At 70.1% G+C, this 922746-nt stretch carries 807 protein-coding genes, 1 tRNA gene, 34 pseudogenes and 2 riboswitches (1 of these 844 cut by a window edge); of the genes and pseudogenes, 414 read left to right on the plus strand and 428 right to left on the minus strand.

Annotated features, from left to right (window positions below; genetic code table 11):
- On the minus strand, nt 1–221 hold the start of the coding sequence (locus OG379_RS34600; RefSeq protein ID WP_405667099.1) for a PadR family transcriptional regulator. It extends 313 nt beyond the left edge of the window; the window shows 221 of its 534 coding nt (coding positions 1–221); the start codon lies at nt 219–221; the stop codon falls past the left edge of the window.
- A 33-nt stretch (nt 222–254) separates the two neighbouring features.
- On the minus strand, nt 255–2270 hold the full coding sequence (locus OG379_RS34605; RefSeq protein WP_405667100.1) for an FAD-dependent oxidoreductase: 2016 nt from the start codon (nt 2268–2270) through the stop codon (nt 255–257).
- Between the two features lie 207 nt (nt 2271–2477).
- On the opposite strand from OG379_RS34605, the gene OG379_RS34610 reads away from it, so the two are divergent.
- Both OG379_RS34610 and OG379_RS34615 read left to right on the plus strand, forming a co-directional pair.
- The gene (locus OG379_RS34610) at nt 2478–3014 is read left to right on the plus strand and encodes a DoxX family protein (protein WP_393762622.1); all 537 of its coding nucleotides are present in this window, start codon (nt 2478–2480) and stop codon (nt 3012–3014) included.
- A gap of 42 nt (nt 3015–3056) precedes the next feature.
- Nucleotides 3057–3899 (plus strand): DUF1206 domain-containing protein, encoded by an 843-nt coding sequence (locus tag OG379_RS34615; protein ID WP_405667102.1) that lies wholly within the window; start codon nt 3057–3059, stop codon nt 3897–3899.
- Nucleotides 3900–3917: 18 nt separating this feature from the next.
- On the opposite strand, the gene OG379_RS34620 is transcribed toward OG379_RS34615, so the two are convergent.
- From OG379_RS34620 to OG379_RS34630, 3 genes are all read right to left on the minus strand, one after another.
- On the minus strand, nt 3918–5297 hold the full coding sequence (locus OG379_RS34620; protein ID WP_405667103.1) for a cryptochrome/photolyase family protein: 1380 nt from the start codon (nt 5295–5297) through the stop codon (nt 3918–3920).
- A complete protein-coding gene (locus tag OG379_RS34625; protein ID WP_405667104.1) occupies nt 5294–6802 on the minus strand; it encodes an SDR family oxidoreductase in 1509 nt (502 codons plus the stop codon). The genes OG379_RS34620 and OG379_RS34625 overlap by 4 nt, the downstream gene beginning before the upstream one ends.
- 108 nt (nt 6803–6910) lie before the next feature.
- Nucleotides 6911–7150 carry a twin-arginine translocase TatA/TatE family subunit gene (locus tag OG379_RS34630; RefSeq protein ID WP_405667105.1) on the minus strand — a complete coding sequence of 80 codons (240 nt, stop codon included), beginning with the start codon at nt 7148–7150 and terminating at the stop codon, nt 6911–6913.
- 178 nt (nt 7151–7328) lie between these two features.
- Between OG379_RS34630 and OG379_RS34635 the strand changes: the two genes are divergently transcribed.
- The 5 genes from OG379_RS34635 to OG379_RS34655 all read left to right on the plus strand — a co-directional run bounded on the left by OG379_RS34635 (nt 7329) and on the right by OG379_RS34655 (nt 12697).
- Complete coding sequence (locus OG379_RS34635) at nt 7329–7823, plus strand: MarR family winged helix-turn-helix transcriptional regulator (RefSeq protein ID WP_393762633.1); 495 nt, start codon at nt 7329–7331, stop codon at nt 7821–7823.
- 95 nt (nt 7824–7918) lie between these two features.
- Nucleotides 7919–10051, plus strand: a complete 2133-nt coding sequence (locus OG379_RS34640; protein WP_405667107.1) for an MMPL family transporter — start codon at nt 7919–7921, stop codon at nt 10049–10051.
- Nucleotides 10052–10151: 100 nt separating this feature from the next.
- Entirely contained in the window at nt 10152–10820 is a 669-nt protein-coding gene (locus OG379_RS34645; protein WP_405667109.1) for a TetR family transcriptional regulator, read from the plus strand.
- Nucleotides 10817–11593: an SDR family NAD(P)-dependent oxidoreductase gene (locus OG379_RS34650; protein WP_405667111.1), complete on the plus strand. Its 777-nt coding sequence runs from the start codon at nt 10817–10819 to the stop codon at nt 11591–11593. The genes OG379_RS34645 and OG379_RS34650 overlap by 4 nt, the downstream gene beginning before the upstream one ends.
- A 63-nt stretch (nt 11594–11656) precedes the next feature.
- The gene (locus OG379_RS34655; protein WP_405667112.1) at nt 11657–12697 is read left to right on the plus strand and encodes an NAD(P)-dependent alcohol dehydrogenase; all 1041 of its coding nucleotides are present in this window, start codon (nt 11657–11659) and stop codon (nt 12695–12697) included.
- Nucleotides 12698–12756: 59 nt separating this feature from the next.
- Here OG379_RS34655 and OG379_RS34660 read toward each other — a convergent pair whose 3' ends face one another.
- The 9 genes from OG379_RS34660 to OG379_RS34700 all read right to left on the minus strand — a co-directional run bounded on the left by OG379_RS34660 (nt 12757) and on the right by OG379_RS34700 (nt 21928).
- Nucleotides 12757–14241: a SulP family inorganic anion transporter gene (locus OG379_RS34660; RefSeq protein ID WP_405667113.1), complete on the minus strand. Its 1485-nt coding sequence runs from the start codon at nt 14239–14241 to the stop codon at nt 12757–12759.
- Nucleotides 14242–14509: 268 nt separating this feature from the next.
- Nucleotides 14510–14902: a hypothetical protein gene (locus OG379_RS34665; protein ID WP_405667114.1), complete on the minus strand. Its 393-nt coding sequence runs from the start codon at nt 14900–14902 to the stop codon at nt 14510–14512.
- A 957-nt stretch (nt 14903–15859) separates the two neighbouring features.
- Nucleotides 15860–16726: an energy-coupling factor ABC transporter ATP-binding protein gene (locus tag OG379_RS34670; protein ID WP_405667115.1), complete on the minus strand. Its 867-nt coding sequence runs from the start codon at nt 16724–16726 to the stop codon at nt 15860–15862.
- Nucleotides 16723–17472: a cobalt ECF transporter T component CbiQ gene (cbiQ, locus tag OG379_RS34675; RefSeq protein ID WP_405667117.1), complete on the minus strand. Its 750-nt coding sequence runs from the start codon at nt 17470–17472 to the stop codon at nt 16723–16725. Before cbiQ ends, OG379_RS34670 begins: the two co-directional genes overlap by 4 nt.
- Before the next feature lie 5 nt (nt 17473–17477).
- The gene (locus OG379_RS34680) at nt 17478–17834 is read right to left on the minus strand and encodes an energy-coupling factor ABC transporter substrate-binding protein (protein ID WP_393762654.1); all 357 of its coding nucleotides are present in this window, start codon (nt 17832–17834) and stop codon (nt 17478–17480) included.
- Entirely contained in the window at nt 17831–18541 is a 711-nt protein-coding gene (locus tag OG379_RS34685) for an energy-coupling factor ABC transporter permease (RefSeq protein WP_393762656.1), read from the minus strand. The genes OG379_RS34680 and OG379_RS34685 overlap by 4 nt, the downstream gene beginning before the upstream one ends.
- A gap of 29 nt (nt 18542–18570) precedes the next feature.
- Nucleotides 18571–18776, minus strand: a riboswitch (cobalamin riboswitch).
- A 222-nt stretch (nt 18777–18998) separates the two neighbouring features.
- On the minus strand, nt 18999–19802 hold the full coding sequence (locus OG379_RS34690; RefSeq protein WP_405668754.1) for a class I SAM-dependent methyltransferase: 804 nt from the start codon (nt 19800–19802) through the stop codon (nt 18999–19001).
- Between the two features lie 123 nt (nt 19803–19925).
- Nucleotides 19926–20948, minus strand: a complete 1023-nt coding sequence (locus OG379_RS34695; protein WP_405667119.1) for an ABC transporter permease — start codon at nt 20946–20948, stop codon at nt 19926–19928.
- Nucleotides 20945–21928, minus strand: coding sequence for an ABC transporter ATP-binding protein (locus OG379_RS34700; RefSeq protein WP_405667121.1), 984 nt, complete (start codon nt 21926–21928; stop codon nt 20945–20947). Before OG379_RS34700 ends, OG379_RS34695 begins: the two co-directional genes overlap by 4 nt.
- 165 nt (nt 21929–22093) lie before the next feature.
- Here OG379_RS34700 and OG379_RS34705 point away from each other — a divergent pair, with 165 nt between their 5' ends.
- The 4 genes from OG379_RS34705 (at nt 22094) to OG379_RS34720 (ending at nt 26979) form a co-directional block, all read left to right on the plus strand.
- Nucleotides 22094–23293 carry a histidine kinase gene (locus OG379_RS34705; protein ID WP_405667123.1) on the plus strand — a complete coding sequence of 400 codons (1200 nt, stop codon included), beginning with the start codon at nt 22094–22096 and terminating at the stop codon, nt 23291–23293.
- A complete protein-coding gene (locus tag OG379_RS34710; RefSeq protein ID WP_362928448.1) occupies nt 23290–23946 on the plus strand; it encodes a response regulator transcription factor in 657 nt (218 codons plus the stop codon). The genes OG379_RS34705 and OG379_RS34710 overlap by 4 nt, the downstream gene beginning before the upstream one ends.
- Nucleotides 23947–24170: 224 nt before the next feature.
- Entirely contained in the window at nt 24171–26573 is a 2403-nt protein-coding gene (locus tag OG379_RS34715) for a beta-N-acetylglucosaminidase domain-containing protein (protein WP_405667125.1), read from the plus strand.
- A 160-nt stretch (nt 26574–26733) separates the two neighbouring features.
- The gene (locus OG379_RS34720) at nt 26734–26979 is read left to right on the plus strand and encodes a hypothetical protein (RefSeq protein WP_405668756.1); all 246 of its coding nucleotides are present in this window, start codon (nt 26734–26736) and stop codon (nt 26977–26979) included.
- 51 nt (nt 26980–27030) lie between these two features.
- On the opposite strand, the gene OG379_RS34725 is transcribed toward OG379_RS34720, so the two are convergent.
- From OG379_RS34725 to OG379_RS34740, 4 genes are all read right to left on the minus strand, one after another.
- Nucleotides 27031–27816, minus strand: a complete 786-nt coding sequence (locus OG379_RS34725; protein ID WP_405667127.1) for an ABC transporter permease — start codon at nt 27814–27816, stop codon at nt 27031–27033.
- Complete coding sequence (locus OG379_RS34730; RefSeq protein ID WP_405667128.1) at nt 27813–28838, minus strand: ATP-binding cassette domain-containing protein; 1026 nt, start codon at nt 28836–28838, stop codon at nt 27813–27815. The genes OG379_RS34725 and OG379_RS34730 overlap by 4 nt, the downstream gene beginning before the upstream one ends.
- Before the next feature lie 63 nt (nt 28839–28901).
- Complete coding sequence (locus tag OG379_RS34735) at nt 28902–29744, minus strand: DUF4097 domain-containing protein (protein WP_393762675.1); 843 nt, start codon at nt 29742–29744, stop codon at nt 28902–28904.
- An 81-nt stretch (nt 29745–29825) separates the two neighbouring features.
- Nucleotides 29826–30338 carry a YlcI/YnfO family protein gene (locus OG379_RS34740; RefSeq protein ID WP_405667129.1) on the minus strand — a complete coding sequence of 171 codons (513 nt, stop codon included), beginning with the start codon at nt 30336–30338 and terminating at the stop codon, nt 29826–29828.
- Nucleotides 30339–30736: 398 nt separating this feature from the next.
- Here OG379_RS34740 and OG379_RS34745 point away from each other — a divergent pair, with 398 nt between their 5' ends.
- Genes OG379_RS34745 through OG379_RS34755 form a run of 3 tightly spaced genes read left to right on the plus strand, consistent with a single transcriptional unit; the run spans nt 30737 to nt 33084 of the window.
- Nucleotides 30737–31135, plus strand: coding sequence for an SAV_915 family protein (locus tag OG379_RS34745; RefSeq protein WP_405667130.1), 399 nt, complete (start codon nt 30737–30739; stop codon nt 31133–31135).
- 17 nt (nt 31136–31152) lie between these two features.
- On the plus strand, nt 31153–32520 hold the full coding sequence (lysA, locus tag OG379_RS34750) for a diaminopimelate decarboxylase (protein WP_405667132.1): 1368 nt from the start codon (nt 31153–31155) through the stop codon (nt 32518–32520).
- Between the two features lie 3 nt (nt 32521–32523).
- On the plus strand, nt 32524–33084 hold the full coding sequence (locus OG379_RS34755; protein ID WP_405667133.1) for a universal stress protein: 561 nt from the start codon (nt 32524–32526) through the stop codon (nt 33082–33084).
- A gap of 30 nt (nt 33085–33114) precedes the next feature.
- On the opposite strand, the gene OG379_RS34760 is transcribed toward OG379_RS34755, so the two are convergent.
- The 8 genes from OG379_RS34760 to OG379_RS34795 are packed head-to-tail and all read right to left on the minus strand — an operon-like array spanning nt 33115 to nt 42198.
- On the minus strand, nt 33115–34284 hold the full coding sequence (locus OG379_RS34760; RefSeq protein WP_405667134.1) for a hypothetical protein: 1170 nt from the start codon (nt 34282–34284) through the stop codon (nt 33115–33117).
- A gap of 54 nt (nt 34285–34338) precedes the next feature.
- Entirely contained in the window at nt 34339–35373 is a 1035-nt protein-coding gene (locus OG379_RS34765; RefSeq protein WP_405667135.1) for a 2-hydroxyacid dehydrogenase, read from the minus strand.
- Complete coding sequence (locus tag OG379_RS34770; protein ID WP_405667136.1) at nt 35370–35993, minus strand: histidine phosphatase family protein; 624 nt, start codon at nt 35991–35993, stop codon at nt 35370–35372. Before OG379_RS34770 ends, OG379_RS34765 begins: the two co-directional genes overlap by 4 nt.
- Nucleotides 35990–37486 carry an FGGY-family carbohydrate kinase gene (locus OG379_RS34775; protein ID WP_405667137.1) on the minus strand — a complete coding sequence of 499 codons (1497 nt, stop codon included), beginning with the start codon at nt 37484–37486 and terminating at the stop codon, nt 35990–35992. The genes OG379_RS34770 and OG379_RS34775 overlap by 4 nt, the downstream gene beginning before the upstream one ends.
- Complete coding sequence (locus OG379_RS34780) at nt 37483–38994, minus strand: FGGY family carbohydrate kinase (RefSeq protein ID WP_405667138.1); 1512 nt, start codon at nt 38992–38994, stop codon at nt 37483–37485. The genes OG379_RS34775 and OG379_RS34780 overlap by 4 nt, the downstream gene beginning before the upstream one ends.
- A gap of 4 nt (nt 38995–38998) precedes the next feature.
- Nucleotides 38999–40249, minus strand: a complete 1251-nt coding sequence (locus tag OG379_RS34785; RefSeq protein WP_405667139.1) for a sugar ABC transporter permease — start codon at nt 40247–40249, stop codon at nt 38999–39001.
- On the minus strand, nt 40246–41094 hold the full coding sequence (locus OG379_RS34790; protein ID WP_393762691.1) for an ATP-binding cassette domain-containing protein: 849 nt from the start codon (nt 41092–41094) through the stop codon (nt 40246–40248). The genes OG379_RS34785 and OG379_RS34790 overlap by 4 nt, the downstream gene beginning before the upstream one ends.
- Nucleotides 41095–41127: 33 nt before the next feature.
- On the minus strand, nt 41128–42198 hold the full coding sequence (locus OG379_RS34795) for a sugar ABC transporter substrate-binding protein (RefSeq protein WP_405667141.1): 1071 nt from the start codon (nt 42196–42198) through the stop codon (nt 41128–41130).
- A 270-nt stretch (nt 42199–42468) separates the two neighbouring features.
- Here OG379_RS34795 and OG379_RS34800 point away from each other — a divergent pair, with 270 nt between their 5' ends.
- On the plus strand, nt 42469–43287 hold the full coding sequence (locus OG379_RS34800) for a DeoR/GlpR family DNA-binding transcription regulator (RefSeq protein ID WP_405668758.1): 819 nt from the start codon (nt 42469–42471) through the stop codon (nt 43285–43287).
- A gap of 234 nt (nt 43288–43521) precedes the next feature.
- Here the strand turns inward: OG379_RS34800 and OG379_RS34805 are convergent, their stop codons facing one another.
- The 6 genes from OG379_RS34805 to OG379_RS34830 form a co-directional block, all read right to left on the minus strand.
- The gene (locus OG379_RS34805) at nt 43522–44850 is read right to left on the minus strand and encodes an alpha-glucosidase/alpha-galactosidase (RefSeq protein WP_405667142.1); all 1329 of its coding nucleotides are present in this window, start codon (nt 44848–44850) and stop codon (nt 43522–43524) included.
- Nucleotides 44850–45839 carry a carbohydrate kinase family protein gene (locus OG379_RS34810; protein ID WP_405667143.1) on the minus strand — a complete coding sequence of 330 codons (990 nt, stop codon included), beginning with the start codon at nt 45837–45839 and terminating at the stop codon, nt 44850–44852. Before OG379_RS34810 ends, OG379_RS34805 begins: the two co-directional genes overlap by 1 nt.
- 118 nt (nt 45840–45957) lie before the next feature.
- The gene (locus tag OG379_RS34815; protein ID WP_405667145.1) at nt 45958–46845 is read right to left on the minus strand and encodes a carbohydrate ABC transporter permease; all 888 of its coding nucleotides are present in this window, start codon (nt 46843–46845) and stop codon (nt 45958–45960) included.
- On the minus strand, nt 46842–47891 hold the full coding sequence (locus OG379_RS34820) for a carbohydrate ABC transporter permease (protein WP_405667147.1): 1050 nt from the start codon (nt 47889–47891) through the stop codon (nt 46842–46844). The genes OG379_RS34815 and OG379_RS34820 overlap by 4 nt, the downstream gene beginning before the upstream one ends.
- A 10-nt stretch (nt 47892–47901) precedes the next feature.
- Nucleotides 47902–49203 carry an extracellular solute-binding protein gene (locus tag OG379_RS34825; protein ID WP_405667149.1) on the minus strand — a complete coding sequence of 434 codons (1302 nt, stop codon included), beginning with the start codon at nt 49201–49203 and terminating at the stop codon, nt 47902–47904.
- 258 nt (nt 49204–49461) lie between these two features.
- The gene (locus OG379_RS34830; RefSeq protein WP_405667150.1) at nt 49462–50280 is read right to left on the minus strand and encodes an endo alpha-1,4 polygalactosaminidase; all 819 of its coding nucleotides are present in this window, start codon (nt 50278–50280) and stop codon (nt 49462–49464) included.
- A gap of 610 nt (nt 50281–50890) precedes the next feature.
- On the opposite strand from OG379_RS34830, the gene OG379_RS34835 reads away from it, so the two are divergent.
- From OG379_RS34835 to OG379_RS34850, 4 genes are read left to right on the plus strand one after another with little or no spacing between them, the layout of a single operon-like run.
- Nucleotides 50891–51262, plus strand: a complete 372-nt coding sequence (locus tag OG379_RS34835; protein ID WP_405667152.1) for a hypothetical protein — start codon at nt 50891–50893, stop codon at nt 51260–51262.
- 11 nt (nt 51263–51273) lie between these two features.
- Nucleotides 51274–52857 carry a peptidoglycan-binding protein gene (locus tag OG379_RS34840; RefSeq protein ID WP_405667154.1) on the plus strand — a complete coding sequence of 528 codons (1584 nt, stop codon included), beginning with the start codon at nt 51274–51276 and terminating at the stop codon, nt 52855–52857.
- The gene (locus OG379_RS34845; RefSeq protein WP_405667156.1) at nt 52829–53359 is read left to right on the plus strand and encodes a protease inhibitor I42 family protein; all 531 of its coding nucleotides are present in this window, start codon (nt 52829–52831) and stop codon (nt 53357–53359) included. The genes OG379_RS34840 and OG379_RS34845 overlap by 29 nt, the downstream gene beginning before the upstream one ends.
- A 46-nt stretch (nt 53360–53405) precedes the next feature.
- Nucleotides 53406–53816 carry a hypothetical protein gene (locus OG379_RS34850; protein WP_405667158.1) on the plus strand — a complete coding sequence of 137 codons (411 nt, stop codon included), beginning with the start codon at nt 53406–53408 and terminating at the stop codon, nt 53814–53816.
- Between the two features lie 325 nt (nt 53817–54141).
- On the opposite strand, the gene OG379_RS34855 is transcribed toward OG379_RS34850, so the two are convergent.
- Together OG379_RS34855 and OG379_RS34860 are read right to left on the minus strand one after the other, a co-directional pair.
- Nucleotides 54142–54297 carry a hypothetical protein gene (locus tag OG379_RS34855; RefSeq protein WP_405667160.1) on the minus strand — a complete coding sequence of 52 codons (156 nt, stop codon included), beginning with the start codon at nt 54295–54297 and terminating at the stop codon, nt 54142–54144.
- A gap of 277 nt (nt 54298–54574) precedes the next feature.
- Nucleotides 54575–57361 carry a glycosyl hydrolase gene (locus OG379_RS34860; protein WP_405667161.1) on the minus strand — a complete coding sequence of 929 codons (2787 nt, stop codon included), beginning with the start codon at nt 57359–57361 and terminating at the stop codon, nt 54575–54577.
- Nucleotides 57362–57713: 352 nt separating this feature from the next.
- On the opposite strand from OG379_RS34860, the gene OG379_RS34865 reads away from it, so the two are divergent.
- A complete protein-coding gene (locus tag OG379_RS34865; RefSeq protein ID WP_405667163.1) occupies nt 57714–58595 on the plus strand; it encodes an oxygenase MpaB family protein in 882 nt (293 codons plus the stop codon).
- A 404-nt stretch (nt 58596–58999) separates the two neighbouring features.
- Here the strand turns inward: OG379_RS34865 and OG379_RS34870 are convergent, their stop codons facing one another.
- The gene (locus tag OG379_RS34870) at nt 59000–59872 is read right to left on the minus strand and encodes a helix-turn-helix domain-containing protein (RefSeq protein WP_405667165.1); all 873 of its coding nucleotides are present in this window, start codon (nt 59870–59872) and stop codon (nt 59000–59002) included.
- A gap of 191 nt (nt 59873–60063) precedes the next feature.
- On the opposite strand from OG379_RS34870, the gene OG379_RS34875 reads away from it, so the two are divergent.
- From OG379_RS34875 to panD, 3 genes are all read left to right on the plus strand, one after another.
- Nucleotides 60064–60825 carry an SDR family oxidoreductase gene (locus OG379_RS34875; protein ID WP_405667167.1) on the plus strand — a complete coding sequence of 254 codons (762 nt, stop codon included), beginning with the start codon at nt 60064–60066 and terminating at the stop codon, nt 60823–60825.
- 625 nt (nt 60826–61450) lie between these two features.
- On the plus strand, nt 61451–62758 hold the full coding sequence (locus OG379_RS34880; RefSeq protein ID WP_405667168.1) for an MFS transporter: 1308 nt from the start codon (nt 61451–61453) through the stop codon (nt 62756–62758).
- 363 nt (nt 62759–63121) lie between these two features.
- The gene (gene panD / locus OG379_RS34885) at nt 63122–63550 is read left to right on the plus strand and encodes an aspartate 1-decarboxylase (protein ID WP_405667169.1); all 429 of its coding nucleotides are present in this window, start codon (nt 63122–63124) and stop codon (nt 63548–63550) included.
- A 377-nt stretch (nt 63551–63927) separates the two neighbouring features.
- On the opposite strand, the gene OG379_RS34890 is transcribed toward panD, so the two are convergent.
- Genes OG379_RS34890 through OG379_RS34900 form a run of 3 tightly spaced genes read right to left on the minus strand, consistent with a single transcriptional unit; the run spans nt 63928 to nt 67198 of the window.
- Entirely contained in the window at nt 63928–65274 is a 1347-nt protein-coding gene (locus tag OG379_RS34890; RefSeq protein ID WP_405667171.1) for a diaminopimelate decarboxylase, read from the minus strand.
- Between the two features lie 59 nt (nt 65275–65333).
- Nucleotides 65334–66131 (minus strand): family 1 encapsulin nanocompartment shell protein, encoded by a 798-nt coding sequence (locus OG379_RS34895; RefSeq protein WP_405667173.1) that lies wholly within the window; start codon nt 66129–66131, stop codon nt 65334–65336.
- Nucleotides 66131–67198, minus strand: a complete 1068-nt coding sequence (locus OG379_RS34900) for a Dyp-type peroxidase (RefSeq protein ID WP_405667174.1) — start codon at nt 67196–67198, stop codon at nt 66131–66133. The genes OG379_RS34895 and OG379_RS34900 overlap by 1 nt, the downstream gene beginning before the upstream one ends.
- A 192-nt stretch (nt 67199–67390) precedes the next feature.
- Here OG379_RS34900 and OG379_RS34905 point away from each other — a divergent pair, with 192 nt between their 5' ends.
- The 3 genes from OG379_RS34905 (at nt 67391) to OG379_RS34915 (ending at nt 71116) form a co-directional block, all read left to right on the plus strand.
- On the plus strand, nt 67391–67900 hold the full coding sequence (locus OG379_RS34905) for a MarR family winged helix-turn-helix transcriptional regulator (RefSeq protein ID WP_393762735.1): 510 nt from the start codon (nt 67391–67393) through the stop codon (nt 67898–67900).
- Nucleotides 67901–68081: 181 nt separating this feature from the next.
- A complete protein-coding gene (locus tag OG379_RS34910; RefSeq protein ID WP_405667176.1) occupies nt 68082–70472 on the plus strand; it encodes an MFS transporter in 2391 nt (796 codons plus the stop codon).
- Between the two features lie 113 nt (nt 70473–70585).
- Entirely contained in the window at nt 70586–71116 is a 531-nt protein-coding gene (locus tag OG379_RS34915; protein ID WP_405667178.1) for a hypothetical protein, read from the plus strand.
- A 33-nt stretch (nt 71117–71149) separates the two neighbouring features.
- On the opposite strand, the gene OG379_RS34920 is transcribed toward OG379_RS34915, so the two are convergent.
- The 4 genes from OG379_RS34920 to OG379_RS34935 form a co-directional block, all read right to left on the minus strand.
- Nucleotides 71150–72019: a GyrI-like domain-containing protein gene (locus OG379_RS34920; protein WP_405667179.1), complete on the minus strand. Its 870-nt coding sequence runs from the start codon at nt 72017–72019 to the stop codon at nt 71150–71152.
- A gap of 854 nt (nt 72020–72873) precedes the next feature.
- The gene (locus OG379_RS34925; protein WP_405667180.1) at nt 72874–73788 is read right to left on the minus strand and encodes an RNA polymerase sigma factor SigF; all 915 of its coding nucleotides are present in this window, start codon (nt 73786–73788) and stop codon (nt 72874–72876) included.
- Between the two features lie 393 nt (nt 73789–74181).
- On the minus strand, nt 74182–74310 hold the full coding sequence (locus OG379_RS34930) for an LPFR motif small protein (protein ID WP_363198900.1): 129 nt from the start codon (nt 74308–74310) through the stop codon (nt 74182–74184).
- 738 nt (nt 74311–75048) lie between these two features.
- Nucleotides 75049–75711, minus strand: a complete 663-nt coding sequence (locus tag OG379_RS34935; RefSeq protein ID WP_405667182.1) for a TetR/AcrR family transcriptional regulator — start codon at nt 75709–75711, stop codon at nt 75049–75051.
- A gap of 105 nt (nt 75712–75816) precedes the next feature.
- On the opposite strand from OG379_RS34935, the gene OG379_RS34940 reads away from it, so the two are divergent.
- Entirely contained in the window at nt 75817–76764 is a 948-nt protein-coding gene (locus OG379_RS34940; RefSeq protein ID WP_405667183.1) for an SDR family NAD(P)-dependent oxidoreductase, read from the plus strand.
- On the opposite strand, the gene OG379_RS34945 is transcribed toward OG379_RS34940, so the two are convergent.
- A complete protein-coding gene (locus tag OG379_RS34945) occupies nt 76716–76943 on the minus strand; it encodes a hypothetical protein (RefSeq protein WP_405667184.1) in 228 nt (75 codons plus the stop codon). The two genes, OG379_RS34940 and OG379_RS34945, sit on opposite strands and share 49 nt — an antisense overlap.
- A 75-nt stretch (nt 76944–77018) precedes the next feature.
- Here OG379_RS34945 and OG379_RS34950 point away from each other — a divergent pair, with 75 nt between their 5' ends.
- The 3 genes from OG379_RS34950 (at nt 77019) to OG379_RS34960 (ending at nt 79847) form a co-directional block, all read left to right on the plus strand.
- Nucleotides 77019–77480, plus strand: coding sequence for a hypothetical protein (locus OG379_RS34950; protein ID WP_405667185.1), 462 nt, complete (start codon nt 77019–77021; stop codon nt 77478–77480).
- Nucleotides 77481–78027: 547 nt separating this feature from the next.
- Nucleotides 78028–78438: a hypothetical protein gene (locus OG379_RS34955; protein ID WP_405667186.1), complete on the plus strand. Its 411-nt coding sequence runs from the start codon at nt 78028–78030 to the stop codon at nt 78436–78438.
- 737 nt (nt 78439–79175) lie between these two features.
- Nucleotides 79176–79847 carry an HAD-IA family hydrolase gene (locus OG379_RS34960; RefSeq protein ID WP_405667187.1) on the plus strand — a complete coding sequence of 224 codons (672 nt, stop codon included), beginning with the start codon at nt 79176–79178 and terminating at the stop codon, nt 79845–79847.
- Here the strand turns inward: OG379_RS34960 and OG379_RS34965 are convergent.
- From OG379_RS34965 to OG379_RS34980, 4 genes and pseudogenes are all read right to left on the minus strand, one after another.
- Nucleotides 79766–80230, minus strand: a pseudogene (locus tag OG379_RS34965) (transposase); the annotation flags it as partial. The gene OG379_RS34960 and the pseudogene OG379_RS34965 overlap by 82 nt on opposite strands.
- A gap of 15 nt (nt 80231–80245) precedes the next feature.
- Nucleotides 80246–80572: a hypothetical protein gene (locus tag OG379_RS34970; RefSeq protein WP_405667189.1), complete on the minus strand. Its 327-nt coding sequence runs from the start codon at nt 80570–80572 to the stop codon at nt 80246–80248.
- Nucleotides 80554–80832 carry a helix-turn-helix domain-containing protein gene (locus OG379_RS34975; protein WP_405668760.1) on the minus strand — a complete coding sequence of 93 codons (279 nt, stop codon included), beginning with the start codon at nt 80830–80832 and terminating at the stop codon, nt 80554–80556. The genes OG379_RS34970 and OG379_RS34975 overlap by 19 nt, the downstream gene beginning before the upstream one ends.
- An 843-nt stretch (nt 80833–81675) precedes the next feature.
- Nucleotides 81676–84315 (minus strand): tetratricopeptide repeat protein, encoded by a 2640-nt coding sequence (locus OG379_RS34980; RefSeq protein WP_405667190.1) that lies wholly within the window; start codon nt 84313–84315, stop codon nt 81676–81678.
- 184 nt (nt 84316–84499) lie between these two features.
- Here OG379_RS34980 and OG379_RS34985 point away from each other — a divergent pair, with 184 nt between their 5' ends.
- The 3 genes from OG379_RS34985 to OG379_RS34995 are packed head-to-tail and all read left to right on the plus strand — an operon-like array spanning nt 84500 to nt 91722.
- Nucleotides 84500–88015 (plus strand): protein kinase domain-containing protein, encoded by a 3516-nt coding sequence (locus tag OG379_RS34985; RefSeq protein ID WP_405667191.1) that lies wholly within the window; start codon nt 84500–84502, stop codon nt 88013–88015.
- A gap of 30 nt (nt 88016–88045) precedes the next feature.
- Entirely contained in the window at nt 88046–90370 is a 2325-nt protein-coding gene (locus tag OG379_RS34990) for an AAA family ATPase (protein WP_405667192.1), read from the plus strand.
- Entirely contained in the window at nt 90367–91722 is a 1356-nt protein-coding gene (locus OG379_RS34995; RefSeq protein ID WP_405667193.1) for a protein kinase domain-containing protein, read from the plus strand. Before OG379_RS34990 ends, OG379_RS34995 begins: the two co-directional genes overlap by 4 nt.
- A gap of 107 nt (nt 91723–91829) precedes the next feature.
- Here OG379_RS34995 and OG379_RS35000 read toward each other — a convergent pair whose 3' ends face one another.
- Nucleotides 91830–92213 (minus strand): hypothetical protein, encoded by a 384-nt coding sequence (locus tag OG379_RS35000; protein WP_405667194.1) that lies wholly within the window; start codon nt 92211–92213, stop codon nt 91830–91832.
- Nucleotides 92214–92293: 80 nt separating this feature from the next.
- On the opposite strand from OG379_RS35000, the gene OG379_RS35005 reads away from it, so the two are divergent.
- A complete protein-coding gene (locus OG379_RS35005; protein ID WP_405667196.1) occupies nt 92294–93343 on the plus strand; it encodes a hypothetical protein in 1050 nt (349 codons plus the stop codon).
- A gap of 903 nt (nt 93344–94246) precedes the next feature.
- Here OG379_RS35005 and OG379_RS35010 read toward each other — a convergent pair.
- The 14 genes from OG379_RS35010 to OG379_RS35075 all read right to left on the minus strand — a co-directional run bounded on the left by OG379_RS35010 (nt 94247) and on the right by OG379_RS35075 (nt 108684).
- On the minus strand, nt 94247–95017 hold the full coding sequence (locus OG379_RS35010) for a glucose 1-dehydrogenase (protein ID WP_405667197.1): 771 nt from the start codon (nt 95015–95017) through the stop codon (nt 94247–94249).
- A 412-nt stretch (nt 95018–95429) separates the two neighbouring features.
- Nucleotides 95430–96380, minus strand: a complete 951-nt coding sequence (locus OG379_RS35015; protein WP_405667198.1) for an aldo/keto reductase family oxidoreductase — start codon at nt 96378–96380, stop codon at nt 95430–95432.
- A gap of 438 nt (nt 96381–96818) precedes the next feature.
- Nucleotides 96819–97559 carry an SDR family NAD(P)-dependent oxidoreductase gene (locus OG379_RS35020; protein ID WP_405667200.1) on the minus strand — a complete coding sequence of 247 codons (741 nt, stop codon included), beginning with the start codon at nt 97557–97559 and terminating at the stop codon, nt 96819–96821.
- Between the two features lie 244 nt (nt 97560–97803).
- On the minus strand, nt 97804–98331 hold the full coding sequence (locus OG379_RS35025; RefSeq protein WP_405667201.1) for a cyclophilin-like fold protein: 528 nt from the start codon (nt 98329–98331) through the stop codon (nt 97804–97806).
- Complete coding sequence (locus tag OG379_RS35030) at nt 98328–98993, minus strand: SDR family NAD(P)-dependent oxidoreductase (protein WP_405667203.1); 666 nt, start codon at nt 98991–98993, stop codon at nt 98328–98330. Before OG379_RS35030 ends, OG379_RS35025 begins: the two co-directional genes overlap by 4 nt.
- Before the next feature lie 116 nt (nt 98994–99109).
- Complete coding sequence (locus OG379_RS35035; protein ID WP_405667205.1) at nt 99110–100426, minus strand: XdhC family protein; 1317 nt, start codon at nt 100424–100426, stop codon at nt 99110–99112.
- Between the two features lie 151 nt (nt 100427–100577).
- A complete protein-coding gene (locus OG379_RS35040) occupies nt 100578–102776 on the minus strand; it encodes a xanthine dehydrogenase family protein molybdopterin-binding subunit (RefSeq protein WP_405667206.1) in 2199 nt (732 codons plus the stop codon).
- The gene (locus OG379_RS35045; protein WP_405667207.1) at nt 102773–103753 is read right to left on the minus strand and encodes an FAD binding domain-containing protein; all 981 of its coding nucleotides are present in this window, start codon (nt 103751–103753) and stop codon (nt 102773–102775) included. Before OG379_RS35045 ends, OG379_RS35040 begins: the two co-directional genes overlap by 4 nt.
- Nucleotides 103754–103765: 12 nt before the next feature.
- Nucleotides 103766–104413 (minus strand): (2Fe-2S)-binding protein, encoded by a 648-nt coding sequence (locus OG379_RS35050; RefSeq protein WP_405668762.1) that lies wholly within the window; start codon nt 104411–104413, stop codon nt 103766–103768.
- A gap of 162 nt (nt 104414–104575) precedes the next feature.
- Entirely contained in the window at nt 104576–105343 is a 768-nt protein-coding gene (locus OG379_RS35055) for an SDR family NAD(P)-dependent oxidoreductase (RefSeq protein WP_405667208.1), read from the minus strand.
- Nucleotides 105344–105379: 36 nt separating this feature from the next.
- A complete protein-coding gene (locus OG379_RS35060; RefSeq protein WP_405667209.1) occupies nt 105380–106639 on the minus strand; it encodes an MFS transporter in 1260 nt (419 codons plus the stop codon).
- A 53-nt stretch (nt 106640–106692) separates the two neighbouring features.
- Entirely contained in the window at nt 106693–107040 is a 348-nt protein-coding gene (locus OG379_RS35065) for a cyclophilin-like fold protein (RefSeq protein ID WP_405667210.1), read from the minus strand.
- 186 nt (nt 107041–107226) lie between these two features.
- Nucleotides 107227–107637, minus strand: coding sequence for a cupin domain-containing protein (locus OG379_RS35070; RefSeq protein WP_405667212.1), 411 nt, complete (start codon nt 107635–107637; stop codon nt 107227–107229).
- 30 nt (nt 107638–107667) lie between these two features.
- Nucleotides 107668–108684 carry a zinc-dependent alcohol dehydrogenase family protein gene (locus OG379_RS35075; protein ID WP_405667214.1) on the minus strand — a complete coding sequence of 339 codons (1017 nt, stop codon included), beginning with the start codon at nt 108682–108684 and terminating at the stop codon, nt 107668–107670.
- A gap of 222 nt (nt 108685–108906) precedes the next feature.
- On the opposite strand from OG379_RS35075, the gene OG379_RS35080 reads away from it, so the two are divergent.
- A complete protein-coding gene (locus OG379_RS35080; protein ID WP_405667216.1) occupies nt 108907–109800 on the plus strand; it encodes a helix-turn-helix transcriptional regulator in 894 nt (297 codons plus the stop codon).
- A gap of 237 nt (nt 109801–110037) precedes the next feature.
- On the opposite strand, the gene OG379_RS35085 is transcribed toward OG379_RS35080, so the two are convergent.
- The 7 genes from OG379_RS35085 to OG379_RS35115 form a co-directional block, all read right to left on the minus strand.
- Entirely contained in the window at nt 110038–110814 is a 777-nt protein-coding gene (locus OG379_RS35085) for an IclR family transcriptional regulator (protein ID WP_405667217.1), read from the minus strand.
- Between the two features lie 249 nt (nt 110815–111063).
- On the minus strand, nt 111064–112014 hold the full coding sequence (locus OG379_RS35090; protein ID WP_405667198.1) for an aldo/keto reductase family oxidoreductase: 951 nt from the start codon (nt 112012–112014) through the stop codon (nt 111064–111066).
- Between the two features lie 135 nt (nt 112015–112149).
- Nucleotides 112150–113640: an NAD-dependent succinate-semialdehyde dehydrogenase gene (locus tag OG379_RS35095; RefSeq protein ID WP_405667218.1), complete on the minus strand. Its 1491-nt coding sequence runs from the start codon at nt 113638–113640 to the stop codon at nt 112150–112152.
- 316 nt (nt 113641–113956) lie between these two features.
- Nucleotides 113957–114640 (minus strand): aspartate/glutamate racemase family protein, encoded by a 684-nt coding sequence (locus OG379_RS35100; RefSeq protein WP_405667219.1) that lies wholly within the window; start codon nt 114638–114640, stop codon nt 113957–113959.
- 178 nt (nt 114641–114818) lie between these two features.
- Entirely contained in the window at nt 114819–115682 is an 864-nt protein-coding gene (locus OG379_RS35105) for a class II fructose-bisphosphate aldolase (RefSeq protein ID WP_405667220.1), read from the minus strand.
- Entirely contained in the window at nt 115682–117130 is a 1449-nt protein-coding gene (locus OG379_RS35110) for a four-carbon acid sugar kinase family protein (protein ID WP_405667222.1), read from the minus strand. The genes OG379_RS35105 and OG379_RS35110 overlap by 1 nt, the downstream gene beginning before the upstream one ends.
- Nucleotides 117131–117371: 241 nt before the next feature.
- Nucleotides 117372–118211 (minus strand): hypothetical protein, encoded by an 840-nt coding sequence (locus tag OG379_RS35115; protein ID WP_405667223.1) that lies wholly within the window; start codon nt 118209–118211, stop codon nt 117372–117374.
- Nucleotides 118212–118479: 268 nt separating this feature from the next.
- Between OG379_RS35115 and OG379_RS35120 the strand changes: the two genes are divergently transcribed.
- The 9 genes from OG379_RS35120 to OG379_RS35160 all read left to right on the plus strand — a co-directional run bounded on the left by OG379_RS35120 (nt 118480) and on the right by OG379_RS35160 (nt 129616).
- A complete protein-coding gene (locus tag OG379_RS35120) occupies nt 118480–119304 on the plus strand; it encodes an SDR family NAD(P)-dependent oxidoreductase (protein ID WP_405667225.1) in 825 nt (274 codons plus the stop codon).
- 43 nt (nt 119305–119347) lie between these two features.
- Entirely contained in the window at nt 119348–120799 is a 1452-nt protein-coding gene (locus OG379_RS35125) for an aldehyde dehydrogenase family protein (protein WP_405667227.1), read from the plus strand.
- Nucleotides 120800–120873: 74 nt separating this feature from the next.
- The gene (locus OG379_RS35130) at nt 120874–121665 is read left to right on the plus strand and encodes an HpcH/HpaI aldolase/citrate lyase family protein (RefSeq protein ID WP_405667228.1); all 792 of its coding nucleotides are present in this window, start codon (nt 120874–120876) and stop codon (nt 121663–121665) included.
- Nucleotides 121666–121693: 28 nt separating this feature from the next.
- Nucleotides 121694–122680: a ketopantoate reductase family protein gene (locus tag OG379_RS35135; protein ID WP_405667230.1), complete on the plus strand. Its 987-nt coding sequence runs from the start codon at nt 121694–121696 to the stop codon at nt 122678–122680.
- 436 nt (nt 122681–123116) lie between these two features.
- Nucleotides 123117–124538, plus strand: a complete 1422-nt coding sequence (locus OG379_RS35140; RefSeq protein ID WP_405667232.1) for an MFS transporter — start codon at nt 123117–123119, stop codon at nt 124536–124538.
- Between the two features lie 18 nt (nt 124539–124556).
- A complete protein-coding gene (locus OG379_RS35145; protein ID WP_405667233.1) occupies nt 124557–125585 on the plus strand; it encodes a zinc-binding dehydrogenase in 1029 nt (342 codons plus the stop codon).
- Between the two features lie 49 nt (nt 125586–125634).
- Nucleotides 125635–127134 (plus strand): aldehyde dehydrogenase family protein, encoded by a 1500-nt coding sequence (locus OG379_RS35150; protein ID WP_405667234.1) that lies wholly within the window; start codon nt 125635–125637, stop codon nt 127132–127134.
- A gap of 79 nt (nt 127135–127213) precedes the next feature.
- Entirely contained in the window at nt 127214–128695 is a 1482-nt protein-coding gene (locus tag OG379_RS35155) for a sugar porter family MFS transporter (RefSeq protein ID WP_405667235.1), read from the plus strand.
- A 48-nt stretch (nt 128696–128743) separates the two neighbouring features.
- On the plus strand, nt 128744–129616 hold the full coding sequence (locus OG379_RS35160; protein WP_405667236.1) for a LysR family transcriptional regulator: 873 nt from the start codon (nt 128744–128746) through the stop codon (nt 129614–129616).
- 504 nt (nt 129617–130120) lie between these two features.
- Here OG379_RS35160 and OG379_RS35165 read toward each other — a convergent pair.
- The 5 genes from OG379_RS35165 to OG379_RS35185 all read right to left on the minus strand — a co-directional run bounded on the left by OG379_RS35165 (nt 130121) and on the right by OG379_RS35185 (nt 136777).
- Nucleotides 130121–132592 (minus strand): SpoIIE family protein phosphatase, encoded by a 2472-nt coding sequence (locus tag OG379_RS35165; protein WP_405667237.1) that lies wholly within the window; start codon nt 132590–132592, stop codon nt 130121–130123.
- A 454-nt stretch (nt 132593–133046) separates the two neighbouring features.
- Nucleotides 133047–133538 carry a hypothetical protein gene (locus OG379_RS35170; protein WP_405667238.1) on the minus strand — a complete coding sequence of 164 codons (492 nt, stop codon included), beginning with the start codon at nt 133536–133538 and terminating at the stop codon, nt 133047–133049.
- Between the two features lie 110 nt (nt 133539–133648).
- Nucleotides 133649–134176 (minus strand): cupin domain-containing protein, encoded by a 528-nt coding sequence (locus tag OG379_RS35175; protein WP_405667240.1) that lies wholly within the window; start codon nt 134174–134176, stop codon nt 133649–133651.
- A 343-nt stretch (nt 134177–134519) separates the two neighbouring features.
- The gene (locus OG379_RS35180; protein WP_405667241.1) at nt 134520–135299 is read right to left on the minus strand and encodes a glucose 1-dehydrogenase; all 780 of its coding nucleotides are present in this window, start codon (nt 135297–135299) and stop codon (nt 134520–134522) included.
- 38 nt (nt 135300–135337) lie between these two features.
- Nucleotides 135338–136777: a sugar porter family MFS transporter gene (locus OG379_RS35185; protein WP_405667243.1), complete on the minus strand. Its 1440-nt coding sequence runs from the start codon at nt 136775–136777 to the stop codon at nt 135338–135340.
- 530 nt (nt 136778–137307) lie between these two features.
- On the opposite strand from OG379_RS35185, the gene OG379_RS35190 reads away from it, so the two are divergent.
- From OG379_RS35190 to OG379_RS35235, 10 genes are all read left to right on the plus strand, one after another.
- Entirely contained in the window at nt 137308–137700 is a 393-nt protein-coding gene (locus OG379_RS35190; RefSeq protein ID WP_405667244.1) for a nuclear transport factor 2 family protein, read from the plus strand.
- A 190-nt stretch (nt 137701–137890) separates the two neighbouring features.
- Nucleotides 137891–138979, plus strand: a complete 1089-nt coding sequence (locus OG379_RS35195; RefSeq protein WP_405667245.1) for a tartrate dehydrogenase — start codon at nt 137891–137893, stop codon at nt 138977–138979.
- 43 nt (nt 138980–139022) lie between these two features.
- Entirely contained in the window at nt 139023–140435 is a 1413-nt protein-coding gene (locus tag OG379_RS35200; protein ID WP_405667246.1) for an MFS transporter, read from the plus strand.
- A 25-nt stretch (nt 140436–140460) separates the two neighbouring features.
- Nucleotides 140461–141942, plus strand: a complete 1482-nt coding sequence (locus OG379_RS35205; RefSeq protein WP_405667247.1) for an aldehyde dehydrogenase — start codon at nt 140461–140463, stop codon at nt 141940–141942.
- Between the two features lie 69 nt (nt 141943–142011).
- Nucleotides 142012–142761, plus strand: coding sequence for an SDR family NAD(P)-dependent oxidoreductase (locus OG379_RS35210; RefSeq protein ID WP_405667248.1), 750 nt, complete (start codon nt 142012–142014; stop codon nt 142759–142761).
- 198 nt (nt 142762–142959) lie between these two features.
- Nucleotides 142960–143211, plus strand: a complete 252-nt coding sequence (locus OG379_RS35215; RefSeq protein ID WP_405667249.1) for a hypothetical protein — start codon at nt 142960–142962, stop codon at nt 143209–143211.
- A gap of 2 nt (nt 143212–143213) precedes the next feature.
- Nucleotides 143214–144254: a zinc-binding dehydrogenase gene (locus OG379_RS35220; RefSeq protein WP_405667250.1), complete on the plus strand. Its 1041-nt coding sequence runs from the start codon at nt 143214–143216 to the stop codon at nt 144252–144254.
- Nucleotides 144255–144347: 93 nt separating this feature from the next.
- Entirely contained in the window at nt 144348–145679 is a 1332-nt protein-coding gene (locus tag OG379_RS35225; protein WP_405667251.1) for an MFS transporter, read from the plus strand.
- 139 nt (nt 145680–145818) lie between these two features.
- Complete coding sequence (locus tag OG379_RS35230) at nt 145819–147204, plus strand: aldehyde dehydrogenase (RefSeq protein WP_405667252.1); 1386 nt, start codon at nt 145819–145821, stop codon at nt 147202–147204.
- Nucleotides 147205–147279: 75 nt separating this feature from the next.
- The gene (locus OG379_RS35235) at nt 147280–148692 is read left to right on the plus strand and encodes an MmgE/PrpD family protein (RefSeq protein ID WP_405667253.1); all 1413 of its coding nucleotides are present in this window, start codon (nt 147280–147282) and stop codon (nt 148690–148692) included.
- 180 nt (nt 148693–148872) lie between these two features.
- Here OG379_RS35235 and OG379_RS35240 read toward each other — a convergent pair whose 3' ends face one another.
- The 6 genes from OG379_RS35240 to OG379_RS35265 all read right to left on the minus strand — a co-directional run bounded on the left by OG379_RS35240 (nt 148873) and on the right by OG379_RS35265 (nt 155278).
- Complete coding sequence (locus OG379_RS35240; RefSeq protein WP_405667254.1) at nt 148873–149844, minus strand: cyclase family protein; 972 nt, start codon at nt 149842–149844, stop codon at nt 148873–148875.
- 15 nt (nt 149845–149859) lie between these two features.
- The gene (locus OG379_RS35245; protein WP_405667255.1) at nt 149860–150612 is read right to left on the minus strand and encodes an IclR family transcriptional regulator; all 753 of its coding nucleotides are present in this window, start codon (nt 150610–150612) and stop codon (nt 149860–149862) included.
- Nucleotides 150613–150718: 106 nt separating this feature from the next.
- Nucleotides 150719–150985 (minus strand): hypothetical protein, encoded by a 267-nt coding sequence (locus OG379_RS35250; RefSeq protein WP_405667256.1) that lies wholly within the window; start codon nt 150983–150985, stop codon nt 150719–150721.
- A 28-nt stretch (nt 150986–151013) separates the two neighbouring features.
- On the minus strand, nt 151014–152351 hold the full coding sequence (locus tag OG379_RS35255; RefSeq protein WP_405667257.1) for a TRAP transporter large permease subunit: 1338 nt from the start codon (nt 152349–152351) through the stop codon (nt 151014–151016).
- Nucleotides 152348–153742 carry an NAD(P)-binding domain-containing protein gene (locus tag OG379_RS35260; RefSeq protein WP_405667258.1) on the minus strand — a complete coding sequence of 465 codons (1395 nt, stop codon included), beginning with the start codon at nt 153740–153742 and terminating at the stop codon, nt 152348–152350. Before OG379_RS35260 ends, OG379_RS35255 begins: the two co-directional genes overlap by 4 nt.
- A 648-nt stretch (nt 153743–154390) precedes the next feature.
- Complete coding sequence (locus tag OG379_RS35265) at nt 154391–155278, minus strand: helix-turn-helix domain-containing protein (RefSeq protein ID WP_405667259.1); 888 nt, start codon at nt 155276–155278, stop codon at nt 154391–154393.
- A gap of 84 nt (nt 155279–155362) precedes the next feature.
- Here OG379_RS35265 and OG379_RS35270 point away from each other — a divergent pair, with 84 nt between their 5' ends.
- From OG379_RS35270 to OG379_RS35285, 4 genes are all read left to right on the plus strand, one after another.
- Complete coding sequence (locus tag OG379_RS35270; protein ID WP_405667260.1) at nt 155363–155956, plus strand: non-oxidative hydroxyarylic acid decarboxylases subunit B; 594 nt, start codon at nt 155363–155365, stop codon at nt 155954–155956.
- Nucleotides 155957–155981: 25 nt separating this feature from the next.
- Entirely contained in the window at nt 155982–157409 is a 1428-nt protein-coding gene (gene vdcC, locus OG379_RS35275; RefSeq protein WP_405667261.1) for a non-oxidative vanillic acid decarboxylases subunit C, read from the plus strand.
- A 33-nt stretch (nt 157410–157442) separates the two neighbouring features.
- Nucleotides 157443–157688, plus strand: a complete 246-nt coding sequence (locus OG379_RS35280; protein ID WP_405667262.1) for a non-oxidative hydroxyarylic acid decarboxylases subunit D — start codon at nt 157443–157445, stop codon at nt 157686–157688.
- Between the two features lie 122 nt (nt 157689–157810).
- Nucleotides 157811–158026 (plus strand): hypothetical protein, encoded by a 216-nt coding sequence (locus OG379_RS35285; protein ID WP_405667264.1) that lies wholly within the window; start codon nt 157811–157813, stop codon nt 158024–158026.
- Between the two features lie 256 nt (nt 158027–158282).
- On the opposite strand, the gene OG379_RS35290 is transcribed toward OG379_RS35285, so the two are convergent.
- The 9 genes and pseudogenes from OG379_RS35290 to OG379_RS35330 form a co-directional block, all read right to left on the minus strand.
- Nucleotides 158283–159473, minus strand: a complete 1191-nt coding sequence (locus OG379_RS35290; protein ID WP_405667265.1) for a MarP family serine protease — start codon at nt 159471–159473, stop codon at nt 158283–158285.
- A gap of 452 nt (nt 159474–159925) precedes the next feature.
- Nucleotides 159926–160339: a DNA-binding protein gene (locus OG379_RS35295; protein WP_405667267.1), complete on the minus strand. Its 414-nt coding sequence runs from the start codon at nt 160337–160339 to the stop codon at nt 159926–159928.
- Between the two features lie 853 nt (nt 160340–161192).
- Entirely contained in the window at nt 161193–161933 is a 741-nt protein-coding gene (locus OG379_RS35300; RefSeq protein ID WP_405667268.1) for an alpha/beta hydrolase, read from the minus strand.
- 500 nt (nt 161934–162433) lie between these two features.
- A pseudogene (locus tag OG379_RS35305) lies at nt 162434–162544 on the minus strand (3-hydroxyacyl-CoA dehydrogenase family protein); the annotation flags it as partial.
- A 176-nt stretch (nt 162545–162720) separates the two neighbouring features.
- Nucleotides 162721–164160, minus strand: coding sequence for an NADP-dependent phosphogluconate dehydrogenase (gene gndA, locus OG379_RS35310; RefSeq protein ID WP_405667269.1), 1440 nt, complete (start codon nt 164158–164160; stop codon nt 162721–162723).
- 161 nt (nt 164161–164321) lie between these two features.
- Nucleotides 164322–165368: an aldo/keto reductase gene (locus tag OG379_RS35315; protein ID WP_405667270.1), complete on the minus strand. Its 1047-nt coding sequence runs from the start codon at nt 165366–165368 to the stop codon at nt 164322–164324.
- Between the two features lie 53 nt (nt 165369–165421).
- Nucleotides 165422–166489, minus strand: coding sequence for an LLM class flavin-dependent oxidoreductase (locus tag OG379_RS35320; RefSeq protein WP_405667271.1), 1068 nt, complete (start codon nt 166487–166489; stop codon nt 165422–165424).
- A gap of 494 nt (nt 166490–166983) precedes the next feature.
- Nucleotides 166984–168816 carry an ABC transporter ATP-binding protein gene (locus OG379_RS35325; protein WP_405667272.1) on the minus strand — a complete coding sequence of 611 codons (1833 nt, stop codon included), beginning with the start codon at nt 168814–168816 and terminating at the stop codon, nt 166984–166986.
- A gap of 509 nt (nt 168817–169325) precedes the next feature.
- Nucleotides 169326–169802 (minus strand): DUF5709 domain-containing protein, encoded by a 477-nt coding sequence (locus OG379_RS35330; RefSeq protein ID WP_393762767.1) that lies wholly within the window; start codon nt 169800–169802, stop codon nt 169326–169328.
- Nucleotides 169803–170016: 214 nt separating this feature from the next.
- Between OG379_RS35330 and OG379_RS35335 the strand changes: the two genes are divergently transcribed.
- The 11 genes from OG379_RS35335 to OG379_RS35385 all read left to right on the plus strand — a co-directional run bounded on the left by OG379_RS35335 (nt 170017) and on the right by OG379_RS35385 (nt 183064).
- Nucleotides 170017–171273: an ATP-grasp domain-containing protein gene (locus OG379_RS35335; protein ID WP_405667273.1), complete on the plus strand. Its 1257-nt coding sequence runs from the start codon at nt 170017–170019 to the stop codon at nt 171271–171273.
- Nucleotides 171270–172109: a Rossmann-like domain-containing protein gene (locus OG379_RS35340; protein WP_405667274.1), complete on the plus strand. Its 840-nt coding sequence runs from the start codon at nt 171270–171272 to the stop codon at nt 172107–172109. Before OG379_RS35335 ends, OG379_RS35340 begins: the two co-directional genes overlap by 4 nt.
- A complete protein-coding gene (locus OG379_RS35345) occupies nt 172106–173191 on the plus strand; it encodes a PLP-dependent cysteine synthase family protein (RefSeq protein ID WP_405667276.1) in 1086 nt (361 codons plus the stop codon). The genes OG379_RS35340 and OG379_RS35345 overlap by 4 nt, the downstream gene beginning before the upstream one ends.
- On the plus strand, nt 173188–174255 hold the full coding sequence (locus OG379_RS35350) for an enolase C-terminal domain-like protein (RefSeq protein ID WP_405667277.1): 1068 nt from the start codon (nt 173188–173190) through the stop codon (nt 174253–174255). Before OG379_RS35345 ends, OG379_RS35350 begins: the two co-directional genes overlap by 4 nt.
- The gene (locus OG379_RS35355; protein ID WP_405667278.1) at nt 174252–175526 is read left to right on the plus strand and encodes an MFS transporter; all 1275 of its coding nucleotides are present in this window, start codon (nt 174252–174254) and stop codon (nt 175524–175526) included. Before OG379_RS35350 ends, OG379_RS35355 begins: the two co-directional genes overlap by 4 nt.
- Nucleotides 175523–176362 carry a class I SAM-dependent methyltransferase gene (locus OG379_RS35360; RefSeq protein WP_405667280.1) on the plus strand — a complete coding sequence of 280 codons (840 nt, stop codon included), beginning with the start codon at nt 175523–175525 and terminating at the stop codon, nt 176360–176362. Before OG379_RS35355 ends, OG379_RS35360 begins: the two co-directional genes overlap by 4 nt.
- Nucleotides 176359–177954 (plus strand): ABC transporter substrate-binding protein, encoded by a 1596-nt coding sequence (locus OG379_RS35365; RefSeq protein ID WP_405667282.1) that lies wholly within the window; start codon nt 176359–176361, stop codon nt 177952–177954. The genes OG379_RS35360 and OG379_RS35365 overlap by 4 nt, the downstream gene beginning before the upstream one ends.
- The gene (locus OG379_RS35370; protein ID WP_405667283.1) at nt 177951–178904 is read left to right on the plus strand and encodes an ABC transporter permease; all 954 of its coding nucleotides are present in this window, start codon (nt 177951–177953) and stop codon (nt 178902–178904) included. Before OG379_RS35365 ends, OG379_RS35370 begins: the two co-directional genes overlap by 4 nt.
- The gene (locus OG379_RS35375) at nt 178901–179710 is read left to right on the plus strand and encodes an ABC transporter permease (RefSeq protein WP_405667284.1); all 810 of its coding nucleotides are present in this window, start codon (nt 178901–178903) and stop codon (nt 179708–179710) included. The genes OG379_RS35370 and OG379_RS35375 overlap by 4 nt, the downstream gene beginning before the upstream one ends.
- Nucleotides 179707–181254, plus strand: a complete 1548-nt coding sequence (locus OG379_RS35380) for an ABC transporter ATP-binding protein (protein ID WP_405667285.1) — start codon at nt 179707–179709, stop codon at nt 181252–181254. The genes OG379_RS35375 and OG379_RS35380 overlap by 4 nt, the downstream gene beginning before the upstream one ends.
- A gap of 307 nt (nt 181255–181561) precedes the next feature.
- The gene (locus OG379_RS35385; protein WP_405667286.1) at nt 181562–183064 is read left to right on the plus strand and encodes a UDP-N-acetylmuramoyl-L-alanyl-D-glutamate--2,6-diaminopimelate ligase; all 1503 of its coding nucleotides are present in this window, start codon (nt 181562–181564) and stop codon (nt 183062–183064) included.
- Here OG379_RS35385 and OG379_RS35390 read toward each other — a convergent pair.
- The gene (locus OG379_RS35390; protein WP_405667287.1) at nt 183046–183516 is read right to left on the minus strand and encodes a hypothetical protein; all 471 of its coding nucleotides are present in this window, start codon (nt 183514–183516) and stop codon (nt 183046–183048) included. The genes OG379_RS35385 and OG379_RS35390 overlap by 19 nt on opposite strands.
- A 52-nt stretch (nt 183517–183568) precedes the next feature.
- Nucleotides 183569–184216, minus strand: coding sequence for an HD domain-containing protein (locus OG379_RS35395; protein WP_405668763.1), 648 nt, complete (start codon nt 184214–184216; stop codon nt 183569–183571).
- Between the two features lie 683 nt (nt 184217–184899).
- On the opposite strand from OG379_RS35395, the gene OG379_RS35400 reads away from it, so the two are divergent.
- The 6 genes from OG379_RS35400 (at nt 184900) to OG379_RS35425 (ending at nt 191837) form a co-directional block, all read left to right on the plus strand.
- Complete coding sequence (locus OG379_RS35400) at nt 184900–186033, plus strand: S1 family peptidase (RefSeq protein ID WP_405668765.1); 1134 nt, start codon at nt 184900–184902, stop codon at nt 186031–186033.
- 246 nt (nt 186034–186279) lie between these two features.
- Nucleotides 186280–186741 (plus strand): hypothetical protein, encoded by a 462-nt coding sequence (locus OG379_RS35405; protein WP_405667288.1) that lies wholly within the window; start codon nt 186280–186282, stop codon nt 186739–186741.
- A 208-nt stretch (nt 186742–186949) separates the two neighbouring features.
- A complete protein-coding gene (locus OG379_RS35410) occupies nt 186950–187933 on the plus strand; it encodes a phosphotransferase (protein WP_405667289.1) in 984 nt (327 codons plus the stop codon).
- A 202-nt stretch (nt 187934–188135) separates the two neighbouring features.
- Nucleotides 188136–189269 carry a DUF1996 domain-containing protein gene (locus OG379_RS35415; RefSeq protein ID WP_405667290.1) on the plus strand — a complete coding sequence of 378 codons (1134 nt, stop codon included), beginning with the start codon at nt 188136–188138 and terminating at the stop codon, nt 189267–189269.
- An 89-nt stretch (nt 189270–189358) separates the two neighbouring features.
- Nucleotides 189359–191125 carry a discoidin domain-containing protein gene (locus OG379_RS35420; RefSeq protein ID WP_405667291.1) on the plus strand — a complete coding sequence of 589 codons (1767 nt, stop codon included), beginning with the start codon at nt 189359–189361 and terminating at the stop codon, nt 191123–191125.
- 472 nt (nt 191126–191597) lie between these two features.
- Nucleotides 191598–191837 (plus strand): hypothetical protein, encoded by a 240-nt coding sequence (locus OG379_RS35425; RefSeq protein ID WP_405667292.1) that lies wholly within the window; start codon nt 191598–191600, stop codon nt 191835–191837.
- A gap of 112 nt (nt 191838–191949) precedes the next feature.
- On the opposite strand, the gene OG379_RS35430 is transcribed toward OG379_RS35425, so the two are convergent.
- The 5 genes from OG379_RS35430 to OG379_RS35450 all read right to left on the minus strand — a co-directional run bounded on the left by OG379_RS35430 (nt 191950) and on the right by OG379_RS35450 (nt 197034).
- Nucleotides 191950–192330, minus strand: a complete 381-nt coding sequence (locus tag OG379_RS35430) for a hypothetical protein (RefSeq protein WP_393759963.1) — start codon at nt 192328–192330, stop codon at nt 191950–191952.
- A gap of 131 nt (nt 192331–192461) precedes the next feature.
- Nucleotides 192462–193820, minus strand: coding sequence for a GH1 family beta-glucosidase (locus OG379_RS35435; protein WP_405667293.1), 1359 nt, complete (start codon nt 193818–193820; stop codon nt 192462–192464).
- A 20-nt stretch (nt 193821–193840) separates the two neighbouring features.
- Nucleotides 193841–194680, minus strand: coding sequence for a carbohydrate ABC transporter permease (locus OG379_RS35440; protein WP_393759982.1), 840 nt, complete (start codon nt 194678–194680; stop codon nt 193841–193843).
- 19 nt (nt 194681–194699) lie between these two features.
- A complete protein-coding gene (locus OG379_RS35445) occupies nt 194700–195710 on the minus strand; it encodes a carbohydrate ABC transporter permease (RefSeq protein WP_405667294.1) in 1011 nt (336 codons plus the stop codon).
- Between the two features lie 10 nt (nt 195711–195720).
- Nucleotides 195721–197034: an ABC transporter substrate-binding protein gene (locus tag OG379_RS35450; RefSeq protein ID WP_405667296.1), complete on the minus strand. Its 1314-nt coding sequence runs from the start codon at nt 197032–197034 to the stop codon at nt 195721–195723.
- A 143-nt stretch (nt 197035–197177) separates the two neighbouring features.
- Here OG379_RS35450 and OG379_RS35455 point away from each other — a divergent pair, with 143 nt between their 5' ends.
- On the plus strand, nt 197178–198509 hold the full coding sequence (locus tag OG379_RS35455) for an ROK family protein (RefSeq protein ID WP_405667297.1): 1332 nt from the start codon (nt 197178–197180) through the stop codon (nt 198507–198509).
- Between the two features lie 15 nt (nt 198510–198524).
- On the opposite strand, the gene OG379_RS35460 is transcribed toward OG379_RS35455, so the two are convergent.
- The gene (locus tag OG379_RS35460) at nt 198525–199595 is read right to left on the minus strand and encodes a LacI family DNA-binding transcriptional regulator (protein WP_405667299.1); all 1071 of its coding nucleotides are present in this window, start codon (nt 199593–199595) and stop codon (nt 198525–198527) included.
- Nucleotides 199596–199803: 208 nt separating this feature from the next.
- On the opposite strand from OG379_RS35460, the gene OG379_RS35465 reads away from it, so the two are divergent.
- Nucleotides 199804–201099 carry a transglycosylase family protein gene (locus OG379_RS35465; RefSeq protein ID WP_405667300.1) on the plus strand — a complete coding sequence of 432 codons (1296 nt, stop codon included), beginning with the start codon at nt 199804–199806 and terminating at the stop codon, nt 201097–201099.
- Here OG379_RS35465 and OG379_RS35470 read toward each other — a convergent pair.
- From OG379_RS35470 to OG379_RS35495, 6 genes are all read right to left on the minus strand, one after another.
- Nucleotides 201069–202199 (minus strand): DMT family transporter, encoded by a 1131-nt coding sequence (locus tag OG379_RS35470; protein ID WP_405667301.1) that lies wholly within the window; start codon nt 202197–202199, stop codon nt 201069–201071. The two genes, OG379_RS35465 and OG379_RS35470, sit on opposite strands and share 31 nt — an antisense overlap.
- Nucleotides 202200–202441: 242 nt before the next feature.
- Nucleotides 202442–202897 (minus strand): ATP-binding protein, encoded by a 456-nt coding sequence (locus OG379_RS35475; RefSeq protein WP_405667302.1) that lies wholly within the window; start codon nt 202895–202897, stop codon nt 202442–202444.
- Nucleotides 202898–202995: 98 nt separating this feature from the next.
- On the minus strand, nt 202996–203439 hold the full coding sequence (locus OG379_RS35480) for a response regulator (RefSeq protein WP_405667303.1): 444 nt from the start codon (nt 203437–203439) through the stop codon (nt 202996–202998).
- Nucleotides 203436–205055 carry an ATP-binding protein gene (locus OG379_RS35485; RefSeq protein WP_405667304.1) on the minus strand — a complete coding sequence of 540 codons (1620 nt, stop codon included), beginning with the start codon at nt 205053–205055 and terminating at the stop codon, nt 203436–203438. Before OG379_RS35485 ends, OG379_RS35480 begins: the two co-directional genes overlap by 4 nt.
- A complete protein-coding gene (locus OG379_RS35490; protein WP_393759940.1) occupies nt 205052–206311 on the minus strand; it encodes a PP2C family protein-serine/threonine phosphatase in 1260 nt (419 codons plus the stop codon). The genes OG379_RS35485 and OG379_RS35490 overlap by 4 nt, the downstream gene beginning before the upstream one ends.
- 116 nt (nt 206312–206427) lie before the next feature.
- On the minus strand, nt 206428–207324 hold the full coding sequence (locus tag OG379_RS35495; RefSeq protein ID WP_405667305.1) for an RNA polymerase sigma factor SigF: 897 nt from the start codon (nt 207322–207324) through the stop codon (nt 206428–206430).
- Between the two features lie 228 nt (nt 207325–207552).
- On the opposite strand from OG379_RS35495, the gene OG379_RS35500 reads away from it, so the two are divergent.
- From OG379_RS35500 to OG379_RS35510, 3 genes are all read left to right on the plus strand, one after another.
- Nucleotides 207553–209028 (plus strand): MFS transporter, encoded by a 1476-nt coding sequence (locus OG379_RS35500; protein ID WP_405667307.1) that lies wholly within the window; start codon nt 207553–207555, stop codon nt 209026–209028.
- 132 nt (nt 209029–209160) lie between these two features.
- Nucleotides 209161–210651 (plus strand): SDR family NAD(P)-dependent oxidoreductase, encoded by a 1491-nt coding sequence (locus OG379_RS35505; RefSeq protein WP_405667308.1) that lies wholly within the window; start codon nt 209161–209163, stop codon nt 210649–210651.
- Between the two features lie 376 nt (nt 210652–211027).
- Complete coding sequence (locus tag OG379_RS35510; protein ID WP_362939725.1) at nt 211028–211201, plus strand: hypothetical protein; 174 nt, start codon at nt 211028–211030, stop codon at nt 211199–211201.
- Nucleotides 211202–211279: 78 nt separating this feature from the next.
- Here the strand turns inward: OG379_RS35510 and OG379_RS35515 are convergent, their stop codons facing one another.
- Genes OG379_RS35515 through OG379_RS35525 form a run of 3 tightly spaced genes read right to left on the minus strand, consistent with a single transcriptional unit; the run spans nt 211280 to nt 214106 of the window.
- On the minus strand, nt 211280–212731 hold the full coding sequence (locus tag OG379_RS35515) for a lipase maturation factor family protein (protein WP_405667310.1): 1452 nt from the start codon (nt 212729–212731) through the stop codon (nt 211280–211282).
- A 29-nt stretch (nt 212732–212760) separates the two neighbouring features.
- Entirely contained in the window at nt 212761–213273 is a 513-nt protein-coding gene (locus tag OG379_RS35520) for a DUF1990 family protein (protein WP_405667311.1), read from the minus strand.
- Entirely contained in the window at nt 213270–214106 is an 837-nt protein-coding gene (locus OG379_RS35525) for a YndJ family protein (RefSeq protein WP_405668768.1), read from the minus strand. The genes OG379_RS35520 and OG379_RS35525 overlap by 4 nt, the downstream gene beginning before the upstream one ends.
- A 142-nt stretch (nt 214107–214248) precedes the next feature.
- Here OG379_RS35525 and OG379_RS35530 point away from each other — a divergent pair, with 142 nt between their 5' ends.
- From OG379_RS35530 to OG379_RS35550, 5 genes are all read left to right on the plus strand, one after another.
- Nucleotides 214249–216315 (plus strand): SpoIIE family protein phosphatase, encoded by a 2067-nt coding sequence (locus tag OG379_RS35530; RefSeq protein WP_405667313.1) that lies wholly within the window; start codon nt 214249–214251, stop codon nt 216313–216315.
- Between the two features lie 120 nt (nt 216316–216435).
- The gene (locus OG379_RS35535) at nt 216436–217794 is read left to right on the plus strand and encodes a wax ester/triacylglycerol synthase family O-acyltransferase (protein WP_405667314.1); all 1359 of its coding nucleotides are present in this window, start codon (nt 216436–216438) and stop codon (nt 217792–217794) included.
- A gap of 94 nt (nt 217795–217888) precedes the next feature.
- A complete protein-coding gene (locus OG379_RS35540) occupies nt 217889–218857 on the plus strand; it encodes an aldo/keto reductase (protein ID WP_405667315.1) in 969 nt (322 codons plus the stop codon).
- A 1-nt stretch (nt 218858) separates the two neighbouring features.
- A complete protein-coding gene (locus OG379_RS35545) occupies nt 218859–219725 on the plus strand; it encodes an amidohydrolase family protein (protein ID WP_405667316.1) in 867 nt (288 codons plus the stop codon).
- A gap of 53 nt (nt 219726–219778) precedes the next feature.
- Nucleotides 219779–220639 carry an Fpg/Nei family DNA glycosylase gene (locus OG379_RS35550; RefSeq protein WP_405667317.1) on the plus strand — a complete coding sequence of 287 codons (861 nt, stop codon included), beginning with the start codon at nt 219779–219781 and terminating at the stop codon, nt 220637–220639.
- A gap of 8 nt (nt 220640–220647) precedes the next feature.
- On the opposite strand, the gene OG379_RS35555 is transcribed toward OG379_RS35550, so the two are convergent.
- A complete protein-coding gene (locus tag OG379_RS35555) occupies nt 220648–220857 on the minus strand; it encodes a zf-HC2 domain-containing protein (protein ID WP_405667318.1) in 210 nt (69 codons plus the stop codon).
- Between the two features lie 72 nt (nt 220858–220929).
- Here OG379_RS35555 and OG379_RS35560 point away from each other — a divergent pair, with 72 nt between their 5' ends.
- From OG379_RS35560 to OG379_RS35575, 4 genes are all read left to right on the plus strand, one after another.
- Nucleotides 220930–221682 carry a LytR/AlgR family response regulator transcription factor gene (locus tag OG379_RS35560; RefSeq protein WP_405667319.1) on the plus strand — a complete coding sequence of 251 codons (753 nt, stop codon included), beginning with the start codon at nt 220930–220932 and terminating at the stop codon, nt 221680–221682.
- Nucleotides 221683–221745: 63 nt separating this feature from the next.
- Nucleotides 221746–222108 carry a hypothetical protein gene (locus OG379_RS35565; protein WP_104783032.1) on the plus strand — a complete coding sequence of 121 codons (363 nt, stop codon included), beginning with the start codon at nt 221746–221748 and terminating at the stop codon, nt 222106–222108.
- Nucleotides 222105–223595: a cation acetate symporter gene (locus OG379_RS35570; RefSeq protein WP_393759915.1), complete on the plus strand. Its 1491-nt coding sequence runs from the start codon at nt 222105–222107 to the stop codon at nt 223593–223595. The genes OG379_RS35565 and OG379_RS35570 overlap by 4 nt, the downstream gene beginning before the upstream one ends.
- Nucleotides 223592–224818: a sensor histidine kinase gene (locus OG379_RS35575; protein ID WP_405667320.1), complete on the plus strand. Its 1227-nt coding sequence runs from the start codon at nt 223592–223594 to the stop codon at nt 224816–224818. The genes OG379_RS35570 and OG379_RS35575 overlap by 4 nt, the downstream gene beginning before the upstream one ends.
- A gap of 20 nt (nt 224819–224838) precedes the next feature.
- On the opposite strand, the gene OG379_RS35580 is transcribed toward OG379_RS35575, so the two are convergent.
- Nucleotides 224839–225360 (minus strand): hypothetical protein, encoded by a 522-nt coding sequence (locus OG379_RS35580; protein WP_405667322.1) that lies wholly within the window; start codon nt 225358–225360, stop codon nt 224839–224841.
- Between the two features lie 111 nt (nt 225361–225471).
- On the opposite strand from OG379_RS35580, the gene OG379_RS35585 reads away from it, so the two are divergent.
- Nucleotides 225472–225669, plus strand: coding sequence for a zf-HC2 domain-containing protein (locus OG379_RS35585; RefSeq protein WP_405667323.1), 198 nt, complete (start codon nt 225472–225474; stop codon nt 225667–225669).
- On the opposite strand, the gene OG379_RS35590 is transcribed toward OG379_RS35585, so the two are convergent.
- The gene (locus OG379_RS35590; protein WP_405667324.1) at nt 225603–226172 is read right to left on the minus strand and encodes a sigma-70 family RNA polymerase sigma factor; all 570 of its coding nucleotides are present in this window, start codon (nt 226170–226172) and stop codon (nt 225603–225605) included. The two genes, OG379_RS35585 and OG379_RS35590, sit on opposite strands and share 67 nt — an antisense overlap.
- A gap of 257 nt (nt 226173–226429) precedes the next feature.
- On the opposite strand from OG379_RS35590, the gene OG379_RS35595 reads away from it, so the two are divergent.
- Nucleotides 226430–227653, plus strand: a complete 1224-nt coding sequence (locus OG379_RS35595) for a CapA family protein (RefSeq protein WP_405667326.1) — start codon at nt 226430–226432, stop codon at nt 227651–227653.
- Nucleotides 227654–227713: 60 nt separating this feature from the next.
- Here OG379_RS35595 and OG379_RS35600 read toward each other — a convergent pair whose 3' ends face one another.
- Complete coding sequence (locus tag OG379_RS35600; protein WP_393759903.1) at nt 227714–228175, minus strand: universal stress protein; 462 nt, start codon at nt 228173–228175, stop codon at nt 227714–227716.
- A 163-nt stretch (nt 228176–228338) separates the two neighbouring features.
- Between OG379_RS35600 and OG379_RS35605 the strand changes: the two genes are divergently transcribed.
- Complete coding sequence (locus OG379_RS35605) at nt 228339–229184, plus strand: polysaccharide deacetylase family protein (protein ID WP_405667327.1); 846 nt, start codon at nt 228339–228341, stop codon at nt 229182–229184.
- Nucleotides 229185–229209: 25 nt separating this feature from the next.
- On the opposite strand, the gene OG379_RS35610 is transcribed toward OG379_RS35605, so the two are convergent.
- Entirely contained in the window at nt 229210–229872 is a 663-nt protein-coding gene (locus OG379_RS35610; protein WP_405667328.1) for a class F sortase, read from the minus strand.
- A 319-nt stretch (nt 229873–230191) separates the two neighbouring features.
- On the opposite strand from OG379_RS35610, the gene OG379_RS35615 reads away from it, so the two are divergent.
- Nucleotides 230192–230938: a hypothetical protein gene (locus OG379_RS35615; protein ID WP_405667329.1), complete on the plus strand. Its 747-nt coding sequence runs from the start codon at nt 230192–230194 to the stop codon at nt 230936–230938.
- 92 nt (nt 230939–231030) lie between these two features.
- Here the strand turns inward: OG379_RS35615 and OG379_RS35620 are convergent, their stop codons facing one another.
- Both OG379_RS35620 and OG379_RS35625 read right to left on the minus strand, forming a co-directional pair.
- On the minus strand, nt 231031–231579 hold the full coding sequence (locus OG379_RS35620) for a hypothetical protein (protein WP_393759896.1): 549 nt from the start codon (nt 231577–231579) through the stop codon (nt 231031–231033).
- A gap of 185 nt (nt 231580–231764) precedes the next feature.
- Nucleotides 231765–232532 carry a hypothetical protein gene (locus OG379_RS35625; protein WP_405667330.1) on the minus strand — a complete coding sequence of 256 codons (768 nt, stop codon included), beginning with the start codon at nt 232530–232532 and terminating at the stop codon, nt 231765–231767.
- Between the two features lie 751 nt (nt 232533–233283).
- Here OG379_RS35625 and OG379_RS35630 point away from each other — a divergent pair.
- The 3 genes from OG379_RS35630 (at nt 233284) to OG379_RS35640 (ending at nt 237434) form a co-directional block, all read left to right on the plus strand.
- A complete protein-coding gene (locus OG379_RS35630) occupies nt 233284–234240 on the plus strand; it encodes an SCO0930 family lipoprotein (protein WP_405667331.1) in 957 nt (318 codons plus the stop codon).
- A 204-nt stretch (nt 234241–234444) separates the two neighbouring features.
- A complete protein-coding gene (locus OG379_RS35635) occupies nt 234445–235263 on the plus strand; it encodes an SAM-dependent methyltransferase (protein WP_405667332.1) in 819 nt (272 codons plus the stop codon).
- On the plus strand, nt 235260–237434 hold the full coding sequence (locus OG379_RS35640; protein WP_405667333.1) for a putative bifunctional diguanylate cyclase/phosphodiesterase: 2175 nt from the start codon (nt 235260–235262) through the stop codon (nt 237432–237434). Before OG379_RS35635 ends, OG379_RS35640 begins: the two co-directional genes overlap by 4 nt.
- An 11-nt stretch (nt 237435–237445) precedes the next feature.
- Here OG379_RS35640 and OG379_RS35645 read toward each other — a convergent pair whose 3' ends face one another.
- Nucleotides 237446–238378 carry a LysR family transcriptional regulator gene (locus OG379_RS35645; RefSeq protein ID WP_405668770.1) on the minus strand — a complete coding sequence of 311 codons (933 nt, stop codon included), beginning with the start codon at nt 238376–238378 and terminating at the stop codon, nt 237446–237448.
- Nucleotides 238379–238473: 95 nt separating this feature from the next.
- Between OG379_RS35645 and OG379_RS35650 the strand changes: the two genes are divergently transcribed.
- From OG379_RS35650 to OG379_RS35660, 3 genes are read left to right on the plus strand one after another with little or no spacing between them, the layout of a single operon-like run.
- On the plus strand, nt 238474–239181 hold the full coding sequence (locus OG379_RS35650) for a succinate dehydrogenase (RefSeq protein ID WP_405667334.1): 708 nt from the start codon (nt 238474–238476) through the stop codon (nt 239179–239181).
- Nucleotide 239182: 1 nt separating this feature from the next.
- On the plus strand, nt 239183–241132 hold the full coding sequence (locus OG379_RS35655; protein ID WP_405667335.1) for a fumarate reductase/succinate dehydrogenase flavoprotein subunit: 1950 nt from the start codon (nt 239183–239185) through the stop codon (nt 241130–241132).
- Nucleotides 241129–241875 carry a succinate dehydrogenase/fumarate reductase iron-sulfur subunit gene (locus OG379_RS35660; RefSeq protein ID WP_393759880.1) on the plus strand — a complete coding sequence of 249 codons (747 nt, stop codon included), beginning with the start codon at nt 241129–241131 and terminating at the stop codon, nt 241873–241875. Before OG379_RS35655 ends, OG379_RS35660 begins: the two co-directional genes overlap by 4 nt.
- Before the next feature lie 154 nt (nt 241876–242029).
- Here the strand turns inward: OG379_RS35660 and OG379_RS35665 are convergent, their stop codons facing one another.
- Both OG379_RS35665 and OG379_RS35670 read right to left on the minus strand, forming a co-directional pair.
- Nucleotides 242030–244465: an ABC transporter gene (locus tag OG379_RS35665; protein WP_405667336.1), complete on the minus strand. Its 2436-nt coding sequence runs from the start codon at nt 244463–244465 to the stop codon at nt 242030–242032.
- Between the two features lie 97 nt (nt 244466–244562).
- Complete coding sequence (locus OG379_RS35670) at nt 244563–244754, minus strand: DUF6381 family protein (RefSeq protein ID WP_393759877.1); 192 nt, start codon at nt 244752–244754, stop codon at nt 244563–244565.
- Between the two features lie 206 nt (nt 244755–244960).
- Between OG379_RS35670 and OG379_RS35675 the strand changes: the two genes are divergently transcribed.
- Together OG379_RS35675 and OG379_RS35680 are read left to right on the plus strand one after the other, a co-directional pair.
- A complete protein-coding gene (locus OG379_RS35675; RefSeq protein ID WP_405667337.1) occupies nt 244961–245287 on the plus strand; it encodes a plasmid stabilization protein in 327 nt (108 codons plus the stop codon).
- Between the two features lie 63 nt (nt 245288–245350).
- The gene (locus tag OG379_RS35680; protein ID WP_405667338.1) at nt 245351–245839 is read left to right on the plus strand and encodes a hypothetical protein; all 489 of its coding nucleotides are present in this window, start codon (nt 245351–245353) and stop codon (nt 245837–245839) included.
- Nucleotides 245840–245896: 57 nt separating this feature from the next.
- Here the strand turns inward: OG379_RS35680 and OG379_RS35685 are convergent, their stop codons facing one another.
- Nucleotides 245897–246112 (minus strand): dodecin, encoded by a 216-nt coding sequence (locus OG379_RS35685; protein ID WP_277330539.1) that lies wholly within the window; start codon nt 246110–246112, stop codon nt 245897–245899.
- A 203-nt stretch (nt 246113–246315) separates the two neighbouring features.
- Between OG379_RS35685 and OG379_RS35690 the strand changes: the two genes are divergently transcribed.
- Nucleotides 246316–247569 carry an extracellular solute-binding protein gene (locus OG379_RS35690; RefSeq protein ID WP_405667340.1) on the plus strand — a complete coding sequence of 418 codons (1254 nt, stop codon included), beginning with the start codon at nt 246316–246318 and terminating at the stop codon, nt 247567–247569.
- Nucleotides 247570–247949: 380 nt separating this feature from the next.
- Nucleotides 247950–247994 (plus strand): annotated as a pseudogene (locus OG379_RS35695) (hypothetical protein); the annotation flags it as partial.
- A gap of 418 nt (nt 247995–248412) precedes the next feature.
- On the opposite strand, the gene egtD reads toward OG379_RS35695, so the two are convergent.
- The 4 genes from egtD to egtA are packed head-to-tail and all read right to left on the minus strand — an operon-like array spanning nt 248413 to nt 252762.
- The gene (gene egtD, locus OG379_RS35700; protein WP_405667341.1) at nt 248413–249375 is read right to left on the minus strand and encodes an L-histidine N(alpha)-methyltransferase; all 963 of its coding nucleotides are present in this window, start codon (nt 249373–249375) and stop codon (nt 248413–248415) included.
- On the minus strand, nt 249372–250127 hold the full coding sequence (egtC, locus tag OG379_RS35705) for an ergothioneine biosynthesis protein EgtC (RefSeq protein ID WP_405667342.1): 756 nt from the start codon (nt 250125–250127) through the stop codon (nt 249372–249374). The genes egtD and egtC overlap by 4 nt, the downstream gene beginning before the upstream one ends.
- Nucleotides 250127–251467: an ergothioneine biosynthesis protein EgtB gene (egtB, locus tag OG379_RS35710; RefSeq protein WP_405667343.1), complete on the minus strand. Its 1341-nt coding sequence runs from the start codon at nt 251465–251467 to the stop codon at nt 250127–250129. The genes egtC and egtB overlap by 1 nt, the downstream gene beginning before the upstream one ends.
- Nucleotides 251464–252762: an ergothioneine biosynthesis glutamate--cysteine ligase EgtA gene (egtA, locus tag OG379_RS35715; RefSeq protein ID WP_405667344.1), complete on the minus strand. Its 1299-nt coding sequence runs from the start codon at nt 252760–252762 to the stop codon at nt 251464–251466. The genes egtB and egtA overlap by 4 nt, the downstream gene beginning before the upstream one ends.
- A gap of 147 nt (nt 252763–252909) precedes the next feature.
- On the opposite strand from egtA, the gene OG379_RS35720 reads away from it, so the two are divergent.
- On the plus strand, nt 252910–253746 hold the full coding sequence (locus OG379_RS35720) for a TIGR02452 family protein (protein WP_405667345.1): 837 nt from the start codon (nt 252910–252912) through the stop codon (nt 253744–253746).
- Here the strand turns inward: OG379_RS35720 and OG379_RS35725 are convergent.
- Nucleotides 253731–254198 carry a type II toxin-antitoxin system PemK/MazF family toxin gene (locus OG379_RS35725; RefSeq protein WP_362938526.1) on the minus strand — a complete coding sequence of 156 codons (468 nt, stop codon included), beginning with the start codon at nt 254196–254198 and terminating at the stop codon, nt 253731–253733. The genes OG379_RS35720 and OG379_RS35725 overlap by 16 nt on opposite strands.
- A 71-nt stretch (nt 254199–254269) precedes the next feature.
- Between OG379_RS35725 and OG379_RS35730 the strand changes: the two genes are divergently transcribed.
- From OG379_RS35730 to OG379_RS35740, 3 genes are all read left to right on the plus strand, one after another.
- Complete coding sequence (locus OG379_RS35730) at nt 254270–255391, plus strand: glycosyl hydrolase family 18 protein (protein ID WP_405667346.1); 1122 nt, start codon at nt 254270–254272, stop codon at nt 255389–255391.
- Nucleotides 255392–255454: 63 nt separating this feature from the next.
- Entirely contained in the window at nt 255455–256483 is a 1029-nt protein-coding gene (locus tag OG379_RS35735) for a LacI family DNA-binding transcriptional regulator (protein WP_405667348.1), read from the plus strand.
- 62 nt (nt 256484–256545) lie between these two features.
- Nucleotides 256546–256956: a hypothetical protein gene (locus OG379_RS35740; RefSeq protein ID WP_405667349.1), complete on the plus strand. Its 411-nt coding sequence runs from the start codon at nt 256546–256548 to the stop codon at nt 256954–256956.
- A gap of 77 nt (nt 256957–257033) precedes the next feature.
- Here OG379_RS35740 and trxA read toward each other — a convergent pair whose 3' ends face one another.
- Nucleotides 257034–257414, minus strand: a complete 381-nt coding sequence (trxA, locus tag OG379_RS35745; RefSeq protein WP_356711182.1) for a thioredoxin — start codon at nt 257412–257414, stop codon at nt 257034–257036.
- A gap of 115 nt (nt 257415–257529) precedes the next feature.
- Here trxA and OG379_RS35750 point away from each other — a divergent pair, with 115 nt between their 5' ends.
- Nucleotides 257530–258975: a dihydrolipoyl dehydrogenase family protein gene (locus OG379_RS35750; RefSeq protein WP_405667351.1), complete on the plus strand. Its 1446-nt coding sequence runs from the start codon at nt 257530–257532 to the stop codon at nt 258973–258975.
- 145 nt (nt 258976–259120) lie between these two features.
- Here the strand turns inward: OG379_RS35750 and OG379_RS35755 are convergent, their stop codons facing one another.
- From OG379_RS35755 to OG379_RS35775, 5 genes are read right to left on the minus strand one after another with little or no spacing between them, the layout of a single operon-like run.
- Nucleotides 259121–259954: an urease accessory protein UreD gene (locus tag OG379_RS35755; protein WP_405667352.1), complete on the minus strand. Its 834-nt coding sequence runs from the start codon at nt 259952–259954 to the stop codon at nt 259121–259123.
- Nucleotides 259951–260652: an urease accessory protein UreG gene (gene ureG / locus OG379_RS35760; RefSeq protein ID WP_405667354.1), complete on the minus strand. Its 702-nt coding sequence runs from the start codon at nt 260650–260652 to the stop codon at nt 259951–259953. Before ureG ends, OG379_RS35755 begins: the two co-directional genes overlap by 4 nt.
- 32 nt (nt 260653–260684) lie before the next feature.
- Complete coding sequence (locus tag OG379_RS35765) at nt 260685–261359, minus strand: urease accessory protein UreF (RefSeq protein ID WP_405667355.1); 675 nt, start codon at nt 261357–261359, stop codon at nt 260685–260687.
- 46 nt (nt 261360–261405) lie between these two features.
- Nucleotides 261406–263373 carry an urease subunit alpha gene (locus tag OG379_RS35770; RefSeq protein WP_405668772.1) on the minus strand — a complete coding sequence of 656 codons (1968 nt, stop codon included), beginning with the start codon at nt 263371–263373 and terminating at the stop codon, nt 261406–261408.
- Between the two features lie 5 nt (nt 263374–263378).
- The gene (locus OG379_RS35775) at nt 263379–264092 is read right to left on the minus strand and encodes an urease subunit gamma (protein ID WP_405667356.1); all 714 of its coding nucleotides are present in this window, start codon (nt 264090–264092) and stop codon (nt 263379–263381) included.
- A gap of 568 nt (nt 264093–264660) precedes the next feature.
- Between OG379_RS35775 and OG379_RS35780 the strand changes: the two genes are divergently transcribed.
- The gene (locus OG379_RS35780; protein WP_405667358.1) at nt 264661–265254 is read left to right on the plus strand and encodes an isochorismatase family protein; all 594 of its coding nucleotides are present in this window, start codon (nt 264661–264663) and stop codon (nt 265252–265254) included.
- 339 nt (nt 265255–265593) lie between these two features.
- Nucleotides 265594–266001: pseudogene (locus OG379_RS35785) on the plus strand (SpoIIE family protein phosphatase); the annotation flags it as partial.
- Nucleotides 266002–266010: 9 nt separating this feature from the next.
- On the opposite strand, the gene OG379_RS35790 reads toward OG379_RS35785, so the two are convergent.
- Nucleotides 266011–266886 (minus strand): helix-turn-helix domain-containing protein, encoded by an 876-nt coding sequence (locus OG379_RS35790; protein ID WP_405667359.1) that lies wholly within the window; start codon nt 266884–266886, stop codon nt 266011–266013.
- Nucleotides 266887–267061: 175 nt separating this feature from the next.
- Here OG379_RS35790 and OG379_RS35795 point away from each other — a divergent pair, with 175 nt between their 5' ends.
- From OG379_RS35795 to OG379_RS35815, 5 genes are all read left to right on the plus strand, one after another.
- A complete protein-coding gene (locus OG379_RS35795; RefSeq protein ID WP_405667361.1) occupies nt 267062–267652 on the plus strand; it encodes a non-oxidative hydroxyarylic acid decarboxylases subunit B in 591 nt (196 codons plus the stop codon).
- 49 nt (nt 267653–267701) lie between these two features.
- Entirely contained in the window at nt 267702–269126 is a 1425-nt protein-coding gene (locus tag OG379_RS35800) for a non-oxidative hydroxyarylic acid decarboxylases subunit C (RefSeq protein WP_405667363.1), read from the plus strand.
- 35 nt (nt 269127–269161) lie between these two features.
- A complete protein-coding gene (locus OG379_RS35805) occupies nt 269162–269404 on the plus strand; it encodes a non-oxidative hydroxyarylic acid decarboxylases subunit D (RefSeq protein ID WP_405667365.1) in 243 nt (80 codons plus the stop codon).
- Nucleotides 269405–269418: 14 nt separating this feature from the next.
- Nucleotides 269419–269904 (plus strand): pyridoxamine 5'-phosphate oxidase, encoded by a 486-nt coding sequence (locus tag OG379_RS35810; RefSeq protein WP_405667367.1) that lies wholly within the window; start codon nt 269419–269421, stop codon nt 269902–269904.
- A 249-nt stretch (nt 269905–270153) separates the two neighbouring features.
- Nucleotides 270154–272214 (plus strand): phosphocholine-specific phospholipase C, encoded by a 2061-nt coding sequence (locus OG379_RS35815; RefSeq protein WP_405667369.1) that lies wholly within the window; start codon nt 270154–270156, stop codon nt 272212–272214.
- 85 nt (nt 272215–272299) lie between these two features.
- On the opposite strand, the gene OG379_RS35820 is transcribed toward OG379_RS35815, so the two are convergent.
- The 3 genes from OG379_RS35820 to OG379_RS35830 are packed head-to-tail and all read right to left on the minus strand — an operon-like array spanning nt 272300 to nt 273452.
- Nucleotides 272300–272566, minus strand: coding sequence for a DUF4235 domain-containing protein (locus tag OG379_RS35820; protein ID WP_405667371.1), 267 nt, complete (start codon nt 272564–272566; stop codon nt 272300–272302).
- Nucleotides 272563–273042 carry a DUF3618 domain-containing protein gene (locus tag OG379_RS35825; protein ID WP_393759836.1) on the minus strand — a complete coding sequence of 160 codons (480 nt, stop codon included), beginning with the start codon at nt 273040–273042 and terminating at the stop codon, nt 272563–272565. The genes OG379_RS35820 and OG379_RS35825 overlap by 4 nt, the downstream gene beginning before the upstream one ends.
- Nucleotides 273039–273452, minus strand: coding sequence for a phage holin family protein (locus OG379_RS35830; protein ID WP_405667373.1), 414 nt, complete (start codon nt 273450–273452; stop codon nt 273039–273041). Before OG379_RS35830 ends, OG379_RS35825 begins: the two co-directional genes overlap by 4 nt.
- A gap of 309 nt (nt 273453–273761) precedes the next feature.
- Here OG379_RS35830 and OG379_RS35835 point away from each other — a divergent pair, with 309 nt between their 5' ends.
- Nucleotides 273762–276830, plus strand: coding sequence for an endo-alpha-N-acetylgalactosaminidase family protein (locus OG379_RS35835; protein ID WP_405667375.1), 3069 nt, complete (start codon nt 273762–273764; stop codon nt 276828–276830).
- Nucleotides 276831–276939: 109 nt separating this feature from the next.
- Here OG379_RS35835 and OG379_RS35840 read toward each other — a convergent pair whose 3' ends face one another.
- Both OG379_RS35840 and OG379_RS35845 read right to left on the minus strand, forming a co-directional pair.
- A complete protein-coding gene (locus tag OG379_RS35840) occupies nt 276940–277896 on the minus strand; it encodes an SDR family NAD(P)-dependent oxidoreductase (protein WP_405667377.1) in 957 nt (318 codons plus the stop codon).
- Between the two features lie 171 nt (nt 277897–278067).
- Nucleotides 278068–279837, minus strand: coding sequence for a glycoside hydrolase family 35 protein (locus OG379_RS35845; protein WP_405667379.1), 1770 nt, complete (start codon nt 279835–279837; stop codon nt 278068–278070).
- Nucleotides 279838–279967: 130 nt separating this feature from the next.
- Here OG379_RS35845 and OG379_RS35850 point away from each other — a divergent pair, with 130 nt between their 5' ends.
- The 9 genes from OG379_RS35850 to OG379_RS35890 all read left to right on the plus strand — a co-directional run bounded on the left by OG379_RS35850 (nt 279968) and on the right by OG379_RS35890 (nt 293187).
- Entirely contained in the window at nt 279968–280963 is a 996-nt protein-coding gene (locus OG379_RS35850) for a helix-turn-helix domain-containing protein (RefSeq protein WP_405667381.1), read from the plus strand.
- A complete protein-coding gene (locus tag OG379_RS35855; RefSeq protein WP_405667382.1) occupies nt 280956–281750 on the plus strand; it encodes an alpha/beta fold hydrolase in 795 nt (264 codons plus the stop codon). The genes OG379_RS35850 and OG379_RS35855 overlap by 8 nt, the downstream gene beginning before the upstream one ends.
- Nucleotides 281751–281884: 134 nt before the next feature.
- Complete coding sequence (locus OG379_RS35860; protein ID WP_405667384.1) at nt 281885–282895, plus strand: TIM barrel protein; 1011 nt, start codon at nt 281885–281887, stop codon at nt 282893–282895.
- Nucleotides 282892–283800, plus strand: coding sequence for a transketolase (locus tag OG379_RS35865; protein WP_405667386.1), 909 nt, complete (start codon nt 282892–282894; stop codon nt 283798–283800). Before OG379_RS35860 ends, OG379_RS35865 begins: the two co-directional genes overlap by 4 nt.
- Entirely contained in the window at nt 283797–284750 is a 954-nt protein-coding gene (locus OG379_RS35870; protein ID WP_405667388.1) for a transketolase family protein, read from the plus strand. The genes OG379_RS35865 and OG379_RS35870 overlap by 4 nt, the downstream gene beginning before the upstream one ends.
- Nucleotides 284750–286204 (plus strand): FGGY family carbohydrate kinase, encoded by a 1455-nt coding sequence (locus OG379_RS35875; protein WP_405667390.1) that lies wholly within the window; start codon nt 284750–284752, stop codon nt 286202–286204. Before OG379_RS35870 ends, OG379_RS35875 begins: the two co-directional genes overlap by 1 nt.
- A gap of 99 nt (nt 286205–286303) precedes the next feature.
- Nucleotides 286304–287677: an SMI1/KNR4 family protein gene (locus tag OG379_RS35880; protein WP_405667391.1), complete on the plus strand. Its 1374-nt coding sequence runs from the start codon at nt 286304–286306 to the stop codon at nt 287675–287677.
- 75 nt (nt 287678–287752) lie between these two features.
- Complete coding sequence (locus tag OG379_RS35885; RefSeq protein ID WP_405667393.1) at nt 287753–288793, plus strand: sugar-binding transcriptional regulator; 1041 nt, start codon at nt 287753–287755, stop codon at nt 288791–288793.
- 446 nt (nt 288794–289239) lie between these two features.
- Nucleotides 289240–293187, plus strand: a complete 3948-nt coding sequence (locus OG379_RS35890) for a glycoside hydrolase family 2 TIM barrel-domain containing protein (RefSeq protein WP_405667394.1) — start codon at nt 289240–289242, stop codon at nt 293185–293187.
- A 132-nt stretch (nt 293188–293319) separates the two neighbouring features.
- Here the strand turns inward: OG379_RS35890 and OG379_RS35895 are convergent, their stop codons facing one another.
- The 8 genes from OG379_RS35895 to OG379_RS35930 form a co-directional block, all read right to left on the minus strand.
- The gene (locus tag OG379_RS35895; protein ID WP_405667396.1) at nt 293320–295056 is read right to left on the minus strand and encodes an RICIN domain-containing protein; all 1737 of its coding nucleotides are present in this window, start codon (nt 295054–295056) and stop codon (nt 293320–293322) included.
- A gap of 279 nt (nt 295057–295335) precedes the next feature.
- Complete coding sequence (locus OG379_RS35900) at nt 295336–297360, minus strand: GxGYxYP domain-containing protein (RefSeq protein WP_405667398.1); 2025 nt, start codon at nt 297358–297360, stop codon at nt 295336–295338.
- 205 nt (nt 297361–297565) lie between these two features.
- Nucleotides 297566–298780, minus strand: coding sequence for a D-mannonate dehydratase ManD (manD, locus tag OG379_RS35905; protein ID WP_405667400.1), 1215 nt, complete (start codon nt 298778–298780; stop codon nt 297566–297568).
- Between the two features lie 37 nt (nt 298781–298817).
- On the minus strand, nt 298818–299672 hold the full coding sequence (locus tag OG379_RS35910; RefSeq protein ID WP_405667402.1) for a carbohydrate ABC transporter permease: 855 nt from the start codon (nt 299670–299672) through the stop codon (nt 298818–298820).
- Entirely contained in the window at nt 299669–300628 is a 960-nt protein-coding gene (locus OG379_RS35915; protein WP_405667404.1) for a carbohydrate ABC transporter permease, read from the minus strand. The genes OG379_RS35910 and OG379_RS35915 overlap by 4 nt, the downstream gene beginning before the upstream one ends.
- Nucleotides 300628–301947 carry an ABC transporter substrate-binding protein gene (locus OG379_RS35920; protein ID WP_405667406.1) on the minus strand — a complete coding sequence of 440 codons (1320 nt, stop codon included), beginning with the start codon at nt 301945–301947 and terminating at the stop codon, nt 300628–300630. The genes OG379_RS35915 and OG379_RS35920 overlap by 1 nt, the downstream gene beginning before the upstream one ends.
- 204 nt (nt 301948–302151) lie before the next feature.
- Nucleotides 302152–302967, minus strand: coding sequence for a FadR/GntR family transcriptional regulator (locus OG379_RS35925; RefSeq protein WP_393759798.1), 816 nt, complete (start codon nt 302965–302967; stop codon nt 302152–302154).
- Between the two features lie 69 nt (nt 302968–303036).
- A complete protein-coding gene (locus tag OG379_RS35930) occupies nt 303037–303975 on the minus strand; it encodes a helix-turn-helix domain-containing protein (protein ID WP_393759796.1) in 939 nt (312 codons plus the stop codon).
- 171 nt (nt 303976–304146) lie between these two features.
- Here OG379_RS35930 and OG379_RS35935 point away from each other — a divergent pair, with 171 nt between their 5' ends.
- The 8 genes and pseudogenes from OG379_RS35935 to OG379_RS35970 form a co-directional block, all read left to right on the plus strand.
- The gene (locus tag OG379_RS35935) at nt 304147–305187 is read left to right on the plus strand and encodes an NAD(P)-dependent alcohol dehydrogenase (protein ID WP_405667409.1); all 1041 of its coding nucleotides are present in this window, start codon (nt 304147–304149) and stop codon (nt 305185–305187) included.
- Nucleotides 305188–305815: 628 nt separating this feature from the next.
- The gene (locus OG379_RS35940; RefSeq protein ID WP_405667411.1) at nt 305816–307108 is read left to right on the plus strand and encodes a YeeE/YedE family protein; all 1293 of its coding nucleotides are present in this window, start codon (nt 305816–305818) and stop codon (nt 307106–307108) included.
- 78 nt (nt 307109–307186) lie between these two features.
- Nucleotides 307187–307918, plus strand: a complete 732-nt coding sequence (locus tag OG379_RS35945; protein WP_405667413.1) for a response regulator transcription factor — start codon at nt 307187–307189, stop codon at nt 307916–307918.
- The gene (locus OG379_RS35950) at nt 307902–309935 is read left to right on the plus strand and encodes a sensor histidine kinase (protein WP_405667415.1); all 2034 of its coding nucleotides are present in this window, start codon (nt 307902–307904) and stop codon (nt 309933–309935) included. Before OG379_RS35945 ends, OG379_RS35950 begins: the two co-directional genes overlap by 17 nt.
- 101 nt (nt 309936–310036) lie before the next feature.
- The gene (locus OG379_RS35955; RefSeq protein WP_405667416.1) at nt 310037–310393 is read left to right on the plus strand and encodes a hypothetical protein; all 357 of its coding nucleotides are present in this window, start codon (nt 310037–310039) and stop codon (nt 310391–310393) included.
- A 90-nt stretch (nt 310394–310483) separates the two neighbouring features.
- Nucleotides 310484–311083, plus strand: coding sequence for a class F sortase (locus OG379_RS35960; protein ID WP_405667417.1), 600 nt, complete (start codon nt 310484–310486; stop codon nt 311081–311083).
- Nucleotides 311084–311631: 548 nt separating this feature from the next.
- Nucleotides 311632–312762: a M23 family metallopeptidase gene (locus tag OG379_RS35965; RefSeq protein WP_405667418.1), complete on the plus strand. Its 1131-nt coding sequence runs from the start codon at nt 311632–311634 to the stop codon at nt 312760–312762.
- Nucleotides 312759–313087 (plus strand): annotated as a pseudogene (locus tag OG379_RS35970) (MerR family transcriptional regulator); the annotation flags it as partial. The gene OG379_RS35965 and the pseudogene OG379_RS35970, both read left to right, overlap by 4 nt.
- Nucleotides 313088–313130: 43 nt before the next feature.
- On the opposite strand, the gene OG379_RS35975 reads toward OG379_RS35970, so the two are convergent.
- The 4 genes from OG379_RS35975 to OG379_RS35990 form a co-directional block, all read right to left on the minus strand.
- On the minus strand, nt 313131–314087 hold the full coding sequence (locus OG379_RS35975; RefSeq protein WP_405667420.1) for a hypothetical protein: 957 nt from the start codon (nt 314085–314087) through the stop codon (nt 313131–313133).
- A 179-nt stretch (nt 314088–314266) separates the two neighbouring features.
- Nucleotides 314267–315118, minus strand: a complete 852-nt coding sequence (locus tag OG379_RS35980; protein WP_405667422.1) for a LysR family transcriptional regulator — start codon at nt 315116–315118, stop codon at nt 314267–314269.
- 93 nt (nt 315119–315211) lie between these two features.
- Nucleotides 315212–316492 carry an MFS transporter gene (locus OG379_RS35985; protein WP_405667423.1) on the minus strand — a complete coding sequence of 427 codons (1281 nt, stop codon included), beginning with the start codon at nt 316490–316492 and terminating at the stop codon, nt 315212–315214.
- 86 nt (nt 316493–316578) lie between these two features.
- Entirely contained in the window at nt 316579–317760 is a 1182-nt protein-coding gene (locus tag OG379_RS35990; protein ID WP_405667424.1) for a PP2C family protein-serine/threonine phosphatase, read from the minus strand.
- A gap of 220 nt (nt 317761–317980) precedes the next feature.
- Here OG379_RS35990 and OG379_RS35995 point away from each other — a divergent pair, with 220 nt between their 5' ends.
- Nucleotides 317981–320329, plus strand: a complete 2349-nt coding sequence (locus OG379_RS35995; protein WP_405667425.1) for a GH92 family glycosyl hydrolase — start codon at nt 317981–317983, stop codon at nt 320327–320329.
- Nucleotides 320330–320399: 70 nt separating this feature from the next.
- Here OG379_RS35995 and metE read toward each other — a convergent pair whose 3' ends face one another.
- Both metE and OG379_RS36005 read right to left on the minus strand, forming a co-directional pair.
- On the minus strand, nt 320400–322718 hold the full coding sequence (gene metE, locus OG379_RS36000) for a 5-methyltetrahydropteroyltriglutamate--homocysteine S-methyltransferase (RefSeq protein WP_405667427.1): 2319 nt from the start codon (nt 322716–322718) through the stop codon (nt 320400–320402).
- Between the two features lie 158 nt (nt 322719–322876).
- Nucleotides 322877–323098: riboswitch (cobalamin riboswitch) on the minus strand.
- Between the two features lie 60 nt (nt 323099–323158).
- Nucleotides 323159–324058: a carbohydrate deacetylase gene (locus tag OG379_RS36005; protein ID WP_405667428.1), complete on the minus strand. Its 900-nt coding sequence runs from the start codon at nt 324056–324058 to the stop codon at nt 323159–323161.
- Between the two features lie 249 nt (nt 324059–324307).
- Here OG379_RS36005 and OG379_RS36010 point away from each other — a divergent pair, with 249 nt between their 5' ends.
- Nucleotides 324308–325840, plus strand: coding sequence for a glycoside hydrolase family 43 protein (locus OG379_RS36010; RefSeq protein WP_405667431.1), 1533 nt, complete (start codon nt 324308–324310; stop codon nt 325838–325840).
- Between the two features lie 49 nt (nt 325841–325889).
- On the opposite strand, the gene OG379_RS36015 is transcribed toward OG379_RS36010, so the two are convergent.
- A complete protein-coding gene (locus OG379_RS36015) occupies nt 325890–326228 on the minus strand; it encodes a GNAT family N-acetyltransferase (RefSeq protein WP_405667432.1) in 339 nt (112 codons plus the stop codon).
- On the minus strand, nt 326225–327223 hold the full coding sequence (locus OG379_RS36020; RefSeq protein ID WP_405667433.1) for a pirin family protein: 999 nt from the start codon (nt 327221–327223) through the stop codon (nt 326225–326227). Before OG379_RS36020 ends, OG379_RS36015 begins: the two co-directional genes overlap by 4 nt.
- Nucleotides 327224–327350: 127 nt before the next feature.
- Between OG379_RS36020 and OG379_RS36025 the strand changes: the two genes are divergently transcribed.
- The 6 genes from OG379_RS36025 (at nt 327351) to OG379_RS36050 (ending at nt 333341) form a co-directional block, all read left to right on the plus strand.
- Entirely contained in the window at nt 327351–327839 is a 489-nt protein-coding gene (locus OG379_RS36025) for a carboxymuconolactone decarboxylase family protein (RefSeq protein ID WP_405667434.1), read from the plus strand.
- A gap of 50 nt (nt 327840–327889) precedes the next feature.
- Complete coding sequence (locus OG379_RS36030) at nt 327890–328429, plus strand: hypothetical protein (RefSeq protein WP_405667435.1); 540 nt, start codon at nt 327890–327892, stop codon at nt 328427–328429.
- Between the two features lie 223 nt (nt 328430–328652).
- Nucleotides 328653–329822, plus strand: a complete 1170-nt coding sequence (locus tag OG379_RS36035; protein ID WP_405667436.1) for a polyprenyl synthetase family protein — start codon at nt 328653–328655, stop codon at nt 329820–329822.
- On the plus strand, nt 329819–331354 hold the full coding sequence (crtI, locus tag OG379_RS36040) for a phytoene desaturase family protein (protein ID WP_405667437.1): 1536 nt from the start codon (nt 329819–329821) through the stop codon (nt 331352–331354). The genes OG379_RS36035 and crtI overlap by 4 nt, the downstream gene beginning before the upstream one ends.
- Nucleotides 331351–332337: a phytoene/squalene synthase family protein gene (locus tag OG379_RS36045; protein WP_405667439.1), complete on the plus strand. Its 987-nt coding sequence runs from the start codon at nt 331351–331353 to the stop codon at nt 332335–332337. Before crtI ends, OG379_RS36045 begins: the two co-directional genes overlap by 4 nt.
- The gene (locus tag OG379_RS36050; protein WP_405667440.1) at nt 332334–333341 is read left to right on the plus strand and encodes a DUF5914 domain-containing protein; all 1008 of its coding nucleotides are present in this window, start codon (nt 332334–332336) and stop codon (nt 333339–333341) included. The genes OG379_RS36045 and OG379_RS36050 overlap by 4 nt, the downstream gene beginning before the upstream one ends.
- A 3-nt stretch (nt 333342–333344) precedes the next feature.
- Here OG379_RS36050 and OG379_RS36055 read toward each other — a convergent pair whose 3' ends face one another.
- The 6 genes from OG379_RS36055 to OG379_RS36080 all read right to left on the minus strand — a co-directional run bounded on the left by OG379_RS36055 (nt 333345) and on the right by OG379_RS36080 (nt 340102).
- On the minus strand, nt 333345–334907 hold the full coding sequence (locus tag OG379_RS36055; RefSeq protein ID WP_405667441.1) for an FAD-dependent oxidoreductase: 1563 nt from the start codon (nt 334905–334907) through the stop codon (nt 333345–333347).
- A complete protein-coding gene (locus tag OG379_RS36060) occupies nt 334904–335638 on the minus strand; it encodes a class I SAM-dependent methyltransferase (RefSeq protein WP_405667442.1) in 735 nt (244 codons plus the stop codon). The genes OG379_RS36055 and OG379_RS36060 overlap by 4 nt, the downstream gene beginning before the upstream one ends.
- Nucleotides 335635–336843, minus strand: a complete 1209-nt coding sequence (locus tag OG379_RS36065) for a lycopene cyclase family protein (RefSeq protein WP_405667443.1) — start codon at nt 336841–336843, stop codon at nt 335635–335637. Before OG379_RS36065 ends, OG379_RS36060 begins: the two co-directional genes overlap by 4 nt.
- A complete protein-coding gene (locus tag OG379_RS36070) occupies nt 336840–338105 on the minus strand; it encodes an NAD(P)/FAD-dependent oxidoreductase (protein WP_405667444.1) in 1266 nt (421 codons plus the stop codon). The genes OG379_RS36065 and OG379_RS36070 overlap by 4 nt, the downstream gene beginning before the upstream one ends.
- Before the next feature lie 137 nt (nt 338106–338242).
- Nucleotides 338243–338473, minus strand: a complete 231-nt coding sequence (locus OG379_RS36075) for a DUF2945 domain-containing protein (RefSeq protein ID WP_393759736.1) — start codon at nt 338471–338473, stop codon at nt 338243–338245.
- 105 nt (nt 338474–338578) lie between these two features.
- Nucleotides 338579–340102, minus strand: a complete 1524-nt coding sequence (locus OG379_RS36080) for an alpha/beta fold hydrolase (RefSeq protein WP_405667446.1) — start codon at nt 340100–340102, stop codon at nt 338579–338581.
- 92 nt (nt 340103–340194) lie between these two features.
- On the opposite strand from OG379_RS36080, the gene OG379_RS36085 reads away from it, so the two are divergent.
- Nucleotides 340195–341154 (plus strand): MerR family transcriptional regulator, encoded by a 960-nt coding sequence (locus OG379_RS36085; protein WP_405667447.1) that lies wholly within the window; start codon nt 340195–340197, stop codon nt 341152–341154.
- 19 nt (nt 341155–341173) lie between these two features.
- On the opposite strand, the gene OG379_RS36090 is transcribed toward OG379_RS36085, so the two are convergent.
- Nucleotides 341174–341767 (minus strand): short chain dehydrogenase, encoded by a 594-nt coding sequence (locus tag OG379_RS36090; protein WP_405667449.1) that lies wholly within the window; start codon nt 341765–341767, stop codon nt 341174–341176.
- 120 nt (nt 341768–341887) lie between these two features.
- Complete coding sequence (locus tag OG379_RS36095) at nt 341888–342316, minus strand: hypothetical protein (protein WP_393759728.1); 429 nt, start codon at nt 342314–342316, stop codon at nt 341888–341890.
- 156 nt (nt 342317–342472) lie between these two features.
- On the opposite strand from OG379_RS36095, the gene OG379_RS36100 reads away from it, so the two are divergent.
- On the plus strand, nt 342473–342760 hold the full coding sequence (locus tag OG379_RS36100) for a DUF4190 domain-containing protein (protein ID WP_405667451.1): 288 nt from the start codon (nt 342473–342475) through the stop codon (nt 342758–342760).
- Between the two features lie 63 nt (nt 342761–342823).
- On the opposite strand, the gene OG379_RS36105 is transcribed toward OG379_RS36100, so the two are convergent.
- Complete coding sequence (locus tag OG379_RS36105; protein WP_393759724.1) at nt 342824–344035, minus strand: phosphatidylserine/phosphatidylglycerophosphate/cardiolipin synthase family protein; 1212 nt, start codon at nt 344033–344035, stop codon at nt 342824–342826.
- A 184-nt stretch (nt 344036–344219) separates the two neighbouring features.
- On the opposite strand from OG379_RS36105, the gene OG379_RS36110 reads away from it, so the two are divergent.
- Complete coding sequence (locus OG379_RS36110; RefSeq protein WP_405667453.1) at nt 344220–345395, plus strand: epoxide hydrolase family protein; 1176 nt, start codon at nt 344220–344222, stop codon at nt 345393–345395.
- Nucleotides 345396–345517: 122 nt separating this feature from the next.
- Nucleotides 345518–346651 (plus strand): FAD-dependent oxidoreductase, encoded by a 1134-nt coding sequence (locus OG379_RS36115; RefSeq protein ID WP_405667455.1) that lies wholly within the window; start codon nt 345518–345520, stop codon nt 346649–346651.
- A 14-nt stretch (nt 346652–346665) separates the two neighbouring features.
- Here the strand turns inward: OG379_RS36115 and OG379_RS36120 are convergent, their stop codons facing one another.
- The 5 genes from OG379_RS36120 to OG379_RS36140 all read right to left on the minus strand — a co-directional run bounded on the left by OG379_RS36120 (nt 346666) and on the right by OG379_RS36140 (nt 350898).
- The gene (locus tag OG379_RS36120; protein WP_393759718.1) at nt 346666–347265 is read right to left on the minus strand and encodes a flavodoxin family protein; all 600 of its coding nucleotides are present in this window, start codon (nt 347263–347265) and stop codon (nt 346666–346668) included.
- A 145-nt stretch (nt 347266–347410) separates the two neighbouring features.
- Nucleotides 347411–347947, minus strand: coding sequence for an isochorismatase family cysteine hydrolase (locus OG379_RS36125; RefSeq protein WP_393759716.1), 537 nt, complete (start codon nt 347945–347947; stop codon nt 347411–347413).
- 113 nt (nt 347948–348060) lie between these two features.
- Entirely contained in the window at nt 348061–348432 is a 372-nt protein-coding gene (locus OG379_RS36130; protein ID WP_362936942.1) for a VOC family protein, read from the minus strand.
- A 51-nt stretch (nt 348433–348483) separates the two neighbouring features.
- On the minus strand, nt 348484–349971 hold the full coding sequence (locus OG379_RS36135; RefSeq protein ID WP_405667457.1) for an aminotransferase class I/II-fold pyridoxal phosphate-dependent enzyme: 1488 nt from the start codon (nt 349969–349971) through the stop codon (nt 348484–348486).
- A 39-nt stretch (nt 349972–350010) separates the two neighbouring features.
- Entirely contained in the window at nt 350011–350898 is an 888-nt protein-coding gene (locus OG379_RS36140; protein ID WP_405667459.1) for an SDR family oxidoreductase, read from the minus strand.
- A 154-nt stretch (nt 350899–351052) separates the two neighbouring features.
- Here OG379_RS36140 and OG379_RS36145 point away from each other — a divergent pair, with 154 nt between their 5' ends.
- Together OG379_RS36145 and OG379_RS36150 are read left to right on the plus strand one after the other, a co-directional pair.
- Entirely contained in the window at nt 351053–351958 is a 906-nt protein-coding gene (locus tag OG379_RS36145; protein WP_405667460.1) for a metallophosphoesterase family protein, read from the plus strand.
- A complete protein-coding gene (locus OG379_RS36150) occupies nt 351955–352623 on the plus strand; it encodes a 4'-phosphopantetheinyl transferase (RefSeq protein WP_405667461.1) in 669 nt (222 codons plus the stop codon). Before OG379_RS36145 ends, OG379_RS36150 begins: the two co-directional genes overlap by 4 nt.
- An 18-nt stretch (nt 352624–352641) precedes the next feature.
- Here OG379_RS36150 and OG379_RS36155 read toward each other — a convergent pair whose 3' ends face one another.
- On the minus strand, nt 352642–353196 hold the full coding sequence (locus tag OG379_RS36155) for a GNAT family N-acetyltransferase (RefSeq protein ID WP_405667462.1): 555 nt from the start codon (nt 353194–353196) through the stop codon (nt 352642–352644).
- Between the two features lie 184 nt (nt 353197–353380).
- On the opposite strand from OG379_RS36155, the gene OG379_RS36160 reads away from it, so the two are divergent.
- Both OG379_RS36160 and OG379_RS36165 read left to right on the plus strand, forming a co-directional pair.
- A complete protein-coding gene (locus tag OG379_RS36160; RefSeq protein ID WP_405667463.1) occupies nt 353381–354130 on the plus strand; it encodes an SDR family oxidoreductase in 750 nt (249 codons plus the stop codon).
- A 133-nt stretch (nt 354131–354263) separates the two neighbouring features.
- On the plus strand, nt 354264–354959 hold the full coding sequence (locus OG379_RS36165; RefSeq protein ID WP_405667464.1) for a TetR/AcrR family transcriptional regulator: 696 nt from the start codon (nt 354264–354266) through the stop codon (nt 354957–354959).
- Between the two features lie 43 nt (nt 354960–355002).
- Here the strand turns inward: OG379_RS36165 and OG379_RS36170 are convergent, their stop codons facing one another.
- The gene (locus OG379_RS36170) at nt 355003–355380 is read right to left on the minus strand and encodes a tetratricopeptide repeat protein (RefSeq protein WP_393759699.1); all 378 of its coding nucleotides are present in this window, start codon (nt 355378–355380) and stop codon (nt 355003–355005) included.
- Between the two features lie 120 nt (nt 355381–355500).
- Here OG379_RS36170 and OG379_RS36175 point away from each other — a divergent pair, with 120 nt between their 5' ends.
- Entirely contained in the window at nt 355501–356466 is a 966-nt protein-coding gene (locus OG379_RS36175) for a pirin family protein (RefSeq protein ID WP_405667465.1), read from the plus strand.
- Nucleotides 356467–357323: 857 nt separating this feature from the next.
- Here OG379_RS36175 and OG379_RS36180 read toward each other — a convergent pair.
- Both OG379_RS36180 and OG379_RS36185 read right to left on the minus strand, forming a co-directional pair.
- Nucleotides 357324–357893, minus strand: a pseudogene (locus OG379_RS36180) (IS5 family transposase); the annotation flags it as partial.
- Nucleotides 357894–357985: 92 nt separating this feature from the next.
- Nucleotides 357986–359173, minus strand: a complete 1188-nt coding sequence (locus OG379_RS36185) for an MFS transporter (RefSeq protein WP_405667466.1) — start codon at nt 359171–359173, stop codon at nt 357986–357988.
- Nucleotides 359174–359446: 273 nt separating this feature from the next.
- On the opposite strand from OG379_RS36185, the gene OG379_RS36190 reads away from it, so the two are divergent.
- Nucleotides 359447–360337 carry a LysR family transcriptional regulator gene (locus OG379_RS36190; protein ID WP_405667467.1) on the plus strand — a complete coding sequence of 297 codons (891 nt, stop codon included), beginning with the start codon at nt 359447–359449 and terminating at the stop codon, nt 360335–360337.
- Between the two features lie 22 nt (nt 360338–360359).
- Here OG379_RS36190 and OG379_RS36195 read toward each other — a convergent pair whose 3' ends face one another.
- The 6 genes and pseudogenes from OG379_RS36195 to OG379_RS36220 form a co-directional block, all read right to left on the minus strand.
- Nucleotides 360360–360779 (minus strand): hypothetical protein, encoded by a 420-nt coding sequence (locus OG379_RS36195; protein WP_405668853.1) that lies wholly within the window; start codon nt 360777–360779, stop codon nt 360360–360362.
- Complete coding sequence (locus OG379_RS36200) at nt 360722–360892, minus strand: cytochrome ubiquinol oxidase subunit I (protein WP_405667468.1); 171 nt, start codon at nt 360890–360892, stop codon at nt 360722–360724. Before OG379_RS36200 ends, OG379_RS36195 begins: the two co-directional genes overlap by 58 nt.
- Before the next feature lie 77 nt (nt 360893–360969).
- A pseudogene (locus OG379_RS36205) lies at nt 360970–361107 on the minus strand (cytochrome ubiquinol oxidase subunit I); the annotation flags it as partial.
- Between the two features lie 218 nt (nt 361108–361325).
- A complete protein-coding gene (locus OG379_RS36210) occupies nt 361326–361988 on the minus strand; it encodes an SDR family oxidoreductase (protein ID WP_405667469.1) in 663 nt (220 codons plus the stop codon).
- A 176-nt stretch (nt 361989–362164) separates the two neighbouring features.
- Entirely contained in the window at nt 362165–364633 is a 2469-nt protein-coding gene (uvrA, locus tag OG379_RS36215) for an excinuclease ABC subunit UvrA (RefSeq protein ID WP_405667470.1), read from the minus strand.
- A gap of 578 nt (nt 364634–365211) precedes the next feature.
- Nucleotides 365212–365538 carry a hypothetical protein gene (locus OG379_RS36220; protein ID WP_405667471.1) on the minus strand — a complete coding sequence of 109 codons (327 nt, stop codon included), beginning with the start codon at nt 365536–365538 and terminating at the stop codon, nt 365212–365214.
- Between the two features lie 401 nt (nt 365539–365939).
- On the opposite strand from OG379_RS36220, the gene OG379_RS36225 reads away from it, so the two are divergent.
- From OG379_RS36225 to OG379_RS36245, 5 genes and pseudogenes are all read left to right on the plus strand, one after another.
- Entirely contained in the window at nt 365940–366143 is a 204-nt protein-coding gene (locus OG379_RS36225; RefSeq protein WP_405667473.1) for a hypothetical protein, read from the plus strand.
- Between the two features lie 345 nt (nt 366144–366488).
- On the plus strand, nt 366489–366947 hold the full coding sequence (locus OG379_RS36230) for a hypothetical protein (protein WP_405667474.1): 459 nt from the start codon (nt 366489–366491) through the stop codon (nt 366945–366947).
- Nucleotides 366948–367096: 149 nt separating this feature from the next.
- The gene (locus OG379_RS36235) at nt 367097–367687 is read left to right on the plus strand and encodes a carbonic anhydrase (RefSeq protein WP_405667475.1); all 591 of its coding nucleotides are present in this window, start codon (nt 367097–367099) and stop codon (nt 367685–367687) included.
- Between the two features lie 20 nt (nt 367688–367707).
- Entirely contained in the window at nt 367708–369183 is a 1476-nt protein-coding gene (locus OG379_RS36240) for a SulP family inorganic anion transporter (RefSeq protein WP_405668774.1), read from the plus strand.
- 458 nt (nt 369184–369641) lie between these two features.
- A pseudogene (locus OG379_RS36245) lies at nt 369642–369866 on the plus strand (transcriptional regulator); the annotation flags it as partial.
- Nucleotides 369867–369939: 73 nt separating this feature from the next.
- Here OG379_RS36245 and OG379_RS36250 read toward each other — a convergent pair.
- From OG379_RS36250 to OG379_RS36260, 3 genes are read right to left on the minus strand one after another with little or no spacing between them, the layout of a single operon-like run.
- Entirely contained in the window at nt 369940–370074 is a 135-nt protein-coding gene (locus tag OG379_RS36250) for a hypothetical protein (protein WP_405667476.1), read from the minus strand.
- An 8-nt stretch (nt 370075–370082) separates the two neighbouring features.
- Nucleotides 370083–370967, minus strand: coding sequence for an aldo/keto reductase (locus OG379_RS36255; RefSeq protein ID WP_405667477.1), 885 nt, complete (start codon nt 370965–370967; stop codon nt 370083–370085).
- Complete coding sequence (locus tag OG379_RS36260; protein WP_405667478.1) at nt 370967–371707, minus strand: MFS transporter; 741 nt, start codon at nt 371705–371707, stop codon at nt 370967–370969. The genes OG379_RS36255 and OG379_RS36260 overlap by 1 nt, the downstream gene beginning before the upstream one ends.
- 241 nt (nt 371708–371948) lie before the next feature.
- Between OG379_RS36260 and OG379_RS36265 the strand changes: the two genes are divergently transcribed.
- Complete coding sequence (locus OG379_RS36265; protein ID WP_405667480.1) at nt 371949–372845, plus strand: helix-turn-helix transcriptional regulator; 897 nt, start codon at nt 371949–371951, stop codon at nt 372843–372845.
- 28 nt (nt 372846–372873) lie between these two features.
- A complete protein-coding gene (locus tag OG379_RS36270) occupies nt 372874–373893 on the plus strand; it encodes an aldo/keto reductase (protein ID WP_405667481.1) in 1020 nt (339 codons plus the stop codon).
- A gap of 108 nt (nt 373894–374001) precedes the next feature.
- Here the strand turns inward: OG379_RS36270 and OG379_RS36275 are convergent, their stop codons facing one another.
- Both OG379_RS36275 and OG379_RS36280 read right to left on the minus strand, forming a co-directional pair.
- Nucleotides 374002–374628, minus strand: coding sequence for a TetR/AcrR family transcriptional regulator (locus OG379_RS36275; RefSeq protein WP_405667482.1), 627 nt, complete (start codon nt 374626–374628; stop codon nt 374002–374004).
- A gap of 38 nt (nt 374629–374666) precedes the next feature.
- A complete protein-coding gene (locus tag OG379_RS36280) occupies nt 374667–376484 on the minus strand; it encodes an AMP-dependent synthetase/ligase (RefSeq protein WP_405667483.1) in 1818 nt (605 codons plus the stop codon).
- Nucleotides 376485–376923: 439 nt separating this feature from the next.
- Between OG379_RS36280 and OG379_RS36285 the strand changes: the two genes are divergently transcribed.
- From OG379_RS36285 to OG379_RS36300, 4 genes are all read left to right on the plus strand, one after another.
- Nucleotides 376924–378084 carry an oxygenase MpaB family protein gene (locus tag OG379_RS36285; protein ID WP_405667484.1) on the plus strand — a complete coding sequence of 387 codons (1161 nt, stop codon included), beginning with the start codon at nt 376924–376926 and terminating at the stop codon, nt 378082–378084.
- A 152-nt stretch (nt 378085–378236) separates the two neighbouring features.
- Complete coding sequence (locus tag OG379_RS36290) at nt 378237–379460, plus strand: oxygenase MpaB family protein (protein WP_405667485.1); 1224 nt, start codon at nt 378237–378239, stop codon at nt 379458–379460.
- 288 nt (nt 379461–379748) lie between these two features.
- Nucleotides 379749–382055, plus strand: coding sequence for a molybdopterin cofactor-binding domain-containing protein (locus OG379_RS36295; RefSeq protein ID WP_405667486.1), 2307 nt, complete (start codon nt 379749–379751; stop codon nt 382053–382055).
- Between the two features lie 14 nt (nt 382056–382069).
- Nucleotides 382070–382546, plus strand: a complete 477-nt coding sequence (locus tag OG379_RS36300; RefSeq protein WP_393759649.1) for a (2Fe-2S)-binding protein — start codon at nt 382070–382072, stop codon at nt 382544–382546.
- A gap of 92 nt (nt 382547–382638) precedes the next feature.
- On the opposite strand, the gene pqqE is transcribed toward OG379_RS36300, so the two are convergent.
- From pqqE to OG379_RS36350, 10 genes are all read right to left on the minus strand, one after another.
- Nucleotides 382639–383745: a pyrroloquinoline quinone biosynthesis protein PqqE gene (pqqE, locus tag OG379_RS36305; RefSeq protein ID WP_405667487.1), complete on the minus strand. Its 1107-nt coding sequence runs from the start codon at nt 383743–383745 to the stop codon at nt 382639–382641.
- On the minus strand, nt 383742–384014 hold the full coding sequence (pqqD, locus tag OG379_RS36310) for a pyrroloquinoline quinone biosynthesis peptide chaperone PqqD (RefSeq protein ID WP_405667489.1): 273 nt from the start codon (nt 384012–384014) through the stop codon (nt 383742–383744). Before pqqD ends, pqqE begins: the two co-directional genes overlap by 4 nt.
- Complete coding sequence (pqqC, locus tag OG379_RS36315; protein WP_405668776.1) at nt 384011–384727, minus strand: pyrroloquinoline-quinone synthase PqqC; 717 nt, start codon at nt 384725–384727, stop codon at nt 384011–384013. Before pqqC ends, pqqD begins: the two co-directional genes overlap by 4 nt.
- A gap of 38 nt (nt 384728–384765) precedes the next feature.
- Nucleotides 384766–385662, minus strand: coding sequence for a pyrroloquinoline quinone biosynthesis protein PqqB (gene pqqB, locus OG379_RS36320; RefSeq protein WP_405667490.1), 897 nt, complete (start codon nt 385660–385662; stop codon nt 384766–384768).
- Between the two features lie 8 nt (nt 385663–385670).
- The gene (gene pqqA, locus OG379_RS36325) at nt 385671–385802 is read right to left on the minus strand and encodes a pyrroloquinoline quinone precursor peptide PqqA (protein WP_393759641.1); all 132 of its coding nucleotides are present in this window, start codon (nt 385800–385802) and stop codon (nt 385671–385673) included.
- A 248-nt stretch (nt 385803–386050) separates the two neighbouring features.
- On the minus strand, nt 386051–387043 hold the full coding sequence (locus OG379_RS36330) for a ThuA domain-containing protein (RefSeq protein ID WP_405667491.1): 993 nt from the start codon (nt 387041–387043) through the stop codon (nt 386051–386053).
- Nucleotides 387044–387248: 205 nt separating this feature from the next.
- Entirely contained in the window at nt 387249–389399 is a 2151-nt protein-coding gene (locus OG379_RS36335) for a PQQ-binding-like beta-propeller repeat protein (protein WP_405667492.1), read from the minus strand.
- A gap of 179 nt (nt 389400–389578) precedes the next feature.
- Entirely contained in the window at nt 389579–390433 is an 855-nt protein-coding gene (locus OG379_RS36340) for a citryl-CoA lyase (RefSeq protein ID WP_405667493.1), read from the minus strand.
- Nucleotides 390430–391635 (minus strand): CaiB/BaiF CoA transferase family protein, encoded by a 1206-nt coding sequence (locus tag OG379_RS36345; RefSeq protein WP_405667494.1) that lies wholly within the window; start codon nt 391633–391635, stop codon nt 390430–390432. Before OG379_RS36345 ends, OG379_RS36340 begins: the two co-directional genes overlap by 4 nt.
- Before the next feature lie 55 nt (nt 391636–391690).
- Entirely contained in the window at nt 391691–392458 is a 768-nt protein-coding gene (locus OG379_RS36350; RefSeq protein WP_405667495.1) for an IclR family transcriptional regulator, read from the minus strand.
- 214 nt (nt 392459–392672) lie between these two features.
- Between OG379_RS36350 and OG379_RS36355 the strand changes: the two genes are divergently transcribed.
- From OG379_RS36355 to OG379_RS36380, 6 genes are read left to right on the plus strand one after another with little or no spacing between them, the layout of a single operon-like run.
- Nucleotides 392673–394175 (plus strand): aldehyde dehydrogenase family protein, encoded by a 1503-nt coding sequence (locus OG379_RS36355; RefSeq protein WP_405667496.1) that lies wholly within the window; start codon nt 392673–392675, stop codon nt 394173–394175.
- Nucleotides 394172–395920 (plus strand): thiamine pyrophosphate-binding protein, encoded by a 1749-nt coding sequence (locus OG379_RS36360; RefSeq protein WP_405667498.1) that lies wholly within the window; start codon nt 394172–394174, stop codon nt 395918–395920. Before OG379_RS36355 ends, OG379_RS36360 begins: the two co-directional genes overlap by 4 nt.
- Before the next feature lie 5 nt (nt 395921–395925).
- Entirely contained in the window at nt 395926–397074 is a 1149-nt protein-coding gene (locus OG379_RS36365; RefSeq protein WP_405667499.1) for an ABC transporter substrate-binding protein, read from the plus strand.
- Nucleotides 397075–397125: 51 nt separating this feature from the next.
- A complete protein-coding gene (locus OG379_RS36370) occupies nt 397126–397995 on the plus strand; it encodes a branched-chain amino acid ABC transporter permease (RefSeq protein WP_393759623.1) in 870 nt (289 codons plus the stop codon).
- Complete coding sequence (locus OG379_RS36375; protein ID WP_405667500.1) at nt 397992–399824, plus strand: ABC transporter permease subunit; 1833 nt, start codon at nt 397992–397994, stop codon at nt 399822–399824. The genes OG379_RS36370 and OG379_RS36375 overlap by 4 nt, the downstream gene beginning before the upstream one ends.
- A complete protein-coding gene (locus OG379_RS36380; RefSeq protein WP_405667501.1) occupies nt 399824–400564 on the plus strand; it encodes an ABC transporter ATP-binding protein in 741 nt (246 codons plus the stop codon). The genes OG379_RS36375 and OG379_RS36380 overlap by 1 nt, the downstream gene beginning before the upstream one ends.
- Nucleotides 400565–400823: 259 nt before the next feature.
- Here the strand turns inward: OG379_RS36380 and OG379_RS36385 are convergent, their stop codons facing one another.
- Complete coding sequence (locus OG379_RS36385) at nt 400824–401885, minus strand: NAD(+)/NADH kinase (protein WP_405667502.1); 1062 nt, start codon at nt 401883–401885, stop codon at nt 400824–400826.
- A gap of 23 nt (nt 401886–401908) precedes the next feature.
- Nucleotides 401909–402448 carry a nuclear transport factor 2 family protein gene (locus OG379_RS36390; protein WP_405667503.1) on the minus strand — a complete coding sequence of 180 codons (540 nt, stop codon included), beginning with the start codon at nt 402446–402448 and terminating at the stop codon, nt 401909–401911.
- A gap of 271 nt (nt 402449–402719) precedes the next feature.
- On the opposite strand from OG379_RS36390, the gene OG379_RS36395 reads away from it, so the two are divergent.
- Nucleotides 402720–403103 carry an NAD(P)H-binding protein gene (locus OG379_RS36395; RefSeq protein WP_405667504.1) on the plus strand — a complete coding sequence of 128 codons (384 nt, stop codon included), beginning with the start codon at nt 402720–402722 and terminating at the stop codon, nt 403101–403103.
- 137 nt (nt 403104–403240) lie between these two features.
- Here OG379_RS36395 and OG379_RS36400 read toward each other — a convergent pair whose 3' ends face one another.
- Nucleotides 403241–403975, minus strand: a complete 735-nt coding sequence (locus OG379_RS36400; protein ID WP_405667505.1) for a chitinase — start codon at nt 403973–403975, stop codon at nt 403241–403243.
- Between the two features lie 152 nt (nt 403976–404127).
- A complete protein-coding gene (locus OG379_RS36405) occupies nt 404128–404646 on the minus strand; it encodes a lytic polysaccharide monooxygenase auxiliary activity family 9 protein (protein WP_405667506.1) in 519 nt (172 codons plus the stop codon).
- Between the two features lie 877 nt (nt 404647–405523).
- Between OG379_RS36405 and OG379_RS36410 the strand changes: the two genes are divergently transcribed.
- From OG379_RS36410 to OG379_RS36420, 3 genes are all read left to right on the plus strand, one after another.
- A complete protein-coding gene (locus OG379_RS36410; protein WP_405667508.1) occupies nt 405524–406573 on the plus strand; it encodes a sugar ABC transporter substrate-binding protein in 1050 nt (349 codons plus the stop codon).
- A gap of 80 nt (nt 406574–406653) precedes the next feature.
- Nucleotides 406654–408213, plus strand: a complete 1560-nt coding sequence (locus OG379_RS36415) for a sugar ABC transporter ATP-binding protein (RefSeq protein WP_405667509.1) — start codon at nt 406654–406656, stop codon at nt 408211–408213.
- The gene (locus tag OG379_RS36420) at nt 408197–409243 is read left to right on the plus strand and encodes an ABC transporter permease (protein WP_405667511.1); all 1047 of its coding nucleotides are present in this window, start codon (nt 408197–408199) and stop codon (nt 409241–409243) included. Before OG379_RS36415 ends, OG379_RS36420 begins: the two co-directional genes overlap by 17 nt.
- Nucleotides 409244–409443: 200 nt before the next feature.
- Here the strand turns inward: OG379_RS36420 and OG379_RS36425 are convergent, their stop codons facing one another.
- Complete coding sequence (locus OG379_RS36425; protein ID WP_405667512.1) at nt 409444–411696, minus strand: alpha-L-fucosidase; 2253 nt, start codon at nt 411694–411696, stop codon at nt 409444–409446.
- Nucleotides 411693–413897: a family 20 glycosylhydrolase gene (locus tag OG379_RS36430; protein WP_405667514.1), complete on the minus strand. Its 2205-nt coding sequence runs from the start codon at nt 413895–413897 to the stop codon at nt 411693–411695. The genes OG379_RS36425 and OG379_RS36430 overlap by 4 nt, the downstream gene beginning before the upstream one ends.
- Nucleotides 413898–413995: 98 nt before the next feature.
- On the opposite strand from OG379_RS36430, the pseudogene OG379_RS36435 reads away from it, so the two are divergent.
- Together OG379_RS36435 and OG379_RS36440 are read left to right on the plus strand one after the other, a co-directional pair.
- A pseudogene (locus OG379_RS36435) lies at nt 413996–414106 on the plus strand (hypothetical protein); the annotation flags it as partial.
- An 88-nt stretch (nt 414107–414194) separates the two neighbouring features.
- Nucleotides 414195–414323 carry a hypothetical protein gene (locus tag OG379_RS36440; protein WP_405667515.1) on the plus strand — a complete coding sequence of 43 codons (129 nt, stop codon included), beginning with the start codon at nt 414195–414197 and terminating at the stop codon, nt 414321–414323.
- Here the strand turns inward: OG379_RS36440 and OG379_RS36445 are convergent.
- A complete protein-coding gene (locus OG379_RS36445) occupies nt 414308–414865 on the minus strand; it encodes a dihydrofolate reductase family protein (RefSeq protein WP_405667517.1) in 558 nt (185 codons plus the stop codon). The two genes, OG379_RS36440 and OG379_RS36445, sit on opposite strands and share 16 nt — an antisense overlap.
- 393 nt (nt 414866–415258) lie before the next feature.
- On the opposite strand from OG379_RS36445, the gene OG379_RS36450 reads away from it, so the two are divergent.
- Complete coding sequence (locus tag OG379_RS36450) at nt 415259–415594, plus strand: hypothetical protein (protein ID WP_405667518.1); 336 nt, start codon at nt 415259–415261, stop codon at nt 415592–415594.
- Nucleotides 415595–415608: 14 nt separating this feature from the next.
- Here the strand turns inward: OG379_RS36450 and OG379_RS36455 are convergent, their stop codons facing one another.
- The 5 genes from OG379_RS36455 to OG379_RS36475 all read right to left on the minus strand — a co-directional run bounded on the left by OG379_RS36455 (nt 415609) and on the right by OG379_RS36475 (nt 423718).
- Nucleotides 415609–417603, minus strand: a complete 1995-nt coding sequence (locus tag OG379_RS36455) for a DUF2264 domain-containing protein (protein ID WP_405667519.1) — start codon at nt 417601–417603, stop codon at nt 415609–415611.
- Between the two features lie 24 nt (nt 417604–417627).
- Nucleotides 417628–420039 (minus strand): polysaccharide lyase 8 family protein, encoded by a 2412-nt coding sequence (locus OG379_RS36460; protein ID WP_405667520.1) that lies wholly within the window; start codon nt 420037–420039, stop codon nt 417628–417630.
- Between the two features lie 20 nt (nt 420040–420059).
- The gene (locus OG379_RS36465) at nt 420060–421418 is read right to left on the minus strand and encodes a M60 family metallopeptidase (RefSeq protein ID WP_405667522.1); all 1359 of its coding nucleotides are present in this window, start codon (nt 421416–421418) and stop codon (nt 420060–420062) included.
- Nucleotides 421419–421574: 156 nt separating this feature from the next.
- Nucleotides 421575–422669 (minus strand): LacI family DNA-binding transcriptional regulator, encoded by a 1095-nt coding sequence (locus OG379_RS36470; protein WP_405667523.1) that lies wholly within the window; start codon nt 422667–422669, stop codon nt 421575–421577.
- Between the two features lie 62 nt (nt 422670–422731).
- Nucleotides 422732–423718 carry a hydroxyacid dehydrogenase gene (locus OG379_RS36475; RefSeq protein WP_405668778.1) on the minus strand — a complete coding sequence of 329 codons (987 nt, stop codon included), beginning with the start codon at nt 423716–423718 and terminating at the stop codon, nt 422732–422734.
- A 339-nt stretch (nt 423719–424057) separates the two neighbouring features.
- Here OG379_RS36475 and OG379_RS36480 point away from each other — a divergent pair, with 339 nt between their 5' ends.
- From OG379_RS36480 to OG379_RS36505, 6 genes are all read left to right on the plus strand, one after another.
- The gene (locus tag OG379_RS36480; protein WP_405667524.1) at nt 424058–425092 is read left to right on the plus strand and encodes an ABC transporter permease; all 1035 of its coding nucleotides are present in this window, start codon (nt 424058–424060) and stop codon (nt 425090–425092) included.
- Nucleotides 425093–425174: 82 nt separating this feature from the next.
- Nucleotides 425175–426035 carry a carbohydrate ABC transporter permease gene (locus OG379_RS36485; protein ID WP_405668780.1) on the plus strand — a complete coding sequence of 287 codons (861 nt, stop codon included), beginning with the start codon at nt 425175–425177 and terminating at the stop codon, nt 426033–426035.
- 47 nt (nt 426036–426082) lie between these two features.
- A complete protein-coding gene (locus tag OG379_RS36490) occupies nt 426083–427756 on the plus strand; it encodes an extracellular solute-binding protein (RefSeq protein WP_405667525.1) in 1674 nt (557 codons plus the stop codon).
- Nucleotides 427753–429222 (plus strand): M1 family metallopeptidase, encoded by a 1470-nt coding sequence (locus tag OG379_RS36495; protein WP_405667526.1) that lies wholly within the window; start codon nt 427753–427755, stop codon nt 429220–429222. Before OG379_RS36490 ends, OG379_RS36495 begins: the two co-directional genes overlap by 4 nt.
- Nucleotides 429219–431432 carry a right-handed parallel beta-helix repeat-containing protein gene (locus tag OG379_RS36500; RefSeq protein WP_405667527.1) on the plus strand — a complete coding sequence of 738 codons (2214 nt, stop codon included), beginning with the start codon at nt 429219–429221 and terminating at the stop codon, nt 431430–431432. Before OG379_RS36495 ends, OG379_RS36500 begins: the two co-directional genes overlap by 4 nt.
- Before the next feature lie 60 nt (nt 431433–431492).
- The gene (locus OG379_RS36505; RefSeq protein WP_405667528.1) at nt 431493–432680 is read left to right on the plus strand and encodes a Gfo/Idh/MocA family protein; all 1188 of its coding nucleotides are present in this window, start codon (nt 431493–431495) and stop codon (nt 432678–432680) included.
- A 27-nt stretch (nt 432681–432707) separates the two neighbouring features.
- Here OG379_RS36505 and OG379_RS36510 read toward each other — a convergent pair whose 3' ends face one another.
- From OG379_RS36510 to recA, 3 genes are all read right to left on the minus strand, one after another.
- The gene (locus OG379_RS36510; protein ID WP_405667529.1) at nt 432708–433985 is read right to left on the minus strand and encodes an alpha-L-fucosidase; all 1278 of its coding nucleotides are present in this window, start codon (nt 433983–433985) and stop codon (nt 432708–432710) included.
- A 277-nt stretch (nt 433986–434262) separates the two neighbouring features.
- A complete protein-coding gene (locus tag OG379_RS36515) occupies nt 434263–434532 on the minus strand; it encodes a GlsB/YeaQ/YmgE family stress response membrane protein (RefSeq protein ID WP_393759568.1) in 270 nt (89 codons plus the stop codon).
- Between the two features lie 250 nt (nt 434533–434782).
- Complete coding sequence (recA, locus tag OG379_RS36520) at nt 434783–435859, minus strand: recombinase RecA (RefSeq protein WP_405667530.1); 1077 nt, start codon at nt 435857–435859, stop codon at nt 434783–434785.
- A 329-nt stretch (nt 435860–436188) separates the two neighbouring features.
- On the opposite strand from recA, the gene OG379_RS36525 reads away from it, so the two are divergent.
- The 3 genes from OG379_RS36525 (at nt 436189) to OG379_RS36535 (ending at nt 437582) form a co-directional block, all read left to right on the plus strand.
- Nucleotides 436189–436392: a hypothetical protein gene (locus OG379_RS36525; RefSeq protein ID WP_405667531.1), complete on the plus strand. Its 204-nt coding sequence runs from the start codon at nt 436189–436191 to the stop codon at nt 436390–436392.
- The gene (locus OG379_RS36530; protein WP_405667533.1) at nt 436389–436742 is read left to right on the plus strand and encodes a VOC family protein; all 354 of its coding nucleotides are present in this window, start codon (nt 436389–436391) and stop codon (nt 436740–436742) included. The genes OG379_RS36525 and OG379_RS36530 overlap by 4 nt, the downstream gene beginning before the upstream one ends.
- 174 nt (nt 436743–436916) lie before the next feature.
- Nucleotides 436917–437582, plus strand: a complete 666-nt coding sequence (locus tag OG379_RS36535) for a maleylpyruvate isomerase family mycothiol-dependent enzyme (protein WP_405667534.1) — start codon at nt 436917–436919, stop codon at nt 437580–437582.
- Nucleotides 437583–437772: 190 nt separating this feature from the next.
- On the opposite strand, the gene OG379_RS36540 is transcribed toward OG379_RS36535, so the two are convergent.
- Nucleotides 437773–438147: a VOC family protein gene (locus OG379_RS36540; RefSeq protein ID WP_405667535.1), complete on the minus strand. Its 375-nt coding sequence runs from the start codon at nt 438145–438147 to the stop codon at nt 437773–437775.
- Nucleotides 438148–438391: 244 nt separating this feature from the next.
- On the opposite strand from OG379_RS36540, the gene OG379_RS36545 reads away from it, so the two are divergent.
- Both OG379_RS36545 and OG379_RS36550 read left to right on the plus strand, forming a co-directional pair.
- On the plus strand, nt 438392–439792 hold the full coding sequence (locus OG379_RS36545) for an MFS transporter (RefSeq protein ID WP_405667537.1): 1401 nt from the start codon (nt 438392–438394) through the stop codon (nt 439790–439792).
- 22 nt (nt 439793–439814) lie between these two features.
- Nucleotides 439815–441062 carry an FAD-dependent monooxygenase gene (locus tag OG379_RS36550; RefSeq protein ID WP_405667538.1) on the plus strand — a complete coding sequence of 416 codons (1248 nt, stop codon included), beginning with the start codon at nt 439815–439817 and terminating at the stop codon, nt 441060–441062.
- Nucleotides 441063–441079: 17 nt separating this feature from the next.
- Here the strand turns inward: OG379_RS36550 and OG379_RS36555 are convergent, their stop codons facing one another.
- Nucleotides 441080–441691, minus strand: a complete 612-nt coding sequence (locus tag OG379_RS36555) for a TetR/AcrR family transcriptional regulator (RefSeq protein WP_405667539.1) — start codon at nt 441689–441691, stop codon at nt 441080–441082.
- A 102-nt stretch (nt 441692–441793) separates the two neighbouring features.
- On the opposite strand from OG379_RS36555, the gene OG379_RS36560 reads away from it, so the two are divergent.
- The 3 genes from OG379_RS36560 (at nt 441794) to OG379_RS36570 (ending at nt 444347) form a co-directional block, all read left to right on the plus strand.
- A complete protein-coding gene (locus OG379_RS36560) occupies nt 441794–442447 on the plus strand; it encodes a CatB-related O-acetyltransferase (protein ID WP_405667540.1) in 654 nt (217 codons plus the stop codon).
- Nucleotides 442448–442531: 84 nt separating this feature from the next.
- A complete protein-coding gene (locus OG379_RS36565; RefSeq protein ID WP_405667541.1) occupies nt 442532–443728 on the plus strand; it encodes a macrolide family glycosyltransferase in 1197 nt (398 codons plus the stop codon).
- A 55-nt stretch (nt 443729–443783) separates the two neighbouring features.
- Entirely contained in the window at nt 443784–444347 is a 564-nt protein-coding gene (locus OG379_RS36570; protein WP_405667542.1) for an NADPH-dependent FMN reductase, read from the plus strand.
- 117 nt (nt 444348–444464) lie between these two features.
- On the opposite strand, the pseudogene OG379_RS36575 reads toward OG379_RS36570, so the two are convergent.
- Nucleotides 444465–444590, minus strand: a pseudogene (locus OG379_RS36575) (DNA-binding response regulator); the annotation flags it as partial.
- Between the two features lie 272 nt (nt 444591–444862).
- Here OG379_RS36575 and OG379_RS36580 point away from each other — a divergent pair.
- The gene (locus OG379_RS36580; RefSeq protein ID WP_405667543.1) at nt 444863–445489 is read left to right on the plus strand and encodes an NADPH-dependent F420 reductase; all 627 of its coding nucleotides are present in this window, start codon (nt 444863–444865) and stop codon (nt 445487–445489) included.
- A gap of 337 nt (nt 445490–445826) precedes the next feature.
- On the opposite strand, the gene OG379_RS36585 is transcribed toward OG379_RS36580, so the two are convergent.
- Nucleotides 445827–446288, minus strand: a complete 462-nt coding sequence (locus OG379_RS36585; protein ID WP_405667545.1) for a hypothetical protein — start codon at nt 446286–446288, stop codon at nt 445827–445829.
- Between the two features lie 154 nt (nt 446289–446442).
- Entirely contained in the window at nt 446443–447915 is a 1473-nt protein-coding gene (locus OG379_RS36590; RefSeq protein ID WP_405667546.1) for a family 43 glycosylhydrolase, read from the minus strand.
- Between the two features lie 240 nt (nt 447916–448155).
- Here OG379_RS36590 and OG379_RS36595 point away from each other — a divergent pair, with 240 nt between their 5' ends.
- Nucleotides 448156–449259, plus strand: a complete 1104-nt coding sequence (locus tag OG379_RS36595) for an AI-2E family transporter (protein WP_405667547.1) — start codon at nt 448156–448158, stop codon at nt 449257–449259.
- 74 nt (nt 449260–449333) lie between these two features.
- On the opposite strand, the pseudogene OG379_RS36600 reads toward OG379_RS36595, so the two are convergent.
- From OG379_RS36600 to OG379_RS36670, 15 genes and pseudogenes are all read right to left on the minus strand, one after another.
- A pseudogene (locus tag OG379_RS36600) lies at nt 449334–450101 on the minus strand (DUF1684 domain-containing protein); the annotation flags it as partial.
- Between the two features lie 282 nt (nt 450102–450383).
- Complete coding sequence (locus tag OG379_RS36605; protein WP_405667548.1) at nt 450384–451814, minus strand: MFS transporter; 1431 nt, start codon at nt 451812–451814, stop codon at nt 450384–450386.
- Nucleotides 451811–452962 carry an LLM class flavin-dependent oxidoreductase gene (locus OG379_RS36610; protein WP_405667550.1) on the minus strand — a complete coding sequence of 384 codons (1152 nt, stop codon included), beginning with the start codon at nt 452960–452962 and terminating at the stop codon, nt 451811–451813. The genes OG379_RS36605 and OG379_RS36610 overlap by 4 nt, the downstream gene beginning before the upstream one ends.
- A gap of 209 nt (nt 452963–453171) precedes the next feature.
- A complete protein-coding gene (locus tag OG379_RS36615; RefSeq protein WP_362941074.1) occupies nt 453172–453261 on the minus strand; it encodes a putative leader peptide in 90 nt (29 codons plus the stop codon).
- Between the two features lie 133 nt (nt 453262–453394).
- Entirely contained in the window at nt 453395–454213 is an 819-nt protein-coding gene (locus tag OG379_RS36620; protein ID WP_405667551.1) for an integrase, read from the minus strand.
- Nucleotides 454214–454292: 79 nt separating this feature from the next.
- Nucleotides 454293–456170, minus strand: a complete 1878-nt coding sequence (locus tag OG379_RS36625; protein ID WP_405667552.1) for a CocE/NonD family hydrolase — start codon at nt 456168–456170, stop codon at nt 454293–454295.
- A gap of 201 nt (nt 456171–456371) precedes the next feature.
- Entirely contained in the window at nt 456372–456767 is a 396-nt protein-coding gene (locus OG379_RS36630; RefSeq protein WP_405667554.1) for a GntR family transcriptional regulator, read from the minus strand.
- A 2-nt stretch (nt 456768–456769) separates the two neighbouring features.
- Entirely contained in the window at nt 456770–457717 is a 948-nt protein-coding gene (locus OG379_RS36635; RefSeq protein WP_405667555.1) for a DUF1648 domain-containing protein, read from the minus strand.
- 81 nt (nt 457718–457798) lie between these two features.
- The gene (locus tag OG379_RS36640; RefSeq protein WP_405667556.1) at nt 457799–459331 is read right to left on the minus strand and encodes a DUF6056 family protein; all 1533 of its coding nucleotides are present in this window, start codon (nt 459329–459331) and stop codon (nt 457799–457801) included.
- 6 nt (nt 459332–459337) lie between these two features.
- A complete protein-coding gene (locus tag OG379_RS36645; protein ID WP_405667558.1) occupies nt 459338–460792 on the minus strand; it encodes a glycosyltransferase in 1455 nt (484 codons plus the stop codon).
- 176 nt (nt 460793–460968) lie between these two features.
- The gene (locus OG379_RS36650; protein WP_405667559.1) at nt 460969–461316 is read right to left on the minus strand and encodes a VOC family protein; all 348 of its coding nucleotides are present in this window, start codon (nt 461314–461316) and stop codon (nt 460969–460971) included.
- Nucleotides 461317–461488: 172 nt separating this feature from the next.
- Complete coding sequence (locus tag OG379_RS36655) at nt 461489–463555, minus strand: iron ABC transporter permease (protein ID WP_405667560.1); 2067 nt, start codon at nt 463553–463555, stop codon at nt 461489–461491.
- A gap of 6 nt (nt 463556–463561) precedes the next feature.
- Nucleotides 463562–464542 (minus strand): ABC transporter substrate-binding protein, encoded by a 981-nt coding sequence (locus tag OG379_RS36660; RefSeq protein ID WP_405667561.1) that lies wholly within the window; start codon nt 464540–464542, stop codon nt 463562–463564.
- A complete protein-coding gene (locus tag OG379_RS36665; RefSeq protein WP_405667562.1) occupies nt 464539–465438 on the minus strand; it encodes an ABC transporter ATP-binding protein in 900 nt (299 codons plus the stop codon). The genes OG379_RS36660 and OG379_RS36665 overlap by 4 nt, the downstream gene beginning before the upstream one ends.
- A gap of 506 nt (nt 465439–465944) precedes the next feature.
- Nucleotides 465945–466535 (minus strand): TetR/AcrR family transcriptional regulator, encoded by a 591-nt coding sequence (locus OG379_RS36670; RefSeq protein ID WP_405667564.1) that lies wholly within the window; start codon nt 466533–466535, stop codon nt 465945–465947.
- Nucleotides 466536–466647: 112 nt separating this feature from the next.
- Here OG379_RS36670 and OG379_RS36675 point away from each other — a divergent pair, with 112 nt between their 5' ends.
- Nucleotides 466648–467586 carry an alpha/beta hydrolase family protein gene (locus OG379_RS36675; RefSeq protein WP_405667565.1) on the plus strand — a complete coding sequence of 313 codons (939 nt, stop codon included), beginning with the start codon at nt 466648–466650 and terminating at the stop codon, nt 467584–467586.
- A gap of 34 nt (nt 467587–467620) precedes the next feature.
- Here the strand turns inward: OG379_RS36675 and OG379_RS36680 are convergent.
- Nucleotides 467621–467993 (minus strand): annotated as a pseudogene (locus tag OG379_RS36680) (hypothetical protein); the annotation flags it as partial.
- 134 nt (nt 467994–468127) lie between these two features.
- On the opposite strand from OG379_RS36680, the gene OG379_RS36685 reads away from it, so the two are divergent.
- The 8 genes from OG379_RS36685 to OG379_RS36720 all read left to right on the plus strand — a co-directional run bounded on the left by OG379_RS36685 (nt 468128) and on the right by OG379_RS36720 (nt 488226).
- Entirely contained in the window at nt 468128–469483 is a 1356-nt protein-coding gene (locus tag OG379_RS36685; protein WP_405667566.1) for a lysine N(6)-hydroxylase/L-ornithine N(5)-oxygenase family protein, read from the plus strand.
- Nucleotides 469484–469568: 85 nt separating this feature from the next.
- Nucleotides 469569–470627, plus strand: a complete 1059-nt coding sequence (locus OG379_RS36690; RefSeq protein WP_405667567.1) for a FecCD family ABC transporter permease — start codon at nt 469569–469571, stop codon at nt 470625–470627.
- Nucleotides 470624–471685 carry a FecCD family ABC transporter permease gene (locus OG379_RS36695; RefSeq protein ID WP_405667568.1) on the plus strand — a complete coding sequence of 354 codons (1062 nt, stop codon included), beginning with the start codon at nt 470624–470626 and terminating at the stop codon, nt 471683–471685. Before OG379_RS36690 ends, OG379_RS36695 begins: the two co-directional genes overlap by 4 nt.
- A gap of 56 nt (nt 471686–471741) precedes the next feature.
- Nucleotides 471742–472566 carry an ABC transporter ATP-binding protein gene (locus OG379_RS36700; protein WP_405667569.1) on the plus strand — a complete coding sequence of 275 codons (825 nt, stop codon included), beginning with the start codon at nt 471742–471744 and terminating at the stop codon, nt 472564–472566.
- Between the two features lie 114 nt (nt 472567–472680).
- Nucleotides 472681–473733, plus strand: a complete 1053-nt coding sequence (locus tag OG379_RS36705) for an iron-siderophore ABC transporter substrate-binding protein (protein WP_405667570.1) — start codon at nt 472681–472683, stop codon at nt 473731–473733.
- Between the two features lie 43 nt (nt 473734–473776).
- Nucleotides 473777–475567: an ABC transporter ATP-binding protein gene (locus tag OG379_RS36710; RefSeq protein ID WP_405667571.1), complete on the plus strand. Its 1791-nt coding sequence runs from the start codon at nt 473777–473779 to the stop codon at nt 475565–475567.
- 58 nt (nt 475568–475625) lie between these two features.
- On the plus strand, nt 475626–486539 hold the full coding sequence (locus tag OG379_RS36715; protein ID WP_405667572.1) for an amino acid adenylation domain-containing protein: 10914 nt from the start codon (nt 475626–475628) through the stop codon (nt 486537–486539).
- Nucleotides 486526–488226 (plus strand): ABC transporter ATP-binding protein, encoded by a 1701-nt coding sequence (locus tag OG379_RS36720; protein ID WP_405667573.1) that lies wholly within the window; start codon nt 486526–486528, stop codon nt 488224–488226. The genes OG379_RS36715 and OG379_RS36720 overlap by 14 nt, the downstream gene beginning before the upstream one ends.
- Before the next feature lie 3 nt (nt 488227–488229).
- Here OG379_RS36720 and OG379_RS36725 read toward each other — a convergent pair whose 3' ends face one another.
- Complete coding sequence (locus tag OG379_RS36725; protein ID WP_405668782.1) at nt 488230–489345, minus strand: alpha/beta hydrolase-fold protein; 1116 nt, start codon at nt 489343–489345, stop codon at nt 488230–488232.
- Nucleotides 489346–489533: 188 nt separating this feature from the next.
- Between OG379_RS36725 and OG379_RS36730 the strand changes: the two genes are divergently transcribed.
- Nucleotides 489534–490052, plus strand: coding sequence for a GNAT family N-acetyltransferase (locus tag OG379_RS36730; protein ID WP_405667574.1), 519 nt, complete (start codon nt 489534–489536; stop codon nt 490050–490052).
- A 10-nt stretch (nt 490053–490062) separates the two neighbouring features.
- Here the strand turns inward: OG379_RS36730 and argB are convergent, their stop codons facing one another.
- The 3 genes from argB to OG379_RS36745 all read right to left on the minus strand — a co-directional run bounded on the left by argB (nt 490063) and on the right by OG379_RS36745 (nt 493028).
- Nucleotides 490063–490956, minus strand: coding sequence for an acetylglutamate kinase (argB, locus tag OG379_RS36735; RefSeq protein WP_405667575.1), 894 nt, complete (start codon nt 490954–490956; stop codon nt 490063–490065).
- Between the two features lie 288 nt (nt 490957–491244).
- The gene (locus tag OG379_RS36740; RefSeq protein ID WP_405667577.1) at nt 491245–492708 is read right to left on the minus strand and encodes a hypothetical protein; all 1464 of its coding nucleotides are present in this window, start codon (nt 492706–492708) and stop codon (nt 491245–491247) included.
- Between the two features lie 236 nt (nt 492709–492944).
- Nucleotides 492945–493028 carry a putative leader peptide gene (locus OG379_RS36745; protein ID WP_393760437.1) on the minus strand — a complete coding sequence of 28 codons (84 nt, stop codon included), beginning with the start codon at nt 493026–493028 and terminating at the stop codon, nt 492945–492947.
- A gap of 275 nt (nt 493029–493303) precedes the next feature.
- On the opposite strand from OG379_RS36745, the gene OG379_RS36750 reads away from it, so the two are divergent.
- From OG379_RS36750 to OG379_RS36765, 4 genes are all read left to right on the plus strand, one after another.
- Entirely contained in the window at nt 493304–494065 is a 762-nt protein-coding gene (locus tag OG379_RS36750; protein WP_405667578.1) for an IclR family transcriptional regulator, read from the plus strand.
- Nucleotides 494066–494260: 195 nt separating this feature from the next.
- Nucleotides 494261–495640, plus strand: a complete 1380-nt coding sequence (locus tag OG379_RS36755; protein ID WP_405667580.1) for an alpha-amylase family protein — start codon at nt 494261–494263, stop codon at nt 495638–495640.
- Between the two features lie 127 nt (nt 495641–495767).
- The gene (locus OG379_RS36760; RefSeq protein ID WP_405668784.1) at nt 495768–496721 is read left to right on the plus strand and encodes an adenosine kinase; all 954 of its coding nucleotides are present in this window, start codon (nt 495768–495770) and stop codon (nt 496719–496721) included.
- A gap of 308 nt (nt 496722–497029) precedes the next feature.
- Complete coding sequence (locus OG379_RS36765; RefSeq protein ID WP_393760435.1) at nt 497030–497710, plus strand: glycoside hydrolase family 11 protein; 681 nt, start codon at nt 497030–497032, stop codon at nt 497708–497710.
- Nucleotides 497711–497784: 74 nt separating this feature from the next.
- On the opposite strand, the gene OG379_RS36770 is transcribed toward OG379_RS36765, so the two are convergent.
- The 4 genes from OG379_RS36770 to OG379_RS36785 all read right to left on the minus strand — a co-directional run bounded on the left by OG379_RS36770 (nt 497785) and on the right by OG379_RS36785 (nt 503113).
- Entirely contained in the window at nt 497785–499203 is a 1419-nt protein-coding gene (locus tag OG379_RS36770) for a sugar porter family MFS transporter (protein WP_405667581.1), read from the minus strand.
- Nucleotides 499204–499300: 97 nt separating this feature from the next.
- The gene (locus tag OG379_RS36775; RefSeq protein WP_405667582.1) at nt 499301–500305 is read right to left on the minus strand and encodes a 1-phosphofructokinase family hexose kinase; all 1005 of its coding nucleotides are present in this window, start codon (nt 500303–500305) and stop codon (nt 499301–499303) included.
- Nucleotides 500302–501684, minus strand: coding sequence for an FGGY family carbohydrate kinase (locus OG379_RS36780; RefSeq protein WP_405667584.1), 1383 nt, complete (start codon nt 501682–501684; stop codon nt 500302–500304). Before OG379_RS36780 ends, OG379_RS36775 begins: the two co-directional genes overlap by 4 nt.
- Before the next feature lie 31 nt (nt 501685–501715).
- Nucleotides 501716–503113 carry an FAD-binding oxidoreductase gene (locus OG379_RS36785; protein ID WP_405667585.1) on the minus strand — a complete coding sequence of 466 codons (1398 nt, stop codon included), beginning with the start codon at nt 503111–503113 and terminating at the stop codon, nt 501716–501718.
- Between the two features lie 159 nt (nt 503114–503272).
- Between OG379_RS36785 and OG379_RS36790 the strand changes: the two genes are divergently transcribed.
- Entirely contained in the window at nt 503273–504121 is an 849-nt protein-coding gene (locus OG379_RS36790) for a class I fructose-bisphosphate aldolase (protein WP_393760373.1), read from the plus strand.
- Between the two features lie 91 nt (nt 504122–504212).
- Nucleotides 504213–505187 carry a YhfZ family protein gene (locus tag OG379_RS36795; protein ID WP_405667586.1) on the plus strand — a complete coding sequence of 325 codons (975 nt, stop codon included), beginning with the start codon at nt 504213–504215 and terminating at the stop codon, nt 505185–505187.
- Between the two features lie 21 nt (nt 505188–505208).
- Here OG379_RS36795 and OG379_RS36800 read toward each other — a convergent pair whose 3' ends face one another.
- Complete coding sequence (locus OG379_RS36800; RefSeq protein WP_405667587.1) at nt 505209–506078, minus strand: alpha/beta fold hydrolase; 870 nt, start codon at nt 506076–506078, stop codon at nt 505209–505211.
- A 98-nt stretch (nt 506079–506176) separates the two neighbouring features.
- On the opposite strand from OG379_RS36800, the gene OG379_RS36805 reads away from it, so the two are divergent.
- The 3 genes from OG379_RS36805 (at nt 506177) to OG379_RS36815 (ending at nt 507837) form a co-directional block, all read left to right on the plus strand.
- A complete protein-coding gene (locus OG379_RS36805; protein ID WP_405667588.1) occupies nt 506177–506584 on the plus strand; it encodes a winged helix-turn-helix transcriptional regulator in 408 nt (135 codons plus the stop codon).
- A 103-nt stretch (nt 506585–506687) separates the two neighbouring features.
- Complete coding sequence (locus OG379_RS36810; protein WP_405667589.1) at nt 506688–507575, plus strand: endo alpha-1,4 polygalactosaminidase; 888 nt, start codon at nt 506688–506690, stop codon at nt 507573–507575.
- Between the two features lie 70 nt (nt 507576–507645).
- Nucleotides 507646–507837: a hypothetical protein gene (locus tag OG379_RS36815; protein ID WP_405667591.1), complete on the plus strand. Its 192-nt coding sequence runs from the start codon at nt 507646–507648 to the stop codon at nt 507835–507837.
- Nucleotides 507838–507845: 8 nt separating this feature from the next.
- Here OG379_RS36815 and OG379_RS36820 read toward each other — a convergent pair.
- Together OG379_RS36820 and OG379_RS36825 are read right to left on the minus strand one after the other, a co-directional pair.
- A pseudogene (locus tag OG379_RS36820) lies at nt 507846–508535 on the minus strand (amino acid permease); the annotation flags it as partial.
- A gap of 136 nt (nt 508536–508671) precedes the next feature.
- Nucleotides 508672–510699: a heavy metal translocating P-type ATPase gene (locus OG379_RS36825; protein WP_405667592.1), complete on the minus strand. Its 2028-nt coding sequence runs from the start codon at nt 510697–510699 to the stop codon at nt 508672–508674.
- A gap of 96 nt (nt 510700–510795) precedes the next feature.
- Between OG379_RS36825 and OG379_RS36830 the strand changes: the two genes are divergently transcribed.
- Together OG379_RS36830 and OG379_RS36835 are read left to right on the plus strand one after the other, a co-directional pair.
- Nucleotides 510796–511182: an ArsR/SmtB family transcription factor gene (locus tag OG379_RS36830; RefSeq protein ID WP_393760357.1), complete on the plus strand. Its 387-nt coding sequence runs from the start codon at nt 510796–510798 to the stop codon at nt 511180–511182.
- Between the two features lie 97 nt (nt 511183–511279).
- Nucleotides 511280–512287, plus strand: a complete 1008-nt coding sequence (locus OG379_RS36835) for an MsnO8 family LLM class oxidoreductase (protein ID WP_405667593.1) — start codon at nt 511280–511282, stop codon at nt 512285–512287.
- Nucleotides 512288–512290: 3 nt separating this feature from the next.
- On the opposite strand, the gene OG379_RS36840 is transcribed toward OG379_RS36835, so the two are convergent.
- The 4 genes from OG379_RS36840 to OG379_RS36855 form a co-directional block, all read right to left on the minus strand.
- Nucleotides 512291–512680, minus strand: coding sequence for a DUF2267 domain-containing protein (locus tag OG379_RS36840; RefSeq protein ID WP_405668787.1), 390 nt, complete (start codon nt 512678–512680; stop codon nt 512291–512293).
- A gap of 175 nt (nt 512681–512855) precedes the next feature.
- Entirely contained in the window at nt 512856–513047 is a 192-nt protein-coding gene (locus tag OG379_RS36845; protein ID WP_104791486.1) for a DUF6381 family protein, read from the minus strand.
- A 112-nt stretch (nt 513048–513159) separates the two neighbouring features.
- A complete protein-coding gene (locus tag OG379_RS36850) occupies nt 513160–513780 on the minus strand; it encodes an L-threonylcarbamoyladenylate synthase (RefSeq protein WP_405667594.1) in 621 nt (206 codons plus the stop codon).
- Between the two features lie 167 nt (nt 513781–513947).
- Nucleotides 513948–515309: an FAD-dependent oxidoreductase gene (locus OG379_RS36855; protein WP_362930293.1), complete on the minus strand. Its 1362-nt coding sequence runs from the start codon at nt 515307–515309 to the stop codon at nt 513948–513950.
- 322 nt (nt 515310–515631) lie between these two features.
- Between OG379_RS36855 and OG379_RS36860 the strand changes: the two genes are divergently transcribed.
- The 4 genes from OG379_RS36860 to OG379_RS36875 all read left to right on the plus strand — a co-directional run bounded on the left by OG379_RS36860 (nt 515632) and on the right by OG379_RS36875 (nt 518622).
- The gene (locus tag OG379_RS36860; RefSeq protein WP_393760350.1) at nt 515632–516075 is read left to right on the plus strand and encodes a nitroreductase family deazaflavin-dependent oxidoreductase; all 444 of its coding nucleotides are present in this window, start codon (nt 515632–515634) and stop codon (nt 516073–516075) included.
- A gap of 245 nt (nt 516076–516320) precedes the next feature.
- Nucleotides 516321–516998: an ABC transporter permease gene (locus tag OG379_RS36865; protein WP_405667596.1), complete on the plus strand. Its 678-nt coding sequence runs from the start codon at nt 516321–516323 to the stop codon at nt 516996–516998.
- Nucleotides 516995–517672: an ABC transporter permease gene (locus OG379_RS36870; RefSeq protein ID WP_405667597.1), complete on the plus strand. Its 678-nt coding sequence runs from the start codon at nt 516995–516997 to the stop codon at nt 517670–517672. Before OG379_RS36865 ends, OG379_RS36870 begins: the two co-directional genes overlap by 4 nt.
- Nucleotides 517669–518622 (plus strand): ABC transporter substrate-binding protein, encoded by a 954-nt coding sequence (locus OG379_RS36875; RefSeq protein ID WP_405667599.1) that lies wholly within the window; start codon nt 517669–517671, stop codon nt 518620–518622. The genes OG379_RS36870 and OG379_RS36875 overlap by 4 nt, the downstream gene beginning before the upstream one ends.
- A gap of 178 nt (nt 518623–518800) precedes the next feature.
- On the opposite strand, the gene OG379_RS36880 is transcribed toward OG379_RS36875, so the two are convergent.
- Together OG379_RS36880 and OG379_RS36885 are read right to left on the minus strand one after the other, a co-directional pair.
- A complete protein-coding gene (locus OG379_RS36880) occupies nt 518801–519964 on the minus strand; it encodes a Gfo/Idh/MocA family protein (protein ID WP_405667601.1) in 1164 nt (387 codons plus the stop codon).
- Between the two features lie 105 nt (nt 519965–520069).
- Nucleotides 520070–521044, minus strand: a complete 975-nt coding sequence (locus tag OG379_RS36885; RefSeq protein ID WP_405668789.1) for an acetylxylan esterase — start codon at nt 521042–521044, stop codon at nt 520070–520072.
- 130 nt (nt 521045–521174) lie between these two features.
- On the opposite strand from OG379_RS36885, the gene OG379_RS36890 reads away from it, so the two are divergent.
- Entirely contained in the window at nt 521175–521450 is a 276-nt protein-coding gene (locus tag OG379_RS36890) for a DUF2087 domain-containing protein (protein ID WP_405667603.1), read from the plus strand.
- An 89-nt stretch (nt 521451–521539) separates the two neighbouring features.
- On the opposite strand, the gene OG379_RS36895 is transcribed toward OG379_RS36890, so the two are convergent.
- Together OG379_RS36895 and OG379_RS36900 are read right to left on the minus strand one after the other, a co-directional pair.
- On the minus strand, nt 521540–522364 hold the full coding sequence (locus OG379_RS36895) for an aldo/keto reductase (protein ID WP_405667604.1): 825 nt from the start codon (nt 522362–522364) through the stop codon (nt 521540–521542).
- Between the two features lie 137 nt (nt 522365–522501).
- Nucleotides 522502–523665 carry an ATP-binding cassette domain-containing protein gene (locus OG379_RS36900; RefSeq protein WP_405667605.1) on the minus strand — a complete coding sequence of 388 codons (1164 nt, stop codon included), beginning with the start codon at nt 523663–523665 and terminating at the stop codon, nt 522502–522504.
- Between the two features lie 105 nt (nt 523666–523770).
- Between OG379_RS36900 and OG379_RS36905 the strand changes: the two genes are divergently transcribed.
- Complete coding sequence (locus OG379_RS36905; RefSeq protein ID WP_405667606.1) at nt 523771–525072, plus strand: alpha/beta fold hydrolase; 1302 nt, start codon at nt 523771–523773, stop codon at nt 525070–525072.
- A gap of 12 nt (nt 525073–525084) precedes the next feature.
- Here the strand turns inward: OG379_RS36905 and OG379_RS36910 are convergent, their stop codons facing one another.
- Nucleotides 525085–525657, minus strand: coding sequence for a rhodanese-like domain-containing protein (locus tag OG379_RS36910; RefSeq protein ID WP_405667608.1), 573 nt, complete (start codon nt 525655–525657; stop codon nt 525085–525087).
- 215 nt (nt 525658–525872) lie between these two features.
- Here OG379_RS36910 and OG379_RS36915 point away from each other — a divergent pair, with 215 nt between their 5' ends.
- The 8 genes from OG379_RS36915 (at nt 525873) to OG379_RS36950 (ending at nt 533008) form a co-directional block, all read left to right on the plus strand.
- A complete protein-coding gene (locus OG379_RS36915) occupies nt 525873–526604 on the plus strand; it encodes a PIG-L deacetylase family protein (RefSeq protein ID WP_405667609.1) in 732 nt (243 codons plus the stop codon).
- A 67-nt stretch (nt 526605–526671) separates the two neighbouring features.
- Nucleotides 526672–527271, plus strand: coding sequence for a helix-turn-helix domain-containing protein (locus OG379_RS36920; protein ID WP_393760329.1), 600 nt, complete (start codon nt 526672–526674; stop codon nt 527269–527271).
- Nucleotides 527272–527374: 103 nt separating this feature from the next.
- Nucleotides 527375–528343 carry an NADPH:quinone oxidoreductase family protein gene (locus tag OG379_RS36925; RefSeq protein WP_405667610.1) on the plus strand — a complete coding sequence of 323 codons (969 nt, stop codon included), beginning with the start codon at nt 527375–527377 and terminating at the stop codon, nt 528341–528343.
- Nucleotides 528340–529530: an acyl-CoA dehydrogenase family protein gene (locus OG379_RS36930; protein WP_405667611.1), complete on the plus strand. Its 1191-nt coding sequence runs from the start codon at nt 528340–528342 to the stop codon at nt 529528–529530. Before OG379_RS36925 ends, OG379_RS36930 begins: the two co-directional genes overlap by 4 nt.
- The gene (locus tag OG379_RS36935) at nt 529527–530648 is read left to right on the plus strand and encodes an acyl-CoA dehydrogenase family protein (protein ID WP_405667612.1); all 1122 of its coding nucleotides are present in this window, start codon (nt 529527–529529) and stop codon (nt 530646–530648) included. The genes OG379_RS36930 and OG379_RS36935 overlap by 4 nt, the downstream gene beginning before the upstream one ends.
- Nucleotides 530649–530872: 224 nt before the next feature.
- The gene (locus OG379_RS36940) at nt 530873–531763 is read left to right on the plus strand and encodes a phosphatidylinositol-specific phospholipase C/glycerophosphodiester phosphodiesterase family protein (RefSeq protein ID WP_405667614.1); all 891 of its coding nucleotides are present in this window, start codon (nt 530873–530875) and stop codon (nt 531761–531763) included.
- A gap of 136 nt (nt 531764–531899) precedes the next feature.
- Nucleotides 531900–532094, plus strand: a complete 195-nt coding sequence (locus OG379_RS36945) for a hypothetical protein (RefSeq protein ID WP_104782659.1) — start codon at nt 531900–531902, stop codon at nt 532092–532094.
- A 164-nt stretch (nt 532095–532258) separates the two neighbouring features.
- Nucleotides 532259–533008 carry a hypothetical protein gene (locus tag OG379_RS36950; protein ID WP_405667616.1) on the plus strand — a complete coding sequence of 250 codons (750 nt, stop codon included), beginning with the start codon at nt 532259–532261 and terminating at the stop codon, nt 533006–533008.
- 6 nt (nt 533009–533014) lie between these two features.
- Here the strand turns inward: OG379_RS36950 and OG379_RS36955 are convergent, their stop codons facing one another.
- Together OG379_RS36955 and OG379_RS36960 are read right to left on the minus strand one after the other, a co-directional pair.
- Nucleotides 533015–533629 (minus strand): endonuclease, encoded by a 615-nt coding sequence (locus OG379_RS36955; RefSeq protein WP_405667617.1) that lies wholly within the window; start codon nt 533627–533629, stop codon nt 533015–533017.
- A complete protein-coding gene (locus OG379_RS36960; RefSeq protein ID WP_104782654.1) occupies nt 533626–533808 on the minus strand; it encodes a hypothetical protein in 183 nt (60 codons plus the stop codon). Before OG379_RS36960 ends, OG379_RS36955 begins: the two co-directional genes overlap by 4 nt.
- Nucleotides 533809–533935: 127 nt before the next feature.
- On the opposite strand from OG379_RS36960, the gene OG379_RS36965 reads away from it, so the two are divergent.
- Entirely contained in the window at nt 533936–535174 is a 1239-nt protein-coding gene (locus tag OG379_RS36965) for an FUSC family protein (RefSeq protein WP_405667618.1), read from the plus strand.
- A gap of 6 nt (nt 535175–535180) precedes the next feature.
- Here the strand turns inward: OG379_RS36965 and OG379_RS36970 are convergent, their stop codons facing one another.
- The 5 genes from OG379_RS36970 to OG379_RS36990 form a co-directional block, all read right to left on the minus strand.
- Nucleotides 535181–535408, minus strand: coding sequence for a CDGSH iron-sulfur domain-containing protein (locus OG379_RS36970; protein WP_405667619.1), 228 nt, complete (start codon nt 535406–535408; stop codon nt 535181–535183).
- The gene (locus OG379_RS36975) at nt 535392–536075 is read right to left on the minus strand and encodes a HemK2/MTQ2 family protein methyltransferase (protein WP_405667620.1); all 684 of its coding nucleotides are present in this window, start codon (nt 536073–536075) and stop codon (nt 535392–535394) included. Before OG379_RS36975 ends, OG379_RS36970 begins: the two co-directional genes overlap by 17 nt.
- A gap of 49 nt (nt 536076–536124) precedes the next feature.
- Nucleotides 536125–537087, minus strand: coding sequence for an iron-containing redox enzyme family protein (locus tag OG379_RS36980; RefSeq protein ID WP_405667621.1), 963 nt, complete (start codon nt 537085–537087; stop codon nt 536125–536127).
- 111 nt (nt 537088–537198) lie between these two features.
- A complete protein-coding gene (locus tag OG379_RS36985) occupies nt 537199–538218 on the minus strand; it encodes a PHP domain-containing protein (RefSeq protein WP_405667622.1) in 1020 nt (339 codons plus the stop codon).
- 2 nt (nt 538219–538220) lie between these two features.
- Nucleotides 538221–538664 carry a hypothetical protein gene (locus OG379_RS36990; protein ID WP_405667623.1) on the minus strand — a complete coding sequence of 148 codons (444 nt, stop codon included), beginning with the start codon at nt 538662–538664 and terminating at the stop codon, nt 538221–538223.
- A 123-nt stretch (nt 538665–538787) separates the two neighbouring features.
- Between OG379_RS36990 and OG379_RS36995 the strand changes: the two genes are divergently transcribed.
- The 14 genes from OG379_RS36995 to OG379_RS37060 all read left to right on the plus strand — a co-directional run bounded on the left by OG379_RS36995 (nt 538788) and on the right by OG379_RS37060 (nt 549135).
- Nucleotides 538788–539108, plus strand: a complete 321-nt coding sequence (locus OG379_RS36995; RefSeq protein WP_405667625.1) for a gas vesicle protein — start codon at nt 538788–538790, stop codon at nt 539106–539108.
- 32 nt (nt 539109–539140) lie between these two features.
- Nucleotides 539141–539587, plus strand: coding sequence for a gas vesicle structural protein GvpA (locus tag OG379_RS37000; protein WP_405667626.1), 447 nt, complete (start codon nt 539141–539143; stop codon nt 539585–539587).
- 3 nt (nt 539588–539590) lie between these two features.
- Nucleotides 539591–540340, plus strand: a complete 750-nt coding sequence (locus tag OG379_RS37005) for a GvpL/GvpF family gas vesicle protein (RefSeq protein WP_405667627.1) — start codon at nt 539591–539593, stop codon at nt 540338–540340.
- Between the two features lies 1 nt (nt 540341).
- Nucleotides 540342–540596, plus strand: coding sequence for a gas vesicle protein GvpG (locus OG379_RS37010; protein WP_393760295.1), 255 nt, complete (start codon nt 540342–540344; stop codon nt 540594–540596).
- A 7-nt stretch (nt 540597–540603) separates the two neighbouring features.
- On the plus strand, nt 540604–541551 hold the full coding sequence (locus OG379_RS37015; protein ID WP_405667628.1) for a histone H1-like repetitive region-containing protein: 948 nt from the start codon (nt 540604–540606) through the stop codon (nt 541549–541551).
- Nucleotides 541552–541557: 6 nt separating this feature from the next.
- Nucleotides 541558–542658: an SRPBCC family protein gene (locus tag OG379_RS37020; protein ID WP_405667630.1), complete on the plus strand. Its 1101-nt coding sequence runs from the start codon at nt 541558–541560 to the stop codon at nt 542656–542658.
- On the plus strand, nt 542655–542987 hold the full coding sequence (locus OG379_RS37025) for a gas vesicle protein (protein ID WP_393760289.1): 333 nt from the start codon (nt 542655–542657) through the stop codon (nt 542985–542987). Before OG379_RS37020 ends, OG379_RS37025 begins: the two co-directional genes overlap by 4 nt.
- A 22-nt stretch (nt 542988–543009) precedes the next feature.
- Nucleotides 543010–543828, plus strand: a complete 819-nt coding sequence (locus OG379_RS37030) for a GvpL/GvpF family gas vesicle protein (RefSeq protein ID WP_405667631.1) — start codon at nt 543010–543012, stop codon at nt 543826–543828.
- A gap of 2 nt (nt 543829–543830) precedes the next feature.
- The gene (locus tag OG379_RS37035; protein ID WP_393760285.1) at nt 543831–544058 is read left to right on the plus strand and encodes a gas vesicle protein; all 228 of its coding nucleotides are present in this window, start codon (nt 543831–543833) and stop codon (nt 544056–544058) included.
- Nucleotides 544055–544333 (plus strand): gas vesicle protein K, encoded by a 279-nt coding sequence (locus OG379_RS37040; RefSeq protein ID WP_033302347.1) that lies wholly within the window; start codon nt 544055–544057, stop codon nt 544331–544333. Before OG379_RS37035 ends, OG379_RS37040 begins: the two co-directional genes overlap by 4 nt.
- A 142-nt stretch (nt 544334–544475) precedes the next feature.
- Nucleotides 544476–544631, plus strand: coding sequence for a DUF6131 family protein (locus OG379_RS37045; RefSeq protein WP_167359481.1), 156 nt, complete (start codon nt 544476–544478; stop codon nt 544629–544631).
- Between the two features lie 111 nt (nt 544632–544742).
- A complete protein-coding gene (locus tag OG379_RS37050) occupies nt 544743–545411 on the plus strand; it encodes a lytic polysaccharide monooxygenase (protein WP_405667632.1) in 669 nt (222 codons plus the stop codon).
- Between the two features lie 183 nt (nt 545412–545594).
- Nucleotides 545595–547274 (plus strand): MFS transporter, encoded by a 1680-nt coding sequence (locus tag OG379_RS37055; protein ID WP_405667633.1) that lies wholly within the window; start codon nt 545595–545597, stop codon nt 547272–547274.
- Between the two features lie 43 nt (nt 547275–547317).
- Nucleotides 547318–549135 (plus strand): protein kinase domain-containing protein, encoded by a 1818-nt coding sequence (locus tag OG379_RS37060; protein ID WP_405667635.1) that lies wholly within the window; start codon nt 547318–547320, stop codon nt 549133–549135.
- 71 nt (nt 549136–549206) lie between these two features.
- Here the strand turns inward: OG379_RS37060 and OG379_RS37065 are convergent, their stop codons facing one another.
- The 3 genes from OG379_RS37065 to OG379_RS37075 all read right to left on the minus strand — a co-directional run bounded on the left by OG379_RS37065 (nt 549207) and on the right by OG379_RS37075 (nt 554075).
- Entirely contained in the window at nt 549207–549788 is a 582-nt protein-coding gene (locus OG379_RS37065) for an N-acetylmuramoyl-L-alanine amidase (protein WP_405667636.1), read from the minus strand.
- Between the two features lie 127 nt (nt 549789–549915).
- Nucleotides 549916–551208: an SWF or SNF family helicase gene (locus OG379_RS37070; RefSeq protein ID WP_405667638.1), complete on the minus strand. Its 1293-nt coding sequence runs from the start codon at nt 551206–551208 to the stop codon at nt 549916–549918.
- Nucleotides 551205–554075: a DEAD/DEAH box helicase gene (locus OG379_RS37075; protein WP_405667639.1), complete on the minus strand. Its 2871-nt coding sequence runs from the start codon at nt 554073–554075 to the stop codon at nt 551205–551207. Before OG379_RS37075 ends, OG379_RS37070 begins: the two co-directional genes overlap by 4 nt.
- 256 nt (nt 554076–554331) lie before the next feature.
- Between OG379_RS37075 and OG379_RS37080 the strand changes: the two genes are divergently transcribed.
- From OG379_RS37080 to OG379_RS37090, 3 genes are all read left to right on the plus strand, one after another.
- Nucleotides 554332–555396, plus strand: a complete 1065-nt coding sequence (locus OG379_RS37080; RefSeq protein ID WP_405667641.1) for a fatty acid desaturase family protein — start codon at nt 554332–554334, stop codon at nt 555394–555396.
- Nucleotides 555397–555492: 96 nt separating this feature from the next.
- Nucleotides 555493–555675, plus strand: coding sequence for a hypothetical protein (locus OG379_RS37085; RefSeq protein WP_028442276.1), 183 nt, complete (start codon nt 555493–555495; stop codon nt 555673–555675).
- Nucleotides 555672–556214, plus strand: a complete 543-nt coding sequence (locus tag OG379_RS37090; protein ID WP_405668791.1) for an MOSC domain-containing protein — start codon at nt 555672–555674, stop codon at nt 556212–556214. Before OG379_RS37085 ends, OG379_RS37090 begins: the two co-directional genes overlap by 4 nt.
- 39 nt (nt 556215–556253) lie before the next feature.
- Here the strand turns inward: OG379_RS37090 and OG379_RS37095 are convergent, their stop codons facing one another.
- A complete protein-coding gene (locus OG379_RS37095) occupies nt 556254–557156 on the minus strand; it encodes a hypothetical protein (protein WP_405667643.1) in 903 nt (300 codons plus the stop codon).
- Nucleotides 557157–557363: 207 nt separating this feature from the next.
- Here OG379_RS37095 and OG379_RS37100 point away from each other — a divergent pair, with 207 nt between their 5' ends.
- Nucleotides 557364–558269 (plus strand): oxygenase MpaB family protein, encoded by a 906-nt coding sequence (locus OG379_RS37100; RefSeq protein ID WP_405667644.1) that lies wholly within the window; start codon nt 557364–557366, stop codon nt 558267–558269.
- A 45-nt stretch (nt 558270–558314) separates the two neighbouring features.
- Here OG379_RS37100 and OG379_RS37105 read toward each other — a convergent pair whose 3' ends face one another.
- The gene (locus OG379_RS37105) at nt 558315–558914 is read right to left on the minus strand and encodes a class I SAM-dependent methyltransferase (protein ID WP_405667646.1); all 600 of its coding nucleotides are present in this window, start codon (nt 558912–558914) and stop codon (nt 558315–558317) included.
- A 161-nt stretch (nt 558915–559075) separates the two neighbouring features.
- On the opposite strand from OG379_RS37105, the gene OG379_RS37110 reads away from it, so the two are divergent.
- The 9 genes from OG379_RS37110 (at nt 559076) to OG379_RS37150 (ending at nt 567303) form a co-directional block, all read left to right on the plus strand.
- On the plus strand, nt 559076–559870 hold the full coding sequence (locus OG379_RS37110) for an MHYT domain-containing protein (RefSeq protein ID WP_405667648.1): 795 nt from the start codon (nt 559076–559078) through the stop codon (nt 559868–559870).
- A 77-nt stretch (nt 559871–559947) separates the two neighbouring features.
- Nucleotides 559948–562542: a nitrate- and nitrite sensing domain-containing protein gene (locus OG379_RS37115; protein WP_405667649.1), complete on the plus strand. Its 2595-nt coding sequence runs from the start codon at nt 559948–559950 to the stop codon at nt 562540–562542.
- Nucleotides 562539–562976: a roadblock/LC7 domain-containing protein gene (locus OG379_RS37120; RefSeq protein WP_405667651.1), complete on the plus strand. Its 438-nt coding sequence runs from the start codon at nt 562539–562541 to the stop codon at nt 562974–562976. Before OG379_RS37115 ends, OG379_RS37120 begins: the two co-directional genes overlap by 4 nt.
- A gap of 16 nt (nt 562977–562992) precedes the next feature.
- Nucleotides 562993–563439: a DUF742 domain-containing protein gene (locus OG379_RS37125; protein WP_405668793.1), complete on the plus strand. Its 447-nt coding sequence runs from the start codon at nt 562993–562995 to the stop codon at nt 563437–563439.
- Nucleotides 563440–563612: 173 nt separating this feature from the next.
- Nucleotides 563613–564248, plus strand: a complete 636-nt coding sequence (locus OG379_RS37130; RefSeq protein WP_405667653.1) for a GTP-binding protein — start codon at nt 563613–563615, stop codon at nt 564246–564248.
- A gap of 179 nt (nt 564249–564427) precedes the next feature.
- Nucleotides 564428–564811, plus strand: coding sequence for a roadblock/LC7 domain-containing protein (locus OG379_RS37135; protein ID WP_356710879.1), 384 nt, complete (start codon nt 564428–564430; stop codon nt 564809–564811).
- 136 nt (nt 564812–564947) lie between these two features.
- Nucleotides 564948–565925 (plus strand): DUF6397 family protein, encoded by a 978-nt coding sequence (locus OG379_RS37140; RefSeq protein ID WP_405667654.1) that lies wholly within the window; start codon nt 564948–564950, stop codon nt 565923–565925.
- 41 nt (nt 565926–565966) lie between these two features.
- On the plus strand, nt 565967–566455 hold the full coding sequence (locus OG379_RS37145) for a GNAT family N-acetyltransferase (RefSeq protein WP_405667656.1): 489 nt from the start codon (nt 565967–565969) through the stop codon (nt 566453–566455).
- A 203-nt stretch (nt 566456–566658) separates the two neighbouring features.
- Nucleotides 566659–567303 carry an LAETG motif-containing sortase-dependent surface protein gene (locus tag OG379_RS37150; RefSeq protein WP_405667657.1) on the plus strand — a complete coding sequence of 215 codons (645 nt, stop codon included), beginning with the start codon at nt 566659–566661 and terminating at the stop codon, nt 567301–567303.
- 157 nt (nt 567304–567460) lie between these two features.
- On the opposite strand, the gene OG379_RS37155 is transcribed toward OG379_RS37150, so the two are convergent.
- Entirely contained in the window at nt 567461–569554 is a 2094-nt protein-coding gene (locus tag OG379_RS37155; protein ID WP_405667659.1) for a SpoIIE family protein phosphatase, read from the minus strand.
- A gap of 178 nt (nt 569555–569732) precedes the next feature.
- Here OG379_RS37155 and OG379_RS37160 point away from each other — a divergent pair, with 178 nt between their 5' ends.
- Complete coding sequence (locus tag OG379_RS37160) at nt 569733–570791, plus strand: enoyl-CoA hydratase/isomerase family protein (protein WP_405667660.1); 1059 nt, start codon at nt 569733–569735, stop codon at nt 570789–570791.
- 81 nt (nt 570792–570872) lie between these two features.
- Here the strand turns inward: OG379_RS37160 and OG379_RS37165 are convergent, their stop codons facing one another.
- The 5 genes from OG379_RS37165 to OG379_RS37185 form a co-directional block, all read right to left on the minus strand.
- Complete coding sequence (locus tag OG379_RS37165; RefSeq protein WP_405667661.1) at nt 570873–572354, minus strand: rhamnulokinase family protein; 1482 nt, start codon at nt 572352–572354, stop codon at nt 570873–570875.
- A gap of 82 nt (nt 572355–572436) precedes the next feature.
- A complete protein-coding gene (locus OG379_RS37170) occupies nt 572437–574482 on the minus strand; it encodes a bifunctional aldolase/short-chain dehydrogenase (protein ID WP_405667663.1) in 2046 nt (681 codons plus the stop codon).
- A 65-nt stretch (nt 574483–574547) separates the two neighbouring features.
- Nucleotides 574548–575714: an L-rhamnose isomerase gene (rhaI, locus tag OG379_RS37175; protein WP_405667664.1), complete on the minus strand. Its 1167-nt coding sequence runs from the start codon at nt 575712–575714 to the stop codon at nt 574548–574550.
- Between the two features lie 360 nt (nt 575715–576074).
- Nucleotides 576075–576302, minus strand: coding sequence for a hypothetical protein (locus OG379_RS37180; RefSeq protein WP_405667665.1), 228 nt, complete (start codon nt 576300–576302; stop codon nt 576075–576077).
- Nucleotides 576303–576388: 86 nt separating this feature from the next.
- Complete coding sequence (locus OG379_RS37185) at nt 576389–576874, minus strand: hypothetical protein (RefSeq protein ID WP_405667667.1); 486 nt, start codon at nt 576872–576874, stop codon at nt 576389–576391.
- 128 nt (nt 576875–577002) lie between these two features.
- Here OG379_RS37185 and OG379_RS37190 point away from each other — a divergent pair, with 128 nt between their 5' ends.
- Entirely contained in the window at nt 577003–577902 is a 900-nt protein-coding gene (locus tag OG379_RS37190; protein WP_405667668.1) for a pentapeptide repeat-containing protein, read from the plus strand.
- A 51-nt stretch (nt 577903–577953) separates the two neighbouring features.
- On the opposite strand, the gene OG379_RS37195 is transcribed toward OG379_RS37190, so the two are convergent.
- A complete protein-coding gene (locus OG379_RS37195; RefSeq protein WP_405667670.1) occupies nt 577954–578571 on the minus strand; it encodes a TOPRIM nucleotidyl transferase/hydrolase domain-containing protein in 618 nt (205 codons plus the stop codon).
- 102 nt (nt 578572–578673) lie between these two features.
- Complete coding sequence (locus tag OG379_RS37200) at nt 578674–579558, minus strand: SigB/SigF/SigG family RNA polymerase sigma factor (RefSeq protein ID WP_405667671.1); 885 nt, start codon at nt 579556–579558, stop codon at nt 578674–578676.
- Between the two features lie 264 nt (nt 579559–579822).
- Here OG379_RS37200 and OG379_RS37205 point away from each other — a divergent pair, with 264 nt between their 5' ends.
- Entirely contained in the window at nt 579823–581010 is a 1188-nt protein-coding gene (locus tag OG379_RS37205) for a PP2C family protein-serine/threonine phosphatase (RefSeq protein ID WP_405667673.1), read from the plus strand.
- Nucleotides 581011–581046: 36 nt separating this feature from the next.
- Here the strand turns inward: OG379_RS37205 and OG379_RS37210 are convergent, their stop codons facing one another.
- Nucleotides 581047–581538 (minus strand): MarR family winged helix-turn-helix transcriptional regulator, encoded by a 492-nt coding sequence (locus OG379_RS37210; RefSeq protein WP_405668795.1) that lies wholly within the window; start codon nt 581536–581538, stop codon nt 581047–581049.
- A gap of 315 nt (nt 581539–581853) precedes the next feature.
- Between OG379_RS37210 and OG379_RS37215 the strand changes: the two genes are divergently transcribed.
- Entirely contained in the window at nt 581854–582228 is a 375-nt protein-coding gene (locus OG379_RS37215) for an STAS domain-containing protein (RefSeq protein WP_393760228.1), read from the plus strand.
- Between the two features lie 68 nt (nt 582229–582296).
- On the opposite strand, the gene OG379_RS37220 is transcribed toward OG379_RS37215, so the two are convergent.
- Nucleotides 582297–582842, minus strand: coding sequence for an SRPBCC family protein (locus OG379_RS37220; RefSeq protein ID WP_405667675.1), 546 nt, complete (start codon nt 582840–582842; stop codon nt 582297–582299).
- A gap of 144 nt (nt 582843–582986) precedes the next feature.
- Between OG379_RS37220 and OG379_RS37225 the strand changes: the two genes are divergently transcribed.
- Complete coding sequence (locus OG379_RS37225) at nt 582987–584336, plus strand: radical SAM protein (protein ID WP_405667676.1); 1350 nt, start codon at nt 582987–582989, stop codon at nt 584334–584336.
- Nucleotides 584337–584402: 66 nt separating this feature from the next.
- Here OG379_RS37225 and OG379_RS37230 read toward each other — a convergent pair whose 3' ends face one another.
- Nucleotides 584403–585062, minus strand: coding sequence for an NADPH-dependent F420 reductase (locus OG379_RS37230; protein WP_405667677.1), 660 nt, complete (start codon nt 585060–585062; stop codon nt 584403–584405).
- Nucleotides 585063–585253: 191 nt separating this feature from the next.
- Here OG379_RS37230 and OG379_RS37235 point away from each other — a divergent pair, with 191 nt between their 5' ends.
- From OG379_RS37235 to OG379_RS37245, 3 genes are all read left to right on the plus strand, one after another.
- On the plus strand, nt 585254–585805 hold the full coding sequence (locus OG379_RS37235; RefSeq protein WP_405668797.1) for a glycoside hydrolase family 25 protein: 552 nt from the start codon (nt 585254–585256) through the stop codon (nt 585803–585805).
- 181 nt (nt 585806–585986) lie between these two features.
- Nucleotides 585987–587717, plus strand: coding sequence for a cytochrome c oxidase subunit I (gene ctaD, locus OG379_RS37240; RefSeq protein WP_405667679.1), 1731 nt, complete (start codon nt 585987–585989; stop codon nt 587715–587717).
- 36 nt (nt 587718–587753) lie between these two features.
- A complete protein-coding gene (locus OG379_RS37245; RefSeq protein ID WP_405667681.1) occupies nt 587754–588095 on the plus strand; it encodes a hypothetical protein in 342 nt (113 codons plus the stop codon).
- Between the two features lie 43 nt (nt 588096–588138).
- On the opposite strand, the gene OG379_RS37250 is transcribed toward OG379_RS37245, so the two are convergent.
- The 4 genes from OG379_RS37250 to OG379_RS37265 form a co-directional block, all read right to left on the minus strand.
- Nucleotides 588139–588516, minus strand: a complete 378-nt coding sequence (locus tag OG379_RS37250) for a VOC family protein (RefSeq protein WP_405667682.1) — start codon at nt 588514–588516, stop codon at nt 588139–588141.
- A 24-nt stretch (nt 588517–588540) separates the two neighbouring features.
- On the minus strand, nt 588541–590373 hold the full coding sequence (locus OG379_RS37255) for an FUSC family protein (RefSeq protein ID WP_405667684.1): 1833 nt from the start codon (nt 590371–590373) through the stop codon (nt 588541–588543).
- Between the two features lie 218 nt (nt 590374–590591).
- Entirely contained in the window at nt 590592–592178 is a 1587-nt protein-coding gene (locus tag OG379_RS37260; protein ID WP_405667685.1) for a sigma-70 family RNA polymerase sigma factor, read from the minus strand.
- A gap of 206 nt (nt 592179–592384) precedes the next feature.
- Entirely contained in the window at nt 592385–592579 is a 195-nt protein-coding gene (locus OG379_RS37265) for an antitoxin (protein WP_356710832.1), read from the minus strand.
- Nucleotides 592580–592892: 313 nt separating this feature from the next.
- On the opposite strand from OG379_RS37265, the pseudogene OG379_RS37270 reads away from it, so the two are divergent.
- Nucleotides 592893–593697: pseudogene (locus tag OG379_RS37270) on the plus strand (SAM-dependent methyltransferase).
- Between the two features lie 33 nt (nt 593698–593730).
- Nucleotides 593731–595020: an FAD-binding protein gene (locus tag OG379_RS37275; RefSeq protein WP_405667686.1), complete on the plus strand. Its 1290-nt coding sequence runs from the start codon at nt 593731–593733 to the stop codon at nt 595018–595020.
- Between the two features lie 40 nt (nt 595021–595060).
- On the opposite strand, the gene OG379_RS37280 is transcribed toward OG379_RS37275, so the two are convergent.
- The 3 genes from OG379_RS37280 to OG379_RS37290 all read right to left on the minus strand — a co-directional run bounded on the left by OG379_RS37280 (nt 595061) and on the right by OG379_RS37290 (nt 597522).
- Entirely contained in the window at nt 595061–596050 is a 990-nt protein-coding gene (locus OG379_RS37280) for an MASE1 domain-containing protein (RefSeq protein ID WP_405667688.1), read from the minus strand.
- 63 nt (nt 596051–596113) lie between these two features.
- The gene (locus OG379_RS37285) at nt 596114–596944 is read right to left on the minus strand and encodes a PP2C family protein-serine/threonine phosphatase (RefSeq protein WP_405667690.1); all 831 of its coding nucleotides are present in this window, start codon (nt 596942–596944) and stop codon (nt 596114–596116) included.
- Nucleotides 596945–597045: 101 nt separating this feature from the next.
- Nucleotides 597046–597522 carry a MarR family winged helix-turn-helix transcriptional regulator gene (locus OG379_RS37290; protein WP_393760202.1) on the minus strand — a complete coding sequence of 159 codons (477 nt, stop codon included), beginning with the start codon at nt 597520–597522 and terminating at the stop codon, nt 597046–597048.
- 110 nt (nt 597523–597632) lie between these two features.
- Between OG379_RS37290 and OG379_RS37295 the strand changes: the two genes are divergently transcribed.
- Nucleotides 597633–598043, plus strand: a complete 411-nt coding sequence (locus tag OG379_RS37295) for an organic hydroperoxide resistance protein (RefSeq protein WP_104782565.1) — start codon at nt 597633–597635, stop codon at nt 598041–598043.
- A gap of 46 nt (nt 598044–598089) precedes the next feature.
- Here the strand turns inward: OG379_RS37295 and OG379_RS37300 are convergent.
- A tRNA-Trp gene (locus tag OG379_RS37300) sits at nt 598090–598162 on the minus strand.
- Nucleotides 598163–598324: 162 nt separating this feature from the next.
- Here OG379_RS37300 and OG379_RS37305 point away from each other — a divergent pair.
- Entirely contained in the window at nt 598325–598486 is a 162-nt protein-coding gene (locus OG379_RS37305; RefSeq protein WP_383562831.1) for a hypothetical protein, read from the plus strand.
- A gap of 110 nt (nt 598487–598596) precedes the next feature.
- Nucleotides 598597–599229: an SGNH/GDSL hydrolase family protein gene (locus tag OG379_RS37310; RefSeq protein WP_393760199.1), complete on the plus strand. Its 633-nt coding sequence runs from the start codon at nt 598597–598599 to the stop codon at nt 599227–599229.
- Between the two features lie 38 nt (nt 599230–599267).
- On the opposite strand, the pseudogene OG379_RS37315 reads toward OG379_RS37310, so the two are convergent.
- A pseudogene (locus tag OG379_RS37315) lies at nt 599268–599741 on the minus strand (ATP-binding protein); the annotation flags it as partial.
- A 201-nt stretch (nt 599742–599942) separates the two neighbouring features.
- On the opposite strand from OG379_RS37315, the gene OG379_RS37320 reads away from it, so the two are divergent.
- Together OG379_RS37320 and OG379_RS37325 are read left to right on the plus strand one after the other, a co-directional pair.
- Nucleotides 599943–600179, plus strand: coding sequence for a DUF397 domain-containing protein (locus OG379_RS37320; RefSeq protein WP_393760197.1), 237 nt, complete (start codon nt 599943–599945; stop codon nt 600177–600179).
- A 108-nt stretch (nt 600180–600287) separates the two neighbouring features.
- Entirely contained in the window at nt 600288–601229 is a 942-nt protein-coding gene (locus OG379_RS37325) for a helix-turn-helix domain-containing protein (protein ID WP_405667694.1), read from the plus strand.
- Here the strand turns inward: OG379_RS37325 and OG379_RS37330 are convergent.
- Together OG379_RS37330 and OG379_RS37335 are read right to left on the minus strand one after the other, a co-directional pair.
- Nucleotides 601126–601761: a phosphotransferase gene (locus tag OG379_RS37330; RefSeq protein WP_405667696.1), complete on the minus strand. Its 636-nt coding sequence runs from the start codon at nt 601759–601761 to the stop codon at nt 601126–601128. The two genes, OG379_RS37325 and OG379_RS37330, sit on opposite strands and share 104 nt — an antisense overlap.
- Nucleotides 601762–602120: 359 nt before the next feature.
- Nucleotides 602121–602936, minus strand: a complete 816-nt coding sequence (locus OG379_RS37335) for an SAM-dependent methyltransferase (protein ID WP_405667697.1) — start codon at nt 602934–602936, stop codon at nt 602121–602123.
- Nucleotides 602937–603333: 397 nt separating this feature from the next.
- Here OG379_RS37335 and hemC point away from each other — a divergent pair, with 397 nt between their 5' ends.
- The 3 genes from hemC (at nt 603334) to OG379_RS37350 (ending at nt 605648) form a co-directional block, all read left to right on the plus strand.
- Nucleotides 603334–604269 carry a hydroxymethylbilane synthase gene (hemC, locus tag OG379_RS37340; RefSeq protein ID WP_405667699.1) on the plus strand — a complete coding sequence of 312 codons (936 nt, stop codon included), beginning with the start codon at nt 603334–603336 and terminating at the stop codon, nt 604267–604269.
- A gap of 484 nt (nt 604270–604753) precedes the next feature.
- On the plus strand, nt 604754–605197 hold the full coding sequence (locus OG379_RS37345) for an SRPBCC family protein (protein WP_405667701.1): 444 nt from the start codon (nt 604754–604756) through the stop codon (nt 605195–605197).
- Between the two features lie 64 nt (nt 605198–605261).
- Nucleotides 605262–605648, plus strand: coding sequence for a VOC family protein (locus OG379_RS37350; RefSeq protein WP_405667702.1), 387 nt, complete (start codon nt 605262–605264; stop codon nt 605646–605648).
- Nucleotides 605649–605675: 27 nt separating this feature from the next.
- On the opposite strand, the gene bla is transcribed toward OG379_RS37350, so the two are convergent.
- Both bla and OG379_RS37360 read right to left on the minus strand, forming a co-directional pair.
- Complete coding sequence (gene bla, locus OG379_RS37355) at nt 605676–606605, minus strand: class A beta-lactamase (protein WP_405667703.1); 930 nt, start codon at nt 606603–606605, stop codon at nt 605676–605678.
- 180 nt (nt 606606–606785) lie between these two features.
- Nucleotides 606786–607691 (minus strand): YncE family protein, encoded by a 906-nt coding sequence (locus OG379_RS37360; RefSeq protein ID WP_405667705.1) that lies wholly within the window; start codon nt 607689–607691, stop codon nt 606786–606788.
- 313 nt (nt 607692–608004) lie between these two features.
- Between OG379_RS37360 and OG379_RS37365 the strand changes: the two genes are divergently transcribed.
- Together OG379_RS37365 and OG379_RS37370 are read left to right on the plus strand one after the other, a co-directional pair.
- Nucleotides 608005–608772: a class I SAM-dependent methyltransferase gene (locus OG379_RS37365; RefSeq protein WP_405667706.1), complete on the plus strand. Its 768-nt coding sequence runs from the start codon at nt 608005–608007 to the stop codon at nt 608770–608772.
- Nucleotides 608773–608819: 47 nt separating this feature from the next.
- The gene (locus OG379_RS37370) at nt 608820–609236 is read left to right on the plus strand and encodes a thiol-disulfide oxidoreductase DCC family protein (protein ID WP_393760179.1); all 417 of its coding nucleotides are present in this window, start codon (nt 608820–608822) and stop codon (nt 609234–609236) included.
- A gap of 182 nt (nt 609237–609418) precedes the next feature.
- Here the strand turns inward: OG379_RS37370 and OG379_RS37375 are convergent, their stop codons facing one another.
- Together OG379_RS37375 and OG379_RS37380 are read right to left on the minus strand one after the other, a co-directional pair.
- Entirely contained in the window at nt 609419–609967 is a 549-nt protein-coding gene (locus OG379_RS37375) for a tellurite resistance TerB family protein (protein ID WP_405667708.1), read from the minus strand.
- 143 nt (nt 609968–610110) lie between these two features.
- Nucleotides 610111–610782 (minus strand): NUDIX domain-containing protein, encoded by a 672-nt coding sequence (locus tag OG379_RS37380; protein ID WP_405667710.1) that lies wholly within the window; start codon nt 610780–610782, stop codon nt 610111–610113.
- Nucleotides 610783–610874: 92 nt separating this feature from the next.
- Between OG379_RS37380 and OG379_RS37385 the strand changes: the two genes are divergently transcribed.
- On the plus strand, nt 610875–611633 hold the full coding sequence (locus OG379_RS37385; RefSeq protein ID WP_405667711.1) for a DeoR/GlpR family DNA-binding transcription regulator: 759 nt from the start codon (nt 610875–610877) through the stop codon (nt 611631–611633).
- Between the two features lie 115 nt (nt 611634–611748).
- A complete protein-coding gene (locus OG379_RS37390) occupies nt 611749–612198 on the plus strand; it encodes a spore-associated protein (protein WP_405667712.1) in 450 nt (149 codons plus the stop codon).
- A gap of 102 nt (nt 612199–612300) precedes the next feature.
- Here the strand turns inward: OG379_RS37390 and OG379_RS37395 are convergent, their stop codons facing one another.
- The 8 genes from OG379_RS37395 to yhfZ all read right to left on the minus strand — a co-directional run bounded on the left by OG379_RS37395 (nt 612301) and on the right by yhfZ (nt 620067).
- Nucleotides 612301–613542 carry a phosphopentomutase gene (locus OG379_RS37395; RefSeq protein WP_405667714.1) on the minus strand — a complete coding sequence of 414 codons (1242 nt, stop codon included), beginning with the start codon at nt 613540–613542 and terminating at the stop codon, nt 612301–612303.
- An 11-nt stretch (nt 613543–613553) separates the two neighbouring features.
- Nucleotides 613554–614720 carry an alanine racemase gene (locus tag OG379_RS37400; RefSeq protein ID WP_405667716.1) on the minus strand — a complete coding sequence of 389 codons (1167 nt, stop codon included), beginning with the start codon at nt 614718–614720 and terminating at the stop codon, nt 613554–613556.
- 2 nt (nt 614721–614722) lie between these two features.
- Nucleotides 614723–615838, minus strand: a complete 1116-nt coding sequence (locus OG379_RS37405; protein ID WP_405667718.1) for an aminotransferase class V-fold PLP-dependent enzyme — start codon at nt 615836–615838, stop codon at nt 614723–614725.
- 1 nt (nt 615839) lies between these two features.
- Nucleotides 615840–616796: a phosphotriesterase gene (locus OG379_RS37410; RefSeq protein WP_405667720.1), complete on the minus strand. Its 957-nt coding sequence runs from the start codon at nt 616794–616796 to the stop codon at nt 615840–615842.
- A 46-nt stretch (nt 616797–616842) separates the two neighbouring features.
- Complete coding sequence (locus tag OG379_RS37415) at nt 616843–618177, minus strand: YhfT family protein (RefSeq protein WP_405667722.1); 1335 nt, start codon at nt 618175–618177, stop codon at nt 616843–616845.
- 42 nt (nt 618178–618219) lie between these two features.
- The gene (locus OG379_RS37420) at nt 618220–618576 is read right to left on the minus strand and encodes a DUF2620 domain-containing protein (RefSeq protein WP_405667724.1); all 357 of its coding nucleotides are present in this window, start codon (nt 618574–618576) and stop codon (nt 618220–618222) included.
- A 49-nt stretch (nt 618577–618625) separates the two neighbouring features.
- Complete coding sequence (locus OG379_RS37425; RefSeq protein ID WP_405667726.1) at nt 618626–619030, minus strand: transcriptional antiterminator; 405 nt, start codon at nt 619028–619030, stop codon at nt 618626–618628.
- A 98-nt stretch (nt 619031–619128) separates the two neighbouring features.
- Complete coding sequence (yhfZ, locus tag OG379_RS37430) at nt 619129–620067, minus strand: GntR family transcriptional regulator YhfZ (RefSeq protein ID WP_405667728.1); 939 nt, start codon at nt 620065–620067, stop codon at nt 619129–619131.
- Nucleotides 620068–620317: 250 nt separating this feature from the next.
- Between yhfZ and OG379_RS37435 the strand changes: the two genes are divergently transcribed.
- Entirely contained in the window at nt 620318–621094 is a 777-nt protein-coding gene (locus OG379_RS37435) for a DUF427 domain-containing protein (protein ID WP_405668799.1), read from the plus strand.
- Between the two features lie 72 nt (nt 621095–621166).
- On the opposite strand, the gene OG379_RS37440 is transcribed toward OG379_RS37435, so the two are convergent.
- The 4 genes from OG379_RS37440 to OG379_RS37455 form a co-directional block, all read right to left on the minus strand.
- A complete protein-coding gene (locus tag OG379_RS37440; protein ID WP_405667729.1) occupies nt 621167–622729 on the minus strand; it encodes a mucoidy inhibitor MuiA family protein in 1563 nt (520 codons plus the stop codon).
- Nucleotides 622730–622737: 8 nt separating this feature from the next.
- Nucleotides 622738–624777 (minus strand): DUF4139 domain-containing protein, encoded by a 2040-nt coding sequence (locus OG379_RS37445; RefSeq protein ID WP_405667730.1) that lies wholly within the window; start codon nt 624775–624777, stop codon nt 622738–622740.
- A 117-nt stretch (nt 624778–624894) separates the two neighbouring features.
- Nucleotides 624895–625962: an aldose 1-epimerase family protein gene (locus tag OG379_RS37450; protein ID WP_405667732.1), complete on the minus strand. Its 1068-nt coding sequence runs from the start codon at nt 625960–625962 to the stop codon at nt 624895–624897.
- Nucleotides 625959–626705: an SDR family NAD(P)-dependent oxidoreductase gene (locus OG379_RS37455; RefSeq protein WP_405667734.1), complete on the minus strand. Its 747-nt coding sequence runs from the start codon at nt 626703–626705 to the stop codon at nt 625959–625961. Before OG379_RS37455 ends, OG379_RS37450 begins: the two co-directional genes overlap by 4 nt.
- A gap of 211 nt (nt 626706–626916) precedes the next feature.
- Between OG379_RS37455 and OG379_RS37460 the strand changes: the two genes are divergently transcribed.
- From OG379_RS37460 to OG379_RS37480, 5 genes are all read left to right on the plus strand, one after another.
- Entirely contained in the window at nt 626917–628125 is a 1209-nt protein-coding gene (locus tag OG379_RS37460; protein WP_405667735.1) for a CaiB/BaiF CoA transferase family protein, read from the plus strand.
- A complete protein-coding gene (locus tag OG379_RS37465; protein WP_405667737.1) occupies nt 628122–629225 on the plus strand; it encodes an extracellular solute-binding protein in 1104 nt (367 codons plus the stop codon). The genes OG379_RS37460 and OG379_RS37465 overlap by 4 nt, the downstream gene beginning before the upstream one ends.
- A complete protein-coding gene (locus tag OG379_RS37470; RefSeq protein ID WP_405667739.1) occupies nt 629222–630025 on the plus strand; it encodes an enoyl-CoA hydratase/isomerase family protein in 804 nt (267 codons plus the stop codon). The genes OG379_RS37465 and OG379_RS37470 overlap by 4 nt, the downstream gene beginning before the upstream one ends.
- Nucleotides 630026–630035: 10 nt before the next feature.
- Entirely contained in the window at nt 630036–631208 is a 1173-nt protein-coding gene (locus tag OG379_RS37475) for a fumarylacetoacetate hydrolase family protein (protein ID WP_405667741.1), read from the plus strand.
- Between the two features lie 74 nt (nt 631209–631282).
- A complete protein-coding gene (locus OG379_RS37480) occupies nt 631283–632323 on the plus strand; it encodes a LacI family DNA-binding transcriptional regulator (protein WP_405667742.1) in 1041 nt (346 codons plus the stop codon).
- 37 nt (nt 632324–632360) lie between these two features.
- Here OG379_RS37480 and OG379_RS37485 read toward each other — a convergent pair whose 3' ends face one another.
- Nucleotides 632361–633020, minus strand: a complete 660-nt coding sequence (locus tag OG379_RS37485; protein WP_405667743.1) for a ThuA domain-containing protein — start codon at nt 633018–633020, stop codon at nt 632361–632363.
- The gene (locus tag OG379_RS37490) at nt 633017–634207 is read right to left on the minus strand and encodes a mandelate racemase/muconate lactonizing enzyme family protein (RefSeq protein ID WP_405667745.1); all 1191 of its coding nucleotides are present in this window, start codon (nt 634205–634207) and stop codon (nt 633017–633019) included. The genes OG379_RS37485 and OG379_RS37490 overlap by 4 nt, the downstream gene beginning before the upstream one ends.
- A gap of 261 nt (nt 634208–634468) precedes the next feature.
- Here OG379_RS37490 and OG379_RS37495 point away from each other — a divergent pair, with 261 nt between their 5' ends.
- The gene (locus OG379_RS37495; RefSeq protein ID WP_393760135.1) at nt 634469–635218 is read left to right on the plus strand and encodes a FadR/GntR family transcriptional regulator; all 750 of its coding nucleotides are present in this window, start codon (nt 634469–634471) and stop codon (nt 635216–635218) included.
- Between the two features lie 49 nt (nt 635219–635267).
- Here the strand turns inward: OG379_RS37495 and OG379_RS37500 are convergent, their stop codons facing one another.
- The 12 genes from OG379_RS37500 to OG379_RS37555 all read right to left on the minus strand — a co-directional run bounded on the left by OG379_RS37500 (nt 635268) and on the right by OG379_RS37555 (nt 650870).
- Nucleotides 635268–638420, minus strand: a complete 3153-nt coding sequence (locus OG379_RS37500; RefSeq protein WP_405667747.1) for a carbohydrate-binding protein — start codon at nt 638418–638420, stop codon at nt 635268–635270.
- 205 nt (nt 638421–638625) lie between these two features.
- On the minus strand, nt 638626–638967 hold the full coding sequence (locus tag OG379_RS37505) for an L-rhamnose mutarotase (protein ID WP_405667749.1): 342 nt from the start codon (nt 638965–638967) through the stop codon (nt 638626–638628).
- Between the two features lie 117 nt (nt 638968–639084).
- Complete coding sequence (locus OG379_RS37510; protein WP_405667751.1) at nt 639085–639927, minus strand: carbohydrate ABC transporter permease; 843 nt, start codon at nt 639925–639927, stop codon at nt 639085–639087.
- Nucleotides 639924–640835 carry a carbohydrate ABC transporter permease gene (locus tag OG379_RS37515; RefSeq protein WP_405667753.1) on the minus strand — a complete coding sequence of 304 codons (912 nt, stop codon included), beginning with the start codon at nt 640833–640835 and terminating at the stop codon, nt 639924–639926. Before OG379_RS37515 ends, OG379_RS37510 begins: the two co-directional genes overlap by 4 nt.
- A 2-nt stretch (nt 640836–640837) precedes the next feature.
- A complete protein-coding gene (locus OG379_RS37520) occupies nt 640838–642103 on the minus strand; it encodes an ABC transporter substrate-binding protein (protein ID WP_405667755.1) in 1266 nt (421 codons plus the stop codon).
- Nucleotides 642104–642188: 85 nt separating this feature from the next.
- Nucleotides 642189–643634: a hypothetical protein gene (locus tag OG379_RS37525; protein WP_405667757.1), complete on the minus strand. Its 1446-nt coding sequence runs from the start codon at nt 643632–643634 to the stop codon at nt 642189–642191.
- A gap of 20 nt (nt 643635–643654) precedes the next feature.
- Nucleotides 643655–644539: an amidohydrolase family protein gene (locus OG379_RS37530; protein WP_405667758.1), complete on the minus strand. Its 885-nt coding sequence runs from the start codon at nt 644537–644539 to the stop codon at nt 643655–643657.
- Nucleotides 644536–645537: an aldo/keto reductase gene (locus tag OG379_RS37535; RefSeq protein WP_405667759.1), complete on the minus strand. Its 1002-nt coding sequence runs from the start codon at nt 645535–645537 to the stop codon at nt 644536–644538. Before OG379_RS37535 ends, OG379_RS37530 begins: the two co-directional genes overlap by 4 nt.
- A gap of 5 nt (nt 645538–645542) precedes the next feature.
- Complete coding sequence (locus OG379_RS37540) at nt 645543–646562, minus strand: hydroxyacid dehydrogenase (protein WP_405667761.1); 1020 nt, start codon at nt 646560–646562, stop codon at nt 645543–645545.
- Nucleotides 646559–647755: a mandelate racemase/muconate lactonizing enzyme family protein gene (locus OG379_RS37545; protein WP_405667762.1), complete on the minus strand. Its 1197-nt coding sequence runs from the start codon at nt 647753–647755 to the stop codon at nt 646559–646561. The genes OG379_RS37540 and OG379_RS37545 overlap by 4 nt, the downstream gene beginning before the upstream one ends.
- 501 nt (nt 647756–648256) lie before the next feature.
- The gene (locus tag OG379_RS37550; RefSeq protein ID WP_405667763.1) at nt 648257–649660 is read right to left on the minus strand and encodes a glycoside hydrolase family 28 protein; all 1404 of its coding nucleotides are present in this window, start codon (nt 649658–649660) and stop codon (nt 648257–648259) included.
- Between the two features lie 55 nt (nt 649661–649715).
- On the minus strand, nt 649716–650870 hold the full coding sequence (locus OG379_RS37555) for an FCD domain-containing protein (protein WP_405667764.1): 1155 nt from the start codon (nt 650868–650870) through the stop codon (nt 649716–649718).
- A gap of 592 nt (nt 650871–651462) precedes the next feature.
- On the opposite strand from OG379_RS37555, the gene OG379_RS37560 reads away from it, so the two are divergent.
- From OG379_RS37560 to OG379_RS37570, 3 genes are all read left to right on the plus strand, one after another.
- On the plus strand, nt 651463–653343 hold the full coding sequence (locus OG379_RS37560) for a right-handed parallel beta-helix repeat-containing protein (RefSeq protein ID WP_405667766.1): 1881 nt from the start codon (nt 651463–651465) through the stop codon (nt 653341–653343).
- Nucleotides 653344–653601: 258 nt separating this feature from the next.
- Nucleotides 653602–654795 (plus strand): extracellular solute-binding protein, encoded by a 1194-nt coding sequence (locus OG379_RS37565; protein ID WP_405667768.1) that lies wholly within the window; start codon nt 653602–653604, stop codon nt 654793–654795.
- Nucleotides 654796–654963: 168 nt separating this feature from the next.
- The gene (locus OG379_RS37570) at nt 654964–657393 is read left to right on the plus strand and encodes a glycosyl hydrolase family 95 catalytic domain-containing protein (protein ID WP_405667770.1); all 2430 of its coding nucleotides are present in this window, start codon (nt 654964–654966) and stop codon (nt 657391–657393) included.
- 18 nt (nt 657394–657411) lie between these two features.
- Here the strand turns inward: OG379_RS37570 and OG379_RS37575 are convergent, their stop codons facing one another.
- Nucleotides 657412–659343, minus strand: coding sequence for a glycoside hydrolase family 127 protein (locus OG379_RS37575; RefSeq protein ID WP_405667772.1), 1932 nt, complete (start codon nt 659341–659343; stop codon nt 657412–657414).
- Between the two features lie 8 nt (nt 659344–659351).
- Entirely contained in the window at nt 659352–660083 is a 732-nt protein-coding gene (locus OG379_RS37580) for a GntR family transcriptional regulator (RefSeq protein WP_161500102.1), read from the minus strand.
- A gap of 466 nt (nt 660084–660549) precedes the next feature.
- Between OG379_RS37580 and OG379_RS37585 the strand changes: the two genes are divergently transcribed.
- From OG379_RS37585 to OG379_RS37640, 12 genes are all read left to right on the plus strand, one after another.
- A complete protein-coding gene (locus OG379_RS37585) occupies nt 660550–662070 on the plus strand; it encodes a pectinesterase family protein (RefSeq protein WP_405667774.1) in 1521 nt (506 codons plus the stop codon).
- A 10-nt stretch (nt 662071–662080) separates the two neighbouring features.
- On the plus strand, nt 662081–663298 hold the full coding sequence (locus OG379_RS37590) for a hypothetical protein (protein WP_405667776.1): 1218 nt from the start codon (nt 662081–662083) through the stop codon (nt 663296–663298).
- Nucleotides 663299–663381: 83 nt separating this feature from the next.
- The gene (locus OG379_RS37595; protein ID WP_405667778.1) at nt 663382–665673 is read left to right on the plus strand and encodes an Ig-like domain-containing protein; all 2292 of its coding nucleotides are present in this window, start codon (nt 663382–663384) and stop codon (nt 665671–665673) included.
- Nucleotides 665674–665919: 246 nt separating this feature from the next.
- Nucleotides 665920–666879, plus strand: a complete 960-nt coding sequence (locus OG379_RS37600; protein WP_405667780.1) for a dihydrodipicolinate synthase family protein — start codon at nt 665920–665922, stop codon at nt 666877–666879.
- A complete protein-coding gene (locus tag OG379_RS37605) occupies nt 666876–668882 on the plus strand; it encodes an ABC transporter substrate-binding protein (RefSeq protein ID WP_405667781.1) in 2007 nt (668 codons plus the stop codon). The genes OG379_RS37600 and OG379_RS37605 overlap by 4 nt, the downstream gene beginning before the upstream one ends.
- Nucleotides 668883–668900: 18 nt before the next feature.
- The gene (locus OG379_RS37610; RefSeq protein WP_405667783.1) at nt 668901–669902 is read left to right on the plus strand and encodes an ABC transporter permease; all 1002 of its coding nucleotides are present in this window, start codon (nt 668901–668903) and stop codon (nt 669900–669902) included.
- A gap of 6 nt (nt 669903–669908) precedes the next feature.
- Nucleotides 669909–671066 carry an ABC transporter permease gene (locus tag OG379_RS37615; RefSeq protein WP_405667785.1) on the plus strand — a complete coding sequence of 386 codons (1158 nt, stop codon included), beginning with the start codon at nt 669909–669911 and terminating at the stop codon, nt 671064–671066.
- Between the two features lie 9 nt (nt 671067–671075).
- Nucleotides 671076–672116, plus strand: a complete 1041-nt coding sequence (locus OG379_RS37620; RefSeq protein ID WP_405667787.1) for an ABC transporter ATP-binding protein — start codon at nt 671076–671078, stop codon at nt 672114–672116.
- Complete coding sequence (locus tag OG379_RS37625; RefSeq protein WP_405667789.1) at nt 672113–673165, plus strand: ABC transporter ATP-binding protein; 1053 nt, start codon at nt 672113–672115, stop codon at nt 673163–673165. The genes OG379_RS37620 and OG379_RS37625 overlap by 4 nt, the downstream gene beginning before the upstream one ends.
- The gene (locus OG379_RS37630) at nt 673162–674268 is read left to right on the plus strand and encodes an exo-alpha-sialidase (protein ID WP_405667790.1); all 1107 of its coding nucleotides are present in this window, start codon (nt 673162–673164) and stop codon (nt 674266–674268) included. Before OG379_RS37625 ends, OG379_RS37630 begins: the two co-directional genes overlap by 4 nt.
- Nucleotides 674265–675686 carry a DUF5060 domain-containing protein gene (locus OG379_RS37635; RefSeq protein WP_405667792.1) on the plus strand — a complete coding sequence of 474 codons (1422 nt, stop codon included), beginning with the start codon at nt 674265–674267 and terminating at the stop codon, nt 675684–675686. The genes OG379_RS37630 and OG379_RS37635 overlap by 4 nt, the downstream gene beginning before the upstream one ends.
- On the plus strand, nt 675683–676660 hold the full coding sequence (locus OG379_RS37640) for a DUF5605 domain-containing protein (RefSeq protein WP_405667794.1): 978 nt from the start codon (nt 675683–675685) through the stop codon (nt 676658–676660). The genes OG379_RS37635 and OG379_RS37640 overlap by 4 nt, the downstream gene beginning before the upstream one ends.
- Nucleotide 676661: 1 nt before the next feature.
- Here the strand turns inward: OG379_RS37640 and OG379_RS37645 are convergent, their stop codons facing one another.
- The gene (locus OG379_RS37645; protein ID WP_405667796.1) at nt 676662–678146 is read right to left on the minus strand and encodes an ABC transporter substrate-binding protein; all 1485 of its coding nucleotides are present in this window, start codon (nt 678144–678146) and stop codon (nt 676662–676664) included.
- A 147-nt stretch (nt 678147–678293) separates the two neighbouring features.
- Between OG379_RS37645 and OG379_RS37650 the strand changes: the two genes are divergently transcribed.
- A complete protein-coding gene (locus tag OG379_RS37650) occupies nt 678294–680351 on the plus strand; it encodes a hypothetical protein (protein WP_405667797.1) in 2058 nt (685 codons plus the stop codon).
- On the opposite strand, the gene OG379_RS37655 is transcribed toward OG379_RS37650, so the two are convergent.
- The 4 genes from OG379_RS37655 to OG379_RS37670 are packed head-to-tail and all read right to left on the minus strand — an operon-like array spanning nt 680297 to nt 686433.
- Nucleotides 680297–681976, minus strand: coding sequence for a DapH/DapD/GlmU-related protein (locus OG379_RS37655; protein ID WP_405667799.1), 1680 nt, complete (start codon nt 681974–681976; stop codon nt 680297–680299). The genes OG379_RS37650 and OG379_RS37655 overlap by 55 nt on opposite strands.
- Complete coding sequence (locus tag OG379_RS37660; RefSeq protein ID WP_405667800.1) at nt 681957–683309, minus strand: glycoside hydrolase family 28 protein; 1353 nt, start codon at nt 683307–683309, stop codon at nt 681957–681959. Before OG379_RS37660 ends, OG379_RS37655 begins: the two co-directional genes overlap by 20 nt.
- Nucleotides 683306–684715 (minus strand): glycoside hydrolase family 28 protein, encoded by a 1410-nt coding sequence (locus OG379_RS37665; protein WP_405667801.1) that lies wholly within the window; start codon nt 684713–684715, stop codon nt 683306–683308. The genes OG379_RS37660 and OG379_RS37665 overlap by 4 nt, the downstream gene beginning before the upstream one ends.
- Entirely contained in the window at nt 684712–686433 is a 1722-nt protein-coding gene (locus OG379_RS37670) for a hypothetical protein (RefSeq protein ID WP_405667803.1), read from the minus strand. The genes OG379_RS37665 and OG379_RS37670 overlap by 4 nt, the downstream gene beginning before the upstream one ends.
- 350 nt (nt 686434–686783) lie before the next feature.
- Between OG379_RS37670 and OG379_RS37675 the strand changes: the two genes are divergently transcribed.
- Nucleotides 686784–689333 (plus strand): family 78 glycoside hydrolase catalytic domain, encoded by a 2550-nt coding sequence (locus tag OG379_RS37675; RefSeq protein WP_405667804.1) that lies wholly within the window; start codon nt 686784–686786, stop codon nt 689331–689333.
- Between the two features lie 60 nt (nt 689334–689393).
- Entirely contained in the window at nt 689394–692378 is a 2985-nt protein-coding gene (locus tag OG379_RS37680) for a glycoside hydrolase family 2 TIM barrel-domain containing protein (RefSeq protein ID WP_405667805.1), read from the plus strand.
- On the opposite strand, the gene OG379_RS37685 is transcribed toward OG379_RS37680, so the two are convergent.
- Complete coding sequence (locus OG379_RS37685; protein ID WP_405667806.1) at nt 692321–694513, minus strand: beta-galactosidase; 2193 nt, start codon at nt 694511–694513, stop codon at nt 692321–692323. The two genes, OG379_RS37680 and OG379_RS37685, sit on opposite strands and share 58 nt — an antisense overlap.
- Nucleotides 694514–694563: 50 nt before the next feature.
- Here OG379_RS37685 and OG379_RS37690 point away from each other — a divergent pair, with 50 nt between their 5' ends.
- Together OG379_RS37690 and OG379_RS37695 are read left to right on the plus strand one after the other, a co-directional pair.
- Nucleotides 694564–696093: an alpha-L-fucosidase gene (locus tag OG379_RS37690; protein WP_405667808.1), complete on the plus strand. Its 1530-nt coding sequence runs from the start codon at nt 694564–694566 to the stop codon at nt 696091–696093.
- Nucleotides 696094–696105: 12 nt separating this feature from the next.
- Nucleotides 696106–698838 carry a family 78 glycoside hydrolase catalytic domain gene (locus OG379_RS37695; protein WP_405667809.1) on the plus strand — a complete coding sequence of 911 codons (2733 nt, stop codon included), beginning with the start codon at nt 696106–696108 and terminating at the stop codon, nt 698836–698838.
- A gap of 8 nt (nt 698839–698846) precedes the next feature.
- Here the strand turns inward: OG379_RS37695 and OG379_RS37700 are convergent, their stop codons facing one another.
- Entirely contained in the window at nt 698847–699842 is a 996-nt protein-coding gene (locus OG379_RS37700) for an aldo/keto reductase (protein ID WP_405667811.1), read from the minus strand.
- Between the two features lie 243 nt (nt 699843–700085).
- Here OG379_RS37700 and OG379_RS37705 point away from each other — a divergent pair, with 243 nt between their 5' ends.
- From OG379_RS37705 to OG379_RS37715, 3 genes are read left to right on the plus strand one after another with little or no spacing between them, the layout of a single operon-like run.
- Nucleotides 700086–701345 (plus strand): four-carbon acid sugar kinase family protein, encoded by a 1260-nt coding sequence (locus OG379_RS37705; protein WP_405667813.1) that lies wholly within the window; start codon nt 700086–700088, stop codon nt 701343–701345.
- Nucleotides 701342–702385: a 4-hydroxythreonine-4-phosphate dehydrogenase PdxA gene (pdxA, locus tag OG379_RS37710; protein WP_405667814.1), complete on the plus strand. Its 1044-nt coding sequence runs from the start codon at nt 701342–701344 to the stop codon at nt 702383–702385. Before OG379_RS37705 ends, pdxA begins: the two co-directional genes overlap by 4 nt.
- Nucleotides 702385–703158: a DeoR/GlpR family DNA-binding transcription regulator gene (locus OG379_RS37715; protein WP_405667815.1), complete on the plus strand. Its 774-nt coding sequence runs from the start codon at nt 702385–702387 to the stop codon at nt 703156–703158. Before pdxA ends, OG379_RS37715 begins: the two co-directional genes overlap by 1 nt.
- Nucleotides 703159–703193: 35 nt before the next feature.
- On the opposite strand, the gene thpR is transcribed toward OG379_RS37715, so the two are convergent.
- Together thpR and OG379_RS37725 are read right to left on the minus strand one after the other, a co-directional pair.
- Nucleotides 703194–703790, minus strand: a complete 597-nt coding sequence (thpR, locus tag OG379_RS37720; protein WP_405667816.1) for an RNA 2',3'-cyclic phosphodiesterase — start codon at nt 703788–703790, stop codon at nt 703194–703196.
- Nucleotides 703791–703961: 171 nt separating this feature from the next.
- Nucleotides 703962–705182, minus strand: a complete 1221-nt coding sequence (locus tag OG379_RS37725) for an alginate lyase family protein (protein ID WP_405667817.1) — start codon at nt 705180–705182, stop codon at nt 703962–703964.
- Nucleotides 705183–705456: 274 nt separating this feature from the next.
- On the opposite strand from OG379_RS37725, the gene OG379_RS37730 reads away from it, so the two are divergent.
- Nucleotides 705457–706101: a secreted protein/lipoprotein gene (locus tag OG379_RS37730; protein ID WP_405667818.1), complete on the plus strand. Its 645-nt coding sequence runs from the start codon at nt 705457–705459 to the stop codon at nt 706099–706101.
- A 143-nt stretch (nt 706102–706244) separates the two neighbouring features.
- Nucleotides 706245–706433, plus strand: a complete 189-nt coding sequence (locus OG379_RS37735) for a hypothetical protein (RefSeq protein WP_405667819.1) — start codon at nt 706245–706247, stop codon at nt 706431–706433.
- Between the two features lie 39 nt (nt 706434–706472).
- Here the strand turns inward: OG379_RS37735 and OG379_RS37740 are convergent, their stop codons facing one another.
- A complete protein-coding gene (locus tag OG379_RS37740; protein WP_405667821.1) occupies nt 706473–708734 on the minus strand; it encodes an FUSC family protein in 2262 nt (753 codons plus the stop codon).
- 260 nt (nt 708735–708994) lie between these two features.
- On the opposite strand from OG379_RS37740, the gene OG379_RS37745 reads away from it, so the two are divergent.
- From OG379_RS37745 to OG379_RS37760, 4 genes and pseudogenes are all read left to right on the plus strand, one after another.
- Nucleotides 708995–709591, plus strand: coding sequence for a dihydrofolate reductase family protein (locus OG379_RS37745; RefSeq protein ID WP_405667823.1), 597 nt, complete (start codon nt 708995–708997; stop codon nt 709589–709591).
- Nucleotides 709592–709814: 223 nt separating this feature from the next.
- Nucleotides 709815–710090: pseudogene (locus tag OG379_RS37750) on the plus strand (transcriptional regulator); the annotation flags it as partial.
- 1 nt (nt 710091) lies between these two features.
- Nucleotides 710092–710304: pseudogene (gene tpg / locus OG379_RS37755) on the plus strand (telomere-protecting terminal protein Tpg); the annotation flags it as partial.
- A gap of 95 nt (nt 710305–710399) precedes the next feature.
- Nucleotides 710400–710948 carry a GNAT family N-acetyltransferase gene (locus tag OG379_RS37760; RefSeq protein WP_405667824.1) on the plus strand — a complete coding sequence of 183 codons (549 nt, stop codon included), beginning with the start codon at nt 710400–710402 and terminating at the stop codon, nt 710946–710948.
- Between the two features lie 126 nt (nt 710949–711074).
- Here the strand turns inward: OG379_RS37760 and OG379_RS37765 are convergent, their stop codons facing one another.
- Both OG379_RS37765 and eno read right to left on the minus strand, forming a co-directional pair.
- Entirely contained in the window at nt 711075–711305 is a 231-nt protein-coding gene (locus OG379_RS37765) for a hypothetical protein (RefSeq protein WP_405667825.1), read from the minus strand.
- Between the two features lie 112 nt (nt 711306–711417).
- Nucleotides 711418–712734: a phosphopyruvate hydratase gene (gene eno / locus OG379_RS37770; RefSeq protein ID WP_405667826.1), complete on the minus strand. Its 1317-nt coding sequence runs from the start codon at nt 712732–712734 to the stop codon at nt 711418–711420.
- Between the two features lie 162 nt (nt 712735–712896).
- Here eno and OG379_RS37775 point away from each other — a divergent pair, with 162 nt between their 5' ends.
- On the plus strand, nt 712897–713319 hold the full coding sequence (locus OG379_RS37775) for a MarR family transcriptional regulator (RefSeq protein ID WP_362934410.1): 423 nt from the start codon (nt 712897–712899) through the stop codon (nt 713317–713319).
- Nucleotides 713320–713460: 141 nt separating this feature from the next.
- Here the strand turns inward: OG379_RS37775 and OG379_RS37780 are convergent, their stop codons facing one another.
- The 9 genes from OG379_RS37780 to OG379_RS37820 form a co-directional block, all read right to left on the minus strand.
- A complete protein-coding gene (locus tag OG379_RS37780; protein WP_393760029.1) occupies nt 713461–714918 on the minus strand; it encodes an amino acid permease in 1458 nt (485 codons plus the stop codon).
- Nucleotides 714919–715148: 230 nt separating this feature from the next.
- Nucleotides 715149–716054 (minus strand): NAD-dependent protein deacetylase, encoded by a 906-nt coding sequence (locus tag OG379_RS37785; RefSeq protein ID WP_405667827.1) that lies wholly within the window; start codon nt 716052–716054, stop codon nt 715149–715151.
- 355 nt (nt 716055–716409) lie between these two features.
- Nucleotides 716410–717414, minus strand: coding sequence for a M48 family metalloprotease (locus OG379_RS37790; RefSeq protein WP_405667828.1), 1005 nt, complete (start codon nt 717412–717414; stop codon nt 716410–716412).
- A 535-nt stretch (nt 717415–717949) separates the two neighbouring features.
- Nucleotides 717950–718450, minus strand: coding sequence for a metallophosphoesterase family protein (locus OG379_RS37795; RefSeq protein ID WP_405668801.1), 501 nt, complete (start codon nt 718448–718450; stop codon nt 717950–717952).
- A gap of 139 nt (nt 718451–718589) precedes the next feature.
- Nucleotides 718590–719153 (minus strand): hypothetical protein, encoded by a 564-nt coding sequence (locus OG379_RS37800; RefSeq protein ID WP_405667830.1) that lies wholly within the window; start codon nt 719151–719153, stop codon nt 718590–718592.
- A gap of 71 nt (nt 719154–719224) precedes the next feature.
- Nucleotides 719225–719431, minus strand: a complete 207-nt coding sequence (locus OG379_RS37805) for a hypothetical protein (protein WP_405667832.1) — start codon at nt 719429–719431, stop codon at nt 719225–719227.
- A 157-nt stretch (nt 719432–719588) separates the two neighbouring features.
- Entirely contained in the window at nt 719589–720854 is a 1266-nt protein-coding gene (locus OG379_RS37810; protein WP_405668803.1) for a DUF6357 family protein, read from the minus strand.
- Nucleotides 720855–721001: 147 nt separating this feature from the next.
- Nucleotides 721002–722282, minus strand: a complete 1281-nt coding sequence (locus tag OG379_RS37815; protein WP_405667834.1) for a hypothetical protein — start codon at nt 722280–722282, stop codon at nt 721002–721004.
- A 34-nt stretch (nt 722283–722316) separates the two neighbouring features.
- Nucleotides 722317–723681 (minus strand): hypothetical protein, encoded by a 1365-nt coding sequence (locus tag OG379_RS37820; RefSeq protein ID WP_405667836.1) that lies wholly within the window; start codon nt 723679–723681, stop codon nt 722317–722319.
- Nucleotides 723682–723912: 231 nt separating this feature from the next.
- Between OG379_RS37820 and OG379_RS37825 the strand changes: the two genes are divergently transcribed.
- Nucleotides 723913–724713 carry a peptidoglycan DD-metalloendopeptidase family protein gene (locus tag OG379_RS37825; RefSeq protein ID WP_405667838.1) on the plus strand — a complete coding sequence of 267 codons (801 nt, stop codon included), beginning with the start codon at nt 723913–723915 and terminating at the stop codon, nt 724711–724713.
- A gap of 189 nt (nt 724714–724902) precedes the next feature.
- Nucleotides 724903–725892 (plus strand): ArsR/SmtB family transcription factor, encoded by a 990-nt coding sequence (locus tag OG379_RS37830; RefSeq protein WP_405667840.1) that lies wholly within the window; start codon nt 724903–724905, stop codon nt 725890–725892.
- A gap of 156 nt (nt 725893–726048) precedes the next feature.
- Here OG379_RS37830 and OG379_RS37835 read toward each other — a convergent pair whose 3' ends face one another.
- Complete coding sequence (locus tag OG379_RS37835) at nt 726049–726585, minus strand: NUDIX hydrolase family protein (protein ID WP_393760009.1); 537 nt, start codon at nt 726583–726585, stop codon at nt 726049–726051.
- Between the two features lie 38 nt (nt 726586–726623).
- Between OG379_RS37835 and OG379_RS37840 the strand changes: the two genes are divergently transcribed.
- A complete protein-coding gene (locus OG379_RS37840; protein ID WP_405667843.1) occupies nt 726624–726770 on the plus strand; it encodes a hypothetical protein in 147 nt (48 codons plus the stop codon).
- A 31-nt stretch (nt 726771–726801) separates the two neighbouring features.
- On the opposite strand, the gene OG379_RS37845 is transcribed toward OG379_RS37840, so the two are convergent.
- The 6 genes from OG379_RS37845 to OG379_RS37870 form a co-directional block, all read right to left on the minus strand.
- Complete coding sequence (locus tag OG379_RS37845; RefSeq protein WP_405667845.1) at nt 726802–727446, minus strand: dihydrofolate reductase family protein; 645 nt, start codon at nt 727444–727446, stop codon at nt 726802–726804.
- A gap of 400 nt (nt 727447–727846) precedes the next feature.
- The gene (locus tag OG379_RS37850; protein WP_405668805.1) at nt 727847–728335 is read right to left on the minus strand and encodes a hypothetical protein; all 489 of its coding nucleotides are present in this window, start codon (nt 728333–728335) and stop codon (nt 727847–727849) included.
- A gap of 78 nt (nt 728336–728413) precedes the next feature.
- Nucleotides 728414–729427 carry a hypothetical protein gene (locus OG379_RS37855; protein WP_405667847.1) on the minus strand — a complete coding sequence of 338 codons (1014 nt, stop codon included), beginning with the start codon at nt 729425–729427 and terminating at the stop codon, nt 728414–728416.
- Between the two features lie 212 nt (nt 729428–729639).
- Entirely contained in the window at nt 729640–729888 is a 249-nt protein-coding gene (locus tag OG379_RS37860; protein ID WP_405667849.1) for a hypothetical protein, read from the minus strand.
- Nucleotides 729889–730215: 327 nt separating this feature from the next.
- Nucleotides 730216–730863: an NADPH-dependent F420 reductase gene (locus OG379_RS37865; RefSeq protein WP_405667851.1), complete on the minus strand. Its 648-nt coding sequence runs from the start codon at nt 730861–730863 to the stop codon at nt 730216–730218.
- Nucleotides 730864–731118: 255 nt separating this feature from the next.
- Nucleotides 731119–731865, minus strand: a complete 747-nt coding sequence (locus OG379_RS37870) for an SDR family oxidoreductase (RefSeq protein WP_405667853.1) — start codon at nt 731863–731865, stop codon at nt 731119–731121.
- A gap of 94 nt (nt 731866–731959) precedes the next feature.
- Here OG379_RS37870 and OG379_RS37875 point away from each other — a divergent pair, with 94 nt between their 5' ends.
- Nucleotides 731960–732568 carry a TetR/AcrR family transcriptional regulator gene (locus OG379_RS37875; protein ID WP_405667855.1) on the plus strand — a complete coding sequence of 203 codons (609 nt, stop codon included), beginning with the start codon at nt 731960–731962 and terminating at the stop codon, nt 732566–732568.
- 329 nt (nt 732569–732897) lie between these two features.
- Nucleotides 732898–733173: a hypothetical protein gene (locus tag OG379_RS37880; protein WP_405667857.1), complete on the plus strand. Its 276-nt coding sequence runs from the start codon at nt 732898–732900 to the stop codon at nt 733171–733173.
- A 442-nt stretch (nt 733174–733615) separates the two neighbouring features.
- Here the strand turns inward: OG379_RS37880 and OG379_RS37885 are convergent, their stop codons facing one another.
- On the minus strand, nt 733616–734722 hold the full coding sequence (locus OG379_RS37885) for an MGDG synthase family glycosyltransferase (protein WP_405667859.1): 1107 nt from the start codon (nt 734720–734722) through the stop codon (nt 733616–733618).
- A gap of 182 nt (nt 734723–734904) precedes the next feature.
- Between OG379_RS37885 and OG379_RS37890 the strand changes: the two genes are divergently transcribed.
- From OG379_RS37890 to OG379_RS37905, 4 genes and pseudogenes are all read left to right on the plus strand, one after another.
- Complete coding sequence (locus OG379_RS37890; protein WP_405667861.1) at nt 734905–735738, plus strand: SDR family NAD(P)-dependent oxidoreductase; 834 nt, start codon at nt 734905–734907, stop codon at nt 735736–735738.
- 40 nt (nt 735739–735778) lie between these two features.
- Nucleotides 735779–736645, plus strand: a complete 867-nt coding sequence (locus OG379_RS37895; RefSeq protein WP_405667863.1) for a DMT family transporter — start codon at nt 735779–735781, stop codon at nt 736643–736645.
- Nucleotides 736639–737439 carry a polysaccharide deacetylase family protein gene (locus OG379_RS37900; RefSeq protein ID WP_405667865.1) on the plus strand — a complete coding sequence of 267 codons (801 nt, stop codon included), beginning with the start codon at nt 736639–736641 and terminating at the stop codon, nt 737437–737439. The genes OG379_RS37895 and OG379_RS37900 overlap by 7 nt, the downstream gene beginning before the upstream one ends.
- A 221-nt stretch (nt 737440–737660) precedes the next feature.
- Nucleotides 737661–737777: pseudogene (locus OG379_RS37905) on the plus strand (hypothetical protein); the annotation flags it as partial.
- A 19-nt stretch (nt 737778–737796) separates the two neighbouring features.
- On the opposite strand, the gene OG379_RS37910 reads toward OG379_RS37905, so the two are convergent.
- Nucleotides 737797–738579 (minus strand): sulfite exporter TauE/SafE family protein, encoded by a 783-nt coding sequence (locus OG379_RS37910; RefSeq protein WP_405667866.1) that lies wholly within the window; start codon nt 738577–738579, stop codon nt 737797–737799.
- Nucleotides 738580–738955: 376 nt separating this feature from the next.
- The gene (locus OG379_RS37915; RefSeq protein WP_405667868.1) at nt 738956–739765 is read right to left on the minus strand and encodes an alpha/beta fold hydrolase; all 810 of its coding nucleotides are present in this window, start codon (nt 739763–739765) and stop codon (nt 738956–738958) included.
- Nucleotides 739766–739845: 80 nt separating this feature from the next.
- On the opposite strand from OG379_RS37915, the gene OG379_RS37920 reads away from it, so the two are divergent.
- Nucleotides 739846–740250 (plus strand): MerR family transcriptional regulator, encoded by a 405-nt coding sequence (locus OG379_RS37920; protein WP_405667870.1) that lies wholly within the window; start codon nt 739846–739848, stop codon nt 740248–740250.
- Between the two features lie 442 nt (nt 740251–740692).
- On the opposite strand, the gene OG379_RS37925 is transcribed toward OG379_RS37920, so the two are convergent.
- Together OG379_RS37925 and OG379_RS37930 are read right to left on the minus strand one after the other, a co-directional pair.
- The gene (locus OG379_RS37925) at nt 740693–742117 is read right to left on the minus strand and encodes an MFS transporter (protein ID WP_405667872.1); all 1425 of its coding nucleotides are present in this window, start codon (nt 742115–742117) and stop codon (nt 740693–740695) included.
- 251 nt (nt 742118–742368) lie between these two features.
- Nucleotides 742369–743532, minus strand: a complete 1164-nt coding sequence (locus tag OG379_RS37930) for an amidase family protein (protein WP_405667874.1) — start codon at nt 743530–743532, stop codon at nt 742369–742371.
- A 481-nt stretch (nt 743533–744013) separates the two neighbouring features.
- Here OG379_RS37930 and OG379_RS37935 point away from each other — a divergent pair.
- Nucleotides 744014–744375, plus strand: a pseudogene (locus OG379_RS37935) (transposase); the annotation flags it as partial.
- A 3-nt stretch (nt 744376–744378) separates the two neighbouring features.
- Here the strand turns inward: OG379_RS37935 and OG379_RS37940 are convergent.
- Nucleotides 744379–745035: a hypothetical protein gene (locus OG379_RS37940; RefSeq protein WP_405667876.1), complete on the minus strand. Its 657-nt coding sequence runs from the start codon at nt 745033–745035 to the stop codon at nt 744379–744381.
- A 405-nt stretch (nt 745036–745440) separates the two neighbouring features.
- Here OG379_RS37940 and OG379_RS37945 point away from each other — a divergent pair, with 405 nt between their 5' ends.
- Nucleotides 745441–745647, plus strand: coding sequence for a hypothetical protein (locus tag OG379_RS37945; RefSeq protein WP_405667878.1), 207 nt, complete (start codon nt 745441–745443; stop codon nt 745645–745647).
- A gap of 34 nt (nt 745648–745681) precedes the next feature.
- Here the strand turns inward: OG379_RS37945 and OG379_RS37950 are convergent, their stop codons facing one another.
- Entirely contained in the window at nt 745682–746401 is a 720-nt protein-coding gene (locus tag OG379_RS37950) for a hypothetical protein (RefSeq protein WP_405668807.1), read from the minus strand.
- 83 nt (nt 746402–746484) lie between these two features.
- The gene (locus OG379_RS37955) at nt 746485–747381 is read right to left on the minus strand and encodes a LysR family transcriptional regulator (RefSeq protein ID WP_405667880.1); all 897 of its coding nucleotides are present in this window, start codon (nt 747379–747381) and stop codon (nt 746485–746487) included.
- Between the two features lie 121 nt (nt 747382–747502).
- Here OG379_RS37955 and OG379_RS37960 point away from each other — a divergent pair, with 121 nt between their 5' ends.
- Both OG379_RS37960 and OG379_RS37965 read left to right on the plus strand, forming a co-directional pair.
- Nucleotides 747503–748864, plus strand: a complete 1362-nt coding sequence (locus OG379_RS37960; RefSeq protein WP_405667882.1) for an MFS transporter — start codon at nt 747503–747505, stop codon at nt 748862–748864.
- A 355-nt stretch (nt 748865–749219) separates the two neighbouring features.
- Complete coding sequence (locus OG379_RS37965; RefSeq protein ID WP_405667884.1) at nt 749220–749579, plus strand: hypothetical protein; 360 nt, start codon at nt 749220–749222, stop codon at nt 749577–749579.
- 103 nt (nt 749580–749682) lie between these two features.
- Here the strand turns inward: OG379_RS37965 and OG379_RS37970 are convergent, their stop codons facing one another.
- From OG379_RS37970 to OG379_RS37985, 4 genes and pseudogenes are all read right to left on the minus strand, one after another.
- Nucleotides 749683–749994 (minus strand): SCO5918 family protein, encoded by a 312-nt coding sequence (locus OG379_RS37970; protein WP_405667886.1) that lies wholly within the window; start codon nt 749992–749994, stop codon nt 749683–749685.
- Between the two features lie 56 nt (nt 749995–750050).
- Nucleotides 750051–750454, minus strand: a pseudogene (locus OG379_RS37975) (CBS domain-containing protein).
- A gap of 44 nt (nt 750455–750498) precedes the next feature.
- Nucleotides 750499–751611: pseudogene (locus OG379_RS37980) on the minus strand (DEAD/DEAH box helicase).
- A gap of 124 nt (nt 751612–751735) precedes the next feature.
- Nucleotides 751736–752458, minus strand: a complete 723-nt coding sequence (locus OG379_RS37985) for an ArsR/SmtB family transcription factor (RefSeq protein ID WP_405667888.1) — start codon at nt 752456–752458, stop codon at nt 751736–751738.
- 126 nt (nt 752459–752584) lie between these two features.
- Between OG379_RS37985 and OG379_RS37990 the strand changes: the two genes are divergently transcribed.
- The gene (locus OG379_RS37990) at nt 752585–753085 is read left to right on the plus strand and encodes a GNAT family N-acetyltransferase (protein WP_405667890.1); all 501 of its coding nucleotides are present in this window, start codon (nt 752585–752587) and stop codon (nt 753083–753085) included.
- Nucleotides 753086–753092: 7 nt separating this feature from the next.
- A pseudogene (locus OG379_RS37995) lies at nt 753093–754356 on the plus strand (ISAs1 family transposase).
- Between the two features lie 362 nt (nt 754357–754718).
- Here OG379_RS37995 and OG379_RS38000 read toward each other — a convergent pair.
- The 3 genes from OG379_RS38000 to OG379_RS38010 form a co-directional block, all read right to left on the minus strand.
- Nucleotides 754719–754922: a cold-shock protein gene (locus tag OG379_RS38000; RefSeq protein WP_076967088.1), complete on the minus strand. Its 204-nt coding sequence runs from the start codon at nt 754920–754922 to the stop codon at nt 754719–754721.
- Between the two features lie 677 nt (nt 754923–755599).
- Nucleotides 755600–755938, minus strand: a complete 339-nt coding sequence (locus tag OG379_RS38005) for a MerR family transcriptional regulator (protein WP_405667893.1) — start codon at nt 755936–755938, stop codon at nt 755600–755602.
- A 767-nt stretch (nt 755939–756705) separates the two neighbouring features.
- The gene (locus tag OG379_RS38010) at nt 756706–756981 is read right to left on the minus strand and encodes an ATP-binding protein (RefSeq protein WP_405667894.1); all 276 of its coding nucleotides are present in this window, start codon (nt 756979–756981) and stop codon (nt 756706–756708) included.
- Between the two features lie 952 nt (nt 756982–757933).
- On the opposite strand from OG379_RS38010, the pseudogene OG379_RS38015 reads away from it, so the two are divergent.
- From OG379_RS38015 to OG379_RS38025, 3 genes and pseudogenes are all read left to right on the plus strand, one after another.
- A pseudogene (locus tag OG379_RS38015) lies at nt 757934–758115 on the plus strand (MerR family transcriptional regulator); the annotation flags it as partial.
- A gap of 324 nt (nt 758116–758439) precedes the next feature.
- Entirely contained in the window at nt 758440–758664 is a 225-nt protein-coding gene (locus OG379_RS38020) for a hypothetical protein (RefSeq protein WP_393763335.1), read from the plus strand.
- A gap of 178 nt (nt 758665–758842) precedes the next feature.
- Nucleotides 758843–759043, plus strand: a pseudogene (locus OG379_RS38025) (IS5/IS1182 family transposase); the annotation flags it as partial.
- A 437-nt stretch (nt 759044–759480) separates the two neighbouring features.
- On the opposite strand, the gene OG379_RS38030 reads toward OG379_RS38025, so the two are convergent.
- Nucleotides 759481–759885 (minus strand): AMP-binding enzyme, encoded by a 405-nt coding sequence (locus OG379_RS38030; protein ID WP_405667896.1) that lies wholly within the window; start codon nt 759883–759885, stop codon nt 759481–759483.
- 216 nt (nt 759886–760101) lie between these two features.
- On the opposite strand from OG379_RS38030, the gene OG379_RS38035 reads away from it, so the two are divergent.
- From OG379_RS38035 to OG379_RS38055, 5 genes are all read left to right on the plus strand, one after another.
- The gene (locus tag OG379_RS38035; RefSeq protein ID WP_405667898.1) at nt 760102–760941 is read left to right on the plus strand and encodes an SDR family oxidoreductase; all 840 of its coding nucleotides are present in this window, start codon (nt 760102–760104) and stop codon (nt 760939–760941) included.
- A 34-nt stretch (nt 760942–760975) separates the two neighbouring features.
- Nucleotides 760976–762442: a cytochrome ubiquinol oxidase subunit I gene (locus tag OG379_RS38040; protein ID WP_405667900.1), complete on the plus strand. Its 1467-nt coding sequence runs from the start codon at nt 760976–760978 to the stop codon at nt 762440–762442.
- A complete protein-coding gene (locus tag OG379_RS38045; RefSeq protein WP_405667902.1) occupies nt 762439–763497 on the plus strand; it encodes a cytochrome d ubiquinol oxidase subunit II in 1059 nt (352 codons plus the stop codon). Before OG379_RS38040 ends, OG379_RS38045 begins: the two co-directional genes overlap by 4 nt.
- Before the next feature lie 54 nt (nt 763498–763551).
- Nucleotides 763552–765318: a cation:proton antiporter gene (locus tag OG379_RS38050; protein WP_405667904.1), complete on the plus strand. Its 1767-nt coding sequence runs from the start codon at nt 763552–763554 to the stop codon at nt 765316–765318.
- Nucleotides 765319–765409: 91 nt separating this feature from the next.
- Complete coding sequence (locus tag OG379_RS38055) at nt 765410–766705, plus strand: DUF2254 domain-containing protein (RefSeq protein WP_405667906.1); 1296 nt, start codon at nt 765410–765412, stop codon at nt 766703–766705.
- Nucleotides 766706–766763: 58 nt separating this feature from the next.
- Here OG379_RS38055 and OG379_RS38060 read toward each other — a convergent pair whose 3' ends face one another.
- The 3 genes from OG379_RS38060 to OG379_RS38070 form a co-directional block, all read right to left on the minus strand.
- Complete coding sequence (locus OG379_RS38060; RefSeq protein ID WP_405667908.1) at nt 766764–767756, minus strand: TrmB family transcriptional regulator; 993 nt, start codon at nt 767754–767756, stop codon at nt 766764–766766.
- A 137-nt stretch (nt 767757–767893) separates the two neighbouring features.
- On the minus strand, nt 767894–771451 hold the full coding sequence (locus tag OG379_RS38065) for a S8 family peptidase (RefSeq protein ID WP_405667910.1): 3558 nt from the start codon (nt 771449–771451) through the stop codon (nt 767894–767896).
- Between the two features lie 387 nt (nt 771452–771838).
- Nucleotides 771839–773203, minus strand: coding sequence for a glutamate decarboxylase (locus OG379_RS38070; RefSeq protein ID WP_405667912.1), 1365 nt, complete (start codon nt 773201–773203; stop codon nt 771839–771841).
- Between the two features lie 350 nt (nt 773204–773553).
- Between OG379_RS38070 and OG379_RS38075 the strand changes: the two genes are divergently transcribed.
- From OG379_RS38075 to OG379_RS38090, 4 genes and pseudogenes are all read left to right on the plus strand, one after another.
- Nucleotides 773554–775401, plus strand: coding sequence for a glycoside hydrolase family 15 protein (locus tag OG379_RS38075; RefSeq protein WP_405667914.1), 1848 nt, complete (start codon nt 773554–773556; stop codon nt 775399–775401).
- Between the two features lie 53 nt (nt 775402–775454).
- Nucleotides 775455–775712 (plus strand): annotated as a pseudogene (locus tag OG379_RS38080) (transposase); the annotation flags it as partial.
- A 49-nt stretch (nt 775713–775761) separates the two neighbouring features.
- Nucleotides 775762–777267, plus strand: a complete 1506-nt coding sequence (locus OG379_RS38085; protein ID WP_405667916.1) for a PQQ-binding-like beta-propeller repeat protein — start codon at nt 775762–775764, stop codon at nt 777265–777267.
- 776 nt (nt 777268–778043) lie between these two features.
- Nucleotides 778044–779108 (plus strand): fatty acid desaturase family protein, encoded by a 1065-nt coding sequence (locus OG379_RS38090; protein WP_405667918.1) that lies wholly within the window; start codon nt 778044–778046, stop codon nt 779106–779108.
- Between the two features lie 549 nt (nt 779109–779657).
- Here the strand turns inward: OG379_RS38090 and OG379_RS38095 are convergent.
- A pseudogene (locus OG379_RS38095) lies at nt 779658–780086 on the minus strand (transposase); the annotation flags it as partial.
- Between the two features lie 182 nt (nt 780087–780268).
- On the opposite strand from OG379_RS38095, the gene OG379_RS38100 reads away from it, so the two are divergent.
- Complete coding sequence (locus OG379_RS38100; RefSeq protein WP_405667920.1) at nt 780269–780700, plus strand: hypothetical protein; 432 nt, start codon at nt 780269–780271, stop codon at nt 780698–780700.
- Nucleotides 780701–780790: 90 nt separating this feature from the next.
- On the opposite strand, the gene OG379_RS38105 is transcribed toward OG379_RS38100, so the two are convergent.
- The 5 genes from OG379_RS38105 to OG379_RS38125 form a co-directional block, all read right to left on the minus strand.
- Nucleotides 780791–781213, minus strand: coding sequence for a DUF6221 family protein (locus OG379_RS38105; protein WP_405667922.1), 423 nt, complete (start codon nt 781211–781213; stop codon nt 780791–780793).
- Nucleotides 781210–781536, minus strand: coding sequence for a DUF6221 family protein (locus OG379_RS38110; protein WP_405667924.1), 327 nt, complete (start codon nt 781534–781536; stop codon nt 781210–781212). Before OG379_RS38110 ends, OG379_RS38105 begins: the two co-directional genes overlap by 4 nt.
- Nucleotides 781533–781835: a hypothetical protein gene (locus OG379_RS38115; protein ID WP_405667926.1), complete on the minus strand. Its 303-nt coding sequence runs from the start codon at nt 781833–781835 to the stop codon at nt 781533–781535. The genes OG379_RS38110 and OG379_RS38115 overlap by 4 nt, the downstream gene beginning before the upstream one ends.
- Nucleotides 781836–781897: 62 nt before the next feature.
- Entirely contained in the window at nt 781898–782170 is a 273-nt protein-coding gene (locus tag OG379_RS38120; protein WP_405667928.1) for a transposase, read from the minus strand.
- Nucleotides 782171–782206: 36 nt separating this feature from the next.
- Nucleotides 782207–782767: a TetR/AcrR family transcriptional regulator gene (locus OG379_RS38125; protein ID WP_405667930.1), complete on the minus strand. Its 561-nt coding sequence runs from the start codon at nt 782765–782767 to the stop codon at nt 782207–782209.
- 121 nt (nt 782768–782888) lie between these two features.
- Here OG379_RS38125 and OG379_RS38130 point away from each other — a divergent pair, with 121 nt between their 5' ends.
- Nucleotides 782889–783581 carry an SDR family oxidoreductase gene (locus OG379_RS38130; protein WP_405667932.1) on the plus strand — a complete coding sequence of 231 codons (693 nt, stop codon included), beginning with the start codon at nt 782889–782891 and terminating at the stop codon, nt 783579–783581.
- A 112-nt stretch (nt 783582–783693) separates the two neighbouring features.
- Here OG379_RS38130 and OG379_RS38135 read toward each other — a convergent pair whose 3' ends face one another.
- Together OG379_RS38135 and OG379_RS38140 are read right to left on the minus strand one after the other, a co-directional pair.
- Nucleotides 783694–784383 carry an SDR family NAD(P)-dependent oxidoreductase gene (locus OG379_RS38135; RefSeq protein ID WP_405667934.1) on the minus strand — a complete coding sequence of 230 codons (690 nt, stop codon included), beginning with the start codon at nt 784381–784383 and terminating at the stop codon, nt 783694–783696.
- Nucleotides 784380–786113: an FAD-dependent oxidoreductase gene (locus tag OG379_RS38140; RefSeq protein ID WP_405667936.1), complete on the minus strand. Its 1734-nt coding sequence runs from the start codon at nt 786111–786113 to the stop codon at nt 784380–784382. Before OG379_RS38140 ends, OG379_RS38135 begins: the two co-directional genes overlap by 4 nt.
- Nucleotides 786114–786264: 151 nt before the next feature.
- On the opposite strand from OG379_RS38140, the gene OG379_RS38145 reads away from it, so the two are divergent.
- From OG379_RS38145 to OG379_RS38185, 9 genes are all read left to right on the plus strand, one after another.
- Entirely contained in the window at nt 786265–787161 is an 897-nt protein-coding gene (locus OG379_RS38145; protein ID WP_405667938.1) for a LysR substrate-binding domain-containing protein, read from the plus strand.
- Nucleotides 787162–787339: 178 nt separating this feature from the next.
- Nucleotides 787340–788725: an MFS transporter gene (locus OG379_RS38150; protein WP_405667940.1), complete on the plus strand. Its 1386-nt coding sequence runs from the start codon at nt 787340–787342 to the stop codon at nt 788723–788725.
- Nucleotides 788725–789804, plus strand: coding sequence for a Gfo/Idh/MocA family protein (locus OG379_RS38155; RefSeq protein WP_405667942.1), 1080 nt, complete (start codon nt 788725–788727; stop codon nt 789802–789804). Before OG379_RS38150 ends, OG379_RS38155 begins: the two co-directional genes overlap by 1 nt.
- Entirely contained in the window at nt 789801–790652 is an 852-nt protein-coding gene (locus OG379_RS38160) for a TIM barrel protein (protein WP_405667944.1), read from the plus strand. Before OG379_RS38155 ends, OG379_RS38160 begins: the two co-directional genes overlap by 4 nt.
- Nucleotides 790645–791520 (plus strand): shikimate dehydrogenase, encoded by an 876-nt coding sequence (locus OG379_RS38165; RefSeq protein ID WP_405667946.1) that lies wholly within the window; start codon nt 790645–790647, stop codon nt 791518–791520. Before OG379_RS38160 ends, OG379_RS38165 begins: the two co-directional genes overlap by 8 nt.
- A 7-nt stretch (nt 791521–791527) precedes the next feature.
- Nucleotides 791528–793270 (plus strand): FAD-dependent oxidoreductase, encoded by a 1743-nt coding sequence (locus OG379_RS38170; RefSeq protein ID WP_405667948.1) that lies wholly within the window; start codon nt 791528–791530, stop codon nt 793268–793270.
- 17 nt (nt 793271–793287) lie between these two features.
- Entirely contained in the window at nt 793288–793575 is a 288-nt protein-coding gene (locus OG379_RS38175) for a YciI family protein (protein ID WP_405667949.1), read from the plus strand.
- The gene (locus OG379_RS38180; protein WP_405667951.1) at nt 793572–794684 is read left to right on the plus strand and encodes a zinc-binding dehydrogenase; all 1113 of its coding nucleotides are present in this window, start codon (nt 793572–793574) and stop codon (nt 794682–794684) included. The genes OG379_RS38175 and OG379_RS38180 overlap by 4 nt, the downstream gene beginning before the upstream one ends.
- Nucleotides 794681–796297 (plus strand): FAD-dependent oxidoreductase, encoded by a 1617-nt coding sequence (locus tag OG379_RS38185; RefSeq protein ID WP_405667953.1) that lies wholly within the window; start codon nt 794681–794683, stop codon nt 796295–796297. The genes OG379_RS38180 and OG379_RS38185 overlap by 4 nt, the downstream gene beginning before the upstream one ends.
- Nucleotides 796298–796535: 238 nt before the next feature.
- Here OG379_RS38185 and OG379_RS38190 read toward each other — a convergent pair whose 3' ends face one another.
- Complete coding sequence (locus OG379_RS38190) at nt 796536–796931, minus strand: GNAT family N-acetyltransferase (protein ID WP_405667955.1); 396 nt, start codon at nt 796929–796931, stop codon at nt 796536–796538.
- 336 nt (nt 796932–797267) lie between these two features.
- Here OG379_RS38190 and OG379_RS38195 point away from each other — a divergent pair.
- Nucleotides 797268–797480, plus strand: a pseudogene (locus tag OG379_RS38195) (IS256 family transposase); the annotation flags it as partial.
- Between the two features lie 60 nt (nt 797481–797540).
- On the opposite strand, the gene OG379_RS38200 reads toward OG379_RS38195, so the two are convergent.
- Nucleotides 797541–798140, minus strand: coding sequence for a DUF6058 family natural product biosynthesis protein (locus tag OG379_RS38200; protein ID WP_405668809.1), 600 nt, complete (start codon nt 798138–798140; stop codon nt 797541–797543).
- A 357-nt stretch (nt 798141–798497) separates the two neighbouring features.
- Nucleotides 798498–798983, minus strand: a complete 486-nt coding sequence (locus tag OG379_RS38205; protein WP_405667957.1) for an NUDIX domain-containing protein — start codon at nt 798981–798983, stop codon at nt 798498–798500.
- Nucleotides 798984–799231: 248 nt separating this feature from the next.
- Between OG379_RS38205 and OG379_RS38210 the strand changes: the two genes are divergently transcribed.
- Entirely contained in the window at nt 799232–799702 is a 471-nt protein-coding gene (locus tag OG379_RS38210) for a hypothetical protein (protein WP_405667959.1), read from the plus strand.
- Nucleotides 799703–799921: 219 nt separating this feature from the next.
- Here OG379_RS38210 and OG379_RS38215 read toward each other — a convergent pair whose 3' ends face one another.
- The 4 genes from OG379_RS38215 to OG379_RS38230 all read right to left on the minus strand — a co-directional run bounded on the left by OG379_RS38215 (nt 799922) and on the right by OG379_RS38230 (nt 803058).
- Nucleotides 799922–800449: a DUF6328 family protein gene (locus tag OG379_RS38215; protein ID WP_393763331.1), complete on the minus strand. Its 528-nt coding sequence runs from the start codon at nt 800447–800449 to the stop codon at nt 799922–799924.
- A 119-nt stretch (nt 800450–800568) separates the two neighbouring features.
- Nucleotides 800569–801198, minus strand: coding sequence for a hypothetical protein (locus OG379_RS38220; protein WP_405667961.1), 630 nt, complete (start codon nt 801196–801198; stop codon nt 800569–800571).
- A gap of 233 nt (nt 801199–801431) precedes the next feature.
- A complete protein-coding gene (locus tag OG379_RS38225) occupies nt 801432–802295 on the minus strand; it encodes an SCO6745 family protein (RefSeq protein WP_405667963.1) in 864 nt (287 codons plus the stop codon).
- A gap of 58 nt (nt 802296–802353) precedes the next feature.
- Entirely contained in the window at nt 802354–803058 is a 705-nt protein-coding gene (locus OG379_RS38230) for a GntR family transcriptional regulator (protein ID WP_405667965.1), read from the minus strand.
- Nucleotides 803059–803211: 153 nt separating this feature from the next.
- On the opposite strand from OG379_RS38230, the gene OG379_RS38235 reads away from it, so the two are divergent.
- Nucleotides 803212–803751, plus strand: a complete 540-nt coding sequence (locus tag OG379_RS38235) for a YbhB/YbcL family Raf kinase inhibitor-like protein (protein WP_405667967.1) — start codon at nt 803212–803214, stop codon at nt 803749–803751.
- A 485-nt stretch (nt 803752–804236) separates the two neighbouring features.
- Here OG379_RS38235 and OG379_RS38240 read toward each other — a convergent pair whose 3' ends face one another.
- Entirely contained in the window at nt 804237–804566 is a 330-nt protein-coding gene (locus OG379_RS38240; protein ID WP_393763187.1) for a helix-turn-helix transcriptional regulator, read from the minus strand.
- Nucleotides 804567–804667: 101 nt separating this feature from the next.
- On the opposite strand from OG379_RS38240, the gene OG379_RS38245 reads away from it, so the two are divergent.
- A complete protein-coding gene (locus tag OG379_RS38245; RefSeq protein WP_405667969.1) occupies nt 804668–805078 on the plus strand; it encodes an STAS domain-containing protein in 411 nt (136 codons plus the stop codon).
- A gap of 311 nt (nt 805079–805389) precedes the next feature.
- Here the strand turns inward: OG379_RS38245 and OG379_RS38250 are convergent, their stop codons facing one another.
- Nucleotides 805390–807498, minus strand: a complete 2109-nt coding sequence (locus OG379_RS38250; RefSeq protein WP_405667971.1) for a SpoIIE family protein phosphatase — start codon at nt 807496–807498, stop codon at nt 805390–805392.
- A gap of 305 nt (nt 807499–807803) precedes the next feature.
- On the opposite strand from OG379_RS38250, the gene OG379_RS38255 reads away from it, so the two are divergent.
- Nucleotides 807804–808169: a hypothetical protein gene (locus OG379_RS38255; protein ID WP_405667973.1), complete on the plus strand. Its 366-nt coding sequence runs from the start codon at nt 807804–807806 to the stop codon at nt 808167–808169.
- 32 nt (nt 808170–808201) lie between these two features.
- Here OG379_RS38255 and OG379_RS38260 read toward each other — a convergent pair whose 3' ends face one another.
- Nucleotides 808202–808522 (minus strand): anthrone oxygenase family protein, encoded by a 321-nt coding sequence (locus OG379_RS38260; protein ID WP_405667975.1) that lies wholly within the window; start codon nt 808520–808522, stop codon nt 808202–808204.
- A gap of 675 nt (nt 808523–809197) precedes the next feature.
- Nucleotides 809198–810391, minus strand: coding sequence for an FUSC family protein (locus tag OG379_RS38265; RefSeq protein WP_405667977.1), 1194 nt, complete (start codon nt 810389–810391; stop codon nt 809198–809200).
- A gap of 1096 nt (nt 810392–811487) precedes the next feature.
- On the opposite strand from OG379_RS38265, the gene ctaD (OG379_RS38270) reads away from it, so the two are divergent.
- On the plus strand, nt 811488–813230 hold the full coding sequence (gene ctaD, locus OG379_RS38270) for a cytochrome c oxidase subunit I (protein WP_405667979.1): 1743 nt from the start codon (nt 811488–811490) through the stop codon (nt 813228–813230).
- 549 nt (nt 813231–813779) lie between these two features.
- Here the strand turns inward: ctaD (OG379_RS38270) and OG379_RS38275 are convergent.
- Entirely contained in the window at nt 813780–814409 is a 630-nt protein-coding gene (locus tag OG379_RS38275) for a TetR/AcrR family transcriptional regulator (protein WP_405667981.1), read from the minus strand.
- A 194-nt stretch (nt 814410–814603) separates the two neighbouring features.
- On the opposite strand from OG379_RS38275, the gene OG379_RS38280 reads away from it, so the two are divergent.
- From OG379_RS38280 to OG379_RS38290, 3 genes are all read left to right on the plus strand, one after another.
- On the plus strand, nt 814604–815566 hold the full coding sequence (locus tag OG379_RS38280; RefSeq protein WP_405667983.1) for a zinc-binding dehydrogenase: 963 nt from the start codon (nt 814604–814606) through the stop codon (nt 815564–815566).
- A 70-nt stretch (nt 815567–815636) separates the two neighbouring features.
- The gene (locus tag OG379_RS38285; protein WP_405667985.1) at nt 815637–815924 is read left to right on the plus strand and encodes a hypothetical protein; all 288 of its coding nucleotides are present in this window, start codon (nt 815637–815639) and stop codon (nt 815922–815924) included.
- Between the two features lie 139 nt (nt 815925–816063).
- Entirely contained in the window at nt 816064–816621 is a 558-nt protein-coding gene (locus tag OG379_RS38290; protein WP_405667987.1) for a DUF2165 domain-containing protein, read from the plus strand.
- Nucleotides 816622–817116: 495 nt separating this feature from the next.
- Here the strand turns inward: OG379_RS38290 and OG379_RS38295 are convergent, their stop codons facing one another.
- Nucleotides 817117–818403 carry an MFS transporter gene (locus OG379_RS38295; RefSeq protein ID WP_405667989.1) on the minus strand — a complete coding sequence of 429 codons (1287 nt, stop codon included), beginning with the start codon at nt 818401–818403 and terminating at the stop codon, nt 817117–817119.
- Nucleotides 818404–818458: 55 nt separating this feature from the next.
- Here OG379_RS38295 and OG379_RS38300 point away from each other — a divergent pair, with 55 nt between their 5' ends.
- Both OG379_RS38300 and OG379_RS38305 read left to right on the plus strand, forming a co-directional pair.
- Nucleotides 818459–819235: an AraC family transcriptional regulator gene (locus OG379_RS38300; protein WP_405667991.1), complete on the plus strand. Its 777-nt coding sequence runs from the start codon at nt 818459–818461 to the stop codon at nt 819233–819235.
- Between the two features lie 597 nt (nt 819236–819832).
- Nucleotides 819833–820333 carry a GNAT family N-acetyltransferase gene (locus tag OG379_RS38305; RefSeq protein WP_405667993.1) on the plus strand — a complete coding sequence of 167 codons (501 nt, stop codon included), beginning with the start codon at nt 819833–819835 and terminating at the stop codon, nt 820331–820333.
- A gap of 4 nt (nt 820334–820337) precedes the next feature.
- On the opposite strand, the gene OG379_RS38310 is transcribed toward OG379_RS38305, so the two are convergent.
- Nucleotides 820338–821212 (minus strand): IS5 family transposase gene (locus tag OG379_RS38310; protein WP_405667995.1). Its coding sequence is split into 2 segments (ribosomal slippage): nt 820338–820663 and nt 820663–821212, totalling 876 coding nucleotides; the frame shifts between segments, so codons are not numbered across the junction.
- A gap of 232 nt (nt 821213–821444) precedes the next feature.
- Nucleotides 821445–821840, minus strand: coding sequence for a DUF6281 family protein (locus OG379_RS38315; protein WP_405667997.1), 396 nt, complete (start codon nt 821838–821840; stop codon nt 821445–821447).
- Between the two features lie 234 nt (nt 821841–822074).
- On the opposite strand from OG379_RS38315, the pseudogene OG379_RS38320 reads away from it, so the two are divergent.
- Nucleotides 822075–822404 (plus strand): annotated as a pseudogene (locus OG379_RS38320) (transposase family protein); the annotation flags it as partial.
- Nucleotides 822405–822462: 58 nt separating this feature from the next.
- On the opposite strand, the gene OG379_RS38325 reads toward OG379_RS38320, so the two are convergent.
- From OG379_RS38325 to hutH, 3 genes are all read right to left on the minus strand, one after another.
- The gene (locus tag OG379_RS38325; RefSeq protein ID WP_405667999.1) at nt 822463–822795 is read right to left on the minus strand and encodes an immunity 49 family protein; all 333 of its coding nucleotides are present in this window, start codon (nt 822793–822795) and stop codon (nt 822463–822465) included.
- A 298-nt stretch (nt 822796–823093) separates the two neighbouring features.
- Nucleotides 823094–823663 carry a HutD family protein gene (locus OG379_RS38330; protein WP_405668001.1) on the minus strand — a complete coding sequence of 190 codons (570 nt, stop codon included), beginning with the start codon at nt 823661–823663 and terminating at the stop codon, nt 823094–823096.
- 280 nt (nt 823664–823943) lie between these two features.
- Nucleotides 823944–825479, minus strand: a complete 1536-nt coding sequence (gene hutH / locus OG379_RS38335; RefSeq protein ID WP_405668003.1) for a histidine ammonia-lyase — start codon at nt 825477–825479, stop codon at nt 823944–823946.
- A 159-nt stretch (nt 825480–825638) separates the two neighbouring features.
- Here hutH and OG379_RS38340 point away from each other — a divergent pair, with 159 nt between their 5' ends.
- Nucleotides 825639–826406 carry an IclR family transcriptional regulator gene (locus tag OG379_RS38340; RefSeq protein WP_405668005.1) on the plus strand — a complete coding sequence of 256 codons (768 nt, stop codon included), beginning with the start codon at nt 825639–825641 and terminating at the stop codon, nt 826404–826406.
- A gap of 61 nt (nt 826407–826467) precedes the next feature.
- On the opposite strand, the gene OG379_RS38345 is transcribed toward OG379_RS38340, so the two are convergent.
- On the minus strand, nt 826468–827472 hold the full coding sequence (locus OG379_RS38345) for an Lrp/AsnC family transcriptional regulator (RefSeq protein WP_405668007.1): 1005 nt from the start codon (nt 827470–827472) through the stop codon (nt 826468–826470).
- 120 nt (nt 827473–827592) lie between these two features.
- Between OG379_RS38345 and OG379_RS38350 the strand changes: the two genes are divergently transcribed.
- Both OG379_RS38350 and OG379_RS38355 read left to right on the plus strand, forming a co-directional pair.
- Entirely contained in the window at nt 827593–829011 is a 1419-nt protein-coding gene (locus OG379_RS38350) for an MFS transporter (protein ID WP_405668009.1), read from the plus strand.
- The gene (locus OG379_RS38355) at nt 829008–830216 is read left to right on the plus strand and encodes an amidohydrolase (RefSeq protein ID WP_405668011.1); all 1209 of its coding nucleotides are present in this window, start codon (nt 829008–829010) and stop codon (nt 830214–830216) included. Before OG379_RS38350 ends, OG379_RS38355 begins: the two co-directional genes overlap by 4 nt.
- A 309-nt stretch (nt 830217–830525) precedes the next feature.
- Here OG379_RS38355 and OG379_RS38360 read toward each other — a convergent pair whose 3' ends face one another.
- The 18 genes from OG379_RS38360 to OG379_RS38445 all read right to left on the minus strand — a co-directional run bounded on the left by OG379_RS38360 (nt 830526) and on the right by OG379_RS38445 (nt 848803).
- Nucleotides 830526–831710 carry a 4-hydroxybenzoate 3-monooxygenase gene (locus OG379_RS38360; RefSeq protein WP_405668013.1) on the minus strand — a complete coding sequence of 395 codons (1185 nt, stop codon included), beginning with the start codon at nt 831708–831710 and terminating at the stop codon, nt 830526–830528.
- 144 nt (nt 831711–831854) lie between these two features.
- Nucleotides 831855–832610, minus strand: a complete 756-nt coding sequence (locus OG379_RS38365; protein ID WP_405668015.1) for an IclR family transcriptional regulator — start codon at nt 832608–832610, stop codon at nt 831855–831857.
- Between the two features lie 377 nt (nt 832611–832987).
- On the minus strand, nt 832988–834310 hold the full coding sequence (locus OG379_RS38370) for an MFS transporter (RefSeq protein WP_405668017.1): 1323 nt from the start codon (nt 834308–834310) through the stop codon (nt 832988–832990).
- Nucleotides 834311–834556: 246 nt separating this feature from the next.
- On the minus strand, nt 834557–835372 hold the full coding sequence (locus OG379_RS38375) for an IclR family transcriptional regulator (RefSeq protein WP_405668019.1): 816 nt from the start codon (nt 835370–835372) through the stop codon (nt 834557–834559).
- Between the two features lie 113 nt (nt 835373–835485).
- Nucleotides 835486–835935, minus strand: coding sequence for a MarR family winged helix-turn-helix transcriptional regulator (locus OG379_RS38380; RefSeq protein WP_393763143.1), 450 nt, complete (start codon nt 835933–835935; stop codon nt 835486–835488).
- 101 nt (nt 835936–836036) lie between these two features.
- Nucleotides 836037–836903, minus strand: coding sequence for a fumarylacetoacetate hydrolase family protein (locus tag OG379_RS38385; RefSeq protein WP_405668022.1), 867 nt, complete (start codon nt 836901–836903; stop codon nt 836037–836039).
- A 34-nt stretch (nt 836904–836937) separates the two neighbouring features.
- Nucleotides 836938–837978 carry a cupin domain-containing protein gene (locus tag OG379_RS38390; protein WP_405668023.1) on the minus strand — a complete coding sequence of 347 codons (1041 nt, stop codon included), beginning with the start codon at nt 837976–837978 and terminating at the stop codon, nt 836938–836940.
- A gap of 23 nt (nt 837979–838001) precedes the next feature.
- Nucleotides 838002–839216: an FAD-dependent monooxygenase gene (locus OG379_RS38395; protein ID WP_405668025.1), complete on the minus strand. Its 1215-nt coding sequence runs from the start codon at nt 839214–839216 to the stop codon at nt 838002–838004.
- A 174-nt stretch (nt 839217–839390) separates the two neighbouring features.
- Nucleotides 839391–840041, minus strand: a complete 651-nt coding sequence (locus tag OG379_RS38400) for a CoA transferase subunit B (RefSeq protein WP_405668027.1) — start codon at nt 840039–840041, stop codon at nt 839391–839393.
- Complete coding sequence (locus OG379_RS38405) at nt 840041–840823, minus strand: CoA transferase subunit A (RefSeq protein ID WP_405668029.1); 783 nt, start codon at nt 840821–840823, stop codon at nt 840041–840043. Before OG379_RS38405 ends, OG379_RS38400 begins: the two co-directional genes overlap by 1 nt.
- Nucleotides 840824–840997: 174 nt before the next feature.
- The gene (locus tag OG379_RS38410; RefSeq protein WP_405668031.1) at nt 840998–841540 is read right to left on the minus strand and encodes an SDR family oxidoreductase; all 543 of its coding nucleotides are present in this window, start codon (nt 841538–841540) and stop codon (nt 840998–841000) included.
- Complete coding sequence (locus OG379_RS38415) at nt 841473–842210, minus strand: SDR family NAD(P)-dependent oxidoreductase (protein WP_393763324.1); 738 nt, start codon at nt 842208–842210, stop codon at nt 841473–841475. Before OG379_RS38415 ends, OG379_RS38410 begins: the two co-directional genes overlap by 68 nt.
- A gap of 14 nt (nt 842211–842224) precedes the next feature.
- Nucleotides 842225–843196 carry a fumarylacetoacetate hydrolase family protein gene (locus OG379_RS38420; RefSeq protein ID WP_405668033.1) on the minus strand — a complete coding sequence of 324 codons (972 nt, stop codon included), beginning with the start codon at nt 843194–843196 and terminating at the stop codon, nt 842225–842227.
- A gap of 542 nt (nt 843197–843738) precedes the next feature.
- Nucleotides 843739–844677 (minus strand): VOC family protein, encoded by a 939-nt coding sequence (locus OG379_RS38425; protein ID WP_405668035.1) that lies wholly within the window; start codon nt 844675–844677, stop codon nt 843739–843741.
- Nucleotides 844678–844690: 13 nt separating this feature from the next.
- Complete coding sequence (locus OG379_RS38430) at nt 844691–845695, minus strand: amidohydrolase family protein (RefSeq protein WP_405668037.1); 1005 nt, start codon at nt 845693–845695, stop codon at nt 844691–844693.
- The gene (locus OG379_RS38435; RefSeq protein ID WP_405668039.1) at nt 845692–846822 is read right to left on the minus strand and encodes an FAD-dependent oxidoreductase; all 1131 of its coding nucleotides are present in this window, start codon (nt 846820–846822) and stop codon (nt 845692–845694) included. Before OG379_RS38435 ends, OG379_RS38430 begins: the two co-directional genes overlap by 4 nt.
- 23 nt (nt 846823–846845) lie before the next feature.
- Nucleotides 846846–847808 (minus strand): cyclase family protein, encoded by a 963-nt coding sequence (locus OG379_RS38440; RefSeq protein WP_405668041.1) that lies wholly within the window; start codon nt 847806–847808, stop codon nt 846846–846848.
- Complete coding sequence (locus tag OG379_RS38445; protein ID WP_405668043.1) at nt 847805–848803, minus strand: fumarylacetoacetate hydrolase family protein; 999 nt, start codon at nt 848801–848803, stop codon at nt 847805–847807. The genes OG379_RS38440 and OG379_RS38445 overlap by 4 nt, the downstream gene beginning before the upstream one ends.
- Before the next feature lie 128 nt (nt 848804–848931).
- Between OG379_RS38445 and OG379_RS38450 the strand changes: the two genes are divergently transcribed.
- Nucleotides 848932–849861 carry a LysR family transcriptional regulator gene (locus OG379_RS38450; protein ID WP_405668045.1) on the plus strand — a complete coding sequence of 310 codons (930 nt, stop codon included), beginning with the start codon at nt 848932–848934 and terminating at the stop codon, nt 849859–849861.
- A 227-nt stretch (nt 849862–850088) separates the two neighbouring features.
- Entirely contained in the window at nt 850089–851336 is a 1248-nt protein-coding gene (locus OG379_RS38455; RefSeq protein WP_405668047.1) for an MFS transporter, read from the plus strand.
- A gap of 10 nt (nt 851337–851346) precedes the next feature.
- Here OG379_RS38455 and OG379_RS38460 read toward each other — a convergent pair whose 3' ends face one another.
- Both OG379_RS38460 and OG379_RS38465 read right to left on the minus strand, forming a co-directional pair.
- Nucleotides 851347–852384 (minus strand): LacI family DNA-binding transcriptional regulator, encoded by a 1038-nt coding sequence (locus OG379_RS38460; RefSeq protein ID WP_405668049.1) that lies wholly within the window; start codon nt 852382–852384, stop codon nt 851347–851349.
- A gap of 72 nt (nt 852385–852456) precedes the next feature.
- Nucleotides 852457–853533, minus strand: a complete 1077-nt coding sequence (locus OG379_RS38465; protein ID WP_405668051.1) for a LacI family DNA-binding transcriptional regulator — start codon at nt 853531–853533, stop codon at nt 852457–852459.
- A gap of 227 nt (nt 853534–853760) precedes the next feature.
- Between OG379_RS38465 and OG379_RS38470 the strand changes: the two genes are divergently transcribed.
- The 4 genes from OG379_RS38470 to OG379_RS38485 all read left to right on the plus strand — a co-directional run bounded on the left by OG379_RS38470 (nt 853761) and on the right by OG379_RS38485 (nt 859627).
- Nucleotides 853761–855077, plus strand: a complete 1317-nt coding sequence (locus OG379_RS38470; protein WP_405668053.1) for an ABC transporter substrate-binding protein — start codon at nt 853761–853763, stop codon at nt 855075–855077.
- 102 nt (nt 855078–855179) lie between these two features.
- Complete coding sequence (locus tag OG379_RS38475) at nt 855180–856064, plus strand: carbohydrate ABC transporter permease (protein WP_405668055.1); 885 nt, start codon at nt 855180–855182, stop codon at nt 856062–856064.
- Nucleotides 856065–856068: 4 nt separating this feature from the next.
- Nucleotides 856069–856977 carry a carbohydrate ABC transporter permease gene (locus OG379_RS38480; protein WP_405668057.1) on the plus strand — a complete coding sequence of 303 codons (909 nt, stop codon included), beginning with the start codon at nt 856069–856071 and terminating at the stop codon, nt 856975–856977.
- Nucleotides 856978–857056: 79 nt separating this feature from the next.
- The gene (locus OG379_RS38485; protein ID WP_405668058.1) at nt 857057–859627 is read left to right on the plus strand and encodes a family 78 glycoside hydrolase catalytic domain; all 2571 of its coding nucleotides are present in this window, start codon (nt 857057–857059) and stop codon (nt 859625–859627) included.
- A 662-nt stretch (nt 859628–860289) separates the two neighbouring features.
- Here OG379_RS38485 and OG379_RS38490 read toward each other — a convergent pair.
- A complete protein-coding gene (locus OG379_RS38490) occupies nt 860290–860457 on the minus strand; it encodes a hypothetical protein (protein ID WP_405668060.1) in 168 nt (55 codons plus the stop codon).
- 154 nt (nt 860458–860611) lie between these two features.
- Between OG379_RS38490 and OG379_RS38495 the strand changes: the two genes are divergently transcribed.
- On the plus strand, nt 860612–861874 hold the full coding sequence (locus tag OG379_RS38495) for an ABC transporter substrate-binding protein (RefSeq protein ID WP_405668062.1): 1263 nt from the start codon (nt 860612–860614) through the stop codon (nt 861872–861874).
- Between the two features lie 131 nt (nt 861875–862005).
- Complete coding sequence (locus OG379_RS38500; protein WP_405668064.1) at nt 862006–864480, plus strand: glycoside hydrolase family 3 C-terminal domain-containing protein; 2475 nt, start codon at nt 862006–862008, stop codon at nt 864478–864480.
- A 149-nt stretch (nt 864481–864629) separates the two neighbouring features.
- On the opposite strand, the gene OG379_RS38505 is transcribed toward OG379_RS38500, so the two are convergent.
- Nucleotides 864630–865202, minus strand: a complete 573-nt coding sequence (locus OG379_RS38505; protein ID WP_405668066.1) for a DoxX family protein — start codon at nt 865200–865202, stop codon at nt 864630–864632.
- On the minus strand, nt 865162–865995 hold the full coding sequence (locus tag OG379_RS38510; protein ID WP_405668068.1) for a helix-turn-helix transcriptional regulator: 834 nt from the start codon (nt 865993–865995) through the stop codon (nt 865162–865164). Before OG379_RS38510 ends, OG379_RS38505 begins: the two co-directional genes overlap by 41 nt.
- Before the next feature lie 117 nt (nt 865996–866112).
- Here OG379_RS38510 and OG379_RS38515 point away from each other — a divergent pair, with 117 nt between their 5' ends.
- Nucleotides 866113–867177: an aldo/keto reductase gene (locus OG379_RS38515; RefSeq protein WP_405668070.1), complete on the plus strand. Its 1065-nt coding sequence runs from the start codon at nt 866113–866115 to the stop codon at nt 867175–867177.
- A gap of 369 nt (nt 867178–867546) precedes the next feature.
- Here OG379_RS38515 and OG379_RS38520 read toward each other — a convergent pair whose 3' ends face one another.
- The 3 genes from OG379_RS38520 to OG379_RS38530 all read right to left on the minus strand — a co-directional run bounded on the left by OG379_RS38520 (nt 867547) and on the right by OG379_RS38530 (nt 869526).
- On the minus strand, nt 867547–867792 hold the full coding sequence (locus OG379_RS38520; protein ID WP_405668855.1) for a hypothetical protein: 246 nt from the start codon (nt 867790–867792) through the stop codon (nt 867547–867549).
- Nucleotides 867720–867977 carry a family 43 glycosylhydrolase gene (locus OG379_RS38525; protein ID WP_405668072.1) on the minus strand — a complete coding sequence of 86 codons (258 nt, stop codon included), beginning with the start codon at nt 867975–867977 and terminating at the stop codon, nt 867720–867722. The genes OG379_RS38520 and OG379_RS38525 overlap by 73 nt, the downstream gene beginning before the upstream one ends.
- Nucleotides 867978–868056: 79 nt before the next feature.
- Complete coding sequence (locus tag OG379_RS38530; protein WP_405668074.1) at nt 868057–869526, minus strand: MFS transporter; 1470 nt, start codon at nt 869524–869526, stop codon at nt 868057–868059.
- Nucleotides 869527–869786: 260 nt separating this feature from the next.
- On the opposite strand from OG379_RS38530, the gene OG379_RS38535 reads away from it, so the two are divergent.
- The 5 genes from OG379_RS38535 (at nt 869787) to OG379_RS38555 (ending at nt 875171) form a co-directional block, all read left to right on the plus strand.
- Nucleotides 869787–870413 (plus strand): TetR/AcrR family transcriptional regulator, encoded by a 627-nt coding sequence (locus tag OG379_RS38535; protein WP_405668076.1) that lies wholly within the window; start codon nt 869787–869789, stop codon nt 870411–870413.
- Nucleotides 870414–870607: 194 nt separating this feature from the next.
- Nucleotides 870608–872902 (plus strand): family 78 glycoside hydrolase catalytic domain, encoded by a 2295-nt coding sequence (locus OG379_RS38540; protein ID WP_405668077.1) that lies wholly within the window; start codon nt 870608–870610, stop codon nt 872900–872902.
- A gap of 59 nt (nt 872903–872961) precedes the next feature.
- Nucleotides 872962–874218, plus strand: a complete 1257-nt coding sequence (locus tag OG379_RS38545; protein WP_405668078.1) for a family 1 glycosylhydrolase — start codon at nt 872962–872964, stop codon at nt 874216–874218.
- 188 nt (nt 874219–874406) lie between these two features.
- Nucleotides 874407–874661 (plus strand): EF-hand domain-containing protein, encoded by a 255-nt coding sequence (locus OG379_RS38550; protein WP_405668080.1) that lies wholly within the window; start codon nt 874407–874409, stop codon nt 874659–874661.
- Between the two features lie 357 nt (nt 874662–875018).
- Nucleotides 875019–875171, plus strand: a complete 153-nt coding sequence (locus tag OG379_RS38555) for a hypothetical protein (protein ID WP_405668081.1) — start codon at nt 875019–875021, stop codon at nt 875169–875171.
- A 359-nt stretch (nt 875172–875530) separates the two neighbouring features.
- On the opposite strand, the gene OG379_RS38560 is transcribed toward OG379_RS38555, so the two are convergent.
- Nucleotides 875531–876448 (minus strand): cupin domain-containing protein, encoded by a 918-nt coding sequence (locus OG379_RS38560; protein WP_405668082.1) that lies wholly within the window; start codon nt 876446–876448, stop codon nt 875531–875533.
- 23 nt (nt 876449–876471) lie between these two features.
- Nucleotides 876472–877380 (minus strand): zinc-binding dehydrogenase, encoded by a 909-nt coding sequence (locus tag OG379_RS38565; RefSeq protein WP_405668084.1) that lies wholly within the window; start codon nt 877378–877380, stop codon nt 876472–876474.
- Between the two features lie 199 nt (nt 877381–877579).
- Between OG379_RS38565 and OG379_RS38570 the strand changes: the two are divergent.
- From OG379_RS38570 to OG379_RS38580, 3 genes and pseudogenes are all read left to right on the plus strand, one after another.
- Nucleotides 877580–877717: pseudogene (locus OG379_RS38570) on the plus strand (transcriptional regulator); the annotation flags it as partial.
- Nucleotides 877718–877935: 218 nt separating this feature from the next.
- Nucleotides 877936–878109 (plus strand): hypothetical protein, encoded by a 174-nt coding sequence (locus OG379_RS38575; protein WP_405668085.1) that lies wholly within the window; start codon nt 877936–877938, stop codon nt 878107–878109.
- Between the two features lie 152 nt (nt 878110–878261).
- Nucleotides 878262–878531, plus strand: a complete 270-nt coding sequence (locus OG379_RS38580) for a hypothetical protein (RefSeq protein ID WP_405668086.1) — start codon at nt 878262–878264, stop codon at nt 878529–878531.
- Here OG379_RS38580 and OG379_RS38585 read toward each other — a convergent pair whose 3' ends face one another.
- A complete protein-coding gene (locus OG379_RS38585; RefSeq protein WP_405668087.1) occupies nt 878532–878978 on the minus strand; it encodes a hypothetical protein in 447 nt (148 codons plus the stop codon).
- Between the two features lie 990 nt (nt 878979–879968).
- On the opposite strand from OG379_RS38585, the pseudogene OG379_RS38590 reads away from it, so the two are divergent.
- Nucleotides 879969–880265 (plus strand): annotated as a pseudogene (locus tag OG379_RS38590) (integrase core domain-containing protein); the annotation flags it as partial.
- Here OG379_RS38590 and OG379_RS38595 read toward each other — a convergent pair.
- The 3 genes from OG379_RS38595 to OG379_RS38605 form a co-directional block, all read right to left on the minus strand.
- Nucleotides 880262–881038 carry an SDR family NAD(P)-dependent oxidoreductase gene (locus tag OG379_RS38595; protein ID WP_405668088.1) on the minus strand — a complete coding sequence of 259 codons (777 nt, stop codon included), beginning with the start codon at nt 881036–881038 and terminating at the stop codon, nt 880262–880264. The pseudogene OG379_RS38590 and the gene OG379_RS38595 sit on opposite strands and share 4 nt — an antisense overlap.
- Before the next feature lie 155 nt (nt 881039–881193).
- Entirely contained in the window at nt 881194–881952 is a 759-nt protein-coding gene (locus tag OG379_RS38600) for an SDR family NAD(P)-dependent oxidoreductase (RefSeq protein ID WP_393763083.1), read from the minus strand.
- A gap of 112 nt (nt 881953–882064) precedes the next feature.
- Nucleotides 882065–882331, minus strand: a complete 267-nt coding sequence (locus tag OG379_RS38605; protein WP_393763081.1) for an Atu4866 domain-containing protein — start codon at nt 882329–882331, stop codon at nt 882065–882067.
- Between the two features lie 139 nt (nt 882332–882470).
- Between OG379_RS38605 and OG379_RS38610 the strand changes: the two genes are divergently transcribed.
- The 3 genes and pseudogenes from OG379_RS38610 to OG379_RS38620 all read left to right on the plus strand — a co-directional run bounded on the left by OG379_RS38610 (nt 882471) and on the right by OG379_RS38620 (nt 885455).
- On the plus strand, nt 882471–883319 hold the full coding sequence (locus OG379_RS38610) for a helix-turn-helix transcriptional regulator (RefSeq protein WP_405668089.1): 849 nt from the start codon (nt 882471–882473) through the stop codon (nt 883317–883319).
- A 387-nt stretch (nt 883320–883706) separates the two neighbouring features.
- A pseudogene (locus OG379_RS38615) lies at nt 883707–884325 on the plus strand (restriction endonuclease).
- 803 nt (nt 884326–885128) lie between these two features.
- A complete protein-coding gene (locus OG379_RS38620) occupies nt 885129–885455 on the plus strand; it encodes a chaplin (RefSeq protein ID WP_405668090.1) in 327 nt (108 codons plus the stop codon).
- Between the two features lie 399 nt (nt 885456–885854).
- Here the strand turns inward: OG379_RS38620 and OG379_RS38625 are convergent, their stop codons facing one another.
- Nucleotides 885855–886565 carry a GntR family transcriptional regulator gene (locus OG379_RS38625; protein ID WP_405668091.1) on the minus strand — a complete coding sequence of 237 codons (711 nt, stop codon included), beginning with the start codon at nt 886563–886565 and terminating at the stop codon, nt 885855–885857.
- A gap of 84 nt (nt 886566–886649) precedes the next feature.
- On the opposite strand from OG379_RS38625, the gene manD (OG379_RS38630) reads away from it, so the two are divergent.
- From manD (OG379_RS38630) to OG379_RS38645, 4 genes are all read left to right on the plus strand, one after another.
- A complete protein-coding gene (manD, locus tag OG379_RS38630; protein ID WP_405668092.1) occupies nt 886650–887864 on the plus strand; it encodes a D-mannonate dehydratase ManD in 1215 nt (404 codons plus the stop codon).
- Complete coding sequence (locus OG379_RS38635) at nt 887861–889333, plus strand: mannitol dehydrogenase family protein (RefSeq protein ID WP_405668093.1); 1473 nt, start codon at nt 887861–887863, stop codon at nt 889331–889333. The genes manD (OG379_RS38630) and OG379_RS38635 overlap by 4 nt, the downstream gene beginning before the upstream one ends.
- Nucleotides 889334–889414: 81 nt before the next feature.
- The gene (locus OG379_RS38640; protein WP_405668094.1) at nt 889415–890809 is read left to right on the plus strand and encodes an MFS transporter; all 1395 of its coding nucleotides are present in this window, start codon (nt 889415–889417) and stop codon (nt 890807–890809) included.
- 104 nt (nt 890810–890913) lie between these two features.
- On the plus strand, nt 890914–891984 hold the full coding sequence (locus OG379_RS38645; protein WP_405668095.1) for an L-idonate 5-dehydrogenase: 1071 nt from the start codon (nt 890914–890916) through the stop codon (nt 891982–891984).
- Nucleotides 891985–892386: 402 nt separating this feature from the next.
- Here OG379_RS38645 and OG379_RS38650 read toward each other — a convergent pair whose 3' ends face one another.
- Both OG379_RS38650 and OG379_RS38655 read right to left on the minus strand, forming a co-directional pair.
- Entirely contained in the window at nt 892387–892725 is a 339-nt protein-coding gene (locus OG379_RS38650; protein ID WP_405668096.1) for a thioredoxin family protein, read from the minus strand.
- Nucleotides 892726–893126: 401 nt separating this feature from the next.
- Nucleotides 893127–894269 (minus strand): PucR family transcriptional regulator, encoded by a 1143-nt coding sequence (locus OG379_RS38655; protein WP_405668097.1) that lies wholly within the window; start codon nt 894267–894269, stop codon nt 893127–893129.
- A gap of 87 nt (nt 894270–894356) precedes the next feature.
- On the opposite strand from OG379_RS38655, the gene OG379_RS38660 reads away from it, so the two are divergent.
- From OG379_RS38660 to OG379_RS38670, 3 genes are all read left to right on the plus strand, one after another.
- Nucleotides 894357–895412, plus strand: a complete 1056-nt coding sequence (locus OG379_RS38660; RefSeq protein WP_405668098.1) for a ferredoxin reductase — start codon at nt 894357–894359, stop codon at nt 895410–895412.
- A gap of 7 nt (nt 895413–895419) precedes the next feature.
- Entirely contained in the window at nt 895420–896538 is a 1119-nt protein-coding gene (locus tag OG379_RS38665; RefSeq protein ID WP_405668099.1) for a fatty acid desaturase family protein, read from the plus strand.
- Nucleotides 896539–898374: 1836 nt separating this feature from the next.
- The gene (locus OG379_RS38670; RefSeq protein ID WP_405668100.1) at nt 898375–899208 is read left to right on the plus strand and encodes an aldo/keto reductase; all 834 of its coding nucleotides are present in this window, start codon (nt 898375–898377) and stop codon (nt 899206–899208) included.
- A gap of 668 nt (nt 899209–899876) precedes the next feature.
- Here OG379_RS38670 and OG379_RS38675 read toward each other — a convergent pair.
- Together OG379_RS38675 and OG379_RS38680 are read right to left on the minus strand one after the other, a co-directional pair.
- Nucleotides 899877–900055, minus strand: a pseudogene (locus tag OG379_RS38675) (DUF2199 domain-containing protein); the annotation flags it as partial.
- A gap of 145 nt (nt 900056–900200) precedes the next feature.
- Nucleotides 900201–901100 (minus strand): helix-turn-helix transcriptional regulator, encoded by a 900-nt coding sequence (locus OG379_RS38680; protein ID WP_405668101.1) that lies wholly within the window; start codon nt 901098–901100, stop codon nt 900201–900203.
- Between the two features lie 315 nt (nt 901101–901415).
- Between OG379_RS38680 and OG379_RS38685 the strand changes: the two are divergent.
- From OG379_RS38685 to OG379_RS38700, 4 genes and pseudogenes are all read left to right on the plus strand, one after another.
- Nucleotides 901416–902173: pseudogene (locus OG379_RS38685) on the plus strand (zinc-binding dehydrogenase); the annotation flags it as partial.
- Between the two features lie 105 nt (nt 902174–902278).
- Nucleotides 902279–903052, plus strand: coding sequence for a glucose 1-dehydrogenase (locus OG379_RS38690; protein ID WP_405668102.1), 774 nt, complete (start codon nt 902279–902281; stop codon nt 903050–903052).
- Between the two features lie 104 nt (nt 903053–903156).
- Entirely contained in the window at nt 903157–903531 is a 375-nt protein-coding gene (locus tag OG379_RS38695; protein ID WP_405668103.1) for a DUF2255 family protein, read from the plus strand.
- 77 nt (nt 903532–903608) lie between these two features.
- Nucleotides 903609–904580: an aldo/keto reductase gene (locus OG379_RS38700; RefSeq protein WP_405668104.1), complete on the plus strand. Its 972-nt coding sequence runs from the start codon at nt 903609–903611 to the stop codon at nt 904578–904580.
- A gap of 140 nt (nt 904581–904720) precedes the next feature.
- Here OG379_RS38700 and OG379_RS38705 read toward each other — a convergent pair.
- The 3 genes and pseudogenes from OG379_RS38705 to OG379_RS38715 all read right to left on the minus strand — a co-directional run.
- Nucleotides 904721–905086, minus strand: a pseudogene (locus OG379_RS38705) (transposase); the annotation flags it as partial.
- 9 nt (nt 905087–905095) lie between these two features.
- Entirely contained in the window at nt 905096–906082 is a 987-nt protein-coding gene (locus OG379_RS38710; protein ID WP_405668106.1) for an aldo/keto reductase, read from the minus strand.
- 53 nt (nt 906083–906135) lie between these two features.
- A complete protein-coding gene (locus OG379_RS38715; protein ID WP_405668107.1) occupies nt 906136–907017 on the minus strand; it encodes a helix-turn-helix transcriptional regulator in 882 nt (293 codons plus the stop codon).
- Between the two features lie 223 nt (nt 907018–907240).
- On the opposite strand from OG379_RS38715, the gene OG379_RS38720 reads away from it, so the two are divergent.
- The 10 genes from OG379_RS38720 to OG379_RS38765 all read left to right on the plus strand — a co-directional run bounded on the left by OG379_RS38720 (nt 907241) and on the right by OG379_RS38765 (nt 915455).
- A complete protein-coding gene (locus OG379_RS38720; protein WP_405668108.1) occupies nt 907241–907561 on the plus strand; it encodes a carboxymuconolactone decarboxylase family protein in 321 nt (106 codons plus the stop codon).
- A 31-nt stretch (nt 907562–907592) separates the two neighbouring features.
- The gene (locus OG379_RS38725; RefSeq protein WP_405668109.1) at nt 907593–907994 is read left to right on the plus strand and encodes a cupin domain-containing protein; all 402 of its coding nucleotides are present in this window, start codon (nt 907593–907595) and stop codon (nt 907992–907994) included.
- Nucleotides 907995–908027: 33 nt separating this feature from the next.
- Nucleotides 908028–909050 (plus strand): zinc-dependent alcohol dehydrogenase family protein, encoded by a 1023-nt coding sequence (locus tag OG379_RS38730; RefSeq protein ID WP_405668110.1) that lies wholly within the window; start codon nt 908028–908030, stop codon nt 909048–909050.
- A gap of 223 nt (nt 909051–909273) precedes the next feature.
- On the plus strand, nt 909274–910263 hold the full coding sequence (locus tag OG379_RS38735; protein ID WP_405668812.1) for an aldo/keto reductase: 990 nt from the start codon (nt 909274–909276) through the stop codon (nt 910261–910263).
- Nucleotides 910264–910383: 120 nt separating this feature from the next.
- The gene (locus OG379_RS38740) at nt 910384–911370 is read left to right on the plus strand and encodes an aldo/keto reductase (protein ID WP_405668814.1); all 987 of its coding nucleotides are present in this window, start codon (nt 910384–910386) and stop codon (nt 911368–911370) included.
- Nucleotides 911371–911439: 69 nt separating this feature from the next.
- Nucleotides 911440–912069: a zinc-binding dehydrogenase gene (locus OG379_RS38745; protein ID WP_405668111.1), complete on the plus strand. Its 630-nt coding sequence runs from the start codon at nt 911440–911442 to the stop codon at nt 912067–912069.
- Nucleotides 912070–912100: 31 nt separating this feature from the next.
- Nucleotides 912101–912481, plus strand: a complete 381-nt coding sequence (locus OG379_RS38750) for a DUF2255 family protein (RefSeq protein WP_405668112.1) — start codon at nt 912101–912103, stop codon at nt 912479–912481.
- 42 nt (nt 912482–912523) lie between these two features.
- Complete coding sequence (locus OG379_RS38755) at nt 912524–913060, plus strand: cyclophilin-like fold protein (RefSeq protein ID WP_405668113.1); 537 nt, start codon at nt 912524–912526, stop codon at nt 913058–913060.
- Between the two features lie 83 nt (nt 913061–913143).
- Nucleotides 913144–914322: a multidrug effflux MFS transporter gene (locus OG379_RS38760; protein ID WP_405668114.1), complete on the plus strand. Its 1179-nt coding sequence runs from the start codon at nt 913144–913146 to the stop codon at nt 914320–914322.
- A 131-nt stretch (nt 914323–914453) separates the two neighbouring features.
- Complete coding sequence (locus tag OG379_RS38765; RefSeq protein ID WP_405668115.1) at nt 914454–915455, plus strand: aldo/keto reductase; 1002 nt, start codon at nt 914454–914456, stop codon at nt 915453–915455.
- A 368-nt stretch (nt 915456–915823) separates the two neighbouring features.
- Here OG379_RS38765 and OG379_RS38770 read toward each other — a convergent pair whose 3' ends face one another.
- The gene (locus tag OG379_RS38770; RefSeq protein WP_405668116.1) at nt 915824–916279 is read right to left on the minus strand and encodes a MarR family winged helix-turn-helix transcriptional regulator; all 456 of its coding nucleotides are present in this window, start codon (nt 916277–916279) and stop codon (nt 915824–915826) included.
- A 71-nt stretch (nt 916280–916350) separates the two neighbouring features.
- On the opposite strand from OG379_RS38770, the gene OG379_RS38775 reads away from it, so the two are divergent.
- Nucleotides 916351–917142, plus strand: coding sequence for an SDR family NAD(P)-dependent oxidoreductase (locus OG379_RS38775; protein ID WP_405668117.1), 792 nt, complete (start codon nt 916351–916353; stop codon nt 917140–917142).
- A gap of 445 nt (nt 917143–917587) precedes the next feature.
- Nucleotides 917588–917995, plus strand: a complete 408-nt coding sequence (locus OG379_RS38780) for an aldo/keto reductase (protein WP_405668119.1) — start codon at nt 917588–917590, stop codon at nt 917993–917995.
- Nucleotides 917996–918042: 47 nt separating this feature from the next.
- Here OG379_RS38780 and OG379_RS38785 read toward each other — a convergent pair whose 3' ends face one another.
- Nucleotides 918043–919059 (minus strand): zinc-dependent alcohol dehydrogenase family protein, encoded by a 1017-nt coding sequence (locus OG379_RS38785; protein ID WP_405668120.1) that lies wholly within the window; start codon nt 919057–919059, stop codon nt 918043–918045.
- Nucleotides 919060–919163: 104 nt separating this feature from the next.
- Nucleotides 919164–920105: a zinc-binding alcohol dehydrogenase family protein gene (locus tag OG379_RS38790; protein ID WP_405668121.1), complete on the minus strand. Its 942-nt coding sequence runs from the start codon at nt 920103–920105 to the stop codon at nt 919164–919166.
- A gap of 298 nt (nt 920106–920403) precedes the next feature.
- On the opposite strand from OG379_RS38790, the gene OG379_RS38795 reads away from it, so the two are divergent.
- The 3 genes from OG379_RS38795 to OG379_RS38805 all read left to right on the plus strand — a co-directional run bounded on the left by OG379_RS38795 (nt 920404) and on the right by OG379_RS38805 (nt 922381).
- A complete protein-coding gene (locus OG379_RS38795) occupies nt 920404–921003 on the plus strand; it encodes a flavodoxin family protein (protein WP_405668122.1) in 600 nt (199 codons plus the stop codon).
- Between the two features lie 42 nt (nt 921004–921045).
- Complete coding sequence (locus tag OG379_RS38800) at nt 921046–921438, plus strand: nuclear transport factor 2 family protein (protein ID WP_405668123.1); 393 nt, start codon at nt 921046–921048, stop codon at nt 921436–921438.
- Nucleotides 921439–921553: 115 nt separating this feature from the next.
- Nucleotides 921554–922381 carry a helix-turn-helix domain-containing protein gene (locus OG379_RS38805; protein ID WP_405668124.1) on the plus strand — a complete coding sequence of 276 codons (828 nt, stop codon included), beginning with the start codon at nt 921554–921556 and terminating at the stop codon, nt 922379–922381.
- Nucleotides 922382–922746 lie beyond the last annotated feature (365 nt).

The raw sequence follows: 922746 nt of genomic DNA on the forward strand, positions 1-922746 counted from the left end.
GCGGGCAGCACCTCGTACTCCTTCTTCTGCCCACGCGCCGGCTGTGCGGCCGGCAGGACCCGGATGTGACCGGCCTGTTCCAGCTTTCCCAGCTCGCGGTAGATCTGCTGGTGCGTGGACGGCCAGAAGTAGCCGATCGACCGGTCGAACCTGCGGGTCAGTTCGAGACCGGACGACGGCTTCTCGAGCAGGGCCGTGAGGATCGCGTGCGGGAGTGACATGCAGTGCATCCTAGGGACGGCGGGAGCGGGTGATCACAGCTCCGCGGCGAGCTCGGTGCCCTGACGGATCGCACGCTTGGCGTCCAGTTCCGCGGCCACGTCGGCACCGCCGATCAGATGCGCCGGACGGCCCGCGGCGAGCAGCTCCTCGTACAGCTCACGCCGCGGTTCCTGACCCGCGCACAGCACCACGGTGTCGACCGGCAGCAGGTGCTGCTCGCCGTCCACGGTGAGGTGCAGGCCCTCGTCGTCGATCAGGTCGTACGACGCGCCCGCGATCATCGTGACACCGCGGTGGCGCAGCTCGGTCCGGTGGATCCAGCCGGTCGTCTTCCCGAGCCCGGCCCCGACCTTGCTCGCCTTGCGCTGGACCAGATGGACCGTGCGCGGGGACTTCGGGCGCTCCGGGGCCCGCAGCCCGCCCCGCTCCGCGTAGTCCGTGTCCACGCCCCACTGCCGGAAGAAGACCTCCGGGTCCAGGCTCGCCGCGTCGCCCCCGTCGGTCAGGAACTCGGCGACGTCGAAGCCGATCCCGCCCGCCCCGACGACCGCCACCCGGTCACCGACCTCCGCGCCGCCCTTCAGTACGTCCAGATAGCTCACCACGCTGGGGTGCCCGACGCCGGGGATCGCGGGGGTGCGGGGCTCGACCCCCGTGGCCAGGACGACCTCGTCGAAACCGGCGAGCGCGGCGGACGTGGCCCGGGTGCCGAGCCGGAGCTCGACTCCCTCCTCGGCGAGGCGCGTGCGGAAGTATCGCAGCGTCTCGTCGAACTCCTCCTTGCCGGGGACCCGGCGCGCGACGTTCAGCTGGCCACCGATCTCGTCGGCCGCGTCGAACAGGGTCACCGCGTGCCCGCGCTCGGAGGCCGTGACCGCGCAGGCCAGCCCGGCCGGCCCGGCGCCGACCACCGCGACGCGCTTACGCACCCGGGTCGGCGACAGCACCAGTTCGGTTTCGTGGCAGGCGCGCGGATTCACCAGACAGGAGGTGATCTGCAGGCTGAAGATGTGGTCCAGACAGGCCTGGTTGCAGCCGATGCAGGTGTTGATGGCGTCGGCGCGGCCCTCGGCCGCCTTGGCGACGAAGTCGGGGTCGGCGAGGAAGGGCCTCGCCATGGACACCATGTCCGCGCGGCCCGAGGCGAGGATCTCCTCGGCCAGCTCTGGGGTGTTGATGCGGTTGCTGGTCACCAGCGGCACGGAGACCGCGCCCCGCACCTTCTCCGTCACCCAGGTGAAGGCGCCGCGCGGCACGGAGGTCGCGATGGTCGGGATGCGGGCCTCGTGCCAGCCGATCCCGGTGTTGATGATGGTCGCCCCGGCCGCCTCGATCTCGCGGGCGAGACGGACGACCTCCTCCAGCGTGGAACCACCGGGGACCAGGTCCAACATGGACAGCCGGTAGATCAGGATGAAGTCGGGTCCGACCCGCTCACGGACGCGGCGCACGATCTCGACGGGGAAGCGGATGCGGTTCTCGTACGAGCCGCCCCATCGGTCCTCCCTGTGGTTCGTGGCCGCGACGATGAACTCGTTGATCAGATAACCCTCCGAGCCCATGATCTCGACGCCGTCGTAGCCCGCCCGGCGCGCGAGCTCCGCGGCCCGGACGAAGTCCTCGATGGTCTCCTCGACCTCGTCGTCGTCGAGCGCGTGCGGGGTGAACCCGCTGATCGGGGCCTTGAGCGCGCTCGGCGCCACCAGGTCGGGGTGATGGGCGTAGCGCCCGAAGTGCAGGATCTGCATCGCGATGCGGCCGCCCGCCGCGTGCACGGCCGCAGTGACCTCGGAGTGCTGCTCCGCCTCGGCCTCGGTGGTCATCTTGGCGCCGCCGGGGAAGGAGCACGCGCGCTCGCTGGGTGCGATCCCCCCGGTGACCATGAGGCCCACCCCGCCGCGTGCGCGCGCCGCGTAGAACGCGGCCATCCGCTCGAAGCCGCGCTCGACCTCCTCGAGACCGATGTGCATCGACCCCATCAGCACCCGGTTCGGGAGCGTGGTGAATCCGAGGTCGAGCGGGCTCAGCAGGGTGGGGTACGGGCTCATCCGGGTCTCCTCGCAGGTGTCGTCGAGCCAGTTCTAGACCACGCGTACGTCATTGTGCAACTAGTTGCACAATGACGTACGTCGCAGTCGCCGCAAGGCCCCGTCCACGGATGGCGTAACAGCATCGGACCCCGCGGCCCGCCCCGGACGAGAGTGGATCCGTACGGCTCATCGCCCCTGCTCCTCCTTGTCGACAGGAGACACCCCATGGCCTGTATCAACCGACGCGACGTCGGCCTCCTCGTACTCCGGGTCGGCACGGGAGCCGTCCTGGCCGCCCACGGGAGCCAGAAGCTGGGCGGGTGGTTCGGCGGCGGGGGCATCGAGGGGACCACCGCGGCGATGGAGGCCATGGGCTTCCACCCCCCGAAGCACAGCGCCCTGGCGGCCGGACTCGGTGAGGCCGGAGGCGGGGTCCTGCTGGCGCTCGGCCTCGCCACCCCCGCGGCGGGTGCCGCCGCGGCAGGCACGATGGCGGGCGCCGTCGCCGTGCACGCACCCGCGGGCTTCTTCGCCATGGGCGGCGGCTACGAGTACCCGGCGTTCCTCGGCTTCGTCGCCGCCGCGATCGGGGTGACGGGGGCCGGCCGCTACTCCCTGGACCATGCCACCGGGCACGTCCTCGACCGCCCGTGGGTCGTCGCCCTCGCGTTCGCCGGCAGCGCCCTGGGGGCTGCCGCCGTGGTCGGCCGCCGCGCCAAGGGGCAGGCAGCTCAGGGCGAGCCGGCGGACGAGGGCGCGTAGCTCTCCCGCATTGATCGTCGATTCAGGGGCATCCGGCAGTGCATGAAAGCGAACGCGCTGTCGATGAACGCACGCGGCAAGGCGAGAAGAGCCTCGCGCAGCCGGGCCATGGATGTGGGTGCCCGCGCCGGCTTCGTGGCGCGCGGGGTGATCTACCTCCTGGTGGGAGTCCTGGCCCTGCGCATCGCCTTCTCCGACGGAGGCGGAAAGCAGGCCGACCGCGGCGGAGCCATCGCGGAGATAGCCGAGAAGCCCTTCGGGAGCATCCTGCTCCTGGTACTCGGTGTGGCCCTGGCGGGAATGGCGGTGTGGCGGCTGTCCGAGGCGGCCTTCGGCCTTGCGGGCCCCGACGGCGGCAAGGCCAACAAGCGCGCCATGGCGGCCGCGCGCTTCGTCTTCTACGCCTTCGTGTCGTACTCCGTGCTCTCCTACGCGCTCGGCGACAAGAGCAGCGGCAGCGGATCGAGCGACCGTCAGACCGACGACGTCACGGCGCGGGCCCTCCAATGGACCGGCGGGCAGTGGATCGTGGGGATCGCGGGCGCCGTGGTGGTCGGAGCGGGTCTGTGGATGGCCTACCGCGCCCTCGCTCGCAAGTACCACAAGCACCTGAAGATGGGCGAGATGACCAAGAAGACCCGTCAGGCCGTCGACGTCGTGGGCGTCCTGGGCGGCACGGTCCGGGGTGCGGTCTTCGTCACAGCGGGCGGGTTCGCCGTAGCCGCCGCCGTCCAGCACGAACCGGGCCGCGCCAAGGGCATGGACGACACCCTGCGTTCCTTCACCGAGACGCCCGCCGGGCCCTGGCTGCTCGTCCTCATCGCCGTAGGCCTGGCCGCCTTCGGCCTCTTCTCCTGGGCCAACGCCCGCTGGCGCAAGATCTGAACGGGACGCGGCCCGGCCTCAGTCCAGCCCCCGTGCCTCCTTGAACCTGGCCAGTCCCTCCGTGAGCGTGACGACCGGCTCCGGGTAGTCGTAGCGCCCGCGCTCCTGCCCGGGGAGCTTCCACGGCTCGTGCACGGCGGGCCCGGGGATCCCCGCCAGCTCGGGCACCCAGCGGCGTACGTACGCACCGTCGGGGTCGTACCGTTTGGCCTGTGTCACCGGGTTGAGGACCCGGTTGGGCCGGCTGTCCGTGCCCGTGCCGGCCACCCACTGCCAGTTGAGCTGGTTGTTCGCGATGTCCCCGTCGACCAGCAGCTCCAGGAAGTGGCGCGCTCCGGCCCGCCAGTCCACGTACAGCGTCTTGGCGAGGAAGCTCGCTGTCAGAAGCCGCCCGCGGTTGTGCATCCAGCCCTCATGGAGGAGCTGGCGCATGGCGGCGTCCACCACCGGATAGCCCGTACGGCCCTCCTTCCAGGCGGCCGTGTCGTCCTGAGCCGCCCGTCCCGTCCGCCAACGGTCCTGCCGCGGACGGTAGTCGGCACGGGCGGCCGCCGGGCGGGCGGCCAGCACCTGCTGGTGGAAGTCCCGCCAGCACACCTGCCGTACGAAGGCATCCGCACCCGGTCCGCCCGCGGCGCGGGCGCGGTGGACCACCTCGGTGGGGGAGAGCGTGCCGAAGTGCAGGTGCGGCGAGAGCCGCGAGGTGGCGTCGCCCGCGAGGTCGTCGTGACGGTCCTCGTACGACGCGAGACCGTGACGGCGCCACGCGGCGAACAGCCCGCGTCCCTCGGCCTCGCCGCCCTCGGCCAGGCCCGGTGACAGCCCCCGCAGGCCGGAACGCGAGGGCAGCGCGGCGGACGCCGGATCTTCCGGCACGGCCACGGCGCCAGGCGCCCGGAACGGGGAGCGGAGCCCTTCCTCGGACCACCGCCGGAAGTACGGCGTGAAGACGGCGAAGTGATCCCTGCCCGCTCCGGAGGGAACCACCGCGCCGGGCGGGACGACGTTGACCGTCGCGTCGTGCACGCTCAGCCGGCAGCGTACGGAAGCGAGAGCCTCGCGCAGCCGTTCCTCCCGCTGCTGCGCGTAAGCGCTGACGCCCGCCGCCACGTGGACCGAGTCCGCCCCGGTCTCGGTGACGACTCTGCCGACCTCGTCGGCCACGTCCCCCTCGCGGACGACCAGGCGCCCGCCGCGCTCGCGGAGCCCGGCGTCCAGGTCCCGGAGGCAGTCGGCCAGGAACGCGCGCCGGTTCGGAGCGCCGAACCCGGCGGCCTCCACGCCCTCGTCGAGAACGAAGAGGGGCACCACCTCGTCGGCCGAAGCGAGCGCCGAGTGCAGCGGCGGATGGTCGTGCAGCCGCAGGTCGGAAGTGAACAGGACGATCGCCACGGTCATGCCCGGCCACCCGTTCCCCGGCCCGCCGCCTGTGCGATGTTGCGGGCCATCCCGCCGAAGACCACGGCGTGGAAAGGCGACACGCTCCACCAGTAGGCGTGGCCGAGCAGTCCGGAGGGGTGGAAGACGGCCCGTTGCCGGTAGTGCGACCGGCCGTCCTCGCCCTTCTCCGCGTACATCTCGAGCCAGGCCAGACCCGGCAGCCGCATCTCCGCGCGCAGCCGCAGCAGCCGGCCGGGCTCGATCTCCTCGACCCGCCAGAAGTCCAGCGAGTCCCCGACCCTCAGCCGTTGGGCGTCCCGCCTTCCCCGGCGCAGGCCCACCCCGCCCACCAGCCGGTCCAGCCAGCCCCTGACCGCCCAGGCCGGCGGGAACGAGTACCAGCCGTTCTCACCGCCGATCCCCTCGACGACCCGCCACAGGGCCTCGGGGGAGGCGTCCACATCGCGCTCGCGCACATCGGTGTAGAGACTCCCGCCCGCCCAGTCCGGGTCGGTGGGGAGCGGATCGCTGGGAATGCCCGGGGTGGACGCGGAGGACCACCGCGTCGTCACCCTCGCCTCGCGCACCCTCTGCAGCGCGAGCGAGAGGGCGGTGGCGAAGGAGAACGGCTGACCGGGGCCGTCCGGGACATGATCGGCGATGTCGTGCTCCTGGCACACGACTTCGTAGCGCAAGGACTCCGCGAGCGGGCGGGCGATCGACGCGGGCACAGGGGTGACCAGTCCGACCCAGTGGCTGGACAGGCCCGGTGAGAGCATCGGCACCGGCAGGATCAGCCGGTGGGGGAGCCCGGCGACCTGGGCGTACTTCTGCATCATGTCGCGGTACGTCATGACGTCGGGTCCGCCGATGTCGAAGGCGCGGTTCACGCCGGCGGGCATGTGCGCACTGCCCACGAGGTAACGCAGCACGTCCCGCACGGCGATGGGCTGGATCCGTGTCGACACCCAGCTGGGGGTGACCATGACCGGCAGCCGCTCGGTGAGGTAGCGCAGCATCTCGAAGGACGCCGAACCGGAACCGATGATGACCGCGGCGCGCAGCACGGTAGTCCGCACCCCCGAATCGAGCAGGATGCGCCCGACCTCGGCGCGCGAGCGCAGATGCGGGGACAGCTCCCGCAGGGGGACGTCAGGGGGTGTGAGCCCGCCCAGATAGACGATGCGCCGGACGCCGGCCGCTCTCGCCTGCTCGCCGAAGTTCCGTGCCGCGTCGCGGTCGGTCCTCTCGAAGCCCGGTCCGGCGGCCAGCGCGTGGACCAAGTAGTACGCGACGTCGATGTCGCGCATCGCGGCGCCCAGGGACTCCGCGTCGGTCACGTCCCCCTTGACCACCTCGGCCTCGCCCGCCCACGGGTGGTCCCGCAGCTTCTCCGGGGTCCGCGCCAGGCAGCGCACCCGGTGGCCGGCCTCCAGGAGCTCGGGTACGAGGCGGCCCCCGATGTAGCCCGTCGCTCCTGTCACCAGGCATCGCAGCCCGCCGCTGTCGTCCTTGCTCTCCATGGCGCCTCGCTCCGGCTCGGGTCTCCTCCGTCCACGGTCTCCCCATGGGGGCGATTCCGCTTGCGGACACGCCGAGGCCCGTCCCTCCCGGTGGCGGAGCGGCAGGGATCAGCGGGACCCGGGCTTCTCGGTGGCCGTCCCCCTGATGACGCGCGGGTCGTTCGCCCCGTCGGCCGGCGGGGCCGCCGGGACAGTCGGGGAGATGCCGTCGGACTTCAGGGCCCGGGCCTCGCTCTTGAGGATCCGGGCCGACTTGCCCAGGGAGCGGGCGAGTTCGGGGAGCTTCCTGGCACCGAATACCAGGATCGCGATGACGAGGAAGATCGCGGTCTCGCTGATTCCGAACATGACGGCTGTCTTCTCCCTGTGGGTGTGAGGAGCTCTCCCGGCGGCCCCGGACTCCCCGGCCCGCGGCGGCGCGCCAAATCTACAGCACTGTAGAAGTCCGTGGCAGGGCGTCTTCCGGACCGGGCGCCCGCTCCTGTCCGGCGATCGCGGTGTCGTCGTGCGCGCCTAGTATGGGGCGGTGGACAGTGCAGACGACCCTCGCGACGGATCGGGCGCGGATACGGCGGGGGTGTCGGATCTCCAGGCTCTCGCCGTGCAGTTGCGCCGGATGAACAGCGAGATCAACCGCCTGGTCCACGCCTTCGCCCACTCACAGGGCCTGCATGCCACGGACGTACAGGCGCTCGGCGCGATCCTCGACGCGGACACGCCGCTGACCCCGGGACGGCTGCGCGAGCACCTCGGCCTGACGTCCGGCGCGGTCACCGCGTGTCTGGACCGGCTGGAGCGGGCGGGTCACATCAGGCGCGCCCGCGAGAGCTCGGACCGCCGAGTCGTGCATCTCCATTACGAGCCCGGGGCCAAGGCGGCCGCGCGCTCGTTCTTCATGCCCCTCGCGGAGGCGGCGGCCGGCGCGCGTTCCACGTCCGCGCCCCAGGAGTTGGAGTCCGCGCTCCGCTTTCTCGGCCGGATGAACGGTGAACTCGCCCGCATGCAGGTTCCTCGGCGCTGAACCGCCATGCCGGTGGGAGGCTGGACCGTACGGCATGTAATCTCAATCATTGAGATACATCATGATTGAGAGATAGCGGCCGACCCAGGAGTGCCATGTCCACCGCATCGAGGCCGGTCCGCCGGCTGATTCTTGTCCCTGTGTTCCTCGTCCTCGCCTGGCTCGTCGTCGGCGGTGCCTTCGGCTCGTATGCCGGGAAGCTCGGGGAGGTGGCCACGAACGACCAGGCCGCGTTCCTGCCGCAGAGCGCGGAGTCCACGCGTGTCATCGAGGCCCAGAAGGCGTTCAGCAAGCAGGAGACCGTGCCCGCCGTCGTGGTCTGGACGTCGTCCGAGGAGGGTGAGGAGCTCGGTCCCGAGCAACAGAAGGCGGCCACGGCCGCCCTCGCCTCGGCGAAGGACGGTCCCGGAGCCGCCGGCCAGGTGAGCCCGGCGCTGCTGTCCAAGGACGGCAAGGCGCTGGAGGGCGTGGTCCAGCTGAGGCCGGATCTGGGGGACGAACTCCCGGACGCCCTCGCACACGTCCGGACCCTCGCGGAGGACGTCCCGGGAACGGTGGTCGGGCTCGCGGGCCCCGCGGCCTCCCAGGCCGATCTGTCCGACGCCTTCGCCGGAATCGACGGTCTGCTGCTGGGCGTCGCCCTGGTGACCGTGCTCGTCATCCTGCTTCTGGTCTACCGGAGCGTCCTGCTCCCTCTGATCATCATCATCGGCGCGGTCTTCGCGCTCGGAGTGGCCTGCGCGATCGTCTACGTACTGGCTGACCACGACATCGTCCGGGTCGACGGGCAGGTCCAGGGCATCCTGTCGATCCTGGTCATCGGAGCCGCCACCGACTACGCGCTGCTGCTCACCGCGCGGTTCCGTGAGGAGCTCGGACGGAAGCCCGACAAGTGGACCGCGATGCGCGCGGCACTGCGTGAATCCGCGGGGCCGATCACGGCCAGCGCCGCCACCGTGGCGCTGGGACTCCTCGCTCTCCTGCTCAGCGACCTGACCAACAACCGCGCCCTCGGGCCCGTGGGTGCCATCGGCATCGTGTGCTCCGTCCTGAGCGCTCTGACCTTCCTGCCCGCCGTCCTGGTCCTGCTGGGCCGGGCCGCGTACTGGCCGTCGGGCCCGAAGGAGGGCGGGGCCGAGGCCGATTCCGGCTCGAAGGGGATCTGGCCGAGGATCGCGGGGCTGGTCGACCGCTCCCCGCGCAAGGTGTGGGCCGTCACGCTGGTCGGCCTCCTTGCCTGCGCGGCCTTCATGCCCACGCTGAACTCCAAGGGGGTGCCCCTCGAGGAGATCTTCGTCAACGACGCCCCGTCCGTCGCCGCCCAGGAGACCCTGAGCCGCCACTTCCCCGGCGGGTCGGGCAACCCCGCCGTCGTGATCGCCTCAGCGGACCGGTCGAAGCAGGTCGTCGCGGCCGCCGAGGAAGTCCCCGGGGTCGCCGGCGTCTCCGTCATGACCGCCTCCGGACGTCCGGGCGGCGGGGAACCGCTCGTCGTGGACGGGCGGGTGCGCATCGACGCGACCCTCGCGGACACGGCGGACAGTGACGCCGCGAAGGAGACGATCACGCGGCTGCGCGACGCGGTCCACGCCGTGCCCGGCTCCGAGGCGCTGGTCGGTGGCTACACCGCACAGCAGTACGACACCCAGCGGACCGCCGAGCACGACCGGAACATCATCGTGCCCGTGGTGCTGGTCATCATCCTCGTCATCCTGATCGGCCTGCTCCGCTCGCTGCTGATGCCGCTGCTCCTCGTGGCCACCGTGGCGCTCAACTTCCTGGCCACGCTGGGCATCTCGTCGCTCGTCTTCCAGCATGTCTTCGGCTTCAGCGGCACCGACTCGTCCGTGCCGCTGTACGGATTCGTCTTCCTGGTCGCCCTCGGCGTGGACTACAACATCTTCCTGATGTCCCGCGTCCGCGAGGAGTCCCTGATCCATGGCACCCGGCAGGGTGTGCTGCGCGGGCTGACCACCACGGGCGGGGTCATCACCTCCGCCGGTGTCGTCCTGGCGGCCACCTTCGCGGCCCTGGGAGTCATCCCCCTGGCCTTCCTCGTCCAGATCGCGTTCATCGTCGCGTTCGGTGTCCTGCTGGACACCCTCGTCGTGCGCTCGCTCCTGGTCCCCGCGCTGGTGAGGGACATCGGGCCTGTCGCCTGGTGGCCGGGCGTGCTGAGCCGGAGCCGCGAGGAGGCGCCGGAGGGGGAGACGAAGACCCTGTCGTAGCGGGAGGCCGGCCCCTGGGCGGTGCGTACATCCAGGGGCCCGGAGATGTCCCGGTGGGACAGAAGTCCCACCGGGACATTTTAAGGTGTACGATGCATCTATGAATGCGACAGGGAACGTTCCGGAACGGCGCAGCCGCAAGGCGCGCAGAACCCGGGACGCGCTGGCGCGGAGCGCGTTCGATCTCGTACTCGAACGTGGTCTGCGGAGCGTGACGGTCGAAGAGATCGCGCAGGCGGCCGATGTCGACCGGCGCACCTTCAGCCGGTACTTCCCGAGCAAGGAGGCCGCCGTCCTCGACGCAGTGCGGGGCGACGGCGACAGGATCAACCGAGCGCTCCGCGAGCGCCCCGTGGCCGAGCCACCGCTCATCGCCTACCGCCGGGCCGTCCTCGACTGGCTCGACGACCCGGAGGCGGAGCCCTGGCATCTGCGGCCACGCATCTTCGACCTGCTTCGCATGGCCGAGGAGGAAGCCACTCTGTACGCGGCGTACCACCACATCCGTGTGGACGCCCAGGAGGAGTCGGTGGCGATTCTCGCGGAACGGCTCGGTGTCGACCCGCGGCAGGACCTCCGTCCCGCCGTGGCCGTCGCCGCGGGAGCCGGAGCGCTCCTCGCGGCCCAGGCGGCATGGGTACGGGGTGGCCGGCCGGCCGCCCTGCCCGAGTTCGTCGTACACGCCTTCGACGCCCTCTCCGCGAACCTGCTGGAACCCTGGCAGGACGGGCCGGCGCCCCACAGCACCACGCAAGGAAGCACACCATGAGCACCACCCTTCCCACCGCCTACGAGGCGGAGTTCGCCGGCAAGGTCGCCCTCGTCACCGGCGGAGCCTCGGGCATCGGCCTGGCCCTCTCACGGAGGCTCGCCGCGAGCGGCGCGGCCGTCGTCGTCGCCGACTACAACGAGGAGAGCGCCCGCAAGGCCGCCGACGACCTGAAGGCCACCGGGGCGCGCGCCGCCGCGGTCGCCCTCGACGTCACCGACTCCGCCTCGGTCGAGGCCGGAGTGCGGTTCGCCGTCGACACTTTCGGCGCCCTGCACCTCGCCGTGAACAACGCCGGCATCGGCGGTCCCTCGCACCCCACCGGCGAGTACGGGATCGAGGACTGGAACAGGGTCGTCGCCACCAACCTCAGCGGCGTCTTCTACTCGATGCGCCACGAGCTCCCGGCCATCCTGGCCGCGGGCGGCGGCGCCGTCGTCAACGTCTCGTCGATCCTCGGCACCAACGGCTTCGCGAACTCTCCGGCGTACGTCGCCGCCAAGCACGGCGTCGTCGGCCTCACCAAGACCGCGGCACTCGAATACGCGGCACAGAACGTCCGCATCAACGCGGTCGGCCCGGGCTTCATCGACACCCCGCTGCTCCGCGACACCGACGGGCCTGCCCGCGACCACCTGATCTCCCTGCACCCGGCGGGCCGTCTCGGCACGTCGGAGGAGGTCGCCGAACTCATCGCCTTCCTGCTCTCCGACCGCGCCTCCTTCATCCACGGCAGCTACCACCTGGTGGACGGCGGCTACTCCGCTCCCTGATCCCCGAGTGGCGCACCGCCACCACGAGGGTCACAAAGGAAGTACGGAGAACGAAGGAGAGACATGAAAGCCGTCCAGTACCGCACCGTCGGCGCCGCCCCCGAGGTCGTCGAGATACCCGAGCCCGTGGCCGGGCCCGGCCAGATCCTGTTGAAGGTCAGCGCCGCCGGTGTCTGCCACTCGGACATCGCCGTGATGAGCTGGCCCGCCGAGGGGTTCCCCTACGAGCTGCCGCTCACGCTCGGTCATGAGGGTGTCGGTACGGTCGCCGCGCTCGGCGAGGGCGCCGAGGGCGTCTCGGTGGGAGACGCGGTCGCCGTCTACGGCCCGTGGGGCTGCGGCACCTGCGTGAACTGCGCAGAGGGCCGGGAGAACTACTGCCTGCGCGCCGCCGACCTCGGAATCAACCCGCCCGGACTGGGGAACCCGGGCGCCATGGCCGAGTACATGATCGTCGACGACGCCCGGCATCTGACGCCCATCGGCGACCTGGACCCGGTCAAGACCGTCTCGCTGACCGACGCGGGCCTGACCCCGTACCACGCGATCAAGCGCTCGCTGCCGAAGCTGACGCCCGGCGCCACCGCCGTGGTCATCGGTACCGGCGGCCTCGGTCACGTAGCCATCCAGCTGCTGCGTGCCATGACCGCCGCACGGGTCATCGCACTGGACGTCACCGAGGAGAAGCTGGCACTGGCCCGGACCGTGGGCGCCCACGAGGCGGTGCTGTCCGACGAGAACGCCGCCGCCAAGGTCCGCGAACTCACCGGCGGCATCGGTGCCCAGGTCGTCCTCGACTTCGTCGGCGCCGAGCCGACCGTGAAGACGGCCGGCGCGGTCGCCTCCATCGACAGTGACGTCACCATCGTCGGGATCGGTGGCGGCCTGCTGCCCGTCGGCTTCGGCGTCCTGCCGTTCTCCACGTCGGTCTCCGCGCCGTACTGGGGCTCGCGCAGGGAGCTCGCCGAAGTCATCGAGCTCGCCCACGCCGGTGCCGTCGACGTCCACGTCGAGACGTACTCCATCGACGAGGCCCCGCTCGCCTACGAGCGGCTGCACGCGGGCAAGATCAACGGCCGCGCGGTCATCCTGCCCAACGGCTGACCGCGGGGGACGACTCGCCGGGACGCCCGAGGAGGGCGCCCGGCGAGTCGTCCGCGCTCTCAGGGAGCGGCCGTCACCACGTCGGACCGGGTCAGCCGCACAGGTTCGGTGCCGGACGAGCTGTGCCGTTCCGCCCAGTTCTCCAGAGCCGTGCGGCAGGCATGGTCCAGATGGTGCAGGCCGGAGAGGTCCAGGGAGATGGGCCGGTCCTTGGGCAGGGCCTCCAGGCTGTCGAGTATCTTCGGCAGCCGCAGGAAGGTCGCATTGCCCGACAGACGGGCCCGGACTCCGTCGGCATTGCTGTCGACGACCTCCAGCTTGATGTGCGAGGCGTCCCAGGCCGCCTTGGCCACCGACAGGGCCAGACCGGTCAGAACTCCTTCGAACATGTTCACCGTCACGATCGCCACCGCCGTGACGACCAGGATCACCGCCTCACCACGGTGCTCCCGCCACAGCGTCACGAGGGCGCGCCGCGGGATCAGCTTCCACCCGGCGTGGATGAGGATGCCGGCGAGCGCGGGGAGGGGGATGAGGCCCAGCGCGGACGGGAGGAGCGCCGCGAACAGGAGCAGCCACACACCGTGCAGCACCCGGGAGGCCCGCGTCCGCGCACCCGCCTGCACGTTGGCCGAGCTGCGCACGATGACCGCGGTCATCGGCAGCGCGCCCAGGAGTCCGCACACGGTGTTGCCCGTGCCCTGGGCCATCAGCTCCTTGTCGTACTCGGTGCGCGGACCGTCGTGCAGCCGGTCCACCGCAGCCGCGCTGAACAGGCTCTCCGCGGAGGCGATCAAGGTGAACGCCGCCACGGTCCCGAGCAGGCTCAGGCTCGCGAGCCCGCCGAACTCCGACAGCGCGGGGGCCTGGACGGCGTCCACGAGCCCCTGGACCTGAACGGTCTCGACCGGCAGCCCGAACGCCAGCGAGGCGAGGGTGGCCAGCGCGACCGCGGCGAGTGCGCCCGGGACGGCCCGCACCCGCTTCGGCATCCTGTTCCATCCCACCATCAGGGCGATCGTCCCGGCGCCCACCGCGAGTGAGGCGAGAGCCGCGGGACTGGACACGCTGTCGGCCAGCAGCCCGGGAATGCCGGCCATCTTGCCGGTACCGGAGCGCGGTGCCTCGGCACCGGCCGCCGCGTAGAGCTGACCCGCGATCAGGACGAGGCCGATGCCCGCGAGCATGCCCTCGACCACCGAGACCGAGATCGCCCGGAACCAGCGGCCCAGCCGCAGCGCGCCCATGGCCAGCTGGAGCAGCCCCGCCGTCAGCACGATGACTCCGAGCGCGGGCAGCCCGAAGGACTGGACGGCCTCGAAGACGAGCACGGTGAGACCGGCGGCCGGCCCCGACACCTGGAGACTGCTGCCGCGCATGAGGCCGGTGACGAGCCCGCCCACGATGCCGGTGATCAGCCCCAGTTCCGCCGGGACCCCCGACGCGACGGCGACGCCGACGCACAGCGGCAGGGCGACGAGGAAGACAACGAGTGACGCGGCGAAATCCTGCCGCAGGTGAGGGAACTTGGAGACCCTGTCCATGGCGGCCCTCATCCCGTGCGGAAGGGGGCCGAGCGCACGTCGCCGGGCGGGGGTGCCCAGACGGCGCTGTCGCTGATGCGTGGGACTTCTGTCCGGGAGTGATCGACGAGAGATTGCATACCAGAGGTTCCTCCTGGCGCGCCTGAGGGCGGCGCGTCGGCATACGTGTGAGAACTGGAGCCTGGAGGGCAGGGCGGCATGACCCCGTGTCGATGAGCCCACAGCAGCGGGCCGAGAAGGGGGGCAGGCGACCGGGCCTCGGGTCAGCTCAGCAGCGGAACACCTGGAGCGCGGTGGAGGAGTGCGCGGTCGAGGATCTGGAGGTGTGGTGCGCGTTGCCCATCGCGGCGACGGCCGCCGGAGTGAGCAGGCCGTCCGCGTCGATCGTCACGACGGAACGCGAAGGGGTCTCCGGGGCGGGGACGCTCGCGGAGCGATGCCGGTCCCGGTGGCGCAGCAGGCCGTTCGACTCGCCCCCGCGTTCGGAGGTGCCGCATGTGCCGTACTCGCCGTGCGCCTCGCCCGTCGTCGTCTCCGGGAGAGCGGCCACCTCGAATCCTGGGGCGGACGCGTGCGCGTCCCCCGCCGGCGTGCCGGAGTACGGGGCCAATAGGAAGCCCACCAGGATCGCGAGTACGAACCGGACCGCCACTGCTCGCACGCTTCACCTCCTCCTGGACTTCACCCGTCCTTCGGGACGCTAACAGGCCAGGGGGATTATGGAGTTAACCCTTTGTGAAGAGTCCGAAAGTCGATGCCTGACGAGCCGAATTGTGTGGCGGAGTCCTGCGGGCGTGCAGGGTGTGCCCGCCGATCCCTTCTCACTATTTGAGATAATCCGCGGTTCCGGGGTGGCGCATATGCCGGACGATCGGCATCCGTCATATTCGCACAGTGGTTCGGCTCGCGGGTTCTGTCAACCCGTGGAAACACGGCTGCGGTTGACTGGGCCGTTTGTAAACCCGGCGTGGTGACTGCCCGGAACGGGCGGCTCCGAGGGTCTGGGCTGGGCACTCCCCGACAGGCAGAGAACCTCGACAGCGTGCGGAAGGCCGGGTTCGACGAAAGCCGACGGCTGTGTGCGGGAAATCAATTCCCCCTTCCGAACCGTCGGCAGGAAAGGCCGGCCCGTTCGGACCGGGCCTCAGGGACGGTAATTCCTGTTCGCTGTCGCGTTCGTCGAAGGTATTTCTTCGTGCCTCGTCGCCGTGGTTACGGCCTTGAGCCCACGGGCATCGAGGCGGCGACGCGGGCCGGTCCCCGGTCGGAGTCTCTTCCAACGGCAGGGGCGGGAACCGGATTACGGAACTCGTCCTTGGGCTCGCGTTCTGTTCATTCCCCTTGTCGAGGACGTGCGAAATCGCGCCTGCCCCGGTCGGCACAAAGCCGCGGACCGGCGGGCCCGTAACCCTCCGGCCCCGGGCAGGGTTCTCGAGCAGGGAGATGGCGATGGGCGCACAGGACACGGCGGAGCGACTGCGAGCGACCACCGGTGAACTGTCAGGGCTGTTCTACGAGCGGGACGACGTCGTACGGACGCTGACGGTGGCGGCGGCCGTCAGACTCCTGGACGAGGAGTTCAACTCGGACCGGCACCTCTTCCGCGTCATCCGACCTTCTACCGGCGGGCGGTGGCCTGCCCCCTGCCGTCGGCGGGCGAGGCGAAGCCCGCGAGCTCCTCGGGGGCGCGGGGACCGGGCGCGGACGCGTCCAGCAGGCCGTGCGCGCGCAGCAGTCGGGCGGTCGCGATGCCCCACGGCAGCCGCAGCCCGGCCTCCTCCAGGAGATCCGTACGGGCGAGCATCGCGGGCGCCGGCCCGGCGCGGACACCCGAGGGGGTGAGGAGCGCGGCGTCGTCGGCCCAGCGCAGGGCCAGGTCGACGTCGTGCGTGGCCATCATGACGGTGGTGCCGCTCTCCCGGAGGGTGCCCAGCGTGGCGAGCAGCCGCTCCTGACCGTCCGGGTCGAGCCCGGCGGTCGGCTCGTCGAGGATCAGCACCCGGGGCCTCATCGCGACCGCCCCCGCGATGGCGGTCCGTTTGCGCTGCCCGTACGAGAGCAGGTGGGTGGGCCGGTCCGCCAGCGCCCTGATGTCGAGGGCGTCCAGCGCCTCGTCCACCCGGGCCCGCACCTCGCTGTCGGGCAGCCCCAGGTTCAGCGGTCCGAAGGACACGTCCTGGGAGACGGACGCGGCGAACAACTGGTCGTCCGGGTCCTGCACCACCAACTGGACCGTGGTACGCAGCCGGGTCAGGCCCTTCCGGTCGTACGTGACCGGGCGGCCCTCCACCGTCAACTGCCCCTCGCGGGGTCGCAACCCGCCGCTGAGCAGACGCATCAGCGTGGTCTTCCCACTGCCGTTCCGGCCGAGCAGGGCGAGCGCACGCCCCACCCGTGCTTCGAAGTCGAGGCCGCTGAGCACGGCAGGGCCGTCCTCGTACGCGAAGGCCGCGCCCCGCAGGGCGAGCAGTACGGATTCGCTCATGAAAGGGGCCTTTCCAGGACGAGGGTCAGCACGGTGAGGGCCGCGAGCAGGGTGACGCTCACGGCCACGAACCGGCCGGAGACACGGGCGTCGGGTACCAGGACGCGCAGGGTCCCGTCGTAGCCGCGCCCGGCGAGCCCGGCCTGGAGCCGGGCCGCGCGGTCGAAGGCCCTGATGAACGCGGTGGCCCCCAGCCCCGCCAGCGAGCGCCAGGCGGCGGCCCGAGTGGTGTGCCCGAGCCGGGCCGCCTGGGCCTCCCGGATCCGGCGCACCGCGTCGAGGAGCAGGAAGCTCATGCGGTACGTCACCAGGGCGACGTCCACCACCGGCGCCGGCACCCCCGCCTTGACCAGGCGGGGCAGCAGGTCGGACATCGGGGTGGTGAAGGCGAACAGCAGGACCCCGAGCGACGCAGCCGAGGTGCGCAGCAGCAGCTCCCCGGCACGGACCGGCCCCCCGTCGGCCAGGGTCACGAGTCCCTCCGGCCCGCCGACCTGTACGAGCAGTGTGGCCGCCCCGGTGACGCAGAAACCCAGGGGAACCCGGTAGGCCCGCCAGAGTTGGCGTGCGGGCACACCGGCCGGCCCCAGCAGGACGGCGACGGCGGTGAGGAGGATCAGTGCGGCTCCGGGCCAGGGCGGCAGTGAGATCGCCAGGACCGTGAGTCCCAGCCCCAGTACGGCTTTGTCCACGGGATGGCGGCGGCGCCAGCGACTGCTGTGCGCCGCCGCGTCGATCGGCAGCACGATCCTCAGTTCCCCCGGGCCGCGGGCTCCCCGGCACCGGAGCCGTCCTGCTGCACGCTCGCGCGCAGCTCGCCCTGGCGGCGTCCGCGCCGCAGACCGAAGTAATAGGCGAGGACGCCCGCGCCCAACGCGGCCTGGAGGGCGAACAGGGCCGACTCGATCTCGCCGGACGGTGGTTCGTACAGCGGGGAGAACCAGGGCTCGTATTCGGGATCGATCTCGGTGATCGCCGTCTCGGCCTGGGCGTCGGCGCCCGCGAACGGCTCCTTCTCGTCGTCGCCGAGGCCGAGGGCCAGCGGCAGGACGGCCAGCGCGGCCACGACGAGCAGCAGAAGGGCGTTGATCTTCGTGTTCCTGTTCATCGGGCCACCGCCTCGGTCTCGGCCGTCCTGGTCCGGTCCCGCCTGCCGGCGAGGAACACGCCGAGCCGGGTCAGATCCCCCTTGCTGGACTGCACGAGGAGCCGCATGACCAGAACGGTCAGGAGCCCCTCGCTCACCGCCAGCGGGATCTGGGTGACCGCGAAGATGGAGCCGAACTTGCCGAGCGCGCCCAGGAATCCGGTGCTCGGGTCCGGGAAGGCGAGCGCCAGCTGCACGCTCGTGACGCAGTACGTCGACAGGTCGGCGACGAACGCGCCGAAGAACACTCCCACCATCAGCGGCACGTCGTACCGGCGCAGCAGCCTGTAGACCGCGTACCCCGCCCAGGGCCCGACGATCGCCATCGAGAAGACGTTGGCACCCAGCGTGGTCAGCCCGCCGTGGGCGAGCAGGAGCGCTTGGAACAGCAGGGTGATGGTGCCCAGGACCGCCATGATCGGCGGGCGGAACAGGATGGCCCCCAGCCCCGTGCCGGTGGGATGCGAGCAGCTCCCGGTCACGGACGGGATCTTCAATGCGGAAAGAACGAACGTGAAGGCCCCGGAAGCCCCCAGGAGCAGCGTGCTCTCGGGGTTCTCCCGGACTTCACGCGTGAGTGACCGGACTCCGTGGACGACGAACGGCGCGGACGCGACACCCCAGGCGATCGCGTGCACCGGAGGCAGAAAACCCTCGGCTATGTGCATGGCTCAGCAGACCCTCTCCAGCACCTCGTGGATGGTTGAAGTGCCTTGGCCGGTCTCCTGGCTTACGGGTACCACCGCCCGAACTCCGCCTTCCCGGGTCACAAGGACCCAGTGGCTGCCCGCGAGGGCCGGAGCCGGACTTCCCGATCACAGTGGCGAGGGCCGCACCGGCATCACACCGATTTCCCGTTCACCAAGGCGTGGCGACAGTAGTGCCAGGTGGGGGACGATGACAAGCGGGCCTGAGGTCACCGAGGGCGGCCACCGGCCCTGCCGGGCAGGTGTCTGAGCAGGCACTGGGCCTTCCTGACGCCGTACATGAGGCCCCCTCCCCGACCAATCGGGGTCAACTCTCCCCGGTTCGAAGCCGGAAAGCCCACGCAGGTGCCGGGGGAGACCCCAGGAGTCCGGCCTGCTCGGCGGGTCGGCGTACCCCGAGGGCGCCGGCACGCGCCTTCTACGGACGGCGCCCCCAGGCGGAGACCATGGGGGCCGTCGCCAGGTCGAGTCGTCCGGTGGCGACGTCGGACAGGTGGCGGTCGATGTCCTCGTCGGTCGCGATCCCCGCCGCCACGAGCCGGCCACGGATCTGCCGGACCGTCGCTGCCTCGAGAACGGTGCAGGCCGGCGAGGTGATCGGGAAGTAGGCATCCGCCTGTACGTCGTCCAGGCCGCCTTCGCGCAGCAGCCGGGGCAGTGTCCGGCCGTACGCGAGATCGGCGCCGCGTGCGGCCATGAGCTCCCGGAACCCGGAGCGCAGACGGTTGGCGAGCCGCTGCTCGGGGCCCGACTCGTCCGGGCACAGCAGAGGCTGCAGCCCCGGATCGGCATCCTCCAGGAGCAGCACACCACCCGGTCGCAGCGCCTGGATCATGCGGCGCAGCGCCTCCGCGCGGTCGACGACGTGCACCAGGACCAGCCGGGCGTGCACGAGGTCGAAGCCACCCGGCGGCGGAGGATCGGCCGCGACGTCGTGGCGCATGACCTCGACGACTTCGGAGGCGGCTTCTCGTGCCCAGGACACGTCGATGTCGGTGCAGACCACCCGTCCCGTTGCTCCGACACGCTCGGCAAGACCTGCGGGCACGGAGGGGCCGCCCGCCCCGACCTCCCAGCACCGCATGCCCCGGGTGATGCCGATCCGGTCGATGTGCCGGAACGTCACCGGATCGAACAGCTCGGACAGCGCACCGAATCGGATGCCTGCCTCCGACTGCTGGTTGTCCAGCAGATACCCCTGGTCCGCGCCGTGATCGGCCATGCCCTGCGCCACCGTCTCTCTCCGTTCGTAGACGAAGTCCACCACGCGGCGCCCGCTCCTCGCCAACCGGTCCGCGCGTCGTCCGGACCCGCGCGGTGAGCCCCGGCCCCGTGGCCACACGGGTCACAGGAGCCGCTTGCGGCCCCAGACGATGACGAAGGCGGCGACGGCCGCGGCGACGGCGAGCATGATGCCGGCTCCGAGCCACTGCATCGTCTGCATCTGGGAGACGTCGAGATAGTCCAGGGACCAGCCGATGACGTGCTTCGACTCCAGGCAGGAGGTGTGCGCCCGGTCGTTCTCCATCTGATCGAGACAGGTGGTCCAGTCCAGGCGGTCTCCGGAGCTGGTGAGGAAATACGTGCCCTGTCCCTGCTGCTCCGCCTGGGCAGGCAGCTCCGGCCGTACCGCCCCGGGCCCGACGCCCTTGTCGGTGCTGACCGACATGATGTGTCCCAGGCTCCGCCAGAGTTCGTCCCAGACGAACCCGATCGCCACGACGATGCCGAGCGTGACCACCATCGACACCAGCGTGCGGCGCAGGAGCAGGCCGACCGCCACGCCCACGGTGAACGTGAGCAGGGCGTAGGCCACCGGTACGAGCCCCGTGACACTGAAGAAGGAGGTCCAGATGAGGGCCTCGGAAAGTCCCTTGAGCGGGTTCCACCACCAGGTGAGCACGGCGGTGAGCACGCCGGTCGACAGAGCGAGCATCGCGGCGGGAACGGCGAGTTTGGTGATGAGCCAGCGCAGTCGGCTGACGGACTGTGAGGTCACCAGCTTGGCGGTGCCGGTCTCCAGGTCGCCCGCGATGAGCGGAGCCCCGAGCAGGACACCGGCCAGAACGGGGATGTAGCTGAGGTAGCTCCCGATGCTGTGCAGACGGTTGACGTGGGTCTCGAACTCGGGCGGCAGCCCTCCCGACCTCCGCGAGGTCGGGTCCTGGGCGGCCAGGAAGTCCATCGTCTGCCCGCGCAGATAGACCATGACGAGCACGCCGAGGAGCATGGCGGCGATGAGCGTCCAGAACGCGGCGCGGTGCTGGCGCCAGACGAGCCAGACCGGACCGCCGAGCCGGGGGATCCAGTGGTTGCGTGCCGGGCCGGTGGGCGCTGTACGGGCCGGGTCGTGAGTGAGCGTGGTCATGCGGTCACAGCCTTCGTCCGGTCGTGGGTGATGATGTCGTGGATGTCGCCGACGCGGGCGCCGGGGGCGATCAGCGCAGGCGCGTCGGGTGACCGCAGGTAGGCGAGCAGGAGCTCCTCCAGGGTGGGAGGCTCGGCCTGTCCGCCGTATTCGACAGGTCCGCCGAGACGGGCCAGGACGCCCGGCCGGCCCTCGTTGTGCGATCCGATGACGCTGTGCGGCGCGAGGGCCGGGGACGAGCCGTCCCCGGCGTCGGCGAACAGCGCGTGTGCTGCGAGCAGTTCGTCCACCTCACCCGCGAGGCGCAGACCGCCGTCCGCGATGACGAGCAGGTAGTCGCAGATGTGCTCCAGCTCGGCGAGCATGTGCGAGGAGACCAGCACCGTGGTGCCGTGCTGTGCGGCCTCCGCGGTCAGGGTGGCCATGAGCTCGCGGCGGACCAGCGGGTCCAGATCGGCCATCGGCTCGTCGAGGATGAGCAGGTCAGGGCGCTTCCCGAAAGCCAGGGCGAAGGCGACGCGGGTGCGCTGCCCCCCGGACAGCGTGCCGACCTTCGCCTTCAGCGGCACCTGGCCGGCGCGGACGATGCCCTCGGCGACCTCCTGGTCCCAGCAGGGGTTGAACTCGCGGCCCAGCCGCAGGGTTTCCGCGACGGTGAAGCGCCGGAACAGCGGCTTCTCCTGGGTCAGGAACGCGGTCCGCAGGACGGCCTCCGTCGACCCCGGCGCCGCGCCGAACACCCGCAGGGCGCCGGTCGACGGCCGGATCATGTTGGTGGCCAGTCCCATCAGGGTGCTCTTGCCGGCGCCGTTCGGGCCGACAAGGCCGCACACCCGTCCGGCAGGCAGCCGGAAGGAGACGTCCCGCAGCGCCCAGCCGCGCCGGTACTGCTTGCCGAGCCCATGGGCCTCGATCGCAGCCGCGCCGACGGGACGCCCGAACCCCGGCCCGCTTCCGTGGTGCACCTCTGCGTGGTTCATGTGACTCCTGTGCGTGTGGGAGGGTCGGCTGTGACACGCCGCCCGGGTGGACACCACTCTTCTCCGCCGTGGCCTGCGGCGGATCGGGCAAAAGACAGATCATGCGCGGCCGACTCCGACTTTCGGCCGGTCGGCGGGAGGACGGTGAGAGAGATGCTGGCGAGGTTGGCCGCACCCACAGCCACACAGGGAAGGGACCATCCGCAGTTGCTCGTCACGATCCGGCTGGCTCTGGTCGTGGCCCTGGCCGGCCTCGTCGTGCTGGACTGGGTGGGCGGCGATTTCTACCGGATCGGGGGCCCCGACGACAACGTGCTGGGTGCCGCCAAGCTGGGTGGCGCCCTGCTGGCCATCGCTCTGGTCGTGGCATCGCCCCGGCTCGGCAGCCGTGCGCTGCCGGCGGCCGGCTGCACACTGGCGGTCATGTCACTGTGTCTCTCGGTGTTGCTGCACATGGAGATGACGGTCGGGGCGCAGGCGCTGGGATACGCCGAGCCGGCGGCTCTGGTGTGGATCCTGCTGGTCGTCGCCAGACGCGGGGCGCCGTCGTGGGCGGCGGTGGCCGTCCCCGTGCTGTTGATGGCCATCGTGCTGCGGCCGGTGTCGGTCTCGATGCGGCAGTCCACCACGATCTTCGCGCTGATCTTCGCCCTGGCAGCGGTCACGGCGCTGGGCGTCGGCCTCGGGATGCGCCTGCTCCTGGCGGACCGGCGACGGCAGGCCGCGGCGCTCAGGCTGGAGCAGCGGACGGAGTTCGCCAGGGACCTGCACGACTTCGTCGCCCACCACGTGACCGGCATCGTCGTCCAGGCGCAGGGAGCCAACGCGATCGCGGACCGCCGGCCCGAGCTGGTGCCGCCGGCGCTGCAGAGGATCGAGCAGGCGGGCTCGGAGGCGCTGACATCCATGCGGCACATGGTGGGGATGCTGCGCGACGCCGACGGGGAAGTGGCCCTGACCCCGCTGGCGGGCATCGGCGAAGTGCGTTCCCTCGTAGAGGAGTTCTCGGCCGTCGGAGGCGCCCGGGCCCGGCTCGATCTGGAAGGGACCTTCGACGACCTGCCGGTGGAGGTGACCACCACCGCGCACCGGGTGGTGATGGAGGCCCTCACCAACGTACGCAAGCACGCCCATGGTTGTACCGAGGTGCGGGTGCGCGTGAACCGTTCGGGGGACCGGCTCACCGTACGCGTCAGCGACGACGGGCGGCCGCGCCATGTCTCCCAGAGCGGCTTCGGGCTGAAGGGCCTGGCCGAGCGGGTGGGCCTGATCGGTGGGAGTGTCCAGGCGGGCCCGGTGACGGCGGGCGGCTGGGGCGTCGAGGCGACGCTTCCCGTCTCCACGGCAGGGGTGGCGGTCCGATGACGATCCGGGTGCTGATCGCCGACGACCAGGCGATGGTACGGGCCGGGTTCGCGATGATCCTCGCCGCGGAGGACGACATCGACGTCGTGGCGGAGGCATCGGACGGGGTGTTCGCGGTGGAGCTCGCCGAGCGCCACCGGCCCGACGTGGTGCTGATGGACATCCGTATGCCCCGCATGGACGGTCTGGAGGCGCTGCGCAGGCTGACTCGCCCCGGCACCGTGGATCCGCCGAAGGTCGTCGTGGTCACGACGTTCGATGACGACGAGTACGTCCAGCGCGCCCTGGGTGAAGGCGCCTCCGGATTCCTGATCAAGGACTCGGGCCCTGCTCTGCTGGTCGAGGCCATCAGGGCGGCCGCCTCCGGCGAGGCGCTGGTGAGCCCTGCCATCACCGTACGGCTGCTGCGGCGCCTCAACAGCGCGGCGCCCGCGCCCCGGGAGCCGCACACCGCACTCTCCGCGCGGGAGAAGGACCTGGTGCGTCTGGTGGCCAGAGGACTGACCAACGCCGAGATCGCCGTCGAACTCTCCATCTCGGTGGGCACGGTGAAGACGCACCTCGCCAACGTCCAGATCAAGCTGTCAGCCCGCAACCGCGTGGAGATCGCCGCCTGGGCTTGGGAATCCGGCCTGGTCGACGGGCGGCGGTAGGCCCGACCGCGTGGCGCCGGACCCGCTCCCCGGTGCGGACCTGCGTGTCGCGGGGTAGTGAGCGGGGCATGCCAAGGTAGTAGCCCCCGGCATGTCGTGTTGGCCAGAGTAAAGGGGAGTGTCGAAGAGGTCTAGACCCCATACGTCTTACCTCTCGGCTCCCGACCCCGCACCATCCATGAGAGCAAGGGCATTTGATGGTCTAGACCATGCTTGGAGAGCTCATGGGAAGAAACCTGAAGGCCGCCACGGTGCTCGGTGTGTGCTTCGCACTCGCAAGCACCATGGCGCTCGACGCGTTCCCGGCCGCCGCCACCGATGCCGCTCCCCGTGCGACCGCGGCAGTGCCGTCGGTCTCGCCGGCCCCGCAGTCCCTCGCCCGGGCGGGCGGGGACGCCGTCGTGACGGGCAGGGTGCTCGTGGTGGCGGACAAGGACACGGACGCCGCTGCCCGTGACCGCCTCGTCCGCGAGCTGAAGGCGCACGGCACCCACCGGGTGGACATCGTCGCTCCCGGAAAGGTTCCCGGGGCCGCCGCCGGACTGCTCACCGTACGGCTGGGGCCGGCCGCGCGCCCCGACATCGCGGCGGGGCTCGGCGACACGGCGGTACCGGACCACGCCGAGGGCTACGCCCTGCGCGTCTCGCGGACCGGGCCGGGCTCCCGGATCACCCTCGGCGGCAAGGACGCCGCCGGCCAGTTCTACGCCGTGCAGACCCTGCGCCAGTTGTTCGTCCGCTCCGGACACCACGGCTGGAAGGTGTCCGGAGTACGCGTCAGCGACTTCCCGTCGATGCCGCTGCGGGGCACCATCGAGGGCTTCTACGGCCAGCCCTGGACCCCCGCCGAACGCCTCGACCAGATGGACTTCTACGGGGACGTCAAGGCGAACACGTACATCTACGCGCCCAAGGACGACCCCTACCACCGGGGTGAGTGGCGCGAGCCCTATCCCGCCGACAAGCTGGCGGAGCTGGGCGAGCTGGTGCGGCGAGCCACAGCGAACCATGTGCGCTTCACCTTCGCCGTCTCCCCCGGGGAATCGATCTGCTACTCCGACCCCGCCGACCGCAAGGCGCTCAAGGACAAGCTCCAGGCCCTGTACGACCTCGGGACCCGCGCCTTCTCCCTCCCGCTCGACGACATCGACTACGCCACCTGGAACTGCGAGGGCGACAGGGATGCGTACGGCGAACCGGGCAGAGGAGCCGCCGGAAAGGCCCAGGTCGACCTGCTCAACGACGTACAGCGCACCTTCATCGCAACCCACGAGGGCACGTGGCCCTTGCAGATGGTGCCCACCGAGTACTCGGACCTCTCCGAAACGCCCTACAAGCAGGCCATGCGGGACACTCTGGACCCCGCGGTCGAGGTGATGTGGACCGGCGTGGGCGTCGTTCCCGCACAGATCACCGACGAAGAGGCGGAGCAGGCGGCCAAGGCGTTCGGCCGCAAGGTCTTCGTGTGGGACAACTATCCGGTCAACGACTTCGGCAACACCAGCGGACGGCTGCTGCTCGCACCGTACGACAAGCGCGAGGCGGGCCTGTCCGAGCACATCTCCGGCATCGTGGCCAACCCCATGAACCAGCCGTACGCGAGCAAGGTCGCCGTCTTCGGGGCCGCCGACTTCACCTGGAACGACCGGGGGTACGACGCGGAGAGGAACTGGCATGAGGCCATGTCCTACCTCGCGGGCGGCGACCGCGAGGCCACCGACGCCCTGCTCGTCCTCGGCGACCTCGAACACATGGCCCCGACCTTCGGTGCCACTCCCTGGCAGCCCCAGGCACCCGAACTCGCCCGGCGCACAGCGGAGTTCTGGAAGGAATGGGACGCGGGGGACCGCATCGGCGCCGTCAAGGCCCTGCGTACCTACGCGACCGCCGTCGAGCGGTCCCCCGCCACGATCCGCGGCGGATCCGTGGAAGAGGGATTCACCGTCGACGCGGCGCCCTGGCTGGATGCGACCGAGCTGTGGGGCAAGGCGATGGTGACCATGCTCGACGCGCTCCAGGCGCGGCAGGCAGGGGACGAGGAGGCCTCCGGCCGGCTGCTCGCCGAGTCCGACGAGCTCCAGCAGCGGGCCCGCGCCGTGCGGGTGGATCCGCCGCGAAACTCCTGGGGAAAGGTCCAGCCCAAGGTCGGTGACGGAGTGCTCGACACCTTCCTCGTCCAGGCCGGTGTCCGGCTGCAGCTCTGGGACTCCGCGGGAGGCGGGGAGAACCTGGCCCTGAAAGGAACGGCATCCGCGTCCAGCGTGGAGCAGGACCTCGACCGGCTGGCGCCCGGCCACGTCAACGACGGCCTGATGGGCACCCGTTGGGCCTCCGGTTACTCGGACGACGAGTGGGTGCAGATCGAGCTCGCAGCCCCGGCCGAGGTCGCCGCCGTGACCCTCGCCTGGGAGGGCGCCTGCGCGGCGGAGTACGCCGTCCAGACCTCCCCGGACGGGAAGGAGTGGAAGACCGCGTCCACGCAGCGCCCGGACGCGTGTGGCAACGACGTCGTGCGGCTCAACGCCGACGAGGCCGTGCGCTACGTCCGGATCCAGGGGGTCGAGCGGAAGACGACCTGGGGCTACTCGATCCACGAGATGGGCGTCTACGGAGCCACCGCTTCCTGACGGCGGATGACACCGGAGGACGGGCGCTGCGCTGCAGCCGCCCGTCCTCAGCGGCCGTGGCACCTCCGCGAAGAGCACTCGGCCTGGGGCCGTCCGGACCGTGCGGCGGGCCGGGGACACCGGTGGAGGAGCGAACCCTCGCCGTGCTTGCATGACCCTCATGGTGTCCACCGACCGCTTGCTCGCCTTCGCAACCATGTCGTTCCTGCTGATCATCGTCCCCGGCCCCAGTGTGCTGTTCGTGATCGGGCGGGCGCTGGCCCAGGGGCGCCGCGCAGGGGTCGCGGCCACTGCGCGGGAATGGTTTGCCCGCTCGCCTCAGCGGCTCTCCCTGGTCGGCGGCGTCGGCGGGCTCGCGATGATCGGCCTCGGAGTCACCGTGGCCTCCACCGGGCGCAAGGACTGACTCCCGCTGCGATGAGATCGCTCGCGGGAGGCGGTCCGAACCGTAGGCCGGTTACTCCGCGTCGCGGTCGAACTGAGCTTTCGACCAGCGGTAGCCGAGGACGGTGAGACCCAGGCACCACCCGACGGCGAGCCATCCGTTGTGGCCGATCTCGGTGCCGAGGAGGAGTCCTCGCAGGGTTTCGATCGCCGGGGTGAAGGGCTGGTACTCGGCGATCGGCTGGAACCAGCCCGGCATGGCGTCGACCGGGACGAAGGCGCTGGAGATGAGCGGCAGGAAGATGAGCGGCATGGCGTTGTTGCTGGCGGCCTCGGCGTTGGGGCTGACCAGCCCCATGCCGACCGCGATCCAGGTGAGCGCCAGCGCGAACAGCGCGAGCAGTCCGAACGCGGCCAGCCACTCCATGGCCGTGGCATCCGTGGACCGGAATCCGATGGCCACTCCGACGGCCCCGACGAGGACCACGCTCATCACACACTGCAGGACGCTGCCGGCGACGTGCCCGATGAGCACCGACTGCCGGTGGATGGCCATGGTGCGGAAGCGGGCGATGATGCCCTCGGTCATGTCGGTGGAGACGGACACCGCGGTGCCGATCGTGGTGGAGCCGATCGTCATCAAGAGGATGCCGGGGACGATGTAGGCGATGTAGTCGGAGCGGTTGCCGCCGCCGATGCCCGCGCTCATGGCGTCGCCGAAGATGTAGACGAAGAGCAGGAGGAGCATGACCGGGGTGAGCAGCAGGTTGAGGGTGAGGGACGGGTAGCGCCGGGCGTGCAGCAGGTTGCGGCGCAGCATGGTGGACGAGTCGCGCATGGTGAGGGAGACGGAGCTCATCGGACGTTCTCCTTGGGCTGGTTGGGGACGTTGGCCGGGCCGTTCAGAGGGCCGTTCAGGGGGCCGGTCAGGGCGAAGAAGACGTCGTCGAGGTCGGGTGTGTGCACGGTGAGTTCGTCCGCCTCGATGCCGGCCGAGTCCAGCCGGTCGAGGATGGAGCGGAGTTCGCGCTGGCTTCCGTCGCTCGGGATCTGCAGGGCGAGTGCTTCGTCGTCCCGGGTGACCTCGCCCAGGCTGGTGGCGGCGGCCCGGTATGCGGCCGGGTCGGTGAAGCGGAGCCGGATGTGTCCGCCGGGGACGATCCGCTTGAGTTCGTCGGCGGTGCCCTCGGCGGCGAGCTTGCCGTCGTGGAGCACGGCGATGCGGTCGGCGAGTTCGTCGGCCTCCTCCAGGTACTGGGTGGTGAGGAAGACGGTCACCCCGCCGGACACCAGCCCGCGGATGATGCCCCACATGGTGTGGCGGGAGCGCGGGTCGAGGCCGGTGGTCGGCTCGTCGAGGAAGATGACCCTCGGGCCGCCGACCAGCGTCATGGCGATGTCCAGGCGGCGCTTCATGCCGCCGGAGTAGGTGGAGGCGGGCTTCTTCGCGGCCTCGACCAGGTCGAAACGCTCCAGGAGTTCGGCGGCGACCCGCCGCCCCTCGCTGCGGGAGAGGTGGTGCAGGTCGGCCATGAGGAGCATGTTCTCCTCGCCGGTGATCAGGCCGTCGACCGCCGAGAACTGCCCGGTGACACCGATCGCGCCCCGCACCGCCTGCGGGTCCGCCGCCAGGTTGTGGCCCGCGACCTGCGCCTGCCCGCCGTCTGCGGTGATGAGCGTGGAGAGGATCTTCACGGCGGTGGTCTTGCCCGCGCCGTTCGGACCGAGCAGGGCGAAGACCGAGCCGGCAGGGATGTGCAGATCGATGCCGTCGAGGACGGTCTTGTCCCCGTAGGACTTGCGCAGACCGACGGCGGAGATGGCGGCGGGCGACTGCGCGCCGGTCTCTCGGTTGGATGTGGGCATGACAGATGAAGGCATGGAGCCCTCCCGTTCGAAGGGTGAAGTGGCTGGCGCGTGGTGGGCGAGCGGGCGGGCCGGTGTTCAGGCCTTGGCGCGGCGGATGTCGATGTTTCCGTGCCGGGTGCGGGCGCGGATCTTGACGGTGTCCTCGGTCTCCTCCGGGGCGTCGGACGCGGTGAGCGCGTTACGAACCTGGCCCGAGCCCGAGTTGACGTCGAGCCAGGCGGCCGTGCCCGCGCGGACACCGATGTCGATGGCGCCGTAGTTCGTCTCCAGCTGGGCCGTGCCGCGCGCCACTTCGCCCACGCGGAGGGTGCCGTGGGCGGTGGTGGCGGTGACCGAGTCCTCGGCGCGCCGGATCTCGATGTCGCCGTTGGCGCCACTCACCCGGACTTCGCCGGTCACGGCGTCGACGGTTGTGGTGCCGTGCGAGTTCTTCAGGACGGCGGGGCCGTCGACGATGCCGACGCGCAGGCTGCCCGAGCTGGTGGTGATCTCGGCCAGGCCCTCGACCCGGTCCACGCTGATCGAGCCGTGGGAGGCCTTGAGCCACAGGGGACCGGTGGTGTCGAGGCGGACGTCTCCGGACGAGGTCTTCACCCGGACCTCACCGAGCCGGCCCTCACCGAGCACCTGGGCCCAGGCGCCGGTCATGTCGATGCGGGAGCCCGCGGGCAGTTCGACGGTCACGTCCACGGTGCCGGTGCGGCCGAGCAGGTTGGTCTTGGGCGTCCTGACCGTCAGTGTGCCGCCGGCGTACGTGATCTCGGTCTGGTCCGCCGTCCGCACGTCCATGTCCTTCTTCGGGTCGCGGGGCAGGATTGCGACCACCGTGTCGAGGCGGTCGCCCGCGGTGAACTGGATGGAACCGGCCTCCACGTGTGCGGTGACCGAGATCGGCTCAGGAGTGTCGAAAGAAGGCATGGCTGTCCCGTCCTCTTGGGTCTTGAAGGCGTCCCCGCTGGTGGGACGTGGTGTGGGTGAAGTGGTGCGGCCAGGGTGCGCTCAGCGCACCCAGCCCGTGAAGCTCTGTCCGACGGTCCGGGTCTTCTCCGTCGTGCGCGGCTGGGCGCCGCCGTCGGCCGCGGCCGACACGGCGCGGACCACCCACGCGTTGACCGACAGGCCCTCGCGGGCCGCTGCCTCCTCCGCGCGGGTCTTGAGGTGGGCCGGCAGGCGCAGGTTGACGCGGGCGGTGCCGCCCTCATCGCTTTCGGTCGGGGTTCCGGCGGGTTCGACAGGTGCGGCCGGTTCCGTGGAAGTGCCGCCGTCCCCGGGCGGCGGTGTCACCACGAAGTCGGGGTCGAGCCCGCGCAGCCGCACGTCGACCGAGCCGGGGGCGAGTTCGCGGGTGATCTCGTCCATCGCGGCGGAGAGCACGTTGAGCATGGTCAGCCGGATCGCCGACTCCAGGGGGGCGGTGAGCCTCTCTGCCAGCTCGCGGGCTTCGTCGCCACCGGCTTCGGCGGCCACCGCCAGGTCGCGGCGGATGGTGTCGACGTAGGGGGTGAGGTCCATGACGCCATCATGGCACCATCATGGCGCCAAGCGCAAGGGTGGGGCGGCATTGCTGGACCTGCTCGACGTCGAAACCGTGCTGACCTGCGAAGATGCCCTGGCGTCTGTGGGGGTTGGTGTGGCGCCATACGTGCGTGAGGGTGATGGGTGGCGCCGAGTGGCGCCAGGTGGCGCCAGGTGGGGCCGGGTGGTGCCGGACGGTGTCAGGTAGAGCCGGCACACACACGACGCGATGAAACGGGACCGGAAGGCTTCGTCAACGACGCGTCAAGGGTCGGGCGCGCGGAGTCAAGGGTCCGCTAACGGATACCTCCGACCCGCTGGGGACGCGCATAGCGTCATCGATGTGCCCCGGCCGCCGGCGGTCCGGGGATGTGCCCGTCTCCATGAGGAGTGCCATGAACGACAGCCAAGGTGTCGAGGACCCCGACCCCCTTCAACCGTTCCGGACCGGGACGTTGTTCGTCCCGGTCCGGCAGGGGCCCGCGGGCTGCTGCGCCCGCCTCTTCCGTACGCCCCTCGGCGTCCGTACCGCAGTCGCGTTCACCGACGAGCGACGGCTGACACTCACCCTGAGGCGGCGGCAGACCTGGATCCGGCTCTCCGAGCCGGCGGTACGCGCCCTCGTCGCACCTCTGGGAATCGTCGACCTCGTCGTCGACCCGCTGCTCGCAGCCCCAGGGCCCCGTGACGTCTCCACCACCGGGTTCACCCGCCGTCCGGCCGGGGATCCGCGCCCGGCCGACCCGCTCCGCCCGGCCGCGGCGCGGTCGCTGTCTCCTGCGTCCACCTCTTGACCCGCTGGGGGAACACCATGACCACAACACTGCCCGGACTGCCGACCGCGGCCACGCCGCAGGCCGCTTCCGTTCCGCCGGGCAACGCCGCGAGTCTGTCCGTCTGGCCCGCTTCGGCGCGACTCTCCGCCCGGGGCGATGTCTCGGTGGGCGGCGTCTCCCTCGTGGAGGCGGCCGAGCGGTTCGGCACCCCGCTCTATCTCCTGGACGAGGGGGAGGTGCGTGACCGCTGCCGCGCCTACGTGCGCGCCTTCCCGGACACCGACGTCGTCTACGCGGCCAAGGCATTCCTGTGCCGTGCCCTCCTGCACTGGGTAGGGGAAGAGGGCCTCGGCCTGGACGTCTGCTCCGCGGGCGAGTTGGAGCTCGCCGTCACCAACGGCTTCCCTCCCGAGCGCATCGTGATGCACGGCAACGCCAAGAGCCCGGACGACCTGAGCGCCGCACTGCGCCTGGGCGTCGGCAGGATCGTCATCGACAGTGCGTGGGAGATTGCACGGCTGTCCGCGCTCGTCCCGGACGGTGCCCGCCAGAAGGTGCTGGTGCGCGTGGTTCCCGGTGTGAGCGCCGGCGGTCACGCGGCGATCCGTACCGGCACGGACAACCAGAAGTTCGGGCTCTCCCTCACCGACGGGAGCGCCCAGCACGCCATCGCCCGCATACTCGGCCAGCCACGCCTGGAACTGGTCGGACTGCACTGCCACATCGGTTCGCAGATCAGCACCGTCAAGCCCTACCTGACGGCGCTCCGACGGATGGTCGGGCTGCTCGCCCAGATCAGCCACCAGCAGGGAGTCGTCCTGCCGGAGCTGGACATGGGAGGCGGCCACGGCATCGCCTACCGGCCGGGGGAGACCTCCCTCGACATCGCGGCCCTGGGAGCACGCATCCGCCGCGAACTGGTCTCGAGCTGTGCGGCGGCCGGTATATCCGTGCCCCGGCTCACCATCGAGCCCGGTCGCGCGGTGGCCGGTCCCGCAGGCGTCGCGCTCTACAGGGTGCTCGCCGTGAAGAGGACGGGTGACAGCCTCTTCGTGGCCGTGGACGGCGGAATGAGCGACAACCCGCGGCCCGCCCTGTACGGCTCCCGCTACGCACCCCGGCTCATCGGCCGCCGCTCCACTGCCGAGCCCCGTACGGCGACCGTCGTCGGACGCCACTGCGAGGCCGGCGATGTGCTCGCCGCCGATGCTGCCGTGCCGGGCGACATCCACCCGGGCGACCTCCTGGCCGTTCCGGTAGCCGGCGCCTACCACCTCTCCATGGCGTCCAGCTACAACGCGGTCGGCCGTCCCCCGGTGGTGGCCGTCCACGAAGGCCGCGCGCGGATCCTGATACGCCGCGAATCCCTCGCCGACATCAACGGCCGCGACATCGGGCTGTGAACCATGGACGGAATCGCAGGCCGACGTGTCGTGGTCGGCGTGAGCCACTCGCAGTCGAACCTCACACCTCTGCGCCGGGCCGCGGCCGAAGCCCGGGGCGGCGGGCGCGAGTTGTGGGCCGTGCCGGCCTGGGAGCCGCCCGGCGGCGGGCCCGGGCACCGCGGTCTCTCCTGCCCGCCGCGGTTGGCCGAGTTCCGCAGGTCGGCGGGGGAGCGGCTGTTCGATGCGCTTGACACCGCGTTCGGCAGCGCCGGGCCCGGTGTCCCGGTGCGGCCCTTGACCGTGCGTGCTTCAGCGGGACGGGTGCTGGTGGAGGTCGCCGCCCAGGACGACGACCTCCTGGTTGTCGGGACGGGACCGCGCCTGTGGCACCGCGCCCTCTGGCCGTCCGTCTCGCATTACTGTCTGGCACACGCGTCGTGTGCGGTGCTGGCCGTTCCTCCTTCACCACTGGAGAAGGAGCTCGGCGCCGTGCGACGGAGAATCACCTGGCGGCTGCCGCTGGACGCCCGGGAACCGGCCGACCCGGCGCCCCCGGGCACCGGCTGGGACAGCACGTCATGACCGCGCCCTGCGGGAAGGCCGTGCGGCCCCTCAGCCGAGCGGCTCGAAGGGGGCCGGGGGTTCGCCCGTCCAGCGGTGCAGGCGGATCTCGCCCTCCTGCTCGACGACGCCGTCCTTCTCCACGGCCCGGCCCTCCGCGACGTAGTAGCGGCCGTCGCCCAGGGCGTCGAATCCGTAGCTGCCGTGGAACTCCCAGCCGCGGATGCCGGTCGCCTCGTCGCGCAGCCCGGCCTCGCGGAGGGTGAGGAGCTTGCCGGTCTCCGGCGTGGGCTGGCCCTCGATCTCTCCGCGCACCGGCGCGACGGAGCCGTCGACCGTGAAGAACGAGTAGTTCGGGAAGCCCTCCTTCCTGCCCTTGTAGACCGCCATGATCCAGTTCCTGGTGTACGGGTCGTACTGGAGGTTCTGCACGCCGTAGGTGGTGTTGCCGGTGCGGACGAAGTACTTGCCGTCGTGGTGCCGGGGGCCGCTGTGGTGCGGGGCGTCCTGGGAGAGCGGTCGTGCGTACCTGCCCCAGGCGCCGATGTCGTACTGCAGGATCACCTGGTGGTCGTTGTCGGTCCGGCCGGTGTGCGAGTAGACGCCGTACGCGACCTTCAGCGTCTGCCTGCCGCCCCGCCTGCCGAACTCGGGGCCGAACGACACCCCGTCGATGCCGCTGCACCCGTAGCGGTGGTCGGGGGTGTCGGCGGTGTCGCCGTCGAAGACGCCGTTGCCGTCCATGTCGGCGGTGAAGTCCTCGGCCACCTCGTCGAGATGGACCGCGGTCATGACGCCGTCCCGCTCCGCGTTCATCCCGACCCGGTCGATCTTTCGAGCGTCGAACACGGCGATGTAGAAGGATTCCGCCGCCTTGTATTCAAGCGATCCGTAGACCCTGCCGTCCCGTTCGTCGACGTCGATGTCACCGAGGTGGCCGGTGAGGCCCTCGACGGTCCCGAGGACCTTGCCGGCGAGGTCGGTCTTGACCAGCTGCTGGGTGAACGACCAGTAGACGAAGCCGCGCCCGCGGTCCACGGTCACGCCCTGCAGATGGCTGGTCGGCCACGCGCCCCCGTAGACGTAGGACGGCAGCTCGGGCGGCCGGCCGCCCCGGTCGCTCGCGGCGGCGACGCCGGGGGAGGGGGCGGCGAGGAGGAGGGCCGGGACACTGATCCCGGCGACGAGTACGGTTCGGAACATCCGGAGCTTGCGGCGCACGCGGTTTCCTTTCCACGGGAACGTGAGACTTGCTCCAACTCCCTCGTACGTCCGTCATGACCAGGTCCGCAGCACCTCCGGGTTCGCGCAGTGGGCCGGGGTGCGGCCGGCCAGGAAGCGGGCGACCTCACCGGCCACGAGGGCGGACGCGTTGTGGGCGGTCTGCTTGCTGGCGCCCGCCAGATGCGGGGTCATGACGACGTTGGGCGTACGCCGGAGCCGGGAGCCGGGCGGCAGCGGCTCTTCCGGGTAGACGTCGAAGGCCGCGCCGAAGAGGCGGCCCTCGTCCAGGGCGTCGCAGACGGCGTCGTAGTCGAGCAGGGAACCACGGGCGCAGTTCACGAGTACGCCGCCGGGCGGCATGAGCCCGATCAGCTCACGGGAGAGCAGCCCCTCGGTCTTCGGGGTGGCCCGCGCGTGCACCGTGACGAAGGACGAGCGGCGCATCAGCTCGGGGAGGTCCACCCGCTCCGCCGGCCCCAGGGCGGCGTCGTCGGCGTACGGATCGGCGACCAGGACACGCGCGCCGAAGCCCTGGACGATCCGGGCCACCCGGGAGCCGATGGCGCCGTATCCCACGATGCCGACCGTGCTGCCCTCCAGTTCGGGTCCGACGCTGTCGTAGCGGTAGTAGTCGCCCCGCCAGATGCCCGCCGTGAGGTCCTGATGCGTGGCGGGTACGCGGCGGGTGGCGGCCAGCATCAGGGCGACCGTGTGCTCGGCGGTGGCGGTGGCGTTGCGGCCGGGGGCGAAGGTGACCGCGACACCGTGCCGGGTGGCCGCCGCGAGATTGGCGTTGACCGGGCCGCCCCGGCCGACGCAGAAGAGACGGAGCCCTGGGCTCGCATCGAGGACCCGCTCCGTCAGCGGTGCCATCTGGGTGACGCAGATGTCCACACCGTCCAGGGCCTCGATGAGCTGGTCCTCCGTGCCGGAGGCCTCGCGGACCTCGGCCACCGCGCCGAAGGGCTCGACGGGCCAGGGCAGGGTGAGTTCACGGAAGGTGGCCGCGGGTGCGACCGGCCGGAGGTGGTCGGTGAAGAGGGAGTTACGGACGAAGTGGTCGCCGGCCGCGAGGATCGTGGTCACTCGGGTACTCCTGGGGTCACGTGCTGGTTCAGCGTCAGCAGCGAGGGTGTGCCGTCTCGGAGAATCAGTTCGTTCAGCGCGCAGTTGGCCAGGTGGGGGAAGACACGGCGGTAGTCCCGGAGCGGAATGCCGAGCAGTCGGCAGAGGGCGAGCCGGATGGCGGTCGAGTGGGCCACGACGAGGACACGTCCCTCCTGGTGACCGGACCGCAGACCGGCGAGGAAGCCCGCATACCGCTCGCTGACGGCGACGGGATCCTCCCCGTCGGGGAAGTGGTTCCCGACCGGGTCGGCCTCGAAGGCCTTGAGCGCGCCGGGCAGGCGCTCGCGCATCTCGGCGCGGGTCATCCCCTCGGCGATGCCGAAATCGAGTTCGCGCAGCCGTGGTTCGAGATTCAGCGGCAGACCGGCGCGGGCCGCGCTCCCCTCCGCGGTCTGCCGGCAGCGTCGCATCGGTGAGGACCACACCGCCGTGAGATCCGCCCGGCCTGCCCAGGAAGCGAGCCCGGCGGCCTGGGCGCGGCCGTGCTCGGAGAGATCGATGTCGGTGACCCCGGCGTAGCGGTTCTCGGCGTGCCAGACGCTCTCCCCGTGCCGTACGAGGAAGACATGGAGGCTCATGATGCGGTCCTTTCTCGTGCGTGGGCCGCGACGGTCTCGGGCAGCCAGCCACGCTGGACCAGCAGATCGAGCAGCCGGGCGTAGCCCTCGTCATGCGCGGATCGGCCCGAGGCCCGTGGCTCCAGCACCCGGTCGGGCCGCACCATCGCGGCGGCGGCACGGTCCAGACCGCCCGGTTCCCCGCAGGCCGATGCGGCGAGAACAGCCATGCCGAGGGCGGGCTGGGCATGGCGGGGCAGGGACACGGGCCGGCGCAGCACATCGGCGCGAAGCTGGTTCCACACCGGGTTACGGGTCGCGCCGCCGGTGAGGACGACGGCCCCGTCCGTGGGGGCGCCGAGCAGGTCCACGTAGTCGAAGCAGAGGCGTTCGAGATATGCGACGCCCTGCATCAGCGCGGCGAAGTCCTCGGCGCGGCCCGCCGGTTCCCGGCTGCGGAACGCCACGGCCTCCGGGGCGACGAAGGGGAATCGCTCACCCGGCGAGACCAGCGGATAACGCAGCAGCCCGGTGGGCAGCAGAGGCACCGCCTCCTCGGTCAGCAGGTCCAGCCCCACGCCGGGGAACTCCCGGGCGACCAGGCCCGCACCGGTGCTGGAAGCCCCGCCGGGCAGCCAGTGGCCGGAGGGTGAGCGGTGGGAGTAGACGACACCGTTCGGGTCGTGCAGCAGTTCCTCGGTGACGCCCTTGAGTACGAGCGTGGTGCCCAGGACCGAGTTCCAGCTGCCCACCGCGGTCGCTCCGGAGCCCAGTTGGGCCGCACAGCCGTCCGTCATCCCGGCGACCACGGGAATCCCCGGGACGAGCCCGCACTCCGCCGCGGCACCGGCGCAGACCTCGCCGATCAAGGTGCCGGGAAGCACCAGGCCGGGCAGGACCCCGGTGGGGATCGCCAGCGCGGCGAAGACCTTCTCCGGCCATGACACCGTCGCGGCGTCGGCCCCGGACTTGAGGGCGTTGCTGGTGTCGGTGGGCACCTCGTGCCCGACGAGCCTGCGGTTGATGACGTCGTTCTGGTGCGCGAGGCGCCAGCCGTCCGCCACCGCGCGCGGATACCGGTCGAGCAGCCATCGGAGCTTGGGAAGCCCCCAGGAACGCTGCATCCGCCGGTAGCCGGCCCTGGCCCACTGCTCCTCGCCGAGCGCGTTGACCTGCTCCGCCTCCACGGTCGCGCGGCCGTCGTCGTACATGAGGCCGGGGGTGACGCACCTGCCGTGCCGGTCGGTCAGCGTGACCGTCCCGGAGGTCGCGTCGACGGCCACGGCGCGGATGCGGCGCGGGTCGGTGCCTGCGGCGCAGGTCTGCCCCACGGCCGAGCAGACCGCACGCCACCACTGTTCCGGATCCTGTTCATGGCGTTCGCCCCGCCGGTTGCTGGTCAGCGGCGACGACCCCGACCCGAGCAGCCGGCCGTCCGAGGCCACGGCGACCGCGCGGACCCCCTGGGTGCCCAGGTCGATGCCCAGCCAGACGTCCTGGCCGGTGGCGCTCACGCGCCCGCTCCGCCGACGAGACGCGCGCCGGCGCGCCCGAGCGCCCAGATCGGCCGGTGCAGCTCCCGCAGCCTGACGAACTCCTCGTAACGGGCGCCCACGGACCGGCCCTTGGCCGGGTCCGGCTCGCAGGTGGCGGAGATCCGCACGTGCCGTGCCGCCGCGGTCGCGAAGTCGGGCTCGCGGCCGGTCGCGACCATGCCGGTCAGCCAGGCGCCCCGGGCCCCGGTCTCCGCGTCGGCGGGGATCGCCACCGGGAGGCCGACCACGTCCGCGATCAGCCGCGTCCAGTACGCGCTCCGGGCGCCGCCCCCACTGAGGGTCAGCAGCTCGGGGGTGGCCGCGGAGGCGGCCAGACAGTCGCGGATGGCCATGGTGGCTCCCTCCACCACCGCGCGGGCCACATCCTCCCGGCTGCTGTCCAGGGACAGGCCGGACAGGGAACCGCGCGCTCCCGGGTCGAAGAACGGGGCGCGTTCCCCGGCCGAGGAGACGTAGGGCAGGAACCGCACTCCGGCCGTGTCCTCGGCGCCGCGCTCGGCCAGGGCCATCAGGTCCGCGACAGAACCGAGCCCGAGGAGCCGTGCGCCCCAGTGCAGCATGTCGCCGCCGCTCATGGTGGGGAAGGCGCGCAGGTAGTGCCCGGGGACGCCCAGGGTGACGGTGATGCCGACCGGCGCGTCGGTGAGCACACAGGCGGCCGAGTCGGTGACGATCTCGGTGGACAGCGTGGTGCCGAGCACTGTGCAGGCGCGGCCGGTGCTGACGGCGCCGGAGCCGATGGCGGTGGCGCAGATGTCGTAGGGGGCGAGCACCACCGGGATGCCCTCGGGCAGTCCCGTCGCGGCGGTGGCAGCGGTGCTGAGCGCGGTCACACGGTGGTCGTCGTCCCGCAGCCCGGGCAGCAGGTCACGGGCCCACTCCACTCCGTACAGCTCGAACAGCCGGTCGGACCACGTACGCCGCCCGATGTCCAGGAAGGGCGCCGACGCCTCGGACTCGTCCACGGCCGCTTCCCCGGTGAGCTTCAGGAAGAGCCAGCCGCCGCAGGTCAGCAGGTGGCGGGAGCGGCGCGTCCGGTCCGGGTCGTGCTCCCGCATCCAGGCCAGCACGGCGTTGGGCATGCCGGTGGACAGCCGGGAGCCGCAGATCCTGAAGGCCTGCTCCAGGGTGCCGTCGCGCTCCCACCCGGTGACCAGGTCGGCGGCCCGGCCGTCGTTCCACAGCACGGCGGGCCCGGTGGGCCGGCCCCGGCCGTCGACGAGCCATGCTCCGTCGCCCTGCCCGGTGACGGCGACCAGATCGGGCGGCTCGGGCAGCGCGGCCACGACTTCGCGGACGGCGGAGACGACCGCCTCCCAGACCTGGTCCATGTCCTGCTCCGCCAGACCCGGCCGGGGCCGTAGCACCCGCGTCGGCCGGTGGCTGACCGTCAGTTCTGTTCCGTCCGAGCCGTATCCGACCACCTTGACCGTGGTGGTGCCCGCGTCGATGGCCAGCGACGTCATGCCCTCAGCCCCTTCCATGCGCCTGCCGCGAGCGGCGGGCGGCGGAGTCCAGGGCGACGGCGACCAGCAGCACGCAGCCCGTGATGATGAAGCGGTACGAGGAATCGAGATTGAGGAGGGTGAGCCCGCTGGAGATCGACTGGATGACGAGCACGCCGAGGAGGGCGGCGAAGGCGGAACCACGGCCGCCGAAGAGACTGGTCCCGCCGATCACCGCCGCGGCGATGGCGTTCAGGTTCACGTCCGCGGTGCCGGTGCTCTGGTTGGCCGCCGCGAGACGGGCGGCGGCCAGGACCCCGCCGGTCGCGGCGAGGGTGGAACACATGACGAACGCCGCCGTGTACACGCCGCGTACGTCGATACCGGCCCTGCGGGCGGCCTCCGCGTTGCCGCCCACGGCGTACAGGGACCGTCCGAACCCGGTCCGGGTGAGGACGTAGTGCAGGATCAGGACCAGGGCGACGAAGAGCACGAACATCCATGGCACGCCACGGGTCCGGTTCAGGTAGTACGCCGCGAACAGCAGCGCCGCCGCCAGGGCCAGCGACTGCACCGCCAGCCAGCGCGGCGAGACGGACGACAGCCCGGCACGGCGGCGGCTGCGGGAGCGGGCCAGGCCGACGGCAAGGAAACCGCCGGCGGTCAGGAGCATGAGGGCGTAGGCCAGCGCGTCGGGGACGAACCACACCTGGGCGAACTTCACCAGGGCTGAGTCGTACGGCAGATTGATGGCGTTCTGGCCGCGCAGGAGCCAGAGCTGGGTGCCGAGGAAGGCGAGCAGGCCGCCCAGGGTGACGACGAAGCTGGGCACTCCGAAGCGGTTGAGCACCTGCCCGTAGACCCAGCCGATCAGCGCGCCGACGCCGGCCGCGACGAGGACCGCCAGCCACACCGACTGCTCGTGACGGACCATCACCACGCCCGTCGTGGCGGCGGCGACCCCGCTCACCGAGCCGACCGACAGGTCGATCTGGCCGACAAGCAGGACGCACACGATTCCGAGAGCGATCACACCCAGGGACACCATGTCGAAGGACAGGTTCACCAGGTTGGTGCTGGACAGGAAGGTCCGGTTCAGCGACTGGAAGATCGTCCAGATCACCACGACACCGGCGACGACCGGCAGCATGCCCAGGTCGCCGGCCCGTGCCCGGCGGACCGTGCCCCGGACACTGTCCCGGAAACCGTGCCGCGCCGCCGGAGGCTCGTCCTGCAGGTCGGCGGCCGCCGCCACCGGAGAACCGAGAGAGGTCACGACTGTCCCTCCTCTTCCCGAGAAGCGACCGCGCGGCGCGCGGCGCGCTGCGAAACGGCATTGTCGGAGGCGCCGGTGATCGCGGCGACGACCTCCTCGGAGGACACCTCCCGGGCGTCGAACACCCCGTTGTTGCGCCCTAGCCGGAGCACGGCCACCCGGTCGGCGACCGCCCGGACGTCCTCCATGTTGTGGCTGATCATGACGACGCCGAGCCCCTTGCCCCTCAGCCGCTCGATGAGGTTGAGCACCTCCGCGGTCTGCGCGACACCGAGGGCGGCCGTCGGTTCGTCGAGCAGGACGACCTCCGGCCGGCCGAGCAGAGCCCGGGCGATCGCCACCGTCTGCCGCTGACCGCCCGAGAGAGCGGCCACCGGGACGTCGAGCGTGGGGATCCTGGCCCTCAGCTCACGCAGCAGTTCCCAGGACCGCTTCTCCATGGCGACGTCGTCCAGCATCCACGGCCGCAGCTCCTGGCCCAGGAAGAGGTTCGCCTTGACGTCCAGGTTCTCGCACAGCGCCAGGTCCTGGTAGACCGTCGCGATGCCCAGCGCGTGCGCGGCGCCCGGGGAGTCGAACGAGACCTCCCTCCCGTGGAAGGAGACGGTCCCCGCGTCGGGTGCGTACACACCCGAGAGGATCTTCACGAGCGTGGACTTGCCGGCGCCGTTGTCCCCGACCACGGCGACCACCTCACCGGCCGCGACGTCGAGATCGATGCCGCTGAGCGCGGCGACCGCGCCGAACTGCTTGCTCACACCCCTCAGCGACAGCACGACCGTCCCGTCGGTACCCGGGCCTGCCCCCGGCGAACCGGAGGCCGCCGGGATCGCGGAGCTCGTCATGGGTCCCCTCTCTCGCTCCGGCACAGGACGCCGCTACTCGATGCCCAGACGCCGGCAGTCGTCGGCGTACACGCGGGTGCAGACATCCGCGGGCTCGAGCACAGCGCCGGGGCCGAAGATGACCTCCTTGACGTTCTCCCGCGTCACCACCGTCGGTTCGAAAAGCTGCGAAGGCGTGTCGAAGAGCGTCGAGTCCCCCTCGGGCTTCTCACCCTCCATCAGCTGATGGGCGGCCTCTGCCGCCGCCTCCGCGACCGTCTTGATGGGCTTGGAGATGGTGTTGTACTGGTCGCCCGACACGACGCGCTGGACCGCCGCCAGCTCGGCGTCGTTGCCGGTGACCGGAGGTACCTTCACCTCGGCGCCCTTGAAGGCCGCGATCACTCCACCCCCGGTGCCGTCGTTGGCGGCCACCACGCCGGCGATCCGGCCGGGGTACTGGGCGATCTGCCCGCTCGCCCACTGCTGCGCCTTCTCCGGTGACCAGTCCGGCGTGTCGTACTCGGCGAGCAGTTCGAACCCGCTGTCGTCGATCGCCTTGTGGATGCCCTTCTTGATCAGCCCGGCGGCGGCGTCGGTCGGAGAACCGTTGACCTGGAGCAGTCCGCCCTTCGCTCCCGTCTTCTCGAGGCGGCCGACCAGCGACCGGCCGATGGATTCGCCGATCGCCTCGTTGTCGAACGAGACATAGAAATCCGCGGCCTTCTTGGTCACCGGGCGGTCGTAGGCGATCACCTTGACGCCCTGAGAATGCGCCATCTGCACGATGGTGGACGCGGAATCGGAGTCGACCGGGTCCAGCACGATGACCTTGGCGCCCTGCGCCATCGCCGAGTTGGCCTGCTGCTGCTGCAACGACGCGTCGCTGTCGGCGTTCTGGTAGATGACCTTGCATTCCTTGCAGAGCGCCCCCATGCGCTTCTTGAAAAGGGGGGCGTCGTACTGCTCGTACCGGGTGGAGGCGAGGTCGGGCATCAGGAACGCCACCTTGCCCGTGCCACTGCTGCCACCGGAGCCGGCCGTGCCGCCGGGCTCCTCCGCGCACGATACGAGCGCGCCCATGGCGAGGATGCCGGTGAGAGCGAGACGTGCCGTTCTTCTCATGTTCCACTCCCTGCTCATCGACACTGAAGGCAACGCTCAGGAAACTCAGATGTTTCATTTGTGTCAACGGACCGCAGTAATTGAACAATTGCTGTGCTGTTTCCCCGGCATTCGATGTTCGCTCGGCGTTCGGGATCAAGGCATGCGGGATGCGGACTCCGGCCGACGGCCCTCGTTCCGCAGCGGGGCGTCGGCGGCGGCAGGGGATGTGCACTTCACAGAAAACGAACAGGAGCGCCCGTGGGAGCAGAGGACCGGCGACCGGCCGACATGAGCGGCAGGAAACCCCGCGAGCGGAGGGAGCGGATCAAAGTCCGCGTCGTGGACAGGGGCTTCGTCCGGATCGAGCAGCTGGCGGACGAGCTGGGCGTGACCGCCATGACCATCCGCCGGGACCTCGACTACCTTCAGGACCGGGGCTGGCTGAGGAAGGTCCGCGGGGGTGCGACGGCCCAGCCCTCGACCGCCTTCCACGGCGATGTGCGCCACCGTGCCCGCGCCATGACGGCGGCCAAGGACGCCATCGCCCGCGCCGCCCTGCCTCTGGTCAAGCCCGGGCAGGCGGTCGTCATCGACGACAGCACGACGGCTCTGGCGCTCACCCGTCTGCTGGACCGGCACGCCCCGTTGACCGTCATCACCAACTTCGGTCCCGTCACCCAGACGCTGGCCGGCAGCCCGGGCATCGAGCTCATCTCCCTGGGCGGCACCTACTACCCCGCCTACGACGCCTTCCTGGGCCTGCGCACGGTGGACGCCGTGACCAGTCTCAGCGCCGACACGCTCTTCGCCTCCACGACCGCCATCACCCGCGGCCACTGCTACCACCAGTCGCAGGAGACGGTGGCGGTGAAGCGAGCCCTGATGGATGCGTGCGCCCGCAAGATCCTTCTGGTCGACCACACGAAGTTCCGCCGGCGCGGGCTCTACCAACTGGCCCCCGTGACCGCCTTCGACCTCGTCATCGTCGATTCGGGCATCCCGGCCTTCGACCTCGACGCCCTCCAGGCGGACGGCGTCGAGGTACTCGTGGCCCGCCCGGAACAACCGCGGGCGCAGGCCCGGCCCGGCACGGGACCGAGCCGGTAGCGGCACGTGGGTCCTCGGCCGGCCACGGTGGCGGAGGCATGCGCGTACTTCGCGCGCCCGTCGGCCGGGCGCGCGTGACGGTGCTGTCCGCCTGCGGAGGTGACAAGCCGGAGCGGGATGGTCCGGCAGGTCACCTCGGCGGTCGGTTCACGGATTGCGGGGACCGACATGCTCCCCTCGGAGTCGAGTTCGACCACGGCGCCGGTCGTCGGCGCCCCCGCGTACAGCGCGGGGTCAGTGGCCGAGCAAGGTGCGCAGCGACGGTTGGAGCAGGTCCGCATGGGTGCGCACCATCTCGTCGCACAGGTCCCAGATGCGTTCGACGGGCAGGGCCGCGGCAGTGGCCGGGTCGGCCATGGCCGCCTGACGGATGGACCGGGGGTCGTCCTCCAGAGCGGCGCGGACGACCAGCTCGTTCATGCCGAGATAGCCGCGGTTGAGGGCGGCGCACTGGGCGGGCAGCGAGCCGACACGGGTGGGCTGCACTCCCAGTGAGTCGACCAGGCAGGGAACTTCGACGGTCCCGGTCGAAGGGAGATTGTCGATCAGCCCGTGGTTCGGGACGTTCCCGTAAACCGTGCGCGGTGTACCGGTGACCATGCTGTGGATGAGCTGGGGGGCGTATTCCATCGTGCCCTCGACGGCGAGAGCCGATCCGTCGGCCAGCGTGTCGCGGGTCCGCTCGTATGCGGCGACGTTCTCGTCCACGATGCCGAGATAGGCGCCGATGGGAAGGCGCAGTCGCTCGATCTCGCTGTCGTGGTGCAGGTACCAGGGGACGTACTCGGCGGAGTGCTCACTGGTCTCGGTCGGGTAGTAGCCCAGGCGCCGGTACATGTCGACGCGTACCCGGCGCCGCAGCTCGGGGTTCTCCGCGATGAGGGAGTCGAGGCGTGGGTAGAGGTCGGTTCCGTCGTGCTCGAGACGCAGCACCCACGCCTGGTGGTTGACTCCGGCGGCCCGGTAGACGACTTCCTCGTGCGGGACCTTCAGGAGGTCCGCGAGGTCACGAACGGTCCAGTACACCGAGTGGCACAGCCCGACGACGCGCGTCAGCCCGGTGGCCCTGGTGAGGTACTGGACGTTCATCGCCATCGGGTTGGTGTAGTTGAGCAGCCAGGCCTCGGGGCAGACCTCGGCGATGTCCTCGCCGAGGTCTTTGAGCAGGGGGAACGTGCGCAGCGCGCGGAAGATCCCTCCTACGCCGAGAGTGTCGGCGATGGTCTGGCGCACGCCGTAGCGGGCAGGGACGTCGAAGTCGACCCGGGTCGATTCGCGCATGCCGACCTGCACGATGTTGATGACGAAGTCGGCGCCTTCGAGCGCTGCCCGCCGCTCGGCGTGGGCGGTGATGCGGGGCACGCCCCCGTGCTGCCCTGTCAGCCGGTCCGCGATCTGGAGTGCGGCGCCGTGCGCGGTGGCGAGGCGTTCCGCGTCTATGTCGTGCAGAGCGATATGGGCGCCCTTGAGCTCCGGGAACACGAACAGGTCCGCGAGGAGGCCCTGGGTGAACACGACGCTTCCCGCGCCGATGAACGCGATCTTGGGTGTGGTGTGGGTCATCAGGAGTTCTTTCCGTTGCGGGCGACGGCCGTTCGGGCCTCGTCCCAGGTGGGCTGGGCCGGGGTACCACCGTGTGCCCGGGTGGACAGAGTGCCGCAGGCGGCGGCGAATTCAAGAGCCTCGGGGAGGGGGAGGCCGCGCAGGAACGCGGCGACGAAACCCGCGTCGAAACTGTCCCCTGCGCCGACGGTGTCCAGCGGTCGGGCGGGGGTACCGGGGATGCGCAGCAGGGTCCGGCCGTCGTGGATGAGGGCTCCTTCGGCCCCGTTCTTGACGACCACGTGCGGTCCGCGTGCTGCGAGTGCGGCGGCCGCCTCGTCCAGGGGGTCCGTCCCCGCGGACACGGACGCAGTGTCCGCGGAAGCCGTGGCGTGTGCCAGGGCCAGTGCCTCCCGCGCGTTGGGCAGCAGGAAGTCGGTGACGGCGAGCGTCGCCTCGATCCCTTCGGGTGCCCACACGCCGGAGGGATCGTCGTTGGTGTCGACCGATGTGGTGGCGCCGCTCGCGCGCGCCTTGGCCAGCAGTTCGGGCAGAGCATCGGCGATGCGGGGCAGCAGGAAGTAGGAGGCTGCGTGTACATGCCTGCTGTCGGTGAGCAGCGCCTCCGGGACGTCGTCGGGCCCGCCGGCGGAAAGGGTGCCCGGGGACGTGAGGATCGCTCGATCGCCGTCCCCCCGTGTCACGACCACCGTGAGCGGCGTCGGCAGGACGGGATCGACGCGAAGGGCGTCGGTGTCGACCCCGCGCGCGGTCAGAGCGGTACGGACGAACCGCCCCGCCTCGTCGTCCCCGACGCGTCCGGCGAAGGCGACCTTGAGCCCGAGGCGGGCAGCTCCGCACGCCATGATCGCGCCGGAGCCGCCGAGAGTGAGCAGGCCGGTGTCGACGAGTTGTTCGCGCTGTCCGAAGGCCGGTGGCGTGTCGAGCGGGCCCAGGACGATGTCGGGATTGACGTCCCCGATGACGAGCAGGTCGAAATTGTGCTGCATACGGCTTCCTGTGATCGCGGACTCCGGCTGACGGAGTGCGGCGTGAATGGCGGGACCGGGGGTGGCGGCGTCGTGAGTCCGCGGTCCCCCGCCCGGCGGTCCTTGCTCGGAGCTGACCTCAGCCCTTGATACCGCTGGACGTGATGGACTGGATGAAGGACTTCTGGGCGAAGAGAAACGCGAGAAGGACCGGTAGGACGGTGATCACATTCCCGGCCATGACCGCGGACCAGTGGGTGTGGTGCTGCCCCTGGAATGTCGTCAGACCGAGCTGGAGCGTGTACTGGGTGTCGTGGTTGATGGCGATCAACGGCCAGGTCAGGTCGTTCCAGGTGGTCAGGAACGTCAGAACCGCCACGGTGCCCAGGGCTGGTCTCGAGAGGGGCAGGACGATGAGGAACAGCACCCGTAGCCGTGAACAGCCGTCCATCCAGGCCGCTTCCTCCAGCTCTCTCGGCAGGGAGAGGAAGAACTGACGGAACAGGAACACGGCGAAGGGTGTGACCAGGGAAGGGACGATCAACGCGCCCAGGGTGTCGTTGAGTCCGAGCCGCTTCATCACCAGGAACGTGGGGATCATCGTCAGCTGGAAGGGGATGGCCATCGTGGCAAGCATCAGAGCCAGCAGGACCCGGGAGCCGGCGAACCGCATCCGGGCGAACGCGTAACCGCCGAGGGCGCCGAGCAGCAGGTTCGACGCCACGGCGACCACCGAGACGATCAGTGAGTTGGCGAACCAGCGCGGGAACATCGCGTTGCCGAGCACGTACCGGTAGCCGCCCAGGTCGATCCCCGACGGCCACAGGGCCGGTGGGAATCGGTTGATCTCGGCGTCGCTCATCACGGAGCTGAGGAGCAACCAGATCAGTGGGATCGCGAAGACCAGGGCGAGAGGGGCCAAGAGCAGATGCCAGGCACTGAACGGCAGTCGGACCCGACGTCGCGGAGGGCTGCCGGCCGGCCGTGCGGAGGAGCGGGAAGGGTGGCCGGACGTTGTCGCGCTCATCGTGCGGCTCCTTCGAGGCCGTGGGTCTCACGTGCCCGGACCCGGGCCGCCCGTACGAGGCGTGGGACCAAGAAGACGAGGAGCAGTGCCACCGCCAGCGCGTAGGCGGCCGCCGCGCCGTAACCGGCGGTGAAGTTCTTGAAAGCCTGCTCCCAGATGAAGTAGACGATCAGGGTGGTGGATCCGAGCGGCCCGCCCTTGGTCGTGACGTACACCAGGTCGAAGACCTGAAGCGCGTTGATGGTCTGCCACAGCAGGAGAAAGGCGAGGACGGGGTTGAGTGCGGGGAGGACGACGTGGCGCAGCAGATTCCACCGCCCGGCGCCGTCCAGTCGCGCCGCCTCGGTCAGGGAGGGCGGCACGTCCTGCAGCGCGGCGAGGATGACCACCACGCAGAAGCCGGTACCGCTCCACAGCGAGATCGCCACCAGGACGGGCAGTGCCTGGCCCGGGTCGGTGAGGAACCCCTGGGGGGAGACCCCGAGCTCGTGCAGCACGGAGTTGGCCACCCCGAACTCCGGGTCGAGGACGAAGGAGAACAGGACCCCCTGTGCCGTCGCAGAGATGACGAACGGCACGAAGATCAGCGTGCGGTACAGACCCACCAGCCGGATCCGCCGGTTCAGTACGAGGGCCAGCACCAGCCCCAGACCGATGCTCAGCGGTACGTACAGCGCGGTGTAGAGCAGCGTGTTGCGCACGGCCTGGCCGAAGTTCGGGTCCTGCACCAGAGCACGGTAGTTGTCGAGGCCGACCCAGCGGCTGGGTGTGACCAGGTCGTCGGCCCGGAAGGACAGCAGCAGGGACCAGGCCACGGGAACGACGCTCAGGCCGAGAACGATCAGGACCGAGGGTGAGACGAAGATCCAGGCGGTCGCCTGTTCCCCGCGAAGACGGCGCTGCCAGGGGCCCGGCATCGGCCGTTTCACGATGCGGCTCGGTGCCGGGCCGCTCGTGATGCCTTCGTCGCGGTCGGCATGGCCGTGGCCCGCGCGGGTGTTGTGCTTCCGCTCCGGAAGCGTGAGCGGAGTGGGCAGACGCGGCATCGAAATCCTCTCAACGCGGGATGAGCAGGGCGGCGTCGGCCTCGTCCGCGCAGGCGCGCAGAGCCTTGGCGGGAGTGCTCCGGCCGAGAAGTACGGAGACGATGGCTCGTCCGAGAGCCTGCGATATCTGTGGGTAGGCCGGGTGTACGGGACGTACGCGCGCCGAATCCAGAGCCTTGGTGAACACCCGCAGCCCGGTGGCGCCTGCCTCCTGCGCCTGCCACGCGGGCAGTGCCTGTGTGCTCCGGCTCAGCGGCAGGCTGCCGGCCCGGACGTCCCAGCGCACGTCCTGCGTGGGCTCCGACAGCCAGGCCACGAAGGCACGCGCCGCTCGCACGCGTGCCGCACCGTTGTCGAACACGGTCCAGGTGTCGGGCCCCGATATGGTCACAGGCCTGCCGCTGTAGCTGGGCAGCGGCACGACGTGGTAATCGATCTCCGCCTGCCGGATGTCGGGCAGTTGCCACGGTCCGGTCACTGCCATGCCCATCCGGCCGGACATGAAGACCTGGTACATCTGCTCGCTACCCGGCTTGGGATCCACATAGACGCTCTTGTTCCTCGCGAGCGCCGCCACCGTCTCCAGCGCCCGCACACCGACGTCCGCGAACCCGATCCGATTGCCGTCCTCGTTGACGACATCGCCCCCCAGGTCCCACACCATGGGCCACAGTCGCCACACCGTGTCCTCGTCGCCCACACCCGGCCAGCCGGTGCCGAATGTTCCACGCCCACCGGCGGTCAGCTTCGCGGCCGTTGCCACGAACTCGTCCCAGGTCCAGCCCGCACGCGGCAGTGACAGGCCGATGTCGGCGAAGAGCTTCTTGTTGCAGACGACAGCGAGTGCGTCGAGCAGGGCGGGAGCCGCCCTCACCCGTCCGTTGAGCGTGACGGCCTCGCGCGCGGGATGCCAGAAGTCTTTCCAGCGGACTGAACCCACCGTGTCGGTCAGATCCACCACCGACGGGCTGCGCGCGACACTGGCCAGGTCCGAGCCGAAGACATAGGCGACATCGGGGAAGGACCCGGAGGCCAGCGCCGCTGTGATCTTCTGGAGCATCGCGTCCGACAGCACGCCCCCACCGGCATCCACACGGATATCGGGATGGGTGCGGTTGAAGTCCGCGACCAGCTCCTCGATCGCCGCACGGCCTGTGTCCGTCTGCCCGTGCCAGAGCTCGACGACCACCCGCCCGTCGGCTCCGATGCCGTGGTCGCCACCGCTGCCGCAGCCGGACAGGGCAGCCGTGGCACCGAGAGCCAGGCCCGTGCCGCGCCGCAGGGCTGTACGACGCGTGAGTCCGGTCGTCATGCCGGAATTGCGATGTGCTTCTGCCATCTGGGCTCCCATGGGAATGCGCGGTGCGGCACGGGATGTCACGCCGGGGTTCGCGGCACGGCGGTGGTGTGCGGGAGTGGCTACCGGGAGGCGCGGCGCACGGCAGGGGCGTGCGGAACGCGTAGGGAGGTGGCTCCGTGCGGGGAGAAGGGGGGAAGGCGCACTCCCCACACGGAGCCTGAGTGACCGAGCCGCGCCGGGCAGGCCGGTCGACCGGCCCCCGGAGCGGGCTCAGCAGGTCTTTCGGACGTAACCGCTGTCGCCCGGGGCGCTGACGTCGACGTCGCGCAGAACGACACTGAGCCGGCTGCCGAAATCGGCACAGGTCGCCTTGAAGGCCGACTCCTTGTACTCGATCACGATGACGTTGTCACCGAATCCGTCGGTGTAGTCACCGCACTCGTCCCACTCACCGCACTCCTCGGCGACGGCGAAATCCAGGCCCGTCTCGTCGCGAGCGAGGGAGAAGTCCGCCGTGTTCTTCTGCGCGATCGCGAGACCCTGCTGGTGGGCGTGGTCGGCCAGCATCCTGACGAACGTCTTCGCGTTCGCCTCGCTGATCAGATCGGTCCGGGTGAAGGTGTCGAGATTGTCCGGCTCGACGGCTTCGAAGCCCTTGGTCGCACACGTGTCGATCCAGGAGTTCACCTTGGCGGCGATGCGCTGTCGCTTGGCGTCGCTCCGGATGTCGAGAATCGCCTCGCCCCAGCCGTCGTCGTAGACGATGTCACCGGCGGCGTCCCGCAGCAGCAGGTCACCCCACTCGCTCTCGGCTCCCGGCTGAGCCTGGAAGGCGTTGACGTAGCAGATGTTGTACAGGCCCGCCGCGGGCGAGGCGCTGTGGTCACGGCTCACGACCTCCACCCCGGCGGGAGGTGTGTACGGCTCGCCGATCTGGTAGTCGAAGTCGGCGTGTGCCGGCGGAAGGCTCACCGCCTGGGCAGCGCCGTTCGCGGTGGAGGAGATGAACAGCGGGGTGATCAGTGCCGCTGCCACAGCAGCTGCCACATGAACCCGTCCATGCGTCCGGACGCGGTTGATGAGGGACATCTTGAGCTCCCGAAGGTGGGGGATACGTCCCCGCCTCGGACCACGCCGACTGCGCGGGTCCTGGCGACTCAGTCCGGACTTACGGTGCGTGGACCGTGATACCGGTTGGGCGTACCTCTGGCGCCGAGTGCTCAACTCCGGCGTTGGATGGAGTAAAGCGAGCGAGGTTCGGCATGTCAACAGGTCGCAACCGAGCACGCTGCTCGGACAGGTGGTGCACGGGAGGGCGGCCACGCCGTGTCGTACAAGAGACCGGAGGCTCGACGTGCCGCGCATCGAACTGCCCCCCAACTCCGCGCCTGTCCGGCCCCGCTGGGTCCCGGGGCCCACCTCCCGGGACCGGACCAGGTCGCCACAAGGCCTCGCCGATCGGGAAAGCACGAACCTGAGACCTTCTCCTGGCCATGCCGTTCGTAACCGTGCCGCTCCGCGGGCAAGGGGCAGCAAGGGAGCCGCACGGGCGATCGCCTGGGCCGGGAGGGGCGCTCAGGCGTGCCTTGGGGTGGGTGATGTCGAGGAAGTGTGTGCGGCGGATGGCATGTGATCTTCTTATATGAAGTGGGTGTTAGCCTGCCTGCGGTCATGATCGAACGCATACGGGGGAGGCGCGGTGGGCTTCGACGGCTACCAGGCCAAGGCAGGTATGACCGGCCAGGCCCTGCAACTCGACGACGCCGGTACGGATATGGACGGCGTGAGCTCGGCCGTCAGGTCCCGCACAAGTTACTCGTACGACGATGCCGGCGGCGATGACGCCGCGTCGGCGCTCAACGCGTTCGTCAAGGCGTGGGAAGCGGAGGCCAAGACACTGGCCTCGGCGTTGCACGAGCTCGGCGGCAAGGTGCAGCTGGCCAAGAAGGCCTACGGCGGTACCGACGGTCTGGTGAGGACAAGCGTGTCCGGTGTCTCCGTCGATGACGCGAGCCGTCCCACCGTCGCACCGACGCAGGGCGGGCGCAGCTCGGTCCTGTCGAGCTACTGAGGAGTGCGCCGGTGTCGTTCTTCCCCTCTCCCTTCGACTCCCCTTCCATCCGCCTCGCGTGGCTCGCCGGGCTGTCCAAGAAGCTGCTCGGTGCCGGGAGCAAGAACGAGGTTCTCGACCTGATAGACGACGCCCTCTCGGTGCCCGCACCGGGCGGGGACCCAGGCGCCCTCGAGAGCCTGGCAACCCTCTACCGAGGCCAGGTCGGCAACGTCGGCACCGTCTTCGACCAGGTCGACCGGGTGGGCCGCAAAGGCCTTCCGGAGGTATGGGTCGGAGACACGAGCGTCCTCGCCTCCGACGCGGTGAAGGCCGCCGGGCGCGCCGTGACCCAGATGAGCGAGGCGTTCCATGAAGGCGCCTCGGTGCTGCTGACGCTGGCCGACGCGATCGGCGCCGCGCAGCGCCAGGACGAGCGGGGCCGTGGACAGCTGGTGGAGCAGAAGAACGCCCTCGGTGGCAGGGACGGCTTCTTCGACGACATGCACGAGAACGACGAAGAGGAGTGGGACCGTGCGAACGCCGCCCACTACAGCTCCTACGCGGTCGATCTGATGCACACCGCCGTCTCCGACGCGCAGGAGGCCACCCGCGTCGCGGCCCGGGACCTGAACAAGCTGGCCGCGGAGGCGCGGGCCGGGAAGATGGGCACCAGCGAACTGACAGCCGTCGACAAGTTGATGCTCGCCGACACCGGCGTCGCGGGCGCCGACGCCGAGCTGAACGAGATCCTCACGGCCGCCGAGCTGGAGCGCACGTCGGCGCGTATGGACCTGCTGAGCCTCGACGACGAGATGGCCATGGAGCGGATGCTCGCGAAGTCGGAGACCCCCCAGGAGCGGGCCTACCTGATGAAGGCCCTGGCGGCCGGCCACAGCGTCGCCGAGATCGGCACCTTCCAGGACAAGATCCACGGTAAGGACCCCGACTGGATGCGCCGGCACCTCACTCCGGTGGTCACCGCCACGGACAGCATGAACGACGAGGGCCTGGCAGCGAACGGCTCGAACAACAACACGGACGACGTCACATTCGACGGGCAGCGGTGGATCCAGGGCGGCGACGGCTCCGAGGGCACCTGCGTGGCCTCGTCCACCGTCACGTCCCGCGCGATGGTCGACCCCCTGTACGCACTCGAACTCACCGGTGGTCCCGACGGGCAGGAGGACGATCCCGACGCCTTCAAGCAGCGCCTGGTGGCCGAACAGCACCGGCTGCACACCGAAGGCGAAGGCGGCGAGAACTGGGGCGGCATGGGGCCCGAGGGGCAGGAGCGGATCAACGACTCCGCCGTCGGCGGTGCCACCGGCAGTGACTACGAGCGCCAGGACCTGGACAGCGCCGCAGACCGCAGGGCGGTCCTCACCGAAGTCGAGAAGTCGGTGGCGCAGGGGCATCCGGTGCCGGTCGACGTCTCCGGCAAGGACGGCGCACACGCGATGACCATCATCGCCCAGGAGGGTGACATGCTCCAGGTGTACAACCCCTGGGGTTCGACCACCTGGGTCAGCGAGGACGACTTCATCAACGGCCACATGGGCAAGGCTTCCGACAGTGATCTCCCTAATGCGTACAGCGTCTATCTTCCGCGGTAGCAGAGGCGGTGCCGCGATCGCGGCGGCCGCGCTCCTCGCTCTCGCCACGGGCTGCGGCTCGGGCGCCGACGAACCGGCCGGCGGCTCCACGAGTGCCTCGAACCGCCCCACGGGCTACACGGCGAAGGACACCGACATCACGGCCGAGCCGGGCGAGCGCTTCACGCTCACCGTCGACCAGAACGTCTCCACCCGCGAGTACTGGTACCTGGTCGACCCCCAGCCCGACAGCTCGGTGCTCGTCAGCCACGGCCGGGACCACGCGTCGGACTCCGGCGACGAGCCGGTGGCCGGTGCCGGCAGCCGGCTCGCCTTCACCTTCGAGGCCAAGGGCAAGGGGACCACCCACTTCACGCTGCTGCACTGCACCTTCACCACGTGCCAGGGCAACACCTCCGAGCTGCCCCCCGAGACGACCGGGCCCTCCGCCACCCCGACCACGGGGGCGACCTCCCCCTCCCAGGCTCCCGAGCGCATCACCTACACCGTCACCGTCGACTGAACCGCAGCGAACCGGTCAGCGAAGACGAGATACCCGAGGCCCCGCCATGAACGAAGCCCCGCACCCGCCGGACCGCACGGACGACGAGCTGGCCCTGCTCGACATCACCGTCCTGCTGCGTTACGGCCTCACCGCCGATCCCGGCCCCCGGCGCACCGCTCTGTTCGGCGACGGCGCCGCGGCCGCGGCCGTCGTCCTCGACCGCCTCGGCACCGAGCCGCGCTCGGTCGCCTTCCTCGCCGACACCGTGCGCGCCGGTGGGCTCGCCCACGCCGCGGAGCTGCCCGAGCCCCTGCCCGGCCGGGAGGCGGCTGTTCTCGTAAGGGAGTGGCTGCTGGCCGGCACCGGACTCGTGGGCGGGATCGCGGCCGACGACACCGCGGCAACGTGGCTGCGCGCTGTCGCGACCATCATCGAAATGAAGCAGCTGACCCGGGCGCGGGGCCGGAAGACGTGAGCTGAGCGGTCGATCCTCAGCGTGGGTCCGGTGGTCCCTGCGCCACGCCGGAGCCTCACTCCTTGGCGATGGACGAGGGCGGCGGCGCCAAGGTTCAGGCCGGCGAAGAGTTCGTCCTCCAGCCCGATTCCAACGCGGGCGGAGACGCCCAGCTAGTTGCAAGCGCTGGCTGGAGTGGTTGGAGACCCCGTCCTTGGAGGTCATGGTTCATGAACGGAGTCCCCAGCCACCTTTTCCGGTTACCCCGGACAACTTGGCCGAGGGCCAGTTCTCCCGCAGGTCTCTCGGGGAGACGGCCGGGAAGTGCGGGTGCAACGGCGTCGGACTAGAAGTAGTGCTTACGCCCGCCGACCTTGCGCCCGCTTGCACCCAGGAGCCACAGGATGGCGCCCACCACGACGAGGACACCACCGATGGTCGTCAGCAAAGACATGCCGACCAGCAGGCCGATTATGAGCAGAATGGCACCGAGCAGAATCATGGCAGTTCCTATCGTCGAGGTGTGTGGGCGTGTACGAACATCCACTTCGCAGCGGTCTCGTCGCGCCCGACCGGTACGGCCTGGCTGACTTCGATCGACAGCGGGTGGGTGTCTTGCTGCGCTCATCCTGGTGCCCCGCGACATCACGTTCATGCACACATCACGGTCACAACGAGATCCGTGAGCTTCACGATCGCCCCGAGGAGCAGACAGGGCGTTGAGATGGACACGGCGGGTCCCGCCGCACATGCCCGGGACCCGCCGCGCGCGACGAGGGCTAGACGTACGGGATCTTCACGACCGCCGCGTCCGTGCCGGTCTGCACCTGGGACGTGCCGTTGCCCAGCGCGTTCCAGATCTCCAGGCGGACCGTTCCGCCCCTGAGGTCGCCCAGGTTTCCGGTCACCGCTGCGGTGCCGGCGGCCTGGGTGTACTCCTCCCATCCCGTGACCGGGTCGGTCGCGAAGTAGCGGAAGGTCTCGGTCCGGTCGAACGTGCCGTCGCCGGTGAGGTCGTAACTGACCCTGACCTGCGGGGCGAGCCCGACCCTCGTACCCGCGTCGACCCGGAGGCGGAACGCGGTGGACGCACCCGCCGCGAGTGTCCCGTCGACCTTCTTGACCTCGTAGACCGTCGGCTTGTACGGCGTACCGTCCCGGTTGACGCCGTCCGCCGAGGCCAGCGTGTCGGCTCCCGCCGCGCCGTCCGTGGCGGTGGTGAGGGTTCCGCCTGACTTCAGCCGGAAGGTGTTGCCCGTGGACGGGCCCGGCTCCTCGGGATCCGGATCGGGGTCCCCGCCACCGGTGCCCGTGCCGGTGGCCGTGGAACGGGCCGGAACCGAGAGGGTGGCGCCGTCGGAGAAGGTGACTGTGCGGGCGGTGGAACCGTGGTTGTGGGCGCTGTACGTACGGACGCCGTTCTTGGCGAAGACCGCCGACGTCGGGATGTCCCCACTGACGGTCGGATCGGGCGCGCCCAGGCTGTCGAGCGTGGTGATCCAGTGGTAGGTGTGCGCCTTGGACTCACCCTGCTCCGGGGTGTAACCCGCGTTCCCCGCGTCCCACTTGGCCTTGGCCGCCGCGGGATCGGCCAGCGACTCGAACTCCCACAGGAGGTCCCGCCACTCGACGGCGGGACCGCTGTTCTCCCGCTCCATCTCGGCGATGTTCCGCTTGATGGCTGCCTTCTCGCGGGCCAGGTGCAGAGAACCACCGGTGACGGGGAGGACGTTGATGCCGTGGATCTCCTCCGGGTTCGCGGTCCACCAGGTGGAGTACGCGCCGCCGCTGCCCCACACCATGCCGACCGTGTCGTGCCCGAACGAGCCCGGGAAGACCTGCTGGTCGGCGTCGAACCAGTACTGCGTGATCGCTTCCGACTCGGTGGTCAGCAGGTAGCTGCCGAGGTCGCGCAGCCCGGTGTCACCCGTCGCCGCGCCCCACAGGACCAGCCCCGCGCTGAGGTTGACGGACTCCGAGGAGGACTCCTGGTTGTTGCCCGCCGCGAAGCCCTGGTGGCCGGAGGCCCAGCTGTGGCCCGCGTACACGTCGAAGCCACGCAGGAACGGGTACGCCGCATCCGTCCGGCTGGGGTTGGCGGCGTCCCGCACCAGGGTCTTGACCATGGTGCCCCAGGCGGAGTCGGCGGCCCACGCCTGGTCGTACTGGGCAACGATCGCGGCCGCGTACACGTAGTAGCTGTAGTGGAAGTGGTGGTCGTTCAGCTCGGTGTCACTGCCGTACGAGGCCGGGTAGCCGGTGAGGGTCTTCCAGCTCTTGTCGTAGCTGAACTCGGCCGCGCCGCCTGCCGTGAACCATTCCTGGAGGCGGCCTTTCATCAGGCCGAGCAGCTTGTCCCGGATGCCGGTCTGGCCGACCTGGTCCGCGACGGGCACCAACTGGGCCAGTCGGCCGAGCGCCTTGCCGGTCCAGTACGTGTCGCCGGCCCCGGAGAACGGGTCGGAGGCGTTCGCCACCTCGTTCAGATAACCGGTCAGCCGCGCCTTGTCGACCCCGCTCGACGCGGGCAGGGCGGGCAGTACGCCCTGGTTCTTCTGGCTGGTGGTGAAGGACGCCGACTCCCGCACCTTCATGGTGCCGCGCGGGGAGACGTACGTGTACGGCGTGAGGGCGTCCGTGGTGTGCAGCCACTGGTGGCGGTACAGCGCCTGGAGCGTGCCGCGTTCGGTGCCCTCCTTCGCCTCCGTGGTCAGGCTGTAGGTCGCCTTGACCGCGCCGCCGGTGGACTCCCAGGCCACCTTGGATCCGGTGACGAAGCTGAAGGCGTACTTCCGGTAGGTCGCGAGCGCGTCCGTGGACGGCAGCACGGCGAGTGAGAAGTAGTCCTTGCCGCCGAGGCCCGCGGTGATCGTGGAACCGGAGACGGCCCAGTCGCTGCCGGTCGGGGCGAAAAGGGCGTAGTGGTGGCCGGAGACGGTGATGCCGAGGACGTTGCCGTTGTCCGCGAAGACCGTGGGGGTGCCGGCCGTGGTGATGCGGGCGTCACCGCCGGAGCCCTTGGCGTACACGAAGGGCATGCCGTGCCCGATGGTCGTGCGCAGGGTGCGGGTGCCGTCCGACCAGTAGGGGGTGACCGTCCAGTCGGACCAGTCGTCGGCCTTGGTGTCCGGGGAGTTCAGACCGTTGAGGCCGACCGTGAGGTCCGCCTTGTGCGCGTACTCGTACTGGCGGCCCTCGCCGACGACCACGGGCGTGGTCGGGTAGCCGACCTCCAGCCCGCCGGAGGTCGCCTGATAGGTCAGCGGGTGCCCGTACATCGGGGTGGAGTACGGGTTGTCGCCGTAGCGCTGGTAAGCGATGGAGGACCACCAGTCGTTGGTCGGGACCGGTTTGTCCTTGGCCGCCGCCGTGAGCTTGGGTGTGACCGGGGCGCCGGTGTTGGTGGTGGGGCCGGAGGCACCGGCTGGGCGGCTGTCGGTGTAGCTGCCGGAACCTGCGGGGATGGTGGCGGCTGCCGCAGGGGACGCGGCAGGTCCCAGACCCACAGCGGCCAGAGCGAGGGCCAGGACCGTCGCCGCTACGGGTCTGGAGAGGGAGGCTTGCATGGGCAGCACCTCGTCACGTGGGGACAGAGAGGGCTTGAGAGCGCTCTCATGTGTCACGGAACGTAAAACCTGTGAAACGTAAGTGTCAATAGCGCTGACGCACAGGGCGCTGGGCGTCGAGCAGGGGCGTCGTACGTTCGAGACTTGACCGGGGGAAGGAGCTCGGAGGCTCTCAGGGCACAGGTCGTGAGGGCGAGGGTTCCGGTACGTGCCACCCCTTCGATGAGGTGCGGGGGTGCGACGGCGACGAGTGGCGTGCACTTCGTTCCGTGAGGACCATGGGTACAGGGCTGCCGGTCCGTCTCGGCTGCATTGGCCCGGCCGGCACGCTTCGGAGCCGTGAGGAGCGTCGATGGCCGTTCTGCCGGGCGCGCTCGACGCGCTGCGTGAGCGCGCCGGCGTGCTGTTGTTCGAGCGGGTCGCCGGTCCGGACGGCCCCCGGAACAGGGACGCCATCCACAACACGCCTGGTCCCCGCTGGTTCCCGCCGGACAGCCCGGTACGCCGTGTTCACGGGGACAGCGCGATGTTCGTCGGCGGACTGTCCGCGCTGCTTCTGCAGTCGCTCCATCCCGTAGCCATGGCCGCCGTGTCGGCCCACTCAGGGTTCAGGGGCGACCCCTGGGGGCGGCTGCAGCGCACCAGTACTTTCCTGGCCACCACGACGTACGGCACGGCCGAGGACGCGCAGTCCGCCTGCGAGCGCGTCAAGGGCGTGCATGCGCGGATCCGGGGCGTCACCGACGAGGGCGTGCCGTACCGCGCCTCCGATCCCCACCTGCTGGAGTGGGTGCACGTGGCCGAGACCGAGAGCTTCCTCAGAGCGCACCAGAGGTTCGGGTCGCAGCCCCTGACGGAATCCGAATGCTCTCGGTACGTCGCGGAGACGGCCCGCATCGCCGAGGCACTGGGTGTCATCTCCCCGCCTCGATCGACCCAGGCTCTGCGCGCACGCCTGGAGGAGTACCGAGCGGAGCTGCGCTGTACGCCGCAGGCGCGGGAGACCACTCGGTATTTGCTGCTGCGGCCACCGATACCTGTTCTCGCGCTGCCGTTCTACGCAGCCCTGGCGGCCAACGCTGTCGCCGTCCTGCCCCGCTGGGCGACCGACGAACTGGGCCTACCGCGTTGGGGGCCGGGGGAGCGATGGGTGCTGATGCCGGCGGGGCGGGCAGCCACAGGACTGATCGGATGGGCGATGCGCGGGCTCGAGGACGCAAAACGTCCTGACTGACTCGGAGCCGCCTCCGCGCGCGCCGGCTCCGGTACCGACCCGTCCGCGTTCCGGCCCGGGTGATGCGGGTGCCACCGGTCGGGGCTTTCCCGTACGTGCGCACTGCCCGCTCGCCCTCACCGGGCCGGGATGTGTGGCGCCGCGAACCGATGCCCAGCCATGCCGAGGCGTTCGTACGTGGCTATGGCCGGCACGTTGTCGGTGGGCACCACGAGCGCGGGCGCGGCGATAGCAGTTGACCAGGGCGTCCTGGACGAAGCCGGAAACCCCAGGGCGAGGCCGAAGAATGACCGGGCCTTGGCCCGCACCGCCTGACGGGAGGACTCCGGAGGTACGTCCGGCGGTGCGGGCCGGCGCGGACGGGTGCGGGCGTTCTGGTTGCGAGCCGGGGCGGCGTGTGTTCGTCAGGGTGTCTGTCGGCGCGGGTCGTCCGCCAGGCTGTCGTGTGCTGTGCCGGCGGGGTCAGTGTGTGAGAGCGCGGCGAGGAGCCGCAGTTTCTCGTCGCTGTCGCTGTTCTTGTCGGGGTAGTAGACGACCAGGATGACGTCGTCGATGGGGAGTTTGTCGCGGTGGAGGCGTAGTTCACCGACGGCGGGGTGGTGGACCGTGGTCGTGCCTCCGTCGAGACCGCGGACGTCGTGCCTGGCCCACAGGGTCCGGAACCGCTGGCTGGACAGTGCGAGTTCTCCGACGAGTTCGACGAACCGGGGGTCGTCGGTGTCGTCCCCGATGGTGGTGCGAAGGGCTGCGACGAAATCGGCGGTGGCCTTGGCCCAGTCCTGCTGGAAGGCCTGTTCCTCAGGATCGAGGAGGAGGGAACGAAGCCGGTTCAGACCGGGCCGCAGGCGGGGGGAGAGGGCGACCGCCATGGCGTTGGAGGCCAGGACGTCGAAGGCGCGCCCTTCGACGAACGCGGGGATCTGAAGGTGCGCGAGCAGCTCGTGCACTCGCGCCGGTACGTGCTCGGGCCGCTTGCGGCGCGGTGTCCTGGGGCGCGTCGCCGTCAGGCCGAGCAGATACGCCTGCTCGATGTCGTCGAGCTGCAGGACGCGCGCGAGTGATTCGAGGACTTGTGGTGAGGGGTTCCTGTCTCGGCCCCGTTCCAGGCGCAGGTAGTAGTCGGGGCTGATTCCGGCGAGCAGGGCGACTTCCTCACGGCGCAACCCTGGCACACGGCGGTTGCCGCCGGGCGGGATCCCTGCCTGCGCCGGGGAGACCAGCTCACGCCGGGCTCGCAGATAGCTGCCGAGCCGGTTGCCGGTTTCCTCATCCTTCATGACCTCCACCGTAGTGCGGTGTGCGGGGCCGAGAGGGGGCCCTGGCAGGACCAGGGAAGACGGGGGCTCTGCCTCAGCCGGGGAGTGCCGCCGAGACTGCAGGAGAACTGTTTCGAATGGGACAGCGAACATCACTGTCTGCGCCGCTGGGCTGAATGCCGTCGGCGCCTTGGATCGAAGGGGAAGACCTCATGGATCTCTGCAACCGCACCGTTCTCATCGTCGGCGGGACCTCGGGCATCGGGCGAGAACTGGCCCGCCGGTTCGCCGCCGCGGGCAGCACCGTGGCCGTCGGCGGCCGCAGCCCGGAGGCACTCGCGGAACTCGCTGAAGAAGGCTTCGGCACGATAGACATCGACGTCACCGACAGTGTCTCCGTCGTGTCCGCTCGTGACGCCGTGCTCGCCCGGTACCCCGAGCTGGACACCGTCGTGACCATGTCGGGGGTCATGCTCCTGGAGGACCTGCGCGACCCCGCGCACTTCGAGGCGGCAGCAACGACGATCGACACCAACCTGCTCGGCACCCTCCGGGTCGTCGACGCGTTCACCCCGCACCTGCTTCGGCGGGGTGAAGGCACTTTCATCACCGTCACCTCCGGGATCGCCTTCCTGCCGTTCCCGCCCATGCCCAGCTACGCCGCCTCGAAGGCCGCGGTGCACGCCTACTCGGACGCACTGCGTGCGCAGCTCGACGGCACCGGGGTCGGCGTCGTCGAGCTCGTCCCCCCGGCCGTCGCCACGGCAGGGCAGGAGAAGGTGAACCCGCACGCGCTGCCGCTCGACGACTTCGCCACCGAGGTCATGCACCTGCTCTCGCAGGAGCCCACCCCCCACGAGATCCTCGTGAAGGGCGTTCTCATGCACCGTTGGGCAGAGCGCGACGGCACCTATGCCGACCTGGTCGCACAGCGCTCCCGGGCCCTGGCCATGCTTCCCAGCCGCCAAAGCTGACGCCCTTTCCCTTGATCGGCGGACTCCGCGCTCATCGCGCCCTCCGGGCGGACAAGAACGGCCGCGCGTCCTGGATGCGAACCCCGCCACTCGGACGGCCCCGCCAGCGCGGCCCGCGTCGTCGCAGGCAGCGGCTGTTCCTCCGGGGCGCGGAGGCCTCGGCAGGAGCGATGTCGACGCACTCGTCAAACGCATGGAGGTCATACTCCAGCGCGCTGCCGACGCGGATGCCCTCTCCCTCTGCACCGGAGGTCTGGCGGCTCTCACCACTACAAGATCCGGACTGCCGGCAGTGCGGCAACGGTCTCCACGCCGAGTGCGCCCGACCGCAAAGGCGCAGAGCTCTACCTGCCCAACCGCGGCCTTCCGCAACACGCTTCAGGCATGTATTCGCCTTGGTGGATTCCTGTTGGCATGAGGGCGGACGAACTCGTGCCCTGGCGGGGACGGTTGGAGGAATTGCCGGGGGAGGTGTTCGCGCCGTGACCGCCCACACCGACTCCGCCGTGCCGCACCAGCCGAACTACGGCGAGCTCCGGCCGCGTCCGCTACCCCGCGACCGACCTCGGGCGGTCAGCCTGCGCGAACACGTTAGTGGACCGCTGCGTCAGGGGAGTAGCGGATCATGACGAGTACAGATCATGCAGCGAACGGCCACAGCAAGCCCCCAGGGACAGCACCAGGCTCGTCGGCCCGTCAGCTGGCCGCTGCCTCCATCGGCAACGCAGCCGAATGGTACGACTGGTACGCGTACTCTTTTCTCGCCGTCTACATCGCTGACCAGGTTTTTCCCAAAAGTGCCAGCAACTCCCTGGTCCCTCTGCTTTCCACCTTCGCCGTCTTCGCTGTCGGCTTCTTCATGCGGCCCATCGGCGGCCTTCTCATGGGAGCCGTCGCCGACCGCCATGGCCGACGCGCTGCCCTCACCGCGACTATTCTGCTGATGGGTGCCGGCAGCCTTCTCGTCGCCCTGACCCCCACTTATCACGCCGCCGGCGTCCTTGCTCCCGTCGTCCTCGTCATCGCACGGTTGGTCCAGGGGCTGTCGGTGGGCGGCGAGTTCGCCGCTTCGACGACTTTTCTCGTCGAGTCAGCCGGTCCTGGCAGGCGTGGGCTCTTCTCCAGCTTCCAGTACATTTCCACCACCATCGGCCAGCTCATCGCGTCCGGCGTCGCCGCTCTTCTCGTGCTTCTCCTCTCCAACGACCGGATGAACGACTGGGGCTGGCGCGTTCCTTTCCTGATCGGCGCGCTCTTCAGCCTCGTCGGCCTCTGGATCCGCCGAGGAGCGCAGGAGACCCGCACCGTGGAACAGCGGGCCGGTGCCCGCCCCGGTCTCTTCGAGGCCCTGCGGCGCCACCCCCGCGAGTCTCTCCTGATCTGCGGCATCACTGCGGGCGGCACCATCGCCTACTACACGTGGACGACTTACCTGCCCACCTTCGCCCAAGTGAACGCGGACTTCGACAAGGGGGATGCGCTTGTCGTCAGCACCATCTCCCTCGGCTTCTTCGCGCTGCTCCAGCCCTTGGGCGGCATGCTGTCCGACAGAATCGGCCGAAAGCCGCTCCTGCTCTTCTTCGCGATCGGCTTCGCGGCGCTCGTCGTCCCCCTGCTCGACTCGGTCACAGACACCTTCGTCTCCCTGCTTCTGGTGCAGTGCGCGGGCATGGTCTTGCTCACCGGCTACACCTCCGTGGCAGCGGCCGTGAACGCCGAGATCTTTCCCGCACGCGTACGGGCCGCGGGCATCGGGTTTCCCTACTCGCTGACGGTGGCACTGTTCGGCGGCACGGCTCCCTATGTCGGCACATGGTTCAAGGAAGCAGGCCAGGCCGGAGGGTTCCCCTGGTATGTGGCAGGGCTGTGCCTCGTCTCCGCCTGCTTCTACCTGGTCCTGCCCGAGACCGCGAAGGGACCGCTGAAGGGCTGACGGAGCACTGTCCGCCGGACTCCCGTCCGGCAGCCCAGGACGGGAGTCCATCCGGGCCTCGACCACTCCCTCGCCCGGGCAGGCTCGGCGGCGTCGTCACGCACTCGGGGTGACGATGATCACGAGTGCTCTTGAGTGGAGTGCTGCGTAGGCTCGTGAGGGTTGTCGGGGGTGGGGGCCAGGAGAGCGGGCGAGGCCCTCCACTGCTGCCTGATGATGCGTCGGGAAAGTCGGCAAGTGGTCAGCATGAGTCCTGAAAGACCTGGGGGACAGCTGCCTGGACTTGCGACTCGTTGTAGACTGTGAAAACAGCCCTTGACCTGCAAAAACGCAGGCAGGGAGCCTATGTCCAGGAGTGCTTCGATGATACGAACGATGTTCAAGTCCAAGATCCACCGAGCCACCGTGACCCAGGCCGACCTGCACTACGTCGGCTCCGTCACCGTCGACGCCGACCTGATGGACGCCGCGGACCTGCTGCCCGGCGAGCTCGTGCACATCGTGGACATCGACAACGGCGCACGTCTGGAGACGTACGTCATCGAGGGCGAGCGCGGCTCCGGCGTCATCGGGATCAACGGTGCCGCCGCCCACCTCGTGCACCCCGGTGACCTGGTCATCCTCATCAGCTACGCCCAGGTCGACGACGCCGAGGCCCGCGCCCTCGTGCCGAGCGTCGTGCACGTGGACGCGGGGAACCGCATCGTCGCCCTGGGCGCCGACGCCTCCGCCCCAGTACCGGGTACGCGCACCGAGCGCAGCCCGCAGGCCGTCGTCCCCGCCGGGGGCTGAGCCGTTCGTGGACTCTCCCGGCCGGGCCCTGAGGCCGGCCGGGGGACGTCCCGGGCCAGGAGTCACGGTGCGTACGTGTGGACTCGGCAGGCGAGGGAAGCTGCACGGGGAGACGGTGGAGAAGAGATCCACTCGTCCCGTTCGTCGCACTTGGAGGACCGAGATGACGCACCCCAGTCCCGACCCCGTGCCGCCCGCGCCGACACCCCCGCCCGTGCCGGGGCCGCCGACGCCGGTGCCCTCCCCGCCACCCGTGCCGCCGGGCCCCGTGCCGCCCGGGCCCGCGCCCGACCCGATTCCGCAGCCGCCGAGCCCGAACCCCGATCCGGTGCCCGAGCCGGAGCCCTCGCCCCAGCCGGCGGGATGAGCCGGGACTTCTAGGGCTTCTCGCGGAGTTCCGTCAGCGCGTCCGCGTGGCGCAGCCCGCTCTCCGCCGCCACCGAGTCGAGCGACTGCGCCTCGCGCACCGGGGCGAAGCGCAGGCTGCCTGACTCCCCGGCGAAGCCGTACACGGCCGGCCGGGGCAGGCTGTTGTAGGCCCACGGAGTGGAGAAGTAGTACGCCCCGGTGTCGTAGAGGGCGACGAAGTCGCCTTCCCGTAGCTCGGGCAGCTCGCGGCCGTGGGCCACGACGTCTCCGGCGAAGCAGCAGGGCCCGGCGATGTCCTGGACCATCGGTGGCCCGTTCCGGGGGCGGCCCTCCCCGTCGAAAGCGCCGACCCTGAGCGGCCAGGCGTCGGGCATGAAGACGGTGCGGGTGGCGACCTGAGCCCCCGCGTGGGTGAGCGCGATGCGGCGGCCCCCCGCGTCCTTCGTGTATTCCACACGCGCCCCGATGAAGCCGTTCTTGGCCAGCAGGGACCTGCCGAATTCGGTGACCAGGTCGTAGTGCCCGTCGAAGATGGCCGGGACCGCGGCCCGGAGTGCCGCCACGTACTCCGCGAAGGCGGGGCGGGTCTCCTCGTCGTCGAAGTTGACCGGCAGCCCTCCGCCGATGTCGATCCCGGTGACCTGGCGCGTGCCCAGCGCCTCGTTGATCTCCTCGGCGAGGTGATACGTCTCGGCGATGCCGGCGGCGATGAGCTCCAGCGGGCAGCCCTGCGAGCCGACGTGGGCGTGCAGCCGGGTCAGCCAGGGATGCTCCGCGAAGGTCCGGACGACCCGCTCACGGGCGCCGGGGTCCCGCAGGGCCACCCCGAACTTCGAGGTGGCCCTCGCCGTGCTCATGGCACCGATCGAGCCGCCTCCCACCTGCGGGTTCACCCGGAGCCCCAGGACGGACGCCGACCCGGGGGAGCGGAGCTCCTCGATCCGGCGGATCTCGCCGAAGTTGTCAGCGTTCACGGCGATACCGAGCGCCAGCGCCAGCCGGAGCTCGTCGCGGGTCTTGGCGGGTGAGTCCAGGACGATCCGGGCCGGGGCGAAACCGGCCTCGATCGCGAGCCTCAGTTCGCCCGGGCCCGACACCTCGCAGCCCATGCCGCAGCCTGCGAGCAGCCGCAGCACCGGGATCAGCGACGCGGCCTTCGCGGCGAAGGTGTGCTGGACCCGTACGCCCGGCTCGGCGGCGAAGGCCTCCCGCAGCGCGTCTACGGAGTCGAGTATCCCGTCCGCGTCGAGGAACCCCGCGAGGGGCCGCTCCTCGCCGAGCAGCCCTTCCGCCACCGCGAGGCGCAGCGCCTCCGCGAATCTGGCGGAGCGCGGCGCGGGGGAGGGCACGGTCACGGATTCCGGCGGTGGCGTACGGCGGGTGGCGTTGATGAGAGCCTCGCAGGTCGGTGCCTTCAGGCGATGAGCGGGACCACGGCCTCGGGCGTCAGCATCCGGAAGGTGAACGCCTGGTGGAAGTAGAGCCGGATGCTCGACGCGTCGTGGTCCAGATACCCGATGGACAGGTCCTGGCCCAGACACAGCTCGAAGTCACCCCCGCGGGTGGACAGCAGGACCCCGCCGGCGACGGCGGGCGCCCACAGGATGGGTTCGTCGAGCTGCCGCGCCAGATGGGTGGTCACGGGATAGCCGTGATCGGACGTCTCGGAGGCCTCGGTGAACGCGTCGGCGCCGAGCAGCAGCCGGTACGGCCCGTCGACTCCCGCGAGCCGCAGCCGGGTCAGGGCCTGGCTCACCGTCGCCGGATAGTCCCGCGCGTCCGCGGGCAGCGCCAGCGGGGTGTGCGAGGAACCGTCACGGAGACCCGTGATGCCGGCCGCCGCGTACCCGTCGATGACGGCCATGTCCTCGGCGAACGCACAGGTGCGGGCGGCGTCCTTGACCGGCTGCCAGTCGCTGTCCTCGGAGCCGCGTTCCACGTCGTCGACAGCCGCCCTGGTCACGGAGAAGGGCACCCGCCACTCGATGACCGGAGTCGCCGTCCGCGCACGGGCGAACACATCGGGGGTGGGCGGGTCGATGTCCCGGAGATGTCCGTCGCCGATCGCGGCCAGCTCCGGTCCCTGCGGATCGCTGACGTCGACGACCCGGCGGCCCGCCACATGACGGCTGAAGGTGCGTCTGGCCTCTTCCTCGATCTGGCCCCAGGCGGAGTCGGTGACGGGGGCGAGCTCGCGGTGCAGATTGTTCATCACGGGGCGCTTTCTTGCAGGCTGCCGATGCGCAGCGAACCGTCGCGGACCACCGGCGTCGCCGGGGAGCGCAGCTCCGCGGGCTGCGGCTCCGGGGCGGCTGTGGACCCGGCGGGGGAGGGCGGCGGAGGCGGAGCGTCGAGGAAATCGGCGCTGGGGGCGTGGAAGAGCGTGCCGGTGACCGCCCTGGAGAAGTCGAGGATGCGGTCGTGGGTCCCGGGCGGGCTGCCCAGGAACATGTTGCGGAGCATCTGCTCGGTGACCCCGGGATCGGCCGCGTACCCGATGAAGTACGTCCCGAACTCGCCCTCCCGGAAGCTGCCGAAGGGCATGTTGGCGCGCAGGATGTCGCGTTCGGTGCCGTCGTCCTCGGTGATGGTGTTCAGGGCGACGTGCGAGTTCGCCGGCTTGACGTCGTCGGCGAGCTCCATGTCGGTGAACTTCGTACGGCCGATGACCCGTTCCTGCTCCTCGGTGCTCAGCCCGTTCCAGCCGGCCAGGTCATGCAGGTACTTCTGCACGACGACGTAGCTGCCGCCCTCGAAGTCCGGGTCCTCCGTGCCGACCATGGCCGCGGCTTTCGCCTCGTCGCCCACCGGGTTCTCCGTACCGTCGACGAAACCGAGCAGGTCGCGGTGGTCGAAGTAGCGGAAGGCCTGGACCTCGTCGACGACTCTCACCGCACCCCCGAGCCGTCCGAGGAGCTGAGAGGCCCACTCGTAGCAGACGTCCATCTGCTCGGCGCGGACGTGGAACAGCAGATCGCCCGGTGTCGCCGGAGCACGGTGGACGGGCCCCCGCAACTCCTGGAACGGGTGGAGATGCGCAGGCCTGGGGCCGGTGAACAGCCGGTCCCAGGCGTCGGACCCGATGCCCGTCACGCATGCGAGTCCGGCGCTCGGCACCCGGAACCCGATCGACCGCGCGAACGCCGCGAGATCAGGCAGCACGTCGCGTACGGCGGACTCGCCGCCCGGTTCGATCGTGGCGACCAGCACCACCGCGGCGCTGGTCAGCGGTGCCACGACGGGCTGGACCACGACTGGTTCCGGTACGGCGTCGGACATGCGCGCACTCCGTGGGTGTTGGACAGGACTCCCTGCCACTTATCCACACCACGCTCCGGGCCGCACGCCGGGCCGGACCGGCCGGGCGATGTGCCGGGCAGGGCAGGCCGTGGTCTCGGCCTGGCGCCCGAGGCCCTGGCGCCCGAGGCCCTGCCGCTACGATGGGAGCCGCTTGTCCGCAGGGAGTTGAATATGCCGAGCCGTCGCCCGGAGGGGGCTGCCTCAGGCACGCCCTGGAACCAGACGTTCAGCCACTCCATGTGGCGGGCGAACAACTCCGTGCACCGCGCCCTGAACGAACGGCTGCGCCCCCTGGACGTCACGATGACCCAGCTCGGGATCGTGATGACGCTCGACCAGCACGGGCCGCTGTCCGGTGCGGATCTGGCCCGGGGGCAGAACATCACGCCGCAGAGCGTGACGACGGCGCTCTCGCATCTGGAGCGGATCGGGTGGATCGAGCGGCATCCGCACCCCGTGCACAGGAGGGTCGTGCTGGTCGAGCCGACCGAGGCCGGGCTCAGGGGCATGGCCGAGGGGCGGCGGCTCGTCGAAGCGGTCGTGGAGCGGCTCCGCGACGTGGTCGGTGGGCCCGAGGAGCTGGAACGTCTGACGCTCGGCATGCGTCGCATCGCCATCGCTCTCGACGGCCCCGATTCCCCTGTGGCCCGCATGTGGCCGGACCCGCCCAGGACCGACTGAGACCGTTCCGCAGCCGGGCCGCCCGGCCGGATCCGTGGCCGGAGGGACGACGGTGACCGGACGGTGGTCTGCGAGCCCCTTCCGGGTGATCACGCCCCCATCCGCTGATCTCAGTCATTTGGGACTATGACAGGCAACTGATAACTTGGCCGCCGCGTTCGATCCGGAGGTCCGTCTCACCATGTCCGCGATATCACCCCCCCACCGCGCCGTCGCGCGCCCCGCGCTGACCACCGTGCTGGCCTGCCTCGGGATGTTCGCCGCATACGTGCCGATCGGCAGCGTCTCGGTGTCCCTGTCGCGCATCCAGCAGGGACTCGGCGCTTCCACGTCCGACCTGCAATGGGTCTCCGACGCGTTCATCCTGCCGATGGCAGCGCTGATCCTCACCTTCGGCCTGATCGGCGACCTCTACGGCCGCAAGAAGGCCTATCTCGCCGGCATGCTCCTGTTCGCCGCCGGTTCCGTGACCTCCCTGACCGCGCACAGCGTCGAACAGGTCTGGGTGGGCCAGGCCATCGCCGGCGCGGGCGCCGCGGCCCTCGCCTCATCCACTTTGGCCCTGATCAGCCATGCCTACCCGGACTTCCGGGCCCGCGCCAAGGCCATCGCCGCCTGGGCCGCGTCCCTGAGCATCGGCATGGCCCTCGGCCCGCTGATCAGCGGTGTCATCCTGGAGCACACCACCTGGCGCTGGATCTTCCTGCCGGCCGCCGTCATCACCGCTGTCACCGGTCTGGTGGCCGTGCGGATGCTGGAGGACTCGCGCTCCGCGCACGGCCGCGCCATCGACGTCCCCGGCCAGATCGCCGCGATCGTCTTCATCGTCGGCCTGATCTACGGCGTGATCGAAGGCGGCGGGGCCGACGGCTGGGGCCAGACCAAGGTCGTCGTCGCGTTCGCCGCCGCCGCGCTCGGCCTGATCGCCTTCATCGTCGCCGAGCTGCGCTCCGCCTCGCCGATGCTCTCCCTCAAGCTGTTCGCGGTACGTCCCTTCACCGGCGCAGGCGTCGTCAACGCGCTCGTGATGTTCGGGATGATCGGCTCCGTATTCACCCTCAGCCTCTTCTTCGGCAGTGTCCAGCAGCTCTCCGTCCTCGACATCGCCTGGCGGATGCTGGTCTTCAACGGCGTCTCCGTCGTCACGGGCCCGCTCGTCGGCCGTCTGATGGGCAAGGTCGCACCCGGCGTGCTCCTGTGCGTCGGCCTGCTCGGCGTCGGGGGCGCCATGCTGTGGCTGACCGGCCTGGAGACCGATTCCGGGTTCGGCGCGATGGCCGGGCCGCTCGCTCTGTTCGGCCTCGGCATGGGCTTCGTGATGACGCCGATCAGCGCGGTCGCCGTCGGCAGCGTGCCGCACCACCTGGCGGGCATGGCGGGCGCGGGCAACAACACTCTGCGGCAGCTCGGTGGTGCGCTCGGTCCCGCCGTCCTCGGCGCCGTACTCACCAGCCGGCTCACCTCCGCACTGCCCGGGCACCTCGCGGACTCAGGGCTGACCGCCGCCGACCAGCAGCGGGTGGGCGAAGCCCTCGCGGAGGGCGGCGTGGGCGCCGCGGGCCACCTGGGGCTCGCCCCCGAGGCGACCGGCCCCGCGCTCGGAGCGATCGGCGCCAGCTTCACCGACGCCGTCCACGTCTGCATGACCGTCGGGGCGGCCGGGATGCTGGTGGCCCTGATCGCCACGGCCACCTTGATCGGCTTCCGCCGCCCGCAGCCGGCCGCACCGGCCCCCGCCGGGGACCCGTCCCCGGCACCCGCCCCGGAAGCAGCCGGCACGCGTGTGGACCAGGCAGTTCAGGCACCCGTCCAGGACGGTCCCGCCCTCCATGGCCACATCCGCGGCTCCACCGGTGCCCCCCGCCCCACGGTCACCCTGATTTCCCTGACGGGACGTCAACTGGGCCGGACCGTGGCCCGTTCCGACGGTGCCTACGAGCTCGCCGTACCCGGCGCCGGCACCTATGTGCTGATCGCCGCAGCCGACGGGCACCAGCCACAGGCGGCCACCGTCGTCGTCGGCGACGGGCGGCTCGCGTACGACATCCTGCTCTCCGGCGTGCAGGGGCTGAGCGGGGTCGTCAGCGGCGCCGACGGGCTGCCGGCCGTCGCCGCCACGGTGATCGTGACCGATGTGCGCGGCGAGGTGCTCGGTACCGGGCAGACCGGCCCGGACGGGGAGTTCTCCTTCGGAGAGCTGCCCGCAGGCGACTTCACGGTCGCCGTGAACGCGGCGGGGCACCGGCCGGCAGCTGTTCCCGTCACGGTCGGCGACGGCGGATCCGGACGGGTGGAGGTCGTCCTCGTCGCGGGCGCCCGGCTCCAGGGCGCGGTGCGTTCCGGTGCCGACCTGCGCCCGCTGCCGGACGCCCGCGTCACGCTCGTCGACGCGGCGGGCAACGTCACCGCGACGGCCACCACCGGCGCGGACGGCGTGTACGCCTTCGCCGACCTGGACTCCGGTGAGTACTCCGTCGTCGCCAGCGGCTACCCGCCCGTGGCCACGGCTTTGCGCGTGACGGACTCCGGGGCCGATGCCCTCGACATCGAGCTTTCCCACCCGGTGACCTGAGCCCACCCCCGGTCCGGCCCGGCCCGGGGGAACCATTCCCCCGGGTCCTGCGTGACCACTGGTGTTGCCGGCTGAGGGTGGGGGACCGAATGAGGGCTCGGACGATGGTGAGCGTGGCGGTAGTGGCCTGTGTGGCGCTGGTGGCGTGTGGTCCGGAGGAAACCCGGGAGGACGCGGACGCGAAGCCTTCGCGGTCGTCCTCGTCCGCACGGGCGCAAGAGCCGTCTGCCACGCCGTCGGCGTCCGCCCGGCCCGGGAAGCCGACGGCGGCGCCGACCGGCGACACGCCCGCCCCCAGGACGGAGGAGCGCGCGATCCAGCGTTACGGGCAATACCTCCACGCCCTGGGGCGCGAGGACCTCCACACGGTCTGCGAAGTGGCTGGGCCAGCCGCGCGGAAGGCGCAGGACCAGGGGCTCGGCCCGTGCACGTCGACGTACGCCGTTGTGGTCCAGATGATCTCGCCCGAGCAGAAGAAGGCCCTGCAGACGGCGACGGTCGACCCTCGGCGCATCGTCGTGCGTACGCCCGACAAGATCGAGATGCCGGTCGAAGCGGTCACGGCTTCGGTGACCTTCTCCGAGAGCGACCTCGGCAGCTACACCCTGGAGTACCTCGAGGACGACTGGTACATCACCGACTGAGAGCGAAGAGGCGACGGCTGCGACCGCAGTCCGTCACACCGGTTCGACCGGGAGCCACAGTTCGCAGGTCGCGGTGCTGAAGTCCTCCGCGCGCTCGAGGACCGCGACGATCGAGGGCCCCGGCCGGAGACGCCAGGGGTTGGAGGGGAACCACTCGGTCGCGGTCGCTGCCCAGGCGGTCTGCAGGGCCTGCGGATGCGGTCCGGCGGTGCGGAAGACCGCCCACCTGCCGGCCGGTACCTCGATGGCGTCGAGGTCGTCGGGGGCCGACGTTTCCCGGGCGACGGCGACCCCGTGCAGGTAGGTCAGTTCGCTGCCCTCCGTCCCGTCGGGGTCGAGGTCGTCGCAGACCTGAAGCAGGCCCCCCGGCTCGGTATCACCGAGGGCTTTGAGGCGAAGGTGCTCCTCCTGCGGCAGTGCGGTGATGTGCTGCTGGATGTGCGGGTTGACGCCCTGGTGGATGAGCGGCACCCGGGCCGCGTGTCCGACCAGCCGGAACCCGGGGCGGTCGACGAGACGAGTGTCCATGGGGGTGCTCCCTTCGACGGTCAGGCGGATCCTGAGCCGTGGTTGTGTGCGCAGGGGGCCTCCGTCACGGCGCACGTCACTGGGACCGGCGCCGTGGACCGCGCGGAACGCGCGTCCGAACGCCTCGGTCGAGCCGTAGCCGTGCCTGACGGCGATACTCAGCAGATCGGCCTCGCCGCGGACGACCTCGGCCGCGGCGACGGTCATGCGGCGCCGGCGCACATACTCCGACAGCGGCATGCCGGCCAACGACGAGAACATCCGGCGCAGGTGGTACTCGGTCGTGCCGAGCCCCCTGGCCAGTCGGTCGACATCGAGCTCCTCGGCGAGATGCTCCTCGACGAGATCGACAAGCCGGTTGAGTACAGAGATCACGAGGCCCCCTTTCGATGTCCACCCTGCCGGAAGCATCCCGGCCGCACCCGACCATTGCGGTCCGATCCGATCAGGGTGCCCCGGCGGGCACGGGACTGACGACCGCTCGTGCGGGCGCCCGGCACGCGCACGGGGGCATGTACGGGGCGCCTGGCCGGTCAGCTTTCGGCTTCGGGAAGTGATCTCCCGGCAGCCCAGAGGGCCGTGTGCGTCTGCTCGGCACGCCGGAGCAGATGGCCGATGTAGTGGGGCAGGCCCGGCGCGCGTGCCACGGTGCTCCGTCCATCCGTCGTAGAAGTGGTGCCGGCCGGAGAGACAGCCGGCCCTGGACGGACTCTGAAGAGTGCGCGGCACCACCTGGTGTGCACGTCCGGGGTGCTGTTCGTACGGTGCGGCCCGGGAGGCGTCGACACCCCCTTCCGGACGGCCTACCCGCTTGATCTCCAGGACGACACGGTCTCCAGGGCTGAGTGGCCCCACTCCGGCCGGTGTGCCCGTCGCGATGACCTCTCCTGGTGGAGCGTCATGACCGACGAGGTGTGGAGCGTGCCGTGTTCCGTGGACGCGAGCATGTGCAGACGGTCTCGAGGGCGGGCGTCCAACCCGCTCCTCGGCGACGGGACGGGGCCGCGCGGAACCACCTGCTCCGGGCCGTACGCCCGCGATCGTCGTCCACGAGGCTGCTGCGGGCCGGAGGTGCAGAGCGTCGACGCTCTGCACCTCCGATGCGTTACAGCGCCATTCGCCTTCCCCCCGCCGCGGATCCGATCGTGCTTGATCCCGCAGTTGCCACTGCCGAGCGATCCGGCAGGCATTTAGCCGACAGGAACCGAGGTAGAGGGAGTGAGCGCCGGTCAGGTATCGATGCTCATGCCGGCGCGTAGCTTGCGCACGATACGGGTCAGCAGCCGGGAGATCTGCATCTGCGAGATGCCCAGCTCGGCTCCGATCTGCGCCTGGGTCATCTCGGCGCCGAAGCGCATCTGGATGATCAGGCGTTCACGGTCGTCGAGCTGTTCCAGCAGTGGGGCGAGGGCGTGCAGGTTCTCGACGGTCTCCATGGCAGGGTCCCACTCGCCGAGCAGCTCGGCGTAGGTCCGCTGGTCCTGGTTGACCTCGCCGTCGGAAGCGGGGGCGTCCAGGGAACCGGCGGAGTAGCCGTTGGCCGCCACCAGGCCCTCGATGACCTCTTCTTCACTGAGCTCGAGGTGGGCGGCGAGCTCCTTGACCGTTGGGTCCCGGTCGAGCTTCGAGGACAGCGTTTCCTTGGCCTTGGCCAGCTCGACCCGCAGCTCCTGCAGTCGGCGCGGCACGTGTACGGACCAGGTGGTATCCCGGAAGAACCGCTTGATCTCGCCCACGATGTAGGGGACCGCGAAGGTGGTGAACTCCACTTCGCGCGACAGGTCGAACCGGTCGATCGCCTTGATGAGACCGATCGTGCCGACCTGGATGATGTCCTCGGTGTCCTCCCCGCCCCGGCTGCGGAACCGCTGCGCGGCGAAGCGGACGAGCGAGAGGTTCATCTCGATCAGGGTGTTGCGGGCGTACTGGTACTCGTGGGTGCCTTCCTCCAAGGTCTGGAGGCGGTCGAAGAACAGCTTCGACATGGCGCGCGCATCCCGTGGCGCGACCTTCCCCGCATCCTCGATCCACGGCAGCTCCAGAACTCCGGCACCCGTGCCGGTAGCCGTCCGCGCAGCGCTCATGTCATCCGACTCTGCAGTCACGCCATGGGCTTCGGTGGTTCGCACCGACATCGCGGTCATGGTGTCGCCCTCCCTCTGGTTCCTCTCTTCCGGGCGACCGCTTACCCCCGCGACTAGGTAGTCATTCCTTCTCCCCTCCGACTTTTTTCATGAGAGCGAGCACGGCGTTGCGGCCGTGCTGCCACGGGGCGCGGAGTCGGCCAAGTGGGGGCCGGAGCAGGACGCCCGGTCCGGCGGCGGCCACTCATTGCCTGAACCGGGACGGCAGGCGCGCCAGCAGAAACAGTGCCGTTAGGCAGCTGCATCCCCGGAACGAACCGACGTCGCTCTCAGCGCTTTGGGAGCCCTACGGGATGGCGCTCTACGCGGCCGTCGGCGCCTGGGGTGGAGTGCCAGGCCATGGGACCACGGGGTCCTGTCGAAGGGGCGCCTGTATGCCCGTGGCGGTGCTGATCAGTGGCGGCCGTGAGCGCTGTCGGAGGCTCCGCCGAAGAGCCGTGCGACGGCACGGAAAGGAAGGGTCACCACGGTAGCGATAGCTCCTCCGATAGAACGAATTACATCTGCGATTGCTTTAAGCATGTGTTACTCTCTCACTTCTTTTTTCGACGTCACCAGCGCAGGAATCTGCGCTGGTGTGTTGATCAGCTGGTACCCACTTGAGTCTCTGGGAAACTCGTGCCCTTCTGGGCGATGAAAGGCTGGCGGTTCATTGTCGGCGACAACATATGTCGACGGAATGTAGCCGCTTGTCGTTGTTCGGAAGTTTCCCCGGGCTGCGGCGGCTTGACGAGCACTCTCTGTCGACCGCGCTCGTTCTCCTGCCCCGCTGCAACGCATTGTATTTTGTCCTGCGCGATTTTTTACTCGTTCCATAGCGGCGTCTTGAAGGTGCGCTGACCGGGCTCTGGCGCAGCGGCAGTGGGAAGCCGTTACTGATTGCATGGAGAGCGAGTCGAACGCCGGGCACCGGGCTTCTCCTGACACTGAAGCCGGGGCCGGCGTTCGTAGGAGGCGCCGTCGCGACGCATCGCGAACAGAATGCCGGCCCCGCGTCCGGCGAGGCGGAGCAGGGCCTGAATGTGGTGTTCGGCCTGGACGATCTACTTGTCGCAGGAGGCCCGGTACGCGGCGGCGCACGGAGCCTCGACGCTCCGTCCACCGAGGACGTATCCGAGACCTGGGCCGAGCCGACGGCCATATGACGGGTCGGTGGCGATGTTGCCGCCGGCGCAGTTGTACGTGCGTGACCTTCCCCCGGCCTCTCCACCGTCCGGGTGCGAGGAGTGCAGAGGTTTGGCCTGTTCAGTGACGCGCAGGTCAGCGGCGGGGTAGTACGCCCAGGAGGGTTGCAGTCAGGGCCACCTTCAGGGAGTCCTTCAACTCCAGGTGGAAGCGGGCCAGGTCGGGCTCGGCCTCGTAGGCGGCCCGCAGACTGGGTGGGGGTGTGCTGTACGCCGACAGCGCGCCGGCCATGACCATGGTTTGCAGGCTGAACAGTGTCGCGTTCTCGCCCAGCTCCGGCAGGTACTTCTGGATCAGGGCCGTCATGGTTGTCAGGCGGTCCAGGGAGGCGCGCTTGTAGCGTGCTACGACCTCGACTGAGACGTTGTGTTCCAGGACGCTGCCCTGTGCGCCGAAGAGGTCGCACAGCACCACTCTGCCGGAGAGTGAACGGCTGAGGATCTCGGCCACCGCTGCCGCTCGCTCGGCCATGGGCAGTTCTTCGTCGATGACGGCCAACTCACCTGCCAGTTCCGTCAGCCACTCCTGCAGGAAACGGTCCAGCAGTTCCAGCAGTACTGCCTCGCGCGACTCGAAGTAGCGCAGCACGTTCGGCTTCGCCAGGCCTACCCGGCGGCTGAGCTCGTTCAGGGTGACCGCGGCCACAGGCATCTCGTCGAGCATCGCCGACGCCATGTCGAGGATCGCCCGTCGGCGGATCTCCCGCTGCTCTTCGGTTCGCGCCCGCTGGAAAGTCACGATCGCCACTTTAACTTAGGTACCTGCGGTACGTTGACAACGTACCGAGAGTACTTTAATGTCGAGGCGCAAGATACCTTCGGTACTTTAGGTGGGGAGCCTGACATGAGCGAGAAGTGGACGACGGCGAACATTCCGGACCAGCGCGGGCGGGTGGCCTTGGTGACCGGGGCCAACACCGGACTGGGGTACGAGACCGCCAGAACGCTCGCCGAGCGCGGGGCGTCCGTGGTACTCGCCGTGCGCGACGTCGAGAAGGGTGAGCAGGCCGCGGCCCGCATGACCGGCGACGTGACCGTGCAGGCGTTGGACCTGACCTCGCTCGACTCCGTCCGGACCGCGGCCGCGGCGCTGCGGTCCCGGCTCGACCGGATCGACCTGCTGATCAACAACGCCGGCGTGATGTACACCCCGAAGCAGACCACCCGGGACGGCTTCGAGATGCAGTTCGGCACCAACCACCTCGGCCACTTCGCGCTCACCGGGCTGCTGCTGGACCTGATGTTGCCGGTACCCGGCTCGCGCGTGGTGACGGTCAGCAGCACCGGCCACCGCATCCGGGCCGCGATCCACTTCGACGACCTGCAGTGGGAGCGGTCGTACGGCCGTGCCGCCGCCTATGGCCAGTCCAAGCTGGCCAACCTCATGTTCACCTACGAGCTGCAGCGCCGGCTCGCCACGCATGGCACCACCGTCGCGGTGGCCGCGCACCCTGGCATGTCCAGCACCGAGCTCGCCCGCAACAGCCCCGCGGCCCTTCGTCTTCCGCTCACCTGGCTCGCTCCGCTGATCACCCAGACGCCGGGGATGGGCGCGCTGCCGACCTTGCGCGCCGCCACCGACCCCGCCGCGCTCGGCGGCCAGTACTACGGTCCCGGCGGGCGCAACCAGGTCAAGGGCCACCCCCGGCTGGTCACCTCCAGCCCGCAGTCGTACGACGCAGCCGTCCAGCAGCGGCTGTGGGCCGTCTCCGAAGACCTCACCGGAGTGAGGTTCCCCGTCGTTCAGTCCGAGCAGAACTCGTCTCCCTTCGGAGCGGCCGTCGCGATGTAGCCTGCGCTGGTGCGAGGCACCGTCTCGTCGCAGCGCGAGCGGGTGGCGCCGAGACCGACGAGGCGCTCGCACTCCGCTTCGAGGGCGGCCATCTGCTCGCCGCCGTGCAGGCCGGGTGTGGTGCGTACGTCCACGTGCAGGGGGTGGTGCTCCGGGCGGGCCAGGCCCCCGCGGAGCACGTCGCTTGCGGGGCGAGATCGGTGCTGCCCAGTTACGCTCGATGACGTGCTGCGGAACCGATCACGGAGGCTCGCATGACCATTGCGCTTGAACCGCGAGATGTGGCTCCTCGTCTCCTCATCGGCGCTTTCATCCTGAATTCCGGCCTGAGCAAGTTGAAGGCGGACGAAGACACCGCTCAGGGGCTGCACGGCATGGCCTGCACCGCGTATCCGTTTCTCAAGAAGCTCGAAGCCGGGCGCTTCACCCGGCTGCTGGCCTGTGCGGAGATCGCCGTCAGCGGGGCACTTCTTGCTCCGTTCGTGCCGACCCGGCTGGCCGGAGCGGTGCTGACCGGTTTCTCCGGAGGGCTTGTGGGTCTGTATTTGCGAGTCCCGGGGATGCGACAGGAGGGCAGCCTGCGTCCCACTCAGGACGGCATCGCGCTTGCCAAGGACACCTGGATGCTCGGAATCGGTCTCGGCTTCATGAGCGCGGGCCCGCGCCGCCAAGGAGCGGCGGGTTCCCACAACTCACGGCGCCTGTGCCGGCGCTGACTGTCCGGAGTCCCCACGGCGTCCTCCTGCGCCCCTCCGGGCGGCGGCAAGCGCAGATGAAGCCTCGTTGGAGGCTCGTTCGCTCCAGCTTGCTGTTGTGCGACGGCCCAGCCTGAATAGCGCCCCTGTGGTGGCGGGAGGGGCGTCGTTCGGGCTTGGACGTGCATCGCGGTGCCCCGATGGCATGTGGGAGGGCTTCGTCGTGTGCGTCCCGTGGCTGGTCAGGTCAGGTGCGGGCATCGTCCCAGCGAGGAACTCCGCCCTCCTCGCTGACCAGCTCAGGGACGGATGGGCGCGTTGACACGCGTCGGTGGTGGTTTGGGGCAGCACTCGCCCGTCTCACCCAACGAGACACGGCAAGCGAAAACGGATCCGCGGAGTACCCGCTGGATTCGGGGCCGTCTTGCCATGGTCAGCGGGGCAGTCGACATCGCGGCGTAACTGGAGGTGTCCAAGCGGTCCGGAAGTAGCACCCGTCGGCGACCGCGTGCGACGCACGTACGATATTCGGCGGAACCTGTACACCGGACAACCAACGGGGGATCTCATGCAATGGCCGGCCCGCCAGGAATTCGACCGCTGGGCCGGACGGCAGCAGAGCTGGGGTGTCGGCCTGATAGCGGTGTCAGCGGCACTGTTCCTCTGGCTGGGTTACCTGCTACTGCTCCCGTTCAGCGTGCAGGACCACCACGACGAAATCGCATGCGAAGCGCCGGTGTTCTACAGCAGCGAGAACACCCCGTACAGCCAAGGCGCGGGCAAGCTGTGCAGCACCGAGCGCGACTGGCCGGAACTGCTGGGGATCGGATTCCTCGCCGTGCCACCCGCTATCGCGGGTGCGGCGCTGTTCACCAGCGGGAGCGTACGCAAGCGGGCGAGCGCCCATGTCTTTCGAATCCTCGAGATGCAGGAGTCCGAGGAGCGCGCACGGCAGAAGATGGCGCGGCCAAAACCCTGAGTGCCAAACGTAGCCACAGCTGGGCCGCGGCTGCCGGCACCTGCCAACAGCGCTGCACGGTCGAAACAGCGGGCCGAAGTCAGCTGGGATGACCCCGGCCCGTGCGGATTGCCAACATCGCGCACAGCGCGACCGACCGTGCTGGCTTCCTCGTGCAACTGATCGCGCTCGCGAAGGAGAAGGGTTTTGTCGGCAGCGAACAACCCGAAGAGCGCTCATCCCGGCCGGAAAATGTTAGGAGTCGTCAGGGGCAGCCGCCGTCCCACCCATCGGTCTGTCGGGAACGGTCGGGTCATCGGCCGCGGGCCCGTGCCGGGACCTGCCACCCGAACCGCAGGCACTGCGGCCTTCGTGGTTGGTGTCTCGCATGCGGCCGCCTCGACCGTGCGCCACACCTTGACCCGCCCCTCGCAAGCGCGGGGCATCGGGTACGCCTCGCCCCGGACGTACCCGGCTGATGCGATGACGCGGCGAATGCGCGCGCCAGGGGTCGCTGGCCGAGCGGGACGTGCTCAAGCACGACGGGGAACGATGCCCAGGCCTGAGGTCGCAACACCATCACGCTCGACTGTCGCTGTTCGGGGGAGTGCGACACGCCGCATGGGTGTCCTTCAAGGCCTGCCCAGTCTGCTCATCCTCGACGACCGACAATGCCCCCGGCGCTGTTCGACCTTGATCGGACAGGGTGACGCTTGTCGCGCAAGCTGCTGTTCAAGGGCTGATGGCATGATCGAGACGTGATCAGTGAACCCGGCAGCCCTGGTGCGACGAGGTATGTCCTGTTTGATGTCGACGGCACGTTGATCGATGCCGTCGACAACCAGCGCCTGGTGTGGCGCACGTGGGCAAAGCGATACGGTCTCGACCCCGATGAGGTCTACCGAGTGGCGCTGCGGACGAGGCCCGTGGAGACGTTCGCACAGGTTGCCCCGGACCAGGACCCGCGGGAATGCCTGGCCGCACTGCACGAGCTGGAGGACGAAGACGTCCGTTTCGGCACCTATACGGCCTTCGGAGGAGCCTCGGAGCTGCTGAATGCTCTGCAGCCCGAGGCCTGGGCGCTGGTGACGTCGAACTATGAGCATCGGGTGCGTGGACGTTTCGCGCGCACAGGCTTGCCGGTCCCGAACGTTGTCGTGGATGCGGCCGCCGTAGCGGAAGGCAAGCCTTCGCCGGTGCCGTATCGGCAGGCCGCCGCACGACTTGGCGCCCGGCCGGAGGACTGCCTGGTCATCGAGGACGCTCCTTCCGGGGTGCAGTCCGGACTGCGCGCCGGGATGACGGTGTGGGGGGTCAACACCCCTGAAGCAGTAGGCGGCGTGCATCGTCACTTCGTCAGCCTGCGCGAAGCGGTCGGCGACATCCTCGCCTTTGCGTCCGGGCCCCGCCCTGACCGGCTGGAGAGATGAGCCAGAGTGGAATGATCTGGTACTGCCCCGCAGAAGGTCGTTGAGGGCCGATCACGCTGTCTTGATTCGGGTGCCGTCATAGGTCCAGCGGTATGGCTTCGCGGTGTTGTCGTGTGGATGACGTAGGTGTCCATCGTGTCGTGCCGGCGCGGGTGGGCGGCCGGCCATGTCTTGGTGTGCTTGGCGGTGTGCGAGGAGCCGTTGGCAAGGACGATGTGGATCTCCTTGCCGGGATCTACGGCGGCATCAAGCCGATCGAGGAAGACGGTGAAGGCGGCCGCGTTGTTCCGAGTGATGATCTCGGTGAGGACTTCGCCGCTTCGCACGTCGAGTGCCGCGATGAGGGAGGCGGTGCCGAGCCGGCGGTATGCAAACTCGTACCGGGCCGCCCGTCCAGGTCAGGGCGGCTGCCCGGGGTGCCGTCGGGATCGCACGGCGACGGCGGTCTTCTCGTCGATGGACAGCACCACCGCGCCCTCGGGCGGAGCGAGGGGCAAGTCGCAGACGCCGATGGCCCGCTGCCAGAAGTCGGGGGTGTCCCGGCGGGTGAGCCAGCCCCGTACCTGGTGCGGTTTCAGGTCCAGGTCCGCCAGGATTCGGCCAACCTGGGACGGTGAGATCGCGGCGAAGGCCGTGCCCACTACTTGCGCGGCAATCCTTCGGCACGACCAGGTCGACTCCGGGTGCGGGAGCTTGCTGGCGGCGGCTACCACAGCGACGCGCATCTACGGCCCGTAGACCCGTAGATACGGGGTCGGCCGCAACGTATCGCGTCGTTCGGAGCCCTTGGGCCACCGGTGGCGAACCGGCCCCGCCACTTGCGTACGGTGTTGACGCCGACGTTCAGCTCGCGTGCGATCGCGACGTTGGTCAGCCCGTCGGCCGCAGCAAGAACCATCTTTGCCCGCGGAGCCTGCCGGACCTCTGCGGTCAGGGATGTAGCCAGCCGCCGCAGGGGCGCACGCACCGACTCGCCAAGTTCCATCACAACCGCCGTTGGAACCAGCTTGATTGCGCGGGCCACGGCATACTCCTGGCGGCGTGGACGGGGCTCCGTATGGGCTTTGCATGGACTTCGGCGAGCGCGGAGTGGGTGTTGCGGCCCGGCAGTTGGCACGGCCCGCCAGCGGGACGAAACCGCCGAGTCCTGCCAGGCCGCCGTAACCCTCGCCTCGCTGCTGATGTGGGCGTGACACTTTGACTCCCGGCGTCGGCCGTCACGGGTACGGACATGGCGGGCGTGCACGTTGCTGTAAACGGTCTTGATCTTCGCCGTGGACCCCTGGTTGGGGGTCACCACACTTGCGGCGGGAGATGTCTCGAGGCGCTGTGCGGTTGAAGCCCGTCAGCGTGCACGCGCCCTGGGCTCTGGCGATGATCCGCTCCGAAGAAGCTGTTCCTAATGCGCTGACAGCGGTCCTTCAGGTCCATCTGACGGGCGTCACTGGCGCGGCCCTGACGGCCGTCCGTCGAAGGAGAGGCCGAGGTGCTGAACGTGGTTCGTGATGGTGCCGACGGACCACCCCGTCCGACCGGCGATCCTCGCGGCCCTGCTGCCAGGGGGAACCGGCGAGCGTCGGGGCCGTCGGCGCGCTGTCGACCAGGGCGTACCGCCCCCGACTCGGCTGGGACGAAGCAGCGCTTGGCGAGCCGGGCGAGGACCCACGAGCAGCAGGCCGAGCAGGCCGCCTCGCAGGCTCGGTAGCGCACCAGATCGATTCGCTCGGGCAGCCACTGCACGGCCACGCGGTCGTGATGGGGCCTTGCTTGCCGCAGTCTGCGATCGACTACCTCCGCAAGGGGTGAGGCAGCCCGGCCATCGACCGGCTCACCGAGGGCGCGCCGAAGCAGCTACGGTGAGTTGGCTCAGTTCGCGCTTCGCCTCGCCGAGTTCACGGTCGCGCCCGGTCTCTCTGAAGAGCGCGACGGTCTCGCGGTAGGCGGCAGCGGCCTCGGCCGTGCGGCCCGCGTCGCGCAAGGCCCGGGCCAGGTCTCGGCAGACGTTGCCCTCGCGGATGGGGAGACCGGCCCCACGGAAGAGGATGCGGGCGCGATCGTAGGCGGCGATGGCTTCCGGGTAGCGGCGCAGGGACCACAGAGCATTGCCCAGGTTGCGGCTGATACGGCCTTCGCGGTCGTGGTCGCCGGTTCCGTTCATGAGGGCGCGGGCCTGTTCGTTGACGGGGACGGCCTCGTCGTAGCGCCGCAGTCTGTTGAGGGCTACGCCCAGGTTGGCCCAGGCAAGGGCCTCACCCTGCCGGTCGCCGACACGGGCCGCCGTCTGCCGTGCCATTTCCGCCAGCGGGATGAGTTCGGCGATGCGGCCTCGCGAGTCCAGGTAGCGGTCGAGGAGGCGCGGCAGTTCGATCGTGAGGCCGGGGCGCAGCGTGCTCGCGACGCGGGCGACCACGGGCAGGGTGGCCCATTCGCAGTCCAGCCAGTGCAACGCGGCCTCGCGGTTCGGGAACCCCGACTCTGATGGGACGTCGGCTCCGGGGCGCACGTGCGCGATGGCGGCGCGTATCTGGGTCTCGTAGCGCTCAAGAAGCGCGGGCACGGGGCCTGCCTGGTGCAACTCGACGGGATTTTCAGCGAGTTCGTAGAGCCAGGCCACGGGGGCGTCGCCCGGCTGCGGGGCGAGGAGTTCGGGCAGGGTCCCCTCGAAGGTGGGCAGCCGGTTGGCGATGAGATGCCAGAAGCCGGGGCCGGAGCGGCTCGCGGCGTCGGTGAGCAGCTTCGCGCAGGCCGCGTTCCAGGAGTCGCGGTCGGGAGCGTCGGGGGACAGGCCGCTCCCGTAGAGCAGGACCGCGCCGGCGGGGCGTGCCGTTGCCAGTACCGTGCGGTCGTCGAGCACTCCTGCGGAACGGACCTCGTCGATCGTCGATCTCACGATGGCCGGGTTGTGGTGGAGGAGATTGTGGGCCGGGTTGGGGTCCGGCAGGTTGGCGAGGGCCATGCGGGCGGCCTCGGGCCCTTGGCCTGCCAGGTTGCTCAGCGGCTCGGTCGGCAGCGCGCCGAGCAGGGCCGCGGGGATGCCGGGGCGGGCGGCGAGCACCCACAGCACCGACTCCGGCAGCGGCTCGGCGGTGTGCGCTTCGACGAGCTGGGTCCACGGCGTGTCGTCGGCACAGCTCGCGTCAAGTACGAGCTGTGCCTGGACGGGGCCGGGGTTCGCGCGCAGTTCGGCCACCAGATCCGTGGCCGCGGGGCGCTCCGGCTGGGCGGCGGCGATCCGGCGGCGTATGCGCGGATGGGTCCGGGCGAGCCTGTCGACACGTCCGTCCAGCCCGTAGAGCCAGGCGGCCACCGCCGGGTCGCGCTCCCACGCGTACGAGCAGGTGTGCGCCCAGTGGGCGAAGACCTGGCGCGGAGGGACCCCGGCTCGCTCGACCCTGGCCAGGGCGGTGCCGAGGAGCTCGCCGCCCACGCGCACGCCGTTGGGCCGGGTGAACGCTTCGGCCGCCCCCTCCAGGGCCTTGTCGTCGAGGCCGGCGAGGACGGCGGCGAGGACCTTCGGCGGCGCCTGGGCCATAACACGCAGATCCGGGCTGCGCCGCTGGGAGCCGGGCACCGGTTCGCCGAGGCCGTCGAGGAGATGGCGCAGGCTGCCCTGATGCCTGGGCAGCCGTTCCGCGGCGGTCCTCCAGGCCGTCCGGCCCTCCCCCAGAGCGGCCCGCAGCTCGGCGCCGACCGTGTCCCAGAACGCGGGCATCTTCTCCACGTGGTTGCGGTCGCAGCGGTCCACGGCTGCCACGAGGCGGTCCATGCGGGTGGTCGCGCGCACCACCTCGCGGGTTCTGTCCGCGGTCAGCAGAAGGCGCAGCAGGGGGGCCCGGAGCCGGGAAAGTCGCGGCAGGAGCAAGTGGCGGGCCGAGTCGGGCAGTTCGTACGGAGGGGCCGGGGGCCGCGGGGCGTGCCAGCGTGCCGGGGATCGGCCGGCTGCCGACGGCCGGTCCTTCTGGCGGGCCGCGAGACGGTTGGCAACCTGCGGATGCCAGGGGGTTAGCAGCGCGGCGGTGAGTGCGTCGGGGCAGTCCCGGCGGGCGATCAGGGCCCGCGACGGCGTACGGCCGAAGGGTTCCAGCGCGTGAGCGGCCGCCACCGCGTCCCAATCCGCCGGGGCGGCGTCGAGCAGTGCGTCGCAGGCCTCCACGGTGCCTGCCGCGCGCAGGGCGGGGACCAGTTGCTCGTTGGGCAGGCGGACGGCGGGAGGCGTGTGGCTCCCCTCGCTCCCGCCGCTCTCGTGGCTTTCGTCGCGCTCGGCGGGGAGGAAGGGCACGGCCGCCGCGGCGAGGCCGGTGGCGGCGAGTTCGGCGGCGGCGCGCGCAGCTTCGGCAGGGGGCAGCAGCGTCGCCGCCCACCGGAGCCGGCTCAGGTGCTCAGCCGCGTCGCTCGCGGTGCGGGTCCGACCGTGCCCACTGGTCGCCACTGATCGCGTTCTGCCGCTGTTCTCCGCAGGGTTGGCCATCGCAGGATCGTAGCTTCGGTTGCGCGGGACGGTGCAAGCGGCTTTCGCCGTTCGGCACCAGGCGGGAACCGCACGGCCCCGACACGCCGTCGGAAACGGCACGGGGCACGGCGGACCGGTGGTGCGCGTTGTTCTTGATCAGGGGCGGTGACAGGGGCCACCGGCGAAGGGAGGGTACGGGGGAATGGGCGGTACGGGGGCGATGGGCGGGATCCAGGGCTGGGCCGGGGGGTCGGGGCGCTGGCAGGTCCACGACGTGATCGACGGCCAGTACGAGGTGTGGGGGGTGCACGAGCAGGGCGGGATGGGCCTCGTCTACCGGGTGCTGCACCGGCAGTGGAGAATCTTCCTGGCGGTGAAGACCCCGCGCCCCGAACTACTCACCACGGACGGCTTCCTCGACCGGTTCGTGGCCGAGGCGGAGACGTGGGTGTCGCTCGGGCTCCACCCGCACGTGTGCGCCTGTCACTACGTCCGGACGCTCGACGGCGTTCCTCGGGTCTTCTCGGAGTACGTGGGCGGCGGCAGCATCGCGGACTGGATCAGGGACGGCAGGCTGTACGAGAGCGGGGAGGCGGCTGCGCAGGCCAGGATCGTCGACTTCGCGATCCAGCTGGCGTGGGGGCTCGACCACGCCCACGGCCGGGGCCTGGTGCACCAGGATGTCAAACCGGGCAACGTGCTGGTGGGCCTCGAAGGCACGGTGAAGGTCACCGACTTCGGCCTGGCCCGGGCCGGCAAGGGCACCGGCACGGGCATCGGCTCGCCGACGGGCGTCGACCGGCCGGGCGGGACGGTCCTCGTCACCCACGGCGGCCTCACCCTGGCTTACGCCTCACCCGAGCAGGCGGCCGGGGAACGCGTGGGACGACGCAGCGACATCTACAGCTTCGCCGTCTCCGTGCTCGAGATGTTCACCGGTGAGGTGACGTGGCTGGCAGGTCCCGCCGCGGAAGAGGCGCTGGCCGATTTCCGGGCGGAGAGCGCCTCGGGCGGCCAGGACGGCCGGCCCGTCATGCCGGACGTGCTGGCCGCTCTGCTCGCGCGCTGTCTGCGCCAGGACCCGGCCCGCAGACCCGCCTCGCTGGCCGACGTCGCCGGCGTACTGGTGGATCTGTACGAGCAGCTGACCGGCACCCCGTACCCCCGCCCGGTGCCGACAGCCGCGGACCTGCGCGCCGACGAGCTGAACAACCGGGCCCTCTCCCTGCTCGACCTGGGCAGGTCGGAGGAGGCCGAGCGGGCCTTCGAGGCGTCCTTGGCCGCCGACCCGCGGCATCTGGCGGCGACGTACAACCTCGGGCTGCATCAGTGGCGCGGCGGCGTCCTCCTGGACGACGAGTTCATCGCCGGCCTGGAAGGCCTGCGCGCCGACACCGGCACCGACCCGTGGTGGGCCCGGTATCTGCTGGCCCAGGTGCATCTGGAACGCGGTGACCACGACAGCGCCCGCTCGCACCTGGACGAGATGGACCACGACCGCCCGGGCGCGCAGGAGTCCGCAGCGCTGCGGCGCGTGCTGGAGGCCGGCCGGGGGACCAGGGTTCGCACCGAAGCGCTGCCCGAAAGGGTCGGGTGGACTCGACGGCGCCTGTCCGCGGACGGGAATACGCTGCTGGCCGGCGGGAGCGACGGCCGGATCCGGTTGTGGGACCTGCCGCGTCGGGAGTGCCGGCACGCCCTGGAAGGGCATGTCAAGGAGATCGTCGCCCTGGACATCGACGCCGCCGGCCGCCGGGCCGTGTCCGCCGACGCCGACGGCGTCGTACGGCAGTGGGACCTCGTGGAGAGGCGCGGTCTCGGGCCGTGGGGGCCCGGCGTCACAAGTCCGCGACCGCATCGCGTCAGCGAGCTGCGGCTGACCCCCGACGCACGTACCGCGGCCGCTGTGCTGAACGGACGCCTCGTCGCCTGGGACTTCCCGGACGGCCGGTGGTACAAGGCGTCCGACCCGGCGATGCAGACGGAGGAGTTCACCGCTCTGGAGCTGAGCGCCGACGGCAGCCGCGCCCTGACCATGGCCGGCGCGAAATCCGACAAATTCGACCACATGGTCCAGGCCTGGGACCTGGCCACCGCACGGTGTCTGTGGAGGCTGCCGGAGAAGCGGCAGGTGAACGCCATGGCGCTCAGCGCCGACGGGCGTCGGGCCGTCCTCGCGGTGATCGCCGGCCCACGGCGGCACGAGATCCAGGTGTGGGACATCGACCGCGGCCGGCTGGTGCGCAGTATGACGGGACCCGGGTGGATCTTGACGACGCTCACGTTGAGTCCCGACGGACGCTACGCCCTCGCCGCGGTGGCGGAGGACCGCCGCCTGCGCCTGTGGGACCTGGACAAGGGCCGCTGTCTGCGGACCTTCCACGGGCGCAGGGCCGACCACGAGGGCCCGCTGATCAGCGTCGGCGGTCACACGGCGGTGGTCGTCGTCGAAGACGAGGCGCGGTGGCTGAGCTGGGACCCGCCCGGGATGTTCACCGCCGCGCCGGCACTCGGCCGGCCCCGCAGGCAGGTGGATCTGGACCAGCACGGCCGCTGGGCTGCGGCGCTCCTGGCGGCGGCCGAGAAGGCGCTCGCCGCCGGCCGCACCCCCGAGGCGCTGGACCTGGTCAAGCGGGCCAGGGCCGTGCCCGGTCACGAACGCGATCCGCGTGCCATGGACCTGTGGCGGACGATGGGAGCCACGGCCACCAGGGCGGGTCTGCGATCGGTCGGACCGGCGCGAACACTTCGGGCTCTCACCCCGGTGTCGTCGGTGGCGGTTTCCGCGGACGGGCGTATCGCGTGCGCGGCCGGGGGCGGGGTGGTCCGCCTGTGGGACACCGCGAGCGGCGCGCAGATCGTGGAGTGGGAGGACGACGGTTCGGGCGGAGTCGGACTGCCGGCCGGCGGACGGCGGGTGGTGGCGAGCGGAAGGCGGGAGATCGTCATGCGGTCGGCGCCGGCGGGACACTGGCCGGTGCGGCTGGACACCGACCCCCGCGACGGCCTGCGGGGCCGTCGCGGCATCGGCGTGACAGGAGACCGCGGGACGGCGTCCGTCAGCGCGGCCGGGCTCGTCCTCGCCGCCTGCGTGGACACCGGGCTGCGGATGTGGGACATCACCGAGGGAGAGTGCGTGCGGACGCTGCCCGGGCACGGTGTCCAGGTCAACAGCGTGTGGCTCGACCCCGACGCGCGGCGGGCGGTGTCCGCCGAATTCGACGGCACTCTGCGGGTGTGGGACATCGACGCCGGTACGCATGTCAACGTGTCGCAACCGGGCGCCTGGGTCAGCTCGGTGTGCCTCAGCGCGGACGGCCGGTACGTGCTGAACGCCGGGGAGCACGAGGGCTGGACGCTCTGGCTGACCGACGCGGTGAACGGCGGGTTCGTCCGAGGATTCGGTGAGGTGCGCGACGACGAGAAGGCCAAGGACGAGGACGAGGACGACGAGCCGCGCGAGGTCTGGGTGGCGCGGCTGAGTTCGGACGGACGGTTCGCGTTCTCGGGGGACGGCGAAGGGTACGTCCACATCTGGGAGACGGCCACCGGGCGCCGTATCAGGACCCTTGAGGGGCATGCCGAGGAGGTGCAGGACCTCGCTCTCACACCGGACGACCGCCTGCTGCTCTCCGGCAGCGCCGACGGGGCCGTCCACCAATGGGAACTCGACTGGGAACTCGCTGCTTCGGAAGGAGAAGGGGAGGCTTCGCGATGACAACACGAGTCGAGTGGTCGGCGGTCAGCAATGAGTGAGGGCGCCAGGTACGCCGACAGCGTCGTGTTCGTCCTGGGGCGGGCGCTCGTGGAGGCGCACGCCGGTCGGGCGGCCGAGGCGGAGCCCGACCATCTGCTGGTGGGGCTCGGCTCGTTGTGCCGGCCCGACCTCGCGGAGGTTCTTGGCCCCGGACGACTGGACGCCGACGCCCGGCGTACCGTCGCGGCCGATGCCCGACGCGTGAACCAGCACTTCGACGAGGCCGGCGTCAGCCCGCGTGAGCTGCGCCGCAGTCTGCGCGACGCGCTCGCCGCCCGGGCCACGCCGGAAGCAGGGGCCGCTGGTGAACGCCGTCTCGGCCGCGCCGCCCGTCGCGTGTTCGCCCGCGCCACCGAGCTGGCCGGGCCGGAGGCGGTGGATGCCGTGAACCTGCTGCGGGCCGCACTCGAGGCGCTGTCCCCGGTGGGGCGGAAGGTTCTGGAGGCGTACGGCATCACGGATGCCCCCGCGGCCTTCTTCCCCGCGCGGGCCGAGAAGCAGACCGGCACCCCGTTCCTCGACAACTACGGGCGGGACCTCAGTGCGCTCGCCCGCGCGGGTAAGCTGCCGCCGCTCATCGGCCGGCGGGACGAACTCCGGGCCCTCGCCCGAACCCTGGTGCGCCGGCACAAGGCGAACGCCGTGCTCGTCGGGCACGCGGGAACCGGAAAGACCGGCATCGTCGAGGGCCTCGCTCAACGGCTGGTATCTCCCGGCGCTCCCGCCGATCTGGCAGACGTCCGCATCGTGGAGTTGTCCATGTCCGCGCTGGTGGCGGGCACGAAGTACCGCGGCGAGTTCGAGGAACGGCTCCAAGCCGTGCTGGCGGAGGCCCGCGGCGCGCCCGACGTCGTCCTGTTCATCGACGAACTCCACACCGTCCTGCACGCCGGGGGCCGCGGCGCGAGTGACGCCGCCAACATTCTCAAGCCCGCCCTGGCCCGGGGCGAGCTGCGCTGCATCGGTGCCACCACGCCCGGTGAGTACCGACGCGACATCGAGGACGACGCGGCGTTGCAGCGGCGCTTCGGCGTCATCTGGGTGGACGAGCCGGGCCGTGCGGAGTCCGTGGCGATTCTCGCCGGTGTGGCCGAGTCGTTGGCGGCACACCACGGTGTTCGGATCGAGGCAGGGTCGTTCGAGGCAGCCGTCGACCTCACCGTCCGGCATCTGCCTGACCAGCGGCTGCCGGACAAGGCCATCGACGCCCTCGACCAGGCGTGCGCCGCCGCCCGTATCCGCACCCTCGGCCCCGACGTCGCGCCGGCCGGCGAGAGCCTGCGGGTCGGACGGGACGAGGTCGCCGCGGTGGTGGCCGAGCGGGCCCGGCTGCCCCTGCAGCACGTGGCGCAGGGAGAAGCGGAACGGCTCCTGGCGATGGAAGAGCATCTGGGCCGCCGCGTCGTCGGACAGGAAGAAGCGGTGCGCGCAGTGGCCGAAGCGGTACGGACCGGCCGGTCGGGGCTCGGTGACCCGCGGCGTCCGGTCGGCGTACTGCTCTTCGCCGGGCCGACCGGAACCGGAAAGACCGAACTGGCCAAGGTACTGGCCGAGTTCCTCTTCACGGACGAGCGGCGTCTGGTCCGCATCGATCTGTCCGAGTACAAGGAGCGTCATTCGATCTCCCGGCTGCTCGGCGCTCCGCCCGGCTACCTCGGACACGACCGCGAGGGACAATTGAGCGGCCCGCTCCGCGACCGTCCACACAGCGTCGTACTTTTCGACGAGGTGGAGAAGGCGCACCCGGAGATCCTCGACATCCTTCTGCAGATCTGTGACGAGGGGCAGTTGACGGACGCCCGGGGGCGTCGGGTGCCGTTTTCCGAAGCCGTGGTGATCCTCACCTCGAACCTGGGGGCCACCCCGGCCCCCGCGTTCCCCGCCGGCTTCGCACCGAACGGCGGCACCCCTCGCCGCTCTGCGAAAGAGGCTGTCATGGCCGCGCTCCGGCAGCGGCTGCGGCCCGAACTCCTCGGCCGTATCGCCCAGGTGGTGGTCTTCGCACCGCTGTCGGACGCCTCGATGGATCCCGTGCTGGACAAGCTGCTCGCCCAGGTGGACGCCCGGCTCTCCCCCCGAGCCGTCGACCTGACCGTCACTGCCGCCGCCCGTGCGCTGCTGCTCCGCCACAGCTCCGGCGCTCTTGCCGGGGCCAGGAAGCTGGAACAGGCCGTCGACCGTCTACTGGTCCAACCGCTCGCCCGGGCCCTGCTGACAGGAACCGTCACCGACGGCGCCAGGGTACGCGCTGACGTTCTTGGCCAGGAGTTGGTCTTCGTACCCGTGGATTCGCCCCCAGCGGAGGAAGAACGATGACCGCACCTGCCACCGTCACGCTCACGGTCGTCAAGGGGCGCCTGGAGCCTCCTGAGTACGTCTTCGACGCCCGTACCACTTGCGTTGTGGGGCGTTCCCCGGACTGTTCGCCGCGCCTGCCGAACGACGACCACCATCGCACGGTCTCCCGCCACCACTGCCTGATCGACATCAACCCGCCCGACATCCGTGTCCGCGACTTCGGCAGTCTCAATGGCACGTTCGTCAACGGGGAGAAGATCGGGCAGCGGAGCGCCGGACTCACCCCCGCCGAGGCGGCGGGAGATTCCTACCCGGAGCGCGACCTGGCGGACGGCGACGAGATCCGGATCGGCGAGACCGTTCTGCGGGTAGGGATCACACGGCAGGTCACGCGCGCGCTCGTGACCTGCGCCAAGTGCGGCCGGGGCGTCGGCGAGAAGGTGCACGGCCGTGACGGCGAAATGCTGTGCGCTTCCTGCCAGTCGGAGCCGGCCGCCGTACTGAACCTGCTGCTGGAGCTGGCTCGCGGCGGGCGTGAGGATCTCGCGGCGATCCGCGGCTACACCGTGATCCGCGAGCTCGGCCGGGGCGGCATGGGCGCGGTGTACCTGGCGCGGCACGAGTCCACCGCCGCGGAGGTGGCCCTGAAGGTGATGCTGCCCAAGACGGCGGCGAACGCGACCGCCCGGGCTCGCTTCCTACGCGAGGTGGCGCTCACCCGGGCGTTGACGCACCCGCACGTGGTCGCCCTGCACGACGCCGGCTTCGCGGACGGCACCTTCTACCTGACCACCGAGTTCTGCACCGGTGGCAGCCTGGACCGCCTGCTGGTCAGGCGTGGGGGGCGCCTGTCGGCCGAAGAGGCGGTGCCGCTCGCCGTGCAGGCCCTGCACGGTCTGGAGCACGCGCACCAGCAGGGCGTTGTCCACCGTGATCTGACGCCGTCCAACATCCTGCTGCACCCGCGCCCGGACGGCACGATGACCGCGAAGATCGCGGACTTCGGCATCGGGAAAGCCTTCGACCGCGCCGGACTGAGCGGCCTGACACGCACCGGGGCCACTGCGGGCAAGCCGATGTTCCTGCCACGCCAGCAGGTGGTCAACTTCCGCAGGGCGGAGCCCGCCGTGGATGTGTGGGCCCTGGCCGCCTGCCTGTACAACGCCCTGACCGGGAAGACACCGAGGGAGTTCCCGCCCACGAAGGACCCGTGGCAGGTCGTGCTGCAGGAGCCGGCGGTGCCGATCCGGAAACGTGAGCCCGGTATCCCGCCGGCGCTGGCGGACATCATCGACCACGCACTCCAGGAGCGGCCGCAGATCGGCTTCCTCAGCGCGGCGGAGCTGAGACGGGAACTGGAGCGGGTGTGAAGGGCTCGGTGCTGGCCGGACGTTCGTCGGCCCGCTCGTCACCCAGCTGCGGTGTGACTCTGGCGGGGATCACGTCGGCGCTTCCGGGATGCCCGGGCAAGCCGAGTTCAGAAATACCGCATCACAGCGGCATCGAACTCGTCGGTCCAGTCGAGAGCCGTAGGCGGCCGATAGCCCCGCGCCCGTACGTGCTCGACGAACTCTGCGGGTATTTCCAGCGGTTGGTGCGCCAGGTACTCGATGGAGTCGACCCGCCAGATCCATTCGCCGTCGGAGTGCAGGGAGGGCCCACCCGGGATCGTCTGCCGTTCGTCGAGCAGGTGCGGAGTGTCCTCCATCACGTCGAATGCCCCGGGGCCGTCGCGGAGATACCGGACGACTGCGTCCCGGTCGGGCAGCGCCCGCGTGGCCACAGACTCGTAGATCGACGGCAGGTGGCCGTGGTCGCCCTCGTACATCTCCCGGTACATTCCCACGGTCCTCAGCTCCACCGCACTGTCCTTCGCTTCGACAACCACTGTTCGGCACACCCGGCTTCGCGTCGAGCGTACCTGTCTGTAGCCTCACCAGGATGACGGCAGACAGGTACAAGGGCTGGGACTCGGAGACACGGTTCCAGAGCTTGCTGGACGAGCTGATACCGCTCGACATGGGCAGCTGGCTGCTGCCGGAAGTGCGGGCCGCGCTCGCCACGCTGGGATGGCAGCTTCTCCCCGTCTCCCCTGGGCAGCACCCTCCGGACCCGGCCCGGGGGCGGCGCCCGGAGGTGGCTTGGACCCTGGGACGTCCCCCCGAGGGCCCTCGTCAGGGCGTCGGGGTGCTGACGGTGGCGTCCGGGGACCCCAGGCAGGTGCTCGGCCTGGAAGTCAACCTCACCTATGGCATCGCTTACGACGATGACCACTCCAGCGAATGGCACTTCGCCCAGACCGCCCGCGAACTCACCGAACGCGCCCTCGGCGGGCCGCCCACCTGGCTGGCCGGCCCGGGCCCCCGGGCGGTGTGGCACAGGCCGGGCGTCAGCGTGGCCGTCATGCTGGACGAGGGTTGCGTAGTCCTCCAGCTACTCCGCACCGCCCACGGCACCGAGTCCCGCCCGGGGCAGCCGGACGTGTGGCGTGGCTCGACCCCCGCCCGCCCCTGCGCGCCCGAGGCTCCGCAGCCCGTGCGGAACTGGACGGACGCCCAGGCGCGGCTTAGTGGCGTGATGCAGGCGCTGTGCGCCCAAGTGCCCACCTTGCCGGGCTCCTTCACCCTCCACCTGTCCTCCGCCCGCGACCCGCTCCGCTTTGTCAGCGCCTGGAACGAGGAGGAGGACCTCCGGGTCGAAGCCTTCACTCACTTCGCGGACCTGGCCGACCCCGAGCGGCTCACCCGTCTCGGCTGGCGGCGCCACGGCGGCCTGTGGCAGCGCCGGTTCCGCGGCGCGCAGAAGCGGGGCGAGCATGCCCGCGAGGCCACGGCCCTGCTGGTGGACGCGCTCATCACCCTGGAGGTGGACACCTCCGAGTTGGTCTACTTCGGCGAGTTGTCCACCCCTCGCGGGCTCCGGCACCTGGAACTGCCGTACGTGGGTGTCCCCCGTGCCGCCCCGGAGGAGGCGACTCCGGCGGGGGCGTAGGCACGGAGGAGGCGCCAGGCGGACCCGGGAGGAGCTCCTGGACGCGGGAGCCTCCGACGGGATCGGACCTGGCGTGCTCACTGTCAATCCCCTGTTTTCGTAGGACCTTGGTTGCGCGGCCTGGCCCCGGAGACAAGTGTGGCTGCGTGCTTCTCGGGTGAGATGGACGGGAGCGTGGCCCCGCCCATCTCCTCTGATCTCTTCAGCGTCCCGGTGGTGCACAGGTCTCCAGCGTGCCTTCTTGACTGTGGCGGCGGTCTCAGACGGCAGAGTCGTCGAGCCCTGTGATCCACGGCAGGCGAACTGGCGCGTGCCGCCTCAGGGTCCGGTCCGCCGGCAAGAACTCGTGGACGAGGTCGTAGGAGGGAAAGCTCCCAGTCGGTGGCAGTCTCCGGCAAGCACTGTAGCGAAGGCCAGCAAACTGCGGGCGGCTCGGCCCTCCAGCAGGCACGCTGCAGCTTTGGCGCCTTCGCTTATTGGTCTCGTGGTGTTAATCAACTCGTCCTTGGCGGCTGGACCACCGTGTGCAAGGGCAGGCGACAAGCGGTCTCGTTCTCCGACTACATGAGCAGCTGCCAGGCAGAGAACCGTGGAAGCGGGACTGGAGACCAAGCGGACTCTGCCCATCCCTGCTCCACGCAGGTGAACAGCGCTTGGGTCTCGCTCCGATTCGCTCGCGCCAGACAGTTGGGCGGGCAGGGATACGTCCATCAGCACAGGATGGCACCAGTGCTCTGCCACAAGCCTGCTGGTTACACCGCATTCACCCGTGGCCTCCTACGGCGACGGTGCGGCTGCTTTGCCCTCCGTCTGTTTGGCCGGGTTTGTGTGGCGGGAGGCCCGAGCTGAAGGCGCGGCGCAGGCAGCTAATGGGCGGGCCCCTTCGGTGGAGTTCCTAGGCTGTCATGTGGTCTGGCCGCCGTCGACGACGAGGGCAGTGCCGGTGGTGAAGGCCCCGCCGTCGGAGCAGAGCCAGAGAACGGCGGAGGCGACTTCTTCGGGCTTGCCGAGGCGGCCGATGGGTTCGTCGGCGATGAGTCCTTCGCGGCCCCCGGGGCGGGTGTCGCCGAAGCGGCGGATCATCTCGGTGTCGATGATGCCAGGGCAGACGGCGTTGATGCGGACGTTGTCGGCTGCGTAGTCCAAGGCGGCGGATTTGGTCAGGCCGATGACGCCGTGTTTGGCGGCGGCGTAGGCGGTCTGACCTTGGAATCCCTTGACACCGGCCCCGGAGGAGACGTTGACGATTGCGCCGCCACCTTGGCGGACCATGTGGGGGATCTGGGCCTTCAGGCACAGGAAGACGCCGGTGAGGCTGACGCCGATGATGCGGTCCCATTCGTCCTTGGAGATGTCGGTGGTGGGCTTGACGGGCTGCTCGATGCCGGCGTTGTTGAAGACTGCGTCGATCCGGCCGAAGTCCTCGACGGCTTTGTCCACCGCTGCCTGTACGTCGTGTTCGCTGGTGACGTCACAGGTCAGGGTGAGGGTCTGGTGGCCCCCGTCTGCGGCGATGAGCCGGGCGGTTTCCTTCAGGCCGTCGGCGGAGAGGTCGGCCAGTGCCACCTGTGCGCCGGCGCGGGCAAAGGCGAGGGCGGTGGCCCGGCCGATGCCGGAAGCGGCGCCGGTCACGAAGGCCACTTTGCCGGTGTATACCTCGGGGGGCGTGGTCATTTGTTGTCCTTCCGCGAAAGCGGTACGGGGCGGGATCGTGAGGGGTCTGAGCGGACCGGCCGGTGGTTGCCGGTAGGGGAACCGGGCAGCACCGGCTACAGCCGGCTTTCCTGGGCTGAGGACCTCGCGGCTCAGCTGCCAGGGGGGATAGGTGCCACGCGGTTGCTCTGTCGAAACCGGCGGGGGTCGGTCCAGGTTCCGGCGGGCGTTGTCGGCCATGTGGCCGTCGGGGGGACGATGCCGTCCGCGTGTGGGGCATTGCCGCAGTAGGTAGGGCGAGAGCCCCAGGCCGAGTAATAGGAGCGCTCACCCGGCCGGAGGTCGGCCCCGTCGGGGTGCTCTTGGTGGACAGTTCGCGGCAGCGGATCCCTGGTTTTCTGTTCGTGGTTGAGGTCGCGCACGGGATACGGGTTCAGGGGGTGTTGTGGCCGGCCGCTTGGATGAGCCGGTACCACTCGCTGCGGGACATGGGGATGTCGGAGCCTGCGGCGGCGTCGAGGATGCGCTGGGGTTGGGTGGTGCCGAGTACGACTTGGATGCCGGCGGGGTGGCGGGTGATCCATGCGACGGCGATCGCGGTCGGCGTGACGTCGTATTTGGCGGCGAGGTGGTCCAGCTCGGTGTTCAGTTCCGGGTGGTTCTCGGAGCCGAGGAAGACGCCGTCCTGGAAGCCTTTCTGGAATGGGCTCCACGCCTGGAGGGTGATCTTGTTGATCCGGGCGTGGTCGACGAGTCCGCCGCCGTCGCGGGTGATTGAGTCGTCGAATCCGGCCATGTTGGACGACAGGCCTTGCGCGATGAGCGTGGAGTGGGTGATCGACAGCTGAACCTGGTTGGCGACGATCGGCTGGGTGACAGCGGTTTTCAGCAGGTCGATCTGGCGCGGGGTGTGGTTGGACACCCCGAATGCGCGTACCTTGCCGCTGGTCTCGAGGTGGTCGAACGCGCGCGCGACTTCCTCGGGCTCGACGAGTGCGTCGGGACGGTGCAGGAGCAGCACGTCGAGGTAGTCGGTGCCCAGTGCCTGCAGTGACTTCTCCGCGGAGGTCACGATGTGCTCGTAGGACTGGTCGTAGCCCCACGGGTCGGCGATGATGCCGGTCTTCGTCTGCAGGGTGATCTGTTCGCGCTCCGACGCGCTCAGTTGCAGCGCCTCGGCGAACCGGCGCTCGCACAGATGCGGTCCGCCGCCAGGATGCTTGAACCCGTACAGATCGGCGTGATCGAAGAAGTCGATGCCCGACTCGCGGGCGGCCGTGTACAGGGCGCGGATCTGCTCGTCGCTGTCGCCCGCGATCCGCATCATGCCCGCGACGACGTTGGGGACCTGGGTGTCGGTGGTTCCGAACGGGACGGTCTTCATGGATCCCTCTCGTGGGTGGTTCAGGTTCTGTCGAGGAGCCACCGGGTGGTGGATGCCTCGACGAGGATCCGGACGTCGCCGGTGCGTAGGGCTCGGTGATGTCCCAGCCCTCGTACGTGGTGGCGAACGCCTCGGTGATCGGAGTGGGGAATGGGGCCTGGTGGAGGCGAGCGATGCCTTCGGCGGCGAGCGGGGACAGGTCGTCCAGCGCGAGGGATACCTGCGACCGTTCGGGGATGTTGCGGACCTTGACCGATGCCGCGCCGGCGGAGATCCATCAGGTCGCCTCGAATCGGTCGAACACGAACCGGACCGGCACCAGGTGCGATGCTCCAGCGCGGAGGGTGGTCGCCAGCCACACCCCGTGCTCGCCGGCGAGCCGCGTTGCGACGGTATCGGACACGTGCACGCTCGCATGGGCATTGGCGCGAGGGCCGTTCATACCGTCCCGTCGGCATCGGGCAGGGCGAGCCCTGTGCGCGCGTGGAGGGCGTCGAGGAGCTGCCGATGGAACACCGGGTCCAGCGCAGCCGGGTGCGGTTGGCGTACGGAGCGGTGGTGCCAGTATCCGCCGGTGCGCGGATCGATCTCGCTCTCTGCGGCGGTGGCGAGCCACGCCTGGGTTCTATGCCCCTCGGCGAGGTCATCGGTCGCGGATGGACCGCCCATCCGGGTCGGCACCCAGCCGGGGTCGACGGCGTGCGAGAGCAACTGTGGGTGCCGGGCAGAGAGGGCCAGTGCGAGCGCGGTGACGAGCAGCTTGCTGTCGGAGTAGGAGCCGCCGTGGCCGGCGAGCACGGGATTGACGTCGGGGCGGCCGGAGTGGTGCATCGAGCTGGACAGGAAGATGGCCCGGCCCGGCTGCGGCATCGAGGCGGTCAGCAGGTAGGGGGCCAGGACGTTGACCGCGACCACGTCGGGGCCGTCCATCGTGCCGGCGTTGTGGATGACTGCGTCGAAGCGTCCGAACGCGTTCGCCTGCTCGGCCACGCCAGCCGTCTTGTTCGGGTGGGCGAGGTCGCCGAGCACGACGCCGCGCATCCGGTCGCTGACGCCCAGGCCCTCCAGACGAGCCGAGCTACGGGCGTGCAGGACGACGTCGTGGCCGCGGTCCACGAGCTCGGACGCTGTCGCCAGGCCCAGTCCGCTCGACGCGCCGGTGACCAGGATGAGTGACATGGAGCGTGGTTCCTTCCGTGCGCGGCCTGCGCGTTCACCTGCCGTGCGTGACGCAGCTCAGGCGGGTCGGTTCGAGGCTTCGGTGAGGGGGTCGACGGCGGACGCCGCCTGCGAGGCAACGGCCGGTGACGTCTGCTGGGCGGCGTCACCAGGACCGCTGCTCGTGCAACAGGTCAGCAGCGCCAGCGTGACCGGCTCACGGGCAGGAGGGCCGAGCGACCGCCTGCGCGCGTGAGGCCGCCGGTCACTTTGCTGCCTCGAGGGTGGCGGTGAAGTCGCCGGCTTGGTCGCTGATGACTGACAGGTTGCCGTGGATGCGCCCGATGCGGGCGATGCCGTCCCAGCGGCCGACGTCGCCGTAGTAGAGGACGACGTTGCCCGACGGGGCGTAGTAGCCGAGGTCTCCGACTTGGGGGTCGTCGCCGTCGGGCATCCCGTCCATCGTCAGCTCGCGGTCCAGGTGGCCGGCCTTCTCCTGCCCGTTGAGGTCCTCGAAGGACAGCGACAGCGGAAGCTGCTCAAGCAGTGCCCGGCCTGTGGAGTTGTCCCACACGGTTGCCTCCAGCGACTGATCGCCGATCCTGATCCGGATCGGCGTGCCCTCCTGTTCGTCGGTGGAGGAGGAGGGAGAGATCGATGAGGACGCGGCGGACGACGGGGACGAGGCACCCCCTTCGGGCCCCGAGTCCGACGCCTGGGTGCACGCCGCCAGGCCCAGGCCCAGGACGGCTGCGAGCGATGCCGCGACGGCTCCCCGTGAGATCGCTGTCATGCGGTGTCGCCCCCGACGAAGGTGCGGAACGCGCCGCGCTCGGTGTGCAGGGACCAGATGCGGTCGGCGAGCGCGTCGGGCTCGTGGTCGGGCTCGCCGCCGCCGATGCCGCGGGGGATGATCAGCTGGGCGACGTGGATGCCCTCACCGGCGAGGGCGTCGTGCAGCATCTGACCGTAGGCGCTCTCTGCGGCGAAGGCGACCGAGGTGCCCGTCACGTTCCCGTTCGGGGTGACGGCGCTGCTGCCGTTGATGAGCAGGATCGTGCCACTGCCCAGTTCGCGCATGCCGGGCAGGACGTGCTGGACCGCGGTGACCGGCCCGTACACCGACTGCTCGACGGGACCGACGAGGTCGTCCGGGGTGGTCTCCAGCACCGGCTTCATGAACTCCTTGGCGGGCACCGGGCTGTACTGGAGCACCTCGATCGGGCCGAGATCGGCGGCTGCGGCGTCGAGGGCGGCGTGCAACGCTCGCGGGTCGCGGGCATTCGCGGCGTAGCCCCGGGCCGTGATGCCCTCGGAGGCGAGTTCGGCGGCGAGGGCGTCAACGTTGGCCTGGGTGCGGGAGATGAGCGCGAGGGAGAAGCCCTCGCGGCCGAAGCGGCGGGCGGTGGCCTGGCCGAGTCCGGGGCCTGCGCCGATCAGGGCGAGCGTCGTCATGATGAGTCCTTCTTTCGATTCCGGTGTTTTCAGGGCCGTGAATAGCAGCGGCTGGTCAGGTGCGGGGCGGAGCAGCGAGCAGCCATGTGAACGGGGCTTTTATCGCACCACGTGACCTATGGCTGCCGTAGTGATGACACGTCCTGGCTTTGTGGTTGGGCACGGGTGGCGTCGTGCAGCACGCAGTTCGGTCCGGCTGAGGGGACTGCGACTCGGACGGTGTCGCCGGCCCGGGAGGGGAGGCTGGGTAACTGCGATGCGGTGCGGCCGCCGGCGGCGCGGCTCGCCGCGTCCTGACCGGTGGGCCGGTTTATGTCTTGGCGCGGTGCCGTTCGATGGATGGGGCCGGTGCGCTGGGACAGGGGCAGGCCGCTGGCGCCGTTGGTGTGGGCGATGATCTCCGCCGTGATGGACACGGCCGTCTCCTCGGGCGTGCGTGCACCGAGGTCGAGGCCGATCGGCGAGTGCAGGACGTCCAGTTGCCCTGCCGTGATGCCGGCCTCGTCCAGCAGGCGCAGGCGCTCGTTGTGGGTGCGGCGAGAGCCCATGGCGCCGACGTAGCCGACGGGCAGGGTGAGGGCCAGACGCAACAGGGGGATGTCGAATTTGGCGTCGTGGGTAAGGACGCAGATGGCGGTGCGGGCGTCGACGGCGGTCTGCTCCAGATAGCGGTGGGGCCAGTCGACGACCACCTCGTCCGCCTGGGGGAAGCGGGCGGCCGTGGCGAACACGGGCCGGGCGTCACAGACGGTGACCCGGTATCCGAGCAGGCGGCCGGCCCGGGCGAGGGCGGCGGCGAAGTCGACGGCGCCGAAGATGAGCAGGCGCGGCCGGGTGGCCGCAACGTGCACCAGGACGGTCAGCTGCTCGTGGCAGGTCGCGGCGTCACCGACGAGATGGCTGCGAGCCGTACGCCCGGCCCGCAGCAGCGCCTGGGCGTGCCCGGTCACGGCGCGGCTGGTGTCCTTGTCCAGGCCGGTGCCGGACAGCCGGCCGTCCCCGTCCAGGGCCAGGAGGCCGCCGAGGAGATGAGCGGGTCCGTCCACGACCTGTGCCACGGCCGCGGACCCGCCGTTCACCACCCGGGCGAGGACAGTGGCCAGGTGCGGCTGCGTGGCCGGGTCGATGCGCTGCACGTGGACGTCGAGTTCGCCGCCGCAGGTCAGGCCGACGGCGAAGGCGTCCTCGTCGGAGTATCCGAACCAGGCCCGCTGCGGAGCCGTGCGGTCTTCGAGGACTTGCCGGCACAGCTCGTACACGGCCGCCTCGACGCATCCGCCGGAGATGCTGCCGATGGCCGTGCCGTCTGCGTCGACCGCGACCGAGGTGCCCACGGGCAGCGGAGCGCTGCCGGTGACACCGACGACGGTAGCCAGCGCGAAGGGGCGTTGCTCGGCGTACCAGCGGTGCAGTGTGTCCGCGATGTTCAGCATGTGCCCTCCAAGCGCGGGTCGTGGTGGGTGGTTGAGGGCGGGCCGCCGCCGTCCGACGGGGGGACGGTTGCGGCGGCGGCCCGGGGTCCGGCAGGCGGTGGGTGGCTGGTGCCTGCCGGACGTAGTGGCGTGCACCGCAGGGGTGCACGGGTTACAGGAGTGCTTCGGCGGTAATGGGGAGTTGGCGTACGCGGCGGCCGGTGGCGTTGAAGACGGCGTTGGCGATGGCGGGCGCGACGCCGACGTGGACGACTTCGCCGAGCCCTTTGACACCGAGCGGGTCGGCTTCGCGGTCTTCGCCGTCCAGGTAGATGGCCTGGATGTCGGGGACGTCGGCATTGACGGGCACCAGGTAGTCGGCCAGGTTCGCGTTCACGATCCGGCCGTCACGGTGGTCGGTGACGGTGTGCTCCAGCAGAGCGGTGCCGATGCCGCCGGTGATACCGCCGATCGCCTGGCTCTCGGCGAGCTTGGGGCTGATGATGCGGCCCGCGTCGTACACGCCCAGCATGCGCCGCACGCGTACCAGTCCAAGGGTCGAGTCGACGGCGACTTCGGCGAAGGTGGCGTTGTAGGCGTAGAAGGAGTGCCGCTCCTTCGCCGCGGGCCCGGCGTAAGAGCCCTCTGCCTCCAGGTGGGAACGTTTGTTGCGGGTCAGCAGACTCTTGTACGTCTCGCCCCGCACCGGATTGTCCTTGGTGTGGAGCCGCCCGCCCCGCACGACGACGTCCCCGGCACTCACCCCGTACAGCGGTGACTGGCGGTCTTCGACGGCCAGCTTGATGGCCTGGCGGCGGACCTGGTTGCAGCCGTCGAGAACGGCGGAGCCGACGCTCGCCATAGTCATCGATCCGCCGTGCGGCGGGGTCGGCGGGAAGAGGGAGTCTCCGAGGCGGAACGTGACGGTGCGCATGGTCAGACCGAGGGCGTCGGCGGCGACCTGCGTTTGGGAGGTGTAGGTGCCTGGTCCCATGTCGCTGGCGGCGGCTTCGACCACCGCGGTGCCGTCAGCGTCCAGCCGGATGCGGGCCTGGGCGGGCATGCGGGCGGTGTCGTAGACGCCGGCGGCCATGCCCATACCGATCAGCCGGTCACCCTCCCGGCGCGAGCGCGGCTCGGCTCGGCGCTGGTCCCAGCCGAACTGGCGGGCACCGGTGGTGTAGCACTCGCGCAGCCGCCGGGTGGAGAACGGCAAGTTCTTGGACTCGTCCTCGGACGGCTCGTTGCGGCGGCGCAGCTCGATCGGGTCGATGCCGAGCTTGGCGGCGAGTTCGTCCATGGCCGATTCGATGACGAACGAGGCGGTGGCGAAGCCGGGGCCGCGCATGTAGAGCGGGGTGTTCACATCCAGCGGCACCGTCCGGTACGCCTGGCTGACGTTCGGCGTGCTGTAGAGCATCTGCCCTGGCATCAGGATGGACTCGGTGAACGTCTCGTACGAGGACGTCTCGGCGTCCATCTCGTGGGCCATCGCCGTCAAGCGGCCCTGCCGGTTGCTGCCCAGCTTCAGCCGGTACTCGTACGAGGGACGGAAGCCGGTGTTGAAGTACTGCTGCCTGCGCTTCAGGACGAGTTTGACCGGGCGGCGTGTTTCCCGGGCTGCCAGAGCGGCGACGACGGTGTGCGGCCAGCAGCGCAGTCCGCTGCCGAACGCGCCGCCGACGTACGGCGAGATCACCCGCACGGAGTCGGCAGGCACGCCGAAGACGGTGCACAATTCGGTCTGTGTGCCGACCACCCACTGCGTCTTGTCCCACACGGTCAGCTTGTTGCCGCTCCAGCGGGCGATGGTGGCGTGCGGCTCCATCGCGTTGTGGTGGTTGCGCGCCATCTGGTAGGTCGCGTCGATCCGCACGGGCGCCGAGCGCAGGGCCTCCGCCGCGTCACCACGCGCGTACTTCGTCGGCTTGTCCGCCTTCGCCTTCGCCAGGTCGGTGGACGGCTTCTGTGCGTTGTAGACGACCTTGACCAGACTGGCGCCGTGCTGCGCCGCCTCCAGGGTGGTGGCGACGACCACGGCGACGGGCTGTCCGTGGAAGAGGACCCTGTCGTCCTGGAAGACCCGCAGCCTGCGCCCACCCGGCGGGTTGTTCGAGGCGGGGTTGTCCTTGTAGGGGAGTGTCGGCGCATTGCCGTGGTGGAGCACCTTCAACACGCCCGGCTGGGCCAGGGCGTCATCGGTGTCGATGGAGGTGATGCGGCCACGGCCGATGCTCGCGTCGACGATGACCGCGTGGACGACGCCCTTGACGTCGTGCTCGGCGGCGTAAGGGGCATTGCCGGTGACCTTGAGCCGGCCCTCCACGCGGGAGAGCGGGGCGCCGACGGCTGCCTGAGGCTGGGGGCTCACTTCGTACCTCCTACGATGCGCAGCTGGCGTTCGACGGTCCGCTTCAACAGGTCGGTCTTGAACCCGTTGTGCCGCAGTGGGCGGGCCCCGTCTGCAGCCTTCGCGGCGGCAGCGGCCCACAGGGATGCGGAGGGACGTTCGCCGACGAGATGCTGTTCGACGGCTGGCAGCTTCCACGGGACGGTGCCCACGCCGCCGGCCGCGACCCTTGCCTCGCGGATCATTCCGCCGCGTACGTGCAGGGCGACGGCGGCCGAGGTCAGGGCGAACTCGTAGGACTGCCGGTCACGGACCTTCAGATACCCGGACGCGAGCGGGCGGGGCAGAGCCGGGATCTCCACCGCCGTGATCAGTTCACCCTTGCGCAGCGCCTGTTCCCGGTTCGGGGTGGGGCCGGGTCGCAGCAGGAAGTCGGCGAACGGGATCTGCCGCTGCCCGTCGGCGCCCAGCACATGGACCTGGGCCTCCAGGGCGGCGAACGCGACGGCGACGTCGGAGGCGTGGGTCGCCACGCAGGCTTCCGAGGTGCCGAGGATGGCGTGGGAGCGGTTGTAGCCCTCGTGGGCGGCGCAGCCGGAGCCGGGGTCGCGTTTGTTGCAGGCGGCGGTCACGTCGCGGAAGTAGGTGCAGCGGGTCCGCTGCATGATGTTCCCGCCTATGGTGGCCATGTTCCGCAGCTGCGCCGACGCGCTCAGCTCCAGGGCCTGGGAGACCACAGGGAACAGGGTGCGCACCTTGGGGTGGGCGGCGGCGTCCGACATGGTCACCAGGGCGCCGATGCGCAGGCCGCCGCGTTCGGTGGCGGTGACCTCGTCCAGCGGCAGTCCGCTGATGTCGACCACGGTCCCGGGGCGCTCGACGGTCTCGCGCATCAGGTCGACCAGGGTGGTGCCCCCGGCGATGTAGCGGCCACCGCGACGGCCCGCGGTGAGGGCCTCTTCCGTGTCGGAGACACGGGTGTAGTCAAAGGGATACATGATGCCGGGCCCTCACTTCCGGCCCGCGGCTTGTTCCACCGCGCGCACGATCTTGACGTAGCAGCCGCAGCGGCAGATGTTGCCGCTCATCCACTCCCGGATCTCCTCCGGCGAGTGGGTGTGGCCTTCCTTTATGCAGCCGACACCGGAGACGATCTGACCGGGTGTGCAGTAGCCGCACTGGAAGGCGTCCTCGTCGATGAACGCCTGCTGCAAGGGATGGAGGCGGTCGCCGTCGGCCAGACCCTCGATCGTGGTGACTTCCGCGTCCTCCAGCCGGACCGCGAGGGTGAGACAGGCATTCTGCCGGCGTCCGTCGACCAGGACGGTGCAGGCCCCGCACGCACCGGCGTCGCAGCCCTTCTTCGCCCCGGTCAGATCCAGGTGCTCGCGCAGCAGGTCCAGCAGCGAGGTGCGGTTGTCGACCGTCACAGTGTGGCGGGTGCCGTTGACCGTCACGGTGAGACGGCCGGTGGGCGCCGAAGGGGCGGCTGCCGCTCCGGACTCGGACAGCAGGTCGGTGCCGAGGACGGTACCGGCGACCACGGCGGTCCCGACGGCCGTGCCGGTGGCTATGAAGGTGCGCCGGGTCGGCGCTACGCGCGAGTGCGGCTCGGCGGGTACGGCGAGGGGTTCTTGCGGGACGGGTTCGGTGGGCATGTGGGGAGACCTTCGCGTCGTGGACAGGGTCAGCAGCACAGCGGTGGCGCCCGTGCGGGAGGGCATGGCCCGATGGCCTCCTGGCGGCCAGGAGACGTACGAGGGTTCGGTTCGTAGGAGAGCTGGGTCCGGACGTCGTGTCGTACCCGGCCCGGGAGCGGGTTACTGGGCGGTGTAGCCGCCGTCGACGGGGAGGGCGATGCCGGTGACGTAGCTCGCGCCGTCACTGCACAACCACAGGACGGCCTGGGCGATCTCGTCGGCGGTGCCGAGCCGGTCGATGGCCTGGCCCGCTTCGGCCTGGCCGCGGTCGAGTTCTCCGCCTTCGACCATGGCATCGACCATCGGGGTGCTGATCGTGCCGGGACAGACGGCATTGATCCGGACTCCGCGGGAGCCGTATTCGAGGGCGGCGCTCTTGGTCAGACCGATCACCCCGTGCTTGGTGGCGTGGTAGGCGGCGCGGCCGGGGTTGCCGACGAGGCCGCCGAGCGAGGAGCAGTTGACGATCGCGCCGCTTCCCTGCTCCCGCATGTGGCGCAGTTCGTGCTTCACGCTCGCCCAGATGCCCCGCAGGTTGATGCCCTGGACGCGGTCGAACTGCTCCGCGCTCTCGTCGGCGGCATCGGTGGGCGGAGGCATGATCCTGGCGTTGTTGTAGGCCATGTCGAGCCGTCCGAAGGTTTCGACCGTGCGGTCGACGGCGGCGGCGACCTGGCCCTCGTCGGTGACGTCGCAGACCAGAGCGAGCACTCGGTGGCCGCCGTCGGCGAGCTGCTTGGCGGCGGCGTTGACGGCGTCCTCGTTGATGTCGGCGAGGCCCACGGCGGCGCCTGCTTCGGCGAAGGCGCGAGCGGCGGCCAACCCCATGCCGGAGGAGGCTCCGGTGACGAAAGCGACCTGGCCGGTGAAGTCGTAGGTGGGGGTCATGGCGGTTGCTCCCAACGAAGGTGTACGGAGGCGGTGTCAGCGTGCGGTCGTCGTGGTGGCGTCAGCTGTCTGCCGCGGTTCGTCAGCATCGGTGGTGTGGCGGGCGACGATCCGCGAGGGGCCGCCGGTGCCGCGCAGCGCGAGGGCGATCAGAGGCAGCAGGGTGAGCGCGGCGAAGACGGCGCCGACCAGGGCCGGTCCGGTCAGGCCGAGCGAGGAGTCCAGGGCCCGGCCCGCAACGAGAGAACCGGCGGCGATGCCGGTGTTGTAGCCGGAGGTGGTCAGCGCCGAGGTGAGGGTGGGGGCATCGCCCGCGAAGCGGACGGCGAGGGAGGTGACGACCGGGTTGACGGTGAAGCCGGCCAGGGCCATGCCGAAGATCAGGACCACGGCGGCCACCGGACTGTTCGAGGCCGGGATCAGGGCCAGCAGGATGAGGGAGGTGGCCGCCGCCGCGGTGATCGTCGTGACCATGGGGCGGCGGTCCCCGAGACGCCCGCCGATGGCGGTGCCGCCCAGCGCACCGATACCGAAGGCGATCAACACCAGCGGTACGGCACCTGCCGGGATGCCTGCCCGGTCGGTCAGCAGCGGCGTGATGTAGGTGTACGTCGCCAGGACCCCGCCCATGATCAGCACGGCTGCGCCGAGCGCCAGCCAGAGCCGTCCCTGCTTGAGGGCCCGGACCTCGGCTCGCACCGACACCTCGGCGCGCTGTCCGGTACGGGGGATGAACCGGCCGACGAACGCGGCGGCCAGTGCGGCGAGGACGGCCAGCGCCCAGAACGGGCCGCGCCAGCCGGTGTAGTGGCCGACGAATGAGCCGATCGGCACACCGATCACGTTGGCCAGCGTGAGGCCGCCCATCATGGCGCCGACGGCCCGCGTGGCGCGAGCGGGTCCGGCGGTGGTGGTGGCGATGACGAAGCCGACGGCCCAGAACGCTCCGGTGGCCAGGGCGGTTACCACGCGGGCGGTGAGCACGAGGGTGAAGGAGGTGCTGAGCGCGGCGACGGCGTGCCCGAGAGCGAAGACGGCGAGTGCTCCGATGAGGGTGTGGCGCTGGGGCAGGCGCAGGGTGGCCATGGCCATGGTGGGCCCGCCGACGATCATGCCGACGGCGAACGCGGTGATCAGAAGACCGGCGTGCGACACGCTCACGTTCAGGTCGGTGGCCATCTCGGGCAGTAGTCCGGCGATGACGAACTCGGTGGTGCCCATCAGGAACGTGCCGGCGGCGAGCACCCAGACGACGAAGGGCAGGCGGCCGGGGGCGGACCCGGTGGCGGAGGGCATGCGAAAACTTCTTCCCGTACGAGGAGATGGATGGACTCGGGTGGCGGGTGAGGTCAGGGGGCGGCTTCGATGGTGATGCGGTCGGCCCCTGACAGCTGGTCGGCGTCGGCGTCGATGTGGCCGAGGACCAGCAGATCTACGGAGGCGGAGGGGCCGGCCTTGTAGAAGATGGCGAGGTTGCCCCACGGTGCGAAGTAGGCGATGTCACCGACCTTGGCCGCGGCCGGTTCGGGGGCGTCCTCGGTGGTCAGCTTCCTCGGTGGGTCGGCGATCCGCTCGGTTCCGTGGAAGTCCTCCAGGTCCAGGGTGAGCGGGAGCAGGGAGGCGAGGTCGCGGGCGGCGGGGCTGTCGTTCAGGGTCGCGTCGACCGGCCGGCCGTCGATGGTGACGCGGATGTACACCCGAGTGCTCCTGTCTGATGGGACGCGCTTGCTGACGCCGAGGTCTGCGGCTGCCCGGACGCCGGGGCGGACACGGGCCGCATCGCCCCAGGCAAGGGAGGCGTGGGATCACGGGAAGGGTCTTCACGACGAAGCCTTCGTCCGTGGCCGTGCAGCGCCTTGGCGACCTGAACCAGGGGCCCGGGTTCAGCTGCTGGCCGGGGCTGCGGCGTACTCCTCGTCGGTGACGGGGTCCAGCCAGTGCACGACGTCGTGGTCGTCGTCGCCCTCGTTGATGGCTAGGTGGACCATCAGCCGGTTCGCCGCGGCACCGTGCCAGTGCTCCTCCTCAGCCTCGAAGAGGACGCGATCGCCGGGCCGGATGACTTCCACCGGACCGCCCCGGCGCTGGCACAGGCCGACGCCCTCGGTGACGAAGACGGTCTGGCCCAAGGGGTGACGGTGCCAGTGGGTGCGCGCGCCCGGCATGAAGTGCACCAGGTTGGCGGTGACCCGGGAGGGGGCGGGGGCCGCGGCGACGGCGTCGATGTAGACGTCGCCGGTGAACCAGTCGGTCGGCCCCTCGGCGGTGTCGATCGAGCTGCGGGTGATCCGCACGGATGCTCCTCTTTCGGTTGGCGGGGCAGGTCAGGGGGTGAGGAGGGTCTTGATGGCGCGGCGTTCGTCCATGGCCTTGTAGCCTTCGGCGACCTGGTCGAGGGGGAGGGTGAGGTCGAAGACCTTGCCCGGGTCGATCGCGCCGGTGAGGACGCGGTCGATCAGGTCGGGAAGGTAGCGGCGTACGGGGGCGGGGCCGCCGCGCAGGCCGACGTGGGAGAAGAACAGTTCCTGCCCGTCGACGGCGACCTCGTGGGGGACGCCGACGAAGCCGACGTTGCCACCCGGGCGGGCCGACTGGAGGGCCTGCTGCATGGACTGGGCGGTGCCGACGCACTCCAGGACGCTGTCCGCGCCGATCCCGCCGGTCATCTCCTTGATCCGGGCCACGCCTTCCTCGCCGCGCTCGGCGACGATGTCGGTCGCGCCGAACTCCCGGGCGAGCTTCTGCCGGCTCTCGTGGCGGGACATGGCGATGATCCGCTCCGCGCCCATTTCCTTCGCGGCGATCACCGCGCACAGGCCCACCGCGCCGTCACCGACCACCACGGCGGTCGAGCCGGGCTTGACCTCGGCGGCCTCCGCTGCCCACCAGCCGGTGCCCATCACGTCCGAGACCGCCAGCAATCCCGGCCAGAACCGCTGGTCCGGCACACCGTCGGTGGCCACCAGGGTGCCTTGCGCGTTGGGAATGCGGACATAGTCGGCCTGGCAGGTGGACATGAACTCGCGGTTCAAGCAGTTCGACTGGAACCCGTTGCGGCAGTTCGCACAGGTGTTGTCGGAAGTCGCGAACGAGCCGATCACGAACTGGCCTGGCTTGACCGAGGTGACCTCGGACCCGACCTCCTCCACGAAGCCGACGTACTCGTGGCCCATTGGATGGGCGTGCTCCGTCGGTTCCGCCCCCCGGTACGGCCACAGGTCCGACCCGCACACACAGGTCACCGCCGTGCGGATGACCGCATCGGTCGGATTCTCGATCTTGGGGTCCTTCATAGTCTCGAAGCGGATGTCGCCGGGAGCGTGAATCACAGCACCACGCATGAGAGGTTCCTTTGCGTTACCGGGTACAGGGTGCGCACTCGAATCAGGGTGGGCGGACCACCCGGGCCGGGCACGGGGCTCCGCCGTTCTCGCTGTGATGGCGAGGAGGCGAAGCACCACGCCTTCCAGGTAACCCCCGCTTCACGCGCGGAGCGAGTCACTGACAAGGGGTGTACTGCCAGTACATCCCTATGGCCGCGTGCGGGACGTACCGTCGAAGGCATGGACAACCGTGAGGAGGTCCGCGAGTTCCTCACCTCGCGGCGCGCAAAGATCACCCCTGACCAGGCCGGACTGCCTTCCGGGTCCCGGCGCAGGGTGCCGGGCCTGCGCCGCAGCGAGGTCGCGGCCCTGGCCGACATGAGCGTGGAGTACTACTCGAAACTGGAGCGCGGCAACCTCGCCGGCGTCTCCCCGGCCGTCCTCGAAGCCCTCGCCCGCGCCCTGCAACTCGATGACGCCGAGCGTGCCCACATGGTGAACCTGGCCCAGGCCGCCGACGGCTCCGACGCCCTCACCCGCCCCCGCCACCGTGCCGCCACCCGGCAGTGGGCACCGCACCGCAGCCGGCAATGGACCCTGGACGCGATCACCGCGGGACCGGCGTTCGTCCGCAACGGCAGGATGGACATCCTCGCCGCCAATCAGCTCTTCCGTGCCTTCTACACCGACGTCTACGCCACGCCCGGCAACCGGCAGAACCTGGCCCGCTTCACCTTCCTCGACCCCGCCTCCCGCCGCTTCTACCCGGGCTGGGACTCCTTCGCCGACATCACCGTCGCCATCGTGCGCGCGGAAGCAGGCCGCAACCCTCACGACAAGGACCTTCACGACCTGGTTGGGGAGCTGTGCACCCGCAGTGACGAGTTCCGTACCCGGTGGGGGGCGCACAACGTCCGCCACCATGGCACCGGCACCAAGCACTTCCACCACCACGCCGTCGGCGGCCTCTCCCTGGCCTTCGAGGGCCTGGAGATGGCCGCTGCTCCCGGCCTCACCCTCACCATCTACACCGCCGAGCCCGGCTCGCCCTCCGAAGAGGGACTGCGCCTCCTCGCCACCTGGGCCGCCACTCAGGAAGCCGACCCGGATGCAGAGCGATCTGCAGCCAACTGACCGCGACGGCGCCAAGCCGGCCAGGGGGCGGTGCACAGACCTTCCACTCCCCGTGGGACCTGCGTGGCGCTTTCAGTAGCCGCGGGGCCCAGGCCGGCGCGGATCTCGCCGGCCGGGTCGACTGGTCGATGATCGGGGTGGACAGTGCGCTGGCCGGCGCGCCGACTGAGGTCCTGGGGGCGAATGGGACCTCGTCGGCGTCGGCATGAGCGGTGCGGCGATGTCAGCAGGGACGCATCAGCGGCCTTGCCCCTCCATCAGGCGCTCCGAGATGGTCGTTGCCGCCTGCTTGATGGCCAGGACGGCGTGCTCGACATCGACGTCACGCCGCTCCTTCTCGTCCCAGGCCGTTCCCACGCTTCCCAGGGCTGTCTTCTGGTCGGTGAGGATCGGTGCCGCGACACCATAGACACCGGGGTTGAATTCGCCCACGGTCAAGGAGTAGCCGTCTTTCTTGATTTTGCCCAGGTTCGCCCGGAAGGTGCTCCAGTTGTTGCCCAGTCCGGCATTCTCGATTTCGTCATGTTGGCGCGGGTAGATGGCCTTGAGACGGTGATGAGGGAGATGCGCCAGGATGACCTTCGAGATCGCTCCCTGGAACAACGGGCGCCGCTGACCGCGACTGAACCTGTTTTCGGGACTGTTCGGAGCGCGGCACTCACCGACGCACAAGACCGAATCCCGGTACACGGTGCACAGCAGAGCCGAGTGCCCGATCTTGTCCACCAGCTCCTCGAGTACCCCGTGACTGGCCAGGAGCAGTGGGTCCGTGAGGCGCATCTGCAGGTCCATCTCGATGATGCGCGGGCCTAGCGTGTAATGGCCACTGTGCACGGCATTGAGCAGTCCCGCCTCGTGCAGAGTCTTGATGTAGCGATATCCCGTCGACCTTGAGGTCTCCAGAGCTTCGATGATGGCATTGGTCGACCACACCGGCTCGGTTTCGCTGAACAGCTCCAGGATTTGGAGCATCTTGGCCAGGCTCGCACTGCCTTGAGTCGTTGCTGCTGTCACCATTGGATTATATCCCACAATGTGAGATGTGGTCAAAGGTGGCTGACGTTGCACGGATCGTAGGACGACAGGAGGCGGGCTCGGGCACCAAAGCCCACCGACTTCTGCCTCGTCATGGATATCCGGAAACCCATTCGGTAGGAAGGGGTTGTGCACCCGTGCGTTTGTCGATCTTATTGATGGCGCCGTCATGGGTCGCGCGACGGGCGCCTGCTCGCTGCTGTTGTTCAGTGCCCTGCCGGTACGGGTTCAGGGGGTGTTGTGGCCGGCCGCTTGGATGAGCCGGTACCACTCGCTGCGGGACATGGGGATGTCGGAGCCTGCGGCGGCGTCGAGGATGCGCTGGGGTTGGGTGGTGCCGAGTACGACTTGGATGCCGGCGGGGTGGCGGGTGATCCATGCGACGGCGATCGCGGTCGGCGTGACGTCGTATTTGGCGGCGAGGTGGTCCAGCTCGGTGTTCAGTTCCGGGTGGTTCTCGGAGCCGAGGAAGACGCCGTCCTGGAAGCCTTTCTGGAATGGGCTCCACGCCTGGAGGGTGATCTTGTTGATCCGGGCGTGGTCGACGAGTCCGCCGCCGTCGCGGGTGATTGAGTCGTCGAATCCGGCCATGTTGGACGACAGGCCTTGCGCGATGAGCGTGGAGTGGGTGATCGACAGCTGAACCTGGTTGGCGACGATCGGCTGGGTGACAGCGGTTTTCAGCAGGTCGATCTGGCGCGGGGTGTGGTTGGACACCCCGAATGCGCGTACCTTGCCGCTGGTCTCGAGGTGGTCGAACGCGCGCGCGACTTCCTCGGGCTCGACGAGTGCGTCGGGACGGTGCAGGAGCAGCACGTCGAGGTAGTCGGTGCCCAGTGCCTGCAGTGACTTCTCCGCGGAGGTCACGATGTGCTCGTAGGACTGGTCGTAGCCCCACGGGTCGGCGATGATGCCGGTCTTCGTCTGCAGGGTGATCTGTTCGCGCTCCGACGCGCTCAGTTGCAGCGCCTCGGCGAACCGGCGCTCGCACAGATGCGGTCCGCCGCCAGGATGCTTGAACCCGTACAGATCGGCGTGATCGAAGAAGTCGATGCCCGACTCGCGGGCGGCCGTGTACAGGGCGCGGATCTGCTCGTCGCTGTCGCCCGCGATCCGCATCATGCCCGCGACGACGTTGGGGACCTGGGTGTCGGTGGTTCCGAACGGGACGGTCTTCATGGATCCCTCTCGTGGAGTTCGTGTCAGCCGCTATGGCCTCGACAGGGGTGGATGGTGAGAGCTGATGCTGCCCGGGGGCTCCGGTCCGAAGTGGCCCGGAGGGATCAGGCTGCGGCCTCGGATGGAGCAGTGAGGTCACACTCGGGGGACTGCCATGTACTTGTACTCAAGGAATTCCTCGATGCCCACACGGCCGCCCTCGCGGCCGAGCCCCGAGGCCTTGATGCCGCCGAAGGGCGCGGCGGGGTTGGACACGACGCCGGTATTCAAGCCGACCATGCCGACCTCAAGGGCCTCGCTCACCCGGAAGCCGCGGTCCACGTCCTGCGTGAACAGGTAGCCCGCCAGGCCCCACGGGGTCTCGTTGGCCATGCGGATGGCCTCCCCTTCCGTGTCGAACGGGATGATGGGAGCCACCGGGCCGAAGATCTCCGTGGTCAGGAGGTCCGCCTGCACCGAAACGTCTGAGAGGACGGTCGGGGAGTAGAAGTAGCCCGCACGCTCCGGCCGGCTGCCGCCGCATACGACCTTCGCGCCCTTGCCGACGGCGTCGTCGACGAGTTCCTGCACCTTCCGCAGGGCCTTCTCCTCGACGAGCGGCCCGACCTCGGTGCCCGGCTCCAGGCCGTCGCCGACCGCCAGCGCGCCCAGGCGTGCCGCGAGACGGCGGGCGAACTCCTCGGCGACGGGCCGCTGGACGAAGATCCGGTTCGCGGCGGTACAGGCCTCGCCCATGTTGCGCATCTTCGCCGCGAACGCACCTTCGACGGCGCGGTCGAGGTCTGCGTCCTCGAAGACGATGAGGGGTGCGTTGCCGCCGAGTTCCATCGACGAGCGCATGACGTGCTGGGCCGCCTGCTCGAGCAGGCGGACGCCGACCTCGGTGGAACCCGTGAAGCTGATCTTGCGGGCGACGCCGCTCGACATCCACGGGGAGACCACCGAGGACGCCTTGGTCGTACACACGATGTTGAGGACACCTGCGGGCAGTCCGGCCTCAACCAGGATGTCTGCGAGCGCCAGGGACGACAGTGGGGTGAGGGCGGCGGGCTTGAACACGATTGTGCAGCCGGCCGCGATGGCAGGCCCGATCTTGCGCGTACCCATAGCGAGCGGGAAGTTCCACGGGGTCACGAGCACACATGGGCCGACGGGTTCGCGTGAGACGAGGATGCGGTTCTTCCCGTCGCCCGTCGTCGTTACGTCGCCGCTGATGCGGACGGCTTCCTCGGAGAACCAGCGGAAGAACTCGGCGGCGTACGCTACCTCACCCTTCGCTTCGGCGAGTGGCTTGCCCATCTCCGCGGTCATGATGAGGGCAAGATCGTCCTGCCGCGCCATGAGAAGGTCGTAGGCGCGGCGCAGGATCTCTCCGCGCTCACGGGGGGCGGTCCTGGCCCATTCGCTCTGTACCCGCCCTGCGGTTCTGATCGCACGCAAGGCGTCCTCAGGGCCGCCGTCGGCCACGGTCGCGATGACTTCCTCGGTGGCCGGATTCACTACATTGAAGCGGCCGCCGGACGCCGCGTCGGCCCACTGTCCGTCGATGAAGATGCCGGTGCTGACCCTGGCGAGGGCTTCGCGTGCCCGCTCGGAGATGCCGGGGGCGCTGACGTTGCTGGTCATGACAGTCCTTCAGTTCCCTGTGTGTGCGGTCTCTGGTGGTAGAAGCCGGAAGCGGCTGCCGTGTTCGTGCTTGGCGAGAGCGCCGGCCCGAACTGACACGAGCCGATACGCCGCCGCACATGCCGCTTGAGCCCCGTGCTGCTGCGTATCGGCTCAGAAGTCGCCCGGCGCCGTATGCAGGAAGGCGGTCGCGACCGGCATGGAGCCCTCGGTGGCCAGGAGTCCATACCCGGCCAGGGACCGTACTGCGTGCGGCGGGTGGCCACCCCGCCCGCGGACTGGAACAGGGTGAGCCCCCTCCGCGACTTGGGCCGATTCAGGCCGTCTGCTGCTGAAGCACACGCACAGCGTCCTCCGCCCCGCTGCGAGGGCTGGAGAGCACGGGCTTGCCGACGGCTTCGGCGATCACCGGGGCCAGTCGTGCCATCGATGCCTGGGCCAGCACGATCGCGTCGACCTCCGCCGCGAGCGCCCGTGCGCCGTCCAGCACCATCGCGTCGTGGCGATCGCGGTCGCCGGACATCAGCACGGAGAAGGCTCCCTCGGAGAGCGCCTCCTTGACGGTTATGTCGCGACCTGCCGCCTGTGCCTTCTCCTTGACGAGGGAGCAGGTCGGCGGCAGCGTCGTGGGGACCGTGGCCAGGACGCCGATGGTGTCCGCGGTCTCGACCGCCGATGCGGTCATGGCGTCATCGATCTTGACGATCGGGACGGAGACCAGACGGCGGGCTACGTCGATGGCCGGGCCTAGCGAGGAGCAGGCGGAGAAGATGACGTCGGCCCCTGCGGCCTCCGCGGCCTGTGCCAGGTGCACCATGCGCTGCGTGCTGGCGGATGAGATCTCACCATCGCGCATCACGGTTGCGAGCACGTCGCTGTCGACGAAGTGCAGGACCTTGGCGTCCGGCGCGAGTTCCGCGAGGTAGTCGTTGATGACCGGCTCGACGTTGACGAACACCAGGCTGGTGTGCAGAACGGCAATAGAGGGAGTGGCGGACATGGTGGCTCCTTACAGAGGGTGATGCTTTGGCTCCGTGCAGGACGGCACAAGAGCGGGGAACGGACGAATGGCACGTGCTGCGCGCAACGTGCAGGTCGGTGACTGTCGGGTCTGCCAGTCAGTGATGGGCCTTCCTAGGAAGCAGTTGCGGGCGGCGGCCAGGGAGGCTGAGCTGAGGTCAGGTGTTTCCCTCATGGGCGTGCGGGCTCAGTCGGCCGATGACCTCCAGAGCGGCGTCCCGAACCGCGTCACGGCCTGCCGCCCACAGGGAGACGACGTCGGAGCCGGGCAGCGCGGACGGGAGGGTCGCACGGACCGCCTCAAGGTAGGCGCGGCGCAATTCGGCGTTGACGTTGACCTTGGCGACGCCCCGGGCGAGGGCGCCGTGCAGTTCCTCGACGGGCAGACCGCTGGCGCCGTGCAGGACGAGGGGGACCGGTACGGTCTCGTGGATCTCGGCCAGCCGACCGAGGGCCAGGTGGACCGGGTCCTTGGTGAAGCCATGGACGTTGCCGACGGCGACGGCGAGCGCGTCCACGCCCGTCGCGGTCACGAACTCGCCTGCTTGCCGCGGATCGGTCATCGCTGCGGCCTGCGCGACGGCGTCGGTGGAGACGTCCTCGTCGCCCGGCAAGGCACCGAGCTCGGCCTCCACCCAGGCGCCGTGGTCACGAGCCCGCCGGACCGCCTCCTTCGTCAACGCGATGTTCTCGGTGAACGGCAGATGTGAGCCGTCGACCATGACGGAGGTGTAGCCCGCCTCAAGACAGGCGGTGATCTCGTCCAGATCCCGGCTGTGATCGAGGTGCACCCCGAGGCGGGCTCCGGAGCGTCCGGCCGCGTCCAGCGCCAGCCGCATCAGAGCGTCGCGCCCGGCGTGCTTGAAGGGGCTGGAACCCGCCTGGATGAGGACGGGCCGACCGGAGGCCTCGGCGGCGGCGGTGATGCCCTGCACCGTCTCCAGGTTGTAGGCGACGAACCCGGGGAGGGCCCGGCCGGAGGCCGCGGCCTCCTTGAGGGCATCGGTTCCGTGCAGCAGCATCAGGCACTCCTCAGCAGGTCGATGGCGTCGGCGAGCGCGTCGACGCCCCCGACGTTCCCGGCAAAAACGATGTAGGGGATGCCGGCGGCGGGGCCGTCTACGGGCTCCCAGAGCGAGACGATTCCGGGGAGCAGCGTGCCGCGTGCCCAGGCGCGGCGGATTTCCAGGCCGTGGGTGGCGGTGTCGCTGGAGGTGATGCCGCCCTTGGCGACGACAAAGGCGGGTCGCCGGGTGGCGTTGACCTGACGCACGGCCTCCACGAGCGCGGCGGAGACCCGGCGGGAGATGGACAGGCTGTCGTCCGCGTCTGCACCCGTCACCAGCGTGCGGGAGGTGCTGATCACGGCGTCCGCGGAGTTGAGCGCCTCGGCTGCCGCCGTCGCGATCTCGGCGATGTGCGCGTCACGCCGTTCTTCGTCGAGCAGGAGGGACACGTCCAACTCGAACTCGACGATCCCGCCCCGCTCCCGCAGTTGGCCCAACTGCTGTGTCGTCAGCGCGACATGAGACCCCACGACGATGAGGCCGTGTGGTGCGTCGCCGCGCAGTGGGCGCAGTTCCGCCGGCGTGAGCGGTGCCCGGCCCGCCTGTCCTGCACGAGCCCTGACGAAGGACGGCCCGACCCGGTACAGCAGCCGCGTACCGTTACCCTCCGCATGGGCGAGGGCCAGGGCGAGCACCCGAAGATCGTCGTCGCATACCGCGTCGACCACGGCTGTCCGTGCGCCGTGCAGCGAGGACAGCAACCGTGCTGTGTGCTCAGGTCCGCCGCTGCGCAGGTCGTCCAGGGTGATGCGCAGGACCTCGTCCGCGGGTACCCGGCCTTGGGTCTTCTCCTCGACCCATTCGGGCAGCGAGGAACTGCGGTAGCCGAAGGTGGCATCGCGGGCGAACTCGCTTTCGCCGACTGGCAGCAGCCCATCGGGCGTGCGCATCCAATGGCGGGAGTTCACGGTCAGGCGGCCCGCCTCGATGTAAGCGGGAACCAGTACCACTCCGTCCGGGGCCCCGGCGCCCAGCTCGGTCAACTCTTCGGCGAGGACATCGGTCTCCAGCGGGAAGTGGCCGCGCAGCGTCGAGTCTCCCCGGCTGGCCAGGACATAACCGATGCCCTCGGCCGCCGACGCCGCGTGCAGGGCGCGGACCACCTCGCGATTGCGGGCGGCGGCGTCCTCAGGAGACAGGCTGCGGGTGTTGGTGAGCACATAGAAGACGGCGCTGTCCTGGCGCAGCCCCCAACGCAGGTCGTCCACCGTCCAGGAAGTCAGGACAGGCACGTCGGCGACCGTCTGGGTGCCGGTCGGATCGTCGTCGAGGACGACGAGGCGGGGGTCGGCGGATATGCGGGCGGCCACTTCCGCGGCGTTCACCTTGCGGACTGGAGGGAGCTCTTCCAGTACGTCGGCCTCGCGGACGTGCCCCTGCTGGGCGTGGGCGGGGTGAGACATGGCGAATTCCTGGCCTGTTGGGAGTAGTTGAGGGAGAGCTGGAGTCTGAGGGCGCACTCGATCAGGCCGGTGCGCAGTTCGTCTGCGGTCTGGTCCATGTGGCGATCCACGCCGCCCGTCGGCTTCGGGGCTGCTGGCCCACAGCAGGGCCAGTCCTAGGGTGTGCGCAGCACGGGGCCTGGGCGTGAGGGACGCCCACGGGGCAACGCGTCGCCGTGGCAGCGTGTTGCCCCGTATCGGCTCAGAACGTGTGCAGCACCATGCGCAGAAACTCGGCCGGCTCGACGGCTTCGACCGGTACCGGACCTTCGTTGGCCAGGAATTCGTACCCCGTCTCGGGCCCGTACTCCGTGCCGCCGGCGGTCACCCTGCCCTTGGTCTGGAACAGGATCTCGATGGAGTTGAACTGGCCCGCCTGGTAGACCGCGCCGGCGTCCAGGCGCAGGAACCCGATGCGCAGGTCGCGTTCCGTGAAGCGACCCAGCCACTTCTCCTCGATGCCCGCGTCGTCGCCCTTCTGCCAGTCGTAGGCTTCCGGGTCCATCGCGATGACATCGGTGTAGCGCGGAGCCGCGAATCGAAGCGCGCCGCCCGTGGCGTGCTCGAAGATCGCTTCTGAGCCGTCCTTGCTCTGGGCCACGCCGTTGTCGTCGGTGTAGTGGTACAGGCCCTTCTTGAACTCACCGACCTTGTTCAGCTCGGCGTTCACCGCCTCGCGCCGCGCGACGCTCAGGTAGCCCTGGCCGCTCGCGCCCCCGCACTGCAACACCATGGTGCGCAGACCCTCGGCGCGCTCCTGGGGGCCGTAGTGGACGCTCTCGGGGAAGTATCCGACCCAGCCCTCCTTCAGCACCTCGGTCTCGGTGTAGGGCAGCTCGCCCTGGACGACGTAGCGGATCTGGTCGAAGTTGTGCCTGTGGCGCGGCGTCCGCCAGCCGCCGCCGCCCGTCAGTCCCATGTTCAGGTCGAAATTGTTGGGCGAGTCGTCCTCACCGAACAGCAGGTGCTTCTGGTCGAGCTTTCCCTCACGCATGGTGCCGACCTGCTCGACGTCGGTATCGGATGCCTTGCCTACACGCATGTTTGCTCCTCAATGGATTCGGTGTCACCCCGCGGTGAGAACCGGCGAGGGTGCACGGGCTGCCCGGTGGGCCTGCTGGAGAGCAGGGCGGGCCGCCGACATCGTTGACGATATCCCACATGGCGGGATACTGTCCATGGGTCAACGGGGTGCTCCCCCGGTTCTCACGGGTGGTGATCACGTCGTTCGGAGGCGTCACCCCCTCTCATCAGCGGTGCATTTCGTGCCGCATTCCCATCGCGAAGCGCGACGCCAGGAGGACTGATCCATGACGACCCCACCCCTGACCCACACCCCGCATGACTCCGGAGTGCCGGCGTCGGCACGCGATTTCAGCGTGGAGGGACGGGTGGTGATCGTGACCGGCTCCGCCCAGGGCATCGGCCGGGAGCTGGCGCGCCAGTTCGCGGCGGCGGGGGCCCTTGCCGTGGTGGCCGACCTCGACCTGGGCAAGGCCGAGGCCGTCGTCAAGGAGATCCATGACGCCGGCGGGACGGGCCTGGCCGTCCAGGTCGACGTGGCCGACGAATCGTCGGTGACAGCCATGGTCGACACCGTCATCGACGGGTGGGGCCGGATCGACGTACTGATAAACAACGCATCGATCTTCGCGGCTATCGCGAAGGGGCCATTCGACGAGATCCCCTTGGCCCAGTGGGAGCAGGTGCTGAAGGTCAACGTCACCGGAAGCTACCTGTGCGTGCGAGCGGTGGCTGCGCACATGCGCGCGGCGGGCTTCGGCCGGATCATCAACGTCTCGTCAGACGCGGTGACCCGAGGCACCGCCAACTACCTGCACTACGTCACCTCGAAGTCGGCCCTGATCGGCATGACCAACTCCTTGGCGCGCGAGTTGGGCGGCCACGGGATCACCGTGAACTGCGTTCGCCCCGGCTCGGTCGCCACGGAGGTCGAGCGCACCGTCAACCCCACCGTCGAGGTCCGTCAGCGCGCGGCGGCACTGCAGTGCATCCCGCGCGGCATGGTGCCCACCGACCTGGTCGGCGTCATGTTCTTCCTGGCCACACCAGCCTCAGCGTTCATCACCGGCCAGACGATCGCCTGCGACGGCGGCTACACCCACAGCAACTGACCACCATCAGACAAGCAATACGCAGGTTGAGGAGGCCTCGCTCATGAGGCAGTACCCGCACCTCTACATCGACGGTCAGTGGACCGAACCGATCGAGCCGCGCGAAGTCGAGCTCATCGATCCCACCCGCGAGGAGGCCTTTGCCCGGGTGGCTCTAGGCAGTGCCGCGGACGCGGAGCGCGCGGTCGCCGCGGCCCGGCGCGCGTTCGACAGCTTCTCGGTCACGTCGGTGGACGAGCGGATAGCGTTGATCGACCGCGTCATCGACGCCTACGAGTCGCACATCGATGAGTTCTCCGAGCTGATCGCGCGCGAAGTCGGTATTCCCGTAGCCAATCGCGCCCAGGTCACGGGCCCGGCTCAACACATGCGGGTGGCCCGTGACCTATTGCGCGAGTACCCCTTCGAGTCTCGGATCGGTGGCGCCGTTGTCCGCCGCGAACCGATCGGCGTATGCGCGCTGATCTCCCCGTGGAACTGGCCGGTCCAGACCGGTGTGATCAAGCTGATCTACGCTCTGGCCGCCGGGTGCACCATCGTCGCGAAGCCCAGCATCAACTCCGCCGCCAGCGGAGCGCTCCTGGCCCAAGTGCTGCACGAGGCCGACGTGCCTCCGGGCGTGTTCAACCTGGTCAACGGCAGGGGGCGCGATGTGGGCGACACGCTCTCCCGTCACCCGGACGTGGACATGATCTCCTTCACCGGGTCCACCGGTGCCGGTAAGCAGGTCGGAGCCGCCGCCGCAGACACCGTGAAACGGGTCTGCCTCGAACTGGGCGGTAAGTCGGCCAACATCGTGCTGCCCGACGCCGACCTCGAACGTGCAGCGCGCTGGAACATCCAACGCTGCTTCTTCAACGCCGGCCAGTCCTGCCACGCCCCCAGCCGCATGCTGGTGCACGCAAGCCAGGTGGATCAGGTCGTGCCGTTCCTGGTCGACGAGGCGCAGCGATTCCGCCTGGGCGACCCGCTCGAGAATTCGACGACGATGGGCCCGGTCGTCAGCGCCGCCCAGTACAAGTCCATTCGCGAGCTTATCCAGAGCGGTCTCGACGAAGGTGCTCACCTCGCCACCGGTGGCGTCGAGCGCCCCGACGGCCTGGACCAGGGTTATTTCGTCCGGCCCACGGTGCTCACCGGAGTCACCCCTGACATGAGGATCGCCCGGGAGGAGGTCTTCGGCCCTGTCCTGGCCGTCCTGTCCTACCGCGATGAGGACGAGGCCCTGCGTATCGCCAACGACTCGATCTACGGGCTCGGCGGCTTCGTCTTCGGCGGTGACCGTACGAAGTCCCGCCACGTGGTGAACGGCCTGCGAGCCGGACGTATCAGCTACAACGGCGCGGCCACCGATTCGTACACGCCCATGGGTGGATACAAGCAGTCCGGCATCGGCCGCTCCATGGGCCGGTTCGGGCTCGAAGAGTATCTCGAGGTCAAGTCTGTGTACGGGTTCGAGGACGAGGTGCAGGCGCTGCCGCCTCTCTTCGGCTGAGACACCCACCGCTGTGTCTTCAGCTGATGCCGCAAGTCGGCGGAGACACCCCAGTCAGTCAGGAACTTCCGAACATGAACAACGACCCCACCCCTCTGCTGCGTAATCCTGCCAAGGAGAAGCTGTCGAGGGGCGAGACGGTGTATTCGATGACCGCGCGACTTGTGCGCACAGTCGACATCGCCGCGATAGCCCACTCCGCGGGCTTCGACTCCATCTACATCGATATGGAGCACAGCCCCTTCCCGCTGGACGCCGCGAGCCAGATCTGTATGGCCTGCAACCACTTGGGGGTCACGCCGCTCGTTCGTGTCCCAGGCCTGGACCCCTCCTTCATCGGCCGAGTCATGGACTCCGGTGCCATGGGCATCATCGTGCCCGGCGTGAACTCCGCCGAGGAGGTGCGCGCTGCGGTCCGAGCGGTCAAGCACGCGCCCCTGGGGGAGCGATCCCTCGCAGGTTCACCGCCCCAACTGCACTTCCGGTCCTACCCGGCCGACCAGACCATTCGCGCACTCGACCAGACCTCCATGGTGGTGGCGCAGATCGAGACCCTTGCCGGTCTGGACGTGGTGGAGGAGATCGCCGCAGTGGAGGGCGTGGACGTGCTGCTCGTTGGCGCAAACGACCTCAGCCTCGCGCTGGGGATCGCAGGGCAGATGGACGACCCCGAGTTGCACAAGGCGTACCTGCGCGTGATTGAAGCCTGCAGAGCACACGGGAAGACCGCGGGCGTGGGTGGACTGGGCGGGCGGCCGGATCTCATCCGTCGGTACCTTGACCTCGGTGCCGGTTACGTCTCCACCGGCAACGACATCTCGTTCCTCAGCGCAGCCGCGGCCCAAAAGCGCCACCAGTTCGACTGACCGACGGATCGCGGAAGAGGAAGCACACATGAAAATCTGCGTGTACGGCGCAGGGGCCGTTGGCGGGCACATCGCCGGACGCCTCGTTGCGGCGGGAGCCGAGGTCTCGCTCATCGCTCGCGGTCGGCACCTGGCTGCGATCCAGCAGCACGGACTGCGGGTGGAAACCCGGGACGGAGAACTCGTCTCCCACCCGGCGGCGACCGACCGCCCCGGTGATCTGGAGCCGCAGGACATTGTCATCGTCGCGGTCAAGGCCCCCGCCCTGCCGGCTATCGCCGAGCACATCGGTTCCCTGCTCAAGAAGGACGGCCTGGCGCTGTTCGTCATGAACGGCATTCCCTGGTGGTACTTCCACGCGCACGGCGGGTCCTTGGACGGAACCCACCTCCGGAGGCTGGATCCCGGAGGCGCGCTGTGGGATCACGTCGACCCCGGGCGCGCCGTGGGCGCCGTGGCCTACACCGCCTGCAGTGTGGTTGAACCAGGAGTGATCCGGGCCGAGAACCCACGAAACCGCCTGATCATCGGACGCCCCGACGGAAGGCCCGACGCCCGGCTCGACGCACTCGTGTCGCTCCTGAACCCCGGCGGCCTGGAGGTCGCGGTCACGCCGAAGATCCGCGACGCGATCTGGGCCAAACTGACGATGAACCTGGTAGGAGGCTCGCTGGCCGTCCTCAGCGCCTCACCCATGAAGAACGTCCTCGACAAGCCCGCCATCGCCGGTATCGCCAAGGCCATGGCGACCGAGGCTGGGCACATCGCCCGCGCACTGGGTTGTGATCCGGGAGACCCGGAGGAGGGCCTGGCCAAGCTGGCGAAGTCCGGGCACCTCCAGAGCATCGCGCAGGACCTGCAGGCCGGTCGGCCCATGGAGATCGACGCGATGTTCCGCGTCCCTCTGGACCTGGCTGAGCTGACGCAGGTCCTGACTCCCAACCTCGATCTGGTGATCGACCTGGCCGCCCAGCGAGCCCGCGCCGCAGGCCAGTATCGCGACACCACCAGCTGACAAAGCTGACATCGCGTCTTCCCGCAACCGGAATTCGGGCCACTCCTAACCGTTGACGAATTCCCACAATGCTGGATACCGTCAATTCATCGCGGTGAAGGTTTGCGCGCCGTCGCCGTTGAGCCGCTGACTATCGCGCCCTTCTGTCCCAGCGGAGCTGGCCGCCCATCCGGGTCGAGGCGGCCCGCGTGTGCGAAGGGGTGGCGTCATCTCATCACACACCGTCGTGTTCGCGTTGTAGTTCACCGAGCACTGAGCCGAAGGTAGCAAGACGCATGATCGGACAACGTCGATCGAACCCATGCGAAGCCCGTTACTCCAGCTGTACCCGTGTCTCGGGAGCTGGCGTGGTGCGGGACGTACTCGCTGGTAGTGGTCTTTTCGTCACCAGTTTCCGTATCGCCACTCGTCCGGCGCCGACGGGAGGTGCCTGCTGATGGACACGCGCATCAACACGAGCCGGCGGCTCGACGATCTTCCCATCGGTAGGTTCCACCGCCGTCTGGCGGTGCTGGTCGGCCTCGGTTTGTTCTGCGACTCCTTCGACAACACGCTGTCCGCCGGTGTGCTGGCATCGATGCTGGACACCGGCTTCTCGACGCTGGAGCTGAACTCGCTCTTCCTGTCGGTCACGTTTGCCGGCCTTGCGATCGGAGCGGCCTTCGCGGGCTGGCTCGGTGACCGGATCGGACGCGCCTTCGCCTTCCAGTTCAGCCTGGCGCTCTTCGGGATCCTCGCGCTGTGCTCGGCGATGGCGCCGTCGATGGAGGTGCTCATCGCCCTGCGTGGCCTGATGAGCATCGGCCTGGGTGCTGAATACGTCATCTGTTACGGCATGATCACCGAGTTCATTCCGCCCGGGCGTCGCGGGCGCTACCTGGGCCTGCTCGGAGTCTTCGGCGGGGTCGGTGTCTCGATGTCGTCGATCCTTGGGTGGGTGGTCATCCCGGCTCTGTCCTGGCGCGGCATGTTCGTCATCGGCGGCTTGTTCGCACTGATCGCCTGGTGGCTGCGCCGGGGGCTGCCGGAGTCCCCGCAATGGCTGGAGGCGCGTGGGCGGCACGAGGAAGCCGAGGCCGTGATCCAGAGGATCGAAAGGGAGTCCGGCGTTTCGATCGGGGAGCCCGGCCAGGCTCCGGTTGCGCCCAAGACGGTCGGTGCGGCAGAGGAGAAGGCCGAGTGGGTGCCGATCACGGTGCTGTTCTCGCGTCCTGTCATCCGACGCACTGTGATGGCTCTGGCCCTCACCGTCACCTGCCTGTTCGGTTCCTACGTCGTTACCGGCTGGATGCCCACGTTCTTCGTGGAGCAGGGGATGACGGTCTCGAAGTCCCTGGGATTCAACGCGGCCATCATGTCCGGCTACGTGGCGGGACCGCTGGTGTGCATGTTCATCGTCGACCGCATCGGGCGGCGCACCAGCATCATGGCGTTCGGTGTGCTCTCGGCTGTCTTCGCCGGCCTCTATCCGTTCATGACGGCGCCCGCGCTGGTCATCACCGTCGGCTTCATCCTGGTCGCCACCGTGGCGTCGTTCCTGACGCTGGGCCTCGGCACGACCCCGGAGTTCTTCCCGACCGCCTTCCGCTTCCGCGGCGGCGGCTTCTCTCAGACCGTGGGCCGCATCGGCCTGATCTTTTCCCCTTTCATCGTCCTGTGGCTGTTCAACAGCTCCGGAGTCCTGGGGGTGATCCTGGCTGTCTGTGGCATGTATGTCGTCGTGACCCTGCTCATCGGTGTTGCCGGTGTGGACACATCTCGTGATGTGCTGGAGCAGATCGCTCCGGGTGATGACACCGGTGATGTGCGGCCCACCGTCATACCCGCGGCGCCGCAGGCTGCGCCGCCCACCTCTTGACCCCGAAGGAATGTAGACATGCAAGCAGTTATCTTCCTGGGCGAGGGCAAACTCGACCTCCGCGAGCTTCCCGACCCGGTGCCCGGGCCGGATGAGGTGGTCATCCGTATCAAGGCGTCCGGCATGTGCGGGAGCGACCTCCATCATCTCCATGGTCCACTGCGCAGCGGAGCCGAACTGGTGATCGAAGGCCACGAGCCATGTGGAGTCGTCGAGCTCGTCGGTGATGCGGTGCGCCCCAGTGAGGCCAGGATCGGTGACCGGGTCATGATCCACCACTATGACGGGTGCCGTACCTGCCGGTACTGCCGGTCCGGCTGGACGCAGTACTGCCCGAATGCCCGCAAGGTGTACGGCGGCCTCGACGGCGACGGCGGCCACGCGGACCTTATGAAGGTTCCCGCGCACACACTCATCCACCTGCCCGACGAGCTGTCGTACAAGACCGGCGCAGCCATCTCGTGCGGCACTGGAACTGCCTTCGGAGCGATCAAGAGGGTCGGTCTGTCCGCTGACGAGACCGTGGCCGTCTTCGGCCAGGGACCTGTGGGGCTGAGCGTCACCATGCTGGCCAAGGCCTTCGGCGCCCGCGTCATCGCCGTCGACGTCGAGCCCTCGCGCCTGGAGATGGCGAAGAAGTTCGGCGCCGACCATGTCATCGACGCACGGAACGAGGACTCCGTGGCCGCTGTCCGCGCACTGACCCGTGACGGCGCTGGCGCGGACAAGTCCATCGAGTGCAGCGCCAATTCCACTGTGCGTCGTCAAGCGGTCCAGGCGCTCCGACAGTGGGGCACCGCCTGCATGGTCGGCGTCTTCGGAACGATCGAGCTGGACAGTGAGGAACTCATCCAACTGCAGAAGACGGTCGTCGGCTCGCTGACCTTCAGCAAGAACCTTCAGGAGGAGTGCGCCCTGTTCGTTGCCGAGCGCGGCCTGGACGTGGAGTCGCTGTTCACCGACGAGTTCCGCCTCGACGAGGCGGAGCGGGCCTACGAGTTGTTCGACCGGCGCGAGATCGGCAAGGGCGTCTTCGTCTTCGACTGACGCCGGACGTCGACCGACGCAGCTTCGAAGGCCAGGTGAGAGGTAAGCAATGACCACATTTCAGCAGAACGTCGCCCCGAGCGAGCAGGCCCGGGCCTTCTTGTCCCGCGCCGCGCAACAGCACTTCATTGACGGCAAGAGTGTCCCGGCCGCCTCCGGGCACACGCTGACCACCATAAATCCGTCGACCGGGGAGGGCCTGGCGCAGCTCGCCGCGGGTGACCAGCCGGACGTCGACAGTGCGGTACTCGCAGCACGCAGGGCGTTCAACGGCCCGTGGAGCACCTGGACTCCGTACGAGCGTCAGGCGCTGCTCACACGCATCGCCCAGGTTCTCGACGAACGGTTCGAGGAACTGATCCAGATCGAGGCCCTGGACATGGGCGCCCCAGTGTCGAGGTTGCGGGGCAGCAAGCAGGCTCTGCTGAAGATGGTGTCGTTCTTCGCCTCCCAGGCGGCCAACATCAGCGGTGAGACGCTGCTGAACGGCATCCCCGGCAACGTCACCACGATGACGTTGAAGGCTCCGGTCGGGGTCATCGGAGGCATCATCCCCTGGAACGGCCCCCTCAACGGCCAGTTCTGGATCATCGGCGCCGTACTGGCCAGCGGGTGCACCGCAGTCCTGAAGCCGTCCGAGGAAGCCTCTCTGTCGGTGCTGCGGGTTGCCGAGATCCTGCACGAGGCCGGAGTTCCCAAGGGTGTCGTCAACGTGGTCACCGGCCTGGGTAAGGACGCCGGCCACGCGCTGGCAGCCCACCCCGACGTCGACCGTATTGCCTTCACCGGCTCCACCCAGACCGGCCGCAGCATCATCCAGGCGTCCACCTCGAACATCAAGAAGCTGCAGCTCGAACTCGGCGGAAAGTCGGCGGACATCGTGTGTGCGGACGCCGACTTGGACAAGGCGGTGCCGGGAGCCGCGATGGGAGTATTCGCCAACTCCGGCCAGATCTGCTTCGCCGGAACCCGGGTCCTCGTCCAGCGGCCCATCGTCGACGATTTCACCGAACGACTGCTGGCGTTCACCGACACCCTGCGCATCGGGTCCAGCCTGGACGACACCGCCACCCTGGGCCCGCTGATCTCCCAGGCCCAGCTGGACAAGGTGCTCTCCTACATCGATGTCGGGCGAGCCGACGGGGCCGAACTGCTCTGCGGGGGTGGGCGACTCGGGGGTGAACTGGGAAACGGCTACTTCGTACAGCCGACCGTCTTCGGCGGTGTCACCAACGACATGCGCATCGCCCGTGAGGAGATCTTCGGGCCCGTCCTGTCGATCCTTCCGTTCGACGATGTGGACGAGGCCATCGCCATCGCCAACGACAGCGAATACGGCCTCGGGGGAGCGGTGTGGTCACAGAGCCTCTCCACCGCTTTCCGCGTGGTCCAGGGCGTCCACACCGGCACGATGTGGGTGAACTGCTACGGCCACATCGACCCACTGGTCGGATTCGGCGGAACGAAGATGAGCGGCTACGGCTCCAAGGGCAGCGTCGCACACATGGACAACTACCTCTACACGAAGAGCGTTTACGTAGAGCTGTGATCAGGTCGGGCTGTCGCTGAGACGCCCCCTTCGGAACCCGCGAGGCCGTGCGTCCGCGAATGTCGAGAGCAGGAGCGGCATGGTAAGAAACGTCAGCCTGGCGCAATCCCCCCGCGCCGACGGCGGGCCGGTCGGGCCGAACCGGTTCCTTCGTAAGATCACCCTGGTGGCGACCCTCGGCGGGTTGCTGTTCGGGATCGATACCGGTGTCATCTCCGGCGCACTTCTCTATTTGCGGGAAGACCTCGGACTCTCCTCATTTCAAGAGGCCTTGGTCGTCACCGCCCTACTGTTTCCGGGTGCCGTAGGCGGAGCCCTGTTCGGTGGCCCACTCGCGGACCGAATCGGCCGCCGCAAAACACTGATGGTGTGCGCAGTGGTCCTGGCCCTTGCCACTCTGGGGTGTGCGGTCGCACCTGGGGTCGGGTCGCTCGTAGCCGCTCGCGTCCTGCTCGGGGCGGGAGTTGGGTGCGCCTCTGTCACCTGCCCCGTCTACCTGGCGGAGATGGCTCCCGCCGAGCGTCGCGGACGGATGGTGACCATCAACGAACTCATGATCGTCACGGGGTTGTTCGTCGCCTTCAGCACTAACCTGATCCTCGGTTCGGTGATCGACGACCCGCAGGTGTGGCGCTACATGCTCGGAATCGCGGCCGTGCCCGCTGTCGCGCTCTTCATCGGCATGCTCCTGCTGCCGGACTCGCCGCGCTGGTACGCCCGTGCGGGACGATGGGCCGAAGCCCGCGAGACACTCGTCCGCGGGAGAAACGCGGATGACGTCGACGCGGAATTCGCTGAGATCCGGGCTGCGGCACAGGCCGAGGTACGCCGGGAGAACGGCAGGCAGGCCCTGCGCCTGCTCCGGAAGAGCTCCGCGACACGAAGGATGCTCTGGATCGGCATCGCGCTGGCTGTCGCGCAGCAGGCATCCGGCGGGAACGCGGTGACGTACTACGCACCGTCGGTTCTGGCCGGCGCCGGGTGGGGCAGATCGGCGTCGCTCATGGCGTCCGTGGGGATAGGCGTGACGGTGATCGTCGCGACGGTCGTCGGACTCTGGCTGCTCGGGTTCGTACCGCGACGACGAATGCTGATGACCGGGTTCGGTGCAATGGTCGTGTCCCACGCATGCCTTGGGGTGTCCTTCACGCTGCCGGCCGGTTCGGTCAAGACTTACGCGATGGTGGCGTTCATGCTGTGCGTGGAGGCGTCCATGGCGATGTTCGTCGGTACATCGAGCTGGCTGGTGCTCTCCGAGATCTTCCCCATGGCCATCCGGGGGTTCGCCATGGGCATGGCTGTCGGCGGTCTGTGGCTCGCCAACTCGGCTATCGCGTTCCTCTTTCCACTGGTGGTGAGCGGGGTCGGGGCGACGGTGATCTTCTTCGTCTTCGCAGGCGTCAACATCGTCTCGCTGGGCTTCGTGGCCCGGTTCGTCCCTGAGACGAAGGACCGGCCTCTCGAGGAATTGGAGGCGGACCTGCGCGATGCCCCCGAGCTCACGGACCGCGCCGCGGAGGCCGGGAAGCAGTCCAAGACCGGTGCGAAATTGCCCGGGTAGCCGGCCCAGATGATTGAGCCGGTCGCCTACTTCGCGAAAGGACGGGTCATGGACGCACGACAACTCGAATACTTTCTGGCAGTGGTTGACCACGGCAGTTTCAACCGCGCGGCGGCATCCCTGCACCTCGCACAGCCATCGCTCTCCCAGGCGATCCGCAACCTGGAGCGCCAACTGGACGCCCAGCTGTTCCACCGAATCGGCCGCCGCATTGAACTGACCGAGTCCGGGCGGGCGATGATCGCGCCTGCCCGGCAGGTTCTGCGGGCCCTGGAAACCACCCGGGCCACCGTGGAATCGGTGAAGGGGCTGCGCAGCGGCCGCCTGGAGATCGCCAGCATGCCCTCGCCCGCGGTCCAGCCACTGTCCGAAATGATCGGCGCATATCAGCGCCGCCATCCCGCCATGCAAGTCGACGTCCGTGCCGTGCCCACCGCCGACGCGGTAATGGAGCACGTGCGCACCGGAGCGGTGGAGATCGGGCTGGCGGGCACAGCCACGGAACTGCACTCACCGGATGTGGAAGTGCATGCCGTCGCCCGGCAACGGTTCGTCGTGCTGGCCCCACCCGACGGTCCTCTGCCACCCAGCCGGACGGTGGCCCTGAAGGATCTGGCCGGCCTGACCGCGATCGTCGCTCCGCGCGGCACCCGGGCCCGACAGTTGCTGGACGATCTGCAAGAGCGCGGCGTAGCTGTCCGCTACGGGGTGGAGGCCGGCCACCGCGAAGCTATCCTGCCGCTGGTGCTCCAGGGCACAGGGGTCGCCGTCGTGACCGAGGTATGGGCGGGCCTGGCGCGCAGCGCGGGGGCACTCGCCCTGGACCTGGAGCCGCCGGAGTACCTGCATGTTTCCTTGGTATCCAGGCGCGGACCTCTGACGCCCGGAGCCCAGGCGTTCCTGGACTGTGTACTGGAGTAAGAACCCTTAACGAATTGATCTTCAAGGTGGTTGGATCGCTGCGGCCGAGGCAGGGGTGTGGTCGGTGCGAACGCCCTGGGCTTCTGCCGTACGGCGGTCGATGGCTCTCCCGCCCGGGCAGTGGCCGCCAAGGGCAACGGGCCGTCACCCCCCCCTTCGAGCACATCGACAAGCGGCAGCAGTGAGATGACGGTCGGAAATCTCGAGATCGTGCCGATCGTCGACGGCACTTCCCACTTGCCCATCGAGAACGCGGTACAGCATCCGGACGGCAAGATTTGGGACTGCGCGGACCACCCCACAGATGAGGACGGACGCATCCGTCCGGACATCGGTTCCTTCCTCATTCAGATCACGCGTGATTTCACCGTTCGGCGGCGGCGCAGTCTGCAGCGGACCGCGGTGCTGGCCTCACGCGGTGCCGACACCACGTACGCGCGAGCTTCGCGAACAAGCCCCTTGACCGGATGCTCCGAGGCACCGGTTCCGAAAGTTGACAGGCGCTCAGGTAGGCAGAGCAGGTGATTCGCTCTCATGCCCATTCGACGCTGCGGCGGCAGGCAAGAGCTGCTCGGCCCAGACGGTCTTGCCCTCACGGTCGTAGCGGGTTCCCCAACGTGAGCCCAATTGGGCGACAAGGAAGAGGCCGCGGCCGCCCTCTTCGTTGGTGCGGGCTCGTCGCAGGTGGGGGGCGCTGAGGCTGCCGTCGGAGACTTCGCATATGAAGGTGTCGGCGTAGATCAGGCGCAGAGCGATGGGACCGCGTGCATAGCGGATGGCGTTCGTGACCAGCTCGCTGATGATGAGTTCGGTGGTGAACGCGAGCTCTTCCAGGCCCCACTGGCCGAGCTGCCGGGCGGTGAGGGAGCGGGCCCGGGAGACGAGGGCGGGGTCGGCCGGCAGCTCCCAGGAGACGGCCCGGTCGGCATCCAGGGCGCGGGTGCGGGCAAGGAGCAGGGCAACGTCGTCCGGGCGGTGCTCTGACACCAAAGACGCCACCGTGGCCCGGCACAGTTGGTCCAGCTCCTGTGGTCGGCCGGACGCTTCCAAGGCGCGGGCCAGCCGGTCGAACCCAGTGTCCACGTCTCGCCCCAGAGTCTGGATGAGGCCGTCGGTGTAGAGCGCGAGGACGCTCCCCTCGGCGAGTTGACGTTTGACGGTCTCGAAGGGGAGGCCGCCTACGCCCAGGGGGAGGTTGGGCGGTATTTCATTGAGGAACTCCACCAAACCGTTGGGCTGGACCAAGGCGGGCGGCGGGTGGCCGGCGCACGCGAAGGTGCACAGGCGGGAGACGGGGTCATAGACGGTGTAGAGGCAGGTCGCTCCCTGGCATTCGAGGTCTTCTTCGGTAAGGCGGATGACGAGGTCGTCGAGTTGGGTGAGGACTTCGTCGGGTTCGAGGTCGAGGGCGGCCAGTGTGTGGACGGCGGTACGCAGACGTCCCATGACGGCCGCTGCGTGCAGACCGTGACCGGCGACGTCGCCTACGACTAGGGCAACGCGGGCTCCCGTCAGCGGCAGGACATCGAACCAGTCACCGCCCGCCTCTGCGTGGGCGGCAGCGGGCACGTAGCGGTGGGCTGTCTCGACCGCGAGGTACTCGGGCACGTCGTGTGGCAGGAGGCTGCGCTGCAGGGCCAGGGCGGTGGTGTGCTCGCGGGTGTAGCGGCGGGCGTTGTCGAGGCATACCGCAGCGCGCGAGCAAAGGTCCTCGGCCAGCGAGAGATCCCCCTCGTCATACGAATCCGGATTCCGTTGACGGCCGAAAAACGCTACGCCCAGCGTGGTCCCCCGGGCCTGCAGCGGCACCACCATGAGTGAGTGGGTATGGAACTCACGGAGTTTTTGAGCGATGTCTTCGTCGAAGGCCGACCACTCCTCGGTGGACAGCCTCTGCACCAGAACCGATCGGCCGCCAGTCAAACACTGGCCCTGCAGCGCGCCTGGGCGGAACATCACATTTTCGCCGTCGGGGTGCCCAACCTGCGGGTCTCCCTCCCGGTCCGAACTGACTGCCATCCGACAAAGCAGGACCTGCCCGTTCACTGGATCGAGGGCCGGTTCCTCGCCCTGCACTGTCGCCTCCAACAGGTCGACAGCGACGAAGTCCGCGAGTTGGGGACAGGCCGTGTCCGCCAGTTCCTGAGCGGTGCGTGCCACGTCGAGCGTGGTGCCGATGCGTTCGCTGGCCTTGGCCAGCAAGGCCAGCCGCTGCTGTGCCCGATGTCCCTCGGTGACGTCGACGTAGGTTTGGCACAATCCCAGGAAGCCGCCGACCGGGTCGGTCAGCCGGAAGGAGGACATGGACCATACATGTTCGCGATCGAGGTCCGATGGGACGTGACCGCTGATGTGGAGGTCCACTACTGGCTCGCCGGTATCCCGCACCCGACGCAAGACCTCCTCGATAGCTTCGACACCGCCCCTGGGGGTGAGCTCGCCGATGCGGTGGCCGATGAGCTGCTCGGCAGAGAAACCGGTTATGTGCTCTGCAGCGACATTTACCCACTGGTGCCGGAGTTCGTAGTCCATGACCGTGACGGAGATCGGAGACTGGCTGAACAGCGCCTCCAAGATCGCCCGGTCAACCTGCTCCCTCTCCAACTGCTGCATGTCGGCGGCGCTGACCGACCAGCCGGCCCGGCCAGCCTCGCTGGCCGCTGGACGTATCCGCAGCGCGATTTTCAGCTCATGCCCGTTGCGGTGCCTAAGGCCGAGCACGCCGTCCCAGCCTTGCCCGGTCACCCACCGCTCGAGGGCAGCGAGGGCCGCTTCCCGGTCCGCCGCGGAGGCCATCAGATCCACCCAGGGCGTGCCGCAGACTTCGCCCGCTGGGTATCCGAGAAGGGATTCCATCTCCGGACCCCACAGGGAAATCATGCCGTCTTCGTCCACGAATGCGGCGGCTGCGAACAGACCCTGGAGTAGGTCTTCTGCTCCAGGTCCTAGGCCCCGAGAGATGTTGGATGCGCTCATCGACACCAGTCCATCCCGGGCCTCATGCCTCCACGATAACGACGCGAGCGGCGCCGTGCCCGCTGAGGATCCGAGCCGGCCGAGCATCTTTGGGCTGGGGCTACCAGGGATCCCTAAAGGGCCCGCCCAGTCGTGGCCGGGGCAGCATAGAAGCGGAGAAGCACCCTGCGCTCACAGGCCCGCAAGGTCGTCGCGCACCCCTCGCTGAAGGCAGGGGGCGTTGGCCGAGCTGGCCCACTCCGGAACGCCCCAGCCGATCGCGGCCAGGTTGAGTTTGGCGGCCGCGGCCCCCCGTGGGGCTCACGACGGGCTTGGTACAGGCTGGTGGCCGGAGCGCCCTCGCAGGAGGCGACCTACTAGTTCATCTACGCGATGCCCCCGGAAGCTTCTCCGGCACAGGGCCTTCATGCGCTCCCAACGGACCGCCCATCCGATTGTCGGACTGAGAAGAACCTCAGTTCTCTGACCCACTCGGGTCGAGAGGAAGGGAGGTGTACACGAACGTTGCCGGTCGGGGTTGCGCGTTTCGGAGGTCATGCATATTGCCCCGCAATACGATCGAGTCTCCCACGCCAAGCGTTACCTCCCCGTCCTCCAGTATGACGATCAGTTCACCGCCGAGCATCGTAATCACGTGCAGAGAGAGGTCTGTGTGCAGGTCCGGTTCTGCGGGCTCGTCGCCGTTCGCGGCCGGCACCGTAAGGATCCGAACGACGGCTCCTTCGGTCGGTGCAGCTGGCCCCAGCGTCCACTCGGGCGCAGGCCGATCGTCCGGCAAAGCGGGGACACCCCGCTGTTGCCACACCTCCTGCAGCACGATCCCATTGGGGAGCCGAGTGCAGGGCACATCTCGCTTGTCGGCGACGATCGTGGACGCCCCGGTGCCGTTGTCGCCCACGATCACTCGACGAGCAAAGGGAGGCAGGTCAGGGTTCTCGTGTTGCATGGGGCTTTCCTTTCTGGCTGCGCGCACACTTGTACACAGATGGCAATCAGTCGGGCGCAGTGGCCGCGGATCTCCCGGGTTCTTCCCGCACGCAGTCAGTCGTTGAAGGGTCAGCGAGTCACGCTGATGTGAACCGCTGAGATCACGCAGGGCTTGTCGGTCCGGTTCCGCCAGGCGTGCTTGGTGGCACGCTGAACGATGGTGTCGCCCTGTCTCATGATCGTCTCGGCCGCGTCGAGCTGAACGCATGCCTCCCCGGAAATCACGGTGACGATATCGATCGTGTCCGTCGTGTGCATGCCGGGTGCATCCGTGGGATCCACTGCGTCGCCGGCACCCGACTCGGCCAGGATCCGTGCGTAGCCTCCTTCGTAGTCCCATTCGCTGTCGGGAGCAAAGGCCGTGATCACGTAGTTGTAGCCGGCCGGCGGTGGCGGGATGATCGAGGCGTCACCGGGGCCGTTCGGCGCCCCTACAGGCGTCGGTACCTGCAGTGCCTGCCATAGGTGGTTCCGGGTGTAGCCGTCGGCGACGAGACGGTCAGTCGTTGGACCGTCGCTCACGAATGTCGACCTGCCGTCGGCATCAAGTCCGGTGACGATCAGACGCGACTGAAATTCGCGATGTGCTCCAGTCATGATTGTGGACCTTTCCATGGTGGTATCTGGTTTTCGTCGAACGCGGGGCGGGGCGGGCACCCTATGAACGCACCGTCCGGCGAAGAACACGGGCACGCCGCTGCCTTCGGTCGCTTCATGGAGCACGTCACGCTCCTCGAGAACGGCGACGACTACGGTCGGGTAGCAACACATCACCGAAGAGGAAGCAGGCCCACCGACCCAAAGCTCGGAGTTCACATCCTCATCGGCCCCCTGATGCGGGTCTCGTCCGGGGTTAAACCGCACCCCGTACGAAGTCGTTCATTGCGTGGCCGTCGGACTGAACCCTCATGACGGGTCCAGGCCGACGGACGGGCTCGCGTCAGATGCCGACTGTCTGCCCACCATCGATGACCATTGCGTGGCCGGTCGCAAATCCGCCGAGGTCAGAGGAAAGCCAGAGCACGGCGGAAGCGATCTCCTCGGGGCTGCCCATCCTGCCGACGGGTTCCTGGCCGATCACTCGGGCGCGGCCTTCAGGCGTGCCGCCGGAGAACCTGTTCATCATGGGCGTTTCGATGATGCCCGGGCAGATCGCGTTGACCCTGACGCCCTGCGCGGCGTAGTCCAGTGCTGCCGACTTGGTCAGGCCGATCAGTCCGTGCTTGGCGGCGACGTACGCGGCCTGTCCTCGGATCCCGATCACGCCGGCGCCGGATGAGGTGTTGACGATGGAGCCGCCGCCGTTCTCGAGCATGGCGGGGATCTCGTACTTCATGCACAAGAACGCGCTTCGCAGGTCGATGTCGAGCAGCCGTGACCACTCTTCTTCTGCGATGTCGACGAGAGGCGCCGGCGGCTGTTCGATCCCGGCGTTGTTGAAGGCGATATCGAAGCGGCCGAATGCGCGGACTGCCTGCTCGACAGCGGCCCGGATGTCGCTGGAAGACGTGACGTCGCACTTGACGGTGAGCACCCGGCCGCCGTGCTCGGCGGCGAGTCGAGCAGTCTCTTCGTTGCCGGCCGAGTCGATGTCGGCCACGACCACGTCGGCGCCCTCGGCCGCGAAGGCTATCGCCGTGGCACGGCCAATGCCGCTACCGGCGCCGGTCACGAAGGCAACCTTGTTGGCGAACCTGTGTGCAGTCACTTTCGGTCTCACTTTTCTGTCGTGAACAGGGGGGTGTGGGTGGTGTCGGGTCAGAGGCGTTCGGTGACCGTGCCGCTGTAGCGGTCACGCAGTTCACCCTCGAGCTCTTCCAAGGTGCGTCCCTTGGTCTCCGGGACGCAGCGATACGCGAACAGCGTTGCCAGCACGTTGAGCAACATGAAACCGGAGAACACCGCCACCGAACCGAACCGTTCGGCGAGGATTGGGAACAGGAACGAGATGAGGGAGTTAGCGACCCACAGCCCGCCGAGGGAAGCGCCCATGGCGAACCCGCGGATCGGCAACGGGAACAGCTCCGAGAGCACGAGGAAGCCCGTGGTGCCCAGGAAAGTCACCATGAACGCCGTCACCAGCAGCATGAAGAGCAGGATCAGGTACGAGCGCAGGTTCGAGTCGGGCAGTAGATACGTGAGGAGCAGCCCCAAATGTGAGGCGGCAACACCGCCGAAACCGAGCAACATCATCTTGCGACGCCCCATCACGCCGAGAATCCACATGCCCACAATCGTGAAGACGATCATCGCGATACCGACGGTGGCGGAGGCGATCAGCGACGCGGATCGGGTGAGACCGGAGCTCTCCAGGACGGTTGGGGCGTAGTACATGACCACATTGATGCCGGTCGTCTGCTGCGCCACGGCCAGAATGATGCCGACCAAGATCAGCCGCTTCATCCACGGTTGACTGCGACAGGTGGCGAAGGCTGAGACCTTGCCCTTGATCGCGTCAATTTCGACGATGGCGGTGATCTGCCTGTACTCAGCTTCGACCCGGTTGGCGAGATGCGCCCGCTGCAGGGTGTGCCTGGCCTCGGACCACATCTGTTTGCTCGCGTACCAACGAGGTGTGTCAGGCAGAGTGCGCATCCCGAGGAGAAGGCCCACGGCCGGAATGAGAGCGACGCCAACCATGTAGCGCCATACAAGATGGTCGTCGATCAGGCTGGCGAGTACCGCGTTCATGACGAATGCCAGGAACAGGCCGGCGGTCAGCATGAGCTGGTTCACTGTGACGATGCGGCCTCGCTGCGAGGCCGGTGCCATCTCGGCGAGATACAGCGGAACGACAACGGACGCTACGCCGACGGCGTAGCCGAGGGCTATGCGCGCCACGATCAGGATGACGAGGCTGGGAGCGAGAGCGCAGGCGGCTGTGCTGATGACGAAGATCGCGCCGGCCATGACCAGCGACTTCTTCCGCCCCACACGGTCAGCGATGGGTCCGCCCAGAAGCGCGCCTGCCGTCGCACCGGGGAAGAGCAGTGAGGTGACGACCAACCCCTCGGTGACGGATGTCAGATGGAAGTCCTCGTGGAGATAGACCAGTGCGCCGGAGATCACCCCCGTGTCGAAACCGAACAGGAGACCACCCAGGCTGGCGATCGCTGTCAACCGGAACAGAAAGGTCCGCGGATCCTCGCGACCGCTGGTCCGGGGTAGGACGTCTGCGGAAGTTTGATGGTCGGACATGCAGTCTCCCTTTAGGTCGTCCCGTAACCGCAAGGTGATGGCTGGTGTGGTGGCCGGGTATGGGTGGGTCGCGCTCGGCGGCGGCCCGTTGGCCCACCGGATGTTGCCGGTGGCGACGTGTCGGCAGGTGGGCGTCGCTGTGCGAGGTGGAGATGGGTCGTCGGCCCCTTGCTCATTTGGCACGGGTTCCTGGCTGCGGAGGTGAACCTCCTGCAGAACTGTCAACTTGAGAGGCCGAAGCGTTCAGCACACGAAGACTTGGGCACCGCTCGGCTCCATAGCAACTGGCGTTCCATGCCGACGGCTCTACTGTGACGGTGCACACAACTACCGAGCGCGGGCTGGACAGTATCCTGCAGTGTGAGATTCAGTCAACGGTCCGGGGTGTCCCTTGCTGGATCTCAAGGAAATGAGATGGGGCCCGCGCCCCTTCTGTACGGGCATCGCCCTGTGGTGCCCGGCAGGGTGACAGCGGCTCCGCACGGCATGGGCAGCCCGGCCGAGTTCCCAAGGAGAGGTCTGTTATCACCATGCGTGCAAGCATCGAAACGGTAAAGCTGCTCACCGAGTACTACTCGGCCATGGAGGCGAACTGCCCCCGTGAGTTCGGCTCCTACTACGCGGAGGACATGACCCTGACATTTGGGAACAGCCCAGAGGTCAAGGGGCGAGAGAACGTCATCTCTGCCTTCCGGGGCGCGCTCGACAAGGTCGCGTCGCTCGGACATGACCTTGTGAACGTATGGGAGGAGGACGGGATCGTCTTCTTCGAGTCCGTCGGTCGCTGGACACTTCGCAGCGGGGCTGTGATCGAAATCAAGGCTGCTTCCAAGATCACAATTGTTGACGGCAAGTTCGTCGACCAGCGCATCTACGTGGACAACGCCCCCGTCTTCGACGCGCTCGAGCGAGAAAGCGCCTAGACGCCCGCGTCGGACGCGGAGGTGCACGCCGCTGCCGACTTCGCGCCCCGCCGCACCAACCGATAGGCGCTGCCTTCAAGCCGGGAAGCGAACCGGTCTTGGACATACGAACGACACGAGCCGTTCAATCACCAGTAACACGACCTGGCTGGAACGCCGGGCTACTGGTTCGACTGGACGGAGCCCCCTCGTGACCACTCTCCGCACCTTCCGCATCGCGGTGATCCCCGCGGACGGCATTGGCAAGGAGGTAGTGGCCGCCGGACGCCAGGTGCTTGACGCGCTCGCCGCCGACAGCACCGGCGCCGACGCGTTCACCTTCGACTGGCGGGAATTCGACTGGGGCTGCGAGTACTACGCACGTACCGGCAAGATGATGGCCGACGACGGCCTGGAGCAGCTCAAGGACTTCGACGCCATCTACTTCGGCGCCGTTGGCTGGCCCTCCGTCCCCGACGACGTCAGCCTGTGGGGCCTGCGCCTAAAGATCTGCCAGAACTTCGACCAATGGGCCAACGTCCGCCCCGTGCACTTCCTGTCCGGCGTGCTCAGCCCGCTGCGCAAGTCCGACGACACCGAGCTCGACTGGGTCGTTGTCCGAGAAAACAGCGAGGGCGAATACGCGGGGCTCGGCGGCCGCAACCTCTCCGGGCGCGGGCCGGGCGGCGAGGTGGCCGTCCAATCCTCCCTGTTCACCGAGGTGGGCTGCGAACGCATCATCCGCTTCGCCTTCGACCTGGCCCGCACCCGCACGCGCCGCAAGGTCTCCTCGGTCACCAAGTCCAACGCGCAGCAGTACGGAATGGTCTTGTGGGACGACGTCTTCAAGCGGGTGGCCGCCGAGTACCCCGACGTGGAGACCGAGAGCGTGCTGGTCGACGCAATGTCGGCGAAGTTCGTACTCAAGCCCGAGGACCTGTCCGTCGTCGTCGCCTCGAACCTCAACGCCGACATCCTCTCCGATCTCGGCAGTGCCCTGGCCGGCAGCCTCGGCCTCGCGGCCAGCGCCAACCTCAACCCCGAGCGACGCTTCCCGAGCATGTTCGAGCCGGTGCACGGCTCGGCCCCCGACATCGCGGGACAGGGCCTGGCCAACCCGATCGGTGCGGTGGGCAGTGCGGCGCTGATGCTGGAGCACTTCGGCCTGCCGGACCAGGCGGCCCGCCTGAACAAGGCGATCGAGATGGTCACCGGAGCGGGGATCCTCACCCGTGACGTCGGCGGCACCGCCACCACCGACGAAGTCACCAAAAACCTGATCGACGCCCTCAATCCCTAACCGCCCCCAACTCCCGGCACGGGACCCTGACTAGGAGCAGCCGATGACGTCCGCCTCCGCACCACCAGAGCCGCGCAACAGCACAGTCGGCAAGAAGCCCCTGAAGTCGATGGAAGTTCGCACGGTTGCCAGTGGCACCCTCGGATCCGCCCTGGAGTACTTCGACTTCGCCACCTACGGGATTCTCTCCGCGACGGTCTTCCCGCAGCTCTTCTTCCACCAGTTGGGGCCGACCGGCGGCCTGCTCGCCTCGTTCGCCACCTTCGGCGTGGGAGTCGCGGCGCGACCGCTCGGAGCGGTTCTCTTCGGGCACCTCGGTGACCGGATCGGCCGCAAGCCGATCCTGTTCGTCACCCTCGTGCTGATGGGTGCCTCGTCGATCCTGATCGGTTTCCTGCCGACGGGCCGGGGAGTCGGCATCGCCGTACTTCTCGTCGCGCTGCGCTTCGTCCAAGGAGTGTCGCTCGGCGGAGAGGCGACCGGCGGACAGATCCTCTCGGTGGAGCACTGCGACAGAAGTCGCCGCGGCCTCATGGGCAGTTTCGTCGTGATCGGGTCTCCGCTGAGCCAGGTGCTGGGCAACGTCGTCATCGCCGCCCTGAGCGCCTCACTGACCGAGGACCAGTTCCTGGCCTGGGGCTGGCGGGTCCCGTTCATCGGGAGCATCGTGATCGTGGCGACCGCGGTGTTCATCCGCCTCAAGCTGGAGGAGACACCGGCCTTCGCGGACGCCAAGGACGCGGGGACGGCGATGTCCGCCGAGGGCGGCTCCCGTTCCCGCGGTACCGGCATCCGCGTGCTCAAGACGCACCCGCGCCAGGTGATCGGACTGATGCTCGCCTGGGCCGGCACGACGCTCAGCTTCTATCTGATCGCGGTGTACGGGCTCAGCTACCTGCCCTCTGCGACTGGCATGTCCGCACAGACGGCGACGGTCATCATGGTGGTCGCGAACGGCCTATCCGCGGGCTTCGCGATCGCCGGAGGGTACGTTTGTGACCGCATCGGGCGGCGCGCCGTGTGGCACATAGGCCTCGGCGGCTGCTTCGTCGGCATCGTGCTCTTCTTCACGGCCGCGGTCTCCAACCCGGTCGCCACCGGCGCCATCGTCGCCCTCGTGATGTGCTCCATCCAGTTCCTCAGCGGTGCCCAACCGGCTCTGTTCGCCGAACAGTTCCCCACGAAGGTCCGCTTCACCGGCATGGCTCTCGCCTATACCGGGGCCAACGTGCTGTTCGCGGCGCCGGCACCGTTCCTCGCCGCTGGCCTGACGGCCCTCGGCGGCAGCAAGCTCGTGATGGCCGTGAACCTCGTCGTCCTCGTGGTGTCCGCCGTCGCCGTCTCGACGTGCCGCGAAGGCGGACACCGAGACCTGGCATCGGACATGGAACCCGTGCGTCCGCCCGGCCTGCGTGAGATGTCCCCCGCAATGACCCCCAGCAATGCCCCACAGTAATGAACTGCCAGTAAGGACAGGCAACATGAAGCAGTACCTGCAGTACATCGACGGCGCCTGGGTGGAGCCGGACAGCGGCGCCTGGATCGACTCGACGGACCCCTACCGCGGCGAGACCTGGGCTCGCATCGCCCGCGGCAACGCCACCGACGCGGAGCGCGCCGTCGACGCCGCCCACCGCGCCATGACCCTCGGACCGTGGGCCGACATGACAGCCTCGGAGCGGGGCGGCGTGCTCCGCCGCATCGGTGACCAAATAATCGCGCATGCGCAGCAGTTGATCGAGGCCGAGGTGCGCGACAACGGCAAGCTCCTGGCGGAGGTCACCGGTCAGATGAAGGCCGTAGCCGAATGCTGGTACTACTACGCGGGCCTCGCCGACAAGATCGAGGGCTCCTCGATCCCGCTGGAGAAGGCCGACTCGGTCGCCTTCACGCGCCGCGAACCGGTGGGTGTCGTCGCCGCGCTCACCGCGTGGAACTCCCCGCTGTGGTTCGCCACCGTGAAGGCCGCGCCGGCCATGGCCGCCGGCTGCTCCGTGGTCGTCAAGCCCTCGGAGTACGCCTCCGCCAGCACACTGGAACTCGCCGGACTGTTCGCCGAAGCGGGCGTGCCCCACGGGGTGTTCAACGTCGTCACCGGCCTGGGCCCGGATGTCGGCGCGCCCCTCGTGGAGCACCCCGACGTAGCGAAGATCGCCTTCACGGGCTCCGACACGACTGGCGCGAAGCTGTATGAGACGGCCGCGCGCAACGTCAAGCGGGTCTCGCTGGAACTGGGCGGGAAGTCGCCGAACATCGTCTTCGAGGACGCCGACCTCGACCTGGCCGCGGTCGGTGTCGTCTCGGGGATCTTCGGTGCGGGCGGGCAGATGTGTGCCGCGGGCTCCCGCCTCCTCGTCCACTCCTCCATCAAGGAGGCGTTCCTCGCCAAGGTCGTCGAACTGGCCAAGGGCATCCGGCTCGGCGACCCCATGGATCCGGCCACGAACGTGGGCCCGATCTCCACCCCTGCCCAGTACGAGAAGGTCCTGCACTACATCGATGTGGCCGAGCAGGACGGCGCCCGCCGCGTCCTCGGCGGCAGGCCCGCGACCGGCCCCGGCCTGACTGGCGGGCAGTTCGTCGAGCCCACCATCTTCACCGATGTCACCAACGACATGCGGATCGCCCAGGAAGAGGTCTTCGGGCCCGTCCTGGCCGTCATTGAGTTCGAAGACGAGGAGGAAGCGGTCCGTATCGCCAACGACATCCCGTACGGACTGGTCGCAGGGGTCTGGACGCGCGGCATCGGCCGGGCCATGCGCATGTCCAGGGCACTCAAGGTGGGCAGCGTGTGGGTCAACACCTACCGGACGTACAGCTACATGGTGCCCTTCGGCGGCATGAAGCGCTCCGGACTCGGACGCGAGCACGGTGTCGAGGCGGTGGACGCGTACCTGGAGACGAAGAGCGTCGTGCTGTCCACGAACGACGACGCGCCCGCCAACGCCTTCGTGATGCGCTGACCTTCGTCGGCGCGCCCCCTGCCCGCCACGGGCAGGTCCCCCTGGCACACCCCTGGATGGAGCAGAAGAATGAGCAGTGCACCGATACCGGCCGAAGCCCCGCGTGGTCGGCTGCGCGGCCGCCGCATCGCGGTGACCGGCGCGGCATCCGGCATCGGCCAGGCCACCGCCCGCCTCTTCGCGCATGAAGGCGCCTCCCTCGCCCTCCTGGACCGGGACCCCGGCGGCCTGAAGGAGACCGCCCAGGAGACCGGTGGGTCCGCTTTCGAGGTGGATATCACCGCGGAGGAAGAGGTGGCGGCTGCCGCCGAGCGCGCGGCCGTGGAACTGGGCGGCATCGACGGTGTGGTGAACGCGGCCGGCATCATGTTCCGCGGACTCGCCACCGATGTGCCGGCGGCCGACTGGCGCCGGGTCCTGGAAGTGAACCTGACCGGCACGTACCTCGTCACCCGCAGTTTCCTTCCCTGGTTGACCCGCGAGGCCGCAGCCAGCATTGTGAACATCGCCTCCGCGCAGGGCCTGCTGCCCAACTCCCCGGGCTACACGGCCTACGCCGCGTCAAAGGGAGGGATCGTCGCCCTCACGAAGGCACTGGCAGCGGAACTCGCCCCGCAGGTCCGGGTGAACTGCATCTCCCCGGGCATGGTGGACACGGCGATGGCCGACGGGCACCGCGACGGTGCCTCGAACTACGCCCTGAAGCGCATTGCCGACCCGAGCGAGATCGCGGCTTCCCTCCTCTTCCTCACCAGCGCCGACGCCTCCTATGTCACCGGATCGGTGCTTGGCGTCGACGGCGGCCGCGCCTTCCACTGAGGCCGCGCCCCGCCGCCGGGCGGGCGGCGGCGCCGGGGTGAGAGATGGACGACAACCCGCGTCTGCATGTGAGGCCCCGCCGCCCATCCCGTATCCCCCTGACCGGAGCATCCGGATGGGCGCTCCATCGGCCCTGCTGCCCATGTCCGCGTCTCTGTAACGAAGTTCCCTTCTTCGCTGGCCACCGAGGGCTCAGCCGTGCCCAGAGCGCCGTGGGCTTCGCCGTCATCAACGGTGCCCCCGCTGGGCGGGGCCGCCGGGCTGCTGCCCATCGACAAGGGGGCCAAAGAAGGCAACACCGCGTTCGGCCTCGTCGTCCCGGCGATGAGCCTGGCCGTCGCCATCGTGCTGATGGGGTGCCAGTGGTGGCGCGGCGGTGCCCGAGGAAGCACTGGCACCGACGGGGACAGGCTGAACAACTCGTCCCATCCCGACAATTTTTTGGAGTGAACATGAAGGGCGCAGTCTTCCTGGGTGACCGCACGGTCGAACTCCGGGATTTTCCCGATCCGCAGCCGGGCCCCGGCGAGGTCGTCGTCGCCATCAAAGCATCCGGTATGTGCGGCAGCGATCTGCACGTGTATCGCCAACAGCCGGGCCGGTACACGACCTCCGGGGAACACATCAACGGACATGAACCGGCCGGCGTAGTCAACGCCGTCGGCCCGGGCGTGCCCCCGGACACCGCCCGCGTGGGCGACCGCGTCATGGTCCACCACTACGTCGGCTGCACCCGGTGCGACCACTGCCGCTCCGGCTGGCCGCAGATGTGCACGGGGCAGCCTTTCCGCGCCTTCGGCACCCAGGAGCACGGCGGACACGCGCCGTTCATGCGGGTGCCCGCCGCGACCCTGGTCCCGCTCGACGACACGCTGAGCTTCGAGGCGGGTGCAGCCATCGGCTGCGGCACCGGCACCGCCTGGGGAGGCCTGGAGCGTCTCGGTGAGATCGGGGGCAGGACGCTCGCGGTGTTCGGCCAGGGCCCGGTCGGCCTCTCCGCGACCATGCTCGCCACGGCCCGCGGCGCCCGGGTCGTCGCCATCGACCCGGAACCGGGCCGACGCGCCCACGCCCAGCGGTTCGGCGCGGTCGCCGTGATCGACCCGGCCCAGGAGCAGGCACGGGACGTCCTGCGGGACCTGACCGAAGGAGAGGGCGTCCCTCTGGTCCTGGAGACCTCCGGCGCATCGTCGGCGATCAGGGACGGCATCGCGGCCCTCGCCCCGTGGGGCAGGGTATGCCTGGTCGGACTCGGCGGCGAGGCCCGCTTCGGCACGGTCGACGTGCACCGCAGCCAGATGACCCTCATGACCTCCTGGACGATGTCCCTCGTGCAGCAGCGGCAGTGCGCCGCCTTCGTCGCCCGCAACAAGCTGCCGATCGACGACCTCTTCACCCACCGCTGGCATCTCGACCAAGTGGTGGAGGCATACAAGGAGTTCGACCGCCAGGAAGCCGGCAAGGCAGCCATCGTCTTCGACGATGCCGGATGACGACTGCGGCGCCCCTGGGCCGTGCGGCCCAGGCCGGCCAAGTCATCGAATTCGTGCACAGACAGTGACAGGACCTCAACGAGGAGAGTCCGCATGACAGACGCAAACGCGCGACGAAGGATCATCGGTGGGTCCTTCGGGAACTTCGTGGAGATGTACGACTTCTTCGTCTACGGTTTCTCGGTTCCCATCCTGGCCTCGCACTTTTTTCCGGCCGGCGACTCTGCCGCGGGGCTGCTCAGTACGTTCGCGGTCTACGCGGCCGCGTTCCTGATGCGCCCCGTCGGTGGCATCGTCTTCGGTCGTCTCGGCGACCGCCTCGGCCGGGTCAGGATGATGGTGGTCACCGTCGTGACCATGGGTGCCTGCACCATGCTCATCGGGCTGGTGCCGACCTACCAACACATCGGCATCGCAGCCACCGTGCTCCTGGTCGCCGCGCGGCTCGGCCAAGGCTTGTCGATGGGCGGAGAAACCAGCGGCGCCTACAGCTTCCTACTCGAATCGGCACCCGAGGGCAAGCGAGCCAGGTGGCTCGGATATGGCGCCGCCATGGCCTTCCTGCCCGCCGCCGTCGTCGGCATGTTCATCGTGGGCCTGCGCAGCGCCATGGGAGACGACGCCTTCCAGGAATGGGGCTGGCGCATCCCCTTCCTCCTCGGCGGCCTGCTCGGGCTGATCGGGCTCCTGCTCCGCGCCCGCCTCACCGATCCGGAGGAGTTCGTCGAGGCGCGAAAAGCGGAACACGTCAAAGACCCGCTGCGAGCCGTCTTCAGGACTCAGCGACGCTCCATGCTCAACGCTGGATTCCTCTCCTCGGTCAACGGCCTCGTGACCTACGCGCTCAACGGCTACCTCTACACCTATCTGATCACCGTTGTCGGTCTCGGTCAGATCCCCGCGCTGCTCGTGACCTCAGCGGGGATCGCCGGCGGCGCGATCCTGTACCCGGTGACCGGCGCGTTGGCCGACCACTACGGTCGCAAGCCTCTGCTCATCGCGGGCACCCTGTGGACGGCAGCGGGCATCTACCCAGCGTTCGCGCTCGCGTCCAGCGGCTCCGTCGCGGCCGCCTTCGGCACCGCATTCATCCTGATGATCGGTACGGCCCTCACCACCACACCGCAATTCGCCGTCCAGGCCGAGCTGTTCCCGACCTCCATGAGGTACTCCGGGCACGCCATCGCCACCAACCTCGGCAACGCCCTGTTCGGCGGCACCGTCGCTCTCGTCTCGGGAGTTCTCGTGAGCGCGACCGGATCGGCGGTCGCCCCGGCCTTCTACATCATGGGCGTGAGCATCTTCGCCCTCGTTGTCGTGCTGTTCACGCCGGAGACCAAGGATTTCGACCTGCGACATGCGCGTACAAGGCCCCCTGCCGTACGGCAGGAAACGCGCGTGGCGGAGGAACCGGCGGCGAGCTGACACCGCACCGGTCTCAGTCGGCAAGGACATCCCACCCCGTACCTGTGGAGGTAATTCGATGCACCAGTACAGCCGCTACGACCGTCTCTCCATCGGAGGTGAGTGGGTCGAGCCCGCGACACAGGAGCGGATCGACGTGATGTCCCCGGTCACGGAAGAGCCGATCGCAGCCATTCCGGCGGGCACGCCGGACGACATGGACCGCGCCGTGGCAGCGGCCCGGGGGGCGTTCGAGGGAGGCTGGGCGACCAGCCCGCTCGAAGAGCGTGTTGGTGTCCTGCAGCGGTTGCGCGATGCGATCGAGGCGAACAGCGAGGAGCTGGCGCAGCTGATCACTCGGGAGATGGGTTGCCCGATCACGCAGTCTCGAAATATTCAGGTGGTCGCGCCACTCGGCGTCCTTGACAGCTATCTGCGGCTCGCGCGGGACTTCCGCTTCGACGAAGTGCGGCGATCCCTCAAAGGGGCGGCGGCGCTGGTCACTCGAGAAGCGGTGGGTGTGGTCGCTGCCGTCATTCCGTGGAACATGCCGTTGTCCATCGCTGTCCAGAAGATCACACCCGCGCTCCTGGCCGGGTGCACCGTGGTGTTGAAGCCCTCGCCCGAGGCGCCGCTCAGTTCCTACCGCCTCGTCGAGCTGCTCGCCGAGGCCGGACTGCCGCCCGGTGTGGTGAACATGGTTCCCGCCGACCGTGAGGCCAGTGAGTACCTCGTCACGCATCCCGGCGTGGACAAGGTGTCGTTCACCGGATCCTCCGTCGCCGGCCGTCGCATAGCCGCCCTGTGCGGTCAGGATCTGCGGCGCGTCAGCCTCGAACTGGGCGGCAAGAGCGCCGCGTTGATTCTCGACGACGCCGACCTGGACCAAGCGGTCGAGGCGCTGCGCCTGGGCTCCTTCCGCAACAGCGGTCAGATCTGCACCCTCAAGACCCGCATCCTGGTCTCGCCGCGCCGTCACCAGGAGCTGCTCGACCGTCTCGTGGCCCTCGTCGAGTCAATGCCGCTCGGCGATCCCGGACGGCCCGAGACACACATTGGCCCGCTGGTCAGCGCGCGGCAGCGGAGCGTGGTCGAGAAGTACCTGGCCATCGCTCGTGACGAGGGGACCAAGGCGGTGATCGGCGGTGGGCGCCCGCAGGGGTTCTCCCGCGGCTGGTACGTCGAACCGACGGTCCTCACCGGGGTGGATCCCGGAATGCGTATTGCCCAGGAGGAGGTGTTCGGGCCGGTCGTCTCGGTGCTCACCTACACCGACGAGGACGACGCGGTCGCCATTGCCAACAACTCCACCTACGGCCTCAGTGGCGCCGTCTTCACCACAGACACCGGCCACGGCCTGGAGATCGCGCGGCGGATCAGGACCGGCATTGTCGAGCTCAACGGCAACCCGTCGGGCCCCGGCGCGCCGATGGGCGGATTCAAGGGCAGTGGCCTCGGGCGCGAGAACGGGCCGGAGGGCCTGGGAGCGTACACCGAACTGAAGTCGATCGGCCTGCCGCGGGACATGGCCGAGCGGCTCGCCTGACGCAGGGTGGACGTTTCCCAGGCCGGCCCCCTCACAGATCCCTCCGGCAAAATACGACTTGCAACCGAGGTACACATGCCCCTCCCCACGACGGACATCGTCCACGCTCTGGCGGCCTGCATAGCCGAGACCGAGTACGGTGAACTCCCGCCGCAGGCCGCGGAAGCGGCCAAGAAGAGCATCCTGGACACGCTGGGGGTGATCCTCGCCGCCAGTGGCACGGAGCCGGCCGTGCGCGGTGTCATTGACCTGGTCCAGGAGAACGGAGGCCGCCCCGAGGCATCGGTGCTCGCCTTCGGCGGCAAGGTTCCGGCGATCATGGCAGCGTTCGCCAACGGCGCCATGGCGCACTGTCTTGATTACGACGACCAGACCCCGTGGGGCCAGCACTGTTCAAGCTCGATCGTCCCGGCCGTGCTCGCGGTGGCCGAGCGGCAAGGCGGTGTCTCCGGTGCCGACATGATCGCTGCGGTGGCAGCCGGGCAGGACCTCTTCGCCCGCCTGCGTCGCAATGTCGGCTGGCGCAAGGACTGGAACCTCTCCACGGTCCTGGGTGTGCTTGCCGCAGCGGGCGCGGCCGGCCGGGTCCTGAGGTTGCCGCGCGAGCGCTTGGCCCATGCCCTCGGCATCGCGAGCATGCAGTCGTGCGGTGTCATGGAAGTGGTTGCCGGTACTGGCAGCGATCTACGAGCCATGTACGCCGGGTTCTCCGCAAAGGGTGCGGTTACGGCAGCGCTCTTGGCGGACAAGGGAATCTCGGGGGTCGCCGATCTCTTCGAAGGTGAATACGGCTTCTTCCGGACGTACTTCGACAGCAGCTACGACCGTGAGGCGATCCTCGCGGGCCTGGGCAGCGACTACCAGGGCGCCGGGACTCTCTACAAGCCCTGGCCCACGGTGGGCACAGCCCACAGCCACATCCACGCCACCATCGGCCTCATCGCCCAACACGACGTGAAAACGCAGGACATCGAAGAGATCCGCGTCCACGTTGGCGACTACCACGACCTCATGTGCCGGCCGATCGAGGCCAGACGCGAACCTTCCACGCTCGTGGACGCGAAGTTCAGCCTCCCCTTCCTGGTGGCCGTCGCGGCCGTCCGCCGCGACGTGGGGCTGGCGGACTTCCTGCCGGAGGCTCTCAAAGACCCCGAGGTACTGGAGGTCGCACGGAAGGTCGTTCCGGTTCCGGACGCGAGTCTGGACTGGAAGATGGAGCTCCCGCCCGGGCGGGTGGAGATCGTCCTGCGTGACGGCCGCACCTTCGCCCGCACCGGTACCGACGTGCCCGGCAGCACCAAGACGCCCATGACCTGGGACGACCTTGCCCGCAAATTCGAGGATTGCGCCTCCGCAGCCCTCAGGCCTCCGTCACCGGGCCAGGTCAGTGGAGTCCTGAGGTTGGCGCGTGACCTCGAAACGCTGGACGATGCCACCGAGCTGACTCGGACACTCGTCGCGGACCTGCCGGGTCGACTCGGGGCGTGAGCGTAATGCTGGAGACCAGGCGCTCCCGCAGCCAGGCACCGGGGTCGGCGCGCCGGCTGGCGACATACTGGGTCCAAGACACAGCCAGAGCTTCGACCAGGGGCGGACGTCCGTCCCGTGCACGCCGAGAGGCTTCTCCCGGCGAGGCGCGGGGGATGTAGACGGACAGGCTTCGAGCGGTCAGCGGAGGGCAGTGGCGTTGGCCGGGGAGCCGACTCCGCCGGTGAGGTTGAGTGGCTTGACGGTGAGGAGGCTGTCCCAGCGGCCGGTGGCTCGGCAGTCCTGGGCGAGGGCCGTGAGGTTCCACAGTTCGCCGAGTGGAAGGCCGAGCTTGGCGATCAGTTCCTGGTGCATCATGCCGTTGTCCTCGGGGGCACTGTCGTGGAAGTCGCTGTCGGCTTGAGTGGGGAGGACTTCGACGGCGAATGTGTCGGTGGACATCAGTGCGATGCGGTGGTCCCAGCACCAGGCGGCGAATGAGCGGCTCTGTGCGAAGCCGGTGGCATGGCGTCGGGTGCGGGTTTCGGTGCGCTGTTCGGAGCTGGTCGTTAGGTACCAGTCGGACCATCCGGTGTGGACCATGATCAGGTCGCCGGGTTCGGTGCGGCAGCCCTGTTCGTCGAGGGCGTCGTCGAGAAGTTCGGGGCTCAGGGCGGGTGCGTCGGCGTGGGACAGCGGTGTTCCGCGGTCGCGGAGCAGTCCGTCGAGGTCGATCAGCAGACCGCGGCCGGCCAGGGGCAGTTCCGCCCACAGCTGCACTCCCAGACGCGGACTGCGGGGGGTGATCTCGTGGTCGGGTACGCCGTTGTAGAAGCCGTGTCCCGAGGCGCGGCGGTGACGTAGGCCGTCGATCTGGGTGGTGGCCTGGAGGTGGAAGTTGTCCAGGACGTCATCGCGTGCCTGTTCGTGCTTGGCGGTGATGCGGTGCTGGGGGATCCCGCGGGCTTTGGACATGGGCGGGTCGAAGGCGTCCAGTGGGTAGTCCAGATTGAAGGCGCGTCCCTGGAGGACGCTGTCGGCGGCGCGGCGGATCTGCTGAGGGCCCGCGAAGTTGGCCATGCCGCGTTCGGGGTGGTCGGTGAACAGGTGCCAGCTGGATCCGGCCGGGGCGTCGGTCCGTTCGGTGAGCTGTCGGTAGGTGGGCAGGGACATAGGGGCGGCTCTCTGTCAGGGGCAGCGCGCGGCGATCGCGTCGGCCGCCCTGCGTACTTCGCTGATGAGGCGGGTGTGGTCGTCTTCGGTGAGGTCGCCGCTCGCTCCGGTGATGCTGATGGCTCCCAGGATGTCCTCACCGTGGCGGATGGGTGCGCTGACGGCGGTGACGTTCAGGACGCGTTCGCTCAGAGACAGGGCGTATCCGTCGTCGCGGACCTGGCGGAGGTCGGCTGCCAGGTCGGCCCCGGTGACGTGTTCGCCGGAGATGCGCGTGAAAGGGGTGGCTTGGTCGATGAGGGTATGGAGTTCGGTGTCGGGCAGCCATGCGGCCAACGCCTTGCCGGCGCCGAGATGAAGGGGGAGTTTCTCGCCGATGGGGAGCTGGTAGCGGAGTGGGTTGCGGCCCTGGACGCGTGCGATGAGGACGCGTGCCAGGGTGACGCGCACGTAGAGGCTTGCCGCCTGGCCGGTGGTGGCGGCCAGTTCCTGCAGGACGGGGAGGGCGACCTGGCTGAGGCGGTTGTTGACCAGGAAGGCGTGCGCGGTGGCGACGGCGGCGGGGCCGGCGACGTAGCCGGTGTCCTCCTTCGCGGCGTAGCCGCGTTCGATGAGGACGTTGAGGATGCGCTGGGTGGTGGCGACGTGCAGATCCGCGCGGCGTGCGACCTCGCTCAGCCGCAGTGGCTGCCGGGTGCCCTCCAGGACGCCCAGGACGTCGAAGGCCCGTTCGAGGGAACGCATGGCGGGGGCGGCAGGGGTGGGCATCGACGGCTCCTGGATGGTCTGCTCGGCACACAAGGGTCTTGATAAGACTTATCAGCATGCGAGCAGAGGGTGGATCGCACAAGATCCATCCAGAAAGTACCGGCGATTACGAGCGGCTGGCGGCCGGCGCCTGCTGGGGGAGCGGGTCGGCGACCGTCGCGTCAATCGTCTCGGCGGGGCGTCCGTAGGACAGGGCGAAGGAGAGGATCCCGCAGATGCTCGCAGCGATGCAGGTGGCCGGCTGGGCACTTGCTTCCACGTGTTCCACCCATTGGGCATTGCCGAGGATGATCCCCAGGGCCTGGCCGAGGACGATGACGACGCCGCCGATCAGGAATGCGACGATGCTGAGGCGGAAGAGCGGTTGCAGCACGCGGTGAACCATGGCGCGGCCTTTCGGATCAGACGGGCAGGACACCGGTCGCCACTGCGGCCCCGATGAGCAGGATGGGAACGCAGTAGTAGGAGACCAGGGGCAGGAACGTGCGGGCCGGGTCGATGCCGGCGATGCCGCTGGCGACGTAGATGGGCGCGCCGGACGGCGGTGAGGCACCTTCGGTCGAGGCGAAAATGAGCACTGCGACGCAGGCCGTGGCAGGCGGCACGCCTGCGCCGACGAGTGAGGAGACGGCGACCGGGCCGATCGCGGCCATGGTGGCGCTCGCGGTGAGCGGAATGGCTACGCCGACCACGAGGACACCCACGATCAGGGCCATGACCCACAGTGGGGCCTCGATGCCGGCCAGCAGCTCGGTCAACTGCTGCGGAAGTCCGAGTTCCCCGAGCACGTTGGAAGCGGAGAACGCCGCCACGATGGTGACACCGATGACCCCGAACTGCGGGGCCGTGTTCCCCAGCACCTGCCACCACTCGCGCCCCGAGCGCGGCAAGTGGCGCCGGCCGAGAATGAAGACCGTGAAGATCAACAGGACGGGTATCCACGTGATGAGGCTGATCGCGTCCGACATCGTGGTGCCGACCCAGTCGGTCAGCGCGCCGCCGCTCGGGCCCTTGGTCAGCAGCAGCGGGATCACGAGCGCGGCGAACAGGAACAGGCTCGTCCAGCCCGCGCCCAGGCTCGTGCGCAGGGGGAGCAGGTCGGCACGGTCCATGGGCTGGATCTTGTGGCGGCGCACCATGATGAACGCGGCGACCATGCGGTAGCCCAGACACCACAGCCCGCCGATGAAGAGCGGCAGCACGATGTCGTCGGTAGTGGCCATGGACGCCACGCCTGCCGTGCCCATCAGGATGAACATGGTGGAGCTGAAGGGGAACGTGACCCCCATGCCCGCACCGCCCGCTGCCACTGTGGCGGCGAGCTCGCCGCTCACCTTCGAGCGTTTCATCCACGGGATCGTCACCGACCCGACGGCGGCGGTCACCGCTGCGCCGACGTGTGCGATGGCGCCGAAGACACCGGCGGCGAGGGTGGAGGTGTAGACGGGGCCGCCGCGCAGCCTCCCCAGCAGCGAGTTGAGGATGCCCAGCAGCTGGTCCAGCACCGGAGTGCGAGCCAGCAGGTAGCTCATGAAGACGAAGGCAAGCGCCGCGAAGGTCACCTCCTCCTGCATGGCCTCGGCGAAACCGTTCCACATGGCGTGGGCGATGTCGCCTCCGGCGAACAGGCCGGTGACCAGGAACCCGACGATCAGCGCCTCGCCGATGTTGCGTTTGAGGACAGCGTTCCACACGATGATGGCCGCTATGTAGCAGCCGAGGGCCCATACGGCGATCACGATGCTCCTCCTGGGACAGCGGCGGTGGCGGTGGCGCGGATGCTGACGCGCCGCCTGGCTTCCTCGGCCTCCACCTCCCGGGCGTCGGCCAGGACGGAGGCCGCGCGGTCGGCCGGGACGATCGCGACCCCGTCGCTGTCACCTGCCACGAGGTCACCCGGTCGGCAGACCACACCGCCCACGGCGACCGGCACCCCGACCTGGCCGGGGCCGAACTTGTAGGGACCGGCCGGAGTGACGGCCCTCGCCCATACGGGGAAACCCATCTCGGCCAAGACTTCGACGTCGCGGGCTGCTCCGTCCAGCACCATGCCCACCACACCCCGGGACCGGGCCCGCTCGGCGATCAGCTCTCCGACCAGCGCCCGGGACACATCGCCCTCACCGTTGACCACCATGATGTCACCGGGCTCAGCGATCTTGATGGCCTGGTGAAGCGCCTGGTTGTCCCCGGCGCGGGTCCACACCGTCAGCGCGCGCCCCACGGCCCGTGCACCGGGCCACAGGGCGCTGATGCCGGAGTCCAGGAGCCCCATCCGCTCGGTGGCGTCACCGATGTTCGCCGTCGCCAGGCCAACGTAGGCTTCCAGCAGTTCCGGGGTCAGCCGGGTGGTGTCCCGCAGTCCTTGGGCCCGGCCCGCCAGGAAGTGCAGCTGGCTGATCTCCCGCGCCAGCCCGGTATCGAGGCCCAGCTCCGCCACGAGCTCCGCGGCCGCGGACGCCTCGCGCCCACGCCGCTCGGCGTGCTTGTACGTCCCCTCATACAGACGCTCCAGACCACTGTCGCCATCGACGAGCTCCTTCGCGATCTGCGCGCGCACCCACAGCTCGTCACCGGCCGCCCGGCCCGCGTCCACGGCCTCCACGATGATGGCACCCAGCCCCTTCATGAACAGGCTGCGCAGCAGTTTGCGTGAGGAGGCTGCTCCGGGCCCGGAGCCCAGATCCTCCACTGGTGCACCGAGGGTGCCGAAGTAGTCCGCGATCACCGAAGCTCCTGCGCCGCTGGCCACCAGAGCGGTTCGGTGGCGGTATTTCGGCACCGAACCGATCACGGAAACGTCCGAGAAGATCGCCGGAGACGATGCGGTGATCACTTCCGCGATCCGGCGCTTCAACTCCGGGGCACTGGCGTTCATGTCCGCATAGACGGTCCTCGCCTGCAGGTGCGGGGCGACTTCCTGCGCCACGGCCAGAGCGGCTTTGGCGCCGGTCAGGCTGAGCACCAGCTCACAGCCCTGCACTGCCTCGGCTGCGGTGGCCGCCCGGTCCACGCTTTCCGGGGTGGGTACGTCGCCCGGGTCGAAGCCGGTGACCTGCCAGTCGTGTTCCGCGAAGCCCGTCGCATACAGAGCTCCAGCTTCACCCAAGCCCAGAATCCCGACCTTCATCACAACATCCTTCTCATAGAGTGATAACTTTTCTCACTGCGTGCGTGAGGATGTTGCTCCGGCGTGACGCGCGCGTCAATAGCTGACGAATGATCGATCAAATCCGGCCATCGTGAGACGGTCGACTTGCTCCGCAAACCCGCCCAGACTCAGACAGACCGGCGTGACGCGCCGTGGGTGACGTATCCCGTCATCGAGGAGCGTCGGGTGAGCGCCTCGGAAAGACGCAGGCTCGTGCAGCGGGGGTCGTCGGGGGCGGCGAGGCGGAGATGGGGGACCGCAAGGTGACCGTCTCAGCTCCCACGTGGTTCTTTGCTGCCCGTTCCGAGCCGTTCTGGAGTACCCATGCGTCGAACCACTGTCCGTGCGGCAGAAACCGCCAGTGGCGCGGCTGGCCACTGTCCCTTGATGAGCGCTGAGGAACTGGCCCACTCCCGGGGGTGCCGCTGAACACGCTCGACAGCGATCTGCCAGCGCCGCAGGTGCCGACGGTGCCGAAAGAGGATTAGGTTTTGCCTACCCCGACCTGGCCTTGTCGGCCGGATGACGCCGGGCGGCGTGCGGGGCTGTATCCGTGACGCTTTGGAAAGCAAGCCCGAGGAGAACGCGGGTCGGCTTCGGTAACCGGAGCCAAGTTCACCGACACGGCTACGGGTCCTCACGGAACGCGCCCGGTGTCGTGCCCGTCCGCAACCGGAAGAACTTCGTGAAGTCGCTCGCGTCGGTGAATCCGAGCTGGGCCGCGACCTCCCTCGCCGTGAGGCCGCTGTGCCTCAACAGCCGCTTCGCCTCCAGTAGCACCCGGTCGTCGATGTACTGTTTGGCTGTCCGGCCCGCCGCGGCGAGCGTCGCGCGGGTCAGCGTTCGCGGGCTGTAGCCGAGCGCCGCAGCGTAGTCCTCCACGCGGCGGGTGACCGCGTGGTCCCGCTCGACGGCGGTGTGGAAGCGGCGGAACGCCTCGGACGATGCAATCTGTCGCGGCGCCGGGCCGCGCGCCTGCGCGAGCCGCACCACGAGTACGGACAGCAGTGCGCGCAGCACTTCGATGTGCGCGGTCAGAGGAAGAGAGGCCATCGCCCCGTACTCGTAGGCGAGATGGTCGAGCGCCCGTCGTAGGCCTTCCGCCACCGGGCCCTCGGGCGTCAGCGGGCACTGTTCGTACGGCGGATCCATGTGCGCCGCCGACACGGTGGCGGGCGGCAGGAAGCCCGGCTGGAACATGACGACCACCCCGTCCGCCGCCACCAGGCCTGGGTCGAACCGCTGTACCTGCCCCGGCCGGATCCACAGCCACGACCCGGGATGCAGCTCGTGCTCGATGAAGTCGACCCACACGCGGAGCGGCCGCTCACGGACGCCGATCAGCTGGTGGAAGGAGGGGCGCAGCGGCGCGTACGGGTCGTTGCCGTGACGGCGGGAGCGCTCGTACAGCTCGGCGAGTTCTATCACCTCAAGCCCGGCCGGTGCGCCCACGGTCGGGGTGTAGGCGAGGTCCCTGACATCGGGGCGGCCTGCAGGCTGTCCGTTTTTCCCCATGGTGAGTCTCGAGGGTACCGCCGCCGCGCCCGAACCGCCTCTTAGCGTCAAGGCACAGGTCAGTGACGTGTGAGGAGTGGTCCTGTGAGGTTGGTCGTGGGAATGACCGGGGCGACGGGCGCCCCGTTCGGTGTCCGTCTGCTGGAGTGTCTGCAGGAGCTGCCGGATGTGGAGACGCATCTGGTGCTCTCCCGCTGGGCCCGGACCACGATCGAGCTGGAGACAGGCCTGTCCGTGGCCGAGGTGTCAGCGCTTGCCGATGTCACGCACCACCCCGAGGACCAGGGTGCCACCATTTCCTCCGGTTCGTTCCGGACTGACGGCATGGTGATCGTTCCCTGCTCCATGAAGACTCTCGCGGGGATCAGAGCGGGTTACGCGGACGGTCTTGTGGCACGTGCCGCGGACGTGATCCTCAAGGAGCGGCGCAAGCTCGTGCTCGTTCCACGCGAGACGCCACTGAGCGAGATCCACTTGCAGAACATGCTCGAACTGGCGCGCATGGGCGTGCAGTTGGTGCCGCCGATGCCCGCCTTCTACAACCACCCCCGGACCGTCGACGACATCGTCGACCACATCACGGCCCGCATCCTCGACCAGTTCGACCTGCCGGCCCCGTCCGCTCGGCGCTGGGCCGGCATGCGTGCCGCACGTGCCTCTCACCGCACCGCCGCCTGACCCCCGTACAGAAAAGGATTGCACCATGCACTATGACGATCTGCGCAGCTTCCTGGACACCCTGGAAAAGGAAGGGCAGCTTCTGCGAATCACCGACGAGGTGCTGCCCGAGCCTGATCTCGCGGCTGCCGCCAACGCTGCCGGCCGCATCGGCGAGAACGCCCCGGCCCTCCACTTCGACAACGTCAAGGGCTTCACCGACGCCCGAATCGCGATGAACGTGCACGGGTCCTGGGCCAACCACGCACTCGCGCTCGGACTGCCGAAGAACACCCCCGTCAAGGAGCAGGTAGAGGAGTTCGCGCGGCGCTGGGACGCCTTCCCGGTCGCCCCCGAACGCCGCGCGGACGCACCCTGGCGCGAGAACACCCAGGAAGGCGACGACGTCGACCTCTTCTCCGTCCTACCGCTGTTCCGTCTCAACGATGGCGATGGCGGCTTCTACCTCGACAAGGCCGCCGTCGTCTCCCGGGATCCTGAGGACCCGGACGACTTCGGCAAGCAGAACGTCGGTACCTACCGCATCCAGGTCATCGGCTCCAACCGGCTCGCGTTCCAGCCGGTCCCCATGCACGATGTCGCCCAGCACCTGCGCAAGGCCGAGGAAGTGGGCGAGGACCTACCCATCGCCATCACCCTCGGCAACGACCCCGTGATGGCGATCGTCGCCGGAATGCCGATGGCGTACGACCAGAGCGAGTACGAGATGGCCGGCGCGCTGCGCGGAGCACCCGCACCGATCACCACCGCGCCGCTCACCGGCTTCGACGTGCCGTGGGGCAGCGAGGTCGTCATCGAAGGCGTCATCGAATCGCGTAAGCGGCAGATAGAGGGCCCGTTCGGGGAGTTCACCGGTCACTACTCGGGCGGCCGCCGGATGCCTGTCATCCGCGTCGATCGCGTCTCGTACCGCACCGACCCCATCTTCGAGTCGCTCTACCTGGGCATGCCGTGGACCGAGGTCGACTACCTCGTCGGACCCAACACGTGTGTGCCCCTCCTCAAGCAGCTGCGCGCCGAGTTCCCTGAGGTGAAGGCGGTCAACGCCATGTACACCCATGGCCTGATGGTGATTATCTCCACGGCCAAGCGATACGGGGGGTTCGCCAAGGCCGTCGGGATGCGCGCCATGACGACGGCTCACGGCCTCGGCTACGTATCCCAGGTGATCCTCGTCGACGAAGACGTGGACCCGTTCAACCTGCCGCAGGTCATGTGGGCCATGTCCGCCAAGGTCAACCCCAAGGACGATGTCGTCGTCATCCCCAATCTGTCGGTTCTCGAGCTCGCTCCCGCCGCCCAGCCCGCCGGCATCACCAGCAAGATGATCATCGACGCGACGACGCCTGTCGCGCCCGACGTCCGTGGCAACTTCTCCACCCCGGCCAAGGACCTGCCGGAAACGGCTGCCTGGGCCGCCCGCCTGCAGCGCCTGATCGCCGACCGGCACTGACGCCCACCTGGATCCACCGAGAGGACAATTCCCATGAACAACTTGCCCGTCGAGTGCCCCCGCTGCGCCTCCGAGACCGTTACGCACCTCGCTACGTCACCAGTCCCCGGGGCGTGGGATGTGCTCCAGTGCGGTCGCTGCCTCTACACCTGGCGCACCAGTGAGCCCGCACGCCGCATCCGCCGCGACGCGTACCCGGACGAGTTCAAGCTGACGGAGGCCGATATCGAGAACGCGATCGAGGTGCCCGCGATCCCACCGCTGCAAAGCCGAGGCTGACTATGTCGGAGCCGACACAACGAAGGAGTCACCCTCCCGAGGCGTCAACCCAGTCACTCGTTCCCGATCTGAACGACACACTCATGTGGGAAGTCCATACTGATGCGGGCCGACGAGAAGAGGTGCTGGCATGGGTCGAGGACCGGGCAACGCCCGAGCTCGCCGGCGGACCCGGTTTCCAGAGCGCCGACATTTACCTCGGCGGCCAGGACCGCGTCGTAGTGGTCGCCCGCTACGACGCGGGCCACGCCCCGGCCCAGCTGCTTGAGGTGCCGACCGACGTTCTCACCAGCTCGGTTCACCAGTGGCCGTTCCGGTTCCACCGCAGCGTGCCGTGACTGTGTCCCACCGACTGGTCTGCCATCGCGATGTCTTCGTTTGACACAACTTCGCGCAGCTCCTGTCCTGCGCACCAGTGGGATGGCGCTCGCCTCGATCGCGGGAAGTGCTTTCACAGTCGCTGCCCCGAACGGCGGTCGGCGCCCGCCGAGGCTGTGCAACGTCAAGGGGGCTGTCAAACAAGCGGCTCTGTCTCACATTCGTCGGTGACTCTGCGTGGTGTTATCTGAAGGGCTCGGGCGGATGGCTGTGCGGTCAGATTCGTGTCTCAACAGGCCCTTCGGCCTGGGCGCCCTGCTCGGCGAGTGCGCGCAACTGGTCGGCGGCCAGGACGTAGCCCGTACCCAGGTGGCCGGTGGAACGGGCGAAGATCATTCCGTAGACGTGGCCGTCGGTGCTCAGCAGCGGTCCGCCCGAGTTGCCGGGACGGACGGTAGAGCGGACCTGGTAGACGTCCCGGCTGACCGTGGACTCGCCGTAGGCGTTCTGCGTCGTGGTATTCGTCCTGGTTGCCACGGTCGAGGCTTGCAGGTCCAGACTGCCGTTTTCCGGATAGCCGGCGACCACGGCGGAGTCCCCCGTCTTCGCGTCCTCCTCGGCGAAGGCAGCAACCGGCGCGTCGAGAGCGGGAACCCGCAGCACTGCGGCATCTGTGCTGGGCGCGAACAGCACCACGGACGCGGGCAGATGCTCGCCGACTCCGCTGATCTGGACGGACGGGTGGTCCACGCCGGCGACGACGTGGGCGTTAGTCATTACCAGGCCGTTGCCGTAGACGAAACCACTGCCCTCGGAGGCCCGCCCGGTGCCCTCGACAGGTCCAGTGACCTTCACGGTGCTCTGCTGGGCGACGCGTGTTGCCGCAGTGGTCACGGCATCACCCGATGGCTCGGCCACACCGGCGGCCGCCGCGCTCTGGAACGGATTGAGAATTTGCGGGAAACCGGCCTCGGAAAGCGCGCCGGAGGCCCTGTTGGCCCATCCGGCAGTCTGTGGGGGGAGTCGGTCAGTGAGAGTGTGCATGGTCGCTGACTGGCGAATGTGGTTCTGCAAGGCAACTGAAGTGTGCTGGGAGCCGAGAAGGGCGTTGCCCGAGATCCATAGGACACCGAGAAGTGCTGCGCTAGCTGCCAGGGCGCCGCCGACGCCGTCAAGCCAACGTAGCGGGCCGCGGGTGAAATGGCGGCCGCGTAGTCGGCGCAGAAGACGCCGGGAAATTGCGGCGCCGATCGCGGCGGGGATTATCAAGGTGAGCAGGGCGGCGGTGTTTCGGGTGGCTGAGGAGTCGCCGATTCTGTCGACGACCCAGGGCAGGAGAGCGAGGCCGAGCCACGCGCCCGCTGCGGTCAGCGCGACTACGACCAGAGTGGCCGCGAGGCCACGGCGGTAGCCGGACGCAGCGAAGAGCAGCACGGCCAGCAGGACAAGCAGGTCGAGCAGTGTCACGGAAGAATTCCTTTCGTACTCCAAACCCGGTTACTGGCCTGGGACAAGAAAGACGCCCATCGGCATTCTCATCGTTCCCGGATGTGAGTCATGCCACCTTGGCCCTATGAGGGAATAGGGGTTGCAGGTTGGCCGGTGTGTGCGGTGGCCAAACCCTGCCATTTAGCAGCGACTGGCTCGCGAGCGAGACCCCTGCAGCGCGCCTGTGAGTTCAAGGAAAGACCAGATCACTGGCCGCTGTAGGTTTCCATGAAGGCTGAAATGAGCGGACCTGGCGCTGCCGACTGGGCGGCGCCAGCTGTCACTGCGCTGATTGTGGACCGTGAGGGTGCGGTATGCCGCAGAGTTCCGGCGACTTCAATCTCAAGTGCCGTTCGTAGCCTCGCTGACGCCTGGCGGACTGTGATCGTCGTCAGGGCGCAGGCAGGCACCGGCTCAGAGTCTGGTGCCGCTTAGGCGTGTTCCTGGGTTGGTTCGGCCGCCTGGTGTTGGGGTGTTGCCCAGCTGGCGAGAAGCCTGAGTCGTTCTTCAGAGGTGGTGGCGGGTTCGGCGGTATAGGTGGTCAGGTCATGCAGCGCACCGTTGGTCAGACGCAAGTCCAGAGAGTGGTAGTTCAATTCCAGATCACCCACCTCGGGGTGCCGCAGCCGCTTGATTCCGTCATGCCGGATGCGAACGTCGTGTGCGGCCCACTGATGGCGGAACTCGGGGCTGAGTGTGGAGAGCTCGCCGATGAGCTCCCGTAGTGCCCTGTCGTGGGGCTCTCGTCCGGCCTCGGCGCGCAGTAGTGCGACGGTGGCGTGGCAGGCGGCATCCCAGTCGACACACGTTGTTGCCGCCGGCCATGTCGGCCAGGCGCTGGTCATGACGCAGCACGGCCAGGACGATCACCGCGATCTTCCCGGGCGGCAGGATTCGCCACCGTGACCGTATTGCCTTCAGGTGGCGTCGCAGCAGATCGGCGAGGTGGTTGACAGTGCTCGTGGACAGCGGCAGACGGCACTGATAGACAAGCGGGCAGGTGTCTTCGGCGCGTTCGTTGGTTTTCGTCACACAAATCCAACCGCCGCCGGAGGCACTCTGGTTACGCCCGCGCCGCCCCATTTCGGGCGGCGGCACCCCGGGTCACAGGCGGGTGGTGAACCGGCCGTCGGGCAGTTTCCGCAGCCAGCCGCGGTCGACCATCCTGATCAGCTTTCCGCGCAGCGGCTCCAGCTTGGCCCGCACGCTGACATCCACCCCCCGCCATCTCACCGACCTGGCGGGCCATGACCGGCTCGGCGGCCTGCCGCACGGCCGCGAGGATCCGCTGATAGTCCGATGGGAGCGCGGTCTCCTTCACACCCGCCGCGCGGTGCGGGATCATCATCACCGCCTGTCCACCCACATGCCCCGGCACCGGAGCGGTCTCTGCTCGCTCATGGGTGAGCTGCTCGCTCACCCGTTCAGAGACTTGCTCAGCGAATGATGGAGTTTTCCGGAAAAGGGTGTGATCGAGTGGCTTTGTTCACGAGCCGACAGCACCTGTACACGAGTTTGGGCAGCACTCGAAGTTCTTCAGACGTCGAGCAGTTCATGGCTTCGGGCAGCGCGGGCCCCTGCCGAGAGTCTGGCAGGGGCCCGTGGTGTAGAGAGCCGAGGAGGGCCGGGACCTGTCCCTGGATGAGCAGCACCCTGGCCAACACGGCTACCGTCTGCTGGTGGCCTGACGGCCCGGCGTCACTTCAGGTGTCGGGTGAAGAACTGGGCTGCGGCGTCCCCCGCGAACTGCGGGACGCCGGTGTGCCCGCCCATATTGGCGTGCAGGGACTTCTCCTTGGAGCCGAAGGCGTCGAACAGGTCCAGGGCCGCCTGGCGGTCGTTCCCTTCGTCGTCCCACTGCAGCAGGACGTGCAGAGGAATGGTGACTTGACGGGCCTCCTCGAACATGGCGCGAGGGACGAAACTCCCGGCGAACAGAACAGCGGCCGAGATGCGCGGCTCGATCACCGCCAGCCGGGTCCCGATGGAGATCACTCCCCCCGAGTACCCGACCGGGCCGCCGATCTCGGGCAGCGAAAGGAGGGCTTCCAGGGCGGCCTGCCATTCCGGGACCGCCTTGTCGACCAGGGGAAGAATGAGAGCGTCGATGATCTCGTCGCTGACCGGCCCGCCGGCCTCCATGGCCCGGCGCAGGTCGGCGCGGGCCTGCTCGGCGGCGACCCAACGGGACCGGTCGCCGCTGCCGGGGAGCTCGATGGTGGCCGCGGCGAAGCCATCCGCCGCGGCGTGCCGGGCCCGCCCTGCCAGTCGGGGGTACATCTTGCGCAGTCCGAGCGGGGGGTGGCCGAGCAGGATCAGCGGCACCGGTGCGGACGCGGATGCGGGTCCGGGCGTCCACAGGATGCCGGGGATCTCGCCGAGGGTGAATTCGCGCTCGAGGACAGCGCCGTCGAGACGCTGTTCAGAAGTGAATTGCATGGTCGTGCCTTTCAGGAGTGCCATTGAACGGCGCTCCCGGACGACCTATCGCCCGACCGTGACCCCGGAGGGGAGCACCCATGTCGATACGTTCACGGGTACCACCTCCTCGCTCTCTTGCACGGCTTCCGGAAACGTAGCAAGGGCTGGATGGTTCCGCCAACGCGTTTTTGCGGAGGCTCTGTGGCCGAACACCACGGCGTCGGAGTCACGCCTGTCACTGGTCGGGAAGCGCACGTCCGCCACCGATTCGAGCACTGAAAAACCGGCAATCAACCGCTGACGGACGATCTACCGCGCAGACAGCCGCCCATGACCAGCGTGAGCACCCTGAGCACCGGTCACACCAGCCCTTTGACCTGTGACTTCAAGTTGGCGGAGGCCCACGGCGTCAGGTCGGCAGTAGGAGACGAGGTTCTTCGGGCCGCATACGGTCCTGACCTCGGGTAACGCGCCCTGGCGGGCCCGGCAGCGCGAGTGCCGGGCCCGCGGACGGGCGGTCAGTCGTACGGGTGGAACCCCGCGCCCGACTTCCGGCCGAGGCGGCCCGCGTCGACCATGCGCTGGAGCAGCGGGGGAGCGGCGTACAGGGGCTCCTTGTATTCCGCGTGCACGAGGACATGGATACCGACGGCTGTGGATCGGGGCGTTCCTCTTGCTGGCGTCCTTGTCCGCGGCGGTGCGATGGACGGGAGCGCCGTGGCCTCGTCCATCTCCGCTGATTTCTTCAGCCTCCCGATCGCCTCTGAGGCGACTGCGCTCGGGCGTCCGCTTCCGCTGACGCCGGTCAGCTCTCGACTTCGGTCTTGTCGCCGCCCCAGAGGGTGTGGAAGACGCCGTCGCGGTCGACGCGCCGGTAGGTGTGTGCGCCGAAATAGTCGCGTTGGCCCTGGGTGAGGGCGGCGGGGAGGCGTTCGGCGCGCAGGGAGTCGTAGTAGGCGAGGGTGGCGGCGAAGGCGGGGGTGGGGACGCCCTGGGTGACGGCGGTGGCGATCACGGCGCGCCAGTCGTCCTGGGCGGCGGCGATCTCCTCGGCGAAGCTCTTGTCGGAGAGGAGGCTGGGCATGTGGGGCTGGGCTTCGTAGGCGCTGGTGATCCTGTCGAGGAACGCGGCGCGGATGATGCATCCGCCGCGCCAGATCGCGGCGACCTTGCCCAGGTCGATGTTCCAGTCGTACTGCTCGCTGCCGGCGGAGATCTCGTGGAAGCCTTGGGTGTAGGCGACGATCTTCGAGGCGTACAGTGCCTGTTCGACCTGGTCGGCGAAGGCCGCCGCCTCGTCCTTGCCGAGCTTGTGGGGGGCCGGTCCGGCGAGGTTGCGTGAGGCGTCGCGGAGGTCGGCGTGGCCGGAGACGGAGCGGGCGAAGACGGCCTCGGCGATGCCGGAGACGGGAACGCCCAGGTCGAGGGCGATCTGCACGGTCCAGCGGCCGGTGCCCTTCTGCTCCGCCTGGTCGAGCACGACATCCACGAAGGGCTTACCGGTCGCCGCATCGACGTGCGAGAGCACTTCTGCGGTGATCTCGATGAGGTAGGAGTCCAGGCGACCGGTGTTCCAGGTGCGGAAGATGTCCGCGATCTGCGCGGGGGAGTACCCGGCCACGTCGCGGAGGAGGTGGTACGCCTCGGCGATGAGCTGCATGTCCGCGTACTCGATGCCGTTGTGGACCATCTTCACGAAGTGTCCGGCGCCGTCGGGACCGATGTGCGTGACGCACGGGGTGCCGTCCTTGGCCTTCGCGGAGATCTTTTCCAGCATCGGCCCGAGTGAGTCGTACGATTCCTTGCTGCCGCCCGGCATGATGCTCGGTCCGTCGAGCGCGCCTTCCTCGCCGCCGGAGATGCCGGTGCCGACGAAGTGGATGCCCTGTTCGCGCAACTCGCGCTCCCGGCGACGTGTGTCCTCGAAGTGCGCGTTGCCTCCGTCGATGATCACATCGCCGGGTTCCAGGAGAGGCGCGAACTCCGCGATCACCGCGTCAGTGGGCTCTCCGGCCTTCACCATGATGACCAGGCGTCGTGGCCTCTCCAGGGCTGCGACGAAGTCCTCGGCACTCTCCGTCGCGATGAAATCGCCCTCGTCGCCGAACTGTTCGACGAGTTCGTGGGTGCGAGCGGCCGTGCGGTTGTGCAGGGCGACGGTGTATCCGTTGCGTGAGAAATTCCGGGCCAGGTTGCGCCCCATGACGGCAAGTCCTGTGACACCGATCTGCGCTGTGCTGCTCATTGTGGCTCTGCCTGCTTCCGGTCTCGTGGTCTCCGGCACTTCGCCGGCCACCATGATGGAACGGGCTGCCGAGCTTACGAGGTGCGGACGACCGCGGGCTGAGAGGCCGCCATGGTGTCGCCCATGTGGCCGTGGACGTGACACGCCCACGGCCACCGTGGTCAGCGGCCGGCCGCCGCGCGGCGCCGCGTGGACGCGTCCGTCAGGGACGGGGGCTGGTAGCCCTCGTCGGCCGCACTGATCGTGACCCCGGGGGACACGATCTCGTCGATCCGGTCCAGCACGTCCCGCGACAGGCGTACGTCCGCGGCGCCGAGCTGGCTCGCCAGGTGTTCCTGGGTGCGCGGGCCGATGATCACGGTGGACACGGCCGGATGCTCCAGGACGAACGCCAGCGCCAGGTGGATCAGGGACAGCCCCGCCTCGTCCGCGAGCTCCCCGAGCCGCTCCGCCGCCTCGCGCTTGCGCCTGTTCGCCTCGAGCGCGGGGTCATGGCGGTGCGGCTGACGTTCCAGGCGGCTCGACTCGGCGTGCGCCGGGTCTCCCTTTCGGTACCGGCCGGACAGCCAGCCGCCGGCCAGCGGGCTCCAGGGCAGGACGCCCAGGCCGTACCGCTCGGCGACGGGGAGCACCGCACGCTCGGCCGCCCGGGCCAGGAGGGAGTACGGAGGCTGCTCGGTGACGGGGCGCCGCAGGCGGAGACGCTCGGCGGCCCACTGCCCCTCGACGATCTGATGGGGCTCGAAGGTGGTCGTGCCGAAGTACCTGATCTTTCCCTGGTGTACGAGATCGTCGAGGGCGCCGAGGGTCTCCTCGAAGTCGGTGGACGGGTCGGGGCGGTGCACCTGGTACAGGTCGATGTGATCGGTGCCGAGGCGCCGCAGACTGCCCTCGACGGCCCTGAGGATCCAGCGCCGGGAGTTGCCCTGGTGGTGGGGGTTGTCGTCGACCCGGCCGTGGAACTTGGTCGCGAGGAACACGTCGTCGCGGCGGCCGTCCGCAAGGGCCTTGCCGACGATCTCCTCGTTCTCGCCACGCGAATAGACGTCCGCGGTGTCGATGACGTTGACGCCCGAATCCAGCGCCTGGTGAATGATCTTGATGGCATCGTCGTGGTCGCGGTTGGCCCAGGCGCCGAAATTCATGGCGCCGAGTGTCAGCGGGCTTACTTTCACACCCGTACGGCCGAGAGGCCGGTAGGTCGTCATGATGGTGCTCTCTTTCCGGGGTGGGGACGGTGGGGCGGGACGGCCGGGAGCCGTCAGGGGGACGGTTCGCGCAGCAGAGGGAGCAGCTGGTCGCCGATGCGGCTGATCTCCTGCTTGTAGGGGGTGTCGGAGAGGACGAAGTGGGTGATGCCGAGCTTGCGGTAGTTCTCCAGGGCCGTGCCGACATCGGTGGGGGAGCCGACCAGCCAGGTGGTCGCCGCCCCGCCGCCCCCGAATCTGCCCGGAGCGGTGTACAGGCAGGTGTCGAGCACCTCGCCGCGCGCGGCGAGGTCGAGGAGCCGCTGCTGTCCCACAGCTGACCGGTGCCCTGTCCAGGAGGCGCCCTCGGCGGATGCCATCGCGGCGACCTTCTCCTCCGCCGCCTGCCACGCCTCCTCGGTGGTGTCTCGCACCAGCGTGGTGATCCGCAGCCCGAACTCCAGCGGCTTGTGCCGACGGCCCACCTGCTCGCTCAACGTCTCGAGCCGGTCGATGCGTTCGGCGAGCCCGTCGAGCGGCTCGCCCCAGAACAGCTGTACGTCGGCCTCGGCCGCGGACACCCGTTCGGCCGCCGGCGAGGCCCCGCCGAAGTAGAGCGTGGGGTGCGCCCTCCCCTCGGTCGCGTACGGACGTGGTGTGACCGTGGAGCCGGCGACCTGGAAGTGTTCACCGCTGAACGTGACGTCCTCCTCGGTCCACAGGCGCCGCAGGAGATGCAGGAACTCCTGCGTACGGGCGTACCGCCGGGCCGGATCGAGGGTGGTGTCACCGTACGCGTCGAGGTTGTCCAGCCCACTGACTATGTTGAACAGGACCCGCCCACGGCTGAGTTGGTCGAGGGTGGCTGCCGCGCTCGCGAGATGGGCGGGCTGCCAGTATCCGGGGCGGACCGCGATCAGTGGCTCGAACGTCGTGGTGCGCGCGGCCAGCGCCGTGGCCACGGTGAAGGTGTCGGGGCGCCCCCAGCCGGTGCCGAGCAGGGCGCCGCTCCAGCCGTGCGCCTCCGCGGTGCGGGCGAGGTCCGTCGAGTACTCGATCGACCCCCAGCCGGTCGTGGTGTCGTCGCCCCGATGGCCGGGCTCGACGGTGTTGGGGATGTACCAGAGGAACTTCGAACTCATCGTGGCTTCCGATCACTGATCGGCCCGCGTGCCGGAGTGCGGCAGGCGGGACCGGTGGTGAAGAGGGGCGTACGTGGTCCCTGCCGGCGCCTTTCGGCGGCGGTGCGGGGCGGGACGGGGCCGGCCACACCGCGCCGGTCAGGCTCCGGGCCAGGACGGGGCCGTCGACGAGACCCGCGTCGATCGGCGATTCGCCGCGTCCAAGCAGCACATGACGGTGAAAGCGGATCAGGTGCGGGAGGACGGGCGCTGCGGGGAGAGGGGTGCGGTGAAGATCAACACCCGGCGCGTGACGCGCGGACGAGGCGGGGACAGCGCTCGCTGGGAAGGGGCTGGACCTCGTGCATGCGACCGAGTCTCAAGGTGATCGTCCGGAATGTCAATGAGCCCCCATTCCCGCCGCGCACGGGGCCCGAACGGCCGCTGCATCAGAGGAGTCAGGAGGTCGGCGGTCACGAGGCCCCCGGTGCGTGTGGCACCGGGGGCCTCGTGCGTCACCGTGTTTTTTCCGCCGCGGCGGCCGGCTCGTCGGTGTCGGACTCGACGAGGAACCCGCCGGACTGGTGGTGCCAGAGCCTGGCGTACGCACCGTCGGTGAGCAGGAGTTCGTGATGTGTACCCTGCTCCACGATGCGGCCGTGGTCGAGCACGATGAGGTGGTCCATGGCGGCGACCGTACTCAGCCGGTGCGCGACGACCAGGGCGGTGCGGCCCTCCATCAGCTGCCACAGTGCCTGCTGGACGAGGGTCTCGCTCTCGGAGTCGAGGGCACTGGTCGCCTCGTCCAGCAGCAGGATCGGCGCGTCGCGCAGGATCGCCCGGGCGAGGGCGACCCGCTGGCGCTGTCCGCCCGAGAGCTTGACCCCGCGTTCCCCGACCATCGTGTCGAAGCCCGCCGGGAGCTGGTCGGCGAACTCGGTGACATGGGCCGCGTCGGCGGCGGCGCGGATCTCGGCGTCGGTCGCGTCAGGACGGGCGAAGAGGATGTTCTCTCGCAGGGTGCGGTGGAACATGGCCGGTTCCTGCGGGACGTACGCGATCAGGCTCCGCAGATCCGACTGGCGCAGCCTGCTGATGTCCTGACCTCCGATCAGGATGCGGCCGGACCGGACGTCGGCCATCCGCAGCAGCAGCCGGGTGAGCGTGGTCTTGCCGCCGCCCGACCGCCCGACGAGGCCGATTCTCGCCCCGCTCGGCACGTCCAGTTCGAGGCCGTCGAAGATCGGGTCGCCCCCGTCGTGGGCGAAGGTGACGTTCTCGAAGCGGACGCCCGCGGCCTTCGGGGCCAGCGGCTCGGGGGTCGCGGGGTCGGTCACGGTGGGCTGCACGAGGAGCAGCTCGGTGAACTGGGCGGCCTCGGTCATCGAACTCTCGAGGCGGCGGTAGATCTGATTGAACTCGAACATGATGCGGGTCGAACCGGTGTAGTACGTGAAGGCGACCACGATCGCCTCCACGCTGCCGCCGCCGGCGCCGATCCCGACGGCGAGGAGCAGGCCGAGTCCGTTGGTGAGCACGGACAGCGGTGCGACGAGTGTGTCGATGCGGAGATTGCCGTAGTCCCACGAACGCAGCGTCAGCCGCCGGGACTCCGCGACCCGTGCCCGGTGTTCGGCGGCCTCACGCTCCTCGGCCGCGAAGGCGCGCACGGTGTCCATGTTCATCAGTGCGTCGGACACGTGGCCCGAGACCCGGGCGATGGCCTCCTCGCGCCGGTTGACCAGCTTCTGGCGGCGCCGGATGAGCGGCGCGGCGCATACGGCGGTCAGCGTGATCATCGTCAGCAGGCCGGCCACCAGCAGGGGGTCGTAACTCCACAGGATCACCGTGCCGAACAGCAGCGGGGCCAGGCTTCCGACGATGTTGAACGTGAGGGTGTCGACGAACTCCTCGAAGCGGGAGGCGTAACTCAGCACCCTCTTGGTCAGGGACCCGGCGAAGTTGTCCTGGAAGAACGAGGCGTCCTTGGCGAACAATTCGTCCATGCCGGTGACGTACAGGTGCTCGATGCCACGGGCGTCGACGCGGTTCAGGCAGTGGAGACCCGCCCTCCACAAGGTTTCCGCCAGGAGCAGCACGCCGGCGAACACGCCGACGTACGGGAGTGCCTCGCGGATGCCTATGGCTCCGTCCTCGGCGATCCGGCCGACGAGCTTGGCGACCACCAGTGGCGCGACGTACGTGATGCCGATGTTGCCGAGGGCCGGGAGCGCCAGTGCGGGAACGGAGAGTCCGCGCTGGCGGGACAGCTCCCGTAAGTAGTTGCGGAGAGCGAGCCGGACCGGGCCCCTGTGCGGTCCGGTGCCGTGAGACTGCTGCGATCCCATGCCGACCTCATGTCGTTATGTCGTTTCGCGGGCAGTTGCTCCGGACTTCACGGCGGTGGGGGCTCCGCCCCGAAGGGCGCGGCACCGTACCGGGCGAAAGCGCTCGCCGCCCGTCCGTGGCGAGAGATCCGGGAGAGAGGAGTCTTCCGTGGCCGGGCGGTCGGCGTCCAAGCGTTTTCGGGGGGACGGGCAGCGCAGCGGCGTATTCCGGCCGGTCCGAGGGTGCCGGGAGGCGGACAAGACGGGTTACGACCGGCTGTCGTCGTCGATGACGCGGGGCTCGGTCGTGAACCCGGTCCGTGCGAGGCTCTCGTCGCCGTCTCGAGGGTGCCCGTCGGAAGGGTGGCCCCGGGGGCGTCGGCGTGGCCGGTCCCCACCCCCGCTGCCTGGGCGCAGCGGTCGGGCAGCCGGTCATGGGGCGGTTCATTCGGGCCGCGTCGGCCCCATTGCCTCAGCACCGGCCTCGTCCGTGCCGTGGGCACCCCGGTATCGAACCTGGCGGTGCGCCCTCAGGGCACCGGCTCCTCCCCGAACAGATCCCTCTCCTCGGGGATCAGGTGCATCGCCGCTTCCTCGGCCGACGCCGCCGCGCCGTCGATGCCGACATCCTGCGCCGTGAGGGTGGACGGCACATGCCCGTCACCCTCCTGCGTGAGCCGGCCCGCGCGGTCCGTTCCCACTTCGGTGTCGTAGAGCTCCCCGTCACCGTCCGCCAGATCCCCCGGACCGTCCCGGGCCGGGGCGATGTCCTCGGGTACCTCCCTGGTCAGGCGCCTGTCGAGGGATTCGCCCGTGTGCTGCTCCGAGGCGGTGGTGCCCTCGTCGTCGACCGCCCAGGGCCGGTCCGGCGGGGAGTAGCCCTCGTCCAGGACGTCCTCGATCGCGGACGTGTCCAGGGTGTCCTCGAGATCCAGCAGGTCATCGGGGTCGGAGGCCTCCGGCTCCTGCGGCTGGTAGACGTCGTCCCCCCGGTCGCTGTCAGTCATGGCGTGGTCCCTTCCTCCGGGTCCCCTATTTGCAATTCCACTCCGGTCCGGCGAGGGACGCAACGGAAGCCGTTTCCCGGCAGTGGTGACGCTGTTTTAGATGACAATGAAAACGATTGTCGATAACGTGTGTGCGGTCGGGCCGGAAGCCTCCGCGTCAGGGGTGACCCCTGCCTGCCCGCAATCCCAACGGCACTGTGAGAAGGGGGAGCTCGTGGCTCATCTGTTGGTTGTCGAGAGCTGGGTCGGATCGATGAGCAGACTGCTGCCGCGGGCCCTGGGGGAGGGCGGTCACCACTTCACCTTCCTCACCCGCGATCTGCACCACTACCTCCGAGCGGCACCGGAGGGGGCTGGGCATCCGCTGCTCACCGCCCGTAACGTCGTCACGGCGCCCACCAATGAGGTCGATGCGCTGCTTCCCCAGGTCGAACGGTTGCACGGTGCTCTGCGCTTCGACGGGGTGGTCACTTCCTGTGACTACTACCTGCCGACCGCAGCCAGGATCGCCGCCCTGTTGGGTCTGCCGGGTCCCTCGGCCGAAGCCATGGAGAACGCCTGCCGCAAGGACGCCACCCGCCGCGTCCTGGCCGCCGCCGGTGTCCCCGGCCCCCGCTTCGCGGTGTGCGCGGACGGGGCGGAGGCCGCCGAGGCCGCCCGGGACATCGGCTATCCGCTGGTGGTCAAGCCGGTGGACCTCTGCGCGGGCATGTTCGTACGCAGGGTCGACGACGCGGAACAGCTGGCCGCGGCATGCCAGGCGCTGGCGGGCTTCCCGCGCAACGCCAGGGGACAGCGGCGCGCACCCCACATCCTGCTCGAGGAGTTCCTCCGCGGCCCCGAGGTGAGCGTCGAGACCGTCATCTGCCGCGGGGTCGCGCACATCGTCGGCGTGACGGACAAGAGCGTCGGCGGGGCCCCGGCCTTCGTCGAGAGCGGCCACATGTTCCCGGCCGCCCTGGATCCGGACGACCTGGCCGCCGCGACCGGCACCGCGGTGAGCGCCGGGGCGGCGCTGGGACTCGACGACGTCGTGGCGCACACAGAGATCAAGCTGACGGCCGACGGCCCCCGGGTCGTGGAGGTCAATCCCCGCCCGGCGGGCAACCGCATCACCGAGCTGGTCCGCCACGTCACCGGGATCGACCTCGCCGCGGCCTGCGTCGATGTGGCGCTCGGCCGGGAACCCGACCTCCGCCGCCGTGACACGGGGCTGCGCAGTGCGGCCATCGGTTTCCTCGTCCCCGCAAGCGCGGGCACCCTCGCGTCCGTGGAGGGCGCCGACGGCGTGCGTGACGCCGACGGGGTCCTGGAGGTCCAGGTCGCCGAGGCGGGCCGCACGGTCGAGGCGGCGGACAGCAACAACGCGTATCTCGGGCACATCATGGCGGGCGACGCCGGCGGACTCGGCGCACGGGCCCGCGTCGAGGCGCTGCTCGCGGACGTACGCCCCCGGCTGGCGCGCTCATGACGACGCCCTCGCCCGCCCAGACCCCGTGTCTCGGCACCCTCCTCCAGCGGGCACTCCACGGCGAACTCGGGCCGGACCCCCTGGCCCGCCGCATCTCCGTTGCCTTCACGACGTCCCAGGCCGTACGGCACGACGGGCGGCGTGGCGGATACCGCAACGAGGTCCTCAGCCTCCGGCTCGGCCGCGCCGTCGGGTCGTGCGCGGTCGAACCCGGGGCGCTTCCCGCCGGAACCGTCGAGGACTGCGCCGGCGCCGACGTGGCCGCACTCCTCGCCCACCCGCTGCTGCCCGTGCGCGTCGCGGCGCTGGACGCCTACCTGATGGACGTCATGCCGCACACACCGGCCCACGGCGCGCAGCCGGTGGCCATCCCCGCCGGAAGCTCGCTGGAGCGTTCGCAGGCGCGGGCCGCCGCCGTGACCGACCTGCTGGACCTGGAGCCCGGCTCCACCGTCCTCGTCGTCGGGGTCGTCAACTCCCTGCTGGCCGAGCTGCGTTCGCGCGGCCTCACGGGAATTCCCTGCGATCTGAAGGGTGGCACCACCGAGTGGGGCGAGCCCATCACACCGGACGCCCTCGGGGAGATCGGCCGCTGCGACGCGGTGCTGGCCTCCGGCATGACGCTCGGCAACGGAACCTTCGACCCGCTGCGCCTGCGCTCCCAGGAGCACGGGACGCCACTGGTCATGTTCGCTCAGACCGGAAGCGCGGTCCTGCCCCGCTTCCTGGGCGCCGGAGTGACCGCCGTCTGCGCGGAACCGTATCCCTTCTTCTGGCTCGACGGCGGGCCCGGCATCATCCACCGCTACCGCGCGGACGACGGAGGCACCTCGTGACCACGGCATCCCTGCCCGCCCTCGCCCCCAACCGCGAACTCCTCTCCCTCCTCGGCCGCACCCCGCTGGCCAGGATCACCACCGGACTGCCACTGCCCCACCCCGGCTTCTGGGCCAAGCTCGAAGGACACGCCGTCGGCGGGATGAAGGCACGGGCCGCCGTCTCCATGCTCCTGGGGGCCGAGGAACGCGGCCAACTGCTCCCCGGCGCACCCGTCGTGGAATCGACCTCCGGCACGCTCGGCATAGGACTCGCCTTCGCCGGGCAGGCACTCGGGCACCCCGTCGTGCTCGTCGGCGACAGCGAACTCGAACCCTCCATGCGGCAGTTGCTCCGCTCCTACGGCGCGCGCCTCGAAATCGTCGACCGCCCCGCCGTGCACGGCGGCTGGCAGGGTGCACGCCTGGAGCGACTGCACGACCTGCTCGGCCGGCTGCCAGGCGCCTACTGGCCCGACCAGTACAACAACCCCGACAACACCGCGGGTTACGCCTCGCTCGCGGCCGAACTGGCCACCCAGCTGGACCGCCTCGACATCCTCGTCTGCAGCGTCGGCACCGGGGGTCACAGCGCCGGGATCGCCGGACCGCTGCGCAGACACTGGCCCGGCCTGCGCATCATCGCCGTCGACTCCACCGGATCCACCATCTTCGGCCAGGCCGCAGCGCCCCGGCTGATGCGCGGTCTCGGCAGCAGTATCCACCCGCGCAACGTCGCCTACGACGCCTTCGACGAGGTCCACTGGATCGGCCCGGCCGAAGCCGCCGACGCCTGCCGGCGCCTCGCCCGGGGCAACTTCGTCAGCGGCGGCTGGAGCACCGGCGCCGTGGCCCGCGTCTCCGCCTGGGCGGCCCGCGCCCACCCCGGGGCCACCGTCGCCACCGTCTTCCCCGACGGACCCCACCGCTACCTCTCCACCGTCTACGACGACGACTTCATGACCGCCCACCAACTGGACCCCGCCCGCGCGGCCGGAACCCCCGTCGACGTCCCGCACCCGCGCGCCCCGCAGACCGGGGGCTGGTCCAGGTGCACCACCGTCACGGATCCACTGGCGGAACGACTGGAGAGGCAGCCGTGAAACTCACCCAGCGCACCGTGCGGCTCGTCCTCGCCGAGCCGCTGCGCATCTCGCGATCGACCATGACCGCCCGCGACGCCGTGCGACTCACCATCGAGCACGAAGGGCTCAGCGGCCATGGGGAGGCCGTCACCAGCGTCTTCTACGGCCTCGACACGACCGCCCTGCAACGCCTCGCCGCCCGTACCGCGGAGCGGCTCACCCGCTTCGCCGGACCGGAGACCGCGCTGCACGCCCTGCGCGTCGGCGAGCTCTCCCCACCCGGCACCCCGGCCGCCGTGACCGCCGCCACCGAGGCGGCCCTCCTCGACCTGGTCGGCAAGCGCACCGCCACCGCCGTCCACCGCTTCCTCGGCTCTACCGCCGCACCGAGGGCCGCCACCGCCCGCACGATCTCCCTCACCTCCCCGGGGCGGGCAGCCGCCCAGGCCCGCAGGCTGGCCGAAGCCGGATTCTCCGTCATCAAGATCAAGGCGGGCGACCCGGACGAGGAAGCCGATCTGGCCCGGGTACGCGCGGTCCGCGCCGCCGCCCCATCCGCCCGGCTGCTCCTCGACCCCAACGGTGCCTGGTCGGCGGGACAGGCACGCACTCTCCTGCCGCGGTTCGCCGATCTCGGCGTCGAAGCCGTGGAACAGCCCCTCACCCCCGGCGACCCGGAAGCCCTCGCGCGGCTCGCCGCCCGCTCACCCGTCCCCGTCATCGCCGACGAGGACGCGGTCACCTACGAGGACGCGCGGCGGCTCGCCGGACGCGTCCACGGCATCAACGTCAAACTCGCCAAATGCGGCGGTGTCCACGCCGCTCTCCGTATCGCCGCCCTGATCGAGGGCAGTGGCACGGATCTGATGCTCGGCTGCCTGACGGCCAGCACCCTGGGCATCGCCCCCGCCGTCCACATCGCCGACCGGGCCCGCTGGACCGACCTCGACGGCCACCTCCTGCTCGCCCACGACCCATGGACCGGAATCGGCGGTGACGACGGCTTCGTCGCCGCCAACGCGCTCCCGGGACTCGGCGTACGGCCCCGCGCCGAAGCCGGGGTCCGGAGCGCCGCCTCATGAGGACCGTCCACGAGATCCGCGGATTCCCGCTCGCCATCCGACTGCTGCTGGTCAATCAGCTCGGCGTCAACACCGGCTTCTACCTCCTCATCCCCTACCTCGCCACCCACCTCGGCGACGACCTGGGCATGTCGGCGGCCGTCGTCGGTATCGTCCTCGGCGTACGCAACCTGAGCCAGCAAGGCCTCTTCCTCATAGGCGGATCCGCCGCCGACCGGCTCGGCGCCCGTGGCGTCATCATCGCCGGATGCGCGATACGCACCCTCGGCTTCGCACTCTTCGCGCTCGGTGACGGACTGCCCGTGCTGCTCGCCGCCTCCGTACTCAGCGGAGTGGCCGGCGCCCTGTTCAACCCCGCCGTCCGCACCTACCTCGCGCAGGAGGCGGGGGAGCGCAGGGCCGAGGCCTTCGCCCTGTTCAACGTCTTCGCGACGACCGGTGCCCTCGTCGGACCGCTCCTGGGCAGCTTCCTGCTGCTGGTCGACTTCAGGGCGTCCGCGCTCACCGCCGCCGGCATCTTCGCCCTGCTCACCGTCGCCCAGGCCCTGGTGCTCCCCGCCCGGGACGTGCCACCGGCCACGGGCAGCGTCACCTCGGACTGGCGCGAAGCCGTCGGCAACCGCGCCTTCCTCGCCTTCGCACTGTCGATGGTCGGCATGTTCACCCTGGAGAACCAGCTCTACCTGCTGCTGCCGGCCGGCGCCCGCCAGGCCACCGGCTGGGACGGAGCCGCCGGACTCGTCTTCCTCATGGGGACGATCGCGGGCATCGCCTTCCAGCTGCGGATCACTCGCGTGCTCAAGAACCGGGGGACCAGAGGACGCTGGATCGCCACCGGCACGGTGCTGATGGGGCTCGCCTTCGTACCGCCGATGCTCGTCGCGGGCACGGACACACCGCCGGACGGTGCCCTGGACGCCACCCTGCGCGCCCTGCCCGTGCTGGTCGGCGCCCTCCTGCTCCACCTGGGCGTCATGACCGCGCAGCCCTTCGTCATGGAGCTGATCCCGGGCTTCGGCAGGCAGGCGCTGACGGGAACGTACTTCGGGATCTTCTACGCGGTCTCCGGCGTCGCGGCGGCCGTCGGCAACGCGGCTGTCGGCTGGGCCATGGACGCCGCCCGGCGGGGCGGGGACCACAGCACGGCCGAACTGCTCCCCTGGGCCTGCTGCCTCGCGGCCGGGCTCCTCTCGGCGGCCGGCGTGACCTGGCTGCACCGCAAGGGCGCCCTGCCACGGACACAGCCCGCGGCTGTGGCGGTGACGGCGTGAAGCACCGTACGGGGAATCTGCTCACCGACCGCCCCGAGCTGTACGAGGCCAGATTCCCGGACCCCGAACGCCTCGCCGGACGCTGGGCGGAGGACCTTCTGCGACATTACGGCGCAGGGTCGGCCGTCCTGGACCTGGGCTGCGGGACAGGCCGGGACGCCGCCGTCCTCCACCGCGCCGGACGCCGAGTCACCGGCGCCGACCTGTCCGGCACCATGCTCGCCCACGCCCGCGCCCACCACCCGGGACCGGAGTACGTACAGGCCGATCTCAGCCGGTTCGATTTCGGGCAGCGGGTCTTCGACGCCGTGGTGTGCCTGGACAGTTCGCTGCTCTACTGCCACACGAACGAGCAGCTCGACGGCTTCCTGGCGTCCTGCCGGCGCACGCTGGTGCCCGGCGGCCTGCTGGTCGGTGAGATGCGCAACGGCGCGTACTTCCTCGGCCGGGACGCACCCCCCACCGCGCCCGCCGTCTCCCGCTTCACCTGGCAGGGCACGACCTACCGCTCGTCCACCGCACTGCGCGTCGACCGCGCCGCCCAGCTCCTGCGGCGTACACGCGTCTGGACCACCGACGACGGCGGCCCGCCCGTCGAGGAGCACTCCGCATGGCGGCTGCTTCTGCCCCAGGAACTGCGCCACTTCCTCACCGCGCACGGCTTCGACGTACTCGCCCTGTACGACGGCCCCGGGCCACGTACCGAACCGGCCTGGCAGCCGGGAGCCGCCCCCGGCACAGCGGCCGACGGCGACCGGCTCCACCTCGTCGCGAAAAAACGGGCACAGGCACACGCCGGCAATTCAGCACATCCAGCAACGGGAGAGCAGTCATGACCGCATCAGCCGACAGACACGAACGCTTCCCCGGGCTGCGCAGGCGCGGCTTCCTCGCCGCCGCCGGGGGAGCCGCGGGCCTGGGAGCGCTCACGCTCGCCGGATGCTCCGCGCCCGCCGCCACCGGGGCCGGCTCCGGCAAGGGCGACGGCACCCCCCGGCGCGGCGGACGGGTGCGCGCCGCCTTCGCCGGGGGCGGCGCGAGCGAAACCCTCGACCCGCACCTGGGGAACCTCTTCGCCGACGCAGCCCGCGGCAAGGCCCTCTTCGACAAGCTCGCCGACTACGGTGCCGACCTGGCCGCGGTCCCACGGCTGGCCGAGACATGGGAACCGAACACCGGACTCGACCGCTGGACCATCACCCTGAGGCAGGCGGAGTTCCACGACGGGAAGCCCGTGACGGCCGCCGACGTCCTGTACAGCTACCGCCGCATCGCCGACCCGGCGAAGGCGTACCGGGCCCGCGCGTCCCTGGAGCCCATCGACCTCAAGGCGAGCCGCGCCACGGGGGAGCGGACCGTCGAGTTCGTGCTCAAGCGGCCGACGGCCGAATTCCCCAACGTGATGGCCGCCTTCGGCACCTTCATCGTGCAGGACGGCGCCACCGGATTCGACCGCGAGCCCATCGGTACCGGCCCCTTCCGCTTCGTCTCCTTCGCCGCCGGCCGGTCCACCGTCCTGCGTCGCAGCGACACTTACTGGGAGGGCGCGCCGCACCTCGACGAGCTCGAATTCGTCGTCGCCAACGAGGAGTCCGCCCGCATCAACGCCCTCCTCGGCGGCCAGGTCGAGTACGCGCACGAGCTCAACCCCGCCACCGGGCGCGCCCACGAGAAGGCCGGCGCCGTCGAGATCGTCCGGCTGCGGAACAGCGCCATGCAGGCGTTCGCCATGAAGACCGACCGCCCGCCCTTCGACGACCCCCGGGTCCGTGAGGCGTTCTTCCTCATCGCCGACCGCGAAGAACTGGTGGACGGCGCCCTGTCCGGCGCGGGCGAGAAGGGCAACGACCTCTTCGGCAAGGGATACGAGTACTACGCGGACGAACTCCCCCAGCGCGAACAGGACATCGGCCGCGCCCGCAGACTCCTCGCGCAGGCCGGTGCGCAGGACCTGAAGGTCACACTCGACACCTCCGCCGTCGCCGCCGGCTTCACCGAGGCCGCCGGCATCTTCCGGGACCAGGCGGCACGCGCCGGAGTCACCGTCGACGTACGGATGGGGAGCAAGGACTCCTACTGGAAGGACATCCTCGACTCCGGAACCCTGTGCTGCTACCGCTCCGGGGCCATGCCCATCGAGTCCCACATCTCCCAGCGGCTGCTCACGGACTCCACCACCAACGCCACCAGGTGGCAGGACAAGAGCTTCGACGCGCTCTACCGGCAGGCCCAGTCCACCAAGGACAGGACGGCCCGGGCGGCCCTCTACGGGCGGATGCAGCGACAGCTGCACGCCGAAGGAGGCTTCCTCGTCTGGGGCTTCGGCGACTGGATCCTCGGCACATCACGTTCCCTGCGCGGTGTCGCGCGCGAAGCACCCGCCAACACCCTGGACTGGGCACGCTTCGACAAGGTCTGGCTGGCGTGAACGGACTCCGTTCCTGGATCACCCGGCGGCTGCTCCTCGGCGCCCTGCAGACCGCGGCCGTCGTGCTGCTGGTCTTCGCGCTCACCGAGGCGCTGCCGGGCGACGCAGCGGTGGCCTTCGCCGGGGACCAGCCCGACCCGCAGCGCATCGCGGCGGTCCGCGAGGCGATGGGACTCGACCGTCCCGCCCACGAGCGGCTGGCGGACTGGGTCGTGGGGCTGCTCCACGGCGACTTCGGCACCTCGCTCACCTCCGGACGGCCCGTCGCCGGATTCCTCGCGGACGGCTTCGGCCCCACCCTGCTCCTCGCCACCGTCGCCGTCCTGCTCCTGGTCCCGGTGGGGGTGGGTCTCGGCGTCCTCGCCGCCCGCCACGAAGGGCGGTTCACCGACCGGCTGATCAGCTCCGCGACCCTCGGGGTCTACGCGGTGCCCGAATTCGCCCTCGGGGTACTGCTGGTGAGCGTCTTCGCCCTGCGGCTCGGCTGGTTCCCGCCGACCGCCGTCGGCTACGGCACAGGGCTGCTCGGGCACCCCTCCGTGCTCGTCCTGCCCGTCCTGGTCCTGCTCGCCCGGCCCGTCTGCTCGCTGGCCCGCCTGGTCCGGGCCGGCATGATCGAGGCGCTCGCCGCCCCGTACACCGCCCATGCCGAGCGATACGGGATCTCCGGCGCCCGCATCCGCTACGGGCACGCCCTGCCCAACGCCCTGGCCCCCGCCACGCAGCAGCTCGCCCGCACCATCGACTGGCTGCTGTGCGGCGTCATCGTCGTGGAGGCCCTCTACGTGATCCCCGGACTCGGCACCGTCCTCATGAATGCCGTCGCCGACCGCGACATCCCCGTCGTGCAGGGACTCGCGGTGGTCTTCGGCCTCGCCACCATCGTGCTCAACCTCGGCGCCGACCTCGTCACCCACCGGCTCGCACCACGCTCGGGGGTGGCGGCGTGAAGCGGCTCCGCAGATACGGACCCGGGGCCGCCGTCGCCGCGGTCCCGCTCGGTCTCGCCCTCGCCGGGCCGTTCCTCGTGGGAGAGCCCTCGGCCCGCGCCGCCTCCTTCACCCTCGGCGGCGGCCACCTGCTGGGCACGGACTTCGTCGGCCGGGACGTCGTGCACCAGGTGCTGCTCGGCGGACGGCCCGTGGTCCTCGTCGCGCTTGCGGCCACGGTCCTCGCGTACCTCGTCGCCCTGCCGCTCGGCCTGATCAGCGCGCTCACCCACCGGAGGTGGCTGGAGGAAGTGCTGATGCGTCCGCTGGACGTGCTGCTCGCCGTGCCCTCGCTGCTCATGATCCTGCTGGTCGCCGCCGTCTTCCCGCCCGGCGCGGCGGGACTCGCGCTCCTGGTCGCCTTCGTATCCGTCCCGGACACCACCCGGATCGTCCGGGCCGCCGCCGCCGAGGCTGCGTCCCGGCCCGCCGTCGAGGCGCTGCGCATGCAGGGGGAGAGCTGGTGGCGCCTCGCCGTCGGATACGTCGGGCGGTCCATCGTGCGCACCCTGGCCACCGACGCGGGAATCCGGCTGACCGGCGTGCTCTACCTGGTCGCCACCGCCGCCTTCCTCGGCATCGGGGTCGCCCCGGACGCCGCCGACTGGGCCGTGATGGTGGACCGTAACCGCGTCGGACTGCTCATACAGCCCTGGGCGGTCGTCGTGCCCGCCGTGCTCATCGTCGCACTCACCATGGGCAGCAACCTGCTCGTCGACGCCGCCATGGAGAACCGCACCCCGCCCCGGAAGGGCCGTCGCCCATGAACGAGAACCCCGTGATCGCCTCCGTCACCGGGCTGACCGTCGAGGTCGACGGGCGGACGCTCGTCGACCGGCTCTCGCTCCGGATCAGGGCCGGCACCGTCACCGCCCTGGTCGGCGCGTCCGGCAGCGGCAAGACCACGACCGGCCTCGCCCTGCTCGGCGAATACCCCGTGGGCGCGCGGGTGACGGGCGAGGTGGCCGTGCACGGCGCCCGGATCGGCTACGTCCCCCAGCACCCCGCGGCGGTCCTCAACCCGGCCCGCCGCACCGGCGCCCTCCTGCACGACATGGCACGTCAGCAGGTGCGGGACCTGCCCCGGCCGCAGCGCCGAGCCGCAGCACGACAGCGCGTCGCCCGAGCCCTCGCCGACGCCCAGTTCGACGGCTGCGACGAGGTGCTGAGCCGCTATCCGCACCAGCTGTCCGGGGGCCAGCAGCAGCGCGTCGTCCTGGCGCAGGCGCTGCTCCTCGGCGCCCGCGTCATCGTCGCGGACGAGCCCACCACCGGGCAGGACTCCCTGACCAAGCGCCGCATCGTCGACCAGCTCGCGGCGGTGACGGCCCGGGGCATCGCCGTGCTGCTGCTCAGCCACGACCTCGACGTCGTACGCGAACTGGCCGACGAGGTACTGGTGATGCGCGGCGGCCGCGTGGTGGAACAGGGAACGGCCCACCGGATCCTGGACGCCCCCACGCACCCGTGGACCAAGGACCTCCTCGCCGAACCGAGGACCCTGCCGTACGCGGACCCCGGGCGCACCGGGGCGGAGCTGCTGAGCGTCAGCGGACTCACCGCCCGCCACCGCACCGGCGGCACTCGCGTCCCCTTGCTGAGCGTGGACCGGCTCTCGCTCCGCAGCGGCGAATGCCTCGCAGTCGTCGGACGCTCGGGCAGCGGAAAGACCACCCTCGCCCGCTGTCTCGCGGGGCTCCACCGCGACCACACCGGGCAGATCCTGCTCGACGGCACCGCGCTGCCTCGCAGTCTGCGCGACCGCAGTCGCGAGCAGCTCGCCGCCGTGCAGTACGTCTTCCAGGACGCCCGGGCCGCCTTCGACGAACACAGGCCGGTCCTGGCCCAGGTGGCCCGCACGGCGGTACGCCTGCACGGCACCGGACACCGGGAGGCGACGGCGGAGGCCCGGCGTGTGCTGTCGGACCTCGGACTGGACGAAGGACTCGTCAGGAGTCTGCCCGGCCGGCTCTCCGGCGGTGAACTCCAGCGTGCGGCCCTCGCCAGAGCCCTCCTCGCACGGCCCCGGGTGCTGGTCTGCGACGAGATCACCTCGGGGCTGGACCCGGTGGCGCGGCGCTCCCTGCTGGACCTGCTCGCCACGACGATCCGCCGCCAGGACGGTCCGGGCGTCGTGCTGATCACGCACGACCTCGAGACCGCGGCCCCGGCCACCCGCGTGGCGGTGCTTGACGGCGGAGAGGTGGTCGAGGAAGGCCCCCGGGAACAGATACTGACCGCTCCCCGGCACCCGTTCACGGTCTCGCTGCTCGGTGCCTCGCGGGGGCGGGGGACCGCCCTGCGTCCCTGAAGCGGAACCGTGCCCACCTGTCCGGACGTACACTCGGCTCATGGGTCACATCGGCGTCACAGGGAAGTGCCTGCACAAGGCCGTCCCCGGTGTGCCCGCGAGATACCGCCTCGCGCTGCACGGACACGGCTAGCGACCTTCAGCGGCTGTCACCGCTCGTCCCGCCCCCCCACCGTGTCCGCGCCTCACGCGCCACGTCTCCACCTCGTACGCGCTCCACTTCACCACCGCAGCTTCGGCGCACCGCCGTCGCGGCGTTCCGGCGACGGCCGCACCACGGCTCGCGCCACCCCTCGAAGGGACCACCTTGAAGCTGAGCGAGCTGCTGGCCGGACAGACCCACCACACCCTTCAGGGTGACCCGGAGCGGACACGCATCACCGCCGGAACGGCATTCGACGTGGACCGGGTGGCGCCGGGATCGCTCTTCATCGCGGTGCCGGGACACCTGGAGGGCGGCCCCGGAGCGGTGGCCCCCGCCCTCGCCCGTGGCGCGGTGGCGGTCCTGGTGGAGGAAGGCTGCGTACTGCCGGGGGCGGCGGTGGACGCCTGCGTCGTGCGGGTGCCGGACACCCGGGCCGCGGCCGCCGTCGCCGCCTCCCGCTACTACGGCGAGCCGGGGCGCGGGATGGACATGGTGGCGATCACCGGCACCAACGGCAAGACCTCCGTCTCGTACATGGTCGAGTCCGTGCTGCGGATCTCCGAGGGGGCGAGTGCCGGCGTCATCGGCACGGCCGGCAGCCGCATCGGTGACGAGGTGATCCCGATGCCCCGGTCGGTGCTGTCCACGCCGGAGTCTCCCGATCTGCAGTACCTGCTGGGGTGCATGCGTGACCGCGGCGCCGGCACCGTCGTGCTGGAGGCCACGTCCATGGGCCTGCTGACGCACCGGGTCGACCGCACGTTCGTCGACGTGGGGGTCTTCACCAACCTGAGCCAGGACCACCTGGACGACCACGGCACGATGGAGAACTACCGGGACGCCAAGCTCCGGCTCTTCCAGGGACTCTGCGGGCACGCCGTGGTCAACGCCGACGACCCCGTGGGGGCCCGGATCGTGACGATGATGCCGGGCGCGGTGACCACGTACGCCCTCGACACCGAGGCCGACTACCGGGCCACCGATCTGGTCGTCGACGCCTCGGGCACCCGCTTCACGCTGCATCACGACGGCCGCAAGTACCCGGCCGCGATCCCCGCACCCGGCAGGTTCTCGGTCTCCAACGCGCTGGCAACGGTGGCGGCCTGCCACACCCTGGGGCACGGCCTCGCCGGGCTGGTCTCCGCGCTCGAACGGATGCCGCAGATCCCGGGCCGCTTCGAACGTGTGACGACCGTCGACGGCACCTCGGTGATCGTGGACTACGCCCACTCCCCGGACTCGCTGAACAAGGTGCTCGGCACCATCCGCGGCTTCGCCCGGTCCAAGGTCATCACCGTCTTCGGCTGCGGCGGGGACAGGGACACCACCAAGCGTGCCGAGATGGGCACGATCGCCGGGACCTACTCCGACCTGTGCGTCCTCACCTCGGACAACCCGCGCGACGAGGACCCCGAGGCCATCCTGGACCAGGTCGCCCCCGGCATCGAGTCCACCGGCACTCCGTACGAACGCCTCGCCGACCGCCGCCGGGCCATCGCCTTCGCACTCTCGGAAGCCGGACCCGGTGACATCGTCCTGATCGCGGGCAAGGGCAGCGAGCCCCACCAGATCGTCGGTGACCGGCTGCTGCCCTTCAGCGACATGGCCACCGTGCGGGAACTCGCCGACATCCCGGCCGTACGGACTCAGCCCGCCCTGCGGTAGGTCAGGGCGAAGTCGTGCTCCCACTCCCCGCCGTCGAAGCGGACCTCCCAGGCGCCGGTGATGGTGTCGCCGTCCTCGCTGAACGTGCCCGTGAAGCGCTGGCGGAACTCCAGGGGAGTGAAGTCGGGCGACTCCCGCGTGAGCGTCCACACCCCGTCGTCGAAGCGCATCGCGTAGAGGCGGGCCACGCCGCGTGAGTCGAAGTAGTGCTGCGTGTACGCGCCGGTGCCGGGGTCGGCGCGTACGACCATGAGGCCGTCCGGCGCCTCTGGCACCGGAATCTCCGTGCGCTGCACCAGGAAATGCCCGCCGAGGGCCCACTCGAACCAGGTGCGCGCCATCGGCACGTCCCCCGGCGGTGACGGCCGGCCCTCGGGGAACCGTGGCTCCAGCGACCACTCACCCACGAAGACGTCCAGGCGTGCCAGCATCTCCTGCCGCTCCCCGGTCATGACGGTCCCTCCGCTCCGGCGCGGTGCGCCCCTGCCGTACCGGCGGCGGGCCTCACTCGGGCCACGGTGATTCGAGAATGGTGCGTACGAAGTCCCCGCGCTCGAAGCCGGGAACGTAGTGCTGGAGGACGTCGGCCTTGACGTTGCCGAATGTCGTCTCCGGCTTGGGGCGGATCCCCTCGGTGAACGCGGCGAGGATCCGGCGCTTGAAGTCCGGCCGTGGGTGGAGCGCCACGACGGCGGCTCGGTCGGCGTCGGAGATGTCGTCGTAACCGATGCCGAGGACGTCGTACTCCACACCCGCGGTCACCAGGGCCACCTCGGGCTCCATGAAGGCCGGGATGCCCGGAGTGGTGTGCAGGGCGATGGCCGTCCACACCCGCCGCACGCTGTCCTCCGGAACCCCGTGGGACTGGAGGAAACGGCGCGCCTCGTCGGCGCTGTCCACCTCGAAGCGCCGACCACTGCCGTGGAAGCGCTCGCCGAGGCCCAGGTCGTGGAACATGGCGCCGATGTACAGCAGTTCCGGGTCGAAGGAGAGATCGCGGCGGCGTCCCTGCATCGCACCGAAGAGGAAGACCCGGTGCGAGTGGTGGTAGACGAGTTCGCCGGTCGTGTCGCGCACGAGCTCGGTCGCCTCGGACGCGAGCTTCGTGTCCGGCACGTGTACGCCGGCTGCCGGGGACGGGCCGCTTGCCATGGGTGTCACCGAGCTTCCTGTGCGGCGGGTCGGGTGGGCGCCTCCAGGATCGGCTCTTCGGGTGGCGGCGCCGGTACCGACAGGCCGTGGATCGCCCGACTGATTCACCTCGCGGACGTGTGGATCGGGCCCGTTCAGGCGTCGGCCCGGACCGCCCGTGCGTGACTGCGCAGGATTCGGGCCCGTCGCCCCGCAGCCCCCCGAGCTGCCCGGATCGCCGGCCTGGTCAGCGGGGGACGAGGACATTATCAGCCTCAACATCTGGACCTCCGGAGGCAGTTGCCACACGCTCCCCGTGCTCGTCGGATCCACGGCGGCGCCTACGTCTTCGGCTCGCGCCTGGGCGGAGTTCGCGGCCACCGGCGCCCCCCGGCCGGCCACCGCTCACCGCAGGGGGCGGACCCGTCCGGATCTGGGACACCTCGACGGGTACCGCGCCCGCGGGCCGGTGGGACGCGTTCCCTGCACCATGGCGCGCTTCGGACTGCCCGCTGCTGATGCCCTGACGTTCCGGAGAGGTCGCCGCATGCGGACGACGTCATTGGCATGGACCTGCCTGCCGAACTGGACTACAGTCCGTGGCGACAGCTCTGAGAGCGCTCTCAGACGGCTCTCGGATGCTTCCTGTTCCACCCCCACGATGCTGGAACAACAGAAGGGGCACTCCCTTGAGACATACGACGATGGTGCGGACCGGTCTCTCCGCACTGCTCATCATCGGCACCTGGGCGACCGCCGGCCTGACCCAGGCCTCCGCGGCGGACTCCGCTTCCTCCGCCGAACCTCAGGCGTCCGCCGGAATCATCACGGCCATGCAGCGCGACCTCGGACTGACGAAGAGTCAGGCGGAGGCGCGGCTCACCGCGGAGAAGGCGGCCACGGCTCTGCAGGGAACGGCACGGAACGCCGCCGGTACGTCGTTCGGCGGCTCCTGGTTCGACGCGCGCAGCGGTCGGCTGACCGTCGCCGTCACGGACAGCGACAAGGCCGGCGCCGTCCGGTCGACCGGCGCCGACGTCCGGGTGGTCGGTCACACGGCGCGCGAGCTCGACGCGGTCAAGAACAAGCTGGACGCGCTGTCCGCACCCAGCGGCGTCAGCAGCTGGCACGTCGATCCCCGATCGAACAGCGTCGTGGTGAGTGTCGTCGCCTCCGAACAGGGTGACAACGATGTCCGGGCGTTCGTCGCGAAGGCGCGCAAGGCGGGCCCCGTCACGGTGAAGCCGACCGCCGAGGCCCCGCAGACCTTTGCCGCGGGAACGGTCGGCGGCGACCCGTACTACACCGGCAACGTCCGCTGCTCCATAGGCTTCTCGGTGCACGGCGGCTTCGTCACGGCGGGCCACTGCGGCCAGGCGGGCGGGGCGGTCCGTGGCTGGGACAACTCCGCCATCGGCTCGTTCCAGGGCTCGTCCTTCCCCGACAACGACTACGCCTGGGTGAACGTGGGCAGCGGCTGGTGGACCGTGCCCGTGGTCCTGGGCTGGGGCACCGTGTCCGACCAGCTGGTCCGCGGCTCCAACGAGGCCCCGATCGGCGCGTCCATCTGCCGCTCCGGTTCCACCACCCACTGGCACTGCGGCAACGTCCTCGCCAAGAACGAGACCGTGAACTACAGCCAGGGCGCCGTGCGCCAGATGACCAAGACCAGCGTCTGCGCCGAACCGGGCGACTCCGGTGGCTCGTTCATCAGCGGCGACCAGGCACAAGGTGTCACGTCGGGCGGCTGGGGCAACTGCAGCGGCGGTGGCGAGACCTGGCACCAGCCCATCAACGAGATCCTCAACCGCTACGGGCTGACCCTCCACACGGCCTGACGGCGACCCCGCCGGGCCCCGGCCCGGCGGAACGCGACCGGTCTGCTGCGGCAGCAGGGTGGCCCCCTGCCGCAGCAGACCCACGGCCGCTCGTCCGTGCCGTGCCGGGCTCGCGGGCCCTTCGCGGCGGTGTCGTCACTCGCCATGCCCCTCCCCGTGCGGGTGAAGCGGGGGCGTCGGAACGCTCCCGCCCCCGCCCCGTGGTGTTGCCTGGCGACGGAAGCGTTCCCGAGCCTGGAGAGTCACGTGCAACTGCGCCCCGCCCTCGCCGCCCTCGCGGCCGCGGCCGTCGTCCTCGTCACCGCTCCGGCGGGACAGGTGGCCGCCCACGAAGCCGCCTCACCGACCGAGGCAGGCACGTTCCTCCGCAAGACCCGGGCGGAGGCCCAGGTCGACGCCTTCTTCCGGGCCTACCGTCAGGCTGTCCTCGGCCTGGGCGACCGGACCCCGGAACAGGTGCGCGCCCGCTACCTCGCTCCCGAGCTGGACACCCGGCTGGACGCGTGGGCGGCGCAGCACGGCGCGGACCCTGTGTTCCGCGCGCAGAACGTGCCCTCCGGCTGGTCGTCGCGCTACGAGGGCAGCGGCGCGGGCCACGCCACCGTGGTCGTGACCGAGAAGTGGGGGAGCGGTGCGACCCACGACGTCTGGTTCGCGGTCCGGTCGGCCGACCTCGTCATCGGCGACCTCAAGGATCCGCCGGTCTGATCTCCGAGTCGCTCCTGCCGCGCGATCCGGCGCCCGACGCCGCCGGAAGGTGACCGCGTGCCGTGTCGCCCGCGTACGATCAGGCGGTCGACCACCGCGTCCCAGGTCGCCCGTGCGCTCCCTGGCACACCCGCTGTCGTGGTTCCGCAGGGCGCGGGAGGGATGCCTGACCCGGCCCCCGGCGGGCCGCGAGGACGGTGTACCCGAGATGCGTGATCTCCCGGTGGCCCAGGACCTGTCCGGTGTGGTGCGCGAAGCTCTGGGGGCGGGGTGCCGCGTCCTCGGGGTGGAGCGCCTGCGCGGCGGAAGCAAGAAGGGCGTGTACCGGGTTCGGGTCGACGCATTTTCCGTCCCGAGCGTGATCGTCTACCGGTGGGCCGAGGAGGAGAACTTCTGGCCGGACGCCGGCGCCGGGCAGGCATCGGCGGACCCGTTCGCCCCCGCCTCCGGCCTGGCGCCCTTCCTGGCCGCACAGCGCGAGCTGGCCAGGGTCGGCGCACGCGCGCCCCGCGTGCTGTCCTCGGGCAGTACGGCGGACGCGGCCGACTTCGCGGTGGTCGAGGACGTCACGGGCGGCACGCTCGAGGAGCTCTTCGAGACCGATCCGGTGCGCGCCGCTTCCGCCCTGGCCGACCTGGCCGGCACGCTTGAGCTGATGCAACGTCAGAAGGCGTCGCGATACGGACGGGTGGACCTGCTGGAGCGTGATGGCGTGGCCCTCGGGAGCTCCTGCGAACAGGTGGTGCTGGACCGTGCGCTGCGGGATCTCGCGGAAGCGGCGGACCGCGACGTACGGGCCGGGGCGGCCCGCGGCCGGCTCGGCCGGCAGCTGAACGATCTGCGGGACATGGTGCGCCCACGCACCTCGTACGGCCTCATCCATGGAGAGCTCGGCCCCGACCACGTCCTGGTGGGCCCCGGAGGGGAAGCCGTCCTCATCGACATCGAGGGCCTGATGTACTTCGACGTCGAATGGGAGCACGTCTTCCTCCGCATCCGCTTCGGCCGGCGCTACGCGGGGCTGTCCCGTCCCGGCCTCGACCCCCGGCGCATCGCTCTCTACGCGCAGGCCATGCGGCTCTCCCTGGTCGCCGGCCCCCTCAGGCTGCTCGACGGCGACTTCCCCGACCGGGAGTTCATGCGGGGGATCGCCGAACACAATCTGAGCGAGGCGCTGGCCGAGCTCCCGTAGAGCCTCCGGCCAACTCCCTGCGCAGTACGTTCCGTTCACGAACTCTTGACATGTTCTCAGCCACGGCGTAACACTGACACCGCCCCGGGAGAGCGCTCTCCCGAAGGTTCCGTACGACGTTCCGTACGACGCACCATCCAGCTCCACTCTCCCCCCACCGCGCACCCGATGTGCGCGGACGCAGAGCGGCATGGAGGTCCGCATGGCCGAAAGAATCAGCAGAACCACCCTGGTGTCCGCGCTCGTCGTCGCCACCGCACTGGCCCTGGTCGTCATGGGGTTCACGGCGATCACCCGTGCCGGTGCTCCGGCGGCCGGGGTGGCCCCGAAGGCAGCCGGCGAGCCCGCCGCGGCGGCACACGTCATGCAGGGGACGCAGCAGACGCAGGGTCACGTCATGGCGGCCGCCGACCCCGTCCCCTCGGGGGACGACCTCGACGGTGACGGATACATTCCGGCGAACCCGCCGGTCACCGGGGTGGAGCCGTCCACCGAGATCCCGCCCCACCGGTACTTCCACGAGTTCCAGGCGAACTGCTCGGTCAACCACACCGGATCGGTCGACCCGATCGTCTACCCCGGCCAGACCGGCAAGTCCCACAACCACACGTTCATGGGGAACGACACCACGGACGAGAACAGCACCACCGCCTCGCTCGGTGCGGGCGGCACGGCCTGCAAGGCGCCCGGTGACCTGTCCGCGTACTGGATGCCGACCCTCTACAAGGGGGACCAGGAGGTGCGCCCGGTCGGTCCGCAGACCATCTACTACAAGGCGGGTGTCACCGACTACCGGACCGTTCGGCCGTTCCCCAAGGGGCTGCGCTTCGTCGTCGGCAGCCCGACGCAGACGGCCGAGGAGTTCCGCAACCACCCGGGCATGGTCGAGGGATACGAGTGCGGGGAGAGCTACCACAACTACGAGTTCCCGGCCGCCTGTCCGACCAGTCAGGACACGCAGCTCAACCTCCGTATGCAGGCGCCCAGTTGTTGGGACGGCAAGAACCTGGACACCCCGGACCACAAGGCCCACATGGCCTATCCGACCGTGATGGGTGCCAACCAGGACGTCTGCCCGGCCAGCCACCCGGTCGCCCTGCCGATGATCGAGTTCAAGATGGCCTGGCCGGTCAACGGCGACATGTCGCAGGTGAGGCTGGCCAGCGGCACGGGCCACTCCTTCCACTACGACTTCTTCAACGCCTGGGACGACGCGACCCTGGACGCCATGGTCGAGCACTGCATCGTGGGCGGCCTGCAGTGCGACGCCCGGGGCTACGACCAGAACAACCCCGGTGAGGGGGCCGCCCTGGACGAGAACTACGAACTTCCCTGACCCACCCCCGTCTCTCCCTCATGGTCGCGGTGCGCCCATGAGGGAGAGCGCTCTCCCGCCTACTCCCCCCACGAGGAGCTGTCACCCCCATGAAACTCTCACGTCTCACCCCCTCGACCCGTGGCCGCAGACGTACGACGGCACGTCTCGCCGTCGCCGCCCTTGTCGCCGCAGGAGCGGCCGCCCTCCCCGTGCCCGCCGCGCAGGCGGCCGGCAGCGTGGTGAAGGTCGAGGGATCGCAGGGCGCCTGGAAGCTGACCGTCGACGGTTCGCCGTACACCGTGAAAGGGCTGACCTGGGGTCCGGCCGTCGCCGACGCCGGGAAGTACATGCCGGACGTCAAGTCGATGGGTGTCAACACCATCCGGACCTGGGGCACCGACGCCACGACGAAGCCGCTCCTGGACAGCGCGGCCGACAACGGCATCAAGGTCGTCGCAGGCTTCTGGCTGCAGCCCGGCGGCGGACCCGGCAGCGGCGGGTGCGTCAACTACCTGACGGACACCGACTACAAGAACAACATGCTCGCCGAGTTCCCCAAGTGGGTGGAGACCTACAAGGACCACCCCGGGGTCCTCATGTGGAACGTGGGCAACGAGTCCGTGCTCGGTCTGCAGAACTGCTACAGCGGTGACGCCCTCGAACAGCAGCGCGACGCGTACACGACGTTCGTCAACGACATCACCAAGAAGATCCACGCGGTCGACGCCAACCACCCGGTCACCTCGACCGACGCGTGGACCGGGGCATGGCCGTACTACAAGAAGAACGCGCCCGATCTCGACCTCTACGCGGTGAACTCGTACGGCGCCGTCTGCGACATACGGAAGACCTGGGAGGGGGGAGGCTTCGACAAGCCCTACATCGTGACGGAGGGCGGCCCCGCCGGCGAGTGGGAGGTGCCCGACGACGCCAACGGCGTGCCGGACGAACCGACCGATGTCGCGAAGGCCGAGGGGTACGGCAAGGCGTGGAAGTGCGTCACGGACCACACCGGAGTGGCGCTCGGCGCGACGCTGTTCCACTACGGCACCGAGTACGACTTCGGCGGGGTCTGGTTCAACCTGCTCCCGGCGGGCCAGAAGAGGCTCTCGTACTACGCGGTGAAGAAGGCGTACGGGGCGGACACCTCGGGCGACAACACACCGCCCGTGATCACCGGCATGACCGTGGACAACGCCTCGGCCGTCCAGGCCGGCAAGCCCTTCACCGTGAAGGCGTCGGTCTCCGACCCCGACGGTGACCAGCTCACCCACCAGGTGCTGCTGGGCAGCAAGTACGTGGACGACAGCGGGCAGCTCAACGACGCGCAGTTCACGGACAAGGGCAACGGCACCTTCGAGGTCACCGCTCCCGACCGCCTCGGCGTGTGGAAGGTCTACATCAAGAGCTCGGACGGCAAGGGCAACGTCGGCATCGAGACGAAGTCCTTCCGGGTCGTCCCGCCCCAGGTCGGAGGTACGAACGTGGCGGCGGGCAAGCCGGCCACCGCGTCCACCTTCCAGCCGGACGGCACCGGCTGCCCCTGCCCCGCGGGTAACGCCGTCGACGGGTCCTTCGGCACCCGCTGGGCCAGCGACTGGGCCGACCAGCAGTGGATCCAGGTGGACCTCGGGGCGCGGACCGCGTTCGACCATGTGCAGCTCGCCTGGGAGACCGCGTACGCCAAGGGGTACACCCTCCAGACCTCGGACGACGGCCAGAACTGGACCACCGTCCACACCGTCACCGAGGGCAACGGCGGTATCGACGACATCGACGTCACGGGCGAAGCGCGCTACGTCCGGGTGAACACCACCGTGCGCGGCCCCCCTTGGGGCTACTCGCTCCACGAGTTCGGCGTCTACCGGAGCTGACCGCCCGCAGGATCCACCGCACCGTCCCACTCCCCGCCGTCGGTGCGGCCGGGGAGTCCGCGGCGGGCCACGGAGCACCGTGGTGCGCCGCGGACTCGTGCGGGTGAGCCGTGGGCACGGGGCCGATCGGCGACGGGCGTCACCGGACCGAGGACACCGTCCCGCCGTCGCGCAGTTCCGCCTCCACCGGGGACTGGCGTTCTGCGGTGCGCGGATCGCCGGCGTCAGGCCGTCGGAGCCCTCGCGCACGGATCCAGCGACCTCGATCCGCTCCACGGCGCGACTCCCGGCGGCGAGCACGTACCGGGCCCCGGCCGGCGACCTCCCGTGGGTGCCGGCCGGCGACGACGTGCCGGCCGAACCGGCTGCACAGAGCCGTGTTCTGGTGGTCGGACACCACCTCGGCCCGTGCGGAGGCGGACGGGGCGACTGCACCAGGCCCCGGCCGGGACCGCGCCAGGTGTCCGCCCGGGTGCACACCCAGTCGGCCGTGGAAGGGGTGCCGGGCAGCCTCTGCTGCGCGAACTCCCAGTTGTTGACCGCCCGCACCCCGGAATCACGCAGGTCCCGCAGTGAGCACGCCGTACGGGCCCGTCCGGCCAGGGCCTCGGCACCCGTCGCCTCACGCGGCTGCCTCGCCGGAGCGCCGGCCCCGGGGCCGGGTGTGGGTGAGATGCACGGGAGCGAGGTCATCGAGATCCGTGACGAGTAACGCGTGCTCTCCACGATCTTCTCCGACGACCGCAGCTGCATCACGGGCCAGGAGAAGGCATGCGTCCCTCTCCTCCGGGAGCGGCACCGCCGCGGTCACTCCACCCTCACCGTCAGGGAGTGCCCTCCGGGCCCTCGTCGCCCGAGCTCAGTTCCTCGGCCCGCAGGGCCAGATCCTGCAGCACGTCGGCAGAGGTCACGTCCTCCTGTCCGGAGTCGTGGATCTGGGCGAGCGCGATGAAGGCCAGCGTGAATGCTCCGACCAGCTGTTCCACGGCGCCGCCGACCTCGCGCCCCACCAGGGCGGCCATCTCCTCGACGGTGGCGTCGGAGGGGATGGCGATGTGCGGCATCGTCTCGTTGAGAAGGGTCGTCACCATGTTCTCGCCCGTGACGGGGTCGCCACCGTCCGTCTCCTCCTCGGCGTGGCGCTGCATCTCGCCCGCCTCCGTGAGGATGCCGATCACTCGCTTGAGGACTTCGCTCTGCTCCATACGGTGAGCATATGCGCCTGACCTCTCCCGTCCGATCGCCCTCCGGTGGTGTGCCGAACGGCGGATGCCCCCGGACACCGGCAGGTGGGGCTGCCGGGCCGGGGGCGCGGGCCGTCGCCCGGGGAAGGGGCTCAGGCCGCCTCGCGAGGCCTGTCGCCCGAGAGCTCGCGGATCAGCTCCGCGTAACGCCGCCCGCTGCTCTTGACGGTGCGGCGCTGGGTCGCGTAGTCGACGTGGACCAGGCCGAAGCGCTTGTCGTAGCCGTACGCCCACTCGAAGTTGTCCAGGAGCGACCAGGCGAAGTAGCCGGTCAGCGGTGCGCCCTTGCGTACCGCGCGGGCGCAGGCGGTGAGGTGCTCCTCCAGATAGCGCGTGCGCTCGGGGTCGTGCACCGAGCCGTCGGGCCGGACGACGTCACGGTAGGCCGAGCCGTTCTCGGTGACGTAGATCCGGCGGGCGCCGTACTCCTCGGTGAGGCGCAGCAGCAACTGCTCCAGACCCTCGGAGTGGACCTCCCAGTCCATGGCGGTCTCCCGGGCGCCGGGCAGTCGTACCTGCCGGGCGTGGGGGACCGGGCCGTGCGCGTCATCGGTGACGATCTGGCGGAAGTAGTAGTTCAGCCCGATCCAGTCCAACGGCGCCGCGATGGTCTCCAGGTCGCCCGGACGCAGGGGGAGTTCGACGCCGTAGAGGTCGACCATGTCCTGCGGGTAGCCCCGCCCGTGGATCGGGTCCAGCCACCACCGGTTGATGTGGCCGTCGGAGCGGACCGCGGCGGCGACGTCGGCCGGGCTGTCGCTAGCGGGCTCGATCGGGCTGAGGTTGTTGACGATGCCGACGCGGGCGTCCGGGGACAGTGCACGGATCGCCTGCACCGCCAGACCGTGGCCGAGGTGGAGGTGGTACGAGGCACGCACGGCCGCCGTCAGGTCGGTCAGACCGGGCGCCATCCTCCCCTCGAGGTGGCCGATCCACGCGGAGCAGAGCGGCTCGTTGAGCGTCGCCCAGTCCTTCACCCGGTCGCCGAGGCGCTCGACGACGACGGAGGAGTACGCCGCGAAGTGCTCGGCGGTCTCGCGCACGGTCCAGCCGCCCCGGTCCTGGAGCACCTGCGGAAGATCCCAGTGGTAGAGCGTGGCGAACGGGGTGATCCCGGCCTCCAGCAGGCCGTCCACCAGCCGGTCGTAGAAGTCGAGTCCGGCCTTGTTCACCGGTCCGTCGCCATCGGGCACGACGCGGGGCCAGGCCACCGAGAACCGGTAGGCGTCCGCGCCGAGCTGCTTGATCAGCCCGATGTCCTCGGGGACCCGGTGGTAGTGGTCACACGCCACGTCACCGGTGTCACCGTTGTCGATGGTGCCCGGGATGTGCGAGAAGGTGTCCCAGATCGACGGGGACCGGCCGTCCTCGGCCACGGCGCCCTCGATCTGGTACGCGGCGGTGGCGACCCCCCAGGTGAAGTCTTCGGGGAGAGCACTGAGGTCGTTCACTGACTGCCTTTCCGTACAGGTCACTTGACGGCTCCCGCGGTGAGCCCGGCGACGAGGTAGCGCTGCAGGAGCAGGAACCCCGCGACGACGGGCACGCTCACGACGAGTGAGGCGGCCATGACCTGGTTCCAGTAGACGTCGTTCTGGGTGGCGTAACCCTGCAGGCCCACCGCGAGGGTGCGGGTGGCGTCATTCGTCATCACGGAGGCGAACAGCACCTCGCCCCACGCCGTCATGAACGCGTACACGGACACCGCGACGATCCCCGGCACGGCGGCCGGCACGACCACCCGGAACAGAGCGCGGATCGGGCCGCAGCCGTCCACCATGGCGGCCTCGTCCAGGTCCCTGGGGATGGAGTCGAAGTAGCCGATCAGCATCCAGATGGAGAAGGGCAGCGAGAACGTCAGATAGGTGAGGATCAGTCCGCCCCGCGAGCCGTAGAGAGCCAGGCCGGTGCTGTTGCCGATGTTGACGAAGATCAGGAACAGCGGGAGGAGGAAGAGGATCCCCGGGAACATCTGGGTGGAGAGGACCGTGACGGTGAAGACACGCTTGCCGCGGAAGCTGTAGCGGCTCACGGCATAGGCCGAGAAGACCGCGATCACCACCGAGAAGACGGTCGCCGAGCCCGCCACGATCAGCGAGTTCACGAAGTACTTGGCGAGCGGGACGGTCTCCCAGATGTCGAAGTACGGCTGGACGGTCAGCTCGCGGGGGATCCACTGGAACTTCCCCGACACGTCCTGGAGCGGCTTCAGGGAGCTGCTGATCATCACGTAGACCGGCAGCAGGACGAAGCCCGCGAGGAGGGTCAGGACGACGCGGCGGGTCCAGAGGAAGGACCGGGGCGCGGCCATGGGGGACCGGGCGGTGCTGCTAGGCACGGGAGCCCTTCCTTCCGCGTGAGGTGAGGAACAGGTAGGCGGCGGTCACGACCAGGAGGAAGAGCAGCAGCAGCACGGACATGGCGGAGCCGGTGCCGAAGTTCCAGGTGACGAAAGAGGACTGGTAGATGTGGACCGAGATGAGGTCCGCGTTCTCGGGAGCCGCCTTCCCGAAGAGGACGTAGGGGGTGTTGAAGTCGTTGAACGTCCACAGGAACAGGACCAGCACCAGCACCTGGTTGACGGGCCGCAGCGAGGGCAGCGTGATCTTGCGGATCTGCTGCCAGATGCCGGCGCCGTCGATCGACGCGGCCTCGTACAGCTCACGCGGGATGTTCTGCAGCGCAGCCATCAGCATGAGGAAGGCGAAGGGCCAGCCCTTCCAGACCGAGACGATGATCAGCGCGTAGATGCTGTTGTCGCCGATCAGCCAGAAGGACGGCTGGTCGGTCAGTCCCAGCTGGTCGTGCAGGACGTGGTTGACCAGCCCGTTGTCCCGCTGGAACATGAACGCCCAGGTGATGACCGCCGCGTAGACCGGCAGGGCGTACGGGACGAGGAAGACGGCCCGCAGGAAGCCGCGGCCCCGGAAGTTCTCCTGGAGCATGATCGCCGCGGCGACCCCGAAGAGCCATGCGAGACCGACGGCGAAGAACGTGAAGACACAGGTGGTGAAGAAGGACTGGAGCAGGGCCTCACCGATGGGCGCGTCGAAGTCGACGGCGATCTCGTAGTTGTCCAGGCCCGTCCAGGGCGCCGCACTCCAGTTGTTGATGAAGAACTGGGTGAGCTGACGGAAGCTCATCACGATGCCGACGATCATCGGGATCAGATGGATGAGGAGTTCGAGCAGGACGGCCGGGAGGAGCAGGAGGTAGGGCAGTCCGCCGCGGCGGATCCGGTCGGGGATGCGCGGCATCCGGCGCCGCGCACCCCCGCTGCCCCGGCTCGTACCCCTGGTCGACTTGTCGACTCCGGGGTCGGTGGTCACGGTGGCGGTCATGGAGAGAGCCTCACTGCTGCATCGTCTGCTGGGCCTTTTCGAGGCGCGCCTTGACTGATTCGGTGGTGACGGGGGTGCCGGCCGCGGCGTCCGCGAACAGCTCCTTGACCGCGGTGCCCACGGCCGTCTCGAACTGCGACTCGTTCGGCACCTGGGGGAGCGGGGCGGCACTGGTGGCGAGGGTGTCGCGCAGGACCTTCAGCTCCGGGGCGGCGAAGGCGGGGTCCGACTGGGCGGCCTTGACGGGCGGGATCGAGCCGTAGGTCTTGCAGAGGATCTTCTGCTCCTCGTCGCTCGTCATGAACTTGACGAACTTCTTCGCGCCGTCGATGTTCTTGGTGTTCTTGAACACCGCCATGTTGATGCCGGCCACCATGGAGTTGGTCTGCTTGCCCGCGCCCGGCGCACCGGACGGCACGGGGACGGGGGCCACGCCCCAGTCCTCCGGCTTCATGCCCTGGGCGGCGAAGGTGGTGGCGGCGGCCTGCCACAGGACCATGGCCGTGCGGCCCTTGGCGAAGTCCGTCAACGACTGGTTCTGGGCGTACTCCGCGTTGCCCGGAGCGATGATCTTGTCCTTCGCCATGAAGTCGACGTACTGCTTCACGGCGGCGACGGCGCCGTCCGAGGTGAAGTCCGCCTTGCCCTCCTTGTCGAAGAAGTCCGCGCCGTGCTGCTGCCCCAGGACGAACGTCTGGTGGATGTTGTTGGACAGGTTGGAACCCTCGGCGCCGAGGGCCCACTTGCCGTCCTTGGAGAGCTTCTTCCCGTCCTCGACGAGCTGGCTCCAGGTGGCCGGCGGCGTCGTGATGCCCGCGTCGGCGAACATCTTCTTGTTGTAGTAGAGGGCGTACGACAGGGAGTAGAGCGGCACCGCGGCGGGAGGTTCGCCCTCCTTGCCGGCGGAGGCGACCGCCGAGTCGATGAAGCGGTCCCGGCCGCCGATCGCCTCGAAGTTCTTGTCGTCCCAGGGGAGCAGTGCGCCGGTGGCCTGCAGCGACGCCGACCAGGTGTTGCCGATGTTCAGCACGTCCGGGCCCTGACCCGACGTGGTGGCGGCGAGGATGCGGTTCAGCAGGTCGGCCCAGGGGACGACCTCCAGCTTCACCTTGATCCCGGTCTCCTTCTCGAACTTCTTCAGCTCGGGAGTGAGGATCTTCTTGTCGGCCTCGATGTTCGGCCCCTGGTTGGACGCCCAGTACGTCAGGGTCTTCGGCGACTCGTTGCTGCCGCCGCCCGAAGAGGTCCCGCCTCCGCAGCCGGTGACTCCGGCGGCGACGGATATGGCGAGGGTGACTGCTGCTGCGGCTCTGAGGTGACGCATGAAAGGTGGCCCCTTTCCGGGGAGGGTGCGGTTCGGGATCCGAACGACCCTCCCGCTCTTAATTTAAGATGTGATTTAAGAGGTGAAGAAAGTGCGCGTCAAGAGCCAGGGCCGGGGTATGTTGCCGGGACGAAGGGAGCAACATGGCTGAGCGCAGCAGACGGACCGTGCGTGACCTGCGAAGGGGCAATCGGGCGCGGGTATTGCAACGGTTGTATTTCGACGGCCCGCTGAGCCGTCAGGAGCTGGGACCCGCGACCGGGCTCAGTTCGGGATCCATCAGCAACGTGGTCGCCGAGCTGGCCTCCGAAGGGCTCCTGGAGGAGGCGGGCATCGTCGACTCCGACGGCGGGCGCCCCCGCACCCTGCTGCGGACCGCCCCGGGCGGAGGACTGTTCGTGGGCATCGACATCGGGGAGACCCGGGTGCGCGTCGAGCTCTTCGATCTCTCACTGACGGAACTCGCCCGCACCGACCGCCTGCTGGCGCAGCACGGATACGACGTCGAGCGCATCGTCGGCCACGTCCGGTCGGGCGTGGCCGACGTCCTGCGCGACGCGGGCGCCGACCCCCGCATGCTGCTCGGCATCGGCATCGGGGTGCCCGGGATCATCGAGCGCGACGCCCCGGCGGCCGCGGGCGGCCCGGGAGCGGTCGTGCACGGTCAGACCATCGGGTGGAGCGCCGTTCCCTTCGAGCGGCTGCTCCGTGAGGCCGTGGACGTGCCGCCCGAGGTGCCGTTCTTCATCGACAACGGCGCGAAGACGCTGGGGCAGGCCGAGATGTGGTTCGGCGGCGGCAGAGGCGCGGGCGCGGCCGCTGTCGCCCTGATCGGCTCCGGGGTGGGCGCGAGCGTCAACCGGGGTGACATCCTCGACGAGGACCTCTCGAACGCGGCCCTGGAGTGGGGCCACACCACGGTGCAGCTACGGGGCCGCCGCTGCCGCTGCGGCTCCATAGGCTGCCTGGAGGCGTACGCCGGTGCGGAGGCCATGCGGGAGCGCTGGCAGGAGGCGGGCGGCCCGCTGCCACCGGACGCCGACGACGAGACCGCCCTCGCCGCACTGCTCGCGGCCGCCTACCCGGGGCGCGGCGGCGCTGCCCCGGATCCGGTCGCGGTCTCGATCCTGGACGAGACGGCCGAGTGCCTCGGCGCAGCCCTGGCCGACCTGGTCAACCTCTTCCTGCCCGAACGCATCCTGCTCGGCGGGTGGGCGGGCCTGCTCATCGGCCCCCATCTGCTCCCGGCGATCCGCCGTTATGTCCAGGAGTACGCCCTCGAGCACGCAGTCGCCCGCACCACGATCGACCTGGGCCACCTGGGCCCGGACGCGGTCACGGTGGGCGCGGCGACCCTGCCCCTGTCCGACTTCCTGGCTCGCGGCGGTACCCGTCCCGCGCCCCAGCCCCTCCGGGACGCCACCCCGGCCCCGGACCGGGCGGCGACGGGTCGCGGCCGGACAGTGGCAGGCTGACCGGTGCCGTATCCCTCAGGCGGAGTCCCTCACCACCAGCACCGGTTCGAAGATCACCGACGTCGTGGGCCGGTCCGGTGCCGCCAGTCGGTCCAGCAGGAGACCGGCCATCTCCGCCGCCATGTCCTCCACGGGCTGCCGCACCGTCGTGAGCGGCGGGCGGCAGGCGGAGGCGGCGCTGCTGTCGTCGAAGCCGATCACGGCGACATCCTCGGGCACCCGCCTGCCGTGCTCCCGCAGCACATGGCACGCACCCATCGCCATCAGGTCGTTCCCCGCGAACACCCCGTCCAGGGCGGGGTGTTCGGCCAGCAGTCGCTCCATCGCGGCCTCGCCGCTCTCCTGGGTGAACTGCCCCTCGGCCACCGGGACATCGACATGCCCGTGCTGCGCCATCGCGTCCCGGAAGCCAGCGAGCCTCTCCTGTCCCGCGGGGACGTTCAGCGGCCCGCTGATGGTGGCGATCCGGCGGCAGCCCCGCGCCAGCAGATGCTCGGCGGCCAGCCGGGCGCCGTCCCGGTGGGCCAGGTCGACATAGCTGATCCGTACCGGCCGGGCAGGGCGCGCGAAAAGCACGGCGGACAGCCCCGCATCGGTGATCAGGCCGGGCAGCGGGTCCTGCGCGTGGGTCGACACGATCAGCGCCCCGTCGGCGCTGCCCTGGCGCAGAAACGCCACCACCTCGTCCCGGGCCCGCGAAGTCTCGGCGAACATCAGCACCGGGTGCATCCCGCGCGGCCGCAGATAGTTGACGATCCCCGTCACCACCCGGCCGAAGAAGGGGTCGGCGAAGATCTGCGCGGTGAAGGACCCCTCCTCGGCGGGTTCTTCACCCTCCGGCTCCACCCCCGCACCCGACACCACCAGCGCGACGGCGCCCGTGCGCCGGGTGACCAGGGAGCGGGCCGCGCGGTTGGGTGTGTAGCCGGTGACCGAGACCGCCTGCCGGACGGCCTCCTGGATCGCCGGGTCGACGTTGCGCACCCCGTTGACGACCCGCGAGACCGTCGCGCGCGAGACGCCGGCCGCCCGCGCCACGTCCTCCAGGGTGGGCGCCGCACCGGGTGGTCGCAGAGCATCCGTCATGAGGGCCTTTATAGCATCAGGAACGGGGCCGGATAGAGCGCTCTCCCATGGTTGCGGGACAGCCCGGAGAGCGGGAGCGGCCCCAGACCCATGGGTGGTGCGCCGGGGCGCGCGGGCGGCGTGCGGCAACTGTCACTTGTCACCGCCCTTTGTATGCCCATAAGTTGGCCGCTTGCGACGTGTCCTACTGCAGTGGGGGAGCCTGATCATGGCCGCGACCGGACGGCACCGCAGATACCAGCCCAGTCGGATCAACCGTGCCTCGCTCACGGTGACGGCGGGAGGCGCGGGGATCGCGCTCCCGCTCCTCACGGCTGCCTCGGCCGGAGCTGCCTCGACCGATGTGTGGGAGAAGGTCGCCGCCTGCGAGTCGACCGGCAACTGGCACATCAACACGGGTAACGGCTACTACGGGGGCCTCCAGTTCACCCGGTCGACCTGGGCGGCGTACGGCGGCACCGCCTACGCCGAGCGGGCCGATCTGGCGACCAAGGACCAGCAGATAGCCGTCGCCGAGAAGGTGCTCGGAGGGCAGGGGCCGGGAGCCTGGCCGACGTGTTCCGTTCGGGCCGGCCTGAAGCAGGGCGGCGACGCACCCGACATCGCCCCGCAGTCGCAGCGCCAGGTCGCCGTCGAGGCGACCGGGCAGGACAAGTCCGGCCCCGCGAAGAAGGCCGCCGACACCGCGGCGGTGGAGGCGTCGCCCACCGCCGTCCCCGGTCAGCGCGAGTCGTACACCGTCGCGCGCGGTGACTCCCTCTCCGGCATCGCGTCCGCCGAGCGGGTCCAGGGCGGCTGGCAACGGCTGTACGCGGCCAACCGCACCGTGGTGGGTGCCGATCCCGACCTGATCCTCCCGGGGCAGCGGCTGACCCTCGACATGGCAGGGGCGCCCCCGGCAGCCGCACCGAAGCAGGAAGCGACCCCGAAGCAGGAAGCGGCCCCGAAGCAGCAGAAGACCGCCCCGAAGCAGCGGTCGGCCCCCAAGGCCACGGAGAAGGCGGCGCCCCGGACCGCCACCCCCAAGGCCACGGAGAAGGCCCGGCCCAAGCCGGCGGCGAAGCCCGCGGCCCAGCCCGAGAAGAAGGCGTCCAAGCCGCGGTCCGCCCTCACCGCCCCCGTGTCCGCCCGCACCGGAACGCCGTACCACCAGGCCGGTTCGTGGTCCAGCGGCTACCACACGGGCGTGGACTTCCCGGTGTCCACCGGCACCTCCGTGAAGGCCGTGGCGTCCGGGAAGGTCGTCTCGGCCGGCTGGGCAGGCGCGTACGGCTACGAGATCGTCATCCGGCACAGCGACGGCAGGTACAGCCAGTACGCCCACCTCTCCTCGCTCCACGTGCGCGAGGGCCAGCAGGTCGGCAGCGGCCAGCGGATCGCCCGGTCGGGATCCACCGGCAACAGCACCGGCCCGCACCTGCACTTCGAGATCCGCACCGGCCCCGGCTACGGATCCGACATCGACCCCCTGGCCTACCTCAGGGCCGGCGGTGTCAGCGTCTGAACGGTCCCCGCCCGGGCATCTAAGTCACCCCGGCGAGCAGAGCCGGCGGCCGGCCGGCCGCCGAACTCCACGCGCCCGCCGCCATGGTCCAACGGCAGCGTCAGCGGGAGGGAGAGCGCCGTCGGGGCCGGGAAAGGGTCCGGCAGTACCGCCGCCCCCTGCAGGGCCGCGGGCTTCGCCGGCTCCGGCAGCACCACCGTATGAGGCACGTCCGGGGCGCCGCCGTCCTCCGGCGTACGCTCCTCGGACTCCTCCCGCTCCGCCGTACGCCGCTCAGCTCCCACCCGCTCCGTGGTCAGCAGCACCAGACCGGCCGCCGCCAGCGCACCGCAGCCGAGAGCGAGCAGGGTGCCCGTCATGCCGAAACGGAACTGCTCCCCGAACATCGTGATGCCCACGGCGGCCGCCACGACCGGGTTGACCACGGTGACCGTTGCCAGCGGCGCCGTCAGCCCGGCACCCCGGTACGCGGCCTGGGAGAGCAGCAGCCCAGCGGCTGCGAGCCCCGCGATCACCAGCAGCGTCGGCAGCCCGGAGGTCACCGAGCCGGAGGTCCACTCCACGGCCACGGTCTTGGTGAACACCGACGCCATGCCGAAGGCGATTCCGGCCCCGACGGCCAGTACCACGCTGCGCAGCATCGGCCGGTGCAGCCCCTTGGCCAGGACCAGGAGGACCACCACGGCACCGGCCGTCCCGGCCGCGAGCACCAGCTGCTCGGGCCCGGCCAGCGTGTGGGACCCGGCGCTCCCCGTCAGGGCCAGCAGGCCGGCGAGACCGACCGTGGCCATCAGGGCGCCGCGCCAGGCCGTCCGTCCCGCCTTGCGGCGGACGAAGACCGCCGCCATCGGCAGCGCGAACACGATCGTCAGGGCGCCGAGGGGCTGTACGAGGCTGAGCGGCCCGTACGCCAGCGCCACGACGTGCAGCACCGCTCCCACACCGTTGAGCGCCACAGCCACCCACCAGGTGCCGTTGCGCAGGGGCGCGTACGGGCGGCTGCCACCGGCCGCGGCCACGCGCTCCTGGACGATCGCCCCGGCCGCGTAGGCGACCGCGGAGACCAGTGACAGCAGCACGGAAAGCGCGAGGGAACTCATGTACACCACGATGTCCCGTCGGAGCCGCCGCGTCGTCGTCCCTGAGGCGGCGATTCGGCGTACTGCTCCGGTAGTACGTCCATCCCTCCAGGGTCCTCCTCCTGACGGTAGTCCTGCTTGCCCGAGGGCTCAGAAGTTCACCGGGAGGTGACACCATGCTGTCGCGGGACCGCACCGCGTGTCCGGAACGCGCCGAATCTTCCGCCGTTCCCGGACCGTGGCCGTACCGTCGTCGAGGTCGCTCAGGTGCTGAGCATGAACTCGGCACGGATGCGTTTGCCGACGGGCACCCGCTCCGCCGTGACCCGGTCGCAGAGCGCGACCACGATCTCCATGCCGTGACCGCCGAGACGGGCAGGGTCGGGGGAGTAGAGCACCGGGAGCGCCGTGCTGCTGTCGTACACCGTGACGCTGATGCGCCGCGCGTCGCCCTCCAGCTCCAGCAGATACGGGCCGTGGCTGTAGCGGTCCGCGTTGGTGATGAGCTCGCTGACCGCCAGCATCAGGTCACTGCGGGTGTGTTCACCGAGGACCGCGAGCCACTCCGCCACGAGCCGTGCCAGAAAACGGTCGGCGAGCGCCCGGGCCTGCGCGATGCACCCGGGCTCGCCGTCGAACACCTCCGCGGCGAGCAGAACCTCCGTGGACGGTGACCCCTGGAAGGGGTCGTCCGGCCGTGAGATGGCCTGTTCGTTCATGTGCTCCAGCCAGGGCGCCGCAGGGGAGGTCGTGGACCTCTTCTCGCCGTTCGTCTACCCGTGTCGAGAGATCCCACTCCGGGAGATCTCTGCAGATCTTACGCGTGCCGGGGCAGCCGGACCACGCTCACGAAGAAGTCGTCGATCTGGCGCACCGCCCCGATGAACTGCTCCAGGTCGACCGGCTTGGTGACATAGGCGTTCGCGTGCAGTTTGTAACTGCGGAGGATGTCCTCCTCGGCAGAGGACGTGGTGAGGACCACCACCGGGATCAGCGCCAGTTCCGGGTCGGTCTTGATCCGCTCGAGCACCTGCCGGCCGTCGTACTTCGGCAGGTTCAGGTCGAGAAGGACCAGGTCAGGGCGTGGCGCGTCGCCGTACGGACCCTGGCGGTACAGGAAGTCCAGCGCCTCCTGTCCGTCGCGGACCACATGGAGCGTGTTGCGGATCTTGTTGTCCTCGAACGCTTCACGGGTCATCAGTTCGTCGCCGGGGTCGTCCTCGACGAGCAGGACTTCGATGGGCTTGACGGCGTCGTTCACAGCGGTTCTCCCGACCGGGGGGTGAGGGCGGCAGGGGCGAGGAGCTCCGCCGTGGTGTGGGTGGGTGCCTCGGGCAGGACGGGCAGGGTGAAGTGGATCAGTGTGCCCTCGGCCGGCTCCGGGTCCAGCCAGATCCGGCCACCGTGGAATTCGATGATCTTGCGGCAGAGGGAGAGACCGATCCCGGTGCCCTCGTACTCGTCGCGGGCATGGAGGCGCTGGAAGATGACGAACACCTTGTCCGCGAATTCCGGCGGGATCCCGATGCCGTTGTCGGCGACCGTCAGATGCCAGTCGTCGCCCTCCCGGACACACGTGACGGTGATCCGGCACGGCACGTCACGCCGACGGAACTTGACCGCGTTCCCCACGAGGTTCTGCCACACCATGGTGAGAGATGTCGGGTCACCCAGAAGCTCCGGCAGCGGATCCTCGCGTTCGAGGGCGGCTCCGGACTCCTCGATGGCCAGGGTGAGATTTGACAGGGCCCGCTCCAGGGCCGCGTCGAGGTCCACGGGCTTCCAGCTCTGCTGCACCCGGCCCACCCGGGAGAAGGTCAGCAGGTCGTTGATGAGGACCTGCATCCGCTTGGCGCCGTCGACCGCGAAGTCGATGTACTGCCGTCCGCGTTCGTCCAGCTCCGAGCGGTACCGCTTCTCCAGCAGCTGGCAGAAGGAGGCCACCTTCCGCAGTGGCTCCTGGAGGTCGTGCGAGGCCACGTAGGCGAACTGTTCCAGTTCGGAATTGGACCGGCGCAGCTCCGTGGTCTGCTCGTCCAGCAGCGTCTCCCGCTCCTGGGACGCGGCCAGGTCGGCGGCCAGACGCCGGCGCATCTCCTCGGCCGCCGCGGCGACCGCCCTGACATCCGACGGGCCGCGGACCTCGATCCTGCCGGTGAAGGCGCCCGACCGCACCCGGTTCGACGCGGCGGTCAGTTCGGCCAGGGGCCGGCCGACCACGCGGCGCAGCAGCATGCTCAGCGCCACGACGGCCAGCACGAAGCCGATCACCAGGGCGATGAGCACCCGGTCGCGGGTCGCGCGCGCGTCATCCAGCTCGGCGCGGGCCGCGTCACGCGCGTCGTCCAGGTGGCTCTGCTGGGTGGTGTAAAGAGCGCGCAGGGCGTCGAAGTCCGCCTTGCTCCGCAGGATCGGTGCCGAGGACTCACCGGCGGGCCCGTTCGCCCGCACAGCCGCGATCAGCGGCTCCGCCCGGAGGGTCCGCCACTGCTGGGAGGCCCGCTCGATCCGGTCCAGGTCCGCGGCGTACGGCTCTCCGGCCCCCATGAGCGAGCGCACCCGGGCCAGCCGCTCTCGTTCGGCCCGTACACCCTTCTCGTAGGGATCCAGGAAGGAAGCGTCCCCGGTGAGTGCGTAACCGCGTACCCCGGTCTCCTGGTCGAGGAGCGAGTTCTGCAGCTGGAACGAAGCGGAGCGGGCGGGCTGGATACGGTCCACCAGGTCGGTGGTCCGGTCGGAGATGCGGGAGAGGACGAGCCCGCCCACGACGAGGCACCCGCAGACCACCAGTACGAAACCGGCCAGGATCAGATGGACCCAGTTCTGCACCGACAGCCGGGATATCGGGCCCGTGCCGGCCGGTCCCTCCGAGCTCATGCATCCGCCTTCCAGCCCAGGTGCAGGACGGCGACGTCGTCGGCCAGCCCGCCGTACGGAGAGGCGCCCTCGGTGGCCTCGGCGACAAGAGCGTCGACGAACGCGCGGGGTTCGAGCGCGCCGTACTTGCCGGCCATGGCCAGCAGCCCTTCCTCGCCCAGCCGGGACTTGGGCCCCGTACGCCCCTCGAACAGACCGTCGGTGAACAGGACGAGCTCGCTGTCGGGGGAGAGCTCCAGCTCCGTGATCGTCCAGCGGCCGACACCGGGCAGCAGCCCGAGGGCCATGCCGGGGTCGGGCTCCACCCAGGCGACCTCCGTGCCGCGCCGCACCAGCAGCCCGGGATGGCCGGCCCGAGCGACGAGTACCCTGTCCCGGCTCGGCGGGAAGACGAGCGTGGTCACGGTGGCGAACACATGGGGATCCGACCGCTCGGCGACGAGTATGCCTTCCAGCAGACCGGTCTTCTCCAGCTGTGTGACGCCGGTCAGTACGGCCGTGCGCCAGGCGACCCGCAGACAGACACCCAGAGCGGCCTCCGCGGCTCCGTGCCCCGACACATCGCCGATCACCGCGTGCACCGCGCCGTCGGCCGTCTGGACCACGTCGTAGAAGTCGCCGCTCAGCAGCCCGTGGGCGCGCCCCGCCTCGTAACGGGCGGCGACCTGGAAGCTGTCGTCCAGCAGCAGCGGGATCGGCAGCAGCGCACGCTCCAGCCGGGCGTTCTCCTGGGCGATCAGACGGCTGGTCCGCATCGCGGCCGCCGAGCGCTCGGCGTGCTTGCGCTGGAGGGCGTAGCGGACCGCGCGGCCCAGCATCTCGGGGTCGATCCGGCCCTTGACGAGATAGTCCTGGGCGCCCTGCGCCACCGCGGAGAGGCCCGTCTCCGACTCGTCCAGACCCGTCAGCACGATGACCGCCGCGTCAGGGGCGGACTCGACGAGCTGACGGACGGCGTCGAGGCCGTGGACGTCGGGCAGGTGCAGATCCAGCAGGACGCAGACAGACATACGGCAGTCCAGCAGGAACCGCCGCGCCTCGGCCAGCGTCTTGCACCACGTGAGCGGGGACTCCAGCTCGCTGTCGGTGAGCATCTCCTCGACCAGGAGTGCGTCCCCGGAGTCGTCCTCGACCAGGAGCAGGACAGCGTCGACGTCCCAGACGGACGTGTCGGTGGCGGTCAGGCCCCTCTGCTGCTCCGGGATTCCGCTGAGCTGCTGCACATGCGCAGAGGTGCCCAACGGTGTCTCGGTCACGCTCCACCCCTTCCGACGGACGGCACAGAAACTCACGGCCGTATCGGCGTGAAGCATATGTGACGGAGGCCCGGCACTCGGCCGGGCCTCCGTCGTTCAGTCGCGTGCGCCGTGCGTCAGGCCTCCACGCTCATGCCCGCTCGCAGGCGCTGGACGATCCTGCTGAGCAGGCGCGACACATGCATCTGGGAAACGCCGAGCTCCGCGCCGATCTGCGCCTGCGTCATCTCCTGACCGAAGCGCATTTGGACGATCTTGCGCTCCCGGTCGTCCAGCTGCCGCAGCAGCGGAGCCAGGGTGTGCAGATTCTCGACGCTCTCCATCCCCGGGTCGTCGTCGCCCAGGAGATCGGCGTAGGCGCGCTGGTCGCTCCCCGACTCGCTGTCGGCGTTGGGGGTGTCCAGCGAGCCCGCCGAGTAGCCGTTGGCCGCGACCAGACCCTCGATGATCTCCTCCTCGGGGAGATCGAGGTGGGCGGCGAGCTCCGCGACCGTCGGGTCGCGGTCGAGCTTCGCCGACAGCTGCTCCTTGGCCTTGGCCAGCTCGACCCGCAGCTCCTGCAGCCGTCGCGGCACATGCACGGACCAGGTCGTATCGCGGAAGAACCGCTTGATCTCACCGACGATGTAAGGCACCGCGAAGGTCGCGAACTCGACCTCGCGCGACAGGTCGAAGCGGTCGATCGCCTTGATCAGGCCGATCGTCCCCACCTGGATGATGTCCTCGGTGTCGTCACCGCCCCGGTTGCGGAACCGCGAGGCGGCGAAGCGCACCAGGGAGAGATTCATCTCGATCAGGGTGTTGCGGGCGTACTGGTATTCGTGGGTTCCCTCCTCGAGAACCTGGAGCCGGTCGAAGAAGAGCTTCGACATGGCCCTGGCGTCCTGAGGCGCCACCTTGCCCGCGTCCTCGATCCACGGAAGCGCAGCCGCGTCGGAAGCCGAACCCACCTCGTCACATCGCGTGGCCGCGCTGCCGATCGTTTCGGTGGTTCGCACTGACATGGCCGTCATGGTGTCGCCCTCCCTGGTGTCCGGTGCAGTGACGGGCGCATGCCCCGCTTTCCGGAAGTAATGCCACCGAGTATCGAAGATTTTCCCGGAAAGATGTGAACGGGCCGGATGGAGCCGCCAGATGTAACGATCCGTGATCGCGCGGGTGCTTTTCGTTCTTCTTCACGGCCGATGTGTGAGTCACGCCTCGTTCCGGGCACCTGTGGTTCCGGAAGCTGAGGAGGACTCATGAGCGACACCGGCACGGCAGGCGGACCCACTGTCACGACACGGATCCCGGCGCGGCTGGACCGGCTGCCCTGGTCACGTTGGCACTGGATGATCGTGATCGGCCTGGGAACGGTCTGGATCCTGGACGGACTCGAGGTCACGGTCGTCGGCAACATCGCCAGCCGGCTGTCCGAGGACGGCAGCGGACTGGCCATCACCGACGCCCAGGTGACCGGCATCGCCGCCGCGCTGTACGTGGCGGGTGCCTGCTCCGGCGCGCTGGTCTTCGGATGGCTCACCGACCGCTTCGGGCGCAAGAAACTCTTCCTGATCACCCTCGCCGTCTATCTGGCGGCCACCGCGCTCACGGCGATCTCCTTCTCGGCGTGGTGGTTCTTCCTCTTCCGCTTTCTGACGGGCTTCGGGATCGGCGGCGAGTACGCGGCCATCAACTCCGCCATCGACGAGCTGATCCCCAGCAAGTACAGGGGGCGCGTCGACCTCATCATCAACGGCAGCTTCTGGCTCGGGGCCGTGGCCGGCTCCCTCCTCTCCGTACTCGCGCTGAACACCGACATCTTCCCGAAGGACATCGGCTGGCGGCTCACCTTCGCGCTGGGCGTGGTCCTCGGGCTGGTCATCCTGCTGGTGCGCCGTCATGTGCCGGAGAGCCCGCGCTGGATGTTCATCCACGGGCGCGACGACGAGGCGGAGCGGCTGGTCGACGGCGTGGAGCGGGAGGTGGAGGCTGAGACCGGGAGCTCTCTTCCCCCGGCCGAGCCGCCCATCACCGTGCGGCAGCGAAAGAGCATCGGATTCGGCCTGATCGCCCGGACCGTCTTCCGCTCGTATCCCAAACGGGCCGTTCTCGGGCTCGCCCTCTTCATCGGACAGGCCTTCCTCTACAACGCCATCACCTTCGGCTTCGGCTCGATCCTCGTGAAGTTCTTCGATGTCTCCAGCGGTGTCACCGGGTACTACTTCGCCGTCATCGCCTTCTGCAACTTCCTGGGACCGCTCCTCCTCGGCCGCCTCTTCGACACAGTGGGGCGGAAGCCGATGATCGCGGGGACGTACGTCCTCTCCGGCCTGCTGCTCTTCGGCACCGCATGGCTGTTCGGCGCCGGCCTGCTGACGGCCGTCACCATGACCGGCTGCTGGTGCCTCGTCCTCTTCGTCGCCTCCGCCGGTGCCAGCTCCGCCTATCTGACGGTCAGCGAGATCTTCCCGATGGAGACCCGGGCGATGGCGATCGCGTTCTTCTACGCCGTGGGTACCGCCGCGGGAGGGATCACCGGCCCGCTGGTCTTCGCGGACCTGACCGCGAGCGGCGTGGTCGGCGAGACCGTCCTGGCCTTCTGCATCGGAGCGGCCCTCATGGTGGCCGCGGGTGTCGTCGCGTTCTTCTTCGCGGTGGCGGCCGAGCAGAAGTCCCTCGAGTCCATCGCCACCCCGCTCTCCGCCGAAGCCGGGCAGGCCGCCGGACCGACCTGAGCAACGCCCGACTCATGGCAGACTTGACCGGGGCATTCCGCCCGTGCGCGCCTGCCCTCGCCGGCTCCCGGCCGGACCACTCCCCACCGAAGCCCGACAACGGCATGAGTGACGAGTGACAGAGGAACGGCAATGACGGTGACAGAGGACAGCCAGGAGTTCGCTCCCGGGATCGACGAGTTCGGTCCCGGTATCGACCCGGAGCGGCTGGCCGTCTGCCTGGGCGTGCTCGACGAGCTGAACACCATCGAGGTCGACCACCCCGACGCCATCGCCGTGCGCCGGGCCACCGCGGGGATCTACCGCACCGTGAAGCAGCGCCGCCGCCAGGAGCGCCGCGCGGCCAAGACCGCGCACGACAAGGCCGTCACCGAAGCCACGGCGACCGGCTCGGCCGAGCGCATCGACGACGAGACGCAGGGCGTCCTCCCGTCCTCCTCGGCCACCGCCGAGATCGCGGGCATACTCCAGCGCCCCAGGTCCTGCTACATCTGCAAGACCCGGTACGTCGAGGTGGACGCCTTCTACCACCAGCTCTGCCAGCAGTGCGCGAAGGAGAACCGCAGCCGGCGCGAGGCGCGCACCGACCTCACCGGCCGCCGGGCCCTGCTCACCGGTGGCCGTGCCAAGATCGGCATGTACATCGCGCTGCGGCTCCTGCGGGACGGCGCCCACACCACCATCACCACGCGCTTCCCCAACGACGCCATCCGCCGCTTCAAGGCGATGCCGGACAGCGACGAGTGGATCCACCGTCTGAAGATCGTCGGCATCGACCTGCGCGATCCGGCGCAGGTCGTCGCGCTCGCCGACTCGGTCGCCGCCGAGGGGCCGCTCGACATCCTGATCAACAACGCCGCACAGACGGTCCGCCGCTCCCCGCAGGCCTACAGCGAGCTGGTGGGCGCGGAATCCGCACCGCTGCCCGCGGGCGTACTGCCGGCCGCCGAGGTCATCGGGACGTTCGGCAGCGGCACCGTCGACCGGGTGGCCGCGCTGCCGGCCGCTCGCAAGGAGGGCCAGGGGCTCAGCGCCCAGGACGTCACCGACCTGGCGCTGGTCACCGGATCCGCCTCGCCGGCCCGCATCGCCGCGGGCACCGCGATCGACGCGGGCGGCCTGGTCCCGGACCTGCACGACACGAACAGCTGGATCCAGACCGTCGAGGAGGTGGAGCCGATCGAGCTCCTCGAGGTCCAGCTCTGCAACTCCACGGCGCCGTTCATCCTGATCAGCAGGCTCCGGCCCGCGATGGCCAGGACCGAGGCGAAGCGCGCCTACGTGGTCAACGTCTCCGCGATGGAGGGTGTGTTCGGCCGCGGGTACAAGGGCGCGGGACACCCGCACACCAACATGGCCAAGGCCGCACTGAACATGCTGACCCGCACCAGCGCCCAGGAGATGTTCGAGAAGGATCACATCCTCATGACGGCTGTCGACACCGGCTGGATCACGGACGAGCGGCCGCACCCCGACAAGATCCGCCTCGCGGAGGAGGGTTTTCACGCCCCTCTGGACCTCGTCGACGGCGCCGCGCGGGTCTACGACCCGATCGTGCGCGGCGAGGAGGGCGAGGAGCTGTACGGCTGCTTCCTGAAGGACTACGCCCCCGCGGGCTGGTGACAACCTTCAGACGGCTCCGTACCTCCGACCTCTTCAGCACCTCCCGCCACCTGCGATGACAGGTGGCACGGCGGCGGCCCCGCGGACAGCGGGGCCGCCGCCGTTCTGTTGGCTGAAAGTGACCCAGGCCACACGTTCTGTCGAGCGCGACGGCGCTCATTTGGTTAGTCTGAGGTGAACGGACGCCACCAAGGGATCCACGAAGCTTCCTCGGCCGTCCTGGGACAGGGCTGTAAGCAGTCCGCCGTCCCACCCCGTACCGGCGCCACCGCGACCGAACTGTTTCTGCCCCTGCCCCGCAGAGGGCGGTCGACACGGTTCTCACAGCCGCAGCGTCGCCACCGCCCGGGGTTACGCGACACATAAGGAGTCCGCGGTGACACCTGACATGACGAAGACCGAGACGCGCCCGTCCGAACTGACCGGAGAGCGGGCCCGTCGGCCCGAGAAGCTCCGGAACATCGAGGTCTGGGCAAGGTCGGCACCGATCAGGCTGGCCGGCTACGAGGACGATCTGGCCGAGCCGCACATCCTGCCCGGCATCGACTGACCCGCGTCCGGCCCTCTTCGGGCAGCGCCTCATGCTTCTGCCCCCGTCCCCGGGCGGGGGCAGAAGCATGAACCGCTGTCACCGGCTGCGCTCGGGGCCGGGTCCGCCCGGCCGTAGCGGAACGGGCCGGGCCACCGGTCTCATGAAGTCCCGCACATAGGTCCGGTCCCACCAGCATCCGGTGGCCCGCAGCTCCTGCCGGTCCGTGAACCGGTAGTGGAAGACCCTGGCCCGGATATGGGCCGGCGGCCCGTCGGGGAACGGGTTGTGGCCCAGCAGCCGCAGGGTGTCCCGGTCTCCGCGCAGCAGCCGTTCGACGAACGGGCCGAACCAGGAGCGGGCATAGGCGGGGGAGAGCGCCGCGAACCACATCATCCAGTCCAGCCGCAGATGGTACGGAGCGAACTGGCGCGGCAGCCGGCGCGGATCGCCCGGCTTGCCCCGGAAGCCGTACTCCAGCCAGCGCGTCCCCTCGTGGATCACCGCCTCGTCGGTGCCCTCGAACACCACCTCGAGCCGCATCCTGCTGATGCTCCCGAAGGCTCCGTAGGTGTTGACCAGGTGCAGTGGGTCGAAGGAGCGGTTCATCGCCTGCCGGCGGGAGAGCAGATTGCGCGCCGGACGGTAGCTGAGGACCAGGACGAGGGCGGTGACGAGGATGACCACCACCTCGTACCAGAGCGGCGCTTCCGGCTGTACGGGGGGCGGACCGGCGATCAGCGACCAGTCGACCGCCGCGAGGGCCAGGACGATCGTCAGCCAGTTCAGCCAGGCGAAGTTCCCCGACAGCACCAGCCACAGCTGGGTCAGCACCATCAGCCCCGCCGCGGCGCTCGCCACGGGCTGGGGGGTGAAGAGCAGGAAGGGCACCACGAGCTGGGTGACATGGTTCGCCGCGGTCTCCACCCGGTGTGCGGGCTTGGGGAGATGGTGGAAGAACCAGCTCAGCGGTCCGGGCATCGGCTGGGTCTCGTGGTGGAAGTCCAGACAGGTCAGCCGCCGCCAGCACTCGTCCCCCCGCATCTTGATGAGCCCCGCGCCGAACTCCACCCGGAAGAGCAGCCAGCGCAGCAGCCACAGCACCAGCACCGGGGCCGCCGTCGAGTCGTTGCCGAGGAACACGGCGAGGAAGCCCGTCTCCAGCAGGAGCGACTCCCAGCCGAAGCCGTACCAGACCTGGCCGACCTGGACGATCGACAGGTACAGCACCCACGGCACGGCCCAGAGGGCCATCGCCGCGCCCAGCGGGAGGTACGCGTCCAGGCCGGCCAGGAGCGCGAGCGACACCGCGGCGCCCGCCCAGGCGACCAGCGCGAAGAAGCGGTCGGAGTAGTGCAGACGGAACAGGCCGGGCGCGGCCCGCCACGAGGTGTGCCGCAGGAGGTCGGGCGCCGGGAGCATGCCGCGGGAGCCGATCAGCGCCCGGAACTGCAGCGCCGCGGCGACGAACGCGACGAGGTAGACGCCGGCGAGCGCCCGCTGGAAGATCAGCCTGCTCAGCCAGTAGCCGTCTGCGGTGAACCATTCCATCGCTTCCAGTATCCGGCGTGCCCCGCCCGTCAGGCGGCCGACACGGCGGCCCGGCGCAGTACGGAGGCGAGCCGTCGGGCGTACCACCGCTGAACCACGGGGACGAGCGGGCCCGCCAGCCGGGTGTACCAGGAGGCGGGCCGGGAGAAGGCCATGACGGTGAACCACACCGTCCCGTCGTCCGCCAGCTCCACGACGAAGCTCTCCTCCCCGCACTCCGGATGCCCCGTCAGGGTCCCGTACCCGAAGCCGGTGCGGTCCTTCTCGTACACGGCCCAGACGATCTCGCAGGGGGCGGCGAGGCGGAGCGGCCCGATGCCCGCCGACACCTTGACGGTGACCCCGGCGGCGGCCCGTGCGGCGGAGGCGTTCACTCCGGCTCCAGTGGCACGGTGCGCGCGCCACTCGGTGACGGCGGCGCCCGCGGCCTCGAAGTCCGTACGGCCCCTGCCGACCGCTGCGCGGTGGTGCAGATGGTTGTACCCGTCCGGGAGCGGTCCCAGCCGGGTCGCTCCTACCTCGGGATACGTGAGCGTGCTCATGCGGTTCTGCCTTCCGGGTGGGTGAGGTCGTGGAGCCGGCGCCGGGCGAGCAGCGCGCAGAGGGCGAAGCCCAGTGCGTTGCCGAGGCCGTGCGTGGCCGCCATCCAGGTCAGTGTGGGGTGCGGCAGCCCGGTGGCCTCGCCGAGCGCCCAGCTCAGCGCCAGCACCATGGTGACCGCGAGTACGCCGGCCGATACGGCCAGCAGGGCGCGGGTGACACGATCCCGTCCCGCGACAGGGGCCGTGCGCCAGGTCAGGAGGGCGACCGTCCACATCCCGGCGGTGAGCACGAGGGCCCCGGCCAGCTCGGTCAGCTCCCCGGTGAAGTAGCCGACGAGGACGAGGAGGGTGCCGAGCGGCACGCTCAGGGCGGCGAACCGGCCCGCCGCGCCGTCCTCCGCCCGGCAGGCGAGACCGGCGACGAGGGCGGCGGCGAAACCGGCGAAGTGGAAGTGGGGCACGGTCAGCGCCAGGATGCCGAGCCCGAAGCCGAACAGTTCGTGGCCGGAGCGCTCGGCGACGAGGGCGAGCGCCGCGACCGAAGGGGCGACCAACGCGGTGAGCAGGGCGGCTTCCACCGGACGTGCGCTGCGTGTGCGAGCGAGCCGGCGGGGCGCCTGGGTGGCGAGGAGCAGTGTCCCCAGCGCGTAGCAGAGGGCGAGCGCGGTGGCGGCGCCGCCGCGTGGCAGCCACAGGGACACCGCTCCGGGCACCGCGAAGAGAGGCCACAGACGCCGTATCCGGTGTAGCGCGGGGTCGCCGAGGAGCCCCAGACCCAACGGAACGATCACCAGCATGCCCAGCATCACGATCAGCCCGACCAGTACGGACATCGCGCCCACCCCCTCCACACCCACGACCAGCATGAATTGAACGTGTTCAATTCGCGTCACGCCGAGCATAGGCGTCGCCTTGAACGTGTTCAAGGCGCCGGTTCGGTCGAGGAATCGGACAAATAATGGCAGAGTGGCGCACATGGATGATCGGGTAGCGGGTGCCCTGTCACTCCCGGACGACTGGCCCGCCCACCCGGATCTCAGCCTCGCCCTGAACCGAATGGGCAGCTTCGACTGGGATCTGGACAGCGGCCTCATGCACATGGACGAGCCCGCCCTCGGTGTGTTCGATCTGCGCCCCGACGAGTACGACGGCCGTCCGTCGGGGCTCGCGCAGCGTGTCCCGGCCGACGAGGCGATCCGGCTCGACGCGATGGTCTCGCAGGCGCTCAAGAGCGGCCGCAGCAACTACGGCGCGTACTTCCGCAGGACGCAGCGGGACGGCTCCCTGTGCTGGACCCACACCCAGGGGTTCATCCGCCGCGACGGAACCGGGCGGCCCCGCCGCATCATCGGGATCATCCGTGACGCCACCCAGGAACTGGCCGAGTCCACCGCCCGCCGGACCGTCGACGAGGAGCGCCGGCGCCGTACGAGCCTGGTCGAGGGCACCACGGCGGCCCTGGCGCACGCCCGGACGGTCAAGGACGTCACCGACGTGCTGAAGAGCTCCCGCGGCCTGGCCAACCTCGGCGCCACCAGCCTCGTCATGGGGCTGCTCGAGTCGGGGCGTATCCATCTGGTGGCGGACGGCCCCGAGGGGGCGTTCGTGCAGGGCACGCGCTACACGCGCACCGACGAGCCCTATCCGATGAGCGAAGTGATCCGCACGCTCACACCGCGTTTCATCGAGACACCCGAGGACTTCGCGACCTCGTACCCGATCCTGTGGCCTCACATCAGCCATCTCGGCATCACCGCCGCCGCCTACATGCCGCTCATCGCCCAGGCTCGCCCGATCGGCGCACTCGGGCTCCTCTACGGCAACAAGGCCGGCTTCACCAGCGACGAGCGAAACCTGCTGGTGGCTCTCGGCAGTTCGATCGCCCAGAGCCTCCAGCGGGCGATGCTCTACGAACAGGAGCACGACCTCGCCGAAGGGCTCCAGCAGGCCATGCTGCCGCGCCGGATCCCCGAGGTGCGGGGGGCCCAGGTCGCCGTGCGCTACCGCTCGGCGCGGCTCGGCAGGGACATCGGTGGTGACTGGTACGACATCATCTCGCTGCCCGGCGGCCGGGTCGGCGCCGTCATCGGTGACGTACAGGGGCACGACACGCACGCGGCGGCCGTCATGGGGCAGCTCCGGATCGTGCTGCGCGCCTACGCGGCCGAGGGACACAGCCCGGCGACGGTCATGGCGCGCGCGTCCGTCTTCCTCCACGAGCTCGACACCGACCGCTTCGCGACCTGCACCTACGCCGAGGCCGACCTGACCACCGGAGTGGTGCAGCTGGTCAGGGCCGGGCACGTGGACCCGGCCCTGCGGGACATCGACGGGAGCTGCCGCAGACTGCCCGTCGACGGTGGTATGCCGCTGGGCCTCTCCGCGGAGTTCGGACAGCTCGAATACCCGGTCAGCACCGTCGATCTGGACCCGGGCCAGACGTTGATCCTCTACACCGACGGAATGGTCGAGCTGCCCGGCACCGACCTCGACGAGGGCATGCGGCTGCTGGCCGCGACGGTCCGCGACGGTCCGCAGGACCTCCAGAAGCTGGCCGACCGGCTCTGCGAGGTCGTCGACGAGCGCGGCGGCGAGGACGACATGGCGGTGCTGCTGCTGCGCCGCGACGCGGCCCACGCGCCCCACCCGGGCGGCCGGCTCCAGCAGCACGTCGCGCAGAACGACCCGGAGGCGCTGACGTCCGCCCGCCACATGATCCGGGCCGCCGTGCGCGCCTGGGGAGCCAAGGGCCGGGCGGACGAGGTCGAGCTCGCGGCCGACGAGCTCATCACCAACGCCCTGATGCACACCGACGGCGGTGCCATCGTCACCATCCGGATGCTCACCGGGCCCGAACGCCGCCTCCGGGTCGACGTCGAGGACCGCTCCAGCGCACTGCCGCGCCGCAGGGACGCGGGGGAGTCCGGGGTCTCAGGCCGCGGACTCATGCTCGTCGACCGGCTGGCCGATGTCTGGGGTGTGGAGTCCCGTGGCAACGGCAAGTGCGTGTGGTGCGAGTTCGTCATCCCGGAGCACCGGTAGCGCGACTGCCGCGGCAGCGGAAGACTGTAACAGTACGTAACATGTCCATACTTGACCGTAACCGATCTTGCGGGATTGACTGCGATCCCGCCGTTCCGCTGTCGAAGACGCGAGGCCCCGTTGAGTACCGAGCTCCTGGCACCTCTTGATCTGGCTTTCTGGCACCTCGAATCCGATGCCCATCCGATGCACCTCGGCGCGCTCGCCGTCTTCGACCCGGTACCCGGCGTCGCCCCGCAGGACCTGCTCGAACTGCTCGGAGCCCGCGCCGCCGCGATTCCCCGGCTGCGCATGCGCGTACGCGACGTCCTGCTGCCCGTCGGCGGCGCGGCCTGGTTCACCGACAAGGACTTCGACGTGCAACGGCACGTCAGGCGGGTCGTCCTCCCCGAGGGCGACTTCATGGCGGAGGCGACCCGGCTCGCCGGTGAACTCATGGAGCGGCCGCTCGGACGGGGCCTGCCGCCCTGGCAGATGTATCTCCTGGAAAACCCGGGCGACGGCCCGTTCGCCGTACTCGTGAAGCTGCACCACGCGCTCGCCGACGGCATGCGGGCCGTCGCCATCGGCGCCGGCATCTTCGACCAGATCGCCTCCGCCGGCGCGGGCCGTGGCGCGGTGCGCCGCCGGACACCCGTGCCGCCCCGCTCCTGGCTGCCCGGCCCGTACGAGGCCGCGGGCATGGCGATCGACCGGCTCGGGGACGTGCGCCGGGCACTGGGGGTCGGTGCCTCCGTCGTACGCGCCAGCCGCCTCGACCTGCGCGCCGGCACGGCACTCACCGCACGCTCCAGCGGCACACGCCGACTGGCCACCGCCGACCTCGACGCCGAGACGGTGCAGCGTATCCGCCGCACCGAGGGCGGCACGGCCAACGACGTCCTGCTCGCGGTCGTCGCCGGTGCGCTGCGTCGCTGGATGCTCGAACGCGGCGAGCCGCTGCCGGGCGCCGACCCGCGTGCCCTCGTCCCCGTCTCCCGGCGCCGGCCCGGCGGGGCGGCCACCGGCAACAGACTCTCCGCCTACCTCCTCGGGCTGCCCGTCGGCGAGTCCGACGCCCGGGAAAGGCTGCGCCTCGTACGCGCGGGGATGGACCGCAACAAGGTGGCCGGACCGCTGCGCGGGGCGGGCGCCGTCGCCGTACTGGCCGACCAGCTGCCCGCGCTGGCCCACCGGTTCGGAGCCCCGCTGGCGGGGAACGCGGCCCGGATGCTCTTCGACATCCTGGTCACCAGCGTGCCCCTGCCCCGCTCGGCGCTCTCCCTCGGCGGCTGCCCGCTGCGCGCCCTCTACCCCATGGCGCCACTGGCCCGCGGACAGTCGCTGGCCGTCGCCCTGACCACGTACGGCGGAGGGGTGCAGGTCGGACTGGTCGCCGACGGGGAGGCGCTTCCCGATCTCGACCGGCTCGCCTGCGCGGTCCGCGAGGAACTGCACGACCTGCACTCACTCGTGCCCACGGTGCCCGCACCGGCCTGACAGCCGATCCCCCGGGCCCTGTTGACGCGGCGGATTGATCCGATGAATATTCCTCTACGGACCATCAGGGATCACCGGCGGGGGCGGCAGGGCCATGCGGCGCATCAGACTCGGACGCAGTGCGGTCGAGATCACCGAGCTCGCCTTCGGGGCGGCTGCCATCGGTAATCTCTTCACGGCGGTCGATCCGGGGCAGGCCGCCGCCGCCGTGGACGCGGCGTGGGACGAGGGCATCCGCTACTTCGACACCGCACCGCACTACGGCCTCGGACTCTCCGAACGCCGTCTCGGTGAGGCTCTGCGCGACCGGCCACGGGACGCGTACGCGGTGTCCACGAAGGCGGGCCGCCTGCTCGAACCGCTGCCCGCGGACGGGACGGCGGCCCATCGCGGGCTCTCCGACGGATTCGCCGTACCGCACACCCACCGGCGCCGCTGGGACTTCAGCGCCGACGGCATCCGCCGCAGCATCGAGGACAGCCTCGAGCGCCTCGGCCTCGACAGGGTCGACATCGTGTATCTGCACGACCCCGACGACCACGGGGAGGCGGCCTTCCGCGAGGGCTACCCGGCGCTGGAGAAGCTGCGCGACGAGGGCATGGTCGGCGCCATCGGGGCCGGCATGAACCAGACCGCGATGCTCACCCGCTTCCTGCGCGAGACCGACGTCGACGCCGTCCTCTGCGCCGGCCGCTTCACCCTCCTCGACCACAGCGCCCTCGACGCCCTGCTTCCGGAGGCCGTGGCCCGGGGCCGCAGCGTCGTCGTCGGAGGTGTGTTCAACTCCGGGCTGCTCGTCGACCCGCGCCCCGGCGCGACGTACGACTACGCGGCGGCCCCCGCGCCCCTCCTCGAACGCGCCGTACGCATCCGGGCCGTCACCGAAGCGCACGGTGTTCCGCTGCGCGCCGCCGCCCTCCACTACTCGCTGGGCCACCCGGCCGTCGCGGGGGCCCTCGTCGGCACCCGCTCCCCGGACGAGGTGAGGGACGCCGCGGCACGGCTCCGCACGCCGGTTCCGGACGCGCTCTGGGACGACCTGCGCGCGGAAGGGCTGCTGTGACATGACGCCCCCGCCGGTCATCGACGCCCACCACCATGTGTGGGACCTCGCGGTACGCGACCAGGACTGGATCACCGGCGAGGAACTCGCCCCCATCCGCCGCACCTTCACCCTCGCCGACCTGGAGCCCGAGGCACGCGCCGCCGGGGTGGTTGCCACCGTGCTCGTCCAGACGGTCACCGTCGCCGAGGAGACCCCCGAATTCCTCGCGCTCGCCCACGACAGCACGCTCGTCGCGGGCGTCGTCGGATGGACCGACCTCACCGCGCCCGGCATCGCCGACGCCCTCGCCGGACTACGCGCCCTGCCCGGCGGCGACCGGCTCGTCGGAATCCGCCACCAGGTCCAGGCCGAACCCGACCCCGAGTGGCTGCTGCGCCCCGACGTCCTGCGCGGACTGCGAGCCGTCGGCGCCGCCGGACTCGCCTACGACCTGATCGTCCGGCCCCACCAGCTGCCCGCCGCCACCCGCGCGGCCGCCCTCCTGCCGGAGCTCACCTTCGTGCTCGACCACGCGGGCAAACCGCCCGTGGTCCGGCGCACGACGCACCCCTGGGCCGGTGACCTGCGGGCGCTGGCAGCGTTGCCCAACACCGTCTGCAAGCTCTCCGGTCTGGTCACCGAGGCGGACCCACGGACCTGGACGGTGGAGGATCTGCGCCCCTACGCGGACACCGTCATGGAGGCCTTCGGACCCGGCCGGCTGATGTTCGGCTCCGACTGGCCCGTGTGCCGGCTCGCCGCCGGGTACACCGAGGTCCTGGACGTGGCACGCGAGCTGACCGGCCAGCTCGGGGAGGACGGACAGCGGTCCGTCCTCTCGGACACCGCTCGGCGGGTCTACGGGCTGCGAACGCCCGCCGCCTGAACACGGCGCGCATCCGGCGGGCATTAGCGGGGCCGTTGCGGCAGGCTGGAGTCATGCCCGAACTGCCGGAAGTCGAAGCCCTGCGGGACTTCCTCGACGACCATCTGGTCGGCAAGGAGATCGCCCGCGTCCTGCCGCTGGCGATCAGCGTCCTGAAGACGTACGACCCGCCGCCCACCGCCCTCGAAGGCGCCACCGTGACGTCCGTGGCCCGGCACGGCAAATTCCTCGACATCACGGCCGGAGAGCTCCATCTGCTCATCCACCTCGCGCGTGCCGGATGGCTGCAGTGGAAGGACAGCTTCCCCGCGACCCCGCCAAGGCCCGGCAAGGGCCCGCTCGCCCTTCGGACGGTCCTCACCGGTGGCGACGGCTTCGACCTGACCGAGATGGGCACCACCAAGCGCCTCGCCGTCCACCTGGTGCGCGACCCGTCGGACGTGCCCGGGGTGGCACGCCTCGGGCCCGACCCGCTGGCCGACTCCTTCGACCGGGACGCGTTCGCGATGGTGCTCGGCGGGGCACGCCGGCAGATCAAGGGGGCCCTGCGCGACCAGTCGCTGATCGCGGGCATCGGCAACGCCTACAGCGACGAGATCCTGCACGTCGCGAAGATGTCACCGTTCAAGCTCACCACCGCGCTCGGCGAGAACGACATCACCCATCTGTACAACGCGATGCGCACCACGCTCCAGGAGGCGGTCGAGCGCTCCCGGGGCGTCGCGGCGGGCCGGCTCAAGGCGGAGAAGAAGAGCAGCATGCGCGTCCACGGCCGCACCGGGCAGCCCTGCCCCGTCTGCGGCGACACCGTGCTGGAGGTGTCGTTCAGCGACTCGTCGCTGCAGTACTGCCCCACCTGCCAGACCGGGGGCAAGCCCCTCGCCGACCGGAGGCTGTCCCGCCTGCTCAAGTAGCGGCCCGGTCACCGCCACCGGCCCGGCGGGGAGCAGCGACCGGGCGGAAGCCGGCGCGCGTACGCCGCCAAGTGGGCCACCACCACGTCGAACTCGCGCACCTGGACCGCACAAGCGGAACACCCGGCCAGATGCTCCTCGAAACGGCAGGTGTCGGCAGCCCCGAGCACCCCGAGCGCGTAGGCTCCGGCGTCGCGGTGGAGTTCGATGGCGCGCATGCACCCAGGTACGTGACGAACCCGTGAATCACTCACGCCATCTCACCCTTGAAGCACCTAAACTCCGGCCTCATGCTGCGCGTACTCGCCGTCGACGACGAAGAACCCGCCCTGGAGGAACTCCTCTACCTCCTGCGCGCCGATCCCCGCATCCGGAGCGCCGAGGGAGCCACCGGTGCCACCGAGGCGCTGCGCCGTATCGGGGCCGCCGTCGACGCCGGACCCGAGGACCCCTCGGCGATCGACGTCGTGTTCCTGGACATCCACATGGCGGGGCTCACCGGACTCGACGTCGCCCAGCTCCTGGCCGGGTTCGCCGCACCGCCGCTCATCGTCTTCGTCACCGCCCACGAGGGCTTCGCCGTACACGCCTTCGACCTCAAGGCGGTCGACTACGTGCTCAAGCCCGTCCGCCGGGAGCGGCTGGCCGAGGCGGTCCGCCGCGTGGCCGAGCAGGTCGGTGAGCGCTCCGCGTCCGTCCACGACGCGGCCGCCGACCAGGTCGCGGTGGAACTGGGCGGGGTCATCCGGTTCGTACCCGTCGACGACATCGCGTACGCCGAGGCGCAGGGCGACTACGCCCGGCTGCACACCGCGACCGGCAGCCATCTTGTCCGGATACCGCTCACGACCCTGGAGGAGCGCTGGCGCTCCCGGGGGTTCGTACGCATTCACCGCCGCCATCTCGTGGCGCTGAACCGGATCGACGAACTCAGGCTCGACGCCGGCAGCATGAGCGTCCGCATCAGGGGCGCCGAGCTCGCGGTCAGCCGGCGTCACACCCGTGCCCTCCGCGACCTCCTGATGCGGCAGACCGGCCGCTGACCTGGCTCGACCGGGAGAGCGGCCCTTCCCAGCCGGGCCCTGCGCCGCCTACACTCCGGCCCCATGTCCGCAGAGAGCACGCCCCGTCGCGAAGTGGTCATGGGCGAGCCCCGACGGGTGCGTCCACTGCCCCGCTACCGTGCCCAGTCGGAGATCGACGAGCAGACCGCGCTCGGGGGCGCGTACGTCCGCTCCCTGATGCGCAGCCAGCTCCGTGCCGGACTCACCGCCTTCGCGGTGCTCGCCCTGGTCGCCGGAACCCTGCCCCTGGTCTTCGAGGCGCTGCACAGCAACGCCCTCGTCTGGGCGGTGCTCGGCTTCGCCACCTATCCGCCGCTCACCCTGGCCGCCTGGTGGTACGTGCGCAGGGCCGAGCGCAACGAGCGTGACTTCGCCAGACTCGTGGAAGGCCTCCCCGCACCGTGAGCGCACCCGGCCACCCGGCAGCGGTCCTGGCGGTCGCCCTCGTCGTCCTGGCCACTGTCCTCGTCGGCGGTTTCGGGCTGCGGATCTCCCGCACCACCTCCGACTTCTACGTCGCGTCGCGCACCGTACGGCCGAGGCTCAACGCCGCTGCCATCAGCGGCGAGTATCTGTCCGCCGCTTCCTTCCTCGGTATCGCCGGTCTGGTGCTGGTGCATGGCCCCGACATGCTCTGGTACCCGGTCGGTTACACCGCCGGATACCTCGTGCTGCTGGTCTTCGTCGCCGCTCCGCTGCGCCGCTCGGGGGCGTACACCCTGCCCGACTTCGCCGAGGGGCGGCTCGAATCCCGGCAGGTGCGCCGACTGGTCAGCGTGTTCGTCGTCGGTGCCGGATGGGTCTACCTCGTGCCGCAGCTCCAGGGAGCCGGACTCACCCTGAAGATCCTCACCGGTGCGCCCGGCTGGCTCGGCGACGTGCTCGTCGCCTCGGTCGTGGTGGTCGCCGTCGCGGCGGGCGGCATGCGCTCCATCACCTTCGTGCAGGTGTTCCAGTACTGGCTGAAGCTCACGGCGCTGCTGGTGCCCGCGATCTTCCTGGTGCTGGCCTGGCAGGGTGACGGCCGCCCCCGGGTCAGCTTCGACGAGCAGATCTCCGTCTTCCGCGCCGACCATCCGCTCTACGCGACATACGGGCTGATCGTGGCGACGTTCCTCGGCACCATGGGCCTGCCCCATGTGGTGGTCCGCTTCTACACCAGCCCCAACGGCCGCGACGCCCGCCGCACGACGGTCGCCGTGCTCGCCCTGGTCGGCCTGTTCTATCTGCTGCCCCCGGTGTACGGGGCCCTGGGCCGCCTGTACGCGCCCGAACTCATGCACGGCGGCGACGCCGACGCGGCCGTACTGCTGCTGCCCGCCCGGGTGATCGGCGGCCTCGGAGGCGATCTGCTCGGCGCGCTCCTCGCGGGCGGGGCGTTCGCCGCGTTCCTGTCCACGGCGTCCGGGCTCACCATGGCCGTCGCCGGGGTGATCACCCAGGACGTCCTGCCCTCGCGGGGCGTACGGCACTTCCGGCTGGCCACCGTCCTGGCCATCGCCGTGCCCCTGGCCGGCTCACTGGTCGTCAGCAGGGTGCCGGTGGCCGACGCCGTAGGCATGGCCTTCGCGGTCTCCGCCTCGTCCTTCTGCCCGCTGCTCGTCCTCGGCATCTGGTGGCGGCGGCTCACCCCGCCCGGCGCGATCGCCGGACTGCTGCTCGGCGGCGGCTCCGCGCTGCTGTCCGTGGCCATCACCGTCAGCGGCGCGGTGCGCCCGCCGGGCTGGCCGCACGCCCTGCTGGCCTGGCCGGCGGTCTGGTCCGTGCCGGTCGGCTTCCTCGCGATGATCCTGGTCTCCCTGGCCACTCCGGGACGGATACCGCCGGGCACCAACGCCGCCATGACCCGCTTCCATCTCCCGGAAGCGCTGACCTCGGGACGGGTGCGATGACCGGGGCCGGGATCGCCGTCATCACCGTGCTCGTCCTTCTGCTGTTCTCCACCGGCTTCCTGCTGGGCCGCACCGCCCGTCCCGTACGCACCAGCGATGTGGGCACGCCCGTCGAGCACGCCACCTTCGAGACCCTGCACACGGCCTCCCTCGCCGCGCCCCCGCTGCGCGCCGGGCTCACCGAGGAGAGTGCGCGCAGGTCGGCGCGCGGACTGCGCTCGCTGCTCGGCACCGATGCCCTGTGCCTCACCAACCGCGACCGTGTGCTGGTGTGGGACGGCGAGGGGGACCACCACGGCAAGGACGTGATGCACCAGGTCGAGGGGCTGCTGGCCAGCGGCAGGGGCACCGCCTTCCACAGCGACTGCGGTGACCTCGACTGCCCGCTGCGCTGGGCCGTCGCCGTCCCGCTGACGGTCGACCACCGGGTGCTCGGCACCCTCGTCGCCTACGCACCCCGCGAATCGGCGGTCCTGGCCAGAGCCGCGGGGGAGGTGGCCCGCTGGGTCTGCGTACAGCTGGAACTCGCCGAGCTCGACCGCTCCCGCACGCAGCTCATCGAGGCCGAGATCAAGGCGCTGCGGGCCCAGATCTCCCCGCACTTCATCTTCAACTCACTGGCCGCGATCGCCTCGTTCGTCCGGACCGACCCCGAGCGTGCGCGTGAACTCCTCCTGGAATTTGCCGACTTCACCCGCTACTCCTTCCGCCGGCACGGTGAGTTCACCACCCTGGCCGACGAGCTCCACTCCATCGACCAGTATCTGGCGCTGGTGCGCGCGCGCTTCGGTGAACGGCTCTCCGTGACCCTCCAGGTGGCCCCGGAGGTCCTTCCCGTCTCGCTGCCGTTCCTCTGTCTCCAGCCGCTGGTCGAGAACGCCGTGAAGCACGGTCTGGAGGGCGCCGTCACTCCTTCCCGGCCCCTCGACGCCGTTCGCGCGGGTGACGCCCCGATCCGCATCACGATCAGCGCACTGGACGCCGGCGCCGAAGCGGAGGTCGTCATCGAGGACGACGGCACCGGGATGGAGCCGGAGCGTCTGCGCCAGATCCTGCGCGGCGAGGGCGGCACCTCCACCGGCATAGGTCTGCTCAACGTGGACGAACGGCTGCGCCAGGTGTACGGGGACGACTACGGCCTCGTCATCGAGACGGGAGTCGGAGCGGGCATGAAGATCACTCTGAGGCTGCCCAAGTACCGTGCGGGCGTCCACGGTTCATGACCGGGCTGTCCGCAGGCCGCTCAGTACAGATGGACCGCCAGATGACCCAGCGGCAGCCCCAGCTGCCATGCCGGCGTCCACACCCGGGTCTCGGCGTCCTCGCCCCCCTCGCCGCCGACGTCCGCCGGATCCCACGGCGGCGGACCGATCGCGTCGAGGTCGGCCGCCAGCAGCTCGGTCTCCTCCAGCCAGCGCCAGGCGGCCCGTGCCAGCGCGAGGTCGGGTTCCGCCACCCCGGCCGGGGCGGTCGGCCGCTCCAGCGCCTCCAGGCGCGCGCAGACCCAGCGTCTCCAGGAGGCGCCGTACGCCGTGAGCAGCCGGAGCTCGTCCACCCGCGCCGCGGGGAGCTCGTCCGCGCCCGCCCCGTCGGAGAGGAAGATCGTCAGGGCGAGCGCGTCGCGGCCCGCACGGTACTCCAGGGTCGTCGGCTCCATCAGGTCGCCGGTCTCCAGGACCTCGTCAGCGATGTACTCGGAGTACATCCAGGCCATCGGGACCAGCAGCCCGCCCCCGCCGGTCCCCTCGTGGTGTTCGGGACGCATCCCGTCTCGCCTCTTTCGTCGACTCTGTACCGGGCTACACGCAGCATTGAACCGGGGGCACGCGCCCCGCGTGGGCAGAAGGGCAGGATCCGTCGGGAGATTCGAGGTGCCATGACCGCCGATCGCGGCGACGGCCCGCATGTGCGGCAGTTGCTGGGCGCCTATGTGCTCGATGCCCTGGAAGCGGACGAGAGCGGTGAGGTCGCCCGGCACCTGCAGCGGTGCGCGGCATGCGCGGCTGCCTATGTGGAGGCCGTGGAGGCCGTGTCCCTGCTCGCGCTGCTCAACGTGGAGGATCTGCTGGAGTAGCCGGGCAGATTGCGGCTGAGCAGCCGCAGCGCGTAGTACGAGCGGGACTTGACGGTACCCGCGGGTATCCCGAGGGCCTGCGCGGTCTCGCCCACGCTGAGCCCCCGGAAGTAGATCTGCACGAGCACGGCCCGGTGCTCGGGGCTGAGTGTGCTCACGGCCTCGCGCACGTCGAGGGCGTGGACCGCGGAGTCCGCGGTGTCGTCCCGGGCGGGGGCGCTCTCCAGGACCGCGTCGCTGACCTCCGTCGGACGGGCCTGGCGGGACCTGCGGGCGTCGATGGCCAGCCGCCGCGCGACGGTGAAGAGCCACGGGCGCATCGAGTCGTAGGGAGCGTCGAACGCCTCAGGATGCTGCCAGGCACGTACCAGCGTCTCCTGAAGGAGATCCTCCGCCCGCTGCCGGTCGCCGAACGTCAGGCCCAGCAGGAAGTGGAACAGAGCGGGGCCGTGTTCTCGCTGCAGCTGGGCGAGGTCCCGCTCATCGGTTGTCGCAGTGGTCATCGTGAACGTCCTTTCCCGAAGAGGCCCCTGGCGCCTCGCTCCCGCCTGGCGTATACGAACGCATCGGCGCGTGAGGGAACAGGAGGTGCACCGAGGTCTGCGCCGAGCGGTCGCACGGAGCGGCGAGTGGTGCGGTGAACGGTCACCCGGCGCCGATACGGCCGATTCAGGTACTTTGGCTGCTTTGTTCTTGACTCACCGGTATGAATATATGTGTATTCGGATGGCCGAAATCGTCCGAACTGGGAGTCGTGCAGATGACGAAGCGCATCCGACAGGGCGCGGCGATCGCCGTCGCCGGTCTCCTCGCCACCGCAACAGCCTGTACCGGCCAGCAGTCGTCGCCCCCAGGTTTCGCCGGGCGGCACCTCTCCGCCGAGCAGGGTGTGAACGGCGCGGGCGCCGGGGGAGCGGAGCGGACGCGCGCCTTCACGCTGCTGGCCTCGGGCGACATCCTGCCGCACTCCTCGATCATCGACCGGGCCGCGGCCGACGCGGGTGGCAGGGGCTACGACTTCCGTCCGATGCTCAAGGGCGCCGCTCCAGCGGTCTCGGGTGCGGATCTGGCCATCTGCCACATGGAGACGGTGTACGGCCAGGACGGCGGCCCCTACACCGGCTATCCGTCCTTCAAGTCACCGCCCGAGGTGGCGACCGCACTGCGCGCCACCGGCTTCGACTCCTGCTCCACCGCCTCCAACCACACCCTGGACGACGGCGCCCAGGGGATCGGGCGGACACTCGACGCGCTGGACCGCGCGGACATCGCCCACGCCGGATCCGCACGCTCGGCCGAGGAGGCGGCCCGCCCCACCTTGCTCAGGGCGGGCAAGGGCAAGAGCGCGGCGAAGGTCGCCCACCTCGCGTACACCTACGGCACCAACGACCTCCCGCTGCCCGCCGGGCAGCCCTGGGCGGTCAACCTGATCGACAAGGACCGGATCGTCGCGGACGCCCGGGCGGGCCGCAAGGCGGGTGCCGACGTGGTCGTCGTCTCCCTGCACTGGGGCACCGAATGGCAGGACGACCCCGACGACGTCCAGCTCGGGCTCGGCCGCGAACTCACGGCCTCCGGCACCGGCGAACGCCCCGACATCGACCTGATCCTCGGCACCCACGCCCATGTCCCGCAGGCGTACGAGAAGGTCAACGGAACCTGGATCGTCTACGGCATGGGCGACCAGGTCGCGGGTGCCATGGTCAACCACGAGGGAGTCCAGGACCCGCGCGCCAACGAGAGCTCGATGGGCCGCTTCACCTTCGAGCCGCCCGCGAAACCGGGGCAGCGATGGGCGGTCAAGAAGGCCGAGTTCATCCCGCAGTGGTTCGACCCCGAGGCGGGGCGCGTGGTGCGCCTGGCCCCAGGGGCCGCAGGCCCGGCGGGGGAGACGGACGGCCGGCTGGGAGAGATCCGGGACCGGATCCAGGCCGTCGTCCTGAGCCGTGGAGCAGCCCAGGACGGTCTCGTGGCCGGCAAGTGACGTCCCCCACCCACCGGGGCGTTCATGGCGCGAGGGTGACCGGCGGGTGCCCGTGGGGCGTCACGGCACGACGGTGACCGGCCAGCGCCCGGCCTTCACGAGCCGGACCGCCACCGAGCCGATGAAGCGGTGCCCGGCGGACTCCGACGCGCCCACGACCACGGCGTCCGCCTTCAGCTCGTCGGCAGCCGTCACGAGCCCGTTGTACGGATCCCCGTGGAACGTGTGGAACTCCCAACGGACGTTCCATATGTCCTTGAGCCGCTCGGTCGCCGTCCTGATCTCGTTCACCAACCCCTCGGCGACCTCGCCGGTGGCCTCGGCCACCGGGGCTCCCAGGGCGGCGCCGGCCGACATCACCGGCTGGACATAGACGAGGGCGAGCATCGCGTTCTGCCGGCGGGCGAGGCCCGCCGCGTACGCCGCGGCCCGCATCGAGGACTCGGAGCCGTCGATGCCCGCGACGATCACCTTGGGGCCGTCCGTGCCGCGCTCGAAGCGGTGGTGTTGCTGGTCAGTCACGGGCCTGAGGGTAGCCGCTCGTGTCCCGCGCCCCCCGGGCGGGCGGTGGAACCCGGAACCTTCCCTCCGGATTCCGCCGAGGCACTCCATCCATCGGGTGCAAAACACCACATCCCAGGTGTCGGCGCCAGACGGGGGCGTCACTCCGTGCGAGCAGTTAGTCATGAAGCATGATCAGATTCCGGCGGAACGCCGCACCTTCCTGCGCCTCGCTCTCACCCTGGGGGCAGCCCTCACCGTGCACGCCGTCGCAGCGGATCCGGCCGGGACGCCCGCGCGCCCCGGTGGTGAGCCCCCGCCCCCGGCCGCCGGGCCTCCGGCGAGGGCCCGGACGGCGCCGGGCGCCTACCGGCTGCGGCCCATGACGTCGACCACGCCGTCCCGCTTCCGGCCGGCCGCGCCGCCGGTCCGCACCCGGCCCTTCGAGGAGCTGCCGGAGCTGGGGAGCGACGCCGTGGTGCTCAGCTTCGACGACGGCCCCGACCCCCGGTACACCCCGGACATCCTGGCCACGCTGCGAAGATACGAAGTCCGGGCGATGTTCTTCGTCTGCGGTGAGATGGCCACCGACAACCGCGACCTGCTCCGCGAGATGGCGGACGACGGGCACGTCGTCGGCAACCACTCCTGGTCGCACCCCCTCATCCCGAAGCTCTCCCGGGGCGCGATCCGCGACGAACTGGGCAGCACCAGCGAAGTGATCGAGAAGACCCTGGGATCCCCGCCGCTCTGGTACCGGGCCCCGTACGGCGCCTGGAACCGCAATTCCTTCGAGATCGGCGCCGCGATGGGCATGGAACCGATGGCTTGGACCGTCGACACGCTGGACTGGACCACGCCGGGCACCGACTCCATCGTCCGCCGGGTCAAGAAGGGTGCGGCGCCCGGCGTCGTGGTGCTGTCGCACGACGCCGGCGGAAACCGGTCCCAGAGCGTGGCCGCCCTCCGCCGGTACCTGCCGGCGCTCATCGAGAGGGGGTACCGCCCCACAGTCCCGCACCGCAGCTGACGGGGGCGCCGGTTGCCCGGACCGGCTACCGCGTCTCGACCAGCCGGGCGAAGACCACCACGTTCCCGTCGTAGCCGTTGGCCTTCGAGTACCCCCCGCCGCAGGTGATGACCCGGAGTTCGGCGTACCCGGTGTCGCCGTACACCCGGGGGCCCGGGAAGTCGTTCTTGGAGAAGACCTCGACGCCGTAGATCTCGAACACCGCGACCCGGTTGTCGTAGCGGGACACCTCGATCTGCTGCCCCTTGCTGAGGGAGCCCAGTCCGTAGAAGACCGCGGGGCCGGCCAGGTTGTCGACGTGGCCGACCATCACGGAGGTCCCACGCTGGCCGGGGGCGATGCCGTTCTGGTACCAGCCGGCGAGGTTCGGATCCTGGGCGGGCGGCGCCTCGATCCAGCCGGCCGGGTCCAGGTTCACATCGACCACGGGTGCGTCGACCTCGATCGACGGGATCTGGATGCGCTCGGCGGGGGCGTACGCGAGCGGCTGCACGGACTCGCCGTCGGCCGGGGCGGACACCGTGGTGTCCCGGGGGCCGGCCACGGAGGCCGCTGCGGCGGGCTGCGGCGGTCCGGGTGACGTCTCCACGCCGTTGCGCATGAGAGCGAGCCCGGTGAGCATCACCAGGGCGATGGCGCCCCACGGTGTGCGTCTGCTCCGCTCGCCGCCCCATTGGTCCCGGCCCATGGTTCTCCCTTCGTCGCGACACCGTCACGCTAGGCGCGGTGGTGCAAGGCGGCGATCAGGGAAGGGCGAACGGGTGGCGGCCGACCGGGCGCCGTCGTGGGCGTCTTCTCTTCGGAGTAATGAGCGGATAAAAATTCTGACGGTCCGTGACCTGCGGCTCCGTCAGATTCCGGGTCCAGTCCGCGGCGTGTCGGCTCACCGGGGTGGAGCAGCGCCGAAATGCGATACCTGCGGTATTTGGTGAGGGTTCGTCATGGGACGCGTTCTCGTCTACTCCCGGGGACCAGACTCCGGGGCGCTTCCCGCTGGAGGTTCAAAGATGCGTGCTTCACGCACTCTCGCGGTGACCGCGACCGCATTCGCGGCGGTCGGGCTCGCTGCCCCGCTGGCCGCCGCCGGCGGCGGCCCCGGCAGCAACCCGAGCAACTTTCCGACCAATGTCACCGTCGACCCGTCCTCGGTCCACCAGGGCGCCACGATGCAGGTCAGCGCGGAGGGCTGCGGCCGCTCCGGCGGCAAGGTGTGGTCGAACGCCTTCCCGACGGTTAACCTCTCGCCGGGCCGGGTCGGCTACGCCACGGCGCACATCCGGAACAACGCGACGCCTGGTCAGTACAGCCTGTCCGTGAGGTGCAACGACAGCCAGAACAACTTCGGAGGCAACGGAGGCAACGGCGGCCAGGGCGGCAACGGCGGCCAGGGCGGCAACGGGGACGAGCGCGGCCAGGGCGGCAACGGCGGCGGCCAGGGCGGCAACGGCGGCGGCCAGGGCGGCAACGGTGGCAACGGCGGCGGCCAGGGCGGCAACGGTGGCGGCCAGGGCGGCAACGGTGGCCAGGGTGGCAATGGTGGCCAGGGTGGCAACGGTGGCCAGGGTGGCAACGGCGACCCGGTCGCCACGGCCCGCTTCACCGTGCTGAACTCGCGGGGCGCGCAGGGCGGCCTCGGCGGCTCGATGGGCCCCAGCTCCGTCGAGATGCAGGTCGGCGGCGGCCTTGTCGCGGCGGCAGCCGTCGGCGGAGCCGTCTTCGTCGTCCGTCGGCGGATGAGCAATGCGGCGATCTGACGCGTCGAACCTCCCGCCCGGCCCGATACGCCCGTCGCCCCGAGTCCTGGATCAGGACCCGGGGCGACTGTCGTGTGTCCGTATGCGAGCCGTCAGTGCTGGCGAGCGGTGCGGCGCTTGCGCAGGACATAGAAGGCGCCGGCCGAAGCGGCCGCCACCAACGCGGAACCGGCGGCGATCTCCGCGGGGTCCATCGTGTCGACGCTGCCGCCGAGCCCGCCCAGCACGCCGCTCGGAGAGGCGGTGGAGCTGGTCGTGGGGGCCGTGGTGGGGCTGGTCGTGGGGGAACTGGTGGCGCCGCTCGTGATCGTCAGGTTGGCGGACCGCGTGGTGGTGCCGCAGCGGAAGGTCACCTCGTAGACCGCGCCCCGCCTGGCGTCCCAGTCGACCGTGGCCGAGGCCGACCGCCCGCTCGGGATGGTGACCGTGTCGAACACGCCAGAGAACGCGGTCGCATTGCTGGTGCACCCCATGGCGCCGAGAGTCACCTGGCCTCCCGGCGCGACCGTCGACGGAGTGATGGTCGGCGTGAACGAGGTGGACGTGCCGCCGTTGTGCACATCGGCCGATGCGGCCGGTGCCATCAGGAAACAGGCGGCGGCGCCCAGCAGGGCGACGGGTGCGACACGTATCGCGCGCATGGTGAATCCTCCGGGTCCCGAGGAGCAGCCGCGGAACGGATTTCCGCGAGGTATGAGAAATGCACCTCGATGACCGAAACGGTAGAAGTGCCGCATACCACCCGCGATCGGTGTCAGGCGAATGGGGCAGCCTTGTCCCCCGACCGGCTCTGCGGCCGAGCGACAAGGCTGCGGGATACGCGCTCCTATCCACCCGTGGCGTGCGGGAACAGATCGACGAACGGGGCTGTGGTCGCCGAGATGCCCCGGCCGAAGGGGGCGTCGAAGTCCCAGATGAGGAAGAGCAGGAAGGCGATCAGGACGCTGAAGAGGCCCGCCAGCAGCAATTCACGGAAGGTTCTGCGGATCTGGAGCGTGAAGATCAATCCGACCGTGACCACGGCCCCGGTGATCAGACCGAACCAGACGACTCCCGGCATGGTCGCGCCCGCGTTCTGCCCCCGGGCCCCCCGTGCGTCGTCGACGGCGGCCACCTGGTCCACCAGCGGCTGGTACGCCTGACCTTCGTGGTCCGTCCGCGGCTTGTACTCCGTCACGTCGGCCCGCACCCGGTCGAGAAGTCTGGTGCCCTCCTCGGTGAGACTCGAGTGGTCCGTCATCGACTTCCATTCGGCGCCGACGACATGTGCCACATACGCGTCCACGTCGGCCCGGATGCGGTCGCGGACCTCGACCGGATAGACCGCCGACCGGGCGCTCACCTCGTGCAGTGCCTGCGCCTCCAGGCGTACGGACTCCTGGGCGGCGCTGCGGCCCTCCCAGACGCCTGCGATGGCCAGGCCGAGCACGATCGCGTACACCACGCCGATCATCATCGTCATGTACTCGATGACGTCGGGTGTCTCGGACGGATCGTCGTCCTCGGCGATGCGCCTGTTGCTCAGGACGGCGATGGTCAGCACGACGGCGCATGCCGATGCCATCGCAATGGTCAGAACAAGCCATTCCGACATGGGTTCCCTTTTTCGGTTCAGCGGGACGAGCGGGGCCGCAGTACGGCCACGGCGAAAACGGCGGGCGCGGTGATGAGAAGAGTGAGCGAGACCAGTGACGGCCCGGCCCGGGGTGTCTTGCGGGGAGGCTTTTTGTAGGCGGGCAGCGCGACGGGCGCCGGGGGTGGTGGCGCGGGGCGCACGGTGGCAGGCGGTGGCGAGGGTTCGGGTTCCGGTTCGGGCGGCGCGGGTGCGGGGGGAGGTGGCGGCGGTGGAGGCGGAGGCGGAGGGGGCGGTGGTGGAGGGGGTGGAGGAGGCGGAGGCGGTGGAGGGGGTGGAGGAGGCGGAGGTGGTGGCGGTGCTGGTTCGGGCTCGGGCTCGGGCTCGGGTTCGGGCTCGGCGATGACCGCCCCGCACCGTCCCTCGCCCGCCACGGCGACGGACGAGCTGCCGTCCCCCTGCCCGATGGAGGCGACGGCGCAGTCGTCGCCGGCCGCCGGCAGCGGGGCGGCGAGCAGCAGGAGCAGGGTCGCGGCCGTCAGCCGCCATATGCGTGATCCGTACACGCCGGGGAGCATGTTCCCCTCAGCCGCCGAACACGCGGAGGGCGGAGTTGATTCGCCTGATGGAGGGGACATTCGGTGATTCGCGTTTGCGCCCGCCGGAACTTGTCCGGGCTTCCGTTGAACGCAGAGGTACCGGTCGCCCGTACCAAGGGCCACGGAAGACGCGGACTCGCGTCCCGGACGGCAGAAGGACAACGGGAGTCGACATGAATACCTGGCGGAACGCCTCGCTCGCGGTGACGGCGGCGGCCCTCTTGGCGCTGACGACGGCGTGCGGTCAGGAGAAGGGCACCGCGTCTCCGAACGGCCAGGCCGTGGGGAACGCCGCCCCCGCACAGCAGCCGGCCGACAGCGGATACGGCTCGGACGGCGGCTACGGTTCCGGCGCGGCAGCGGGTGGGACGGCGAAGGAGGCCGGGCAACTCGCGGTGTGGGACAGCAAGAAGCTGGGCAAGGTGCTGACCGACAGTGAGGGCTTCACGCTCTACCGTTTCGACAAGGACACCGCCGAACCGCCCAGGTCGAATTGCGAGAGCGACTGTGGGAAGGCATGGCCCGCGGTGCCGGCGCAGAACGCCGAAGCGGCCGCGGGCACCGAGGCGTCACTGATCGGCGAGGTGACCAGGGGCGACGGGACCAAACAGCTGACCGTGGCGGGTTGGCCCATGTACCGCTATGCCGAGGACACCCGGCCCGGTGAAGCCAACGGGCAGGGAGTCGGCGGGACATGGTTCGCCGCCGCTCCGGACGGAAAGAAAGCGGCGGTGAACGCCGACGGAGCCACCGGTGCTCAGGCGGACCTCGCCGGACTTTCGGTCCGCGAGGATCCGGAACTCGGGAAGATCGTCGTGGACAAACGGGGCATGACGGTTTACCGCTTCAAGAAGGACTCGGCGTGGCCGATGAAGTCCGCGTGCACGGGTGAGTGTCTGAAGAAGTGGCCGGTCGTCGGTCCCGTGGAGAAGAATGACGTCGAAGGCGTCACCACGAAGGGATTCGTCACCTTCGACCGTCCGGACGGCGTCAAGCAGCAGTCGCTCGACTGCTGGCCCCTCTACACCTTCTCCGGCGACGCGCGGCCGGGAGACACCAACGGCCAAGGCGTCGGGGGCACATGGTACGCGGTGTCGCCCGACGCGAAACTGGTCGGAGCCTCCAAGTAACGCCCGGAAGATCCTCCGTGATGCCGGTCCGTCGCCGAATGCGCACACGCAGCGACGGGCCGCCGCACTTGCCTCCGGTGTGTGACCAATAACGGATCTCTAATTTCCGTTTCCACTCGCTCTCCTGGCGGTCGATCAGTAGCCTCTGGTCAACACTGACCATGAACATGGCCGGATCGCCGTGGCGACTTGTTGGAGACATCGATGGAGCGTCCCGCCTGGGCACCGCAAGGCATTGACATCTCGGTGCCGAGCGTGTCTCGCATGTACGACTTCTATCTGGGCGGTTCGCACAATTTCGAGGTGGACAGGGAAGCGGCCCGGAAGGCCATGGAGTTCATGCCGGGCCTGCCCAAGGTCATGCAGGCCAATCGTGCTTTTATGCGGCGAGCCGTGCACTACGCCACTGCTTCAGGCGTCAACCAGTTTCTGGACATAGGGTCCGGTATACCGACCTTCGGCAATGTTCATGAAGTCGCCCAGGCTGCCGATCCCGAGGCCCGGATCGCCTATGTCGACCACGACTCGGTCGCGGTCGCACACAGCCAGGCGGTGCTCGAGGGCAACGAGCGGGCCGTCATCGCAGCCGCGGATCTGCGCAAACCCCGGGAGATCCTGGCGGACCCGCAGATCAACGGCCTCCTCGACCTGGACAAGCCGGTGGCGCTGCTCCTGGTGGCGGTGCTGCACTTCATCGAGGACTCCGACGACCCGTACGCGGCGGTCGCGGAGCTGCGCGACGCGCTGGCCCCCGGCAGCCTGCTGATCCTGACCCACGCGTCGTACGAGGGGATCCCGCTCAGCCAGGAGGAGGCGGGTGGGACCGTCGGTGTCTACCGCACCATCCGCAATCCGCTGATCATGCGTTCGCGCACGGAGATCAGCCGATTCTTCGAGGGGTACGAGATGGTCGAGCCCGGGCTCGTCTCCATGCCCGAGTGGCGCCCCGAGTCCCCCGAGACACTCGCGCACGAAGACCCGTTCGCCTTCTCGGGCTTCGCCGGGGTTGGGCGCAAGGCGTGAGCATTCCCGCCCAGTCGTCGGGCGTGCCCGACGCGGAACCCGACGGCCCCGAGGGCCGGCTCCGGAGATTCGCCACCATCTGGAGCCGGGCGATCTTCCCGTCCACGGCCACCTCCATGTCCCGCCCCGAGTTCGAGGAACATCTGCTGCCGCTCGCACGGAAACTGAGCGACATCCTTCACACCCGGGTCTTCGACGCGGCACCCGCGCACGGCGTCGGAGCCTCCCTGGTCGCCGCACACTGCACGGACCCGGACGCCCTGAGCTCCACCCTCGGCGTCGTCGACTCCTACCTGGTCCTCTACTGCGGCGGCAACGGGCCGGTGGACCTGCCGACCGAGGAGAGCCGGGCCCGGTGCGCCCGGATCCAGCACGCGCTGGCCGGCGGGTTCACCCAGGCGCTGCGCGAGCGGACGCTCGCCGAGCAGGAGGCCATCGCCCGCTCCGCCCTCACCGCGCGGTCGCACGCCGAACAGGCACTGCACGCCACCGAGGCCCGCTTCCGTGCCGTGTTCAAGGACGCCGCCGTCGGGATCGGCATCGCCGACCTCGACGGGAACATCCTGGAGATCAACGACACCCTCACCAAGATGTTCGGCGGCCTGGAGAACCACGTCCGCAGCCACAAGGTGAACGAGTGGGTGCACCCCGAGGACTCGCCGTACGTCTGGAAGTACTACGACGAGCTGGTACGCGGCGAGCGCGAGCACTACAGCGTCGAAAAACCGTACTACCGCAACGACGGCACCGTCCTGTGGACCAACCTCACCGTGTCGCTGCTGCGTGACCCGGAGGGGCGGCCGGAGTACCAGCTGGCGCTCATGGAGGACACCACCGAGCGGCGGCTGCTCAACCTGCGGCTGCGCTACGAGGCCACCCACGACGCGCTCACCGGTCTGCCGAACCGCACGCTGTTCTTCGAGCGGCTGGAGAAGGCCCTCGCGCCCAGGGAGGGCATGCGCTTCGGGCTCTGCTACCTGGACCTGGACGGCTTCAAGGCGATCAACGACAGCCTGGGCCACGCGGCGGGTGACCGGCTCCTGGTCGAGGTCGCCGACCGGCTGCAGAGCTGTGCGACCGCCCCAGGCGAGATGGTCGCGCGGCTCGGCGGTGACGAGTTCGTGGCCCTCACGACCGGGCCGCACACCCAGGACGAGGTCCACGAGCTGGCCGGCCGCATCCTCTCCGCGCTCGCCACGCCCATCCGTCTCGACGGCCGGGAGCTGACCGTACGGGGATCCATCGGCGTCGTCGAAGGGCCGTCGGGCGAACGCACCGCCGCCGAGGTGCTCCGCAGCGCCGACATCACGATGTACCGGGCCAAGGCGGCGGGCGGGAACCGCTTCGCGCTCGCCGACGCCGAGGCAGACGCTCGCGCCATCACCCGCCACGGACTGACCACGGCGCTGCCCGCGGCGCTGGACCGCGGCGAGTTCTTCATCGAGTACCAGCCGCTGGTGCACCTCGGTGACGGCAGCGTGCACGGAGCCGAGGCGCTGGTGCGCTGGTGCCATCCGCAGCACGGCGTGCTCGGCCCGGACCGGTTCATCCCGCTCGCCGAGCACACCGGGCTGATCGTGCCGCTCGGCCGCTGGGTGCTGGAGGAGTCCGTCCGGCAGGCGAACTTCTGGCAGGAGCGCCACACCGACGGCGGGCCCCTGCGCATCAACGTCAATCTCTCGCCGACCCAGCTGCACCACCCGAGGCTGGTCGCGGAGACCGTCGATGTGCTGGAACGCTCGGGCCTGGAGCCTGGCGCCCTCTGTCTGGAGGTCACCGAGTCGGCGCTGATCGGCGCGGACGACGATCTGCTCAAGCCGCTGCGTCAGCTGGCGGAGATGGGCGTCGACATCGCGCTGGACGACTTCGGCACCGGTTACTCGAACCTGGCGAACCTGCGCCGCCTGCCGGTGAGCATCCTCAAGCTGGATCGTTCCTTCACCCAGGGCATGCAGCACCATCCGGCCGACCCGGTCGACCTGAAGATCGTCGAGGGCATCGTCTCGCTCGCCCACAGCCTGGACCTCGCGGTCACGGTCGAGGGAGTCGAGACCGGCGCCCAGGCCGAGCAGCTGCGACAGCTCGGCTGCGACACCGCCCAGGGCTGGTACTACGCGCGCCCCGGCGCCCCGGACCGGATCCACGCGCTGCTGCTGGCGGACGCGGTCTGACGGCTCCGTCCTCAGCCGCCGCCCGGGCCCGGCCGGCCGGCGGCCGAGGACGCTGCGGGCGGCCCCGCCCCCAGGAGCATCCGCTGGAGTTCCCGCGCCGCGCGCGGCGGTTCGACGTCGCTGCGGTGCGCCAGCGCGATCGTGCGCCGCAGCCCCGGCGAGGCCAGCGGTGTCGTCCGGAGGTCCTGGCCTGCCCGCACGGCGACCATGCGGGGCACGACGGCGATCCCGAGCCCCGCCCGTACGAAGCCGAGTACGGCGTCCATCTCGCCGCCCTCCACCGTGAACGAGGGATCGAAGCCCTCCGCCCGGCACGCGGCGACGGTCAGCTCCCGAAGGTCGTAGCCGTGCCGGAACATCACCAGCGGCTCGTTCTCGAGATCGGCGATGTGCACGGACCCCTTCCGCCCGGGTGCGGGCCGGGACGCCGATGACACCACCACCAGGTCCTCGTGCAGCAGCTCCACCGTGGTGAGCGCCGGCGATCCCGCCGGCAGGGGCAGCACGAGCAGTGCGAGATCCAGGGCGCCCCGTGCCAGCTGCCGCACGAGGTCGTGGGAGCCGCCCTCCTCGATCAGGAGCTGGATCCCCGGGTGCGCGCCGTGGAAGGCCCGCAGCACGTCGGGCAGCAGGCCCGTGCAGACGCTCGGGGTGGCGCCGAGCCTGATCCGCCCCCGGCGCAGCTGTACGAGCTCCTGCACCTCGTGCCGCGCGGTGTCCGCGTCCGCCAGGATCCTGCGGGCGAGCGGCAGCAGCGCCTCGCCCGCGTCGGTCAGCGCGATGTTGCCGCGCGCGCGGCTGAACAGCTCGGCGCCCAGCTCGTTCTCCAGTGCCTTGATCTGCTGGGAGAGGGAGGGCTGAGACACGTGCACCTCTTCGGCGGCCCTGGTGAAGTGTCTGGCCTCGGCCACGGCCACGAAGTAGGCGAGCTGCTGGAAGTGCATGCGGCCGACGATAGCGAACTCCATAGCCTGTGCCTATGGATATGAGTCATTTCATGTCTTGGACTGATGATGGCTTCGGCTCTAGCGTCGTGTCCATGGCATTGGCAACGCGGACGGACCGACGGCCGTCCATGACGCGTACGCTCTGGGACTCGTCCGTCGGCAAGAAGACGATCATGGCTGTGAGCGGCCTGATCATGCTCGGTTATCTGGCGGTCCACATGCTGGGCAACCTGAAGATCTTCTTCGGATCCGGCGAGTTCAATCACTACGCGCACTGGCTCCGGACCCTCGGCGAGCCCTTCCTGCACTACGAGTGGGCGCTGTGGATCATCCGCGTGGTGCTCGTCGCGGCCGTCGTCCTGCACGCCGTATCCGCCTATCAGCTGAGCCTCCGTGACCTCAGGGCGCGCCCGACGGCGTACGTCCACAAGAAGGCGCGTGCCAGCTACGCGACGCGCACCATGCGCTACGGCGGCATCATCCTCGCGCTGTTCATCGTCTGGCACATCCTGGACCTCACGACCGGCACCGTGCACACCGGCGGATTCCAGACCGGGCACCCCTACCAGAACGTGCTCGACACCTTCTCGACCTGGTACGGCAACGTCATCTACATCGTCGCCGTGCTCGCGCTGGGTCTGCACGTCCAGCACGGGTTCTGGAGTGCGGCGCAGACCCTCGGCGTGGGCAGCGCGACCCGGGACCGCGTCCTGAAGACCCTCGCCAATGTCCTCGCAGTGGTGCTGACGGCCGGCTTCGTCTCCGTGCCCGTCGCCGTGATGACCGGAGTGGTGAGCTGACATGAGCGACTACACGAACTACCGCACCGGCGACCCCGTCGTCGACGCCAAGGCGCCCGAGGGCCCCGTCGCCGAGCGGTGGGACACCCGCCGCTTCCAGGCGAAGCTCGTCAACCCGGCCAACCGCCGCAAGCACACCGTCATCGTCGTCGGCACCGGCCTGGCAGGCGGATCGGCCGGCGCCACGCTCGCCGAACAGGGCTACCACGTGGTCCAGTTCTGCTTCCAGGACTCGCCCCGGCGTGCCCACTCCGTCGCCGCCCAGGGCGGGATCAACGCAGCCAAGAACTACCGCAACGACGGCGACTCGGTGCACCGGCTGTTCTACGACACCGTCAAGGGCGGCGACTTCCGCGCCCGCGAGTCCAACGTCCACCGCCTGGCCGAGATCTCGGTCGAGATCATCGACCAGTGCGTCGCCCAGGGCGTCCCCTTCGCCCGCGAGTACGGCGGCCTCCTCGACAACCGCTCGTTCGGCGGCGTGCAGGTCTCCCGCACCTTCTACGCCCGCGGGCAGACGGGGCAGCAGCTCCTCCTCGGCGCGTACCAGGCGCTCTCCCGGCAGATCGCGGCCGGCAACGTCGAGCTCCACTCCCGCACCGAGATGCTCGACCTGATCGTCGTGGACGGCAAGGCCCGCGGCATCGTGGCCCGCGACCTCGTCACGGGGAGGATCGACACGTACTTCGCCGACGCGGTCGTCCTGGCGAGCGGGGGCTACGGCAACGTCTTCTACCTGTCGACCAACGCCATGAACTCCAACGCCACCGCGATCTGGCGCGCCCACCGGCGCGGCGCCTATTTCGCGAACCCCTGCTTCACCCAGATCCACCCCACCTGCATCCCGCGCACCGGCGACCACCAGTCGAAGCTGACGCTGATGAGCGAGTCGCTGCGCAACGACGGACGCATCTGGGTCCCGAAGGCCAAGGGCGACGACCGCCCCGCCGACCAGATCCCGGAGGACGAGCGGGACTACTACCTGGAGCGCATCTACCCCGCCTTCGGCAACCTCGTGCCCCGTGACATCGCCTCCCGCGCCGCGAAGAACGTCTGCGACGAGGGCCGCGGTGTCGGTCCCGGCGGCCAGGGCGTCTACCTCGACTTCGCCGAGGCCATCGCACGCATGGGCCGGAAGAAGGTCGAGGAGAAGTACGGCAACCTCTTCGACATGTACGCGCGGATCACCGCGGAGAATCCGTACGAGACGCCGATGCGCATCTACCCCGCCGTCCACTACACGATGGGCGGCCTCTGGGTCGACTACGACCTGCAGACCACGATCCCCGGCCTCTTCGCCATCGGTGAGGCCAACTTCTCCGACCACGGTGCCAACCGCCTCGGTGCCTCCGCGCTGATGCAGGGCCTCGCCGACGGCTACTTCGTGCTGCCTTCGACCATCAACGACTACCTGGCCCGCAACCCGCACGCCGGGGAGATCGACGCCGGCCACCCGGCCGTCACCGAGGCCGTCGCCGAGACCGAGGACCGGCTGAACCTCCTCCTCGCGGTCGACGGGGACCGCACCCCGGACTCCTTCCACCGCGAGATCGGCGAACTCATGTGGGAGTTCTGCGGGATGGCACGCACCGAGGAGGGCCTCCGCAAGGCCCTCGACCGGATCCCACAGATCCGCGAGGAGTTCTGGCGGCGCATCAAGGTGCCCGGCACCGGCGAACAGTTCAACCAGTCGCTGGAGAAGGCCAACCGCGTCGTCGACTACCTGGAGCTCGCCGAGCTCATGTGCCTCGACGCCCTGCACCGTGCCGAATCCTGCGGCGGTCACTTCCGCGAGGAGTCGCAGACCCCGGACGGCGAAGCCGCCCGCCGGGACGAGGAGTTCTCCTACGCCGCGGCCTGGGAGTTCAGCGCCACCGGCGACGCCCCCGTCCTGCACAAGGAAGACCTCGTCTTCGAGTACGTCCACCCCACTCAGCGGAGCTACGCATGAAGCTCACCCTGCGCGTCTGGCGCCAGCAGAACGCCGAGGCGCCCGGCGCCATGGCCACCTACGAAGTCGACGGCATCTCGCAGGACATGTCGTTCCTGGAGATGCTCGACACCCTCAACGAGGAGCTCATCCTCGGTGGGGACGAGCCCGTCGCCTTCGACCACGACTGCCGCGAAGGCATCTGCGGCGCGTGCAGCCTCGTCATCAACGGCGACGCCCACGGACCGGAGCGGACCACCACCTGCCAGCTCCACATGCGGTCCTTCCGCGACGGCGACACGATCGACATCGAGCCGTGGCGGGCCTCGGCCTTCCCCGTCGTCAAGGACCTCGTCGTCGACCGCTCGTCCTTCGACCGGATCATCCAGGCAGGCGGATACATCTCCGCGCCCACCGGCACGGCGCCCGACGCGCACGCCACGCCGGTGCCCAAGCCGGACGCCGACTCGGCCTTCGAGCACGCCGAGTGCATCGGCTGCGGCGCCTGCGTCGCGGCCTGCCCGAACGGCTCGGCGATGCTCTTCACCTCCGCCAAGGTCAACCACCTCAACGTGCTCCCGCAGGGCGCGCCCGAGCGGGAGACCCGAGTGCTCGACATGGTCGCCACCATGGACGACGAGGGCTTCGGCGGCTGCACCCTCACCGGAGAGTGCGCGACGGCCTGCCCCAAGGGCATCCCGCTGCCGTCGATCACCGCGATGAACAAGGAGTGGCTGCGCGCCAACCGCAAGGTGCGCCGCTGACCCTGCCCCCGCGCAGCGCCCTCAGAGCATCCGGCAATCGGGGGGCGGCGTCGCGGGGCCGGGTGCGCACATCTGCGGCGTTGACGTCAATCACCATGGCTCCGCCATGGCTCGATCCTCCGCCTTGCAGCTGCACGCACCCAGCCCCGCTCCTTCATCCACCCCCCAGTTGCCGGATGCTCTTAGCCAGGTAAGCGGCCGTACGGCTCCCCGTCGACCGGGCCACTTCCCGCGGCGTCCCGGTGGCGACGATCCGGCCGCCCCGGTCCCCGCCGCCGGGCCCCAGGTCGATCACCTGGTCCGCACCGGCCACCACCGCCATGTCGTGCTCCACGACCACCACGGTGTTCCCCGCGTCCACCAGCCCGTGCAACTGCCGCATCAGCACCTCCACATCGGCCGGATGCAGCCCAGTCGTAGGCTCGTCCAGCAGATAGAGCGTGTGCCCCCGCCGGGCACGCTGGAGCTCCGTGGCGAGCTTGATCCGCTGAGCCTCACCGCCCGACAGCTCCGTCGCAGGCTGGCCGAGCCGCAGATAGCCGAGCCCCACGTCGAGCAGCGCCCGCAGGCTGCGCTCGGCCGCCGGTGTCCCGGCGAGGAACTCCGCCGCCGCCTCCACCGTCAGGTCCAGCACCTCGGCGATCGTGAGCCCGCGCAGAGTCACCTCCAGCGTCTGCGGGTTGTAGCGCGCGCCGTGACAGTCCGGGCAGGGAGCGTACGTACTGGGCAGGAAGAGCAGCTCGACGGAGACGAACCCCTCGCCCTGGCAGGTCTCGCACCGCCCGCCCGCCACATTGAACGAGAACCGGCCCGCCCGGTACTTCCGCTCCCGCGCGGTCTCCGTCTCCGCGAACAGCTTCCGCACGACGTCGAACAGCCCGGTGTACGTGGCCAGGTTGGACCGGGGCGTACGGCCGATGGGCCGCTGGTCCACCTGCACGAGCCGGTCCACCGCGTCCAGGCCCTCCGCCGACGCGCAGCCCCGCGCCACCGGCGCGGCAGGATCCTCCGAGGCCTCCGCCGGCCGCCGGTCGGCGAGCGCCCCGGCCAGGACCTGGCCGACGAGGGTCGACTTGCCCGACCCCGACACCCCGGTGACCGCCGTCAGCACACCCAGGGGGAACGAGGCGTCGACGCCGCGCACGTTGTGCAGGTCCACCCCGCGCAGCGTGATCCATCCCGAGGGCGTCCGCGGCTCGCGCTCCGGCGCAGGGTCCTCGTCGAAGAGGAACCGCCGGGTCGTGGACCCCGCCACCCCGGCGAGGTCCGCCGGAGGCCCGCTGTGCAGGACCTGGCCTCCGTGCTCGCCCGCCAGCGGCCCGACGTCCACCAGCCAGTCGGCCTGCCGCACCACGTCCATCTGGTGCTCCACCACGAACACCGAGTTCCCCGCCTGCTTGAGCCTGCCGAGTACACCGAGCAGCGCCTCCGTGTCGGCCGGGTGGAGCCCCGCCGACGGCTCGTCCAGCACATAGACGACGCCGAAGAGCCCCGAGCGCAGCTGTGTGGCCAGCCTCAGTCGCTGCAGCTCGCCCGACGACAGGGTCGGGGCCGTACGGTCGAGGCTGAGGTAGCCGAGTCCCAGCTCGGTGACCGGTCCGATCCTGGCCAGCAGATCGGCCGTCAGCACCCGTGCCGTGTCACTGCCGCCGCCCGCCTCCAGCAGCACCTCGGTGAGGGCGGTCAGGGGGAGCGCGACGAGGTCGGCGATGGTGCGGCCGGCGAACGTGACCGCCATGGCCTCCGGCCGCAGCCGGCTGCCCCCGCACACCGGACACGGCGCGCTCGTCAGGAAGCGCTCCGCCTTCGCCCGCAGCGTCCGGCTCCTGGAGTCCGCGAACGTGTGCATCACATAGCGGCGCGCGCTGATGTACGTACCCTGGTACGGGCGCTGGATGCGGCCCGCGTCGCGCACCGGATGGACCGTCACCACCGGCTGCTCGTCCGTGAACAGGATCCATTCGCGGTCCGCCGGGTCCAGGTCCCGCCACGGACGCTCGATGTCGTAGCCCAGGGCGTCCAGCACATCGCGCAGATTCTTGCCCTGCCAGGCCCCGGGCCAGGCCGCGATCGCGCCGTCACGGATCGACAACGACGGGTCCGGGACGAGCAGTTCCTCCGTGGTGCGGTGGATGCGCCCCAGGCCGTGGCACTCGGGGCACGCCCCGGCCGCCGTGTTCGGGGAGAAGGAGTCCGAGTCGAGCCGTTCGGCACCGGGCGGATAGTCACCGGCGCGGGAGAAGAGCATGCGCAGGGAGTTGGAGAGCGTGGTGACCGTACCCACCGAGGAGCGTGACCCGGGCGCGGACCGGCGCTGCTCCAGGGACACGGCGGGCGGCAGACCGGTGATCTCGCCGACGTCGGGCGCCCCGACCTGGTGGATCAGCCGGCGGGCGTACGGGGCGACGGACTCGAAGTAACGGCGCTGGGCCTCCGCGTAGATCGTCCCGAACGCCAGGGAGGACTTTCCCGAGCCCGAGACCCCGGTGAAGACCGCGAGGGTGTCGCGCGGGATGTCGACGTCCACGTCACGGAGGTTGTGTTCACGAGCGCCGCGTACCCGGACGTACGGATCATGGGGGGTGGACATCGGCGGTGCGGCTCCGTGGGGGATCGGTGGGGTGGACATGCTTCTGCCGGTGATCCTCCCGCACGCGGACGGACCACCGGCAGGGCGGGTGCCGGGCCTACACCATGGGGTCCATGCCGCGGTCCGTCATGGAGCCCTCCTGCTCGCTCTGCTCCCGCAGGCGGCGGGCCTTGTCCTGGAGCCGCTGCCGCTGCTCCGGATCGGTGGCACGTTCCGCGGCCTCGTTCAGTTCCTGCGCCTTGGCACGGAGCTGCTTGGCACGGCCGCCGGACTCACCTGCAACGCTCATGATCACTCCTGGATCTGTGGGGGAGCGGACCCCACCAGCGAAGCAGCGCCCGGCCCCGCCTGCATCTCGAGCCGCCACGCTCCGCCACGTGTGCGGACCGGCCCCGTGCCCCGTTCGGACCTCTCGCCCAGCAGGCATAGGGGCGACGGTGTGGGGTAGTGGGTGCGGCGGGTCACCACCGTCGTCCGGCAGTGAGGAGAGGTGCCATGCCCGCAGGATCCAGCGCCAAGCGCGAGCGTCAGTACGAGCACATCAAGGAAGGTGCCGAGGAGCGCGGCGCGTCGACGAAGCGCGCCAAGGAGATCGCGGCGCGCACGGTCAACAAGGAGCGCGCTCGCTCGGGGGAGTCCGAGACCGCGAGCCGGACGTCCCTCAAGGACCCCAAATCCGCCTCGGAGCGCGGTGGGCAGCGCTCGCACAGCGGGGCGCAGGGGCCGACGAAGGACCAGCTGTACGAGGAGGCCAAGAAGCGCAACGTCGAGGGCCGCTCGTCGATGACCAAGGAGCAGTTGCGCAAGGCCCTGGGGCGCTGAGGGCCGGCCACTCCCCGGGGCACCTGCCGCCCGCGCGCAGGGGCGGCTTCTAGGGTGGGTGTCGTGAGTGACGACACCCGGCCGCTGGCCGTATTCGACCTTGACGGCACCCTCGCCGACAGCGGCCACCGGCAGCACTTCCTGGAGGGCTCGCGGCGCGACTGGGACGGGTTCTTCTCGGCGGCACCCCACGACCCCCCGCTGGAGGAGGGCGTGAGCCTGGCGCTCGCGAGCGCCGAGGAGTGCGAGGTCGTCTATCTGACCGGGCGGCCCGAGAAGTGCCGCAGGGACACGCTGGCCTGGCTGGAGCGGCAGGGGCTGCCGAAGGGCAGCGTCCATATGCGCGGCAACGCCGACCGGCGGCCGGCCCGCCGTACCAAGCTGGAGATCCTGGAACGGCTGGGCCGGGAACGTGAGGTTCGCGTCCTCGTCGACGACGACGAGCTGGTGTGCGACGCCGCCGAGCGGGCGGGGTTCACGGTCGTACGCGCCCGGTGGGCCGTCGCCCCGCCGTCGATGAAGGACGCGCAGGAGCGCGAAGGGCGTACCTGACGGGACCGGTCGCGGGCGGCGCCCGGTCCGGCCCCGCATGTGGAGCGACGTACCGGGTCAGGCGTTCTCGTCAAGGCGGAAACCGACTTTGAGCCCCACCTGGTAGTGGGCGATGCGGCCGTCCTCGATATGGCCGCGGACCTGCGTCATCTCGAACCAGTCGAGATTGTGCAACGTTTCGGAGGCTCTTGCGACGCCGTTCCGGATCGCCGCGTCGAGACCTTCCTCGGAGGTTCCTACGATCTCGGTGACCCGATAGGTGTGATTAGACATCTAATGTCTCCTTTCGTGGTTCCACGGTGCCTCACTAAGGGTCGGAGCGCGAGGCATCCGCCCCGCGGTCCGTGACGGGACGGGGCTTGACCTGCCTATTGGTCCATACCAAACTCCGGTCCATACACCCGTGCGAGCGCCGCCCGCAGTCCCCCCACCCGGGTCCTGTCATTCGTCGTGCTGTTTCGCAGAAGGTGACCCCCGTGAAGATCCGCATACTGGCCGGAGCCGTCGCGCTCGTTTCCTCCGTCGCCCTGAGCGGCTGCGGCTACCTTCCCGGTACGGGTGCCGACAGCAGCACCGTGACGGTGTGGCTGATGAAGGGCAGCGCCTCCCAGAGCTTCCTGGACAGCTTCAAGGAGTCGTACGAGGCCGAGCACCCCTCGGTCGAACTGGAGTTTGTTCTCCAGGAGTGGGGCGGCATCGGCCCCAAGGTCCTGAAGGCGCTCGAGGGTGACGACGCCCCGGACGTCATCGAGGTCGGCAACACCCAGGTCGCCCAGTACGCGGAGAGCGGTGAACTGCGCGATCTCACCCTGGAATCGATGCGCGACCTGGGCGGCGAGGACTGGCTTCCGGGACTCGCCGAACCGGGCAAGGTCAACGGCGGACAGTACGGAATCCCCTGGTACGCGGCCAACCGCGTCGTGATCTACAACAAGGACCTTTTCGCGCAGGCGGGGATCACCGAACTCCCCAGGACGCGCGAGGAGTGGGTGGACGTCAGCGAGCGGCTGAACACGGGCGGCCGGCAGGGTATCTACCTCGCCGGACAGAACTGGTACGTACTCGCCGGCTTCATCTGGGACGAGGGCGGCGAACTGGCGGACGACCGCGGCGGCGACTGGGAGGGCACACTCGACTCACCCGCAGCCCTGCGGGGCATGGACTTCTACAAAACGCTTCAGGCGCTCGGCGACGGGCCCAAGGACGCCGACGAGCAGACGCCCCCGGAGACCGATGTGTTCGCCGAGGGTGACGTCGCCCAGATCATCTCCGTGCCCGGAAGTGCCGCACTCATCGAGCAGCGGAACCCCGAACTCAAGGGGAAGCTCGGCTACTTCCCCATCCCCGGCAAGAGTGCGAAGAAGCCGGGCGCGGTCTTCACCGGAGGCTCCGACCTGATCGTGCCCGAAGGCGCCGACCAGCGGAGCGAGGGCATCGAGGTCGTCAAGGCCCTCGCGGGGGAGCAGTGGCAGACGGAGCTCGCCCGGGCCATGAGCTATGTGCCGAACAAGCCCGCGCTGGCGAGCGTCGTCGAAGGCCAGGAAGGGACATCCGCGATGGCGGAGGGTGCCACCGAGGGCCGAGCCACCCCCAATTCGCCCTACTGGCCGGCCGTCGAGGCGGACAACCCGATCAAGCCGTACATGACGGCCGTGCTGGAGGGCGGCGACCCGGTGGAAGAGGCGAAGAAGGCGTCCGAAAGCATCACGTCCAAGCTGATCACCGGCTGACGGGGACCAGGAGGGGCCGGCCGGGAGGGCGGCCCGCCCGCGAGCCGGGGATTCAGCCGTCGCGCATCCCCTCGCTCCGCAGCGGTCATGTCGAATCCAGCCGGCCAAGGAAGAAGTAGGGCGCCAGGCGTCCGCCCGTGCGCGCCGTCGCCCTGCTGACCGCCGGATGCGCTCTCACCCTCCTCGGGGTGCTCTGCGTGCCCGCGGTGCTGCTCCTGGGACCGTCGTACCGCGACCGGCTGATCCGCCGGTGGGCCTACGCGGTGGTGCGGGGCTTCGGCGTACGCCAGCGGGTCACCGGGCAGCCGGTGGGACGGGCCCGGCCGCCGGCGGGCGAGCTCGTGGTCGCCAATCACGTCTCATGGCTGGACATCCCGCTCGTGGCCGCCGCGCTTCCCGCCCGGATGGTCGCCAAGAGCGAGATACGGAACTGGGCGCTGCTCGGACCGTTCGCCGCGCTCGGCGGCAACCTGTTCATCGAGCGGCCCGGCTGCGGGCCCTCCCGCTCGCCGTGCGGGCCGTCGCCGGGGCGCTGGCCTCCGGCTCACGGGTCGCGGTGTTCCCGCACGGCAGCACACAGTGCGGCCGGAGCGACGGCGGCCGGTTCCGGCCCGCCGCCTTCCAGGCGGCGATCGACGCCGGCGCCGCCGTCCGCCCGGTCCGCATCCGCTACCGACGGCGACGACGAACGCGGCGGGAGCCGCCGCGTTCGTCGGGGACGACCCCGCTCGCCGCGTCGCTGTGGCGGGTGGGGACGGCCGCGGGGCTCACCGCCGAGGTCCGGATCCTGCCGCCGCTGCGCGCGGACCATGAACCCGGCCGACGGGCGCTGGCGCGGGCGGCTCAGTCCGCCGTGGCCAGCGACAGCGCGAACCTGCCGGCGGAGTCCGTCCACCACTGCTCCAGCCGCAGGCCCGCCGCGGCCAGCTCGTCCCGCACCTTCTCCTCACGGAACTTCGCCGAGATCTCCGTGCGCAGCTCCTCGCCCTCCTCGAACTGCACCACGAGGTCCAGCTCACGGATCTTGACCGTCAGCGCCCGGCGGGCCCGCAGCCGCATCTCGATCCACTCGTGGTCCGGGTCCCAGAGGGCCACATGAGTGAAGTCGTCGGTCGGGAAGTCCGCTCCCAGCTCACGGTTGACCACGGCCAGCACGTTCTTGTTGAACGCCGCCGTCACCCCGGCCGCGTCGTCGTACGCCGCGACGAGGGTCGCCTCGTCCTTGACCAGGTCCGTACCGAGCAGCAGCCCGTCCCCGGGGGCGAGCCGCGCCCGTACGGACCGGAGGAACTCCGCGCGCTCCTCCGGGAGCAGATTGCCGAGCGTCCCGCCGAGGAACACGACCAGCCGGGGGCCGGGGCTCTCCGGCAGCTCCAGGTCATGCGTGAAGTCGGCGACGAGCGCGTGCACGGACAGCCCGGGACGTTCCGCCAGCAGCGCCTCGGCCGCCCCTTCCAGGGCGCTCTCGCTGACATCGACCGGCACGTACGTGTGCAGCTCCGGCAGCGCGTCCAGCAGGTGCCGCGTCTTCTCCGAGGAGCCAGACCCCAGCTCGATCAGGGTCCGCGCCCCGGACGCCGCGGCGATCTCCCCGGCACGGGCGATCAGGATCTCCCGCTCCGCACGCGTCGGGTAGTACTCGTCCAGCCGGGTGATCTCCTCGAACAGGTCACTGCCGCGCGCGTCGTAGAACCACTTGGGCGGCAGCGTCTTCGGTTGGCGGGTCAGACCGCTCAGCACATCGGCGCGCAGCGCCGCGTCCGTCGCGTCCGCAGGCAGGGTGCGGGTCAGCAGGAAGGGACTCACGCGGTGGGCTCCTTGAGCGGGGTCAGAAGGACATCGGTGCGCGTCGCGGCCAGCAGGGTGCGGTCCGGGACCTCGCGCCAGTTCGGATCGTCGTCGTACGGCTCGGAGGCCACCACCGTGCGGCGGCCCGATTCGTGGAGATACCAGAGGGAGTCGCCCCAGGTGGTCGCCACGATGGTGGAACCGTCGGTGACCAGCAGATTGAGGCGTGAGCCGGGAGCGGCCGCGCCGACATCGCGGACCGTGTCGGCGACCGCCTGGGCTATCTCGTCACCCTGCGCCGCCCGGTGGAGCACCAGGGCCCAGATCAGCGCCGAGTCGCTCCGCGCCGCAAGGGCGAGCAGCCTCTCGGGGGGCAGGCCCCCGGCCAGCGGTGCCAGGGAGCCCGGCCAGCCCCTCACCGCGCCGTTGTGGCTGAACAGCAGGTGTCCCTCGGCGAAGGGAGCCGCAGCGGCCTCCCCGTCCGCGCCGGCGAACGTCGCGTCACGGACCGCGGCGAGCAGCGCCGTGCTGCGCACCACGCGGGCCAGATCGGCGAAGGTCTCGTCGCCCCAGACGGGCCCGGTGCGGCGGTAGCGGCCGGGCACGGGATCGCCCTCCGCGTACCAGCCGACCCCGAATCCGTCGGCGTTGACCGTGCCGTACCGCTGACGGCGTGGCTCCCAGGACTGGCGCACGAGCCCGTGAGCGGGGGAGACGAGGACCTCTCCCAGTGCCACAGGCGGCCCCAGATAGGCGATATGACGGCACATCAGGCATCCCTCGCCGTGCGGAAGCCGGAGAAGATCTGGCGCCGGACAGGGAGGTCCCAGTTGCGGAACGTGCCCCGGCACGCCACCGGGTCCACGGCGAACGAACCGCCGCGCAGCACCTTGTGCCCGGGGCCGAAGAACACCTCCGAGTACTCGCGGTACGGGAACGCGACGAAGCCGGGGTAGGGCAGGAAGTCGCTCGACGTCCACTCCCACACATCCCCGATCAGCTGGCCCGCACCCGACGGGGCCCGGCCGGCCGCGTAGGCGCCGGCTGCGGCGGGACGGAGGTGGCGCTGGCCCAGATTGGCCCGCTCGGGTGTCGGGTCCTCATCGCCCCAGGGGTAGCGCAGCGAACGCCCCGAGACGGGGTCGTGCCGGGCGGCCTTCTCCCACTCCGGTTCGGTCGGCAGGCGACGGCCCGCCCAGCGGGCGTACGCGTCCGCCTCGTACCAGCTGACGTGGAGCACCGGCTCGTCCGCCCGCACGGGCTCGGTCACGCCGAAGCGCCGACGCAGCCACTGGCCCGCGTCCCGGTGCCAGAACAGAGGCGCGGTCAGGTCGTGTTCGCGGACCATCGCCCAGCCCTCGGAGGTCCACCAGCGCTCGTCGGTGTAACCGCCGTCCTCGATGAAGCGCTGGTAGGCGCCGCAGGTGACCGGCGCGGTGTCGATGTGGAAGGCGGCCACCTCGCGCCGGTGCGCCGGGCGTTCGTTGTCCAGTGCCCAGGGCTCGGTGGACGTCCCCATCGTGAAGGGGCCTCCGGGGACCAGGACCTCGGACGGCAGTGTGACGGCGCCGGTGGGTCCCGGAGGCTCCGGCGCGTCGAGCACCGCCGGTCCCGAGCGGAGCTGATGGGTGATCAGCATCGTCTCGTCGTGCTGCTGTTCGTGCTGGGCGACCATGCCGAAGGCGAATCCCGCCTGCTCCAGCGGGCGTCCCCCGCCGTGCAGCGGAGCCCCGCCGAGGATGTCCAGGGCCCTGCCCCGCACGTCCGCCGCGTACGTCCGTGCCTCCGCCGGTGCCAGCAGGGGCAGGGAGGGCCGGCTGGCCCTGGAGTGCTCGAAGGCGTCGTACAGACCGTCGATCTCGGGGCGCATCGCCTCATGGCCGCCGACGGCCCGCAGCAGCCACAGCTCCTCCTGGTTCCCGATGTGCGCCAGGTCCCAGACCAGCGGCGACATCAAGGGGGAGTGCTGCGCGGTGAGATCGTGGTCGTCGACGCTGTCGGTGAGGAGAGCGGTGCGCTCGCGGGCGGTGAGGAGTGCCGCCAGGGCACGCTCGCGCAGCGCCTCCGCGTCGAACTCCTGGCCGGTGTGCGGAGCAGAGGTGTCGGTCATCGGGCCAAGCCCTTTCCGTGCGGCGCCTGTGCCGGGTCGGGAAAATCGTCGGCCGGACATCGGCCCCGGGCCACATAGCGGTCATGGAAGGCGGCGACCGTTCCGAGGACGTGGTCACTCGCCCCGATCCTGGGCAACGCCTCCAGCGCCGCCGTGAAGCAGGCGGCGGCCGCCACCGCCAGCTCCGGATCCCTCAGCCCGTCGCGGGCGGCGGCTGTCCAGAGCGGGTTGCGGGGCGCGGCCGGCAGGCCCGCGGTCTCGGCCAGAGGTTTCACGGTGCGGTACACGGTCTCTGCTGCCTCCGGGTCGTCGAAGAGAGCGGTGGTGACGGCCAGGGGCACGAGCCAGCCGTCGGTGCCGCGCTGGGCGTCGATCATGCGAAGCTCCAGGTGCCCGCGCGGGCGTACCGGCGGGAACAGCGTGGTGAGGTGATAGTCGAGATCGGCCCGCACCGGCGGCCTCGGCCCACCGCCGCGGATCCAGTCCCGGAACGTCAGACCGTGCGGTACGGCCCAGGGGCCGTCGTCGCTCCGGACGCACATCACCGGTGTGGCGAGCACGTGCTCGGCCCAGGCGTCCTGGGGCGCGAGACGGCTCTGCGGCGCGAGCGTCCTGTCCGGATCGAGTCCGGCCCACAGCGCCTGCCGGGTCGACTGCCAGCCGGTACGCCGGCCCTGCCGGAACGGCGAATTGGCGAAGGCCGCGACCAGCACCGCGCCGAGCAGGTTCCCCAGCTGCCAGCGCCGCCCGTAACCCAGCGGGCCCGGCTCCTCCTCACCGGCGTCCAGGCAGACCTGGACGGACGCCGAGGTGCACATCATGGCGCGGCCCTCGGAACCCGACCGGTCGAGTGCGGCTTCCATGGCGTCGTACCGTGGCTCTTGCAGCAGACGGCGCGGCGGATGCCACGGGTCCACGCCCATGCCGGCCAAGGTCAGCCCGGCCCGGCCGAGGGTGTCGCGTACGGAGACCAGATCGGCGGCCGTGGCCTCGACGCAGGCCATCAGGGAGCCCGCCGGCTGGGAGCTGAGCTCCAGCTGACCGCCGGGTTCGAAGGTCAGCGCAGCGTCCAGCGGGGTCGCGCGCACGGCGTCGGCCGCGGCGCGGAGGCGGTCGTGGGAGACGGCGACCTCGGGACGTTCACGGTCGTGGATGAGCCATTCCAGCTCCACACCGACCGTCCGGGGCGGTCCCGTCTTGAAACATATGCCGCGGAGCAGATCCTCCGCTTCTTCCTCGCCGAGCGGCGCCGCGCCGACGGGCGGGCCGTGCTGGCCGAGAGTGTCCGGGGGCATGCTGGGCCTCCTCTTCGGGTGCTTGCTTCCCACCCAAACCCTTACCGGGAGTTCGCACAAGGGTGCCCCTGTTCGACGGAAAACCGGTTGCGTCCATGCCGCCACGGCGCCCAGCATGCCCCGTATGCACCACACGGGGGCGCGCCCATGAGCGCACGACTGCGCGGCATCGCGCGAGAGACCGAGTCCATCGTCCTGGCCGGCCGTTACCGCACGCCCGAGGGGCGCGAGGTGACGATCGAGCGCGCCCTGGCCGCCGCGCTCTCCGGCACCCGGCTGTACGGGCCCGAGCCCGTTCATGTGGCCGCCCTGGACACCCACCGCAGCCCGGTCGTCGAGGTGACCGGCGAGACGAGCCTGCAGGCGGCGCGCCGGATGGCGGACGAGTCGGCGGCCAAGGTGGTGGTGCTGAACTTCGCCTCCGCCCGCAACCCCGGCGGCGGCTATCTGAACGGCGCCCAGGCCCAGGAGGAGTCCCTGTGCCGGGGATCCGCGCTCCACGCCACACTGCTGCGGGCCCCCGAGTTCTACGCGCACCACCGCGCCGAACGCAGCGCCTTCTACACCGACCGGGTCATCCACTCACCCGGCGTGCCGGTCTTCCGCGACGACCGGGGAAGGCTCCTGGAAACCCCGTACTCCGCCGGATTCCTCACCTCGCCCGCGCCCAACGCCGGAGTGATCCGCAGCAGGGACCCCGACCTGGTTCCCCGCATACCCGCCGCGCTGGCGAGCCGCGCCGAACGCGTGCTCGAGGTCGCCGCCGTCCGCGGGTACCGCCGGTTGGTCCTTGGCGCGTGGGGCTGCGGCGTCTTCATGAACGACCCGGCCGAGGTGGCCGCCGCCTTCCGTGCCCTGCTCACCGAGGGCGGGCGGTTCGCCGGCCACTTCGAGCAGATCGTGTTCGGCGTCCCGGACCGGGATCCCGACTCCGCCGTCCGGGCGGCCTTCGCCCGTGCGTTCGGCGGTCAGCTCCAGCCGTAGCGCTCCCGCAGCCGCCCCACGACCAGGTCGTACCTTCCCCGGTCCAGCTCACAGGCCTCGCGCCGCATCCCGTCCTCGTGCACCCGCAGGACCCGGTCCAGGTCCACCCAGGACGGCCGTCCCGAGCTGTCCCACGGCCCAGCTCCCAGGGAGACCCACTCGTGGTCCCCGTCGTGCTGCTTGCTGGACAGCTGCACGGCGAGAAGCGTCCCCCGCTCCTCCCGGGCCACGACGAGAACCGGCCGGTCCTTGCCGCGCCCGTCGTTCTCCTCGAACGGCACCCAGGTCCAGACGATCTCGCCGGGATCCGGATCACCGTCGCGATCGGGGGCGTACGAGGTGCGGACGGGCCCCGCGTCGCGCGGCTCGGCCTCCGTGGTGGCGGCCGGGCCGCTGCGGCCGGGGAAGTCGGTCGTGCTGTCGCTGCTGTGGTTGGTGTGCTGGAACGTCATCGCAACACCGTAGAACCTGTACGGCCCAGTCCGTGGAGCGGGTCGGCGAAACGGGCCGCAGGCTCGACCTCATGATCACCCCTTTCGTCGTCCAGCTGTCCCGCGCCGTCACGGTCGCCGGACTCCTCGCAGCCACGCTGCTGCCCACGGCTTCTGGCGCCGCGTCAGCCCCGCTTCCGGAGCCGCCCCCGGCGCCTGCCACCGCGTCAGGCCCGTCCGTCCGCCCCTCCGCACCCGCCCCGAGAACCGTGTCGGCGTGGCTGCCCTACTGGGACCAGGAGGGCGCCTACCAGGACGCACTGCGCCACGCCGACCAGCTGCACACCGTCAGCCCGTTCTGGTACGAAGCAGTCTCGGCCGGCCGGATCGACCCGCACCCCGGTGCGGGCGAGCGCCGCATCATCGACGGACTGCACCGGGCCGGGACGAAGGTCGTCCCCACGGTCATGGAGACGATGAAGTCCGGTGCCCTGGCGGCGATCCTCACCAGCCCCGCCCGGCGCACCGAGCACGTCGACGCGCTGATGCGCACCGTCGCCACGCGCGACTACGACGGCCTCGACCTCGACTACGAGTCCATCGCCGCCACCGGCGACGCCACCTACGCGTCGGTGCGCGACGGGTTCACCGCCCTGGCCACCGATCTCTGCCGGCGCCTGCACACCCTGGGCAAGCAGTGCGTGATGACGGTCTTCCCGAAAACCGCCACGACCGGCCGTATCTGGGACTACGCGGCCCTCGGGCGTGTCGCCGACCGGATCCGCATCATGGGCTACAACCTGCACTGGTCGGGCGGTGACCCCGGGCCGCTCGCGGACACCCGCTGGTACGACGACATCCTGACCCGCGCCACCGCAGTCGTGCCGCCCGCGAAGCTGGAGATGGGCCTTCCCGCATACGGCTGGGACTGGCCCGCGGACAGCGCGAGCACGGCCGCCACAAAGCACGTCACCTGGAAGGAGGCGGAGGCGCTGCGCGCCGGGCAGGGCGCCCCCTACCGGTTCGACGAGGTCTCCGGCACCCCGTACTTCACCTACCGCGAAGGCAGCGAGTCCCGCGAGGTCTGGTACCAGGACGCGCGGGGGGTCGCCGCTCACCTGCCGGTGCTGCGCAAGCACGGCGTGACGAACACAGCCCTGTGGGCGCTCAACTTCGAGGATCCGAGGATCTGGCCGGTACTCGCCGACGGCTGACGACCCGTTACGGAGCCCCGGCCCACCGGCGGGCCGGAGCGGTCTGGAAGACTGCCGGACGCCATGAGCCAGTTATCCGAGCAGCCCGCGGGCATCTCCGTACCGACCAGCACCGACGTGGCGCGGCTCGCAGGAGTCTCCAGGGCCACCGTGTCCTACGTTCTGAACAACAACACGACCGTGCGGATCAGCGAACCCACCCGGCGCCGGGTCAGGGAGGCCGCCGCCGACCTCGGCTACGTCCCGCACGCGGCGGCACGGAGCCTTCGCGCCGGACACACCGGCATGGTGCTGCTGCCCGCCACGCAGGCCTCGGCGGGCCCCCTGTACCAGCGGTTCTTCACCGGGCTCGAGACCGGCCTGCGTCGCCTCGACTACATCGTCGTGCAGTACGGCAGCGTCGGCCTGGACGCCGACGAGGCGGCCAGGGCGTGGGCGGAGCTCCGCCCCGTCGCCGTCGTGGCGCCCGGGGGTATCGCCCTCACCCCGTACGGCATAGGAGTACTCAACCGCTCCGGTGCCAAGGCTGTGATCACCCTGGGCCCGCAACCGGTCGAGGGCGCGCACGCCCTCGTCATGGACCAGCGCGAGGTCGGCGGCTGCGCGGTCCGGCATCTGCTCTCGCGCGGACGGCGCAGGATCGGGGTGGTCATGCCCCAGGAACCCGGCCTCGCCCTGTACGCCGGTCCCCGCCTGGCCGGGGCGGTCCGCGCCGTGGAGGAGTCGGACGTGGACGCCGGTGTCCAGCCACTGCCCCTGCGGTACGACGAGGAGTCGGCCGAGGACCTCGCCGCCCGTTGGCGCACGCTCGGCCTGGACGCCGTGTTCGCGTACAACGACGAATACGCCATGCTGCTGATGAGAGCGCTCCAGGACGCCGGTGTCGACGTACCCGCGGAGACGGCCGTGATCGGTGCCGACGACCTGATGCTCGGCAGGCTCCTGCGGCCCCGGCTCAGCAGCGTCACCATGGAACTGGCCACCGAGCAGCCGGCGGCCGAGATGATCGACCGCCTGGTGCGGAACCCGGGCGGCGCACCTGAGCGCCACTATCTGCTGCGGGCCGCAGCGGTGACACGGGAATCCAGCTGACAGGTCCGGCCGGGCGGCGTTGCGACATGCGCGGGTGCCCGGGGATGTCTAGCGTCGACGGCATGAGCCATCCGCAGAACTACGAGATCCTGCTGTTCCCGGAACCGGAGGAGCCCGTCACCGGGGCACCCGCGCCCGGCACCGCCATCCGTTCCGCGGTCGTGGCGGCCACCGGCGACACCGGGACATCCGGCTATCCGCGCTATGCCGGGGGCGGCATGGTGGCGGACATCGACCCCGCCTCGCACACGGTGGAGGCCCTGCTGGTGGACGGCTCGGAGCTGGACTACGGGCTCACGGCCAGGATCGCCGAGCGCAACCTCGGTACGGAGGAGGCGGAGCCTGAGCAGGCCGGTACCAGGGGAGCGGAGACGGGGCAGACCGGCACGGGGGAAGCCGAGGCCGGGCAGACCGGCACGGGGGGAGTGGAGACTGGGCAGACCGGCACGGAGCAGGCCCGGACCGACAGCTGAACCGTCACCGGTTGCCCATGACGAAGGCCCGGCCTTCCGGCCGGGCCCTCATCACGTCTCCCGCACATGAACAGGGACTACTGCTGCTCCTGCTGTGCCTGCTTCTGCTCCTCGACGGACTTGCGTACCTCGTCCATGTCCAGGTTGCGCGCCTGGCCGATGACGTCCTCCAGCGCCGACTCCGGCAGCGCCCCGGGCTGAGAGAAGACCGCCACGTTGTCACGGACGATCATCAGCGTGGGAATGGACTGGATCTCGAAGGCAGCCGCCAGCTCCTGCTGCGCCTCCGTGTCGACCTTGGCGAAGACCAGGTCGGGGTGGCGCTCGGACGCCGAGTCGTAGACCGGGGCGAACTGCCGGCACGGACCGCACCAGGAAGCCCAGAAGTCGATCAGCAGGAATTCGTTGTCGCTCACGACCTGATCGAAGTTTTCCTTGGTGAGCTCTACGGTGCTCATATTCTCTTACCTCTTCCTGGGACCGTTCGGACCTGTCCGGCACAACGGTGACGTCACTTGCGCTATTCCGCCTGCCCATGTGGCCGCCGCGCACACCCACGAGGACACTGTTCGCATGACTGTTGATGAGGGCGCACGGAACAGCGAATACGACGTCGTGGTCATCGGGGCCGGCCCGGTGGGGGAGAACGTGGCGGACCGCGCCAGAGCGGCCGGATTGAGTACCGCGGTGATCGAGTCCGAGCTGATCGGCGGTGAGTGCTCGTACTGGGCGTGCATGCCCAGCAAGGCACTGCTGCGCCCGGTCGTCGCACGAGCCGACGCGCGCCGTGTACCAGGGCTGAGCGGCGCCGTGCGGGGACCGCTCGACGCGGACGCCGTCCTCGCCCACCGTGACGAGCAGACCTCGCACTGGAAGGACGACGGGCAGGTCGCCTGGCTGGACAGTGTCGGCGCAGACATCTACCGGGGCATGGGTCGGCTGACAGGGGTACGGCAGGTGTCCGTCACGGCCGCCGACGGGTCCGAGCAGCACCTGACCGCGCGGCACGCCGTCGCCGTCTGCACCGGAAGCCGGGCCGTCGTCCCCGCCCTTCCCGGCATCGCGGACGTCCGGCCGTGGACCAGCCGCGAGGCGACCAGCGCCAAGGAGGTCCCGGGCCGGCTCGTCGTCGTGGGCGGGGGAGTGGTCGGGGTGGAGATGGCCACCGTCTGGCAGGGGCTCGGCGCCGAGGTGACCATGCTGATCCGCGGCAAGCGCCTGCTCCCCAAGATGGAGCCCTTCGCGGGCGAGCTGGTCGCCGAGGCCCTGACCGACGCCGGCGCGCGGATCCTGACGGGAGTCTCCGCCAAGGAGGTGCGCAGGGCGGGGCACGACGGCCCCGTCACCGTCGAACTCGACAACGGGGAGCGGCTGGAGACCGACGAGATCCTCTTCGCCACCGGCCGGGCCCCGCGCACCGACGACCTCGGCCTCGAGAGCGTGGGCCTCCGACCCGGGTCCTGGCTCTCCGTCGACGACAGCTGCCTCGTGGAGGGCAGCGACTGGCTGTACGCCGTCGGAGACGTCAACCACCGCGCGCTCCTCACCCACCAGGGCAAGTACCAGGCTCGCATCGCGGGAGCCGCGATCGCGGCCCGCGCGCAGGAGACCCCTCTTCTGGAGACGGACCGCTGGGGCGCGCACGCGGCCACAGCCGACCACGCGGCCGTCCCCCAGGTCGTGTTCACGGACCCGGAGGCGGCCTCGGTCGGCCTCACGCTCGCCGAGGCGGAAGAGGCGGGTCACCGGGTCCGCGCCGTCGACTACGACCTGGCCTCGGTCGCCGGATCCGGCCTGTACGCGCAGGGGTACAAGGGCCGGGCCAGGATGGTCGTCGACCTGGACCGAGAGATCCTGCTCGGCGTCACCTTCGTCGGACCGGGCATCGGTGAACTCCTGCACTCGGCGACCGTCGCCGTCGCCGGCGAGGTGCCGATCGAGAGGCTGTGGCACGCGGTCCCCGCCTACCCGACGATCAGCGAGGTGTGGCTGCGGCTGCTGGAGACATTCAGGGGTTAGGAACCGCCGTTGAGTACGCACGGCGGGAGACGTCGCGATGCGCTGTGGAGCCCGGAGCCTGTCGCGGGTTCCAGCGCGGTCGTGGCCGTCCGTGCTCGTCGGGGTAGCCGTCCACTCGACTCGTTACGGGCGATGTTGGCCTGTCCTACTTCCTTGCACGGTTCGAGGCGTCAGCGCTGGTGGCGTAGGCCGCGTTGAGGATGTGGCGCAGGCGGAGGCCGTCCGGGGCGAGGGCCGTGATGAGTGTGGCGGGCCCGGCGAGGGGGGTGAGAACCGCTTGACCGTCTTCCGGGGTCTCGGTGAGAACCTGGGGCTCAAGTGGGTTCTCGTCGAAGTCCGGGTCGACGAGGAGGATTTGGCCGGTCGTTCGATGGTGGCCGAGAACAGCCGGGGTGTCCCATCCGGGTGCCCCCGGCCCGTAGTCCGTTTCTTGGTCAAGGAGCACATGGCCGCCGTGACGGACGGTGAGCCGGGTTGCCACATGACCGGGTGGTTCGCCCATGCGTCCGAGCACCTGCTCTTCGCGCAGGACGAGCCGCGCGGTGGGGGCCAGATCGATGGTCCAGGTCTGCCGTAGATTGCTGCCTGCCGCGCTGATCAACGGTTTGGGCAGCCAGCGGAGTTCCGCGTGGTCCGCCACGGTCAGGTGTACGTCGTAGGTGGCGTGCGCGGCGGTGGGGCCTCTCAGAGCGAGAGTCGCGGCTGCGGAAGTGATGTGCAGGGAGGCACCCTGCTGGGCGGTGGCTTCGATGCGCAGGCGGTCGCCGCCGAGGGGGGCGCTCATGGCTCCGACGACGCACACCCGCGCCTCGGTGCCCCGTGAGCGTAGACGCCGGAATTCGAAGGGGCCGTCGCCGTCCAGGACGGGCAGGACGGTGGCGCCGGCCCTGGCGGCCGCGGTGACACGGGCGGTGGCCCGTACACCCACGACGGCTGTGTTGCGGCCGATCGGCGCGGCAGGCGCGGTGGTAGGGCTCACGCGGGGCCTGCGGACCAGGCGGTGAGGCGTTCGCGGACCCAGTCGGCGACCGGTTTGACACCGCCTTCCTCCTTGAGTGAGGTGAAGGCCACCGGGAGGTCACCGCGCTGGGTCCTGGCGTCGTGCGCCATGGCGTCCACGTCGGAACCGACGTAGGGGGCGAGGTCGGTCTTGTTGACGACGAGGAGGTCGGCGGTGGTGACGCCGGGGCCGCCCTTGCGGGGGATATCGTCGCCGCCGGCCACGTCGATGATGAAGATCTGGTGGTCCACCAGTCCCCTGGAGAAGGTGGCGGTGAGGTTGTCGCCGCCGGATTCCACCAGGATCAGGTCGAGGGAGCCGAGCGTCTCCTCCAGGTCCTCGACGGCTTCGAGGTTGGCGGAGATGTCGTCGCGGATGGCGGTGTGCGGGCAGGCCCCCGTTTCGACGGCCTTGATCCGCTCGGGCGCCAGGACCGCTTCCCGGAGCAGGAAGTCGGCGTCCTCACGCGTGTAGATGTCGTTGGTGACCACGGCGATGGACACTTCGGTGCGCAGTGTCCGGCACAGGGCCGCGACGGTGGCGGTCTTTCCCGAGCCCACGGGGCCGCCCAGACCGATACGCAGGGCGCGGCGGGTGCCGTCGGGACGCTCGGCGGCAGGAGCGCTGTAGGTGTGCCGATGGGGGAACTTCTCGTCGAGGTCGTGGCCGAGGTGCATGCGTTTCCTTGCGTGTTTCTCGTGGTGGGTGATCAGGAGGCGAAAAGGCGGGCGGGCCGGGTGGCGTGCTGCTGGGCGCTGATGTCCAGGAGCGGTGCGGAGGCCGCGGGCAGCACGTCGGTTCCCTCTTCGGCGACGCGCCGAGCTGTGGCTGTGGCGGCCTCAGCGACGCGGTCGAGCGCCGGGACGAGGCGGGCGAGCACCGTGGTGGCGTCGAACGGATCCAGGCTGAGCAGCCGCACCGTCGCCGTGGCCGGACCGCTGACGGTTTCGTACACCGCCGCATAGGCGGCGTCCAGGGGTTCGAGTCCGGCCGACCTTGCGGCCACACCCAGTACCACCGGCTGGTGTGCGCCCCGAGGCCGGGCCGTGGCGAGCGCGTGGAGTTCGGCCGAGGGCCATGTGGCGCGCGCCACCCGCATCATCTGCCGGCCCAGCTTCCGGGCGGTGTCCCGCAGGGCCGCCACCGGGGTGCGGGCGTCGGCGGCCCTGTCCAAGGCCAGTGGGTCGTAGCCGGCGGCGGCCGCGGCGGCCAGCGCCGCCGCGACCAGCCCGGCCGTGTGCAGCCGGCCCCGGCAGAAATCCTCCAGGGACTCGGCGTCCCTGATCCGCCCGGCGGCGACCGCCGGTTCGGCCCCGCCCGAGTGGGCGTGACCTCCGGCGGGGAACCTCCCGTCAGCCAGCACGAGCAGCGCGGCACGGTTCATTCTCATTCCTCTGCTTGGCGGTTCGGCTTCTGTGCTTCCGATGGCCTCAGAAGAGGAAGTAGCGCTGGGCCATGGGGAGTTCGGATACATAGGCGCGGTCGACGATGTGACCGTCGACGAACGTTGTCACGTCCGTCACCTTCGCCCCTCCGACGATGACCTCGTAGGTGTCGGGGTCGATCCTGACGGCGGGGGTGGCGCTGTTCTCCTTCATGTCGGCCTTCTTGACGGGGCGCGTGTCCGTGATGGCCCTGAACCGCTTGTTCAGCTTGCGGCCCTTGGTCACACCGTTCTTGACGGCACGCTCGGTGACGAAGTTGTAGGAAAGGGAGCCGGGCGCCAGGCCGGTGGCTCCCCACATCGGGCGGGGCAGTACCGGCTGAGGGGTGGGGATCGACGCGTTGGCGTCCCCCACCTGCGCGTACGCGATCTGCCCGCCCTTGATGACCATGTGCGGCTTGACACCGAAGAACTTCGGCTCCCACAGCACCAGGTCGGCCAGCTTCCCGGTCTCCACCGACCCGACGACGTCGCCGATGCCCTGGGCCAGGGCCGGGTTGATGGTGTACTTCGCGACGTACCGGCGGGCGCGCCGGTTGTCGGCCAGGGGCGGCACGGCCTCCGGGGTCGTGTCTGCCGGTGTCTTGGCCTTCCTGCCCTTCGGCTCGGCTCCCCGCTTGTCCTGGGGCTGGTCCTCCTCCAGGAAGCCGCGGCGGACCTTCATGACGTGTGCGGTCTGCCAGGTGCGCATGATCATTTCACCGATGCGGCCCATGGCCTGGGCGTCCGAAGACATGATGGAGATGGCGCCGAGGTCGTGGAGGATGTCCTCGGCGGCCATGGTGGAGGGCCGGATCCGGGAGTCCGCGAAGGCCAGGTCCTCCTCGACCTTCGGGTTGAGGTGATGACAGACCATCACCATGTCGAAGTGCTCCTTGACCGTGTTGACGGTCAGGGGCCGGGTGGGGTTGGTGGAGGCGGGCAGCACATTCGGCTCGCTCACCATCTTGATCATGTCCGGGGCGTGGCCGCCGCCGGCACCTTCGACGTGGAAGATGTGGATGGACCGGCCGTCGATCGCGTCGATGGTGTCCTGGACGAAGCCCGCCTCGTTCAACGAGTCGGCGTGCAGTGCGAGCTGCACCCCGGTCTCCTTGCAGACCTCCAGGCACTTCTTGATGACGGCGGGGGTCGCGCCCCAGTCCTCGTGGATCTTCAGCCCGATGACACCGGCGTCCACCTGGTCCAGCATGGACTCCTTCGACATGGTTGCGCCCTTGCCTAGCAGCCCGATGTTCACGGGGAAACCGTCCAGCGCCTCAAACATGCGGTCGATGTGCCACGAGCCCGGGGTGACCGTGGTGGCCGTGCTGCCCTCCGCCGGACCCGTGCCGCCGCCGATGAGCGTGGTGACACCGGAGGCGAGCGCCTCGTCGACCTGGTCGGGACAGATGAAGTGGACGTGGGTGTCGATCCCGCCGGCGGTGAGGATCCTGCCCTTGCCCGCGATGACCTCGGTGTCCGGACCGATGACGAAGTCTGTGGGCCTGGGACCGATGCCGTTGTGCTCGGTCCCCTCTTCGTGCAGAGGGTCCATCGTCTCCGGGTTGTACGCCTTGCCGAGCGCGGCGATGTTCCCGTCCCGGATGGCGACATCCGCCTTGACGACGCCCCAGTGGTCCAGGACCACCACGCCCGTGATGACCGTGTCCGGAGGCACCGCGCCGACGGGGGGCGCGGACCTGCCGGGTCGGGCCTTGCCCGGGTCGCGCGGCACGACGGACTGGCCCATGGACTCGCGGATCACCTTGCCGCCCCCGAAGACCATCTCGTTGCCGCTGCGCCCGGGGCCTCCCGACCAGTCGTCCTCGATCTTGATCCGCAGCGCCGTGTCGGCGAGGCGGATACAGTCACGAGTCGTCGGGCCGAACCGGTCCGCGTAGGCGGCGCGGGTCAACGGGTCGGAGGGCTTCGGCTCGTCCTGGCAGCACGAACAGTCCGGGCACCGTGCCATGGAATTCACACCTGCTCCTTGTCGAACGAGCCCTTGACGTTGTCGAGCGATCCCTTGACCTTCTGGGGCAGCCCCCTGACCTTGTCGCGCAGACCGTGCACCACGCGGTCACCCTCGATGGGTACGAGCTCGACCTCTTCGGTGATTCCGGGTTCGAAACGTACGGAGCTGCCGGCGGGAACGTTCAGACGCAGGCCCCACGCCTTCCTGCGGGGGAACGTGAGCCCGTCGTTGGCTTCGGCGAAGTGGTAGTGGGAGCCGACCTGGATGGGGCGGTCGGTCGGGTTCTCGACAGTCAGTTTCGTGACCTGGCCGAGCTGCCTGTGGCGTTCGTTGAAGATGACCACCTCGTCCCCCTTCCGGGGAGAGAAGTCCACCCGTCCCGGCGAGACGGCCGGCTCTTCGTCCTCGCCGGCTTCGGGGAACGGGCCGTGGATCGTGACCAGCTTCGTGCCGTCGGGGAACGTCGCCTCCACCTGCACGTTCTCGATCATCTCCGGGACGCCCTCCATGACTTCCTCCCGGGACAGGACCTTGCGACCGGAGGACATGAGCTCGGCGACGCTTCTGCCGTCCCTGGCCCCTTCGAGGACGTGCACGATCAACAGCGCCATCGTTTCCGGGTAGTTCAGCCGAACGCCGCGGGCCCGCCGCTTCTCGGCGACGTCCGCCGCCACGTGGATCATCAGGCGTTCTTGCTCGTGTGGGGTCAGGTGCACAGCCAATTCCCTGCATTCGCTCCCGCCCAGGACTCCTGTGCTGGGCTGTGAGCCGGGGGTGTGGCCATGCACATCCACTGTTCGGGAAGGCACCATGACGTTGCATCCGGTGCCCGTGGCGCAGCACGGATGTAGTTCTCGGCCGTACGGCCCCGACTCGACGTGGAACCATCATGATCACGTTGCCGGGCTCGTGGCCCTGTTACCGGTCACATGGAACCCAGATGAGTGATCATGAAGCGGAGGAGCTGACGGCCTGGGGTGACCGTGGGCGTCAGGGCGGGAAATTCCGGATCCGGTGCCCGATCAGTGGTGGCGGGGTGGTGGCAACCAAGGCGCTGGCAAACCATCGCACCCGCCGTGAGCCTGAAGAGCGCCCGCGAATCGTTCCTGCGGTGAACGTCTGCGCCCGTGCGGGTGAGAGACGGTCGTTGAGCATGACCCGGTGACGTGAGGCCGGTAGAACACGGGAAGACGGCGCCGCGGCACCGCGTTCCATGCCCGCGGCCGTGAGATTCCTCAGTAGTTCTGACCGCTGTTCCAAGACGTTGGTGAAGGGGGCTCGTCAATGAGCCGAGTCTTGATCGTCGTAGACGTGCAGAACGATTTCTGTGAAGGAGGCAGCGTTCCCGTCGCAGGCGGCGCGCGGATCGCGACGAAGATCGCCGACCTGGTGGAGCAGAGCGCGGGCCGGGACTACCGGTACGTCGTGGCCACCCGAGACCACCACATCGACCCGGGAAGTCACTTCTCGGAGAACCCGGACTTCAAGGACAGCTTTCCCGTGCACTGCGTGGCCGGGGACGAGGGCGGGGAGTTCCACCCGCACTTCGCACCTGCCGCCACCGGCGGCAAGGTCGACGCCGTCTTCTTCAAGGGCGCCCACAGCTCCTCCAAGAGCGGCTTCGAAGGCGCCGACGAGCAGGGCACGTCCCTGGCGGACTGGCTGCGCGCCCGCGGGGTGGAAAACGTCGACGTGGTGGGTATCGCCACCGACCACTGCGTGCGCGCCACCGCGCTGGACGCGGTGAAGGCCGGTTTCCGCGCGCACGTACGCCTGGACTACTCCGTCGGCGTCGCCCCCGACACGGTCGCTTCGACCCTGGACGACTTCCGTGAGGCGGGCATCGTCGTATCCGGAGAGGTGCCCGTACCGCAGTAACGCTTCACAGCGGGCCGAATGACGGGTGGGTCGTGTCGCCGAAACCGGTGGCACGACGTACTCACCGCACTCGATGTTGCATGCCGTGGCGTGAACGAAGCCCTCAACCGTCGTCCACCCCACGGCATTCACACAGCACGCGTCCGCGGAGCCCGGGCGCGGCCGGCGACCTTATGGGCCACGGACTGCACGCATCCGCCACCATGGGCCGCCTGCGCACCGCCGTCCGAAACTTTTCCGACCTCGACCTGCCCGTCGACGAGGTGTTGACCCGCCCTCGACGACCTCGTCGGCCGTCTCAACGAGCACACGGAAGGGGCCGGCAACGCCGAACTCGTCGGTGGCAGCCGCGTGTACGCGGTTTACGACCCGACCCTTCGGCTCTGCACACTTGCTCGGGCCGGCACCCGCCGCCAGCCCTTGTCCTGCCCGACGGCAAGACCGAATTCCTCGACGTGCCCGCCGGGCCACCTCTGGGCCTGGGGGGCCAGCCCTTCGAGACCTTTGCTCGAACTGCCCGAGGGCAGCGAGCCGATCCTCTACACCGACGGCCTGGTCGAGGACCGCGACCGTGATATCGGTGTCGAGATGGAGCGGATGCCCCACGTGCTCGCCCGTCCATCCGGCACTCCTGAACAGACCTGCACAGCGCTGCTGGACACCCTGCAGCCCGACCGGCGGAGCCGGCGTCCGTGTGCTGCGCGACTGCCGCTCCGCAGCTGCATTCACCATGTGAAATGGTTCTGATACCCAGCGTCATACGCCGCGGGCCCGGTGGCGGAAGGCTGTCGGCGTCTCGCCAGCCCGGGTGCGGAAGAATTTCGTGAAGACCGTGGGATCAGGAAAACCCAGCCTGTCCCCGACAGCCGTGGCCGAGAGGTCGGAGTGCACGAGTAGGCGCTTCGCTTCCAGAAGTACCCGGTCGTCGATGAAGTGCTTGGCGCCACAGCCGACTGCTGCTTGGGTGGCGCGGGTGAGGGTGCGCACGCTGTATCCCAGTTCCGTGGCGTAGTCCTCTGCCCGGTGGGTTCGGAAGAAATTCTGATCGACCGCTCGCTGGAAGCGGCGGAAAGCCTCGCCTGTGGTGGTTGCGCCGGCCTGGCCACCCGGCAGGTGGGCCAGACGCAGCACGAGGACAGCGAGCAGATGCCGCACGACCTCGACGTGCACTTCCAGCGGCAGCTCGGCCAGCCGGCGGTACTCGCCTTCCAATACGTCCAGGACACGCAGGGTGGCGTCGCCGGCTGAAACCGGCGGCCGTCCCGGGGAGGGCTGGTCTACGCGTGCAGCCTCGACCGTGGCGGTGCTCAGGAAGCCCGGCTGAAAGAGGACCACGGTGCCCCGGGCCTCCTCCAGGGGCGAGCGGAACTGCAGGACCTGTCCGGGGCGCACCCATATCCACGTACCCACGGTCAGTTCGTGGTCCGTGAAATCGACCGAGACACGCAGCGTGCCCGCACGCACGGCGATGAGGTGATGAAAGGACGGACGCATAGCGGAATACGCGTCCACGCCGTGGCTGTGGGCACGGGCCGAAAGCCGGGGGAAATCGAGCACCTCCGCGCCAGGCGGAGCCCCGGCCGAGGTCCTGAACGGCACCTCGGCGATTCGAGTGTGTCTGTTTTTGTCCATAGCGTGTCCCCAGCGTACGCCTTCCGCAGCTTGACACGACCCTAGCGTTGGTGGAGACGGAGCAGGTCACCACGGGTTGAAGCCCTGAGGACCCGCATCCGGGCAGTGACGCGGTGACTGAAAGAACCAAGACAGGGTCAGGTCGGCCGCGCACATGAACCGAAGGAGCTGAATCGTGCGACTGATCGTGGGAATGACCGGAGCAACTGGTGCCGCGTTCGGCATCCGGCTTCTGGAGAACCTGGCCCAGCTGCCCCAGGTGGAGACGCACCTGGTGCTGTCCCGGTGGGCGCGGACCACGATCGAGCTGGAGACCGGGCTGTCAGTCGCCGAGGTAGGTGCCCTCGCCGACGTCACGCATCAGCCCGAGGACCAGGGCGCCACCATCTCGTCCGGTTCCTTCAGGACGGACGGCATGGTGATCGTCCCGTGCTCCATGAAGACGCTCGCCGGCATCAGAGCGGGCTATGCCGACGGACTGGTGGGCCGCGCCGCGGATGTGGTGCTCAAGGAGCGCCGGAAGCTGGTGCTGGTACCGCGGGAGACGCCACTCGGCGAGATCCACTTGGAGAACATGCTCGACCTGGCCCGCAAGGGCGTGCAGATGGTGCCGCCCATGCCGGCTTTCTACAACCACCCGCGTTCGGTCGACGACATCGTCGACCACGTCACGGCCCGCATCCTCGACCAGTTCGACCTGCCCGCACCCGCCGCCAAGCGGTGGGACGGCATGCGCGCCGCTCGAGAGCTCCGCCCCGCTGTCTGACGGTGCCCCGTCTTACCTTCCCCCTTGTAAGTCCCCTGAAAGGACCCTCATGGCCTACGACGACCTGCGCAGCTTCCTGGACACCCTCGACAAGGAGGGCCAGCTGCTGCGGATCACCGATGAGGTGATGCCGGAGCCGGACATCGCCGCCGCGGCCAACGCCGCGCCGCGTCTGGGCGACGCCGCTCCCGCTCTCTACTTCGACAACGTCAAGGGCTTCACCGACGCGCGCATCGCGATGAACGTGCACGGCTCCTGGGCGAACCACGCGCTCGCCCTGAACCTGCCGAAGGAGACCGGCACGAAGGAACAGGTCCAGGAGTTCATCCGCCGCTGGGCGAAGTTCCCGGTCGCCCCTGAACTGCGGGAGGACCCGCTGTGGGCGGAGAACACCATGGAGGGTGACGACGTCGACGTCTTCCAGGTCCTCCCGCTGATCCGGCTCAACGACGGTGACGGAGGCTTCTACCTCGACAAGGCCGCCGTGGTGTCCAAGGACCCCGAGGACCCCGACAACAGCGGCAAGCAGAACGTCGGCGTCTACCGCATCGAGGTCAAGGGCAAGCGGAAGCTGGCTCTGCAGCCGGTGCCGATGCACGACATCGCCCAGCACCTGCGCAAGGCCGAGGAGGTCGGGGAGGACCTGCCGGTCGCCATCACCCTCGGCAACGACCCGGTCATCTCCATCGTCGCCTCGACCCCGATGAAGTACGACGAGAACGAGTACGAACTCGCCGGAGCACTCCGCGGCGCTCCCGCCCCGATCGCCCCCGCCCCGCTGACGGGCCTGCCCGTCCCGTGGGGCTCGGAGGTCGTCATCGAGGGCGTGATCGAAGGACGCAAGCGTGAAATCGAAGGCCCCTTCGGAGAGTTCACCGGCCACTACTCCGGCGGCCGCAACATGACGGTCATCCGCATCGACCGGATTTCGTACCGCACCAGCCCGATCTTCGAGCACCTCTACCTGGGCATGCCGTGGACCGAGATCGATTACCTGATGGCCGCCAACACCTGTGTGCCGCTCTACGAGCAGCTCAAGGCCGAGTTCCCCGAGGTACAGGCCGTCAACGCCATGTACACCCACGGCCTGATCGTCATCGTCTCCACGAAGAAGCGCTACGGCGGCTTCGCCAAGGCGGTGGGCATGCGCGTCCTGACCACGCCGCACGGCCTCGGCTACGCCGCCACGGTCATCGTCGTCGACGAGGACGTGGACCCCTTCAACCTGCCCCAGGTGATGTGGGCCCTCTCCACCAAGATGAACCCGGCCGGCGACCTCATCCAGGTCCCCAATCTGCCGATTCTGGAGCTGGCGCCGCAGGCGCAGAGCCCAGGCATCGTCGACAAGCTCATCATCGACGCCACCACCCCCGTCAAGCCCGACCACCGCGGCAACTACGGCAACCAGGTGCGGGATCTGCCCGAGATGAACGAGTGGCTCACCAAGCTCCAGCAACTCGCCGCCCGCCGCTGACCCCCTCCACGCCCGTCACGTTAGGACACCCCCTCATGGCCGACACCACGATCTGCCCTCGCTGCGCACACGACACCATCGACCAGCTCTTCACCTCTCCCGTCGCAGGCGTATGGGAGGTCCTGCAGTGCCGGCAGTGCCTGTACTGCTGGCGAACCAGCGAACCCGACCGCCGAACCCGTCGCGACGCCTACCCCGACACCTTCAAGATGACCGCCGAGGACATCCGGAACGCACCTGAAGTCCCCACGGTCCCGCCACTGCGGGCCACCGTGTGAACGGGTTCGCCCACATGCAGTGCCCGCCGGAATTCCGGCGGGCACTCGCCGCCCACACCACACTCAACCTCGCGTACGTCGACCGGGCCGGCGCACCGCAGGTCTGCGCAGTGTTCTACTCCCTCACCGAGTCCGGGACGCTCGTCTTCCTCAGCTCCCGCTCGACCCGGCACGGCCGCGCCCTGACGGCCGGCCCTCTGGACACCAGGGTGGCGTTCACCGCCCAAGCGGATGACCAGTCCTGGGCGGCCATCACCGGAGTCCAGGGCCGTGGCCGCTGCGGCCCTGTGGAGGGGGCTGCACTGCAGTCCGCCAGAGCGGCGTACGCCCGCCGCTTCCCCTTTGTGGCCACCGCCGAAGGGCCGGCTCGTGCGCTCGCGACCTCACATCTCTGGGAAGTGCGGCCGACTTGGATCCGGCTCATCGACAACACCCGGGGTTTCGGCGACAAGAGGGAGTGGGGAACCGGTGAGACCGAAGGCGACAGAGGGAGCTGGTGACGACGTGACGGGTGCGCATCGGCGTGTGCCTCCAGCGCTGTCGGACAAAGGGCTTGTCACGGGGGCCTGTTGTTCGCGGTCGTGTTGCCCGTACCCTCCCACCAGCCGTCGGCGTGAGCAGGTCCGTGCCGCTGAGGAGGTTCGTTCTCCAGGTGTACAACGTGGTGTCACGAACCCGCCCCCGCCCGGTACCCCAGGACCACTGTCCTTGGGGTGTCCCTGATCCCCCCACCCCAGAGGTCGTCACCCATGACAGAGCTCGACCGTCGCAGGTTCCTGCAGATAGCCGGCGGCACCGCGGCCTTCGCCATGCTGAACGAGAGCATCGCGAGAGCCGCCGCCATTCCGGCGCAGGGCAGCACAGGAACGATCCAGGACATCGAGCACATCGTCGTACTGATGCAGGAGAACCGTTCCTTCGACCACTACTTCGGAGCGATGAAGGGGGTACGAGGCTTCGGCGACCCCCGGCCGGTGCTGCAGGACAACGGCAAGTCCGTCTTCCACCAGTCCGACGGGGCCAAGGACATCCTCCCTTTCAACCCGCAGGTGGCCGACCTCGGGATGCAGTTCCTGGAGGGGCTGGACCATGACTGGGCCGGCGGTCACCAGGCGTACAACAACGGCAAGTACGACAAGTGGGTGCCGGCCAAGACGGCCACGACCATGTCGTACATGACACGGAACGACATCCCGTTCCACTACGCCCTCGCCGACGCCTTCACCGTGTGCGACGCCTATCACTGCTCCCTCATCGGAGCCACCGACCCCAATCGCTACTACCTCTGGTCGGGCCACACCGGCAACGACGGTACGGGCGGCGGCCCGGTCCTCGGCAATCAGGAGGCGGGCTACGGCTGGAAGACCTACCCCGAGCGGCTGGAGTCGGCAGGGGTGTCCTGGAAGGTCTACCAGGACGTGGGCGACGGCCTGAACGCCGCCGGGTCGTGGGGCTGGATCGACGATGCCTTCCGAGGCAACTACGGCGACAACTCCCTGCTGTACTTCAACAGCTACCGCAACGCCCAGCCGGGCAGCGCCTTGTACGAGAAGGCCCGCACCGGCACCGACGTCAAGGCCGGCGGCACGTACTTCGACCGGCTGCGCGCGGACGTGGTGGGCGGGAACCTGCCGAAGGTCTCCTGGATCGCCGCCCCCGAGGCCTTCAGCGAGCACGCCAACTGGCCGACGAACTTCGGTGCCTGGTACATCTCACAGGTCCTGGACGCACTGACGGCGAATCCCGAAGTCTGGGCGAAGACCGCCCTGTTCATCACCTACGACGAGAACGACGGATTCTTCGACCACGTGGTCCCGCCGTACCCCCCTGCCTCCTCCGCCTGGGGCCTGTCCACGGCCGATGTGTCGAAGGACCTGTACGCGGGCGGCGGGGGCTACGCGGCGGGCCCCTACGGGCTCGGCCCGCGCGTGCCGATGATCGTCGTCTCGCCGTGGAGCAAGGGCGGCTACGTCTGCTCCGAGACCTTCGACCACACCTCGGTGATCCGCTTCATGGAGAAGCGCTTCGGGGTGCGGGAGCCCAACATCTCGCCGTGGCGCCGCGCCGTGTGCGGGGACCTGACGTCGGCCTTCGACTTCGCCCGTACGGACGCGTCCCCCGCCACGCTGCCCTCCACGGCCGGATACGTACCGCCGGACAGGAACCGCCACCCGTCCTACCACCCGACACCGCCCGCCAAGGGAACCCTGCCCAAGCAGGAGGCGGGCTCCAAACCGACCCGCGCCCTCGGCTACAGCCCGTACGTGGACGGCCTGGCCACCGTCTCCACCGCCAAGTTCACCCTGACCTTCGCCGGCGGCCCCACCCTGGGCGCCCACTTCCACTGCACCTCGGGCAACCGCACGGACGGCCCATGGCCCTACACCGTGGAGGCGGGCAAGACCCTCTCGGACACCTGGAGCACCAGCAGCTCCACCGGCAACCGGATCGATCTCACGGTCTGGGGCCCGAACGGCTTCCTGCGCACCTGGCGGGGTCCCGCGAAGCAGGCCGGCCCCGAGGTCACCGCCCGCCACGCTGCGTCCGGCGGCAACCTGACGCTCAGCATGACCAACTCCGCCCCGGCCGCGGTCAACCTGACCGTGACCAACGCCTACGGCGGCGCGGCTCAGACCTTCAAGGTCAACCCCGGAGCGACCGTCACCCACACGGTCGACCTGCGCGCCACCGCCCGCTGGTACGACGTCAAGGTCGTCTCGGACGCCGACGCGACGTTCCTGCGCCGCTTCGCCGGGCACGTGGAGACGGGCGCCCCGGGCGTCTCCGACCCGGCGATCAGGACCGCCTGATACGGCCCGCCGGCCCTCTCCCCGGAGGGCGACCGGCGGCCCGGGCGGCGCCGGCCCCTGGGGACGGGGCCGGCGCCGCAGCGGGTCAGCCCGGCCAGACGCCCGTCAGGCGACGCGTGGCCACGGCGCCCGAGCGGTCGACTGCCGCCTTGACCACGGAGAAGATGACTCCCTGGAGAGCGGCGGCGAGCAGGATCTGCTTCCAGGACCGGTCTTCGTCCGTGGCATCGGGTGCGTCGCCCTCGCCCTCGATGACCTTCCACGCCTGCTTGAACGCCGCACTCGCGATCAAGCCGCTCGCCGCACCGAGAGCCATCCCGACCGGCTTGTAGGCGATCTTGGACATCTTCATCGGCGGCCTCGACGGTGGCGCACCAGCAGGACAGCGGCGAGCAGCGCACCACCCGCGAGGAGCGGGTTGCGGTTGGCGCGTGCGAACGACGTGGCCCGGCCCGCCTTCTCGAGCAGCGGGTCGGGAGCCTTGTCCGCCGCGTACTGTCCTGCCCGGGCCGCGGTCTCCCGTACGTGGGACGCGGCCTCGGCCGCCTTCTCCAGGACGGGATCGGGCGTCTTGTCCTTGACGAGCCGCGTGGCCTGCTCCGCCTTCCCGCGGACCTGTTCGGCCACCAGGGCGGCCTTCTCCGCAGCCTGTTCCTTCGCGGCGGCGGTCTTCTCCCTCGCCTGTGCCTTGACGTCGGCCTTGGCCGCCAGTGCTTCGACGGTCTGCCCGAGTTCGTCGCGGGTGCGCTCGACCTGCTCGCGCAGCTCCTCCGGGTTGGAGGCGTCGGGGACCGGGGTCCCTATGTTGGTCCGGGATTCCTTGCTCATCGGTGTGCCTTTCCCTTGATCTCGGCCAGATCGGCCTTGACGCTGCCGACGGTCTGCTCCGGAGCGGGGGAGCCGGCCTCGGCGATCTGCTTCTTTCCGGCCAGGGCGGCCGCCGCTGCGGCCGCCGCCAGCACTGTCGTGACGATGAGGGCCGACGCCCACAAGGGCAGCACCAGTGCAAGTGCCACGATGCAGGTCGCGACCAGCGCCTGGGCCGCCAGGATGCCGATGAGGCTCGCGGCGCCGAAGAGGCCGCCGCCCTTCCCGAAACGCTTGCCCTTCTGGGTCATCTCCGCCCGGGCCAGCTGCATTTCCTCGCGGACCAGCTCCGAGAGCTGCTGCGAGGCGCGCGAGACCAGGACACCCAACGAGTCGTCGGTGGTGTCGGTCTGCCGCTCTGCCGTGCTCATGGCCAGGTCACCTTGCCTTCCTCGATCTGTCGGAAACATCGGCTGCCCCAGGGCGCCGTCCGTCCGGTGAGGCAGGACCGGTGGACCTCGTAGCGCCGCCATGACGGAACCTCCTCGTCGAGCCGTGTATGCGGACGTCTCGGCTCGACTACCCCGCAACTGCTCCAGCACCCACCCCGCCGGGAAGAGCGTCCGGACCCCGCCGCACGCGTTAGTCCAACACCCGCCCCTCCTTTGTCCATGGGCGCGTTCACCCCGAGCGGCGCATCTTGGCGTGCACAGATGCCGTCCAGCGCCAGGAGAACGAGCATGCACGCACAAGACCCCGGACCGAGCCGCAGGACCGTGGTGGCAGCCACCGCACTGGCGGGGGCCGGACTGGCCCTCGCCGGCCCGGGCACCGCGTTCGCGGCGCAGCGGGAGACCGTGCTGCGCTCCCGCGAACTGGAGGTGCGCGTCGATCCGGATTTCCCGCGCATCGTCTCGTACACCGACCGCGCCGGAGGTGCCGTGCTGCACGGTCAGGAGGACCCGGTCACCTCCGTGCTGATCGACGGCACCGCCCGTACCCCGCAGGTGACCTCACGCTCCGGCCGCGACACGGCGTCGTACACCCTCGTCTTCGACGGCGGCACCGAGATCCGGGCCGAGATCCGCGTCACCGGCCGCCGGGTCGAGTGGCGGGTCACGAGGATCACCGACACACCGGACCTGCGCGTCGGCACGCTCCAGATCCCGTCGCTGGCGTTCCTGTCGGTACGCAGCGATCAGCCGGGCGCGGCCCTCCTCGCCGCGCGGATCCAGCTCGACAAGGCCACGAGCGGCGACACCCTGGTCCAGATCACACCGGACACCGCGCCCGAGGCGGCCCCGACCGGCTGCGCGTACGCCGTCGTCGCCCACGACCGGCTCGGTGGCGCCCTGGAGACCAACACGACGTACGACAAGCCCGACAGCGCGCCGGGCGCCACCTGGGAGAACGGCCGGCTGTGGCGCCGGACCGTCAGGAAGGACGGCTACGTCAAGGCCGAACTCGCCTGCGGGCAGTGGACGCACAGGGCCGCGACCGCGCCTCCGAACGCCACCGAGCCGCTCCCGTACGCCACCGTGATCATCACCGGTGACCGGAACGGCGACGGCGTCGTGGACTGGCAGGACGCCGCCATCGCCTTCCGCGACATCATGGTCGACCCGCTGGGCGCCGACGAGCAGCACCTGCGCGTCGTCCCGCACATCCCGTTCAACTTCGCCAGCCAGGCCACCAACCCGTTCCTCGTGACGCTCGACAACGTGAAGCGGATCTCCCTCGCCACGGACGGCCTGCGCCAGTACACGCTCCTCAAGGGCTACCAGTCGGAGGGCCACGACTCGGCCCACCCCGACTACGCGGGCAACCACAACGAGCGCGCGGGCGGCCTGAAGGACCTCAACACGCTCGTGAGCGAGGGGCGCAGATGGGGGAGCGACTTCGGCGTCCATGTGAACGCCACCGAGTCCTACCCCGTCGCGAACGCGTTCTCCGAGACGCTCGTGGACAAGAGCAACGAACAGTGGGACTGGCTCGACCAGAGCTACCGCATCGACCAGCGGCGCGATCTCGTCTCCGGCGACATCATCAAGCGCTTCCAGGACCTCAGGGACGAGACCGACCCTGCCCTGAACATGCTCTACATCGACGTGTTCCGCGAGTCCGGCTGGACCTCCGACCGGCTCCAGCGGGCCCTGCGGGAGCAGGGCTGGCAGGTCACCACCGAGTGGGGCCACGGTCTCGAACGCTCCTCCCTGTGGTCCCACTGGGCCACCGAGACCGATTACGGCGCGGACACGTCCCGGGGCATCAACTCCCAGCTGATCCGCTTCATCCGCAACCACCAGAAGGACGTCTTCGCCGACAAGTGGCCGACGCTCCTGGGGATACCGCGCACCGGCAACTTCGAGGGCTGGGTCAACAAGACCGACTGGAACACCTTCTACCGGCAGATCTGGACGGACAGCCTGCCCGCCAAGTACCTCCAGGCGTACCCGATCAGGAGCTGGGGCGCCCACGAGATCACGTTCTTCGGCCCGACGAAGACGTCCGTGGACGACACCGCCGGCACCCGCCGCATCACCACCGACGGCCGGGTGGTGTACGAGGGGGGACGCTATCTGCTGCCCTGGGAGCCGCGCGAAGCCACCGACCCCGACCGCCTCTACCACTACAACCCGGCGGGCGGAAGCAGCACCTGGCGGCTGCCGCGCGGCTGGGCCGGCCGGTCGAAGGTCTACGTCCACCGGCTCACCGACCAGGGGCGGGCATCCGTCCGTGAGGTGCCCGTCCGCTCCGGCCGCGTCACCATCGAGGCCGAGGCGGAGCAGCCGTACGTCGTCCACCGCACCCGGATGCCCGCGAACCCGGACCCGGAATGGGGGCAGGCGACGCCCCTCCACGACCCGGGCTTCAACTCGGGCTCCCTGGACGGCTGGGACGTCGACGGACCGGCGTCGGTCGAACTGAGCGCCCTCGGCGACTACGAACTGGTCGTCGGCGCCGGTCCTGCGGCGGCCGTCGGCCAGCGGATCGCCCGTCTCGCACCGGGCACCTACGCAGCCTCCGTACAGGTGGAGGTGGGGGAGCAGGCGGGGGAGCGGCGACGGGCCGCGCTCACCGTGCGCACCGCCGACGGCACCACGGCCGAGAACTGGACGGACTCCTCCACCGCCGTCAACCTCGTCGCGGCGGACCGCAAACACGACACCCGCTTCCAGCGGATGTTCACGTACTTCACCGTGCCGGACGGCGGCGGGCCCGTGGACCTCACCCTGCGCGCCGAAGCGGGGGACGCCAGGGTCCGCTTCGACAACGTGCGGATCGTCGCCGCGCGGCGCACCACCAAGGCCGGAGCCGTGGCCTTCGAGGACTTCCAGCACGTGCCCCAGGGCTGGGGGCCGTTCGTCAAGGGCGACGCGGGCGGTTCGACGGACCCGCGCACTCACATCGCACAGCGGCACGCCCCGTTCACCCAGCGCGGCTGGAACGGCAAGGTGATCGACGACGTCGTCGACGGAACCCAGTCGCTGAAGTCGCGCGGGGAGAACGACGGCCTCGTGTACCGGACCGTGCAGCACACCGTCCGCTTCGAGGCGGGGAAGCGCTACCGGGTGACCTTCCGGTACGAGAACGAGAAGGCCGGCCAGTACGCGTGGATCACCGGGGTCGACGCACCGGCCTCCCGCGAGCTCGACCGCAAGGATCTTCCCGTGGCCACCTCACCGGCCGTGCTGAGTCACGAGTTCACCGTGCCGTCCGAGGGGGAGACCTGGGTCGGTCTGCGCAGGACGGGTGACGACGGGACGGCGGAGTTCGTCCTCGACTCCTTCGAGGTGCGCGAAGTGTGACAGGCCGGCCGCCCCGCCCCCGGCGCCCACGAGTGGGTCCGGGGGCGGGGTGGCAGGACCTCGGTGGCGGTGGCCGCGCAGGCGACGGGCCGGGCCTCGTGCACGGGGATCATCCGCGTCCGGAGCTCGTGCCGAGGTCGGCGCCGGTCAGATCACAGCTCACGTCCCACAGCCGCGCCGCGACCGAGCGGTCGGCGAGGTGGCCCCACACCGCTTCACGCCGGGGCTCACCGCGCAGGCCGAGGACGCGCGGTCCCCACAGCTCGCCTCCGCGCACCGCCGGGTCGAGCACCGCCCGGACCGCGGGCCACGCGCCGGCGTCCTTGCCCTGGAGGAGAAGGGCCGCGGGTGCCGCGCCCAGCCGTGCGCCGGTGGCCCGCACATGGACCGGTGGCCGTGAGGGGGTGAGGGAGTCCAGCGCCCCGCCGGGATGGGCCAGCACGCTCGACACCGTGCTGCCGGCAGCACGCAGGCGGCGGTCGAGTTCGATGCCGAAGTACATCTGTGCCAGCTTGGAGCGTCCGTAGGTCCTCTTGGGCCGGTAATCCTTCCGGGACTGCAGGTCGTCGAGGTCGAGCCGTTCGGACTTCGCCGCGAAACTGCCCATGGTCACGACACGGGCCGCCGGGGCGGCAGCCAGCAGCGGCATCAGCGCAGCGGTCAGGGCGAAGTGCCCGAGGTGATTCGTGCCGAACATGAGTTCATGACCGTCCACGGTCTCCTTGCGCGGCGGGTCGTCGAGCGCGACGCCCGCGTTGTGGACCACCGCGTCGAGGTGCTCCACCCCCAGCGACTCCACCATCGTTCCGAGCGACGAGAGGTCGGCGAGGTCCAGCCGTACGGCCCGTACCCGCGCACCGGGGACACGCATTCGGATCAAGGCCGTGGCGGCCTCGGCCCTGGCCGGACTCCGGCTGCCGAGTACGACGGTGGCGCCGGTCGCCGACAACTGCTCCGCGACGAAGTACCCGATGCCGGCATTGCCGCCGGTGACCAGGATGACGCGGCCGTCCGCACCGGGCAGCCGATGGACGTCCCAGCGCGGGACGGAGGATGTGAGCGACACGGCGACGGGCTCCCTTGTTCTCGAAGGAGACTGCGGCTGCTCCCTCGGGCGGCTCCCACGGTTCCAGTGGCCACCGACACATCGCCTACGCCTCACCGACAGCCCCGTCGGACGGCCGGCGACCCCCGGACGCGGTGCGGGCCGTCGTCGCACCGTCCCGCACGCGGGCCCTCAGCCGAGAGCCAGCCGGCGGTCACCCGAGCGCTCCAGCTCCAGGACCCACACCTCGTTCACACCCTCGCGCAGCAAGGGCCCCGGAACGTACAGCGACTCCTGGGGCCCCACGCTCCAGTAGCGCCCCAGGCAGAAGCCGTTCACCCAGACGAAGCCGCGCTCCCACCCCGGCAGGGCCAGCCCGGCGTCCCCCGGACCGCGCACCTCGAACGTTCCCCGGAAGAGGCCCGCGGCGCCCTCCTCCGGGGCGCGGAAGGGAACCTTTCCGACTGCGTCCGCGTCCTCGAACGCGTCCAGGGCGAGCCCCCGCGCCCGCACGCCGTGCAGGTACTGCCGCTCGTGCAGGACACCGCCAGTGATCCCCTTCGGCTCGGCGAGACGCGGCCCGTAGTTGACCCGCCCCAGCGACTCCACCCAGAGCTCCACCTCCGCCGGTCCCGCGACCGGCCCGTCCAGCGCCGTGTACGAGCCCGCCTCGGCCGGCCCGCAGCCCAGCACCCCCGCCCGCGCCCCGTCGACGTACACCACCGCGCGGTCCCGGAGCCCGGTCACCCCGAGCGCATACGGCGGACGAGGCCCCGGCACCTCCACCCGATAGCGGACCACCCCCCGGTCCACCCCCAGCTCCTCGAACGTCGGTGGCACCGCACATTCGGCCTCCGGTCCGCCGAGGGCGTCCATGACGTCACCCGGTGGTGCCCACTCCACGAGCTCGGCGCCCACCGGGCCGGCCAGAGCGGCGGGCGGAGCCGGCACGTCGGGCAGCGGGACGCCCCCCTCCCGGTACCGCGCGAGGATGTCCCGGAACAGCCAGAACTTCTCGGTGGGGCGGCCGTACTCGTCGACGGGGGCGCCGTAGTCGTACGACGTCACGGTCGACCGGAGCTCCCCGCCGTGCAGTTCCCCGGCACGGTTCGCCCCCGACCAGCCGCCGAAGCTCGTACCGCCGTGTGCCATGTAGATGTTGACGGACGCGCCGCACCGAAGGATCTCCTCCAGCGCCGACGCCGCGTCGGCCGGCTCCCGTACCACCGGCTCCGCACCCCAGTGCCCGAACCAGCCGCACCAGAACTCCATGCACATCAGCGGGCCGTCCGGCCGGTGCCGCCGCAGCGTCTCGAAGCCCTCCCGGGCCCCCGAGCCGAAGTTCGCCGTCGCCAGCACCCCGGGCACCGAACCGCCCGTCAGCATGTGGTCCTCCGGGCCGTCGGACGTGAAAAGCGGAACCGTCACACCGAGCTCGCGCAACAGCTCCGTCAGACGGCCCAGATACACCTGGTCGGAGCCGTAACTGCCGTACTCGTTCTCGACCTGCACCATGATCACCGGGCCGCCCCGGCCGATCTCCCGCCGCAACACCTGCGGCAGCAGCCGCCCGAACCACCGCTCCACATGCCCGAGGTACTCCGGATCGCGGGTCCGCACCCTGGTGCCCAGCGTCCCCGTCAGCCAGTGGGGCAGACCGCCGTTCTCCCACTCCGCGCAGATGTACGGCCCCGGCCGCACGATCGCCCACAGCCCGGCCGCCTCCGCCGCGTCCAGGAACCGGCCCAGCGCCTCCACGTCGCGGTGGCGCCCCTGCTCCGGCTCGTGCAGGTTCCAAGGGACGTACGTCTCCACACAGTTGAGACCCATGGCACGCAGCATCGCCAGCCGGTGTTCCCACTGGCCCTCGTGCACCCGGAAGTAGTGCAGAGCACCCGACAACAGCCGTACGGGCCGTCCGTCGAGCTCGAAATCCCGCTCACCCACCGTGAACTCAGCCATGGTCCCCGCCTCTCGTTCCACCACCGTCCCCACCTCACCCCCTGGCGGCGGAGCGGTCCATGGACAAAGATCAGCTCTGTTTGGACACAACGGAAGCCGGACCGACCGGACGGGGAGGAAACGGAACCGGATGTACCACACCTGGATGCGCTATTTCACGCCGAGCCCCACCCACCACAAGCTGGGGCTGGTCTGCCTCGGAGTAGGCCTCCAGCACGGCACACTGCCCACCGTCGGGCCCCGCACCCTCGACCACCACGTCGCCGTCGTGATCAGCGCGGGCAGCGGCTGGTACCGCTGCCCGGACGGGGAACGCACCCCCGTGACGGCGCCCGCGCTGATCTGGCTCGTACCGGGCATCCCGCACCACTACGGTCCCGACCCCGCCACCGGCTGGGACGAGAGCTTCGTCGACTTCACCGGCCCGGCCACCGTCCCCTACACCGAACTCGGCTACATCGAGACCGACCGCCCGGTCGTCCCCCTCGCGGACACCGCGCCCGCACGCGCCGCCGTGAGCCGGATCGCCCGTGCCGCCCGCCTCGGCAACCCCCTCCTCGAGGTCGAGACCGGCGCCGCCGTGCACGAACTGCTCGTCGCCCTGCGCCGCGCCCGCGCAGACCTCGGAGCCGACGGGGACCCCGTGCTCAACGCCCTCGCCCGCGACGCCTTCCAGCCCCTGTCCGTCGCCGAACACGCCTCCCGCCACGGCATGACCCCCGCCGAGCTGCGCACCGCCGTACGCCGGGGCGCCGGATGCAGCCCCAAGGACTACCTCCTCGGCATCCGCCTCGGCCGGGCCAAGGAACTCCTCGCCACCACCGAGCTCCCCGTCTCCGCTGTCGCACGCCGCGTCGGCTACGACGATCCCGCCTACTTCTCCCGCCTCTTCACCCGCCGCGTCGGCATGGCCCCCGTCCGCTTCCGCGGCCAGCAGGGCCGGGCGGTCCCCGGCGGCTGGAGCGACCGGATCCCGGACCCCGCACACCCCCCGACCATCACCACCGCGCACGCGGCTGCTGACAGCCCCGCTCTGCTGCCCCGGTCCCGTGTGGCGGACGTCAGGGGCGCGGCGCAGACTGACGAGGGAGGACAGCAGTCCAGAAGGGCCTGGGGCAATGGGTGACTACGCGGACCTTCCTGGTGTCAGGACGTGGTACGAGACCGAGGGGACCGGCATCCCGCTGGTCCTCCTGCACGGGGGCTTCTGCACCAACGAGACCTGGGGCGAGCTCCGCTCCGACCTCGCCGTCACCCACCGCGTCCTCCTGCCCGAGCGGCGCGCGCACGGGCACACCCCCGATGTCGAAGGGCCTCTCACCTACCAGGACATGGCCGACGACACAGTGGCCTTCCTGGAGACGGTCGTGGGGGAGCCGGCGCATCTCGTGGGCTGGAGCGACGGGGGAGTCGTCGCGCTGATCGTCGCTGCCGCCCGCCCGGACCTGGTGCGCAAGGCGGTGGTGATCGGGGCCAACTTCCGGCCCGGCCCCGAGTGCTTCGTCGAGCCGGCGATGCTCGACGCGATGACGCCGGACGGGGACGACCTGGCGTTCTTCCGGGAGATGTACGAGGCCGTCGCACCCGACGGCGCGGGTCACTGGCCGGTGGTGGCGGCGAAGATGATCGACATGTGGCGCACCCAGCCGACGCTCACCACCGGGGACCTGGCGCGTATCGAGGCACCCGTCCTCACCATGGTGGGAGACGACGACCTGATGACGCTGGAGCACACGGCAGCCCTGTACCGGGCGATCCCGGGGGCACAGCTGGTCGTCGTCCCCGGCGCCTCCCACCTGGTCCCGCTGGAGAAGCCGGCCCTGGTCGGCCGGCTGATCCTCGACCACCTCGCGCAGGACGCGGTGGAGACGATGATGCCCGTCCTGCGCGCGCCGGCACCGCCGTCCCGCTGAGAACCCGCTGTGCGCGACCGTCGACACCCGTCACCACCGTCGCTGGAGTCCAACCATTGTGGCCGCCCCGGTGCTTGACACTCCGAGGCGTCCGTTCGTACCGTGAGTGCATGTTCAGTCATGGACGAATAGACATGCAGTCCCATGAAGGTGAACCTGTTTACGGCGCGGGCGTCTGGCACTTCGCCACCTACGTCGACCGCTATGCCACTGACGGATACGGCGAGCCACGTACTGTCCTCGACGCGATCGAACTGGCAGGATCCGTCGGAGGCCTGTCGGTCCTCGACCTCAACTGGCCCTTCCCGCCAGGGGACATCAGCACCGAGCAGGTCAAGGAGGCGCTGGCCGAGCAGGGGCTGAGCGCCATCGCCGTGACACCTGAGTTCTACACAGGCCGATTCGCCAGGGGCGGCTTCACCAATCCCGATCCGGGCATCCGTCGTGAGGCCATCGACCTGGTGGCCGCATCCGCCGAGGTCGGGCGGGAACTCGGCGTCGACTACATCAAGCTGTGGCCGGGCCAGGACGGCTACGACTACCCCTTCCAGGCCGACTACAGCGATCTGTGGGACAAGTCCGTGGACGCCGTACGTGAGCTCGCCCAGACCTTCCCCGACCTCAGGTTCGCGATCGAGTACAAGCCGCGGGAGCCCCGCAACAGGATGGTCTTCTCTTCCGTCGCCCGAACACTGCTGGCGATCGAGGACATGCGCGTGGACAACGTCGGCGTCCTGCTCGACTTCGGCCACTCGCTGTACGGCGGTGAGACCCCGGCCGAGGCGGCCCGACTGGCCATCGCCCGCGACAAGCTCTTCGCCATCGACGTCAACGACAACTTCCGGGGCTGGGACGACGACATGGTCGTCGGGTCCGTCCATCTGCTGGAGACCTTCGAGTTCTTCCACGCCCTCGACGACGCCGGATGGGAGGGAGTCTGGCAGCTGGACCAGTTCCCCTTCAGGGAGGACCCGGTCGAGGCCGCGCGTGCCGGGATCAGCACCATGCGCGCGTTCCACCGGGCCCTGGGCTACCTCGACCGGGAGGAGCTCGCCGCCGCCCGGTCCGCACAGGATGCGCTGAGCGCTCAGCGCATCGCCAAGCGCGCGCTGTTCCGAGCGCTCGCGGAGAGCGAGTCCGAGTGACCCCCACGCTGCAGACCGCAGCGCCCCTCGTGGCCGACGAGGCGGCGGCCGACGCCTACCGCAGGCGCAGCGCACGGCTGCGCGCGGCGTCACCGGCCGAGGCGGCCGCGGATCTCGCCCAGATCTCGGCCTCCGTGCGCCGCGACATCCTCACCACCATCCAGGCGGCCGGCATGGGCCACGTAGGCGGTGACCTGTCGGTGACCGACCTGCTGGTGACCGCCCTGTGGGGCACCCTCCGGCTCGATCCGTCCCGGCCGGGCGCCCCGCGGCGTGACCGATTCATCCTCAGCAAGGGGCACTGCGCCGCAGCGTTGTACTCGACGCTGGCCTCCTGCGGGTTCTTCCCGCGGGAGCGGCTGAGCGACTTCATGGCTCCGCTGTCACCCCTCAACGGGCACCCCGCACGGCTCAAGGTGCCGGGAGTCGAGACCAACACGGGCCCACTCGGACACGGCTTACCCGTCGCCACCGGCTGTGCGCTCGGTGCGCGGCTCAGCGGTGAGGACTGGCGCACCGTCGTCGTCCTCGGCGACGGAGAGATGCAGGAGGGCAGCAACTGGGAGGCCGCGATGACGGCTGCCCACCACCAACTGTCCAACCTGACGGCTGTCGTGGACCGCAACGGGCTCCAGCAGGGAGCCCGCACGGAGGACACCACCTCTCTGGACCCCTTGGACGAGAAGTGGGCTGCCTTCGGGTGGGAGGTCCGCCACGTCGACGGCCACGACCACCGAGCCGTCAAGGCCGCGTACGCGCCGTCGGCGGCCGGCCGCCCGGTCGCGGTGATCGCCCGTACGGTCAAGGGCAAAGGAGTTCCGTTCATGGAGGACCGCGTCGAGTGGCACCACAAGGTCCCCACCGACGAGCAGGTCCGTCTCGCACTCGAGGGGCTCAGCCGATGACCGTCGTCGCCGAGCAGGCGCCCACGCACGACTGCCGCGCGGACTTCGCCGACGAACTCGCCGCGCTGGCCCGCTCCGACGAACGCATCGTCGCGGTCTGCAACGACTCGGTCGGCTCCAGCAACCTGGCCGCGTTCCGCGAGGAGTTCCCCACCCGGCTGATCAACGTCGGCATCGCCGAGCAGGACATGGTCGGCGTCGCGGCGGGGCTGGCCAACGCCGGCTTCGTCCCGTTCGTGTCCGCTGCGGCGCCCTTCCTGACCGGCCGCGCCCTGGAACAGATCAAGGCCGACGTTGCCTACACCTATCGGCACGTGATCCTCTGCGGCCAGAGTCCGGGCATGGCTTACGGAGAGCTGGGCCCCACCCACCACTCGATCGAGGACCTCTCCTGGATGCGTGCGGTGCCCGGCCTTGAGATCATCGTGCCGGCGGACCCGGCCGAGACCCGCAGCGCGGTGCGCTGGGCCGTCGCCTCCGGAAGGCCGACGTACCTGCGCGTCCCGCGGTTCAAGGTCCCCGCGGTGACCCCGGCGGGCACCCCGTTCGCCGCAGGCCGGTCCACGTGCCTGTCGAACGGTACCGACGTCACCGTGATCGCCGTGGGCACGATGGTCTCGCGCGCCCTGGACGCCGCCGGGATCCTGGGACGACGCGGAATCTCCGCCCGCGTCCTCAACATGACGTTCGTCGAACCCCTGGACACCGAGGCAGTGGTGGCTGCTGCCCGGGAGACCGGCGCCATCGTCACGGCGGAGGAAGGGCTCCTCTCCGGCGGCCTGGGAGCTGCCGTCGCCCGCGTCGTCACCGAACGGCATCCCGCCCCCATGCGCATGCTGGGCGTGCCTTCCTTCGCCCCGACCGGCAGCGCGTCCTTCCTGCTGGAACACTTCGGCCTCACGGCCGAGGGCATCGCCACCGCCGCGTGCGAGGTCCTGGACCGGGTGTGATGGAGCCTCACATCCTTGCCGTCGACCAGGGCACCGGTTCCACCAAGGCACTTCTGGTGGACGCGGCAGGCGCTGTGGTGGCCCGGGCGGCGGCTCCCCTGTCGCAGACCCACCCGGGCCCCGGCCTGGTGGAGCAGGACGCCCTCGCCCTGCTGGACAGCGTCCATGCGACGGTGACCACATGCCTGCGGGCCGCCGGCCCGTGCACCGTCACCGGTGTCGCACTCAGCACCCAGCGCGAGTCCGTCGTCCTGTGGGACGCCGTCACCGGACTTCCCGTCGCGCCACTGGTCAGCTGGCAGGACCAGCGCGGAGGCGAGCGCGCGGCCCGGCTCGCGGCAGCGGGAGCGGGGGAGGAGATCCGGCGCCGTACCGGCCTCCCGCTCGACCCGATGTTCTCGGCCCTGAAGATGGCCGCGCTCCTCGACGAGCACGACCCCACCCGCACCAGCAGCCGCGCCGGCCGACTGCGCCTCGGCACGGTGGACGCCTTCCTCCTGCACACGCTCACCGGAAACGGCGTCACCGAGATCGGCAACGCTTCCCGGACACAACTGCTCAGCCTCTCCACCGGTGACTGGGACGACGACCTCCTCCGCCTCTTCGACATCCCTCGCGCGGCCCTGAGCCGAGTCGTCCCCTCCACGGGGCCCTTCGGGCGGATCGGCAACCTCCTTCCGCCGGCTTCCGGCACCCCCGTCCTCGCGGTGATGGGCGACTCCCACGCGGCACTCTTCGCCCACGCGGGCAGGCGCGAGGGGATCGTCAAGGCCACCTACGGCACCGGCTCGTCGGTGATGACAGTGGCCGGTTCGCCCTCGCCCGCAGGCAGCCTGTGCACCACCATCGCCTGGTCCACCCCCGACGGGACGACATTCGCCCACGAGGCCAACATCCGTTCCGCGGGGCGCACCATCACCTGGATGGCTGAGCTGCTGGACACCACACCGCAAACCCTCATCGACCTCGCGGAACGCTCCAGCGCGGGAGGCATCACCCTGGTACCCGCCTTCGGCGGTCTGGGCGCCCCCTGGTGGGACGCCGGGGCCGTTCCCGTGCTCACCGGCTTCGACCTGGGAACCGGCCGGGGGAGCCTGGCACGTGCCGCCCTGGAGTCCGTCGCCTTCCAAGTGCGGGACGTCCTCGCGGAACTGCCGGGACTGCACGAGGTCGTCGCCGACGGCGGCCTGACCCGGAGCGACGCCCTCATGCAGTTGCAGGCGGACGTCGCGGACATCACGGTGGCCCGCGCGCGCCATCACGAACTGTCCGCGGCGGGAGCGGCGCACCTGGCCGGGATCGGAGCCGGGCTGTGGACAGCGGCCGAACTGGAGGAACGGGCCGACTCGGACCGTCAGGCCTTCACACCCGCCTGGGACGAACCGCACCGCCAGGCCGCCGTCGCCGGTTGGCACCGGAGCCTGGCAGCTGCCCGCACGCTCGGAAGCGGGTGATCCGAGGCCTGGGACGCCTCGTGGGGGAGAGGGGAGACCGCAGGACGAGGTTTCGGTGGTGCCCCGTACGGTCTGCACATGGTTGATCAGAGGCGACCCTTGCCATCGGCAGAAGACTTTGCGACCTGGGAGCCTCTGCTGCGGCTCCTGCTGGTCGGCGACACGGAGCGGCGTGCCGGCCGGTCCGTCCGGGTGTCGGGACGCATCGGCAGACATGGCTGCAGTCTGTCCCGGCGGCGCAGGGGACGGATGTCGTCGGCGGAGCGGGCCGTTGTGGAGCACACGCAGAAGGCCCTCGCGCGCGGCGGTGTCGAGGAGGTCGCCTTCACGGCGGAGGTCCACCCGGCCGGCAGGACCACGCTCGGCCTGGTCCGGCACTGCCCGGCCGTGGAAGCCGCCTCCGGTGATTCGGGCCTGGGAGTGCTCGTCCTGGTCGACGGCTCCCTCCCCGAGCCATGGCGCCGCCTTCCCGCTCCGGCGCCGGAAGCGGTGCCTGCTCCTTCGGCAGATCCGGTGTTGCTGGAGCGGACACTCCGCGAGCGGTTGCCCGACGCCGTCGGCGCGACGGAGGAGGAGATCACCGCCGCCGAAGCGCGCCTCGGCGTCACACTGCCCGACGAACTCAAGGTGCTCTACCGGGTGACACGGGCACGGCGGGACGACTGGGGCGACGACCAGGAGGCGCGGAACCGCGTGTATTCGGCAGTCGGCTGCGAGCTCTCCGCCCTGGACGACCTGCACCGTGTCGAGGCGGCGACCCGTCACCCCCGGTGGGGACGCGAGGCGACGACGGCGGTCCGCACCCCGCCCGACGCAGCGGTCCAGAGCCTCGCCGGTTCACCGGGCTGGATCGTCTTCGCGGGCTACGGCGACGAGCTGGCCGTCGACCTGACACCTGGCCCACGCGGACACACGGGGCAGATCATCCTGATCGACCACGAGCAGAGCATCGGCGCCGAACTCAAGGCCGACTCCCTCACGGACCTGGTCCTGAACCGGATGAGGGAGGGACGCCCCGTCCATCGCGAGCGTCGGTCTCCCCTTGTGGCCGAGGTCGGCAGCGGAGGTCTGCCGACCGTCGAGGCCGCCGCTCACCCCAGCCTGGAGGTCCTGTCCGTGCGCGCGGGGCAGGGCGCGCCGTTCGGCCTCGGCCCCGTCACCGGGATGCCCCGCCTGCGTACCCTCATCGCTGACCCCGGCACGCTCGCCGACCCGCTGGAGATCGCCCGGCTCGCCGGACCGGAGTTCCTGGAGCTCGGCACCCAGGAGTGGCGAGTGCTCCTGGACGCAGGAGCCGTCCCCCGCACCCTGTCGGCCGCCGCCATCGCGGGGCGCGGCGATCAGGACCGACAACTGCACGTCGCCATCGCCAACGAACTCCTGGTCCTCTGGGGGCGCCCCCGGATATCCCGTACCGTCCTCGAAGGAGACCTCGGCCCCGCACGGGGGCAGTGGGCCGTGGACGGGATCTGAACTGCCGGGCGGCCGGTCCGCGGAGCACCGGCCGCGTTCGCCGGACCGGCGCCGCGCTCCAGCTGCGGCGATAGCATGGCCACCCGAGGGCCGGACACGGCACCCGCGACCGACCTGCACACCGAAACCGAGGAGGCTGGAGGCACGGTGCCGGCGACCACCCCGAGCTCCGACCACGTACGGCTCCTGGTGAAGGTTGCCCGTATGTACCACGAACGCGGCATACGACAGCCCGAGATCGCGGCCGGCCTGAACATCTCGCAGCCCCGGGTCTCCCGGCTGTTGAAAGAAGCCGTGGACCGAGGCGTCGTGCGTACGATCGTGGTGTCCCCCGAGGGTGTGCACGCCGAGCTCGAGGATGCCCTCGTCGACAAGTACGGGCTGCGCGACGCCACGGTGGTGGAGGTGGAAGGCACCGGCTCGCACGTCATTCCCGCCCTTGCCGCAGCGACCGCCACCTATCTCGACGCGACCCTTACGGGCGGCGACGTCATCGGGGTCTCGTCGTGGAGCGCGACCCTGCTCGAGTCCGTCAACGTCATGCGCGCCAAGACGTCTTCGGTGGCCCAGGAAGTCGTCCAGATCATGGGAGGCTCCGGCAGCCCGGAAGTACAGCTGCACGCCACTCGGCTGACCAGCCGGCTCGCCGAACTCACCGGCGCACGGCCAGTCTTCGCCCCGTCGGCCGCGCTGGTCGGCAGCCGAGAGCTGCGGGACCTGCTCTCGCAGGAGCCGGCCATGGCCGACGCGATGAGGGCTTGGTCCAGGATGACCCTCGCGCTGCTCGGGATCGGGACGCTCGAACCCTCACCCCTGCTGCGCCGTTCCGGCAACGCCATCACGCCCGAGGACCAGAAGACGCTCAAGGAGCTGGGCGCTGTCGGAGACGTCTGCGCGCGCTACTTCGACATCGCGGGGAACCCTGTCGATGCGCCGTTCAACGATCGCCTCATCGGTATCGCGCCGGACGAACTACGCGCAGTGGCACGGCGGGTCGGCGTCGCCGGCGGTGTCGAGAAGGTCGATGCCATCCGTGGCGCCGTCCGAGGTGAATGGATCAACGTCCTGATCACCGACGTCGAGGTCGCCCGGGAGCTGCTCGCCGCCCGAACGTAGCCGGACGAGTCCGGGCGGGCCGGTGGACCGCCGGTGGTTGCGCCGCAGGCCTACGGAGCCGAGAGCGCCCGCAGTCCGTGCCGCACCCGCTCCAGGCATCTCGTCGCGTTGACCGGTCCTGGTCGATCGGGCACCCGTCACCAGCGGCACCGTTGACACCTTCACCACCCGTCACTACCGTCGCGGCAGGTTTTCGGACGTGAGACGAGATTTCGAACGTGACGAAGAGGCAACTTCCCGCGCAAGGAGCCGCATCGACATGACGACCAGCAACGCCACGCACGACGGCGAACTCCACCGGGCCGGCGAAGGCGGCCACCGGAGCAGGTCCGGACCCTGAGGTCCCGTTCGGTACGCCGACGACATCGAACGGAACTCGACACGCCTACGTGCTGTGCGCCGTACCCCGCCGCACCGCAGTACGGCCATTCCTAGGGGTCCACCGCATGCAGCAATCGTCTTCCCCCCACCAGCCGGCCGACCTGCCCCGGAGCGTCAGCCGTCGCCGGCTCCTGGAGGGCGGAGCCGCCGGCTTCGGCGCGCTCGCCCTCTCGGCCCTCCCCGCGTTCCTGCCCACCGGCCAGGCCGCCCGCGCCGACTCCGCCCCCGCCGCCGTGAACCCGCCGGCCAACGGCTACCCGGAGTGGAACAACAACATCGCGGTCTTCGACGTCGGTTCGGAGCCACCCCACACCACGCTCATGCCGTACGCGAACGTCTCACAGGCCCTGGCCTGTGACCGGACACGCTCCCCGTGGCGCCTCGACCTCGACGGTACGTGGAAGTTCGCCTACGCCGACCGCCCCGACGACCGCGACCCCGACTTCCACCGGACCGACCTCGACGACCGCTCCTGGGACACCATCCCTGTGCCGTCCTGCTGGCAGCTGCACGGCTACGACTTCCCGATCTACTCCAACATCACGTACCCCTGGTCGGGCGCCAACGGCCTGGGCGAGGACGCCCAGCCACCCTTCGCACCCACCCGCTACAACCCCGTCGGCCAGTACCGCCGCACCTTCACCGTCCCCCGGGAGTGGGAGGGGCGGCAGGTCTTCCTGCAGTTCGAGGGGGTGAAGTCCGCACACTACGTATGGATCAACGGCAAGCCGGTGGGCTACCGCGAGGACTCCTACACCTCCGCCGAGTACGACATCACCCCGCACCTGGTGCGAGGACGGAACCAGATCGCGGTGGAGGTCTACCGCTACTCCGACGGCGACTGGATGGAGGACCAGGACATGATCCGGCTGAGCGGGATCTTCCGCTCGGTCCACCTCTTCTCCACCCCTGCCGTCCACCTGCGGGACTTCAAGCTCGACACTCCGCTCAGCGACGGCTACACGGCCGCCGGACTCTCCGTCACCGCCTCCGTGCGCGCCTACGGCGACGCCCCCGGGAAGGGCGAGTACACCGTGGAGACCCAGCTCTACGACGCCGACGGACACCCCGTCTGGTCCCGTCCCCTGAGGCAGCCCGCCGACCTCGGATCCGTCCCGGCCGGACAGGACGTGACCGTACGGTCGACCAAGGCCGTGCCGAAGCCGGAACTGTGGTCCGCCGAGCACCCGAACCTCTACACCGCCGTGCTGCGGCTGCGCGACCCGGCGGGCAGGGTGACCGAGACGCTGTCGCACCGGGTGGGCTTCCGGGAGTTCGCGATCGCGGACGGGCTGATGCGCATCAACGGCAAGCCCGTCTCCCTGCGCGGCACCAACCGGCACGAGATGCACCCCGACCGGGGCATGGCGCTGACCCGCGCCGACATGGTCACGGACATCGAGATCATCAAACGGCTGAACATGAACAGCGTCCGCACCTCCCACTACCCGAACAACCCGCTCTGGCTGGAGCTCGCCGACGAGTACGGGCTGTACCTCGTGGGCGAGACCAACCTGGAGACCCACGGCATCCGCGACACCTACCCGGGGGACCACGCCGACTGGACCGAGGCGTGTGTGGCCCGCGCCAGGAACATGGTCCACCGCGACAAGAACCACGCCTGCGCCGTCATCTGGTCGCTCGGCAACGAGGCCGGCACCGGCTCCGCCTTCGTCGCCATGCACGACTGGATCCGTTCGTACGACCCCACCCGTGTCATCCAGTACGAGGGCGACGACCGGCCCGGGATCAGTGACATCCGCTCGGAGATGTACACCAAGCCCGCCCAGGTCGAGCAGCGCGCCCGGGACACCACCGACACCCGGCCCTTCGTCCTGATCGAGTACTCCCACGGGATGGGCAACTCGAACGGCAACTTCAAGAAGTACTGGGACATCATCCGCCGCTTCGACGTTCTGCAGGGCGGCTGGATCTGGGACTTCGCCGACCAGGCACTCACCTGGCCCACGCCGGCCCGCAAGCTGTTCACGGAGGCCGGGCCCGGCGCCGTGAGCGGGGAGATCCTCGCCCCCAGCGGCACCTTCGACCGGGACAAGGGCGTGTCCGGGGGCACGGTCTTCGCCCGTGACGCCGGCCTCGACATCACCGGCTCCCTGACCCTGGAGGCCTGGGTCACACCGAACGTGACCGGCTCTCATCAGCCCATCCTCGCCAAGGGCGACACCCAGTACGCGCTGAAGCAGACGGACGGCAACCTGGAGTTCTTCATCCACTCCGGCGGCCGGTGGACCACCGCGAGCTGGACGCTGCCGAAGGACTGGACAGGCACGGAGCACCACATCGCGGGTGTCTTCGACGCCGAGAAGGCCACCCTGACCCTCTACGTCGACGGCGAGAGCAGGGCCACCAAGGCAGCGCCCCAGCCGCCCGGCAGCAACAACGCACCGCTGGCGCTCGCCACCGACGGGGAGAACCCGACCCGTGAGTTCAGCGGCACGATCAGGCGGGCGCGCGTCTACGCGCGTGCCCTGAGCGCGGCCGAGATCGCCTCCGGCTCCCGACGGCCGGGCGACGACGGCGTGCGCTTCTGGTTCGACGCAGCCACCGTCGCCTTCAAGGAGCGCAGGCCCACCGAGCGGACGTTCCTCGCCTACGGCGGTGACTGGGGCGACAACCCCAACGACGGCAACTTCTCCGGCGACGGCATCGTCACGGCCGACCGCGGGCACACCGGCAAGGCCACGGAGATCAAGCGGATCCACCAGGCGATCAACGTGACGGCGGACGACGCTCCCGCCGGGCGGTTCACCGTGAGCAACGAGTACCTCTTCACCAACCTGCGGGAATTCAACGGTGGCTGGGCCCTGGTGGCCGACGGCGAGGTCGTGCAGCGCGGAAAGCTCACCCGCGCCCAGCTGGACATCGCCCCCCTGGCCCGCAAGGCCGTCACCGTCCCCTTCACGCTGCCCGACGACCCGACGCCGGGCACGGAGTACTTCCTCCAGCTGTCGTTCACCACCAAGGAGTCCACGAAGTGGGCGAAGGCCGGCTTCGAGGTGGCCGGGCAGCAGCTCGCCGTCGACGCGGGCAGCCCTGCCGTGACGCCCCGGCCGCTCGACTCCGTACGGCGGCTGCGCCACCAGGACGGCGACGGCTCCGTGACGGTGACCGGGGAGGACTTCTCCGTCACCGTCGACAAGGGCAGCGGCGTCATCACCTCCTACGAGGCGGGTGGCGACCGGCTGATCGCCTCGGGGCCCGCCCCGAACTTCTGGCGGGCCCCGACCGACAACGACATCGGCAACGGACAGCCCGCCCGGAACGGCACCTGGCGCTACGCGGGCAGCGGCAGGAAGGTGACGGGGGTCCAGGTGAGCGCGGTGGGCGACCGGGCCGTCGTGATCGCCGTCAGCGGCACCCTGCCCACCTCGACGGAGTCCACGTACACCACCACGTACACCGTCTTCGGCAACGGCGAGATCAAGGTCGACAACACCCTGCACCCGGGCGCGTCCGGTCTCCCGTACATCCCGGAGGTGGGCACTCTGCTCCTCCTGCCCGGCAGGCTGCAGCATGTCCGCTACTACGGCCGCGGGCCGGACGAGAACTACTGGGACCGCGACAACGGAACCGACGTGGGCGTCCACACCTCCACCGTCCCCGGGAAGCGGACCCCCTACCTCCGCCCGCAGGAGAACGGCAACAGGACGGACGTGCGGTGGGTGGCGCTGACGGACGGCAGCGGAAAGGGACTGCTCGCGTCCGGTGAGCCGCTGATCGAGTTCGACGCCTCGCACTTCACCCCGGAGGACCTGTCGGCCGGTGTCCGCCACGACTACCAGCTGACACCCCGTGACGAAGTCGTACTGCGGCTGAACCACCGGCAGATGGGGGTGGGCGGTGACGACAGCTGGGGGGCGCACACCCACGACGAGTACAAGCTGTTCGCGGACCAGGACTACTCGTACACCTACCGGCTGCGTCCGCTGAGCAGCCCCGACGACGCGATGGCGGCGTCGCGCCGGCCGACGTCGACGGAGTCCGACGCGTAGCGCGGCGACGGTCCGGAGGCTTCGTCACCGGGAACGGGACGGCTGAACCGGACTCGGCACGACGGCCCGCCAGGTCTGCCCGGGCGGGCCGTCAGCCATGTGCGGACGGCAGCGGCTACGGGGCCGGCGGCCTCAGATGCGTTGCAGCTGCCAGATCTGCGGCCCCAGCCCGTTGCAGGTCCACTGCTGGACGTTGGCACCCGGCGTACGGGAGCCCTGGGCCACGTCGAGGCACTGGCCGCTGGACCGGGAGACGAGCCGGTAGTACCCACGGCCGACGCTCTCCAGCCGCCAGTCCTGGGCCGGTTGGGCGTTGCAGTACCACTGCCGGACGTTCGCACCGGGCGTCGCGGAACCGTTCTCCACATCCAGGCAGTGCCCGCTGTTGCGGCCGGTGAGGGTGAAGTGGCCACCGTCGCGCGCGCGGAGGGTCCAGTCCTGCGGCCCCAGCCCGTTGCAGGTCCACTGCTGCACGTTGCCGCCCGGCGCCCGGGAGTCCGCCGCCACGTCGAGGCAGTGCCCGCTGGAGACGTTCCTCAGCCGGTGGAGCGCACCGTCCGCCACACCGGACGCGTCACCGCTGCCGTTGAGGGAGCCCGTCGCGAAGTACGGCCGGCACACCGAACCGTCCCAGTCGGTGGCGATCTGCAGCAGCCGGCTCCCGTCGGCCGACGGAAGCAGTGGGGAGCTGTAGTTCTGGCAGTAGTTCACCGCGGGTTCGGTCACCCGCACAGGCGAATCGATCTCGTACCAGGGGCCGCTGCCGTTCTCCGTATTGACGAGAATCGTACGGCCGCTGTCCGCCGAAGGGGTGCCGTCCCGGTTGAGCAGCCGCTGGCCGACCAGCAGGATGCGGCCGTTCGGCCCGCCGTCGGGTGACGGAGCCCACGCGATGCTCGGCGCGGCCCTGAAGTACTTGCCGTCGACCGTCTCCGGCCGGTCGCCCAGGGCGGTCGGGTCACCCCAGTTCCAGCCGTCCGCAGACGTCCGGAAGTGCACCACGCACTGGTACTGGCCTCCGGGGTTGCAGATCTCGAAGCTCATGAAGTAGGTGCCGTTCGGAAGCTTCCGCACCACGGGCATGCCCGGCCGGTCGGGGGTCCAGCCGCTGGCCACGGTGTCGTGGTGTCCCTGCCAGGTGACGCCGTCGTAGCTGCGTGACGCCACCAGCTTCTGACTGTGTGCGGGGTCCGTCTCGTCGGCGTAATGGCAGACGAGCGCGCCGTCGGCGGCAATGGAGAACTCCGGTTCCCACAGGCCGCCTGTGCCGCTCGCGACGGCGCAGGCGGAGAGGTAGGACCAGGTGCGGCCCACGTCGCTGCTGCGCCAGATGCGCAGCGCCATACGCCGGTCCTGCTCGTCCTGGCCCGCGGACGAGGCCCAGAGCAGCGTGCCCGGCGCGAGAGCACCCACCTGGCGTGGCAGCTCGAACAGGGTCGCGCAGCACAGTCCCTGGCCCCCCGCGGACTCGGGGTCGGCGACCCGGCCGACCTCGCGGAAGGTCGTGCCCCCGTCGGTGCTCTCATGGATGGCGCCGATGCCGTTGTCGCCGTCGAAGGTGACGACGCTCGCGAGGACGCGCCCGTCAGCCGCACCGCTGTGGGCGAGCCGGACGGCGCGGGGATACAGACCGGTGCCGTCACGCAGTGGTGTGCCCGTGGCGGCGGGGGAGGCGGTGGTCCCGGGGGAAGAGCCGAGCGAGGCGCTGCCGGCCGCTGTCGGCACCGCGAGGGCCAGCAGGCTCAACACCGCGGCTACGCAGAGCAGGAGCCGTCGTACTCCGGCCCGCGGGCGGGGCGCGGCCGCACCGGAGAGCCGGTCGTTCCCTGGTGAGGTGTGGCGGTGAGGCCGTGGCCGGTGCAAACGCATCAGGATTCCTCTTCTCGGGTGACGGGCCGCAGCAGGCCCGGGGGGAGGTGGCCGCCGAGGCGAGTCGGGCGATGCGGGGGCGGACGGGCATGCCCCCGCATCCCCGGGCTCGGCGGTGTCGGAGTGCCGACGGGGAATGTACATCGATGTAAATTCGGGCCGTAAGGGTTCGGACGGATCGAGACTGTGGCACACCCGTGCGGAGGCGGGAAGAGGTGGGGCGCACGTGGCCGATTCCCGGTGCGGCCCGATGGCGAACAGGCCGGGAACAGCCTTCCTCTACTGCCGGGAGCCTGCTCCCGCCAGGTTCACCAGGTCGAAGAACGTGTCGCCGCGGACGACTTCGAACGGCTCGCCGAGCAGATCGCAGAGTTCGGCGATGTCGCTCGGTGTCCAGCTCCAGGCGTTGACGGCGCCGGCGATGAACAGTGGCGAGGCGCGGTCCCAGCCCTCGATGTGCCGGAGCAGCGCATCCCGGTACTCCACGGCCTTCCCCTGCGGAAAGAAGTTGCCGAGCACGGGAATCCCGGCGGGGCGGCTCTGCAGGTCTCCGGTTTCCCAGGACTGGATGATGCCGCGCAGCGGGGTGTTCTCCCGGTAGGAGCGGACGACGCGTTCGTCGAACGGGACCCATCCGTCGCCTGCCGCATTGCGGGGGTTGTACGCGTAGACCAGGTCCATGCCGGTTCGGCGCAGGAAGCGCCCGGTGAGTTCCGTGTACGCGTCCAAGGCGCTCTCGGGCCACGACCCGGGGTAGGTGTAACCCGCGCCGGAGGGGCCCGCGATCAGCAGATCGTTGTCGGTCGCGGTGTTCTGGTAGTGCGCCAACAGAGCGGGTCCGATGTCCGCGAGCAGCGGGCTGACGGTCCAGTTGACGGGCACACGGCCCCTCTTCGGGTCGTCCCAGATGGTGCGCATGCGGCGCTGGCAGTACTGGATGTTGTCACCCTCGCCGACGGTGAGGGTGAGGTAGACGCGGTTACGGAGCGCGGCCGCCGGCCTCGGCGGGACCTTGCCGGAGACCTTCGCGGGGACGCCGGCGTGCACGGTGGCGTTCATGTAGTAGTCGGCGGGCACCACCTCGATGCCGTGCCGAGAGGCCCGGTCGACGCCGCCCCACTCTCCGGCGACGTCGTCGGAGAACCAGCCGGCGTAGGGGGTGGTGGGCGCTACCCGGCTGAAGACCTCGTCGAGAAGCATGCCCGTCCCGCCGGACGGAGGCAGCCAGAGGACCATCGCCCGGCTCGCGACGGCGTAGTCCCGGAAGCAGGGGAACGGCTCGACCCTGGTGGGCGCGGTCGTGGTGGCGGAGACGAGGTACTGGTTCCACAGCTCGACCTCGACCAGGAGCTGTCGTGTACCGGCAGGCGGGGTGAAGTGGTAGATGAAGTACCCGTCGCCGTCGCAGAACCGGTTGGCGTCCCCGCCGATGGAGGAGTTGGAGCCGTCGAAGAGGTACGGAGCCTCGGCGGCCGTGCCGGGAGCGAAGGAGGCGATCACCTCGTCGCCGTCGGCCGTCACTCTGACCGAACCGACCGAAGCGCCCCAGCCGTCGTCGCCGAACGAGTCCTGGAAGCGCAGGTAGACGCCGTCACCGGCAGCGGTCTCCGGGCTCAGATCGAAGGTGCGGACCTGCCGGTTCGACGAGTCGCGGACGCGCTCGGCCTCCCGTGCGAGCTCTCGCCATCGCACGCTGTCCGACCGTACCGTCCGGGTGGGAGGCAGCCCGGCCAGCAGGGTGTGGGTGCAGCGCGGGAACAAGTGGTCCAGTTGCCAGCGGTACGTGGCGAGCACGTCGTCCGCGTCGAAGCGGCCCCGCAGATCGACGACGGTCTTCAAGCGGTGCTCACGGGCCTGTTCGGCGGTCGCCACGACGGCGTTCTCCAGGCCGGCCAGGGTGGTCGCCACGTTCACCGAGTCAGGGACCTCGGGGTCGTGCAGGATCGCGCCGCGTGTCTCGCCGCGATAGCGGGCGACGAGGTCCAGCGCGCGGTCGTGTCGGGTGACCGGGGCGCCGGTGCCGGGCAGCCAGCGGAAGTCGACCTCGCCGGCGTCGAAGTTGAAGTAGAGGCGTGGGCGACGTCGGTTGACGACACCCTGAAGGGTCGTCAGCAGCAGCTGATCGTCTCCGTCGAGGGAGCTGATGTCGGCGACGTCGAGCCGGGTGGGGCGGCCGAAGGACGGCAGCAGAGGGGCATTGTTGCGGGCCTCGGCCGCGACGGCCTCGGCGGGACGGGAGATCCCGATCCCGCTGACCGTGAAAACTGTTCCGCCTGCCTGCAGAAGGGTTCTTCGGGACACCATCGGCGATCACTGCTCCCTGGGAGAGGCGGCGTGACATCGTTGTCAAATACTCGGCGAACGTAGCGGCAGGGGCGGGCTGTTGTCCATGGTGCACGCAGGAAACAGTGCGGCCGGGCACGGGGCTCTCATGACACACGCCATGAAAGCCCCATGGGCCCGGCCCGGGACGGACGACGAGAGCGTGCTCCCCGTCCGTCCCGCGAGGTCACCAGTCGTGGACCGTCCCGTCGTGCAGCCGGTTGACCGGGAGGTACGCCGCCTCGTACGGGTGCGCGGCCGCCAGTTCCTCGTTCAGCTCCACGCCGATGCCCGGCGCCTCGCCCGGGTGCAGGTGGCCGTCCACGAAGGTGTACGCGTGGGGGAACACCTCCTCGGTGAGCGCCGTGTGGCCCGAGTACTCCTGGATGCCGAAGTTGTGTACGGCGAGGTCGAGGTGGACGGCGGCGGCCATGCCGACCGGGGAGATGTCCTCCGGGCCGTGGATCGCGCTCTTGATCTGGTACTGCGCGGCGAAGTCGAAGAGCTTGCGCAGCGGGGTGACGCCTCCGAAGTGGGTGACGGCGGAACGCACGTAGTCGATCAGCTGCTCGGTGATCAGGGACTGGTAGTCGTAGACCGTGTTGAAGACCTCGCCGATGGCCAGCGGTGTGGTCGTGTGGCGGCGGACCAGGCGCAGAGCCTCCTGGTTCTCGGCGGGCGTGCAGTCCTCGAGCCAGAAGAGACGGTACGGTTCCAGGTCCTTGCCGAGACGGGCGGCCTGGACCGGGGTGAGCCGATGGTGTGCGTCGTGCAGGAGGGGGAGATCCGGGCCGAACTCGGCGCGCACGGCCTCCAGCACGTTCGGCATGTGACGCAGATAGGCGTCGGTGTCCCAGTCCTCCACCAGGGGGCGGGCCTGCTGGTGGAGCACGGGGGAGCCGCTTTCGTCCGTGCTCGACACACCGTAGACCGCCTTCAGCCCGGGGATGCCGGACTGCACGCGTACGGCGGGGTAGCCCTCGGCGAGGCGGGCCCGGACCGAGTCGAGGAGTTCGGGGATGTCACGGCCGTTGGCATGGCCGTAGGTCCCCACGCGCTCCCGGCTCGCCCCGCCCAGGAGCTGGTAGAGCGGGAGCCCGGCGGCCTTCGCCTTGATGTCCCAGAGCGCGACGTCGACGGCGGCGATCGCGGCCATCGTCACCGGTCCGCGCCGCCAGTAGGCACCCCTGTACAAGGACTGCCAGGTGTCCTCGATGCGGTGCGGGTCCAGCCCCATGAGGAGGGGCACCACGTGGTCCTCGAGATAGCTGACCACGGCCAGTTCCCGGCCGTTGAGGGTGGCGTCACCGAGGCCGGTGAGACCCTCGTCGGTCGTCAGCCTGAGCGTGACGAAGTTACGGCCGGGGCTGGTGACGAGGACCTTCGCGTCGACAATTTTCATGGGGGCACTTTCTTCCGAATGCGGTGGTGAGGGCCGTTCAGCCCTTGGAGGCGCCGGAGGTCAGACCGGCCACCAGGTACTTCTGTCCGAGGACGGCGGCCAGCACGACGGGGACGGTGATGAGCGTCGCGGCGGCCATCAGGCCGCCCCAGTCGGTGCTCGCGTACGAGATGAAGTTGAAGAGGGTCACCGGCACCGTCTGGGTGCGGTCGTCGGCGAAGATCAGCGCGAACATGAAGTTGTTCCAGCTGAAGACGAAGGCGAGCAGGGAGGCGGTCGCCGTTCCCGGGGCCGCGAGGGGCAGCGCGATGCGGCGGAAGGCGCCGAACGCGCTCAGCCCGTCGGTGCGGGCGGCCTCCTCCAGTTCGACCGGCAGGCCGGCGAAGAAGCTGATCATGATCCACATGATGAGCGGGACGGAGACGAACATCTGGCTGAGGATCAGCACGGTGTAGGAGCCGACGAGGCCCATCTGCGCGAACAGGTAGTACCAGGGCACGAGCAGTGAGATCGCCGGCACGATGCGCGCGACCAGGATCAGCGAACCGGTGCGGTGCATGCCGAACCGTCCGACCGCCCAGGCGGCGGGCACCGCGATGACGGCGGAGAGCACGGTGGAGACCACGCCGACCAGCAGGGAGTTGCCCATCGACCGCAGGATCTGCCCGGCCTCGACGATGCTGCGGAAGTTCTCGAGGGTGGGGCTGAACCACAGACCCACGGACGGATCGGTCACCTGGACGTTGGTCTTGAAGGCGGCGGCGAACATCCACACCAGGGGCAGCGCGAAGACCAGCGTCACGAGGGCGATGGCGATGCCGCGCAGCCACGAGCGGATCGCGCGCCGGCGCAGGTGTGCCGGGACGGGGGTGGGGGCGACGGTGGCACTCATGCGGTCTTCCTTCCGCTCCGGCGGCGCAGCAGCACCACGACGCCGATGATGAAGAGCGTGAACAGGACCAGGACGGCGGCGGCCAGGCCGTACTCCTGGTAGTCGAAGGTCAGCCCGTAGGCGTAGACGTTGAGGGTCTCCACCTCGAAGTCCGAGCCGCCGCCCGCACCCTTGGTGGCGTAGAGGATGTCGAAGGTCTTGAGCGCGTCCACCGCGCGCAGCACGAGGGCGGTGGCGAGCGTCGGTCCGAGCATGGGCAGTACGACGTGCCGGAACCGCTGCCAGCCGTTCGCCCCGTCCATGCGGGCGGCTTCCTCCGGCTCCTCGGGCAGCGTGGTCAGCCCGGCGAGCAGCAGCAGGGTCATCATGGGCGTCCACTGCCAGACATCGATGAGCATCAGGGTCGGCAGCGACTGGCTGACGGAGCCGAGGAACTCCTGCCGGGGCAGCCCGACTCCGGCGAGCAGATGGTTGGCTATGCCGTTGGTGGGGTCGAGGATCAGCAGCCAGAGGATGCCGATCGCCACCGGAGTGGTGAGCAACGGGATGATCAGAACCGTACGCACCCACCGCATGCCCCGGAACGGCTTGCGCATGAGCATCGCCAGGGCGAGACCGAGCACCGTCTCCAGGATCACCGCCCCCACGGTGAAGACCAGTGTGCGCTGCGCGGCGGGCCAGAAGCGGCGGGTGTCGCCGAGGGCGTCGGCGAAGTTCCGCAGGCCCACATGCTCCTTGCCCGCGTTCACCGCGCCGAAGGCGTCGGTCAGGCTGAGGTTGACGGTGTAGACCAGCGGAAAGACGATCATCAGGCCGACGAACAGCAGCGCGGGGGCGAGCATCGCCCACTTCAGTCGCCGGTTGGCCTGTTCGAAGGTGCGAGGGCGGCGCGCTGGGGCCGGACGTGCGCCCGGCACGGCGGCGGGGCGGGCCGGGGAGACCTCAGTGGTGGACATCAGGACTCCGTGTGGCGGTTGTCGCGGACGAGGAAATCGGCGAACTCCGCATCGGCGTCACGGGCCACCGGACGTACGTCGTCGCCGAGGATGCCTGCGACCAGGGGCCTCCCGACGATGTCCCTGGCCCGGCCGACCTGAAGGACCCGGGGCCGGTCGTAGCCCAGGCCCCGCTCCGCGTTGAGCCGCATGGCCTCGGCGAGATCCGGGGGGAAGGAGGCCAGGGACGCGGGGTCGGACCACACCGAGCTACGGGCGCCGGGGATGCCGTCCTTCTGGAGCGCGGCGGTCACCTCGGTGCCGGCGGCCCACTTGATGAACTCCCAGGCGTCGTCGCGCAGCAGACTGAACTTGCTGATGCCCAGGCTCCAGGACGGGATGTTGTGCGGCCGGGCGCCGGCCGGTCCGGCCGGGAAGGGTGCGAAACCGACGGTCTCGCGCACGGTCGACACCTTCGGGTCGAGGAAGCTGCTGTAGATCGCGTCGGCGTCGATGTAGAAGGCCGCCTTGCCCTGCGCGAAGATCGGCATGGCCTGTTCGAGGCTCATGTTGGTGGCGCCGGGCGGGCCCGTCCTGGCCAGAAGGCTGCCGTAGTACTCGTACGCGGCGAGGGCCTCCGGTGTGCCGATACCGGACTTGCCCCGCACGACGAAGTCCCCGCCGTGCGAGTACAGGAAACTCGACCACTGCGACACGGCGCCGCTGCGCTGGCCCCGGCCGACGAATCCGTAGAACCCCTTCTTCTTGTCGGTGAGTTCCCCGGCCGCCGACATCAGCGCCTCCAGGGTGCGCGGCGGTCCCCCGAGGTCCTCCACGAGGTCCTTGCGGTAGTACAGCGCAGGGCGTTCCGTCACCACCGGGACGCTCAACACCTTGCCCGCCGTCACCGAAGCCTCGCGCGGGGCCTTCTGGAAGTCGGGCCAGGCGAACTCCTCGTCCTGGACTACGCGGTCGCTCAGGTCGGCCAGCCAGTCGTTGTGCGCGAAGAGCAACTGCTCCTGGAGCGCGCGGACCATCATGACGTCCACGTCGGTGCCCGAGGCGTTGAGCTTCACGTTGTAGCTGCTCGCCAGCTGGTCCGCGGTGAGCAGGGTCATGGAGACCCGCCGCCCGATGCGCTCCTCGAACTCCTTCGTGCGGCGGCGGATCGCCTGGGACCACACGTGGTTGATCGCCATGATCCGCAACGGGGTGTCGGCGGAGGGCCGCCCGCCCCTGCTCGTACACGCGCCGAGCGCCCCCATCCCGGCGGCTCCCGCGACTCCTGCCGCCAGCCTGCCGAAGGAGCGCCGGCTGAGGAGCTGGCTGCTCGTGGACATCGTCGTCCTCGTCTCTCTGCGCTGTCGTGCGTCCTGCTCACCTGGGGCGTTTCGCCGCCGCGGGAGCTCCCGATCCGTCTGGCCCAACTGGTAGGACCAGTTGAACCAGACGGACGTTAGCAGGGGAGAGGCGCGCCGAACAGCCCTTTGACGGGCCGGATTCACCGGAGAGCGGGTTCGTGGGCGGTCAGCGGTGCGAGGGCGCTACTCGGCCGTCCGGCCGGCGCCGTACCGGTTCCCGGTCCCGTCCAGCAGCGTCTCGATGTGGTTGCGCGCCATGATGTCGACCTGGATGTCGAGATCCTTGCCGTAGGTGCGCAGGCCGAGCATCAAGTGCTCGCGCATCCGCTCACCGGCCAGTTCCACGTCGCGCGCCTCGATCGCCTCGAAGATCTCGGGGTGGTGCGGAACACCGGGCTCGCCGATCGAGGGGTCGGAGTTGGAGCGGAGCATCATCTCGAACATCATTCCGCTGATCGACGAGAGCATGATCCTCAGGACCGGGTTCTTGCTCGCCTCGGCGACGGCGTCGTGAAAGGCCATGTCGGCCCGGGCCTTGACGACGACGTCGCTCGCCGACTCCAGGGCGTCCCGGGCGGACCTCAGCGCCTCGATGTCCTCGTCGGTCGCGTGCTCGGCCGCCAGACGTACCGTCTCGACCTCGAGCGGCAGCCGGGCTTCGATCAGCTGCCGGACGGTGGGCCGGCCCGCGCGGTACAGGGCGTCGTACCCCCTGGCCTGCCCCGAGGTCTGCTCACGCACGAAGGACCCACGACCAGGCGCCACCTCGATCAGGTGCTGGGCCTCCAGGCGCCGCAGAACCTCGCGCACGACGTTCCTGCTGGCTCCGAACTGGGTGGCGAGCTCGCGCTCCGAGGGAAGCTTGGTCCCGACCGCGATGTCACCGGACCGGATGTCGTGCTCGAGTTCCCGCGCGATCCGTTCCGTCAGGAGACCACGCCGTTCGGGGGCCGCGGCCTGGCCGGAACGCGCGGGGAAGGAAGAGGCGGACGGCTGCATCCCCGCAGCGTACAGGCTGGTCATGGGCGGGCGGAGCAGGAATTCCCGCAGCCGGAGGAGCGGTTCGGTCTACGGCCTCCCGGGGACGGACCTGCCCGCCCGGGTGGCGTCCTCGCCCCAGCTCGCCAGCAGGCGCAGTGCGTCGGCGGACGCCGAGCCCGGCTCCGGGTGATAGGCGATCACCGACTGCTCCGCGTCGTCGGGCAGAGCGAAGGTCTCGAAGCAGAGCGTCAGCTCACCCACCAGTGGATGGTGCAGCCGCTTGACGCCGTGGCTCTTCTCCTTGACGTCGTGCCTGGCCCACAGCCGCCGGAAATCCTCGCTCTTCACGGACAGCTCACCGACCAGCGCGGAGAGACGCGGGTCGTCGGGGTGGCAGCCCGCGTCCATCCGCAGGTAGCTGACGATGTCCGCCGCCTTCTGGTCCCACTCCACGAAGAGGTCCCGGTACTCCGGCTTCAGGAACGTCAGCCGCGCCCAGTTCCGCTCCTGCGGAGGAAGCTGCGACCAGTCGCCGAAGACCGCCGCCGCCATCCGGTTCCAGGCCAGGATCTCGGAACGCCGCCCGATGACGTACGCGGGGACGCCCTCCATCGTGTCGAGCAGCTGACTGAGGGTGCCGCGCACCCGCTGCTGCCGCGTCGACGGCTTCTTCCTGTGCTGCTTGGGCTTCGCGAGGTGCGTGAGGTGGGCCTGCTCGGCGCTGGTCAGCCTCAGCGCGGACGCGATCGCACCCAGTACCTCCCCGGACACGTTCTGTCCGTTGCCCTGTTCGAGACGTGTGTAATACGCCACGGACACCCCGGCCAGCTGCGCGAGCTCCTCGCGCCGCAGACCCGGGACCCGGCGATGGCGCCCGAAGTCGGGCAGACCCACATCCTCGGGCTTGAGCCGTGCCCGCCGGCTGCGCAGGAACTCGCTGAGTTCGGCGCGCCGGTCGAGGGCGTGCCCCGCACCACCACCGGGGACGTCTGCGGACTGCCGCTCGGGTACAGGCTGCTCCTCCATGGGTCCAGTATCCATGGTCGTACGCACACCATCCTGACCCCGCCAGTAGTAGGACCACTGGACGTAGGCAGAGCTGTGGCCTGGGTGAATGTGGGGAGACAGGGCAGGCTGGACGACGTGCCCGGACCGAAAGCCGCCGGGCGCAGGACCACTCCTTAGGAGAATTCCCGCATGACCACTGTCGCTGCGTACGCCGCCCCTTCCGCGAAGGCTCCGCTGGAGCGCACCACCATCGAGCGACGCGCGGTCGGCGAGTTCGACGTCCTGATCGACATCAAGTTCGCCGGCATCTGTCACTCGGACATCCACCAGGCCCGCGAAGGCTGGGGTGAGGGCATCTTCCCGATGGTGCCCGGCCACGAGATCGCCGGCATCGTCACCGAGACGGGCTCCGGCGTCACCAGGTTCGCCGTCGGCGACCGCGTCGGCGTCGGCTGCATGGTGGACTCCTGCCGTGAGTGCGAGAACTGCAAGGCCGGCCTGGAGCAGTACTGCGTCAAGGGCAACATCGGCACGTACAACGCCCTGGACAAGAACGGCGACCCCACCTACGGGGGCTACTCCACGCACATCGTCGTGGACGAGAACTACACGGTCCGTATCCCCGACGGCCTCGCGCTGGACGAGGCGGCGCCGCTGCTCTGCGCCGGCATCACCACGTACTCCCCGCTGAAGCACTGGAACGCCGGCCCCGGCAAGAAGGTGGCCGTCCTCGGCATGGGCGGTCTCGGGCACGTGGGCGTCAAGATCGCGCACGCGCTCGGTGCCGAGGTGACCGTTCTCTCGCAGTCCCTGCGCAAGCAGGAGGACGGGCTGAAGCTGGGCGCCGACCACTACTACGCCACCAGCGACCCGAAGACCTTCGAGGACCTTCGCGGCACCTTCGACATCATCCTGTCCACGGTGTCGGCTCCGCTGGACTTCGGCGCGTACCTGTCCCTCCTCAAGACGGACGGAGCGCTGGTGAACGTCGGCGCCCCGGAGGAGCCCATCTCCGTCAACCTCTTCTCCCTGATCGGCGGCCGCAAGTCCCTCTCGGGTTCAGGGATCGGCGGCATCCAGGAGACCCAGGAGATGCTGGACTTCTGCGCCGAGCACGGATTCGGCGCGGAGATCGAGCTGATCGGCGCGGCCGAGATCAACGAGGCGTACGAGCGCGTGCTGAACAGCGATGTCCGCTACCGGTTCGTGATCGACACCGCGACCATCTGAGGCCCGTCACCCCGGCCCCGGGCCCGGCCCGGGGTTGGGGTTCCCGCGGCGCGGTCTCCGAATCGGCTCCGGCCCGAGAGGTCAACCGCCTCCCAACAGCCCGCCGAGCGGTCCTCCCAGCAGGCCGCCTGACTGCCCGGCGGGTGCGGCCGTGTCTTCGCCCTCCGGCTCCTCGGCGTCGCCGTCACCGGCGTGCGGGGGCTCGGATCCGGCGCCGCTGCCGGTCGCCGGGGCGGCAGATGAGGGCCCGTCAACAGAGCCCTCGCCGTGCGTATCGGTCTGCGTCGTTCCGTCGTCCGTGGGGCCGGAGATCCGTGGCCCGGAGGTCCGTGGCCCGGAGGAAGGCCCGGTGGGACCGGCGCCGGAAACACCTCCGGCGAACCCGCACCGGGCTGTGAAGGCTCAGAGGCTTTCCGCATGGCGAGACGGCCCGGCATGCGGAGGGGCCGCGTCCGTATATTCGTACGCATGTCTGCATCGGCCCTGTCACTGTGCCTCGCGCTCTTCGCGCACTCGGCGTGGTGCGTCGACGACGGCCTCTGTCGCGGCTGAGCCCCGCGTCGGCGGCGCGTGCCGCGCCGTCGACAGCCAATGCCGCTGTCCGCCGAGCATCATCCCGGAGACCTTCGTGACCACCGCGCCACCTGCCGCGCCGGCCGCGCCGCCGCGCGCACTGCCCGCCCTGTTCGACGCCTCTCCCACCTCCGTGCCGCGACCGGAGGCGCCGCCACTGCCCCCGGTACGCAGGACGCCACTCATCGTGGCCGGACTGCTCGCCGTCGCCCTGACCGCGTACGTGTGGTCGGCGCACGGCGCCAAACCGGGTGTGCTGCTCCTGCTGGGGCTCGGACTGGGCGTCGCGCTCTTCCATTCCCGGTTCGGCTTCACCTCCGCCTGGCGGCAGCTCATCGCCGTAGGCAACGGCACCGGGCTGCGGGCGCACGCGCTGCTGCTCGGCACCACGGCCACCCTGTTCGCGCTCGTCATCGGCACGAGCACCGGGCTGTTCGGCTCGCAGCCGGCGCCGTCCGGCGGAGCGATCGGTGTCGGCCTTGTCGTCGGCTCGCTGCTCTTCGCCGTCGGGATGCAGCTCGGCGGTGCCTGCGCATCCGGCACCCTCTTCGCCGTCGGCTCGGGGCAGACCTCGGTGCTGCTGACCCTCGGCGGCTTCATCGCGGGGGCCACGCTCGCCGCCTGGCAGTTCGATCTGTGGAAGGACCTCCCCGCCTGGGAGCCGGTCGTGCTCTCCGACCACATCGGCTGGCTCGGCTCGTGGGCGGTGACGATCGCCGCGCTGCTGCTGGTGGTCGTGGTCACCCGACGCGTCCAGGCCCGTCGTAACCCGCCGCCGCTCGGCGCCGTACCCTCGGCGCGCACCTCGGTCGTACGCGCCTTCCGCGGCTCCTGGCCGCTGGCCGCCGGCGCCCTGGTGCTGGCAGTCCTCGGCGCGGGAGTGCTGCTGGTGTCCGGCGGCGCCTGGGGTGTCACGAGTGCGTTCAGCCTGTGGGGCTCGGAACTGGTGGGCGCCCTCGGCGGCCACCCGGAGAACTGGACCTGGTGGCGGCAGCCCGGCAACGCGGAGATGCTGTCCGGCCCCGTGCTGGCCGACAAGACCAGCCTCACCGACATCGGCATCATGATCGGTGCGGCGGTGGCCGCCGCGCTCGGCGGTACCTGGGCCCTGCACCGTGGCATCCCGTGGCGTACGGCTGTCGCGTCGGTGCTCGGCGGTGTGCTGATGGGCGTGGGCGCACGGCTGGCCGGAGGCTGCAACATCGGCGCCTACCTCGCAGGCATCGCCTCGGGCAGCCTCAGCGGCTGGCTCTGGGGAGCGGTCGCGCTGGCCGGTACCTGGATCGGGCTCGGACTGCGACCCCTGTTCGGCCTGGGCAACCCCAAGCCGGGGGACGGCGTCTGCTGATCGCGCCCGCGGGCCGCCGGACCTGCACTTCCACACCGCAGAATCCGGCGGCTCGGGCCCTCCTCTACGATCACCCCCGTGTGCGCAAACGTCATAGTCGCGGAAGACGACGCGAAACAGGCCGAGCTGGTCCGCCGCTACCTCGAACGCGAAGGCCACGCGGTCACGGTGGTGTCCGACGGCCTCGCCGCCCTCGAACAGGCGCGGCAGGGGGCTCCGGACCTGTTGGTGCTCGACGTGATGATGCCTCGGGCGGACGGGCTCGACGTGGTCCGCATACTGCGGTCCGAGGGTCGGGAGTTGGCGGTCCTCATGCTGACCGCCCGGGCCACGGAGGACGATCTGCTGCTCGGGCTCGACCTGGGCGCGGACGACTACATGACCAAGCCCTACAGCCCGCGGGAGCTCATGGCACGCGTACGCACCCTTCTTCGGCGGACCCGGCGGACCCGGCGGGACGGCGGACGCGAGGACAGCCACGTCCTGCGGGTGGGATCGCTCGCCGTCGATCCCGTACGTCACGAAGTGGCGGTCGAGGGCGTAGGAGTCGAGTGCACACCGGGGGAGTTCAGGCTCCTCTCCGCGATGGCCGCGGAGCCCGAACGCGTCTTCACCCGCGAGCAGCTGCTCGCCGAACTCCACGGGTTCGACCGGTACATCAGCAGCCGGACCGTCGACGTCCACATCATGAACCTCCGCAAGAAGATCGAGCGCGCGCCCCGGCGGCCGGCCCGGCTCCTCACCGTCTTCGGAGTCGGCTACAAACTCATGGACCCGCAGAAGGGCGCCCCGCGTGCCGCGGCGCGCTGAGCGCGGCGGACCGCGCCTGCGGCTCCCGCTGCGCAAGAGCCTCCTCGGTCGGTTGCTGGCGGTGTCGGCCCTCGTCGCGGCCTGTTCGGTCGCCGCGACCGCGTGGCTGGCCGTACAGACCACATCCGGTGCGATCGAGCAGGAGCAGGGCCGTAACCTCGCCGCGGACACCCGCGTACTCGACGCCCTCCTCGCCTACGCGGCCGAACACCCCTCCTGGGACGGGGTGGGGCCCACCGTGAAGGAGCTGGCCGAGGCGTCCGACCGGCGGATCACGCTGACGACACAGAGCCGGCAGATCCTCGCGGACTCCGCCGTGGCATCCTCCTCGCCGCCTCCGGCCCTGCCTCCCCAGGCATCGGCGGTCGTGGACCCGCTGTCCGTGGCCGCCCCCTCCGAGGCCGATTCGGGCTCCGGCTCCGTGACGGTCGCGGCACCCGGCACGGACGGGGCGCAGCGCTCCGGCAACGACAGGGTCGACCCTCGGGCCGTCGGGCCGTTCAGGCTTCCCGAGGCCGAACGTACGTCGTTGAGGCGTACCGCCGACGAGGCGGTGCAGTGCCTCAGCCGGTCCGGGATCGCCTCCGACGTCGTCGAGGGGCCCAGCGGTCGGCCCCGTATCCAGGTCGTGGGCAACGACCCGGACCGCATGCGCGGCAGCCAGTGCTCCACCGACGCCCTGGACAGCCCCACCACAACCGAGACGAAGGCACTCACCGCCCTCAACGAGCTCGTCAACGCGTGCCTGGACCGGCAGGGGCGCGAGGCCGTACAGCTCGATCTCGACCTCTCGTGGAGAACCGACGAGGAGCCGGCCGCCGCCACGGCCGTCCCCGTGCCGACACCCGTGCCGACACCCGTGCCCAGCATCAGCGTTCCGCGGGAGGCCCTGCCGACAGAACTCTCCACACCCGCGCCCCTCGACAGCGAGAACGACCGCGACATCGCCTCATGCGTCGGCATCGCCCGCCAGGAGCAGCTCAGTTCGTACGTCGCCTCACCCGCCCTGCTGTTCATCAGCGACCCGGGCGGCGGCACCGTGCCGGGCTTCGAGCTCTCCCCCGCGAACACGGCGAAGATAACCGGGGTCGCGGCGCTCGTCCTCGCCCTCACCGTCGGCGCCTCGATCCTCGCCGGAGTACGGCTCGTGCGGCCGCTCCACGCCCTCACCGGAGCGGCCCAGCGCATGCGGGACGGTGAGGAACCGTCGCATGTGGTGGTCGCCGCGGACAACGAGATCGGCCGGCTGGCCGCCGCCTTCAACGACATGTCGGCGCACCGTGCCCGGCTGGAGGAACAGCGCAAGGTGATGGTCAGCGACGTCGCGCACGAACTGCGCACACCGTTGAGCAACATCCGCGGGTGGCTCGAGGGCGCCGAGGACGGCATCGCCGACGTGGACGCGATGTTCGTCTCCTCGCTGCTCGAGGAGGCGGTGCAGCTGCAGCACATCATCGACGACCTCCAGGACCTGTCGGCGGCCGATGCAGGTGTCCTGCGCCTGCACCCCGAACCCGTACGGATCGAGGAGCTGCTCGCCCATGCGGCGGCCGCCCACCAGGCCCAGGCCGACGCCGCCGGTGTCGCCCTCACCGTGAGCGTCCCGGACGGACCCGATCCGGTCCCCGAACTCACCGCCGACCCGGTCCGGTTGCGGCAGGCGATCGGCAACCTGGTCTCCAACGCCGTACGCCACACCCCGGCGGGAGGCCGGGTCACCCTCCGCGCCTACGCGACCGGGTCCGGCGAAGCGCACGAGGAGGTGGTGCTGGAGGTCGCCGACACCGGACGAGGCATAGCGCCCGAGGACCTGCCGTACGTCTTCGACCGGTTCTGGCGCGCGGAGAAGTCACGCAGCCGGCGTACGGGTGGCAGCGGCCTCGGGCTGGCGATCGTCCGCAAGCTCGTCGAGGCGCACGGCGGGACGGCCGGCGTGGTCAGCACGGTGGGCGAAGGGTCGGTGTTCACCCTGCGGATGCCGCCGGCCGGCCCTGATCCGATGAACATGGCGGTCTGACAGCTTCCTCACAACTTCGCTCCAGTCTGTGGGCATGCCCGGCGCCCGACGCGCATCCGTGCGCGGGCACCACCAACGCCGAGCTGGAATCGGAGTTCTTCATGTCCCTTCGTCCGACCCTGCGCACCGCGATCCTGGCCACTGTCGGCCTGGGCGCGGTCCTGCTGCCGTCCACCGTGGCCGTCGCCGACGCCAAGCCCACGCCGGTGCCTGCCGAGAACAGCGCGACTCCCACCCCCGCGCCCGAAGGCGCTGAACCCACCGAGCTGGCGACGCCGGTCCCCGCCGAGTCCGTGCCGGCCGGCACGGTTCCGCGCGGCGGCGTCGACGCCGGTGAGCGCCCGGCCCAGGGCGCCGGTGACACCGCGCTCTACGGTTCCGCAGCCGGAGCGGTGCTGCTCGCGGGCGCCGGTGTCCTCGTGCTGCGCCGCCGGTCCGCCGCACAGCGCAACGGCTGACCCCGCCCGGTGGCGCCGCTCCCCGCCCGGGGGCGGCGCCACCCGTCGTTCCTCCTCCCGCTTCAGCTCGCCCCCGCACCCGGAGTGCTCATGCCCCTCAACCTGAACCCGTCATGGCGGACGGCCGCGTCCGTGACGGCGGCCGCTCTGCTGCTCGCCCCGCTCACCGGCTGCGGTGCGTCCGACACCCCCGAGCCGTCCGTCAGGGCGGCCTCCGACGCGCCCACGCCCGAGGAGGCGCCCAAGGCACCGGCGCCCACGCGGCTGACCGTCCCGTCGCTCGGGATAGACAGCACGCTGCTGCGGCTGGGACTCAACGAGGACGGCACGGTCGAGGTCCCGCCCGCGGACAAGGGCATGACGGCCGGCTGGTACGCGGGCGGAGCCGTGCCCGGCGAGCCCGGTGCGGCCGTGCTCATCGGCCACAACGACACACGGTTCGGCAAGGCCGTCTTCCACGACCTGCACGCCATCGACAAGGGGGCGGACATCGCGGTGTCCGGCGGGGGAGGGAAGGAGGCGCACTTCACGGTCACCGGCACGGAGACCGTCAGCAAGAACTCCTTCCCCACGGAGAAGGTCTACGGAACCACCGACGAGCGCGTGCTCCGGCTGATCACGTGCGACGGAGCCTTCGACGCCGACGGCCACCCCGTGGACAACCTCATCGTGTACGCGAAACTGCGCTGACGGCGAGCCGGCCGGCCGCAAACGTCAACACCCCTGCACACGCGCCGGAACGGGGACGCGCCGGAGACGCGCGGGCTCGTGATCACGTGCCCGGACCGCGCTCCAGTGCCCCCCGATCCGCTGCCGGGTCACGACCGACGCAATGCCACGAAATCCCAGCACAGCCTCAACTCCTCGCCCACCACGGGCGTGGGGTCGTCGAGGGGCCCACCGGTTCGAGTGCCGGCACACGGAACGAGAGGGAGAGCCCACCGGGCATCAACTGTGCCCCATCGGGCAGTTCATCGTGTCCACGCGGCCGGTGACGTCCCGTCACCCGCTTGTTAGCGTCGGGGCGTGAGCCGATACACCCCGCCGATATCACGCCCCGCCCTGGCGCCCTCGTGGAGTCGGCCCAGCACGTGACCAAGGACAGGGAAGGCACGGCGTTCCCCCACCCTGTGGGAACCACCGCGCACGACGACGGCCTCCAGCCGCTCCCCGCAGCGCCGCACCCCGATCCGGCTGAGAGCCGCCCGGGGCGGCCCGGAGGGACCGGGTACGGTCCCATGGGGGACGACACGGCAGAGCGCGGACCGAAGCCGCCCGCCACGGAGTCGGCCAACACCTCTCCGGCCGTCGACGCGTCCGACAACCGCACGCCCCCACGACGTAGGCGCGGCCCCCGTCCCGTCACCCTGATCGTGCTGCCCAGCCTGGTGATACTCCCCGGGGCCGCCATCCTGCTCGCCCTGACCGGCGGTCTCGACCTGGCCCCGCCGCAGGACCCGGGCCCGAGCCAGTCGGCGGTCAGCAATGTGGACGGATCCTACGTCCCCTGGCTGCGCAGGGCGACGGCGGACTGCACGGGCGTCACCCCCGCACTCCTCGCCGCGCACATCGACCAGCTCTCCGGATGGCAGGACAACACCGCGAGCCTCTCCGAGCAGGGCATCGCCCGCTTCACGGACGACGGCTGGAAGACCTGGGGCCGGGACGACGACGGCAACGGCAGTTCCTCGCCCAGCGACGCCGGGGACGCGATCATGGCGCTGGGGCGGCAGGACTGCTCCCTGGCGGAGAAGGTGACCGCGCTCCGTACCAAGGGCACCGTCAACGGTGACGTCGCCGACCTCACGCTCGCCGCGTATGCGGCCGGGGTGGACGGGGTCAAGGAGGCCGGCAAGGTCCCCGCCCCGGCCCGCACCTTCGTCGCCGACGTCAAGAAGCGGCTTCCGCAGTACGACGCACTGGTCCGGCGGAACCCCGAGCAGAACGGCCCGGCTTCCGGCGCGCTTCTGGCGCCGCCCGTCACCACGCTCACCGTCACCTCGTCGTACGGTTCGCGCACACACCCGCTGACCGGGGTCACCAAGCTTCACACGGGCGTCGACTTCGGCGCGCCGCAGGGGGCTCAGGTGTCCGCGGCACGGGACGGACGTGTCGAGTTCGCGGGCACGACCTCGGCCTACGGCAACCGCGTGGTGATCGACCACGGCACCATCGACGGAAAGCGGCTGGAGACCACCTACAGCCATCTGTCCGCCCTCCAGGTGACGACCGGCCAGAGCGTGACCACGGGCCATCCCGTCGGGCTGGTCGGCTCGACAGGGCTGTCCACCGGGCCGCATCTCCACTTCGAGGTCCTCTTCGACGGCCAGTACATGGACCCGGTCGCCTGGCTCGACAACGGCGGCTGAGCCGGCCGGAACCACCGGGAAATCCCGGGCCCCCGTCGCAGGGTCTGACCACCAGCGTGTTGCGGCTCTACGCCGACTCCGGGCTGCTGCCCCCTGCCGAAGTCGACCCCGTCCCGGGATACCGCTACTACAGCGCTGTCCAGGTGACACGGGCAACCGCGCTGCGTCAGCTGCGCGAGATGGCTATGCCCCTCGCGGCTGTCGAGGCGGTCTCGACGCCAAGGCCGATGACGCGTCGCGGCTGCTGGACGAGCATGCATCGAGGGTCGTGGGGGACGCGGCAGTGGCGCAGCAGAAGGCCGCAGCCGTCAAGTTCGCGTCCGGCGACGTGCCAGGTCCGCACCCGGTTCCCCCGCATGACGGTGGAGTCAGAGTTCAGCCAGTCGATCGACGCCGTAGCCGCTGATCAGAAGGCGTTCCTTACGGTTGCCGGTGAGCAGTTGGCTCCAGTCGACGAAGCCGCCGTCGGCCACTTCCAGGTAGTGGTCGTCCACGCGGGTGCAGACCTTGAAGCACATGCTCGTGTAGTAGCCGCGTCCGGTCGTACGGTCGGAGTCCTCGATCACGGCGACGCCCGGCACTACGGCGAGATCGCCGCGAATCCGATCGACGACCGGGCGGCACGCGTCCTCCAGGCAGGTGAGCCGGATCTCCGTGTGCTCCGCCCCGGCGGCGACCAGTGCTCGAGCGGCGAACCGTAGGTGCTCGGCCAGCTGCTGGTGCTCGAAGGATCGGTTGCCCGTGTCCCGGCCGGCGGTCACCAGGCCGAATATCTGGAAGTGGGCGAGCATCCCAGGAGCGTCGAAGTGCTGTGCCCGGGCCACCCTCTGACTGGCGGCCAGCCTGACCGGCACCGTTGAACGAGGATCGGCGGCCAGGGCCACGGATCGTCGTACGGATGCCTCCAGGGCCAACGAATTCGTCGGGTCAGCTGCCACCTCGCTGCCGCGAACCGTTGCGATCACCTTGCGCGGATCCACGGTCGCGACGGCCGAATGGGCTGCCAGAGGCAGGACCGGGGCAAGCACGAGAGTCTCGAACCCATGGGGCAACGCGGACACCAGAGCGTCCTCGGTACGGCGAAGTGCGGTGAAGCCGGTCGGTGCGGGTGCTACGAACCGGTCGTCGCGGTAGCGCCGCATCACCTCCGCCGGCGTGCGCCGGTCCGCTCGGCGCCGGAACACTTCCAGCAGCAGTGTGGTCAGATCGGCGCCGGACATGCCGTTGCTCAGCTGGTCCAGCAGTTCGGGGCCGCCGGGCCGTCCCAGCACTCGTCGTAAGGCCGGGTTGGCCGCGCTGTCTCCATCGGGCTCATGACGCTTCATGAGTGCGATTATCGGTTCAAGGGTTCCGGGCCGGCCACGGATTTTCATGCACGCCGCCGGTTCACCGGTGCGGAACCGGAGGGTGGCTGCCGCTGATCGTCCTGCGCGGCAACGAGCCTAAGGCCGCCGCAGCGGAGAGGATGCCGGCTCGTCGCGAAACCCCTCCGGGGCGGAGTCGGTCAGCGGCGGTACGCGGCCGTCGCGATCTCGATGAACGAACGGATCAACGGGTTGCGGTCACCCTCGTTCCATACCGCCACCACCCGGCTCGGCGCCATGTCGGTCAGCGGCACAGCGGCCAGCCCCGCGGGCATGTCGTGGCCCAGCGGGGCCAGACCGACCGTGCCGTTCCACAGCACGGCCTGCAGGCATTCCTGGACCACGCGCACCACCGGCCCCTCGCGCGGCTCGCCGCCGTTCCAGTACGACCGCCACAGCGGATCGGTCCCCTGCGGGAACTGGAACCAGCGGCGGTCGCTCAGGTCGGCCAGCCGCAGGCTGTCACGGCGGGCCAGCGGATCGTCGGCGCGCAGGACCGCGCCCACCGGATCGGAACGCAGCTCCCGCACCGTCAGAGCGGTCTCGTCGAACGGCGCCCGGGTCAGGGCGACATCGACAAGACCGGCACGCAGCCCGCAGGTCGGGTCGGTCAGGTCGGCGTCGCGGATGCGGATGTCGATGCCGGGGTGGCTGCGACGGTAAGCGGCGGCCAGTCTGGTCGCCGCCAAGTCGGTGCTGTCGCCCAGGATGCCGACGGTGATGGTCGCGCCGGCGGCCGCCGCGGTCACGTGCATTCGTACGCGGTCGGCGTGGTCGAGCAGGGCGCGCGCCTCGTCGAGCAGCAGGGTGCCCACCGGGGTGAGCGTGACGCCGGCAGGCGAGCGGACGAGCAGGAGGGCTCCGAGCTCCGCCTCGAGCTGCTTGATCGCCCGGCTCAGCGGCGGCTGGCTCATGTGCAGTCGCGTGGCGGCCCGGCCGAAGTGGAGTTCCTCGGCGACCGCCACGAAGTACTGCAGGGTACGTAGCTCCACGCTGCAACGCTACCCGCTGGGTATGGACCTGGCGGGACTGGTCCTGGACGGTCGCACGGCGCCGCCGAGCGTTCTCCGGAAGCCGGGGTGCGGTTACGCGTGCGCCTGGTCCGGTTCTCCGCCGGTTTCCGCGGCGGCGGCATCCTGCCGGGACCGCGTTCGTGTGCCCCAGCGTTCGATCGTGGGGCCGACCGCCCCCACGGCCGCGAAGAACACGCCGAGGAGCAGCCAGCCGGTCGTGCCCATCCCGAGCACCACGGTCGTGAGGATGGCGGGAGCGAGTGCCTGGCCTGCGCTGAAGCCGAGCCCGAGTAGCCCTTGGTACTGGCCTTGGGCATGGTCCGGTGCCAGGCCGAAGCCAAGGGCGAAGCCGGCCGAGGACTCCCATATCTCCCCGAGGCTGTGCACGAAGATCGCCGCGACCACGAGGCCGGCGGCCGCCCACACGGGAGCGTGCGCCGTCAGGGCCATCATCGGGCAGCTGAGGAGGAAGAGCAGCCCTGCTGTGCGGAACGCCCTGCCGCCATCGAGAGGGGTTTCGATGCGGGATCCGATCCTGGTCTGCAACAGGACGCAGACTCCGGCATTGATCGCGGACACCGCGGCCACGGTCCAGCGGGGCGCGTCCGTGTGCTCCGAGATCCAGATCGGCAGAAGCAGCGAGACCACCGGGTACTGGAGCCCCATGGCACCGTAGAGGGTCGTGAAGGCCACGAAGGGACGGTCGGTGAGAGCGATCCAGCGGCGGCCCTCCTGCGACGACGACGGCGCCAACGCCCTGAAGTTGGGGAGCAGGAACAGGAGGAGGGCGCACAGGGCGAAACTGGCCGCGTCGCCGAGAATCAGCACGATGTAGGCAGTACGCGTGTTCGCCGCAACCGCGAATCCGGCACCCACGGTTCCCAGGACGACGCCCAGATTCACGTACGTACGGAGCTTCGCCCTGAACAGCGCCGGGCGGTCGGTGCCGACCCTGACCACCAGGGCTCCCCAGGCCGCGCCGGCAGCGGCTGCGGCAAGCTGGTCGACGGCAGCGATGACGGTGAGGGCGGCCCAGCTCTCGACGAGCACGAGAGCGGACATCGCTACAGCCTGGACCGCCAGGGCGAGCATCATGACCGTGCGGGGGCCACGTCGATCGGCCAGATGGCCGCCGGGTATCCCCGCGAGCAGGCCGATCAGGCCGGCGATGGTGAGGGCGGCGCCCACCTGCACCGCCGGGAGATCCACGACCAGGGTGAAGTAGAGCGCGGATGCCGCGTTGAAGAGCCCGTTACCGACCCGGTTCACGAAGCTGGCCAGGATCAGTACACGTTCCGACCTGTTGCTCCCCGCTATGTGAGCCATACGGCCGGGCGGTCTTCCCTTGATCATGGGCGCAGGCTAACAGCGGCCCCACGCACGGTCAGGGGTGCGAAGTCTGTGGGCAGGGGGATGAGGATCAGGCAGCGGCCGGGGCTTCATGCCCGGCCCCCTGCGCCGACGTCCGTGCCCGGGGCAGGCCGAGACTCCGCCCGGGTGACGGCGACCAACGCCAGGTCGTCCCGCAGGACACCGTCCGTGTGGGCGTGGACCGTCTGGGCGAGTCTGTCCACCACGGTCGGCGGGCCCTGGCGCCACGACTCCCGCAAAACCTTGTCCGGTGTGTAGAAGCGCCCATCGGCGTCGCGTGCCTCCAGGAGCCCGTCCGTGCACAGCAGGAGCAGACTCCCCGGGCCGAAGGGGCGCGACTCGTCGGCCCACGGGCCGGCGTCGAATTCGCCGAGCCCCAGAGGCAGGCCGGGATGCTCGGGCTCCCAGACCTGCAGGCCGGTCCCGTTCACCAGGAAGGCCGGGCAGTGCCCACGGCTGATGAGGCGCACTTCCGTGCCGTCGTCCGGGATCTGCGCGATCACGGCCGTGATGAAGTGCTCACCGCTCAGGTTGCTCTCACCGCCGACCGCTGCTGTCTCCCTGGTGTGACGGGACACCGCCTCGTCCAGGTGGCGGGCCAGCTCGGGCAGCGTCGGGGTGTGGTGCGCGGCTTCGTGGAAGCTGCCCACCAGCGCGGCGACGTCGGGAACGGCGTTCAGCCCCTTGCCGCGTACGTCGCCGATGAGCAGGCGCACGCCGTAAGAGGTGTGCTCCGCCGCGTACAGGTCGCCGCCGACAGAGGCCGCGGCGGACGCGGCCTCGTAGCGCACCGCGATCCAGGTGTTCCCCCACCACGCCCGTACGGGTGGCAGAACTGCGCGCTGGGCGCTCTCCGCCACACGCTCGGCTCCCAGGAGCCGGCGCAGGAGCGAGAGCCGCAGCCGGCACAGCGGCACGGATGCCCAGGCGAGGACCACCATGGCGACGTAGTCGACCACCGCGTGCTCGCCGTCGGACGGCATGTGCCGTGCGAACAGGAACACCAGTCCGGCCACGCTGTTCAGGGCGGCCACCCCGATCACGGCCCGCAGTGAGTACACGCAGGCAGCGATCATGGAGCTCAGGATCAGGAAGACGTCCCCGCTGAACGCTCCCGGCGTGGGCAGATCGATCGCCAGTGCGAGTGCCACCAGCGCCAACGGTGCGAACCGTGCCCACCGGGGGAGCAGATCGCTCTCGTCCCGTGGTGCGTGCGACGTCAGCCCTGTCGCGGTGCGGTGCGGGCTCACGGCATTGCCTCCGGGTGAAACAGGCAGGCCTCCGTCAGGCAGGCTCTGCGTCCTGTCTCGACCTTGGAGCCGGAAGCCCTCTCCCGCACGTGGAAGCCGGGTGCCGGCGAGCGCCGAGCAGCCCGCCTGCCGCAGCTCTTGACGAGTACACGCATGCGGGCCAAGAATGATCGCGCAGTGCGCATGACAACGTTGTCTACGTCCGAGAGGCGCTCATTCCATGAGATGGACCCACTGGATTCGCGGGGCGGGGACGGTGGCCGCGACGGCCGCCCTCCTCGGCGGCGCCGTCGCCGCGCCTGCCGCGGCGGACGGAGAGGGGCACGCCGAGCGCGCCCGGCTCACCGATCTCGTCAACCCGTTCATCGGAACCGAGAACGAGGGCAACACCTACCCCGGCGCCGCGGTGCCCTTCGGCATGGTGCAGTTCTCGCCCGACACCGGGCACAACACCGGCTACGACTACTCGGAGACCCACATCAGGGGCTTCTCCACCGTCCACATCTCCGGTGTGGGCTGTGGACTCGGCGGAGACCTGCCGGTGCTCCCGACGACCGGTGACATCACGTCGACGGACAACGCCGCATACGCTGCGGAGTTCAGCCACGACGACGAGAAGGCGAGCCCCGGCACCTACGAGGTCGGTCTCAAGACAGGCATCAAGGCCGAGCTGAGCGCCACCGAGCGCACCGGAGTGCAGCGCTACACCTTCCCCGCGACGGACAAGGCCAACGTCCTTATCAACGCGGGCCAGTCACTGCACAAGACCGTGGACACCGACGTCGAGATCCTCGACAACCGCACCGTACGCACGGCCATAACCGGCAGCGGCTTCTGCCAGGACACCAAGCCGTACACCGTGTACACGATCACCCGCTTCGACCGGCCGTTCACCACCTCCGGCACCTGGAAGGGGGACAAGGTCACCGAGGGCTCGAAGTCCTCGTCCGCGGCCGCCGAGCGCAACGGCGCCTTCGTCCGCTTCGACACCTCCAAGGACCGCACCGTCGAGGCGACCACAGCGATCTCGTACGTGGACGCCAAGGGAGCCGCCCTCAACCTGCGTGCGGAAGGCGGTCGTTCGTACGACCGCGTCGCGCGCTCGGCCCAGGCCGCCTGGGAGGACCGCCTCGACGACGTCCGGGCGAAGGGCGGCAGCGAGACCCTGCGCCGGACCTTCTACTCGTCCCTCTACCGCTCGTTCCTCGCGCCGAACATCGGCAGCGACGTCGACGGCCGCTACACGGGCTGGGACCAGAAGACCCACCGCGCCAAGGGGTTCACCTACTACCAGAACTGGTCGCTCTGGGACACCTACCGCACCCAGGCCCAGCTCCTGTCGCTGCTCGCACCGCACGAGTCCCGCGACATGGCGATCTCGGTCATCAAGATCGACGAGGACAGCGGCTGGCTGCCGAAGTGGGGCTACGGCACGGTCGAGACGAACATCATGACCGGCGACCCCGTCACGCCGTTCCTCACCAACGCCTACCAGCAGGGCCTGCTCGAGGGGTACGAGGAACAGGCGTACCGCGCGCTGAAGAAGAACGCCGACGGCGTGCCGCCCGCCGAGTCCGCCCCCGTGGGCCGCGAGGCCAACAAGGAGTACCTCGCCGAAGGTTTCGCGCCGTACATCAAGGGCCGGGCCCATGTGAAGCCGGGCGACTCCGACTACGACCACGGTGCCTCCGCGACCCTGGAGTACGCGCTGTCCGACGCGATGCTCGGGCAGATGGCGAAGGAACTCGGCCACGACGAGGACGCCGCACGCTATGCGGAGCGGGCGCAGAACTACCGGAAGATCTTCGACAGTTCGACGGGCTTCTTCCGCGCACGGGACGCTAACGGCGCCTTCACCGGCCCCGCCGACCCGGCGCAGAGCGAGGGCTTCCACGAGGGCACGTCCTGGCAGTACCAGTGGCTCGTCCCGCAGGACCTGCCCGGCATGGTCTCCCTGATCGGTGGCACCGAGTCCGCCAACGAGCGGCTCGACTCGTTCTTCGCCTACGAGCAGTTGCTGCAGGACCCGGCGAAGACCGCCCGCGAGGTGTGGGTGAACGGGCCGTACGACTACTACAACGCGGACAAGTACAACCCTCAGAACGAGCCCGACCTGATCGCCCCGTACACCTACCTCTCCACGGGGCAGCCCTGGAAGACGACCGACGTGGTGCACGCCGCGCTCACGCTCTTCACGGACACCCCGACCGGCATGACCGGGAACGACGACCTGGGGACGATGTCCGCCTGGAACGTCCTCTCCTCGATCGGGATCTTCCCGGTCCAGCCGGGCACCGACACCTGGGGCCTGTCGACCCCCGTCTTCGAGCGGGTGGACCTGACCCTCGACCGGCGCTACTACCCCAAGGGCCGCCTGACGGTGAAGGCTCCGGGCACCTCCGACTCGGCGCGCTACATCCAGGCGGCGCGGACGGACGGCGCCGCGTACGGGAAGACCTACCTGACCACCGAGGACATCCGCGGCACACGCGACCTGTCCTTCGAGGTCGGCACGGAGCCCTCCCGGTGGGGCACCTCGGCGGACGCGGCACCGCCCGCCCTCAAGTGATCCACTGAACAACCTCTGTCCGCAGCCGGACCGGCCGGGGCGCACCCAGCGCCCCGGCCGGTCCGGGTCGTCAGGACGCCCGGAGCTCGCCCCGCACGGTGCGGGCCGCGGTCACGAGGTTCTCCAGCGACGCTCGGGTCTCCGGCCAGCCACGGGTCTTGAGCCCGCAGTCCGGGTTGACCCACAGCCGCCCGGCGGGGATCGCCTTCAGGCCGGTGCGCAGCAGCTCGGCGGCCTCCTCCGCGCTCGGCACGCGGGGCGAGTGGATGTCGTACACGCCGGGTCCCGCCTCCCGCGGATATCCGTGCTCCGCCAGCTCGTGGGCGACCTGCATGTGGGAGCGGGCCGCCTCCAGGCTGATCACGTCGGCGTCGAGGTCGTCGATGGCCCGGACGATGTCACCGAACTCGGCGTAGCACATGTGGGTGTGGATCTGTGTGTCCGCCCGCACCCCGCTGGTGGTGAGCCGGAACGCCTCGGTCGCCCAGTCGAGGTAGGCCTGGCGGTCGGCGGCGCGCAGCGGCAGCGTCTCGCGCAGTGCGGGTTCGTCCACCTGGATGACGGAAGTCCCCGCGGACTCCAGGTCGTTCACCTCGTCACGCAGGGCGAGGGCGACTTGCCGGGCGGTGTCACCGAGGGGCTGGTCGTCGCGGACGAAGGACCAGGCGAGCATCGTGACCGGCCCGGTGAGCATGCCCTTGACCGGACGGCCGGTGAGGGACTGGGCGTACGTCGTCCATCCCACCGTCATCGGCCCGGGGCGGGAGATGTCCCCGGCCAGGACCGGCGGACGGACATAGCGGGTGCCGTAGGACTGGACCCAGCCGTGCTGGGTCGCGAGGTAGCCGGTCAACTGCTCCGCGAAGTACTGCACCATGTCGTTGCGTTCGGCCTCACCGTGCACCAGCACGTCCAGGCCGGTCTCCTCCTGGAAGGAGATCACCTCCTGGATCTCCGCCTTGATGCGCTCCTCGTACGCGGCCGCGTCGATGCGGCCCGACCGCAGAGCGGCGCGGGCGGTGCGCAGTTCGGCGGTCTGCGGGAACGAACCGATGGTGGTCGTCGGCAGCAGGGGCAGGCCGAGGTGCGCGCGCTGCACCGCCGCCCGTTCCGCGTACGGCTGGGAGCGGTGGGCATCGGCGTCGGTCACCGCGGCGGTCCGGGCGCGGACGGCCGGGTCCCGGGTGACGGGGGAGTGGGCGCGGGAGGCCAGGTCGGCCCGGTTCGCGGCGAGTTCGGCCGCGATCGCTCCGGTGCCCCGGTCCAGGCCCCTGGCGAGGGTGACGACCTCGGCGGTCTTCTGCCGGGCGAAGGCCAGCCAGCGCAGGACCTGAGGCTCGATGTCCCGTTCGGCTGACGTGTCGAGAGGGACGTGCAGCAGCGAGCAGGAGGACGCCACGTCGATCCGTCCGGCGAGCCCGAGCAGGGTTCCCAGGACGGAGAGCGACTTCTCGAGGTCGTTGATCCAGATGTTGCGCCCGTTGACGACCCCGGCGACCAGGCGCTTGCCGGGGAGCCCGCCGACGGCGGCCAGGGCGTCCAGATTCGCGGCTGCTGCCTCCGTGAAGTCCAGCGCCAGCCCTTCCACCGGGGCCTTGGCCAGAACGGGAAGGGACTCGCCGAGCAGGCCGAAATAGGAGGCCACGAGCAGCTTGGGCCGGTCGGTGAGCGTTCCGAGCCGGTGGTAGGCGTGCTCGGCGGCCTCCAGCTCGGCCCGGCCGCGGTCCTGGACGAGTGCGGGCTCGTCGAGCTGTACCCACTCGGCCCCGGCCGCCCTGAGGTCGGCGAGTACCTCGGCGTACACCGGCAGCAGACGGTCCAGGAGTGTGAGCGGGTCGAAGTCCGCGGCCACACCGGGGGCGGGCTTGGCGAGGAGCAGGTAGGTCAGCGGACCGACCAGGACCGGCCGGGCGGCCAGCCCCAGGGCGACGGCCTCCTCGAGCTCGGCGACCTGCTTGGCGGAGTCCGCGGTGAAGTCGGTGTCAGGGCCCAGCTCCGGGACCAGATAGTGGTAGTTGGTGTCGAACCACTTGGTCATCTCCAACGGGGCGACGTCCTGCGTGCCGCGAGCCATCGCGAAGTAGCCGTCGAGTGCGTCGGCGGCGACCGCCTCCCGGTGGCGGCCGGGGACCGCTCCGACCATCACGGTGGTGTCCAGCACATGGTCGTAGTACGAGAAGTCGCCGGTCGGGACCTCGTCGATGCCGGCATCGCTGAGCTGCTGCCAGTTGGCACGGCGGAGTTCGGCGGCGGTGGTACGGAGGGCGTCGGCGGTGACCCGGCCCTTCCAGTAGCCCTCGACGGCCTTCTTGAGTTCCCGGTTCTGTCCCTGCCGGGGGTAGCCGTACACAGTGGACCGCGCTGCCGCGGTCGCGTGTTCGTCGGTCACGGAGATCTCCTTCGCGAGATGAATCCCTGAGATCCCGGGGACGGGACGAGGGCGCGAAGGGGCGACGTAACGGACGGGACCGTGTCGACCGACGCGGTGATCCGACCGGTATGTACGCCGACCCGCCCTCGAGGTCACCGGGATGTCCGCGCGCGTTCGTTCGCGCGCGGGCAGATGGCAGGTCTTCGGACTCGCGGGCACGTCCTGCGTGAGGACACCTAATGGCCGTCGCTTCCCAGGTCCGGTACGTCGGACCCAGTGCGTATGACGGCGGTCGTTCCCGCTCACCGCTGCGGGGCAGTCCCGGAATTCCACCGGGTTCCCTCTTGCGACGCGCCCCGCCTGGCGGACGGGGGCGAACCAGCTGCACCCACCAGCCTACGGGGCCGTACGAGGACGCGGTGCGCCAGGTCCAGGATGCGGATGGTGCCGGCGCCGGCTCAGACAGGACCCGTGTTCCTGGCCCATACGCGCTGAACGGCCCGGTAGTCGATCAGCGTGACGCCCTCCCGGGCCACCGCTTCCCGGGCCTCCGGCGACGTGAGGAACTCGTGGTCCGTACGCCGCACATGGTGGTCGCCGTCGGTGCTCCGTGACTCCTGGCCGGCGAGACCGGGATGGACCGCCCATTCGCTGAGTCCGGCCGGCAGGTCGTGGAGCAGCCGGCCGTAACGGGCCGCCTTGTCCTCGACCGGGAGGGAGAAGCTGTCGAGGAAGTCATGGTCGATCACGGGCAGTCCTCTTCGCCGCATGGCCCGCAGCCCCGGCTCCAGCCAGACGCGGACGGCGAGGCCGTACTCCGCGGCCAGCCCCACGGTCAGGTCGAGGATGTCGTCGCGGCCTCCGTCGGCCAGGCAGTGAAAATCCAGGTGGGTGGGCATGAGGCCCGCATCGGCGACGGCGTCGATCTGCGCGCGGAACTCGGTCTCGACCTCGTCGGGCCGGACGCGGCCGAGCAGGGCGGACCGCCCTGCGGTCGTCGGCTCGAAGAAATTGCCCGCCGGGTCGAGCAGGGAGGGAACCCTCTCCCTGGCCGTCAGGGGGCCCCAAGGACGGTCGGGCGTCTCGCACACCATGGTGAGGTGGAGCCCGAACGGAATCCCCGGCCTTCGCCGGAGCAGCCGCATCGCGTCCGGGGCCGCCGGACACACGGTCATGAGGCTGCATGAGCCGGCGATCCCCTCCTCGATCGACTCGATCACCCCCGCGTTGACCGCGGGGCACATGCCGAAGTCGTCGCAGTTGACGATCAGCAGGCGGGCATCGGCCGGGAACCCGAGAAGCCGGTTCCACCGCGCCGGCGACGTCATGATCGCGGGTTCGACGCCTTCTTCATCCATGCCCGCAGTCTGTTCCCCGTCCTGAGGTTGTGCACACGGATTTCGTCGAAGCGCTTCGACTGAATCTCTCGGGGAGTCGCGGAATGTGTCCGAGGCTTGCTCCGTGGAACTCCGTTCCCTCGAACTTCTCGCATGTGAACCCGAGTCCTGACGGGTCTATTGACACGCCTACGCCGGGCTGCCATCTTCGAAGCGTTTCGACGATCATGGCCTTGGGACGCCGTCCTGGCCCGAGCCTGAGGACAGCCCGTGGTGCTCTTCGACAATCCCGTGATACCCGGCTTCAGCCCGGATCCGAGCATCTGCCGCGTGGGCGAGGACTACTACGTGGCGACGTCCAGCTTCGAGTACGTACCCGGGGTACCGCTGTGGCACAGCCGGGACCTGGTGCACTGGCGGCTGATCGGACACGCCCTGGACCGCCCGTCGCAGCTGGCCCTCCCCGACACGGCTCCGTCGTCGTGCGGGGTCTACGCCCCCACGCTGCGGCACCACGACGGCCGCTTCTGGATGATCACGACCGTGGTCGCCGGTGCGGGCAACGTCCTGGTGACCGCCGAGGACCCCGCAGGTCCGTGGTCGGACCCCGTGCGGGTCGGCATACCCGGCATCGATCCCGATCTGGCCTGGGACGACGAGGGGGGCTGCTGGTGCGTGTACTCCGACGGCGGGATCCGGGGGGTGCGTATCGACCCGGAGACGGGCGAACTGCTCGGCGAGCCGGTGGAGATGTGGTCGGGGAGCGGGCTCCAGTACCCCGAGGGCCCGCATCTCTACAGGATCGGCGACTGGTGGTACCTGCTGCTGTCGGAGGGCGGAACGGAACGCGGGCACGCGATGTCGCTCGCCAGGTCCCGCTCGCTGCCGGGGCCCTTCGAACCGCACCCGGACAACCCCGTCCTCTCCCACCGCAGTACCGGACACCCGGTGCAGAACACCGGCCACGGCGATCTGGTGCAGGCGCACGACTCCACCTGGTGGATGGTGCTGCTGGGCACCCGGCCCCGCGGGGACACCCCGGGGTTCCACGGCATGGGACGGGAGACGTTCCTGGCGCCGGTGCGGTGGGAGGGCGAGTGGCCGCTGCCGGGGCCGCTGGAACTCCGCGCGGAGGCTCCCGGCCTGGCTCAGCACCCCTGGCCCGCCGAGCCGCACCGCGACGACTTCGACTCGCCGGTGCCGGCACCCTGCTGGGTGACGTTGAGGCGCCGCGATCCGGCTGACGCACGCCTCGACGAGCGGCCGGGCCACCTGGTGCTGCACGCCCGGGCGGACGGCATGGACAAGCCCGGCGCGCTGTTCGTGGGGCGGCGCCAGCGCGACCCCGACTGTGAGGCGCGGACGCGGGTCGACGTCGGCGAAGGAGGCCGGGGCGGCCTCGCCGTACGGCTCGACGAGGCCCACCACTACCAGGTGGAGACGGAGGACGGCGTGGTCCGTGCGGTCGCCCGCATCGGCCCGCTGCGCCGGACGGTCGCCGAACGGGCCGTGCCCGCCGGGCCTCTGACGCTGCGCGTCGACGTGACCACCACGGGAGTCCTGCCGCCCACCGTCACCGTCCGTCCGGAGGACCCCGATGCCGACGCGGGCCTCCGCGTCGGCGGCCCCGACACCCTTCGACTGGGGTTCGAGACCGACGACGGCTCCTTCGAGATCCTCGCCGAGCTCGACGGCCGCTACCTCACCACCGAGGTCGCGGGCGGATTCACCGGCCGGGTCATCGGCATGTACGCGACCCGGGGCACTCTGGCCTTCGACTGGTTCGAGCTGCGGCCGGCCTGACGGAGCGCCGCCACCCGGCCGCCGTCCGGGCGGGCGACGGCGCGGGTGCTCAGCGAGCCAGGGTGGTCTCCAGCCACTGCAGGATCTCGGGCGTGACCGGGTCGGTGATGTCGGAGAACTCCTCGTGCTTCTTGAGGAACTTGGCCACGTAGGGGCAGACCGGCACGATCCGCTTGCCCGTGTCCCGTACGTGGCTGAGCGCCTCCCGCACGAGGACGGAGGCCAGGCCCCGGCCCGCGAAGGCGTCGTCGATCTCGGTGTGGAAGAAGACGCGCTGCGCGTCGCGGTCGCGGTAGGCGGTGAACCCCGCGCTCGTTTCGTCGACCAGGATCTCGTAGCGGTGCCTGGCGTCGACGTTACGGACGACGGGGGCGTCGGCCTGGGTCATCGGGTGCTCCCTTTCGGGCGTGTCGGGTTGCCACGCGGTGCGATGGTGGCGTTGGGAAGAGCCGGGGCGGGGATGCGGGCGCCGGGGTAGCCGTCGACGTGGCCGAAACGGTCGGAGCCTGCCTCCCACTCCTCGCGTGCCTCGACGATGTCGTCATGACTGCGGCCCACGAAATTCCACCACATGACGATCTCTTCGTCGAACGGTGTTCCGCCCACGAGCACGGCCCGGGCGGGGGCGTCGGTCTCGTTGACCAGGGTGACTTCCCCGTGCCCCGGGCCGAGGTAGCCCAGCTCGGCCGCTCGCAGCAGCGTTCCGTCCAGACGGATGCTCCCCTGGTCGACGAGAAGGCCGTGCTCGAATGCCGGGTCCGTGTCGAGGATCGCGGTCGCGTGCGGTTCGAGGACGATCTCGGCGCCGAGCAGAGGGGTGAAGGCCGGGACGGGGGAGGTGTCTCCGGCGAGGGAGCCCAGGAACACCCTGATCACGGCGCCGTCCCGGCGGACCGGGTCCGGCACATGGTGCCGGAAGTCGCGCGCCGCGTCCCGGTGCTCACCGGGAAGCGCCACCCACAGCTGGACACCGTGCAGGACCGTGGTGCCGGGGGTGGAGACCTCCGTGTGGCTGATGCCCCGGCCACCGGTCATCAGGTTGAGCTCTCCGGGGCGTACGAAGGCGTGGCTGCCCAGGCTGTCACGGTGCTCGATCTCACCGCTGAACAGCCAGCTGACGGTCTGCAGGCCGATGTGCGGATGCGGGGCCACATCCATGCCGCCCGTCACGCCGACGTCGTCGGGGCCGTAGTGGTCGATGAAGCACCAGGCCCCGATGAGCGTGCGGGCCCTCTGCGGCAGCGTGCGCCGCACCGTCATCGCCCTCGGACCGCCCAGCGGTACGTCCCGCGCCGTCAGCACCTCCACGCCGGGGCGGGGCACCCGACCCCGGCCGTCGGTGCCCGGGGACGGCGCGATCCGGTCCGTGCCGGCGCCGCTCATCGAGGGCCCCCCGACGCTCCACGGGTGTTTGCATGTTCAACAATCATGCTTGATCATAAGCCGTCGCACAGTCGGGGCGCACGGCACGGCGAGGGGGACGGGGCACGTCCCGGTGAGGAGTCCAGGAATGAACGGTACCGAGGCGGAGCGTACGAAGAAGCGGGTCTACGTGGACAAGCAGAGTCCCGAGGCCTACAAGGCTCTCACCGCCACGGCCGAAGCGGTGCGCACGGTCGCCCAAAAGGCGGGGCTCGACCGCACCCTGGTCGAACTGGTCAACCTCCGGGTGTCACAGATCAACGGCTGCGCGTACTGCCTGGACGTCCACACCAGGGCCGCGCTGCGTGCGGGCGAGACGACCCAGCGGCTGGGAGTGCTGGCCGCCTGGCGTGACACCGAGGTGTTCACAGCGCAGGAGCGTGCGGCCCTTGCCCTGGCCGAGGCGACCACCCACCCCGCCGACGCCGCCCTGCAGGAGGACGCCTACTCCACGGCACGCCTCACCCTGTCCGACGACGAGACGGCCGCGGTGATCTGGGTGGCCGTCACCATCAACGCCTTCAACCGAGTGTCCATCATGAGCAAGCACCCCGTGCGGGGTGTCCCCCGGCAGTGAGGCGGCCACGCTCCCTTCCGGCAGCGGCCCCGGGCCGCCATGCTGGAGCCGTGACCGAGGACGCGAGAGCCGATGTCTTTCACTGGGAGATGTACCGGAACGACAGTCCGGGGCGGCGTGACCTCAGCTCCGGCATCGTCGTGACGCTCGGGCACGTCCTGACCGTGGGCGCGGTCAGCGTGGCCGAGCCCGTGGCCGGGCTGATCCTCGGGGGCGTGTTCACGCTCTTCTGGGGGAGCCTCCTGCTGCCGCCCTGGATACGCGACCGCCGCTCCGTCGTGGCGGTGGACATCAGGCCCGGCCCGCCCGCGGTGGTGGTGCTGCGCAGGCACAACGGCGCGGAGATCACCCGCCCCCTCGACGATGTGACGGACCTGCGGCCGCTCACCGTGGGACACCGGTCCGTGGACGGCGGCGGCAGCGAGGTCCTGGAGCTCCGGGCCGGCCGCAAGGTCTACCGCACGCGGGCGGCGTTCAACCCGCCGGCGAACGACGTACAGCTGCTGGAGAACGCGCTGCGGAAGGCCCGCCCCCGGATAAGGGTCCACCGGCACGAGGATCGTACGTCCTGGGTGTCCGACAGCGGCTGACCCCTAGGCCGACAGCTCCGTACGCGCTCCCGGAACCCCCGGGGCGCCGAGCCGCTCCGCCGCGCCCGGATGTCCCCCTTCGGCGCCATGGTTCCGCCCGCCGTCCGGGTGAAGTCCGCTCCGAACAGGCCGGGCGGCGGGCAGGCATAGGGGCATCCGCGGTCCTCGCGGCCGGAACCAGCGGTGGACGCGGAAGCGGACAACCGAGCGAAAGGGGCTGTCCATGCTCGGTCCACGGGCGACGCGGGCAGGAACCGGCGGCGGCTCCGGGCCCCGCCCCGACCTCGGCGGAGGCCTCCGCCCGGGCGGTCTCCCGCACTCGGCGGACGAGGCGGCCGCGGCCGTCGACGCCGTCCTCGCGGAGCATCTGCACACCAGGCTCCGGGAGGCCCGGCGCGTGGACGCCGTGTTCGCCGAGGAGGTGGCCTCCCGGGTCGCCGCGTTCGTCCTGAACGGCGGCAAACGGCTGCGGACAGCCTTCGTCCGGTGCGGATGGCTGGCCGCCGGGGGCTCCGGCGACCCCGGGACCCCGCTGCGCATCGGCGCCGCCCTGGAACTGCTTCAGGCCTGCGCACTGGTCCACGACGACGTCATGGACGAATCGCCGGTACGCCGGGGCGCACCCGCGGTGCACGCGGACTTCGCGCACATGCACCGGACGAGCCGCATGCGCGGTTCCGCCGCGTCCTTTTCGGGGACCGCCGCGGTGCTCGCCGGAGACCTGGCGCTGGCGTGGGCCGACGATCTGTTCACCGAGACCGCCCTGGCCTCCCCGTACGGCGAGGAGCTTCACCGGGAGTGGCAGGCGATGCGCGGCGAGATGGTCGCCGGGCAGTACCTGGACATGCGGGCCCAGGCGACCGGCTCCTCCGACCTCGACCGGGCCAGGAACATCGCGACGCTCAAGAGCGCGCTCTACACCGTGGAGCGGCCGCTCGCGCTGGGCGCGGCACTGGCGGGCGCCGATGCCCGCGTCATGGACGGGCTGCGGTCCGCCGGACGCTGCGCGGGACTCGCCTTCCAGCTGCGTGACGACCTGCTGGGCGCTTTCGGGGACCCCGCGGTCACGGGAAAGTCCTCGGACGAGGACCTGCGGGCGGGCAAGCTCACCTGTCTCCTCGCCGTCGCACTCCGGCGCGCCGCCGAGTCGGGCGACACCGAGGCCTTGGCCGTACTCGGTGCGGAAGGCGGCGGTGGAGGGACGGTCGACCGGATGCGTGCCGCTCTGGAACGTACCGGCGCGCGGGCGGTGGTGGAGGAGGAGATCGCCGAGCTCTCGGCGTCGAGTCTGCGTCACTTCGCGGCCGCCGGGACGGACGCCCGTGCCCGGCAGGAGTTCGCCGCGCTGGTGGCCAGGGCCGTGGGCACCACCCGTGACGGGGAGGGCGCATGAAAACCGTGTCAGGCCCCACGGACCATGTGGTGGTGGTCGGCGCCGGCCTGTCCGGCCTCGCCGCCGCCCTGCACCTGCTCGGCGCGGGACGCCGGGTGACCGTCGTCGAACAGGGCTCCGGCCCCGGGGGCCGCGCGGGACGGGTGGAACTCGGCGGATACCGGATCGACACCGGGCCGACGGTGCTGACCATGCCGCACCTGGCCGACGAGGCCTTTGCCGCTGTCGGGGACAGCCTCCACCGGCGCGTGGAGCTGATTCCGCTGCATCCGGCCTACCGGGCCCGCTTCGCGGACGGAAGTCTGCTGGACGTCCATACGGACGGCGACGCCATGGAGGCCGAGGTCCGCCGCTTCGCCGGGGGAGCGGAGGCTGCGGGGTACCGCAGGCTGCGCCGCTGGCTGGAGCGGATGTACCGGGCGCAGATGCACCGCTTCATCGACACCAACTTCGACTCGCCCTTCCAGCTCCTGCACCCGGACCTCGCCCGGCTGGCGGCCCTGGGCGGCTTCGGCCGGCTCGACCCGCAGATCGGCAGATTCCTCTCGGACCCACGGCTGCGCCGGGTGTTCTCCTTCCAGGCGCTGTACGCGGGAGTCGCCCCGGCCCGTGCACTCGCCGCCTACGCCGTCATCGCCTACATGGACACGGTCGCGGGCGTCTGGTTCCCGAAGGGCGGCATGTACGCACTGCCCCGGGCGATGGCGGACGCGGCCGCCGGCGCGGGAGGAGAGTTCCGCTGGTCGGCCGAGGTGACCGGGCTGGAGCGCGCCGCCGGGCGGGTACGGGCCGTCCGGCTGGCCTCGGGCGAGCGGATCGCCTGCGACGCGGTCGTCCTGACACCGGATCTCCCCGTGGCCCACCGGCTTCTGGGCCGCGCACCCCGACGCCCCGTGCCGCTGCGTCACGCGCCGTCGGCCGTGGTCCTGCACGCCGGCACGGACCGCACCTGGCCCGAACTGGCGCACCACACGCTCTCCTTCGGTGCCGCCTGGGAGCGCACGTTCGACGAACTCACCCGGTCGGGACGGGTGATGAGTGACCCGTCGCTGCTGATCACCCGTCCGACGACGCACGACCCGTCACTGGCCCCGGAGGGCAGACACCTGCACTACGTCCTGGCCCCGTGCCCCAACACCACGACGGGCCCGTCGGCAGGCACCTGGCGTGGCCTGGGGCCACGCTACCGGGACGCCCTGCTGGCGGAGCTGGAGCGGCGGGGTCTCGACGGCTTCGAGGCGTCCATGGACCGGGAGCTGCTGGTCACGCCGGTGGACTGGACCGCCCAGGGCCACGCGGCGGGCACCCCGTTCTCCGTGTCCCACACCTTCGCGCAGACCGGCCCCTTCCGGCCACGCAACCTCGTACGCGGCTACGACAACGTCGTCCTCGCCGGGTGCGGGACCACACCCGGGGTGGGCGTGCCGACCGTACTCGTCAGCGGCAAGCTCGCCGCGGCCCGCATCACCGGCCTCCCCTCCGCGAAGAGCACGCACCGTCGACCCCCCGTTCTCGAAGGGCAGAGCCGATGAACCACCGTGAACTGGACGCCGCAGGGATCACCGGGCCCGCCCTGCGCGCCGCGTACGCCCGGTGCAGGCAGCTAAACGCGCAGCACGGCCGGACGTACTTCCTCGCCACCCGGCTGCTGCCGCTCGAACGCCGCAGCCCCGTACACGCGTTGTACGGCTTCGCCCGGTGGGCCGACGACATCGTGGACGACCTGGACCGCCGGCAGCCCGCCACCGAACGCGACCGCCTGCTGCGTCTGCTGGAGAGCGACCTGGCCCACGGCCTGCGTACCGGGGGCGGGGAGGAACCCGTGGTCATGGCCGTGGCGGACACCGCACGCCGCTACGCCATCGACCACGGGCTGTTCGCCGACTTCCTGGTGTCCATGCGCAGCGACCTGACGGTCACCGACTATCCGACGTACGCCGATCTGTGCGCCTACACGCACGGTTCGGCAGGGGTGATCGGCCTCCAGATGCTGCCCGTGCTCGGCACGGTCGTGGCCCGTGAGGAGGCGGCTCCGCACGCGGCGGCGCTCGGCGTGGCCTTCCAGCTGACCAACTTCCTGAGGGACGTGGGCGAGGACCTGGACCGGGGGCGTGTCTATCTGCCGGCGGACCTGCTCGCCGCCCACGGTGTGGACCGACGCCTGCTGGAGTGGAGCCGCCGCACCGGGCGGCACGATCCGCGCCTGCGGGCCGCCTTCGCCGAAGCCGACGGGCTGATCCGCTCCGTGTACCGCGAAGCGGAGCCGGGCATCGCCATGCTGGAGCCGCGGGCGCGTCCCTGCATCCGTACGGCCTTCGTCCTCTACAGGGGCATCCTGGACGCGATCGCCGCCGACGACTACCGGGTGACGCACCGTCGCGCCGTGGTGCCGCGCCGGCGGCGGGCCGCCACCGCGGCGGGCGGACTCGTGCGGATCCTCGGGGCGCGGATGCGGACCCGCCCGCCCGCCGCCGTGCCGGACACGGTCGCCGGGGCGGAGGGATCCCCGCGATGAACACCCGCCGGAGAAGCAGGCCGTGGACGTCACCCCTGCGGGTGGGGCGCGCGCCCCGCTGGGAACGGCAGGCACCCACCTGGCGCGAGGCGAAGCCCACCGTGATCGCCGACGCTCTGAAGCGGGCCACCGCCCGCCCGTCGGGCAACTGGTACGCCGTCGGGGCCTCCCGGGCGATCGGGGCGCGGGACCGCCCGTACGGCCGGACGATCGCCGGACTGGAAGTCGTCCTGTGGCGGGCCGAGGACGGGGCGCTGCGCGCCGGCCCGGGGGAGTGCCCCCACCTGGGAGCCCCGCTGCGCGACAGCCGCGTGGTGTGCGGGACGCTCCTGTGCCGCTGGCACGGCCTGGCCCTGGACGGCGGGCCGTTCGCCGGGTGGGAACCGTACCCGGTGTACGACGACGGGGTCCTGGTCTGGGTGCGACTGGACCGGGCCGGGGGAGAGCCGGCGCTGGACCGCCCGGTCGTGCCGCCCAGGCCGCGACCGGTGGACGCGGTGGACGCGGTGTTCACGGCCGTGGGCCGGTGCGAGCCCGAGGACGTGGTCGCCAACCGGCTCGACCCCTGGCACGGTTCGTGGTTCCACCCGTACGCGTTCGTCGGACTGAAGGTGGCCGGCACCCCCGAGGACGGCGGGGGCGACGGGTTCGCCGTCGACGTGTCGTTCAAGGTCGCCGGCCGCCTGGTGGTGCCGGTGCGGGCGGTGTTCACCGCGCCCGGACCGCGCACGGTGGTCATGCACATCACCGACGGGGAGGGTGCCGGGTCGGTGGTGGAGACCCACGCCACGCCGCTCACCGCGCCCGGCGCCGCGGAACCGCGGACGGCGGTCGTCGAGGCGGTCGTCGCCGCTTCCGACCGGCGGGGATTCGCCCTGGCACGCGTCGCCGCGCCCGCCCTGCGCCCCCTGATGCGCCGGACCGCGGGCCGCCTCTGGAGGGACGACCTGGCCTACGCCGAGCGCCGGTGGTCGCTGCGGAGTGCCGGGCGCTTCCCCGGCTGACCGTCAGCGCCGCGCGGCCAGGCCGGCGAGGGCGCGCAGGGCCCGGGAGCGTCCGGCGCGCGGGACGGTCCAGAGCACCTGCCCCCGGACGCCCCAGCCGGCGAGGAGCGCGTTGGCGGCCAGGAAACCCGAGGTCGCGGCCCGCTCCATCAAGGCGACGGGGAGGCCGGTGCGGACCAGGTCGCCCGCAAGTGTGACGCGAGGGTGCGGCGTTCCCACGGCGGGCCGCCGACCGTAGCCGCCCACGGGGAAGACGGGGCAGTCGGCCCGCCATTCATGGCGTACGTCGACGACTCCGGCGTCCGCGGTCTCGGGATAGACCTCGTGCAGCCGGTCGACCATCCGGCGCTGGACCTGCTTCCGCTCGGCGCCCTCGTCGACCGCGTACGCGTGGAGTTCGACCACGGAGCCCCCTGTCCGCGCCGCCCAGCGGGCCGACTCGCCCTCCCAGCGGTCGAGGACGCTGATGTTGTCGAGCCCGTCGAAGCCGCTGGTGCCGAGGAACCCCGCACGGTCCTCGCGCACGGGGCGGTCGAGCCACAGCCGGGACACCAGGAACGGCGGCGCCGTGCGCAGGGACGCGATGTCCGCACGCCAGGACGCGTCCCCCAACTGCTCGGAGGCGCCCACGACATGGCGGAGGCCACGCGTGTCCAGTGCGAGGACCACGGCTTGGTGGCGGTCGGCCGCCCCTTCCGTCTCCACGGTCAGGTCCCCGCCGGCGGCCGGCCGGACGCGGTGGACCGGGGTGCCGGTGCGCACCTCGGTACCGAGCCGCCGCAGATAGCCGCCCAGCGGTTCCCAGAGCGCCTGGGGGAAGGGCTCGCGCGGCACGTCGAAGAGGAGTCCCTCGGACGACCCGAGGAAGTAGATGTGGAACATCAGCAGCAGTTCGGCGGCGGACAGTTCACGCGGGTCGGCGAAGAAGCTGCGGGAGAACACCTCGAAGGCCAGGTGGTGGGCCGCTTCGGGGAAGTTGATCCGGCGCAGGAACTCCTCGGCGCTGACCCCGTCGAAGCGTTCGTACACCTCGGGGACCCGCACGTCGAGGAGCGGCAGGGCCTCGCGGGGGTTCATCGCGGCGAGGTCGCGCCAGCCGAAGGCCGGACTGAGCGCCACGAATCCGAGCGCGCTCCACGGCGGGGTCCTCGGCACGCGGGCGAAGCTGTCCGACATCCCGTCCCGGTGCCGCAGCGGGTAGTCCGGCAGCGGGGTCAGCGCCGCCAGCCCGGGATCCGAACGGCGCAGCAACCCGCGCAGGTTGTAGTACTGCCGGAAGAACGCGTGGAAGCCGCGGCTCATCGTCACCCCGGAGCCGTCGGCGAGGCGGACGGGCCACCCGGCGAGACGGCCGCCGAGCGCCTCGCCCTGTTCGTACAGGGTCACCCGGACACCGCGTTCGGCGAGGGCGGTCGCCGCTGCGAGCCCGGCGAGGCCGCCGCCGATCACCGCGGCCGAAGGCGCATCGCCGGTGAAGCGCTCGCGCCCGGGCTCCGGCAGGAGCACCTCGGCCCGGCGGTCACGCCCGTGCCGGGCGGGACCGGGGCGGCGCCGGCGGGAGCTCATGACGCCTCGGGCCGTACGCCGTCCACGCCGCTCCGGGCCAGGAACGCATGGACGATGCCGGTCTGCCAGCCGCCGACGGGCACGGTCCGCACGAAGGGGAATCCGGCCCCGGCGATCCGTCGCTCGAAGACGGGCGCCGTGTCGAACGCCAGGACGCTGCGCCACAGGTGGTGGTACAGCGCGCGGTCGCCGGTCAGCGTGCCCGCCGGGACGATGACACCCCGGCAGACCGTGTTCCACACGGCCCGGTGCACGGGCGAGCCGCTGAGGCTGTACTCGTGGACCAGCAGACGGCCACCCGGCCGCAGGAGAGCGCGCACGGCATCGAGGACCGCACCCGGTTCGGCCACGTTGCGGAAGAGATAGGCGGCGAGGACGGCGTCGTACGAGCCGTCGTCGTCGGTGGTGGCGAGGTCCTCCGCGGACCGGTGCACGAAGCGGACGTTCGAGGGCCAGCGCTTCGCACGCGCCCGCTCCAGCATGCCCGCGGAGGCGTCGACCGCCGTGATCTCCGCGTAGGGGGCCGCCCGCAGCAGAGCCCGGGTGGACGCGCCCGTCCCGCAGCCGAGATCGAGCACCCGCTGTCCCCTTCCGCCGCGCGGCAGCCGTAGCCGGTGTGCCGAGCGGAGGAGGTCTGAGCGGTAGCCCGGATTCAGCGCGGTGAGCCGGTCGTACGTGTGCGACGCGTGATCGAAGGCGTGGGCCAGATCGTGGTCCCGCAGGAGGGTCATCGGGGGCTCTCTTCGGATCGGCCGGTGGCCCGGCGGGTGAGGAAGGGGAGTTCGGCCGCGGTGCGGAGCATCGGGACCACGGGCGTGCGCAGGCCGATCCCGAACTCCTCCCACGGCGTGCTCCCGCCGTCGAGGAAACGCAGCAGCCGCTCCATGGGAATGCGGCGGAAGAGGTCGGTGAAGAAGCGCGGCCCGTCCACACGCCCGGTGTCGAGGGCCCGGAGCAGCACGGCGTCCATGGCGAGCGCCCTGCGGCCGTGCGGCGGCGGCACCCCCGGGGACCCGCTGTGCAGGGCGGCGGCGATGGCGCGGCTCTGGCGCTGCACGGCCGCGAAGGTGTAGCCGGTCGCCGGCCGGGTGGCGCCCCCGGCGGCCCCGATACGGAAGACGGCGCGGCCGGTCCTGCGGGGGAAGCGTGCGTCGGTCATGGGGATGACGCCCTGCTCGGCCGACTCCACGACGAACCGGCCGAGGCGCAGGACCTCGCCCGTGTACTGCCGCAGGGCCGCCTCGTAGGCGGCCGTCGTGAGCGGGGCACGGGAGAACTCGGTGTACTCCACCAGCGCCAGGTCCGGTGCCAGCGGCAGCACGTAGCCGAACGCGAGGCCGTGGCGGGGTTGCGGAACCCGGAAGTCCATGAGGTCCGCCACGCCGGGGTCGAAGCGGGGGAGGGCAGTGCGCACGAACCAGCCCCGGAAGTGCTGCAGCAGCAGGGTGCGGTGCGGCGGTGTACGTCGCACAGGCCGCGAGTCGAAGACGTATCTGCCGCGCAGGGTGAGCGATCCGCCGTCGCCCGTCGTGCAGCGCACCTCGGCGCCGTCCGGTGTGTCGCTCACCTCGTGTGCGGTGGCACGCACGACGCGGGCCACCGGGCACGCCGCCAGCCGGGAGTGGACCAGCCGTTCGAAGGGGCCGGAGCGCACCATGCGGTAACGCAGGGGTGCGGGGTCCGACTCGATGACGCCGCCGCCCGGCTCCCGCACCCGCAGCCGCTCCCAGGAGGCGACGACGGCGTCCTCGAACTCGCCGGTGCCCGCCTCCCAGTAGCACCAGGTGCGCTCCGGAGGGCGTAGCGGCCCGTCGGGGGCCTCGACCAGCGTCACTGCCGTACCGGCCCCGACGAGCCGGTCGGCCAGGCAGAGTCCGGCGGCGCCGCCGCCCACGACGACGGCGTCGTCCACGCGCCCCCGGAAGCGTCCGGTCACGTCCCGGGGGTCCGCGCCGCCGCACGGTCGGCCAGCACCTCGCGGGCCGCCCTGCTCCCGGAGGCCAGCGCGCCCTGCACCGAGCCGGTGGCCCGGTGGTCCCCGCAGACGTACCGGCCCGGCGCGAAACGGGTCGTACGGCTCAGCGGCCAGGGAGGCCGCATGGCGGGCAGAGCGCCCTCCACGGTGTACGCGGCGACCGTGTCCCACGTGCTCGTGTCCACGTCGTACAGCTCGGCGAGGCGTGCGCGGACCGTCGTGTCCCCGCCGGGCGGGCCGGAGCCGAGCACGGAGGTCGACATCAGCGCCCTGCCCGGGGGAGCGTAGGTGGGGGCGACCTCGGTGAGGACACAGCTGTTCAGGACGGCGAGGCCGCTGTCCACCAGGAGGGTCGGCTCGGTCAGCGGTGACCGGTCGGCCGCGTGGTAGTACGTCGTCACCGTACGGCTGTCCGGTACCGGCAGGCCGGGCAGCAGACGGGCGGCCGCGGCGGAGTCGGTGGCCACCACGACGGAGGCGGCCGGCCGCTCACCGCCGTCGGCCAGGAGCACCCCGAAGTCCGTGACCTCGGCGACGGCCGCACCGAGCCGGAGGGCACCCTCCGGCAGCCCGGCGGCGAGCTGGGCCGGTACGGAGCCGATGCCCCGGGCCGGCAGGCAGAGCGTGCCGCGCGCCATGCTGCGCCAGACCAGGTGGAGGAAGCGCGCCGAGGTCTCCAGCCCCTCCTCCAGGAACACCCCGGAGAGGAACGGCCGCAGCAGGTCCTCGATCGCGCGCGGCGACAGCCCGGCCCGCACGAGCGCTTCCGACGCGGTGCGGTCGGGCATGCGTCCCAGGCGCTTCGCGGGAAGCAGGACGTCACGCGCGGTGAGTGCGGCGAGGGCCGCGAGGTCACGGGCCGGGAGTACACGTCCGGGCAGCAGCTGCGCCGCGTCCTCCGGCCGCCGGGTGGGGTCGGTGACCCGCACCCGCCCGGCGGGCGTACGGGCGATGAGACCGGGGGTGAACGGCCGCAGGCGCAGAGCGCGCAGGTCGAGGCGCCTCTTCACCTGTGGGTAGGAGGTGTTGAAGACCTGGAAGCCGCGGTCGAGGAGGAATCCGTCCTTGCGGTCCGTGCGCATCCGGCCGCCCACTCCGTCGGAGGCCTCCAGCAGCTCGACGCGGAGGCCGGCGCCGCACAGGTCGAGCGCGCAGGCCAGGCCCGCCAGGCCCGCGCCCACGACGACGGCGTCCGGTGCCGGCGGGTGCTGTCGGTTCGTCATCCGTGTCCCTCGGCTCGGTCCCCGTACGGCTGACGGGGTGTCAAGCCGATCACGTTCCGGGCTCCGAAGCCAGCAGCCGCCACGGGGATCGCCTCTTCGTGTGACCCGACTGCCCGCCCGTGGCCCCGTTCACCGGATCAGGAGCCGCCGCGCCTCTTCCGCAGGGCGTCGGGCCTGTGCACGGCGGACCGGCCGGACTTGTCGCTCTCCACCTCGTACTGCGGTTCCTCCTCGGAGGCGTCGACGGTCCGCCCCGCGGCACGGGTGCGGTCCGTGTGCTTCCCGGTGACCTTGCCCGTCACGTCCTGGCCGTGGCTCTTCCAGGCCACCTTGTCGCCCTTGCTCAGGTTGTCCTTCTTCTTCGTCACAGCAACCTCCTCGAACGGACGGCCGATCCCTGCGGCATCCACTCCAGCGTCGTGCAGATCGCACGGCCCCGCACCCGCTCGCTCGCCGTTCCCGGGGGGACTGGCTCAGGTCGTCAGGTGACGCAGAACGGTGCCCATGGCGCGGTGCACGGCGTCGCGTGACTCGTCGGTGCGGTCGATCGTCTCGAAGGCGTGGTGGCCGTTCGGCACGTCGACCACTTCGATGTCGGCCCCGCACCGGTATGCGGCGGTCAGGAACTCCTCCACGGTGACTGCGATGTCAGCGGTCTCCAGCCCGGCCCGGACGAGTACGAGAGGCAGAGACCCCGCGTGTGCGACCGCGTCCGACGGGTGGAACCGCCGGCCGAGCCGCCCCCAGTTCGGCAGCGGCGCCATGATGGGGTAGACGGCCGCCAGGCAACGCAGCCACGACGGCGGCTTCGCCATCCAGTCCGCGGTGAGCGGGCCGCTGCCGGAGAAGAACCACAGGGCGACACGGTCCGGGTCCACCCGTGGATCGGCCCGGACCCGTTCCACCGCGTCCGCCACGTCGGAGGCGGACCGCTCGTAGTCGGTCACGGCGTGCAGACGGTGGTCCAGGGTCACCCCCACCACTCCATGGTCGGCGGCGTACCGGGCGTATCCCGTGAGGACCGGCCAGTCCCGGGGGGTGGGGCGTGCCTCTGCGGGCACCGGGCCGCCGTGGACGAACACCACCGCCGGACGGGGGCCGTCGGCGCCGGGCGGCAGATACAGATCGATGTCGTCCGTCCGCTCGCGCGGCAGCTCGGGCACGTCCAGCAGGAACGGCAGCAGGTGCGAGGGCGGCTTCGTCGCGTCCACCGGAGTCAGCCGCTGCCCCTCGCCCGCCGCGGCCTTGAGCAGCGTCACCGCCAGTGCCGTGGGGCTCGACAGCATCGGCCAGTGACCCGTGGGCAGTTCGAAGAAGGTGACCCGAGGGCCGGTCAGCGCCCGCAGGCTGGGTTCGCCGAGGTCCACACGGGCCTGGACCATCGCGATGCTCGCTCCGTTGCCGGTGCACAGCACCCCGGCCATGGGCACCGCGGCCGCCGCACCCGTCAGCCGCAGTGGCTGGAGCAGCGTGCCCAGGGGGTGCGGCGAGGCGAGTGCCGTGAGCCGGTCGAGCGCCGTGCCGGGCACGTCCGCGGTGCTGCCCCAGAGCTGCCACGCGTCACGGGCCGGAGGTGGCAGCGCCGCGCCGTGCGTCCCGCCCTCGGCGGCCCGCAGCGCATCCTCGCGCGTACGCTGGTCGGCCACGGCGGCCAGGGCCGGGACACCGTCCTGGGGCAGCCCGGAGTCCAGGTACACGATCCGGGCGACCGACTCCGCCCGCCGGTCGGCGGCTCCCACGACCGGATGGATGCCGTAGTCGTGACCGACCAGCACGATCTCCTGTCCCGCCCCCTGTCCGACCGAGTCGATCACCGCGAGGACGTCCGCGATGTGCGTCTCCAGGTCGATGTCCGTACCGGCGGACGGGCGGGCCCCGCCGAGCCCGGTCAGGGACACCGCATGGACCTCGGCACCCGCCGAGGCCAGCCGCGCGGCTGTCTCGTCCCACACGTGCGGGCCGGTGAACACACCGGACACCAGGATGAACGCGGTCATGGTCTCTCCTCGATACGCCGTCGTCGGCGGACCGGCCGGATCGGCCGGCCCTCTCGCGGGTACCGTAGGAACTCCCCCTGAGGGAGGTTCAAGTGTTCTCGTCGTACGACGGACTGTGCGGCATCGGTGAACTCGCCGAGCGGGCGGGAGTCAGCGTCAAGACGGTCCGCTTCTACTCCGACAACGGCCTGCTGCCGGAGGCGTCCCGCAGCGCCGGCGGTCACCGGAGGTACGGCCCCGACTCCCTCGAGCGGCTACGGATGATCCGTTCCCTGCGCACCATGGACCTGCCGGTCTCCGCGGTGCGCCGCGTCCTGGACGAGGAGGAGGCCGCGGGGCGTGCGGGCGGAGCCCTGGAGGACGCCGTCGCGGGGCAGTTGCGCGAACTGGGCTCCCAGCTGAGGGCGCTGCGCTGGCGAGAGGCGGCGCTCCGCTCGGTGCAGGAGTGCCCGGCGGCCGAACGCCCGGACCGGCTGCGCCTGATCGGCGCTGTGACCGCGCCGCCGGACACCGCACCACTGGCCCGCTTCTGGCGCGGCTGGCTGCCGCCGCGCATGCCGGCCAGGGCCGTCACCGCGTTTCTGGAGGTCGCGGTACCGCAGCCACCCGAGGATCCCGGCCCGGCGCAGGTGCTCGCCTTCGCCCGGCTGTACGCGATGGTGTCCCGCCCGTGCGGCGGGGACGAGCCGACCCAGCCCCACGCGCACAGAGCCGCGGGAGCCCGTGCGTCGGCCGTGCTGTACGCCGGCCTGGCCGAGGCGTACGACCTCGCGGCCACCGAGATGCGCCAGGACAGGGCGCCCTGCCCCGGCCAGGCGCTGGACGGCTTCGTGGACGCGTACGCGAGCGCCCGGAACACGGCGGACACCCCGGGCTTCCGCCGCGCTCTCGCCCAACAGCTCGCCGCCGACCCGCGCATCGACCGGTACTGGGAACTGACGGCCGAGCTGGTCAGCCCACCGGCGGGCCGGCCCGAGCCGACACCCGGGTCGGCGCACGACTGGCTTCTCGCCGCCCTCGAGTCCCAGTCGGGGACCGCGCCGACCGCCTAGGACCGTCGAGCGGGCAGGTTCACGGACGTACGGTCAGGCCCTGCGCGGTGCCTTCCACGACCGTCACATAGGCGCGGGCGACCTCGGAGACGGGCGTGCCGCCCGCCCCGTCCGCGCCCATGCTCTCCAGGGTCTCCTTGATCCAGCCGGGGCTGATGAGATTCAGACGCAGATTCCTCGGCAGCTCAGCAGCCGCGTTGCGGACGAAGCCCTCCAGGCCGGTGTTGACGAGCGCCCCCAGCGAGCCGCCGGCCAGCGGGGCGGAGAAGGTGCCTCCGGTCAGCGTGACCGAGCCGCCGTCCCGCAGATGACGGACGGCTCGCCGGACGAGTGCGACCTGGCCCAGCAGCTTGCCCCGCACCCCGTCGGTGAACTCCGCGTCCGTCACCGAGGCCAGATCCACCAGCGGGCCGTTGGCGGCGCAGCACACCACCGCGTCGAGGTCCGGCAGGTCACCGAAGAGCGCGTCCAGCGAGGAGGGGTCCTCCAGGTCGACCTTCACCGGGCCACTGCGGGAGGCCTTGACGACCTGATGAGAGGTGTCGGAAGCCTCCAACGCGTGGGCCACAGCGCTGCCGATCGTCCCGGTCGCACCGATCACAAGTACCTTCATGCCGCCGATCATGTCAGCGAAGCCTGTTCGGGCGCCCGGAAATACTCAGCACGGCTGACGGCGGTCAGCCGTCGGGGCGGATGCACCATCCGCCCCGACGGCCCTCCCGCACGCGCATTCTCACTGCGGTCGTCCCAGCGCCCAGCCCGTCACATCGGCCAGACGCCCGCGCCAGAGGGGCAGTCGCAGGGACCCAGCCCCACCGAGGACCAATGTGGCGTCTCTCAGATGAATCCAGCGCGGCAGCTGCGTCGTGCCCTCCCCGGTGCTCAGCTCTCTGATCCCCTGGTCCACCGTCTCCGGGAACTCCGCTATCAGATTCGCTCCCTCACCCTCGACCTGGCGCAGGCTCCGCGCCCAGTCCGCCTTCCAGGCCTCGTGGCCGATCACGTCTCCGTGGAGGACGCCACCGGCCAGGGTGAGGGTGATCGGCAGGCCGGACCGCATTTCTCTGTCCAGTAGTTGGATCAGCAGCTGGAGCTGCAGATCGGGCACGGGCTCCGTCATCACCGCGGTCGTCTCCGGCCGTGTCTCGACAGACTCGCTCATGGACCACTCCCTTCACCTGACAAGCGGCAGGTGACAGCCCGTATGCCCCGGGCGGCAGCTGTCACACCCCCAGGAACCGGGTGATTGGGGCATCGCAGGAGGGGCACCCGCACTTCACCGTAAGCACACAGCACGATGAACCGACGGGAGAGAGTGATGTCGCACTACGACAGTTCGTCCATGGCCACTCCCAGGTCCGGGACCAATGGTCTCGCCGTGGCGAGCCTGGTCTGCGGAATCGTGGGGCTCGTCTTCTTCAGCGTGATCCTCGGCCCGGTCGCCATCGCTCTCGGCGCCTTCGGCCTGCGTCAGGTGGCCGCGAAGGGCGGTGCCGGGATGGCGAAGGCCGGACTCGTCCTCGGCATCATCGACGTGATCCTCTTCGTCGTCCTGATGGCCGTGGCCGCCTCGTCCGGCGGCTTCAGCTGGTACGTCGGCGGCTGACCGGCCGCGCGGGAAGCACGGATGCGCCACCACGGCTCGTGGTGGCGCATCCGTATGTACGCGTCACAGCCACCGGCGGATCGGCAGCACCGCGGCCTCCCGGATCCTCTGCGCGGGCGAGCGGCGCTTCCACCGCGCACCGTCGATCAGGGTGCTCCGCTCCACGTCCTCATCGAAGTGACCGTCGAGCGTCGCGGTGAACTCCCGGTCCAGCACGGCGAGCATCACCTCTTCGTCGTGGTCGAGGGAACGGCGGTTGAAGTTCGTCGAGCCGATCAGTGAGGCGATACCGTCCACCGTCAGCGTCTTGGTGTGGAGCATGGTCGGCTGATACTGGTAGATCTTCACACCGCAGGCGGTGAGCTCCTCGTAGTGGTGCTGCCCGGCGAGCCTGCACACCCGCTTGTCCGTGTGCGGCCCGGGGAGCAGGATCTCCACCTCGACGCCCCGGCGGGCCGCGTCGCACAGCACACCGATGAAGTACGGGTCGGGCGCGAAGTACGCCGTGGAGAGCCGGACCCGCTCCTCGGCCGACTCCAGAACGACGCGCAGCAGGGTCTGCATGTCCTGCCAGCCGAAGCCGGCGGAGCCTCGCACCACCTGGACCACGGCGTCGCCGTGATCCGTGGCGTCGACGAACCTGTCCCGATCGGTGAACAGCTCGTCGTGGCACTCCGCCCAGTTCTGCGCGAACGCGGCGGCCAGTCCGTCCACGGCCGGGCCCTGTACCCGCACGTGGGTGTCGCGCCACTCGTTCTCGTCACGGGCGTCGCCGCACCATTCCTCGGCTATCCCGACCCCGCCGGTGAACGCCGTCTCCTCGTCCGTGATGAGGACCTTGCGATGGCAGCGGTGGTTCTGCTTGAGCGGCGAGAGATACAGCGGCTTGCGGAACCACGCCACCTCCACCCCGGCCTCGTCCATCATCGCCAGCTGGCCCTTCTCGATGAGCCGCGAGCCGAACCCGTCCAGCAGCAGCCGCACCCGCACTCCGGCGCGCGCCCGCTCCGACAGCGCCTCGGCGAACTCGCGGGCGATGTCCCCGCGCCAGTACACGAACGTCATCATGTCCACGGTGTGTTCCGCACCACGGATGGACTCCAGCATCGACGCGAAGATCTGGTCCCCGTTGCGGAGCGGAACGAGCTTGTTGCCCTCGGTCGCGGCTATGCCGATGAGACGTTCCAGCCGCCGCCGGAGCCGTTGCGCCCGCGCGGCGTAGAGGTCGGCATCGGATCTGTCGTGCGTGGACCGCTCATCTATGTGGCTGGACATCTCTCACCTGGTGGACCTGGGGCGACTGGGCAGGGCGACTGTACTCCTGAAGAGCGCGCACTCCGCCACGGCCCACTGAGGTCCGGCCACCTGCAGGCCGGCGGACGGTTCCGGGGCCCGACGCGCGACGGGACACTTCCGGCTTCCGAACCACGGTGCGGGGACGGCCTTCTAGGATGCGTCCATGCCGGAAGCCCAGCCCCGCCCCGAGCCGTTCGTCCAGCAGACCGATCCCGCCGCGCTCGAAGACCTGCGCACGCGGCTCCGCGCGACCCGCTGGCCCGACGCGCCGGAGGACGCCGGGTGGTCGCTGGGGACCGATCTGGCCTACCTCCGTGAACTCGTCGCCTACTGGGTGGAGGACTTCGACTGGCCGGCGCAGGAGGCGGCGCTCGCCCGGCTTCCCCGCTTCCGCGTTCCGCTGGGCGGCCTCGGGATCCACTTCGTGCACGCCAGGGCCGTCGCGCCTGCCGGACAGCCCCTGCCGCTGGTCCTCAGCCATGGATGGCCGGACTCGTTCTGGCGCTACTCGAAAGTCATCCCGCTCCTCACCGACCCGGGCGCGCACGGTGCGGATCCGGCCGACGCGTTCGACGTGGTCGTGCCCGACATTCCCGGTTTCGGATACTCCGACCGCCCTGTCGGACCGCCCCTCGACTCGATCGCCGTCGCCGGCCTCTGGGCCGAGCTCATGACCGTCCTCGGCTACGAGCGGTTCGGCGCGGCGGGCGGGGACCTCGGCAGTCACGTGAGCCGCTTCCTGGGCCTGGACCACCCCGCACGGGTCGTGGCCGTCCACCGTACGGACGGCGGTCTGCCGAGGTTCACCGGCGACCCCGCGGACCTCGCGCCGGAGGAGCGGGCCTGGATCGAGTCCGCCACGGCCTGGGGCGGGACCGAGGGTGCCTACGCCGCTATCCACCGGACGAAGCCTCAGACAGCCGCCTTCGGGCTCCACGACTCACCGGCCGGCCTCGCGGCCTGGATCCTGGAGAAGCTCCGGGCCTGGAGCGACTGCGGCGGTGACGTCGAGCGGAGCTTCACGAAGGACGAGATCCTGACGAACATCACGCTCTACTGGCTGACCGGCACGATCGGGTCGTCCATGCGCATGTACCACGCGAACGCCGCCGTCCCGCCCGCACAGTACGAACGGAGGGTCGAGGTGCCGTCCGGCTTCTCGATCTTCTCCGGCGACGTCGTCCGCCCGCCACGGGCGTGGCTGGAGCGCACGACGAACATGGTGCGCATGACCGAACCCCCGCGTGGCGGACACTTCGCGCCGTTCGAGGAGCCCGAGATCTACGCGGAGGAGCTCCGGGCCTTCTTCCGCCCCTACCGGCCGGCGGCGACGGCCTGAGGGCGCCGCCGTCCCATGGGGCCAGGTGCCCGTCGGCTCACGCCGCCGTCCCGGTCCTGTGGTCGTCCCGGTTCTGTGACAGGGCGGGACCGGCCGGCTGAGGCGCCGTAAGTTGGCCTGCCATGAGATCCCGTATCGCCGTGATCGGCAGTGGCCCCGCCGGCCTCACCTTCGCCCGAGTGCTGCACCGTCATGGCCATCCTGTCACCGTCCTCGAACGCGATCCCGCCCGCGACGCCCGTCCCGGGGGCGGCACGCTGGACCTGCACGAGGGGCTGGGCCAGCTGGCGCTGGAGAAGGCGGGGGTGCTGGAGGAGTTCCAGGCGCTGTCCCGTCCCGAGGGGCAGGCCATGCGCATCCTGGACGTGGACGGCACCGTCCTCCGCGACTGGCAACCTCGTCCGGATGAGCGGGCCAATCCCGAGATCGACCGCGGGCAACTCCGTGACCTGCTGCTCGGGCCTCTGGACGTCCGGTGGGGGCGGGGCGTGACGAAGGTGGTGCCGGGGAGCCGGGACGGCGTGCTGGTCCATTTCGCGGACGGGCTACAGGAGACGTTCGACCTCGTGATCGGCGCCGACGGTGCCTGGTCCCGGGTCCGCCCGGCGGTCTCGGCCGTGACGCCGCGGTACACCGGCGTCACTCTGGTAGAGACCTCGCTGGACGACATCGACACCCGCCACCCCGATCTCGCGCGGCTGGTCGGCGACGGTTCCGTGGCTGTCTACGGCGTGAACCGCGCCGTCGTCGCCCAGCGCAACAGCGGCGGCCACGTCAAGGTGTACGCCCAGTTCCGCGTGGAGCTGGACCGGCGTACGGACGCGGGCCGGCTTACTGACCCGGCCGATGCCGACGCCGTGCGATCGGAGCTGCTGGCCCGGTTCGACGGCTGGGCCGCCCCCGTCCTCGATCTCCTCCGCCACGGCACCGCTTTCGCCCACCGCCCCATCTATGCTCTCCCCGTCTCCCACACCTGGGCCCACGTCCCCGGGGTGACGCTCCTGGGCGACGCCGCCCATCTGATGCCCCCGCTGGGGGCGGGCGCGAACCTCGCGATGCTGGAAGGCGCCGAACTCGGCGAGGCCGTCGCCGCCGCCGGGCCCGGCGATCTGGACGAGGTCGTCCGCGCTTTCGAGGAACAGATGTGGACACGGGCCGGCAGATGGGCGGGCATCACGACTGCCGGTCTGGAACGCCTCGTGAGTCCGGACCCTTCCGAAGCTCTCGCCCTCTTCGACGAGGTCCAGCCCTCCTGACCGCCGGGCAGCGTTCAGGATGCGGGGTACGGACTGCCGGTCAGCAGCCGTGCCAGATGGGCCGCGTTGACGGCAAGGGTGCGCGTCGTCGAGGCGACCGCCTCCGGGGGACCGTCGAGGTCCTTGTAGTCCGTGCCCTGCATGGCCTCGCCCACCCAGTAGGTGACGGCTCCCGGCGCCAGAGAGAACCCCAGGTCGTTGAGACCCTGGAACAGATCGGAGCTCACCTTGTGAGCTCCGTCCTCGTTCCCCACCACCGCTGCGGCGGCGACCTTGCCGTAGGTCAGCAGCCGGCCCTGCTCGTCGGTCTCGGACAGTTCGGCGTCCAGCCGTTCCAGGACGCGCTGGCAGACGCTGGACGGATGGCCGAGCCAGATGGGGGTGGCGATGAGGAGGATGTCGGCAGCCATGACCTTCTCGCGCAGTGCGGGCCAGGCGTCACCGTCGCCCATGTCGATCTCCACTCCCGGCCGGATGTCGTGGTCGGCCACACGGACCACCTCGCCGCTCACCCCGAGGCTCTCGAACTCGGCCATCACCTGGTCGGCGATGAGATGGCTGCTGGAAGGGGTGGGTGAGGAGTTCAGGGTGCAGACGAAAGCCAGAGCACGCATCGCTGGAAACACTCCTTCGGGCGGGGACCGGACGTCGGGTTCGGCGCCACTTGTCCCCTCCGAATGCCTGATCCACTCGGCACGGCCGCAGAAATGCCCCGTACGGCACGACGGTTGTACCGGTCCTGCCCGCGAGATCTGGACATCAGAATTCGACGTCGACGGCCTTTCGGATCGACGCGTCCATATTGCGCTCCATCATCTGGAGGGAAGCTTTCGCCAGGTCCGGATGGATATGGGCAACGGCATCGTCGGGAATCGTCACGCTCAGGTGGCGGATGTGGGCGTCGAGGGCGGAATACAGGACGCACTGCTCGGTGACCTGACCACAGAGGATCACACGGCCCACGTCCAGCTGCGACAGAAGGTAGGTGAGTGGCGTCTCGTAGAAGATCGAGTGCCTGGCCTTCACGACGAAGAGCGATTCGTCGTCCGGCAGCACGGGCTCCACCAGCTCGCTGTACGGCCCCGACAATGTCGCGTCGATGATTTCGCCGTGGTGGGACCGCCACTCCCCGAAATTGTCATTCACGTAGATCACCGGCACACCCCCGTCACGGGCGCGTTCGATGAGGTCCACGATGCGGGGGAGGGCCTCGCGTACCGAGGGAATGAGGATCTCGGCATCCGGGTGGCTGTAGGTGTTGAGCATGTCGATGACGATGAGGGCACTTCGGCTCATGGTTCCTCATTCTCGCCGTGCCAGGTCGCGAGGCGCGGCGGCGACACGGGCCGTCGGGTCCTCGGTATGCCCGTGGCCGGGGCGCGGGCGGCAGCCTGGAGGCGCCGAGGGCCTCACTGCCAGCAGAGACAGAACGGATGCCCCGCCGGGTCGGCGTACACGCGGAACCTGCGCTCACCGCCCCGGTCGTCGAGATCCAGCGGTGTCGCACCGAGCGCCAGCACCTCCTCCTGCGCGCGCTCGACATCCGGCACGTCGAAGTCCAGGTGTGCCTGCTGGGAGTTGCGGTCTCCGCGCGGCCACTCCGGTGGCCGGTGGTCGGCCGCCCGCTGGAACGCGATGTGGGCGCCGCCCGGAACGCGCAGGTCGTACCAGTCGTCGTTGTACTTCTTGATCTCACCGCCCAGAACGCCCTGGTAGAAACCGGCCAGTGACCAGGGGTCGCGGCAGTCGAGAGCGACGAGGGTGTACGTGGCGATGGGCATGTGGCCCGTCCTTTCCGTCGTGTCGCGCGTGAACCTCAGTGCCCCGCGCGGTCACGTCCCAGGGCCCGAGCCGTCCGCGCGGACACGCACCGTCCGCAAGGTCGGGTCGGCCGGGTCGGGGACGTTCATTCCCGCCTCGATACCCGACCGCAGATACCGGAGCAGGGGCTCGGTGAGCCGTTCGCCGGGGAGGACGGTGGGGATGCCCGGCGGGTAGGGGGTCATCATCTCCGCGGCGACGCGTCCCACTGCCTTCTCCACCGGAACGTCCTCGGTGGCGGCGAAGTAGGCGTCCCGGGGCAGGCACACCTGGTCCGGGCGCAGTTCGTCCGGTCCGGGGAGCTCGACGACGGGCGCCGGGCCGAGAGTGTGGGCCTGCCGGGACAGGTCGCGCAGGGCCTCCAGCAGGCGGCCGGCGGTGGACTCGTCGTCGGCGTGGGTGAACTGGGCGCTGATCCGCCGGTGGTCGACGATGTGCATGTCGATCTGATGGTGCGTACGGAGCCAGTCGGCTGCCCGGTAGCCGTTGGTCATCAGTTCACTGATGTCGATGATCACGGGGAGCGGATCGAACTCCGCGGCCTTTCCCGGCCCGCAGAAGTCCTCGCGGTCGTTCACATGCATCCCGTCGATCTTCTCGATCCGCTCCCGGACGTCTCCCGCCAGATCGAGGGCGCGGGACAGCAGTTCGTATCCGTTCAGGACCATCTGCCGTCGCCAGCCGTCGATGCCCGCGTACAGCAGGACGGACGGGCTCGTGGTGCCGAGAAGGTCCGCGCGTGAGGCGAGCGTGTCAGGGTCGACGAGGTCGCCCTGGAGGTGGAAGACCGAGCCCTGCTCCAGGCCGCTGCCCATCTTGTGGATGCTGGTGACGCAGACATCGGCACCGGCGTCCATGGCCCAGGAGGGCAGGTCGGGGTGGAAGGGAAGGTGGGCGCCCCATGCCTCGTCGACGATGACGGGCCTGGACCGGCGGTGGCACACCTCTGCGATGGCACGCAGGTCCGCGGCGGACCCGTACGGAGTGGGGCTGGTGACCAGGGCGCCACAGGCGTCCGGATGCCGCTCGAACGCCCTCTCGAAGGTTTCCGCCGACGGGGCGTGGGCGAGGTGCCGTTCGGTGTCCCACTGCGGCTCCACCCAGACGGGTTCGATGCCGGACAGGATCAGCCCGGCGACGACGGACTTGTGGGCGTCCCGGCCGACCAGGAGCTTCCGGTGCGGGGCGGCCACACTCAGCATGGCGGCCTTCACCGACAGGGAGCTGCCGCAGGTGGAGAAGAACGTGTGCTCCGCGTGCACGGCGTCGGCCATCAGCTCCTCGGCGCGGCGCAGCGCACCGGAGGTCTCACGACGGTCGTCCAGCCCGCCGCTGGCGAGTACGTCGCCGTGGAACACCGCATCTCCGAGAACGGCCCGCACCGCTGGATCGGCTCCTCGAGCCTGCTTGTGGCCCGGTGGGGAGAAGCCCAGCTCGCCCTTCTCCTTGTAGGCGGCCAGTGCGTCGAGAACGGGTGCTTCATGATGATCTGCACGCATGAACAGCGCTTTCCCTGGGATCCGTCGGGGCATTCACCGTCAGGGCAGCGGCGTACCGCCGGTCGCGTTCATGATCTCGCCGGTGATGAACGACGCGTTCGAGGACGCGAGGAAGACGTAGGCCGGCGCCATCTCGGCAGGCTGCGCGGGCCGGCCCAGGGGGCTCTGCTTCCCGAACTCCGTCGTGTCGGGCATGGTCGCGGGGATCAGCGGTGTCCAGACCGGCCCCGGGGCGACGGCGTTGACGCGGATTCCGTCGGACGCCAGCATCTGGGCGAGCCCCTGGGTGAAGGTGACGATGGCACCCTTCGTCATGGCGTAGTCCAGCAGATGAGGGCTGGGCTTGTAGGCCTGTACCGAGGTGGTGTTGATGATCGAGCCCCCTGCCGGGATGTGCGGCAGAGCGGCCTTGCACAGCCAGAACATCCCGTACAGGTTGGTACGCACCACACGGTCGAACTGAGCGGTCGAGATGGCGGCGATGCCGTCGGGCTGAGACATCTGGTAGGCGGCGTTGTTCACCAGGACGTCGATCCGTCCGAACTCCGACACGGCCTTTTCGATGAGGGCCCGGCACTGCTCCTCGTCACGGATGTCGCAGGCGACCGCCACCGCCCTCCGGCCGGCTTCCTCGACGAGCCGGGAGGTCTCCTCCGCCTCGCTCTTCTCGGCGGGCAGATACGTGAACAGCACGTCCGCCCCTTCCCGCGCGAAGGCCAGGGCGACAGCCCGGCCGATGCCGGAGTCGCCGCCGGTGACGACCGTTCCGCGGTCGAGCAGGAGACCGTTGCCCCGGTAGGAGTCCTCCCCATGGTCCGGTGTCGGATCCATCGCGTCGGTCCGGCCCGGATGCTCCTGCTCCTGTTGGGGGAAATCGGGCTGCGGATGGCGTCGTGTCGGGTCCTGCGGCTGTTCGGCGTCTGTCACCGGCGTCTCCCTCTCTCCGTTGACGGCTACGGGTGTGCTGCCATGTGCCGCCGCGTTCCCCGGAGGCGGCTGCTCAATCATCTCGGGCGGATGAACGGCGGGCACGTCGGGAGGAGTGGCCCCGGTGGAGCCGCGGAGACTGTAAATTCGAACAATGAGTTCCACCACCGAGCCGGTCCCTCACCCGTCGGGAGGCCGTGGCCGACTCCTCGCGGTCAGCGATCTCCACGTCGGGATCGCCGACAACCGGCCCATCGCCGACCGGCTGCACCCGACTGCCGACGAGGACTGGCTCATCGTCGCGGGGGATGTGGCCGAACAGGCGGAGGAGGTCGAACGCGCGCTGGAACTGCTCGCGGGCCGATTCGCCCATGTGGTGTGGACTCCCGGGAACCACGAGCTGTGGACCGTGGACAAGGACCCCGTACGGCTGCGCGGCCACGCGCGGTACGAGCACCTCGTCCAGGTGTGCCGCGAGCTCGGCGTGACCTCGCCCGAGGACCCCTACCCTCTGTGGCGGGGCCCGGACGGGCCCGTGGCGGTGGCCCCCGTGTTCCTTCTGTACGACTACTCCTTCAGGGCCCCGGGGACGACGACCAAGGAGGAGTCCCTGGCCCGCGCCCACGAGGCGGGCGTCGTCTGTACCGACGAATACCTGCTGCACCCAGACCCCTATCCGACCCGTGACGACTGGTGCCGGGCACGGGTGGCACTGACCGAGCAGCGGCTGGCCGCGCACGACCCGGATGTACCGCTCGTGATCGCGGGGCACTGGCCTCTGCTGCGCGAACCCACCTCCGTGATGTGGTATCCGGAGTTCGCCCAGTGGTGCGGAACGGAGCTCACCGCCGACTGGCACCGCCGCTTCAACGTCGCGGCCGTCGTCTACGGACACCTCCACATCCCGCGGACGACCTGGCACGACGGCGTACGGTTCGAGGAGGTCTCGATCGGCTACCCCCGGGAGTGGCGGAAGCGGGGCCACCCGCGCGGGCTGCTGCGGCAGATCCTTCCGTACGACGGAGAGCCGCCCACGGCCGTGAAGGGCGACGCCTCGTGATCGAACGGCTCCTTCCCGCGTACGTCGCGTGCGCGGACACCTACGAGGCGGACGCTCCGGCAGGCAGCCTGTACCCGGAGGAGGCACGGCTGGTGGCCGCGAGCGTGGACCGGCGCCGGCACGAGTTCGCGGCGGTCCGCGCCTGCGCGCGACGCGCCATGGCCACCCTGGGACTGCCTCCGGCTCCCGTGATGACCGGCCATCGCGGGGTGCCGTTGTGGCCGGACGGGATCGTCGGCAGCATGACGCACTGCGTGGGTTATCGCGCGGCGGTACTGGCGAGGGCGTCCCAGGTGCGCGCGCTCGGTATCGACGCCGAGCCCAACGAACCCCTTCCGGCCGGCGTGTGGGAGACGATCTCACTGCCTTCGGAACGAGCGAGGGTGCCCCTGGACACGGACAGCCCGGTTCACTGGGACCGGCTGTTGTTCAGCGCCAAGGAGAGCGTCTTCAAGACGTGGTTCCCGCTCACCCGGATCGAACTCGGCTTCGAAGAGGCGGACATCAGCTTCCGCACGAGTGCGGACACCGCCACCGAAGGCACATTCGTCGCGACACTCCTGCTGACGGCGCCCGGGATGCCGAGGTCGTACGAGGGCAGGTGGCTGATCGACGACGGCTTCGCGGTGACCGCGATCGTGCTCCCGGAGAGCTCTTCCGTGTGACGCCGGGCGCGTCCCTTCTCACCGGACCGCACTGTCGGACCACGGCACTTCCTCTCCCGGGGAAGTGCCGGGCCAGTCGACGCGGTAGTGCTTCAGCCGTTCGTCCACCGCGACCAGACGCATGCCGGCCGATGCCATGACGCGGTGGGATCCGACGTTGTCCAGATCGGTGTCGCCCTTCACGGAGCGAACCCCCTGGGACCGGGCGAAGGTCAGGAGCGCCCTGAGCGCCTCGGAGGCGTAACCCCGGCCGCGTGCCGAGCTGATGAGGCCGTATCCGATGGTGACCTGGCCTGCGGCGTCCGGTCTGCCGTGGAAGGCCACGCCGCCGATCGCCATCCCGTCCGTACGGCGTCGTATCTCGTACGGGCCGAAGGGCTGCGGGTTTCCGGTGCTCGCGCAGGCCGCCAGGAAGCGTCGGGCGCCTGCCCGGTCGCCCTCGTCGGGGTAGCCGGGCGCCCACCGTGCTCCGTCCGGAGGGGTGTGCGTGTCGCCGCTCTCCACCACCCCCGCCTGCGCGGCGGTCAGCGGATGCAGGGCGAGGCGGGTGGTCATGAGGATCTCCAGGGCCATGACGCCTGACTATCAGGGGTCGGAAGGCGGATGCACCCGAGTATTCATTCCCTTCCGACCGGGGTAGCGACGCTAGTAACATCGCTATCGTCCTGAAGTAGCGGCGCTAACGCCTTGGTGTTAGCGTTGTTGTTGTCAGGGTTTGTGGAACCGCCGGCAACTTCTTTGCCATAGGAGCAACGTCATGACCGAGCAGCACACCACCCCCGCACGCAGGGTCGCGATTGTCACCGGAGGTTCGCGAGGTATCGGCCGCGAGTGTGCCGAGCGGCTGGCGGCGGACGGGTTCGCGGTCGTCGTCAACTACGCCGGGAACAAGGCCGAGGCCGAGGCGGCCGTGGCCGCCGTCGTAGCCGCGGGTGGCGAGGCCGTCGCGCACCAGGCGGACGTCGCCGACGAGGCGGCGGTCGCCGCTCTCTTCGACGCGGCCGAGGAGGCCTTCGGGGGAGTGGACGTGGTCGTTCACGCCGCGGGCGTCATGTCGCTCTCCCCGCTCGTCGACCTCGACCTGGACGCGCTGGATCGGATGTACCGCACCAACATCCGTGGGACCTTCGTCGTCGACCAGCAGGCTGCGCGCCGTCTGCGAGCAGGCGGGGCGATCATCAACTTCTCCAGCTCGGTGCTGGCGCTGGCCATTCCCGGATACACCGCCTATGCCGCCACCAAGGGGGCCGTGGAGGCGATGACGCTGATTCTCGCCCGTGAGCTGCGCGGCCGGGACATCACGGTCAACGCCGTCGCCCCCGGACCCACCGCCACCGCGTTGTTCCTGGACGGCAAGGACGAGGAGACCATCGCGAGGATGGCCGCCCAGCCTCCGCTTGAGCGGCTGGGAGCCCCCGAGGACATCGCGGAGGTCGTCGCCTTCCTCGCAGGTCCCGCCCGCTGGGTCAACGGCCAGGTGCTGCGTGCCAACGGCGGAATCGTCTGACCGGCCGGTCGGTCCGGTCATGCCCCGGGACGCCGTGGGCCGACGTGCCGAAAAAAAGCAGGCCGCGGAGGGCGGGCCGCCCCCGCCCGCACCGTCCGGTAGGCCCCGTACGGCGCTTGATAGCGTCCCTCCGGTGAGTACACGAGCGCGCATCCTCGAAGTCGCGGCCCGGCTGGTCGCGGAGTCCCCCGACGGGGACATCTCCACGCGCGCCGTGTGCGAGGCGGCGCAGGTCGGAGCACCTGCCCTCTACAGGTACTTCGGGGACAAGGAAGGCCTGCTGTCGGCGGTCGTCGACCATGGCTTCGACGCCTATCTGGCGACCAAGCGAGAGCGTGGGGAGACCACCGACCCCGTCGAGGATCTCCGTAACGGCTGGGACAGCCACGTCGATTTCGCTCTCCGGAACCCGAATCTGTACCGGCTGATGAACTCCCCGGCGATGCGGACGCCGCCGGCGGCCGCCTTCGAGTCGCATCGCATCCTGACTCGGGACCTGGAGCGGGCGGCCGAACAGGGGAAGCTGCGCGTAGCGCCCGAACTGGCCGCCCAGATGATCATGTCGGCCACGACGGGCGTCGCGCTGATGCTGGTCTCCCGGCCCGCGACCTTCCACGACGCCGGGGTGTCGGTGCGTGTCCGTGACGCCGTGCACGCCGCCGTCTTCACCCCGGACGCACACGCGAGCGAGCCGGTGGACGCCGAAGTCCCCTCCGCCGCCGCCCGGCTGGGCGCCCTGCTGCGCCGGTCGCACGGATCCGGTCTCAGTACTGCCGAATCGGCGCTGATGACCGAATGGCTGGACCGGGTGTCGAACGCGGAAAGGTGACCCGGGCCGGGGGAGTGAAGCATTCTCCCCCGGCCGGTGTGTGTCACCCCTGGTTCGGCTGCTCCCGCGCAAGAAGCTCGGGTCCGAGGTCCCCGTTCATCGCCCGGGCCATCCGCAGATGGGGGGCAGCCTCCGCGTGCCGGCCCTGACGCTCGAGGGTGCGCCCGAGCATAAGCCGCGCATAGTCCTCGACAGGACTGCGCTCCAGCACCTCGCGCAGCTCGGTCTCGGCCTTGGCGAGCCTGGCCGAGTGGTAGTAGGAGCGGGCCAGCAGCAGCCGCGGCGCCACCTGCTCCGGTACCTCCTGCACCAGCCCGCCGAGGATCCGCGCCGCGGTCAGGTACTCCTTCGCCTCGAAGAACAACTGGGCCCGGTCCCAGCGGTCGGCGGGCGTACCGAACTCGTAGTAGGTGTCGTTCACTTCTCCTCCTCGGCCGCGATGTCTACAGACCCGTCAACAGCGCACAGTGGTTGAACATTCCACTAAAATTTCGGCGTGGGGACCGGTGCTCCATAGCCGTACGGGAATAGGTTGTGCGCCATGAGCAATCTCGATCGCCAGGCCGCTCTCTCCGTCTGCGGAGGACGCGGCTTCGTCGTCGCCGAACCGGTACGTGAACTCCTCACTCCGCGCCATGTCCAGCTCGGCGAATCCACCGAGGTGCGCAGACTGCTGCCCAACCTGGGACGCCGCATGGTCGGCGCCTGGGCGTTCGTGGATCACTACGGCCCCGACGACATCGCGGACGAGCCCGGGATGCAGGTGCCGCCGCACCCCCACATGGGGCTGCAGACGGTCAGCTGGCTGCATGAGGGGGAGGTGCTGCACCGGGACAGCCTGGGCAGCCTCCAGCAGATCCGGCCGCGGGAGCTGGGCCTGATGACTTCCGGCAGAGCCATCAGCCACTCCGAGGAGAGCCCGGAGCAGCACGCCAGGTTTCTGCACGGTGCCCAGCTCTGGGTGGCTCTGCCCGATGCCCACCGGCATGTCGAGCCGCACTTCCAGCACCACACGGACCTGCCCGCCGTCACAGCGCCGGGAGTCACCGCCACCGTGATCCTGGGTGAGCTCGACGGAGCCGCCTCGCCCGGGACGGCCTACACCCCGCTCGTCGGGGCCGACCTGTCCCTGACCGCGGGCGCCGAAGCCCGGCTGCCGCTGGACCCTGACTTCGAGTACGCCGTGCTGTCGATGTCCGGCGAGGCCCATGTCGACGATGTCCCGGTCCTCCCGGGGTCGATGCTCTACCTCGGCTGCGGCCGCACCGAACTGCCGTTGCGCGCCGAGTCCGATGCCGGGCTCATGCTCCTCGGCGGAGAGCCGTTCGAGGAGGAGATCGTCATGTGGTGGAACTTCGTGGCCAGGACCCAGGACGATATCAGGCAGGCCCGCGAGGACTGGATGAACGGTGATCGGTTTGGCGCCGTACGTGGCTACGACGGCCCGCCCCTCCCGGCTCCAGCACTGCCTGATGTGCCCCTGAAGCCGCGTGGACGTGTGCGCTGAGCTGCGGGTTCTTACGGGTTCTTGGCTTTCGAGGCATGTCCGATCGTGCCTGCATCGTACGGCGGGCGGGGGAGGCCTGGAAAGCGGCTGACGGTGTCTCCGGGGGGAGCCCTCCGCTGGACCAGCGTTCCCATCTGTGCCCGCGTCCGACCTTGTGTGCCAGGACGGATGCTGACTCAATGCTGACTTTCCTGACTGAGTATCAGGTACGTTCAGCGGCTGGTTGGGCGAACGGAGATCCGGGCGCCCCTCGGGTGAAACCGAGGTTCAGGGCTACCGCCCGGGCGACCGTGAACGGTGCACGGGTGCAGTGGCAGTTCGCCGGAGTGGCCATCCTCGGTAAGACACCGAGCAGCGGCTGCTGCACCTGGGCCACGCGCAGCGTGATGCCTCTGGTGGAGGGTGGGCCGAGCCCGCGTGTCCTCAGCGCTGAGCTGCCGGCGGCTCCGCCGGACGACCAGGGCATTGAATGGCCAGCCAAGGCGTCGGGCCCGAAGGGTCACCCTCGCAGCTCGTCGGCGTCGTACAGCCGCCAGGCCGGCCAACGAGCCGCTTCGGCTTCGCCGTCACCACCGCTCAGCAGCTTTCGGCGGTGCAGCATGAGCCGGAGGTGGCGTGCCGCGTCCCCGTTCTCTTCCACTCCTCGGTCGAGAAGCACGGGTTGGGGGGCAGCTCCGCCGACGCCACGCACCACGGCGTCCGCGGGATACCCGTGAACGGTCTCGCCAAGCGTGACCGTGGCTTCTTCCGCGAGGGAGAGGGTCTTGTACAGGTGTTTGAGCAGCTACGTCCTCGTCTTTGCCGCCCCGGGACTAGGCCGTTTCCTCCGGAACGCCTTGCTGACCACACGAAGATGCGTTGGTGTTCCCGCCAGTGACAGTGAAAGCGAGCGGACGTCCCAGGGCATCGCAGGCCAGGTGGATCTTGCTGGTCAGTCCGCCCCGGGAGCGTCCGAGTGCGGGAATGCCCCCTTTTCGTGCTCCGGCGGCGTGCTGGTGAGCCCGGACGGCCGTGGAGTCGACCGACACAAGCCAGTCGATGCCCCCGGCCGCGTCCGCCTTCGTCTGGGCGGCCCGGAGCATCCGGTCGAAAGTGCCGTCCAGGGCCCACCGGCGCAATCGGGTGTGCAGCGTGGCCCACGGGCCGTACCGCTCAGGAACGTCCCGCCATCCCACCCCGGTGCGGAACTTCCACACTATGCCGTTGAGCACGGTGCGATCATCCAACCGCTTCCGCCCCCGCAGCGACGCGGGTAGTAGCGGCCGGACGAACTCCCACTCGACGTCGGACAGGCCCTCGAGGACGCCGATCAGCTCGGCGGTCGTCGTGATGGCAGGCAGGGCGATGTGACGTGACCGGATGCCGGCCTTCGCGCACCGCGCCCGCTTCATGCGGACGTACGTGACGGACGCGGGGTCCTCGCCCACCCCCGGCGGATCCGTGTCACGCGCACCCGCACCGAGTGCCCACGATCGCGCCCTCCCAGGCAACCGGTGTCGCATGCGCCGCAGGGATGAGGTCAGGAGGGGCGAGCGGACTGCGCCGAGAGCGCGCCGGGACCGGGTGGGCGGTCGCGCAACGCGACGGCGACCGACACAACGGCGCCGCAGGAGAGGACCGCCGCGAAACCGATCATCGCGGTCTGCACGGCGAAATGCCGCAGGGCGATGCTGAACAGGACGGAGGGCAGGCCCATTCCGAGGTACGCAACGACGAAGAACACGGCGAGGACCCCCGCGCGTGAGCCGGGCTCGGCCACTGAACCGGCACGATCGACGCCTCCCTTGAACAGCAGCCCGGAGCCGGCTCCGGACAGGGACACGGCGACCATGTAGAGCCAGAGCGCCGGGTGGTAGAGGGCGACGGCGCACAGGACCAGGCCGACCGGGAAGACCACTGCCCCCACGGTCAGGACCCGGGGCAGTGGGAGGCGTCTCAGCACCAGCTGGGCGGCCGCCGCGGAACCGAACATGAGGAAGGCCGCCAGGCCGACCACGAGGCGCGAGTCGGTGTGCAGTGTGCCGTGGAGCACGCTCGCCCCGAGGGAGGAGATCAGGCCGAGGACAGCGAAGGCGAAGGCACCCAGCGCGCCGGCCGCGCCGAACGCCCGTCGGCCGCCGGGGCGCAGGACGAACCTGCTGGGCGGTTCGGCCGCGGGCAGCTCCAGGTCCACGGTCTCCGGGGTGCACAGCACCAACGCCAGGCACACCGCCATGGCGAGCGTGAAGATCGCCTGGGTGGTGATCAGGGGCGTGGGAAGCCACTCGGCGGCGGCTCCGGCGACCAGGGGCCCTGCGGCCAGGCCGCCGAGGTTGGCCGCGGTGGCCACGATGCCGGGCAGCACCGAACCCGTCCGTTCCGGACGGGCCTCGTGGTGGAGGTCGTGCAGGTACGTCGTCGCGGTCGAGGCCATCAGCCCCAGTCCGACACCGTTCAGGATCCTACCCGCGATCAGTCCCGGCAGGTCCTGCCACATGATCAGTACGACCGACGCGACGATGCCGACAAGCAGCGCCGGGACGATGATGCGCCGCCGGCCGAGCCGGTCCGAGAGGTGTCCCAGTCCGAGGAAGGCGGCCGCTGCGCCCACGACCATCGAGGCGTACGCCACCGTGACCGTGGTCGCGCCGAAGTGGTCCCGGGCCTCGTACAGCGGCCACAGCGGGGTCGGCGCGGTGCCGAAGGCCATCAGCACCGTGAAGGCCACCGCCACGAACCAGAAGCCGGTCGCGTGCGAGGCAGGGCGCCGGGCGGGGGTGCGGGGCGGCAGGCCGGCGGGAGCGGGTGCTGGGATCCGGGGGGTCGGGTGGCAGGGAGCGTCGGCTGTGGGACGGTTCAGCGGCGTCGGAACGGCGGCAGGCAGGGGTACCCCTCCTCGGGCGGAAGTGGATGGCGCTTTCCATCCATCCTCCTCACCAGCCAGGATCAGCGCCAACGAATGTTTTTGCTGGATTCGAGCAATGCAAGTGATACTTCTCGTGTGGAGCTACGTCAGCTGGAGCACTTCATCGCGGTCGCCGAGGAGCTGAGTTTCACGCGTGCCGCCCGTCGGCTCCACGTGGTGCAGTCAGGGGTGTCCGCCGCGATCCGCTCACTGGAGCGCGAGCTCGGCTGCGCGCTGTTCGAGCGCACGTCGCAGCAGGTCCGGCTCACCGGGGCGGGCGCCGCGCTGCTGCCGGAGGCTCGGGCCACCCTGAACGCCGCCCAGGCCGCCCAGGACGCCGTGCGCGCCGCACAGGACACGCTGCGCGGCACGGTGAACGTGGGGGCCATGGCCTCGGTCGAAGTGGTGGACCTGCCTGCGCTCCTCGGGCAGCTGCACGCGCGGCATCCGGCGATCGACGTCCGGCTGCGGCTGGCGACAGCCGGCTCGGCGGGACTGGCGCACGCGCTGCTCAGCGGGGACCTTGACGTGGCCTTCCTGTCGCTGCCCGAACGCAAGCCCGCCGGGATCGACGCACGGGAGCTGGCCACCGTGCCGCTCGTCCTGGCGGTGAGCGCCGCCCATCCCCTCGCGCAGCGGGGAAAGGTGGCGCTTGCGGACCTCGCAGGGGAGCCCTTCGTGGACTTCCCGCCGGGCTACGGCAACCGCGAAGTGGTCGACCGGGCGTTCGCGGCGGCGAGCGTCGTACGCCGGGTGGCACTGGAAGTGCCCGACATCGACATGGGGGCGGCACTGGTCCGGCACGGTCTGGGCATCGCCTTCCTGCCCGCGTTCGCCGTTGCCCGCACCCCCGGCCTGCACGTCCTGGACGTCCACGGCACCATGCTCCGCTGGAGCATGCATCTCGGCACGTCGTCGACCCGGCGGCCCAGCTTGGCTCTGCGGGCGCTGCTCGACCTGGTCGACCTCCACGTCATCGCCCTGTGACGGGCGGGCCGCGGCCCGGACGTCACCCGTCGGTAGTGTCCGGCCCCCAGCGTTCGCCTGGCTCCGGCCGCGACATCTGCCGGAGAATCCGCTGACGTTCCCGATGCCGTCGTCCATAGGCGGCGTCGGACACCTTCTCGTCCCCTTCGAGGCTAGTGCCGAAGGCCCCGCCGATCATCGTGATGGCGGTGATGAACCAGGCCAGGAAGAGGTAGTCGCCGACAACATCCGCGACGGCCTGCCGCACCCGACGCCGAAGGCGGCGGACCTCCAAGGACGGGAGGGGAGATGAGCGCGGCACGGAGCGCGGTGTCGGGCCGGTGGTCGGTAGGAGTTCCATGGCGGAGAAGTTCGCCGGCTCCCCGCCGTACACCTGGCGGGCGATCATGTCCCCGACGAGGAACTGCAGCGGCATGGCGATCGCGGCGACCGTGAACGGCACGGCGAACCCCGGCCGTGGTAGTGGTCCCGGCTCCCCTTGAGCAGGCCCCACGCGTACACGCCCGCGACCATGAACCCCGCGACAACGTACGCCGCGAGGAGCATGTGCACCATCTCCCACCAGAACGCGCGCCGTTGAAGAAGACCTGGGACGGGATCACGCCCACCACACGCCCGTTCCGCACCGCGATTCCGGCGGGCTGGTTCATCGAGCCGTTGGCCGCAATGACGGAGGCCGTTCCGCCGACGCCCGCCAGGGCGACCACGACGCCGGTGAAGAAGTGCGGCCACAGGGGCAGCCTCCTCCAGCCGTAGATGTAGATGGCCACGAAGATTGCTTCGAGGAAGAAGAGACTTTCGACGCGAACGGAACCCGAAGGCCGGCCCGTACTTGCCCATGAGCCCGGGCCGGAGCAGCCCCAGCTCGATCGTCAGCACGGTGCCGGACACGGCCCCCGCCGCGAACAGCACGGCGGCCACCGCAGCGCCTTTGGAAGCGCCCGGGTGTGAGCCATTACCCGCACCCGGGCGAGGGCGGAATGCGGCGTCAGCCGCCGGCCACGGCGCGCACCGCCTCCTCGACCGGGGTGGACCCACTGATCAGCTCGAGGATGCGCCCTGCGGTCCTGGGCTCGTGGAGCAGGGTGGCGAGCACCGCAGCCACGTCATCGCGCGGCACTTGGCCGCGGTCGGTGTGCTCAGCGAGCGTGACACGGCCGCTACCGGGGTCGTCGGTCAGCATCCCCGGGCGCAGAATCGTCCAGTCCAGTCCCGGACGGGAGGCGATGTCGGCGTCCGCCTCGCCCTTGGCCTTCAGGTAGGTGGCAAACACCGGGTCGGTGCCGGGCGGCGGCAGGCTGTCCACGCCCATCGAGGAGATCACCAGGAAGCGGCGCATCCCGGCGCGCTCGGCCGCGTCGGCGAGGAGGATGGCCGCGTTCCGGTCCACCGTCTGCTTGCGGGCCGCGCCGCTGCCCGGTCCGGCGCCCGCGGCGAACAGTGCCGCGTCGGCGCCGCCAAGGTGGCCGGCCACGTCGTCCACCTTGGCGTGTTCCAGATCGCACACCACCGGTTCCGCACCGTCCGCGCGCAGGTCGTCGGCGTGGTCCGGGTTGCGGATCAGCCCTGTGACGTTGTCGCCGCGCGCTGAGAGCAGCCGGGTCAGCCGGCGCGCGATCTTTCCGTGTCCACCCGCGATCACAATGTGCATGGGGTCATTCTTGCCACACGCGACCGCTCACGCCGGGCTGTGGGACTGCCGCGGCAAGTCGGGTCCCGCGGTTGGCCGCAAAGTCGGCGTACTCGCGCACCGCGCTGGTGCGCGAGACCACCCGACCACCGGGTCGCGCCGCAGGTGCTCGGGGATTCGCGATCGCGATTCCGTCGTCAGGAGCGCGCGAGCCGGGCCGCGAGATAGGGTGCCGTGGCGCTGCGGCGGGCCCTCGCCACCTTGGCCGGCGGGCCCGCCGCGACCACCCGCCCGCCCGCGTCGCCGCCGCCCGGACCGAGGTCGATGACCCAGTCGGCGGTAGCGATCGTGTCCAGGTCGTGCTCGACGAGGACGACCGTGTTACCGGCGTCGACGAGTCGGTGCAGCTGTCGCAGCAGTAGCGCGATGTCCGAGGGGTGCAGCCCCGCCGTCGGCTCGTCGAGCAGGTAGAGCGCGTGCCCGCGGCGGGCTCGCTGCAGCTCGGTGGCCAGTTTGATGCGTTGCGCCTCACCGCCGCTGAGTTCCGTCGCGGGTTGGCCCAGCCGCAGGTACCCCAGTCCCACCTCGCGCAACGTCTCCAGACTGCGGGAGGCGGCCGGGACGGCGGACAGGAACTTGGCGGCGGCGTCGACGGACAGAGCCAGTACTTCCGCGATGTTCTTGCCGCGGTAGGTGACTTCCAGCGTTTCGGCGTTGTACCGGGCGCCTTCGCAGGTCGGGCACGGCGCGTAGGTGCCGGGCAGGAACAGCAGTTCCACCGCGACGAATCCTTCGCCCTGACACGTCTCGCACCGGCCTTCGGGCACGTTGAAGGAGAACCGCCCGGCCGAGTAGCCGCGCGCCCTGGCTTCGTCCGTCGCCGCGTACAGCTTGCGCACCGCATCGAACATCCCGGTGTAGGTGGCCAGGTTGGACCGGGGAGTTCGGCCGATGGGCCGTTGGTCGACCCGGACCAGCCGGTCGAACGACTCGACCCCCGAAGCGTCCTGGACGTCGACCTCCAGCTGCGCCTCGTCGGGTTCCTCGGGTACGAGTCCGAGGTGGCCGCGGACGACCTCGGCGAGCACCTGAGTCACCAGCGTCGACTTTCCGGAACCGGACACGCCCGTCACCGCCGTCAGCACGCAGAGCGGCACGTCGACGGACACGTCGTGCAGATTGTGGCGGGAGACGCCGCTCAGGTGCAGCCAGCCGTGCGGTGTGCGCGGGCGGTGATCGAGCGGCTGGGCGCGCCCGAACAGGTACTGGCTCGTGGCCGACTCTCCGACCCCCTCAAGACCGGGGACCGGGCCGCTGTACAGCACGCGTCCGCCGCCCTCGCCCGCACCGGGGCCGATATCGACCACCCAGTCCGCCCGGCGTACGACGTCCATGTCGTGCTCCACGACGAACAGCGAGTTGCCCGCCGCCTTGAGGCGGTCCAGCACATCCAGCAGCGGTTCCGCGTCAGCCGGGTGCAGGCCCGCGGAGGGTTCGTCGAGGACGTAGACGACGCCGAACAGCCCCGAGCGCAGCTGGGTGGCGATCCGCAGGCGCTGCGCCTCGCCCGGCGACAGGGTCGTCGAGCGGCGCCCGAGACTGAGATACCCCAGGCCCAGGTCGAGCAGTACGTCGACCCGCGCGACCAGATCACCGCAGATCCGGACCGCGACCTCGGTCGTCTCCCCGGAACGGGCGGTCGACGTGGTGGCGTCGGCCTCGGGCCGCTCCGCGACGGGCCGCAGCAGCGCCACGACCTCGGTGAGCGGCATCGCGTTGATCTCGGCGATGGAACGTCCGGCGAAGGTCACGGCGAGCGCCTCGGGCCGCAGTCCGCTGCCGTGACACGCGGGGCAGGGCACACTCCTGACGAACCGGAGCGCCCGTTCGCGCATCTTCTCGCTCTTGGAGTCGGCGAGGACGTGCATGACGTGCTTGCGGGCGCTCCAGAACTTGCCCTGGTAGCCGTAGTCGACGCGGTCCTCCTCCGGCTCGATGTACACGGAGGGCTGGTCGTCCGTGTACAGCAGCCAGTCCCGGTCCTTCTTCCTGAGCCTGCGCCACGGTCGGTCGATGTCGATGCCCAGGCCGCTCACGACACTGCGCAGGTTGGCGCCCTGCCAGGCGCCCGGCCAGGCGGCGATCGCCCCCTCGCGGATGCTCAGCGAGGGGTCCGGGACGAGCAGGTCCTCGGCGACGTCGTGCACGACGCCCAGTCCGTGGCACTCCGGGCAGGCGCCGGCCGCGGTGTTGGGGGAGAACGACTCGGCTTCCAGCCGCGCGGCCCGGGGCGGATAGGTGCCGGCGCGGGAGTACAGCACGCGCAGCAGATTGGACAGCGTGGTGAGGGTGCCGACCGTCGAGCGCGAGCTGGGCGACCCGCGTCGCTGCTGCAGGGCCACGGCCGGTGGCAGGCCGGTGATTTCCTGCACGTGCGGTGCGCCGACCTGTTGCAACAGCCTTCGGGCGTACGGTGCTACGGACTCGAAGTAGCGCCGCTGGGCCTCCGCGTAGAGCGTGCCGAACGCGAGCGAGGACTTGCCCGAACCGGAGACGCCGGTGAAGGCGACCATCGCGTCCCGCGGAACGTCGACATCGATGTTCCGCAGGTTGTTCTCACCAGCGCCCCGGACATGCACGAAGGGGTCGGTCGCGTCCTTGTTCACCGTTCCTGATTACCTGATCGCGCCGGGAACCGCGCGACAGGCGCCGTCACCGGGACCCTCATACGAGCATCCGGAGAAACCCCGTATGAGCCGCTCCCAGGGAACATTTGAGAGTGCTTCACCGTTGATCCATACGTGGGCGTGAAGGGAACTGTGTCCCCGGGCCTCAACCTTTGCCCATGAGGACGATCGTCCGGCTGAAGCCTTATGGAGCCCCCGCCGCGAGGCGACCGCCCTTCGCGCCCACTCTCGATCGGCCCCGGCTGGGGATCCCCCGAACCAGTCGGGGCCTTCGCCTGCCCCCTGCCGGCCGGCTTCGGCGAACGCGGTGGTTCGCCTCCCGGTGACGCACTCGCCCGGCGGCTCAGCCCCAGGTCGCGAGCATGCGCCCATGGCGGCCATGACCGAGGGCGGCCAGCACGGCACCCCCGCACCGGATACCTGGGCTCCAGCAGCGGCAGCGCCTTAATGGTCGGCGCCTGCCTACGTTGACACATGTCGAACCAGCGCGGCCCGCCCGCGCTGGAGATCACCCTTCCCGGGGTCTTCGTCGCCGCCGACGTCAGGAGCGGCTCGGTCTAACGGATGGCCTCGGCGGTCGGTGAGGGTGCCATGGCGATCCGCCTCGTGCACGGGCACCGGGAAAACGCGGGGATCGACAGCAGCGTGAACACCGCGTCGCAGAGCAGCCCCACGTGGAGGTGACCGGCAACATGTCGCTGCTGACGAGGCGGGGACCGCGCGTCGGCGGCCGCGAGGGTGCGGAAGATGTTCACCTGGTTCCCACGACCGATCCCGTCCGTCTCCAGCTCGCCCAGGAAGCACTCGACCACGACAGGCGTGACGGAATTCAGCTTCCGCGATTCGAGGCGGGGGATGATGTGCACGTTGATTGAGCTCTCCACGTGCCACCCCGTGGAGTATTCGGTCATTCTGCGCTGCCGGGGCCGCCGCTGCTTCGCGGATTCCGCGACCGTCTGCCGACCGAGCTCGCGGCGGACCTCGGCTACAGATGGAGCCGTAGGACGGTCAGCCCACCGTCATAGAAGAACTCGTTGGAGATCCCAGCGATGTGCGGATGACAGCGGAAGTGCTCGTCGAGAAGCAGTGTGCCGCCCGCGGGCTGTTCGGCCGCGTGGAAGGCGGAGTGACGCCGGTAGGCGAGATGGTGCTTCTCCAGCCAGATGGACCGTAGCCCGTTCCCGCGCCGGATGAGAGCCTCGCTGTTGCGGGCTGGTCTGAGTGATGTGCGTGAGCTGCATGGGGTCCCCGATGACCAGGGCGCGCCGAGGCCGCACGGGCCGCGTTGCACACGCGGCTCGTCGAGCCCCTGCACAGGCGATTCGTCCGTGAGGGAGCGGACCGGCCGCGGCTGCGCGCCGGGCAGGTGGCGGCCGCGATGACCGGGGTCCTGCTGGGACGTCACTCCGGCGCCTTCGACGAGCTGGCCGGCGCCGATCCCGCGGACCTGATCGAGCTGCTCCGGGGGACCCTCCTGAGCGAGGACTGATCAGCCAGGCCATCGGCTGCGACGGAAGTGCGGGACGTCAGGCATCAGATCCTCCCGTCGGCCATCTGCCGGACGAGGCCGGCCGCCGGGCACTCCTGGCTGTGCTGCCCCCTTCCCGAGCGCCCGCTCGGCGAGGGGGGACAGCTCTCTCCCGGGTTGAATTACCCCCTCGTTGAATTCCGCTGAGATATGTACGGTGCGCATGGCGAAAACCTGTCGGCTTGAATGCACCTGTCATACTCAATAATTCCGCAGATCCTCCTCATGCCCGTAAAGAGGAATTAACATCGAGAAGGCTCTGCTCTGCTAGCGTCTCCTGCAGGTAAGTTGATCGGCTCGGGTGGTGTGCAGGATTCGGTGGGGGCGCAGATGAAGATTGGAACCCCCCGGGTCATCCGTGCGCAATTCCTTGTGCTTCTCACCACATTCCTGCTGCTCTTGCCGTTCATCACGTCATCCTCGGAGGCGGCGCCTGCGAACGGCACACCCGTGTCCCTCGCCGCCGCCTCGGACGCGGACGCGACCACGCTCCCGGCCGGTTACACACAAGCGGCAACCGATCAGGAATCCGTGTCGTGCGGATCGCACGGGGAAGCCGACCCGCACGGCCTCCGGCGTACGCGCGACCGGCACCGCCCCGCAACCGGCCCGGTTCCGGACGACACGCGCACGCGTTCAGCGGCGGTCCGAGCCCCCACCTTCGACGTTCCGGCGGCCGTGCTCGCCGCGTTCGATCACTCCCATTGCCCGCTGAGAGCCGCAACGGCCCATTCCCCCGCGGTGCTTCAGGTGTTCCGCTGCTGATCCGACCTGTAGGTCCCGGCGCCTGACGACCCACCCGCCACGTCCGCATCGCGCATCGACGTGGGGTCATGTCGTCGTGCCCGTATTCGCCTTCGTAGTCGTCCGTACACCCGACGCGCCTTGATGGCGCGCCAGGAGGAACAACTGTCATGCAACCGTTCATCGAGCACGCTCGCTCGCTGGCCATACGCTCCGCCGTGCGTCCCGAGGAGTTCGCCCGGCTGGCCGCGGGGCAGTCGCCCCAGGTCCTGTTCATCACCTGCTCCGACTCCCGCGTCGTCCCGGCGCTGATCACCGGCGCCCGCCCCGGTGACCTCTTTGAATTGCGCACCGCGGGCAACATCGTCCCGCCGCACGACTCCGGGCACCCCACGAGCGAAGCAGCCACGGTGGAGTACGCGGTGGAGGTACTTGGGGTCCGGGACATCGTCGTCTGCGGTCATTCGCACTGCGGCGCCGTCGGCGCGCTGGTGCGCGGGGACGACCTGACCGCTGTTCCTGCGGTGCGCGACTGGCTCACGCACACGACACCGTGCCCGGAAGGAGAGGCCCATGACGCGGCCGTGACCGAGGCCGTGCAGAACCACGTGTTGACACAGCTGCTGCGTCTGCGCTCCTATCCGTGCATCAAGCAGCGCCTGGACGACGGCAGGTTGAATGTGCACGGCTGGTTCTACGAGGTGCACACGGGCTCCGTAAGCCGGCACGACGTGCACTCCGACTCCTTCCAGGCGCTGTGAGGGAGACCGTGGGCTTCTTGATGAAATTCCCTCACCTGCGACAGGACTTCGCCGCTTCGCTCGTCGTGTTCCTCGTCGCTCTGCCCCTGTGCGTGGGTGTCGCGGTCGCCTCAGGTGTACCGGCCGAACTGGGCCTGATCACGGGCATCGTGGGCGGCCTTGTCACCGGCCTGATGCGGGGGAGCAGCCTTCAGGTCTCGGGCCCCGCGGCCGGGCTGACCGTGCTTGTCTTCGAGGCTGTGCGCGAATTCGGGCTGCCGGCGCTCGGTGCCTTGGTGCTGGTAGCTGGAGTGCTGCAACTCGCCATGGGGACGCTTGGGCTGGGGCGCTGGTTCCGCGCCATCTCGGTCTCGGTCGTCGAGGGCATGCTTGCCGGGATCGGGCTCGTCCTCATCGCGGGGCAGATGTACGCGGCCACCGGCCGGGAAGCCCCTGCCTCCGGGCTGGGCAAGCTGGCCGGGCTGCCGTCGATGCTGATCGAGACCGTCGGCGACACCACGGCCCTCACCTCGCTGGCGCTCGGCGCCGTGACCGTGAGCGTCATGGTGCTCTGGAAGCGGACACCCAAGAAGGTGCAGGTCGTTCCGGGCGCGCTGGCCGCCGTGGCGCTGGCCACGCTCGCCACTCTTGCTCTCAACCTGCCGGTCGCCACGGTAGAGGTGCAGGGCCTGCTCGGCGCCATCCAGCCTCCCGGGCTCGACGCATTCGGTGAGATGGTGAGCGTGAGCGCGCTCGGAACCGTGCTGGCGTTCACGTTGATCGCTTCAGCCGAGTCGCTGTTCAGCGCTGCGGCTGTGGACCGACTGCACGACGGCCCGCGCACTCAGTACGACAAGGAACTGATGGCCCAGGGGGCCGGCAACGCCGTGTGCGGTGCCCTGGGCGCGCTCCCGATGACCGCTGTGATCGTCCGCAGCTCCGCCAATGTCCAGGCGGGTGCGCGGACGAAGGCGTCCCGTGTCCTGCACGGCGTATGGCTGCTGCTCTTCGCGGCACTGCTTCCGTCCGCTCTCGCGCTGATCCCGCTGCCCGCTCTCGCCGGCATTCTCGTGCACGCGGGCTGGAAGCTCATCCCGCTGCGCGCGATCCGGGCCCTGTGGCGGGAACACCGGGGCGAGGCGCTGATTCTCGTCGTGACTGCCGTGTCCATCGTCACGGTGAACATGTTCGAGGGCGTGCTGATCGGCCTGGCCCTGTCCGTCGCCAAGACCGCCTGGGCCGCTTCACACATCGAGTTGGAGGTCGTCGACAAGGGGGCCGGCCCGCTTCAGGTGTACCTGTCCGGCAACGCTACCTTCCTGCGGCTGCCGAAGATTCTCGACAGTCTGGAGAAGCTGCCCCAGGACCGGCCGATCGGACTCGACCTCTCCGGCCTGCACCACCTGGACCACGCGTGCCGGACAGCGCTCGAGAACTGGGCTTCACGCCACAGTGACTCCGAAACCGAGTCGGTCACGATGACCGGGGCGCGTATGACGAAGGCCATGGCCGAGTAACGAATCCGCACCTGTGGGCGAGAGCCGCATCGGCTCTCGATGCGATTGCTGACCGCTGCGTGCCTGGGAGCGCCTCCCGTGGCACGCAGCGGTTCCACCTATGTCCGGCTGCTCGACCGCGAGTGTTCAGGGCGAACCGCGTTTCCCGGTTCTGGGTGCAGCCGGGCGGGTCGGCACGCTGGCCTGGCCTGTTCGAGGCTTGTCTCCGGTGCTCCTCGCTGACCACGTCGCGCACCTCGACCGGAACGCCGTCTGGCTCGCGCGCCCGCGGGCCGGGACGTGCGGGGTGGGTGTGAGCTCAGTCCTGAGCTCACACCCACCCTCGAGGGGCCTTGGCTGTTCCGACGCTCCACGAAGCTAGGAGCCGCAGGGCGGCCGGGCGCAGAGTACGGAGGACTCCGTCGAGGACTACGCCCAGCGCACCGCGGAGGCCACGGGCCGGGGGCCGGATCCGTCCCGCGCACCACGTCGCCACCCTCAGCGTGGGCACCAAGGTCGTCCACCACCCGGTCGCCGGCGAGCTCTCGCTGGACTGGGACACCCTGAGCGCCAGCACGGACCCCGACCAGCAACTGGTCGTACGGACCACGGAAGTCGGCTCCCCTTCCCCTGACGGCCTGCGGATCGTCGCCTCGTGGGCCGCAGGGCAGCATTCGAAGACCGTCGTCGGCCCCGCCGGCTGAACGGGCTCCCGGAAGCTGCCGGCAGTCCGTTGCGCCCTGCATGCCGGGCGTGGGTGTGTCAGGCGCTGCGCGCTCACTCGCGCAGCAGGAAAGCGCCGTCGACGACGACGTCGACGGCGCAACCGAGCGACCGTGCGGTCTCCTCGAACTCCCCGATGTGGATGAAGACGTGGCCCTGGAACCCGGACGTCGAGGGACTGGCACTCATTCGGGATGTCAGGCTTCGGGGATGGCACGGCCGTAGTCTGCGAGTGTGACGCTCGTAGGCTCGGGGCCGCCGCGGCGGCCGGTCTCCAGGGTGTCGATGGCCTTCAGCTCGTCCATGGTCAGCTCGAAGTCGAAGACGTCGATGTTCTCCGCGATGCGGTGGCGCTTGGTCGACTTGGGGATCACGGAGCGGCCGTGCTGCAGGCCCCAGCGGAGCAGCACCTGGGCGGGGCTCTTGCCGTGCGCCTCGGCGATGCCGGTGACGACGGTGTCCTCCAGGACGCTCTTGCGGTTCTCTCCGTACCCCGGGTAGAAGGTGATGCCGCCGATGGGGGACCACGCCTGGTTGAGGATGCCGTGCTCCGTGTCGAAGTCGAGGACGGCGCGCTGCTGGAAGTAGGGGTGGCTCTCCAGCTGGTTGACCGCGGGGACGACGGTGGTGGCGTCGAGCAGCGCGGTCAGGTGCTCGACCATGAAGTTGCTGACGCCGATGGCCCGGACCTTGCCGTCCGCCAGGAGCTTCTCCAGGGCACGGTAGGCGGCGAGGGTCTTGTCGAAGTCCGACGGGAGGGCCTGGTGCAGGATGAGCAGGTCGATGCGGTCGACGCCCAGCTTGGCGGCGCTCTTGTCGAAGCCGTGCAGGGTCTCGTCGTACCCGTAGTCGCTGATCCAGATCTTCGTCTCGATGAAGATCTCTTCGCGGGGTACGGCGGATTCGCGGATGGCTCGGCCGACCTCACGTTCGTTGCCGTACGCCGCGGCGGTGTCGATGTGCCGGTAGCCGAGGTCGAGCGCGGCCGCGACGGCGGCCCGGGTCTCGTCCGGCGGGGTCTGGAAGACGCCGAGTCCGAGGGCGGGCATCTCGACACCGTTGTTGAGGGTGAGGGTCTGCATCACAGGAACCTTTCGGTGGTGGCCCGTGAGGGCATGATGAGGATGACGACGGCCAGGACGGCCAAGGCGAGCAGGAGGGCGGAGCCGGTCAGAGCGGCGCCCGAGCGGCGGGCGATGTCGGCGGCCTCGTGGCCGGTGGAGACAGCGGCGGCGACCGCGGTCAGGATGCTCAGGCTCAGTGCGCTGCCGATCTGGTGCACGGTGTTGACGAGACCCGCGCCGGCGCCCGCGTCCGCCGGCGCGACGCCGTCGACACCGCTCGAGGTCATAGGAGCCAGAGCCAGCCCCTGTCCGGCGCCGATGAGCACCATGGGCAGTGCCACTCCCGTCATGTAGGGGGTGTGCAGGTCGAGGCGGCTGAGCCAGGCCATGCCGGCCGCGGTCAGGGCGACCCCGGTAAGCAGCACTTTCGGCCTGCTCATCCACTCCAGCAACCGCGGCACCTGGACCGCGAGGACGAAATTGATCAGCGTCATCGGCAGGAAGGAGAGACCCGCCTGCAACGGCGTCCAGTGGTAGACGCTCTGCACGAACTGCGCGGTGAAGAAGAACCCCATCATCGCGCCCATGTAGAGCATCCGGGTGACGTAGGCGCCGCTGCGCTCCCGGCTCGGTCGCGACGCCGGGCGCGGCGCGGTGGTGGTCAGGTCACCTGACGTTCCCAGGGCTCCTCGGGGGCTCGGGCCCGTTGGACGCCCGTCGTGGACGTCCCCGGTTCCGGACGAAGGCGCTGTGCGCACGGTGCTCCTCAAGATCGGTCTCTGGCTGGGGCCCGGTATCGACCGGCCGGGACCTCGCCCTGTCCAGAGAACCGCGCCTCGGCCCGAAGGTGGGAGTCACTGCTCTTCCAGGTAATGGCAGTACCTCGCAGGCACTCGCTGACAGATCTACCGTGAGGAGACCGGCACGGGATTCACGATGATCGAAGGAGCCACCGCATGTGCGCCCTCGCAGCCACCGCAGAAGCTCCGGGACCTGAGCATGGCTGACACCGACAGGAAGTCTCTGGCCGCCGAGGTCCGCGAGTTCCTGAGCACCCGGCGGGCCCGGATCACCCCGGAGCAGGCCGGGCTGCCGGTCTACGGCGGGAACCGTCGTGTCGCCGGCCTTCGCCGTGAGGAGGTCGCGCTGCTCGCGGGCATGAGTGTGGACTACTACATCCGGCTCGAGCGTGGGAATCTCACCGGCGCTTCGGACTCGGTGCTCGACGCCCTCGCGCACGCACTCCAGCTGGACGAGGCCGAACGCACCCACCTCTACGACCTCGCCCGCACGGCGACGCCCTCGGGCCGACGGCCCACGGTGACCGCGTCCCGTGTGCGGCCCACGATCCTGCGGCTGCTCGACTCGATGACCGACGTGCCGGCGTATGTGCGCAATGCGCGCTTCGACATCCTGGCCGCCAACTCACTGGGACGGGCGCTCTACGCACCCGTCTTCGACTCGCCTCTTTTCGCCAGGCGCGGTCCGGTCAACAGCGCCCGCTTCATGTTCCTCGACCCTGCCGGCCAGGAGTTCTGGACGGACTGGGATAAGGGCGCCGACGACGCGGTGGCCTTTCTGCGCACCGAAACGGGCCGGGCGCCCCACGACAAGGCGCTCACCGATCTGATCGGAGAGCTGACGACCCGAAGTGACGGGTTCGCCAGGCGGTGGGCCCGCCACGACGTGAAGTTCCACCGTTCCGGCGTCAAGACACTTCACCACCCGCTGGTCGGCGATCTCGCGCTGCCCTACGAGGCGATGGACCTGCCGGCCGATCCCGGCCTGCGTCTCAACTTCTACACCCCCGAACCGGACTCCCGGGAGCGGGAGGCGCTGGACCTGCTCGCCAGCTGGGCGAGTGCCGGCACCGTCGTTCCCACCGTGAACGACTGACCACCACACGATCGAGGAGAGCTCTTTCATGCAGTACCGACCACTCGGCCGCACCGGCGTCCACGTCAGCCCGCTCTGCCTGGGCGCGATGATGTTCGGCCCCTGGGGCAACGAGGACGAAGCCGACTCGATCCGGATCATCCACCGTGCCCTTGACGCAGGGATCAACTTCGTCGACACCGCGGACGTGTACTCGGCCGGCGTCTCGGAGGAGATCGTCGGCAAGGCCCTGAAAGGCCGCCGCGAGGGCGTGTTTCTGGCGACCAAGTTCTTCATGCCGATGGATCAAAACGACGCCAACCAGCGCGGCGGCTCGCGGCGTTGGATCATCCGTGAGGTCGAGAACTCCCTGCGGCGGCTTGGTACCGACCACATCGACCTCTACCAGGTCCACCGCCCCAGCCCCGACACAGACGTCTCGGAAACCCTCGGCGCCCTCTCCGACCTCGTCCACCAGGGGAAGGTCCGTTACATCGGATCCTCTTCCTACTCCGGCTCCCAGATCGTCGAGGCCCAGTGGGTCTCGCGCGAGCGCAACCTGGAGCGGTTCGTGACCGAGCAGCCGCCCTACTCGATCCTCGTCCGCGGCATCGAGGAGGACGTGCTCCCCACCGCGAGCCGCCATGGCATGGGCACCCTCACCTACAGTCCGCTCTCCGGAGGCTGGCTCTCCGGTCGCTACCGCAAGCACGCCTCCGCGGGGCCCGCCTCTGCGGCCCGGCCCCAGGCACGCTTCGACATGAGCACCCCCGCCAACCAGCGCAAGCTCGACGCCGTCGAACAACTCGCCGTCCTGGCCGAGAAGGCCGGTCTCACACTCATCGAGCTCGCCGTCGCCTTCGTCATCAGCCACCCCGGCGTCACCTCGGCGATCATCGGGCCCCGCACCATGGAACAGTTGGACGCGTTTCTGCCCGCCGCCGACGTCACGCTTCCGCCGGACGTACTCGACGCCATCGACGAGATCGTCGCCCCCGGCGTCACGGTCAACCCGGTCGACAACAGCTACGGCGCCTTCGAGCTGCACGCCGACCAGCGGCGAAGGTGACGCGGCACGGTCCCGCAGGTCACGGGTTCGCCGGCCGGGGACACGGGAGGCGCACCTCGAGGGCCGCCGCCTGGCCGCGGCCGACCATCTCGGCTTGCACGTGGTCGTCTAGACGCCGGGAGACCGCAGCGCGGGGAAGACCGTGTTCACCAGATGGAGAACGGTGCGTGTCAGCATCAGGTGCAGGTCGCTGCGGCTGAGAGTGCCACGCACCAGCCATTCCCGGGAGGCGGCTTTGAGCATGCCGCTGTGGGCGCGGATCATTGCCCGTAGTTGCTGCCGGCCTTCGACGACGTCGGTCATCATTGCCGCCTCCAGCACGCGGTCGGTGGCGATCTCGTCGGCCTCGAGCATGATCCGGTCGATCTCCGGGTCGTTGCCGAGTGCTTCCAGGCCGATGGCGGACAGCCACATCTCACGGTTGCGCTCTACGACTTCGAGCCATCTGTCCACGCAGATCGACAGGCGTTCCTCCGGGGTCGTCGGGGGAAGTCGCTCCGACACCGACGCGGGGACGACCATCATCTGCCGTACCACCTCCAGGTAGAGCTGCCGCTTGCTGCCGAAGTAGTGACTCACCAGAGCACGGGCCACTTCGGCCTCTGCGGCGATGTCGGAGATGGACACCGTGGCGTAGCTCCTGGCCCCGAACAGCCTGCGCGCCACGCCGAGAATCTCGGCACGCCGGGCCTCCGGCTCCATTCGGCGTAGCCGGGTCCGGCGCTGAACGCTCATGCCGTCATTCTCCCTTCGTGCCCCTGGCGGAGCGGGCTTCAGGTGTACATCGACTCGATCGTGGCGGCGTGGAGTTCGTCGATGGCGCGGCGACGCAGGCTCAGTTTCGGTGTCAGCTCGCCTGTCTCCACTGTCCACGGGCCCGGCAGCACACGGTGCTTCCTCACCCGCTCCGGGCGGGACAGTGCCGTGTTGGCCTCTGCGACCGCCTCGTCCAGGGCTGCCAGCACCACTGGGTGGCGGGACAACTCCTCCAGGCCGCATGCGTCGACACCGTTCGCCTCCGCCCAGAGCGGTGCCGTCTCCTCGTCGAGCACCACCAATGCCGTGATGTACCTACGCCTGTCTCCGATCGCGACGGCATGGGCGACCAAGGGGTGGGCCCGTAGCAGGGACTCGACCCTGGTCGGGGCGACGTTCTTGCCGCCGTCGGTGATGATGATCTCCCTCTTGCGATCGGTGACCGTCACGACCCCTCTGCAGTCGACCATCCCGACATCGCCGGTGGCCAGCCAGCCTTCCGCGTCGGTCGCCGGATCGACGCGTCCGTCGGGCTGAAGGTAACCGGTGAAGACCACGGGGCCACGAACGAGGAGCTCGCCGTCCCGGGCCTCCTTGACTTCCATGCCAGGCGCCGGCAGCCCGACCGAGCCGATCGCGAACACCTCGGCGGTACTCACGGTCGCCGCCCCGGTGGTCTCGCTCAGGCCCCACACCTCGTAGACGGGAAGGCCCACGCTCGCCAGGAACTCCAGTACAGCGGTGGAAACGGGCGCCGCACCGCTGAAAGCCCGGCGGCATTCGTCGAGCCCGATGGCGGCGCGGAGGGGCCGCAACAGCTGCGTGTCCAGTTGTTCCAACGGCTCGGTGAGGTCCGCAGGAAGCTGCTTGCCTTCGGAGTGCAGGCGAAACACTTCCAGGACGGTGGTCCTCGCCTGTGTGATCGGCTCGGCCTGATCCTCGGTGAAGACGGCCAGCTTCGCCCGGAGACCGACGGCGAGTCTCTCCCACACCCGTGGGACCCCGAAAAAACTGTGCGGGCGCACCACGAGCAGAGTGGGCAGGAGCTGGTCGGGGTGCGGGCAGATCGTGACGTGCCCGGCGTTGCAGATCGGCATGTATATCCCGAGCACCCGCTCGGCGACGTGCGCCAGAGGCAGGTACGCGACCGATCGGGGATGCTCCGGTACGGGGGCGAGCTGATCCTGCATCAGGGACTCGTAAATCACGTTCCGGTGGGAGAGCACCACTCCCTTGGGGTCGCCGGTGGTGCCGGATGTGTACACAAGGGCCAGCGGCTGGTCGGCGGTGGTGGCATCGGTAAGCGCCTCGAACGCCTCGTCGTCGGGCGGTACGGCGCCACGCAAGGCCGTGTAGCCGACGAAGCGCGGATCGTCGACGGGAGCGGCTGCCCAGTCGAGGACGACGACGGCGCGCAGGTCCGGCAAGCCGTCCAGAACCGGCTTCCAGCGCCGCACCTGTTCCTCCCCCTCCAGGACGACGACGGTGGCTCCGCTGTGCCGGGCCACGGCGCCGATCTGTTCGGTGCTCAAGGTGTCGTAGATGCTGCACGGCAGTGCGCCCACGTGAATCGCGGCCAGGTCGGCGATCCAGTGCTCCGCCCGCTTGGACATCGCGATGAGCACCCGGTCGCCCCGCTCCAGGCCGAGCGTGCTGAAACCGCGGGTGAGGGCAGCGACTTCCGCACGCAACTGCGACCAGGTCAGTGTTACCGCTCCCGGATCGATTCCGGTGGTCAGCGCGGGATGGTCGGCGAATTGCTGTGCGTTCCGGCGCACCAACCCAGTGATGGTCAAACCTTCGACGGACTTGTGCAGCTGCGCTGCTGTAGCCACGACGGGCTCCCTCCATTGTGAACCGCGAGCGCTTCCGTCGAGCGGCTCTCACAGTGGAGCCCTTATTGGCTTGGTGTCAACAGTGCTGCTGTGCCGAGAGGGGCGGGCGGGAGACTCTGTGGGGGCACTGCCAAAACACCTTCTGCGTGGGGCTGTTGGAACCAAGTCTGCGATTGACGCTGAGCCGGCAGACAGTCGTTCCGCGACGCCGTACGTGCCCCCTGCAACCTCCCTGATTCCGCTGAGGCTCTGGCGCCCAGGCTCCTGTTGTGCTCCCCTGAGATACAGAGATGCTCGATGTGTTTCACCGTATCAAAAGGGTCGCAGGGCTACAGGTCTGCACGCAGGACTCAAGGAGGAGTTCGAAACGATGGATCGACTCAGCAGGCGAAGGATGCTGCTCACCGGCGGGGCTTTAGGCGCGTTCGGGGCGCTGAGCATGGCGTCACCGGCTCACGCCCGGTCCCTGTGGACGTGGGCACCGAGCGGTTCGGTTGCTGGCAAGGGGGCGGGGCTCGACCCCGACTGGGTCTGGGACGAAGAGGTGGACCGGCTGGTCGCGGCCGTGATCGACCGGGGTGACGTTCCCCGGGTCAACGAGTTGCTACGGCAGTGGACCCGCAACGACCAGTCGCTGCCGGCCGCCCTCCCGGCGGACCTGCGGGAGTACATGGAACGGGCGCGCCAGCTGCCGGCCTGGGCCGACCGGGCCAAGCTGGAAGTGGCGGCCGAGTTCAACAAGTCGCGGGGTCTCTACCTCAACCTGCTCAACGGAGTGGGCGGCGGCATGCTGAGCACCGCCATCCCGAGGGAGGCGCGCAGCGTCTACTACTCCAAGGGCGGCGCCGACATGGAGGACCGTGTCGCCAAGACGAGCATGCTCGGGTTCGCCGTCGGAGACCTGAAGGCCTATCGCCCCGACGGCGACGTCATCGTGCAAGCCGTCAAGACCCGGCTGGTGCACGCGGCGGTCCGGCACCTCCTGCCGAACTCCCCGGGCTGGTCCAGGACCAGCGGCGGCCAGACGGTTCCGATCAGTCAGGCGGACATGCTGGTCACCTGGCACAGCCTGCCCACCTACGCCATGCGGAAGATGCTCGAGTGGAAGGTTCCGATCACCTCCACCGAGGCGGAGGGCTATCTCCATGTGTGGCAGGTGACCGCGCACATGCTCGGCATCCGTGACGAGTACATCCCCGCCACGTGGGACGAGGCCGACGCTCAGTCCAAGCAGGTCCTCGACCCGATCCTCGGCCCGACGTCCGAAGGCGTGGAACTGACCGACATCCTGCTGGGACAGCTCGCGGAGCAGACCAGTCCTGGCGGCATTGACCGCCCCCTCGTCAACGCGCTCGGCCGGTACCTGGTCGGAGACCAGGTGGCCGACTGGGACGGCATCCCCAAGGAACCGTTCTGGGAGAAGGCGATCGCAACCGCCTGGCCGAAGCTGGTGGCCTTCCGGGAGAAGCTGATCCCGCTGCCGCTGGTTCCCCCGCTCGCCTGGACGATCGACGAGGCGGCCCGGAAGTACATCCTCTTCTACCTCACCAAGGGACAGGGAACGGAGATCAGCCTCCCCGAGACCAACCGTCCTGGCTGAAGCCACGACGGACATTCTCGGAGCAGCCGGACTCCGGTCGGCCCTCGGGCTCGGTGCGGAGGCCGGAGCACCACCTTCATCAGTGCACACGTCTTCGCGTTCTCTCGCAGGACGGTGCCCATCGGTCGATCCTCAAGGAGGAGTTGAACGACATGGACGGACTCAGCAGGCGCAGGATGTTGATGGCGGGCGGGGCGCTGGGAGCGCTCGGTGCTCTGGGGGCGGCCTCACCCGCTCAGGCGCGCCCCGCGTGGACGTGGGCGCCGAGCGGCTCGGTGGCAGGCAAGGGGGCGGGGCTCGACCCCGAGTGGGTGTGGGACGAGGAGGCCGACCCGGTACTCGCCGCGGTGATCGAGCGTGGCGAGGTGGCCAAGGTCAACAAGTTGTTGCGGCAGTGGACCCGCAACGACCAGTCCCTGCCGGCCGGACTCCCCTCGGACCTGCGGGACTTCATGGAGACGGCCCGGAAGATGCCGACCTGGGCGGACAAGAGCAAGCTCGATGCCGCTGCCCGGTTCACCACGAAGAAGGGGATCTACACCGGCGCCCTGTACGGTCTGGGCAGTGGAATGATGAGCACGGCCATCCCCAGGGAGGCGCGCGCCGTCTACTACTCGAAGGGCGGTGCGGACATGAAGGACCGCATCGCCAAAACCGCTCAGTTGGGCTACGACGTCGGCGACCTGGACGCCTACCGGCCCCAGGGCGGGATGGTCGTCACCGCCGTGAAGACCCGGCTGGTGCACGCGGCGGTCCGCCACCTGCTGCCGCAGTCCCCTGGATGGGCCAGGTCCGGCGACGGCCAGACGATCCCGATCAGCCAGGCCGACATGATGGTCACCTGGCACAGCCTGCCCACGTTTGTCATGCGCAAGTTAATCGACTGGAGGGTCCCGATCACCTCCGCGGAGTCGGAGGGCTTCCTGCATGTGTGGCAGGTGACCGCGCACATGATGGGCATTCTGGACGAGTACATCCCCGCCACCTGGGACGATGCGAACGCCCAGGCCAAGCAGGCGCTCGACCCGGTGCTGGCCTCCACATCCGAGGGTGAGGAGCTGACGGACGTACTCCTCGACATCGTCGCCGAACTCGACGCCGGCCTGACCCGGCCCCTGATCAACGCCTTCGCCAGATACACGCTCGGGGACCGGACCGGTGACCTGGTCGGGCTGGACAAGGAACCGTTCTGGCAGCCACTGATCAGCGCCGCCTGGCCGTTGCTGGTGGCCTTCCGCGAGGGGCTGATCCCGCTGCCGCTCGTGCCCGCGGGCGCGTGGGTCGTGGAGGAGGCCATCCGTAAGTTCGTGCTGCTCTTCCTCTCCGAAGGAAAGGGAATTCACCTCGAGATCCCTGACGCCAACCGCCCGGCCTGAGCCGAAGGCACAAGGCGCGCCGCGGGGTGGGCCGCTGGTGCAACCCCGCGCCGCGCCCCAGGCCCTGGACGTACCCTCCTGGCCACCACAGACCTGGATGCCCAGAGCGATGACGACGACGCGCGGTGATGGAATGATGAAGACGATCTACAGGCATGCTCCCGAGACTGGTTCCGCCACAACCACACATGGAAAAGCCGAGCATCGGCCGCCCTTGCGGCATCATGACGGCTTCGGCACCGCGAACTCCGTCAATGCCGCGGCGGCCGAGCCGGGAGAAGGAACCATATGACCGGCACCGACCACACGGCTCAGCAGGAAGCGGATCCGCACAGCGTCGGCAGGCGCAGGTTCCTCGGCTACGTGCTGGCCGCTCCCACTCTGATGGCGGCCGCCGAACTCGTCGCCGCCCCCGAGGCCCAGGCGGACATCCCCTCGCCGGAAGTCACGGAACTGGTCGATCTCAACGACGTGATGACCGTAGCGGCCCTGCCGACCTCCGGGTTGATCACCGTGGAGGTCAATCACGACGGCACCGTGTCCTTCGCGCTGCCGCGGGCCGAAGTGGGACAGGGCATCACCACATCGACGGCCATGCTGATCGCCGAGGAACTCGATGTGCCCGTGGAGCGGATACAGGTCACACTGGCCGACGCACGGCCGGAGCTGCTGTTCAACCAGCTGACCGGCGCGTCCAACACGACGATCTCGACCTACACCCCGGTCCGGGTCGCCGCGGCCATCGCCCGGGGCCGTCTGCTCGAAGCCGCAGCAAGCAGACTCGGCGCCCCCGTCAGCGAGCTGACCTTGAAGGCGGGGGTCGTCACCGGCCCGTCGGGCAGGAGTGTCGGTATCGGCGCACTGTCGGCCCAGGCCGCGGGTGTCCGTACCCAGCGGGTGGCCGTCGCCCTCAAACCGCGGGAAGAGTTCACCGTCATCGGCAAGCCGCACAGCCGCGTCGACGCTCTCGCCGCGGTCACCGGACGTAAGACGTTCGCCATGGACCTCACGGTCCCGGATGCCCAACCGACCATGGTGTGCCGCCCGCCCACCATCAACGGCAAGGTGGGATCGGTGGCCAACCTCACCGAGGTCCGCGGTATGCCGGGTGTCACCGACGTGGTCACGATCTCCACCGGGGTGGCCGTCCGTGCGAGGACCTTCGGCCAGTGCATCGACGCGGTACGCGCACTGCGTGTGTCGTGGAAGCCTGGCAGTGCCGAGGGAAAGTCCGACGAGACCGTGCTCAAGGAGTTGCAGGCCGCCGAACTCCCGCTCGGCCTGCCACCTCTCACACCGAGCGTGGAGGGCAAGTTCACCTTTTACTTCCGCAGCAACAGCGCACTCGAGACCAACTGCGCCGTAGCCGATGTACGACCCGACCGGGCCGAGATCTGGTCGAGCCTGAAAGCACCGATCGTCGCGAAGGAAGCGATCGCCGCCAAGCTCGGCCTGCCACTCGGAGCGGTCACCGTGCATGTAACCGAGGGCGGCGGTTCCTTCGGCCGGAAGCTGTTCTTCGACGCCGCGCTGGAGGCCGTTGAAATCTCCCGGAAGATCGGCAAACCGGTCAAGCTCATGTGGCACCGCGCGGACGACTCCCGGCAGGGGCGTGCCCACCCCATGGCCACCTCACGCGTACGCATCGCCTACCTCGGCAACACCGTCCTCAGCTACAAGCAACGGCATACGAGTGTCGCCACCGACCTCAGCCACGGCCTCGGTGAAATCTTCACCGCCCTGGCCGCGAAGCTGCCCGTGGGAGACATCGGTTTTTCCGAGACGTTCTTCCAGCTCTCCCAGTCGATGCCCTACAACTTCGGTGCGAACAGCCGGCTTCTGAGTGAGACGGACAAGAGCTTCAACACGGGCAGCATGCGCAACGTCTATTCTCCGGACGCCACCTGCGCACGAGAGCTCGTGGTGGACCAGCTCGCCGAGAAGATGGGCAAGGACCCCTTCAGGATCAGGCGTGACTTCCTCAGGGACGACCGATCCCGGGCGGTGCTGGAGAAGGTCGCCGAGGTCGGACAGTGGGGCCGGACGATGCCGGCGGGCACGGCCCAGGGAATCGCCTTCCACTCGGAGTACCACGCTGTCAGCGCGGTGCTGGCGGAGATCGACTGCAGGCCGGAGACGGTCGAGCGCCCCATCCGCAACGGTGTGGCCGGACCACGCGTGACCAGGGTCGTCGTCGCTGTGGACGTCGGCCTCGCTGTCAACCCACGCGGTCTGGAGGCGCAGATGATGGGTTGCGTCATGGACGGCATCGCCCTGACCTTGACGTCCAGCCTGCACCTGCGCGATGGGCACTTTCTGGAAGCCAGCTGGGACAACTACTTCTACACCCGTCAGTGGAACACGCCGCCCGAGATGGACATCATCGTCATGCCGACGACCACAGGCAAACCAGGGGGTGCCGGAGAACTGGGTGTCGCGGCGTCGATGGCCGCAGTCGCCTGTGCCTACGGCCGCGCCACCGGAACGATGCCCACCAGCTTTCCGGTCAACCACGGCACGCTGTCCTTCGACCCCAAACCGACCGTGCCCCCCATCCCCGAGTCGCCCACCGACGGCCTTGGGCACGTCCGCTGACGCAAGGAGAGCCCATGCCTGAGCACACATTTCGCCTCAACGGCGAGCTGGTCACCGTCGACGTCGAGAACAACGTGCGCCTCCTGTGGGTGCTGCGGGACATCCTGGGCGTCACCGGTCCGAAGTACGGATGCGGCATCAACGTCTGTAAAGCGTGCACCAGCCATCTCAACGGCAAAGCGGTCAACCCCTGTGCGGTCCCGGTCAGCGCCCTCCGGGCCACCGACGAGATCACCACGATCGAAGGACTCCCGGCCACGGTGGGGGCGGACCTGCACCCCATGCAGCAGGCGTGGATCGATCAAGACGTCGCCCAGTGCGGTTACTGTCAGCCCGGCCAGATCATGGCCGCCGTCGCACTGGTCCGACGGGTGGTCGAAGAAGGCCGCGAGATCACCGAAGCCGACCTGGACGGCATCCGCAACATCTGCCGTTGCGGCACCTACTTCCGTATCCGGGACGCGATCAGGACGGGTGCCGAGAACATGTGAGTGACACGGCACGCGTGGCTGGACCGGGTGGGGCAGGTTCTTCGCGGCGCTTTCGAACAGACCGGGACCGCGGTGGGAGGCCGTGGTCGGGGTCACCCGCGTGACGTCGCGCGTGGTCCGACGGTCGGGCGGCGTGGAATCAGGTCCGTCGTGCCCCCTGTGGCCGGCCGCGCCAGAGTCGTCAGGGCTGCGTGGTCGGGGGAGAGCGAGCAGGCCGGGTCGGTGCGTGTGGCGTCGCCGGTCAGGGCGAACGCCTGGCACCGGCAGCCTCCGAAGTCCTGGTCGCGACGTTCGCAGGAGCGGCACGGAGAGGGCATCCAGTCCGTTCCTCGGTAGAGGTTGAATGCCTTGGACTCCTCCCAAATCCAGCGCAGGGCGTGGTCCTTGACGTTGACCGGGTCGAGTCCGGGCAGGGTGGCTGCCGCAGGGCAGGGCAGGACTGTGCCGTCCGGGGCCACGGTGAGGGAGACGGCTCCCCAGCCGCCCATGCAGGCTTTGGCCACTCCGTCGAAGTAGTCCGGTGCCACCCAGACAATCTCCAGGCTTCCGTCGAGTCGCTCCCGCCATCTGCTCACGGACTCCACCGCACGGGCGACCTGGTCCCGCCCGGGCATCAGGGCCTCCCGGTTGAGGAGGCCCCATCCGTAGAACTGGGTGTTGGCCAGCTCGATGCGGTCCGCTCCCCAGCGCAGCGCGAGCTCCACGAGGCCGTCCACCGCGTCCAGATTGTGCCGGTGCAGTACGGCATTGATGCCCAGGGGCAGTCCGGCCTTTCTGACGAGTCCGGCCGCAGTCTCCTTGGCGGCGAACGCCCGGCTGCCCGCGATGCGGTCCGAGGCGGCGGGGTCCGCATGCTGGACCGAGAGTTGCACGCTGCGCAGTCCCGCGCGGGTCAGGGACCGCAGGCGGTTCTCGGTGAGCCCTGAACCGCTGGTGACCAGCTGGGTGTATACGCCGGCTTCCTCCGCCCCGGTGACGATGGTTTCGAGGTCCTTGCGGAGCAGCGGTTCGCCTCCGGAGAGATGGGTCTGCAGGACGCCGAGATCCGCCGCCTGGCGAAAGACGTCCACCCAGTGAGCGCCCGTCAGCTCGCTGGACCGACGCGTCAGTTCCAGCGGGTTGGAACAGTAACCGCAGTGCAGCGGGCAGGCGTGTGTCAGTTCTGCCAGGAGGCCCCAGGGGGGTGCGATCGTGCTCACCGGATCCAGCCTTCCTTGCGTATCCGTTCCACGAACGAGGCCACTTCTGCGTCCACAGGGGCTCCGGGAAAGCGCTCCCGAAGTTCATCGGTGATCTGTGCGACCGTGCGTGTGCCGTCGCAGAGTTCCATCACGTGAGGGGCGCTGCCCGTCAGCACGACGACGCGTTCCGGCATCAGCAGTACGTGGTTGTCGCGCGCCCGGTCGTGTCGCAGGACGACGGCGGGTGCGGGTCGCGGGCGCCAGTGGCCGGGGTCGTGGGTGGTCATCGCGAGCTCACCGGTCGGCTCCCGTGGTGCACGGCATCCAGCAGTGACCACAGGACGTCACACTTGAAGGAGAGAGCCGACAGGGCGGCGAGTTGTTCGGATCGGGTCAGCGCCCAGTCGGTGACCCAGGTCAGCGCTTCAACTCCGTCGCGGCGGCCCTGGGGGACCCTGCTGCGGAAGTAGGTGAGCCCCGGTTCCTCGATCCAGGGATAGTGGATCGGAAAGGTCTCCAGCCGGGTCAGCATGATGTCCGGCGCGCAGAGTTCCGTGAGTGAGGATGCCACGGCCTCCAACGCGGGGCTCAGGCGGCAGAAGTTCACGTAGCCCTCGACTGCGAACCGCACCCCAGGGAGGACGGACTCGCCCGATTCCATCTCGGTGCGGTCCAGGCCGACCGCCTCGCCGAGCCGCAGCCAGCGCTCGATGCCGCCTTCGCCGTCCGCGAGACCGTCGTGGTCCTGGATCCTGCGCAACCAGGATCGCCGCATCGACGGCTCGGGGAGTTTGGCGAGGATCAGCGCGTCCTTCACAGGGATGCTGCGCTGATAGTGGAACCGGTTGGCGACCCAGGTGCGGAGTTCGTCGGGACTGAGCCCGCCCTCGTGCATCCTCACGTTGAACGGATGGGTGTCGTGGTAGCGGCTCCGCGCGAGCTCTCGCAGTTCGTGCTCGAACGCGGCAGGTGGCAGGGGGCTGTCTTCCTGCCGTGCCATGGCTGTCGCGGCCCCGGTCGGCCGTGCGGGTGCGGTTGTCATAGTTCGATCACCATCCCGTCCTGTGCCACTTCGAGCCCCCACCCGCGAAGGACACCGTGCTGCGGGGCCAAGGGGTCGACCAAGGGGTTCGTATTATTGAGGTGCGTGTAAAGGCAGCGAGCCGGCAACTGCGCCAGTTGCTCGGCTGTGCCACCGGGGCCCTCGACGGGCAGATGTCCCATCCCGGTGGACGTCCGGTCCGAGATGCCCAGCCTCCGTGGTTCCTCGTCGTCCCAGAAGGTCCCGTCGACGAAGACGCAGTCCGCTCCGGCTGCCTCCTTCGCGAAACCCTCGGTCCATGCGGCGAGCGCCGGTGCATAGAGTGCCGTCCTGCCGCTGACGGGGTCATGGAGGCGGGCAGCCACGACCCAGGTGGCGTCCTCCGAAGCGTCGGCGGCGTACCGGGGGCGTTTGGTGGACAGGGGAACCGCGGACAACTCGATCCCGGCGACCACGGCCGGAGTTCGCCCGGTCGGTGGCAGGTCCCGCCAGGTGAGTGTGGTGTACGGCGTGAGGACGGTGTCCAGTGCCAGGCGTTCCCGCAAGGCCTTCCGCACGGGTGCGGTGGCGTAGATCTCCATGTGCCGGGCCTCCCGCAGCCGTAGAAGGCCCAGGGTGTGGTCGAGTTCCGCGTCGGTGAGCAGGACCCGGACCACGGGTGTGCGCTCCTCGCCGGCGCCGGGCCGAAGTTCGGTGTGCGTCTCCAGGTGATCCGTGATGTCCGGTCCCGCGTTGACCAGCAACCACGAGGACGGACCGTGTCCGAGGACGGCGAGGGAGTCGTGGCTGCGGCGACGGTCAGGGTGGGCGCGTGCCCCGGAACATCCGGGGCACGCGCAGTTCCATTGGGGAACTCCTCCGCCCGCTGCCGTGCCCAGTGTGAGCAGCAGCACGGCGGGTGCTAGAGGGTGTTGAGCGAGTAGGCGGTGACCTCCATGGCCGTGTCGACGACCGTGAAGTCCGGGGTGACCCAGCCGCCCGGCGTGGCGGGGGCGGCCTCTGCCTGCTGCTGGGCTGTGGTGGATTCGAGCATGGTCGGTATCCCTTCAGAGAAACGGAATGGGGCGAGGAGAGGGGAGGTGAGGTCGTCCGGGCCCGGCCCGACGCTTGTGAGGTGAACAGCGGACCCCTGGAGGCGCAGGCGACGGACTCAAGCCAACCGTGGTGCGGTCTATGTGGTCCGTCAGGTGGATCGATATTTACGCTATGCCTGCGCTTCGGCCGTGGCAAGGGGGCGGACGCAGTCGACCATGGCACTCGGGAAGGGCCGGGTGGAGCGGGCTACTTGCAGAACGGCTTCATGCCTGCGGCGGACTGGATACCTCCGATGACGAGCTTCTGGAACTCGGCGGCACCGGCGAAGGACCCGTCCGTGGTGAACTGCTTGGCGTCGTGGCCCAGTGTGGTGACCCAGGAGCGTCCCCCGTCGTAGTACTGGCACCATGCGACGGCGTGCTCGTTGCCATGGCCGGGGTGGCTGTAGTTGCCGGCCACGCCCTTCGCGAGCGTGCTCTCGTCGACCTCGGCCAGCACGCGCACCTCGGTGGGGGCGGGCACCAGGTTGTACCACTCGTCGGTGAAGTTCCAGCGGGCCGGCAGCTCCTTGGTGGAGACGTCCTTGCGCCCCACCGTCTGCACGGTGCCCAACTGCGAGGGGCCGTGGTCGTAGAAGTTGGCGTTGCCCAGCAGGCCCTCGTACCAGGGCCAGTTGTATTCGGTTCCGAAGGCGTTGTGGAGTCCCACGAAGCCGCCGCCGCCGCGGATGTACTGGCGCAGGGAGGTCTGTGCGGCGTCGTCCAAAGCGTCCCGGCTGGTGGAGAAGAAGACCACCGCGTTGTACTTGAACAAGGTGTTCGGGGAGGCGAGCTGGGTGACGTCCTCGGTGTAGTCGACCTGGAAGCCCCCCGTCTCGCCCAGCTTGATCATGGACTTCTGGACCACGTTCGCATCGGTGAGCGGCGGGTTCAGCCCGGTCGCCAGGGCGGGGCCCAGGTTGGCGTGGCGCGGCCCCGCCGTGCGGGTGTAGAGCAGAACCCGATAGCCCTTGGCCGGGTCGAAGTTGCCCCAGTCGTGGTAGCAGTCGGGATCCAGGCCACGGCACACCCCGTAGTCCGGGTCACCCAGCTCCTTTGCGCCCGTGCCGATCCGGCCGTGGGCGACGCTGAGGGTTCCGGTCGCGAGGAGTGCCGCGACCAGGGCGACCGCCATCCCGAGCGTGGCGAGGACGGCCGTGCGGGTGCTCAGGGCTCTCGCCCGGAGCGTTCTTCCTGACATGAGAGTGCTTCCTTCTGTGGTGGACGGCATGCGAAACCGGCACGACGAAGAGGCAGTGCATCGGGCCGCGCCGGCGACTCGGCGGGCAGCGGCCACGCGAAGGCGCCGGAGGCATTACGCCATGCAGGGGCGGGCGCGCCTGGCGGCAACGTCTGCCGCGGCGTGACGGTGGGAGTGGCGGCACGGTCGGGCCGCGGGGGAGGAGCTAGGAGACGACGATCTTGCCTGTGCTCTGGGGGGAGACCGGGTCGTTGTAGAAGAACTCGCCCGGGGAGTCGAAGGTGTACGTGTACGACTCACCCGGCATCAGCAGCCCGGTGTCGAACTCGGCCTCGAAGAAGGCCACCGCGCCGTGGGCGGTCTTGTTGCCGGCGGGGTTGGTGAACGTCACGGTGGTGCCTCGGGCGATGGACAGGTGTTGAGGTGACATGGCGTTCTGCGAGACGAGGTTCTCGGTGGCCCCGGGCGCGCCCTTCGCGCTGTCCCATACGCGGCCCAGGGTGACGGTGTCTCCCGCGGTGGCGCCGCTGACGGCCGCCGCCCGGATCTGGTTGCGCTTCGACGGCGGTGTCGGTGCGGGAGCAGGGCCGACCTTGCCGCCGACCTTGAACGCCCACAGGTGGTCGCCCTTGGGGATGTCCGGGTAGGGCAACCCGTTCCCACCGGCCAGCACCGCCACGTACTGCTCGCCGTCGACCTCGTACGTCATCGGGCTCGTGTTGACGCCCGCGCCACACTGCCAGGTCCACAACTCCTTCCCCGTCGCGTCGTCCAGGGCGGTCAGCACACCGTCGGGACGCCCCTGGAAGAGCACGCCGCTCGCGGTGGAGAGGACGCCGTTGCCGTGGGCGAGCGACCAGTCGCCCTCCTGTCGCCAGGAGACGGTATTGGTGCGTGGGTCGACGGCCACGACCCCGCCGGCGAAGTACTCGCCGAGCGGGCGCGCGGTGTTGACCCTGCCCTCATGGGTGTTGGAGTAGGCGGAGTTGATCAGCCCGTATCCCACGTAGACCAGCCCCGTGCGGTGACTGAAGGACGGCGACGACCAGTCGGCGCCGCCGCCCGCGCCCGGGTAGAGGATGGTCGGCCGGTCCCAGTGCACCTCGAAGAGGCCGCCGGTGGCGTAGAACGGCACGGGCCGGGTGGCCTTGTCGATCCGTGGCTCCGTCTCGACGAAGGGTTCGCCCCCCGGGAACGGCTGAGTGAGTGCGGTCTTCTGCGCCGCGTGCTGCGGCACAGGGCGCTCCTCCATGCCGTGTACGGGGTCGCCGGTCGCGCGGTCGAGAATGTAGTACATCCCGGTCTTGCTGCCGTAGACGACGACCTTGCGCTTGCGCTTCTCGATCTGGATGTCCGCGAGGACCGGCGACATCACACCGTCGTAGTCCCAGATGTCGTGGTGGACGGACTGGAAGTGCCAGCGCCTCTTCCCCGTCTTGGCGTCGATGGCCACCAGGCAGTTGGCGAAGAGGTTGTCCCCGCCTCGGGTGGAGCCGTCAGTGCGCGGATACGGGTTTCCGAACGTCCAGTAGACGAGCCCGAGTTCGGGGTCCACCGCAGGGTGGATCCAGCACACGGCCCCGCCGGTCTTCCAGGTGTCACCTTCCCAGGTGTCGTGTCCGAACTCGCCGGGCCCCGGGGTGCCCCAGAACGTCCAGACGACTTCGCCGGTCGCCGCGTCCAGGCCGTAACCGCGGCCTCGGGCGCCCGCGGTGCTGCCCTGGGTGCCGACGTAGATCATCCCGTCCCAGTGGACGACCGCGCCGGCCAGGCTTCCCCTGCTGCCGCCGCACTGGCCGCTGGCCGGGTCGCACCCGGGGTCGCCCTGGTCCTCGATGAGCATCTCCCTGGTCCACACGACCGCGCCGGTGCGCTGGTCCAGGGCGTAGACGATGTTCTCACCGGAGATGGTGAAGGCGAGGCCCTGGCCGAGTGCGACCCCACGCATGTTGGTGGTCTCGCTGCCGACGTTCGTCTTCCATTTCACGGCGCCGGTACGCCCGTTGACGGCGAAGATGTTCTGCTGGGTGGTGGCGACGTAGAGCACGCCGTCCTGGGCGACGACCGCGCACTGCTGGGCGCGGGCAGCTTCGCCGCCCTCCAGGTTGATGTGCCAGGCCCCGCCGAGCTGCTTCACGTTGCGCGGGGTGATCTTCTTGAGGGCGGAGTAGTTCTGGTTGGCCAGGTTGCCGCCTGCCTTGGGGAAGTTCTTCGCTGTTGCCTCGAACGCCTGCCTGGGAACGGGAGTTGCCAGAGTGCCCGTGCGCGTTTCAGCGGCCTGGGCGGGTGAATTGAGTACGGCGATGCTCGCGGTCGTGCCGGCCGCGGCCGTGGCGAGAAAACTGCGTCTGTCCATGAACCCTCTTCCGTGACATGCCCCTGCCGAGCTGCGGTCCACCTGGTGGTCCGGTGCGCGGTGAGGGGGAGGGAGAGCAGGAGGCGGATCTTGGTCCGCTGTGCGGTTCGCTAGACCCGCATGATGGTCGCCGAGAGGCGCTTCCATACGTTAAGGACGTGGCAGCGGCCTGACAAGGGTCAGGACGCGGATTCCTCGGTGGCAGACGGATCGACAGGGTTCAGGCGGGCGGGGAGGACGGACCGGGGGATGGGCCCCTTGTTCCGGCGCCCCTGCCCGGTCTCCTCCCACGCGTGGGCCAGGATGCCCACCGACCGGCTGATCACGAACAGTCCCCTGGCCAGCGGTGCGGGGAAGCCGAGCTCGGCGTAGATGACGGCAGTGGCGCCATCGATATTCATCGGCACGGGGCGCGCGCCGACACGGCGCTTCTGCAGGGCGCGCTCGACGGCCAGAGCCGCTTGCAGATGGTCGCCCGCCACGACCCCGGCGGTCACGGCCTCCTCCGTCAGCCGCAGAAGGGGGTCGCGGCGGGGGTCGACGGGATGGAAGCGGTGGCCGAAGCCGGGAAGGTATCGGGAACGCGCCTGGCGCAGGGCCATGACATCGGCGGCGGCCGCGTCCCAGTCCCGGCCCGCCACATAGTGGGTGCGGATCTCCTCGAGCATTTCCACGCACTGCTGTCCCGCTCCGCCATGGACGTCGCCGAGCATGTTGACACCGGTGGCGATCGCGTTGTTGAGCCCCACCCCGCAGGTCGCTGCCATGCGCGCGGCTGCGATCGAGGGCGCCTGCGGCCCGTGGTCCACGCCTGCCACCAGCGCCGCTTCCAACAGCGCGGACTGGCGTGGTGAGGGAAGGGTGCCGCGCAGCAGGAGCCACAGGGTGTCCACCAGGCCTACCGAGCCGATCAGTTCCTGTACGGGCCGGTCCCGTAGTTCGATGGAGCCGGGCTCGATGTGGCTGACGGCGGTGGCCCACCACTGTGCGGCCTCGTCGTGGGCGGATGCGGATGCGGATGCGGACGTACTCATGAGCCTGTCGCCTCCTTCGTGGCGGTGGCAGTGGCGGACCAGCGCGATGCGAGCTCGCTCCTCTCGTGGTTGTGCTCGCCCAGAAGTGGGGGCGGTGTGCGGGGCAGGAAGGCCTCGCCGTCGAAGAGGACGCCGCTGCCGAGGACCGGCAGCGCGATGTTCGAGGCGTCGGGTCTGCGGAATTCACCGATGAACCCCCGGTGCCGCAACTGGGGCTGATCGAGGGCCTGCGGGACGGTGAGGACGCGTGCCGCGGGCACTCCGGCGGCGGTCAGCAAGCGTTCCCACTCCGCTGCCGGGCGCTGCGAGAGCGCGCTGTTGAGAGCCGCGTTGAGTTCCTCGCGATGGGCCTTGCGGCCCTCCCGTTCGGCGAATCGGGCGTCCGTGACGAGCTCGGGGACACCGACGAGCCGGCACAGCGTCTCGAACTGGCGCTGCTGGTTGGCCGCGATGTTCAGCGGTCCGTCCGCGGTGCGGAACGTGCCGGACGGCGCCGCGGTGGCGTTCTGGTCCCCCATGGGTTCCGGGGGTACACCGCTGACCATGTAGTTCGACACGGCCCACCCCATGGCCGACAGGGAGGTCTCCAGCATGGAGACGTCCAGCCGGCTGCCCTGCCCCGTGCGTTCCCGGTGCAGCAGCGCGGCGCTGACCGCGAGCGCCGCGGACAGCCCGCCGGTGGTGTCGCACACCGGGAAGCCGACCCGCAGAGGGGCGGTGTCGGCGGTCCCGGTCACGCTCATCATTCCGGAGAGCCCCTGGATGATCTGGTCGTACGCCGGTGCGTCACTCATCGGCCCGCTCTGCCCGAAGCCGGAGATGGAGCAGCAGACCAGGCGGGGATTGATCCGGTCCAGCCGCTCCTGGTCGTACCCCATCCGTGAGAGGACCCCCGCGCGGAAGTTCTCCAGGAGCACGTCGGCGCCGGCCAGCATCTCCTCGAAGACCTCGCGGTCGGCGGGGTTCTTGAGGTCGAGCTCCACGGACTTCTTGCCCGCGTTCTGCGCCAGGAAGGAAGCCCCGATGCCGGCGCGGTTCAGGTCGGCGTCGGGGCCGAGGTTGCGGGCCAGGTCTCCCTGTCCGGGGCGCTCGATCTTGATGACTTCCGCACCCAGGAGCATGAGGTGGTAACTGCAGTAGGGACCTGCCAGGACGTTCGTCAGGTCCAGGACTCTTATGTTGTCGAGCGGTCGCGCATCCATGGGCATTGTCTCCTTACGCGGCGCCGGCGGACGGCCCCGCTTTCCGGCACGGTTGTCAGCCCCGCGGTCCCAGGGGGTGGTCGAATCCCTGCGACATGATCTCCGCGGCCACCTGCATCAGGTCCTCGGCGAACTCCTCGATCGATCCTTGCGTGATGCGTGCACTGGGGCCGCTGAGGGAGAGCGAGGCGACCACCACGCCGGAGGAGGTGGCGAGTGGAACGGCCACGGCCGTGAGGCCGACGTCGCGTTCGCCCTGGCTCACCGCGTATCCCTGCTGCGACGCCTCGTCGACCCACCCCCGTAGCCGTTCGACGTGCGCCTCGCCGTGGGGCGAGTCCCTCGCGACCCGGTGCATCAGCGCGTCGCTCGCGCCGCTCAACAGCACCTTGGACGAGGCGCCCGCCCAGAGCGGGAGTTCGTCCCCGACCCGCACCACGTGACGCAGCGGCTGGGGACTCTCCTGCTGCGCGACACAGACGCGGTGGATGTCGCGCCGGATCATCACGTTGGCCGTCTCACCACGCCGGTCGGCCAGCTCGCGCAGCAGCTTGATCGTCTCCTGGGGCAACTCCCAGCTTCCGTGTGCGAGATGGGCCCATCTCCACAACCCGGGCCCCGCGGTGAACCCCGCGTCGGTGGACCACAGAAGCCCGTAACCCTCCAGTGTCTGCACCAACCGGACCACGGTGGTCTTCGCGAGACCGGTCGCCTCCACCATGGTTCGGAGGGAGACGACGGGCTGGTCCTCGGTGAGCAGCGACAGGATGTCCAGGGCCCGGCGCACACTGCGCACACCGCCCTGTCCTTGCTCGGAATCCATGTTTTCTCCTTCGTACGTCCTTGCCGGGAGAGCCTGCCAGGGATGGTGCGAGGTGGGCGCATCCACACGTGCGGCAGCACCGATTTCGGCGGGAAACCTGAGGATTCAACTTCTTTTGGCCGGGCTCTTGCCAAGCTCAACCGGCGCCCGTACGTTACACGCCAGTCCACAAGGCGGTCTATGCAAACCGCTAGATGGCTTGTCTGGAGAAGTGATGCTGGAAGTCATCCTCAAATCCGTCGCCGATTCGGATGTCGTCGACGCACTGCCCTTCCTAGCCGGTGCATGGTCGGGTGACGGACCGACGGCGGAACGCACCGGCCCTTACCTGCGGCGAACCGTGAGCCGCGCTCCCACCGCTCTGCCGGCCGAGATCGACAAGGCCGTCGCCGATGCCCGCCGGTACGCCCCTCAGGTCGCCACGCTCGCCCCGGCAGCGCGGGCCGAAATCCTGCAGCGCGCGTCGGTGGCCGCTCTGAACCACCGCGACCGGCTCGCCCGACTGCTGGCCCTGGAACTGGGCAAGCCGGTCAAGGACAGCCGCGTCGAGATCGAGCGGGTCGCCTCGACCTTCGAGGTCTGCGCCGCCGAAGCCCGCCGCATCGACGGGGAGACACTGCCGGTCGCGGGCTGGAACACCGGTGTCGGCAACAGCGCCTTCACCTACCGCGCTCCTGCCGGGGTCGCCCTCGCGATCACGCCCTTCAACGCTCCCGCGAACCTGCTGGCACACAAGCTCGGCGCCTCGTTCGCCGCAGGCAACACCACGCTCGTGAAGGCCCCGCCGCAGGCACCGGGCATCTCGGCGGCGCTGGTCGCCCTTCTGCTCGACAGCGGACTGCCCCACCAGGCGGTCCAGTTGCTCCACGGGGGAGGCGACGTCGGGGCGGCCCTGTGCGCGGCCACCGAGGTCGATGTCATCAGCTTCACCGGCAGTGCCGCCACCGGCGCGGCCGTTGCCCGTGCCGCCGGCGCCAAGCGACTGGCCCTCGAACTCGGCGGCAACGCGGCCACCATCGTCTGCCAGGACGCCGACATCGAAGCGGCTGCCAAGGCATCCGCTCGCACCGGGTACAGCAACTCGGGGCAGAGCTGCATCTCAGTCCAGCGGGTCTACGTGCACCGAAGCCGCTACGCCGACTTCCTCGACGCCTTCACCGACGCGGTCGACACCCTGGTCATCGGTGACCCGATGGACCCGCTGACGGACATCGGCTCGATGGTCGACGAGGACGCTGCCGAGCGAGTGGTCCGCTGGTCCGCCGAAGCGAAAGGACTCGGGGCCTCGGTGTTGCGCGGCGGTACGCGAGACGGTGCCACCGCAGCTCCGACCATCATCGCCGGGCCGCCTGCGAACGCCTCGGTGGTCGTCCACGAAGTGTTCGGCGCTCTCGTCGCCGTCATGCCCTACGACGACTTCGACACGGTCATCGGTGAGTGCAACGCCAGCCGCTACGGGTTGCAGGCCGGCCTCTTCACCCATGACATCAACCGCATCTTCACCGCCTGGCGCACCCTCCAGGTGGGCGGGCTCATCGTCAACGGAACCTCGAACTACCGCCTGGATCACATCCCGTTCGGCGGGGTCAAGGACTCCGGGTTCGGACGCGAGTCGCCGCGCTGGCTGATCGACGACTACACCGTCGTCAAGACCCTCATGCTCCGCGGCCTGTCCATCTGGGGCGATCGCCACGACCTCACGGAGGAGAACCAGTGACCAGCGTCACCGCTGCTGAAGCCCTTGTCGCCCAGCTCGAGTCCTACGGCGTCGAGTACGTGTTCGGAACGTGCGGGCACACCAACATCGCCCTGCTGGACGCCATGGGCCCCAGCTCCATCCACTTCGTGATCGCCCGCCACGAGCAGGCTGCCGCCCACGCCGCCGACGGATACGCCCGCGCCTCGGGCAAGCCCGGAGTGCTGCTCACCCACGTCGGCCCGGGCATGATGAACGCGGTCACCGGTGTTGCCACGGCCGCCATGGACTCCGTCCCGCTCGTGGTCATCTCCGGTGACATCCCCTCCTATTACTACGGCCGACATCCGCACCAGGAGGTCAACCTCCACGCGGACGCCGACCAGACCGCGATCTACCGCCCCTTCTGCAAGCGCGCATGGCCCGTCCAGCGCAGCGCCGACCTGCACCGGACCTTGGAACGCGCGTTCTGGACGGCGACCTCCGGCCGTCCCGGTGCCGTGCTCGTCAACGTACCCATGGACCTCTTCTCCCGGCAGGTCGAGCCCTACGTCCCCGGGTCGCACGCCATGCCTGAGAGTTCTCTCCCCGGCATCACGCAGGAGGCTGCGCAGCGCATAGCCCAGGCGCTGGTGGACGCGGAGCGACCGCTGATCTACTTCGGCGGCGGACTGCGCACGCCGGAGGCCAAGCAGGCGCTGCTCAGCCTGGCCGACCACCTCGACATCCCGCTGGCGCACTCCCTCATGGGCAAGGGCGCCGTACCCGACCGGCACCCCCTGCTCCTGGGCATGCCCGGCTTCTGGGGACTGGACTCCACCCACGCCCACACCAAGGACGCCGACGTGGTGCTGGCGTTGGCCACGCGCTTCGCGGAAACCGACGCCAGCTCGTGGGAGGCGGCGTACACCTGGAACTTTCCGCCGAGCAAGCTCATCCAGATCGACATCGACCCGGCTGAGATCGGACGTAACTACCCGGTCGAGATCGGGGCTGTCGCCGATGTCGGACACTCCGTGCGCGCCATCGAAGCGGCCGTCCGCGCCTTGCGGCCCGAACCCACGCGCCGGCCGGGACTGCGCGAGACGATCGCCGCCAGTCGTACGGAACTCTTCGACACCGCGGCGGTCAACGGGGCGAGTGACAATTTCCCCCTGCGGCCCCAGCGCATCCTCGCCGATCTGCGGGCAAGCCTGCCTGCCGACGCGATCCTGGTGACGGACGTCGGCTGGAACAAGAACGGCGTCGCCCAGTCCTACGACCTGCCGCCCGAGGGCCGCTTCATCACCCCCGGCGGAGCCTCCACCATGGGCTTCGGACCGGCCGCCGCCGTCGGCGTGCAGATGGCGCAACCGCAGAGGACAGTGGTCGCCCTCATCGGCGACGGCGGGATGAGTGCACAGCTTCCGGCCGTGCCCATGGCCGTGGAACAGGGCCTTCCCGTGATCTTCGCGGTGATGAACAACCGGGCTCACGGCACGATCTCCGACCTCCAGCGTTCCAACTACGGCCGCGGATACGGATGCGACTTCACCGGCCCCGACGGTGAGTCCTACAGCCCCGACTTCGCCGCGTACGGACGGTCCTGCGGCGCCGACGGCTACGAGGTGGCGGCCGCGGAGGACCTGGCCAAGGTGCTCACGACCGCGGTCGAACGCCGCCGGCCGGCGGTCATCGACATCCCCATGGTCAACGAGCCGGTTCCCACGCCCGGCCACTGGAACATCAACGACATCTACCAGGGCAAGTTCGAGGACGAAGGATGATTCCCATGCGCGCCAGAACCCGTCACACCGTCCCGGCCGTCGCCCTCGGTGTCCTGCTCGCCGCATCGGCGTGCAGCGCCCCCGGTGATTCCGGCTCAGACAAGGCCGACGGCAACGGTCCCATCGAGATCGCTGTGGTGAACGCCCAGAGCGGCCAGCTCGCAGCGCTGGGCGACTGGGAGGCCAAGGGCGCCAAGCTCGCCGTGGACGAATGGAACAAGAAAGGCGGCATCGACGGCCGGAAGATCAAGGTCACGGTCTTCGACGACCAGGGCGACCCCACCACCGGCACCAACATCGCCCGCAAGCTGGACAACGGCAACTACGTCGCGATGATCGGTACGGCCGAGAGCGCCGTCACCGTCGCCATGGCGCCGATCCTCCGGCAGGCGGAGATTCCCAACATCACCTCCGGCCAGGCCACGGCCCTCGTCGACGTCAAGAGTCCCTTCCTCTTCCTCAACGGCCCCACCAGTACGACCTACGACTCCACGCTGGCCGATTACCTGGTCACCACGAAGAAGTTCAAGAAGATCGCGATGATCTCCAACAACGGGTCCTACGGCAAGGGCGAGCACGACGCCTTCACCGCCGCGCTCAAGAAGGCCGGCATCACGCCGGTGAGCGACCAGGTCGTCACCACCGACCAGAAGGACTTCAGCGCGTCGCTCTCGCGAATCCGCCAGTCCAAGCCGGACGCCGTCTTCCTCGGCGCCGAGGAGGTCCAGGCCGGGCTGATCGTGAAGCAGGCACGTGACCTGGGCATCAAGGTCCCCTTCGCAGGCGCCGCCCCCCAGGGCACCCCGGTCTTCATCGAGACTGCCGGTGCCGCGAACGCCGCTGAGACCATCGTCAGCTCGCCCTACCTCAGCAACGAGATCAGTGACGCCAGCCGCGCGTTCGCCACTGCCTACAAGGCCAAGTACGACAAGGACGCCGAACTGCACGGGGCCAAGGCCTACGACGGCACCAACATCGTGCTCACCGCGCTGAAGAACAGCGACCTGGCCACCGGGAAGAAGCTCGCCGACGAGATCCGCGCCACCAAGTACCAGGGCCTGCTCGGTGACTTCGCCTACGACGAGACCGGTGTCGGCATCTTCAGGACCACCATCGGCGTCATCAAGGACGGAAAGCTCTCCGCAGCTCAGTAGCCAGCCCGTCGAGCCGAGAGCCGGGCTCCGCACCGGCTTCAGGGAGCCACCATGCAAGTCACCCTGCAAACCCTCGTCGGCGGCCTCAGCCTGGGTGCCGTCTACGCCCTGATCGCTGTCGGATTCTCCGTCGTCTACCGCACCATGGGCCTGGTCAACTTCGCCCACGCCGACGTCGCGATGATCGGCGCCTACGCCGCCTCAACGTTCTATCTCACCACGCACGTACCGTTCGGCATCGCCATCGTCATCTCCATCGTCGTCACCGGCGCCATAGGCCTGGTCATCGAGCGGGTCCTGCGCCCGCTGGAGAACAAGGACTTCGACCTGATGCTGATCGGGACGATCGGCTTCGGCACCGTCCTCCAGGCAGCCGCCACCCTCATCTGGGGGACCACGGGGCGGGCCATGCCCTCGCCGATCTCGTCCGGACCCCTGGAAATCATGGGCATCCGTATCCGTACCTACGATCTGATGGTCATCGCGATCACCGCAGCATGCGTCGTACTGCTCACTCTGTTCCTCCAGCGCACCAAGCCGGGGGCCGCCATGCAGGCAGTGGCGATGGACCACGAAGCGGCCACCGCCGTCGGTATCCACGTGGGCCGCAGCAACGCCCTCGCCTTCGCGATCGGGGCAGGCATCGCGGCCCTCGCCGGCAGCCTCGCCGGACCCATGCTCTACGTCGACGCCACCCTCGGCGGCGCCCTCGGCGTAAAGGGCTTCGCCGCGGCGATGCTCGGTGGGTTCGGCAGCATTCCCGGAGCGGTGGTGGGCGGCCTGGCCATCGGGGTCCTGGACTCCTACGCCGGCGACCACTTCCAGGGCTACTCCGTCCTGGTCACCTTCCTGGTCTTCACCGTGGCCATCATGATCCGGCCCACAGGCATCTTCGGCGAGAGGACGGTGAGCCGGGCGTGAACATCCTCAAATCCAAGGCGTCGCTCATCCTGCTGGCGTGCGTAGCGGCCTTCCTGCTGCCGTACGGCCTCAACGGCTACTCGATGCACGTGGTGGACATCGCGATCATCTTCGCGCTCCTCGCCGTCGGCATGGGGCTCGTCATGGGGGTCGCGGGCCAGATCAACCTGGCCCAGGTCGCCTTCTTCGGAGTCGGCGCCTACACCACCGCCATCCTCACCACCCACTCCGGATACGGCTTCTGGGCCGCGGCACTCGTCGGTCTGGCGGCCACCGTCCTGGTGGGGCTGCTGGTAGGGCTGCCGGCATTGCGCATGCAGTCGCACTACCTCGGAATCGTCACGCTCGGCCTGGCACTGGGATTCGTCAACTGGATCACCAACGCGGAGATCACCGGCGGCGCGGACGGCATCTCGGGCATCCCCGTACCGCCGCTCTTCGGGATCGACCTCGCCGACGAGTACATGTACTACTACCTGGAGATCGTGGTCTTCGGCCTCGCTCTCGCCTTCGGTACCTTCGTGGTGCGGACCCGGCTCGGCCGCCGGCTCCGCGCGATGCGCGACGACGCCCTCGCGGCCGGGGCCATGGGCGCGGAAATCCCCCTGTTGCGGATGACCGCCTTCCTGCTCGCCAGTGTGTACGGCGGTGTGGCCGGCATCCTCTACGCAGGTCTCATCCGCTACGTGGCACCCGAGACCTTCAGCCTCAGCAACATGTTCCTGCTGCTGGCGATGGTCATCATCGGCGGCCGGCGCAGCCTCGTGGGGTGTGTCGTGGGCGCGGTCGGACTCGTGCTGATCCGTGAGGCACTCGTCGACTTCGCCGTCTACGCGCAGCTCGGGTACGGCGTCGTCGTCGTCCTCATGGTGGTCTTCGCCCCCACCGGGCTCGCCGGGATCCCTGAACGCATCCGGGAAGCCATCGGCCGTCGCAGGAAGAACGACGACGTACGCGCCGCCGAGTTGGGGCCCTACCTGCCTGAGACCGTCCCCGCGGATCAGGCTCGCGAGACCGGTTCCGCCGACGGGCCGGCGCTGGAGATCAGCCACGTCACCAAGCGGTTCGGGGCGCTGACCGCGCTCGACGACGTCACCCTGACTGTGGAACGGGGAGAGATCCGTGGCATCGTCGGCCCCAACGGGTCGGGCAAGACAACCCTGTTCAACGTGATCAGCGGGCTGTACCGGCCATCCGCCGGGCGGGTCGCCGGTGTCGGCCGCGACATCGGCCGGGCGCGTCCGTACCAGCTGTCCCTGGCGGGAATGGCGCGCACGTTCCAGAACCTGCGTCTCTTCTCCCAGATGACGGTCCGCGAGAACATCCTCGTCGTCCTCGACCGGTCCCGCACCAGCACGGTCTGGCAGTACGCCGTGTGGCCCGTCGGTGTCCTCCACAACGAACACCGGTTGCAGGCGGAGGCGGACCGCATCCTGAAGGAGTACGGGCTCACCGATTTCGCCGGCGCACACCCGCAGTCGCTCCCGTACGGCATCCAGCGCCGCATCGAGATCGCGCGGGCCATGGCGGGACGGCCCAGCTTGCTTCTCCTGGACGAGCCGGCGGCCGGTCTGAACGGTGAGGAGGTCGGGCAGCTATCGGCGATCGTCCGCTCCATCCGAGACCAGGGGATCACCGTCGTTCTCATCGAGCACAACATGGGACTGGTCATGTCCCTGTGCGAACGGATCACCGTCCTCGCGGCCGGCAGCGTCATCGCGGAAGGGACGCCCGCCGAAGTGGCGGCGACTCCCGAAGTCATAGAGGCGTACCTCGGCGACTCGACGCCGGCCGACATACCCGTTCATGCCGCACCGGAGGTTCCGTAATGACCACGACCGCCGCGTCCGGCACCGCCACCGACAGCCTCGCAGTCACCGACCTGACCGTTCATTACGGGGGAGTCTGTGCGGTCAGATCCGTGGAGCTGAGTGTCGCCCCGGGCGAGTCCATGGGGATCATCGGCTCCAACGGTGCCGGCAAGACATCCACGCTCAAGGCCCTGATGGGGCTCATCCCGCGCAGCAGCGGCCGGATCACCCTCGGCGACACCGACCTCAGCAAGGTACGAGCTCGGGACATGGTCCGGCACGGTGTGGGCTATGTCCCCGAAGGCCGGCATGTATTTCCAGGACTCTCCGTCGAGAAGAACCTGCTGCTCGGCGCCTACAGCAGGTCTTGGAAGGGAGAAACGCGGGACACCCTCGCGCACGTGTACGACCTGTTCCCCATCCTGCGGGACTTCCGGAACCGGGCAGCCGGGGATCTGTCGGGAGGCCAGCAGCAGATGCTGGCCATCGGCCGTGCTCTCATGTCCCGGCCCAAGCTGCTCCTGCTCGACGAGCCCTCCATGGGCCTCTCACCGAAGCTGATCGAAACCGTCCTGGAAATCCTCGTACGGCTGCGCAGGGAGGGCCTCGGTCTTCTCCTCGTCGAACAGAACGCCAAGCTGACGTTCGGCGTCACCAGCCACTGTCTGGTGATGGAGAACGGCTCGGTCGCCATGTCGGGCACCTCCGAGGAACTCTCCCAGGACGAGCGCGTCCGTCAGATCTACCTCGGACTGTGAGTGGGCCCGATCCGGGCGCACCGGCTCCCCGGAACACGCGTAGGGACTGAAACCCGGCCGGCCGCCGCGCAGGCGGTCGGCCGGCGAACACCGTGCCCACGGGGCAGCGGTCGCCCGCCGTGAGGCCGACCCAGGTTCGGGCAAGGGGCGGGCCAAGCCGGGCAGCATGGCGGTCAATGCCGCTGGACGCAGATTCGTGGACGAGTCGGTGTCCCGCCACCGTTCCGTTCGTGCCTGCACGAAGCGCGCGGGTGAGGGGTCAGGAATCGTCCGTGACCGTCAGCAGTTCCAGGTGGGCGAGGTCTCCGGGTGGCGGCTTGGTCACCGACCAGAGCGGTGCAGGAGTTCCGTCGGCGACTGCGGCCGGGGCATCCGTCAGATTCATCCGCTCGCGCAGACGGCCGTAGAAGTCCATGCGGTCCAGCCGGACCGCCCGCAGGCGGCGCGGGGCGGCGTACACGCCGATCCAGTCGCCCGGCTGGAGCACGCCCTGCAGCTGCCCGTCGATGCTCACCGCGGCAGGGCCCGAACGTTCCAGCAGGCGCATTCCGATGGGTTCGTCCGGGGCCGTGACGACGGATCGGTCGAACGTCATGTGCGGAGCGACCGGCGTGAAGACGAGCGCTTCCGCGCGCGGTGACAGAACGGGTCCGCCTGCGGCAAAGCTGTAGGCCGTCGAGCCGGTAGGGGTGGCCACCAACAGCGCGTCGGCCGAGTAGGACGCGAGGAGGCGTCCGGAGACGTAGACCCCGACGGACACCTGACGGTCCCTGGACAGCTTCTCCAGCACGATGTCGTTGAGCGCGGTGACACTCAGCGCAATGCCCCACTCGTCATCGATCTCGCAGTCGGGCTGGACATGAGGAGGCGGCAGAAGCGGTCCACGGCCGTACTCCATCAGGGCTTCCATCTCCGCCGGCACCTCAAGGCGGCGGGAAGCGCGCAGGGTGAGCAACATGCGGCTGTCGATCCTGATCCGGTCCTCGCGCACCGCGTCCAGCGCCGCACGCACGTCCTGCACGGAGGTCTCGGTGAGAAAACCGACACGTCCCACGTCGACTCCGAGGACCAAGGCGTCGTTCACGGCGGCCAGCCGCGCACCGCGCAGAAAGGTCCCGTCGCCGCCCAGCGTCACAACGAGATCGGGGTCGCCTGCTGCGTCCACCTCTTCGCGGGCGGTGCGCCGGTTTCCTTCGTGCCACACGTCGATGTCCGCGCACCGCACGGAGTGCTCCTCGCACCACGCACGGACCACGTCCGCCGCCTCCAAGGCCTCCGCGCGCCCACCGTGCACAACGAGACCGACCTGGTGCACCGCCATTTGCCCATCCGGGGCATCCGGGGTCACCACGTCGTGGCCACAGTGCGAAGCGTCACCCAGGCGCCGCTCTCGCGAGCGTAATCGGTGGCCGGTTGCAGCCGCCAGTTCGCCCGTGTGCCGTACACGGTGGCATCGGTGACGGTTCGTGCGACCAACCGGGCAGTGTCGTCCTGGACGTCGAGGTCCATGTCCTTCCCGTCGATCGAGTGATAGATGAACTGTCCCTCGCGCATCTCGGACAGCCACTCGGACCTCGGCTGCACATGGCCCGCCATGTGCGTGAGCGTGAAGCGGTCGCTGAGCAGATCGGCGAGCGTCGGCGTATCTCCGTGGCTCATCGCTTCCATGTAGGCACGGTGAGCCTCGATGATCTCGATACGAGCGCTCGTACCTGCTGACGGTTGCACGGGGTCTCCAGACGGTGTGCGGGGCTTGTTCGGGAAGCGCGGAGTGACGAGTGGGTCCGGCCTCCCGCGTGCAGGGATGCCGGATCCGGGTTGGTGCTGCCCGCCGCCATGCAGTGAGATGCCTGTTTGCGCAGCGGGGCTGAGTTCAGCGTCCATCAAGTGCGTTCTCCGCGCGCGGTGGCGGCGGCAGTCCGGACTTCTCCGAAGAACGGTGAGCGGGGAAGGGCGGGGCCCCGAAGCCCGTAGGCAACCACCGCTTCCGCGCGCCGACCACGACCATCACCTGAACAGAGGGTTCCCGAGGGCTCCGGTGGCGCTCTTCGGTAACGATGGAAGATCGACGCCCGCTGATCCGCGTTGATGCAAGCCGGTCTTGCGGGTTCCCCCGGCCCGCCGGGCAGGGACCGGACGACAGGGAGAATGAACCATGACGGGCCGCCCCATGACCGTGCTCGTAGCAGGCGCCACCGGAAGTGTCGGACGTCTCGTGGTCGCCGAGGCGATCGCTCAGGGATATTCCGTCCGCGCCTTGGTACGCAACCCTTCCAGGGCCGACCGGCTTCCCCCGGAGGCGCAGGTCGTCGTGGGTGACGTCACGGATCCCGAGTCCCTGCCCCCGGCCGTGGCCGGCGTCGAGGCGATCGTGCTGACTCCCGGCTCGGCCGGGACCGGCAGCTCGAGCCCCGAAAGCGTCGACTACGGCGGCGTACGCAACATCCTGAACGCTTCGGGTGCCCAGATACCGTCCACCCCGCAGGCAGGAGCGTACGAGAAGGGAAGACGGACCCTCGGGCGCACCGATCCCGCGTAGCCGACTGCCGCACGGGCCCACCCGGCGGATGACGGTGCTTCACGTCCCGCCGCCGTCGACGGGACGTGAAGCAGGCCAGTCGGTCGAGCGCCCGCAGACATGCGGCAACGGCCGTCGCAAACCGCCCTGAGGTTCTGCTAGCAGCTGAGACCGTCTCCGGGATCGACGCCCAGGACCTGGGTGAAGCGCTCGTAGATGTCGATACGGCTCTGGACCTGCGCGGGGTTGCCGCCGTTGCATTCCAGACTGCCGTTGATGGCACGGATGGTCTCGCCGAAGCCGGCGCTGTTGACCATCGCGTCGTGCGGCGTCATGGTGCCGGGTCCGCTCTGGGTGTTCCAGTACCACAGGCCCGTCTTCCAGGCGACGGACGCGTCGTTCCGGACCAGGTCGGGGTTGTTGAGCAGGTCGATGCCCAGGGCGTCTCCTGCGCTCTTGTAGTTGAAGTTCCAGCTGAGCTGGATGGGCCCGCGTCCGTAGTACTTGTCGTTTCCTGCCGGACAGCCGTACGGCTGGGTGGCGTCGCAGTAGTGCGGGTAGTTGGCGGTGTTCTGCTCGACGACGTACACCAACCCACCGGTTTCGTGGCTGACGTTGGCGAGGAAGGCCGCGGCCTCCTGCTTCTTCACCGTGTCACTGCCGGCATTGGTGAAATCCGGATAGGCGCTGAGTGCGGCCGTGAGACCGCTGTAGGTGTAAAAGGAGTTCCTGTCCGGGAACATCTCGTCGAACTGTGCCTCGGAGAGCACGAACTCTGCGGCCGTGGACGGCGCGTCCGTCTTCTGGGCAAGCGCTGTCGGGGCGAGGGCCAAGGTGCAGAGGGTGGCGGCCGCGCCCGTGGCGGCCAGTAGTGCGAGTTTGCGGGACTTCACGAGGTCGACTCCTGCTGGACGAGGGCGAGGACGAAGGCGAGGTGAGTGGGAGGTCGGGAGGGACTCGTCGTGACAAGCCCCTCCCGCGGGCGGGCGAGCTCGGTGGGCCCGGACGGGACCACCGCTCTCCCGGCCTCGCTCCACTCGATGTGTCAGGAGCCGACGTTGACGTCGATGCAGGCGTAGAACGCGTTGTCGGTGTCCGCCACGTTCCACACGGCGAGCACCTTCTGGTGTCCTGTGAGGCCGCCGAAGTCGACCTCGTGGTTCACCACGGCGCCGGGCTTGGCGCCGCCGTCGTCGAACAGGGCGATCTGCTGACCGCCGACGTAGTACTCCCAGGTGCTGGTGGAGTGCTGAGCCGTGAGCTTCCAGGAGAACGTCGCGTTCTTCGGGACCGAGGTGACGGCCCAGCCCTTGCTGTCGTCGTCCAGCTCCGCGAAGCGGCTGTTCCCGCCGCTGCAGCTGGTGAGGCCCTTGGACCCTTCCACGCTCTGGGGTTCGTAGGTGATGTCCCCGCAGGACACCGTCCCCGCGGCGCACTGAGCCTGTCGGCTCGGCGGATCCGAGATGTAGCCGTGGGCGCTCGCCGAACCGGCGGGCAGACTGATCGCGATGACGGGGGCCAGGGCGGCACCGATCAGCGCCGCTGTCTTCCTACTGGCGTGCATACGTAACTCCTTCACATCAGGCCGCCCCGGGGCATGTGCGGTCATGTGTGGGGGTGACCGCACGTGCCGGGTACGGCCTCTGGGTGGGGGCCAAGAGGCGCGAAGGTCACGCGCACTCACCGTCCTCGCCGGCGCGCGGAGATGCCGGTCGGACTCAACTCCGCAAGCGGAGCGGTGAGTTCTGTTGGACTAGACCATACAAGCGGACGTGTTCGTGTCAAGCATGTGTCGCGGCATCGCTGGCGGGCGCCGCCGGCTGCCTCTGTCCCGGCCTCCTGGCGACGCCCGGTGCGCGCGGAATGAGGTGCCTGGCGGAGTGGTCGGGGCCCGCGTTCACCGCGTCGGAACCATTGAGTTCCCGCAAGGCCGGGAACCGGATACCGAAGGTCACCAGCGCAGTGGCCCGTGCGGGGCGTGTACGCCGGGGCACGGATGTGATGACCGGCCATCAACCCCCGGCAAGTATTCATCGGATGTTGACTGGCACCCTTCAAAGGTGCTCCGCGGGGTAGAACGCCGTTGCGCCATTGGCTCCATGATCCAGCGGGCGTGATATTCATCCGATGAATCTCTTGTCGCCAGGGGACTCCTTCCCGTAATCTCCCCGCAATCGCCCGCCTCGCCCGCAGTGGTCGGATGACAAGGAGAATCATCGGCGGTGAGGCAGCGAGGTGCACCGTCTTTGGCCCCGCTGCAGACTCGGCCGCGAACAGCACTGCCGGGCGTACGGACCCACCCGGTGTACGGACCGGTCCCCTCCGTGAATGACCAGGTGCCCCGGACCTGGCCGGGCGGGCGGCGCCCGGCACAGCAGAGCTGGACCTGACTCGTCACACCATGCCGACGCCCGGCGCCGGCCGCGAAGAGGGAGTGCGCCATGAAGCTCACCAGTGTTCGAACGGCCGCCGCAGCCACCGCGGTGGTCATGGTCGCCGGACTCGCGACGGCCTGCAACCGCGAAAGCGGCGCCACGGGCGACGGCGCGGGGGGCAAACCCAAGATCGGCGTCGACCTGCCCCGTTCCGACTCCGACTTCTGGAACTCCTACGCCCAGTACGTGAAGAAGGAGGCAGCCGACGGAGACCTCACCATGCTGCCCACCAGCAACTCCCAGAACGACGTGACGAAGCTCGTGGCCAACATCCAGGTGTTCCAGAACAGCGGCGCCGAAGCCGTCGTGATGGCCCCGCAGGACACCGGCGCGGTCTCTTCGACGCTCGATCAGCTGGCCGCCGAGAAGATCCCGGTGGTCAGCGTCGACACCCGTCCCGACAAGGGCAATGTCTACATGGTCGTACGCGCCGACAACCGCGCCTACGGCACGAAGGCGTGCGAGCAGCTCGGCGAGCAGCTCGGCGGCAAGGGCAAGGTCGCGGAACTGCAGGGTGCACTCGACTCCATCAACGGACGCGACCGCTCGGTGGCGTTCGCCACCTGTATGAAGACCAAGTTCCCGAAGATCAAGGTCTTCGAACTGCCCACCGACTGGAAGGGCGACGTGGCCTCCGCCAAACTCCAGAGCCTGCTCGCCCAGCACCCCGACCTGAACGGCATCTACATGCAGGCGGGCGGCGTGTTCCTGCAGCCGACGCTCGCCCTGCTCCAGCAGAAGGGCCTGCTGAAGCCGGCCGGTACCCCCGGTCACATCACGATCATCTCGAACGATGGCATTCCGCAGGAGTTCGACGCCATCCGCAAGGGTCATATCGACGCCACCGTCTCACAACCCGCCGATCTGTACGCGAAGTACGCGCTGCACTACGCGAAAGCCGCGGCCGAGGGAAAGCCCGTCAAGGAAGGCCCGACCGACCACGACTCCAAGATCATCAAGCTGCCGAACGGCTACGAGGACCAGCTGCCGGCGCCGTTGGTGACCAAGGAGAACGTCGATGACGCCGCGCTCTGGGGCAACAGCGTGAGCAAGTGACCGGGCGCGCCGGCGGCAGGAGAGCCGGCAGCGCCGCACCGGCACGAAACGGCACCCACGGAAAGGACGGCACATCCGCCATGGTGAACACGGCGACCGCTCCGGTTGCCCGGACCCCTGTGGCCGAGGCGACCGGCATCTCCAAGCGCTTCGGCGCCACCGTAGCCTTGCGCGACGCCCGCATCACCGTCATGCCCGGCGAGTCGCACGCACTCGTCGGCCGCAACGGCGCAGGGAAGTCGACCCTCGTCTCGATCCTCACCGGCCTGCAGAAGCCGGACACAGGCACCCTCGCCTTCCAGGGCGAGCCCGCACCCGCTCACGGCGACCTCGACGCCTGGCGGTCGAAGGTCGCCTGCGTCTACCAGCACTCGACGATCCTGCCCGAACTCACCGTGGCGGAGAACCTCTTCATCCACCGCCAGAGCGCCTCCGCCCTGCGCCCCATCCGCTGGAAGGAACTGCGGCAACGGGCCCGCGACCTGCTACGCGAGTACGGTGTCGACCTCGACCCCACCGCGCGGGCCCGCGACCTGACGGTTGAGCAGCGGCAGTTCGTGGAGATCGCCCGTGCCCTGTCCTTCGGGGCCCGGTTCATCATCCTCGACGAGCCGACCGCCAAGCTGGACGCCAGGGGCATCGCACGGCTCTTCGGCAAACTGCGCGACCTCCAGGCCCAGGGCGTGGCTTTCCTCTTCATCTCCCATCACCTGCAAGAGGTCTACGACCTTTGCGCCGCCGTCACGGTCTTCCGGGACGCGCGACACGTCGTCACCGCACCGGTTGCCGAACTGGACCGCGACGCGCTGGTGGAGGCCATGACGGGCGAGGCGTCATCGGCCACCGCCGAGTGGGCCGCCGTCACAACTGCCGCCGCAGGGCGTCTTCTGCTGCGCCTGGACGGGCTGACGCTCCCCGGCGCTTACGAGGACGTGTCCCTCACGGTGCGCTCCGGCGAAGTGGTCGGCCTCGCAGGTTCGGCCGCGAGCGGCAGCGTCCAGCTCGGAGAGACGCTGGCCGGGCTGCACCGCGCGACGAGTGGTCGGGCCACCGTCGCGGACCGGCCCCTGCGCACCGGCGACGTTCCCACCGCGCTCGCCGCAGGGGTCGCACTGGTCCCGGAGGACCGTCATCTGCAGGGACTGGTGGCCGGTCGCAGCGTCGAGGAGAACGCCACACTGAGCGTCGGCGACCAGCTGGGCCCGTACGGCACCGTACTGCCGTCCCGCTCCCGGCTGTTCGCCCGACGCATGATCGAGGACCTCGACATCAAGACGCCCGGGGCGCGCACACCCGTGTCCGCCCTGTCCGGCGGCAACCAGCAGAAGGTAGTGATCGCCCGGGCCCTCGCGACCGGCCCGCACGTACTGGTGGCCGTCCGGCCGACCAACGGCGTCGACGTCAAGTCGAAGGAGTTCCTGCTCGGCAGGATCCGGAAGGTCGCGGAGGACGGGAAGGCCGCGCTCGTCGTCTCGGACGAACTCGACGACCTGCGGATCTGCGACCGGGTCGTGGTCATGTTCCAGGGCCGCGTCACCGCGGAGTTCGACCGGGACTGGAGCGACGAACACATGGTCGCCGCCATCGAAGGCATGGCCGGCACGCACGAGAAGGAGGCCCTCGATGCCGACCAGCACTGACAGCCCGGCGGCCAACGAAGCGGCCACCGCACCGGCGCCGCCGCAATCGTCGCACCAGCGGGGCATCGACTTCTCCAGGCTGCGCGACCTGTCCCTGGTGCCCGTCCTGCTGGTGCTGGGACTGATCGGATTCATCGTCTCGCCGGCGTTCCTGACCGCCGACAACCTCATCGGGGTCGCGCAGCAGTCCACCGAACTCAGCCTGCTCGTCCTCGCGCAGGCACTGGTGCTGATCGTGGGCCGCATGGACCTCTCCCTGGAGTCGACCATCGGCGTCGCCCCGGTCATCGCCGTGTGGATGGTGCTGCCCTCGGACGCCGGCCGGTTCAGCGGACTCGGCCTGCTGCCCGGCTCCTTCTCCGTGCCGCTGTGCCTGCTCGTCGGCGCCCTGATCGGCGCGATGAACGCCTTCCTCATTCTCAAGCTGCGGCTCAACGGCTTCATCGTCACCCTCGGCGCACTGACCATGCTGCGCGGTCTGCACATCGCTGTCTCCGAGGGGCAGTCGATCGTCGACCTGCCTCCCTCGTTCACCTACCTCGGCCAGACTTCCTGGCTCGGCGTGCCCGCTGCGGTGTGGATCACGGGACTGCTCTTCGCCGCCGGCGGAGCGGCCCTCTCCTGGCTCAGACACGGCCGCGCGCTGTACGCGATCGGCGGCAACCCCGAGGCGGCCCGCACCGCCGGCATCCGGGTCGACCGGATCGTCTGCGTCGTGCTGATCCTGGCCGGCGTGCTGGCCGCCCTGGCGGGCATCCTCTACACCGGCCACTACGGCTCGGTGTCGGCGAACCAGGGCAGCGGCTGGATTTTCCAGGTGTTCGCCGCCACCGTCATCGGCGGCGTCAGCCTCAACGGCGGCAAGGGCACCCTGCTCGGCGCGCTCACGGGCGTGCTGACCCTGCAACTGGTCGTCAACATCATGACGCTCGGCGGAGTGCCGCCGCTGTGGAACCAGTTCCTCAACGGCGCCATCATCATCGTCGCACTGATCATCTCCCGCTTCGCCTCCGGCGAGAAGCAGGAGTGAACCACCGCCCGGACCGGCCGGGCTGGACAAGCCGCGCGAGCTCTTGGACGGCCTCGGAGACCAGCTGACGTGTGTCCCGGGTACCGCGACGAGGTGGACCGTGACGTCCGCGGAGCTTACGCGGGCGCCACGGTCCGGTCGGTCCTCGTCCTGCCGTTCCGCCGATCAGGGCCAGTACCCGCGCCCCAGGCCTCGGGGTCTCACTGCCTGGCTCCCCGCACCTCGACCTCGGCCAGTGACAGCGGATCCGTGCCCGATGCCAACTGCACGCGGACGTGCGCGGCCTCCGTTCCCGGCGGGAGAGTGACAGAGGTCGGGCGGCCCGCCTGCGACGTGACATGGACGGCTGTCACACCCGGCTCGGACCGGGCCCCGGTCAGTGAGTCCGACTTTATCGGGTCCTTCGACGCCAGCACCCAGAAGTCGCGCAGGCGGTTCGCGCAGCAGTCGGTGCGGTTCCACACCTCGACCTCGTCCACGCGGGCGCTCCCGCCCAAATCCACCTGCCACCAGGCCTGGTTCGCCGGTTCGGCTGTGTGCGTCACGGAGCCGTTGCCGAACGCTCCGTCAGTGTTGCCGTCCACCGCCCGGGGGGCCGGTGCGTCCCAGGCCGTTGACTTCTGGGTGGCCGGGCGCCCTGCCGCCAGGTTCTCCCGGGTGACAACCACCGTCACCTTCGTCGTGGTGGTGAGCCGCCCGTGCCGCAGCGTGACGTCCAGCGTGTACGTGCCGGGTGCGGTGGAGGCCGGCGGAGTGAGCGTGAACGGGACATGCGCGGCCGCGCCGGGGCCGAGGGGGCCGAGCCGGGCGGACGACGGTGTGACCGCCCAGCCGGCAGGAGCCGACAGCACCATCTTCGTGGAAGGAGCTGTCCGGCGGGCGGTGTTGGTGACCGTGAGGTCACCGCTTGCCGCACGGCCGGGGTTCAGCTCGCGCGGGAGTTCCGTACGCGTACGCACCAGGCTGTTCACCCCCGGCGTCCGCACCTTGAAGACGTACGCGTGCTTGCCCGACTCCTCCGGGGTCTCGACCACGACCCGCCCTTGTCCGTCCCGGTGCCATGGCAGCGGGCCGGCGTCGGATCCGAGCAGCGTGATCCGGGAGTTCTCCGTGACGGGGGTGTCGGAGCCGAGAGTGAGTTCCTCGCCCGGCCACTTCAGGGCGGTCGCGTAGAGCGCGCCGTCCTTGACCGTGTAGCGGACGTCGTCGCCGCCGGACGGCTCCTCGGCGTGGTGCCAGTACGTCGTCCCGTAGATCGCCTCGCCGTTGGTCCTCAGCCAGGCGCCGATGTCCAGCAGCCGCTGCCGTTGGATCTCCGGGATCGTGCCGTCGCCGCGCGGGCCGACGTCGAGCAGCAGGTTGCCGTTCTTGCTGACGATGTCGACGAGGGAGTCGACGAGCTCATCGGAGGTCAGATGGTCCTCCTCCGGCTCGTTCCGGTTGTAGCCGTAGGAGTGCGCGATCCCGCGGCTCGCCTCCCACTTGTCCGGGTCGATGTCGTCCTTGACCGTGTATTCAGGGGTCTGGAAGTCGAGTTCGCGGGAGTCCAGCGCACCGGTCTCGATCTTGCAGCGGTTGGCGACGGCGACTTCCTTCGGGTTCGGACGGTTCTTGGCCTTGTTGTAGTAGTCGGCGATGACGGGCGCCGTCCTCCAGTAGGAGGCGGGCTTGTCCCACTGGCCGTCGCACCAGATGATGTCGGGGTCGTACTGGTCGATCAGCTCGCTCATCTGTGGAGCCATGTAGTCGGCGACGTAATCGCCGCCGACGGGGGCCCCGGTGTACGGGACGGGGGCGCCGGTGTACGGGTTGATGGCCGGGCGGCCGGTGTAGGACGGGTTGTACCACTCGTACAGCGAGTAGTAGAAGCCCGCCTTGAGCTGCTTGTCCGAACGGCCCCTGCGAGCCGCCGCGAACAGTTCGCCCGCGAGGTCCCGCTTCGGGCCGAGGTCGACGGTGTCCCGCCCCGACACCTTGCTGTCGTACAGCGCGACGCCCTCGTGGTGCTTCGAAGTGAGCACGAAGTACTTCGCGCCGGCGTCCCCGAACAGCTTCACCCAGTCGTCCGGGTCGTACTTCTCGGCCTTCCACTCTCCGATGAAGTCGTCGTAGTCGAAGTCCGTGCCGTAGGCGTCCCGGTGGTGCTTGTTGGTGGCGCTGTCCGGGTCGTTCATGTAGTTCCAGTACCACTCGGCGTAGCTGCCGCGCGGCCCCCAGGCGGGCACCGAGTACGCGCCCCAGTGGATGAAGATGCCGAACTTGTCGTCCTCGAACCACCCGGGTGTCGGGTGGCTGTTGAGCGACTCGACGGTCGGCTCGTAGTCCTTCGCCGCGTCGGTGCCACCGCCACCGCCCCGGTCGTCCGCGCCCGAGGACGGGGGCGCGAGGAGCAGTGCCGCACAGGCGGCCAGAGCCGCCGAGATCGCGGTGCGTCCCGCTGTGCGTCGTCTCACCGTACGTCCTTTCCGAGGAATGCCTGGGCCTGGGCGGGCTTGAGCGCCTCGTCCCAGGTGAGGAGCTCGTCGAGGTCGCCGCGCAGGCTCGCCTTCTCGGTACCGATGGAGCGCATCGGCAGCGGGATGGATGCCTCGACCGTGCCGACACGCTCTCCGTCGGCGTACAGCGTGGTGCGGCCCGGCTCGGCCACCCAGGTCAATGTGGTCCAGCGGTCGAGCGGGAGCGTGTAGGCGAAGGAGTGATCGGCGCTGCCGTAGCGCGTGATGCCGACCCTGCCGGTGCCGTGCTGCATGAGCTTGAGCGCCCCGGCCTTCGAGCTCAGCAGGATCTGGTCGGGGGTGCGGGCCGTGGGGCGTACGCGTACCGATACCGTCCACGGTTCGCTGACGTCGAGTCCGCCGAAGCCGACACCGTCCCGGTCGTGGTCGAAGCGCCAGGCTCCGCCGACGCTGCCCTCGCCCGTGACCGGCGACGGGTTGTTGATGATGTACGAGGTGCCGGGCAGGTCACCGGCCGTGTCCTCGGCGTACAGCGTGTTGCCGGGGCTGCCGGCGTACGTCCAGCCGCTCGGATACGGCGCCGGGTCGAACGTCCAGTGGTGGCTGGGGCGGCCGTCGTCGGTGGGCTGCCCCGTGGGCTCGGCGTGCAGGCCGGGCGGGTCGCCGATGCGGGCCGTCAGCGAACGGAATTCGTCGATGCTGCCCGGTGTCGGTGTGGCATTCCAGGCACGGTCGGCGAGGATCGCTCGGGCACCGGCCATGTGCTGCTCGAAGTACCCGTCAGCGGCCCAGAAATTGTAGTCGGCCCAGTTGGGCAGACCGGAGCCGAGCATGTCGGGGGAGCCGCTCGGGGTCCAGGTGTCGTACATCCACGGCTCGTCGGGATACAGGTTGTGGTAGTTGTTCGGGGTGACGTAGAAGGGGCCGATGGCGATCTCGTCGTGGCCGGGGATGACCGGTTCCCCGCCCGTTCCCTCCCAGGTCAGGAAGACGACGGGGGCGCGGACCGTCTGCTGGGGCGCGTCGAGATGCTCGGAGCCGTTGTAGACGGCGGTGCGCTTGCCGTGCTCGCGGACCACGTCGTCGAGGGTGTTGATGTAGCGGTTGAGGAGATCGCCGAGTGTGGTGACGTCCGGGTCGGTCGCCAGGAAGTCCTTGACACGCGGGCAGTTGGCGAGCTGTCCCGGGACTTCCTCCGCGCCGATCGAGAACAGCGGGGCGTCGAACCAGCCCGCGAACTCGTCGACGATCGCCTTGGACTTCTTGATCGCCTGCTTGCTGGTCATGTCGATGATCCAGTCGGGCGTGAGATGCGAGTGGGTGTGCGCCGCCGTGCAGGGGTTCGCGCCCGCGCCGAAGCCGATGTCGAAGGTCTCACTGATCACGGTCGCGTGACCGGGCAGTTCGAGGCCGGCCATCAACTGGACGTGGTGGCGGGCGGCGAAAGCCTTGAGATGCTCGATGTCGGCGCGACTGTAGCTGTGCTCCGGATCGGCGAGCCCGGGGAACTTCGGGCTGTACAGCCGGAAGCCCTCCGACTCCGAGAGATGCAGGAACAGGGTGTTGAGCTTCTGATCGCCCATCCGGCGGATCAGGTTCTCGAGGTACGAGATCTGCCAGTACTTGCGGGCCGCGTCGAGATGGACCATGCGGACGGACTGGGCCGGCGCGTCGGTGGCACGGGCCCGGGGCAGCGTCCGGTGGGCGGAGTCGGTGGCGCGAAGCAGCTGGAGCAGGGTGCGGGAGCCGTAGAACAGGCCGTGGGTGGACTCGGCCTCGATCCGTACGGGACCGGCGCTGTCGAAGCGGTACCCCTCGGCACCGAGCGGAGCGCCGTCCTTCGATGCGCCGAGGCGCAGGACGATGTCGCCGGCGACCGCATGGGACGTGCCGGAGCCGATCCTTGGCGAGAGACCGCTGATCCGTGCGATCTCACCGCGCAGCTGACGGGCAAGCTGCTGCACCGACTGGCGCGCCGGGCCGGGGAGTTCGGCCTGCCCTGCGGGCAGCGCGGTCCGCGCACGGGTGCGGGGGTCGATCAGGATGCGAGTGCGCGGCGTGAGGACGGTGCTGCCCCCGAGATCGGACCATTCGGTGGGGCGGGGAACAACAGGAGCAGGTGGCGCCGCGGACGGCGGCTGGTCGGCCACGGCTGCACCGGACGGTGTCATAGCTCCGATGACCAGGCTGAGGGTCACTATGAAAGCGGACAGGAGTCTGCGCACTATCGCCTCCAAGCATCAAGGGACATGGGGACCGTAGTGCGGGGGCGAATCTCTGGCAAGAGATAGATCGGATGTATCCCTTGGATTGCTGGGCGCACGCGCTGCGTTTCTACGAGCGCGAGGGCCTCTTCGTGAATCCCGTACGACGCGGTCCTGGCGGGCGCCTTGTCCACAGCCGGAACGACGTCGACCGGCTGACCGTCTGCATCATTCTCCGTGCCTCAGGCATGCCCCTGCCCGCGCTCAGCGCTCAGCCGGTACGCCGACCGCGTGGGGAGGGAGCCGGCAATCACCGAGTCCCTGGACCTGATCCGGTCCAAGGTCGGCGTGTACGAGGATCTTGTCGACCCGGCCGGGCCCGACGATCTCTGCACCGGTGCGGCTCAGCGGGTCCGGTAGCGCGCGTAGATCAGGCCGCTGTCGAAGGCACGCTTCTCGACCAGTTCGAGATCGAGGCGCACGCCGTCGGGGAAGAACCGCTTGCCGCCGCCGACCACGCTCGTGGTGATGAACAGGTGGTACTCGTCCACCAGGCCGGCCGCGATCGCCTGGGCCGCGAGGTTCGGGCCGTCGACGGTGAGGTCGTGATCAGCCTCGGCCTTGAGCTTGCGCACGGCTTCCGGGTCGAAGGTCCGCTCGATCCTGGTTTTCGCGCTGGACACCGACTCGAGCGTCGTGGAGTAGACGATCTTCTCCGCGGCCTGCCAGACGCGGGCGTACTGCAGGATGTGCGGCGGCTGGTCCGGCTCGGTGTGTGCGGTCTCCCAGTAGACCATCGTCTCGTACATCCGTCGGCCGTAGAGGTACGTACCGACGGGGCGGAAGAGGTCTCCGACGAAGGTATGCACCTCCTGATCCTCGGCCCCGGTGCCGAGGTCGCCCTCCGCCGCCTCGGCGTAGCCGTCGAGGGAGGTGATCATCGAGTAGACGAGCTTTGCCATGCCGGTCTCCTTCGGGTGCGCGCGTACGTCTTCCGGCGGTCCTGCAGACTGTGACCTCCGCACGACCCGAGACTCATCGATCGGTGGCCGACCAGTTTTATGGGCCGTCAGATCACGGACCGGGCCCACCCCGTTGCCGGCTCGCGCCCTGGCCATCCGCTGCGCGAAACGAGTGGCTCACCACCGGTCGGAGGACATCATCGCGGCCGTCATGTTGTACCTGCGCGCCGACTCACCGGTCAGCTGCCCGGGGATGTCGCGGGCGGCCAACCGCATGGTCCGCCTCCGACAGGGTGACAGACGGATCAGCGCGGGTGCGGAAGCCGAAGCCCGGCCTCTCGGAGCGCCAGACTGCCCGGGGCCCGTTCGCTCTCGCACACCCGGAGCTCCCTCATGTCCCAGCCCTCCACCGGGCCGACCGAATCGGACACCTATCTGGCCGTGTGCGGCCACACCCACCTGTTTCCGGGCGCCCGTTGCCGGGTCACGGGGCTTCCGGATCTCCAGGCCTTCGCGGCAGACCCATGGCCGGTCGACCTGGACCTGCGCTTCTCCGACGATGTGGTCGCCGAGGTGGAGTTGCGCATCGAAGACCCGGCGGGCCCCGTCCTCACCGTCCGGGCCTACACCACCGGCGCCGGCACTCGCATCGCTGGGCGCAGGTGGCTGATCCGGGAGTTCGTCCCAACGGGAGACGAGGTCGAGCTGACGATCGGCAGTCCTGCCTGAGGGCTGCGGAATCATCACGGCAGGCTACGGTCGCTTCGACGGGCTGAGGGAGTTCGCAGGCCAGTTCCGGAGGGGGCAGCCTCGACCTCCACGGTCGTACCGTCCAGGAACGTCAGCACCACGGACGCCTCATCGGCTGTGACCCGCACGGACACCGCCTCCCGCAGTGCCTCGGGATGCAGCGTGTCGCGGGAGAGTGCGACGAGGGAGACCTGAAGGCTCCTGCCGCCCGGATGACGGTCCAGCCGCAGGCAGGGAATCGCCGAATGCGGTCCGTACGCGTTGGACTCCACATCCCGGGCAACCTCCGCCGCTGCCCGGCCGGTGCCCGCCGTCCCGTCCCAGCCGTGGAGTGCGACCACCGCACTGCTCAGCCCCTCGGCCGTACGGGCCATCGACCAACCGGGCCCGGTTCCGCCGACGGGAGGCAGCGTGTGTGCCACCGGGTGGCCGCCCTCCCGCACTGTCGCCCCTGCGGGCGCGTCGACATGGTGGACGCGGATCTCCCACGGGCCGTGCAGCACACTCGTCGTCCCGATCCGGTACTCCCGCTCGTCGCCCGGCAGCCGGGCGGCATACCAGGAGCTCGCCGTGCGACCCGCACAGTGCGCCCGGTGGATGCGACTGCGACGGCTCGGTGTTCCGTCCGGGGCGAGCAGCGCCAGGTGGTTGTCGATCCCACGGGCTGCCGCGTGCGGGGCCGACTCCGGTGCCGTGGCCGTCGAGTAGGCGAACCGTGCGTAATGCGGGTCCTCCTCTCCGTCCGCGCGATCGGCGTCTGGGTCGAAGGGGGGCTTGTGGTCGCTGCCATGGTTGACCAGCCGGACGATGCCGTCGTGCCGTGTACCGTGCAGCAGCCAGCCGGGCGCGGGCAGCGCGGTGTACCGGTCGCCCTCCTCGATAGGCAACGGCACTTCCCGTGCCGTCCACACCGGGTGGTCCGCCGGGAGCAGCAGCCCGAGGAACCCTTTGCTCGCCCAGTACGGGGAGGCGGGCCCGGAGTACGGCTGGGTGACGGGCAGGAAGGTGTCGTACCAGCCCAGTGTCAGCAGCCCACGCTCGTCCGGCACCCCGCGCTCGGCGAAGTGCCGCATCGTGCCCGAGGCGAGCCGCCGGGTCAGACCGGGGGCCAGAGGTGTGCAGTCCGCCAGGGCGCCCATCCAGACGGGGGCGAGGGCCGCGAAACGGTACGTCAGCGAACGCCCGTGGTGGACAGGGGCCCCGTCGGCCCCGAAGAAGTGCGGGTAGTCCTCCAGGAACCGGCTGAGCCGCTGCCGGTAGACAGCGGTGCGGCCCCCGTCGTCCGGCCCGGCGATCCGTGACCACAGGAGCGGGTACAGATGCATCGCCCAGCCGATGTAGTAGTCGAAGTTCTGCCCGTCGCCGTCGGTGTACCAGCCGTCACCGACGTACCAGTCCTCGATCCGGTCGAGGCCGGACTCGATGTCCGTACGGTTGTAGGGCGCCCCGACCGAGGCCAGGAACTGCTCGGACACCACCTGGAACAGCCGCCAGTTGTTGTCCCAGGTGCGCCCGCCGACGAAGCCGGAGAGCCAGTCGGCCACCCGTTCCCGCACCCCGGCGTCCAGCCGGTCCCAGATCCACGGCCTCGTCTCGTGCAGCGCCACCGCGATCGAGGCGGCCTCGACCATCTGCTGCGAACAGTCCGTGATCCGTGGCCACGACTCGCCGCTGTCCGGGTCGGTGCCCGCCGCCAGGCCCGCCGCGTACCGCTCGATCAGCGCGGGCTCCACGGCCCCGCCGGCGCCCGCGATCCGGAAGGCGGCCAGCAGGAACGTCCGGGCGAATCCCTCCAGCCCGTCGCACACGATCCCCGACCAGCTGGACCGCCCCGGCAGCCGGTACTGGGCGAAGCCGGGGGTCGCGTACGGCACCAGCGCGTCCAGCATCCGGTCGGCCGTCACCTCCCAGTGGGCCCGGGTCCACCCGGTGCGGGAGGACAGCGCCCGGTCGGTCGGCGGGAGGTGCAGGTACGGGGCGACGGGCATGGAGGATGCTCCTGGGAAGTCGGACTACAGGACGAGTTCGGCGTGGTGGGTGTGGCCCCGGGACCCGCCGACCGCGACGGTGATCAGCGTCCGACGGCCCGGCACCACGCTCATCGTCGCGTCGGCGCCACCCACCTTCCGTACGTGGTAAGGCAGTTCGAGAGTGAGTGAGGTCTGCGTACGGCCCGGGTCCGCCACGGCGACCGAGAGGCGGGGCCCGTGCCGTCGCACCAGCACCGAGGAAGGACCCGAGGCGGTGATTCCGCCGGCGCTTCCCGCCGCCCAGAAGTTCACCGCGGTCAGACCCAGCCGGCGCACGTCCACCGCCTGTGCGGTGGCATCGTTGACGAGAACGTGCACCGGCCGCGAGTGGGACCACACGGCCGTGGCAGCGGCCGACGCGCCCGGCAGCAGGACGTAGGCGTACCGCGCGTCGGTGGGTGAGACGCCGTGACCGACCCAGAGTGTGAGGTAGCGGCGAGTGACGGGGTCGGCCGAACCACCCGTGTCAGCACCGGTGTTGATCTCACGCCAGGCCCCGGTGCGTTCCTCGCGCAGGGTGTGCAGTGTGGTTCGTTCGAGCAGGGCGTAGCCACCCACGTCCTGGATGTGAGCCCAGCGGGCCCGGTCGAAGTCCGCGGGCCGTCCCTGGTCGAGCGGTTGCCGGATGCCGTCCACGGTCAGCCGGTGCCGTCCGTCCGTACCGAGGTTGCGGTTCTCCAGCACGGTCTCGACAGGGTGCCCGTCGCCCGATGAGATGCCCGATCCGAGTGCGACCACCGCGTTGTCCAGCAGGAACCAGGACTTGCGGGCGCGCAGCGTCGTGCCGGGCGCGCCGGTCACCTCCATCGCGGCCGCACCGTAGCGGTCCTGGAGGACCGCGCCGCCCGCGACGGCGTTCCCCGGCCGGTACGTGGAGGTGCCGCCACCGGTGCCGAGGTCCGTACGACGGCGTGTGTCCACGGTCGTGCCGGGCAGCCGGTAGGGGTCGACCGTGGGCCAGAAGCCGTCGTTGAACTGTCCGAGGTCGTCGGCGTCGTAGAGGTACGTCATTCCGTCGCCGGTGTACCAGCCGTGCAAATTCTCACCGTTGCCCGCCTCGTAGGCCGAGATCCGTTTCGAGGACATCGACAGGGTGAAGGCCCACTGCGGCCGGCGGTGCACCACCCGGTCCATGTCGGCGAATACGGACAGGCCCGTGGTGCGGGGCTCCGCCTGGATCTTCCGGTCGCCCAGTACGTCTTTGGCCAGGGCGAGTTGGGGGAGAGTGGCGAGACCGGTGAAGGGGGTGGTGCGGTTGCGGGTCAGCCAGCCCTTGACGACCGCACGCCAACGGTCCGCGTACGCGGTCGGCGCGCCGGCCGCCAGCAGCAGGATCGCGGCCACCGCCGCGGCGCCGTCCCGGTGGTCACCGGCCCGCTCCCGGGAGACGGCGCGGCCGCGCACCGCGTCCATCATGAGTCCGTCGAAGATCACGGGAGTGAAGGAGCGTTCCACGGCCTCGTACATCACCGAGACCTTCGGATCGGCGACTTCCCAGGGCGAACCGGCCAGCAGTGCCAGCAGATACGCCGCCCCGCCCAGCAGCACCGTGCCGTACGTGCCGGTGTACGCGACCACGTCGTGTTGTACGAAGGAGCCGTCCTCGTAGAACCCGTCGCCCGAAGCGGCGTACCTGAAAAGGCTGTTACGGCCGGAATCGCGTACGTCGGACAGGGCGTCCCGGGCCGAGGCGAGCTTCGCCGTGTCCTGCCCGAGCAGCCCCCGCAGGGCGACGATCACGGCCTTGTCGGTGCGGTTCGCGCCGGTCTCGGCGAGAGTGGGGGAGTTGGTGCGACGGTCCGCGTCGGGACAGAACCGGTCGACCACCGCGAGGTGTGCGGCGAGGTCGGTGCCGGGCAGCCGGTCGCGCAGCAGCACGCAGCAGTCCATCAGTGCCCGCGGTGCACCGATCTCCCAGAACCACCAGTTGCCTCTCTCCGGCAGCCCGGGGTTGTAGGCGGTGTCGTGGACGAAGCGCAGGGCCGCCACGAGCGTGTCCGCCACCTCCTGGTCGGCGGTGAGTGAGGTGCCGGGGGTGGCCCAGGCCGTGGCGAGGGTCCGCAGCCGCGTGTAGCTCTGGCCGAAGTTGCCGGCGTCGGTGAGCGGTGCGAGATCGGCCCACAGTGCGGTCCGGCCGGTGGTGTCGCGGTCCAGGGTGCCCCAGAAGCCACGAGCCGTGGTGTCGAGCGTGTCGAGAGCCATGGCGAAGTCCGGGTCGGCGGAGTCGAACGCGCCGCCCGTCAGCAGTGTTCCGGCCCGTTGGAGGAGCGCGCCGAAATCGTCCGCGTCGGTCGAGTCCCGTGCGTTGCCCGACGCCGGTCCGGCCGTGGCGATGAGTGCGGTGGCGGCCGTGGCGCCGGTGGCGGTGAGGAGGGATCTCCTGCTCATGTCCATGCTGGCTCCGTTCCGGACGGTCAGTCGGTCAGGGTGCTCGGGTCGACGGGCGGCTTCGGCAGATTCAGCGCGGCCAGCTCCGCCCTTCCGGTGGCGTCGACCGGGAAGGCCCAGGTCCCGATGAAGAACTCACTGAGGTCGTAGCCCGCGATCCGGCTGGAGTACGTCGCCAGCGCCCGGTAGCGCTTGGCGTTCTCCGTGGAGTCGGACTGCGGATTCTCCTCGCGCACCAGGCGGTGCAGCCGGGGCCAGAAGTCGTCACCGAAGGCCAGCTCCAGTTGTCGGAGCGGGACGAGCTTCTCGTAGGCGCCGAACGACTTCTCGTACGTCAGTCCCGCCGTCCCGAACTTCGCTCGTGCCGTCTGGAAGGCGGTCAGCCCGGTCGCCGGGTCGACGGTGAGGAGGTTGGAGGGCTGCCCCAGGGCGCGCTGGGCGGCCAGGGAGTAGATGTTCACGGTGACCTCGGTGAGCCCTCCCGGCTTGTACGCCATCTGCTGATGGAGGTGGCCGAGCTCGTGGTAGAGGCCCCAGCCGCGGGTGCGCAGCCCCTCCACGGTGGTGGCCCGGTCGAGGTAGGCGCGCGGGAAGCCGTTGTATCCGTGTGTGGCGTAGGCACCGACGCCCGTGGGGACCTTGCTCACTTCGGTGAAGTGATAGGGGCCGGCCTTGCGCCGGTGGACCGGCTTCGAGCCGTCCAGGCCGCTGATCGCGGCCGCCGAGTCGATGATCTGCTCGACGAGGCGCAGCAGCGCGGAATGGTCCTCGCCGCGGTGGAGCAGAGCCCCTTCCCGGGTGAGCGTCATGATCGTGCGCGGCGCGTGCAGTTCCGCGTACGGCACCCCGGGTGAAGTGTCCAGCATCCGCTGGTAGCCGGCTTCGGTGGTGCTGCCCAGGGCGAACACGGGCATGGCCTCCGAGCCGGAGCGGAAGACCACCTCCGCCCGTTCACCCGCTCCGGCCAGGGTGAGGTAGGCCGGACCGCCGTGCGGGTCCGTGACGGTGTTGGATCCTGCCATGAGCGGGTAGCGGCGCGGCTCCTTGACCTCGCCGTAGTAGTCCCAGGCGCCGATCCACAGCGTGGGAAGCAGACCGTCGTGCGGCCCGACGGTGAGATCCAGCGGTGAACCCGGCGGGACGTACCGGCCGGTGGGCTGGAACTCACTGCCCCGCAGGGCCTGGGCCAGCCGCAGCCGTTCCGCCTCGGCTGCGGGCCGGGCGACCACCGTCACCCGGACGTTGCGGTGGGCAGACGTGCGGGCCGGGGCGAGGGCCGCCGCAGGGCCGGAGGCGGCGCCCAGAGCGGCGAGGGCGCCGGCCCCCACCGCGGCGGAGAGGACGGAACGGCGGCCGACCGGGGCGGCTGAGGCGGAGAAGCGCATGCGGAACTCTCCCTGCTGAAGTGAATGAGGGCACGAGCGGGCGGAACCGGTGGAGCCTGCCGTCAGCATGTAAGCGGTTGCCATCAAGCCGCAAGAGGGGTCGGAAAGTTACTACGATTTACTATGGCCGGACCGGGGTGACCGTCCGGCAAGCGATTACGCTCTGGACCCGCGTCCCGCCCTCGGAGCCACGGAATCGCGTACCACGATATGGGTGCCCAGCCGGAGCGCCCCCGTCGTCGGTTCACGCCAGTCGTCGTCATCGCCACCGGACACGGCCAGCCGCACCGCCTGCCGGCCCATCTCCTCCAGCGGTACGTGCACCGTGGTCAACCGGGGGCGCAGCTCCTGGGCGACGGGGATGTCGTCGTACCCGACCAGTGAGATGTCCTCGGGAACCCGCAGCCCGGCCTCCTCCAGGGCCTGGGCGGCGCCTGCTGCCACGACGTCGTTGGCGGCGAAGACAGCCGTGAAGTCCAGCTTCCCGCGCAGGAGTTCTGTCAGTTTCAGATAGCCGAAGTTGCGGCTGAAGGCGCCGGGCTGCACCAGGTCCGGGTCCCGGGCCACTCCGCGCAGCTCCAGGGCCCTGGCGTGCCCGGCCAGCCGGTCGCGGGTGGTGGAGAGCCTGGGCGGGCCGCCCAGGTACAGGATGCGCTCGTGACCTCGTGTCAACAGGTGGTCCGTGATGGCGAAGGCGCCACCCTCGTTGTCGTACTCGACAGCCATGGTCGGTGCGGGTTCGTCCAGCGGGGGTCTGCCGCACAGCACGAGCTTGGAGCCGCCCGCGTCCAGTTCCCGGGCCCGCCGGGCGAGTTCGGAGGTGTAGCCGCGGTCGGCGATGCTGCCGCCGACGACGACCACCGCGTCGGCGCGGCGCTCGTGCATCAGGTCGATGAAGGCCAGTTCGCGCTCCGGGTCGCCCTGGGTGCAGCACACCAGGCAGAGCCGCCCGCCCAGGGCCGCCTCCCGCTCGACGCCTCGGGCGATATACGCGTAGAACGGGTCGACCACCTCGTTGACGATGATGCCGACGGTGCGGGCGGAGACTCCGGCCAGCGCGCGGGCGTGTGCGTTGACCACGTAGCCCAGCTCCCGCATGGCGGACTCGACCCGCTCCCGGGTGGGCTCCGCCACGGGGTAGTTGCGGTTGAGGACGCGGGAGACGGTGGCGGTGGACACACCCGCCCGTCGGGCCACATCGGTGACCGTCGCCCGCCGCTGTCCGTCCGCGGCGCTGGTCTGCCGGCGCATCCGGCTCACCCCCTGCTGGCTGATGTGTGATGCCGAGCCTAGAGCCTGTGGGGCGGCCGGGTTCATGCGATCCTTTCCAGGTCGGCGCGGTGTATTGGATGGGCGAAGGGCGACCCCGCCGCGTAGCGCACCAGTTCGTCGACGGCGAGAGCTCCCAGGCGTCCCACCTCGTTGCCCTGCGCGCCCGCCAGGTGCGGGGTGATGAAGACGTTGGGCAGGTCCCACAAGGGGTGTCCGGGCGGCAGCGGTTCCGGTGACGTCACGTCGAGGACCGCGTCCAGCCGTCCGCTGACCAGGTGCCCGGTCAGTGCCTGGGTGTCCACCAGGGAGCCACGCGCGGTGTTGACCAGCAGGGTTCCGGGGCGCATGAGTCCGATCCGCCGGGCATCGATCAGCCCCCGGGTCTGCGCGGTGTCCGGGGCGTGCACGGTGACCACGTCGCTGGTCGCCATCAAGGTGTCCAGGTCGACAGGGGTGACACCGAGCAGGCCGGCCTCGGCCGCGTCGACGTAAGGGTCGTACAGGAGTACCTCGGCGTCCAGGATCCTCAGCAGCTCGATGACCCGGCGGCCGACACGGGAGGCGCCCACCACACCGATGGTCAGCCCGTGCGTGCCGATCCAGTGCTGCCGGTCCAGGTCCGCGCCGGTGCGGTGGGTGCGCCGGTCACGGAACATGGCGGCCAGCGGGAAGACCCGCTTGGTGCCCATGATGATGGCGGCCAGCGTGTACTCGGCGACCGGGACGGCGTTCGCCGCCGCAGCCGAGGAGACGACGATGCCGCGGTCGAAGGCGTCAGGGGACAGGAACGTCTTCACCGTCCCCGCCGCGTGGATCACCGCACGAAGCCGCGGGGCCCTTTGCAGGAGTGCCGCGTCGACGGTCGGGCAGCCCCAGCCCGTCAGCAGGACCTCGGCATCGGCCAGCGCAACGGACGCCTCGGGGGAGTCGAACTCGCTGATCACCGCGGGATGGCGAAGCTCCGCCGCGTCTTCGATCCGGGCCCGGACGAGTGGCGGGAAGACATCGTCCAGCAACCCGGGACGCATCACGAGGACCGTGCGCGGCCGCTGGGGTGGCGGCGTCGCGGTGTCGGCACCGGACCCAGCCGGCGCCTCTTCGGTGGTTCGCACCCTGCCTCCGCACAGTAATCGCGTTCTATGGAATGACCGGCACGCTAAGGAGCCGGACCGGTGAGCGTCAAGCGACGCGCGCGTCCAATTGCCGGTTTAGGTATGCCTTTTGGGGTTCTGTGGCTGTGGATTGAGCCTCAGGATCCGTTCCTTCGACAGCCTTTTCTCTGGATCCCTTGACCGCTGGGTTAACCGCTTACTACCTTGCGGCCGCAGAAGGCTCACCACGCGCCACCCAGCCGAACAGGACGCACTATGGCTGACACAGCACCCCCGCTGACGCGGGAAAAGCGGTCAAAACGTGGGAAGGGGGACGAGGGATCCGCGCCGGCGAACGCCACCCCACCAGGCCGGGCCGCACGGGCACAGAACCACCTGACACTCCGGCAGCGTCTGAAGCGGGACTGGGTGATGCTCCTGCTGACCCTGCCCGGTCTGCTGTACTTCGTCATCTTCCACTACGTCCCGCTGCTGGGATACGTCGTGGCGTTCCAGGACTACCAGCCCTACCTCGGATACATGCACAGCGCCTGGGTCGGCTTCGCCAACTTCACCGCGGCGTTCGGCGAGCCCGCCTTCTGGTCCGCGACCCTCAACACCCTCGAGATCGCCCTCGTCCAACTGGTGTTCTTCTTTCCCGTCCCGATAGCCCTGGCCCTGCTCCTCAACAGCATCGTCAGCGAACGGCTGCGGCGCTTCGTGCAGAGCGTCGTCTACCTGCCGCACTTCATCGGCTGGGTCATCATCGTCTCGGTCTTCCAGCAGATCCTGGGTGGCGCGGGACTCCTGCCCGACGTCCTCGGCGGTCTGGGGCTGCCGCGCTACGACATGATGAGCGACCCGGACGCCTTCCCATGGCTGCTCACCCTCCAGGTGGCCTGGAAGGACGCGGGCTGGGGCACGATCATCATCCTGGCCGCGCTGCTGAACATCGACAAGCAGCAGTACGAGGCGGCCGCGATCGACGGAGCGGGCCCCCGGCGCCGGCTCTGGCACGTCACGCTCCCGGGAATCGCCCCGGTGCTGATCCTGCTGCTCATCCTCAACCTCGGACAGATCCTGTCCGTCGGCTTCGAGCAGATCCTGCTCCAGCGTGACGCCGTCGGCCCCGATGCCGGCGAGGTGCTGGACACCTACGTCTACTACCACGGCATCAAGGACAACGACTGGGGCGTCGCCGCCGCGGTCGGACTCGTCAAGGCGGTCATCGGCACCGCACTCGTCCTGGGCGCGAACAAGTTCGCCCACCGCCTCGGCCACGAAGGGGTGTACCGCGGTGCTGACCGCTGAGAAGCCGACCGCCACGTCCGCACCCACGGCGCCGGCGAAGAAGACCACACGCACCACCGAGGCCGACGGCCGCCCCCCGTGGATGGAACGTCCCACACGCCTGGGCCAGTTCGCCAAGGCCCTCGCCGTGGTCGTCGTGGTCACCGCCGTCGTCTACCCGCTGCTCGGTGTCATCGGCACGAGTTTCGCCTCGCAGTCCGACATCATCCGCTCGACCGGCCTCGTCCTGTGGCCCGACCACCCCACTCTCGACGCCTACCGGACCATCTTCACCGGCGGAGTCGTCACCCGCGCCCTGTTGGTCAGCATCGGGATCACCCTGGTGGGCACCTCGGCCAGCCTTCTCGTCACCGTGGGCATGGCGTACGGGCTCTCCCGCCGCGATGTCACCGGCTCCCGCGCCATCCTGATGATCGCGCTGTTCACCATGCTCTTCAACGCGGGCATCATCCCCAACTTCCTTCTCATCAAAGGCCTCGGGCTCTACGACACGTACGCGGCACTCGTGATGCCCACCCTGGTCAGCGCGTTCAACCTGGTCGTCCTCCGGTCCTTCTTCATGAACCTGCCGGAGGAGCTGTACGACGCGGCGAAGGTCGACGGGGCCGGGGACTTCCGCATCCTCGTACGGATCGTCCTGCCGCTGTCCAAGGCCGTGCTCGCCGTGATCAGCCTCTTCTACGCGGTGACGTACTGGAACGCCTTCTTCAACGCACTCCTGTACCTGGGCGACTCCGACAAATGGCCGCTGCCCATGGTGCTGCGCACCTACGTCCTCCAGGGACAGAGCCTCAACAGCGCCTCGGCCGGAGAGGTTCTCGCGCCACAGCAGGCCGTGCAGATGGCCGTTCTCGTGATCGCCGTCGTGCCGATCCTCCTCGTCTACCCCTTCCTCCAGCGCTACTTCACCAAGGGCGTACTCACCGGCGCCATCAAGGGCTGAGCGCGCGCCCACCCCGGCCTGTCGGCCCCTTCTCCCAAGGAGATCCAGTGTCGAGCTCCACCCCCATCAACCGCCGATCGCTGTTCCGCATGGGCGCGGGCCTCGGTCTCGGGCTGGCCGCCGGGCCGCTGCTCGCCGCCTGCGGCGACGGTGGTACCACCGCCGAGGCGGAGGCCAAGAGCGCTTCGCTCCTGCCGGACACCGCCGTCCGCAACATCGGTCTCAAGCCCGACCTGGCCGGCACCGCTGCCGGAGTGCCCCAGGGATTCTTCGGCTACCCGGCCAAGCCGCTGCGTGCCACGAAGAACACCCCGCTCAAGGGGGCGGCACCGATCAGCGTGACCATGGAGACCTTCTCGCCGCCACCGCCCGGCCGGGGGAGGAACGCAGCCTGGCGGAGCATCGAGAAACTCCTCGGCGGCGAGGTGAACATCACCGCCGTCCCGGCCGACGACTACGGCACCAAGTTCTCCACGATGGTGGCCAGCGACAGCCTGCCCGACCTCTTCATGTATCCCGAGGTCGGCGGTGTCGACAACAAGGCCGCCTTCCTCCAGGCCAAGTGCGCGGATCTCACCCCGCACCTCGCCGGGGGCAAGATCAAGGACTACCCGAACCTCGCCGCGATTCCCGAGGGGGCCTGGCAGGCCGCGATCTTCGGCGGAAAGCTCTACGGCATCCCGATCGCCCGCACCGGCACCGGCGGCGCCGGGGTATACCGCCACGACCTGTTCGAGGAGGTCGGCGTCACGAGCCTCGACCAGATAGACGGCCTCGACCGGTTCGTCGAGGTGTGCAAGGAGCTGACCCGCCCCGAGAAGGACCAGTACGCCATCATCGCGGGTGCCACCAGCATGCTCGCCATGTCCGCCGGGGCGCCGTACTACTGGCGTCTCGACCCCGCGACCGGAAAGTTCACCTCCGACCTGGAGACGCCCGAGTACCGCACAGCCGTCGAGACCGCGCGCGCCCTCTACAAGGCGGGGTGCTTCTACCCCGGCACCATCCAGATGTCCGGGGCGCAGAAGGCCCAGTACACCGACATGTTCAAGAACGGCAAGGGCGCGTACGTCTACGACGGCATGCCGACCTACCTGGCTCCGGGCGTGGGTTACGTCGCCGCCATGCAGGCGATCGACAAGAAGTACGACCCGCGTCCCTTCGTCCCGGTCGGCAAGGGTGCCGTCGCCTGGATGGACAACGTCAAGCTGGAGAACACCCATGTGAAGAAGGCCTCCGGCGACCGGGTCCGGCAGATCCTCGCACTCGCCGACTTCGCCGCCTCGCCGTTCGGGAGCGAGGAGTACACGCTGATCAACTACGGCGTCGAGGGCACCGACTTCACCCGTGACGACAAGGGCAACCCCGCCCTGACCGAGCAGGGCACCCAGGACGTCACCGTGCCCTGGAAGTTCATGGCCTCCGCCGTCCCCGCCATCTACAGCGCCGACTCCGAACAGGGCGTCCGTCACGTCCACGAGACGTTCACCAAGATGATCCCGATGATGGAGCAGGACCCCACACTCCAGTACTCCTCGCCCACCTGGGACTCGAAGGGCAGCGGCAGCCTCCTCACCCTCAAGCTGGACGCGCTCAAGGACATCATCGCGGGCCGCAAGCCCATGTCCGCCTACGACCAGCTCGTCAAGGACTACCTGGCCAAGGGCGGCGAGCAGGCCCGCGGCGAATTCGAAGAGGCCTACCAGAAGGGGAAGAAGTGACCACGAGACGCTCGGCCCTCAGACTCGGCGGCGCGGCCGTCGCCGCGGCCGTGGGGGTCCCCGCCCTCGGAACGCCCGCCGTGGCCCGCCCGCACGCCTTCGACCCCCGGCCCGGTTCCGACGGCGTAGGCGACCCGCTCTTCCCGACCCTCGGCAACGGCGGCTATCACGTCCTCCACTACGACCTGACCTTCGACTTCACCCCGGTGACCTACGACTTCACCGCCGTCGTGAAGATGAGCGCGCGAGCCACCCAGGACCTGTCGGCGTTCAACCTGGACACCGACGGCCACACCATCGACGCCCTCACCGTCCAGGGACGCGCCGCCACCTGGCAGCTCACACCCGGACAGAGTGGCCAGGAACTCACCGTCACCCCCGCCCGCCCGCTGCGCGACGGGCAGGCGTTCACCGTCGAGGTCCGCTACCGGGGCAACGGCAAGGCACCCCGGCTCGGCCTCACCGGCTGGAGGTTCGGCACCGACGGCGGGTTCGCCTCCGCCGCCCAGTCCTCCCGCGCGGACACCTTCCTGCCCTGCAACGACACCCCGTCGGACAAGGCGACCTGGACGTTCCACATCAGTGCTCCCCAGGGCTTCGTCGCCACCGCCAACGGCGAGATCCTGCACCGCACACCACGTGCCGACGGTTCCACCGTCTGGCACTTCGCGCTCCGCGAACGTATGGCGACCGAGCTGATCGGCATCGCCGTCGTCAAGGGCACCTACCTCTACGGCACGGGCCCCCACGGGCTGCCCCTGCGCCACATCGTGCCGCAGGGGCAGGAGGACACGTACGCCCCCGTCGTCGCCCGCACAGCGGACCATCTGGCCTGGTGCGAGGCGAAGTTCGGCCGCTACCCGTTCTCCGTCTACGGCGTGCACATCTACGACGGCTACACCGACGCGCTGGAGAACCAGACCCTCTCGCTCTTCTCCACCAACTGGTTCAAGACCGACGCCGAGGGCCGGCCCCGCTACGAGACCACCATGGTCCACGAGCTCGTCCACCAGTGGTTCGGCGACTCCGTCACCCCCGCCGACTGGCAGCAGGCCTGGTTGAACGAGGGCCCGGCCGTCTACTACGCCGCCGTGTACGGGGAGGAGCGCGGCTGGTCCGTACTCACCGACAAGATGAAGGCCACGTACGAGAAGCTGGACGCCGTCCGGGCCCAGGACGGACCTCCCGGACTGCCCAAGGCGCTCGGTGGCACGAACATCTACGACGGCGGCGCCCTCGTCCTGTACGCCCTGCGCCGGCAGATCGGCGACCGGGACTTCGACCGCGTGATGAGGCTGTGGCCCGAGCGGTTCAGGGACGGCAACGCCTCCAGCGAGGACTTCATCGGTCACGCCGTCGCGGTCACCGGAAGAAAGTCGCTCGACCCGTTCCTGCGCGACTGGCTCTTCGGAGCCGTGAACCCGCCCATGCCCGGCCACCCCGACTGGAAGGCCGCCACCGCATGAACCGCACCGTGCACATCCTGCGAGGCACCGCCGCTGCCGTCACCACCACCTTTCTCGCAGCGCTCCTCGCCGCTCCCACCGCCCAAGCGGCCCCGGCCGTCCGCACGCTGTACGCCGCCCCCGACGGCGACGGCACCTCCTGTACGGTCTCCCGGCCGTGCAGCACCGACGGAGCCCGCGACGCGGCCCGCACCGAGCGCGACCGGGACGTCCGGGTACTCCTCGAAGGCGGTACGTACCGTCTCGACGAACCCCTCCGGCTCGGCGCCGGCGACTCGGGGAAGGACGGCCGCACCGTCACCTGGACCGCGGCCCCCGGTGCACGCCCCGTATTCTCCGGCGGCCGCGAGATCACCGGCTGGCAGCGCGACACCGATGGCACCTGGACCGCGTCAGTCCCCGACGGCGTCACCCCCAGGCAACTGTTCGTCGACGGCGAGCGGGCCGTCCGGGCCCGGGGCGAGGCCTGCGCGGCCACCGTCTGCGACGCCACCGACGCCGGGATGACGGGGGCGGAGACCACAGGCATCGCCGACTGGAAACGTCCCACCGACGCGGAAGCCGTCATCCGGATCCGCTGGCGCAACTACCATTGCCGGATCGCGGGCGTCATCGGCGACGACATGACCTTCGCCGAGCCGTGCTGGACCAACTCCTCGGCGGGCACCGACCGCACCGGCCCAGCCTGGGACTCCACGACGGTCGACTCCGGCCGCTACAGCGGAGTCGCCTTCTTCGAGAACGCACCCGAACTGCTCGACGAACCGGGCGAGTTCACCTGGAACTCCGAAGCGCGCACCGTCACCTACCTGCCGCGCAAGGGCGAGGACATGCGCCGTGACCACGTGGTCACCCCGCACACCGAACAACTCCTCGTCCTCGACGGCGCCCACGACGTCACCGTCAGCGGCATCGGCTTCGCTTACGCCGCCTACCGTCAGCCCGGCACGGACGAGGGGTACGCGGGCACGCAGGCCGGCCTCACCCTGACAGGTGCGACGGGCCCCGTCGACCACGCCGGCCGCTACTACACCAAGCCCGCCGCCGCCGTCACCGTCCGCGGTGGCCGGCACGTCGCCATCGACCGGGCGGTCTTCAGGCACCTCGGCGGAGCCGGAGCGATTCTTGAATCCGGCACCAAGGACAGCTCCCTGACCCGATCCGCCTTCACCGACCTGTCCTCGGGCGCCGTGTACGTCGGGGACACCGAGCCGCGGCCCGCGGCGGCGCTCGCGGGGGAGCGCAACACGATCGCGTACAACACGATTCACCGCTCGGGCGTCGAGTACACCGACTCGGTGGGCATCTGGGCCGGCTACGAGGCCGGACTGACCATCGACCACAACACCCTCGAGCACCTGCCGTACTCCGGAATCTCCGTCGGTTGGGGCTGGAACCAGCCCGAGGCACAGCAGTCCGTGCTGCGTGACAACGAAGTGACCGGCAACCGCATCACGGACGTCATGGAAGTCGCCCAGGAACAGCACGACGGCGGCGCGATCTACACCCAGGGCGCCCAGCCCGGCACCGTCCTGTCGGGGAACTACATCAACCGCTCCGCCTTCGGCAACACCGAACGCGACGGCAACGGCATCTACCTCGACGAGCAGTCCTCCCACATCCTCGTCGAGAAGAACGTCATCACCCGCATCGGCTACAAGTGGGTCTCCAACTGGGCCGACTACGGCATCGGGAACACCGCCCGCGGCAACTGGACCGACACGGCCGCTCCCGCCCTCGGCGGCGCCGGCTCCGTCATGACGGACAACCTCACCGGCCTCGACCGGCTTCCCGCCGCCGCCCTCGCAGTGGCTTCCCGGGCAGGCGCCCACGGCGGGCCGGTCGAACAACTGCGGACCGACCTGGCCCGCACGGGTACGGCGACCCAGTCCTCCACGGACGGCGTCGCCACCGCGGCCCTGGCGCTGGACGCCGACACCAACACCGACACCCGCACCCGGGCCGAGGCAGGCGCCTGGTGGCAGGTCGACCTCGGCGCGGAGCGGCGGGTCCGCCAGATCGAGGTCTGGAACAACGCCTCGTCCACGACGGCGGACTTCGACGTCATCACCGACGACCGCACCGTCCACGTCACCGGGAAGGCCCTGCGCCCGACCGTCATCGACCTGGACAGCCGCACCCGCACGGTGAAGATCCTGGTCCGGGGAAGCGGAAGCGTCGCACTCTCCCAGGTCCTCGTCCATCCGTGACGGAGACGACGCGGTACCACTGAACGACGACAAGCACCACTGAACAACGAAGGAAGTCCTATGACCGACCTCCGTATCGGCGTGCTCGGCTACGGCCTGCGCGGCTCGCTCGCCCGCACCGCCCACCGGCCCGGCTCCGGCGCCCGCGTCACGGCTCTGGCGGAACCGGACCCACACGCCCGTACGGAGGCGGCACGGGCCTTCCCGGAGGCCCGCACGTCCGCCGACCACCGCAGGGTTGTCGAGGACCCCGAGATCGATGCGGTCCTCGTCCTCACCCCGGACCACACCCACGCCGACCTGGCCTGCGAGGCACTGCGGGCCGGCAAGCCGGTCTTCGTGGAGAAGCCTCTCGACATCAGCATCGAGCGGTGCGACACGATTCTGCGCACCGCCCACGAGACCGGCACCCGGCTCTACATCGGCCACAACATGCGCCACATGCCCGTCGTCCGGCTGATGCGTGACCTCATCCGCGACGGCGCCGTCGGCGAGGTCAAGACCGTCTGGATCCGCCACTTCGTCGGCTACGGCGGCGACTGGTACTTCAAGGACTGGCACGCCGAACGGCAGTACACGACCGGCCTGCTGCTGCAGAAGGCCGCGCACGACATCGACGTGCTGCACTGGCTGGCCGGAGGCTACGCGCGCGATGTCCAGGCGCTGGGCGACCTGATGGTCTACGGCGACATCCCGCACCGGCGTGCGCCGGGTGAGCCCAAGGCCGACGACTGGTACACCAAGGACGGCCACTGGCCACCGCACACCCAGCGCGCGCTCAACCCCGTCATCGACGTCGAGGACGTCTCACTGCTCAACATGCGCCTCGACAACGGCGTCCTCGCCTCCTACCAGCAGTGCCACTTCACCCCCGACTACTGGCGCAACTACACCGTCATCGGGGACGCCGGACGTCTGGAGAACTTCGGCGACGGGCCCGGCGGCCATGTGAAGGTGTGGAACGCCCGCCGGTCCGGCTACCGCGCCGACGCGGACCAGGTCCACGAGATCCCCGCCGCCGAGGACAACGCCGGACACGGTGGCGCCGACCCTCTGCTGATGGACGAGTTCCTGCGGTTCGTCCGGGAAGGCGGACGAACCGACACCTCACCGGTCGCCGCGCGGATGGCGGTAGCCGCGGGAGTGCAGGCCACGGCCTCCCTGCGGGCCGGAGGCACCCCGGCCCGCGTGCCGGAGCCGGACCCCGAGCTGGTCGCGTACTTCGAACGGGGCCAGCTTCGCGGCTGACACCTCGGTCCGCCGCCCGGCGCCGGCTCAGGTACGGCCCGTGCCCTGGTAGACATCGAGTTCTCCGTCGAGTTCCAGTGCGAGCACGGTTGCGTACGCGTCGACGTCCCGCGAGCCCGGCGCGTCGATCCAGGCGACGCCCGGCACGTCGTGCAGACCGCCGACGACGCGGTGTGCGAGGGGCTCGCCCGTGCCGACGACCGACACCCGCTTCACGCGGCTGCGCAGCCCGCGCACGGCCACGTACTCGCGCGGCGGGTCGAAGCAGAACAGGTAGAGGGTGCGACGGTCGGCGGACAGGGTGCTCGGTCCGTAGTGGTGCCCGGCCGGCAGGCCCGCGACGGTCCCGTACACCGCTTCGCTGTGTGCTGCGATCCAGGCGCCGAGTCCTTCGAGGCGTGCCGCCTGCTCGTCCGTGACGGTGCCGTCCTCCCGCGGGCCGACCCCGAGCAGGAGGTTGCCGCCCGTCCCGATCGTCTCCGCGAAGTACCGCACCAGCTGCCGCACCGACTTGTGGTTCGTGTCGCCGGGCTGGAACCCCCAGGAGTCGTTCACCGTCAGGCAGAGCTCCCACGGCCCGTCCGGTGCGCGCAGCGGTACTCCCTGCTCGGGGGTGGCGTAGTCCCCGTGGCCGATCAGGCGCGCATTGCACACCGTGTCCGGACCGGCGCCGAGAACACGGGCGGCGAGCGCGTCCGTGCCCCACTGCTCCTCGGCGCGTTCCCACTCGCCGTCGAACCAGAGCAGATCCGGGCGGTATCGGTCGACGAGCTCGCCGACCTGGCCGTCGCGGTAGGCGAGATAGCGGGACCAGGCCTCCGGGTCCTCCACCCCGTTCCGGGGCGCGACCCAGCGGCTGGTCAGCACGTCCTCGTGGGTGGGGGAGGGGCGAGGGTGCAGGACACTCGCGTAGTCGGGGTGGTTCCAGTCGGAATGGGAGTAGTACAGGCCCACCTTGAGCCCTTGTTCGCGCAGCGCCGTGGCGTACGGTCCGACCAGGTCACGCCCGGCTGGCGTCCGCCGGACGACGTCCAGGTCGCCGTACCCGGTGTCCCACAGGGCCACCCCGTCATGATGACGCGCCGTCAGGACGGCGTACCGTGCACCGGCACGCGCGAACAGGGAGGCCCAGCCGCGCGGGTCGTAGCGTGCGGCGGTGAAACCGCCGAGCTGCTTCATGTACTGCTCGTGCGAAACCCGGCCCGTGTAGAAGGCCCAGGACTCGGGGACGCCCTCGACGGCGTAGATGCCGTAATGGACGAAGATTCCGAGCTTCGCTTCGGAGAACCAGGACTGCATGGGCATCGGGCAACACCTCTCTCCGGTGAACGGCGACTGACGGGGCGGCTCGTGCCGCCCCTGGCCGACGGAATGCCGGGCGCCGACCCGGACGCGCCGGGCCGGCTCAGCCTCCGCCGGTCCATTTTCCCCGCCGCTGAGCAGACGCAGTACTGAAGCGACGACGGGGCGCAGTTCAGCTGGACCGAGCCTTCGGCTCCGGTGCGTATGACAAAGCGCTTATGGTGCGCGAAACGGCTCCGCCCAGGCAGGGCGGAGCCGTTTCGCGTTATGGGCGTACGGATCAGGCGTGGCGGCGGTTGCCCGAGATGACGCGGTAGAGCAGGAGGAGAATGAGCGAGCCGATGATCGCGGCGATCCAGGTGGAGAGGTCGAAGAAGCCATCGATGGAGTCGATGCCGAAGATGACCTTGCCGAGCCAGCCGCCGAGCAGTCCGCCCGCGATACCGATGAGCATCGTGATGATGATGCCGCCCGGGTCCTTGCCCGGCATGAGCGCCTTGGCGATGAGGCCCGCGAGCAAGCCGATGAAGATCCAAGCAATGATGCCCATAATGCCTCTCCTACCTGGGGGGATAAAGACGGTGTCAAGGACCGTCTTTACCGTGCCGGTGCTTTCAAACGTGGATCATCCAGTCTCTGTGCGGTGAACGGACGGGGGTCCCGGACCAGTGCTGTGCGGCTCCGCATCAGGGCCGAGGCAGTGCCTGCGCGAGACCGCTGTCGGGGAGTCGCGGCGGATTCCGCGGTGGAGGACGTCGGTCCGCAGAGCCGAGGCTGCGCCGAGACGTGCAGACCGCCTGTCAGGCTGCGCTTCCCGCTGAGGTCCGGGTGGTATCGGGGACCGTGACGGCGCCCGTGTCCTCGGCGACCGCGGCCTTCGCCGATACCCCGATTCCGAGCTTGTCGAGGATCTTCTTCTCGATCTCGTCGGCCAGGCCGGGGTTGTCCTTGAGGAACTTTCGGGAGTTCTCCTTGCCCTGGCCGAGCTGGTCGCCCTCGTACGTGTACCAGGCGCCGGCCTTGCGGACGAAGCCGTGCTCCACGCCCATGTCGATCAGACCGCCCTCACGGCTGATGCCCTGGCCGTAGAGGATGTCGAATTCGGCCTGCTTGAACGGCGGCGCCACCTTGTTCTTGACGACCTTGACGCGAGTGCGGTTGCCGACGGCGTCGGTGCCGTCCTTCAGGGTCTCGATCCGGCGGATGTCCAGACGCACCGAGGCGTAGAACTTCAGCGCCCGGCCACCGGTCGTGGTCTCCGGCGAGCCGAACATCACGCCGATCTTCTCGCGCAGCTGGTTGATGAAGATCGCGGTGGTCTTGGACTGGTTGAGCGCGCTGGTGATCTTCCGGAGCGCCTGGCTCATAAGGCGGGCCTGCAGACCCATGTGGGAGTCGCCCATCTCGCCCTCGATCTCCGCTCGCGGCACCAGGGCCGCGACGGAGTCGATGACGATCAGGTCGAGCGCGCCCGAGCGGATCAGGATGTCGACAATCTCCAGTGCCTGTTCACCGTTGTCCGGCTGCGAGAGGATGAGATTGTCGGTGTCGACGCCGAGCTTCTTCGCGTACTCCGGGTCCAGTGCGTGCTCCGCGTCGATGAACGCCACCGAGCCGCCGAGCTTCTGCGCGTTCGCCACGGCGTGCAGCGTCAGCGTCGTCTTGCCGGAGGACTCCGGTCCGTACACCTCCACCACACGGCCGCGCGGCAGACCGCCCACACCGAGGGCCACATCCAGCGCGGTGGACCCGGTGGGGATCACCTCGATCGGCTCGTTCGGCCGCTCACCGAGGCGCATCACCGCGCCCTTGCCGAATTTCCGCTCGATCTGTGCGAGCGCGGTGTCCAGCGCCTTCTCGTGATCGGTTCCTGCCATGAGCTTCACCCGGTCCGATTGAGTGGCACGCCGCACGTCGGAGAACGTGAGCGTCTACTGCCGACAACGGACGTGTCGGAGATCCCAGAAAGCGAACATCCGATCGATTTTCGTGTCCAGTGAAAGGTATCAAACCGAGGGAAGCGGGACGGGTTGCGCGCCGGACCGCTCCGGACGCAGGTCGCGCTGCCCACTTCGTGACGTACGGGGGCCGGAAACGCCACGCTACGACGAGAGCCCCGGAAACCGGTGCGCCGACGCGTCGCCCCGTGACGGGCAACGAGGTGCCCCGGTTGACCATCAGGGTCGGGTGCTCGAGTCTGATCGCCATGGATTACCGACACGTCCGGCCTGAGGCGGTCTCCGACCAGCTCCGAACATTCCCCGAGCGACAGAATTTCGTGCGGCTCGCCGCCGGCGGGAACGGCGCGGACGGCCGGACGAGGCCCGTGGGCGGCTCGGGTGGTCCGTGCGGCAGCGAGGTCGTCGGCATCCTCGCACTGCGCGGCTGGGCAGGAGGGCTGACGACATGACGAATCGCTGGGCCGGAGTGACGATCGACTGCATCGACGTGGAACGGGTGGCGAGCTTCTGGAGCACGCTACTGGACCGCCCGCAGGGACCGTCCGAGCCAGGCTGGATCTACCTCGGTCTCCGCGAGGACCCCCAGCCCCGCCTTGTCTTCCAACCGGTGACCGAGCCGAAGCGTGGCAAGGTGCGCCTCCATCTCGACATCGCGGTCGACGACATCGAGCTTGGAATCGCCCAGGTCATCGCGCTCGGCGGACGGTTCACCGGCGAGCGGCATGACTACGAGGAGGGCGTGGTCGTCGTCATGACCGATCCTGAGGAACACGAATTCTGCATGGCCCAGTACTACTGACCCCGCTGCCGATCCTTCGTTGCTGCTCGGTGACGGTCTGCCGCGTCCGTCGCTCGGCGATGACTTTGCTCGAGGGCGAGAGTCTGTTCATCAAATGTGCTGCAGGGGGGGGGGGCACTCTCGTGCTCCCCTGCAGTGCAGGCCACGCACGACTGACAACAGGAGGCCTTCCACATGTCTGGTTCGAATCCGGTGCCGGATCGAATCCCGGAGGCTGCGGTCTGGCCACTGGTCCGTGCCGAGCGAGCCGCCCTGGCAGCCGGTCTTGCAGGCCTGTCCGACGAACAGTGGGCGACACCCTCCCTGTGCAGCGGATTGACGGTACGTGAGGTGCTCGCGCACCTCACTGCCGGGGCGAGCCTCAATTCGGTGCGCTGGCTTGCGGGTGTTATCCGCTGCCGATTCGACTTCGACAGGCAAGTAGCCATGCGGCTGGCCGAACATCTCGGCGCGACGCCGGCCGAAACCCTTGACCGGTTCCGGCGCATCGTCCCCAGCAGAACCAAGCCTCCTCTTCCTGCCATTGCCCTGCTCGGCGAGACGATCGTGCATGCGGAGGACATCCGGCGCCCGTTGGGCATTCGCCGCGACTACCCGATCGGGACGGTCACACGGGTGGCGGAGTACTACCAGGGGACGGATCTCGTTGTCGTCGCCAAGGGGCGCATCGGCGGCCTACGGCTTGTCGCCGACGACGGACCCTTCACGACCGGATCCGGGGCGCTCGTGTCCGGTAGCACCTTGGCCTTGACGATGGCCATGACCGGGCGCGAGGCATACGTCGACGAGCTGGAAGGCGTCGGCGTCGAGCGCCTCCGCGAGCGCTGCGGAACGGCCTGATGGCCAAGGCGTCCCACGGGCCCTGCGTGCGGCCGGCTGCCGGACGCGGGCCCGCAGGCGTCGGCCGGCCATGGACCGGACCGCACCTGGCCTTCTTCAGGACCCGCTGACAGTTGCTGCCGGCCGGCCGACGGGCAGGTGACGGTGCTCGCGACGAGGGCATCGGAGTCCGGTGCCGGCCCGGTGGCGTTCACGCTCCTGGAAGAAAGAGGCAGAACGGATGGCCGTGCGGGTCGCGGAGAACCCGTACATCCTTCTGCGGCTGGTGATCCTCCAGCGTGGCGCCCAGAGCACATGCCCGCTCGGTCTCCGCCTCCAGGTCGTCCACCTGTAGATCCAGGTGAGCCTGCATCTGCTGGGTACCAGGGCGCTGCGGCCAGGTCGGAGGCGTGTGATCGGGCTCCAACTGAAAGCTGAGACCCGGGCGTTCCTGTTCCACTGCCCTCAGGCGGACCCACTCCGGGGTGCGCTCCACCTCCTGCCAGCCGAGCAGGGCTCGGTAGAAGTCGGCCAGCGCGGGAGGGTCGGGAGTACCGAGGACAAAGGCACCTAGTGTCGTCGTCATACCTCCAGCTCTGCCCCGGGCGATCACGCCCACACTTCGGAGGGCCGAGCGTCGCCGGGACGGACCATGTGCGAGTGCGGGCAGCTCCCGATCAGATCGTCCGTGGCGGTAGTGGGCGCAGGCACCAGGACGCGTGAGGGGGTGGTGCGGGTGCACCAGGGGAGGACGGCGGCTGAGGACGATGCCCGGCGGGGCGCCGGAGGGGAGTGTTGGAGGCCCGCAGCCAACACCGAAATGGACGTCCATGTCCCAAGCTGTGCTTTCTCCGGCCCGCATCGGGAGACTGCCGATCGGCGCTCTCGGCATCCTGGCACTCGCCCTCGGCACCCTGCAGTCGGTGGTGGAGCCCGCGCTCCCGCTGCTGCAGGGTGAGTTGGGGGTGAGCAGTGGCGATGGGGCTTTGATCGCCAACGCGTTACTCATCACCGGCGCGGTCATCACCCCCGTCGCAGGCAAGCTCGGTGACCGCTACGGCGGAAAGCGGGTACTGGTCCGGCTGATGGCCGTGGTCTCGGCCGGTGGTCTGCTGGCCGGCCTGGCGCCGAATCTGCCGGTGTTGTTGTTCGGTCAGGTGTTGCAGGGCGCCATGGTGGGCGCGCTGCCCCTCTCCTTCATCCTCGTACGCAAACACCTCTCGACGGGGGAGTCGCAGGCGGCGATCGGGGTGGTCCTCGCGCTGTTCACGGGCGGCAGCATGGTGGGGATGTTGTTCGCCGGGCCGGTCGCGGAAGGAATGTCCTGGCATTGGATGTTCGCGCTGCCGACGCTCGTGATCATCGTGATGACGTCGGTCGTGGCGTGGCTGATGCCGAATGATCCGCCGATCGAGTCGGACGACAGGATCGACTGGCCTGGGGTCCTTCTGCTCAGCGTCACTCTGCTCGCCTTCATGCTGGGTTTGAGGACGGTGACGAAGGGCGGCGGCGTGTCGCCCCTCGCGGCCGGTGGCATCGTGGTGGGCGTGGCCGCCCTCGCGGCCGGATGGGTCGCCGTCGAGCGCAGGGCGGTCTCGCCGATGGTCGATCTGCGCATGCTCGCAAGGCCCGCGTTACGGAACGCGCTCGGGCTCACCTTCGTCATCACCACCAGTTTCGGGATGGTGGGCTTCCTTCTCCCGCAGATGTTCGGGGCGCCGGCCGACGGGTACGGCATCGGGGCCGGCACCACCGACATAGGACTGCTCCTGCTGCCCGGCGCCATCGCCGGGTGTGTGAGCGACTCGATCGGTGGTATCGCGGCACGGCGTTTCGGTACGCGCGCCGTCGTCATCCTCGGCGCCGTCGTCACGGTGGCCACCGTGACCGCGTTGACGGTGCTGCACACCGCGGAATGGCAGCTCGCCCTCGCCAAGGTGCTGACGGCGTTCGCCGCAGGCGTCGCCTGTACGGCGTTGCTCACCAGCACCGCCACCGCCGTCGAGACCAAGGACACCGGGATCGCCACCGGCCTGATCACGGTGACACGCGTGATCGGCACCGCCCTGGGCGCCCAGATCGCCAGCGCGGTCCTCGACGCCGGCGCCGACCCGATGACGGGCCTGAAGAGCGAATCGTCCTTCGTCGCAGCCTTCACCGGCGCCGGCCTCGTCGCCGCGCTGTCACTGCTCGTCGTCCGTAGCACCACCGAAAAGGGAGCTCAGGCATGACACCTCCTGTCTGCCGACAGACGTGACCACCACCGAGAAGCGCAAGGTTCTGATCTCCGGGGCCAGTATCGCCGGACCCGCGCTCGCCTACTGGCTGCACCGGTACGGATTCGCGGTCACCGTGGTGGAGAAGGCGGGCGCACTGCGCGACGGTGGTTACCCGGTCGACGTCCGCGGTACGGCGACGGAGGTGGTCCGGCGGATGGGGATCCTGCCGCGGTTGCGGGACGCGCACATCGACTCGCGTCTCTGCACCTTCCTCGACGCCGACGGCAGTCCACTGGCCGCGGTCCACCCACGAGCCGTCGACGGCAGCGTCGAGGGACAGGACCTCGAGGTGCGTCGTGGGGATCTTGCCGCTGCCCTCTACGCGATTGTCCGAGACGACGTGGAATTCCTCTTCGGAGACTCCGTCGACACACTCGACCAGTCCGGACGAGGCGTCGACGTCACACTCCACAGCGGGCGACGGCGCACGTTCGACCTGGTGGTCGGCGCCGACGGCATGCACTCGGGCACCAGGACGTCCCTGTTCGGCCCCGAAGAACAGTTCCACCGCTACCTCGGCTACTGCTTCGCCATATTCACCATGCCGAACACCCTCGGTCTCTCCCACGAGCTCGTGCTGTGGAACAGTCCGGGGAGAGCCGCGGCGCTCTACGCCGTCGGGGGCGATGACGAGCTGCACGCCTTCCTGAACTTCCACCGCCCTGCGGTTCCGCTCGATGCCCTCAGGAATCCCGGCGCCCAGCGGGACCTCGTCGCCACGGTCTTCGAGGACGCGGGATGGGAGGTCCCCGCCATGGTCGACGCCATGCGCGAGGCGGATGACCTGTTCTTCGACACGGCCGGCCAGATCCGTATGCCCCACTGGTCCAGAGGTCGCGTCGCGCTCGTCGGTGACGCCGCGTACGCTCCCTCGTTCCTCACGGGGCAAGGCTCGAGCCTCGCGCTGGTCGGCGCCTACATGCTCGCCGACGCCCTGGCCAGGCACCAGGACCACACCGCCGCGTTCGCCGCCTACGAACGGGGCGTCCGCGAGTTCGTAGCCATGAACCAGGCACTGGTCGACAACGGTGCGGCCAGGCTCTTTCCCACCACGGTGAGGGCCCTTGAGCAGCGCAACACCATGCTGCGTGACCTCGTCACCATGCCCGCCCCGGCAGCACGACCGGCCCACTCGGCCCTTGCGCTGCCCGACCTCCCTGACCGGGCCCGGCCGGGCGTGCGGGGGCTGTCGGTGGATCCAGGTGAACGCCCCAGTCGCTGATCAAGACACGCTCGCGTTCACCGGACGGAGAACGCTCCGGCAGCCGCCGCCAGCACCGCCGCTGCGGCGGCCTGTTCCGGCAGTCGCGGATCGGGATCGGCGCGCAGGAGCACCAGCTGGTGGTAGACCGGCGCCGTGGCGGCGATCAGCAGACTCTGCGCGTCCGTGGGCCGCGAGGGGAGTTCGCCCCGTTCGGCAGCGCGGTCGACGAGAACCTCGCACTGGGTGTACCGGTCCGCCCACAGCTTCTTCTGCGCCCGCGCGGCCTGCTCGGAGTGGAACGAGACGGCCATCAGGGCGACGGCGAACGACGGCTGCACGGCCAGGGACTCCTGGATCTCCTGGTTGAGGGCCGTCAGATCGCCTCGTAGGGAGCCGGTGTCCGGTGGCTGCCAGTCGATCTCGCCGGCGGCGTCGATGACATCGACGAGCAGGCCGCCCACGTCGCCCCAGCGCCGGTAGACCGTGGTGCGGTGTACACCCGCGCGGGCCGCGACACCCTCCATCGTGAGCCCCTCGTGACCGCCTTCGGTGAGTTCGGCGCGCACCGCGTCGAGGACCTGGGCGCGGATGCGCGCGGTGCGACCGCCCGGACGGCGGCCCGGCTTCGTGGCCGGTGTGTCTGTCATCGGGAATCCAGTATTCGCTTGATCAACGTGCCGTGGCTGTGTCAGCATCTTAACGCAACAGATGTCGCACTAGCGTCCCTCCCGAGAGGAACCGCCTTACCGATGCCACCCGTTCCCGCCGACCCCACCGTGCTCCACCCGATGCCCGAGCATCCGCGCGTCGTCCTGCTCAGGCCGTTGGTGAAGTCGCCGCTGATCGAGGTCGGTGACTTTTCGTACTACGACGATCCGGACGACCCCACCGCCTTCGAGACGCGCAACGTCCTGTACCACTACGGGCCCGAGCGGCTCCTCATCGGCAAGTACTGCGCGCTGGGCACGGGCACCCGGTTCATCATGAACGGCGCCAACCACCGGATGGACGGCCCGTCCACGTTTCCCTTCCCGACCATGGGCGGATCCTGGGCCGAGCACTTCGATCTGATCACCGGCCTGCCGGGCCGGGGCGACACCGTCGTCGGCAACGACGTCTGGTTCGGCCACGGCGCCACGGTCATGCCCGGCGCGCGGATCGGGCACGGCGCGATCATCGGTGCCGGCGCCGTGGTCACCGGCGACGTCCCCGACTACGGCATCGTCGGCGGCAACCCCGCCCGACTCATCCGTACCCGCTACAACGCCGAAGACGTCGCCCGGCTCCTCGCCGTGGCGTGGTGGGACTGGCCCGTACAGCACATCACCGAGCACGTGCGGGCCATCATGTCGGGGTCGATCGCGGAACTGGAGGAGGCCGCCGCGCTCATCGGCCGTCCCTGACAGTCGGGCGTGCCCTCGTGCCGGCGGACACGTCCCGGCCTCACCCTCCTCGCCGCCCCGCCTACCGGAAACGAGTGATCGGCCATGCCCCGCCCCCGTGCCCATATCGCGATGGTCGGCGTGCCCATCGTCAGCCACGTCCTGCCCAGCCTCGCGATCATCCGGGAACTGGTGGCCCGCGGCCACCGGGTCACCTACGCCAACGATCCGGTCGTGGCCGACCGGATCCGGTCCGCGGGCGCCGAACTTGTGCCCTGTGCCTCGGTGCTGCCGGTCGTCGACAACAAGTGGCCCGACGACCCCATCGCCGCGGCGAGCCTCTTCCTCGACGACGCCGTCCAGGCACTCCCACAACTGCGCGCCGCCTACGAAGACGACCCGGCCGACCTGTACCTCTACGACATCGGCGCCCACGCCGCGCGCGCCCTCGCCGAGGCGCAGGGCCGCCCCCTCCTGCAGTTGTCCCCGACGTTCGTCGGCTGGGACGGCTACGAGGAGGAAGTCGCGGCCCATCTCCGGAAGTTGCCTGGCGCCGACGCGTACCGGGAGAGGTTCGCGCAGTGGCTCGCCGACTGCGGGGCGACCACCACGGACGTGGACGCCTTCTCCGGTCCGCCCGCACGGGCCCTCGCCCTGATCCCGCGAGCGATGCAGCCGCACGCCGACCGGGTCGACGCCGGGACCGTGACCTTTGTCGGCCCCTGCTTCGACGCCCCTGCGGACTCGGACAGCTGGACGCGCCCGGCAGCCGTCCGCCATGTGCTGCTGATCTCGCTCGGCTCCGCGTACACGCGTCAGCCGGAGTTCTACCGCCAGTGCCTCGCCGCGTTCGGCGATCTGCCCGGGTGGCACGTCGTGCTCCAGATCGGCAGGCATACCGACCCCGGCGAGCTGGGGGACATCCCTCCCAATGTCGAGGTGCACTCCTGGGTCCCGCAGCGGGCGATCCTGGAACAGGCGGACGCCTTCGTCACCCACGCGGGCATGGGTGGCTGCGGCGAAGGGCTCCTGGCGGGTGTTCCCATGATCGCCGTGCCACAGGGGGCCGAGCAGTTCATGAACGCCGACCGGCTCGTGGCACTCGGCGTCGCCCGCCGTGTGGACACAGCTGATGCCACCGCCGAGACTCTTCGCGCGGCGCTGGATGATCTGGTCGGTGATCCGGAACGAGTCGACCGCTCCAAGCAGTTGCAAGCTGCCGCACGGGCCGAAGGCGGCACCGCACGCGCCGCCGACCTCATCGAGAACACGCTGGCAGCCGCCGGGAACCCCGCCCTCTGAACACTGCAGCCATCCCCGCCCCGAGCACCTCGAGCCCAACTGGAGACACACGCACATGCCCACGATAGGCATCATTCTCGGCACCACCCGTCCCGGCCGTGTCGGACCGCAGATCGCGCAATGGGTCGAGAGAACGGCCGGGGCGCGGGACGACGCGACGTTCGAGCTCGTCGACATCGCCGACTACCACCTGCCGCTGTTCGACGAACCGCGCTCGCCACGGCTGGGCGAGTACGAGCACGACCACACCCGCACCTGGGCCGCGAGGATCGACGCGCTCGACGGGTTCGTGTTCGTCACGCCCGAGTACAACCGCTCGATCCCGGCCGCACTGAAGAACGCCATCGACTTCGTCTACAACGAGTGGAACAACAAGGCGGCCGGGTTCGTCGGTTACGGCAGCAACGTCAGCGGCGCCCGCGCGCTCGACCATCTGCGCCACATCGCGGGGGCGGTCCAGCTGATGGCCGTGCACACCCAGGTCCATCTGTCGCTGCAGAGCGACTTCGAGCAGTACTCGACGTTCGCGCCCGCCGAACGGCACGAGAGGGCGCTGCAGCAGATGCTCACCGAGGTGGTCACCCTGACCTCGGCGCTCTCCCCGCTGCGCCGGTCCTGAGCAGCCGCCCCAGGCCCGCGCGAACAGTTCGAGGGGGGTGCCCGGCGGTGGCGACCGGGCACATCACCCCAGTGGCACGCGACTCGCCGTCCGGGGAGACCGAGCGTGCTGACCGGACTACGGCAGGCGGTCGGTTCCGCCGTCGGGGGCGGTGTGGGCCAGGCCCGTCCGGTAGGCGATGACGACGAGCTGTGCCCGGTCGCGGGCCTCCAGCTTCGTCATGGCGCGCCGCACACCGTGTCGCGCTGCTTCGGTGCGGAGACGAGCCGTACGGCGAGGCCCGCGAAAACCCGTGCCGCTGAAAGCGCCGAGCCCGCAGGCCACGCGGCCGCTGCGCCGCAGTATCGACGAGATCCGGCCGGAGAGCAGGCCGATCGAGATGTCGGCGGCGGGGCCGACGAGTACCAAGGATCAGGAGCTGCCATTGTCCCGACTGCAGACCTACGTCTCCGGTACCGGTCCATCCCGGCCTGCGGTCCGATCCCCCGAGGCCTCACGGCGGCTAGCGTCACAGCATGCGTATCGGACTACTTGGCACCGGCAATGTCGCCCGAGCACTCGCCCACGGCTGGAGTGCCGCCGGACACGACGTACTACTCGGTTCACGCCACCCCGAGGAGCGGACGGACCTGGATCTCCCCGTGGCATGCCTCCCCGAGACAGCGGCCCACGCGGAGGTACTGGTCAACGCCACGCCTGGGACCGTCTCCGTGGAACTGCTGCACTCCATCGGAGCGCCGGCGCTCGCCGGCACCCTCTTGATCGATGTCGGCGTCGGTCTCTCCGACGACTTCACCGAGCTCTCGCACCCCAACAGCAGCCTGGGTGAACAGATCCAGGAAGCCTTCCCCCTGACCCCCGTCGTCAAGACGCTGTGCACCATGGACTCCACCGTGATGACCGCCCCGGACGGTCTCGACGGGCCGAGCACCGTCTTCCTCTCCGGTGACGACGCCGAAGCCAAACGGACCACCGGGCGACTGCTCACCGACCTCGGCTGGCCCTCTACGTCCCAGCTGGACATCGGCGGCATCACCACCGCACGCGGACAGGAGCACTTCGCGCTCCTCTTCATAGGCATCGCGGGCGGCCTGGGTGCCCATACGTTCAACATCAACGTCGTCACCCGTCCCACCTCCTGAACCGGGAGCTGCTGAGGGGAAGTCCGTCCCCCACCAGCAGCCTCGGTCTCCCGTAGACGCCGGTGCCGGCGCGGTCGTGGAACTGGCCCGTCAGATACTGCGGTTGACCGGCCTGTGTGACCGGGAGGCAGGCGCCTCGCTCAACGTGGGTGTGATCGACGGCGGCACCCGAGCAGGCCCGTATCGGCGCGGCACCGGCCGTGCTGCGGCCGGTGGACGGGCGTACGCCGGTCGAGGTGACGGGCGGCTGGAACCGTCCCGACTTCGAACGCGCCGCAGGCGTAACCGAGTTGGCGGAACTGGCCCGCACCTGCGCGGCCCGGGAGGCGGGGCGCGATCACGCTGTGCTGTGGGGCGGCCCCGCCCCCGTCCACGACGCCCCGGTCCCGGCCGGATCCGACGCGTAGGGCACGACCACGACCTGTACGTCGTCCTCGTAGACGACCCGCCCCGGATCCACGGAACGCAGCACCCGGCAGTCGATGCCGTGAGCGGCCAGGATCTCGAGATAGCCGGGGAGCCTGGCGAGGAGATGCGCGGCTGAAGGCTTGAACCACGCGGCTGCGCCAGGGTTGACCTCATCGTCGTACACCGTGGGGTCGACGGTTGAGGGGTCGGTGTAAGCGGCGTCGTACCAGCGATTGTTGCTGCGGCGGAAGGACTCCTGCTCGTCCGAGAGTCTTCCCTCCCGCGCCAGAGTGTTGACGAGTCCGAAGACACCCGTGAAGTGGCCTCGGCCGTTGCGGTGCGGCGACTGGAACCGTACGTACTGGACGGTCTCGCCGTCGGTCATCCCCATCCGGTCATGCTCTCACTCGCCCCCTCACTCCAGGGCAGTTGGCGTCCCGGCGTGCAGCTCCCGTCCGTGACCCACCTGCGCCACCGCGTCCCGAAGCAGTAGGTGTCCACCGGCCGTCGGCGAAGGGTGTCACCGACGGCCGGCGTGCGCGGATTCAGTTGACGTAGACCTCGGCACGGTCGACGCTCACGAAGGACCCCTGGGACTGGGCGTTGTGCTGCCCGGTCACCCGGATGCGGAGGGTGTGGCTGCCGTTCCCGAGCCGTGGGCTCCTGTACTGCACGGCCTCTCCGATGCGGATGGCGCCGTGGAAGTCCACTGTCTGCTCCGGCCCGCCGTCGATGCTGATGGCCGCGTAACCGTTGCCCGTATCCTTCACGGACAGCAGGAGGATGCGGGTGCCGGTGAAGGAGAACGTCGCCGTGGCACCCGCGCTGTCGCTCCAGTGGTCATCGCTCCAGAAGCACTGGGTCGCGCAGCCTGCGCCGGAGTTCCAGGCGCCGCTGTAGGTCACACCGCCCGCCCCGCTCGAGCGGCCGTCGTCGTTGATCCAGTAATTGCCGGAACCGGGATCGCCGGAGGGCAGGTCCTGGGTGGCGCCGAGGGCGAGGGGCCGGCCGAAGTCAGGAGTGCCGTCGGCGCGCCAGGTGAACTTCTGCGCCCGGGTGGTGCGGTTGGTGTAGGTGGACACGGACGTGGTCTTGGCGTGATAGACGATCCAGTCCTCCGTGCCGTCCGGGGAGCGGAAGAAGGCGTGGTGGCCGGGGCCGAACACGCCCCGCTCGTCGGCCCGGGAGAACACCGCCTCGGGATGCTGGTACCAGGCGCCCGGTACCAGCGGGTCGGCGTTCGCCGGCAGCGACATCATCCGGACCTGGTAGTCGGGCTTTCCGGTGTCGCAGGCGGAGTACGTCATCCATACACGGCCGTTGCGGTAGAGGAACTCCGGTCCCTCGCGTACTTCCGGGCACCCGCCTGCCGCGTCGAAGGCGACGGCGTTCCCGGAGACGGTATACGGGTTGGACATCGGGGCGATGTTCAGACCGTTGTGCTGGTACTGGTTGATGCCGCTGTAGGCGAGGTAGAGACGGCCGTTCATCTGGAGGATGCCGGCGTCGATGGCGAACTCGTCGGCGTGGTTGGGCGGGGCGAGCTTCGCCTTGAAGTGGTAGGGGCCGGTCGGATCGTCGCGTTCCGACTCCAGGACGTACAGGCGGTGGTGGTCGTCGACGCCGTCGTCCGCCGTGTAGTAGAGGTACCAGCGGTCGCCGAAACGGTAGAACTCCGGAGCCCAGATGTTGCGGTTGCGGGAGGGATTGGAGTCGGTCCACACGGTGACGGGGTCGGCGGCGGCGAGGTTGCCGAGGGAGGGCGAGCGCCACATCTTGATGCTGTCGCCCTGGGTGGTGGTGAGGTAGTAGTTCCCGCTCCAGTGGGTCATGAACGGGTCGGGTCCGGTGTTGAGCGGGTTACGGAACGTGCCGGCCGCGGCGGCCGCCGGTTCCGGTGACGGTGCTGCAGTGGCCGGGGCTGTGACAACGGGAAGCAGACCCAGGACCAGCCCGAGGAGGGCGGTGACGAGGGCGCCGATGTGTCTCGTGGGGCGTTTGGGCGATCGTGAGGGCATGAGGCGTCCTTCCGGGCCGAGCCCGTTGGGGGGATGGGGACCACACGCGCATTTACATCGATGTAATGACGGGGCGCCACGTTAAGTAAGGGCGGTCACCGTGTCAATGCCTCGCACAGAGGTGCGCGTTGGGGCCGCGGCCTCGGGTGCCCCGCGCGGCGGGCCGGCCGACGCCTCCTGCGGCGTGGGGCCGGGCAGGGGCTGTCCGGAGCGGGACCGGCGGCCCATAGGCTGACCCCCATGTCTGTCACGTTGAGCTCCACCAAGACCCGCGCCGCCCTCCGTGTTTCGGCCCGCGTCTCAGGCGAGTTGCTGATCGTCCTTGCCATGACCGCAGTGGCGGTGTGGGCGCTGGGACGGATGTGGTCGGTCGTCTGGCCGCTCATAGTCGGCCTGCTGCTCACCACCCTGACCTGGCCCATAACCCGATTCCTGCGCCGGCGCGGGTGGCCCCCGGCCCTCGCGGCGTCGGTCGTGACGGTGCTGTTCCTCCTGGTCGCCGCGGGAGTCGTGGCATTGATCGCGGTACCGGTGTCCTCCCAGTCCGGACAACTGGCCGACGGCGTGGTCGAAGGCATCCAGAGGCTGCGCGAGTGGGCATCCGGGCCGCCGCTCAACATCGGTGACGACCAGATCACCGGAGCGTTCGACTCCGCGACCGCCCGCATCCAGGACAGCCTGGGCAGCATGGTCACCACCGTCGTCACGGGGGTGAGCACCGTGGTCAACGGCGTGGTCACCGCCGTCCTCGCGATCTTCCTGATGTTCTTCATGCTCAAGGACGGCCCTCGGTTCCTGCCGTGGCTGGAGCGTCAGCTGCCCGGCCGGCTCGCCACCGATGTTCCTGCCGTGGCGTCCCGTGGTTGGGAGACGCTGGGTGAATTCGTGCGCTCCCAGGCCTACGTCGGCCTGCTCGACGCGGTCCTCATCGGCCTCGGACTGTGGATCGTGGGGGTGCCGCTCGTGCTCCCGCTGGCGGTGCTGACCTTCGTGTCCGCGTTCGTGCCGATCGTGGGAGCCCTGTTCGCCGGTTTCGTCGCCGTGCTCATCGCCCTGGTGTCGAACGGCCTCACCGACGCGCTGATCGTGCTGGCGATCATCGTCGTCGTGCAGCAGCTCGAGGGCAACGTGTTCCAGCCCATGATCCAGAGCCGCGGGCTCGGTCTGCACGCCGCTGTGATCCTGCTCGCCGTGACGCTGGGGGGCAGCCTCGCAGGCATCGTGGGCAGCCTGCTCGCCGTGCCGGCCGCCGCACTCATCGCGGTGGCGTGGAACTATCTGCGCGAGCAGCTCGGTGAGGAGCGGCAGGAGCCGGACGTGTCCCCCGGTGGCGACCCGTCATGAAGTTTCCCGGCTCGTCCCGACGGGCGGGACGAGCCGGGGAGCCGCCTCCATGCCTCGGAGGGCGCCGTACGGGGTCAGGGCTGTCCGCCGCGCTCCAGCGAGATCCTCTCGCCCGTCTCGATCGCGACCGGCAGCCGGTTCTCCGCCGGAGGCAGTGGGCACGTCGCCAGGTCCGTGTAGGCGCAGGGAAGGTTCGCGCCACGGTTGAAGTCGAGACTCACCCTGTTCTCGGCGACCGGGGGCGCGATCCGCAAGGAGCGGTTCGCCGCGTAGGTGGTCACCCCTGAGGTCTTGTCCGTGAACAGCACGGTCAGGCTGCCGGCGCCCTTCCCGTTGAACACCGTGAGCCGGTGAACCGCGCCGGCCAGCTCGAACTCGACCTGGCCGGGGGATTCGTAGACATGCTCAAGCCCTTCGACCGCCGCGCCGACGGTCACCGCGCGCGGGGGGCCGAAGGGCACGAAGCGGCTGGTGAGGACCCAGCGGGGGTCGGGGGCGTACGCCGGGGCCCGGGTGAAAGCGGTGCGGAGGGCGTTCCCGGGGTGGCGGGGACGCAGGGCGTCGTGTCCGCCGCGCTTCGCGACCTCGATCACCGCATCGCCGAAGCCGGGGTACAGGCCGTCCCGCTCGCCGACGACGCCGAAGTCGTACCGGCCGTGGACCGCCACTCCGTCGACGGTGAGTTCCTCACCCTCCACCAGCTCGAGCACCACTCCGTCGGGCGTGCTCGACCAGGCTCCGGGGGCGTCCTCGAAGCGGGTCGCTCCGGGGGGCAGCCAGTGCAGGCTCGTGATGGCGAGGAACCCGTGGGGTCGGGCCTCGTCGTGCTCACGGTGCCACTGCTTTCACTCCTGGGCGAAATTCTCCTGGTCGACGTCGTGGGCAGTCATGTCCGCTCCCTCGTGCGGTGTTCGTAGGGCAGGCGTGGCTGTGTGCAGGTCACAGGTCCCGGCCTCCGTCACGGACATCGTCGACAAGCTCGTCCCGGAACTCCAGGAACGGGGCGTCTACCGCACCGCGTACCGGGGGACCACATGCCGCGAACACCTCGACCTGGCCCCGCTGCAGCGGGAGCAGGCGGCCCGGGGGACGGGACGACCGGTCCCGTCCCCCGAGCCGGAGCCTCATGCGGGTGAGGTACCCCCCGAGCCGGCCCCTACCAGGGAGGGCGGGGCCGCCGGTGAGGGCGGGGCCGAGGCGGCCGGTCCGGTCGGCACGTGCTGGTCCCCGTCCCGGAGCCGGCTGGTCGCCCACACGCTCACCAGGCCGGTCAGCGCCAGGTAGCCGCAGGCCCACCACGGGCTTCCCGTACCGAGGGCCAGGAGCGCGGTCATGATCAGAGGAGTGATGCCGGACGCGAAGATGCCGGACATCTGGTAGACGAACGACATGCCCGTGTACCGCACCGGCGTGGCGAACAGGGCCGCGAACAGGGTGCCCTGGGCACCGTAGAACGAGCCGTGCACGATGCCCAGCGTCACGACGAGTGCCGCCGCGAACGCCCAGGTCCCGCCGGTACCGAAGAGCCAGAACGCCGGGAAGACCGAGAGGGTGAACGCGGCCATGCCCACGAGGTAGACCCGGCGGGCCCCGTAACGGTCGACGGCGGATCCCGACACCGGAATCAGCGCGGCCATGACGAGCGCGGCGGCCGTGACCGCCAGCAGCACCGGGGTGCGCTCCAGCTCGAGCGTCCCCGTCGCGTACGTGATGGCGAACACCGCCCAGGTGTTGAAGGCCGCCCCCTCGCCCCACCGCGCGAGCATGCCGAGCAGGACGTGACGGCGCGCGGCCGGCTCACGCAGCAGCTCCACCAGCGGCGCCGCGCGGGGCAGTTCCTGGAGGCGGCGCGCCGCACGGAAGGCGGGCGTCTCATCGATCTTCAGACGCACGGTCAGTCCGACCACGACGAGCACCAGGCTGATGAGGAAAGCGATCCGCCATCCGTAGTCGAGGAACGCCGACTCGCTGAGCACATTGCTCAGCAGCGCGAACACCCCGGTGCCCAGCGCCAGCCCGATGGCGAGCCCGATCTGCGGAAAGCTGCCGAACCGGCCCTTGCGCCCCGCCGGCCCGTACTCCACGGCCAGCAGCACCGCCCCGGCCCACTCCCCGCCCAGCGCCACGCCCTGTGCGACGCGCAGGACCAGAAGCAGAGCGGGAGCGAGGACACCGACCTGCTCGTACGTGGGCAGCAGACCGATCAGCGCGGTGGAGACCCCCATGAGGCCCATGGTGAATGCGAGGGTGTGCTTGCGGCCGATCCGGTCGCCGAGGTGCCCGAAGAGGAGGCCGCCCACGGGACGGGCGACGAAACCCACCGCGAACGTCGCGAACGACAGCATCGTGCCGACCGTGCCGTCGGCCGTGGGGAAGAACAGCTTGTTGAAGACCAGCCCGGCAGCCGTGCTGTAGAGGAAGAAGTCGTACCACTCCACCGTGGTGCCGAGCAGGCTGGCGAGCACCACGGTCCTCAGCCGCCGGGGCGACGTGGAACCCTGTCCCGGCTCCGGAGCGCTCTGCCGTGCCTCCGGGGGCACGGGCGTGGCGCTCACCGGCCGGCGAACGGGACGATGCCCGCCTCGACGGTGCGCGGACCGGCCGGGTGCTGCCACAGACCGCGCTTCTCCAGCAACGGCAGGACACCCTCGCCGAACCAGTACGCCTCCTCCAGGTGAGGCACGCCGGACAGGACGAACTCGTCGATGCCCAGCCGGTGGTACTCCTCGATGAGGTTGGCGACCTCCGTGTGACTGCCCACCAGCGCGGTGCCCGCACCGCCGCGGACCAGGCCCACGCCCGCCCACAGATTGGGGTAGATCTCCAGGTTGCCGGTGTCCCCGCTGTTGTGCAGCTCGCGCATCCGCCGCTGTCCTTCGGACTCGCTGGTCGCGAGGCCGCGCTGCACCGCCTTGACGCGCTCCGGATCCATGGCGGCGAGGAGCCGCTCCGCCTCGGCCCACGCCTGAGCCGATGTGTCCCGGCTGATGGTGTGCAGGCGGATGCCGAACCGTACGGAGCGTCCCTGGGCGGCGGCCAGCGAGCGCACCCAGTCGATCTTCTGCTTCACCTGCTGCGGCGGTTCGCCCCAGGTCAGATACACATCGGTGTACCGCGCCGCCACCTCACCGGCCGCGGGCGACGAGCCGCCGAAGTAGATCTCCGGCACCGGATCGGGCAGCCTGGTCAACTCGGCCGCCTCGACCCGCAGATGCTCGCCGTGATGGTCGACCGTCTCACCGGCCCAGAGCCGACGCACGATGTCCAGGAACTCCCCGGTACGGGCATACCGCTGATCCTTGTCGAGGAAGTCACCGTACGCGCGCTGCTCCGCGGACTCGCCTCCCGTGACGACGTTGAGCAGCAGCCGGCCGTGGGACTGTCGCTGGTAGGTCGCCGCCATCTGCGCCGACAGCGTCGGGCTTATCTGGCCGGGGCGGAAGGCGACCAGGAACTTCAGCCGCTCGGTGACCTGGGTGAGCATGGCCGTGGTCAGCCAGGCGTCCTCGCACCACGCCCCTGTGGGGGTCAGCGCCCCGACGAAGCCGAGCTGTTCCGCGGTGCGGGCGATCTGGCCGAGGTACTCGATGGAGGCCGGCCGGTCGCCGCCGGCGCTGCCGGGCGTCGAGCCGTGGCCGCCGCCGACGACGTGGCGGCTGTCACCGGTCGTGGGCAGGAACCAGTGGAAGGTAAGAGCAGACATGCGGGAGCTCCCGAGGGGTGCGGAGGACGGCGTGCCGGCATGCCGGCAGGGCATGCCGCGGCTGCCCGGCGGCGTACGGTCAGGTACGCGTCGAGGCACGCGGGGACACGGGGAGAAATGGCCGCGGCGCGGTTGGTGGTGCCGCGGGGACGCGGATGCGCGAGAAGCTCAGGGCCGGTGGCGCTGAGGCCCCGAGGGCTCGGCCGACGTCAGCGGCGACAGGTCGCGCTGGACTGGCGACACAGGTCGACGTGCAGGCGCGCCACGAGGAGGTCGGCAGCAGCGGTCATGTCAGGCATTGTGGGGGAGCCGCACCGCCCGGCTCAAGTCCTGACCGGCCGGCGTTTCAGCAGGTGAGACTGGCGGCGGGCGAAAGGTGGTCGAGGGCGAGTGCCCCGGCGGGCCGCGGTGGGAAACTCCGCCCGGTCTGTGTCAGGGCTCGCGGAGGCCGGAACCGAGGCCTGGGGCAAGGTCGGTGCAGTGCGCGACGGTCGCATCGTCCGCCGCCACCGCGTGGCGGGCCTCCGCCTGCCGGACCCGGTGGATGATCTCGGCGGGACCGCTCGACGCCACGACGGCCATGACCTCCGGCCAGTCGGACAGCCGGAACAGGTCGACGAGCCGGCCGGCGCCGTTGCTGAGCAGGGCGGCACCGGACAGCCCGGAGACCGGACGGCGTCCGGTGACCGCCTCGTCGGCCGCCCGCGGGTCGTCCTTGGCCACCCAGAAGCCGCCCGGCCGGTTCCGGTTGGCGCGCAGGTCCCGGAGAATCCGGTGGTACGCGTCGCTGCCCTCGGCGGTGGCGTCGAGCGCGGACCGGTACGGCCGGCTGACGTCCACCTCCCGGGGATCGGAGAAGACGAGCGGTGGCCCCTCCGCCGTGTCGAGCACGAGGACCGCGTCACCCAGGACCAGATAGTCGGCGATTCCGTCGGACACGCGCAGCACGGCGACGGCCGCCGACGGGCTGACGGGGTCGGCGACGTCGCAGGTGTCCCGGTGATCGTCCGTCACCTGCTCGATGGCAGCGGCCAGCAGCGCCGGGAGGCCGCTGCCCGTGGAGAGGGACAGGAGGCCGAGAAGGCTGCCTCCCAGACGCGTGGCGTACCAGGCCACGCCGTGCGGGCAGATCGATCCGGTGCCGGGGATCCCGGCCCCGTCGACCAGTACCGCCGCCGTCGGCACGGCACCGGTGAAGTCCTCGTTCGCGTGGCCGGGCCGTGCCGCCGCGCTCGCCATCGTCACCCGCATGTCGCGCCGCCTCCTGCCGGTCGATGCGTCGACGGTACAACCGCGGACACACACCGGCAGGAGGACGTCGGCCCGAGCGTCAGAGGCGGCCGCCGGGGACCACCGTGAAGGTGGCGGGCCCGGCCGGCAGGTCCACCGTGTACTGGCTCAGGTAGGTGTCCAGGTACGGCGAGCGGGCACCGCCGGTGGGGAGGTCGTCGGACGGGTCGTCCAGGGCCAGTCGGAGCCGGGCGCCCTTGACGTCGATCGTCTCGCCGGACGGGGTGTCGCGCCATGAGCCGGTCCGGATGGAGCCGACCTCCACCGCCAGGACGTGACCGGCTGCCAGCGTCCAGTCGGTCGCCTTGAGATCGACGGTGAGCCTGCCCGTGGAGAGCAGCGAGACCTGCTCGTCGAACATGACGGCGGTGCCGTCCGGGGCGACGTCGTACAGCTTGAGCATGACGTTGCCCTCTCCCTCGGCTTTCAGAGAGATCTGCGGGGTCCCTGTGATCCGCACGGACTTCTTGAGCGCCCCGGACCACACGAAGAAGCTCGATGTGACCTTCCCCGCCTCCTGGAGCAGGGCCTGCCCCTCGGTCAGGCCCCTCGGGGCCGCCGGGTCGGTGGTGGGCGCGTTCTCCATGTCCCATTCACCGGACGGCTTCACGCGCTCCCGGAGGGACGGCAGCCCGGAGGTCGCCAGGGCGGCGAGGGAGGAGAGGCCGCCGTCGTCCACGTACGAGCCGCCGCCCAGGGGGAGGTTGACGGAGCGATCCACGACCGGCCAGGTCTTCTGCGCCCGCCACGCACCGGTGGAGTCCTCGACCGAGTAGGCCGGGTAGCGGACCTCCGGCCTGCTGCCCTTGAGGTACTGGTCGTAGAAGGAGAGCGTCTCGTCGTACCAGCCCTCACGCCCCATGGACAGGCGCCCGTCGCCGGTGCGGTCCCCGCCGCGTACGTGCTCCCACTGGCCGACCCAGCCGCGCTCGGGACCCTTGTGGTTGTCCAGGTACTCCTGCATCTCCTCGGGCTTGGTGTTGTTCTCGATGAAACCCTGGGTGACGAAGAGCGGGGTGTCGGTGCCCTTGGCCGCCTTGGCCAGGTTCCGTGCGGTCCAGAAGGGGTCGTCCTGGTCGGCTATCCGGTAGCCGGCCGTGTTCTGCGTCAGGCACTCCGGATGGGATTGCTCGTAGCGTGAGTTGGCCAGGTAGCGCGGGTCGTCGTCCGGCAACTGGGCCAGCGTGGCGATGGAGTTGTAGGCGCTGGCGGTGCCGGTGACGTTCGGGCGGGGCACGCCGTTCGAGTAGATGTACTGGTACATGTCCCAGACCGGCTCCTGGGCGACGACGGCCTTGAGCGCGCGCTGGTCCAGGTTGTTGCCGATCAGACCGGTCACGGCGTCGTACGACTTGCCGTACAGGCCCACCGCCCCCGTCGACCAGGGCTGTTTCGCGGCCCAGTCGATCGCCGCCCTCACGTCCGCCTGCTCGCCGGGGCCACCCCAGTCGAGGCAGCCGGTGGAGCCGCCGAAGCCGCGCAGGTCGACCATGACGAAGGCGTAACCCTGGTCGAACAGGTCGGTGCCCTCGATGAAGTCCTGGAACCTGTCGGAGGGGCCGGTATGGGTCCAGCCCTCGGCGCCCGACTGCCCGGAGTGCCCGAAGTACGGGCCGACCGACAGGATGACGGGCACCTTCGCCTTCTTGGGCAGCCCCTCGGGCAGCAGCACGTCGGCGTGCAGTTCGGTGCCGGAGCGGTCCGAGGACGGGAAGTAGTGCTGCGTCCAGAGGGAGCCCTCGGGGACGCGGTCGTTCTGCTGATGTGTGACGGGGCCGGCCGCGGTGGCGGCCGGCCCCGTCCGCTCCTGCGCCGCGGCGGGCCCGGAGGCGGCTGCGGGGCCGGCGAGGACGCCGGTCAGCGCGAGAGTGGTGACGAGTGCTGAGGCGGCCCATCCGGTCGTACGACGTGCTCTCACATGCTTCTCCCGGCTTGGTGGGTACGGGGTGTCGCAGTGGTGCAAGCCGAGCAGCGGCCCCCGGGCCCGCCGTGAGGAGCGCAGCGTTGGACGCGCACACCCGCGGAGCTGGATCACGGACGGGGACGCGAACCGGAGCCGACGGCGGTGAAGTCTATGATCACTCCGAGAAAGCTTCAACAGGCACGTGTGTCACGTGTGTTACCGATTTCCGGGGCCGGGTGGCGTGGGGGCGGGCGCACTGGCCAGGATGTTGTGGACCAGGGCCAGGAACTCCTCCTCCGTGAGGCCCAGTTCGCGCGACTGGCCGATGACGCCCTGCACGGCCTCGGTGAGCCGGGCCCGGCCGGCGGCTCCGGGCGCCGCGGTGATCACCGCACCCCGGCCGCGGCGCAGCTCGATGAGGGCCTCGTCTCGAAGCCGCTGATAGCCGCGGAGCACGGTGTGCACGTTGACGCCCAGCGACTCGGCGACCTCACGGGCGGGTGGCAGCCGCTCACCAGGGGCCACCGTGCCGTCGGCGATCGCCCCGCGCACGCAGGCGGCGATCTGCTCGCCCAGCGGTACGGGTGAGCCTGGGAGTACCCGGAACAGCATCGCTAGTCGCACTCCCTTGCGTGACGGTCCGTCAGGCCGTTGAGCAACGCGGCCGCGGTGGCCGAGTCGTCGACGGTGACCACGTATTCGCGTCCCCCGGCCGTACGGACGGAGAGCGCCTCGCCCGAACGCAGCAGGACGCCTCGCCGGTTCGGTCGTATCCGGTAGCCCCAACCGCCGAATTCTCCCACGGGGTCGACCTCGACGCTGTCGGCGCCGACGATGCTGCCGAGCGGCAGCGCGACTCGGGGCCTGGGCAGGACCGTCGAGGTGACCGTGACGCCCCGCCGGTCGACGGTGACCCGGACGCCGGTGAACGCGGCGCAGATCAGGCCGAGTGCGAGCAGTGGCAGGCCCGTCTGCAGGGAGCCGAACACCAGGACGAGCAGGCCGGCGAGTGCGACCGCCCCGGCCACCGGCGCCAGTGCGCGGGACACCACGGTGCGGCTCCAGGCGGCGACCTCACCCTCGGCGAGAGGCAGCGCGGGTGTGGGTGGTGCGGGCTCCGGGCGCGGCCCCGCATCCATCAGCCGCCAGAACAGGGCGCCGGTGGCCACACCCCCTGCGAGCAGTACGGCGAGATGCCACAGGGGCAGTTGCACCTCGGCCGGATCCTGGACGTCCACGTTGACGAGAACGCTGACGACCAGTGGATAGCCGACCGTGAACGCCGTGCCGGCTCCGACGGCGGCGTTCACCCGCGACCCCGCGCTCCTCCTTGAGGACAGGGTCATGACGGTGAATATCAGCCCGAGACCGACGAGCAGGGCCAGCCCGGACCACAGCGCGGTGGACCGGCTCATGTAGTCGTTCGCCCCGCCGCCCACCGAGAAATGCGTGGCTATCCGGCCGGGCAGCCGGTCCCGGTTCGCCAGATGGACCCCGGTGTACGCGGCGGTGGCGACGCCGAACGGCGCTGCTGTCAGGACGCCCCTTCTGATGGCGGTCATCTGACTTCCCCCCTGAAGTTGTTTGCATTGAAGTAGAACAATAGCACCAGCTTCGGGTCCGTGCCCGGAACGGTGCTCGTCCTACCCGTGGCCGGGGGACCGGGTGGCGTCGGTGACGCGGTCGAGCCGGTAGTAGTCGGCGACGCACCCCCCGGGCCAGTACGAGCGCCCCCGTCGGCTGAACGGCTCCAGCATCTGACTGATCACGAGGCGCTCGTACGGGAGGACCCTGGCGCCCGCGCTCGCCCCCTCACGCAGACGCCGGTCCTGGGCGTCCCACTCCTCGGCCCGAGCACGCATGTTCGTGTCGAGGTCGAGCAGCGCGACGGCCGGCCCGAAGCAGACCAGGACGCAGAGCACCGCGCACGCCGCCTGAAGGGGGCCGGTCCTCCGCGCACGCTGCCGGGCCGCCACCCCCAGGAGCGCACCGGCAGCGACGAGCAGGGTCACGTAGACCAACAGGTAGTCGTTCCAGAGCCGGTTGGCGCTCGGATCGCTCACCCGGTCCTGGAACACCGGATAGGTCACGACCGTGCAGAGGAAGCCGGACACGAGAAGCGCGGCCACCGCCGCACAGGCCGTCGGAAGCCAGTGGGCGGGCGGGCGCGGCGTGCTCCCGTCCGGGCGCCGGCACAACAGCCCCAGGAGCACCCCCACCGCCACCGCCCCGATGTACTGCCATGTGGTGGCCACGGTCAGCGCGATCTCCGCGAATCCGCGCAACGAGGCGGCGAGCGACTCCGGCGCGACCATGGACGTCGTACCCGCACCGAACCGGTCACGCCGGGTGTTCGATCCGGGTGAGGTGATCAGCACGACGGCCCCGGCGGCGACCCCGGTGATGCCCGCCGCGCACCAGAGACGGAGGAAGCGCCGGAAGGGGCCGGCGGCGGCGCGGCCGCTGAGGACGAGGACGGTGACCAGCAGCACCGCCACGACGATCGCGGTCTCCTCCGACAGCGTGCCGACGGCCAGGCCGACGACGAGGGCCACGGCGAGGGCCGCACCCCTGCCACGGGGCGAACGGGCCCCCAGGAACGGGAGCAGTGCGGCACAGGCCAGCACCGGTGGCATCGTGTGCGAGACGGACGCGGCCGGCCAGTAGAACGTCTTGTACGTGTTCGGCGTGACGAAGAGGAAGAGCGCGGTCGCCATGGCCGCGACCAGCAGCGGCAGGCCGCGCGGCACGGAGAGCCGGAGACGCCGCAGTGCCAGGACCGCCGCAGCCCACAGCACCGCCAGTGTCAGCACACCGGTGACCAGGCCGAACCACTGGTGGCCCGCGATCTGGAACTTCGCGTAGGCGCCGACCAGTACGGCGTTGGCGACCCGCCCGTTGTCGTCGAAGTAGAACCGGCCGATGAGGCCGGTGACGCCGTGGTCCCGCACCGTGGGCAGGAAGCACCAGTCGTCCGCGCCGGGCCGGACCGACCGCCCGAACCACGCTGCCGCGGCGAGCAGGGCCAGGGGCGGGAGGGAGAGAGCGGTCAGCCAGACCGAGGCCCACGAGCGCGGCCGGGAGGCGCGCCCCGGACGCCGGGGCAGACCCCGGGGGTCGTGCACCGTGGCGTCCGGCCGGTCAGGGGCCGTGGATTCCGGTGTGCTGTCGGACATCCGCGCTCACCGGTCCTCGGAGGCGCGGACGGGGAGGTCGGGGACCGGCGCGCCCACGGGCGGCTCGGGCTGCTGCGTGGACCGCCCGGCCGGGGCGGGGGCCTCGCGGCGGCCCGACATGATCGCCCACCGGGCCAGCAGGAAGGAGACCGGGGTGACGAGGACACCGGCGACGAGCGCGGACAGGTTCTTGTCCATGCCGAGGCCACTGACCGCCCCGTAGAGCAGAGCGCCCGAAGCGACGAGGTTCACCAGGCTCGACACGGGATAGCGCACGAAGGCACGCCATGTGGGCTTCGTACGGCAGGTGACGTAGGAGTTGAGCAGGAACGAGCACACGATGCTGACCGCGTACCCGAGGACATGGGCGACCAGGTAGGGGATCCATCGGTTCAGGACGGCGTAGACACCCAGATAGACAGCTGTGTTCACGCATCCCACCAGGACGAAACTGGCGAACTGGCGCGCGGTGCGGCCCCGGGGGGAAGCGGGCGTCGTCATGGCGGGCGGAGGGTGGTCCGGCGGCGCCGGACAGCTCTCGTCGGTCTCCCGCACCACATAGGGCGGCCGGTGCTTGGCCTCGTGGTAGATGCGCCCCACGTACTCGCCGATGACTCCGAGGGTCACCAGCTGGATGCCGCTGAGGGCCACCACCGCGGTGAGCAGCGTGGCATAGCCCGGTGTGTCCGCGCCGTGCAGCACCACGGACACCACCGTCCACACCGCGTAGGCCAGGGCCGAGAGGAAGACCCAGAAGCCGGTGTAGATCGCAAGGCGGAGCGGGCGGTTGTTGAAGGACAGGAGCCCGTCGATGCCGTAGTTCAGCAGTCGCCGGCTGCCCCATTTCGAGCGGCCCGCCACGCGTTCGCTGTTCCGGTAGCGGAAGCTGACGGTGTCGAAGCCGATCCAGGAGAAGATCCCCTTCGAGAAACGGTTGCTCTCCGGCATGGACAGGACGCTCTCCACCGCCCTCCGCGACAGCAGCCGGAAGTCCCCGGTCCCGTCGAGGAGCTCCACGTCCACACAGCGGCGCACGACCGCGTAGTAGGCATGGCTGAGCGTGCTGCGCACCATGCCCTCGCCCGAGCGGTCACGACGCGGGATGACCTGGTCGTAGCCGTGACGGTGCAGTTCGAGCATTCGGGGGATGAGCTCGGGCGGGTGCTGGAGGTCGGCGTCCATGATCACCACGGCGGCGCCCCGCGACATGCGGAGCCCGGCCAGCATGGCGGCCTCCTTGCCGAAGTTCCGGCTGAACGCCGTGTAGCGGGTCCGCTCGTCCTGGGCGGCGAACGCGTTGAGCAGCAGCCGTGTGCGGTCGTTGCTGCCGTCGTCCACGTAACAGATCTCGAAGGTCTCCTCGAGCCCTTCCAGGACGGCGGTCAGCGCCGCGTGGAAGGAGCCGATGCCCTCGGCCTCGTCGAAGCAGGGCACGACGACCGACAGCTGAAGGCCGGTCACGCGACACCTCCGGACGTGCGGGGACCCGGAGCGGCAGGTTCGGCGCGCTCCGCCCCGCAACAGTCGCGCATCCGGTGGAGAAGTCCTCCTCCTGCCGCTCGGGACGCGCGAGCCGTCGGACTCTTTCGCACGAACGGCGCATGGTCAGGCTAGGTACGGGGCGCCCGGCGGCCGGATCACCGGTGGCCCACGACGTTGACGACGCTGCCGTTGGGGTCACGGACGAAGAACCGGCGCACACCCCACTCCTCGTCCTGCAGGGGATGCACGATCTCGGCGCCGTTCGCCCGCATCACCGCGTAGGCCGCGTCCACGTCGTCCACCTCCACGCTCACGTCGGGCACCACCGGCGCGGTCTTGTCGTGGCTCATGAAGGTGATCTGTGCCGTGGGGTTGGAAGGAGAGGCGAGCGTCATGACCCACCCGAGGTTCATGACCTCCTCGAACCCCAGGAGTTCGTAGAACCCCCGGCTCTCCTCCATGGCCTCTGAACGGATGTCCGGCATGACGCGGCGGATGGACACGGTGGACTCCTGCTGACGGACGACGGCGGATGTGCCTCTGATTCTGTCCAGGAGGCTGCCGGGCCGCACCCCCTTCCCGTCCGCATCAGCCGCAACTCGTCCCGGGGGCGCGGCGGTGGACGGCCGGCGGTGCGGGCACCGGTCTGGCGGCCGGAGCCCGCACCGCCCGGTCTCAGCGTCGCGTGCGGACCAGCAGGTACAGGAAGTACGGCGCGCCGATGACAGCCGTCATCAGACCCGCCCCGAGCTGGGCCGGCGCGATCACCGTGCGCCCCGCCAGATCCGCCAGGCAGACCAGCACCGCACCGAGGAGGAGCGAGACCGGGACCACCCGCACATGCCGCCGGCCGACGAGGGCGCGGGCCGCGTGCGGTGCGACCAGTCCGACGAAGCCGATCGTGCCCGCGGCCGCGACGGCGGAGGCGCTCAGCAGGACGGCGACCACGAGGAAGCCGAGACGCGCCCGGGGGAGACCCAGGCCCAGAAGCCTCGGGGTGTCCTCGTCGAGCGCGACGAGGTCCAGTTCCCGTCGGCGTACCACCGCCAGGACGATGCCGACGACGAGTACGACGGCCACCGGCAGCGCATCGGGCATGTTCCGCCCGTACGTCGAACCGGACAGCCAGGTGAGGGCCTTCGTCGTGTCGAACGGGTCGCTGAGCACAATGATCAGGCTGATCAGCGCCGCCGCGGCGGAGGACACCCCCATACCGAGCAGCACCAGCCTGTTCTGCCGGAAACCGCCCCGTGCGGCCAGCCCGAAGACGAGCGACGCTGTGACGGCGGCTCCGCCGAACGCCGCTCCCGCAACCGCCCACGAACCGGGGGCCTGCGCGGTGGTCACCAGCAGGACCGCGCCCAGACCGGCGCCTCCGGAGACTCCCAGGACGCCCGGTTCCGCGAGCGGATTGCGGGTCACGGCCTGCACCAGGGTGCCGGACAGGGCCAACGCGGCACCCGCGAGGAGCGCTGCCGTCACCCGCGGCACCCGGGTGTCGAGGACGAACGTGACGACACGGCCCGCCCTGCCCTGCGCCCAGTTCACGACATCGCCGAGCAGCAGCTTCGAGTCGCCGAGGAGTACCGCCGCCACCAGCACGCCCACGAGGACGACGGCGAGCACGGCCACGGTCACCAGGAACGCGGTCCGTCCGGGGATCCTCAGCCGGTCCGGCGCGTCCGCGGCTTCGGTGTCACGGGTACGGAGCGCCATCACGACGAGGAACACGCCCCCGACCACGGTCGTGACGACGCCGGTCGGCACCTCGACGGCGGTGTCGGCGGGCACGAGCGCGCGCAGCAGCACGTCCGAGCCGAGCACGAGCGCGGCGCCCACGAGCCCCGCCACGGGCAGGCTCACCCGGGAGCGGGCGAGTCCCCGGAAGCGCCGGGTGAGAGGCCGTACGAGCGCGGGCGCGCAGAGGCCGACGAAACCGATCGGGCCCGCGAGCGTGACCGCTGCCGCTGAGAGCAGGGTGGCGAGCACGACCGTGGTGACCCGGGTGCCGCGGACGGGCACGCCCAGTCCACGGGCGGTGTCGTCGCCCAGGGCCAGGGCGTCGACGCGTCGGGCGACGACCATCAGCCCGACGAGTCCGACGCCGATGACCGGGGCCATCTGGATGACGCCGTCGAAGCCGTTCTGGCCGACACTTCCCTGGTTCCACCGGTAGAGCCCCTCGGTCTGCTGAGGGAACAACAGGAGCAGCGCTTCGGTCACCGCGTTCAGTCCCAGCGCGAGCGCGCTGCCCGCGAGGACCAGACGGACGGTGCCTCTGCCGAGCCCGGACAGCCCGAGGACGACGGCCGCGGCGGCGAGTCCGCCGACGAACGCGGCGCCGGACGAGGCGAGGAGCGGGAGGGTGGTGCCGGTGACGGCGAGCACCCCGAGCGCCAGGTAGGAGCCGGCGTTCACGGCGAGTGTGTCGGGTGAGGCGAGGACGTTCCGGCTGACGGCCTGGAGGGCGGAGCCGGCCATGCCGAGTGCCAGTCCGACGAGGACGGCGGCCACCATCCTCGGCAGCCGGGAAGCGACCACCACGGAGGCGTCCCCCGCCTCGGCTTGCCCGACGATCGCGTTCCAGACCTCCGACGCTCCGACATCGGCGGTGCCCTGGGTGATGTCGACGGCGGCGAGGACGGTGACCAGCAGCACGAGCGTGGCCGCCACGGCGACCGCGCCCGTCGTGGCCGCGGTGGTGCGGTCACGGCCCACCGCGGTCCTGTCGATGACGGCCACGGCGCGCTACTTCGTCAGCGCGTCGACGAGGGAGTCGGCGTACGCCTCCATCGAGCGGGGGCCGCCGAACATCCAGACGCCGTCGGGCAGCCGGTGCACGTTGTCGTCCTTCACGAAGGGGAGCGACTTCCACACGGCGTTCTTCGCGAGGGTGCCGGCGAACGCGTCGCCGTCGACGTCGTTCGCGATGTACGAGAACTGGACGTCCCCGAGGCCGGTGAGCCCTTCGACGTCGGTGGTGGCGAGGCCGTAGCTCTTGTCCCCCTTCACGGTCCAGGCGTTCTTCAGGCCGAGACGCTCGTTGACCGCGCCGAGAAGGGATCCGCTGGTGTAGGCGCGGACGGAGACCTGGTTCGACGCGACGTAGCCGTCGGCCGAGGCGATCTCGGCGCCGCCGAGGCCGGCGTCCGCGAGGGCCTTCCTGCCCTCGGCGAGGCTCGCTTCGAAGTCCTTCTTGACGGTTTCCGCCCGGTCCTCCTTGCCGGTGGCCTTCGCGATGAGGTCGAGGCCCTCCGTCATCGTGCCGATCTGGTCGGCGGCGTCGGCGGACGTGACCTCCAGGACGGGTGCGACCTTACGGAGCTGCTTCACCACCGCCGGGGCGAGGTCGCTGGTGGCGACCACGAGGTCGGGTGCGAGGGCCGCGACGGTGTCGATGCTCGGCTCGCCGCGGGTGCCGACGTCCTTGGGCTTGCCGGTGAGCGGGGCCGCGGTGTTCCACGCGGTGTAGCCCTTCACATCGGCGACGCCCACGGGGGCGACTCCGAGGGTGACCAGGTCCTCGACCACGTTCCACTCGGTGGCGACGACCTTCGTGGCGGGGCCGTCGAGGGTCACCTTCGTGCCCTTGGCGTCGGTGAGGGTGATCTTCCCGGCGGGCTCGGCCGACGCCGCGGAGTCGTCGGAGGAGGGCTCCGTGGTTCCGCAGGCGGCCAGGGACAGGGCGGCGACGGCGACGGTGGCCGTGGCGAGGATGCGGCGTCTCATGAGGAGGTGCTGAGCCTTTCGGTTCTGGAATGGTGGCGGCCGATCGCGCGGGTGCGGAGCCGGCCGGTCGAGGGATCGGTGTCCACGTCGATGCGTATGCCGTAGACGTCCGACAGGAGTTCCGGCGTGAACACGTCCTCGGGCACACCGTCGGCGACGATGCGTCCCGCGTGCAGCAGTGCTACGCGGTCGGCGACCGCCGCGGCCTGGTCGAGGTCGTGGAGGACGACGCCCACGGCGATGCCGTGGGCGTCGGCGAGATCGCGGATCAGGTCGAGGAGTTCGACCTGATAGCGGAGATCGAGATAGGTGGTCGGTTCGTCCAGGAGCAGGACATCCGTCTCCTGCGCGAGACAGCTCGCCAGCCACACACGCTGGAGCTGCCCGCCGGAGAGCTGTTCGACGCCCCGCCCGGCGAGGTCCTCCACCCCGGTGAGGCCGAGGGCCCGGTCCACCGCGGCGGTGCCGCGGGGATCGGGGCGGCCCCAGCGGCCCCGGTGGGGGTAGCGGCCGAAGTCGACCACGTCCCGGACGGTGAGGCCGCCCGGCGTCGACCGGGACTGTGTCAGGAGCGCGACGCGACGCGCGAACTCGCGGGCGCCGAGCGCGAAGCCGTCCGTGGCCCCGTCCGTGCCCGGGCCCACCGTGAGCGAGCCGGCGCGGGGGGCCTGAAGCCGGGCGAGCGTGCGCAACAGCGTCGACTTCCCGCTGCCGTTGGGGCCCACGAGTGCGGTCACCTCTGCGGGCCGCAGGGCGATGGCCGCCTCGTGTACGACGTCGACCTGCCCGTACGCCACGGTCACCCCGTCGGCGGACAGTCCGTGACCGCGCGCACGCGGCAGACCGGCAGCCATGGGGGCATCCACAGCGCGGGAAGTGCTCTCACCAGCTCTCATGCATCTTAGGTTAGCCTGCCCTTAGGTAAAAGTGGACCACCCCCTCCCATTACACAGAGTCATCGGAACGGACGGATCCCGCGGGCCGCTCGGCCGCCCGCGAATGCGAGCCTGAGAGAGCGCCGGCCGGTAGCTGGGTATTGGCTGGTCCACCCCGTCGAACGCGGCCTGGCAGGGCAGTTGGTCCGAAGTGAAGTGGGGCGCGAAGTCATGGGCCTGCCCGGCGAGGACCACGGCACCAGTCGCTCTGTCGCAGGACGAGCGACTGGTGCCCGGGGTGTGGTCGTCCTGTCGGGCGGCGGCCGGCTCGAAGTGGATCTGTCCCTGGGGGTGCCGGACGAGACAGGCGAGCGCGGGCTCGACCCGAGGCAGTGGTCCGCCCGCCTCCGGAGCGGGTCGCACGAGCCCAGGTCCAGCCGGCGCACAGTCATGTCCAGCCCCATCGAGCTGTCCCGGCACGGTGCGGCAGGCCGGTCGCCCGGATCTGCCGTCAGCCGAACGCGGTGTCAGGCCGCTTGTCGCAGTCCCGCCACCAGGAGCTCGACCATTTGACGTGCGTCGTAGCCGCGGTTGCCTCCGGCGCCCGCGCAGAGACCCCCGACGCCACGCATGAGCGAGTAGGCGTCCATGCCCGGACGGATCTCACCCGAAGCGGCCGCCGCGTCGAGCAGTTGACCGCACACGGGTACGAGCCGCTCGACGAAGTAGGAGTGCAGGGGGTCGAAGCAGGGGTCGTCGGACTGCAGCACGGTGGCCAGTCCCTGTTTCGTGACCACGAAATTCACGAAGAGGTCGATCCATCGCGCGAGCGCGTCGTACGGGGACGGGCCGGTGACGAGGAGGGAGGGGCCGGCCTCGGCGAGCGCCTCGACCTGGTGGCGGTACACGGCGACGATGAGGTCCGCCCGCGTAGGGAAGTGGCGGTAGATCGTGGCTGTCCCCACGCCTGCCTCGGCGGCGATGTCGCGAATCGGCGCCTCCACGCCCGAGGCGACGAAGACCGCCGCGGCCGCGTCGAGGAGGACCCCCTCGTTGCGTCGCGCGTCCGCCCGCTTCGGCTTGGACGCACCACTGGTGCCCTGCTGGCTGCCGCCCACCGCGCTCACTCCTCCGCTGTCGCTCGCTAAACGGGACAGTGTCCCGTATGTTTTATCCGGGACGCAGTCCCGTTTTCCATGATGGCAGATCCGATCGAAGGGAGACCATTCCATGGCTGCTTCGGAAATGGCGACGGCCGCCGACGTGTCCACCCCCGTCATCTCGGTGAAGCCGGTGGTGCTGGAAGCGCCGGGGCGGGGTGAAGACCTGCGGGTGAGGGTCTCGGCGCCGGCGACAGGCAGCGCGCTGCCGGTCATCCTCTTCGCCCACGGCTTCGGTTCGTCACTTGACGGCTACGGCCCCTTGGCCGACTTCTGGGCCGCTCACGGCTTCGTGGTGATCCAGCCCACCCACCTCGACTCCAGGACGGTCGGCCTGTCCCAGGACGATCCCCGTATACCGCGGCTCTGGCGATTCCGTGTCGAGGACATGAAGCGCGTCCTGGACCGACTCGACGTGCTGGAGGCCGCCGTACCCGGCCTCGGCGGCCGCCTCGACCGCGGCCGGATCGCCGCGGCCGGCCACTCCTTCGGCGGCCAGACGGCGGGCAACCTGCTGGGCCTGCGCGTCCTCGACCCGGTGAGCAAACAGGAGGAGGACCTGTCCGACGCGCGGATCGGAGCGGGGGTGCTCCTCGCCACCGCCGGGAAGGGGGGCGACGACCTGACGCCGTTCGCGGCCGAGAACTTCCCGTTCATGAATCCGAGCTTCGCGAACATGATCACGCCGACCCTGGTGGTCGCGGGCGATCAGGACGACCTCCCCCTGTCCGTCAGGGGGCCGGAGTGGCTTGCCGACCCCTACTTCCTGAGCCCGGGGGAGAAGAGCCTGCTCACCGTGTTCGGGGGTGAGCACTCGCTCGGCGGGATCACCGGGTACGAGGCCAGGGAGACGACGGACGAGGACCCCGGACGCGTGTCCATGATCCAGCGGGTCACATGGGCCTACCTCCGTCACGCGCTCGATATCGAGCATGCGAGCTGGGCGGCGGTGCGGAAGGCTCTGTCGGAGAGCGCCGATCCCATAGGAAAGATCGAGTCGAAGTCCTGAGGGGCGCGAGGCCCCGCCGGGGCGCGTGGTGCCAGGGACGGCCCGTCAGGTACCCGCCCATGGCGGTGAAGTACTCCGTCGCGGGCAGTTCCCGGCCGTCCTCGGCGCGTACGCGTGTGATGGCCAGGCCGTGTTGCCGCCGGTACGGGCATCCGCCCCGGCGGCGATCACCACGCCGTCGCCCTCGCGGTAGAAGACGCGGCCGGGCGTTCCGCCTTAGCGGCCCTGGGACACCACTGCGGCGAGGACCTCGACGCGCTTGCCCCTGTGCAAGGTTAAGGCGCCGGGGTACGGCTCGGACCGGGGGCGGACCAGGCCCACTTCGGACTCCCCGTTGATGAGGGCCCAGTTCGGCGGGGAGAAGCCGCGTATTTCGCCAGCAGCGAGTCGTGGATGTTCGGAGTGCCCCATGCCGTGCGCTATCGACAGCTCTCCAAGATGAGCTTAGGCTCACCTAAATTGCAGCGGGGCGCTCCGTTCGGTGTGCCCGGCCCTCGGCGCGCCGCGCCTTCGGGCGGCTTCCCCGCACGATGGGAGTGACATGTCACAGGTTCGGCCTGGCGACGCACCACAGGTCCACGACCTCATCGGCATCGGGTTCGGACCGTCCAACGTGGCCATGGCGATCGCCATCGGCGAGTGCAACGCGGGGACGGGCGCGCACGAGCCGGTCACCGCCCGCTTCTTCGAACAGCAGCCGCGGTTCGGCTGGCACCGCGGGATGCTGATCGACGACGCGACCATGCAGGTGTCCTTCCTCAAGGACCTGGTGACGCTCCGGAACCCGGCCAGCGAGTACAGCTTTCTCTGCTACCTCAAGAGCAGAGGCCGGCTGGTCGACTTCATCAACCACAAGAACCTCTTCCCCCTGCGGGTCGAGTTCCACGACTACTTCGAGTGGGCCGCGGCCAAGGTCGACCCCATGGTCTCCTACGGCCATGAGGTCGTCGGCGTCACGCCTGTCGTGGGCGACGGTGCCGTGGAGTACCTGGACGTGACGGTCCGTTCGGCCGAGGGGCTCGTGGCCCACCGGGCCCGCAACGTGGTCATCGGGACCGGGCTGCGGCCGCTCATGCCCGAAGGGGTGGAGCGCGGTGACCGTGTCTGGCACAACTCCGACCTGCTGGCGAAGGTCGACGGCCTGAAGGGCACCTCGCCCTCCCGGTTCGTCGTCGTGGGCGCCGGACAGAGCGCGGCCGAGAATGTCGCCTACCTGCACCGCCGCTTCCCCAAGGCCGAGGTCTGCGCGGTCTTCTCGCGCTACGGCTACAGCCCCGCCGACGACAGCGCTTTCGCCAACCGGATCTTCGACCCCGGGGCCGTCGACGAGTACTTCGCCGCACCCGGAAGCGTCAAGCGCAGACTGATGGACTACCACGGCAACACCAACTACTCCGTGGTGGACATCGACCTGATCGACGACCTGTACCGGAAGACGTACCAGGAGAAGGTCCTCGGCACCGAGCGGCTGCGCTTCCTCAACGTCTCCCGGCTGGCCGCCGTTGAGGAGGGGGCGGACGCGGTCCGTGCCACGGTGAAGTCCCTCGTCACCGGGGAGGAGACCGTCCTGGACGCCGATGTCGTGGTGTTCGCCACGGGCTACAGCCCCGTCGATCCCCTCGGCCTGCTCGGCGAGGTCGCGGACCGCTGCCTCCTCGACGAGGAGGGGCGTGTCCGCGTCGAGCGTGACTACCGCATCGCGACCGGCCCCGGACTGAACTGCGGCATCTATCTGCAGGGTGGCACCGAGCACACGCACGGCATCACGTCGGCCCTGCTCTCCAACACGGCGATACGGGTCGGCGAGATCCTGGACTCGCTGGTCGGCCGGGGACTCAAGGAAGCACCCGACGAGGTCCGGCTGGTCGCGGAGGGTATCGGCGGCACCGCCTGCTAGACCGCACGGATTCATCTCCCGGCCCGCGCCGGGCGCCCAACTGCCGATGCGTACCGCGTAGATCAAAGGGATATCGTACGTCGCCATGAGCACGACTGCAGTGGAGCGGACCGCCCCCAGGGGCACGACAGGGGCCCGCCGAAGACGGGTGGCGGGCTTGGCCGCTCTGGTGGCGATCCTGGTGATCGGGTTCGCCGCGTCGCTGGCCGTCGGGGCGCGGTCGCTGAGCCCCGCGGAGGTGTGGCACGGGCTGTTCGCCGCGCCCGACCCCGACCAGCGCCTCAGCGAGATCAGACTCATCGTGCGGACCGTGCGGGTGCCCCGGACGGTGCTCGCGATCGTCGCCGGCGTCGCGCTGGGCATCGGCGGGGCGCTGATCCAGGGGTACACCCGCAACCCGATCGCGGACACGGGGCTGCTGGGCGTGAACTCCGGGGCCTCGTTCGCCGTGGTGACCGTGATCGCCGTCTTCGGCTTCGCCGACCCGTTCCAGTACGTCTGGTTCGCCTTCCTCGGCGCGGCGGTCGCCGGTGTCGTCGTGTTCGGACTGTCCAGCATCGGCCGGGGGGCCGGCAATCCACTGACGCTCGCGCTGGCGGGCCAGGGAGTCACGGTGTTCCTCGCGGCGATGACCACGGCGGTCGCGCTGTCGGATCTGAAGTCGCTGAACGCACTGCGGTTCTGGAACGCGGGCTCCGTGGCCGGCGTCGGCTTCGAAGTGATCTGGCCGGTCACGGCGTTCGTCGCCGTCGGCGTGGTGTTGGCCCTGACCACGCTGCCCTCCCTCAACCTGCTCAACCTGGGGGACGACGTGGCGCGGGGGCTGGGCGTGAACATCGCGCTGAGCAGGACCGTCGGCATCGTCGCCATCACCCTCCTCGCGGGAGCGGCCACGGCGGCATGCGGCCCCATCGCGTTTCTCGGGCTGATGGTGGCCCACGTCGCCCGGTATCTGACCGGACCGGACTATCGCTGGCTGGTGCCGTACGCGGGTCTCCTCGGAGCGGTCGTCCTTCTGGTCTGCGACATCGTGGGACGCGTGGTCGTGCGGCCGGGCGAATTGGACGCGGGTATCGTCGTCGCCCTTCTCGGCGCCCCGTTCTTCGCGGTTCTCGTGTGGCGAGGAAAGTTCAGGAGCGCATGAACGGGACTGATGTGGAGCGGCGGGTGACGCCCGGCGTGCGGCTCGGCCAGGTGTCGTTCGTCTGGCGGCCGTGGATGGTGAGCGTCACCCTGCTGCTGGCGGCGGTCACCTTCCTGGTGTTCTGTCTGTCCATCGGGGTCGGTGACTTCCCCATAGGCCTCTCCCGGGTGATCGCCACGATCCTGGGCCGGGGCGAGCAGGTGGACGAGTTCGTGATCATGGACCTGCGGATGCCGCGTGCTCTGGCGGGGCTCCTCGTGGGAATCGCTCTGGGCGTGTCTGGGGCGATCACACAGTCCGTGGCTCGTAACCCACTGGCCAGCCCCGACATTCTGGGGATCACCGGGGGAGCCAGTGCCGTCGCGGTGTTCCTCGTGACCGTGTCCGGCGGGACCACCGCCGCGGTCGTGAGCACCGTGGGCCTGTCGGCGGCGGCGCTCGCGGGCGGCCTCTGCACGGGGTTGCTGGTCTACTTCCTGGCGTGGCGGCGCGGGATCGACGGTTTCCGGCTCATCCTCATCGGCATCTCGGTGACCGCCATGACGGAGGCGATCACCACCTGGCTCCTGACCGCCGCGGACATCAGGGACGTGGCGCGGGCACAGGCGTGGCTGGTCGGGTCGCTGGACAACCGGTCGTGGGACGAGGTCCGGGTGGTCTTCTGGTGCGCGCTCGTCCTCATGGCGGTCGTCGCGGCTGCCGCGTTCCAGTTCAAGCCCATGCACCTCGGGGACGAGGTCGCCGCAGGGCTCGGCGTCCGCTTCTCGAGGGTGCGGGCGGTTCTGCTCCTGTGCGCGGTGCTGCTGGCCGCCGCTGCGGTGAGCGCCGCCGGACCGGTCCCGTTCGTGGCGCTGGTGGCGCCGCAGATCGCCATGCGCCTGGCCAGATGCCCGACACCTCCACTGGTGGCCTCCGGCCTGGTGGGCGCGTTGCTGCTGATCGGCGCGGACCTGGCCGCGCGCTCGGCGCTGCCTGTCACCCTCCCGGTCGGCGTGGTCACGGCCGCGATCGGCGGGCCCTTCCTTGTATATCTGCTGGTGCGGGCGAACCTCAGATGACCGACGAACACGACCGAACGAACCGGGCAACGGGGGGACCTGTGGGCGCTGAGCACATGACGAGGACCGATTCGGCGGTCGACGACGTCTCGCGGCTGGCGGCGAGGAGCATCACGGTCGGCTACGGCGGGAGGACCGTCATCGACGGCCTCGACGTGACGGTCCCGCCCGGACTGATCACCACGATCATCGGTCCCAACGGCTGTGGGAAGTCGACCCTGTTGCGCACCCTGACGCGGCTGCTCAAGCCGACAGCGGGTGCGGTCGTGCTGGACGGCGAGGACATCGTCAAGCTCAGGACCAGGGACGTGGCGAGGAAGCTCGGTCTTCTGCCGCAGGCCCCGGTCGCGCCGGAAGGCCTCACGGTGGCCGACCTGGTGGCAAGGGGGCGCCACCCGCACCAGAGCTGGCTGCGGCAGTGGTCGTCCGACGACGCCTCCGTCGTGGAGCGCGCGCTGGCCATGACCGGTGTCTCCGAACTGGCCGACCGTCCCGTCGACTCGCTGTCCGGCGGGCAACGCCAGCGCGTGTGGATATCGATGACGCTGGCTCAGGGCACCGACCTGCTGCTGCTGGACGAGCCGACCACGTACCTGGACCTCGCTCACGCGATCGACGTGCTCGATCTGGTGGATGACCTGCACGAGTCGGGCCGCACGGTGGTCATGGTGCTGCACGACCTCAATCTGGCCACCCGTTACAGCGACAATCTGGTCGTCATGCGGGAAGGGGCGATCCTGGCGCAGGGGCACCCGCGTGACGTGATCACGGCCGATCTGCTGCAGGAGGCGTTCGGGCTGCGGGCCAAGGTGATCGAGGATCCGGTGGGGGACCGCCCGCTCATCGTGCCCATCGGCCGCACGCACGTGCAGCTCAACTGAGGTTCTCGTCAAGGAAATACGCCAGTTAGGCTAGGCTAACCTCACTCCGTATGGATAAGGTTTGCCTGCCCTCACACGGGGTGTAGCGACAGCGCGAAAGCAGGGGATTCCCGGATGCTCTTCCACAGATCGACGTTTCAGAAGCCATGGCGGCGGCTGGCTGCGACCCTCACCGCCGTGACGCTCGGCGTCGGCCTTCTCGGGGGATGCGGTTCCGACTCGGAGGAAGGGACGAGCGACAAGGCCCCGGCCGCCGCCGGCGGTGCGTTCCCGGTGACGGTGGAGCACGCGTTCGGGTCCACGAAGATCGACAAGGCGCCTGAGCGGGTCGTCACCGTCGGCTACACGGACGACCAGGCGGTGCTGGCCTTCGGCATCAAGCCGGTCGGCATGGTCGACCAGTACCCGAACCCGGCGGGCCAGTCCCCCGACATCAACACCCAGTGGCCCTGGGTGAAGGACAAGTGGGGCGACGCCCGCCCCGAGGTCGTCATGAAGAACGGCGACGCGGGCCCCAACTACGAGAAGATCGCCGCCCTTCGGCCCGACCTGATCATCGCGGTCTACTCCGAGATCGACGAGGCCGCCTACGGCAAGCTCTCCAAGATCGCTCCCACGGTGGGCCGCACCAAGGCCGAGAAGGATCTGTTCAGCGCTCCGTGGCAGGACAACGCGGTCCACATCGCCAAGGCGCTCGGCAAGGAGGACGAGGGTACCGAGCTCGTCAAGGGCATCCAGGGCAAGCTCGACGCGGCGCGTGAGGCGAACCCTGAGTTCGGCAAGGAAACCGCCGTCGCGGTGTCCTGGTACAAGGACTCGATCTCGGCCTTCACCACCACCGACGTACGCGGACGGCTGCTGACGGGCATCGGCTACAAGGGCGCGACCCAGATCGACAAGGTCGCGGGCGGCCAGTTCTCCACCGAGCTCTCCCCCGAGCGCGTCGACCTGATCGACGTCGACCGCATCTTCGTCATCAACGACAAGGCGGACACGGACGCGCTGAAGAAGTTCGAGCTGTTCAACAACTTGTCCGCGGTCAAGGACGGCAAGGTCTCCTACCTCCTGGACAGCGAGGGCCCGGCGGTCGGTGCGGCTCTCTCCCAGGGCACCCTGCTCTCCCTGCCGTACGCGATCGACGAGCTCGTCAAGTCGGCCGGCCGGTGACACACGCCGCCCGGTCACGTCGCCGCTCCGGACCGGTGCCCGGGTGAGCGCCACCGCCACTCGCGTCGCCCCGGCGGACACCCTGCGCACGGCGGCCGGGGGCGAGTCCACCCGCTGGGTCGCCGCGCGCTGCCGCGAAGTGCCGTGGCTGACGTCCGCCACCGTGCTCACCACGGTGGCCGGGGCGGCGCTCCAGGTGCTCCCGGTGCTCCTGCTCGGCCGGGTGGTCGACGGCGTGGTCGAGGGCGACGGACGCTCGGTCCTGGTCACGATCGGGGTCCTCATGGGAGCCGCCGCGCTGCTCGGCGCGGCGGCCACCGCCGTGTCGACCTACCTGATCGGGCGGCTGGGCGCGGATCTTCTCGCCCGGCTGCGGGAAGCCGCGGTCCGGGCGGTGCTGGGGATGCCCAGCGCACGGGTGGAGCAGGTCGGCCGGGGCGACGTGCTGTCCCGGGTCGGCGACGACGTCGCCGTGCTGTCCAGGGGCATCCGTACGGCCGTCCCCACGGTGTTCTCGGCCGGCGTGCTGGTCGCCATCGCCACGGTCGGAATGTTCGGGCTCGACTGGAGACTCGGCCTGGCGGGCGCCGGTGCGCTGCCCGCGTACGCGCTGGCACTGCGCTGGTATCTGCCCCGGTCCGCCCCGCTGTACCAGCAGCAGAGAGCGGCGCAGGCCGACCGTGCGCAGGCGCTGATCAGCGGACTGAACGGAATCGACACCGTCAGGGCGTACCGCCTCGAGGGTGCCTTCCGTGAGAAGGTCACCGCCAAGTCCTGGCGCGTGCGCGATCTCGGCATCGACGTCTTCCGGATCTTCGGCCGGTTCGTCGGCCGGGAGAACCGTGCGGAGTTCATCGGGCTGGTCCTGATCCTCGTGGTGGGGTACGTCCTCCTGGAGGCCGACGCCGCGAGCCTGGGCGAGGTCTCGGCGGCGCCGCTGATGTTCCACCGGCTGTTCACGCCCCTGGGCGCCATCATGTTCACCTTCGACGAGGCGCAGAAGTCGGGCGCGAGCCTCACCAGACTGGTCGGGGTGCTGGGGGAGTCCACCGAGGACCGGCTGGTGGGCGACGCCTCCGTGGCGTCGGCGGACGCCGCTGACCACCCGGTGACGGTGGAGGGGCTGACCTTCACCTATCCCGGTGCCGAGGATCCGGTCCTGCGGGACGTCAGCCTGACGATCCCGGCCGGCGGTTCCCTCGCCCTGGTGGGCGCCACAGGAGCGGGCAAGTCGACCCTCGCCGCCCTGATCGCCGGCATCGGCAGCCCGCAGGCCGGTTCGGTGCGCGTCGGGACGAACGACCTCGCCGGCATGGACGAGGCGGGCGCCCGCGCTCTGGTCAGCATCCTGACGCAGGAGACGCACGTGTTCTCCGGTCCGCTCGCCGAGGACCTGCGGCTGGCCGCACCCCGAGCGACCGACGGAGAGCTGATGGACGCCCTGCGCACCGTCGGCGCCGAACACTGGGTCTCCGCGCTCCCCGACGGGCTGGACACCACGGTCGGCGAGGGCGGCGAGCGCCTGGACGTCACGAAGGTCGCCCAGATCGCCCTGGCCCGGCTGGTGCTGAACCGGGCACCGGTCGTCGTGCTCGACGAGTCGACCGCGGAGGCGGGCAGCGAGGGCGCCGCCGAGCTGGAGAGGTCCGTACGGGCCGCCTGCGCGGGCAGGACCACGCTGTTCGTGGCGCACCGGCTGACCCAGGCGATGGCCGCGGACCGGATCGCCGTGCTGGACGAGGGACGCGTGGTGGAGCAGGGAACCCACGAGGAGCTCGTGGCCCTGGGCGGACGGTACGCACGACTGTGGCGGGCATGGCGCGAGGGCAGTTGAACCATCCCTGAGTTGAGTTGGTCCCACTTTCACACGCCGGAAGGACGATGGGTCTTCGATGACGGATCCCACAGCTCGCCCCGTGTCGCTCTCCCCGACGAGCCTCGACGGCGTACGCCGGCGAATCGGTGACTATTCGGACAGGACCATCACCGAGGCCTGCGCCATCGGCCTGTCGTACTGGGCGACGGGCCGCAGCCCCGATGGCATCGACCTCACCTCGGGCACACTCTTCCCCGACGTCCTCCGGTGGGTGGACAACGGGGGTTCAGTACCCGTCGGCTGGGAGGTCGGCGCCGACGGCCGGAGCATCCACGCCCCCGAAGGCGTCGCGCCCGCCGACGCACAACTCGCGCTGGACGACCTGGCCGACTTCCCGGACCGGCCCCTCGGCACCATCGGCCCCTTCGGCCCGGCGGCGAGGATCAAGGCCCTGACCGAGTGGAACGACACCGAGGTGGACCGGATCCGCCCGACCGTCGTCGAGATGTTCCGCGAGCAGGCACGGACGAGGCCGGACGCCGTCGCGATCGTCGACGAGCACCGTTCGCTGACGTACCGTGAGACGGCCGAGCTCTCGGGCCAGCTGGCCCACCATCTGATCGAACGCGGGCTCACCGCCGAACAGGTCGTCGGCATCTCGCTGGGCCGCTCGGCCGACATGGTGATCGGCCTGCTCGGGGTGCTCCAGGCGGGGTGCGCGTTCGTCCCGCTCGACCCGCAGTGGCCGGCCGAGCGCCGAGCCGTCGTCATCGAGGACGCCCGGGTCGTGCTGCAGCTCAACGCCTCCGGTGAGCCCCCGGCGGGCGAACCCGCGGCCGTGGCCGTCTCCATCGGGGCCTGGGGCTTCGGATCCCGCCCCTCCGAGGGGCCCGAGATCACCGTCCCCGGGGCCGCGCTGGCGTACGTCATCTTCACGTCCGGTTCCACAGGCCGGCCCAAGGGGGCCATGATCCGGCACGAGGCGATCAGTGAGCGCCTGTTGTGGCAGTCCGGGGAGATCCTGGGCTTCGGCCACGACGACGCGTCGCTCTTCAAGGCGCCGCTGTCCTTCGACATCTCCATCAACGAGATCTTCCTGCCCCTGGTGTGCGGCGGCAGACTCGTGGTCCTGCGGCCCGGCGGCGAACGCGATCCCCACCATCTGCTGAGTGTGCTGTCCGAACAGCGCGTCACCTTCACCTATCTGGTGTCGTCCATGCTCGACGTGCTGCTGGAGATGGAAGGCGGCTCCGGGCAGCTGGACAGCCTGCGGCACGTGTGGTGCGGCGGCGAGGTGCTGACCCCGGAGCTCTACGAGCGTTTCCGCACCCGCCTCGGCATACCCATGTACCACGGGTACGGCCCGGCCGAGACGACGATCGGCGTCTCGCACGTCATCTACCGCGGCGCGGCCGAGCGCCTGTCGACATCGATCGGCAAGGCGAACCCCAACACCCAGCTGTACGTGCTCGACGACGAGCTGCGCCCGGTCCCGGTCGGGGTCGGCGGCGAGCTGTACGCCGGAGGCCTCCTGCTGGGACGCGGGTACGTCAACGCGCCCGGCCTGACCGCCTCCCGCTTCGTCGCGAACCCCTTCGCCGCGGACGGATCCCGGCTGTACCGCACCGGTGACCTCGCGCGGTTCGCCCCGGACGGATCGCTGGACTTCCTCGGCCGGGCCGACAACCAGATCAAGATCCGCGGCATGCGGCTGGAGATCGAGGATGTCGAGCTGGGCCTTGCGGAACACCCGTCCGTACGGCACACCTGCGTGGTCGCGAAGAAGAACACGGCGGGCGGCACCTATCTGGTGGCCTACGTCATCCCTTCCACCGGCAGCGAGGAGCTGCACGCCGACGAGGTCAGGGCGTGGGCCGAAGAGCACATGGTGGAGTACATGGTGCCCGCCCATGTCGTCGTCCTGGAGGCGTTCCCGCTCACCGCGAACGGCAAGGTCGACCGGGCCGCGTTGCCGGACCCCGTCACCGGGACCGGCTCCGTCGTGGCGCCCGTCACCGGGAACGAGCGTGTGGTGTGCGCGGCGGTCGCGTCGGTCCTGGGTCTCGACGAGGTCGGCGTCGACCAGGACTTCTTCCGGCTCGGCGGAGACAGCATCCTGGCGATCTCGCTGCTGGGCGCGCTGCGCGCCGCCGGTCTCCACGTCACGGCCGGGCAGATCTTCACCCACAGCGTGGTGGGCGCGCTGGCGGCGGTCGTGAACGGTGAGGACGTCTCCTGCGCGGAGGACGGGGACGAGGCGACCGGCTCCGTCGTCGGTTTACCCGTCGTGCAGTGGCTCGGCCGGACGACGGACGCGATCGACGGCTTCGTCCAGTCGGTCGTGCTGAACACCCCGGCGGACCTCACCCCCGACGCCCTCGACACGATCCTCACCGCCGTGGCCCGGCGCCACGACATGCTGCGCGCCCGACTGGTGCGCGGCGATCGCTGGGGATTCGACATCCCGGAGGCGGACGGAGCCGTCGTGGGATGGCGGGAGAGCGACCTGTCGGCGGACGCCTGTGCGGCGCTCGCGGCGGAGGGGCTCGACCCGGACCACGGTGCCATGCTGTGCGCCGTCTGGCGCCGCGAGGCACGGCAACTGGTCGTGGCCGTCCACCACGTGGTCGTCGACGGTGTGTCCTGGCGGATCCTGATGGAGGACCTGGCCACCGCATGGCGGCAGTTCACCTCCGGCGTGCCCGTCGAGCTGCCCCCGGTGGGGACCTCGTTCCGGCGCTGGACGCAGCTGCTGGAGGGCACCGATTTCGAACGGGACCGCGCTGCCTTCCGGCGTTCACTCCCGGGACCGGACGGACCGCTGGGCAGGCGGCCGCTGACCGAGACCGACACCGTCGCCCGGGAACGGAGCCGGACCGTATCGGTGGGCGCCGAGGCCACGGCCGCGCTGCTGGGGGAGATACCCGCGAGGTTCCACGCCGGCGTCAACGACGTACTGCTCACGGCCCTCGCCGTCGCCCTCGCCCGGTGGCGCCGCGACCTCGGGCAGGACCAGTCGTTCGCACACATCGAACTGGAGGGGCACGGCCGCGAAGGCCGGTTCGTGGCGGAGACCGCCGGCTTCGAGCCGGACCTCTCCCGGACGGTGGGCTGGTTCACCACCCTGTTCCCGGTAGTGGTGGACCCCGGTGCGGCGACCGACCCGACCGCCCCCGCGTATCTGTCCGCCGCGCTCAAGGCGGTGAAGGACGACCTCGGCCGGGTTCCCGGCAACGGGCTCTCCTACGGTGTCCTGCGGTACCTCACCGACACCGGGCTCGACACCCCGGCACCGCAGGTGCTGTTCAACTATCTGGGCCGCCTCGACTCGGGCACCTCCGATGAATGGCGGTTCGCCGGGGCCGCAGGGCAGTTGGGCGAGAAGCGCGACCCCCGGATGCGCCTGCCGCGCGCCCTGGAGTTCAACGCGGTCGCCGAACCCGCCTCGAACGGCGAGTACCAGCTGGTGACCACCATCTCCTGGCCCGACGGGATGTTCACCGACGACGACACCGCCACCATCGGCGCATATCTTCGCGAGGCCCTGACCGGGCTCGCCGTCCTGGACCACGGTGGCCATTCTCCCGGCGACTTCGCCCCCGTGCCGCTCACACAGGCCGACGTCGACGCCCTGGACGGCCCGGCGCTGCGGGACATCCTGCCCCTGACCCCGCTGCAGGAGGGCCTCTACTTCCACTCGGTCTTCGACGACGACGCGGCGGGCAGCTACGTCGAGCAGCAACTGCTCACCCTGGAGGGCGAGGTGGACGCGGACCGGCTGGCATCGGCGGCGACGCGTCTGCTCGCCCTGTACCCGAATCTGGCCGCGCGGTTCGTGGCCCTGGCCGACGGCCGGGTGGTATCCGTGCTGGAGGGCGGTGTGGAGGCCCCCTTCACCACGCTGGACCGCCCCGGCATCACCGACGCCGAGATCCGCGACCACGCCGAGCGGGACCGGCGCGCGGGATTCGGACTGTCCACCGGTCCGCTGATGCGGTACACGCTCATCCGCGCGGGCTCCGGCAGGAACGTGCTCGTGCAGACCGTCCACCACATCGTCGCCGACGGCTGGTCGGTGCCGCCGATGCTCCGCACGCTGCTGGCCGAGTACCACACGCCGGGGGCCCTGTACCCGCTCGGCGGCTTCCCCGACCACGCACGACGGATCGCCAAGGCCGACGACGACGAGAGCGACCGGGTCTGGCGCGACCAGCTCGCCGGCCTGCCCGGCCCCTCCCTGGTCGCCGAGGGGCACACCCCCTCCGACCGCTTCGCCGACGCCACTGCGGAGCCCGAGGAAGACATCGACGCGGCCGTCCGGGCGGCGGGCATCCCGCTGAGCGTGGCGGTGCACAGTGCCTGGGCCGTGACACTGGGCGGCATCCTGCGGAGCAGGGACGTGGTCTTCGGATCCACGGTGTCCGGCCGCGACGCCGAGGTGCCCGGGATCGAGGACATGGTGGGCCTGTTCATCAACACGATTCCGCTGCGCGCCCGTTGGGACGGGGACAGCACGGCCCATGACCTGCTCGCCTCGGTCCGGGAACACCAGGGCGCCGTGCTGGCGCACCAGCACGTCTCGCTGGCGCGGATCGGCCACCAGGCCGGTGGCGGCGCCCTGTTCGACACCCTGGTGGTCTTCGACGTGGCGACCGACGTGGGGGCACTGCGGCAGCCCGGCGACGAGCTGGTCGTCACCGGCATCGTCAACGAGGGCGCCCCCCACTACCCACTGACCCTGGTAGTGGAACGCACACCCGCCGGGCGCCCCCGCTTCAACCTGATCCACGACAGGGAACTGCTCCGCGAGGAGAGCGTCCAGGCGATCCTTCGCACGTTCACCGCGACGCTCACCCGCCTGCTCACCCGGCCGGACGCCCTGGTCGACGAGCTGGCGCCCGAAGGGTCCCGGCGCCCCGCCCGGATCGCCCCGACCACCCTGGGCCAACTGTTCGACGCCGCCGCGAACCGCGCCCCGGAGTCCACCGCGGTCACCCACTGCGCACTCGACGGCGGGACAAGGTCCCTGACGTACGGCGAACTGGCCGACGCCAAGGACGCGCTGGCCGCGGCCCTGCGCGCTGCCGGTGTCGCGCCGGGCACGCGAGTCGCCGTGGCCCTCCCGCGCTCCGTGGAGCAGGTCGTCGCCCTGGTGGCGATCGTCACGGCGGGCGGCGCGTACGTACCCCTGGACCTGGCCTACCCGGACGAACGGCTGGAGTACATCCTCACCGACGCCGCTCCGCAGGCCGTTCTCGTGGACCGTGAGCAGCGGGACCGCTTCACGGAGCTGCTCAGCCGGGGACCGGGCGTGCCGCCCCGCGTCATCGTGCTGGGGGAGGAGCTCCCGGAGGAGCGCGAGCCGGCGCCCGTCACCACCCGGGCCGGATGGCACGACCCCGCGTACGTGATCTACACGTCCGGCTCGACCGGCAGACCCAAGGGTGTCGTCGTCCCGCACTCCAGCGTGGTGACGCTGCTCGCGAACACCCGGCCCGCCATGGACTTCGGCCCCCAGGACGTGTGGGTCCAGTTCCACTCGTACTCCTTCGACTTCGCGGTCTGGGAGCTGTGGGGCGCGCTGGCGCACGGCGGTGAACTGCTGGTGCCCGATTACGGGCTGACCCGCTCCCCGGTGGACTTCCACCGGCTGGTCCGCGAGCGTGGAGTGACCGTGCTCAATCAGACCCCCTCGGCCTTCTACCGGTTCGTCGAGGCGGACCGGCACGCGGCCGAGCCGCTGCCCGCCCTGCGCCGGATCATCTTCGGGGGCGAAGCGCTCGATCCCGCGCGGCTGCGCGGCTGGGTGGAGCGGCACGGCACCGGCTCGCCCGAGCTGGTCAACATGTACGGCATCACCGAGACCACGGTCCACGTCACCCACCGAGTGCTCACCGACGAGGACTTCGACGCGGACGTCAGCCCCATCGGCGGTCCGGTCCCCGGGCTGGCCACCTACCTCCTCGACGACCGGCTCCGCCCCGTGCCGCCGGGCAGGGTGGGTGCCATCTACGTGGCCGGTGACCAGGTGTCGCTCGGCTACCTGGGCAGACCGGGGCTGACGGCGGGCCGGTTCGTGGCGAACCCGTTCGCGGACGACGGCTCCCGCATGTACCACACGGGTGACCTGGCCCGCCGCACGCTCGACGGGGAGCTGGAGTTCGCCGGGCGCGCCGACGACCAGGTGCAGCTCAAGGGTTTCCGTATCGAGCTCGGCGAGGTGGAGGCCGCCGTCAGGGCGCTCGACGGAGTGGTCGACGTGGCCGTCACCGTGGCCGGCAGCGGTGACCACCTGGTCGCGCACGTGGTGGGTGAGGTGCCGGGCGACCTCACCGGCCGCCTGTCCGCGAAGCTGCCCGCGCACATGGTCCCGGGCCGTGTCCTCCGGGCCGACGCCCTGCCGCTGACGGTCAACGGCAAGCTGGACCGGAAGGCCCTGACCGAACGCTCCGCGGAGGATGCCCCCGGGGTCGCCGTGACCGGTCCCGCGACCGCCGTGACCGGTTCCGCGCTCGCCGCGCTGGTGGAGATCTTCGCGGAGACACTGCCCGGCTCCCTGTCCGTGGACGGGGACACCGACTTCTTCTCCGCCGGGGGCGACAGCATCGTCGCCATCACCGTCATCAACCGGGCCAGGGCGCTCGGCCTGTCGATCGCGCCACGGGACGTGTTCCTCTTCAGGACACCCCGCGCGCTCGCCGAGCACCTCAAAACGCGTACACAGCCGGCCGTGGCATCCGCGCCCGGTCTCCGTGCGGACGGCCCGCTGACACCCACACCGGTCATCCTGCGCCAGCGGGAACTGGGCGGCTCACTCGCCCGGTTCGCCCAGGCCAGGACCGTCGTGGCGGCCGAAGGCACCGGCTTCGCCGAAGCCGAGGCCGCGGCGAACACGGTCGTGGCCGCGCATCCGGCGCTCAGGCTGCGGCTCCACGTGGAGCACGGCGTGTGGGCGCTGCGCACGGAGCCCGCCCGCGACATCGCCGTCGTCCGGACGGACACCGCGGACGCCACGGCAGCGGCGGAGGAGGCGGCCGGGCGCCTCGATCCCGAGGCCGGCGAGGTCATCGCGTTCTCCTGGCTGGAACCGAGCCGGACTCTGGTGGTCACCGTCCACCACCTCGCCGTCGACGCCGTGTCCTGGCTGGTCCTGCTGGACGACCTGGCCACCGTCATGCGCGGGGCGACGCTGCCACCGCCGACCACCCCCTACGCCGAGTACGCCGAAGCCCTGAGCGCCGGGGCCGCCCATGTCACCGACGGCCTGGGCCACTGGATCACCACGCTCCAGGCGCCCCAGCTGCTGCCCGTGGCCGAACGGTTGCGGCACACGAAGGTCGTCCTCGCACCCGAGGTGAGCGACCGGGTGACGCGCACCGCGCCCGCCGCACTCGGTGTCGGCCTGACCGAGTTGCTGTGCGGCGCGCTCCGGGCCGCGCTGACACGCGTACAGCCGACGCCCACCGACCTCGCCGTCGATCTGGAACGGCACGGCCGGGTACCGGCGCTGGAACACCACGACTACACCCGCACGGTCGGCTGGTTCACCTCCATCGCCCCCGTACGGCTGACCGCGCACTCCGACCCCGTGGCGGCGTCCCGCGAGGTGGCCGAACGCCAGCCCGACGAGTGCGGACACGTCGCCTACGGCCAGCTCCGGTATCTCAACCCGCAGACGGCCCCCCTGCTGAGGGCCCGCCCCCAGGTGCTGTTCAACTACCTCGGCCGGGGTGGCGAGTCCCAGGTTCCGCACATCACCGGCGGAGACCAGGGCAGCCCGTACGCCGTCGAGGTCAACGCCTGGACCGACGAGGCGAGCGGAAGCCTGCACGCGGCCTTCACCCTCGCCGAGGGCATTCCCGACGAGCTGACCGGGCACTGGCTCGACGCACTCGAACGCCTCGCGGACGCCTCCGCCACGGCCGAGCGATCGGCACCGGTCACCCCACTCCAGCGAGGCCTCTTCTTCCAGGCACAGATGGCCGGCCCGGCCGGACACTACGTCGCCCAGAGCTACTTCGGCTTCGACCGGCGCCTGGACACCGACGCGCTGTCCGAGGCGATGGCGCACGTCATCGCGCGACACCCCGTCGTGGGCGCCGGCTTCACCACCGACGACGACGGCAACCCCGTCCAGGTGCTCGCCGCGGGCCGGCGGGTCGTCGTCCGTACGGCCGAGCTGCTGACGGACGCGGACGTCGAAACCCTGCGGGCACGGGACCGCGACACGGGATTCGACCCCGGCGAGCCGCCGCTGATCCGGATGACGGTCGTACGTCTGCCCGGCGGACGCGACGGCCTGCTGTTGAGCTACCACCTGCTGCTGTGGGACGGCTGGTCCCGGGAGATCCTGCTGCGGGACCTGTTCGACGCCTACGAGGCGGTCCTCGCGGGCGAGGAACTGGACCCCGCCCCGGCGACGCCGAGCTTCGAGGACCACGCCCGGGCCCTCGCCGCCCGGGACCCCGAGGTCTCGGAGCGCTTCTGGGCGGAGCACCTGGCCGGCCTGACCGGTCCGACGCTCCTCGCCGGCCCGGACCCGTCCCTCCCGGACGCCCTGCCGCGCGCGCTCGTGCACACGTTGTCCGCCGGGGAGTCGGACCTCCTCCGGGAGACGGCGAAGGCGCACGGCGTCACACTGAACACGGTGCTGACCGGGGCGTTCGGCCTCCTGCTGGGCGCGCACACGGGCCGGAGCGACGCGGTGTTCGGCGTGACCGTCTCCGGCCGGGAGGGCGAGGGGCTCTCCGGCATCGTCGGCGTGCTCCTCAACACCGTTCCCATGTGGACACGGGCACGGCCCCAGGACACGGTCCAGCAGTACCTCTCGGGCGTCCAGGCGGCCAGGGTCGAGGCGATGGAGCACGAGCACCTGGGGCTCGGAGAGATCCAGCGGGCCAGTGGGCACGGAGGCCTGTTCGACAACCTGTTCGTGCTCCAGAACTTCCTGGACATGGACGCGTTCGCCGCGATGAACGCCCGGCACGGCATCACGTCGGTGAAGGCCGACGACTCGACGCACTATCCGTTCACCTGGGTCGTCACACCCGGGGAGCGGCTCACGGTCAAACTGGAGCACCGGGACGAGGACACCGGGAGAGCCCGGCGTCTCCTCGACGACTACCTGCGCCTGCTCGACGACCTGGCGCGGCGGACCGGACCGATCGGCGCGCTGCGCGGCCCCGGCCCCGAACCCGAGCCCGCCGGGCGCACCGACATCGGCACGGACACCGTCGTCGACCGGTTCGACCGGGCGGCGGCCCGGAACCCGCAGCGGACCGCCCTCGTCGCCCACGGCTCGACCATGACCTTCGCCCGGCTACGCGACCGCAGCCGTGCGGTGGCCGGAGTACTCGCACAGCGGGGCATCGGCCCGGAGACGACGGTGGGCCTCGCCGTCCCGCGCTCCCTCGATTCGATCGTGGCACTCTTCGCCGTACTGCGGACCGGTGCCGCCTACGTGCCGCTGGAGCTCGACCACCCGGACGAACGGATCACCGCGATCATCGACGCCGCACGCCCGGACGTGATCCTCACGGTCAGCGCCGTGTCGCCACGGCTGACCGGTGACCTGATCGAACTCGACCGGCCCCTGTCCGAGTCCGAGCCGTACGTGACGTTCGCGCCGGACGACCCGGACCGCCTGCGGCACCCCGCGTACACGATCTACACCTCCGGATCGACCGGGAAGCCCAAGGGCGTGGTGACCGAGTACGCCGGGCTCACCAACATGCTGATCAACCATCAGCGCCGCATCTTCGAACCCGTGCTCGCCGAGCACGGGCACCGGACCTTCCGGATCGCGCACACCGTGTCGTTCGCGTTCGACATGTCCTGGGAAGAGCTGCTGTGGCTCGCCGACGGCCACGAGGTGCACATCTGCGACGAGGAACTGCGCCGCGACGCGCCCCGGCTGGTCGAGTACTGCGCGGAGCACGGGATCGACGTCATCAACGTGACCCCGACCTACGCACAGCAACTGGTCGCCGAAGGCCTGCTCGACGATCCCGCCCGGCGCCCGGCGCTGGTGCTGCTGGGCGGGGAGGCCGTCACCCCCACCCTGTGGCAGCGGCTCGCGGAGACCGAGGGGACGGCCGGCTACAACCTGTACGGACCCACCGAGTACACCATCAACACCCTGGGCGTCGGCACCTTCGAGTGCCAGGACCCGGTGGTGGGCGTGGCGATCGACAACACCGACGTGTACGTCCTGGACCCCTGGCTGCGGCCGCTGCCGGACGGAGTGCCGGGTGAGCTGTACGTGTCGGGCATCGGCATCGCGCGCGGGTATCTCGGGCAGCCCGCCCAGACCGCGGACCGGTTCGTCGCGTGCCCCTTCGGCGAACCAGGCGAGCGCATGTACCGCACAGGGGACCTTGTCTCCCGACGGCCCGACGGGCACCTGATGTACCTGGGCCGGACCGACCAGCAGGTCAAGATCCGGGGCCACCGGGTCGAACCGGGCGAGGTCGAGGCCGCTTTCGCGGCTCACCCGGCGGTGCGGTTCGTCGCCGCGGTCGCGCAGCCCGACCCGCAGGTCGACGGCGCCTACCGGCTGGCCGCCTACCTCGTGCTGAGCGGCTCAGACCTGGCCGCGGTCGCCGCCGAGGTCGGCGCGCGGCTGCCGGACTTCCTGCGCCCCACGCACTACGCCCAGGTCGACGGCATCCCGCTGACCGTGAACGGGAAGGCCGACACCAAGTCCCTTCCGGAGGCCAGGCCGCTCGGCGTGCTGACCACGGGAGGCGAGCGCGGGCCGGAGACGGAGACGGAGACAGTGGTCTGCGAGTTCTTCGCCGAGGCGCTGGACCTGGACGACGACGAGGTCAGCGCGGTGAGCGACTTCGTCTCCCTGGGCGGGCATTCCATGCTGGCGGTGCGGCTGATCGGGCTGCTCCGCCGGGAGTACGGTCCTGTGATCACGATCCGTGATCTGCTCACCCTTCGAACCCCGGAAGCGATTGCCCGCCACCTTGATGACAACACCTGACGTGCACCGCCCCCGCCCGGGCGCCGACATCCTCCGGACCGCCCTGCGCCGCAACGCCGGCGCGGTGGTGCGGGGCACCGTCCTCATGGGCCTGTACCAGGCGGGTGAGACCGCCTTCCCGATCGCGCTCGGCCTGATCGTCGAGCACACGATGCGGGACCGGAGCCTCGGCTCGCTCGGCCTGTCGATCGCCGCGCTGGCGGTGATCATCACGACAGTCTCGCTGTCGTGGCGGTTCGGGATGCGTGTCCTGCAGAAGGCCAACACGACCGAGGCACACCGCTGGCGGGTGCGGGTGGCGGCCTGCGGTCTCCAGCCGGTGGCCAGGGACGTCGGCCTGAAGTCCGGCGAGGTGCTGACCATCGCCACCGAGGACGCCGATCAGACGGCCGACATCGTGGAGGTGGTGCCGCTGCTGGTCAGCTCGCTGGTCGCGGTGGTCGTCGCCTCCGTCGCGCTGGGCCTGGCGGACGTCCGGCTCGGTCTGCTGGTGGTCGTGGGGACGGTCGCGATCCTGTCGATCCTGAGCGTCATGTCCAAGCGGATCGGCGCGAGCACCCGCGAACAGCAGGCCCGGGTGGCCCGGGCGGGTGCCAAGGTCGCCGACCTGATCTCCGGTCTGCGCCCGCTGCACGGCTTCGGCGGCAACCACGCGGCGTTCCGGTCCTACCGGAAGGTCAGCACGGAGGCCAGGGTCCAGGCGATCACGGTGGCCAAGGTCAACGGTGTGTACGCGGGTACCGCGCTGGCTCTCAACGCGATCCTCGCCGCCGCCGTCACCCTGACGGCGGGCTGGCTGGCGTACGGAGGCCGCATCACCATCGGGGAACTCGTCATGGCCGTGGGGCTGGCGCAGTTCGTGATGGAGCCGCTGAAGATGTTCTCGGAGATGCCGAAGTACGTGATGATGGCGCGCGCCTCGGCCGAGCGGATGGCGCTGGTGCTGGCAGCGCCGCCCCTCACGGCGCCGGGCCAGGACACTCCCGCCACCGGCGGGGACCTCGAGGTCGACGCTGTCCGCCACGGGTCTCTGCACGGGCTCACGTTCCGGGTGCGCGCCGGCGAGTTCGTCGCCATCGCCCCCTATCAGCCGCGAGCGGCCGCCGATCTCGCCTCGGTCCTGGGGGCGAACGTCCCGCCCCAGGCCTACGAGGGCGCGGTGCGGGTCGGCGGGAGGGAGATCGCGGAGCTGTCCGTCGAGGCCCTGCGCGAGCACATGCTGGTGAACCCGTACGACGGCGAGATCTTCGCGGGCAGCCTCCGCACGAACATCGACCCGTCGGGCACCAGCCGGATGGTCCCCGAGGCCGTGGAGGCGTCGCTCCTGACCGACGTCGTGGCCCTGCACCGCGAGGGGCTCGACCACGGGGTACGTGACCGTGGCGCGAACCTCTCCGGGGGGCAGCGCCAGAGGCTGTCCCTGGCGCGTGCCCTCGCCGCCGATTCCGACGTACTGGTTCTGCACGACCCGACGACAGCGGTCGACGCGGTCACCGAACAGCTGATCGCCCGTAACATCGCGAAACTGCGCAAGGGCCGCACCACCGTCGTGATCACCAGCAGCCCCGCGCTCCTGGACGCCGCCGACCGTGTGCTCGTCATGGACGACGGTGCCGTCACGGCCGACGACACCCATCGCCGCCTCCTCGCCACCGACGAGGCCTACTGCAGGGCCGTGGCCCGGTGACCGCTACCGGGCGAGCGTCCAGGCGACGTCCCTGACGAGCGCGTGCCGCCAGCCCGCCCGGTCGTGTCCCGAAGCCGACCGTGAGACGCGTACGGCCGCACCGGCCTGCTCGGTCAGGGTCTCGGCGAGCTCGCAGTGGGGGAGCATCCGCGCCTCGTGTTCCCCCACGTCGAACGCGACCCTCAGCCGGGACAGGTCGGGGCGCTCCCGGAGCCGCGCGGCGATGGCGCCGCCCATGGGGCCCTCCATGAGGTCCGTCCGGTCCAGGGCCCCGGGCGCCCACCAGAACGACGGGGACTGGCAGGCGACGCGGGACACCAGACCGGGGAACTCCAGCGCCGCGTACATCGCGCTGAGTCCTCCGAGGCTCTGTCCGGCGACCACCAGCCGGTCCCAGTCGGCGGGCACACCGGATTCCGCCACCAGCCGGGGCAGTTCGTCCCGGACCGCCTCCCACAGCTCGGGGCTGCACTGGAATTCGGCCGCCCTGTCCTTGGCAGGCAGGAAGACCAGGGTGACAGCCGGCATCTCGCCTGCTGCGAAGGCCGAGTCGAACGCTGTCATGGCCGGGTGGAGATACAGCCAGTCGTCGCCGTCGAGCAGCAGGACCACAGGACCGCCGCCGCCCACCGGGTGGACCCGCACGGTGCGGCGTCCGCCGAGCCGGCCGCCTGCCCAGCGGATACGGGCCTTCGGCACCGGCAGGACGTCGTCGGCACCCACGGTGGGCCAGTACGGGTGGGGAGGGGCGTCCGGCGTCGCGGCGATGGACCGGTCACCGCCCGCCCCGACCGGGTTCAACGGATCGGCGTACACCGCGTCGTCCACGAGGAACCGATAGGTCACCCGCAAACGCGGGGGCATGGGCACCTCGGCGTACCAGCAGTCGGTGTCGCCCCATCGGCGCAGGGGGAGGGGCTTCGACCAGCTCTCGAAGACGATGGTCGCGGGCGACCCGCGCCACAGGAACAACGTCACCCAGCCGCCCTCGTCTCCGGGCACCGACCAGGGCGACCGCGCGGCCGCCCAGAACGCGTCGGAACCGGGGCTTCCGGACAGCCCGAACGCGCCGAACGCGTTCTCGGAGCCGGCAGCGAGAACGGACGCGGGTTCGCTCATGGCCGACCCGCCGGAGCTGCTGAGGGACATGAACGTCTCCTTGTGAGAGGGGAGTTGCAGAGATGAGCTCGCAAATGATTAGGTGAGCCTAACCTAATCATCGTCTTCGCTTCCATCCCCCGCCCACCTCAGAACGGTCCTTCCATGTCCTGCCGAGCAATCCGTCCGCGACCGGGTGAGGAGCGGCTTTGATCACGGTCACGCCGCGATCCGCCCCCTTGCCCGGCGAGCTGCGCGCCGCGAAGCCCGGCCTGCGTCCCGGCCGCGCGGCGGACGCTGCCGCACTCGCGGACCTGGCCCGGCCGTTCGTGCGCTCGGGGGCCTTGCGTGAGCGGCCCGTCGCGCTCTACGCGGCCCGGGCGGCGGACTTCCTGGTGGCCGAGGGTCACGGAGGCTCCCTCGAAGGCTGCGTCGGCCTGCGGGTCTACCCGGACGATGTCGAGGACCAGGGTCCCGCGGGCGTTCTGTACAACTTCTGCGTGGCCGGGCACCGGCAGGGCCGAGGGGTGGGAGCCGGGCTCCTGCGTGCCGTGCTGGCCCGGTCGCGCGACCAGGGCGTCGGAGCCCTGTTCACCGCGACGACCGGCGACGGCGCACTCTTCCTGCGCCACGGGTTCACGCCCGCGACCGCACGTCCGGCACCGCTGTCGTGGGTGAAGTCGCTGGATCCCCGGCGCAACGTGCGGGTGCTCGCGCTCACTTGGTGAGCGCAGGCCGTCAACTCCCGTCGGCGACGGCGGAGGCGTGCGCAGACCGGGGACGACCGGAGCCGGTCCCGTCGGGTGCGACCACGGCCCCCGGGCCCGTCCCGCCGGGCACGACCGTGGTCCCGGGGCTGGTCTCGTCGAGCGCGCCCCGCAGCACCGCGTGCGGCACGCGGCCGTCGAGCACGTGCGCGCTGCGCACGCCGCCGCGGACGGCGCGCAGGCAGCCTTCCATCTTGGGCAGCATTCCGCTCGCCAGCCCCGGCAGCAGTTCGTGCAGCGCGTCGGCGGTCATCCGCTGGATCACCTCGGAGCTCTCCGGCCAGTTCGCGTAGAGCCCTTCCACGTCCGTGAGTATCACCAGCCGCTCGGCGTCGAGGGCGACCGCCAGGGCCGACGCCGCGAGATCGGCGTTGACGTTGTAGACGTGCCCGCCCTCGCCGCGTGCGACGGGCGATACCACCGGGATGTGTCCCTGGTCCAGAAGTGTGCGCAGCATCCCCGGGTTCACGTCCACGACGTCACCGACGAGACCGATGTCCACGGGCAGGCCGTCCACCCATGCCGGCCGCCGGACTGCCGTCATGGTGTGTGCGTCCTCGCCCGTCATGCCGACGGCGAAGGGGCCGTGGGTGTTGATGTGACCCACCAGCTCCCGCTGCACCCCGCCCGTCAGCACCATGCGCACCACCTGCATGGTCTCCGGTGTGGTCACCCGCAGACCCGCCTCGAAGCGCGTCTCGAGGCTGAGGCGGTCCAGCATCGCGTTGATCTGCGGCCCGCCCCCGTGCACGACGACGGGGCGCAGCCCGGCGCGCCACAGCTCCACCACGTCGTGTGCGAAGGACCGTTGGAGGTCCGCGTCCACCATGGCGTTGCCGCCGAACTTGACGACGACCACGTCCATGGGTCAACTGCCTCCGTCGAAGACACACGCATCCCTGGGGAATCCCGGGCGTAGATAGCTTAGCCTAACCTAATCCGCCTCGCCGGTACCCGGCCGTGCTCAGGTGGCCGGCAGAGCCGCACGGTGGGGCGCGAGGAAGTCGGCGAGTGACGTCGGCTGACGGCCGGTCAGCCGCTCGACGGCGTGCGTCGTCGTCTCGATCCGGAGGCAGCGGGCCTGGAGGCGGGCGGCGCCGGATGACGCAGGGCCCCGCGGTGGCGGGCAGGACCGCCCGCCCGCCACGCACGTTCACTGGGCGGCGATGCGCAGCACCCCGGTCACGGTGCCCTGCAGATAGGCGCCGTCCGGTGCGATCGTGCCCGCCATCTGAAGGGTGTCGTACAGCGATCCCACCCCGACCTTCGTGGAGCGGGTGATCTGTCCGCCGGCCGGGTCGATCTGCACATAGCGGTACGGGTCCAGCAGGCTCGTTCCCTCGGTGCCGGGGATCAACGGGTCGCGCACCACCGTGTGGAGCATCCCGTCGGCCGTCGACAGCTTCGGCACGGCTGCCGACCGCAGCGCGTTGTCCCACACGAGTGAGCAGCCCGAGCCGTCGGCCCGTACGTCCACCCGGGTCAGGCCGCCCGCGAAGTCCGCGGAGGAGGGCACGCTGGTGCCCGCGCCCTCGGGGACGGCGGGGTACGGGTATCCGTAGGTGCCCGCGACGAAGACACTGCGGCCGGCGCCCACCGGGGAGTTCTCGCTGCCGGGGCCGTTCGCGGCCCTGAGCACCGGGACCGAGCAGACGTCGGAACCGTCCGCGGTGCGGTACACCTTCAGGTTGGCCGCGGTGTCGGCGTTGTCGACGACGGCGACGTACTCGGTTCCCTCGGCCGGACCGAAGAACGTGGGGGTCGACCCGCTGCCCCAGCTCAGCAGGCCGGGCTTACGGGCGGAGCCGCGGTCGTACTCCTTGCGCCAGCGGATCGTCGGCGTGCCGCCCTCCGCGGTCAGCAGGTAGGTGGCATGGGTGGTGGTGACCGCGGTGCCCTCCGGGGCCGTGGAGATGCTGTTGGCCACGCGCTCGCCCGCAGGGAGGGACAGGGCCTTCACCGTGCCGGTGGTGTCGTCGGCCGTGCCCACCACCCCGCCGCCGGTGGCGAACCAGACGCGGCCCTCCCAGTCGGGCGACAGGCCGGTGACCGCGTCGCCCTCGGGTACGGCGGAGGCCAGCGACAGGCTCCGGTCGATCCTCAGACTCCAGTCGCCGTCGCCGTCCCGGTGGTGTCCGACCCGGAGCAGGCTGCGGCTGCCGTCGGCGACGACCAGCCGGTCCTGGTGGTCGATGTAGGCGTAGACGCCGCCCAGCAGCGATCCCTTGGTCAGCTTCAGCGACGCCAGGGAGGCCCCGTCGTCCGGATCGAGCAGATGGACCGTGGGCACCTGGCCGAAGATCGGGGTGCACAGCGCGACGGGGTAGCCGTCGGCCCCGACCAGGACGGTCGGGCAGGCCGAGGCGAGGGCGGTGCGGGAGGACGTGAGGGTGCCGGCACCGGGCCCGGCCAGAGGTGTCGTGTCGGAGGAACCCGTGTCCCCGTGCATGGTGGCGGTGCCGTCGGGGCCAGCGTAGGGGTTGTGAGGAGGCGTCGGGCCGAAGGGCGCCGCGGAGACGGCCGAGGCGGGGACGGCGCAGCCGAGGGCGAGGGCCGCGAGCAGGGCGCCGAGGGTCCTCCGGCGCGAGACCCGGCGGGGAGCGGGGGAGAGGGACACGGCAGGACCGTCCTTTCCGGTTCGGATGTGACCAGGGGGCAGGGGGAATTGGCGCGAGATGCCGACCGTCCTGTGCGCAGGAAGCGTGGGGAGTCCCACGGGCAGGACCGGGCGCGTCGGCTACGACGACGAGGCGGGCAGGCGGGGACACCCTGCGGCAGCGTCGAAAGTGGCCGCCACGGAGCCGCGAGGGGGCCCAGGCGACGGACGGGTGCGGGGGCAGCCCGTCGGCGGTGTCAGCCGGTGCGCGGACAGAGCGCGCCGGCGGTTCGCACGAGATCGACGTGGCGTCGTCGCGTGAACTCCTGGCAGCGCTTCATGCGGGTGATCCAAGCAGCACGGCTGACGCCCGGTCAAGAGCCGCCGAACGGCGTGTGCTTGGCCGTCGCTGTGATCCCGCCAGGCGGTGCGGAGTGGATCGACGCCCGTGTGGACAGGCTCGCGAGCGGGAACCGGCGCCGCTGCCGGGTCCGCGTCGTCGACGGAGACGGGCCTTCCTCGACGGCGGTTGCGCCGCCGTTCGCACGGCCCGGAATCATGGGTGCCGGGCGCCGCACCACGAACACGGCCCCTGTGACACGACCGAGAGGACCCCGTGGCCGACCCCAGGAGCTACATCATCGAGTCATTGGACACAGGGTTGCGTCTGATGCGTCTCTTCCTCACCCACGACACCCTGTCGGTCACCGATGCCGCCAGAGAGCTGGAAGTGGCCCGCTCCACCGCGCACCGGGTGCTCAGCACCCTTGAGTCGCGAGGCTTCGCCACCCGTGACACCTCGGGCCGGGGCTACTCCGCGGGGCCCGAACTGGTCGCCCTGGGCCGTCCGGCCGGCTACGGCCCCGGGATCCGGGCCCGCCTGCAAGTGGTGCTGGACGCGGCCGCCACCGCCACCGGGGAGACGATCAGTACCGCCGCCCTGATCGGCGACCAGGTGATCATCACCGATGGCCGGGAATCGCCGCACCCCGTGCGTGCCGTCCTGGAGACCGGCCGTGCCCACCCCGCACACGCCACCTCGGCGGGCAAAGTGCTCCTTGCCCAGCTGACCACCGAACAGGTCTGCGCTCTCTACCCGGAGGAGCAACTCCCCGGTGTGGCCGGCCACGCCCCCGTCTCCCGTGAAGCCCTGCTCTCGGAGCTGGCCGGTATCCGTACCCTCGGCCGTGCCGACAGCGCCGGGGAGTGGGTGCCGGGGATGAACGCGGTCGCCGTGCCGCTGGCGGGCAGCAGCTGGCGCGACCGGCTCGCGCTGATGGCATCCATGCCGGCGGACCGCGGCGGCGAACCCGAGCTGGCCCGGCATGCCGTCGAGCTGCGGCGTGCGGCGGGGCTCCTGCCGCCACCGTCCTCCTGACCGAGCGCCTTCGGGCGGGTGAACTGCCGGAAGACGACGGTGTACTGGCTTTGCGCAAGAATCTGAAAGGGCTTGCAGAAATCCTTGACGGCGGTACGGACGGAGCGGCAGGCTCCGACACGTTCCCCCCACGGCAGCCTGGCGCGTGGCTGTCTTCGAGGGCACAGCTGTGCCCTGTCGTCGAAGGAGCCGCACATGCAGCACCGATTCCGCCTGATCGGCGGAACGCTGGCCGGAGTCATGACCGTCGCCGGTCTCACCCTGCTCGCCCCCTGGCAGTCGCAGGCGACACCGCCCGGCGAGAAGACCGTCACCGTCACCATGTTCGAACGGCCGTACGTGGATGTGGCGTCGGCCTGCACCGACCAGCTCGGCCCCGCCGGATACGGCTACGTGCAGGTGTCACCCGCCACCGAGCACATCCAGGGCGACCAGTGGTGGACCTCGTACCAGCCGGTCAGCTACAGGATCGCGGGCCGTCTGGGAGACCGCGACGCCTTCGCCGCCATGGTGGAGGCCTGCCACACCGCCGGGGTCAAGGTCGTCGCCGACGCCGTGGTCAACCACATGGCCGCCGGGTCCGGGACGGGCACGGGAGGAACGGCCTACACGAAGTACGGCTACCCCGGTTACTTCGAGGATGCCGACTTCCATGCCTGCCGCACCGCCATCAAGGACTACACCAGCCGTAGCGACGTGCAGAACTGCGAACTGGTGGGACTGTCCGATCTCGACACCGGCAAGGAGGGGGTCCGCTCCACCATCGCCGCGTACCTCGAGGACCTGCGGTCGATGGGTGTCGACGGCTTCCGCGTCGATGCGGCGAAGCACATGGCGGCCGATGATGTCGCAGCCATCAAGGCGAAGATGAGCGATCCCGGCTTCTGGGTGTCCGAGGTCATCCATGGTGGCGGGGAAGCCGTGCAGCCCGAGGAGTACGCCGGAATCGGCGACGTCGACGAGTTCCGTTACGGAGGCCACCTCAAGAGCGCTTTCCAAGGAGGCGGCATCGCCCAGCTGAAGTCCGTCGCCGACGGAAAGCTGAGCAGTGACTCCGCCCGTACGTTCGTCGACAACTGGGACACCGAGCGCAACGGCTCGACGCTGACCTACAAGGACGGCGCGGCCTACACCCTCGCCAACGTCTTCATGCTCGCCTCACCGTACGGTTCACCGAACGTCTACTCCGGTTACGAGTGGTCGGACAAGGACGCCGGCCCGCCGAGCGGCGCAGACGGCTGGACGGGCACGCACACCCAGCAGGCGGTCACCGGCATGGTCGGCTTCCGCAACGAGGTGGGTGCGGCCGAACTGACCGACTGGTGGGACGACGGCGGCAGTGCGATCGCTTTCGGCCGTGGAGACAAGGGGTTCGTCGCCCTCAACAACGCGGACGGCGCCCTGGAGGAGACCTTCACGACCTCGCTGCCCGGCGGCACGTACTGCAACGTCGCCGCCGCCTCGCCCGACGACTGCGACGGCAACACCGTCACGGTCGGCGACGACGGCACCGTCCAGGCCACGGTGCCGGCCCGCGGGGCACTGGCGCTGCACACCGGAGCCCAGGCGGGCTGACCGAAGCCGCGACACGGACCGACGACGCGCAGGACGGAGCCCGCTCCGTCCTGCGCGTCGTGGGCCGACCCGACCGAACGGCGACACCATGAGCGAATCCCCTGAAGCGAGCGGCACGACCACCTTCATGCACAAGCAGACCGACGTTCTCGTCCTGGGCGGCGCGGGTGTGGACACCATCGTCCACGTCCCCGAACTCCCGCTCCCCTTCGCGGACAGTTACATGATCCGGCCGGGCATCGAGACCCGCGCGGGACAGAGCGGGGACTTCGTCGCCCTCGGTCTGCACGCCCTCGGTCTGCGTACCCACCACCTCGACGTGATCGGCGACGACCACGAAGGGGACCTGGTCCGCGCCCTCCACCGCGACCGGGGAATCCCGCTCACCGAGGCATCCCTGCCGGGCGGCACCAAACGCGCCGTCAACCTCGTCGGCCCGGACGGGCGTCGGCTCTCCCTGTACGACGCCGCCCGCTCGCAGGAATCGGACCGGTTCGAGGAGGCGACGGTCCGCGCACTCGTCGCCGCGGCCCGCCACGCCCACGTCGTCATCACGCATCCGTGCGCCTTCACGCTGCCGGTGCTCCGTGAGGCCGGCGTGACCGTCTCCACCGATCTGCACAACTGGGACGGCGTCGACACCTACCACGAGCCGTTCGCCCTCCAGGCGGACCACGTGTTCCTGTCCACCACCGCTCTGACCGACCCGGAGCGCACCATGCGTGACATCGCCGACCGTGGAAGGGCCCGGACCGTGGTCGCGACCGCGGGCGCCGACGGGTCGTACCTGCTGTACGACGGCGAGGTGACGCACACCCCCGCCGTCACTCCGCCCGCTCCGGTGGTGGATTCCAACGGCGCCGGTGACGCCTTCGCCTCAGGGTTCCTCCTCGGCCTGCTGAACGGTGAACACCCCCGGCGCTGCGCCCTGTACGGGACGGTGGCCGGCGCGTACGCCTGCACCGTCCCCTCGACGCGCACCGATGCCATCGGCCTGGGGGAGCTTCTCGCCAGGGTTGCCGAGGTGGAGAGGGACAGTGCGGCAGGTAACCGAAAGTGTTTCGAAACTTTCGAAAATTAGCGTTGTGGTTCTGCTTCAGGAATCAAGGCTTCCGAAGGCTTTCTCTGGGTCGGTGTCATCAAATAGGGGATTGAACTGCTGTTATCTGCATGACCGGAACGCTGGACCCGATCGAGAGTTTCGTGATTCGTGCGGAAACTGTTGACTCTTGACGGGTACCGCTCAACACTGTCGGCATCGCCAGGCCACAAGCCCCGGCGGTCCCGGGCCGTGCGCACGACCCGGTCTCCCGGGCCTCCCCGCAGGGCCGTCGGGCCCCCACGCGCCGCCTGGCTCCCAGCAAGCCGTCACAAGGAGGAAGCATGAACATGGACAACACCCCCACCCGGCCCGTGAGCCGCAGAGGCTTCATCGGCCGGGCCGGCGCCCTGGCGCTGGCAACGTCCGGACTGATGCTGCCTGGCACCGCTCGCGCCGACACGGTCATCACCACGAACCAGACGGGCACCAACAACGGCTACTACTACTCGTTCTGGACCGACGGCGGCGGTTCCGTCTCCATGAACCTCGCGTCCGGCGGCAGCTACGGCACCTCGTGGACCAACTGCGGCAACTTCGTCGCCGGCAAGGGCTGGGCCAACGGCGCACGCCGGACCGTGAACTACTCCGGCAGCTTCAATCCGTCCGGCAACGCCTACCTGACTCTCTACGGGTGGACGGCGAATCCCCTCGTGGAGTACTACATCGTCGACAACTGGGGCACCTACCGCCCGACGGGCACGTACAAGGGCACGGTCACCAGCGACGGCGGTACGTACGACGTCTACCAGACGACCCGCGTCAACGCCCCCTCCGTCGAAGGCACGAAGACCTTCAACCAGTACTGGAGCGTCCGCCAGTCGAAGAGGACGGGCGGGAGCATCACCGCCGGCAACCACTTCGACGCCTGGGCCCGGTACGGGATGCCACTGGGCAGCTTCAACTACTACATGATCATGGCGACTGAGGGCTATCAGAGCAGCGGGAGCTCCAATATCTCGGTGAGCTGAGCCCCCTGAGCCACCCCCGGCCGGGCACGGAGCCTCTCGGTCACCATGCCCGGCCGGGTGCTTTTCGGACGCTGTCAGACGGGCGCCACCTTGCGGCCGGTGTCCGACGGGCGGCGGTTCCCGTAGAGCTCCCTCTCGATCTCCTCCAGGCTCCTGTTCTTCGTCTCCGGCACGAGGGCGAGAGTGAAGAGCAGGGCCAGCAGGGAGACGCCGGAGAATATGAAGAAGGTGCTGGAGGAGCCGATACCCTCGACGAGCATCGGGAAGAACTGGGAGACGAGGTAATTCCCGCCCCAGAGGGCGAAGGTGGCGATGGAAGCGGCCACTCCGCGGATATGAGTCGGAAAGATCTCGGAGATGATCACATACGTGATCGTGCCGAAGGAGACCGCGAAGAAGGCCACATAACCGAGGATCAGCGTCAGCAGCAGAGGCGCGTTCGGGTGCGGGCTGCGGAACACCAAGCCTATGCAGGCCAGCAGCACGGTCATGGCGGCGGCGCCGGTCAGAAGAAGCGTGCGGCGGCCGACCCGGTCGATGAGCCACATCGACACGAGTGTGGCGGCCACGAGCGTCACGCCGATCAGGACGGTGCTCGACATCGCGTCGTTCGTCCCCAGACCCGCCGATTTGAACACTTCGGGGGCGTAGTAGAAGATCGCGTTGATTCCGGTGATCTGCTGGAAGAGCGCCACCCCGAAGCCGATGACGAGCGTCTTGCGGAAACGGGGCGCGAGTACGTCCCTGACACCGGCCCTCCCGCCCTCGACGGCCATCGAGGCCTCGATTCCCGAGAGTTCCGCTTCCGCGGACCCCCTCGTGGGAGTGATCCTCAGCAGGACGTCCAGGCCCTCGGCCCTGCGTCCCTGGCGTATCAGCCAGCGCGGGCTCTCGGGGACGAGGAAGAGCAGAGCGAAGAAGACCACGGCCGGGACGATGCCGATGACGAACACGTAGCGCCAGCCGTGCTCGATGTTCCAGGCCTCGGTGGAGGCACGTGCGATGAGTGCGCTCGCCGAGAACACCACGAGGTTCCCGACGGTGTTGAAGAGCTGGTTGAAGGAGACGAGCCGTCCCCGGAGGTGCGCGGGTGCCACCTCGGCGATGTACAGCGGTGCGATCGTGGTCTCCGTACCGATGCCGATGCCGACGAGGATGCGGGCGGCCACGAGCAGTTCCGCGTTGGGCGCGAGCCCTTCACCGAGCGCCCCCACGAGGAAGACGACCGCGGTCCCCAGCATGACCTTCTTACGGCCGACGGCATCGCTGAGACGGCCCGCGACGACCACCCCGATGATGCAGCCCACGATGATGCTCGACGTCACCCACCCGAGGCCGCCGGCGCTCAGGGCGAAACGGTCCTGGATGAAACCGGCCGTCCCGGATATCGCTCCGTTGTCGAAACCGAAGAGGAAGCCGCCGACGGCGGTGACGCAGGTGATGACGATGACGCTACGCATGTGACCGGCGGAGGGCCGGGTCGTGCTTTCCATCAGAACCTCCGTGGTGAGTGGCCGGGACGGCGTTGTCCCGGTCCGGTTCCCGGTGTTCCGCGGAGCTCCGCGCCGCGGAGCCCCGTCGGATGTCGGATCAGCCCCGTGTGCCGTCGGTCCGGGTGTCCGAGCGCCGGGCGGGCCGGAGCGCGGATTCGCTCACGGTCACCCGGGACAGGAGGGCGGCGGGGGAGTGGGTCTCGGTCAGACCGGCTGTGACGCCCGCCGCGTTGGACGCCCCGCACGCGGCCGCGAGACGGAGATGGGCCGCCCAGCCGGCCTCCGGGGCGCCGAGCAGGCTCCGTACGAGCCCCGCGCAGAAGGCGTCTCCGGATCCGACGGCGCTGCGCACCGGGACCTCGGGCGCTCGCACCTCGTACGCCACGCCGGCGGTGTACGCGCGGGCGGGACCGCCGCCGTCCGTGACGATGACGCAGCGGATGCCCGAGTCCAGCCATTCCAGGGCCCTGGCCCCAGGATCGCCGGGCCCCAGGGACAGGAGTTCCTCCCGGTTGACCTTGACGACGTCCGGCAGGGCCGCCGCGCCCCGGGCGAGCACCTCGCCGTGCGCGTCCAGCACCGACAGGACCCCCCTGTCGCGCGCCTGGGTGATCCAGCGTGCGTACTGGTCGGAGGGGACACCGGGCGGGATGCTGCCCGTACAGACGAGCGCATCGCTGTTCTCCAGGACGTGCCCGAACGTGCTCTCCAGCGCGTCGAGTTCGGGCTCCGTGACCTGTGGGCCGCTCGCGTTGTAGACGGTCGCCCCAGCAGGGTCCGACAGATCGACGAGCACCTCGCAGACCCGGGTGCCCCCGGCGGTCGGGACCAGGGCGGAGTCCAGCCCCTCCGCCCCGAGCAGATCCTCGAAGAGCCGTCCGGTGGGGCCGCCCGAGAAGTCGAGGAGCCGGGGAGCGGGCACCGGCGTGGACGTCCCGTGTCCACCGGCCGCCAGTTGGGCGAGGACCCGGGCCACGTTGACGCCCTTTCCGCCGGCGAGTGTCTCGCTGCGGGTGAGGCGGTGGACCGAGCCTGGCCGGTTGGCCTCCACGGCAAGGAGCCTTTCGACCGCACTGTTGAGCGACGTGATGGCGATGTTCACGATGTCTCCTTGCCGTCGTGGCCGGGGTGCGGACCGCCGGACCGTGTCAGGGCGTCCCGGGCGATGGCAGCCGCGCCGGAGGCGACGGGCTCGGCCAGCGGACTGATGTGCAGTGGAAGCTCCCAGCGCTCACGCCGGTGCGCCGCCATCTCGGGCCGCCTGAAGAGGGAGCCCATCAACGCGACCTGACCCGGCTGCCTTCCGGCCAGTTGACACATCTCGCCGATGGTGGTGCGCGCGAGGTCGGCGAGGTGATCGAGCGTGCCGCGCACGACCGCCGCCGGACCCGCCCCGGCCGGCAGACCTGCCAGGGTCAGCAGCCCCTCGGCGCTCTGCGCCGCCTCTCCGGTGGGGCCGACCGTGACGTGCAGTGACGGGAGGCTGCCGGACCGGGTGGCGGCGAGATCGGCGAACAAGGCGTCGAAGTCCCCGCCGTGGAACAGTTCGGCGAGCAGTTGGACGACCTTGCCCGAGGGGATGGGACAGCCGAGCAGGAAGCCCTCGTCGTGCCACGCGCGCTCGTGGTCGAGGCCGAGTTCGTATGAGCGTGCCCGCGGGGCGAACGTGTCGGTGCCGACCATGAGGTACTCGGAGGTGCCGATCGAGTCGAAGACCTCGGCCCCGCTCATGGCGTGCACCTGACGGGCGGCCACGACCTGGTCGTGGCCACCGATGACGATTCGGGCGCCGGGGGCGAGGGCAACCCCGGGGAGGGACCCGGCCAGGATGTCCCCGGCGACCGCCCCGGTGGGCAGCGGGGGCGCGAAATGCCCGGGGGTGAGGCCCAGCCTCTCCATCGTCGGCGCGTACGGGGCCAGGGTGGCCAGCTCGAAGCACTGGCTGTGAGTGATCTGGCTGGCCGCGCAGGCCCATTCGCCCGTCATCCGGTGGGTGACGAACGTGCAGAAGTCCACCCAGCGAGCCGTCGCCCGCCATACCTCCGGCTCGTGTACGCGCAGATGGGCCGTGCGCTCCGGAGTCTGGTCGAGCCGGTGCCGCAGCCCGGAGACCTGGAACTGCTCGAAGGAGTCGAGCCACCGGACCGTCTCCGCGTCCAGGGCCCGCACCGGGCGCCGCTCCCACCACGCCAGCGACGGGTAGAGCATCCGCCCCGTGCTGTCCACGGCGACGGACTCCTCCTGGCCGAAGGACGCCACGGCGGCCCCTCCGAGCGGTCCGTGCGGGGCGGCCGTCGTCCGCGCGTACTCGGCGATGAGCTCCGACACGGCGCGCCAGACGGCTTCGGCGTCGTGGAACACGAGCTTGCCGGCTTCGAGCGTGGGCGTGCGGATGCGGCCGGCGGGAAGCGGTGTGCCGTCCTCGTCGACACCCGCCACCTTGATATGGGTGGTGCCGATGTCGATGCCGAGAAACCACATGGGTCGGGGCCTTTCCTCGGAGCGGGTGGGATCAGAGGCCGAGCTTGCCGGGGTTGAGCACACCGTTCGGGTCGAGGGCGCTCTTCAGGCGGCGCAGCAGCAGGTGGGAGGAGCCGAGGGAACGCCTGGTGTACGGGGACCTGGCGAGGCCGCCGCCGTGGTGATGGGAGAGCTCGGCCCCGTGTTCGAGGCCCACGCGCATGGCGGTGGACCACACCTGCTCGAGCCGGCGTACGGCCTCCTCGTCGCTCGGGGCCTTGCCGCGCAGGATCAGATAGAGAGAAGTGCCTTGGGTGTAGACGTGCGAGAAGTGGGCGAGGACCTCGTCCGCCAGAGGTGCGAGCGCCTCGGTGAGCGCGTGGTACAGGGGGAGGATGCCGCTCCAGTTGTGAGCCACCTCCACCGTCTCCGCGTATCCGCCGTCCTCGGCGAGCAGATTCTCCACACCGGAGAAGTCGAAGCGCCTGGCCATCCACTTCTCCGTACCGCCGGGGCCGGTGGCGGTTCCGCCGTGCTCGGCCACGATGGAGCCGAGTGCCTCGAACTCCGCGCGGGCGACCGCTTCGAGCCCCTGGGTGCCCGCGAACATCACGGGGCTTTCGACCGTGTCGTCCTGGAGTGCGTGGCGCGCCTCGGCCGTGTCGTACAGCCGCAGTACGAACGGGCGCAGCCCGGCCGCCGCCTGTGCCCGCATCACGGCCACACCCGCTTCCACCGACGGCAGCCGGTAGGTCTCCAGGAGGCGGACGGGCGGAACGGGGAAGATCTTGAGCGTGACGGACGTGATGACGCCGAGCGTGCCCTCCGATCCGAGGAAGAGCCGGCGCAGGTCCGGCCCCATCGCGGCGCGGGGCGACGCCGACAGCCGCAGCGTCTCACCGGTCGCGAGGATCACGGTGTAGCCGACGACGAGGTCCTCGATCCCTCCGTAGTACGAGGAGAACTGGCCGGTGGCGAGGGTGGCGAGCCAGCCGCCGACGCTGGAACGGTGCAGGGACTGCGGCGAGTGGCCGAGTGTCCAGCCCCGCTCCTGGAGTTCGGCCTCCAGTTGCCCGCCGTTGTAGCCGGCGGACGCCTCGACCGTGAGGTCCTCGGTGTTCACGGCGTACGTGGCCGGCAGCGCGGAGACGTCCAGGACGATGCCGCCGCGCACGGGAAGGGGCTGGCCGGTCACGGAGGAGGCGAGGGCGCGGACGGTGACGGGGACGTCGTGGTCCGCCGCCACGGCCAGCACCGCGCGTATCCCCGCCTCCGACCGGGCCGTGACCACGGCGTCGGCGCGATGGGTGTGGCGGCCGAGCATGTCGAGCTTGGTGGAGAGCGGCCAGGAGTCATGGCTGGAGGCAGTGAGGGACGCCTCGTCGGTGTGGACGGCATCCGGCCCGAGCTCGTGTGCCAGGGCGGTCAGTGCGGCGGGGAGGTCTGTCATGGGTGCTCCAGAAATTGCTGATTCCGGGGGAGGCGGGGGCGTGCGCCGAGTGGACGTGGGCCGGAGCCGGCCCGCCGGGGCGGCTCGATTGACAGCCGCTGTGGTGGGATCCTAGGGTCACAATGCAATTCTCTGCAAGCTGCATATTGGAGCGATTTCATGGACGCGCGAACCGGTAAGAAGATCCGCCTCGGGCGGCTGGTCAGGCCCGCCAGCGGACGGGCCGTCGTGGTCGCCGCCTCGCACGGGGTGACGAGCGGCCCGCCCGCCGGACTGCGCAGCACGGCGGAGATCCGGTCCGTCTTCAGCAAGCTGATGACGGCCGACGGCGTCATGGTGACGCCCGGAATGGTCCCGCTACTGGAGGACACGTTCACCGGGCGCGACAAGCCGGGGCTGATCCTCCATCTGGACTGGAAGAACCACGCCCGTGGCATCTATACGCCCGGCGCCGACGGCCGCGGAGAGGGCGTACTCGCCCAGCTCGCCGACCTCGAGGCGGTGGCGGCCGCCGGCGTCGACGCCGTCATGACCTACCTCTACCTGGGGCAGCGCGACACCCGGCTCGAGCGCGCCGAGGTGGAGCGCAACGCCCGCATCGCCCGTGACTGCGAGCGCCTCGGCCTCGGCCTGATCATCGAGCCGCGCTCCGCGCTGGAGGGCGTCGACCCGGACGCGCTCAGCGCCGAGGTCATGAGCATGTACTGCCGGATCTCCGCCGACATCGGTGCCGACCTCGTCAAGGCGCTGTGGCCCGGCTCGCCGGAGGCCTTCGCCGAGGTCACCGAGAGCTGCTACGTGCCGATCCTCCTCGCGGGCGGCAAGGGGGGCGACGACCCGCTCGACACGCTCGAGCTGGCGCACGACGCCGTCACCGCGGGAGGGGGTGGCGTCATGTTCGGACGGCGCGTCTTCCGGGCCGAGCGGCCGGAGCGCGTGTTGTCGGCCCTGCACGCGGTCGTCCATGATGGTGACCCGGTCGACCGTGCCAAGGCGCTCCTGGCCTGAACACGCATCAGCCCGCCGGGGCGTTCAGCCGCGCCACGGCATGTCCGCAAGTCCGCATGTCCGCAACGGAGTCCGAAAGCACCGCGTGACCATGGCAGCCTCGAGTTCCACCACCCCCGTAGGTACCACCCCCAGGGAGGTCATCGCCCGGGATGTGCTCCGTGCGGGGATCGGTGGACGCCTGCCGACCACCGTCCACTACCAGGAGTCGCTGGGGGTCGGCTCCGGCACGGTCCAGAAGGCGCTGAAGGACCTGCGTAACGAGGGTGCGATGTCCCTGGTCGCCCGAGGACACCAAGGCACCTACATCACCGAACTGGACGCGGCCCTGCTGTGGTCGGCGGCCCGGCTCAGCCCCGTACACCTGCTGCTTCCACCGAACGCCCCGCCGGAGTCGATGCGCGTCGCCACGGCGGTGGCGGAACGCTTCGCGCCGGTGGGGGCGTACACGACGGCCGGTCACCTGCGCGGAGCCGAGGCCAGGTTGCAGGCGATCGAGGCCCGCCGGGCGGACATCGCCCTCATGTCCGCCGGAGCCGCCGGAGACCTGCTCGCCGGAGGCCCGGCCGGACATCGCACGCTCACCCTGGGGAGCGGTACGTACTACGCGCCGGGAAGCCTCGTCGTCGTCACCCGTGCAGGCGGGCAGCGGCACGGTGCGAATGGGGCGGAGCCACGGATCGGCATCGACCTGGACTCCGACGACCACCAGCGGCTCACCCATGCCGAGTTCCCCGAAGGCGTGGGACGCTACGTGCCGACCGACTTCACGTCCGTGCCACGGGCGGTCCTGCTCGGCGAGATCGACGCGGGCATCTGGCACACGGTCGACTCGCTGATCCCGCTCGACGCGGCCGGTCTGACCACCACCCCCCTCACCCGCCCGGACGCGGTGGAACTCGCCCGGGCCATCTCCGCCGCGGTCCTGGTGGCGACCCAGGACAACATCCCTGGCGTCCTGCTCTCCCGCGCCACGGGCGACGGCGGCGACCTGCTGGCCGCATCGTCCGTCACGTCCCGGACGGCACTCCCCGGCGGGGACGAACCCCTGCGGCTCCGGGTGTGAACGACGCCGGCCCCGGCGCTCTCAGGCGAGGAACGGGCGCACCAGATCAAGGAGTGCCTGGGGCCGGTGCAGCGGAATCATGTGACCGCAGTCCTCGACGACGTGACCGGTGAGATCGTCGGCGACCGGGCGCAACTGCTGTTCCAGCGAACGCCCCACCGGCCGGGCGCCGACGGCCATCGTGGGCACCGACAGCCGGCCGGCCTCCACGGCTCTCCGGATCTGCCCGCCGCTCGTGGGCATGGCGCGGTAGTAGGCGAACGCGCACCGCAGGGCCTCGGGGCCGGTGTACGCGCTGACGAAGGCGTCCCGGATCTCCGGGGCGATCCCTCCCCCCAGGGTGCCCTGGTCGAGGAACCAGTCGACGTAGGCCGCCTCGTTTCCCGGCAGCACGGTCTCCGCGAGGCCCGGGACCGAGTGGAAGCCGAACCACCACGGCGCACCTCCCGCCAGGAACCCTTCCGCGCCGGGGAGCGGGCCCAGCAGTGACTCCATGAGTACCAGCCGCCTGACGCGCTCGGGGCTGCGCATGGCCATCAGAAAGGCGGGCGGGGTGCCGGCGTCGATACCGATCACGGCCGCGGACCTCTCGCCGCACGCGTCCAGGAGCGCCAGGAAGTCCCCGGCGAGCGTCTCGGCGTCGTAACCGTCCGCGGCGCGCGAACTCGCGCCGAGGCCCCGGAGGTCGGGGGCGATCACCCGGTGCTGTCCGGCCAGGCCGCCCATCACGTCGGTCCACAGCCGCCACGTATGGGGAAACCCGTGGAGCAGCAGGACGGCGGGCCCCGTGCCGGCGGTCGCCACATTGAGTTCCACGCCGTTGACGGAGACGCGACGGAGTTCGGTTCCCGGCACCTGGCTGGGCTGCGCGGGGTTCGGTGCTACGGACACGGTGGCTCTCTTTCGGTTACCAATGGTGACAAGAAAACGATAGGTAACTACTCTGGAGCCGCCAAGACCGCACTTTCATCCCAGGTGGTGAGCTCCAGGTGACCCCTCAAACCACGCGTCCGCCCGTAGGCGCCCGCGGCGATCTGTTCGACCCGCTGTGTCCGACCCGGCGGCTCCTCGACCGGATCGGCGGCAAGTGGACCTCGATGGCCGTCAAGGTGCTGGCGGAGGCCTCCCCTGACGAGGTTCGCTTCGCGGAGTTGCAGCGGCGCATGGCCGGCGTCTCGCAGAAGATGCTCTCCGTCACGCTGCAGGCCCTGTGCCGTGACGGCCTCGTCAGCCGGCGGGTGGAGTCGAGCGTGCCCCCGCGCGTGTACTACGGCCTCACCGATCTCGGACTGTCACTGGAGATCCCGCTGGCCGCTGTCCGTCAGTGGGCCGAGGAACACATGGTCGAGATCGACCGGGCCCAGCAGCTGGCGGACGAGGGTGCCGCCGATTCCTGAGGAACGGCCGGCCCGGTCACCGCTGCCCGGTGCGCGGCCGGAAGGAGCGGTGACAGAGGATGGACAGATCCTCCTCCGGATCCCCCGACACCTGGAGACACGTGTGGCCGGTCGTACCCTTCCCCCGCTCTTCCGTCACAAGCGCGCCTCCGGTGTGGCAGCGGGCCTTGCCTCCGCCCTCGCAGCATGTGTGCTGATGGGGTGCTCCGTCGCGAGCGGCTCACCCGCCGGTGACGGAACCGAGCAGCCGACGAAGACCGCCGACGTGACCCTGCCGACCGCCGGCATGGAGTTCGACTACCAGATCGGCGGAGGCTACACGCCGCCCGACGGGGTGCGCGCCGTATCGCGCGACCGTGAGGACGAGCCGGCCCCGGGCCTGTACAACGTCTGCTACGTCAACGCATTCCAGACGCAGCCCGGCGCGCTGAAGTGGTGGCAGGACACCCACCCCGACCTGCTGCTGCGTGACGACGACGGAGAGCCGATCATCGACGAGGGCTGGGACGAAGTGCTTCTGGACACCTCGACGGAGGCCGGGCGGGCCGAGCTCGCCGGGATCGTCGGTGAATGGATCGACGGCTGCGCGGACAGCGGCTTCCAGGCGGTGGAGCCGGACAACCTCGACTCCTTCGAACGTTCGAAGGGGAAGCTGACGGCGGATCACAACGCCGCCTTCGCCGAAGTACTGGCGGAGCGGGCGCACAGCGCCGGCCTCGCGATCGGGCAGAAGAACACCACCGACCTGCTCGACCGGCACACCACGATCGGCTTCGACTTCGCGGTGACGGAGGAATGCGCCCAGTTCGACGAATGCGGTGCCTACGCCGACGCGTACGACGACCGTGTCTTCGCGATCGAGTACGAGGGCGAGGGCGAAGTGAGCTTCGACGAGAGCTGCTCGGCGTGGGGCGACAGGGTCTCCCTCGTCCTGCGGGACCTCGATGTGCTCCCCGCGGGCGAGAAGGGGTACGTGTACCGGACCTGCTGAGCTCCGGACGCGCTCACCATGGACCTGACGGTGGTTCGGGACAGGGCCGCCCACCACCGGGAGCCTGATCATGGGCGCGAAGAACCTCGGGGGCGCAGGCAGCGGCGGCACCGGCGAAACGCGCGACATGCTCGATCTCTGCGCCCGTAACAGCATTTCCGCCCGGACCGAGATCGTGCCGGCATGTGAGGTCGACACCGGTCTCGACCGTCTGGCCCGCAACGACGTGCGCTACCGGTTCGTCCTCGACAAGACGCGCTGAAGGCCCGGGTAGACGCTGGCGCCCTCCACCCCGAGGAAGACGAACACCGTGGCCAGCATGGTGCCGCGCACCTGGTTGAACAGGGAGCCCGCGTAGTCCGCTCCGCCGAAGTTGTCGGCGAAGACCCTCGCGTCGAAGAAGAAGAGGGCGAGGATGACGAAGACGATGATCGGGACCACCTTGGCCACGGTCACCACCCTGTTGATGGCCGCGGCCTCCTTCACGCCCCGGCGGATGAGGAGGTAGAAGGCCCACAGGCCGGCCGTGGACACGATGACGGCCGGTACGGTGTCGCCGTCGCCCAGGGCCGGCCAGACGGCTCCGATCGTCGACGTGATCAGCACCCAGTACGTCACGTTGCCGACGCAGGCGCTGGCCCAGTAGCCGAAGGCGGAGAAGAAGCCGAGGTACTCGCCGAAGCCCGCCTTGGCGTAGGCGTAGACGCCGGCGTCGAGATCGGGTCGGCGTACGGCGAGGGTCTGGAAGACGAACGCGAGCATCAGCATGCCCGTGCCGGCGATCGCCCAGGCGATCAGCGCCCCGGCGACACCCGTCTCCTGCGCGAAGCGTGACGGGAGGGAGAACACCCCGGCGCCCACCATCGAGCCCACCACCATGGTGGTGAGCGTGAGCAGCGTCATCTTCACCGCGGTGGTGGGGCCTTCGGGGACGTCGGTCCCTGTCCGGGAGCTGGTCATCCTGTCCCCTCATGTGATGCAGATACGAGGGAACTTTAACGGCAAACAGGACCTAACGTCCGATAAGGTGCCTGGGTGGCGGCGGGTCGGGTGGTGCGGCCGGGCTTTGGTGCGGCATCGCGCCGCTGACGACTCGTCACCCGATGGCGGCGGCCGGCCGGGACTTCGGCGGTGAACCCGCGCCGCCGTGACCGGCGGCGCGGCGCCAGGCCGATTCGCGCAGCAGTCGGAGGCCGTTGAGGCCCACGATGACGGTGGAGCCCTCGTGCCCCAGGACGCCCAGCGGGAGCGGCAGATGGCCGACGAGATCCCAGACGACCAGGCCGGAGATGAACACACCGGCGACGACGAGATTCTGCACGACCAGTCGGCGGGTCGCCCGGGACAGGGCCACCACCGTCGGCACGGTCGCCAGTTCGTCACGGATGATGACGGCGTCCGCGGTCTCCAGCGCGAGATCGGAGCCCGCGCGCCCCATCGCGATCCCGACGTGCGCGGCGGCCAGCGCGGGCGCGTCGTTGACGCCGTCACCCACGACCAGCACCTTGCGCCCGGACCGCTCCAACTCGCGGACGGCCGCCGCCTTGTCCTGGGGGAGGAGCCCCGCCCGGACATCCGTGATACCGGCCTCGGTGGCCAGCCGTGCGGCGGAGCGCGGGTGGTCGCCGGTCAGCAGCACCGGGGACCCGTCGGTCAGCCGGGCCAGAGCGGCGACCGTCGCGGAGGCGTCGCTCCGGATGCGGTCGGCGATCCCGAGCACCCCGACCGGCAGGCCGTCACGCAGGACGAGCACCGCGGTGCATCCCGTCTCCTCCAGGGCGGCGGCCGACGCGGCGGCGCCGGCCGCCTCGGGTGCAGCGGAGCCGCGCAGGAGACGGGCGGGGGAGCCGACCGCGATCCGGTGTCCGCCGACATCGGCCGCGACGCCGGTTCCCGGTGCCGAGGTGAAGTCCGCGGCGCCGGGCAGGGGAAGCCGTCGCTCCTGGGCGGCGTTCACGACGGCACGGGCCAGCGGGTGCTCGCTGGGATGTTCGGCGGCGGCGGCCAGGGTCAGCAGTGTGTCCGCGGTCAGCCCGGGCCCGGGCAGCGGGTGGACGCCGGTGACACGCGGAGTGCCCTCCGTGAGGGTGCCGGTCTTGTCCAGGGCCACCGCGTCGGTCTGTCCGAGGCGTTCCATGACGACGGCGGACTTGACCAGGACGCCGTGGCGCCCCGCGTTGGCCATGGCGGAGAGCAGGGGCGGCATGGTCGCCAGGACCACGGCGCAGGGGGAGGCCACGATCATGAACGTCATGGCGCGCAGCAGACTGCCCGTCACGTCGTCACCGAAGGCGAGCGGTACGAGGAAGACGGCCAGGGTGGCGGCCACCATGCCGAGCGAGTAGCGCTGCTCGACCTTCTCGATGAACAGCTGGGTGGGGGCCTTCGTCCGGGACGCCTCCTCGGTCATTGCCACGATCCGGGCGATCACCGATTCGGAGGCGTCCCGGACGACCGCCACCTTCAGCGTGCCCGTCCCGTTGAGCGTCCCGGCGAACACCTCGTCCCCGGGCTCCTTCGCCGTGGGCAGCGGCTCGCCGGTGATGGTGGCCTGGTCGACCTCGCTCGCCCCGTCGAGGACCCGCCCGTCGGCACCGACGCGCTCCCCCGGCCGGATCCGGATGACGTCGCCCACCACGAGCTCCCCCGTGGCGACGCTCTCCTCGCCACCCCCGGCGGTGATGCGGGAGGCGGTGGCCGGAGCCAGATCCAGGAGCCCGCGGACCGCGTCCTGGGTGCGCGCGGTGGCCAGTGCCTCCAGTGCCCCGGAGGTCGCGAAGATGACGATCAGCAGGGCCCCGTCCATCACCTGTCCGATCGAGGCGGCTCCGAGCGCGGCCACGATCATCAGCAAATCCACGTCCAGGACCTTCTCGCGGAGCTCCCGCAGTCCCGACAGGGCCGGCTCCCACCCGCCTGCGGCGTACACCAGGGCGTACAGCGGGCCCCATGTCCAGCCCGGGGCGCCGGTGAGCTCCAGGGGGAGTGCGAGCAGGAAGAGCACAAGAGCCACTCCCGCCCAGCGGGCCTCGGCCAGCGCGAGGACGCGTGTGCGACGCCGGGGGACCACGCCGGCGCGGGCGGCGGCGGCCCGTGAGGGGCGCGGGAGGACATCAGCGGGCATGACGGAACGACCCCTCATGGGCGGCGGGACGACGACGACCTCACCGTACAGGAATATATGAACAGGTCTTCATGTGTCATCCGTAGAATGGTCGGCATGGGTCACGGACGCGACGAGCAGACGACCGCCACCACCCGCGAGCGCCTGGACGCCGTAGGGGCGGCGGGTGTCGCCGCGACCCTCCAGGCGCTGGCCACTCCCTCCCGGCTGCGCATCCTGGCGCGCCTCCAGGAAGGCCCCTGCGCCGTCGGTGATCTGGCCGAAGCGGTGGAGATGGAACCTTCCGCCTGCTCCCACCAGCTCCGTCTCCTGCGGAACCTCGGGCTCGTCGCGGGGGAGCGCCAGGGGCGCTCCATCGTGTACGCCCTGTACGACCATCACGTCGCCGAACTCCTCGACCAGGCCCTCTACCACGTGGAACATCTGCGCCTCGGGCTCCGTGACGCGCCCGCCGAGATCGCCGCCGCGGCGTCGCGCCGCTGAGCACACGACGTCTTCGCGGTGCTGAGCGTACGGCCGCGTCGCGGTACCGGCCGTGCGGTGGTGGGAATCCCGGCGCGCCGAGGGCGTTGAACCATGCGTGAGCTCTTCCATCGCATCGACCCGGTTCTCCTTCCTCGACCGCTCCCGCACCCGCGAGGGGCACGATGCCGCGCAGGCGCTGCGGGACACCGTCACGCTGGCGGGTACCGCGGAGGCCCTCGGCTACCACCGCTTCTGGGTGTCCGAGCACCACAGCGTGCCCGGCGTGGCCGGTTCGGCGCCGACGGTGCTGGCGGCCGCCGTGGCCGCGGCGACCTCGGCCATCAGGGTGGGAACCGGTGGCGTGATGCTCCCGAACCATCAGCCCCTCGTCGTGGCCGAGCAGTTCGGGGTGCTCGCCTCGCTCTTCCCCGGCCGCATCGACATGGGGCTCGGGCGTTCCGTCGGCTTCACCGACGGGATCCGCAGAGCGCTCGGCCGGGACAAGGATGACGCCGGCGCCTTCGCGGCGCAGCTGGACGAGCTCCTCGGGTGGCTGGACGGCAGTCAGCGGGTCCACCCCCAGGTTCACGCCCGTCCCGCTGAAGGGCTGCGCATTCCCCCGTACGTCCTGGCCACCGGTGAGGGCGCCGCCATCGCTGCGGCTGCCGGCCTGCCCCTCGTCGTCGGCGACCTCCGCGGCCGCGACAAGCTGGTGAGGGCGGTCGAGGGCTACCGCACCGGTTTCCGCCCTTCGGCGTGGGCCCGGGAGCCCTATGTGATCGTGGCGGGCACCGTCGCGGTGGCCGGCACCGAGGAGGAGGCGCGGCGGTTGCTGGTCCCCGAGGCCTGGTCCATGGCGTACTCCCGCACCCACGGCTCCTTTCCGCCGCTGGTGGCGGCCGAGCGGATCGAGGCGCTGGCCATGACGGAGAAGGAGCGGGGCCTGTTCGAGAACGGACTGCGCGGCCACCTGGCGGGCACCGAGGAGACCGTGGCCGCCGGGCTGGAGCTGGTGATCAAGGAGACCGGTGCGGACGAGGTGCTGGTCACCACGAGCACGTACGACCGTGAGGCGCTGGTGGACTCGATGCGGCGGCTCGCACGGATCGCGGGCCTGGGGTAAGAGTCAGCCGCCGACGGGGTGGCCGAACAAGAGGTCGTACCCCGGGGGGAGTTGCAGCAGTACGCGTTGGAGCAGTTCCTCACCGGCGGCATCGGCCACCACGCTGAGCACGGCGCTCGTGTCCCAGGCCGCCGTCTGCTCGTTGGCGCCCTCGATCCAGGCGGAGACCGCCCGTACGAACCGTTCGGAGCTGAGCGGTTCGGCGGCCTGCAGCGGGTTGAGGAGAATGAGCGCGAACGTCTCCGGCAGCCGGGCGGCCAGCTCGTTGCGCTCCTCCCCGACCAGATGCGCCCCCAGCAGGGCCAGCACCACGCGGGACGCCCGCTCCGCCTCCAGGCCCGATGGGTAATCGCCGCGTTCCTGGACGGCTTCCAGGAACGGCTGCCACTTCATGTACGTCACCGGTTCCCCTTCGCGGAGCGCGGGCGGAGAGCGGGGCTGGGGAGGGGAAGCCCGTGCCCCGCCCTCCGCGTATCCACCGCATGTCACCTCAATTCCGGATTAACATGTGATCCCGGTGGTGGCAAGCGGAGCCCGGACCCGCAGCCGCGCGAGCCGCGACAGCGGCCTACTCCATGGGGTAGATGTCCCCGCTCGCCATGCCGCTGACCTGCACGCTCTGTGATTCGAGCCGATGCGCCTCGTCCTGGAGGCGCCGGCGCTCCGCGGGATCGGTGGCCTGCTCGGCGGCCTTCTCGAGATCCTCGGCGCGGCCGCGCATCTGCTGGAGACGGCCGCGTACGTCCTCTGACTCGCTCATGATCACTCCCTGGCACTGGGCGGAGCGGACTCCTCCACCGAACCAGGCACCCGGGGGTGCGCGCATCTCAGCGGGGGTGCCGGAAGCGCGGAGTGACCGTGCGTGCGGTGCGCTACTCGAACCGGGAGACGTCCCCGGCTCCCCGGCGTACGATCTCCAGCTCGCCCCCCGAGAAGTCGATGACGGTGGTCGGCTCGGTGCCGCAGTCGCCGGAGTCGAGCACGATGTCCACGACGTGGTCGAGGCGCTCCTTGATCTCCCATCCCTGCGTCAGCGGCTCCTCCTCGTCCGGCAGCAGCAGCGTGCTGGAGAGCAGCGGCTCACCGAGCTCGGCCAGAAGCGCCTGCGTGACCGTGTGATCCGGGATCCGGACGCCGACGGTCTTCTTCTTGGGGTGCAGCAACTGCCGCGGCACCTCTTTGGTGGCGGGGAGGATGAAGGTGTAACTCCCGGGCGTCGCCGCCTTGATCGCGCGGAACACGTCGTTGTCGACCTGGACGAACTGGCCGAGCTGCGCGAAGTTCTGGCACACCAGGGTGAAGTGATGACGGTCGTCGAGGTTCCGGATGGACCGGATGCGGTCGATCCCGTCGCGGCTGCCCAACTGGCAGCCCAGGGCGTAACAGGAATCGGTCGGATACGCGACGAGGGCGCCGGACCGGATGCTCTCGGCCACGGTGGTGATGGTGCGGCGCTGGGGGTTCTCGGGGTGCACGTCGAAGTACTTGGCCATCCGGCGATTCTACGGCCTCGGGGCAGACGCGTTCCGCTTACGGCGTGCGGGGCGCAGGAGTCGAGCGAATCCGCGCCCGGATCGGACCGCTGTCCGTCCCCGGACAGCGCCGCGCCCCCGGCGCCCCCTCGAAGGGGTGCCAGGGGCGCGGGGCGGCTCGCCGGCTGTCAGGCTCCGGAGGCGTCCAGCATGGCCGCACGCTCGACGACCTTGATGCGCTCACGGCCCTGTTCGGCGCCGAGCGCCTGCTCGTGGGCGTCCAGGCGGTGCCAGCCCTCCTTGGTGGTGTACCGGACACCGCGCTGCTCCAGGAAGTCGACGATCGCGTCGGGCCCCGGCTGCGTGGGGACGGGCAGCCGCCCGGCGGCGTGGTCCTCCAACAGGCAGGCCACGGTCTCGTTGGCGTCGCCCTTGGTGTGCCCGATCAGGCCGATCGGACCGCGCTTGATCCACCCGGTGACGTACACCGAGGGCATCGGCTCGTCGCCCGCCAGTACGCGTCCGGCCGCGTGCGGGACGGTGCCGGAGACCACGTCGAAGGGCAGCTTCGCGAGCTCCTCCGAGTAGTAGCCGACCGCGCGGTAGACGCTCTGCACGTCCCAGTCCGTGTGACGGCCCGTGCCCTTCACGTTGCCCGTGCCGTCGAGCTCCGTGCGCTCGGTGCGCAGCGCGACGACGCGGCCGTCCTCGCCGACGACCTCGACCGGGGACTCGAAGAAGTGCAGGAACAGCTTGTGGGGGCGGTCGCCCACGTCCCGGATCGCCCAGTTCTCCAGCGTGGAGGCGACCATGTTGGCCTGCTTGTTCTCCCGCCGGGTGGCGATCGAACCCTCGTCGTAGTCGATGTCCTCGGGGTTGACGATGACCTCGATGTTCGGCGAGTGGTCCAGCTCGCGCAGCTCCATCGGGCTGAACTTCGCCTGGGCCGGCCCGCGCCGTCCGAAGACGTGCACCTCGAGCGCCTTGTTCGCCTTGAGCCCGTCGTAGACGTTCGCGGGGATCTCGGTCGGGAGCAGCTCGTCCGCCGTCTTCGCGAGGATGCGCGCGACGTCCAGGGCCACGTTGCCGACACCGAGCACGGCGACCTTCTCCGCCTCCAGCGGCCAGGTGCGCGGGACCTCGGGGTGCCCGTCGTACCAGGCGACGAAGTCGGCGGCACCGTAGGAACCCTCGAGCTCGATCCCGGGTATGTCGAGGGCGCGGTCGGCGTCGGCGCCGGTGGAGAAGATCACGGCGTCGTAGAAGGAGCGCAGATCGTCCAGGCCGATGTCGTTGGGGTAGTCGACGTTGCCGAACAGCCGCAGCTGCGGCTTGTCCAGGACCTGGTGCAGCGCCTTGACGATGCCCTTGATCCGCGGGTGGTCCGGGGCCACTCCGTACCGGATCAGGCCGAAGGGCGCGGGCATGCGCTCGAACAGGTCGATCGATACGCCCGGCTCCTGGGCGGCCTCGGACTTGAGAAGCGCGTCCGCTGCGTAGATTCCGGCAGGACCGGCTCCGACGATGGCGACGCGGACGGGGCGTGTCATGGAGTGATGTTCCTTAGGGCGGGCGAGCACGGGCAGAGTGCAGCGGGGTAAGGCTTGGCTTACTCCGCTGCCCCCACGGTACGGCCTGCCTCCGGAAGCCCCTGGATCGGGGCGAGTGCATATTTCGGAAATAAAGGGACGTATCAACATCAAGAGGCCCGGATTCTGTGAGCGGATTCCTCCTCCGTCGTCTCACGGGGTTCCAGAGAATGAGACAGCAGCCGACGGGCAGGCCGTACGCCGGTGTCCCTGCGCGCCGCCGGTCCAGGGCGGAGCCATGATGGGCACACGACCGCAGCACTCCGACGAGAGGACACGTGTCATGCCGATCGAGGGCGAGTACGAGCCGAGCCCGACCACGTGGGTCCGTGAGCAGGTCGAGCTCATCGAGAGCTCCGGCGGAACCCAGGGGACCACCTTGCGCGGCAGGCCCGTCATCCTCCTGACCACGCTCGGCGCCAAGAGCGGCAAGCTCCGCAAGACCCCGCTCATGCGGGTCGAGCACGACGGGGAGTACGCCGTGGTCGCCTCCCTGGGCGGCGCCCCCAAGCACCCCGTCTGGTACTACAACGTGCAGTCCCACCCCCAGGTGGAGCTGCGGGACGGGACCGTGAAGCAGGACATGGTCGCCCGCGAGGTCACGGGGGAGGAGAAGGCCCTGTGGTGGGACCGCGCCGTCGAGGCGTTTCCCGACTACGCCGACTACCAGACCAAGACCGACCGGGAGATCCCGGTGTTCGTCCTCTCCCCGGCAGGGAAGAACTGAGGCTCCGGCCGACGAGCTGACCGGCCCGGCCCGGAGGGCACACCGGGGCGGGATGATCCGGGCACGGGCGGGGCGGGCTGATCCGGGCACGGGCCGGCCGGAGGCCGAGGGCGTGGACCGGCCCGCGGCCGGCCTCGGGAGCCCACCGCCCGGGGGCCCGGTCCGCCCCGTACCCCGTACGCGCCTTCCTCCGAACGGCCGAGCACGCCGCGCGATCGCTGCGCGGCCCCGGATCCAATGGACAGGTGACCGCGCCCCCCGACGACTGCCTCGCGCGCAACGAGTGGATCTGCGGCGCCTACCTCACCAGCCGTCGTGAGATTCTCTTGGACGCGACCCTCCAGCACCTCCAGCTGACCGCCGTGTCCGTGGTGCTGGGCCTCGTGATCGCACTCCCACTCGCCCTGGCCGCCCGCCACAGGCGCTGGGCGGCAGGGCCGGTGCTCGGCGTGACCACGGTCCTCTACACGATCCCCTCGCTCGCGATGTTCTCGCTGCTGCTCCCCGTGTACGGACTGTCCGCCGCGCTCGTCGTCGCCGGCCTCGTCCTGTACTCGCTGACCCTCCTCGTACGGAACATCCTGGCCGGACTGCGCGCCGTCCCCGAGGAGACCCGGCAGGCGGCGCGAGGCATGGGTTACGGCCCCCTGAGGCTCCTTCTCACCGTCGAGCTCCCGCTCGCCCTGCCCGCAGCGATGGCCGGGCTACGGGTCGCCGCCGTGTCCGCCGTCTCGCTCGTGACGGTCGGCGCCATCGTCGGATTCGGCGGCCTGGGCAACCTCATCTACTCCGGCATGAACACCTACTTCAAGGCCCAGGTGCTCACCGCCTCCGTCCTCTGCGTCGTCATCGCCGTCGCCGCGGACCTGCTGCTCCTCGGAGCGCAACGGCTCCTGACGCCGTGGACCAGGCGGACCTCGTGAACACCCTCACGGACGCCTGGTCCTGGCTCACCACCTCCGCCCACTGGTCCGGCCCCGACGGCATCTGGAACCGGCTGGGTGAACACCTCTTCCTCACCGTCGTCTGCCTGCTGATCAGCTGTGCCCTCGCCCTGCCGGTAGCCCTCTGGCTCGGCCACATCGGCAAGGGCGGTGCGCTGGCCGTCAACCTGTCCAACATCGGACGTGCCGTCCCCACCTTCGCCGTTCTCGTCCTCCTGCTGCTCACCCCGGTCGGCCGCTGGGACCAGGGGCCGACCATCATCGCGCTCGTCCTGTTCTCGATCCCCCCGCTCCTCACCAACGCCTACGTGGGCATGCGCGAGGTCGATCCCGACGTCGTACGGGCGGCCCGGGGCATGGGGATGACCGGCCGGCAGATGCTGCGGCAGGTGGAGCTGCCCCTCGCCCTGCCGCTCGTCCTCACCGGCGTGCGCATCGCCGCCGTGCAGCTCGTCGCCACCGCCACCCTCGCGGCACTCGTCGGCGGAGGCGGGCTCGGCCGGATCATCACGGCCGGATTCAACCTGGCCTCCACACCGCAGGTCGTCGCCGGAGCCGTGCTCGTCGCCGTGTTCGCCCTGCTCGTCGAGGGGCTCTTCGAAGCGGGCCTCCGGCTCGCGCCTGACCGGAACCGCGGACGGGAGGCGGCGTGAGGGGACTGCGGGGAGCCGCCCGCCTCCTGCCGGCGTTCCTCCTCGCCGCCGCCTGCACCACGGGGCCCAGCCTGGAGAGCCAGGGTGACGTGACCGCGCCGCCCGGCGACAGCAAGCACCTGACCATCGGCTCGGCGGGCTTCACCGAGAGCGACCTGCTCGCCCAGATGTACGCGCTGCTGTTGGACCAGGCCGGCTACTCCGCACGCATCATCTCCGTCACCAACCGGGAGATCTACGAACCTGCCCTGGAGAGCGGCCAGATCGACGTCGTACCCGAATACGCCGCGACCTTCGCCGACTGGCTCAACGCCAAAGCACATGGAGCCGATGCCGCGCCGGTCGGCTCACCCGACCTGGAGACGACCATGAAGGCTTTGCGCCGCCTTGCGGAGCCCCGCGGTCTCACCGTCCTCGACCCCGGCCGCGCCGTCGACCAGAACGCCTTCGCGGTCTCCGTGCCGTATGCCGCGAAGCACCGGCTGAAGACGCTCAGCGACCTCGGGAGATCCGGTCTGCCCGTCCGTCTGGCGGCGGGGGACGAATGTGTGCAGCGCCCCTACTGCGCTCCCGGCCTGAAGAAGACGTACGGCATCGACATCACCGCCGTCGACCCCAAGGGCGTCGGCACCACCCAGGCGAAACAGGCGGTCCAGCGCGGCCAGGACCAGATGGTGCTGACCACCACGACCGACGCCACTCTCGACGACTTCGGCCTCGTCCTGCTGGCCGACGACAAGCGACTGCAGAACGCCGACTACCTGGTCCCCGTGGTGAACCGCGCCCGGGCGGGCAGCACCGGGGTGCGTGACGCCCTGGGGAAGCTCAACACCGCTCTGACGACAGCCGACCTGGCCCGGATGAACGAACAGGTCGACAGCTGGCGCCGGCTTCCCGAGGACGTCGCCCGTACCTATCTGGAGTCCCGGAAGCTGATTCCGAAGAGCTGAGCACGGGCAGCACCGCAGGGTGCTGCCCCCTTGCCCGACGCGCCTTCTACGCCCTCGACAATCCGGGCAACCGGCTCGAGTTCCTGGAGCGTGCCCCCGGCCCGGCCGGGGCCCACGTACGCGGAACAGGCCTGACCGTCACCAGCGGGTCCACACCGGAGACGGTCGGGCGCCGCCGTCAGGCCGGTACCTCCGCGGGCTGTCCCGCACGTTCCGGCGCCCAGCCGGGCGCGTCGCCGTGCAGCGCGCCGTAATACGGATCGCCGGGTCCGATCTCGCCCGCCCGTACGGTGCCCCCGGTGAAGGCAGCCTTGTAGAGCGCGGCGACCAGCTCCAGGCTCTTCCGGCCGTCCGCGCCGCTGCTGCGCGGCCTGCGCCCGGCCCGCAGGTCCTCCAGCAGCCCCTCGAGCTGTGCCTCGTGCGAGCTCGGCACATCGGGCCCGAAGTCCCGCCAGGCGTCCGCCACTTCGGAGGTGACTCCGGGAGCGGGTGTGATCCGCCAGTCCGCGTTGCGGTGTCCGTACAGATGGGTGAGTTCGACCGTCGCACGTTCGCAGTCGATCCGGATCCTGCTGACCTCGTCCGGGCTGAGCACGCTGTTCACCACGGTGGCCACCGCACCGTTCTCGAAGCGGACGAGCGCGGTGGAGACATCCTCCGTCTCCACGTCGTGCACGAGCCGCCCCGCCATCGCGCGGATCTCCGCCCACGGGCCCAGCAGATCGAGCAGCAGGTCCATCTGGTGGATGCCGTGCCCCATCGTGGGCCCGCCGCCCTCGCTGCTCCAGGTGCCCCGCCAGGGAACGGCGTAGTACGCCTCGTCCCGGTACCAGGTCGTCTGGCAGTGGGCCACCAGCGGCCGACCCATGGCTTGACCGGCGAGCAGCTCCCGGACGTGCCGGGCGCCCGAGCCGAAGCGGTGCTGGAACACGATCGCGGCGTACGGGCCGTCACCACCGGTGCCCTCCGCCGCCTCCATCGCGTCGAAGTCCTCCAGCGACGGGCACGGTGGTTTCTCGCACCACACCCACGCCCCGGCGCGCAGCGCCGCAACCGTCTGATCGCGGTGGAACCGGGGCGGGGTGGCGAGCGTGACCAGGTCCGGACGCTGCTCGGCCAGCATGCGGTCGAGGTCGGTGTACGGGTGGGCTGTCCCCGCCTCGGCACAGAACGCCTCGACCGAGGCCGGGTCGACATCGACCGCGGCGACGATCTCCAACGGCTGGCCGGCGGCGAGCGAGGTCAGCGCGGGCAGATGGCTGCCCCGCGCGATCGCGCCCGTGCCGACGATCGCGACCCGCACCGGCTTCCGGTGCGAAGGATTGCTGGTCGTGACAAACACCCCTTCAGGCGAAGAGAGGCGCCCACCCGGCAGTAAGCGCTTTCCATACGGAAACCTAGGCTCCGCGCACGGGGTGGGTCAAGAGGTGCGGGCCGCGTGCGTCCGTCAGGCCTTCAGCAGTCGTGGGAGCCGCGTGAGCTGTACGGCGTGCTGGAACGGGCCGCCGCCCTCGTGGTCGTTGAAGTCGTAGACCTCGATCTCCTTCGTGGCGTGCCCGTACGCGTTGAACGCGGCGAACACCGTGGACGGCGGGCAGGTCAGGTCCTCCATGGCCACGGAGAACAGCGCGGGTGCCCGCCCACGTGCGGCGAAGTGGACCCCGTCGAAGTAGGCGAGGGTTCTGGCGGTCTGCTCGGCCCGGCCCCGGTGCGTCTTGAGGTAGTCGCCGATCTCGCGGTAGGGCTTGCGGTCGGTCATCCGGGTCGCCCGGGGGAAGTCGCAGAGGAACGGCACGTCCGGCGCGACGGCCGCCAGGTCCGGCACCAGCCCGCCGACGGCGAGGGCCAGGCCGCCGCCCTGGCTCGCGCCGATCGCCGCGGTGCGGGACGCGTCGGCCAGCGGATGCGAGCGAGCCGCCTCCACCGCGCGTACGGCGTCCGTGATCACCCTGCGGTAGTAGTACGTGGCCGGGTCCTCGATGCCCTGGGTCATGAACCCGGGCAGGGACGGGCCGGAGCCCACCGGGTCGGCGGTGTCGCCCGGGGCCCAGCCGCTGCCCTGGCCCCGGGTGTCCATCACGAAGTGGGCCATGCCGGCCGAGGCCCACAGCAGGTGGGTGTGGGGGAGGCTGCGACCCCCGCCGTATCCGATGAACTCCACGACCACGGGCAGGGGTTCGGTGGCCCCGGCCGGTATGACGAACCATCCCTTGACGGGGTGGCCGCCGAAGCCGGCGAACGTGACGTCGTACACGTCGACCGTGACGAGGCCGAGGTCGGTCCGCAGCTCGAAGCGGGCGTCCAGATCGTGGGTCCTCGCCTCGTCGAGCGTGGCCGACCAGAACGCGTCGAAGTCCTCGGGCTCCACCGACCGGCTGCGGTAGGCGTGCAGTTCATCGAGAGGAAGATCGAACAGGGCCATGCGGGACCACCTCATGTCGTGAGGGTGAATGAATGGTCACACCGTACGACGGTCGGCCCGAACGTCAACAAGCTCTCGAGTGGTGGGAAAAGGCGTTGCCCGTCCTGAGGGCTCCTGCGAGGCTTCCGGCATGCCGGATACGGAATCACGAGGTTCGCACCAGGTGGCCGCACTCTTCTCGGGCGGGCGCCTGACGGCGCTCCCCCGAAAGCCCGCCCGCCGCGAACAGTTGCTGGTGCACCTCGCGCACACGCTCTTCGAGCGGGACCGCGTCTACACCGAACGCGAGGTCAACGAGGCGCTGCTCACGGTGCACGAGGACTGCTCGGCCCTGCGCCGCTACCTCGTGGTGGCCGGCCTGCTCGAGCGGCCCAGCGACGGCAGCAGCTACCGCCGGGGGCGGTAGACGGCGGGCCCGTCTCCGCGTATGCGGAACGCGGCCGGGCGGCGCCTGCCCGGCCGCGTTCCACGGTCCGGGCGGGCCGCCGGCGTGGGTCAGTTGAGTGTGTCGGGGTCCGGGCCCGTGCGCAGGCCACGGTCGAGGCCCGCGATCGCGTCCATGTCCGCGGCTGACAGCTCGAAGTCGAAGACGTCGATGTTCTGCTGGATGCGTGCGGGTGTGACCGACTTGGGGATCACGACGTTGCCGAGCTGGAGGTGCCAGCGCAGGACCACCTGAGCCGGCGTCTTCCCGTGGCGTTCGGCGAGGGAGACGATCGCCTCGTCCTTCAGCAGTGCGCCCTGGGCCAGCGGGCTCCAGGCCTCGGTGGCGATCCCGTACTCCGCGTGCACGGCCCGCAGCTCGCTCTGCTGGAGCCCGGGGTGCAGTTCGATCTGGTTGACCGCCGGGACCAGGGAGCTCTCCTCGCGCAGGTGGCGCAGGTGCGCGGGCTGGAAGTTGGAGACACCGGCGGCCCGGATCCGGCCGTCGGCCAGCAGCTTCTCCAGTGCGCGCCAGGTCTCGACGTAGAGGCCGCGGGCCGGGGTGGGCCAGTGGATGAGGTAGAGGTCCACATGGTCGAGGCCGAGCTTGGCCAGGCTCGTGTCGAAGGCGGCGAGCGCGGCGTCGTAGCCCTGGTCCGCGTTCCAGAGCTTCGTCGTCACGAACAGCTCCTCACGGGCGAGCCCGGACTCGGCCAGTGCGCGGCCCACGCCCGCTTCGTTGCCGTAGACGGCCGCGGTGTCGATGGAGCGGTAGCCGGCCTCCAGTGCCGCCGTGACCGCGGCGGTGGTCTCGTCGTCGGGGACCTGGAAGACGCCGAAGCCGAGCTGCGGAATCGGGACGCCGTTGTTGAGTGGGACGGTGGGCACCGTGGACATGGTGGGGCCTCTCGTGATGTCGGACCGAGCCGACCTGCGTACGATGGTTACTGGCGTAGACAATAGTTGCACGCGCGGGTTAATGGCAAACGCCGGTAAAGCTGGCGGCGGGCCTGTCCGGCGTCCGCGGCGGGATCTCAGGCATCCGCGATCGAGTCGAACCGCACCTGGTCGCGCCCCACCCCCTGCGCGTCCGCGTCCACCGACCGCCGCAGCGCCTCGTGGAGCTTCGCCGGGGTCAGGACGCCGAGGAACCTCGCTCCGTCCAGGACCGCGACCCATCCGGCGTCGTGCTGCAGCATCTCGCTGAACGCCTGCTTCAGCGGGGACCCGACAGGCACCCACGCGTTCATGCGCCGTGCCAGACCGCCCACGGTGCCGTCCTCGCCCGCGCCCCGCAGCGCGTCCGCCGCCACCCAGCCGTGCAGCTCGCCGCCGCCGTTCAGGACGACAGCCCAGCGCGCGCCCAGGGCGTCCAGGCGCTCGGCGGCCGCATCCGCGGGTTCGTCCGTGCGGGCGACCGGAGGCTCCTCCAGGTCGTCCGGCTCGATCGCGGTGACCGACAGCCGCTTCAGACCGCGGTCGGAGCCCACGAACCGCGCCACGTACGGCGTCGCGGGGGTCCCGAGCACGGCACCCGGGCTGTCGTACTGCTCGATGCGCCCTTCGCCGTACACCGCGATCCTGTCGCCCATCCGCACCGCCTCCTCGATGTCGTGCGTGACGAGCAGCACGGTCTTCCTCACCCTCGACTGGAGGTTGAGGAATTCGTTCTGGAGGTGCTCCCGCACCACCGGGTCCACGGCTCCGAACGGCTCGTCCATCAGCAGCACCGGCGGGTCCGCGGCCAGGGCCCGCGCCACCCCCACCCGCTGGCGCTGGCCGCCGGAGAGCTGGGCCGGATAGCGCGGGCCGTAGGTCTTCGGGTCGAGCCCCACAAGATCCAGCAGCTCCGCCGCACGCTCCCGAGCCCTGGCGCGCTTCCAACCGACCAGGGCCGGGACGGTCGCCGTGTTGTCCAGCACGGTCCGGTGCGGGAAGAGTCCCACTTGCTGGATCACGTAGCCGATCCGGCGGCGCAGCCGCACCGGGTCGATCGTCGAGATGTCCTCACCGCCCACCAGGATCCGGCCGGAGGTCGGCTCGATCAGCCGGTTCACCATCATCATCGTGGTCGTCTTCCCGCAGCCGGAAGGCCCGACGAGCGTGACCAGTTCCCCCTCGCCGACCTCGAAGGACAGGCCGTCCACAGCGGTCGTGCCGTCCGGGTAGACCTTGCTGACCTGCTCGAACCGGATCATGAGTGCACGTTAGGAGCCACCGGGGCGAGCCGCACACGGGCCGCGACCGACCGGGTAACGGCCGTGTGCTGAACTGTCCGGGAAACACCGGATACAGGAGTTCCCTTGAACAGCTACCGCCAGCCCGGCATCGTCCTCACCGACCGACGATTCACGGTCCCCCTCGACCACGACGATCCGGGCGGCGAGACGATCGAGATCTTCGCCCGTGAAGCCGTGGCGAGCGGGAAGGCGGCCGAGCACCTGCCGTGGCTGGTCTATCTGGAAGGCGGTCCCGGCTTCGGTGCCCGCCGCTTCGTGGGCACGGAGGCCTGGCTGGGGCGGGCGGTCCGGGAGTTCCGCGTGCTGCTCCTGGACCAGCGCGGCACAGGCCTGTCCACCCCGGCCAACCGGCAGACCCTGCCGAAGCGCGGCGGCGCCCGCGAACAGGCCGACTACCTCGCCCACTTCCGCGCCGACAGCATCGTCCGCGACTGCGAACTGATCCGCCCGAGGCTCACGGGCGGTGCGCCCTGGACCGTCCTGGGGCAGTCCTTCGGCGGCTTCTGTGCCGTCCGTTACCTGTCGGCCGCCCCGGAGGGACTCGAGGCCGTCCTCATCACCGGCGGCCTGCCCTCCCTCGACGCGCACGCCGACGACGTCTACCGGGCCGGCTATCCGCGGATCGAGCGCAAGGTGGCGGCGCACTACGCCCGCTACCCGCAGGACGTCGCCCGCGCCCGCGCGATCGCGGCGTATCTCGCCGAGCACCGCCCGGACAGCGCCGGGCACACGCTGACACCCGAGGGATTCCAGTCCCTCGGCATCATGCTGGGCGGCGGCAACGGCAGCCACCAGCTGCACTACCTCCTGGAGAACGCCTTCGTCGAAGGCCCGCACGGCACCGAGCTGTCCGACGCCTTCCAGGAGGCCATGCGCACCGCCACCTCGTTCGCCGGCCACCCGCTGTACGCCCTCATGCACGAGGCGATCTACGGCCAGGGCGCGCGGCCCACCGACTGGGCCGCCGAACGCGTCCGCGCCGAGTTCCCGCAGTTCGACGCCGCCGCAGCGCTGGCTGGCGACGGCCCCGTGCTCTTCACCGGCGAGAGCATCCACCCCTGGCACTTCGACGTCGATCCCGCGCTGCGCCCCCTGCGCGAGACCGCGGAACTGCTCGCCGCCCGCACCGACTGGCCCGTCCTGTACGACGCGGAGCGGCTCGCGGCCAACGAGGTCCCGGTGGCCGCGGCCGTCTACCACGACGACATGTACGTGGACACGGGCCACGCGCTCCGCACCGCGTCCTCGATCCGCGGCCTGCGTACGTGGGTGACCAGCGAGTACGAGCACGACGGCGTGCGCGCCGGCGGTCCCCGTGTACTGGACCGGCTGCTCGCCCTCGTCCGGGGTGAGGCCGACCGCTAGGAGGGTGTCGGGTCAGCCCTGCAGGGCGTCGAGGGTGGCGTCCAGGCCGGCCGCCGCGTGCGGCGCGCGGTTGTACGGGAGCTTCGAGAGGGCGGCGGCCATGCCGCAGGTGTTGCTCACCGCGGAGTAGACGAGTCCGGCGCCGATGCCTGCCGACAACCACCGCGCCGCCGGGAAGCGACGGCCCGCGACGAGGCCGGCCACGACCAGTGAACCTGCGGCGAGGCGCACCTGGCGCTCCATCGGCCAGGTCGCCCGGGCGCCCACCGGCCGGTCGAGCCCGCGCCCGTCGCCCTCCCAGGCGGACGTCCCGCCGGTCAGGGTGGCCGCGTCGATGTCCGCGTCGGCGAGGATCTCGCACGCCCTGGTGGACCGCACGCCCGAGGCGCACACCACCAGCAGTGAACCGCGGGCGGAGGCCGACTTCAGGGCGGGCACCGCCTCGGCGAGCCGGTCGAGCGGGACGTTCAGAGCGCCGGGCACGTGCCCGGAGGCGTACTCACCGGGGGCCCGGACGTCGATGACGGTGAACTCCTCCAGCCGGGCCGCGGCCTCGGAGGGGGAGAGGGAGACGGGGCTGATCACGAGCGGGGTTCCTTTCGGTCGCCGGAGCGGGGGTGGTGCGGGGTCCTGCTCACCCCGGCGCCCCGGACGGTGAACAATACCCCTAGGGGTATTTCTCTCCGGCTCTGCACGGCTGGTCGTACGGCGCGTCCGGCCGGAGCGGCTCCTTGCTCCCTGCCCCGAACCGCTTCCGGAATGCACGCATCCGTCACCTTCCGCTGGATAGCCTGCCGGGTATGACAGAGCAGCTGGAACCCATGCCCACGGACTGGCGCCGTGCCCTGGCCGTGGTCGCCCACCCCGACGACCTGGAGTACGGCTGCGCCGCCGCCGTGGCCGGCTGGACCGACGAGGGGCGTGAGGTCACCTATCTCCTGGCGACCCGCGGAGAGGCCGGGATCGACACGATCGCCCCTGCTGAGTGCGCCCCGCTGCGCGAGCGGGAACAGCGCGAGAGCGCCGCCGCCGTCGGTGTCGCCGCCGTGGAGTTCCTCGACCACCGTGACGGCGTCATCGAGTACGGCACGGCTCTGCGACGCGACATCGCCGCGGCCGTCCGCCGGCACCGGCCCGAGCTGGTCATCACCCTCAACCACCGGGACACCTGGGGCGGCGTCGCGTGGAACACCCCGGACCACCGCGCGGTCGGCCGCGCCGTCCTGGACGCCGCCGGCGACGCGGGGAACCGCTGGATCTTCCCCGAGCTGGGTGAGCAGGGGCTGGAGCCGTGGGACGGGGTGCGCTGGGTCGCCGTCGCGGGCACCGACCGGCCCACCCACGCGGTCGACGCGACGCCGGGGTTCGAGCGCTCCGTCCGGTCGCTGCTGGCCCACCGCACGTACATCGAGGTGCTGACGGACGAGGACCCGGAGGCCTACTGCCGTACGTTCCTCACGGGCACCACGGAAGCGGCCGCCGAGCGATTCGGCGGCCGGCCGGCCGTCACCTTCGAACTCTTCGCACGCTGACCCGTACGGCGGGCGTGGCTACGGGTGCCTGATTGACAAACGAGGTTGCTGATTCTGCAATGGGGTCATGAGCGAACAGAATCAGGGCGACCCCGAACTCGACGCCGTGCTCACCGGGGTGGGTCCACGGCTGAGGCGGTTGCGCAAGGACCGCGGTGTCACGCTGACGGGGCTCTCCGAGGTCACCGGAATCTCCGTCTCCACCCTGTCCAGGCTCGAATCCGGTGGCCGGCGCCCCAGTCTGGAACTGCTGCTCCCCATCGCCCGGGCCCACGAGGTCCCGCTCGACGATCTCGTAGGGGCACCGCCGGTCGGCGATCCGAGGGTCAGGGCGAAGCCGATCGTGCACGGCACGAAGACGTCCCTGCCGCTCACCGCCCGGCCGGGGGGCCTCCAGGCGTACAAGGTCATACAGGAGGCGCCGTGCACGGAGGCGCCCGAGCAGCGCACCCACGAGGGGTACGAGTGGCTGTACGTGCTCAACGGCCGGCTGCGCCTCAAGCTCGCCGAGCACGACCTGGTCCTGGCCCCCGGTGAGGCCGCCGAGTTCGACACCAGGCTCCCGCACTGGTTCGGCCCGGCGGGCGACGAGCCGGTCGAATTCCTCAGCCTGTTCGGGCCGCAAGGGGAGCGGATGCATGTGAGGGCCAAGCCGAAGCGGTCGTGAACGGGTCCGGGCCGGGTGGCCGCGAGGTGTTCCCAGACGGGCAAGCGACCGCTTAGTATGCGGCGGAGCAGTGGTAATGCCGACAGTGTTGTGGAGGCCCCTCATGCAGGCATGGCGAGTGCACCGGAACGGCGAGCCGAGCGAGGTGATGGAGCTCGAGGAGACGGACCGGCCGACCCCCGGGGACGGGCAGGTGCTGCTCGAAGTGCGAGCGGCGAACATCAACTTCCCCGACGCGCTGCTCTGCCGCGGCCAGTACCAGGTCAGGCCCCCGCTGCCCTTCACCCCCGGTGTGGAGATCTGCGGCGTGACGGAGGACGGACGTCGCGTGCTCGCAACCCCCGCACTCCCGGCGGGCGGTTTCGCCGAGTACGTCGTGGCGGACGAGGCGTCCCTGCTGCCGGCTCCCGACGCCCTCGATGACGCGGAGGCCGCCGCCCTGCACATCGGCTACCAGACCGGCTGGTTCGGGCTGCACCGCCGCGCACACCTGCAGGCCGGTGAGACGCTGCTGGTGCATGCGGCCGCAGGCGGGGTCGGAAGCGCGGCCGTCCAGCTCGGCAAGGCCGCCGGTGCCACCGTCATCGGGGTGGTCGGCGGGCCCGAGAAGGCCCGGATCGCCCGCGAACTGGGCTGTGACCTGGTCATCGACCGCCGGAGCGAGGACATCGTCGCGGCGGTGAAGGAGGCCACGGGCGGGCGCGGCGCGGACGTCGTCTACGACCCGGTCGGCGGAGACGCCTACGCCAAGTCCGTCAAGTGCATCGCCTTCGAGGGCCGTGTCGTCGTCGTCGGCTTCGCGAGCGGCGCCATCCCGGCACCCGGCCTCAACCACGCCCTGGTGAAGAACTACTCGATCGTCGGACTCCACTGGGGCCTCTACAACACCAAGGACCCCGCAGCCGTCCGCGCCTGCCACGACGAGCTCACCAAGCTCGCGGCGCAGGGCGTCATCAAGCCGCTGATCAGCGAGCGCGTCCCCATGGCCGACGCGGCACGGGCCGTCCAGCGGGTCGCCGACGGCACCAGCACCGGCCGCATCGTCGTCCTGCCGTCAGGAGGCGCCCGATGAGCACCGCCATCGACGCGGCACGGATCCGCCGCCTCACCGAGGAGCTGCTGGCGGCCCATCCGCCGGCCACCACCGACCGCACCGACTTCCTCAAGGCGCGCTTCGACGCCGGCCTGGCCTGGGTGCACTACCCCGCCGGGCTCGGGGGCCTCGACGCGCCGCGCTCCCTGCAGCCCGTAGTCGACGCCGAGCTCGCCGCCGCGGGCGCCCCCGACAACGATCCCCGCCGTATCGGTATCGGCCTCGGCATGGCCGCTCCGACGGTCCTCGAATACGGCACCGAGGAGCAGAAGCAGCGCTTCCTGCGCCCTCTGTGGGTCGGGGAGGAGGTGTGGTGCCAGCTCTTCAGCGAGCCGGGAGCCGGTTCCGACCTCGCGGCGCTCGGCACCCGCGCGGTCCGCGACGGCGAGGACTGGGTGGTCGACGGGCAGAAGGTCTGGACGTCGAGCGCCCATGTGGCCCGCTGGGCGATCCTCATCGCCCGCACCGATCCGGACGTGCCCAAGCACCGCGGCATCAGCTACTTCATCTGCGACATGACCGACCCGGGCGTCGAGGTTCGGCCACTGCGCCAGATCACCGGGGAGGCCGAGTTCAACGAGGTCTTCCTCACCGGCGTACGCATCCCGGACAGCAGGCGTCTCGGCCCGGTCGGTGCCGGCTGGAAGGTCGCCCAGACCACCCTGATGAACGAGCGCGTGTCCATCGGCGGAGCCCGCATCCCCCGCGAGGGCGGCATGATCGGCACCGTCGCGAAGACCTGGCGCGAGCAGCCCGGTCTGCGCACCCACGACCTCCACCAGCGGCTGCTCACCCTGTGGGTCGAGGCCGAGGTCGCCAGGCTCACCGGTGAACGGCTGCGTCAGCAGCTCGTCGCCGGACAGCCCGGGCCCGAAGGCTCGGGCATGAAGCTCGCGTTCGCCCGCCTCAACCAGGAGATCAGCGGACTCGAGGTCGAACTCCTCGGTGACGAAGGCCTGTTGTACAGCGACTGGACCATGCGCCGGCCGGATCTGGTCGACTTCACCGGACGCGACGCCGGCTATCGCTATCTGCGGTCCAAGGGTAATTCCATCGAGGGCGGTACGAGCGAGGTCCTCCTCAACATCGTCGCCGAGCGTGTCCTCGGTCTGCCCGTCGAACCGCGTAACGACAAGGACGTCGCCTGGAAGGATCTTGCCCGATGACCGCACAGACCGAACCCGCCCAGGCACCCGACCTGCTCTACTCGGAAGCCGAGGAGGACCTGCGGTCGGCCGTGCGCTCGCTGCTCGCCGATCGTGCCGACGCGCCGACCGTGATCACCGGGATCGAGTCCGACACGCCGTACGACCTGCGTCTGTGGGAGTCGCTCGCCACGGGGATCGGGGCAGCCGGGCTGCTGGTCCCGGAGAAGCTCGGCGGCCAGGGGGCCACCCATCGCGAGGCCGCCGTGGTCATGGAGGAGCTCGGCCGCAGCGCCGCCCCGGCGCCGTACCTGACGAGCGCCGTCGTCGCGACCGAGATTCTTCTCGCGCTGGGTGCCGATGACGGCCCGGCCGCCGGACTCCTCGGTGAGCTGGCGGCGGGCAGCCGGATCGCCGTGCTCGCCCTGCCGTTCGCCACGCCCCCCGCCGACGGGGCCGCCGCGATGACCGGCACCCTGGAGCGGACCGTGACCGGCGTCGCGGAGGCGGCGGCGGCCGACGTGCTGCTGGTGCCCACCGCGGAAGGGCTGTACGCGGTGGAGACCGGCGCGGACGGTGTCACCGTCCAGCCGCTCGTCCCGCTCGACCTGACCCGCCCGCTCGCCACGGTCACCCTGACCGGGGCCACCGGGACGCTGCTCGCAGAGGCGGGCCCGGCGGCCACCGCCGTGAGCAAGGGCCTGCTCGCCGGTGCGGGGCTCCTCGCGTCCGAGCAGCTCGGCATGGCCGAGTGGTGCCTGACCGAGACCGTCCGGTACACCCGCGAACGCCACCAGTTCAACAGGCCGGTGGGCTCGTTCCAGTCGCTCAAGCACCGGATGGCCCAGCTCTGGCTGGAGGTCGTCTCCGCGCGCGCAGCCGCCCGCAACGCAGCGGACGCGCTGGCGACAGGCAGCCCCGACGCGCCGCTCGCGGTGGCCGTGGCGCAGGCCTACTGCTCCAAGGTCGCGGTGCACGCCGCGGAGGAATGCGTACAGCTGCACGGCGGCATCGGGATGACCTGGGAGCACCCCGCGCACCTGTATCTGAAGAGGGCCAAGGCCGACTCGATCGCGTACGGAACCGCGGGACGCCACCGTGAGGCCGTAGCCGATCTGGTGGAGCTTCCGGCTCCGTGAGCCGGCGACGGGCGGGGGGCACGTGATCACACGTGCTCCCGCCCTGTCAGGCCCGGCGGTCGACCGGAGCGGTGAGCAGGGGAACAGCAGACGCAGCGCAACCGACGTGCGGACGAAGGGCGTTCCAACTCTTGGCAGGTACCTGCCTGTCGGTCGGTCCTCGCCTCCATAATCGTCGCGTCCCCCCGCCCGCTCTGCCCGCCCGGCCGCTTCAGGGAGATCCCATGGCATACCTGACCCGTCGCAGAGTCGTCACCACCGCCCTCGCCACCGCAGCCGCGGGCGCGTTCATCCCCGCCCAGGCAGCGGCCGCGGCACCCGTCGCGACCGAACGCCCCGGTGGGCCCCGGCCGCTGGCCCGGGCGCACGCCCACAACGACTACCTGCATGCACGCCCTCTCGACGACGCGCTCGCGCACGGCTTCACGAGCGTCGAGGCGGACATCTTCCTCGTCGACGGCGAACTGCTCGTCGCCCACGAGGCCGAGAGCCTCGACCCCGCCCGCACCCTCGTCTCGCTCTACCTCGACCCCCTGCTCGCCCGTGTCCGGGCCAACCACGGCACCGTCCACGCGGGACACCCCGCCCCACTGCAGCTGCTGATCGACATCAAGACCGACGGCGCGGCCGCCTACCTCCAGCTCGACAGGGTGCTCCGCCGCTACCGGCCGATCCTCACCCGCTCGGTCCACGGCCGGGTCCGCACCGGCGCGGTCACCCCCGTCATCTCGGGAGACCGGGCCGCCCGGGTCCCGATGGAGCAGCAGACCACCCGGTACGCCTTCTACGACGGCCGCCCGGAGGACCTCGGCACCGCCGCTCCCGCCTCCTTCGTCCCGCTCATCAGCGGCAACTGGGCCACGAGCTTCAGCTGGCAGGGCACCGGTCCCTTCCCCGCCGCCGAGCGTGACAGGCTGAACACCTTCGTCGCCTCCGCCCACGCGAACGGGCAACGGGTCCGCTTCTGGGGCACGCCCGACCTGGCGGGCCCGGCACGCGACGCCGTCTGGACCGAGCTCGTCGCGGCCGGCGTCGACCACCTCAACAGCGACGATCTGGCGGGGCTGGAGGCCTTCCTCCGCCGACACCGGGGCGGCGGCCGGCGAAACGGCTGACCGTCGCCGGCAGCCGTCTCCGGTCACCGTGCGTCAACACCCGTTCGGCGGACACGCCAGTGTGCCGAACGGCCTCTCCGCTGCGCCACACTGGCGGCCGAATGCCGCAATTCCGGCGCGGCGGAGGAGGTTGGCCATGGCCATTTCGATCTCAGTGGTGCTGCTTCTGCTGGTCCTCGCAGCGATCTTCCTGCGCAACGGCGGACTCAAGCTGTCGCACGCGATCGTCTGTGCGTTGCTCGGCTTCCTGCTGGCCAGTACGAGCATGGCCCCCACCATCCATGAAGGGATCACCGCCACCGCGAACGTGGTCAGTGGCCTGAGGCCCTGACTCCGCACGCACCGTCCGGGTGCGGGAGAATGTCTGCCCGATCGCGGCACAGTGCCGCGGGGGACCCGACCGGGGCGGTACCGTCGTCCGAGGGCCCCTGCGCGCGCTTCGTCGACATGGCTTGGACCTGACCGATCCTCGCCACGTACCTGGAGAACGCATCCATGTCATTCCCGCCCCCCGGACGGCACTCGGGCGCCGCCCACCACGAGTACTGCAACAACGCCCTGTGCTGCCGCTGCCAGCAGCGGCAGTGGACGACGAAACTCGGCGACGAGCGTCTCTGCGGCCCGTGCGCCGCCTGCTGCCGCGACTGCGGCCGCGCCCCCGCGCCGCATCTGGACGGGCTCGACGACGGACTCTGCGCAGAGTGCCGGGGCCGCTGCGGACGGTGCCAGCGGGTCCTGCCCGCCGAGGGCACCTGTACCTGCCGCAAGTGGCGCGAACGCGCGGCAGGCGATCCGGTCACCTACATCCTTCAGGCCCTCCCGCAACCGCTGGTCCAGGCGCTCGGCCACCGCCACCCGCGTACGGTGCACGATCTGATCCACCAGGAGCTCGGACGGCGCACCCCGGACCAGCTCCTGGAGCGGCTCGAACGCAGGTGGAACGTCCGCTGGTCCCACGCCCTCCACGAGAAGGACGAGGAAGGCCGCCGTCGCTGGGCACCTCAGGAGATCGCCGAGGCGCTCGTGAGCCCGGGCCGCTGCGCGGATCCGCAGTGCGAGGACGGCTACCTGATCACCACCGACACGCCGTGCGGGCAGTGCCTGCGCCCCACCCACCGCTTCGTCACATCGGTCGCCGACCGGACGGCCACCTCGGAACACGCCCGTGCGACCGCCGCGCAGATCCGGCGCGCGCTCGTGGAAGGCCGCTCCACCAAGCCGGGCAAGCGGCGGCCCGCCGGCTGACTCCGCTCAGCCCTTGTCCAGCGCGCCCCGCACCAGGGCCGCGGCGAGTACGGCCGGGTCCTCGTCCTTCGCGAGCCGGACGAGCTTGTCCGGCGTGGTGGGCAGGCCGAGCCGTTCCGCTCCCTGGAGCGCCTTCGCGTCGAGGTAGGGCGACGCCTCGGGCCACACCGTCTGGACCTCGCGCAGGAAGATGTCGGCGCCCGCCGGCCCTATGCCGGGAAAGCGGCGCAGCCCGGACCGCAGCGTGTCCATATCGCCGTCGGCCTTCCGGCGCAGGCGCCGCAGGTCACCGCCGTACTCGTCTCGCAGAAGCAGGGCACCGTCCCCCAGCTGGGTCGCCGTCCGTTCGTCGTACCGACGGTAGCCGCCCTCACCGAGCGCGTCGACACGCTCCTGCCATGTGGCGTCGGCCATACGGTGCGGAGTGCGCAGCCCGTGCGAGAAGAGCGCCTGCGCCGAGGCCACCGCCACCTGCGCGCGGATCCGCGCGCTCAGCAGATGGCTCAGGACGAGCAGCTGGTACAGGGGCTGGGGGGTGTCCCGCAGCCGGATGCCGGCCTCGGCGGCGTACGTGGTGCCGTGCCGCTCCAGCAGCGCCTCCAGAGTCCGGCGGGCGCTCACGTGAACCCGAAGATCCGCGCGATGAAGTAACCGGCCACGACGAGTGAGCCCAGCAGCACCACGGCTGCCCAGAAGACCGGGTGTTCCCAGATCCCTCCGTCGGCGCGTTCGACGTGTGCTTCGCTTATGCAGCCCTCGGCCGGAGGTGTCTCCGTGGGGGGCGTGAGTGAGATAGCCATGTATCCACCTTCTCTCCGGGCGCCCGTCCCCGCGAGGCCGGTGCCGATGGGGGCACGCGTACGTCCGTACGGAGTCCGACCGGCCCCCGAAGCGCTGCGGTGCCGTGGAACGGGGCACCGTCAAGGAATGCCTGCAGTTTCCACGCCCGAGCCCGTCGTCAAACTCGTCCAGCGCACCGCCGAACCGGCCGCGGCCCAGACACTGCGGTCGACGGCGGCGGCCGTCATCGCCTTCGCCGTGGCCCAGGCCGTACTGCCCGAGCCGCACCCCGCACCGCTCACCGCCCCTCTGACCGCCCTCCTCGTGGTGCAGGTGACGCTCTACGCCACGCTGACCACCGGGATCCGGCGTGTGAACGCCGTCGTCGTCGGAGTTCTCATCGCCAGCGGATTCAGCTCCCTGGTGGGCCTCAGCTGGTGGACCCTGGGCCTGACCATCTTCACCTCCTTGCTGATCGGGCGGCTCGTACGGGTCAACGAGTTCGTACCCGAGGTGGCCATCAGCGCGATGCTCGTCCTCGGCGTCGCGCAGGTCGCGGACACAGCGTGGGAGCGCGTGCTGGAGACGCTGATCGGCGCGGGCGTCGGCCTGCTCTTCAACCTCCTGCTGGCACCGCCCGTCTGGGTCGAGTCGGCGGGTGCCTCCATCGGCGGCCTGGGAGAGCGGATGGGCAAGATGTTCCGGGCCCTCGGCGATGAGATCGGCGGTAATCATCCCGTACGTGAGGCCGCCGCCCGGCTGCACGAAGCGCGCCGTCTGGACCACGACATCGTCGAGGTCGACGCGTCCCTGAGGCAGGCCGAGGAGAGCCTGATGCTCAACCCGCGCGTCAAGCAGGGGCTGCTCTACCGCGTCGTCCTGCGGACCGGGCTCGACACGCTGGAGATCTGCGCCGTGGTGCTGCGCGTCCTGACCCGCACGCTGACCGACCTCGCCAAGGCGCGCACCGACGAGGCGCTCTTCCCCCAGGACGTGGCCACGGACCTCAGGGAGCTCTTCGGGCACATGTCCGACGCCATCGAGGGGTTCGCAGTCATGATCACCACGCCGATGGCCGAGAGCGGCGAGGAGGCCGAGGACCGACTGGCCGACGCCCTCGCACGCAGTCGCGCGACACGCGACCGCGTGGCGGATCTGCTGCTCGAAGACGTCCAGGAGCACCCGAGGCAGTGGCAACTGCACGGCGCACTGCTCGCGGAGGTCGACCGCATCCTCGACGAACTCGACATCGACAAGCGCACGGAGCGCCTGGCCGAGGAGCTGGACCGCCGTTCCGCCGAGGCCCACGAGCGCCACCCACGGCTGCGGGAGGTGTCCCGCCGACTGCGCGGTGCGACACAGTTCCGGCTGCGGGCCGGCGAGTGAGGGATGTCAGTCCGCCGGCCGGCGGGTCTCCTCGCCGGGCCGCGTCCGGCGCCGGTGGCTGGTGTCGCACCACGGATACATCCGGCTGCGTCGGCACATGCAGACGGCCACGACGAACCGGTCGGAGACGGCCACACTGCCGTCCGCGCACGTGACTTCCACCGGCCCCTCGACCAGAAGAGGGCCCTCGTCGCCGAGGGTGATGCGGCACGGGCGTTCAGGATCGTTCGGCACGGATGACCACCAGTTCCTCCGCCGTTTCTTCCTCGTCCATCAGCCCCGTCGCCCGGAGCCACCGCAGTCTGGAGCGCAGCACGGGCCCGAGGGGCACCAGGGCGCGGGAGCTGACATGAGCCCGCATCCCGGCATCCGAGAGGCGCCGGAGGGTCACTTCGCTGTCGCACATGCCGGAGTGCACGAGGAGGAGGCGCCCTCCGGGGCGCAGCGCCGCCGGGGCGGTCTCGCAGACCCTGTCCAGGACGGCCCGGCCGTCGCGCCCGGCCTCCCAGGCCCGCGCCGCACCGCGCCCGGGGAGCCGGCCCAGGGGGGACGGCACATAGGGCGGGTTGCAGATCACCAGGTCGTAGGACCGGCCGGGCAGGGCCGAGAGGAGGTCGCTGCGCCGCACGGTGATGCGCCGACGGTGCATCAGCGCGTTCAGCCGGGCCGTCGCCACGGCCCGCCACGCGACGTCCACGGCCGTGACCCGCGCTCCCCGCCGCGCGGCGTGCAGGGCGAGGGCGCCACTGCCCGTGCCGACGTCCAGGACCTCGGTGCCCGGGCCGATGTCCTCCCGGTTCAGTGCCGCCATGAGCAGGAGGGTGTCGTGCTGGGGTGCGTACACCCCGGGGAGGGTCATCAAGCGGGCTCTACGGGTGTCCTCGGCCATGTCTGCTGACATCTGTGACTCCATTCGATGCTTCCCCGGCGGTGCGGACCAGGGCTGTGGTTCAGGCCTGCCAGTCCGCGAGCAGCCGGTCGCCGAGCCGGTCCTCGAGACACGAGGTGGCGGTGATGCCGAACGCGATGTCGGCCGCCAGTTCGGGTTCGTCCTCGAGCAGACCGCCGATCACCTCGCGGCGTACCACCTGCTCGTGCACCGCGTCCGCTTCGACGTGCTCGGTGTAGAAGAACTCCGCCGCGGGACCCGCGCCCGTGCGCTTCATGGCGTCCGCCAGGCGCCGGGACGCGGGGGAGGAGGTGATCTCGACAGCGGCGAAGTGACCCACCAGCGCTCCGCGCAGCCGGCGGTGCAGACCGAAGAGCGACATGAGGTTCACCAGGGCCAGCATGGGCGCGCAGCCCTCGTCCAGATAGCGGCCGTACGTCGTGTCCAGGCCCAGATCCGTCATGAGGTCGGCGAACAGCTGAGCGTGGACGCGGTCCGCGCGCCCGGCGCCGAACTCGTCGTACTCGATCGCCGCCATGCCCGCCTTGGCCCGTCCACTGAGCCGGGGCAGCACCCAGGCGTGCGGATCGGCCTCCTTGAGGTGGTACAGCGAACGCTGCGCCGCGTATTCGCGCAGATGGCGCAACTCGCCCCGGTCCTGGAGGAACCACGAGACGCCGGATCCGCGGACCGGCTCCACGAGGAGGCCGTCCAGGACCTCGTCCAGGCTCGCGTGCACCGGGGCGTCGCTGCGGAGAGCCGTCAGGAAACGGTCTTCCAACGCTGCGCGTACGGCGAGCAGGGGCGGGTCCCACTCCAATTCGGGCCGTACGCCGCTGAACCCGCGATAGTGCAGCTCGTAACAGGTGTACAGGGCGAGCTGCAGGTCGCCGCCGTACGGCTCGGCGGCCCCGGCGGCATCCGGGTCCGGCAGAACGCCGTCGTCCCGCAGGTAGTCGATGACCCCCGTGGACAGTGGGCCGCGTCCTCGCGGAAGTGAAGGTTCTGTGCGTTGACGTGACATGGTTTTCCTCCTGCCCCGGCATGCCCCGGAGTCACATGGACAACCGTGATCGACTGTACGCCGAACGCCCGCGACCAGCCTGTCCACAGGGACGCACCCCTGCGCGGGGCCCTACGGGCGGGGTTTCCGCGTCGTCCAGTCCAGGAGCCGTTCCACCGGCCAGGTGGTGACCACACGCTCCACGGGCACTCCGCACTCCTCCGCCCGCGCGCACCCGTAGATCTGCCAGTCCAGCTGTCCCGGGGCGTGCGCGTCGGTGTCGATCGAGAGGAGGGCACCCGACGCGACGGCCTGCCGCAGCAGGTCGCGTGGGGGATCGAGCCGCTCCGGGCGGCAGTTGATCTCCACCGCCGTCCCGGCCTCGGCACACGCCGCGAAGACCCGCTCCGCGTCGAACTCCGATTGCGGACGCTTCTTCCCGCCGAGGAGCCGGCCCGTACAGTGCCCCAGGATGTCCGCGTGCGGGTCGCGTACCGCGGCGAGCATCCGCTCCGTCATCGCCCGCGCGTCCATGCGCAGCTTCGAATGGACCGAGACGACCACCACGTCGAGCTGCTCCAGCACGTCGGGGTCCTGGTCCAGCGAGCCGTCGTCGAGGATGTCGCACTCGATTCCGGTGAGCAGACGAAACGGCGCCCACCGCTCGTTGAGCTCCGCCACGACGGACAGCTGATCGAGCAGGCGTTCGGTGGAGAGCCCGTTGGCCACGGTCAGCCTGGGGGAGTGGTCCGTGAGCACCGCCCACTCGTGGCCCAGCTCGGCCGCCGTCCGGCCCATCTCCGCGATCGGGCTGCCCCCGTCGGACCAGTCCGAATGCAGATGGCAGTCCCCGCGCAGGGCCGAGAGGAGCGCCTCACCGCCGGAGGCCAACGGTGCGGACGCCTCTTCCTCCAGCACCTCGAGGTATTCGGGCGTCGTGCCCTCCACCGCCTCACGGATCACCTTGGCCGTCTTCGGCCCGATGCCGCGCACCGTCTCCAGCGAACCGTGCGCCACCCGCTGGGCGACCTCCTCGCCGTCCATCGAGCTGATCGCCTCCGCCGCCGTGCGGAAGGCCTTCACCCGGTACGTGGCCGCCTGGGACCGCTCCAGGAGGAACGCGATCCGCCGCAGTGCGTCTGCCGGATCCATCGTCAGGGCCGCTCGGTGTGATGAGGGTGCCCGTGCGTCCGGCGGGCTTCCTTCATCTCCGCCTCGTAGAGATGGCGCCGCCCACCCACGAGCTCCCGGCGCACGCGCTCCTCGACCGCGACGAACGGCCGGTAGTACGTATCGTCGTACGCCTCGACGATCTGGAAGGTCCAGCAGCCGGGGATGACGTTGCGGCCCAGGATCTCCCGCTCCACCAGCTCGGCCTGGGCCGCGTGACCACCCATCCGGAGCAGCTCGACCGCCCGGTCCAGCGTCAGATCCGCACCGCCCGTGAGCTGGTGGAACCCGTAGAGCTGCCCCCGCGCACGCTCGACCCGTTCCAACGCCTCCGTCAGCGCTCCGAGCGCCTCAACGGTCGTGTCGTCAGCCCCGGACGGCCGAATGTGCTCTTCCTCGGGCCCGTCGGGGCCACGGCTCTCACTCATGCATACGACTGTGCACGCGTCCCGGGCGATGCGTCCCGCCGGAACGGCGAAAGGGTGAGAGCGCCTCCGGCCGCCCCCGTCCGCCGAGGTGCGGCGGAACCGATTCTGATCAGACTGGATCTCATGGCAGAGAACAGTCGCGCCCGGTCCGGGCACACAACGAAAACGGCAGCCCCACGCTCCTCGTCCCGACGCGGCCCCGAGCACGCTGCCCGTGCTGCCTGCGAGAGCCTGGAAAGACTGATCTGCCACGCCGCGGAGGGGGTGTCGGCGGTGCGGCGGAACGACGACGGATGGTGTGTCGTCGTCGACGTGCTCGAAGTGCCCCGCATCCCGGACACCACGAGCCTTCTGGCCTCCTACGAGGTGCAGATCGACGAGCGGGGCGAACTCATGGAGTACAGCAGAGTCCGCCGCTACCGGCGTGGCTCCGCCGACGAATGACCCGTTTCGCCTCTCACCCGGAAGGACGCTCCATGACCACAACCATGTACGCCGACGAAGTCGCCCCGTGCCCGCCCAGGGCCGGAACGCTCTACGACGTTCTGGAACTCATCCTCGACCGCGGCATGGTCATCGACGTGTTCATCCGGGTGTCGCTGGTCGGCATCGAGATCCTCAAGATAGACGCGCGCATCGTCATCGCGAGTGTGGACACCTACCTGCGCTTCGCCGAGGCGTGCAACCGGCTCGACCTGGAGCGCGACTCCGGCAGCACCACCATCCCCGAACTGCTCGGCGGCCGTGCCGCCAAGTCCATGGGCAAGCGCAAGGTGCGCAAGGCGGCGGAGTCCGTCGGCGACTCCGTCCGCAAGGCCGTGGGGAGCGGTGACGATGACGACGACGAGAAGGAAGAGCGGCCGAAGAAGCGCCGGGCGCCCGCCCGCGACGGGGCGAGCCGCCGCCAACGCGCGGAGGCATGAGCCGTGACCGATAGCCGCGTGTACGTGTACGCGATCACCCCGGCGGGAGCGAGGCTTCCGGCCGACGCCGTCGGCGTGGGCAGCCCTCCCGCCGGGCTGCGGCTGGTCGGTGACGGGGACGTCACCGCAGTCGTGAGCGACGCGCCGGAGCAACTGCGGGCGCGCCGACGGGATCTGATGGCACACCAGGACCTGCTGCTGCGCCTCTCGGACAGCGGCCCTGTGCTGCCCATGCGGTTCGGCGTGATCGCACCGGACGAGACGTCGGTCCGTGCCCAGCTGGCCGGATCGCAGCGCGAGCACCTGGCGACCCTCCACCACCTCGACCGGCGCGTGGAGATCAACGTGAAGGCGCTCCCCGCCCAGGACGCGCTCGCGGCTCTCGTCGCCGAGGAGAAGCACGTACGGCGGCTGCGCGAAGAGGTCCGCCGCCGCCCCGGTTACGAGGCAAACGTCCGACTGGGTGAGGCCGTGGCGACCGCGCTGTCGCGCCGGGCGGCGGAGGCCGGGAAGAAGCTGCTTCACCAGCTCACGCCCATGGCTCGCGAGGTGGCTGCAGGGCCCGAGGTTCACGGGTGCGCGCTGAACGTGTCGTTTCTCGTCGAGCGGAAGGACGGCGACGCCTTCCGGTCGACGGCGCAGCGGTTCGCCGACGCGCACAGGGAGCGCGTCGAGATCCGCGTCGCGGGCCCGCTGCCCTGCTACAGCTTCGTCCCTTCCCGTGCTCCACGGCCGACGGTCTCGAGGATCTGACATGGGACTGTTCACCGGCCTGCTCCTCCTGCCCCTCGCGCCGGTCCGCGGCGTGATCTGGGTCGCCGAGAAAGTGAACGAGGCGGCCGACCGCGAGCTGCACGACCCGGGTGTGATCAGGGCCCAGCTCGCCGCGCTGAATCAGGAGCTCGAGGACGGCAACGTCGGTCTGGAGGAGTTCGAACGGGAAGAGGCGGAGCTGCTCGACCGGCTCTATGCCGGACAAGCCCGCCCCGCGCCGAACCATCGAAGGTGACTCACTCATGGAAGATCAGACAAAGGTGACGCTCGCAGCAGCCGTTGTGGGCGGATACGTACTCGGTCGCACGAAGAAGGGGCGCGTGGCGCTCTCCGTCGCGACCTATCTGGCAGGCAGGCGCTTCGGCCTGGAGCCGCGCCAGCTCGCCGCCGAAGGCATGCGCCGGCTGGGCGAGATGCCCCAGTTCGCCGAACTTCAGGACCAGTTGAAGGGTGAGGTCCTCGACTCCGGCAGGAAGGCACTGACAGCGGCGGCCGACAGGGGCATGAACTCGCTGGCCGACGCACTCAGTGACCGGACGGCGCGGCTGGGAGCGTCCGACGAGGACGAGGACGAGGGCGAGGACGAGTACGAGGGCGAGTACGACGAGGACGAGCCCGAGGACGAGGAGTACGAGGACGAGGAAGAGCAACCGGAAGAGGAAGAAGAGGAAGACGAGGACGAAGAGGAAGAAGAACCGGAAGAGGACGAGGAGGAAGAGGAAGAAGAGGAAGAGGAGGAAGAACCGGAGGAGGACGAGGAGCAAGAAGAGGACGAGGAGGAGCCGGAGGAGCCGCGGCCGAGCTCTCGCAGGGGCAAGTCCTCCGATGAGACAGCCGGCAAGAAAGCGGCGGCGAAGAAGCAGCCCGCCGCGAAGAAGGCTGCCGCCAAGAAGACACCGGCGAAGAAGTCCGCACCGGCGAAGAAGTCCGCACCGGCCAAGAAGACCGCTGCCAAGAAGACCGCTGCCAAGAAGACCGCAGCGAAGAAGACCGCAGCGAAGAAGGCAGCACCGGCCAGGAAGAAGGCCGCGGCCAAGAAGTCGGCACCGGCGAAGAAGTCCGCGGCCAGGAAAGCGCCTGCCAAGAAGTCGGCTCCGGCCAAGAAGTCGTCGGCCAGGAAGAGCGCTTCAGGCAAGAAGGCGACGTCATCGAAGCGAGCCGCGTCCCAGCGCGGCGCACGGCGGAGGTAGGCAGCAATGGCCAGGACGGACAAGGACGAGCCCGAGTCGGAAGCCTCGGGCATGGACCGCCTTCGCGAGGAGCTCACGAACTTCGTCGGCGCACAGACGGGGAAGCTCGCGCAGAAGGCCGGCGACAAGCTGACCGGTCTCACGGGGCAGCTCACCGACATCGCCGAGAACGGCGGCTCGCTGCCGTCGATCGCCTCTCGCGTCATGCAGGGCGATTCCCCGGTGAAGGCCTTCGTCTCGGAGAAGGCCGGGGACGTCAAGGACAAGGTCGTGGACAAGGCCAAGGACGTGTTCGGGGGCGGGAAGGGCAAGAGCCAGTCCGGCGGGGGCAAGTCGATGAACATCATCGAGGTCCTCGATGTGGGTGTGCCACTGCGGGACGCGTACGACCACTGGACGCGGTACGACAAGTTCGGCAGCTTCACCAAGGGCGTTCAGAGCGTCTCGATGGATGAGGAGATGTCGAGCGACTGGAAGGTCAAGATCGGCCCTTCCTCGCGCGGTTTCAAGGCGACGGTCCAGGAACAGATCCCTGACGACCGCATCGTATGGACCTCCGAAGGGGCCAAGGGCTCCACACGCGGTTGTGTCAGCTTCCACGAACTGGCGCCGAGCCTCACCCGGATCGTCCTCGTGATCGAGTACTACCCCTCAGGTTTCTTCGAGAAGACCGGCAACCTGTGGCGGGTACAGGGCCGGCGCATGCGACTCGACTTCAAGCACTTCCAGCGGTTCGTGACGCTCACCGATGAGGAACCCGAGGGCTGGCGCGGCGAGATCCGCGACGGGGAAGTCGTCATGACGCACGAAGAGGCTGAGGAGAAGGAGGAAGCCGAGAACGAGGAGTCCGAGGACTCGGACTACGAGGACGAAGAGGAGCCGGACGGGGACGAGGAGGAGGAAGAGGAGCCGGAGGGCGAGGAGGAGGAGGACGAAGAAGAGCCCGAGGAGGAGTACGAGGACGACGAGGAACCCGAGGACGAAGACGTAGAAGAGGAAGACGAAGAGCCTGAGTACGAGGACGAAGACGAAGAGCCCGAGGAAGAGGAAGAGGAAGAAGAGGAACCCGCCCCCAGTAAGCGACGCGGACGGAGGGCGTCGAGGTGACTGATCTCGACGTCGGGCGGGAGGCGTACCCCGTTCCGGGTCCGCAGAACACCAACCTCGCGGACATCCTCGAACGCGTCCTCGACAAGGGCATTGTCATCGCGGGTGACATCAAGATCGACCTTCTCGACATCGAGCTGCTCACCATCCGGCTTCGCCTCTTCGTGGCCTCCGTCGATACCGCGAAGAAGGCCGGTATCGACTGGTGGGAGACGGATCCCGCGCTGAGTTCGCGCGCTGCCCGCGACTCCCTCCTGGATGAGAACCGTGAACTGCGCGAGCGTCTGGAAGCGCTCGAGTCCAAGACGGACGAGACGTCGGACAACTGATGAGCAGGGAGAATCGAACCACATGACGGAGCGGGGACCCGGACAGCCTTCGGACAGAAGTGCCCTCTACGTATTCGCGGTGTGCGACGCACCGGATCCGGCGGTGTTCGAAAAGCTGCCTGGTGTCGCGGTCGGCCATCCGCTGCGCCTGCTGCGTTTCGGTGAGCTGACCGCGATCGTCCAGACCGTCCGGGCGGCCGATTTCACGGACGAGGTGTGGCAGGTCCGTATGTCGGACCGGGACGAGCTGGAACGATACGCACGCGCGCACCACGACGTGGTGTCGGCAGCCGCCGCGTCGTGCCCCACCGTCCCTCTCCCGCTCGCCACCCTCTATCACGGGGAGGACCGGGCCCGGCAGGCTCTCCTCGAGGAGACCGTCCGCTTCAGCACCGCTCTGGAGCGCACGGCGGGCCACTTCGAATGGGGAGTGAAGGTCTACGCGGCCGATTCCCCGGTGCCCGACCCGAGCCCCGCTCCGCTCCGGCCGGAAACGCCGGCCGGGCGTTCCCGCCCGGCTCCCGGAGCCGGTCTGGCCTACCTGGAACGCAAGCGAGGGGTACAGGCGCGGCGCGAACAGCGACATGAGGACGCCCTCCGGCTCGCCGAAACGGTGGACGGGGCGTTCGGGAACCTTGCCGCCGCGGGGCGCCGTCTGCGGCTGCACGCTCCCGAACTCGTGGGAAAAGGGCGTGTCCAGGTGCTCAACGCCACCTACCTCGTGGCGGAGCACCGCGGAGCCGAACTCCAGGAGCTCACCCGGGCACTGAGGGACGCCACCGGGGCCGGGATCGACATCTCCGGGCCCTGGGTGCCGTACTCCTTCGTCGGTGAGGTGTAGAGATGGAGCGCGAGGTGGTGGCCTGGGACAACCCCGAACCACTGAGCGGACCCATCGGGGTGCCGCTCGTCGATCTGCTGGACAGGGTCCTGGCGACGGGGGTGGTGATCAGCGGTGACCTGGTGATCGCGATCGCGGACGTTCCGCTCGTGCGGCTGTCGCTTCACGCCCTGCTCTCGTCCGTCAACGAACGCGTTCCGGCGCCCTGGGCGGACGGAGGCCCGCTGTGACCACTTCACGACTCGACGTCGACTCGGACCAGTTGGGCCGCGATCTCGTCGCCCTGGTGCTGACAGTGGTGGAACTGCTGCGGCAGCTGATGGAGCGGCAGGCCATCCGCCGTATCGATCAGGGGGACCTCACCGACAGCCAGGTGGACGAGATCGGCACCACGCTCATGCTGCTCGACCAGCGGATGACTGAGCTCTGCGAACAGCACGGGGTGCGTCCCGAGGACCTCAACCTGGACCTGGGTCCGCTGGGCACCCTTCTGCCTCGCGACTGACATGCCCTGCGACTGACGCAGGCGAAGACCCGGAGTTCACAGAAGCAACTGGATGTGCTCGGGCCTGGGCGTTGGGGCGGCAAAGGCATATGCTCATATATGTCCACAATGTTCGCACGGGGTGTTCGTTCCGGAGGCAGTCATGATCATCATCGGAGCCATCCTTCTGATTCTCGGCCTGGTGACGGGTCTCGGTGTCCTGTGGACCATCGGGATCATCCTGCTCGTGATCGGGCTCGCCCTCTGGCTCCTCGGCGCTGTGGGGCACGCGGTCGGAGGCCGCCGGCATTACTGGTGATGTCGCCTCGGGCACGTTTGAGGTGAGGGTGGCGGGGCAAAGCCACAGTGGCGCGGGAGCGCTCCCACGCCGGTGGATCCCCCCACCTCCCCTCGAAATGGAGATCGCACCATGACCTGTCATGATCGCGTCAACTTAGGCGGCTGGGTGCTACGCCTGGGCGGCATATTCGTCGCCGCACTCCTCTGTCTCCTCCCGTGGACAGGGACCGCGAGCGCCCACGGCTCCGTCGTCGACCCGGCCTCCCGCAACTACGGCTGCTGGCTCCGCTGGGGCGATGACTTCCAGAACCCGGCCATGGAGCAGGAAGACCCCATGTGCTGGCAGGCGTGGCAGGCCGACCCGAACGCCATGTGGAACTGGAACGGGTTGTACCGCAACGGTTCCGGCGGCAACTTCCCGGCCGCCGTGCCTGACGGTCAGCTGTGCAGTGGCGGCCGGACGGAGAGCGGACGGTACAACTCCCTCGACACCGTGGGCGCGTGGAAGACCACCGACGTCACCGGTGACTTCACCGTGAAGCTGTACGACCAGGCCAGTCACGGTGCCGACTACTTCCAGGTGTATGTCACCCGGCAGGGATTCGACCCCGCCACGGAGGCGCTGGCCTGGGGTGATCTGCAACTGGTCGCGGAGACGGGCAGCTATGCCCCCAGCCAGAACTACGAGATCCCCGTGAGCACCTCAGGTCTCAGCGGCCGTCATGTGGTCTACACGATCTGGCAGGCGTCGCACATGGACCAGACGTACTTCCTCTGCAGTGACGTGAACTTCACCTGACCCTGCGCCGTGCTCCCGACCCGGACCCCGTCGGCCGTTCCTGTCCGGCGGGGTCATCGAACGACCGCACGTTCGAGCGCGTGTGCGTCTGTCAGGTGATCGATTGGCGGTCCGGTCGGGGCCGTCCTAACGTCGATGAGTGAACGCTTCCGTTCTCCCCTGACTTGTTTGGCGACTAGTGCTATGACCGGATCGCAAGCGAAGTCTGCTCCTGTTGCCGGATCCCCGGAGCGGGGCCAAGGCAACGGGATCGCCCTGCTCGTCATCGCCTCGTGCCAGCTGATGGTGGTCCTCGACGTCACCATCGTGAACATCGCTCTGCCGCACATCCAGTCCTCCCTCGGGTTCTCGACCGAGAGCCTGTCGTGGGTGATCAACGCCTACACCCTGACCTTCGGCGGGCTGCTTCTGCTCGGTGGACGGCTGGGTGACATCCTCGGACGCCGCAGAGTCTTCGTCTTCGGTGTGCTGCTCTTCGTGGTGGCCTCGCTGCTGGGCGGACTCTCGCAGGATTCCTGGCAACTGCTCGCGGCGCGTGCCCTGCAGGGTGTCGGCGGCGCGATCGCCTCACCGACCGCGCTCTCCCTCATCACCACGACCTTCCGCGAAGGACCCGAACGGAACAGGGCGTTCGGTGTGTTCGCCGCGGTATCGGCGGGCGGAAGCGCGATCGGCCTGCTCGCCGGCGGTCTGCTGGTCGAGTGGCTCGACTGGCGCTGGGTGCTCTTCGTCAACATACCCATCGGCCTGCTGATCGCCCTCGGAACGCCTCGCCACATCAAGGAGTCCGAGCGGCATCCCGGCCACTTCGACCTCCTCGGGGCGCTGACCTCCACCCTGGGCATGGTGCTGCTCGTCTACGGCTTCATCCGGGCCTCCGAGGACGGCTGGAGCGACAGCCTGACCCTCGCCTCCTTCGGCGCCGCCGTGGTGTTCCTCCTGGTCTTCCTGGCCGTCGAGCGCGGGTCGAGGCAGCCCATCACGCCCCTGCGCATGTTCAGCGACCGCAATCGCTCCGGCGCCTACGCGATGATGCTGTGCCTGGCCGCGGCGATGTTCGGCATGTTCTTCTTCCTTACCCTCTTCGTGCAGAACATCCTCGACTTCAGCCCGCTGCGCGCCGGGCTTGCCTTCCTGCCCGTGAGCGCGATCATCGCGATCAGCGCGGGTCTCGCCTCGCGGCTGCTGCCCCGATGGGGCCCCAAGCCCTTCATGGTGACGGGTGCGGTCCTGGCCGCCGTGGGGCTCGGCTGGCTCACGCAGACCGATGTCCACAGCACCTACCTGGGCAGCATCCTCGGCCCCATCCTGGTCTTCGGCTTCGGTATGGGCATGCAATTCGTGTCGCTGACCCTGATGGCGGTCTCCGGTGTGGCGCCGAGAGAAGCGGGGGCCGCGTCCGGAGTCCTCAACGCCACCCAGCAGGTCGGCGGTTCGCTGGGACTGTCCATCCTGGTCACGGTGTTCGGTACGGCCAGCCGCAACGAGGCGACGGATCAGATTCCGCGCTTCCTCTCCGAAGCGACCCCCGCGCAGCAGCTGGAGTTCCGCAGGACGGGGGAGCTCCCCGCGCCGTGGGGTGACCAGGTACTGGCATCCGGCGTCTCCAGCGCGTTCATCGCCGCCGCCGTCTTCTCCGTCGTCGCGGCGCTGGTGGCTCTGCTGGTCGTCCAGGTCCGGGCCTCCGACCTGGAACGCCTGCGGGGCGGAGGAGCCATGGGCCCGCCGATGGCCGAGCAGGACGCTCCGGAGGCAGTCGGGGGCGGAGGGGACCCGGATTCGGGCCGCGCCGGCGACGCGCGCGACGCCGGAGTCCCGACACGAAAACGAGACGGAGGCGAAGGTTCCCCTCCACTTGGATAGTGTGCCGTTCGCCATCAGTGTCCTTCGGGGGAGATTCAAGTAGATGAGTGGGCAGCAGCAGGACCGGGGCAACGGCTCCCAGATCTTTCAGCCACTGACAGGGGACGACCCGGCGACGATCGCCGGCTACCGGATCGCGGCCAAGCTCGGCGCGGGCGGGATGGGCAAGGTCTACCTGTCGTACACACCTGGCGGGCGCCCCGTCGCGATCAAGGTGATCCGCCCCGAATTCGGTGAGGACGCGGAGTTCCGGCGTCGCTTCGCCCAGGAAGTGCAGTCCGCGCAGCGGGTGCAGGGTCTGTTCACCGCGCCCGTGATCGACGCCGACACCGAGGGCGCACAGCCCTGGCTGGCGACCGCGTACGTGCCCGGGCCCTCCCTGGCCGATGCGGTCGCCGCGCACGGAGCGCTGCCCGTACAGGCGGTGCTCCTGCTGATCGCGGGCATGGCGGAGGCCCTCCATGTCATCCACGGTGCGGGCATCGTCCACCGCGACCTGAAACCCTCCAACGTGCTGCTCGCCGCCGACGGGCCCCGGGTAATCGACTTCGGAATCGCCTACGCGGCCGACGCGACCTCGCTCACCGGCAGCGGGGTGACCATCGGCACGCCGTCGTTCATGGCGCCCGAGCAGGCCGCCGGCCGCAAGGTGACCCCGGCCACCGACATCTTCGCCCTCGGCCAGGTGGCGGCGTACGCGGCGACGGGCATTCCGGCCTTCGGCGAGGGGACCTCGCACGGGGTGCTCTACCGGATCGTGCACGAGGAACCGGACCTCACCGGGGTTCCTGAGCGGCTCACGGAGCTCGTCACCCGTTGCCTCACCAAGGACCCCGCGGGCAGGCCGTCGATCGCCGAGATCATCGAGCTGTGCCGGACCGCGAACGCGGAGACGGTCCTGCGCCGTCCCGAGGACTGGCTTCCCGCGCCGGTGGCCGCCGACATCACCGTGCGCGCGGCCGCTCCCGCTCCCGTCCAGACCCCGCCGCCCCCGGCCACCGCACCGGGCGCGGCGTACTCTCCCACCGCGCCCGCGTCCCCGGCACCGGTCGCGCAGGCCCCGGCCACACCGCCCCCGGGGTTCGGGCCGCCGCGGCCCTACCCGCACCACCAGCCGCAACACCCCACGCAGCCGTCCGGCGCGCAGGGCCACGCCTACGCACCCACCCAGCATGCCTCGCCTTCGCATCCGCAGTCGTACCCCGGGCCCGGGCGTCCCGTGCCCGCCCCCGTGAACCAGGCCGCCCCGCCGAAGAAGAGCACGGGCAGGCGCGCTCTGTTCATCGCTCTCGCGGCCGCCCTGGTCTTCGGTATCGCGGGCGGTGGTACGGCGTACCTGCTGAGCAAGGACGACGAGAAGCAGACAGAGGGCGGGAGTTCGCCCCAGGGCGGGCAGAAGGAGACGCCGAGCGGGACGCCGAACCCGGACGCGAAGCCCGCGGACACCTCGGACGACGACGCTGAGGAGAAGCCCGCCCCCGAGCCCGCCGAGTACAACGGCATCAACCTCACCGCCGGCTACCACCTGACCCTCGCGGACGAGGACGTACGGCCCCAGGAAGGCGAGGACGCCGGGTACGAACTCTCCTACGACACGGGCGGATACCTCGACGCCGAGAGCACCGACGGCAAGCTGGTGCTGCTCGACCCGTCCCAGGAGGGCTCGCTCGAGGCCTGCCGGGCGGACACCAGGTTCACCGAGAACATCGACACCGAAAAGCTGTCGAAGGGCCGTCAGGTCTGCGTGTTCACGGGAAGCGGCCACATCGGTCTCGTGACGGTGCAGGGCTTCTCGGCGGAGGACTCACCGAGCAAGTACATGACTCTGGACCTGACGGTCTGGCGCAACGCGGCCGTCTGACGGACCGCGGCGACCGACGCGGGCGGTGGGGCGTTCCCGGCCCCACCGCCCGCCTTCCGCCGAGGCGGGTATCAGACCAGATTCACGAGTCGGATGTAGCGCACCCAGTCCCAGTGGACCCCGGGGTCCGTGTGGTCGCTGCCGGGTACCTCGTGATGGCCGATGATGTGCGCGCGGTCCTTGGGCAGGCCGTAGCGGTCGCAGATGTCCGCCGTGAGCCTCGCCGACCGCTCGTACATCGTGTGGGTGAAGTACGACGGCTGGTCGACCCAGCCCTCGTGCTCGATGCCGATACTGGGCGTGTTGTAGTCCCAGTTCCCCGCGTGCCAGGCGACATCCCGCTCCCGCACGCACTGAGCCACGAACCCGTCCCCCGAGCGCACCACGTAATGGGCGGACACCTTGTCGGCCGGGTTCCGGAAGATGCCGATCGTCTCGGTGAACGTCTGCTGGGCGACATGGATGATGACGCGGTCGACGGAGTACTCCGAAGGACGGTTCGCCACCGTGTAGTTGGACGTGGACGCAGGAGCCCACTGGGCACCTGGGTAGTCCGTGTCCGCCGTCGGCGCGGCCACGGCGCGGGCCGAGGCCGGAATGAGCGCCGCGGTGGCCGTCACCGCGGCGCTCCGAAGGATCCGTCTGCGCTGCATTGGTGCTCCTGTGCGATGGACATGTGTCCGGTCTACGGCACAACACGCGCTGCCCCACCCGTACGGTTCCGTCCCGGAGAGGGACCGTACGGGCCGGGGCACACCGGCAACCCGCACACCCCGGCCCTCAGGAGCCGGACTGCACCCCGGCCAGGGCAGCCGCGGGATCGTCCTCCGCCGGGCCTGCCGGGACCCACCGGCCGCGCTCCTTGGCGTACGGCCACCATCGCCCGTCGGGCCCGTACCGCAGCTGCGCCCCGGAACCGACCACCGTCCAGCGGTTGTCGGCGGCACGGAGCTGCGGGCCCTCGCCCTCCTCCCACGCGGAGGCGAGCTGCGCGCGGGCGCGTGCGAGTTCGTCGGGGCCGGGCAGCCACTTCCCGTCGCACACCGCCAGCGCGGCCGTCCCGCCGTACCGCCAGGCCCGCACCGCTACGTCGAGTCCGGCCGGTCCGCATCCGGCCGCCACACCGAGACGGGCCGCGAGAAGGGCGTCCGGCCGGCCGTCGGCAGCCAGCCGCACGGCGTCCTGCTCCGGCGTCAGCACGGCTGCCAGGGGCTGCTGTCCGTGCCCGGCCGAGAGCGCCTCCGCGAGCATCGCGAACGCCCGTACGGCGCTGTCCGCCGCCAGGAACTCCAGAGCCGAGGGGTCGACGTCCCCGGCCGGATCCGTCTCCGTGTCCAGCGAGGGCGGCACGCCCGGCTCCGCCGGCAGGGGCGGGGGAGGGGGCAGCGGCGGCAGGATGTCCCGCGCCGCGTACGCCTCGTCGGCCCGCACCCCGCGCGCCGCCGGACCGCCCGCCGGACTCCCGGCCGACGACTCGTCACGCGTCCCGCGGACAGCACGCGCGGCGCTGCGCACCTGCAACTCGTCGAGCAGGCGCCGCTCGTCGCGTCCCCGCAACAGCAGCAGCACGAAGGGGTCCTGGTCGAGCAGCCGCGCCACCTGGTAACACAGCGCACCCGTATGCGGACAGTGGTCCCAGGCCTCGCAGCTGCACTCCGGCTCCAGGTCGCCGATGCCCGGCAGCAGTTCGAGACCGGCGGCGGCCGCGTCCTCCACCAGGTGCGGCGGCATCTCGCGGTCGAGCAGGGCGGCGATGTGACCCGACCGCTCGGACGCCATGCCCAGGAACGTGTCCCACTCCTCCTCGGTCAGCTCCTGGAGCAGCACATCACTGCGGTACGCCGTCGAGTCGCGGTCCTGCACGACCGCTGTGATGCGGCCAGGCCGGACGGAAACCGCGCCGACCCTGCCCTCGCGGGCCAGCCGGCGCCCCTTCTTGAGCTGCTGACCGTCGAGTGCGGTGTCCTCCAGGGCCTTCAGCCACGCCCGCCCCCACCAGGAAGAGGCGAACCCCCGGCCCTGTGCGGGCGGCAGTGCGGCGAATGTGCGCTCCGGCTCGTAACCCTCGTTCATCGTGCGCCCCCTCGCAGCTCGACCAGCTCGGCCAGCTCCGCATCGCTCAGTTCCGTCAACGCGGCCTCGCCGCTGCCGAGTACCGCGTCCGCGAGCCCCTGCTTCCGGGCCAGCATGGCGGCGATCCGGTCCTCGATGGTGCCCTCGGCGATCAGCCGGTGCACCTGCACCGGCTGGGTCTGCCCGATCCGGTACGCGCGGTCGGTGGCCTGCGCCTCCACGGCCGGATTCCACCAGCGGTCGAAGTGCACGACGTGAGCGGCCCGGGTGAGGTTGAGCCCCGTACCCGCCGCCTTGAGTGACAGCAGGAAGACCGGCACCTCGCCTGCCTGGAACCGGCTCACCATGGCCTCCCGCTCGGCGACCGGCGTGCCACCGTGCAGGAACTGGGTGGGGACCCCGCGCGCAGCCAGATGCTGTTCCAGGAGCCGGGCCATCTGTACGTACTGGGTGAACACCAGCACCCCGGCGCCCTCGGCCAGGATCGTGTCGAGCAACTCGTCCAGCAGCTCAACCTTCCCCGAACGGTCCTCGATCCGCGGCCGGTCCTCCTTGAGGTACTGCGCCGGGTGGTTGCAGATCTGCTTGAGCGCCGTCAGCAGCTTCATGACCAGCCCGCGCCGGGCGAAGCCGTCCGCGCCGGAGATCTCCTCGAGCGTCTCGCGTACCACCGCCTCGTACAGTCCGGCCTGCTCCGCCGTGAGCGACACGGCGCGGTCGGTCTCCGTCTTCGGCGGAAGCTCCGGAGCGATTCCGGGGTCGGACTTGCGGCGCCGCAGGAGGAACGGGCGGACCAGAGAGGCGAGCCGCTCGGCCGCGGCGGGGTCGTTGCCTCCCTCCACCGCGCTCGCGTAGCGGGTGCGGAAGGTGCCGAGCCGCCCGAGCAGCCCGGGGGTCGTCCAGTCGAGGATGGCCCACAGCTCGGAGAGGTTGTTCTCCACCGGCGTACCTGTGAGGGCGACACGGGCCCGCCCACCGACGGCGCGCAGCTGCCTCGCCGTCGCGGAGTGGGGGTTCTTGACGTGCTGTGCCTCGTCGGCGACGACGATGCCCCAGGACGTCTGCGCCAGGCGCGCGGCGTCGAGGCGCATGGTGCCGTAGGTGGTGAGGACGAACTCGCCGTCCACCAGGTTCTCCAGCGAGCGCGACCCGCCGTGGAAGCGACGCACCGGTGTCCCCGGGGCGAACCTCTCGATCTCTCGCTGCCAGTTGCCCATCAGGGAGGTGGGGCACACCACGAGCGTGGGCCCGGCAGCAGATGCGATGCCCTGCCGGTGCAGATGCAGGGAGATCAGCGTGATCGTCTTGCCGAGTCCCATGTCGTCGGCGAGGCAGCAGCCGAGACCGAGTGAAGTCATGGTGTGCAGCCAGTTGAGGCCGCGCAGCTGGTAGTCGCGCAGACTCGCGTCTAGCGCGTCCGGCTGTCCGACAGCCCGGCGGTCCTCCGACTCGGGGTCGGCGATCCTCTCGCGCAGCTGCTCGAGCCAGCCCGTCGCCGCCACTTCCACCCGGTGCCCGTCGACGTCGGTGGTTCCGGTCAGCACGGCCCCCAGCGCGTCGATGGGGGTGACCTTGCGGTCCTGGGTCCCGCGGGCCCGGCGGGCGTCCTCCGGATCGATCAGCACCCACTGGTCGCGCAGTCTGACCAGTGGTCTGCCCGCCTCCGCGAGCTGGTCGAGCTCCGCGCGGCTCAGGTTCCTGCCGCCCAGCGCGAACCGCCAGTCGAACGCCAGCAGCGCGTCGGCAGACAGGAACGACGGAGTGTCCCCTCCCGTCCGCGCGGTCGGCGCCCCGTCGTCCTGAGGGCCGATCACCGCTCGCGCGGTGAGCTTCCCCGACAGCTCTCTGGGCCAGTGCACCTGGACGCCCGTCGCGGCGAGCGCCCTGGCCGCCGGGCCCAGCAGTTCGGCGATCTCCTCGTCGGCAGGCTCGATCGCGTCCGGAACCGCGGCCGACAGAAGGGGCGCCAGCGGGGGCCAGGCCCGGGCGGCGCGCCGCAGGGCGAGCAGGGCGTCCATGCGGGCGCGCGGACCGAACAGTGAGGCGGCGGGGGAGCGGTCGGCCCACACGTCCGCCGCGTCGGCGACGTGGGCGGGGTCCTGGACGCTGTGGATCTGCAGGACCGCACGGAACGAGGGGACGGGGCCGGCGTCCTCAACGCCCTCCGCATCGCCCAGTCCCGAGACCTCGACACGGAGGGAGAGCCGCACGCCCGCATCGTGACCGGCCGCGACGTCGGCTGCCCACGGCCGGAGCCCTGGCAGATGCTGCGCCTCCGGCGAGGCGAACGCCGGTGTGCCCGTGGCCGATCCGGCCGCCGGGGTGCGCGGGAGTCCGTCCACCACCGCGTCGAGGAACGACCGCAGCAGCGACTCCGGTTCGGCGAGCAGCAAGGGCTCGGCCGCGGGATCGATCGGCACCGCATGAGCATCGGGCGGCATGGAAGCCGCCAGCACCCGGATCCGCTCCAGATCGTCTGCCGTCAGCGGACCGGCCCGCCAGGCATCGCGGTCGGTGGGGCTCAGCCCGGGCAGCAGCAGTCCACGCGCGACGAGTTGGAGCGCGAGGACGCCGGCAGCGCCCCAGAACGCTGCGGAAGGGGACGAACGGGAGTCCGCCCGCGCCCGCGTCAGGACCGGCAGCGCGTCCCGCACAGGCACCAGCAACGCCGGGACCACACAAGGGCGGACGTCGCCTCCGACGACCGTCAGCTCCGCCGGACTCCCTGCTTCACCGGGAGGGGTGCTACCGTCCGCATTCCAGAACGCGATCAGGCCGGTACGGGCCGGATCCGCGGGGAGGAAGACTGCGGAGCAGCGGGACAGTTCAGAGAGCTGGTTGAGCGTTGCCGCAGGGAGCCTGTGCACAGCGATGTCAGATTCCTCAAATTTGACTAGTGAGCCCGGGGTTCGCCGAGGGTACTCCACCCACGGCCCGTTCCGGGAGAAATGCACAGTGATCCACCTCACTCATTTCTGCCTTCTGAAGCTTGGGGTGCAGCCCGCGACACCACCGGACAGGGGGATTTCCCCCGCATGACCGGGGTGATGGCGCCATGGCTGCCGCAGGCCCGCTCTCCGTACGTTTGACGAGGTCAGCAGATGCCCAGAAACCGGAGACGTCATGCCCCAGGCGGTAGCAGCCACCGTTGCGCAACACATCGGCGACGGAGCGGAGGGTCCGGCGGTCCCGCCGGCCACCGGAAGTGATTTCGCACCGCTCCTGAAGACCGTCAAGGGGCAGGGGCTCCTGGAACGGCGCACGGGCTGGTACGCGGCAGGGATCGCCGCCAACACGGTCGCTCTCGGAGCCGTGATCACCGGCATGGTGCTCCTCGGTGACACCTGGTGGAACCTTTTCCTCGCCCTGCCGCTGGCCGTCCTGTGGACCCGCACGGCGTTCTTCGGGCACGACGCGGGCCACGCCCAGATAACCGGGGACCGCAAGGCCGGCCGGATCGTCGGTCTCGTCCACGCCAATCTGCTCCTCGGAATGAACGAGGCCTGGTGGAACGACAAGCACGTACGTCACCACGCCAACCCCAACCACATAGACAAGGACCCCGACGTCGGGGTGGGCGCGCTGGTGTGGACCCAGAAGCAGGCCGCCCAGCGGGAGGGGTTCGCCCGCTGGCTCACCCGCAACCAGGCGCGGCTCTTCTTCCCGATGCTGCTCCTCGAAGGCATTGCGCTCAAGATCTACGGCTTCCAGTTCCTGCGGCGGCAGCCCGCCCGTGAACGCGTACTGTCCGGCCTTCTGCTGACCGGTCACCTCGCGCTGTACGCCACGCTGCTCCTGACCGTCATGTCCCCGGGCAAGGCCGTCGTCTTCGCCCTCGTGCACCACGCTCTGTTCGGTCTGCACCTGGGTATGGCCTTCGCTCCGAACCACAAGGGCATGGAGATGCCGGACCCCGACGGTGACCGCTGGGGGCACCTGCAGCGCCAGGTCCTCACCTCGCGGAACGTGAAGGGTGCCGTGCTCACCGACTGGTTCCTCGGCGGCCTCAACTACCAGATCGAGCACCACCTCTTCCCGAGCATGCCCCGGCCCCACCTCAGGCTCGCCCAGCCGCTGGTGAAGGCGCACTGTGCCTCGATCGGGATGCCGTATGCGGAGACCGGCATCATCGAGTCCTACCGGCAGGCGCTGGAGCACATGCACGAGGTCGGCGAGCCGCTCCGGTAGACCGTCGCGGTGCTCGTGCCGCGCAGCCGGAACCGACTGACGCTCGCAGGCGTTCTCTCACCAGGAGCGGCCCCGGCCGCGGAGGAGGCACGGATCATGTCGAACGGTGCAAAGATCGCCATCGGGGGAGTTGTCGCGGCAGTCGTCCTGATTCCGTTCATCGGATTCTGGTGGTCGCTGCTGGTCCTCATCGGCGTACCCACGGTCGGGTATCTGATGCTCGACCCGTCGCAGAGGCGCAGGCTCCGCAGGATCAGCCGTAAGGAGATAGGGCGCTGAACAGCACGGTCATCGCGGTCAGCAGCAACGGCGACTACTCCTTCACCAAGCCGAACAGGGGCAGCGTCACGCTCCTCGCCGGGCTCGGTGTGGAGGGGGACGTCCACGCCGGTGTCACGGTGAAACACCGCTCGCGGGTGGCCCAGGACCCGACGCAGCCCAATCTGCGTCAGGTCCATCTCATCCACCAGGAGCTTTTCGCCGAGCTCAGGGACGCGGGATTCGAGGTCGGCCCGGGCGACCTGGGGGAGAACATCACCACGGGCGGAATCGATCTCCTCTCGCTCCCCGTGGGCACGCTGCTCCACCTCGGCGGCGAAGCCGTCGTCGAGGTGACCGGCCTGCGGAATCCCTGCCTGCAGATCGAGAACTTCCAGAACGGACTGCTGAAGCAGGTCGTCGGCCGCGGGGACGACGGCACCGTCGTCCGCAAGGCCGGAATCATGGGCGTCGTCACCGCGGGCGGAGTCGTGCGGCCCGGCGACGCCGTCGAGACGGAGCTTCCCGTCGGGCCGCACCGTCCCCTGGAGCGGGTGTAGTACGCACGGGTCATGCCGGGCGAGCCTCGCTCGGCAGGCTCAGGACGGCCGGACGGCCAGTTCGTCGAGCGACTTCAGCAGGCCCGGCAGCTCCGGGCCGCGGCCGACCGGCATGATCTCGCCCGGCTCCTCGTCCAGCAGGATGAACGCGATGTCGTCGGTCCTGGCCACCAGGGACCAGCCTGGGCCGTCGGCCCGCAGCGTCCGGGCCCCGCCAGGGGCGAACGCGGAGCGGATCCGGCCGGGCGGGGGCGGAGATTCGACATACGCCCGGGCCGCTTCGAGCGCCTTGCGTACGCCGGGGTGCTGACCGGAAGCGGCGGGCTCCGCCGTGCTCCTCGCCTCCCCGGCCAGGGCGCCCCCGTCGGGAGCCTCGGTGTCCTGCGTTTCTCCGGCCGGAGGCCCACCGTCCGGCCCGGGCTCCCCGGACCGGACGAACGCGGTCTCGTCGTCGATCTGCTCGCGCCACGCGGTCCACTGCAGGGCTATCTCGTCCGCGCCGAGGCGCCGCTGCGGAGCCCCCCAGACCTCGGTGTCCGGCGGCGTCAACGGCGCCGGGCCCTCGTCGTCCGGGCCGGGCAGCGGGTCATGCGGCTCGGGAACGCCGGGCGCGGCGACCGAGAGTGCGAGCGGCCACCCCGGGAGTGCGCAGACCACCGAGCGGTCGTCGGGGGAGAGGTCGTACTCCATCCCGCAGTCCCACGAGGCGATAGCGAGGGCCACCAGTGAGACGTCCTCGACGACCACCGTCCACCGGGCACCGCCGCTGTCCTGGCCGAGCACGAGGCCGTACCCCTCGGCATACGGCTCGAGACCGAGCGCGGCGCACGCGGCCACGTAGTCGTCGCCGAGCACGCTCGGGAACTGCGCGGGCGTCAGCAGCACCGCGGTCAGCACAAACAGCGCGTCTTCGTCGGCGACCGTGTCGTCCGTCGCAGCCACAGCACCCACCCTCATCCCTGATCGCTTGGTCCGTCGGCGCACCTTAACTACTCGGTAACCCTGTCGTCGAGGCCCTGACAAGCGATAACGGCCACGTACCCGGAGTGCGCCACCGGTCACCGGGGCACGCCGCGGCGCCCCTCGTGCCGTGGTGCCGGCCTGCCCGGCACACGTAGGGTTGTGGCTCCGGCCGACGAGGGGGACAGCATGGTGAAGCGGTTCGAACGTCTGAAGGAGATCCAGCGGCTGGACCCGGAGCGGGACTTCCTCGAGATCTACAGGCTCACCGTGTCGTACGAGTTCCCCTGGGACATCACCCGCGCTCTCGAACTCGCCCTGTACCGCACGTACGCCGTCCCCAGCATCGGCCGACTGCTCGCCGAGACGGGCGAACTGACGGAACGTTCACAGAAGAGGTACGACGACACCGCACTTCTTCTCGACGCCGTGGTCGAGCACGGTTTCGACAGCGAGGAGGGCCGTACGGCCGTCCGGCGGATCAACCGGATGCACCGCAGCTACGACATCAGCAACGACGACATGCGCTACGTGCTGTGCACCTTCGTCGTCACCCCCAAACGCTGGCTCGACACGTACGGCTGGCGCAGGCTGTCCGGCCACGAACTGCGGGCCTTCGCCGCGTACTACCGCACGCTCGGCGCCCGGATGGGAATCCAGGACGTGCCGCAGACCTACGAGGACTTCGAGCGCGCCCTGGACTCGTACGAGGAGGAGCACTTCGGCTGGGACGAGGGCGCACGCGCGGTGTCCGACGCCACCCTGGCCCTGATGGGCTCCTGGTACCCGCGCCCGCTCGCCTCCGTGGTCCGCGGAGCCAGCCTGGCTCTCCTGGACGATTCGCTGCTCCGGGCGTTCCGGTACGAGCGCCCGGGGCCCCTCGCCCGGGGACTGACCCGCGGGGCCCTGCGCCTGAGGGCCCGCGCCGTACGGCTCATGCCGCCGCGTTCGACCCCGCATTACGCCCGCCAGAACCCGGAGATCAAGGGCTACCCGGACGGCTACGAGCTGTCCGGGCTCGGCACGTTCCCGACACCGGGTGTGCGCGGCTGCCCCGTGCCGCACGGGCGGCACCCGGACACACCGGCCGAGTGACCGGGAGGGCGCGGCCCACAGTGCCCGGGGCCCGAGGGCGACCGCTCAGCCGGTCCGAACGGCCAGTGCCAGGAATCGGCTGTCCTCGTCGGTGTAGGTGTCCAGCCGCCAGCCCGCGTCCGCCAGAAGGGGCGTAAGGCGGGGTTCCGCCCTGAGATCGTCGTCCGAAAGGACCCGGCCGTGCCGTGCGGCCAGCGCGGCACGGCCTATGGGGTGGAACAGCGCGAGCCGGCCACCGGGCCGCACCACACGCGCCAGCTCCGAGAGCCCCTGCCCGGGGTGCGGGAGATGCGAGATCAGCCCGGCGGCGAAGACGGCGTCGAGGGACCCGGCGCGCAGCGGAAGCCGCGCGGCATCGGCGAGCAGCAAGGTGCCGCCTGCCGCCTTCCCCACCCGCCGGGCCGCATCCAGCATCGCGGGCGTCAGGTCGGCCCCGAGAACCGTCCCACCGGGCCCGACGGCGGCACGCAGCGCCGCCAGCGCGCGCCCTGTACCGCACCCCGCGTCGAGCACGGCGCCGCCGGGACGCAGACCGAGCTCCCCGACGGCGACGGCGAAGGCCGGGCCGTCATCGGGGAAACGGCTGTCCCAGTCCGCCGCCCGCGCGGAGAAGAAGTCCTGCACCTGTGTCCGGTCGTCGGCCATACGGACATGATCGCGCAGCCCGCACCCGAGCGGAACGGCACGAAGCGGTGCACATGTTCGAACGTTGCCCGATCGTTCGGGAACATCTCTCTGTCATATCCCAGCACCTTTCGAAATGCGCCCCTGGTGTGCGCCCCGGTGCGGGCTAGCGTCCCGGACCCATGGGACACCTGGACCACGCCACCTTCGGCTGGCTTACCCCCGTGCTGTCGTACGCGATGGCAGCGATCGGCGCCGCACTCGGACTCCGCTGCACCGTGCGCGCGCTCGGCACCAGCGGCCGATCACGCCGCAACTGGCTCCTCACGGCCGCGTCCGCCCTCGGCACCGGCATCTGGACGATGCACTTCGTCGCCATGCTCGGTTTCGGCGTCACCGGTACCGACATCCGCTACGACGTGCCGCTCACCCTCCTCAGCCTCCTGGTCGCCATGCTGGTGGTCGGGGCGGGAGTCTTCACCGTCGGCTACGGCCGGGACCGCACCCGGGCCCTCCTCGTGGGCGGCCTCACGACGGGCCTCGGCGTCGCCAGCATGCACTACCTGGGCATGGCCGCTCTGCGCCTCCACGGGACCGTCGCCTACGACCCCCTGCTGGTGACGGTCTCCGTCGTCATCGCCGTCGTCGCCGCCACCGCCGCCCTTTGGGCCGCACTCCACATCAGGTCACCCGGGGCCGTGGCCCTCGCGTCGCTCGTCATGGGCGCGGCGGTGAGCAGCATGCACTACACCGGAATGCTGGCCGTCGGCGTGCGGGTCGCACCGTCGGGATCCGAGCTCCCCGGAGCCACGGTGATGCAGTTCATCTTCCCGCTTGCCGTCGGCCTCGGGTCGTACCTCTTCCTGACCTCGGCGTTCGTCGCCCTCTCCCCGCCCGCCCGGAACCACACGGCCGAGGCGTCGACCACGGCCCCCAGGGGCGCCTCCGCCGAACGGCCCGCCGAGGCCGCCACCTGACAGCCGCCGGACCTGCAGCTCACCTGCCGTATGCAGCGATTCGGGGCACAGAGCTCCCCACCCGGAACGAGGAGGCCATGCGCACACCCCGTACGACGACCCCGGACCCAGGCGCGCACACCGGCCGGTCCGTGACACCGCCGCGCGGACGGCGCGCGCACGCCGGACCGCCCGCGGACGAACGTCCCGCGCCCGAGGCGGAGCGGCCTTCCCCCGCCGGGCCCGTACCGGGACGCGGGTCTCTACGCCCCCGGACCGTACGGGCAAAGATCATTTCACTCCTGATGGTGCCCGTCGTCTCCCTGCTCGCCCTCTGGGGGCTCGCCACCGTCACCACGGCGCAGGACGTGGCACGCCTGCGTGAGGTCCAGCGCGTGGACAGCACGGTACGAGCCCCGGTCGCCGCAGCCGTCAGCGCGCTGCAGGGCGAACGTACTGCGGCGCTGCGCCAGCTGGCCGCCCCTGGCGCCGGGCACGCCGGGGCCCTGCAACAGCGGGCCGAACGCACGGACACGGCACTTGACGCACTGCGCCTGGGTGATTCGCACACCGTCGCCGACGCCGGCATCCTCTCCGCAGGAGCCGCCGGCCGGCTGAGCACGTTCCTGGACCAGGCTCAGCGGCTGCGGACCCTGCGCACCGGGATCCTGGACCCGCCCGTGGGGGATTCCGGCAGAACCCGGGCCACCGACGACGAGACGCGGGCCGCGTACACGCGGTACACCGGGACCATCGCCGCGGCCTTCGAGGTCTCGGGGGCCCTGACCGGCACCCATGACGCCGAAACCGGATCGGAGGCCCGCGTTCACCTCGAACTGGAGCGGAGCGGGGAGATGCTGGCCCGGGAGGAGGCCGTGCTGGCATCGGCCCTGCCGACCGGCAGGCTCGACGGGGAACAACTGCGCCTGTTCACCGGCGCCGTGGCGACCCGCCGGGCTCTGTCCGGGTCCGCCGGAGCCGATCTGCCGGCCGCCGGACGGGAGGCATGGCGCGCCCTCACCGACCGCACCGCCTACCGGCGGCTCACGGCGGCCGAGGACACCGTGCTGGCCGCACCCCCCGGCCGCCGCGCGGCGGAGGCGGTGCCCGACGCATGGGAGCGGGACGTGGCGACGGTACGCACGGAGCTGCGCGCCATCGGGACGCCGGCCGGCGGCCACACGTCCGACCGCGCGGGCCCCTTCACACATGCGCTGTTCAGCCCGGCGGGGGCAGCCGTCCTGCTCGGATTCCTCGCCGTCGCCGCTTCGTTGGTGATCTCCGTGCGGATCGGCCGCGGGCTCGTCGTCGAACTCGTCGGCCTCCGGGACGGCGCGCTGGAGATCGCCCGGTACAAGCTTCCCCAGGCAATGCGGCGCCTGCGTGCCGGTGAGGAGATCGACGTACGGGCCGAAGCGCCGCCCGGGCGGACGTCCCACGACGAGATCGGCCAGGTCGGGGAAGCCCTGGACACCGTGCACCGGGCGGCTCTCGACGCCGCGGTCGAGCGCGCCGAACTCGCCAGTGGCATCTCCGGGGTCTTCGTCAACCTGGCCCGCCGCAGCCAGGTCCTCGTCCACCGCCAGCTCACGCTCCTCGACGGCATGGAGCGTCGTGCCGACGACCCGGGCGAACTCGGGGACCTGTTCCGCCTCGACCACCTCACCACCCGCATGAGACGGCACGCCGAAAGCCTGATCATCCTCTCCGGCGCCGCCCCGGGGCGCGCCTGGCGGATGCCCGTACCGCTGACCAACGTCGTACGCGCGGCGGTCTCGGAGATCGAGGACTACGCGCGCGTGGAGGTGCGGGCGCTGCCCGACGCCGGCGTGAAGGGCGCGGCGGTGGCCGACCTCACCCATCTGCTGGCCGAACTCGTGGAGAACGCGGCCCAGTTCTCGCCACCGCACACGAAGGTGCGGATCAGCGGGGAACCCGTGGGCAACGGTTACGCCTTGGAGATCGAGGACCGCGGGCTCGGCATGGGCAAGGAACTGCTCGACGAGGCGAACCGCCGCATCGAGCAGTCCGAGGCGCTCGACCTCTTCGACAGCGACCGGCTCGGCCTCTTCGTGGTGAGCAGGCTCTCCGCCCGTCACCGGGTCAAGGTCCAGCTGCGCACATCCCCGTACGGGGGCACGACCGCCGTGGTCCTGCTGCCGACGGCGCTGCTCCAGAGCGCGCTTCCGGAGGGCTCGCCTGCCGGTCCGGCGGGCGCCGCTACCCGGACGGCGACGGTGGCCAGGGACGACGACGGTCCCGGGCCCGGAAGGCTCGCCCCGCACCCCGCCGCCCGGCCCCGCCCCCCCGCCTTCCCAGCACCGGCCGCCGTGCCCGCCCTCGAGCGGGGGGCGGCCCCGGGGTCCGGGTCCGGGCCGCGGCCCGGACCGGCACCGGTGACCACTCTGCACCGGCGTCCTCGCTCCACCGAGGAGGACGGCGATCTGCCTCGGCGCGTCCGCCAGGCCAGCCTCGTACCCCAGCTGCGTGAGCAGCCGAAGCCGGAGGAGGGCGTGCCGGACCCCGACGGAGGGCCCACGCCGGGACGCACTCCCGAACAGGCCCGAGACCGCATGACCGCATACCGGGACGGATGGGTCCGCGGGGGCGGCAGGGCGCCGGGGAGCAACTCCTCGGGCCGCTCGGCACCCGTGTCCCCGTTCCGTCGGCACACCGAAGGAGAGCAGACATGATCGTGAACGAGAGGCCCGGACGGGCGCCCCGCGGTTCCGGCGAACTCGACTGGCTGCTGGACGATCTGGTCGCGCGGATCGCCGAGATCCGGCACGCCGTCGTCCTGAGTAACGACGGCCTTGCCGTCGGCGCCTCCCTGGCGCTGAGCCGTGAGGACGCGGAACACCTCGCGGCCGTGGCCTCGGGCTTCAACAGCCTGGCCAAGGGTACGGGACGGCACTTCGGCGCCGGGGGCGTACGCCAGACGATGGTCGAGATGGACGACGGCTTCCTGTTCGTCGTCGCCGCCGGGGACGGTTCCTGCCTCACCGTCCTGAGCACGGCGTTCGCGGACATCGGCCTCGTGGCGTACGAGATGGCGCGGCTGGTGAAACGGGTGGGCGAACACCTCGCCACTCCGGTGAGGCTCGCCGGGCCACCGGCGACGGGCTGAGGACGGGCACGTGCGGATGAGCGAGGGCGGGGTGCCGCCGGGAAGCACGGGCGGAGTACCCCCGGGCCACGGGTCCCTACCGCCGGGGAGTCAGTGGTACGACGCCGAGGCGGGCCCACTGGTCCGCCCGTACGCAGTCACGGGCGGCCGGACGCAGCCGGGGCCCAGTGGGGTCCGGTTCGACCTGATCGCACTCGTGACGGCCGACGACGGAGCAGGCGGCCGTCAGGGCGAGGCGCTGCTGGGCCCCGAGCACCGGGCTCTGCTGGGCCTGTGCCGTGACGAGGTCCAGTCCGTCGCGGAACTGTCCGCCGACGCCGATCTGCCCGTAGGGGTGGTGCGGGTGCTTCTCGGAGATCTGCTCGAAGCCGGCTGTGTCCGGGTCAGCAGGCCCGTCCCGCCCGCCCAACTCCCCGACGAGCGCATCCTGCGCGAGGTGATCGACGGCCTGCGGGCGCTCTGAGGGCTCCTGTAGTTGTCGTGCGCACCACCTACTCAGGACGGATAGCGACTTCATGCGGGCATTGAGCGAACCAGTCCGGACATATAAGTCAAAATCCGTTCACTGTCTTCGGCGACTGCCTCTGATTGTCATGCTGTCGCCTCTACCGACGGCACTCGCGAGAGAAGTGATCGATGTCCTCCGAGCATGTGGACAGCACAGACCAGGAAGAGGCCGGGGACTCCACGGCACTCGCCCTGAAGATATTGGTCGCCGGCGGCTTCGGAGTCGGCAAGACGACCCTCGTCGGCGCGGTGAGCGAAATCCGGCCGTTGCGGACGGAGGAACTCCTCAGCGAGGCCGGACATTCCGTCGACGACACCGGCGGGGTGGATCAGAAGACCACCACCACGGTCGCCATGGACTTCGGACGGATCACCATCCGCTCCGGACTGTCGCTCTACCTGTTCGGCACGCCGGGGCAGGACCGCTTCTGGTTCCTTTGGGACGAACTGTCGCAGGGGGCGCTCGGAGCCGTCGTCCTGGCCGACACCCGGCGACTCGAGGACTGCTTCCCGGCCGTCGACTACTTCGAGCACCGCCGCATCCCCTTCGTCGTCGCGGTCAACTGCTTCACGGGCGCGAGGACCTACGCCGAGGACGACGTCTCGCGCGCACTGGATCTGGACCGGGGCACCCCCGTCGTCCTGTGCGACGCGCGCGACCGTGCCTCGGGAAAGGAAGTTCTCATCCGCATGGTCGAGTACGCGGGGCGGATGCATACCGCGCGGCTGCTCGACTCGGTCGGCCAGGCCGCCGGCCCGGCTTGAGGCGGGCGCCCGTCAAGGTCATCCGTATCCCACGCCGAGAACCGTCCGCCCGGCCCCGGGCCGGGCGGACGGTGGCGCGAAGCAACGCCCCGGCACCGGGGAGGCGCTTGCCCGCAGGGGAGCCGTGCGCAAGGCTGGCGCGACAGGCGGGGGAACGGATGAACGGGGAGGACGAGCACATGGCGCTGGACCGGGGACTTGACTGGCTTCTTGACGATCTCACCAGCCGGGTGGAGCACATCCAGCACGCGCTGGTGCTGTCGAACGACGGGCTGGTGACCGGGGCCAGCACCAGCCTGGCCCGGGAGGACGCGGAGCACCTCGCGGCGGTCTCGTCCGGGCTGCAGAGCCTGGCCCGAGGATCGGGGCGTCACTTCGGTGCGGGAAGAGCACGCCAGACCATGGTGGAGTTCGACGAGGCGCTGCTGTTCGTGACGGCGGCCGGGGACGGCAGCTGCCTGTGCGTACTGACCGCCGCCGAGGCCGATGTCGGCCAGGTCGCCTATGAGATGACCCTGTTGGTCAATCGGGTGGGCGAGCACCTAGGCGTGACGGCGCGCTAAGGGCTCCGAATGCCTGGCCAACCTCTGACCTGCGACTTCTGTGGATTTCCGGGAGTTATCCACAGGCTCGGCGGATGATTCCTCCCCGAGCTACCGTGGTCACAGAGAGTATTCGACCTCACGGGGGAGGACGGCCATGACCATTACGGAAGCCACCCGCACGCACACCGCCGACGCGGCGGTATCCGGCTGCCTGTCCGTCGGACGCGCGGCTCGGGAGCTGACCTTGAAACGGGGCGAATTCGATCTCGCCGTCCATCTGGGACTGATCCGTGCGGAGCCGGCGACTGCCGGGGCGAGGCCCCGGATCCGTCAGCAGGAGATCGACCGGCTGCGTGGGCTGCCGGGGTTTCCCGGATCGCTCCGGGACCAGGTGCGTACGGCGGGCACGGCGGAGGGTGCCACCCTCCTCGGAGTGAGGCCCGTGCGCTTCACCGGCCTCGCCCGCATCGGGTGCATCTCGCCGGTCGCGTTCTATCTGAACCGCTACCGCGCGGTGGTCTGGCTCTATCTGGTGGACGAGCTTCTCGCCTTCGCCGCGAGAGAGCCCGATTTGATCGGGGGTAAGAATCCGGTGGGGATGCGGACCATGCTGGAGGGCGGCACCGACTGGCGTGCGCGCAACTGGCGTTCACGCAGGATCGACCGCCTGCTGAGCCGCACTGATGACCCCTGGACGCGCGCGGCCCTGCAGGCCTCCGCTCTGGACCCCGTCCAGCTCGCGGAGGTGGTCGAGGACCCCTATGAGCGGGCCTACCTGGCGCGTATGCAGCCGGACTCCGTCTTCGGGCGCCCGGGCTCCGTGTCCGGGAAGGAGGCCATGACGAGGCTGATGCTGGCGGATGATCCGGACGAAATCCTCTGGCGCCGGGTGAATCTGACGCTGGAGCTGGAACAGGCGCGTGAAGTCCGCCCCGCGCCGCGACCCGGATTCGACCCCGGGATCCGCCCCGCTCCGATCCGCCCGGCGGCCGTACGGCCGGCCCCGGACGTCCCAGGACCGGCATTCGGGCAGAGCGGCCACGTTCCTCGCCGCCCTGGCGGGAGTCCCGGCGGGGGACGGGGGCTGCTCGTCAGGCTGGGGCTGCGCCGGCCGGGACGCGGTGATCGATAAAGCGATTGCACGGGGCGGTCCACCGGGGCATCTTGGCCTCCATGTTGATCAGGGAAGCCACCGACAGGGACTGGCCCGCCATCTGGCCGTTCTTCCATGCCATCGTCGCTGCGGGCGAGACGTTCACCTACCCTGTGGAACTCGGTGAGGACGTGGCCCGGGACTGGTGGCTCCTCCCGGAGCCGGCCCGTACGGTGGTCGCGGTCGACGACGCCGGGACCGTCCTCGGCACGGCCAAGATGAACAGGAACCACATGGGCAACGGCTCGCACATCGCCAGTGCGAGCTACATGGTGGCCCCCGAGCACTCGGGCCGGGGCGTGGGCAGGGCCCTCTGCGAGTACACGGTGGACTGGGCGCGTACGGCGGGGTATCGCGCCATGCAGTTCAACGCCGTGGTGGAGACGAACATCCACGCCGTCCGTCTGTACCGCTCTCTCGGGTTCGAGGTCGTCGGGACCCTGCCCGAGGGGTTCAACCACCCCGCGCAGGGCTATGTGGGACTGCACATCATGCACAAGCCCCTCTGAAATCACCCTCACAGAGAGCCGGAAGGACTGTGAGCACAATGGCTTCCGGCCATCCTGGTGTGTCCGTCATGTCACAAGTAGCGGCGATCTGGGCACGGTTGGCGCACAGCTGAGGGATGGGGCGGGTGCGCCCCCTGGGATGGGGAGCAGTACTGTGCGCCCCACCGCCATCTCAGCGGTGAACTCATATGGAGGAATAATCCATGACCATACCCAGGAGATCGTGGCGCGGCGCGGGAGCATTCGCGGCCGCCGCGGTAGTCGGCCTGGCCGGCGGAGTCCTCTCCGCAGGACCGGCCGCAGCTCACACCCCCACCTGGGCCGTGACCTGCTCCGAAGTGACGCTCAACCTGACGGCCTACTCGGCCGACGCCACCAACGAGGTGACCGTTTCCGTCGTGGGCGGGGACGATCTGCTTGCCACGACCCAGTTCGGCCGCGACTTCAGCACGAAGACGCCGCTCCAGCTCCCGGAGCACGACAAGGAGCTGACTGTCCGCCTCGTCGTCAAGGCCGGGGACAACGCCAAGTACTCCGTCGACGCCACGAAGACCGCTCCGGTGTGTGAGGACGAGACCCCGTCGCCCACCCCGACCGAGGCGACGCCTTCGGAGACCCCGAGCACGGAGCCGTCGGCCTCGGAGACCCCCGAGCCCAGTGCGACGCCGAGCGAGACCGCCACGGAGGCCGCACCCGCCCCCGCGGAGCCGAGCACCAGCGCGCCGGACCTGGCCGAGACCGGGTCGTCGTCCGCCACGCCCGTCATCGGCGGAGCCGCTCTCGCGGTCCTGCTCGCCGGCGGCGGCATCCTGTGGTCCGTCCGTAAGCGCCGTAGCGCGCAGCACTGACGCGTCCCGGCATCCCGGCACGGTGGTGGCAGAACACCGGCGGGCCGGGCGGGGGCGCACCGCAACAACTCTGTTGCGGTGCGCCCCCCGCGCCATTCCACCGCAGCGCCCCTAGCCGCTCCGTAGCCGCGCACCAGCCGCCTCCTCGGTCGGAGGATCAGGAGGCAGGTCCGATCTCGCACCAGACGGCTTTGCCTTCCCCCCGGGGCTCGATGCCCCAGCGTTCGGCGACGGCGTCGAGCAGCAGCAGACCACGTCCCGAGGTCGACGTCTCGCCCGGAGTGCGCCGCCGTGGCCAGACGCTGGAGCGGTCCTGGACCGACAGCCTGATGCGCCGCACGGGTTCCGGCAGGACCTCCAGCGTCAGTACCGCCCCGCCCTCCGTATGCAGCAGCACATTGACCAGCAACTCCCCGGTGACCAGCTCCGCGTCGTCCGCCAGTCCGGCGAGCTCCCAGTCCGTCAGCGCCTGACGGACGATGGACCGGGCCTCCGACAGGCCCTGGGGGTCCGCCTGATGGATGTACTGGTGCAGCCGGGGCGCACGCGGAGACCCGAGATCCGGGCTGCGCCTCAGGACCAGCAGTGCCACGTCGTCGCCCGAACCCCACCGCTCCCACAGCCGGTCCGACAGGTGGTCGGCCAGCGCCTCGGCGCCGTCGGGCCCCTCGCTCACCTCGTGGATCAGCGCCGCGACCCCCGTGTCGACGTCGGCCCCCGGTTCCTCGACCAGGCCGTCCGTGTACAGGACGAGGGTCTCGCCCGGCACGAGGTCGAGGCGTGTCTCCGGATACTCCTCGTCCCGGAAATCCGTGGAGATCCCCAGCGGAAGACCCCCGCGCACCTGAGGGACACCGACCCGCCCGTCGGTATGCCTGATCAGCGGCCCGAAGTGCCCGGCGCGCGCGACACGCACCGCCCCCGTGGCGAGGTCGGCCTGCGCGTACGTCGATGTCGCGAACCGGTCGGTGTCCAGCTCGGCGAGGAAACGGGAGGCCCGCGCCAGCACGGTCGCCGGAGGATGTCCCTCGGCGGCGTACGCGCGCAGGGCGATACGCAGCTGGCCCATGATCGCCGCAGCGTGCGTGTCGTGTCCCTGGACATCGCCCACCACGACGCCGATGCGGCCTCTGGGCAAGGTGATCACGTCGTACCAGTCGCCGCCGACCTCGCGTCCGCTCCACGCGGCGTGGTAGCGGACCGCGATCTCGCCGCCCTCGATCTCCTGGATCCGGCGCGGAAGCATCGCAGACTGGAGCCCGGTGGCGAATTCGCGCTCCTCGTCGAAGAGGATCGCCCGCTGCAGGGACTGGGCCACGATGGCGGCCAGTCCCAGGCACAGGATCCGCTCGTCCGCGCTGAAGACCGTGCGGTCCCGGTAGAAGAGGGCGAGTCCCCCCAGCGAGCGGGCCTGAGCTATCAGTGGAAGGTAGGCGACGGCCCGGAAGTTCAGCTCTCCGATGTGCGGCTCGAGCGCCGGGTAGCGCCGGATCAGTGATCCGAGCGAGGTGATGAACCGGGGGCGCCCGCTGAGGATGGTGTCCCCGAGCGGGAGCGCCGCGTCGAGCTGCCCGGAGCCCAGGCCTTCGAGAACCTCCACCGAGTCACCGCTCAGTGCGATGATCTTGAGTGCGGAGTTCTCCACCAGCCCGAGTGCCAGCCCGTCCGCCCCGATGCCGACCAGGCCGCCCGGACCGGTGAGCGCGGCGGTGACGTCGTCCACGGTCACCGCACGTGACATCGCGGCGGTGGTGCGTTCGACGATGCTCGTCTGGCGGCGGCGCCGCTTTTCCAGATCGAGCACGAAGGCCGAATGGGTGACCTCGGCCGTCGCGTCCCGCACCACACCGATGACGCGGTGTGCCCGGCCGTCCTCGGACCGCAGGATCCGAGCCTGGACGTGCGTCCACTGGCGCGACCCGTCCTGCAGGGGCACCTGGAAGTGGACGCTGTAGGAGCTGCTTCCGCCGGAGATCGCCTCCTGGATCGCGGCGTCCAGGCGCGCGCTCTCCGTCGCGTCCAGCCGCTCCAGCACTGCCCCCGGCCGCGCCTCGAAGGTCCCGGGATCGAGGCCGAAGACCAACAGCCCCGCGTCGTCGATGTCCAGGGTCCGGGCGTCCAGATCCCATTCGAAGCTGCCGGTCCGGTTCATGGCGAGGCGCTCCGCGGTCCCGGTCTCGCCGGCGCTGCGCCGGTCGATCCGGAGCCGCGACGCTGTGTCGTCGTCTGCTCGCCGTGAAGAGTCGGTCATGCCTGCTCCGGAGGTCGTCCGGCGGGGCTGCTGGACGTCGCGGCCCGTAGATCTCAATTGTCGAGCCCGCGATGCCGGAGTGCCACAGCGGTATCACGGGAGACCCGGCGCCGGGATCCCGCGACGGGCGACGCAGAATGGCACGCAGAGATCGTCCACGGCTGACCGGAGCGCACACATGAACGACGACGAACCCGTCCTGCTGCACACCGAGGGCCACGTCCTGCACATCACCCTCAACCGTCCCCGGGCACTGAACGCGCTCACCCACACCATGGTGCGCGCTGTCGACGAGGCGCTGGCCCTGGCCGCGGACGACGACGCGGTCACCGCCGTCGTGATCGGCGGAGCCGGCGGCAGGGGCCTCTGCGCCGGCGGCGACATTCGGTCGATCTACGAGGACGCCCGCGCGGGCCGACGCGCGTCCGTGGACTTCTGGCGTGACGAGTACCGCCTCAACGCCCGGATCGCCAGGTTCCCCAAACCGTACGTGGCGCTGATGGACGGCATCGTGATGGGCGGAGGGGTGGGGGTGTCGGCCCATGGCGACGTGCGCGTCGTCACCGAGCGCTCACGCGTCGCGATGCCCGAGACCGGGATCGGCTTCGTCCCCGACGTCGGGGGCACATACCTGCTGGCCGGCGCGCCCGGCGAGCTCGGCACCCACCTCGCACTCACCGGGCGGGCAGTCGACGCCGCGGATGCCATCCTGTGCGGGCTGGCCGACCACTTCGTCCCGTCGCACCACCTCGCCGACCTCACCGCCGCGCTCGCCGGGAGCACGACACCCGCCGAGGTGACGGACACGGTGCTGCGGTACACGACCGACGCGCCGGAAGGAGAGCTGGGCGATCACCGCGCGTGGATCGACGACTGCTACGCGGCCGACACCGTCGAGGAGATCATCGACCGGCTGGTCGACAGCGGACTGCCCGCCGCGAAGGAGACCGCGGACGCCCTCCTCACCGCATCACCCACCGCGCTCAAGGTCACTCTCGCCGCCGTGCGGCGGGCCGGGCGGCTCAGCAGCCTCGAAGCCGCCCTCGACCAGGAGTTCCGTGTCTCCTGCCGGGCCTTCACCGGGCATGACCTGGTGGAGGGCGTGCGCGCCCGGATCATCGACAAGGACCGCACCCCGCGATGGAGCCCCGCCGAGCCCCGCGAGGTCACCGACGCCGAGGTCGCCCGCCACTTCGAGCCGCTCGGCGACCAGGAACTGGGACTGGCCTCGGTCTGACCGGCCACGCGCGCAACCCCGCCGTCCACGCATCGGATTCCCTGGCCGCCGCCCGTCGGCGGAGGTAGCCAGGGAATCCGCTCACACGCGTACCGTCAGCCGGTCCGCCGCGCGGTCCCAGGCTCCCGGGTCCCCCTGCGGGGTGTAATGGCGCAGTTCCTGTGTGCGTGCGACCAGCCTGCGCATGTCCGCCAGTTCGCCCACCAGCCCGTGCGCCCGCGCCTGGAGCAGCACATTGCCCAGCGCGGTGGCCTCGGCGGGACCCGCGGTGACCGGCAGACCGGTGGCGTCCGCGGTCCACTGGCAGAGCAGCTCGTTGCGCGAACCTCCGCCCACCAGATGGATCCGGGTCAGCTCGCGGCCCGCCAGCGCGGCGGCCTCGCGCAGTGTCCTGCGATGGGCCAGGGCCAGACTCTCCAGCACGCACCGCACATAACCCCCGTGGCTGCCCGGCGTCGCCTGCCCGGTCCGGGTGAGAGCCGCGTCGATCCGCGACGGCATGTCACCCGGCGCCAGGAACACCGGATCATCCGGGTCGATCACAGCGGCGAACGGCCGTGCACGCGCCGCGTCCGCGAGGAGACGGGAGAGGTCCGTCGGCGTACCGTCGCGCTCCCACGTCCGGCGGCACTCCTCCAGCAGCCACATCCCCATGATGTTGCGGAGATAGCGCACCGTGCCGTCCACACCGCGCTCGTTGGTGAAATTCGCGGCCCTCGACTCCCCGGTCAGCACCGGTGCGTCCAGTTCGAGCCCGGCCAGCGACCAGGTACCGCACGACACATACGCGAACCCCGGCTCGGTGGCGGGGACAGCGGCCACAGCTGACGCCGTGTCGTGCGAGGCGACGGTCGTCACCGGTGTGTCCTCCGGCAGGCCGGTGAACCCGGCCACGTGCGGAAGCAGGGTGCCCGCCCGTTCACCCGGCTCGCGCAGGGCGGGAAACAGCGAACGCTCCAGCCCCAGCCGCCCGATCAGCGCATCGGACCAGTCGCCGGTCCGCGCGTCGAACAGAGCGGTCGTCGACGCGTTCGTCACTTCCGCGCCCACCGATCCCGTCAGCCAGTACACCAGGAGATCGGGCATCAGCAGCAGCGTCCTGGCCGCCGGCCACTGGGCCGTCGAACGGTGGGCGGCCAGCTGGAAGACCGTGTTGAACGGCAGATGCTGCAGCCCGCCGATGCCGTACAGCTCCTGCGCGTCGAAACGCGCCATGACCTCCTCGGCGGCCCGCGTGTTACGCGCGTCGCGGTAATGGAACGGCAGGCCGAGGAGTGACCCGTCCGAATCCAGCAGACCGTAGTCAACGGCCCAGGTGTCCACGCCCACCGAGGCCACCGGGCCGCTGCGCGCAGCCGCGCGCAGCCCGTCCAGCATGCCCTGGTACAGGGCGAGTACGTCCCAGTGCAGCCCGTCGGGGAGCCGGACCGGCGTGTTGGCGAAGCGGTGTGCCTCGGTCAGCTCCAGCTCGTCGGGGCCCACCCTGCCGGTGATCACCCGGCCGCTGGTGGCGCCCAGGTCCACCGCGGCGAACACCGGGTCGTGCCGTGAAGTCGCAGACATGGAAAATCTCATCCGATCCGGGCGGAGCCGCGCCCCGGGTGTGCACGGAACAGCATCCGGGGCGCGGCGGGGTGGCACTTGGTCAACGCAGGAACGCCGCCGCCACACCGGCGTCGACGGGGATGTGGAGGCCGGTGGTGTGGGTGAGGTCCCCACCGGTCAGGGCGAAGACGGCGTTGGCGACATGCTCCGGGAGCACCTCGCGCTTGAGGATCGTGCGCTGGGCGTAGAACTCGCCCAGCTTCTCCTCCTCGATGCCGTAGGTCGCCGCGCGCTGGGCTCCCCAGCCGGCAGCGAAGATTCCGGAACCCCGCACCACCCCGTCCGGGTTGACCCCGTTGACCCGGATGCCGTTCTCGCCGAGCTCGGCCGCCAGCAGTCGTACCTGGTGTGCCTGGTCGGCCTTGGTGGCCGAGTACGCGATGTTGTTCGGGCCCGCGAACACGGCGTTCTTGGACGCGATGTAGATGATGTCGCCGCCGAGATCCTGGGCCCGCATCACCCTCGCCGCCTCACGGGACACCAGGAACGAACCGCGCGCCATGATGTCGTGCTGCAGGTCCCAGTCCCGGGCGGTGGTCTCCAGCAGGGGCTTGGAGATGGAGATCCCCGCGTTGTTGACGACCAGGTCGACACCGCCGAAGGCCAGTGCGGCGGCCTTGAAGGCGTCGGCGATCTGCTCCTCGGACGTGACGTCCACGGTCACCGCGACGGCCTTGTCCGGACCGCCGAGCTCCTCGGCGACAGCTGCCGCGTTCACGGAGTTCAGATCCGCGACGACGACACACGCCCCCTCCGCGACGAGGCGGTGCGCGATGGCCTTGCCGATGCCCGACCCCGCTCCGGTGACCAGCGCGACCCGTGTGGCCAGCGCCTTGGGCTTCGGCATCCGGCGGAGCTTGGCCTCCTCCAGCTCCCAGTACTCGATCCGGAACTTCTCGGACTCCTCGATCGGCGCGTACGTGGAGACCGCCTCGGCGCCCCGCATCACATTGATGGCGTTGAGGTAGAACTCCCCGGCGACCCGGGCGGTCTGCTTGTCCTTGCCGAACGAGAACATGCCGACACCGGGCACCAGCACGATCGCCGGGTCCGCTCCACGCATCGCGGGCGAGCCGGGCTCCGCATGGCGCTCGTAGTACGCGCGGTACGCCTCCCGGTACTCCCCGTGGAGCACCTCGAGCCGGGCCACCGCCTCCTCCAGCGGAGCGTCGGCAGGCAGATCGAGGACCAGCGGGCTGACCTTCGTACGGAGGAAGTGGTCCGGGCAGGAGGTGCCGAGGGCGGCGAGGCGGGGGTGCTCGGCCCGCGAGAGGAAGTCCAGCACAGGTGCCGCGTCGGTGAAGTGCCCGACCTGCGGCCGGTCCTTGGACGCCAGCCCCCGGATCACCGGAGCGAGGGCCGCGGCCCGTTCCCGGCGCGCCTCCTCCTCCAGGGCCTCCCGGCCGGGGAGTACGGGGCCGAACGGCTCGGCCCTGCCGTGTTCCTCGAGGAAGGTCTCGGCGGTCCGGATCATCCAGAGGGCGTTGCGCTCGCACTCCTCGGAGGTGTCACCCCAGGCCGTGATGCCGTGACCGCCGAGGATGACGCCGACCGCCTGGGGATTGGCCTCCTTGACGGCCGCGATGTCGAGACCCAGCTGGAAGCCGGGCCGGCGCCAGCCCACCCAGGCGACCTTGTCCCCGAAGCACTCGGCGGTCAGCTTCTCGCCGTCGGCGGCGCACGCCAGAGCGATGCCGGAGTCCGGGTGCAGATGGTCGACGTGCGCGGCCTCGACCAGCGCGTGCATCGCGGTGTCGATCGACGGGGCGGCGCCCCCCTTGCCGTGCAGGCAGTAGTCGAACGCCGAGACCATCTCGTCCTCGCGCTCCACCCCCGGGTACACCGTCTTGAGCGCTCGCACCCGGTCCAGCCGGAGCACTGCGAGACCTGCCTCGGTCAGCGTGCCGAGGTCGCCGCCCGAGCCCTTGACCCAGAGCAGTTCGGCCTCGCCACCGGTGACCGGGTCGGCCTCCGTCGCCTTGGCCGAGGCGTTGCCGCCGGCGTAGTTGGTGTTGCGGGGGTCGGAGCCGATCCGGTGGGCGCGCTCCAGGAGCGCGGCGACTTCGGCGTGCGTCGCGGACGTCATGAGGGTTCCTTCGGGAAGAGGGTCGGGCGGGTGCGGCTGGACGTACGCAGGCGGGGGAGCGGGGCTCAGGCGCCCCAGCCCGCCTGCTCTCCGCCGACGCGGTCGGCGGCGATGCGCTCCTGGTTGCCGGAGGCGAGGTAGGCGGCGAACGGGTCGCGCGCCAGGCCGAGCTCTTCCCGGACCTCGGCGAGCAGCGGCCGTACGTCCGTGTTGAACGCGTCCATCAGCACTCCGTTGGAGGCAAGGACATCACCGGAACGCTGCGCCTCCGTCAGCGCCTCCGCGTCGATCAGCAGTGCCTTGGCGGTCGCTTCCTGGACGTTGGTGACCGAGCGGATGACGGCCGGGATCTTGGCCTCGATGTTGTGGCACTGGTCGAGCATGAAGTTGACGTTGGTCTCGGCCTCGAGGCCGCCGTTCTTGACGACCTCGTGCATGATCCGGAACAGCTGGAACGGGTCGGCGGCGCCTGCCATCAGGTCGTCGTCCGCGTAGAAGCGGGAGTTGAAGTCGAAGGCGCCGAGCTTCCCCTCGCGCAGCAGGAACGCGACGATGAACTCGATGTTCGTGCCCGGTGCGTGATGGCCGGTGTCGACGACGACCTTGGCCTTCGGCCCGAGCTTGAGGCAGTGGGCGTACGAGGTGCCCCAGTCCGGGACGTCGGTGGTGTAGAACGCGGGCTCGAAGAGCTTGTACTCCAACAGCATCCGCTGGTCGTCGCCGAGCCGCTCGTACACCTCGGCGAGCGCTTCGGCCAGGCGGTCCTGGCGACCCGCGATGTCGTCCTGGCCGGGGTAGTTGGTGCCGTCCGAGAACCACAGTTTGAGGTCGGGGGAGCCGGTGGCGTCCATGATGTCGACGCATTCGAGCAGGTGATCGGTGGCCTTGCGGCGGACCTTCGGGTCCGGGTGGGTCACCGAACCCAGCTTGAAGTCGTCGTCCTGGAAGACGTTGGAGTTGATCGCACCGATCCGCAGCCCGAGCTCCTCGGCGTGCCGGGTCAGCGCCGCGTAGTCCTCCACCCTGTCCCACGGAATGTGCAGCGACACCTTCGGGGCGACCCCGGTATAGCTGTGCACCTGAGCCGCGTCCGCAAGCTTCTCGAACGGGTCGCGCGGGACACCGGGCTGGGCGAAGACCTTGAAACGGGTTCCGGAGTTGCCGTAACCCCAGGAGGGCGTCTCGATGACCTGAGACTTCAGAGCTGCCTTGACGGCCGACACATCAGACATGAACACCTCGTAAGCAGAGTCATCCGGCGACCGCTCAGGATCGGGGATGTGAATCGTTTCATCCGGAACGTACGCTAGGTTTGGGCAGTGCACTAGTCAAGCGGCCAGTCCACTTTCTTCGGGGTTTGAATCAATTCATCGCGACGGGGAGATGACACTCGAAGCTCTGGCGGAACCGACGCGGCGCGTCCTGCTCGACGCTCGTCGAGAGGGTGGTGGCTCGCCCGAACGACCGGACGGGGCTCCTCCGAGCGGCCGGTCGCGGACGGCCTGCCGCGGTGGGCGCCCCGGAGGAAGCCCGGCCACATGTGTCGGCCGGCCTCCACTCGGGGCGGGGCACCTACCGCGGCCTGGGAACCGTCAGCGACCGGAACCCGTCAAGCTCGGCTGAAGCTTCCGTACGAGAGCGAAGAGCCGGTCCTCGTTCCCCGCGAGACCCGCGCTGCGCAGGGCCTCGTCGGCCTCCTCGATCGGGGAGGCGAGCAGCGGCACGTACAGAGGGGCATCGGCCGGGTCGGCGAGCGCGGCGCGCGTGGCGGCCAGTAAACGGACGTACGCCTGGGCCGCGGCGATTTCGGCTTCGTGCATCTCAGCATCTCCCGGTCAGAAGGTGTCGGACCGTCAAGCATCCCTCATGGGTCCGACAACGCTCCCGCGCCCGCTGCGGAGAGGCGTCAGGACCGGGCCGGGGCAGGTGGTTCGACCTCGAGAAAGCGCCGCCTGCGCGGACCGCGGTAGAGCAGGGCCGTCCACCCCAGCCGTCGCAGCACGGTGGCGCACCCGGCCAGCGCCTCCTCCTCGTCGTGCGCCGCGCCACTTCCCGGCGGACCTGCCCACTCGACGCGCACGGAGCCGGCCGTCTCGCCCTCACGCACGCGGTAGCCCACGGCCGACCGCTCACCGGACGGGCCGACGGCCGACGCGGGTATGTCGGCGGCCTCCAGCGCCAACGCCACGGCCCGTAGCGGCCGGTGCAGCTCCCAGGAAGCCGGCACACCTTCGGGGTCCGCGCGCCCCGCACCGGTCAGCCGCCTGATCTGAAGCAGTCCCTCGAAGGCGGTCCGCACCTCCCCGGCGCGCCCACCCGGGTTTCCACCGGCCTCGGGGCCGTCGCCCGTGGCGGGCTCGAAACCTCTCTCCTGTTCCTGCGACGCGCTCATGTCCTGTCCCCTCGCCGGTGCCGGGCCCTGTTGCCAAGTGTGCGCCGCTGCACCGACAGGGGACGTGCCGCCGGAATCGAGTACGGCCGTAAGCTTGGCGGAGACTGCTCACCGGAGGAACCAGGCACGTGCCCGACGACGATCCGACAACCGCACCCGTCACCGAACGCTCCGCCCTGCGCGCCGACTGCGCGAACTGCTTCGGGCTGTGCTGCGTCGCGCTGACGCTCACCGCGTCGGCGGACTTCGCGATCAACAAGGAGGCGGGAACCCCCTGCCCCAATCTGGCGGAGGACTTCCGCTGCGGCATACACACCCGGCTGCGGCCCGAAGGCTTCTCCGGCTGCACCGTGTACGACTGCTTCGGCGCGGGCCAGAAGGTGTCCCAGGATACCTACGCCGGCCGGGACTGGCGGACGGCCGCGGACACCGCCCAGCAGATGTTCCAGGTCTTCCCGGTGATGAAGCAGCTTCACGAACTGCTCTGGTATCTCACCGAAGCGCTCACCCTGCCCGCGGCGGCGAGCCTGTACGCCGATCTCCGCGACGCCCTCGGGGCGACCGACCGCCTCACCCGTCTGCCGGCCGAGGAGCTCGCGGAACTGGACGTGTCCGCACACCGGGACAGGACGGCGGCCCTGTTGCTGCGCGCCGGCGAACTCGAACGCGCCACGGTCCCCGGGGGCGGGAAGCGCAGCCGACGAGGTGCCGACCTCATCGGAGCCCGGCTCAGGGGTGCCGATCTGCGCGGCGCCGAACTCCGCGGGGCGTACCTCATCGCGGCCGACCTGCGCGGAGCCGACCTCCGCCGCGCGGAGCTGATCGGCGCCGACTTCCGGGACGCCGACCTCTCCGACGCCGACCTCAGCGGCGCCCTCTTCCTCACCCAGGCGCAGCTGAACGCGGCGCGGGGCAACGCCGCCACGAAGCTGCCGGGCTCCCTGACCCGGCCTCCCCACTGGCCGGTGAGCAGTCCCGGAATCGCCTCGGCGCGCCAGGCCGGCCGCCGGGCCCGTCGCCGTACGTGAGGGCGCCACGTTCCCTGTGCGCGAGCACCGGTTCACGCGGGCGGGGGACGATCACAGACTTCTGACGAGGTCGTCGAGCGGAGCCGGTACCTCTCCGGGGCCGAGCGGCTCCACCAGGAGACGGCCGTATCGGATCTTGCGGCCCTTCTTCGTGCCCAGGAAACGCCGCAACTGCTGCTGCCGGGGCCGGCCGTGCTGTGCGGGCTGCCGCAGGAACGTCTGCCAGGCCCGCAGGTCGCCCTCGGCCCGGATGACCTCCTCGACCCGCGCCGTGCCCAGCGCGCGGATGAGCTCGTCCTCCAGGTCTGCCACGCACACGAAGAAGCCCCCGTGCGGAGCCCGCGCCCGCCGCAGTCCGTGGTCGTAGAAGCGCTGCTCGCGCTCGTCGCACAGTCCGCGCAGGCGCAGACCGAGACCGGGCGGCCCGAGAAGACCGGCGAAGCGGCCGATGCTCATGGCCCCACCCATCGGCACGACACACACCCCTTCGGCGGCGAGGTCCCGGCCACGTTGTTCAGCCAGTGTCTCGACTGCGGCGAGGTCGCTCGGTCCTTCCAGCAGCACCGCCGTCCGCAGCCCCAGTCGGGCCGCCAGGTCGCTCGCCGGTTCACCGGGGCCGCCGGCTGCCCAGTCGCTGACCGCATCCCGGAATGCGCGCATGTCCGTCATGGAGCGAGTCTGCACGTCCCCCGCCCGGTACGGCACCGGATATTCGACCCCGCACGGCAGGCGCGGCGCTTCGTCACCGAGGCGGCCCGACGCGAGAGGCGGTCAGGCGAGCATTCCGGCGCGGAGCTTGCTCAGCGTGCGGGTGAGGAGACGGGAGACGTGCATCTGGGAGACGTCCAGTTCTGCGCCGATCTGCGACTGCGTCATCTCCTGCCCGAAGCGCATCTCGATGATGCGGCGCTCGCGCTCGTCGAGTTCCTCGAGGAGCGGGGCCAGGGCGTGCAGGTTCTCCACCGTCTCCATGGCCGAGTCCGGCTCGCCCAGGATGTCGGCGAACGTGCGCGACGCCTTGCCCGTGGTCTCGCCCCCGTCGGTCGGGAGGTCCAGGGATCCCGCGGTGTAGCCGTTCGAGGCGATGATGCCCTCGATGACCTCGTCCTCGGTGAGGTCCAGGAAGTCGGCCAGTTCCTTGGCCGTGGGGTCACGGTCCAGGTGTGTGGAGAGTTCGTCCTTCGCCTTGGCCAGATCGACGCGGAGTTCCTGCAGACGCCGGGGTACGTGGACGGCCCAGGTGGTGTCCCGGAAGAAGCGCTTGATCTCGCCGACGATGTAGGGGACGGCGAAGGTGGCGAACTCGACCTCCCGGGAGAGCTCGAACCGGTCGATGGCCTTGATGAGGCCGATCGTGCCGACCTGGGTGATGTCCTCCATGTCGCCACTGCCCCGGTTGCGGAAGCGCCGCGCGGCGAACCGGACCAGGGAGATGTTCATCTCGATGAGGGTGTTGCGCGCGTACTGATACTCGTGCGTGCCCTCCTCGAGGACCTGCAACTGCTCGAAGAACAGGGTCGACAGCGCGCGGGCGTCCTTCGGGGCCACCTTGCCCGCATCCTCGATCCAGGGCAGCTCGCCGATGTGTCCCGGCGAAGCCCCCGTAGTCGGCGCCTTGTCAGCCGATACGGTCCCGGCAGTCTTTTCAGGAATCACTGTATTCCCACCCTCCCTGGTACTGAGCGCACTTCGTGACCAGCCCCTGCCCCGCCCCGGAGGGCCTATGCGCGATGACACGAATTTTCTTGCTGTGCGGAAACAGTTGTCCCTGGACATCGTAAGATGAGCACGTCGGCCACCGGTGCGACCTCCAGGGCGCGCCGCGATGGACCGGGGTACAGGACCCGTACGCTGGAGGCCGACGGCCGGGGCCCACAGGCGGTCCGGGTTTCGGTGCAGCACGATGAGAAACAGGATCACGTGGACAGATTCGCTGCCGTCGAGCGGGAGCTGCGTAAGGCCGCACCCCATCTGCTCCTCGACGTCGTCACGGCGGCTCTGCGGGAGCAGTGCGACGTACAGAGTGTGGAATTGCGGCTCGCCGACTACGGCGTGACCACGCTTCAGGTGGTGTCCGAGGCGCCCCTCGCCGAACCGGTGCCCATCCATGACAGTCCGCAGGGGCGTGCCTTCGGGGCCCAGGAGCCGTTCGTGGAGCCCCTGACCACGCCGGGACCGGCGACGGTGCACCTGCCTGTGACCGTCCGGGGCGACCGGCTGGGAGTCCTCACCGTCACGGCGCCGGAGAGCAGCTGCACGGCGGCGGGCCTGGCGGGGATGCAGCAGATCTGCGAAGCGCTCGGCCACGAGATCCTGGTCGCCGAACGGGACACGGACCTCTACCTGCTGGCCCGCCGCGCCACCCGGCTGACCCTGGCCGCGGAGATGCAGTGGCAGCTGCTGCCCGGCCGCTCCGTCTCCCGCCCCGAATTCGCGCTGGGCGCCCAACTGGAGCCCGCGTACGCGATATTCGGCGACAACTTCGACTGGTCGGTGTCGGCCCATCACCTCACGCTCACCGTCACCAACGGCATGGGCAAGGGGATGGAGGCGGCCCTGCTGACCAACCTGGTCGTCAACGCGCTGCGCAATGCCCGGCGTGCCGGTCTCGACCTCCCCGGCCAGGCCAGCCTCGCCGACCAGGCCGTCTACGCCCAGCACCGCGGCGCGCTGCACGCGTCGGTCCTGCTGCTGCGCTTCGACCTGGCAACGGGGGAGGTGGAGGCCGTGGACGCGGGATCTCCCCGGATGTGGCGGCTCAGGGGGCGCGCCGTCGAATCCCTCGACTTCGACGCGCAGCTCCCGCTGGGCATGTTCGAGGAGACGGAGTACGTCGCGGAGCACCTGCGGGTGGAACCGGGCGACCGGCTGCTGATCGGCAGTGACGGTGTCTACGACAGCGCGTCGGCGGCGGGGGAGCGCTACGGACAGCGTGCCCTCGCGCGCTCGCTGTCCGCGCACCGCTTCCTGCCGTCCGAGCAGGTGCCGCTGGCAGTGCTGCGGGATCTGCGGGACTACCGAGGGGCCACACCGCTGGACGACGACGCCCTGGTGGTCTGCCTGGACTGGTTCGGCCGGCAGTCCGCCGCCGGCGGCGCGCCCGAGTGACCGGCGCCTTCGGGCGGAAGTGCGGTCGGCCGGTCTCTATCCGGTCGACCGCAGGGGTCTCGCGCCGCCGCTGTCCTGCCCCGAGGCCGCGTTGCGAAATGCCCTGAGCCCTTCGAGGAACGAGCGCCGCGCCTTGGCCGGCATGGCGTCGATCGTGGACATCAGCACCTCCTCCCTGCGCGCACGCAGGTCGACGAGGTACGCCTTGCCGTGGCTGGTAAGCCGGAGCTCCAGCTCCCGGCGGCTCACCGGGCTGGGGGCGCGCTCCACGAGCCCCGTGGCCTGCAGGCGGTCGCACAGCCTGCTGACCGAGGGGGAGGCCGATCCCAGGGCTTCGGCGAGCATCCGCAGATTGATGCCCTCCTCGCGGTCAAGCGTGTACAGCACGCGAAGCTGAGAGGGGGAGACCGGGCCGGTCGGCGCGGCCTCACGTCCGTGCTCCCAGAGGACCTCGAGGAGTTCGACGAACTCGGAACCCTCACGGGCCGCATCCCGGGACCGCTGGTCGGCTTCGGGGTTCAGGCCCATATTGATGACACTCCGATTCGACATCGCCTCACTCGTCCGTCTGGCCACCGGACCGAGCAAACGAGCCGGGCATTCGATGCGCTCGTATGGAAAGCCAGGACAAAAGGTTCAGGGGCACGCGCGTGGCCCTGAATATCGTACCCCTGTCTGCCACAGGCTTCCGAGGTCGCCACCGACACCCCGATCAGTTTCCTCATGACAACAGTTGCCATAGGGTACGGTTCTGCGGTTGACATCCGATCTGTGATCTTCCAGCGGGCCATCGCTGCTCCCGCCATGGTGGCGGCCCGCTCCCGGCCTGGAGTACTGAGACCCATGACCCACAGCCAGACCCTCGAGCTCACCGTCCGGTACCCGGCGGAGAGCGTGGCAGTCCTCACTGTCGCCGGCGAGATCGACGTGGACAGTGTTCCGGCCCTGAGGACCAGGGCTCTGGAGCTGATCAGGCAGGGGAGACCTCATGTGGTTCTCGACCTGGAGCCCGTGGAGTTCTGCGACTCCTCCGGCCTCAACGCGATGATCGGCATCCTGCGGTACGCGAAGGACCGGCACGGGTCCCTGTGCCTGGCCGCCGCGCCGGCACACCTCGCGAGGCTGCTCGACATCACGGGCGTCGGTGTCCTCATACCCGCGGCCCCCACCACGGCCGAGGCTCTGACCCGCATCGTGATGCCCGGCGAAGCCCCCTGAGGGCCGCCACCGAGCTCCGCGGACGCGGACGGCCGGCAGGGGCGGGTCCACCGGACCGGCCCGACGTCTCACCCCTGGTGCGGGCCGTCCTCCACGAGGCCGGACTCCGCCGCGTCGTCCTGCTCCATCGCGGCCTTGAGGCGCTCCAGTGTCGTACGGATGTTTCCGCGCTGGAACTCGGCGAACGTATGCCCCCGCGTCGCGACCCGGTCGAACGCGTTGGCGAGGAAGTCGGGCCACGCCCGCCGGTTGTCGGTCCAGGTCTCGGTGACCCGGGTGGAGCCGCCGACCGCTTCGAAGCGGTACTCCCACAGTGCGATCGCACCCGACAGCCGCGGACGCCGCACCCCGATCGCGTGCACGCGGAACGCGAACCGCTGACCCGGGTCGGCGGCCGTCACCGTGCACCTGGTCGTCCAGCGGAAGGACCCGCGCTTGTTGCGACCTTCGAAGACCATGCCGACATGAGCTCCCCGGCGGTCCCCGAGCACCCGGGCGCCCCGGTTCTCGGGACTCCACCGCCCCATCGCCGTGGGATCGCTCAGCTGTTCGTACACCGCCGACGGGGTCGCCCGGATCAGGATGCTGTCCGATACGGACATGGTGCGGGGCATGAGAGGTACTCCTAGTCCTCGGCCGGCCGGGTCGAATCACACAAGCCGGGCGGGTCATCTGCGAACGCTTGACGGTGCTGGTTCGTTGGACAGTGTGGCGTACACGCAACAGCGTCCAGGACACCGGACCCGAGGAGCCCGCACATGACAAGCCCCAGCGAACCCGGCACCACCCGCGCCGCCGTCACCGGCGACCGGACGCGTCTGGTGGAGCAGCTCATGGAGCGGTTCCCCCATGTGCCGAGAGAGGCCGTCCTCAAGGAGGATCTGCTGCGCGGCGGCATGGCGTTCGACGACTCCGCACTCAGCGACAACGAGCACGGGGACATCAAACCCAAGTCGTATTTCATCTTCTCCTTCGACCACGGCACCCTGCCCGAGCTGGGAGCCGCCGCGCTGCGCCGACCGCCTGAGGAGATCGTGCTCACCGGCGGCCCCTACGACCTGCGCCGCACGGTGGTGTCGGTGCGGGTCAACCCCGCGTCTCCGTACCGCGTCGCAGCCGGATCCGACGGGGTCCTGGGGCTCTATCTCGACGGGATCCGCATCTCCGACGTGGGCCTGCCCCCGATGCCGGACTACTACCGCCACACCCTGGCCAACGGAAAGTCCGTGATGGAGGTGGCGCCCACCATTCAGTGGGGTTATCTGATCTACCTCACGGTCTTCCGGGTCTGCCAGTACTTCGGCGCCAAGGAGGAGTGCCAGTACTGCGACATCAACCACAACTGGCGCCAGCACAAGGCGGCGGGCCGCCCCTACACCGGGGTGAAGGACGTCGAGGAGGTGCTGGAGGCCCTGGCGATCATCGACCGCCACGACACCGCGCGGACGACCACCGCGTACACGCTCACCGGTGGGGCCATCACCTCCCACATCCAGGGCCGCGACGAGGCCGACTTCTACGGGCAGTACGCCAAGGCGATCGAGGAGCGCTTCCCCGGCCGCTGGACCGGCAAGGTCGTGGCCCAGGCGCTGCCGAAGGCCGACGTCCAGCGTTTCCACGACTACGGCGTGCAGATCTACCACCCGAACTACGAGGTGTGGGACCGGCGGCTCTTCGAGCTGTACTGCCCGGGCAAGGAGCGCTACGTGGGCCGGGACGAATGGCACCGGCGCATCCTCGACTCGGCCGAGGTCTTCGGCGCACGCAACGTGATCCCCAACTTCGTCGCAGGCGTGGAGATGGCCGAGCCCTTCGGTTTCACGACCGTCGACGAAGCCATCGCCTCGACCACCGAGGGTCTTCGCTTCTTCATGTCGCACGGCATCACCCCGCGCTTCACCACATGGTGCCCCGAGCCCACCACACCCCTGGGAAAGACCAACCCCGACGGCGCGCCGCTCGAGTACCACATCAGGCTGCTCGACGCCTATCGCTCGACCATGGAGGAGTACGGCCTGTCCTCACCGCCCGGATACGGTCCCGCCGGCGCCGGCCGGGCCGTGTTCTCGGTCAGCTCGTTCATGGACAGCCTCCCTCCCGAGAGCTGAGCCTGCGCCCGACGGCCGCGCCGCCCCCCGCCCCGGCGGGCGGGCGGCGCGGCAGGCTCGCCGCAGTCAGGCCCGCCACTCGGCGGTGCGTTCCGGGGAGGCGTCGGCCAGCGCCTTCGTGATGGCGTCGGCGTCGCCCCGATTCCCGTAGACGGGTGTGCCCGGCTGCTGGCGCCACGACTCGTCGAGGCCACCCGCGTCCACGGTGTCGAAGCCCAGCTGGTCGATCAGGTCCCGGACCGCCTGCTTGGCCGCAGGGGCGTCGCCGGCCACGGGGAGAGCCTGCCGACCAGGTGTGCCCTGGGGCCGGCCCTTGTCCAGGATGTCCTGGGCGTATGTGCCGTTGAACGCCTTGATCACCGGGTGGCCGATCTGCTTCTCGGTCCAACGGCTCTCCGTGAGCCCGTCCTCGATGGCCGCGATACGTCCGTCACGCTGCTGCGGGTAGTAGTTGCCCGTGTCGATGACGGCGACATCGTCGGCCGCTCCGTCGAGGATGCCCGAGGGCAGGTCCGGTACCGACTTGAGCGGAACGGTCACCACGACGATCTGTGCTCCCCGCGCGGCCTCCGCCGCCGTGACCGCTGTGGCACCCGTTTCCTCGGTGAGGTCCTTGAGCGTCTCGGGCCCCCGGGAATTCGCGACGGACACGTCGTGTCCGAGCGCGGTGAGACGCCGGGTGAGGTTGCCGCCGATGTTGCCCGCCCCGATGATGCCGATCTTCATGAAAATCCGACCTTCCGATGCCGAGTTCCTGGAGTGAAAGGGTCTCGACGGACCACCAACCCCGGGGGTGCGGACGCTATTCCAAGAGTGCCGAATCGGTTCACCACCCGGGTGACGGATGGGAAGGCTCCGGGTGGGCACGTATGGGAGAGAGAAACGGAATCACAATGCTCCACTTGGAGGTGGTGCCCGTGCTGCACGGCGTAGATGTCAGCGCCTTTCAGACGGACTACGACACGGACGGCTCGGACTTCGTCTTCGTCAAGTCGACCGAAGGCCGCTCCTATGTGAATCCGAGACTGAAGAGCCAGGTCAAGCGCGCGAGGGACGCCGACTGCATCGTCGGCTTCTACCACTTCCTCTGGCCCGGAAACGCGAAGGAGCAGGCGGAGTACTTCCTCGACAGGACGCCGGAGAAGGAGGGCGACCTCCTCGCCGTCGACTGGGAACAGACAGGCGAGGGCACGCACGCGAGCAGCGCGGACAAGGACCGCTTCATCCGGGAGGTGAAGAGGCTGAGGCCCCATCACCGGGTGCTCCTGTACTGCAACCGCTCCTTCTGGATCAACCACGACACGAGCTCGTACGCCGGTGACGGACTCTGGATCGCCGACTACGGCAAGGCGGCCGCACCACGGATCGAAGCGGAGTGGCGCATCCACCAGTACACCGACGACCCGCTCGACAAGAACGTGGCCGACTTCCCCTCACGGAAGGCGATGCGGGACTGGGCCACGGCCTGAGAGCGGACCCCGCTCCCGTGGACCGCGCACTCGTCAACACACCGTTCATGGGCATCGGCCAGTGGAGTGTCCTTTGCCAGCCACTGGTGCAGTGCGCACGGTGATGACCTGCGGTACCCCCGCGGGGAGTCCATCCTGGTCGCCGAGTCAGCAATCGGCCGTCGACCGAAGGAGTGCCGTAGTGACGACGAGGGGTCCCTCAGTATCGGCGGAAGCCGATGCCGCCTACCAGGACGAACTGCCTGTACGGCGTCGGCAGCCGGGGAAGGTGGTCATCAACTGGCTGACCACCACCGACCACAAGACGATCGGCACGCTGTACCTGATCACCTCGTTCGCCTTCTTCATCGTCGGTGGTGTCCTGGCGCTCGTCATGCGCGCCGAGCTGGCCCGTCCGGGTGACCAGATCGTCTCGAACGAGCAGTTCAACCAGGCGTTCACGATGCACGGCACGATCATGCTGCTGATGTTCGCGACGCCGCTGTTCGCAGGGTTCGCGAACTGGATCATGCCGCTGCAGATCGGCGCGCCCGACGTGGCGTTCCCGCGGCTGAACATGCTGGCCTACTGGCTGTACCTCTTCGGCTCGCTGATCGCCGTGGCCGGCTTCCTCACCCCGCAGGGTGCGGCCGACTTCGGCTGGTTCGCCTACTCGCCGCTCACCGACTCGGTCCGCTCGCCGGGTGTCGGCGCGGACCTGTGGATCATGGGTCTGGCGTTCTCCGGTTTCGGCACGATCGTCGGTTCGGTCAACTTCATCACCACGATCATCTGCATGCGCGCCCCCGGCATGACGATGTTCCGCATGCCGATCTTCACCTGGAACGTCCTGCTGACCGGTGTCCTGGTTCTGCTGGCCTTCCCGGTCCTCGCCGCCGCGCTGCTCGCGCTGGAGGCCGACCGTAAATTCGGCGCACACGTCTTCGACGCGGCCAACGGTGGCGCACTGCTCTGGCAGCACCTCTTCTGGTTCTTCGGCCATCCGGAGGTGTACATCATCGCTCTGCCGTTCTTCGGGATCGTCTCCGAGATCATCCCGGTGTTCAGCCGTAAGCCGATCTTCGGCTACGTAGGCCTGATCGCTGCGACGATCGCCATCGCCGGCCTCTCCGCGACGGTGTGGGCGCACCACATGTATGTGACGGGCGGCGTGCTGTTGCCGTTCTTCTCCTTCATGACATTCCTCATCGCGGTGCCGACCGGTGTGAAGTTCTTCAACTGGATCGGCACGATGTGGAAGGGGTCGTTGTCCTTCGAGACACCGATGCTCTGGTCGGTCGGCTTCCTGGTCACCTTCCTCTTCGGTGGTCTGACCGGCGTGATCCTGGCCTCGCCGCCGCTGGACTTCCATGTCTCCGACTCGTACTTCGTCGTGGCGCACTTCCACTACGTCGTCTTCGGCACCGTGGTCTTCGCGATGTTCGCCGGGTTCCACTTCTGGTGGCCGAAGTTCACCGGCAAGATGCTGGACGAGCGGCTCGGGAAGATGACCTTCTGGACGCTGTTCATCGGCTTCCACGGCACCTTCCTGGTGCAGCACTGGCTCGGTGCCGAGGGCATGCCGCGTCGCTACGCGGACTACCTCGCCGCCGACGGCTTCACCGCCCTGAACACGGTCTCCTCGATCTCCTCGTTCCTGCTGGGACTGTCGATGCTTCCGTTCATGTACAACGTCTGGAAGACCGCCAAGTACGGCAAGAAGATCGAGGTCGACGACCCCTGGGGCTACGGCCGTTCGCTCGAATGGGCGACGTCCTGCCCGCCCCCGCGGCACAACTTCCTGACCCTTCCGCGGATCCGCTCCGAGTCGCCGGCGTTCGACCTGCACTACCCCTCGATCCGTGCCCTCGAGGAAGCGGCGAACCAGCCTCACGAATCGGTCACCGTGGCTCCCGGGGACAAGCAGGCCTAGACCCCCGGAGCGACGGGCCCAGGAGAGGAGGACCGTGTGAAGCCGGACAAGGAGAGTGCCCGGGGCCTGGCTCAGGTGGAGGGCTACCTGCTCTGGAACGCCGAGATCGAGGAGGCCCGCCGACAGGCCCGCCGCTTCACCGACGCGCTGCCCTGGCTCACCACCGCCCAGCGCGAGGACGTCGAGCGCGTCTACGCGGTGGACAGGATCGAGGCCTGCCGGGACACGCTCACAAGGATCGCGGGCCGTGCCCACGAACTCCGGGGTGAGTACACCGAGCGCTACGACCGGCTCAGGGCCCGCTGCGTGGCGCTGTCCGTCCTGGCCGTCAGCACGGTGGGCGGCATCTGCGCCGCCCTGACGCTGATCGTCCGCTGACCCCCGCCTCGGGTGCCTGTGTCCGTGATCCGGGCACCCGAGGTCAGTGGCGCAGCAGACAGAACGGATGCCCGGCCGGATCCGCGAACACACGCCAGCCGCGTGCGTCGTCCCCGCGGTCCAGCAGCGTCGCCCCCAGCGCGAGCACCTGCTCCTGGGCACGGTCCAGGTCCGCGACACCGAAGTCCAGGTGGGACTGCTGGGGGTGAGCGGGATCCGGCCACCTCGGAGGCAGATACCCCTCGACCCGCTGGAAGCAGAAGACGAACCCGGCCGGAGTGTGCACCGTCGCCCAGTCCTCACCCAGGGCCCACCGCTTGTCGGGCCGGTCGGCCTCCCCTCCGGACACGGCCGCGTAGAACCGGGCCAGACGCGACGGATCGGGACAGTCCAGCACCACACACTGCAATTCAGCGATCATGCGCAGCATCCTAGGGACCCGTGCTCACCGGGCCGGGACCGCCCATGCCCGGTCCAGCTCGGAGAGGTGGGCGGCGAGCAGTTCGGAATGGGGCGAGGGCAGTTCGTCAGCCGGGTGCTCCAACTGCACCGCACACGCCGTCGTGGTGTCGATGAGCCTTTCCAGAGCACCGGCCACACCCTCGGACCCGGCCGAGTGCCGGGCCACCGGCGGGAGTTCGGCCGCCGACAACTCGATCGCCGCGCGGGCCGCCGCCAGCGACCGGTAGGCGTCCCGGCGCAGTGCCGCCCTTCCGGCGTGGTCCTCCCGGGCCTCCAGGACATGTCCGAGATAGCGGTGCGCCGCCCCCACCGCCGTATCGAGAGCGGCCCGTACGGCGTGGCCCCTTCGGCCCGGCAGCGGGAGGTGCCCCACGAGCAGCACCGTCGCGCAGGCGAGGAGCGACTCCACCACCCGCCCCCACGAGGCGGGCGGTTCACCACCCAGGACGACGAGGGACAGCACGAGGACGGTGACCACCGCTGTCTGCACGGCGAAGTGACGGGTGGCCACAGGAAGAAGCGCACCGCAGAGCGCGACCGCCGCGACCAGAGGGTACGGGCCCGATGCCAGCAGGGCCGCGCCACCGAAGACCGCGGCGCCCACGACCGTACCCACGGCCCGGCACACGACGCGCGAGACCAGCGGTCCGAGATCGGGCTTGACGAGGAACACGGTGGTGGCGGGCAGCCAGTACCAGTGGTCGTGGTGCAGCCACTGCGCCACGAACGTACTGGTCGCACAGCACATGGCGACCCGAAGACCGTACTCACGCCCCGCCGCACTCCACGCGCGGCGCACGACGGACGCGTACGGGCGTCCTCCGCGCCTGCCCGGCGGCGCGTCGGCGGGGCGGTCGAAGGCCGCCGCGGCCCGCAGCAGGGCGTCGTCCAGAGCCCGCAGCCCGGCCTCCGTACGGGCCGGAGCCGCCAACGGCCCGCACGGGCCGCCGATCCGCACCGCGGCCGCCAGCCTGCGGGGGCCCTCCGCGATCCTGTCCGGCAGCGGGGCCCCGGCCCACGCCAGGGCGGTCGCCGCCTCGGCCAGCGGAAGCGCCGCCGCGTACCGGGCGTGCAGCCGACGCTCCGCCGCGGAGCTCGCGTAACGCCGCAGCCGTGGCCCGGACAGAGCGTCCTGTGCCTGGTCGAGCGCGGCACTCAACGCTGCGCGCCCCGCGCGGGCCCGCCGGCCGCCTGTGGCCCTCAGCAGCCCGGCCACCGCCTCGTACACCGCGGCGACAGCCTCCCGCTCCCCGTCGAGCCGGTACGGCCCGCTGCCTATGCTGCCCGGCGACGGAAGGACCAGCCTCAGCAGGAGGAGCCACCCCGCACCGGCGAGGAACAGCAGCGCGCGTACCGGGCCGGGCTCGGGCAACGGCATGCCGGCTCCGATCACGACCGTGACCAGCACCTGTGTGCCGCACGCGGACGCGACGGGCCCCGTGGAACTGACCGCTCCCGCGACCAGACCCAGCAGCCCGAACAGGAGCGGCAGAAGAACCAGGGACCGGCCACCGCCGACAGCCGCCGTGATCACCGTGCCGAGCAGCAGACCCGCTGCCCCCGCCAGGGCGGGGAACCCCAGCCGGGCGACCGACGCGCGGCGGCTGCCGGGCCGGTCGTTGATGCCGGCCAGCATCGCGCCGAGAGCGGCGGGGACCCCGGCGGTCGGCCGCTCGGCGAGGACCGACACGAGCAACGGCAGGGCGGCCAGCGCCCCGCGCAGTACCGCGTTCCACGGCACCGGTCCGCGCTGGGCGCGCAGCACATGGGCGAGCCAAGGGGGAAGCCGGCCGGCGAGAAGAGAAGGCGTGGGCACCGTGCTCCTGTCCGCGTGGGAGGAAGAGATCGCCTGCGGACACCTTCGGCCTGGGCTCGTGCCCAGCCTAGATCCTTTACGTGGAGGGTGTGCTACCTGCCCGTTTCCGTGACATGACGGCATTCCGGAATGGGGGCGCCAGAGGGCGGCGCCGAAGTTCCGGGTCCACACGGGACCGTCAGAGGGCGGCGCCGAAGTTCCGGGTCCACACGGGACCGTCAGAGGGCGGCGCCGAAGTTCTGGGTCCACACGGGACCGCCGGACGAATCCTCCCTGCCGATCCCGATCTCCTTGAAGGCGCAGTTGAGGATGTTCGCCCGGTGGCCGGCGCTGTTCATCCAGGAGTCCATCACCGCCGCGGCGGTCGGCTGGCCCTTCGCGATGTTCTCGCCGTACGTGCTCCACCGGTACCCGGCGGCGGTGATGCGCGCCCCGGGGTCCGTGCCGTCCGGAGAGGTGTGGGAGAAGTAGTCCCGCGCCACCATGTCCGCCGAATGACCTGAAGCGGCCTTCGTCAGCGAGCTGTTGCCGCTCACCGGCGCGCACCCTTCCTTCGCCCGCTCGCTGTTGACCAGGGCGATGACCTCTTCGGCCACCGACGGGGCCGAGGAGGCCTTCGGCGCCGGCGCCGGAGCCGGCTCGGAGGAGGGCGTGCGCGGCTTCTGCGTCTTCTCAGGAGCGGGTGTGGCGCTCCGGCTCCTGGACGCGGACGGAGACGTGGTCGCCGAAGGCGACGGCGACGCCGAGGAGGGCGAGGGTGCGGGGGAGGAGGGCGACGACGACGACGTGGTCACAGGTGTCGAGGGACCGGTGAGCGGAGCTACGGCGCTCGCCGGGTCTTCGCCCTCGTCGTCCGTGTAGAGGTGGACGGCGGCCCCTCCGCCTCCCAGGACCGCGACCGCGGCCAGGCCGGCGAGGACCGTGGTGCGCCGGCGCCGTCTCACGCCGTCCCGTCGGCGCTCGGCACGCCCGGGGCCGGACACAGCGGCTTCCGCGGGCAGGAACGCCGTCGGGAGGAACTCTGCCGCCGGTCCGCCCGCGGACGCCGCCACGGGGACCAGGGCCAGGCCCACCAGCAGACCCTCCGCCGGGACCAGCCCCGACCGGTGCCCGGCGCACACCGTGCACTCCCGCGCGTGGCGCGCCAGGCGCTTACGCCAGAGGGCGGACGGCACCCCGTCCCAGTGGGCCGTCAGATCCTCGAGCAGGACGCAGCGCGGGTCCGACGTCAGAGCGCGTACCACCACGCGGGAGGCCTCCAGGCGTTCCTTCATCCGCTGGACACGCACCGCGGTGTGCTGGGGAGACAGGTCGAGGGCGCTCGCGACCTCCGCCCTGGACAGCTCTCCGGCCGTCTCGAGCCACCAGAGCGACACCAGCTCGCGGTCGTCGTCGTCGAGCCACCGCGTGGCCTCGGCGGCCTCCCGGCGCTGGCCCGTCAGACCGAGCCGGACGATCGTCAGCTCGACGAAGTCGGCGGCGGGATCGACGACGTCGTACGCGTCGTCCATCCGGTCCGCGGATATCTCCCCGGTCCTGCGCTCACGCCAGTGCCCGCGTATCTCGTTCATGGTGATGGCCACGAACCAGGACCGGAAGCTCTTCGGGGTACGCAATGAGGGCAGGCCGCGGAGCATACGCAGCACGCTGTCCTGGACCACGTCGTCGACGTCCGCGTGCCCGTTCAGCGCCCGGCCGACGATGTTGTAGACCAGCGGCAGGTAGGACGCGACGAGCCGGTCCTGCGCCTCGGGGTCGCCCTTCTGCGCGGCCTTGATCAGCGCCGTCTCGCGTGTCTCGCCCATGCTGTGCTCACTCTTCCGGGATCCTGTTCCGTCACTTCCCACACTCGGGAGACGCCGTGCGGCGGGGACGATAACAGGAATCCGGTCAGGTGCTCGATTTCCGCTCCGGGATCCGTACACGCAGCTGCCCGGCCCGGTGACGGAGTGATCCGTCACCGGGCCGGGCACCGGGAATGGGGCCGGGCGACGAGCCCGACGCGTCGCCGTCAGGAGCGGGGCGGGTTGTCCTGGTCGCGGTCCGCGCCGAACTGCTGCTTCAGCTTGTCCTGGCCGGTGTCGACATGCTTGCCGTACTTGCCCTGCGTCCGGTCGTCGATCATGTCTCCGGCCTTGTCGACGCCCTTTCCGGCCTGGTCCTCGTGGCCTTTCAGCATCTTCTTGATCTTGTCCAGCGCGGACATGGCGGATCCTCCTCGTGTCGGCTTCCCCCACTCGTCAAGGGTCACCGCACATCGCCCGGTCCGCATCCGCGAGCACCGCCGGACGGGCCTGAGGGCCGTCGGACGTGTGAAGGGCTGCTGGGTGGGCAGATACCGGGTTACCAGGAGGAGGTGGTGGCCGTGGGCCGCATCCAGATCGTCCGCCGTCCGCAGCCCCCCACGGGGCCGCCCCCGCTGGACCTGCGAACACCGTCCGGACGGCCCCTGCCGTACTGACCCCCGGAGCGGAGCCCGGACGTGCACCCGGCGCCATCCCGGTGTGTGAGGCTTCGACATGAGCGATCACCGAAAGTCACCGGACGACCGGCTCAGGACCGACGTGCCGCACTCGGCCCGCGTCTGGAACTACCTGCTGGGAGGCAAGGACAACTACCCCGCGCACGCCGAGGCGGGGGAGATGATCCTCGCGACCTTCCCGGACATCGCGGGCATCGCGCGTGACCAGCGGACCTTCCTCGCCCGCGCCGTCCGTTTCCTGCCCGGGGAGGCAGGGGTCCGGCAGTTCCTCGACATCGGTACGGGACTGCCCACGGCCGACAACACGCACGAGGTGGCGCAGCGGACAGCCCCTGAGTGCCGGATCGTGTACGTCGACAACGACCCGCTCGTGCTGACGCACGCCCGCGCTCCTGACCAGCACTCCGGAGGGCGCGGGTGCGTACGTCGACGCGGATGTGCGCGACACCGGCCGGATCATCGAGGAGGCCGCCCGTACCCTCGATCTCGGCCGCCCCGTCGGGCTGATCCTGCTGGGCATCATGGGGCAGCTGCCCGACGACGAGGACCCGTGGGCTCTGGTCGCCCAGCTGGTGAGGGTGCTCGAGCCCGGAAGCTACGTGGCCCTCGCGGACGGCACGGACACCAGCGAGACGATGAACCGCGCGATCGAGGCGTACAACGCGCATGCGCCGAGCCCCTCCAGCCTTCGCGGTCCGGACAGGATCGCCTCGTTCCTCGACGGGCTGGAACCGGTCGAGCCGGGCGTCGTCAGGACGGTGGACCGGCGTCCCGACCCTGGCCCGGACGGGTGGGGCCGCAGCACCGACCCCGCCGTCAGCGGTGTGGGACGCAAGCCCTGAGCCCGAGGCCGACGGAGCGTAAGCTCCGGAGGCATGATCGACCATTCGGCGTACGCCCCGCCTGCCCGTCGGACGAACTGGGCAGGCAACATCACCTTCGGTGCGGAGCGGCTGCACACACCCTCCTCCGTAGCCGAACTCCAGGACATCGTGTCCGCGGGGACGGCCGTCCGGGTGCTGGGCACCGGGCACTCCTTCAACGCTGTCGCCGACACGGACGGCGCCCTGATATCCGTCGCGGGCCTGCCTCGCTCCGTCGAGATCGACCGTGAGGCGCGTACCGCGACGGTGAGCGCCGGTCTGCGTTTCGGGGAGCTGACCGGCACCCTGCACCGCAGCGGGTTCGCCCTGCACAACCTCGGCTCGCTGCCCCACATCTCCGTAGCGGGAGCGTGCGCCACGGGTACCCACGGTTCGGGCGTGGGGAACCGCTCCCTGCCGGGTGCCGTCAGGGCGCTGGAACTCGTCACCGCCGACGGCGACATCCTGTCGCTGGAGCGGGGCGACGCGGACTTCGACGGCGCGGTGGTCTCCCTGGGCGCACTCGGAGTGGTGACCCGGCTGACCCTGGACCTCGTGCCCGCGTTCGAGGTCCAGCAGTGGGTGTACGAGGGGCTCCCGCAGGAGCAGCTGCTCGACCGGTTCGACGAGGTGATGTCCGAGGCCTACAGCGTGAGCCTCTTCACCGGCTGGCACGGCGGCCCGATCGACCAGGTGTGGCTCAAGCGGCGTGTCGGCGGCGACGGCCCCCGCACCGCCCCGCACCGGTGGCTCGGCGCGACGCTCGCGGAAGGGGCGAGGCACCCGGTCCCCGGGGTGGCGGCGGAACACTGCACACAGCAGCAGGGTGTCCCGGGCCCCTGGCACGCCAGACTCCCTCACTTCCGCCTGGAATTCACGCCGAGCAACGGGGAGGAACTCCAGTCGGAGTACTTCGTCGCCCGGCACGACGCAGTGGCGGCCTACGAGGCCCTCGACCGGATCCGGCAGCAGTTCGCGCCGCTCCTCCAGATCGGTGAGATCCGTACGGTGGCGGCCGACGACCTGTGGCTGAGCCCGGCACAGGGGAGGGACTCCGTGGCGTTCCACTTCACCTGGGTGCCCGACACTGCCGCTGTCACGCCCGTCCTCGGGGTCATCGAGGAGGCTCTCGCCCCCTTCGGGGCCAGGCCGCACTGGGGCAAGGTCTTCACCACTCCGCCTGGTGCGATCCGCGAGCTGTACGGCCACTACGCCGACTTCGAGCAGCTGACCGAGCGGCTCGACCCCGCGGGCACGTTCCGCAACGACTTCCTGGCGGACCACTTCCCCCGTAGCGGCTGACGCCCGGGGTTCCCCGTCCGGACCGATCCGGACGGGGAACCTACTTCCAGCTGGACGGCGGTCCGCCGGGCCGGCGTCCCTGTGGCGGACCCGGAGTGAGCTCCTCCACGAGAGCGGCCAGCTCTTCGCACGCGAGCTCCGTCTCACGACGGATGTTGTTGTGCTCGGTCACGATCGCTGCGAGCAGCAGCGCCGTGAGCGCCACGCACCCGTTGAGGATGCACAGGTTGAGCATGACCTCGAGCACCGAGTGGCCGGCGAAGGGACCGATCCCCTCGGTCCCGGCGATGATCGCCATGACGGACATCAGGAGAGCGCAGGGGGCGCTCCCGGCCAGCTGGAAGCGGAGCGCCGCCCAGACGAGTACAGGGAAGAGGAGGTAGATCATGGACAGCGAGCTTCTGGTGGCGACGACCGTCGCCCCCACCGCGACCACGGCCAGCGCCACACCCTCCACCCATCGGTCGTCCGTCCCGGGCAGGCGTGCCTTGCGCAGGAGGAGCAGCAGGGGTGTGACCATCAGTACGCCCATCGCGTCCCCTGCCCACCAGGCCCACCAGACCGGCCAGAACTGAGAGGCGGACAGCCCCCCGCTCAGCAGCTGGACCCCGCTGCCCACGGTGGCGCTGATGATCATGCCGCCCAGGGCTCCCAGAAAGACCAGGGCGAGACCGTCGCGCAGGCGGTCCAGCTCCCTCCGGAAACCCACCGCGCGCAGGGCCAGGAAGGAGCACAGAGGGGCCAGAGAGCTGCCCGCGGCGACGGCGAGGCCCCAGAAGGTGAATCCGTCGCTCATGGAGATGACGGTGAGGAGAGCCCCGAGGGCGATCGCCGGCCAGATCCGTGGCCCCAGGTAGAGCAGGGCGGCGAGGGCGATTCCGGAGGGCGGCCACAGGGGGCTGACGACCGCGCCCTCCACCTCGACCTGTCTGAGGAGACCGAGCCGTCCGGACGCGTAATAGGCGGCGGCGATGCCCAGCATCTGCAGAACGATCACGGCTCGGCGTCTGGTTCCCTCGCTGCGGATCACGCATCTCATAAGACACCGCCCGTGACGACGGGCCGTTGAGACACGCGCGGGGGCGGGGCCGGCTTACCCAGGGCCCGATGGGTGATCGTGGCGCAGTACGAGCACGGCCGCGTCGTCCTCATGGCCAGTGAACACCGCGGCCTGGAGTACCCGGTCCGCCAGTTCCTCGGCGTCCGCGCCGACGTGGGCGCTCACCAGGCGCCTGATCCGGTCCAGCCCGTCGTCGATCGACAGCGAGGGTCCTTCGATGACCCCGTCGGTGAGAAGGACGAACGCACCGGCCACGTCCAGATCGCGCCGGGTGACGGGGTAGTGCTGGCGCAGCTCGATGCCGAGGGGGAGCCCGCCGGCATCGGCGGTGATGCCCGAGCGTCCGTCGGCCGTCGCCCACACGGACGCGACGTGGCCCGCGCGGGCACTCCGGAGCTCCCGTGTCCTCGGGTCGAGCCGGAGGAACGAGCAGGTGGCGAAGAGCGTCGAATCCATCGAAAGGATCAGATCGTTCGCGCGCCCCATCACCTCACCGGGGTCGGGTGCCGAACTGGCGATGGCGCGCATGGCTATGCGGATCTGCCCCATGAAGGCGGCTGCCTCCACGTCGTGCCCCTGGACATCGCCGATGGCGAGGCCGAGCGACCCGTCCGGCAGCACGAAGCCGTCGTACCAGTCGCCGCCGATGTCCAGGCCGTCCCGGGCGGGAGCGTAGCGAGCCGCCGTCTGCAGCCCCGGGAAGACGGGCAGCGTCGCGGGCAGCATCTTGCGCTGCAGGGCCTGGGCCAGCTCGACGCGAGCCTGATGCAGCTCCACCTCTTCCCGGGCCCGGGCGGTCAGATGCTGCAAGGTGCTGAGCAGGTCCTCGGCGCTCGCCGACCGGGGAGTTCGACGCCGGTTCATGGGCCGCTCCGCGTTGCGATAGTCCCTGCATCCTATTTCGGCGTCGGAACTCGTGCGAGCGCTGGTGCGGCCCCGGTCGCGGACGCCCGGGGGCCGGCCCGTCAGCCGGCCCGGCCGAGGGAGGCGGTGAGCCGCCCCAGGGTCTCCTGCAGGGCCAGCACCTCTTGGACCGACAGGCCCGTGGCCTTGAGGATCGAACGGGGGACGGGCAGCGCACGCTCGCGCAGGTCCGTTCCGGCGCCGGTGAGGTGGACAGTGACCGACCGCTCGTCCTCCGGGCTGCGCTCACGCCTGACGAGGCCGGCCGATTCCAGCCTCTTCAGCAGGGGCGACAGCGTGCCGGAGTCCAGGTGCAGCCGCTCGCCGATGGTTTTGACGGGGAGCGGACCGTGCTCCCACAGAACCATCATGGCCAGGTACTGCGGGTAGGTGAGCCCCAGGTCCTTGAGCGCTTCCCGGTAGACGCCACCGAAGGCGCGGGAGGCCGCCTGCAGCGAGAAGCAGACCTGGTGGTCCAGCTTGAGCAGTTCCGTGTCCGGCAGGTCGGTCAGTCCGGGTGCGGGGGTGGGTGGCGTCATGAGTCCAGGGTAGCTTGTCGGCTGCCATTGAGTTGTGTGCAATTGAATTGTGTGCCACTCTTATGGGGTGGCCGGGCCGCGGTCACCGTCGTACGAGAGAAGGTCACCCCATGGACGCGCTGTACACCGCTGCCGCAACCGCCAACGGCCGTGAAGGCCGGGCGGTGAGCTCCGACGGACAGATCGACCTCGCGCTCGCCCTGCCGCCGGCCCTCGGGGGAAACGGGGCGGGCACCAACCCCGAGCAGCTCTTCGCCGCCGGATATGCCGCGTGCTTCGCCAGCGCGATGAGCTCGGTCGCCCGTGAGATGAAGGTCGACACCAAGGACGTCTCCGTGACGGCCGAGGTCTCGATCGGCAAGGACGATTCGGGCTTCGGCCTCGCGGTCGTCATGCGCGTCGAACTGCCTGAGGCGCTCGAGGGGGAGACCGGCCGTCGCCTGGTCGAGGCGACGCACGCGTACTGCCCCTACTCCAAGGCCACGCGCGGGAACATCGACGTCGAGCTCGTCATCGAATAGGGGGCCAGGTCCCCCCGCCCGTCGTCGGGCGGGGAGACCGGTCCGGCAGGGGAGGCAGGAGTCGAACCTGCGGCATCCGGTTTTGGAGACCGGCGCTCTGGCCTCTGAGCTACACCCCTTCGGTGTGACCAGCGTCGCAGCCGCCCCCGCCGCCGACAACCGGTTTTACGGCGGCCCAGGTCCGTTCCCGGGGTCCGCCCCCCGACGGCCGGAGGGGAACGCGTACACTCGGCTCCCGTTTCCGCTGATTGGCGGGCATAACCGATCGATAGGCAGTTCACGTGAGTTTCACAGAGGCGTCCGACGCACCGATCTACGCCGGTCTGGTGGAGGAGCAGGGCGACGTTCCGGCCGAGGTCCGGCGGGTGGCCGAGGAGACGCTGCTCGAGGTGGAGAGCGCGCTCGACTTCAGCGCGGTGCGTGCCCCGGCCGCCGCCCGTTGAGTCCGGTCCGGACCACGCCGGATCCCCGCGGGCCCGGTCCGGATCAAGCTGGATCTCCTGGGGCAGGATCATCTCCGTCGACCCCTGGATCCTTACCCACCGGAGCCCGCGTGACCATCAGCCTGCACCGCTCGGCAACCGTCCTGTTCCAGGGCGACAGCATCACCGATGCGGGACGGCTGCTGGAACGGGACTGCCCTCTGGGTAACGGCTACGTCCGGATGGCCGCCGAACACGTGCGGTCCGCCCTTCCGGACAGTGACATCACGTTCGTCAACCGGGGCGTCGCCGGCGACGGCGTCTCGGACGTGCGCGCTCGGTGGCGTGAGGACGCCCTGGCCCTCCAGCCGAGCGTGGTGTCGGTCCTGATCGGTGTGAACGAGACCTACCGCCGCTACTTCTACGGCACCGTCACCCCGGTGAGCGCGTACGAGAACGACTACCGCGCCATCCTCACCCAGGTCCGGGAGGAGTCGGACGCCCAGCTGATCCTCATCGAGCCCTTCCTCGTGCCGGTTCAGGACGAGCAGTGGGCCTGGCGTGAGGATCTCGACCCGAGGATTCAGACGGTCCGCAGGCTGTCCGAGGAGTTCGACGCCGCGCTGCTGGCGGCGGACGGCCTGCTCAACCAGGCGGCGCGCGCCGCCGGCGGTGCCGAGTACATCGCGGGCGACGGAGTCCACCCGACCCCGCTCGGGCATTCCGTCCTGGCGGAGGCCTGGACGGCCTTGGCGGGGCTGTAGGTCGCCGGGGGCCGGAGTACCGGAACCCTGGCCCAGACGGTCTTGCCCGCCCCGGTGTGCCGTGACCAGCCCCAGGAACTGCTCAGCGCGTCGATGATGCGCAGGCCCCGGCCACGCTCGAACGACTCGTCCGCCGGGCGCAGTACGGGCACGTCGGGGCTGGGATCGTTGACCGCGCAGACCAGCGCCCCGTCCTGGCACGCAAGGCCGAGCCGGGCCGTCGAGCGCTCGGCGGGCAGCAGCCCGTGACAGACGGCGTTGCTCGCCAACTCGCCCGCGACGAGAGCGACATCGTCCGCGCAGGAGCCCAGGCCCCAACGTTCGAGTGCGGCGCGGACGAAGGCACGCGCCTGCCGCAGGCTCTCCGGATCCGCACCCAGGCCGCGCGTGGTGAATCCCGGGGGACCGATACCGAGGTCCCGTGCCAGCTCCTCGTGCGGGTCCGCGCCACCCGCGGCAGGGCCGGGCGCTGGCGCTGCCGCTCCGTGACGTCGCGTGTTCTCCGCGTGCATGAGCGCTGACAACCCTCCGTCGAAGCCCGGCGCAATGGTGCAGTGGGGGCCGGATGACCACTAGTATCCTCGCCGTCCGCACCCGCGGTGCAATTGCATCCGGAATTGCACCCGGGGGTGTGAGCCAGGGACACCTGTTCACCCTGCGCGGGCCCTGGTGGCACACCAGGAAGTGTCAGCGCAACGAAAAGGACGGACCGCATGCAGCACATCGACAACGGCATTCCCGCCAACTCCCTGACCGGCGTGGAGTGGAAGAAGAGCCATCACAGCAATCCCAGCGGGAACTGTGTCGAGATGGCGCTGCTGCCCGGTGGAGCAGTGGCCGTACGCAACTCCCGGTACCCCGAAGGGCCCGCCCTCGTGTACACGGGAGACGAAGTGCGCGCGTTCCTCGCGGGCGTCCGGGACGGCGACTTCGACACCATGACGGGCTGAACTCGCGGCAGGACGGGCTGAAAAGTCACGGCACTCTCGCATCGGCCGGGCCATGACGGGGCTCCTGATGGCACACTGGCATCACGACGCCCGTCCTCAGGAGCCCGCATGCCCGGCATCGAACAGCTTCAGCCGTCACGGAGGCCGACGCTCACCCCCGCCACGGGGGCGAGTCCCACGGCTCTGCGCCTGGTGCTGGGGGCGCAGTTGCGGCGGATGCGTGGCGAGGCGGGAATCACCCCCGAAGTCGCCGCGGAACGGATCCGGTGCTCGACCGCGAAGATCAGCCGGATGGAGACCGGGCACTCTCCCTGCAAGGAACGCGACGCGGCCGACCTCCTCACGCTCTACGGAGTGACCGATCCCGCCAGGACGGCCGAGTTCATCGACCTGGTGCGCAGGGCCGGACAGCGCGGATGGTGGCGCAACTACGCCGACGTACTGCCGGACTGGTTCGAGCCCCTGGTCGGTCTGGAGGAGGCCGCCGCGTCGATCCGTACGTACGAGGGGCACTACATTCCGGGACTGCTGCAGACAGCCGACTACGCCTATGCCGTGGTGCGTTCCGGTCACGCTCTCGAGTCGGAGGAGATCACCCGCCGTCGCGTCGAACTGAGGCTCAGGCGGCAGCAGTTGCTGCAGCGGCGGGACGCGCCGAAGCTCTGGGTGCTGCTGGACGAGGCGGTGCTGATGCGCCCGACCGGTGGCGCCCGGGTGATGCGTGAGCAGCTCGCCCATCTGCTGGAGATGACGGAGCTTCCGCATGTCATCGTGCAGGTCGCCCCTTTCGACGTGACCGCACACACGTCCCCGGGCAACGGCATCACCTATCTGCGGTTCGCGGTGGACGGGCTCCCCGATGTCGCGTACATCGAGCACCTGACCAACGCCACGTCCGTGAACAAGCCGGAGAGCACGGACGAGTACCGCTGGATCCTGGACTCGCTCAGCGCCCAGTCGCCGAGCCCGGTCGAGAGCAGGGACCTCCTGAGGCGGGCGCTCGAGCGCTACAGCGCCGACGGGCTCCCTGACAGCGGCCCCGCTGTGTGACCGCCCTCCCGCAGGTGCTCAGCCGGTCAGAGCCTCGGTGATCTGCCGGGTCGTCTGTGCGGGGACCCGTGGGTCGGCCGGGCCATATGAGGTGCAGGCGTTCAAGGCGGTGGTGAGGCCCAGCCGAGGCCCCGTGCCCAGGTGTCGTCGTCCACGCCGAGCGCCGCCCGGCCGTCATCAGAGTGAACGCGATGGTCAGGTCGCAGGCCGGGTCGCCGATGCCGAGACCGCCGAAGTCCGCGCTGAGGCGGCCGCCGACGGTCAGCAGGTTGCCGGTGTGGAAGTCGCCGTGGAACCAGACCGGGGGGCGGTCCCACCCAGGGGCGAGCGGCGCGGCGCCCTCAAGGGTCGGTCGTCGCCGCGACATCGAACGCGCCGCCGGCCTCCGCGATGGCGGCCCGGGTCGCGCGGTCCCGGTCGCGCAGGGACCCGGCGGTGAGGTTCCCGCGGGCGTGACCGGCCGGTCCTCGGGAGCGAACTGGCGCAGGGCGGTCAGGAACGCTGCGAGTCGGACCGCGGTCGGAGCCTCCACGGTCGCGACCTCGCCGTCCAGTCAGCGGGACACCGCCCAAAGTCATGGACAGCCCAAGCCGGGTTCACCCACCGCAACCGAGCGGGGATGGCCAGGGGCGGATGCGGAGCGAGCCGGGGCAGCCACTCCGCTTCCTCCCTGGCCTGCCCGATCGCCCCGGCGTGACGGGGCAGCGAACGGACAGCTCTTCGCCCAGCCGGTGGATCGCATGGCCCGACCCGGCCGGGTCGAGCACCACCAGAGGTAGTTCGGCCCACTGGGGAAACTGCGTGTCGGCCAGTCGCCTGGCCGGCCCGGCGTCTATCGACGGGCGGGAGCCCGAGGTCCTCCCGGTCACCACCGCCATGACGCCACGCGATTCACCACTTGCGACCGACGCCGCCGAACTCGATCCACTCCTGTGTCTCCTGCTTCGGAGCGAGATCCGAATCGGGACGCCATGTCGACACCTCCACCAGCCCAGGCTCCAGCACGTCCAGGCCCTCCAGGAACTTGTGCACATCGGCCTCCCGGCGCACGCGTCCCCACTGGTTGCCGGTGCTCTTCGCCATGAAGTCCGTGACGAAGTCACGGATGGTCTCGTCCTCACTCACGAGCTGGCACACCACCAGGAAACTTCCCGGAGCCAGACGCTCCGCCACCCGGCGCACCAAGCCCGCGGGGTCGTCCTGATCGGGAATGCAGTGCATCACCGACACGAACAGCGCGGCCACCGGCTCGTCGAAGTCGATGAGCCGGTTCACCTCCGGGTGGCCGAAGATCCCCTCGGTGTCCCGCATGTCCGCCTGGATGACCGCGGTCCTGTCGTTCTCCTCGAGTATGGCCTTGCCGTGCGCGAGGACGATGGGGTCGTTGTCGATGTAGACGATCCTGGCCTCGGGGTCCACGAGCTGGGCGACCTGATGGACGTTGTCCTGGGTCGGCAGGCCGGATCCGTGGTCGATGAACTGGCGGATTCCGTGCTCGGATGCCAGGTGGTGCACGACGCGCCGCAGGAACCTCCGGTTGTTCACCGCCAGGACCTTGGTGCTCGGAACATGCTCCAGCAGCTGTTCGGATGCCACCCGGTCCGCAGGGTAGTTGTCCTTGCCCCCCAGGTAGTAGTCGTACATCCGTGCGACGCTCGGCACGTTCACGTCGATGTTCTTCGGAATGGAGGTGTCCCCGTTGCTCATCCGGCCCTCGCGGTTCTCAGGGAGTGAAGTCGGTGTTTGTGAGGGGTCATGCTATGGATCTCGCCGGACGGCTGACAGTCCGCGGTGGGGTGAGGCAAGGCCGCAGGGTTTCGAATCAGCCACTTGAGGCCCGGTGGAGGGAGGCCGTCACGGGGTCCGGACCTACGGGTGCGCCCACTTCGGGGCGACGGAATGTCAAGTCTTGCTGCTGGAGGGCCTATTGTCGCTTCCGGTCGATGTTCGGAACCCGTGCGCGAGTCACGCGGAGGGCTGTTCCAATGCGGCCGGAAATCGACGGTGGCCACGTCAACCGCTCTCCGCGAGGGCCGTCCGGAACAGGTGCCCAGGACCGCGTCGAAGGGCCGCCGCCCGCACCTGGCGGTCTATCGTGGGAGTCATGTCCGCCCCTGAGCTGATCCGCATCGTCTCCCGTGACTCCCCCATGGCCCTGGCCCAGGTCGAGCGCGTCAGGGCCGAACTCGCGGCCCGTAATCCCGGCATCGTCACCGAGGTCGTCCCCGTCAGGACGACGGGTGACAAGTGGATGGGCGATCTCTCGATGGTCGAGGGCAAGGGAGCCTTCACCAAGGAGGTCGACGCCGCTCTGCTCGCCGGGGAGGCGGACCTGGCCGTCCACTGCGTCAAGGACATCCCGGCCGACCGCCCGCTGCCCGCCGGCACGACGTTCGCCGCGTTCCTCCAGCGCGACGACATTCGCGACGCCCTCGTACACCCGGACGGGCTCACGCTCGACCAACTCCCGGACGGCGCTCGCGTCGGTACCTCATCCGTCCGCCGGACCGCACAACTCGCGGCGTCCCACCCTCACTTGAATTGCGTTCCGTTCCGCGGCAACGCCAACCGGCGGCTGGCGAAACTCGCGGCGGGGGAGGCCGACGCCCTGCTCCTGGCCGTCGCGGGCCTCCACCGCATCGGCCGCCCCGACGTGATCAGCGACATCCTCTCTCCGGAGACGATGTGCCCGCCCATCGGCGCGGGCGTCCTCGCCCTGCAGTGCCGAGAGGACGACACGGCGGCCATCGATGCCGTGAGCGCGCTCAACCACCCGGGTACCTACCGGGAGATCACGGCCGAGCGCATGTTCCTCCATGTCCTCCAGGGCCACTGCAACTCGCCGATCGCGGGGTACGCCACGGCCCACCGCAACGGAGACCTCTCGCTGCGCGCCTGCGTGTTCACCCCCGACGGCAAGACGGTCCTCAACGCACACGAATGGGCAGGCCCTCTCGACCCCGCCACCCTCGGCACCTCCGTGGCCGTCGCGCTGCTGCGCCAGGGCGCACGCGAGCTGATCGACACCATCGCCCACTGAACCCGCATGTCCAGGGCGCGGCCCGGCGGGCCTCGTCATCCGCCGGGCCGTGCCGGCGGATCGGAGTGCCCAAGTGGGCCGGCAGGCCGAGGAACCGCCCGTCAACAGGGACGGCACCGCGACGAGGTCGTCGGGCGCAACGGCCGGCGACATGCCCGGATGGCGCACCTGAGCACGGTCCGCCGCAGGTCACCCCACATGTGGTGAACCTGTTGGACGCGTAGGGAGCGGGGTGAGGTGCGAGGAGAGGGAACGGGCGGGGCGTGCCCGTCCGTGCCGGTTCCTCTCCCCAGCCTCTGGCCTGCGACGCCGCCCGAGTTCTGACGGCGTCGGCGGGGCGGGCTCCGGATCCAGCTTCCCGCGGCCGACGACACTCGATTGCACGCCGGATGTGCCTGCCCGGCTGCCGAGCGGCCACGGAGCGCGGATCCTTGAACCAGCGCCACCCCGGGTGCGCCGCGCCCGTCGTACCGGAGGAGACCCCATGGCCCGCTTCGAGGCGACGGTCGACATCGACCGTCCGATCGCCGAGGTATTCGCCTTCCTGGCGGATGGCGAGAACGACAGGAAGTTCAGCCCGCGTGTCCAGAACATCGCGAAGTCCCCGGCCGGCCCGACGGCGGTGGGCACGGTGTTCCGCAGTACCGTGAAGGACGCCGGGATGACGACCCGGCGTGAATTCAGGATCGGTGAACTTGCCGCTCCGACGCGTATCCGCTGGCACGAACTGTCGTCCAACCTCGTGACGGCCCGGGAAGGGGGCTACGACCTCGAGGCCCTGGCAGATGACCGAACGAGAGTGCGTATCTTCAATGATCTGGAGGGCCACCGTCTGGGCAAGCTCCTCGTCCGGCCGGCCGTCGCCGCCGCACGTAAGGACGCCCCAGCCTTCGGGCAACGGATCAAGGCCGCGGTGGAAGCCTCCTGACCGCAGGCCTGGTGGAGGGGCGAGAGGGACACTCCCCCCGCATCGTCCGCGTAGGGTCTTGACCATGGTGCACGTACTGAGCAGCAGGGTATTGCTGAGGCCCCGTGATCCGGAGGCCTCCCGTGACTTCTACGGACGGACGCTCGGGCTGCCCGTCTACAGGGAGTTCGGTACCGGGCCGGACCGGGGAACGGTGTACTTCCTCGGCGGGGGCTTCCTCGAGGTGTCGGGCCGTTCGGAGACACCTCCGACCGAGTCACTGCGGCTCTGGATGCAGGTCGCGGACTGTGCGGCGGCACACGAGGAGGTGGCGGCCCGCGGGGCGGTCGTCCTGCGCCCGCCTCTCCAGGAACCCTGGGGTCTGATCGAGATGTGGATCGCCGACCCGGACGGCCACCGCATCGTGCTGACTGAGGTACCCCCCGACCATCCGCTCCGCTACCGCCCCTGAACGCCGTGAAAGCGGGTGCCTCAGTCCTCAGGCGAAGGCGGTGAGTGCGGCACGGGCGGCCTGCGCGACGAGCGCGTCCTGCGGCTCGGCTCCGCGTGCCTCTCCACGTGTCAGCACGGCGAGGACGATCGGCGCGGACTCGGGCGGCCAGAGGACAGCGATGTCGTTACGGGTGCCGTAGCCGCCCGTGCCGGTCTTGTCGCCCACCACCCAGCCGTCCGGGGCGCCGGCGCGGATGAGCGCGTCGCCGGTGGTGTTCCGCTTGAGCCAGTCGGTCAGGACGGCCCGCTTGTCCGCGCCCAGGGTGCCACCGAGCACGTAGGCCCGCAGATCGGCGGCAAGGGCACGCGGTGTGCTGGTGTCACGGGGATCGCCGGGCGCGGCTTCGCTGAGATCGGGTTCGTAGCGGTCGCACCGGGTGGTGCGGTCGCCGAGAGCGACGAGGGCGTCCCCCAGCCCCCGGGGGCCACCGAGCTCCTGGAAGAGCAGATTGGCGGCGGCGTTGTCGCTGTAGCGGATGGCCGCGTCGCACAGTTCGCGCAGGGTCAGCCCCGAGTCCACGTGCCGCTCGGTGACCGGGGAGTTGGCGACGAGATCAGCAGGGCCGTATCGCACGCGCCGTTCGAGCCGCTGGAGCGTGTACCTGTCCAGCAACGCGCCCGCGAGCAGCGCCTTGCAGGTCGAGGCGTAGGCGAAACGCTCGTCCGGACGGTGCGTGACGGACTGGCCGCTCCCGGTGTCGACCGCGTACACACCCACCCGAGCGTCGAACTTCCTCTCCAGTTCCTGGAACGCGGGCTCCGTCCGGCGTGGGGCGCCTTCGGACGGTGAGGGCGCTGTCCTGGAGGGCGCCGGTGGAGCGGCGGCCGGCGGGGACGTGTCGCACCCGGCGAGAGGAAGGGCCACGAGTCCGGCCAGGGCGGAGAGCGCGGCACGGCGGGGGATCGGGGTGGGCACGAGGGCGACGACTTCCTGACTCCGAGGGTGCTGCCGGGCAACCGTCCGCGGATCGCCCCGGATGGCACGGGCGTTCGGGGCGCAGGTCCGCGGCCGACAGCGTTCTGACGCCCCAGAGTAGGGCGGGCGCTTCCGTTCACCACCGATATGCCGCCCGTGTCGTCGTCCGACGCGGCCAAGTCAGCAGGCGGGGCGCGGCGCGTGCGAGCCTTGGGAGGCGAAGCGTATGCGCGTGAGCCCGTCCTCGCCGGAGGGACCGGAGCCGGACTTGTCGACGACGTAGGCAGTGCTGTCGTCGGTCACCCTGACGTGGTTGGGATACACACCGGTGGTCACGCTCTCCACGACCGTCCCCGCACGCGGGTCGACCACCGACAGGCTTCCGGCCAGTCGGTTAGCGACCAGGACGCGGCCCGTGCACGGGTCGACGGCCACCGACTTCGCGCCCTCGCCCGTCTCCACCGACCTGGCGACGGCGCCCCTGCCCAGGTCGACGACCGAGACGGTCCCCGACGTCTGGTCGGCGGTGTAAGCGGTGCGCCCGTCCACGGAGAGCGCGACCGAGAGCGGTCCCTCGCCGGCAGGAATGGGGCGCGGGGCCCGGGAGCCGGGGCCGACTTCGATGATCCGGTCGTTCGTGAAGTCGGCGGCGTAGACCGCGCCGGTCCGTTCGTTCAACGTCAGCCCCGTCGGCCCGCTCCCCTCGACGATGACACGCCTGATCTCCTTGAAGGTCCGGCTGTCGAAGGCCACGAGAGCGCCGTCACCGAAAGCGCTGGCCCACACGATGTCGCCCTTCTCGTCCACGACGACCTCGCGCGAGTGGTTCACGTTCGGCCGGGTGACGAGATGCCTGCCGGTCCTCTGGCTGTACACGGCCACCGAGTTGTTCCGGGTGCTCGTGACCCACAGGGTGTTGTGCTCGTCGTCGACGTCGACGTCGATGCCGTAGACGGCTTCGACCGTGCCGTTCGTGGGGGGCGTGTAAGCGGCGTCCACCTCGAGGGTGTGGGGATCGATCCTCAGCAATCGGGAAGCCGTGACCGGTGCGGGTGGCTGCCCCACGGAGGCGGTGGCCCAGAGCACGTCGTTACGCTCGGAGTACGCGGACCGGCTGTGCCGGTGGGTGCGATGCCGGTACGCGCGGTATCGGTTCCCGTTGTGGCGGTCCTGGTCAGCGCGAGAGTGCCGCCGAAGGCGAGCGCCACAGCGGTCGCGGCTGCGCGGCGGACACGGTGATCGAGCGAGGCCATGGTGTGCTGTTCTCCCTGGACGCGCGCCATCGGTGAGGCGCCCGCGGTATCGGGCACGGTCGGGCCGCACCCCTCTGTCCCACGTAAAGGTTAGGTAGCCCTAAGCTTGGTTTTGCGCAAAGGGCAACCGTGTCAGGATGCGATGCATGTCTGTTCGCGCACTGAGCTTCGGAGCGATGGCGGAAGCGTACGAGCGGTTCCGGCCGGGCTACTCCGCGGAGCTGTTCGACAAGGTGACGGCGTACGCGGGACGGCCGGTGCGGACCGCCCTCGAGATCGGTGCGGGGACGGGTAAAGCCACTCGCCTGTTCGCCGGACGCGGGGTCTCGGTCACCGCGACCGAGCCGGACGCGGCCATGCTCGCCGAGTTGCGCAAGCACGTGCCGGAGAGGGTCAGGACGGTGCGAGCCGCGTTCGAGGACCTGCGGCCGGGCGCGAGGTACGGGCTCGTCTATGCGGCTGCCGCGCTGCACTGGACGAATCCTGAGGGCCGGTGGCCGCGTGTGGCGGCGCTGCTGGAGCCGGGTGCGGTGTTCGCGTCGTTCGGTGGGCCGATCCAGCCGGCCGATCCGGCTGTGGAGGAAGCCGTGCGAGCGGCACGGGCGCCCTTCCTGGAGAGTGACGGGGTTCCGTCGCCGGACGGGACGCCCGCAGGTCATGCCATGCAGTGGCCGGGTACCGAGCTTCAACGGTCCGACTGGTTCACCGACGTACGACAGACCGTGATCGAACGGCGCTTGACCGTGAGCGCCGCCGACTATGTCGGCCACCTCTCGACCGTCTCGGCCTATCTCGTGCTGCCGGCCACGGAGCAGCAGCAGGTGTTCGACCGGATCATGCGGGTTCTGCCGGAGGCGGTCGAGGTCGACGCTGACATCACCGTCCATCTCGCGCGCCGGCGGCATGAGCCGTGATGCCCCGTGGGCACTCAGCCGACGATCATGTGGGGCATGATGAGGTCATGCGGACGCGACCTGTGCTCATCTATGACGGAGACTGCGCCTTCTGTACCTCCTCCGTGCTGTTTGCTGAACGGCACGTCCGGCCCAGTTGTGAGATCACTCCCTGGCAGTTCGCGGCAATGGAATCCCTCGGGTTCGCCCAAGAGCGGGCAGAGTACGAACTGTTGTGGATCACACCCCCCGGAAAGATCTACGGTGGCGCGCAGGCCGTCGCCAAGATGCTGCTGAACGCGGGAAGCGGCTGGGCCGTGCTGGGGGCGCTGCTCACCCTGCCTCCCCTCCGCTGGATCGCTCACGGTGTCTACCGGCTCGTCGCGAACAATCGTGAGCGGATGCCGGGCGGGACGCCGACCTGCGCCCTCCCCGCGGACCGTCGGCCGCGCAACGGGACATCCGCGTCGGACTCCGTGCGCTGAGCGCCGGACAAGTCCTGCCGGAGCTGTCCCGAGGGCTCGTCGACGCTCATTCCACGCCCGCGGAGGGGTATCCGTCGGCGCGTCTGTCCGACGTCCGGCCTGCCGGTCCGGCGGCAGGTACCTGCCGCCGGACCGGCAGGCCGTGGCGCTGTCCGCGCGGGCCGGTCCGTCGCTCGGCCGGTTCAGAGCTGGAATTCTGCCGGGGACAGTCCCAACGCCGCGCAGGCCTCTCGGAGAATCATGTGCTCGGCATGCGAGAAGTCGCCGTCGGAGCCGGCGATGACGATGCCCGTCTGGAGCACGGCCCTTGCCTCGGTCGGCTTCTTGGAGGTCTTCACGATCTCCTGCATGGCGTCGGTCTTGCCCTGCTGGAAGTTGAGCGTGAGCTGGTCCACATGCTTGTTGAAGCGCTGGCGCAACTGCTCCGGCGGGAAGTTCTGCAGGACGTCGTTGCCGAGGATCATGGACTCCACGTGCTGACGCTCCGCAGGATCCACATGCCCGTCAGCGGCAGCGACGAGTGCGCACATAGCCATACTCGCGTCGCGGTAGGCGCCGCTCTTGAGCTCCGTCTTGAGGGAGGCGAGCTGCGACTTCAGCGTGCTGACCAACTGGGCGCGCGAACCACCACCGGATCCCTGCCCGCCGCTTCGTCCGGCCGCGGACCCGCGCGCTCCTTGGGACTGCTGCAGATTCTTGGCCTGATCCTTGAGTCGGTCCCACACTGCCATCGAGGTCACCTCGGTCTTCGTCTGAGTTGTCGGTCACGAGCCCGTGCGCTCACCCAGCCAAACGGCCGGGTACGGGTAAAGGTTCCGCAAAATGGCAGATCGGTTCGGGTGTGGCGCCCTGAAGTGATCGACGTGCCCGACCGTCAGCCCGCCGCAGAGGCGAAGGGACCGTCCAGGGCTGCCCATTGGAGCAGCATGATGGTCTTCCCGTCGGTGATGCGCCCGTCGCGGATCATGGCGAGGGCCTCGGTGAAGGGCAGTTCGAGGACCTCGATGTCCTCGCCTTCGTGCTCGAGGCCGCCGCCCGCCCCGGTCAGGTCGGCAGAGGTGTAGGGGGCGGCGAAGAAGTGGAGGCGCTCGGTCACGGAACCGGGGCTCATGTAGGCATCGAAGACGTGGGTGAGGGAGCCCAGGTCGACGCCGAGTTCTTCCGCGCTCTCGCGTCGTACGGCGGCGCGCGGGTCGTCCGCGTCGAGCAGCCCGGCGGCCGCTTCGACGAGCATGCCGTCGGGATGGTCGTTGACGTAGGCCGGGTACCGGAACTGACGGGTGAGCAGGACCCGCCCGCGCCCGGTGTCGTAGGGCAGGACCACGGCGCCGTCGCCGCGGTCGTAGGTCTCGCGCTGCTGGGTGTCCCAGTGCCCGTCACGGCGGCGGTAGTCGAAGGTGGTGCGCCGCAGGACGTGCCAGCTGTGAGAGGTGAGCTCGACGTCGCGGACCACGACATCGGGGTTGCGGTCCAGGCCGCGACCGGCCTGGTCGAGGCCGGTGCGGCCGCGATGGTCGGGGGCGTCGATGCCGGGGCGGCCTGTCACGCGGTCTCCTTCGGGGTGCGGAGGGAGTTCGGCTTGTCGTTCATGTGCGCTACCGTACAGGCAGAAACGTGCAAGAACAGGAGAGAGTGTGCATGCTGGCTGCTGAACGGCGCGACCACCTGCTCGGTCTGCTCACCCGCGAGGGCAAGATCGTCGCCAAGGACGTGGCCGCCGAACTGGGGATCTCGGAGGACAGCGTCCGGCGCGATCTGCGCGATCTCGCCGCAGAGGGGCTGTGCCAGCGGGTCTACGGCGGTGCGCTGCCCGTCTCGCCCGCGGTGGCCGGCTACGCCGCCCGGCAGACCGTCGCCCCGGACGGCAAACAGAAGGTCGCCTCGGTGGCTGCCGGGCTGGTGCGACCCGGCGGCGCTGTGATCCTCGATGGTGGAACCACCGCCCTCGCCGTCGCCCGCGCGCTCCCGCCGGACCTCGCCTGCACCGTGATCACCCACAGCCCGACGGTCGTCGCGGCCCTGCTCGACCACCCGGAGGCCGAGCTCTTCCTGCTGGGGGGCCGTATCTTCAAGCACTCGGCGGTCGCCTGCGGAGCCGCCGCGGTCGAGGCGGCGCAGAACGTCTCCGCCGACCTCTGCCTGCTCGGTGTCACCGGCGTCCACCCCGAGACGGGACTGACCACCGCGGACGCCGAGGAGGCGGCGATGAAGCGCGCCCTGTCGGAGCGGGCCGCGGACACCTACATCCTCGCCTCCTCCGAGAAGATCGGCACGGCTTCGCGATTCCGCGTACTGCCCTGGGAGAAGGTCACCGGCCTGATCACCGACGCGGATCCCCGTGACGCGGTCGTCGAGCGGCTCCTGTCGCTCGGTGTGGACGTCATCGCGGCCGGCTGACACCCCCTCCCTTCATCCGTTCGGTACCTCGCCGTGAATGCAGTGCAACCATCCGTACCGTTCGAGGGTCACATCAAGTGGGAGTAAAACGCTCTCAGGGACACAAGGGGGAAATATGAGAATCGTTCGTAATGTCGCGGCTCTCGGGGCGGTCACCGCGCTGGCGGTGGGCAGCACGGTCGCGCTGAGCACGACGGCCTCCGCCGCACCGAACGTCACGCCGCAGGGCGTCTGCGGCAAGGCCTACAAGACGGTGAACTCCGTGCCGGTCGGCTCGCTGGGCACCGTCTACCTGACGTACAACTCCTCCAACGGCCAGAACTGTGTCGCGACCATCCGCGCCAACCCGGGGACGGCCAAGCTCATGTCCGCGTACATCTACGTCCCCGCGACGGACGCGTGGGCCGGGGACGACGGTAGCTTCACGTCGTACGCGGGACCGGGCTACGTGTACGGCAAGGGCTACTGCGTGAGCTGGGGAGGGAGCATCGCCAACGTGTACGTGTCGGTGGAGAACTCCAACTGCGCCGCACGCAAGGAGCAGCGGGTCACCGAGATCCGCTGACCCGGCCGTGAGGACGGGGCGTCGGCCGGCGCCCCGAGCAGCGGCGGGCCCGGCAGAGGACCATCTGCCGGGCCCGCCGGCGTATGTGGCGGCCGGTCCCTCTCAGGCCGCACGCCGGCCGGCCCGCAGAGGCGTGCCGCCGGCCAGCTCCTCCGGGTCCAGTGCGAGCGACGCCGCCGCGGTGGCGCCGACGTCCGCCAGGCTGTGTGAGTCCGGCAGCAGTTCCACCCCATCGGTCCCGGGCCGGTGGATCAGGACCGGCACGTACTCCCGGGTGTGGTGCGCGTGGCCGATCGTGGGATCGTTGCCGTGGTCCCCGGTGACGATCAGCCGGTCGCCGGGCTCCGCGAGCAGCGCCGTCAGCCCGGCGAGCCCGGCGTCCACCTGCTCCAGCAGACGTCCGTACCGTTCGGTGTCCTGCTGATGCCCTGCCAGGTCCGTCTCCTGCACATTGGCCACCACGAGTGCGTCGCCTTCCGTGCGTACCGCTTCCAGGGTGTGGGACAGCACCTCGTCGGTGGCCACCGCCGGATGACGCCCGGCCGTCTCACACACCAGGATGTCGGCGGCCTTGCCCACCAGAGTGACCGGGATGCCGGACCGGGCCGCGAGGCCGGGAAGCTGGCGGGTGTGATCGAGCGGGGCGCCCAGGTGTTGCACCTGAAGGCCGCCGTTGCGGTAGAAGCCGGTGGCCGGAGTGTCCAGTCCGACCGTCCCTCCGTCGCCGGGGCGGACGAACGAGCGGAGCGGGCCGTCCGCGTGCCCCCCGACCGCGATGACGCGGGCCACCGGAGCGACGGAGCGCACCGTACGAGCGATGGCGAGGATCCCCCCGGGCCCGTCGAAGGAGAGGTCGTCGAGGCGGCCGGACGCGTTCCAGTTGATCCCGGGATCGGCCTCGAGGTTGTCATGGACCAGAACGGCGTCGTCGACGAGGAGCAGGGGTTTCCCGTCGACCGGTTCGGCCCGGTGGCCGGCCGCCCGGAGCGCACGGGTCACCTCGTCGAGATGATCGGCGAGCCGTGCCACCGTCACCCGGCTGAAGTCGGCACCCATCATGGTCTGATGGCCCGCGAAGGTGTCCGCTCCGGGATAGCCGAGTGCCGCCCTGCCCGCGGCGACCGGCAGATGGGTGCGGCGTGCCAGGTCGGGGTGCGGGTGGACCAGCCCCAGCCCCAGGGCCCCGAGCATCGGCAGGCGCAGCGGCCGGCCGAACGCGGTGCGGGCGTGGTCGAGGACGTGCCCGCAGGTGTCGGCGGCGAGATCGCCCGGACGCAGGGCACCCGCGTCGGGCATGGCGCCGACCCCGAACCCGTCGATGACGACGATGACGGTCTTGGCCATGGGGTTGCTCCTTACTGCAGGGCTCGGCCCTGGGCGTCGTACAGGCCGTTCAGCCGAGGGGAGCCGGAAGCGACTCCGGAGACGACGGCGACGGTCGAACGGGTGACGAAGATCTGGGTGCGGAAGGCGAACAGCACGGTGTCGCCGAGGCGGACGTCGGCCCCGTCTGCGGGTGCGTCGAGCAGCCTGTAGTAGTCGATGTTCTCGGGGGGCGCGTCCTGCACGCCCAGCCGCTTGCCGGTGCGGGGCAGGAGAGCGCCGCGGATGTGGGAGCGGGCGTAGAAGCCGCCGCCGAAGACCGCCGGACGTCCGTCGTCGAGTGTGTGGGCGACCTCGCTGACGTACACGTACGCGGGCTTCTCGGGCTGCGCCGGATCGACGGCGTGCAGCGGGGTGGTGCCCGTGAGGGCGTGGCCCGGTTCGCCGTGGGTGGCGCCCAGTTCCGCGAGCAGCGGGAGGGAGGCCATCGAGGTGGCGCTGGGAGCGCTGAGCCTGAGGTCGTGGTGCCCCCGCGAGACGAGGAGTTCGCGGGCCTTGAGGGCCAGGCCGAAGTTGGGCGTGGCGGCCGGCCGGCCCGTCGACGGATCGCACAGGACACAGGGGAAGGCGGTGACGCCCCCGATCCGGATGCCGTCCAGGGCCTCGGCGGCCTCCGCGAAGACGTCCAGCCGGGCGAGCGGGACGCCGCCCTCCTGGCCGGGATACACGGAGCCTTCGGCGCCCTCGATCCGGATCAGGATGTCCTGGACGAAGCCCAGTTCGCGCGCCGCGTCGGAGACGGCGCGGGCGTTGGCCGGATCGAAGACGGTGACGGTCTCGGGGCGCCGGGCCAGTACCTCGGGCAGGGTGCGCCGGGGAATCTGGACGAGGTGCCCGACGTTGCCGGGGCGTGCTCCGGCAGCCAGCAGGACACGGGCCTCGGCCGGGTCGATGGCGGCGGAGCGGGGGATGTGCCGGGCGATGGCCTGGATGAGTTCGGGATTGCGGCCGAGCTGCTTGACGACGAACCAGAGCCCGACGCCGAGGCGTTCGGCCTCAGCCGCCAGCAGCGCGGCGTTCGCCTCGACGGCGTCCAGGTCCATGACATACGTGTCCGGGGGGATCGCGCCGTCCCGGTGCAGAGCGGCCGCGGCGTCGACGAGCCCGGGGTTACGGGTGAGCAGGGTGTCGAGAAACACGGTCAGTCGTCCTTCGGGTCGTCCAGGGCGGCGAGCGAGCTCCGCAGGATGTCGACGACGAGGTCCGCGCCCGCCCGCATCGGGTTGATGCGCACGGTCCAGTCGGCCAGCCCGGGGGAGTCGTCCAGCGCGGAGCTGGACATGCGGTAGAAGAGGGGGGCGATCTCGTAGCGGGAGTTGGAGCCGACGGGATACGGGGCGGCTCCGAAACGGGCGGCGGCCGAGGGAAGCTCCCGGGCGACAGGCCGGTCCAGCCGGACGAGCAGACAGCGGTCCTGGGCGTTGGCGATGCGTACCTGGGCCACACCGTCCACCTCTCCGGCCGCCAGGCGTTCCGCGACCTCGGCGCCGACGCGCGACTGCACGGACCACATGACGGGAACGTGGGTGAGGGCGCGCAGCGCGTCGAGTGCCTGGTGGCCCTGGACCTGCCCGCCGCCGGAGTAGTTGTCCCGGCGGACGTGCGCGACGAGGTCCCGGGCACCGACGACCAGGCCGACGCCCTCGGGCCCGTGCAGCTTGAAGAGCGAGAAGCAGGAGGCGTCGGCGCCCAGTTCCACACCGGCCGCCGGAGTGCGCATGACCGCGTAGTTGTCGTCGACGATCGTGCGGACCCCGGCCGCCCGGCATGCAGCGAGGACCTCGGCGGGATCGTAGGAATCGGCGAGCCGTTGCCGGGTGTGCTGGACGTATGCCCACCGGACCTGCCCGGACGCCAGCGTCTCGTGGAGAGCGGAGGGGTCGTTGTAGTCCGCCTCCACCGTCCGCACCCCGATGCCCCGCAGGGTGACCTCGGTGGTGCGGTAGACCGGCGCACGGTGGATGAGCAGCGGGTCGCCGGCCCGGACGGCGGCGTTGAGGGCGGCCCGGATCGCGCCGGTGCCCGCGCCCTGCACGAAGGCGGCGTCCTCGGCTCCGAAGAAGTCCGCGAGCACCGCCTCGACACGTGCGGTGGTGCGGGGACGCCCGAGTCCTGGGACGACTCCGGCGTCCGACGAGAAGAGCTGATCGCCCTCGAAGTGGGCGGCGGTGGCCTCCAGCAGCCGGAACTGCATCGCCACGGCGTCGTCCAGGGCGACGGTCGCAAGCGGGAAGGTCGGGGGGAGTACGGGGCTCATGTCAGTTGTCCTCCTCGCTCGCGCCGGTCAGGAAGCGCAGCGGATTGCGGCGGGTCAGCAGGTCGACCAGATCGTCGTCGGCGCCCGCCGCCCGGAGCCGGGGCAGAAAGCTTCCGAAGAGGTGGCCGTAGCCCTGGCCCCCCTCCTCCACGAGATAACCGTGGCGGGAGATGTCGCAGCTGAGCAGAACGCGGTCGGCGTGCCCGGCCTCCAGCAGGGCGAGCAGGAGCGCGAGCCGGTCACGGTCACTCCGGTACGACGACTTGCCCACGGTGTCGAAGGCGACGTACGCCCCTCGCGCCGCGAGCTCCCGGTGGACGCCCGGATCGTCGAGCAGGTCCTGGTGGCCGACACTGATCCGGTCTGCGGGCAGGCCCTCACCGGTCAGGAGTTCCACCTGGGCGAGCCCGCCCCGGCCGAGTTGGGCGTGCGTGGCGAGGGAGAGGCCCGTGGCGAGCGCGGCCCGCGCACCTGCCCGGAGCACCTTGGCCTCGGGATCGGTCGGCACGTCGCCATGGCTGCCGATCTCACCGAGGACACCGGGCAGGACACCGGTCGCGCCGATGCCGTCCTCGATCTCGCGGACGAGGACTTCGGTCAGCTGTTCCACGGTGCCGGCCTCGATCTCCGGCGTGTGGAACGGCTCGTAGTACCAGCCGGTCGAGGCGACGACCGCGACCTGGGAGTCCCGGGAGATCCGGGCCAGGGCACCGACGTCGCGGCCCATGCCCCGGCAGGTCAGCTCGATGAGAAGGGAGAGTCCGAACTCCTTCCGCAGGGCGGTGAGTTCGGCGGTCACGGCCGCCGCGTGGCGCTCCGGGTGAAGGATGGCCGCGCCGTCGCCCTGACGGTCCAGGTCGAGGACCAGGTGCTCGTGGGCCAGGGCGGGACCGCGCACGGAGGCGGCGGACAGCTCTCCGGTGACGGTGCGCAGGGCGCGGGGTGCGGGGCGGTTCATCGTGGGGCCTTCTTTCGCGTACGGGCCGGTCCTGTCCGTGAAGTGGTCAGCCCTTCAGCGGCGTGAACAGGTCGAGCCAGTACAAGATGTTGAGGAGGATCCCGCCGACGATCACGGCCGCGGGAGCGGCGGCCATCCTCACCACCGGACGGCCCATCGCCTCGTTGAGCAGGTAGAGACCGCCGACGACGAGGATGCCGAGCCCGCCCCCCATGGCGTTCGCCGCCATCAGCGACCCGAACAGGATCGCGAGCTGCAGGGCGTCCCCGATGGCGCTGCGCAGATGCTCGGAGGAGTCCCGGACGCTGGGCAGCTTGCCGAGGAGCCTGCCGATCCAGGAGAGTGCCAGCACCTCGACGGCGAACACGAGTGCGCCGACCACTGCCGCCAGGTACGGGTTCGGCATGAGATAGCCGATCGGATACACCAGTGTGAATCCGGCGATTCCGTACGCGCCGGAGGCCAGTGCGGTCGTCGCGATCAGCGGAATGAAGCCGAACACCCGGTAGAAGTCGACCTGGGCGGCCTCGGAGTACTGCCCCTTCGCGATCAGGAAGCTGGTCGCCTCGCCGCCGCCGAATATGTGCATCTGCGCGAGCACACAGACCCCGGCGCCGAGCACCATGAACAGTGGCAGGTACCTGCGCAGACGTGCGGCGCTGGCGCTGAAGAGCGACGCCATCGGATCGTCCGGCGGGACCTCCTCCACGATGCCCGACGTCCGGTCGGCCCGGCGCTGCCTGACGTCCTTGGAGACGGCCAGGCCGATGAGCATCAGCACACCGACCGCCATGGCCAGCGCGCCGGCGAACATGTTCGGCCACAGCTTCATCGTCATGACGACGAGGGCCAGTTCGAGAACTCCGGCGACACCGCCCCACTTGCGGCCGAACTGCTTGGTGATGGCGAGCACCGGGAACAGGGTGAAGAGGAACAGGATCGGCGTCGACATCTGCTGCATCGCGGTCAGGAAGTCGACCGGGAGATCATGGGCCACGTTGTTCGCGCCGTTCAGCCCGAACACGACAACGGCCCCCCATGCGGCGCCCAGGACCGGGGCGAGCCACTTCTTGGGCGACAGCATTCCGAGGATGTCGGTGGGCAGGAAGACCAGCCACGGATTCAGCACACCGGTGGACAGCGCCATCGGGGCACCGAGCCCGAAGATGAACCCTGCGGAGAGACCGAAGGAGACGGCCGTCGTCGCGCTGCGCGTGGTGCGCCCCTGGACGAAGTCGAGGAGGAAGGGACGCACCCCGTCGTTGAAGATCGCCAGGGCCATGTGCGAGATGTAGGCCGTCAGCGCGCAGAGGGCGATCACGGTCAGTTGCTGGGCCAGTGTGAAGTCGAGGCTGGTACCGGCGGCGAGTGTGGTGCTCACGAGTCACTCCTTGGTGCCCGGGATGATGCGAAGAGGCTGATGTCAGCCGCGGGCAGCGATGGCGCGTGCCATGAGGGGGGCGATGGTGTCGATCTGGTCCATCGAGAAGCCGAAGACCTTCTTGCCGTCGGCGAGCAGAGCGGCGATCTCCTCCTCGGTGGGAACGCTCCGCCCGAAGGTGTGGCAGGCCGCGCTGCCCATGAGGCCGACGAGTACGCCCAACGAGGCGCCGGCCCCCGTGTGACAGGTGCCCAGGTAGTAATCGGCCTGGCCCGTACGGAGTTTCATCGCGGCGTCCATGTCGCTGGAGGGGACGATGTCGAGGGCGTCGATGCCGAGCCCGCCGATGGCCTGGGTGACCTCGACCTTGCCGACTCCACCCGTGAGGATCTTCGTCATCGCTGCTCTTCTCTCTGTAGCGGTTGGTGTTACGGAACGGGAGGTCCGGTCAGCCGGCCGCGGCCGGTCCGGACGGGGGTGCGGAAGGGGACTGCTGGGCCAGGACAGCCAGGTGCATACCGAGGAAGTTGACCTCGGAGTCGGGGAGCGCGGCCCCCAGCTGCCTCTCGGCGCGGACCGAGACGGCACGGGCGCGGGCCACCGCATCGGGATGCCCGGCGAGCTCGGCGGCGACCTGGGCGTCGGTGAGGAACTGCTCGATGGGCTCACCGTCCAGGAGCCGGCCGAGGGCCATCATCAGATGACTGGTGAGCATCCCGGCCGTCGCTTCGGTGACGGTCAGGCCCTCGGACTCCAGGGAGGTCAGCTCGGCAGTGACGAAATCAGCCACCTCGGGCCTGACCTGACCGCCCTCGCGGAAGAGCTGGAGCCGCAGTGCGAGCTGGTCGTCCATGATGATCCTCCTAAAATCAACAGTAACCAGGATTCTGTATTTTGAGGGCGGACGACGCTCTGGGGAAATGAGACACCGGTCACCCTGCCGTCCGCCGGTCAGTACGAGGGCACGCGCTCACCCCTCAGGACCTCGCCCTGCAGCTGCTTCACGAGGGACAGGTCGAGCGACGCGCGGATCGCGGCCAGCGCCTGCGCCCCGTCCGACCGGCAGATCAGCGCGGCGCTGGAGTTGCGGAGCGCCAGCTCACGGGTGACCTCGTCGCCGAGTGGAAGCACTTCGACTCCGGGGCCGATCCGGTCCTGTGCCTCGTCGAGATTCCAGACGGTCGCGTCCACCTCGCCACGGGAGAAGAGGTCGGGCAACTGCATGTACGAGGTCTCCCGCCACACGATGTCGTCGCGGCCGGCGAAGACACGCTCCACGAGCATCCGCAGGTCCTCCGAGGTGTGGTCGATAGCGACCCGCAGGCCTGGCGCCTCAAGGTCGGTCCCCCGGCGGACGAGCATGCCGTGCGCGCCCACATAGGTGGCCGGCCCGAGGTCGGCCACCAGCTCCACCGGGTGCTCCGCGGTCAGCCGGTCGGCGGCGAAACGGGACAGCACGACCAGATCGACCTTACCTTCCAGCAGTGCCGTGGTCCGGGCGCCGGCGCCCCGCATGAACGTGACCGCGAACGGCGCGCCCGCCTCCTCGAAGGCGCCGCGCAGCCCGGTCGCCAAGCCCTCGTACCGCCGCGAGTAGGGGAGTGGCATGGCGGCGAGCAGGGTGCCGAGACCCGACAGCCGCCACAGGATGGTGCGGTCGGACCTGACGAGGAACGTGCCGAGGTGACCGCGTGCGGTGGTGGAGATGGCCCCCGACTGCTCCAGCAGTTGGAGTGCCGCCTGGACGGTGCCGTTTCCGCAGCCCAGCTGCTCCGCGAAGTCCCTCACCCGGGGCAGACGGGTGTCCGGCTCGTGATGCAGGAGCACGGCGGCGAGCTGCCGGGCGGCGAGGCCGTTACGTGTGAGGAAGCGGTCGTCCAGGTCGTTCACGAATCAAACAGTAAACAGGATCCTGGATATTGACAAGGGAATCTCGGAGGTCGCCGCCCATGGGGCAGCGAGCCGCAGGCCCGCAGCTCCACCCGCCCCGCGCGATCTGTTCCGGTATGCCGAGCTGTCCAGGCGTCATGGGGTGTGTGCTTGCGGTGTCACTGCCTGTGTATTGAGTAGCATTTCGGACGAAAAGGGTGGTTCTCGGGTAGGTGCTGGGGCGCAGCAGAACGAGTGGACCGAGGTGGCCGTGGTGGCGGAGAGTGTTCAGTACCCGAGTTCGATCGTCCCGGTCGGGCATGTCGAGCCCGTGCCGCGGCGTATCCGGGGGACGATCGGCGGTCGCGTCGCTTTCGACACCCGGCGTGCACTGTACGTGTGGGAATGGTCCGCCTACCCCCAATTCAGCATCCCGGCAGCAGACTTGGTCGACGCTGTGCTCACCGACGACGACCACGTGGAACAGTTGGGCGCCGGGCCCGCGCGGCGTCACACGCTGCAGGTCGGGTCCGACGTCCGCGAGGGTGCGGCATGGGCGTGGGACCACGGCGCCCCGGCATATCTGCAGGGCACCGTCCGCTTCGAGTGGGAGGCGCTGGACTCCTGGTTCGAGGAGGACGAGCCGGTGTTCGTGCACCCGAGGAGTCCCTACTCGCGGGTGGATGCGCTGAGTTCGTCCAGCAGTGTCCGAGTGGAGCTGGAGGGCGTCGTGCTGGCGGACGCCCCCCACTGCGTCAAGCTGTTCGAGACCGGCCTGCCGACCCGCTACTACCTCGACCGCACGCACGTCGACTGGACCCGTTTGCGTCGCTCCGACACGGTGACCCGCTGCCCGTACAAGGGCACGACGAGCGGCTACTGGTCGTTCGCCGATGACGTCGCCGCCCACCCGGACATCGCCTGGGTGTACGACTTCCCGACGATCCACGCCAATCGCATCGCGGGAATGGTCGCGTTCTACAACGAGAGGGTCGATCTGTCCGTCGACGGAACGCCGCTGCCGCGGCCCTCGGCCCCGGCCAAGTAGAGCAACGCGATGACGAGAGCCTGGCCAAGGTCACCCCCTCGGGTGGCGCGCCGCCCGGGACCGGGGGAGAGGTCAGAGCCCGGTGACCTTTGCGCTCGCGGACAACTCGTAGGCCAGGGTGACCGTGCGCCGGCCGCCGGGTGGAAGAGCGACGTCCCAGCGGACGATGCCTTCGGCGTCGACCGCGTCGGGCTCGGGGGAGCACGATTCCTTCCGCAGGCGTACCTCCACGGCCGAGACTTCGGAGACCGGGATCCGCTCCCGCAGGGTGACCACCCGGTCGTCCTCCTCGCCGGGGGCGGAGAAGCGGGACAAGTGGAGTCGGACCGTACGGGTGATGACCGTCCGCTGGGTGATTCCGGCGGTGTCCCGTGACTCCTCGGCATACCGGACCACCCGATGGTCGTCGCAGCTGCCGAAGGCGAGCTCGACCGGGGCGCCGGGGGCGGCGAAGTCCAGCGTGCCGCGCCCGGCGAACCCACTGCCGCGGACCAGATCCACGGGACCGGCGAGCAGCGCGTGACCGGCCAGGTTGTCGAACCGTACGACCCGGGTGACCAGGGGAGACAGCTCGGGTGAGCAGGCGTACTCACTGCGCGCTTCCGTGGTGAAGGCGGACAGCGGCACACGGTGTGCGCGGCCGTCACCGGGCACGGAGACCTGGGCGGGGGACCGCAGCACCCGTGCCTCGCCGCCGTCGTCCACGCCCGGCAGTCCGACGACCGGGGCCGGCCCGAGGGTCCCGATCTCCTCCTCGCGCAGCTCGACACCTACCGTGCGGCGCTCCGCGGCGGAGCGGTCCATGAGTCTCAGCCGGTCCTCGTCGAGGCGCGGCGGATCGGTGGCGAGCGCGGAGCGGGCGGTCGACAACGTCAGCCGTACGTCGGACCAGTCCTCTCCGGTGCGCTGCCAGACCATCGCGTCGGTCTCCAGCGTCAGGGAGTCACCGTCGAGCACCGCACGGTAGGCGGGCCGCCACAGCGCACACGAGGTGAGGTGAGTCAGTCGCAGCCCGACCGGTCCGGCTACCGCGGCATCCACGGTCAGTTCGATGTGGCCGACGAGTTCGGCGGGCTCCTCCTCGGCCACGTGCATGGCTTGCTCGGTCTGCCCGAGCTCGTCGGCGAGGGCGGCCAGCCGCGTCTCCACGGTCCGCAGCTCCTCGCCGCACGAGGCTCGTTCGCCGTCGACCCGGTCCAGTTCAGCCGCCCAGCGGGACCTGTCCGTCTCCCCTGAGCCGGCACCCTCGCCGATCTCCCGCAGCAGATCGGCGGCGAGACGGCCGAGCAGGTCCCTGCGTGCGTGCAGCCGGTCGCGCCGCTGTTCCGAGGTGAGTCGTTCGTCTTCGAGGGCGTGCAGCCGTCGGCGCAGGGCGGAGTCGTCGTCGCCGGGCGGCAGCGGCCCGCGCGGCATCCAACTGCGCGTGATCCGGACGTCGAGAACGGTCGCCGGGTGATCGGCGGACAGTTCGGCATGGAGCGTCCGGTCGACGGTCAGCGCACCGACCGGGCCGAGACGCAGCCGCTGGACCCCTGCCTCCAGGTCGAGCACGACGGCACGCTCGACGTGGGCGCGATCCTCCAGACAGGTCACAGCGGTGACGGGAAGGGCGATGGACTTGGGAGTCGTCGTCATGGCGTGTGTCAGCTCCTGCGGTTGCCGCCGACGAGGGCCTTGCCGGCCGGCATGCGGATCTCGTAGCCGCCGTCGAGCACGGCGGTGCCACCGGCAGGCAGTTCCACCCGCCAGACGCGGGTGCCCGGGGCATGCCGATCGGGCCCCGGACCTTCCTGGGGCGTCGTCCAGCCGGCCCGCTCCTCGATCCGGACGTCAGGCTCGGAGGTGACGGGCACCCGCTCGCGGACCTCCAGGGCGACGGGCCCGGGGAGCCGGTTGGCCAGTTCCACGTGGACGCGGTGGTCGAGCACGGTGGTGCTGTTGCGCAGGCCCGAGGTGGACTCCTGCAGGTTGGTACGGCGGACGACCTGGATGCCCTCGGCGGGCCCGAGCCCGACCCTGCGTACGCCTCCGGGGGCGAGCGTGGGCAGGGCGGCGGTCAGCAGGAAGTCGTCGTCGACCGTGACTTCCACCGGGCCGGCGAGGAGGGCCTGGTCCGAGGCGTTGGAGAGGACCAGGGTCGCGTACACCGTCTGTTCCACGGACGGTACACAGAGGTACTCGGTGTGCATGCCTACGGCGATCTCGCCGACGGTGACGGTGTGCCAGCTGCCGTCCGACGGAATGTCGGCTCGGGCGGCGGTGTCGAAGCGGTGGTCGAAGGAACCCGCCGACTCCCGGGGTCGCACCGCGTGACCGGGCAGAGGCAGCGTGGCCACGGACTCGGCCCGTCGGCGGTACTCGGCCGCCACCGGGTCGAAGGGAGAACCGGGGAACAGCTTCCCCCTGCGGCCTTCCTGGGCGTCGGGCCCGTAGAGGACGAGCGCGGCGTAGTCGAGCTCGGCGCCGCTGGGCCGAGGAGGACCGGAGGCCGGGGGCGGAGGCGGCGGAGCTCCGCCAGGGGCCGCGGGCGCCTTTGCGGCCGGCGCACCGGAGCTCCGACCTCCGCCCGTACGCGGGCGGAGCCGCTGCGGCGGGGCGGGCGGAGCTCCGGCGAAGAGCTCAGGGGAGGCGCTGCCCACGTGGCTCGGCGCCGAAAACGCGGGAGGAGGCCCGCCGTAGCCCTGGGGCGCAGGTGGCGGTGGAAGAGGCCCGGACGAGCCGGCCACGGGCGGGGCGGACGCGGCCGGGCGAGGAAGGGCGGCGTCGTACCCGGCGAACAGATCGGTGAGACCCGCCGGCGGCTCGCGCCAGCCGGAAGGCACGGAGGCGGGCTGACTACGTCCGATCCGGATCGAGCGGAGCTTCGGGAGATCGGTCCCGCGCCGCAGATCGGCCGTCGCCAGGCCGACGGACACGCCGGTCCAGTCCTCGCCGGTGCGCTGTGCCACCGAGGCGCGCAACACCAGGCGGCCGTTGCGCTCGCCCTGACGGTAGGTGAGCCGGTAGGCCGGGGCCCAGACGGCGCCCGGCACCCCGTACTCGAGCTCCAGCTCCACCTCCGCGCCGGGGTCACCGGCGCCGGAGACGTCGACGAGCAGTACGGCGGACACCGTGGTGTCCACGTGCGCCGACGGGGCGTCGGTGGAGGCGCGGGCGAGCCTGTCCACGGCGATCCCGAGCTCGTGCCCGGCCTGCCGCAGCGCCTCCTCCAACTCGACGAGGCGGGCGTGCAGGCCTGTCAGCCGCTCCTCCACGAAGCCGGCGAGCTCCAGCCACGCGTCGACCGGGGTGCGACGATGACCGTCCTCACGTCTGCGGGCCGGTGGGACCGGACGCAGAGCCCCGACCTCCTCGATGAGGCTCAGCTGGTGGTCCCGGCGGCCCTGCGCTGCCGTGTACTCCTCGCGAAGCCGCTCGACGCTGCTCCGCAGGTCTTCGGACGCGGGCGTGCCGAGCGGCTCAGCCTCGACCTCCACCCGGGCCTCGCTGACCCGCGCCCCGCCCGCGCCTTGAACGCGGGCGCGCAGTGAACCCGGATCGAGCGAGCGGGGCAGTCCCGTCACCCGAACCCTGCCGCCCGGCGGCACGACGCCCCGGGCCAGACGGCGGCAGACCGCCCCCTGCTCGTACACCACCACGGAGTCGAGGACCGACCCCCACCTCTGCACTGCCTCGGCCGTCATGTGTTCCGCCCCCCGTCGGTGCCGAGCCGAGTGTACGCCGGGGCTGCCGCGCGCTTCCGCGTCGGACGGCCCTTCGCGCCAGGCCACTTCGCCCGGGGCGGGCAGCCGGCGGAGGGCTCAGCCGAGCCGCCCCACCCTGAACGTGGTGGTGTACGTGCGTTCCTCGCCGGGAGCCAGGAACGTCATGGAACCGTTCTCCCGTGCCGCGGTCTCGCCCTCCACATGGTGGGTGGACGGCTCGAAGCCCACCGCGTACGCGCCCTCGCGCAGATGCAGCCACTGGAAGAATGCAGGGAACTGTGCCGCGTCGTACTCCAACTCGAAGTACACGCCGAGACGTTCGTTCACCAGGCGGGGGCGGACGCGGCCGTCGGCGTCCGGCTCCAGCTCGTGTTCGTAGACCTGCTCGACGAAGCCCGTCCGCGGGCCGGGCATCGAGGTGTTCGAGACACCTTGCTCGGCGACGCTGTCGCTCTGCCACAGTGTGCGGCGCACGGGCACCTCGTAACGCGCGCCCTCGTCCAGGAAGGGCCAGCCGATGTTGATGTGGTACAGGTACATGTGCGGTGTGGCGTCGAAGCCCGCGTTGCGCACCCGGTCGGTCAGCCGGATCTCCGTGCCGCCGAGATCCGCCTCGATACGACGGGTGAGCCGCAGGTGCTCACCGAAGATCGCGGCCTGGCGCACCTCGCCCTCGGCCCACAGCACGCAGCGGCCGTCGTCCTGCCACTGTTCGCCGTAACCGGTCAGCCGAGCGGGCAGGTTGGCGACGCGCCCGTGCAGGCCGTGCGACACCGTGCGGCGCGGGGGATACCGGTACTGGGAGGCGTCCACCTCGGCGCCGAAGAGTGTGTGGTCGAGGCCTGCGGTGAGCAGCAGTCCCGAGAAGCTGCGCATCATCGAGAGGCCGTCGTCGTCCCGGTACTCGTGCAGTCCGGGATGGCGGAACCCGGTCGCCGAGCGCCAGCCGAAGCCGCGGCCCTCGAACTCCGCCCCGCCCAGGTCCATGGCCCGGTCCACGAGAACGTCGAAGGAGAGACCCGCACCGGTACGGAACTCCAGCGTGCGGATGCCGCGTTCGGAACCGTCGTCCAGGACGACGGACCGCACGCCGCCGGCCGCGCTCAGGTCGCCGGCGAGCCGCGCGAGGGCCTGACGGTCGTAGTCGCGTCCGTTCAGCTTCACGACATCACCCACCCTCCGTTGACCTCGATGCACTGGCCGGTGACGAAGGAGGCATCGGGGCCCGCGAGGAAGGACACCACCGAGGCCAGTTCGCCGGGGCGGCCGCGCCGCTTCAGGGACTGACGCTCCAGCACATGGCGCCGGTAGGCGTCGGGGTCCTCGTGGATCTCTTCGGCCGCGGTGGGAAAGGCCCCGGGGGAGACGCAGTTGACGCGAATCTCCGCCGGTCCCAGTTCCCGGGCCAGAGCACGCGTGAGCGCGACGGCGGCACCCTTGGTCGAGACGTACGCGGCGAGCGAGTCCCAGCCCCCGTGCATGGTGATCGACGCGACGTTGACGATCGCCCCGCCACCGGTGGCGGTCATGCGGCGCGCTGCGGCCTGTGCGGCGACCCAGTAGGCGCGCTGGTTGACCGCCACCACCTCCTCGTACTCGGCGAGCGGCACCTCGAGGAACGGCCGGCTCGGGTACACGGCGGCGTTGTTGACCAGGACGCGCAGCGTGCCCAGCTCGGCCGAGGTCCGGTCGACGGCGTCCTCGATCGCCTGCGGGTCGCGCAGGTCGGTGGTGAGCGCCAGCGCCCGGGCGCCGGCCTTCTCCACCCGCTCGACGGTCTCCTTCAACGACGCGGTGTCGCGGTCCAGTACGGCGACATCGTGTCCCGAGGCGGCCAGGCGTGAGGCTATCGCCCGGCCCAGGGCGCCGCCTGCACCCGTCACGAGTGCGGCTTGCTGTTGCTTCATCGGTGGGTCCCATCTTCCCGGTGCCGACCGGGCGCCGAGGGGGCGGATCGTGGCATTGACACTGCGAGCGGAGCCCGCTTAGCGTGCATGTTAGCGCTACCGGTAGCGCTAACAACAGGGTGCGGAACGACAAACACGGCCACGAAGCGACGAGTTCGGCGCGCTCCTTCCCCTCTTCTCCTTCTTCGCCTCCTCTCCTCCAAGGAGCCCCATGACTACGCGCGACAAGCCCGGCATACTCGCCGGGTACCGGGTCCTCGACTGCTCCATCGCCATGGCCGGCCCATTCGCGGCGCAGCGGCTCGGCGACCTCGGCGCCGACGTCGTCAAGGTGGAACCCGTCACCGGCGAGTGGCAGCGGCACGCAGCCGCCGGCGGCGCGGGCGGCAACCGGATCAACGTGTCCTTCCTCTCGCTCAACCGCAACAAGCGCTCGCTCGCCGTCGACCTCAAGGACCCGGCAGGCAAAGAGGTGCTGCGCAGGCTGGTGGCCGACGCGGACGTCTTCCTGCAGAACTACCGGCCCGGAGTCGCCTCGCGCCTCGGCGTCGACCATGCCTCGCTGGCCGAGATCAACCCGTCCCTCGTGTACGTCTCCATCTCCGGGTACGGCGAGGACGGCCCGTACGCCCAGCGGCCCGGCCAGGACCTGCTCCTCCAGGCGATGTCCGGCGCCATGCTCTCCACCGGCCGGGCGGGTGAGGCCCCCCGCCCCGCAGGCCAGTACCTCGTGGACGCGGTCACCGCGTCCACCGCGTTCGAGGGCGTGCTCGCCGCGCTCCTGCACCGCGAACGCACCGGCGAGGGGCAACTCGTGACGGTCAACATGCTGGACGCGATCACGACCCTGCAGATGCAGGAGCTCTCGGTGCACACCGTCGGCGGCCTGGCGCAGTCACGCTCCGACGAACCGCACGCGCACGTCTACATCCGCGCGCCCTACGGCACCTTCCGGACCGCCGACGGCTTCATCGTCCTCGCCTTCCCGCCCCTGAAGAAGCTGGGAGAGATCCTCGGCGAGGACAGCTTCCTGTCCATGGAGGACGAGGAACACAGCTGGACCCACCGCGACGAGATTTTCGCCCGCACCGCGACCCGTCTGCTGACCAGGTCCTCGCGCCACTGGCTCGACGCCTTCGAGGCGGCCGGCATCTGGGCCGGTCCGGTCTACGGCTACGCCGACCTGGTCGACGACCCGCAGATCCGGCACAACGGCACCTTCGTCACCTACGATCACCCCACCGAGGGCCGCGTAAAGGTTCCGGGCTTCCCCTACAGATTCTCCGCGACGCCGCCGCGCATCGACCGTGGCGCCCCGCTCACCGGCCAGCACACCCGCGAGATCCTGGCCGAAGCGGGGCTCGACGACGGGGCGATCGAGGACCTGTTCGCCTCCGGAACCGTGGTGGAGACCTCGTGACCTATGCCGGACTGACATGGGACCACCCGCGTGGCTACGACGCCCTGGCAGCCTCGGGGGGCGACCTCGTGCACTGGTCCGTCCAGCCGCTGGAAGGGTTCGAGTCCCACCCCGTCCATGAGCTCTGCGCCCGCTACGACCTCGTCGTGCTGGACCACCCGCACCTCGGTGAGGCGCTGGAAGCCGGCTGCCTGGTACCACTGGACGACCTGTTCGCCCCCGAGGAACTGCACCGCTGGCGCACCGGAGCGATCGGCCCCACCATGCGTTCGTACGCGATGGACGGCAGGCAGTGGGCGCTCCCGCTGGACGCGGCCACCCAGGTCGCGGCCACCCGGACCGACCTCGCCGGAGAGGCACCCCCGACCTGGGACGAGGTCCGGAGCCTGGCCCGGCGCGCCCCTGTGGCGCTGTCGCTCGCGGGGCCCCACGCGTTCCTCACCTTCGCCTCCGTCGCGGTCGCCCTGGGGGAGGAGCCGGCTGGGGAGCAGGACGAACTGATCGGCGACGAGACGGGATTGGCGGCGCTCGACCTGATGGCGGCAGTCGACTCCGCGGCGCCTCCGGAGACGCGTACTCTCAACCCGATCGGGCTGCTGGAGCTGATGTCGCGCACCGACCGGCTCGCCCACTGCCCGCTGGTCTACGGCTACGTGACCTACGCCGACCGGCTGGACTTCACCGACGCCCCGACGGCCCGGCCCGGGGGACGCCCCGGATCCACCCTCGGCGGCACCGGGCTCGCCGTCAGCTCCCGTTGTCAGCCCGGACCCGAACTCCTGGACCACATACGCTGGTTGATGTCCCCATCCGCCCAGTGCCATTTCCTGCCGCAGCACAGGGGACAACCCAGTGCGCGTGCCGCGTGGGCCGATCCGGCGATCGTCGCCGCGGACTTCTACCGCCGTACCACCACCACGTGTGAACAGGCATGGGTCCGGCCCCGCCACCCCGGCTACATCGGCTTCCAGGCCGCGGCGTCCGCCCTCGTCCGGGAGGCACTCGCCAAGGAGACCGGCCACCGGGCGGCACTCGACCGGATGCGTGCGCTGTACCGGGCGAGCCTCATGACCCGGGCACCGAAGGAAGGACGAGCATGAACGACACCACCAGCACCCCGCCCGAGCTCGGCACCGAGCACGTGCTGCTCGACGTGGCCGGCCGCGTCGCCACCCTCACCCTGAACCGGCCCGAGAAGCTCAACGCCGTCACCCCGGAGATGTCCCGCGCGCTGGTCCGTGCCGTCGAGTGGTGCGACACCACCGACGACGTCCGCGCCCTGATCGTGACAGGCGCCGGCGGACGCGCCTTCAGCGCCGGCTCGGACATTCGCGAACTGGACGGCTACCGGACTCCGTGGGAGTTCCGTAACCGCGTCGACTACTGCGACGCCATCCGCGAGGCCCGGACCCCGACCATCGCGGCGGTCGGCGGCTACGCCCTCGGCGGCGGGCTGGAGACCGCACTCTCCTGCGACATCCGCATCGCCTCGGAAACCGCCTCCTTCGGTGCGCCCGAGATCACGCTCGGCTGGATCGGCGGTGGCGGGATGGCCGCCTTCCTCGACCGTGCGGCGGGCCCCAGCAACGCCGCACTCATGCTGCTCACCGGCGAACGCATCGACGCCACGAAGGCGCTGGCATGGCATCTGGTCAGCGAGGTGGTGGCCCCCGGGGAACTGCTCGGCCGGGCCCGCGCTCTCGCCGCCGTGATCGCCTCCCGGGCCCCGGTGGCCGCCGAGACCGCGAAGATCAATCTCCGGGCCGCCGGAAACCTGCCCGAGGACCAGGCCCTCGCCTACGAGCGGGACCTGCAGACCATCTGCTTCGCCACCGAGGACGCCGCCGAAGGCCGCCGCGCGTTCGCGGAGAAGCGTCCGCCCGTCTTCCGTAAACGCTGAGAGGAACGACATGAACCAGTGGCCGGACGCCACCGCCACCCTGCCGGAGGACGGTACCGAGGGGGCCCTCGTCGGCCGGGTCTGGCGACCCGGTCTCGGCCCGTCCGTCGTCGCCGTCCGCGACAGCGGTGTCCACGACGTGACCGCACACTTCGCGACCGTACGGGATCTGTGTGAAACGCCCGAGCCCGCAAGGCAGTTGCGCGCGGCCGACGGCGAGCGCGTCGCAGGGCTCGACGAGCTGCTCGCCAACACCCCGCCCGACACGCGCGATCCTGATCTGCCATGGCTGCTCGCCCCGGTGGATCTCCAGGCGGTGAAGGCCGCCGGAGTGACCTTCGTGGTGTCGATGCTGGAGCGCGTGATCGAGGAGAGGGTCCGGGGCGACGCATCCGGGGCCTCGGAGGTACGCGAGCGTATCCGAGGCCTCATCGGGGACGACATCGCCGCTCTGCGGCCCGGCTCCGAGGAAGCCGCGGCGCTGAAGGAGATCCTGGTCGCCCAGGGGGTGTGGAGCCAGTACCTGGAGGTCGGCATCGGCCCCGACGCCGAGATCTTCACCAAGGCCCCCGTGCTTGCCGCCGTCGGCAGCGCCACCGACGCCGGGGTGCACTCCGCGTCGCGGTGGAACAACCCCGAGCCGGAGGTGGTGATCGTCGTCTCCTCCACCGGGGAGGTCGTCGGCGCGACGCTCGGGAACGACGTCAACCTCCGTGACGTGGAAGGGCGTTCCGCCCTGCTCCTGCCCCAGGCGAAGGACAACAACGCTTCGGCGGCACTCGGTCCGTTCGTGCGGCTGTTCGAGCCCGGCTTCGGTATCGAGGACGTGCGCGAGGCACCCGTGACGCTGACGGTCGAGGGCGAGGACGGGTACCGGCTCGACGCCGTGTCCTCGATGTCCGCCATCAGCCGTGATCCCCTCGACCTCGCCGCCCAGCTGACCGGGCCGCACCACCGGTACCCCGACGGCGCGGTGCTCTACCTCGGCACGATGTTCGCCCCCGTGGAGGACCGCGACACGCCCGGCCAGGGATTCACCCATCACGACGGTGACCTGGTCACCATCGCCACGCCCCGGCTCGGCGCACTCGTCAACCGGGTCAGGGCGAGTGAAGCCTGCGAGCCGTGGACCTTCGGTCTCGCCGACCTGATGCGCTCGCTGTCCGCGCGGGGAGCACTGTGACGACAGGCCCCGCAGCCGACGGCCCGGGCCGGGGCGACGGGGCGGTGGGCGCGGCGATGGATATCGTCTCCGGTGTGACTCAACCGCCCCGCCGCCCTCGCAAGCGTTCCGCGACCCGTTCGGTGACCCTGTCGGACGTGGCGGCGTCTGCCGGGGTGTCCGCCCAGACGGTCTCCCGCGTCGTGCGCGACCCCCTGTCGGTGTCGGACACCACGCGGGTCAAGGTCGAGGCCGCCATCGAGGCGACCGGTTACGTGCCCAACCTGGCCGCCAGCAACCTGGCGTCGAACCGGAGCCGCACGGTCGCGGTCCTGGTGCCGCAGATCAACGCATCGGTCTTCGCGGACACCGTCCACGCCTTCTCGACGGCCCTGGCGGCCCACGGCTACCAGATCTTCGTCGGGACGACCGACTACCGGCCGGAGCACGAGGAGGAGGTGCTGCGCAGCTTCCTCGGCCGCCGGCCGGACGGGGTGCTCATGGTCGGCACGGACCACACCCCGGGCACCCGCGTCCTGCTGGGAGCGGCCGGGGTGCCCGTCGTCGAGACCTGGGGCTGGTCGGACGAGCCGCTGGACCTGCTGGTCGGCTTCTCCAACGCGGCCGCGGCGTCGGCCATGGTCGCGCACCTGGTGGAGCGGGGCCGGCGCCGGATCACATTCGCGGGCCGGCACACCTCCGGCGACCCCCGGGCGGCGGAACGCCTCGACGGCTACACGGCCGCGGCCCGTGATCTGCTGGGCGCCGCACCGCGCACGGTGGACGCGGGTCCCGAGCCGGTCACCATGGACACCGGTGTGGCACTCCTCGACCTGGCGCTGGAGCGGTACCCGGACTCCGACGCGGTGATGTTCTCGAGCGACGTGTTCGCCGCCGGCGCTCTGCAGGCGTGCGTCCGGCGGGGGATCGACGTACCGGGCACGCTCGCCCTGGCCGGCTTCGGCGACTTCGAGTTCGCGCGTCATCTCGTGCCCGCGATGACCACGGTGGCCGTACCGGGCTCCCTCATAGGGGAGTTGGGGGCCGAACTGCTGCTGACACGCATGCGTGGCAACCCTGTCGCGGTGACACGGCGGGATGTGGGCTACCGGGTCGTCGTGCGTGAGAGCACCTGACGGGGCATAGGGACAAAGGGGGCGCGGCCGGGGAAGCTCAACGGGCCGCCCACTCCAGGCCTCGCTCGACGAGAGTCGCCGTCTGCGGCACTTCGAGATCCGCGACGCGGTGGCCCAGGGTACACACGAAGACCTTGCCCGCCCCCCAGCGGCGCGTCCACACCACGGGGAATTCGACCGGCTCGTCCCACGGGCCACCGGTGGGTTCCAGCACGGAAGTGGCCAGCACGGTGTTGAGGCCGTCCGTCAGCACCCAGTAGTGCTCGGTGACGACGTCGTAGTCCTCGACGCCGGCTGTGATCCGGCCGTCGCGGTCCGGGGAGCGCGTGATCCGTACGGTGAAGTCCTGAAAGTCGTCCGGGTGCCAGAGGAACCGTCCTCCCACCATCCGCAGATAGCGCGCGTTGCCGACGTTCGTGCCGATGACGCCGCCGTGCCAGCCGGCGAACCCGGTGCCGGCCTCCACGGCCGAGACCAGGGTGTCCTCCTGGAGGGTGGTCAGTTCACCCCCCGACCAGGAGTGCACGACGAGGTCGGTGGCGGCGAGCAGGTCCGCGTCCTCGTACACCGCCAGGTCCTCGGCGACCGTGACGTCGAACCCGGCGCTTTCGAGCCGGGGCACGAACAGCTCCGTGCAGCCGACCGGATCGTGCCCGTCCCATCCCCCGCGGACCACCAGGGCCGTGCGTGCACTCATTTCGCGATCCCTTCGTACGGCCGCCGGCTCCCGGCGGTGTGTGCGGCCGTGCCGCCGGACGTGAGGCGCAGACCGGCATCGACCGGGCGGACGTGCGGACCGCCCGGGACGGACCACTGCCCCGAGGCGGCCTGTGCGGCGATCCTCGCCTCGTCGACCTCGATGCCGAGACCGGGTGTGTCGCCGAGGACGATGCCGCCGTCGGCGATCTCCTGGTCCACCCGGAGCCCGACCGGGAAGGTGAGGTCCTGCACTTCTGTGACCAGGTGGTTCGGTACGGAAGCGGCCGCGTGCGCCACGGGATTGGCGTTGTAGCCCACAGGGCTCACCGGCAGGCTGTGCCCGTACGCGAGCGTCGAGACCCGCAGGAAGTGGGTGATGCCCCACACGCTTCCGGTCTGCACCACTCCCACCGCCCCGGCGTCGAGCAACGCCCGGTAGTGCTCCAGGCCCGTCAGGTTCTCACCGGTCGCCACGGCCGCGCGGATGCCCGCCGCGACGGCACGGTGTCCGGCGACGTCCCATCGCCGGACCGGCTCCTCGATCCAGGTGAGGTCCACCCGGTCTTCGACCGACCGGGCGAGACGCACCGCCTGGTGGGCGCCCCAGGACTCGTTCACGTCGTACATCAGGGCGGGGCGTTCGCTGTTGACCCGCAGGACGTCACGGACGGCGTTCAGGCGCCGCACGTCCCGGTCGATGTCCAGTCCGCCCTTGACCTTCGCACCCGAGAAGCCGCGCTCCGCCCAACTCCCGTAGAACGACACCAACTCGTCGTCGGTGAGTGCGTACTCCAGGCCCGAGGCGTAGCCTGGCACGAAGCGGTCGGCGGCTCCCAGCGTCCGCCACAGCGGCTCCTGAGCGATCTTCGCCTTGAGGTCCCAGAGTGCCATGTCGAGTGCACCGATGGTCCCGAACACTTGGCCGCCGTGCCCGGACTTGAAGACGTAGGAGAGCATCCTGTCGTACAGCGAGGTGACCGCCCGAGGGTCCTGGCCTTCGAGCGCGGGGAACACGCGGTGCACGTCCGGATGACTGCCGAGACCGACGCCGGTGAGGCCTTCGTCCGTCTCCAGCAGCAGGACGGGCACCTCGGTGATGCCGCTCGCGACGACGCCGTTCACGTCGCCCACCGGGCGTCCCCACTCGTGCACCGTGGTCAGGGACCGGTATCCGGTGATTCGCATCGCGCTTCTCCTTGGTCTGCGCGCGTGGCACGGTCACCATGTGCGCCGCGTGCTTCGAGAGGTCCGACCGGATGTGCGCGGGGTCTCTGCCGTGAGCGACGGTGTCCCCGCCGCGGGGGCGGCGTCCGGGCAGCCCCGCTTCTCCCGCGACTATCAGTCATAACTTGTGATACGAGTGATGACCTTAGCATGTTCCGCTAGCCTGGGGACGTCGGACGGCAGGGCCGGCAGACCTGCACACACATGGGAGTCTCTGACCAGATGAGTAAGCCATCCGCGGACACCGTTGCCGTGTCCCGCCATCAACGGCGCCGGCCACCGCTCGCCGCAGCGGTCGTCCGGAGCCTCGCGACGGCCATCGTGCTGGGGGAGTACCCCCCCGGGACGGCCCTTCCGTCGGCGGGTGACCTGTGCGACGAGTACGAAGTGAGCCGCACCGTGATCCGCGAGGCGACGACGACCCTCGCCGAGAAGGGCCTCGTCGCAACTCGTCAGGGCTGGGGCACGGTTGTGCTCGACCAGGAGCAGTGGAGCCTGCTCGATCCGCTGATCCTCGACGCGCTCTTCCAGCGGAAGGACCGTCTGGTCTTCCTGGACAACCTCATCGAGATAAGGACGACTCTGGAGTGCGCCATGGCCGCCCGGGCGGCCCGGCGTATCGACGACGTCCAGGCGGCGGCCCTCTCGGCCAAACTCGACGAACTCGCCGGCCTGCGGGACGACCCCACGGCCTACACCCGTGCGGACATCGAGTTCCACGAGATCATCCACCGGGCCTCGCAGGACGCGTTCGGGCGCGCCATCGTCTCCAGCATCCAGGGGAAGGCGGTCCGGTCCCCCCAGTACAGCGGTGACCCGACGCGCGAGGACATCGACCTCACCCACGAGGCGCACGCCCGGGTCGCCGCGGCGGTGCTCGCCCGGGACGCGGAGGGCGCCGCCGACGCGATGCGGTTCCACATCACGTCCTCGTGGGAGCGCCGCCGCCCCCACGACACGACAGAGGTGTGAGAACGCCGGGGCACCCGCCTTCCGAGGGATGCCCCGGCCCGGTGCGGGACTACCGCCCGGCGGCCGAGCAGACGCCCCCGTCCTGCCACGGGCCGTTCGCGTCACCCGGTGTCCCGTTCCGCGTCCACCACTTCGCCGTCCAGAGCCGCCCGTCGTGCGCGACCGTGTCGCCGGCCCGGTGGACAGAGGAGGCCGTCCACGCCGGCTGCGTGCCGCCCGCGCACTTCACGGGAGCACCGATCTCCGCCCAGGCGCCCGTGGCGGACGTGCCCGGCTCCTCGCCGCGTGCGTACCACAGGGCCTCGTACGCACGGCCGCCGTGGAAGACGGTGTCACCCTCTCCGTAGGCCTCCGCAGCCGACCAACGGCCGTTCCGGTAGGCCTCGATGGCCTGCTTGAGCGCCGTGACGGCGTCGTCGATCTGCTCCTGGGAAAAGCCGGTGGCCTCAGCGACGCCGGTCGCGGCGGTCAGCGCCGCGGTGAGCGGTCCGGTCTCCCCGCCCGGCTCGTCGGACAGCACCCGCGCGGCCCGGTCGACCGTGCTCCAGAGCACCTCGGCGTCGCCGCGCTGCGGACGGCCGATGCCCTCCGAGGTGACGCCGCGGTTCCACTCCGTGATCCAGTCGGCCCCGTACGAGGCGGCCACCGTGCCGGAACCGGAGAACTTCAGCGTGCCGAGGTCCAGGCCCGTCTCCACGACCGAAGCGGCGAACACACTCGCGGTGTTGACCTTGTCGCTCCACCGCGACACGTTGTAGACGGACGTCGGTTCCGAGAACGTCGCGTTCGTCTCGACGAACCCGGCCGAGGAGCCGACGACCACCGCGTGGTCGATCTCGACCCGGGACGGCACCCAGACCGAGTCGGGGTCCTCCCACACCGTCGCCCGGCTGCAGCCCTCTGTCCCGTCGGTCGAGTAGGTGGCTGCCGTGCACTCCTCGCCCGTCGCGGTCACCCGGGGGACGTACCAGTCCGTGATCTCCGGGTACGTGATCGGGGTTCCGTCCGAATACTTCCGCCTGCCGTCCGTGTAGTGCTCGTGCCAGGTGGCGACGGACTCCGGGGTCGCGGTGTACTTCTCGCCCTCGCGCACGTCGAGGAAGGCGTTGTAACGGCTCTCCAGAACCCAGCTGTTGGCCAGCGGCAGACGGGTCTCGCCGTTCTTGTGATAGATCCCGCCGTGGCCGGCGTGCTTCACCCCGATGAAGACGTTGTCGTTGGCGGTGTTGCTGTGGCCCGAGTTGAAGTTGACGCCGGAGTTCGATCCGTTCACCACGTTGTGGTGGAACCTGACGCCGGTCGCTCCGTCGTCCATGTACAGCGCGTCGTTCGACCCGCCGATCTTCTCGAAGTGGTTGTAGGCGATCTCGTTCCCGAGGTAGGTGAAGTCACGTCCGGCGTAGACGGCGCCCTGGTCACCCGCGTTCTTCACCACGTCGTAGAAGTGGTTGTGGTTGACGCGCATGTCGTTGCCCATGATCTGGACCGCCATGTGCGGGGCGTCGTGGACGTAGTTGTACTCGAAGGTGTTGCCGACCCCGTACAGGTAGCCGGCCGGGGTGTACGTGGCGAGTTTGGAGAAGCGCGTGATCTCGTTGTGGCGGGCGACGTTGTCCCCGCGCTCCAGCGTACGGCGGTCGCCGCCCCCGAGCAGGACTCCTCCGCCTCCGAGGTCGTGCAGGTAGGAGTTCTGCACGATGTTGTCGTGCCCGCCCTGCAACGTCTCGTAGTCGGGCATGCTGGTGATCGTGTCGGTCGTACGGCCGATCCGGATCGCGTCCATGCTGACGTTGGAGATGTCGACCCCGTCGATGAGCGTCCCCACGGCGTCCAGCAGCTGCACCCCGCTGATCAGTGATCCCGTCATGGACAGGCCGCGCACCGTCACGCCCTGGGTGGAGTCCAGCAGCATGAAGTTCTTGTCGAACGTCTGCAACGTGGTGGTCCTGCCCTCGATCGTGCCGCCCTGCGGACGGTAGTAGAGGACGTCGTTGTCGTCGTAGCGGTCGATGTAGTACTCACCGGCCGTGTCCATCTCCGAGAGGACGTTGAGCACCTTGACCTTGGTCCAGGAGTCCTGCGGAATGTACATGGAGGGGTACTTCGTGTAGAGAGTGTCGCCGCTCCACGACAGGATGCGCAGCATGTCGTTGGCGTAGTTGTTGCCGAGGTATCCGGAGAGCCATCCCTCGGTCTCCGACGTCGTGTTGTCGATGTCCTCGATCCACCGCGGGTCCAGCTGGACCGGCACGTCCGCGTAGTCGCCGAAGCCACGGGTGCCGAGGTCGTCCACCGTCGGCACCGCCTCGGGCGCCCAGCTCCTGAAGCGGTCGCCCTCCGCCGCGCGCCCACCGACGGTGAACACCGACGGCGTCATGCGCCGCATCTCCTCCGGGGCCCAGGTGTCCCGGTCCGCGCCTTCGGGGAGTTGCTGCTTCTTGTCCTCGAACTGGGCGCGTGGTGTGGTGCCGGAACCGTTCCAGGCGCTCTCCGGACCGAACCGGGCGTCGAGATCCACGTTCATCAGGTCCCCGGGACCGGCCGCGTCCCATTTGGCGCCCGTGCCCCACAGGTGGCACCCCGTCTCCTTGGTGGAGCACGTGTTGCCGTTCGGGTACTCGGCGAGCACCTGGGTACCGCCGCCCACCACGAGCTCCGGAGCGAACGGCTGCTGAACCCAGTTGAACCCGTTCTTGTAGAGCGTGCCCGGGTCGATGCCGTGCGCGCCCAGGTCGTACACGTACACCCCCTCGCGCAACTCGGGGGTGTTCAGGCGACTGTTGGAGGAGTACTGCGGCTCGGCGAGCTTCTCGGCGGAGAGGTCGGTGAGCTTGGACCAGCCGTCGGCCGGCAATTCGTGCGAGCCGGTGATCGTCACCTTCTCGTTCCGGTACGCGGCGTACGTGACCCACGAGTTGTCCGTGCCCTTGAGCCGGATCGTGTCGTCGAGGACGTACGTGCCGCCCCGGATGTATACCGTGCCGCGTGCTTCGGCCGACGTGCGGCCGGCCAGGGCGTCACGTGCGGCCGCGATCGTCCTCAGCGGGGCGTCGACGCTGCCACTGTTGCCGTCGTCGCCGTCGGTGGCCGACACGTAGACCGTCAGGTCCGCGGCGGAGGCGGCCGACGCCGGGGCCGCTGCCGCCGCACCGGCCGCCGGTCCGCCGACGCCCGTCATCAGCGCCAGTGCCACGGAGGCCATCACGATCCGCGCCGGTCGTCTCCCAGTTCTCACCATGGAGGAGCCTTTCGTTGGATGCCATGTTCCTGGCACGGCCGCGACACGCGAACCCGTGAACAGCCCGGGACGAGGCCACAGGCAAACGGAACATGTATGACATGTGCAATCTAGGGCCCCGTGGGGCCGGGCACAAGCATCCGGACGGCAGGGAAACGAACCCGGCGGATCAGTCCAGGTGGAACACCTCCTCGGCGTCCACCCAACGCTCCCCGGGCTCCGCCGAGTCGAGCGGACGCTGGCAGGGGTCGGTCAGGGCCCACCACTCCTGGGTGGCCGGATCCCCGGCGATGGAGGCCATGTCCGCCTCGTAGTCCTCGCCGGTGTACTCGTAGTAGGCGAACAGGGTGTGATCGCGCAGGAAGATGGAGTACGAGGTGATGTGGGCACGGGAGAGCGTGTCCAGCACCTGCTGGGGGACCGCCCGGTGCAACTCCCGGTAGCGGGCCTCCTGTTCAGGGCGCAGGCCGATCACGGACGCGACGCGGCGGGGGGTGCGGGGTGCGGACATGGCAACGGCTCCTCTATGGGGACGGTGACGGCCGGTGGGAGGGGGGAGAACGGCCTCCGCCGGCCGGGCGCGGTGGCCGGGCCGGTCGGAGGTCCTCGAGCGGAGGCGCTGCGACGGTCAGCCCTTGACGGCTCCCGCCGCCAGGCCGCTCATGACATGACGCTGCATCACGACGAAGATCACCAGGATCGGGATCACCGCGAGCAACAGGGTCGGGAACACCTTGGTGTAGTCCGTGGAGTACTGGCCGACGGCCGCGTACACCCCGGTGGTCACCGTGTACACGCCGCTGCCGGGACCGAGGATCATCTGCGGGCTGGCGAAGTCGTTCCAGACGCTGAGCGAGTTCAGGATGAACACCGTGGCGAGGATCGGCCGCATCAGCGGCAGGATGATGCGCCACAGGGTGTAGTACCTGCCGGCCCCGTCGATGGCCGCCGCCTCGTCCAACGACCTCGGCAGCACCTTGATGTAGCCGAAGAAAACGAACAGCGTGAAGGGGACGGTGGTGGCGGTCATGAACAGGATGAGCCCCGGCATGGTGCCCATCAGGCCGACCGCCCTCAGCACGAAGATGACCGGCACCAGGATCACCTGGGTCGGGATGAACATGCCCGCGATGAAGAAGAACAGCAGGATCCGTGAGACCGTCCTCGGCGTGCGGGCCAGCACGTACGCCGCCGGGGCGCAGACCCCCATCGCCAGGACGTTGACGCAGAGCACCAGCCCGATGGTCGTGCCGTAGCCCTTCAGGATGCTGAAGTCCGGGTTGTTCCAGGCGTCCGCGAGGTGCTGGACGGTGGCCGAGCCGAAGTCCAGCGTGAACGGGTTGGCGAGGATGTCCTGCTGGCTCTTGAACGCGTTGACCACCAGGATGTACATCGGCACGAGCATGCCGAGGGACACCAGGCCTATGAACGCCACCCGGACGAGGGCGGCCGAGGTGAGTGTTTTCTTCATCCGATGGACTCCGCGTCGTCCTCGGCGCGCCTGCGCAGGAAGAGGACCGTGAGGGACAGGACCGCAGCCGCGAGTATCAGCAGCACGGCCTGGGCCGATGCGAGGCCGATGTCCCGCTGGGGGAACGAGACTGCGAGGATCGAGTAGGCGAGGGTCTTGGTGGACCCGGCGGGGCCGCCTCCGGTCAGCGACACGACGACGTCGTACGTCTTCAGCAGCGAGATGCCCGAGGTGATCACGGCCACCGTCGTCGTGGACGCCAGCGAAGGCCAGGTGACGGCCTTGAACGTCTGCCACCGGCTGGCGCCGTCCAGTCTGGCCGCCTCCAGCAGGTCCGCGGACACGGTCTGTAGGCCGGCCAGGTAGAGGATCAGCTGGACCCCGAACAGGGACCAGACGATGACGACGATCATCGACCACAGCGCCCAGTCGGGGTCGCTGAGGAAGGGCAGGGCATCGGTCCCGACCTTCTCCAGCATCGTGTTGACCACGCCCTGCGGCCCGAGGATGGCCTGCCACAGGAAGCCGACGACCAGCGCGCTCAGCACGTGCGGGTAGAACATGACCACACGGCCGAAGGTGTTGAACCGGTTCGTGCGCTGCAGCAGCAGCGCCAGCCCCAGCGCGGCCAGGTTGACGGCGATCGCGCCCACCACGGCCACCACAGCGGTGATCACCATGGTGCCGGTCATGTCGTCGGAGCCGAAGACCGTCCGGTAGTTCTCCAGACCGATGAACTCGGGCACGCGGCTGGGGAATCCGTTGTACTCGGTGAAGCTGTAGTAGATCGCGTAGATCACCGGTACGACCAGCAGAGCGGCGTAGAGGAGAACGGCGGGGACGACCATGCTGACGGCTGCTGCCGCATTGCGCAGTCCCCGAGGCTTCCCAGTGGATTTCAGTGCCATGGTCAGCGGTTCTCGTCGACCCACTGGTCGATGGCCTCGGCCGCGTCGGCCGGGCTCGCTCCGGTGTAGAGGCTTTGAGCGACCTCGGTGAACTTCGGGTTGAAGCCCGTCACGGGCAGCCGGACGTTGCCCTGGCCCTCACCGACGGCGACCAGCTCGGGGGCGTCGTCCAGGATGCCCTGGATCTGGGAACCCACACCGCTCTGCTCGACCTTGGAACCCTGCCGGAACACCCCGTCGGAGCCGAGCTGCGTCTCCACGGCCGCCGGGTCGGTGACCAGGTACTCCACCAGCTGCTTGGCACCGTCCGCGTCGGCCGCTCCCTTGTTCACCATGTACGGGTTGGCCATGGTGGCGCCCTGCGGCCCCGGGTAGCTCCCGCCGTCGTCGACCGGAGGGGAGAACACCCCCACCTCGAAGGGGAGCTTGCCCGCCTTGTCCAGGGTGGCGGCGAACCAGCTGCCGTTGGTGTACAGGCCCACCTTGCCCGCGACGAAGTTGCCGTCCGCCTGCGAGGGGTTGAGACCGACATCGCTCTTGGCTATGTAACCGGAGTCGATCCACTCCGCGTACTTCTTGAACGCGGGCTCATAGGCGTCGCCGACGGTGAGCTTCTCGCCCTTGACGTCGCTCTGCCACTTCGGGTGCGCCTGGTTGAGCGTGGGGTGGAAGATCTGCTGGAGCTGAAGACCGGTCATGTAGTCCCCGGCGGTCTGCATGGGAGTGAAGCCGGCCTTCTTCAGCCTGGCCATGTCGTCACCCAGCGCGTCCCAGGTCGTGGGGGGCGCCTTGATGCCGGCCTTCTCGAACGCGGTCTTGTTGTAGTAGACGAGCGACTGCGTCTGGGTGCCGACGCCCACCGCGTAGTGGGCGTCGCCGATCGCGTACTCGTCGAACATCGAGGTGTCCTCGGCCCAGGCCTCACCGCTGAGATCCAGCAGCTCGGGGGCCGTGTCGTCGTCAGGGAAGATCGACTGGATGACGTCGGGCGCGGTGCCGGCGGCCAGCTGCTGGGGGAAGGACTCGGCGACGGACTTGCCGGTCGGCCCCTCGATCTTCACCTTCAGACCGGTCTTGTCCTCGAACGGCTTGACCAGCTTCTCCCAGTAGGCCTGGTCCAGGTTGTCGGTCAGGTTGACCATCATCCGGATCTCGCCGTCCTCGGCGCCGGACGAACCGGCGCCCTGAGAACAGGCCGCGAGGAGCGTCAGCGGGACCACGGCGGCAAGGGCGGCGAGGCGGGCCTTGCTCCCTCTGTGGGCAGACATCATTGTCGTCTCTCTTTTCCTGCGTGGGGAAAGCTGGGGATCAACATCCACTGGACGGTGAGGTGGGGGGGCCGGTGTCCCGGCGTCACAGCCGGCCCCGGTAGGGCAGGGGGCCGACGGTTGTGACATCGGTGGGTGCCTCGTCGCCGTCGACGCGGTAGATGCCGTCGTTGGCGACGAAGAATTCGGGAACGCCCGGGTAGTGAAGGTCCTCGGGCAGCGGTTCGCGGTCCGTCCAGGAGAAGAACTCCCGGGTGAAGGTGTCCTTGTCCTTACGGCCGTAGATGTGCAGGTCTCCGGCGGTGAGCGGGGAGCGCACGCACCAGTGGACACCGGACTCCGCCCAGAAGGCCCGGTCGCTGACCAGTACCGACTGGCGCTCCCGGGGCGCGAGCACACTGTCCCAGAAGCCTTCTCCCGGACCGAGCCTGGCCATCAGGAACATGAGGTCGTGGGCGTGCCAGGCGGTGCTGGGCGCGATGTCGGCCTCGTTGTGCCAGCCGCTCGCGGACGCGAAGTAGCCGGCCGGCGTCTGGTAGTGGGCGTACGTCGTCAGACAGGCCTCGGTGAAGGCCTCCAGTTCGGGGTCCGGCCCCTCGGCCAGCACCTCGTGGATGCCGTACAGAGTCAGTCCCATGCCCGCGATCAGCATGGGTGTGTCCGTCTTCAGGGAACGGCTGCCCTGGACGTACCAGTAACGGTGGTAGCGGGTGGCGCCGGTGTCGTCCGTCCAGGCCGACCGGGCCACGTGCCGGCACAGGCGCCTCGCCTCCGCCAGAAGAGCGGGGTCGCCCTGGGCGCGGTAGCCGAGCACCAGGGGGACGATCATCAGGCCGTAGTACTCGGCGGGCTCCAGGATGCCGCCCTCGGCGCGGTCCCGGGCCGTGCGGAAGGTGCCGGTGCTGTCCGCGTCGGGCACTCCCCGGTGGTGGAAGAGGCTGACCAGGGTGGCGAGATCCTCGGGTATCTCGTCCGCGTAGGTCTTGTCGTCGGTCAGTTCGGTGTAGAGCTGCTTGACCCAGACCCGCGCGTACTCCTGGTTGCAGGTGCCGTCCTCGCCGGGCCGGCCGCCGCCGTACATCTCGCAGGCGTCCAGATTGCGCCGGACGGCCGCCAGCGCGTCGCTCACCTCGCCCGCCGGCAGCAGATGACGAGCGTGCTGGAGTGCGAGCAGTATGCCGAGGCTGCCGACGGCGTTGTGGATGAGCCCGGTGGTGGCCGACTCACCCACCTGGAAACCGATGTGCTGGTACTGGCCGTCGGCCTGCAGCTCGGTGGACTGATAACGCAGCAGCCGCCGCAGGAGCGCGATGCCCCGCTCGTCCGGCTGCTCTGCCAGGGCTTGGGCGAAGGCGCCGACGGCCGGACCGGCGAAGGTGGTGTGCCCGCTGGTGAAGTCGAGGAAGGTGAACGGATTCGTCCCCCACACGCTGTGGTTGTGGAAGCCGTTGACCGCCCCTTCGTCCGTCACCCAGCTGTGCAGCCAGCCGGCCAGCGCGGCCGTGTCCGGCCTGGTCGTGCGGTGTTCCATGGCGTTCCTTCCGGGATGGTTCACACAGCCGCGTGGCGTGCGGCGTCCAGCAGGGTGGCGTCGATGCGGTAGAAGCGGGCCGCCGTTCCGCCCAGCACGGCCGCCCGGTCGTGCGGGCTCAGCGGGGCGAGCAGTTCCCCGTACGTCTCCCGGGCCCGTCCGTAGCCTCCGGCGAGCACCGACACCGGCCAGTCACCGCCGTACATCAGGCGCTCCGGACCGAACAGCTCCAGGGCGTCCTCGACGAACGGGCGCACCTGAGCGGTCTTCCACGCGTCGAGGGGCCCGGAGGCGGAGTAGAGACCGGAGAGCTTGGCGTGTACGAGAGGGTGGTGCGCGGCGGTGGCGATCAGCTTCCGCCACACGGCGTGCTCCTCCGAGCCGCCGCCCACCGGCGGCTTGCCGAGGTGGTCGATCACCAGTCGCAACTCCGGATGGCGAGCCGTCAGCTCGGGTACCAGGGCCAGAGCCTGCGGCGACGACGTCACGAGGTCGAAGGTGAGCCCGGCCTCCGCGACCAGCTCCAGCCCGCGGGTGACCGCCGGCCGGAGTATCCACTCCGGGTCGGGGATCTCGTGGAGCAGGGTGCGTACGCCCACCACGTGCGGGTCGTCGGCCAGCTCCGCGAGCCGGACGCGAGTACGCCGGGGGTCGTCGAGCGGAACCCAGGCGACGACGGCGACGACCTCCGGATGCGCGGCCGCGGTCGCCAGCATGTGGTCGGTGTCCCCGTCGTTGTCGGCGGCCTGGACCAGCACGGTCGCCGTGACTCCGGCCGCCTCCAGTGCCGGTCGGACGCCCTCGAAACCCATGGCGCCGTCGATCGGTGCCATCTCCGGCCCGAGCCAGTCGTAGCGGGCGCGCGCGGGATCCCAGACGTGCTGGTGCGCGTCGACGACGGTCATCGCCGCTCCCTTCCGGTCGGCGTCACGGTTGCCTGGGGGAGCAGCCCGAGCACGGTCAGTTCGGCCCAGAGCGCGTCGGGCACCGAAGCCACCAGCCGGTCGGCGTTGGTCCTCGACTGGCCGGCGTCCCGCGCGCCGAGCACCACCGACGTGACCCCGGGGTGCAGCAGGGGGTAGGCGATGGCGGCCTCCGGGAGGCTGGTGCCGTGGCGTTCGCAGACGTCTGCGATCGTCGCGGCCCGGACCGTCAGTTCGCGGGACGCGGGCTGGTAGTCGTACGTGGCGTCGACCGGTGGCCGCGGGGCCGCCAGCAGGCCCGAGTTGTAGACCGCGGCGGCGACGACACCCACACCGCGCTGCTGGGCGAGAGGCAGAAGCTCGTCCTGGGCGGAATGGTCGAGCAGGGTGTGGCGGCCCGCCACCATCACCACATCGATGTCGCACCTGCGGACGAACTCGGTCAGCATCGCGGCCTGGTTCATACCGGCGCCCACCGCCTTCACTACCCCCTGGTCACGGAGTTCCACCAGGGCGTCGACGCCGGTGGTGGAGGCCTCCGCCCAGTGGTGGTCGGGATCGTGCAGATAGACGACGTCGACGCGGTCGAGACCGAGGCGTTCCAGGCTGCTCTCCAGCGAGCGGAGGATTCCGTCGCGGCTGAAGTCCCAGCTCCGGCGGAACGCCGCCGGCACCGCGAACCCGCCGTCGTCCTGGAGGTGCGCCGTCTCCGGGCTCGGTTCCAGCAGCCGTCCCACCTTGGTGGAGACGATGAACTCGTCGCGGGGCCGGCCCGTGAGCGCGGCACCGAGGCGGCGTTCGGACAGCCCGAGGCCGTAGTGCGGAGCGGTGTCGAAGTAACGGACGCCGCTCTCCCAGGCCGCGTCGACGGCGCCACGGGCGTCCTCGTCGCTCGTCAGCCGGGCCAGATTCCCCAACTGGGCGGCACCCAGGCCGAGTTCGGTCAGCTCGGGAAGGCGTGCGGAGCTACGGGTACGCATCGGGTTCACCGGACCCCCGTAAGCCCGGACGACGCCAGGTCCTCCGGGTGGGCGAACGGGAGGCCCGCGGCGAAGCGCTCCACCTCACCGGCGACGGCGTCGCCGATGCGGTGCAGCTCACCACCCATGGAACCGGCCATGTGCGGGGTCAGCACCACGTTGCCGAGCGTCCACAGCTCGCTGTCGGCGGCGGGCGGCTCCGGATCGGTGACGTCGAGCACGGCGTCGATCCGGCCGGTGCGCACTTCCGCGACCAGGGCTTCATGGTCGACGACGGCGCCGCGCGCGGTGTTCACCAGCGTGGCCCCGTCGCGCATCAGCGCGAGCCGTCCCGCGTCGATCTGGCCCCGCGTACCGGGGGTCAGGGGCTGGTGCAGCGAGATCACCTGACTGCTCCTCATGAGTTCGTCGAGCTCGACCGGCCGCGCACCGAGGCGGACGGCTTCTTCCTTCGTGAGCGTGGGGTCGTACAGGAGTACGTCGAGGTCGAAGGCGCGCAGCAGGGCGAGGACGGCGCGGCCCACGGTGGAGGCGCCTACGATGCCCACGGTCTGCCGGTAGTTACCGAACCCCTCGGGGACGGCGAGACGGTCCGGCAAACCGCGGTCCCGGCGGTACGCGTGCCCCGCGGACAGCACCCGCTTCCCGGCGAGGAGGATCATGGCGAGCGCGTACTCGGCCACCGGCCCGGAGTTGGCGACGCGGGCGTTGGCGGCGACCACCCCACGGGCGGCGAACGCCGCCGGGTCCGCGAGGCAGGTAGCGGCGACCCCGCCCGCGTAGACCACGGCTCGCAGCCGGGAGGCGCAGGGCAGATGGGCGGCGACGACGGGTGCGTCCCAGCCGGCGACGAGGATGTCCGCTCCCGCCAGCGTGTCCCGGGACCGCTCCGACTCCAGCTCGGTGAGGACGAGACCGGTGTCGATGTCGGTGACACGGCGCAGGCGGGCCAGGGCCGCCTCGTCGAAGAGGGACCGGGCCAGCCGCGGCGGGTTCATGGCGAGGACGGCGCGTGGTCGCGTCACGGGGTGGTCTCCTTCTCTGTCCGTCCTTCGCGGGGAAGGGGGCCGGTGCCGAGGCTGGATTCGGCGACCAGACGCAGCCCGGCGACAGCGGGCCGTACGTGGGGCCCGGCGGGCTGGGCCCATCCGGCGTTCGCCTCGAGCCGTGCGAGCGCGGCTTCGTCGACGGAGATACCGAGGCCCGGGGCGTCACCGAGGACGATGCCGCCGTCCGCGACGACCTGGTCGACGGTCAGACCCACCGGCGTGGAGGTGTCCTGCACCTCGGTGACGAGATGGTTGGGGACCGCGGCGGCGGCGTGTGCGACCGGGTTGCCCTCGTAGCCGACCGGGCTCACCGGCAGGTCGTGCCCGTGTGCCAGGGTGGCGACCCGCAGGAAGTGCGTGATGCCCCAGACGCTGCCGGTCTGCACCACCTGGACGGCGTCCGCGGCCAGCAGCGGACGGAACTGCTCGAGACCGGTCAGATTCTCACCGGACGCGACGGCCGTACGGGCCGCCCGGCCCACGGCCCGGTTGCCCGCCACGTCCCAACGGCGCACCGGTTCCTCGATCCAGGCGATCTCGATCCGGTCCTCGATACGGGCCAGGAGCCGGACGGCCTGATGCCTGCCCCAGGTCTCGTTGACATCGAGCATCAGGGCGGGGGAGCGGGTGTTGGTCCGCAGCACGTCCTCCACCGCGTGGAGCCGGCTGATGTCGCGGTCCGTGTCGAGACCACCCTTGATCTTGGCACCGGTGAAGCCGCGTTCGGCCCAGCCGGCGTACAGGGCCACCAGTTCGTCGTCGCCGAGTGCGATGTCGAGACCGGAGGCGTAGCCGGGTACGAAGCGGTCGGCGGCGCCGAGCGTGCGCCACAGCGGCTCGTCGGCCATCTTCGCCTTGAGATCCCAGAGCGCCATGTCGAAGGCACCGATGGTGCCGAAGACGGTGCCGCCGTGGCCGCTCTTGAACGTGTGGGCCAGCATGCGGTCGTAGAGCGCGGTGACGGCTCGCGGATCCTGGCCCTCGACGGCGGGGAATATCCGGTGCGCCTCGGCGTGGGCGCCGAGCCCCACACCGGTGAGACCTGCGTCGGTCTCGACGAGCAGGAGTGGGACTTCGGTACTGCCGCTCGCGACGACGCCGTTCGCGTCCCCGACCGGGCGGCCCCAGTGGTGCACCGTCCGGAGGGTCCGGTATCCGGTGATCTTCATCTGCTCCCCCTCTGCGTGCTCGTTCGCCGTCCCTCGGACGGAGGCGTTTCCGCCTCCGCGGTGACACCGGGGCGGCCGGTCCGTCTCCGGCTCCGGTCGTCCTCGGACGCGGGTCGTGGCGCGGGCCGTGGGGGAGTGTGCCGGGACACGTGGCTCGCGGTCGACAACCGCACCTTGCTGATGTTTCGGGGTGTCTCTTCGTCAGGGCGGGAAGGGCGTTGTGCGCCTCCGGGGAGAGACCCCGGACCGCGCCCTCAACAGTCGTAACGTATCATACAAGTGACGACCTGGAAGCCCCTCGTTAACAGCGGATTTCCGCGTCAAGGGCGGTCCGAAGGCGAGAAACCCCACGTCGGAGGGTGCGGCGGGTGGTGCCTCTCGGCGTCACCGATGTCCGGTTGCGGGGCAAGCCCCCGGCGGAGGACGACGCCGACCGGCCCGCGTCCCCGGCAGACGCCGGGGACGCGAGTTCGGTTCATGCCGGTGGACGGCTCCCGGCCATCACGCCGGGCCTTCCTGGAGACGGCCGTTGACCGTCACGCGGTGCAGGGACAGATCCGTGACGGACTGGAGCAGCATGTCCTGCGCGGCGTCACCGAAGGTGAGCCGGTCCAGGCGGATATCGCTGACCGGCGCCTCGGGACGGGCGCGGACGCGCACCGGGTACTCGCAGTGGCCGCCCACCGACCAGCGCGCGGCCGACAGCCTGGACACCTCGGCGAGCAGCTCCCCGCCCGTGCCTCCGGCGTACTGGAACGTGACCTCGAACGGCACATACGTCCAGGCCGGCGCGTCGACGTCGGTCACCCGGACGTCCCGCACGTAACCGCCCCGGGTGGGAGTGGATTTGACCACCAGGACCGAGGCGACGGAGGCCTCTCCCAGGTCCGGATCGAACGGCAGCCGTAGCCGCCGGGCGATCACGTCCGACACTCCGCCGCTCATCTCGCTCCCGATCGCCACCGCCGCCCCGCCGCTGAGGTACACGCAGTCCTGGATCCGGATCCGCCGCGACGGCACGCCGACCCGACGGCCGTCCTGGTCGCGGCCGGACTTGATCGCGATGCAGTCGTCGTGCGTGGCGAACGTGACGCGCTCGATGGTGACGTTCTCGCACGAGTCGGGGTCGCAGCCGTCGCTGTTGGGTCCCTCGCACTCGATCCGGACGTCGCGGACGGAGATGTCGCGGCTCAGGACCGGATGGATGTTCCAGAACGCCGAGTTGCGCAGCGTGACGCCCTCGATCAGGACATCGGTGCAGCCGTAGGGCTGGATGAAGCTCGGACGCAGGTAGTGCCCGCCGCCGAGAACGCGCTCGGTGACCGGAACGCCCTCCGTGCCCCACCGCTCCAAAGTCGCCCAGTCCGCCCGCTCGTCGGGCATTCCGGGCTCCCACCCGTACTGGCCGGAGCCCTTCCAGGGCCACCAGTGCGTGTTGTCGCTCCGCGCGTCGAGCACCCCTCGCCCGGTGACCGCGATGCCGTGCTGCCCGTAGGCGTAGATCATCGGCGAGTAGTTGTACACCTCGATGCCCTGCCAGCGGGTCCGCACCACCGGCAGGTACGCGGCCGGATCGGTGCTGAACAGCAGCGTCGCTCCCTCCGCGACGTGCAGGTCGACCCCGCTGAGGAGATGGATCGCGCCCGTGGCCCAGCGGCCGGGCGGGATCAGGACGTGCCCGCCGCCGGCGGCGTGGCAGGCTCGCACAGCCGAACGGACGGCGGCGGTGCAGTCGGTGGCGCCGTCGCCGACAGCACCGTGGTCGGTGACGGGGAACCAGGCGTCGGGGAAGCGGGCGCGTCCCCGGCCGGCGGCGACCGCCGTGCCCGGGGCCTGGGCCAACGGGGTCGCTGCTGCCGCCAGTGCCCCGAGGCGGAGGAGTTGTCTGCGTACCGGATCAGTCACGGATGTGTCCCTCGGTGAGATGGGCTGGTGATCCGCGGTGACTTCCCTGATCGCTTCACTGCCCCGAAGGGGCGCCGGGCCCGGCCGGACCGGGGAGGTAGCGCTCCACCTCACCCGCGGCGTGGGCGGCGAACATCGGCCCGGCGACATCGGGGTCGCCGGAGCGCAGCACGTCCAGAAGTTCCGCGTGGTGCTCGGCCAACGCGCCCCAGCCGCCGACGTAGCGGGGGTCGCCCAGCACGTGCAGATCCCACAAGCTGGACTCGATCATGCGCCACAGGCGGATCAGCGCGTCGTTGCGCGCAGCCTCGCACACATGGCGGTGAAAGGACATGTCGGCGCTGCGGAAGGCCGCGATGTCGCCCTTGTCCGCAGCCCTGCGCAATTGCTCCACATCCTCGGTCAGCAGCCGAGCGTGCTCGGCGTCCAGGTGGCCGGCCGTACGGCGCGCCACGTACTCCTCGAACATGACGCGGATGTCCCGGACGTCCTGGGCCTGCCGCCCCGAGATCCGGGCGACGTAACTGCCGCGGTGCGGCTGGGAGATGACCAGGCCTTCGTAGGCCAGCCGCTTGATCGCCTCCCGGGGCGGGGCCTGGCTGGTTCCGACCCGGCGGGCGATCTCCGACTCCACCAGCCGCTGTCCCGGCACGAGTTCGCCGCCGACGATCCAGTCGCGCAGCAGCGCGTACACGTGGTCGGAGAGCAGCTGGCGCGGCATGCGCGGCGGGACCGGCGCCGGGTCCCCGCCGCCCTGCCCGGCCTCCGGACGGTGCCGTGGCTCCGGCGCCCCGTCGAGCTCGGCCGCCTGCTCGCGCCAGATGCGGGCCACCGTGGACTGCGACAGGCCAAGGGCGTCCGAGAGGGAGCGGGTGGAGGGCACCGGTGAGCCGTTCCTGGCCTGTTCGAGCACGGCCGCGATGCGCCTCTCCGCCTCCCGCCTGGTGACGCTGCGCGGTCGCCCGGAGCGGGGGGCGTCGCTCAGACCCGCCATGCCCCGGCGCAGATAGCGATCCCGCCACTTGGCCACGGTGGCGGGACTGACCTGGAGCCGCTGGGACACCTCCGCGTTGGTCAGCCCCTCGGCGCAGGCCAGGACGATGCTGCTGCGCAGCCGCAGGGTCCCGGGCGGCTGACGGGAGTAGTCGGACAGGGCCGCCCTGTCCCCCTCGCTGAGCTGGGGAAACGACGGCGGATCGGGAACTGCCATGGCGTCGCCGCCTCCTGGATGCGTGAATTTATGACTCGGAGGGCCCTGGTGATGTCGCCCCGCACACATCAACTTATTGCTCGCGCCGGGCGTATTGACGGCACCCGGGCGCGAACATCTTACTTATCGTGCTCGATCAGTGACCCACTAGATCGTGCTCAGCGATGCTCCCGAGGAGGAAACGCTGCGTGAACGAAGGACCGGACAGGTGGGGCCCGGAAGGGCCGGCGCCACCCCGTCCGTCCACCCCTGAACACCGATTCCAGCCCGGCCCGGAACTCCCGGGACCCACCGACGGGGGCAGCGTCCCCCGGTAATGACGGCCCGCGCGACAGCACCACCCGTGCCCGCGTGTACCCGGCCGAATCATCTCCCGCGCCCATGACGTATCCGCGGCCCGGGCGGAGCATGCCCGCCCCCGGCGACCGCGAGCGACGGCAGGCCGGACGTGGTCCCGCGGTGACGTGTGCGGACATCGTCATCGCCGTACACGAGCACGTTCCGGTGCGGCACCCACCTGTGCCCTCACATGTCATCCACGCGTCCACGGCCGAACGACGAAGCCACACAAAGCACGTGGCAAGGAGGCTCCATGCCCATCACCACCTTCGTAAGACAGAGGTCCAGACTCCCGCTGCTGCTCGCGGCCGGCGCCCTGCTGGTCAGCGGCGCGACGCTGAACGTCCCCGACGCGAACGCGAAGCCGGCCGGCTGCAAGGCGACCGAGCTCTTCGTCGCGCCCGACGGGAGCGACGAGGCCGCGGGAACGAAGAGCCGGCCCTTCAAGACGATCGAGGGCGCACGCGACCACATCCGGGACAAGGGTCTCAACCGGGCCGGCCGGATGCGCTGCGACATCAACGTCAATCTGCGCGCCGGCGACTACCCGGTGAGCAGGACGATCGACTTCGACGACCGCGACTCGGGCGCCGGCGGCCACAAGGTCGTCTACCGCTCCTACGACGGGGCGGGCAAGGCCCGCGTGACGGGTGCCGCGCCGGTCACGGGCTGGGAGGAGTACAAGGACGGCATCTACCGTGCCGACGTCGGCACGGACAACCCCTTCTACACCCTCTTCGAGGACGGCAAGCGCGCCACCACCGCCCGCTACCCCAACCGCAAGTCCGACGACGAGTGGGCCCCTTACCTGACCTCCGTCCTCAAGGAGCCGGAGAAGGAGGCCGTCCGTCAGTGGCTGTACTCCAACCCCGGTGAGTGGGACGCGAACTGGAACCTGGACCAGGCCTCGGCGGTCGTCTGGTCGGGCGGCAGCTGGAGCTGGTTCACCGACACCGTCCCGATCCGGGACTGGAACGCCGCGAAGAACCAGATGACACTGAAGTACTGGACCCGCTACGCGCTCATCAACTCGCGCGGCGGATCACGCTACTTCCTGCAGAACTCGCTGGATTTCCTGGACCAGGCGGGCGAGTACTACATGGACTTCAAGAAGGGGCAGGTCTACTACAAGCCGCGCGGCGACATCAACGACGTCACCGTTCTGCGGCCCACGGTGAAGACCCTGTTCAACCTGGCCGGTGCCGACCCGGACCGCCGGGTCCAGAACATCACCCTCGACGGGCTCTCCCTGCAGTACACCGACTTCGTCGACTGGTACCGCTACGGCTGGATCAGTGACGGGGACTCCGGCGAACCCCGGAAGTACCCCGAGTACGACCGGCAGATCGAGATGCCCCGCAACCGCTTCGGGGCCGTCACTGTCACCAACAGCAAGGACATCACCCTGTCCCGGCTGCACATCTCCGACACCGGCTACCACGCGGTCTACGCCCTCTTCGCCAACGACGGACTCACGGTCCGGGACAGCCTGCTGGAGAACACCGGCGCGGACGGGATCAAGGTCGAGGGGCCGTACCCGGGAGAGGGGAACACCTCCAACGGCCATCTGCTCACCAACAACTACATCACCCACGTCGGTGAGCTGGTGCCCGGTGACGCCTCCGGCATCGAGCTGCAGAACACCGGGAACAACACCGTCAGCCACATCCACGTCAAGCACAGTGCCCGTTACGGCGTGAGCCTCGAAGTACGCCCTGAAGTGGCCATCGAGGACGACTACGCCCGCAACAACACCTTCGAGTACCTGCGCATCGACGAAGCCGGCCTGGACAGCGGGGACATGGGCGCCTTCTACACCTACGGCGTCAGCAACTTCGAACCGCACAAGATCGACAACCATGTGCGCCAGGTCGTCATCGGAGACGTGATCCCGGACGGCTCGATGCCGGACAGCGGCACACGAGGCATCCACATGGACGCGGGCGGCTGCGGCTTCAGCTTCGAGGACATCGAGGTCGGCAGGACGACCGACCAGTCGTACCAGAGCTACCAGTGCAACGACGTCAAGAACGCCAACTGGGAGGACGGCTACGACGCGTCGAAGATGGAGTACGACAAGATCGGCGTCACCGCCTCCTTCCCGTACCCGCTGCCCGACGGTGACACCCAGTGACCGGTCACTGATCTGACACCTCCGGGGGTTACGGACCCGGCCGCCGGGAACCACCGGCCGGACGGGTCCGTACGCGGACCGGCGGAGCCGCGCAGCCCCACCGGGCCCCGCAGCCGGGACGCCCGGCGGCCACGGCTCCGAGCGGCCCCGCACATACCACTGCCCGAGCCCTGCGAGGCGAGGCCCGCTGAGTTCGCGCCCCGCCACCGCCGTCCAGGACACGGCGAGCCTACGACCAGCTGAGAAGGAGGCGGGATCGTGAGGAACCCCCCGGCCATGGTGCACACCGGCACCACCGGACTGCGCGGGCTGGCCTGGGACCACCCACGCGTCTACGCGCCCCTGGAGGAACTCGCCCGACTCGACGCCTCGCTTCCGGCCGGATGCGAGACGGTCGGCCTGCCGCTGCGCTGGGAACGGAAACCGGCGGCCGCGTTCGAGTCGATGCCGGTCTCCGGATACACAGACGACTACGACATCCTCGTCGTCGCCCATCCGGGACTCGGCTCAGCCGTCGAGTCCGGCTCCCTGATGCCGATGGAGTCCCTCTTCACGCCGACGGAGCTGAACAGCTGGCAGCGGCGGTCGGTCGGCGCGAGCTACGAGAGCTACCGGCTGGACGGACGGACCTGGGCTCTGCCGCTCGACGCGGCCACCCAGCTGGCCGCCCTGCGACCCGACCTGGTCGACCGCAGACACCCACCCCGTACCTGGGACGAGGTGTGCGCACTGGCCCAGCACGTCCCGGTGGCCCTCTGCCTCGGTGGGCCGCACGCCTTTCTGACCCTGTGCGCGCTGAGCCTCGCCCAGGGAGAGGACCCCATGCGGGAGGACCCCGGGCCGGTGGTCCCCCGGAGCACGGGCCTCGCCGCGCTCGACATGATGGCCGGGCTCAGGGCCAGCACACCACCTCCGCTGCGCACCGCCGACCCCTCCGGTGTGCTGCGGGCCATGGCTCACGGCACCGGCCCCGCCTACTGTCCCCTGGTGTACGGCGATGCCGCGTGCACCTGGTCGGGGGCGTATCCGCTGGCCTTCTCGCGTCCGCCCGGCTGGCGGCCCGGCGGCCCGGCCGGCAGCGTGCTGGGCGGGGCCGGCCTCGCGGTGTCCGCCGGTCGCGTGCGCGATGCCGGGACGCGCGCCGCCGTCCGTGACCATCTGCGCCGCCTGCTGTCCGACCCGGTGCAGCGGGAGCTCCTCCCGATGACCGGAGGGCAGCCCGCCGCCCGCTCCGCGTGGACCGGCCGGTCGGGCGACCGGCATTGGCGGGACTTCTCCCGCGACACCCTGAACACCGTCGAGGACGCATGGCTCCGTCCCCGCCGCCCGGGCTTCCTCGCCTTCCAGGAGCATGCTTCGGAGCTGCTGCGCGACGGGCTGGAAGCGGGTACCCCGCACCCGGCCCTGCTGGACGCCCTCGACACCTGGTACCGCCGGGGGAGTTGGCGCTGACCGCCCTGGAGACCGCGGCGGCGCCCACCCCGGCACGCAACAGCACACCCCCAGCACACCCCAGCACCACGGCCATGCCCGGCGCTTCCCGCGCGAGCCGCACCCGGTCACGGGCGCGTCGCGGGGCCGGCGGCCTCCCTGTCCGCACGATGAATCTGGAGGCACACCATGTCTGAGCTGTCCCGACGACACATCCTCGCGGCGGCCGGCGCATCCGCCGCGGCGACCGCGTTGAGCACCGGCGTCGCACAGGCCGCGGCCGCAACGGCCGGGACCACCGCGGTGCCGGCCACCGGTACCGGATCCCATCCGATGCGGCTCTGGTACCAGGCCCCGGCCGCGGAGTGGCTGGAGGCACTGCCGGTCGGCAACGGGCGGATCGGCGCCATGGTCTTCGGCGGCACCGACACCGAGCGCCTGCAGCTCAACGAGGACAGTGTGTGGGCGGGCGGCCCGCACGACTACATCCGTCCCGGCGCGGGGTTGCACCTGGACGAGATCCGCCGCCTGGTGGTGGAGGAGAAGTGGAACCAGGCGCAGAGGCTGATCGACACCAAGTTCATCGGCAGCCCCTCGGAACAGGTGGCCTACCAGGTCCTCGGCGATCTCGAACTCGCCTTCACGGGCGCCGGGGAGACCACCGGCTACGAGCGTGAACTGGACCTGGAGTCCGCGGTCGTCCGCACGCGTTACACCCGGGGCGGCGTGCGCCACGTGCGCGAGGTCTTCGCGAGCACCCCCGACCAGGTCATCGTCGTACGGATGACCACGGACACTCCGGGCAGCATCGGCTTCACCGCCCGCTTCACCACCCCTCAGCGGGCCACCCACTCCGCCGTGGACGCCCGTACCGTCGCGCTCGACGGCGTCAGCGGGGACTGGTACGGCCTGCCCGGATCCGTGCGCTTCCGCGCCCTGGCACGGGCCGAGGCCGAGGGGGGACGGGTCACCACCGACCAGGGGGCGCTGACCGTGGAAGGTGCCGACTCGGTCACCCTGCTGATCTCCATGGCGACCAGCTACCGCAACTACCTCGATGCCGACGCCGATCCGAAGGCCAGAGCCCGCCGTCACCTCGAACCGGCCGCGAAGCGGCGGTTCGAGCAGCTGCGCGCCAGGCACGTGGACGACTACCGGCGGCTGTACTCCCGGGTCGGCATCGACCTCGGCCCCTCGGAGCGGGCGGACCTGCCCACCGACCAGCGCATCCCTCTCTTCGCCGACGGCAAGGACCCGCACCTGGCCGCCCTCTACTTCCAGTACGGCCGCTACCTGCTGGCCTCCTGCTCCCGCTCACCCGGACAGCCCGCCAACCTCCAGGGCCTGTGGAACGACAGCTTGAACCCCGCCTGGGAATCCAAGTACACCGTCAACATCAACTTCGAGATGAACTACTGGCCCGCGGGCCCCGCCAACCTGGCGGAGTGCTGGGATCCCGCGGTGCAGATGGTCCACGAGCTCGCGGAGTCCGGTGCCCGCACCGCAAAGGCGATGTACGACGCGCCGGGCTGGGTGCTGCACCACAACACGGACGGCTGGCGGGGGACCGCGCCGGTGGACGCCGCACAGTACGGCATGTGGCCGACCGGTGGCGCCTGGCTGTGCGTGATGCTCTGGGACCACTACCGCTTCACCGGGGAGACCGGCGCGCTCAGCCGCAACTACCCGGTGATCAAGGGCGCTGTGGAGTTCTTCCTCGACACGCTGGTCGTGGACGCGAAGACGGGCCGGCTTGTCACCAACCCCTCGCAGTCGCCCGAGGTCACCCACCACCAGGACGAGGGCGAGAGCGTCAGCATCTGCGCCGGCCCCACCATGGACATGCAGCTCCTCCGGGATCTGTTCGACGCCTACCGGCAGGCCGCCAAGGTGCTGGGCCGGGACCCCGGACTCGTCGAACGGGTCAGCGAGGTACGCGACCGGCTCGCGCCCACGAAGATCGGCTACCTCGGCCAGATCCAGGAGTGGCTGGAGGACTGGGAGGAGGCGGCGCTGGTGCGGAGCCGCCACGTGTCCCACCTGTACGGGGTGTTCCCCAGCGCGCAGATCAACCCTCGTACGACCCCGGAACTCGCCGCCGCAGCGGTGAAGAGCCTGGAGCTGCGAGGGACGGCCGGACAGGGCTGGTCGCTCGCCTGGAAGATCAACATGTGGGCCAGGCTCCTGGACCCTGCGCGCGCCTACAAGCACCTGTCGGACCTGCTCACTCCGGCGCGCACCGCCCCCAACCTCTTCGACCTGCACCCGCCGTTCCAGATCGACGGCAACTTCGGCGGCGTCTCCGGCATCACCGAGATGCTGCTGCAGAGCCACGCCGACGAGATCGACCTGCTGCCCGCGCTGCCCGACGCGTGGCCCACCGGCTCCTTCCGCGGACTCCGCGCCCGTGGCGGTTTCGAGGTCGACCTCGCGTGGACGGCCGACGGGATCACGCACGCGGAGATCCGCTCCCTGCTCGGCAACCCGGTGCGCGTCCGCACCCCGCATCCGGTGGACGTCACCGGCGCCGTGGCCGGCCGACCCGAGGAGTGCGTGGTGTCCTTCGACACCCGCCGGGGCGCGCGGTACCGGCTGACCCCTGCGAAGGCCGGCCGCTGACAGGTCGCTGACGAGCCGTCAGTCGCGCAGCGGCATCCACACCCGCATCGCGCCGTCGCCGCGGTTGTCCCACTGGAAGTAGGGCACCGCGGTGGCGGTCGCCGGCCGTACGGAGTCGGCGCTCTCCGGGCCGCCGCGGGTGCGGTAGGGCAGGCCCGCCTCGTGGGCACCGGTGACCGCGACTGCTGGGGTGCGGAGCGCCACGGTGGGGCCGAGACCGTCCAGGTCGTCGTGCGCGACCTCCTCGAACACCGCGTCCGGGGAGATGGCGAGATCGTCGACGGCGACTCCCTCCCGCTGGTCCGTCTGCTCGAAGCAGTAGACCAGCGGGCCGCGTTCCACGGCGGCGCATCCGCGCACGGCGTCGATGCGCGGATGGGGCGACGTCATGCGGGGAGTCATGTCCAGGTGCAGCACCACGGTGTCACCCGTCCGCCACGGCCGGCGCAGTACGACGTACCCGTCCTCGTCGGCGGTGACCACGAGGTCCTTCCGGTCAGGGGTGTCCAGGCGGGTCGTCACGCTCCAGGGCGGAATGCGCAGGGCGAGCGCCCACGGCCCGCCGGGCGCCTCGGTGACGGTGATCCCGACCTGCCCGCTCCAGGGGTAGTCGGTCTCGACCCGCAGCCTCAGCCTGCCTTCCGCGAAGGGGGTGGCCAGATCGATCGAGGCGTACTGATGCAGGTGGAAGGTGGGCACACCGGCATGCTCGGAGACGGTCGCGGCGTAGTGCTCCAACGAGGCGACCAGGCGGGTGACCGCGGGCGGACAGCAAGCCGAGAAGAACCACTCGTCACGGCAGCGGGGATCGCCCACCGCCTCGGCGTGGTCGGCGCGCCTCTGCAGAGGATTGCCCTTGTAGTACGTCCGGCCGTCGTCGGACCGCGCCGCGGCGAACGCGTTGTAGAGCGTGCGCTCGATCAGGTCGGCGTAACGGGCCCGGCCGGTGGCGAGCAACAGCCGCCAGCTCCACTGGATGCTCGCGGCCGACGCGCAGGTCTCGTTGTACGACAGGTCCGGGGGCAGTTCGTACCGTTCGCCGAACACCTCGCCCACCTGGCGCGAGCCGAGCCCGCCGGTCAGCGAGGTCCTGGTGGCCACCATGTCCTGCCAGCGGCGCTCGGACGCCGCGAGGAGCGAGCTGTCGCCGGTCTCGGCCGCGAGGTCGACGATCCCGGCCTCCAGGTAGAGCCCGCGCACGGCGTGGCCGGTGACGGCCGGCGCCTCACGCACCGGCAGATGGTCCTGGCGGTGCCGGTTGCCGTGCTTGTGCGTGCCGACCAGCCCACGTCCGCGCCGCTCGACGAAGGCGGACGCCAGCCTGAGGTGGCGCTCCTCACCCGTCACCCGGTACAGCTCGACCAGGGCGGTCTCGATCTCGGGATGGCCGTCCAGCCCGGGGCCGTCGTCGTCGAGGAACACAACCGCGAGGTGGTCGGCGAACCGGCGTGCCACGCCGAGCAGCCGGGTGTCCCCGCCGGTCCGGTGGGCGGCCACCGCCGCCTGTATCAGATGGCCGGCGCAGTACAGCTCATGGCTGTCGACCAACCTGGTGTAGCGGGCATCCGGATTCACCACCTGGTAGTGCGAGTCGAGATAGCCGTCCTCCTGCTGGGCGCGTTCCAGCAGCCGGGCCGTGCTGTCCACGAACTCCGCAGCTGCGGGGTCGTGGCCGCGCCCCAGCTCCCAGGCCGCGGTCTCCATGACCTTGTACACGTCCGAGTCCATGTAGACCGGACCCCGGTACCCGCCCTCGGCCTCCCCGGCGGCGACGCGGAGGTTGTCCAGGTTGCCCGCCCGCTCCAGCCAGTGCAGGGCCAGAGGCAGGCTGACGGTGCGGTTGACGTCACGCCACCGGCGCCACAGTCCGCCGGTCAGCTCGGAGTGCTCCAGATGCGGCGGACGGTGCGCCGTGCGCGCGGTGCGAGTGGGTACCGCTGGTCCCGACATGGTCTCCCCTAGATAGTGGGCCTGGCGAGGAAGGCGATGGTCTGGTCGCGGACCCGCAGGATGTGGGCCTCCAGCAGATCCCGGGCCGCCGACCGGTCGCCGCGCTCCAGCGCGTCGACCACGGCGCGGTGTTCCGAGACGGCGGTGTTCAGCCTGGACGCCGTGATGGGAGCCTCCATACCGGTGCGGGTCACATGAATGCTGAGATGCAGGTCGTCGTGGAGCTCCAGCAGCCTGGGGAGGCCCCCCAGTTCCACCATGGCGCGGTGGAAGCGGCTGTCGTTCTCCCGGAAGTCGATGTAGCGCGTGTGGTCCTCCACCGACTCCCGGGCCAGTACGTCGGCCTCGTCCACCAGTTCGCGGAGTCGGGCCGGCGGCTCGCGGTCGGTGCGTTCACCGAAGAGACGCAGGGCGTGCGATTCGAGCATCAACCGCAGCTCGAACAGTTCGTAGATGCTGGAGAGCGAGGGAATGGCGACGGTGAAGCCGGCCACCGGGTCGTAGGCGAGCAGCCCCCGCTCGTAGAGGCGGCCGACCGCACTGCGCACCGGGGTCCGGCTCATCCCCAGACGCCTGGCGAACTCCCGGACGGGAACCGGCTGTCCGGGAGCCGGGTGCTCCTTGGTCAACCAGTCCACAAGCGCTTTGCGTGCCCGGGTCTCCAAGCTCTCCTCAGCCACGCTCGTCATCGACGACGTGGCCGGTTCGCGTGGGGCCGAAACCGCCTTCGGTGGGGTCATGCCGTCCTCCTGGCACTCCGTGACTGCTGTCCGGGTCACCGTACCGTCCGTCCCACGCCCACCGGGCACATGGTATGCCACTGGTGGGCCAAGTGTCTGCCCGTCGGACAGGTCGACTCGCCTCCGGCGCGAACGAGACCGCGCCCACCGGGTTCCGGAGGCCCTGGCGACGGGCCCGGATCCGGGACAGCCAGAGCCGTCGGCCCTTGTTCCGAAAGGGATACGGCAAGGTGCGTGGGCCGGTCGGCGCCCCGCGCGCCCACCGGGACTTTCCTGGCGGGACGGCGTCCGGCCGGTCGCCGGCCGGTCACGGGTGGGGAGGGCGGGACGACAGGCCCGCCGCGTCGCCGGCCGCAACTCCCCCCGAGGGGCGTCGGTTTCGCTCCGTACAAGGGGTGTTCACCCCGTGGCTCATGTGCTTCCATCGCTGGCATGCCATAGGTATGCCGGACTCAGGAGCGCTCCCATGCGATCGAAGATCCGTCAACTCGTAACCCGCGTACGACCGGTGCTCCGTGCCGGTCCGGTCCTCGCCGTCCTGCTCGTCCCCGCGGTCGTGACCCCGCCCGCCGCGGCCGGCACCGTCGCCGCCACCGAACGCACCGCCCCGGCGCTGGTCGCTCCGAGCGGCATCGCACAAGGGGTCTGCGCCGACACACCCCTGCGCCTCACCTTCGCTTCGGACGTCCGGGTCGGCACCGAAGGACGTCTGACCGTGCACAGCCCGGACGGCAGTACCGTGGACACCATCGACCTGGCCGACCCGGCGGCGTACCAGCGCTACATCGGCGGCGCACGCTCCGACTACGGTGAACTCCACCGCTGGACCTACGAGCCGGTCGTCGTCGCCGGCCGCACGGCCACCGTCCTGCTGCACCGCTCCCTGGAACCCGGGCGGCAGTACTACGTCACCGTGGACCCAGGCTTCTTCGAAGGCCACCCCGGCATCACCTCGCCCCGCACCTGGCGGTTCCGTACGGCGGACGGCCCCCGCCCCGGAGCACGGGAACTGCGTGTGGACGCGCGCGGAGGCGGCGACTTCTGCACCGTGCAGGGCGCGGTCGACTTCGTGCCGGAGGGGAACCGGCACGAAGTCGGCATCGACGTGGCACCAGGTGTGTACCGGGAGATCGTCTACATCGGCCGGAACCGGCCGCATCTGAGGGTGAGCGGCGCCGGGGCGGGCCGCACCGTCGTCGGATATCCGAACAACAGCGTGCTCAACGGCGACTCCGCGATGGCCGACGTGCCGCCCGAACAGAGCTACTGTCCGCACCGGGTGCTGCCGCAGCCCGACAGGTTCAACTGCTGGCGCGCCGCGTTCGGCGTCGACGCGGACGACTTCCGCATGCGGGACATCACCGTCCACAACCTCACGCCCGAGGGCGGATCCCAGTCCGAGGCGTTCCGGGGCAACGGGGACCGCATCGTCCTCGACCGCGTACGCGTCCTCAGCTACCAGGACAGCCTGCGCATCCAGGGGCGTGCGTACGTCCACGACTCCTACATCGAAGGCGACGTCGACTTCCTCTGGGGGACTGGGGGCGTCTTCGTCCAGGACTCGGAGCTCAAAGCACTCGACCTCGGCTACATCAGCCAGATCCGCAACGCTTCGGACGGGCCCGGCGCCGTCTTCGTCGACACCAGGCTCACCCGTGCGGACGCGGTGGCCGACGGCAGCGTCCTGCTCAGCCGAATCGACAGCCGCTTCCCCGCGAGCCAGGCCGTCTTCATCGACACCACCATGGACACCCACGTGGCGCCCGTGGGCTGGGGCCTGACCGGATTCGACTGCACCACGGCGCAGCAGCTGCGCTTCTGGGAGTACGGCAGCAAGGACTTGGGCGGGACGCCCGTGGACACCTCGAAGCGCCTGTCCTGCTCACGGCAACTGTCCGACGCCGAGGCGCGCACCTGGCGTGACCCGGCCCACCTGCTGGACGGCTGGGACCCGTCCGCCGCACCCGACCACAGCCGAGGCAACTGAGGGGCCCCTCATGTCAACCGTCAGCCGCAGAGCCCTCCTCGCAACCGTCGGAGCCACCGCGACCACCGCGGCGCTCGGAGACATCGGAGCGAGCGGGAACGCGCACGCCGTAGAAGGCTCCCCGGGCAGCCGTCCCGCCCGTCCGCGACCCGTCGCGCCCGTCGACCAGGAGGTGGCCGCCGCCCACAGCATCGACTACAAGGCTCTGCCCCAGCAGGTCGTCGGGGTCGACGTCGAACAGCTGATGACCGTACACACCGAGGCGGACACGGAGCGCCTTCGCGCCCTGCTCGTCGCCGAAGTGTGGAAATCCGCCGACGGCCGGCTTCCCGGCACCCTGCCCGAGGTGGAAAACGGGGTCGCCGCACCCGAACTGCCCGCCTTCACCGGACTGCGGCGCATCGACAGACTCACGGTGACCCTCCCGTACGACCTGAGGTCAGTGGTCTACCTCCTCCTGCCGCGCCGCCCTGCCGGCCACGGGCGCTTCGCCCTCTACCACAACGGTCACGGTGAGACGCCCGAGACCATGCAGCGCACCGCGCAGGCACTCGTGGACGCCGGCTACGGCGTGCTGCTGTGCGCGATGCCGCTCTACCACTGGAACCCGAAACAACTGCGCAGCCCCACCGACCCGGACACCATGGTGACCCCCGAGTCCCACAACGACCTGGGGCCCTGGGAGACCGAGACGTTCTCCACCCTCCGGTTCTTCCTGGAACCGCTCACGGCCGCGGTGAACCATGTCAGCCGGACCTACCGTCCCCCCTCCCTCCAGATGATCGGCCTGTCCGGCGGTGGCTGGACGGCCACCGTGTATCCGGCGCTCGACCCGCGGATAACCCGCAGCTACCCGACCGCAGGATCACTGCCGTTCTTCCTGAGGTCCGCCCCGCCCAAACCGAGCCCTACCACCGGCGACTGGGAGCAACGCCTCGACAGGCACCCGGTGTTCTACGGCATCAGCGACTTCCCGGACATCTACGCGCTGGCGTCCGTCGGGAGGCACCGACGTCAGATGCAGATCCTCAACCGTTTCGACGCCTGCTGCTTCAACGGTGTGGGGCATCGCAGCTACGAGCCCGTGGTGCGGCAGCGGGTGGCGGTCATCGGCAACGGCCACTGGGAGCTCCTGGAGGACGCCACGCACGGGGAACACACGATCAGCCCGCACGCCCTCGACGTCATCCTCTGGGACCTCGACGTGAACTGTTCCGACGAACCCTGAGAGGCGCACACCCCTCCCTCGGCGTGCCGGACCCCGTCTCCGAGGCGCCGAAGCACCCTCGATCCCCTGAGGAGAGACCCGTCATGAAACCACTGAACGGAACCGCCCCCGGCACGAGCGACGGGACGGACAGACCGCTGGGACGGCGCGCCTTCGTCGTGGGCGCGGGCGTCATCCTCGGCACCGCCGCGCTCCGGATACCTTCGGCCCGGGCGTCCGGGAAGCTCGCCGCGGCGGCCGAGGCCGCCGGCGGCGTACTCGCCTTCCCCGGAGCCGAGGGCGGCGGCCGGTACGCCACCGGAGGGCGCGGCGGCTCGGTCTACGAGGTCACCACCCTCGCCGACTCCGGGCCGGGCTCCCTGCGCGACGCCGTGTCCGGCAGCGACCGCACCATCGTCTTCCGGGTGTCGGGCAACATCGAACTCGAGGGCGGCCTGGACATCACGGGGTCGAACATCACCATCGCCGGACAGACCGCGCCGGGCGACGGCATCTGCGTCGTCGGCAACGAGACCAAGGCCAAGGACGTCGAGAACATCATCATCCGTCACCTGCGGTTCCGCGGCACGGATACCCTCGGCACCCCCATCGACACCTTCGGCATGGAGCGCTGTCGCAACGTCATCGTCGACCACTGCTCCTTCAGCTGGGCGGTCGACGAGGTCTGCTCCGCCTACGGCAACGAGAACTTCACCCTGCAGTGGTGCGTCATCGCCGAAGGGCTTGCGATGTCCGTCCACGAGAAGGGCCTGCACGGCTACGGCGGCCTGTGGGGCGGCGACAACGCGAGCTACCACCACAACCTGCTGGTCCACCAGGGAGGGCGTAACCCGCGCTTCAGCTTCGTCGAGGACGTGCCCCAGCGGGCCGACCACCGCAACAACGTCATCTACAACTACGGATACACCTCGTGCTACGGAGGAGAGTGGGCCGACGGCGTCAACATGGTCGGCAACTACTACAAGCCCGGCCCGAACACTCTCGCCACCATCGCGCCGGTCATCGTCTCACCCGACCGCGGCGGAACCTGGCACGTCGGGGGCAACGTCATCGAAGGCCATTCCGACATCACGGCGGACAACACCCGCGGGATCGTCCTCCCGGTCGGCGGGGCCACCCTGAGCCAGGAGCCGCTCGACGTCCCCGACCCGATCGAGGCGCAGTCGGCCAAGGACGCGTACGAGGCGGTCCTGGCCGGTGCCGGTGCGATCCTGCCGCGCCGCGACGCCGTAGACGCACGTGTCGTCAACGATGTGCGCCAGGGCACCGGGCGCATGATCAACTCGCAGAAGGAGGTCGGCGGCATCGTCCCGCTCGTCTCGGCGGAGGCGCCCCGGGACAGTGACCACGACGGCATTCCCGATGCCTGGGAGAAGAAACACGGGCTCGCGAAGAACGATCCCGCGGACGGTGGCGCCATCGACCCGGACACCGGCTACAGCAACCTGGAGCTGTACCTGAACTCCCTGCGGCGGACCGGCGCGGCGAACCCCACGGTGACACTGACCGCTCCGGCCGCCGACAGCGTGTTCGCCTCCTCGGCCGGTACCCACGACATCACCCTGCGTGCCGACGTCGCGGCGCAGGAGGGCGCGACCATCGCCTCGGTCGTCTTCCACGCCGACGACAAGAAGATCGGTGAGGTGATCTCCGCACCGTACGAGGTCGTCTGGAGCAACGCCCCCGAGGGCACCCACCACCTCACCGCCCGAGTCACGGACAGCACGGGTACGTCCACGACGTCCAGCATGGTGCCCGCACACGTCAACCGCGTGACGACGCTGGGGGACTGGACCGCCAAGGACATCGGCAAGGTGCCCATCGAGGGGGCGGCCGCCCTGAAGGGCAAAGTGTTCACCCTGCGCGGCTCGGGCAAACTCAGGGGCCGCAAGGACTCGGGCCTGTTCGTCCACCGGACCGTCGACGCACCCGGCGACGAGGTCGTGGAACTCATCGCCCGGCTCGACTCGCTCAGCGCCGTCTACGAGGACGTCCTCGCGGGCATCATGATCCGGGAGAACCTCACCGCCGACTCGCCCTTCAACCTCCTCGCCGTCTACGCCGCCAAGGGCGGCATCAAGGCCGTCGTGAAACGCATCCACGCGAACGGCACGGAGGTGAGCGCCGGCACCTATCCCTACGAAGAGGACGAGAAGCTCGACGACGGGCCTTACTGGCTGCGCATCACCCTGCGCGGCGACGAGTTCACCTCCGAGATCTCCCCGGACTCCCTCCAGTGGACCCGCGTCGGCTACGAGCGGATCCCGATGGGCGACAAGGTCTACGCCGGGATGTTCGTGGACGGCAACAAGGAAGCCAACGACGTCGCCCACTACGTGACAGCCGAGTTCAGCCAGGTGAAGATCAACCACTGACCGCGGAGCGGCCGCCGGTCCTCGGCCGCCGGGCCCGGAATCGCTCCACGCAAGGCCGCCCGGAGCCGTCGCACCAGGCGGCCCGTACGAGCCATGCCCGACGGGCGGACCCCTGTGGTATGCCGCAGGTCGACCACGCCTGATTGAAGTCCACGTGCACAGACCCATTGCCTGTGTCGAAAGGGTTGACGACCGATGTCGCGCTCAAGAGACTCATGGCATTCCACCGACATGCCGCGAGGTACCATGCCGAGACACGAGCTCCACGGGATCATCGCACCAACCGTTCTCCCCATGAACGCGAAGGGCTCACTCGCCCGGTCCTCGCTGGAATGCCACCTGACCGGACTGATCGAGGCCGGCGTCCACGGCCTCTGGATCAACGGCACCACCGGGGAGTTCCACGCACTGGACGCCGGCGAGCGTGCCCTCGCCGTGACCGTCGCCGCCGAGACCGCCGGAGGCCGGCTGCCCGTCATCGCACACGTCGGTGACACCGCGACGGCGGTGACGGTGCGTCATGCACGGGCGGCGATCGACGCAGGGGCCGACGAAGTCGCCGTCATCGCACCCTACTTCGCCAACTACGGCAGGGAGGAGCTTCGCGACCACTACCGCGCCGTGGCGGAGGCCGTGGGCTTCCCCGTCCTCGCCTACCACATGCCCCAGCTCACCCGGTGCTCCCTGACCGTGGAATGCGTGATCGACCTCACCCGCGAGGGCGTGCTCTGCGGAATCAAGGACAGCGCGGGCGACATGACCTGGCTGCGGAGGCTGTTGCGCCGGGCCGGCGGCCAGGGCGTCGATGTGCGCTGCTTCGCCGGCGGCAGCAGCCTGACCGACCTGTCCCTCTACGCCGGCACCGTCGGAGCCACGTCCTCCCTCGCCAATGTGACACCCCGTCTGCTGGTCAATCTGTACGACGCGGCACGCGCCGGGGACTGGCCGTACGCCCGGATGCTCCAGGAACAGCTGGAGGACCTGCTCGAGCTGATGCGCGCGGCGCGCCACGAACCGACGCTGCTCGCACTCGTCAGCACCTTCAAGTTCGTCCTGGCCGCCCTGGGCCGCATCGATGAAGCCCACGCCGCCGTTCCGCTGGCACGCCTCGACGACGAGGAGCGGCGCAAGCTGACCGCCACCGTCGTCCCCAAGGTCCGTGAGCTGGAAGAAGCGGCACGTACACGCAAAGGAGCGTGGACATGAATCCTGACCGCACGCCATCCCCGGCGCAGCGCGGCGTGCTCGACCGGCGCACCCTTCTGCGGGCCGGCGGCGGCCTCCTGGTGGCCGCGTCGCTGTCCGGCTGCGGGTTCTTCGACACCGAACCCGAGGGGGCCGCGGCCACCGGAGGAGCGAAGGGGAAGGAGGCGCCGGCGCTGAAGAAGCTCGCCGACGCCGGCAAGCTCCCGAAGGTCGCCGACCGGCTTCCCGGCACCCCGTTGAAGGTGACCCCGTTGGAGAAGACGGGCGTCTACGGCGGGACCTGGAACTCGGCGATGATCACTCAGGAAGACGTGATGTGGCTCCGCTACAGCATGGGCTACGAGCCGCTCGTCGCCTGGGCGCCCGCCTGGCAGGGCATGACCAAGACGAAGATGCTGCCGAACGTGTGCGAGAAGTACGAGGTCAAGGGCGGAGGGAAGGAGTTCGTCTTCACCCTCCGCAAGGGCCTGAAGTGGTCGGACGGCAAGCCGGTGACCACGGACGACTTCGCGTTCGCCTTCACCGAGTACAACGTCGATCCGGACCTCCACCAGGACGGCGTCTACGGCCTGTGGCTGTCCCGGTCAGGCAGACCCGCGAGGTTCGAGGTGGTGGACCAGCACACCGTGCGGTACGTCTACGAGGAGCCGAAGCCCGGCTTCCTGGAGGAGATCGCAGGGACCTCAGGCGTCGTCATGCTCCTGCCCGCGCACTACCTGGGCCAGTTCCATCCCAAGCACGGCAGGAACGCGGAAGCCCTGGCCAAGAAGGCAGGCCTGGCGAGCTGGATCGACTACATGCCCCTGCGGGCGGACTGCTGGGCCAACCCGGAACTGCCCACCCTCAACGCCTGGGTGGCCAGGAACGAGGTCGGCAAGGGCAGCAGCCTCGTCGCCGAACGCAACCCGTACTACTGGAAGGTCGACCCCGACGGGAGCCAACTCCCGTACATCGACAAGGTGGTCGTCGAGAACATCCAGGACGTCGAGGTCGAGGTGCTCAAGGTCACCAACGGCGACCTCGACATGCAACTCACCCACTTCGGGACGATCCGCAACAAGCCCGTGATCGCCCGCAACCGGCAGAAGGGCGGCTACCGGCTCATCGAGGTGAAGTCCGCCCTCGCCAACACGATGATCATCGGGTTCAACCAGACGCACCCCGACGCGAGGAAGCGCCGGTTGTTCGCGAACAAGGACTTCAGGATCGGGCTCTCCCACGCGATCGACCGGCAGAAGATCATCGACACCATCTACGGCGGCCAGGGCGTCCCCTGGCAGTGCGGTCCGGCCGAGGGCGACGAGCTCTACGACCGCGAACTCGGGAGCCAGTACACCGAGTACAGCGCCGCCCGGGCGAACGAGTACCTCGACAAGGCCGGCTTCACCCGGAGGAACGGCGACGGCACACGGCTCACGAAGGACGGTGACCCGCTCTCCTTCACGGTACTCGTCGTCTCCGACCAGCCGGACCAGGTGGACGCCCTCGACCTGATCCGGACCGACTGGCAGAAGGTCGGCGTCAAGGCGAACATCCAGCGACTCGCCGAGACCCTGTACTGGGAGCGCGTGGAGGCCGGTGAGTCGGAGGGTGCGACCTGGCAGGGCAGCTCCTTCGACGTGCGCACGGGCGAGGGCGGCAACCACTACTACCTCCCCTCCAACCCCCGGGGCTCCTCCCGGTTCGGCGGGCAGTGGGCCAAGTGGTACACCCGGGGCGGCAAGGCGGGGGAGCGGCCGCCGGCCCGGGTGCGCGAGCAGCTCGAACTCTTCGACCGGATGCGCCTCACCTTCGACCCGTCCCAGGCGCTCGGCCTGGCGAAACAGATCCTGGAGATCACCAAGGAGGAGTTCTACTACATCGGGATCTCCACCCCGCCCGCCGAGTACGGCATCGTCAGGAACAACGTGCACAACGTGCCTGAGGAGTTCAGCGCGGCGGTGGCGCACCAGGCCCCCGGGCCGAGCAACCCGTCTACGTACTTCATCTCGGGCAGAGTCTGACGCGGACGGGAGACGCCCATGCTCGCGTTCCTCACGCGCCGGGTCATGTGGATGGCCGTCACCCTGTGGGCGGTCTCGCTGGCCTCGTTCTTCATCATCAGCCTGCCGCCGGGCGACTACGTCTCGACCCTCCAGGCCGAGGCGGAGAGCCGCGGCGAGCTGATGAGCACCGCACAGCTGTCCGCCCTGCGGTCACGGTACGGACTGGACCAGCCCTTCCTCGCCCAGTACTGGAAGTGGATCTCCAACATCATCTTCCACGGCGACTTCGGACAGGCCTTCGCCTGGAACAGCCGGCCGGTCTCGGACCTCATCTGGGACCGGGTCGGTCTGTCCTTCTTCCTCTCCGTCTCCACGCTGCTGCTCGTCTGGGCCATCGCCTTCCCGATCGGGATCTTCTCCGCCGTACGCCAGTACTCGCCCGGGGACTACGTGGCCACGTTCTTCGGATTCTTCGGGATGGCGGTGCCCGAGTTCCTGCTCGCCCTGGTCTTCATGTGGGCCGGCATGCGCTTCTTCGGGCAGAGCCCCGGCGGCCTGTTCTCCCCGGAGTACCAGGACGCCGCCTGGAACCTCGGCAAACTGCTCGACCTGGCCGGGCACCTCTGGCTGCCGATCCTGATCATCGGCATGTCAGGCACCGCCGGCCTCATCCGCATCACGCGCGCCAATCTCCTCGACGAGCTGTACAAGCCGTATGTGGTCGCCGCCAGGGCCCGGGGCATGCCCGAGTGGAAGCTGCTGCTCAAGTACCCGGTGCGGATGTCCCTGAGCCCGTTCTTCTCCACCGTCGGATGGCTGCTGCCCGGACTCATCAGCGGCGAGACGATCATCTCCATCGTCATGAGCCTGCCGACCACCGGACCGCTCCTGCTGAGCGGTGTGGAGAACCAGGACATGTACCTCGTGGGCAGCTTCATCCTGATCCTGTCCACCCTGACCGTCATCGGGACCCTGGTCAGCGACCTCGCCCTCGCCTGGTGGGACCCCAGGATCCGGCACCGCTACGAGGGAGGGTGAGCCGCCGTGCTGACCAGGACCAAGAAGCCGGCCGCGGCGCCGGAGGCCGAGGGGTACACCGACGCCGACCTGGACGTCGCGTCCGGCCGGAACAACTCCCCCTGGCGTCTCGTGTGGCGCAAGTTCCGCAAGCACAAGCTGGCGGTGGCGGGCGCCGTGGTCGTGCTGCTCGCCTACTTCGTCGTCGTCTTCGCGGAGTTCCTCGCCCCGGGCTCGCCGAGCTCCGGCGACTCGGCACACACCTACGCACCGCCCCAGATGGTCAAGGTCGACATCAGCTGGGACGACGGCCTGCGGATGTACGTGAACGGCTACCGCACGGTCCGCGACCCGGAGACGTTCGAACAGATCCACACCGTCGACCCGGACCAGCGCGTCCCCGTGCGGTTCCTGGCCCGGGGCGACTCCTACGACATGTGGGGGCTGATCCCATGGGACCGCCATCTGATCGGCGCCGTCGACGCGGACGACAGCGTGTACTTTCTCGGCAGCGACCGGTCCGGACGCGACCTGCTGTCCCTGATCATCCACGGCTCGCGGGTCTCGCTCTCCATCGGCCTCATCGGAGTCGCCGTCAGTTTCCTCCTGGGCCTCTTCTTCGGCGGGATCTCCGGATACTTCGGCGGCGCCCCGGACACACTCATCCAGCGGATCATCGAGTTCCTGATGGCCATCCCGACGCTTCCGCTGTGGCTGTCGCTGTCCGCCGCCGTGCCGGCCGACTGGGGGCCGATGATGCGGTACTTCGCCATCACCACCATCCTCTCCGTGATCGGCTGGACCGGACTCGCCCGGGTGGTGCGCGGGCGCTTCCTCTCCCTGCGCGAGGAGGACTTCGTGACCGCGGCCCGCCTGGACGGCTGCGGACGTGTCCGGATCATCTTCCGGCACATGGTGCCCTCGATGTCGAGCCACGTCATCGCCTCGCTCACCATGGCGGTACCGGCGATGATCCTCGGCGAGACCGCCATGAGCTTCCTCGGCCTCGGCCTCCAGTCGCCCGCGATCAGCTGGGGCGTCCTGCTCCAGGAAGCGCAGAACGTACGGACGCTGGAGACCGCGCCGTGGCTGCTGATCCCCGGAGCGGCGGTCTTCGTGACCGTGCTCGCCATGAACTTCGTCGGCGACGGGCTGCGGGACTCCGCGGACCCGTACAAACAGTAAGGGGGCGCGATGCCTGCAACGGAAGCATCGCGGGAGCAAGGGCTGACGCCACCGTCGCGGAACATCCTCGAAGTCGAGGGCCTGCACACCCGGTTCGAGCTCGAGGACGGCGTGGTGCACGCGGTCAGCGGAGTCGACCTCACCATCGGGCACGGCGAAGTACTCGCCGTCGTGGGGGAGTCGGGCTGCGGCAAGAGCGTCATGGCCCGCTCGGTCCTGCGCCTGGTCGACCGGCCCGGCCGGATCACAGCCGGGGAGATCCGGGTCATGACCGCCGACGGCACGGCCGACATGGTCACAGCCGACCCGGCCACGGTGCGGGAGGTACGCGGCAAACGCGTGGCCATGGTCTTCCAGGAGCCCATGTCCTCGATGAGCCCCATGCACACGCTCGGCAACCAGATCGGCGAGGCGATCCGGCTGCACGAGCCCGTGACCAAGGCCGAGGCGCGCACACGCGCCGTGGAGCTCCTCGGCCGCGTCGGCATTCCCGCCCCCGAGCGGCGAGTCGACGAGTACCCGTTCCAGATGAGCGGAGGCATGCTGCAACGCGTCATGATCGCCATGGCGCTCTCCTGCGGTCCGCAACTGCTCATCGCCGACGAACCGACGACGGCCCTCGACGTCACCACCCAGGCCCAGATCCTCGACCTGCTGCGCACCCTCCAGCGGGAGACCGGGATGTCCGTCATGCTCATCACCCACGACCTCGGGGTGGCCGCCCAGATGGCCGACCGCGTCGCCGTGATGTACCTGGGGACGGTGGTCGAGGAAGGACGTGTCGAAGACGTCTTCCGGGCTCCGCGCCATCCGTACACCAAAGCCCTCCTGCGGTCCGTGCCCAAGCTGGGCTCCGGATCGCGCGAGCGCCTGCGCCCCGTGCGCGGCATGGTCCCGCACTCCTACCGGCGACCGCCCGGCTGTCCCTTCCACCCGCGCTGCGACGAGTTCATGGCCGGCCGCTGCGACGTGACGGTGCCGCGGCCGGTGCCGGATCCCGGACGGGCCGGCGCAGTGAGCTGCCTGCTGTACGAGGAGACCACCCCATGACCGCACCGTCCTTCGAAGCCCCGGCAACGGAGGCCGCGGGCGCCCCCCTGCTGCGGACGCACGCACTCACCAAACACTTTCCCATCCGCCGCGGGCTGCTGGGACGCACCGTCGGGCAGGTGCGCGCGGTCGACGGCGTGGACCTGACCGTGCCGGCCGGACGCACCGTGGCCCTGGTCGGGGAATCGGGCTGCGGCAAGAGCACTCTGGGCCGCTGCCTGATGAGGGTGTTCGAGCCCACCTCCGGCGAGATCTCCTACCGTCGCACGGACGGCACGGTGATCGACCTCGCCCAGCTCGACGAGCGGGCCCTCAAGCCGTACCGCAGCGAGATCCGTCTCGTCTTCCAGGACCCGTTCGCCTCACTCAACCCACGCATGACCCTGCTCCAGATCATCGGCGAGCCCCTCCGCGTCAACCTGGGCCTCGGCCGCGCCGAGACCGAGGAACGGGTCGCGGAACTGCTGCGCCGCGTGGGACTGCGCCCCGAGTACCTGCGGCGCTACCCGAACGCCTTCAGCGGCGGCCAGCGCCAGCGCGTCGGCATCGCACGTGCCCTGGCTCTCGCGCCGCGCATCGTCGTCGCGGACGAGGCGGTCAGCGCGCTCGACGTGTCGGTGCGTGCCCAGATCCTCAACCTGCTGAAGGATCTCCAGGACGAGTCCGACCTGACGTATCTGTTCATCTCGCACGACCTGGGCGTCGTGGAGTACATGGCCGACGAGATCGCGGTGATGTACGTGGGCAGGGTCGCGGAGACGGGTGCGACAGCCGATCTGTACGGGCAGCCGCTGCACCCGTACACCGAGGCCCTGCTGTCCGCGGTGCCCGACCCCGACCCAGGCGCGCGCCGCCGGGAGCGCATCGTGCTGCGCGGCGAGGTGGCCGACGCCTCGGACGTGCCGCCGGGCTGCCCGTTCAACCCGCGCTGTTTCTACGTGCGCGACCGCTGCCGTACGGAGGTCCCGGCGCTGCGGGAGATCGCCCCCGGCCGGACTGCGGCCTGCCACTTCGCCGGAGAGCTGGACCTGAAAGGAGTCGGAGCATGACAGGGACGGAACAGGGGAGCCGGCCGGAGCAGGACCCGAGATTCGACGGCGTACTGCGCCCCAGGGCGGGCGACCCCGCCGTCCGGGAGGCGCTGCTGCCAGCCCCGCACCCGGGCGACAGCCACGCCGCGAGCCTCCTCGAACTCGACGACGGCGACGTGCTGTGCGCCTGGTTCAACGGCCCCGACGAGGGCGACCGCGACACCGACGTCGTATTCTCCCGGCTGCCGCTGGGCGCGGGCCGCTGGACCGGCGCCGTCGCACTGTCCACCGACCCGGACCGCTCCGAACAGAACCCCGTCCTCGCCCAGCGGCCCGACGGAACGGTGTGGCTCTTCCACCCGTCGAACGAACCGCACGACCAGAAGACCGCCCACCTGGTCGCCCGCGTCTCGCACGACCGCGGCCGCACCTGGGACCCCCCGCACATCGCCCACGAGGGCCCCGGCGTCTACGTGCGCAATCCTCCGCTGGACCCCGGCGACGGCACCTGGCTGCTGCCCGCCTACCGCTGCCGCCGCGACGCCGAGCACAGCATCGTCCTGATCAGCGAGGACGACGGTGCCGCCTGGAAGGAGTACGACGTCGCCGGGACCGATCACCTGGTCCAGCTGAGCGTCGTCCGACGCGTCGACGGATCACTGCTCGGCCTATTGCGCAGCCGCGCCGCCGACCGCATCCACTCCGTGACCTCCACCGACGCGGGCCGCACCTGGAGCCGCGCAGTGCCCACCGAGCTGCCCAACAACAACTCGGGGGTCCAGTTCACCAGGCTCAGCAGCGGCGCACTGGCCCTCGTCTACAACCACGCGAGTCTGGAACGCGGCGAGTTCCGCTGGGTGGGGGAGGGCGCGGGCCGGCGGAAGAAGGCGCTGCGCACCCCGCTCACGGTGGCCCTGTCCGACGACGACGGACGCACCTGGCCCTGGCGCCGTGACCTGCAGACCGCCGACGACGAGTACCGGGACACCGAGTACGGCTACTCCTACCCGTGCGTCATGCAGAGCCGCGACGGTCTGCTGCACATCGCCTACTCCTACCTCCGCAAGACGATCAAGCACGTGACGGTGACCGAGGACTGGGTCAGGGAGGGTGGCTCGTGACCGCCTGCGAGACGGTGGAGCGGTGGGGCACCTTCGAACTGACCCTGAACGGTCCGTCCGAGGGTAACCCCTACCAGGACGTCACGTTCGGAGCCGACTTCCGGCACGGCCACCGGGTGGTGCGCGCCGACGGGTTCTACGACGGCGACGGCGTCCACCGGGTGCGGTTCATGCCGGACCGGGAAGGCCCGTGGACGTACACGACGCGATCCTCCGCGCCCGCCCTGGACGGCTCCGAGGGCGGGTTCACCTGCACACCGGCCGGCCCCGGCAACCACGGCCCGGTCCGTGTGGCGGGGCCGCGCACCTTCCGGTACGCGGACGGCACGCCGTACCTGCCCTTCGGCACCACCTGCTACCACTGGACCCACGACGAGGACGACAAGGCGGAGGAGCAGACGCTGCGCACCCTCGCGGCGTCCCCGTTCAACAAGGTCCGCATGTGCTTGCTGCCGACCCGTGACATGAACCCGCCTCGACTCGTGTTCCCTGGCGTCACCCCGGGGCCGCCCGGACCGGGTCACCTGGACAGGACCCGCTTCGACCCGGCCTTCCTCGACCGTTTCGAGCGCAGGGTCCGGGACCTGCGGGATCTGGGCGTCGAGGCGGACGTCATCATCCTCCACCCGTACGACAAGGGGCACTGGGGCGTCGACGACATGAGCCGCGACGAGGACCTGTTCCTCGTCCGCCACGTCGTCGCGCGCCTTGCCGCGTACCGCAACGTGTGGTGGTCGATCGCCAACGAGTACGACTTCAACACCGCCAAGAGCGTCGAGGACTGGGACCGCATCGGGCAGTACGTCCAGCGGTCGGACCCCTACCAGCACCTCAGGTCCATCCACAACGGCACCCGGATGTACGAGTACGAGCGGATCTACGACTTCCGCACCCCCTGGACGACCCACCAGTCGATCCAGCACTGGGACGCGAGATTCGCCCGGGACTGGCTGGAGAAGGCACCCAAACCGGTGGTGATCGACGAGATCGGCTACGAGGGGATCCTCGGCCGCCGCTGGGGCAACCTGTCGGGACGGGTACTGCTGCGGCAGTTCTGGCACGGCATGACCGCCGGTGCCTACGTCGGTCACGGCGAGTGCTTCCCGGAGCAGGACCCCGACGGCCGGGCCTGGATCTCCCGGGGCGGCCGGCTGCACGGCGAGATCCCGTCCCGCATCGCGTTCCTGCGGCGGCTGTGGGAGGAGTCCGCCGATGACGAGTTCGTCTACTTCGGTGACCGGCGCCACCGCCACCGCGACGTGACGCTGCCCGGTGACGGCGGCCCGTGGGCCGTTGACCTGATCGACACCTGGAACATGACGGTGACCCCGCTGCCCGGCGGGCCGCACAGCGGCCCGGTGCGCGTGCCGCTGGACCACCGGCCGGACCTGGCACTCCGTATCCGGAAGGCGACATGACGACTCACCCGGCGACCCCGCACGCCGACCACGGCCCGGTACGGGCGCACGGCACCCGTTTCCGGCACGCCGACGGCACGCCGTTCCACCCCTGGACCACCAGCGTCCCGCAGGCAGGCGACGACACCCTTCGCGCGCTTGCGGCGTCCCCCTTCAACAAGGTGCGGCTCCTCGACGCCTCCCTGCCCCTGGACCGCCTCGACCACCAGGTCGGAGCCCTCGGCGCGCTGGGCGTGCAGGCCGAGGTCCAGCTGCGCGGCCGCGACATCCCGGAGACCGTCAGGCGCCTCGCCGGCCGGTCCAACGTCTGGTGGTGCGCGCCGCCCGACCCCGAAGCGCAGACCGACATCCAGGAACACGACCACGGCCATCACCCGCTCACCGTGCACGGCGCTCCGGACACCGACTTCGGCGCTCCGTGGATCACGCACGCCTCCGTGGCGCACCCGCAGACGCGGGCCGTGTCCGGACTGGTCCGGGACCTGTGCAAGCCGGTCGTCGTCGACGACTGCGGCTCCGAGGGGGACGACCCCGACGACCCGGAACAGGCCCTGCCCGGAGCCGAGTTGCTGTGCAGGATCTGGGAAGCGGTGTGCCGCGGCGGCTACGGCTCGCACGCCGAGTCGTGGGGCCCGGACCCCTGGAGCGCGGGCGGCGGGCGGCTGAGCGGTACCGCCGTCGAACGCGTCGCGTTCCTGCGGACCGTGCTCGACGAGGCACCGGCCGGTCTCGGCCACACACCCGAGACGCACGACGCCTCGACGCTGGAGGCGCCGGGCGAATACGTCCTGCAGTATCACGGCCCGCACCGCTATCCCCGCAGGTCCTTCGCACTCGCCGGAGGCCCGTGGAGCGTGGAGATCCTGGACACCTGGAACATGACCGTGCGGTCCCTGGACGACTCCGGCGGTGGCAAGGCGACGGTCGAGCTGCCTGCGGAGCCGTATCTCGCGGTACGGCTCCGCAGACGGTGACTCACCAGTCGAAGCCGGCCGCCACCTGCGACTTGATGTAGGCGGGGATGTCGACCGTCTCGGTGACCTTCAGTGCCGAGGAGACCCGCAGGCCGTCCTGGAGGACGTGCTGCCGGAACACCGAGTACATGGGCAGGTCCCAGTACTCCGTGTTCTCGTAGTTCTGCAGGACGGCGTTGTCCCCCCAGAAGACCGCCGAGGTGTCGATCCCGTCGAGCTCGGGGATCGCGGTGCCGAAGGCCGCCTCGACGGCACGCGAGCGCAGTGCGGGCTTCATTCCGTGCCGGGCCAGCTCGACCTGCCCCTCCTGGGAGACCAGCCACTTGAGGATCTGGAGGGCCTGCGCCTTCTTGGCCGACTGCGGGGGCAGGAAGGCCGCGATGCTGTTGGGCTGGTAGACCGCGTTGTCGCCGCCCCCGAGGACCGGCACGGACGTGATACCCAGTTCGATGCCGTCGGCGAGCCCGCGCCACTCCTCGGCGTCGTCCTCCTGGAGGTAGAGAGGGCTGAGAGCGTAGGCGTTGAGCTTCCAGAGGCTGTCGACCGCCATGGCCACATGGCCGGTCAGCAGGTAGTCGTCCACCGTGGTGAAGATGTTGTGGGGATGGAGCAGGAAGCGCTCCAGGTTGATTCCGAGCCGCTGCCAGCCCTCCGAGGTGATGTTCACCTTCACGTCCTCGGGCGCAGGCGTCCCGCCCGGGCCCGGCACGAACGGGTACAGCCCGAGTTGGTTGAACTCGAGGTAGAGGTCCGGGTGCTGGAGATACCCCTTGTACGCGACCAGGTTCTTCTCGAAGGTCAGCTTCTTGGCGAGGCGGAACGCCTCGTCGTAGGTGACGCCGTTGGCCGGTGTTCTCAGGCCCTTCATGTCGAAGATCTTCTTGTTGTGGAACATGACGTACTCGTCCACGAACACGGGAACGCCGTACATCCCGCCGTCCGAGCGGGCCTTGATCGTGGCGACCGCGGCCGGGTTGAGCGAACCGAGGTCGATGCCGGTGGTGCGGAGGTCGTCGGTGAGATCGCGGGTCCAGCCGAGCGGTTCCAGGTCGCGGTCGATGCGCCGGCGCGGGTCCTCGAGGATGATGTCGGGTACGACACCGGCCTTCTCGAGGTCCTCGTACCGCACGGGCTGGTCCCAGGCCACCGCCTTGATCTTGACCCCCGGGAACGCCGCGCGCATCGCGTCGCCGATGACCGTGTCGAAGAAGCCCGGGTTCTCGAAGGGCTTGTAGTTGGCCATGAAGATGAACAACTCGTCGTCGCACACTTCGAACGGCTCGCCGTACTTGTTCGGGACGACCGTGCAGGTGGCGGCCGAAGGGGCGGCCGCTGTCCGCCCGGTGGCCGGACGCGCCTGAGCTGGAGCGGACGCGCCGAGCGTGACGCCCGTGAGCGCGGCCGCGCCCACCGCGGCGGCGGCACCGCCGACGAACTTCCGGCGGCTGGGCGGCGGCTGTTCGCTCTGCTGCGGTTGTGAGGTCATGCGGGTGCCTCTCCTTCGGAGGGGGAGCGCCGACGGTCCTGGAGACGCGATCGGCGAAGGAACGCCACTGGTATGCCAGGCGAATGCCACAATGGTTCCCCTGACGGAAGATGCGGTCAACAGTCCCTGCAGAGATGGGAGTTGTTAATGTTCCGGATCAACGACGGGCAGAGATACGCCGAGTTCACCGAAGGCCCCGCCCAGGAGCCGCCCCACCTGGTGCTCGGACACACCGCGGGGGAGGGGGACGACCTCCTCGACGTACCGCTGGGCAACCTGTTCGTGGTGTCCGTGGGGCGCCCCTGGGAGCCCTCCCGGCCCGGCGTGCGCTCCTGTGCTCTCGCGCGCGCCGGAGAGGGCCTGGAGGCCCGCTGCACCCTCGCGGGCCTCCCCGGGCTGGAGGTTTCGCTCTCCCTGGTGTTCGAGGGCGGGCTGCTGCACCTGCGGACCGCCTGGCGCAACACCGGCAGAACGCCCCGCACGGACGCCGTGCTGGGCATCGCGCTGCCGCTGCCGTCCCTGCGGCCCGAAGCGGTCACCCTGCCCCAGGTCCTGTACCGGGGCAATCCGTCGGCCGACCCCGGACGCACCGTGCCGCGGCTGGCGGCGGACACCGGCGGTCTCGTCGTGGAGGACCACCGGCTGCCCGTCCCCTGTGTGCACGCGGAGTGGGAGACGGCCGGGCTGAGCCGGTATGCCACCCTGTACGCCGCTCGCCCCGGGCCGGGCTCCCTCGGTGCGACGCACCGCCCCGCCGGGGTGACCCTGCTCGCGGTGAGTGGCGCGCTGCTGTTCGACGGGCGCCCCGACACGGCCTATGTGCACAAGTCCCGCACCGCACCCTGCGAGGAGGGGTACCGCGATCTCGCGGCCGGCACCGAGTACCACGCCCATCACGCCCTGGACTGGGGATACCCCGCCCGTCCCGGCCACGGCTTCCGCGCGCTCGTGCACCGCGGCCTCGCCCTGTACCGGCCGCGCGGAGCGAGCCCGCTGTCCCCGGACGCACTCGTACGGCTCAAGACGGCAGCGCTCGACCGGCGTTGGCACGAGGACGGCGACGTCGCCGGCTACCTGAAGTTCATCGGCCCCGGCCACACCGCCGGGTTCATGTACGGGTGGACCGGGCAGAGCCTGCGACTGGCCTGGTGCGACGCCCGCCTGGGGGTCGAGAACGACGAACCCCGGCGCGTCGAACGCTGCCGCCGGGCCGTCGAGTTCTACCTCTCCGGCAGCTCGCTCCCGGACGCCCCCGGGCTGCGCCAGAGCTTCTACGCCACTGAGGACCGCACCTGGACGGGGTTCGACGGGGAGGAAGGGCCGTACGTCTCGGCCCGTGCCCTCGGCGACAACCTCTGCGACCTCGCCGACATCGTGCGTCTCTTCCGCCGGCACGGAATCGACGTCCCCGGCCCCTGGGTACGGGCGCTCACCGAGGGTGTGCGGGCCGCCTGCGGCGACGGCCCGCCGCCCTTCGGCTGGCGACCGGACGGCACCCCTCTCGCCTCGTTCCCGGGGACCGCCGGCCTGCCCTGCGTACTGGCCATGCTGAAGGCTCACCGCGTCACGGGGGAACAGGACCTGCTCAGCGGTGCCGAGGCACTCGTGGACGACTACCACCGGCGGTACGCCGACGACTACGCGACCCCCTTCGCACGCGCCACCCTCGACGCGGCCTGCGAGGACAAGGAAGGGGGCATGGCCTACTTCCTCTGCGCGTACGAGCTGCTGCGGCTCACCGGCGCGGAACGGTGGCGCACCCGCGCCCAGGAGGCCGCCGACTGGCTCCTCACCTGGGTCTACCAGTGGAACCCGCCCTTCAAGGACGGCTTCGCCACCACCGGCTGGCCGGGCGTCAGCGTCCAGAACCACCACGTCGACGTGTTCTTCCCGGCCTACGAGCTCGCCCGCCTGGGAGACCTCGTGGAACGGCCGGTCTACCGCGAGCTGGGCGAGCTGGTCCTGAACGCCTTCGGGCAGGGCGTCTGCACCCGGCCCGGGGAATGGGGATTCGACGCACCTGGCGAGCAGGCCGAGGGCTTCTTCCCCACCCATTGGCAGGACCGCGGAAACAGCAACACCTGGAACCCCTCCTGGGTAACCGCCCAGGTGCTGTCCCAGGTGCTGCGGATGCGGTCCGGCCCGTCCGCTCAGCCGAGGCCCGTGCGCGCCGGCTCGGGCCGGTGCACCCCCCTGGGGCGGTAGCCGAGCGCCTCGCCGGCCCCGAGGTGGTCGGCGAGGAGCCAGGTGACCGCGAGCCACATCTCCGTCCCCTGGAGCCCGGCGAGGCGGTCCGGCCGCTCCCCGGGCTCCAGGGCGAAGGAGAACCCGGCCCCGTCCTGCCACCGGGTCAGGACCCGCTCCAGCTGCCCCCGGGCCCAGTCCCGGCCCTCGCCGGCCCGGTGCCCCGTGCTCCGGGCGCAGAGCCACAGCGGATGGATGACGTCGAGGACGTCGCACGCGGTGCCGCGGTCCGGGCCGAACCACGCCGGGTCGAGGCTGTGGGTCAGCACCGTGTCCACGGTCCGCTCCGGATACGGCACGGGCAGCCCGAACTGCGCGAAGGACCCGCGCGACGTCCGGTAGAACCCGTTCACCGGCTGCCGCCAGCCCTCCTTCGCGTCCGGTGCGCCCCACAGACCGTGCCGGGGGTCGGCCCGCGTCAGCAGCCAGCCGAACAGCGCCTCGGTCTGCGGCGAGGCGGTGGGGGAGGCGAAGTGCAGCGCGGTGGCGACCCCGTCCACCCAGTTGCCGCTGCGCCACGCCTCGGTCCGCCACGGCAGGCCGTCCAGGCGTTCCACCAGCCGCTCCGCCGGCAGCTCGGTGACCGCCCGCACAGGGTGCGCGAAGTGCGAGCCGAGCAGTTCGAGCGCGTAGCCGGCGCAGAGGACGTGATACATCGCGACGTGGTCGTCGAGGGACGGGGCGGGCCGCCCGAACTCCGGCACCAGACCCGTCTCCGGATCCTGGAGGGAGCGCAGCCGCTCCACCATCGCGTCACGGTCCTCACCGGGCGGGGGGCCGCCCAGCAGCAGATCCGCGATCTCCACCGCGTCGCACACGGCTCGCACCGTCGGGGCGGCCCCGGGACGGTCGGCCCAGGAACCGTCCGCACGGCAGCGTTCCAGTACCTCACCCGCCTGCTCCCTGGCACGCCGCGCGAAGCGTTCCAGCCGGGTGTCGAGGCCGCCCGCAGGCGACCCGGACGCCGACGGCGCACCCGGGCCCGCCGGTGCGGTGTCCCGCCGGTCGCGCAGGCGGCGCGCCGGGCTGCCCGCCGCCACCGACCAGGCCGGCAGGTCCTTCGTGACGACCGCGCCCGCCCCGACGACACAGTGGTCGCCGATGGTGACCCCGTCCACGACGACGGCGTGCGAGCCGATCCAGACGTCGTCGCCGAGCACGATGCCCTTCGAGACGAGGGGCTGACGATGGACCGGCTCGGCCGGGGCGAAACCGTGGTTGAAGCCGAGCAGCGAGGTGTGTGCCCCCACCCGCACACCGTCACCCATCATGACCTTGCCGCGTGCCGTGGAGAACGGGTTGAGCGTGCAGTTGCGGCCCATGACGACCTCGTCGGTGACCACGGCGTGCGCCCCGATGTACGAGCGGTCCCCGAGCCGCAGGGAGTCGGTGTGGACCCCCGCCCACGGCGACACGAACACCCGGTCACCGAACTCCGCCGTGCCCCCGTCCGCCTCGAAACGCCGCACGAGCGCTGCCTGGTGGGCCAGCTGGGCGGCCCGCTCCTCCTCGTCGCTCCTGCTCCAGAACTCCCACGGGCAGTAGTCGTACCGCCCGGGGCGCGCCTCACCGTCCGTCGGACCCACCGGTCACCTTCTCCCTCACGTAGCCCTCCACGTGCTCGACGATGTCGTCCTCCGCGAGATGCGTGAAGTGGCATTCCTCCAGCCGCAGTTCCCGGATGGGAGCGTGGGCGTAACCGCGGGCGAGGACACCCCGGCGCGCCCGGTCCACGGTCGTCCGGCTCACGCTGACGTCGCGCACCAGAGGCGGGTACGCCCCCGTGTCCCCCTCCCCACGCTCGAAGTCGCAGGTGAGGAACTCCTTGGTGAGATGCGTGACCGTGAGGTCCGTGAGATGGACGTTCTCGGCGAAGCCGCCGCGTACCGAGTTCGTCTTGATGTAGAGGCCGAAATAGAGGCCGGGGCCGCCGATGCGGCAGCGGCGCACGTACACGTTGCGGATGCCTCCGGTCATGTCACTGCCCAGCGTGACCGCCCCGTAGCGGTGGCGCAGCACGCAGTCCTCGATCACGATGTTCTCGCTGGGCCTCGCGACACGGCGGCCGTCCGCCTCGCGGCCCGACTTGATGGCGATGCAGTCGTCGCCCGCCGTGATGTCGCAGCGCCGGATCACGACGTCGTGGCAGGACTCGGGGTCGATGCCGTCGTTGTTGGGGCCGGGGCTGTCGATGACCACGTCCTGGACGGTGACGTTGCCGCACAGCACCGGGTGGATCTCCCACATCGGGGACCGGACGATCGTCACCCCCTCGATCAGGATGCCGTGGCACCGCTGGAACTCGATGAAGTTGGGCCGGAAGTGCCGCCCGTCGGCGTACACCCGCTGCTCGACCGGATCCCCGTCCTCGGCCTGCCGCCAGAGGTCCGGCCAGTCCTCCTCCTGGTGACGCATCCCGGGTCGCCAGCCGAACTCCTCCTGGCCGGACCACGGCCACCAGTGCTCCTCGTCGGCCTGGCCGTCCAGGGTCCCGAGCCCGGTGACCGCGATGTCACGCTCGTCCCGGGCGTAGACGAACGGGGAGTAGCCGTAGCACTCGACGCCCTGGAAACGGGTGAGCACGGGCGGCAGGTAGCGCCCCGGATCCTGGCTGAAGCGCAGCGTGGCGCCCTCCTCCAGATGGAGTTCGACATGGCTGCGCAGCCGCACGGGTCCCGTGAGGAAGATCCCCGGCGGGACGGTGACGCGCCCGCCCCCCGCCGAGTGGCAGGCTGCCACGGCGCGCCGGAGCGCGGACGTGCAGTCGGTCCGGCCGTCGCCGTTCGCCCCGAAGGAGGTCACCGGGAAGGTACGGCCGGGAAAGCGGGGCGGCACGACGCGGGCGACGACCGCGTCGGCCTCGCGCCACGGGTCCCGGGCCGGGCCGGACCTGTCGGTGGTGTGCGTCGGGTACGTCAAGGTGACGCCTCCTGGCCGTTGATCGTGACGCGGCGCAGGACCAGGCCCTCGATGTTCCGCTGCTCGTTCGGGCCCGTCATGCCCTCGAAGACGCAGTCGCTCAGCAGCACGTCGTGGATCGGATTGGCGTCGTTGCCGATGAAGGTCCAGGCGCGCGGTCCCGCCGTGGTGGTGACCCGGTGGACGGCGATGTCGCGTACGTCGGGATAGAAGTCGCCGGTCTCGACCCGCTCGTAGTTGAGCGCGATCTCCACGACCGCGTCCCCGACCTCGCCCACCGTGATGTCGTGACACAGCACGTCGCGGATGTAACCGCCGCGCATCGGACTGGACTTGAGGCGGATGGCCCGGTCGAGACGGGGACTGTCCATCACGCAGTGCCGAGCGACGATGTCGGATACGCCGCCCGAGGTCTCGCTGCCGATGGTGACCCCGCCGTGGCCGTCGCGCATCTCGCACCGCTCGACCAGGGCGTGCTCCATCGGCACACCGACCCGCCGCCCGTCGGTGTTCTTGCCCGCCTTGAACGCGATGCAGTCGTCACCGGTGTCGAAGAGGCAGTCCTGGACGAGGACGTAGGAGCAGGACTCGGGGTCGACGCCGTCGTTGTTGGGGCCGACCGGGCTGTCCACGGTGACACGGCGGACGGTGACATTGGTGCAGAGGACCGGATGGATGTTCCACATCGGGGAGTTGCGGACGGTGACGCCCTCGATGAGGACGTCACGACAGCGGTAGAACTGGATCAGGTTCGGCCGCAGACAGTGGCCCCCGCCGAACACCCGCTCGGCGACGGGGGTGCCCGCGTCGCCCCAGGCGAGCAATTGCGCGATGTCAGCGTTCTGCGGCGCGGGTGCGCCGTCGACGCCCTTCGTCCAGTCCCACCAGTGCGTCCAGTCGGCCTGCCCGTCGAGGGTGCCGCGCCCGGTGACCGCCACCGTGTGGCACTCGAAGGCGTAGACGAACGGTGAGTAGTTGAAGCACTCGGTGCCCTCGTACCGGCTGTAGACCGGGGGGAGGTAGGCCTCCGGCTCCTGCCGGAACCGCAGGGTGGCGCCCTCCTCCAGATGGAGGTCGATCCTGCTGCGCAGATGGACGGCTCCGGTCAGCCACTCGCCGGGCGGTACGACGACGTGCCCGCCGCCCGCCCGCGCGCACGCTTCGACGGCTGCGCGGATCGCCTCCGTACAGTCGTGCACGCCGTCGCCGACCGCACCGTGGTCGGTGATCGGGACCCGCCGGCGCGGGAAGTGCGGGTCACGCACCCCGGCGAGGATGCGGGCGGCACGACGTTGCGCGCCGGGCACGGCCGGGACCTCCTCGGCGTGCGCCGCGGGGGCGGCCGCGACACCGGCGGCGGCGAGACCCGCGGCGGTGAGGAACGTCCGGCGGTCGGGGCCGCTCACCAGGACCACTCCTTCGCGGGAACGTGCAGGGCGCGCTCGCGCAGGGGTGCCTGCGGCGCGGGGGTGCGGTGCGGATACATGGGTCGGGTCTTTCCTTCCGGTTCGATGCCGATGACGTCGTCGCCCCGCCAGCGCACGCGGTAGTCGCGTCCGGCGGCAGTCTCGTCGGTGACGGTTTCGGGCAGGGGAAAGGTGACGGTGACGCGCTCACCGGCGCGTGGACCGAGCACGGAGAGCGAACCGTCCGGCGCCCACAGGCCGGGCTCGTTCCCCTGGCGCGTGTGTTCGGAGCCTCCGGCCGCGGTGCGGACGACCCGTACGTGGGCGTAGCCCGCCCAGTCGGGCACACGCAGACGCAACTCGCGGCAGTCCTCCCGGATGTCGAGGTCCACCCGCCCGGTGTGGGGCAGATGGCTGAGCACGTTCACGAACCTGCTGCCGCGGTTGAGCAGCAGGTTGACGCGGACCAGCCGTTCGTCGCCGGTCACCGCGAGGGACCAGCCGGTGAACAGGCCGCGTACCCCCGAGCCCACGCAGCAGGCCTGCACGTCGGCGGTGTGACCCCGGCCGAGGACGCTGTCCGAGACGTAGTCGTTGGGGGCGCCGTAGCCGGCGAACGCGCCGCGCAGCCGCTCGCCGACCCGGTGACGGGTGACCCACCCCGGTTCGTCGAGCTCGCGGTCGGGTGCCGAGCGGACCCAGGAGACGTCGAGGAGCTGGGCGGACGTCAGGTGCCCGCGCAGGAAGCGTTCCAGGACGCCCCAGTAGCGGTCGTGGCCCGCGCCGGCCAGTGTGCCCGCGACGGCGATGAGATCCACCAGGGAGCAGGTCTCGTGCTCGAAGCGCTGGCCGCCCAGGTCGCCCGGCGTCCAGCCGAAGGCTGTGCACCGGCCCAGCGCCCAGTCGAAGGAGCGGCGCACGAACTCGGTCAGCGCGTGGTTGCCGGAGTCCACCGCGTACCTGGCGATGCCGTCCAGGGTGCCGAGGCGGGTGTGGAAGTGCCCGCTGCGGTAGGCGAGCGCCGGATTGAACGACCCGTCCGGCAGGAACACGCCGCTGTATTCGGTGATCAGGCGGGTGAACCAGCCGCACAGCTCCCAGGCCTGGTCGTTCCCCGTCAGCCGGTGCCACCGCAGCAGCGGCATGATGAGGCGCCCGCAGAAGGACGCCGGGTCCGGCGCCAGGTGGAGCTGCACGGCGTTGGCCGACGGCCAGCCCCGGTCCGTGTACTCCGACGCGGGGTAGTACCAGACGTCGCGTTCCTTGACCGCGATCCGGTGAAGCGCGGCCACCAGCCGGTCGGCGGCGGCCGCAACCTGCTCGTCGCGGGTCTGCTGGTACCAGGTCGTGAGTGCGAGCAGGGTGGCCCGCTGGTCGATCAGGTTGGCGTGCGGCTCCCAGTGGCCGCGCGGATGGCTGCGCCGCCGGGTGAGCCCGTCCTCACCCATGAGAGCGAGGAGCGTCCCCTTGTACATCGTCTCGACGGCGCTCCACGACGAGTTGCCGGTCATCTGCCGGGCCAGGACCGCGGCGTCGGTGAGCCTGCCATGGCTCGAGCCGTAGTCCCAGTCCCCGTGGCGCAGTTCGGCCGGGTCGGCGAGAAGGTCCGCGCCGAAGAAGGGGATGCCGCCGAGGTCGGGGTCCGCCAGGCCCACCACGGCGTTCATGGCCAGCTCGGCGCGTTCTTCCAGGAGGAGGGTCGCTGGTATGCCAGTCATAGTTTCCACGCCGTCTCGGAGTCCGGAGGGAGAGTGCTGCAGGCGTCCGGCAAAGACGCTAAGCGCGGTGGTGAAGGGCGTCAAGGGGGCCCGAAAGTGCAGTACAACGCCATGTACCAGGAAGGCGCGGGGTGTTGACGCGTCTCTCCATGGGTTCTACGGTTCCGGACGTCCGCCTCTCTCAAGTGGCATGCCAGCAACGATTTCGAGGGACGAGGGACGAGGGGCGAGGGGCGAGCGAGCCGAGCGAGGTGGAGGCGTTCGTCCGGACGTTGAGCCCGGCCGGCCTCTTCGACCACCTCGCCGGGCGCCACCGACCTGACCACCGATCCACGCAGGGAGCCCGGGACATGACGATCGCACCGCACACTCTGCGCACCTCTCACCTCCCCGAGCCGCTCGGCATCGACGACCAGCACCCCGACCTGTCCTGGCGGCCCGGCGGGCGGCAGCGGGCGTACCGGATCCAGGCCGCCACCGGCCCCGTTCTCTTGGATTCCGGCACATGCGACCTGTGGGACAGCGGAGACGTGGAGGGCTCCCGCAGCACCGGGATCCGCTACGCCGGCCAGCCGCCCGGCGCGCGGCGACGCGTCTGGTGGCGGGTACGGGCCCGGTACGACGACGGGCTCTCGCCCTGGAGCTCCGCCGCGACCTGGGAGACCGGCCTGCCCACGGCGTCCGACTGGGCGGGCGCCCGCTGGATAACCGCCCCGCACACCACCAGCCGGCTGCCGCTCCTCGCGAAGGACTTCCTGCTGCCGTCCTGCCCCGTCTCGGCCCGGCTCTACGCGACGGCACTGGGCACCTATGAGGCCACGGTCAACGGTGTCCGCGCGGGTCGCGCCCTGTTGGAGCCCGGCTGCACCGCCTACGGCAAGCGCCTCCTGTACGCCGCGTACGACATCACCGGGGCGCTGCGGGCGGGCGACAACACCGTGGGGCTGAGCCTCGGCAACGGCATCGCGCACGCACCGCGCGTACCCGGCCGCTACGCCAAACTCCATGTCGACCACGGCCGGCCGCGGGCGATCGCCGTCCTGTTCGCCGTCCACGCCGACGGCACGTCCACCACGATCGTCACCGACGACACCTGGCGGGCCGCGGAAGGCCCCGTGACACTGTCCGCCTGGTTCGGCGGCGAGGAACACGACGCCCGCCTCGAACGGCCCGGCTGGAACAGCCCCGGCCACGACCGCCGGAACTGGACCGCCGCCGTCCACGCCCCGCTCGACGGTGTGACGCTCGACGCCCGGACCCATCCGCCCGTCGAGGTCGTCGACACCGTCACCCCGGTCTCGGTGAGCGAACCGCGCCCCGGGACACACGTCTTCGATCTCGGCGTGAACATCGCCGGCCGCCCGCGACTGCGCGTCACCGGACCCGCCGGAGCCTCTGTCGTGATCCACCCCGCCGAACTGCTCGCCGAGGACGGGACGGTGAACCAGCGCTTCACCGGAACGCCCTGCTACGACCGCTACACCCTGCGCGGGGACCCCGCGGGTGAGGAGTGGGCCCCCGCCACCGTGTACCACGGCTTCCGCTATCTCCAGGTCGAGCAGCTGCCCGGCGCACCCACACCGGAGACCGTGAACGGCGAGGTGATGCGCACCGCCAACGCCCGCGCGGGCGGCTTCAGCTGCTCGTCGGACCTGCTGAACGGGATCCACCGGATCATCGACCGTGCCGTCCAGGGCAACATGTTCAGCGTCCTCACCGACTGCCCGCACCGCGAGAAGCTCGGCTGGCTGGAACAGACCCACCTCGTCTTCCCCGCGGTCGCGCACGGTTACGACGTCGCCGCCCACTACCGCAAACTCGTGCGCGACATGGCCGACGCGCAGACCACGTCGGGACTCGTGCCGGGGATCGCCCCCGAGTACACCGTCTTCGAGGACAAGTTCCGCGACGACGCCAACTGGGGAGGCGCTCTGGTCCTCGCGCCCTGGCACCTGTACCGGACGTACGGCGACACCACGACGCTGCGCACCCACTACCCGGACATGCTGCGCTACCTCGGCCACCTGCACTCCCGCTCCGACGACGGACTGCTGCTGCACCACGGTCTGGGCGACTGGATCGCCTTCGACGACTCCACCCCCCGGACCGTCACCGCGACCCATGCCCACCACCGCATCGCCACCGCGCTGGGCGACATCGCCGAGGCGATCGGGCGGCCGGACGAAGCAGCGGCCCACCGGAAGCTCGCCGACCGGATCGCCGCAGCGTTCCACGCACGGTTCTTCGACCCGCACGGCCACACCTACGGCAGCGGCAGCCAGGCCTGCGACGCGCTCGCCCTGGACATGGGGGCGGTGCCCGGCGAAGAGGTCCCGGCGGTGCTCGCGCATCTGGTCGACGCCGTCCGTGCCGAGAACGACCATGTCACCGTCGGTGAGATCGCCCTTCCGGCGCTGCTGCGCGTCCTGTCCGCGCACGGGCGCGACGACGTCGTCGCCGACGTGCTCGCCCGCACGGACAGCCCCAGCTACGGCTACCAGCTCGCCCACGGAGCGACCGCTCTGACGGAACGCTGGGACGGTCCCACCCGCGGGTCCTCGCAGAACCACTTCATGCTGGGCGCCGCCGCCGAATGGCTGACCGCCTCCCTGGCGGGCCTGCGGCAGGCCGCCGACTCCGTCGCCTACGAGCACATCGTCGTCCGGCCCGCCCCGGTGGGCGGCATCACCCGGGCGAGCGCCTGGTACGAGACGCCACGCGGACGTGCGGCCGTGACCTGGTACCGGGGGCAGGACGAGTTCAGGCTGACCGTCACCCTGCCGCCCGGCGCGCCCGCACGGGTGGAACTGCCGCTCCCGGACGGCGGCCGGGACGTACGGGAAGTGCCGCCCGGCAGCTCGGAGTTCACCGTCCCCGGCGATTGGTCGCGCGGTGTGTGAACAAGCCGGACCACGCCGACAGCGACGACCTTCGAGGAGAGGTGGGGGACAGTGACGGACATGGACGCAGAGGTGGGTGCGGCCCGCGGCAGCGGCGCCGGCCGCCCGGGCGCAGGACAGCGGGACGGCACGCCGGCTCCGTACTGGGCCGACCTGTCACCGGGCACCGGAGGCCTCACCCCACGAGCGCACTTCCCGCGCGGCGGCCGTAGCCTCGCGCTCGGCGGGACCTGGTCCTTCCGTCTGTCGCCGGCAGCCGACGCCCCCCTCGACTTCCTCGGCCCCGGCGGTCCCGCCCAGGGCGACGGCGACTGGTCACCGCTCCGCGTCCCCGGCCACTGGGTCCTCCAGGGCCACGGCATTCCCCGCTACACCAACACCGCGTACCCGTTCCCCATCGACCCCCCGCACGTGCCCGACGCCAATCCGACGGGCGACCACCACCGCACCTTCCACCTGCCCGACGGATGGCGGCTGCCCGGTACCGTTCTGCGTTTCGACGGCGTCGACTCCTGCTTCAAGGTCTGGCTCAACGGCCGGGAGCTGGGCACCTCCAAGGGCAGCCGGCTGCCGTCCGAGTTCGACGCCGGGCAGGCTCTGCGCGCCGGCCGCAACGACCTCGCCGTACGCGTCCACCGCTGGTCCTCCGGCAGCTACCTGGAGGACCAGGACATGTGGTGGCTGCCCGGCATCTTCCGGGACGTGACACTGCTGGAAGTCCCGGCAGGGGCGATCGGCGACCATTTCGTGCACGCGTCCTACGACCACGGACGGGGGAGCGGGACCCTGCGCGTCGACACCGATGTGCCCGCCCTCCTGTCCCTGCCCGAACTCGGCGTCCACGGTCACCCCGCCGGCCGGGCACTCCATCTGCCCCGGGTCGAACCGTGGAGTGCCGAGAACCCCCGCCTCTACACCGGCGAGCTGGCCCCCGTCTCCGGCGATGCCGCGCCCGTCCGCCTGCGTGTCGGCTTCCGCACCGTCGCGATCCGCGACGGCCGCTTCACCGTCAACGGAGTCCCCGTGCTCCTGCGCGGTGTCAACCGCCACGAACACGACCCCGACCGAGGACGCGCCGTCACCCTCGACACCATGCGCCACGACCTGGTCCTGATGAAGCGGCACAACATCAACGCCGTACGCACCGCCCACTACCCCCCGCACCCCGACTTCCTCGCCCTCTGCGACGAACTGGGTATGTGGGTCGTGGACGAGTGCGACATCGAGACACACGGATTCATCCACGCCGACTGGGCCGGCAATCCCGCCGACGACCCCCGGTGGAGGCCGATGTTCCTGGACCGGATGCGCCGCACGGTGGAACGCGACAAGAACCACCCCAGTGTCGTGATCTGGTCCCTGGGGAACGAGAGCCATCACGGGGCGAACCTCGGTGCCGTCGCCGACTGGACCAGAGAGCGCGACCCGTCCCGGCCACTGCACTACGAGCGGGACCGCACCTACCGCCACTCCGACTTCTACAGCCTCATGTACACCCCCGTGGCCGAGGTCGACCGCATCGGCCGCCACGAGGAGGACGCCCCCGCCGAGACCGCCGACGAGCCCGGGACGGAGCAGCGCAGACGCCGGCTGCCCTTTCTGCTCTGCGAGTACGCCCACGCCATGGGTAACGGCCCCGGCTCCCTCGCCGACTATCAACGGGTCCTGGAGTCCCACCCGCGCTGCGCCGGGGCGTTCGTCTGGGAGTGGATCGACCACGGTCTGCGCCGCACCGACGGGAGCGGCCGTGAGTACTTCGCGTACGGCGGGGACTTCGGGGACAGTCCGCACGGCGGCACCTTCTGCATCGACGGGCTGCTCTTCCCCGACCGCACCCCCTCGCCCGGTCTGGACGCTTACAAGAAGGCCATCGAACCGGTCGGCATCGACATCGAGCCCGACGTGGGCCGGATCCGGATCCGCAACCGCCATGACGTACGGGACCTGTCGCACCTGCGCTTCGGCTGGACCCTCGAGACGGACGGGGTCCACGTCGCGGAAGGGGAGCTGGGAGTGGGGCCGGTGGCCGCGCGCCGGGAGACGGACCTCGCCCTGCCCGCCCTGCCCGCAGGGCCCGCCGGCGAGACCTGGCTGACGGTCCGGGCCGTCCTGGCCGCCGACGAGCCGTGGGCCCCGGCCGGTCACGAGGTGGCCTGGGCGCAGTCACGCGTCCGGGCGGCCGAGCCCCGGCCGGCCCCCGGCGGACGGCCGACGGCCCCGGCCGTCGGCACTCTCGACGAACACACCGGACTGCTGCGCGGACTGGGCGGCGTCGATCTCACGGGCCCCTACCTCGACATCTGGCGCGCACCCACCGACAACGACCGGGGGATGGGCGACAACTCCGTGCTGCGCCGGTGGCGCGCCGCGGGCCTGGACCGGCTGGTTGTCCGTACGGAAGGCGTCGAGCGGAGGCCGGAGCAGGTACTCGTCCGTTCCCGCCACGCGCCCGACGGCCTGTCGCACGGTCTGCGGACGCAATACACCTGGACGCGGGAGGACGACGCCCTGCGTCTCACCGTCGACATCACTCCGGAGGGCCCCTGGGACGGTCTCAGCCTCCCGCGTGCCGGAGTCAGATTCACGCTGCCCGCCCGCCACGACCGTGTCCGCTGGTACGGAAAGGGCCCCGGGGAGGCGTACCCGGACAGCGAACACGCGGCCAGGACCGGCCTGTTCGCCGCGGACGTCGCGTCGCTCCAGACCTCGTACGTCGTCCCGCAGGAGAACGGCCGGCGCGCGGCCGTCCGCTGGGCCGAGCTCGTGGACCCCGCGACCGGACAGGGGCTGCGCGTCGAGACGGCCGGCTCCGGCCGGCCCTTCGGCCTGACGGTCAGGCCCTGGAGCAGTGAGGAGCTCGAAGCGGCCGCTCACCCGCCGGAGCTCGTGGCCGGCGACCGTCTCCATCTCCACGTGGACGTAGCCCAGCACGGACTCGGCAGCGCCTCCTGCGGGCCGGGCCCGCTGGAGGAGCACCTCCTACTGCCTCAGCCCTGGCGGATCGAGCTGTTGCTCCGTCCTCTCGGGTCCGGCGGGCCGTCGTGAGGGCCGCCCGCGCGGAGCACCCGCACGTCCCACGCCCCCAGCCGCAGCGCGGCGCCGGGAGCCAGACGCTCCTCGCCGAGCACGTCCAGGACCGCCTCGGGGACGGCGACCCGCACCGGCTGCCACGCCCAGTTGTGCACGAACCACAGGCGTTGCCCCAGCGAGTTACGGGCGGAGGTCACGGTCACCGACGCGGGCAGCGGCGCCCAGCGTGCCGAAGCCGTCGCGCCACCGACGGCGTGCCGGGACAGCGCCTCGGCGAACGCGCTGTCCGGCAGCGTTCCCACGTACGTCACCCTGCCCCGCCCGTGTTCCCGGACCGTCGCGGCGGGCCATCGTCCGAAATGGGGATGCGTGTAGTGCGCGAGCGGCCGCGCGTCGTCCACCTCCAGACCGTCGGCCCACTCCAGAGCCCGGGCGCCGGGGGTGAGCCTCAGGGACGCCCCCTCGGCCGGCTCGACGGCGAGGGGGCCGGGCAGATTCGCGTACTCCGTGTAGTGCACCCCGGACGCCGCCCGCAGCACGGCCCCCGGTGCCACTCCGGACCGCGCCCGCGCCTCACCGTCGGCGTAGCCCGTGCGGAACGTCAGCACGAGGTGACCGCCGGAGCGTGCGTACGAGTCGAGGAGACCGGGCAACTCGTCGTCGCTCACATAGAGGGCGGGCACCACCAGGCAGGCGGGGATGGCGGGGGAGTCCGAACCGTGGCGCAGGACCGACGCCAGCTGCCGGGGCGACATGATCCGGGCCTGGGCGCCCGCGTCGAAGAACCCCTTGTAGAACGCGCCGAAGATGCGCCCGTACGACCGTGGATCCGGATCGAACGTCCCCGGGAAGGGCAACGGCGGCTGGAACTGCATCGCCCAGTCGCTCTCGACGGACCGTACGAAGACGGCGTCCACGTCCGGCACCAGTCCCGTCAGCGCCTCCCCGGCCGCCTCGAACTCGGTCGCGACCCGGGCGACTTCGCGCTGGGTCCGGCCCGGTTCGAGGGCGTGCCCGAGGATGCCGCCCCAGTAGGTCTCCGCCCCGTACGGCAGTGTGTGCCAGTGCCAGTACTGCACCAGGCGCGCCCCGCGCGCGGCGAGTGCCCAGGCGGCCTGTCTCAACTGGCCGTCGTATCCGGTGTGGTTGGCGTGCGAAGCGTTGATGCTGGTGGCGTTCGTCTCGGTGACCAGAAAGGGTTTCTGGCGCGCGCCCCACAGCCGGTCCGCCGACTGGTACAGCTGCCAGACCCCCTGGCCGAACCAGCCGCCCTCGTGGCGCCGGCCCGCGTCGGGCAGGGCCAGCTCGTCCTGCGCCACGTAGTAGACGTTGCCGGCCGTCACGTCCAGCGCGCCGGTGACCGCCTCCTCGTCGACCGCCGGACGGGTCACCGCCAGGCAGGTCGTCACGTACTGTCCGGGCCGTGCGTACTCACGCACGATCCCCGCCTGCCAGGCGATGAACTCGGCCGTCAGTTCCGCCTGATGGCGGCGCCAGGCCAGATCGTACGAAGGGGTGGTGTTGCCCGCCGGCGTCCACAGCTCGTCCCACGAGGAGAGCCGGTGCGACCAATAGGTCAGCCCCCAGGCCGCGTTGAGCGCGGCGACGGTCCCGTACCGGCGCCGCAGCCGCGCCACGAACTCCGCGAACACCCCTTCGTTGTGCAGCTGCAGGAGGCCGGGCTCGTTGTCCACCTGGAATCCGGCCACAGCGGGGTGGTCCGCGTACGCGGAGACGATGCGCCGCACCAGTCGTTCCGCGTAGCGGCGGAACACGGGGTGCGTGAAGTCCATCTCCTGCCGGGCGCCCCACGGGACCCGGCTGCCGTCCGCGCGGACGGCAGCGATCTCGGGGTGGGTGCGCTGCAGCCAGGGCGGCACCGCGTAGGTCGGGGTGCCGAGCAGCACCCCGATGGACCGCTCGTGCGCCCCGTCCAGGACCGGAGCGATCCAGTCCAGGTCGAAGACCCCGTCCTCCGGCTCCCAGGTGGACCAGACCGATTCGCCGACCCGGATCAGCGAGAGCCCCGTCGCGGCCATCAGATCGAGGTCCGTCCCCAGCCGGTCCGTGGGCTGGTACTCGTGGTAGTACGCGGCCCCCAACCGGACCCGGTCCGCACCCGATGACGCTCGTTCAAGGAAGTTCGACATGGCCCGAAGGTGGCATGCCACCTGAATGCCGTCAATGGAAGGGGAGTTGCATGAACACCGGCCACGACCGGAACATCACGTACCGGCCCGACTGGGAGTCGCTGCGCGGCCACCGCATCCCGGACTGGTTCCGCGACGCCAAGCTCGGAATCTGGGCGCACTGGGGCCCGCAGTCCGCAGCCCGCAGGGGCGACTGGTACGCCCGCCATCTGTACGGCCCGTACGAGGGCACCGAAGGTTTCGAGCAGGAGCGGACCGCCCGGCAGACCGCCCACCACCGCGAACGCTTCGGCCACCCGTCGGTGTTCGGCCACAAGGACCTGTGCCACTCCTGGAAGGCCGACCGCTTCGACCCGGAAGCCCTGATGGACCGCTTCCGCCGGACCGGCGCACGGTACTTCGTGTCCCTCGCGACGCACTGCGACAACTTCGACCTGTGGAACTCGGCCCGCCAGCCGTGGAACTCCGTCAACGTGGGACCGCGCACCGACATCGTCGCCCGCTGGGCCGACGCCGCCCGCTCTGCCGGCCTGCGCTTCGGCGTGAGCATGCACGCGGGGTCATGGACCTGGCGGTGGCTCGACGCCGCGTTCGGGCACGACACGGACGGCCCCCACGCCGGCGTCCCGTACGACGGGCACCTCACCGCCGCCGACGGGGCAGGTTCCTGGTGGCAGGGGCTCGACCCGCGAGACCTCTACGGCCGCCCTCGCCGGCCCGGCGAGAAGCCCGACGCGGCGTTCGTCGACGACTTCTACGCCCGCTTGAGCGACGTCGCGTTCCGCCACGACGCCGACCTCGTCTACCTCGACGACTCCCGCCTGCCCTTCGCCGAGGGCAGCGTGTGCCAGGCCGCCCCGCCCAGCCGCCGCGGCCTGGAATTCCTCGCCGACTACTACGCCCGGCGGCCCGAGGGCACCGTCTCCGTCAAGACGATCCCCGACGAGGACCGCGGCGCCGTGCTGCTGGACGTCGAACGCGGCCAGCTCGGCGGCCTCGACCCGCACCCGTGGCAGTACGACACCAGCATCGGCGACTGGTTCTACTGCGACGGCGAGCGCTACAAGACCGCCCCGGAGATCGTGCACCTGCTGGTCGACACCGTGGCGAAGAACGGCTGCCTGCTGCTCAACGTCCCCCAGCTCCCGGACGGCACCATCGACGAGCCGACCGGCGCCGTCCTCGACTCCCTCGGGGCCTGGACCTCACTGTGCGGAGAGGCCGTCTTCGGCAGCCGCCCCTGGAAGGTCCACGGAGAGGGTCCGACCGACGTGACCGGCGACCGCGCGCTGGAGAAGACCCTCAACTACACCCCCCGCGACATCCGCTTCACCACAGGCCAGGGAGACCGCCCCGCCCTCTACGCCTTCCTCATGGCCTGGCCCGACGACCGCACCGTCCGGATCGAGAGCCTCGGCACGGCGCGAGGGCTCGTCACCGCCCCGCCCCGCCGGATCAGCCTGCTCGGGACCGACGCCCCGGTCCGGTGGACGTCCGGCCACGACGCCCTCGACGTTCGCCTGCCCCCCGGGCCGCCCCCCACCCCCTACGCGCAGGTCCTGCGCGTCGAACTGGACTGAGGAGTTCCGGCCGTGCAGCATCCGACGACAGTGACCGCCCCCGTCCTCGAACACCACCGCCTCGCCCTCGGCATCGGCGAACCGGCCCCGCGCCTGAGCTGGCGGACCCGTACCGACGAACCCGACTGGGTCCAGCAGGCCTACCGCATCCGGATCGTGGGGGCCGACGGCGCCACACTCGCCGACACCGGCCGCACCCCAGGAGCCGACTGCGTGCTGGTGCCCTGGCCCGGCCCGCCGCTGCCCTCACGCACCCGCGCCAGCGTGCGGGTACGGGTGTGGGGCGGCGCGGACGGCGCACCCAGCCCCTGGTCCGAGGCCGCCACCGTCGAGACCGGGCTGCTGGCACCCTCCGACTGGTGCGCACGGCTCGTCACACCCGACACCGGCGACGACGAGGAGGCCCTGCCGGTGGCCCTGCTGCGCAGGGACTTCCGCATCGAGGGCGACATCGTCTCCGCCCGCCTCTACATCACCGCCCACGGCACGTACGAGCCCGAGATCAACGGCGCACGGGTGGGGGACGAAGTGCTCGAACCCGGCTGGACCTCCTACCACCACCGGCTGCGCTACCGCACCCACGACGTCACCGCCCTGCTGCGGCCGGGCCCCAACACCATCGGCGCACTGCTCGGTGAGGGCTGGCACTCCGGGCGCCTCGGCTGGGACGGCGGCCGGCGCCACCACTACGGCCGCCACCGGTCCCTGCTGGCCCAGCTGGAGATCCACCGGACGGACGGCACCACCCAGCTCGTCACGACCGACGACCACTGGACCTGGGCCACCGGACCGCTGGTGCGCTCCGAGCTCTACGACGGCGAGACCTACGACGCCCGCCTCGAGCGGGACGGCTGGTCACGGCCGGGCCACGACAGCCGCGACTGGACACGGGTGCGCGAACTCCCCCCACCCACCGCCCGGCTGACCGCGCCCACCGGCCCGCCGGTCCGCCGCACCCGCACCGTCCCCGTCCGCGAGGTGCTCACCACACCCTCCGGACGCACCGTCGTCGACTTCGGACAGAATCTGGTGGGACGGATCCGCCTGCGGGTGACCGGGCCGGCCGGACACACCGTCACTCTGCGTCATGCGGAGACTCTGGAGAACGGCGAACTGGCCCTGCGACCCCTGCGGCAGGCGTCCGCCACGGACAGGTACGTGATGCGCGGCACGGGCGCGCCGGAGACCTACGAACCCCGCTTCACCCTGCACGGCTTCCGGTACGCCGAGGTCGACGGCTGGCCCGGACCGTTCGACCCCACCGGCGTCGAGGCCGTCGTGCTGCACACCGACCTGGAGCGCACCGGCTGGTTCGAGAGCTCGGACCCGCTCCTGAACAGGTTCCACGAGAACGTCGTGCACTCCTTGCTCGGCAACTTCGTCGACATCCCGACCGACTGCCCGCAGCGCGACGAACGGCTCGGCTGGACGGGCGACATCGCTGTCTTCGCGCCCACCGCCGCCTTCCTCCACGACTGCACCGGCATGCTGGGCGGCTGGCTGCGGGACCTCGCGGCCGAGCAACTGGCCCGCCCCGACCACTCCGTGCCGCTGGTGGTCCCCGACATCCTCGACCCGCCGGCGGGCCACCAGCCGCACGCGCTGTGGGGCGACGCCGCCGTCCTGGTGCCGTGGGCGCTGTACCGCAACAGTGGCGACCTCGGACTGCTGCGCGCCCAGTACCCCTCCATGACCGCCTGGGTGGGTCTCGTGGCCGGCCGCGCGGCGGAGGGCGGCGGAGTCTGGCGGGACCCGGACCAGCTCGGCGACTGGCTCGACCCCGCGGCCCCGCCCGAGGACCCCGCCGCCGCCCGTACCGACGCCGAACTCGTGGCCGCCGCCCACCTCATCCACTCCACCGACCTCCTGGCCGAGATCGGGGAACTCCTCGACGAGAAGGACGATGCCGGCCGCCACCGCGCCCTGGCGGCACGCCTGCGTACCGCATTCGCCGACGAGTTCGTCACCCCGGCCGGCCGCCTGGCGTCCGACTCGCAGACCGCCTACGCGCTGGCGCTGTGCTTCGGGCTGCTCCCCGGGGAGCGACAGCGGCTGCGGGCCGGGGACCGCCTGGCGCAACTGGTGCGCCGGGCGGGCTTCCGCATCGCCACCGGCTTCGCGGGGACCCCCCTGATCTGCGACGCCCTGTCCCTGGCAGGTCATGCCCGTCTCGCCCATCGCATGGTCGCGGAACAGCACTGCCCCTCCTGGCTGTACCCCGTGACCATGGGGGCGACCACCGTGTGGGAGCGCTGGGACTCGATGCTTCCCGACGGCACCGTCAATCCCGGGCAGATGACGTCCTTCAACCACTACGCCCTCGGCTCCGTCGCCGACTGGCTCCACCGGACCGTCGCCGGACTCTCGGCGGCCGAACCAGGCTGGCGCCGCATCCGGGTGTCGCCGTCCCCCGGTGGCACGCTCACCCGGGCATGGGCCGCGCACCTCACCCCCTACGGGCGCGCGGAGGCGGGCTGGCGCATCGAAGGGCCCACCCTCGTGGTGGAGGTCCTGGTGCCGCCCGGGGCACAGGCCGACATCCACCTCCCCGGCCGGTCCGCGCCCCTGACCAGAGGCGCGGGACGCCATGTCGTCGAGGCCCCGCACCTCATCGACGACCGGCCCGTCACGGTGACGGGCCACCCGTTCGTCGCGGGGAGCGACCGCGACTGCGGCTGCGGGGCGCCGAACGCCGCGCCGCACCCCGAGCCGCACGGCCGGCCGCACGCGGAGACACCCCCCTGATGACGCGATCAGCGGTGGTACGGAGGCATGGGGCCGCGCAGTTCGGCCCCCACCTCCTCGCAGGCCGCGAGCACGTCGCCGGGCAGCGGGCCCGCCGAGGCCGCCTCCAGGTTGGCGCGCAACTGGCCCGTACCGGAGCAGCCGATCAGCACCGCGTCGGTCGACTCCCGGTGCAGCAGCCAGCGCAGCGCCAGCGCGGCAAGAGGAATCGCGGCGCCGTCGGCGACGGCCCGCAGCCGGGCCACGGCCGAGAACAGACCGTCGTTCCAGTAGCGGTCGTGGTAGGTGCCGGCGAGACGCGACGTACCGAACCGGCCCGCGCCGGGTTCCCTGCCACCGGCATAGCGGCCCGTCAGCAGACCGCCGGCCAGGGCGTTGTACGCCATGGTGCGCAGCCCGCGCGACGCGGGGTGCGTGGTGAACCCGGTGTACTCCTCCTCGACGCGACGGGCCAGCAGGTTGTGCAACTGCTGGGCGATCATCGGACGAGGCGCGCCCAGCTCGTCCGCGACACACATGAGATGAGCGATCTGCCAGGCGGGATGGTTGGAGACCCCGAGCGCCCGGATGCGGCCCTCAGCCGCGAACTGGGCCACCGCTTCCAGGGTCTCGGCGGCCGGGGTGACGTGATCGGGCTGGTGCAGATAGAAGATGTCGACATGGTCGGTGCCGAGCCGCTTCAGGCTGCCCTCGAGCGCCGCACGCAACCCGGCGCGCGACAGCGGGGCGTGGCCCTGATGGTCCTCGTGCGGCATCCCTGCCTTCGTGGCGAGGACCATGCGGTCGCGGCGGGAGGGGAGCAGCCCGGCGAGGATGCGCTCCGTCTCCCCGTCGGCGTAGACGTTCGCCGTGTCCACGCCCGTGACACCGGCGTCGAGTGCCATGTCCAGGAGACGGGCGGCATCCGCGCGGCCCACGGTGTCGCCGAACGTCATGGTGCCCAGCACCAGAGGGGAGAGCGGGAGGGAGATGTTCGGCAGGCGAACGTCATGGGCGGTGGACATCGGGAGACCCCTTCCACGGAGACGGCAACTGCGGTGAGTCCGCACGGCATTTGAGGCCTCGGGCGCCGACCAGTGGCCCGTCGGCACGACGGTGGCAGTCCTGCGTGATTCGCGCAAGAGTCATCGCGCGAATCACGCAGAGCTGCCATGCTGTGTCGTCGGAAGCCTCGATCGGCGGTGAGCCGACCGCACGGTGGTGCCCGCCGGTGACCTCGCGCAGCGCAATGGGAAAGGAGGCCGCTCGTGCCGCACGACCGGTTCGACCGGAAGACCTGTCCGTCCCTCGTCGTGCTGGCCGACGACCTGTCCGGTGCCGCGGAGTGCGCGTCCGTGCTGCCGTCGTGCCGGAGCATCGCCCTCGCCCCGGCCGAAACCCCGCCGCCGGGGGAGACCCTGGTGGCCGATCTCGACACGCGCAGACGCACCGTCACCCAGGCGGCAGGGCTCGTCGCACAGGCGGTCCGGCGGCACGGAGGAGACGGCGTCCGACTGCTCAAGAAGAGCGACTCACTGCTCCGGGGCCATTTCGCCGCCGAGGCCTCGGCATTCGCGGCGGGCGCGGGCGGTCTCGTCGTCGCCACCGCGCTGCCGGCAGGCGGCCGGACCGTCCGCGACGGCGTCGTACGGCTCCACGGCACGCCCCTCCACCACACCGACGCCTGGCATGCGGAGCCCGGCCCCCCGCCGCGGTCCGTGGCCGAGGCACTGGGCGTGGACGCCTCGGTCGTCCCCCTCACGGAGATCCGGGCCGGGATCCCGCATCTGGAACACCGTCTGCGCTCCGGCCTCGCCGGCGGAGCGGCCATGGTGTGCGACGCGGAGACCGACGCCGACCTGGACGCTGTCGCCGAGGCCCTGCTCCGTCTTCCGGAGACCGTGCGGACCATAGGCTCGGGCGGCATCACGGCCGCCCTGGGACGGCTGTCCGGCACGGCCGAACACCGTGCGGGTCCCGGCCGGCCGGGCGCTGGGCGCCGTCCCGTCGTGGTCGTCGTCGGCACCGCGCACCCCGGCGCCGGTGCGCAGATCGCGCAACTCACGCGGCGAGGAGCCCGCCACATCGCCTTCCACGCGGCGCCTCTGCTCGCCCACCCCGACGGCAGCCACCCGGCCGTCGCCGCCCTGACCGTCCCGGACTCCACGGTCCTGGTCCTCAGCATCGCCCCCACCACCGTCGTCGACCCTGCGGCCTCCCCTCACCTGGGCCGGGCCCTCGCCCGCACCGTCGCCCGGTTCCTTCCCGGCGAAGCGGACCTCGTCCTCACCGGCGGGGAGACCGCCCGCAGTCTCCTGGACGAACTCTCCGTCACCGCACTGCTGCCGGTCGGCCAGGTGCACCACGGCGCCGTGCTCTGCCGGACCGCGGACGGGCGCGGCGTCGTCACCCGCCCCGGCAGCTTCGGTGGCACCGACTCCCTCGTGCGCATGGTGGGTGCCCTGCGCGAACAGACCGGCCACGAAGTCCCGCTGACACCGCACACATCCGACGGAGGACCGCGATGAACCCCGCCGAACACACCCCCGGCCGCGCCCGCACGACGACGTCCGACCGCCGCCCGCTCGTCGCCGTCACCATGGGGGACGGCGCGGGTGTCGGCCCCGAGGTCGTCATGGCGGCACTCGGGCACCCGGACACCGTGCGCCGGAGCCGCCCCCTCGTCATAGGCGATGCCCGCAGGCTGCGCAGGGCCGCGGTGCTCGTCGGCAGCGAGGACACCGTCGTGCCGGTGGCCGGCCCCGGACAGGCGGACTGGACCCCGGGACGCGTGAACGTCGTCGACCTGGACCTGCTTCCCGCGGATCTGCCCTGGGGCCATCTCTCCGCCGAGGCGGGCGAGGCCGCCTACCGCTACGTCGAGGAGGCCGCACGACTCGCGGTGCGCGGCGAGGTCGACGCGATCTGCACGGCCCCCCTGAACAAGGAAGCCCTGCAGCTCGCCGGGCACCTCTACGCCGGGCACACCGAGCTGCTCGCGAGCCTCACGGGCGTCGACGAGGTGTCGATGATGCTGACGACCCCCGGCCTGAACGTCATCCACGTGACCACGCACCTCGGCCTGCTCGACGCCGTACACCGGATCGACCCGCCGCTCGTCGAGCGCACCGTGCGCCGCGGCCATGAGGCCCTGGTCCGTGCCGGTACCCCCGAGCCGGTCATCGGGGTGTGCGGCATCAACCCCCACGCCGGTGAGAACGGCCTCTTCGGCAACGGCGAGGAGGAGACGAAGATCGTCCCGGCGATCGCCGCGCTGCGCGCCGACGGCATCGACGCCCGAGGCCCGCTCCCCGCCGACACGGCGTTCTTCCTCGCGGCCCGCGGCGACTACGATCTGATCGTGGCGATGTACCACGACCAGGGCCACGCCCCGGTCAAGGTCCTCGGTATCGAGAACGGCGTCAACGTCACGGTCGGACTCCCCGTCATACGCACCTCCGTCGACCACGGCACCGCCTTCGACATCGCGGGAACCGGGACCGCCCGGGGCGACAGCATGGTCGAGGCGCTCCGCCAGGCGGTCGTACTCGCCACCGAAAGGCACTGATGACCAGCGCAGCCGCACGCGCCCGACGCGAAACCATCGTCGCCCTGGCCCAGGAGAGCGGTCTCGCCGGGGTCGACGAGCTGAGCACCCGGTTCGTGGTGAGCCCGTCCACGATCCGCCGTGACCTCGCCAAGCTCACCGCCGACGGACGCCTCGCCCGTACGTACGGCGGCGCCATGGCACCCGAGGCTCCGCTCCACCGGCGTACGGCACAGGCCCCCGAGGCCAAGCGGGCCATCGCGGCCCTCGCGATGACCCGCGTCGCGCAGGGCGGGACGGTCCTGCTCGACGCGGGCTCCACCGTCGCCGCACTCGCCCGCGCACTCCACGGCGCGAGGGACGATCTGACCGTGGTGACGCCCAGCCTGTCGGCTGTGCTCGAACTCGCGGGAGCCGAAGGCGTGCACGTCACCTGCCTGGGCGGCCACTACCGTCCGCTCAGCCACGCCTTCGTCGGGCCGCTCACCGAGGCCGCCCTGGAGCGCATGACGTTCGATGCGGCGTTTCTCGGCACCGACGGTGTCTCGCCCGAGCTCGGCATCTGTGAGGCAGGCGCGGAGCAGATCAGGCTCAAGGAGCTCATGGCCCGCCGTTCGCGCCGGGTGTACGTTCTCGCAGACGCGGCGAAGCTGGGCACGGCCCCCTTCCACGCCTGGGCCCCCTGGCAGCCGGGCTGGACGCTGGTGACCGACGCCTCGGCGGACCCGGACCAGGTGGACGCTCTGCGCACCCGCGGTGTCGAAGTCCTGCTCGCCGGACCGGCGGTGAGCTGACGGGCCGCCCTGCGCGCCGCCCCGGGTCGCTCCGTTCAGGATCCGGATCCATCTCCGCCGCCGAGTGCCCAGGCCTCGATGTCCCGGTAGTGGATCGGCCCACGGCTACGGCCGGCGTTGCTGCCGACCAGATGCAGACGCTCGGCAGTCCATGGGCTGCCGGTGAAGCCGGCGAACCCCTCGGCGATCTCTGCCGCCGAGGTGTGGTCCCCTCGGCGGGCACGAGCCAATGTCAGATGGGGGCGCAGGGGCCGGTCCTCGAAAGCGACACCGGAGCCCTTCACCGCCGTACGCACCTCGGCGGCGAGCATCTGCAGTTCGTCGAGCCCTCCGGCGATTCCGCTCCACAGCACCCGGTCGTCGAAGGTGCCGCTGCCGCGCAGGGCCAGCCGGGGCGGCCGGCGGTCCGCCGCCAGAAGGGCGAGGGGCCGGCGCAGGAGCGGCACGGTCTCGACCGGAAGCTCACCGAGGAAGGCCAGGGTGATGTGCCAGTCCTCGACGCGGTTCCAGCGCATGTGAGGGTGTGTGTCGTACGCGGGGCGCAGCTCCCGGGCCAGCTCCTCCTTCGCGTGGTCGGGCGGGGCGAGGGCGATGAACACGCGTACGGTCGCGGGCTGGGTCTGTTCGTTCACACAGGTCTTCGTACAGCATCCGGTAGGCCGGGCTCCGTACCGGGTCCGCATGGAGCCGTTCACAGCCGCCCCGGGAGGCCCGGCCCGGCGGCCGTGCCCGGAGGAGGCGCCCCCGCGCGGGGCCTTTCCTCCGGGCACGGCAGGGCGGGTGAGCCTGCTGATCCGGCCGGATCAGTTCGGGTTGTCGCCGTGGGTGAGCGTCTCCCAGGCCACGAAGAGGTTGTTGCTGCCGGCCGGGCGGTTCCGCTCGGTCAGCCGCTGGGTGTTGGTCATGGCGGTGCCGAGGCGGTTGTGCAGCGCGTTGTAGCCGACCTCGGTGACGGGGCCGAGGCCCGGATGCAGCGATCCGCCGCACAGCCAGGCCGGCGCAGGCTCGCCCAGCTCGTACTTGGACTGGAAGCCGAGCGCCTGCCGCAGCCGCTCTCCGACGTCCGTGCCGTAGAGGTCCTGGCCCTGGATCCGGCTGGTCTCGGCGATGTGGGCGATGGCAGAGATGCCGTACCCGGTGTGCGTGAAGTCGCGGCACGTTTCCTGGGTGAGCCCGGTGACGAAGGTGGACTGACCCTGCCAGTACTTGACGATCTTCGCGGTGGTGTCGAGGTTCTGGCTGGGCACGGTCCTGGGCACGGCGCCGTCGGAGGCGAGGTAGACGTACGCGGCCGTACGCGTCCGGAATCTGGCCATGGCCTTGTCGTAGGACGTCTTGTCGTCGAGGAACACCGATATGCCGACCGCGGCCTCCATCATCGACAGCTCCCAGTTGCCGTTGGAGTTGGAGCCGTTGATGACCTGGGGCAGGTAGACGTCGCGCAGCATGGTCGCGAAGCGCCCTGAGTTCGACCACGTTCCGGTGTAGGTGTACTTGATGATCTCGGCCGCCTTCGGCCAGGAGGAGCCGGCCCAGCCGGTCTGCAGCGGGGCGTTGCTGTTGGTGTGACTCTTGATCACCGCCGACCAGGCGTCCATCAGCTCGATCGACTTCTTCGCGTACCGCTCGTCGCGCGTGATGTACCAGGCGAGGGCGTTGGTGTAGGCGGCTATCGCGTCCTCACGCTCGTCCGTGCAGCCGTAGTTGGGGTTCGAGTAGGAACCGCACTCGACGGTCACCCGGGGCTTGGCGGTGCGGCTCGGGTCGGCGTACTTGCTCGCCATCATCTGGTCGAACGCGCCCTTCCAGGGCTGGGCCCCGGCGTCGACCTTGTCGCGGGCGAAGTCCAGCTGGCCTTCGGAGACGGTGACGCCGGGGTGCGTGAAGGCGGCGGGCGCGGCCTCGGCAGGGTGGACGCCGGGCAGGGAGAGGAAGCCGGCGGTCAGAGCAGCGGTCGCGACGGCCGCGCCGAGCGTGAGCGCCGGCCGTCGAACGTAGCGGTGGAACGCGGAGATGTCAGGCATGTGGGGGCCCGTCCGTTCGTTTATGTGAACGATGCACTGGATGTTGAACACTCGCGCTGATCGGTGACCATAGGTACAGACCAGAAACCCGTCAAGACCCTGCCGTGAAACAACTGCCCAATTACCGTTCACGGATGAGAACTTGGCCGAGCAGGGGCCCCGACGCCGAACCGGGGTACGCCGTTCGGCGACGCGAGGCCCGGGGGCGGTGACCTGAGGAGGCCGTGCGTCGTTGAGCCGCTGATCGATATCGCACGGCGAACCGGGAGTACTGATGGTGACGGCTCGGCAGAAGTGCTCCCGGTCGGGCGTCGCGCTCCGGTGCGGTGCCGCGACGCTCGTTCTCGTCCTGACCGGCTGCGGGGACGGCCATGGGCACGGCGAAAGCGACGCGAAACCACCCACGGACCCGACCACGAGGGCCACGTCCGCCGCAGCGGTGCCCAGGGCCGCGCACTCTCTCCCGCCGAGCGGTACGGCTGACGGGGCGACCGAGGCCGAGGTGCTGGAGGTGTACGGCCTGATGTGGGCGGAGCAGATCAAGGCGTACCGGGCTGCCTCGGCCGGCGGGACGGACCTGAAGCGGTACACGGCGCCCGACGTGTGGACCGCGTTCGAGGCGGATCTGGCCCGCATGGACAAGGAGCGCACGGTGATGCGTGGCGACCTCCGACATGAACCGGAGGCCATCGTGCCCGCCGACGCGCAGCCGCCCGCGGCTACGGTGAAGGACTGCGTGGACGCGTCGAACTGGCAGACCCTCGACACGACGACCGGCTGGCGGATTCCGCCGCCGCCCGGTCAGCCGGCCAGGTACGCGGTCACGGCGAAGTTGGAGCGGGTGAACGGGGAACGTTGGACGGTCACCGAGTACACCCCGCACAGGACCCGCCCGTGCCAGGGCCTGTCCGACAACTGATCATCGAGCCGCGTGCCCTCTGACGCATTGGCCTTGCCCTTCCGCGACCGGCCGGTGATTCTGGACCGGTGCCAGGTCAGAGGAAGAGGAAGCACCGGCAGGAGGCGGCGAGGCAGCGGCTCACTGCTCGCACCGCCCCGGACATGGGGCGATGGGAGGTGCTCCTCGAGACCCGGGACGAGGCAGAGTTCCGTGACTGCCTGCGCCGTCTCCGGGAGGCACGGATCGACGAGTCGCTGATCCGGATCGACACGCTGTGCGGACGCCTGGTGCAGCCGACCACCTATCGGCTGAGCCGGTTCGTGGCAGGGCCCGACGCACGGACCGGCTGACCCGGGCGGCTGGGAGCGGACAGGGCCCAGGGGGAGTCCTCAGCCGTGCAGGGCCTTCGACTCGGCGCGGTCGGCCACCGGCACGTCAAGGGGGCGGGCGAGCCCCACCACACCCTCGTCGAGACGCTGCAGGTGACGCAGCACGCGGAAGGTCACCGTCCCCGACGGCTGGGTGCCGGACCCGTCGTCCCGCAGCGTCGAGGCGATGGTGGCACCGGACTCGACCTCACCCTTGGCACCCTCGTCCTCGACGTAGGCGCCGAGCACCTCGATGTTGTGGGCGATCCGCTGCCCCGCCCGGTGGAGCCGCGGATCTGCCGCGACGGTCTTGCTGTGCGGCACGAGCTCCGCGGTCGCCGCCAGCGAACGGGCGTGATACGCACACGTCTCCAGGAGCGCCACCAGGTAGCGGACGGTCTGGCGGCGGCCGCGCAGAGGAGTGATCGGGTAGGTCAACGGGTTGGTGGAATCGCGTAGTTCGTCCAGCGCCGTGTCCAGGCTGCGCGCCTTGCCGAGCAGGTCGGACGCGGGCCCACCGCTGAGCTGCTCCACCGCTGCGGACGCGACGTCACCCAGCCGTTCCAGGACGGTTCCCAGCAGTTCGTCGGTACGGCGGTCGGTGCGCACCGGCAGCACCAGGACAGCGGCGATGACACCGCACGCCGCGCCGATCGCGGTTTCCTCGATGCGCAGCACCAACACGTCGAAGCTGTACGAGTTCAGCAAGGTGTACAGCAGGCCCAGCATGGCCGTGACGAAGAAGGACATGACCGCGTACGACAGCGGTGCGGTGAAGAACATCGCGAAGATGAAGACGAGGACCAGCGCGAACGAGACCCACGTGTGGTCCCCGACCAGCCCCGCCAGCCCGACACCCGCGACCGCGCCCAGCAGGGTGCCCAGGAGCCGCCGGTAACCCTTGACCAGGATCTCACCGGTGGAAGCGGTGTTGAGGAAGACCACCCAGCACGTGAGAACGGCCCAGTACCAGCGCTGGGAGGAGAGGAACTCGCCGCCGACCATGGCCAGCACCGAGCCCACCGACACCTGGAAGGCGGCCCTCGTGGTGGGACGCTGCAACCCGGACCGCTCCTCGTCCCCAGGCGTCTCGGAGGAGGCCAGCGCGATGTCCTCCGCGTCGAATTCCTCACGCGAACGGGTCGTGGCCGGAGAGTCGTCCGACTCGTCCTGGGGCCCGTCCAGCGCGAGCCGCAGCCCGAGGACGGACCGGGCGGCCTCGCCGATGCCCCGGAACGCGTCCTGGATGCCCGACGGCGCGGAGGGAAGCCTCTCCTCGTCGCGGTAGCCGAGCAGCCTGTTACGGATGTGGGCGACCGCCGTGCCGCCGTCGCGCGCCGCCGGACGGCTCACCAGGAGGTGCAGCGCCTTGAGGTCCCGGCGCAGGGCGATGGTCGCGTCGTCCTCGGCCGGCCTCCAGTCCCCGGTCAGCGGCACGGGCGCGTGAGGCAGATGCAGGGTGAGGGTGTCGGCACTCTCGACGCTGCGGGCGTTCAACAGCAGCATTCCCAGCCGCTCGGTGGCGATCTCGGCGTCCGCGACCCGGCGTTGGAGCAGCGCCGCCTTGTCCGCGTCCGAAGTCCCCTCCTCCAGGCGGCCCTGGATCATCAGAGCGGTCTCATGCAGCCGCGCGGTGCGCCGCCGCATGTCGTCGAGCACCTTCTCCAGCTGCTCGGGGCCGGCGTCGAGGAGCTCGATCTGCACGGAGACGAGCTGGGCCAGCCGCGTCCGGAACGCGTCGCGCAGCCGTGCCAGGACGCGTTGGGGCGTTTCCGGGACGACGCCGAACCGCACCACCGCGCTGCAGCCGAATCCGATGGCCAGAGCCAGATAGAGCTCCGGCAGGGCAGCTGTCGAGGCACCGACGAACAGCGAGAGGAAGTAGACCTGGAAGCCGATGAGGCCAAGTGCCGTGCCACGCTCGCCGAACCGGCGGCAGTAGACGGCACCGAAGATGAGGGCGATGAAGAACAGGTCGCCCGCGACGACCTGCGAAGTCAACAGGGCGCCCAGCGACATCGCGGCGAGCGAGACCGGCAGGCCGAGGGCGAGCGTGACCGCCTGGTCGCGCACCAGCTTGTCCTTGACGGCGAAGGTGGCGGTCATCGCCGTCATCGCCCCGGCGACCATGTGGTTGACGCCGGTGCCCAGCAGGGCCAGAACCACCAGCGTGAGGGCGATCGCCGAGACGGTCCGTAGCCCCGCCGTGAGCCTCAGCAGCCCCGGATCGGACGCCGCGAACCGATCCCACAACCTGGCCCCGCCCCGCCGCACTGCCCTCACCCTGCACTTTCTCCGCTACCCGCCGTGGTCCTACGTGCCCTTCAGCATTGCACGGCAGGGAACCCGAGGACGAACGGTCGGCCCCGTCCTGAGACGCGGTGCACACCGCCGAACTCCCGCCGAGGCCGGGCTCACGGGCCGTCGGCACGATACGTCCGGTGACCTCGTCGGGTGACCGGCCCGGGGAATTCCGCGAGCCGCGAGAGCCCTGCGGCATCCGGCGGCCGTACTGTCGAACCCGTTACCGAGGAGGACTGCTGATGCGCAGCGTGACCTATTCGATGGGCGTCTCACTCGACGGCTACATCGTCGGCCCGGACGGCGACTTCGACTGGACGGAACCCGACGAGGAGGTCTTTCGCTTCTGGATCGACGACATCCGAGAGGTGGGCGTCCACCTGATGGGGCGACGGCTGTACGAGACGATGCTGTACTGGGAGACCGCCGACGAGGACCCGGCGCTCGACGACTCGACGCTCGAATGGACCGCCCTCTGGAAGCCGCTCCCCAAGGTGGTGTTCTCCACCACGCTGTCGGCGGTGCAGGGCAATGCCCGCCTCGCCTCCGGCGGCCTTGCGGAGGAGATCGAACGGTTGCGGGCCGAGCCGGGGGAGGGCGACATCGCGATCGGCGGCGCGACCCTGGCCGCCGAGGCGGTCGCGGCGGGTCTGGTCGACGAGTACCGGGCCATGGTCTACCCGGTGCTGGTCGGCGGTGGCATCCCGTTCTTTCCCCGGCGTGAGCAACGGGTGGACCTCGAACTCGTGGAGACCCGCACCTTCCGCTCGAAGGTCGTCTACCTCCGGTACCGCGCAGCGCGTCAGCCGGCTCGTCCGCAGAACTCCGGGACACCCTAGGGAGCACGACCACGCCCGCCCAACTGCCCCGCCCGCCCATCCGCGCAGTCTTCGCACGGGTTAAAGGCGCGGGTAAATCCGAGGGGGAGGGCTGTTAGTGTCCAGGGGTGGAGGTGGACAGGCATGGCATCTGAGGAAGAGCTGTTCGCCTCGGTCGACGCGCTGTTGGAGGAGGGGCCTCAGCTCCCGCCCCCGTCGGAGCGCGCCCGGCTCCGTGAGGCCGCCGGCATCGTTCCTCGACCTCTCTCACATCGAGCTCGACCCACGTCTGCCGTCACCGTTCACACCGACCGGTGAACGGCCCACCTGACCGGCCTGGTACCAGACCCACACCGTCGCCTACGCCCAGGAGCTCGGCCACAACGTCGCCCCGCTCGAGGCGTACCTGCGCCGCGAGACCGGTGCGTATCTCGACCCGTGGCACGACCGCCTCAAGGCCGCCTACGTCGAAACGCTCGCCGACCTCGGCGTCACCAAGGACCTCACCGACACCGAATTCCGACGGCCGTTTCCGCCGCCTCACGGTCCGCCTCCCCGCCGAGTTCGCCCAGCGCCTGTTCGACGCCCGTGACGCCGGTGCCGGCGACCAGCAGATGCGCGACATCATCGCCGAGGGATTCAAGGAAACCTACTTCCAGGACGGCGGGAGCCGCGCCATGGGAATCTCGGACGTCGCCATCAACGACATCGACTACCTCGACCTTGACTACTGATCAGGACATGCGAGGAGTGCGACACATGGCTTGCTCCGTCTCCCGCGGACACGGATTCGGACCACGCCCACAAGGCGTGCGATAGGTTGCCCGCCATGACTGGACTCGGACCCGTGGCCTGGCCACCCACCCCTATAAGGACCGCACGGCTTGTGCTCCGCGAGTCCGAGGCCCGGGACCGTGCGGCGTTCATCGAGCTGTTCTCCTCGCCGGAGGTGCGCACCTACCTCGGTGGCCCACGACCGCGCGAAGAGCTCGAACGCGCGGTGCCTGAGGTGCCCGGGCAGCGCCCCGGCCTCTTCGTGGTCGACCTCGACGGAGCGATGATCGGGATGGTCGCGCTCGACAGGCGCGAAGCCGAACGCCCGGGGCACGTCCGCCCGGATGCCGGGGAAGCCGAACTCGGCTACACCTTCCTGCCGCAGGCGTGGGGCCGCGGGTACGCCGTCGAGGCGTGCGCAGCCGCACTCGACTGGCTCGCCGACGTACGCCCCGGCGAGCCGGTGGTGCTCTGCACCCAGACCGCCAACGACCGCTCGATGCGCCTCGCGGCCAAGCTGGGGTTCACCGAGGTGGAGCGCTTCGAGGAGTACGGCGCCGAACAGTGGTTCGGCGTGCGGTCCTGGGACAAGTCGTCCGGTTGAGGTCCGGCCCGAGCGGCCTCGCGCGTGTTCCCGCCGACGAGGCGGCGGAGCAGATGCGGCCCGTCACCCTCCGGGGGCACCTACCGGGACACGCGCGCCCAGCACTCGCTCCGCGCTCGCCGGCGTCTACTCGAAGGACATGGGTGTGCCGTGCTCGACCGGCGAGCCGCTTTCCGTGGTGTGAAGTACGGGCGCGCGGCCGGGCAGCAGCCCCCACCCGATGCCGCGCTCCGTGCGCACGTACAGCAGGTGCGGCGGGGTGCCGTAGCCGGGGACGATCAGACGGCCGTCCGCGTCAAGGTGCCCGTCCGTCGCGGACACGTGCGCGGACCGGTTGACGAAGTCGTCGTCGGCCACACCGGGGAAGCCGACCCCCGTAACGAGAAGTGCGTGCCGCGCATATTGCGCGGCACGCACAAAACCGGGGACCGTGCTCGGGGGCCCGCGTGCCTCTACCTCTGTCCGCTGATCACGCCCGACGCAGTGCGGAGCCGCCCGCGTAGTGCGCCGAGTCGCCCAGCTCCTCTTCGATCCGGATGAGTTGGTTGTACTTCGCCGTGCGGTCGGAGCGGGAGAGTGAGCCGGTCTTGATCTGACCGCATCCGGTCGCCACCGCCAGATCCGCGATGGTGGTGTCCTCCGTCTCACCCGAGCGATGTGACATGACAGCAGTCCAGCCCGCCTGGTGGGCCGTGGTCACCGCGGCCAGCGCCTCTGTCAGCGTCCCGATCTGATTGACCTTGACCAGGACCGAGTTGCCGACGCCGGTGCGGGTGCCCTCGCGCAGCAACGTCTCGTTGGTGCAGAACACGTCGTCGCCGACGAGCTGGCAGCGGTCGCCCACGAGGGCGGTCAGCTCGCGCCAGCCGTCCAGATCGTTCTCCGCCATCGGGTCCTCGATGGAGACGACCGGGTAGGCGTCGATGAGCTTGGCCAGGTAGTCGGCGTTCTCGGAGGGTGTGCGGCACACCCCCTCGCCCGCGTAGTCGTACACGCCGTCACGGAAGAACTCCGACGACGCCGGGTCCATGAGCAGGCCGATGTCCGTGCCGGGGCGGTAGCCGGTGCGCTCGATGGCGGCCATCACGAAATCGAGCGCCTCCTCGGCGGTGCGCAGCGCGGGTGCGAAGCCACCCTCGTCGCCCACGGCCGTGGAGTGTCCGGCGGCCAGCAGGTCGCGGCGCAGGGTGTGGAAGACCTCGCTGCCCATCCGGACAGCCTCGGCGAAGGTGTCCGCGCCCACGGGGGCGATCATGAACTCCTGGAAATCCAGCGGATTGTCGGCGTGGGCGCCGCCGTTGACGATGTTCATCATCGGCAGCGGCAGGAGGTGGGCGCCGGCGCCGCCGAGGTAGCGGTAGAGGGGTAGGCGGTGGGCCGCCGCAGCGGCCTTTGCGGCGGCGAGGGAGACGCCGAGGATCGCGTTGGCGCCGAGCCGGGACTTCGTGGCGGTGCCGTCGAGGGCGACCAGCGCGGCGTCGAGACCCGCCTGGTCCGCCCCGTCCCGGCCGCGCACCGCCGCCGCGATCTCCCCGTTGACGTGGGACACCGCCCGGTCGACACCCTTGCCGTGCCAGCGCGCGGGGTCCCCGTCGCGCAGTTCCACGGCCTCCCGAGTACCGGTGGAGGCGCCGGAGGGGACAGCCGCCCGCCCCAGGGAGCCGTCCGCCAGGACGACGTCGACCTCGACCGTGGGGTTGCCCCGGCTGTCGATGATCCGGCGCGCGGTGACGGTCTCGACGGTGGCGTCGGTGTTTCCGGCGGGTTCGGCTGTTTTTGCGGACATGGGAGTTCCTTCCCGTTGTCATGTGCCGTGGCCCGGCTGCGACAACGCTGGCGCTGAGCCCGACAACGCCAAACTCTACAGCAATGCTGCTCAGTTTGGCTGTACAGCTTTGCTGTGCAGATCAGCCGCACAGCGACGCTGACCAGCGGGGTAGAGTGCCCTATGCCCACCTCGGAAGCCGCCGCCATCGCCGCCGAACTGCGCACGGCGATGGGCAAGCTCACCCGACGCGTCAAACACGAGGACCGCATCCCGCTGGGCCAGGTCGCCGTGCTCGGCGTACTCGACCGCGACGGGGCTATGACCACCAGCGATCTCGCCGCCGACCAGCGCGTACGACCCCAGTCGATGGCGCGGGCGGTGGGGCTGCTGATGGAGCAGAAGCTGATCACGCGCCGGGCGCACCCCACGGACGGCCGCAAGTCGCTGGTCGAGCTGTCGGACGCGGGCCGGGCCGCACTGGAAGCAGAGCGCGGCCGCAGGGCCGGTTGGCTCGCGCAGGCCATCGAGGCCGAGCTCACGGAAGAGGAGCGGGCGTTGCTGGCACGGAGCGCCGCCCTGCTGGAGCGGCTCGCCACACGCTAGCGCCCCGACAGGCAAGGGCCGCGTACCCCTTCGCCGCACCGGCCCCGGACGCCCGAACGGCGTGTGGCCCCCACCCGGAGGCAGGGGCCACACTCAGCGTTCAGCCGGGCGCAGGAACAGCCCGGCCGGCGCGATAAGGGCTCAGGCGTCCTGCCCGGCCCGTGCCATCTCGCGCACCCGGCCGCGGACGACGAACCAGCCGCCGACCAGCGCCGCCGCGATCAGCGGCAGGAACATCACGGTCGTACGGCCGACCCCGCCGCCCCACCACATCAGGAAGGCCACGCAGCAGAGGAACAGCAGGGTGACGATCTGGGTGTACGGGGCCCACGGCAGGCGGTAGGCGGGCCTCGTGACCCGGCCGTCCTGCGAGCGGTGCCAGAACACCAGGGAACAGAGCATGATCATGCCCCACGTCCCGAGGATCCCGATGGACGCGAAGTTCAGCACGATCTCGAAAGCCTGGCCGGGCACCACGTAGTTCAGCCCGACGCCCAGCACCCCGAACCCCGCCGTCAGCAGAATGCCTCCGTAGGGGACCTGCCCCTTGTTCATCAGGCCGGTGAAGCGGGGGGCGGAACCTGACAGCGCCATGGAGCGCAGGATGCGGCCGGTGGAGTAGAGGCCGGAGTTCAGGCTGGACAGGGCGGCGGTCAGTACGACCAGGTTCATCACACCGGCCGCACCCGGAACGCCGAGCTTGTCCATCACGGTGACGAACGGGCTCTGGTCCCCGGAGTAGGCGGTGTAGGGCAGCAGCAGCGCGAGCAGCACCACCGAGCCGACGTAGAACAGTCCGACCCGCCACATGATGGAGTTGATCGCACGGGGCATGATCTTCTCGGGATTCTCGGTCTCACCGGCGGCGACACCGCACAGCTCGACGGACGCGTAGGCGAAGACGACGCCCTGGATCACGAGAAGCATCGGCAGCGTGCCGACAGGGAAGACGCCGGTGTCCGAGACGGTGGACAGGCCCGGGGTGTGGCCGTCCACCGGATGCTGGGTGACGACGAGGAAGATGCCGATCAGCATGAAGGCGACCAGGGCCGCCACCTTGATGATCGCGAACCAGAACTCCATCTCGCCGAAGTACTTCACCGAGATGAGGTTGGCCGCGAGTACCACGGCGAGGGCGGTCAAGGCGAGGATCCACTGCGGGACGTCACTGAACATGCCCCAGAAGTGGGCGTACGTCGCCGCCGCGGTGATGTCCGCGATCGCGGTGGTGGACCAGTTGAGGAAGTACAGCCAGCCGGCCGCGAAGGCGCCCTTCTCGCCCATGAACTCACGGGCGTAGGAGACGAAGGCGCCGGACGACGGGCGGTAGAGGATCAGCTCACCCAGCGCGCGTACGACGAAGAACGCGAAGACACCGCAGACGGCGTAGGCGATGGCGAGCGAGGGGCCGGCATCGGCGAGACGCCCTCCCGCACCCAGGAAGAGCCCGGTGCCGATCGCTCCGCCGATGGCGATCATGTTGATGTGGCGGGATTTGAGGTCCTTGCTGTAACCGGCGTCGCCGGCGTCCACGTGGGGGGAGCTCGCCGGTGTCTCGGTGGCGGGCTGACCGGCTGCTGCGATGCTGCCGTCGCTCATGGAAGGGGTTCGCCTTTGTGAGGGGAAGATGGCCGATCCCGGCCGGGCCCGTGGGGGAAGGACCCGGCGATGGCTCGAAGGCGCATGATCAGGAACCCTGTGATTCTGGCAGTGCGCAGCACCTGGCGAAAACAAATCTGAGGTATTTCAGAGGTTTCGGCACAGTAAAGTAAGCGAGATCTCACCCCCGGGGGAGTGGGGCGCAGAAGCGCCATGCGGCCGCCCCCGCCTCACACAGGCCCTGCCGACTCCTCGTCGACGGGGATGCCCAGCCGGGCTGCGACAGTGGTGAGGGCCGTTCCCAGCGGGAGGGCGATGCGGGTCACGGCGAGAGAGTCACCCCGGGTCGCGTCCTGGTTGACGATCAGCACCGGCTTCCCGGACTGAGCCGCCAGGCGGACGAACCGAAGCCCGGACATCACTGTCAGTGAGGAGCCGAGGACCAGCAGCGAGGCCGCCTCCCGGACCAATTCGCGGCAGTGCTCAACCCGCGGAAGGGGAACGGATTCGCCGAAGAACACCACGTCCGGCTTGAGGATGCCGCCGCAGACCGTGCAGGGCACCACGCGGAAGTCCCCGACCTGCTCGTCGGTGAGGTCGGCGTCACCGTCCGGGTTGATCGTGGAGGCCACCGGCCTGAACCCGGCATTGGCCGCCTCGAGCCGCTGGGCGAGTTCGCGGCGCGGACTGAAGGTGCCGCAGGAGAGGCAGACCACCCGGTCCAGGCTTCCGTGGAGATCCACCACGCCCTCGCTGCCGGCGGCCTGGTGCAGGCTGTCGACGTTCTGGGTGATCACACCCGAGAGCCGGCCGTGCCGCCCGAAAGCGGCCACGGCCCGGTGCCCGGCGTTGGGGCGGGCGCGGCCGAACGTCCGCCAGCCGAGGTGGCTGCGCGCCCAGTACCGGCGTCGGGCCTGGGCACTGGCGGTGAAGTCCTGGTAGGTCATCGGGGTGTGCCGGCTCAGGCTCCCGCCCTCGCCGCGGTAGTCAGGAATGCCCGACTCCGTCGAGATGCCCGCCCCGCTGAGCACCAGCACGCCGCCACTGCTCAGCGCATCGGTGACCGGCGCCAGATCCGTGGTGCCCGGCGGGAGGTCCTGGGCAGGGGTCCAGCTCAGAGTGGGGCGCATACGCATGCCCCCAGGGTACGGAACAGTGGCCGACCCCCGCTGCCGAGAATGCCCGGCCACACCCAGGGCGTGCCGGGTGGGACACGCCCGGTCAGAGCGCGACGCGGGACCGGGGCCGACGAAGGCGCGGCTGGTTCGGGTTTCGGCTCGCATTCCGTGACCCATGCGCCCGTAGGTGACGTCAGGCGTGGCAGTGGAGCCTGACGAGGATGGTGTCGCCGGGAAGGTCAGCGAGGGGTGGGCGGGATAAGCGCCGATCAGAGGCTGGGCCCGGTAAGCGGAGAGCATCTCATCCCCGACCGATCACCGGGAGGAAGCGTGCACAGCACGCCGGGAAGGCTTGCCCTCGCCGGTCATGACGTCAACCGTCGAAGCCGTTCCGGATGAGTTCCTCAGCAAGGCGACGACGCACCACGGCAAGCTCGTCGGAGATCCGCCTCTCGTGATCGTCACTCATGACCACGGCCGCCGGGGCAGATGGGCAGGCGAGCAAGCGTTCGCGACGAAGGTAGGTGGGCGGATGGCTCGAATCGACACGGTGTTCCCTCGCCGCGCCGACCCGCCTCCTGCGTTCGTACTCGCGTTCCGGGATCGATTCCACATCGCCGGCGAGGATCTCCCACAGCCTCTCCGCCCCCTCTTCGGCCTGGCCGGGATCACGGCGCCCGCCACGCGGCTTGTTCGCCTCGCGCCGCAACGTCGTGGCTGCCGACTCCGCGATCAGGAGTCTGTCCATGAGTTCCACCGCCGCATCGGTCGAACCGGCCCGGCTCGCGAACGAGTCGGCCACATACTCGCCGCGCCGAGCGACGCTGGAGGTCAGCCGGTCGAGTATCAGCAGCACACCCCGGATCAGTGAGCGCGGCACGAGGTAGACCAGGTTGACGGCAATCTCGGCTGGGGCCGGGTCGGCCGTCGGCGCCAGGAAGTACCGCCAGGTGAGCAGTGAACGGTACGCGGTCGCGATGATGAAACCACGGCGGGTGTCGCCGTTGCTGTAATGGCCGAGCTCGTGCCCCAGCAAGGCGACCCGCTGCTGGGGCCTGAGCATCTCCCACAGGGGAAGCCCGAGCGTCAGGACGCGCTGACCGCGTAGCCCACAGGTCATCACGCTTGCATTGATGTCCGTGTCGACCACGATCACGTCCACGCCGCGCGTTCCAGCCACCTCGGCGACCTCGTCGATCAAGCTGTGCAGCGCGGGGGCGTCCTCGCGGCGGAACGTATGCCCTTCCTCGGGCGGTCGGGCCAACCGGGGTCTGAGGGTCCACGCGAGAATCAGGAACACGATGCCCAGCAAGACACCCAAGCCGCCCCAGCCACGGACGATGCACCAGACCGCAAGTGCGATCAGGGCCAACGTCACGGCATGTACGGCGACTGCGATCGCATAGGCGCACCCCAGGGGCAGGCTCCCTCCGCCGTGCGCCGGCTCACTCTCGCCCACTCCGCCGATAAGCCCTTCTGCGTCTCGGTGTGCCGTGGACCTTGGCACCCTGCCGGATCGTCCCGTGTTCTCCTCCGGCGCCTCCGGATCGACATTCCAGTCGCACTCCGTGCACCACGTGGTGAATCGAGGGTCGGCGTGAATCTCTGTCCCGCACTCCGGGCAGGACTGAGACGTTTCTTCTGTTGCGACGCGCATCGGGGCGCTTCCCCCTTCCCCGCGGCCCCTCCCCAGAGGCCGCCTGTACATGACGTGGCGAAGCTGATCACGAAGGTGCGCTTGCGTAAAGGCCGCGATCGTGATCAACAGGGCCACAGCCGCGACCGAGGCGCCGACCAGTTCCTTCGCGCCGCCGGTTGCCAGAACCGAACCACCGACCTCTGTCGGCGCGGCACTGCTCGCCGAGTTCGTCAGGACGTCTCCGGGCCTCGGCCCGCCCGTCCAGGGGGAGGGGTCAGCGCCTCGGCAGGCGGCGAAGGACGACCTCGTCGAGCACTCCGTCCGCAACCGTGCATGTCATGAATGTGCAGTACGGCTGCCGTCTGCGGTCCGTCGGCGACCCCGGGTTCAGCAGGCGCAGCCCGCCCGGCGCTTCGGTGTCCCAGGGGATGTGACTGTGGCCGAAAACCAGGACGTCCAAGTCCGGGTACTGGGCGGCGCAGCGCGCCTCCCGCCCGGGGGCGGCCCCTGTCTCGTGGACGACGCCGAACCGCAGGCCACCCAGCCGGACGCGGGCAACCTCCGGCAACCGGGCGCGCAGGTCCGGGCCGTCGTTGTTGCCGTATACCCCGACCAGGCGTCGCGTGCGCCCTTCCAGCAGGTCCAGGGTGGCCACGTCGACCCAGTCCCCGGCGTGGACGACGACGTCCGCCCGGTCCGTTTCGCGCAGCAGCTCATCGGGGAGCCGCTTGGCGCGCAGGGGCACATGGGTGTCCGAGACGAGCAGCAGCCGCACGGGAAGGTCTGCCGCTGCCCGGGATGTGTCCTCGTCCATTCGCCTGCCATTCTCCTTGGGTTCGCCCGGTTTACCGGTCGAAGACGTCCCTGCGCGATCTTGCAGGCCTGGGCCGGCGTCGGCTCGACCGGCGCGCGCGTCAGAGCCGGGATGCTCCGATCGTCCGGTCGGCCGTCGCGAAGCGGTGCTCCGTCGGCTTCAGCACGTCGTGGAGACAGTCGAAGTACTCCGTGTCCGCCGTTCCTGTGAGCACGGCCAGCAGGAAGGCCGAGCACCCCATGTCGTGGTGCTCCCACAGCGGCCCGCGCCCCTCGTTGTAGAGCACGGTCCACTCGTCGGGATGCTGACCGGGCCTCGCCAGCCAGTACAGGAACGCCCCTGTGCCCTCCTCCCATGCCCACGGCAGGACCCGCGCCCCAGCCTCCAGCAGACCGGGAGGCTTCGCCTCGAACTCCCACAGGCCGGCCAAGACCTCGTCACGTTCCGACGTCCGCGCGTGCAAATCGCAGTCGTCGTAGGCGGAGCCGGGGACGAGCAGCCAGATCGTGTCGTCGAAGACGCCGTCCCCGTACGCCTCGACCAATTGCTTGTAGTCGGTGGGCAGCGCCGCACCCAAGGCGCGCTCGGCCTGCGCCCAGTCCACCGCGGGCGGCGGTTCGGCGGGCGGGTTGCAGAGGCGGACGAGGGCATCGAGGGCGATCATGGAACGGACGCTACTGGAACCTCAGCCGGTGCCCGTGGGCGGGATGAGCGCCGCGAGAGCGCACTGCGGCATCACGACCCGGACCGGCACGTGTGGTCGAACTCGTCGCTCTCGCCGGCCCGTTCCCTTTCGCCCTCGGTCGGTCCCCGCTGGGCGAGGGCGCAGAGTCGCTCCATCGACGTGTCGGCGTCGAGCGGAACCGTGAAGGAGCGGGAGCCCTCGACCATGGTGATCCGCTCGCCTGTGGAGTTCGGCGAGAGCGTGTCGTCGTAGTGCACCCACTAGCGGTACGGCTTGGCCTTGTCGCAGTCCGGGCCTGTGCACCTGAGGGGCGCCGCGGGGCCGACGCACGCTGGCGCGCACACCCGGGCGTAGCCTCGGTGCCCGCTCTTTCGCAGCTCTTTCCGACGGCGCGTGCGCGGGCTCCCGCTGGGACTACTCGGCGTCGCGCCGCCGGCGCGCGCGCTCGAACTCAGCGGCATCCGGTATCCAAGGGCCGTGCTGTTCGAGTGCGGCGCAGCCGCCGCGGACGAAGGTGCTCACCAGGTGCCGGTACCCGCCGATCCCGTCGACCAGGCTGTACTCGACCCGGTATTCCGGATCCGACCCGCCGCCTTCACCCTCGTGCACCGTCGTGACCCGGGCGATGGAATCCGCGTAGAAGTGGAGCTGGATCCCTTCACCCATCTCCTCGTCCTCGATGGTGAACACTTCGTTGTCCGAGGCAGAACGATCGCCGACGAACTCCCAGAATTCCGCAGTGGCAGTGCGGGGATTGTCAGCGCTCCACTTCTTCTCGACGCCCTTGTCGTCGGTGAACGACAGGATCGTCTTTCTCGCACTCCCGCCGGAGTCGGCGCGGTCGCCGGCAGCTTCCTCGTGATCCTCCATGGGCGTGCTCCTGGAGCGGTCCACGGCCTCCGAGCACATCAGGAAGCTCACGGTACGCACCACGTCATCGACGAGCTCAGGGTGTGCCCGGCGCACGGCCGCGTCGACCGCGGTCGCCATCCGATCCCAGTCGCGCTTGTCCGTGGCGCGTTTTCCGCGTCGCGGATCGAGGCCTATGCGCATCCCGGTACACGCCTGCTCCGCGGTGGCGATCACACGCATGACCTCGGGCAGCAGCGCGGCATCGACAGCATCGGGCGTCCGCCCCGGAATCGTTGAGCCGTGCAGGTACTGGCCCGTGTACCTCAGAACCGCGGCGTCGAGTGGACCGAGTACTATTCCGCGCTCGGCGCGACGTCGGTCCGCGTGGTACTCCTGAGCTCGTTTCCCGTTGGGCGTCTCTGTCGCCGCGCGCATCGCCGCGTAGACCTGACCGCGCTCGAGCAGATCGATGTCAGCTCCATGGGCGATGAGCCGGCCCCTGTCCCACCGGATGCGCTGGAAGAGCGCGTCGACGTCTGCTGGCGGCAGGAGGAGGATCGGGTCCAGGAGCGCGACGGCAGCGTTCTCATCGAGCGGGCCCCGGGTTCCGGCGGCGTCGCACAGCGGAAGGACCGCACTCCACAGCAGCAGATGTCTGGCCAGATCCTTCCGGATCACCGCAAGATGGGCTTCCCCGATCGGGAACCTGAACGTGCGGGGCTCGTGGTTTGCGTCGGCCCCGGCGCCGAGCACCAGCTTCAGCCCGCCGTCCTCGCGGATCACGTTCGGGATCCAGCCGCTCTTGCGCGCGAAAACGATGTCTCTCATGAACTCAGTCTTCCCCATCGGAGGAGTGCGTCCGAGACCAGACGTCGAACGGCTCCGCGCCATGGGCCGCGGCGATCCCCGAGCCGCGCACGCGCCTTCACGGGCCCGCACAGGTACACGCGGGCCCGTGGGATCCGGCCGGGCGGATCAGCAGTTCGGAACGCCGGGCAGCCAACTGTCGGCCACGTCGATGAATATGTTGGAGATGTATCCGCCGTAGTCCGGGAGGTAGGACCACGCGTCGTTGCTGTGACCGTCTGCCTCGACGAGCTGGCCGTGTACCTGGCACTGCACGCGCACGGTCGTGGGGCCCGGGAGCTGGGCGACGCGGGTCGACGCGCCGGTGGGCTGCTGGCGGATGTTGACGGCGGTGCCCCAGGTCGGGAACGACGTGGTCGGAGCACCGGTGCCGGTCCACAGATAGGTGACGGTGACCCAGCCGTTGTCGTTCAGGCCGACGTTGTAGAACGTTCCGTCGGCCAGGTCAATGCCGGCCGGGTTGAGCACCCGGCGACCCGACCCGTCCAGCCCGCCGTTGTAGCCGTTCTGGTAGGCCGCCTGTGCCTCGGGCCTGCCCTGCGGCAGGTCCTTGAAGCTTTCGCGGACGGACGACGGATTCCAGTAGTCGTCGCGGGTGTTCCACGGGCCGACGTCCCACACCGGCGCGGTCTCGCAGCGCACCGGTCCGCAGACACGCACCGAGTACTGCCCGCTGCCCTTCGGGGAGAGACCGCGCCGGGAGGGCAGCGCCACGAAGTGGTCGTTCGGGACGATCACGTGCCCATTCGCCGTGGTGCCGCCGACCAGGCCCTCCCGGGTTGCGTAGACGCTGGTCGTGAAGGCCTCGGCGGCCTCGGCCTTCCTGGGCGTGTCGCCGAGTTCGGCACTCAGGCGCAGGGCGCTGACGGTCGGAGCGGCGCCGTTCGGCGCGGAGATCAGGGTGATCCGGGTCTGTACACGGGTGACGGCCCGGGGGAGCAGGGCCGGGGCGTCGTCGCGCGCCTCGCGCCATTCCGTCCACCGGCCCAGCCCGTCGCGCCCCCGCACGTCCACGGCGACCCGGGCTCCGGCAGGGACGGTGGCCTCGAGGTCCGGGGTGACGAGGTCGACGGCGCGGTCCAGTACGCGTACGGGCAGCACGACCGTCCCCTGGCCACGGGGGGAGCGCGAGGAAGCAGGGGCCAGGCCGGCATCGCGCAGGCGCAGACCGTCGTCCGTACGGCTGACGTTGCTCGCGTCCGTCGTCGGCGCGGACAGGTCCGCCCGCCAGCTGATGCCCCCGAGCGGGGCTTCGCCGTTCCCGGCGTCGCGGGCGGCGGCGGGGCCGGCGGTGAGTGTCAGACCCACGACGGCCAGCAGCGAGACGGCCACAGCCGTCCCTCGGCGGAGGCGGACGGTGGGGGAGTTCGGTCTCTGGTCGCGGCGCATGGCGCGCCTCCTTCTGTGGGGGTGGGGAAGGCGATTACGAGCAACGAGGCACGCCCGGGAGCGTGTTGCCGGAGGAGGTGATGTAGATGTTGGTGATCCAGCCGCCGTACTGAGGCAGATACGCCCACCAGTCGTTGACGTAGGGCGGGACCGAGACCTGCCCGCCCTGCCGCTGGCACCCGACGAGGACGTCCACCCCGGCGGGCAGAGTCGTGAGGGCGGCGGAGGAGGTGGTGGCGGAGGCGCGCACACGGACACCATTGCCCCAGGTGGTGAAGCGGGTGCCGGAGGGGCGGACGGCTCCGGGGACGTCCAGGGAGCTGGTGAGGGCGGTGACCTTGCTGTACGCGGTGCCGTACGGGGTGCCGTCGGGGTGCAGGGTGAGGACGGCGACCACCGTCCGGTCGTCGGGGCCCACGGTGCCGGTGGTGTGCAGAGCGTCGGACGTCAGATCCACCGCGGTGGCGGAGGCACCCCCGGGGGGAGACGCATCGCCGGCGAACCTCCTTGGGGATCCGGCCCCCTCTACGCCGTCTGCCTGGATGGACGTGCGGGGACCTGCGCCCGCGACGCTGCCGGGCGTGGCAGCCGGAGGCCCGGAGGGGGTGCAGCCGCCGGAGGCGAAGCCGGACCAGCCCTGCTTGACCGCCCGCGGTCCGTCGAACGCGGAAGGCAACCCGAACCCCTGGTCGAAGCCGTCGGCGGCACACCTCTCGGACCGGTGCAGAGCCCCCATGACGAGGTCCCGGACCGGCGCCGGTGCCGCGTCGAGGAGGTAGCGGTAGACGCGGACGGTGTCGGCGGCGGTGGTCGCCGTGTAACCCCAGTAACCGGGGTAGCCGGCCGGTGGAGGGGCCGTACCGGTGAGCCCCAGACGAGGCACCATTCGCGAGACCACGGCGCTGCTGCCACCCGCGGACCAGTAGTGATTCGCGGCGTCGTCGTCACTCCTGCTCAGCATCGCCTCGAGCCGGTCCCGGTCCGCCTGCGGCAGCTCGTGGTCGGGCCCCCGGCTCCACAGGAAGTCCAGTGCGAGCAGCAACTTGACCACGGATGCGGAACGGAAGGCGCGGTCCGGCTGGAAGGACTGGGTGAAGCGGCCGGTGACCCGGTCGAACACCGCGACGCCCGCCGTGACGTCAGCAGGGATGTCCACGACGGTGCGGGCCTCCGTTCCCTCCACTACCCCCTCGGCTTCGGAATCCCCCCTCGCGGGACCGGCGAGCGGGAGGGCGACGGATCCGGCGGGGGGCGGGCCGTAGCGAGCGGCGGTGGCGGCGGGATCGGCGGACTCGACGGGTACGGCCAGGGCGGAACCGGACAGCGCGAACAGTAGCCCGGCAGTGGTGAGAGCGGTGCCGAGAAGAGACGGGCGGCGGGCGGCACGGAGCGAAGGCATGGGAGTCGGGGGCTCCTTCGGGGCACGGACGCACCGGGGCCGACGGCCCGGTGGTGCTGTGGCGCGTGGAGCCACGGTGGTGGGGCGGCGCGGGAGGCGCAAGCAATTCGTCCCTGCTCGAAGGAGCCCGGCGCACGCTTGTCAGCGGTACGGGCCCTCGCTACGTTCCCGACGTCTCCCCGCGCCTCGGCCCGGCTCCGTCCGGGCCGCCTCCCCCACCTAGGAGCATTCGTGAGGTTCCTCAGACGCCTTCCCGCACTGTTCGTCGCTGCCTTGATGGCCGTGGCCGGACTGTCGGTCGCCCCGGCACAGGCGGGGGAGGCCGGTACGACGGCCGCTCCCGCCTTCAAGGCGCCCTACCCCTGCGGCCAGCGCTGGACGTACAGCCACCACTCGGCCGAAGTGCGCCGGGCGCTGGACTTCGTGCGCTCCGACGGCGGTGCGACGGCGGGCACCCCGGTGCTCGCTTCCGCGGCCGGCACAGCGACCCGCTACTCGCAGCCGAGCGGTGCCGGCAACTACGTGGCCATCGACCACGGCGGCGGCTGGAAGACGTACTACTTCCACCTCTCCGCCTACTCCGTCCCCAGCGGCGCGTCCGTCGCCCAAGGGCAGCAGATCGGCGTCACCGGCAGCACCGGCAATTCCTCAGGGGCACACATCCACTACGAGCAGCTGCTCAATGGAGTGGGCCAGAACATCGTCATCAACGGCGCCGCCCTCTCCTACCCCGGCAGCTACAACCAGGCGTACCTGACCAGCGACAACGGCTGCGGCGGCAGTGGCCTCCCGTTCAACACGTGGGGCAGCGGCGTGAATGTCCGTTCCGACGCCCGCGTCAGCGCGCCCGTCGTCACCACCCTCGCCGGTCCGACGGCTGTGCGCGTGCTGTGCCAGAAGCAGGGCGACACCGTCAACGCCGAGGGATACAGCAACAACTGGTGGAGCAAGCTGCGTGACCAGAACGGCTTCATCAGCAACATCTACATCGATCACCCGGACGCGAAGCTGCCCGGCGTCCCGCTCTGCTGAGCCGTCGCAGTGGCTCGTAGGTGGTCCGGCCGGCGCGTAGTTCCGGTCGGACCGCCGCACATTCCGGCCGATCCGGCGTCGGGACGCACCAGATTTCTGGCATGCATGCGTCATTTCTGTGATGCGCGTAGAGTTTCGCCGGACGGGCGTCACCGGCGCCCGTGACCACCGGGGGTGCGCGTGCTACGGGTGGATTTCACGAGCCAGGAACTGGCCCGCTTACGCGTCGCGTCCGGCGTGGACCCACTCTGGGAGACCGCGCTGAGTCTGCACCTCCTGCAGAACCGCCAAGCGCCGCTCGCATTCGGGACATGGCGCCGGGAGGTGGTCGCGGCCCTGAGACGGTCCGGCCTCGTCCCCGTGACGCGTGCACTGACGCGACTCTGCCCGGACGGCTCCTACTTCCCGGATTTCCTCACGCCCGGCCGCGGGGACACGGATCTGGAGACCGGGCTCGACCGGCTGCTCTCCACACCTCGACACCGACTCCGTGCAGAGATCGTCCGGCTCCACGCTCACTCGGCAGGCCCGGTCCCGGCCGGCCTGCGCACGCTGGCGGAAGGGTGCCCCGAAGCGCTGCACCGCCTTGGAATGGCCCTGCGCGCCTACCATCAGGTCGCCGTCGAGCCCTACCTCACCGCGATGCGCGCGCAGGCGGCGGCCGACCGGGCCGTACGCGCCCAAGCCGTCCTCAGCCACGGCGCGGAGGGCCTGCTCACCGGGTACGACCAACTGCCCGGGTGGCGCTACCGGGAGGGGAGGCTGCGCGCCCCGTACCCCGTCGAGCGTGAACTGAGCCTGCGGGGCAGGACGCTGACGCTCGTGCCTGCCTTCTTCTGCGTACGCGCCCCGCTCGCCCTCGTCGACGAGGAACTGCCGCCGGTCCTCGTCCACCCCCTCTCGCCCGCGCCCGGCTGGCTCGAACGCAGCCGCTCCGGCGGGGACGCACCGGTGGCGCAGCTCATCGGTGCCTCCCGTGCCGAACTCCTCCGGATGCTGGACCGGCCGATGACCACGATGGACATCGCCGCGGCGCTGCGCCTGGCGCCGTCGACCGCCAGTCGGCACGCCACCGTGCTGCGTGAGGCGGGACTGCTGCTCTCCCAGCGTCAGGGCGTGCGGGTGCTCCACCATCGGACGGGGCTCGGCCGGGCGGTGCTGGAGGGCGTACTGAAGTGAGCCGGGGTGCAGGCGGCCCGGGGGAGGGGAGGCGGCGGCGCGCGGCGCAGCCGCCTGACGAGCGGGGCCGTGCCTGACAGCCCTCCGGATCTCAGGCAGGTCCCCTTCGGCTGAGGCGGGCGTACCCGGGTTGAGCGCCCGTCACCCCGACGTCCTTCAGTAGGTGTGTCCCATGTGCGCCAGAGCCTGCTTCAGCAGCACTCCGTGGCCGCCCGGCATCTCGTTCTGCACAGCAGGTGAGGCCGCCTCCTGCGGGCTGAACCAGACCAGGTCCAGTGCGTCCTGCCGCGGGCGGCAATCGCCGGCCACCGGCACGACGTACGCGAGGGACACCGCGTGCTGGCGCGGATCGTGGAACGGGGTGACGCCGGTGGTGGGGAAGTATTCGGCAACGGTGAAGGGCTGCAAGGAAGCCGGGACACGCGGCAGGGCCACCGAACCGAGATCCTTCTCCAAATGGCGCAGCAGAGCGTCACGGACCCGCTCGTGGTGCAGGACGCGGCCGGACACGAGAGCGCGGTTGATCGTTCCGTCGGTGCCGATCCGGAGGAGGAGCCCGATGCTGGTGACGTCGCCGCTCTCGTCCACCCGCACAGGGACGGCCTCGACGTACAGGACGGGCATCCGGGCCCTGGCCATGTCCAGTTCGTCCGTGGTGAGCCAGCCGGGCGTGGTTTCCGTCATGTCAGACATCGCTTGATCATACTTACCCGGGCTGGGATTCTGGTCGCATGTCTGACAGCCCGCTCGTCTCCGCCGATGAGGCGCGCGGGGTCATCACCTCTGCCTCCGGGACTCCGCCGGGAGGACACCGCCCGGCCCCGGTCCTCCACAGGGAGGCCGAACTCGCCAGGGCGATGGGACGCCGTGCCTCCTGACCGCCGCGCTGCGCCCTGCTCCAGGGGGGCCTCAGCCGTCGTTTCCGGTGCCTCGATCGGGTGCGCTCATGTCCCCGGTGGCGGGAGTGCCGTCGGCGAGCCCGTAGCGCAAGTAGACCGTTCCTTTCGGGCTGGCCACCGGAGGTGCGAGGAGCGCGACGTTGGTGGGCACCGCGCCATCGTCGAACACCTTCTTCCCTACGCCGAGCACGATCGGATGCAGCCAGAGGTCAAGACGGTCGAAGAGCTTCTCGCGTAGGAGGCTCTGGACGAGGTTCAGGCTCCCGACGACCTTCACGTGCTCGTGCCGCTCACGGATCTGGCGCACCGAGTCGGCGAGGTCCGGGCCGAGCTGCGTGGACCCGGCCCACGCCAGGTCGGGCCTGCCGCGAGAGGCCACGTACTTCGGGACGCTGTTGAAAAGTGTGGCGATCTCGCTGTCCTCGCCGCCCTCCTGGTGAGGCCAGTAGGCGGCGAAGATGTCGTACGTCCGCCGGCCGAGCAGAAGCGCGTCCGTGCCTTCATACGCGGCACCGACCTGCGCCCCGGCGACCTCGTCCAGCAGAGGCGCCTGCCAGCCGCCGAACGGGAACCCCACCGGGTCCTCGTCAGGGCCGCCGGGCGCCTGCCCGACGAGGTCGAGGGTCGCGAACAGCTCAATGTGGATGAGTCCCATGGCTTACTCCCGATGCATCGTTTGTCTCCCTACAGAGGTAGACCTGCGGATGCCCGCAGGCTCATCGCCACGACGGAACCCGGTTCACCCGGTTCACCCGGTTCACCCGGTCGGGGAATTAGGCACGCGATCGCCCCGCAGGGCACCGAGAAGACGACCTGGCCGTCGCGGGGGCGTTTCACACGGTGTCGGGCGCTCTCCCGCGGGCCCCCACAGCGCTCACCCGTGGCGACCGGATCGCTCAGGGCTCATCCGTAGCGTTCGGTCACGTCGCCTGTGAACGTGCGTTGTAGGGGCCCGCCGGCCAAGTGGGTGCTCAGCAAGCCCTGAAGGTTGGGTCGGCGGGGGCGCCCCGCGCCCGTACGCAGAGATGGTGACGAGCCCTACTGCAGGCGGGCTCTCAGTCGTCGGCGATCTGCAGGGCCAGCGTGAAGTGCTCACCGTCCGTCCCTGCGAGCAGGCTGTCGAACAGTGGGGTGAGTCCGTTCACCGCCCCGCATTCGGTGTCGTGGTTGGTCCACCATCTGGCCGCCGGTCCGAGCAGGGACGTCACCCGGTACGCCGCGCGGTCGGCGGTCTCGACGGGCAGGTGCCGGTGGCTCGGCCAGACCAGGTCGACGGTCGCGACCTGGGCCAGGAACGAGGCGGCTCCGTGCGTCTCCACCGCTTCCAGAGAGGCGCAGATCTCCGGGACGGACGGCGGGGAGTACCCGGGCAGGAAGCGCCGCCAGGCATCGTCCGCTGCGATTACGGCCAGCAGCGTGCGGATCCTGGCTGCCAGCTCCGGCAGGTCGGGTTCCGGCTCGGTGAACCGCCCGGCCGCCACGTACACCCGCATCGGCGTGGACAGATCTGCCATGCCGGCTTCCAGCTCGGCCAGGACCCCCATGGACGTCACAGCATGATTCTGCCGTACACCCCAGCCCTTCCTCGCTCCGCACCACGGGCGAACGATGCGGGGGGAAGATCACAGCAACGCAGCGATGCCCTTCCGGTCCTCGGGCAGCCCGGCAGCGCGGAACCACAACCCGTTCCCGGCGATGCCGCCGGTCACCTCGTCGGTGTCCACGAAGGCCCGCAGCAGGTCGCGTTGGGCGGAGGTGAGCGGGTGGCTCGGGTCGTAGCCACCGGCAAAGGCTCTGAGCAGGATGGGCCCGCGTTCGTGGTCGACGAGCGACGTGCCGCGGGCGGCCACGATGCCGATCGCCTCCGGTGCCACCTCCTCGAACGATGCGGCCATGGCGAGCGCCGACCGCAGCACGGTGAACCGGAACCACCCGTCGAGCCCGGGCAACGGCTCGGGGAACCATCCGTCCGTGGTCCGAGGGTCCCGCAGGGCGTCGAGGAGGACGGCGAGAGCGCGTGGCCGATCGACGCGTGCGGGACCGAGTGCGGCACAGACCCGCACGGCCGGGTCGGAGTCGGCGAGCAGGTCGGAGGTGTCCATCCCCCACAGGCTGAGCGCGCGCGCCGCACCGGCTCGCTCGCGTCGCCCCGCTGCGGCGCCCAGGTGGGCCCGCAGTAGCGCGGCGGCCTGCGGTACCCGGTCGGCGAGTCCTGGGGCGGAGAGGAGTGGGACTGCGGCGCCGCGCGCGGCCTCACGGACGTGGGGGTCGGGAGAGGAGAGGAACGGCTCGACGGCGTCGTACAAGGCGGGGCGTATGCCCCGGCACGCGTGCAGTGCGGCGAGCTCGTCCGGGTCGTGCTCGCGTCGCGTCTCGTCGTGCCAGGGCGCCCACTGCCAGTCGGTTCGGTCCCGCACCGGATCCTCCCCGTAGGCGGCCGACTCGGCCACCTGCCCCAGCCAGACGAGCAGGGCGGCCCGGAGGCTGCGGGGCGGCCCGTCGTCCCACGGGACGTGCCCTTCGTGCTCCTCGAGGCCAACGGGGTGGTCGAGGATCGCGGCGACGAACAGCGCCGTCGGCGCCGTGACGGTGTACAGCGAGCCCTGGTGCAGCACGCCCATGTCCAACGCGGCCAATGCCTCCGACCGAACCTCGGGATCCTCGTCCACGAGGGAGCACAGCGAAACGGGTACATCCCCGGCGGGACCGTAGGCGTGTCGGAGGGAACCCCAGTCCGTCATCGACAGCAGTTTCCGGGCCACCGTAGGCAACCCGCTCAGAATTCGCGTCACGCGCACGCTTTCGCCACCCGTCCCCACGGGGACGGGTGATGCGGAGTCGTCAGCCGTCACTGCTGGCTCCCCACACCGGAGTGGAGCACGAACGCCACTTCCGGCACGCGGGCCGGAGTCATCTCCGTGCGCAGTTCGACGGCGAGGGGATGGCCGGCTGGCTCGAGCTCGAGGAAGGAACGCTCGCCGACCGGGCGAGTGTGTACGTGCGTCTTCAGGTGGGCGAAGTAGTGCTGTTCCCGGACCACGCACCGGTCGGAAGAGGGCAGGCAGTCCCGGGCGTCGCCGAAGGCCGGATCCCACACAGCCGGGCCCCGGCTGTGTGGTTCATCGTCAGTTCAGGGTGCTGGCCCCCGTCGCACGGGCAGGTGAACCCGAGATCACTGGTCATGGTGCTGGAGCCTAGTGACGGGCTCTGACAGGACCTCAGGCTGGAGTCCCTCCCACCGCCTTGACGGGGCTGCCAACCAGCGTGTTCAAGCGTCAACTCTCGCTGAGAGCGGGCACTCCACATGACACCCCACCCGCCGACTGCCGTGCTCAACCATTTCTCGTCAGGGCCGGTTCGGCGGCCGGCCCGCATGTCGCACTGTCGCAACTCCGTGGCACAAGTCGCCTTCAGCCGGCTCGGCTCAGGCGGCCCGTCGTGCCTTGGTGAGGTTGGCGATGAGCTCGGCGCGGGTCTGGTGCTCGTGTGCGTTCCACGCGGGTTGGCCAGGACCGCTGCGCCACGAGTCGCTGAGAGGGCTGTTGTCGACGGTGTCGAACCCGAACTGGTCGTACAGGCGTGTCACGAGTTCTACTGCTTCGGGAAAGTTGCTGGAGGCCGACAGCGCGAGGCGGCCGGGCGTCCCCGCCGCTCTGCCCGCCGTGGTGATGCGGGGGGCCTGAATATGAGTGAAAGCCTTGACGACCTTGGATTGCGGCAGGTGTTCCTGGCGGAGCTCGTGAACGGTCTTCTCTCCCGAATCGATTGCCGGAATATGGCCGTCGCGCCAGATCATGTAGTTGTTCGTGTCCAGCACGATTTTTTCTGCCAGTTGCTGTACGGGCATATCGTTGATCACCTTGAGAGGGACCGCCACGACGACGAACTCTCCGGCGGCGGCGGCTCCGGCGGCAGTTGCGGCGTGCGCTGAGGGACCGAGCTCGTCGATGAGATCGTTCAAGGTCTCGGGGCCTCGTGAATTGGCGATGACGACGTCGTAGCCGTTCACGATCGCCGCGCGCGCGATCTGACTGCCGACTTCGCCTGCACCAATGATGCCGATGACTGTCATGAACCCTCGTTCCTCTGTCTGGTGGGCGGCTGTGCCGGTGGGCGGCGCAGCCGGGCTCGTGGGCGCGGACGGCCGGGCGAGGCTCCGCCTTGCCCGGCGCACGCCGCGGTCCGCCGGGCAGGAGGCTGAGCCACCCCGACCATGGTCGTGTCGATCGCCGGGACCGTCCGGCGCGCTGATGTGTCGGCCGGCTCGGGGCCCTCCGGCTCGCCTGCCGGAACCGGCCCGGCCGGCCGGACGCAGCCGTCTTCGAGCTCAGATCTGGTTCAGGCCGCCGTCGACGTACAGACTCGAACCGGTGATGAAGCTGCTCTGTTCGGAGGCGAGGAAAGCCACGGCGGCGGCGATCTCCTCCGGGCGCGCGAGTCGGCCCAGCGGGACTTGTGCCGCCAGGTGCTGCCGCAGACCGGCGGCCTGCTCCGGATCGGGAGCGAGTCCCGACAGACCAGGGGTGTCGGTCGGGCCGGGCGTGACGGCGTTGACCCGGATCCCCCGGCCCCTGAGCTCATTGGCCCAGGTCCGGGCGAAAGACCGGGTGGCGGCCTTGGAAGCCGCGTACACCCCGAACGCCTCCGCGCCGACGTCGACGTTGGTGGAACCGTTCAGGATCACTGAGGCGCCGTCGTTGAGCAGAGGCAGCGCCTTCTGGACGGTGAACAGTGTGCCCCTGACGTTGATCCCGAAGAGCGTGTCGAAGTGCTCCTCCGTGATCTGCTCCAACGGGACGAACGCGGCGACGGAGGCGTTCGCGAACAGGACATCCAGACCCTGCCCGCGGTCCCGGACCGCCTCATACAGCCGGTCCAGATCGGCGAGGTCCGCGATGTCGCCGATCACACCGGTCGCCGAGCCGATCGTCTCGACGGCCGCGTCGAGTTCCGTCCTGCGCCGGCCGGTGATGAACACGTGCGCACCCTCGGCAGCCAGCCGCACAGCGCTGGCCAGACCGATACCAGTGCTGCCCCCGGTGACGAGAGCGGTCTTTCCTTCCAACAGTCCCACGGCAGTACCCTCCCCAAAGTTCCGTATCGATCGATGCGGAAGTCGAACCGTAGCACTTCTGCATCGCTCGATGCGGAAGGGGTAGTCTGTGCGGGTGGGCACCAAAAAGAGCCGCTCCATCGGCCGACCGCGGGGATTCGACACCGACGAAGCACTTGAGCGCGCCATGCTGGTCTTCTGGGAGCACGGCTACGAGGGCGCAAGCCTGGCCACCCTCACCGAAGCGATGGGCATCTCCACCACGAGCATGTACGCGGCCTTCGGAAACAAGGAGGAGCTCTTCCGCAAGGCCCTGGAGCGCTACACCGAAGGCCCGAGCGCCTACCTGGACCGCGCCCTCAGGGAACCGACCGCCCTGGGCGCCGTCACCGCGATCCTGACCGGCACCATCCTGACCACCACAAGCCCGGCCCACCCCCGCGGCTGCATGGGAGTCCAGAGCGCCCTGGCCGCCGGCGACTCCGGACGGACGGTCCGTGACCTCCTCGTCGCGTGGCGAAACAACGGCTGTTCCTCCCTGCGGCAGCGGTTCGAGCAAGCCGTGGACGACGGCGACCTGCCTCCGCAGGCAGACCCAGCGCTCCTGGCCCGCTACGTCACCACCCTGGCCTTCGGAATCGCCGTTCAAGCCGCGAGCGGCGTCAGCCGTGCAGAACTCCAGGCGATGGCTGACGCCGCGCTACGCAGCTGGCCACTCTGCTGAGAGCCGTCAGGCCTCGGCCAAAGGGCGCCGGGCAACTCGGGGAGCTGGAAGGAGTACCGGCCGAGCAATCTGATGCGGTGGCGCACCGTCATCTCTGCCGGCCACAGGCGTTGGCGCACCGGGCTTGTCCTGGTGCGGGACGGCCCACGGCATCTCGACGCGGCGGAAGCCGACCACCTGCCTGGCCGCTCTCCACCTCACGGGCGTCTTCATCATCTGGTCTGCGTGCTGACTCGAAGTAGCCTTTGGCGCAGAATGATCGCGTGCTTCCTCCTCGACTGCTGTGGCGCGATCCCCGGCCCATTCCCCGGTACAACCGTCAGGAACCGGTGACACTGATCGTCCGGGGGATCGGGTTCTACGAGCCGACCGATGAGGACGACTGCACGGTCTTCTCATATTTCTGCCAGGCCCACGACCGCTTCTACGAGCGCGAGGCTTGCGGGGAGGGACCACATCTTCTGGCTCTGCGCTGTGAAGAGCACGGACCCGAAAGCACCTGGCCGCAGCCACTCACGCTGGTGTTCCCTGATGGTTTTGAGCCTCCGCTCAGCAAGGCGCAACTCTGCTGGCTGCAAGCAGAGTGGGATGCCGCCCAAGCGTGATCCGAACGAAAAGACCCCAGGGTTTATTGATCATGAGCTGACCGACGACTTCGCACCCGGATGGCGCCGCCCTGAGCGCACCTGGACGGCGACCTCCCTCGCCCGGCTCGCCCGGTGGCGACCCCGGGCGGTGACACCCCGCTGCAGTCCGACTTCATCGACATCGACGTAACGCTGTCCAAGGCCGACCGCGACGAGATCTGCCGGCATGAGGCTGTTGAAGGCGCTCGCGAGACGCAGGATGTACACGGCGTCCGTCCCGGGGGCTGCGGGCCATCCAGGTCGAGCGGACCGCACATTTTCGCTCACCGGGGCGACTCGCCCGGCACCACCCCAGGATTTCACTCGAAGGTGTACACAGTGGACGGGTAGCCGACACGCCCGTCGGCTCCCGCCCCAGGGGCTCAGCCGCAGCCGTGATCCACGTGAGCGGGGGAGGAGTTCAGCAGGCCACCAGCCTGGCCGCATCGGCGGTGAAGACGGCCCGCCCGGCGTTTATCCGGCGATTCCGTTCGGGGCCGGGGTGCACCAGCCGGTCCAGCGAGCTGAGCAGCGTGACGTCGTCGGCGACATGCTCGGTGATGCCCGCGCCGGCCATCTCGCTCACGCCCTCTGCCCCATGGCCGGGTATCGGTCGGAATCCGACGACCGGCACCCCTGCGGCCAAGGCCTGCATGGCCGTCTGTCCCGCAGCGTTGTCGACCAGCGCGCTGGACGCTGCCATCAGGTCGGGCAGATCCTCGATCCAGCCCAATGCGAGGACGCCGGGGAGCCGAGAGGCGCGGGCCCGCAGCTTTGCGTCCTTGCCGCACAGCAGCACCGGCAGGTGGCCTGCCCCGGCGAGCAGGAGCGCGGTCCCGGTGAGCCTCCGGCCCACACCCCAGGCCCCGGCCGATACCAGCACGGCAGGCCGGCCTGGGCCGAGCCGCGCCAATTCCCGCGCCCAGCGCGTCGGCAGTCGGCCCGTGTGTGGGTGGCCGGCCTCGGCGAAGGCAGCGGGGACGACTGGTCCGCACACCTTTGCCGGGCGGCCGGTCGCCGCGCGGACTCGTGCCGCGGCGGCGCCCGTCAGACACAGGTACAGGTCGTTGCCCGGGTGGAGCCACTGCCGGTGCACGGCGAAGTCGGTGACCACGACCGTGCTGGGTGGGCAGTCGCCATGGGCGGCCCGCAGCCGCCCTGTGACCTGAGCGGCCTGGTGGAAGGTGGAGATGAGCGCGTCCGGGCGCCAGCGGTCGACGACGTGGCGCAGGCGAGGCTCAAGGGCTGCGGCCAGCGGGCCGGTGTCCGGCATCCAGCCGTCCCGCGCGACGGGCGCCCCGCGGTCGCGGAAGAACGCCGTGTAGACCGCTTCGTAGGCCCATGGGCACCGGCGGAGCGCCGTGCGGTAGGCGGCGCGCAGCCCGCGGCCGGTACCGGGGGGCAGCAGGTTCAGAAGGTCCACGCATGCGGTCCGGTGGCCATCCCCCTGCAGCCGCCCGGCCAGTTCGGCAGCGACGGCGTCGTGACCGGCACCCATGCTTGCGCTGACTATCAGAAACCTACTCATTCCTGCATATTCTCCGAGGACGGCCAGGTGTGCCAAACCCGCACCGGTTACGCCGTTAGGCCAGTGGGGCCATGCGCGTTTGCCGGTGCGCCGGTTGCATGAAGGATGACTCAGTACGGTCCGGTGCAGGCTGGCTCGGAAAGGAGCTCAGCACGTCGGCGGCCACGAAGGACGGAAGGCCCATGCGCGCGAGCCCCCCACCCCGCGGTAACCACGCGGTCGAAGCCGACGTGTCGCCGTCGGCCGCGGCCGGCCAGGCTGCCCGCAGCCGGCGGAAGGTCGTGTTGATCACCGGCGCGTCCTCCGGTATCGGCGCCGAAGTCGCTTCCCGGCTCTCGGCCACCGGCCGGTGGGAGCTGCTGCTCAGCGGACGGGACGAGGACCGGCTCGGCGAGGTCGCCGCCCGCACCGCCGGTACCTCGCTGCCGATGGACCTGGCTTCCCAGGAGGGCTGCCGAAATCTGGCCGAGGCGGCCCTGGCGCACAGCGGCAGGGTCGACGCACTGGTCGCTGCAGCGGGGCTCGGCTGGGCCGGTGCCTACACCGACATGACACCTGCTGCCGTGAATCGTCTGGTGAGCGTCAACGTCTGCGCCGTCCTTCATCTCGTCAGCATGGTGCTGCCGCAGATGGTGTCCCGTGGGTCGGGTCGGCTGGTGTTGATCGGCTCAGTGGCCGGGCGGTTCGGCGTGAGGGGCGAGGCGGCGTACGCGGCGACGAAGGGCGCGCTGATCCCCTTCGCGGAGAGCCTGCGATACGAGCTCCAGGGCACAGGCGTACAACTCTGCCTGGTACTGCCGGGCCCCGTCGACACGCCGTTCTTCGCTCACCGTGAAGCCCCGTACACGCGCTCCTGGCCCCGGCCGGTACCAGTCGGGCGGGTAGCGGCAGCAGTCGAGGAAGCACTGGCCGGGGGCCGGGACGAGATCACCGTGCCGCGCTGGCTGGGCGTCCCCGGCCGACTGCAGGGCATGGCCCCGCACCTCTTTCGCAGGCTTGCCATGCGCTTCGGCTGACCGGCTTCCGAGCAGTGGAACGAATGCGGGGTCGTGACACGTGATCGTCCTTTCCGTCGCACTGGCGCTGTTCGCCGCGCTCGGGAACGCGGCCGCCTCCGTACTGCAGCGACGCGCCGCAGCGGTCGACCTGCCCGATACCTCCGGCGGCCGCCTCATCGGCCGTTTCGGCTTCGTCCGCAGTCCGGCCTGGCGCTGGGGGGCGGGACTTCTGGTCGTCTCCGGGGCGGCGCAGGCCCTCGCCCTGGCGACCGGTCCACTGTCAGTGGTTCAGCCGGTGATGGCGACGGAGCTGTTGTTCACGCTGGTACTGGCCGCCGTCGCGTTCCGGTGGCCGCCCGGGGCCCAGACCTGGGGGGCGTTTTTCGGGATGGCGCTGGGTCTGGCAGCCTTCCTCCTCCTGGCCGATCCGACGGGCGGCGTGGAGACCGTTCCTCCGAAGAGGTGGCTCATCAGCGCCGTGCCCGCCGTTGCCGCGTCGATCGTGCTGGTCGTCGTGGGCAAGAGGCTGCGGGGCTCGGCGCGGGCGGCGTTGCTCGGGTCAGTGACAGCCATCGGCTTCTCCTTCACCGCGGCATTGATCAAGGACACGCTCGGTCTGGCATCCGGTGGACCCGGGGACCTGTTCACCGCGTGGCAGATCTACACGGCCGCAGCCGTCGGCCTGGGCTCCTTTCTGATGCTGCAGGCCACGCTGCGGGCCGGCTCGCTGGCGGCATCGCAGCCCGCGCTCACCCTCGGCGACTCGCTACTGAGCGTCGTGTTGGGTGTGTCGCTGTTCGAGGAGCGGATCTCTCTTGGCTGGCGGGTGCTGCCGGAAGTGGCATCGCTCGGGCTCATCGCATTTGCCTGTGTGCGTCTGAGTACGTCACCCCTGGTCTCGGGCAAGGAGTCACAGCGATGGTGAGACACCCTGGTTCGGAGAGTGCGGGCGTCGTCTCCGGAGCCGTGGCCGGTGCGCTGGCTGCGGCTGCTGTGTGGCACGTAGGCCCGGCCGCTACCTGGCTGCCACCTGTACGGAGGATCTTCTGCCCCGACCTGGACGGCCGGGGCCGTGCCGACCACGTGGCGCTGACATTCGACGACGGGCCGGACCCGGCCAGTACCCCGTACTTCATGCGCGTGCTCGCCAAGCACGAGGTGCGGGCCACGTTCTTCCTCGTCGGCGCTTCGCTGCAACGCTATCCGGCCCTGGGCCGGGCGCTGGTGGCAGGTGGTCACGAGGTCGCTGTGCACGGCTGGCAGCACGACCGCCCCTGGTTCCCCGCGCCGTTGCGCGACGTACGGGAGGTGGCGCGAGCCGCCGCCTCGGTGCGGCGGATCTGCGGGACGGCACCGCAGTGGTACCGACCGCCCTACGGCATCCTCACCGGCGGTCGACTGGCTGCCGCCCGCCGCGCAGGGCTGCAACCCGTGTTGTGGTCGACGTGGGGCAGGGACTGGACGGAAAACGCTGGCGCCCGCTCCGTGAAGGCATCGGTCCTCAGGGATCTGACCGGAGGTGGCACTGTGCTGCTGCACGACGCGGACGGGTGGAGCGCGCCGGGCGCGTGGCGGGCCGCGCTGGGCGCGCTGCCCGGCCTGCTTGCCGAGTGCCGTCGACTCGGTCTGAGAGTCGGCCCGCTGGGCGAGCACGGCATCGGACAGGTCGACGCGCTACCGACTCGTCGGCGCCACCTGTTGTTCCGGGGACGGTTCTAGTCTCTTTCATGAAGCTGACTGTCCGACGGGTGGTCGGGTAAGCGACAAGTGCCTCTGACCAGCAAGAATAAGGATTGTCGAGGTCCTTGTCGCTGCCGCCGTCGGAGGCACTTCCAGGTGAAGAAGCGTATCGGGTCCATCCACACGTCCACATCCAGGGCGGCGGCCGGGCGGTGGTGTCTCAGGCCGCACCGGGAAATCCGTGCGCCGGCCGACGGCGTGGGTCGATCGCGTGGGGCGCGGTCGCCGATGGCTACCACCCTGCCCGTTTCGACGTTCTCGGCGCGCCGGTCTGCCGGGCAGGGGTGGTGGTCATCATGCACGCCCGGTGCGGTCACCGCGCTGGCCGTGCCGGGCTCAGGACAGGCTCTGGACGGCGTACAGCGCGCCGAGGGCGGCCGCGAGGGTGCCGAGCAGGAGCCGGAGTGCGGTCTCGGGCAGGCGGGGCTGGAGCCGTGCGCCGAGGTAGCCGCCGATGAGTCCGCCCGCGCCGCTGGCCAGGCCCAGCCACCAGTCAGGGGCTACGGGCCCGGGGCTCGCCAGGGCCAGCACGGTGTAGGTGGCGGCTCCGGCGATGGAGGTGGTGAAGGTCGCGGCGAGGGTGGCCGGTGCGATGCGGGCCAGGGGGATGCCGCGCGCGGCGAGGATGGGGCCGAGCAGGGAGCCGCCACCGATCCCGTAGATCCCGCCCACCATTCCCACGGTCAGGGCGAGGGCGGCCAGCGCGGGAGCTGACGGTACGGCAGCTTCGGGCCGCGTGCGGGCGGGGCGCAGGGTGCGCAGGCACAGCCAGGTTCCGAGGGGCAGGAGGAAGGCGGCGACCAGGAGGCGGAAGACGTCGGGGCCGGGGAGGGCGAAGACGCGGATGGTGGCGCCGGCGATGACGCCGGGCAGCGTCCAGGCGACGAGGCGTCGGGCCAGGCTGCCGCGCAGAGCGCCGTTGCGTCGGTAGCGCCACAGGGCGCCAGGCCCGGCGACGACGTTGAACAGCAGGTTCGTCGGTGTGACCGCGGGGCTGGGTACACCCAGGAGGCTGAGCTGGACCGGGAGGAGGAAGACGGCTCCGGAGACGCCGACCGGAGCGGTCACTGTCGAGATCAGCAGGCCGGCCGCGAAGCCCGCCCAGATCGTCCACTCCACTGCTGCCCCTGCCGTTCCTCGATCGCCCGGTCAGTATCGACGGACCGGGCGCGGGAGCGCGAACCGGTAACGAGATGTTCATGAGCAGCAGGTGCGGCCCGGCTTGCAGCACGCGGCCGCCTTCGGCCGCGATGGCCCCCGGGGTAGCCCTGACGGCCCGTTGGGTGAGCGGAGCTTCCGCCAGGCCGACGCTGAAGGCGTGCATGGTGACCAGCAGCCCCACCCGTGATCGCGCGGCTTCCAGATCGTCGCTGATCGGCGTCAGCAGCGCGACCGGCAGCAGCAGTTCTGTGGTGACGACGACGAAGGCGAGACAGCGAGAACGAGCGGGCCGGCCCGGCGCCGGGCAGCGGGCTTCGTGTGAGGAGCGGTGCGCTCACGCCGCCGTGGCGGGGAGAGCGGCGAGGAACGCCCGGACGTGGCGGAGCCAGGTCGCTCGGTCGGCCGCGTTCGGGACGTGGGCGGCGCCGGGCAATTCGACCAGCCTGGCGCCCGGGATGCCGGCCGCCAGGCGGTACGAGCTTTCGGGCAGCACCAGCCGGTCGCCGGTCGGCGCCACGACCAGGGTGGGCGCGGACACCTTCGCCAGGTCGGTCCGGACGTCCACGCGGGACACCAGGTCGAAGTGGTCCAACGTTCCCGGCGGCATCGCGGTCAGCGTCTGGGCGACCGGTGCGTCGAGGTCGGCCGGTTCGAGGCCCGCCAGGTCCGCCGGGGACATGCAGGACAGGAGGGCGAGTCGTGCCAGGTCGTCCCACTGGCCTGCGGCCGCCAGGGACTTGATCAGCTGGGCGACGAGCGCCAGGACGGGGTCAGCGGTAGGGAAGCCCGCGGTGAGGACGAGGGCCCGGACACGATTGGGGTGCCGTGTGGCGATCCGGACGGCCACGGCGCTACCGAGGGACTCTCCGAGAACGGCGAATGAGTCCTGGCCGGCTGCAACGGCTGCTGCGACCAGGCGGTCGGCGAGGTCGTCCAGGTCCAGTGGTTCGATGGCTGCGGGAGAGCCACCCGCTCCGGGGTAGTGCGGGCCGACCAGGGTGTGGTCCTGGGCGAGGTCGTCGAGGACGAGGCCGAAGTTCCCCTCGATGCCGCCGCCGGCGCCGTGCGCGAGCAGAATTGCGGGGCCGCGCCCCCGCACGAGAACGTCGAGTTGAGAGGTGGGAAGCGCGTGATCAGTGGTCATGACTCCGACGCTAAACTCCGACATCGGTGTCAGAGTCAAGTCGCGGCGTGGGCAAGGGGAGCAGGAATGAGGCGAGCGGGATGCGCATGAAGGAGATGGTGCGGCGTACCGGGGTCCATGAGCGGCTGCTGCGCTACTACGAACAGCAAGGACTCCTGACGCCCGACAGGCTGCCCAGCGGCTACCGCGTCTACGGCGAGTCGGACGTCGAGACAGTGCGCCGCATTCGCTGTCTGCTGGCGGCAGGCCTTCCGACCGCTCTGATCTCCCAGGTCCTGCCGTGCATCCGGGCGGACGACGAGCACCTCGTGCCCACCTGCCCGGACCTCCTTGCCCAACTGCGCCGGGAGAGCGAGCGGATCACCCGCGCCATCGAAGATCTACAAGCGTCGCGCGCGATCCTCGGCACCATCATCAGTGCCGCGCCCTCAGGGGGTGCCGAGACACTGAGGCCGACTCCCCCGGCCGCTGCCGAGGCAAGCTGACGGGAAGCCCCTGAGCGAGCCGCTCGCCAGTACGAGGCGGAAGGCGTCGTACGGGTTGAGGTCCGACCAGAACTTCGCTGGCGCCACCGCCAGACCGTCCTCGGCGGCTTGCACCTCGTCGGTCTCGCCCTCTCCTGCCCGCCGGAGTATCGCCTCGGTGATGTCAGGAGGACAGCGAAGAGCCACACGCAAGTTCCTGACGCGACCATGAGCGGCTGGTGAGGTTGTCATGCGGGCGATGCCGAGTACGGCGTGATGGACGCCGTCGCCCTCAAGGCTGCAGTCGCGAAGAATTTCTCCGCGACACCCGGCGCACACTCTCACCGCACCCGCCGAAGGCCCAAGTACGTCCAGTACGAGGGCCTCCGGCCGCGCGCCGACAGCACGCGCCGGACGCCGCTCCTCTACGGAAAACGTTGCCCGCCGCGGCACCAGGTCCGCGTCAGGCGGACGCCTCGGTCCGGGCGGGGGGCGCCGGGACCTCACCCTCGTCCAGGGCGACGTCCTTCGTCTCCTTGCCGATGAGGAGGGCGGTCAGGGTGAGGACGGCCATCACGGAGAGGTAGACGCCGACCAGCCACGGGGAGCCGTCGCCGGCCTCCCAGAGGGCGACCGCGACGAACGGGGCGACGGCCGCGCCGAGGATGGAACTGACGTTGTAGGCGATGCCGGAGCCGGTGTAGCGGACGCTGGTCGGGAAGAGCTCCGGGAGCATCGCGCCCATCGGGCCGAACGTCGTGCCCATCAGAGTGAAGCCGAGGACCAGCCACAGGACCACGCCGAGCGTGCCCAGGTTGATCAGCGGCACCCAGACCAGGCCGAAGACGATGATGCCGACGGTGACCCAGGCGAGGGTCTTGCGGCGGCCGTACTTGTCCGCGAGCGGGCCGGAGATCAGGGTGAACGCGGCGAAGAACAGCACACCGAAGATCATCATCAGGACGAATGTGGTGTAGCTGTAGCCGAGGCCCGGGACGTCCGCGTCCTCGGCGGTGCGGCCGTAGCTCAGCGAGAACGTCGTCATCAGATAGAAGAGAACGTACGTCGCCAGCATCGCGAAGCTGCCGAGGACCAGCTGCTTCCAGTGGTGGCGGAAGACGGTGGCCAGCGGCAGCTTGCGGACCTTGCCGGTCTCCTGCGTCTTCGCGAAGACCTGCGACTCGACCAGGCGCATTCGTACCCACAGACCGATCGCGACCATGACAGCCGAGAACAGGAACGGGATCCGCCAGCCCCAGCTCTGGAAGGCGTCGGAGGGCTGCGAGGGGTCGGCGCCCGCCGCGGAGGGCAGCAGCGCGCCGATGATCAGGAAGAGGCCGTTGCCGATGATGAACCCGAGCGGAGCGCCCAGCTGCGGGAACGTGCCCCACAGCGCGCGCTTCCCGGCGGGTGCGTTCTCGGTGGCGACCAGGGCCGCGCCGCTCCACTCGCCGCCGAGCGCGAAGCCCTGGGCCAACCGCATCAGCACCAGCAGTGCCGTGGCGACCCAGCCGGCTTGCGCGTACGTGGGCAGAACGCCGATCAGGAAGGTCGCGATGCCCATAGTGAGCAGCGAGGCCACCAGAGTGCCCTTGCGGCCGAGGCGGTCGCCGAGATGGCCGAAGACGATCGCGCCGATCGGGCGGGCGACCATCGCCGCGCCGAAGACCGCGAAGGAGGAGAGCAGGGCCGTGGTCGCGTCGCTGCTCGGGAAGAAGAGCTTCGGGAAGACCAGGACCGCGGCGGTTGCGTAGACGTAGAAGTCGTAGAACTCGATCGTCGTGCCGATGAGGCTGGCGATCAGGACGCGGGACCGCGAGTTGGCGGGCGCGGCCTCGGCCGGGGACTGCGACGGGGCCCGGGAGGGCCCGGTAGTGGGAGCGTACATCTCTGGGACTTTCCCACGAGGGCGGAGTGCGGCCGTCGACCTGGAGGGCCGACGGTCCCGCACGGCGGCGCAGGACCCCTCGTGGCAAGGCCGCGCGACCGGTGCGGGCGCCCAAACGATCTCATGTATCTCACAGGCCGGTTAGATATTGTCCAGAATGTGGGATCATGGAACCGGTCGCGGGGCGGCGCCAGCCCGTTCGCTCGCCGCGCCCGGGACCTTGGAGACGCGGTGCCCACAGGCGTGGACGCTCACACCCCGGCCGCCTCCACGCGGACCGCGAGGTCGAGAAGGCGGCGGTCGCTTCCGCGCGGGCCCACCAGGCACAGGCCCACGGGGGCGGTGCGGCTGCGGACGGGCATGCTGACAGCGCAGCGGCCCGTGAGGCCGGCAAGGCAGGTGAGCTGGAAGGTCTGGGCCCTGGCCTGCTCGATGACGGGGCCGCCGAGTGCGGCCTCCTCACGGGTGGGGGCCATCGACGACGCGGACGGCAGGATGAGTACCCGGTCGCCGAGCAGGTCGTCGACGAGGGCGCGCGCCTCGCGCAGGACCCGCTCGGCCGCGGCGAGATCGTCCGGGGTGTACTTCGACGCGGTCTCGAACCGGGACCTGACATCCGGGTTGAGGGACTCCCAGTGCCGCGAGACCCACGGCCCCCACTGGCGCCAGGCCTCCACGCCCTGCTTGGTCTGGAAGGCGCGCACCCAGCCGGGCAGCACGCCGGCGTCGAACCGTACGCCCCGGACGCGCGGCAGCCCGGCGGCGCGCCAGCCGGCCACCGCCCGGCGAACCGAGGCGGCGACCTCCGGCGAGGCCACGTCGATGATCTCCTGCGCGAGTACGGCATCCGACGGAGCCGGGCCGACGCCGCGGGGCAGCAGCACCCGCCCCGCGGCGCGCAGTGCCCTGGCGTCACGGGTGATCCAGCCGACCGTGTCGAAGGACTGCGCCAGCGGGAGCAGCCCCTTGGTGGACACCGCACCATGGCTCGGGCGAATTCCGTAAAGGCCCTGGTAGGAGGAGGGGATGCGGATCGAGCCTCCGGTGTCGGTGCCGAGACCGATATCGGCCTGACCCAGTGCGACGGCACTTGCGGGACCGGAGGTCGAGCCGCCCGAAATACGCTCAGGGGCCGCCGGGTTGGGCGGCGTACCGTAGTGGCCGTTCGTGCCCGCCAGGCTGTACGCGAACTCATCGGTACGGGCAATCCCGGCAACGGCGGCGCCCGCCGCGAGCAACGCCGCAACCGCCGAAGCGGTGGTGGTCTCCGGGTGACTCCCGGCCAGCCAGGCGGGGTTGCCCGCGCCCACCCGATGCCCCTCGACGGCGAACAGGTCCTTGACGGCCACGGTCAGTCCGGCCAGCGGACCGAATCCCGTCGCGGGCACCAGCGGGTCGCCGAACTCTCTCCACACCGTGGGATCGGGCTCCGCAGGCGTACGAGTGTCCGGTGCCGGCTCCCTGCCGGCTCCGGTCGCCGCGACCGCGGGCTGTCCTCCGGTAGCGACCAATGCCCCTGCCCCTGCTGCCGCCGCGAGTCCCAGAAACGACCGCCGGTTCGTCCATATCATCTGCCGCACCCCTCATCTCGTAGGCCGGTGATGGACGTTAGGCGGGACGTATATCGGTGCTGTTTCACAGTCGTGGGCGAGAAGTAAACGGCCGGGCCGGACCGGCAAGGTCACCTGCCTGATCGGCGGAGCCGGTATACGACACCCAGCCCGCGGCCGATGGTGTGGCGCAGCCCCGCCTCAGTGATCTCCTGTCAGCGAAAAGGAGGCGGGGACCGGGTCGCTGTTGAGGAGGGGGTGGTAGCTCTCCGAAGGAGCGAGGTAGCTGGTGGCAAGTTGCGCAACCGCGGGCTGAAGTTCCTCGCCGCACGGCTGAACCACCCACAACCACCAGCACGTCATCGATACCGACACTCCCCTCGCCGTTGTAGTCGGGAGGCCGCTGCCGGGCAACCGGAACGACTGCAAGGCGTCGGAGGAGTCGGGGGCCGAGGCAGCGGTCGTGCGGACGACCTTGATAGCTGACGGCGGCTGTCCAGGGACCGGATTGATCATGCCGTTCGCACCACCGTTCCTATGCGAGAAGTGCCCGGCCGGAAGCGGGAGCACAGCCGCTCACACAAGCAGGTCCGTGCACGAGTGGAGCACGTTTTTGCTCGGATGAAGACCTGGAAGATCCTCCGCGACTGCCGGCTCAGGGGCGACGGCGTCCACCACGCCATGCGCGGCATCGCCCTTGCTGGATAGGACTCAGGCAGGTGCCTCACTCGTGTTCGCCAGCGGGGGCGGCGTGTGCCGCGGCCACTGAGCGCCCACCTGTTCCACAACAGCGCCCCGGAACGCTTCCAAGAGGACGCATCCGGGGTAAAGCCCAAACGCTCCGTACCTCCAGCGGTAGTAGCACGACCAGTAGCTCACCACACGCCGCTCAATGCGTGCGAAGAAGGCCGGGTTGCGCGCGATGAACTCGCCGTAGAGGTGGCGCTGGGTTGAGCCCGGCTCCGCGAGCCCAGGCAGCCCCCGGCCGATCGACTCAATGATCTCCAGCACGTATTCGCCGGCCAACTCCACCACGAACGGGACCGTCCACGGCTCACCCGACGCCGTGATCTGCTCGAGGTGCCGCTGGCGGACCCGGCCATCGTGGTGCCGGGAGTACAGGCAGTGCAGAATCACCTGCTGGGTCCCGGACAGGGCCCGCTCGAATCCGGGGTCCGGCTCCTTGTTGTAGAGGCGCGACGGGATGGCGACGGTTTCGCCCTGCACCTCGACCTCGAAGGGCATCATCGGTGCGGAGCTGGCTTCCGGCATGACCGCCAGGACACTCTGCACGTCACCGGCAAGACGGGTCGGAAATGCCGCCACCAGGGTGTGGGCGACGTTCGACGGATCCCGAGGCAACTGCACAACGGGAGGATAGGCGGCGAACCTCTCCGTCTCTCAACCGCCCACCTCAACGTTGCCGGACAGCCCTTCGGTACGAGTGCGGACCAGGAGGAAGCTCCGTACCGGACGACCTGTGCCGGCGTCTTCTGGCGGAGCACGGCGAGGCTCGTACTCAGTGGCCCTCCCGCCAGTACGATCCGCGCCTCGAAGGTTCTGCGCGCCGAACTTGTCGGAGACCTTGCCCAGACGAAGGTGACGCTCCAGCAGATCCGGGCTGGCACGTTCGCAGGGACGAAGCCCGAGGTGACTCCTCTCGCCCATCGGCTGCGTGCCGGTGGTGTCGAGGCGGAGACCGAAGGTCCGCAACCGACTGACGGAACCCCAGCTCGAGACCAGCATCCCGGTCGAGCACGTGGACGAAGCGGGATGCCCGAAACTCACACCCCCGGCAGCCCCATGGCCGAGGTGGAACTGGTCATCGATCAGGTCACCATCGTGAACCCGGTCGAAGCCACCGCCGCCGTGCGCTGCATCCTCGGTCCGCTCCGCCGCAGCGCCCGCTTCAGCCGCATCCCCGACTCGGCAGAAACCATCGACCTGCAACTGACGCAGTCACGGCTGGATCGTTGGTAGCAACACCCCTCGCCGTTGGGCATCGGTATGTGGGTCAAGGTGCCAGCGCGGTGGCCACCCGAGCCAGGCGATCGGCTGACAGGGCGAAGAGATTGGTGGGGTTGCGGAATGAGTACTCGCCATCGTTCACGGAAAAACCGTGCCCGGCTGGCGTCCAGCGCGCGGGGCCCGGGCCCCCTTGGTCCTCCAGGAGAGCAGCGGCGAGGGCCTCGGGGTCTTCCACGCTCGTGCGGGCGCGTAGCGCACTCGCCAGGCGGCCAACAGCATCGTCGGGGACTGCGTCGTCGCCGAACGCAGGCAGCAGGAGCAGCAGACGGGAGTGGGGATCGGTGGTGCTGCCACCGGGCAGCACGCTGTCCGCAGCTGCCACGAGTTCTGGCCAGGACAGGCCCGGTCCCATGAAGTGACCATCGTCCTGGGCGAGGAGTTCTGCCTGGTTCCAGTCGGGGTGGTGGAGGAGGTAGTCGGTTCCGGTGTCGTCCGCGAAAGTGCGGTAAACCACGTGGAGACGGTGGTCAGCGGCTAGCGGAACCGTGAATGCCGGCCATTCTGCTCGCTCCCACAGCAGCCGCTGGAAGTCGCCGGCTGCGTCGTAGTCCGCGCCGAACAGCAGTTCCTCGGCCTCCTCGGACTGGATACACGAGGAAAGGTGCCCTAGCCAGAAGAGCGGCTCGTCCAGGAGCCCGACCTGGTACGTGAGGGGGCCGCCGTCGTAGCCCGGTATCCGGGCAGGCTGTAGATCTGCACTGTTCATCACGGGGACATCATGACTACCAGGTTCCGCACCCTTGAGGCCGGGAGAACCAGCCGATCCTTATGGGACAGCCCTCAGGCTGTTCAGGGGCGGGCGGCTGCATAGAGGACGTCGCGCAGTTCGGGCATGGCCTCACGGTCCTTGCGCCACACGAGGCGCAGTCTGAGGTCGGGTACGGGGAGGGCCAGCTGGACGAGGGTGCCGGCGCGCAGGCTGTCGGTGACGGCGAAGCGGGGCAGCAGGGTGACACCGAGGCCGTGTTCGGCCCATGCGCGCATCACGGGGACGCCGCCGGCTCGGACGCGTTGGGGCCCGCTGCCGAGGAGGTGCTGTCCGGCCAGCCAGAAAGAGCATTCCGGGACGTTGACCAAGAGCCGTTCGTCATCGAGGTCGGTGGGGGTCAACGTGGGGCGGTTGGCCAGGGAGTGGGTCGGGGCCGCGACGAGGGCCAGGGGCACGGGGTCGAGATCGAGGAAGGCGAGAGGTTCGGCGGGGGCGGGGAAGCCGAGCCCGCCGAGGGCCTCCCCTGCGTCCAGGAGGAGGGCCGCGTCGAGGCGCCCATCCGCAACATCGGTGAAAAGCCCTTGGCGGGTGCGGTCGGAGTGGACGTCGACCGAGATGTCGGGGCGGCGTTCGGCCAGCCGGGCGAGGACAAGGGGAACGTGGGAGCCTGCGAGGGTCTCCAGAGCGCCGAGCCGTAGCCGCCGGCGCTCTCCGCGGACATCGTGGACGGCTTGTTCAGCGGTGTCGAGCAGGGTGCGTGCCCAGCCGCGTAGGCGCTCCCCGGCGGGAGTCAATTCCATGCCTTTGGGGCCGCGGGTGAACAAGGCGACGGCGAGGCCGGTTTCAAGGGTGCGGATCTGCTGTGAGACGGAGGAGGGGGCGAGGCCGAGGGCGACGGCAGCGTCCGTGACCGTGCGGTGTCGGATCACGGCCTCGAAGGTGACGAGTTGGCGTAGTTCCACGTACGCGCCCAACACCGCGAGACCGTTCGGAAATTCCGAATGCAGTGTGCGACTGAGCCGGTGGAGTGCCCTGCCCGGTCGGACCGATGGTGGGCGGCGTTACTGATCTGGCTGCTCACCGGAGGCTTCCTCTTCCATGGCTGTTGTGAATTCTGTCGCGTCGCCCGCTCCGTCCCGGGCGAGGCGGGCAGGCGCGCTGACCGGCGTGTCGCTGGGCTATTTCATGGTGCTGCTCGACACCACCGTGCTGTCCGTCGCCGAACCCGACCTGGCCGCCTCGCTGCATACGTCGATGGCCGGTCTGCAATGGGCCACCACCGGGTACACCGTGGTGTTCGCGGCTCTGCTGCTGTCGGCGGGGGCGGCAGCCGACAGATTCGGCGCCGACCGAGTCTTCCGGACCGGCACGAGCGTGTTCGCGCTCGCGTCCCTGCTCAGTGCCTTGGCCCCGAATCTGGGTGCCCTGCTGGTCCTGCGGGCCGTGTCCGGGGCGGCAGCGGCCGCGTGCGTGCCGGCCTCGATGGCACTGATCGCCCGTCTGTACCCACAGCCTGCGGCGCGAGCTCGCGCGATCTCGGTGTGGGCCGCCGTCAGCGGGGCGGCCGTCGCGGCCGGCCCGATCGCCGGTGGCGCTCTGGTGGAGGCATCCGGATGGCGGGCCGTGTTCCTGGTCAACGCGCCCCTCGGACTGGTCGTATTGGCCCTGACCTGGGGACGGGCGGTGCGCTGCCCACGCGGCGGCAACCGTGTCGACTGGCCGGCGCAGACTGCGGCTGTCGTGGTGCTGGCACTGCTCACGGACGTCCTGATCGCTGCCGGCGCGGGCGCATGGGTCCGCACCGCGTGGTCGGCGGGCGGGCTCGGCATCGCGGTGACTGTGTTCACCGTGCTCGAACGACGCAGTCAGGCCCCGGTCGTGAACCGGACGCTCCTGCGGTCGGCACCGGTACGGGCCGGTCTGCTGGCGGGCGCGGTCACCAACTTCGCCTTGTCCGGCGCCCTGTTCGTGCTGCCTCTGCTGCTGCAGCGCGAACGTCACCTGAGCGCCCTGGAAACGGGGCTGGCGTTCCTGCCGCTGACCGTCCCCTTCGTCGCGAATCCGCCGCTGACCGGCAGGATCGTCACCCACACAGGCCCGCGGCCCCCGATTCTCGGCGGCCTGGCACTCCTGACCGCCGGAGGCACGGTCCTGGCCGGCACGGTTTTCGCCGAAGGCGCCTACGTCTGGCTCGCTGTGGGCCTGCTACTCACCGGCTTCGGCATCTCGTTCATCCTGCCGGCCCTCGTCGCGGCCGTCATCGGCGCCGCCCCGCCCGGCACGGCCGGCTCGGTCGGCGGCCTCCTCAACGCCATCCGCCAGATCGGCGCCACCTTCGGTGTCGCCCTCATGGGCACCGCCGCGGCCGCCGACACAGGATGGTCGCTGCTGTTGTCGGGCGGCCTCTGCGCCGTCGCCTGGCTGGCCTTCGCGCTGACGCCCGGGAGTGCATCCCGGTAATCAGCACAAGATCGGAACGTGGGCCAAGCACCGCCCAGGCGGAGCTGACCGCGCAGCAGGCGCCATCGCCCGATTCGGCGATGGCGCCACACGGACCTTGGAGCGCGAGTGGGGGAGGAGTTGTCCAGCACCCCTTACAGCTCCTTCTTGGGCCAGCGGGCGCGAGGGCCTTGAGGAGACCGAGGAACCTCGCGTAACCGCTTGCGTGCTCCGCGTGCCGGGACCTGGGGCTGCAGGGGCAGTACTCCACTCGTCCGGGCGCCCCCGCGCCTCCAGCGACAAGACGTCAGCACCGTCCTGATCCAAACCGGTACCGCAATAAGCAGTCCGATGGTCGACGAATATAATCGGCGCCATGTGTAAGCCTGACACGCTGCTTGTTGACATTGCCGCCCTGGTGGAGTCCGGGCACAGCAATCAGATGCCTCTGACCGTGGTGGCCGGTGGTGCTGTCATCACGGGCCGGCTGGCTCCCGAAGCCGTCTGGAGGCAGCGGGTGTCGGAGGTCCTGGCGGACTCGGCCCGCCTGAGCGACTTCTCCGCCGTGTTCACCACCCCGGCACCCGAGGAAGGACCGCCCACGCATCTGCACTTCCACGTAGCTCGGATTCTGCAGGGCACGGTAGGGATCCCGGAGACAGGCGGGATGTACCGGGTCGCGATCGAAGACGTCAGCGCCTGGACCATGGGCGACTTCAGCTACTCCGACCACTGACCCACTGCCGGCCGCGAGAACTCGGTACATGGTGAAGGGCCGACCGGGGTGCGCCGGTCGGCCCTTCACCCCTGCTTGCTGACGGATCGCGCCTGCCCGTCGGTCAGGCGGCCACAGGGGCGCCGAGCATCGCGGACGCGTGCTGCAACGGGTTGAGAACGCGGGTGGCTGAGGGGGCCTGTGGAAGGCCGCGGCAGGTGAAGCCGAGCCGGGCCATGGCCCGGACGACTTCTCCTGCGCTGAAGTCGCGGCGGTCCTGGCCTGTGACGACCTGGCCGACTTGTTTGACGGGGTAGGTGCGTCGGCCGATGATCACGGACTCGCCGGGTCCCTGCTCGGGCTTGATGCCCTTCATCGATTCCAGGACGCCGCTCCTGGTCAGGTCGAACGGGAAGCGGGCGATGACACAGCGCATGATGCCTCACAGGGAGAAGAACGATAAGGGAGTGGCTCTGCCGCGGTGGGGACGGCTCAGTGGGCAACGGTGAGGACGCCCAAGGCGCTGCCGTGTTCGTCGACCACAGGCAGGGCATTGACGTGGCTGTTGCGCATCACGTGCGCGGCTTCGGCATGGTGATCACGGGTGAGGTGACCGGTCCGCGGTCGCCGACGATGTCCCGCAGCTGGACCATGTCCGAGGACGCGGAGCTGCCCTGGGCTGCTTTGAGCTGGGCCTGGGCGACCAGTCCGACACACAGGCCGCTGTCGTCGCGGACAAGCATGTTCCCGGTGCGGGCGCTGGTCATGACCGCGAGTGCCACCTCGACGGTCATGTCGTCACAGACCTGCGGTCCGGCGGTCTCCATGACGTCGGCCACCGTCCTGCGTACGGCAGCGGCACTGACCGGGCGGGGCTGCACCTGAACCAGCGTCAAGAGATGTCTCCTGTACGGGTGGGTCAGCTTCCGTAACAAAGATCTCAGGCCGCCGCGTCGAAGGAGGACTGATGAGCGGACACGCGCCGGGCGGCCGAGGCGGGGCTGCACCGGCCGTGTGAGGACGCGCCGCGTCGGCGGCGCTCGCCCACCGGCGCGGTAGTCGTCACGGGGATGCCTGAGGGGGTCCGGGCACCGGTGATCCGGTTGAGTGCCTCTTCGCCGGAGCGGACCTGGGTGGTCTGGGGCACGATGCCGGCGGCGGTCATGAGGCGGGTCATGTCACGGCGCTGGTTGGGGGTGACCAGCGTGACGACGCTGCCGGACTCCCCGGCCTTCACGTGCCGCGATCTGCGTCGTCGTCCGGTGCTTGTCAGTACCGTGGACGTGCAGCACGTGGTGCTCCATCGTCGTGACCGCACCTGTGGACGGGTCGACGGAGTGAACGACCGGGTCGCTGAGGTAGCGGCGGACCAGGCGATCGACGTTGCGGTCCAGCGGGGCGGAGAACAGCATCCGCTGACCGTCGGGGCCGGACCTGGTCCAGGAGCGCGGTGACCTGGGGCATGAAGCCCATGTCGGCCATCTGGTCGGCCTCGTCCAGCACCGTGATCGCGACCTGGTCAAGCCGACAGTCACCACGGTCGATGAGGTCCTTGAGCCGGCCCGGCGTCGCCACGACGACCTCGGCGCCGCCACGCAGCGCGTTGGCCTGCCTGCCGATCGACATTCCGCCGACAACGCTGACCAGGCGCAGCCTCACCGAGCGGGCGTAGGGGGCCAGTGCGTCGGTCACCTGCTGGGCCAGCTCACGCGTCGGCACGAGGACCAGCGCCAGCGGCTGACGGGGCTCGGCACGTCGACCGGCGGTGCGGGCCAGCAGAGCCAGGCCGAAGGCGAGGGTCTTCCCGGAGCCGGTGCGTCCACGGCCCAGGGCGTCGCGGGCCCGCGAGGGTGTTCGGCAAGGCACCCTGGATCGGGAACGGGACACTCACGCCCTGCGCGGTCAGCGCGGCCAGCAACTGCCCCGGCATGTCGAGGTCGGCGAACGCCCCTACCGCGGGCAGCGCGGGAGTGACCGTGACCGGCAGGGCGAACTCGCCCTGGACTGCGACGGGCCGTCCGCCCGAGCGGCGCGGACCGCCGGAACGGGCCAGGGTGGTCGGGTTGAGGCGGCTGCCCCGGCCGGAATCGGTGGTACGGCTGCGGGATCAGGGCCCCGGGGAGAGTCCTGTTCGTCCGACTTGATCACGTGTCGGCGCGGCCCGAGCCGGACCGGAATCAAAGTTCAGTTGGCGGCAGGCCGAGGTGGTCGTGCCATGCCGCGCGTCCTGCGGGTGTCACGAGCAGGGCGCGGGTAGTGCCGATGCGCGTCATCCATCCGGTGGTGAGTGCGTGGGTGCACAGGGCGGCGCCCACGGCGCCGGCCAGGTGGGGACGGCGCTCGGTCCAGTCAAGACATGCGCGTACTGGTGGGCGGCGTGAACCGGTGGGCACCGTGATGCCGATCTCGACAAGCCAGAGGGTGCCCTTGTTGGTCAGGCCCGGTTCGGGTCCCCACTCCAGCAGTCCGCGCTCGACCATCGCGTCGGTGATCGCCAGTGCGACGGTTCCGGCCAGGTGGTCGTAGCACAGCCGGGCGCGGGCCAGTGCATGCTGTCGGCCGGAGGCCGACAGTGAACGTGGCCGGGCTTTGTCCTGCGGGGCCAGCGCGGCAAGGCTTTCGATCAGTTCGACCACCCTGCGGTCGGCTACCCGTACATAGCGGTGGCGTCCGTGTCGCTCCTCGACGAGGAGTCCGCCGTTCACGAGCAGGTTCAGGTGTGAGGTTGCAGTGGACGGTGCGATGCCGGCGTAACGCGCGAGCTCATTTGCCGTCCACGCCCGGCCGTCGAGCAGCGCGAGGCAGAAGGCGGCCCGGGTGCCGTCGGCCAGTAGTTTGGCCACCCCTGCCAGGTCCACTCCCACGTCCTGACCTGCGCGCTGAAAGTCCACGGTGTCCATTGTCGCCGACGTCTCTTCGACGGCTGTCGAAGCGTCCGCGTCCTAGCGTCGGCACGTGCGCAGGGCTCGCCGGCCCCGCATCCGCCCGCGAGGCCGCGCCGCCTCTGCTCACGTACTGGAGCAACCATGACTTCGTCCGACAACGCTGCCAGAGGCTCCCACCAGCCTGAATCCCGGACGGGCTTCGTACTCACGGACGCGCCCGCCCCGGCGGACATCGCGGCGATCTCCGACGCGCTGGACCGCTTCAACGTCGAGCACACGGGGATCGCCGACCGCAGACCTCTCGCCGTCCTGGTCCGTGATCCCGCAACGCGCCAGGTGGTCGGCGGGCTGACCGGGCGTACCTCGCTCGGGCTGTTCTTCCTCGACCTCTTCTACCTGCCACCCCGGTTGCGGGGCAGCAGGCTGGGAACACAGATCCTCCGGAAGGCCGAGGACGAGGCCCGTGCCCGTGGCTGCCGCACGGCCGTGCTCTACACGATCACCTTCCAGGCTCCCGGCTTCTACCAGAAGTACGGGTGGAAGCGGCTGGGAGAGGTGCCCTGCGATCCACCGGGTACCAGCCGCGTCTTCATGACCAAGGACCTCACCGCACCAAGCGGCGAATCAGTTCGGTCCCGGTAAGGTCGCCGTGCTCGTTGCACCATCATCCTTCCCGTCCGCTCCGCTCCTGCCACAGGCCGCGTCCCGAGTGTCACGGACCGAGGCGGTGGTGCCGTCCGGGCTGCTCGACGCGCTGGCCCGGGTGCCCGATCCGCGCAATCCGCGCGGCGTACGGTTCCGGCTGGCGACGTTGCTCGCGGTCGGAGTGTGTGCTCTCACCAGCGCCGGCCACAACTCCCTGACCACTGTCGCTGAGTGGGTACGCCGCTGCGACCAGGATGTCCTGGCTCGACTGGGCTGCCCCTTCGATCCCTTTGCCGGACGGTTCAAGGCTCCGGGCGAGCGCACCCTCCGCGATGTGTTCGCCCGCCTCGACCCCGCGCTACTCACCGCCGCCGGCTTCACCAGGCTCACCACACTCCAGCCCCGACCGGTCTGCTCGACAGCCCCGGACGGGACCGTCGAGCGCGAACAGCGCCGCGCCCACCGCATCGCCCAGCGCGAGACAGACCCGCCGCAACCGCGTCGTGTGGCCTTCGCCGTGGACGGCAAATGCCTGCGCGGAGCGGTCCGCGCGAACGGCAGCCGCGTCCACGACGCGTTGACTGCCGCTCTGCGCGAGGTCGGTGCGAAGACGAACGAGATACCCGAGTTCGCTCCGCTGCTGGACGCCCTTGATGATCAGGACCTGACCGGCTCCGTCGTCACGGTCGACGCCCTGCACGCCCAGACGAGCCACGCCCGCTACCTCGTCGAGGACCGAAACGCCCACTACCTGTTGTCGGTGAAGAACAACCAGCCCACCCTGTCGCGCCAGGTGACGAATCTGCCCTGGAAACAGGCACCGGTTCCTCAACCGCTCCCGCGACCGCGGACACGGCCGGGACGAGGTCCGCGAGGTGAAGGTGGTGAGCGTGGACGGCCTGCTGTTCCCCCATGCCCGCCAGGTTGTTCGCATCCACCGAAAACGCCGCCGAATCAACACATCGAAGTGGCAGACCGAGACTGTCTACGCCGTCACCGATCTCGCGGCACACCAGGCGACTCCCGCTGAGATCGCAACCTGGGCACGCGGCCACTGGATCATCGAGAACACCGTCCACTGGACCAAAGACGTGGCCTTCGCTGAAGACGCCAGCCAGATCCACCGCCACCGCACCCCCGCGGTCATGAGCGCCCTGCGCGATCTCGCCCGCGCCACCCTCCACCGCTCCGGATGGGCCAACATCGCCAGCGGCCGACGAGCCCACACCCATCCCGCAGCCACACTCACCCTCCACGGGATTCCATGATCAAACCAGGCGAACGCGACTCTCCCCGGGGCCCTGGCTGCGGGATGAGCGGTTGTCCGGACGTGTGGGGTTCATTCAGAACCTTCCTTGATACGGCGCGTATCAAGGAATTCCCGCTGCGGAAGAACAGTGCGGGGAATCACAAGAACGGGCCGAGAAGAATGCGAAAGTAAATGTGCCGTGCGGTTAGCCCCGGAGCGGGGTGCAGGTGAAGGCCGTGAAAATGGATGACGTCGCCTGGATGTGAAATTCAGAAAGCCGAAAGGGCGCAGCCCTCAAGGAGCGGGCCTCGAGCAGACTCCGTAGCGGGGGCCCCGCACCCCTCGGGGTGCGGGGCCCCCGCTACGAAGTGCGCGTCAACGTCAGGCGGGAACGATGTTCTCGGCCGTAGGGCCCTTCTGGCCCGGTGCGATGTCGAAGGTGACCTTCTGACCTTCGAGCAGCTCACGGAAGCCCTGAGCGGCGATGTTCGAGAAGTGGGCGAACACGTCAGCCCCGCCACCGTCCTGCTCGATGAAGCCGAAACCCTTGGCTGCGTTGAACCACTTCACAGTGCCTGACGCCATGTCATATCTCCTTTGAGGGCAGTACGCCGGACCCGCGATGCACGGGGGCCGGGTCGCCGTGATGATGCCCCGCCCGGAGAAAAGAAACCGGAATACAATGAAGCTCCTCCTGGCTGCAAATAGCCACGAAGGGACTTGAAGTTTTGGGAACCACAACTGCAACTGAGATCGACAGTAGCACGCCGTAATGGCCTGTGGACGTCGAATAATTCCACCCTCTTCGCTGCGACAAAAACACTCACGGCGCGGCACGTTGAACCCTCATCCCGCGCCCGTAGATATTGATCCACCCGGAGAACAGCGTTGCAGGAAGAACGATCACCCTTTACGGGGCGAAGGGAGGGACCGCTCGGCCGAACGTCAGGCCGGCGGCGCACCGACCGGCCACGACGCAGACCCGTCCGGGTCGCTGCCCTCGGCGCTACAACCGTAGCGCTTCACCCGTTGACGTCACCCACAGGTCCGCAGCCGGCTCCCTCTTCGGCCAATGGGCATCTTGCGCAGCAACAAGCGAAAAAGGGCAGCGGCACGACAGGACGCCCACGCCGAAGGCGTGGGGCAGGCTTTCGAAGTAAGACAGCCGGAGCCGACGCTTTGTGTCCGCGCACTCCGTCAACGCGGGACATGGCCCTTGCGGGTGCTCCCGGCGCGTGAGCGCGCACGGCGGGCACACCACGTCAGCTGGCAAGTGGTGAACCGGCAGGCTTGGCGGTGCGGTGGTATTCGGCGTTGATCCGCCGGGCTTCCTCGAGCTGGTCCTCGAGGATGACGATGCGGCGCGCGGCCTCGACAGGAGTGCCGGCATCGACGAGTTCGCGGGCGCGGGCCGCGATGCGGAGCTGGTAGCGGGAGTAGCGGCGGTGGCCGCCCGCGGAGCGCAGCGGTGTGATCAGTCGGGCTTCGCCGATGGCCCTGAGGAAGCCCTGGGTGGTGTTGAGCATCTCGGCGGCCCGGCCCATGGTGTAGGCGGGGTAGTCATCATCGTCGAGACGGCCGAACGAGTCGTCCGCTGTCATATGTACCTTCCTGTGGAGCGCGCGTGGGAGGGGCCCTGGTGCCATTGGCACCAGGGCCCCGAAGGAACTGCTACACCATCAGCCGGCCGTGATCGGCTACGCCGGCTCTGTGTTTCCGCGTACCCGCCGGAAAAGGCCGGGGGGGTTGCGGGGATCGCGGTTGCTTGACCGGAGACCACCTCGCTATCGGTGTCCTGCGGTACCCGGGCCCAAAAATTTCGCCCGGGCGATCCTGATGGCGCTCAACTCCTCCATCCTTCCCTCTGGATCAACAACTCCGTACCTTCGGTGGCCTCTCACAGCGCCACTTCGGCAGCCAGCCCCGTCGCCCGTCCTGCATCTGCTCTGGCTTGGAACCCCGCTGCTGAACCTCCCGGCGCGCGCGTCCGCAGCCGACGCCTTTGCCAAGGTGCGGCTCAACTACCTCGCTGCTGGGTACTGCTGACCACTATGTGGCACTGCTTACGGCGGCCCTGAGCAATGCGGGCCACCGCCCGAGGCGGGGTCACCCGTAGCCGTCCTCAACAATCCTGGCTTCGGACCTCCACCGCCGCGCGAACTGCAACTGCACGTACTTATGCCCGGCAGTCCATCTCTGCCAGGCCCCTCTGTCCCTCTGGGCTACGAGAGAAACCATAACCACACCACCACCCAATGTCTACTCCAGCCGACATAGATTTCCACGTGTGGAGCAGGAAGGCTATTGGCCTGGGGTATCTGTATCCAGCCCCGTCGGGCGGACACCGGGCTCCCCGTTGTCTCTCAGCTCAGCGGTGGAGCTGGGCGTGGATGGTTTTGCCGTATCCGGGGCCGGTAGTGATGGTCCGGTGGGTGGTGAGGTGGCGGGTCATGTGCCAGCCGAAGCCGCCGCTGCCGCCGTCGAGGTCGGGGGTGTGCTCGCGCGGGCGTGCCGGGCTCGGGTCGCTGACCGCGGCGGTCACCGTGTCGGGGCCGGCGGAGAGGCGGAGGGTGTACCGACCGCCGCCGTGACGCAGGGCGTTGGTGACGAGCGCGGAGACGACCAGGACGAGGGTGTCCGCCATGTCCGGATCGGGCGCCCGGGTGAGGCGGTGGGTGAAGGCGCGGGGGCGACCTGGCGGACCTGGCGATACCGACCGCACTGTCGCCCCGCACCGCGGTCGGTACGGGGAGCGTCGGGGTGATGGCCATTGTTGTGCTGTCCATGCGGGTACACCCCATCTGTGATCGTTTGTGCCGTTTGTTCCGTGCCGCTCCACCTGCCCGTTCCGAACGGGCCTCACGCTCCACCGGGTGTGCTCCGGTGCAGGTTTCAAGCGATGCGGACCGCAGGACTTCGCTGTCAGTCCTCACAGAAAACCTGTCCTGACGGAAGTAGACATGTGGGCGTGGCTGGGGTTAGTGTCCTGTCCGTAGCCAAGAGATCGAGCAGGCCCGGCAGAGATGAACTGCCGGGAAGCAGTACATGTAAGTGCAGGTCGGTGCGGTGGTGGAGTTCCGAAGCCAGAGCGGTTGCAGGATGGTGACGGGACTGACGGCCGGACCGGGTGGCCCGCAGTGATCAGGGGCCGCCAACAGCAGAACCGCAGTACACAAGTGCAGTCCGCAGTACCAGCGGTCCCTCGGTAAAGGCGTCAGACTGCGGCGCGCGTACCGGGCAGTTCGACAGTGGGGTTCCAAGCCGGAGCAGACGCAGGACGGGCGACGGGGCTGGCTGTCGAAGAGCGGTATAAGAAGTTCGCATCACCAGCAGTAGGTCATTCAGAGGGAAGAAACGGAGGATTGAGGCGCCATCAGGATCGCCCGGGGTGGAAGTGAGCCCGGGTACCGCAGGACATCGATAGGCAGGTGGTCTCCGGTCACGCCATTCGCGACCCCCGCACCCCCGCCCGCGGCGGCTGTGCGGACACAGTAGGCCGGTGCAGTTCCAGGACCGGCAGATGGTGTAGCAGTTCCTTCGGGGCCCCGGTGCCATACGGCACCGGGGCCCCTCCAACGTGTCCGCAGCGAGGTGAGATGACAGCAGACAATTTCTGCGGCTGTCTCGACGACGGCTACCCTGCCAACACCATGGGCCGGGCCGCAGAAATCCCCGGCACCACACCCGCCTTCTCCCGTGAAGCCAGCGTCATCACCCCGCTGAGCTCGCAGGGCGGACACGCCGCTACTCCCGCTACAAGCTGAAGATTGCTGCCCGTGTCTCTGGACGGTGTTGCGTGGTTCTCTCCTGCCGCTCCTGGTCTGGTCCGGCGCCGCATGCTTCCCGCGGGGTACCGGCGCGGCAGGCAGGAATCTCGCCGTGTGCGTTCTTCCGGCGCTTCGTCGAGGAGAGCGGCTGCACGTCGATGCAGTGGACTTCGGGGTGCAGGCACGAGCCGTCAAATGGAGACGGAATCGGCCTGACGGTCAGCCCGGACGGCACCGGACCGAACCGACCGTGGGTCTGGACTCCGGCTGTTCCGGCCAGGCAGAGTCAACGGCTACGGGATCGCTCTGGCCGCACCGCTTTCTACACTCGCGGTATGAACAATTACACGTGCACCCATTGCGGCACCGTTGGCCTGGTGGATGGATTCATCGAGGACGCAGGCGAGCATTCGCGCGGCTACGCGCGCTGGATCGAGGGCGCGTTGGAGCGGGGAGTTTTCGGGGGTGCCAAGCGGATGGGCCGGCCCCGGCGGCAGATAGAGGCGTTCCGCTGCCCCAAGTGCGGGCACCTCGAGCTGTTCGCCACCGGCGAGCTGTAGCCGGGCTCGTTGTCGGGGGCAGCCCGTACGGGCTGCCCCGCGTCGGCCCTCCGTGCTTCGGCCGCCCCGCCCGTATCTTTTCAGGCTCCCGGCACCCATTCTCCCTCTCCGCGGGGCCGCCCTAGCCGGCCCCGCCTCACGGACCTACTACGACAAGAAAATCCCCCAAGGGAAGTACCCCACCACCCGAGGCTTCCACGTCCAGCCACGCCGATGGGTCGTCGAACGCACCCTCGGCTGGCTCATGCACCACCGCCGCCTGGCCCGCGACTACGAAACCCACCCCCACCGATCAGCCGCAATGATCCAGCTGGCTGCGATCAACCTCATGACCCGCCGCCTCACCCACGAGACCACCCCCAACTGGCGCAACACCTAGCCCAAGACGCGCTTCAGCCCGGGGACCCTCGTCTTCACCGTGGGCGGCCCGGCGTGGCCGGAGCACATAGCCATGGTCATCGGAGGCGTTCTCGTCGTCCACGCGCCCAAGCCTGGACGAGACGTAGAGGTTGCGAAGCTCTCCACGCACGGGCGCCTCCTGGTGGCTCGTCGCATCGCGTAGACGTCCTTCTCACAGGTTCCGAATAGAGCTGTCGTTGTCCAAGTGACTTCTCATCAACTGGTCGCCCGACTCGGCCGACTGAGTCTCCACTCGTGTCCTGCCACATGCGAGATGTCGGATTCTTAAGACGCAGAACCGGCTTCAGGCGGCCCGAGCCGCTGAGCCCGGTCCTCACGGCTTCAGTACGCCACAGACGGGGGAGGGGGATGTGGGCCGGACCGTTCCGGGTTGCGCCAGACCGGAACGGCCCAGCCTCAGCGGCCCGCCTCGGCCGCGTGGCCATCCGCGTCCCTGAGCTCGCGCTTGAGGACCTTGCCGGTGGCGTTGGTGGGCAGGGCCGCACGGAACTCCACGATGCGGGGGTACTTGTAGCCGGCCATCTCCTCCTTGCACCAGGCGATCAGCTCCTCCTCGGCGAGCGTCGCTCCTGGGGTGCGGACCACGCACGCCTTGACCTCCTCGCCATGGCGGCCGTGCGGCACCCCGATGACGGCCGCCGTGCTCACGGACGGATGGGTGAGAAGAACTTCCTCGATCTCCCGCGGATACACGTTGAAGCCACCACGAAGGATCATGTCCTTGGCCCGGTCCACGATGTAGAACCACCCGTCGGAGTCGCGGCGGGCCAGGTCACCGGTACGGAACCAGCCGTTGCCCAACACCTCGGCGGTACTCCGATGCGGCCTCACGGCATGGCAGGCGTCATGAAGGTCGCCCGGCGCCGCAGCTGAGCCGACCGGGGGAAGCCGATCCGCCCAATGGCCCAGCAGCGGCCCGCCTTGACTGCGGCCCCGCTCGTCCGGTGATTGCCTGATCCCCGCCTGCCGGGCCGTGGCCGGGCGGACCGGAGCCGTGTAGCGAGGAGACAGGGCATCATGGATTCCCACGTCGAGGCAGTCCGGGGTGCTCTGCCGTCCGACTTGCTCAAGGGCCAGACAGCTCTGGTGACCGGGGCCAATTCCGGCATCGGTAAGGGCACGGCCATCGCGCTGGGCCGGGCGGGCGCAGACGTGGCGGTGAACTACGTGAGCGACCGGGAAGCCGCCGAGCAAGTGGTCGAGGAGATCACGTCGTTCGGGGTGCGTGCGGTGGCCTACGAGGCGGACGTGTCGCAGGAGACCCAGGTGACCGCGATGGTGGACCGGACGGTCCAGGATTTCGGGACCCTCGACATCCTGGTCGCCAACGCCGGTATGCAGCGTGACGCCAAGTTCACCGACATGACCCTCGCCCAGTGGCAGAAGGTCCTCGACGTCAACCTCACGGGCCAGTTTCTGTGCGCAAGGGAGGCGGCCAAGGAGTTCCGTCGGCGCGGCGTGGTTCCGGAGGTGTCCCGGGCAGCCGGGAAGATCATCTGCATGAGCTCGGTGCACCAGCTCATCCCGTGGGCGGGGCACGTGAACTACGCCTCGTCCAAGGGAGGCGTGCAGATGATGATGCAGACCCTGGCGCAGGAGCTCGCACCGGAGAAGATCCGGGTGAACGCCGTCGCCCCCGGGGCGATCAAGACCCCCATCAACCGCAGTGCCTGGGAGACGCCGGCGGCCCGGGAGGACCTTCTGCGTCTGATCCCCTACGACCGGATCGGAGACCCCGAGGACATCGCCCACGCGGTCATCCTGCTGGCGTCCGACCTCATGGACTACGTGGTGGGGACGACTCTGTACGTCGACGGCGGTATGACGCTCTTCCCCGGGTTCGCGACCGGCGGCTGACCTCTTTCGCAGGACCCGAACAGCGAAGGCGGTTATGCACACCTCGGTCCACCTCCTGGCGAGCGCTCCGGATCAACTCCTGCCGGCCCGGGAGCTCATGGCCTTCACTCTGGCTTCTCACATCATCCTGGTCCCGTTGGGCGTGGCCCTGCCTCTGATCACCCTGGTCATGCACTACCGCGGGCTGCGCCACAAAGACGCGACAGCCCTCCTGCTGGCACGGCGCTGGTCGGCGGTCATGGCGGTTCAGTTCGCCGTCGGAGTCGTTACCGGCACCGTGCTCTCCTTCGAGTTCGGCCTGCTCTGGCCGGGGCTGATGGGCAGGTGGGGCGATGTCTTCGGAATCGGCTTCGGGGTCGAGGCCTGGGCCTTCTTCCTCGAAGCGGTCCTCATCGCCATCTACCTCTACGGATGGCGGCGGTTGAAGCCACGGGCCCACTTCCTGCTCGGACTGCCGCTCCCGGCCGCGGCGCTCCTGGGAGCGTTCGGCATCCTGGCGGCCAATTCATGGATGAACACACCGCAGGGCTTCTCCCTCGACGCTGCGGGCGATCCGACGGACGTGAACATCTGGAAGGCGATCTTCACGCCGATGTTCGGGCCGCAGTACTGGCACTTCGTGGTGGCCATGCTGCTGACAGCGGGATACATGGTGGCCGGCGTCTACGCGGTCGGCTGGCTGAGGGGGCGCCGGGACCGATACCACCGGCTCGGCTTCACCGTTCCCTTCACCATCGCTGCGGTGGCGACCCCGGTGCAGTTCGTCCTGGGCGATGCGATCGCCCGGTCGGTGTTCCACAAGCAGCCGGTGAAGTTCGCGGCCATGGAGATCGTCTGGAAGACGGACACCCGTGTGCCCGAGTACCTGTTCGGCCGCCTGCACTCCGACGGTTCCATCTCGGGCGGTATCAAGATTCCGCTGCTCGACTCCGTCCTCGCCGGCTTCAGCCCGAACACCGAGGTCGTAGGTCTGACGTCCGTCCCGCCGGACCAACGGCCGACAGCCGTTCAGGCGACGATCGCGCACTGGGCTTTCGACATCATGGTCCTCATCGGCTCCGCCCTGGTACTCCTCGCCCTCTGGTACCGCCTGGTCTGGCTGCGGCATCGCAGACTTCCCGGGTCCGCGTGGTTCTACCGCAGCGCGGCCTGCGCGGGGCTGGCCTCGGTGGTGGCTGTCGAATGCGGCTGGATCGCGACCGAGGTGGGACGCCAGCCGTGGATCGTCTACCAGAACATGCGTGTCGCCGAGGCAGTCACAGCGACGCGCTCGTCCACGTTGTGGATCATGCTCGGCCTGGTGATCGTCGTATACGTGTTCATCTTCGGTTCGCTCCTGGCAGTGCTGCTCAAGCTACGCACACGATGGCGGCTCGCCGACGCACAGCATGCCCCTGGGCCCCCGGTGGACCTGCCGGAGACGGACAGCCCGTACGGCCCCAGAGGTCCTGTCCCCGCAGGTGACGGCGGCGTAGCCGCGTCCCAGGGAGACCGGTCGTGACGGCCGACCTGATGGCAGTGGTCCTGCTGCTGGCCGTCACTGCGTACACCTGCGCAGGCGGTACGGACTACGGAGCCGGCTTCTGGGACCTGACGGCGGGAGGCTCCGAACGAGGCAAGCGGCCCCGATGGCTCATCGATCACGCGATGGCACCCGTGTGGGAGGTCAACAACGTCTGGTTGATCTTCGTCTTCGTCATCATGTGGACCGGGTTCCCCACTTTCTTCCAGGCCGTGTTCTCCGCGATGTGGCTGCCACTGGCGCTGGCGGCCCTGGGCCTGGTCCTGCGTGGCGCCGGCTTTGCCTTCCGGAAGGCCGCCCGCAAGCTCGCCGACCGGCGCCTCTACGGTGCCGTGTTCGCCTCGGCCTCGCTCGTGACGCCGTTCTTCCTCGGCGCCGCCGTGGGGGGAGTCGCCTCAGGCCGGGTGAGGCTCGGTACGGAGGCGTCGGCGGATGCCTGGTCCAATCCCACCTCGATCATGTTCGGGATGCTCGCCATCGCCGCGACGGCCTTCCTGGGCGCGGTCTTTCTGGCAGGGGACGCCCGCCGCTTCGACGCACCCGACCTGATCGCCTACTTCCGGCGGCGCGGGCTACTGAGCCTCACCGCACTCCTGGTGCTCGTGGTGATCACCCTTTTCGTCACCAGCGAGGACGCCCCGCACGTATGGCACGGGCTCACCCACGGGGCGGGCCTGGCCTTCGGCGTCGCGGCCGGAGCGGCCTCCTTCACCACCGCGTGGCTGCTCATGCGCAGACCGGGCGGCTGGGCCCGCGCCTTCGCCGTCGGCGCCGTCGCCTGCGCGGTCATCGCCTGGGGCCTGGCTCAGCGTCCCTACCTCCTCCCGACGTCGATGACCGTCGCCGAAGGCGCCGGCGCATCGACCACGCTGACCTGGCTGGCGCTCGTCACCCTGGTCGCGCTGGTGGTCGTGGTGCCGGCCGTCGTCTTCCTGTACTGGCTCGACACCCGAGGCGATCTCGAAGAACTCACCGAGGCCGACCTGCGACGAGGCGGCGATCCCGAAAGCGGTGGCAGGGCGGGCAGCACCTGATCGTCCGCAAGGTTCCCCACTCACCACGCCAGGACTCTGCCGAAGGGAGTTGCGGTGACAGACGACGAGATCTACCTCGGAATCGCACTGACCCTGATCCTCGCCAGCGGGTCACAGATCCTGGCGAGCAAGCTGCGCGTTCCCGCCCTCATCATCCTGCTGCCCGCAGGGTTCACCGCAGGCGCGCTGACGGACGTCATCCATCCCGACAAACTGATGGGTCCGAGCTTCGACGTCCTCGTGTCGATGTCGGTGGCGGTGATCCTCTACGACGCCGGCCTCGGGCTCAACCTGCGCAAGCTCACCGGCCGCACGCGGTGGATCGTGGGACGGCTGCTGCTGCTCGGTGTGCTCGTCACGTTCCTGACCACGGCAGCCGTAGCACCGGCGATGTTCGACATGCCCCTCAGAGTGGCGTCGATGCTCGGTGTCATCCTGGTCGTCTCGGGCCCCACGGTCGTGGGCCCCCTCCTCGACTTCGTGCGGCCCACGGACAGGGTGCGCCGCATCCTCATCTGGGAAGGGACCCTCACCGACCCGATCGGCGGCATCCTCGGCGCACTGGTCTTCCACGCCATCGCCACCACACATCAGATCGACATCGGCCGGGGTTACCAGTTCGGCCAGTTCGCCCTCAGCATGGCCGTGGGCCTGGCCGGCGGCGCGGTCGGCACGGCCTTGCTGTGGCTGACGCTCCGCACGCTGCGGCTCGGCGAGACCCTCGGCACGCTGGCTCAGCTGGCCACGGTGATCGTCGTGTCCGCGGGCGCCGACGTCGTGAGGGACGACACAGGACTCATCGCCGCCATCGTCACCGGCCTCGCCGTCACCAACATAAATGGATTCGACATGCCGGCGCGGCGTCCCTTCTTCGAGACTCTGGCCCAGCTGATCATCGGCCTGCTGTTCGTCTCCATCTCCTCCACCATCACACCGGCGTCGCTCGTCCCCGTGCTCCTTCCCGCCCTCGCCCTCATCGCCGTCCTCGTCCTCGTGGTACGTCCACTCGTCGCCTACGTGTCGACTGCGCGCGCCGGGCTGACCCCGGGCGAACGGGCTTTTGTCGGATGGATGGCTCCGCGTGGCATCGTCGCGGCAGCCACAGCGACGGCCTTCTCCGCGAACCTCGTCGACAGGGGAGTCGACGGGGCCGCCAAAATCCTGCCCGTCACGTTTCTCGTGATCGTCGGCACGGTCCTCCTGTACGCCCTGAGCGCGGCGCCGGTCGCCAGAATGCTGGGCATCGTCAAACCCGCCGGAACACGAATCCTGCTCGTGGGAGGCGAGCCGTGGGTGGTGGATCTGGGAAGGAGCCTGAAGTCCGCGGGCCTCGACCTTCTGATGTGGGCAGGCCTCGAGCAGGAGCGCCAACGGATCACGGACGCCGGTGTCGAACTCGCCACGGGTGATCTGCTGGCCACGGCCACCAATCCGGGTGCCCGGCTGGAGGGCGTGACGGCAGTGTTCCTGGCCACGGACGACGACGACTTCAACGCGCTCGCTTCGGTCGTGATGCAAGACAGCGTCGAAGGTCCGGTCTACCGGGTCGGACCTCCCCACGACAGCCATGGAGTCGTGGCTCCCTATACCGGCGGGGACATCCTCTTCGGCAGGTCGCTGGTCCGCCACGCCCTGGCCGCGCGGTACGAGTCGGGGGCGCGCTTCCTGGTGCAACCGGCCTCCTCTCCACCGCCGGCAGGGAGCGAGACCCTCTTCGTGGTCCATGACGACCAGAGGCTGGAACCCGTCACCGAGAAGCGGCGAGCCACTCCCGGGCAAGGCGACCGTGTCGTGCTGCTGGCCCCGGGACCCGAGCAGTGAGGCTCACTCGCGTACGTGTCGCGCCTGGCCACAGCGGAATGTGCCCGCACCGTGGTGCCGAGGAGCTGCCGTCCGAAGGGAGAGATGCCGCATGCGCATCATGATGTCCTGGGCCTCCGCATTCCGGCTGCGGCAGTACGTGAAGGCCAGCTTGTGGATCAGCCCGTTGTTCGGTCTCGTCCTGGGAGTCGTTCTGGCCGAACTGGCCATCTCCGCCGACGCATCGGACTGGCCACCGAGTGGGTGGCGTTATTCGGCGACGACGGCGAGCGGAGTGCTGAGCTCCATCGTCGGGTCGATGATCGCCCTTCTGGGATTCGTCGTGACCATCGGTGTTCTCGTCATCCAGCAGGCCACCGGAACACTGTCCCCGCGGTACATGCGGCTCTGGTACAGGGACCGGCTGCAGAAGACCGTGCTGGCCACCTTCACCGGCACATTCGCGTTCGCCTTCTCGTTGCTGCGCAGTATCGAGTCGAGTTCGGTGCCGGACCTCGGGGTCACTCTCGCCGGCGGGGCAGTGGCCGTCAGCCTTTTGCTGCTGCTGGTCTATCTCAACCGTTTCACCCACAATCTCAGGCCGGTGGCCATCGCCGATCTCGTCGGCCGCATGGGGGAAGACGTCTTCGAGCGCGGGACCGGGATGATCAGGGCCTCGCCGCCGAATGGTGGTGAAGGCGCAGACAGCCTGGGCGGAAGGGTGACCGTCGTCCGCGCGACCCGAGGCGGTGCCATCCAGGCACTGGACACGGCAGGCCTCGTGGCTGTCGCCGAGCGGCACGACTGTGTGCTCTCGGTGCCCCACGTGATCGGTGACTACGTCCATCGGGGCGCCGTCCTCGTCGAAATCCATGGCGGCACGTCCACCCCCGACAGTCGGCGCGTCACCGGTCTGATCGCGCTCGGCCCGGAGCGGACGATCGAACAGGACCCCGCCTTCGCCCTTCGGGTGCTGGTCGACATCGCCATCCGGGCTCTTTCGCCCGCTGTCAACGATCCCACCACCGCTGTGCAGGTCCTCAATCACACCGAGTCGTTCCTCACCGTGGTCGGCCAGTCGCCGCTCCCTGGCCGGTACGTCCTGGCCGGCGACGACGGCAGGCCGCGGCTCGTGCTGCGGGGGAGGGCATGGGAGGACTACCTTCAGCTCGCCGTCTCCGAGATCCGCGACTACGGGGCAACGTCCGTGCAGGTCTGCCGGCGATTGCGGGCGTTGCTCGACGGGCTGCTCGACAGCCTGCCGCCCGCCCATCGTCCGGCGGTCCAGGCGGAGTTGGATCTTTTGCGCGACTCGGTGGAACGGGCATTCCCGGACGCGGCGCGCCGTTCCGTCGCACAGACGGCCGACAGCCAGGGCGTGGGAGGCAGCTCCCGGCCTGGCCGATAGCCGGGGCCCGTTTCCCCAGCCGGGCGGAGCAGGCCTCGGACCGAGCCCGGGCACCCGCTCAGTGTTGCTCCACCCAGCCGTGTCGGACGGCATGACCGCCGAGCTGCATCCGTGTCCGGACTCCGGCTATGTCCATGAGACGGCGAAGACGTCGGTGCAGCGTGCGCGGTGACACTCCGAGCTGTGTCGCGGCCGTAGGGTCGGTCAGACCGGCGAGCAGGAGGGCGAGGATCCTCCGGTCCAGGTCGGTCGGGCCTTCCGCACCGACTTCGACAGTCGCATCCGCTTCTCGGCCGAAGCCTGACAGTTCGAGCGGGTGCGCGGCGCGCCATACGGTCTCGAACAACGCGTCCAGCGCGTCCAGCAGGCCACTGCGGTGCAGCAGCACGGCGCCAGGTTCCCCCGCGGGTGTGACGGCGAGCGGGACGAGGCCGAGGTCGGCGTCGGCCAGCACGAGTTTCATGGGCAACTGGTCCGCGACACGCAGTTCCACGCCGTTGCGCAAGGACTTGATCGCATCGCTGACGATGCCGGGCTCCGCCAGTACGGCCCGGTCCAGTACGGCCCGGAAGTGCACGCCGCGGCCGATGGCCATCGGTTCGGCCGAGTTCTCGTCCGGGGGCACGGCGACGAATGGCGCGGTGATGAAGGAGCGGACCTGTCTGCGAGCGGCCTGCTGCACCTGGAGGAATCGATGGCGGATGGCATCGACGCCCGTGACGACCTCGATCAGATCGCTGATGCTGCTCCCGGTCATCGCCGCCCGATGCTCCTCGGCGAAGGTCACCAGCGCCTGCTCGGCCACCCGTAGCCCGTCTCGGCGCTGGGTGATGAGAGCGCCCAGTGCCATGGCCGGCGGAGCGGCGGTGAACCGCTCGTCCGCCGAACTGATCACCAGCCCCCACCCGACCAGGTGGCACAAGGCTCTGTCGATGTGGACCCGCGGCACCTCGAGCAGATCCGACAGCAGCGTCGCGGTGCAGTTCGGCCGTCCGAGCAGCGCCCGGTAGACGCGTTCATCATCGGGCTCGAGGCCCAGGACATCCAGCATCGGCGACCGACCCTCTTCCGCTTGTCGCAGCGGGGAGAGTATGCGCCATGGCGGCAGACCCTGAATAGTCCCTGATGGGAGTGGGTGCGACGGGAAGGGTCCCGGGGAGGCGACTCCCCGGGACCCGACAGTGTGGTTCATCGCAGTCCGTACGCCCGGATGACCTCGTTCTTGACGCTGAAGCCCTTTTCCGTTGCCGCGCTCGCCCGGACCGAGACGAAGCCGCCGGACTTCTTGGCCGTTCTGAACGAACCCGTCCAGTATCCGTGGGCGCCCTTGGCCAGGGTCACCTTCCGCCAGGTGGCGCCGTCGTCGTACGAGACGTCCAGCTTCACCGTGGTCACCTTTCCCGGCACGGTACCGTCGTCCATCGACACCGGCTTGAGCCCGATCCGCTGGTTCTCACCGGCCTTGACGTCCCCGTGCAGGTCCGTCCCCAGCTTGTAGTCCAGGTTCAACACCGAGAACCGCTCGAAGAAGTCCGAGTCGACGGTGTCGGACCTGTACGTCCACTCGGTATGGGTGCGTGTCGACAGGCGGAAGACGTCACCGGGACGCTCCGCGTCGAGGACGGCGCGGTAGGGCAGGTCGCCCGCCGGTACCTCCACCCACTGCATGTCCCCGCTGACCGGGTTGTCGTGTATCAGCGTGTCGCCCTGGAAGACCTGCAGGTGTTCCGGCGTCGCCCCCCACGGCAGGTTGCCGCCCAGCCGCATGGTGTCGCTGGCGGAGGCCCACGCCTGCACGTTCCAGGTCATGTAGTTCTGCCAGCGGGAGTTGTACACGCCGAAGGACTCGCCCTGGCCGGGCCGGGTCAGCGGAGCGAACCAGTCGAGACGGGTGGCGCTGCCCTTGGCGTACGTGTTGTCGCCCGACACCATCACCCACGGCAGGTCGGTGTCGACGTCCTGCGCGTGGAACTCGCGCCAGACCTGGCCCGGCGTCACCCATTCGGTGCGGGTGCCCGGGTGCCACTCGATCTCGGGGAGGTTGAACGACGGACTGAGGGTGAAGTCGGACCTGTATCCCTCCGACAGCTTGCCTTCCGTGGCCGAGTAGTAGCGGGCATCGATCCGGGCGAGGTCGCTCCGGGACGGCTTGTAGACCAGGGCCCGGTCCGGCACCCGGCCGGGATAGTCCCGGGTCAGGTCGTAGACGAACGGCGTGTACTCGGTCTGCTTCACGGCCAGTTCGAAGACGCCGGCCTTGGCCATCGCGATGAGGCCCTTACCCGCGTCGCGGTGCACTGTGGCGACCGGGATGGCCGACTCGCCGACGTACTCCATCAGGGCGCCGACCCCGTCGTTCACCACGATCAACGCCTTCGCACCGGCCGTGACCGCGGCCTGGGTGCGCTCCTGCGGCGGGACCTCGTCGCTGCGCTCGATGACGACGACCTTGCCCTCGGCGCGGACCTTCTCGTATGCGCTCGCCGCACCGTCGCCCGCATAAACGGCGCCCAGGGTGTCCGAGGCGGTGCCCAGGGCGCTGCCCGCCTGCACTCGTGTCTCGAAGCGCAGCCGACCGCCCGACGTGCTCAGGCCGAGCTGTGGCTCGCCCTTGCGCCAACGGGTGGTCAGCAGGAACTCACCGTGCTTCATCGGCTTCGTCGGTGCGACGTAGACGTCGTCGTACATCGGCGGCAGCACGTACGCGCTGCGGTAGTCCATGAACGGGTCGAGGCCTCTGTAGTGGACGTTGAAATCGACCTTGCGCTGGCGGTCCTCGGTGCGCTGCGGCGCCTCGGTCTGCAGCAGGCGTGCCTTGCTCGCGTCCAGCACCACGTCCACGGAGCTGTCCTTGAGTACGGTCTCCGGGGCGACGAGGACGGCCAGACCCGAACGGTCCGCCTTCTCGCCGGCCACGTCGAGGTACCCCGCGACGGTGTACAGGCCGGGTGCCATGCGCATGGTGGTCGAGCCGTCGACGTGGACCGACCACGGCCAGACGTCGCCGGCCAGGTTGATGGCGACCTGGCCGGCGGCGGGCTTACCGTCCCGGCCGACCAGCTTGATGTTCAGGTCGTAGCGCTCCTCCTCCTTGAGTAGCGCCACCGAGGTACGGGTCACCGGCTTCCCGGTGGCTGCGTCGGTACCGATCACGTGGCCGACGTGCCGGCCTGCGGAGGCGGTCCTCGGGTCGCCGGTCACCGGGACGGCGGCGGTTCCGCCCGCCGGAACGGTCACCGCGGTGGCTCCCAGCCCGAACGGTCCGCCGTTGGTCGTGAGGGCCAAATTCAGCGTGACGTCGGTGGGGCCGGTGTTGGTGAAGGTCAGCTCCTTCGTGACGACTGCGTCGCTCGGCTCGTGCGGCCATGTGTAGTTACCGAAGAGGAGCGATCCGGTGCTGCGGACTTTGGTGCGCACGGCGGCGGCGACGTCGAGACGGCCGGTGCCGACCTCGTACGGCGAGTACCCGTCTTCCAGGCCCTTCGCGGTGCTCGTCAGGTGTTCCTTGAGCTGCGCGCCGGTCCAGTCCGGGTGCTGCTGAGCCACGATCGCCGCAGCGCCGGCCACATGCGGTGTGGCCATCGAGGTACCGCTGATGGTGCGGTAGAGGCCCTCACCACCATCGGTCATCTCCTGGGAGCGGGCCGCGGTGATGTCCACGCCGGGCGCCGTGATGTCCGGCTTCATGCCGCCGGAGTAGGCCAGCGGGCCGGTACTGGAGAAGGACGCGAGCTGGTCCTGCTTGTCCGTGGCGGCCACGGTCAGCGCGGAGGCGGCGGCGCCCGGGGCGGAGATGCTCTCCGGGCCGGCGTTGCCGGCCGCGATGACGAACAGGGTGCCGTACTTCTCGGACAGCACGTCGACCGTCTGCGACATCGGGTCGCTGCCGTCCGTCGGGTAGGAGTCACCGAGGCTCATGTTGACGACGTCCGCACCGGATTCGGCGGCCCACTGCATCCCGGCCATGACCCAGGAGTCCTGGCCGTAGCCCTCCGCGCCGCCGAGCACCTTGCCGACGAACAGGTCGGCGTCGGGCGCGACGCCCTTGTTGTCCCCTCCGGAGGCGGCGCCCGAACCGACGATCGTGCCGGCCACGTGCGTGCCGTGCCCGTTGACGTCGGCGACCCCCTCACCCGGCACGAAGCTGGTCGTGCCGTCGATCAGGCCGGCGAAATCAGGGTGGTTGACATCGATGCCGGTGTCGAGCACCGCGACCTTGACGTCCTTGCCGGTGTACCCGGCCGCCCAGGCCTCGGGCGCGCCGATCAGGGGCACGCTCTCCTTCAGGCTCGTCTTCACGCGGCCGTCAAGCCAGAGCTTCGCCATACCGGCGCCCAACTTCGCGCTGCCCTGCGGTGCGACGTCGGTCCAGAAGGTGCGGGCCCGTCGCTTCTCGGTGCTGACTGCCGCACCGCTGATGGCCTTAAGCTTGCGGGTCAGCTTGCTGCCCCGGGGGGCCGTCGGCTCGACGGCCGAGCGCGACTTCGACCGGTCGTACGTCGCGATCAGTGGTACGGCGGCCGACCTGGCGTCGTCGTAGCCCATCTCGATCAGGCCGGTGACGTTGAACAGCCGCCTGTCCAGCTTGTCCGTGCCCAGGAGCGGAGTGGCCTCGTCCGGGATGACGAACAGGTCGCCCTTGATCTCCTGGATTTTTACGCCGCCGATGGCAGTGTCTGGCCGGTCGACTTCGGCGGTCTGCTTGCCGTCGGCCATCGTGGTGACCGTGACGACGTCGCCGGTCACGAGGGTGACCTTGTGGGTCGCGGAGGGCTTGGCGGGAGTGGTGGGCCTACTCGGTGCGGCTTGTGCGGGCGTTTGTAGAACTGCGAGTCCCGACGCCAGCAGCGGCACCACGGTGGCAGCTGCGATCAGTTGCCGGCGTCTGCCTCGGAAGGCGGACGACTGAGAGGGGGAGAACATGCCATGGGTCTATCGGCCGGTCAGGTCCGATGTGAAGGCCCGAGGGCGGCAAGTCCGCGCCATGGCAAGGACTTGCCAGCCGCAAAGAGCCGGAACCCGGGCAAGGCGCACGTACGGATTCCGGGTGATGGTGCTGCCCTGTGCTCGGCTTCGGAGTGAGGGAAACGGGGGCGTTCGTGGGAAGGTGGGCTGCTGCGGCGATCGGGGAGGTCAGTAACCGGTCCCGCGCTTGACCTGGGCCCGCTCGACGCCGTGTGTCGAACCCTTGTCGTCCAGGGTGCGGCATGCGTCGGTGATGTCCTGGCTAAGGCGATGGATCTGCTCGCGGCTCAGAGTCTCCTTGACCAGGGCACGCATGATCTTCACACCCTCTGCCTTGGGCGGGAGGGTGTACGCGGGCACCATCCAGCCGCGCTCGGCCGAAAGCTGCCAGGCGACGTCGGACTCGTCGTAGGAGTGCTTGCCGGCGAGTCGGAAAGCGACAAGGGGCAGCTGCTCAGCCTCGCTGCCGATCACTTCGAAGCGGCCGCTGTTACGCAGGTTCTCGGCCAGCGCGTGGGCGTTCTCCTGCATGATCTTCATGACGTAGGTGTAGCCCTGGCGACCGAGACGCACAAAGTTGTAGTACTGCGCCAGCACCATGGCCGAGCCGGTGGAGAAGTTCAGGGTGAACGTCGCGTCCGTCTTGCCCAAGTAGTTCTCGTAGAACACGAGGTCCTTGGCGAGGTCCGACTCCTCACGGAAGACCAGCCAGCCGACGCCGGGGTAGACCAGGCCGTACTTGTGCCCCGAGACGTTGATGGAGCGGACCTGCTCGAGCCGGAAGTCCCACTTCGAGTCCGGGTAGAGGAACGGCCACACGAAACCGCCGCTGGCGGCGTCGACATGGATCGGGATGTCGAGGTCCCGCTTCTTGCGGACTTCCCGCAGGAGCTCGTCGATCCCGACGACATCGTCCTTGTGTCCGGTGAAGGTTGTGCCGAGCACGGCGACGACGCCGATCGTGTTCTCGTCGAGGTGGGGCTCCACGTCCTCCGGGCCGATCGTGTACTTGCCCTCGGACAGGGGCACGATCCGCGGCTCGACGTCGAAATAGCGGCAGAACTTCTCCCACACGACATGGACGTCCCCGCCGAAGATCAAATTCGGTCTGTCCATCGACAGGTTGGCCGCTCGACGGCGTTCGCGCCATTTCCACTTCAGTGACAGCGCGCCGAGCATGATCGCCTCGGAAGAGCCCTGGGTCCGGCATCCGGTCGTCTTTCCCGGCGCGTGGAAGAGGTCGGCGAGCATGCGTACGCAACGCTGCTCGATCTCGGCGGAAATGGGGTACTCCGCATGGTCGATGAAATTGCGGTGGAGATTCTCGGCGATGAGTCGTTGCGCCTCCGGCTCCATCCATGTGGTGACGAAGGTCGCGAGGTTGCGCTGGGGGTCGCCCTCCATGGCGAGATCGACGTCCACGAGCCTCATTGCGTCCGTTGCGGCCATGCCTTTTTCGGGGAAAGTTTCCGAGGGGGCGGGCGCGGTCAGAAATCGGTTTCCAAAGAGGGCTGCGTCGTCGCGCATAGTCATACTGCGGATTCAAACAGTTGCGGTGCTTGCCTACGGGAGGGACACGCCGAGGCGCATACGAGGCTTCGGATATGGATGAGGCCGCATATCGCCGCTCTTCGCGTATGAATTCCGACCCACGAAGCAGCCAGGGCCGACCCGCCGGAGGCGCGGAAAGGGTGCCGAGTGCACCCCGCTTCGACCACGTCACCCCCAACGTGCGCAGAACCCGCGGTACACCGGAACGCGCTGCGGGGCGCACGCGGTGGCGGAGAGCGTTCAGCCCCCTCGCCACCTGGCGTCACCACGTCGCCAGGACGGGGCACCGTCGCTGGCCTACGCTTGTCATTCGGGGCCGAAAGGGGTTCAAGATGGACGATTATCCCCTCATCGAGAACCACGGTCTGATCGGCGATCTGCAGACCGCAGCACTCGTGACGACCGATGCGACCATCGACTGGTTCTGCTGCCCGCGCTTCGACTCACCCAGTGTCTTCGGCGCTCTGCTCGACCGGTGGAAGGGCGGCCACTTCACCGTCAGGCCGGCGGCGGACACCTACACCACCAAGCAGCTCTACCATCCGGACACCGCCGTGTTGGTGACGCGCTTCATGACCGAAGCCGGGGCGGGCGAGGTGGTCGATTTCATGCCGGTGACCGGCACGACGGCGACGGACCGGCACCGTCTGGTCCGCATGCTGCACTGTGTCCGGGGGAGCATGACGTTCGAGGGCGAGATCGCTCCGCGCTTCGACTACGGCCGTAAGCCGCACGAGCTGCACATCACCGAGCACGGGGCCGTGTTCACTTCACAGGACATGGACCTCGCTGTCCACGCCGTCCGCGAGCCCCAGGACGAGCGGCTGCTGACTATTCTCTCCGGTGAAAACGACCTGCGCTTCACCCTGACTCTGCAGGCTGGGCAGCAGCGCGGGCTGATCATCGAGTCGTCCCCCGGCGGGCCGCCGCACGAGGTCCGAGGAGCGCAGTTCGAGCAGCTTTTCGACGAGACGGTCCTCTTCTGGCGCTCCTGGCTGGGGCAATCCACCTACACGGGCCGTTGGCGCGAAGCGGTGGAGCGTTCAGCCGTGACTCTGAAGCTCATGACCTACGCGCCGACCGGCGCCTTGGTCGCCGCCCCCACCACTGCTCTGCCCGAACAGCTGGGGGGAGAGCGCAACTGGGACTATCGGTTCACCTGGATCCGTGACGCGTCCTTTTCGGTGTACGCCTTGCTCGGCATGGGATTCAAGGAAGAGGCGGCGGCGTTCAACAGCTGGCTGCACGATCGCGTGAAGGAAGAGGCCGGCCAAGGCGACGGCGCGGGGCCACTGAACATCATGTACCGCGTCGACGGTTCGTCCGACATGGTCGAGGAGGCCCTTGAGCACTGGGAGGGCTACTGCGGCTCCGCGCCGATCCGCATCGGCAACGGAGCAGCGACACAGCGGCAACTGGACATCTACGGCGAGGCACTCGACAGCATCTACTTCGCCCACCAGCACGGTATGCACCTCGACCACAGAGGTTGGACCGCTCTGCACACCCTTCTCGACTGGCTGGTGGACCACTGGGACCAGCCCGGAGAGGGGTTGTGGGAGACCCGCGGCGGACGGAAGGACTTCACCTACGGCCGGGTGATGTCCTGGGTCGCCTTCGACCGTGCCCTCCGGATCGCCTACGACGACGGCCGCCCCGCCGCCCGGGGCCGCTGGGTGGACGCGCGTGACGAGATCTACGCGCAGGTGCTCGACCGGGGATGGGACCCGCAGAAGCAGGCCTTCGTCCAGCACTACGGCGACGACGTGCTCGACTCGTCGCTGCTGCGCATGCCGACGGTCGGCTTCATCACCCCAGATGACCCGATGTGGAAGTCCACACTGGACGCGATGGAGCACGAGCTGGTCAGCGACAGCCTGGTCTACCGCTACAACCCCGAGGCGTCACCCGACGGGTTGCGGGGCTCCGAGGGAACGTTCTCTCTATGCACATTCATGTACGTCGATGCCCTGGCGCGGGCCGGGCGCACCGACCAGGCCAGACTTGTGCTCGAGAAGATGCTCACGTACGCCAACCACCTGGGCCTGTACTCCGAGGAGATCGGCCTCACCGGGCGGCAGCTGGGCAACTTCCCGCAGGCCTTCACGCACTTGGCACTGATCGACGCCGCGATCACCTTGGACGCCAACCTCAATGGGCCAAGCAGGGACGGGGCCTAGTAGTGCTTTGTTACCTTGGGTGAACTTGCCTGGTGGTGGGCATCTTCAGAGGTGTGAAGCTGGGGCGGATCCGGGATGAGTCGGCGGAGTTCGCGGGTGATGTGGCCGGGTCGTTGCCGCGGCGGGATCAGCGGCGGTGGGGTGCCTGTTATCTGCGGGGCCTGATGCTGGACGGTCGGCGTAAGTCGATCCAGCCGATGGCCGAGCGGCTGCCGGACGGGAGTATGCAGGCCCTGCAGCAGTTCGTGAACCATTCGCCGTGGGATCCGGTGCGGCCGGATCGCCCGGAGACGTCTCAGCTGCCAGCCGAACCCTCGATACCCTGGCGCGAGTCTCGTTCACCCATCGTTACGGAGCGGCATGCCTGTCCGGCCTGAGTCACACGCCAACACGCTCCACGACGAGCCGTTTCCCGAACTGCTCGGATACCCGTGCCAAGTAGTGATCAGTAGCGACGGGCAGTGGGTCGCGGGCAGTTCGGTGATGCACCGGTACAGCCGAGTCGCCGTGTACCGCGCAGCCGACCTGTCCTGCGCCCACCTTCTGACCTTCACCATGGAGGCCGAGACGATCGCCTTCCACCCCACGCTGCCCCTCCTGGCCATCGGCCTCGACAACGGCGACGAGTACGACCGCGAAGGGGGCCTCACGCTTCTCGAGTGCGGCACGGGCCACCGTGTCGACTTCACCGACCCGGCGTGGGGCATCGAGCCCGTCCGCTGGCTGGACGACCACACTCTGGAGCTCGTCTTCTTCGCAGTGGTAAACGGAGTCGACCACCTGTGGGCCCAGGCGACGGTCGTACGCGAGAACTGGCTGGGCCTCACCTCCGAGGCCCTGGACCTGACCGCACTCGACCGAACACCGCTCGACCCCGAGAACCCGAGGGTGTACGACGACATGTCGCCCGCGCAACCGCTGCTGCGCACGCTCGCCGAGCGGGCCGGACGCAGTTACGACGCGCAGGGCGGGGTCCGGGCCGTGGCCGGGCTGGGCGACGGCCGCGTGCTCGCCACTCGCAGGCACGTGGCGGTGGAGTGTTGGGCCCTGGACGGATCGGCGCTGTGGAGCGTGCCCGCGCCATCGGCGAGCGGCGGCACCCGGATCGAGGTGGCCGCAGACGAGCGAAGCGTACGCGTGGCCGTCTCCGGTCCCGACGCCCGCGCTCGGACCGACTTCCTGCTGGTGGACACGGCCGACGGCACCGTTCGCGACCGGCACTCCGTGCCGTTCTCGGCCGCGATGTCCGCTCGTACGGACGGGGTCTGGGCGATCAGGGACACGTACGACCGCAGTTTCGGGACGGAGCCGCCCACCCCGCCCAACACACAGATCTTCGCCGCCGGTGGCAGCGACCGGATCGGCGCGGTCCACGTGCCGGACCGGTACGGTCTCGTCCCGCTCCAGGTCCGCCGGTGCCCCGAGCTGCTGTACGGGAGAAGCGGCCGGAGTGTGGTCGCGCTCGCCCCCGACGGTGCGATCGAGACCGCGCTTTTCTCCGTCGACGCACCGCTCGGTCCGGTGGTGTACGCATCCGACGCCGCCGGCGCTGCTCTGCTGCACGGGCGCACGGAGCTTGTCCGCCGAGACTTCCCGTCCGGCGAGGTCCGCTGGAGCAGGCCGTTGGAATCCGGGGTCATCGATCTCGACTCCCATGACGGGACCTTGCACGTCCTGTGCGCCGACGGCAGCCTCGTGTCCCTCGACGCGATCGACGGGACTGTACTCAACCGGCGGCCGCTGCCCCCGTACCAACCTCTCTCCCTGCACGCGGCACCCGACGGCACGATCCTCGTCGGCACCACCGCAGGCCAGATCCTGCGCTGTCCAACGATCCGCGAGCAGGGCCGGACGGACGACCAGTAGCACGATGCAGCAGCACCCACGGCCTGGTCGGCCCTCACGGACTCCGCCCGCGCGAACCCGTGGCCGAGAGCCGACGCCGCGTACGGCAGCTCTTACGGGCCCTGCCCGGAGTCAGCCGAACGCAACTTCACCCGTCTGAGAACTGACGTGCCCCCAAAATCCGTACTGCACTTCCGCGCCGTGTCGTGAGCGTGAGGCATGTGGCGGGCTATGAACTTGAGTTCGTCCTCGGTGTGGCCGTCGAGCAGCGACTGCCAGGCCAGGCCGGGGGCGTTCCTTATCCGGCGGCGGTCCTGCCGACCCGAGGGCGCGGACCACGCAGCTCTCGTTCGAGATGGTCCACCGGCCGTCTGACGGAGCCTGTGAACAGGCCCGTCATGTCGGCGATCCGCCTGACGATGATCGGCCCCGGCACGCCCACATTCCGGCCACACCTGGTCCTTACACGCCCTTGTGTACCCTGAAGTTAAGATGCCCCGCCCACGGTTGCCCTGACGGAACCTTGGGGGAAGTACTGGTGTCCGCGTCAAATTTTTGGACCCGCGGAGATTCCAAGTGCTGCGCCAGCACTGCGTGGAACCGATCTGTTGGACACCTAGCCGCCGCGGCGTAATAGATTCACCCCCCTACCGCCCCGACCCGATTCCGTACGCGACGTGCTGTTGTGACGTCGTCCGCGTACTCGTCGGCGCCGGGAAATGAGGCATCATGCCGACCACTCGTCGTCTCTTGACGACAACCTGTCCCCGCTCTGTTCGCGAACGACAGGACCGACGATGACCACAGACGCGAGGCAAGGCGCGAGCGACACCGTCGCACCGACTCGGGAACGCCGCGCAGGCAGTGACTTCTCGCGGCTCTCCAAGCAGATCAAGGATGCCGGACTGATGCGGCGTCGCCCCTTCTACTACGGCGTGCGCATGGCGCTGGTGACCGCGGCCTACGCCGTGGGCTGGCTGGCCTTCGTGACGGTCGGCGACAGTTGGTGGACCCTGCTCACCGCCGTGTTTCTCGCTGCGGTTTTCGGGCAGGTCGCGCTCGTCGCGCACGACGTCGGTCACCGTCAGGTATTCCGGCGCAGCAGTTCCAGCGCGCTGATCGGGCGGCTCGCCGCCAACATGGGGATCGGTATGGGATACGGCTGGTGGCAGGACAAGCACTCCCGCCATCACGCGAACCCCAACCACGAAGAGCTCGACCCCGATGTGGCTCCCGACATCCTGGTATGGAGCCAGGCCCAGGCTCACAAGGCCACCGGTCTGCCCCGCCTGCTCGGCAGGGTGCAGGCGTATCTGTTCTTCCCTCTGCTGACGCTGGAGGGCTTCAACCTCCACGTCGCGGGGATGAGGGCCCTTGCAGACCGTACCCTCAAGCAGCGCCGGATTGAAGGAACGCTTCTCGTCGCGCACTTCGTCCTGTATCTCGGCGCGCTGTTCCTCGTGCTCTCTCCGTGGAAGGCCGTGGTGTTCCTCGTCGTGCACCAGTGCCTGTTCGGGGTCTATCTGGGAGCCATCTTCGCCCCGAACCACAAGGGAATGCCGACACTCACCGCCGACGACCGGCCCGACTTTCTGCGCCGTCAGGTCCTCACTTCCCGCAACGTGCACGGAAACTGGTTCAAGGACGTGGTGCTCGGTGGGCTGAACTACCAGATCGAGCACCACCTGTTCCCGAGCATGCCCTCGCCGAATCTCCGCAAGGCACAGCTTCTCGTTCACCGTTACTGCGACGAACTGGGCGTGGCCTACCTTCAGACCTCGCTCATCGCCTCCTACGGACAGGCGCTCAGGAGCTTGCACCAGGCAAGCAGCCCGCTGCGGCACCGGTCACAGATCATCTGACGCCGGTGACACCGGACGCGCGAACGCGCGAACACGCGAACGCGCGAACACGCGAACGCGCGAACACGATGGCGCTGATGCACGGCGGAGCTGCATCCGGTACCTGACGAGCGCGGTCCACGTCTCCCGCGAGTACGCGGTGATCGCGTTGACGGAGCCTGACGTCCAGCCGTGCGAGACCTGCCGGCGGGGCACCGGGCTGACGCAGAGGGGAGGGCTGTACGGCCGTGGCCGCGTGCCCCCGGGGCTGGGCCGGTCGGAGGATTACCCGATCAAAGTGGCGTTGTCGCAGGCTGTTCCGCGAGCTTGGACTGATCGAGCTGACTGTGAGGAGGCCCTGTTGCGTCTCACGTGGCGATGCCTCGACACGGACTGCTCGGTCGAACGGGGACTCCATGGAGCTGCGCCGAACCCCGCGTTCTCGCTGCCCCTCAGCCGCTCAATAGCTTCTTGACCCTCACACCGTGTCGGGCGGCCAGCTCGCAGACATCATGTTCACTATCGGAGACTTGGCCCGGCCGGCCGCGGCTCAGTTCGGATGCTGAGTCACTACGACGCGACTTGCCTGCTGCCCGGCCCAGGTCGATCCTGTCCGGCTATCGCAGCGAGGCCGGGAAGGCGAGGAAGTGTGAGCCGGTCCGCTCGTATCGGACGGTGAGGCGGCGGCAGTCGAACAACCAAGCGATCGACCGCTCGATCTTCCAGCGGTGCCCCTCGAGCCGCTCGCCGGACTCGATTCCCGGACGTGCGATCCGCGGGGATCAAGCCCCGGCTGCGGAGCCAGGCGAGGTGGTCGGCGGAGAAGTACGCCTTGTCAGCGCTGATCTTGACCGGTCGCCGCCGGCGCGGTCCACGCATGGAACGGACGGCTGGTATCGCCAGGACCAGCGGCTTGAAGGCCTGGCTGGCGTGAAGGTTCGCCCCGGACACCGCAACGACCAATGGGATGCCCTGGCGGTCGGACAGGACATGCAGGTTGCTGCCTTCTTGCCGCGATCAACCGGATTCGTCCCGGTCAGGCCCCTCTTTTCGCCCGGACAGAAGCCGCGTCAACGATCGCCGAGGTCCAGAGGCGGCGGACTCCGTGTGCGGAAGGAGCCCCGGCGGATCCAGTCCGAAATAGATTGCCGTCGGTGCCCGGCACCGTGTGACATGTGGGCATGAGCAGAATGGCGCAGGTCATCGTGTTGGCGCGGTACGAGGACGAGGTGATGGAGCCGCTGACCCGGCCGGACGAGGCCCGCACCTGGAACGGATGTTTCGTGCAGATCCCCTGGTTCGTAGGGGGCTGGTACATCGAGTTCGGGCGGTGGAACGGGCGCCGTGGCGTGCTCAAGGACCTGGAGTCCCTGCCGTGGAACGAGCCCGCCTGCGTGCAGGTCATGCTGCACGACGAGGACGATGACCTGTTCGGTCTGTGGATGTTCAGCGGCGAGGTCCTCGTCGAGGTGGACATCCCCGGCATCCAGCGAGTGCACATCGCTGCCCCGCCGGGGGACGCGGACCCCGGCTTCCTGGTCCGGACCGGCGTGGGTAGGGGAGAGGAGCGACACTCGCCAGAACATGTACAAGACCCGCGAGCGTGCTGGTGACCCTGCCCGGACCGATTCCATCTGGCTCCGAACATGAGGCTGGGCAAGTCCCGATAGCGACCCCGGGGGCCAGTGGTGCGGCGCGTGTGCCTATGGGCGCCACTCGGGCTGATAGTCCGGGTGGCCGGCGTGCGCCTGCGCGAGGTGCCGCACTGCCAGGTCGACGGCCATGCGTTGCATGCTGGCCGCGTTGCGATTGGACGTGTCCGGAAACCCTTCACCCGTCTCGTGTGCCGTGTACTGCTTCAGCAGGCCCTGCGTCGCCTCAACCTCACGCATCACCTGGGCCGGGTCGTGCAGGGCGATGTGTTCGGCGCGGGCGGCGTCTTCGTCGGACCCGCCGACCTCCGGGCCGGCGGTCACCAGAGGCGGGACGTCGTCGTCCAGAGAGGGCGCGGAGTAGACGCCCGTCCCCAACGCCTGCCAGCTCTCACTCGTGCTGCCGGCACCAACGGCGGCTGCCCTCTGCTCGTCGAGACGGGCTTGGAGGAAGGCCACCAGGTCGGCGGTCATGTAGGGCTCCCGGACTGGTTGGCGGATTTCTCGTCGTGCGGGTAGTCCCGGTGCTCGACGTAGGGCGCGGCAAGCAGCCGAAGCTGAAATTCGGCATTCCGGCCGCCCGGCCCTGCGGTTCCCAGGTACGGCACCACGGTGTCGTCAAGCAACGCGAGGCGCGCTTCAGCGGCGGCGACGGAGAAGCGGGCGTGCTTGGCGGCTTCCTCTGGTTCGACGCCGAAGCGTCCGGGCTGCGTGACCACCACGTTGCTGGCGAAGCGGGCCTTCTCCAGCTCCTCGTTGAAACGAGCCCGGACAAAGGACACCAGGTCGGCGGTCATGCGGAGCTCCTTGCGGCGTTGAGACTGCCTCGTACCGGACTGACCCGCTCCAAGTCGACTCCGATGCCGAGGTCGACAGGGATCTGCTGGTGGATGCCGTCCCCCAATAGTGGGAGCTGGACTTCGTCCCATGGAGTCGGCCCAACGAGCGGCGTGAGCGCTTTGACGCGCTCCTTGATGTGGTCGCACCAAATGGACCACTGGTTCCGGATAGTGTTCGAGCGGGCCTCGTGCAGGTCGCCCCACTGGTAGCCCCGCTCTTCGCGGGCGACCTGTTTGAGGTGGTCGGTCTCGATCATGCAGGACTCCTGGGTTGGTCGGTCATCTTCTTCGGTCTGGTGTAGACGCCTCGTCAGGTGCCCTAATTCTCGGGCAAGTGCACCCACTGCGTTCCGGTTCGGAACCTGAAGGCGATCGCGTCGATCGCCTCCCGGTGATCGCGCCACCTGCCACCCCGTTTCGGAGTCCGGTCAGGGAGTAACGGCTCGATCCGTGCCCACTGCGCTCGATGGCAGTCCGGGCGCCGACGGAGGCTGCGAGAAGTGCCTCGATCTCGGCGGAAGCAGGAAAGGTGACGTCCACCCGCGGCCTTCTCCCACCGCCTCCGCCTTGGCCGCGACGCCTCGTCGCCCACGAGCGCGGTCCGCGTGTACCAGCACGGCGCCCTTGATCAGCCTGCTTCCGTCAAAGCTGCGTGCGCGGCGGCGAGGATCTCCTCTGAGAGCGGGGAGCCCTTGGTGGCCCGGGACAGGACCAGCGCACCGAACAGGGTGCAGAGACGGACGATGCCGTCCCGGTCGTCGGTGGCGAGGAAATCGGCAAAGTCCGTCACCCCCTCGGCGTAGACGCGGCGGGCCTCGCGCCCCCCGCCTTCACGCGCGATGTCTGTGGCGAGTGCGGCGACCGGGCAGCCGTCCGCCGGGTCGTCGCGGTGCTCGACGGAGAGGTAGGCGTCGATCAGGGCCTGCTGGGCGGCCTCGCGCTGCCCAGCGTGCCGCTCGAGCCCGGCGCTGTAGCGCTGGGCGAGCTCGGCGAAGGCGTGAGCGGTGGCCTCGTCGACGAGCGCCTCCTTGGAGTCGAACTGCTTGTAGAAGGCGCCGTGGGTCAGACCGGCCGCCTTCATCAGGTCGGCAACGCTGACCTGCGTGCCTTGTTCCCGGAACAGCCGGGATGCAGTGTCCACCACCCGCCTGCGATTTTCCTCCGCCTGTGCCTGCGATACGCGGCCCATGACCATCTCCCATTTGGATGCCGACTGGCATCTATCGTAGACCCGTGTTTAGATTATGACCGAAATCTAAATTTTGCAGGCCGGCGGTCGCCGACGGCGCCCGCCAGTAAAAGGAGCGAGCATGGAACTGAAGAACGCCGTCGCGGTCGTCACCGGCGCCAACCGGGGCCTCGGGCGGCACCTGGCCGCCCAGCTCGTCGAACGCGGCGCGAAGGTGTACGGCGCGGCCCGACGCCCCGAGACCGTCGACGTGCCGGGCGTCATCCCGCTGCGCCTCGACGTCACGGACGAGGCGTCGATACAGGAGGCCGCCCGCGTGGCGTCCGACACGACACTGCTGATCAACAACGCGGGCATCTCCACCGGCGCGACGCTGATCGGAGGTGACCTGGATGAGGTGCGCCGGGAGCTGGAGACCAACTTCTTCGGCCCGCTCGCCGCGACCCGATCCTTCGCCCCGGTCATCGAGCGCAATGGTGGCGGCGCCGTACTCAACGTCCTTTCCGCCCTGTCCTGGTTCCACCCGGCAGGCCTCGGCTCCTACGCGGCCTCCAAGGCCGCCGCCTGGGCGCTGAGCGACGCGACCCGTGAGGAGCTGGCACCGCGCGGGATCACCGTCTCGGCGCTGCACGTCGGCTACATGGACACCGACATGGCCGCCGGCGTGCCAGCCGACCAGAAGGTCGCCGCCGCAGACGTCGCGGCCCAGGCCCTGCAGGGCATCGAGGCGGGCCTGCCCGAGATCCTCGCCGACGAGACCAGCCGGTACGTCAAGCAGAGCCTGTCCGCGACACCCCAGCCGAACGCGGGCTGACGCTCACCCCCTCCGCCACGGCACGACGGCCTTCCCAGCTGAACCGCAAGAGCGGGGCAGCATGATCCGGCGGCAACACCAACGCCTGCCTCGCCGATCGGCCCCTGGCGGATCAGTACGTTGCTCGGCCTCCGCTGGCGTCGTAGACCGCGCCCGTGGAGAAACTGACCTGCTCCGAGCAGAGCCACCCGATCAGCTCGGCGATCTCCTCCGCCCGGCCGAAGCGGCCCATAGGTGTCAGGGACTGGGAGCGGGCGAGCACCGCAGGGTCGGTGTGCGCGTTCATCGGTGTACTGACGGCCGCGGGCGCGACGGCATTGACCAGCACACCGGTCGTGGCCAATTCCTTGCCGAGGGACTTCGTGAGCGCGACGACGGCCGCCTTCGACGCGGAGTAGGCGCTCTGCGTGGGGTTGCCGTCCTTGGCCGCGATGCTGGCCAGGGTGACGATCCGGCCCCAGCCCGCGTTCACCATGGCCGGTACGACGGCTCGGCACAGCAGGAACGTTCCGTCGACATTGACCCGGAAGGTGGCGTGCCACGCGTCGAGGTCCAGTTCGGCGAGGGGACGGGAAGGGCCCACGACGCCCGCGCTGTGTACGAGGATTCCCACCGGACCCAGCCGGTCGACAAGGGCGGCGACCGCGTCGGGGTCGGTGACGTCGAGCCGCTCGTCCGCGCCCGGAGCGAGGTCCGCGGTGACGACCCGTACGCCCTCGGCGCGCAGTTTCGCTGCGGTTGCCGCGCCGATGCCGCCGGCTCCGCCGGTCACCAGGGCGAGAACGTCCTTGGGATAGCTCACGCGGCGGCTCCCCGCTCGGCAGGCACATCGGCAAGATGGCGGGCGGCGATCCAGCCGAAGGCCATGGCGGGCCCGAGGTTGACCCCGCCGGCGGGGTAGTGGCCGCCCATCACGTTCGCCTGGTCGTTGCCGACCGCGTAGAGGCCGTGGATCGGGGCGTCCTGGCCGTCCAGGACCCGGGCGTGCTCGTCGGTGGCCAGGCCGGCGAAGGTGCCGAAGCTGCCGGGAACGATCCGCACGGCGTAGAAAGGCCCCTTCTCCAACGGGGCGAGCGTCGGGTTCGGAGTCACCGACGCGTCGCCTCCGTAGCGGTTGAACGGCGTCGATCCGCGGCCGAGGGCGGGGTCCTCACCGCGGCGGGCCGCCTCGTTGAACTCCTCGACGGTCGCGGTGAGTCCGGCCGGGTCGATGCCGCAGGCGCGGGCGAGCTCCTCGAGGGTGCGTCCCCGTCGGAGGTAGCCGCTGCGCAGGTAGGGGAAGAGGGGCACCGGCCGGGGCTTGGCCATGCCCAGCGGGTAGCGGCGGACGAACCGGGCGTCGGTGATCTGCCAGGCTTGGACCGGTTCACCGGCCGGGGTCGCCGCGATCATCGCCGCGACGTAGTCGTAGTAGCCGTTGGCCTCGTTGACGAACCGTCGCCCGGTGCGCAGCACACCGATGCTGCCGGGCTTGGCCCGGTCCATGATGTGTGGGAACACGCCGGTGCGGCCGTTGCGGTAAGGGACCAGGGAGACCGGGCACCAGGCGGCCGGAGAGGCCAGGTCGGTGCGCAGCCGCCCGCCCGCCGACTCGGCCAGTGTGGCGCCCGCGCCGTCGGCCTCCCCGGGGGCGAGGCTCCAGTGCTGTTCCCCTCGTGGGAACAGTGCGCGGCGTCGGGCCTCGTCCTGCGGGAAGCCGCCGGTGGCGAGGACCACGCCGCGTGCCGCCGTGAGCCGGACGGGGCCGTCGGCGGTGGCCGCCATCACGCCCGTGACGCGGCCGTCCTCCTGGACCAGATCGGTCACGGCGGTGGATACCTGGATGTGGACGCCGGCGTCCAGGGCCGAGCGCAGCAGCCGGCCGGCCAGCGCGGTGCCGTTGACCAGTTGCATCCCGCGGCCCTTCGTAGCCAGGTCGAACAGGTGGCGGGTGACGCGCCGGGTGGCGTGCAGAAGCCCACGTACGTCACCGTGGGACGCGGCGAGGAAGCCGGCCAGGTCCGGTCCGGCCATGACACCCAGGCCCAGGAAGGAGGTCTCGTACAACTGGCGGCGCAGCAGGCGCGTGACGTCGTCGCCGAGTCGGCGCAGGTCGGTGGGGGCCGGGCCGACCGACCGGTGCCCGGTGCCGGCCCCGGGGAGATCGCCGTAGATGTCGCAGATCTTCGCACCCGGCACGAAGGTCAGGGCGGTGTGCTCGTGGAAGAAGCGCACCATCTCGGGAGCGGCGGCCAAGAAGGCGTCGATCCGCGCCGGTTCGTAGTGGTCGCCGAGCACGGCGCGGAGGTAGTCGCGGAACGTGTTGGTCTCCTCCTGGACCCCGTCGGCCCGCGCCAAGGGATTGCCCGGCGCCCACATCCACCCGCCTGACCAGGCCGTGGCGCCGCCGCAGACCGCAGCGCGTTCGAGGACCACGACCCGCAGTCCGTGGTGCGCGGCGGTCACCGCCGCGGCGAGACCTCCCGCTCCGGAGCCGACGACGACCACGTCGTACCGGTGCTCCGGAGCGGTCGGGGGAGTTCGAGTGGTCACGGTGCTGTCCCTCCTGCGCCTGGGCGACTGTGTTCCTCGCCATCCAGGACTATGTAATATTGGGGATATAATTAACGCTTAACTGTGCTTCTAAGTGACTACATGTAGAGGGCGGGGCGGCGCAAGCCCTGTCGTCGGGGAGGTTCTGTACATGGAGATCCGCTGGCTGGAGGCGTTCATCGCCGTCGCCGAGGAACTGCACTTCGGTCGCGCCGCCACGCGGCTCAGACTCGCGCAGTCGCCACTGAGTCAGACCATCCGCAAGCTGGAGAAGGAACTCGGGGAGCAGTTGTTCGACCGCAGCACCCGCAGTGTCGCGCTCACTCCGGCCGGGCATGCCTTTCTGCCGCACGCCCACCGCGTCTTCGAGGAGTTGGAGCTGGGGCGGCAGTCGACCCGGGCCACCTCGGGGGAGGTGTACGGGACGGTCTCCGTCGGTTTCTCCGGTGCGCTCAACCACCTCACGCTGCCGCCGCTCACCAGGGCGGTCCGTCAGCGCTACCCCGAGGTAACGCTTTCGTTGACCGCGCGGGTCGTGACGCGGGACGGCATCGAGCAACTGGAGCAGGGTGGCCTGGACATCGCCCTGGTCGGTCTGCCGATCGCTCCCTCTCCGGTGCATACGCGACTGATCGGCCGCGAGCCGCTCGGTGCCGCACTGCCGGTCGACCATCCGGCGGCGGGGGAGTCCGCGATCGACCTCGCCGACCTGGCCGGCGACGGGTTCATCGCCTCACCGGCCACGGCCGGTTCCGCCTTGCAGGAACTGACGCTGCAGGCCTGCGTGAAGGCCGGTTTCCGGCCGCGGGTGGTCCAGGAGATCACTGACCCGTACATGGTCCTGACCCTGGTGTCCGCCGGTGTCGGTGTTGCCCTCATGCCCTCCTGTGTCGCGGGGATCATGCCCTCGGCCTCGGTGTTCGTGCCGCTGCGCGACGATCCGACGTTCATGGACCACGCGCTGGCGTGGCGTGAGGACAACCCCTCGCCCGTGTTGCGGGCCGTCCTGGAGGTCGCCGAGGAGGTACTGCCGACGCCGGAGACGTGAGGAAGGCCGGCACCCAGGCGCGATTATGTGATGCGTATACAAAGTCTAAGTTCAATTAAGTATTGGACGGCGCATATTCGAGCCTGGGACTGTCGTCGACACCCCCACCGGACCACGTACGGGCCTCACCGCCCCGGACCGGACCTCCGTCGACGACGCCGGATCGAAAGGATCGCCCATGTCCGCAGCGGCATCGGCCCCTCACCCGGGCAGCACATCCTCCGGGACCCGCAACGACCCCAGGAAGGCCGCGTTCTCGGGCTTCCTGGGAAGCACTCTCGAGTACTACGACTTCTTCATCTACGGCTCAGCCGCCGCGCTGGTGTTCGACAAGGTCTTCTTCCCTGACTCGGGCTCCACGGGTGCGCTGATGTCCATAGCCACGCTGGGCGTCGCCTACGTCGCCCGCCCGCTCGGCGCGCTGCTGTTCGGTCACTTCGGTGACCGGCTCGGCCGACGCAACACCCTCATGTTCACGCTGGTGCTGATGGGAGGGTCGACGTTTCTCATCGGCTGCCTGCCCTCGTACGGGCAGGCAGGTGTCACCGCACCGATTCTCCTGGTGGTGCTCCGGCTGCTCCAGGGGCTCTCCGCGGGCGGCGAGTCCCCGGGCGCGAGCTCACTGACCGTCGAGCACGCGCCCGACGGGCGCCGGGCGTTCTTCACCAGCTTCACGATGAGCGGGATCATGTTCGGGATCGTCGTCTCCAGCCTGGTGTTCATCCCGATCGCCTCCCTGCCCGACGACCAACTCCTCAGCTGGGGCTGGCGCATCCCGTTCTGGCTGAGCATCGCCGTCACGGCTGTCGCCTACCTGATGCGCCGCTCGCTGCACGAACCGGAGGTCTTCGCCGAACTTCAGGAGACCGCCGAAACCGCCAAGGCGCCCGTCGTCGAACTGTTCCGCGACCACTGGGTGACCGTGCTGCGGATCGCGGTCTGCGCGTCCTTCGCCATGGTCAACACCATCGTCAACGTGTTCGCACTTGCCTACGCCACCGAAGTCGCCGGCATTTCCAAGCCCACCATGCTGGCCGTCGTCTCGGTGGCCAACGGAGTGGCCGTCCTCACCCAGCCGCTCTACGGCATCATCGCCGACCGCATCGGACGGAAACCGGTCTTCGTCACCGGCCTCGTCGGGGTAACCGTCATGGTGTTCGTCTTCTTCCACGCCATCGGCACCCGGAACGTGCCCTGGATCTACGCCTCCGCCGTCCTGCTGATCGGCCTGTGCTACGCAGCTCCCAACGGCGTCTACCCGGCCTACTTCCCCGAGCAGTTCCCGGCCCGCGTCCGCTACAGCGGCATGGCGATCGGGCTGATGGTCGGCCTGCTCGCCGCGGGGTTCACCCCGCTGCTCGCCACGGCCCTCACCGCCGGGGACCAGGCCAACTGGACGCCGGTGGCCTGGCTGTGCGCCGCGTTCACCCTCGCCTCGGCCCTCGCCGCGCTGACCGGCCCGGAGACCTTCCGCACCCCCACCGCCCAGCTCGGCGAGGACAGGTCGGCGGAGCCGGCCCCGACCGCGACCGGCCTGCGGGCCGACGCCTCCAAGGCGCTGTGATGGGGGCGGCGCTGCGCGCGGCCGTCATCGGCTGCGGAAACGTCGCCGGCAACCACGCCGCCGCCTACCGCGGCCTGCCCGGAGTCGACCTGGTCGCCTGCGCGGACGTCGACCCGGACCGGGCGGCCCGGTTCGCTCTGCCGTACGGCGCCGTGGCGAGCCACCCCGACGACCTCTTCGGCCTCGGCCTGGACCTGGTCAGCGTCTGCACACCGCACCCCACCCACGAGGCCGTGGTCATCCGGGCAGCCGAGCACGGCATCCACGTACTGTGCGAGAAGCCCATCGCGACCGAACTCGCTGCCGCCGGCCGGATGGTGGCCGCGTGCGAGGCGGCCGGAGTGACCCTGGGAGTGGCGTTCCAGCGCCGGTTCTGGCCCGCCGCCCGGCGGATCCGGGCAGCGGTCGACGACGGCACCCTCGGCATCCCCGTCCTCGGGCACACCTCGGTCCTCCTGCACCGCGACACCTCGTACTACACCGCCGACGCCTGGCGTGGAACGTGGGCGGCCGACGGCGGGGGAGTCCTGATGACCCAGGCCGTCCACAACATCGACCTCCTCCAGTGGTACATGGGCGAGGCAGTCGAAGTGTCCGCCGCACACAGCACGTTCCGGCACGGCGAGGCGATCGAGGTGGAGGACACCGCCGTCGCCACCGTGCGGTTCGCCTCCGGTGGCCTCGCCACGCTCGCGGCGTCCACGGCACTCACCCCCGGCCTGGGCACCCGGGTGCTCGTCACGGGAGGCACCGGCGCGAGCGCGGGATTCGCCGAGTACCCGGAGGGCAGCGAGGCACGGATAGACCTGTGGGCCGTCCCGGGTGCCGAGACCGCCGAGCCCCCCTTCGGCACGGGCCTCACCTCGGACCTCCCGCTGTCCCGGATCAACGGTGCTCTCGCACCGTTCCACGCCCTGCTCGTCGCCGACTTCACCGACGCCGTCCGACAGGGCCGCCCGCCCGCCGTCACCGGACGCGAGGCCGGCAAGTCGCTGGCGATCCTGACCGCCGCCTACGCGTCGGCCGCCTCCGGCCGCCCCGAACCTGTCCCCACCCTGAACGAGGAGACCGCCGCATGACGCCCATCGGGCTCGCCCATCTGACCCTGCTCAGGCTCAGCCCGCCGGAACTCGTGAGCACCGCGGCCGAGGCCGGCTACGACTTCGTCGGAATCCGGGTCAACGCCGCCACCGAGGGCGAGCACCAGTACCCCATGGAGCCCGGCTCGCCGATGTCGCGCGAGACGCTCCAGCGCTTGGGCGACACAGGCCTGCACGTCCGCGACATCGAGTTCCTGACCCTGCGTCCGGACACCGGTCCCAGCCACTGGCGGCCCGCCCTCGAAGCGGGCGCCGCCCTCGGCGCCCGCACGGTAAGCGTCGTCGGCGTCGACCCGGACCGGACGCGCCTGACCGACACGCTTGCCGCCCTGACCGCCGACGCCGCGGCGCTCGGCATCCGACCCACCCTCGAACCCATCAGCTACCAGCCGGTGCGCACCGTAACGGAGGCCGCCAGGATCGCGACGGCCGCCGGCGCGGCCGTGCTCCTCGATGCCCTGCACATCCAGCGCGGTGGCAGCACACTCGACGACGTCCGCGCTCTCGACGCCGATCTCATCCACTGTCTGCAGTTGTGCGACGGCCCGCTGACCGCGCCCAACCACTTGGACCTTCCCGCCCGCCTGCCGCTCGGCATGTCGGCCGATGGTTCGGTGCTCCAGGCCGAGGCCCGCGTCCAGCGGCAGTTGATCGGGGACGGCGAGCTGCCGCTGGCTCAACTCGTCGCCGCAGCCCCCGCCGGAACCCCCCTGAGCGTCGAGATCCCGCACGCGGCACTCCAGTCCCGCCTCACCCCTCTCGCCTTCGCGCAGCGCACCCTGCAAGGCGCGCGCGATCTCCTGACCACGGTGGACACCCATGCCTGACACACTTGCCCCGGCCCGCCACCGGATCGCCCTGGTCGGCGCGTCGATCGGCGGATCGCTCTCGCCCGCGCTGCACGAACGGGAAGCCGTCGCACTCGGCCTCGACTACACCTACTCCCTCCTCGATCTCGACCGCCTGCCACCGGGGTGGCGGCTGCGGGACGCCGTACGGCGGGGCGTGACGGGCTTCAACGTCACCCACCCCGTGAAGCAGGCCGTGCTCGGCCAGCTGGACGACCTCTCACCCGACGCGCGGACCCTCGGCGCGGTCAACACCGTCACTGTCACCGACGGCCGGCTCGCCGGTCACAACACCGACCACAGCGGCTTCCTCGCGGGTCTGCGGCACGGCCTGCCCGACATCCGCTCCGAGCGGGTCGTCGTGGTCGGCGCCGGGGGAGCGGGCTCCGCTGTCGCCTACGCGCTCGCCGTCACCGGCGCACGGGTCGAGATCGCCGACGCTGACACGGAACGCGCCCATGCTCTGGCCACAAGGCTGACGACGGCTTTCCCGGACGCCGAGATCACGAATCTGCCCCCGGATCTCATCCCGACCGCGCTCACCCGCGCCGACGGCATCGTCAACGCCACCCCGATCGGTATGACCGGCCACCCCGGACTGCCCTTCGACACCCGCGCGCTCACCCCCCGGCACTGGGTCGCCGACGTCGTGTACCGCCCCCTGCAGACCGCCCTGCTGACCACCGCGCACGCGGAGGGCTGCCGGGTCCTGGACGGCGGCGCCATGCTCGTCGCGCAGGCCGCCATGACCCTTGCCCTGCTCACGGGCGCCGCCCCCGACCTCGCGCGCATGCGGGAACACCTGTCGGCGCTCACGGCCTCCAGGACGGAACCGATCCATGACTGACAGCTCCATGACTGACAGCTCAATGACCGACAACTCCATGACCGGCCCCGGAAGGGACCGGTACCACGAAATCGACCTCCTCGTCCTCGGCTCCGGCGCGGCCGGCATGGGCGCGGCGGTGGTCGGCGCCCAGGAGGGACTCTCCGTCCTCGTACTGGAGAAGACCGAGTGGCTCGGCGGCACCACCGCCTACTCCGCCGGGACCTGCTGGATCCCCGGCCACCGCCACCAGCGGGACCCGGCCGCCGACACCGCCGCCGCGCGCAGCTACCTGGACTCCCTCGTCGGCGACCGCGCCCCCCGCGAGTTGCGCGAGGCCTACCTCACCCACGGCCCCGCCGCGATCGACTACCTGGACCGGATCGGCGTCGGCTTCTGGCACTCCCCGACCGTCGTCGACTACCACCCCGAGATCGAAGGTTCCGCGGTCGGCCGCGCCCTGGAACCCCAGACCTTCGACGGACGCACTCTCGGCAGGGTCCGCTTCGGCAGGATCCGGCGCCCGGTACCGGAGTTCGCGCTCTTCCACGGGACGCTCATGGTCCGCCGCCCCGAGGTGAACCAACTGCTGAGCATCTTCGACGGATCGGTGCGCGGCATGGCGGTCGCCGCCCGTCTCGGCGCCCGCTGGGCCGCGGACCGCCTGACGTATCCGCGTGGTACGCGGCTCGCCATGGGCAACGCGCTCGTCGCGAACCTCTACCACAAGCTCCTGAGGCGCCGCGGCGACGTGTGGTTCACCGCCCGCACCACCGAACTGGTCACCGACGGCACCGGACGGGTCGTGGGCGCGGTCGTCTCCCACCGCGGGCAGACGGTCCGGGTGACCGCCCGCCGCGGTGTCGTCCTCGCCGCCGGAGGGTTCTCCGCCAGCCCGGAACTGCGCGACCGGTATCTGCCGAAGCCCACACCGCAGTTCACCCGCGCCGGCGAGGGCGCCACCGGTGACACCCAGGCCCTCGCCCGAGCTGTCGGTGGCGCGCTGGGCGAACCCCGGGACGACAACGCCCTGTGGTTCCCCAGCTCCATCGGCCGCCGCCCGGACGGGTCCACCGCGGTCTTCCCGCACATCTGGGACCGGGCCAAGCCAGGCATCGTGGCCGTCAACGCCGCCGGACGCCGGTTCGTCGACGAGTCGGTCTCCTACCACCGCTTCACCCGCGCCATGTACGACGCGCACAAGTCCGTGCCGACCGTCCCCGCCTGGCTCGTCATCGACTCCGCCGGCCTGGCCAAGTACGGGCTGGGCATGATTCGCCCGCACCTGCCCCCGAGCAGACTCAAGCGGTACGCCGACACCGGCTACCTGCACAGCGGGCGCACGGTCCGGGAACTCGCCGCCGCCATCGGCGTCGACCCCGACGGCCTCGAACGCACCGTCACCGACACCAACCGCTACGCACGCACAGGCGTGGACGAGGAGTTCGGCAAGGGACGCAGCCCCTTCGGCCACCAGTACGGCGACCCCGACCACACCCCCAACGTCAACCTCGGCCCGATCGAGAAGGCCCCCTTCCACGCGATCGCCGTCGTCCCCACCCCGCTCGCCACCGCCCTCGGGCTGCGGACCGACTGCGACGCCCGGGTCCTCGACGACCGGGGCGAGCCGGTCCCCGGGCTCTACGCCTGCGGCAACGACGCCGACTCGATCATGGCCTCCGAGTACCCCGGAGCCGGCTGCCAGGTCGGGGCGGGCCTCACCTTCGGATACCTGGCCGCCCGCCACGCCGCGCGCGGCACACGACGATGAGAGACGGGAACCAGCACATGACCACCTTCGCTGTCACCTACACCTACGCTGAGGACTCGGCCCCGGCTCGGGACGAATACCGCCCCGAGCACAAGGGCTTCCTGGAGAGCCAGTTCGACGCCGGCCGCCTGCGGGTCTCGGGCCCGCTCGGCCCGGACGGCTCGCCCGGTGCCCTGCTGGTCCTCGAGGCCGGATCGCCCGACGAGGTCATGGCCCTGCTGGATCAAGATCCCTTCCACCGTGAGGGCCTGATCGCCGAGCGCACCGTCCGTGAGTGGCAGATCTTCTTCGGCGGTGTGAAGTGACCACCGAGACCACCACCCGAACCGCCTCCTCCGTACCCGTCGCGCCCGGATCGCGCCGCACCATGCGTGCCGCCTGCACCGTCTCCAAGGAGACGATCCGTTACGAGGAGCGCCCGGTCCCCGTCCCCGGACCCGGCCAGGCGCTCCTACGCATCGAGACGGTCACCCTGTGCGGCACCGACCTGCACATCTGGGAGGACGACTACGCCACCGAACTACCCATGGTGCAGGGCCACGAGTTCTGCGGCGTGATCGAGGAGCTGCCCGATCCGCACCCGGGACTGGCGGTCGGCGACCGGGTCGCCGTCTCCCCGATCCTCGCCTGCGGCAGCTGCCACGCCTGTTCCATCGGCCGCGCCAACGCGTGCGACCGGATGTCCGTGTACGGCTGCTACGACGTGGAGGGCGCCCTGACGGAACTGATGGCCCTCCCGGTCACCAAGCTCTTCCCCCTCCCTGAAGCGCTGCCCGCCCACCTCGCCTCGCTGTGCGAGCCGGCCAGCATCGCGATGCAGGCCGTCAACCGGGGCCGTCCGGTCGCGGGGGAGAAGGCGCTGGTGCTGGGCAGCGGCCCGATCGGCCTGCTGTGCACGCTGTACCTCACCTCGCTGGGCGTCGAGGTCGTCGCCGCCGACACGTTGTCGGCACGCTGCGCGCTTGCCCGGGAGTTCGGTGCCGTGGACACGGTCCTGATCGACCCCGCCGTGCCGTTTCCGGTCCCGCACCACACCGAGCTGCTGACCACGTGGACCGGCGGACACGGACCGTCACTGGTCTTCGAAGCCACCGGCGCCCCGGCCTCCCTCAACAACGCCCTTCGGACGGTGGCCACGGCGGGCAGGGTCGTCGCCGTCGGCATCTCCGACCGGGAGGTCTCCTTCTCCATGCGCACCCTGCCGGTGAAGGACATCGACCTGATCGGCAGCCGCAACAGCCAGGAACTGATCGGCGAGGCCGCCGAGCTGCTCGCCCGGCACCCGCGGCAGGCGGAGGCGCTGATCACCCACCGATTCCCCTTCGACCAGGTAGCCGAGGCGTTCGAGACGATGCGCTCGGCCACCGGGACAGTGGGCAAGGTCGCCGTCGACATGCCGGGAGCCGCCGCATGATCACCACTCCGCCGGCGGACCTGCGGGGCCACTACGACGTCGTCGTCGTCGGCAGCGGGGCGGCCGGACTGGTCACGGCTGCCCGCGCCGCCGAGGCCGGCCTGTCCGTGCTCGTCCTGGAGAAGGGTGAACGGCTGGGCGGCACCTCGGCGGTCGGCGGCGGCGTCATGTGGGCGCCCTGCAACCACCTCATGGAGAAAGCCGGGCAACCGGACAGCCGGGAGGCGGCGGCGCGCTATCTGCGGGCCGCCACCGAGGGCCGGATGACCGACAGTGAGATCGAGTGGTACGTCACCACGTCGGCCGCCGCCGTCCGCTACCTCGACGAGCGCACAGATGTCCGCCTCACCCCCCTCGCCCGCCCCGACTACCACCCGGAATGGGACGGCGCGGCCACCGGACGCGGCCTGGACAACGAACCGTTCGACCCAGGGCCGCACCCGGGGCTCGCCGAGGCACTGCGCCGCCCCACCTACCTTCCGCTGATCAGCATGAACGAACGGGACGCCCTCAAGGGCGCCCCCGTCGACCAGGACCTGCTCGCCGAACGCCGTCGCTCCGGCGTACGCACCATGGGCGGCGCCCTCGTGGGGCGGCTGGTGGTCACGGTCCTTCGGCACGGCGTGACGCTCGCGGCGTCGGCGCGGGTCACCGGACTGGACCGTGGCAGCGACGGCCGATGGACCGTGACGCTGCGCAAAGGCGAAGCCCGTGTAACGGCCGCCCGGGTCGTCCTCGCCTCCGGAGGCTTCGAATGGAACCCGCAGCTGCGCGCCGCCTACCTGCCCTTCCCGGTCACCCCGATCAGCGCACCCACCAACGAGGGCGACGGCCTGCTGCTCGGGCTGGCCGCCGGCGCGGCAGTCGCCGAGATGACGGCCGTGTGGGGCGTGCCCGTGATCACCGCCCCGACTCAGCGGTACGACGGTCTGCCATCGGGTCGGATGGGCAACGTGGAGCTGACCCTGCCCGGCTCGGTCATGGTCAACGCTCAAGGCCTTCGATTCGTCAACGAGGCCACCAACTACCACGACCTCAACCGGGCCTTCGGTAACACCGACCCAAGAAGCGGCCGGCGCGCCAACGCCCCGGCGTGGCTGGTCTTCGACCGGGTCTACCTGGACAAGTACGCGGTCGCGGGTTCCACTCCGGGGGTTCCCGAGGAATGGATGGTCTCCGCAGAAACCGTCGCAGGCCTCGCTCGCGCCTGCGGCATCGAGCCGGCCGGCCTGCATCGCACCCTCCAGAGTTTCAACGCTGACGCCCGTACCGGCGACGACACCGAGTTCGGGCGCGGTGCCAGCGAGCAGGACCGGCACCTCGGAGACCCGGTCAACACCCCCAACCCGTGCCTGGCGCCAGTGGAAAAGGCCCCCTTCTACGCCGTGCCCGTGCACGCCGGGGTGCTCGGCACCGCGGGCGGCCTGCGCACCGACCTCGACGGGCGTGTCCTGAACGTTCACGGGGAGCCGATCGGCGGGCTGTACGCGGCTGGAAACTGCTCGGCGACCGTCTTCCACGACGCCTATCCAGGCGGCGGCGCCACCCTGGGCTCGGCAGTCACCCGCGGCTTCACCGTCGGTGGACACCTCGCCGCCACTGCCTCCACGTGAGCTCCGGGGTGACCGCGACGCCGGTCACCCCGGCCGGGTGGTGCCGGACGCTTCCTCGTACGCACGCGGCTGGCTTTGGTCACGAGTGTCGACGTCAGTTGTCAACTGTCTCGGTAGCACCCGGGTCGGCCATGAGGCGGTGTTTATGAGAATGGGCTCTGGCTCAACTTCTGAAGTGGCACAACTGTGCGTGACGACTGACATGCCGTACAGCAGGCACGGGAATTGGCCCACCGCACTATAGGGCGATCAGTCCGGCTGCCGTTTCCTTGAAGCCACAGGTATTGAAATAGAAGGGACGCAGGTGCTCCTCGAAGTCGACGTGAAGCCACTCGCACTTCGCGGCACGCGCTTCCTCGGCCGCAGTTCCGACGAGCGCGGCTCCGACTCCGCTCGACCGGCGATGCTGCGCGACCACCGTGTCCAGGATGAAGGCATGAGCTCCGCCGTCCCAGACCACGTTGACGAAGCCGACCAGAGAACCGTTCTCCCGTGCACAGACCCACCCGAGGCTGTGGCGCTCAAGTCGTTCTCGCCAGTCCGTCTGAGCGACTGGGTGACCGAAGCCGTCGGCGTGTAGAGCGTTGAGGGAGGCATTGTCGAAGTCACCCCGCCATTCGTACGTGATCGTCACGCCCCGATCGTATGTCCGTGCCGAGCCTGGTACTGACCGGATCATGGAGCGAGGAGAACCCGCTTGCGGAGCAGTTGCAATCCGGCGCGGCCGAACATGTGGCGCTTGCGTATCTTGATTCGCTTGACATGGCCTTCAACCGCGCCCGAGCTCCGAGGCAGGGTGAGTCCTGCGGTGACGGCGTAGAGGTCGGGGTCGCAGCTCTGGGTACGCCCCGGGTGGGCGCGGTTGCGGATGGTGGGTCAGAGGAGGGTGTCGGCGGTGATGGGGAGTTCCCGTATGCGTCGGCCGGTGGCGTTGAAGACGGCGTTGGCGATGGCGGGGGCGACGCCGACGCGCACCACGAATCCGATTGGGTCCACGTTCGCCACCGTCCGGCTGCGGACCGAGATCACCCGAGAGGCCGGCTCCCGCAGTGCCGCCCTCGCCATGGGTCTCAAGCTCGACGAGTCCGCCCACCAGCGGTGGCGGGCCTTGAACGCACCCCACCTCGTCGCTCTCGTCCGCGCCGGAGCCCGCTGCGAACGCGGCCGCCGAGTCGAACGTCCCGAAGCCCGCGTAGCATGCACGATCGCGGCCGATCCGCGGAACGCCGCCCATGGATCCGTGTTACGGGCGCGGGAAGCGGGCGCGCCTGGCGTCGATGCAGGTCTCCCGAGACGTGGGCCCGCCGAACCGAAGACGGTCATAGTCCGTGAAAGCTGGTTCCAGCGTGTCGAGTTCGTCGACCAGTGCGTGCAGCCGCTCAGACCACTGCGCTGAACCGGCATCCGGCTCGTTCTCTGAGGCACTGATCGCAGTGGTCAGGTAATCCTTGCGCTGTATGGCGGCCGGGGTCACCGAATGCAGGCACACGTACTGTCCGCTGAGATATGCATTCCACTCCGCCTTCCCGGTGACCGGGTCGGCCCAGTGAGCGGTGAACCACGCTTCGAGCAGCTCTACGCCGCCGGCTTCGTCGGCGAGAGCGAACAGATCGGCCGGCACCATCTCAGCACCGTCGGAGCGGAGATATCCCGGAAGCGGCAGACGTTGCCCCAGCATCAGCTGACGGACCGCGTCGACATCGCGGCCATGGACTGCGCACAGTTCCTCCAGGGCAACGAACTGCGCGCTGACATATGCGTCATCGGCATCGGTCATCGGATGGTCGCCGTTGACCTCGCGGAACCGCTCGGCGAGCTGCTGCTTCAGGTCTGCTTCCGGCATCGGGTCGCCTCCGGCGTATACCAGCGCGGGCATCTCCCGCACAGGGCTCGGCACGCTACCGGCCGGACGGTTCGGCACTCACCGAACCATAGATGGAATCGACAGCACGAGGGCACCTCGATCTCACCTCTGCCCACCGATCCACAGCTCTCGTCGATTGCTCCTTCTTTTCGCTCTGGGCGACTTCCAGCGATCATGAGCGACCGGAAGATCACGGGGCTCTCGGCCGCTATGATCGCTGAACTGGTCGCCGAGGTAGGGCCGTTGTGGCATCAGCGACACCAGGCCAGACTTGCTTCCCAGCCGCGGACGCGGGCCGTGGGTGCCGGACAGGACCACCAGCGCGCACTACTCTTCCTACACCGGCACCCCGTACTCCAGGTAGACCGTCAGCCCTTGCTGACGGGCCCGCACGCACGCCTCCACCCGCACCGCGAGCCGCTCCACCAATCGCTCCCGGAGCCTGTCGACAGCAACGAACTCCATTCCTCCGAGCTCCTCCGGCTGCAAGCGGACCCCCGCCAGCCGGTCCCCGCCGAGCACCCCGCCGTCGAACACATACGCCAGGCCCTCACTGCGTCCGGGCCGCGCACCGCGCCAGTCCACACCCAGGAGCCGCCCCGGCTGCCAGTCCAACCCGAGTTCCTCCTTGACTTCCCGGACCGCACCGGCGCGGGGAGATTCGTCCCTCTCCACCGCACCGCCGGGGATCTCCCACAAGGGCTTGTAGACCGGGTCCACCAGCAGCACCCGGCCCTCCGGATCAAAGAACAGAACACCTGCGGCGACCCGCTTCCGCGGCAATGCCCGTTCGTAGTCGTCCTGGCTCAATCGCACGTCCATGCACAGGACCCAAGCACACCCGCCAGGGGCACCCGCAGGTCCCTTCCCAACAGGGACACAACTGTTGCAAACCGCCGCGAAGGTGAACCGTAAGGAGAAGCGCAGGCACACGTGCGGCAGCCTCGCCCGGCTTGGCCACGACAGCCCCGGCCGCCGGGGCGTGCTGGTCGCGTGGCGGATGCGCTGACCGGGCGGAGTGTCCGGCCGTACCATGAAGCTCCGAGCCGACGCTGGGAGTTCAGGTGGACATGGCCGAGCACACCCCGGATTACCCGCCCAGAACCCCGCCTCCGCCGAAGCGCCCGCTCTCCCCACCACGCCCGGAGACCAGCCTGCAAGGCACGGCCAGGGCCCGGATGCAGGTCCGGAACCGGCGCAGCGCCAACTGGTGCCTGGAGGCGGCCCCGTGGTCCGCGAAGAAGGCGACCGGGCACGTACTGGACCGTCTGCACGAATGGGGCTACCGGGAAGCCGACCAGACCGCCGCCGCTCTTACCGAGCTGCTGGTGCGCACCGCCGTCGCTGACGGCGGCCGCCGGGTCTCCGTCCACCTCGCCGACCAGGACCGTCAGGCGCTCATCGTGTCCTTGTCCCACCGGCCCGGTCTTGCTGTCGCGGACGATGCCGTCCTTTCGGAGCTCAGCGCTTGCGGCGCGGTGGCGTGCGGTGCTGACACCGCCGACGACGGGCGCAGGCTCTGGGCGATCCTTGCCCTGTAGTTGAGCAGGAGCCAGGTCGTACGACCTTGTGCACGATAAGGGCCGTCGCTGCAGCCGTGCAGGTCAACGGATCGGGCGCCACGACGACTTAAGCCACTGACCTGCAGCGATGCCATTCAGCGAAACAATCTCGGCTCCGAACAGTGATATGCGGCGCGTTCCAGCCGCCTGCTCGGGCAACGCCGGACTCGGCTCACCTCGATCGCGCTCCGACGGTGGTCAGGGACGACGGCTGCGTCGTGCGGAGCGGCGGCGGAGCGTCAAGGGGAGTACGTACCAGCACAGGGCGAACCACAGCATGACGGCGCCCACGAGGATTTCGGCGAAGATGCCTGGCACTACCACCCGCAGGATCAGAAGCAGCGTGCCCCCGATGGTCAGGGCGAGAAGGACCATCCCGCAGACCATCAGCCGTCCGGCCGTCTCCACCACCTCATCCTTCATCCGCTGCCCGGAGAGGAAACGATGTATGGACACCGGAGCGATGAGGGAAGCTGTTGCCGAAGCCCCCAGGACCACGGTCACCACGTAGACGATCCGGTCGAAGACGGCCAGGTCGCGAAAGAGAGGGGTGAAGGCCACGCTCAACAGGAAGCCGAACAGGATTTGTACACCCGTCTGGGCAACTCTGGTCTCCTGAAGCACCTCGTTCCACCTTCGGTTGACACGCTCACGCGCGGACTCCGGCCGGTCGTGCGCCTGAGAATCGTGGTCGTGCGAGTGCTCGGGGGCCGGGTGTACGCGCATAGGGACGGAAGCATGCAACATGGCCGCTTCGGACGGTCCGGCCCCGCCCGGAGGGCGCTTGTCACCGCAGGAAGGGCAACGGTTCGGCTCGGTTCGCTCGGCAGAATTCTCGGTGATTGTCATGATCGCGACCTCCATACTCGGACCGACAGTGGTCCCCGCAGGTACCCCGTTGTACTGCGGTTATGTCCTTGGAGCGCACCGGACACCGGGCTGCCAAGAGCTGCGGTCATGTCAGTCGGTGGGAGTGAACAGTTCCGCGTCTCGGTCTCGGCACCCCGGGATCGCGGCTTCCAGCGCGGCGTCGGCGTGGCGGTGATCTTGCCGCGCTCGTCCTGTGGGTACGGGTCTTCCACGTTCAGGCACAGCACCTCGTCGGCCCGCGCGGCGGACGCGCTGCCACCCGCCGATCGCGTTGCGGGTGTTGGACAGCTCGCGGTTGCGGTGTCGGCGTCCATCTCGTCCGCCCGGGCCGGCGCCAGCTCGGCCAGGACCTCCGGGAGTACCGGGTCGTCGATCACGGCGACGGGGAATGCGGGCGGCTTCGCGCCCCGGCGGGCCGGACCGGTCGGAGCCGCCTCGCCGGCGAACATCCATCCCCACGTCGTCAGCGAGATCCGGTGGACCCTGGCGGAGGCCCTCGCGATGCCCGCGCCGGTGACGTCCCGCTCGACCGCCACGATGTGCGTGGCCAGAGGGGCGAACAGAGGCACACCCGGGCGCGCGGCACACGCAACATCGATCGCCATGCCCGCCCCGCCCTCCGGCACGGCCGCAGTGAATGCGTACACCTCACCCCGGCGGCCGGAATGCCCCGCCGCAGGTCGCGAAGATCACGGCAGAGACGCCGCCGCACCAAATCCGGCAGTTGCTGCGGCACCACTACCGGCCGTCGCAGCAACTGCAGAACCGAACGTCACGTAGCGCTGCACCTCACCTGGCCGTAGCTGCTGCGAGGGTGCCGAGCTCCCGGCTCCGGCCCTCAGCCCTTGCCGAAGTGCACCGCAGGGAAGGCGCCCGCTGCTCTGAGGGCTCCGGAGAAGCTGCCGGCCAGTTCGGTGAGGCGCGCGGTGGCTGCCGGGCCGAGGTAGTCGTACGGGGCGGCGTCGAGGCGGTCGGTGAGCACCTCGGCCTCGCCGCGCAGGGACGCGCCCGTCTGCGTGAGGTTGCCTGCCTCGTCCAGCAGGCCGCGCTCGCGCAACTGGTCCCGGGTGGCGGCCCACTGCTCCGCGGACCACCCGCGGGTGCGCATGAACAGTGCCGATGTCGGCGCCCTGCCGGTGGCGTTGTGCAGGACCAGCGCCTCGATGCCGGACAGGCCGGCGACCGCCAGGGCGGCGAGGTGCCCGTCGCCCCGGTGCTCGCGCAGCAGCGTCGCGGCGTGCCACAGGGCCAGGTGCGGTTCTTCGGGTACCGGGAGGTCGGCGTTGGCGGCGTAGAGCGGCCGTGCCTCTCGGCGGCAGGCTTCGGTGGCGTGCAGCGCCAGTTCGGCCGCCTCGGTCATTTCCGTGGACGTGAGGGTCTCCTTCCCGAGCAGCCGCTGCAGCGTCAGGTCCGCGCCGCGCAGCCGTGCCGTGAGCACCTCCTCCGGCGTGGTGACGGTCCACGCGGCGGGGATGTACCGCTGCACATGCTCGTGGTTGAAGTTGTAGAACGTCGCTGTGACGGTGCCCGCATCGACGGCCCCGAGCGGTGCCGCGCGGCTGGCGAGGTAGACCATGGCTCCGCGCTCCAGCCCGAGCGCGGCGAGTTCGTCCGCCGGCTCCGGCGCGAAGTACACGGATGTGTGCAGGGGGCTTACGGCGTTGTGGCAGTGGCGGCCTGTGCTCGCCTCGAAAGTAGTCATACTGTGGCTCCGGTGTCCGTGATCATGTGTGGTCGTGCGGGTAGGTGGGCGAGGCGCGTCAGGCTTCGTCCGTGGGTTCGTGGCAGGAGCACTCGGTCAGTCCGGCCGCGGTCTGGGTGAGGTGCTGGGTCAGGACCTCAGCCGCGGTGTCGGCGTCACGGGCGAGCGCGGCCTCCTCCAGCCGGCGATGTTCCAGGGCGCCGTCCCGGTCGGGGTTGCGGTGCGCCGACCAGCGGCGGGCCAGTTCGCTCGCGGTCCACAGCCGGTCGAAGGTCTCCAGCAGGACGAGGTTGCCGCAGCCCTCCAGCAGGGTGCGGTGGAAGAGGCGGTGGGCTTCGGCCCATGCGTTGCTGTAGTGCTCGCCCTCCTCCGGCGCGTACGCCGGGGTGCGGGCCAGCCGATGGTGGGCGGCTCGTACGCGGGCCTCCCAGTCGACGTCGCCGCGGTCGATGGACATGCGCAGCATGACCGGTTCGATCGTCCGGCGGGCCTCCGCGACCTCCTGCCAGCGGCGGTCGGAGAAGGCCGGGACGGCGAAGCCGCGGTTGGGCAGCCGGTCGGCGAGGCCCTCGCCGACCACCCGCACGAGCGCCTCGCGGACGACGGCCAGGCTCACGCCCTGTTCTTTGGCGAGGTCTTGGGGCTTGAGGGCGTCACCGGGGGCGTGGTCCCCGCGCATGATCGCGTCCCGCAGGTGTGTGTAGACCTGTTCGGAGAGCATCTGCTTCCCCGTCCGGGGCGAGGTGTGGGTCGTCTGCGTCATGCTTACACAATAGACGATCGAGAAGATAATCGATTATCAGTGTTATGGTCGATCTCATCGGTGAGCGAAACGACGGCAGTGCCTCCTGGCCCTACGGCGGGACCGTCGGCCGTATCGCCGCCACCCACAGCACGGCATGAAAGGAACGACGCCATGAGCGCCAACGACCCCTTCGCCCGCCTCCCCGAGGCGGCCTCGTTCACCGTTGTCAGCACCACCGTCACCGACGGCGCCGCCTGGTCGATCGAGCAGTACTCCGGCCTCTCCGGTGTTCCCGGGGGGAAGGACGTCTCCCCGCAACTGTCCTGGAGCGGCGCCCCGGAAGGCACCAGGAGCTACGCCATCACCGTCTACGACCCAGACGCCCCCACCGGCTCCGGGTTCTGGCACTGGGCGGTCGCCGACATCCCCGCCACCGTCACCGAACTGCCCGAAGGTGCCGGCGACGACACCGGCTCGGGCCTGCCCGAGACCGCCTTCCAACTGCCCAACGACGCCCGCGCGGCCCGCTTCATCGGCGCCGCCCCGCCGGCCGGACACGGCACGCACCGCTACTTCATCGTGGTGCACGCCCTCGATGTCGAAACCATCGGCGTCCCCGCCGACGCCACCCCCGCCGCCCTCGGCTTCACCATGGCCAGCCACATCCTCGGCCGCGCGATCCTGACCGCCACCGCCGAGACTTCCGCCTGACAAGAAGCCATCGGACCCGCCGAACGCAACCAGGCCCCCACCTGGTCAACGTCCGACGGGAGGCGCTGAGGACCGCGGTGAACCGGCTGGCCGCTCACCCCCTGCGTCGTTTCCCCGGCCACCGGTCCGAGGCGGGGCGCCGAGGGGCGCCCGAAGCTACCCGTCCGGCCCGGTGGCCCGGATCCGAACCTGTTGTTCGAGGACGCGCTGTCCGTCGCCCTGAACCGACCTGACCCGCTGACCTGCGGCGCGCGCTGGGCGGCATGTTGTGGCGGGCTCCGTCCGGAGCTGCGGTGGGTGGCGCTGCGTTGGGTCAGGTGGGTTCGAGGAGGCCAGGGCTCTACGCCATGACCAGTTTCAAGTGCCCGTGCAGCATGCGTTGATCCGGCTGGACTTGGCGTGGGGGAGGGCCGTGCCCGCGAGTCCTCGGTAGCTGCGGGTGACCTCGTCGGCGATGACCGCCTCGACGACGGGTTCGGGCGCGATTACTGCGGGGTGGGTTTTCTGCTGCGGTCGGATTCGTCCTGTACGAGAAGCGAGAGCAGGGCTGCCACGGAGAGGCCGGCTTCCGCGGGATGGCGTAGCAGCTTGTCCGGTCTGATGCGGTAGGTGTTCGTGCGCCCTGCGCGGGTGTGGGAGAGGTATCCGTCCTGCTCGAGGTCGGAGATGATCCGCTGGACGGCGCGTTCGGTGAGCTGGCAGTGAGCGGCGATGTCGCGGATCCGGACGTTCGGGTCGTCGGCGATGGCGGCCAGCACGCGTGCGTGGTTGGTGATGAACGTCCAACCGGTATGAGATGTGGAGACTCCGGGCATGCAAGGCAGTCTATAGAGGCAGATGCTCGCTGAGCCTCCGGATGCATGACATACTTTTCGCGTATTTGCTGACAGGTGAGAGTCGCGGGAGGATCACGAAAGTGTCGTGGAGCGAGGCTGGCACAGCGGGAAGTGCGAGTGACGCTGACGAGATCAGCGTGCGTCCGCCTGAACAGGCCCCGGAACCGGAACCGGCGCAAGGAGTGGTGCGCCAGTATCGGTCTCGCGACGCCTGGGTCATCGTGGCGCACGGCGAGTACGACATGGGCACTGTCGCCCCCTTGGCCGACGCGCTGAACGCCGCAGTCAGCAAGCATTCGAAGGTGGTCCTGGATACCTCCGGCGTCAGCTTCGCAGATTCGTCATTCCTGAACTTGCTCATCCTTGCCCATCAGGCGGCCACCCTGTTCGTTGTCGGGCCGAGGCCGCAACTGCAGCGCCTCTTCGAGATCAGTGGAGTCGATGCTCTCCTGCGAGTTCGGGCAACGGTTGAGGAAGCCGTCGCTTCCTAGTCACCGGAGCTTGAAGGGCCTACGCCTGAACGAGGACAGCCGGAAAAATCCCAGAAAGTCCGTGACGGCTGCTTCCGGCACGGACCCTGGAGCGGTAGTTGAAGTAGCCGCTGCCGGGGTCCAGAGAACTCGCGGCCACGCGATGACGAGGTAGCTCCAAGCGTCGGTGCCGCCGCCGTCGACTCTGGCGGTTTCTCTTTGCCTGAGTTCACCCTCGAGCACCTTCGGCCCTGACAGGCGCACCCCCGGCCGGAGGCGAGCTCGTAGCGTCTCCTGACGGGTGTCGGCCGACCTGAGGCGCCCTCTTGCTGCTAACGGGCGCCGCCGGCCCTGGAATCCACGGGGTGAGCCTGTGCGATCAGGAGCGCGACATCGTCGTCGTCGCCCGGGTGCCGCAACTTGTCCAGGAGGCGCCGGCAGGTCGCTTCGAGAGGCCGGCGTGGTTCGTCGAGCGCCTGGAGCAGGGCGCCGAGACGCTCGTCGATGGCCTGGTCACGCGTCTCGACGAGACCGTCGGTGTAGAGGAGGAGCCTGTCCCCAGGCTTCAGGTCGAAGGTGGTGGTGTCGAACCGGACTCCGCCGACACCAAGCGGTGCGCCGGCCTGGAGGTCCAGGAGTTCGGGGCTTCGACCCGGGCGTGCCAGTACGGGCGGCAGGTGCCCGGCGTTGGCGACGCGGCAGCGGTGCTGGTGCGGGTCGTAGACGGCGTAGAGACAGGTGGCGATGGAATGCCCGAGTCCGGCGGTGAGCTTGTCGAGATGGCGGAGCACCTCCTCGGGCTCCAGATCGAGGTCGGCGTAGGCGCGGGTGGCTGTGAGCAGTCGTCCCATCGTCGCCGCGGCGTCGATCCCGTTGCCCATCACGTCGCCGACCACCAGGGCGGAGTTGTCACCGGACAGGGGGATGACGTCGTACCAGTCCCCGCCGATCTCGCTCGACGCCTGCGCCGGCTGGTAGAGCGAGGCGACCTCCAGGCCGGTGAGACGGGGAGCGTGCGTGGGCAGCACGCTGCGCTGGAGGCTTTCGGCGGAGTCGCGCACGCTCTGGAACCAGCGGGCGTTGTCGATGGCGATGGCGGCCCGGGCCGCCAGTTCCCGGACCAGCAGGAGATCGTCCTCGTCGAAGGGGGCGTCGTTACGGGCCCGGATGAGGTCGAAAGCGCCGAGAACCTGGTCGCGGGCGATCAGCGGCACAGCGAGATACGAGTGGACGCCGGCACGGGCCAACGCGGCGGCGGCGTCCGGGTCACGTGCGATGCGCAGCAGGTCATCCGGGCCGGTGCGGGGTACGAGGACGGGCCGAGCGGTGTGCACGCACTGGGTGATCAGGCGGTCCGGGCCGTACGCGGCGACGTTTCCGACCGCGTCCGCGGCGGCGGTGGCCTCGTTGGGGTAGGCGGCGGCGACCGCAAGCGCGCGGAACAGCTCGGGGCCCTCGTGGCGGTCGTCGGTCCGGCGGCAGGCCAGGGCACTGTCGAGGACATCGACCGCCACGACGTCCGCCAGTTCGGGGACGGCGACCTGCGCCAGTTCCTGCGCGGTCCGCTCCACCTCCAGCGTGGTCCCGACGCGTGCGGAGGCGTCAGCGATCAGTGCCAGCCTGCGCCGAGCCCGATCCCCCTCCGCCACCGCCCGGTGGCGCTCGGTGACGTCGACGACGGAGTTCGCTACACCGACCACCCGCCCGGCGGGCCCGTGGAGCCGGTAGTACGACACCGACCAGGCATGGTCGTTGTCGGGGTCCGCGGGGGTGCGGCCTACGAGATACTGGTCGATCACAGGCTTACCAGTGGCCAGGACCTCACGCATCACCTCCTCGACGGTGCCGACCGCGGGGGAGCTGTGGATTTCGTGGGGGTGCCGCCCGAGATGGTCGGCGGCCGGGACGCCGTTGATGCGTTCCAGCGCCGGATTCACCAGGAGATAGCGGAGGTCGGTATCCAGCAGGGCGATGCCGACGGGTGCCTGGGACACCAGCTGTTCCGACAGCGCCAGCTTGTTCTCCACCTGTTCCAGTACGCGCTGGTCGGCGGCGATACCCAGGGCGTACACATCACCCAGGTCGTCCTGCAGCCGCACGTTGCGGAACTCCACGAGTTGGGTGCTGCCGTCCTTCCGCCGGACGGGAAACGCACCTGCCCAGCTTTCCCCCGATCTCATCACCTCGGTGAACAACCTCGTCGCGAGGTCACGGTCCTCTTCACGCAGCAGGAGCCGAGCAGCGTACCGGCCCAGCGCTTCCTCGGAGGAGTAGCCAAAGACGTCACCCGCCTGCGGGCTCCAGAACACGATCCGTCCGGTGTCGTCCAACACGATGGCCGAGACGCCGAGCAGATCGAGCAGCCCTCCTGCCGACGACGACCAGGCCTGCGGGAGACCGGGCCCCGGTCCTCGGCCCTCGCGGGATTCGCGGCTGTTCATCCTCAGGGCCCCCTTCCCTGCGGTGCCCCTGCAGATCCGCTTCAGCGGCTCATCCCTCCATGGTGCTCCCGGCACCGCTCCGACACGAACCGGGTGGCGCGGGCTCCGGTGCCGGAGGATCAAGAGGAGAAGCCAGGCATCCCGCGACCGTCGTCTTCCGACCACGACGGCGTGACAGCCGGTGGTGGGCCAGGCCCACTACCGTTTCTGTCGGGAGGCGCACCGGCTCAGGGAGCGGCGCGACACCCGCGGCGCGCATATGTTTACGGCACCGACCTCCTCGTGAGTTGGCCGTGTGGCACGACATGCTGACGATCCAGCCACCGGTCGAGGAGAAGGCGCTGCGCACCGTCCTCGTCCATGCCGCGATGGTGGCTTGTTTCGTTTCAGTGGGAAACCGGGCCAGCCGGATGCGGCACGGACAGGCCGGTGGCAGACCGCCCACCTTCGACCGGGGGGCGTACAAGCAGCGCAACACCGTCGAGCGATGCATGAACCGCCCGAAGAGGTGGCGCTGCACCGCCACCTGCTACGAGAAGACCGCAACCATCTACCTGGCCGGACTGCACGTCGCAGGCATCTTTCTCTGGTTCAGCGCGGTGAGCGCGGTCGTGGCGGCCGGGAGGATGGCGAGCAGAAGCGCAAGCGGTAACGCAGTTCGTGCAGTTTGAAGCAGACGCCCCGAACCTCGTCCGGGTGTCGGTCAACTAGGGCCTGTCGTTAGGGCCTTGGGTAGAGCGGTGCGTGCGTAGTTGAACAGCTCCCAGCGAGTTAGGATCTCGGCGTGATCGGTGGGTGCGGAGGTGGCCGCCCACTGCTTGATACGGCCGTTGATGGGAACGTTGCCGAGGCGGGTGATCAACAAGGACGCGACGACGAGGATCCCAGCCCCTCCGGCCAGGCGTCGTGAGACGCCACGCGTCATGGCGGCCAGCGCGAGGGTGCTGAGCGCCGACACGCCCATGGCGCCTTGCATGGTGATGCCGTTCATCTGCATCAACTGGGCATGGAAGGCGAGCCGCATGTCGAGGGGGACGGCGTTGAAGGTGGGGACGAGGTTGGCCGCTCCGTTGAGAGCAACATGTGGCAGACCACTGGGAGTTGGCCTCGGCGGGCAGTCACTGTTGGGGGAGTCACTGCTCGTCGGGGGCGGGCGGGGGCGGGTGCCGCTGCTTGCGGCCAGCGCCTCGGATCTCGTGCGGGGTGAAGCCGGTGGTGTCCTCCCGTAGAGATCACACAGGTGGCCGAGACGCAGCGGGTGGCAGCACGATCTCTCAGGGACACACTGCACAGGCCAATTTCACGGCGTTCCGGCAGTGTGAAGGTCTTCGGTCGGCCTCTTGTACTTCGGGTAGGAGAGTCGAAGCCGTTATGGACCGCACTCCGCACCCGGTCGTCGTTGGTGAACGTCATCTCGGCGATCCTCGTCGTGGGCATGCCCTCAGCTGAGAGCAGGACCATTTGGGCCCGCCGCCAGGTCACCACCGCTCCGGTGCCCCTGCGGGTGTTCGCAGCAGGCGCCGCCCCGTCTCGTCATCGATCTCTCGGACGCGTACTGCTTCTGGAACCTCGAAGAGCTCGCCGCGACCCTCCGCGACCACGGCCCCCAGGCCGTCCTCGACCTCGTCGGCCGCGGCGAACCGGCACCCACGCCCGCTCAGCCGGCCGGCAGCCGCACCGGAGCTGTACGCGTCGACGCTCAGTCCGTGTCCTTCGCGGCATCAAGGAGTATCTCGGAGGTGTACCGGAATTCCTCCATGAGCCGCGTTGCCTCGATGACGAGAACGCCGTACGGAGCAGAGGGGTCGGCGAGGGACAAGGACAACCGGCGGGTCTCCTCGACCACGTCGTTGTGGCGGGTCTCAGCCTCGCCGGTGAGGCGCTCAAGCCGTTTCGCCTGCTGGAACAGGGTCGTTTCGTCCAGTGTCGTCAGCACCTCGGCGACTGCGCTGACGGACTCCAGAAACACCGCGTACCGCTGAAGGAAAGGTTGGCGGGCCTCGTCACCTTCAAGGGACCGGTCAAGCCCGCGGGTGAGGGAGGCCAGCTGATAGAGGGTGCGTTCCAGGGCGCCGAGCACGGCCTCATAGCCTTGGAAGCCAGGATGTCCCCGGTAGCGGCGGAGTAGGCGGCGCGGGTTGAGCAGGGCGCTCTCTTTGGCTGTCTGAAGTCCTGACCGGGCCTGTCCGATCATCTCTTCGGTGCGCGCCGCGCGGTCCCGCCAGCCGCCGGTGGTGTCTTGGTCGGGCACTCCCTCGGCGAGCACGGGGTACATGTCGGCGAGCAGGTCGTAAAGGGTGTGGGCGAGGTTGCGGATGCCGTACTCGGCACTGCGATAGCGCAGCGGTGGAACCACCAGGACGTTGACAGCGATTCCGATCGCACAGCCGATGAGGACGAGGACCACGATCTCCCCGAGCCGGAAAAACCGTTGGGCATCCCCCGATGATGACGTGTACGTGGAGAAGGCGAAGAAGGCGGCTGTGGCGACCTGCGGTCCCTGGACACCCAGCACGGGCCAGCGCCCGATGGTCAGGGCGATGAGGGCTACGAGCACGAAGGTCAGCTGGTCCGGGCCGGCGAGGAAGCCGAGGGCGGCTTGGACCAGGACCCCTGCGACGACCGCGCCGACATAACGCAGAGACTGTACGACCGAGCGGTAGACGGTCACCTGCATGATCAGCACCGCAGAGAACGGTGCGAACGCTGGCGACCGGGCGTCGAGGACGTCGTACGCGATCACCCACGCCAGAGTGGCGGCAAGGGTGCTTTTCCCGATCACCAGTAGCGTGTCTCGTTCGTCTCCGGAGTAGGAGAAGGCTCGGCGCCACCACTGGGTCAGTTCAGTGAGCCTTCCTGTCTCGGTCCGCTCGGTTGTCGTGCCACGGGTCATGAACGCTTGTTTCCTTGCTGAGTCAGGCTGGTCCGTACGACGGACTTCGGAGTCTCTTCCTGGGCGTAGGCACTACGGGCGGGCATTCTGCGCTGCCTGATCACCAGTGCCGGACGTCGACGGAGGTCTGCGCAGTCCCGCTCGCCGTCAGCTTCCGGCCTCAGTAGGCCGGGCGCCTTACGGCCCTGGACGATGCGCTTTCCGGGAGCCCCCGCCCCCCGTCCGGGTTGCACTGCGTGCGCGAGGCTGCACTCAAGCTGCGGCCAGACACCTTCCTTCGGCTGCGACTCGGAATCGCAGTACCCCTGCCCTCCGCGAGGACGGCCCATACGGTCTCCCGGGACGCCTGATCAGGCGGTGTCGCACGGCCATCGATCCTCCATCCTTCTTCGGACGTACCGACCACCGGTGCCCAGTCTGCTGCGTCTCACTCGTATGTACTCGCAGGCGCGAGTCCGCGCCTCGCTCCCGGACACCCGCGTCATCCCAGCGGAGTGCCTCCTCTGGCTGCAGTCGTGGTCGGTCCGGGGTCTCCGTACGACGTTTGCTCACAGCGTCGAGCAGTAGTTCCAAAGGCTCGGTGGGCAGCCTTCGGGAGAGGGGTGCGTGAGCCGTGGTCCCGAAGTCGTGTCCAGGGAACATGTCAGTCAGGCGCGGCAGTATTTGGTGGCTGTGTGCCGCCCAAGAAGCGAGAGTTCTCAGCTGCGGAAACCCTGGTGATCATCGATGAATACCCCCTGTGTGGCCCGGGTGGAATGCTCCACGACACGGCAGTAGACGCGCTGCAGCTGCGTCACCGCAGCATGCTCACTCGCTTGGCCCGCATCGTGGAAAGCTGCGCGCGAGGCTGACGCCGTGCCAGGTCGGCCAGCAGGGGCGCGGCAACTCGGGCTCGTCAATGCCGAGCCGTACCCTTCCCCCCGGCTGTCCGGGGCGGCATCTCCCTGGTCTGGCCGCCCCGTCACCCGTTTGCGCAGGTGGTGAACGCGCGCCCAGTGGCATGGGTGCCGGTAGACAAGTGGCGTCATCGTTCGGCAGTTCGTGGGCACGGGACGCGCGCTCGAACATTTTTCCCATTATGCAGGGGAGTCCTCGCATGAACGTATCCACCACCGAGCCACCCACCTTGGTGCCCGTTGAAGGACGGGGCCCGGGTAGCGTCGTGGTCAGCTGGCTGACCACGACGGATCACAAGAAGATCGGTCACCTGTACCTTGGTGCGTCGTTCTTCTTCTTCCTCGTCGCCGGCGTGATGGCGCTGCTGCTGCGTGCGGAGTTGGCCCGCCCCGGGCTGCAGATCTTGTCCCCGGAGCAGTACAACCAAACCTTCACGCTGCACGGCACGATCATGCTGCTGTTCTTCGCGACTCCGACGTTCGCCGGGTTCGCCAACGCGATCATGCCGTTGCAGATCGGGTCTCCCGATGTAGCGTTCCCCCGGCTGAACATGCTGTCGTTCTGGCTGTTCCTCTTCGGCGGGCTGATCGTCGTCAGCAGCTTGATGACGTCGCAGGGAGCGGCCGATTTCGGCTGGACTGCCTACACCCCGCTCAGCGGCGGTGAGCGCACTCCGTACGTCGGCGGCGACATGTGGATCATGGGCCTGGCTCTGTCCGGTTTCGGCACCATTCTCGGTGCAGTCAACTTCATCACCACGATCATCTGCATGCGTGGGCCGGGCATGACCATGTTCCGAATGCCGATCTTCACCTGGAACGTCCTGCTGACGTCCGTACTGGTACTGCTGGCCTTCCCCGTTCTGGCCGCGGCCCTGCTGGTGCTGGAAGCCGACCGGAAATTCGGCGCGCAAGTCTTCGATCCCGAGAACGGGGGCGCGCTGCTGTGGCAGCACCTGTTCTGGTTCTTCGGCCATCCCGAGGTCTACATCATCGCCCTGCCGTTCTTTGGGATCATCACCGAAATTCTCCCGGTCTTCTCCCGCAAGCCGGTCTTCGGCTATGTGGGCCTGGTCGGCGCCACCATCGCAATCGCCGGCCTCTCCGCGACCGTGTGGGCGCACCATATGTTCGCCACCGGCGCGGTACTACTGCCGTTCTTCTCCTTCATGACCTTCCTCATCGCAGTACCGACCGGGGTGAAGTTCTTCAACTGGATCGGCACCATGTGGAAGGGCTCCCTGTCCTTCGAGACACCCATGCTGTGGTCGATCGGCTTCCTCGTGACGTTCCTCTTCGGCGGACTGACCGGCATCATCCTGGCCTCACCACCCCTCGACTTCCACGTCACCGACAGCTACTTCGTCGTAGCCCACTTCCACTACGTCGTCTTCGGCACGGTCGTCTTCGCCATGTTCGCCGGATTCCACTTCTGGTGGCCCAAGATGACCGGCACGATGCTCGACGAACGTCTCGGGAAGATCCATTTCTGGACGCTGTTCATCGGCTTCCACACCACCTTCCTCGTCATGCACTGGCTCGGCGCCGAAGGTATGCCCCGCCGCTACGCCGACTACCTCGCCGCCGACGGCTTCACCGCCCTGAACACCATCTCCTCCATCGGAGCCTTCCTCCTGGGGGGCTCCACACTTCCCTTCCTCTACAACATCTGGAAGACCGCCAAGACCGGAAAGCGCATCGACGTCGACGACCCCTGGGGCTACGGCCGATCCCTGGAATGGGCCACCTCGTGCCCGCCGCCGCGACACAACTTCCTCACCATGCCCAAGATCCGCTCCGAATCGCCGGCATTCGACCTTCACTACCCCGCCGTCGCCGATCTGGAAAAAGCCCGGCATGGAGGCCGACGAGACGTCGTCGAACCTGGAATGGGCGTCGCGCCCCCGTTGGGCAACGAGGGCAAGGACCGCGGCGACACATGAAATCCGCATCCCCGCCCCCAGGGCTGCCGACCCCAGACCCTGCTGCGGGAATCCATGAACTCGAGCGCTTCCTGGCGGCGCAGACCGAACACTCCCGCGCGCGGCAGGTGGCAGAGGTGTTCGCTGACCGCATGCCCCTTCACCACAGCCGAACGCCAACAACTCGTAACCCTCTGCACATGCGAGCACCTCAAGGCCTCCCCCCGCCTACACACTGAGTTGCTCCGACAGCGCGCCGTCCATGAGGCCCATGACCTGCTACGCCGCCGAGGCCTCGCCGTTGCACTCCTCATCGGCGCGGCTGGCGCCGTCGTCATCGACGCCAAGAGCAGCGCCGGGACGGAGCTGGGCAGGCGCACCCTTCCGGGCGGTTGCCAAGTTTCCCAGGGAAGCAGAGCAAATCCGAGGCCGGTCAGCCCCTGAAGGATGCACTCAGGGACGGGAAGCTGCATCGCGCTCGGCCGACCATGGCAAGCCTCGGGCGTACTGCTCGGAGGCGGATCAGGTCCGTGGTTCGTGCGTCGAGCGTGGATACTGCTCGCCCAACGGTCAGGCGCTGTCCGGTGCTGCGGATGCCAGTCGTGCCGCTGGTGGCAGCGGTGCGTGCCGGGGGCAGGCTTTGAACGCCTGGATCGCCAACCCTGCGAAGCGCCTGGAGGCCATGACCTGGGTGTCGGCCGATCTGGTATGGATCCCCTTGTTGGCCATGAGGATGAGAATGAGGTCGTCCAGGACGAAGTCGGACCGCAGGTGCCCTGCGTCCTTGGCCCGCTGGGCCAGTCCGGCGACCGCTTTCACCGTGTAGTCACGGCCCGCGAGATCCGGCGCCCCTGGGTAGGCCGACATGAAGGCTTCGCTGAAACCCCGGTCCCGCGCGTGCAGCTCGCAGATCTTCTCGATCACCAGGCAGAGGCCACGCCACGGGTCGGGATCGGCGCACCCGTCGTCGACGATGGTGCGACACGCGCGCAGCTGGTCCGCGAAGGCTTCGGTGGCCAGCATCTGCTTGGTCGGGAAGTGACGGTACAAGGTGGCAGGCCCGACTCCCGCGCGCCGCGCGATCTCCCGCATCGGCACGTCCAGGCCGTCGGCGGAAAACAGTGCTCGGGCCGCGTCGAGGATGCGCTCGCGGTTGTCCAGCGCGTCGGAACGCAGGGTGTGAGGCAAACGGTCGATCATGCTCTCACTTTATCTAAACGGACGGGGGCGTCCGTTAGCGTTCAAGACGTAGCAGCTCGCCGTGCTCATTTGGGCGCACAGCACCGGGACCGAACCCCTGCCGCGCCGTGAACCCACTCCCGTCGCCGGCGGCGATCGGCGGCCGGTGCCGAGCACGACGGCATTTGACCGGTCCTGGAACATGGGAGACGACGTTGAAGGCAATCGCGATCCAGACGTACGGAGGTCCTGAAGGTCTGGCTGTTGTCGACCTGCCGGCTCCCGCACCTGCTGCCGGACAGGTAGTGATCGCCACCGAGGCCGTGGGGGTCGGGGGAGTCGACACCATGATCCGAAGCGGGGCCCTGGCCGCCTACGGCTTCAAGGAGGGCCACATCCCGGGTAACGAGGTGGCGGGCACCGTGGCCGCGGTCGGTGATGGTGTCGATGCCTCGTGGATCGGCGGGCGGGTGTGGGCCTTCACCGGCACCGGGGGAGGATACGTCGAACAGGCCCTCGTGCCGCTTGAGGAGACCGTTCCCCTGCCCGTGAACCTGTCCGCAGTCGATGCGGTGACACTCGGCAGTTCCGGCGTGGTGGCCCACTTCGGGCTCCGCCACGCCCACTTCGCTCCCGGGGAGTCGGTCCTGGTGCGTGGTGCGGCCGGCAGCATCGGGATCATGGCAGTGCAACTCGCCGCTCGCGGCGGCGCCGCCGCGGTGGCGGTTACCACCTCCTCGGCCGAGCGCGGCGAGCAGCTGCGACGTCTCGGCGCGACCCACGTGCTGGACCGCTCCGGCGAAGGAGGGGAACAAGCTCCCGCAGGCTATGACGTCATCGTCGACGTGGTGGCCGGCAAGGACATGCCGTCGTTCTTCGACCGGCTCAACCCGAACGGCCGGATGGTGGCCGTGGGCGCTGTCGCAGGCCAGCCACCGGCGGATTTCGGCACGAAGATCATGGCGGCGTTCCAGAAGTCGATGTCCTTCGCCGCTTTCAGCGCAGCCACCGTCAGCGGAGCAGATCGGCGTACCGTGCGGAGCGAGCAGTTCGCCGCAGCGAGCCGGGGCGAGATCGAAACAGTGGTGCACGAGGTGCTGCCACTGGAGGCAGCCGTGCTGGCGCACCAGAAGATGGACGCGGGCGAGGTCTTCGGCAGGATCGTGCTGACACCGTAGTCGAAGGTATCCATGCCGGGCTTGCCGTGATCGCCTGTGCAGTCGCGGCGAGGGAGTCCAATGTCGGTGCGTGAAGGCAGAGTTGGGCTCCCTCGCGACGCTCTACGTGAAGTCCGATGATCTGCTGAAGGGTTCGCCGCAGTTCGGGCCGTGGCGGCCGGCCGCGGGCATTGCGCCGCAGCTCGGCGACGCCGAGCTGGGGACCATGGCGATGATGCAGGCCATGCTCGGCTTCACCTCCGAGGCGCGGTGGCTGCGGCACGCTCATGCCCACCTGTGGTATCTCTTCCCCTACCTGCCCAAGCAGCCCGGCTACGACAGCGCCTGCGCAAGTCCGCAGACCTCGTCCGCCACGTGACCCGCACGCTGACCCGGTGCTGGATTGGCTCCCCGGTGCCCGCGAAGGCTTGCGGATTTCCTGCCTTCACGAGCGGGTACGCATGGCATCGTTGCCCTGGGCTCTTCCCACCGGCCCCCGTCCGGACCATAGTCGGATCATGAACCATTCACCGGATGCGCCGCCCCTTCCGCCCGGGGGGACGGCACCACCACGTACACGCTCTTTCGGATCACACGAGGTCGCCGCCGCATTGCTCACCGCGACGGTCGCACTCCTCATCACTCTCGTCGCCTTCGGTAACATCACGGACTTCGGCACGAACCGGGACTTCGTGCGTCATGTGCTGGCGATGGACACCACGTTCCAGGACAAGGACCTGATGTGGCGAGCGGTCACCTCGCGCACCCTGCAGGACGCCGCGTACGTCGCGATCATCGCCTGGGAAACCGTGTCCGCCCTCGTCCTTCTCGTCGGCACCTGGCTCTGGATCCGCCGGAGTCCGCGGGCCCGGCAGATCTCCACCGCCGGCCTGGTGATGGTGCTGCTCCTGTTCGGTATGGGGTTCCTCGCGATCGGCGGCGAGTGGTTTGCGATGTGGCAGTCGGACGACTGGAACGGCCTGGACGCGGCCACGCGCAATGTGGTCCTCAGCGGATTCGCTCTGCTGGTAGTGCTGGGGGCCGGCCGCCAGGACCGTGGCACCCCCGCTCCGTGACCTCCACGACCGAGGTCTTCGGGCATTCGGCGGTGGTGACGTTCCTGCCCGGGTGGGGCTCCCGTGAAGTCCTCGTGCGTTGCGGCGTGCAGCGTCTCCAACTGGCAAGCACCTTCATGGTGTTGTCCGGCTCTGGGGCCAGTGAGTTCCCACAACAGCTGCACCATCAGGTAGTTCTTCCAATGCCGCAGTTCCGCCTCGTTCACGAGCCCCGGGCGCCGGTCTCCATCGGCTCGGCCAGGCGCTCCTGCGCCCGCGAGGCCCGCCGTCGACGCCCCCCGCCCCTGTCCGACCGGTTAGGTCCCGAATCTTGCGGATCTGCTCCACCATGGCCCCGAAGCGCTTCTCCTGCTCGGGCTCCACTTCTGCCCGGTGGGGGGCGCTTCCTGGTGAGGCGGTGAAAGCGTCCGAAGCCGGCGGAAGGTGTCCATCAGGAACTCATCTTCGAACGGCGGGCCGCTCGCCCTGCGCTTCAGGGCCGACAGCAAGCACCCTTCAGGAGGGCGCCAGGACATGGCGGTCGCGGCTCGCGCCGAAGGCCGCGACGGTCTGCGCGACGAGCACGGCGAGCAGCCCGGCGACCGGCAGCGACCATCCCCCGCTCGCGGAGTGCAGCAGGCCGAGACCGAGCGGGCCGAGGCAGGCAATGAGGTAGCCGGTCCCCTGGGCCATCGTGGAGAGCCGGCCGGTGTGGTGCGCGTCGGGCGAGCGGGCGACGATGTAGCCGAGGGCGAGACCCATGGCGAGGCCTTGGCCCAGTCCGAGGACGGTCATCCAGAGGTAGGCGCCCGACACGGGGGCCGTGAGCAGGCCGATGAACCCGGTCGCGCACAGCAGGGCGGCCGCCAGGGGCGCGACGAAGGCCGGGCGCAGACGCTGCTGCAGCCAGGGGGCGGCGAAGGATGCGGCCATGCCGGGGAGGCTGGAGAAGGAGAGCATCCATCCGGCCTGGCTGTCGCTCATACCGTGGTCCTGCAGAAGCGTCGGCAGCCAGGAGAGGATCGCGTAGTAGCCGAGGGACTGCAGACCCATGTACAGGGTCACCGCCCAGGCGGTTCGGTCGCGCCACAGCGCGCTGAGCGTGGGTGCGACGGTATCGGCACCTCCTTGCTTCTCCCACTTCTGTCGCTGGCGGTTCGGGGAACGCCGGCCCGGCACGAGCAGTGCGGGAAGCCAGGCGAGGGCGGCGATGAGGGATGGGATCGCCCACAGCGCGAGCACTTGCCGCCAGCCCCAGCCGGTGGCCGCTTCCAGCGGGACGACCACGCCCGCGGCGAGCGCGGCTCCGCCGGACAGAGCCAGGGAGTAGCAGCCGAGCATCAACCCGGGGCGGCCGGCGAAGTCGTGCTTGATGAGCTGCGGCATGAGGACGTTGCCGACCGCGATCGCCGCACCGGCGATCAGGGTGCCGCCGAACAGAGCGAACACTCCCGGGACCGAGCGCAGCACAATGCCGCCGCTCAGCGCGAGCAGCGAGTACCACAGCAGGTGGTGAGGTCCGAAGCGGCGGGTGAGCCGGGGCGCGAGGAACGCGAACGCCCCGAAGCAGACGACCGGTACCGTCGAGAGGGCTCCGCCGCCGAACGATGAGAGGTGTTCGTCGTGCTCGACCTCCGTGAGTACGGGGGACAGGGACGCGACGGCGATGCGCAGGTTCAGCGCGGCCAGGCCGAACGCGAGAGCGGCTTGTACGGTGCGCGCTCCGGCCGGTCCGGGAAGGGACGGCTGCCGTGACGCTGGCGGGCGGGCTGCTGGGACCTGATGGACCACTGGGCTGTTCATGCCGTCCACTCTCGGGCGGAGCCGGGGTGGCGGGCCACCGATAGGATGCCAAGCTATGAGGGAAACCCGCCATCTTGATCGCGCGGAACACGGCCGCATCGTCCTGGCGCACGGGCAGCGGCTGCCCATCCATGCCCACGACCGCGGGCACCTGGTCTATTCGGCTACCGGGGTGCTGTCCGTGACCACCGGCAGGGGTACGTGGATCGCTCCGCCGACCCGGGTGGCGTGGACTCCCGCGGCCTTCGAGCACCACCACACCGCGCACGGCAACGCGGACATGCGGATTCTGTTCCTGTCCGACGCGCTCGCCGCCGGGCTGCCCGCGCATCCCGCCGTGCTCACCGTCTCCGGGCTCGCCCGCGAAGCTCTGCTCGCCCTCACGGCCGAGGAGGCGGACACCGGGGGACGGGCGCCGGAGGCGGCCGACCGTCTGCACGCGGTCGTCGTCGACGAGCTCACCGCGGCGCCCGAGCAGCCGCTGCATCTGCCCGAGCCGGCCGACGACCGGCTCCGGGCGCTGACCGGCATCCTCTACGTCGACCCTGCCAATCGGCAGACTCTCGCCGAGCTCGGCGCGCGCGTCGGGGCGAGTGAGCGTACGCTCAGCCGGCTCTTCGGGCAGGAACTCCGGATGAGTTTTCATCAGTGGCGCACTCAGCTACGTGTCCACCACGCGCTCACCCGGCTCGCCGCGGGAAAGTCCGTCACCGACACCGCTCTCGCCTGCGGCTGGGCCAATCCGACGAGCTTCATCGAGGCTTTTGCCGCTCTCGTCGGCGAGACCCCCGGCCGCTACCGCAACCGTCAACTCCCCACCGAGGGCGGCTAGTGACCTGCAGGTGGAACGGGGATGAGCCAGCAGCCACTTCTTGATGTCTGGTGTCTTGTGGGTCGCGTAGTTGTCCGGAAGCCCGCGCTGCCGTCCGCAAGCGAGGCGGAGTACCCGTCCAGGCCCGCGGTCATGCGCTTCTTCAGGTCCGCGATGAACGCCCTCGGGTTCAGAGGCTGTCGGATCGCGGTGTGGTGCGCAGCGCGGGTGGCCTCGAAGTCGCCGGGCAGGTCGTCCTCCGGGTTACACCAGCGCGCGCCCAAGCAAGAGTTGAGGGCTCGCTCATCCTCGTCGCGGGCCAGCCACGTGAGTGCTCCGCTGCCCGTCATTGCTTGAGACCCGATCAGGGTTGTCCCTCTTGAGGCTGCTGGCAGCAGATGAGGCTGCTGGCGAGAGAGACAAAGGCGTCGTGGAGTTCGGTGCGGCGTTCCCGACGGACGGCGAGGCGGTTTGAAATGGTGGAGCAGGGCTAACGGCACCACACCCACCAGGCGCCGTGACCGCCGATCCCACCGCCTAGGGCGTGTGTTTCGGAAGTGCTGTTCCGGGTTCCGGGGCTCGCGCGGAACGTGGTCTTTGTCGTGTGATCCTGGTGTCATGACTGATCACCGCGAGGTTGCCATCGTCCGCTGGCCAGGCCAAACTCCTCCGATCGAGGACGGCCTGGCTGGCTTGCTGGCGGCCTACCATCTGCGGACTGAGGCCGAGAAGGGGGAATCGGTTGCCTCGGTGGACGGGTTGCCGGATCGCTACCGGGCAGAGATCACAGACCCTCGGACCGCGTTCGCTGGTGATGTGGTGCTGGTGGCTCTCCTGGGGGATGCCGCTGCGGGTTGTCTGGTGCTGACCTCCCCAGCCAACGAGCCGTCGGAGATCAAGAGGCTCTGGACCAACCCTGAATTCCGTGGCCGGGGCATTGCGTCCGCCTTGCTCGGCGCTGCGCTCGTCCACGCCAAGGAGAACGGCGTGGACACCGTCCAGCTCTCGGTGTGGGAATGGCGGACCGGGGCGATCGCGCTGTACGAACGACTCGGCTTCACCGTGACCGAGTCATGGGACGAGCGGGATCAACTGGTCTGCATGCAGCGCGCTGCATGAGTGGTCACAGCCACTCGTTGATGGCCGCGAGAAGGACGGTCGCTTCGTATCGGACCGCAAGCTTGTCGTATCTCGTAGCGACGGCACGGTTTCTCTTGAGGCGGTTGATCCCGCACTCGACCGCATGACGCTCGTGATAGTCGACCGGGTCGAAACGCGGTGGGCGACCGCCGTGAGAGCCGAGATTGCTGCGGGTGCGCGCTTGGTCGGCCTTGTCAGGGATGGTGCAGCGGATCCCTCGGTGCCGCAGGTAGGCACGGTTTTTTCGGGAGGCATACGCCTTGTCAGCGCGCACTCGATCGGGGCGGACGCTCGGTCGCCCGGCCCGATGCGGGGCACACGGACGTTCTCAAGCACGGGTTTGAACTGCGGGGAGTCCCCGCGCTGTCCGGCCGTGACCACGATCGACAAAGGTTTTTGGCCTTGCTCGACGGCCAGGTGCAGCTTGGTGGTGAACCCGCCGCGTGAGCGTCGCAGGCCGTGTTCACCGGGCTCGGTGAACACGCCACCGGGTGGTTCCTTCTGTAGTTCGCCTCGCACCCGAGCTCCGGCCGCGTGCTGATGGGCACGGCACACCGTGGAATCGACGCTGAGGTCCCACGTGATCGCACCCTTTGCGTCGGCCAGGGACTGGAGCTGGGTGAGGACCCTGTGCCAGGTGCCGTTCCGCTGCCATCGGCGGAAGAGGGCGTAGATCCGGCCCCACGGCCCGTACTCCACGGGCACATCTCGCCACGGCACACCGGTACGGACCCGGAATCTGATGCCGTCGATCAACTGCCGCCGAGGCCAGACCGGCGGCCGCCCCATCCTGGTGCCCTTCGGTAACAACGGCTCCGGCATCGCCCACTGCTCGTCCGTGAGATCTCCCCGCCCCATGAACCGAGATCATGCTCGCTCAAGATCCGCTTTCGATACACGGCCTAGCGGCAGCGCGACAGGGCCCTGATCCCCTCCCCGGGACCCTGCCGACGTCTGGGCGTGTGAGCCTGCTTGGAAGTGCCGACTTGGACAGCGAGGCTGCGAACGGCCGTCACGTGGCTGCCCAGTCCGGTGCGCGGGGTTCGGTGCGGCGTCAGCCTTGTAACCACACCGAATCCCGCCTTTCAGATCAGGAACCGTCGATCAGTTTCTGTACCTCGGGTGGGAGCTCTGAGCCGGAGGAAACGGCGAAGAACCTGGCTGTCTCCGGCGTGTCCCCAACGGCGATGGCGACCTTGGGAGAGATACCGGCCACTTCGTAGGCAGTCTCCGTCAAACCGGTCGGCTCTTCGCTCTTGCCTCGGCCGCCGGTGTCTTCGCAGGGTGGTTCGGTGGCGACTCCGAGCTTCTTCCCGAGTGTGAATTTTGCGTTCCCTACGTCTCGATACGTTATGTCCTGGTAGGTGTACTGAGCGACGCAGGAGGCGGAGGCTCCACCGCTATCGCTGTCGACCGTGCACGCGGCTACTGACGTCACCACGGCCGCCGCCACCAGCAAGCCGGCGGATCGCCTGGTCCATCGCATGTGTTTCCCCCTCAGTAGACCCAGCAGAGAGGAGGAGCGCCTCCTCTCTGCTGGGTGGCCTCGCCTTCGTTCAGCGGGACGACAGCGTGCCCGTGGCGAGGCTCTCGTGTTCTCCTCCCTCCGACGCCGGCACCTCGGATCAGGTTCCCCCACCGTGAGGCAACGCGAGGTGCCGAAGCGCATGGTGAGGGCGCCAACTGCCCAGAGCGTGAAGGAACCAGAGACACGCGACCGGCACGACCGGCGCCCGGTAACACCGCGGACGCCAACGGATGGCGGGACCCCGGACTCGCCGACATCTGCCAGGGCGTGGCCGTGCTCGGTGACGGTGCCTACATCAACACCGGCCTCGTCGTCCCTCACCGCAAACGGCCTGGCCGCCCACTCCTGCCCGGCGAAAATTTCGACAACGCGGAGCACCGACGCGTGCGGGCCCGCGTGGAACACGCCTTCGCCCGCGTGAAGCACTACAAGATCCTCCGCGACTGCCGGCAACGCGGCAACGGCCTGCACTACGCAGTCCAAGCCGCCGCCACACTCCACAACCACGCCCTGGCCGTATGATCCACAAAGGCACAGAACCCGGTTTCACCCGCCCAATCCCAGGCTTCTGCAACACGCTTTAGAAGGTCTCTACGGCCCGCAGGAGATCCTGCGGCAGGTAGTGGGACTCCACGCGGATGGTCCAGCCGCCGCGACGGGCGTGACAGGCCAGGGCGAGGATGTCGAGGTTGACGGAAGCATCCGGATCGTCGGCGCGGTCAGCGACCTGGTAGTAAGCGCGATGGGCTTCGAGCGCGTCGGCCAGGGCCAGGTTGAAGCTCTCTTCGTCGCCCTCCACGAGTTGCGACAGCAGCACGGCCGGCGGCATCGCGAAGCCCCAGTCCTTGGCCTTCTCGGCCTCCTGCAGCGCCCGCTGCGCCGCCGCCCCCGACGAGGACGCCGTCGTCCACACCGCGATGTGGACGCCGTCCTGCGGTGAGTTCCGCTCACCTCTCCAGCGCTGCGGCGACGGTCGCCGGCCGGTGCACCGCCCGGGCCTGAGCCCGCTTGATCCACCGGATGGCGATCACCCGGAAATGACGTCCGCGGGCCCGTCACGCCCTGCCGGCCGGCTTCCCTCGACCGGCTGCCGGCAGCGACACGGTGGTGGCGATCGCCCGCCGTGCCCGCCTCGAACGGGCCGTCAGGCAGTGCGGAGCGACAGGAACCGCGGCCTGGCGGCTGCGGCTTCTGCCGTGTGCGGTGCCTGGTCAGCCGCCGGGCACCGACGTGAAGTCCACGATCGCCAGGACCCCCTCGACGTCGAAGCCGTGGTCCCCGTCCGAAATCAGGACCGCGTCGAGTCGGCCGAGACGGACCGAGTCCCGCCGGAGCACAGCGGACCCGGCCAGGACGACCGCCAGCACCCGCGAACCGGGAGCGGGCCGCACCGCCGTGCCGGAGCGGACCACACGGACCCGCGCCGTCGTGTCGGCCCGCCGTACCATCACGTTGAAGTCGACCACCGGTCCGTCGAGCAGCAGGCACTCCGTGACCGCGTCGCCCGGGAAGGCGAAGGGTTCGTAGGGCGCGTCCATCGTGTGTGAAGTTCCGTCGACGGTCAGGGTCATGCCTGGCCCGTCCACGACGGTGATGATCCGGTCGACTCCCGGGAACGAGGAGAACGGTCCGCCGCGCACCACGTCGGCGATGCTGACCCGCCACCCGAAGTCGTCGGTCCCCGCGTCCGGCGGGTGGACCGCGACTTCCGATGTCACGCCCCCGCCGTTCTTCCACGGCGCGGGTGCCCGGTCCTCGGCGCGCAGGATCTGCCGTGTCATGCGATGTCCTTCCGGTTCGAACTGCTGAAACACGTCTCCTCCCTCCGGGCCGGGTCGGCCCGGGGAGGAGACGCCGTGTCCGGACGAGCGCTACCGCGCGTCCGGAGCCGTGCGGCCGGTGCGGCCTCGATGACGACCCGGTAGCGCTCTCCGGGTCATATCCGTGGATCTCACAGGCGTGGCGCCGGCCTTCGAGCGGGCGGTGCGAAGGTGAGGTTCCGCCGCGACGGGGTGACCACGCCCCGGGCCGAGGGCCCCGGGGCCCGTGAAGGCGGCCGGGTCAGACCAGCGGGCCGGTGACCGACTCCGCGGCGGCCAGGGCACGGCCGGAGGTGACGTACTGGACGGCCGCCTCGATCTCGGGGGCGAGCCAGCGGTCGGTGCCGGGGCCGTCCACGGTCTCGCGCAGCCCGTCGCGCACCGCCGCGGTGGCGGGCGCGGGGGCCAGCGGAGCTCGCAGGTCAAGGGCGCGGGCGGCGGTGTAGAGCTCCACGGCGACGACGCGGCCGAGTCCGTCGAGGGCGCGGAGCAGCTTGCGGGCGGCGGACCAGCCCATGGAGACGTGGTCCTCCTGCATGGCGCTGGAGGGGATCGAGTCGGTGGAGGCCGGCACGGCGAGCCGCTTGAGCTCGGAGACGATCGCGGCCTGGGTGTACTGCGCGATCATGTGGCCGGAGTCCACGCCGGGGTCGTCGGCCAGGAACGCGTTGAGGCCGCGGTTGCGGGCGGGGTCGAGGAACCGGTCCGTGCGGCGCTCGGAGATCGACGCGACGTCGGCGACCGAAATGGCGAGGAAGTCGAGCACGGCGGCGATCGGAGCGCCGTGGAAGTTGCCGTTGCTCTCCACCCGGCCGTCGAGGGTGACGACGGGATTGTCGACGGCGGCGGCCAGTTCCCGGGAGGCCACCAGCTCCGCGTGGGCGAGGGTGTCACGGGCCGTGCCGTGGACCTGCGGCGTGCAGCGCAGCGAGTAGGCATCCTGCACTCGGGTGCACTCCGGCCCCTTGTGGCTGGCGACGATCGCCGAACCGGCGAGCAGTGCCCGCAGGTTGTGGGCGCTGGCAGCCTGGCCGGGGTGCGGGCGCAGCGCCTGGAGGTCGGCGGCGAACACGGCGTCCGTGCCGAGCTGGCCCTCGACGCTCATCGCGGCGGCGATGTCGGCCATACGGAGCAGGCGGCGCAGGTCATCGGCGGCCAGGGCGAGCATGCCGAGCATGCCGTCGGTGCCGTTGATGAGGGCGAGACCCTCCTTCTCCTCCAGGACGACCGGGGTGATTCCCGCCTCGGCGAGCGCCTCGGCCGCGGGCTTGCGCACGCCGTCGGCGGTGCGCACCACGCCCTCGCCCATGACGGCGAGCGCGCAGTGCGCGAGGGGGGCGAGGTCGCCGGAGCAACCGAGCGAGCCGTACTCGTGGACGACCGGGGAGATTCCGGCATTGAGCAGCGCGGCGTACGCCTCGGCCGTCTGCACCCGTACGCCGGTGCGGCCGGTGGCGAGGGTGGACAGCCGCAGCAGCATCAGCGCCCGGACGACCTCGCGCTCCACCTCGGGACCCGAGCCCGCCGCGTGCGAACGCACCAGGCTGCGCTGGAGCTGGGCGCGCAGTTCGACGGGGATGTGGCGGGTGGCCAGCGCGCCGAAACCGGTGGAGACGCCGTAATGGGGCTTGGCATCGTCGGCGAGGGCCTGGATGACCTCGCGGCTGCGGGCGATCTCCTTCAGCGCTTCGGGGGCGAGAGCCACCGGGGTCCCGAGACGGGCGACGGACACGACTTCGTCGGCGGAGAGGGCACCGACACCAACAACAACGTTCATCCACCTATGAAGCCGCAGGCCGGGCTGGTCCGCGACACGTGACGCGCGAGTTCTGTCTGGGATCCCAGACAAAGTTCTGTCTGGGATCCCAGATGATGCCGGACGCCCTGCCCGCGGCATCGGACACGGACCCGTGTCGTCCTCGTCTACGCTCACCCCATGGGTATCGTCCCGGCCGCCGGGCAGGTGCTCGCCGTGCTGCGCTATCTGGCGCGGCAGGCGGCTCCCGTCCCCGCCGCCGCCATCAGCCGCGACGTGGGCCTGCCACGCTCGACGACGTACCACCTGCTCGACACCCTCGCCGCGGACGGCTTCGTGGTGCATCTACCGGAGGAACGGCGCTACGGCCTCGGCGTCAGCGCTTTCGAACTGGCCTCGGGCTACCAGCGGCAGGCACCGTTCCAACGACTGGCGCGGGCGCCCCTCGCCACGCTCGTCGACCGCACCGGGCACAACGCGAACCTCGCCGTGCTGCACGGCCGCGAGGTCATCTACGTCATCGAGGAGCGCGCCCCGGGCCGGGCGCCGCTGGTCAGCGAGGTCGGGGTGAGGCTGCCGGCCCATCTGACCGCCAGCGGCCGGGCGGTGCTGGCGCTGCTGCCTCCCGCGCAAGTGCGGGCGATCTTCCCGGACCGGTCAGCCTTCGTCGTGCGGAACGGAGCCGGTCCCGCCTCGCTGACAGCGCTGAGAGGACTGCTGGCCCAGGCACGCCGCCGGGGATACGCGACGGAGGAGGGCGAGGTCACTCCCGGGCTTTCCTCCGTTGCCGCGCCCGTGCTGGATCACCATGCCCACCCGATCGCCGGCGTCTCCGTCACTTTCCCCGGCGACGCGGCCGACGAGACGGAACGTCACCGCATCGCGGGCCATGTGGCGCAGACCGCGCGGGAGCTGACCCGTCGGGTCGGCGGCGTCACGTCGGGGTGACCGCAGTCCGGCGCGGGCCGCGCGCTCGGAATGCCGCCCTCCCTGTCGGGGCCGGACCACCTCACCACGGCCGGATCGGGCAGATCCCCACGCGCCGCCCTTCCCCGTCCAGCACATGTCCCATCCTTTTCACGGTGCGTATGCCGAGGACGCGGTCGGTGACTTCGAGGCTGGGCAACTGGGCGCAGGCCGCCGTCTCACGCTGCTGGACCGAGCCGATGTCGCGGAGCCAGTAGGTGGCGAGCACGTTGGCGGAACCGGTGACGGCGGCCAGCAACCGGCATTCGGGCAGAGTGGCGAGGGTGCGGTGCAGGCGGTTGACTTCATGCGCCGTGGCACGGCCGCGGAAGGTAACGGACACCGGCAGTCCCGAGACGGCTGGGGCCATGTCGCAGCGGAGCGCCACGACTCCGCTCGCGGTGAGCCGGCCGAGCCGCCGCCGGACGGTGGCGGCGCTGCTCCCGGTGAGAGCGGCCAGGTCCGCGAGGCGGGTGCGCCCGTCCCGCACCAGTGCGTCGAGGAGCAAGTGGTCCAGGGGGCCCAGGTCGAAGCCGGCGCTACCCGCTCCGTCCGCGGTGTCGGACCGTCCCAGCACCGAGAGCTGGGACGCGTCGAGCGACCCCAGCCGCCACCGGGAGCCTTCCGCGTAGAGAGACGTGGCGAACACGCATTCCACGTCGAGGACGTCGGGCAGGGCGGCGAGTTCCTCGGTCACGAACCGGTGCATGCCCGCGAGGTCCGGCGCCAGCACGTCCAGCATGAGATCGGTGTGCCCCGGGGCGACCAGTTCGACCGTCACTGCCTCGTGAAGCTGCGCCACCCGGTCGGCCAGACGCTGCCGGGCCGCGGGAGCGCACCGGACGAAGACGAAGGCCGTACAGCCGCTGCGGGAGAACGACGGTCCGGGCACCGCCGACACCCAGGCCAGCCCCTGCGCAGTGAGCCGTTCCCAGCGCCGGGCCAGCGTCACCGGAGTGGCGCCGAGCAGAGGCGCCAGATCCGTCCACGCCGCCCGGGGGCGAACCTGCAGTGCGTGCACGAGAGCGAGATCCAGTTCGCTCACCATGACCGAATCCAACAAGAAGACCTCTTCAGCTGACGGTTCTCGTCATTTTCCCGCGCCGTTCGTTCCTCGGTCGCACTCTAGCCACCACGTCATATTCAGCCAAGGAAAGAAGGTGAGACCGTGACGCATGCCATCAGCCGGGGCCGTGGACTGATCGCGACGATGATCCTCATCGTGGTCTGCAGCGGCGTCGTCCAGGGATATCTGACCCCGCTGCTGCCCGTCGTCGGCGCCCACATCGGTATCGGCGGGGTGGCCCAGAACAACCTGTACCTGCTGTCACAGGTCGCCTTCGCCGTGCTGACCCCGCTGCTCTCACGCTGGGGCGACATGTGGGGCCACCGGCGACTGCTGCTGATCGCCGTCACCATGGTCGCCGTCGGATCGCTGCTCATAGCCGCCCGGCCCACCACCGCCACACTCGCGGTCGGCATGGTGTTCCAGAGCGCGGTGGTCGGCTTCTTCCCACTGCTGGCAGGCATCCTGCGCTCGCGCTCGCCCGAACACGGGCGCGCCGGCATGTCGGTCCTGGTCGGCGCGTTGCTCCTGTCCATCGGCATCGGCGGCTTCGTGGCCGGAACGCTCAGCAACGAACACGCCCTCGCCGGGCTGTGGACCGCGGTCCCCTTCTGCGCCCTCGCGGTCGCCGCCGCATTCGCCCTGCCGACGAGCACCACCGCGCCCCGCGCCGGCCGGTTCAACTCGCTCGCCGCTCTGCTGCTGACCGTCGGACTCGGCGCCCTGATCCTCGTGCTCACCGAGGGCGGATCATGGGGCTGGACGTCGGCGTACTCCCTGCTCACCCTCGTGGGGGCACTCGTGCTGCTGGCCGTCTGGGTGCAGGTCGAACGGCGCTCCTCGCATCCGCTGGTGGACATCCGCATGCTGCGCAACCCCCGTCTCGCGGCGGTCAGCGCGCACACGTTCTGCATCGCCTTCGGCGCCATCGGCTTCCTCGGCGCCAACGCCGTGTACCTCGGCACGGAACCGGACGGCGACGGGTTCGGGCTGGGACTCGGCGCCCGGGCCATCTCCTTGGTGTCCCTCGCCATGGTCGCCCTCGGCTTCGTCGGATCCACCCTGACGCCCCGGCTGGCCCGGGCCATCGGCGACCGCGCCGTGCTCGCGGTCGGCGGATGCTCCGGCGCCCTCGGATTCCTCAGTCTGTGCCTCTTCCACTCCTCACTGCCGCAGTACCTGGTGGGTGCGCTGATCGTGGGCCTTTCCACCGGCGTGTTCGAAGCCTCGACCCGGTCCCTGTCGGTGGAGGTGGTCGACGAAGCCGAGACCGCGCTGTCCGTCGGCGTCAACGAGATGGCGCTCTCGCTCGGCGCGGCGATCGGAGCGGCCGTGATCGGCTCCCTCTGGGCCGGCCACACGTCCGCACAGGGAGCCGTCACCGGCGCGGGATACCAGTGGGCGTGGGCCGCCTGTGCGGTCGTGGCGCTCGCCGGAGCCGTGGTCGGCATGCTCTTCCGTACTCCGTCTTCGGCGCCCGCGCCCACAGCCGGCGTCGCCCACGCCGGGAGGGGCGCATGACCGGCACGGTCACATCGTCGCAAGAGCGCGCACTCGCCGTCTCCGCCGCCGCCGTACACGACGACAGGCAGAAGCTCGTCGCACTGAGCCACAGCCTGCACGCCGAACCCGAGACGGCCATGCAGGAGCACAAGTCGGCGGCGAAGATCGTACGCGTCGCCGAGGAAGCCGGGTTCGACGTCACCCGGGGCGTGGCCGGCCTGCCGACCGCCTTCGTCGCCACCTACGGCACGGGCGACCTGGTGGTGGCCCTGTGCGCAGAGTACGACGCACTGCCCGACATCGGACACGCCTGCGGGCACAACGTCAACGGCGCCGCCTCGGTCGGCGCAGCCCTCGGCCTCGCCGCCGTCGCCGACCTCATCGGGATCACCGTGAAACTCATCGGCACCCCCGCCGAGGAGGACATCGGCGGCAAGGCCGTGCTGCTGGAGGCCGGCGTCTTCGACGACGTGGCCGCCGCGTTCATGGCCCACGCCGCACCCGAAGACTCCGTCGGCGCCTCTTCCCTGGCCGTCGGCGCCTGGGACGTCGCCTACCAGGGCAAACAGGCCCATGCCGCACTCGCCCCCTGGGAAGGGATCAACGCCCTGGACGCGATCGCCCTCGCCCACACCGCCGTCGGGCTGCTGCGCCAGCAACTGCCGCCGGGCACCCTGGTCCACGACGTCGTCTTCGAGGCCGGCCGCGCGGTCAACGTCATCCCCGAGACGGCCCGGGCCCGCTACGAACTACGCGCCCGCACCACCGAGGACCTCGCCCACGCCCGCCGTCGGGTGCGGGCCTGCCTGGAGGCGGCGGCCCTGGCGACCGGAGCCGAGCTGGAACTCACGCCGCACGGAGCTGACTTCGCCGACCTGCGGCAGGACGACTTCCTCACCGCGGCCTACACCCGTGCGGCGCGGTCCCTGGGCCGCGACCCGGTGGACCGACGGGGTGAGGTCATGGCCTCCACCGACATGGGAAACATCTCCCACCTCCTGCCCGCACTCCACCCGACCATCGGGTACGACACCGAGGGCGCCCATCACCACACCGCGCCCTTCGCCGAGTACGGTGCCTCGCCGGGGGCAGACCGCGCCGTACTCGACGCCGCGACCGCCCTCGCCCACGTCGGCGTGGCATTGGCGACGGACCCTGATCAGCGCAGGCGGTGCCTCCGACTGCTCGCGGACCGGCGAGCGGCGGCCGCACCCCGGAGGTGACGAGAGAGACCGGCGGCGGCGTACACGTCACTGCGTGCCGATCGCCGCTGCCGACCTGACTCCGTGCTCCGCGGGTGGGAGCGTTCGCGCGGATGTGGCTCGTCCGTGAGATCTCCCCGACCCATGAACCCTGATCATTCACAGCCCGAGATCTTTTTCGATACACGGCCCAGGACACCCGCATGAGCGGGTTCGCCCCACCCTCGCCGAGGTGGGTCAGGCCGGAGTGCCGCCACTCGTGCAAGTCCCGGCCCGTGCCCGACTCACTACCGAGGTGCGTGTGCCCGTCCAGCGGCATCCGGGCCGTCGTCACCGATGGATGGATTCCTGGATGGGCCAGCCGGTGTACGCCTCGGCGAGGTAGGTGCTGCCGGCGCGGGATTCGACGACGGCGCGCAGTTCGCCGATCTGGCGCATGCGGTCGAAGTCGCCGGCGTCGGGCTGGAGATGGAGCATGTTCGTCATCCACCAGGAAAAGTGCTGCGCCTTCCAGGCGCGCTGTCTCGCGGCCTCGGGATAGGCGTCGTACAGGGATTCGTCTCGATCGAGCAGAAGTGCACGCAGTGCGTCGGCGAGCAGGACGACGTCGCAAACGGCGAGATTCATCCCCTTGGCGCCGGTGGGTGGGACCGTGTGTGCCGCGTCCCCGACGAGGACGACGCGGCCGCGGCGGGTCTCGTGCGCGACAAAGCTGCGGAAACGCAGCACGTCCCGTTGGAAGATCGGGCCCTCGGTGAGGGTGGTTCCGGGGACGCGGGACTGGAGGATCTCCCACAGCTGCTCTTCTGTGTACGCCTCGGTGTCGGTGTGCGGGTCGCACTGGAAGTACATGCGCTGAACGTCGGGGCTACGCTGGCTGATGAGCGCGAAACCGTTCGGCGAGTTGCTGTAGATGAGTTCCTCGGCGCTGGGCGGAGCCTGGCACAGGACGCCGAACCAGGCGAACGGGTACTCCCGGAAGTAGCCGCCGTGCGTGCCCGTGACGGCTTCGCGGGCGACGCTGCGCGACCCGTCCGCGCCGACCACGATATCGGCCTCGATCTCGACCGGATTGCCCTCGGCGTCCTCGGCGATGACGCGCGGCCGGTTCGTCTCGGCGTCATCGACGCGCTGGGCGGTCACTCCGAAGCGGATGTCCTGGCCGGCGGCCAGACGTGCGGCGACGAGGTCCTTCAACACCTCGTGCTGTGGGTAGAGCCACACCGCCCGCCCGACGGTGTCGGTGAAGTCGATGCGATGGCCTTCGCCGGCGAATCGCAGCTCGATACCCTCATGCTTCCGCCCGACCGTCAGGACGCGGTCCGAGGCTCCGGTCTCGGTAAGCACCTCGACGGTGCCCTGCTCCAGAATCCCGGCCCGGATCGTGGTCTCGATCTGCTCGCGGGTGCGGGAATCGATGACAATTGATTCGATGCCGGACCGGTCGAGCAGATGGGCCAGCAGCAGGCCGGCGGGTCCTGCGCCTATGACGGCAACACGGGTACGGTCGGGCATGTCGTCTCCTTCGACGGGCCTGCGGGCCAGGGGTTGGCAGGGAGTCTGGCCCAGTGAGGCGCCGCCGACGATTGCGATTGCCATTCAATGGGAATCGATTTTCCGTGGCCCGGACCTACCGGGGCCACGGCTCGCGATCGACCTCTACGGACGGCGCGTGGCGATCGTTGTGGAGATGCCGGCCGCTGCCGCGCGAAGCTCCTCGACCGCGATGCCGGTCGGTGTTTCGCGAGGGAGGACGACGGACAGCGCGGCGATCACCTCGCCATGCCCCTCGCGCACGGGCACGGCGACACCGGTGGAGACGGATTCGACCGACCCCGGGGCTACCGCGACGCCCTCACGGCGGATACGCGCCAATATGCGGCGGAGTCGCGCGGGATCGGTCTCCGTCTCCGCGGACACGGCTTTGAGCGGCCCGGCGAGGACACGCTCCCGCTGCTCCTCTGGACAGTGAGCTAGCAGAACAAGCCCCGACGACGAGGCATGCAGCGGCAGACGCCCCGCGACACGGGTGATGTTCGCGCCCGCACGCGAATGGGAAAGGCGCTCGATGAAGAGCGTTTCATCGTTCTCCAGCACCGCGAGCTGCGTGTGCTCCCGGATTCGGGCCTGCACCCGCTCCATGAAAGGCAGCGCATCCTGCCGCAGACGCAGGGCACGCGAACCACGGAGAGCCAACTCCCACAGCCGCATGCCCAGGCGTACCCGCTGGTCCTCGTCCCGCTCCAGCAGGCCGCACTTCACGAGGTCGGCCACCATGCGATGGGCGGTGGACGACGGCAACCGTGCGCGGCGGCTGATGTCCGCTGCGGTCTGTACCGTGCGCTCGGCGTCGAATGTCTCGAGGACGCGCACGAACCGCTCGGTGACCGTCTCCCCAGACGGCGAATTCGCCATCGTCCGCCTCCGCTCCAGCTCCATGTGGAGCTTGCCCTGGCCTGAGGCTACCCGCCTGCTTCGCCGGAGGGCCATGACTATTGATCAGCGTACTGATGCCTGCTGGTGCGATTCGAACAGGACCAGGCAGGTCCGGGGGGCCTCCATCACCGAAGACGTTGCCCCCTCCCCGCCCACCGCGCGCCCGCAGATACACGCGCTGACGGACCAGCGGCATATCGCGCGCCGGAACCTCACCGAACCGGTGCTGCCCCGGTGCACGATCTGCTGAAACCTCCGCGCGAAAAGCTGAGTTGATGCTGCGATCAGGCGACGGTGTGGCGCAGGGCCGCTATGGGGGCGGGCGAGCTGTCAGGGACCTCAGTGTGCGGCGGCCGTCATGCGAGCAAGTGGTCGTCGTCGCGGATACGGGAGCTCAGAGGCGGGGCGCCGGACGCCGGCTGGGTGGTACGCATGGCAAACAGGAGCAACCCCGCAGCGGCGAATACCACCCCCGTTACTACGTAGAGCGCCAGCGGGGTCCAGTTGGCGTCCAACAGCCAGCCTGCCGCTGAAGGGGCGATGATGGCGCCTACCCGGCCGACGCTGATGGCTGCTCCCACGCCTGTGGCGCGCAGCTCGGTCGGGTAGATGTTCGGTGTGAGCGCGTACAGGCCGGCGATGCACCCGTTCACGGCGACACCGATGACCGCGCCGACACAGAAGGCCAGAACGAGGGTGTCGGTGGAGGCCGCGAACGCTACGACCAGTGTGGCGGCCACGAAGAGGTAGGTGCGCAGCACGCTGATGAGCGCGTAGCGCGCGGCTAGTGCACCCAGGAGAGCGGTGCCGAAGATGCCGCCCAGGTTGAGGAGCGTGCCGCCGGTCAGGCTCTGCTTCGACGACATGCCGGCTTCCACCAGCAAGGTCGGCGTCCAGCTCGTGACGAAGTAGAAGGCAGCCATGACCAGGAAGAACGCTCCCCACAGCACCAGGGTGGGGCGCCGCAGGCCCGGCGCGAGGAGGCTACGGAATCCACTTGTGGCGGATCGCCCCGTCGTGCCTACGTCGGGGAGTGAAGTGAGTTCAGACTGTCGCATGCGACGGGCGAGTGCGTTGACCCTGTGCAGGGCGTTCTTGGGCCTTCTGGTGATGAGGAAGTCGAGGGACTCCGGCAGGAGCCAGAAGGCGAGCGGAATGACGGCCAGGGTGGCCAATCCGCCGACCAGGAACACCGACCGCCATCCGTAGTGGTCGATGAGTGCGACCGACGAGATGCCGCCGACCGTCGCACCCACGGCGTACCCGGTGGAGTTGAGGCTGACGGCCAGACCGCGCCAACGGCGTGAGGCGAACTCCCCGGCGATGACGTTGCTACAGGCCAGCACCGCGCCGATGCCGACGCCGGTCAGGAGGCGAAGCGCGCCGAGCTGTTGCCAGTTCTGGCTGGTCGACGAAAGCATCATGCCACCTGCTGCGATGGCCAGACCTGCCAGGATGACTGGCCTCCTGCCGATCCGGTCGGCCCAGGGTGCGACAAGAAGTGCTCCCAGCGCCATGCCTGCCAGGCCGCTGCTGAGCAGAAGCCCGAGGGCGCCGGAGTCGAGATGCCAATCGCCGGAGATCGTGTTTCCGGTGAAGGACATGACGAGGACGTCGAAGCCGTCGAGGGTGTTGAGGAGTACGCATATGGCGATCGCACTCCACTGGAAACGGCTCATGGGCCCGTCGTCCAAAGCCTCCTTGAGGCGGGCGCTCATCGGATGACTCGCGGCTGGGCGGGGCATGCGAGGTACATGTACATGGCAGCACTCCGTTGTCGACTGCGGTGTGCCGACTGAACCCCGGAGCGCCGTATGACGTCCGGCCGGGTCGGCTGTCGGTGCAGTCATATTGAGAGCAGCGGCGTTCGGCGGCCAGGCGTCTTTCCGGATGGCGGGAAGGTAATTGTTACGGGAGGAAACTTCTCAGGAGACGGGCGTGTGAAGTGCCCGCGAAACAGCTCTGCCGGCGGAGCGGACCACATCTGCGAGTGGCCCCACACGCGCGGATCCGTGCCGGACGACAACGGAAACAGCTGCTGCCACCTCTCCGTCGGCGGCCGTGACGGGGGCCGCGACCGACAGCGTGTCCGCGGACAGTTGCCGGTCACTCACTGCGTATCCGCACACACGTATCTGGGCGAGAACTCTCCTGAGCTGGACCTGGTCGGTCAGGGTGTACGGGGTATGCCGCTGGATCGGCCGGGCCATCGCTTCGTCCTGCACCCGGGCCGGGGCGTGGGCGAGCAGCAAGAGTCCTGCGCCTGTGGCAGTGATGGCGAGCCGTCCTCCCACCCGTGTCAGGGTGGGCACGGCGCCGTCGGCGCCGATGCGCTCCACGAAGACGACCTCCGAGTCGTCTCGGACCGCGAGTTGCACGTTCTCGCGGGTGACGGCGGAGAGGTCGTGCAGGTGAGGCAGCGCAAGCTCGCGTATCCCTTGGCTGCGGGGCGCGAGGGATCCGACCTCCCACAGCCGCAGTCCGACGCGGTAGCGTCCCTGCGCGTCCCGCTCCAGGGCTCCCCAGGCGAGGAGCTCGCCCAGCATGCGGTGAACGGTCGACACGGGCAGGTTCGCTCGCCGGGCCAGGTCGCTCAGTGACAAGTACGGATGCTCGGCAGTGAAGGCGCCGAGGATCTGCAGGGCGCGGCCGATGACAGGGCCCGTGCCAGTGGCCGGTGAGGGCTTCTGTTCGGGCCGTCGGCTCGGCGGGGCAGCGGTCTTGAGGCGGTCGTATCTCAATGCGTGACACCTTCTTCGCCCGTTGTGCGGTCGTCCGACAGCCTCTGTCCCTCACACGAAGGGTGAAGTCCGAGCACTGGGCGGGTCTCATCCGAAGGACGCCGGGTCAGGTCTCATGCTCCGCCGCGGAGCGATTCCTCATCCAGCGAAGCGAGTCTGCTGAGGATGTCGACGGCTATGGCCCGTTCACCCGCGGGAAGTGATCTGAGAAGTAGTTCGTTGATCCGTTCTGCCGGAGCGATCAGGGAGTCGAGCAGCGCGGCCCCCTCGTCGGTGAGACTCAGCAGGGTTCGCCTGCGGTCTTCTTCGTCACGCACCTGGCTCACGAGAGCCTGATCGGTCAGGCGCCGGATCATCAGGTTGACCGTGGAGCGGTCCAGCGAGGTGAGGCGTGCGAGAGTCCGCTGGTCCACGCCGGGGTCCCGGCTGAGGGCGTTGAGGATGGCGAACTTCTGGGAGGTGATCTCCCGGGACACGTGCTGGGCCCAGAGAGCCGTGTGCACCTGCTCGGCACGCCGGATCAGATGGCCGATGTAGTTGGGCAGCTCCAGTGCGCGCGCCACGGTGCTCCCTCCGTCCGTCGTCTAGGTGGTGCCGGCCGAGAGACAGCCGGTCTGGATGGAGTCTAGGAGTGCGCGGCACCACCTTGGTGTGCGACCTTCCGTCAGCGGTCCCGGCGGCCGGGGCGCTGGTCGTACGGGGTGGCCCGGGAACCGTCGACACCCACTTCGAGACGGCCGACCCGGTCGATCTCCAGGACGACGCGGTCCCCGTGGCTGAGCGGTCCCACTCCGGCGGGCGTGCCTGTCGCGATCACGTCGCCGGGGTGGAGTGTCATCACGGACGAGGTGTAGGCGATCAGCTCCGCGACTCCGAAGATGAGGTCGGCCGTGTTGGTGCGCTGCCGGGCGGCGCCACCGACGTCACAGCGCAGGTCGAGGGAGTCGGGGTCCGGAATCTCGTCTGCGGTGACGATCCAGGGCCCGATCGGTGTGAACGTGTCGAACGACTTGCGCGTGGAGCGGTCCTCGCCGGAGCGCACGGTGATGTCCAGCACGCAGGTGTAGCCGAAGACGTGGTCCAGTGCGTCGGCCGCGTCGACATGGCTGGCGGTGCGTCCGATGACGACGCCCAGTTCACCTTCCTGGTCGGTGCGCTTGTCGGTGTAGGGCAGGACGATGTCCTGCCCCGGGCCGATGACGGAGGAGTTGGCCTTGAGGAAGACGCCGAGGTCGGCGACGGAGGTGGTGTAGGCCATCTCGGCCTTGTGGTCGAGGTAGTTGACCGGCGCGCCGACGACCTTTCCGGGCCGGGGCAGGGGGGCTTCGAGGGCCGCTTCGTCGAGGGGAACGCGTGCGCAGCCGGTGAGGTCGACCTGTACTGCTCCGTCGCGGGCGACGGTCTCGATGTGCTGGTGCAGCGCACCGGCCGCACTCGGGGTGCCGGTTCCGGTGAGTTGTTCGGTCACGTCGACGAGGTCGTCGCCGTCGACGATTCCGAGGCGTCCCTTGTTGAACAGAGCCAGACGCATCGTGGCCTCCTTGTGAAGTGTCGGGTGGGGGAGATCAGGCGCCGGGGTCGGCGTCTTCGGTGCGGTAGAGGCCCAGGGAGCGCATGACGGGCTCGTCGCTGTACGAGAACAGGACCGCGTCGGCGGAGGCGGAGGCGTTCAGGTGACGGTAGGAGGCCCAGCCGGGCACCGCGAAGGTGTCGTGCTCGGCCCACTCCAGTCGTACGCCGTCCACGATCGTGGCGCCTTCACCGCGGACGACGTTGAAGATGGTGGAGGCCGTGTGCCGACGGCCTGCTCCCTGGAATCCGGGGCGCAGGCGCTGGACGCGGCAGCCGATGGTGGGCATGACCGGGCCGCCCGTCCACGGGTTGGTGTACTCCAGGACGATTCCGTCGACGTCGCTTCCCTCGGCCGTGTCGGCGATGCCCTCCAGTGACCGCTGGGTCTCCTGCCAGGTGTAGCGGGTGACGGGGGAGTTGGGCCCGTCCTGCGAGAGCCAGACGGGATTGAGCCTGCCGTGGAGGAACTGCCTGCTGCCCGCGTCGTCCGCTCGGGTAACGGGCTGGAGGCGCTGGTGGAACTTCTCGTAGAAGCCGGCTTCCAGGGCGTTGACCAGCGGGTAGTCGAGGGCGTCGAGCCAGATCATGGGCGCGTCGCCCTCGTGGGTGTGGTCGTGCCAGTGCCATCCCGGGGTGAGTAGCAGATCACCCGGAGCCATGAAGACGCGCTCTCCGTTGACCGTCGTCCACGCGCCGCTGCCCTCCAGGATGTAGCGGAAGGCGTTGGACGTGTGACGGTGGGCCTGCGCGGTCTCGCCGGGCAGGATGACCTGCAGTCCGGCGTAGAGCGTGTTGACGGTGGCCGGGGGATCGGTCAGACCGGGGTTGACGAGCATGAGAACCCGGCGCTCGGCCTCTTCCAGGGAGAGGGTCCGGGAGAAGTGCAGCAGGAGGGGCCGCAGTTCCTGCCAGCTCCAGCGGTAGGGAACGGCGCGGCTCTTCGGCTGGGCGGGGAACAGGTTCCCGTAGAAGCGCCAGAGCGGAGCCGCACCCAGGTCCGGCAAGGCTTTGTAGGCGAGTTCGTCGGTCGTCATGGTGTCCTCCTGCGGTTGCTGGATCACGGGATGGGAACGGCGGCCGGTGCAGGTGCCCACACCCAGGAGATGTCGTCGAAGTCCTCGGGCTTACGCGACGCGAACAGTTGGTTGCGCAACGTGGCCCCCATGCCCTCCAGGTGGCAGATCTCGCCGAAGCGGCGGGCGTTGGTCTGGATGAGGGCCGCGCGCTCGCGGCGCTGATCGGCGTACGCGGCGAAGGCGTCGGCAGGGTCGGTGAACCGGCCGAGGGCCCCTCCGAGGGCGACCGCGTCTTCCAGTGCCTGACAGGCGCCTTGGGCCAAGTACTGCAGCATCGGGTGCGCGGCGTCACCGAGCAGTGCGATCCGGCCGTGCACCCAGTTGTCGATGGGGAGACGGTCGAACAGGGGCCAGCGCCGGTCCCGCGCTATCAGGGGCAGCGCGTCACGCACGGCCTGGCAGGTTCCTCCGAAGCGTTCCTCGAGCTCGGCCTCGGTGCCCCAGGCGTCCGAGTCCGGTGTGTAGTGGTCGCTCTCGAACACCGCGACCTGGTTGTAGAGCTCGCCGCGCCGTACCGGGTACTGCACCAGGTGCATGCGCGGTCCGGCCCAGACCATCACCGCGTCCGAAGCGGCGTGCTGTGACATCCGGCCGGTCATCCTGTCCGCGGGAATGGCTCCACGGAACGCGACGTAGCGCGAGCAGACGGGCTCCCCGTCACCGACCAAGGCCTGGCGCAGCCGCGAGTGCAGGCCGTCCGCCGCCACGACCGCGTCGGCCCTCAATTCCGTCGTCGTCTCGGCGAAATGCAGGTGCACCGCGGAGTCGTCCTGTTCGGCGTGCGTAACGGTGTGCCCGGTGCGCAGCGTGATGGCGGGGTGTTCCTGGCAGGCGGCGAGAAGCGCGGCATGGAGGTCCGTGCGGTGCGTGACCAGGTAGGGATGGCTGAAGCGCTCGGTGTACGCCGCGCTGCGGAGATCGAGGGAGGTGACCTGATCTCCGCTCAGGGCGTCCATCATCACGAGCCGGGGCGGGGCGACCGCGGTGCGCTGGACCGCATCGAGCACCCCCAGTTCTTCGAGGGCCTGAGAAGCGTTCGGGGCGAGCTGTAGGCCGGCTCCGATCTCCCCGAACTGGGCGGCGCGTTCCACCAGGGTCACATGGTGACCGGCGCGGGCGGTGGACAGTGCTGCGGCCAGACCGCCGATACCGCCGCCGACTACGGCGATGCGGAGTGGAACAGGGGTCACGGACATATGGCCTCCTTGGCAGGGAAGTGGAGGACACCGATGGAAGGCGACGAGAAGCGCCTCCCGGAATGATCAGTACACTAATCATTGGTGTACGGATCATATTGCGAGGGTGTTACCCCGGTGTCAACGGTTTCGCGGAGATAGGTCAGCAGGGGGACGCGGCTCAGGTCCGTGGGATCAGCATGCGGCCGTGTGGCTGTCCGCGTGCACGGGAGCGTCGGTGTACGCGGTGATGTCCGCGAAGGTGACGCCCGGGGCCGTTTCGACGAGGGCGAGGCCGAGGGAGGTGACGTCCAGTACGCCGAGGTCGGTGATGATGCGGTGCACGCATCGCCGGCCGGTGAGGGGCAGAGCGCACTCCTGCACGATCTTGGGGCTGCCGTCCTTGGCGGTGTGTTCCATGAGGACGATGACACGGCGGGCGCCGTGGACCAGGTCCATGGCGCCGCCCATGCCCTTGACCATCTTGCCGGGGATCATCCAGTTGGCGAGGTCGCCGTGGGCCGACACCTGCATGGCGCCGAGAACCGCGGTGTCGATGTGCCCGCCCCGGATCATGCCGAAGGAGAGCGCGGAATCGAAGAAGGAGGCACCGGGCAGGACGGTGACTGTCTCCTTCCCTGCGTTGATGAGGTCGGGGTCGACCTCGCCCTCGGTGGGGTAGGGACCGGTGCCGAGGATGCCGTTCTCCGAGTGGAGCACGACGTGGACCCCGGGCGGGAGGTAGCCGGGTATGAGGGTGGGGAGGCCGATACCCAGGTTGACGTAGGAGCCGTCAGAGAGTTCCTCGGCTGCGCGGGAGGCCATCTGTTCACGGGTCCAGGGCATCAGATGCTCACCGTTCTCTTCTCGATACGTTTGTCAGCGGCTTGTTCGGGGGTGAGTTCCACGATCCTCTGCACGTAGATGCCGGGCAGGTGGACCTCCTCGGGTGCCAGCTCACCGGGTTCGACGAGTTCCTCGACTTCGGCGATGGTGACGCGGCCGGCCATGGCGGCGAGAGGGTTGAAGTTGGCGGCGGCCCGGCGGAAGACGAGGTTGCCGTGCCGATCGCCGCGCCAGGCCCGGACGAGGGCGAAGTCGGTGGTGATGCCGTGCTCCAGGAGGTACGGCCGCCCTGAGAAGTCCCGGGTTTCCTTGGGTGGTGAGGCGACGGCGACCGAGCCTCCCCCAGCCTCCGGCCGGGAGGTTCCCCCAGGTGCGTAGCGCCAGGGCAGGCCACCCTCCGCCACCTGGGTGCCGACGCCGGCTGGAGTATAGAAGGCGGGAATGCCCGCACCCCCGGCCCGCAGGCGCTCGGCGAGCGTGCCCTGGGGGGTCAGCTCCACCTCAAGCTCTCCGCTGAGGTACTGCCGGGCGAACTCCTTGTTCTCGCCCACATAGGAGCCGGTGACGCGGGCGATGCGTCCCGCGGCGAGCAGGACGCCCAGGCCGCGGCCGTCCACACCGCAATTGTTGGAGACGACCTCCAGTCCGGCCGCCCCCTGCTTGTACAGGGCGTCGATGAGGACATCAGGAATTCCGGAGAGTCCGAAACCGCCGACGGCGAGTGAGACACCGGAGGGGATGTCGGCGACCGCCTCGGCGGCGCTGCCGCTGACTTTGTTCACGTGCGTGACTCCTTTATGTGATGGTGCGGGCAGGACTGTGGACCAACCGCCGTCGACGACGAGGTTGGCGCCCTTGGAGCGGGAGCCGTCGGTGTCGATCACTCCGGGGCTTATGCGGTTGGCGTCGGATGCTGTGCGGAACGCCCTCGGCAGCGAGTTGGCGAGTCAGTGCGATCACCGCGCCCCTTTGGCGGATGAGTGGGCAGTGCACCGGTTGGTGGGGGAGCCGGTCCGCCAGGCCGTCGAGCCGGCGGTGAGGACGCAGCCTCGGCTGCGTACAGATGCGGCCAAGCCAGGTGGACGGCGGTCAGCCACACCGAGTCCAGCTCGGCGCGCATCGTGAAGGCGAAGCCCTCGTACGGCGGCGGCGGCGTGGGCGTCGGCATAGACGATGTCGATGCCGCCGAACGCGTCGGCGGCCGACGCCACCCAGGCGCGGACGGAGTCCTCGTCGGTAACGTCCAACGGTCCGGGGGGCGAGGGCCGTGCGCCCTCCTGGGCGATGAGCGGCTGGGTCTCGACGGCCTCCTCGTGCAGCAGACAACCTCCGACGACCAGCGCGCCTTCGGCCGCGAAGCGCAGGGGCGCTGCTGCCCGGCCCTGGCCTCGGACGGTGCCGGAGATCAGCGCCCTCTTGCCTCGAGCCGTTTCACTCCGCGGCCTCGGGGCGCAGGGCGTCGGATACGGACTTGACGCCGCCGTGCGCGGTGAGTCCACCGTCGACGGGTATCTCGGCCCCGGTGATGAACGACGACTGGTCGGACAGCAGGAAGACCACCAGCGGAGCCACCTCGTCGACGCTTCCGGTGCGCCCCAGCGGGGTCTCGCGGATGTTGGCCTCACGGAAGGCAGGGGCAGCGGAGGCGGTCATCTCGGTCTCGATGTAGCCGGGATGGACCGTGTTGACACGGATACCGCGGGGGCCCAGCTCCAGCGCCGCCGTCTTCGACAGACCCCGCAGCGCCCACTTACTGGTCGTGTACGCGACCGGATAATGGGCGGTGAGGGCCGCGGAGGAACCGACGTTCACGATGGAGGAGCCCGGGGGCATCAAGGGCATGAGGTGCTGGATGCCCAGGAGAGGACCGGTGACGTTGACCGCGTGGACGCGCGCCATGTCCTCGGGGCGCACGTCGCCGACGCGGGCGCGCCAGGTGATGCCGGCGTTGTTGACCAGGCCGTGCACCTGCCCGTACGTCTCCCGCAGTTCGGCGGCGAGTTGGGCCCAGTCATTCTCGCTGGTGACGTCCAGACCGCGGCACCCGTCCACGGGTTCGACATCCGTAGCGATGACGTGGGCGCCCTCGTGTGCGAGGGCGGCGGCCTCGGCTGCGCCCTGACCACGGGCCGCGCCGGTGACGACGACCACCTTGCCGAGCAGTCCCATGGGGCGCGGGCCGTTCACGGCCGCTCCCGGTTGCGGCGCCGCCCGATCGGCAGGGGAAGGGGCTCAGCACCGGGCACCACGGTGTTGGTGAGCGTGCCGACCCCCTCGACGGTCAGGCTGACGGTGTCACCCGGCTGCAAGGGCGGCGGGGTCTGCTCACCGCGCCGGCCCCAGAGCTCGGCGAGGCAGCCGCCGTTGCCGCAGGTGCCGGAGCCGAGCACGTCACCCGCGACGACCCGGGTGCCACGGGACGCGTAGGCCGTCATCTCCTCGAAGGTCCAGCTCATGTTGGACAGCAGGTCCTCGCCGACGGTCTCCCCGTTGATCGTGGCGTTGAGGGCCAGCCGCAGGAAACCTTCGGAGTCGCGGTAGGGCTCCAACTCGTCCGCAGTGACCAGGTAAGGGCCAAGGGTGGTTGCGGTGTCCTTGCCCTTGCAGGGGCCGAGACCGACCTTCATCTCCGCCGACTGGAGGTCGCGGGCGGACCAGTCGTTGAAGACGGTGTAGCCGACGATGTGGTCACGGGCCCGTTCCGGGGTGAGGTCACGGCCCTCGCGGCCGATGACAGCTCCCACCTCGAGTTCGAAATCCAGGACGCTCGAGCCGGGCGGTACAGGCACGCCCTGGTCAGGGCCGTAGACCGCGTGCGGGTTGGTGAAGTAGAAGGTCGGCGCCGCGTACCACTGCTCGGGCACCCCCGCGACTCCGTCGACGGATCGGCGCACGCCTTCGACGTGTTCCTCGAACGTGACGAAGTCGCGTATGGAGGAGGGCTGAAGAGGGGGAAGCAGGCGTACTTGGGAGACATGGGGCCCAGGTGGCACATCGAGTGCCGCGGCTCCCGCGGCGAGGAGCCCCGGCAGACCGTCCGTCTCCGTCAGGAGCGCGGTGAGCGAGGAGACTCCTGGCAGAGGAAAAAGCGTGCCGTCCTCCTCCACGACGGCTGTGCGGGGGCGGTGCTGATGCTCGTAAGCGGCGAAACGCATGGTACGGCTCCTGGTGGGGAGAGGTCAGTCGAGAGGAATGCGCATGAGGTCGTGGCCACGGTGATGCGGCCGCGGTAGCCCGCTGCCCGAGCGGAGGCACGCGCAGCCGCTGCCCACTCGCGGTCCGGGAGCTGCGCGGGGTCGGCCGGCGCCAGATGGCTGAGAACTACCCGCCGTGCCCGTGCGGCGGCGGCTGTCCCGCCGATCTCGCCGATATCCGTGTGCACCTCACGCATGTGCTGGACCACAGGGGCGGGCAGGCCCTCTTGCTCGAACAACGCGGTGTTGACGGTCTCGTGGATGAGGAGGTCGCACTCCCGGGCCAGGGAGATGAGGTCATCGCTGCGGCTCGTGTCGCCCGAAAAGACGATGGAGCCGTACGCGGATCGAACCGTTAGGCGTAGGCGGGTGACATGTTGCCGTGCGGGACTCGGGTCGCCGTGGGGGAGGTGGAGCAGCGAGAGTGCGCGCCCTGGACCGGGGCGGCAGCGTGGGCCGCAAGGGTCCGCACGCTGCCGTACCACCGGCGGGATGCGAGCGAATCAGACGGGCGGGGCGACGAATACGCCACGGTCGGGGTCGTTGAAGGACTCCTTGGCGACGAGTTCGTTCATCGCGTTGGCCGTGCCCCACTGGTCGGTGACTTCGGGCTTGGAGAAGTCGTAGACGTGGGGGTGCCAGGTGTCCTCGTCGAGGTTCTCCAGCTCGGTCGTGTACTCGACGGTGTTGCCGTGCGGGTCGAGGAAGTAGGTGAAGGTGTTGTCGCCCGCCATGTGCCGTCCGGGCCCCCAGATCTTGCGGAAGCCGGCCCGCATGACCCGGCCGGAGCCGCGCATGTACTCGTCGATGCCGCGCATCTCGAACGAGACGTGGTGCAGGGCGGTGTGCGGGCCCTGGGCGATGGCCATGGAGTGGTGCTGGTTGCTGATCCGCATGAAGTGCATGACCTCGCCCATGTGCGGCGAGGAGAGCGTGTCGGAGAGGGCGAAGCCGAGATGCCGCTCGTACCACTCCCGGGTGCGGTTCAGGTCGGGGGAGTTGAGGACGACGTGGGAGAGCTTGACCGGGATGGCCTCCTTCTCCTCGATCTTCCGGTGCCGGCGGACCTCGACGTCGGCCGAGACCTCGATGGTGCGGCCGTCGACGTCGAAGAAGCGGAAGCCGTACCCGCCGCCCGGGGTGTCCACCGTGCCGGGCCGCGAGATCAGCTGCACGCCGCCGGCCAGGAGCCGCTCGGCGAGGGTGTCCACGTCGGCGGGGGTCGCGGCGCCGTAGGAGACGAGGTCGAGCCGCTTCTCCTCGGCCTTGCGCAGCCGTACGACGTACTGCTCCGGGGAGCCTTCGGCGGCCAGGAAGGAGATCCCGGAGTCCTCGGTGACCTTGGTGAGCCCCCAGACGCCGGCGTAGAAGTCGAGCTGCTTGTCGTAGTCGGGCACCGCCAGGTCGACGTGACGCAGGTGGGTGAGCAGACGTGCGCTCATGGTGGGTTCCTCCTCAGATGAGAGTGGGGCCGAGCAGGGCGGCGGCGTTGTCACCGCGTACGGCGTCGAAGTCGGCCCGGGGCAGCCCCGCGGCGCGCAGGGCGCCCACCGGGTCCTCGGTGCCCATGTCGAAGGGGAAGTCGGAGCCGAGGAGTACGCGGTCGGCCCCGGCCACCCTGATCAGCTCCCGCAGGACGTGCGGGTCGTGGACGAGCGAGTCGAAGTACAGCCGCCTGAGGTAGCTGCTCGGCAGGTGGGCGCAGCCGGCACCGGCGTCGGAGCGTGCCGTCCAGGCATGGTCGGAGCGGCCGATGTGGGTGGGCAGGTAGCCGCCGCCGTGTGCGGCGATCAGCTTCAGACCCGGGTGGCGGTCGAGCACCCCCGAGAAGATGAGGTGGGAGAGCGCGACGGCGTTCTCGGTGGGCTGCCCGACCGTGTTGGACAGGTACCACCGGTCCAGACGCTCGTCGAGCGTGCAACCGAAGGGGTGCAGGAAGACGATCGCGCCTGTCTCACCGGCCCGGGACCAGAACGGTTCGTAGGCCGGGTCGGACAGTTCCCGCCCCGGGGCGTGGCTGGAGATCTCCACCCCGATCAGCCCTTGTTCCAGGGCGTGGTCGAGGGCGCGTACCGCCTGGCCCGGATGCTGGAGAGGTACGAGTCCGAGTCCGAGCAGCCGGTCGGAGGCGGCCGAACAGTGCCCGGCCGTCCCCTCGTTGGCGGCGCGGTACACCTTTTCGGCCGTCTCCTCGTCGGCCCAGTAGTGGTAGTGCGAGGGGGAGGGGCTGACCAGCTGGACGTCAACGCCCTGTGCGTCCATCGCGGTCAGCCGTACGGCGGTGTCGGTCAGCCGAGGGATCCGCTGACCCACCATCGGGCCGCTGACGGCGAGAGCCCCGGGGCCGTTCCGCCGGGCGTCGAGCTCCTTGGCCTCGGCCAGGCCGGGCAGGCCCGCCACGAGCGCCTCGATCTCAGGGATCAGGATGTGGGCGTGCACGTCCACGGTGGGGGAGGTCACGGCAGCTCCCGGAGCATCGTCATGGTGCGGCCCATCAGGCCGGGAACATCGGCGTCACGTACGCCGTCGAGCTGCCACTGCCCGATCTGTACAGACGCTTCCACCACCGGCCGGACCCTCGCGATCCGCCGCTCGTAGTACGCCTGGAACAAGGCGTCGTCCCAGGTGTCGGAGCCGGTCAGCATCTGCGTCAGCACCCAGGCGTCCTCCAGGGACAGGGCTGCGCCCTGAGCGAGGGTGGGCGGACAGCAGTGGGCGGCGTCGCCCACCAGGACCACGCGGCCCCGGTGCCATGATCCCTCGACCAGCATGCGGTCGAACCACGTGTAGTTGACCTGCGCCGGGTCGGTGATGTGCTCGGTGATCTCCGGCCAGTTGCCGCCGTAGGCGGAGGCCAGGCGTCGCATCTCGTCGGCGTACGACTCCGGGGGGATCGAGGCACGGTCGCGGTTGGCCTCGACGACGTACGCGTAGAGAGTGGTGTCGCTGGTGGGGCAGTAGCCGGCGATGAAGGCCGGGCCCCCGTAGGCGAGGTCGGTGCGCTCCACACCTGTCGGGCGGGGAGCGGCGACGCGCCAGATGGCCATGCCGGTCGGCTCGGGCTTCGCCGTGATGCCGATCGCCGCCCGGGTGGTGGAGCCGAGGCCGTCCGCGGCGATCACCAGGTCGTAGCGGCCTTCTGTGCCGTCGCTGAAGCGGACTGAGGCGCCGTCGGCGTCCGGGTCCACGATCTCCGCGGTGACCCCCAGGCGGACGGAGGCGCCGCTGGCGCGTACTGCCTCGATCAGGATGCGCTGGAGCTGTGGGCGCTGCATTCCGACGGTGGCGGGGAGATCGTCGCCACCGCTGCGGATGTCGTCCTGCGCGTGCAGGACGGTCCCGTCAGGGGCGGTGATGCCGACCGACCCGAAGCCGAAGCCGGAAGCCTCGACCTGCTCCCACACGCCCAGCTCGCGCAGCACGCGCAGGGCGTTGCCCTGGAGGGTGATGCCGGAGCCGGCGGTGGCGTTCCAGTCGTCCTTGGCCTCGATGAGGTTCACGTCGATACCGGCGCGACGCAGCAGGAGGGTCACGGCGTTCCCGGCCGCGCCGCCGCCGATCACCAGGACCGTACGAGCTTCATTCATGGGGAACTCCCTTGTTCCTGGTACTACTTGACGGCGATCGGATTAATGGGGGAGCCGACTGCGCCGGTGATGGGAAGGGGCGCGGCAGTGAGCCAGAACTCGTACGCGCCGTCGGCCGCGCAGTCCTCGGCGAGGGTGTCCAGGTCCCACATCTCCCCGATGAGCAGGCCGATGTTGGGGATGGCGACCTGGTGCAGCGGCTGGAAGGCGACGTCGAACTCGTTGGGCCGCACCTCGAAGCCCCAGGTATCGGTCGCGATAGCGGCGATCTCACTGCCGTGCAGCCAGCCGGCGGTGGTGAAGGAGAGGCCAGGGGCCGGGCCGCCCGCGTAGTCGCCCCATCCGTCGCGGCGGGCGCGGGCCAACTGGCCGGTACGCACCAGGACGATGTCGCCGCGGCCGACGCTCACGCCCTGGGCCTCAGCGGTCGCTGTCAGGTGTTCCTCGGTGATCGCGAAGCCGTCGGGCAGCTCGCCGCCTTCGCCGATCCTGCGGCCGACGTCCAGGAGCACACCGCGTCCGGCGACGTGCGGGGCCATGTGCTCGATGCCGGTGACCAGGTCACCTTCGGAGGTGACGGTCTTCGCCGCGTCCCGGCCGTTCCACGTCTTGCCGTGGTCGAAGATGTGGCCGAGCCCGTCCCATTGGGTCGAGCACTGCAACGGCATCGCGATGACGTCGTCGGCACCGCCGAGGCCGTGCGGGAAGCCCTGCAGGCCGAGTGCCGCGTCGGTGCCGGTGTCGAGCATGGTGTGCACCGGATTGGTGCGGCGGCGCCAGCCCTTCTGGGGGCCGTTCATGTCGAAGCTCTGGGCGAGCGAGAAACTGGCACCCCGGCGGATGAGTGCGGCGGCCTCCCGCCGCTTCGCCTCGTCCAGGAAGTTGAGGGTGCCGAGCACGTCGTCCTCGCCCCAACGTCCCCAGTTGGAGTACGCCTTTACGGCCTCGGCGATCGAGCCCTCGGGATCGGTGCGGTCGAGGCTCATGACGTCTCCGCGACACAGCGGGTGCGCTGCGCACCGAGTCCGGTGATGGAGCCGTCCATGACATCGCCGTCGCGCAGCAGCCGCCCCCAGTGCATGCCGTTGCCGGCCGGGGAGCCGGTCAGTACCAGGTCGCCGGGCAGAAGCTGGGCCGTCTGCGAGGCGTAGGACACCATGCGTGCGACATTGAAGATCATGTCCTTGGTGGACTCGTCCTGCATGGTCTCGCCGTTCAGCTTCAGCACGAGGCGCAGGTCGTCGGTGTCCCCGACCGTCGCGGCCGGCACGATCCACGGGCCGAGCGGGGTGAACCCCGGGGCGTTCTTGCTACGGAGCCAGTCGGTGCCGATCTGCGGCATGTCCCGGCGGAACACGGTCGCCCGGTCGGTCAGGTCGTTGGCGATCGTGTAACCGGCGACGTAGCTGAGAGCCTCCTCCGCGGACACCTGGTGGGCCGGACGGCCGATGACCGCCGCCAACTCCAACTCCCAGTCGGGCTTTTCGGCCCATGCGGGGAGTACGACGTCGTCGTACGGTCCGGTGATCGCGCTCGGCAGGCCGATGAAGACGTACGGCAGGTCCTCGGTTGCCCGGCGGTCCATGATCTCCGCCGCCTCCGCCCGCCGCTCCTCCTCGGAACGGTCGTCGTCCGGCGCCCGGTGCGCGACATGCAGATCGATCACGTGCTGCCGGTAATTCGCGCCCGACTGAAACACCTGACGGGGCTCGACCGGTGCGTGCACCCGGAAGTCCGCCAGCGGCCTTCGCTCCACAGCGCTGTCACCGGCCAGCGTCGTAAGCCGCTCCTCAGCAGTGTCCCAGGTCTCCAGGAGACTACGGATGGACAGGGACTCGTCACCGAGTGCAGCGCGCAGGTCGACCACCTGGGCGTCCGCCGTGACCAGCGCGGGGAAGGCCGGTCCGTCCGGGGGCGAGAGCGTGGCCAGAGCGAACGGCCCGGTGAACAGCGCCGACGCGGATGCAGATTTCACGAACATGTCCTCCTGATTGCGGTGTGACTAATCTGGACCCAGCACCCGGGATCACGGAAATCAATTCTGTGGATGGCCCTCATCCATCGTGTTTATTCCTTCCTGGTCAGCGCCTTACCGCAAGGGGAAATCTCGTGAATCTGGCCCGCCTCGACCTCAACCTCGTCGTCGCTCTGCGTGCCCTGCTGGAGGAACGCAACGTCACCCGCGCCGGGGAGCGCGTCGGGCTCAGTCAGCCCGCGATGAGCGCTTCCCTGGCCCGGTTGCGCCGCCACTTCGGCGACGATCTGCTCGCCCGCGTCGGCGGCCACTACGAACTCACCGCCCTCGGCCAAGTCCTCCTGCAGCGCACATCCACCGCCTACGAAGTGGTTGAACGCCTCTTCGCCAGTCAGGCCGACTTCGACCCGGGCAGCGAGAAGCGCGAGTTCAAACTCGTGGCGTCCGACTACGCGGTCGCCGTGTTCGGCGCCGAGCTCGCCCGGGTCGTCCACGAGGAGGCCCCCGGCATCCGGCTGCGCTTCGTCCAGACCCCGCCCACCGTGGTCGACGACACGGCCACGCTGCTGAGCACCACCGACGGTTTGCTCATGCCGCACGGCGTCATCAGTGACTTCCCCGCCACCGACCTCTACGAGGACAGTTGGGTCTTCCTCGTCGCGGACGACCACCCGAGCGTCGAAGACCGGCTCACCCTCCACGATCTGGGACGACTGCCGTGGGTCACCTACCAGCGGACCTACGACGCCCCCGCCGTGCGCCAGCTCGGCATGCTCGGCATCGAGCCGCGCGTGGAAGTCTCCGTCGACAGCTTCCAACTGCTGCCGCTGCTGGTGGCGGGCACTCGGCGTATCGCCCTGATCCAGGCCCGACTCGCCCGGCTCCTTGCACCGCTCGCGGCCGTGCACGTGGTGGAACCACCCTACGAAGCGGTCCCACTGCGGGAGGCGATGTGGTGGCATCCGGTGCACACGCACGACGCGGCCCACATCTGGCTGCGTGAAACGACTGCCCGCGTAGGCAGGGGCATGGCTGACGTGCCCGAGGCGCCGACCGCGGACTGATGAGTGTGCGTCCCTGCGGCCACCGGTGAAACCTGGCCGGGGAAGCATCGCGCCATCCACGGCTTGGATCGACGTCATCCGAAACTTGGATCGCGTTGGGGGTGGGCAGTGCAGCGCCCGGACCGCATAGTCATGGCACATCGCGCGCCCATGCGCAGCGATCTCCGACAGCCGGAATCGCCCGCTTCATGGCGCGACCTTCCCGCCTCGCATCCTGGAGTGCCGCCATGCCGGTTTCTGCTGACCCGCCTGCCAGTGAGCGTGATGACCACGCGGCTGTGGCGGGCAGGCTGCCAGCTGCTCTGCTGATGGCCGGCAGTTGTCTGCCGATCCTCGGCGCAGTGCTGCTTGCTCCGGTTCTGCCTCGTATGCAGGACCACTTCGAGGGTGTACCGGGTAACGCGGCCTTGGTCCCCCTGGTGCTGACGGTCCCGGCGCTGTCACTGGCTCTCCTCGCCCCGTTCGCGGGTGCCATCGTCGATCGGCTCGGCCGTAAACGCTTGTTGGTCGTGGCGACGATCTTGTACACCTTGTTCGGCACGGTGCCGCTGTGGCTGGACTCCCTGCTCGGCATCGTGGTCAGCCGCGTGCTGCTGGGGGTTGCGGAGGCCGCCGTCATGACCTGTTGCACCACCCTGATCGGCGACTACTACACCGGCAAGCTGCGTGACCGCTATCTCGCCCTGCAGACGATGTGCGCGTCGGCATCCGCCACCGTCTTCTTCGTGTTCGGAGGTGTTCTCGGGGCGGTCAGCTGGCGTGCACCCTTCTGGCTGTACGCGGTGGGTCTGCTGCTTGCCCCCGTCATGGCCCGGGTGCTGCCGGCCCCGACGCCCGGCGCCGAGCGCGTGGCGGGGGAGGAGCGCGTCGAGGCCGAGCCTCGGCCCTTTCCCGTGCGCCGAATGGCCGGCCTGTGCCTGCTGACCGTGTTCGGTGCGGTCGTCTTCTACGCCGTCCCTGTGGAAATGTCCTACCTCCTCGACGACTTGGGTGTGGATTCCACCGGCGTCATCGGAGCAGTCACGGCGATCGCCAGCGCCGCCACCGTTGTCGGCTCGATTGTCTTCACCCGGCTCACTGACCGGCCGCGACGCCGACTGCCGGCACTCTTCTTGTTGTGTGCCGCCGGCTTCCTTGTCATGGGGACCGCCGACAGCCTCCCCTTGTTGATTGTGGGCGCCGTGTTGAACTGCGTCGGGACGGGGCTGCTTCTGCCTTCGCTGCTGACACTGGCGATGTCCCGGCTCGACTTCGCCGACCGAGGGCGCGGTACCGGCCTGTGGACGGCGGCGTTCTTTCTCGGTGAGTTCCTCTGCCCACTGGTCCTCCTGGGCGGCAAGGGGGTGCTTGGCGACCTGGCATCGGCTGTCGGGCTACTCGGACTGGTCACCCTGCTGCTCTCGGCCGCCCTGGTGCCCTCCACCCGCCGTACGCCGCAACGGGAGCCGCATCACCATGCTCCTGAACAGCCCTGACCGATCCGGGTCACCGCGCCGGCACGGCCAGGGTCGACCGGCGCACGACCAGTTCCGGCTGCAGTACGACGTGGGCGTGTTCGTGGTCGGCGCCGCGGGTCGTCTCCTCGACGAGCAGACGGCCTGCCTGCCGGCCCATCGCCACGGCAGGCCGTCGCACCGAGGTGAGCGGGACGACGGCAGACGCGGCGAATTCGATGTCGTCGTAGCCGACCACCGCAAGGTCCTCCGGCACCTTCAGCCCGGCTTCGTACAGCGCCTGGAGTACGCCCAGGGCAAGCAGGTCGTTGGCGCAGAAGACGGCGGAGGGGCGGTGGGGGAGCCCGAGGATGCGGTGCCCGGCGTCCTTACCCGCGCCCACGGTGAGGTCCGCACAGGCGAGCTCCCTAAGGGCTGTGAGCTGGAGCCCGGCCTGGGTGACGGCGGTGACGGCTCCCTTGCGGCGGTTCCGCGCCTGCTGGAGGTCCGGACCACTGACGTAGACGATGGAGCGGTGTCCCTGGTCGATCAAGTGACGTACCGCGGCGTGACCACCCGCCACATCGTCGATCCCGACGGAGCAGGCGCCGGGCTGGGGGCCGTACTGGTCGGCGACGACGAATGGAACGGCATTCCGCTGGAAGGCAGCCACTGTGCGCCCGACGGCCTCTCCGGAGGTCAGCACGGCACCTCGGATCCGGTGCGAGGTGATCAGCGAGAGATGGCGCGCCTGTTCTTCGAGGTCGCGGGTGCCGGTGCAGACCATCACACCGAGGTCAGCCTCGCGGGCGGCCTGTTCCACGCCTATGGCCAGGGCGGTGAAGAACGGGTGAGCCAGATCTGGCACGAGAACTGCGAGGACACGGGCCGCCCACCCATGCAGTTGCCGGGCTCCTTCTGTCCTTACGTAGCCCAGCGAGTCGATCACTGCCAGCACGCGGGCTCGTGTGGGCGCAGCCACGAGTTCCGGGCGGTTGAGCACGTTGGAAACGGTGCCGAGAGAAACGTCGGCCTCCCGCGCGACATCCTTTATGCCCACTCTGCGGCGTGCGGCATTCTCATGGTCCATCAGAATCCTCTGTATGAGCCTTGGTTCAAGACACGTCGGAGAGTGCACGGCAAGCACGCTTCCATCCACGGGCTAACTGCCACTCAGGGCGGCGGTGCTGCCGCGTACCACCAGTCGCGGTGTCATGGAGGTCTGCATGGCCCTGTCGCGTCGGCCCTCCACACGCTCGATGAGCATGCGGGCGGCGGAGGATCCCATGGTGCGCCCGGCCTGGTCGACGCTGGTCAGCTGGACGGGGGCCAGGGCGGCCAGGGCCGTGTTGTTGTAACCGGCGAGCGAAAGGTCGTCCGGGATGCGCAGCCCGAGTTCGTGGGCCGCCCGGTAGATGCCCAGAGCCGCGACATCGGCGCCGGTCATGACGGCGGTCGGCCGGCGCTCGGCGGTCAGCAGGGTCATACCGGCCTTGAAGCCTCCTTCGTCGGAGTACGCGGCGTGGTGGACGCGTACGTGCTCGGCCAGGCCGTGCCGCTCCATGGCCGCGCGGTAGCCGTCGGCGAGGACGACCTCCGGTGTGCGTTTCCACTGGTTGGCCTTGGTGCCGGGGGCGGAGACCAGGGCGATGTCCTGGTGGCCGAGCGCCACGAGATGGTCCACCACCAGCTCGGCGCCGGTGTCGTCGGCGTCGACCACCGAGTCGTGGGCGTCGGTGCCGTCGTGGTGGCCGATAACGACGGTCGGGGTGGCCGCCGCCGTGGCCAGCACTTCGGCGCGCGAGGTCCCCGGCGCGATGAGGATCAAGCCGTCCATCTGGCGGTCGACCATCGAACGGATCGTCTTCGCCTGCTCGTCCGGGTCGAAGCCGGCCGCGCCGATCAGCACCGTGTACTCGCTGGTGCGGAGCTCCTCCTGGATGCCGTCGAGGATGTCCGCGAAGAAGGCGTTGCGGACGTTGTCCAGCAGCACGCCGATCGTGTACGTCCGCCCCCGCATCCCGCGGGCAGCCGCCTGCGGGCGGTAGTCCAGCTCGGCGATGGCAGCCCGCACCCTCTGCTGCATGCCCGGGCTCACGCCGTAGGCGTTGCGCAACACCTTGGACACCGCGGCGACGGACACGCCCGCGTGCCGCGCGACATCGGTGATGGTCACACGCTTGTTCTGCTTCGGTGCGGCGGACCCGCCCATCGTCAGCACTCCGGATCTCATAGACATCGGTGTAACGGTCTACATAATGGCGCCTGGATGACCACAAGGCTACTGTTCCGCGCCTCGGTGTTACAGCTCCGTGTCTTGACGGATCCACCGGTGCGGTGCAGGGTGTTGCTCACTTCGTGGTGGAGAACGTTACACGCAACCTTCTGTGCGGTCGGATCCGTCTGCCTTCCTCAGCGCCGCTCGCCGTTCCTCGCCCCTCTCTCAAAGACCTCCGGGAGTCTTCCGTGTCCCTTCGCATGCCCCGCGTTCGTCGTGCGCGTCTGAGCCTGTTCACGGCCGGCACCGCCTCACTGGCACTGCTCACCACCGCCTGCGGCGGTGGCGGCGCCGGATCCTCTGCCGCGCCCAAGGAGTTCAGCTACCTGAGCGTCACCGAGAACACCACCGTCAAGACCGCCCTGACCACCATGTCCAAAGGTGCGTGCAAGTCGGCGAACGACGCGCTGCCGCTGAAGGTGGAGACCGTCCCGCAGGCGAGCCTGGACCAGAAGCTGCAGCTGCTGGCCGGCCAGGACGCCCTGCCGGTGCAGTTCGCTGCGGGCAACGCTCCGGCGTTGACGCAGCAGTTGGCGAAGTCGGGCAAGGTTGCCGACCTGGAGAAGGAGCTCAAGTCTCTCGGCGTCCTCGACCAGTTGGAGCCTGCCGCCGTCTCCACGATCAAGGCGTTGTACGGCGGCAAGGTCGAGGTGCTGCCGTACGAGTACAACATCGAGGGCATCTTCTACAACAAGAAGCTCTTCCAGGAGAACGGCATAGCCGTGCCGGGCACCTGGGACGAGCTGGTGGCTGCCGCAGCGAAGCTGGAGGCCAAGGGCATTCAGCCCTTCTCCGCCTCCGGTCAGCAAGGGTGGCCGATCACCCGCCTGGTAAGCACCTACCTCTACCGCAGCCTGGGCCCCGATGCTCTCCAGAAGGTGGCCGACGGCAAGGCGAAGCTCACCGACCCGGAGTATGTGAAGGCAGCGGAAGAAGTCGCAGCCCTGGGCAAGAAGGGGTACTTCGGCAAGGGCATCGGCTCGATCGACTACGACACCGCGATGAACCAGTTCCTCAACGGCAAGGCAGCCATGTTCTACATGGGCAGTTGGGCGCTGGCCAACGTCTCCGACGCGAAGCAGAACAAGGTCGGCGCGGAGAACGTCGGCTTCATGCCCTTCCCCGCTGTCGCCGGTGGCAAGGGCTCCATCGACCAGTACCCCTCCAACGTCGGCCTCGGCATCACCCTCGGCGCGAAGTCCTTCGACAAGAAGACCGGCGCCTGGGCGTCCTGCATCGCCAAGAACTACGGCAGCACCGCGCTCAAGGACCACGGTTCCATCTCCGGCTTCAAGGTGAACGCCGAGGTGAAGGACGCCAACGAGGTCACCACTCAGGTCCGCGACACCATCAGCACGTCCAAGCAGAACGTCCTGTGGTTCGAGGCCCTGTTCAGCACCAAGGCCACCACCGTGAGCCAGACCAACGCCGCCGGCCTGGTGGCCGGGAGCATGAAGCCCGAGCAGTTCATGCAGACCGTCGAGGACGCGCTGGCCGCCCAGTGATCAACCGGGGGCGGCCCATCGGCCTCCTCGCGCCATACGCGTGGGCCGCCCCCGGTTCCGTTCCGACAGGTTTCTTCAACGGAAACGAAGTGGACACCATCCATGCACCGCGTACTCGGTGACCGCAGGGCCATCGCAATCCTCCTCGGTCCCGCCCTTCTGGTCTATTCATTGATCATGCTGGTCCCGATCGTGTGGTCGCTCGGGTATTCCTTCACCAAGGGCAACACCATTGACGGCTTCACCGGAAACGGGGTCGCCAACTTTTCCCGCCTGCTCGATGACCCGGCCGTCCATGAAGCCCTCTGGTTCACTCTCAAATACGCCGCCATCGTCACGGTAGGACAGGTCATCGCCGGCTATCTGCTGGCCCTGCTGTACGTATTCTTCCTCAAGAAGTCCTCCGCACTGATCCGCACCCTGGCCTTCTTTCCCGTGGTGCTGCCCACGGTCGCGGTGGGCCTGCTCTTCCAGAAATTCTTCCAGGTCGCCCCGCAGACAGGACCGGTCAATTCGCTGCTCAACGCGGTCGGAATCGAATCCATCGATTTCTTCGGCAGCGCGGGAAGCGCCTTCTGGGTCCTCATCGTCATGGACATCTGGCGCTCCATGGGCTTCTACGCCGTCCTGCTCTTCGCCGGACTGGTGGACATCCCCGACGAGGTCCTCGAATCGGCCCGCCTGGACGGCGCCTCGGGACTGCGGCTGATCCGCCACATCGTGCTGCCACTGTCCCTGCCGGTGCTGATGTCATCACTCATCTTCAGCATCAACGGCACCCTGAAGGTCTTCGACTCCGTCGTCGCCCTCACCAACGGCGGCCCCGGCAACGGCACCACGCCCCTGACCCTGTACATGTTCCAGACATCGTTCACCTACAGCGACTACGGCTACGGCAGCACCATCGCCCTGCTGCTGACCGTGGTCTGCCTGCTGGTGAGCCTGGTCGTCTACCGCGTCTCGCAGCGCGACCTCACGGAGGGCTGAACACATGGCCATCGACACACCTGTGAAGACCTCCGCAGGCCGCTGGAGCCGAGGCCCGTCCGCAAACACCGGACCCAGCCGCAGGCCCAGGGCACCTCGCCGCCTGTGGGTGAAGTTCGTCGTCACCCTGCTGCTGGTCGTCGAGATCTACCCGCTGATCTGGATGTTCCTGACTTCCCTGAAGTCCAACGACGACTACCTCAACAACTCAACCTGGAGCCTGCCCACGACCTGGGAGTGGGGCAACTACTCCGAGGCCTGGACCACCGGCCACCTGGGACTGTACGTCCAGAACAGCCTGCTCGCCGTCCTGCCCGCCCTGGCTCTCATGCTGCTCCTGGGCACGGCCGCGGGATTCGCCCTGCAGATCATGGTCTGGAAGGGCCGCAGCCTCACCCTCCTCGTCTTCCTGGCAGGCATGATGGTGCCCCCGCAGATGATCCTCCTGCCGTTGTTCACCGTGTACTTCCAGGCCGGCCTGTCCGGCACCCTGTGGCCGCTGATCCTCACCTACACCGGCACCGGCCTACCGCTCACCGTCTTCATGATGGCCACGTACTACCGCACCGTCCCCCGCGAACTCTTCGAAGCCGCCACCATCGACGGCGCCGGGATCCTGCGCGCCTTCTGGACCATCAGCGTGCCCCTGGTCCGCAACGCCCTGCTCACGGTCGGCCTGGTGCAGTTCTTCTTCATCTGGAACGACCTGCTCATCGCGCTGACCTTCACCAACAACCAGGACCTGCGCACCATCCAGGTCGGCCTCCTCAACTTCACCGGTGACTTCGGCGCCACCCAGTACGGGCCCCTGTTCGCCGCCATCTGCATCAACGTATTCGGCACCCTCCTGATCTATCTCTTCCTCAACCAGAAGGTCATGAAGGGCCTCACCTCGGGAGCCGTCAAGGGCTGAGCCACGCCCGAGACCCCGCTCGCCCTGCTCCCGTGCACGTGACGAAAGGCTTTCCTTGCTTCCCCCTCAGCCCTCACCGGTGTCCTTCGAGCATCTCCCGGACGGTCTCGGCATCGGCGTTCCCTCCCCCCGACTGACGTGGATGCTGCCGAAAGGCGGCGGTTCCCAGGAGGCGTACGAGCTCGAACTCACGCGCGCCGGACGGGCCGACCGCACCGGCCGCGTCGCCGGCCGGGACCAGGTGCTCGTTGCCTGGCCCGGCGCACCGCTGACCTCCCGCGAACGCGTAACCGTCCGTGTCCGCATCTGGACGACGGACGGCGACGCCCCCTCGGACTGGAGCGGGCCGAGTGTGGCCGAGGCGGGCCTGCTCGACGCGGCCGACTGGCAAGCGGTCCCGGTCGGTGCGGCCTGGGACGAGGATCCGACGGCCGACCGCCGGCCGGCGCGTGTCCGCAAGGACTTCTCTCTCGACGGGCCCGTCACGCGCGCCCGCCTCTACATCACGGCGCACGGCCTGTACGAGGCGGAGATCAACGGACGCCGGGTCGGCGAGGAGACCCTCGCCCCCGGCTGGACGGTCTACCCCCACCGGCTGCGCTACCGCACCCACGACGTCACCGGCCACCTCACCCAAGGCGCCAACACCATCGGCGCATGGCTCGGCGACGGCTGGTACCGCGGCAAGTACGGCTTCGACGGCGGCACCCGCAACATCTACGGCACCGACCAGTCCCTCATCGCCCAGCTCGAGGTGACGTACGAGGACGGCACCACGGCCACGGTCGCCACGGACGGCACCTGGAGCGCCGCCCCCGGGCCGATCCTGACCAGCGGCCTGTACGAGGGCGAGACGTTCGACGCCCGGCTGCACGACCTCGGCTGGGCCACCCCCGCCGGCCCGGGTGCGGGGGAATGGACGCCCGTGCGCACCAACAGCCGTGACCTCGGCACCCTCGTCGCCCCGACGGGCCCACCGGTGCGCTGCACCGAGGAGATCGCACCGGTCGCGGTGACCCGCGCCGGCGACGACCGCCACCTGCTCGACTTCGGCCAGAACCTCGTCGGCCGCCTCCGCATCGCCCTCGACGGCCCGGCCGGCACCACCGTCACCCTCCGGCACGCCGAGGTCCTGGAGGAGGGCGAACTGGCCACCCGGCCGCTGCGCGAGGCGTACGCCACCGACACTCTGATCCTCTCCGGCCAGGGCCCGCTCACCTGGGAACCACGCTTCACCCTCCACGGCTTTCGCTACGCCGAAGTCAGCGGCTGGACGGCCGACTTGACGGCCGACATGGTGACCGCCCGGGTGTACCACACCGACATGCGGCGAACCGGCTGGTTCGAGTGCAGCGACCCGCTGGTCAACCGCCTGCACGAGAACGTCGTGTGGAGCATGCGCGGCAACTTCGTCGACATCCCCACCGACTGCCCCCAGCGCGACGAACGCCTCGGCTGGACCGGCGACATCCAGGTCTTCGCCCCCACGGCCAGCTTCCTCTACGACTGCGCGGGCATGCTCGACTCCTGGCTCACCGACGTCGGCCTCGAACAACTGCCCGACGGCACGATCCCCTGGTACGTACCCGTCATCCCGGGCGAACCCATGTGGACGCCCATCCACCCGGGGGCCGCCTGGGGGGACGTCGCCACGCTCACCCCCTGGACCCTCTACCAGCGCTTCGAGGACCTCGACCTCCTCCGCCGGCACTACCCCATGGCGAAGAAGTGGGTCGACCTCGTCGAGGACCTCGCCGGGGCGACCCGACTGTGGGACACGGGCTTCCAGCTGGGGGACTGGCTCGACCCGGCCGCCCCGCCCGACGACCCCGCCGCGGGCCGCACCGACCGCTACCTCGTCGCCACCGCGTACTTCACCCACTCCGCCCGGCACCTCGCCCTGGCGGCAGTCGAGTTGGGGAACGGCGCGGATGCCGAGCGATACAGCGCACTCGCTGACGAAGTGGCTGACGCCTTCCGCCACCGGTACGTCCTTCCCTCGGGCCGCATGACGAGCGACAGCCCCACCGCCTACGCCGTCGCACTCGCCTTCGGCCTGCTGACCCCGTCGCAGCGGCAGCAGGCCGGAGACCGCTTGGCAGAGCTGGTCGTCGAGGACGACGCCCGCATTGCCACCGGCTTCGTCGGCACCCCGCTGATCTGTGACGCCCTCACCGACACCGGGCACCTCGACATCGCCTACCGCCTGCTCCTGCAGACCGAATGCCCCTCCTGGCTGTACACCGTGACCATGGGCGCCACAACGATCTGGGAACGATGGGACAGCCTTCGGCCGGACGGCTCCCTCAACCCCGGGGGCATGACGTCGTTCAACCACTACGCCCTCGGAGCCGTCGCCGACTGGCTCCACCGTGTGGTCGGCGGCATCACCGCCACGGCCCCCGGATACCGAAAGATCACCTTCCGCCCGCGCCCCGGCGGCGGCATCACATCGTCCCGCACCCGGCACGAGACCCCCTACGGAACGGTGTCCATCTCGTGGGAGCAGACCGCCACGGGGCTGACGGCCGACATCGTCGTACCGGAGGGCTGTGAAGCAACCGCAGAACTGCCCGGCTGCACGCCGGTCGCCCTGGGGCCGGGCGAACATGTCCTCGACACGGCGAAGCTCGCCATAAAGGCTGCTTGAACAACCCCTCACACATCATCTATAGCAAAGCCCGGCGCATGCCCGCATGCGCCGGGCTTTGCTATTCGAGCTTCGTTGAAATCTCCGGTATTCGTCTTGTGGATGGTCTCCATCCATTGCGCTGATAAAGGGGCGGTCTCCTAAAGCTTTTCAATTGAAATTTCAGATCGATTTTATGGACGAAAGAGATTGTCTTGATGGTGGTGAGATTCCCTTGAGGCGAGTGCTCCCCGAGGGTTGACCTGGAGCCGTGAGAGGCCATAGTTTCCCCCTTGTTGGCTAAAACTCTTCGCGAGCGGTTGTCGCTGGACACCGAAATTGCTTGCCGTGGGACGCGGTGGCGGTTGTCTCGAAAGAGCTGAGAAATGCGTTTTGCCTGCAAGAGATATTCGTACGAGATCCCCCTCAAGCTGGGGCCGGCCGTGTACCTGACTGCTCGGTCGGCCCCGCCCCCACGGCGGCGCGTCGAGCGGCTGCCGATTCGTCCGGGAGAGCCGCTGTGAACAGAAGAGTTTTGAGAACGGGGCCTCCTGTGTTGCGGCTTGGCCCCGCGAATCTGGACCTTGCAGCTCCGGCCGCGGTCGACGTTACGGCGGTCGGGGAACGCGCGAACACGGAGTTCGACTGCCTGATTGCTCCCTTCTCCACCTGACGTGCGTGGCTCAGGGTCCGTCCTGCTCGGTCAGCCTCCAGGGCTGACCCTCGACCCGTATCGGCAGGTTGGCGATGTCGTGATCGTCTGCTGCCGCCGGCGGAGCGGTCCAGGAGACGTCACGCGCCCCACTGATCGGGAGCCGGTCCTTCACCCCGAGCGACGCCGGCACCGTCACCGGAATCCGGTCCGCCTCCTCTGCGCACTGTTTGAGCAGCTCTGCCGGGACGTCGTCATCCCTCCGCAGGTGGCTTCATCCGGAGCACCCTGAGCCTCAGCCGCACTTCGGCACCGCACATCACCTTCTCCCCTTCTCCTGCACGGAGCCTGTCATGAGAATTTCCCGCCGCGTCCGTGTCACCGTCGTGATCACGAGCCTCGCCCTGAGCCTGAGCGCTTGCGGTGGGTCCGGCTCGGCAGCCACCGACGACGGCACTCTGAAGATCACCGCCAATATCACCGACCGCTCAGCCATGAAGACCGTCGTGGCGGCCTTCGAGCGGGAGAATCCGCAGGTGAAGGTCGCGGTGACCTACGCCGACACCGACCAGCTCCAGAGCACCCTCCCCGCCCAACTGTCCTCGGGCGCGGTGCCTGACGTCTTCACTGTCTGGCCCGGCTACGGCAATCCTGCCGCTTTGCGGACGCTGGAGTCCGCAGGTCGACTTGCCGATCTGTCCGGTCTGGAATTCGCGCGCAGAGTCCCGGAGGACACCAAGTGGGTGACCCGAGTCGGCGACGCCACCTATGCCGTGCCGACCAACTACAGCGGTATCGGTGCGATCTACAGCAAGAAGGCCATGCGTGACATCGGCGGCACCGCCCCGGAGACGTGGGACGAGTTGCTGCAGCTGTGCGACAAGGCCAAGGCCGGCGGCAAGGTGCTGTTTGCACTCGGTATCCAGACACCGTGGGTGACCCAGCTCGCCGATTACGCGCTGGCCGCCACAACTGTCTACGCCGACCATCCCGAGTTCGCGACGGAGATGGGCAAAGGCCGGGCCACCTTCGCCGACTCAGGCTGGAGAAAAGCGTTGGAGAAGTACGTCGAGCTCGATAAGCGGGACTGCTTCAGCAGCGATCCCTTGCGGACGAGCTACGAGACGTCCATCCAGGACGTTGCCGAGGGCAGGGCGGTGAGCGTCATACAAGTCGCCAGCAGCACCTCGGCCATCACCGCGACAGCTCCGGAACTGCAACTGGCCATGTTCGCCCTGCCCGCAAGCAACAACGCGGCACAGACCCACATGCCCGGCGCCGTCTCAGCCGCTTATGGAGTCAACTTCGACAGTGACAACAAGGAGCTGTCCATGAAGTTCGCCGAGTTCCTCGGGTCCGACACAGGCCAGAACCTCTACAACCAGGACAGTGGCACCCTGCCTGCCATCCCCAACGACCGCTTCACGGCCGACCCCGTTCTCAAGGAACTGGTCGCACACCAGAAGGCCGGCACCACCGTGCCCTTCATGGATCAGCTGTGGCCCAACCCTCAGGTCCAGCAGGAGCACTTCACCCAGATCCAGAAGCTGTTTTCCGGGCGCACCGATATCGATGGCGTCCTTGCCGCCCTCGATGAGGTCTACCAGGAGGGATAGGCCGCCGGTGCCGTGCCCAAGTGGCGCGCGCCAGTGAGCAACCCTTCATTTCTGCAAGGTGCGGCGTCCCGCTGCTCGCGCCGACCAAGGTGCTGTTCAGTCCTGTCCCGATTCCTCACGGAAGAGCCGCCATGAATCGTCGTACGTTTCTCTCAGCCGCTGTCCTCACCGCCCTGACCTGCGGCATCGCACCGGCCGCCGCAGCGCCCCGCCGTACCGCGGGTGCCGCCCCCGACAGCAGGGCCGTCGCCCTCCTGGCCAGGATGACCGCCGCGCAGAAAGAGGCACTCGTCCGCTGCGACTTCGCAGCCCTGAGCTCCCTCGGCATACCCGCCCTGACCATGGTGGACGCCTCAGCCGGCCTGCGCGGGGAAACCGGCGTCACCGCCTTCCCCGTCCCCCTCGCACAGGCCGCGACATTCGATGCCGGCCTCGCCGGCCGACTTGGCCGGGCGCTGGGCGCCGAAGGACGCGCCAAGGGTTACAACAACCTTCTGGGCCCCACCGTCGACACCGCCCGCACCTGGCACTTCGGCCGACAGGCCGAGAGCATGGGGGAGGACCCGCTCCTCTCCGGCACCCTCGGCGCGGCGCTGACCCGGCATATCCAGGAACAGCACGTCGTCGCCACCCTCAAGCACTTCAGCGCGTACACCCAGGAAGTCAACCGCTTCTTCGTCGACGCGCAGATCTCTGACCGGGCACTGCACGAGATCTACCACGCCGCCTTCGAGCGCATCATCGACGCCGTACCCGTCACCTCGGTGATGATGGCCTACCCCAAGATCAACGGGACGTTCGCCACCCAGAGCCCCGCGCTGTTCAACGACCTCAAGAAGACCATCGGCCTCGAGGGCTACACCGTCCCCGACTTCTGGGCCGGCGACGACCCCGTGGGAGCCGTCAAGGCAGGCTTGGACCTGGGCGGACTTGGCCCCGGTGGCGTGAAGATACCTGTCGGCGGCCTCACCGACGGCAGCGTCCCCACCGCCCGCCTGGACGACGCCGCCCTGCGCATCCTCAACACCATGTATGTCAACGGCCTGTTCGACCACCCCGTACCGGCGCCCGCCGCCGACGTCAGCACCCAGGCACACAAGGACCTCGCCCACGACCTCGCCGTCAACTCCACGGTCCTGCTCACCAACCGCAGCCAGGCCCTCCCGCTGACCTCCACCGTCAAGTCGCTGGCGGTGATCGGCCCGGCCGAGAACACCGCCCTGACAGGCGTCTCCGGCTCCACCTACGTAAACCCCGGAACCTGGACCACCCCGCTGGCGGCCATCAAGGACCGGGCCGGCACCGGAATCACCGTCACCTACCGCCAGGGAACCGTCGGAGACATCCCCCTCACCGCCGTTCCGGCGACGGTGCTGCGTACAGCCTCCGGTGCGGCGGGGCTGACCGGCAGCTTCTACGCCGCGGCCCAGCCGTCCGGTACTCCCGTCGCCACACGGGTCAGTGCCGGTATCGACTTCACCAGTGCGCCCGTGGACGGTCTGCCCGCCGTATGGTCGGCCCGCTGGAGCGGCACCCTCACGCCGACCGCCACCGGCCTGCACCGTTTCTCGCTGCTGCCCTCAGGCACCACCAAGCTCGTCATCAACGGCAAGACGGTCATCTCCGGCACCCGCCACAGCCGCCGGTTCTTCCTCGGGCCGTACGACTATCCGCTCCAGGGCGCCATCGACCTCACAGCCGGGAAGGCGGTGAGCATCAGCGTCGAATACAGCAACAGCACCGCCGACACCGGTACCTGCGGCCTCACCCTCGGCTGGCAGCCCAAGTCCCTCATACCCGAGGCGGTCGCCGCAGCCCGGACCAGCGACGCCGCCGTCGTCATCGTCAACCGGGTCGCGGGCGAGGACATGGACCACGGCTCCCTCGACCTGCCGGGCGACCAGGACAAACTCATTGCCGACGTCGCAGCAGCCAACTCCCGCACCATCGTCGTCCTGAACACCGACGGCCCCGTCGCCATGCCGTGGATCAACGATGTCGAAGCGGTCGTCCAGCTCTGGTACGCCGGACGCGCCACGGGCACCGCATTGGCAGCCGTCCTCTTCGGTGACGCAGACCCTTCAGGCCGCCTTCCGGTCACCTTTCCCGTCGCGGTGTCCCAGGGACCCGGGGCCACACAGGCCACCTACCCGGGCAACGGCCCCACGGTCTCCCACAGTGAGGGTCACCTGGTCGGCTACCGCTACTACGACGCGAAGAACCAGAGCCCGCTGTTCCCCTTCGGGCACGGCTTGTCCTACACCACCTTCAACCTCGGCTCCTTGGAAACGTCCTACAACGCAGCGACCAAGACGCTGACTGCCGCCGTCACCCTCACCAACTCCGGATCCCGCGAAGGTACCGAAGTCGTGCAGCTCTACGCGGGGCTGCCTGCCGGCGCCCAAGCCGAGCCACGGCGACTGATCGGATTCCGCAAGGTCACGCTCGCCTCCGGCGCAAGCACCCGGATCACCTTCAGCGTTTCTGCCCGCGACCTGTCGGTGTGGGCTGCCGGCGCCTGGAAACTCACCCCCGGCTCCTACACCATCCACGCCGGCCGGTCCTCACGCAGCCTGTCTGTACAGCGCCTCGTCACCGTCAGCTGAGCCGAATGAACCCTGCCCGGGGTGACAGACTCTGCAGAGGCAGGATCTTGATGGTGATTCCTGCGCGCGAGCGTCACGTCGGCCTTCACGTCCATGCTCGTCGTGAAGGCCGGCTGGGCTGGACGAAGGCCGTGGTTCAGCCGGAACGTCTACAAGGGCACCACCGGGTCGAACGAGGTGTTCTCGTTCCTCCGGATCACCCAATCCACCTCCGGCACCTGGACGTGAACGCGGTCCTCCGCCGGACCGCCCACACCAAGGGCTGGATCTCCGGCACCGCCGAGGTCCGGGCCCTCGACGAGGTGTACGTGGGCACCCAGCGCGCCCGGTTCACCGCCGTCGTCGGCCCCTCCGGGTCGGGCGAGTCGACCCTGATGCGCTGTGCAGCCGGACTCCGTGAGGACGGCTGCCGGTGGTGCGCCCTTGTAGTCGCCGACGCGCAGGTGTGCGGCGACCGCGCCGATGAAGCAGAGCGTCAGGCCGACGGCGGCGGCGATCCCGGGAGGGCCCCGCCAGAGTCCGTCCTCGGCGACCTGGTGTTCGCTGTCCGGCGCGGCAGGTCTGTCATCCCGGCATGCTTCAGGGCCGGATCTCGCCGATGGATTCCGAAACGCGCCGGAGAGACAGTTCGACCATGCCGGAACGTCGGCTGGACTCAGTGCACGAAGGGACGGTTCGACCTCACCGAGCGCACAACCGGTCCAATGCCGACTGGCTCTCATCGTCCGCCGCGCGGCAGATCATCAACCGCTGGTCCGGATTTTGGAGAGGCATAAGCACTTCGAAGTGCACGGCGATCACACCGGCGTCCGGATGCCGCATCACCTTGTGTCCGCGGCCGTTGACCTTGATGTCTTGCTCGGCCCACAATTGCGCGAATTCCTCGCTATGGGTGGTGCATTCGGTGATGAGGTCGGTCAACGCCTGGTCCTCCGGGTGCGCGGCCCACGCTGCGCGCAGATGGGCGATTCCCTCCCGCACGACGCGTTCGCGGTCGACATAGAACTCGCGTATTTCCGGGTGTACCAGGCACAGCCACATCGCATTGCGCTGCGACGGCGGGAGGCTGTCGAAATCCAGCAGCAGCCTCGCCATTTCACCGTTCCAGGCCAGGACGTCGTAGCGGTGGTTCATCAGCATGGCCGGCAGCGGCGACAGGTCGTCGACCAGCCGGGCCAGCGGCGGCGCTGCAGCGGTGGCGGGCCTGTCGGCGTTGCGGGGGCGCTGCTGGGTCAGGTTGAAGAGGTAGGCGCGTTCGTCGGGGGCCAGGCGCAGCGCCCGGGAGAGCGCCTCCACCACGTTCGCTGAGGGCCGCAGCCCGCGGGCCTGTTCCAGCCGCACGATGTAGTCGATGCTGACCCCGGCCAGTTCGGCGACCTCTTCGCGGCGCAGCCCCGGGGTCCGCCGGGCCTGCTGACGCGACGGCAGGTTGAAATCGCGCGGGTCCAGGCGTTCGCGCCGGGTCCGCAGGAACGCGGCCAGCTCCTGTGCCGTGTCCACGGTGGGGGTCATCATGTTTGATCCAACAGTCAGGGTAGGACTGGTGTTCCCAGGAACTTCTTTCCCTTATCCCCGGCTCGCGGCCGTCACAGACTTGTTCCCGACGACGGATCACAAGCACAGGAGGACACGATGTCGCTCACCCTCGACACCTATCGACTACTGGGCCGCTCCGGGCTGCGGGTCTCACCGCTGGCGCTGGGCGCGGCGACCTTCGGCACCGAGTGGGGCTGGGGCGCCGAGCAGGACGAGGCGCGTAAGCTGTTCGACCTTTACGTCGAGCGCGGCGGGAACTTCATCGACACCGCCAACACCTACACCAATGGCAGCTCCGAGCGCCTGCTGGGCGAATTCACCCGTGACAACCGCGAAAGCCTGGTGCTGGCAACGAAATACACCACGCTGCGCCGGCCCGGCGACCCGAATTCCGGGGGCCCTCACCGCAAGAGCCTGTTCGCGTCGGTGGAATCCAGTCTGCGACAGCTGAATACGGACTACATCGATCTGCTCTACCTGCACGTGTGGGATTTCACCACACCGGTCGAGGAGATCCTGCGCGGCATGGACGATCTGGTCCGGCAGGGCAAGGTCTTGTACGTGGCGATCTCCAACGCCCCGGCCTGGCAGGTATCGCGCATGCAGGCGATCGCCGACCTGCGCGGCTGGTCACCGCTGGTCGCCCTGCAGATCGAATTCAGCCTGATCGAGCGTACCGGGGAGCGTGACCTGATCCCCATGGCTCGCGAGATGGGGTTGGGCGTAGTGCCGTACTCGCCACTCGCCGGCGGGGTGCTCACCGGTAAGTACAGCCGCGACGACCTGACCGCGACGAACGCCGCGGTCGACGACGGCACCCGCAAGAGTTTCAACATCGTCAACGGGGGGCTCACCGAACGCAACTTGGACATCGCTGATGCCGTGAAGGAGGTCGCCACCGAGCTGGACCGCACCACCGCCCAGGTCGGGCTGGCCTGGACCCTGCAGAACCCGGATGTGACGGCATCGCTCATCGGCGCCCGCACTCCGGCGCAGCTGGAGGACAATCTGGGCGCCTTGGAAGTCGACTTCACGGCCTCCCAGCTGGCCCGCCTCGATGAGGCCGGCGCGATCGGACTCGGCTTCCCGCACGACATGCTCGCCAGTGACAGGATGCGCGCGGTGACCCACGGCGACCTTAAGGTCGAAACCCGCCGCTGACACCCGATCAAGCCCCGGGGCAGTACTACCGCCGCCCTCTGGGTGATCATCGGCATGCCTCTGGCGTGCGACCGGGAAGCTCACCCGCCCTACCGGCGCCCCCACCGCCGACGAGGTCCTGGAGGACCTGCGGGCCCTGGCCGCCCACCTCCCCGAGAAGGCTTGAGCCCCAGGCGCACGAATGGAGCCCCACTCAAGCTGGGCGGGACCCCGTTCGTACGAGACTTGGTGCGCGGCGAGGATCATTCGCCATGGCCCGCTGTGAAGGCCGCGAGCGGCCCCAAGCGGTGGGCTTCACGTCGAAGGTGGGGGAGGCGTTGCCAGTTGATGACGACTCCTGGTATGCGGTCGCCGGCCCGTCACCGCCGATCACGCCGTCTCGTAGCGGCGTTGCTGGCGCCGGCCGACGAGGACGGGGCCGCGCGGCGCCGTGAGCCGCCCGCCCCGCACGTCCGGGATCCAGACCGGATACGACCAGGGTCCCGCCGGATCCACGGCGTTGACCAGGAACGTCCTGGGTGCGCCGGCGAGGAGGGCGCAGATCATCCAGAAGCGGACGGCGTGGTGGCGCGGGGTCGGCGCGACGATGTCGGACGACGCAGGGGCACCGTCCACGGCAACTGGCCCGGCCGGTCAAGCACATGGCCGATCTCCCAGGTCCGCAGGTCGGTCGACCGGTGGAGAGGCACGCCCGGCGCGACCTCGAAGCTGGAGTTGGCCAGATAGTAGTGGCCTCCCACCAGGCAGACGCTGGGGTCGGGGTGGAAACCCGGGAGCACCGGACGGACAGGGAACGTCATGACGAGGTCTTCCCGTTGGTCGATCGGAATGGGCGGCGGAACACGGTGGGGCTCAGGCAGTGCCCGGGCCCCACCGGGCTCAGGCGGGCAGCGCGTCCACCTTCTCCGGGTCACGCAGCGGGGGAATGAAGAGCGACAGCACGAGCGCCACCAGGCTGACCAGGGCGCCGAGCCAGAAGACCCAGGCGTATCCGGCGTCCTGGTAGAAGGCGGTGCCGTCGAGCACGGTGCTGTGGGCGTTGAGGAAGGCGTAGGCGCCGGCGGTGACGATGGCGCCGAACAGGCTGATCAGCATGTTGAGCATGCCACTGCCGAGTCCCTGCTCGTCGCGGGAGACCACGCCCACCACGAGTACCGGTGCCAGGGACACGACGAGGCCGGCGCCGAGGTTGGCCAGGCAGGAGGTCAGGATGAGTTGCGTCTCGTTGCTGTGGAAGAAACCGGCCAGGGTGTACCCGAACGCCATCACGCCCACGCCGGCGCACCAGATCCGGCGCGGGTCGAGGTGTCCCAGGAAGCGGCTGACCAGCATGCCGGTGGCGAACATGACGACGTTCCAGCTCACGCTGACCACGGCGTTGTGCTGTGCCGTCCAGCCCAGCCCCGCGGACAAGCCGGGGATGTGCGGGTAAAGGGCGAGCAGGATGGCCAGGCCGGGCATGGTGAACGCGACCGTCTGGGCGAGGCCGCCGACGGTCAGGGCCAGCGCCACCGGGCGGCGTCGCAGCACGTTCAGGTCCAGAATCGGGTGGCTGCTGGACCGCTCGACGAAGAAGAAGATGATCAGCGCCGCGACCCCGACGGCGAGCCAGCCGAGGGTGCGGCCGTCCGCCCAGCCCCAGCTCTGGCCCTGACCGACGCCGTAGACCAGGGCGGTCAGACCGCCGCCGAGCACCAGGCCGCCGAGCCAGTCGAAGCCGGACCGCAGGGCGTGCCGCGGCGTCTCCGGCACCAGCAGGGCCACCAGCGCGAAGGCGAGAGCCGTCGCTGCGGCGAGGAACCACAGGGCACCGCGGAAGCCCCAGCTGTCGACCAGCCAGCCCGCCAGGAAGGGTGCCCCGAGGCCCACCAGTCCGACGCTGCTGCCCATGATGGCGCTGGCCGGCTTGACGAGCCGGGGCGGGAAGACGTCACGGACCGCGGCGAAGGACAGGGCGCCGAAGGGACCGTAGAACCCGGCGACCGCGCGGCCCACCAGCACCAGCCAGAAGCTGCCCGCGCAGGCCGCGAGGGCCTCTCCGAGAGCCCCCAGTGCGGTCATGGCGAGCATGACGCGCTTCTTGCCGTACAGGTCACCCAGCTTGATCACGAAGGGGGTGAGCAGGGTGGAGACCAGAGTGAGGGTCAGTCCGAACCACGCCACCTGGGTGGTGTGGAAGGTCTGCGCGACACTCGCGGTGGCATTGGCGCCCAGGATGCCCCCGGCGGCCAGCAACTGGGTGGGCCACGCGAGCGCGATCAGCAGCGCGACCAGCCGGAGGTTCCACCGTCCGTCGGTGGTGGCCGGAGGCGCGGTGTCGAGTGAGGGGCTTGGTGACGTCGGTGTCATGCCAGCCCTCCTTTCACGGAGGTGCCGAAGGGAGTTGAGAGGCGCGTGGGGGAGCGCGGAGGATCGAACCCGCCGTTACACGTCGCTCACCGGGAGGTGACAGCGCGGCAATCCGTCATCGCGTGACGTCGATGATGACCCGAACACCTAGTGCTCGCTAGGTATCTGGGTAGTGACCCATGTCACATAGGTGAAGGGCGGGGAGCGGATGGTCCGCACCTCCCGGCGCCCCGACGCCCCGCCCCGGTACCTTGTGATCCATGGCGACACCCAGGGGGCCCCGCGGCCGATACGCCGCCGGCCGGGCCCGGCGCACCCAGATCCTCGACGCGGCACTCGTGCGATTCGGGCAGGACGGCTACCGCAAGACCTCCCTGGCCCGTATCGCCCGGGACGCGGAGATCACCGACGCGGGACTCCTCCACCACTTCCGGGACAAGCAGCAGCTCCTGCTTGCGGTGATCGAGCACTGGCACGAGCGCATGGACCGGCAGTGGGAGCGGGTGGTGTCCGACTCGGTGCGGGACGCGTTCCGCTGCCACCTGGAGGACACCGCGGAGACGCTGACCATGCCCGGCATGATCGAACTCGCCGTCGTGGTCGCCGCCGAGGCCACCTCGCCCGACCATCCTGCCCACGCCTTCTTCGCCCGCTGGCAGGAGAAGGGCGTGCAGGAACTCACCGAGCGGTTGCGGGTCGGCACCGAGAAGGGCGAGCTCAAGCCCGGCCTGGACCACGAGGGCATCGCCCGCGAGTGCGCCGCCCTGGACGCCGGACTCCGTCAGCAGTGGCTCACCACGGACCGCTCCTTCGACCTGATCGCGGCCATGCGGGGGCACTTGGACCGGCTCATGCGGTCCATCTCCGCGGACGGGCTGGGCTTGTGAGGTTCCGCTCCACGTCGTGAGGTGAAACCGATGCCGCACGGCGACGGCTCGACGGCCATGTATTTGTCATGAGCACGCCAGGGTTTTCTCGGCAGGTGTGGCGCAGGTCACCTTCTCCAATGCCTAGTAATCACTAAGCATTGGGCGCATGATCGACCCCGCACCACTGACACCCGGCGCAGAAAGAGGCCGACATGCCCGACTCCTGGACAGCTCACGCCATTTCCTCAGGCAGAGCAGGATCCACCGCCCCCGCAGCCGGCCGCCCGGCCGACCTGCTGCGCGGGGAGTTCACGGTGCGCGGCGCCGTGGCCGCTGCCGAACTCGCCGTCACCGCGCTCGGTGTATACGAACTGGAGATCAACGGCGCGGTGGTGGGCGATCACGCCCTCGCCCCCGGGTGGACGAGCTACCGCCATCGGCACCGCTACCAGGTCTTCGACGTCACCGCCCTGCTCACGGATGGCGCCAACGCCTGGGGTGCGCACGTCGCCGACGGCTGGTACCGGGGCCTGCTCGGCTTCAACGGCGGCACCCGCGACATCTACGGCGACCGCACAGGACTCCTGGCGGAACTGCGCATCACGTACACCGACGGCACCGCGGACACCGTCACCACCGGCGCCGACTGGCGCTGGAGCCCGGGCCCCGTCACGGCCTCCGGCCTGTACGAGGGCGAGGAGTACGACGCCCGCCGGGAACCGGCGGGGTGGAGCGAGCCCGGCTTCGACGACTCGGCATGGCAGCCGGTCCAGGTACTGGAGTTCGACACCTCTGTCCTCTTCCGGGCCGACAGCCCTCCGGTGCGCCGCACGGAGTACGTCGCACCGGCCGCCGTCACGACCTCGCCGACCGGCCGCACGGTCATCGACTTCGGCCAGAACCTGGTCGGCAGACTCCGCATCCGCGTGCGCGGCGCGGCCGGTCATACCGTCACCCTGCGCCACACCGAGGTGCTGGAGAACGGCGATCTGTGCACCCGGCCGCTGCGCCACGCCACCGCGACCGACCGGTATACCCTGCGCGGTGACGTCGACGGCGAGGAATGGGAGCCCCGCTTCACCTTCCACGGCTTCCGCCACGCCGAGATCGAGAACTGGCCGGGCGCCCTCGACCCCGCCGACGTCACCGCCGTGGTCCTGCACAGCGACCTGCGCCGCACCGGCTGGTTCTCCTGTTCCGACGACTCCCTGAACCGGCTCCACGACAACGTCGTGTGGGGCATGCGCGGCAACTTCCTCGACGTGCCCACCGACTGTCCGCAGCGTGACGAACGCCTCGGCTGGACCGGTGACGTCCAGGTCTTCGCCCCCACCGCCTCCTTCCTGTACGACGTCGGGGACTTCCTGCGCTCCTGGCTGCGCGACCTGGCAGCCGACCAGAGCACGGACCCCGACGGCATCCCCCCGGTGTTCAGCCCCGACATCCCCGTGGTCGTCCCCGTCCCCCTGCCGTCCGGGAATCCGCCCATGGCCGGCTGGTGCGACGCCGCCGTGATCGTGCCGTGGGTCCTGTACGAGCGCTACGGCGACGCCCAGGTCCTGCGCGACCAGTACCCCTCCATGCGCGCCTGGGTCGACGCCGTCGAGCGCCTCGCCGGCCCCGGCAGAGTGTGGGGCGAGGGCTTCCAGTTCGGCGACTGGCTGGACCCGGCCGCGCCGGCGGACGACCCCGGGCGGGCCATGACCCCGCCCACCCTCGTGGCCACCGCCTGCTTCGCCCACTCCGCCCGGCTGCTGGCCCGCACGGCGGAGGTCCTGGAGGACAAGGCGGACGCCGACCGGTATGACGCTCTGGCCGACTCCGTCCGCGCCGCCTTCCGCGACCGCTTCCACACCGGCGGTGGCGTGCTGGAGGAGGAGACGCAGACCGCGTACGCCCTCGCCCTGTGCTTCCGGCTGCTGGAGGACGACGAGCGGGCGGAGGCGGGGCGGAGGCTCGCGGAGCTCGTGACCGAGGGCGGCTTCCGCATCGGCACCGGATTCCTCGGCACTCCTCTGGTGTGCGACGCGCTCACGGAGACGGGGCACACGGAAACCGCGTACCGGCTGCTGACGCAGAGGTCGTGCCCGTCCTGGCTCTACCAGGTCGACATGGGTGCGACAACGGTCTGGGAACGCTGGGACAGCCTGCGACCCGACGGCACCGTGAACCCCGGCGACATGACGTCCTTCAACCACTACGCCCTGGGTGCGGTCGCCGACTGGATGCACCGCACCGTCGCCGGCCTGGCGCCCGCCGAGCCCGGCTACCGTCGGCTGCTGATCCGGCCCCGTCCCGGCGGCGGCCTCACCTGGGCCGGCGCCGAGCACGACACCCCGTTCGGCCGGGTCGAGACGGGATGGCAGCTCACCGGAGGCACGCTTCTGGTCGACCTCCTCGTGCCACCCCACGTCACCGCGCTGGTCGATCTGCCGGGCACGGATCCGGTGGAGGTGGGCCGTGGTCGGCACTCCTTCCACACCCCGTTCCCCGAGGCCGCGCGGTGACGCCCGGGAGACCGGCCTCCCCCCACGACCTGCTCACCGGACCAGTACAAGGAACACTCATGACACACATCAGCCTGCCCGACGGCTTCCTGTGGGGCGTCGCCACCGCGGGGCACCAGAACGAAGGCGACAACGTCGCCAGTGACACCTGGTTCCTCGAGCACACGAGCCCCTCACTGTTCCGTGAGCCGAGCGGTCCGGGCTGCCGCGGCTACCAGCAGTGGACTTCGGACCTCGATCTCGTCGCGGGACTCGGACTCAACGCCTTCCGGTTCTCCGTCGAATGGGCACGGGTCGAGCCCGAGCGCGGCGTGGTCTCCGCCGAGGCCCTGGACCACTACGAGCAGGTGGTCGACGGCTGCCTGGAGCGTGGCCTCGCACCCGTTGTGACGTTCAATCACTTCACCTCACCGCACTGGTTCGCGGCAGCCGGTTCGTGGACCGCCGCCGACGCCCCGGCACGGTTCGCCGAGCAGTGCGACCGCGTGACGGCGCGCTTCGGTGACCGGCTCGCGTACGCCGTCACCCTCAACGAACCCAACCTCGAACAGCTGCTGCAGGCCGGCGCGAAACTTCCCCCGGAGGCGGAGGCGCTCAAGAAGCAGATGCTCGCGGCGGCGGCACAGGCCGCCAGAAGCACCACCTATGCCAGCGCCAACGTCATCCCCGCCGACCGGCAGGACGAGTTCCAGGAGGCGTTCACCCGCGCCCACCGCGCTGCCCGCGAAGCGATCAAGGCCCGCCGCGGCGACCTTCCCGTCGGCGTGTCCATCGCCATCGCCGACGAGGTCGCCACCCCCGGCGGCGAGGAACGCCGGGACGCCAAGCGGGCCGCCGTCTACGATCACTGGCTGCGCGAGGCGCGCCACGACGACTTCATCGGCGTGCAGAACTACGAGCGCATCCTGCACGGCCCCGACGGCGAGGTGGCGGTCGAGGGCGAGCTCAACGGCATGGGCACCGCCATCGCGCCCGGCTCCCTGGCAGGCGCGGTGCGCTACGCCCACGAGGTCGCGGAGGTGCCGGTCCTGGTGACCGAGCACGGCATCCAGACCTCGGACGACGCCCAACGCTCCGCATTCATCCCCGCGGCCCTCGAAGGGCTCGTGGCCGAGATCGGCGCGGGTACGCCCGTCCTCGGTTACTGCCACTGGACGCTCATGGACAACTTCGAGTGGATCTTCGGTTACGGCGCTCAGCTCGGGCTCCACGAGGTCGACCGCGAGACCTTCGTCCGCCGTCCTAAGCCGAGCGCGACGGCCTACGCCGACGTCGTGCGCAGCCATCGTGGCGTGCCCGCCGACAGCCGGAACTGAACGGCGGCCTGCCGGGAGCGACCCTCGCGCAACGTCTCGGACAGTGAGCACAGGCCCTCCGGTCAGCTCTCGTACCTGGGCGTCCGGTCCGCCACGCGGACGGGGAACCCGGGCGGGAGCGGAGGCGTTGTCGCTGCGAGCGGGGTGGGGCCGCCCGTCCCGCCGACGAGGGGAACGAGGACGACGTGATGAGCGACAAGGCCCGGAGGCTGTTCGAGGCGCTCGACCTCGACCACGACGGAACCCTGACCCGCGAAGAGGTGATCAGCGCCTTGCGGACGAAGGGCCCGTCCCTGGCCGCGGCGGGGGACCTGCCGTTCTGGGGCGTGGGTGACGCCGACGCCTCTTCCGCCCTGTTCGACGCGGCCGACCGGAACGGGGACGCCGTGGTGACCCTGGAGGAGTTCGCGGCAGTGGTGGACCACCGTTTCGGCTGGCACTGACGCCCGGACCACCGCCGGGGCGATTCCCGTCCCGCGTGGTCAGGCTCGCCCGGTGGCGTGACGCTGGAGGGGCAAGGTGTCGGAGGGCATTCCATGAGGGCCGATGGGACGGGACGTCCCGGCGCTGGGCGTTGGACGCGACCACGGATGTCGACAGCAGGCTGGCAGCTGCCCGCCTGCGCTTGTCGTAGCGGGTGCCTGGGCCGTTACGACACCGCCGGCGCCTACGACTGGTGGGGAAGACGACCCCGCTGAGACCCGGCCCGGCCCGGGGCCTCGCCGCCCACCACTGCGGCCGGCCCGGACCACCCCTGGACCGGCGTTCGCTTCACCGAGTCCTGGAGCAGCCGCACTCCCTTGGAGCCGGTCCTGGTTGCTCCCGTCCTCGTCGCCGACGTGTCACAGGACCACGGGGTGTGGCGCCACCCGCTGCGTTACGTACGGCTCCGTCCGGACGCGGCCGGAACCGACGTCCCCCTGTTCGGTCAGACGCAGTGGCTGCACGGGTGAGCGGCGAGTCGGTCGGACCTGCGCACCGTCAGGGCGGATGAGCCGTTGCCGGGACGTTCTCGGTTGCGCGACCGCTCGCGGGGGCAGGCGCCGGCGAGTTGCTGTCTCGAGGCCTGCAGAGACCGCTTACCACGACGAACTTGGCGACTACTTCGCTAAGAACGCCGGCAGCAGCCCCTACCACGCACACGCCGACCGGCCCGCGATGCTCGCACTGGCAGGAGACATTGCCGGGCTGAAGATTCTCGATGTCGGGTGCGGGGCCGGGCCCTACGCGGCCGAACTCCTGGTGGGTGGTGCCGGGGTAGTAGGCATCGACGGCAGCGCGACCCTGCTGAGACACGCATGGCTGCCTGCGATCACTTGCGAAGTCGAGAACGGTACTCGCCCGGGGGCATGCCTCGGAGACGTCGGAAGGCACGGCTGAAAGCGTGCGGAGAGGCGTAGCCGACCGCGCCGGAGATCGACTCGACCGGCTCGTCGGTGTCGCGGAGCCGGACGGACGCCAGGTCCATGCGCCACTGCGTCACGTACGCGCCCGGCGTCTGTCCGAGGGCGGACCGGAAGTGCCTGGACAGCGTCGTCCGGGAGACCGCCGTCGCGGCCGCCAGGGATTCGGTGGTCCAGGGGTGTCCCGGTCGGGCGTGGACACATGTCAGGGCGTCACGCACGACCGGATCACGCATCGCGCCCAGCCACGAGCCCGACTGCTCCTGCGGGTGGCGGGCCAGCCAGACGCGTACGAACTGGATGAGCAGCAGGTCGACGATGCTGTTGACGGCGGCGGTGGTGCCGATCTGCGGCTGCGCGAGTTCCGCCGTGAGAAGCTCTACGGTTTTTCTGAGCTGTGCGTTCTCCCGGCTCGTGACGTGCATCGGCCGGACGAGGGAGGTGAGCACCGGCGTACTCACCTCCGGGTCCTGCTCATAGCGCAGGATGAGCACTTCCGTCTGCGCCGGTATCGAGCCCAGGTGCAGGGCGCTGCCGTCGGTGAGGGCCTGGACCGTCGCCTTCCGGTCACAGGGACCCATCGTCGCACTGGGGCCGCCGGCTATCCCGTGGGCGGTGCCCGGCGACAACAGGACGGCGTCTCCTGCCTGCACTTCCAGGGGTTTCCCGCCCGGGACGTGGAGCCACATCGTGCCACGGGACACCACGTGCAGTGCCGCTCCCGGATAGGGGTCCATCCACAGGCCCCAGCTTCCCCCGGCCTTCAGTACGACCCCGAGCGCCCCTCGCGCACCCGATACACGCAAGGCCTCCGCGAGTACGTCCATCGGTCCATTCTCGTCGACGTGCGTCAGACCACGTCAAGAACGATCTTTCCGTGCACCTTCCGCGCGAACAGTGCCTGGACGGCGTCATCCACGTCCCTCCAGTCGCCTCGCAGTCCGACCGGTGCCGAGAGCCTCCCGGCGGCCATGAGGCCCAGCAGGTCCGTCAGATCCCCGCTGGTCGGCGTCATGTCGCCGTAGGTGGCGATGCTGCGGGATTCGCCGAAGCCGAACAAGGCCCCCGAGGGGAACGTGGTGTCCTGCCCCGAGGAGTAACCGACCAGGTGGATGGTGCCGCCCTGGGCGAGGGAACTCCACGCCTGGGCCACCAGCGGCCCACCGACCGTGTCCAGGACGAGGTCGAACCGGTCCTCGGTCCCGGCCAGGTCGGCCAGGACCTTGTCGGCCCCGAGTTCGCGGAGACCCGCGGCCCGGTCCGGCGAACCCACCAGTGCCGTCACCCGGGCGCCCGCCAGCGCCGCCAGCTGGACGGCGAAGTGCCCCACGCCCCCGCTGGCGCCGGTGACCAGGACGTTACGCGCCAGCAGGGAACGCTTACGCAGCACCCGCAGCGCGGTGACTCCGGCGATCCCCAGCGCGGCCCCGTCGGCCAGATCCACGCCCTCGGGGACGGTGCCGAGCGAGGCGGGGCTGACTGCCACCCGCTCCGCCCACGCGTGAGGAGTCATTCCCAGCGCGACGCGCGTACCTTCGGGTGGCCCCGAGCCGTCGGATGCGGCGCGCACCACGACGCCGGCCGCGTCGTGGCCGTGCACAGCGCCGGCCGGCCACCGGCCCACGTAATTCAGCTCTCCGAAGTTGAGACCGATGTGCCGTATCTCCACCAACGCCTCGTCGCTGGACGGCACGGGCTCATCGACATCCGCGAACCGGACGGGTCCGGCCTCGCCGTGATCGACCACAAGGGCGCGCATGGGTTGTCTCCCTCTCTCGTGGATGCGCCTGAACACTCGGCGCGGCAGCGGACGGAGTGCGTCAAATGCCGCACTGCCGCCTCCTTGAAACCCTACGCAGGACCAGCACAGCGACCAGCCCCGTGAGAGCCGATCAGTTGACGATCTGTGTCAGTGCGGCTCGCGCGCGGCGTCGAGCTCTGCACGCATCCGGTGGAGCGTCACCGCTATCGCCTCGCCCGTGGACAGCGTCCGCGGCCTGGCGGCCCGTCTGCGCTGCCTGACCAAGACGGACGCCGGATACGAGGCCATGGACCGGGCCGGCATCCACGTCTCCCCGCGCACTCTTATGGCCTGGCCATCAGCCTCGGGCGCGGCAGCGCCCGGCGCCCCCGCAGGCGGCGACGGGGACCCCGATCAGCGAAGCGGCTTCTCTGCTGCCGGTGGGGGAGGAGAGCCGGGCCGGGTACGAACGCGACAGCTTCCGCCACTGGATCGACCAGGAGACGACGGCTGTGGCACGCGCCGCGAGATGCTCCTGGCCGAGGCCGTCACGAAGCCGGAGCGGGGAGACCGGTGCGCGATCACCGGCGGATCTGGGACTCGTTCTATGACGAGGTCGAGGCCACCGACGCCAGGAAACTGGACATCGACCACATGGTCCCGCCGGCGGAGGCGTGGGACTCGGGGGCCTCTGAATGGTCTGCGGAGCGCCGTGACGGTACGCCGACGATCTCGGCGGCGAGCTGAGCCCTGGTTGCGGTGACGGCCAAGTCGAACCGGTCCAAGAGTCCGTTCAGTGGCTCCCGCTGGCCTCCTCCGCTCAGTGCGCCTACGCCTCGGGGCTGGGGCGCGACCGAGCTCCGCTGGAAAGCCACCGTCCACACGAAGGAGCAGGCGGGATGGGGAAGATGGCTGGCGACTGCCCGGACACCGTGGCGGAGTACGAAGTCACCCCGTGGCAACGCAGCAGCGCGAGCGTCCGACTGGCCGGAGCGCGTCTGCGCCGCCGCGTACGTGTGCGCACGCCCGCCCCGCCACTCCACCCACTCGGGCCGGTCCAGCAGCTGTTCAGCGTCAGGGAGCCCGGCCCGGCGCAGGAACTCGATGACGTCGGCATCGTCCAGCGTGAGTCCGGCGGTCTGGCCACGGATGGTGACCCGTCGGCGTGATCAGGTCTCCACAGGTACGGGTTCCGCGTGGATCGACACGGCGGTGAGGTAGAGACCGTCGCCGCTGAGCCGGAGTGTCGGGGGCGGGCTGTCACTGAGGGCATCCGAAACCTCGGGGGTCGGGTAGCCGAAGAGGTCGATGCCGCCAAGGACAGCTGGGCAGGCGGACGGCCCAGTGAGCGTGAAGGGGTCGCGGGTGAGGCCGATCCCGGCTAGGCCAGGGGCGTCCTGGTGCCGGCCGCGGCGGTCCGTGGTGTCGCCGTATGCGTCGAGCGTCAGGCCCCGGTACTGCGCCCTGAAGGCCCAGCGGGCGCCACAGACCCAATCGTCGCGAACGTCCGCGACGGTGGCGACGGCCCACTGGGCGGTGCGCTCGTCCATGCCGAAGCGGAGGGTGCCGGCACAGCCAGGGAGCCGGAGCCCGACTCCGGGGAGGAACTCGAACATGCGGAGATGGTCCCAATGAACGGCACTGCGCCACAAGCCGGAAACGACGATCACCTGCTCGCGTCATGGAGTGCCGGACGGGCCGTTCGTAGCCACGCGCGTGACGGCGGGCGGGCATGAACCAGGCCAGACCCCGCTCGACGACCCACCCGCGGTTCAGTACGCCGAATCCGGTCGCACTGGTACCAGAGCCCGGCGCCCCGACAACAGCAATGCCGCATACGCCCTCAAGAGGTTCCTGCGGACCCTCGTGAGCACCCCAGCTGCCCCGGGCCTTGCCACGACCTCGGCGGTGACCTGCGGTTCACGGCCGACACCTGGCGGTGCCTGGCCCCGATGGCCGGCCCTGCCCCGAAGCAGAGCGCACGCTGCGGCCGCGACGACGTCGCCAGCGCGACGGCGTCCATGAAAAGCAGGCGGCCCTGATGACCGACGCCGAGTTGTCAGAAAACAACCAATGCCCGTCGTCGACAGCGGCCGGATACCCATGGGCGTGGGTGCCTTGTCTCAGAGAGCGTGTCCGGGGTGGTCGATAGCGGTGGGGAGCGTGCGGAGCCGTTCGGCGAGGCCGAGGATGCTTCGGCGCGGGCACGGCCGTGTCCGCCTCCAGCTCCGCCAACGCTGCACGTAGAGGCTGGTCAGCCTCATTGGCGCGCTGCAGACGGGCAACGGCCGGCAGCAGCGCCCAGGCGGGACTGGGCCCGAGACAGGCCGCCCGGGGCGAGGCGGGCGCCGCGTTCGGTGTGGAAGAAAGCCGCGTCGTAGCGGCCGGTGGCGCGGGCGGCCATGCTGCGTGCGTCCTACGCCCATGAGGCCAGACAGACGTCGTACGTTCGCCTCGGGCCGCTGCCCGGACAGGTGGGTGCGCGCTCCGATGAGATCGTCCAGATGCCGGTGATCGCCACCGCGAACACGCTCACCGCCTCGGGATCCACCGCACGCCACGCCGGCACGCGGGCGGCCAGCGCAGCCTCCACCCCGGCCACCCGCATCGAACGGGTCCTCACCGACAACGCGTGGGCCTACCGCAAGGGCCCGGCCTGGAAAGCCGTCCTGGCGGACATCGTCGTGACCGGCAACTTACCGGCCCCAGACCAACGGCAAAGTGGAACGCTTCCACCGCACCCTGCTGAAGGAATGGGGCCTGCCTGTGGCCCTGCACCTCGAACGACGAGCGGACAGCACCCCCTGGCAGACCACACCTACAACCACCACCGCTGCCACACCGCACTCGGCGGACACCCACCCATCAGCCGTGTGAACACCCCTGCGGGTCAATACAACTAGATCGCGGTGTAACCGCCGTCAGCGGCGACCACGGCTCCCGTGACGAAACTGGAGCGGGGTGAGACGAGGAAGCACAGGACCTCGGCGATCTCCTCGGGCTGCGCCACACGTCCCAATGGCTGCGCGGTGGCGAAGGACGCCAGGTAGGCGCGGCTGTCGGGGCGGATCGTGTCGAGGAAGTCCGTCTCGATGACGCCCGCGGCCACGAGGTTGGCGCGGATGCCCAGGGGGCCGCCCTCGACGGCGAGTACCTTGGTCAGTTGGGCCAGAGCTCCCTTCGACGCACTGTAGGCGACGCCCTCGGGCAGGGCGACGTTGGAGGCGTACGAGCCGGTGCTGACGATGGCGCCGCCGCCGCGGCTCTTCATGGCCCGGAATGCCTCGCGGGCGAAGAAGAAGGAGCCGCGGGCGTTGACCGCCATCACTGTGTCCCAGTCCTCGGCCGTGGTTTCGGTGACGGGCCTGTTCTGGGTACGCCCGGCATTGTTCACGAGGATGTCCAGTCCACCGAAGGCGTCCCAGGCCGTTTCCACCGCGCGGTGGGCGGTCTCCTCCTGGGTGATGTCACCGCTTGTCGTAACGACGCCGGGAAACTCCTCCTCCAGATTCGTGACGTCGGGGCGGACATCGAGGGCGACGACCTGGGCGCCGCGGGCGTGGAGGAGCGCCACGGTCTCCCGGCCCACCCCTCGCGCGGCTCCAGTGACGAGGGCGATCTTCCCAGCGAACTCGATGGATTCGGATGTTGCGGCGGATGCGGTTGCAGGTGTCATGGTGCGGTCCCTGAAGAAGGTGAGTGCAGGTGCAGGTGCAGGTGCAGGTGCGGGGTGCCTGAAGTGCTGTGCAGTGGTGCGGTGCGCGGACCGGGTGGGCCGCGCCGTTGACGCATACACGGCACGCCTACGTGGACGTCGTACGTCTGAGTGGTTCAGTGCGCGGTGAGCCCGCCGTCGACCACCAGCTCCGCGCCGGTGACGAACGAGGAGTCGTCACAGGCCAGGAAGAGGATCGCGGGGGCGACCTCGTCGGCGCGGCCAGCTCGGCGCATGGGGGTGCGCTGGATGTCCGGCTGCTGGTCACCTTGGTCGTCCAGGAGGTCCTGGATCATCGGCGTTGCGATCACCCCGGGATGCACCGAGTTGACCCGTACTCCCTGCCGGGCGTACTCGACCGCGGCGGTCTTGCTCAACAGACGCACGGCCCCCTTGGACGCCTGGTAGGCCGCAGCCGCACCGCTTCCCACCAGGCCGAGTACTGACGACGTATTGATCACCGATGCGTTGCCGTTCGCACGCAGGAGCGGCATCGCCGCCTTCATGCCGAGCCATGTGCCTTTCTGGTTCACGTCAATGACGCGGTCCCACGCCTCCTCCCGCGTGTCCTCGATACCTGGCCAGTCCAGGATGCCGGCGAGGTTCACCAGCACGTCCAGCGTTCCGAACCGGTCGCGTACGAGGGTGATCACTTTGTCCCACTCCCGCGCGGAGGAGACATCGAGGCGGGCAGCGACGACCTCCGCACCGCGGGCCTTGATCCGGTGAGACAGCTCCCGCAGGGGGCCTTCGGCGATATCGGTGATCACCAGCCGGGCGCCTTCGGCGGCGAAGAGCTCGGCGGTCGCTGCGCCGAGGCCGCCAGTCGCGCCCGTGATCAGTGCGACCTTGCCGTCAAGTCGTTGTCCTGTCATGGATGTGGTCCTGATTCTTGTTGATGTTGACTGCCTGTTGTGTCAGGACTTCCTGGTCCGCCGACGGCGGAGTCGCCCCCCGACACCAGGGCGGCCACGGGCTCGGCCCTTTCTACGGCTGCTTCTGCTCCCGGTAGAGCACGAGGTGCTCGTGATAAAGCACTCCGTCCCGGATGTCGCCCGTGGCGGTAAAGCCCGTGTCGTCGACGTAGTCCAGGTGGCTGCCGGCCACCGTGTACCGGCCGGTGTACGCGCTGGACCGCTCACCGCGGGCTTCGTCGTACCGGCCGTCCGGGCGCAGCTCCTGCCGGATGTGACCGTCCGCGGTAACCCACACCCCGGCCACGTCGACCTGGTCGCCTTCAACGGTCCCGGCCATGGCGGACTCCTCTCCTCGAACGATGTGGTCCCTTCCGCTCCACCGAGTCTGGGCAGGTCACCGGCCATCAACCAGGACGCGTGCTGCCTGGGCATGGCACACCCAGGCAGCACACCGAGCCCTGGCCTAGCCTGAACACATGGACGACAACCACCTGGGAGACTTCCTGCGCGCACGCCGTGCCGACCTGCAGCCGGAGGCCGTCGGCATGGCGAGTTACGGGCCCCGCAGAGTCGCCGGACTGCGCCGCGAGGAGGTCGCCGTCCTGGCCGGAGTCAACGCCGACTACTACACCCGCCTGGAACAAGGCCGCGAGCGCAACCCCTCACCCCAGGTGATCGACGCACTCAGCCGCGCACTGCACCTCGACACGGACGCCCGGGTGCACTTGTACCGGCTGGCCGGGGCCACGCCTGACGACCGGCCTTCCGCCCATGCCACCGAGCAGGTGAGCCCAGCGCTGCGACAGCTGATGGACGGCTACCCGAACACTCCGGCGTTCGTCATGAACCGGACCTTGGACCTCCTCGCCGCCAACGCCCAGGCCGATGCCCTCTACGCCCCGTTCGATCCGGCGGACAACTTGGCCCGCATGACCTTCCTCGACCCCGCAGGCCGCAACTTCTACATCGACTGGGACCGGGCAGCACAGGCCACCGTCGCCAACCTCCGCGAGGCAACGGGATTCGACCCGGACAACCCACGGCTCCGTGAACTCGTCCACACCCTCACCGAGGACAACGCGGACTTCAACCGTCTCTGGAACGCCCACACCGTGCGCGGCAAGACCCAGGACGCCAAACACTTCCTCCACCCGGACGTGGGCCCCCTCACCCTCACCTACCAGGCTTTCGACGTACGCGACGCCCCCGGCCAGCAGCTCGTCATCTACCACGCCGAACCAGGCAGCCCCAGTGCCCAGTCCCTCAATCTGCTCGGTTCCATCCACGCCACCCGCCGCCGGCCCGCCCCCCGGTCCCACCGCTGATCAGCCGACGGAACATGGAGAGAGGTCCGGCCGGGGGCGGGTCAGCCTGAGTCCGAGGAGGGCTCGGCTTCGGAAGGCGGGTGGCTACCGGAAGGCGGCTGCTTTTTTACGGGTTCCGCGCTGTCTGCGTGAGCCTGGGAAGCCGTGGCTTCCTCGTTCGCGCCCGCCCGGGTATACGCCGCGGCGGACTCGACCCACCCCTCATGTTCTTGCGCAGGATCGGCGTCGGCCGCGTTCAGGGTCATGGCCGGTCACCCCATGCCTCGCCGGTACGGAACGAGTCGTCGGCCGCAGCCAGCATGGCGAGAGCCTGCCGGCATCGAGGCTTGTAGCGTGGTGGCCGGGGCGATCCGGATACACATCTCCTCCCTGCGGTTTCCTGCCGATGTGCCCAGCGCCGGGCTGCCGGGCCTGCCCCTGCCACGTTGGCCGAACCCCGAGTGGCTGTCCGCCCACCCCTGGGTTCGCCCTCTTGGTCTGCTGGCGGCAGGAGCCGGAATCTTCCTCTGATTCCTGCTCCGTGGGCAGGACGAGCGGCAACAACGAGCTCAGGCAAGGACCCTGCGGTATCCGATGGCGCGTCTGGACCAGCTGCATCAACGCCAGTTGAGCACGCGATACGGGATCTGATGTTTAGCGACGGCTGCTGCGACGCCGTCCAGGTCTGCGGCGCCGACGACAACGGAGCTGACGTCAAGGCCACCGACCCCTTCGGCCGCCGCTGGGTCATCCGATGCAAACACCGCCGCTCCGGCCCTGCCGGAGCAGTCGTCGGTACACCCGATCTGCATGTCCTGAACGGCACCGTCGCCCCGTACACAAGGACGACGTCATCGTCCTGGTCACCAACGGCCGCTTCACCAGGACCGCCCAGGACTTCGCCACGTCCCAGCGCCTGCACCTGGTCGACCGGCACACCATGGCCACCTGGGCAGGCGGATCGCGTCCCTCGTGGGAGCTCCTACCGGCGGCACCACCACGCCGCAGGCCAACGCCCCTATCGTGAAGGGGTGAAAGATGGGCGGTCTGCGCCGCCGGCCGTTGCTGGCAGAGGCAATGGCGTGGCGCTGTGGCTTCCGGGTCGCGTCGGGGGTGTGGCCCATAGGCCGGGAAGCACAGCGTGCCGCCGCCCGCAGCCACTGGCTGGAGCTGGGGAGCGGCGGCTGGTGTTGCTCCTCCCGGGAGCTGGATGGGGTGCCCCCGGAAGCCGCAGCGGGTCGGTGCTCGGCGAGCTGACGGCAAGACTGAGCGTGTCACTGCTGACACTCTGGCGCCTGTGAGGCCGCGCCCTGTGCGGGGCACGCAGGCGTAGGCGTACGTGGACGGCCATCGTCCCGCCCCTGGCGGTGGCGGTCAGCGCTTGATGCTGACCCGTAACTCCATACCGGCGCCGGGGCGCTCGAGAAGGGCTCGTTCGTGGCAGAAACGGGCAAGAGCGATCCGGCCCGTCATCATGATCCATGGACCACAACGGCGCCGATCGCCAGCCCACCGACATTCGTGGCCTGGAGGTCCGCAGCGACGGGAGGGCATTCGTCGCCACCCGACTGCATGGCTGGGAGGAGCTCCTACCGCTCTCTCATCCAGGGCGTCTCCCGCCCGCAACACCGACGTCCTCTCGCTACCACGAGGCAGCCGCTGGCCTCAGCACGCATGGGGGGCGGGCGGTGGCCAGCCCCGTAGGGCAGCGGCCATTGAGGGGATTGGCGGCCACCGGCAGGCGCGTCGAAGAGCTCGATGGAGATGAGCCCGCATGGTGATCGGAGCTGCCCCATCCCGGCGGCAGCACTCACTTCTGCGGGAGACTTCATGTTCAAGCTCGGAAGCGCGGCAGTTCTGACCGCGGCTGCAGGTGTCCTGGTGTTCGCCGGTGCGGGCGTGGCAAGCGCCGACGCCGGCGCGCAGGGGATCGCCTACGGCTCCCCGGGTGTGCTGTCCGGCAACGTCGTCCAGATCCCGGTCCATGTCCCCATCAACGCGTGCGGCAACTCCGTGAACGTCATCGGTCTGCTGAACCCGACCTTCGGCAATGCCTGCATCAACGGTGACTACGACGGCAAGGGCTACGACGACGGCAAGCGTAGCCACGACGACAAGAGCGAGGGCTACGGCCACTCCGAAGGCCACGGCGAGTAACACCGCTTGAGGCCTCGATTCGCCCCCTTTTTTCTGCGGCCGCCGCCGTATCCGGCTCGGTCACGCCGGACGGCCACGCCCCGTCCCCCGGAGTGGTTTGCCGGGGGACGGGGCGCGATCGGTGCATGTCCCTATGCGGTGGAGGGCTACGGCGCGGGCTCGTAGGGGACCCTGGTGCCGGAGCAGTCCTCGGCCGTGCCGACCTCCTCAAGGCCGCCGCCGGCGAACTGCATGAACCGCTCCACCCCGCACCCCGCGCGGAGCGCCGTCCACCACCTCGGGCCGGCACAGCCCTACGTCACCGTCTGACCCGGCCCCCGTCACCCGGGAGCCCCTCGGAGCGTTCGCTCCGTCCACCGGCTCGCGGGGCCCGACGGGGTCGGGGCGTGCGCGGTGGGATCACTCCCAGACCACGATGCTGCGCCGCACGGGCACGGTCCAGGCGTCGGCGGCGAACAGTTCGGGGGAGTGCGCGCGGATGCGTTCGATGTCGTCGAAGACGGCCCGCAGGTGTGTGCGCATGGCTGTGCGGGCGAGCGGGACGTTCCCGTCGGCGATCGCGTCGAAGATCTCGCGGTGCTGGGCGACGAACACGGCCGGGGACACGTTCTCGTGGAGGCCGAGGCGGCGGGCCCGGTCCAGGTGACCCTTGGCGGCGGCGACGGTGGTCCAGACCTTCCCGTGCCCGCTCAACCGCATCAGGCCCTGGTGGAACGCCTCGTCCAGATCGAAGAACTCCTCCAGGCCGAGGTCCGCGCGCCGCTGCCGCTCCAGGTTGTCCCGCAGTTCCCCCACGACCACGGGGTCGAGCTCCGCGGGCAGATCGTCCAGCGAGGCGAGTTCCACCGCCTCGCGGAGGAACTGCGCGTCGGCGACCTGGGCCGGATCGACCCGGGACACGAACGACCCGATCTTGGGGAAGACCTGCACCAGGCCCTCCTGGGCCAGCAGGATCAGGCTCTCCCGCACCGGTGTGCGGCTGACGCCCATCGACGCGGCGAGTTCGTTCTCCGAGAGCGCGGCGCCCGGAGCGAGTTCGAGGGTCAGGACCATCTGGCGCAGTTTCAGATAGATGTCGCGCCGGTTCGTCCGCCCGTTCGTTTGAGCCATGGGCACATCGTACGTAGAGCGGGGACGCAAGTATTGCCCTACTGCGATACAAGTGCTTGTATACAAGTACTTCGCGACCAAGGAGTGCTTGTGAGCAGGATCGAAAGTGTCGAGGTCTTCGTCGCCTCCCCCGGCCGGACCTTCGTCACGCTGCGGATCACCACCACGGACGGAGTGACCGGCCTCGGCGACGCCACGCTCAACGGCCGGGAACTGGCCGTCGCCAGCTATCTGCGCGACCACGTGGTCCCGCTGCTGATCGGCAGGGACCCGGCCCGTATCGAGGACACGTGGCAGTACCTCTACAAGGGCGCCTACTGGCGGCGCGGCCCCGTCACGATGACCGCGATCGCGGCCGTCGACACCGCCCTGTGGGACATCCTGGGCAAGACCGCCGGCCTCCCTGTGTACCAACTGCTCGGCGGCCGGTCTCGCGACGGCGTACTGGTCTACTCGCACGCCAGCGGCACCGACGTGCCCTCGCTCCTCGACGACGTCGAACGCTACCTGGAGCTGGGCTACAAGGCCGTACGGGCACAGGCCGCCGTGCCCGATGTCGGGGGCACCTACGGGGTGCGCAAGGGCAAGGTCTACGAGCCGGCCGCCACCGAGCTGCCCGACGAACAACCCTGGGACACCGAGGCCTATCTCGACTTCGCGCCCAGGTACCTGGAAGCGGTACGGGAACGCTTCGGTTTCGGCTTCCACCTCCTGCACGACGTGCACCACCGGCTCACCCCGAACGAGGCGGCCCGGTTCGGCAAGAGTGTCGAGGCCTCCCGACTGTTCTGGATGGAGGACCCGACCCCGGCCGAGAACCAGGAGTCCTTCCGGCTCATCCGGCAGCACACCACGACACCGATCGCGGTCGGCGAGGTGATGAACTCGATCTGGGACGTTCAGCACCTCATCACCGAACAGCTCATCGACTACGTGCGCACCACCGTCGTCCACGCGGGCGGCATCACCCATCTGCGCCGGATCTTCGACCTCGCCGCGCTCCACCAGGTGCGCACCGGATCGCACGGGGCGACCGACCTCTCGCCCGTGAGCATGGCCGCCGCAGTACACCTCGACATCGCCGTGCCCAACTTCGGCATCCAGGAGTACATGGGCCACGCCGAGGAGACCGCCGAGGTGTTCCGTAGCGGGGTGACCTTCGCCGACGGCATGCTGTACCCCTCCGAGGAGCCGGGCCTCGGCGTCGAATACGACGAGAAGGCAGCCGAGCGCTTCCCCTACCAGCGGCGCTACCTCCCGGTCGCCCGCCGGCTCGACGGGTCGGTGCATGACTGGTGAGCGCCGAGGACCTGCTGAGCCGTGAGACCCTCCCACGGCTCGCGCCCGGACTGCGGCCCGCCGTCGACCCGGCCGAACTGCGCACCCGTGTCGTCCACTTCGGTCTCGGCGCCTTCCACCGGGCACACCAGGCCGTGTACACCGAGCACGCCGCCGCCCGCTCCGGCGAGCCCTGGGGCATCATCGCGGTCGCGCCCCGATCGGCCGGGACCGTGCACGCTCTGCGGAGCCAGGACTGTCTGTACTCGCTCACCGAACGGCGTTCGGACGGACACCGCTCACGAGTCGTGGGCTCGGTCGTCGGTGCGCTGGCCATGGGCCCCGACGCCGAGGCCGTCGACGCCCTGTTCGCCGACCCCGAGGTGACGGTGGTGACGCTGACCGTGACGGAGAAGGGCTATCACCGTTCTCCCGCGACCGGCGGGCTGGACACCACGGCCGCACCCGTCGCCGCCGACCTCACGGCCGCCCCCGGCGGGCCGCTCACCACGGTCGTCGGGCGCCTCGCCGCCGGACTGGCCGCCCGGATGCGGGCGGGCGCGCCCCCGGTGAACATCGTGTCCTGCGACAACATGGCGGACAACGGCGCGGCGCTGGCCCGGGTGGTCCACGACTTCGTCCGTGCGTCGGCCTGGCCGGACCGCGCGGAGATCCTGGACCGGATGGCCGGGGCCGTCGCCTTCCCCGCGACGGTCGTGGACCGGATCGTGCCCGCGACCGGCGAGGCCGACCGGGCGGCCGCCGTCGCCGCGCTTGGAGTGCGGGACGCTCTCGCCGTGACGAGTGAGCCGTACCGCCAGTGGGTGCTGGAGGACTCCTTCCTCGCGCCCCGGCCTCCCTGGGAGCTCGACGGCGCCCTGTTCGTCCCGGACGTCGCCCCCTACCAGCTCACCAAACTGCGGCTCCTGAACGGCTCCCACTCCGCACTGGCCCACCTCGGGACGGCCGCGGGACTCACCACGATCGCCGAGACCATGGCGGCGGACTGGGGCGAGCGTCTCGTGCGGGCGCTGTGCGCGGAGGTCTCACCCACCCTCCCCGCGGGCGGTCCCGACCCGGTTGCGTACGCCGACGACCTCGTCGTGCGCTTCCGCAATCCCGCCATGCACCACCTGCTGCGGCAGATCGGCTCCGACGCGTCACTCAAGATCACTGAGCGCTGGCTGCCCGCCCTGCGCGAACTGCGCGCCCGCGGCACGAGCACCCCGGTGCTCGAACTCGCCCTCGCCGCCTGGGCCCATGGCACCCGCCCGGCCGGCGCGCCCGCCGCCTCCCCCGGTCCCGATGCCCCCTCCGATCCCGCCGCCGACGCCCTCGCCTCCTGCTGGCGGCCCGCGGGCCGGCCCCTCGGGACGGTGCGCGCGCTGCTGCGCCTCCTGGGCGCGATGGATCTGGCGGAGGACGACGCCCTCACCGCCGCCGTCGCGGACCGGCTCCCCGCACTGGACGCCGGACGCGTCGAAATCTGACACCCCTACCCGGCCCCTTGTCCGACCTCTGTACCGCCCCGTCCCCAAAAACTTCCTCGATTCCGAACAACGGAGTTCACGATGAAGGACAGCGTCATAGCCGCCCAGCAGACGCCTTCCACACAGCGCAGCACACGCGATCTGACCCGTGCCGCCGTCTCGGGCTGGCTCGGTACGGCCATGGAGTTCATGGACTTCCAGCTCTACTCGCTGGCCGCCGCGATCGTCTTCAACAGGATCTTCTTCCCCGACGTCAGCCCGGCCATCGGACTGATCGCCGCGATGGCCACGTACGGCGTCGGGTACGTCGCCCGGCTCGCCGGGGCCGTCTACTTCGGGCGGATGGGCGACCGGCTCGGCCGCAAGAAAGTCCTGTACATCACCATCCTGCTGATGGGTGCATCAACCACCCTGATTGGCGCGCTGCCCACGTACGCCACCATCGGCATCCTCGCGCCGATCCTGCTCGTCGTGCTGCGGCTGATACAGGGTTTCGGCGCCGGCGCCGAGATCGCCGGGGCCACCGTCATGCTGGCCGAGTACGCGCCCGCCAGGCGTCGCGGGCTGATCTCCTCGCTGGTTTCACTCGGCACGAACTCCGGGACCCTCGCCGCGTCGGGCCTGTGGGCCGTTCTGCTCGCCGTGCTCAGCGAGGACCAACTGCTCTCCTGGGGCTGGCGGCTGCCCTTCCTGCTGAGCTTCCTGCTGATGATCTTCGCAGTCTGGATGCGACGCAGCCTCAAGGAGAGCCCGGTCTTCGAGGAGCGCCCCGACGTCGTGGACGGCGTGGCACTGGCCCGTGACGAGGTCGAGTCCGTCATCGCCACGGCCGACCAGCACCGGGGCAGCGTCCTGGCGGCTGGGATCCGCCAGCGCAAGGGCAAGGCTTTCTTCCTCGCTCTGGGACTGCGCTTCGGTCAGGCCGGCAACTCCGGACTGATGCAGACCTTCCTCGTCGGCTACCTCGCCACCAACCTGGCGGTCGACCGGTCCGTGCCGACGGACGCGATCGTGTACGGCTCGCTGGTGGGCTTCGCCACCGTGCCGCTGGTCGGTCTGCTGGGCGACCGCTTCGGTCGCCGCGTGGTCTACCTCGCGCTCTCGGCCCTGACCGTCGTCCTCGCCTTCCCGGTGATGCTTCTCATCACCTCCGGGTCGACCCCGGGCGTGATGCTCGGCATGGTCCTCGGCCTGAACGTCGGCGTCCTCGGGCTGTTCTCGCTCGAAAGCGTCACGATGGCCGAACTCTTCGGCTCACGGACCCGGTTCACGCAGCTCGCGCTCTCCAAGGAGATCGGCGGCATCCTCGCCACCGCGATCGGCCCGGTCCTCGCGGCCACGCTCACAGCCGTCACCGACAGCTGGTGGCCCATCGCCGCCATGCTCATCGTCTACTCGCTCATCACTTTCGTCAGCGCGTACCTCACACCCGAGACACGCGGACGCGACCTGGTCCGGCTGGAGGACGCCATATGAAAACGATCAACGAAGCAGGCCCCGCCCGGACAGCCGCCGGAGCAGACACCGCACAAACACTCACCGCAGGAGGTCTCGACCCCGTAGACACCGGGGACCGCCGGATGAGAGCGGTCGTGGTCCACGGCGCCGACGATGTGCGCATCGACGAGCGGGCCCGGCCCGTACCTGGCGCGGGCGAGGTGCTGCTGGCCGTGGAGTGGGGTGGAATCTGCGGATCCGACATCGCGTACTGGAAGAAGGGGGCGTCCGGCACCGCTTCACTCGCGCACCCGTTGGTGCTCGGGCACGAGTTCGCGGGCAGGATCGCCGAACTCGGCGACCAGGTCACCGGTCTCGACGTAGGGCAGGCGGTCACCGTGCATCCCGCCCGGCTGGTGGGCGACGGCGTCCTTCCCGAGCGGCTCGCCGGACGGACGAACCTGTACCCGCACGTCCGCTACTTCGGTTCGGCGGCCTTCAACCCGCACACCGACGGCGGGTTCAGCGAGTACCGGACGGTTCACGCCACCCAGATCCGGCCTCTGCCGGACGGCGTAACCACCGAACAGGGCGCCCTAGCCGAGCCGTTGGCCGTCGCACTGCACGCCGTCGGCCGGGCCCCGCAGCTAGGTGGCCGCACAGTCCTGGTCAACGGCTGCGGACCGATCGGCTCCCTGGTCGTCGCCGCCGCCCGGTACCGCGGTGCGGGCCGAGTCATCGCCGCCGACCTGACGTCGTCCTCGCTCGCCGTTGCCCACGCCATGGGCGCAGACGAGACACGTGACCTCTCCGTCGGCGAGGGACTGCCCGAGGACGTGGACGTAGTCTTCGAGGCGTCCGGCGCCCCGGCGGCCCTCGGACCGGTACTGCGGGCCACGGCCCGGGGCGGCACCCTCGTCCAGGTCGGCAACCTGCCCGGTACGGCCGTGCCCGCGGCCCTCGGTGACCTGGTCACGCGGGAGATCACGTGGATCGGCTCGTACCGCTTCGTCGATGAGATCGACGACGCCCTGCGCGCACTCCGTGACGGACTGGACGTGACCCCGCTGATCACTCACCGCTTCCCGCTGGAACGGGCCGAGGAGGCACTCGCCGTCGCCGCCGACCCGACGAGCGGGAGCAGCAAGGTCATGCTCCGCCTCACCGCCGAGGTCTCCGAAGCGGGCCTCAGCGCTGGGGTCGCCGAGGCGTGACCGGCGCGAACTCCGGTGCTGGCCCCTTCCCCGCACGACGACCCGTACCGGACGCCGCCGTGTTCCTCCTGTGACCCCTCCGATCACGCCACCACGTCTGCGCCTCCGCACCGTCCGCCAGGAGAACCCCTTGCCCTTGCTGTCCCCTCCCCACGCCGCAGACCGGCAGGACCGGTGGCCGATGAGCCGCCGGGGCGACGATCCCTTCGCCTGCCGCACCTGGCCGAACTCACCGCCCGCGGCGTCGACGTGAGCGCCGTCGAAACCGATCCCGGACGCCCGATCCCCGAACGCCTCGACCGGCAGCACCGCAAGAACCGAGGTACCCGTGGCGGTGAACCCCGGCGCAGCTCCCTTCGGCGAGATGTGACGGGCGTCGCGGCTACGTGCCGCAGCGGCCGCTCAGAGGTGGCCGTCCAGGAACTTCCGTACCTCGACGGTGGTCATAGGCCCCCTGCCGTGCGCCACCGCCTCTCCCTCCTTCAGCAGGACGCAGGACGGGGCTCCGGTGATCCCGTATCGCTCGGTTGCGGCCGGACAACGCGTGATGTCGGCGCGGACGGCCGTCAGGCGGCCCGTGTAGTCGTCGGCGATGCCACCCACCACGAGGTCCATCACCCGGCAGGGCTCGATTGCTTTGGGCCATGTCCCGGTGAAGTATGCGAGGACCGGAACTCTGCTCATCCCGAGGATGAAATTGAACTCCGCGTCCTCACGGGGTCGGTGAACCCGTGTCGCCATGGAAGCTCCTGACTTCACGTCCGTCATTACATCCCCATCATCCCTCGCGCGGTGTGTCAGGCCGCCCCGCCGGCCACCCAGCTGCAACCCGCCGCGCTCCGTGAATCAGCTCGTGCCAACACAGCACCCTCCGTAACGTCATGAAAGCCGATTTTCAGGGCATAACGAACTGGATCACAGAACAGATGCTTGATGGGCGTGTCGACGAGCGGGCCGGTGCGCGTCGTCCCCCGGATTCAGTCGAGCCGTTTTCGCCACCACGCTTCTCGGAAACAGCGCCCCCGACGGGCCTCCCGAGACCCTGTCTGGGGTGGAAATCAACCCCCGGTCTCAGCTGCTGATACCGATCTTCCCCGGGCCGCATGAGCCATCTGATGGCACCGAGGACGAGGCAGTACTCGTCAGCTGGCCCGGAGACCGACCGCCAGCGTCAGCTCAAGGACGCGGTGTGGCGATGCGAGATCCGGAAACAGCTCCCGCAGCTGGGACATCCGGTACCGGACCGTCTGGGGATGGACGAACAACGCGGCCGCCACTTCGTCCCGCCTGCCCTGGTGCAACAGCCACGCCCGCAACGTCTCCTCCAGCCGCCGCGCGGTCGCGACAGGCAAGGTCCGCAACGGTGCAAGGGCTCGGGTGCGCAGGTCCGCGAACGCCTCCATGTCGGCGCTCAGCACCAGCTCAGGCAGGTGGTCCTCGGTGTCGCGAATATCGGAGGAGAGGGCGCGCGCGCGTACGGCTCGTGCGTACGAGGCGGATGCACGAGTCCATGGCCGGGCCGGGCCGACCACGGCGGTGCGGTCGGTCAGCTGCCGCAAGAGATGTGATCGGTCGGCATCGGGGACCAGCAGCACACCGGTGGCGTCCGGCAGATCGTCGAGGACGAGGGTGCTCGGGTCGAGCGCGCGGTAGGAGGCAGGCCGGGCCTGGGCGGCGGGCAGCAGGACCGCGGTCAGCGTAACCGGAGGCTGCCACCCGGCCCGTTGAACAGAGGCCAGCAGCACGTCCGGGCTCGCGCCGGCGAGGAGATCGCGGGCCAGGTGTTCCAGGTGACGCTCGTGTGCCCTGCCCCGGGCGGCCAGTTCGTCGGCGTGGCCCGCGGCGCTCGCGGCGGAGAGCTCGTCGATGTAGGCGAAGGTCAGCTCGGCGAACTTGGCGACCTCGGCGGCGGGCAGACCTGCGGGTACGGCACCCGCTGCCAGGCATCGCCAGGCCACGCGGGCGCCGACGCGGTAGGCGCTGAGTAGGGCGTCCATCGAACGGCCGTCGTGCACCTCGCCGCGACCCAGCTCGTAGGCTGCGTCACCGGCGTCGCCGCCCGTGGCGTTCCCGCTCGCGAGGTCCAGGTAGTGCCCCAGGGCGGTGCGGACGGCTCGGCGGATGGTGGCGCCCATGTGGCCCGAAAGGGCGTTGGCGTAGGGAGGGACCTCGTCGATGATCGCTTGGACGACCTCGTCGGCGGTGGTCTTCAGCGCGGCCCGAAGTGCGGTGACCGTCGCCTCATCCAGAGCCAGTTCACTGGCCCTCCGGATTGCATGGCTCACGTTTTTATTCCCTGCGAACAATTCAGCCGATCAGATTTACGTCCTGCGGTCAGGACTTTACGCCTGGGGGCGCAGCAAGCTGGAGTCATGACGAGTGCAGCCCTGCGCAGTAGGGCGAGGAAACTGCTGGAGATGGTCACGACGCCGCTGCTGCCGTCGGACTACCTCGACCTGGTCAGCCCGCTGCGTGCGGGCGCTGACCTGCGTGGGCGCATCGAGGCCGTGCACCCCGAGACGGAAGATGCCGCGACCATCGTGATCAGGCCGGGACGGGGCTGGCGCGGCCACACGGCCGGTCAGTACGTGCGGATCGGGGTCGATGTCGACGGGGTGCGCCTGTGGCGTGCCTACTCCATCACCTCGCCGACAAACCGCCAGGACGGCCGCGTCACGATCACCGTGAAGGCGATTTTGGACGGCAGGGTCAGCAACCACCTGGTCCACAGGGCGAAACCGGGCACGCTGATCCAGCTCGACCAGGCGACCGGTGACTTCGTGCTGCCGCAGACCAAGCCCGCCAAGGTGCTCTACCTGACGGCCGGCAGCGGCATCACGCCCGTGATGGGCATGCTGCGCGACATGGAGTTCGACGACGTCGTCATGGTCCACTGCGCGCCACAGCCGCAAGACGTGATTTTCCGCAACGAACTGCACGACCTGGTCGCGGACAAGAAGCTGCGGCTCACCGAGGTGCACACCGACACGGACGGCACGTTCGACATCGCCCGTCTCGACGAACTCGTGCCCGACTGGGCCGAGCGGGAGACCTGGGCTTGCGGGCCCGCGGGCCTGCTCGACGCCGCCGAAGAGCACTGGACCGAGCACGGCGTACAGGAGCGCCTGCACACCGAACGCTTCCGCCCGGCCATCGTCGTAGTCGGCGCCGGCGGCGAGGTCACGTTCAGCGCCACCGGCAAGACCGTCGAGGCGGACGGCGCCACGCCGTTGCTGGACGTCGGGGAGGAGGCCGGCGTGCTCATGCCCTCCGGGTGCCGCATGGGCATCTGCTTCGGCTGCGTCACGCAACTCAAGGCGGGCGCCGTCCGCGACCTGCGCACCGGCGAGATCACCGAGGCCGAACCGGGCGTCCTCATCCAGACCTGCGTGTCCGCCGCGGCGGGCCCCTGCGACATCGAACGGTAGGAGCACCTTGACCGCCATCGACCCGACCGCCCACCTGACCGCCGAGCAGATCGAGGAGCTCGGCCGCGAGCTGGACGCGATCCGCGACGAGGTGATCGCCAGCCGCGGCGAGAGAGACGCCGCCTACATCCGTAAGGTTATCTCGGCGCAGCGTAAGCTCGAGCTGGTCAGCAGGGGCGTGCTGCTGTTCTCGATATTCCCGCCCGCGTGGCTCCTGGGCACCGCTGGTCTGTCCGTGGCGAAGATCATGGACAACATGGAGATCGGCCATAACGTCCTGCACGGCCAGTGGGACTGGATGCGAGACCCGAAGATTCACTCCAGCACCTGGGAGTGGGATCACGTCTCACCTTCCGAGCAGTGGAAGCACTCGCACAACGAGCTGCACCACACGTACACCAACGTGATCGGCAAGGACAACGATCTCGGTTACGGCATCATGCGCGTCGACGAGGACCAGAAGTGGCACCCGTTCCACCTCGGCCAGCCGCTGTGGAACTTCATCAACGCCTGTTTCTTCGAGTACGGCATCGCAGCGTACGACTTGGAGCTCGGCAACAACCTGCACAAACGCCGCCGCAAGAACCCGGAGTTCCGCGCGCGGGCCAAGGCCGTGGGCCGCAAGATCCGCAAGCAGGTGCTCAAGGACTACGTGATCCACCCGCTGCTGTCAGGTCCGTCGTTCCCCACCACGCTCGCCGCCACGTTCACCGCGAACCTGGTTCGCAACATCTGGTCCCACTCGGTCATCATGTGCGGGCACTTCCCCGAGGGCGTGCAGGTCTTCGAGCGCCGGTCGATCAAGGGCGAGACGCGCGGCCAGTGGTACCTGCGCCAGATGATGGGCTCGGCGAACATCAGTGGCAGCAGGGCCATGCACTTCATGACCGGCAACCTGTCACACCAGATCGAGCACCACCTGTTCCCGGACCTGCCGAGCAATCGGTACGCCGAGGTCGCGGTGAAGGTGCGCGCACTGTTCGAAAAGTACGAGCTGGAGTACGTCACCGGCCCGCTGCCCAAGCAGGTGGCCTCCGCGTGGCGCAAGGTCTTCCGGCTCTCGCTGCCGAACAAGAAGCCCAAGGTCAAGACGTCGGACCGCGAGCAGAAGCTTGTCGCGGCCTGATTTCCCGTACGGGTTCAGATCGCTCGACCGTACCCGGCGGCACCGCCGGGTACGGTCAGTCCGTTGTAGACGTTCGTCAAGAGGGTGCGAAACCCCTCAGAGGCTTCAGCCGAGCCCGTAGTCGATCCATCGCCTGCCGGCCCGACCTCCGTCGCCCGGCCCCGGGACGCAGCCAGTGCGCCTCCGGGGCCGTGTGCCTGGTGCCAGGACCAGTAGCCAGTGATCGCCACCGCGAACACGCTCACCGCCTCGGGATCCACCACACGCCAGGCGGAACCCGGGCAGCCTGCAGCTCCTCCGCCCCGGCCGGACTGTGACCGGCCTGCCCTCAGTCCGCCGGAGCGGGTGGCACGGGCGCCGGCCAACCCAAGCGCCCAACCCGTCAGCGTCACGCCCTCGTCCAGGCAGCCTCCCCGCACGCTGAGGCCGGACTACGACGCCAGTACCGTTTTCTAGACGGTCGGCTGAGGAGCCCCCCGTGATCAGAGCAGGCCGCCGCCATCTCGTACGCACTCTGGCGGGCCCCGCCGCGCAGCAAGGCGTCCACGCGCAGCGCTACCTCAAGCCGAAGCCGTAGGCGGCAGCCGGGTTCCCGGCGCCGGTCAGTTCGGCCGGCAGCTCGCGGCCATCAACCTCATGACCCGCCGCCTCACCCACGAAGCGACCCCCAACTGGCGCGACGGCTAAGCCAAATGAAACAGACAAGCGAGAATCAAACGCTCACTAAGTGATCCGTACAGCATCAACCGCCCCCGTCCACGGCCGTCCCTAGCCTGAGCGCCCTCTTGCCGGCCCCGCGCAGGGTGACCACGGCGGTGGCGGTCAACCGCGCGGGACGAGCCCATCACCTCGAGGAGGTGGTCACAGTCCTTGAACTGGTAGAGAGTGAGGTCGCCCGATAATCCGCGCTGTCCAAGGCGCTGTCGATGACCCCGTGGTGGCTGCTCAGGAGTGGCCGGTTGACATTTTTCAGACCGGTGTGAGGCTGGAGGAGACGGGGATTCGCAGCCGTGTCACGTAGAGCCTGGAAGTGCCGCCCACAGGGTCCAGTCACCCCCAGTTCGCGGCGACGACAGATGAACCTACCCCTGCTCCGCAGGGGACAGCTTGGGGACGCGAAGTGAGGTGATCGCATGGACCGGGTCCCCGAGGTGGCCGTTGTAGGAGCCGGCATCGTCGGACAGGGCCGCGCCGTCCGGGACGAGTGGGCCGATCGATTGGGCGCCGAACTGATCTCTCCGGACGGAGTCGTCGCCTTGGGCGGCCCCGTCCCGGGAAGACTTCGCATGCTGCAGGAAGCCGGCGGCATACAGGTCCGGACCGTGGACAGCGCCGAGCTTCACGCCAGCATGCCGCTGCTCGCCGACTACCGGGGCCCGGCGATGCTTGATGAGGACGGCGGTGCCATCCGCACTTCTGTCGCCGTCGAGAGCCTAGCCGACGCGCTTGGCGACTCTGTGGTCACCGACGAGGTCATCTCACTGCATCCGACGGACCGCGGCACGGTCGAGGTGCTCAGCGCGCCGTCGGCCGCGAAGAGTACGCCACGTTCGTGGTGTGCGCGGGCCCGGGCACCGCGCGGCTGGCGCGTAGCGTGGGGCTTTCGGTCCCCGTCCAGTCGGCAGCCCACGTCCGCCTCACCTTCCAGGTCAGGGGAACGCCCCCGGAACGGGTCGCCTGCCTGCAGGACAGCAGCGGCGGCCCCGCTGAACGCCCCAAGAGCCGGAGCAGCCCACTTTGACGACCGGGTACCGGCGACGGGCGATGATGCCGGTACACCCCGGGTTTCCCTTGCGGTCTGAGGGGATTTCATTTCGTTACAGCCAGGAGGAAGCCATGGCGGATCCACGGACGGTGGTCCTTCCCTGCGGGAGTGGGGTCCCGGCGCTCGGTCAAGGCACCTGGGGGATGGGGGAGGACCCCGGCCGCCGCGCGGCCGAGGTGTTGGCCCTGCGTACCGGCCTGGGCCTGGGAATGACCCTCATCGACACCGCGGAGATGTACGGGGAAGGCGCGGCGGAGGAGGTGGTGGCCGAAGCGGTGTCCGGACGGCGGGACGAGGTCTTCCTGGTCAGCAAGGTGCTTCCCTCCCACGCGGATGCCCGTGGAGTGGCCGAGGCGTGCCGGAGGAGCCTGCGTCGTCTGCGTACGGATCGTATCGACCTGTACCTGCTGCACTGGCGCGGGGCCGTGCCGTTGGAGGAGACGGTCGAGGCGTTCGAGTTGCTGGTGCGGGAGGGTGCCATCCGCTCCTGGGGGGTGAGCAACCTGGACGTGGAGGATCTTGCGGACCTGCCGCCCGGAGCCGGGCCGCAGACCGACCAGGTGCTGTACAACCTCAGCCGTCGAGGGCCTGAGCACAGTCTGCTGCCCAGGTGCCGTGAACTGTCGATTCCCGTCATGGCGTATTCGCCGGTCGAGCAGGGTCGTCTGCTCGGCCACCCGGCGCTGCGGGAGGTGGCCGCCGCCCACGGTGCGACGCCCGCGCAGATCGCCCTGGCCTGGGTCCTGCGGCACGAAGACATTATCGCGATCCCGAAGGCGTCCTCCCACGGGCATGTCGAGGAGAACAGGGCGGCTGTGGAGGTGGACCTGTCCGCCGAGGACCTCGCGACCCTGGACCAGGCGTTCCCGCCGCCAAGGAGTAAACGGCCGCTGGAGATGCTGTGACACTGCTGCGGCGCACCCGACCGGGCTCTGCCCGGCTCCGGGCGGGCGGTTTCACCGGTGGGCCAAGGAGTCGTAGCGTTCATGGCAACGCGTTGCTCGCCGACACCGAAGACGGGCCACGCCTGGCGCCCCGCCCGACCGGTTCTCACGGAGGAACAGGGACGACAACACCTTCCGGAGCCCCGCCCGGACCCGCTGGCACACCACAGGCGCGGGCACGGTCCTGGACTACCGGGGCATCAGCAAGACCTATCGCTATTTCCCCCCGAACCGGACATCCGCGTCGCGCACGCCTTGGCGGTCCTTCGGACCTGGGGCCGGGAGGGCTGACGCGGTCAGGACCGGCGCCTCCCACGCTGCACACCTGATTTCGCCGGTGGGCCCTGGGCGGCACTGTCGACCGGATGCTCCGGGCCGCCCAGGCGAAGGCGGACGCGGCCGGGGCACGAAAAGGGGGCAGTTCCGTACTCGGAGGCTCCCGGGGCGGACTGACCAGCAAGATGCCCGATCGATCTCCGCAGGTGGTATCCCGTGTTCGAGCCACACCTGCCGACAGAGCGTGAGGTCGCGGCGGGGAACCCGCAGCCCATGCCCCTCGACGAAAGCTGGGGCTCGGCGGCTCAGCCCTTCTGGCGCCCGAGGGGGCAGCGGCAATCGTGCTTCCCCCGTCACTGTCTCCTACCGCGGGAGGGGTGCAGCACTGCCTCGGCGATCTCCCGTACGCGGTCCTGAGTGATCCCCGTGCGCTGTTCAACGGCGAGAGGGTGGTCGGTGGGTTCGAGCTCGATGAAGGGGCGCGGGCCATCGGGCGGGTTTGTACGTTGGTCTTGAGGTTGAGGGTCGCGGGCAGGCCCGCCGTCGGGGTATGCAAAGGTCCCATCGGCCATGAGCGCCACGGCCTCCGCTCCTCCCTGATCGCCGTGCGGCGGCGGAGGCAGCGGGCCGACCGGACGAGGAAGGGGAGCAAGGCGCTGCGTGGGTGCGGCACAGGGTTACACGCGGCGCTCACCACGGGTGGGAGCGGGGGCCGAGACGTTGTCGCTCTCGTCGAGAGTGGCGTACCAGGTGGCCAGCAGCTTCAGCGCATCCTGGGCGGCAGTGCCGGGCTCGGCGCTCATCGCGGTAAGGGTGAGACCGGGGTCGGTGGGAACGGGCAGGGCCTCAAAGGTGAGGGTGAGGTCACCAACGCCGGGATGGTGGAAGCGCTTGATGCCGGTGTGATGCAGGCGCACGTTGTGAGCCGCCCACAGGGAGCGGAAGGATTCGCTGCGGGTGGAAAGCTCCCCGATCAGGTCGCTCAGGTCGCGGTTGTACGGGTCCCGCCCCGCCTCGGTGCGCAGCAGCGCCGCCGCCGCCGCCCGCTGGGCATCCAGGCCGGTCATGAATTCGGCCGCACCAGGATTCAGGAACTGGTAGCGGGCGAGGTTGACCGGCCGGGCCGGATCTTGGAACAGCGGCCAGTACAGAGCCCTCCCGAGCCGGTTGGTGGCCACGACATCGAGCCGGCCGTTGCGGATGAACACGGGCGCGTCGATCATCGCGTCCAGGAGTTGCTGCAGAGCCGGCCGAATCGGCTGCGCCGCCGTGCGGCGGTGCACGGGACGCCGCGTGGTGCTCGCGGTGCGGGCCAGCTCAAGTAGATGAGCACGCTCGGCGTCATCGAGCTGCAGGGCACGGGCCAGAGAGTCCAGGACGGCTTCGGAGGCGCCGGAGAGGTTTCCGCGCTCCATGCGCGCGTAGTACTCGGCACTGACCCCGGCGAGCATCGCGACCTCTTCGCGGCGCAGCCCCGTGACGCGGCGGCGGCCCGCGACGGGCAGGCCTGCCTGCTGCGGGGTGATCTTCGCACGTCGGCTGGTGAGGAACTCGCGCACCTCGCTTCGGTTGTCCATGCCTTCGAGGCTACGACGTTCCCGGGAGGTGAGGGGTGTCCTGCCAGTACATGTATCAACGGGCCCTTCCGTGCACGCGTGACCTGCCGTTCCCTGGATATCAGGCCAGCAGCCGACGGGCCGCCCGCCCGATGGGGCTCACCACGGCCGCGGGGCGGAATGGAAGTGGACGCCACTCCCGTGAGCACGGGAGCACGCTGGGTGTCGATGCGGAAGGAGCCCGTGATGACGGAGAACAAGCAGACCGGAGGGCCTCGTGATCAGTTCGGGGACATCGCCCCGCCCCTGGCCGGATACACCGAGGACATGCTGTTCGGCTCGTTCTCCGCCTCGGACAGCACCTGTCCCAGCTGCGATCACGGCTTCCAGACGTCCTGTGTGCACGGCGAATTCGTCGGCGGCGCCCAGGCCGAGTACCGGCGCGTCCCGCTCGCCTACGGCACCCTCGCCCACATCTCCGGTGACGTCGACGACGAGCTCCTGCCCAGCCTGCTGGCCTGTTCCGATGTGATGGGCACCGGCTGGTACGCGGCCGTCGCCGCCCAGGTCAAGCCTGGCGACACCGTCGCGGTGGTCGGGGACGGCGCGGTCGGCCTGTGCGCGGTCGTCGCCGCCAAAAAACTGGAGGCAGAGCGGATCATCGCCATGTCCCGCCGCGAGCCGGGCCAGAAGCTAGCGGCCGAGTTCGGCGCCACCGGCATCGTCGCCGAACGCGGCGACGAGGGCGTGGCCCGGGTCAAGGAACTGACCGGCGGCATCGGCGCGGACGCCGTCCTGGAGTGCGTGGGTAACCCCGACTCCATGAAGCAGGCCCTGGACTTCACCCGGCCCGGCGGCTTCGTCGGCGTCCCGGCGTGAAGATCGACGGCCAGGAGCTGTTCTTCTCCCACGTAGCTCTGCACGGCGGCCCCGCACCGGTCCGTGCCTTCCTGCCCGATCTCATCCAGCGCGTCCCGGACGGCCGGATCAACCCGGGCAAGGTCTTCGACCTGGAACTGCCCCTGGACCAGGCCGCCGAAGGTTACAAGGCCGTGGACGAGCGCCGCGCCATCAAGACCCTCCTGCGACCCTGACCCACCCCTGGCACGCCGGCCACTGCCGGACCGCGCCTCGGCACAACACCCCTGCACCAGGCGGGCTCTCATCTCCGTGCCCGTCCACAGATTGGACCCCTTCCCATGAGCACCAACCCGACATACGACTTCGCAGGCCAGGTCGCCCTGGTCACCGGCGCCGCCTCCGGCATGGGCATTGCCACCGCCCGCGCCTTCGCCCACGCCGGCGCCGCCGTCGTCCTGGCCGACCTCAACAAGGACGCCGTGGACAAGGCGGCCAAGGAACTCACCGACGCCGGCCACAAGGCCATCGGCGTCGCCTGCGACGTCACCGACGAAGACCAGGCCGCCGCGATGGTCAAGACCGCGGTGGACACCTACGGCCGACTGGACATGGCGTACAACAACGCCGGCATCCAGGCCCCGCCCTCCGACGCCGCCGACGAGACCGCTGAGGAATTCGACCGCGTCAACGCCGTCAACCTCCGCGGCGTGTGGGCCGCACAGAAGCACGAACTGCGCCTGATGCGCACCCAGGGCTCCGGCGCCATCGTCAACTGCTCCTCCCTGGGCGGTCTCGTCGGCCTGCCCGAGCGCGCCGCCTACCACGCCTCCAAGCACGGCGTGATCGGCCTGACCAAGAGCGCCGCCGTCGAGTACGCGCCCAAGGGCATCCGCATCAACGCCATCTGCCCCGGTGTCATCGAGACCCCGATGGTCGCGGACATGCTCGAAGGCCAGGCCGACGCCATGGCGGAGATCATGAGCCAGCAGCCCATCGGCCGCCTCGGCCGGGCCGAAGAGGTCGCAGCTGCCGCCGTGTGGCTGTGCAGCCCCGCCGCCAGCTTCGTCATCGGCGTCGCCCTGCCCGTCGACGGCGGCTACACCACCCACTGATCCGTATCCCACTCCACAGACGCCGGCCTGGGGCCCACCGCATCCCCCCCGTTGCGGCCGCCCCGGGCCGGCCCCGCCCTCACCGCACGAGAGATCCCTTCACCATGAACACCTGGACCCAAGAGCAGCTGCGTACGTTCGCCCCCGCCGACGACCTGCACATCTCCCCGTTCCGCGAGGACGGCACCACCTACGGCACCCCCACGTGGATCTGGTCCGTCGTCTCGGGCGGCGACCTCTACGTCCGCCCCTACAACGGCTCCGACTCCCGCTGGCACCGCGCAGCGCTGACGCAAAAGGCCGGGCGTATCCGGATCGCCGGTTCCGACTACGAGGTGGCCTTCAGCCCCGCCGACGACTCGGTCCTGGACGCGGTCGACGACGCCTACCGCACGAAGTACGCCACGAGCTCCTACCTGGAACACATGGTCCAGAGCGGACCCCGTTCCAACAGCGTCCGCATCACCCCCTCCGCTTAAACCCCCGAGGGCAAAAGCAAGGAGAACGGCCAAGCCCGGCCCTCCGCAGCGACCAGCGATCAGCGAGGAGCACCACCATGGAGTACATCCGTCTGGGCACCACCGGCCTGAAGGTGAGCCGGCTCGCCCTGGGGTGCATGAGCTACGGCGATCCGACCGTCCCAGGCGCCCACCCATGGGCGCTGACCGAGGACAAAACTGAACCGTTCTTCCGGCAGGCCGTCGAGCTCGGGATCAACTTCTGGGACACCGCCAACGTGTACCAGGCCGGTACCTCCGAGGAGATCGTCGGCCGCGCCATCCGCACCTTCTCCCGGCGCGAGGACATCGTGCTCGCCACCAAGGTCCGCGGCAAGATGCACAACGGCCCCGGCGGCGAGGGTCTGTCCCGCAAGGCCATACTTGAGCAGGTCGACGCCTCCCTGACCCGCCTGGGCACCGACTACATCGACCTCTACCAGATCCACCGCTTCGACGACGAAACTCCGGTCGAGGAAACGATGGAGGCCCTGCACGACGTCGTCAAGGCGGGGAAGGTCCGCTACATCGGCGCCTCATCGATGTACGCGTGGCAGTTCGCCAAGCTCCAGCACGCCGCCGACCTCGGCGGCTGGACCCGCTTCGTATCCATGCAGAACCAGTACAACCTCCTGCGCCGCCAGGACGAGCCGGAATTGATGGCCATGTGCGGCGACATGGGCCTAGGCCTGATCCCCTACTCACCCAATGGGAAGGGCCGCCTCGCCCGCCCCGCCGGCGAACAAACCACCCGCTCCACCACCGACCACGTCGTCCAGTCCTTCGACAACCCGCACGATGAACCGGTGATCAACACCGTGCAGCAGGTAGCCGAAAGCCGAGGCGTGACCATGGCGCAGGTCGCTCTCGCCTGGGTACTGCGCAACCCTCTAGTCGCTGCCCCCATCGTCGGAGCCACCAAGCCCCACCATCTGCAACAAGCTGTCGATGCCCTCACTCTTCAGCTGACGGAGGATGAGGCGACTGCCTTGGAAAAGCCATACGTCAACGCAGGACCGTCCTGGTTCTAGGGAACAGGCGGACCCGCGGTCCCGAAGCACGTGCACCTCGCCGCAATCGGAGACTGTCCGCGCCTGAGGGCTGTCCCGCAATTGATCTTCAACGTGGGTTGGACGCGGGTCCCCCTGGCTCGGCTTGCTCGCCTATCCGGGAGGGCGAGGTTGTGCAGGCGGGCAATGCCGAGCATGGCGTGGTGGACGCCGTCGCCTTTGAGGCGGCAGTCGCGCAGGATCTTCCAGCCCTTCATCCGGGCAAAGACATGCTCGACGCGGGCGCGGACCTGTTTGCGGGACTTGTTGTATGCCTGCTCCCAGTCCCGCAGCTCTTCGCGCCGGCGATGTGGCATGACGAGTCCTGTGCCGGGATAGCCGCCGTCCGCGATCGATCGTCGTGGTCCTGCCAACGGCCGCCTTGGCGCCGGGTTCCGTCCATGCCTTGCAGTCGGCGCGGTTGCCGGGAAGCGGTCGGCCGACCATGACGATCAGCGGGTGTCGGCGTCGACCACGACCTGGGGGTTGGCGCCCGATTACTTGCCGACCAGGCTCATGTGCATCTGGTTGTAGCGGTCGCCGCGGACGCCGATGCTGGCGGCCAGCGCGTCCAGGTCGTTCCGCTCGTCGGCGGACAGCGCGAGCTGGGTGGCGGCGGCGTTCTCCTCCACGCGTGCGTTGCGGCGGGTGCCGGGGATCGGCACGATCCACGGGTGCTGGGAGAGCAGCCAGGCGAGGGCCACCTGCCCGGGGGTGGCGTTCTTCGCGTGGGCCAGGGCGGCGACGTGGTCGATCAGTGCCTGGTTGGCGGCGAGGTTGTCCTGGTCGAACCGTGGGATGGTCGTGCGGATGTCGCCGTCGGTGAACGCGGTCGTGGTGTCGACGGTGCCGGTGAGGAAGCCCTTGCCGAGCGGGCTGAAGGGGACGAATCCGATGCCGAGTTCGGCGAGCGTGGGCAGGACTTCGGGCTCGGGGTCACGGGTCCACAGCGAGTACTCGCTCTGCACCGCGGTCACGGGGTGCACGGCGTGTGCCCTGCGGATCGTCGCGGCACCGGCCTCGGACAGGCCGAAGTGCCGTACCTTGCCGGCCCGTACCAGCTCGCCGACCGCGCCCGCGACCTCCTCGATCGGCACGCCGGGGTCGACCCGGTGCTGGTAGAAGAGGTCGATCGTGTCCGTGCGCAGGCGGCGCAGTGAGGCGTCGGCGACGCGCTTGATCTGTTCCGGTCGGCTGTTGAGTCCGACGGACTTGCCGTCTTCGATGCGCCAGCCGAACTTGGTGGCGATGACGACCTGTTCGCGGACGGGGGCGATCGCTTCACCCACGAGTTCTTCGTTGGCGTAGGGGCCGTAGACCTCGGCGGTGTCGAAGAAGGTGATGCCGCGTTCGACGGCGCCGCGGATCACGGCGATCATGTCCTGCCGGTTGCCGGGGTTTGGGCCGTAGCTCTGGGACATGCCCATGCAGCCCAGGCCGATCGCCGAGACCTCAAGGCTCTGGCCGAGGATACGCGTGTGCATTGTGGTGTCTCCTGTGGAGTCGGTGATCGGGATCCTGCCGTCAAGGGCGCTGTTCAGCGGCTGTGGGTGTGATCGGCGGCTGTGGAGTCGTCGGTGGCGGCCCAGGCGGCCAGCAGCTGCAGTGCGTCGTGGTCCGGAGTGCGCGGGCCCGCGCTGTACGCAGTCAGGGTCAGGCCGGGCTGCGCAGAGAGTTCCATGGCGTCGAAGTCCAGGGTGATCTCGCCGACTGCCGGATGGCGGAAGGATTTGCGGCCGGTGTGGTGAAGGCGCACGTTGTGCTTGGCCCACGCGGTGCGGAAGTCCTCGCTGTGAGTGACGAGCTCACCGATCAGCCCGGTCAGGTCGCTGTCGCCGGGAGCCCGTCCGGCCTCGGTGCGCAGCAGCGAGACGGTCGTGTTCACGGACTGTTCCCAGTCGGGGAAGAAGTCACGGCCGTGCGGGTCCAGGAACTGGAAGCGGGCGACGTTGACCGGGCGCGGGGCGTCATCGGTGAACAGCGGCGCGTACAGGGCGCGGCCGAGGCGGTTGACGGCGAGGATGTCGAGGCGGCCGTTGCGGATGAAGGCCGGGGAGTCGGTCATGGACTCCAGGACGCGCAGGACACTGTCCGGGAGCGGGCCGCGGGTGCGTTTGGTACGGCGGGCGGGGCGTCTGGCGACGGCGCGGGCCAGGTCGTAGAGGTGAGCGCGTTCGGCCTCATCGAGCTGCAGGGCGTTGGCGACGGCGTTGAGGACTTCCTCGGAGGCTCCGGCGAGGTGGCCGCGCTCCAGACGGACGTAGTAGTCGACACTGACGCCGGCGAGCATAGCGACTTCCTCGCGGCGCAGCCCGGGCACGCGCCGGTTGCTGCCGTAGGCGGGCAGCCCGGCCTGCTGCGGGGTGATCTTCGCGCGGCGGGAGGCCAGGAATTCGCGGATGTCGCTCTCGGTACTCACGTCTTCCAGGCTAGGCGGACAGGCGCGGACGAGGGGGGTTCTGTCAGTACCTGTAACGACCGTCCCTTCCACCCGCGAGTGACCTGCGGTTTCCTCGGTAGTGGCCGCTGTTGCGGCTCCCGGCAGCGCCTCGGACGAGAGGTTTCGGGCTGCCGGGGCGGGCACCTGACTACAGAGTGGAAGTGCCCGGTTCCACCATTTTTGCGAGTGAAGGAGGCGTCCTATGGCGAAGCAGTCCGCACCCCAGGAACTGGCCGGTATCGCGCCCAAGCTCGTCGAGGTCACCAATGAGGTCCTCTTCGGTGACGTCTGGGAGCGGCCCGGGCTCTCCCCGCGGGATCGCAGCCTGGTCACCGTGAGCGTGCTGGCCGCGCTCTACCGCAGTGAGCAGCTCGGCTACCACCTGCGCGTCGCGCTGCAGAACGGGCTGAGCGTGGAGGAGCTGTCCGAGGCGATCACGCATCTCGCCTTCTACGCCGGCTGGCCGAACGCCATGACCGCGATCAATCTGCTCAAGCAGATCGCCGACGACCAGGCCGCCTGACCGCGCGACCTGCAGCAAGGGAGCACCGTTCATGGAATTGTTGATCAAGCAGCCGACGATGAAGCTGCCCGCCCAGTGGTTCACCGGAGACGCGTGGGCCGATGTGATCTACCGCGGAGAGGAACCCTCCCGCGCCCGCGCGAACGCGGTGCGTTTCGCGCCCGGGGCCCGGACCGCCTGGCACTCCCACGGCCTGGGCCAGACCCTCTACATCGTGGAGGGCATCGCCCTGGTCCAGTCCCGTGGCGGCGAGATCCTCGAAGCCCACCCGGGCGACGTGGTCTGGACCCCGCCGGGCGAGGAGCACTGGCACGGCGCCGCCCCGGACCACTTCATGACGCACATCGCGCTGTGGGAGACCGACGAGGTGGACTGGCTCGAACACGTTGGCGACGACGAGTACCGCGGCCCGCGCACCAGCACCCGCCGCTGATCCCAGCCCGGACAACCTGTAAGGAGCATCATCATGCGTGGAGCCATCCTCTACGCCCCCGGGGACGTGCGCTTCGAGGAGCGCGCCGACCCGAAGATCATCAACCCGACCGACGCGGTTATCCGCACCGCCGCGACCTGTGTGTGCGGCTCGGACCTGTGGGACTACCGCGGCATCAACCCGGTCGAGCAGCCCACTCCGTTCGGCCACGAGTACGTCGGTGTCGTCGAGGAGGTCGGCAGCGAGGTGACGGCCGTCAAGCCGGGGCAGTTCGTCATCGGCTCGTTCTTCGCCTCCGACAACACCTGCGCGAACTGCCGCAACGGCTACCAGACCAGCTGTCTGCACCGCGAGTTCGTCGGCGCCGAGGGCTGCCAGGCCGAGAAGGTCCGTATCCCGCTCGCGGACGGCACCCTGGTAGCCACGCCCGACCAGCCCGCCGAGGAGCACATCGCCAGTCTGCTGGCCTGCTCCGACGTGATGGGGACCGGCTGGTACGCGGCCGTTGCCGCCGAGGTGCGGCCCGGCGACACGGTCGCGGTGGTGGGCGACGGCGCGGTCGGTCTGTGCGCGGTCATCGCCGCCAAGGAACTGGGCGCGACACGGATCATCGCCATGTCTCGGCACGAGTCCCGGCAGAAGCTGGCCCGCGAGTTCGGGGCCACCGACGTCGTCGCCGAACGCGGCGTGGAGGGCATCGCCCGCCTCAAGGAGATGACCGGCGGGATCGGCGCCGACCGGGTCCTGGAGTGCGTGGGCACGCCGGAGTCCATGCAGCAAGCTCTGCGCTCGACGCGGCCCGGCGGCAACGTCGGCTTCGTCGGCGTCCCCCACGGCGTGGCGCTCGACGGCGAGGAGCTGTTCTACTCCCACGTCGGCCTGCGCGGCGGCCCCGCCCCCGTCCGTGAATTCCTGCCCGACCTGATCGACCGCGTGCTCTCCGGCCGCATCGATCCGGGCAAGGTCTTCGACCTCACCCTGCCGCTCGAACAGGTCGCCGACGCCTACCAGGCCATGGACGAACGACGCGCCATCAAGGCACTTCTCACGCCCTGAGTCAGCTGGTTGCACGGCACGCGTTGCGCGTCGACTGTGACCGGCCGGCTGACGCCCAAGCGCGGCAGTTCCTGACGGATGTGTCTGCACATGCCCGGCGCCCTGCACGTGAGGACCTGCTGCAGGCGCCCCGCCACGGCCCGCGATGAGCTTCGTAGCGCACTGCGCGGTGTGCAGATACCCGTCGTACTGCCCTACTGGATTGGACGAACCACCCATGACGATGACGTACAACCACCTTGGCCGGACCGGTTTGAGGGTCAGCAAGCTCGGCCTCGGAACCATGAACTTCGGCTGGGTCGCCGACGAGCCCACCAGCTTCGCCATCCTCGACCGGGCCGTCGAGGAAGGCATCAACTTCATCGACACCGCCGATGTATACGGCGGACCGCAGTCACCCGACATGGAACAGGGCTACGGGCTCTCCGAGGAGATCATCGGCCGCTGGCTGGCCCAGGACAGTGGCCGGCGCGACCGCATCGTGCTGGCGACCAAGCTCTACCAGCCCATGGGCACCGGCCCGAACGACAAGTACCTCTCGGCCTACAAGATCCGCAGAGCTGCCGAGGACAGCCTCCGGCGGCTGCGGACCGACCACATCGACCTGTACCAGATGCACCACGTCGACCGCTCGACACCGTGGGACGAGATCTGGCAGGCCATGGAGCAACTCGTCCGCGAAGGCAAGGTCACCTACGTCGGCAGCAGTAACTTCGCCGGCTGGCACATCGCCACCGCCCAGCAGGAAGCGAGCAAGCGGCACTTCCTGGGCCTCGTCTCCGAGCAGAGCCTGTACAACCTCAACGCCCGCACCATCGAACTCGAACTGATCCCCGCCCTGCGTCACTACGGCCTCGGCCTGATCCCGTGGAGCCCCCTGGGCGGCGGCCTGCTCGGCGGTGCCCTGCACAAGGCGAAAAGCGGCCGGCGTTCGTCATCCGACTTCCTCGCCACCGTCGAGCAGCACCGGCCGCAACTCGAACGCTACGAAGCCCTCTGCGCGGACCTCGGCGAGCGGCCAGCGGACGTCGCCCTCGCCTGGCTCCTGCACAACCCGGCGATCGCCACCACCATCGTCGGGCCGCGCACCCCCGAGCAGCTGACCGAATCCCTGCGGGCCCCGCACCTGTCCCTGTCGTCCGAGACTCTCCGTGCGCTCGACGAGATCTGGCCAGGCCCCGGAGGCGAGGCGCCCGAGGCGTACGCCTGGTAGCAAGGCGAAGCCGCCGCCCGGTCGGGCCGCCGCTTCGCCGAGAACGACGCCCGACGCTCTGGCGGCCGCCCCACAGCTGCGCACCCCGCCACCGCGGTGGGCACCCCCAAGGAGGACACGATGCACCAGCGCATACTGGGGCGCGACTTGCGAGTCTCTGCCATCGGCCTCGGCACCATGGGCATGTCCCACGGTTACGGACCCAACCCCGGTGACCGCTCCGGCATGACCGCCGTGCTGCGCAGCGCCGTCGACCGCGGCATCACCTTTTTCGACACCGCAGAGGTGTACGGCCCCTACGCCAACGAGGAACTCGTCGGTCAGGCCCTTGCCCCGGTGCGTGACCGGGTGGTGATCGCCACCAAGTTCGGATTCCGCATCGAGAACGGCCGCTCCGTCGGCCTCAACAGCCGGCCCGAGCACATCCGCGCCGCCGCAGACGGCTGCCTCAAACGGCTCGGAGTCGAGACGCTCGACCTGTTCTACCAGCACCGCGTCGACCTTCAGGTGCCGATCGAAGACGTCGCCGGCACCGTCGGCGAACTCGTCCAGGCGGGCAAGGTCCGCTGCTTCGGACTCTCGGAGGCCAGTGCCCAGACCATCCGCCGCGCCCACGCCGCCCACCCGGTGACGGCCGTGCAGAGCGAATACTCGCTCTGGACCCGAGACCCCGAGCCAGCGATCCTGCCGACGTGTGCGGCACTCGGTATCGGATTCGTGCCCTTCAGCCCGCTCGGCAAAGGATTCCTAACCGGCACGGTAGATGCGTCGACGCCGTTCCCGGCCAGCGACATGCGCACGGGCATGCCACGGTTTACGGACCGGAACCGGGCGGCGAACCAGGTTCTCCTCGACCACGTCGCCACTCTCGCGCGTGCCAGGGACGCCACGCCGGGGCAGGTCGCGCTCGCCTGGCTGCTTGCCCAACATCCGTCGATCGTGCCGATTCCCGGAACACGGCGCACCGCGCGGATCGACGAGAACGCCGCCGCCACCGTGCTGCCGCTCTCCGCCGATGAACTGACCGACCTCAACGAACTCACACAGCGCATCGGTGTGCACGGAAACCGCTACAACGAGCAGCAGATGTCTCTGGTCGACACGTAGCAGCCCACGACGCGGGCTGCAGAGGGTGGGCCGCTGCATGCGGCTCACGGCGGGTACAGCGACTACGTCGTGCTGCCCGGCGCGTCGGTCACGCGCATCCCTGAGGGGGCATCCGCACCGGGGGCGGCGAGTTTCATCAACAACTCGCTGACCGCGCTCAACGCGCTCGACGCCTTGCAGCTCACCGCGGGTGCAACGCTGTTGGTCACCGGGGCGGCCGGCTCAGTCGGCGGCTACCTCACCCAGCTCGCCCACCACGCGGGCCTGCGGGTCATCACGATCGCCGGTCCCGGCGACGACGCCCTCGTACGTACTTTCGGCACCACCGAGGTCGTGCACCGCGGGCCGCACGCCGCCGCCGATGTCCTCGCCCTCATCCCGGGCGGGGTGGATGCGGTCGCAGATGCCGCTCTGCTCGGAGACGACATCGTCGACGCGATCCGCGACGGTGGGCAGCTCGCCACCTTTCGGCCCCACCACGGGGACCCCGGCCGTGGGATTCGCGTGCACGGGCTGAACGTGCGGCAACGCGCGATGGACCATGCCGCGATCACCCATCTGAGGGACCTCGTCAACGAGGGCGCCCTGACCATGCGAGTCGGGCCGGTACTGCCCGCCGCGGATGCCCCCGAGGCCCATCGCCTCCTGGACGCCGGCGGCGTACGTGGCCGCATCATCCTCGAGTTCCCCGTCCACTGACCCACCGCGGACCACGAAGGAAGGCAACACCATGAGCGCCTGGCTGGCCGAAGACATCTCCCGCATCGCCGCCGGTGACGACCTGCATATCGCCCCGTTCCGACCCGATGGGACCACCACGGGGACGCCGACCTGGATCTGGTCGGTGGCGATGGACGGGCGCCTGTTTGTGCGGGCATGGAACGGCGTCCGATCCCGCTGGTACCAGGCCGCAATGACTCAGCGCGCCGGGCAGATCACCGCGGCCGGTACCACCTACGACGTCGAGTTCCACCCCGCTGACCCGACGATGGGCGACCCGATCGACACGGCCTACCGGACCAAATACGCCGACAGCGACTACCTGCCGCCGATGGTCTCTGCCGGCCCGCAAGCCGCGACCGTCGAGATCACCCCGCGCGCCGACTCCTGAACAGGCCGCCCTCGATCGACTGGTGTGAAAGGAACCGCTTCCGTGAGATCAAAGCTCCGCCTGCTCGTCTTCGCCGTGGTGTTGCCGCTGGTGCTTTCCGCATGCAGCACCGCCTCCTCCGTCGGCAGCGGCGCAGCGACTTCGCCGTCATCAGCTGCATCGGCCCCTCCTTCCAGGGCCTTCTCCGCCATACCCGACTCCGACGACTCTGATGAGGCTGCCGAAACGGTCGTGGGGTTCACCGCCGGTGACACGTCGCTCGACGTCACCATGAAGGACAACCCGGCCGCTCGAGACTTCCTGTCCATGCTCCCGCTCACGCTCGAGTTCAAGGACTTCGCCGGCAACGAGAAGATCAGCTACCTTCCCCGCGAACTCGACCACGACGACACCGAAGGCTCCATCCTCAACCAGGGCGACTTCCTGCACTACATCCCCTGGGGCAACGTCGGCTTCTGGTACACCACCGACTCCAGCACCCACGCCGAGGACTCCCTCGTACTCGGCAGCTTCGACGCCACGCTCGACGAACTCGAACAGCCCGAAGGACGCGACGTCACCGTGAAGGCCCTCCCGTGAACAACCAGGCGACCCTTCCCCTCGGACACCACTCGACCACAAGCCCAGCGCGGCGCGTCGGGCCGGCACTGTCCACGCTTCTGATGCTCCTGACCGTGTTCGGCCCCATCTCGATGGACCTCTATCTACCCGTCCTGCCCTCGCTGACGAGCGAGCTCGGCGCAGCCACCTCGACGGCGCAGTTCACCCTGACCGCCTGCCTGATGGGACTTGCTGCCGGGCAGCTCATCGCCGGGCCACTGTCGGACCGATTCGGGCGCCGCACACCGCTGCTCATCGGGATCACCGCCTACATCGCCGCGTCTGCGCTGTGCGCGATCAGCCCGAGCCTCGCGACCTTGGTGATCGCCCGGCTCGTGCAGGGTCTCGCGGGCGCGGTCGGGATCGTCATCGCCCAGGCAGCCGGCAGGGACGTCTATGAAGGTGGCGCCCTGGTCCGATACTACGGGCGCCTGACCGTCCTCGGGGGCCTCGCCGCGATCATCGGCCCCGTCCTGGGAGGACAGCTCGCCCGCCTCACCGACTGGCGCGGCATCTTCCTCTTCCTCGCCGCGATCGGCGTGCTGCTGCTAGTCGCCGCCCTGATCATCTTCGGCGAGACGCTTCCCGACGACCAGCGCACCCGTGGCGGCATGAAGCAGACCGGCCGCGACTTCCGCCGCCTGTTCTCCGACCGCCTCTTCGTCGGATCGGTGCTTATCGCCGGCCTGACCTACGCCGCCCTGTTCGCCTACCTCTCCGGAGCGACCTACATCCTCCAAGGCACCTACGGGCTTTCCCCGCAGGCATACTCAATTGCGTTCGGCTTGAACTCCGCCGGGTTCATGATCTTCGGCTACATAGGCGGCCGCGCTGCCGAGCGGTGGTCCGAACGCGGCACGCTCATCATCGGCATCGCCATGACCGCCATCGGCTCCCTCGGGCTCCTGGCGACCGGACTGTGGAACCTGTCCCTGCCCGTCGTCCTCGTCTCCTTGTTCGCTCTCGCTTCCGGCGTAGCGTTCGCCGCGCCCCCGACCACGTCGCTCGCCCTGGCCGACTACCCGGAACTCGCCGGCACCGCCTCCTCCGTACTCGGGTGCGCCCGCTTCGGACTCGGAGGAGTCGCCGCACCGCTCGTCGGCCTCGGCGGCGCCCAAGCCGTCCTCCCGCTGGGCATCGTCACCGTCACCTCGATCGCACTCGCTGTCGTCGCCCATGTGGTGCTCGTCAGATCGATGCCTCGACAGCAACCCGGCATCCCGGGGCGCGAGGGCCTATAGGCCACGGGTCGGTGCCGGATGTCCGGCGGGCGAGGGCGGCGACGTGGTCGACGAGAGCCTGGTTCGCGGCGAAAAGAAGGGGGCACTCATAGAACCTCCCACATTCATCAACCGGAGTATTCAATATCGCTATGAAGTACACACGACTTGGAAGCTCAGGGCTCGTTGTCAGTCGCCTCGCGCTCGGCTGTATGACGTTCGGGGACACAGCGAGCGGTTTCAGTAAATGGGCGCTCAACCAAGAGGAAGCGGAGCCGGTCTTCCGGCAGGCTGTCGAACTGGGAATCACCTTCTGGGACACCGCCAACGCCTACAGCTTCGGCACCTCGGAAGAAATCGTCGGTCGTGCGGTAAAGAAGTACGCACGCCGCGAGGACATCATCCTCGCCACCAAGCTTTTCTACCCCATGCACGCGGGCCCAGGCGGCTCCGGAACGTCCCGCAAGGCGATCATGGAGCAGATTGACGCGTCGCTGACCCGGCTCGGCACCGACTACGTGGATCTCTACCAGATCCACCGCCTCGACTACGAGACGCCCGCCGAGGAGACGATGGAGGCCCTTCACGACGTCGTGAAGGCGGGCAAGGTGCGCTACATCGGCGCATCATCGATGCTGGCGTGGGAATTCGCCAAGCTGCAGCACACCGCTGACCTGCACGGGTGGACACGGTTCGTGTCCATGCAGGACCAGTACAGCCTCCTCATGCGGGAAGAGGAACGGGAGATGTTCGGCCTGCTCGCAGATCAGGGCGTCGGGAGCATCCCGTGGAGCCCGCTGGCGCGCGGCCGGCTCACCCGGCCCTGGGGCGAGGAGACCCACCGGTCCGAAACCGACCCCGCATACGGGCGCCTCTTCGTCGAAGAAGAGTCGAACCGGAAGATCACCGAAGCAGTGCAGTCGGTGGCCCACGCCCGAGGCGTGTCCATGGCCATGATCGCCCTCGCCTGGGTGTTGGCGAATCCGGTGGTCAGCGCCCCGATCGTCGGGGCCTCCAAACCGCATCACCTGACGGACGCCGCCGCGGCTCTCGACATCACCCTGACGGAAGAAGAGATCACCGCGCTTGAAGAGCACTACACGCCCCGGCTTCCCACCGGCATGAGCGCCGCAGACCGCCCGCCGTCGCGCTAGAACCGAAGAGGCGGTGGCCGTTTCCGTGGAACTCGTGGCGGACCGGTCCCGATAGCAACCGTGGCGGGGTTCGCACGTGAGGCTGAGGCCGGTATCAAGCTCCTCGGTGGCGGGTCCGGCGCGAATCCGGGCACGGAGCTTCGTGCCGTCGCCCGACTGCAGCTCAGCAAGGCCGCGTAGGCCGGGCGGCTGGATCGGGGGTAGCTATCCGCTGCGCGAAGTCGCCATGCCTATCGCCAAGTGATGACCGGTCACACCAGTGGGAAATCGTCCTGGTGCCGAGAGCCTGCCATCACAGGCCCTGTCGCCGGTGCCTGGCGGCACCGGCGACGTCGCTTCGACGGTACGGCGCGGCCCTGGCCCGGTACTCACGCTTCCCGCGCCGCGTCGGCCACTTGGTCGAGCATTCCTCGCAGCTGGGCTGATTCCTTCTGGCCGAGAGCGCCGGTGATCTGCAGCTCGATGTCAGCAATCACTCTGTCGGCCGCGCGCAACGCTGTGCGCCCGGCATCGGTGAGGTGCAGTTCCTGCACGTGCCGGTGGCGCGGGTGCTCGCGTCGCTCCACCTGCCCGCGGCTCTCCAGGCGCGCCACCAGTGAGGCCACGGCTTGGGGGGTGACGTTGAGGCGGCGGGCCAGCTCCGCGCCGGTCAGTCCCGGTTCGGAGTGCACTGAGATCAGGAGCGTGTAGTGCGAAGCCGCCAGGCCCAGCGGGCGCAACCGCTGCTCCTTCAGCGTCTGCACAGCCAGTTCCGCGCGGCGCAACGCCCAAGTGACCCGGTCTAGAGCACCGACCCCCACGGGATCCTCGTCGTTTCGTATCACGGGACCAGGGTATGACACTTCATACCTATCAAGCGTTTGACATAGGCCTAACGCTTGAGGACAGTTATTACATGACTCGCACTCTTGCTCTGATCACTGGCGCCTCCTCCGGCATCGGCGTCGCTTACGCCCGGCTCCTGGCTGACGACCACGACCTCGTCCTGGTGGCGCGGCGCGCCGATCGGCTCGCCGACCTCGCCGATGATCTCCGCGCCCGCGGGGCCGCCGTCGAGGTGCTGCCCGCCGACCTCATGACACACAACGGCATCACCGCCGTCACCAGCCGCCTGGCTGCCGGGGATGTAGGCATGCTCATCAGCAACGCCGGCGCCGGCGGCTATGCCCCGCTCACCGATGTCGAGCCGGCCGACATCGACGGCCTGCTCACCCTCAACGCCGTGGCCCCCATTCAGCTGGTCCGCGCTGCCCTTCCCGGAATGCTCGCGGCCGGCGAGGGCTCGATCATCACCGTCGCCTCGCTGCTCGCCTTCAGCGCGGGCGTCACGGACCCGCGAGCGCCTCGGCGCACCCTGTACGTCGCTGCGAAGGCCGCCACTCTGGGCTTCACCCGCACTCTTGCGGCCGAGATCGCTGACACCCCGCTCCGCGTCCAGGTCGTGTGCCCCGGCGTCGTGGCAACGGACTGGAACGGCGGAGCCGGCCACGACATCCCTTGGGCGATGTCGCCCGAGGACGTCGCATCGGCCAGCCTGACCGGCCTGCGCCTCGGCGAGACCGTCTGCGCGCCCGGCCTGGAAGGTCAGGACTCGGCTCTGGAAGCCCTGCTCGCCGCGGAAGCTGCGTTTGTCACGGGCGGCAACCAGCCCTCACTCGCGGCTCGCTACGCGCAAGCGCGAGCTTAGGGCGATCTGGGGGGTGGGCAGGTGACGGCCCCTGGAGAACGCTGACGGACTCGTTTTCCTCCGGCCGGACGGCTCCGGGAACGGAGGACACTTCGTCCGCCGCCACGAGCAGGCGGGCCTCGCGCCGACAGCGTGACCGCCAGCGCGTGAGCAGCCTGCCTCACTTGCCGACCAGGCCCATGTGCATCTCGCCGTCGCGGTCGCCGTTGACGCCGACGCCGCGATCTTTCCCGCCGGGCGGGCCACCGTCACCGCCTGAGAGCGTGCATGTCCGCCCGGACACCCACCCCAACGCCGTCCGCGAGGCAGGCACCATGACCGAACACCCGAGCATCACCCTCGCCCGCCGCCCGTACGAGTCGAAGATGGCCCGAGGTCGTCATGGAGATCACCGCCCCGGACCTCTCTGAGACATCACCGACGTGACCAGGGCTTCGGCCCGATCATGCCTCGGGTACGAAGCATTCGTCTCCGTACCCGCTGGTCCGAGACCGACCCCGCATACGGGCGCCTCTTCGTCGAAGATGAGCCGAACCGGAAGATCATCGAAGCAGTGCAGTCGGTGGCCCACGCCCGAGGCGTGTCCATGGCCATGATCGCCCTCGCCTGGGTGTTGGCGAATCCGGTGGTCAGCGCCCCGATCGTCGGGGCCTCCAGACCGCATCACCTGACGGACGCCGTCGCGGCTCTCGACATCACCCTGACGGAAGAAGAGATCACCGCGCTCGAAGAGCACTACACGCCCGGCTTCCCCCCCGGCATGAGCGCCGCAGACCGCCCGCCGGCCCGCTGGACCAAGAGCGCCCGGACGAGTGCAGTGAGCGGTATGCCCCGGCTCCCGCAGGCGCGGTAGCCGGGGCATTGCGAGGCCGGGGTTCGTGCGGTTCTGTCGGGCTGGGGTCAGGGGGTGAGGAGCGTCTTGATGGCGCGGCGCTCGTCCATGGCCCGGTAGCCCTCAGCGGCCTGGTCCAGAGGCAGGGTGAGGTCGAAGACCTTGCCCGGGTTGATGCTGCCGGACAGGACGCGGTGGATGAGGTCGGGCAGGTAACGTCGCACGGGCGCCGGGCCACCGCGCAGGCCGACGTGGGAGAAGAACAGCTCCTGCCCGTCGATGGCAACGCCGTGGGGGATGCCGGCAAAGCCGACGTTGCCGCCGGGCCGGGCGGAGCGCAGCGCCTGCTGCATGGACTGTTCGGTGCCGACGCACTCCAGCACGCTGTCGGCGCCGATGCCTCCGGTCAGTTCCTTGATGCGTGCGATGCCCTCGTCGCCGCGCTCGGCGACGAGGTCGGTAGCGCCGAACTCGCGGGCCAGTTGCTGACGGGAGGCGTGGCGGGACATGACGATGATGCGCTCTGCGCCGTGTTCCTTGGCGGCGATCACCGCGCACAGGCCCACGGCCCCGTCGCCGACGATGACTGCGGTGGAGCCGGGCCTGACCTCGGCGGCCTCTGCGGCCCACCAGCCGGTGCCCATGACGTCGGAGACCGCCAGCAGGCTGGGCACGAACCGGGCGTCGGGCTGCTCGGGGGTCGCGACCAGGGTGCCCTGGGCGTTGGGGATGCGCACGTACTCGGCCTGGCATTTGCTCATGAACTCGCGGTGCACACAATTCGACTGGTAGCCGTTACGGCAATTGGCACAGGTGTTGTCGGAGGTGGCGAAGGAGCCCACGACGAACTCTCCCGGCCTGACCGAGGTGACCGCGGAGCCGACCTCCTCGACGATGCCGACGTACTCGTGGCCCATGGGGTGGGGTTCGTCGACCGGTTCCAGGCCCCGGTAGGCCCATAGGTCCGAACCGCACACGCAGGTCGCAGCAGTGCGGATGATCGCGTCGGTGGGGTTCTCGATCTTCGGCTCGGGGGCGTTCTCCACCCGGATGTCACCTGGGGCGTATATCACTGTGGCGCGCATGGCGTTTTTCCTTCCATCAGGGAACTGATCGGGGGTACCGCGCCGGTTGAACACAGCGCGGCGGCATGGGGGCACCGAGCAGAGCGGGGGTGCCGTGGCCCGGTTCAGAAGATGAGGACCACTCGGCCGCGCAGACCGCCCTGGTCCAAAAGGCGGTGCGCCTCGACGGCCTGCTCCGCGGGCAGGATCCGAGCCACTCGCAGTGTCAGACGGCCTTCGTCCGCGAGCTGCCGCAGGCGCTCGAGGCGTGCGTGCTCGCGGGCGTAGTCCGGCACGAACGTCTGCTGGATCGTGATGCCGCGCTCGCGCTCGGCATCGGCGAGCTGGCCTCCGGCCGAGGTGGCGACCCGGCCGCCGTCGCGTACGGCCCGGGCCGCGCCGGCGGCGATACCGGCGCTGTCCACCAGGCCGTCCACACCCTGCGGGGCATACTCGCGGACCTGGCCGGCGAAGTCTGCCCCGCGTGCGACGACGATGTCGGCGCCGAGGTCGCGGACCAGTTGTTCGTCCTGGGGGGCGGCGTCGGCGATCACGCGCAGGCCGTCGGCCTGCGCCAGCTGAACGGCGTATCCGCCGACCGCGCCGGCGGCCCCGGTCACCGCGACGGTCCCGCGCTCGGGCATCTGCAGCAGGTCCAGGGCCATCTGCGCGGTCAGGCCGTTCATCGCCAGCGTGGCTGCTGCGGCGTCGCTGGCCCCGCGCGGGGCCGGCACTGCGGACTCGGCCGGGACGACCAGGTACTCGGCATACGCGCCGTGGGCGCCGGAGATCACAGCGATCACGGAGACCCGGTCACCGATGCTGACGCCGCTGCGCACGCCGGGGCCGACCTGGTCGACGATCCCGGCCGCTTCCATGCCCGGCACGTACGGGGGCTCGGCATCAAAGACGAACGCCTGGCCACGGCGCACCATCGCGTCGACCGGGTTCACCGTCGCGGCGCTCACACGGATCCGGATCTCTCCCGCACCCGCCTCCGGGACCGGAAGCTCCAGAATGCGCAGGGATTCGGGTCCGCCGAACTCACTCACGCCCATGGCTTTCATCACACCATCACCTCAACGAATTTTGGTGCGCAGCATCCCGCGCCCGACACCATCGAGAATGCCCCCGCCGAGAACCACCGGAAAAGAGAAAGTTTCCTTCCCGGGTACACATTTGTCGGGGGTACGGATTCCTCCCCCCTTCCTTGATTGACATCCGAGGCGAGCTGCGGCATGCCCTGTCCGAGCAGGTGGGGCAGGGTGCAGCATGGGGAGTAATCCTTCCCCCTCACAAGAGGCGGCGGCGGTGGCATGGTGAATTGCGAACACGATTCCATGATGTTGCGAGGGACAGAAATTCATGCATCAGTCGAACGGTCCGCTGGTCGCTGTCGCTTTTCATTCCGGCTACGGTCACACCACTGTTCTTGCCGACGCCGTGGTGCGCGGTGCGCGGGACAGCGGTGCCGACACCGTGTTGATCGCCGTCGACACGATCACCGACGACCAGTGGGCCCAGCTCGATGCGGCAGACGCGATCATCTTCGGTGCGCCCACCTACATGGGCACTGCCTCCGCCGCCTTCCACACCTTCGCCGAGGCCAGCAGCAAGCGCTGGTTCACACAGAGCTGGGTCGACAAGCTCGCGGCCGGCTTCACCAACTCCGGTGCCAAGAACGGCGACAAGTCCTCCACGCTGGGCTACTTCGCCACTATGGCCAGTCAGCACGGCATGCACTGGATCAGCCTGGGCCTGCAGCCCGGCTGGTCCTCGACCACCGGCAGCGAGAACGACGCCAACCGGCTGGGCTTCTTCCTCGGTGCCGGCGCCCAGACTCCCGTCGACGCCGGCCCCGATGCTGTCCACAAGTCAGACATCCTCACCGCCGAGCACCTGGGAGCACGCGTGGCCCAGCAGGCCGCCGTCTTCCGCGCAGGCCGCGCCGTGATTGCCGCCTGACCGCCGCTCCCCCCTCTGACGTCGCCCCACTGAGAGGTCATCATGTCCGAGCACCCGAACGTCACCCTGGTCCGTCGCCTGTACGAGTCGAAGATGGCCCCGGACGTCATCGACGAGATCGTCGATCCCGAGCTGGTGTGGGACATCACCCCCGGCTTCCCCAACGGGGGCGTCTACCAGGGATGGGCGAGCGTGAGCGAGGACTTCTTCGGCACGCTGCAGCCGCTCTTCGCCTCCCTCGGCTCCGTGTCCGAGGAATACCTGGCCGCCGGTGACGACCACGTCGTCGTCCTCGGCCACTACCACGCCACGACCGCTGCGGGTGCGCAGGCGGACGCGCGATTCGTCCACGTGTGGACCGTCCGCGGCGGTAAGCTCACCCGCCTGCGACAGACCGCTGACAGCCACGTCCTGCAGCAGGCCCTGGCAGGCTGAAGCCTCACGGCGGTGCCCCAGGCCAGGCGGTTACCACAGCTGGGCCACCCGGCCGCATGACGACCTCTGGCCTGCCGCCCCATGCGGCGGCAGGCCAGGTGTAAAGCTGGGAGACATGATCCGCGAACCACGTCTGAACGAGCTGGGTGAGTTCCTCAAAGCCCGGCGCGCCGAGGTCACCCCCGAACAGGCCGGATTGGCCGACGACGGCCAGCGCCGGCGTGTCACCGGCCTGCGGCGGGAAGAGGTCGCGCGTCTGGCAGCCGTCAGCACCGAGTACTACACGCGCATCGAGCAGGGACGGCTGCAGGCATCCGCACCGCTCCTCGACGACCTGGCCCGCGTACTCCACCTCAACGTCGACCAGCGCGCATACCTCTTCGACCTGGCCGCCAAGCCCACCCCGTCCACGGCCCCTCGTGCCCAACTCCAGCAGGTCGATGAGCAGGTCCAGCGGATGCTCGACGACCTCACCGCCACCCCCGCCTTCGTCATCGGCCGGTGCACGGACGTCCTGGCATGGAACAGCCTGGCAGCCGCCGTCTTCACCGACTTCGCGGCCATCCCCGACGACGAACGCTCCTACATCCGGCTGCTCTTCACCGACCCCGCCATGCAGCGCCTGTATGCCGACTGGGAAGAAGTAACCCGCCTGGCCATCGCCCAGCTGCGCATGGAAACCACGCGCTATCCCGACGAGCCACGTCTGGCCGCGCTGGTCCAAGAGCTCACCGCGAGCGACGCACGCTTCCGACGATGGTGGGGCGAACACGACGTCGCAGCTCGCGGCAAAGGCACCAAAGTCCTCCACCACCCCGTGGTCGGAGAACTCTCCCTCGACTGGGACACCCTCATCTGCGGCCCCGACCCCGACCAGAACATCGTCATCTGGACCGCGGCCCCCGGATCACCATCCCGGGGAAAACTGCAACTTCTGGCCTAGATGATCAAAGACGACCAAGCGGCCACCACCTGCTCTGCTGCCAGCCGAATGCGACCGCCGCACTTCGCGCAACCGCTCGACTCCGACATCTGCTCCCGGGACAGCGTTCGGGCCACGGTAGGTGTTGGCAGCGGGGGCCACCCCGGGGCCTGGGTCGCTTTGAGCGGCAGAAGAACCTCATGGGCTCGTCGCACCAGCCATACGCATCCGAAAAACCTCCCCTGGACAGTGAGGTGTCCTTCGTGCGAGAAGGCCGACGGCCCGGCGGACCAGCGAACGTGATACATGCGGAGCGCGAGGCGGGGCCACCGGACCGTTGCGGAGCCGGGAAGCACGCGGCGCATGGGACGGCACCCCCCGGGTAC

The organism is Streptomyces sp. NBC_01166 (genome assembly GCF_045039765.1).
Classification (GTDB): Bacteria; Actinomycetota; Actinomycetes; order Streptomycetales; family Streptomycetaceae; genus Streptomyces.

What these genes read in the sequence shown, in the direction of transcription:
- OG379_RS35140 (WP_405667232.1), top strand. Translation starts at nt 123,117, where the DNA reads ATGGACACGCGCATCAACACGAGCCGGCGGCTCGACGATCTTCCCATC.
- OG379_RS38255 (WP_405667973.1), top strand. Translation starts at nt 807,804, where the DNA reads ATGCTGACGATCCAGCCACCGGTCGAGGAGAAGGCGCTGCGCACCGTC.
- OG379_RS38540 (WP_405668077.1), top strand. Translation starts at nt 870,608, where the DNA reads ATGCCCGACTCCTGGACAGCTCACGCCATTTCCTCAGGCAGAGCAGGA.
- OG379_RS38415 (WP_393763324.1), bottom strand. Translation starts at nt 842,210, where the DNA reads ATGGGACTGCTCGGCAAGGTGGTCGTCGTCACCGGCGCGGCCCGTGGT.
- OG379_RS35115 (WP_405667223.1), bottom strand. Translation starts at nt 118,211, where the DNA reads ATGCGTGTAGGCAAGGCATCCGATACCGACGTCGAGCAGGTCGGCACC.
- OG379_RS35245 (WP_405667255.1), bottom strand. Translation starts at nt 150,612, where the DNA reads ATGCCCACCCCTGCCGCCCCCGCCATGCGTTCCCTCGAACGGGCCTTC.
- OG379_RS38265 (WP_405667977.1), bottom strand. Translation starts at nt 810,391, where the DNA reads ATGACCCGTGGCACGACAACCGAGCGGACCGAGACAGGAAGGCTCACT.
- OG379_RS35835 (WP_405667375.1), top strand. Translation starts at nt 273,762, where the DNA reads ATGCACGCACAAGACCCCGGACCGAGCCGCAGGACCGTGGTGGCAGCC.
- OG379_RS36515 (WP_393759568.1), bottom strand. Translation starts at nt 434,532, where the DNA reads ATGGGCATCATTGCTTGGATCTTCATCGGCTTGCTCGCGGGCCTCATC.
- OG379_RS37800 (WP_405667830.1), bottom strand. Translation starts at nt 719,153, where the DNA reads ATGATCGCCCTCGATGCCCTCGTCCGCCTCTGCAACCCGCCCGCCGAA.
- OG379_RS37780 (WP_393760029.1), bottom strand. Translation starts at nt 714,918, where the DNA reads ATGAGCGACGGCAGCATCGCAGCAGCCGGTCAGCCCGCCACCGAGACA.
- OG379_RS38515 (WP_405668070.1), top strand. Translation starts at nt 866,113, where the DNA reads ATGTCGCTCACCCTCGACACCTATCGACTACTGGGCCGCTCCGGGCTG.
- OG379_RS38460 (WP_405668049.1), bottom strand. Translation starts at nt 852,384, where the DNA reads ATGGACCATGAGAATGCCGCACGCCGCAGAGTGGGCATAAAGGATGTC.
- OG379_RS35035 (WP_405667205.1), bottom strand. Translation starts at nt 100,426, where the DNA reads ATGCTGAACATCGCGGACACACTGCACCGCTGGTACGCCGAGCAACGC.
- OG379_RS35910 (WP_405667402.1), bottom strand. Translation starts at nt 299,672, where the DNA reads ATGAGTGCCACCGTCGCCCCCACCCCCGTCCCGGCACACCTGCGCCGG.
- OG379_RS35805 (WP_405667365.1), top strand. Translation starts at nt 269,162, where the DNA reads ATGGCCGACACCACGATCTGCCCTCGCTGCGCACACGACACCATCGAC.
- OG379_RS36920 (WP_393760329.1), top strand. Translation starts at nt 526,672, where the DNA reads ATGAGCGAACAGAATCAGGGCGACCCCGAACTCGACGCCGTGCTCACC.
- OG379_RS35210 (WP_405667248.1), top strand. Translation starts at nt 142,012, where the DNA reads ATGAGCAGTGCACCGATACCGGCCGAAGCCCCGCGTGGTCGGCTGCGC.
- OG379_RS35200 (WP_405667246.1), top strand. Translation starts at nt 139,023, where the DNA reads ATGACGTCCGCCTCCGCACCACCAGAGCCGCGCAACAGCACAGTCGGC.
- OG379_RS37020 (WP_405667630.1), top strand. Translation starts at nt 541,558, where the DNA reads ATGGCCAGGACGGACAAGGACGAGCCCGAGTCGGAAGCCTCGGGCATG.
- pqqA (WP_393759641.1), bottom strand. Translation starts at nt 385,802, where the DNA reads ATGCTCGAATCCACCACAGCCCAGCAGCAGGCAGAGGCCGCCCCCGCC.
- OG379_RS38790 (WP_405668121.1), bottom strand. Translation starts at nt 920,105, where the DNA reads ATGAAAGCCATGGGCGTGAGTGAGTTCGGCGGACCCGAATCCCTGCGC.
- OG379_RS35540 (WP_405667315.1), top strand. Translation starts at nt 217,889, where the DNA reads ATGCGGCGCATCAGACTCGGACGCAGTGCGGTCGAGATCACCGAGCTC.
- OG379_RS36635 (WP_405667555.1), bottom strand. Translation starts at nt 457,717, where the DNA reads ATGACCGCCATCAGAAGGGGCGTCCTGACAGCAGCGCCGTTCGGCGTC.
- OG379_RS38765 (WP_405668115.1), top strand. Translation starts at nt 914,454, where the DNA reads ATGAAGTACACACGACTTGGAAGCTCAGGGCTCGTTGTCAGTCGCCTC.
- OG379_RS36855 (WP_362930293.1), bottom strand. Translation starts at nt 515,309, where the DNA reads ATGACACGCCCCGTCCGCGTCGCCATCGTCGGAGCCGGTCCTGCCGGA.
- OG379_RS38070 (WP_405667912.1), bottom strand. Translation starts at nt 773,203, where the DNA reads ATGACTATGCGCGACGACGCAGCCCTCTTTGGAAACCGATTTCTGACC.
- OG379_RS35110 (WP_405667222.1), bottom strand. Translation starts at nt 117,130, where the DNA reads ATGTCTCACCCCGCCCACGCCCAGCAGGGGCACGTCCGCGAGGCCGAC.
- OG379_RS38580 (WP_405668086.1), top strand. Translation starts at nt 878,262, where the DNA reads ATGGGGAAGATGGCTGGCGACTGCCCGGACACCGTGGCGGAGTACGAA.
- OG379_RS37150 (WP_405667657.1), top strand. Translation starts at nt 566,659, where the DNA reads ATGACCATACCCAGGAGATCGTGGCGCGGCGCGGGAGCATTCGCGGCC.
- OG379_RS34825 (WP_405667149.1), bottom strand. Translation starts at nt 49,203, where the DNA reads ATGACGACCGGACTCACGCGTCGTACAGCCCTGCGGCGCGGCACGGGC.
- OG379_RS34730 (WP_405667128.1), bottom strand. Translation starts at nt 28,838, where the DNA reads ATGCCTTCATCTGTCATGCCCACATCCAACCGAGAGACCGGCGCGCAG.
- OG379_RS35365 (WP_405667282.1), top strand. Translation starts at nt 176,359, where the DNA reads ATGACCGCATCAGCCGACAGACACGAACGCTTCCCCGGGCTGCGCAGG.
- OG379_RS37890 (WP_405667861.1), top strand. Translation starts at nt 734,905, where the DNA reads ATGCGCGCGAGCCCCCCACCCCGCGGTAACCACGCGGTCGAAGCCGAC.
- OG379_RS35030 (WP_405667203.1), bottom strand. Translation starts at nt 98,993, where the DNA reads ATGACGACGCTCGCCCTGATCGGCGCAGGCCCCGGACTCGGCCAGGCC.
- OG379_RS35780 (WP_405667358.1), top strand. Translation starts at nt 264,661, where the DNA reads ATGAGCCGAGTCTTGATCGTCGTAGACGTGCAGAACGATTTCTGTGAA.
- OG379_RS38145 (WP_405667938.1), top strand. Translation starts at nt 786,265, where the DNA reads ATGGAGATCCGCTGGCTGGAGGCGTTCATCGCCGTCGCCGAGGAACTG.
- OG379_RS37185 (WP_405667667.1), bottom strand. Translation starts at nt 576,874, where the DNA reads ATGAGCGCGTCGCAGGAACAGGAGAGAGGTTTCGAGCCCGCCACGGGC.
- recA (WP_405667530.1), bottom strand. Translation starts at nt 435,859, where the DNA reads ATGGCAGGAACCGATCACGAGAAGGCGCTGGACACCGCGCTCGCACAG.
- OG379_RS34620 (WP_405667103.1), bottom strand. Translation starts at nt 5,297, where the DNA reads ATGACCGTGGCGATCGTCCTGTTCACTTCCGACCTGCGGCTGCACGAC.
- OG379_RS36050 (WP_405667440.1), top strand. Translation starts at nt 332,334, where the DNA reads ATGAACACCCGCCGGAGAAGCAGGCCGTGGACGTCACCCCTGCGGGTG.
- ureG (WP_405667354.1), bottom strand. Translation starts at nt 260,652, where the DNA reads ATGCACCTCGGCCACGACCTCGACGAGAAGTTCCCCCATCGGCACACC.
- OG379_RS36390 (WP_405667503.1), bottom strand. Translation starts at nt 402,448, where the DNA reads ATGGACGCTGAACTCAGCCCCGCTGCGCAAACAGGCATCTCACTGCAT.
- OG379_RS37900 (WP_405667865.1), top strand. Translation starts at nt 736,639, where the DNA reads ATGGTGAGACACCCTGGTTCGGAGAGTGCGGGCGTCGTCTCCGGAGCC.
- OG379_RS37320 (WP_393760197.1), top strand. Translation starts at nt 599,943, where the DNA reads ATGCAGCACATCGACAACGGCATTCCCGCCAACTCCCTGACCGGCGTG.
- OG379_RS36460 (WP_405667520.1), bottom strand. Translation starts at nt 420,039, where the DNA reads ATGGACATGAGCAGGAGATCCCTCCTCACCGCCACCGGCGCCACGGCC.
- OG379_RS37485 (WP_405667743.1), bottom strand. Translation starts at nt 633,020, where the DNA reads ATGAGTGCACGCACGGCCCTGGTGGTCCGCGGGGGATGGGACGGGCAC.
- OG379_RS38230 (WP_405667965.1), bottom strand. Translation starts at nt 803,058, where the DNA reads ATGACGCAGACGACCCACACCTCGCCCCGGACGGGGAAGCAGATGCTC.
- OG379_RS37120 (WP_405667651.1), top strand. Translation starts at nt 562,539, where the DNA reads ATGATCGTGAACGAGAGGCCCGGACGGGCGCCCCGCGGTTCCGGCGAA.
- OG379_RS36415 (WP_405667509.1), top strand. Translation starts at nt 406,654, where the DNA reads ATGGTGAACACGGCGACCGCTCCGGTTGCCCGGACCCCTGTGGCCGAG.
- OG379_RS36125 (WP_393759716.1), bottom strand. Translation starts at nt 347,947, where the DNA reads ATGAGCCGAAGTGCCCTCATCGTCATCGACATGCTCAACACCTACAGC.
- OG379_RS36210 (WP_405667469.1), bottom strand. Translation starts at nt 361,988, where the DNA reads ATGCACATTGTGATCGCGGGTGGACACGGAAAGATCGCGCGCCGGCTG.
- OG379_RS36850 (WP_405667594.1), bottom strand. Translation starts at nt 513,780, where the DNA reads ATGGCCAAGTACTTCGACGTGCACCCCGAGAACCCCCAGCGCCGCACC.
- OG379_RS35815 (WP_405667369.1), top strand. Translation starts at nt 270,154, where the DNA reads ATGACAGAGCTCGACCGTCGCAGGTTCCTGCAGATAGCCGGCGGCACC.
- OG379_RS36975 (WP_405667620.1), bottom strand. Translation starts at nt 536,075, where the DNA reads ATGTCAGCAGACATGGCCGAGGACACCCGTAGAGCCCGCTTGATGACC.
- OG379_RS36405 (WP_405667506.1), bottom strand. Translation starts at nt 404,646, where the DNA reads ATGCACGCCAGTAGGAAGACAGCGGCGCTGATCGGTGCCGCCCTGGCC.
- OG379_RS38530 (WP_405668074.1), bottom strand. Translation starts at nt 869,526, where the DNA reads ATGACACCGACGTCACCAAGCCCCTCACTCGACACCGCGCCTCCGGCC.
- OG379_RS34710 (WP_362928448.1), top strand. Translation starts at nt 23,290, where the DNA reads ATGACGATCCGGGTGCTGATCGCCGACGACCAGGCGATGGTACGGGCC.
- OG379_RS37725 (WP_405667817.1), bottom strand. Translation starts at nt 705,182, where the DNA reads ATGCCTGACATCTCCGCGTTCCACCGCTACGTTCGACGGCCGGCGCTC.
- OG379_RS34625 (WP_405667104.1), bottom strand. Translation starts at nt 6,802, where the DNA reads ATGGAGAGCAAGGACGACAGCGGCGGGCTGCGATGCCTGGTGACAGGA.
- OG379_RS36295 (WP_405667486.1), top strand. Translation starts at nt 379,749, where the DNA reads ATGACCGGCACCGACCACACGGCTCAGCAGGAAGCGGATCCGCACAGC.
- OG379_RS38020 (WP_393763335.1), top strand. Translation starts at nt 758,440, where the DNA reads ATGAACAATTACACGTGCACCCATTGCGGCACCGTTGGCCTGGTGGAT.
- OG379_RS36035 (WP_405667436.1), top strand. Translation starts at nt 328,653, where the DNA reads ATGCTCGGTCCACGGGCGACGCGGGCAGGAACCGGCGGCGGCTCCGGG.
- OG379_RS38260 (WP_405667975.1), bottom strand. Translation starts at nt 808,522, where the DNA reads ATGCGGCTCGCCTTCCATGCCCAGTTGATGCAGATGAACGGCATCACC.
- OG379_RS35740 (WP_405667349.1), top strand. Translation starts at nt 256,546, where the DNA reads ATGAGCCATCCGCAGAACTACGAGATCCTGCTGTTCCCGGAACCGGAG.
- OG379_RS36945 (WP_104782659.1), top strand. Translation starts at nt 531,900, where the DNA reads ATGGCCATTTCGATCTCAGTGGTGCTGCTTCTGCTGGTCCTCGCAGCG.
- OG379_RS35665 (WP_405667336.1), bottom strand. Translation starts at nt 244,465, where the DNA reads ATGTCCACCCCCCATGATCCGTACGTCCGGGTACGCGGCGCTCGTGAA.
- OG379_RS36995 (WP_405667625.1), top strand. Translation starts at nt 538,788, where the DNA reads ATGGCAGAGAACAGTCGCGCCCGGTCCGGGCACACAACGAAAACGGCA.
- OG379_RS35495 (WP_405667305.1), bottom strand. Translation starts at nt 207,324, where the DNA reads ATGACGGCCATGTCAGTGCGAACCACCGAAACGATCGGCAGCGCGGCC.
- OG379_RS38355 (WP_405668011.1), top strand. Translation starts at nt 829,008, where the DNA reads ATGACCGGCACGGTCACATCGTCGCAAGAGCGCGCACTCGCCGTCTCC.
- OG379_RS37525 (WP_405667757.1), bottom strand. Translation starts at nt 643,634, where the DNA reads ATGGAACACCGCACGACCAGGCCGGACACGGCCGCGCTGGCCGGCTGG.
- OG379_RS38240 (WP_393763187.1), bottom strand. Translation starts at nt 804,566, where the DNA reads ATGCCCGGAGTCTCCACATCTCATACCGGTTGGACGTTCATCACCAAC.
- OG379_RS37370 (WP_393760179.1), top strand. Translation starts at nt 608,820, where the DNA reads ATGCGGACGCGACCTGTGCTCATCTATGACGGAGACTGCGCCTTCTGT.
- OG379_RS36765 (WP_393760435.1), top strand. Translation starts at nt 497,030, where the DNA reads ATGGACAACACCCCCACCCGGCCCGTGAGCCGCAGAGGCTTCATCGGC.
- OG379_RS36395 (WP_405667504.1), top strand. Translation starts at nt 402,720, where the DNA reads ATGACGGGCCGCCCCATGACCGTGCTCGTAGCAGGCGCCACCGGAAGT.
- OG379_RS37505 (WP_405667749.1), bottom strand. Translation starts at nt 638,967, where the DNA reads ATGTCCGCACCCCGCACCCCCCGCCGCGTCGCGTCCGTGATCGGCCTG.
- OG379_RS35105 (WP_405667220.1), bottom strand. Translation starts at nt 115,682, where the DNA reads ATGCTGCTGCACGGAACCGATGCCCTCAAGGAGGCCGCGGCCTCCGGC.
- OG379_RS35340 (WP_405667274.1), top strand. Translation starts at nt 171,270, where the DNA reads ATGACGACGCCCTCGCCCGCCCAGACCCCGTGTCTCGGCACCCTCCTC.
- OG379_RS37390 (WP_405667712.1), top strand. Translation starts at nt 611,749, where the DNA reads ATGAGAATCGTTCGTAATGTCGCGGCTCTCGGGGCGGTCACCGCGCTG.
- OG379_RS35170 (WP_405667238.1), bottom strand. Translation starts at nt 133,538, where the DNA reads ATGCAACACGAGAACCCTGACCTGCCTCCCTTTGCTCGTCGAGTGATC.
- OG379_RS37700 (WP_405667811.1), bottom strand. Translation starts at nt 699,842, where the DNA reads ATGTCCACCGCCCATGACGTTCGCCTGCCGAACATCTCCCTCCCGCTC.
- OG379_RS38505 (WP_405668066.1), bottom strand. Translation starts at nt 865,202, where the DNA reads ATGAGAGCCAGTCGGCATTGGACCGGTTGTGCGCTCGGTGAGGTCGAA.
- OG379_RS38150 (WP_405667940.1), top strand. Translation starts at nt 787,340, where the DNA reads ATGTCCGCAGCGGCATCGGCCCCTCACCCGGGCAGCACATCCTCCGGG.
- OG379_RS38725 (WP_405668109.1), top strand. Translation starts at nt 907,593, where the DNA reads ATGGAATTGTTGATCAAGCAGCCGACGATGAAGCTGCCCGCCCAGTGG.
- OG379_RS36155 (WP_405667462.1), bottom strand. Translation starts at nt 353,196, where the DNA reads ATGGCCCTGGAGATCCTCATGACCACCCGCCTCGCCCTGCATCCGCTG.
- OG379_RS37560 (WP_405667766.1), top strand. Translation starts at nt 651,463, where the DNA reads ATGCCCATCACCACCTTCGTAAGACAGAGGTCCAGACTCCCGCTGCTG.
- OG379_RS37575 (WP_405667772.1), bottom strand. Translation starts at nt 659,343, where the DNA reads ATGTCGGGACCAGCGGTACCCACTCGCACCGCGCGCACGGCGCACCGT.
- hemC (WP_405667699.1), top strand. Translation starts at nt 603,334, where the DNA reads ATGTCCGCCCCTGAGCTGATCCGCATCGTCTCCCGTGACTCCCCCATG.
- OG379_RS38165 (WP_405667946.1), top strand. Translation starts at nt 790,645, where the DNA reads ATGCCTGACACACTTGCCCCGGCCCGCCACCGGATCGCCCTGGTCGGC.
- OG379_RS36385 (WP_405667502.1), bottom strand. Translation starts at nt 401,885, where the DNA reads ATGGCGGTGCACCAGGTCGGTCTCGTTGTGCACGGTGGGCGCGCGGAG.
- OG379_RS37285 (WP_405667690.1), bottom strand. Translation starts at nt 596,944, where the DNA reads ATGAACCGGCGTCGAACTCCCCGGTCGGCGAGCGCCGAGGACCTGCTC.
- OG379_RS36720 (WP_405667573.1), top strand. Translation starts at nt 486,526, where the DNA reads ATGACAACACCTGACGTGCACCGCCCCCGCCCGGGCGCCGACATCCTC.
- OG379_RS36020 (WP_405667433.1), bottom strand. Translation starts at nt 327,223, where the DNA reads ATGAGCGGCGCCGGCACGGACCGGATCGCGCCGTCCCCGGGCACCGAC.
- OG379_RS36620 (WP_405667551.1), bottom strand. Translation starts at nt 454,213, where the DNA reads ATGCGGGTGACGATGGCGAGCGCGGCGGCACGGCCCGGCCACGCGAAC.
- OG379_RS34650 (WP_405667111.1), top strand. Translation starts at nt 10,817, where the DNA reads ATGAGCACCACCCTTCCCACCGCCTACGAGGCGGAGTTCGCCGGCAAG.
- OG379_RS36005 (WP_405667428.1), bottom strand. Translation starts at nt 324,058, where the DNA reads ATGGATGAAGAAGGCGTCGAACCCGCGATCATGACGTCGCCGGCGCGG.
- OG379_RS36915 (WP_405667609.1), top strand. Translation starts at nt 525,873, where the DNA reads ATGACAGAGCAGCTGGAACCCATGCCCACGGACTGGCGCCGTGCCCTG.
- OG379_RS36815 (WP_405667591.1), top strand. Translation starts at nt 507,646, where the DNA reads ATGGGCGCGAAGAACCTCGGGGGCGCAGGCAGCGGCGGCACCGGCGAA.
- OG379_RS35720 (WP_405667345.1), top strand. Translation starts at nt 252,910, where the DNA reads ATGAGCGCACGACTGCGCGGCATCGCGCGAGAGACCGAGTCCATCGTC.
- OG379_RS36145 (WP_405667460.1), top strand. Translation starts at nt 351,053, where the DNA reads ATGAGTTCCACCACCGAGCCGGTCCCTCACCCGTCGGGAGGCCGTGGC.
- OG379_RS37195 (WP_405667670.1), bottom strand. Translation starts at nt 578,571, where the DNA reads ATGACGGACATGCGCGCATTCCGGGATGCGGTCAGCGACTGGGCAGCC.
- OG379_RS34955 (WP_405667186.1), top strand. Translation starts at nt 78,028, where the DNA reads ATGCAATGGCCGGCCCGCCAGGAATTCGACCGCTGGGCCGGACGGCAG.
- OG379_RS36890 (WP_405667603.1), top strand. Translation starts at nt 521,175, where the DNA reads ATGCCGGATACGGAATCACGAGGTTCGCACCAGGTGGCCGCACTCTTC.
- OG379_RS38365 (WP_405668015.1), bottom strand. Translation starts at nt 832,610, where the DNA reads ATGGCGAATTCGCCGTCTGGGGAGACGGTCACCGAGCGGTTCGTGCGC.
- OG379_RS37325 (WP_405667694.1), top strand. Translation starts at nt 600,288, where the DNA reads ATGCCCGGCATCGAACAGCTTCAGCCGTCACGGAGGCCGACGCTCACC.
- OG379_RS35930 (WP_393759796.1), bottom strand. Translation starts at nt 303,975, where the DNA reads ATGGAGGAGCAGCCTGTACCCGAGCGGCAGTCCGCAGACGTCCCCGGT.
- OG379_RS36285 (WP_405667484.1), top strand. Translation starts at nt 376,924, where the DNA reads ATGGCGTCACCGGCTCACGCCCGGTCCCTGTGGACGTGGGCACCGAGC.
- OG379_RS38370 (WP_405668017.1), bottom strand. Translation starts at nt 834,310, where the DNA reads ATGAGCCGTTTCCAGTGGAGTGCGATCGCCATATGCGTACTCCTCAAC.
- OG379_RS34875 (WP_405667167.1), top strand. Translation starts at nt 60,064, where the DNA reads ATGGATCTCTGCAACCGCACCGTTCTCATCGTCGGCGGGACCTCGGGC.
- OG379_RS38735 (WP_405668812.1), top strand. Translation starts at nt 909,274, where the DNA reads ATGACGTACAACCACCTTGGCCGGACCGGTTTGAGGGTCAGCAAGCTC.
- OG379_RS35395 (WP_405668763.1), bottom strand. Translation starts at nt 184,216, where the DNA reads ATGGCAAGCGGCCCGTCCCCGGCAGCCGGCGTACACGTGCCGGACACG.
- OG379_RS37965 (WP_405667884.1), top strand. Translation starts at nt 749,220, where the DNA reads ATGTGTAAGCCTGACACGCTGCTTGTTGACATTGCCGCCCTGGTGGAG.
- OG379_RS35890 (WP_405667394.1), top strand. Translation starts at nt 289,240, where the DNA reads ATGCAGCAATCGTCTTCCCCCCACCAGCCGGCCGACCTGCCCCGGAGC.
- OG379_RS35900 (WP_405667398.1), bottom strand. Translation starts at nt 297,360, where the DNA reads ATGGTGTCCCGAAGAACCCTTCTGCAGGCAGGCGGAACAGTTTTCACG.
- OG379_RS37775 (WP_362934410.1), top strand. Translation starts at nt 712,897, where the DNA reads ATGCCCACCTCGGAAGCCGCCGCCATCGCCGCCGAACTGCGCACGGCG.
- OG379_RS35455 (WP_405667297.1), top strand. Translation starts at nt 197,178, where the DNA reads ATGGCTGAGCGCAGCAGACGGACCGTGCGTGACCTGCGAAGGGGCAAT.
- OG379_RS36990 (WP_405667623.1), bottom strand. Translation starts at nt 538,664, where the DNA reads ATGAGTGAGAGCCGTGGCCCCGACGGGCCCGAGGAAGAGCACATTCGG.
- OG379_RS38390 (WP_405668023.1), bottom strand. Translation starts at nt 837,978, where the DNA reads ATGACGACCGACGAACTCGCCTACAAAGCCTTGCCGGACCTGGGTGCG.
- OG379_RS38220 (WP_405667961.1), bottom strand. Translation starts at nt 801,198, where the DNA reads ATGGCGATCGATGTTGCGTGTGCCGCGCGCCCGGGTGTGCCTCTGTTC.
- OG379_RS35515 (WP_405667310.1), bottom strand. Translation starts at nt 212,731, where the DNA reads ATGGAATGGTTCACCGCAGACGGCTACTGGCTGAGCAGGCTGATCTTC.
- OG379_RS37530 (WP_405667758.1), bottom strand. Translation starts at nt 644,539, where the DNA reads ATGACCGTCGTCGACGCGCACCAGCACGTCTGGGATCCCGCGCGCGCC.
- OG379_RS35530 (WP_405667313.1), top strand. Translation starts at nt 214,249, where the DNA reads ATGGATGATCGGGTAGCGGGTGCCCTGTCACTCCCGGACGACTGGCCC.
- OG379_RS38435 (WP_405668039.1), bottom strand. Translation starts at nt 846,822, where the DNA reads ATGAATGAAGCTCGTACGGTCCTGGTGATCGGCGGCGGCGCGGCCGGG.
- OG379_RS37590 (WP_405667776.1), top strand. Translation starts at nt 662,081, where the DNA reads ATGTCAACCGTCAGCCGCAGAGCCCTCCTCGCAACCGTCGGAGCCACC.
- OG379_RS35155 (WP_405667235.1), top strand. Translation starts at nt 127,214, where the DNA reads ATGGTAAGAAACGTCAGCCTGGCGCAATCCCCCCGCGCCGACGGCGGG.
- OG379_RS37100 (WP_405667644.1), top strand. Translation starts at nt 557,364, where the DNA reads ATGGTGAAGCGGTTCGAACGTCTGAAGGAGATCCAGCGGCTGGACCCG.
- OG379_RS34645 (WP_405667109.1), top strand. Translation starts at nt 10,152, where the DNA reads ATGAATGCGACAGGGAACGTTCCGGAACGGCGCAGCCGCAAGGCGCGC.
- OG379_RS34990 (WP_405667192.1), top strand. Translation starts at nt 88,046, where the DNA reads ATGAGTGAGGGCGCCAGGTACGCCGACAGCGTCGTGTTCGTCCTGGGG.
- egtC (WP_405667342.1), bottom strand. Translation starts at nt 250,127, where the DNA reads ATGTGCCGTCATATCGCCTATCTGGGGCCGCCTGTGGCACTGGGAGAG.
- OG379_RS34925 (WP_405667180.1), bottom strand. Translation starts at nt 73,788, where the DNA reads ATGACCGCGATGTCGGTGCGAACCACCGAAGCCCATGGCGTGACTGCA.
- OG379_RS36860 (WP_393760350.1), top strand. Translation starts at nt 515,632, where the DNA reads ATGCCGATCGAGGGCGAGTACGAGCCGAGCCCGACCACGTGGGTCCGT.
- manD (WP_405667400.1), bottom strand. Translation starts at nt 298,780, where the DNA reads ATGAAAATTGTCGACGCGAAGGTCCTCGTCACCAGCCCCGGCCGTAAC.
- OG379_RS35590 (WP_405667324.1), bottom strand. Translation starts at nt 226,172, where the DNA reads ATGACCACTGCGACAACCGATGAGCGGGACCTCGCCCAGCTGCAGCGA.
- OG379_RS37365 (WP_405667706.1), top strand. Translation starts at nt 608,005, where the DNA reads ATGTCTGTTCGCGCACTGAGCTTCGGAGCGATGGCGGAAGCGTACGAG.
- OG379_RS36240 (WP_405668774.1), top strand. Translation starts at nt 367,708, where the DNA reads ATGAAATTCCCTCACCTGCGACAGGACTTCGCCGCTTCGCTCGTCGTG.
- OG379_RS35060 (WP_405667209.1), bottom strand. Translation starts at nt 106,639, where the DNA reads ATGCCCTCCGCCACCGGGTCCGCCCCCGGCCGCCTGCCCTTCGTCGTC.
- OG379_RS36570 (WP_405667542.1), top strand. Translation starts at nt 443,784, where the DNA reads ATGCCCACGATAGGCATCATTCTCGGCACCACCCGTCCCGGCCGTGTC.
- OG379_RS38300 (WP_405667991.1), top strand. Translation starts at nt 818,459, where the DNA reads ATGAGGGAAACCCGCCATCTTGATCGCGCGGAACACGGCCGCATCGTC.
- OG379_RS35605 (WP_405667327.1), top strand. Translation starts at nt 228,339, where the DNA reads ATGAAGCATGATCAGATTCCGGCGGAACGCCGCACCTTCCTGCGCCTC.
- OG379_RS36340 (WP_405667493.1), bottom strand. Translation starts at nt 390,433, where the DNA reads ATGAGTACGTCCGCATCCGCATCCGCATCCGCCCACGACGAGGCCGCA.
- OG379_RS37140 (WP_405667654.1), top strand. Translation starts at nt 564,948, where the DNA reads ATGACCATTACGGAAGCCACCCGCACGCACACCGCCGACGCGGCGGTA.
- OG379_RS37820 (WP_405667836.1), bottom strand. Translation starts at nt 723,681, where the DNA reads ATGCCTTCGCTCCGTGCCGCCCGCCGCCCGTCTCTTCTCGGCACCGCT.
- OG379_RS36770 (WP_405667581.1), bottom strand. Translation starts at nt 499,203, where the DNA reads ATGGAAAGCACGACCCGGCCCTCCGCCGGTCACATGCGTAGCGTCATC.
- OG379_RS37970 (WP_405667886.1), bottom strand. Translation starts at nt 749,994, where the DNA reads ATGCGCTGTGTCATCGCCCGCTTCCCGTTCGACCTGACCAGGAGCGGC.
- OG379_RS36825 (WP_405667592.1), bottom strand. Translation starts at nt 510,699, where the DNA reads ATGCCCGCTGATGTCCTCCCGCGCCCCTCACGGGCCGCCGCCGCCCGC.
- OG379_RS38620 (WP_405668090.1), top strand. Translation starts at nt 885,129, where the DNA reads ATGTTCAAGCTCGGAAGCGCGGCAGTTCTGACCGCGGCTGCAGGTGTC.
- OG379_RS37275 (WP_405667686.1), top strand. Translation starts at nt 593,731, where the DNA reads ATGATCGACCATTCGGCGTACGCCCCGCCTGCCCGTCGGACGAACTGG.
- OG379_RS34820 (WP_405667147.1), bottom strand. Translation starts at nt 47,891, where the DNA reads ATGCCGCGTCTGCCCACTCCGCTCACGCTTCCGGAGCGGAAGCACAAC.
- OG379_RS36545 (WP_405667537.1), top strand. Translation starts at nt 438,392, where the DNA reads ATGTCCCAAGCTGTGCTTTCTCCGGCCCGCATCGGGAGACTGCCGATC.
- OG379_RS35315 (WP_405667270.1), bottom strand. Translation starts at nt 165,368, where the DNA reads ATGACGACCTACCGGCCTCTCGGCCGTACGGGTGTGAAAGTAAGCCCG.
- OG379_RS35870 (WP_405667388.1), top strand. Translation starts at nt 283,797, where the DNA reads ATGACCGTCGTCGCCGAGCAGGCGCCCACGCACGACTGCCGCGCGGAC.
- OG379_RS36780 (WP_405667584.1), bottom strand. Translation starts at nt 501,684, where the DNA reads ATGTGGTTTCTCGGCATCGACATCGGCACCACCCATATCAAGGTGGCG.
- OG379_RS34770 (WP_405667136.1), bottom strand. Translation starts at nt 35,993, where the DNA reads ATGAGCCTCCATGTCTTCCTCGTACGGCACGGGGAGAGCGTCTGGCAC.
- OG379_RS35635 (WP_405667332.1), top strand. Translation starts at nt 234,445, where the DNA reads ATGGAGCGTCCCGCCTGGGCACCGCAAGGCATTGACATCTCGGTGCCG.
- OG379_RS35985 (WP_405667423.1), bottom strand. Translation starts at nt 316,492, where the DNA reads ATGATCAAGGGAAGACCGCCCGGCCGTATGGCTCACATAGCGGGGAGC.
- egtA (WP_405667344.1), bottom strand. Translation starts at nt 252,762, where the DNA reads ATGCCCCCGGACACTCTCGGCCAGCACGGCCCGCCCGTCGGCGCGGCG.
- OG379_RS35615 (WP_405667329.1), top strand. Translation starts at nt 230,192, where the DNA reads ATGCGTGCTTCACGCACTCTCGCGGTGACCGCGACCGCATTCGCGGCG.
- OG379_RS36715 (WP_405667572.1), top strand. Translation starts at nt 475,626, where the DNA reads ATGACGGATCCCACAGCTCGCCCCGTGTCGCTCTCCCCGACGAGCCTC.
- OG379_RS38090 (WP_405667918.1), top strand. Translation starts at nt 778,044, where the DNA reads ATGACCACAGACGCGAGGCAAGGCGCGAGCGACACCGTCGCACCGACT.
- OG379_RS36640 (WP_405667556.1), bottom strand. Translation starts at nt 459,331, where the DNA reads ATGTCCGACAGCACACCGGAATCCACGGCCCCTGACCGGCCGGACGCC.
- OG379_RS37000 (WP_405667626.1), top strand. Translation starts at nt 539,141, where the DNA reads ATGACCACAACCATGTACGCCGACGAAGTCGCCCCGTGCCCGCCCAGG.
- OG379_RS34690 (WP_405668754.1), bottom strand. Translation starts at nt 19,802, where the DNA reads ATGGCCGATCACGGCGCGGACCAGGGGTATCTGCTGGACAACCAGCAG.
- OG379_RS35055 (WP_405667208.1), bottom strand. Translation starts at nt 105,343, where the DNA reads ATGACCCCCACCTACGACTTCACCGGCCAGGTCGCTTTCGTCACCGGA.
- OG379_RS35845 (WP_405667379.1), bottom strand. Translation starts at nt 279,837, where the DNA reads ATGGCTGAGTTCACGGTGGGTGAGCGGGATTTCGAGCTCGACGGACGG.
- OG379_RS37220 (WP_405667675.1), bottom strand. Translation starts at nt 582,842, where the DNA reads ATGCCCCGCACCATGTCCGTATCGGACAGCATCCTGATCCGGGCGACC.
- OG379_RS37070 (WP_405667638.1), bottom strand. Translation starts at nt 551,208, where the DNA reads ATGAACGAGGGTTACGAGCCGGAGCGCACATTCGCCGCACTGCCGCCC.
- OG379_RS35730 (WP_405667346.1), top strand. Translation starts at nt 254,270, where the DNA reads ATGATCACCCCTTTCGTCGTCCAGCTGTCCCGCGCCGTCACGGTCGCC.
- panD (WP_405667169.1), top strand. Translation starts at nt 63,122, where the DNA reads ATGATACGAACGATGTTCAAGTCCAAGATCCACCGAGCCACCGTGACC.
- OG379_RS38175 (WP_405667949.1), top strand. Translation starts at nt 793,288, where the DNA reads ATGACCACCTTCGCTGTCACCTACACCTACGCTGAGGACTCGGCCCCG.
- OG379_RS36525 (WP_405667531.1), top strand. Translation starts at nt 436,189, where the DNA reads ATGGATTACCGACACGTCCGGCCTGAGGCGGTCTCCGACCAGCTCCGA.
- OG379_RS36725 (WP_405668782.1), bottom strand. Translation starts at nt 489,345, where the DNA reads ATGAGCGAACCCGCGTCCGTTCTCGCTGCCGGCTCCGAGAACGCGTTC.
- OG379_RS37165 (WP_405667661.1), bottom strand. Translation starts at nt 572,354, where the DNA reads ATGTCTGCGACTTCACGGCACGACCCGGTGTTCGCCGCGGTGGACCTG.
- OG379_RS35770 (WP_405668772.1), bottom strand. Translation starts at nt 263,373, where the DNA reads ATGGCACGGTGCCCGGACTGTTCGTGCTGCCAGGACGAGCCGAAGCCC.
- OG379_RS35160 (WP_405667236.1), top strand. Translation starts at nt 128,744, where the DNA reads ATGGACGCACGACAACTCGAATACTTTCTGGCAGTGGTTGACCACGGC.
- OG379_RS36900 (WP_405667605.1), bottom strand. Translation starts at nt 523,665, where the DNA reads ATGATCCGGTTCGAGCAGGTCAGCAAGGTCTACCCGGACGGCACGACC.
- OG379_RS34610 (WP_393762622.1), top strand. Translation starts at nt 2,478, where the DNA reads ATGGCCTGTATCAACCGACGCGACGTCGGCCTCCTCGTACTCCGGGTC.
- OG379_RS37545 (WP_405667762.1), bottom strand. Translation starts at nt 647,755, where the DNA reads ATGAAGATCACCGGATACCGGACCCTCCGGACGGTGCACCACTGGGGC.
- OG379_RS34905 (WP_393762735.1), top strand. Translation starts at nt 67,391, where the DNA reads ATGCCGAGCCGTCGCCCGGAGGGGGCTGCCTCAGGCACGCCCTGGAAC.
- OG379_RS36100 (WP_405667451.1), top strand. Translation starts at nt 342,473, where the DNA reads ATGTCGCACTACGACAGTTCGTCCATGGCCACTCCCAGGTCCGGGACC.
- OG379_RS37715 (WP_405667815.1), top strand. Translation starts at nt 702,385, where the DNA reads ATGACCAGCGCAGCCGCACGCGCCCGACGCGAAACCATCGTCGCCCTG.
- OG379_RS38720 (WP_405668108.1), top strand. Translation starts at nt 907,241, where the DNA reads ATGGCGAAGCAGTCCGCACCCCAGGAACTGGCCGGTATCGCGCCCAAG.
- OG379_RS35620 (WP_393759896.1), bottom strand. Translation starts at nt 231,579, where the DNA reads ATGCGCGCGATACGTGTCGCACCCGTCGCCCTGCTGGGCGCCGCCGCC.
- OG379_RS37490 (WP_405667745.1), bottom strand. Translation starts at nt 634,207, where the DNA reads ATGCGAATCACCGGATACCGGTCCCTGACCACGGTGCACGAGTGGGGA.
- OG379_RS37045 (WP_167359481.1), top strand. Translation starts at nt 544,476, where the DNA reads ATGATCATCATCGGAGCCATCCTTCTGATTCTCGGCCTGGTGACGGGT.
- OG379_RS35725 (WP_362938526.1), bottom strand. Translation starts at nt 254,198, where the DNA reads ATGACGTTCCAGCACACCAACCACAGCAGCGACAGCACGACCGACTTC.
- OG379_RS38695 (WP_405668103.1), top strand. Translation starts at nt 903,157, where the DNA reads ATGAACACCTGGACCCAAGAGCAGCTGCGTACGTTCGCCCCCGCCGAC.
- OG379_RS36485 (WP_405668780.1), top strand. Translation starts at nt 425,175, where the DNA reads ATGGAACGTCCCACACGCCTGGGCCAGTTCGCCAAGGCCCTCGCCGTG.
- OG379_RS34985 (WP_405667191.1), top strand. Translation starts at nt 84,500, where the DNA reads ATGGGCGGTACGGGGGCGATGGGCGGGATCCAGGGCTGGGCCGGGGGG.
- pqqD (WP_405667489.1), bottom strand. Translation starts at nt 384,014, where the DNA reads ATGACCACCCACGACCCCGGCCACTGGCGCCCGCGACCCGCACCCGCC.
- OG379_RS37600 (WP_405667780.1), top strand. Translation starts at nt 665,920, where the DNA reads ATGCCGAGACACGAGCTCCACGGGATCATCGCACCAACCGTTCTCCCC.
- OG379_RS34725 (WP_405667127.1), bottom strand. Translation starts at nt 27,816, where the DNA reads ATGAGCTCCGTCTCCCTCACCATGCGCGACTCGTCCACCATGCTGCGC.
- OG379_RS37675 (WP_405667804.1), top strand. Translation starts at nt 686,784, where the DNA reads ATGACGATCGCACCGCACACTCTGCGCACCTCTCACCTCCCCGAGCCG.
- OG379_RS35460 (WP_405667299.1), bottom strand. Translation starts at nt 199,595, where the DNA reads ATGACGGATGCTCTGCGACCACCCGGTGCGGCGCCCACCCTGGAGGAC.
- OG379_RS37395 (WP_405667714.1), bottom strand. Translation starts at nt 613,542, where the DNA reads ATGGCCAAGACCGTCATCGTCGTCATCGACGGGTTCGGGGTCGGCGCC.
- OG379_RS38330 (WP_405668001.1), bottom strand. Translation starts at nt 823,663, where the DNA reads ATGACACGGCAGATCCTGCGCGCCGAGGACCGGGCACCCGCGCCGTGG.
- OG379_RS35875 (WP_405667390.1), top strand. Translation starts at nt 284,750, where the DNA reads ATGGAGCCTCACATCCTTGCCGTCGACCAGGGCACCGGTTCCACCAAG.
- OG379_RS37155 (WP_405667659.1), bottom strand. Translation starts at nt 569,554, where the DNA reads ATGACCGACTCTTCACGGCGAGCAGACGACGACACAGCGTCGCGGCTC.
- OG379_RS35485 (WP_405667304.1), bottom strand. Translation starts at nt 205,055, where the DNA reads ATGAGCTCGGAGGGACCGGCCGGCACGGGCCCGATATCCCGGCTGTCG.
- OG379_RS36095 (WP_393759728.1), bottom strand. Translation starts at nt 342,316, where the DNA reads ATGAGCGAGTCTGTCGAGACACGGCCGGAGACGACCGCGGTGATGACG.
- OG379_RS36410 (WP_405667508.1), top strand. Translation starts at nt 405,524, where the DNA reads ATGAAGCTCACCAGTGTTCGAACGGCCGCCGCAGCCACCGCGGTGGTC.
- OG379_RS37080 (WP_405667641.1), top strand. Translation starts at nt 554,332, where the DNA reads ATGCCCCAGGCGGTAGCAGCCACCGTTGCGCAACACATCGGCGACGGA.
- OG379_RS37495 (WP_393760135.1), top strand. Translation starts at nt 634,469, where the DNA reads ATGAGTAAGCCATCCGCGGACACCGTTGCCGTGTCCCGCCATCAACGG.
- OG379_RS36265 (WP_405667480.1), top strand. Translation starts at nt 371,949, where the DNA reads ATGGCTGACACCGACAGGAAGTCTCTGGCCGCCGAGGTCCGCGAGTTC.
- OG379_RS38385 (WP_405668022.1), bottom strand. Translation starts at nt 836,903, where the DNA reads ATGCGTCTGGCTCTGTTCAACAAGGGACGCCTCGGAATCGTCGACGGC.
- OG379_RS36300 (WP_393759649.1), top strand. Translation starts at nt 382,070, where the DNA reads ATGCCTGAGCACACATTTCGCCTCAACGGCGAGCTGGTCACCGTCGAC.
- OG379_RS35080 (WP_405667216.1), top strand. Translation starts at nt 108,907, where the DNA reads ATGGACAACCGTGAGGAGGTCCGCGAGTTCCTCACCTCGCGGCGCGCA.
- OG379_RS36455 (WP_405667519.1), bottom strand. Translation starts at nt 417,603, where the DNA reads ATGCCCGTCGCCCCGTACCTGCACCTCCCGCCGACCGACCGGGCGCTG.
- OG379_RS35935 (WP_405667409.1), top strand. Translation starts at nt 304,147, where the DNA reads ATGACCACTGTCGCTGCGTACGCCGCCCCTTCCGCGAAGGCTCCGCTG.
- OG379_RS37520 (WP_405667755.1), bottom strand. Translation starts at nt 642,103, where the DNA reads ATGTCTGCCCACAGAGGGAGCAAGGCCCGCCTCGCCGCCCTTGCCGCC.
- OG379_RS38545 (WP_405668078.1), top strand. Translation starts at nt 872,962, where the DNA reads ATGACACACATCAGCCTGCCCGACGGCTTCCTGTGGGGCGTCGCCACC.
- OG379_RS34700 (WP_405667121.1), bottom strand. Translation starts at nt 21,928, where the DNA reads ATGAACCACGCAGAGGTGCACCACGGAAGCGGGCCGGGGTTCGGGCGT.
- OG379_RS35010 (WP_405667197.1), bottom strand. Translation starts at nt 95,017, where the DNA reads ATGACCACGCCCCCCGAGGTATACACCGGCAAAGTGGCCTTCGTGACC.
- vdcC (WP_405667261.1), top strand. Translation starts at nt 155,982, where the DNA reads ATGCACTATGACGATCTGCGCAGCTTCCTGGACACCCTGGAAAAGGAA.
- OG379_RS38110 (WP_405667924.1), bottom strand. Translation starts at nt 781,536, where the DNA reads ATGACCGCCGACCTGGTGTCCTTTGTCCGGGCTCGTTTCAACGAGGAG.
- OG379_RS36370 (WP_393759623.1), top strand. Translation starts at nt 397,126, where the DNA reads ATGCAAGTCACCCTGCAAACCCTCGTCGGCGGCCTCAGCCTGGGTGCC.
- OG379_RS38115 (WP_405667926.1), bottom strand. Translation starts at nt 781,835, where the DNA reads ATGATCGAGACCGACCACCTCAAACAGGTCGCCCGCGAAGAGCGGGGC.
- OG379_RS37085 (WP_028442276.1), top strand. Translation starts at nt 555,493, where the DNA reads ATGTCGAACGGTGCAAAGATCGCCATCGGGGGAGTTGTCGCGGCAGTC.
- OG379_RS36335 (WP_405667492.1), bottom strand. Translation starts at nt 389,399, where the DNA reads ATGGACAGACGCAGTTTTCTCGCCACGGCCGCGGCCGGCACGACCGCG.
- OG379_RS36960 (WP_104782654.1), bottom strand. Translation starts at nt 533,808, where the DNA reads ATGGCTATCTCACTCACGCCCCCCACGGAGACACCTCCGGCCGAGGGC.
- trxA (WP_356711182.1), bottom strand. Translation starts at nt 257,414, where the DNA reads ATGAGCACCGTAGAGCTCACCAAGGAAAACTTCGATCAGGTCGTGAGC.
- OG379_RS38130 (WP_405667932.1), top strand. Translation starts at nt 782,889, where the DNA reads ATGGAACTGAAGAACGCCGTCGCGGTCGTCACCGGCGCCAACCGGGGC.
- OG379_RS36530 (WP_405667533.1), top strand. Translation starts at nt 436,389, where the DNA reads ATGACGAATCGCTGGGCCGGAGTGACGATCGACTGCATCGACGTGGAA.
- OG379_RS37500 (WP_405667747.1), bottom strand. Translation starts at nt 638,420, where the DNA reads ATGGCCTCCGTGGCACTGGCGCTGATGACGGGCGTCGGCGGACCGGCG.
- OG379_RS38480 (WP_405668057.1), top strand. Translation starts at nt 856,069, where the DNA reads ATGGCCATCGACACACCTGTGAAGACCTCCGCAGGCCGCTGGAGCCGA.
- OG379_RS35575 (WP_405667320.1), top strand. Translation starts at nt 223,592, where the DNA reads ATGACCGGGGCCGGGATCGCCGTCATCACCGTGCTCGTCCTTCTGCTG.
- OG379_RS36055 (WP_405667441.1), bottom strand. Translation starts at nt 334,907, where the DNA reads ATGAGCTCCCGCCGGCGCCGCCCCGGTCCCGCCCGGCACGGGCGTGAC.
- OG379_RS37105 (WP_405667646.1), bottom strand. Translation starts at nt 558,914, where the DNA reads ATGGCCGACGACCGGACACAGGTGCAGGACTTCTTCTCCGCGCGGGCG.
- OG379_RS34940 (WP_405667183.1), top strand. Translation starts at nt 75,817, where the DNA reads ATGAGCGAGAAGTGGACGACGGCGAACATTCCGGACCAGCGCGGGCGG.
- OG379_RS37215 (WP_393760228.1), top strand. Translation starts at nt 581,854, where the DNA reads ATGACCCACAGCCAGACCCTCGAGCTCACCGTCCGGTACCCGGCGGAG.
- OG379_RS36270 (WP_405667481.1), top strand. Translation starts at nt 372,874, where the DNA reads ATGCAGTACCGACCACTCGGCCGCACCGGCGTCCACGTCAGCCCGCTC.
- OG379_RS35295 (WP_405667267.1), bottom strand. Translation starts at nt 160,339, where the DNA reads ATGACCAGCGCCTGGCCGACATGGCCGGCGGCAACAACGTGTGTCGAC.
- OG379_RS35505 (WP_405667308.1), top strand. Translation starts at nt 209,161, where the DNA reads ATGACGGTGACAGAGGACAGCCAGGAGTTCGCTCCCGGGATCGACGAG.
- OG379_RS37460 (WP_405667735.1), top strand. Translation starts at nt 626,917, where the DNA reads ATGACTACGCGCGACAAGCCCGGCATACTCGCCGGGTACCGGGTCCTC.
- OG379_RS35650 (WP_405667334.1), top strand. Translation starts at nt 238,474, where the DNA reads ATGGCATTGGCAACGCGGACGGACCGACGGCCGTCCATGACGCGTACG.
- OG379_RS38795 (WP_405668122.1), top strand. Translation starts at nt 920,404, where the DNA reads ATGCATCAGTCGAACGGTCCGCTGGTCGCTGTCGCTTTTCATTCCGGC.
- OG379_RS35260 (WP_405667258.1), bottom strand. Translation starts at nt 153,742, where the DNA reads ATGAAGGTCGGGATTCTGGGCTTGGGTGAAGCTGGAGCTCTGTATGCG.
- argB (WP_405667575.1), bottom strand. Translation starts at nt 490,956, where the DNA reads ATGGACGTGGTCGTCGTCAAGTTCGGCGGCAACGCCATGGTGGACGCG.
- OG379_RS35850 (WP_405667381.1), top strand. Translation starts at nt 279,968, where the DNA reads ATGTACCACACCTGGATGCGCTATTTCACGCCGAGCCCCACCCACCAC.
- OG379_RS36610 (WP_405667550.1), bottom strand. Translation starts at nt 452,962, where the DNA reads ATGTCTGCTCTTACCTTCCACTGGTTCCTGCCCACGACCGGTGACAGC.
- OG379_RS36830 (WP_393760357.1), top strand. Translation starts at nt 510,796, where the DNA reads ATGGGTCACGGACGCGACGAGCAGACGACCGCCACCACCCGCGAGCGC.
- OG379_RS36045 (WP_405667439.1), top strand. Translation starts at nt 331,351, where the DNA reads ATGAACCACCGTGAACTGGACGCCGCAGGGATCACCGGGCCCGCCCTG.
- OG379_RS36965 (WP_405667618.1), top strand. Translation starts at nt 533,936, where the DNA reads ATGCCTGCAGTTTCCACGCCCGAGCCCGTCGTCAAACTCGTCCAGCGC.
- OG379_RS37030 (WP_405667631.1), top strand. Translation starts at nt 543,010, where the DNA reads ATGACGGAGCGGGGACCCGGACAGCCTTCGGACAGAAGTGCCCTCTAC.
- OG379_RS36690 (WP_405667567.1), top strand. Translation starts at nt 469,569, where the DNA reads ATGAGCACGACTGCAGTGGAGCGGACCGCCCCCAGGGGCACGACAGGG.
- OG379_RS35015 (WP_405667198.1), bottom strand. Translation starts at nt 96,380, where the DNA reads ATGAAGACCGTCCCGTTCGGAACCACCGACACCCAGGTCCCCAACGTC.
- OG379_RS38040 (WP_405667900.1), top strand. Translation starts at nt 760,976, where the DNA reads ATGCACACCTCGGTCCACCTCCTGGCGAGCGCTCCGGATCAACTCCTG.
- OG379_RS35430 (WP_393759963.1), bottom strand. Translation starts at nt 192,330, where the DNA reads ATGGAGCAGAGCGAAGTCCTCAAGCGAGTGATCGGCATCCTCACGGAG.
- OG379_RS38085 (WP_405667916.1), top strand. Translation starts at nt 775,762, where the DNA reads ATGCCTGTCCGGCCTGAGTCACACGCCAACACGCTCCACGACGAGCCG.
- OG379_RS36980 (WP_405667621.1), bottom strand. Translation starts at nt 537,087, where the DNA reads ATGTCACGTCAACGCACAGAACCTTCACTTCCGCGAGGACGCGGCCCA.
- OG379_RS37685 (WP_405667806.1), bottom strand. Translation starts at nt 694,513, where the DNA reads ATGTCGAACTTCCTTGAACGAGCGTCATCGGGTGCGGACCGGGTCCGG.
- OG379_RS34900 (WP_405667174.1), bottom strand. Translation starts at nt 67,198, where the DNA reads ATGTCCGACGCCGTACCGGAACCAGTCGTGGTCCAGCCCGTCGTGGCA.
- OG379_RS35595 (WP_405667326.1), top strand. Translation starts at nt 226,430, where the DNA reads ATGACGAAGCGCATCCGACAGGGCGCGGCGATCGCCGTCGCCGGTCTC.
- OG379_RS37690 (WP_405667808.1), top strand. Translation starts at nt 694,564, where the DNA reads ATGAACACCGGCCACGACCGGAACATCACGTACCGGCCCGACTGGGAG.
- OG379_RS38125 (WP_405667930.1), bottom strand. Translation starts at nt 782,767, where the DNA reads ATGGGCCGCGTATCGCAGGCACAGGCGGAGGAAAATCGCAGGCGGGTG.
- OG379_RS38710 (WP_405668106.1), bottom strand. Translation starts at nt 906,082, where the DNA reads ATGCACACGCGTATCCTCGGCCAGAGCCTTGAGGTCTCGGCGATCGGC.
- OG379_RS38535 (WP_405668076.1), top strand. Translation starts at nt 869,787, where the DNA reads ATGGCGACACCCAGGGGGCCCCGCGGCCGATACGCCGCCGGCCGGGCC.
- OG379_RS35230 (WP_405667252.1), top strand. Translation starts at nt 145,819, where the DNA reads ATGTCCCCGGTCACGGAAGAGCCGATCGCAGCCATTCCGGCGGGCACG.
- OG379_RS38800 (WP_405668123.1), top strand. Translation starts at nt 921,046, where the DNA reads ATGTCCGAGCACCCGAACGTCACCCTGGTCCGTCGCCTGTACGAGTCG.
- hutH (WP_405668003.1), bottom strand. Translation starts at nt 825,479, where the DNA reads ATGAACGTTGTTGTTGGTGTCGGTGCCCTCTCCGCCGACGAAGTCGTG.
- OG379_RS38235 (WP_405667967.1), top strand. Translation starts at nt 803,212, where the DNA reads ATGAGCGCCAACGACCCCTTCGCCCGCCTCCCCGAGGCGGCCTCGTTC.
- OG379_RS37580 (WP_161500102.1), bottom strand. Translation starts at nt 660,083, where the DNA reads ATGACCCCACCGAAGGCGGTTTCGGCCCCACGCGAACCGGCCACGTCG.
- OG379_RS35675 (WP_405667337.1), top strand. Translation starts at nt 244,961, where the DNA reads ATGCCCGCAGGATCCAGCGCCAAGCGCGAGCGTCAGTACGAGCACATC.
- OG379_RS37210 (WP_405668795.1), bottom strand. Translation starts at nt 581,538, where the DNA reads ATGGGCCTGAACCCCGAAGCCGACCAGCGGTCCCGGGATGCGGCCCGT.
- OG379_RS37425 (WP_405667726.1), bottom strand. Translation starts at nt 619,030, where the DNA reads ATGGACGACCAGCTCGCACTGCGGCTCCAGCTCTTCCGCGAGGGCGGT.
- OG379_RS35175 (WP_405667240.1), bottom strand. Translation starts at nt 134,176, where the DNA reads ATGACTGGAGCACATCGCGAATTTCAGTCGCGTCTGATCGTCACCGGA.
- OG379_RS35380 (WP_405667285.1), top strand. Translation starts at nt 179,707, where the DNA reads ATGAACGAGAACCCCGTGATCGCCTCCGTCACCGGGCTGACCGTCGAG.
- OG379_RS37035 (WP_393760285.1), top strand. Translation starts at nt 543,831, where the DNA reads ATGGAGCGCGAGGTGGTGGCCTGGGACAACCCCGAACCACTGAGCGGA.
- OG379_RS36355 (WP_405667496.1), top strand. Translation starts at nt 392,673, where the DNA reads ATGCTGGAAGTCATCCTCAAATCCGTCGCCGATTCGGATGTCGTCGAC.
- OG379_RS37350 (WP_405667702.1), top strand. Translation starts at nt 605,262, where the DNA reads ATGGTGCACGTACTGAGCAGCAGGGTATTGCTGAGGCCCCGTGATCCG.
- OG379_RS37620 (WP_405667787.1), top strand. Translation starts at nt 671,076, where the DNA reads ATGCCTGCAACGGAAGCATCGCGGGAGCAAGGGCTGACGCCACCGTCG.
- OG379_RS37440 (WP_405667729.1), bottom strand. Translation starts at nt 622,729, where the DNA reads ATGACGACGACTCCCAAGTCCATCGCCCTTCCCGTCACCGCTGTGACC.
- OG379_RS37945 (WP_405667878.1), top strand. Translation starts at nt 745,441, where the DNA reads ATGCCCGAAACTCACACCCCCGGCAGCCCCATGGCCGAGGTGGAACTG.
- OG379_RS36985 (WP_405667622.1), bottom strand. Translation starts at nt 538,218, where the DNA reads ATGGATCCGGCAGACGCACTGCGGCGGATCGCGTTCCTCCTGGAGCGG.
- OG379_RS38510 (WP_405668068.1), bottom strand. Translation starts at nt 865,995, where the DNA reads ATGATGACCCCCACCGTGGACACGGCACAGGAGCTGGCCGCGTTCCTG.
- OG379_RS34830 (WP_405667150.1), bottom strand. Translation starts at nt 50,280, where the DNA reads ATGTCCCTCATCAACCGCGTCCGGACGCATGGACGGGTTCATGTGGCA.
- OG379_RS38035 (WP_405667898.1), top strand. Translation starts at nt 760,102, where the DNA reads ATGGATTCCCACGTCGAGGCAGTCCGGGGTGCTCTGCCGTCCGACTTG.
- OG379_RS35995 (WP_405667425.1), top strand. Translation starts at nt 317,981, where the DNA reads ATGAGATGGACCCACTGGATTCGCGGGGCGGGGACGGTGGCCGCGACG.
- OG379_RS36660 (WP_405667561.1), bottom strand. Translation starts at nt 464,542, where the DNA reads ATGAGACGCCGCATCCTCGCCACGGCCACCGTCGCCGTCGCCGCCCTG.
- OG379_RS35240 (WP_405667254.1), bottom strand. Translation starts at nt 149,844, where the DNA reads ATGTCCCTGCCCACCTACCGACAGCTCACCGAACGGACCGACGCCCCG.
- OG379_RS35560 (WP_405667319.1), top strand. Translation starts at nt 220,930, where the DNA reads ATGCTGCGCGTACTCGCCGTCGACGACGAAGAACCCGCCCTGGAGGAA.
- OG379_RS35400 (WP_405668765.1), top strand. Translation starts at nt 184,900, where the DNA reads ATGGTGCGGACCGGTCTCTCCGCACTGCTCATCATCGGCACCTGGGCG.
- OG379_RS36675 (WP_405667565.1), top strand. Translation starts at nt 466,648, where the DNA reads ATGGCTGCTTCGGAAATGGCGACGGCCGCCGACGTGTCCACCCCCGTC.
- OG379_RS36595 (WP_405667547.1), top strand. Translation starts at nt 448,156, where the DNA reads ATGTCTGTCACGTTGAGCTCCACCAAGACCCGCGCCGCCCTCCGTGTT.
- OG379_RS36110 (WP_405667453.1), top strand. Translation starts at nt 344,220, where the DNA reads ATGCCGGAAGCCCAGCCCCGCCCCGAGCCGTTCGTCCAGCAGACCGAT.
- OG379_RS38560 (WP_405668082.1), bottom strand. Translation starts at nt 876,448, where the DNA reads ATGGACGTACTCGCGGAGGCCTTGCGTGTATCGGGTGCGCGAGGGGCG.
- OG379_RS38155 (WP_405667942.1), top strand. Translation starts at nt 788,725, where the DNA reads ATGGGGGCGGCGCTGCGCGCGGCCGTCATCGGCTGCGGAAACGTCGCC.
- OG379_RS37640 (WP_405667794.1), top strand. Translation starts at nt 675,683, where the DNA reads ATGACGACTCACCCGGCGACCCCGCACGCCGACCACGGCCCGGTACGG.
- OG379_RS37835 (WP_393760009.1), bottom strand. Translation starts at nt 726,585, where the DNA reads ATGTCTGACATGACGGAAACCACGCCCGGCTGGCTCACCACGGACGAA.
- OG379_RS35205 (WP_405667247.1), top strand. Translation starts at nt 140,461, where the DNA reads ATGAAGCAGTACCTGCAGTACATCGACGGCGCCTGGGTGGAGCCGGAC.
- OG379_RS34795 (WP_405667141.1), bottom strand. Translation starts at nt 42,198, where the DNA reads ATGAGAAGAACGGCACGTCTCGCTCTCACCGGCATCCTCGCCATGGGC.
- pdxA (WP_405667814.1), top strand. Translation starts at nt 701,342, where the DNA reads ATGAACCCCGCCGAACACACCCCCGGCCGCGCCCGCACGACGACGTCC.
- OG379_RS35320 (WP_405667271.1), bottom strand. Translation starts at nt 166,489, where the DNA reads ATGAGTTCGAAGTTCCTCTGGTACATCCCCAACACCGTCGAGCCCGGC.
- OG379_RS36380 (WP_405667501.1), top strand. Translation starts at nt 399,824, where the DNA reads ATGACCACGACCGCCGCGTCCGGCACCGCCACCGACAGCCTCGCAGTC.
- OG379_RS36950 (WP_405667616.1), top strand. Translation starts at nt 532,259, where the DNA reads ATGTCATTCCCGCCCCCCGGACGGCACTCGGGCGCCGCCCACCACGAG.
- OG379_RS35390 (WP_405667287.1), bottom strand. Translation starts at nt 183,516, where the DNA reads ATGACCGGGGAGCGGCAGGAGATGCTGGCACGCCTGGACGTCTTCGTG.
- OG379_RS38610 (WP_405668089.1), top strand. Translation starts at nt 882,471, where the DNA reads ATGGACGACAACCACCTGGGAGACTTCCTGCGCGCACGCCGTGCCGAC.
- OG379_RS38425 (WP_405668035.1), bottom strand. Translation starts at nt 844,677, where the DNA reads ATGAGCGCACGTCTGCTCACCCACCTGCGTCACGTCGACCTGGCGGTG.
- OG379_RS34630 (WP_405667105.1), bottom strand. Translation starts at nt 7,150, where the DNA reads ATGTTCGGAATCAGCGAGACCGCGATCTTCCTCGTCATCGCGATCCTG.
- OG379_RS35025 (WP_405667201.1), bottom strand. Translation starts at nt 98,331, where the DNA reads ATGACAGCGATCTCACGGGGAGCCGTCGCGGCATCGCTCGCAGCCGTC.
- OG379_RS36885 (WP_405668789.1), bottom strand. Translation starts at nt 521,044, where the DNA reads ATGGCCCTGTTCGATCTTCCTCTCGATGAACTGCACGCCTACCGCAGC.
- OG379_RS37630 (WP_405667790.1), top strand. Translation starts at nt 673,162, where the DNA reads ATGACAGGGACGGAACAGGGGAGCCGGCCGGAGCAGGACCCGAGATTC.
- OG379_RS36585 (WP_405667545.1), bottom strand. Translation starts at nt 446,288, where the DNA reads ATGGGGATGACCGACGGCGAGACCGTCCAGTACGTACGGTTCCAGTCG.
- OG379_RS35475 (WP_405667302.1), bottom strand. Translation starts at nt 202,897, where the DNA reads ATGAACGAACAGGCCATCTCACGGCCGGACGACCCCTTCCAGGGGTCA.
- OG379_RS37110 (WP_405667648.1), top strand. Translation starts at nt 559,076, where the DNA reads ATGGGACACCTGGACCACGCCACCTTCGGCTGGCTTACCCCCGTGCTG.
- gndA (WP_405667269.1), bottom strand. Translation starts at nt 164,160, where the DNA reads ATGAGCAGCACAGCGCAGATCGGTGTCACAGGACTTGCCGTCATGGGG.
- OG379_RS35145 (WP_405667233.1), top strand. Translation starts at nt 124,557, where the DNA reads ATGCAAGCAGTTATCTTCCTGGGCGAGGGCAAACTCGACCTCCGCGAG.
- OG379_RS38010 (WP_405667894.1), bottom strand. Translation starts at nt 756,981, where the DNA reads ATGGCGGACACCCTCGTCCTGGTCGTCTCCGCGCTCGTCACCAACGCC.
- OG379_RS35955 (WP_405667416.1), top strand. Translation starts at nt 310,037, where the DNA reads ATGTCCCTTCGTCCGACCCTGCGCACCGCGATCCTGGCCACTGTCGGC.
- OG379_RS35800 (WP_405667363.1), top strand. Translation starts at nt 267,702, where the DNA reads ATGGCCTACGACGACCTGCGCAGCTTCCTGGACACCCTCGACAAGGAG.
- OG379_RS38445 (WP_405668043.1), bottom strand. Translation starts at nt 848,803, where the DNA reads ATGTTCGTGAAATCTGCATCCGCGTCGGCGCTGTTCACCGGGCCGTTC.
- OG379_RS35130 (WP_405667228.1), top strand. Translation starts at nt 120,874, where the DNA reads ATGAACAACGACCCCACCCCTCTGCTGCGTAATCCTGCCAAGGAGAAG.
- OG379_RS35525 (WP_405668768.1), bottom strand. Translation starts at nt 214,106, where the DNA reads ATGTCCGTACTGGTCGGGCTGATCGTGATGCTGGGCATGCTGGTGATC.
- OG379_RS35125 (WP_405667227.1), top strand. Translation starts at nt 119,348, where the DNA reads ATGAGGCAGTACCCGCACCTCTACATCGACGGTCAGTGGACCGAACCG.
- OG379_RS37060 (WP_405667635.1), top strand. Translation starts at nt 547,318, where the DNA reads ATGAGTGGGCAGCAGCAGGACCGGGGCAACGGCTCCCAGATCTTTCAG.
- OG379_RS37055 (WP_405667633.1), top strand. Translation starts at nt 545,595, where the DNA reads ATGACCGGATCGCAAGCGAAGTCTGCTCCTGTTGCCGGATCCCCGGAG.
- egtB (WP_405667343.1), bottom strand. Translation starts at nt 251,467, where the DNA reads ATGACCGACACCTCTGCTCCGCACACCGGCCAGGAGTTCGACGCGGAG.
- OG379_RS34815 (WP_405667145.1), bottom strand. Translation starts at nt 46,845, where the DNA reads ATGAGCGCGACAACGTCCGGCCACCCTTCCCGCTCCTCCGCACGGCCG.
- OG379_RS34740 (WP_405667129.1), bottom strand. Translation starts at nt 30,338, where the DNA reads ATGGACCTCACCCCCTACGTCGACACCATCCGCCGCGACCTGGCGGTG.
- OG379_RS36615 (WP_362941074.1), bottom strand. Translation starts at nt 453,261, where the DNA reads ATGCCTGACATGACCGCTGCTGCCGACCTCCTCGTGGCGCGCCTGCAC.
- OG379_RS35440 (WP_393759982.1), bottom strand. Translation starts at nt 194,680, where the DNA reads ATGGCCGCGCCCCGGTCCTTCCTCTGGACCCGCCGCGTCGTCCTGACC.
- OG379_RS37815 (WP_405667834.1), bottom strand. Translation starts at nt 722,282, where the DNA reads ATGCGCCGCGACCAGAGACCGAACTCCCCCACCGTCCGCCTCCGCCGA.
- OG379_RS35355 (WP_405667278.1), top strand. Translation starts at nt 174,252, where the DNA reads ATGAGGACCGTCCACGAGATCCGCGGATTCCCGCTCGCCATCCGACTG.
- OG379_RS35050 (WP_405668762.1), bottom strand. Translation starts at nt 104,413, where the DNA reads ATGCCCACCGAACCCGTCCCGCAAGAACCCCTCGCCGTACCCGCCGAG.
- OG379_RS38420 (WP_405668033.1), bottom strand. Translation starts at nt 843,196, where the DNA reads ATGCGTTTCGCCGCTTACGAGCATCAGCACCGCCCCCGCACAGCCGTC.
- OG379_RS35610 (WP_405667328.1), bottom strand. Translation starts at nt 229,872, where the DNA reads ATGGGCCGGGACCAATGGGGCGGCGAGCGGAGCAGACGCACACCGTGG.
- OG379_RS38600 (WP_393763083.1), bottom strand. Translation starts at nt 881,952, where the DNA reads ATGACAGGACAACGACTTGACGGCAAGGTCGCACTGATCACGGGCGCG.
- OG379_RS34995 (WP_405667193.1), top strand. Translation starts at nt 90,367, where the DNA reads ATGACCGCACCTGCCACCGTCACGCTCACGGTCGTCAAGGGGCGCCTG.
- OG379_RS36275 (WP_405667482.1), bottom strand. Translation starts at nt 374,628, where the DNA reads ATGAGCGTTCAGCGCCGGACCCGGCTACGCCGAATGGAGCCGGAGGCC.
- OG379_RS35915 (WP_405667404.1), bottom strand. Translation starts at nt 300,628, where the DNA reads ATGTCCACCACTGAGGTCTCCCCGGCCCGCCCCGCCGCCGTGCCGGGC.
- OG379_RS35500 (WP_405667307.1), top strand. Translation starts at nt 207,553, where the DNA reads ATGAGCGACACCGGCACGGCAGGCGGACCCACTGTCACGACACGGATC.
- OG379_RS37840 (WP_405667843.1), top strand. Translation starts at nt 726,624, where the DNA reads ATGTCTGACAGCCCGCTCGTCTCCGCCGATGAGGCGCGCGGGGTCATC.
- OG379_RS35220 (WP_405667250.1), top strand. Translation starts at nt 143,214, where the DNA reads ATGAAGGGCGCAGTCTTCCTGGGTGACCGCACGGTCGAACTCCGGGAT.
- OG379_RS36465 (WP_405667522.1), bottom strand. Translation starts at nt 421,418, where the DNA reads ATGCGCTTCTCCGCCTCAGCCGCCCCGGTCGGCCGCCGTTCCGTCCTC.
- OG379_RS35325 (WP_405667272.1), bottom strand. Translation starts at nt 168,816, where the DNA reads ATGGGATCGCAGCAGTCTCACGGCACCGGACCGCACAGGGGCCCGGTC.
- OG379_RS37125 (WP_405668793.1), top strand. Translation starts at nt 562,993, where the DNA reads ATGAGCGAGGGCGGGGTGCCGCCGGGAAGCACGGGCGGAGTACCCCCG.
- OG379_RS34735 (WP_393762675.1), bottom strand. Translation starts at nt 29,744, where the DNA reads ATGCCTTCTTTCGACACTCCTGAGCCGATCTCGGTCACCGCACACGTG.
- OG379_RS36535 (WP_405667534.1), top strand. Translation starts at nt 436,917, where the DNA reads ATGTCTGGTTCGAATCCGGTGCCGGATCGAATCCCGGAGGCTGCGGTC.
- OG379_RS36330 (WP_405667491.1), bottom strand. Translation starts at nt 387,043, where the DNA reads ATGTCAGGAAGAACGCTCCGGGCGAGAGCCCTGAGCACCCGCACGGCC.
- OG379_RS35660 (WP_393759880.1), top strand. Translation starts at nt 241,129, where the DNA reads ATGAAGCTCACCCTGCGCGTCTGGCGCCAGCAGAACGCCGAGGCGCCC.
- OG379_RS35465 (WP_405667300.1), top strand. Translation starts at nt 199,804, where the DNA reads ATGGCCGCGACCGGACGGCACCGCAGATACCAGCCCAGTCGGATCAAC.
- OG379_RS36745 (WP_393760437.1), bottom strand. Translation starts at nt 493,028, where the DNA reads ATGAAGCGCTGCCAGGAGTTCACGCGACGACGCCACGTCGATCTCGTG.
- OG379_RS36795 (WP_405667586.1), top strand. Translation starts at nt 504,213, where the DNA reads ATGGCAGCCTCGAGTTCCACCACCCCCGTAGGTACCACCCCCAGGGAG.
- OG379_RS36555 (WP_405667539.1), bottom strand. Translation starts at nt 441,691, where the DNA reads ATGACAGACACACCGGCCACGAAGCCGGGCCGCCGTCCGGGCGGTCGC.
- OG379_RS38005 (WP_405667893.1), bottom strand. Translation starts at nt 755,938, where the DNA reads ATGACAGCGGACGACTCGTTCGGCCGTCTCGACGATGATGACTACCCC.
- OG379_RS35190 (WP_405667244.1), top strand. Translation starts at nt 137,308, where the DNA reads ATGCGTGCAAGCATCGAAACGGTAAAGCTGCTCACCGAGTACTACTCG.
- OG379_RS37160 (WP_405667660.1), top strand. Translation starts at nt 569,733, where the DNA reads ATGAACGACGACGAACCCGTCCTGCTGCACACCGAGGGCCACGTCCTG.
- OG379_RS35020 (WP_405667200.1), bottom strand. Translation starts at nt 97,559, where the DNA reads ATGTCACTCATCCTGGTCACCGGCGCGTCGAGCGGACTGGGCCTGGCG.
- OG379_RS38075 (WP_405667914.1), top strand. Translation starts at nt 773,554, where the DNA reads ATGGACGATTATCCCCTCATCGAGAACCACGGTCTGATCGGCGATCTG.
- OG379_RS38805 (WP_405668124.1), top strand. Translation starts at nt 921,554, where the DNA reads ATGATCCGCGAACCACGTCTGAACGAGCTGGGTGAGTTCCTCAAAGCC.
- OG379_RS37585 (WP_405667774.1), top strand. Translation starts at nt 660,550, where the DNA reads ATGCGATCGAAGATCCGTCAACTCGTAACCCGCGTACGACCGGTGCTC.
- OG379_RS37650 (WP_405667797.1), top strand. Translation starts at nt 678,294, where the DNA reads ATGTTCCGGATCAACGACGGGCAGAGATACGCCGAGTTCACCGAAGGC.
- OG379_RS38000 (WP_076967088.1), bottom strand. Translation starts at nt 754,922, where the DNA reads ATGGCGTCAGGCACTGTGAAGTGGTTCAACGCAGCCAAGGGTTTCGGC.
- OG379_RS36790 (WP_393760373.1), top strand. Translation starts at nt 503,273, where the DNA reads ATGGACGCGCGAACCGGTAAGAAGATCCGCCTCGGGCGGCTGGTCAGG.
- OG379_RS35415 (WP_405667290.1), top strand. Translation starts at nt 188,136, where the DNA reads ATGGCCGAAAGAATCAGCAGAACCACCCTGGTGTCCGCGCTCGTCGTC.
- OG379_RS37130 (WP_405667653.1), top strand. Translation starts at nt 563,613, where the DNA reads ATGTCCTCCGAGCATGTGGACAGCACAGACCAGGAAGAGGCCGGGGAC.
- OG379_RS38215 (WP_393763331.1), bottom strand. Translation starts at nt 800,449, where the DNA reads ATGCGCGTACACCCGGCCCCCGAGCACTCGCACGACCACGATTCTCAG.
- OG379_RS38100 (WP_405667920.1), top strand. Translation starts at nt 780,269, where the DNA reads ATGAGCAGAATGGCGCAGGTCATCGTGTTGGCGCGGTACGAGGACGAG.
- OG379_RS37595 (WP_405667778.1), top strand. Translation starts at nt 663,382, where the DNA reads ATGAAACCACTGAACGGAACCGCCCCCGGCACGAGCGACGGGACGGAC.
- OG379_RS36015 (WP_405667432.1), bottom strand. Translation starts at nt 326,228, where the DNA reads ATGACCCAGGCCGACGCCCCCGTCGTCCGTAACGTCGACGCCAGGCAC.
- OG379_RS35420 (WP_405667291.1), top strand. Translation starts at nt 189,359, where the DNA reads ATGAAACTCTCACGTCTCACCCCCTCGACCCGTGGCCGCAGACGTACG.
- OG379_RS37670 (WP_405667803.1), bottom strand. Translation starts at nt 686,433, where the DNA reads ATGACTGGCATACCAGCGACCCTCCTCCTGGAAGAACGCGCCGAGCTG.
- OG379_RS38605 (WP_393763081.1), bottom strand. Translation starts at nt 882,331, where the DNA reads ATGGCCGGGACCGTTGAAGGCGACCAGGTCGACGTGGCCGGGGTGTGG.
- OG379_RS34755 (WP_405667133.1), top strand. Translation starts at nt 32,524, where the DNA reads ATGGACGGAATCGCAGGCCGACGTGTCGTGGTCGGCGTGAGCCACTCG.
- OG379_RS35630 (WP_405667331.1), top strand. Translation starts at nt 233,284, where the DNA reads ATGAATACCTGGCGGAACGCCTCGCTCGCGGTGACGGCGGCGGCCCTC.
- OG379_RS37570 (WP_405667770.1), top strand. Translation starts at nt 654,964, where the DNA reads ATGTCTGAGCTGTCCCGACGACACATCCTCGCGGCGGCCGGCGCATCC.
- OG379_RS35520 (WP_405667311.1), bottom strand. Translation starts at nt 213,273, where the DNA reads ATGAGCACGCTCACGTATCCCGAGGTAGGAGCGACCCGGCTGGGACCG.
- OG379_RS34640 (WP_405667107.1), top strand. Translation starts at nt 7,919, where the DNA reads ATGTCCACCGCATCGAGGCCGGTCCGCCGGCTGATTCTTGTCCCTGTG.
- OG379_RS37745 (WP_405667823.1), top strand. Translation starts at nt 708,995, where the DNA reads ATGCGCAGCGTGACCTATTCGATGGGCGTCTCACTCGACGGCTACATC.
- OG379_RS38500 (WP_405668064.1), top strand. Translation starts at nt 862,006, where the DNA reads ATGAATCGTCGTACGTTTCTCTCAGCCGCTGTCCTCACCGCCCTGACC.
- OG379_RS36160 (WP_405667463.1), top strand. Translation starts at nt 353,381, where the DNA reads ATGACCGAGCAGCACACCACCCCCGCACGCAGGGTCGCGATTGTCACC.
- OG379_RS35645 (WP_405668770.1), bottom strand. Translation starts at nt 238,378, where the DNA reads ATGCACTTCCAGCAGCTCGCCTACTTCGTGGCCGTGGCCGAGGCCAGA.
- OG379_RS36235 (WP_405667475.1), top strand. Translation starts at nt 367,097, where the DNA reads ATGCAACCGTTCATCGAGCACGCTCGCTCGCTGGCCATACGCTCCGCC.
- OG379_RS36665 (WP_405667562.1), bottom strand. Translation starts at nt 465,438, where the DNA reads ATGAGAGCTGGTGAGAGCACTTCCCGCGCTGTGGATGCCCCCATGGCT.
- OG379_RS36755 (WP_405667580.1), top strand. Translation starts at nt 494,261, where the DNA reads ATGCAGCACCGATTCCGCCTGATCGGCGGAACGCTGGCCGGAGTCATG.
- OG379_RS36420 (WP_405667511.1), top strand. Translation starts at nt 408,197, where the DNA reads ATGCCGACCAGCACTGACAGCCCGGCGGCCAACGAAGCGGCCACCGCA.
- OG379_RS36450 (WP_405667518.1), top strand. Translation starts at nt 415,259, where the DNA reads ATGTCCCAGCCCTCCACCGGGCCGACCGAATCGGACACCTATCTGGCC.
- OG379_RS36350 (WP_405667495.1), bottom strand. Translation starts at nt 392,458, where the DNA reads ATGGATTCCGAGCAAGGACAGGGCGGTGTGCGCAGTGTGCGCCGGGCC.
- OG379_RS34605 (WP_405667100.1), bottom strand. Translation starts at nt 2,270, where the DNA reads ATGAGCCCGTACCCCACCCTGCTGAGCCCGCTCGACCTCGGATTCACC.
- OG379_RS38730 (WP_405668110.1), top strand. Translation starts at nt 908,028, where the DNA reads ATGCGTGGAGCCATCCTCTACGCCCCCGGGGACGTGCGCTTCGAGGAG.
- OG379_RS35670 (WP_393759877.1), bottom strand. Translation starts at nt 244,754, where the DNA reads ATGAGCGTTGCAGGTGAGTCCGGCGGCCGTGCCAAGCAGCTCCGTGCC.
- OG379_RS35150 (WP_405667234.1), top strand. Translation starts at nt 125,635, where the DNA reads ATGACCACATTTCAGCAGAACGTCGCCCCGAGCGAGCAGGCCCGGGCC.
- OG379_RS35165 (WP_405667237.1), bottom strand. Translation starts at nt 132,592, where the DNA reads ATGAGCGCATCCAACATCTCTCGGGGCCTAGGACCTGGAGCAGAAGAC.
- OG379_RS35445 (WP_405667294.1), bottom strand. Translation starts at nt 195,710, where the DNA reads ATGACCGCCACCGTGACCACCGACCCCGGAGTCGACAAGTCGACCAGG.
- OG379_RS37015 (WP_405667628.1), top strand. Translation starts at nt 540,604, where the DNA reads ATGGAAGATCAGACAAAGGTGACGCTCGCAGCAGCCGTTGTGGGCGGA.
- OG379_RS36255 (WP_405667477.1), bottom strand. Translation starts at nt 370,967, where the DNA reads ATGCAGACCCTCACCCTCAACAACGGTGTCGAGATGCCCGCCCTCGGA.
- OG379_RS35225 (WP_405667251.1), top strand. Translation starts at nt 144,348, where the DNA reads ATGACAGACGCAAACGCGCGACGAAGGATCATCGGTGGGTCCTTCGGG.
- OG379_RS36365 (WP_405667499.1), top strand. Translation starts at nt 395,926, where the DNA reads ATGCGCGCCAGAACCCGTCACACCGTCCCGGCCGTCGCCCTCGGTGTC.
- OG379_RS34895 (WP_405667173.1), bottom strand. Translation starts at nt 66,131, where the DNA reads ATGAACAATCTGCACCGCGAGCTCGCCCCCGTCACCGACTCCGCCTGG.
- OG379_RS37950 (WP_405668807.1), bottom strand. Translation starts at nt 746,401, where the DNA reads ATGAACAGTGCAGATCTACAGCCTGCCCGGATACCGGGCTACGACGGC.
- OG379_RS38785 (WP_405668120.1), bottom strand. Translation starts at nt 919,059, where the DNA reads ATGCGCGCCACAGTGATATACGCCCCAGGTGACATCCGGGTGGAGAAC.
- OG379_RS35300 (WP_405667268.1), bottom strand. Translation starts at nt 161,933, where the DNA reads ATGCAATTCACTTCTGAACAGCGTCTCGACGGCGCTGTCCTCGAGCGC.
- OG379_RS35555 (WP_405667318.1), bottom strand. Translation starts at nt 220,857, where the DNA reads ATGCGCGCCATCGAACTCCACCGCGACGCCGGAGCCTACGCGCTCGGG.
- OG379_RS35920 (WP_405667406.1), bottom strand. Translation starts at nt 301,947, where the DNA reads ATGTCCACGAGCAGCCAGCTCCTCAGCCGGCGCTCCTTCGGCAGGCTG.
- OG379_RS38395 (WP_405668025.1), bottom strand. Translation starts at nt 839,216, where the DNA reads ATGTCCGTGACCCCTGTTCCACTCCGCATCGCCGTAGTCGGCGGCGGT.
- OG379_RS36090 (WP_405667449.1), bottom strand. Translation starts at nt 341,767, where the DNA reads ATGAAGGTACTTGTGATCGGTGCGACCGGGACGATCGGCAGCGCTGTG.
- OG379_RS34880 (WP_405667168.1), top strand. Translation starts at nt 61,451, where the DNA reads ATGACGAGTACAGATCATGCAGCGAACGGCCACAGCAAGCCCCCAGGG.
- OG379_RS38440 (WP_405668041.1), bottom strand. Translation starts at nt 847,808, where the DNA reads ATGAGCCTCGACCGCACCGATCCCGAGGGCTCGATCGCCGAGGCCGTA.
- OG379_RS35655 (WP_405667335.1), top strand. Translation starts at nt 239,183, where the DNA reads ATGAGCGACTACACGAACTACCGCACCGGCGACCCCGTCGTCGACGCC.
- OG379_RS37065 (WP_405667636.1), bottom strand. Translation starts at nt 549,788, where the DNA reads ATGCAGCGCAGACGGATCCTTCGGAGCGCCGCGGTGACGGCCACCGCG.
- OG379_RS38525 (WP_405668072.1), bottom strand. Translation starts at nt 867,977, where the DNA reads ATGACGTTCCCTGTCCGTCCGGTGCTCCCGGGTTTCCACCCCGACCCC.
- OG379_RS38780 (WP_405668119.1), top strand. Translation starts at nt 917,588, where the DNA reads ATGCCTCGGGTACGAAGCATTCGTCTCCGTACCCGCTGGTCCGAGACC.
- OG379_RS37290 (WP_393760202.1), bottom strand. Translation starts at nt 597,522, where the DNA reads ATGACGCCACCCACCCCCGCACCCGGACTGACCGACCTGCCGGACACG.
- OG379_RS36540 (WP_405667535.1), bottom strand. Translation starts at nt 438,147, where the DNA reads ATGACGACGACACTAGGTGCCTTTGTCCTCGGTACTCCCGACCCTCCC.
- OG379_RS35075 (WP_405667214.1), bottom strand. Translation starts at nt 108,684, where the DNA reads ATGCGTGGTGCTGTGATTCACGCTCCCGGCGACATCCGCTTCGAGACT.
- OG379_RS37475 (WP_405667741.1), top strand. Translation starts at nt 630,036, where the DNA reads ATGAACCAGTGGCCGGACGCCACCGCCACCCTGCCGGAGGACGGTACC.
- rhaI (WP_405667664.1), bottom strand. Translation starts at nt 575,714, where the DNA reads ATGTCTGATGTGTCGGCCGTCAAGGCAGCTCTGAAGTCTCAGGTCATC.
- OG379_RS35860 (WP_405667384.1), top strand. Translation starts at nt 281,885, where the DNA reads ATGCAGTCCCATGAAGGTGAACCTGTTTACGGCGCGGGCGTCTGGCAC.
- OG379_RS35100 (WP_405667219.1), bottom strand. Translation starts at nt 114,640, where the DNA reads ATGTCCGCCACTCCCTCTATTGCCGTTCTGCACACCAGCCTGGTGTTC.
- OG379_RS37170 (WP_405667663.1), bottom strand. Translation starts at nt 574,482, where the DNA reads ATGACGTCCGCGACGCACGCCGAAGTCGCCGCGCTCCTGGAGCGCGCC.
- OG379_RS38625 (WP_405668091.1), bottom strand. Translation starts at nt 886,565, where the DNA reads ATGGCTCAAACGAACGGGCGGACGAACCGGCGCGACATCTATCTGAAA.
- OG379_RS37760 (WP_405667824.1), top strand. Translation starts at nt 710,400, where the DNA reads ATGACTGGACTCGGACCCGTGGCCTGGCCACCCACCCCTATAAGGACC.
- OG379_RS38760 (WP_405668114.1), top strand. Translation starts at nt 913,144, where the DNA reads ATGCTCCTGACCGTGTTCGGCCCCATCTCGATGGACCTCTATCTACCC.
- OG379_RS38210 (WP_405667959.1), top strand. Translation starts at nt 799,232, where the DNA reads ATGGCCGAGCACACCCCGGATTACCCGCCCAGAACCCCGCCTCCGCCG.
- pqqC (WP_405668776.1), bottom strand. Translation starts at nt 384,727, where the DNA reads ATGGCACGGCAGGAAGACAGCCCCCTGCCACCTGCCGCGTTCGAGCAC.
- OG379_RS36290 (WP_405667485.1), top strand. Translation starts at nt 378,237, where the DNA reads ATGGACGGACTCAGCAGGCGCAGGATGTTGATGGCGGGCGGGGCGCTG.
- OG379_RS36345 (WP_405667494.1), bottom strand. Translation starts at nt 391,635, where the DNA reads ATGGATGCGCGACCGCTCGACAACATAAGAGTCCTGGACCTGACGAAC.
- OG379_RS36590 (WP_405667546.1), bottom strand. Translation starts at nt 447,915, where the DNA reads ATGCCCTCACGATCGCCCAAACGCCCCACGAGACACATCGGCGCCCTC.
- OG379_RS34930 (WP_363198900.1), bottom strand. Translation starts at nt 74,310, where the DNA reads ATGCTTAAAGCAATCGCAGATGTAATTCGTTCTATCGGAGGAGCTATC.
- OG379_RS37145 (WP_405667656.1), top strand. Translation starts at nt 565,967, where the DNA reads ATGTTGATCAGGGAAGCCACCGACAGGGACTGGCCCGCCATCTGGCCG.
- OG379_RS37345 (WP_405667701.1), top strand. Translation starts at nt 604,754, where the DNA reads ATGGCCCGCTTCGAGGCGACGGTCGACATCGACCGTCCGATCGCCGAG.
- OG379_RS36175 (WP_405667465.1), top strand. Translation starts at nt 355,501, where the DNA reads ATGAGCAATCTCGATCGCCAGGCCGCTCTCTCCGTCTGCGGAGGACGC.
- OG379_RS37865 (WP_405667851.1), bottom strand. Translation starts at nt 730,863, where the DNA reads ATGACAGTCATCGGCATCATTGGTGCAGGCGAAGTCGGCAGTCAGATC.
- OG379_RS35550 (WP_405667317.1), top strand. Translation starts at nt 219,779, where the DNA reads ATGCCCGAACTGCCGGAAGTCGAAGCCCTGCGGGACTTCCTCGACGAC.
- OG379_RS34805 (WP_405667142.1), bottom strand. Translation starts at nt 44,850, where the DNA reads ATGACCCACACCACACCCAAGATCGCGTTCATCGGCGCGGGAAGCGTC.
- OG379_RS35925 (WP_393759798.1), bottom strand. Translation starts at nt 302,967, where the DNA reads ATGCAGCCGTCCGCCTCTTCCTTCCCCGCGCGTTCCGGCCAGGCCGCG.
- OG379_RS38595 (WP_405668088.1), bottom strand. Translation starts at nt 881,038, where the DNA reads ATGACACCTGCAACCGCATCCGCCGCAACATCCGAATCCATCGAGTTC.
- OG379_RS34715 (WP_405667125.1), top strand. Translation starts at nt 24,171, where the DNA reads ATGGGAAGAAACCTGAAGGCCGCCACGGTGCTCGGTGTGTGCTTCGCA.
- OG379_RS34865 (WP_405667163.1), top strand. Translation starts at nt 57,714, where the DNA reads ATGGCCGTTCTGCCGGGCGCGCTCGACGCGCTGCGTGAGCGCGCCGGC.
- OG379_RS38250 (WP_405667971.1), bottom strand. Translation starts at nt 807,498, where the DNA reads ATGAACAGCCGCGAATCCCGCGAGGGCCGAGGACCGGGGCCCGGTCTC.
- OG379_RS37135 (WP_356710879.1), top strand. Translation starts at nt 564,428, where the DNA reads ATGGCGCTGGACCGGGGACTTGACTGGCTTCTTGACGATCTCACCAGC.
- OG379_RS34850 (WP_405667158.1), top strand. Translation starts at nt 53,406, where the DNA reads ATGAACGAAGCCCCGCACCCGCCGGACCGCACGGACGACGAGCTGGCC.
- OG379_RS38680 (WP_405668101.1), bottom strand. Translation starts at nt 901,100, where the DNA reads ATGGACAACCGAAGCGAGGTGCGCGAGTTCCTCACCAGCCGACGTGCG.
- OG379_RS35580 (WP_405667322.1), bottom strand. Translation starts at nt 225,360, where the DNA reads ATGCGTCCCGAACACCACGAGGGGACCGGCGGGGGCGGGCTGCTGGTC.
- OG379_RS34975 (WP_405668760.1), bottom strand. Translation starts at nt 80,832, where the DNA reads ATGGAACTTGGCGAGTCGGTGCGTGCGCCCCTGCGGCGGCTGGCTACA.
- OG379_RS38750 (WP_405668112.1), top strand. Translation starts at nt 912,101, where the DNA reads ATGAGCGCCTGGCTGGCCGAAGACATCTCCCGCATCGCCGCCGGTGAC.
- OG379_RS35790 (WP_405667359.1), bottom strand. Translation starts at nt 266,886, where the DNA reads ATGGACAAAAACAGACACACTCGAATCGCCGAGGTGCCGTTCAGGACC.
- OG379_RS38465 (WP_405668051.1), bottom strand. Translation starts at nt 853,533, where the DNA reads ATGTCTATGAGATCCGGAGTGCTGACGATGGGCGGGTCCGCCGCACCG.
- OG379_RS37250 (WP_405667682.1), bottom strand. Translation starts at nt 588,516, where the DNA reads ATGATCGCTGAATTGCAGTGTGTGGTGCTGGACTGTCCCGATCCGTCG.
- OG379_RS38275 (WP_405667981.1), bottom strand. Translation starts at nt 814,409, where the DNA reads ATGATCGACCGTTTGCCTCACACCCTGCGTTCCGACGCGCTGGACAAC.
- OG379_RS34790 (WP_393762691.1), bottom strand. Translation starts at nt 41,094, where the DNA reads ATGACGAGCTCCGCGATCCCGGCGGCCTCCGGTTCGCCGGGGGCAGGC.
- ctaD (WP_405667979.1), top strand. Translation starts at nt 811,488, where the DNA reads ATGAACGTATCCACCACCGAGCCACCCACCTTGGTGCCCGTTGAAGGA.
- OG379_RS36695 (WP_405667568.1), top strand. Translation starts at nt 470,624, where the DNA reads ATGAACGGGACTGATGTGGAGCGGCGGGTGACGCCCGGCGTGCGGCTC.
- OG379_RS35410 (WP_405667289.1), top strand. Translation starts at nt 186,950, where the DNA reads ATGCGTGATCTCCCGGTGGCCCAGGACCTGTCCGGTGTGGTGCGCGAA.
- OG379_RS34800 (WP_405668758.1), top strand. Translation starts at nt 42,469, where the DNA reads ATGAGCGGCAGGAAACCCCGCGAGCGGAGGGAGCGGATCAAAGTCCGC.
- OG379_RS36630 (WP_405667554.1), bottom strand. Translation starts at nt 456,767, where the DNA reads ATGCTGTTCCGGGTACTCCCAGGCTCACCCGTACCGCTGGGCGAGCAG.
- OG379_RS37625 (WP_405667789.1), top strand. Translation starts at nt 672,113, where the DNA reads ATGACCGCACCGTCCTTCGAAGCCCCGGCAACGGAGGCCGCGGGCGCC.
- OG379_RS36470 (WP_405667523.1), bottom strand. Translation starts at nt 422,669, where the DNA reads ATGCGCCGGCAGACCAGCGCCGCGGACGGACAGCGGCGGGCGACGGTC.
- OG379_RS37260 (WP_405667685.1), bottom strand. Translation starts at nt 592,178, where the DNA reads ATGGGCGAGACACGCGAGACGGCGCTGATCAAGGCCGCGCAGAAGGGC.
- OG379_RS37885 (WP_405667859.1), bottom strand. Translation starts at nt 734,722, where the DNA reads ATGAGTAGGTTTCTGATAGTCAGCGCAAGCATGGGTGCCGGTCACGAC.
- OG379_RS35965 (WP_405667418.1), top strand. Translation starts at nt 311,632, where the DNA reads ATGGGGGACGACACGGCAGAGCGCGGACCGAAGCCGCCCGCCACGGAG.
- OG379_RS36115 (WP_405667455.1), top strand. Translation starts at nt 345,518, where the DNA reads ATGAGATCCCGTATCGCCGTGATCGGCAGTGGCCCCGCCGGCCTCACC.
- OG379_RS36565 (WP_405667541.1), top strand. Translation starts at nt 442,532, where the DNA reads ATGCCCCGCCCCCGTGCCCATATCGCGATGGTCGGCGTGCCCATCGTC.
- OG379_RS36510 (WP_405667529.1), bottom strand. Translation starts at nt 433,985, where the DNA reads ATGCCCATGCAGTCCTGGTTCTCCGAAGCGAAGCTCGGAATCTTCGTC.
- OG379_RS38640 (WP_405668094.1), top strand. Translation starts at nt 889,415, where the DNA reads ATGAAGGACAGCGTCATAGCCGCCCAGCAGACGCCTTCCACACAGCGC.
- OG379_RS37445 (WP_405667730.1), bottom strand. Translation starts at nt 624,777, where the DNA reads ATGACGGCCGAGGCAGTGCAGAGGTGGGGGTCGGTCCTCGACTCCGTG.
- OG379_RS37680 (WP_405667805.1), top strand. Translation starts at nt 689,394, where the DNA reads ATGGACGCAGAGGTGGGTGCGGCCCGCGGCAGCGGCGCCGGCCGCCCG.
- OG379_RS35685 (WP_277330539.1), bottom strand. Translation starts at nt 246,112, where the DNA reads ATGTCTAATCACACCTATCGGGTCACCGAGATCGTAGGAACCTCCGAG.
- OG379_RS34980 (WP_405667190.1), bottom strand. Translation starts at nt 84,315, where the DNA reads ATGGCCAACCCTGCGGAGAACAGCGGCAGAACGCGATCAGTGGCGACC.
- OG379_RS36475 (WP_405668778.1), bottom strand. Translation starts at nt 423,718, where the DNA reads ATGCGTCCCGGGTTGCTGGACGATGTCTTCCCGCCACTCGTCCGGGCC.
- OG379_RS34910 (WP_405667176.1), top strand. Translation starts at nt 68,082, where the DNA reads ATGTCCGCGATATCACCCCCCCACCGCGCCGTCGCGCGCCCCGCGCTG.
- OG379_RS38315 (WP_405667997.1), bottom strand. Translation starts at nt 821,840, where the DNA reads ATGCGATGGACCAGGCGATCCGCCGGCTTGCTGGTGGCGGCGGCCGTG.
- eno (WP_405667826.1), bottom strand. Translation starts at nt 712,734, where the DNA reads ATGTCCGCAAAAACAGCCGAACCCGCCGGAAACACCGACGCCACCGTC.
- OG379_RS36130 (WP_362936942.1), bottom strand. Translation starts at nt 348,432, where the DNA reads ATGCCCATCGCCACGTACACCCTCGTCGCTCTCGACTGCCGCGACCCC.
- OG379_RS35265 (WP_405667259.1), bottom strand. Translation starts at nt 155,278, where the DNA reads ATGGGGAAAAACGGACAGCCTGCAGGCCGCCCCGATGTCAGGGACCTC.
- OG379_RS37510 (WP_405667751.1), bottom strand. Translation starts at nt 639,927, where the DNA reads ATGAAGAAAACACTCACCTCGGCCGCCCTCGTCCGGGTGGCGTTCATA.
- OG379_RS34660 (WP_405667113.1), bottom strand. Translation starts at nt 14,241, where the DNA reads ATGGACAGGGTCTCCAAGTTCCCTCACCTGCGGCAGGATTTCGCCGCG.
- OG379_RS36935 (WP_405667612.1), top strand. Translation starts at nt 529,527, where the DNA reads ATGACCGCACAGACCGAACCCGCCCAGGCACCCGACCTGCTCTACTCG.
- OG379_RS35750 (WP_405667351.1), top strand. Translation starts at nt 257,530, where the DNA reads ATGACTGTTGATGAGGGCGCACGGAACAGCGAATACGACGTCGTGGTC.
- OG379_RS35855 (WP_405667382.1), top strand. Translation starts at nt 280,956, where the DNA reads ATGGGTGACTACGCGGACCTTCCTGGTGTCAGGACGTGGTACGAGACC.
- OG379_RS35825 (WP_393759836.1), bottom strand. Translation starts at nt 273,042, where the DNA reads ATGAGCAAGGAATCCCGGACCAACATAGGGACCCCGGTCCCCGACGCC.
- OG379_RS35625 (WP_405667330.1), bottom strand. Translation starts at nt 232,532, where the DNA reads ATGTCGGAATGGCTTGTTCTGACCATTGCGATGGCATCGGCATGCGCC.
- OG379_RS35090 (WP_405667198.1), bottom strand. Translation starts at nt 112,014, where the DNA reads ATGAAGACCGTCCCGTTCGGAACCACCGACACCCAGGTCCCCAACGTC.
- OG379_RS38170 (WP_405667948.1), top strand. Translation starts at nt 791,528, where the DNA reads ATGACTGACAGCTCAATGACCGACAACTCCATGACCGGCCCCGGAAGG.
- OG379_RS38185 (WP_405667953.1), top strand. Translation starts at nt 794,681, where the DNA reads ATGATCACCACTCCGCCGGCGGACCTGCGGGGCCACTACGACGTCGTC.
- OG379_RS36135 (WP_405667457.1), bottom strand. Translation starts at nt 349,971, where the DNA reads ATGCGTGCAGATCATCATGAAGCACCCGTTCTCGACGCACTGGCCGCC.
- OG379_RS35885 (WP_405667393.1), top strand. Translation starts at nt 287,753, where the DNA reads ATGGCCACCCGAGGGCCGGACACGGCACCCGCGACCGACCTGCACACC.
- OG379_RS36580 (WP_405667543.1), top strand. Translation starts at nt 444,863, where the DNA reads ATGCGTATCGGACTACTTGGCACCGGCAATGTCGCCCGAGCACTCGCC.
- lysA (WP_405667132.1), top strand. Translation starts at nt 31,153, where the DNA reads ATGACCACAACACTGCCCGGACTGCCGACCGCGGCCACGCCGCAGGCC.
- OG379_RS37920 (WP_405667870.1), top strand. Translation starts at nt 739,846, where the DNA reads ATGCGCATGAAGGAGATGGTGCGGCGTACCGGGGTCCATGAGCGGCTG.
- OG379_RS36480 (WP_405667524.1), top strand. Translation starts at nt 424,058, where the DNA reads ATGGCTGACACAGCACCCCCGCTGACGCGGGAAAAGCGGTCAAAACGT.
- OG379_RS38055 (WP_405667906.1), top strand. Translation starts at nt 765,410, where the DNA reads ATGCGCATCATGATGTCCTGGGCCTCCGCATTCCGGCTGCGGCAGTAC.
- OG379_RS35545 (WP_405667316.1), top strand. Translation starts at nt 218,859, where the DNA reads ATGACGCCCCCGCCGGTCATCGACGCCCACCACCATGTGTGGGACCTC.
- OG379_RS34670 (WP_405667115.1), bottom strand. Translation starts at nt 16,726, where the DNA reads ATGAGCGAATCCGTACTGCTCGCCCTGCGGGGCGCGGCCTTCGCGTAC.
- OG379_RS38305 (WP_405667993.1), top strand. Translation starts at nt 819,833, where the DNA reads ATGACTGATCACCGCGAGGTTGCCATCGTCCGCTGGCCAGGCCAAACT.
- OG379_RS35470 (WP_405667301.1), bottom strand. Translation starts at nt 202,199, where the DNA reads ATGAGTTCCCTCGCGCTTTCCGTGCTGCTGTCACTGGTCTCCGCGGTC.
- OG379_RS36785 (WP_405667585.1), bottom strand. Translation starts at nt 503,113, where the DNA reads ATGACAGACCTCCCCGCCGCACTGACCGCCCTGGCACACGAGCTCGGG.
- OG379_RS37420 (WP_405667724.1), bottom strand. Translation starts at nt 618,576, where the DNA reads ATGACGAAGATCCTCACGGGTGGAGTCGGCAAGGTCGAGGTCACCCAG.
- OG379_RS35820 (WP_405667371.1), bottom strand. Translation starts at nt 272,566, where the DNA reads ATGAAGATGTCCAAGATCGCCTACAAGCCGGTCGGGATGGCTCTCGGT.
- OG379_RS38775 (WP_405668117.1), top strand. Translation starts at nt 916,351, where the DNA reads ATGACTCGCACTCTTGCTCTGATCACTGGCGCCTCCTCCGGCATCGGC.
- OG379_RS37915 (WP_405667868.1), bottom strand. Translation starts at nt 739,765, where the DNA reads ATGACCACTGATCACGCGCTTCCCACCTCTCAACTCGACGTTCTCGTG.
- OG379_RS38360 (WP_405668013.1), bottom strand. Translation starts at nt 831,710, where the DNA reads ATGCCCGACCGTACCCGTGTTGCCGTCATAGGCGCAGGACCCGCCGGC.
- OG379_RS36925 (WP_405667610.1), top strand. Translation starts at nt 527,375, where the DNA reads ATGCAGGCATGGCGAGTGCACCGGAACGGCGAGCCGAGCGAGGTGATG.
- OG379_RS35045 (WP_405667207.1), bottom strand. Translation starts at nt 103,753, where the DNA reads ATGTATCCCTTTGACTACACCCGTGTCTCCGACACGGAAGAGGCCCTC.
- OG379_RS38650 (WP_405668096.1), bottom strand. Translation starts at nt 892,725, where the DNA reads ATGGCGACACGGGTTCACCGACCCCGTGAGGACGCGGAGTTCAATTTC.
- OG379_RS37555 (WP_405667764.1), bottom strand. Translation starts at nt 650,870, where the DNA reads ATGGCAGTTCCCGATCCGCCGTCGTTTCCCCAGCTCAGCGAGGGGGAC.
- OG379_RS35135 (WP_405667230.1), top strand. Translation starts at nt 121,694, where the DNA reads ATGAAAATCTGCGTGTACGGCGCAGGGGCCGTTGGCGGGCACATCGCC.
- OG379_RS36705 (WP_405667570.1), top strand. Translation starts at nt 472,681, where the DNA reads ATGCTCTTCCACAGATCGACGTTTCAGAAGCCATGGCGGCGGCTGGCT.
- OG379_RS37180 (WP_405667665.1), bottom strand. Translation starts at nt 576,302, where the DNA reads ATGCACGAAGCCGAAATCGCCGCGGCCCAGGCGTACGTCCGTTTACTG.
- OG379_RS34655 (WP_405667112.1), top strand. Translation starts at nt 11,657, where the DNA reads ATGAAAGCCGTCCAGTACCGCACCGTCGGCGCCGCCCCCGAGGTCGTC.
- OG379_RS38160 (WP_405667944.1), top strand. Translation starts at nt 789,801, where the DNA reads ATGACGCCCATCGGGCTCGCCCATCTGACCCTGCTCAGGCTCAGCCCG.
- OG379_RS37455 (WP_405667734.1), bottom strand. Translation starts at nt 626,705, where the DNA reads ATGAAGCAACAGCAAGCCGCACTCGTGACGGGTGCAGGCGGCGCCCTG.
- OG379_RS36200 (WP_405667468.1), bottom strand. Translation starts at nt 360,892, where the DNA reads ATGGTGCACATGCTCCTCGCGGCGTACGTTGTCGCGGGGTTCATGGTC.
- OG379_RS37385 (WP_405667711.1), top strand. Translation starts at nt 610,875, where the DNA reads ATGCTGGCTGCTGAACGGCGCGACCACCTGCTCGGTCTGCTCACCCGC.
- OG379_RS34860 (WP_405667161.1), bottom strand. Translation starts at nt 57,361, where the DNA reads ATGCAAGCCTCCCTCTCCAGACCCGTAGCGGCGACGGTCCTGGCCCTC.
- OG379_RS34695 (WP_405667119.1), bottom strand. Translation starts at nt 20,948, where the DNA reads ATGACCACGCTCACTCACGACCCGGCCCGTACAGCGCCCACCGGCCCG.
- OG379_RS38740 (WP_405668814.1), top strand. Translation starts at nt 910,384, where the DNA reads ATGCACCAGCGCATACTGGGGCGCGACTTGCGAGTCTCTGCCATCGGC.
- OG379_RS37050 (WP_405667632.1), top strand. Translation starts at nt 544,743, where the DNA reads ATGACCTGTCATGATCGCGTCAACTTAGGCGGCTGGGTGCTACGCCTG.
- OG379_RS38690 (WP_405668102.1), top strand. Translation starts at nt 902,279, where the DNA reads ATGAGCACCAACCCGACATACGACTTCGCAGGCCAGGTCGCCCTGGTC.
- OG379_RS38295 (WP_405667989.1), bottom strand. Translation starts at nt 818,403, where the DNA reads ATGAACAGCCCAGTGGTCCATCAGGTCCCAGCAGCCCGCCCGCCAGCG.
- OG379_RS37960 (WP_405667882.1), top strand. Translation starts at nt 747,503, where the DNA reads ATGGCTGTTGTGAATTCTGTCGCGTCGCCCGCTCCGTCCCGGGCGAGG.
- OG379_RS38660 (WP_405668098.1), top strand. Translation starts at nt 894,357, where the DNA reads ATGACGAGTGCAGCCCTGCGCAGTAGGGCGAGGAAACTGCTGGAGATG.
- OG379_RS34950 (WP_405667185.1), top strand. Translation starts at nt 77,019, where the DNA reads ATGACCATTGCGCTTGAACCGCGAGATGTGGCTCCTCGTCTCCTCATC.
- OG379_RS34780 (WP_405667138.1), bottom strand. Translation starts at nt 38,994, where the DNA reads ATGACGTCGCTGGCCATCGACGCGGGCACCACCACGGTCAAGGTGGTC.
- OG379_RS36930 (WP_405667611.1), top strand. Translation starts at nt 528,340, where the DNA reads ATGAGCACCGCCATCGACGCGGCACGGATCCGCCGCCTCACCGAGGAG.
- OG379_RS38225 (WP_405667963.1), bottom strand. Translation starts at nt 802,295, where the DNA reads ATGACTACTTTCGAGGCGAGCACAGGCCGCCACTGCCACAACGCCGTA.
- OG379_RS35450 (WP_405667296.1), bottom strand. Translation starts at nt 197,034, where the DNA reads ATGCGTCACCTCAGAGCCGCAGCAGCAGTCACCCTCGCCATATCCGTC.
- OG379_RS37335 (WP_405667697.1), bottom strand. Translation starts at nt 602,936, where the DNA reads ATGAGCAACGGGGACACCTCCATTCCGAAGAACATCGACGTGAACGTG.
- OG379_RS36685 (WP_405667566.1), top strand. Translation starts at nt 468,128, where the DNA reads ATGTCACAGGTTCGGCCTGGCGACGCACCACAGGTCCACGACCTCATC.
- OG379_RS37645 (WP_405667796.1), bottom strand. Translation starts at nt 678,146, where the DNA reads ATGACCTCACAACCGCAGCAGAGCGAACAGCCGCCGCCCAGCCGCCGG.
- OG379_RS36250 (WP_405667476.1), bottom strand. Translation starts at nt 370,074, where the DNA reads ATGAGTGCCAGTCCCTCGACGTCCGGGTTCCAGGGCCACGTCTTCATC.
- OG379_RS34855 (WP_405667160.1), bottom strand. Translation starts at nt 54,297, where the DNA reads ATGATTCTGCTCGGTGCCATTCTGCTCATAATCGGCCTGCTGGTCGGC.
- OG379_RS37535 (WP_405667759.1), bottom strand. Translation starts at nt 645,537, where the DNA reads ATGCGTACCCGTAGCTCCGCACGCCTTCCCGAGCTGACCGAACTCGGC.
- OG379_RS36080 (WP_405667446.1), bottom strand. Translation starts at nt 340,102, where the DNA reads ATGACCGCGTTCATCCTGGTGTCCGGTGTGTTCACCGGCCCGCACGTG.
- OG379_RS37470 (WP_405667739.1), top strand. Translation starts at nt 629,222, where the DNA reads ATGAACGACACCACCAGCACCCCGCCCGAGCTCGGCACCGAGCACGTG.
- OG379_RS35235 (WP_405667253.1), top strand. Translation starts at nt 147,280, where the DNA reads ATGCCCCTCCCCACGACGGACATCGTCCACGCTCTGGCGGCCTGCATA.
- OG379_RS37990 (WP_405667890.1), top strand. Translation starts at nt 752,585, where the DNA reads ATGACTTCGTCCGACAACGCTGCCAGAGGCTCCCACCAGCCTGAATCC.
- OG379_RS36700 (WP_405667569.1), top strand. Translation starts at nt 471,742, where the DNA reads ATGACGAGGACCGATTCGGCGGTCGACGACGTCTCGCGGCTGGCGGCG.
- OG379_RS36760 (WP_405668784.1), top strand. Translation starts at nt 495,768, where the DNA reads ATGCACAAGCAGACCGACGTTCTCGTCCTGGGCGGCGCGGGTGTGGAC.
- OG379_RS35960 (WP_405667417.1), top strand. Translation starts at nt 310,484, where the DNA reads ATGCCCCTCAACCTGAACCCGTCATGGCGGACGGCCGCGTCCGTGACG.
- OG379_RS36845 (WP_104791486.1), bottom strand. Translation starts at nt 513,047, where the DNA reads ATGAGCGAGTCAGAGGACGTACGCGGCCGTCTCCAGCAGATGCGCGGC.
- OG379_RS35975 (WP_405667420.1), bottom strand. Translation starts at nt 314,087, where the DNA reads ATGAAGCGTCATGAGCCCGATGGAGACAGCGCGGCCAACCCGGCCTTA.
- OG379_RS35810 (WP_405667367.1), top strand. Translation starts at nt 269,419, where the DNA reads ATGCAGTGCCCGCCGGAATTCCGGCGGGCACTCGCCGCCCACACCACA.
- OG379_RS36070 (WP_405667444.1), bottom strand. Translation starts at nt 338,105, where the DNA reads ATGACGAACCGACAGCACCCGCCGGCACCGGACGCCGTCGTCGTGGGC.
- OG379_RS37845 (WP_405667845.1), bottom strand. Translation starts at nt 727,446, where the DNA reads ATGGGACTCATCCACATTGAGCTGTTCGCGACCCTCGACCTCGTCGGG.
- OG379_RS37610 (WP_405667783.1), top strand. Translation starts at nt 668,901, where the DNA reads ATGCTCGCGTTCCTCACGCGCCGGGTCATGTGGATGGCCGTCACCCTG.
- OG379_RS38345 (WP_405668007.1), bottom strand. Translation starts at nt 827,472, where the DNA reads ATGGTGAGCGAACTGGATCTCGCTCTCGTGCACGCACTGCAGGTTCGC.
- OG379_RS38340 (WP_405668005.1), top strand. Translation starts at nt 825,639, where the DNA reads ATGGGTATCGTCCCGGCCGCCGGGCAGGTGCTCGCCGTGCTGCGCTAT.
- OG379_RS37295 (WP_104782565.1), top strand. Translation starts at nt 597,633, where the DNA reads ATGGACGCGCTGTACACCGCTGCCGCAACCGCCAACGGCCGTGAAGGC.
- OG379_RS37115 (WP_405667649.1), top strand. Translation starts at nt 559,948, where the DNA reads ATGCGCACACCCCGTACGACGACCCCGGACCCAGGCGCGCACACCGGC.
- OG379_RS36025 (WP_405667434.1), top strand. Translation starts at nt 327,351, where the DNA reads ATGAACGGTACCGAGGCGGAGCGTACGAAGAAGCGGGTCTACGTGGAC.
- OG379_RS34720 (WP_405668756.1), top strand. Translation starts at nt 26,734, where the DNA reads ATGGTGTCCACCGACCGCTTGCTCGCCTTCGCAACCATGTCGTTCCTG.
- OG379_RS36895 (WP_405667604.1), bottom strand. Translation starts at nt 522,364, where the DNA reads ATGTCCACGGTGCCCACCGTCCCACTCAACAACGGCGTCCCGATTCCG.
- OG379_RS35735 (WP_405667348.1), top strand. Translation starts at nt 255,455, where the DNA reads ATGAGCCAGTTATCCGAGCAGCCCGCGGGCATCTCCGTACCGACCAGC.
- OG379_RS38105 (WP_405667922.1), bottom strand. Translation starts at nt 781,213, where the DNA reads ATGACCGCCGACCTGGTGGCCTTCCTCCAAGCCCGTCTCGACGAGCAG.
- OG379_RS35120 (WP_405667225.1), top strand. Translation starts at nt 118,480, where the DNA reads ATGACGACCCCACCCCTGACCCACACCCCGCATGACTCCGGAGTGCCG.
- OG379_RS38700 (WP_405668104.1), top strand. Translation starts at nt 903,609, where the DNA reads ATGGAGTACATCCGTCTGGGCACCACCGGCCTGAAGGTGAGCCGGCTC.
- OG379_RS37225 (WP_405667676.1), top strand. Translation starts at nt 582,987, where the DNA reads ATGACAAGCCCCAGCGAACCCGGCACCACCCGCGCCGCCGTCACCGGC.
- OG379_RS37375 (WP_405667708.1), bottom strand. Translation starts at nt 609,967, where the DNA reads ATGGCAGTGTGGGACCGACTCAAGGATCAGGCCAAGAATCTGCAGCAG.
- OG379_RS34870 (WP_405667165.1), bottom strand. Translation starts at nt 59,872, where the DNA reads ATGAAGGATGAGGAAACCGGCAACCGGCTCGGCAGCTATCTGCGAGCC.
- OG379_RS37810 (WP_405668803.1), bottom strand. Translation starts at nt 720,854, where the DNA reads ATGAGAGACATCGTTTTCGCGCGCAAGAGCGGCTGGATCCCGAACGTG.
- OG379_RS37735 (WP_405667819.1), top strand. Translation starts at nt 706,245, where the DNA reads ATGGGGCGATGGGAGGTGCTCCTCGAGACCCGGGACGAGGCAGAGTTC.
- OG379_RS35830 (WP_405667373.1), bottom strand. Translation starts at nt 273,452, where the DNA reads ATGAGCACGGCAGAGCGGCAGACCGACACCACCGACGACTCGTTGGGT.
- OG379_RS37405 (WP_405667718.1), bottom strand. Translation starts at nt 615,838, where the DNA reads ATGAGCCCCGTACTCCCCCCGACCTTCCCGCTTGCGACCGTCGCCCTG.
- OG379_RS35765 (WP_405667355.1), bottom strand. Translation starts at nt 261,359, where the DNA reads ATGAACCGTGCCGCGCTGCTCGTGCTGGCTGACGGGAGGTTCCCCGCC.
- OG379_RS34685 (WP_393762656.1), bottom strand. Translation starts at nt 18,541, where the DNA reads ATGCACATAGCCGAGGGTTTTCTGCCTCCGGTGCACGCGATCGCCTGG.
- OG379_RS37265 (WP_356710832.1), bottom strand. Translation starts at nt 592,579, where the DNA reads ATGTCCGCGCTGGACAAGATCAAGAAGATGCTGAAAGGCCACGAGGAC.
- OG379_RS37785 (WP_405667827.1), bottom strand. Translation starts at nt 716,054, where the DNA reads ATGCGTATGCGCCCCACTCTGAGCTGGACCCCTGCCCAGGACCTCCCG.
- OG379_RS36940 (WP_405667614.1), top strand. Translation starts at nt 530,873, where the DNA reads ATGGCATACCTGACCCGTCGCAGAGTCGTCACCACCGCCCTCGCCACC.
- OG379_RS36505 (WP_405667528.1), top strand. Translation starts at nt 431,493, where the DNA reads ATGACCGACCTCCGTATCGGCGTGCTCGGCTACGGCCTGCGCGGCTCG.
- OG379_RS35095 (WP_405667218.1), bottom strand. Translation starts at nt 113,640, where the DNA reads ATGACCAGCAACGTCAGCGCCCCCGGCATCTCCGAGCGGGCACGCGAA.
- OG379_RS35005 (WP_405667196.1), top strand. Translation starts at nt 92,294, where the DNA reads ATGACGGCAGACAGGTACAAGGGCTGGGACTCGGAGACACGGTTCCAG.
- OG379_RS36105 (WP_393759724.1), bottom strand. Translation starts at nt 344,035, where the DNA reads ATGTCCAGCCACATAGATGAGCGGTCCACGCACGACAGATCCGATGCC.
- OG379_RS38645 (WP_405668095.1), top strand. Translation starts at nt 890,914, where the DNA reads ATGAGAGCGGTCGTGGTCCACGGCGCCGACGATGTGCGCATCGACGAG.
- crtI (WP_405667437.1), top strand. Translation starts at nt 329,819, where the DNA reads ATGAAAACCGTGTCAGGCCCCACGGACCATGTGGTGGTGGTCGGCGCC.
- OG379_RS37410 (WP_405667720.1), bottom strand. Translation starts at nt 616,796, where the DNA reads ATGAACCGCCCCGCACCCCGCGCCCTGCGCACCGTCACCGGAGAGCTG.
- OG379_RS37730 (WP_405667818.1), top strand. Translation starts at nt 705,457, where the DNA reads ATGGTGACGGCTCGGCAGAAGTGCTCCCGGTCGGGCGTCGCGCTCCGG.
- OG379_RS37985 (WP_405667888.1), bottom strand. Translation starts at nt 752,458, where the DNA reads ATGGACACCGTGGACTTTCAGCGCGCAGGTCAGGACGTGGGAGTGGAC.
- OG379_RS35185 (WP_405667243.1), bottom strand. Translation starts at nt 136,777, where the DNA reads ATGTCCGACCATCAAACTTCCGCAGACGTCCTACCCCGGACCAGCGGT.
- OG379_RS38455 (WP_405668047.1), top strand. Translation starts at nt 850,089, where the DNA reads ATGCCGGTTTCTGCTGACCCGCCTGCCAGTGAGCGTGATGACCACGCG.
- OG379_RS36120 (WP_393759718.1), bottom strand. Translation starts at nt 347,265, where the DNA reads ATGCGTGCTCTGGCTTTCGTCTGCACCCTGAACTCCTCACCCACCCCT.
- OG379_RS37605 (WP_405667781.1), top strand. Translation starts at nt 666,876, where the DNA reads ATGAATCCTGACCGCACGCCATCCCCGGCGCAGCGCGGCGTGCTCGAC.
- OG379_RS38200 (WP_405668809.1), bottom strand. Translation starts at nt 798,140, where the DNA reads ATGCCGGAAGCAGACCTGAAGCAGCAGCTCGCCGAGCGGTTCCGCGAG.
- OG379_RS34615 (WP_405667102.1), top strand. Translation starts at nt 3,057, where the DNA reads ATGAAAGCGAACGCGCTGTCGATGAACGCACGCGGCAAGGCGAGAAGA.
- OG379_RS35330 (WP_393762767.1), bottom strand. Translation starts at nt 169,802, where the DNA reads ATGACTGACAGCGACCGGGGGGACGACGTCTACCAGCCGCAGGAGCCG.
- OG379_RS38290 (WP_405667987.1), top strand. Translation starts at nt 816,064, where the DNA reads ATGAACCATTCACCGGATGCGCCGCCCCTTCCGCCCGGGGGGACGGCA.
- OG379_RS38670 (WP_405668100.1), top strand. Translation starts at nt 898,375, where the DNA reads ATGGCGGATCCACGGACGGTGGTCCTTCCCTGCGGGAGTGGGGTCCCG.
- OG379_RS34810 (WP_405667143.1), bottom strand. Translation starts at nt 45,839, where the DNA reads ATGCAGCACAATTTCGACCTGCTCGTCATCGGGGACGTCAATCCCGAC.
- OG379_RS37230 (WP_405667677.1), bottom strand. Translation starts at nt 585,062, where the DNA reads ATGAAGATCGGCATCATCGGGGCGGGCAACATCGGCGGCAACCTCACC.
- OG379_RS34970 (WP_405667189.1), bottom strand. Translation starts at nt 80,572, where the DNA reads ATGCGCGTCGCTGTGGTAGCCGCCGCCAGCAAGCTCCCGCACCCGGAG.
- OG379_RS34745 (WP_405667130.1), top strand. Translation starts at nt 30,737, where the DNA reads ATGAACGACAGCCAAGGTGTCGAGGACCCCGACCCCCTTCAACCGTTC.
- OG379_RS36840 (WP_405668787.1), bottom strand. Translation starts at nt 512,680, where the DNA reads ATGAAGTGGCAGCCGTTCCTGGAAGCCGTCCAGGAACGCGGCGATTAC.
- OG379_RS38565 (WP_405668084.1), bottom strand. Translation starts at nt 877,380, where the DNA reads ATGCGCGCCCTTGTGGTCGATCACGGCGAGGCCGGACCCGTCCGGTTC.
- OG379_RS34680 (WP_393762654.1), bottom strand. Translation starts at nt 17,834, where the DNA reads ATGAACAGGAACACGAAGATCAACGCCCTTCTGCTGCTCGTCGTGGCC.
- OG379_RS35585 (WP_405667323.1), top strand. Translation starts at nt 225,472, where the DNA reads ATGACCGCCGATCGCGGCGACGGCCCGCATGTGCGGCAGTTGCTGGGC.
- OG379_RS35280 (WP_405667262.1), top strand. Translation starts at nt 157,443, where the DNA reads ATGAACAACTTGCCCGTCGAGTGCCCCCGCTGCGCCTCCGAGACCGTT.
- OG379_RS37010 (WP_393760295.1), top strand. Translation starts at nt 540,342, where the DNA reads ATGGGACTGTTCACCGGCCTGCTCCTCCTGCCCCTCGCGCCGGTCCGC.
- OG379_RS36445 (WP_405667517.1), bottom strand. Translation starts at nt 414,865, where the DNA reads ATGGCAAAGCTCGTCTACTCGATGATCACCTCCCTCGACGGCTACGCC.
- OG379_RS35565 (WP_104783032.1), top strand. Translation starts at nt 221,746, where the DNA reads ATGTCCGCAGAGAGCACGCCCCGTCGCGAAGTGGTCATGGGCGAGCCC.
- OG379_RS36560 (WP_405667540.1), top strand. Translation starts at nt 441,794, where the DNA reads ATGCCACCCGTTCCCGCCGACCCCACCGTGCTCCACCCGATGCCCGAG.
- OG379_RS37850 (WP_405668805.1), bottom strand. Translation starts at nt 728,335, where the DNA reads ATGGGGGTCCTGGCCGAGCTGGAAGCCGGCATGGCAGATCTGTCCACG.
- OG379_RS36500 (WP_405667527.1), top strand. Translation starts at nt 429,219, where the DNA reads ATGAACCGCACCGTGCACATCCTGCGAGGCACCGCCGCTGCCGTCACC.
- OG379_RS34845 (WP_405667156.1), top strand. Translation starts at nt 52,829, where the DNA reads ATGCGTACAGCGTCTATCTTCCGCGGTAGCAGAGGCGGTGCCGCGATC.
- OG379_RS37515 (WP_405667753.1), bottom strand. Translation starts at nt 640,835, where the DNA reads ATGGCACTGAAATCCACTGGGAAGCCTCGGGGACTGCGCAATGCGGCA.
- OG379_RS38585 (WP_405668087.1), bottom strand. Translation starts at nt 878,978, where the DNA reads ATGTTCGAGTTCCTCCCCGGAGTCGGGCTCCGGCTCCCTGGCTGTGCC.
- OG379_RS38060 (WP_405667908.1), bottom strand. Translation starts at nt 767,756, where the DNA reads ATGCTGGATGTCCTGGGCCTCGAGCCCGATGATGAACGCGTCTACCGG.
- OG379_RS36060 (WP_405667442.1), bottom strand. Translation starts at nt 335,638, where the DNA reads ATGACCCTCCTGCGGGACCACGATCTGGCCCACGCCTTCGATCACGCG.
- OG379_RS38205 (WP_405667957.1), bottom strand. Translation starts at nt 798,983, where the DNA reads ATGGACGTGCGATTGAGCCAGGACGACTACGAACGGGCATTGCCGCGG.
- OG379_RS35895 (WP_405667396.1), bottom strand. Translation starts at nt 295,056, where the DNA reads ATGCGTTTGCACCGGCCACGGCCTCACCGCCACACCTCACCAGGGAAC.
- OG379_RS38495 (WP_405668062.1), top strand. Translation starts at nt 860,612, where the DNA reads ATGAGAATTTCCCGCCGCGTCCGTGTCACCGTCGTGATCACGAGCCTC.
- OG379_RS37925 (WP_405667872.1), bottom strand. Translation starts at nt 742,117, where the DNA reads ATGTACGCTCCCACTACCGGGCCCTCCCGGGCCCCGTCGCAGTCCCCG.
- OG379_RS38475 (WP_405668055.1), top strand. Translation starts at nt 855,180, where the DNA reads ATGCACCGCGTACTCGGTGACCGCAGGGCCATCGCAATCCTCCTCGGT.
- OG379_RS38400 (WP_405668027.1), bottom strand. Translation starts at nt 840,041, where the DNA reads ATGCCCTGGACCCGTGAACAGATGGCCTCCCGCGCAGCCGAGGAACTC.
- OG379_RS38550 (WP_405668080.1), top strand. Translation starts at nt 874,407, where the DNA reads ATGAGCGACAAGGCCCGGAGGCTGTTCGAGGCGCTCGACCTCGACCAC.